The sequence below is a fragment of the Mycobacterium sp. 012931 genome (assembly GCF_000419295.1).
GTDB classification, from domain to species: domain Bacteria; phylum Actinomycetota; class Actinomycetes; order Mycobacteriales; family Mycobacteriaceae; genus Mycobacterium; species Mycobacterium marinum.
In genome coordinates this window covers 230687-1153432 of record NZ_AOPX01000001.1, presented here as the reverse complement: position 1 = coordinate 1153432, position 922746 = coordinate 230687, and the positions used below count along the sequence as shown (strand labels likewise).

Here is a 922746-nt window from a genome sequence, read left to right as displayed (position 1 = left end):
GCGGCGGCGGATGGCTGTTCGGCGACGGCGGGGTCGGTGGAATCGGCGGGAATCTACTGGACAACGACGCCGGGGTCGACGGGGTCGGCGGCGCGGGCGGGGCCGGCGGTGTCGCGGGCTTGGTCTTCGGTGCCGGCGGGGCCGGCGGCCACGGCGGAAGTGCGATAAACGCCAACGCCGGATCTGGCGGTGCCGGCGGCGCCGGTGGCGCCGGCGCGTTGTTCGCCGGTAATGGTGGGGTGGGCGGCACCGGCGGGAATTCGCTCGGGACCGGTGGCGGGATGGGTGGGGCCGGCGGCCAGTCTTGCGTGTTCGGTGACGGTGGCGCCGGCGGGACCGGCGGAGACTCGGTCAACATCGCCGGGACCGGTGGCGCCGGCGGCGCTGCCTGGCTGGTCGGCGCCGGTGGCGCGGGCGGTGTCGGCGGGTTCGGTGACCTGATTGGCGGTGCCGGCGGCAACGGCGGTGCCGGCGGTGCACTTGTCGGCGACGGCGGTGCCGGCGGTGCCGGCGGGATTACCGCGCTGTCCGGCAATGCCGGCGGGGACGGCGGCAATGGCGGCAAGGCCGGGCTGATCGGCTCCGGTGGTTCGGGCGGCGCCGGTGGGCAGGCCCTGCAGCCTGGGAGCACCGGCGGCACCGGCGGGGCCGGCGGCAACGCACAGTTGATCGGCAACGGTGGCAACGGTGGCAATGGCGGGTCGGGCCAACCGGATAACGGCAACGCCGGCGCGGCCGGGGCCGGTGGCCTGTTGGCCGGCCTCAACGGGACACCGGGGCTGAACTAACCGGGGTTAGAGCGGCTCCAGCCCGGCCATGTGTCGCGCCGCCAGGTCGCGATAGGCCTGCGGATTGACATTGACCCACATCTCCGCGCCGGTTCCGGCAATCGGTCCCTTCACCTTGGCCGGTGCCCCGGTGACCAGCATTCCCTCCGGAATCTGAGTGCCGCCCACCACCAACGAATGCGCGGCGACCAGACAGCGCGCGCCGATCACGGCACCGTCGAGAACCGTTGCGTGGTTGGCGATTAGCGCCTCAGCTCCGACGTGAACGCCATGAATCACGCACAGGTGCGCCACCGTTGCGCCCGGGCCGATGTCGACCGGGATGCCTGGCGGTGCATGCAACACGGACCCGTCTTGCACATTGGCGCCCTCCCGTATCACGACGGGCGCGTAGTCGCCTCGAAGCACGGCGTTGAACCACACCGACGCGCCCGCCTCGACGGTGACGTCGCCGATCAGCGTCGCGGTTGGCGCTACGAACGCGGTGGGATCAACGCGCGGGGAGCGACCCTCAAACGAAAATAGCGGCATCGTTTACATATACCGCAACATGCATATGCCGTGGCCAGACTCGCCGTCGTTGCACTCCCCCACCCCAAAACTGTAACGTGTTCTAGTTAGAGACAGTGATCTGGAGGTTACGGGTGAGTACCGACACAACTGCCGTCGGCGTCCGGGAGATCGACGCCGGCATCTTGCCGAACAGGTATGCGCGCGGCTGGCATTGCCTGGGCGTTGCCAAGGACTTCATGGACGGTAAGCCCCATGGAGTGGAGGCGTTCGGCACCAAGCTGGTGGTGTTCACCGACTCGCACGGGGACCTGAAGATCCTCGACAGCTATTGCCGGCACATGGGTGGTGACCTGTCGGAGGGCACCATCAAGGGCGACGAGGTGGCCTGCCCGTTCCACGATTGGCGCTGGGGCGGTGACGGCCGCTGCAAGTTGGTGCCCTACGCCAAGCGCACGCCCCGGATGGCGCGCACCCGGTCGTGGACGACGGATGTCCGTGGTGGGCTGCTCTTCGTCTGGCACGACCACGAAGGCAACCCACCCGACCCCGCGGTCCGCATCCCCGAGATTCCCGAGGCCGCGAGCGATGACTGGACCCAGTGGCGGTGGAACCGGATTCTCATCGAAGGCTCCAACTGCCGCGACATCATCGACAACGTCACTGACATGGCGCACTTCTTCTACATCCACTTCGGGCTGCCGACCTACTTCAAGAACGTCTTCGAAGGCCACATCGCTTCGCAGTATCTGCACAACGTCGGGCGCCCCGATGTTGACGATCTCGGGACCGCTTACGGTGAAGCACACTTGGATTCGGAAGCGTCGTATTTCGGGCCGTCGTTCATGATCAACTGGCTGCACAACAGCTACGGCGGGTACAAGTCCGAGTCGATTCTGATCAACTGCCACTACCCGGTGACCCAGGACTCATTCGTGCTGCAGTGGGGTGTCATCGTCGAAAAGCCCAAGGGCATGGACGAAAAGATGACCGACAAGCTGTCGCGGGTGTTTACCGAAGGTGTCAGCAAGGGCTTCTTGCAGGACGTCGAGATCTGGAAGCACAAGACCCGCATCGACAATCCCCTGCTGGTCGAAGAAGACGGCGCCGTCTATCAGATGCGGCGCTGGTATGAGCAGTTCTACGTGGATGCCGCCGACGTCACCCCGGAGATGGTGGAACGCTTCGAGATGGAAGTCGACACCACCCGCGCCAACGAGTTCTGGCGAGCCGAGGTCCAACAGAATCTGGAGACAAAGAAACTCCAGGAGCAGCAGGCCGAATCGGTGCCCGACGACGTGCCCGCCGAGCAACACTGACGGCCATGGCAGCACCGGACGATCAAGAGGTCCCCGACGTCGATCAACTCGCCAGGTCGATGCTGCTGCTCCTCGGTGACCATCATGATCACCAGGAATCCTCCGAACAGCACCATGGGCGTCAGCCCTGTTCGAAGTCAAGGGATTTCACCAACGACCCGCAGCGCGGCGCGGCGGTTCGCCAAGCCAGTCTCGCCGATCGCGAACGCTATCTCACGGCCGGATTGCAGCCGGTGGATTGCCGGTTCTGCCACGTTACCGTCACCGTCAAGCAACTCGGTCCGGGCCATACCGCGGTGCAGTGGAACACCGAGGCAGCACAGCGGTGCGCTCATTTCGCCGAAGTCCGGCGATCCGGCGGGGATACCGCGCGCACCAAGGCCTGCCCTAAGATGACCGACAGCATCCAGCACGCCATCGCCGAAGGCGTGCTGGTGCAACATGATCCAGACTAATCGTCAGAACCCGGCGAACCGCTCCTTGACAGCTTCGGCGGTCAGGCCGTAGTCGGCCAGCGAGTACCTATGCTTTGGCGCGCGCTCACCGGTCTGACTCTCGGCGTGGATCTTTGCCATCGCCGCTCGAGCCTCATCGGTCAGTGTCAGGCCAAAGTGCCGATAGATGTCGGCCACCGTCCCCATCGGGTCGGCAATCAGATCCCGATAGTCGACGTCGTAGAACTGCGCTGGGTCGTAATTGGTTCGGGCGGAATCGAACCGCTGCAGGCCGCGCGACCAGGTCTCCATTGCGTCGGCACCGATCTGGGCGCCGACGAAGTTCGTCGACCAGCCTTCGGAAGTGTGCTGGGCCAACGAGCACATCGAGGCCATGATCGTCTCGACCGGGCGGTGGGTCTGTATCACCAGCGCGTCGGGATAGCTGGCCATCAACGCATCCAATGCGAACAGATGACTGGGATTCTTTAGCACCCAGCGTTTTTCGGCATCGTTGAGCCCGATGAGCTGAAGGTTTTTCCGGTGCCGTTGATACGACGGTGTCCAGTCTTGCTTTGCCAGCCACTGCGCATAGCTGGGCAGGTGGGCGAGGGTCTCATACGACACCGAATGCAACGACTGCCGCAGTAGCTGCCAGCACTCCTCCAGCTCGTAGGCGGCCATGAAGTGCAGGCCGGTATAGCCGGGATTGTCCTTGTGGTGCTGGGTGAACTGGGCGTCGAGCTGGCGGTAGAACGGGTTTGTCTCCCATGTCTCGCGGGGCGGGCGCGGCTGCGGAAACTCGGCCAGCCACATGTGTAGACCCTGGTGGGCCGGGTCGGCACCAAGCAGTCGGTGCAACGCCGTGGTGCCGGTCCGCACCAGGCCGGTCACGAAGATGGGCCGCTGGATCGGCACTTCGGCATATTGCGGGTACTGCTTCCATGCGGCTTCGGACAGCAGCCGGGCAACCAGGGCGCCGCGCAGGAAGAATCGGTTCATCTTGCTGCCCAGCACGGTGAGTCCGGCCTCGCGCCGATAGGAGTCCAGCAGCACCTCCAGCGCTTCACGATAGTTGTCCTGGTCACTGCCAAAATCGTCCAGCCCGACCAGTTTGGTAGCCGATGCATGCAGCTCGTCGACGGTTCCGACATCGGTGCGATCGGCCATCAGGTGTGGTACTCCCCGCAGTTGACGTCCAGGGTCTGCCCGGTGATGCCGCTGGACAGGTCGCTGGCCATGAACAGGATCGCCGACGCCACCTCGTCCTCGGTCGGGAGTCGCTTGAGATCACTCTGCGCGGCCGTGGCTTGGTAGATCTGCTCCACCGTGGTTCCGTACTTGCCGGCCTGGTGCTCGAAGTAGCCCTGCAGCGTGTCACCCCAGATGTAGCCCGGCGCAACGGAATTTACCCGAATGCCCTTCACACCGAGTTCCGCTGCCAGCGAGTGTGACATCGCCAGCAATGTCGACTTAGCCATCTTGTAGGCGCCGAACTTGGGCTGCGAGTGCCGTAGCACCATCGAGTTGACGTTGACGATCGAACCATTGGTTTCGGCCAGCGCCCGGGTGAAGCCCGCAATGACGCGCAGCGCCCCCAGCGCGCTCAGCTCGACCGCATCCCGAATATGTTGAAATGTGTTCTCGGCCAACGGTTTCATCGATGGCACCCGAAACGCGTTGTTGACCAGCACGTCGATCTTCCCGTATGCCTCGAGCGGGGCATCGACCAGGTTGCTCACCTGATCGTCGTCGGTGATGTCGGCGCGAACCGCGATGGCTTGTCGCCCCTTGTCGATGATCTGCTTGGCAAGTTCATCGAGGCGATCGCCACTGCGGGCGGCCAGCACGAGGTCGGCCCCCTCGGCCGCGCACCGATGCGCCAGGGTGGTCCCCAGTCCCGGCCCCACTCCGCTGATGACAAGGGTCTTTCCGTCAAGTAAACCTGGCATCACCGTTTCCTATTCAACCCAGCATCCTGGCTGCAATTTGTTTTTGGCGCAGTGCAATTCGCGCGCGCCAGTCTTCTTCGGAAATCTTGTTGTGCTCCAGATACGGCAGCACGGATCCGACCGCGTCGAAGTCCACCAACTCCACACTCGGCCCGTCAGCGTCAGTGAGCTGCCGCGACACCCGCTGCCAACGGAACTGCAGGAACCCGCGCCGGTGACCGAGGGTTTCCACCCAGTTGGTTACGCCGGGATTGCGGTCGGCCACCACAATGCGAACCTTGCCGTCCGGATCCGCCTGGGCTTGAGAGTTGTTCAGGGAGGTCTGATGGTTGATGTAGTCCAACGAGATGTACCACATGCTGCCGAGCTGAAAGCCCAGATAGGGGGCGTCACTCACCGGCACCGTGATCACCAGCGCCTGGTCGGGGCGAAGGTCGAAGTGTCCGGCCGAGGAATACTGCGTGGCCAGCCCCCCAGGGGTCAACCGGGGCGCCACCATGGTGTTGACCGGGATGTTGAGATAAAACCACTGCGGAAACTGCAACCACGTCTTCACCCGGTCCACCAGCTGCTTTCCCGCGACGGTGTAGCGCTTTTGCATGGTCTCCCGGGTCAGCGGGGGCGGCGCGGTGCCGGCGGTATCCAGCCTGGAAATGGCTAGCGTGCCGCGCTGCGCGGACCAGTCCGCATAGACCTCCCGGATCACCAGTTGCCCGTTGCTGGTCGGCCGGAGCCGCCATTGAAAGCTGCCGTCCGACGCGATTTCGAGTTCACGGTCGTCGAAAGCGGCCTGACTGACCGGCACGTTGTCGTCGGTGTACTCACCCCCGAGCAGCTGGAAACTCAGGTCGGTGGTGGTGCCCCGGTTGCCGATGACGACGTAGTCACGGTCGGCATGCACCCGCGTGCCGAAGTAGAGGGTGTCGGGGTTATCGAAGCCCATCTTGCTGAACGGACCGGTACCCGACTGCAGGAAGGGGTGATCACGCTCGTAGTCGAAGGCCAAATGCAGGCAGCCAGCGATGCAGCCGGCCAGATATTGCAGTCCTTCGAGCAGGTCGGCTTCGGTTTCGATGTGTGGTGCCGCCGTGACCAATTTCTCGGCTTCGGCAATCGCCTCGGTCAGCGGTTGCGAGACAGGTTGCAAGACAGGTTGCGAGACGGGATGGGAGGACACGACTTCGACGCTAGAACGTGTTCCTATTTTGAGTCAATGGCGAACATTTTGCGGCGTAGCGGCGCTGCCCACCAACGAAGCCAGCTCACCTCACCGACCATCGATTTTCGGGCTCGATCGCCGCCCCCAGCGCGTCGCGCCTGGCGCCAACAACATCGGAAGCTTTGTTTAACACACCCGCAATTGACCGCTGCGTACCGTGGCTGCATGCGCCGCGACCCGCCGCGAACGATGGGCGTCGAGGAGGAGTTTCACCTTGTCGACCTGAGGTCCAGGCGCCTGACGACACGCGCCCCGGACCTGCTCGCGAAGCTTCCGGAGGACTACGTCGCCGAACTTCAAAGCTGCGTCGTCGAGACCAACAGCGGCATCGTCGACGGCCTGGACGCGCTGCGCGCCGACCTGCTTCGGCACCGGCGGTTGTTGGTGGACGCGGCCGACGAAATCGGCGTGGGCGTGGTGGCCGCCGGCGCCGTGCCACTGTCGGTACCCGCCGAGCTTCAGATCACCCAGACTCCCCGCTACCTGCATATGCTCGCCGACTACCAGCTACTCGCCCGCGAACAGCTGATCTGCGCCACCCATGTGCACGTCGGCATCGATGACCGCGACGAAGCGATCGCCATCGCCAACCTCCTGCTCCCCTGTCTGCCGACGCTGCTGGCCCTGTCGGCCAGCTCGCCGTTCTGGGCCGACGGGTCGGACACCGGCTATGCCAGCATGCGCACGCTGGTATGGCGACGATGGCCGACGACCGGCCTGGCCGCCCCGGTGCAGTCGGCAACCGAGTACGACGCGCTGGTCAAGGCATTGATCGCCAGCCAGGTGATCACCGACTACGGCATGATCTACTTCGATCTCCGGCCGTCCAGCCACGCGCCCACGCTAGAACTGCGAGTGTGCGACAGCTGCCCGTCGGTGGACACCATCGTGCTGGTCGCCGGACTGTACCGGGCCGCCGTCGCTCGGGAGGCCGAAGCGATCCGCGCCGGCACCCCCGCGCCGGCGTTTCCCTCGACGGTGGGCAGCGCGGCGCTCTGGCGTGCTGCCCGCTCGGGGCTCGAGGGCGACCTCGTCGACCTCACCGGGCCCGTCCCGGCGAGCCGACCGGCCGGGGACGTGGTCAACGATCTGGTGTCCTCGCTGCGACCGCAGCTCGAAGCCAGCGGCGACTGGGAGATGATCGGCGAACTGACCCGCCAGACCCTGCTCTCCGGTACGTCCTCGGCTCGGCAGCGGCGGGCGCTGCGCCGCCGCGGCCGCCTCACCGACGTCGTAGATCAACTCATCGCCGAGACCGCTGGGCGCGTCAAGCCCACCACCGCGGCGGTATCGCACGATGGTGGCCTGCTCGCGGCATATCAGCCCACCGGCGAGGCCGGCAAACCCGCCGACGACATGTTCGCCAGCTACGACGAAGCCGTCGATGCCGACGGGCGGGCACGCCCGAACTACAAGACGGCACTGAAGACGATCGAGGGCCTCGGCGTCGATGTGTTGCGCGCCCGCGACCGCGACATCGAGCAGGAACGCCGTGCCGGCAACGTCACGTTCCGGGCCGCCGGGCACAGCCGTGTGCAGGTGAACCCGCTTGATCTGGTGCCGCGAATCGTGACCGCCGACGAGTGGGCACAGCTGTCCCAGGGCCTCGCGCAACGAGCCAGGGCGCTGGACGCCTTCCTGCGAGACGTCTACTCCGAGCAGGCGATCCTAGCGGACGGCGTGCTCAGCGCGCAGGTTCTCGACCGCTCGCCCGGTTTCCGTTCGACCGGCCGACTGGCCGGCGACGGCGTGCGTGCGCACATCAGCGGCATCGACCTGGTGTGCGACCGCGCGGGTAACTGGATGGTGCTGGAAGACAACCTGCGCATCCCGTCCGGTGTGGCGTACGCGATCGTAAACCGCCGGCTGCTTGGCAAGTACCTGCCCGAGCTGCCACCGCCGGGCGGGGTCGCCGATCTGGACCGGGTCGCGCACCTGCTGCTGGAGACGCTGCGGGCGGCGTCCCCACCGCGCACTCCCGATCAGCCGACGGTCACCCTGTTGTCGGCCGGCCGCGACGACCCGGGCTGGTTCGAACACGGATTCCTCGCCGAGGAGATGGGCGTTGCACTGGTCGCGCCATCGGACCTGTCGGTGCGCGATCGCAGGGTGTTCCGCCACGGCGGTTCCGGCGGTTCTCCGGTCGACGTCATCTATTCGCGGATGTACGAGGACATGCTGCTTTCATCGACCGGCCACGATGGCGCGCCGCTGCGGTCCGGACTGCTCGAGGCGCTGGACGCCGGCAACCTCACCATCGTCAACGCGCTGGGTAACGGCGTCGCCGAGGACAAGGCGGTCTACCCGTTCGTCCCCGCCATGATCGAGTACTACCTCGGGGAGAAGCCGGCGCTGGCGCAGGTGCCGACGTGGGTCTGCGCCGAACGCGAGCAGCGCGATTACGTGCTGGATCATCTGGGCGAGCTGGTGGTCAAGCCGACCGACGGGCTCAGCGGCAGCGGCGTGCTGATCGACCCGGAAGCCACCGACGCCGCGATCGAGGCGCGCCGGCGCGAGCTGCTCATCCAACCGGAGCGGTTCGTCGCCCAGCAGCTGGTGGCACTCTCAACGCACCCAACCTTCGATGACGATGGGCTCTACCCGCACCACGTCGACCTGCGCGCGTTCGTCCACCTACGACAGGCACCCCGCGGCCCGGTGACGGCGAAAGTCCTGCCCGCCGCCCTGACCCGAGTGGCCAGCCGAGGGTCGCGGATAGCGAACTCGTCGTCGGGCGCCAGCAGCAAGGACACCTGGATCTTCACCGACGGCTAGCGACCTGGCCGCTTTCCTGCTCACGCTTGATTTCCAGTGCGATGTCGATGAGCTGATCTTCCTGGCCACCGATGAGCTTGCGCTGACCGGCCCGGTGCAAGAGCTGATGCGCGGGAACACCGTAGCGCTCGGATTGGCGAACGGCGTGCTTGAGGAAGCTGGAATACACCCCGGAGTAGCCCATGATCAGCGCATTGCGGTCGAGCAGGCATTCGGCGGGCATGGCCGGGCGCACCACGTCTTCGGCGGCGTCGGCGATGTCGAAGAAGTCGATACCGGTCTTGACGCCGATCTTGTCGAACACCCCGATCAGGGCTTCGACCGGCGCATTGCCCGCGCCCGCGCCGAACCGGCGCACGCTGCCGTCGATCTGCTTGGCACCGGCACGCACCGCCTCTACCGAGTTGGCCACCCCCAGGCCGAGGTTCTCATGCCCGTGAAAACCCACCTGGGCGTCCTCGCCGAGTTCGGCGACCAGCGCGGCAACCCGGTCGGCGACGCCGTCGAGCACCAGGGCGCCGGCGGAGTCGACGACATAGACGCACTGGCAGCCGGCGTCGGCCATGATGCGAGCCTGGGCGGCCAGTTTCTCGGGCGCAATCGTGTGCGCCATCATCAAGAACCCGACGGTTTCCAGGCCCAGCTCGCGGGCCAGCCCGAAATGCTGGATCGAGACGTCGGCCTCGGTGCAGTGGGTGGCAATCCGGCAGATGGATCCACCGTTGTCTTGCGCTTCTTTGATGTCTTCTTTGGTGCCGACCCCGGGCAGCATCAAAAACGCGATCTTGGCTTCCTTGGCCGTCTGGGCGGCCAGCTTGATCAGTTCCTGCTCGGGGGTTTTGGAGAAGCCGTAGTTGAAGCTCGACCCGCCCAGCCCGTCGCCGTGGGTCACCTCGATCACCGGCACCCCGGCGGCATCCAGGGCCGCCACGATGGCGCCGACCTCCTCCTTGATGAACTGGTGGCGTTTGTGGTGCGACCCGTCGCGCAACGACGTGTCGGTGATGCGCACATCCCAGATCCCGGTCATCGCTTTCCTCCTGACACGGCCAGCGTCTCCTTGGCGATCTCCTCGCCGACCTTGGTCGCCGCCGCGGTCATGATGTCCAGATTGCCCGCATAGGGCGGCAGATAATCGCCAGCGCCTTCGACCTCGACGAACGTGGTCACCACCGCCTGGCCACCGGAGTTGATCGACGGCTCGTCGAACTGCGGCTCGTTGAGCAACCGGTACCCGGGCACATAGGTCTGCACCTGGGCCACGACCTCATGAATCGAGGCCGCGATCGCGTCGCGGTCGGCGTCTTCGGGGATGGCGCAAAAGATCGTGTCCCGCATGATCATCGGCGGATCGGCCGGGTTCAAAATGATGATCGCCTTACCGCGCCGGGCGCCGCCGATCGTCTCGACACCTTTGCTGGTGGTCTTGGTGAACTCGTCGATGTTGGCCCGGGTCCCGGGCCCTGCCGAGACCGAGGCCACCGACGCCACGATCTCAGCGTAGGGAACCCCGCCCAGATCGGCAACCGCTCGCGACACCGCGTACACGATCGGAATGGTCGCCTGTCCCCCACAGGTGATCATGTTGACGTTGGGGGCATCCAGGTGCTCGCGCAGGTTGGCCGGCGGAACCACCGCGGGACCCACCGCCGCCGGCGTCAAGTCAATCGCCCGGATTCCGGCGGCCGCATACTTCGGCGCCGCCGCCTTGTGCACATAGGCACTGGTCGCCTCGAACACCAGATCGGGCTTGTCCGACTGGGCCAACAGCCAATCCACGCCCTCGTGGGTGGTCTCCAGGCCCAACTTGCGGGCCCGCGCCAAACCCTCACTCTGCGGGTCGATCCCCACCATCCAGCGCGGTTCCAGCCAGTCGGATCGCAGCAGTTTGTAGAGCAGGTCGGTGCTGATATTTCCGGACCCAACAATGGCCACACTTGCCTTCGACGGCATGTTGCTCCTTTTACCGCTCTCGATGTTCGAAACTAGTTCGGCACTATTGGAACGACAAGCGAACCGAACCCAGGCCCGTGAAATCGGCGACGAACTCGTCACCGGCGTTCGCGTCGACGGCGAACGTGCACGACCCCGGCAGCACGATGTCGCCCTTGCGTAACCGCACGCCAAACCCCTCGACCTTGCGGGCCAACCACGCCACCGCGGTGGCCGGGTTGCCCAGCACCGCGTCGCTGCGCCCCTCGGCGGCCAGCTCGCCGTTGCGAGTCAGGACCGCGTCGATCGCCTTCACGTCCACCTCCGCCGGGGACACCCGCGCCGCACCCAGCACGAAGCCCGCGGCCGATGCGTTGTCAGCGATGGTGTCGCAGATCTTGATCTGCCAATCCTTGATCCTGGTGTCGATCAACTCGATCGAGGGAACCAGGGCCTCGGTGGCCGCCAGCACGTCGTCCTCGGTGCAGTCGGCGCCCGGCAGGTCGGCGGCCAGGATGAAGCCGACCTCGACCTCCACCCGGGGATACAGGTAGTTCGCCGTCCGCACCGGGGCGTCCTCGAACACCCGCATGTTGTCGAGCAGGTGCCCGTAGTCAGGCTCGTCGACACCCATCATCTGCTGCATCACCGGCGAGGACAGGCCGACCTTGTGGCCCACCACTCGGCCTCCTTCGGCGACCCGCCGACGAATGTTGATCAGCTGGATCTGGTAGGCGTCGACCACGTCGATATCCGGGTAGGACGGCGTCAACGGGGTTATCGGCTGACGGCTGCGTTCGGCTTGCGCCAAGTCGGCGGCAATCTTGTCCCGGGTCGAATCAGCCAGCATCTCCCGAAGTCCCCTCGTCTTTCTGGCATCGTGATGACCGGGCCAGTAGCGCCCGACCCCCGCAATTCTATAACGTGTTCTACATGACATCACAGGACTACGACGTCGTCGTGGTCGGAAGCGGCGGCGCCGGCATGGTGGCTGCCCTTGCCGCCGCACACAAGGGCCTCTCGACAGTAGTCATCGAGAAGGCCGCGCACTACGGTGGCTCGACCGCACGCTCGGGCGGCGGGGTATGGATTCCCAACAACCAGATCCTCAAACGCGCCCGCGTCTCGGACACGACCGAGGCGGCACGCACCTATCTGCACGGCATCATCGGCGACTCATCGGTCAGCGGGGTCGAACCGGAGCGCATCGACACCTATCTCGAGCGTGGGCCCGAGATGTTGTCCTTTGTGCTCGAGCACACGCCATTGAAAATGTGCTGGGTGCCCGGCTATTCCGACTACTACCCCGAAGCACCGGGCGGACGCTCCGGCGGCCGCTCCATCGAGCCGAAGCCCTTCGATGCCCGCAAGCTGGGCGCCGACATGGCCGAGCTAGAGCCGGCATACGGCAAGATTCCACTCAATGTCGTTGTGATGCAACAGGACTACGTGCGCCTCAACCAGCTCAAGCGTCACCCCCGGGGGGTGCTGCGCAGCATGAAGGTGGGCGCCCGCACGATGTGGGCCAAGGCAACCGGCAAGAACCTGGTCGGCATGGGACGGGCGCTGATCGGGCCGCTGTGCATCGGGCTGCAGCGCAAAGGCGTTCCGGTGCAGCTGAACACCGCACTCACCGACCTCTACCTCGAAGACGGCGTGGTGCGCGGGATCTACGTCCGCAGTACAGACGCGCAGGAATCGGAGGAGCCGCAACTGATTCGGGCCCGCAAGGGGGTCATCCTGGCTTGCGGCGGCTTTGACCACAACGAGCAGATGCGGGTGAAGTACCAGCGTGCGCCGATCACCACAGACTGGACCGTGGGCGCCAAGGCCAATACCGGCGATGGCATCGTCGCCGCCGAAAAGCTGGGCGCCGCACTGGACCTGATGGAAGACGCCTGGTGGGGGCCAACGGTGCCGCTGGTCGGCAGGCCGTGGTTCGCGCTGTCCGAGCGCAATTCTCCGGGCTCGATCATCGTCAACATGTCAGGACAGCGATTCATGAATGAGTCGATGCCCTATGTGGAGGCCTGCCACCACATGTACGGCGGCCAGTACGGTCAAGGCCCGGGACCCGGTGAGAACATTCCCGCCTGGCTGGTATTCGATCAGCGTTACCGCGACCGCTACATCTTCGCGGGACTGCAACCCGGCCAACGTATTCCACGCAAGTGGCTGAATTCCGGGGTGATCGTCATGGCCGACACGCTTGAAGAGCTGGCCGCCAAGGCGGGACTTCCGGTCGATGAACTCACCTCGACCGTGTCGCGTTTCAACGGCTTTGCGCGCTCCGGGGTCGACGAGGACTACCACCGTGGCGAGAGCGCCTACGACCGGTACTACGGCGACCCGACCAACAAGCCCAATCCGAACCTGGGCGAGATCAACCACGCCCCGTACTACGCCGCCAAGATGGTGCCCGGCGACCTGGGCACCAAGGGCGGTATCCGCACCGATGTCAACGGACGGGCGCTGCGCGACGACGGCAGCATCATCGACGGCCTTTACGCCGCCGGCAACGTCAGCGCGCCGGTGATGGGGCATACCTATCCCGGACCGGGCGGCACCATCGGGCCGGCGATGACATTCGGCTACCTGGCCGCGCTACACATTGCGGGAGACCGTTGAGATGCCGATTGACGTAGCCGTCGCGCTGAGTGCTGAGCTTGACCCGATCGAGTTCTCTTGGGCCAGCTGTGATGTGCAGCTCTATCACCTGGGCCTGGGCGCTGGGGCGGATCCGATGGACCCCCGGGAACTGCGTTATCTGGTTGATGACACACCGCAGGTGTTGCCGACCTTCGGCAATGTGGCGGCAACCTTCCACGCCACCAAGGCGCCAACGGTCCAATTTCCCGGCATCGATATCGAGCTGAGCAAGGTGCTACATGCCAGCGAGCGGGTGCAAGTGCCCGCGCCACTGCCGCCGGCGGGCTCCGCGCGGGCCATCACCCGGTTCACCGATATCTGGGATAAGGGTAAGGCCGCGGTCATCTGGAGCGAGACGACCGTGACCACACTCGACGGTGCGCCACTATGGACGCAACGGCGATCGGTCTATGCCCGCGGCGAAGGGGGATTCGGTGGCGACCGTGGGCCTTCCGGTGGCGGGGCCGCTGATGCGGCACCACAACGGGCGCCCGATCTGGAGCTCGCGATGCCGATCCTGCCGCAGCAGGCCCTGCTGTACCGACTCTGCGGCGATCGCAACCCGTTGCATTCGGATCCCGAATTCGCCGCGGCCGCGGGCTTTCCCAAGCCCATTCTGCATGGGCTGTGCACCTACGGCATGACCTGCAAGGCGATCACCGACGCACTGCTCGACGCGGACGCGACCGCGGTCGCCGGCTACGGTGCCCGCTTTGCGGGTGTGGCCTTCCCCGGCGAGACGCTCACCGTCAACGTCTGGAAGGACAACGAACGCTTCCTGGCTAGCGTTGTCGCGCCCGGGCGCGACAACGCTGTGGTGCTCAGCGGAGTGGAGCTGACCCCGGTCTAGCCGTCAAGCGGTCTCGCGGTCTCGCGCCCGCCCAGTTCGCCACGCCCGAGTGTCACGCTGGCGTGGCGGTCGCGTGCCAGGGCCACGCTAGCGTGACGCTCGGCGCACCAGCGCGGCCCGTACCCGCCGCAGGATGTCGGTGGGCCGATCGCCCGCAAGCACTCGGATGACCGTCCATCCGAGTCGCTCGAGGATCTCCTTTCGCCTTATGTCCCAGCTATATTGCCGCCGGTCGTTGCGGTGCTGTTCACCGTCGTACTCAACGGCGACCATCAGCTCCTCCCATCCCATGTCGAGATAAGCGACAAGCTCACCCCATTCGTCGGCGACGCGGATCTGAGTTTGCGGTCGAGGAAGACCATCGTCGAGCAGCAACAGTCGCAGCCAGGTCTCTTTGGGCGACTGAGCTCCAGGATCCGCCCGCTCGACCGCCCTGCGCGCCCGGCGGATCCACCGCCGGGTCGGATAGCGGTGCAGGAGCGTCTCGATCTGGGCCCGTCCCACATCGGCGGCGCGCATCAGGGAATCGATTGCGGCCACAGCTTCGCCCGTCGGGTACCAGCAGCCCAGGTCCAGCGCGGTGCGGGCCGGCGTTGTCACGGGTATGCCGCCGATCTGCATGACTTCGTCAGTGGCGATCCGGTCGCCGCGGGCTCGAATGCCCGGCCTCGGGTTTCGGTTGACGTGCAGAATGTCCAGCGGCGCATCGGGATCGACCCATCTGGCTCCGTGCAGCGCGGAGGCCGACAGTCCGGCGACAATGCCCCGGCGTCGTGACCACAGCCAGCCCGCCCTGGCCCGGGCCTGGGGACTCAGCTCGGCGTCGCAGCGGATATAGACGTCCGGAAACAGCCTGTGGTACCGCGTTCGCAGCGCGCTCTTGCGGACCTCACCGCTGGCGACGGCTTCACTTCCCAGAAACGGCACTGCCATGGCGGCAGCGTTGCACGGACGGCCGCAGCCGTCACCTCAGCGCACCTCAACCATCCACAGCGTCACTCTATAGTGACGTTCGACAGCCCCAGCCACCCTAGCGTGACGCTGGGCGGCCTGCGATGGCGAACTAACCCAGGATCAGGCCGGACGTGGGGACGCCCGTACCCGCGGTAACCAGCACATGTTCGACGTCGGGCACCGGGTTCACCGAGGTGCCCCGCAACTGCCGCACGCCCTCGGCGATGCCGTTCATGCCGTGGATATACGCCTCACCCAACTGGCCACCGTGTGTGTTGATCGGTAGCCGCCCGCCTAGCTCGATCGCACCGTCGGCGATGAAGTCCTTGGCTTCGCCTTTGCCGCAGAATCCCAACTCCTCCAACTGAATCAGAGTGAAGGGGGTGAAGTGGTCGTAGAGCACCGCGGTCTGGATATCGGTCGGCTTGAGCCCCGACTGCTGCCACAGCTGCTGGCCCACCAAACCCATCTCCGGCAACCCGTCCAGCTCCGGGCGGTAATAGCTGACCATCGTGTACTGGTCCGGGCTGGAACCCTGTGACGCCGCCTCGATGATCGCCGGACGCTGCTGGAGATCCCGCGCGCGCTCGGCCGATGTCACCACGATCGCCACCGCGCCGTCAGTCTCCTGACAACAGTCCAGCAGCCGCAGCGGCTCGGCGATCCACCGCGAATTCTGGTGATCGTCAATGGTTATCGGCTTCTGGTAGAAGTACGCCTTTGGGTTCTTGGCAGCGTGCTTACGGTCGGCCACCGACACCGCCCCGAAATCGCGGCTGCTGGCGCCGGACAGGTGCATGTAGCGCTTGGCGATCATCGCGACCTGCGCGGCCGGCGTCGAAAGACCGTGTGGATAGGAGAAGGAATTGTCCACACCCGTCGAGTCGGCGTTCTCCGTCAACCGCGTCTGCACCTGGCCGAAACGCATGCCGGATCGTTCGTTGAAAGCCCGGTATGCCACCACGACGTCGGCTATCCCGGTGGCCACCGCCATCGCCGCATGCTGCACGGTCGCGCACGCCGCGCCGCCGCCATAGTGGATCTTGGAGAAGAACTTCAGCTCGCCGATCCCGGCCGCGCGTGCCACCGCGATTTCGGTGTTCGTGTCCATGGTGAAGGTGGTCAGCCCGTCGACATCGGCCGGACTCAGCCCGGCATCGTCGAGAGCATCCCGTACCGCCTCGGCCGCCAGCCTCAGCTCACTACGACCAGAGTTCTTGGAAAAGTCCGTGGCGCCGATACCAACGATGGCGGCCTTGCCCGAGAGCATCAGGCACCCCCAACCGTCAACGTCACTGTCGCGATCACATGGTTGCCAAGGCTGTTGCTACCCACAACCTTTACCGTTATCAGGCCGTCCTCGATCGCGGTCACCTCGCCGGAGAAGGTCACCGTGTCGTAGGCGTACCACGGCACCCCCAACCGCAGTCCGATCGACTTGATCAACGCCGAGGGGCCCGCCCAGTCGGTCACATAGCGCTGCACCAAGCCGGTGTCGGTGAGGATGTTGACGAAGATATCCTTCGATCCCTTTGCCTGCGCCTTGTCACGATCGTGATGCACATCCTGAAAGTCCCTGGTGGCCAGGGCCGTCGAGACAATGAAGGTGGGATCGCCGTGGAGTTTGAGCTCGGGCAGCTTGGTACCGACATCCATTGTTGGGGCGCTCATGCGTCAGGCTCCCATGCGTAGAGGGTCCATTCCGGTCCACTGGCACCGGCGGGAAAATCGATGTAGACGGTGCGAACCGGCATTCCGATCTCGACCTGCTCGGGCTCGACGTTGCGCAGCTCGCCCAACATGCGCACGCCCTCGTCGAGCTCAACCAAAGCGATCACGAAAGGCAGTGTGCGGCCAGGGACCTTCGGGGCGTGATGCACCACGAAACTGAACACCGTGCCCGTTCCGGTGGACACCACATAGTCGATGGGCTCGGCCTTGTCCTGCCATACCGCCGGCACTGGCGGATGCTGCAGGCTGCCGTCCGGACGCCGTTGGATCCGCAGCTCGTGGGCTTTCACCCCGTCCCAGAAGAACGCGGTGTCACGCGACGACGACGGACGCATCATCGCATCGGGGTCCAGATCGTCGGGAACGTTGGTCGGCGCCGACTCGGTGCGGGGCTTGAATTTGAGAATGCGCCAGTTCATTTCAGCGACGTCTTCGTCACCAACCTGCCAGATGATGTGCTGGTTGATGAACCAGCCCTCACCCAGCGCGGTCTGTTTGGGACCGACTACGTCACCCAATTCGGCGCTGATGCTGACCAACTCGCCAGGTTGCAGATAGCGGTGGTAGGTCTGCTCACAATTGGTGGCGACCACCCCGATATAGCCGGCGTCGTCGAACAGCTTGATGATCGGCGGCAATGGATCATCGTCGGCGCGAACTCCGCTGAGTCCCATCATCGTCCACACCTGGATCATCGCCGGCGGCGCCACAATTCCCGGGTGCCCGACCGCGCGGGCAGCGGCATCATCGGCATATATGGGGTTTTGGTCGCCGATGGCCTCGACCCAGTTGTTGATCATCGGCTGGTTCACCGGATCCCGGCCCGCCCGCGGTTTACTGGGCCCCGCCGCCTTGACCTGCGCGACGATCTCGCGAATGTCGCTCATCGCGGCACCCGGGGCACTTTGAGGCCGGCGGCCGCGATCATCTCCCGCATGACTTCGTTAACCCCTCCGCCGAAGGTGATGACCAGATTGCGTTTGGTCTGCGCGTCCAGCCACTCGAGCAGCTCGGCCGTATCAGACTCGGCAGGGTTGCCGTACTTGCCGACGATTTCTTCGGCGAGCCGGCCAACTCGCTGAACACGCTCGGTGCCAAAAACTTTCGTTGCCGCAGCATCAGCGACGTTGATGTTCTCACCCGCGGCGGCCACCTGCCAATTGAGCAACTCGTTGATCCGCCAGGTCGCGTGGATCTCACCGAGAGCCCGCCTGACGTCGTCGTGGTCGATCGGCGTGACACCGTCCCCACCCGGTTTGGCCGCCCATGCCCGCACCCTGTCATAGATGCTGGCGAATCGGCCGGCCGGGCCCAGCATCACCCGCTCGTTGTTGAGTTGCGTGGTGATCAGGCGCCAGCCGCCGTTGGGTTCACCGACCAACATGTCTGCCGGCACGCGCACGTCGTTGTAGTACGTGGCGTTGGTGTGGTGCGCGCCGTCGGACAGGATGATCGGCGTCCACGAGTAGCCGGGATCCTTGGTGTCGACGATCAGAATCGAGATGCCTTTGTGTTTAACCGCTTCCGGATCGGTGCGGCAGGCGAGCCAGATGTAGTCGGCATCGTGGGCGCCGGTGGTGAAGATCTTCTGGCCGTTGACGATGTACTCGTCACCCTGACGTACCGCCGTGGTTCGCAGGGATGCCAGGTCGGTGCCGGCTTCCGGCTCGGTGTAGCCGATCGCGAAGTGCACCTCACCCGCCAGGATGGCCGGCAGGAATTTCTTTTTCTGCGCGTCGCTGCCGTATGCCTGCAGGGTGGGTCCCACCGTCTGCAGCGTCACCGCGGGCAGCGGCACGTCGGCCCGATGGGCTTCGTTGACGAAGATCTGTTGCTCGATGGGACCAAACCCAAGGCCACCAAATTCTTTTGGCCACCCGACTCCGAGCTTGCCGTCTTTGCCCATTCGGCGGATCACCGCGCGGTATGCCGCGTTGTGCCGGTCCTTCTCCATCGCCTTCATCTCATCGGAGGAGATCAGGTTGGAAAAGTATTGTCGTAGTTCGGCTTGCAGCTGACGCTGTTCGGGGGTCAGGTCGATGAACATTGCGCTCCCACCAGGTCTAGACGATGAGCGGGCCCGCCCAGGAGCCGGGACAGGTCTTTGATCGTGGAGTAGTACCGGTGCATAGGATAGGTGACGTCCATCCCCATCCCGCCATGCAAGTGGTGGCAGATCTGCATGACCGGCGGCGCCTGCGAGGTCACCCAGTACCCGAGGACATCGAGGTCATCGCCGGTCTGCGGATCGTTTTCCCGCCCTGCGGCCAGTCGCCAGATCACCGATTTCGCCGCCAAATCGATGGTGCGCGAAGCGATGTATACCTCAGCAAGCTGCGCGGCAACCGTCTGGAATGTCGATAACGGCTTGCCGAACTGCTTGCGGTTGGCCACATAGTCAGCGGTCAGGCGCAGCGCTCCCGCCACCAGCCCGTCGGCGTAGGCGCCCAGCATCGCCAACGCCAACTGATTGACCCTGGGCGTGGTGGCGCCGGCCAGGACGTCGGATTCGGATACCACCACGTCATGAAACGACACCGTGTATTCGACGGATCCGTTCGATGTCGGCGTCTGGACCAGCTGCACCCCATCGGCTTTCGGTGATACCACCACGACCGCACCGTCAGCGGTCACGATCAGCCAGTCGGCCTGCCCGGCGTAGGCGACGCCGAGTTTGGTCCCGGACAACCGCCCATTGGCGAACCTGGTCGCGGGCCGGTCGGGTAACGCGACCCCGGGCTCGTTGAGCGCGGCGCTCAACACCGCGCCCTTGGCGACACCGGCCAGGATCCGATCCTGCTGAGCCTCGGAAGCCAGGGCGAGCAGCGGCACCACGCCCAGGCCCAGGGTTGCCAGCGCGGGCGTGACGGCGCCGTGGCGTCCCACCTCGGCGAGCACCGTGGAGACCTCCAGCAGGCCTACCCCATCGCCACCGAGGCGTTCGGGCACGGCAAGCGCCGTCACACCCCCGTCGACCAGCGCAGTCCAGGTCAGGTCACGCGCCAGGACCGACGTAACGACGTCGGCCACGGCTTGTTGTTCTGCGGTGGGCTCGAAGTCCATCGTTGGTATCAACTCCGTCAATGTGAAACCGGGCACTTGCCGGTGTAGTCAACCTGCCAATGCTTGATTCCGTTGAGCCAGCCCGATCGTAGCCGCTCCGGCGCCGCAATCGGCTTCAGGTCCGGCATGTGATCGGCGACGGCGTTGAAGATCAGGTTGATGGTCATCCGAGCCAAGTTAGCGCCGATGCAGTAGTGCGCACCCGTACCGCCGAATCCGACGTGTGGGTTCGGGTTGCGCAGGATGTTGAAGCTGAACGGGTCTTCGAACACCTCTTCATCGAAGTTGGCCGAACGGTAGAACATCAGCACCCGCTGGCCCTTCTTGATCTGCACGCCGCTGAGCTCGTAGTCCTCCAGCGCGGTGCGCTGGAACGAGGTCACCGGAGTCGCCCATCGCACGATCTCGTCGGCCGCGGTCTCCGGACGCTCCCGCTTGTAGAGCTCCCACTGCTCGGGGTTGTCGGCGAACGCCATCATCCCCTGGGTAATCGAGTTGCGGGTGGTCTCGTTGCCGGCAACGGCCAGCATCACCACGAAGAACCCGAACTCATCGTCGGAAAGCTTTTCACCGTCGATGTCGGCCTGGATCAGCTGAGTCACGATGTCGTCGCCGGGGTTCTTGGCCTTTTCTTCGGCCATCTTCATCGCGTAGCCGATCAACTCCACCGAGGAGGCCTTCGCGTCGATATGCGCGAACTCGGGGTCCTCGGTGCCAGTCATTTCGTTGGACCAGTCGAACAGCTTACCGCGATCTTCCTGTGGAATGCCGAGCAAACCCGCGATCGCCTGCAGGGGCAGCTCACACGACACCTGCTCGACAAAGTCGCCCGACCCCGCGGCCGCCGCCGCCTTCGCGATGTTCTGGGCGCGGTCGTTGAGCTCGTCGTGCAGACGTCCGATCGCCCGGGGGGTGAAACCACGCGAGATGATCTTGCGCAGCCGGGTGTGGTGCGGCGCATCCATGTTCAGCAAGACGAAGCGCTGGACGTCGATGTCCTCACGCGCGATGTCGTTCTTGAACCTGGGGATCACCCCGTTTTCGTAGCTCGAGAACACGTCGCTGCGCCGAGACACTTCCTTGACGTCCTTGAGCTTGGTAATCGCCCAGAAGCCGCCGTCGTGAAAACCGCCGCCCTGGCCAGGAAGTTGGTCGTCCCACCAGATGGGCTCAGAGGATCGCAGCTCGGCAAACTCTTCGACAGGCAACCGCTCGGCGTAAATGTCGGGGTCGGTGAAGTCGAACCCAGGCGGAAGGTTGGGGCAAGGCACGCTAGTTCTCCTTAGTGACGAATCCCTCTTGCGGGGCGTGTCTGGCGATCCCAGGACACTAGTTGTCCTAGTGATGCTCTATTGCCAGTAAAACATGGCTTCACCGCTGACAAAAGGCAGCGAACCATCGTCGCTTGTCAGAGTAATGAAACGTGTTCTAGCCTGACCACATGGGTAACCCGGTAATCGTAGAGGCGACGCGCAGTCCAATCGGCAAGCGCAACGGATGGCTGTCAGGCCTGCACGCCACCGAGTTGTTGGGGGCGGTTCAGAAGGCATTGGTGCACAAGGCCGGGCTCTCGTCGGGTCTACAACCCGGAGATGTCGAACAGGTCATCGGCGGTTGCGTGACGCAGTTCGGGGAGCAGTCCAACAACATCAGCCGAGTGGCGTGGCTGACCGCCGGCCTTCCCGATCATGTCGGCGCCACCACTGTCGACTGCCAGTGCGGCAGCGGCCAGCAAGCCAACCATTTGATCGCCGGCCTGATCGCGATCGGGGCCATCGACATCGGCATTGCCTGCGGGATCGAGGCGATGAGCCGGGTGGGCCTGGGCGCCAACGCCGGGCCGGACCGCTCCGCAATCCGGGCCAAGTCCTGGGACATCGACATGCCGAACCAGTTCGAGGCCGCCGAGCGCATCGCCAAGCGCCGCGGGATCACCCGCGAAGACATCGACGCGTTCGGACTCGAATCCCAGTTGCGCGCCAAGCGCGCCTGGGACGAACACCGCTTTGATCGCGAAATCTCACCGATCGAGGCCCCAGTGCTCGATGAGCAGAAGCAGCCCACCAGCGAGCTGCACATGGTCTCTCGGGACCAGGGTCTGCGCGACACCACCATGGCGGGCTTGAATGAGCTCAAGCCGGTAATGGAGGGCGGCATTCACACCGCGGGCACGTCATCGCAGATTTCTGACGGCGCGGCCGCCGTGTTGTGGATGGACGAGGAAAAGGCCAGGGCACTCGGTTTGCGCCCACGCGCCCGCATCGTCAGTCAGGCGCTCGTGGGCGCCGAGCCGTACTACCACCTGGACGGGCCGGTGCAGTCGACGGCAAAGGTGCTCGAGAAGGCCGGGATGAAGATGGGCGACATCGACATCGTGGAGATCAACGAGGCTTTCGCATCGGTGGTGCTGTCCTGGGCGCGGGTTCACGGACCCGAGATGGCCAAGGTCAACGTCAACGGCGGCGCGATCGCCCTGGGCCACCCGGTGGGATGCACCGGCAGCCGGTTGATCACCACCGCACTGCACGAGCTGGAACGCGCCGACCAGAGCACCGCGCTGATCACCATGTGCGCGGGCGGAGCCCTGTCCACCGGCACCATTCTCGAGCGAATCTAGCCGTTCGGTGCGTGTCTCCGACGATCGTCGCATCGAGGCCGCGCAGGCCTACATCGACGCGCTGGTCACCCATGACGCCGCGGTGGTGCCGTTCGCGGCCGGCTGCACCCGGATCGAACAAGGCATTCGAAACGGGTTCTCCGGCAATCACCTGCGGCGCAGCCTCAATCGTGGACCGCAGTACCGGGTGATCGCCGATACGACGCCGCCGGACTACCGCATCGTCGGCGATCGGGTGCATGCGGAGTACGACGTGTTGACCAAGGCCGCTTTCGGGAGCCGCCGTATCGCCTCACGGGTAAACGAAACCTTCGTCATTCCCGCTGAGAGTCCGAGCGGCAAGGCCGAGATCCAGCACATCAACGTCCGTTTCCGCCCATTCATTCAGCGATAGCGTGAGGGCACCGGCCGCCGAATGACCCGCGCCGTCAGCCACCAGCGACCTTAGGATGTTGTCATGCCGAAATCACCTCCGCGGTTTCTGAATTCGCCCTACACCGACTTCTTCATCAAGTGGATGTCGCGCATCAACACCTTCATGTACCGCCGCAACGGCGGTGAGGGCCTGGGCGGCACCTTCCAGAAGATTCCCGTCGCGCTACTGACCACTACCGGCCGCAAGACCGGCGAGCCGCGGGTTAGCCCGCTGTATTTTCACCGCGACGGCGATCGGGTGATTGTCGCTGCGTCCAAAGGTGGTTCGGCAAAAAACCCGATGTGGTACCTCAACCTCAAGGCCAACCCCAAGGTGGGGGTGCAGATCAAAAAGGAAGTGCTCGACCTGACCGCGCGAGACGCCACCGACGAGGAGCGCGCCCGGTACTGGCCGAAGTTGGTGGACATGTATCCCTCCTATGAGGACTACCAGTCCTGGACCGACCGGACGATTCCGATCGTCGTCTGCGAGCCCTAGCCCGAGAAGAACGCCCGACGCTTGAATCGGTGTGGCCGGCGATGACTAGGCGCCGTACACCGGAACCGATGGCCTTGACTTGGCCAGCAGGTCGGCCACCACAAGGCGCAGCTCGGCAGGATCCCACTTGGCACCTTTGTCGACCTCGGGTCCGTGCGCCCAGCCTTCGGCTACCCGGATCACGCCGCCCTCGACCTCGAAGACCTTCCCCGTCACGGCACCGGCTTCGGCGCTGGCCAGCCATACCACCAGCGGGGAGACGTTCTCCGGAGCCATCGCGTCAAAACCCTCGTCGGGTTTGGCCATCATCTCCGCAAAGACCGTTTCGGTCATGCGGGTGCGGGCCGCGGGCGCGATCGCGTTGACGGTGACCCCGTAGCGCCCCATCTCGGCCGCGCCGACGAGCGTCAACGCCGCGATACCGGCCTTGGCGGCGCTGTAGTTGGCCTGCCCGACACTGCCTTGCAGTCCCGCACCGGAACTGGTGTTGATGATCCGTGCGTCAACGGCCTTGCCCGCCTTGGAAAGCCCGCGCCAATACGACGCCGCATGTCGCATGGTGGCAAAGTGGCCCTTGAGGTGCACGGCGATGACGGCGTCGAATTCTTCCTCGCTGGTGTTGGCCATCATCCTGTCGCGCACGATGCCGGCGTTGTTGACCAGAACGTCCAGGCCACCGAACGTATCGACGGCGGTCGAAATCAGGTCGGCCGCCTGCTGCCAGTTCGATACGTCGGATCCATTCGCGACGGCTTCGCCACCGGCCGCGGTGATCTCGTCGACCACACCGTGAGCCGCGCTGCCGCCACCGGCGGGCGAACCGTCCAGGCCCACCCCGATGTCGTTGACCACCACACGCGCACCTTCGGCCGCGAAAGCGAGCGCGTGCGCGCGCCCAATCCCGCCACCCGCTCCGGTGACGATGACGACCCGTCCGTCGAGCAGGCCCATACTCGTTGCTCCTCTTCTCGTTATTTGTTGGCGCTGGATGCAGCCAGATACGGCGGCGGCTCGCCGCCGCCGTGCACCTCGAGCGTGGCGCCACTAATATAGGAAGCCAGATCGGAAGCCAGAAACGCTGCGGCCCAGCCGATGTCCGCCGGTTGCGCCAGCCGCCCCAACGGGACGGTGGCGGCCACCCGGGCGATCGATTCGGCGTCGCCGTAGAACAATTCCGACTGCTCGGTCGCCACCATGCCGACCACCAGCGCGTTCACCCGGATCTTGGGCGCCCATTCGACCGCCAGCGTGCTGGTGAGGCTCTCAAAGCCGGCCTTGGCCGCGCCGTAGGCGGCCGTGCCCGGCGTCGGACGACGCCCGCTGACGCTGCAGACGTTGACGATCGACCCGCCAGTTGGCTGTTCTTGCATCAGCCCATAGGCATGCTGCGAAACCAGTAGCGGCGCAAGTAGATTGAGTTCAACTATTTTGCTGTGGAACCTGGGGGTGGCCTCGGCCGCCAACGCGTAGGGCGACCCTCCCGCGTTGTTGACCAGCACATCGAGCCGTCCGTGCCGTTCGGCGATGGACCCCATCAGCCGCTTGACCGAGTCTTCGTCGCGGATATCGCAACAGTGAAACTCATGAGGCGAGTTCTCGACAGCCCGGCGCGCACAGGTGATCACCGTCGCGCCCTGCTCCGCAAAGACCGAGCTGATACCGGCGCCTACGCCGCGCACGCCGCCGGTTACCAGAACTACCCGGCCGACCAGTCCGAGGTTGATGGCTTGGGCTGCTTCGGCGCGGGTCACTGCGCAAGCGTACCAAGCAAGTGCTTGCTTAGGTACCCAACCCCGTGCGGGAAGGCTCGAGTGGCGGTCAGGTCCACCACCGCCGAGCCCTACGGCGCGTGGGGGCCAAGCCCGCCGCTGCCGCCTTTGCCGCCCAAACCACCGATCGGCGGGATGTCGGGTGGCTCGCCGGGCAGACCGTCGAATCCGGCCCCGCCGTGTTGGTACATCACGCCATTGATGTAGAGGTCACCGCCGTCGCCGCCGTTACCGCCATCGCCACCCCGCGCCGGTGGGATGAGACCGGATCCGTATGCGCCTCGGCCCCCGTTGCCGCCGTCGCCACCCCACCCGGCGTTGCCGCCGTAGGCGTCGCCGCCGCGACCACCGTCACCGCCGTCACCGCCCACTCTGCCGAAAAGCCGAAGTGTTGTTGGGCCGCTCCCGCCGTTGCCACCGTCACCGCCGTCACCACCGTTGAAACCGCGACCACCATTGCCACCGTTACCGCCCCAACCTTGTGGGATAACTCCATGGTCGGTGGTGGAGCCGTTGCCACCGTTTCCGCCGTCGCCGCCGTCGCCGTCGATTCCAGCGACGCCCTGACCGGCTCTGGTGGACCCGTCACCGCCTAGGCCGCCGTAACCGCCCAGGTTGCCATAGCCGCCGTTGCCCCCGTCGCCACCGTTTCCGCCAATCACGCTCGCCAAAGTGGCGGCGTTAACGCCGTTAGCTCCGTCGCCACCGCGCCCGCCATTGCCCCCGGCGCCGCCGTCGCCACCCACGCCGCCAGCACCGGGGGCGCCGTCGTGATATCTCGGCGCGAGGGCATGACCGCCAGCGCCGCCGTCGCCGCCGAATCCGCCGAGGCCGCCGCGCCCCCCGTCCCCACCGGGACCGCCCGCCTTTCCGAACTGCGGCGACTCCACCGCGTCTTTGCCGTCGCCACCGGCGCCGCCGTGGCCACCCTCGCCGCCGAGTCCGCCGTCGCCGCCGCTGCCGCGGAGTTGTCCACCGTCGCCGCCGATTCCGCCCGCACCGCCCCGGCCGCCAAGGCCACCCTGCGACCCAGGGTCACCCCAAGATTGGCCGGGCGAGCCGGGGCCGCCGGTACCGCCGTTGCCGTAGTCCCCGGCATTGAGCACCCGCTTGGCCCCCTGTCGATGGCCTTGGCCGCTGCGAAGCGTGTCGCTGTGCTAGCGTCCCAAGCAAGTGCTTGCTTAGGTAGCCCACCCCATAAGGAAGTCCCCAGTGACAATCACGTCCACCACCGCTGAACCGGGGATCGTTGCGATCACCGTCGACTATCCGCCGGTCAACGCCATCCCATCGCGCGGTTGGTTCGAACTCGCCGACGCCCTGACGGCCGCCGGAGCCGACCTGGAAACCCGAGCGGTGATCCTGCGGGCCGAGGGCCGCGGCTTCAACGCCGGCGTAGACATCAAAGAAATGCAGCGCACCGAAGGCTTCACGGCGCTGATCGACGCGAACCGTGGCTGCTTTGCGGCCTTCCGCGCGGTATACGAATGCGCGGTGCCGGTGATCGCCGCGGTCAATGGGTTCTGCGTTGGCGGGGGCATCGGATTGGTCGGCAACTCCGATGTCATCGTCGCCTCCGAGGACGCCACCTTCGGTTTGCCGGAGGTGGAGCGGGGCGCGCTCGGCGCCGCAACCCACCTCTCCAGGTTGGTTCCACAACATTTGATGCGGCGGCTGTTCTTCACCGCCGCCACCGTGGATGCCGCCACCTTGCACCACTTTGGCTCGGTGCACGAGGTGGTGCCCCGCGCCGAACTCGACGAATCCGCTTTACGCGTGGCCCGTGACATCGCCGCCAAGGACACCCGCGTTATCCGTGCCGCCAAGGAGGCGCTGAACTTGATTGATGTGCAACGGGTTAACTCCAGCTACCGCATGGAGCAAGGATTTACGTTCGAGCTCAACCTCGCCGGAGTCGCCGACGAGCACCGCGACGCGTTCGTGAAAAAGTCATGAGCAACAAGACAACCACCCTCGATGACGCAGTCGGGCATTTGCGCAGTGGAATGACCATCGGCATCGCCGGCTGGGGTTCACGGCGCAAGCCCATGGCCTTCGTGCGGGCCATCCTGCGCTCTGACGTCACCGACCTGACGGTGGTCAGCTACGGCGGCCCCGACGTCGGACTGCTGTGTTCGGCCGGCAAGGTCAAGCGGGTCTATTACGGGTTCGTCTCATTGGACTCACCCCCCTTCTACGACCCGTGGTTCGCCAAGGCCCGCACCAGTGGTGCCATCGAGGCCCGCGAAATGGACGAGGGCATGCTGCGCTGCGGGCTACAAGCGGCCGCACAACGCCTGCCGTTCCTGCCGATCCGCGCCGGGCTGGGCAGTTCGGTTCCGGACTTCTGGGACGGCGAGCTGGCCACGGTCACCAGTCCCTACCCGGCCCCGGAAGGCGGCCACGAGACCCTGATCGCCATGCCGGCGCTGCGCTTGGACGCGGCCTTTGCGCACCTCAATCTCGGCGACTGCCGTGGCAATGCCGCCTACACCGGGATCGACCCGTACTTCGACGACCTTTTCCTGATGGCCGCCGAGCAGCGCTTCCTCTCGGTGGAGCGCATTGTCACCACCGAGGAACTAGTCAAATCCGTACCGCCCCAAGCGATGCTGGTGAACCGGATGATGGTCGACGCGGTGGTGGAGGCCCCCGGCGGCGCCCACTTCACCACCGCCGCGCCCGACTATGGCCGGGACGAGAAATTCCAGCGCCACTACGCCGAAGCGGCGTCGACCGACCAGGGGTGGCAACAGTTCGTGGCCACATATTTGTCCGGCACCGAGGCCGACTATCAGGCAGCGGTGCGCGAGTTTGGAGCGTCATCGTGAGTACCCGGGCCGAGGTATGCGCCGTCGCCTGCGCCGAATTGTTCCGCAACGCCGGTGAAATCATGGTCAGCCCGATGACGAACATGGCGTCGGTCGGAGCGAGGTTGGCCCGACTCACCTTCTCACCCGACATCCTGCTGACCGACGGGGAAGCCCAGTTGCTGGCCGACACGCCACCTTTGGGCAAGACCGGACCGGTCGAGGGCTGGATGCCCTTTGGCCGGGTCTTCGAGACACTGGCCTGGGGACGCCGGCATGTTGTCATGGGCGCCAATCAGGTTGACCGTTACGGCAATCAGAACATCTCGGCGTTCGGCCCGCTGCAGCATCCGACCCGGCAGATGTTCGGCGTCCGGGGATCGCCCGGCAATACCATCAACCACGCAACCAGCTACTGGGTCGGCAGCCATTCCAAACGAGTGTTCTGCGAGGCCGTCGACATCGTCTCCGGAATCGGCTACGACAAGGTCGATCCCGACAACCCCGCGTTTCGGTTCGTCAACGTCTACCGGGTGGTGTCCAACCTGGGAGTGTTCGACTTCGGCGGACCCGAGCAAACGATGCGGGCCCTGAGTTTGCATCCCGGAGTGTCCCCCGACGACGTTCGGGAAGCCACCTCATTCGAGGTACACGGCCTCGAGGACGCCGAACAAACCAGGACTCCCACCGACGGGGAACTGCAGCTGATCCGCGAAGTCATCGATCCGAAAGCGCTGCGCGATAGAGAGATTCGTTCATGAGATTGCGCACGCCGCTGACCGATCTGGTCGGCGTCGAGCACCCGGTGGTGCAGACCGGGATGGGTTGGGTGGCCGGTGCGCGGCTGGTCTCGGCCACAGCGAACGCGGGGGGCCTGGGAATCCTGGCTTCGGCCACCATGACCTTGGACGAATTGGCCACTGCCATAGGCAAAGTCAAAGCCACCACCGACAAGCCTTTCGGCGTGAACATCCGCGCCGACGCCGCCGATGCGTCGGACCGGGTCGAGTTGATGATCCGCGAGGGTGTCAAAGTCGCATCCTTTGCCCTGGCCCCCAAGCCCGAGCTGATCGCGCGGCTCAAGGAAGCCGGAGCCGTCGTCATCCCATCGATCGGCGCGGCCAAGCACGCCCGCAAGGTTGCGGGCTGGGGCGCGGACGCCATGATCGTCCAAGGCGGTGAGGGCGGCGGACACACCGGACCGGTCGCGACGACACTGCTGTTGCCCTCAGTGCTGGACGCCGTCAAGGGCACCGGCATCCCGGTGATCGCGGCAGGCGGTTTCTTCGATGGACGCGGGCTGGCCGCCGCGCTTTCCTATGGCGCGGCAGGCGTGGCAATGGGCACCCGTTTCCTGCTCACCTCGGACTCCACCGTGCCCGACGCGGTGAAGCGACGCTATCTTCAGGCCGCGCTGGATGGCACCGTCGTCACCACCCGGGTCGACGGGATGCCACACCGGGTGCTGCGCACCGGACTGGTCGAGAAATTGGAAGGCGGATCGCGAGCGCGGGGCTTTACCGCCGCGATCCGCAACGCCGCGAAGTTCAAACAGATGTCGCAGATGAGCTGGGCGTCGATGATCAAAGACGGCCTCGCCATGCGACACGGCAAAGAACTGACCTGGTCACAGGTGCTGATGGCGGCCAATACCCCGATGTTGTTGAAGACCGGTCTGGTCGACGGCAACCCCGAGGCGGGGGTACTGGCATCGGGTCAGGTCGCCGGAATACTCGATGACCTGCCGTCGTGTGCGCAATTGGTCGAGTCGATCGTGCACGACGCCATCGAACATCTATGGGCCGCCGCAGCGCTGGTGGAGTAGTTGACGCGTGTCGACTAGGCTTCTTCAGCTATGTCGACCATCGACGCCGTGAACCGAGCGGCACCGGATTCGTCTGCGCATCACGCTCTGCCCGATCCTGGCGAGACGGTGCCCAAGCTGGCCCTTCCCACCCTTGGGATCTTCCTGGCCGCACTCGGGTCCTTTGTCCTGACGACGGTCGGCTACATCGACGGTTGGGTCCCATCCTGGGTGACGATTCCGGTCAACGCCGCGGTGACCTTTGTGATGTTCACCGTCGTGCACGACGCCTCGCATTACTCGGTCAGCTCGGTGCGCTGGGTGAACGGGTTGTTCGGGCGGCTGGCTTTTCTCTTCGTCGGTCCGGTGGTCGCCTTCCCGGCCTTCGGATACATCCACATCCAGCATCACCGCCACTCCAATGACGACGTCGAAGACCCCGACACCTTCGCCTCTCATGGTTCGCCGTGGCTGCTGCCGTTGCGCTGGTCGCTGGTGGAGTACTACTACCTCAAGTACTACATCCCGCGTGCTCGTAGCCGACCGGTCGTCGAGTTTGCCGAGACGCTGTTCATGTTTGCGTTGAGCATCACCGGCTTGACCATTGCGATCGTCACCGGCAATTTCTGGACGTTGGCGGTGGTCTTCTTGATCCCGCAGCGCATCGGACTCACGGTGCTGGCATGGTGGTTCGACTGGCTGCCTCATCACGGGCTGGAGGACACCCAGCGCACCAACCGCTATCGCGCGACCCGCAACCGCGTCGGTGCGGAATGGCTGTTCACGCCGGTGCTGCTGTCGCAGAACTACCACCTGGTACACCATCTGCACCCGTCGGTGCCGTTCTACCGGTACGTGCGCACCTGGAAGCGCAACGAAGAGGCTTACCTGGAACGCAACGCCGCGATCTCCACGGTCTTTGGCCAGCAATTGAATCCGGACGAGTACCGGGAGTGGAAGGAACTCAACGGCAGGCTCGCCAAGCTGTTGCCGGTGCGGATGCCGGCCAGGTCGAGTTCGCCGCACGCGGTGCTGCACCGCATCCCGGTCGCATCGGTGGACCCCATCACCACCGACAGCACGCTGGTGACGTTTGCGGTGCCCGAAGACCTGCAGGACGCCTTCCGCTTCGAGCCGGGCCAACACGTGACGGTCCGCACCGATCTTGGCGGGCAGGGCGTCCGTCGCAACTACTCGATCTGTGCTCCGGCCACTCGGGCCCAGCTGAGGATCGCCGTCAAACACATTCCGGGCGGCGCGTTTTCGACTTTTGTGGCCAACGACCTCAAGGCCGGCGATGTGCTGGAGCTGATGACGCCGACCGGCCAGTTCGGCACGCCATTGAATCCGTTGGAGCGCAAGCACTACGTCGGACTGGTGGCCGGCAGCGGGATCACACCGGTGTTGTCGATCCTTGCGACCACGCTCGAGATCGAAGCCGAAAGCCGGTTCACCCTGATCTACGGGAATCGCACCAAGGAATCCACGATGTTCCGGGCCGAGCTGGACCGTCTCGAGTCACGCTATGCCGACCGGCTGGAGATCCTGCACGTGATGTCCAACGAGCCGCTGCACACCCCAGAGCTACGCGGACGCATCGACACGGAGAAGCTCAACAGGTGGCTGACGAGCAACCTGTCCCCAGAAACGGTGGATGAGTGGTTCATCTGCGGACCAATGGAAATGACCACCACGGTGCGTGACTCGTTGATCGAGCACGGGGTCGACACGGAGCACATTCACCTGGAGCTGTTCTTCGGTTACAACACAGCACCGGCGACCGATCACGGGTACGAGGGCGCAACCGTGACCTTCACCCTGTCCGGGCGGCAGGACACCTTCGATCTGACCCCCGGAGACTCGATCCTGGAGGGCGCGCTACAGCGGCGCAGCGATGCACCCTACGCCTGCATGGGCGGAGCGTGCGGCACCTGCCGAGCCAAACTCATCGAAGGCAACGTGGAGATGGACCACAACTTCGCGCTTGGTCAGGCCGAACTCGACGCGGGTTACATCTTGACGTGTCAGTCGCACCCGACCACACCGTTCGTGGCAGTCGACTACGACAGCTAAGGCGCCCATCGCGCCGGACGCAACCGGCGCGATAGGACACCGCGGCGGGCCGTCGGTCGGGTGGTCCACACCCGGACGCCAGCGGGCTACGTCCCGTTAATCCCGTCCGGGCCGAGTAGACCGCCGGTGCCACCGGTGCCGGCTGTCACGCCGGTTCCGCCGTTGCCGCCGTTACCGCCAGCGCCGAACAACCCCACGTCGCCGCCGTCGCCGCCGTCGCCGTTGGTCCAACCGTCCCCGCCGGCACCACCGTTGCCGGCGTTGCCCACCCATCCGGCCCCGCCGCCGTCGCCGCCGGCACCCGCGACCGTGCCCCCGGTACCGACGGCACCACCGATACCGCCGGCACCACCGCTGCCGAACAGGCCACCCGCGTTACCACCGGCACCACCGGCACCACCGTTGTTAACGCTGCTGGACGTCGAAATCCCGCCAGCACCACCGGCGCCACCGCCACCACCATCACCGAACAGCAAGCCCCCACTACCGCCAGCCCCACCGGCACCACCAGCGCCGTCGGCGGTGTTGTCCGAAAAGCCGACAGCGCCAGCCCCGCCGGCCCCACCGCCCCCACCATTACCGCCCAGCAGCCCACCGGCACCACCAGTCCCACCGGCACCACCATCACCGAGACCACTGGCACCGCCGGCACCACCGGCACCACCGGCACCACCGGCACCACCAAGACCAAACCCGAGGGCACTACCAGCACCGCCAACACCACCATCGCCGCCAATACCGCCGGCACCCCACGCACCATTACCGCCAACACCACCAACACCGAACAACGCGCCACCGGCCCCACCAACACCACCGGCCCCACCCGTGCCGAACCCACTAGCGCCACCGAACCCACCGGCCCCGCCGAAACCGATCAACCCAACCCCACCACCAGCACCACCGTCACCGCCGCCAGCACCCGCAGACAACGGGCCACTAAACCCTCCCGTACCACCATTGCCGCCAAGACCGATCAGCAGACCGCCACGCCCCCCGGCGCCACCCTGACCACCAAACGACAGACCAGGGTCGGTCGGGAACCCGACGCCGGTACCACCCACGTCACCAGCCCCACCGACACCGAACAGCCCCGCATCGCCACCAACACCGCCGGCACCACCAGGCCCACCCGCCCCGGTACCACCGACCCCGCCGGCGCCGCCATCCCCGCCGAACAGGCCGCCACCACCACCAGCACCGCCGATCCCACCGGCACCGGCCCCACCTTGCCCGCCCCGCGCACCGGCCCCACCGGACCCCCACAACAAACCACCATCACCGCCGGCACCAGCATTGCCGCCAACACCGGAGAAGCCGGTGCCACCAGTCCCGCCTATGCCACCAACACCGAACAATCCGGCATCACCGCCGTCGCCGCCGATCCCACCCGAGGGGCCCTGACCAAACCCGCCGAACCCGCCGCTGCCGCCGATCCCCAACAACCACCCGCCGCGCCCGCCGTCTCCGCCGGCCCCGCCCACGCTGACCTGGCCAATCTCCAAGCCATTCGTGCCGCCCGCACCACCGGTGCCACCAGCACCACCGGTGCCGAATATCCCGGCAGCACCACCACTACCGCCGACCCCACCGGCATTGGCGCCCGAACCACCAAAACCACCGGCCCCACCATCGGCGAAGGACAAGACGCCCGAGCCACCGCCCGCACCACCGGCACCGCCAACACCCAAAGTGCCGATACCACCCGTGCCACCAACACCACCGGTGCCAAACAGCCACGCGCTCCCACCAGCCCCGCCAGCACCCCCGTTAAAGGCCCCGATGCCCCCGGTACCACCAGCACCACCGCTACCGATCAGCCATCCCCCAGCCCCACCAGCCCCACCCACGGCACCGTTATTCCCAAACAGATCGGTGTTACCACCAGCACCCCCGGCACCACCATTACCGATCAGTCCCGCATTGCCACCGGCCCCACCGTTTTGACCATCCGCGCCCGACCCCCCGGCACCACCATTACCGAACAACAGCCCACCGTCGCCGCCGTTCTGGCCGGTCCCCGGGGCCCCGTTGGCGCCATTGCCGATCAACGGGCGCCCCAGCAGCGCCTGGGTGGGCGCATTTACCAGGTCGTATAGGGCTTGGAGCGGAGCGATGCTCGCCGCCTCGGCGTTCGCGTATGACGCCGCACCCGAATTCAGCGCCTGCACGAACTCTTGATGAAACGCCGTCACGTGGGAGCCGAGCGCCTGATACGCCTGGGCGTGCGCACCGAACAACGCTGCGATGGCCGCCGACACCTCATCGGCACCTGCCGCCAGTATCTGGGTCGTGGGAACCGCCGCCGATACGTTAGCGGCGCTGAGCGCGGACTCGATGCCCGCCAAGTCCGCGGCCGCCGACTGCATGAGCTCGGGCGCTGCGATGACATAGGACATCTGAGCCTCCCAATACGTGTCGACACACGCGCTCTTCCATCCGACGATCGCGCAGTCACGTCAATTGGACAGAGAAACAGTAGCAACAGGCATGAATAATCGTCTGGTATTGCGCAGGACGCGCCACACCGAAAATCCCGATGCCAGAGGACTCACCGCGCGAGCCGCAGAGGTCCACCCTTCGCAGCCCGAAACGCCGGCCGCTATAGCCGCTCGATGATCGTGACGTTGGCGGTGCCCCCGCCTTCACACATCGTCTGTAGCCCGTAACGCCCACCGACCCGGTCGAGTTCATTGAGCATGGTGGTGAACAGCTTGGCCCCGGTGGCACCCAGCGGATGACCGAGAGCGATGGCACCGCCGTTGGGGTTGACCTTCTCGGGATCGGCCTTGATTTCCTTGAGCCACGCCAAAACCACCGGCGCGAATGCCTCATTGATCTCTACCGTGGCGATGTCATCGATGGACAGGCCGGTCTTTTCCAGCGCATGGCGGGTCGCCGGGATGGGGCCGGTGAGCATGAACACCGGGTCGGCGGCGCGCGCACTGATGTGGTGGATGCGAGCGCGCGGAGTCAGGCCGTGATCCTTGACCGCCTGTTCGGAAGCCAGCAGCACCGCGCTGGCACCGTCGGAGATCTGGCTGGCCATCGCGGCGGTAAGCCGCCCCCCCTCGACCAGGGTCTTCAAGCCAGCCATCTTCTCCAGCGATGACTCGCGCGGCCCTTCGTCGACCCGGAAGGGCCCGGATTCCGTTTCCACACTAAGGATTTCGTTATCGAAGCGGCCACCCCTGATCGCCGCGAACGCACGCGCGTGGCTGGTCATCGCATACTGCTCCATCTCTTCACGCGACAAATTCCACTTCTCGGCGATCATCTCCGAACCGCGGAACTGAGAGATCTCCTGATCCCCGTACCGGTGCAGCCACTGCTTGGATTCGTTGGTCGGCGAGCTAAAGCCGAATTGTTCACCGACGATCATTGCCGACGAGATCGGGATCTGGCTCATGTTCTGCATGCCACCGGCAACGATGAGGTCGGCCGTTCCGGACATGATCGCTTGCGCACCAAAGGAGATCGCCTGCTGGCTGGAGCCGCATTGGCGGTCCACGGTGACACCTGGCACTTCTTCGGGATATCCCGCCGCAAGCCAGGACAACCGTGCGATATTGCCGGCCTGACCGCCGATGGCATCGACACAGCCCGCGATCACGTCGTCGACCGCGGCCGGGTCGACGTCAACTCGATCCAGCAGTCCCCGCCACCCCAAGGCACCCAGGTCGACGGGATGTACCCCCGCCAACGCTCCGCCACGCTTGCCCACCGCGGTACGTACAGCGTCGATGACGTACGCCTCCGGCATTTTCAGACTCCTTCTTTCTGGATCCCGCCCAGCACAATGGCGAGATACTTCTGCCCGACCTGCTGCGCGGTCAGCGCTCCGCCAGGTTTGTACCAGCGCACCGACACCCAGGTGGTGTCGCGGATGAACCGGTAGACCAGGTCCACGTCGAGGTCGGGCCGGAAGTAGCCCTCCTCAATGCCCTGATTGAGCACGTCTACCCACATCTTGCGCTGCTCTTTGTTGCGATCCTCCAGGTAGGAAAACCGGGGCTGTGAAGACAGCCGTTGGGCCTCGTCCTGGTAGATGACCACTTGAGCGTGCCGATGTTCGATGGCCTCGAACGACGCCAGGAACAGGCCCTTGAGCCGCTCCAGCGGGTTGGGTTCGCCATCGACGATCTCGAGGTAGCGAGCGAAGAGCCAGTCCAGAAACTCGCGCAACAGCTCGTCGACCATTTCCTCTTTGGAGGCGAAATGGTGATAGAGGCTGCCGGACAGGATGCCGGCTCCGTCGGCGATGTCACGGACGGTGGTGGCGCGCAGACCGCGCTCGGCGAACATCACCGCGGCGAGCCCCAATAACTCTCCTCGGCGGCTGTTAGCCTGACCGGTCATTCGTTCCACCCGATCAGCGTATCAACCAAGCGCTTGCTCGGCCAATGTGACTAAAGACCTCAATATCAGCGAAACGCACTATCCCCGCCTGACCACCGTCGTAGCATCTGCGCCGGAACACTCCAATTCGATTTCGGCACTGGCCGCATCGGGGGCGGCGAGGCCACTGGCAGGAGGTCAGCCATGGTCAGTTTTCCGATGTTGCCCCCGGAGATCAATTCGCTGCGAATGTTCAACGGTGCGGGTTCTACGCCGATGCTGCAGGCGTCGGCGGACTGGAATGGCCTCGCCGAGGAGTTGGGCGCCGCGGCGGATTCGTTTTCCGCTGTGACCTCCGGCCTGGCCGGACAGGCTTGGCAAGGCGCGGCATCGGCGGCTATGACGGCCGCGGCCAGCCCCTATGCGGGGTGGTTGAGTGCGGCGGCGGCGCGGGCCGCCGGCGCGGCCGGCCAAGCCCAGGCGGTAGCCAGCGCATTCGAGGCGGCGCGGATGGCGATGATCCCTCCGCTGGCCGTGGCGGCCAACCGGAATGTGTTTGTGCAGTTGGTGCGGTCGAACTTCTTCGGGTTCAATGCGCCGGCGATCATGGCAGCCGAGTCACAGTACGAAGAGATGTGGGCCGCAGACGTGGCCGCGATGACCGGCTACCACTCCGGCGTGTCGGCGGCGGCGGCAAGTTTGAATCCCTTCCAGCAGTTGTTGCAGGCGCTGCCGAACATAGGGCTCGGCAATAAGGGCGGCACCGGGAACATCGGCAGCGGAAACACCGGCAGCACCAACATCGGCAACGGAAACACCGGCAGCTCCAACTTCGGCGGCGGCAACGTCGGCAGCAACAACATCGGCGATGGGAACCTGGGCAGCGGCAACTGGGGCAGCGGCAACCTCGGCAACGAAAACATCGGTTTCGGAAACACCGGCAACCCGCTCACCAGCTCTAATCCGGGCATCAACTTCGGGTTGGGCAACTGGGGCAACGGGAACTTCGGCATCGGTAACCGCGGCGACCTCAACGTTGGCGCCGGCAACAGCGGTGACGGGAACCTGGGCTTTGGACTTACCGGCGACAATCTGGTCGGCTTCGGGAATGCCTACTACGACTCGACAACCGGTCAGTTCACGTTCAATGGACTGAACTCGGGCACCGGGAATTTCGGAATCGGCAACTCGGGTACGAACAATATCGGCTTCTTCAACTCCGATAATGGAAACTTCGGCGTCTTCAATGCGGGCCTCTCGTCCACTAGCGCCTTCGGCAACTTCGGCGTCGGGAACTCGGGCACCGGCAACGTCGGTTTCGGCAACTCCGACATCGGCAACTTCGGCGTCGGGAACTCGAGTGTCCTCAACACCGGCTTCTTCAACTCGGCCAGTGGCAACACCGGCTTCGGCAACGCGGGCAGCACCAACACGGGCTTCCTGAATTCGGGCGACGTCAATACTGGATCCGGCAATTCCGGTCACACGAATACGGGTTTGTGGAATTCGGGCGACGTGAACACCGACATCGGTTCCACCGCCGACACCGGCGACACGAACTCGGGCTTCAACAATACCGGGAGCAATGTCTCGGGCTTCTTCAACACTGCCACCGGAACGTTTGCCGGCGACATCTCGGGCATGTTCAACCAGGCCAGCGGCGGCACCGTAAACGGCATCATCTCCGGCATCGGGAATACCGGCGTCGCGGACAGCCTCCCCGGGATTGCCGGCAACCTCACGGGGTTGTTCAACACGGGCAGCAATATGTCGGGCGTGTTCAGCCTAGAAGAACTGCTGAAACAGCTAGCGGGGTAACCGATCCGGCCGTCCCGGCGCCCAAGATCGGGCTGCGGCAACACATTTGCCAGTGATGCGGCCGCGACAACCCGATCAGGGGTGCTGACTGGAGACCGAAATCACCTCTCCGGTCAGATAGCTCGAGTACTCGCTGGCCAGAAACGCGATGGTAGCCGCCACTTCCCACGGTTCGGCGGCGCGTCCGAACGCCTCACCGGCGGACAGCCGGTCGAGTAGCTCGGCAGAGGTGGTCTTGTCCAGGAACTTGTGCCGGGCGATGCTAGGTGACACCGCATTGATCCGCACCCCATACTCCGCGGCTTCTATTGCGCTACAGCGAGTTAACGCCATGACGCCGGCCTTGGCCGCGGCGTAGTGCGACTGCGAGTGCTGTGCCCGCCAGCCCAACACGCTGGCATTGTTGACGATCACTCCACCATGCGGCGCCTCACGGAAGTAGCGAAGTGCGGCTCGAGTGGCCCGGAACACCGATGTGAGCGTCACGTCCAGGACGCGATCCCACTCGTCGTCGGTCATATCGGCCACCGGGGTCTGCCCGCCCAACCCGGCGTTGTTGACCAACACGTCAAGGCGGCCCATGCGGGCGGTGGTCGAGTCGATCAGCGCGTCGACCTGTGCGGTGGAACTCACGTCGCACAGCACGCTTTCGACCCGGCCCAGTCCCAGCGCGGACAGTTCGGCGGCGGTTTCGCCGAGCCGTCGCTCGTGGTGGTCGGAAATCACCACGTCGGCGCCTTCGGCCAGGGCACGGCGCGCCGTCGCCGAACCGATGCCGGTGCCGGCCGCCGCGGTCACCACCACGACCTTGTCAGCCAAAAGGCCATGTCCGGCAATTTCTTTCGGTGCTTCAGACAAGCTCATCCCTTGGCCTCCCGGGGCAGGCCGAGCACCCGCTCGGCAATGATGTTGCGCTGAATCTCGTTGGATCCGCCGTAGATCGTGTCAGCGCGGGTGAACAAGAACAGCCGCTGCCATTCATCGAACTCGCCGTCGGCCAGCGTCAAGCCCGGCTTGCCGATCACATCCATCGCCAGTTCGCCGAGACTGCGATGCCAGTTGGCCCACAGCAACTTCGAAACGTTGTCCTGGCCGGGCTGCTCAACATCCATGGCGGCCAGGGCATACGAACGCATTGCCCGTAGTCCGGTCCACGCCCGGGTCAGGCGTTCCCGGATGAACGGATCGTCGGCGGCGCCGGTGCGCCGCACGAGAGCGGCCAGATCGGAAAGCTCACGGGCATAGACGATCTGCTGCCCCAGCGTCGAGACGCCCCGCTCGAAGGTCAGCGTGCCCAGCGCGACGCGCCAGCCGTCACCCGGTGCGCCGACCACCAAGTCAGCATCGGTGCGGGCGTCGTCGAAGAACACCTCATTGAACTCCACGGTACCGGTGATCTGGACGATCGGCCGGATCTGCACGCCGGGCTGATCCAGCGGGACCAGCAGATACGACAGCCCGGCATGGCGTTTGGAGCCCTTCTCGGTTCGCGCGACCACGAAGCACCACTGCGAAAGATGAGCCAGCGACGTCCATACCTTCTGGCCGTTGATTACCCATTGATCACCGTCGAGTTCGGCGGTGGTCGCCACATTGGCCAGGTCACTACCGGCGCCGGGCTCGGAATACCCCTGGCACCACAGCTCGGTGACGTCGAGGATGCGCGGCAGGAAGCGCTGCTGTTGTTCGGGTGTCCCGAAGGCGATCAGCGTTGGCCCGAGCAGCTCTTCACCGAAGTGGTTGACCTTGTCCGGCGCATCCGCGCGCGCGTATTCCTCGTAGAAAGCCACACGGTGGGCGGTCAAGAGCCCCCGGCCGCCATGCTCGACCGGCCACCCCAGGCAGGTCAGCCCGGCCGCGGCCAGATGCTGGTTCCAGGCCCGGCGTTCCTCGAAAGCCTCGTGTTCACGTCCCGGCCCGCCGAGCCCCTTGAGCGTTGCGAATTCCCCGACCAGATTGGCCGCGAGCCAGCCGCGGACCTCCGCCCGAAACTCCTCGACGTCCTGCATGCCCTGTAGGCTAACCTACCAAGCACTTGCTTTGTTAGCCCCGGCGGTCGCCGCGTGAGGAGGAGCGTCGATGACCAGCGATCCCCGCACCGTGCCCACGGCGCTGGATCGGCTCGTGCACCGGTTACCCAACCACGATGCACTGGTTACCGAGGAGCGCAGCTTCACGGTTTCCGAGCTGAATGACGAGGTTTATCGAGCGGCGGCCGCGCTGATCGAGCTGGGCGTCAAGCCTGCGGCTCGGGTGGGCATCTGGTCGCCCAACACCTGGCACTGGGTGGTGGCTTGCCTGGCGATCCACCACGTCGGCGCGGCAATGGTCCCGCTCAACACCCGCTACACCGCCGACGAGGCCGCCGACATCCTGGCCCGGACCGAGGCGCCCGTGCTGTTCGCGATGGGACACTTCCTCGGCAGCGACCGGGTGGCAGGCCTTGACCGCAAAGCGTTGCCCGCACTGCGGCACATCGTGCGGATACCGATCGAAGAACCCGACGGCACTTGGGACGAGTTCATCGAGACCGGCACCGACACCGGCGCGGTGACCGCCCGCGCCGCCGCGGTCAGCCCCGACGACGTGAGCGACATTCTCTTCACCTCCGGCACCACCGGGCGGAGCAAGGGCGTCCTGTGCGCGCACCGGCAGTCGCTATCGGCCTCGGCGTCTTGGGCAGCCAACGGAAAGATCACCGCCGACGACCGTTACCTGTGCATCAACCCGTTCTTCCACAACTTCGGCTACAAGGCCGGCATCCTGGCCTGCCTACAAACCGGCGCAACATTGTTCCCGCATTTGACGTTTGATCCACTGCGCACCCTGCAGGCGATCGAACGACACCGCATCACCGTGCTGCCCGGCCCGCCGACCATCTATCAGACCCTGCTCGACCACCCCGCGCGCGACGACTACGACCTGAGTTCGCTGCGATTCGCGGTGACCGGAGCGGCCACCGTACCCGTCGTGCTGGTGGAACGCATGCAGTCAGAACTCGATATCGACATCGTGCTGACCGCTTACGGCCTGACCGAGGCAAACGGCATGGGAACCATGTGCCGAGCCGACGACGATGCGCTGACGGTCGCCACCACCTGCGGGCGGCCCTTCGCGGACTTCGAATTGCGGATTGGCCCCGACACCGGGGAAGTGCTGCTGCGGGGCCCCAACGTCATGCTCGGCTATCTCGACGACCCGCGGGCCACCGCCGCCGCGATCGACGCCGACGGCTGGTTACACACCGGAGACATCGGAGTCCTCGATGAGGCGGGCAACCTGCGGATCACCGACCGGCTCAAGGACATGTACATCTGCGGCGGGTTCAACGTCTATCCCGCCGAGGTCGAGCAGGTACTGGCCCGGCTCGACGGTGTCGCCGACGTCGCGGTGATCGGGATTCCGGACCACCGACTGGGCGAAGTGGGCCGGGCGTTCATCGTCGCCCGACCCGGCTTCAATCTCGATGAGAAATCGGTGATCGATTACACCCGTGAACATTTGGCGAACTTCAAGGCACCGCGCTCGGTTCGCTTCGTCGATACGTTGCCCCGCAACGCGGGCGGCAAAGTAGTCAAACCGCAACTGCGAGAGCTGGCCTAAATGGATTTGGATCTTGACGAAGAGACCCTGGCTTTCCAGGGCGAAGTGCGCGAGTTCCTGGCGGCCAACGCCGAGGTCATGCCGACCAAGTCATACGACAATGCGCAAGGCTTCGCCCAGCATCGAGTTTGGGACCGAGTGCTCTTCGACGCGGGCCTGTCGGTGATCACCTGGCCGAAACAGTACGGCGGCCGCGACGCGCCCCTGCTGCACTGGGTGATCTTCGAAGAGGAGTACTTCCGCGCCGGAGCACCGGGCCGGGCCAGCGCCAACGGTACCTCGATGCTGGCCCCCACCCTGTTCGCGCACGGTACCGCCGAGCAGCTAGACCGCATCCTGCTCAAAATGGCCAGTGGCGAACAGATCTGGGCACAAGCCTGGTCGGAGCCCGAATCAGGCAGCGATCTGGCGTCACTGCGATCCACTGCCACCAAGACCGACGGAGGCTGGCTACTCAACGGCCAGAAGATCTGGAGCTCGCGCGCACCATTCGCCGACATGGGATTCGGACTGTTCCGCTCCGACCCGTCAGCACAGCGCCATCGTGGGCTGACGTACTTCATGTTCGACCTGAAGGCCAAAGGGATTACCATTCGCCCGATCGTCCAACTCGGCGGCGACACCGGCTTTGGTGAAATCTTCCTCGATGACGTGTTCGTGCCCGACCAGGACGTCATCGGTGCACCCAATGACGGTTGGCGCGCGGCGATGAGCACGTCGAGCAACGAGCGAGGCATGTCGCTGCGCAGTCCGGCTCGCTTCATGGCGGCTGCCCAGAAGCTGGTTCAGCTGTGGAAGGACGCCGGCTCGCCCCCCGAGTTCGCCAACCGAGTGGCCGATGCCTGGATCAAGGCGCAGGCCTATCGGCTGCAGACCTTCGGCACCGTGACCAGGCTGGCGGCCGGCGGTGAGTTGGGCGCCGAATCGTCGGTCACCAAGGTGTTCTGGTCCGACCTGGACGTGGATATCCATCAGACCGCGCTCGACATCCGCGGCGCCGACGCCGAGTTGGTCAGCCCGTGGACCGAAGGTCTGCTCTTTGCCCTTGGTGGTCCAATTTATGCCGGTACCAATGAAATCCAGCGCAATATCATTTCGGAGCGGCTGCTGGGCCTGCCACGAGAGAAGAAGTGATCCGTGGAATTTGCACTAGACGAACAGCAGCGCGACTTCGCGGCCAGCATCGACGCGGCCCTCGCGGCCGCCGATCTGCCCGCGGCAGTTCGGGCGTGGTCCGCCGGTGACGTCGCGCCCGGCCACAAGGTGTGGGAGCAGTTGGCCAACCTTGGCGTCACCGCGCTGACCGTGTCGGAGAAGTTCGACGGCCTGGGCGCCCACCCGATCGACCTGGTGGTCGCGCTCGAGCGCCTGGGCCGCTGGTGTGTGCCAGGACCGGTGGCGGAGTCGATTGCGGTGGCACCCGTATTGCTCGCCGACGATGACCGCAGCGCCGGTTTGGCCTGCGGTGAGTTGATCGCCACCGTCGCACTGCCGCCGCACGCACCCCGAGCCGTCGATGCCGATACCGCGGGCCTGGTGCTGGTGGCTGGCGAAAGCGGTGTCTGCGAAGCGGCGGTGGCGGACTGCCACGAGTCCATCGACCCCAGCCGCCGCAGTTACGACGTGACGGCCACTGGTGCTGCGTGGCAGGCAGATGTCAAGCGCGCCTATGAGTTCGGGGCGCTTGCCACCGCGGCCCAGCTGATCGGTGCCGCCGAAGCCTTGTTGGACGCCACCGTCGACTATGCCAAGCAGCGCACCCAGTTCGGCCGGGTGATCGGCTCCTACCAAGCGATCAAGCACAAGCTTGCCGATGTCCATATCGCGATCGAGCTGGCCCGTCCGCTGGTACACGGCGCGGCATTGTCGCTGCAACCCCGCGATGTCAGCGCCGCCAAGGTCGCCGCCGGCGACGCGGCCCTGCTGGCGGCTCGCAGCGCGTTGCAGACCCACGGTGCTATCGGGTTTACCCAGGAACACGACCTGTCGCTGTGGCTGCTGCGAGTGCAGGCGTTGCGTTCGGCGTGGGGTACACCAGAAGTACACCGGCGGCGGGTGCTCGAGGCGCTATGACCCCCGCCGGCGACGATGGGCAGCGCAGCGATGAGAAGGAGCGGCGGCGATGACCCCCGCCGGCGACGATGCAGAGCGCAGCGATGAGAAGGAGCGGCGGCGATGACCGAAGAGCGCGAGATGCTGCGGGAAACCGTCGCCGCCTTGGTGAACAAACACGCAAGCCCCGCGGCGGTTCGCAGCGCAATGGAGTCCGAACGAGGCTACGACGAGACGTTATGGCGGCTGCTGTGTGAGCAGGTTGGCGCCGCGGCCCTGGTGATACCCGAGGAGCTTGGCGGCGCGGGCGGCGAACTGGCCGATGCCGCAATAGTTTTGCAGGAGCTGGGTCGGGCACTGGTACCTTCTCCCCTGCTCGGCACGACGCTCGCGGAGTTGGCCCTGCTGGCCGCTGCCGAACCCGATGCCAAGACGCTGGCCGGGCTGGCCGAGGGCAGCTCGATCGGGGCACTGGTGCTCGACCCCGACTACGTGCTCAACGGGGATACTGCGGATGTCGTCGTCGCCAGCACCGAGGGACAACTGAGCAGGTGGACCCGTTTCAGCGCCCATCGGGTGGCCACCATGGATCCGACCCGCAGACTGGCCCAACTGCGCGCCGAGGAGACGGCTTTTCTGGGTGAAGACCCCGGCCTGGCAGATGCCGCGGGAATTCTGCTGGCGGCCGAACAAATCGGCGCCGCCGAACGCTGCTTGGAGCTAACCGTCGAGTACGCGAAGAGCCGGGTGCAGTTCGGCCGCCCGATCGGCAGCTTCCAGGCGCTCAAGCACCGGATGGCCGACCTGTACGTCGAGGTGGCCGCGGCTCGGGCCGTGGTCACCGAGGCCTGCACTGCGCCGACGCCCACCAGCGCCGCCACCGCGCGGCTAGCGGCCTGTGAAGCGCTGTGCGCGGTGGCCGCCGAGGGCATACAGTTGCACGGCGGCATCGCGATCACCTGGGAACACGACATGCATCTGTATTTCAAGCGAGCACACGGCAGCACCCACCTACTTGCTTCACCGCCAGAGCTGCTGCGCCGATTGGAATCGGAAGCACTAGGAGCCGGGCCATCAATACCATGAATGCCGTGAACACCCACATCGCCCGTAGAGCGGGCATCCCACCGTTTTATGTGATGGACGTCTGGCTGGCGGCCGCCGAACGCCAACGCACCCACGGCGATCTGGTGAACCTTTCGGCGGGCCAGCCCAGCGTCGGCGCACCAGAGCCGATACGTGCCGCCGCGGCCGCCGCCCTGCACCTCAACGAGCTCGGTTACACGGTAGCGCTGGGTATTCCGGAGTTGCGTGCGGCAATCGCCGCGGACTACCACCGCCAACATGGAATCTCGGTCGAACCGGAGGCGGTAGTGATAACCACCGGCTCCTCCGGTGGCTTCTTGCTCACCTTCCTGGCGTGTTTCGATGTGGGCGACCGGGTGGCGCTGGCCAGTCCTGGCTATCCGTGCTACCGGAACATCCTGTCGGCGCTGGGCTGCGAAGTCGTGGAAATCCCGTGCGGGCCCGAGACCCGGTTTCAACCCACCGCGGACATGCTCGCCCAGATCGATCCGCCGGTGCAGGGCGTCATCGTCGCCAGTCCGGCCAATCCGACCGGAACGGTCATTCCGCCGGAGGAACTCGCCGCGATCGCGTCGTGGTGTGATGCCTCGGGCGCCCGACTGATCAGCGATGAGGTCTACCATGGCCTGGTCTATGAGGGCGCGCCGCCGACCAGCTGCGCCTGGCAGACGTCGCGAAACGCGGTGGTAGTAAACAGCTTTTCCAAGTACTACGCGATGACGGGCTGGCGGCTGGGCTGGCTGCTGGTACCAACCGAGCTGCGTCGCGCCGTGGATTGCCTGACCGGCAATTTCACCATCTGCCCACCGGTGCTGTCCCAGGTTGCCGCGGTGTCGGCGTTCACCCCCGAGGCAACCAAGGAAGCCGACGGCAATCTGCGCCACTACGCCAGCAACCGCTCGACGCTGCTCGACGGGCTGCGCCGCATCGGCATCGACCGGCTGGCCCCCACCGACGGCGCCTTCTACGTCTATGCCGATGTCTCCGACTTCACCGACGACTCGCTCAAGTTCTGCTCAAAGTTGCTGGCCGACAACGGCGTTGCCATCGCCCCTGGTATTGACTTCGACACCGCAGGCGGAAATTCCTTCGTCCGGCTGTCATTCGCGGGACCGAGCGAAGACATCCGAGAGGCCCTGCGCAGGATCGAGTCCTGGCTGCCGGAGCGCTAACCGGCCAGAGGCGTCACCGGTCTTCGGCTCCAAAACAAACTTTGTCGATGCGGGCCTCGAGCCGGCCGCGTTCTCCGACGTCGGCAACGTTGATGCCGAACCGGTCGCCCAGCGTGTCGACTACCGCGGCAGCGTCTTCCAACAGGATCTTCTCGGTCCCGCCGCGTCGGTGGATGGCCAAGTTGCGGCCCATCAAGTTCCACCGGGCATCGTCGACGACGGTCGCGGCCATCAACCCGGTGACAAAGTGCGACGTTGGGTGCGTTGAGACGAACCAGCTGCCAACCCTGAGGTCGACTTGCGGCCGCGTCAGCGTGCTGAACTCATAGAGCGCCTGCCACTCGTCGCGGACCATCGCCTGCAGGACCAGCCCGTCGCCACGATCGTCGAGGCGATAGGGTTCCAGAGCTGTTTGCTGAACGGTGCCGGTTTCGAGCCGCAACGGAGCGGTCGGCGTCATCCCACCGAAGCCGACATCGACCAGGTACGGCCCTTGGCAGCCCGGGAAGGTCACCGCCAATACGGTGTGTGTTTGCGCTGGAGTCGGCGCATCCGGCGGGGCCAGCCACACCACACGTCCGGCTAGCCGCCTTACCCGATATCCGATTTCGGCTAACACATAACCGATCAGCCCATTGTGTTCGTAGCAGTAGCCACCGCGACGGCGGTCCACCAGCTTGTCGGCCAGAGCTTCGGGACTTACGTCATCGACCGGCACTCCCATCAACGGGTCCAGGTTCTCGAACGCGATCGCGCCAGTGTGTGCGCTCACTAAATCCCGCAATACGTCCAGCGTCGGGTCGGTTGCACCGCGATAGTTGATGCGGTCGAGGTATCCGGTCAGATCCAGCGCCATAGCGCCATAGTGCTAGGCGCGCCAATCGCCGCGCGACTGCCCAGCGGCGAACTTCGACAGGAAATACCCAAGGGGGTATTATCGGGAGCGCCCTACCCAACCAGGGTGAAGCGTCCGCGACATCGCCGCAGCAGTCGCGAGAAGGAGGAACCGTGGCCGACGTCGAGCTATACCTCGACCCGATTTGTCCGTTTGCGTGGGTCACCTCGCGCTGGCTACTCGAAGCCGCGCAAAGCACGCACACCCCCGTCACCTTGCGCCAGATGAGCCTGGCCGTTCTCAACGAAGGCAAGGACCTCGACGCCAAGCAGCAGCAGATGATGCAGCGATCACGGCAACTGGGACGGCTGTTCGCCGCGGTGACGACCAAGTATGGAGCGGACGCGTTCGCCCGGCTCTATGACTCGATCGGCACCCGCATCCATCTTCGCCGCGAAGAGATCACCCAAGGCGGCATCCGCGAAGCCCTCGCCGAGACCGGCCTGGACGAGTCGCTGTCCGAGACCCTCGACGACAGCGGGCTCGACGACTAGGCCAGGCATGCACACCAGGCCAGCCAGGATGCCCTCGGCGGCACCGCGGGCAGCCCGATCATCGCGGTCGACGGACAAGGCTTTTTTGGACCGGTACTCACCCGGATGCCCAGCGGTGCGGATGGCGTGCGGTTACTCGAAGCGGTGCTCACCGCCGCAAAAACCCCCGAATTCGCGGTCTTGCAGCGGCCCTACCAGGGGCCGCCGGTTCTCGATGGGACGGCCCGCTGATGTGTAGCCCAGTCAAATGCCGAACCTGCGGAAAGGTGACCTGGTCGGGCTGCGGGGCGCACGTGGATCAGGTTCGCGCGATGGTGCCGGAATCCCAGTGGTGCCCCGGCCACCCCAAGGACACCTCGAAACGATTTTGGCCGCCGCGGCGCCCCTGACGACGGGATTTCCCGGTATTTGAGGTAGCGGGCAGGCGGCGTCTCGCGCCGCCCGGTGAACCAACTACTATCTACGTATGTAGATAGTAGTTTGTTGGCCATCGTCACCGAACCCTCGAACTCGACGGGAAGGGAATCACCATGCCCCGCCGCCTGATCGCCTCGCTCGCCGGCATCGCCGCCGCATTGACCATCGCAGCATGCGGTTCGTCCGGAACGGCCTCACCAGCGGGCGCCCCCGCGTCGTCATCGAACGCGGTGGCCAACCGGGCCGCGCATGTCCCGGCCCAACTGCAGTTCACCACCAAAACCATTGATGGGAAGCCCTTCTCGGGAGAGAGCCTGGCGGGAAAGGCCACGGTGTTGTGGTTCTGGACACCGTGGTGCCCCAAGTGCCAACAGGAAGCACCGATCGTGGCTAAAGCCGCGGCCGCCAACCCGGAGGCGACATTCGTCGGGGTGGCCGCCCGCGAGGAAGCCTCCGCGATGCAGGCCTTCGTCGACAAATACCAGTTGGGCGACGTGACCCAACTTGCCGACAGCGACGGCCAGGTGTGGTCCAACTTCGGTGTCACACAGCAACCGGCATGGGCGTTCATCTCCGCCAACGGCGAGGTCGAGGTGGTCAAGGGTGGACTGAGCGAAGCCCAGTTGACCGAGCGGGTCAACGGGCTCACCGGGAAATGATCAATACCGCGGCCCTGAGCTTTGCCTTGGGCGCCGGGCTGGTGGCCGCCCTCAATCCGTGCGGCTTTGCCTTTCTCCCCGGTTATCTGGGCTTGGTGATCGCCGGCAGCCAAGGCACCTCCCGACCACGAGCGGTGCTGCGCGCCGGAGCGGCCACCGCGGGAATGTCGCTCGGCTTCCTCACGGTGTTCGGTGTTTTCGGACTGCTGATTTCACCGGTCATAGCTTCGGCCCAGAGATACCTGCCGTTCGCGACGGTGGTCATCGGGGTGCTGCTTGTCGGTCTTGCCATCTGGCTACTGGCCGGCAAGGAACTCAGCATCATCTTGCCCAAGAGCATGGGGGGTACGCCGACAACTCGGCTCGGTTCCATGTACGGCTACGGCGTGGGCTACGCCGTCGCCTCGCTATCTTGCACCGTTGCGCCGTTTCTCGCGGTGATCAGCACCACCTTCAAACAGGGCTCCGTACTGTCGGGGGTGCTGGCCTTCGTCGCCTATGCCGTCGGAATGACCCTCACGGTGGGCGTAGCGGCGCTCACCGTTGCGCTGGCCGGTTCATCTGCCACCGCAGCGTTTCGGCGCATCTTGCCTTTCGTGGGCCGGATCGCGGGCGTGATCGTCCTCATCACCGGCCTTTACGTCGCCTACTACGGCTACTACGAAATCCGGCTGTATTTCACCAGCGCCGAAACCGACGACCCGGTGATCCAGGCCGCAAGCACGCTGCAGGACAGCTTGATTCGGCTGGTAGACGGGCTCAGCCCGTGGCTGCTACTGGGTGTCGCGGCAGCACTTGTCGCCGTCGCCGTGGGCTGGCACACCCTGGCGCGACGGCGCGCCAGCAATCCCGCCGCGCAATCGCTGCCCGACCCAACGTCATAGCCGACAAGCCAGTCCAAGGAACATCGGCGAAACCACCGCGAGACCGATGGTCGCCCAGAGCATCAACCGCTCCTGCCACCAACTGCGGCGCGACACCGAGATGGCCAGCCGTTCGGCACGAGCCACCGTGGCGGTATTGGCCGCGCCCAATGCGGCCGGCGCCATGGCTGGCCCCTCGGTCAGCGCCAACAGGCCCCGCAGTAACGCCATCTTGCCGTGGCTGCGCACCGCGACGTCGTCGGCGCACATCTCGAGAAGGTCGGCCACCACCTTTGCTGCCGCGGCGAACAGTGGTAGCCGCGGCAGGCTCGACGCCAGCGCCCGCAGCGCCATGAGCAAGTCGTGGTGGCGGCTGGCCAGGTGCGCGTATTCGTGTGCCAGCACGGCCGCCAGCTACGGCTCATCGAGGCGGCCGAGCGCGCCGCTGGTGACCACGATGACCGAGTTCGGACGGCCGGTCACGCAGTAGGCCGCGGGCTGTGGCGCCGGGACCACAACCACGCCGGGCCAGTCGCTGGCTCCTCCGATCGTTCGGGCGGTCGCCGCGTGCAGCCGACTGGCGGATCGCTGGCGCCGCAACTGCCGGCCCATGCGCCAACACGCGATGACGGTGGCCACCGCTCCGGTCGACAGCACACCCACCGCAAGCGCCGAGGCGATCCCGCGCGGCAGGCCCAGTTCGCCGGCAAGGCCCAGCTCTTTGAGGCACAGGGCCAGGGCCCGGTGGCGCCATATGCTGTCCAATACCGCCGCGCCGAGGAACACCAGAGCGCCCACCCATGCGGCAATAGCGGCGAACACCGCGCTCAGCCATGACGCCACCGCCAGCCGCGGGTGCACCCCGGTGCCGGTAACCCGTCGCAGCAGCACCGGCCCTACCCAGATCAGGGCGGATGCGTACGCAAATAAGAGCAAAGCCGCGTTCATGACTCTTCCTGGTCGTCGATGATCCGGCGCAGCGCGTCGCGGACCCGCACAGCATCGTGTTCATCCATCTGTTTCAGAAAAAACGCCAAGACCAGGTCCGAATCGCCGCCGGCGTCGAAGGCATCGTGCATCAGGCGGGCGGAATGCTCTTCGCGAGTCATGGTCGGCCAGTAACTGAACGCCTTGCCCACCCGTTCGCGCTGCAACCAGCCCTTGCGGTGCAGATTGTCCATGGTGGACATCACCGTGGTGTAGGCAATCTGGCGGTCGTGAGCCAGGTCATCCAAGACGCCGCGGCGTACCGTCACGGCCCCGCCGTGGTCCCATACGCGGTCCATGACGACCGTCTCGAGTTCGCCGAAGCGCCGAACCTGCACGGCTCTACTCTCTCGCACGTTCGCGCCGATCGCTATTCCGGTGCCGAACAACCGCGATATGCAGCCGATTCGCGCTTGTTTGATTTCTGTCAAATACGGGGAACCCGGTACAGACGACCACAGCACCACCGACTAGCACCGGAGCCCTCATGAACAGCAGCATGATTTGGATCGTTGTCGGGGTAGTTGCAGCGATAGTCGTGCTCGGCGGCCTGATCGTCGTGGCCAGCAGGACGCGGCGCCACCGCCGGCAACAGCAGGCCGAAGAGATTCGCGAGCAGGCCCGACTTCAGGCCGCCCAACTGGAACGACGTCGGGCACTCGCCGACGAAACCGCCGCCAAGGCGCGCGCCGCCCAAGCCGAGGCCGAGGTGAAGGCCGCCGAAGCCGCGCGGTTGCAGGAACGCGCGGCCCAACACCAAAGCGAGGCCGAAGCGACCCGGACGCAACTAGACGAGCAGTGGCAACGCGCCGAGGACCTGGCCCCAGAAGCCGGGGCGCAATCATCGCAGACCGCTTCGCAAAGCGACGCCGTGGACACCGGTAGCAGCCGGTAACCGAAGGCGGGCGTAGCGCCACGGCGAAATTTTCCCCTTGATTTTCGCCGTGGCGTTGCGTTCGCGGGAAGAGGGAGGCAGCCCGCTAGAGCCAGGTGTCCTGGGTCGTTGCGGTCAAAAACGCTTCCAGGTCGTCACGCCACTGAGCGGGCGTGGTCTTGTCCGGTTCGATGCCCGTGTAGTCGCCCCGGTAGAACAGCAGCGGCCGAGGCTTGATCTTGGGCACTTCCGATAGCGAATGAACCGCGCCGAAGACCACGAAGTGATCTCCGCCGTCATGCACCGAGGCCACCGTGCAATCGATGTAGGCCAGCGACCCATCAATGATCGGCGAACCGAGTTCAGAAGGGCGCCAATCGATACCGGCGAACTTGTCGGACTCCTTGGACCCGAACCGCGCCGACACGGACTTTTGTTTCTCGGTGAGCACGTTCACGCAGAACCGGCCGCTGGCCTCGATGGCTTTCCAGGAACGCGACACCTTGGTCGGACAGAACAACACCAGCGGCGGGTCCAGCGACAGCGCCGCAAAAGACTGACACGCAAACCCACTCGGCACGTCGTCATGCACCGTGGTGATGATGGTGATCCCGGTGCAGAACTGTCCGAGCACGTGGCGAAATGTGCGCGGGTCGATCGGGTCAGCCGCCATTGTCGTCCGAGCTAGCCGCGAGCGCCGACCGTGAAGTCATGGCCCCACAGACTGACCGCTGTACTTTCCCGGGCGATCCAATCGTGGTCATCGACCTGTCTTCCCTCACAACCGAATTCAACATCGAACCCGCCGGGCGTCTTCATGTAGAACGACAGCATCAGGTCGTTGACATGCCGGCCCAGGGTGGCCGACATGGGTACTTTGCGATGCAACGCGCGGTCCAGGCACAGACCCACGTCGTCGGAATTCTGCACCTCGACCATCAAATGCACGATGCCGCTGGGCGTCGGTAGCGGCAGGAAAGCCAGCGAATGGTGGCGGGGATTGCAGCCGAAGAAGCGCAACCAGGCCGGCGCTCCGTCAGCGGGACGGCCAACCACCTGCGGCGGCATCCGCATCGAGTCACGCAGCTTGAAGCCCAGCACATCCCGATAGAAGTGCAGCGCCTCGGCGTCGTCGCGGGTGGTCAGCACGACGTGCCCCAGCCCCTGCTCACCGGTGACAAACTTGTGCCCATACGGGCTCACCACCCGCCGGTGCTCCAGCGCGGCGCCGTGGAACACCGCCAGCGGGTTTCCCGATGGGTCGGAGAACAAGATCATCTCGTCGACGCGGCGGTCCGCCAGTTCGGCGGCGGTAGCTTCCTTGTAGGGCGTGCCTTCCACGTCGAGCCGATTCCGGATTTCTTGCAGCCCTTGGGCATCCGCACATTCCCAGCCGGCCTCGGCTAACCGGTCCTGGGTGCCGGGCACGATCACCAGCCGGGCCGGAAAGTCATCCATGCGCAGATACAGCGCACCCTCGGTACTGCCTTTTCCCTCGACCATGCCGAGCACCTTGAGCCCGTACTCGCGCCAGGCAGCCATATCGGTGGCTTCGATGCGCAGATAGCCCAGCGAACGGATGCTCATCTCGCACCTCCTAAGAAATCAATGGTCAACCGGTTGAACTCGTCAAACTTCTCCACCTGCGCCCAATGTCCGCACTGCCCGAAGACGTGCAGCTGGGCGCGCGGGATCGTTTTCAGCGCCACCAGCGCTCCGTCGAGCGGATTCACCCGATCCTCACGACCCCAGATCAGCAGTACCGGCTGACGCAGCTTGTAAACTTCGCGCCACATCATGCCGAGCTCGAAATCCGCTGCGGCAAAAGACTTTCCCATTGCCCGCGTGGCGGCCAGCGACTCAGGTGTGCGGGCCAGTTCAAAACGCTGGTCCACCAGCTCGGGGGTGATCAGCTTCTGGTCGTAGACCATGACCCGCAGGAACGCCTCGAGGTTCTCCCGGGTGGGTGCGACCGAGAACTTCCCCAGCCGTTTCACCCCTTCGGTCGGGTCAGGCGCAAACAGGTTGATGCTCAACCCGCCCGGTCCCATCAACACCAAACGTCCGGCCCGGTCCGGGTAGTCGAGCGCAAAGCGCACCGCGGTGCCGCCGCCCAGCGAATTGCCCACCAACGGAACGCGTCCCAGCCCCAATTGGTCGAACAATTGCTTGAGCGCCCTAGCCGCATAATGATTGAACTGGCCGTGCTCGGCCCGCTTGTCGGAGTGACCGTATCCGGGCTGGTCGACGGCCAGCACGTGGAACTGCTGGGCCAGCACCTCGATATTGCGGGCGAAGTTCGACCAGCTCGACGACCCGGGTCCGCCGCCGTGCAACAGCACCACGGTCTGATCGTTGCCGACGCCCGCTTCGTGATAGTGCAGCTTCAGCGGTCCGTCGACGTCGACCTCGGCATAGCGCGAGGTGGATTCGAATGTGTGCTCTGCAGTCTTGGACTGGGTCACTGTCATCAGACCATGGTGTCGCCGGCCGGCAACCCGAATTCGTTGTTCCCGAATATCACGTAAGCACGCTCGGGGTCGTTGGCCGCATGCACCCGACCGGCGTGCGCGTCGCGCCAGAACCGCTGAATAGGAGCGTCATTGGCCAGGGCGGTAGCACCGGAGGCCTCAAACAACCGGTCAATCGAGGCGATCGACCGGCCGGTGGCGCGCACCTGATCACGGCGCGCCCGCGTCCGCAGGTCGAAGGGAATCTCTTTGCCGGCGGACAACAACGCGTACTCGTCACCGACGTTGCCCATCAGCTGTCGCCAGGCGGCGTCGATGTCGCTGGCCGCTTCGGCGATGCGGACCTTTGCGAACGGGTCATCCTTAGCCTTCTCGCCGGCGAATGCGGCACGCACGCGCTTGCCCTGGTGCTCGACGTGCGCGTCGTACGCGCCGTAGGCCATCCCGACGATGGGGGCCGTGATCGTGGTGGGGTGCATTGTGCCCCATGGCATTTTGTAGACGGGTGCGGTGTTGGTCTGCAGCCCGCCCGCGGTGTGGTCGTTCATCGCCTTGTAAGACAGGAACCGGTGCCGTGGCACGAAAACACCTTTGACCACCACGGTGTTGCTGCCGGTGCCTCGCAGACCGACCACATGCCAGACATCGTCGATGCGGTACTCGGTACGGGGAATCAGGAAGCTACCGAAGTCGACCGGGCGGCCGTCCTTAATCACCGGACCACCCGCGAAACACCAGGTCGCGTGATCACAGCCGGATGACCAGTTCCATGAGCCGTTGACCAGGTAGCCGCCGTCGACCACGACGCCCGCGCCCATCGGCGCATAGGACGAGGAGATCCGCGTCTTGGGGTCACTGCCCCAGACCTCTTCCTGGGCAAGCTGATCAAACAGTGCCAGATGCCAGTTGTGCACGCCGATGATCGAGCTCACCCAGCCGGTGGAACCGCACGCGCTCGCCAGCCGCCGCGTCGCCTCGTAGAACAGCGTGGGATCGCACTGCAGGCCGCCCCACTGCTCGGGTTGCAGCAGGGTGAAGAAGCCGACATCTTCGAGTGCCTGGACGGTCTCGTCCGGCAGCCTGCGCAGATCCTCAGTCGCTTGAGCCCGCTCCCGAAGCTGCGGGAGCAGATCATCGATGGCAGCCAGCACCGACTGCGCATCGCGCTGTTGAATCGTCGTCACTTACCTTTGCCTCCTGCGAGTGCGGACTGGGCACCGCGGCCGATGCGGACCCACGGAACAGCCGGGCATGGAACCTAGAGCAAGACTAGAACACGTTCCGATTTGTGTCGAGCAGGGTATTCCTGCACCTGGTAGCGATGTGAATCGAGTTTTCTATAACATGTTCTAGTCGAGACCAAGGAGAGGGCGGCTATTGACCGACGCAATTCCTGACGAGCCACTTGGCAGCCATGTCCTGGAACTGCAGATCGCCGAGGTCGTCGCCGAAACCGACGACGCCCGGTCGCTGGTGTTCGCCGTTCCGGACGGTTCCGATGACCCTCGGATCCCACCGGAGCGCCTACGCTACGCGCCCGGCCAGTTTCTGACGCTTCGGGTTCCCAGCGAGCGCACCGGTTCGGTGGCGCGTTGCTACTCGCTGTGCAGCTCGCCGTTTACCGATGACGCGCTGACCGTGGCGGTCAAGCGCACCGCCGACGGTTATGCGTCCAACTGGCTGTGCGACAACGCCCATCAGGGGATGCGCATCCATGTGCTGGCGCCGTCGGGCAACTTCGTACCCAAGACGCTCGATGACGACTTTCTGCTGCTGGCGGCGGGAAGCGGGATCACCCCGATCATGTCGATCTGCAAGTCGGCGCTGGCCGAGGGCAGCGGGCAGGTGACGCTGCTCTACGCCAACCGCGACGAACGCTCGGTGATATTCGCCGACGCACTGCGCGAGCTGTCCGCCAAGTATCCGGACCGGCTCACGGTGGTGCATTGGCTCGAGTCGCTGCAGGGACTGCCCAGCGCGACCGCACTGGCACAGCTGACCGCGCCCTTCACCGGCCGAACCGCCTTCATCTGCGGCCCCGGCCCGTTCATGGAGGCCGCGCGCGTCGCCCTGCAGACCCTGGATGTGCCTGCCGGGCAAGTGCATATCGAGGTGTTCAAGTCGCTGGAGTCGGATCCGTTCGCGGCGGTGACGGTCGAGGACTCCGCGGCCGAACCACCGGCCACGGCGGTGGTGGAACTGGACGGACAAACCCACACCGTGTCCTGGCCGCGCAGCGCCAAGCTGCTCGACGTGCTGCTGGCCGCCGGTTTGGACGCACCGTTCTCGTGCCGGGAAGGGCACTGCGGCGCCTGCGCGGCCACCCTGCGCAGCGGCAAGGTGAACATGGAAGTCAACGACGTGCTCGAGCAGCAGGATCTCGACGATGGACTGATTTTGGCCTGTCAATCTCACCCGGAATCTGATTCGGTGGAAGTGACCTACGGCGAATAGTCGCGGCGTTAAGTTCACCCAGACGGGTCGACGAGAGGACGCACGATGAGGCGGCTGATGACAGGCCTGGCGATTCCCGCGCTGATGCTCACCTTCTTGCCCAGTCCCACCTCGGCCGCGGCCAGCAATACCGCCACCACCCTGTTCCCGGTCGATGAGACCACCCAACTCGAGACGCACTCGTTCGTCGACTGCCACCCCAACGGCAGCTGCGACTTCGTCGCCGGAGCAAACCTGCGCACCCCAGAAGGCCCGACCGGCTTTCCGCCCGGGTTGTGGGCACGTCAAACCACCGAGATCAGGTCGTCGAATCGATTGGCTTACCTGGACGCGCACGCCACCAGCCAGTTCGAACGGGTGATGAAGCAGGCCGGCTCCGACGTGATCACCACCGTCTACTTCGGCGAGGGCCCACCCGACAAGTACCAGACGACCGGCGTGATCGACTCCGCCAGCTGGGAAACCGGCCAGCCGATGACCAACGTGAATGTCTACGTGTGCACGCACATGCAGGTGGTCTACCCCGGGGTCAACCTCACCTCCCCCAGCACCTGCGCGCAGACCAACTTCTCCTAGCGCTCCCGGCGGCAGCTAGCGCGGCAGACCCAGCAGCCGTTCGGCCGCCACGGTCAGCAGGATCTGTTCGGTGCCACCGGCAATCGTGAGACACCGGGTGTTGAGGAAATCGAACACGGCACGGTTCTCCACCAGACCGCCGCAGGCGGACACATCCATCATGTATTCGGCCAGCGCCTGGCGATAACGCACTCCGATCAGCTTGCGCACGCTGGATTGCGCTCCCGGATCCCGCCCGCCCATGACCAGTTGGGCGATGCGCTGATCGAGCAGTGCACCGGTTTGGGTGGCAACGATCAACCTGGCCAGCCGATCCTGCTGGCCGGTGTCGAGTTCCAGCTCGGCCAGCACCTCGAGCAGCTCTTCCATCGGGTTGCCCAGCGCCGTCCCGGTGGCCATCGCGACCCGCTCGTTGGCCAGTGTGGTGCGGGCCAGCCGCCAGCCGTCGTTGACCGCTCCGACCACCATCTGGTCGGGAATGAACACGTTCTCCAGAAAGACCTCGTTGAACAACGAGTCGCCGGTGATCTCACGCAGCGGCCGGATCTCGATCCCCGGCGCGGTCATGTCCAGCAGGAAGTAGGTGATGCCCTTGTGTTTCGGGGCGTCCGGGTCGGTCCGGGCCAGGCACACGCCCCACCGGGCTTTGTGCGCCGCGGAGGTCCATACCTTCTGTCCGGTCAGCAGCCAGCCGCCGTCACCGCGGACCGCCTTGGTGCGCAGTGACGCCAGGTCCGAACCGGCACCCGGCTCGGAAAACAGCTGACACCAAAGGAAGTCACCACGCAGGGTGCTCGGTACAAAGCGCGCGATCTGTTCGGGCGTGCCGTGTTCGAGGATGGTGGGCGCCGCCCACCACCCGATCACCAGATCCGGCCGCACCACGCCGGCCGCCGCCAGCTCCTGGTCGATCAGCAATTGCTCGGCCGGGGATGCGCCGCGCCCGTAGGGCGCCGGCCAATGCGGTGCCAGCAGGCCGGCTTCGGCCAGGGCGACCTGACGCTTCTGCTCGGGCAGCGCGGCAACGTCTGCGACGGCCGCGGCGATCTCGGGACGCAGGTCGGCCACCTCAGAAAGGTCGATGTCGAGGCGACGACGCACACCGGCCTGGGTCAACGCGGCGACGCGGCGCAGCCAGCGCTCGGCGCCGCCGAGGAATCGGCCGATGCTGTGGGCCCGGCGCAGATACAGATGAGCGTCGTGCTCCCAGGTGCAGCCGATACCGCCGAGCACCTGAATGCAGTCTTTGACATTGGCCTTCGCGGCCGAAATGCCGATGCCGGCGGCCAGCGCCGCCGCGAGTGCGAATTGTTGGTCGTCGGACTCCGCGGCCGCCCGGGCCGCGTCGGCGGCGGCCACGTCGGCCTGCTCGGCCCGGCAGAGCATCTCGGCGCAGAGGTGCTTGATGGCCTGGAAGCTACCGATCGGCTTGCCGAACTGCTCGCGCACCTTGGCGTAGGCCACCGCGGTTTCCAACGCCCACCGGGTGACCCCGGCCGCCTCGGCCGCCAGCACGGTCGCGGTCAGATCCTCGACCCGCTGCCCCAACTCGCCCAGCGACAGCGCCGGCGCCGCGGCCAGTACCACCCGGGCCAGCGGCCGGGAAAAGTCCGTGGCCGCCAATGGCTCCACCGCCACCCCCTCGGCGGTGGTGTCGACGAGCAGCCAACTCGCCCCGGCCGGCAGCAGCACCACGCCGCCGGCGATAGCGCCCAGTACCAGCGGGGCGCTACCCGAGGCGAGGGAGGTGTTCTGGTCGAACTGCAGCTCACCCTCGAGCGCCAGCCCGGCGAACCGCTCGCCCGACGCCAGTGCGGCCAGCAACTGGGGTTCGGCGCCGGCCTCGGCCAGCACCGCGGTGGCCACGGCGGTGCTGGCCACCGGCCCCGGCACCAGCGCCTTGGCCGCTTCCTCGATCATGGCGCACAGGTCCTCGATGGTGCCGCCGGCACCGCCGTGGTCCTCCGGAACCGCAACGCCGAACAGACCCAGTTCGGCCAGGCCGGTGAACACCGGGCGCCAAGCGTCGGCGTTTCCCCGCTCAATTTCACGGCTCGCGGCGGTCGGAATCTCCCCCGCGGCCGCAGTTCGGGCCCAGTCGCGCACCAACTCGCGCGCCGCCAACTGTTGGTCGGAGACAATCGCTACCACCTGCAGTCCTCCGCGTCATCAAATTCACATTGCTCGAACATGTCCGAGAACCGTTCATACTTACTAGAACGTGTTCTAATAGTGCAGACGACCAACGTCAAGTTGGTGGCCATTAGGCCAGTACACGTCGTTGTCCCGGCTACGCGGAGGTGAGAAATTTACGCACAACATGCGTATCGTTTTGCAGCGATCCGCCCGGGAGAGGAGTTGCCCGCCAGATGTCGCCAGCGAACACCAACCCTGGCCGTGCTGCCGACGCACAACCTCGTGAGGTCGTGAAGGTGGCAGTACTGGCTGAATCAGAGCTGGGCTCGGAGGCACAGCGGGAGCGCCGCAAGCGCATCCTGGACGCCACCATGGCCATCGCCTCGAAGGGCGGCTACGAGGCCGTGCAGATGCGTGCCGTGGCCGACCGGGCCGACGTCGCGGTCGGCACGCTGTACCGGTACTTCCCGTCGAAGGTTCATCTGCTGGTGTCGGCGCTGGGCCGCGAGTTCAGCCGCATCGACGCCAAGACGGACCGGTCGGCGATGACCGGCGGCACGCCGTTTCAGCGGCTCAACTTCATGGTCGGAAAACTCAACCGGGCGATGCAGCGCAATCCGCTGCTCACCGAGGCGATGACACGCGCCTACGTGTTCGCCGACGCATCTGCGGCCACCGAGGTCGACCAGGTGGAAAAGCTCATCGACAGCATGTTTGCCCGGGCGATGGCCGACGGCGAGCCCACCGAGGACCAGTACCACATCGCCCGGGTGATTTCCGACGTGTGGCTCTCGAACCTGCTCGCGTGGCTGACCCGGCGCGCCTCGGCCACCGACGTCAGCAAGCGGCTGGATTTGGCGGTACGGCTGCTGATCGGCGATCAGGAGGCGACCGCCTAACACCGGTCAAGCCGGCGGGCCCGCGGTGCGGCCCCGGATCAGCTCGGTATCGAGCAGCTCGACGACCGGCAGACCGGATCGCGGCGGGTTCTGCAGCAGCTCCCCGGCGCGGCGGCCCTTTTGCAGGCTCGGCTGCGACACCGTCGTCAATCCCCGGCTGATCGCTTCGGGCACGCCGTCGAACCCGGTCACGGTCATCTGCCCCGGAACATAAATGCCGTGCCCGCGCAGGTAATCCATGGCCGATAAGGCCAAGATGTCCGCCGTGCACATCAAGGCCGTGATCCGCGGGTTGGCTTCCAGCGCCACCTTGGCCGCGTCGCCACCCGAGGTCGGCAGGTGCTCGTAGCTTTCCACCACGGTCAGCGATTCCGGATCGACACCGGCGGCGGTCATCGCCTCCCACACGCCCGTGATGCGCTCACGCTGCACATCGAAAGTCGGCGACTTGAGCCGCTCGGCATCGACCAGATCTTGGCGCCGGTCCCGGCCCAGGCGCATGGTCAACAGCCCGATCTGACGATGCCCCAAGCTCAGCACGTAATCGGCGATCTTGCGCATCGCCGCCCGGTCGTCGATGCCCACCCTGGACACCCCGGCCAGCTCCTTGGGCTGGTCGACCACCACCACCGGTAGCCGGCGCTGCAGAACCACCTGCAGGTAGGGATCGTCGTCGCGGACCGAGTACACGACGAAACCGTCCACCCCGGCATTGAGCACTGCCGCGGTGCCATCTTCGAGGCTCCGGCTGGCACCGACGGCCACCAACAACAGCCCCTGCCCCAGCTCCTCGCAGGATTGCGCCACACCGGTTACGAAGTCGCGTGCCGCGGGGTCGCTGAAGAAGTAGGTCAGCGGCTCGGCCATCACCAAACCGACGGCGCCCGCTTTTCGAGTCCGCAACGAGCGGGCCACCGGATCAGGCCCCGGATAGCCCATCCGCTTGGCCGTGGCCAGCACCCGTTCACGCAGTTCGGCGGAGAGCTGGTCCGGCCGGTTGAAGGCATTCGAGATGGTGCTGCGCGACACCTTGAGTTCGGCTGCCAACGACGCCAGAGTCGCACGCCGCCGCGGAGTGGGACTCACGTTCGGTGAGGCTACAACGCCCCCGGCCGCACGGCCACGCGACGCGACCAGTCGAGTTTCTAATGGAAACGGTTGTCATTACTATTAGAGGTATGTTGCGGGTCAGGGTGGCACACGGGTTCTCGGCCATCCTGCTATCCGTGCTCGGCGCAACCGGTGTTGCGGCGTGCGGAACCGACCACGACGCGCACCCCGGCGCGGCCACGGTGGTGGCATCAACCGATGTCTGGGGCAGCGTGGCGCGCGCCGTCGCCGGAGGACATCTCGCGGTGAAGTCAATCCTCACGGGCGCGGCTTCGGACCCGCACTCGTATCAGGCCAGTCCGGTCGACGCCGCCATGATCGCCGACTCCAGCCTGCTGATCTACAACGGCGGCGGCTACGACCCGTGGGTGGACAACGTGCTGGCCAACCATCCGGCCATCAACGCAATCGACGCCTACTCCCTGCTGGGAACCGATGCGGCACGCCCACCCGACGAGCACGTCTTCTACAACCTGCACGTCGCCAAGTCCGTCGCCGCCACGATCGCCGAACGGCTGGCGATCATCGACCCGGCCCATGCCGCCGAATACCGGACCAACGCGGTCGAGTTCGGCCGCAACGCGGACGCCATCGTCGATTCCGAACGCGCCATCGGTGCCGAGCACCCGGCCGTAGGGGTCATCGCGACCGAACCCGTGGTGCACTACCTGCTAGCGGCCTCCGGACTGGTCAATCGCACCCCGGCCGCATTCGCTCAGGCCAATGAGAACGACAGCGATCCGGCACCCGCCGACCTCGCCTCGGTGCTGACCCTGATCGACCGCCGGGAGGTCGCGGCGTTATTGGTCAACCCGCAGACCGCCACCGCCACGACCGCCGGTCTGCAGGCCGCCGCGCACCGGGCCGGGGTGCCCGTGGCCGAAGTGTCCGAGACCATGCCGATCGACACCGACTACCTGACCTGGCAGCGCAACACCGTCGACCAGCTGGCGGCGGCGTTGCGGTCCGGCCGCTAGGCACGTCCTTGAACCAGTCGAACCACCCGGCAATTGCGCTGCGCGGTGCGCGGCTGGCATTCGGCGATCGGGTCCTGTGGGAGGACCTCGATCTGTCGGTGTCACGCGGCGAATTCATCGCCGTGCTCGGGCCCAACGGCACCGGCAAGACCTCGTTGCTCAAGGTGTTGCTCGGCGAACTCGCGTTGAGCGCAGGTGTGGCGCTGGTGGACGGCGCCAGGCTCGACACCGGTCGAACGCGCCGCGGCCATATCGGCTATGTCCCACAGCACCATCCGATCGACCAGGAGGTGATGCTGCGCGGGCGCGACCTGGTCGGGCTGGGTGTCGACGGATGCCGGTGGGGTGCGGTTGCGTTGCGCTCGGGCGAGCGGGCCCGTCGCCGCGAAGCCGTGCAGCGGGCGCTGCAGCAGGTCGACGGTGAGCGGCTTGCCGACGTCCGGGTGGGGCTGATGTCGGGGGGCGAGCTGCAGCGGATACGCGTCGCCCAGGCACTGGCAAGCGACCCGTCGTTGCTGCTGTGCGATGAACCGCTACTGGCCCTCGACCCGGCCAACGCCAACCTGGTCGCCGCCCTGCTCGATCGCCGTCGCCGGGAGGCCGCAACCGCGGTCATGGTGGTCACCCACGAGGTCAACCCGATCTTGCCGTACGTGGACCGGGTGCTCTACCTGGTCGACGGGCGATTCCTGATCGGCACCGTCGAGCAGGTGATGACCAGCCAGACCCTCTCGACGCTGTACCGCGCCGATATCGAGGTGATCAAAGTCGTCAAGGGCCCCCACACCCGCTATCTGGTAGTCGACGCCCAGGACGGGCTCCGATGACCAACGACCGGCTCGTCGACATGCTGGACCATCTGTTCGCGTTCGACATCACCGCCCACCTACTCAGACACGACTTCGTCCAGCAGGCGCTGATAGCCGCCGCGTTGCTCGGGCTGGTGGCCGGATTGATCGGGCCGTTCGTCGTGATGCGCCAGATGTCGTTCGCCGTTCACGGCTCGAGCGAGTTATCGCTGACCGGAGCGGCGTTCGCACTGCTGTCCGGGTTGCCGGTGGGCGTCGGCGCGCTGGTGGGCAGCGCGTTGGCGGCGGCACTGTTCGGCATTCTGGGCCAGCGTGCCCGCGAGCGTGACTCGGTGATCGGCGTCGTGCTGGCGTTCGGGATGGGCTTGGCAGTCCTGTTCATCCACCTCTACCCGGGACGGACCGGAACCAGTTTCGCGCTACTGACCGCCCAGATCGTCGGCGTCGGCTATTCCGGCCTGACCATGCTGGCGCTGATCTGCGTTCTTGTCGTCGCGGCGCTGGCGATCTGTTACCGGCCGCTGCTGTTCGCCACCGTCGACCCCGAGGTCGCCGCGGCCCGCGGCGTCCCGGTGCGCACCCTGAGCATCGTTTTTGCCGCCCTGGTCGGTGTGGTGGCGGCTCAGGCGGTCCAGATCGTCGGAGCCCTGCTGGTGATGTCCTTGCTGATCACCCCGGCCGCCGCGGCCGCGCGAGTGGTCACCGCACCGGCCGCGGCGATCCTGACCTCGGTGGTTTTCGCGGAGGTGGCGGCCGTGGGTGGCATCGTGTTGTCCCTGGCCCCCGGGGTACCGGTGTCGGTGTTTGTGGCCACCATCTCCTTCCTGATCTATCTGATTTGTCGACTGCTGGGGCGCCACCGCTGAGGCAGCGTTTATCCTGGTCGCACACGGTCGTCAAGCCGGGTGCACCGACTTGCGGCCGTCGTTGGGGGTCGTGAGGGGAGGGAATAGTGCGCCAGCGAGTCGCCGCGCTAGCCGCGCTGGTGGGAGGTGCGGGCATGCTCGTCACCGGTTGCACCAACATCGTCGATGGCAATGCAGTGGCCGCGGATATGTCGGGGCCGTTGAACCAGACTCCGATCGCCGTTTCAGCGCTGGACGATCTCCTGCTCGACGTCAGCCAGATCGACAGCGCACTGGGCGCGACCTCGATGAAAGTCTGGTTCAACGCCAAGGCGATGTGGGACTGGAGCAAGAACATCTCGGACAAGAACTGCTTGGCAGTCGATGGCCCCGCCCAGGACGAGGTGTACGCCGGCACCGGTTGGACCGCGATGCGAGGCCAGCGGATGGACGACAGCGTCGATGATTCCAAGCGACGCAAGCACTACGCCATTCAGGCCGTTGTGGCCTTTCCCAGCGCCCACGATGCCAGCGCTTTCTACAACTCCTCGGTACGCAGTTGGGGCAACTGCTCGAATCGCCGTTTCACCGACGTCAGCACGGACCAACCCGACACCATCTGGACGGTCTCCGACGTCGTCAATGACAACGGCATGCTGAGCACCTCCCAGGTCCAGGAAGCCGGCGACGGATGGACCTGCCAACGGGCTCTGACCGTGCGCAACAACGTCGCCATCGATGTGGTGACGTGCGCCTACAGCCAATCGGGTGCGGTGGCGGCCGATGTTGCGCAACAGATCGCGGCCAAAGCCGCCAAACAGTAGGCCCGCAGCGGGCCATGCAGGTAACCGGCTGGGTTCCCCACCTGAGGCTGGCGCGGGGCGCGATGGCGCTGGCAGCGACGGCCGCTCTGGCGCTGGCCGGCTGTAGCACCACCGTGGCGGGCACCGCCTTGCCGGCCGCCAACCTGGGCCATGCCCCCACCACAACCACCAGAGCAGCGCCACGCATTGTGGCGGCGGCCGCACTGGAGGGAGCACTGCTGACTCAGCAACAAGTGGTGGCGCTAGTCGGTGGAACCAACATGTCGCTGGTCGGCGCGATTACCGGCACAGCCGACGGGTCCAAGGTCGTCGACGATCCCACCTGCCTGGGGCTGGCGTCGATCGGCGACACGTCCGTCTACGCCAACAGCGGCTGGGTCGCGATGCGCGGCAACCAGATGACCAGCCCCAATGTCGTACAGGCCGACGTCACACAGCTACTCACATCGTTTCCCGTCGCCGCCGATGCCGCCGCATTGCTGCAACGCGCGCGCCAGGACTGGCAGGGCTGCGCGAATCGGCGATACGGCTTTCACTCTTCCAACGGCAACCACAGCTACTTCAACACCGGACCTGTGATCGCCAGCGGCTCGCGCATCGAGGTGTTGCTGCGCCAACAGGAAGACCCCCGATGGACGTGTTCACACGCGATGGCGTTGCAGGACAGCGTGCTCGCCGAGGCGCGGGTCTGCCTGATGAGCAAAAACACGACCTCGGCGCTGGAAAACCTCATCGACCAGGTGATCTCCCGGATACCCCAATAGTCCCCATAAGCTAGGCACGTGCCCTATATCGACCTCAACGCCGACTTGGGCGAAGGCTTTGGCATTTGGCAGTTGGGCGACGACGACGCCATGCTTGGAATAGTCACCAGCGCCAACGTGGCGTGCGGCTTTCACGCCGGAGAACCTGCCGGCCTGCTTCGCGTGTGCCGGGCGGCCGCCGAGCGGGGGGTGCGGATCGGAGCCCAGGTGGGCTATCGCGATCTTGCTGGCTTCGGCAGGCGTTTCATCGATGTGGACCCGGAAGATCTGGTCGCCGAAGTCGTGTACCAGATCGGCGCATTGCAGGCCATAGCCCAGTCTTGTGGATCCACGGTGTCCTACGTCAAACCCCATGGCGCCCTGTACAACACCATCGTGACCCACCGGGACCAGGCGGCCGCCGTCGCCGAGGCGGTACGGATGGTGGACGCCACGCTGCCGGTGCTGGGGATGACGGGCTCGGTGTTTTTCCAACAAGCGACCGACCTTGGGCTACGCACGGTCGCCGAGGCGTTCGCCGATCGCGCCTACCGGTCCGACGGACAACTGGTCTCGCGTCGCGAGCACGGTGCGGTGCTGGCCGATGCCGCGGCGATCGCGCAGCGGGCGGTGTCCATGGTGGCCTCGGGCAAGGTCACCGCGGTCGACAGCACGCAAGTCCCGATCACCATGGAATCGATTTGTGTGCACGGGGATTCGCCCGGCGCGGTGCAGATCGCGACGGCGGTGCGGGACCGGCTGACGGCGGCCGGCAACGAGATAAGGGCGTTTTGCTGATGCGTCTTCGATTCGGGCGGCCCGACCTCAAGCGCTATTCACATCGGTTTGGCGTTCCCGCTGCCAAGCCCGATGCTCCGCTCTCGGCGATGTGGATCGGTGTGTCGACGGTGCTACTCGACGACGGCTCATCGGCGCTGATGACCGACGGATACTTCTCCCGGCCGAGCCTGGCGCAGGTCGCTGCCGGCAAGCTGGCGCCATCGGCGGCGCGCGTCGACGGCTGCCTGGCCCAAGCCAAGGCGTCGGAACTGGCGGCCGTCATACCGGTGCACACCCATATCGACCACGCGATGGACTCCGCACTGGTGGCCGACCGTACCGGCGCGCTGTTGGTCGGTGGCGAATCCGCGGCCAATATCGGGCGCGGCTACGGGCTGGCCGAGGATCGCCTGGTGGTGGCTGTCCCCGGCCAGTCGATGGAGTTGGGCGCCTACGACGTCACCCTGATCGAGTCGCACCACTGCCCCCCGGACCGATTTCCCGGGGTGATCAGCGAGCCGGTGGTCCCACCGGTAAAGGCGTCGGCCTACCGCTGCGGTGAAGCCTGGTCGACGCACATCCACCACCGACCGTCGGGGCGGCGGCTGCTGATCCAGGGCAGCGCCGGATTCGTCGCCTACCGCGCCGAGGTCGTCTACCTCGGCGTCGGCCAGCTGGGGCTGCAACGGCGGTCATACCTGATCGACTATTGGAACGAGGTGGTGCGCGCGGTCGCGGCACGCCGCGTGGTCCTTGTCCACTGGGACGACTTCTTCCGCCCGCTGTCAAAGCCGATGCGGGCCTTTCCTTATGCGGCCGACGATCTGGATATGTCCATCCGTATTCTCGATGAGTTGGCTGCACAAGACGGCATCCCGTTGCAGATGCCGACCGTGTGGCAACGCGAGGATCCCTGGGTGTAAAGACGTAAAGAGCTGCTGAAACTTGACACTAACGGTTGCGCTGCTACTGCTAGCGGTAGTCCTCGCGTTTGCGGTAGCACGTCCGCGCGGGTGGCCCGAGGCGGTGGCCGCGGTTCCGGCGGCCGGCATCTTGATCGCGATGGGCGCCATCTCGCCGCAGCAGGCGGCGGCACAGGTTTCCGGGTTGGCCGGAGTGGTCGCCTTCCTCGGCGCGGTGCTGGTCCTGGCCAAACTCTGCGACGACGAAGGCCTGTTCGAGGCCGCGGGTGCCGCGATGGCGCGGTCCAGCCGCAGTTCACACGGGCCGCTAGGCCAGGTTTTCGTGGTAGCCGCGCTGATCACCGCGGCGCTGAGTCTGGATGCCACCGTGGTGCTGTTGACGCCGGTGGTCCTGGCCACCGTGCGCAGATTGCGAACACCCGTTCGACCATATGCCTACGCCACGGCCCACTTGGCCAATGCCGCCTCGCTGTTGCTGCCGGTGTCAAACCTGACCAACCTGCTCGCCTACCGTGGGGCCGACATCTCGTTCACCAAATTCACCCTGGTGATGACGTTGCCGTGGCTGTTGGCGATAGCTGCGGTGTACGTGATCTTCCGCTGGTTCTTCGCACGGGATCTGGTCGCAGAGCCCAATCGTGAGCATGTGGGGCCACCACCGCGGCCGCCGGTGTTTGTTTTGGTGGTCGTGGCGCTGACGCTGGTCGGGTTCGCCACCGCCGAGTCGCTGGGCGTGGCGCCCGCATGGGCGGCCCTGGCCGGTGCCTCCGTACTGGCGGTGCGCAGTCTGCGCCATCGCCACACCTCGGTAATCGAGATTGCCCGCTCGGCCAATGTGTCGTTCCTGGTGTTCGTGCTGGCGCTGGGGGTGGTCGTTCAGGCCGTCATGCTCAGCGGAATCGCTGACAAGATGTCCGCGGTGGTGCCATCGGGATCGGGGCTGACGGCGCTCCTGGTGATCGCCACGGTGGCCGCGCTGCTGGCCAACGTGGTCAACAACCTGCCCGCGACGCTGGTATTGATGCCGTTGGTGGCGGGCAACGGTCCGGCTGCCGTACTGGCGGTGCTGATCGGGGTCAACATCGGACCTAACCTGACCTATGTAGGTTCGCTCTCGAATCTGCTGTGGCGGCGGGTACTGCGCCAGCACAACGTCGAGGCCGGGGTCAGCGAGTACACCCGACTCGGGTTGTGCACAGTCCCGGTTGCGCTGGTAGCCGCGGTAATCGGGTTGTGGGTCAGCGTGCGACTGCTGGGCCTGTGATCGAGCTGGTGCGCGGCCGGCGTCAGGTTCTGCGCTGACGGGCGATTTCGGCGAGCACCACACCGGCGGCCACGGAGGCGTTCAGCGATTCGGTCGGGCCGGCCATCGGCACCGATACCACCTCATCGCAGGTCTGCCGCACCAGCCGGGACAGCCCCTTGCCTTCCGAACCGACGACCACCACGATCGGGTCGCTGCCGTCCAGGTCGTCGATGGCGGCGGCGCCGCCGGCATCCAGGCCCACCACCCGCACGCCGCGATCGGCCCAATCCTTCAGGGCTCGGGTGAGATTGGTGGCCCGCGCGACCGGCATCCGGGCAGCCGCCCCGGCGCTGGTGCGCCACGCTACCGCCGTCACCGAAGCCGAACGACGTTGTGGGATTAGCACGCCGTGGCCGCCGAAGGCCGCCACCGAACGCACGATGGCGCCGAGGTTGCGCGGGTCGGAGATGTTGTCCAACGCGACCAGAAGCGCTGGCGGCGTATCCAATGCGGCAGCCAGCAGATCATCGGGATGGGCGTAGTTGTACGGCGGCACCTGCAGCGCGATGCCCTGATGAAGATGGTTGGCGGTCATCCGGTCCAAATCGGTCCGGGGCACTTCGAGAATCGGAATTCCGGAGTCGGCGGCTCGAGAGACGGACTCGGTCAGTCGCTCGTCCGCTTCGACACCAAGCGCGACGTAGAGCGCCGTCGACGGCACGCCGGCCCGCAGGCATTCCAGCACCGGGTTGCGGCCCAGCACGGTTTCGGTTTCGTCAGTGCGGCCTCGGGCCGGCCGGCGCTGCTGCGCTTTGGCCCGCTTCGCGGCGGGATGGTTGGGCCGCATGTGTGCCGACGGCGTGGGACCGCGCCCTTCCAGACCACGACGGCGCTGGCCGCCGGACCCGACGCTGGTGCCCTTCTTGGTGCCCGACTTGCGTATCGCTCCCCGGCGCTGAGAATTACCAGCCATCTACTTACCGTCACCACCCAACAGCCACTGCGGTCCGTCGGCGGTATCGGTGACCTCGATACCGGCGTTCTTGAGGCGGTTGCGAATCTCATCGGCCAGCACCCAGTTGCGCTCTTCGCGCGCCTTCTGGCGGTTCTCCAACTCGGCCTGGACCAGCACGTCGACGGCCGCCAACGCGGCCGACGTCTCGTCCCGAGATTCCCAGCGTTCGTCGAGCGGGTCGCAGCCCAGGATGCCCATCATCGCGCGAATTGAGCTTGCGCTTTGCAGCGCTGCATCGTGGTCCCCGGCGTCGAGCGCGCGGTTGCCTTCGGCGCGGGTGTGGTGAATTTCGGCCAGCGCGATCGGGACCGAAAGATCGTCGTCGAGCGCTGCGGCGAATCGCGGCGTCCAATCACCCACAACGACGGCACCGACCCGGCTGCGCACCCGGTGCAGGAACTCCTCAACCCCGACGTAGGCGTTCACCGCGTCCTGCAGGGCGATATCGGAGAACTCGAGCATCGACCGATAGTGAGCGCTACCCAGGTAGTAGCGCAATTCGGCCGGGCGGACCCGCTGCAGCATGGTCGGAATCGCCAACACGTTGCCCAGCGACTTGCTCATCTTTTCCCCGCCCATGGTCACCCACCCGTTGTGCAACCAATAGCGGGCGAACCCGTCGCCGGCGGCCCGGCTCTGCGCAATCTCATTCTCGTGATGGGGAAAGATCAAATCCATCCCACCGCAATGGATGTCGAACTGTGCGCCGAGGTAAGTGCGAGCCATGGCGGAGCATTCCAGGTGCCAGCCCGGGCGCCCGCGGCCCCATGGCGTCGGCCAGGACGGCTCGCCCGGTTTCGCACCCTTCCACAAGGTGAAATCGCGCTGGTCACGCTTACCGGTCGCCACCCCCTCGCCCTGATGGACGTCGTCGACCTTGTGCCCGGACAGCTGGCCGTAATCGGGATAGCTCAGGACATCGAAATAGACGTCGCCACCACCGGCATAGGCGTGGCCCCGTTCGATCAGCCGCTCGATCAGCTCAACCATCTGAGTCACGTGGCCGGTGGCCCTGGGCTCCGCTGACGGCGGAAGGACATCCAGCGCGTCGTAGGCCGCGGTAAACGCACGCTCGTAGGTGGCGGCCCATTCCCACCACGGGCGCTCGGCAGCGGCGGCCTTGTTGAGGATCTTGTCGTCGATGTCGGTCACATTGCGGATGAAGGCGACGTCAAAACCCCGCGCCATCAGCCAGCGCCGCAGGATGTCGAAGGCAACCCCGCTGCGGACGTGACCGATGTGGGGAAGACCCTGCACCGTCGCTCCGCAGAGGTAGATGGAGACGTGGCCCTCGCGCAGCGGAACGAAATCACGCACGACACCTGCCGCCGTGTCATGTAGCCGCAAGCCGGCACGTTCGGTCACGGCGTGCCAGCTTACTGCCTGCGCGATATGCGATGGCGGCAAGCGTCGCGCTGAGCCCTACTGGGATCCCAGCGGATCACGCAGGGAAACCACCAATGCCGTCGCGATCGCGGCCAAACCTTCGCCGCGTCCGGTCAGGCCAAGTCCGTCAGTGGTGGTGGCCGATACCGACACCGGGGCGTTGAGCAATCGGGACAACACCGCCTGGGCCTCGTAACGTCGCCAGCCGATCTTCGGCCGGTTGCCGACCACCTGCACGGAGGCGTTGCCGACCCGATAGCCGTGCTGCGTGATCAGCTCGACCACATGACGCAGCATGGTGGCGCCGCTGACCCCTTCCCAGCGTGGATCACCGACGCCGAACACGTCACCGATGTCGCCCAGCCCGGCCGCCGACAACACGGCATCACACAGCGCATGCGCGGCGACGTCCCCGTCGGAATGCCCGGCGCAGCCGTCGGCGCTCGGGAACAGCAGCCCCACCAGCCAGCATGGTCTTCCGGGCTCGATCGGGTGAACGTCAACACCCAGGCCCACTCGGGGTAGGCCGTTCACCCGCGCACAACCGCGTGGGCCAGCAACAGATCGAGACGGTTGGTGATCTTGAACGCCAGCGGGTCGCCGGCAACCACGTGCACCTGCCCACCGACATGCTCAACCAGCGATGCGTCATCGGTGAAGGCGGAGACGCCCGCGTGTCGGTAGGCGCGCAGCAGCAGTTCGGTGGAGAACCCCTGCGGGGTCTGCACCGCCCTCAGCCCCGCGCGTTCCGGCGTACCCAGAACCACCCCATTGGCATCCACAGCCTTGATTGTGTCAGTGAGCGGCAGCACCGGTACGACCGCGGCATGGCCAGCCCGCAACATGCCGACCAACCGCACGACCAGTGCCGGCGGCGTCAGCGCCCGCGCAGCGTCATGGACAAGTACGAATTCCGGCGAGACGCCGGCCGACAAGGCGGACAAGGCCCGGCTCACACTTTCGGTGCGATCGGCGCCGCCGGCCACAATGGTGGCCTCGCGGCCCAGGATCAGCTTTGCCTCGTCGGTGCGATCTGGGGGTACCGCCACCACGACGGTGGCCACCACCCCGGATTCGAGCAAGCCCCTGACGGCTCGCTCAACCAGAGTTTGACCTTCGAGTTGATAGAACGCCTTAGGCACGCCAGCCGCGAGCCGCTGACCCGACCCTGCGGCCGGAACAATCGCGGCGACGCCCTGGGTTCCCCCGGCCACCTAACGACTCGGGATATCAGGAAGCGGCGGCCAAAACCTCGTCGAGGATTGTTTCCGCTTTAGCGTCATCGGTGCTTTCGGCCAGAGCCAGTTCGCCGACCAGAATCTGGCGGGCTTTTGCCAGCATGCGCTTCTCGCCGGCCGACAGGCCGCGCTCCTGGTCGCGACGCCACAGATCGCGAACCACCTCGGCCACCTTGTTTACATCGCCCGAAGCGAGTTTCTCCAGGTTGGCCTTGTAACGACGGGACCAGTTGGTCGGCTCTTCGGTGTGCGGGGCGCGCAGCACCTGGAAGACTTTGTCGAGACCTTCCTGACCGACGACATCGCGAACTCCGACGTACTCAGCGTTCTCAGCGGGCACTCGAACCGTCAGGTCGCCCTGCGCCACCTTCAAGACGAGATACTCTTTTTGTTCCCCTTTGATGGTCCGGGTTTCGATCGCCTCGACTAACGCAGCACCGTGGTGTGGGTAGACAACGGTGTCACCGACCTTGAAGATCATCTGATTTAGGCCCCTTTCGTCGCTCCATGCTAACACGCCCCCTAACGACTGCGGTCCAACGGTGCAGGTCGGGGGCATCGCGGCTCAACATTGGGGGTTGACAGGAGGTGCAAGACGTGCATCGTCCAGCCCTGTTCGCGGCCGCTTCGACGACCCCCGACACGCCCACAGCCAGCGAACATGTGACCGCCCACCCAAACCCGACAACCGGGAAGACATCCCGTCTCACTACGGCTGGACCAAGCCGAGGCTCACCACCCCGGCGGCCCTGGGCGGGACGCCGATCACGCGGGTCTGGCGCCAACCATCGCGACGCCACGACGGCGCCGAGGCCGCCTGCGCTACCGTCCGCGGCGGCTACCTACTACTGTGCATAGTCGAATCGGTGTCAGCACGCCGTCATGTGATCGACGATGCTCCGAACCCAGCGGGAGGCTTCGAGTGAACCTGTTCAAAATCCGCCTCGTATCGGTCGGCCTGGTCGCTCTGACTGCCACCCTGCTCAGCGGTTGTGGAGCGGGTCAGATCTCGCAAACCGCGTCGCAGGAGTCGGCGGTCAACGGCAACAGGCTCACCATCAACAACGTCGCGCTGCGCGACATCCGCATCCAGGCCCTCCAACGGACCAGTGATTTCCTGCGTCCCGGCCACAATGTGGACTTGGTGCTGGTGGCAGTGAACCAGTCACCGGATTTGTCGGATCGGCTCGTCAGCATCACCAGCGACATCGGCAAGGTCACGATGACCGGCGACGCTCAACTACCGGCGGGCGGCATGTTGTTCATCGGCACACCGGACGGCCAGCTCGTCGCACCGGGTCCGCTGGACTCGAATGAATCGGCCAAGGCCACCGTCGCGTTGGCCAAGCCGATCACCAACGGTCTGATGTACAACTTCACCTTCAACTTCGAGAAGGCCGGGCAGGGCTCGGTGATGGTGCCCATTTCCGCGCCGTTGGCCGAGCCGCACGTGGAAGCCGCCGAGCCAGACAAGCACTAAGCGTCCGGCCGGCTGTCAGACCCAGCCGATACGGTCACCGCGTGGCCAACGCACGTTTGCAATACCGCTGCGCGGACTGCCGGTATCTCACCGCCAAGTGGGTGGGGCGATGCCCGGAGTGCAGCAGCTGGGGCACCGTCGAAGAAGTGTCCGTTCTCAGCGCAGTCGGCGGAGGCAGTCGCTTGGGTCGCCGGGCGCACGGTCCGGCGGTACCGACGTCGCAGGCCGTTCCGATAAGTTCCGTCCAGCCCAATCTCAGCCGGCACCGCCCTACCGGCATCGACGAACTCGACCGGGTGCTCGGCGGCGGTGTGGTGCCGGGTTCGGTGACGCTGCTGGCCGGCGAGCCCGGTGTCGGCAAGTCGACGCTGCTGCTCGAAGTGGCCCACCGCTGGGCGCAGTCGGGGCAACGCGTTTTGTACATCTCCGGCGAAGAGTCCGCGGGGCAGATCCGGCTGCGCGCCGACCGGATCGGCTGCGGCGGCCCGGCGGCCCCCGATATCTCCGAGGTCTCAGCGATCGACAACAGCGCGGAGATCTATCTGGCCGCCGAATCCGACCTGCACGCGGTCTTGGACCACATCGACACGGTTGGGTCGGCATTGGTGATCGTCGACTCGGTACAGACGATGTCCACCAGCGAGGTCGACGGCGTTACCGGCGGGGTGACACAGGTGCGCGCCGTCACCGCCGCGCTCACCGCGGCGGCCAAGTCCAATGGCTTCGCGCTGATTCTCGTCGGGCACGTCACCAAGGATGGAGCCATCGCCGGCCCCCGCTCGCTAGAACACCTGGTCGACGTCGTGCTGCACTTCGAAGGCGACCGCAACGGCGGGTTGCGAATGGTCCGTGGCGTCAAGAATCGGTTCGGCGCGGCTGACGAGGTGGGTTGCTTCCTGCTGCACGATAACGGGATCGAGGGCGTAGCCGATCCGTCCAACCTGTTCCTGGATCAACGCCCCACACCGGTTCCCGGCACCGCGATCACGGTGACCCTGGATGGAAAGCGCCCCCTTATCGGGGAAGTCCAGGCGTTGCTGGCGACGCCGAACGGCGGGGCACCCAGACGCGCTGTCAGCGGGATCGACCATGCCCGGGCCGCCATGATCAGCGCCGTCCTGGAAAAACACGCGCGGCTGTCACTGGCCGTCAACGACATGTATCTGTCCACCGTCGGCGGGATGCGGTTGACCGATCCCTCATCGGATCTGGCCGTCGCGATCGCACTGGCCTCGGCGTATGCGAACCTGCCGCTACCCACCACCGCGGTGATGATCGGCGAGGTCGGCCTGGCGGGCGACCTGCGGCGGGTCAACGGGATGGACCGGCGCCTGGCCGAGGCCGCCCGGCAGGGATTCAACATCGCACTGGTCCCGCCCGGCTGCGAGGCGGTGCCGGCGGGCCTGCGCACGCTCTGCGCGCCCACAATCGTGGCCGCACTCGAGCACATGATCGACATCGCCGACCACCGCAGCGCCCCTTCGGCGAAGGTGCATCGGCTAGACACCTCCCACTAGCGGCGGACGCATAGCAGAATGCACGCTGTGAATCGTCCGACACTTCGTGAGGCTGTTGCCCGGCTGGCGCCCGGCACGGGGCTACGGGACGGCCTAGAGCGCATTTTGCGCGGCCGCACCGGAGCCCTGATCGTGCTGGGCCACGATGAGAACGTCGAGGCCATCTGCGACGGCGGGTTCCCCCTCGATGTGCGCTATGCGCCCACCCGGTTACGGGAACTGTGCAAAATGGACGGCGCCGTGGTGCTGTCCACCGATGGCAGCCGGTTCATCCGGGCCAACGTGCAGCTAGTTCCGGACCCGTCGATACCCACCGACGAATCGGGCACCCGCCACCGTTCGGCGGAACGGGCCGCCATCCAGACCGGCTATCCGGCGATTTCGGTGAGCCACTCGATGAACATCGTGACCGTCTACGTCGGCGGTGAGCGACACGTGCTGAGCGATTCGGCCACCATCCTGTCGCACGCCAACCAGGCCATCGCGACCCTGGAGCGGTACAAGACCAGGCTCGACTAGGTCAGCCGGCAGCTATCCCGCGCGGAGATCGAGGATTTCGTGACGCTGCGCGACGTGATGACGGTGGTGCAGCGACTCGAGTTGGTGCGGCGAATCGGCATCGAGATCGACAACGACGTGGTCGAACTCGGCACCGATGGGCGACAACTGCGGCTGCAGCTCGAGGAGTTGCTCGGCGACAACGAAACCGCCCGGGAGTTGATTGTCCGGGATTACTACGCCAACCACGAACCGCTGGCCACCGCACAGATCACCGCGACCCTCGACGAGCTGGATGCCATCACCGACACCGAGCTACTCGATTTCAACGCGCTGGCGAAGATCTTCGGATATCCGTCCACCACCGAGGCGCAGGACTCGGCGCTGAGCCCGCGCGGCTACCGCGCCATGTCGGGCATCCCGCGGCTGCAGTTCAGCCATACCGACCTGCTGGTCCGGGCCTTTGGCAGCCTGCAGGGCTTGCTCGCGGCCAGCGCCAGCGACCTGCAATCGGTGGAAGGCATCGGCTCGACGTGGGCCCCTCACGTCCGAGAGGGGCTATCGCAGCTGGCCGAGTCGACGATCGCCGACCAGTGACGTGCGCCCGCCTACCCGCCCTGGGCGGGCGGCGCCTCGGGCGGTGGCGCCAAAGCCGGGCCGGGAGCCGGTAACGGACCGGGAGGCTGCGGCGCAGGATTCAAGATGAATGGAACCGGCTGCGACCGCAGGTTACCCAGCTGCACGACCAGGTTGTAGGTTCCGGGCCCAATCGCGGGCCTCGGCAATGGGCACTTGGGCGCCGATCCCATCCCGGTCCACGTCACCGCGGTAGTCACCTGCTCACCGGGGGCAAATGTCTTGACCAAGGTCTCATTGGATGGCGCGCAGTCCAGGTTGGACCACAACCGCTTGTTGTCCAGCGAGTACACGTAGGCCGCGAGCACCGCGGCGCCCACGTCCCGCTTGCAGGCCACCAGCCCGATATTGGTGACGACCATGGTGAACTTCGGCTGGTCACCGATGTAGTACTGGGGCGCGTTCGTCAGACCCTTGACGGCCAACGTGGAATCCGGGCAGTCGTCGCCCTCCTTGAGCACCGGCGGCGGTTGTACCGCGGCGGTGGGGGTGGGTGTCTCCGGATTCTGCCCCTGCGGCGGCGCGCCCGGAGCATTACCTTCGGTCTGCCCGGCCGGTTGCGGCGCTTGCGGCGCACTTGACCCCGGATGGTCTTGCGCACCCGCCGGTTTATCGGCATTGGCAGGCTTGGCGCCCGCATTACTCCCGACGAAGGCGATCACAGCGGCGACGGCCACCCCGATCACTACGACCGCGATGCCCAGGGCCAGTCCCCTGCGCCGCCAGTAGATCTCGGTGGGTAGCGGGCCACGCGGTTCCAGATCCAGCACATTCACACCGTAGGCCCAGGTCACGCCGACTCGTTTGACCCGACTCGGCGTGTCGCCGGGTTAGCTGGGGAACGGCCGTGTTAGGGGCTCTCCAAGACGTGCCCTAACCGCCCCTATGCGCCGATATCACCGACATGGTCGCGCAGCACCGCCTGTCCGTCGGAAAGCTGGTAGGTGACCCCCACGATGGCCAGCGTGCCCGCCGCGACTCGATTCGATATCGCCGTCGACCGCGCCATCAGCTGGGCAACCGTCTCCTGAATGTGGCGCTGTTCGAACTCGTCGACCCGCTTCAGGCCGTCCCGCCGACCCATCAGAATCGACGGAGCCACCCGCTCCACCACGTCCCGCACGTAACCACCGGGCACGCTGCCCTCGTTGATCGCCGTCAAAGCCGCGTTGACGGCCCCGCAGCTGTCATGGCCGAGCACGACCACAAGCGGCACGTTGAGCACCGTAACCGCGTACTCGATGGAGCCCAACACGGCCGAGTCGATGACGTGACCGGCGGTGCGGACCACGAACATGTCGCCCAGGCCCTGGTCGAAGATGATCTCGGCGGCCACGCGGCTGTCCGCGCACCCGAAGATGACCGCCGTCGGCTTCTGCCCGGAAGCCAGGCTGGCACGGTGATCGACGCTTTGACTGGGGTGCAGGGGCTTGCCGGCGACGAATCGCTCGTTACCCTCACTGAGTGCTTTCCAGGCGGTTATCGGATTGGTGTTGGGCATGCCAGCCATTGTGCCGCAACCTTCGATGACCTGCCCCGAACACATACCGGCCACTAATCTTGTCGCCTGGTATGAGCGTTGTTGCCGCGACCTGCCCTGGCGGGCGCCCGACGTGAGCCCGTGGCAGATCCTGGTCAGCGAGTTCATGCTGCAGCAAACCCCGGTATCGCGGGTGCTGTCGATCTGGCCGGACTGGGTGCGGCGCTGGCCCACCGCATCGGCGACGGCGACGGCGACGGCCGCCGATGTGCTGCGCGCCTGGGGCAAGTTGGGTTATCCACGGCGGGCCAAGCGCTTGCATGAATGCGCCATGGTCATCGCCGGTGACCACGACGACGTGGTTCCCGACGACGTCGATACCCTGCTGACCCTGCCCGGCGTCGGGAGCTACACCGCACGAGCGGTGGCCTGCTTCGCGTACCGGCAGCGGGTTCCGGTGGTGGACACCAATGTCCGGCGGGTGGTGGCCCGAGCCGTCCATGGCCGCGCCGAAGCGGGTTCACCGTCGGCCACCCGCGACCATGCCGAGGTGTCCGCACTGCTGCCCGACGACGAGCTGGCGCCGCGGTTTTCGGTGGCCCTGATGGAGCTGGGTGCGACGGTGTGTACCGCCCGGGCGCCGCGATGCGGACAGTGCCCGCTTGCCGAGTGCGCCTGGCGGCGGGCCGGCTATCCGCCCGCAACCTGCCCGGCCCGGCGCGTTCAGACCTACGCCGGAACCGATCGTCAAGTGCGCGGACGGCTGCTAGATGTGTTGCGCGACAACAATGGGCCGGTCACTCGTGCGCAGCTGGACGTGGCGTGGCTGACCGATACCGCGCAGCGGGACCGGGCGCTGTACTCGCTGCTGGCCGATGGCCTGGTCACCCAAACTGCCGATGGGCTCTTCGCCCTGGCCGGCGAAGAGTAGGAGCTCGTTACCGAACGCGCTCGGCGACCAGGAACGCCTCGACAGCCTGCCGATACGCCAGCTGCGCCTCGTCGTGGACCAGATGTCCGGCCTCGGGAACATGCAGATATTTAGTTGACCGGTCGACTTCGGCCATCGCAAGCATCTGGCCCGGCGGCGTCACGGAGTTTCCGGCCTCGATCAGAAGCGCCGGCTGCCGCACCGCCCGCCATTGTGCCCAGTAGTCGCGCGTACCCCATTCAGCGGCGATCTGGATCCACCGCGAGGTGTGCCCATGCAGGCGCCACCCCGTGGCCGTGCGGTCGAAGGCTTCCAGAAAGTACTGCCCGGCAAGCGGCCCGAATTCCGCGAATACCTGATCGGCCGAATCGAATTCAACGGGAAGTGCGTGCAACCACGGCTCCCACGGGCCGGTGGTGCGGCCGACGAAATCCGGCGCCATGTCCTCGACCACCAACGCCGACACCAGCCCGGGACGCTCAGCGGCCAAACACCACGAATGCAGGGCACCCATCGAATGTCCGACCAGCCTGGCCGGCCCGCCCAGCTCGGCCACCGCCTCACCCAGGTCGGCCACGAAACGTTCGGTGCTGATCGGATACGGATCGTCGACGTCGCGGCCGCGGTGCCAGGGCGCGTCGTAGGTATACACGGCACCGAGGCGAGTCAGCCACGGCAGCTGACGCGACCAAGTGCTGCCCCGGCCCATCAGCCCGTGCACCAGGACCAACGGCTCTCCCTCTCCGCCGTGATAGGTCAACAGATCGGTGGGCATAGACCTATCTTGCGCGGCGTGCCGACGCTTGAGCCAGGCGCGGTAACCTAGCCGAATGCCAGTGGTGAAGATCAATGCAATCTCGGTGCCGGCCGGCGCTGGCCCCGAACTGGAAAAGCGCTTCGCCCACCGCGCGCACGCGGTGGATAACTCTCCGGGCTTTCTCGGCTTTCAATTACTGCGTCCAGTCAAGGGTGAAGACCGCTACTTCGTGGTGACACACTGGGAGTCTGATGAAGCGTTCCAGGCTTGGGCGAACGGGCCCGCCAAAGAAGCTCATGCCGGCGAACGGGCCAATCCCGTGTCAACCGGCGCCTCGCTATTGGAATTCGAGGTTGTGCTCGACGTTGCAGGGAACACGCCGGCTGACTAGCCGGCGCCGCAACCGGCTGCGCCGCGCGACGGTGCTCACCGCCGCCGCGGCGCTGGTGCTGACGCTGACACCTGGGTGCTCGTCCTCGCCAACCCCATCGGCTAACGCGGCCAACCCGCAGCGCCGGATCGACACCGTGACTCCACCGGGTCTGCGCGCCCAGCAGACCATGGACATGCTCAATTCAGACTGGCCGATCGGCCCGGCCGGAGTGGCCACGCTGGCCGCGCCCAGCAAGGTCGACTCGGTCGAAGCCACCATGGAGGGACTCTGGTGGGACCGGCCGTTCGCCCTCGACAGTGTGGACATCAGCGCCAGCGTGACAACGCTGCACCTGACCTCCTCCTACGGCGCGCGACAGGACATCCGCCTGCACACCGATGACGGCGGCTGGGTGGACCAGTTCGAACTCGAGACGCTTCCCCCACCGACAATCACCGCCTGGCGCGACGTCGATGCCGTATTGAGCAAGACCGGCGCCCGATACTCCTACCAGGTGTCCAAGGTCGAAAAGGGACAGTGCACTCGAGTCGCGGGCACCAACACCAACCAACCTCTACCCCTGGCATCGATTTTCAAGTTGTACGTGCTGCATGCCCTGGCGGATGCAATCAAGAGCGGCACCGCATCCTGGGACGACCAGCTGACCGTTACCGCCAAGAGCAAGGCCGTCGGCTCCTCTGGCCTGGAATTATCTCCCGGCGACCATGTTTCGGCACGCCGGGCGGCCGAGAAAATGATCGCCAATAGCGACAACATGGCCACCGACTTGCTGATCGGGCGGCTGGGCAAGCACGCCATCGAGCAGGCGCTGGCCACCGCCGGCCATCACGATCCGGCCAGCATGACTCCTTTCCCCACCATGTATGAGCTGTTCTCGGTGGGTTGGGGTCAACCCGATCTGCGGGAGCAATGGAAGCAGGCGTCTGCGCAACAGCGAGCGGCATTACTCGAACAGGCCGATTCGACTCCGTACCGCCCCGATCCGACTCGTGCCCACACCCCGGCATCAAACTACGGTGCCGAATGGTATGGCAGCGCCGAGGACATCTGCCGGGTCCACCTGGCCTTGCAGGCCGATGCGGTCGGTCCCGCCGCACCGGTGCGAAAGATCCTGTCCGCCGTCGCGGGCATTGCGCTAGACCGCAACTACTGGCCCTACATCGGCGCGAAAGCCGGTGGTCTGCCGGGAGACTTGACCTTCAGCTGGTATGCGGAGGACAAGACCGGGCAACCGTGGGTGGTGAGCTTCCAGCTGAACTGGCCGCGTGACCATGGACCGAATGTGACCGGATGGATGCTGCAGGTCGCCAAGCAGGTCTTCGCGCTCGTCGCTCCCGAATAGCGGTCCATACCGCGGCTGCGAACCGCTGGGCGGTAAGCGAAATTCGGGCGGTTCGCAGACCCCGCAGTCGGTCTTTGACGCCCCATCGGGCGACCTGGACTATTCCCTCGCCGATGTTGGATCCGCTCATCTTTGAGGCACCGACCTCCCGCTCGGTGAAGGTAATCGGCACCTCCACCACGGCGAAGCCGGCATTGAGGCTGCGCCAAGTCATTTCAACTTGGAAGCAATAGCCCCTGGATTCGAGAGTGTCGAGGTCGAGTGCCTCGAGCACCTCGCGGCGATAGGCCCGATAGCCACCGGTGATGTCATAGACACCGACGCCCAGTATCAACCGCGAGTACGTATTGGCCGCCTTGGACAACACGCGCCGTCGCCGTGGCCAGTTGCGTACCGTCCCGCCGCGCACATATCGGGACCCGATGGCCAGATCGGCGCCCGCCTCAACAGCCTCCAACAGTCGGTGCAGCTGTTCGGGAGCGTGGCTACCATCGGCGTCCATCTCGACTAGCACCGAGTAATTGCGCTGCATACCCCAGACGAAACCCTGCAGGTAGGCCGCGGCCAGACCGTCCTTGACGTTGCGGTGCAACACGTATGTGCAGCCGGGGTCGGCGGCGGCCAGCTCGTCAGCGAGTTGGCCAGTGCCATCCGGGCTTTCGTCATCAACGACAAGAACATGCACGTCTGGGCAGGCATCCTTGACGCGCCGGTGGATCAGGGGCAGGTTCTCCCGCTCGTTGTACGTCGGGATTATCACCAGGACCCGCCGGCTCCGACCAGTGCCCGAATTCTCATGCGGGTCTCGCTCGTGGGTCATTTGCCTCCTTCAGCTGGCCCGATGGCCGAGGCCGCCACCGACACCGCAACGTCGTCGCGGACCTCACCGCGCGCGGGCAACAGGAATGCGACCACGACCGCGCCGACCGCGGCGAAAACCGCACACGCCAGACAACCGCCGCCAAAGCTTTCCAGGAATGCCGATTCGACGGCATGCCGGATGGCTGGCGCCTCCCCGACGGGGAGTTGGTCGAGCACCTGCTTGGCTGCCGCCATCGACTGCCGCATCGCGGCACGCGCCGCCGGATCGAGGCCATGTAACGCCGCATTACTGCTCATCGACCTCAGGTAGACCGATGCGAAGACGCTGCCCACGATGGCCACTCCCAGGCATGCCCCGAGTTGGCGAGCCACCCCGGTCACCGCCGACCCGACACCGGCGGCGGTCGGGCTCAATGAACCCATGATCGCCTCACTGGCCGGGGCCATGGTGAGGCCCAGTCCGCTGCCGAGCTCGGCCATCACCGCCGCGATCAGCCAATACGGCGTGCCGGCGTCGAAGCCACCCGCGCAGGCCACGGAAACCGCCACCATCACAAGGCCACTGGTGACCACTGCGGTGGTACCCACCCGTTCGACAATGCGCGGAGCGATGACACTGAGGCCCGCATAGGAGAACGCAAGCGGCACCAGCCGCACTCCCGTATCGAACGCGCGGTAGGCAGCCACAAATTGGAGGTACTGCGTGGCAACGAAGATGAAGCCGCACATCACCAGATAGGCGGTTGTGACAGCCGCGGTCCCTCCGGAGAACCGGCGGTTCGCGAAGATCGACAGATCAAGAATTGGGTGCCACGTTCTTCGCTCCAACCAGAGGAACACCGCGAGCAAGACGACCGCGAGCGCAAAGCCCGCAGCGGTTCTCGCACTGGCCCAGCCGATGTTGGGCGCCTCGATGAGCGTGTAGGTCAAGACGGTGACGCCGACGGTCGATACGAGCAGACCCGGCAGGTCAAGTGGTGGGCGATCGGGGTTGCGCGAAGTTGGTACAAACATATTTACGCTGACTATGGCGACGACCGCGATCGGTACATTTACCCAAAAGATCGAGCCCACCGAGAAGTGCTCTATCAGCCATCCGCCCAGAAATGGCCCAATAACCACCGCGATGCCAGTGACCGCCGACCAGACTCCAATTGCTCTGGCGCGGTGCGTCGAATCAACGAATACATTTGTGACCAGCGCCAGCGATGTCGGAAAGATGATCGCGGCACCGACCCCCATCACCGCGCGTGCCCCGATGACCGCTTGCGCCGAGCCGGCACTGGCGGCCACCGCAGACGAGGCGCCGACAATGACAAGGCCGATTGTGAGCCAGCCGCGCCTGCCATAGCGATCGCCTAGATTGCCTGCCGCCAAGAGCAATCCGGCCGCAGCAATCGCATATGAATCGACGATCCACTGCAGTTCGGCGTTGCTGGCCTGCAACGCACGAGACAACGTGGGCAGCGCGACATTGACGATGGTCAAATCGATAGATGCGATGAAGCTGCCCAAAACGATGACACCCAGTACCAACTTCGGACGAACATTGCCGCGGTTCATGGATACCCCAGGGCTCCGGCGGCCGGCACGAGCCACGGATTCGCGATGATAAAACCAATCCCTGGGGCCGGAGGCCGGCGAAGCGCCTCCTATCGGCGCACCGCCGCCGCACCGGCGCCGGCTCGACCGGCGAATGTGTCGCCAATTGTCGCCAGGACTCGCCGCGCCTCGCTGATCGGCAAGTTTGTTCCCGCGCGGGGTGTTCCCTGGTCGGCAGGATTGCCCTACTGTATTTCGCGTGGAGTCACACGGAACCCCTGAATTGGTGGCCGTCGAGAATTTGCACTCTGGTGACCCGATCACCGATGTCAACGGTGGCGGTCAAAGGTACATCGTTTTGGAGTCGAAGGCCGTTGGCGACGGCTGCGTCGTCCTCGAACTCGAGTCCAGAGTGGACCATCAGCTGCAGGTCATCGAAAAGTCCTTCCCGACCGGTTACCACGTCGGCAGGGCCAACCACCGAATTCTGTAAGCCCGGTTTTCCACCCGAAAATCGCGGTGCGGCACCCTTGCGCGGCGATGCGCGTATCGCATTTTTGGGATACCCAACCACCACCCGGTGATTGACGATGTGCGTGCCCGGCGGCGCAGATTCCGTGGACGTGACGAACTCGCCCGCAACAGCCCCGAACCGTGGATGCGGACCACTGGGCCGCCTTGGGCCCCAGCCTGCGGTTTCCGGCAAATCTGGGTAAACGGCTGTTGATTTGCGGCCCGCGGTCGCACCGGCGCGGCACTATTGATCCGGAGTGCCAGGCGGGCCGAAGCGAACACCGGGTCGGTTCCATCGGCTCCCGCCGCCCCCAAGGTGGTGGCACCGGACCCACGGGGATCGATGCGCGGGCGCCTCACCAGAGGCCCACACACCCGGGGGTCCGTGTGGACAGGTTGGTAAGACGCCAGGAGGATTGGCGCGGTACACGTTATTGAAGGGTGGCGCATGAAGATTCCGGGTGTGGTCAACCCAGTGGCCAATCTGGTCGCTGGGGTGACCGGCGGAGCGGCACAGGTGGTGCGGGCCGGCGTGCAGACTGCCGCCGATGCTGCCGGTGTTTTGCAGACGCTAGCCAGCCCAGTGGTGGAGCTGGCAGGTCCGGTAGTGCAATCGGTGGCCCAGACGACCAACCGGGCGATCGGGCGAAACGGTGCTGCCGACGGGGCCCCGGACGGCGTCACTCCGCCGCTGCGCTGGCACAGCGGTCGCCGGGTGCATTTCGACCTGGATCCGTTGCTGCCATTCCCGCGCTGGCATGAGCACGCGGCGGTGGTCGAGGAGCCGGTCCGCCGCATCCCGGGTGTGGCCAAGGCGCACGTCGAGGGGGCGTTGGGTCGGCTGGTGGTCGAGCTCGAGGACGGCGCCGACAGCGACACCGTGCTCGACGAAGTGTGCGACACCGCCGCCACCGTGGCCGCCGACATCTTCCTGTCCGGATCGCTATCTTCGCCCAACTCGGCGCCCTTCGCCGACCCGGGCAACCCGTTGGCGGTGCTGGTCCCACTCACCGCCGCGGCGCTGGATCTGGCCGCCCTGGGCGCCGCGGTGACCGGCTGGGTGATCCGGCTGCCCGCCGCACCGCAGACCACCCGCGCCGCCGCCGCCCTGATCAATCACCAGCCACGCATGGTGTCGCTGCTGGAATCCCGGCTGGGCCGGGTGGGTACCGACATTGCGCTGGCCGCCACGACCGCCGCCGCCAACGGGCTGACCCAGGCGGTCGGCACCCCGCTGCTGGATCTGGTGCAGCGTGGCCTGCAGATCTCGGAGGCGACGGCACACCGGCGGGTATGGCGAGACCGCGAACCCGCGCTGGCCTCCCCCGGGCGGCCGCAAGCACCGGTGGTTCCGGTCATCTCGTCGGCCGGCGTGCAAGCGCAGGAACCCCGGCACAGCTGGGCGGCGGCCGCTGCCGGCGAGGCATCACACGTCATGGTCGGCGGGTCCATCGATGCCGCCATCGACACGGCGAAGGGGTCGATGGCCGGCCCGGTGGAGAGCTACGTCAATTCCGCGGCCAACGGCGCGTTGATCGCCGCGGCGAGTGCGCTGGTGGCCGGCGGCGGCACCGAGGACGCGGCCGGCGCCATCTTGGCCGGCGTGCCACGGGCGGCGCACATGGGCCGGCAAGCGTTCGCGGCGGTCCTGGGCCGCGGGCTCGCCAGCGAAGGTCAATTGGTGCTTGACCCCGGCGCGCTGCGCCGGCTGGATCGGGTGCAGGTGGTCGTCATCGACGGCGCCGCGCTGCGCGGTGACCACCGCGCCGTCCTCCGCGCCCAGGGCGACGAACCCGGCTGGGATGACGACCGGGTCTACGAGGTCGCCGACGCGCTGCTGCACGGTGAAGAGGCTCCCGAACCCGACCCCGACGAGCTGCCGGCGACCGGCGCGCGGCTGCGCTGGGTTCCGCTGCGCGGTCCCTCGGCCACACCCGCCCAGGGGCTCGAACACGCCGATCTGGTGGTCGATGGCCAGACGGTGGGCAACGTCGACGTGGGGTGGGAGGTCGACCCCTATGCGATCCCGCTGCTGCAGACGGCGCATCGGACCGGCGCCCGGGTCGTGCTACGCCATGTCGCCGGCACCGAAGACCTGTCCGCTAGTGTCGGATCCACCCATCCGCCCGGCACGCCGCTGCTGAACCTGGTGCGTGAGCTGCGCACCGATCGCGGACCCGTCTTGCTGATCACCGCGCTGCACCGCGATTTCGCCTCGACCGATACGTTGGCCGCGCTGGCGATCGCCGACATCGGGGTCGCCCTGGACGATCCGCGCGCGGCGACCCCGTGGACTGCCGACATCATTACCGGTACCGACCTCGCCGCGGCGGTCCGGATTCTGTCCGCGATTCCGGTGGCCCGCGCCTCCAGCGTGTCGTCGGTGCACCTCGCCCAGGGCGGCACCACATTGGCGGGGCTGCTGCTGGTCACCGGCGAGCAGGCCAGAACCACCAACCCCGCCAGCTTCCGGCGCTGGCTCAACCCGGTCAACACCGCCGCCGCCACTGCCCTGCTATCGGGAAGCTGGTCGGCCGCCACCGTGCTGCGGCTCCCCGATCCCACGCCCCAACCGCTGACCGCCTGGCACGCCCTGGACCCCGAGATCGTCTATGCGCGACTGGCCGGTGGTGCACGCCCCATGGCCGTGGACCCTGGAACGCCGACCTGGCGTCGTCTCCTGGACGACCTCTCCTATGAACCGCTGGTCTCCCCGCTGCGTGGCCCGGCACACACGCTGGCCCAGCTGGCGGCGGCGACGCGGCATGAGCTCGCCGACCCGCTGACTCCGATCCTGGCGGTGGGCGCCGCGGCCTCGGCGATCGTCGGCAGCAACGTGGACGCGCTGCTGGTGGCCAGCGTGATGACGGTCAACGCGATCACCGGTGGGGTGCAGCGGCTGCGCGCCGAGGCGGCCGCGGCGGAGCTGTTCGCCGAACAAGACCAAATGGTGCGCCGGGTCGTCGTGCCGGCGGTCGCGACCACGCGGCGCCGGCTGGAGGCCGCCCGGCATGCCACCCGCACCGCCACCATGTCGGCCAAGTCGCTGCGCGTTGGTGATGTCATCGACCTGGCCGCCCCGGAGGTGGTACCCGCCGACGCTCGGCTCCTGGTGGCCGAGGACCTCGAAGTCGACGAGTCGCTACTGACCGGTGAGTCGCTGCCGGTGGACAAGCAGGTCGACCCCGTCGCCGTCAACGATGCCGACCGGGCCAGCATGCTGTTCGAGGGCAGCACCATCGTGGCCGGGGGGGCGCGGGCCATCGTGGTGGCCACCGGCGCCGGCACCGCGGCGCATCGGGCGATCTCGGCGGTCGCCGACGTCGAGACCTCGGCCGGGGTGCAGGCCCGGCTGCGCGAGCTGACCAGCAAGGTGCTCCCCCTCACCTTGGCCGGTGGCGCCTCGGTCAGCGTCTTGGCCCTGATGCGGCGTGCCACGCTGCGTCAAGCAGTGGCCGACGGCGTTGCCATCGCGGTCGCCGCCGTGCCGGAGGGGCTGCCGCTGGTGGCCACCCTCTCGCAGCTGGCCGCCGCACAGCGCTTGACCGCGCACGGAGCGCTGGTGCGCGCGCCGCGCACCATCGAGGCGCTGGGCCGCGTCGACACCGTGTGTTTCGACAAGACCGGCACGCTCACCGAGAACCGGCTGCGTGTCGTGTGCGCCATTCCCAGCTCGACCAGTCCGCTGGATCCGTTCATCGACAGCGCCGACCCCCGCTCCACCGAGGTGCTGCGGGCCGCCGCCCGGGCCACCACCCAGCCCCACGATGGACAGGGGCACGCCCACGCGACCGATGAGGCAATCATCGTCGCGGCGAATTCTCTGGAAGGCCTGGATGATTCGGCCTGGACCGTGATCGCCGAAGTCCCATTCGAATCCAGCCGCGGCTACGCCGCCTCGATAGGCACGACCGGGACCAGCAACGGCCATCCGACACTCATGCTCAAGGGCGCCCCCGAGACGATCCTGCCCCGCTGCCGGTTCGCGGACCCCGACGCCGACCTCGAACATGCGGAAGCCTTGGTGCACAGCCTCGCCGAACGCGGGTTGCGGGTACTGGCGGTCGCCAAGCGCCCCTGGGAACATGACACGGCCGACGATGACGACACCGACGCCGACGCAGTCGATGCGGCGGCCCACGACCTGGAATTGCTCGGCTATGTCGGCCTGGCCGACACCGCGCGCCCGTCGGCGCGACCATTGATCGAGGCGCTGGTGGATGCGCAGCGCAACGTGGTGCTGATCACCGGCGACCATCCCATCACCGCGCGGGCAATCGCCCGCCAGCTCGGCTTGCCCGAGGATGTCCGGGTGGTCACCGGAGCCGAACTGATCGGTCTCGATGAGGACGCGTGCGCCAAACTCGCCGCCGACGTGCAGGTGTTCGCCCGGGTGAGCCCGGAGCAGAAGGTTCAGATTGTGGCCGCGCTGCAGCGTTGTGGACGGGTGACCGCGATGGTCGGCGACGGCGCCAATGATGCCGCCGCCATCCGGATGGCCGACGTCGGCATCGGAGTGAGCGGTCGCGGTTCGTCGGCCGCCAGGGGCGCCGCCGACATCGTCTTGACCGACGACGATCTGGGTGTGTTGCTCGACGCGCTGGTCGAAGGCCGCAGCATGTGGGCCGGCGTGCGCGATGCGGTGACGATCCTCGTCGGCGGCAATGTGGGTGAGGTGCTGTTCACCATCATCGGCACGGCTTTCGGTGCCGGGCGCGCCCCGGTGGGAACCCGACAACTGCTGCTGGTCAACCTGCTTACCGACATGTTCCCAGCGCTTGCGGTCGCCATCACGTCGCAATACGACGATCCCGAGGACGACAGCGATCTCAGCGATGAAGAGATCGAGGAGGCACGGCGCAGGCGCCAGCGGGCGGTACTGACCGCTCCGACCCCCTCCCTGGACGCGCCGCTGATGCGCCAGATCGCCAACCGGGGCGTCGTCACCGCCGCGGGCGCGACCGCCGCCTGGGCCATCGGCCGCTGGACCCCGGGTACCGAACGCCGCACGGCGACAATGGGATTGACCGCGCTTGTGACCACTCAGCTGGCACAAACCCTGCTGACCCGAAGCCACAGCCCACTCGTTTTGGCTACCGCGTTCGGTAGCGCCGGCGTCCTGATCGGCATCATCCAGACCCCGGTGGTCAGCCACTTTTTCGGATGCACACCGCTGGGACCGGTTGCCTGGACCGGGGTGTTCAGTGCCACCGCCGGGGCAACCGCGGTCTCGGTGCTCGCGCCCAAGTGGCTGGCCAAGACCGTTGACGTGGCCCTAGAACATCAGGACTGGGCTTCGGGTTCGGCGTAGCTCGCCAGCTGTTTGCGCAGCACCTTGCCGGCCGGATTGCGCGGAATGCTGCTGACCAGGTGGATGTCTCTGGGCTGTTCGAACCGCGACACCCGGCCCTTGAGGTAATCGCGGATCGCGTCCGCGTCGATGTCGCAGCCTGGGCGGGCGACGACGAATGCGGCCAGCCGTTGGCCGAACTGCTCGTCGGCAACGCCGATGACCGCGTTCTCGGCAACGTCGGGGTGGCTGGCCAGCGCGTTCTCCAGTGACCGCGGATAGACGTTCTCGCCGCCGGAGACGATCATGTCGTCTTCACGTCCGACGATGTAGAGCCGGCCCGATTCGTCGAGATAGCCCATGTCTCCGGTGCTGGCCATGCCGTCGATGACGGCTTTGCCGCCACCGCCGGAATAGCCGTCGGAATTCAGTTCGCCGCCAACGAAGATCCGCCCGGTTACCCGCGGCCCGACGGGCCGTCCGTTCCGGTCGAAAATCCGCACCGGGCACCCGGCGACGGGTCTGCCCACCGTCTCGGGCCAGTCGCGCAGCTCGGCCGGTGTGGCCAGTGCGCCGATGCCCACTTCGGTGGAGCCGTACAGGTTGTACAGAACGTCGCCGTAGGCCTCCATGAAGCGGCGCGCCAGGCTGGGATCGAGTCGATCGCCGCTGGATATCACCACCCGCAAGCACGGCAGCGGATTTCGCGCCCGCACCTGATCGGGCAGATCGAGGATGCGCGCCAACATGATGGGAACCACGCTCAAGCCGTCGGCGCGATGCAGCGATGTCTGGGCCAGCGTTGCTTCGGCATCAAAGTGCCGACGGGTCAGCACCGTTCCGCCCAGGCTGATGGTCAGCACCAGCATGCCAAATCCCAGACCGTGAAACATGTGCGTGGCCAGCGTCATTCGCGAACCGACACGCAGCCTGGTTCGCTCCAGAAGCGTCACGCTGACCCCGATCCCAGAACTCACCTTGGGCTTGCGCGGCACCCCCTTCGGGACCCCGGTGGTGCCCGAAGTCAACAACACGATTCGTCCGGAGGGGGCGACCTTGGGCCGCGCGCAGTCCCGGGCGGTGACGGTGCTCGGATCGATGACCAACACCGATTCGCCAGTTCCGGCCACCTGGTCGACAAACTCGTCGTCGCACAACATCACCCGCATCTGGTGTGCTTCCAGCGCGGCGGCGAGCGCGGTGGCGCGGAACTCCGTGTTCACCAGCACGACGTCGGCACCGACCAACCCGGCGGCAAACGCCGCCGCGACAAAGTTGCGGCCATTGCGGCACATGACGCCCACGGCTTGCCCGGGCCCGATGCCGGCAAGGGTGAGCTCCCCGGCGACCGATTCGGTCATCGTTTGAATCTCGCGGTAGCTCAGCGCACCGTCGTCGTCGACGATTGCGGTCCGCTCCGGCCACCGTGCCGCCGCGATAGCGAGCGGGGTGTAGAGGTTCGTACCGCCCCGGTACAGCTCGCGGACCAGCCGCAGCGCGGCGGCCGGGCTGGACGGGCTGAGCAGCCCCGATCCCAGTAACGCCCGCGCCGCGGTTGTGACCACGCCTGCAGCCATCATTGTCAGCTCTTTCCTGCCTCGGCGGTTGGGGCGAAGAACCGGCGGTGCCACACCCGCGCCGCCTGCTCGGCGGGCCCGGCCAGCAATACCGAGGCCAGTTCGGCCGGCCACAGCCAGGGCGGCTCGTTGGTGCGAGGCCGTTCGACGATCGCTTTCGCCACAGCGTCGGCGGCCTGATCGGGCTCGAGGCCGGGAAGCCGGCCCAGCATCGGCGTCGGTTCGATCATCCGGGTACGGACCAGGGCGAAGTAGACGGACGTCACGTCCACACCGTCGCCGTGTAGCTCCGGCGCCACGCTGCGCAGCCAGCGATCGAACGCCCCTTTGGAGGCCTGATAGGCGCCCCATTGCGGGCCCGGGACCAGGCGTACGCCGACACTGGAAACGTTCACCACATGGCCTCGGCCGCTCTCACGCATCGCCGGCAGCAATCCGAGCAACAGCCAAATCGGACCCAGGTAGTTGATGTCGATGGTGCGCTGGAAATCGTGCGGACGGTCGTATTGGTCATGCAGCGACCGGCGCAACGACTTGCCCGCGTTGCTGACCACGATGTCCAGCGGTCCGTGATTCTGATTGACTTGCTTGGTCAGTACTCCGACGGCAGCCTCGTCGGTGAGATCGGTCGGGTAGGCGACCGCCGCTCCACCGCCCGCGGCGATGGCCGACACGAGGTCCTCAAGGCGCTCCGCTGATCGCGCCACCATCAGCACGGTGGCTCCGGCGGCGGCCAGTTTCCGCGCGGTTGCCTCGCCGATCCCGTAGGACGCACCGGTAACCAACGCGGTCTTGCCCGTAACTGCGCCGCGTAGCCGGTCGGGATCGGCCAGCGTCGCCGGGTTCGCCAGTCCGTTGCTGGCTCGTTCGAAGGCCTTCGCTAAGGCCTGCGTCGCCAGATTCATAGGAGCGGTTCCCCCGTTGCGGACTACTGTTTTGCCTATTGTGACCCATGGTCACTCTGGCATTTGCGGGTCCGGGGTGTGGGGGTTTGGCGACATCCGAGTCCCCGCCAGCGACCCGTGGCCGCGCCACCGCGGCCACAATCAGCTCAGCCGCCCAGATTCGGGCAGGTCAGCCCGTTGCGGGCCGATCAGCCCGTCCATATCGTCGGTAAAACTTCTCGACGCGTCCCGCGGTATCGAGCGTGCGGCGGGTACCGGTCCAGAACGGATGCGAATCGGCGGACACCTCCACGACCACCAACGGGTAGGTGTGCACCTCCGAGGGGGTCTTCCAGTCGATGCTGCGAGAGCTGGTCAAGGTGGATCGCGTGAGAAAGCGGGTGCCGGTGGTCGCGTCCTCGAAGACCACCGGGTGGTAGTCGGGGTGAGTGTCGGATTTCATTCCAGTTCTCCTTTGTTGAGGTGCCCGGAGAACTGCCCGGATTCATCCGGCGTCTCGTGGCACGGGTCTTCATGCCAGTCGCCGAACGGGTCGTCGTAGGCCGGCCAATCCTGTGGCCGGGCCATCTCCCGGTCGGTGAGCAGCGCCCCGGTCAGCACCCGGGTGATCTCTGCCCGGTCGGCGCCGCAGGCCAGAACCGTCATCGCGGTGTGCCGGTCGCCGAAGCGGTATTCCCACATCAGCTCGGCAAACAGGCGTCGCTCCGGGTCGGCGTGGTCCACCTCGGCGGGTGACATCGCCGCCAGCCACTTGCCCGCCGAGGCGACCCGCAGGCCTCCACCCGCCGATTCGAGCCACATGACCTGATCGGGCCGATTGGCCAACCACAGGCGTCCACGGGTACGAATCACGCCATCGAGCAAGTGGTCGACGGCGTCATGCAGGCGCTCCGGCCGAAACGGGCGGCGGGCGTTGAACTCCACGATGCCGACCCCACCGTCGGTGCCCAACGGAGGCCGCCCGCCCAACAGCGAAGCGTGCGGATGGTCGCTGCGCCCCCTGCGTGAGTAGTCGTCGAGGTTGGCCAGCGCCAACTCGACCCGGTCGAGCCCGACGGTGATCCTCGCCCGCGGCGCCAGGCGCGGCAACACGGCCAGCGTGACCGGGTCGGGGCGGTTGAGCACCAGCACGTCGGCGAATTCGGCCTGACCAACTGTCACCTGAGCGAACGTCCGTCCGTCGGCTAGTTCCTCGTCGCCGAGAGACTGCGCCAGCCAGTTCGCCGAGTCCACACACGTCACCACCGCGCCGATCCGAACGTCGCGGCCGGCCGGAGCGTCCGGATAGCCGGGCCCGACCCGGACCCGCACGTGATTGATTGCCCGGCAGATGGGTTCGGGCTCCAGCCAGGGCGCCAGGTGCACCACGATCCGGTCCACGCCGTCTCGGCGGTGCAGCCTGCGCAGCAGAATCAGCAGATCGTTGCGAATGGTGCAGGAGACGCATCCATGCGCCAACTCCAGCGCCTCTTCGGCAGTGCTCAGTTCTCCGCGGCGAAAGGTGATGATGTTGCGCCTCACCACGTGCCCATCAAACCGATGCTCGACAACGACCGTTCCGGGCCGGCGCAGCAGTAGGCCGGTCACGTCGTCGGTATCGCCCTGCCCCGCCACCAGCACAACGGGAGTCCGCATCACCACTCCTTCCCGAGCTCTCCCGATCGTTATTGAAAACGATTTTCATTAAGACCGGACTCACGATACAGTGCGTCACACGGGGTTGTCGAAAATGATTTTCAATAAGCGTGCACTGAGGAGGCGCCCATGTCCGCACGATGCCAAGTCACCGGTCGCACGGTGAGTTTCGGCAATACGGTGTCGCATTCGCACCGCCGGAGCCGACGACGGTGGTCACCGAACATTCAGCTCAAGACCTATTACCTGCCGTCGGAGAACCGTCGCATCAAGCTGCGGGTCAGCGCCAAGGGCATCAAGGTCATCGACCGCGACGGCATCGAGGCCACGGTCGCGCGGCTCCGGCGGGCCGGTGAACAGATCTAATGGCGCGCAACGAGATTCGCCCGGCAGTCAAGCTTCGCTCCACCGCGGGAACCGGATACACCTACATCACCCGCAAGAACCGCCGCAACGACCCCGACCGGCTCATTCTGAGCAAGTACGACCCGGTGATTCGCAAGCACGTCCCATTCCGGGAGGAACGCTGAATGGCCAAGAAATCCAAGATCGTCAAGAACAACAAGCGCCGAGACATCGTCGCGCGCTACGCCCAGCGGCGCGCCGAACTCAAGCAGATCATCCAATCTCCCACCAGCAGCTACGAGCAGCGGCTCGACGCACAACGCGCCCTGAGCCGTCAGCCGCGTGACGCGAGTGCGGTACGGCTGCGCAATCGCGACGCCATCGACGGCCGTCCGCGCGGCCACCTGCGCAAGTTCGGATTGTCGCGGGTGCGAGTGCGCGAGTTGGCCCATGCGGGTCAGCTACCGGGTGTTCGCAAGGCGAGCTGGTAGCCACAGATGAAAAAGAAACCCAGACGCACTCGGCGCCCCATCGCAGCCCCGGCAACGCCCGCCAAGAAGAACCTGCTGGATTCGCTCGGGGTCAGCGAGGTCGACTACAAGGACATCTCGCGGTTGCGCACGTTCATCTCCGATCGCGGCAAGATCCGCTCTCGTCGGGTCACCGGTCTCACCGTGCAACAACAACGGCAGATCGCCACCGCGATCAAGAACGCCCGCGAAATGGCGCTGCTGCCGTATCCAGCCTCCCGGCCCCAGTAGGGCCGTCCTCGCGGCGGCCGTTATGTCGAGGCGGCGCGGCGGTGGAGCCTGCGCGGGTCAACCCCCGAGCGGGTCCACGCCTGCGCCGCCCATGGCAAGTAGATCAACCTGACCGGCAGCCGCCCCAGCACCGGATTCAGCCCTCGTATGAGGGCGGCGGAACGCTGAAATCGCCTCTCCTTCTTGGCGTTCCAATCGAGGTCACACACCTCGCGCATCTGCGGCGGCAGGGTTCCGACAATCACCAACCGGGCGTAGGCGTTCAGGGGCGCAGACAGGATCCTCCAGATCAGCGCAGGCAGCTTGCGGGGGCCAGGGATCCCTTTGCGTAGATAGCCGGTCCCGTAGAGCACGGTCTTGTGCGGGACGAACCGGTCGAGCATGCCGTCCCAGTAGGCCACGAACTCGTCATAGGTTTGCGGCTGACTTCGATCGCTGACGCCGTAAAGGCCGTACCAGATCTTGCTCTCCTCGAAGATCTGCTCCTTTTCCGCGCGGGACAGCCTCCGGATGAACGTGTCGGTGTTGTAGAGGATTTGGTCGACGAACGTGGCGTGGGCCCAGTAGAACAACTCCGGATTCAACGCGTGGTACCGAGAGCCATCACCGATGGTGCCCTTGATCGGCTTGTGGAAATCCCGCACCGTGCGACCCCACCCATGGGGGTCCTCGGAATACACGGTCCGCATCAAGGGCGGTCCGGTGCGCTTGGCCCGGCCCAGGGTGTCGCTGAAGACCACCGAATGATCGAGGACTCCCTGACCGAGCTGTTCGATGCAGTTTTCGGTGCCGGCCGCGCGCTGGAATCCGAAGAGTTGAGTACGCACGTCTCCATAGAATTTCCAGATCAGCGAAGTCGGGCCCAGCCGCTGCGCGACGATCTCGTCGTCGACGGGCCGGTCGATCGGCATGGGTAGGGCCTCCCGGACACCGGTGTCGAAATCCACGCCCGCGGTCAGCTCCGTTGCCATCCACCCTCCTTGACGAATCCATGTGTCGTTAGTGAACCACTGATACAAGTTCGTCTCTTTGTGTCACCCTAGCCACCGCGGCGGGCGGCCGCAAATGAGCGGTGCCCCGCGTCAGGCTCCAGATCAGGGGCAGTGATCTGGGAAAACGCGGCATTCGGGGGAATCCGCAAGGCGGAGCCGATCTATCATGCAGTCAAAAATGGGCACCGAGACCAGCACCGACGGAGTCGAGTCGATCACCGATCTCGACCGCACCATCCTGGACACCGCACGCGCGGTTTTCGAGACCTACGGTGTCCGGCGGGCGAACATCGAAGACGTCGCCACCCGGGCCGGTGTCAGCCGCAGCACCATCTACCGACGCTTTCCCACCAAGGACGAGCTGTTCGAACGGGTCGTGCGGCGCGAGGCGGAGTTGTTCTTCGCCGCCCTGAACCAGGCCACCAACGGCCACAACCCGCGTGAGGCGGTGATCGAGGCGTTCACCCTCGGGGTCCGACTCATCCAGGATTCCCCGCTGTACTCGCGGATAGCCGAAAGCGAGCCGGAGCTATTCGGCATGTTTTCCCGCTCCCACGTCTTCCCGATCGGCCAATTCGCCGACGGCATCGCCCACACGCTGCGGCGCTGCGGCGCCGATGCTCCCGACGCCGACCTCGCCAACATCGCCGACATCCTGCTGCGTGTTGCCGTTGGCATCATCATGTTTCCCACCGAGCGTCTCGATACCTCGGATGACGCCGCGGTCCGCGAGTACGCCGCCCGCTATCTGATTCCGATCATTACGTTGTAGCCGTGTCGCAGGCGCCCCGAACTCCCCGGACTCGCTACGCCAGGTGCGGCGACCTGGACATCGCCTACCAGGTGATCGGGGATCATCCGATCGACCTGCTCGTCATACCGGGGGCCTCGATTCCGGTCGACACCATCGATTCCGAACCGTCGATGTACCGCTTTCACCGCCGTCTGGCGTCGTTTTCCCGCCTGATCCGGTTCGACCATCGCGGCGTCGGCCTGTCATCGCGGGTTTCGTCGCCGGATGCGCTCGGCCCGAGGTTCTGGGCCGAGGATGCGATTGCGGTGATGGACGCGGCCGGATGCCAGCAAGCCACGATTCTTGCCTCCGGGTTCACCGCGACGACCGCCCTGGTGCTGGCCGCCGACTATCCCGAGCGGGTGCGCAGCCTGGTGCTCATCAACGCCTCCGCGCGGACACTGCATGCGCCCGACTACGAACTGGGCATCAGGTCCAACACCGCCGAACCATTCCTCACCCTCGGAACCGATCCCGACGCGGTCGAGCAGGGGTTCGACGTGCTGCGCATCATGGCGCCCAGCGTGGCCCATGACGACGCGTTCCGCGACTGGTGGGATCTGGCCGGAAACCGGGCGGCCTCGCCCAGCACGGCGCGCGCCTTCATCAACGCGGTTCAAGCCTCGGATGCGCGCGACTCGCTGCCCCACATCACCGCGCCGACGCTGATCCTGCATCGGGTGGGCACCAAGTTCGTTCCGGTCGAGCACGGCCGCTATCTGGCCGAGCACATTGCCGGGTCGCGCTTGGTCGAGCTTCCCGGTTCCGATTCCTTGTATTGGGTCGGCGACACCGCCGCGTTGCTCGACGAGGTCGAGGAGTTCATCACCGGCGTCCGGGGCGGCTTCGTCACCGAGCGGGTACTGACCACGGTCATGTTCACCGACATCGTCGGCTCGACCCAGCGCGCGGCCACCGTGGGTGACCTGCGCTGGCGCGACCTGCTCGATAACCACGACAACCTGGTCCGCCACGAGATCCAGCGGTACGGTGGGCGCGAGGTCAATACCGCGGGCGACGGGTTCGTCGCGACGTTCAGCAGCCCGAGTGCGGCAATCAACTGCGCGGACACCGTCGTCGACGCCGTCGCGGTGCTCGGCATCGAGGTCCGGGTGGGGATTCATGCCGGCGAGGTCGAGGTGCGGGGGGCCGACGTCGCCGGCCTGGCCGTACACATCGGTGCCCGGGCCTGTGCGCTGGCCGGCTCCAGTGAGGTGCTGGTGTCCTCGACGGTGCGTGACATCGTCACCGGCTCGAGCCACAGATTCGCCGAGCGCGGCGAACACGAACTCAAGGGCGTGCCGGGCCGATGGCGGCTTTGTGCGCTGGTCCGGGAGCACCTCACGGGCCAGCGGTAGAGATCTGATCGGCAGCGGTTCGGGGACGGGCTTCGGGCTGGCGATCGACGCCAAAGGGCCGCGGGTCTGCTAGACGCGCGATGACTTGGGTGCGCCGACCACGCGGCTGACCCGTGAATGAATGGCCTGGTGCGCAAGCTCGCGCATCGTGGCGCCCACTCTGAGGACCTCGCTGAAGGCCGCGGCGTCCAGCGACCACAGCACTGAGGGCTGGCTCGCCCGCACCGTGGCCGCCCGCCGCCAGCCGCTGAGCAGAGCGATTTCGCCGAAGTGATCGCCGGCGACCAGCCGCAGCACCAGCTGGCCGTCGACAAACGCTTCGAGTTCACCGGATTCGACGACGTAGAAGTGTGAGGCCGGCTCCCCTTGACGGAACACGATGTCGCCGGACCGCAGCTCGATGCGACGGTACCCGCCGACCGAGAGCAACAGCAGCCTGCCGAGAGCCTGCAGCGGGACATCGATGTTCAGAAACGACTGCACGATGTCGCCCTGGTCGGTCAGCCCGAGATGCGGATGATCGCAGTCGATATCGGCGGCTTCCGCGCTGGCCGCGTAGAGCACCGCCGCCGCCAGCAACGCCATGGTCAGCGACATGGACTCGTCACCGCACATTGCCGAGCCGTCGAAGTTGACCGGAAATCCCGAGTTCAGCAATGTCGCATCGAGCTTGCCGTCGGCGATGCGCAGGTCGGCATGGCAGTTGGGATCCGGAATCGCAAGCCGGCGCAACGCGGCGCCCGAGAACTCGCGATCAGACGATGACGCCGACATCAACACCACGCCGGGGCGCAGTAGATCGTGCAACTCGGTGGGCACGCTGGTCGCTCCGGTGGCACCGATGATCACATCGTAGTCACCGATCGCCTGGGTCAGATCGATCGGGCCCGGGTGGCCCACGCGGGTGTCGTACACATCCACCCGCTCATGACGGGGACGCAGCTGGTCGGCCCGCGCGCTGCCGATCGCTCCCGCACCGGTGATCAGGATGGCGTCACCGCGGTCGAGGCCCTCGATGCGATCGAAGGCGCATCGTGTCACGTTGCCCGCGATTATCGGCGACTCGTAGAGGACCTTGGCCGACGAGCGGGCGATGTTGACGACGGGAAACCCGAGCGCGCAGTTGGCGATCTTGGCGTAGCCCGCCGACGTCTGCTCGATCCCGACGATGTTGGCCGTGCCGTCGAGTGCGGCACCAGCGGCGGCCAGCAACGAGCCACCGTCGTCGAGCAGCACGACTCGGCCGGCTCGGCCAGCCGCAAGCCGATCCCAGGATTGGGCGAAGAACCGTTCCACATGTCGCGTGTACTCGGTGTCGAAGGATTCGTGGGGCGCGTAGGCGGCGCTGAACTCATCGACGTGAACACCGTCGGCTCGCATGGCATCGGCGACTCCGAGATGAGTCGAGTAACACTTGCCGATCACCGCGACGTTGCGGGGGTCGAGCCCGACCCGAAACAACGAGCGCAGCATCGCATGCGTCGTCTCCAGCAGATGCTGTGCGGCGATGACGACAACGCCGTCCAGGCTGCCACCCCGACGCGACACGATCGCGTCGACTAGCGGAAAAGTGGTGACCTGCGTCCCCTTTGGTAAGTTAGCACGCACTTTCGGCCCGCGACGGCGAATCCGGAGCACCGCCATGCCGGCACACACCCGACCGCGACGACTCCCGCCGGTAGTGCCCAGGGCGCCGATTACCGCAACAACCCGCCGGGTGGCCGGTGACGCCTTCGGCCGTTAGCAGGGACCGCTGGGCGTTCCGCGGGCGGGCGTGGTCTCCTGCGTGGGCGGCACCTGCGGGTAAGGCACCCGATACGGATTGGCCACCGCCGCTCCCCCCAAGGATCCCAATACCGCGTTGGGGACGCATTGGGGCAGCCTGGGCAGCGCGTTGAGCAGCGGAGGATCCAACTTGGGTCGCGATGGGTTCGGCGGGACAGCAAAGTTGAACGCCGAGGTCATATCCTCGGTGACACTGCGTCGCCAAGGGGTCAGGTTGGGCACCGGCACCCCGAACCGTGTCTCGATCAATCGCAACTGCGAGGTGTGGTCGAAGGTGTCGGAGACCACCAGCGGCCCACGGCTATAGGGCGAAATGACGATGCACGGCACGCGATAGCCCAGACCGATCGGCCCCCGGATGCCACCGGAGCCGGACACCGCGTCGATGTCGGGCACCGTGACGTATTCGCCCGGCGTTCCCGGCGGCGCCGTGGGCGGTGTGACGTGATCGAAGAACGAACCGCATTCGTCATAGCTGATGATCAACGCGGTCTTTTCCGGGTCTTTTCCCACACCGCGGGATTGGACAGCAAAGTCCGCAATATGTTCACAATCGCAACCGCACCGACGTTCACCGGCAGTGCCGGATGCTCGGATTGGATGATGTTGGGGACCACCCAGGAAACCTTCGGCAGCCTGTTGGCTTTCACGTCGAGAACGAAATCCTGAGGGTAGGTGGGGGCGATGCCGAATCGAGCGAGATTCGACCTTGGATCGGCGGTTTGCTTGAAAGCCTGAACCAGGCCGTTGTCGCTGATAGGCGAATTGATGTAGTGCCCGAAAAACTTGTTCTGGTACACCTTCCAACTAATGCCGGCATCCTCGAGATTCTCCGGCATGATGCGCCAGCTGAACGGCTGCAGCGGCAGGAAATTCGGCTCGTTCAGCAGCGGCCCACCGTTGGTACCGTCCGGGTCGATCCAGGCGCTCAACCAGTACAGGCGGTTGAGCGCGGTCCCGGTCAACATCGAGCAGTAGTAGTCATCGCAGATCGTGAAAGTGTCGGCCAGCATGTAGTGGATCGGGAGGTCCGCTCGGGTGTAGTAGCCCATGCAGGCCGGGATGTTGCCCTGGCGTATCTGCGAGTACTGCGACGGCAGCCAGGTGTCGTTGGCCCCGTTGTTCCAGGCGGTGTGCATCGCGACCCACCCCTCGACCCAGGGCCTGGGGGTTACCCGGGTTCGCGATGTCTTCGATGCTGCGCCCGACACGTTTGAGTCATCTGACTGATCCCGCTAGGTCGGCTAGGTGCGACTCTTGGCATGTCTTCGCTATCAGGGGGGACCACGGGGGCAAGGAGCAGTAAATGGAAAATGCCCGGGCACCAGTGATGTTCATCCGTGGGCTTTGGCCGGCCGAGTCTGTGGCTCGACGAGGCTTCCCGCCTGCACCCCCTTCCCCGCCACCGGCGGACGACCCGACACATTCGGCCCCAGGGAGCGCCGTTCCCTAGTCGGTGCGGCGAGGGAACTGGCGGGTAGCACGCTTCACGCATCGCGTTCTGGTGGATGGCCGGTTGGCGCTACAGCTCGGAAACCCAGCTGTTGCTGCCAAAAGTGCCGTTGAAAAATAACTTTCAGTTGATCTCTCAGCGCTCAATACATGCTGAGGCTGTGTGGGCCTAGCGACATGCGATGCCAGGAGGCCGTGGATGTCGGTCGATACAACACACGTTGGCGAAGCACCTCGCGCTGGAATGGCCGTCTTGAGACGTGCTCAGCGTGAGTGTGAACCGTTCCTGCGGAATATAATTGGGTCGTTGGCCGAGCCGTTGGCCACGATGGCCGGATACCACTTCGGTTGGTGGGATGCCAACGGGCGCGACGCGGCAGGTACCTCGGGTAAGTCGCTGCGGGCCGCTCTTGCCTTCAGGGCGGCCCGGGCCTGCGGAGATGCTCGCGAAGCCGCCCCCGCGGCGGCAGCCGTGGAGCTGATTCACAACTTCACGCTGCTTCACGACGATGTGATGGACGGTGATTCGACCCGCAGGGGCAGGGCAACTGTATGGCGGGTATGGGGAGTGAATAACGCGATCCTGCTGGGAGATGCGCTACATGCCCTGGCGATCCGGACGCTTACCGACTCGCTTGGGCAGGGGGTGGCCGTGAACGCGATCACCCGTCTGGAGCAAACGTGCCTCGACCTGTGTGTGGGCCAGCACCAGGATTGCTCATTTGAGCGATGCACGACCGTAACAGTGCCGGATTACTTGCGGATGGCGGCCGGAAAGACCGCCGTGTTGATGGCGTGTGCGTGCGCATCGGGTGCGGTAAGCGCCCGCGCGGACGCGGCGACCGTAGCCGCGGTGGAACGGTTTGGTTACGAGCTCGGCCTGGCGTTTCAGATAGTGGACGATCTGATTGGCATCTGGGGGGGACCCTGCCCGGACCGGAAAGCCGGTCGGCAGTGATCTGGCCAGTCGCAAGGCGACCTTACCGATCGTTGTAGCGCTTAGCTCTGACTGCGAAGCGGCCCTCGAACTGGCAAGGCTGTACAGGTCCGACCACGCCATGACCCACCGTGAGGTTGTTCATGCTGCCGAACTCGTAGAGACCGCGGGCGGCAGGCAGGCCGCGCAGCACTTTGCCGATGAACGGATGCGCGCCGCGATCGCGGCGCTACCCGAATCAATGAGATGCAGTGAGCTCGTGGCATTGGCGCAGCTGGTGATCGATCGGGATAAGTGAGGTGTGTCGACGATGCCTACCTCGATTCCCGCCGCGCCCGCCGCGTTGCCACTACTCGGCCATACCTTGCCGCCGCTGCGTAACCCGTTGTCGTTCTTGCTGTCGTTGCCCGCCCGAGGCGACCTGGTGCGCATCCGAATCGGGCCGGCCACCGCCGTGGTGGCGTGCACGGCGGAACTCACCCACGAAATCCTCTGTGATGACCGAATTTTCGACAAGGGCGGCATCTTCTTTGACCGGTTCCGAGAGATGCTGGGCGATGGTCTGAGCACCTGCCCCCGTAGCCAGCACCGGCGGCAGCGGCGCCTTCTGCAACCGGCCTTCCATACGCAGCGGTTGCCTGGTTATGCGCAGACCATGACCACTCAGGTGGCCGCGACCGTCGGGCGCTGGCAGAACGGCCAGATCATCGATGTACCCGCGGAGATGATGGCGATCACCGGCCGGACCCTGCTCACCACGATGTTCTCGAATAGCCTCCCTAGCCCGGCATTGCGCCAGGCACTCGATGACCTGACCGCCATTTTCGCGGTCCTGTACTGGCGGATGCTGACGCCGCCACCGCTGGATCGGCTGCCCACCGTCGACAACCGTCGCTATCATCGCGCCAGCACTCGGCTACGCCATACCATCGGTTCGGCGGTTGCCGGCCGCCGAGCAGCCGGCGTCGACCGTGGCGACCTTCTCTCGGCGATCCTGGCCTCGCATGAAGTCGACAGCAGCACAGTAGCTTTCACCGATACCGAGGTCATCGACCAGATCGTGTCGTTTTTCATTGCGGGGACCGAGACCACTGCCCTTACGGTGGCCTGGGCGCTGTACTTACTGGCCGAACATCCCGCCATCGAGCAACGCGTGCACGCCGAGATCGATCCGGTCCTGGCGGGCAGGGCGGCTACCCACGCCGACCTGCCTCGGCTAGGGCTGGTCAACAGGATCGTCACCGAGACCCTGCGCCTTTATCCGCCCGGGTGGATCATCAGCCGCGTGGCCACCGCCGATGTCTACCTCGGTGGGCATCGGATACCGGCCGGGGCGACGGTCATCTTCAGCCCGTACCTGATCCACCATCGTCCCGATCTCTATGCCGAGCCCGACCGCTTCGACCCGGACCGATGGCTACCCGAGCGTGCCCGGGCTATCGGCCGCAACACCTATATCCCATTCGGCGGCGGGACCCGCAAGTGCATCGGCGACAACTTCGGCACCACAGAGGCGGCACTCGCCCTGGCGACCATTGCCGCCAACTGGCGGATGCAGCGCCTTCCCGGCCTGCCGGTCCGCCCGGCCGTGGCGGCGTCACTGCGCCCACGCAATCTCGCTTTGCGTGTCACCGCACGTACGGCCGACCGAACTCCTGGCGAACCCGGCCGGCGTCTAACAAGCCACGAAATCGGTTGAGCCGGAGGTGTCCGTGACCGCCATTTGCGAATTCGTCTTACCCGATATCTACTGTCCTTTTCCCGCCGCCTTTGCTCACTCTCGTCATCCGGCAGCGACCGAAGTAGAGCTGGCCATGACGAGCGCGCTACCCCAGGCCCTGCGCGCTACCCGAAGACGGCAACACTCTGATTCGGCGCTCCGTCTCAGGCATTCATCTCGTGGATCATGCCGGGCGCCTGTATCCCGACGTGACCACAGCGGGGTTGCACACCGTCACCTCGTACTTTCTGCTCTTCTCCGTGCTTGATGAGTACTCCGAACAGCAAGACGGTGGCGGGCAGACTTTCAACCCCGAGACGCTACGTCACATTCACCGCACGGCCCTTCGGCTGCTGGACCAACCCGACGCGTCCAGCGACGATGATCTCGATATCACTCGAATTGTTCGGCCGTTGTGGCGATTTCTGAACGCCCTGGGCGATCGGAATGCGCGCAAGAACTTTCGCAACGCGTTCGAAAGGTCCCTGCAAGCGCGGATATGGGAACTCGATCACCTCCGAACCGCCAGTATTCCCTCCCTGGCGGTGTATCCCCGGTTGCGGCGGCAGAGCTCGATGGCTGTTCCTTTGCTCGAGCTTCATCCGGTGCTTTTCGGGCTGGCCGGCTCTGTCCGTTCGCTGGACCATCCCGCAATCCGACAGCTCCGCACGATGCTGCTCAACTGTGTGTTGTGGAGCAATGACCTGCTTTCGCTCGCAAAGGAGCTGCGCGACGGGTCTTGCATGAATCTGGCCCTGGTCTTGCAGAAAGACCGCGGGTGCGCACTACAGCAAGCCGTTGACGAGGTTGCATGGCTGATCGAGCGAGAAACCCTTGCCTATCTTGACCTCAAAGGGCAACTCCCTCGGATAGGCATTGGTTCATCGCAGGAATTGGCCTCCGTCACAGCGCTTCTCGATCGCGAAGAACGCTGGCACGCCGACTCCATCGAATGGCATAGCTGCCCGCGCTATCAAGCCGGCCCGTCGCAGCGGCGATAGCACGGCGGCGCGACATCAGTTGATCGGTCAAATACCCACCACGATTGGAGACCAACGATGACGATCGGCATCCGGGACACGACCGAAGCCCGCGATATCCGAGCCGCGGGGTGGGCAGCCATCATGGCAATCATCCCCGGAATCGTGGTGAACTTCCTGACTGGCACCCCGCTGGAACCTTATCCAAGTTGGGCCTGGACCGACGAGCGGATCGCCGGCTATTTCGCCGGTCAGCAGTCGGCCATCGCCGCACAGATCTTTCTCACCAATGCCGGGTTTGTACTACTGCTATGGGCAGTCGCCGGGGTGAAACGAGCGGTGCTCACCGATACCCGTCCATCGCTATACACTGACCTGATCATCCCGTCCGCCGCCATGGCGACCGTCGCGCTGCTGGCCGGCAATGGCCTGTACTGGACCGCCGGCCTGCGCGGCCTCTCGCCGGAGTTCACAAGACTCGCTTGCGATTTACTCATTCCCTTCGGCTACATCGGATCCCTGGTCAGTGTGGCGATCACACTGTTCTGCGCGGGCATTGCGATGCGTCGCAGCGCCGTTTTCCCCAAGTGGCTGGCGGTCGCCACACCCTGGACGGCCATCCCGCTGGCCAGCGCCCAATTCTTCTTGTTGGCCGATACCGGACCGGCGGCGCCCATCAGCCTGATCAGCTTGATCCCGTACCTCTTGCTGTACCTCTGGCTGGCGACCACCGGCATCGTCATGTTGCGCCGCAGCGTCCGGATCACGCCCGGCACCGATCTCCGGGCCGACGTGGCAGCGATAGGCAAACAGGGCGGCTGACGCAGTCCCGGCAGATCTCAGACTCCCCGAAAACCCCAACACCGGCACTTTGGAGAATGACATGGCGGCGCACATTCAGCGAGCAATAGGGTATCTCACCGAACAGCACGCATTGGGTTATCCAAACGCCGTACACAAGATGGGGTCCTATTCCACGGCGAAGTTTGTTCAACTCGCCGCCGATCATCTTGACCTCACCGCGGATCAGGTGCACAGATTCTCCACATTCACCTGTGAGAACAAGGCGTTCCACGTGGCAATGATCACCGATACCCTGCAAGATGCTCTCGACGCCGGCCACTCGGAATGCCAAGCCATGGTGGACGAGAACATCGACTACCTACTCGGCTGCCGGGATGAAATTTCTTGGCGCTATTTCCCCGGCTTCGAGCCATTGCCCTACGACGCCGACAGCCTTGGGCAAATGACGCAAGTGCTCGTTCGAGCAGGCAAAGCGACGCCCGAAACCTTAGCGGACGCGTTCAAGCTTGCAGCCCTCAACGCATGGGAGGACGGCCCGATAAGCACCTTTTTCGCGACCGACCCCGAAGACAGAATCGTCATCAACAAGATATGGGGGCGTGGGCGCGACGACACCGGACGTGACGCGGAAGTCGTCGCCAACCTCCTCTACGGCGCGACGCTGTATCAAGACCAGGTAGGCGACTCGCCATTGACCCCACTGCTGGAAATCGCAACCAAATGGTTGACAGTTCAGCAACAACCCATGGGGTTCTGGCGCGCGGCATGGTATGTCGGAACCTCGTACAGCACCTACGTCGTAGTGCGCCAGCTGGTGGCCGCGAGCGGCCACCAGTCATCAGTTGATCGTGCCGTCCGATTTCTCCGGCAGGCGCCGGCGCCCGATCCGCTCAATCGTGCGCTGGCAATGCTGGCGATCACCGCGGCAAACTGCGCACCCGACCGCCACGACGCGTCGCTCCTGCACGACACCCAGTTTCACGACGGCTCCTGGGAAGCCATCCCCCTACTCGATAACCACGCACGGATCTGGGGAAGCCGAGCGGTCAGCACCGCCATCTGCCTCAAGGCATTGCTGCGGCAGGAGTCTCAATGACCACCGTCAACCCCTCATCGCGTTCGCGACCGCGCCCGCTCGCAGATGAGTCGGCAGCCACCACCGTTCTGTTGGCCTCGCCACGTTCGTTCTGCGCCGGCGTACACCGGGCGATAGAAGCGGTCGAGCGTGTGCTCGACCGTGCTACCGGGCCGGTGTACGTACGCAAGCAGATCGTGCACAACCGCACGGTGGTCGCCGAACTACAAGACCGCGGAGCAATTTTCGTTGACGAGCTCGATGAGATTCCCGATCCTCCCGCACCGGGTGCCGTCGTGGTCTTCTCCGCACATGGCGTCTCCCCGGCAGTACGCGCGGCCGCCAACGGGCGCGGACTCGAGGTCGTTGACGCCACCTGCCCGCTGGTCACAAAGGTTCATGCGGAAGCCGCGCGGTTCGCCGGGCGCGGCGATACCGTGCTATTGATCGGCCACCTTGGACATGAAGAGACCGACGGCACCCTCGGAGTTGCCCCGAATTCAATGTTGTTGGTGCAGAATGCCGATGACGTGACGGAACTGGATCTTCCCGAAGACGCCCAAGTGTCTTACCTAACTCAGACGACGCTGGCGGTGGACGAAACCACCGACGTCATTGACGCGCTGCGCAAACGGTTCCCAAAACTTGCAGAACCGCCTACAGAAGATATCTGCTACGCGACAACGAATCGGCAGCGGGCGGTTGAGGCTATTGTCCGGCGGTGCGATGCGCTGTTGGTGGTTGGGTCACAGAACTCGTCGAACTCGCAGCGGTTGGTCGAACTGGCGCGGCGCCGAGGCACCCCGCATAGCTCATCGACGGCCCCACCGATATCGACCCGCACTGGTTGGACTCGACGGCCACGATCGGCATCACGGCCGGCGCTTCGGCTCCACCCCGGCTGGTTGAGCAAGTGATCGATGCGCTGCGCTTGCGCGGGCCGATCAATGTGGTCGAAAGCCCGGTCACAACCGAATCGGTGCGCTTCGCCCTGCCGCCAAAAGTACGAGTCCCGTGAGCATCACCATGCGTGCCGATCGAGCCGACCTGCTTTCACTCATCAATGGTCCGCAGGATGTCCAGGCACTGCCCGCCGACCAATTACCGTTGTTGGCCGCGCAGATCCGTCGACGCATGATCGAGACGGTGGCCAGCACCGGGGGCCACCTCGGCGCGGGACTGGGTACCGTCGAGTTGATCATCGCCCTGCACCGGGTGTTTTCCTCGCCGCGTGACATCGTGGTGTTCGATACCGGACATCAAACATACCCGCACAAACTGCTCACCGGTCGCGGCGACCAGTTTGTCACCCTGCGCCAACCCGGTGGCTTATCGGGATATCCCAGCCGCAGCGAATCCCACCATGATTGGGTCGAAAATTCGCATGCATCGGTGAGTTTGGCGTGGGTGGACGGCATTGCCAAAGCCTTGGCCCTGCAGGGGCGAGGTGATCGCCGTGTCGTGAGCGTGATTGGCGACGGCGCTCTTACCGGTGGAGTGGCATGGGAGGGCCTGAACAATCTGGGCGGCGCCGACCGCGCCGTGATCATTGTGCTCAACGACAACGGGCGCTCATACGATCCCACGACCGGCGCGGTAGCCACTCACCTGCAGGCGCTGCGCCATGGCGTCAGCTCAGGGCCCAATCTGTTCGAAACATTGGGCTTTACCTACATCGGCCCCACGGACGGGCACGACGTCGAATCGATTTGTTCGGCGCTGCGGCAAGCGGCCGCACTGGACAAGCCCGTTGTCGTCCACACTGTCACCGCGAAGGGACGCGGCTACCCACCGGCCGAAGCGGATGAGAGCGACCGCATGCATGCCTGCGGTGTCATCGAGGTAGCCACCGGCCGGCCGGCCAAACCCACTGCAGCAAGCTGGACCGACGTATTCGAGCAAGAGCTCGTCCGAATCGCCGACGAACGGACCGATGTCGTCGGTATGACCGCGGCGATGCGGCTGCCGGCCGGCCTCGGCGCGTTGTCACGCAAATACCCCGACCGGGTTTTCGACTCCGGCATCGCCGAACAACACCTCTTGGCGTGTGCCGCGGGCCTGGCCAGCGCGGGCGCACATCCCGTCGTGGCACTGTATTCCACGTTCTTACATCGAGCCTTCGACCAGTTGCTATTCGACGTCGGACTGTACCAGCTCCCCGTGACCTTGGTCCTCGACAGAGCCGGGATAACCGGACCCGACGGCGCCAGCCATCACGGGATGTGGGACTTGGCGCTGCTGACGAATGTGCCCGGCTTGCGTGTCGCCTGCCCCCGTGACGCAGTAAGGCTGCGCCAGCAGCTGCGTGTCGCGATCGACGACACGTCACCGAACGCGCTGCGATACCCAAAAGGAGTGCCCGACAACGATATCCCTGCGGTGGGCCAGATTGACGGGGTCGATGTCCTTTTCGCCGGCGGGAAACCCGATCGCGACGTGTTGCTGATCGCCGTGGGTGTCATGGCGCACCCCTGTGTCGACGCCGCAGAGCGCCTTGCTGCGGCCGGGGTCGGGGTCGGGGTTGTCGATCCTAGCTGGGTGTGGCCGCTGAACCCGGCGCTCACCGAGCTTGCCCGCCAACACCGTATCACCGTATGTGTCGAGGACGGGGTCGCCGACGCAGGGATCGGCTCACGCCTCAACCACCAGATCGGGTGGCTGAGCCCCCGGACCCGCACCCTTGTCCTGGGGCTGCCGCGCGACTACATCGCGCACGCGGGCCGCGACCAGATCCTTACTGAATGTGGGTTGTCCGGTTCCGCAATCAGCGCGGCATGCCAGTCGGCGCTGATTGCGGACTCACCCGGCAGCCATGACAGATCCGAACCGCTGGATCCATTGGCGCCCTCCCCTCTGGAGACACCATGACCATTGGTCTGGGCATCCCCGCACCGCCCGCGCCTCGGCTAGCGCCGCGACGCGTGACTCGCCAACTGATGGTAGGCAATGTCGGTATCGGGAGCGACTATCCCGTTGCGGTGCAGTCGATGACGACCACCAAGACTCACGATGTCAACGCAACTCTGCAGCAGATCGCAGAGCTGACCGCCGCCGGCTGCAACATTGTGCGGGTAGCGTGCCCACGACAAGAAGACGCCGATGCCTTACCGCAGATCGTCAAGCACAGTCACATTCCGGTCATCGCGGACATCCATTTCCAGCCGAAATACATCTTCGCCACGATCGACGCCGGCTGCGCCGCGGTGCGGGTAAACCCGGGCAACATCAAGGAATTCGATAGCCGGGTAAAAGAAGTGGCCAAGGCTGCGGCGGACACCGGCATCCCGATCCGCATCGGCGTCAACGCCGGCTCGCTGGGCAAGCGAATCATCCAGAGGTACGGCAAAGCGACCCCCGAGGCGCTGGTCGAGAGCGCGCTGTGGGAGGCATCGCTGTTTGAGGAGCACGGCTTCGGTGATATCAAGATCAGCGTCAAGCACCATGACCCGGTCGTTATGGTGGCCGCGTACCAGCTTTTGGCGACGCAGTGCGACTATCCACTTCACCTCGGGGTCACCGAGGCCGGGCCTGCGTTCCAGGGCACGATCAAGTCGGCGGTCGCGTTCGGCGCCCTGCTCTCCAGCGGCATCGGCGACACCATCCGGGTTTCGCTGTCGGCCCCACCTATCGAAGAGGTCAAGGTCGGCACCCAAATCCTCGAGTCACTGAACCTGCGCCCGCGATCGCTGGAGATCGTCTCGTGCCCGTCCTGTGGGCGCGCGCAGGTTGACGTCTACAGACTGGCAAATGAAGTCAGCGCGGGCCTAGACGGTCTTGGCGCTCCGCTGCGCGTGGCGGTGATGGGTTGTGTAGTCAACGGTCCCGGTGAGGCACGCGAGGCGGACCTGGGCGTGGCCTCCGGAAACGGCAAGGGGCAGATATTCGTCAAGGGCGAGGTGATCAAGACCGTGCCGGAGTCGCAGATCGTTGAGACGTTGATTGAGCAGGCATTGCGAATCGCCGAAGAGCGGGCCTCCGAGACCGAATGCACCGATCTCGTCGGTACACCGGTCGTGAGTGAGGTCTGAATGGAGGGCAATGAGCGGTTCGTTCCCCGGCTGGCGCCGTTGACCTTGGCGGTGAAAAGCCTTGCCAACCCACAGATTATTTACAACGCGAAAGCACAAGGTGCGCGTGCCGAACGCACCGAAGCGGGAGTGGTGACACTGTACCGTCGCGATGACCTGATGCGGATCAACCGTCATCCGGCGGTACTGGGCCCGGGTGGTCGCGGGGGGAATTTCGGCAACGACAATCCCCTGATCCCGTTGGAGATAGATGGTGAGGAACACAAGAAGTGGCGACGGCTGTTAGATCCGCTCTTCGCGCCCAAGCAGATGGCACGGTTGGAAGCCGCTGTTCGCAACCGTGCCGCGCAACTGGTCGACGGCTTTGCCGGCCAGACTAGCGCCGAACTGTATCAGGCCTACTGCGCGCCGCTGCCATGCTTTACGTTTCTGGAGCTCCTCGGCGCTCCGCTCGAAGACATTGAGTTCTTCACGGCATTCAAAAACGGCGTGTTGCATCCGCAAGGGGAGACCCGCGAGGAGATCCAGGCCAACCAGGCCGCTGCCGGGGCCATGCTGCTGGAGTACTTCACCAGGCTCGTGGCCCGACAACGTGCCGAAGGAGCTCAGGGCGAGGAAGTGCTCGCGGTGTTGTTGCGCTCACGGATCGACGGCCAACCGTTGACCGATGCGGAACTGTTCAACATCATCCATCTGCTGATATTCGCTGGCTTGGACACGGTCACCGCGTCCATGTCGTGCATCCTGGCCTGGCTGGGCCAACACCCGCACGAGCGCCGTCGCCTGGTCGAGGACACCGCACGGATCCCGGCTGCGATCGAGGAGCTGATGCGCTACGAATCGCCGGCGCCCAGCGGCATCCGCTACGCCACAGCCGACATCGACCTCGGCGACGGGCTGACAATCCGGGCGGGAGAAGCGATCCACGTCAGCTGGGCGGCTGCCAACGTAGATCCCACCGCCCATCCGGATCCCCTGCACGTGGACTTCGACCGCGCCCGGTTCCACCACCTCGCCTTCGGCAGCGGCATCCACCGCTGTCTCGGATCGCATCTGGCGCGACTCGAATTACGGGTCGCTCTAGAAGAATTCTTGGCTCGCATTCCCGACTACGCGGTGGACACGGCCGGGCTGGTCTACGACAACGTGTCGGTGCGCACCGTGCAGCATCTGCGCATCACCTTCAACGCCAACACCCCATCACCAGTTGATCCATCTCAACGCCATGCCTTCATGGCTCCGCTGACGGGCAGCGGGACAGCGTCTTGGAAAGGAACGGCCATGAACACCGATGACATGATCTTGATCAGCGTCGATGACCACATCGTCGAGCCGCCCGATATGTTCGATAACCATCTGCCCGCGAAGTATCTGCGGGACGCGCCGCGGCTGGTGCGTAATCCAGACGGCTCCGACGTATGGAAGTTCCGTGACAGCGTGATCCCCAATCCGGCGCTCAACGCGGTAGCCGGGCGGCCGAAGGAGGAATACGGCCTGGAGCCGCAGGGTCTGGACGAGATTCGGCCCGGTTGCTATCAGGTGGACGAACGGGTCAAGGATATGAATGCCGGGGGCATCCTGGCCTCGATTTGTTTTCCCTCCTTCCCAGGATTTGCCGGCCGGCGGTTCGCGACCGACGATCCGGATTTTTCGTTGGCATTGATACAGGCCTATAACGACTTGCATATCGACCAATGGTGCGGGGCATATCCGGCACGGTTCATCCCCATGGCGTTGCCGGTCATCTGGGATGCGCAGGCGTGCGCGACAGAGGTGCGGCGGGTCTCGAAGAAGGGCGTGCACGCGCTGACGTTCACCGAGAATCCCGCGACGATGGGTTACCCCAGCTTTCACAACGACTACTGGAATCCACTATGGAAAGCGCTGTGCGACACCAACACCGTGATGAACATCCACTTCGGATCCTCCGGCAACCTGGTGACGACAGCACCCGACGCACCGATAGATGTGTTAATGACTCTAGGGCCGATGAACATTGTGCAGGCGACCGCGGATCTGTTGTGGTCCAGACCGATCAAGGACTACCCGGACCTCAAGATCGGGTTGTCCGAGGGCGGCACGGGCTGGATCCCCTACTTTCTGGAGCGGGCGGACCGCGTGTTTGAAATGCATTCGACGTGGACCCACCAGGACTTCGGCGGCAAGGTCCCGTCCGAGGTGTTCCGGGAACATTTCCTGGCATGCTTCATCAGCGATCCGGTGGGTGTCAAGCTGCGCAACATGATCGGCATCGACAACATCGCCTGGGAAGCCGACTACCCACACAGCGATTCGATGTGGCCGGGTGCGCCCGAGGAGCTTGGGGAGGTTTTGACCGCAAACAGCGTGCCTGACCTCGAAGTGGACAAGATGACTCACCTCAACGCGATGCGCTGGTACTCGTTTGACCCGTTTAGCCGCATCCCTCGCGAGCAGGCAACGGTCGGCGCGTTGCGCAAAGCCGCAGCCGGCCATGATGTGTCCACGCGGCCACGTAGCCAACACAAGAGCGGTGAGCGGACCAGCATACTGGTCGAACCGTGATGTCTTGGGCAGCAAACGAATCAGCCTGCGGGACGTAATCGTGCGGACTAACCAGCCTCGAGAGCCGCGCGTCATCGCGCATCGCCGAACTCGGCGAGATGCGGCAGCGACCTCGGCCAGTCCGTGCGCGCGCGGATATTCCGACTCAATGCCGTTGCAATCCAGTTGATCTCGACAAACGCGGCGAGATCGGATTCGGCATCTTTAGGTTGGGCACGCGAGCAATTTGGCACCCGCGGGCAGCGCACCTTCGAGGCGGCGGGAGCGGAATTCGTGGGCGGTGACGGGGCTTTCACGGGAGTCAGGTGGGGATCGCTTCGACTAGCTTTAATACCTTTTGCCCCAACAGGTTCAGTCAAATGACTCAATTTTGCGCAATGCACTATCGCAGGCCTTAAAACGGCCGGGCCGCCGTGTTAGCGTCGAAACTTATGAGCCCATCGGTTGCCGAGTTATCGCAAGAACTCGGGGAAGCCTTCCGCCTGTCAAGCATGGATGACCCCTACCCGATGCTCGCAGAACGCCGACGTGAGACACCGGTTATGAAGGGCGACATCATGGTTGCTCTTGGCGCGCCTTCATACATGGGTCAGCACGCCGGCGAAACGCACACGGTCTTTCGCCATGATGACGTGATGGCCATCCTGCGCAACCATGAGACCTTCTCCAGCAGCATCTGGGAAATCTCGCAAGGACCTTTGATCGGCCGATCGATCCTCGCGATGGACGGCGCGGAGCACCGCCAGTGGCGCGGCTATCTCCAGTCCGTTTTTGGCGGCAAGTTGTTGAGCTCCTGGGACGAGAGTATCTTCCGGCCACTTGCCGCAAAGTACGTCGCGGACCTGGCGTCCAAGCGGGGCGCCGACCTCATTGCGATGGCGCTCGAGTACCCGTTGCGCGCGATCTACGAAATCCTGGGCTTAGAGGACTTCAAAGAAAACTACGAAGAGTTCCATGCTGACGTCCTGACCATCCTGCTCGCGTTGTGGTCCACCCCGGATCCGGCACAAGCAGACCAATTTCTGCTCAGGTTTCAAAAGGCGACCGAGGCGTCGGCCCGCAGCTGGGACCGGCTGCTTCCGATTGTTCAGCGCAAACGGGCGGCCGGCGCTTCGAGAAACGACCTCATTAGTTCACTCATCCGAGCCGAGTATGAAGGCGGCGTTCTTGATGACGAGCAGATCACTTCGTTTCTACGTTCGCTGCTGCTAGCAGCAACCGACACCACCACTCGACAGTTCTTGAACACGCTCACCCTCCTACTGCAACGGCCGGACGAACTGGACCGCATCCGGCGCGACCGCAGCCGCCTGCGGTTGGCGCTCGCCGAGGGTGAGCGCCTGGAACCGCCATCGCTCTTCATCCCTCGCATGATCACCCGCGATGTGGTCATTCGAGGCACGGAACTCACCGCCGGAACACCGCTGCTGCTAGCCATCGGGTCAGCCAACCGGGATCCGGAAGCATATCCGCCCGATCCTGACGAGTTCCGAATCGACCGCACGGGACCACATCACGCGACCTTCGGTTTCGGCACCCATATCTGCTCCGGCATGAACACCACGCGCCGCGAGATTGCCGCATTGATCGACGCGATGCTCGACGGACTTCCCGGTCTGCGTGTTGACCCCGACGCGCCGGCGCCGCTGATTAGCGGCATCCACTTCCGTGGACCGTCCGCACTTCCAGTGGTTTGGGACTAGCCAGCCGGTTCACCACGATCCGGAGGGCCCGCACCCGGCCGGGTTTGCATCGATCACGGCCGCGGTTACGCCGGGGGGAACGGGAGTGAGGCATGACGGCAGAACTCGAAAACAAAGTCGCGATCATCACGGGCGCGTGCGGTGGCATCGGACTCGAGACGTCGCGAGTGCTGGCGTGCGCGGGCGCACGAGTCGTTTTTGGCGGACCTGCCCGAGACGGACCTCGCCGGTGCGGCTGCCTCCGTCGGTCGGGGAGCCGTCCACCATGTCGTCGACCTCACCAACGAGGTATCGGTGCGGGCCCTGATCGACTTCACGATCGACACATTCGGTCGGCTCGACATCGTGGACAACAACGCCGCGCATTCCGACCCCGCAGACATGCTGGTCTCCCAGATGACTGTCGATGTTTGGGACGACACCTTCACCGTCAACGCGCGCGGGACGATGCTCATGTGCAAGTACGCGATTCCCCGGCTCATCAGTGCCGGCGGCGGCGCGATCGTCAATATCTCTTCCGCAACCGCACACGCCGCCTACGACATGTCAACCGCGTACGCCTGCACAAAGGCCGCGATCGAAACGCTCACCCGGTACGTGGCAACGCAATACGGGCGTCACGGCGTGCGGTGCAACGCGATCGCCCCCGGCCTGGTCCGTACCCCGCGGCTCGAGGTCGGGCTGCCCCAGCCGATCGTCGATATTTTTGCCACTCACCACCTTGCCGGTCGCATCGGCGAACCACATGAAATCGCCGAGCTCGTCTGCTTCCTGGCCTCGGACCGAGCCGCCTTCATCACCGGACAGGTGATCGCGGCTGACAGTGGCCTGCTCGCGCATTTGCCCGGCCTGCCGCAAATCCGAGCGTCAGTCGCGGAACTTCAGAGTCAACCGTCGTAGCGGCGAAAAGTCGCTTGGCCCCAGCAGCGGGCCACCGCCGGGCCACTGTCGGCGGCTGGCAGTGGAGTGCCCGCCGGGCATAGTGACCACCGTCATATTCGATGCTGCCGTAACCACCCCAACCTGCGGCGATGACCCCACCGCGGCGACGGTGTCCGAGCACACCCGTTCCGAACGGAACTGACTGCGGCCCAGCTACGACTTGTAGTCTGACAGGGAGAAATGTGCTGATCTGAGGAGGGCCGTGGCGGCTCCGATTACGGGAGACCTCGATCTTGGCTCCGCGCGGCGTATCCAGCTCGATGTTTCGGGTATGTCATGCGCGGCGTGCGCGAGCCGCGTCGAAACGAAACTCAACAAAGTCCCCGGCGTACGCGCCTCGGTGAACTTCGCCACCCGGGTGGCCACCATCGACGCCGTCGACGTCGCCGCCGATGAGCTCTGCGAGCTGGTCGAGAAGGCGGGCTACCAGGCTGTTCCGCACGCCGAGTCGGCCGCCGACGACCGCGATCCAGATGCTGAGCACGCTCGCACACTGCTGCGCCGGCTACTGGTGGCGGCGGTGCTGTTCGTGCCGCTGGCCGATCTGTCGACCATGTTCGCCCTGGTGCCCAGCACCAGGTTCCCCGGCTGGGGATACCTCTTGACCGCCCTGGCCGCCCCGATCGTGACCTGGGCCGCCTGGCCCTTCCACTCGGTGGCGATCCGCAACGCCCGCCATCGCACCGCATCCATGGAAACGCTGATCTCGGTGGGCATCACGGCCGCTACCGTCTGGTCGCTATCCACAGTCTTCGTTGACCGGCAACCACGCCAGAGCCGGGGGATCTGGCAGGCGATACTCAACAGCGACTCGATCTATCTCGAGGTCGCCGCCGGCGTGACGGTTTTCGTACTTGCCGGCCGCTACTTCGAAGCACGCGCCAAGTCCAAGGCCGGCGGCGCACTGCGCGCCCTGGCGGCGTTAGGCGCCAAGGACGTCACGGTTTTGCTGCCCGACGGCGCCGAGCTGGTGATACCGGCCGCCGAACTCAAAAAGCGGCAGCGATTTGTGACCCGTCCCGGGCAGACCATCGCCGCCGACGGCGTCGTGATCGACGGCACCGCGGCAATCGACATGGGCGCGATGACCGGTGAGTCCAAACCGGTGCGCGCCACTGCGGACGCGCCCGTCATCGGCGGCACCATCGTCCTGGACGGGCGTCTGGTCATCGAGGCCACCGCGGTGGGCGCCGACACCCAATTCGCGGCCATGGTTCGCCTCGTCGAGGAGGCACAAGCTCAGAAGGCGCGCGCACAGCGCCTGGCGGATCGGATCTCCGCGGTGTTCGTGCCGGTCGTCTTTGCGATCGCCGGACTCGCCGGCGTGGCCTGGCTGCTCAGTGGCGCCGGCGCCGACCGGGCCTTCTCGGTAACGCTGGGTGTGCTGGTGATTGCCTGCCCCTGCGCGCTCGGACTGGCCACCCCGACGGCAATGATGGTCGCCTCCGGACGCGGGGCGCAGTTGGGGATTTTCATCAAGGGCTATCAGGCGCTGGAAACCATTCACGGTATCGACGCCGTGGTATTCGACAAGACGGGCACGCTGACGGCGGGGAAGCTGACCGTCAACACGGTGACCACCACCGGCGGGCGGGTGCGCGAGGAAGTTCTGGCTCTTGCATCCGCGGTCGAGGCAGCTTCTGAGCACGCTGTCGCGACAGCGATCGTCGCGGCCTCACCACATCCGGCACCGGTCACCGACTTTGTCGCGGTGGCCGGCTGCGGCGTGTCGAGGATCGTCGACGGCCACCGCATCGAGGTCGGTAAGCCGTCCTGGATTACCCGCAACACAGCAGCCGACGAGGTACTGGACACCGCTCGTGCGCAAGGCGAATCTCGCGGCGAGACAATAGTCTTCGTATCGGTGGACGGTGAGGTCTGCGCCGCTGTAACGATTTCCGACACGGTCAAGGACTCCGCGGCCGACGCGATCGCCGCACTGCGCAGCCGGGGCTTGCGAACCATCTTGCTCACCGGCGACAATCAGGCCGTGGCCGATTCGGTGGCCACCCAGCTGGGCATCGATACCGCCATCGCCGATGTACTTCCGGACGGCAAAGTCAACGTGATTCGACAGCTCCGCGACCAAGGCCATACGGTCGCGATGGTCGGGGACGGGATCAATGACGGTCCCGCCCTGGTATCTGCCGACCTGGGATTGGCGATCGGTCGCGGCACCGACGTTGCGATCGGGGCGGCCGACATCATCCTGGTGCGCGACGATCTGCACATCGTTGGGCAGGCGCTCGATCTGGCGCGAGCCACGATGCGCACGATCCGAACGAACATGATCTGGGCGTTCGGCTACAACGTCGCCGCGATTCCGATCGCTGCCGCTGGCCTGCTCAACCCGCTCATCGCCGGCGCCGCGATGGCGTTCTCGTCGTTCTTCGTAGTGTCAAATAGCCTGCGGCTACGCAACTTTGGACCACCTACCGCGCGCATTGTCGCGTCCAATGGAGAAATAGATGACTGAACAAACATTCGCCGTTACCGGTCTGCGTTGCGAGGGATGCGTGGAGACCATCACCAACGCCTTGAGCGCGCTGCCGTCGGTCCGGACCGTCGAAGTAGAGCTGGACGCCGCCGGCGCGTCGGCGGTGCGAGTTTGCACCGACACCGAGCTCACCCGCGAACAGGTCCAGGCAACGCTGGCCGACAACGGCGATTTCGCCGTGGTCGGCTAGTGATCCGTCCCCGCCTTCACTCCCGCATCCGCGCCAATTCGCGCAGCATCGCGTTGTAGGCCTCCAGGTCGTCGTCCGCGTAGCTGCTGTCGGCATGGCGATCCTGGCGGGCAGCCACCTGACGGTCCTGGCGCGCCCACTGGGCCACCAACGCCACGATCACGATGATGATCGGTAGCTCAGTTGCGCCCCAGGCGATTCCACCACCAAGGTGTTGATCGGATTCGATGCTGGCCAGCCAGGGCAGAATGACCGAACGGTAGAACGTATCGCCGATCGCCGAATTCATTGTCATCAGCGCGATGCCGAAGAACGCGTGAAACGGCATCACCGCAAAGAGCAGCCCGATACGTCCGGGATAGGGGAGCCGCCGGGGCCCCGGGTCGATACCGATGATGGCCCAGTAGAAGAGGTACCCGACGATCAGAAAGTGCACGGCCATGAACTCGTGGCCCCAGTGATACCGGACGAGGGTATCGAAAAGCGGCGTGAAATAGACGATGTACGGCGAGGCCACAAAGAGGATGAGCGCGATGATCGGGTGTGAGAAGAAGGCCGTCACCCGCGAATGCAGCAGCCATGTCAGCCATTCGCGGGGCCCGGGCGGCTGTCCCTCACCGGCGGCGGGCAATGCCCGTAGCGCCAGCGTGACGGGCCCACCCAGCACCAGCAGCACGGGAATGAACATGTTCAGCGTCATGTGTTCGGCCATATGGACGCTGAACATCGCCGACCCGTAGGTCCGCACGCCCGAGCTACTCGTGATCACCAATACGGCACAACCGATCAGCCAGGACACCAGCCTGCTGACGGGCCAAGCATGGCCCCACCTACGCAGCCGGACGAAGCCGGCCACATATCCGGCGGCCAGCACCACCCCGGCAACCCCGACCAAACTGTCGAACCGCCACAGGGTGATCAACCTGCCCACATCGGGCGGTTGCGGCAGTTCATATCCCAAAAAGACGTCCCACGCAGTGAATTGATGGGCAACGAACCGTGGCGCGGTCTGAACGGCCATCGCGCCGATCGCCGCCAGCACCGCCATCATCGCCAGTGGGGCCGCGGTGGCGCCGCGCGTCGATCGTGGCGGCCGGACGAAGAGCTGCCAGCAGTCGAACACCCACACCAGCACCAGCAAGAGCCCGGCCAGTAGACCGATTCGGGCGAACTCGGAACCGAAGTCCCAGCCGGGAACGAACAGGTAGAGCAGCACCGCACCGTAGGACACCGCAAGCGCACCGCAAGCCACCTGCATCAGTTGGACGGCGCGGGTCGGCGTCGCCCCGGTCAGCGCCGTCGCGGCCTTCAGACCGGTCAACGTGGCAGCCGCCAACGCAAAGACGATCGCCGCGCTGGTCGCAAAGTCGTGGTCGGGCCCCTGTCCCGCATTGCCGGTCACGGCCGTCGCGATCACCGCAATCACGGTGGGGATGAGCAGCACGACATGAGCGACCCAACGGGTGTTGAGGCGCAACGCCACCGCGACCACCAGGGCACAAATGGTGACGACAATCCAGGCGCGCGCGATCTCCGAGGTTGCGATGGCGTCGCGCACCGCCCCGCTGGCCAGCAGCCTGATCGGCGACACTCCGGAGTCGTGGGCGCCCTGGACCACCACCATCGACGCAGCCAGAACCAGCCACGCAACTGAAACCCGTTCTGTTACAAGGTGAATTCGGAATGCACCCGCATCGATCAGGCCGTCGTGCTCGGGCCGCGACATCATGACGACATAGATCAAACCGCCAAGACAGACAGCGCCGGACAAAGACGCGAGAAAGTAGCCGGTCGGCTCGGCGGCACTCAGAAACCAACCGGGGTAGGGATTGCCCACCGTGGCATAGCGCCGCACGCCGGAAACCACCCCGTAGCTCGCCAGTACTGCCGAGATGGCGAGCAGGCCCAGCAGTAGCCAGACCGACGTCAGCGAGCCGGACCGGGACGGCGGCGCAGCAGAAGACGCAACCACACCAGGCCCGTCAGTATCCATCCCTCGAGCTTACGACTGGATGTCGTAGCACACAGGTTTGGCCGGGAACCTCGGATCGGCCGGTAGCGACCTATAGAGCATGGACCGCATATCCTGCGGTGGCCATCGCCGCCGAGCCCGAGAGCGACACCGTGACCGCCCCACACCCCGGCAAGTGAGTCCACATGATCAATGACCTGCTGATTCGTTGGCTGGCCACCGGACTGTTCGTGTTCAGCGGTGCCGACTATGCCCTTTCAGCCCTTTCAGCGTTTCCGGCGCTTCCGGCGCTTCCGGCGCTTTCGACATTTTCAGCCCTTCCAGCCTCTTCAGCCTTCTCCGGAGCCCCGACGGTCACCCAACAGCGGGCGTGGACCTCGGTCGTCAGCAATGGGTTGCACTTGGTGATGGCGATTGCGATGGTCGTAATGCTCTGGCCCGTGGGAGCGGCGTTGCCGACGACCGGTCCCGCGGTGTTCTTTCTGCTGGCAGCCGGCTGGTTCGCCACGCTCACCGCGCTTCGGGCCAAGACCATCACCGCGCTCGTGGGATGCAGCTACCACGCATTGATGATGCTGGCCATGGCCTGGATGTACGTCGCGATGAGCGACCAGCTCCTGGCCTGCCCGGCCGCGCATCAAACGATGGCGCCCGGCACCTCGATGCCCGGTATGCACATGTCGGGGACCGACATGGCCGCCGGTGCCACCGCGCCGGGCTGGGTCAGCGCCGTCAATTGGTTTTGGTTGTTGGCGTTTGCCATCGCCGCGATCATTTGGGCGGTCATGTCGGTGCGTGCGCGGCCACGCGCCGGGACGGAGTCCTGGCGCAGCTGCCTGACCCACGCCGGACGGGCGATGATGGCGGCGGGAATGGCGATCACTTTCGCCGCCATGGTGTTCGGCATCTAGGACCGCCCCGACGGCCGGCCAGCGAACGCCTCGAACTATCCAGCCCGCTCGCCCTCTCGGGCAGCCCGCAACAGATCGTCGCGGGCCCGTGCCACGCGAGAGCGGATGGTGCCGATGGGCGAACCACAAATCTGCGCCGCTTCGGCGTATGAGAGGCCCAAGACCTGCGTAAAGATCAGTGCTTCGCGGCGCTTCTCGTCAAGCCCGTCGAGCAGGAGCCGAATCTCAACGATGTCCTCGAACCGGCTGCCGCGACGAGCTTGCCCAAGCGCTTCGCCGAGGTCGGCGACATACGCCGGGCGGGGCCGGCGCGTCTTGTAGCGGATCTGATCGACAACCACGCGACGGGCGATCGAAAACAGCCAAGTGCGGGCGTTAGACCGACCGGCGAAGCGCGGCAGGGCACCGATCGCCCGCAGAAACGTTTCTTGCGTCAGGTCATCGGCGCAGGCCGGATCGCTGAGATAGGCGACCAGCCGCCACACATCGCGCTGTGTGGCCTCGATGAATTCCGCAAGCGCGGCCCGATCACCACGTCCGGCGGCCATGGCCAGGACAGTGATTTGCTCATCAGCGCCGCCGGTGACCACGATCGTTGAGCGTAGGCCATAGATTCGCGCAACGGCCAGGGAACTCCTGGGCTAGCGACAACGACCTGTGTGGGGAGAAGCTTGCATCGGCAAGCCACAGATCAGCAGGAGGTCAAGCCCCACGATGTCAACGACGATCGTGACGACCGACAAGCACTTGGAGCGCGACCAACAGGTCCAGCGGTTCCAACTCGGGATCACCGGCATGTCCTGCTTCGCATGCGCCCGCAAGGTCCAGTCGACGCTCAACAAGGTGCCGGGGGTTCGGGCATCGGTGAACTTCGGTACCCGCACGGCGACCGTGGAGGCCGGCGAGGACGTCGACGCCGCTGCGCTGTGCGAGGTGATCCAGCAGGCCGGTTACCAGGCCGAGGTGCAGCCGGACGACGGTCAGGGCGCGGGCGATCCCGATGCTGAGCATGCTCGCCACCTGCTGATCCGGCTAGCCGTCGCGGCCGTGCTGTTCGTGCCGCTGGCCGATCTCTCGGTGATGTTCGCGGTGGTGCCCAGCACTCGTTTCACCGGCTGGGAGTGGGTGCTCACAGCGCTGGCTCTGCCGGTCGTGACATGGGCGGCGTGGCCGTTTCACCGCATCGCGCTACGCAACGCGCGCCACCACGGCGCGTCCATGGAGACGCTGATCTCGGTGGGCATCACCGCCGCCACGATCTGGTCGCTGTACACCGTGTTCGGTAGCCACCAGCTCGCCGACCGCAAGGGCATCTGGCAGGCGCTGTTGGGCAGCGACGCCATCTATTTTGAGGTCGCCGCGGGCGTCACGGTGTTCGTGCTGGCCGGAAGGTATTTCGAGGCCCGCGCCAAGTCGAAGGCGGGCAGCGCGCTGCGGGCGTTGGCGGCGCTAAGCGCCAAGGAGGTTGCCGTCCTGCAGCCGGATGGGTCAGAGCTGGTGGTCCCCGCCGACGAACTCCAAGAGCAGGATCGCTTCGTGGTGCGCCCCGGACAGACCATCGCCGCCGACGGCCTCGTCCTGGACGGTTCGGCCGCGGTCGACATGAGCACGATGACCGGCGAGGCCAAACCCACCCGGGTGCGTCCCGGCGGCCAGGTCATCGGCGGCACCGTGGTGCTTGACGGCCGGTTGATCGTGGAGGCCGCGGCGGTGGGCGCCGACACCCGATTCGCCGGAATGGTCCGGCTGGTCGAGCAGGCGCAAGCGCAAAAGGCCAACGCACAGCGCCTGGCCGATCAGATCGCCTCGGTGTTCGTTCCGTGCGTGTTTGTCATCGCCGCACTGACCGCGGCCGGGTGGCTACTGGCCGGCGGTTCACCCGACCGCGCCTTTTCCGCCGCCATTGCCGTCCTGGTCATCGCCTGCCCGTGCGCCCTGGGCCTGGCGACGCCGACGGCGATGATGGTCGCCTCTGGCCGCGGTGCCCAACTCGGCATCTTCCTGAAGGGCTATCAATCCCTGGAAGCCACCCGATCCATCGACACCGTCGTCTTCGACAAGACCGGAACACTGACCTCGGGGCAGCTCAAAGTCAGTGCGGTGGTGGCCGCACCGGGCTGGGACGCAGACGAGGTGCTCGCCATCGCCGCCACGGTGGAGGCGGCGTCCGAGCACTCGGTGGCCCTGGCAATCGCCGCGGCGACCACCCAGCACGACACCGTCACCGAATTCCGCGCCATACCCGGGCGCGGCGTCAGCGGTACCGTGTCCGGGCGCTCGGTGCGGGTGGGTAAGCCGTCCTGGATCGGTTCCTCCTCGAGTGACACGGCCTTGCGCGCCGCTCGGCGCAACGCCGAGTCCCTGGGTGAGACGGCTGTATTCGTCGAGATCGACGGTGCACCGTGCGGGGTCATCGCGGTGGCCGACGCCGTCAAGGACTCGGCGGCCGATGCGGTAGCCGCGCTGCGCGAACGCGGGCTCCGGACCATGCTTTTGACCGGTGACAACCCGGCATCGGCGGCCGCCGTGGCCGACCGGGTCGGCATCGACGAGGTGATCGCCAACATTCTGCCCGAAGGCAAAGTCGACGTAATCGAACAACTGCGTGACCGCGGCCATGTCGTCGCCATGGTCGGTGACGGCATCAACGACGGTCCCGCACTGGCCAGCGCCGATCTGGGAATGGCCATGGGGCGTGGCACCGACGTTGCGATCGGCGCCGCTGACATCATCCTGGTTCGCGACAACCTCGACGTCGTGCCCCTGGCGCTCGGCCTTGCCGCCGCGACCATGCGCACCGTCAAACTCAACCTGGCCTGGGCATTCGGCTACAACATCGCGGCCATCCCCATCGCCGCGGCCGGTGTGCTCAACCCAGTTGTCGCCGGCGCCGCGATGGCGTTCTCATCGTTCTTTGTCGTCTCAAACAGCCTGCAGCTGCGTAACTTCGGTGCCGCCACCAGCCAGACGACAACGTCCACAACCGAACCCGGCGCCACCGAGTGATCCTGCGCCGCAGCGCCTGATCAGGCCGCCGATCCGTCGGTGGGCCACAGGTGGCCGTGGCGACGTCCGCGAGATGCGTTCTGCGGCAGAACGATATCGGGCTCGTCTGCCAACACGTCCGGCGCCGGCCGAGGAGCACCGCGGCTTCGCCACACCATGATTGCCAGGACGGTGCCCAACAGCACCGGCAGATGGGTCAGGACCCGCGAAGTCGTCACGGCACCGGACAGCGCATCCACAACCACATAGACGCTCAAAACCGCCACGAAGACCATCAGCACACCGGCGAGTCCCTCGGCGGCGCCCGGCCATATCGCCGCGACCACCATGGCCACACCCAGCGCGATCGTCCACGCCGTGGACTCGTTGAGCAGATGGTTGCCCGACCCGATCACATAGTGGTGGCCCAGGCCGAGGCTGAAGCCCAGTCCTTGCACGATTCCCACGGCGACCTGCGCGATCCCCACGCACAACAGTGCCCAGCGCTGCCAGCTCATTCGTTTGCGTTCCCGCGGCTGCGGCGTCGGCCGAATCCCGGCCAGATCAACCGCCCCGATGACCGGCCGGGATTCGATCAGGCGCTGCAGACGGCTAGCTTGGCCGGCCACCTGTTCGAACCAGAGACCACAGGCACCGCACTCATCCAGGTGCTCGTCGACTCTCGCCGAGGGCACCGGTTCTCGCTCGCCGTCGAGTCGGGCCGACAACGCTTCGCGCGCCACCTCGCAATCCATGACCTAATAGTCGCGTATTGCCGACGAATTGTTCCAGGGTGTTCGTTTCGCGGCGGCTCGGCGCGAACTTGCGCTGCCGAGTCAGCCGAATTCGACCAGCGTCACCGGGGCCCGCAACCGGCCCAACCCGGGCAGCCGGTACGCCACCGGAAGTGCCCAGCGCAAGAACCTTCCGCGGCCCGCCGGCGCCGGCAACTCACGGACCGCGCGAACACCGGGGATGGCGCGCAGTTCGTCATAGTGGTCGGCGGTGAACCAAAACGGCATCGGGGGCGCCGTGTAGTGCTCACTGAGCTTGAACCCGCGCCGGCGCGAATACACGCTCAACAGCCAAGGGATGCTGTCGAAAACCAGCTGGCCATGGGGAAATCGTTTGGCGCAGGCCGCGATCAGCTCGAACACCACATCACGGCGCAGGTACTGGAACAGCCCCTCGGCGGTGATCAGCACGCCGTTGGTGTCGTCCACCTGCTCCATCCACGAGTAGTCGAACGCGGACTGAGCGCAGTAGCGAAGTCGGTCGCAGGCGGGAAGCAGCTGCTCACGCAGCCGCACGATCGGCGCCAGGTCTACCGAAAGCCAGTTCAGCTCACCATTGTCGAGACGCCAGAAACTGGTCTGCAGCCCCTCCGCCAGTGCGACCACGGTGGCGCCGGGGCGGGTCCGCAGAAAATCCCGGGTGCTGTTGTCAAATGCCAAGGCACGCAGGGCGGTAGCTTGGTGAGTACGGCCGAAGTGGTGGTAGGGGTAGTCGATGTCATTGCGCAGGGCGATGGCCATCGGGTCGTCGATGATGGCATCGGGCCGGGCGGCCTCGGTCGCGCGCTGATGCAGGGTCAGCAACGCAGTTTCGGATATGCCGTCGAGATGACGGGCGTCAATGACTGGCATGGCTGCATAATATAGGGCACCAAGGTGCGGCAGCGCCCTCCCCGCAACGGGTGACGACGGGTGACGACGGCTGATTCCGAACCCGCTGCCGACCAGATGGATTCACCTGACCTCGCGAAATGACCGGCTTGCCCCGCCCAACCAGGGTGCGCCGCGCTCCTCCGGCAAGACCTGCCCAACCCGGATTCAGAACCACGGCCGCCACGGTGGGAACTTTTTGCTCACTCGCCCCGACTAACCCTGGTAAAGCCAACCAGCGTCAGCCCGCCCACGGCGCGCGCACCACGCTTACGCAGGAGAGGGTAAGCCCTGACCGCCCCGATATGGATGGCCATACCTCCCGAGGTGCACTCGGCCCTGTTGAGCGCGGGCCAAGGCCCGGGACCGCTGCTTGCTGCCGCCGCACAGTGGCAAGAGCTGAGCGCGCAATACAGCGCTGCCGTTGTCGAGTTGACCCAGCTACTGGCCGAGGTTCAAGCCACCAGTTGGCAGGGATACGCCGCCCACCAGTGGTTGGCCGCGCATGGCCCCTACCTGATCTGGCTGGAGCAGGCCGCGATCGATAGCTCGGTAACCGCCGCGCAGCACAGGATCGCGGCCGCCGGCTACAGCAGCGCCGTAGCCGCCATGCCCACGCTCGCAGAGCTGGCCGCTAACCACGCCATCCACGGCGTGCTGGTGGTGACCAACTTCTTCGGCATCAACGCCATCCCCATCGCGCTCAACGAGGCCGACTACGTCCGCATGTGGGTTCAAGCCGCCGAGACCATGACCACCTATCAGGCAGTCAGTGAGGTCGCGGCCGCGGCGGTACCACCCACGCCACCGGCGCCGTCCATCCTGCGGCCCGGCGGCGAGAGCCAGGCCGCCGCGTCGGGCATCGGGAGTTGGATCGGTCAGCTGTTGAGGGACATCCTGAGTTTCCTTGCCGATCCGTACAAGTATTTCCTGGAGTTTTTCCAGCGGATGGGCTTCAGCCCGGCGGTCGCGGTCATCCTCGCCATCATCGCTTTGCAGCTATACGACTTTCTTTGGTACCCGTACTACGCCTCGTACGGGTTGCTACTGCTTCCCTTCTTCACTCCCGCGCTCAGCGCGTTGAGCGCCTTGAGCGCGCTGGCCTACCTGGCGAACAGAACGCCGATAACGGCACCCGTTGCCGCTCCCGCGGAGCGCAGTGTGGCCGACCTGGCCGGCCCGCAACCGGTCGTTGGTCTGACGCCGGCGGCGTCGGCGTTCGCCCCGCCAAGCCCACAAGCCACCAGCCCCGCACCCAGCGCCCCCTCCCCCGCCCCCACCGGCAGCCCGCCCAGTTCACCCGCGATCAGCTACGCGGTGTTGGGCCCCGCACCCCCGGGGGTGAGCTCGGGCCCCGGGGCCACCAGCGGCGCGGCCGCCACCGCCACCGACACCACCCGCGCCGCCGCTCCAGCCGCGCTGAGCAGCAGCCGAGCCAGTCGCAGAAAGCGCAGCAAGAACAGGGTGGGGGTGCGCGGCTACCGCGACGAATTCCTGCAAGAACCGGCCACCATGGATTCGCCCATCGATGCTCCCGGCACCGCCGAGCCCGCCCCCAGCCCGAGCAGCCAGGGCGCCGGTCCGCTCGGCCTTACCGGCACCGCGGCATCGCACGACGGTGCCGCCGCGGGAATGGTCCGGCTGTCGTCGCACGGCACCAGCACTGCTGTCCCGTTGCTGCCCGCCACCTGGACCAACGACTCCGAAGGAAGACCGGAAGGCGAATAGGGGGAACTTTTCATCACCGCATCCGACTCCTCCTGTAGCCGCACTCATCGCAGCGCCCAATCAGGAGGTACCACCGGATCGCCACCACCAGGGACGCCGAAGACCCGTTTGCGTGCGGCAGCCGACGCCGGCTTGGCGCAGTCCCAGAAATCTGTCCGAAGCAGCAGCGAAATGAACGAGGAGAAGACGGCCGATGACGCTCAACGTGAAAGGCGAGGGACTCGGTGCACAAATCACAGGGGTCGACCCAAAAAACCTGGACGACATAACCACTGACGAGATCCGTGACATCGTTTATGCGAACAAGCTGGTCATCCTGAAGGACGTCAACCCGTCGCCCGAGGAATTCCTAAAGCTCGGCAAGATCGTCGGACAGATCGTTCCTTACTACGAACCCATGTACCACCACGAGGATCACCCGGAGATCTTTGTCTCCTCCACCGAGGAGGGCCAAGGGGTTCCGAAGACAGGCGCGTTCTGGCACATCGACTACATGTTCATGCCGGAACCGTTCGCGTTTTCCATGGTGTTGCCGCTTGCGGTGCCCGGCCACGACCGCGGAACCTATTTCATCGACCTGGCCAAGGTTTGGCAGTCACTCCCGGCCGCCCAGCAGGCCCCGGCCCGCGGAACCCTCAGCACCCACGATCCCCGGCGGCACATCAAGATCCGCCCGAGCGACGTCTACCGGCCTATCGGAGAAGTCTGGGATGAAATCAGCCGCGCCACTCCCCCGATAAAGTGGCCGACAGTCATCAGGCACCCCAAGACCGGCGAAGAGATTCTCTACATCTGCGCGACGGGCACCACCAAGATCGAGGACAAGGACGGCAACCTGGTTGATCCGGCCGTGCTGGCCGAACTCTTGGCCGCGACCGGACAGCTCGATCCCGAATACAACTCGCCGTTCATCCACACCCAGCACTATGAAGTCGGCGACATCATCTTGTGGGACAACCGAGTTCTCATGCACCGGGCAAAGCACGGGACGGCCTCGGGCACCCTCACGACCTACCGCCTGACCATGCTGGATGGTCTCGAGACGCCGGGCTACCCGGCATGAGCACCACCGATTTGACCTCGCCCGCTCACGCCGCTGTCGAGTCCGCCGGCACCACTGCGATCGCCGAGGATCTGCTCGCCCGGGTTCTCGAGCCCTACTCCTACAAGGGGTGTCGCTACCTGCTCGACGCCCGGTACCACGCCGACGACGATTCGGTGCTGGCCTATGGGAATTTCACGATCAGCGAGTCCGCCTATATCCGCAGCACCGGTCACTTCAATGCGGTTGAACTGATTCTCTGCTTCAACCAACTCGCATACAGCGCCTTCGCGCCCGCCGTTGCCAACGAGGAGATTCCGCAACTGCGGGGCTGGTCGCTGGAGGACTACTTCCAGCATCAACTCGCCAGCATGTTCATCAGGAACTCGTCATCACGTTTCAACCGGCCCATCAACCCCGCGAAATTCTCCGCACGGCTGCAATGCCGAAATCTGCAGTTTGTCCAACGGACGTGGCGCTATCTCCTGGTACCGTGCGCCATCGAGTTTTGGGACGAGGATGGTGGAGCCGCCTCCGGCGAGGTCGAACTGGCGGCCCTGAACATCCCCTAGATCGCTGGAAGGAAAGCGCTTTAGAGCTATGTCCGACTTACCCGCTACCGTGCTGGAACGGATCATCGAGCAGGCTCAGCGGCGGCCCGAGGCGATCGCCTTACGCCGCTGCGATGGCACGAGTGCGCTGCCATATGGCGAGCTGGCCGCCGAAGTGGATCGCTACGCCGGCGCGCTCCGTGCGCAGTCGGCATCGCGAGGATCACGGGTACTGGTTATCTCGGACAATGGACCCGAGACCTACCTAGCGGTGCTGGCCTGCGCGAAGCTTGGTGCCATCGCCGTGATGGCCGACGGCAATCTTCCGCCGGCAACCATCGATCGGTTCTGTCAGATCACCGACCCCGTCGCGGTTCTGATCGCGCCCGGGAGCAAGGTCGGGTCCTCGTCGCTACCCGAAGGCCTCGCCGCGATACCCGCTATCCGGGTCGACATCGGCTCTGGCACCGGGGAGTTCGCCCATTCGCCGGATACGGATCGTCCGGCGACCGAGCCCGGGCTTGGCGCCGACGATCCGCTGGCGATGATCTTCACCAGCGGCACCACCGGCGAACCAAAGGCGGTGCTGCTGGCCAACCGCACCTTCTTCGCCGTACCGGACATCTTGCGCAACGAGGGGCTCAACTGGGTCACCTGGGTCGACGGCGAAACCACCTACTCCCCGCTGCCGGCAACCCACATCGGTGGGTTGTGGTGGATACTTACCTGTTTGATGCGTGGAGGGTTGTGCATCACCGGTGGTGAGAACACCCCTTCGCTGATGCAGATTCTGAACTCCAACGCCGTCAACACCACATGCCTGGTGCCGACCCTGCTTTCGAAACTGGTTTCGGAGTTGAAGTCCGCGGCTACAACGGTTCCATCGCTGCGGCTACTCGGGTACGGCGGTTCGCGGGCGATCGCCGCCGATGTGCGGTTCATCGAAGCCACCGGTGTTCGCACCGCACAGGTCTACGGGCTGAGCGAAACAGGCTGCACAGCTTTATGTTTGCCGACAGACGATGGCTCGATTGCCAAGATCGAGGCGGGCGCGGTGGGCCGCCCCTACCCCGGCGTGGAGGTCTATCTGGCGGCCGACGACGAAGCGGACGGCGCCGGCCCCAACGCCCCGGGCGCCGGCCCTTCCGCGTCATTCGGCACGCTGTGGATCAAGTCGCCGGCAAACATGTTGGGGTATTGGAGCAATCCTCAACGTACCCAAGAGGTCCTGATCGACGGCTGGGTGAACACCGACGATCTGTTGGAGCGCCACGAGGATGGTTTCTTCTACATCAAGGGGCGGTCCTCGGAGATGATCATCTCGGGCGGCGTGAACATCGCCCCCGACGAGGTCGATCGCATTGCGGAGGGCGTTCCGGGCGTCCGCGAGGCCGCTTGCTTCGAGATCCCCGATCCGGAATTCGGGGCGCTGGTGGGCCTGGCCGTGGTAGCTGCCACCGACGTGGACGCGTCAGCGGCCCGCAAACTCAAGCACACGATTGCGGCTCACTATCGCCGCGAGTCCGAATCGGTGGCGCGGCCGTCGACAATCGTGATCGTCAGCGAGATTCCGCGAACACAGTCGGGCAAGGTGATGCGCACGTCGCTGGCGGCGGAGGCGAATCAGGTCCAAACCGGTGGCTGACCCGGTGCGCGAACGGATCCTGCTCGCCGTCTGTGACGTGCTCTACATCGACGAAACGGATCTGATCGACGGCGACGCTACCGATCTCAGGGATCTGGGACTCGACTCCGTCAGGTTCGTGCTGCTGATGAAGCGGCTGGGCGTGGACCGAGAGGCCGAACTGCCATCCCGATTGGCCGAGAACCTCTCGATCGAGGGCTGGGTTTCGGAGCTGTCGCAGTCCGAACTGGAAAGTCCTACGTGACCGCGCCCGAAGTAGGCTGCGCGGAGGCCATTCCGCTAAGCAAATCGCAGCAGAACCTGTACAACGGGGTGCTCCAGGACAACGACCCCGCGCTGTATCTGATCGGCAAGCGCTATCGGTTTCACCCGCTGGCGCTGTCGAATTTTCTTGTCGCGCTGGAAGCATCGGTGCTCAACAACCCCGTTCAGCTGTGCGTTCTGCAGATGGCCGCGACGGGCGCAGACTACCCACAGCTGGTGCCGCGGCTGCAATTCAGCGACCTTGTGCTCGTACGCTCGGCCGCCCAGGGCCAACCGGACGGGCCGGGCGCCGATCTGGAGCACACCTGGTCTTCGGGCATCCTGGACAGGCCGCTCGTGCGCTATACCGTCTCGACCGACGAGGGCGGCAATGTTTGCGGTCTCGACGTTCACACCCACCACATCCTGCTTGACGGCGGGGCGACCGGGATCATTGAGGCCGATCTGGCGCACTTTCTGGCGGCCAGCCTCGAACCCGCCGGGGTAGGCGAAATGCCCACCCTCAGCCAAGGATTGGCCAAGCTGGCGGCCGCGCATCTTCGTGAAACGGCCAAGGTGGCCGAAGCACTACGGCGACAAGCCGACGCCGTGCAGCGCGAGCTCACCGCCGAGGCCGGCCAGGGTGGGGGTGCGCAAGGCGCCAGCGGTACCTCCGGGGCCGCGGCCAAGGGCGTCCTGCAAGAGTCGATCGCCCTCTGCGGCCCAGCCTATGACGCCCTGCGTGCCCTCTCGGAGGCTCAACAAGTACCGCTCAACGTTCTGGTGGCGGCGGCCGCGGTCGCGGTGCAGGCGGGGCTTTGGCAGAGCACCGAGAGCCTGCTGGTGCACGCCGTGGACAACCGGTTCGGCGACCCCGAACTCAATGTCGCCACGTGCCTGGTCAACTCGGTTGCGCACGCCCTCCGATTTCGGCCTTTCGCGTCGGTGCGGGAGGTGGTCCGCGACCTTGACCGCGGCTACGTCAAGGCGGTGCGACGCCGATGGATTCGTGAAGAGCATTACCGCCGAATGTATCTGGCAATCAACCGGACCTCTCATGTGCAGGCCCTGACGCTGAATTTCATCCGCGAATCATGTGCGCCCGGCCTTCGCCCGTTCCTGTCGGAAGCACCCGTTGCGACCGAGATCGGCCCGATCGAGGGCACCACCGTGGCATGCGTGCTCGACGAACAACGGCACACCCTCAACCTGGCGATCTGGGACCGAGCCGATCTGCCCGAGCGCAACACCGGCGCCGGGGTCGCCGCTCGTATCGGCGCGGCGTTGGAATCGATGGCGGCGCTGTGGGATCAGCCGATCGCCATGACCGCCAACGAGTGGTTCGAGGTGGGCGCCGACGGCCTCCCCTGCCGCACCGAGACCGCGGGGCGACCGCGGCCACCGTCGGCACCTGCGTGGTTTGTCGATGCGGCACCGGGCCTGCGCCAGTTTCTGGACCGGCGTCGCCAGGTCTACCCGTGGGTCGGCTGGCTGGTGTGCCATGGGGTGGCGCCCGGTGATGTGCTGGTGTGCGCCGACGACAACACCGATAAGACCGTTGATCTGTTGTTGGCCTGTCACCTCGCGGGGTGCGGCTACAGCATGTGCGAGTCGGTCGACGATCTTTCGTTACGAGCCAAGACAATTGGTGAGCACTGTGAAGGGATTTCGGCGCACCCGGTCGACGTGGCCGCGGTCCGGCTCGGGGCGGTCCCGGATCACGCCCTGCAGGAGCGCATTGACCAGCGCCTTGACCAGGTGGCACGAGATCCCCTGCTGGCCATCAAGGCGGCGTACATCATGCCCACGTCGGGGACGACCGGGCAGCCCAAGCTGGTGCGGATATCGCATGGGTCACTCGCTGCCTTCTGTGCCGCAATCGGCCCCAGCTACGGCTGGAACAGCCAAGACACCATCCTGCAATGCGCGCCCTTGACGGCGGACATCAGCGTTGAGGAAATCTTTGGCGCCGCTGTTTGCGGGGCGGAGTTGGTCCGATCCGCGGCCATGAAGACCGGCGACTTGGGCGGTCTGGCGCGCGATATCCACGCCTTGGGGCCGACGGTCGTCGACCTGCCGACCGCGGTGTGGCACCTGCTGTGCGAGGACGGCGACGCCGTCGACGTCATCGGCCGTTCGCGGCTGCGCCAGATCGTCATCGGCGGCGAATCCATCCGCACCAGCACCGTCGACAAGTGGGTCAACTCCCCCGCCTTGGCACCGATCTCACTTGTCTCCAGCTACGGTCCGACCGAAGCAACGGTGGTCGCCACACACCTTCCCATCGTCTACGACGGCATCGCGGCCGCCGCACACACTCGGCTCAGGGTGGGCCTGCCGATGGTGCCCAATACCGTGTTCATCGCCTTCGGCGAGGTGGTCATCGCCGGGCCCTTGGTCAGCGACGGATATCTCGGGATCGATGACAGCAGCTTCGGTGCCGTGGCCCCCGGCGACGGATCGCAACTGCGCGCGTTTGCCACCGCTGACCGGGTGACCATCGACGAAGAAGGCTTTCCCGTCTTCGCCGGACGCAAAGACACCATCGTCAAAGTCGCCGGCAAGCGGGTCGACACCGCCGCGGTCGCCAGGCGCATCAGCGCTGACCCTACGGTCTGCGATGTCGCCATCGAGCCTCATGACGGCCGTCTGGGGGTGTGGTTCGAAACCGAGCGGACCCGCGAAGCCGCCGAGGACGGTGCGACCGCGGGACGGATCGGGCTCGCCCTGGCAAGCCTGGGAGTGCCCGCGTTCTTTGTTGTCGCCGTGCCGAGTATCCCTCGCAAGCCAAATGGGAAGGTCGATGGCGCAAGGCTGCACACACTGCCGCAACTCGCCGACGCGGTACCAAGGGACGCCGAGGCCGGCGAGAGCGCGGCCGGCCTCGCGCGCGTGTGGAGTTGCCACCTCGGAAGGCCCCTCGCTGCGGACTCATCGCTACTCGGTGCGGGAATCGGCTCATTGGATCTCATCAGGATCCTGCCCGACACTCGCAGGTATCTCGGTCGGCACCTCTCGGTGCTGGAGCTGATCAGTGCCGATACCGCCGCGAACCTGGTTTGCGACCTGGGCTCAAACCCGGCCGCGCCCGCGACCGATGGTTGGCTCGACGCTGAAACGGCCGCCGCGATCGAGCGTGACCTGGTGTCGTTGGGGAGCCAGTGCACCCCGCAGCCGTTGGGTGCCGAGCCGCCGCCGCACGACCGGGCCGCGGCACCAATCGTCGTGCTCGGGGCATCCGGAATTGTCGGCACCGGATTTGCCCGCGCCGTCTTGCAGCGCAAGCAGGCCGGACTAGCCTGTCCGGAAATAGTTTTGGCCAGTAGGTCAAAGCCCCCCGAGCATGGCCCGTGGTCGGCCCTGCGGGATCTCGAAGGGATCCGGATCGAACAACTCGGCGCAGCGTTGGACGCGGCGGACCTCGATGCCCTGATACGCGACACCGGCGCACGGTCCCTGATCAACTGCATCGGCAACACCAACGTGCTGGTGCCCTACCGCGGCCTCCGGGCCGCCAACGTTGAGCTGGTTTCCACGGTTGCGCAGGTGTGCGCACAACGGGATGTGCGGTTGGTGCACCTGTCGACGTTCGTCATCAGTGCTGATGTCACCGCGCCGCGAGTCACCGACCCCCGCATGTCGCCCTATCCATACGCGGCGTCAAAATCACTCGCGGAGTTGATCGTTGCCGCATCATCGCCGGCTCTGGATTTCACCATCGTGCGCCTGCCCCGGGTGCTCGGCGAGGACTACCAGTTGCGCGAGTCCGCCGACATCCTGGTTTCGGTGGTCGATGCCTGTATGGCATTGCGTGCCTTCCCGACCCTGACTTTGACCGAAGAGGTCACTACTGGCCGAGCCGCCGCGCAGGCGATTTTGGGGCTGTTGCCGCAATTCTCGGGCGCCGCCGGGCTGGGTCACGGAATCACCGTCGTGCGCGGCGCGGCGGTGCAATACCGCGAACTTCTCAGCGGCTATGCACTCGATGAAATCGACGCCGCCGAGTGGAAGCACCGGCTGGACCAAAGCGACTGGGCGAGAAGAAATCCGCAACGGTGGTTGGTGGTCGACGCGCGGGTCAGCCTCGGCATGAGGTTGGGTGCGCGCTCCTACTCGCAATACCTGGCCGGTTACCCGAGCATCCCCCTGCAAGTCGGAACCGTCGCCGAGATCGCCGCACCGCCAACGGCGCTGCGGGCCTTGCTGGAGCAAGGGTGCGCACAGCCGCCAAGACCCGCACTGGCCTAGCCCTCCACCCGAGTCCCGGCGATCTAACTCCCGGCGGTGGCCGGGGCACTCTCCACCGGCGCCGGCTCGGTGTCGCTCTGGGCGGCTCGCTGGATGGCTCCGCGGTCAGGTCGTGAGCGCACCCGCAGCGGCCACCAGAACCACCGACCCAACAGCGCAGCAATGGCCGGGGTCATGAACGCCCGCACCACCAAGGTGTCGAACAGCAGCCCCAGACCGATGGTGGTGCCCACCTGTCCGATCATCCGCACGTCACTGACCACCATGGATGCCATGGTGAACGCGAACACCAGCCCGGCGTTGGTCACGACTTTGCCGGTGCCGCCCATGGATCGGATGATGCCGGTATTGATGCCGGCGGGGATTTCCTGTTTGAACCGGGAGACCAGCAACAGGTTGTAGTCCGACCCCACGGCCAGCAGCACGATGACCGACATCGCGATCACCAGCCAGTGCAACGGCATGCCGATGATATGTTGCCACAGCAATACCGACAATCCGAACGAGGCGCCAAGTGAAATCGCGACCGTACCCACGATCACGCCGGCAGCCACCAGCGCGCGGGTGAGGATCAGCATGATGACGAAAATGAGGCAGAGCGAAGCGATTCCGGCAATCAGAAGATCCCATTTCGCGCCCTCGGAGACGTCCTTGAAGATGGCGCCCACCCCGGCCAGGTAGATGGTGGCGTTCTCCAACGGAGTCCCCTTGAGTGACTCCTCGGCCGCGGTGCGGATCTTGTCGATACTGGCGATGCCGCTGGCCGAGGCGGGGTCGCTGCGGTGCAAGATGATGAAGCGAGCCGCGTGCCCGTCCGGCGACAGGAAGCTTCCCATCGCACGTTTGAAGTCCGCGTTCTCGAACACTTCTGGCGGCAGATAGAACGAGTCGTCGTTCTTGGCGGTATCGAACGCCTTGCCCATCGCGTTGGCGTTCTCGCTGAGCTCGGTCATCTGGTCGACCATGCCCGACATGGTGCTGTGCATGGTCAGCATCATGGTCCGGATGTGTTCCATGGATTCGATCATCGGCGGGAACGTCTCGGTCATCTGCGGCATCAGCCGGTCCACGTTCTCGAGGTCACCGACCATCACGTCGAGTTTCTCGTCGATCTGATCCAGACCGTCCAGTGCGTCGAAGAGAGACCGGAATGTCCAGCAGTTCGGGATGTCGTAGCAGTGCTTCTCCCAGTAGAGGTAACTGCGGATCGGACGCCAGAAGTCGTCGAAATCCGCGAGTTTGTCCCGCAGTTCGTTGGTGATCTGCTGCATCTCGATGGTGTCGCCGACCATCCGGTGGGTGTTGTCGGCCAGCTGCGACGACAGTTCGTACATGCGCCTGGTCAGCGCGATCGTCTTGGCCATCTCGTCGGCCTGGGTCAGTAGGTCATTCATCCGCGCGCGCTGGTAGTGCAACGACTGCACCTGACCGGCGTTTTGCATGCTGAGCCGAAACGGGATGGTGGTGTGATCCATGGTTGTTCCGGAAGGCCTGGTGATGGCCTGCACGCGGGAGATGCCCGGAACCCGGAATATGCCCTTGGCCAGCTTGTCCAGCACCAGAAAGTCGGTGGGGTTGCGCATGTCGTGATCCGACTCGATCATCAGGATCTCCGGGTTGATCCGCGCCTGGGAGAAGTGGCGGTCCGCGACCGCGAGGCCCTGATTGGCGGGGATGAAGCTGGGCAGGTAGGCCCGGTCGTTGTAGCTGGGCCGGTAGCCGGGCAGGGTGATCAGACCGACCAGCGCGACGGCGCACGTGACGGCGAGAATGGGCAGCGGCCAGCGCACGATGGCCGTGCCGACCCACCGCCAGCCGCGTACCTGCAGCACCCGTTTGGGGTCGAACGCGCCGAACCGGCCGCCGACGACAAGGACGGCCGGCGCCAACGTCAATGCGACGAGCAGGGCCACCAGCATCCCCACCGAACAGGGGATGCCCAACGTCTGGAAATAGGGCATCCGGGTGAAGCTCAGGCAAAACGTTGCCGCGGAGATGGTCAGACCGGAGCCCAGGATGACATGGGCGGTGCCGCGGTACATGGTGTAGAAGGCCGATTCGCGGTCTTCACCGGCCTGCCGGGCCTCCTGGTAGCGACCGACGATGAATATCCCATAGTCGGTTCCGGCGGCGATCGCCAGTGACGTGAGCAGGCTGACCGCAAAGGTGGAAAGCCCGATCAATCCGCTGTGGCCGAGCAGCGCGACGGCCCCGCGCGCCGCGGTCAGTTCCAGGCCCACCGTGACGAGCAGCAAGAACACCGTGACGGGGGATCGATAGACAAACAGCAGCATGATCAGGATCACCGCGACCGTGGTCAGGGTGATCTTGGCCATGGATCGGTCGCCGCTCTTGTGTAGATCCGCGGCCATGGCCGGCCCACCGGTGACGTAGGCCTTCACCCCGGGTGGGGCCGGGGTGGCGTCAACGATCTTGCGGACCGCCTCGACGGATTCGTTGGCCAGCAGCTCACCTTGCTTGCCGGCCAGGCGCACCTGGACAGTGGCCGCCATGCCGTCGTTGCTCTGGGCGCCCGCCGCCGTCAGCGGATCCCCCCAGAAGTCCTGGATGCTCAGCACATGCTTCTTGTCGGCGCGCAGCTTGCGGATCAGCCCGTCGTAGAACTTGTGGGCATCGTCGCCGAGGGGCTTGTCGCCCTCCAGGATGATCATGGCCACGCTGTCGGTTTCGCCTTCGTTGAAGACGTGGCCGATGCGGTTGAGGGCCACGACCGACGGCGCGTCGGTGGGGCTCAGCGACACCGAACGCTCTTGTCCGACCACTTCCAGTGATGGGACGAACACGCTGAGCAGGACCACCACCGCCAACCAGAACAGGATGATCGGCACCGCGAGGGTGCGGATCATCCTGGCGACAAATGGCCGTTCGGCCGCAGTGGTGCCGGTCTGGCCGGGCACTGACTGTGTGGTACTCACGCGGTCTTCACCCTATCGAAAGTGGGCACCCCGCCCGCACGCTACCGAAGCACAACTCGAGGACAACTCATTGCGCTGCGCTCACTGGCGCTTCATGGCGGGGTGGATGCGGGCCATGATCGAGCCCATCCAATCCGGTGGCGTTACCCGGATCAGTTCGGCCGAGATGCGGTTGGCAAGACCGGGGACGACGACGGCCTTGCCGGCTGCCAAACCGTCGATGCCGGCCTGCGCCACCTGATCGACGGACTTCCACATGATCTTGGGCAAGCTCTCGGTTTCCTGCTGGGTGAACCCGGCTACGTCGCCGAAGCTGGTGTCCACCGGTCCCGGGCTCAGCGCCGTCACCGAAACTCCGCTGCCGTGCAGTTCGCCGCGCAGGCTGTGGGTGTAGGACAACACGAACGCCTTGGCCGCACCGTAGGCCGCCTGCCCGGGCAGGGGGGCGAATCCGGCCACCGACGCCACGTTGAGCACCGCGCCTCGCCCGCGTTCGACCATGGCCGGCAGAAACCGGCTGCACAGGTCGACCACCGCGGCCACATCGACCTCGACCAGGTTGAGTTCCTGTTCGGGAACCGATTTCGCCACCGGACCCAGCGTCGACAGCCCCGCGTTGTTGATCAGGATGTCGGGCACCAGGCCCAGCGCCGCCACCCGGTCGACCAGGCCGGCGCGGTCGCTGCGCACAGACAGATCGGCGGGCAGCGGGTGGGTATCCGAACCCAACCGTCCCGCGAGGGCTTCGAGGCGGTCGGCGCTGCGGGCCACCAACACCACCTGGTAGCCACGCTGGGAAAGGATCCGGGCGAATTCCTCGCCGATGCCCGACGAGGCGCCGGTGACGATGGCGGCGCGGTCTTTTCCTGGTGGTGGGAGAGCCATAGGGTGACCGTACCGGGCCACTGGGCCGGATAGGGAAAGCCGCGGCAACTGGGCCGACTCGGGGCATTTGCCGGCCGGGGTTCCCGGTGGTGGCCCGGTGATCAGTCGCCGGCCGCAGCGGCCTCGGCGTGCCCCGCGAGGCGGTCCAGCGAAGCGCGCAGCTGCACGGTGGTGGTGGCCCGCGCCCGGGGGAACCGCGCCGGGTCGGACAGCTCCGTCCAGTCGTATGTGTGGGTGACCAGGGTGCGGGTACCGCTGATCGGGGTGAGCTCCCAGCGCCAAAGATGACCGGGCGGCGTTTTTCCGAGTTCTGATGGGCGCCAGGCGATCAACCGGGCCTCGGTGAACTCGACGATGTGGTTCTCGCGCACGCTGCCCAGGGTCAGCGTCATGCGGAAGACATCGCCGACCCGGTGTACCCGTTGTCCCGCGGCACAGTGGGCAAGATTGTCGTTGCCGTCCCAGTCGGGCTGGCGAGACGGGTCGGCGATCAGCTCGAATATTTGCGCCGCGCCGGCCGCAATTTCGCGGGTGGCACTCACCACACGTTCGGAGCGGTCGGGCAGCGGGGCGTCGGTATCAACCACCTACCCATCCAAACACTGCGCCGGCTCGGCGCGGGTACCGCGGCTGGCAATCGGTGAGGTGACTTTGGGCCGATCCTGGTGGGGACCTTTGGCCATCGACGAGCCGTTGTTTCGCTGAAATACTGATTGTTACCAGGGCAACCTGGTGGTCTGTCCGAAGTGCAGTAAGCCCATTTTTGGGCGAGGCCCGCAAGGGCCTGCTTGACCCACCGTCAGAAGACGGGGATCTGCCTTCGGGCAGACCTCTTATGTGCGAGCGCCCAGATATACGTCACTGCGACGAGCCGCGGCGTTTCCTGTACATCAGGTATGTGTCGCGACGGGCACCACCCGCGCCGAGCCGCACCCGCGGATGGTTCAGTCCACCACCGACAGCAGGTGCAGCAACATCCGGGCCGAGCTGACCGAAACCTCGTCGACGAACCGATTGAAATCCAGCCCGGAACCGGCGCCGGCGAGGTCGGAGAGCGCGCGGATGACCAGCCAGGGAATGGCAAAGGACTCGCATACTTGAGCCAGCGCACCGCCTTCCATCTCGATGGCCATGCCGGCAAAGTCGTTGTAGAGCTGGTCCCGGGTGCGCGCGGAATGCAGATACTGGTCGCCGGTGAGGATGGTTCCGTAGTTGATCCGCGGTGGGCGGGCTCCGCCCCCGGCGGCGGCCGACAGCGCTGGCAGGGTGAAGTCCTCGAGGCGGTGTTTGACCCGATCCAGCAGTTCCGGGTCCACCCGATAGCCCAGCTGTTCGGTGGGTTTGATGAACGGGACGTGGCCGGGCTGGTAGGGCTGCAGTCCGTCATCGGTGAGCAACCCACAATCATGCTGCACCACGCGATCGGCGATAACGATGTCGCCGATGGACAACGCCGGGTCCAGTCCTCCGGCGACCCCGGTGAAAATCACGGTGTGACAATCGAATCGGTCCGCTAGCAGGGTGGCGACCAGGCCGGCGTTTACTTTGCCCATTCCGGCCGCGGTCAGCACCACCCGCCGATCCCCCAGTTGACCGGCATAGAAACAAATTTGGGCGATCTCCTGTTGATCGGTGGCGACCAGATTGGTGCGCAGATAGGCCAATTCCTGCGGGATCGCGCAGATAACACCTATCGTCACCGTGAACCGTTGCCCTGCAAGTCAATCTCCCATCGCCGGCCAACTCCACCGGTGGCCCAAAAACCTGACCGCGATTGTAGCGACAGGCCAAAGCGGGCTCGGCCGGTCTATCAGGGCAGCGCGGCTACAAAGGTTTCGTTTGTCAGGCCGGCGGCGAGCTCGTCGACGTCGAACGGCCGGTCCAGGCGGGCCCGAAACTTCGCCACATCGACGAGCAGACTTATCTCGTAGGTCTAGCGAGCGAAGAACCGTCCGACAACGGGGTACAGCCGGCGCATCGTGGCCCGGCCCGCGGCGTTGCAGCTTGCCGCGCAGTAGCCGACGTGGGCCAATTCGTCGGTGAGTATCTCGCTGTAGAGGCGCTCGATCCGGGCCGCCACCGCCGGTTCGTCGGCGAACAGTTCGACTCCGGCGCGTCGCAGCTCGTCGAACATGATGCAACCCGCCATCTCGCCCGCGCCCACGATTGGGAATGCGAGTCGATCCGGCAGGAACACGCTCATCTTGACGAACTGGCGCACCAGCAACGGTGGCGCAATCACCTGGAACGGCAGACCAAACATGTCCAGCACGTACGCCAGCAGCCGAGTGTGATAGTGCTCCTCGAGTTCGACGTAGACCCGCTCCGGCGGCAGGTCGGCACCGCTGTTGACTCCGTAGGTTTCGCCCAGGTTCACCCCAAACCGCTCAGCCTGGTTCAGCTTGGCGGTGGCCAGCAAGAACAACATCGCCCGGTCGAGTCCCGGCTCGGGTCGACGCCGCCGCAGGTTGCGCAGGAACACCTGCCGATCGACGCGGCGCGCCGAGCGAATGGGCTCGGCTACTAGCGCTGCAAAGAACTCTTCCCGGGTGGCAAGCCGGCGATGCAACAGGTCCGCCTCGCCGTCGCGTCGGGCCAGATATTCGCGGTAGCCCTCGATACCTGAACTGCTCATCGTGCCTCCATTCCGTGAACAACGGTCGTTACGAAGCGGTTCAGTAACGCGGTCCGCGCGTCCGGCGTCGTCGCGCCGGTGGCCAGCAACGCGAACAAACCGGTCAGGAAGATCACCCCCAGCTCACCCGCGTCGGCATCCGGTGGGACCCGATCCGCCCGCTGCGCCTGCGCGATCGTCTCAATGACGAATTCGGCCAACGGGTGTTCGCCCAGCTGGTCCTCGACCGGCCGGGTTGGGGCAAAGTGCAATCCGAGCATGTCCCGGAACACAAGCGGGCCCAGCCGTCGCTCGACGGCAACCACCTGGTGCGCCAGCGAACTCAATACCGATACCAGGTCGGTGGAATCGGCGGTTGGATCGCGCAGCTTTGCCACAATGGCGAGTTCCTCGGCGCGCTCCAACTCCACCAAGACGTGCTCCTTGGTGGGGAAGTGGAAGTAGAACGTCCCCCGTGCCACCCCGGCCGCCGCGGCGATCGCCGCCACATCCGCGCCGGCTAATCCGCGCCGACCTATCTCGGCGACCGCGGCATCGAATACCCGCGCCCGGCTGCGCAGCCGCTGAGCCTCGCGCACCTTTTGCTGCGGCGAGTGCGGCGCGGTAGTCGACGCGGTCGAGCCCACACCGATACCGTACGAGCATTAACTGACACCTGTCAATGACGGATGTCAGCGAACTGTGGTGCGGGAGCCTCGCCGGAACTTCAGCAGGTAGCCGGGCAGCCGGCGGGCCGGGACCGGCCTCGGCCAGTCGTCGGCGCGAAAGTACGCGTCGGAACCGCCATCCACGAACACCACACTGCCGCAGAGGAAATCCGCAGAGTCGCTGAGCATGAAACATATCCAGTCGGCCATGTGGGTGACCTCGCCGAATCCACCGACCGGGATCGGGAACGACCGGACGGCCTTGGCCTGAGTCGGGTCCGACAGCTGTTCGGCCAGCAGCGGCGTCATGATCGCGCCGGGCGCCAGAGCGTTGAGCCGCACCCCCGATCCGGCCCACTCCGGCAGCACCGCCTGGCGCCGAACCCAATGGCTCACCGCGATTTTCGACGCCGCATACATCAGCGAAGGCGCGGCTCTACCGAACAACCGCACCGCGCGCACCGCCTTGTCGGCATCATGGTCGAGCAGCGCCCGCACGCTGCGCCGCGGCACCATCGGAACAGTCGTCATCGAATTACTTGCGATCACAACTGCTTTGGCCCGTTCGGCGGCAGCTAGAGCGGGCCGCCACGCCTGCAATAGCTCCACCACACCCAGGTAATTGACCTGGGCGATGCGATGCAGCCGGCCCGGGCCCGGACTCGGCCCCAATCCCGCGGCCAGTACCGCGCCATCGAGCCTGCCGTCACAGGCCGCAATGACGTCGCTTGCGGCCCGTAACCGGCCCTGCTGTGTCGACAGATCGGCGACGACGTCGGCGCCATCGAGGTCGACGCCGATCACCCGATGGCCCGCTTCCCGAAGCCGACTCGCGGTCGCATTTCCCATCCCAGACGCCGATCCCGTGATCGCATAGGTCCCCATACCGACCTCCGTTCGTTGCTGAGCGCAGTATGCCTGCTCGCCGGCCCGCAGCGCTGTTAGGTTGCGAGGATGTCCGACGAATGGCCTGGCACCGATTTCGACCGGCTCGAGTCGGTCTACGGGCCGCTGACCGCATCGATCCGTCGCCTCATCGACGTCAGCATCCGCACCCAGGCGGATCCGGCGACGGTCACCGCTTCCATGGCCAAAATCGACAGTGCTGCCGAGGAATTGAGTGACGCGCTGCACCCGGGAGGGTTCGGCGTCCAGCTGACTCCGGAGGGTGAGGCCGTCGCGTGGGGCAATGTTGTGGTGGGTGTGCGCAACCCGGTCGCACCACCGTTGTCGATCCATCACGAACCCGACGGACTGGTGTGGTCGGAGTTCACCTTGGGCGCGGCTTACGAGGGGCCGCCAGGCCATGTGCACGGCGGCGTGTGCTCGATGATCCTCGATCATGTGCTGGGCGCGACGGCCCATCTGCCGCGCCGCCCCGCCTATACCGGGACGCTGACCTTGCGCTACCGGCGCGGCACCGTGCTCGGACGGCCGCTACGCGCCGAGGGCCGCGTTGAACGTATCGAAGGGGTCAAGACGTTCTCGGTCGGCCACATCGCCGACGAAAGCGGCATAACGGTGGACGCCGAGGGGATATTCATCCAGTCCAAGCAGATCCGGGCCTGAGCGTCGCCGCGCCGAGCCGGTCCGTCATGTCACCATGGCGGCGCGCTCCAGGTCCAGCAGCTGCTCACCATGCAGTTCCTCGTCATAGGCCTTGCGCCCACCGCGCAGACCGAACAGCCGCTTGGAGATCAGCAGGTAGAGCACGGCGGCCACATTGATGCTGAAGGTGACCACCCGGGTCATGGTGATCCCCCTGGCCAGGTCGTGGATCTCCAGCGGCAGGAAGACCGAGGTTGCCACCACCGCGAAGTACTCGCCCCAGCGTTTGAGCAGCCACAGGCGCACCCCCTCGACCACCTGCAGGACGGCGTAGGCGGCGAGCATGAAGGTGATCAACGCGAGCGTCGATGGCTTTGCGGCCAGCGCCTTTTCCAGTTCCTGAACGACGAACATCTGATCGACCTTGAACCCGGCGGCGCGAAAGATCGGCAAATCCCGATCAAGGGTTGTCTGAATGGCTCCCCGCGCGCCGCGAAACTCCCATACCGCCCACGCCGCAAGCCCGAGCACCATCGCCCGAAACAGGCGTTCGACCGCCAACGTGCGAATGATGATGGCCTGACGCAGCGCCTTGCCACGCATGATCAACGGCGCGTCTTCCGGATGCCCGCGGCCACGCGGCGCACCGAGCGTGAAGTCACCACAGCGCAGACAGCGCCACACTTCACCCAACTCGGTGTCGGCGCTGAGCCGGTCCGCCAGTGCCCGGTCATCGTGTGCGTAGGTGGCATGACCGGTCACCGAGCAGACCAGCAGCTCCCAGCGATTCACACCATGATCTTCACGCTTGGTCACGAGCCGATCATTCAACGCGTTGCGCGAACCGTGCAAGCGGGCGCGCAGTGGCATTCCCTAGCCACCGACCAGCTTCGAAGTACGCCATGACCGAACGCAAAGATGGACAAGACATTTCCGAGACGGCCTGCGCTACCCGCTCGGCATCGCGTCTCGTCTTTGTCTCCACAGATCTCGTTTGCCCGCAACGTCATTGCCATGCCGTTGGTACAGCGCACGATATGGAAGTGGGTCGCGCGCGGAGGTAGCTGCGGGCGGCGAGATCGGCAGCCGCACCGGCCACCGGGTGTAGGCTCGTGACGACTATGGATGAGCCCCTGCGGTACGAGAAGCTCGACGGCGGTGTCGCTATCGTCACCAACACGGATGCGCCACGGAACCGGATAGGCCTGGCCTACGTTGAGCGGCTCAGCGAGGTGGTAGACGACATTGCCGCCGACGACGAGATCCGGGCCTTCGTCATCACCGCGGACGGTCTGGAGAACTTCTCCGTCGGGATGAACCTCAAGGAACTGCCAACCGGCATCCAGGCGGCGGGCAGCGTCGACGCGTTCTTCGATCGACGCCTCGATCTCATCCAGCGCATCGAGAACATGGGCAAGCCTTCCGTCGCCACGCTGTTCGGCCACTGCCTGGGAGCCGGCCTCGAACTCCCACTGGGCTGCACCTTCCGCCTCGCCGCCGAGGAAGGGGCGTCGATCGGGCTGCCGGAGTTGCACCTGGGTTCGACTCCTGCCTGGGGAGGCTCGGCTCGGTTGGCCAAGACCGTGGGGCGCCAGCATGCCCTCGGCATGGTCTTGCGGGCCAAGACCGTGACCGGGCCGCAGGCACATGCCATCGGTCTCGTCGATGAGGTGTGGCCACTCGACGAGCTGAAGGACCGAGCAACGCAGCTCGCCCTGGAGTTAGCGGGGCAACCCGCTCTTGCCGTGCGGGCCATGCTGGGAGCCTTTCATGACTGCGAGCACCGGACTTTGGACGATCTACTCGCCGCGGAGCGACGGGCCATCTACGCAACCTTGAGTTCCGATGATGCCCGCGAGGGGATGATGGCTTTTCTCGAGAAGCGCCCGCCGGTGTTCAACCGACCCAAACGGCCTCGGTGAGTCCGAAGCCGTTGCGCTGCTCACGCGGGCCAGCACCGTCGCCGTGAGCTCGGGCGGTCAGCCGGGCGCCTGCCAGGTGATCAGCACCCGCCCATAGAGCAAGCGCCGCACTCGGGCCCCGGGCAGCAGTTCCCGAACCAATTCGCGCAACTGTGAAAACGTCACCGGCGGTGGCCATTTGATGGCGGCGGTGTGGTCCCATTTCCGTCTGACTCGATTGGCGACGCCAGTAGCCAGCCACGCGGTGAGGTGCCACAGGACGTTTCGCGGGGACGGTCTGACAAAGGTCACCACCGCCAGCGTTCCGCCGGGCAACACCAGCTCCGCAAGCCGGATCAATGCCCCACGGGTGTCCTCGATGTGGTGCAACGACGCGCTGGCGAGCACCGCGTCGAAGCCGCGATGCGGTAGCTCGCCGGTCATGACGTCGCCGTGCACCCACCGGATGGAGGTGTCGGCGAATCGGTGTTCTGCGCGTCGCAGCACGTCCGCGTCGACGTCCAAAGCGGTGACATCGGGTACCCGGTCAACCAGCCGGGCCGACAGGAAGCCGTCCCCGCACCCGACGTCGAGAGCGGTTTGGGTACCCGGCGCGACGGTGGCAGCCAACAACGCGTCGTAATGAATGTTGATGTTCCACGGTTGTCCCGCCGGCACCTGTCGAAGGTAGCCTCAGCCGCCCTATTGTTGGCCATTGGGGCGGCCCGGGCCGCGTTGCCAGTTCGCGCGGGTTCGGGGAGTAGGTCGGCGGGGCCGAAGAAGATGGGGTAGCTGTGAGCCGGAACGTTCTGACCGTGATCGGGGTCGGCGGCATGGGGCAGGCGATCGCCCGGCGGCTCGGCTCGGGCAAGACGGTGCTGTTGGCCGACAATAACGCCGACACGTTGGCATCGGTAGCCAAATCCCTTGCCGCGGAGGGACATGACGTCAGGAGCCGCGGCGTGGATGTCTGCGCCGCGGAGTCGGTTCACGATCTCGCCCAGTACGCCGCCACCCTCGGTGCCGTCACACAATTGGCGCACACCGCGGGGTTGTCTCCGGCGCAAGCGTCAGCGCAGGCAATCCTGGCCGTCGACCTAGTCGGCGTTGCGCTGGTGCTGCAGGAGTTCGGCGCGGTGATCGCCCCAGGGGGCGCGGGTGTGATCATTGCCAGCATGGCGGGCCATCTGTTGCCGCCGCCCAGCGCCGAACAAGAACACGAGCTCGCCCACCGCCCGCCCGGACAGTTGCTCGAACTGGACTTCGTCGGCAGCATCGTGGAGCCGGCCTTCGCCTATCCGTTCGCTAAGCAGGCCAATAGCATTCGGGTCCGTGCGGCAAGCCGACAATGGGGGCAGCGGGAGGCACGAGTCAATTCGATCAGCCCCGGCATCATCTCGACACCCATGGGACAGCAGGAACTCGCCTCCCCGGTCGGCGATGGGATGCGGGCGATGATCGCCATGTCCGGGACCGGTCGAATCGGAACCCCCGACGACATCGCCGCAGCGGCGGCCTTCCTGCTGGGCCCCGAGGCAACATTCATCACCGGGGCGGATCTCCTGGTCGACGGCGGTGTCGTCGCCGCCATCAGGGCGAACGGCTAGCCGCACGAGCCAGACCGGGCAACCGGTCAGACCGTCATCTGGATGCTAGACCGTGGATGGCGCATCGAAGTTGTGCAGGTTCTGGTTTGTCCCCTCACTCACGGTCACGTAGCCGTTGCCGTCCGGGTGAAAGGTTATCGCTTCGCCCTGCGACTCATCCGGTGTCGGGCCGGCAACCGCCGGCTGCGCCAACGCCATCCAAATGTCTTGGGAAGGATCACGATTCCACAAGTAGACGTGGCCATAGGTGCGCACGGCCAGTTGCGTTCCGTCCGGCGATACATCGGCCCCGGTCACCAAGTAGCTAGAGCCGCTCGGCAATGCCAGCGTGCCCACGTCCTGCAGGGTGGTGGTGCTGCCGCTAGCCAGTCCAGTGGGCGCCGAATAGATCGCGGGATTGCCGCTCGAGGTCTTGTCAATGATGAGCATGCGTCCCGTGCGCGGGTCCACCATGAGCGCCTCCGCGTTGTGTGGGCCGTCGGGATATTTGAGATTGAGCGTGTCCACACCGGTCAGCGTGGTGGTGACGGGGTTGGCGGCGGTGCCGGTGACTATCGGCTCCGGTACCCGATAGACGGCTATTGCGCTGCGGGAGAGCCCATTATCGCCAATGTCGCCCAGGTAGAGGTAGGACTGGCCCGGCACCGGTCCGGGACCGATCGCGATGTCCTCCCAGTCGGATGCCTTCGCACCGCTGAGCGTGTAGGTGCCCAGCGTGGCCCCGCTCTTGGCATCGATGGCGAATACCCGCGCCGTATCCCCGGAATCGTTGTGCACCCAATAGATGTTCGGGTTGGCGACGCCGGACTCGATGCCGGATATCTCGTCGAGTGAGGCATTCGTAATGGGTCCGGCGTTGGACGCCACCAGGTCTCTCCCGGCGGCCGCGTCAACCGCGTTCTGGCCGGCCCCAGAGCCCGGGTCCGGCGGATTCCCGGGGTCACCCGGCGCACCGACATGCGCGCCCTGGGCACCATCGGAACCGGCGTGGCCGTAGAGCCGGCCGCCGTTGCCGGCGGCGCCGCCGGCCCCGGGGTCGACGCCCGACCCGCCGCTGCCCCCGTTTCCCCCGTCACCGATCCATTGGGCCGAGCCACCCGGGCCGCCCGGGCCGCCGGTTCCGCTGGTTCCACCGGAACCGCCCTGCCCGCCCAACCCGCCGTTACCGAACAACAGTCCGCCAGATCCGCCGCGGCCGCCCGCCTGCGCCAACGTCGTGCTCACCCCCGAACCGCCCTGCCCGCCCGCCCCACCGGTGCCGATCAACCCCGCATTACCGCCGTTGCCGCCGACCTGACCGGCGGCGCCGGACCCGCCGTCGCCGCCATTGCCGTACAACAATCCGCCGGGGCCGCCGTCGCGGCCGGTGCCCGGCGCACCATCGGCACCATCGCCAATGAGTTGGCGGCCCGTTAGCGCCTGGCTAGGCACATTGATCACGCCCAGCAGGTCCCGCTCGACGAGCTGTAGCGGCGAAATGCCGGCCTGCTCGGCGGCACCATACGCACCCCCGGCGCCACCCAACGCCTGCACGAATCGAGCGTGAAAGGCGGCCACCTGAACGCTGATCGCCTGGTACTGCCGCCCCTGGCCGGAAAGCAGCGTTGCGATGGCCGCCGAGACCTCATCACCGGCGGCCGCCAGCAGTGCGGTGGTGGAGCCGGCGGCCGCCACGTTGGCCGCACACACCGACGAGCCAACGCCCGCCAGATCGGCCGCGGCACTGGCGAGCAGGTCGGGGATCGCGACCAGATGCGACATCGATGTCCTTCCGCCACGGGACGACCGGTCATATAATCAATCGATTGATTGTAAGAGACGGCCTGGCTTTCAGGACGAGATTGCGAAGCCACTTGGTGGCAAGGTTGTGCTGAGTTGTCGAGGCGACCTGCCAGAGGAGGACGACCTTCAATGAGAAGCCGCGCGGCCATCCTTTATGGGTACGGTCACCCCTGGACCGTCGAAGAATTCGAGCTCGACCCGCCGCGCGCCGGCGAGGTGCTGCTGCAACTGAGCGCGACCGGACTGTGCCATTCCGATGAACACATCCGACGCGGCAACCTCGCGCCACCACCGGAGACACTGCGCTCTTTGGGGCTGCCGACCATGTCCCCGACCATCGGCGGCCATGAAGGATCCGGCGTCGTGCTCGAGGTCGGCGAGGGGGTGACCCGGTTCGCACCCGGCGACCATGTGGTGACGTCTTTCATCGCGGTGTGCGGCCAGTGCCGCTGGTGCGCAACGGGAATGGAATACCTATGCGATACCGGATACGGCACCTTGGCACCCGGAATGCCCACCGGCGGTACGTTCCGTCATCACAGCCTCGATGGACGCGACCTCGGCCACGTGTCCAAGATCGGCGCGTTCGCCGAACATACGGTGGTCTCGGCCGATTCGCTGGTCAAGATTGATCAGACGTTCCCGCTGGTGCCGGCAGCCCTGCTGGCCTGTGCGATACCGACCGGATATGGCTCGGCGGCACGACGCGCTCAGGTCCGCGGCGGCAACATCGCCGTGGTGATCGGCGCGGGCGGCATCGGAACAGCGGCCATCCAAGGCGCCCGTATCCAGGGAGCGACCCGCATCATCGCGGTCGATCCCGTTGAGTTCAAGCGCAAATCCGCGCTGACCTTTGGGGCCACTCATACCGCGGCGACCACGGACGAGGCCGTTGAGACGGTGCGCAAGCTAACTCGCGGCGTGATGGCGGATGTGGTCGTGGTATCCCCCGCCACGATCGGCCCGGCCGACGTCGCGGCGGCACTGTCGCTGACCCGCAAGGGCGGAACCTGCGTGCTCACCGGTCTGCCGGACCCCGCGATGCACTCCATCGCCGTCGGTCTTCAAGACTTCGTGCTGATGAATAAGACGCTGTGTGGCACGGTCTTTGGCTCTTGCAACCCAAAGAGTGACATTCCGCTGCTGGCCACGATGTACCAGTCGGGGCAGTTACTCTTGGACGAGATGATCACCAAGCGCTACTCGCTCGACAGCATCAACGACGCCTACGCCGATCTGGTTGCCGGCGAGTTGATCCGCGGGGTCATCGATTTCAGTCTGAGCTGACGCCGCGCTCCCCGGCCCGCCCCGTTGCGCCACCGGCGACACCCCCTTGTGGTGCAACCAGTCCCGTGGCCTGATCCGCCAGGTTCGGCGCGCGTATTCCAGCTCGGTGTACGGCCACTGGGTGACGATGCGCCCCGAAGGTGAGCGGAAGTAGCTCTGGCACTGAGTCCAGATCGTGCGTTCCAAATCCGCGGAGATCTCGTCGTTGTAGCGCCTTTCCGCCTCCGGACGGACATCGAGGTATCCACCGCGGCGCGCCAGCCGACTGGCCGCGCTGGCCACCAGGCGTGCGCCGGCCTCAAGTATGTAGACGATCGAGTTTCCGCCCTGGTTGGTGTTCGGACCGTAGAGCATGAAGAAGTTCGGAAAGCCGCCGACTGCCGCACCCAGGTAGGCGGCGGGGTCATCACCCCACCGCTCGTGTAGGGACTGCCCTCCGGTGCCGATCACCTCGATGCCCGACAGGTAGCGCGACGTCTCAAATCCCGTGGCCAGCACCACCGCATCGACGTCTACGACTTGCCCGGCAGTCGTGACGACCGAGGTCTCGGTGACTCGCTCGATGGGATCAGTAACGAGTTCGACGTGGTCGTGCTGTAGCGCCCGGTAGAAGTCATCACCCAGCAGCACTCGCTTACAACGGAACGGATAGCCGGGCGTCAGCGCACGGCGCAGCCGCTCATCGGCGACGACGCGCTCCAGGAAGGAGGTAGCGATCTGGGTGCGCGATGTCACCACCGGATCATCGGCGAAGGTAGCGATGTTGTCATGCTGGAACTTCCAGATCTGCCAGCGGGTCCGCCGAATTGCCAGCGGGTTGCGCCGAAACTGCCTCAATTCGGTTGCGGTGTAGCGGCGATCGTCCTTGGGAACCATCCAAGGTGGGGTGCGCTGAAATACCGTCAGGCACCCAGCGAGCTTCGCCAGTTCGGGGACGACCTGCACCCCGCTGGCCCCGGTGCCGATCACCGCCACCCGTTTTCCCGTCAAATCGACACGGTGATCCCAGCCGGCGGTGTGCATCAACGTGCCACCGAAATCGGTCAGCCCGGCGATGTCGGGCAGCTTGCGCGGCCCGAACAAGCCAGTCGCACACACCACCACGTCGGCGGTCAAGATAGCGGTCCCCCCCGGCCCGGTCCACCTGGCAGACCCACCCCCACGTGTCCTCGTCCCAGCGGATCGAGCGGACCATGGCGCTCAGCATCAGGTGGCGGCGTAGATCGAAATCGTCTACGACCGATTCCAAGTAAGCCAGGATCTCGGGTTGCCGAGCATAGGTGCGGCTCCAGAATTTGTTGGGCGCAAACGAAAATGAGTACAGATGACTCTGAATATCGCAGGCGGCTCCCGGATAGGTGTTGCGACGCCAGGTCCCCCCAACGCCGTCGGCGCCCTCGATAATCACCAAATCATCAATGCCCGCGCCGCGCAGCGCAACGGCGGCGGCGATGCCGCCAAAACCGGCCCCGATGATGACGACCCGTGGTGGGCGCCCACGCCGGGTCGCCGCCCGGAGCCGGCCCGCGAAGTACCGTAGCCGGGCCGCCGGCCGGGTCATCGTGGCACCTGCGCACCACGAATCGCCAGACCTTCCAGGTCCCCTTTGGCCCGCCATGTCTCGAGGATGTCGGCGTATTCGGTGGGAGCGCCGAAGAAGAAGCTGCCCTGGCGAGTCTTGGCATCCGCCTTCCCCTCGCGGTTGTAATAGCCGGGGGTGCAGGTCTTGGCCCGCTCGGCGGTCGCCGCCGAACGGGTCACCACCGCCTCGACCCAAGCGGCCTCGGCCTCCGGCGAGGCCTCAACCTCGCTCACCCCGTGCTCGAGCGCCCAGGCGATGATCCATGCGACATGACTGGCCTGTGCACATCGAGCAGATATGGAAAGTTCACCGTGAGGCCGGCCTGGGCGATGCTTTCGATGAAGCAGTTCGGGAAACCGTTGGCACACAGTCCCTGAAAGGTGCGCACACCGTCGCGCCACCGGTCGGTCAGGGTGATGCCGTCCCGGCCGATCAGTTCGAAGCCGGTGCGACGGCAGTAGTCGGTGCCAACTTCGAACCCCGTCACAAAGATCAGGCAATCCAGCTCGTAGGCCACCGAGTCGACCACCACGCCGGACTCGATGATGCGCTCTACGCCGCGCCCCTCGGTATCGACCAGCGTGACGTTGTCGCGGTTGAAGGTCTGCAGGTATTCGTCATGGAAGCACGGCCGTTTGCAGAAGTATCCGTACCACGGCTTGAGTGCTTGCGCGGTGGCACGATCGGTCACCAGCTGATCGACCCGCGCCCTGATCTCCTCCATCTTGGCGAAGTCGGCGAACTCGATTTCCCGCGAGCGTTTCTCCGGGTCCGTCGTGCCGGCGCTGTCGTGACGCATCACGGGAAGCTTGCGGGTAATGCTCGTCCAGGCATCAGCGACCAGATCTTCGGATGCCTGCCCTCCGGCGGTCAGAACTTGAAAGTTCGTGATGCGTCTGCGCTGCCAGCCCGGCTGTAATGTGGCAGCCCACTCGGTATCCGTGGGTTCATTGGCGCGCACATCCACCGACGAAGGCGTGCGCTGAAACACGTAGAGCTGCTGGGCCGCCGCCGCCACGTGGGGCACGCACTGCACTGCCGTCGCGCCCGTGCCGATGATGCCGACCCGCTTGTCGGCCAGATTCTGCAAGCCCTGGCCGGTGTAGCCGTAGTCCCACCGGCTGGTGTGGAACGTCTTGCCGCCAAAGCTGGCGATCCCGGCGATCCCGGGCAGCTTGGGCTTGGCCTGATATCCGTTGGCCACCGATACGAATCTCGCCCGGATCCGGTCCCCGTGATTGGTCCGAATGATCCAGCGGGATATGTCCGCATCCCAGCGGATTTCGTGGACGTCGGTCTGTAGGCAGGCATCTCGGTACAGGTCGTACTTCGCAGCGATGCGCTGACAGTGCGCAAAGATCTCGGCGCCCTTGGCGTACTTTTCGGTCGGAATGTAGCCAAGCTCCTCGAGCAGCGGCATGTACACATACGACTCGACATCGCACGCGATCCCCGGATACCGATTCCAGTACCAGGTACCCCCAACGTCGGCCGCGCGGTCGATCAGCCGCACACTTTGCACACCGAGTTGGCGCAGCCGTGCACCGGTCAGCAGACCGCCGAAGCCGGCCCCGATGATCGCCACGTCCACCTCGTCGGTCAGGGGTTCGCGCGCGAATTCTTCATCCGCCCAGGGATCCTCGCCAAATCGGGAGAACTCACCCGCGATTTCCACGTACTGCGCGATCCCGTCGGGACGCAGCCGCTTCGTCCGCTCTTCGGCGTACTTCTGGCGCAACACATCAACGTCGAACGCGCACCCGACGGTTTCAGTCAAGGTCTCAACTCCGCTCTACGCGAGATGACCCTATAAGTGATCGCTTGATCATATCAAGCGATCACCACGTATTCGAGGCCCCACAAATCGCCAGTTCGGCCATCAGCAGCGAAACAGCGTGCCCCTGATCAAACCCTTGGCCGCGCTCAGCGCGGCGTGGAATTGGTCCAGTGGCAGGGTGGCCGCCATTTCGGTCAGACCGTAGATGAGCGCATAGATCGCCTCTATCGCACCGGCCGTATCGGCCTGCTCGGCAAGCTCACCCCGGCGCCGGGCATCCTCGACCAGGCCCCTGATTATTTCTCGAAACGCGGTGAACCCGACTTCGCCGAGTTGGCCGCTCCCCTCCTGGGCGTCCACAGCGATGCCGTCTTCGGCCCGGATGGCGAACTCGAAGGCGGCCAGTTGCGGGTATTCCCGGATCAACTCGCCGCACTCGTCGAGCACCGCTTCGATGCGATCAACGATGTTGCCGCCGCCTTCGGCGGCCCGCCGCAGTCGCGGCATCGCCGCATCGGCCCTGGCCGCGATCGTCTCCTTGATCAGCTCGGACTTGTTCGGAAAGTAGTTGTACAAGCTGGCACTGGTCACATTCGCGGTGCGAGCGATCTCGCGGATGGTGGCTCGCGCATATCCCACTTTGCTGACACGCTGCATCGTCGCGACGATGATCCGCTGACGGGTTTCCTCGCCACTGGCGCCCACCGGGCGGCCCAGCTGCGGGCGGGTCATTGCGGTCGGATCCTCACCAACGGGTCTTGCATATTCATCGGCCGTGGGCGCATTGCGGGCATAGTCGAATATATTCGAATGATCATGACTTCCGGCGTCCGCGGGGCCGCGGTGAGTGATCGACAGCCCGATTGCGAGTGCCGCCTGACATGACCGTCCCCACCTTCTCGACGAGATCCCAGCTCGGCCGGCCGGTGGGCGCGCGCGGCGAACAAACCCGTCAACGGATCATCACCGCGGCAATGCGTTGTGTGGCCGAGGCCGGCCCCGCCCAGGCGTCGATCCGCGAGATCGCCAAGGCGGCCGACATGACCAGCGGCAGCTTGTACCACTACTTTCCGAACAAGTCGGAGCTACTCAATGCCACCGCCACGGAGATCGAAGAGATCGTCTTGCCCCGGCTCCATGCCGCCGCGGCCTCTTCCGATGACATCGTCGACCGGCTCGACGCGGTGTTGGATGAGTCGAAACGGTTGATGCGCGACTATCCCTACCTGGCCGGGTTCCTACGAGCGGTGCGCGCCGAGAATGCCGACCAGACCGGTGGCGGCCGCCGAACCTACCCGGGCTCCAAGGCCCTTCGCGACGTCATCACCGAAATCGTCGACGACGCCCGGGGGCGGGGCGTGCTGTCCGCCGGCATCGCCCCCGGCGCCGCGGTGGACGCCATCTGCGCACTGACGCGCGGCCTCACCGAGCAAGCGGCGAATCTGGGTCCGCAGTCCTACGACGTCACACTCGACTCGGCCAAGCAACTGCTCCGAGGATCACTGTTCGCGGGAGCCAAACCAACGGCCACGCACCGAACATGAGTTTGCTGACCGCGTTGCGGCTGAACATGACCAACATCGCCGATCCGGCGGCAGACCACGCCCAGCGCTATCGCGCCGCGCTCGACATGGCCGAATATGCCGACCACCACGGGTTCACCGCGGTCAGCGCCGAAGAACATCACTTGGCCGCGACCGGCTGGCTGCCGTCGCCGCTGATTCTGGCCGCCGCGGTGGCCGGACGCACCCGAAACGTGCGCATCAGCATCAATGCTCTGATCGTCCCGCTCTACGATCCGGTTCGGCCCGCCGAAGACATCGCCGTGCTCGACAACCTGTCCCAGGGCCGCTTCAGCTTCGTGGCCGGCATGGGCTACCGGCCCCAGGAGTACCACGCCGCCGGCAAGGACTGGTCGCGCCGGGGTGCCCTGATGGACCACTGCCTTTCGGTGCTGTTGCAGGCGTGGGGCGATGATCCGTTCGAATACGATGGCCGGCTGATCAATGTCACCCCCAACCCGCGGACCCATCCACACCCGATCCTTTTCGTCGGCGGGGTGAGCGTTGCGGCGGCCCGCCGGGCCGCGCGCTTCGGCTTGCCGTTCTCCCCACCGATGGCGATGCCCGAACTCGAGGCCGTATACCACCAGGAGCTGGCCCGCCGTAACAAGCGGGGATTCGTCTACCACCCCGAAAACGGCAGCACCGTAACGCTATTGCACGCCGACCCCGACGAAGCCTGGTCCCGGTTCGGCGGTTTCATCATGAACGAGGCCACCGAGTACAGCGGTTGGAAGCGCGCCGATGTCCCCCGCCCCAACGAAGCACCGGCGGCTTCGATCGCCGAGCTGCGCGGCCTCGACAACGTGCAGATCCTCACTCCCGACCAACTGGTCGGCCAGCTGCAACGAGGCAGAAAGGAAGTCGTGATGAACCCGCTCATCGGAGGGCTGCCTGTCGAGGTCGGCTGGAGCAGCCTGAGGCTGCTGGCAGAAGAGGTGCTACCCGCGTAGCCGACATTCCCGACTCCGCCACCACGAAGCCCTGACCCCTGGCCCGCCTACCCGAGAACAAGGATGGTTCATCATGCTCCTGCCCCTGTCAGCGCAGCCCTACACGGCACCTACCGACCGCGACATGCTGCCGTCCGAGCGCCGCGAGTTCGTCCGCACCCACCGCACGTGTGTGTTTGGATACCGTCGGCGCAACGACGGCCCGGGGATGTCGATCGTCTACTACATCCCCACCGATGACGACGAACTGTTGGTGGCCACCATGGCCGGGCGCGGCAAAGCCAGAGTCGTCGAGCGCGACGGCAAGGTCAGCTTGTGCGTCCTCGACGAGCGTTGGCCGTTCACCTATTTGCAGGTCTACGCCGACGCGATGCTAGATCCGGACCGTGAGCTGGCGGTCGACGTCATGATGGCCGTTGCCGGCCGGATGTCGGGGCAACCGCTCGACGCCCAGGCGCGCCCGAGCGTCGAGGCGATGTGCGAACGCGAGAACCGCGTCGTGATCCGCTGCCGGCCGTACTCCACCTTCGCGACGCCGCCACGACACCTGCACCGAAACGACCAGGTGGAGCAACTGACGCACTGGGTGTCGGGAGTCGTGCCCTGGGACGCCGCGGACCCCGCGTCATCACGGTGAGTGACGGCGGGGCCGTCATTGACCTATCGCGCGGCGTAGCGATCACGCAGCTTAGCCAGCGTTGCTTCGATGCCGGCCGCGTTGGCCTTGCACGCGCCAATCCGCTCGTAGTACTTGAGCTTGTTCTTGAGCTCACCCGCCGCGTGGTAATCAAAGGTCTCGGTGACGCGGGTGAGCGTGGGCGAGAGAGACTCGAACTCCCATCTCCAGCGGTGCCCGGCCGGATGCCGCCATTCGACCAATTCGTTGGGCTTGAGAGCGGTCACCGTGCTGGTAATGCGGTACGGCACGCCGAACATCCGCATGTTTGTCGAGAACTTCGTGCCGGCCACCAGGGTCACCGGCGCCTTGATGTTGTCGCGAACCGTGCCGGAGCCGTCCAGTTCGCTGTGACGCCGCGGATCAGCAACGATTGCGAACAGCTCGGCCGCGGGAGCGGCCACTTCGACGGAACGACTGACCCGACGAGGGCCCGCATCGACAACCACGACAGTCATCAGTTCTCCTCGCGTCACGTGAACTCGCCCCAGCCTACGTAACCCGCTAGCCCATTTGCCTTGCCACCGGCCGGTAGCCGCTCCACACCCGGGACACCCGCTGGAAAAACATCACGCCCGAAGCCCTTGACAGATATACCCCTGGGGGTGTATATAGACAGAGTGGTTATATACCCCTAGGGGGTATAGATGGGAGAGTGATGAACACCAGCCAGTACCAGGTCGCCGGGATGCGATGCGGGCATTGCGAATCCGCCATCCGAAGCGAGGTGGCCCAGATCCCGGGCGGCGCCACGGTCGCCGTCAGCGCGCGAACGGGCAGGCTGCTGGTTGCAGGGTCGGCTCCGATTGATCCGACGACGGTGTTGGGTGCGATCGACGAGGCCGGCTACCAGGCGGTCCTGGTCGCATGAGCGCGCGCGCCAGACTAGCCCTGTACGCGACGGGCATGGCCGCGTTGTTCGGCGCGGCATTCCTGGTCGGGGGTGCGGTGATTGCGCACCCGATCTCGACGTCCTGGGCTCGGTCCAGGCACGCCGGTCACCAGGCTGGGACGCAACCGGTGCGCGGGGTGTCTCTCAGTGCGGGCGATCTGATGCTCGACGACGTCGCGGCCCCACCCGCGGTCGGAGTGCAGGGCACCTTGTCATTTCGGGTCCAGTCGCTCGGAGGCGTGCCGGTGACGAGGTATGCGATCGAGAACGCCAAGAAACTTCATCTCATCGTGGTCCGCAGCGACGGCACCGAGTTTCGCCATGTCCATCCCACGATGAGCGCCGAGGGCCGCTGGTCAATCCCATGGGCATGGAACGCCGCCGGTACCTATCGGGTGTTCGCCGACTTCGTCCCGGAAGGCGGCAACCCCACGGTCCTGACATATGCGCTCAATGTCGGGGGCATGTTCACCCCGGACCCACCGCCGTCGGCGACAAACGTCAGCCGGACCGACGGGTTCACCGTGACCATCGACGGCCCGTTCACGGCCCAGTCACCGTCACGGCTGATCGCAACCGTCACCCGGGACGGCCAGCCGGTCACGACCCTGCAGCCCTACCTCGGTGCATACGGACATCTGGTGGTGCTGCGCGAGGGAGACCTGGCGTATCTGCATGCACATCCCGAGAATGGCGCGGCGTCGGCCGGATCGGCTAGCCCGGCCCAGATTGCCTTCACCACCGAACCGCCCACCCCGGGCCGCTACCTACTCTACCTCGACTTCCAGGTGAACGGGCGAGTGCACACCGCCCAGTTCGTGCGCTGCGCCGCAGAGCAATCCAGCCATCCAGCAACACATCAGTAAGGAGCACACCATGCCCAAGACGACCGGTTTGCCGGCCACACTGAGCAACGTCGAGCTGGACATCGCCGGGATGACCTGCGCGTCATGCGCGATGCGCATCGAGAAGAAGTTGAACAAGCTCGACGGTGTCAGCGCGACCGTCAACTACGCGACCGAGCGGGCCACCGTCACTGCCCCGGCCGGGTATGACCCGCAGATCCTGATCACCGAGGTCGAGAAGGCAGGCTACGCAGCGGCTTTGCCGCAGCACCGGCAACAGCCCGCGGCGGCGGCAACAACGGACACGCACGGCGTCGACCCCGAGCTGGCGTCGCTGCGCGGTCGATTGGTCGGCGCGGTTGTGCTGGCCGGCCCGGTGATCCTGATGGCGATGCTGCCCGCCCTGCAGTTCCGGTACTGGCAGTGGGCCTCGCTGGCGCTGGCCGCGCCGGTCATCGTGTGGGCGGGCCGACCTTTCCACCAAGCCGCGTGGGTCAATCTCAAGCACGGCACCGCCACCATGGACACCTTGATCTCGGTTGGGACCCTCGCGGCGTTCCTGTGGTCGTTGTACGCCCTGTTCCTGGGTACGGCCGGAGAACCCGGGATGCGCCACCCCTTCGAGCTGACCATCACACCCGGTGACGGCGCATCCAACATCTATCTCGAGGTGGCCGCGGGGGTGATCGCGTTCGTGTTGGCGGGCCGGTATTTCGAGAAGCGCTCCAAGCGGCGCGCGGGCGCCGCCTTGCAGGCGCTACTCGAGCTCGGCGCCAAAGACGTAGCGGTATTGCGCAACGGCGCCGAGATCCGGGTCCCCGTGCAAGAACTCACCGTCGACGACGAGTTCGTGGTGCGCCCGGGCGAAAAGATCGCCACCGACGGCACCGTCGTCGCCGGCTCTTCGGCGGTGGACGCGTCGATGCTCACCGGGGAGTCCGTCCCGGTTGAGGTCGGCCCGGGGGACACCGTCACCGGCGCCACCACAAACGCCGGCGGGCGCCTCGTGGTGCGCGCCACCCGGGTCGGTGAGCACACCCAGCTGGCGCAGATGGCCAAGCTCGTCGAGGCCGCCCAATCGGGCAAAGCCGACGTGCAACGGCTCGCCGACCGCGTCTCCGGGGTATTCGTGCCGATCGTCATCGCCATCGCCGTGACCACACTGGGTGTGTGGCTCGGCGCGGGCTATCCGGTCAGCGCGGCGCTGACCGCCGCGGTGGCCGTGCTCATCATCGCCTGCCCGTGCGCGCTGGGACTGGCGACTCCGACCGCACTGCTGGTCGGCACCGGGCGCGCGGCCGCGCTGGGGGTCCTCATCAAGGGGCCCGAAATGCTCGAGTCCACCCGCAGAGTCGACACAATCGTGCTGGACAAGACCGGAACCGTGACGACCGGCAAGATGACCCTGCTCGAGGTGATCACCGTGCCCGACACCGACCGCGCAACGGCGCTGCGTTACGCGGGCGGGCTCGAGGCCGCCTCCGAACACCCCATCGCGGCGGCAATCGTCAAGAGCGCCAGGGCAGAACTGGGCACGCTGCCCGAGCCGGCGGACTTCGCCAACACCGAAGGTCAAGGGGTTCGGGGCATTATCGACGGGCACGCCGTCATCGTTGGACGCGCCAGCCTGCTAGCGGACTGGGCACAGCACCTCGACCCGGACCTGGCAGCGGCCAAGGATCGGGCCGAGAGCCAGGGCAAGACGGCGGTCGCGGTGGGTTGGGACGGTCGGGCGCGCGCCATCCTGGTGATCGCCGACACCGTCAAACCCACCAGCGCTGCGGCCATTCGGGAGTTCAAACGGCTGGGGCTAACCCCGGTGCTGCTAACCGGTGACAACCCAACGGTGGCGCGCCACATCGCCGACGAGGTCGGTATCGACGAGGTCATCGCCGATGTACTGCCAGCGGGCAAAGTTGCCGCGGTCAGGCGCCTGCAGTCCGAAGGCAAGATCGTCGCGATGGTGGGCGACGGCGTCAACGACGCAGCCGCGTTGGCCACCGCGGATCTGGGACTGGCGATGGGCACCGGCGCCGATGTGGCGATCGAGGCCGCCGATCTCACCCTGGTGCGCGGTGACCTGCGTGCCGCAGCAGACGCGATCCGGCTCTCCCGGCGGACCCTGAACACCATCAAGACCAACCTGTTCTGGGCCTTCGGCTACAACGTCGCCGCGCTCCCGTTGGCCGCTTTCGGTCTGCTCAATCCGATGCTCGCCGGTGCCGCGATGGCGTTCTCCAGCGTGTTCGTGGTGAGCAACAGCCTGCGGTTGCGCTCCTTCACCAGCGTCATCACGGACGCACCGCCAGCCACGGGCAGTCCGACGCGATGGGACGCCACACCGGAATCGCCTGCCGAACTCTCAACGCTGCCCGGCGAACCCTCCGGTTGCCCACGATAGCCGCCTTCGGCACGGCCGCCTCGAAACGTCACCCGGCGGAGGTCAACCGAGCCAACCGCCTACCGAGGGCGGCATGGAAACGTCCAACCGCACTCTCGTGCCGACCGAACTCGACGAAAGCGTTTGCTCCGGCGGCGAGGCCACGTTGAACGCCCTCGGACATCTCGTTGTCCTCGGAGAGGCCCTGCCCGATGAAGCTGCCCGCGCCGGCCAAGTTGCTCGACGCGTCGAGCGAATCACGCTCGGCGACATCGGGGGTGACCATCGAATAGATGGTCACGGCGGTGCGATCGACGCTCACCGGATCGATCACGACCATGGCGATCACATCCGGGAACGTCGCCAACATGACGTTGGGGAACAGCTGATACAAATACGTCACCCTGGCACCCGTGGTCCAGGTGTGCTCCGGACGGTCTCGGAGCCGTTCAATATTGCGGTACGGGAAGGTGATACGAGTGTTGGGCCCGAATGCCTCCACCACATTGAGATCGTCGTACTGGACGGGAAAGAACGTGTCTTTGTGGGTCGACCGGATACGGTAGCCCTCTAGGAACTGCTCTACGAGCACCTTCCAATTGATCTCCCGCAGCGTTGATTCAACGACAATCAGGCGCTCGGCCGGGACGAGCTTCGCCCGCCAGGGACTACCGTCGGTCAGCCAGCCGATCGCTCCCTCGTCCTCGATCAGGCCAGCGTCCACGGGGTCGAGTGGACCAATCACGATGAGCCCGTCCACCTCGTGGCTTTCCACCTCGACCAAGCCACGCGCGGACATGTCCAGGTCGGGGAAGGCCTCCGCGTGCGGGACGTGCGACAACGACCCGTCCAGACGGTATATCCAACCGTGGTAGCGGCATACCAGCGCATGAGAACAGCCGGCGTTCTCCACCAGAGCAAAGCCGCGATGCCGGCAGGCATTGCGGAACACCCGCGCTCGCCCGTCGGCCCCGCGCACCGCGAACAGGGGCACCCCGAAGGCGGTCCGTTCCACGTGATCGCCGTTGTTCGGGATCGCGGCCGACGGCACGAACACACTCGGCATGCCGCGCAGCAACCGTAACTCGGCGGCGAAGCGCTCTGGACTGACGTAGTTTTCGACCGGCTCGCGCCAAGCCTCGCCCTCGTCGGTGGTCCCGGCATCGATATGGGCAAGGACGCGCCGGACGATCTCTGCATCCTCGGCAACCAACGGCTTCGTCGGCGAGCTCACGTATGCCAGTATCACACTGTGGAAATCATGCGTCAACAATTCGGTGATATGGAGGTTAGGTGTCCCCGACGTCCGCGGCCCGAGTACGCCGGCTGATCGGCAACCGGCCGCTCAGCGCACGTTCGGTGCTCGCATCGGCATTGCTGGGCGCCGACCAGGCCCGCCTCACGGTGGCCGAGTTGGTGGCGGTGGCCTCCCTGTTCGGCATCAGCGACGGCGCCGCCCGCACCTGCCTCTGGCGGATGGTCAGCAGCGGCGAACTGACCAGCGGCGAAGGCAGCTATGCGCTCGCCGGGCACCTGCTGGAGCGGCGGCAGCGTGTCGACGAGGCGTCTCGGATCGCTGACACAGCCGTTGGCTCCTGGGACCGAACCTGGGAACTGGCGGTCGTCTCGCTGGATCGCCGCTCCGCGGCCGATCGCCTCGAGCTCAGAAAGGCAGCCATGGCTCTGCACCTCGCGGAGCTGCGCGAAGGCGTCTGGATACGTCCGGATAACCTTGACCCGCAACGTCTTCCGATCTCCCGGTCGGTGCTGGACCGCCAGTGCATCCATTTTCATGGCGCCGCTACCGATATCAGCGCCGACAAGGCCAGCAGCCTGTTCTCCCTCGACGAGTGGGCGGCCGATGCCCTGACCCTCATCCAGGCGATGGATGCCGAACTGGACCGGAGTAGCCGCGACGTTTCGGCGCAACGTTCCAGCTACCAGTTCGCTTTGTCGATCGCGGTGGTCCGCCACCTCCAACGCGACCCATTGCTACCGGCGGAGCTGATCGGCGACGACTGGCCCGGGCACCCATTGCACAGCACCTACCTGCGCCTCGACGAGGCATTCAAGCGGCGGATGAGTCACGCGTTTCGTTGAACCCAGTGGCCGGCACGGCCTTTGCGCCGCAGCACCGGCGGCCCCTACGCCCCGGACTCCGCATCGAGCAGGAGCTGCAGCGTCTCCCGAAGCTCGCCCAATCGTTGCGGTCCCAGGATCTTTTGCCACCGCCGCTGCGCATCGAGCGCGTTGGCGCGCATCACCCGAAGCGCCTGGCGGCCCCGTGGCGTCAACTCGATGATTCGCGCACGAGCGTCAGCCGGGTCCGGCGCCCGCAGGACATACCCGTGGCGTTCCAGTGCGGCTACCGCCTGGGCCACCGCCTGCCTACTCACCCCAAGCCGGTCGGCCAGGTCCGACGCATGCAGGCCCCCGCCCGCCAGTGGAACGAGGCCGATCGCTTGTGCCGGCCGGATCCCATCGAGTCCGGCCGCGGCGAACGCCGACCTCAACTGGGGAGCCGCTGTGGCCGCGACCAATTGCATCAGGGCCGGCACCGTGGGCTCCCACGCCGCATCCAGAACACGTCGCATGACACCGAGTCTGCCATTCACGACACTAATGACAAGATGCTTGTCAAGTATGCGGCTGGGTGTCACCATGTGGCCGTGGCGGTTCGATGCGCTCGGGTAGTCAACGTGTGCCTGCTGGCCGCCTTGATCTTCTTGGCCAACACCTGCGTAGTCGGCACGCGGCTATCGGCAACGCCCGATTTCCCGATCCCGGCCGGACGGTCGGTTCAGATCCTCAACTCGGGCGGGATTTTCCGGATCTATCGGGTGTACCGTCCGCGTGGCTTAACCGGCGCGGCGCCCCTTGTGGTGATGTTGCACGGCGGTTTTGGTGATGGCGCGCAGGCCCAGCGCGACTACCACTGGAACAGTCAGGCCGACACCGACGGTTTCGTGGTCGCATACCCCAACGGTGTGCTGCGCGCCTGGAATGGCGGCACCTGCTGTGGCGCGCCGGAGAGCTTCGACATCGACGACGTCGGATTCATCACCGATATGGTCGCGACCATCCAGCGCCGGACCCCGATCGATCCGGCACGCGTCTACGCCACCGGCATGTCGGCCGGCGCCATCATGGCGCTTCGGTTGGGTTGCCAGTCCGACAAGTTCGCGGCGATCGCTCCCGTGGCCGGCACGCTGCTGACCGATTGCGCCCACGCGCGGCCCACATCGGTGCTGCAAATCCACGGCACCGCCGACGATCGCGTCCCATACAACGGCGGGCCGGGCGCGGCCCGCTCGTTCGACGGCACTGCGCGTGTCGACGGCCCCTCAGCGGCCGCGGTCAATGCCACCTAGCGCGCCATTGATGCGTGCGCACCGCCGACCTCAACCACTTCCGGAGTCGTGACAACCCAAACCGCTTCCTGCACCGACGCACGCAGGGTCACATTGATCTCGGTGGCCGGAGCCGGCCACCAGTGGCCCGGTAGCAGGTCCAAACCCGTCCTGGAAACGATCGCCGGCATCTCGCCACCGTCGACGGCGCTGGACGCGACCGCCACCATCTGGCAGTTCTTCAGTCAGGCCCACCTGTGAAAAGGCTTACAGCGCTTAGCTTCTCACCGTAGGCACATTGGCAGCCCGGGTCAGCGCTTCTGCGCCAGGATGGCGCCGCCGACCCACCGCCTGATAAAGCTTTTCAGCTCATCATCGGAGCGACTGGGCACATTGGGCGCGACAAAGAATGACAGCAACACCCGCAGAAGGAACTCCACCAGGTCGTGCCTGGCCGACTCGTCGGCGAATCCATACTCCGCCCAGTCGACGTCGAAACGCTCCAGCATCCGCACCCCGAATACCTGTGCCTCTTCGGAGGTGAGATTTTCCGGGTGTGTGTGGGCGTACGGTTGCGCGATCAGAATGCCGAGATGGGGCGTGCGCACCACGTCGCGCAGCGTAAACATCACCGCTTCGGCCATCGCCTCCGCGGGATCGCGCATGCCGCGCACGGCTTCGGTGAGCCGATCAAGAAAGCCGTCCACCGATGCGATTGCCGCCGCGCGCATGAGCGCATCTGCGGTCGGATAGTAGCGGTAGACCGTCTGCCTGATGACCCCCAGAGACGCTGCGACCTGGGCGAGACTGACATCGGATCCGGTCTCGGCGATCAGCCTCACCGCCGTGTCGACAATGCGCCGCGATGCCTCTTCGTCCGAGGCCGGCGGCGCTCCATTCCATCCGCGCCTACGCGCCACCGAACATCACCTCCGAGCAAAGCATTGGGTGAGCATAGCGCGACATGATGAATAACACGAAGGCATACCTATGCTGCGGCAACCCGCAGCCACGAACCCCCGCGACGTGTCCAGATCCTCGATAAACCTGCAGCTAACCGGCGTGCGGGTGGCCACGAAGCGAACGCGCGAGCTGGCCATACTTGGACGTCCTGGCACCCACGATATTCATTGGACATTGATTCCAGAGCAAACAAGGTGAGACGTCGACGATGTGGTCTGGCCACGGGCATTACCCCGGCGATGCCGGCGGACTCCCCGCCCGATGCGTGAAACGCCCCGCCGCTTCGGACGGCTTACCACCAGCGGTGAGTGCTCACGGCCAGTTGGTGGCGAAATTTGCGTAGTCCTCGTCGAGCTTGGCACAGAAGTCGGCGGCGGTGCCGGCCAGCAGGATGTGGTAAGTCTCAGGGCGGTGGTCTTGCCCTGACGTCGGATAGGTCCATCCGTGGGCGCACATCGCGTTGGATCCACCGGCGGTTGCCGCGGGCCAGACGGACCGGATGCAACCGGTCAGCGCCTGCATGTCCGATGTAGCGCTCTCGGCGATGACGAGCATCGCCCCCCCCCCCCAACCCGCCATCGCTGCGCCGGTAGGCACGGGCCCCAAATGACGTGTTGACCTTCTGACATCCCAACGCGCGCTGCAGGGGGGCGAATGCGGAAGCCAGGCGTGAGTCGGCCACCTGCGCCGAGTCCATGATGAACGAGGCCGCGTCCGCGCCATCACCCTCTTGGACATCGGCATTACCCACGCTCATGAGTTGTCGCGCGATGCGGCTCTGGGCAGCCTCATCACCGCCACCGATGATCGGCCCGCCACCCGTGGATGGGATCGGGGGCAAGACGGCGCCGGGTGCGGCCTGCACCGGGGGCGCACCCACGACCGCGCCGGCGCACAGCACCCAGGCCGCGATATTCATGCCGATTCGAAATGCCATTGATTCCCCCAGGGTGGGCCGATGATCCGGGCTAGCGTACCCACCCGGGTGCAGCGCGCGACCGTGGTTCGCCGCGGCCGGAATGGCCGAGCGCGCCCGAATGCCAGCTGCTAGTCGTTCAGCATGCCGTCGATCAGCCGACGCAACACCTGTCGGCTCTCGCGGCGGGCACGCTTGGGATCATCGGCCGTCGCAATGAACATTGCCGCCTCGTCGAGCGCGCCGATCAACACATGAGCCAGTGGCCGCACCGGGTGGCGATCCAGCTGGCCCGCCCGGATGGCCTCGGTGATCAACTGCTCGGTCATGCCCAGGCTGTAGCGCTGTGCGACATCGCGGAAGCCCGCCCAGCCTAGCACCGCGGGTGCGTCCAACAGGATCAACTGACGCACCTCTGGATCGCCAGACACCTCCAGCCAGGCATCGACGGCAGCACGGATCGCGTCGGCGGGCGTGGCCGCCCCCGAGGTAGCCACCGAGGTAGCCATCCGCGTCATCACGTCCTGTTCCACCGCCTCGACGACCTCACCGAATAGCGCTGCCTTGTCAGCGAATTGGTGGTACATGGCGCCGCGGGTGACGCCGGCTTCCGCGGCGATCTCCGGCGTCCCCACCTCGGCATAGCCGCGACTGCCCCACAGCTTGCGAGCAGCGGTGATCAGCGCCTCGCGGGTAGCCGCGGAGCGCTCCTCTTGCGTGCGTCTCTTGATTTCCATACAACCTGTTGGTAAGTTACCGGCAGCGTGTTTGTAAGTGTATCGAAATGGGAGTCATCCATGCCGACGATCGACATTAACGCCGGAACCATCCATTACGAAGTAACCGGACCCGAACACGGCAGACCGGTCATATTCGTGCACGGGTACCTGATGGGTGGCCAGCTATGGCACCAGGTCAGCGAACGGCTTGCCGAGCGGGGCTTGCGTTGCTTCGCGCCGACCTGGCCCCTTGGCGCACACCCGAGGGCATTGGGTCCGGATGCCGACCGATCGATCACCGGCGTGGGTGACCTGGTCGCCGATGTGCTGGCAACCCTGGACCTGCATGATGTGGTGCTGGTAGGCAACGACACCGGTGGGGTCGTCGCACAGTTGGTGGCGGTGCATCATCCCGAGCGTCTTGGCGCGCTGGTGCTCACCAGTTGCGATGCTTTCGAACACTTTCCGCCACCGATTCTCAAGCCGGTGATCCTGGCAGCCAAGTCCAAGAAGATGTTTCGGGCCGCTATTCAAACCATGCGGTCGCCGGCGGCCCGCCGGCGCGCCTACGGCGACCTTGCCCACGCCGACATCGATGAGCTGGCGCAGCGCTGGGTACAACCGGCGCTCTCGAATCCGGCGATCGCCGAAGACCTGCGTCAGCTAACCCTGTCATTGCATACCGACGTCACCAGGGGCGTCGCCGCGCGGCTGCCCGAGTTCAGCAAGCCCGCCCTGATCGCCTGGTCGGCCGACGACAAGTTCTTTGCACTCGAGGACGGCCGGCTCCTCGCCGCCACCATCCCGAACGCCCGACTCGAGCTCATCGAGGGGGCCAGGACGTTTTCGATGCTCGACCGGCCAGATCGATTGGCCGATCTGCTATCAGCGGTGGCCGTACGCACCTAGGGCGCAACGCGCTGGGGACTGACGACGATCCAGCACCGCAACCGGCGCCCGGTTGGACGCCATTCACGCGATGACAATCGCCGCCAACCCCTGTTGCACCCGATCCGGCAGCGAGCCACCCTGACCAAGCCAGTCATCCAGCGCGATGCGCACCACGGCCATCGCCAACGCACCGACCAGCCGCGGCCTCGGGTCTTGGGGTACCAAATTGGGTATCCGCGGTGCAATCAAGTCGGCGATCGCCGATTCGTACCGCACATAGATGTGCAGCGTCCAGGCTTCCAACGTTTCCGAAGACCGGGTAAGCGTTGCCAATTCGCGTACTTGATCTTCCATCTCGGCAAATCCGACGGCGAGCCCACCGAAGGCGCCAACGACCGCCTCGACGGCGCTCAGATGCTCGGGTTGTGCCGCCAGAGCGGTAGCGATCCGGTCCAGCCAGTGCGCTGTCATGCCTTCTGCGACGGCGTCTTCTTTGGAGTTGAAATAACGGAAAAAGGTCGCCCGGCTGATGTCGGCGGTATCGGCGATGCGCTCCACCGTTGCCGCGGCCAACCCCAGATCGGCAACCAGCTGCGCCGCGGCCGTGGCAATGCGCTGGCGGGTCGCGGTGCGCTTGCGCTCGGCAAGCGAGGTGGCTGCGGGTGGCGGAGACATTCGCCCACTATATTCACGCGAACCACTACCGAATGTGTGAGACATAGTCTTATTGTGACACTATGTCTCACCACCTCGCCAGGCCTGTCGCGGATGCCCCCCAGGCGCTTGCCGCGTGGCAGTTCTTTCAGCGGATGCTCGCAGACGTCACCAAGATCGTGACCGAGGACGCCGAGTCCGAGCCGGAACTCCTGGAAGGACTGCGGGTCATCGCCCGGGTGTCGTCGCTATGCGCGCAAATGTCGGTGGAGTCCGACCCCGCCCGGCCCGTGTTCTTCGATATGTGTCCGCCGAACCGCATGATTGGCGGCCCCAACCCGGAGGGCAACTACTTTCTGGCGATGATCCGCGGCGACCACCGTTACCGGATCACCGGTACCCGGGGCACCAGTTGTTACCTGGGAATACAGATACTGGCCGGCACCGGACTCACGCCCCGGCGAATGGCCGGCTACCTCAGCGACGCCGACTTAGCGCTGCAGTCTGGTGAATTCACGCTGCTGCTTTCGGCGCTGGAACCCGGCGAGCTCGGCGGCGGGCAGTGGGTGCAAATCCCCGACGACGCATCGGCGATCGTCGTCCGGGAGTACGTCGGCGATCGCAGCCACGAAGAGCTGGCCAAAATGCGCATCGAGGCCTTCGACCCAGCCCCGGCGTCGCCACCAACCGACGACGAACTTGCGGGACAGTTCACGGCACTGGCGTGGTCCTTGATGAAGCTCACCACGCTGCACCGCACCATCAAGCCCGAACTGCTCGACCACCCCAACACCCTACTGACCGCCCAGGCCGCCGATCTTGGCGCCGCCGACACCACCCCGGACAACCTGTACATGATCGGGACCTTCCGGCTAGCACCGGGGCAGGCCCTGGTGCTGGACTTCGAGCCACCGGAAACGCGGTACTGGAGTGTCGCGCTGGAAAGCATCTGGCACGAATGTCTGGAGCCGGACAGCAGGCACAGCTCGGTGACCAATCGGGCGGTACGTGCCGGCGCGGATGGCCGGGTGCGTATTGCAATTTCCGAGCAGGACTTCGGTTTTGGACATTGGCTCGACACCGGTGGCCGGCATCGGGGGTTCGTGATCCTGCGCTGGCTGGACAATCCCCAAGCGCCCGACGTCGAGGTGTCGGTACGCCACCGGGAGCAGCGGGCATGAGCATGCCGCAGGATCGGTTCAAGCCCGAACGCCTGATCGCCACCGCCTGCGAGGAAGCCGGAAGCGACGACTTCGGCGCCGACGGGTGGCAAGACCGATTGCAGCGGGTCACCGACGCACTGATCCACGAGGCGCGGTTGTCGGCTATCGGCGTCGAGATCGCCCACCTGGACCTGATGCGCGCATTGCGTAACCGCCTCGGCGTCATCGCGTGGCGCCGCCAGCACCCCGAAATCGCCACGAAGGCAATCGATCAGCCCATCGTCATCGTCGGCCAGCCCCGCACCGGAACGACGATTCTCTACGACTTGCTCGCCCAGGACCCCGACCTTCGGGCACCGCTGACCTGGGAAGTCGATGCGCCGTGTCCGGTCCCCGCGCCCGAGACGTATCTCAGCGATCCACGAATCGCGCAGACAAAGGCCAGCATCGAACTCTCCGAGCAGATCATTCCCGGCTTCCTGTCCTTTCACCCGATGGGCGCACAGGTCGGACAGGAGTGCGTCCGCATCACGGCCAGCGAATTCACCAGCATGATCTATTCGGTGCAGTACCGGCTACCCAGTTACTACCGCTGGCTGCTGTACGAGGCGGACCACCGCGGCGCCTACCGATTCCATCGAATCTTTCTGCAACACCTTCAATCCGGCGTCTGGGGCCAGTGGCTGCTCAAATCGCCCGCGCATCTGTGGCAGCTGGATGCGCTATTGGCCGAGTACCCCGACGCGTTGATCGTGCAGACACACCGTGACCCACTCAACGTCATCTCCTCAATCGCGGCGCTGACCCATCACCTGCGCCGGATGGCCAGCGACGAATCCAGCATCGCCGAATGCGCGGCCCAGTGCTACGAGGAAATCGTGGTCGGCCTCGACCGGGAGATGGCGCTGCGCGCCGGTGGCGCCCCCCCGGCGGCCAGGTGATCGACGTGCTCTACACCGACTTCGTTAATGACCCCTGGAACACGATCAGGGGCGTATATCGCAAGCTGGGCCGCGAGCTGGCGCCGGAAACCGAACAACGCATGCGTGACTTCCTGAGGGCTCATCCCGGTGATGGCGGGCGGGGTCGGTACACCTGGTCGGATACCGGCCTGGACGCCAGCGTCGTTCGCGACCGGGTGCGTCCGTATCAAGACCGCTATGGGGTACCCACCAGGGAACGCCGGAGCCTGGGGTACCCACCGAGCAATTGCGGTAATTCACAAATGGCGTGAAGAAATTTGGCGCGGCGCTCCCTATAAGGGACCGAAACGGCATAGAATTCCGGCTTGTGACGACCTCGTCGAACCCGTGGGGCGACGAACGACGGAGACTCTCGCATCAGCTGCCGATGCGCGATCACTTATTCGGCCGCAGCCAGGCGCGACGGCTGAGCCGTCGATTCGCCGGGGTGGGCGTGAGGATCTCACCGCAGCGTCTTCGGGAGATGCACGCCGGCATGCCCGCCTCGGATAGCGAAATGACGAATATCAGTTTTGCGTTGATCGCCATCCAAATAACCCGTGAAAAACGCGTCGCGCAATTACACCGGTTGCAGCGCAAGTGCCGGCATGCATTGCTCTCGCTGGGCATGGTTATCGTCGCATTGAACTTCCTGCTCTGCATCGGCTACCTGCTGTTCAGCCTGACGCTGCAGCGTTCGATGTAAATCGTTGGCCCCCAGCCAGATAGCTCACCCGGCAGCACTGTTGCGCCCACCATTCGGGTAGCCCTACCCGGGTAAGACGAGTAGAACTACCCAAGCGGTCCACCCGGCCCACCCGTGATGCTTCAGGCATGACATCGCTGACGGGCTTTCCCAGCCCCGCCGAACTTGCCGAACGCACCCCGGCCGACCGTGACCGCGCCATCGACGTCATCCGCATCACGGCCTTGGTCGGCGTGGTCGTGGGCCATACGGTGATGGCGACCAGCGTCATCCGCGGTGAAGTCCTCCGCTGGGACAACCTGCTGACCACCTCGACCACGTTTCAGGCTCTGACCTGGATTTTTCAGATCATGCCGTTGTTCTTTTTCGCCGGTGCGGCGGCGTGTGTCCCGTCCTGGCGACCCGGAACGAACTGGGGCGGCTGGCTGATGAAGCGCGCCGCGCGGCTGTTTCGACCGGTTTTCTATTACCTGAGCTTTTGGGCGGTGGCGCTGGTCATCTTCTATCCGCTACTGCCCCAGCACGTTTACGAGCCGGTCGCCGGTGTGAGCATCCAATTGCTGTGGTTTCTCGGCGCCTACGTGCTGGTGCTGGCGGCGATGCCGGTGCTATCTCGAATCACCAGCACGGCGCGCCTGGCCGCCAGCGTAACCGCGGTCTACGCCATGATCGCGGCCGTCGACGCCGTCCGACTGCACTGCAGCGCCGGACCATCGCTCGGATACCTCAACCTCGCGGTCTGGCTCATTCCCGCCATGTTCGGCGTGGCCTATCGCCGCCGATTGCTGACACGAGCCCGCGCGATCGGCACCGCCGCGATATTTCTGGCCACCAACGTCGCGTTGCTGTGCTGGGGCCCTTACGAGCTGAGCCTGGTTGGCATCGAAGGCCAGCGGCTGCCCAACATGAGCCCTCCCTCACTGTTGTTGGCCGGTCACGCAATCATTCTGAGCGCGTTGGCTGTTGTGGCGGCACCGGCAATCGCCCGATGGGCTCGGCGCCCGCGGGTCTGGTGGTTGGCGGCGATCGGCAACTCCGGAGCCATGACTTTGTACCTGTGGCATATGCCAGCCCTGCTGGGCGTGCACCTGCTCTTCGACGGATTGGGAGCTCCCCGCTATCCCGGCGAGCCGGGCTTCGCCGTGATCAGCGCTGCCCAACTGTTGATCATGTGTGGTGCGGTGGCAGCGCTGTTCGTTGCGCTGCGGCCGCTGGAGAACAATCCGCTGCCCGGCTGGGACGGCGCACCTGCCATCACCTCGGTCTGGCGCGGCGCGGGGGTCGGCGTACTGCTGTGTGTGGCCGGGGCGGCCATCCTGGCGTCGGTGAAGTGGGGCCTCAAGGACGACGGACTTGCCTGCATCGCAGTGACGGTCGCCGCCCTGGTGGCCGCTCGGATCCTGGCCGTGGCGCGACTCCCGCGGTAAGGAACGGCCCCGCCTGGAAGCCAGCCCCTCGCTTGATTGACAAGCTACTTGTCATTCCGGCAGAGGGCTGTCACCATGAGTTGATGGCGCGTGAAACCGCTCGCATCCTTCGGGTGTTGAGCGCGGTTATCCTCGGCTCGCTCGTCGTCTGGACGGGCGGATGTTCCGCGGGTGGGCATGCGACTGGAGCGCCCGCACCCGCGACGATCCCGGTGGGCCGGTCCACTCAGAGCATCCAGTGGGATGGCGCCGAACGGACGTTCAATCTCTACCGGCCGCAGGGATTGACCGGCGCGGTCCCACTGGTGGTGATGATGCACGGCGGTTTCGGCAACGGTGCGCAGGCCGAGCGCGCGTACCACTGGAACGACAAGGCAGATCAGCAGCACTTCCTGGTCGCCTATCCCGACGGTCTGCACCGGGCCTGGAACGCTGGAACCTGCTGCGGCCTGCCCCAGCGCAACAATGTCGACGACGTCGGATTCCTCACCGCCATGGTTGCCGCGATCGGAAAACAGATCCCGATAGATTCCGCGCGTGTTTACGCGACCGGCATGTCCAACGGCGCCATGATGGCGCTGCGGTTGGGTTGCCAAACGGATATCTTCGCCGCGATCGCACCGGTGGCCGGCACGCTGGTGACCGATTGCGCACGCGCGCGGCCGACCTCGGTGCCGCAAATCCACGGCACGGCAGACCAGAGCGTCCCCTATGACGGCGGCCCCGGCAAAGCGGTGAAAATCAACGGATCGCCACGGGTGGATGGCCCGTCGGTGCCTTCGGTGAACGCGACCTGGCGCGCCATCGACGCATGTGGACCGCCCATCTCGAGCACTGCGGGCGTGGTGACAACCGTGACCGCCGAATGCGCAGACGGCCACACCGTGGAATTGATCTCGGTGGCCGGGGCGGGCCATCAATGGCCCGGCGGTACGCGCGGCCCCCTGCTGGAGAGACTCGGTCTTCCCGAACCGTCGACGGCGTTGGACGCGACCGACACCATCTGGCAGTTCTTCGCCGGGCACCGGCGCTGACCCGCCAGCTCCGTCGCCGAATCAGTCGCTGGAAAGCTCGCGGTGCTCGATCAGGTCGCGCATACCGCCGATACCGAGCCGCTCACGAAACGCCTGCGCCGTGTAGCCGACGGCCGTCGCGTCGGTGCGGGCCCGCACCGTTGCCGAACGCGGCATGTGAAACAGCACCCCCATCTCGCCGAAATATTCTCCGGGCCCGGCAACTTTGACCAATTCTTCGCCGCCGTCAGCTAATTCGTGCACGATTTCGAACTCACCCGCCGATACGACATAGATGAGGTCGCCCATCGTGCTCTGTTCAAACAGCACGTCCCCGGACTTCAATTCGACGACTTCGGGCGGCCGGTTGGTCTCCGCGAAATCGGGCGTCAACTCCACAACACGGTCGGCCATCGGCAGCATCCTGCTGTCGTGGGTGGCCACCACGACCACTCGGTCACCATCGGCGAGCTCGCGGATAAGCCGCAGCACTTCCTCTACCTGGATGAAGTCGAGGTGTGCGGTCGGTTCATCGGCCAGGATCAGCGGCGGGTCCAGCGCGATCGCGCGCGCAACCGCGACGCGCTGCTGTTGCCCTCCGCTGAGGTCCCCGGGCCGGTGTTTCATCCGCTCCTCGAGGTTGACGCGCTTCAACAACTCCTCGGCGCGCGCCCGTGCCGCAGCACGTGACATCCCGGCCGAACGCAGCGGAACCATCACATTCTCCAGCGCGGTCAGGCTCGGCACCAGGTTGAACGCCTGAAAGACGACGCCCACCTTGTCTCGCCGATATTTCGCCAGCGCCGTACCTTCGAGCGTGGTGATATCGATGTCCTCGAACTTGATCGCCCCGGACTTGGGTCGCAGAATGCCGCCCAGGCAAGACAGCAACGTTGTCTTCCCGCATCCACTCGGACCGAGCAGGATGACCAGAGACCCGGCCTCCACGTCGAGGTTCAAACCATTGATCGGCCGAAGGGCATATCCACCCCTGTAGTACTCGACTACCAGGTCCTGAATGCTGAGATCGCCCACCGGCTAAGGACCTCCAAACGCGAGTGCGGGATCCACGGTCATCACCCGCTTGAGTCCGGCGACGCTGGCCAGCAGGCCGATCAGGATTGCCACCACCGGTAGCGCCAGATAGGCCCCGCCAGGCACCGCGACGATCATCGGGAACAACGGAGCCAGCAGTTTCGACAGGACGACACCCACAACAGCGGCAAGCACCGCGACGACCAGCGCCTGCAACGCCAGTCCCGCCATGATCGAGTGCGTTGGCGTGCCGATCGCCTTGAACACCGCAAAGTCGCGCATGCGCTCCAGCGCGGAGAGATACACCACCGATCCGACGATCAGCACCGCCACAATCCACAGCAAGACCGCCACGATCGAAATTGAATTCACGGCGACCTTCAGCGGACGTATCAGGTCGTTGACCGCGCCCTCCCGGTCGTAGGTCTGGTAGCCCTCCGGGAGCTCTCGGGGCGAGCCGTCGATCCCGATCGACGTGATCATCGGTTGCCCGTTGTAGGCCACCCGCTGCAGGCCCTCGGTGGTCAGAAAAATGTTGGGGATCTTGGCCAGCGCCGTGGAGTTGGGCACGATGCCGACAATCCGCAGCTTGTGCGCTCCGAGCTGCAGGGTGTCATCGATATGCCGGTTGAGCGTGCTGGATACCGCGACCTCGTCCGGTTTGGACGGCGCTCGCCCGTCCGATACCTCGGGCATGCCCGGTCCGTGCTCCGGTGCACCGAAAGCCGTGACGTTTCGGGTTGACTTGCCTTCCTTCATGATCGTGCCCATGCTGGCCAGCGGCGCCGCGGCCACGACGCCGGGCTCGGCGGCCACCCGCGCCACGTCAACGTCGGGAAATGGAATCGAGCCCAGAAACGGCCCGGCCGCGCCGGCTTTGACCACGAAAACGTCGACACCGAGGGAATCGACGGTGTGCTGCGCCTCCACCCGGAAACCATTTGCCAGCCCGGTCATGACGAGCGTCATCCCGAAGATAATTCCGGTGCTGATAATCGCAATGACCAGGCGGCGCTTTCTCCATTGCATGTCGCTCAACGCCCCGAAGAGCATTCCCAGAACCTACCAACGTCGCATCGTCGGGGACCATGTTTTGTTGAGGCCACCCAGGCCCGGCAGCGCCAACCGACCGGCGCGATTGCGGCGTCGGCATGCCGGATCCCGCGCGGCGAGCGCGCCCGATCTGGTGGTGGCCTAGGATTTGTGCAGACCGGGGGTGCGCCACTGAGCTGCATGTTGGCGGCGGAAGCGGTCGGCGGGGTTCAGATAGCAGCCCGGCCCGAAACATTGGATGTCTGCCAACGAGCGGTGTCCCGAACAGGGACGGATGTGAGATACAGCAATGGTGGAACAATCTGGCGACCCAACGCCACCCACAGCATTCGGAATCGAAAAATCCCGGGTTGGCGAAGCGGTCGTGGTGACGGTGTCGGGGGAACTCGACATGCTGACCGCACCCCGGTTGGCCGAGATGCTCCGCACTTCGCTCATCGAGGCGCCCGCAACACTGATCGTTGACCTCTCGAAGGTCGATTTCCTGGCCTCAGCGGGGATGACCGTCCTGGTCAGCGCCAAGGCGCAGGCCGTGGCGCCGACGCGATTCGTGGTGGTCGCGGACGGTCCGGCCACCAGCCGGCCGATCAGGCTGATGGGGATCGACGCCATGTTGCCCCTCTATGACGCACTGGATGACGCGCTCAACGACATCTCCGATAGCTGAGCCGGCACCCCAGCGTTTGCGCTCTCGAATCATTGACTGAATCGAGCGGGCGGAATACCGTCGTACATACGCTACGCGCCGTAGCGTAATAACCATCCAGGTCCGGGTTGGCAGGCCGGTGGCTCGCGTCGCAGCCGCGCGACCAGGGAGAGGCTCAGAGGGCTCATGTTCGATTTGAAGATCGTCGGCGGCACCGTCGTTGACGGCACCGGGGCCGCACGCTACCGGGCCGACATCGGCATCAAGGACGGCAAGATCGTCGACGTCGTCCGGCGGGGCACCGATGATCCCGGCCTGGGCGGTGAGTCCGCCGAAACCATCGACGCCACCGGTCAGGTGGTGGCCCCCGGCTTCGTCGACATCCACACGCACTACGACGGTCAGGTGAGTTGGGACAGCACCCTGGAGCCCTCCAGCGGGCACGGGGTGACGACCGTGGTCACCGGCAACTGTGGGGTGGGTTTCGCACCCGTTCGCCCCGGCAGCGAGGACTGGCTGATCAGGCTGATGGAGGGGGTCGAGGACATCCCCGGCACCGCGCTCACCGAGGGCATCACCTGGGGCTGGGAAAGCTACCCCCAATACCTCGACACGATCGGCAAGCAGAAGTTCTCCATCGACGTGGGGAGCCAGATCGCCCACGGCTCCGTGCGCGCATACACGATGGGTGAACGCGGCGCCCGTAATGAACCGGCCACCGCCGAAGACATCGCGGCGATGGGCCGGCTGGTCACCGAGGCGATCGAGGCCGGTGCGCTCGGGTTCTCGACCTCACGCACGCTGGCTCACCGCGCGATGGACGGCGAACCGGTGCCCGGAACCTTCGCCGCCGAGGACGAGCTATTCGGGCTGGGGCGCGCCATGGCCGCCGGCGGACAGGCCGTCTTCGAGCTCGCCCCGCAGGGCGCCGCGGGCGAGGACATCGTCGGGCCGAGAAGGGAACTGGAATGGATGCGGCGCCTGGCCGGTGAGATCGATCGACCCGTATCGTTCGCTCTGATCCAGGTGGACGCCGATCCCAACCTGTGGCGCGAGCAGCTGGAGCTCTCGGCCAGCGCGCACGCGGCGGGCAGCCGCCTGCACCCGCAGATCGCCGCGCGCCCGTTCGGGATGATGATCGGGTTCCAAGGTCACCACGCCTTCACCCACCGCCCGACCTACCGCCGGCTCAAGGCCGACTGCACCCGCGACGAGCTCGCGCAACGGTTGGCCGATCCCGCGGTGAAAGCCGCGATCCTGTCCGAGGACGACCTACCCATCGACCCGAACGTGTTGTTCGACGGCATGTCCGCCTTCGTTCAGTACTCGCTGGGACGCCTCTATGCGCTAGGCGATCCGCCCGACTATGAACCCACCCGCGACCGCACCGTCGCCGCAATAGCCCAAGCCCGCGGCCAGGATCCGCTGGCGACCCTCTATGACCTGATGCTCGAATCGAACGCGAGCGCCATGCTGATGTTGCCGCTGTTCAATTACGCAGACGGAAACTGCGATGCGATCCGCGAAATGATGCTGCACCCGGCCGGCGTTCTGGGGCTCTCGGACGGCGGCGCTCACTGCGGCATGATCTGCGACGCCTCCTACCCCACCTTCTTGCTGACCCATTGGGCACGCGATCGCAAGCGGGGCGAGAAGTTGCCATTGGAATATGTGATCCGCAAGCAGGCCCGCGACACGGCCCACCTGTTCGGCCTCACCGACCGCGGCACCATCGAGCCCGGCAAGAAAGCCGATCTCAACGTCATCGACCTCGAAGCGCTGCGGCCGCATCCGACCGCGGTGGCCTACGACCTGCCCGCCGGCGGCAACCGGATATTGCAGGGCGCAAGCGGATACGCCGCCACAATCGTCAGCGGAGCGGTGACCCGCCGTGGCGGTGTCGACACCGGAGCCCGTCCCGGCCGCCTGGTGCGCGGAGCGCGTTAGCGGGACGCGATGAGCACCGCCGCCGGCAATCCCGCCCGCACTCGCGACGAGGACGCGATTGGAGTTCCGCCGGCTTCCCCGACACTGGTGCCCGCGCAGCGCTACCACTCCCCCGCGTTCGCCCAGCTCGAAATCGAACGAATGTGGCCCAAGGTGTGGCAGCTCGCCTGCATGCTCGACCATGTCGCCGCGCCGGGCGACTACTTCGAATACCGCTGCGGCCCCTATTCGGTACTGATCGTCCACGACTGCGACGGCGTGCTGCGCGCATTCCAGAATGTGTGTCGCCATCGGGGCAATTCGCTGTGCGCGGGCTCGGGTTCGGGCCTGCGTGAACTGAAGTGCGGCTACCACGGCTGGACCTGGGATCTGACCGGAGAACTGCGGCGAGTGCCCAATCGCAAGGGTTTCGGCTCGCTGCACATGCCCGACTTCCCGTTGCTGCCCGTGCGGGTCGAGACCTGGGAGGGCCTGGTCTTCGTCAGTCTCGACGTCACCGCGATGCCATTGATGGATTACCTGGACCCGATACCCGAAGACATCGCGTGGTGCGGGCTGAGTGATTTTCGCTGCTACGCCACGCTCACCGTGGAAGTCGATGCCAATTGGAAGACCATCGCTGACGGCTACAGCGAGACCTACCACATTCAGACGTTGCATCCCGAATTGTTGCGCTGTGTCGACGATATTCACGCCCCACAACAGATCTGGAGGCACGCTGGGAAGTCGGACCAGCCCTACGGTGTGCCGAGCCCACGCTTCGAAGGCACCCTGAGCGACCAAGAGGTCTGGGACGCTTACGTTTACACGCAGGGTGCGCTGATGGGCGCGGCCGAAGGCACGCCGTTGCCGGCCGACGAGCGCCGGCCCGGCCAGTCGGTTCAGGATCTCATTGCGGCACGCACCCGAGCCTTTGCCGCCACCCGCGGTGTCGACCTCGAGTGGGCCGACACCGATCGGATAACCCGGCGGCATCAGTACAACTTGTTTCCCAACATGACGTTTCTGGCCAACGCGGACCACCTGACCATCATGTGCTCGCGGCCCCAGCCGGAGCACTTCGCCGATCCCGACAAGGGCGAGATGGTGATGTTTCTGATGACGCGGATGCCGCCGGACGCGCCGCACAACAAGCCGACAGACGTCCGGATGGCCGCCGATCAGGCCGAGCCCGGGATCGTGCTCACTCAAGACATCCGAGTGCTCCCGGGTGTCCAGCGCGGCTTGCATCAGCCCGGCTTCACCCATCTGGTGCTGTCCGGCGAGGAACGGCGGATCATCAACATGCACCGCAACCTGGAGCGCTACCTTGATCTACCCGAACCCGAGCGGATGAGCGGGGGCGGACTTCGCCCCGGACCGGGGGCCCCGCGTGTGTGATGGTTCACATCGGGCGGATCGGATCAGCAATCGATCCGGCACCCACCACAGCTCCGGCCGCCGTTTTCGCAGCTGAACAGCGGTCCGAATGCGGCGCCGCGGGCCCCGAATATTATTGTGCGCATCCGCGTTTAACGCTCGATGGTCAAATGTGTCCGGTCTTGGTCGCCCCGGGCCTGCAGCCAACCGCCCGCCCGTGCGGTGTCCGGCCAACCGCCGGGCACCGCCAAATGTGGCCAATCGGGGGAGTGACAAGACGACGAGTCGGTGTGTATGTTGACTGCTCGTCACAACAAAATAGCTAACAACATTGCTGTTGACGCGACGCGGGAGAAACCTCGCTATCGAGGCGCCGTAGGAGCAATCTCCTCCCCGAGAATCTCTCAGGCCCCAGTACCGCATCGCCGAGGCGACTCTGGAGACAAGGATCGGTCACCTAGACCGTGCCTTACCGAAGGTGTACGACGTCGCTGTAATGGCGGCGCCACAGACTCTCAGGTTTCAGGACAGAGCGGGGAGGGAGCAACCAGCCCGGTGCGATCCGGGCCCACGGAAACCGGAGTTGCCCCTTGTCTGAAACATATGAACAACTGCACGGCGGTCGCGCTGTCGCTTCCAGTTTCGTGCCCCGTCACATCGGCCCCGATCCTGCGGCGATTGCGCACATGCTCGCCACGGTCGGCTACCCCAGCCTCGATGACCTCATCGATGCTGCCGTGCCGGCGTGGATCCGAAACACCGCGCCGATGGCCCTGCCCGCGGCTCGAACCGAACAGCAGGTGCTCACCGATCTGGCCTCGATGGCCGAACGCAACACGATCCGGGTGTCCATGATCGGCCAGGGCTACTCGCCGTGTGTGACACCAGAAGTGCTGCGCCGCAACCTCATCGAATCGCCGGCTTGGTACACGGCGTATACCCCTTATCAGCCCGAGATCTCGCAGGGCCGTCTCGAAGCGCTGCTGACCTTCCAGACCATGATCGAGGACCTCACCGGGCTGCCACTGGCCGGCGCGTCGTTGCTCGACGAGGCGACAGCGGTCGTGGAAGCGATGCTGCTGATGCGGCGGTCCAACAAGAGCCCGTCTGCACGACTGTTGGTCGACAGCGACTGCTTCACCCAGACCCTGTCGGTGCTTCGGACCCGTGCGGCAGCGGTGGGCATCGACATCGAACTCGTTGACATCGAAAAGAAGCTGCCCGAGGGCGACTTCTTCGGCATCGTGCTGCAAGCACCCGGCGCCAGCGGCGCGGTACGGCACCTGGGCCGGTTGATCGCCACCGCGAAAGCCCGGGGCGCCATGACCACCGTCGCCGCGGACCTGCTGTCGCTGACCCTGTTGACCCCGCCAGGGGAACTCGGCGCCGACATCGCGGTGGGCTCGGCCCAGAGATTCGGTGTTCCGCTGTTCTTCGGCGGGCCCCACGCCGGGTACATGGCGGTCCGGAGCGGGCTGGAGCGGGCACTGCCGGGCCGGCTGGTCGGGGTGTCCAAGGACGTCAACGGCGCACCGGCCTACCGACTTGCCCTGCAGACGCGCGAACAGCACATCCGCCGCGACAAGGCCACCAGCAACATCTGCACCGCCCAGGCACTGCTGGCCAACGTCGCCGCGATGTACGCCGTCTATCACGGACCGGAGGGGCTGCGCGACATCGCTTCTCGAGTTCACGCCCATGCTGTGTCGATTGCGGCCAGCCTGCGCCACCACGGTTACACCGTGGCCCATGACCAGTTCTTCGACACCGTGCTGGTCGAAGTCCCAGGCCGCGCCGGCGAATTGATCGCACGCGCGGAAAGCCTCGGCATCAATCTGCGACGTGCGGGTTCTGATCATGTCGGAATCAGCTGCGACGAGACCACCACCACCGAGGTCATCACTTTGGTGCTCAAGGCCTTCGATGTCGAACGCATCGCGCCGAGCCGATCCCCCCTGGGCTCGGAGTTGCTCAGGACAACGCCCTACCTGCAGCACGGCGTATTCTACGAACACCGCTCCGAGACCGCCATGATGCGGTTCCTGCGCAAGCTCTCGGATCGCGACCTGGCCCTGGACCGCACCATGATCCCGCTGGGTTCGTGCACCATGAAGCTCAACTCCGCGGTCGAAATGGCCCCGATCAGCTGGCCGGAGTTCGCGGCCATCCACCCGCACGCCCCGATTGCGCAGACCACGGGATATCGGGAGCTGATCGCCGATCTCGAGCGCTGGCTGGCCGAGATCACCGGCTACGACCGCGTCTCGCTGCAGCCCAACGCGGGATCCCAGGGCGAACTCGCCGGCCTGCTCGCCATTCACGGCTACCACGCCAGTCGCGGCGAGCAGCAACGCCGAATCTGCCTGATTCCGCAGTCGGCTCATGGCGCCAACGCGGCCTCGGCGATGCTGGCCGGCATGCAGGTGGTCGTGGTGGCCACTGCCGCCGACGGCAGCATCGACCTAGCCGACCTGCGCGCCAAGATCAGCACCCATTCAGCGGAGCTGGCGGCCATCATGCTCACCTACCCGTCCACCCATGGTGTCTACGAGCCCGACGTCACCACCGTGTGCGATCTGGTGCACAAGGCGGGCGGCCAGGTGTACATCGACGGCGCCAACCTCAACGCGCTGGTGGGAATCGCGCGGCCGGGCCATTTCGGCGGCGACGTCTCACATCTGAACCTGCACAAGACATTCTGCATTCCGCACGGCGGGGGTGGACCCGGTGTGGGCCCGGTCGCGGTGCGGGCGCACCTGGCCCCGTTCCTGCCGGACGACCCGCACCAGGACACCAGTGACTCGTCGGTGGCGGCGGCGAACTACTGATCAGCCGGGATCTTGCCGATCACCTGGGCCTATATCGCTCTGATGGGTCCCGACGGCCTGGCCACGGCCACCAAGTCGGCCGTGCTGTCAGCCAACTACCTGGCCGCCAGGCTCAACGACCACTACCCGGTGCTCTACACCGGTCCACACGGATTGGTCGCCCACGAGTGCATTCTGGATCTGCGGGAATTGACCCGCCGCTCCGGAGTGACCGCAGAGGACGTCGCCAAGCGGCTCATCGACTATGGATTCCACGCCCCCACGCTGGCGTTTCCGGTAAGCGGCACACTGATGGTGGAACCGACCGAGTCCGAAGATCTGGCCGAGCTCGACCGGTTCGTCGATGCGATGGTCGCCATCCGCGGCGAAATCGACCTGGTCATGTGGGGCGAGTGGCCCTTGGAGGCCAGCCCACTGCGCCAAGCCCCGCACACCGCCGAAATGGTGTGTGCAGATACCTGGGACCTGCCGTACCCGCGCAGTGTGGCCGCATTCCCGGCGCCCTGGCTGGTCACCGACAAGTACTGGCCTCCGGTGCGGCGCATCGATGGCGTACACGGCGATCGCAACCTGGTCTGCTCGTGCCCGTCGCCAGCGGCCTTCGAGTCAACGTTGCCGCCGAAATCCGCGTCACTTCAAGTACTTTGACCAGCAAGGGAATAGACATGACGACCAGCAGAATCACACCGGCCACTCCATTGCTGCAGCAGCACCATGAGCTGGGTGCCCGCTTCACCGACTTTGCCGGCTGGCAAATGCCGGTGCGCTACGGCAGCGAGCTCACCGAACATCACACCGTGCGCAGCGCCGCCGGATTGTTCGATCTGTCGCACATGGGCGAAATCGAGGTCCTCGGTCCCGGGGCCGCGGCCGCCCTGGACTACGCGTTGGTGGGCGCGTTCTCCGGCCTCAAGGTAGGAAAGGCCAAGTACTCACTGCTGTGCCGGGAGGACGGCGGTGTGATCGATGACCTGGTGGCATATCGGCTCGCCGAGGACAATTTCCTCGTCGTTGCCAACGCCGCCAACGTGGCGGCCGTCTACGAAGCGCTGGTCCAACGGGCCGCCGGATTCGACGCCACGGTCACCGACCGCTCCCAGGACACCGCGCTCATCGCGTTGCAGGGACCCGTCGCCGAGCGGATGCTGTGCAAGGTGGTCGCCGAGGCCGACCGGGCCACGGTCACCGAGCTCAAGTACTACGCGGCCACGCAAGTACAGCTGGGCGAGATACCAGTGCTGCTGGCCCGCACCGGATACACCGGCGAAGACGGATTCGAACTCTACGTCGACAACGCGCACGCCGCCCCGGTCTGGCACCTGCTACTCGACGCCGGTCGCGCCGACGGCGTCATCCCGGCCGGATTGGCCTGCCGCGACACGCTGCGGCTGGAAGCCGGTATGGCGCTCTACGGCCATGAACTCTCGCTGGAGACCAGCCCATACGACGCGGGACTGGGCCGAACGGTACGGCTCGAGAAGTACTTCGTCGGCCGCGATGCCCTCGCCGAACTGGCCGCGCAGGGACCGCGACGCACGCTGATCGGCCTGCAGGGACTCGGCAAGCGCGCCGCTCGGGCCGGATATGCGGTGTACACCGAGGACGGCCAACGGCAGATCGGGACGGTCACGTCGGGGGCCCTTTCTCCCACGCTGGGCTACCCGATCGCGATCAGCTACGTCGACGCCGGCACGGTAGACGCTGATTCCATTGTCGCCGTGGATATCCGGGGCAGCATGGAACGCTTCCGGGTAGTCGCGACACCGTTCTACGTGCGACCGCGCCCAGCCTGATCCTCATGACCATCGCGACCGCCCACGCATCCCAAGAAAGGCGACCATGACCGACCGCAAAATACCTGGCGACCGCAGCTACACCGCTGACCACGAGTGGATCGACATCGCGCCCGGTGCGGCCACACCCGACGGTCCCGTCCGCGTCGGCATCACCTCGGTGGCCGTCGAAGCCCTCGCCGACCTCGTCTTCGTGCAACTGCCCGAGGTCGGCGAGACCGTCTCCGCGGGCGAATCCTGCGGGGAAGTGGAATCGACAAAGACCGTTTCGAATTTGATCGCCCCCGCCAGCGGTGAGATCGTCGAGGTCAACACCGCCGCCGTCGATGACCCGGCAACCATCGCCACCGATCCCTACGGCGCGGGATGGCTGTACTCCGTGCAGCCGACGGCCGTAGGAGATCTGTTGACCGCCAGCGAGTACGCCGGACAGAACGGACTAAGCTTGTGAGCATCCTCAACGAATCCCTAAGCACCTTCGACCCCGACATCGCGGCCCTGATCGACAGCGAGCTCAACCGCCAGGAAACCGGGCTGGAAATGATCGCCTCGGAGAACTACGCACCGCTGGCGGTGATGCAGGCCCAAGGCTCGGTCCTGACCAACAAGTACGCCGAGGGCTACCCGGGCCGGCGCTACTACGGCGGCTGCGAATTCGTCGACGGCGTGGAGCAATTGGCCATCGACCGCGTCAAAGCGCTCTTCGGCGCCGAATACGCCAACGTGCAACCACATTCGGGTGCGACTGCCAATGCGTCCTCCATGCACGCGTTGCTCAATCCCGGAGACACCATTCTCGGGCTCTCGCTGGCTCACGGGGGCCACCTCACCCACGGGATGCGGATCAATTTCTCCGGCAAGCTCTACAACGTCGCGGCCTATGAGGTGTCCAAAGACGACTACCTCATTGACATGGATGCCGTCGCTCAAGCAGCCCGCGATCACCAGCCCAAGATGATCATCGCGGGCTGGTCGGCATACCCCCGGCAGTTGGACTTCGCCCGATTCCGTGAGATCGCCGACGAGGTCGGTGCCGTGCTGATGGTCGACATGGCACATTTCGCCGGCCTGGTCGCCACCGGCCTGCACCCCAGCCCGGTGCCGCACGCGCACGTCGTCACCTCCACCACGCACAAGACGCTGGGTGGGCCGCGCGGCGGCATCATCTTGTCCAACGATGCGGCCATCGCCAAGAAGATCAACTCCGCGGTGTTCCCCGGCCAGCAGGGCGGGCCGCTCGAACACGTCATCGCCGCGAAGGCCACCGCCTTCAAAATGGCTGCGCAGCCCGAATTCGTGCAGCGCCAACAGCGTTGCCTCGACGGTGCCCAAATCCTGGCCGATCGGTTGAACCAGCCCGATGTCGCCGAACGGGGCATCACCGTGCTGACCGGCGGAACCGACGTTCACCTGGTGCTGGTCGACCTGCGCAACGCCGACCTTGATGGCCAGCAAGCCGAGGACCGGCTGGCCGCCGTCGACATCACGGTCAACCGCAACGCCGTCCCATTCGATCCGCGGCCCCCGATGGTCACCTCCGGGCTGCGCATCGGCACCCCCGCGCTGGCCTCGCGCGGCTTCTCCCACGATGACTTCGGTGCCGTAGCCGACATCGTCGCGGCGGCGCTGACCGCTGCTGACGACGACCAGCTGGGTGAGCTGCGCAAGCAGGTCCAGGAGCTCGCCGCGCGCTATCCGCTGTACCCGGAACTGCACAAGCCATGACGATCAGCGTTTTCGAACTCTTCACCGTGGGCATCGGGCCCTCCAGTTCCCACACCGTGGGCCCGATGCGCGCGGCCAACGAATTCATCGCTGCGCTGCGCAGCGCGGGGCAGCGCGATGCCGTCGCCGCGGTACAAATCGATCTCTTCGGCTCACTCGCGGCCACCGGCGCGGGCCACGGCACCATGTCCGCGGTGCTACTCGGCCTGGAAGGCTTTCAGCCCGAGGCGATCAGCAGCGAAGCCAAGGAGCGCCGGCTCGCCGAAATCGCCGAGTCCGGAGTCACCCGGATCGACGGCACCGTGGCGGTCCCCCTTACCGAGGGGGACGTCAAGCTGCATCCCGACGTCGTCTTGCCCACCCACCCCAACGGGATGACGCTGACCGCCACCGATTCCGGCGGGCGGGTGCTGGCCACCGAGACCTACTTCTCTGTCGGCGGCGGCTTTATCGTCACAGCGGGTTCCGATCACAGCGACGACCGCCATCCATGTCGCACCCCCCTGCCGTACTCCTCGGGCCAGGAGTTGCTCGACATCTGCGACCAATTCGGCATCTCGATCAGCGAGGTGGCGCTACGCAACGAATCATGCTGTCGCAGTGCACAAGACGTCCGAAGCGGTCTGCTGCACCTACGCGACGTCATGGTGGAGTGCGAACAGCAGAGCATTTCGCGCGACGGTTTACTCCCTGGCAGCCTGCAGGTGCGGCGTCGCGCGAAGAGCTGGTATGAGCGCTTGAACGCCGAAGACCCGAACCGCAAACCCGAATTCGCCGAGGATTGGGTCAACCTGGTTGCGCTGGCCGTCAATGAGGAGAACGCTTCCGGCGGCCGCGTCGTCACGGCGCCAACAAACGGTGCGGCCGGCATTGTGCCCGCCGTCCTGCATTACGCCGCCCACTACACACGGGCCGGTACCGCGGACTCCGACGACGCCACGGTTCGTTTTCTGCTGACCGCGGGCGCCATCGGATCCCTATTCAAGGAGCGGGCGTCGATTTCCGGGGCCGAGGTGGGCTGTCAGGGCGAAGTCGGCTCCGCGGCCGCGATGGCCGCCGCCGGACTGGCAGAGGTCCTCGGTGGCACGCCGCGGCAAGTGGAGAACGCCGCCGAGATTGCCATGGAACACAGCCTTGGCCTGACCTGCGATCCCATCGCCGGGCTGGTGCAGATCCCCTGCATCGAGCGCAACGCGATCTCCGCGGGTAAGGCCATCAACGCCGCCCGAATGGCGCTGCGGGGTGACGGTTTCCACCGCGTGACCCTTGACCAGGTGATCGACACCATGCGGGCTACCGGCGCCGACATGCACGCCAAGTACAAGGAGACCTCGGCCGGCGGCCTGGCCATCAACGTCGCTGTCAACATCGTCGAGTGCTGAGGACGTTTCGGTCGCTCCCCATGCCGCCGGTGCAGCCCGCCTCGATCCCCTTCGCCGCGCATTGGCACCTGTTACAGTCACCCGCGCCGGCAAGCGAAGACTGATTGGGGTAGCCGCATGGCTGATGACACACCGGAGCACATTGTCGAATCCACCGACGTAGTCGTGATCGGTTTTGGCGCGGCAGGTGTGTCCGCGGCCATCACGGCACGCGAACAGGGCGTGCAGGTGGTGGCGCTGGATCGGGCTAATGGTGGTGGCGCAACCGCGATATCGGGCGGCATCATCTATGCCGGCGGTGGTACGGCGGTCCAGCAGCAAGCCGGTGTGCGCGACAGCTTCGAACAGATGCTGACCTATCTCCGCCTCGAAGTCGCAGATGCAGTCAGCGAGTCGACCCTGGAATCATTCGTGCGCGGTAGCCCCGAAATGATCGACTGGCTGAGCAACTACGGCGTGCCTTTCGACTCCACCGTTTGTCCCTACAAAACCTCGTTTCCGAATAATCACTACTACCTCTACCACTCGGGTAGCGAGAATTCCGGGGCGTTTCGCAGCCACACTCCGCCCGTCCAGCGCGGACACCGAGTCAAGGGAAAAGGCACCTCGGGCAAGCAGCTATATGCGCCACTGGCCAAAGCCGCACTCTCCCTTGGTGTTCAGTTCTACCCCCACACCAAGGTGACAAAGCTGCTGCAGGACTCGACGGGTCGGGTGACCGGAGTCGAAGCGATGACGATGCACGATGCGCCACCCCGCATTCGGCGGGCGTATGCCGCGTTAGCGGCGGTGTCCACCAAGCCCGGGATCTACTATCCGCCGCTGCGAAACTTGATGGAGCGCCGCCTGCGTGCCCTTGAGCGACGCTACGCCCGCGCGGTTCAGATCCGGGCACGCCGAGGGGTGATCGTGTGTGCCGGTGGCTTCATCGCCAACAGCGAATGGATCAAACGGTATGCCCCGCGCTACGTGACCGGGCTTCAACTCGGCACCAGCGGTGATGATGGCAGCGGTATTGCGCTGGCACAGAGCGTGGGAGCGGTCACCGAACGGATGGACAACGTCTCGGCATGGCGCTTCATCACGCCACCGAGCGCATTCATCAGCACCGTCATGGTCGACCAGCAAGGTCAACGCGTCATCGACGAGAGTCGGTACGGCGCTGCGGTCGGCAAAGCCTTGGTGCAAGATCACAACGCCAGGGCATGGCTGGTCACCGATGCGGACTTGATGAATGAAGCTCGGCGCCAGATGCTCAAGCAGCCGTTGTGGTTTCAGCGCGCTCAAGCCGCGGCATTGATGGTCGCCGATTCGGTGAGGGCCGAGACGCTGGCCGACGTGGCGCGCAAGGCGGGCGTCGATCCCGACGGCCTGCAGGCCACCGTCGACGCGCACAACAACGCAATCGACGCCGCAGCGACAGACCCCGCCGGTAAGCCCGCGGAATTTGTGCGCCGAGTAGCCCGCGCTCCTTTCACCCTGCTGAACATCTCGGTTCGGCCCAGCCTGCTCAACCCCACCCCGATGCTGACCCTCGGCGGGATCAAGGTCGATGAACAGACCGGAGCCGTGCTCGACGCATCCGGTGCGGCGATTCCCGGTTTGTTCGGTGCGGGTCGCACGGCAACCGGCATCTGCTCCAACTCCTATGTCAGCGGGCTGTCCATCGCAGATTGCGTGTTTTCCGGGCGTCGCGCCGGCACCCACGCCGCCAGCGCCGCGCTCGAATAGCCCACCGGCAGCGCAACGGGGAAGCCGGCTCGGGCAAGTTCGGATCCGGAAACGGTCGTCACGGCGCGGGGTCGGTCAGGTAATGCACGATCACCGGCCGCAGCCATCTGATGAGTTCCTCGTCGTCCATGTGCAGCAACGGCGGGAGGCCGATTACGTAGCGGGCCGTCGCCACACCGACCATTTGCGCTGCCACCAGCGCGGCGCGTTCGGGCCCCCGGTCCGGCACGATCGCCGATAGCGCTGGGCCGACCCGGTCGACGAACACCTCGACCAGCGCGTCCGCCGCGTCACGGTTGGTCGCGGCCGCGCGCAGTAGCGGGAGGAATGCCCCCCTGGGCCCCCACACCCTGAGGAAATTGGGCAGCAGCGCGTCGGCGATGCGGTCCATTGGGATGCCCGAGAGATCCGGGAATTTGATGTCGAATCGGGTGGCTGCCGTGAAGAGCCCCGCCTTGCTGCCGAAGTAGTGCATGACCAGCGCCGGATCGACCCCGGCGGCCTTGGCCACCGATCGGATGGTTGTTCGCTCGAACCCGTTCTCCCCGAACTGGGACTGTGCAGCGTCCAGGATCGCTGACCGGGTGGCGGTTGCGTCTCGCGTCTTCACGGGCATGCCAACCAGTGTATTCAACGATCGTTGACAGTGGGGATATTGAGATCTAACCCATAGCGGATTGCCATCTTGGCCGCTCAGTAGCCCAGTGCTTCGCGTAGTGCGACGGCGCGTAGTGCTGCCGCACTACGCGAAGCACTCGACTACTAACCAGCCAAGCCGGCAGCGGTCAATCACTCCACCTACCAACGCCCAACGCCGAAGACAACCAAAGGGATCCAGCAATGACCTCCCCTCTGACCGTCAGTATCCCCAGCCTGCGGACTGCGGCGGGTGAGCTGTTCGCGATCAGTACCGCAGCTGACTTTCCGAGGATTCCGCCGGGAGTCCTTGCGATCGGAACTGATCCGGCATCAGTGCATTTCAATCGGCTTTCGCCGGCCATGTTGGGAACGTTGAACGCGAGGCTGCTGGCTATCCAAAAGGATCTTTTCCAGCTGTCGAATGATATGGCTGCCGCGGCCCGCGCCTACCAAGAGGCCGATGCAGCCGGGAGGTAGGTCACCCCGGCCGGGCGAACGCGCGCCAGCTGACCAATCCGGTCCGGCGTTGACCGGCTCTTCGGACTTGGTAGGGACCTGGTGTGCGGATCCCGTTGGCGATCTTGATCTGTGCCGCTCAGATCTCGGCCAGCAGCACCGTGCCGTCGGCCCCAATGTGCAGGCCGAGCCCGCTGACCTTCAAGATGTTGCTCACATGCTGCGCCGCGATCAACGGCGGGACCGCTTCGGGTTGGGCCTCCCGTGTCGCCTCGATCAGCGCTTGAGTGCTGAGGACGCCGGCGAAGATATCCTCCTTGACCTCCGTGGCGAATTCGCACACGTCGAAGTGCCAGTCGGTGACAAGTGCGATAGCGGCCAGCACGGACCTCATCTGTTCCAGGATTTCCTCGAACCTCACAGCGGCTGCGGCGCCGGCCGGGCCCTGCCAACGACCATCCTCAAACAGCGCCCCCGCCTCCCAGCACGCCTCCCCCACGTCTTCGAGCTGCGCGCACGTGCAGCGCAACATCACCGCCAGGTCCGACACGAGGTCTTCCTCGATGCCGGGCCATCCGTCAGGTTCGAGCATCGCCGGGGCGTCGGCAGTGGTCGGTCTTGGGATGGGCATCGCTTAGCTACCTCCGATGGTTGACGCGGTCAGCTGCGCCCCGAGGGACCACCTTGCCCACTCACGCCCTGGCCGAGTGCCGGCTCGGCCAGGGCGTGAGCAGCCGACCCCCATCAGGCAGCGATTGCTTGTGCGCTGTCGAGTTGCGCGGTGATGTACAGCCAGTCGGTCACCGCAGCGCGCTGGGCGTCGGCGTCGACGGCGTTGTGTGCCCGCCAAAGCAGAATCTCTTGGCTGTGGGCCGCGTAGTTGTAGAACTCGGCCACGCGCGCAATCTCGCGGCCCGCGCACTCGCTGCCCATGGGTTTGAGTACCTCGAACCACAACCTGTGGCGTCGATCGACCGGCGCATTGGCATCCGCCGGTGCGGCGGGTAACAAGTCGATCAGACGCGCATCAACGGTCGCGGCCAGGCGCTTGGCCGCGCGTGGGTCCACCACTTCCAGCCGAGTTCGACCGCTCATCTGGCCGGTGTCGGGGATCTCGTCGGGTTGCAGCAGAATCTTCGGCACGCCGGGATCGCAGTTGGCCAGCTGTTCTTCGGTGGCGATGATCGCGCGCAGCGTGGCGTTGTGATGGGCGGCCCAGCCCTGCACGGCCATCACCGGGTAGGTGGCCCAGCGGGCCCGCTCGCTGGCGGCGATCCCCCGGTCGCTGCTGGCCATGTGCACCGCTGCCGGCAGGTGCACCCCGTCGGGGATGTAGGCCAGCCCGTAGCTGTTGGCCACCACGATCTCACCGTCGGCGGTCACAGCGGTGACCCAGAAGAACCCGAATTCATCGGTGCCGCCGACATCGGGTGCGTTCAGCGCCGCGGCGATGCGTCGGGCCAGGGCCAATGGATCGGGCGCCTCGCTGGTGCGTGGCGTCGAGGCCGCAGCGATCGCATCACGTTCCGCCAGCGCGGCGGCCACCGGAATCGCCACCAGCGCATCAGCATCCATCGTCTCGGCGGTGCCGGCGAAGTCCCCATCCGCAGTGGATCGGGCGTGCACCGGGGCCTTGCCCGCCGACTTGTCTGCTGCCGGCGTGGTGGGCGTTCGACCCGATCGGGTGCCGGCTACCGGAGCACTCGAACGCACGCCCGGCCCCGCGGCGGCACCCCCCGACGCAATCGATGTCGTCGGTGCCGCCGAGGCTGACGAAGCGCCCGACGCGGCGGCCGCCGGATCAGCCTGCGGTACTGGGGAACTCGCCCCGACCTCCGGCCCCAAGAACTGGGGCCGGATCCCTTGTCCACCCGGGTGCGCGCCACCCCCACCGGTGGGCACCGGTGCAGCGGCCGGCTCGGCTGCCGACGTGTCCGGCTCCGAGGAAGGCGGACCTTGAGGGGCGGCCGCCGAGGATCCCGACATTCCCGCACCCGACATCGACGCCAGAGACGACAGTGAACTCAGACTCGACAGCGGGCTCAACGCGGCCGTCGCACCCGAAGTCGGCACCGAGGTGGCTGCCGGCGTGCTCCCCGACGTGGGTTGCACGGTGTCCGATGACGTCGAGTCCGAAGCCTGTTCTTGCTGGCCCAGTAGTGGCTTTATCGGCTTGGGGATGTTGTTGGAGATCGGCGCGGGTAGCGGCGGTAGCGGCGGGTCGAGATCGGGGAGGTAATCCGCGGGTGAGTTCATATCGATCGCCGGGAACATGTCCTCCGGGATCAATCCCAAGCCCGTCTGCAGCGCCGTTGCGACGGTAACCACCATGGCGGTGTTCGACGCGTTGGCCTCAGCGAGCAGCGCCATGATCTGAAGGGGCGCTGCGGGGTTTTCCTCCGCGGACGCCTCGAGTTCGTCCACCTCCGCTTCAGTCTCTATGACGAGCATGCAGATTCGCTTCTTGACCGTCATGAGCAGCGCGGCCATGTCGCCGTACCAGATGTATACGCCCAACAGCTGTTTGACCACGGTTTCCAGCCGCGAGCTGAAGTCGCTGAGCTTGGCGTGGGCGGCCTCAGCGGCATCTCCCGACCAGACATCTTTGGTGAACATCTCGCTCATCTGCTTGAGACAAGCCGAGTGCACTTCGCTCAGTTGCTTGTGTGCCATGAAGTAATCACGGGCCTGGTTGATCAGGTCGAGCTCGTAGACGTTCGGCCACCCGTTCGGTTCGAGCATCGCCTCCGAGTTGGGAGTGTCCGGTTTCTTGATTATCTGCGGCATCGCCTAGCCACCTCTCACGATCTGAAAACCCTCATCGATCACGTCGGCCAGGGCCGACAGAATGCCGTGCAAGTGCGGCAGCGCTCGAGCCAGCCGCTCATCGAGCTCGGCTGGCATCTGCGGGTCGGCGGATTCCAGCACCTCTTGCAGGTACGCACGCCAGACCCGGGCCGCTCGGTCGGTGCCCCGATGGTTCTTGGCCGCCCGCTCGAAACCCTGCGCAAGTTGTTGCGGCGCCTGGCTTCCGCCCGTACAGGAGGTCCGCCACGTGTCGCCCGAAAGGGTCAGGACTTCCGCCGCGCTCTGCACCTCCAACTCGGCGCCTTTCGGCGTCAGGCCTTTGGGCGCCACCTGCACATCTGGACGTCTCGTCATGTTTGCGTCAGTCCTCGACGCCAGTACCCGCCGGCGCCGGATTCGCGGCCGCCGGCGGTTGGAACTTGTACTGGCTGAGCTGCTCACCCAGCGTTTTGTCGGTGTTCGTATAGGTGTTGGCCGCGGTGACGATGTTGGAGCCCAACTGGTGCAGGGTGGATTGAGCGGTGTTGAGCACGTCCTTCACCGCGAAGTAGATGTGCGGCAGCACCTCATTGGCCGCGATCACCGCGTAGTCCATTTCCAGCCCGATCGGCGGCTTCGGCGGTGACGGAAACGAGAGGCCCCGCAGCGCGTCCCCGGCAGCCGCCAGGACAGGGGCATCGACAGTGACTGGGTTCTTCGATGTCGTCATTCGCGGATCCTTGTGCGTGTGTTTGTCATTGGCTGTTGGTGGGCTAGGCGAACAGGGCCGCGAGGCCTGTTTCGGTGGTCAGCATTTCTTGGTTGGACTGGTGGATGGCGCGCGCGAGGGCCTGCAGCGCGGCGTTGAGGTCAGCAGAGGCGCTATCCCATTGCTGTTGGACCTGTTGGTAGGCCTCAGAGCCGCTGCCACCCCACACCTCGGTCAGGGTGGAAAGAACCTGGTTGGCGTCGTGGAGGTGCTTTTGGGTTTTGATGACCTCGGCCTGGATTTCGGCAACCCCGATCTCGATGGCGGCGAAGTTGTAGTGCAGTACTGCCATGTCGCTGTTCCGTTTCTGATGCTCAGGAGGGGACTAGAAGTTCATTTGGTTTGACAGCAAGCCGGTTTCGTGGTCATCGGTGTCGGTGTAGTCCTGCGCGGCAGTCCAGATCTTTGTCGAGATTTCATTGAGTTTCTTGACCTGCTGGGTGGCCGCCTGGTGATACAGCGCAATCGCAGCCTGGGCGGCATGGCCGGCATCACCGCGCCAGGCCAGCAGCAACCCGGCCGCGTTTGTCTCCACCCGCCGGATCGAGGCTTTCAGGTCATCAGCGATCCGTTCGAACTGACGGGCCTGACCGGTCAGGGTCGCGGCATCGGTCTTCATCTCCGCCATGGGCGATCACCTTCTCCTTTTCACAATGCGGGTCAAACTGCCGGCCGAGCACGGCCATCTCACTCGATGACGCCGGGGGTGCTGGCCGGGTTGGGGTCTGGTGTCGCGGGCCGGGCGCCTGGTGTGCCGGGGACGCTGGGCTGGACGCATCCGGTCGCCGCGGCGATCAGCTGGTTCATGTGGTTCATGTCGCCCTCCTCACCGTCGACTCATGTTCGGCGGCGAAGACGTTGGTGATGCCGAGGATCTTCTTGTTGGTACGTTGGCGCCCGCTTCCACGGGCGTGGTCAAGCGGGCTCGCGCAGACACTCGAGTCAGGCGCTTGCGCGATAGCTCGCCGATCGCGGTTGCACTGTTCCGGGTCTCTGCACCGGTTAGGAATAACCGAATATCATTATCCGGCGCATTAGCTCAACGATTTCGACTGTGAAATACCTGAAGATTATTAATGGCCATCGGTGAAATTCACCAACATCGCAGTTTAATTCATCAATTTGGCCAGGCAATTCATCGTTGCGCGCTGGCCGCCATCCGGCTCGGTCAGTAAACATCCTGCTAGAGGCCCCCGTCTGCGACGGGACGCGCCTGCGCTGGATGCCGGAATTCATCACTGTCGGCACCGTAATTCGTCGGCTCTCCGCCCGACAATTCATCACTCATGCCCGAACGTTCTGACCGGTTCTGACGATATTACGACAACCATCCGTCGCAGAAATCGGCAGCAAAAGCAACCCAGGCCTCCGGCGTTCCCTGGTCTGAACCCCAAGGTGGCCAGCCGTTATCCGGCCCAACTCTCCGGTGGCGAACAACAGCGGGTCGGGCTGGCGCGGGCGCCGGCGGCTGACCCGCCGATCCTGTTGATGGACGAGGCCTTCTCTGCTGTCGACCCGGTGGTACGCCATGACCTGCAGAACGAAATCCTGCGTCTGCAAAGCGATCTACACAAGACCATCGTTTTCGTCACGCACGACATCGACGAGGCGTTCAAACTCGGTGAGGTGGTGGCGGTGTTCGCGCCGGGCGGTCGGTTGCAGCAATGTGACCAGCCCGCCCGGCTGCTGGCCCTCCCGGCCAATGAGTTCGTGTCGAAATTCATTGGCTTGGGCCGTGGCTACCGGTTGCTGCAACTCTTCGATGGGGCGGGGCTCGAGCTGCATAACCTCGAGCGGATCTGTGTGAGCAGTCTGGGGCGGTCGCAACCGCCCGATGGCTGGGCGCTGGTGGTCAGCGACGATGACGTCCCGGTGGGCTGGATTGACGCCGACGGATTGCGCCGCCATCGCGATGGTGCGACCTTGCCGGACGCCATGACCGTGGTCGGGGCGGTGTTCCGGCCGAACGGCAACCTTAGCCAGGCGCTGGATGCCGCGCTGTCGTCGCCGTCATCCATGGGTGTGGCCGTCGACGACGGCGGCAAGGTCATCGGTGGAGTGCTGGCCGATGACGTGCTGTCCGCGTTGAAAAGCCGGCGATAAGGCCCGGGTATGCATTACTTGATGACCCACCTCGGCACCGCCTGGGCGCTGACCATGGTCCATCTGCGGCTGTCGTTGATTCCGGTGCTGATCGGTACGGCGATCGCGATCCCGCTGGGCTTGTTCGTGCAGCACGCACCGACGCTTCGTCGGTTGACGACGGCAACCGCCAGCGTGGTCTTCACCATCCCGTCGCTCGCGCTGTTCGTGGTGTTGCCGCTGATCATCAAGACGCGGATCCTGCAAGAGGCGAACGTGATCATCGCGCTGTCGGCCTACACCACCGCCCTGCTGGTGCGTGCGGTGCTGGAGGCCCTGGATGCGGTGCCCGCGCAGGTCCGGGATGCCGCCGTGGCGGTCGGCTATTCGCCGATTGCGCGAATGCTGAAAGTCGAACTGCCGCTGTCAATTCCGGTGCTGGTATCCGGCCTGCGGGTGGTCGTCGTGACCAATATCGCGATGGTTTCGGTGGGGGCGGTGATCGGCATCGGCGGTCTGGGCACCTGGTTCACCGCGGGTTACCTGATGGACAAGAGTGACCAGATCGTGGCCGGCATCACCGTGATGTTTGTCCTGGCCATTCTGATCGACATGGTGCTCAACGTGGCCGGCAGGTTGGCCACGCCGTGGGAGCGCAGCTCGCGTGGCCGGCGTCGGTTCAGATCTCCGATCGTGGGTGGGGCTCGATGAACTTCCTGCAACAGGCGCTGTCCTACTTGTCCACCGCCGCAAATTGGACCGGATCGGCCGGCCTGGCCCACCGTACCGCCGAGCACCTGGAATACACCGCGCTGGCCGTGACGGCGTCGGCACTGGTTGCCATACCGATTGGGTTGATCATCGGCCACACCGGCCGTGGTCAGTTGCTGGTGGTGAGCGCGGTCAACGGGCTGCGCGCCTTGCCGACGCTGGGCGTGTTGCTGCTCGGTGTGCTGTTGTTCGGGCTGGGTCTGGGGCCGCCGATAGTCGCGCTGATGCTGTTGGGCATGCCGCCGCTACTTGCCGGCACCTACGCGGGCATCGCCAGCGTCGACCCGCTGGTGGTCGATGCCGCCCGTGCGATGGGGATGACCGAGGCCCAGGTGGTGTTGCGCGTCGAGATGCCCAACGCCCTGCCACTGATACTCGGCGGGTTGCGCAGCGCGACGCTGCAGGTGGTTGCCACCGCGACGGTGGCTGCCTACGCCAGCCTGGGCGGGCTGGGCCGCTACCTGATCGATGGGATCAAGGAACGTCAGTTCCATATCGCCTTGGTCGGTGCGCTGATGGTGGCGGCGCTGGCGCTGTCTTTGGACGGGCTGCTGGCGTTGGCGGGATGGGCGTCGGTGCCCGGCACCGGCCGCGTGAGCAGGTTCTGGCACCAGCCAGATGACCGAATTGACGTTGCAGTTAGTCCCAATTCCGCCGCGGTTGGTTCACACGTCCTACGGTAGAGATGTGAACTCAGTTTCCTCTGATCCGGCTCGGCGCCTCTGGACGGCTATGTTGACGTGGCGTGCTCAAGACGTCTCGCGCATGGAATCGGTACGAATTCAGGTGTCCGGCAAGCGGATCAGGGCAAATGGCCGCACTGTGGCGGCCGCTACCGCCAGCAATCCCGCATTCGGCGCTTTCTACGATCTGCAGACCGACGAGACCGGCGCCACCAAGCGGTTCGGACTGACCGTCACGCTGGCCGAGCGGGAACGTCAGCTCGCGATCGCCCGGGACGAAGAGAACATGTGGTTGGTCACCGACCACCAGGGTGAGAGCCGAGCGGGGTACAACGGCGCGCTGGACATCGACCTGGTGTTCAGCCCGTTCTTCAACGCGCTGCCGATCCGGCGCCTCGGAATCCACGAGCGTGCGGAGATGATCACCTTGCCGATGGTCTACGTCAACGTGCCGGAGATGAGTGTCGACGCGGCCACCGTGAGCTACAGCAGTGAGGGCCGCCTGGATGGCATCAAGTTGCGCTCCCCGGTCGCCGATACCACCGTGACCGTCGACGATGAAGGTTTCATCCTGGACTATCCAGGCTTGGCAGAGCGGATTTGATCACGCCGCCCGCCCGGCCGGCCGCCGCCAGTCGTTCGCGCCAGCGCGGCTCGCCGATCGTCACCGTGGAGATGTCGGAGCGCGGGAAGCTCTCGTAGCGGGTGCGCGCGGCGTTGCCCGCGTCGACCAGGTCGGCCACCGAGCCATTGCAGGCCAACGAATCGCGTGCGCGGTTGAGCAATTCGATGATTCGGTCCGCAGCCGGCACCAACTGTCCGGTGTTGGCCTCGCACATCGCCCGAACCAGGTCGGGAGCGGTGCCGGCAACGCGGGTGGCGTCCCGGAACGAACCCGCGGCCAGAGCAAAAGCCAGGGGGACTTCGGCGGCGGCGACCGCCAGTGCCTCGGCGAGCAGGTGGGGCAGGTGTGAGATCGCCGCCGCGGCCGCGTCGTGCTCGTCGGACTTGGCCGGCACGACCACCGCTCCGCAGTCCAGCGCCAGCTGCATCACCATCGACCACACCACGGGATCCACGTGGTCGTCGACGCTGACGACCCAGGGTGCCCGCGTGAATAGGGCGCCGTGACCAGCCCCCCAACCGGAGTGTGCGGTGCCGGTCATCGGGTGACCGCCGACGAAGCGCTCGCGCAGACCGGCCTCGGTGACTTCCTCCAAGACGGCGGTCTTGACGCTGGTCACGTCGGTCAGCGGGCAGTTAGGGGCCAACTCGCGGATGTGGGTCAGCATGCTCGGCAACGCCGGCATAGGAACGGCCAGCACAATCAATGCGGTGGTGTCGGCGGCCCGGGCCAGTGTTTCGGCGAGATCGGTGGTGGCCTCAAATCCGTCCGACTGGGCGCCGTTGGCGCCTTCCACCGACCGATTGTAGCCGAAGACCACACGATCTGCTGCAGCGGTGGCCCGCATGATGGAACCACCGATCAAGCCCAGCCCGAGTACACACACGGGTGTCGTCTGCACAGTCCCAAGGTTGGCACACTTGTATTGCTTGTGCGTGTCCGCCGCCGCGCTTGCCCAGCGGCGCTGGTCAAGGGTCATCTGGTCACAAACCTGGCCAGCGACTACCGTAAGCGCCCATGGGAGCACAACGGGCCGCAGCGAAAGGCCCGTCCGCGGAAACGCCGGACGGTTTCGGCGTTGCCGTGGTTCGTGAAGAAGGCAAATGGCGTTGCGCCGCGATGAGTCCGAAGGCCTTGGCCACGCTGTCGGAGGCCGAAACCGAGCTGCGGGAATTGCGCAGCTCGGGAGCTGTCTTCGGGCTCCTGGACATCGATGACGAGTTCTTTGTCATCCTGCGTCCGGCGCCTTCAGGGACACGGCTGCTGTTGTCGGACGCCACCGCGGCACTTGACTACGACATCGCGGCTGAAGTCCTAGACAGCCTGGACTCTGAAATAGATCCCGAGGACCTCGAGGATGCCGACCCGTTCGAGGAAGGCGATTTGGGCCTGCTGGCAGATATCGGCCTGCCCGAGGCCGTGCTGGGGGTCATCCTCGACGAGACTGACCTCTACGCCGACGAACAACTCGGCCGCATCGCCCGGGAAATGGGCTTCGCGGAGCAGCTGTCGGCGATAATCGACCGCCTCGGTCGGTGATCGCGGACGAAGATCTGGTCCGCGCCGCCCTGGCGGCAGCAGCGACGGCCGGTCCGCGCGACGTACCCATCGGTGCGGTGGTGATCTCCGCTGACGGGACCGAACTCGCCCGCGCGGTAAACGCCCGCGAGGAACTCGGCGATCCGACCGCCCACGCCGAGATCCTGGCGTTGCGGGCGGCGGCGCGAGTGCTCGGGGATGGGTGGCGGCTCGAAGGCGCCGCGCTGGCGGTAACGGTCGAACCGTGCACCATGTGTGCGGGTGCTCTGGTGCTGGCGCGGGTGGCTCGTTTGGTGTTCGGTGCGTGGGAACCCAAGACTGGCGCGGTCGGTTCCTTGTGGGATGTGGTGCGCGATCGTCGGCTTAATCACCGCCCGCAAGTGCGCGGTGGTGTCCTCGCACAGGAGTGCGCTGCGCCCCTGGAAGAGTTCTTCGGCCGCCAGCGATTGGGGTGACGGGCCATCGGTTCGGTAAGCTGCTCGGCGGTGGCGTGTCCGAGCGGCCTAAGGAGCACGCCTCGAAAGCGTGTGACGGCTAAAACCGTCCGAGGGTTCAAATCCCTCCGCCACCGCCAAGCGATGAGTCGACCCGTGGGTGACACCACGGGTCGCGTCATCGGCTACAGATTCCCCGGCCGTCGGCCGGGGTTTTTGTTCTTGGCGTGGATTGGCGCGCAATCTTCGACGAGCGGACCAAGGCCGGGCAGCATCACAGCTCCGTGGCCATCGTGGTCGCGCGAACGGTGACGCACCGGGTCGACCATAGAACTCTCCAGCCACTGCTCCCTCCAGTGGCGGGTGTCGCGTCCCTTCAACGTGTGGTCTCGGCCTAGAGCCGTTTTGAGGCGGCGCCTTCCCGTTCGAGACATTGGTTTCACGTACTAGACAGATTTGTTTCAAATAACCTGTGTGGCAATATATTTCGCCACATCGCTACTTACGATACGCGGGAATCGGCACTGGAGCCGATGGGTGACGAGCGGTTTAGCCCATTTTTCCGATGGTGCCCGCCTATCGCAGAGGAGTGGTGTGATGTCGTTTGTTTCGGTGGGTCCGGGTCTGTTGGAGGCGGCTGCTCGGGATTTGGCGGGTCTGGGTGCGGGGCTTCGGGAGGCCAATCTGGCGGCGGCCGGTGCCACGGTGGGGGTGTTGCCGGCTGCCGGTGATGAGGTGTCGGCCGCGATTGCGGAATTGTTTGGTGGTTTCGGTCGGGAGTACCAGGCGATGGGTGCTCGGGTGGCGTTGCTCCACGACGACTTCGTGCGGGCGCTGACCGCGGGCGGGAGCGCCTATGGGCAGGCCGAGGCGCTGAATATGTGGCCGTTGCAGGAGCTCGAACAGCAGGCGCTGGGGGTGGTCAATGCGCCGAGTATGGCGTTGTTCGGCCGTCCGTTGATCGGTAATGGAGTTGATGGGGTCGCGGGCACTGGGCAGGCCGGTGGGGCCGGCGGGATCTTGTGGGGCAACGGCGGAAATGGTGGGTCGGGGGCGGCCGGAGCCAACGGTGGAGCCGGTGGTTCCGCGGGTCTTATCGGCACCGGTGGCGTGGGTGGTGCCGGTGGCGTCGGTGCTGCGGGTATGACCGGCGGGTCTGGTGGGGCCGGGGGCAGTGGTGGCTGGTTGTGGGGTGCGGGTGGCTCCGGTGGTGTGGGTGGTGCTGGGGGCGTGGGTGCCGGCGCCGGTGGCATCGGCGGGCATGGTGGTGCTGGTGGCGCCGGGGGTGTGGCGCGTTCGTTGTTGTTTGGCACCGGCGGAGCCGGCGGTGCGGGCGGGGTCGGTGGTGGTGGGGCAGCTGGCGTCGACAGCGGTACTCCAGGAGGCACGGGAGGTATTGGCGGTGTCGGTGGCGCGGGTGGTGCTGGTGGTGTCGGGGGTGCGAGCCGATCGTTGTTGTTCGGCGCCGGCGGGGTCGGTGGCGAGGGCGCTTCGGGCGGGCTAGGCGGCGGCGGAGGTGCCGGGGCCAGCGGTGTGGGCTTCGATATGGCGGGCGGTGCTGGTGGCGATGGCGGCGCCGGTGGTGCCGCCGGTGCCGGGGGTTCCGGAGGCTCCGGTGGATGGCTGTGGGGTAACGCCGGGCAGACCGCGGGTGCCGGTGTTGGCGGTGCTGGTGGCGCTGGTGGTGCGGGTAGTGATGCCAGCCTGGCGGGCCAGGCCGGTTTTGCTGGTGGCTCCGGTGGTGCTGGTGGCGTTGGGGGTAGTGCCGGGGCCGGCGGTGTTAATGGCTCCGGTGATGATGGGGGTGCCGGGGCTGCGGGTGGGGCCGGTGGCGCTAGTGCGACCGTGGCGGGCTCCGGTGGTGATGGCGGTGCGGGTGGCGCCGCGGGTGGCGGTGTCGGGGCTGCGGGTCTCGGTGGTGATGGTGGCCACGCCGGTGCCGGTGGTGCCGGTGGTGAGGGACTCAGTGGCGGCTTCAACACCGGTGCGGCTGGCGGGATCGGTGGCGCTGGTGGTGCCGGGGGAACCGGTGGTGACTCCGGTGGTGTGGGCGGTGTCAACGGTGACGGCGGTGCTGGTGGTGGCGGTGGCCGTGGCGGTGATGGTGGCTCCAGCACGAGCACGTCCGGTGTGGGTGGTGCCGGAGGCGCGGGCGGTAACGGCGGCAACGCAGGCTTCGGTGTGGGCGCCGGCGGCACGGGTGGCAGCGCAGGTGACGGCGGTGCTGGCGGGTTCGGCGGTGCCGGTATCGACGGCAGCGGCGCGGCCGGTGCCCGCGGCGGCGATGGCGGGGCTGGCGGTGGCGGTGGCGCCGGAGGTGTTGACGGCGTCGGTGGCGCCAGCGGAAACGGTGGCGCGGCAGGCGCTGGCGGGGCCGGGGGCAGCGGCATCGGTGCTGGCATTGATGGTGGTGCCGGTGGCGCCGGAGGGACCGGCGGTGCGGCAGGGTTCCCAGGCGGCGGAGGTACCACGGGAGCTTGGGGTACCGGTGGTGCCGGCGGTGCTGGTGGCGCCGGCGACCACGGTGGCGTAGGCGTCAACACGGGTGACTCGGGTACGGCCGGGTGGGCTGGTGGTGCTGGTGGTGCCGGCGGAGCCGGCGGCAGCGCCGCGTTCAACGGCGTCAACGGTGCTGGTGGTGCTGGCGGCAACGGTGGTGCCGGTGGCGGCGGCGGTGCCGGGGCCAGTGGTATCGGCGCCGGTGTGGCCGGCGGTGACGGCGGAACCGGCGGTACTGGTGGCGCCGCCGGAACTGGTGGCGCGGCGGGAACCGGCGGCACCGGAGGCGCTGCGGGTGCGGCCGGTAGCGCTGGTGATGGTGGCGCCGGGGGTGCTGGTGGCGCTGGTGACGACGGCAGCGCAGGAGTGGTCTCGGGCGACCCGGGCACGGCCGGGAAGGCCGGGGGTGCCAGTGGAGCTGGTGGCGTCGGCGGCAATGGTGTTGCGGGCGGAGTCAACGGCAGCGGCGGTGCTGGCGGTGCAGGCGGCGCAGGCGGCACGGGTGGTGCCGGGGCCAGCGGCGTCCCCGCTAGCGTGGACGGCGGCGACGGCGGCGCAGGTGGTGCCGGTGGTGCGGCCGGTTCCGGTGGTGCGGCCGGCACGGGTGGCAGCGGTGGCAGTGCGGGTAACACGGGTGCCGGCGGTGCCGGCGGCGATGGCGGCGTCGGGGGCGCCGGCGGCAATGCCGAAGGACCGGGCCTGTTCGGTTACGACGGCGGCATGGGCGGGGCTGGCGGTGCTGGCGGCAGCGCCGGGTCTACTGGCGTCAACGGAGACGGCGGTGCCGGTGGCGCGGGCGGTGTTGGCGGCCTCGGTGGCGATAGTGCGGCTACGGCCGGTGGTGGTGGAGCCGGCGGCGATGGCAGCGCTGGTGGTGCCGCGGGCGCCGGTGCGGGTATCGCGGGTTCAGCTGGTGACGGCGGGCACGCCGGTGCGGGCGGTGCCGGCGGTGACTCCGGTGGCGTCGGTGGTGTTAACGGTGCCGGCGGCAATGGCGGGGCCGGCGCGAACGGCACCGCCAGCCCGGGTGTCCCTGGCCCCGGGGCTGGCGGCGACGCCGGGGCCGGCGGGAATGGAGGCGCCGGTGGGGGCAGCGGCGCACGTAACGGTGACGGCGGTGCCGGCGGAGTGGGTGGCCGCGGCGGCGATGGCCATATCCACCCGAGCGGTTTCCGTATCAACGGCGGCGATGGCGGGGCTGGCGGCGCCGCAGGACTTGCCGGCGTCAATGGCGCTAGTGCCGCTGGCGATGCCGGCCACGGCGGCGATGGCGGGGCCGGCGGGAACGGCAGTGTCGGCGCGTCGGGAGCAAATGGCGTGGGGGCAGGAGCTACCGGCGGTTTCGGCTCCCAAGGTGGCGATGGCGGTAAGGGTGGTGCCGGTGGAGCCGGCGTGAATGGAGTTGGTGGCGGCGACGGTGGCAAGGGCGGCACCGGTGGTGCCGGCGGGGCCGGCGGAGCGGGTAGCGATGGCATCATCCCGTCGAATGGCGGCCTCGGCGGCAACGGCGGCTCGGGCGGTCTGGGCGGGGCAGGTGGTGCCGGTACCGACGGCGGAGCGTCGGGCGCCACTGGCACCTACGGCACCGGAGGCGCAGGAGGGGCCGGAGGCGCCGGAGGAAACGCCACCGGCGGCGCGGGCGAGGGCGGCGGCCTCGGTGGCAACGGTGGCAACGGTGGTCAAGCATTCGGGGATGGTGTCGGCGGCGCCGGTGGTATCGGCGGCAAGGGTGGCAATGCCGCTATCGGCACCATCGTCATAAATGGTGGAGTTGGCGGGGCGGGCGGTTCCGGCGGCTTGGGAGGTGCCACCGAGGACGGGGTAGGTGGTGTCGGAGGCGCCGGCGGGGCCGGCGGCAATGGTGGTCGGGGCGACACGTTGTTCACGGTCGGCGGCAGTGGCGGCACCGGCGGTGACGGCGGCGGCGGCGGTAGCGCTAGCGGAAGCGGCACTGGTGGCTCCGGCGGTACCGGTGGCGTTGGAGGGATAGGCGGCGATGGCAAACTAGGCGGCTTCGGCGGCGACGGCGGCGACGGTGGTGACGGCGGGTTCGGTGTCATCGGCGGCCAAGGCGGCGGCGGTGGGTTCGGAGGCCTCGTCGGGACGGGCGCGGGTGGCGCGCCTTCCGATAACGGGATCAACGGTGAACCAGGCAACCCGGGCTGAGCGATGCCACACCCAACCATTCCCGGTCCGGCGTTAGAAGATGGCCTGCAGGACAAGCGAATAACTGGGATCTAGCCGAGCCGGGCCCGTTTTACCCGCTGATCAACAACGGAAGCGAGATCGCTCCCGCTCCTCCGGTCACCACAATTACCCAACGGCCGTCGACGGGCAGGCTCACCTCAACGTTGAAGATGGCGAACCCGACCTCGGCGGTGGTTGCGGCGTCGGGCAGCTCGAATCCCATCAGCAGGGGTTCGTCATCGGTAGGAGGTCTGATCTCGACTTCGATCCGCTGGTGGGGGTCGTCGGTTTCGGTCTGGGTCAACACCACCAGCAGAAACCGTGCTGCCCGGTCGGTGTCGACCCAGTATCGGTACAAAACGCCGCCGGATACGTTGAGCTTGTTATCCACCGCAGCGGCCGCTTCGGCTAGAAAAGCCCCCACTATCACTCCCCGAACCTACAGCCATGGTCACGGCACGCTCGGCGGGGCTCGGAGCGCCCCGCAGCTATTGCTGAGGCTGGGGTGCGCCGCCATAACCGAGCTGCGACGCGGTGTAGCGTGCGGCATCGGTGACCGGCACCGCCTGCACCGCAGTGCCGTACGCGCAGATCTCGGTCCATACGTCACCGAGCTCGGTGGTGTCGAAGCGCATCCCGATAATCGCGTTGCCGCCCTTGTTGCGGGCCTCGGTCATCAGCCGGGCCATCGCCTCATTGCGGCTCTCGGCCAGGTTCGTGGTCATGCCCTGCAACTCGCCGCCGAACATCGATTTGAATCCGGCGCCTATCTGGGAGAAGGCATTTCGGGAACGAACGGTCAGTCCGAAGACTTCGCCGCACACCCGCTGGATTTCCCAACCGGGAATGTCATTGGTCGTGACAACGAGCACCGGGCCACCTTTCTGCGGACGTTCGATACGACGTGATTGCGCTGCAGACTACCGCTGCGTGGGCGGGGCGCCTAGCGCAGCTTGCGGCCGTAGCTGTCGGCAACGTTGCCGGTGAAGATCATGATCGCGTCAACGATTCCCCACAGCACCGCGGCAATGAGAAACGGAAAGCCGATGAGGCAGAAAACGGTGAAGGCCAGGCCGCCGAGTCCGAGGCACAACTGAGCCGTGGCAACGGAATTCGAGCCGACGTAGAACCGGCCGATCCCGGCGAAACCGAAAAACAGCTGCAGCAGTCCGGCGGTGGCGGCCGACTTATCGGAAAGGGGCACACCGCTGATCGGATCGCGCCCAAAGGGCGCCTGCGGATCTGGCGCCTGGGCGAAATTTGGGTACGGGTACGACGGGTTGCCGGGGTATGGCTGTGGCTGGCCCCCGGGTTGAGCCGGATACCCCCATGACGGTGGGAAGTGGGGATTGGGGCCCGGCTGGCCGTAAGGCTGCCCGACCCAGGGGGGCTCGTCGGAGGAACCTCCGGGTTGATTCGGTGTCGCCATCGGCTAGCACTACCCCCTCGTAATCTCGCCTCCCCACGCTACCCCGGCCCCAGCCGGTGTCGCTTGACGAAACGGCCACACCCGCGGCTACCGTCTTTGGAGTATGTCGAAGTCGAAGTGGGGATCCGGTGGAACCTTCCAGCACTGACATCGCTGACATCGACTTTGACGATCTGACGAGGCCCGTGCTGACCGACGTCCAGCGCCAGGTTCTGCAGTTCACCGAGTCCAGACACGTCGAATTCGACATCGCGGCACTGCTCGCCGAAGCTGTGGACCAGGCCGGGGTCGGCGACGACCTTGGCGACACCGACGGCTTCGGAAACCGCTTGAGGGCCCATGTGGCAGCGATCGAAGGTGAGCAAGGTCTCACCCAGCTCACCCGCTCGTCCTTGCGGCAGCGAGTGGTTCGGCTGCTGCGCAACCGCCTCTCATTGACCGACCTCATCCGCCGATACCCCGAGATCGAATCGATCCGGATCGAAAAACCGTTCGTCGTGGTGGGCATGCCGAGGTCGGGCACCACCCATCTGGTGAATCTGCTCGCTGCCGATCCGCGCCGGCGTGCGCTGCCGTACTGGGAGAGTCAAGACCCGATCCCGGCCCGAGGCCAAGGCCAAGGCCAAGGCCAAGGCCCCGACATCTTCGGCGTGGACCCGCGCTACACCAGGGCCAAAACCGAGCATGATGCATTGATGGCCGCCGCTCCGGTGGTGGCCGCCATGCATGACCGGTTTCCCGAAGCGATCGAGGAGGAAGTGGAGCTCCTCGACCTGGACCTGGCCTCCTATGTCCTGGAATGGCATGCGCGGGTGCCCGATTGGCGCGACTACTATCTGGGGCTCGACCAACGCCGCCATTACGCCTACCTGAAGAAGGTGCTGCAGGCGCTGACGTTTCTGCGCGGCCCGCAAACCTGGGTCCTCAAGAGCCCGCAGCATTGCGAGCAGCTGGGCCCGTTGATGGCGACCTTTCCCGACGCCACGGTGGCTTTCACGCACCGTGATCCGGTGGCGGTGATCCAGTCGACCATCACCATGATGGCCTACTCTGACCGGCTGCGCCGCACCAGCATCGACGCCGGCTGGCTGCTGGACTACTGGAGCGACCGCGTGTATCCACTGCTGTGGGCCTGCGTGCGTGACCGTGACATTGTGCCGCCCGACCGCAGCATCGACATCGGCTTCCATCAGCTCAACGGCAACGAAATGGCGCTGCTGGACGAGCTTTACCGGTGCAGCGGCGTCGCGATAACCCCGAAGGTTCGCGGACTGTTTCAGCAGTACCTGGACGGCAATCCGCGCGGCAAGCACGGTCGGGTGCGCTACCACCTGCAACGTCATTTCGGCAGCTCGGCCGAGCAACTTCGGGAACGGTTCGACTTCTATTTCGACAGGTTTGATGTCCGCCCCGAGTGAAGGAGACGACCGCGATGTTCGAACCGGTCTACCGCAGCAGGCCGGGCGCCGATGCGATGCGCCCGGCGGCCGCTGAGCGGGCTGAGCAGATCGCGCCAGGCTTGTGGTGTTCACCGGGACTGTCGAACTCCTACTTGCTGACCACCGCTGACGGTCGGGTGGTGGTCAACACAGGGATGGGATTTGAGGGCCCGGTGCACCGCGCGAATTTCGATGCCGTGGACTGCTCGCCGGTGCGCTACATCATCTTGACCCAGGGCCACGTGGACCACGTCGGTGGCCTGGACAGCGTGCGCGACCCCGAGACAAAGGTTGTCGCACAAGCGAACTGGACCCTCTGGCGCGACGACAACGAGCGCCTCATCCCGTATCGGGCCAGCCGCAGTGCCTTCGCCTTCAAAGACACGCTGAGCGCCGGCATCCAGGCGATCCAGCGACGTCTCGGTACCACCCGCCTGCCGGCCAGAGCGTGCCCAACGTCGATCTTGATTTCGCGGACACGCTCGTCCTGGAAGTCGGCGGCCGACGGATGGAGCTGGTGTCGGTACCGGGGGGAGAAACGACCGACTCGTTGGTGGTCTGGCTGCCGGAGGAACGAATATGTCTGTGCGGAAATACCTTTGGTCCGCTATTCGGCCACATCCCCAACCTCGTCACCATGCGTGGCGACCAGTACCGCGACGCGCTGGCTGCCATCGCCTCGATCGAGCGGGTGCGCGCGCTGCGCCCCGAAATTCTGGTGACCGGTCATTTTGACCCGATCACCGGCGCCGAGCTCATCTATTGCGAGCTCACCCGACTGCGCGACGCCATCACATACGTCCACGATCAGACCGTCGCCGGGATGAACGCCGGCAAGGATGTGGAAACCCTGATGCGCGAGATCGTGCTCCCCGCCGAATACGACGTCGGCCAGGGATATGGGACGGTGGCCTGGGACGTGCGGGCGATCTGGGAGAACTACTCGGGCTGGTTCCACCATCGCTCGACAACCGAGCTGTATCCGGTGGGATTCGACGCTGTCGCCGCCGATGTGGTGGACCTGGCGGGCGCGGATGCGATTGTGGATCGAGCCCGCGCTCATCTGGTCTCCGGCCGCCCGGGTGCAAGCGATCCACCTTGCCGAGCTGATCGAGCGGGACCACCCGGGCGCCCGTGAGGTACTCAGACAAGCCCACGAAAACCTGCTCGCCTGCAGTACCAACTTCTGGGAAAGCGCATGGCTAGAGCGTCAGATAGCGAGCCACTCATGACGGCGCGGGTGAGCTTCGATTTCACTGGGACTGCGGCCCTGATCACCGGCGGTACCAGCGGGATCGGACATGGGATCGCGATGCTGTTCCGGGACGCGGGGGCCCAGGTCACCGTCACCGGAACCAAGCCGGGGTCCGCGGACTACGACACCGACTTGTCCGGCATGACTTACCGGCAACTGCAGCTCACCGACCCGGATTCGATAGCCCAGCTGACACAGCGCTTCGACCGGCTGGATGTCCTGGTCAACAACGCCGGCGCGAATTTCCCTGGGGGACTTGATGAATCGAAGCCGGATGGTTTTGACGCTTCGGTACAGCTCAATCTGACCGGTCCGTACCGGCTTACCATGGGTCTCTACCGCTCGCTGAAGGCATCGACCGCGGTGGGAGGCGCCAGCGTGGTCAACATGGCATCGATGTCGGCATTGCGCGCGGTCACCTTGGTCCCCGGCTACGGAGCCGCCAAGGCGGGAATCATCTGTGTCACCAGAAACCTGGCGGTCAAGTGGGCGGCCAAGGGCATCCGGGTAAATGCCGTGGCGCCGGGCACGATCGATACCCCGATGACCGCGCCGATGCATCTCGCGACCGAGCTGGTGGATGCGGAGCTTGCTCATATTCCGGTGCGCCGCTTCGGATCAGTCGGTGACATCGCACCCACGGTGGCGTTCCTGTGCACCGAACACAGCAGCTACACCAACGGGGCGGTGTTCGTTGTCGACGGCGCGTCGGATTGCGTCTGAGGCGACGCTGCAGGGCAACGGCTATGCCCCGGAAGTCACCGCCGATGTCCCGAGCCCGCTTCCCGATCGGACCGCGTTTCTGGCGCTCACAGACCCCGATGGGCGGCCGGGGAGGGTACTGACGGGGGCCTAGAAGCCCAACTGTTGGGGCATCTCGGTGACCAGCACCGGAAGCGTGACCGACCCGGTGTCGGAGCTGGCCACGAGTTCCCAGCGGCCGTCGATGGGAAGGCGCAGCTGGATCTCGAAGAAGGCGAAGCCCGGAAACTCGGCCACGGCGGCCTCCGGAACCTCGAATTGCAGCCGGGTGGCTTCGGCATCCGCGGGAGGCCATGCCTCGACAGTGAGCTGCCGATCCGTGCTGCCCGGGTTCGACTGGGTCAGCACTACCAGGACAAACCGGGCCAGACGATCAGGCCCGACCGCGAAACGGGACAGCACGCCGCCCGACACGTTGAGTTTGTTGTCTACCGCGGCAGCGGCGTCCGCGAGAAAGGCACCGGTAAGTATCACGCGGCTGAACCTACCGCGAAGTAGATTTGCCAGCAAACCCGAGGGGGGTATGGCCCTGGGGCGGCTTTGGTACAGCGTGCGTCGCACCTTCGTCGTGTGAAACCTCGGCCCGACAAACGTCAGTAGCGGGCCGCGCATCATCGGATGCTCGAAAGACGGGCCCGGCGGCATCGGTGGGGGCGGGCAATGCCGGCCGGTTCGGGAGCCGCCTCGCGGCGATTCCCGGGGGTGCGATGAGCGCTGCGGCGCGGTTTGCGAGCGCACGCATCTGTCCTGCCCGCTCAGTCGTCGGGAGGGGCCTCCGAACGAGCCGAGTCGCGAAATATGCGGTGGCATAACGGCTACCGGCGTTACCCCGGGCTCAACATCGGGAATCTAACGCCATGGTAAAAGTCTTGACGAATACAACTATGGCCAGTTACTACTGTCGCTATAAACATTGGTTGTGGTGTCGCTCACACGGTCACGGCCCATCCGGGACTGGTGTGCGCTCATCCGGCCGTTGCGGTCATCGGGCCCAAGTCCGCGCAACTAAGGAGGACCAGATGCAGTCGATGTCGATCGATCCGGTCGCCGCCGATATTGGTGCGCAGTTGGCCGAAGGCGCCTTTCGGGGTCTGCAGGCCGGCGCGACGGCGGCCACTTCCATAACTTCGGTGCGGCCGGCTGGGGCCGACGAGGTTTCCACCCAGGCGATGCTGGCGTTCACTAAACACGCCGGACAAATGCTTGCCCTCAATCAGGCGGCGCAGGAAGAGCTCAGGAGGGCCGGCGAGGCCGTCAACGCGATCGCGCGGATGTACGCCGACACCGACGTGGCGGTGGCCAGAAACCTGATCGACGTCGGATGGCGGTCGGGATCGGCGTTGGCGAACGTCTGATCGTGTGGCTGGGTATCCCCGCCGCTTCAGCCAATTTCGCGCCTGAACGAGCGATACTGGGCAGGTGGCTGATCGCAACGTGCTGGGTAACCCGTTGGAGCAGTGTGGGACTGAGCCGCCCACCGGGTTCTATCGTGACGGCTGCTGTGCTACCGGGCCCGAGGACGTTGGCCGGCATACGATCTGCGCGGTGGTGACCGCCGAGTTCCTCGAACATCAGCGTTCGATCGGCAACGACCTGTCCACCCCGGTGCCGGAGTACCGCTTTCCCGGACTGCTGCCAGGCGACCGCTGGTGCGTCGTCGCGGTGAATTGGCTGCGTGCCCACTATGACGGCTGCGCCGCGCCGGTGGTGCTGGCATCCACCAACGAGCGGGCACTGGAAGTTGGTGCCACTCGAGGTGCTGCAAGAACACGCCGTCGATGTACCCGATGACCTGGCCAACTTGTAGTGGCCGGCGGCGTCAGGGCACTGCGGTCGAATACAGCCAGGTGTCCCACAAGTCCCGTAGCGACTCGGTGGCGTAGTTGGCGGCCAGGCCGGTGAAGTCGTCGGTGATGACCGTGCCGTGCCGGTACCGCGTCGTCCAATCCCTGAGCAGGGCGAAAAATTTCGCGTCACCCAACCGCCCGCGCAGGCTGTGCAGGGCCAACGCGCCGCGCTTGTAGACGCGATCGTCGAACATCAGTTGGGGCCCGGGATCGGTCAGTAGCAGGTCTTGCGGTTTCCCCCGCAGCTCCTGGTGGTGATAGCGGGCCAGCTCATCGGCGCTGGGCCCGCCGCTGTGCTCCGACCAGAGCCACTCGGCGTAGCAGGCGAATCCCTCGTGCAGCCAGATGTCGCACCATCGCCGCGCCGTCACCGAGTTACCGAACCACTGGTGCGCCAGTTCGTGCGCGATGAGCCGTTCGCTGGAACGGGTGCCATCGCAGTGATTGGCGCCGAAGATCGAGATGCCTTGCGCCTCCAGCGGTATCTCCAGAGCATCGTCGGTGACCACGACCGTGTATCCGTTCGCCAGCGGATACGGGCCGAACAGATCGATGAACAACTGCATCATCGCCGGCTGCCCGGCGAAGTCGTGGTCGAACTCGGAGCGCAGCCGTTCGGGCAGCGCCGCCCTGATCGGCACCGGGGACCTGGACATCCGGGCCATGACGTAGACGCCGACCTGGAGGGTGATCAGGTAGGTCGAGGTGGGTTCGGGCTGCTCGTAGGTCCACACGGTCTGTGACGCCCGTACCCGCTGCCCGACGAGCTTGCCGTTGGCAATCGCCCGGTAGGAGCTCTCGGTGCTGATCTGGATGCGAAACGCCGCTTTCGCGCTGGGATGGTCGTTACACGGAAACCACGAGGCCGCGCCGTTGGGTTGGCCGGCCACCAGCGCCCCTTCGGTCAGTTCCTCGAATCCGACTTCACCCCAGAGCGTTTGCAGGGGCCGCGGCGCTCCGCTGTAACGCACGAGAACCGAAAACGCCACTCCGGTAGCCAGCTTCGAGGTCAACCCGATGCGCAACTTGCCGTTGCGGCTGGCAAAGCGCGCGACGCGCTTGCCGTTGACCAACACCTTCGACACCGACAGCGCATCGGATAGATCGAGGGTGAATTCCTGCAACTCGGTCAGGGTCACCGCGGTGATCGTCGCCGTTCCCGACAGTCGGTTGATCGCAACCTTGTATTCCAGGTCCAGCTCGTAGCGTGAAACCCGGTAGCCGAAGTTGCCGTTCTGGGGCAGGTATGGATCGATGATTTTGATAGCTTTCTTCGGCATCTTGGCGGATGCTTTCACGCGGCAGTGTCCTTTGCGCCGCCTTCGGATTGTTTTGTGCCGCTGGACTTCTTGCGGCGAGTCTGCCACGGCCTGATCGGATTGCCCTGCCAGCGCGTCGACCCGGGTACCTCGTCGCCGCGGACAACAAGTGAGGCCGGACCGACCGTCGCGCCCGAGCCCAACCGGGCCGCGGGCAACGCCACACAATGCGGGCCGAGGGTCGCGCCGGGTTCCAGAACGACGCTGTCCATCCGCATGATTCGGTCGTGGAAGAGATGGGTCTGCACCACGCAGCCGCGGTTGACGGTGGATCCCGCGCCGAGGGTCACCAGGTCCGCCTCCGGCAGCCAGTAACTTTCACACCACACCCCGCGGCCGATGTGGGCCCCCAGGCCACGCAGCCACATGTTCAGCACGGGTGTGCCGCCGGCCGCGCGGGCGAACCACGGAGCCGCGACGGTTTCGACGAACGTATCGGCCAGCTCGTTGCGCCACACGAACGACGACCACAGGGGATATTCGCTGGCCTTGATCCGGCCGACAACCAGCCATTTCACCACGACCGAGATCACCCCGGCGACGGCACCGGCGGCCAGCAGAACCAATCCGCCCAGCAGCGCGGCCCACCAAATCCCTGACGGCCCGAACGCCAACACCACCGCCTGCAGACCGCCCAGCACGGCCAGGCCGATCGCAACGGTCACCATCATGGGGAGCAGCCGGCATGTCTCCACCGCGGCCCGCATCAGCTTCAACCGCAGGGGCGGTTCAAAGGTGGTCGCGGCATCGGCTTCGGCGGGCTTGCGCCGCAACCTCATTGGCGGGCTGCCCAACCAGGAGGAGCCGCGTTTGGCCTTGGGCGGCGTAGCCGACAGCACCGCCACCAGCCCGTCGTCGGGGACGCGCCGGCCCGGTTGGGTGATGCCCGAATTGCCCAAGAACGCCCGCCGGCCCACCGTCGTCGGCGCGGCATATATCCAGCCGCCGCCCAGTTCGTATGCGGCGACCATGGTGTCGTCGGCCAGGAACGCGCCATCCTCGATCACGGTGAACTTGGGGATCACCAGGGCGGTGGAGATCTCGGTGCCGCGGCCCACCTTGGCGCCCAGTATCCGCAACCAGATCGGCGTCAGCAGGCTGGCATACAGCGGGAACAGATAGTTGCGGGCAGCGTCCATCAGCCGCTCGGTCGTCCACAGTTGCCAGCCCGTCCGGCTGCGTACCGGGTGGTAGCCCGCGCGCAGCCCGATCGACATCGCGCGCACCGCCAGCACCGTCACCAGCACGTAGACGGCGGTGGCGGCCAGCGTCGCGACCGGGGTCCACAACAGCGCCGGCAGCACCGCTTGGGACAGGCTGCGGGTGTGCCGGACCGCCGCCGCGATCACCGCAAGGCCGGTGACCGCGGCCAGCAGCGGCAGACCGGCAAGCAGCAGCGAGGTCAACCCGTACACGGCCACCCACTGCCCTCGGCGCGGCGGTCGCTGGTCCGGCCACGGGTGATTGACCCGGCCCGATTTGGCCGCGGGTGACCCCTTCCAGTACTGGCCGTTCTTGATCTTGTCGATCACCCCGGAGCCGGGTGCCACATCGGCGTTCTTGCCGACCACCGCGCCGGGCAACAGCGTGGTTCGCGACCCGATCGTTGCGTCGTTGCCGATCGTGATGGCGCCGACGTGAAACAGGTCGCCGTCGATCCAGTGTCCGCACAGGTCCACCTCGGGCTCGATCGCGCTGCGGTGCCCCACCGTCAGTAGTCCGGTGACCGGCGGCATCGCCTGCAGGTCGACGCCCTTGCCGATGTCGGCGCCCAGCGCGCGGGCGTAGTAGACCAGCCACGGGGCCCCGGCCATGTTTTCGGCCCCGCTGGCCTCGGCCAGCCGCTCGGCGAACCACACCCGAAGGTGTACCGATCCGCCGCGGGGATAGCTGCCCGGTGTCACCTTGCGCAGCAGGATGCGTGCACACAGCACCGCGATGCCCATCCGGCCCAACGGTGTCACGAACGCGACGAACGCCACGACGATCAGCCACCAGTTCACCGACACGGTCCACGGCACCAGGTGCAAGTCATGGGCGATGTTGTTGCCCACCGCCAGCCAGGTCACCCACGGCAACGCCGCCAAGGTGGTCAGCGGTATCGCCGCGGCCGTCTGGATCAGTTGGGTCAGCCGGGGGGTGGGGCCAACGACACGTTCGTCAACCTGCGGCGGCGGCCCGAGCTCATCGAGGAACCCGGCCAGCGATCCGAGCCGGGGATGGTCATACAGATCGGCGACGGTGACCTGCGGATACTGGTGGCGCAGCATGGCGACCAGCTGCGCGGCCGCCAGCGAGCCGCCGCCGAGTGCAAAGAAGTCGGCCTCCGGGCCGGAGATGGCGGCGCCGAGCAGGTCACGCCACATTCCGGCCAGCCAACCCGTCGTGCCGGCCAGATCGGGTGTCTCTTCGGTGTCGCTGCTGCCGGGCGGCGGCCAGGGCAGCGCATCGCGGTCGACTTTGCCCGACGTGCGGGTGGGCAGCTCGTCGATTTGCACCAGGCGCGGTACCAGCGCGGCGGGCAGATGTTCGGCGAGTTGACGGCGCGCCGCGGCGATGTCGAACGCGGGATCGGCGCTGACCACGTAACCGACCAGCACCGGCGTGCCGGTGGCGGTGCGGCGTACGGCGGCCGCGCCGCCGCTGACTCCGGCCAGGTGGACCAACGCCGAGTCGACCTCACCCAACTCAATGCGCCGGCCACCCACTTTGACCTGGTCGTCGCCGCGCCCACAGAAGTAGAGCCCGTCACGTTCGAGGCGCACCAGGTCGCCGCTGCGGTAGGCGCGCGTCCAATCCAGGGACGGCATCGAGGCGTACTTTTCGGCGTCTTTGTCGCTGTCGAGGTAGCGGGCCAACCCCACCCCACCGATCACCAGCTCGCCGACCTCGCCGTAGCCGACCGGCTGACCGTTGGCGTCGACGACGGCCAGGTCCCACCCCGGCAACGGCAGCCCGATGCTGATCGGCCCGGTGCCGTCGAGCCGGGCGGCGCACGCGACCACGGTGGCTTCGGTCGGGCCGTAGGTGTTCCACAGTTCCCGGCCATCCACCGCGAGCCGCTCGGCCAATTCCGGAGGGCACGCCTCGCCGCCAAAGATCAACAGCCGCACCGCTTCGAGTGCCTCCGCCGGCCACAGCGCGGCCAACGACGGCACGGTCGAAACCACGGTCACGTCGCGGGTCACCAGCCAGGGCCCCAGGTCCATCCCGCTGCGCACCAGCGATCGCGGCGCGGGGACCAGACAGGCGCCGTGGCGCCAGGCCAGCCACATCTCCTCACACGATGCGTCGAAGGCGACCGACAAACCGGCCAGCACCCGGTCGCCGGGGCCAATCGGGTTATCTTGCAGGAACATCTGGGCTTCGGCATCGACGAACGCGGCGGCATTGCGGTGGGTGACGGCAACGCCTTTGGGGGTACCGGTGGATCCGGAGGTGAAGATGATCCACGCATCGTCTCGAACCAGCGGCGCCCCGGCGCGCCAGCCGCGCGATGCCCCGAGTGTTCGCTCGATGCCGCCCTCGGTGATCACCGCGACCACGTTGGCTTCCCCGAAGACCAGCTCGGCGCGCTCGTCGGGATCATCGGCGTCGACGGGCACGTAGGCCGCGCCGGCGGCAAGTATCGCCAGGATCGCGGTGTACAGCCCATAGCTTCCGGATGGCATCCGGATGCCGATCCGATCGCCCCGGCCCACGCCCCTGGCGGCGAGCCAGGCCACGCTGGCCTCCATGTCTTCGACCAGCTCGCTGTAGGTGAGCTGAACTGTTCCATCGTCGATCGCCGCGGCGTCCGGGTACCGCGCGGCCGTCTCGTAGATGATGTCGATCAGGGTGCGCGGGTTGGGTGCGGCGCTCGACAACAGATAGTGCGCGGGGATCTCGGGCGTCACCACCATAGGAACCCTACTCAACTGTGGCGAGATTGCCGCTCGAGCGCCACGGTGATGCGCCGCCGGGCCGGGCACAATGCAGTGGCGAGGGGGCGGTACACGAGTCGATAGCTGATAGGGGCCTGGAAATGAGCCAGCCGGCATCGCATGGCTTCGGCCAAGACCACGTTCCCCGGGTGGCGATTCTCGACGACTACGCGCGCGTGGCCACCGACCTCGCCGACTGGCCACCGGTGCGGGGCAGGGCCACCCTCACCGTTTTCGACCGCCATCTTGGCCAGGCCGAGGCCGCCGAGGCGCTGGCGGACTTCGACGCGGTGTGCACCATGCGCGAGCGGATGGCCTTTCCGCGCTCGCTGCTCGAGCGGTTGCCGCGCCTGAAGCTGATCACCATCGTCGGCATGAACCTGCCCAACCTGGACCTGGCCGCGGCCACCGAGCGCGGGGTGCTGGTCGCTCATTCGAACTTCGCCCATCCCCGATTCAGGGCCGCGCGCGACGCCACCGCTGAGTTTGCCTGGGGGCTGCTGATCGCGACGGTGCGCAACCTGGCCGAAGAGCATCGTCAGCTGCGTGCGGGTGGCTGGCAGACCACCACGGGCATGACGCTGTCCGGCAAGACGCTCGGACTGCTCGGTCTCGGCCGGGTCGGCAAGCGGATGACCGAATACGCGAAGGCGTTCGGGATGGACGTCATCGCGTGGAGCCAGAATCTCACCGAGGAGGCCGCCGCGGCCCACGGCGTGCGCCGGGTGGACAAGCCGGTGCTTTTCGCCCAATCCGATATGGTGTCCATCCATGTGGTGCTTTCGGAACGCACCAGGGCCTTGGTCGGCGCGGGCGAGCTGGCGGCGATGAAGCCCGGCGCCTACCTGATCAACACGTCCCGGGGCCCGATCGCCGACGAGGGCGCGCTGATCGGTGCGCTCGAGGCCGGGCGAATCGCCGGAGCCGGACTCGATGTCTATGACGTGGAGCCGCTTCCGGTCGATCACCGGTTGCGATCGCTGCCGAACGTGACCCTGTCGCCCCACCTCGGGTATGTCACCCGCGAAATGCCGAGTGCCTGCTACGCCGACACCGTGGAAGCGGTGGTCGCCTGGCTGGACGGCGCCCCCATCCGGATCGCCAACCCGCAAGCGGTTCGGCGGCCACCGTCATGACCGGCAGGCCAGTGCGTCCGCGCGCACCGGGCGGCTATCGGAAGCAGCCGGTTCCGCCGTCGACGTGAATCGTCTGCGCGGTGATGAAGGAGGCATCGCTGCTCAGCAGAAACGCCACCAGCGCCCCCACGTCGGTGCGAACATCGCCGATACGCCGCATCGGAACCCGACGCAGTGCCTTGGCGTAGTCATCGGGGGCGAACTGCTTCCAGAGCTTGACCCCATCCGACTCGGCGAACGGGCAGATGACATTGACGCGGATGTTGTCGCGCCCCCACTCCAGCGCGGCGACTTTCGACAATCCGCGGATCGCCTCCTTGGCCGCGGCATAGCCACCCCACTTGGCTTCGCCGCCGGTGCCGGTTCCTGAGCCCAGGTTCACGATCGAGCCCCCGCCAGCCTCGACCATCACCGGGTACACCGCTTGCATCAGCAGAAACGTCGCCCGCGGGCCGACGTCGTGGTCCAGGGCCAGATCCTCGGTGGTGATCTCGACGAATGGTTTGGGCTCGTTGGTCGCGATGGCGTTGTTGACCAGGCCGTGTACCGTGCCGAAGGCGTCGACCGCGGCCGCGACGATCCGCTGCGCGCTGTCGGGATCGCGCAGGTCGGCGACCAGCATTTTGGCGCGACCCGTCGAATCGAGTTCGGCGGTGGTGGCGGCCAGGGCCTGGTCGAGGATGTCGACCAGCAGCACCGCGGCGCCACGTTCGAGGAGCGCGGCCGCGACGCCCTTGCCGACCCCGCGGGCGGCGCCGGTGACGATCGCGATGTGCCCCCGTAGTGATTCCGGATGCGAGTAGCTCACCGCTCGAGACCTCGACTGGCTCGTGCCGGCCGGCCGGCGAACAGCGGCAGATCCAAGTAGGTCGCGATGCCGGGATCGGCGGCGCAGACAACGGGGATGGCGTTGACGCAGTGATTGGCGGTCGCGACGACGCCGGGGTTTCGTTGCAGCCCTTCGGTAATCGATGTTGGCTGCAGGCCTTTGAACACCAGACTCACGCTCGGGTCGCCGGTGATCTCGATCTCGAAACGTTCGCCGCGCTCCCCGAACGACCAGTCCGGGTCCATGTCGGCCTGCCCCATCAGCCAGTTGACCGCGGCGGTGATCACCGGCTTTCCGTCGGCGAGTGCCTGCCAGCGGAACTTGCGGCCGGCGACGGTGTCCGCGGCGATGGGCAGCACATCGGAGGCGATGTCGGAGGTCGCCACGGCGATCTCGTGTGTCGCTCTGATCGTTGGGTCGATGTGAAATCCCATGTGGTCGGCGATCATTCGTACCGACATCTTGAATCCGGATTCGAGCAGCGCCGCCATCGGTCCCTGCATGGCTTGGGCAGGGGGCACGCCGAATCCCATGATGTCGCGCACCACATCGGGCGCGTTGTAGGTGCGGATGTCGGAGAACTCCTCGGCGCGGACATGGGTGATCGCGGACGAGAGCGAGGAGACCATCAGCGGAAATCGTTCGGTGATGCCGCCAGGGTGGATGCCTGACCCGTGCAGTGTCACCCCGCCGGCAACCGCCGCATCGGCGACCGCTTTGACGCGCGGTTTGCTGAGGTCGGGATAAACCCAGCCAACCGGGGTGACCACGTTCTTGCCCGAGCGCAGAATCGCTTTGACGTCTTGCTCATCGGCGACCAGCGGACTGTACATGACGCAGTCGGCGTCCAGCGCCAGCAACTCGTCGACGTCGTTGGTGGCGGTAACGCCAAACCGGGCCGCGCCGATGATCGTTCCGACGTCGAGGCCGTGTTTGGCGGCGCTGTGCACCCAGCAACCGGCCAGCTCGAGCTGCGGGTGATTGAGTATGCACTCGATGGCGGCCTTACCAACGCCCCCGGTCGCCCATTGGATGACTCGAAGCTTGGCGGGACCACTCATCGGCGACCTCCCAAACGCACGGTATGTCGATATGGCGGGCACTGTCAACGACGGCGGCGGGAGGCGCGCAGCGGGTGCACCGGCGGCAGGGGAAGGGGCCCGGGCGCTCCGTGACGCGGGGTTGAAAACCACCACCGACCTGCTGTGACCTAGTCGGTACCCGGTGTCCTTGATGGTCAAAAAGTTGTCGCTTGCTGTCAAGACTGAGGGCCGTGTCCTGCCGCAAAGTGTTCTTGGTGGTTCAACCACCGCCCTGCGGACAATGCGGTCCGTGGGGCCAGCCAACCCGAACAGGACACGCGAAAATGAACTCCAGCAGCATCGAATACGTCGACGTGTTGATCGTCGGTGCCGGGATCTCGGGCATCGGCGCGGCTTACTACCTGCAGGAACATCAGCCGGCAAAGACGTTTGCAATCGTCGAGGCGCGCAACGACATCGGCGGAACCTGGGACTTGTTCCGGTACCCCGGGATTCGTTCGGACTCCGATCTGCACACGTTCAGCTACGAGTTCAAGGCCTGGGAAAACGAGAAGGCGATCGCCAGTGCCGGCGCCATCATGTCCTACCTTCGGGAGACGGTCGCAGAGAATAGCCTCGCACGGGCGATCCGCTTCGGGCACAAGGTGATAGAGGCGGCCTGGTCTACCCGGGATGCGCGCTGGCGGGTCACGATCGAGCGCCTCTGCTCCGGCGAACGCGTGACCATGAGCTGCGAATGGTTCTTCTGCGCCAGCGGCTATTACCGGTACGACGAGGGCTACACACCGGAGTTCCCCGGCCGCGAGCGCTTTGCCGGCCAGGTGGTGCACCCGCAACAGTGGCCCGAAAACCTGGACTACCGGGGCAAGCGGGTGCTGATCATCGGTAGCGGCGCGACGGCGGTCACCTTGGTGCCGGCGATGGCCGAGACCGCCGGCCACGTGACGATGCTGCAGCGGTCGCCGACCTACATCATTCCGGTGCCGTCCAAGGACCGCATCGCCAACACGTTGCCCAAGCTGGTCGGCCGGAAGCGGGCCTACGCCCTCACCCGCAAGAAGAATGTCGCCAAGCAACGACTCGTGTGGCACTTCTGCCAGCGCTACCCCGGGGCGGCGCGGCGAGTCATCCGCCATCTCAACGCCCGGCTGCTGCCAACCGGGTATCCGGTAGACGAGCATTTCCGGCCCGACTACAACCCCTGGGATCAACGGCTGTGCGTCGTGCCGGACGCCGACATGTTCCAGGCCATTCGCGACGGGCGGGCCTCGGTAGTCACCGACCAGATCGAGACGTTCACCGAGCGCGGGATCCGGCTGCAGTCCGGGCGTGAATTGGAAGCCGACATCATCGTCACCGCCACCGGCCTGAACCTGCTCGCCTTCGGCGGCATCGGCCTGTCGGTCGACGGTGAACCCGTCGATGTCTCCCAGAAGGTGGCCTTCAAGGGTTTCCTGCTCGGCGACGTCCCCAACTTCGCCTACGTCTTCGGCTACACCAACTCGTCATGGACGCTCAAGGTCGGGCTGGTGTGCGAGCACTTCTGCCGACTGCTGGCCCACATGGATGCCAACGGTCACAACATATGTCGCCCGCACGCGCCCGCGTCGATGCCAACCAGGCCGCTGCTGGAGATCACCGCCGGATACGTCAAGCGTGCCGCCGCCGCGTTCCCCCACCAGGGCACCGAAGGCCCATGGCGGACCTGCATGGACTACCGCGCAGACCGCGCGACGCTACGCGAAGGTCCGGTCGACGATGACCACCTGCAATTCAGTGCGTCGGCCGCCGCCGACACACCCCCGCTGGCCTTGACGGGCTGACTGCCCGCAGACGGGCCGAGCCACCACGAGGAGTAACAAGACGATGGAACTGATGTCACCGGTTGACGCGCTGTTCTTGTCAGCAGAGTCGCGCGAGCATCCGCTGCATGTCGGTGCGCTGCAACTGTTCGAACCTCCCGAGGGGGCGGGACGGGCATTCGTGCATGAGACTCACCAGGCGATGCTCGACTGCCGCGAGGTGGCCCCGCTGTTCCGCAAGCGCCCCGCATCGTTTCAGGGCGTGCTCACCAATCTGGGCTGGTCGGTCGACGATGACATCGACTTCGGCTTTCACGTGCGGCGTTCGGCCCTGCCGGCTCCGGGGCGGGTGCGTGAGCTGCTGGAACTGACCTCGAGGCTGCATGCCCACCTGCTCGATCGTCATCGTCCGTTGTGGGAGACACACGTCATCGAAGGCCTCAACGACGGGCGCTTTGCGATCTACTCGAAGATGCACCACGCGCTGATCGACGGCGTCTCCGGACTCGCGCTGATGCGCCGGTCGCTTCCGGCCGATCCCGCTGACACCAACTTCCGCGCTACCTGGTCGCCGGCGCCGGAGCGGCCGCGCGGGGTTCAGACCCGGCCCGGCCCGCTGCGCCAACTCGGCGGGATGCTCGGATCGGTTGCGGGGCTGGCTCCCTCGTCACTGCGCCTGGCGCGGTCCGCGCTATTGGAACAGCAGCTGACGTTGCCGTTCGCAACGCCGCGCACCATGCTCAATGTCGCCATCGGCGGAGCGCGGCGCTGCGCCGCGCAGTCATGGGACATCGACCGCGTCGAGACGGTCAAAAACGCTGCGGGAGTGAGCCTCAACGACGTCGTGCTGGCGATGTGCGCGGGTGCGCTGCGCTGCTACCTGGAAGACAACGACGCGTTGCCCGACGCACCGCTGGTGGCGATGGTTCCGGTCAGCCTGCGCACCGAGCGTGATTCGGTCGGGGGCAACATGGTCGGTGCGGTGTTGTGCAACTTGGCGACACATCTTGACGATCCGGCGCAGCGCTAGGCCGTCATCCACGCCTCGATGCGCGACAACAAGAAGGTGCTGGCACAACTGCCCCGGGCGCAGGCGTTGGCCCTGTCGCTGCTGCTGCTGAGCCCCGCTGCGCTCAATACGCTTCCGGGTCTGTCGACGGTGACACCGCCGCCGTTCAACGTCTGCATTTCCAACGTCCCCGGCGTCCGGGAGCCTCGATACTTCAACGGTGCCCGACTGGTCGGCAACTATCCGGTGTCGCTGCCAATCAACGGACAAGCGCTCAACATCACGTTGACCAGTACCGCCGACCGGCTGGACTTCGGGCTGGTCGGTTGCCGCAGCAGCGTGCCGCATCTGCAGCGGATGCTCGGACATCTGGAGACCTCGCTTAAGGAGCTGGAGCGTGCGGTCGGGCTGTGACGTAACTCGAGCGCCGATGTCTACCGCTGGCTGGGAACCGTCCGCACTCGCGGCGGTCCGGTAGTCGGTGATGCCGGAAGAGTCGTTGTCGCTATCTCCGTCGCGGGGTAGCCCGCACGCGGGTCTTGGCGCGATAGGCGGCCGGCCCGATTCCGAACCAGCGTTTGCACGAGCGGGTCAGCACGCTTTGCTCGGCGTAGCCGAGTTCGCGCGCCAGATGCGACAGACTCATGGCGGTGGTCCGCAGGTAGCGATCGGCGGTCTCCTTGCGCACCTCGTCGATGAGTGCGGCGAAGGTGGTGGATTCGTCGGCAAGCCTGCGCTGCAGGGTCTTGGGATGCAGGTGGAATTGCGCGGCGACCACCTCGAGTGTCGCCGCCCCGGTGGGCAGCAGCTGGCGGGCCATGGTGCGCACCGATTCGACGATCCCGGCGCCCAGCGGGGTGATGCTGCTCAGGTAGTCGACCACCGCGCGGTGCGCCAGTTCGTCGCGGTGCAGCGGACGGACCAGGTCGGTGCTGCGCACCGTGAATCCGCTGCGGCGCTCCGCGAAGTGGGGCGTGCACTCGAAATACCGCACATAGGTGGTCGGAGGGGTCAACGGGTCGTGCGGCAGATGCACCGCCAGCGGGGTGTAGTCGGCACCCATCAGCAAACGGAACACCCCCAACGAGACGCCCAGTGCCAGCTCCAACGTGTGCGGGCAGGGGATCGGATCGTCGGGCACAATCTCGATGTCGACGAACGAGCGCTGCGTATGGGCCAGCGGCGTGATCTCGATGTGGATGGCCGGACTGTAGGCGGCCATGAAGGTGTGAAAGATCATCAGGGCATCCGCCACCGTCGCGGCGGTGCGCGCCGCCACCCCAACCGGTCCGAGAATCTCGATGCCCTGCCGCTGCGCCAGCTGCCGCCCGAAGTCGTGCGTGCCCGTGGCGGCCGCGGCTGTCTCGATCGCTCGGATGACCGCGCGCACCGGTATGAACGCGTCGTAGTTGCCGACGTCTTGCTCGCAGACACCGGCCGCGCGCAGCAGCGCCGCCGGGTCTCCGCCCAATTCGGAAACCAGGTTCGGGTAGTTCGAGAGCCCGGTCCCGCGCACCACGGACATGCACTCGACACTCTGCACAAGCTCGCGTCGTGTCAAGGACCAGAGTCGGCGTGGCCGGTGGTCGGCTGGATATCTACAGGTCAAAGTGTGAATGGCGGCACAAGGGCCGATCCGCAACGTAGGCTTTCAGCCGGTACTGGGAAGGTGGCGGCTGGGCGCCTAATCTCGAATGGGTGCGAGCCGACAGAACTTGACTCAGTTGTTTGGCCCCGGCACCGCTATCTGACTTTCGGATCTGACTTGGGAGAGGTTGCTGAGCATGCGTGAATGGGATGTTCCCGCGGATTTCACCGTTACCGCAGAGGACAACGTCGCCAGCTGCGTGTACACGCATGAGCGAGACTACCCAGATCATGTGATCTTTCAGCGGCTTGTCGACGGCACCTGAACGGACGTGACCTGCGCCCAGGCCGCCCAGCAGATCCGGGCCGCCGCACTGGGTTTGATCGCCGAGGGGGTCAATGCCGGCGATCGGGTGGCCATCTTGTCGGCCACTCGCTACGAGTGGGTGATCCTCGACTACGCGATCCTCTCGGTCGGGGCGGTGACCGTGCCGATCTACGACACGTCTTCGGCTGAGCAAGTGCGCTGGGTCCTGGAGGATTCGGGGGCGGTATTGGCGGTCGCCGAGACCGATGCCCATGCCCAGCTGATCAAGCAACTCAGCGATGAGTTGCCCAGCTTGCGCAAGATCTTGCACCTCGACTCCGATGGGCCCGCGGCGCTCGACGAGCTCGCCGAAGCAGGGAAATCGGTAGCCCGCGACCAACTCGACGACCGGCTGGCAGCGCTGCGGTCCTCCGACCCGGCGACACTGATCTATACCTCGGGCACCACCGGGCGCCCGAAGGGCTGTCAGCTGACCCACTCCAATCTGCTCTACGAAGCGCGCGGCGCGGCGTCATGCTTTCCGACGCTGTTGCGCAAGGGCGAGCGACTGCTGGTATTTCTGCCGCTGGCCCATGTGCTGGCCCGGTCGCTGTCGATGTTTGCGTTCGCCAACAAAGTCACCATCGGCTACACCGGCGACATCAAGAACCTGGTGGCGACGCTGGGCGTCTTCAAGCCGACGGTCGTGGTATCGGTGCCCCGGGTATTCGAAAAGGTCTACAACACAGCCGAGTTGAAGGCTCGCGACAGCGGCCGCGGCATGATCTTCGATCTCGCCGTCGCAACCGCGATCGCCTGGAGTAAGGCGCTGGACACCGGCGGCGCAGGCCTGTTGCTGCGGGCCCGGCATGCACTGTTCGATCGGCTGGTGTACGAGAAGCTGCGCTCGGCGCTGGGCGGCGATTGTCACGCCGCCGTCTCCGGGGGAGCGCCGCTGGGCACCCGGTTGTGTCACTTCTACCGCGGCATCGGGCTGACGATCTACGAGGGCTACGGACTGACCGAAACCAGCGCTGCCATCACCGCCAACCGGATCGGTCAAGAGCGAGTGGGCACGGTCGGAAACCTGTTGCCCGGCAACAGCATGGCGATCGCCGAGGACGGCGAGATGCTGGTCCGCGGCGGGGTGGTGTTCACCGGCTATTGGCACAACGAGAAGGCCACCGCCGAGGCGATCGTCGATGGGTGGTTCCACACCTGTGACCTGGGGTCGGTCGACGACGCCGGATTCTTGTCGATCGTCGGTCGCAAGAAGGAGATCATCGTGACCGCCGGCGGCAAGAACGTGGCACCGGCGGTCCTCGAAGACCAGCTGCGGGCGCACCCGCTGATCAGCCAGGCGATGGTGGTCGGGGACAACCGGCCCTTCGTCGGCGCGCTGATCGCCATCGACCCGGAAGGCTTCGAGGTCTGGAAGCAGCACCACAGCAAGGCCGCCGCCGCCTCGGTTGCGGACCTCATCGATGACCCCGACCTCACCGCCGAGATCGATCAGGCCGTCAAACAGGCTAATCAGGTGGTCTCCCAAGCGGAATCAATCCGCAAGTTCTGCATCCTGCCGGTGGACTTCACCGTCCTCACCGGTGAGCTGACCCCCACGCTGAAGGTGAAGCGCAACGTGGTCGCCGAACGATTCGCCGGCGAGATCGATTCGCTCTACCGCAAGCAGTGACCGCGGCGCGAGGCCGTCAAAGTTTGTAGCCGATGGCGCGAAGCAGTTCGCGCCGCTCGGTCACATCCACGTCGGTCTCCACGCCCAGCGGCGTCTGGCCGTCGATCACCGCGGCGATGCCGCGACCCCGGGGAGTCGCCGCGACCACGATTTCCACGGGATTGACGGTGGCGCAGAAGATCGTGCAGACCTCGGGCACCGCCTTGACCGGGTTGAGAATGTTCACCGGGAAGCCCTCGCGCAGGAAGATCACAAAGCTGTGGCCGGCCGCGATGGCCAGGGCGGTGTCGGTGGCAAGGTCGACCAACTCGGCGTCGTTGCCGGTGCGGCGGACCAAGCGTGGGCCCGACGCCTCGCAAAAGGCCAGCCCGAACCGCAGCGACGGGCTGACCCCGACCAGGGCTTCATGCAGATCGTCGACCGTCTTGATGAAGTGCGCCTGGCCGATGACGACGTTGACATCCTCGGGCTTGTCAACCGAAACCACATCCCAGGACACCGTCGTCGTGGAAACCTTTCCCGTCACGGTTCCATGCTGCCATCAATTCCGGCGATTCGGCCCGCGGGTGATCAGCAGGGAACGCCGGAGCCCTGGGTATTCGGTCAGCTCAGCCGAAAAACAGTCCTGGCGAACCATTCGAACCGGCAACGCCGTCATCGGCGGTTCCCCCGCCGCCGGTACCCCCTGGGCCCCCGGCTCCGCCGTGGCCGGCGAACTGAGCATCACCGCCGTTGCCGCCCTCACCACCGTTCCCACCGGAGTGGTCGCCGCTTACCCCGCCGGCCCCGCCGAGGCCGCCGGCCCCGCCATTGCCGAAGACACCCGCGCCTCCACCGGCTCCACCGCCACCACCCACACCGCCGGCAAACTCCACCACGGTGAGGCGGCCGCTTGGGCTGATGTAGGTTCCAGCACCGCCGGATCCCCCTGGCCCACCGGCGCCGGCGTTGCCGAATAGCCATCCGCCGTGGCCACCGATTCCCCCATCGCCACCGGTTCCCCCAGTGCCGAATAGGGAACCGATCGTGATTGTTGAACTAGAGCTCGCGATGATGAAATCACCGTTGTCGGTAGGCCCGGCGAGCCCGCCGATGCCACCGGCACCACCCGCCCCGCCGGCACCGAACAGTCCGGCGGCACCGCCCGCCCCGCCGTTGCCGGCGGAACCGGCCGCTGCGCTCCCACCCATGAAGTCGACCACACCGGTGGCGCCGTCGGCATTTGTGGCGAGGAACCCGTCGCCGCCGCCACCGCCCTGTCCACCGGTACCTCCCGAGCCATACAGCAGACCGCCATGGCCGCCATGGCCACCGGCGCCACCATCACCGGCGCTGATATCGAAGACGCCTTGGGCACCGGCGTTCAGCCCACCGACCCCGCCGGAGCCACCCGCGCCTCCCGAACCGAAGAGCCCGGCGGCACCACCGACTCCCCCGCTCCCGCCATTGCCAACGCCAAGGCCGTCCACCGCGGCCGCGCCAGCACCGCCTTGCCCGCCAGCACCGCCGTTGCCGCACAACCACCCACCGCTGCCGCCGGCGCCGCCCGCGGCGCCGATTCCACCGTTCCCGCCACTTCCGCCGTTGCCGATCAACCCGGCAGCGCCACCGGCGCCCCCCCGCTACTCCGGCCGTCGTTTCGGAGTAGCCATTGCCGCCGTTGCCGTACAACAGCCCTCCGGCGCCACCGTTGGGGTCGGTCGCCGTCCCGGCGGCACCGTCGCCGATCAGCGGACGCCCGAAGATGGCCTGGGTGGGGCCATTGATCGCTGCCAGCAATTCCTGGCCGACGGCCTGCAGGGGGGTGGTGTTCGCCGCCTCGGCCGCCGCGTACGACCCGGCACCCGTTGTCATCAACTGGACAAACTGCTAATGGAAGGCTTCCGCCCGGGCAACCAAAGCCTGATACTCCTGGGCGTGCCCGCCGAAGAGTGCGGCCACGGCCGTGGACACTTCGTCAGCACCGGCGGCCATCACCGTCGTTGTCGGCGCCGCGGCGGTCAGATTTGCTGCGCTGAGCGCCGAACCGATGCGCTCCAGCTGGTTCGCGGCCGAAGCGACAAGATCTGGGGCGACCGCGATGTGCGGCATCTGAGACAACGCTGCCTCCATCCGTGGTCGGCAATCGTGGGCATTCCGGAAGCGCAGCCGATTACGTTGAAATCCCTAGACCGACTACATTTCCATTCCAACCTAAGCCGACCCCGTGAGCGTCGTTCATCTCTTGGATAAATTGCGCATTAAATGCGTTCGGGCGTGCGCTAATCAGGCCGCGGGCCGGTGTGCGGACACGAAAAGGGTGGGCGGGACGGGTCCTTCGGCATCGTCGGGCACCGGACGCCCGTAGCGGGTCAGCAATTCGGCCGAGGTCGTGGCCGACGCGCGCCAGCCGTGCTCACCCAGCCAATCCGCGACCGGGGTGCGCTCTTCGGCGTACCAAAGGTCTTCGACGGCCGGCATCTGGATCTCCACCAGTCGGCCGGCCGCCGCTCGCATCCGCTGCATTTCCTCGTGTTGACGGCGCACCAGATCGGGATCCAAGAAGCCTTCCTGGGGCACGTTGGTTGCCAGCCAGCTTCCGGCGGGGCTGAGCGTATCGATGCGCTCGAACAGCAGATCCTGAGCCCGCGCCGGAAGGTAGCGCACCAGCCCTTCCGCCGACCAGGCAGTCGGCTTAGACGCGTCAAAACCGCTGTCCAACAAGGCCGCTGGCCAGTCTTGGCGCAGATCTATCGGGATATTCATCAGTTGCGCCGTCGGCCGGGCACCGTGCTGACGCAATGTGGCGGACTTGAATTCCAGCACCCTGGGCTGATCAAGCTCGTATACGACGGTGCCGTCCGGCCACGGCAACCGCCAGGCGCGGGAATCCAGACCGGACGCCAGGATCACCACCTGCCGCACACCGGCGTCGGCGGCACCCAGAAAGAACTCGTCGAAGAACGCCGTCCGCGTCGCCATGAAGTCGATCATCTGGCGGACCCGCGCCCCCACCTGTGACTCGATTTCTGGTGCGCCGGCCAGCAAAGCGGGGTTGGCGAACATGCTCCACATGCCATCGCCGGCGGCGTCGACAAAGACTCGCGCGAACGGGTCCTCGATGAGGGGGTTCTCGCTCTCGGTCTCCGCGGCCCGGGCGGCTGCCACACCCAAGGCGGTGGCTCCGACGCTCTCGGTGATGGTCCAGGAATCATTGTCGGTTCGTGGCATTGCCAGCCTCCCAAGCAGAAATGGGTTCCAGCCATCCAGTCTTGCAGCCGCCGCGGGCCGTGGCCGCTCGCCGGGAGTGTCCTACGCTTTTTCCCAGAGGGTCTACAGGTTGCAAGGGAGCACCATGACACGGACGCCGCAGGAAGTATTCGCCCACCACGGCCGCGCGCTCGCCGCCGGTGACCTCGACGAGATCATCGCCGACTACGACGACGACTCCGTGCTCCTGACCGCTGCGGGTGTCGCGCGCGGCAAGGATGCCATCCGCCAGGTGTTCGTCAAGTTGCTCGACGACCTGCCCGGGGCCACCTGGGACCTGAAATCCCAAGTCTTCGACGGCGACCTGTTGTTCCTGGAATGGGCCGCCGATTCCGCGCACCACCGCGTGGACGACGGCGTGGACACCTTCATCTTCGACGGCGGCATGATCCGGGCCCAAACGGTTCGATACACGCCACAAGCCAAGGGCTGACGCCGATGCACCCGGTGGATCCCGACGCGGTCGCGGAATGGATGTCCGGGCAGGGACTGGGTGAAGGTCCCTTGTACGACGTCTGCGCGGTCACCGGTGGAACACAGAACGTGATGCTGCGGTTCACCCGCTCCGGACGCACCTACGTGCTGCGCCGCGGCCCCCGCCACCTGCGTCCGCGCAGCAACAGCGTGATCCTGCGCGAGACCAAGGTGCTTGCGGCGCTGGCCGGCACCGACGTTCCACACCCACCTTTGATCGCCGCCTGCCCGGACCCCACGGTGCTCGGTGATGCGGTCTTCTATCTGATGGAACCCGTCGAAGGCTTCAATGCCGGTGAAGGGCTGCCGCCGCTGCACGCCGGGGACGCGAGCATCCGGTTTCAGATGGGCCTGTCGATGGCCGACGCGCTGGCCAAGCTCGGCGCGGTCGACCATGCCGCCGTGGGTCTCGCCGACTTCGGCAAGCCGGCGGGATTTCTGGAACGCCAGGTGCCGCGCTGGCTTGCCGAACTGGAGTCCTATCAGCAGTACGACGGCTACCCGGGACCCGACATCCCCGGCATCGGGGAAGTGTCCTGCTGGCTGGACAGCCATCGCCCGACGGCGTGGACGCCCGGCATCCTGCACGGCGATTACCACATGGCCAATGTCATGTTCTCCCGCACCGGGCCGGAGGTGGTGGCCATCTGCGATTGGGAGATGTGCACCATCGGCGACCCGCTGCTGGATCTGGGCTGGCTGCTGGCCACCTGGCGGCAGTCCGACGGGGCCAGCGTGTTCGGCCACGCCCTGGGCGCCCAGGACGGGTTGGCCAGCACCGACGATCTGCTGCAGCGATATGCGGCCAACACCACGCGAGATCTATCTCACATCACCTGGTACACCGTGCTGGCCTGCTTCAAGCTGGGCATCGTCATCGAGGGCACGCTGGCACGCGCCTGCGCGGGCCAGGCCGAGAAAGAAGTGGGCGATCAGCTCCATGCCGCCACAGTGCACCTGTTCGAACGGGCACTGGGGCTGATCGGCGCCTAGCCCGCAACCCGGGCGGCGGCGCGGCGCCGACGCAGAAAAGCCCGAACCCCCGTCGAGGATTCGAGCCGATTCCCGCCAACTCGGATGTCCTCAGACATCATCAAGCGCGCCCGAAGGGATTCGAACCCCTAACCTTCTGATCCGTAGTCAGATGCTCTATCCGTTGAGCTACGGGCGCCGATGTTCAGTTGTGTCCCCGAAGGAACCGCGCGGAGGCGAGAGGATTTGAACCTCCGGTCCCCTTGAAGGGGGACAACTCATTAGCAGTGAGCCCCATTCGGCCGCTCTGGCACGCCTCCTTTGGACTTCCTGAGGGTACCCGACGCTGGGAACCCCCCGAGCCGCCGGAGGCTTAGCGTACACAGCCGCAACATATGCTGTCGAAGTGACCGCCCGCCTACGCCCCGTATTGGCCGGGTTGCCAGTCTACGTTCCCGGCAAAACAGTGCCGGGAGCCATCAAACTGGCCAGCAATGAGACGGTGTTCGGCCCCCTGCCCAGCGTGCGCGCGGCCATCGAACACGCCACCCAGTCGATCAACCGCTACCCCGACAACGGCTGCCTTGCGGTCAAGGCGGCGTTGGCCCGCCACGTCAGCTCGCTGAGCGCGGCGGACTTCGGCCCCGAGCACATCGCCGTCGGGTGCGGTTCGGTGAGTCTGTGCCAGCAGCTGGTGCAGATCACCGCGTCGGTGGGAGACGAGGTGATTTTCGGGTGGCGCAGCTTCGAGCTCTACCCACCCCAGGTGCAGGTGGCCGGCGCCACCGCCATTCAGGTGCCGCTGACCAACCACACCTTCGACCTCGAGGCGATGCTGGCCGCGGTGACCGAGCGCACCCGGCTGATCATCGTCTGCAACCCGAACAACCCGACGTCGACGGTGGTGCAGCCGGAGGCTCTCGCCGAGTTCGTTCGCTCGGTTCCGCCGCACATCCTGGTCGCCATCGACGAGGCCTACGTCGAGTACCTGCGCGACGGCACGGTTCCCGACAACCCGCACCTGGTCCGCACTCACAGCAACGTCGTGGTCTTGCGGACCTTCTCCAAGGCGTACGGCCTGGCGGGCCTGCGCGTCGGCTACGCGGTGGGGCAGCCCGACGTGATCGCCGCGCTGGACAAAGTCTACGTGCCGTTCACCGTGTCCAGCCTCGCCCAGGCCGCGGCCATCGCCTCGGTGCAGGCCGCCGATGAGCTGTTGGCCCGCACCGACGCGGTGGTGGCCGAACGCGGCAGGGTCAGCGCCGAACTGCGTGCCGCCGGCTTCACCGTGCCGCCGTCACAGGCCAACTTCGTGTGGCTACCGCTGGAAGACCGGACCACCGACTTCGTCACACAGGCCGCCAAGGCGCACATCGTGGTCCGCCCTTACGGGGCCGACGGGGTGCGAGTCGCCATTGCCGCTCCCGAAGAGAACGACGCCCTGCTGCGGTTCGCCCGCTGCTGGATCACCCACCGCGACGGTGCGCGATGAACGCCCGTGACACGTTCACCGAGTTCAAAAACCGTGTGGGTGCGATTCCGGATGCCGAGCTCGACGACTTCTGGGCGACCCTGGAACCGGCAAGCATCGACGGCATGATCGGCGAGTGGAAGGGCGGTGAGTTCGACACCGGTCACAAGATGAACGGGCAGTTGGAAAAGGCCCGCTGGTTCGGCAAGACCTTCACCTCCCCCACCGATGTGCAGCCGCTGGTGTGCCTGGACGCCGATGGGCAGAAGTTCTCCAACGTGGCGATGGGCAAGGGCGAGGCCAGCCTGTGGCTCGAGGACTTTCGGGGCGAAACCACCGCCACGATGGTCTACGACGGCCAGCCCGTGCACGACCACTTCAAGCGGATCGACGACGACGCGGTGATGGGCATCATGAACGGCAAAGGCGTTCTCGATAACGGCCGCTACTACTACTTCTATCTGGAACGGGTGTAGGGCCCGCGCAGAGGCGTCGAGGGTGCCTACCTGATCGGGTTGCGGCCGGTGAAGGCGACCAGCCGGTGCAGCCCGCGGACATCGTCGCCAACCTGGACCGGATCATCGAACCCGGCGGCACCGCGTTCGTGCGGCTGGATCAGGTTCTGCGCTAAACCCAGGACATAGTCGGCCAGCAAGTCCGGGACGTGAATGTCATGCCCCACCGCCGTCGCGTAGTCCCACGCGTGCACCAGGAATTCAATCGAGAACACCGAGACGGCCACCCTGGCGGGCATCGAGGCGGGGCCCAGCGGCACGTCGCCATCCATGCCGCGGCGATGCCAGGCATCCAGTGCCGGGCGCGCGGCGCTGACCACCTGGCCTTCCGGCGTGGAGGTGTGGTCGCGCATCGTGAATTCGGCGCCGGCCATACCGCCGAGGACCACGATGGAGTTCAGCAAGTGCCCAGTCAGCCCGGACACGTCGTACTCGGGGCACGGCGTTGGCCGGAACAGGTCACCATCTCCGATCGGGTGCAGCACCTGCTGCAGGACCGCCAGGGCGCGTTCGGCGCTGGCCAGCTCGTCGGTCGGCGGAGAATCTGGTCCGGGTCGCAAATCAGAGGCCATGTCCGCCACGCTACGGTCTGGACATGGGCGAAACATACGAATCTGTCACCGTCGAGATCAAAGACCAGGTCGCACAGGTGACGTTGATCGGGCCGGGCAAGGGCAATGCAATGGGGCCCGCTTTCTGGTCGGAGCTGCCGGAAGTCTTCGCGGCGCTGGACGCCGACCGTGATGTGCGGGCGATCGTCATCACCGGGTCGGGCAAGAACTTCAGTTACGGACTGGACGTGCCGGCGATGGGCGGAACTTTCGCCCCGCTGATGGCCGAAGGGGCGCTCGCGCGTCCCCGCACCGACTTTCATGCCGAGGTGCTGCGGATGCAGAAGGCGACCAATGCGGTCGCCGATTGCCGGACCCCGACCATCGCGTCGGTGCACGGCTGGTGCATTGGCGGCGGCGTCGACCTGATCTCGGCGGTGGACATGCGCTACGCGAGCGCCGATGCGAAGTTCTCGATACGCGAGGTCAAGCTCGCCATCGTCGCCGACATGGGCAGCCTGGCCCGCCTTCCGATGATCCTCAACGACGGGCATCTGCGGGAGCTGGCGCTGACCGGTCGGGATATCGACGCCGCTCGGGCCGAGAAGATCGGCCTGGTCAACCAGGTGTTCGAAGACGCCGATGCAACCTTGGCCACCGCCCACGCCACCGCCACCGAAATTGCCGCCAATCCCCCGCTGGCGGTGTACGGCGTCAAAGACGTCCTCGACCAGCAGCGCGCGTCGGCCGTCGCGGAAAACCTGCGCTACGTCGCGGCCTGGAATGCGGCGTTTCTGCCGTCCAAGGACCTCACCGAGGGAATATCGGCGACCTTCGCCAAGCGGCCTCCCCAGTTCACCGGGGAGTAGGCGGCGGCCTCCACGTACCCTCGCGGTGTGGCGAATATGACCGAAGACGGCAGGATTCGAGTCCCGGCCGACCTTGACGCCGTCACGGCGCTCGGTGCGGAAGATCACTCCGAAATCGACAGTGCGGCTATCGAGCGGATCTGGCAGGCCACTCGGTACTGGTACCAAGCCGGGATGCATCCGGCGATCCAGTTGTGCATCAGGCACAACGGCCGGGTGGTGCTCAACCGGGCGATTGGCCACGGCTGGGGTAACGCACCCAGCGATGCGCCCGACGCCGAGAAAATCCCGGTCAGCACCGATACACCGTTCTGTACGTATTCCTCGGCCAAGGCCATCACCGCCACGGTCGTGCACATGCTGGCCGAACGCGGGCACTTCTCGCTCGATGACCGCGTCTGCGAGTACATACCCAGCTACACCAGCCACGGCAAAGACCGCACCACCATCCGGCACGTGCTGACCCACAGTGCCGGCGTCCCCTTCCCCACCGGGCCCCGCCCCGACGTCACCCGGGCCGACGACCACGAGTACGCCGCACGCAAGCTGGGCGAGCTGGGCGAGCTGGGCGAGCTGCGGCCGCTCTACCCGCCGGGGCTGGTGCACATCTACCACGCGCTGACCTGGGGACCGTTGATGCGCGAGATCATCTGGGCCACCACCGGCAAGGAGATTCGCGACATCCTTGCCACCGAGATCCTCGACCCGCTGGGCTTTCGCTGGACCAACTTCGGCGTCGCCGAGGAGGACCTCCCGCTGGTGGCGCCCAGCCACGCCACCGGGCGCCCGTTGCCCCCGGTGATCGCCGCGGCGTTCCGCAAGGCGATCGGCGGCACCGTGCACGAGGTCATCCCCTACACGAACAAGCCGCTGTTCCTGCGCACCATCATCCCGTCGTCGAACACGGTGTCGACCGCCAACGAGCTGTCCCGTTTCATGGAGATCCTGCGCCGCGGTGGCGAACTCGACGGGGTTCGGATCATGGCGCCCGAAACGGTGCGCAGCGCGGCCACAGAATGCCGGCGTTTGCGGCCCGATTTCGCGACGGGACTCGCTCCCCTGCGCTGGGGAACCGGATTCATGTTGGGTTCAAACAGATTCGGACCGTTCGGCCGAAATGCACCGGCGGCCTTCGGACATCTCGGGCTGGTCAATATCGCCACCTGGGCCGACCCTGACCGCGGGCTATCGGTCGGCCTCATCAACAGCGGAAAGCCCGGCAGGGATCCCGACGCCAAACGCTACGTCGCCCTCAAGAATGCCATCACCGCTGAGATTCCCCCGAAAACCGTCGAGTGATGTCGCCGATCGGGGCCCGCGAATTTTAGTGAAAGTAACCTGATATGTAGTCCTTGGCGTTGAGCACACCCGAGGAATAGTCAGCTAATTGCCCGAAGCCGGAATCGCCCGTCCCGGTACTGAAGAATCCCGAATTGACCGCTCCCACATTGACAAATCCAGAAGTATTCCCAACGGGCGTTCCCGATGGGTAGACGGTGTTTCTGAATCCGGAATTATAGTTGCCATAGTTCAGGAATCCCGCATTGTTGCTTCCAATGTTCAGAACGCCCGAGTTACTGGTCATCCCGGCCTCGTGCCCGGCGCTGTCAGCACCCGAGTTATAAGTTCCCCTATTAGCGAATCCGGAGTTATAGTCACCGGTTCCCCTGATTCCCGAGTTTCCGGTTCCGGTATTCATGAATCCCGAATTCGCGACGTTCTGATCAACTGGACTGCCGATGCCCGTATTGAGATCCCCGGAGTCGAAAAAGCCCGTGTTACTGGCCCCCGAGTTGAAACCCCCCGTATTGTAGTTACCCGACCCTGCGTAACCGGTGTTCGAGTCGCCCGAGTTAAAGGCCAGTGTGTTCGAGCTTCCCGCATTGAAGCTGCCGGTGTTCGTGCTGCCGGCATTGAAGGCGGCGAAGTTGTTGTTCCCCGAATTGAAGAGCCCCGTGTTGACGTCACCCGAGTTGAACAAGCCCGTATTGAGGTTCCCGGAGTTGAAGAAACCCGTGTTGGTATCGCCGGAGTTTCCGATGCCCGTGTTGTGGGAACCCGAGTTGAACCAACCGGTGTTGGTAGTCGCGCTCGACCCACCCGAGTTGAACAGGCCCGTGTTGAGGTCGCCGGAATTTCCAATGCCCGCACTCAAGTTCGGGCCTCGCCCCGTGCCAAGACCCGAGTTGATGAAGCCCTTGTTCTCACTGCCCGAATTCAGGAAACCGACATTATTGTCACCCGAGTTGAAGAAGCCGATATTGTTGTTGCCCGAATTCCCGACACCAATATTTCCGGAGCCCGAGTTCAGGCCGCCGATGCCTATCTGACCATCTCCGGTCAGACCGAATCCGATATTGTTGTTGCCGCTGTTGCCGAAGCCAATATTGTTGTTGCCGGAGTTCCCGAAGCCGAAGTTTCCGGAACCGATATTCCCGCTGCCAAAATTCGAATTTCCGTAGTTTCCGCCGCCTACGTTGTGGTTGCCGCTGTTGCCGTTACCGAAATTGTGACCGCCGGTGTTGCCGCCGCCGAGATTGAAGTTGCCGGTATTCCCAATCCCAAAGTTGCCCTTGCCGATATTGCCGCTGCCCAGGTTGAGCTTGCCCGCGTTTCCCCAACCCGGGTTGAAACTACCGGTGTTGCCGCTGCCCAGGTTGATTCCACCGGTGTTTCCGCTGCCGAGGTTCAGGTTGCCGGCGTTACCCCAGCCCAGGTTCAGGTTCCCGGCGTTACCGAGACCGAGGTTCAGCAGGCCACGGTTGCCGATGGACAGGCCCGGGATGACAAAGCCGCCGAGGCGACCGCCAGCCACCGCCGAGCTGACCGACCGGCCAGACAGGCCCGCCAACATCCGATGAAACGGGGTCAACTGTTCGGCGGCCGCCGAGCTGGTCGAGTGATAACCGACCATCGCGGTCACGTCCTGCGCCCACATCTCCTCGTAGTCCGTCTCAACCGCCGCGATCGCGGGCGCGTTCTGCCCGAAGATGTTCGAGAGCGCCAGCGACACAAACTGAGCGCGGTTGGCCGCGACCAAGGCCGGGTGCACCGTGGCCGCGCGCACCGCCTCAAAGGCGCTTGCCACTACCCGGTCCTGGGCGGCGGCCTGTTCGGCCTGGCCCGCCAGGCCCTGCAACAGTCCCGCATGGGGAGTAGCTACTGCCGCCATCGCCGTCGCCGACGCGCCCTGCCAGGCCCCAGCCATCAGGTTTGCGGTCACCGACTCGAACGAGGACGCCGCCAGGCGTAACTCCGCAGCTAACCCATCCCAGGCCTGCGCGGCCGAGAACATCTGCCCCGAACCTGGACCGGAATAAATTCGCGCCGACGTTAATTCCGGCAGATCGACCAAGAAATTCACTAATGCTCTCCCTGTCCTCGAGGGGTGCCATTAATAACCAAATGCGCGGCAGTGCAGCGGCCGCCTTCTGCCACCACTTTCTATACGAAATGCCCTCCAATTGACAGTTTTTCGTGACAGCAACGGTGGCGTCGCCGGGGTTTTGATCCCGAAGTTACGGGACTCCGGAAGATGCCAAAATGCGACTACTCGGTTGCGAATACCCAGCCGCGAATGCTCAAACAAGAATGCGTAGATGCGAATACTCAAAGGCGCTGCCGAAAACTTGCCGGGGGTCGATCTTGCTCACGAAAATCCTCGGCCGGCAAAGTCTCTACGGCACGTGCGGGCCGTGCCAGCCGAATGCTCACCGCGCGGAAGTGCGGTCCGGGTGCCTTGCTACTGAGCCGCTACCGGGCTGCTATCGAGCCGCTACTGAACCGCTACTGAGCCGCTACTGAGCTCCGCATAGGGCGCGACCACGCGGTAGCGCGACCACCAGCACGGTCGCCGACGGCTCGATCGATCACATGGCGGTGGCGGAGGGATTTGAACCCCCGGACGGTTTTAGCCGTCTCTCGCTTTCAAGGCGAGTGCATTAGGCCGCTCTGCCACGCCACCGCTGCTAAGGGTAGCTGGGCCCGATTCCGAGGTAGTAGCGTGGCGTTCGTGCACGCCATCGTCGCCGAATCCGCGGATCATCTGGTTTGGCAGCAAGTACCCGATGTCACGGCCGGGGCAGGCGAGGTGGTCATCAAGGTCACCGCCGCCGGCGTCAACCGCGCGGACGTCTTGCAGGCCGCCGGCAAGTATCCCCCGCCGCCGGGAGCCAGCGAGATCATCGGCATGGAAGTCAGCGGCACCATCACCGATATCGGCGACGGTGTCACGGAATGGTCTGCTGGACAAGAGGTTTGCGCACTACTGGCCGGTGGTGGCTACGCCGAGTATGTGGCCGTTCCGGCCGGCCAGGTGCTACCGATGCCCCCCGGAGTCAGCCTGATCGACGCCGCGGCGCTGCCCGAGGTCGCCTGCACGGTGTGGTCGAACCTGGTGATGACCGCGCACCTGGGGCCGGGTGAGCTGGTGCTGATTCACGGTGGCGCCTGCGGCATCGGCAGCCACGCAATCCAGGTCTGCACCGCGTTGGGCGCCCGCGTGGCGGTCACCGCGGGGTCGTCCGAGAAGCTGCAGCTGTGTCGCGATCTGGGAGCCCAGATCACCATCAATTACCGCGACGAGGACTTCGTGGCGCGCCTGAAGCAAGAGACCGACGGTTCGGGTGCCGACGTGATCCTCGACATCATGGGCGCGGCCTACCTGGACCGCAACGTCGACGCGCTGGCCGTGGACGGACAGCTGGTGATCATCGGCATGCAGGGCGGGATCAAAGCGGAACTCAACCTGGGCAAACTGCTGACCAAACGTGCTCGCGTCATCGGCACCACGCTGCGGGCCCGGCCGCTGCAGGGCCCGAACGGCAAGGCCGTGATCGCCCAGGCCGTGACGGCCTCGGTCTGGCCGATGATCGCCAGCAACCGGGTGCGGCCCATCATCGGCTCCCGACTGCCCATCGGGCAGGCGGCACAGGCGCATCAACTGCTGCTGTCAGGTCAGAGCTACGGAAAGATCCTGCTCACCGTCGACGGCTAGCCCGAACGTAGGCCGTCGGGAAACCCCCAACCCCCGGGCTCAGCCCAACGAGGCCAGCGCACGCACCAGCTGGTCCACTTCGGCCATCGTCGAATAGTGGGCCAGCCCGACGGTCACCGCGCCGCCGACATCGTTGACGCCCAACACATCGAAAACCCGCGAACTGGAGTTGGAAACCGCCAGGATGCCGTTGTCGGCCAAGCGCTGCACCACCCGGTCGGCCGGCACGTCCTGCAGCGCGAAGCTGACCACCGGTATCCGCGCCTCCGGTCGGCCGATCAACATCACCAGCGGCAGCGACCGTAGCGAGACCATCAGGTAGTCGAAGATCCGGTTCAAGTAGGCCGACGCGGACTGCATCGATACCGACAGGCGCTCACGCCGCGTTCCGCGCGCCGACTCGTCGAGCGAGGCGAGGTATTCGATGCTGGCGACCACACCGGCCAGGAATCCGAATTGGTGTAAACCGGTCTCCAGCCGTTCCGGGCCGGTCGCGTGCGGATCGGTCGACACCGAGCTGAAGCTGTGCATGAGCGCCGGTTCCGGAAAGACCATCGCCCCGATGGGCGGACCGCCCCAGCCGACCGCGTTCATCGCGACCACGTCGGCCTCGGTCTCCTTGATGTCGAAAAGCCGGTAGGGCGCCGCGGCGGAATGGTCGACGACGACCAGGCCGCCGATGTCGTGAACCAGCTTGGTCATCGCCCGCAGATCGGTGACCGCGCCCAGGGTTCCCGAAGCCGAGGTGACGGCGACCAGCCGGGTCGACTTGCTGATCAGGCTCTCCCATTGCCAGGTCGGTAGCTCACCGGTCTCGATGTCGACCTCGGCCCACTTCACCTTGGCCCCGTAGCGGTGGGCGGCGCGCAGCCAGGGGGCGATGTTGGCTTCGTCGTCGAGGCGGCTGACGATCACCTCGTACCCCAGCCCCGCGCGTGAGGACGACGCCTCGGCCAGTGCCGACAACAGCACGGCACGGTCGGCGCCCAGCACCACACCGGCCGGGTCGGCGTTGACCAGATCGGCCACCGCCTCCCGCGCCGTTTGCAGCACGGCGGCGCTGCGCCGGGCGGACGGATGCGCGCCCGCGGTGCTAGCGGCCGAACGCCGGAAGGCCGTGGACACAGTGGTCGCGACCGAATCGGGAATGAGCATGCCGGCGGGTGCATCGAAATGCACCCACCCGTCGCCCAAGGACGGGTGCAGTCCACGCACCCGGGCGACGTCATATGCCATGCCTGCCACCTTAGAGAATCTAGCCACTCACGCGGATTGGTGACGTTTAGCGGGTGGCCCGGATCGTTCCAGACATTCCAACCGTTCCGGCTTCCGGAGCCAGGTCACCCGGCCCCGCCATACTAGTCGAGTGACCTTGTGGTTCGGAACGCTGATCGCATTGATCCTGCTGATCGCGCCGGGGACCCTCATCGCACGTATCGCGCAGCTCAGTTGGCCGATCGCTATCGCGGTGGGCCCGCCGCTGACCTACGGCGTGATCGCACTGGCGATCGTCCCCTACGGCGCGCTCGGCATCCCGTGGAACGGCTGGACAGCGCTGCTGGCGCTGGCGGTCGTGGCCGCGGCGGTAACGGGTTTCCAGCTGCTACTCGGCCGCTTTCGCGACAAGGAGGCAGAAGCCCGCGGTGTCAGCCGCGGCCCGGCGCTCACCGTCGCGGCGGGCGTGGCGCTGGGGACGCTGTTCATTGCCTGGGCGGCCTACCGGGGCATCCCGCACTGGCAGTCCATCCCCAGCACCTGGGACGCGGTCTGGCACGCCAACACCGTGCGCTTCATTCTCGACACCGGCCAGGCCTCCCCTACCCACATGGGCGAGCTGCGCAACGTCGAAACCCATGCGCTGCTGTACTACCCCTCGGTGTTTCATGGCCTGACCACGGTGTTCTGCCAACTCACCGGCGCGGCGCCCACCACCGGCTACACACTGAACTCGCTGGCCGCAGCGATCTGGCTGTTTCCGGTCAGCGCGGCAACGCTGACCTGGCGCGCGATGCGCGGCCACCTGACGGAATGGCGCACCGCGGGCTCCGCGGCGACAGCAGCGGCGCTGTCCGCATCGTTCACCGCGCTGCCCTACGTGGAATTCGGCACCGCGGCCATGCCCAATCTAGCCTCCTACGGCGTCGCGGTACCCGCGATGGTGTTGATCACCTCGACACCGCGGCACCGCGACCGCATTCCGATAGCGGTGCTGGCACTGGTGGGGGTGCTGTCGGTGCACATCGCGGGCGGCATGGTGGTCGTGCTCTTGGTCGCAGCCTGGTGGTTGTTCGAGGCGCTGTGGCATCCGGTGCGGGGCCGGCTGGCCGATCTGGCGACGCTGGCGGGGGTGGCCGCGATTTCCGGGTTGATCATGTTGCCGCAGTTCATCAGCGTGGAACAGCAGGAAGACATCATCGCCGGGCATTCGTTTCTCACCTACCTGAGCAAGAAGCGGGGCGTGTTCGATGCGGTGTTCCAGCATTCGCGCCATCTCAACGACTTCCCGGTGCAGTACGCGCTGATTGCGCTGGCCGCGATCGGCGGGTTCATTCTGCTGATCAAAAAGATTTGGTGGCCGCTGGCGGTGTGGCTGCTGCTGGTCGTCATGAACGTCAATGCGGGAACCCCCTTGGGCGGTCCGATCGATGCGATGGCCGGGTCGCTCGGCGAGTTCTTCTACAACGATCCACGCCGCATCGCGGCCGCCACCACGCTGCTGCTGATGCTGATGGCCGGCGTGGCTTTGTTCTGGATCGTCACGCTGGTGGTGGCGGCGGCGCGGGGACTCACGGATCGATTCCGGCCACTGCCCCAACCGTTCTGGGTCTCGGTCACCGTGGCGCTACTGCTGGGGGTCTGCCTGGTCAGCACCTGGCACTACTTTCCGCGCCATCGGTTCCTGTTCGGCGACAAGTACGACTCGGTGATGATCGACCAGAAGGACCTCGACGCCATGGCGTACCTGGCGACGCTGCCCGGCGCGCGCGACACCATGATCGGCAATGCCAACACCGACGGCACCGCCTGGATGTACGCCGTGGCGGGTCTGCATCCGTTGTGGACCCACTACGACTATCCCGTGCAGCAGGGGCCGGGATACCACCGGTTTATTTTCTGGGCCTACGCAGGTAGAGGCGATTCCGATCCCCGGGTAGTCGAGTCGATCAAGGTGCTCAATATTCGCTACATCCTGACCAGCAGCCCGACGGTCAGAGGGTTCGCCGTTCCCGACGGGCTAGTCTCTCTGGAGAATTCCCCGTCGTGGAAGAAAATTTACGACAACGGTGGAGCCCGAATTTACGAGTGGAGCGGCAAGACCGCACAGACGCACTCCAAGTAGGTACGTAAGAGGATGGTGACTGGATTGAGTACCGGCAACGATGACCCGGAGGCCGAGGACGTCGAGGTCATCGGTGGCATCGACCCGAGGCTCATGGCGGTAACCGACGAAGACTCCGACGAGCGCTCACTGACCGACCTGGTGGAACAGCCCGCCAAGGTGATGCGCATCGGCACCATGATCAAGCAACTGCTCGAAGAGGTCCGGGCCGCACCGCTAGATGAAGCCAGCCGCAACCGGTTGCGCGACATCCATGCCACCAGCATCCGCGAACTCGAAGACGGTCTGGCACCCGAACTGCGCGAAGAGCTCGACCGGCTGACCCTGCCGTTCAACGAGGACTCAGCGCCGTCGGACGCGGAGTTGCGCATCGCACAGGCGCAACTGGTCGGATGGCTCGAAGGGCTGTTCCACGGCATCCAGACCGCCCTGTTCGCCCAACAGATGGCAGCGCGCGCGCAGCTGGAGCAGATGCGCCAGGGTGCGCTGCCTCCAGGCATCGGCAAACCGGGACCCCACGGTCACGGCACCGGACAGTACCTCTAGACCGTGTCTGAACTGCCACGGATCGAAACCCGCGACGCGTGGGTCGAATTCCCCATCTTCGATGCCAAGTCGCGCTCGCTGAAGAAGGCCTTCCTGGGCAAGGCCGGCGGTTCCATCGGCCGCAACAGCTCCAACGTCGTCGTCATCGAGGCCCTGCGGGACATCACCATGTCCCTGGAACACGGTGACCGGGTCGGCTTGGTCGGCCACAACGGGGCCGGAAAATCCACGCTGCTGCGCTTGTTGTCCGGCATCTACGAGCCGACCCGTGGGCTGGCCAAGGTCACCGGCCGGGTGGCGCCGGTCTTCGACCTGGGGATCGGCATGGACCCCGAGATCTCCGGCTACGAGAACATCATCATCCGCGGCCTGTTCCTGGGGCAGACCCGCAAGCAGATGCTGGCCAAGGTCGACGAAATCGCCGAATTCACCGAGTTGGGCGACTACCTGTCCATGCCATTGCGCACCTATTCCACCGGCATGCGCGTCCGGCTGGCCATGGGCGTGGTGACCAGCATCGACCCGGAAATCCTGCTGCTTGACGAAGGCATTGGCGCGGTGGACGCGGAGTTCCTCAAGAAGGCCCAGTCCCGGCTGCAGAGTTTGGTGGAGCGTTCCGGAATCCTGGTTTTTGCAAGCCATTCCAACGAGTTCCTGGCGCGGCTGTGCAAGACGGCGATGTGGATCGACCACGGCGAGATCAAGCTCAGCGGCGGGATCGAGGACGTCGTGCGGGCCTACGAGGGCGAAGACGCGGCCCGCCACGTGCGCGACGTGCTGGCCGAAACGCAGCGTGACAACGTCGCTCAACAGCCGCTGGCGCACAAAGCTTCCGGGGATGAGTGACACCGTCATCGCCGTCGTGGTCACCCACCGGCGCCCCGATGAGCTGGCCAAGTCGCTGGACGTGCTGAGCACCCAGACCAGGTTGCCCGATCACCTGATCGTGATCGACAACGACGCTGCCGAGGACTCCGGCGCCAACCGGGTTGGCGATCTTGTTGCGGGACAACCGATCCCCACCACCTACTTGAAGTCACGTCGAAACCTCGGCGGCGCGGGCGGTTTCGCGCTCGGCATGTTGCACGCGCTGGCGCTGGGGGCCGACTGGGTGTGGCTGGCCGACGACGACGGGCGCCCCCGGGACACCGGCGTATTGGCGACCCTGTTGGCATGCGCCGAAAAGTACGGGCTGGCCGAAGTGTCGCCGGTCGTCTGCAACATGGACGACCCGCAGCGCCTGGCCTTTCCGTTGCGGCGTGGCCTGGTGTGGCGCAGGCACGCCAGCGAATTGCGCACCGAGGCGGGCCAGGAGTTGCTGGCAGGAATAGCCTCGCTGTTCAACGGAGCGCTGTTCCGCGCGTCGACGCTGGAAGCGATCGGCGTCCCGGACCTGAGGCTTTTCATCCGGGGTGACGAGGTGGAGATCCACCGCCGGCTGGTTCGGTCCGGACTACCCTTCGGAACCTGCCTGGACACGGCCTATCTGCACCCGTGCGGATCGGACGAGTTCAAACCGATCCTCGGCGGCCGGATGCACACCCAATACCCTGACGACCCCGGCAAACGGTTCTTCACCTACCGCAACCGCGGCTACGTGTTGTCTCAGCCCGGCCTGCGTAAGTTGCTGCCCCAAGAGTGGCTGAGGTTCGGCTGGTTCTTCCTGGTGACCCGCCACGACCCCAAGGGTCTGCGGGAGTGGATTCGGTTGCGCCGCTTGGGGCGTCACGAGAAGTTCGGAAAGCCCGATCTTGGAGGATCCAGATGACGTTCATCGACGCGGCGGCCCAGTCCAGGACGTTCGCCCGCGCCCGGGGTGACCTGCTGGAGGGCTTTCGGCGCCACGAGCTGTGGTTGCACCTGGGCTGGCAGGACATCAAACAGCGCTACCGCAGATCGGTGCTGGGGCCGTTCTGGATCACCATCGCGACCGGCACCACCGCCCTGGCGATGGGCGGGCTGTATTCCAAGCTCTTCCACCTCGAGCTGTCCGCACATCTGCCCTACGTCACCCTGGGGCTGATCATCTGGAATCTGATCAACGCGGCCATCCTGGACGGCGCCGACGTCTTCGTCTCCAACGAAGGCTTGATCAAACAGCTGCCGGCACCGTTGAGCGTGCACGTCTACCGGCTGGTTTGGCGGCAGATGATCTTTTTCGCACACAACATCGTGATCTACTTCGTCGTCGCGATCATCTTTCCCAAGCCGTGGTCCTGGGCGGACCTGTCGGTGGTGCCGGCGCTGGGGTTGATCGTGCTCAATTGTGTATGGGTGTCATTATGTTTCGGCATCCTGGCGACTCGCTATCGCGACATCGCACCGCTGCTCAATTCGCTGGTGCAGCTGCTGTTCTTCATGACGCCGATCATCTGGAACGACGAGACCCTGCACCGCCAGGGCGCGGGCCGGTGGGCACGCATTGTCGAACTCAATCCCCTGCTGCACTACCTCGACATCGTCCGCGCGCCATTGCTGGGTGCCCATCAAGAGCTGAGGCACTGGCTGGTGGTGATCGCACTGACGATCGTCGGCTGGGTGCTGGCGGCGTTCGCGATGCGGCAATACCGCGCGCGGGTGCCCTACTGGGTGTAGCGCCGCCAGCGGTATCAACCCAACCCGTCTTGGTGCTTTGCCTATCAGCCGCCGCCGGTTTGGTGCCGTAGCCGGGGCAGGCTGTAGAAACGCCAGGTCACATCCAGCACGGCGGCCAGCAAGCGCCCGGGCAACCACGCCGGGGTGTCGAAGCTGATCGAGTAGTCCAGCTGTGTGCCGCGTCCGGGGACGGCGGTGAGTTCGATGCGGCCGAAATGATTGCGCACCGGGCCGCGAATGGTCCGATATTCGATCAGCCGCGCCGGCCGGTGACCGACAATCTCCTCCTGGATCGGCCAGACGCCCAACGCGCGTTGCGCCCGGACCGACCGCAGACCGTCCGGCGCACGGGGATGCACCCCGGCCCGCACCCGCCGGTGGCGTACCGGCCACAAAGTCGCCCAATGGTGGGTGAGCACGTCGAAGGTCCACTCAGGTGGAGCGTCGAGTTCGACGGTGTATTGCAGGCGGTGCCGCCCGACCGGGGCGGTAGCCGCGGTGTCCGGCGGGCACTCGTCGAGGCGCGCGGAAAACCAGTCACGTAGGAACGGAAACACGTCCGCACTCGCCGAGGGATGCGGCAGCGGGGATTCGTGGTTGTGATTGCGGGCGAATCCGTGGCGGCGTGCGGCGGATTGGATGCGCCGGTCAGCGTTGCCGAATGCCTGCGCAAGCCGCTTGCAGCGCCCAGCGGGGGCGATGACGTCGCGGGGAGCTGTGATGGCCAGTGCGGGCACGTGTACGGCCTGCAGCGCCGCCGACAACTCGCCGCCAGCGCGTTCGGCACGGCCCCAGGAGATCGCGTCTTGGAAGGCGGCCACTGGCTCGTCTTCGGGACCGAGCCGAAACAGCCGGGCCGGGAACATACCGCGCCACATGCTGGCCTGCACGGTCGCGGCCACCACCCGATTCGCCAGCAACGGGATATCGACGGCGCTTTCCACCAACACCAGCCCCGCGACCTGCGCTTGTTGCATCGTCTGTGCGGCGGCGCGGGCCAATGCCACCCCACCAAACGAGTGCGCCACCCAGAATGCCGGACGACCGTTGTGGGTGGCGATCAGCCGTTGGACGGCCGACAGATCGATGCGAACCATCTCCTCCCAGCCCGCGCGGACCCCGGTATCGACGGCTACCCCACCTGCTCCGCGCCGCTCGACGATCCATACGTCCAGGCCGCTATCGGCCAGTGCTTCGGCCAGCCCACCCCCACCCGGCCACAAATACAGACGACGGTTGTCGAACATCCCGGGGAGCAGCACCACCGGAGATCCCTGACCCGCACCGACTCGGGTGACCCGAAACCGGCCCCCGTCTGCGACGGTCATTGCGGTGCTCTGCACTGGTTGCCGCCAATGCTGCTCGCTGATCCATTCAGCCAGCTCTGAATCGTCGTTCATGGTCTCCTAAGTCGCCGACCGTAGTCGTGGCATTCGTCGCGGCGGCATTGGTCCTGCGCCGGCCCTTCGCGAGTCCGTCGGGGAGTTGCCCACCGTACCGACCGGACATCTGGCAGCCATTCTTCTATGACCGCGATGAGGGCGACCCACACCGTCCAAAAACTTCTTGCCCCAATTCAGGAAACATCGGGTCTTATACCGCTACCATCTGAGTTTCGTTGATGGTCACCTCCGGTGAATTCCGGGCGGTGTGGTCTTGGTCCGTTCCGGGGTGGGGTGATCAGTGATGTCTTATCTGGTGGTTTCTGCGCAGGAGCTGGAGTCGGCGGCCGCGCTACTGGCTGGTGTCGGTTCCAATGTTGGTGCGGCCAGTTCGGCTGCGGCGGGTCCGACCGCGACGGTGTTGGGCGCGTTGGGTGCCGATGAGGTGTCGGCAGCGGTGGCGGGGTTGTTCGGTGGCCACGCTCAGGCCTATCAAGCGGTCAGTGCGCAGGCGGCGGCGTTTCATCAGCGGTTCGTGGCGGCGTTGGCCGCGGCCGCGGGCTCCTATGGCCGGACCGAGGCCGCTGGTGCGGCGGTGTTGCAGACCGTCGGCGACGATGTGCTCGGTGCGGTGAACGCGCCGACGATCGCGGTGTTGGGGCGCCCGTTGATCGGTGACGGTGTTGACGCGGCCGCGGGCAGCGGCCACAACGGCGGGGCGGGCGGCCTCTTGTGGGGCAACGGCGGCAACGGCGGGGCCGGGGCGGCGGGTCAGGCCGCTGGCCGCGGTGGCGACGCCGGGTTGATCGGGGACTCGGCGGGGCCGGCGGCACCAGCGGCGACGGCACCGACACCGCCGCCCACGGCATCAACGGCACCACCCCCACCACCACCACCAACGGCAGCGGCGGACGCGGCGGAGACGGCTACACCTCCACCGACCCCACCCTCAACGGCGGCAACGGCGGCACCGGCGGAAACGGCGGCAACGGCGCCACCGGCACCAACCCCACCCCCCACCCCGTCACCAGCACCGCCACCTCCGGAACCGACGGCACCACCACCAACGGCGGAAACGGTACGACCGGCAGCGACGGCACCACCGCGGGACAACAAGGCGGCACCGGCGGCGACGGCTACAACAGCGGCGGCCAGGGCGACACGAATCCCTTCGGAGGTAATGGCGGAACCGGCGGTATCGACGGCCCCGGCACCCAAGGCGGCGCCGGCGGCACCGGCGGCACCGGTCCCCTGGTAGGCGGCTGGGGCGGCGACGGCGGAGCAGGCGGCGACGGCGGCGGCGCAGGCGGCGACGGCGGCACGTCGTCCGGCGCCAACGGATTCACCGGCCAAGCCGGCGACGGCGGCAACGGTAGCAATGGCGGCGCGGGCGGAGCAGGCGGGTCCGGCGGCCTCTACGGCAACGGCGGCAACGGCGGTACAGGTGGCGCCGGAGGCGACGGCGGCACCGGAGCCACCGGGGGCACCGGAGGCATCGGCGGCAACGGCGGCGACTCCACCGGCAACAGCCTCTCGTCGCTCCCCGGGAACGGTGGCGACGGCGGGGACGGAGGCACCGGCGGCACGGGAGGCACCGGAGGCAACGGCGGCGACGGCGGCGCCGCGGGTGCTGGCGGCAGCTACGGACAATCCGGCACCAACGGCACCGGCGGCGCAGCCGGCAACGGCGGGACCGGCGGTGAGGGCGGTGCCGGTGGCGACGGCGGCAGCGGCGGCGTTAGCTACGACCCCGTCGACCCCCGTCCCCCCTACGGCACCAGCGGCCTGTCCGGGGATACCGGGGCCACAGGATCTACCGGCCAAGCCGGTATGGCCGGCACCTCCCCCGGCACCGGTACCCCGGGCCCCGGAGGCTCCGGCGGCGATGGCACCGGAGCCAACGGTGGCGACGGCGGACCTGGGTTCCCCTGATACGCGACACCCGCCTACGGAGTAACCACCGGTGGGCCTGGCCAGTTGGCACAGCGCCGCGGCCCGGCAGAATCCTTACTTTTCGCGCGCACCCGAGATTTCGGCATCTATCAACCGCCCGACCCTTCACTCGCGGGCTGCGAGCCGGCCTGTTGGATCTGAATGAGATTGCCGCAGGTGTCGTCGAGAACCGCGGTGGTCACCGGCCCCATCTCGGTGGGTTCCTGGGTAAAGCGAACACCGAGGGCCCGGAGTCGGTCGAACTCGGCTTGCACGTTGTCGACCGCGAAGGCCGTGAACGGAATCCCGTCGGAGCTCAGCGCGTCCTTGAACGGCTTGGCCGCCGGGTGCTCGTCGGGCTCGAGGACCAGCTCGGTGCCGTCGGGGTCCTCCGGTGAGACAACGGTAATCCATCGGAACTGGCCCATCGGAACGTCGTGTTTGGTCTGGAAACCGAGGATTTCGGTGTAGAAGCGCAGTGCCTTGTCTTGGTCGTCGACCAGGACACTGGCCAGATTGATCCTCATGTAGTCCCTCTTCCGGAGTCGGCGGTATCGATGCGCCACCTCTTGGCGATCTGGCCAAGGGGAGCGGTGTTGAGATAGTGGAATTTTTGCCGGCCGCCGCGCTGCGTTTCGATCAACCCAGCCGCCTCCAGCACATCGAGGTGCTGCGAAATCGCCTGTCGTGTCGAACAAATCCCATGTTTCGTAGTCAGACGAGCGCAGATCTCGAAGAGAGTTTGGCCGTTCCGGTCGGTCAGCTCGCCGAGGATGACACGCCGGGTGGGATCCGCCAGCGCCTTGAAGACATCGCCCACCTCCCGCACGATATGCAAGCCGTTACTTGCCTGTCAACGGATAAGGGTTTGCCGGCCGCTCACGCCCAGGTGGGCAATCGTTACCCAAACTCGGAAACGTGTGTTATCATTTTGCTAGTGAGTGCTGTGCCCATGGTGCTGTGCCCATGGTGCTGTGCCCATGGTGCTGTGCCCATGGTGCTGTGCCCATGGTGCTGTGCCCATGGTGCTGTGCCCATGGTGCTGTGCCCATGGTGCTGTGCCCATGGTGCTGTGCCCATGGTGCTGTGCCCATGGTGCTGTGCCCATGGTGCTGTGCCCATGGTGCTGTGCCCATGGTGCTGTGCCCATGGTGCTGTGCCCATGGTGCGGTGCCCATGGTGCGGTGCCCATGGTGCGGTGCCCATGGTGCGGTGATCGCGGATTTGGTGGTGTCGGGCGCCTAACGGCCGGGGGAACTAACGATGTCTTATGTCTTCGCGAGCCCGGAGGTGCTCAACGCCGCCGCTGCTGAGGTCTCGACCATCGGATCCAGCCTGCAGACGGCCAATGCGTGGGCGGCGGCGCCGACCACGGCCCTGTTGAGTGCGTTGGGCGCTGATGAGGTCTCAGCGGCGGTCACCGCGATGTTCGGCAACCACGCCCAGGCCTATCAGGCCGTCAGCACCCAGGCGGCGGAGTTTCATGACCGCTTCGTGGCCGCGTTGACCGCGGGCGCCGACGCCTACTCCGGTGCGGAAGCCTCGGGTGCCGCAACGTTGCAGAGCCTGCCCCAAGACCTGCTCAACGTGGTCAACGCGCCCACCCAGGCACTGCTGGGGCGGGCCCTGATCGGCAACGGCGCCAACGGCGCCGACGGGACCGGGCAGAACGGGGCCGATGGCGGCCTGCTGTGGGGCAACGGGGGTAACGGCGGAACCGGAGCGGCGGGGCAGGCCGGCGGCAACGGAGGCGCGGCGGGCCTAATCGGCAATGGCGGCGCTGGTGGGGCCGGTGGAGCGGGCGCCCCGGCGGCCTGGGCGGGGCCGGCGGGATCGGCGGCATCGGCGCGGCCGCCACCACGCCCGGCGCCACCGGAGGCGACGGCGGCAACGGCGGGACCGGCGGCACCGGTGGAAACGGCGGCGCCGGCGGACAAGCCGGCCTGTTCGGCGCCCAGGGTCAACAGGGCGACGGCGGCACCGGCGGGGCCGGCGATGCCACCCATCTCGATGGCGGCAAGGGCGGCAACGGCGGAAATCCAGGGCTCGGCGGGACCGGCGGCGCCGGGGGCACCGGAGCCAGCACCGGCATCCACGGCTCCGACGGCGCCACCCCCACCACCGTGGCCGGAAACGGCGGCAAAGGTGGCGACGGCTACACCCCCACCACACCCGGCGCCGACGGCGGTAACGGCGGCGCCGGCGGAAACGGCGGTCTTTACGGAAACGGCGGCAACGGCGGAAACGGAACCGTTGGCGCCGCCGGCGTCAACCCCACCCCAAACCCGGTCTTCGAGCAGGCTGACCCCGGGACCGACGGCATTGACACCACCGGTATCGGTGGCGACGGCGCACCGGGTAGCCCGGGGGTGTTCGCCGGGCAGCAGGGCGGCAACGGCGGTGAGGGTGGCACGGGCGTCGACCTGGGTGGCGGCGGTGGTGATGGCCAAACCGGCGGGCCCGGCACCCTGGGAGGCAATGGCGGCAACGGCGGCACCGCCAGCATGGGCGGGTCCGGCGGCGGCGGCGGGTCCGGCGGCGATGGCGCCGGCGGGGGCGGTGCCGGGGGCAACGGTGCGATCGGCGGCTTTTCCGGCGGCAACGGTGGGGCCGGCGGTAGCGGCGGGTCCGGCGGCGGGGCGGGGGGCAACCGCGGCGATGGCGGCAACGCCACCGACCTCATGATCGGCAACGGTGGCGCCGGCGCCATGCGCGGTAACGGAGGAAATGGCGGCAGCGCTGGCACTGGCACGACTGCCGGCACCGACGGCAACGGCGGCACGGGTGGCGCCGGCGGCAATGGCGGCAACGGCGGCACGGGTGGCGCCGCCGGCTCGGGTGGAATGTTCGGCCAGATGGGCGACGCGGGCGACGGTGGTGACGCCGGCACTGGCGGCGACGGCGGGACCGGCGGCAGCGGCGCAATGTCGGGCCAGACCGGTGACCAGGGCGCCGGCGGGACACCGGGCACCGGCGGCGCATCGGGCTAATCAGGGACGGCCCGCTCGCCGCACGCGCTTTACCGGTCCTGGGCCTCGGCCAGCCGATAGAACGCGGCAGAGTTCTCCCACAGCACCTTGCTGGCGCCCGCGTCCCCGAGCGCCTCGCTGATCAGATCGATGTCGCTGTCCTCGAACGGGCGCCGAGCACGCGTCGAGGGCAGGTCAGTGCCGAACATCAGGGCATCGGGGTTGACCGCGTGGATCTTCTTCACCGTGTCCCGCACATCCAAACCGACCCGGCCAAAGCCGGTCGCCTTGACCCGAATCCCCTTGTCCACCAACGGCAGCAACAGCTCAACCCCTTCGGCTGACATGCCCAGATGGTCGATGCTGACCGCTGGCAGCGCAATGAGCTGATCGGCCAACTGCCCGAGGTGCGCGGCATCGACATAGAGCTCGACATGCCAACCCGCAATGTCGTGAACCCGGCGGGCGAACGAGTTCAATTCGTCGATGGTCTCGGACCCACCGCGATAGAGATTGAACCGGACCGCACGGATTCCGGCGGCATCAAGATCGCGTATCTCCGCGTCCGAAGTCGTCGAGGGCAACTGGGTGACCCCGACAAAACCGGGCCCCAACCGCGCCAGCGATTCCCGCAAATACCCTTGGTCGAACCCCTGGAATGACCCGAAAACAACGGCACCGCCCCGGATGCCCAGCCCGGCGGTGCGGGCGCGGTAGTCGCCGATGGTGAAGGCGGGCGGGAAATACCCATCGTTTCCGATCAGCGGAAACGATGGGTCGATGATGTGGAAATACGCATCGAATAGCCTTACCGGCGGCCGCCGCGATGTCCGCATGACAAATCTCCTGTCCCGCGCAGTCTGCCTGCGACGATGGCGGCACGCCAGGCTACCAACCCCGCGAAACCCGCGCCGGCGACACCGGTATTGGCCGCCTTTACCCTGGTCTCCCGCCGGAGCCATAAGGTGTTCCGACACGCCGCCGCACGTATACTTCATCAATGAAACGGCCTTCACGAGATTTCGAAATCAGCTGACAAGTCCTGCCATTGCGTGTGAGCATCGATTCAGGTCGCTATTGCCGATGAGACTCGAAGGGTAGCGGATGGAAATTCTGGTCATCGGCGGCGCGGGCTTCCAAGGCAGCCACCTGACCGAATCCCTATTGGCCGATGGGCATTGAGTAACCGTCCTCAATACACCTTCTAAAAACACCACTCGCAACATGCAAGGGTTCCAATCGCACGAGCGGGTTTCATTTATCTCCGGATCGGTAACCGACGGCGAGACGGTGTATCGCGCGGTGCGTGATCACCACGTCGTGTTTCACCTGGCGGCCAGAACCCAGGGCTCCGGCGTTCCCTGGGCCAGAACCAACGTTGACGAGTCGCTTAGCGACCCGAAAAGCTTTCTCGAAACAAATGTCATGGGCACCTACCGAGCACTCGAAGCGGTGCGCCGCTACCGCAACCGGCTGATATACGTGTCCACCTGCGAAGTTTACGGAGATGGGCACAATCTCGAGGAAGGCCAGCGCCTCGACGAACACGCCGAACTGAAACCGAATAGCCCCTACGCCGCGTCCAAGGCCGCCGCCGACCGGCTGTGCTACTCGTATTTTCGCTCCTTCGGAATCGACGTCACCATCGTCCGCCCGTTCAACATCTTTGGAATTCGCCAAAAGACCGGCCGATTCGGCGCGCTGATTCCGCGGCTCGTCCGGCAGGCAATCAATGGCAAGAACCTGACAATTTTCGGCGGGGGCACTTCGAGCCGCGATTATCTCTATATCAGCGATATTGTGAACGCCTACAACCTGATATTGCAGACCCCGTCCCTGCGTGGCCAGACGATCAATTTTGCCAGCGGTAAAGACACCTGCGTGAAGAATATCGTCGAGTACGTCGCGGGTAAATTCGATGCCACAATCGAACAGCGCGATGCCCGCCCTGGGGAGGTCCAGCGATTTCCCGCCGATATCTCATTGGCGAGAAGCATCGGATTCGAGCCGCAAGTCGATATTTGGGAAGGCATCGACCGGTACATCGCCTGGGCTAAGGATCAGCCCCAGCACGCATACGAGCTGGACGGGCTCGGCGACAGGTCGACCGCGAACGGATGACCGTCCCCCACTAGCGCTGGGGCGCGGTAATCGTGCACGGGGTGGCCGGCGGATAACTGCCCGACACCGCCCGCAGCCGCCCGGGCGGCGGCCACGGCCGCAGCCCCAGTTTGGCGAGATAGCGCAGCGGGTTGACGTGCGAGCCGCGCTGGCGGACCTCGAAATGCAGATAGCCGTCGTCCGAGTCGCCCTCCGCGCCGAGCCGCGCACCCGCGCGCACCCGATCCCCAACCGACATCCCGTTTCGCTCTACCGGGCGAAACACATAGACGACGTCGAGGTCCGGGCCCTGCGAGATCGTCATCGACAACAAGCCGTCGACATCAGCGACAGCGCTGACCGCCCCGGACACCACAGCGTACACGGGTGTTCCCGGGTCGGCGGCAAAGTCGACACCGGGGTGAAAACCACCGGCGCGTTGCCCGTATCCACGGCCGATGGCCCGCGGTTCCCGGTCAATCGGCAGCCGCCCGCCCGGCTCGAGCGGGTCGAAGTCGCCGCGGATGCGCCGCTGATAGTCGGCTTTGAGCAGGTCGACCTCGTCGAGCGCGTAACCGAACAGCAGGGACCGGTCGTAGGCCATCCCGAAGTTGTGCCGGTAATCCGGATCGAGCCGGAGATAGTGCTCGACTCTCGAGATCCGCTCCGCCAGCGTCGACCAACCGTCGTGCACCAGCCGAACCCCCTCCAGCCGGCCGATCCGACCGTGGTCGGTGATATTGGCCGGCCAGTGCGGGTTGTGCATCAGCTTGATCCCGGCACGCAGACCCGGAGACCAGCGCCAGAAGGGCCCGCGCAGCGCTTCAGCGGTTCCCATTACCGGAATCAGCTCGGGATATTCGGGATCGTCCCAACTGGACACGATCGGGCACAGCAGCGCCGCCACGTCCTCGGGGGTGCGGGCCAGGGCCGCACGGACATCGATGTCGGTCTCGACAAGCCAATCCGCGTCGACCATCATCACCCAGTCCGGGCGACAGAAATCGGCCATCCGATACAGCAGTTCCAGCCCGGTGGACTCCGGAATCAGCCAGGGCGTGGCGGGAAGATCAGAACGGGCACGCACCACATTCGTCACCGCAGGGTGGTTCGCCAGAATCTCGGCGGTGTCATCGGTGCTGCGGTCATCGATCACATAGATGTCGTCGCTGAACGCAGCCAACGAGTCCAACGTGCGCACCAACGTCCGTCCGGCGTTGTGCGCGCGTGTTACCGCCAGAATCCGCATGCAGTCTCTCTATCACCCGAGAACGCAAAAGCCAGTAGCTGGAAGAATATGCAAGTGTGAGCGACGCCTCGGTGATCGGTTGCGTCGGGACGTTGGTGGTCGCGACCCGCGGCAAACACGGTGCCGGCGAGGTCCTGCTCACCGTTCGGGGCTCCAAGGAGGCCTTCCTGGCACGATCTGACCATCCGTTACCCAAAGGCACCACGGTGCTGGTGGTAGGGGTTCGGGGAGCCCGGACGGTGCTCGTCGAGCCCTGGAACGATCTGTTCGTAACCGAACTTCTCTGATCCAAACCACGAAAAATTCAAGGAGTCCAACAATGCTCGGTTACAAGGTTCCCGATCCGGATGAGGCGATGCTGATATCCGGGGGCCGGGTCAAAGGCAACGCGCCGTTTCGCGTGGTAACCGGCCACGGGTCCTTCGTCGTTCCGTTCTTCCGTAAGGTCCGCTTCCTCACGCTGGCGATGTGTGAAGCCGAGGTCGCCGAGAAATGCGTGACCCAGCAGGGCATCACGCTCAACGTCCGGGCGGTCATCGCCTTCAAGGTCGGCAACGACACCGAGAGCATCATCGCCGCGGCGCAACGATTCCTCTCCGAACAAGACCAGATGTCGGTCTTGACCGGGCGCATCTTTGCCGGCCACCTGCGCTCGATCATCGGCTCCATGACCGTCGAAGAGATCATCCGGGAGCGCCAAAAGCTCGCGACCGAGGTGCTCGACGGTTCCAAGGAAGAGATGGCCCGAATCGGCCTCAACGTCGACGCCCTGCAGATCCAGTCGATCGACGACGACGGGCTCGGCTACATCGACGCGATGTCGGCACCGCACAATGCGGCGATCCAGCAGCAAGCACAGATCGCCCAGGCGCAGGCCAACCAGTTGTCCGCCGAGGCAGAGCAGGAATCGCAGCGCAAGCAAGCCGAATTCGCCCGTGAGACCGCCATTGTCAAGGCGCAATACCAGGCCGAGGTCGACAAGGCTCAAGCCCAGGCCGCCCAGGCCGGTCCGCTGGCCGAGGCCCAGTCCCAGCGCGAGGTGCTCGAGATGCGCACCGAACTGGCCGAGCGGGCCGCCGAGTTGCGCCAGCAGGAGCTGGTCGCTGAGGTGGTCAAGCCGGCCGAGGCCGAAGCCGAGCGGGTCCGCATCCTGGCCGTCGCCGACGCCGAGAAGATGAAGATCCAGGCCGAGGCTGCGGCGTCGCACAACCGGGTGGCGCTGGATCGCATGCTCATCGACCAGCTGCCCGACATCGTCGAAAAGGCCGCCCTGGGTCTCTCGGGCGCAAATCTCACCGTGCTCAATGGCGCCGACGGGCTCAGCCAGGTGGCCGCGGGGCTGGTCTCTCAAGGGGTCGCCATTTTCGACGCGATGCGCGGCAGCGTCGCTGACGACAACGACGGGGAGAACGCGGTGGCGCCCTGGAACGCCGGAACCACAGACAACGTCTAGCAAGGCGGTTGGCGCCACCGGCGGGTGGCCACGACGGTCCGGGGCAAGCCGCAGGACTTTATCGGGCTGTAAACGCTTCACGAATACGGGTGACGGCGGCCTGTCAGTGGTGTAACACTGGAACGCCACATGGCCGATGAGTTATTGGCAAACGGAACTACGGGCAACCCACATCGGACGAAAGGTCGACGGACGTGAGTGAGGAAGTCCAATCACCAGGGCTGGCAGAGGCAGCGCGCGATAACCTCGCCGCCGAGCTGGCCCGGCTCCGGCAACGCCACGACCGGCTGGAGATCGAGGTCAAAAACGACCGCGGAATGATCGGCGATCACGGCGACGCGGCTGAGGCGATTCAGCGCGCCGACGAACTGGCCGTGCTGACCGAACGGATCCACGAGCTCGATCGGCGACTGAAAGCCGGGCCATCCAACGCGACCGGGTCCGAAACGCTGCCAAGTGGCACCGAGGTCACCTTGCGCTTCGACGATGGCGAGGTGGTCACGATGCACGTGATCGCCATCGTCGAGGAGAACCCGGTCGGCCACGAGTACGGGACGCTGACCGCGCACAGCCCGCTGGGGCAGGCCCTGGCGGGGCGCCAGGCGGGTGACACGGTGACCTACTCCACCCCGCGCGGACCGAGCCAGGTGGAACTCCTCTCGATCAAGTTGCCCACCTAGTAGCGCCCGTTCCCGACAGAACGCCAGAATCGCTCGCCAACCTGGTTAGACTTCCCCCGATGATCCCGCCAGAGCCCGCTGCCGCGCCCGCCGAAGAGCACCAGCGCCAGCATTTGCATCTGACGACTCAGATGATCCGCTTCATCGTGACCGGCGGTTTCGCGGCAATCGTCGACTTCAGCGTGTACGTGGTGCTCTACAAGGTGGTCGGCCTGCAGGTCGACCTGTCCAAGTTCATCAGCGTCGTGATCGGCACCATCACCGCCTACCTGATCAATCGCCGGTGGACGTTCCAGGCGGCACCAAGCGGGGCGCGATTTGCCGCCGTGATGGCTCTCTACGGGGTCACCTTCGCCGTGCAGGTCGGAATCAACCACCTCTGTCTTGCACTTATGCACTATCGCGGGTGGGCGATACCGGTCGCATTCGTGATCGCCCAGGCCGTTGCTACGGTGATCAACTTCGTGGTGCAGCGGGCCGTGATCTTCCGTAGACACTGAGCCGGTCCCGCCCAAACTGCACTTTCCCGCCGGCAAAAACGCCCGCTACCGGCGTGAGCGTGGGCATCCTTGCCGAACCAAGCGGTACCCTCTTTGACGATGTTTAGCGCGCCCGTTCCCACCACACCCACCCGGCTGACCGGATGGGGTCGAACCGCGCCGTCGGTGGCCGAGGTGCTCCGCACCCCAGATCCCGAGGTGATCGCGACGGCTGTCGCGCGTGTCGCCGACACCGGCGCCAGGGGCGTCATCGCCCGCGGCCTGGGCAGGTCCTACGGCGACAACGCGCAAAACGGCGGCGGGTTGGTGATCGACATGAGCCCGCTGAACAAGATCCACTCGATCAGCGCCGACAGCACGCTTGTCGACGTCGATGCTGGGGTGAATCTCGACCAGCTGATGAAGGCGGCGCTACCGCTGGGCCTGTGGGTCCCGGTATTGCCGGGCACCCGGCAAGTCACCATCGGCGGTGCGATCGCATGCGACATCCACGGCAAGAACCACCACAGCGCGGGCAGCTTCGGCAACCATGTGCGCAGCCTGGACCTGCTGACCGCCGACGGCGAAGTCCGCCACCTCACTCCGACGGGCACCGAGACCGCAGACACCGAGCTGTTTTGGGCCACCGTCGGCGGCAACGGCCTGACCGGGATCATCCTGCGCGCCACCATCGAGATGACACCCACCGAGACCGCGTACTTCATCGCCGACGGGGACGTCACCGCCAGCCTGGACGAAACCATCGCGTTGCACAGCGACGGCAGCGAAGGCAACTACACCTATTCCAGCGCCTGGTTCGACGCGATCAGCGGGCCGCCCAAGCTGGGCCGTGCCGCGGTGTCGCGCGGCTGCTTGGCCACCATCGACCAGCTCCCCACCAAGCTGCAACGGGATCCGCTGAAGTTCGACGCGCCGCAACTGCTCACATTTCCCGACGTATTCCCCAATGGGCTGGCCAACAAATACACCTTCGGGCCCATCGGCGAGCTCTGGTACCGCAAGTCCGGCACCTATCGGGGCAAGGTCCAGAATCTGACGCAGTTCTACCACCCGCTGGACATGTTCGGTGAGTGGAACCGCGCCTATGGTCCGGCGGGTTTCCTGCAATATCAGTTCGTGGTTCCCACCGAGGCGGTCGACGAGTTCAAGCGGATCATCGGCGACATCCAGGCCAGCGGGCACTACTCATTTCTCAATGTGTTCAAGTTGTTCGGCGCCGGGAATCAGGCCCCGCTGAGCTTCCCGATTCCCGGCTGGAACATCTGCGTCGACTTCCCGATCAAGGCGGGTCTGAACGAGTTCGTCAGCGAACTCGATCGCCGGGTCATGGAATTCGGCGGCCGCCTCTACACCGCCAAGGACTCTCGTACCACCGCTGAAACCTTTCACGCCATGTATCCGCACATCGACGAATGGATCGCCGTGCGCCGCAAGGTGGACCCCTGCGGGGTGTTCGCCTCCGACATGGCCCGACGTTTGGAGCTGCTCTAAATGGTGCTGGACGCCGTAGGAAATCCCCAGAGCGTGCTGCTGCTCGGCGGCACCTCCGAAATCGGTCTGGCCATTTGCCAGCGCTACCTGCGTAACGCTCCGGCCCGGATCGTGCTGGCCTGCCTGCCCGACGACCCTGGCCGCGACGACGCGGTCGCGCAGATGAAGGCCGCCGGCGCCTCCTCGGTCGAGCTGATCGACTTCGACGCGATGGACACCGACAGCCACCCGAAGGTGATCGAGCAGGCATTCGGCGGCGGCGACGTCGACGTGGCCATCGTCGCGTTCGGTTTGCTCGGCGATGCCGAAGAGCTGTGGCAAAACCAGCACAAGGCCGTGCAGATCGCCGAGATCAACTACACCGCGGCGGTGTCGGTGGGCGTGCTGCTGGGCGAGAAGATGCGGGCCCAGGGCTTCGGCCAGATCATCGCCATGAGCACGGTGGCCGGTGAACGCGTACGACGCTCCAACTTCGTCTACGGATCCACCAAGGCCGGCCTGGACGGCTTCTACCTCGGGCTGTCCGAGGCTCTGCGTGAACACGGGGTTCGTGTCCTGGTGATCCGGCCGGGTCAGGTGCGCACCCGGATGAGCGCACACGTCAAGGAAGCTCCACTGACGGTGGACAAGGAGTACGTCGCCAACCTCGCGGTGACCGCCGCCGCAAAAGGTAAGGAACTGGTTTGGGCGCCAGCAGCATTTCGCTACGTGATGATGGTGTTGCGTCACATCCCGCGGAGCATCTTCCGCAGGCTGCCAATCTGAGCATGCGTAATGCACTGGCCACCCTCGGCCAGATGGCGGCCGCGGTACTGGTGGCCGTGACGGTCGCGGTGGTCGCCCTATCCGCCATTTCGCAGGTGCAGTGGCCGGCCTTTCCGTCGTCCAACCAGCTGCACGCGCTGACCACCGTCGGCCAGGTCGGCTGCCTGGCCGGCATGCTCGGCGCCGGCTGGGCCTGGCGACGCGGCGGCCGGCTGCGGCGGCCGGCTCAGCTGGGTGGCTTGGTGTTAGTCTCGGCGTTCACCGTGGTGACGCTCGGCATGCCGCTGGGGGCCACCCGGCTGTACCTGTTCGGCATCTCGGTGGACCAGCAGTTCCGCACCGAATACCTGACCCGGCTGACCGACAGCCCGGCACTGCACGACATGACCTACATCGGACTGCCGCCGTTCTACCCGCCGGGCTGGTTCTGGATCGGCGGTCGCGCCGCGGCACTGACCGGCAGCCCCGCCTGGGAAATGTTCAAGCCGTGGGCCATCACCTCGATCGCGGTCGCGGTCGCGGTCGCGCTGGTGCTGTGGTGGCGAATGATTCGCTTCGAGTACGCGCTGCTGGTCACCATCGCCACCACGGCGGTGACACTGGCCTACAGCTCGCCGGAGCCCTACGCCGCGATGATCACGGTGCTGCTGCCGCCGGTGCTGGTGCTGACGTGGTCGGGCCTGCGCGCCGGCGCCCCGCCCGGCCCCGAACGTCACGCCAGCGTGGCGCCCGACGCCGAAAGACACGCTGACGTGACGCTGGGCGCCGAGGCGGCTCGGGGCTGGGCCGCGGTGGTCGGCGCCGGGATCTTCCTCGGCTTCGCCGCCACCTGGTACACGCTGCTGGTGGCCTACAGCGCGTTCACGGTCACGCTGATGGCCGCGCTGTTGGTCGTGTCACGGTGGCGCCGCGGCGGGCTCAGGGCCGCGGTGGATCCGCTGCGACGGCTGGCCGTGATCGCCGTGATCGCTGCGACGATCGCGTCCACCACCTGGCTGCCCTACCTGTTGCGGGCGGCCCGTGACCCGGTCAGCGACACCGGCAGCGCCCAGCACTACCTGCCCGCCGACGGCGCCGAACTGACCTTCCCGATGCTGCAGTTCTCGCTGCTGGGCGCGCTGTGCATGCTGGGCACTCTGTGGCTGGTGGTGCGGGCACGGTCCTCGACCCGGGCCGGCGCCCTGGCCATCGGCGTGCTGGCCGTCTACCTGTGGTCACTGCTGTCGATGCTGACCACGCTGGCGCGCACCACCCTGTTGTCGTTCCGGTTGCAGCCGACCCTGACCGTGCTGCTGGCCACGGCCGGGGTCTTTGGCTTCCTGGAAGGAACGCGTGCGCTGACCGTCCGCAGCCGCGCCGCGCTGCCCGTCGCCGCCGCGATCGGACTGGCCGGGGCGATCGCGTTCAGCCAGGACATTCCCGACGTGTTGCGGCCCGACCTCACGATTGCCTACACCGACACCGACGGTTACGGCGAGCGCGGCGATCAGCGCCCGCCCGGTTCCGAGAAGTACTACTCGACGATCGACACGACCATCCGCAAGGTCACCGGCAAGCCGCGCGATCAGGTCGTCGTGATGACCGCCGACTACAGCTTCCTGTCCTACTACCCCTACTGGGGTTTTCAGGGTCTGACGTCGCATTACGCCAACCCGCTGGCGCAGTTCGACAAGCGCGCGGCCCAGATCGAGAGCTGGGGCAAGATCAAGACATCCGACGAGTTCGTCCAGGCCCTGGACAAACTGCCCTGGCCGGCGCCAACGGTTTTCCTGATGCGACGCGGCGCCGGTCCCGGTTCGGGCGCTAGCTACACCCTGCGGCTGGCCGAAGACGTCTACCCCAACCAGCCCAACGTCCGGCGTTACACCGTCGACCTCAAGGCCGCGCTGTTCGCCGACCCACGCTTCACCGTCGAGACCATCGGCCCCTTCGTGCTGGCCATCCGCAAGCCGGCGGCGAGCGCCTGATGGCGACCGAGACCGCACCCGGCGCATTGGAACAATTACCATCTACGTCCGTGAGCGATTCGGGAGCAAAGTACCGGATTGCCCGACTCGTCGCCGTGGTCACGGGTCTGCTGGGGACCCTTCTGGCGCTGGCAACCCCGCTGCTGCCGGTCGACCAGACCACGGCCAAGCTGAATTGGCCGCAGAATGGCACGTTCAGCAGCGTCGAGGCACCGCTGATCAGCTATGTGGCCACCGACCTGGAAGTCACCATCCCCTGTTCGGCGGCCGCCGGGCTGGCCGGCCCGCAGAAAAATGGCAAGACGGTGCTGCTGTCGACGGTGCCCAAGCAAGCCCCCAACGCCGTCGACCGTGGACTACTCGTTCAGCGCGCCAACGACGATCTGGTTCTCGTGGTGCGCAACGTCCCGGTGGTCTCCGCGCCGCTGAGCCAAGTGCTCAGCCCCGCCTGCCAGCGTTTGACCTTCACCGCGCACGCCGAGAGCGTCACCGCCGAATTCGTCGGGCTCAAGCAGGGCCCCAACGCCGAGCATCCGGGCGAGCCGTTGCGCGGCGAACGCAGCGGCTACGACTTCCGGCCGCAAATCGTCGGGGTGTTCACCGATCTGACCGGGCCGACACCGCCGGGCCTCAGCTTCTCCGCGACCATCGACACCCGCTACAGCAGCAGCCCCACCCCGTTGAAGATGGCCGCGATGATCATCGGCCTGCTGTCCACCGCGGTCGCCCTGGTCGCTCTGCACATCCTCGATACCGCCGACGGCACCCGGCATCGGCGCATCCTGCCGCCGCGCTGGTGGTCGATCGGCGCGCTGGACGGGCTGGTCACCGCCGTGTTGGTGTGGTGGCACTTCGTCGGCGCCAACACCTCCGACGACGGCTACATCCTGACCATGGCCCGGGTGTCCGAGCACGCCGGCTACATGGCGAACTACTACCGCTGGTTCGGCACGCCCGAGGCACCGTTCGGCTGGTACTACGACCTGTTGGCGATGTGGGCCCATGTCAGCACCGCCAGCGTCTGGATGCGCCTGCCCACCCTGGCGATGGCATTGACCTGCTGGTGGGTGATCAGCCGGGAGGTCATCCCGCGGCTGGGGCACGCCGTCAAGACCAACCGGGCCGCGGCCTGGACGGCCGCGGGCATGTTCCTGGCGGTCTGGCTGCCGCTGAACAACGGGCTGCGCCCAGAGCCGATCATCGCCCTGGGCATCCTGCTGACCTGGTGTTCGGTCGAGCGAGCGGTGGCCACCAGCCGGCTGCTGCCGGTGGCAATCGCGTGCATCATCGGTGCCCTGACCCTGTTCTCCGGGCCTACCGGCATCGCCTCCATTGGCGCGCTGCTGGTCGCGATCGGGCCGCTGCGCACCATCCTGCACCGCCGCTACAAACAGTTCGGCGCGCTGCCGCTGCTGGCGCCGCTGCTCGCCGCGGCCACCGTCACTGTGATCCTGATCTTCCGTGACCAGACCTTCGCGGGCGAGGCTCAGGCCAGCGTGCTCAAACGCGCGGTCGGCCCCAGCCTCAAGTGGTTTGACGAGCACATCCGCTACGAGCGACTGTTCATGGCCAGCCCCGACGGCTCGGTGGCCCGTCGCTTCGCGGTCCTGGCGCTAATCCTCGCGCTCGCCGTCGTGGTGGCGATGTCGCTGCGCAAGGGCCGGATTCCTGGCACTGCGGCAGGCCCCAGCCGCCGCATCATCGGCATCACGATCATCTCGTTCTTGGCGATGATGTTCACCCCGACCAAATGGACCCACCACTTCGGGGTGTTCGCCGGGCTGGCCGGCTCGCTGGGAGCGCTGGCCGCCGTCGCCGTGACCGGGGTGGCGATGCGCTCGCGACGCAACCGCACCGTGTTCGCCGCCGTGGTGCTGTTTGTGATGGCGCTGTCGTTCGCCAGCGTCAACGGCTGGTGGTATGTCTCCAACTTCGGCGTTCCGTGGTCGAACTCGTTCCCCAGACTGCGGTGGTCGCTGACCACCGCACTGCTCGAGCTGTCGGTGATCGTGCTGGTGGTGGCCGCCTGGTTCAACTTCGTCGCCACCGGGGACGGGCCGCCCAGGACCCGCCTCGGGGCGCGGCTGGCGCCGATCGTCCAAGCGCCGCTGGCCATTGCCACCTGGTTGCTGGTGACGATGGAAGTCGTCTCGTTGCCCCAGGGCATGATGTCGCAGTACCCGGCGTGGTCGGTGGGCCGGTCCAACCTGCAGGCGCTGACCGGCAAGAGCTGTGGGCTGGCCGAAGACGTGCTGGTGGAGCTGGATCTCGACGCGGGAATGCTGCCCCCGGTGAGCGCTCCGGTGGCCGATGCGCTGGGCGCCGGCCTGTCAGACGGGTTCACCGCCAACGGAATCCCCGCCAACGTCTCCGCGGACCCGGTGATGGAGCGCCCGGGCGACCGCAGCTTCGTCAACGACGACGGTCTGGTCACCGGCACCGAGGCCGGCACCGAGGGCGGCACCACTGCCGCACCGGGCATCAATGGCTCGCGCGCGCGGCTGCCCTTCAACCTCGATCCGGCGCGCACGCCGGTGCTGGGCAGCTGGCGATCCGGCATCCAGGTGCCTGCCATGTTGCGGTCGGGCTGGTATCGACTGCCCCCCGCGGATCAGCGGAAGAAGACACCGCTGCTGGTGGTGTCCGCGGCCGGCCGGTTCGATCCCCGCGAAGTCCAGGTCCAGTGGGCCACCGATGAGCAAGCGGCAGCTGGGAAGCACGGCGGCTCGATGGGGTTTGCCGACGTCGGGGCGGCACCGGCGTGGCGCAACCTGCGGGCGACGCTGTCCGCCATCCCCGACTCCGCCACGCAAATCCGCCTGGTGGCCGACGACAACGACCTGGCTCCGCAGCACTGGATCGCCCTGACCCCGCCGCGGATTCCGCAACTGCGCACCTTGCAGGAGGTGGTGGGCTCCAAGGATCCGGTGTTCCTGGACTGGCTGGTGGGCCTGGCCTTCCCGTGCCAGCGGCCATTCGGCCATCAGAACGGTGTCGATGAATCACCGAAATGGCGGATCCTGCCGGACCGGTTCGGCGCGGAAGCCAACTCGCCCGTGATGGACAAGAACGGCGGTGGCCCGCTCGGCGTCACCGAGCTGCTGTTCCATGCGACGACGGTCGCCAGCTACCTCAAGGACGACTGGTTCCGGGACTGGGGCGCGTTGCAGCGCCTCACCCCGTACTACCCGGAGGCCGAACCGGCACGGCTGCAACTGGGCACGGCAACCCACAGCGGTCTGTGGAATCCGGCACCCCTGCGTAAGGGTTAGCGGGGCCCCGAGGCGGTGGGCAACCGCTTTGCGGACTCGCGGCCGCGCCGCACCCAATCCGCCTGTCCGACCCTTCGCCACGGCGCCGGCGCCGGAATCGCTTTGCGGCGGCGCGTCCTGACGGCGCTGGATCCGCCGATCCGGGCCCTCCCCGGAGCCGCTTTGCGGCCCCGCGTCCTCACCGCGCTAAGCCGCGTCGCCTACGATCGACCATCGTGTCCCTCGACGGTAATGAGCGATCTCAGCGGATCGCCCGGTTAGCAGCCGTCGTCTTGGGAGTCGCCGGGCTGGTCCTGTGCGCCTTGGTTCCGCTCCTTCCGGTGAAGCAGACGACGGCGACGATCCTGTGGCCCCAGGGCGCCTCCGCGGACGGCGACATCAGCCAGATCACCGCCCCACTGGTGTCCGGCGCGCCGCGCGCATTGGACATTTCACTGCCTTGCGCGGCGATCGCCACCCTGCCCGCCAACGGCGGTCTGGTGCTGTCCACCCTCCCCGCCGGGGGCGTGGATACCGGCAAGAACGGGCTGTTCGTCCGCGCTGACAAGGACTCGGTCGTGGTCGCATTCCGCGACACGGTGGCCGCGGTGGCACCGCGCGCCGCGATCGCCGAGGGTCGGTGCAGCGCGCTGCACATCTGGGCCGACGCCACCGGCGCGCACGCGGATTTCGTCGGCATTCCCGGTGCCGCGGGCACCCTGCCCCCGGAGAAGAAGCCTCAAGTCGGTGGCATCTTCACCGACTTGAAGGTCCAGGCCCAACCGGGGTTGTCGGCGCGCATCGACGTCGACACCCGATTCATCACCGCGCCCACGGTCACCAAGACCATCGCCATGATCCTCGGTGCGATCGCGGTCCTGGGCGCCATCGTGGCCTTGGCCGCCCTGGACCGGCTCAGCCGCGGCGGTGACGCGCTGCGCGACTGGCGCTCCCCCATCTCCTGGCTCTCCAGGTACCGGCCGCGGCTGCCCCGGCTGTCGCGCTGGCGCGTCGGGTTCGCAACCTGGCTCACCGACGCCGCGGTGATCGCCACGCTGCTGCTCTGGCATGTGATCGGAGCCCTTTCCTCCGACGACGGCTACAACCTGACCATCGCCCGGATCGCACCCCAGGCCGGCTACGTGGCCAACTACTACCGATACTTCGGGGCCACCGAGGCCCCCTTCGACTGGTATCACGAGCTGCTGGCGCACCTGGCCCAGATCAGCACCGCCAGCGTCTGGATGCGGTTGCCCGCCACCCTGGCCGGCATCGCCTGCTGGCTGCTCATCAGCCGTTTCGTGCTGCGCCGGCTCGGCCCCGGCAAGAACGGCCTGGCCGCCAATCGGGTGGCCGTGTTCACCGCCGGCGCGGTCTTCGTGGCCGCCTGGCTGCCATTCAACAACGGCCTGCGCCCCGAGCCGCTGATCGCCCTTGGCGTGCTGGTCACCTGGGCACTGGTGGAACGCGCCATCGCGCTGAGCCGGCTGGCTTCGGCCGCGATCGCGATCATCGTCGCGATGCTCACCGCGACGCTGGCACCGCAAGGTTTGATCGCGGTGGCCGGGCTGCTGACCGGGGCGCGCGTCATCGCCGGGATCATCCGTAAGCGCCGCGGCACCGACGGGCTGCTGGCCCCGCTCGCCGTCCTGGCCGCATCGCTGTCGCTGATCACCGTCGTGGTGTTCCGCAACCAGACGCTGGCCACCGTGGCCGAGGCGGCGCGGATCAAGTACAAGGTCGGCCCGACCATCGCGTGGTACCAGGACTTCCTGCGCTACTACTTCCTGACCGTCGAAACCAACATTGACGGGTCGATGACCAGACGCTTCGCCGTGCTGGTGCTGCTGCTCTGCCTGTTCGGCTCACTGGTGGTGCTGCTGCGGCGGGGCTGGGTGGGCGGTTTGGCCCGCGGCCCGGCCTGGCGACTGATCGGCACCACCGCGGTTGGTCTGCTGCTGCTGACCTTCACGCCGACCAAGTGGGCCGTGCAGTTCGGCGCCTTCGCCGGGCTGGCCGGTGCGCTGGGGGCGGTGATGGCATTCAGCTTCGCCCGGATCGGCCTGCACAGCCGACGCAACCTCACGCTCTATGTGACCGCCCTGTTGTTCGTGCTGGCGTGGGCTACCTCGGGCATCAACGGGTGGTTCTACGTCGGCAATTACGGGGTGCCCTGGTACGACATTCAGCCGGTGATCGCCAGCCATCCGGTGACCTCGATGTTCCTGACCCTGTCGATCCTGACCGGGCTGCTGGCCGCCTGGTACCACTTCCGGATGGACTACGCCGGGCACACCGAAGTCAAGGACAACCGGCGCAACCGCGTGCTGGCCTCCACCCCGCTACTGGTGGTCGCGGTCATCATGGTCCTGGGCGAAGTCGGCTCGATGGCCAAGGCCACGGTTTTCCGCTACCCGCTCTACACCACCGGCAAGGCCAACCTGGCCGCCCTGACGTCGGGGCTATCCCCGAACAGCTGCGCTATGGCCGATGACGTGCTGGCCGAGCCCGATCCCAATGCCGGGATGCTGCAACCACTTCCGGGGCAGACCTTCGGACCGGGCGGACCGCTGGGCGGCATCAACCCGTTCGGGTTCAAGCCGGAAGGGGTCGGCGAAGACCTCAAGTCCGACCCGGTGGTCAGCAAGCCCGGCCTGGTCAACTCCGACGCATCGCCCAACAAGCCCAACGCCGCCATCAGCGACTCCGCCGGCACCGCCGGCGGCAAGGGCCCGGCCGGCATCAACGGATCCCACGCGGCGCTGCCGTTCGGACTGGACCCGGCCCGTACCCCGGTGATGGGCAGTTACGGGGAGAACTCGCTGGCCGCCACGGCGACCTCGTCCTGGTACCAGTTGCCCGGCGATTGGAAGGCCAACATCGCCGCCCAGCCGCTGGTCGTGGTCACCGCGGCCGGGGCCATCTGGTCCTACAAAGAGGACGGCGACTTTATCTACGGGCAGTCCCTGAAACTGGAGTGGGGCGTCACTCGCCCCGACGGCACCACGCAGCCGCTGGGGCAGGTATTCCCGATCGACATCGGGCCACAACCGGCGTGGCGCAACCTGCGCTTCCCGCTGGCCTGGGCCCCGCCGGAGGCCAACGTGGCGCGCATCGTCGCCTACGACCCAAACCTGAGTCCCGAACAGTGGTTCGCCTTCACCCCGCCCCGGGTGCCGGTTTTGGAAACCCTGCAGCAGTTGATCGGATCGAAGACCCCGGTGTTGATGGACATTGCGACCGCAGCCAACTTCCCGTGCCAGCGGCCGTTCTCCGAGCACCTCGGCATCGCCGAACTGCCGCAGTACCGCATCCTGCCTGACCACAAGCAGACCGCGGCGTCGTCGAACCTGTGGCAGGCCGGCCCGACCGGTGGGCCGTTCCTGTTCACCCAGGCGCTGCTGCGAACCTCGACCATCGCCACCTACCTGCGCGGTGACTGGCATCGCGACTGGGGATCGGTGGAGCAGTATTACCGCTTGGTGCCGGCCGATCAGGCGCCGGAGGCCGTTGTGCAAGAGGGTGTGATCACAGTGCCCGGCTGGAGTCGCCAGGGACCGATTAGGGCGCTGCCATGAGCGTCACGAACGAAACCGAACAGGCCACCGCCGCCACCACCGCTAGCGCCCGTGAGGTGCGGGTGACCCGATGGGTAGCCACGATCGCGGGCCTGATCGGCTTCGTGCTCTCGGTGGCCACCCCGCTGTTGCCGGTCGTGCAGACCACCGCGATGCTCAACTGGCCGCAAAACGGGCAGCTGAACAGCGTGACCGCGCCGCTGATTTCGCTGACGCCGGTGAATCTGACGGCCTCGGTGCCCTGCAGCGTGGTGCGCGACATGCCCGCCAAGGGCGGGGTGGTGCTGGGCACCGCACCCAAGCAGGGCAAGGACGCCAACCTGCAGGCGCTGTTCGTCGTCGTCAACAGCAAGCGCGTCAACGTCACCGACCGCAACGTGGTGATCCTGTCGGTGCCACGCGAGCAGGTGGATTCCCCGCAATGCGAGCGCATCGAGATCAGCTCGACGCATGCCGGTACCTTCGCCACCTTTGTCGGCCTCAAGGATCCCTCCGGCGCCCCGCTACGCAGTGGCTACCCGGATCCCAACCTGCGCCCTCAGATCGTCGGGGTCTTCACCGATCTGACCGGACCCGCGCCGGACGGGCTGCGGCTCTCGGCCACCATCGACACCCGGTTCTCCACCACACCCACCACGCTGAAGTTGCTGGCGATCATCGGTGCGATCCTGGCCACCACCGTCGCGCTGATCGCGCTCTGGCGCCTCGACCGACTGGACGGGCGCCGGCTACGCAGCCTGTTCCCGGCTAACTGGCGCACCTTCACCCTGGTCGACGCGGCGGTGATATTCGGATTCCTGCTGTGGCATGTCATCGGGGCGAACTCGTCCGACGACGGCTACATCCTCGGCATGGCCCGGGTCGCCGATCACGCCGGCTACATGTCCAACTATTTCCGCTGGTTCGGCAGCCCCGAGGACCCGTTCGGCTGGTACTACAACCTCCTTGCGCTGATGACCCACGTCAGCGACGCCAGCATCTGGATGCGGTTGCCCGACCTGTTCGCCGGGCTGGTGTGCTGGCTGTTGCTGTCGCGTGAGGTGCTGCCCCGGTTGGGGCCGGCGGTCGCGGCCAGCAAACCCGCCAACTGGGCCGCGGCGATGGTGCTGCTGACCGCGTGGATGCCATTCAACAACGGACTGCGTCCCGAAGGCATCATCGCGCTGGGCTCGCTGGTCACCTACGTGTTGATCGAGCGGTCGATGCGTTACGGCCGGCTGACACCGGCGGCGCTGGCGATCATCTCCGCCGCGTTCACCCTCGGTGTGCAACCGACCGGGCTGATCGCGGTGGCCGCGCTGGTGGCCGGTGGCCGCCCCATCCTGCGGATCCTGGTCAAACGCCGGCGCCAGGTCGGCACGTTGCCGTTGCTGTCGCCGATGCTGGCGGCCGGCACCATCATCCTGACCGTGGTGTTCGCCGACCAGACCCTGTCGACGGTGTTCGAAGCCACCCGGGTGCGCGGCAAGATCGGGCCGAGCCAGGCCTGGTACACCGAGAACCTGCGGTACTACTACCTGATCCTGCCCACCGTCGACGGGTCGCTATCGCGCCGGTTCGGCTTCCTGATTACCGCGCTGTGCCTGTTCACAGCGGTGTTCATCATGCTGCGGCGCAAGCGCGTCGCAGGCGTGGCGCGCGGACCCGCGTGGCGCCTGATGGGCGTCATCTTCGGCACCATGTTCTTCCTGATGTTCACCCCCACCAAGTGGGTGCACCACTTTGGGCTGTTCGCCGCGGTGGGAGCGGCGATGGCGGCGCTGACGACGGTATTGGTGTCTCCAACGGTGCTGCGCTGGTCGCGCAACCGGATGGCATTCCTGGCGGCGCTGCTGTTCACCCTGGCGTTGTGCTGGGCCACCACCAACGGGTGGTGGTATGTCTCCAGCTACGGGGTGCCGTTCAACAGCGCGATGCCCAAGATCGCCGGAATCACGGTCAGCACCATATTTTTCGTGCTGTTCGCGCTCGCCGTGCTGTACGCGGCCTGGCTACACTTCGCCCCGCGCGGCAGCGGTGAAGGCCGGCTGACCCGCGCGCTCACCACGGCGCCGGTTCCCATCGCGGCCGGCTTCATGGCGGTGGTGTTCGTCGCATCGATGGGTATCGGGATTCTCCGGCAATACCCCACCTACTCCAATGGCTGGGCCAACCTGAGGGCCTTTACCGGCGGCTGCGGCCTGGCCGATGACGTGCTCGTCGAGCCGGACACCAACGCGGGTTTCATGACGCCGCTGCCCGGCGACTACGGCCCGCTGGGACCGCTGGGCGGGGTGAACCCGGTCGGGTTCTCCCCCAACGGGGTCCCCGACCACACCGTCGCCGAGGCGATGGTCATGAAGCCGAACCAGCCCGGAACCGACTACGACTGGGATCAGCCGGTGAAGCTGAAGACCCCGGGTATCAACGGGTCCACCGTGCCGCTACCCTACCAGCTCGACCCGGCGCGGGTTCCGCTCGCGGGTACCTATGCCACCGGGTCACAGCAGCAAAGCAAACTCACTTCGGCGTGGTACCAGCTGCCCAAGCCCGACGATGGGCACCCCCTGGTGGTGGTGACCGCCGCGGGCAAGATCGCCGGAAACAGTGTGCTGCACGGCTACACCCCCGGACAGACCGTGGTGCTCGAGTACGCCAGGCCCGGTCCCGGCCCGCTGGTGGCCGCCGGACGGATGGTGCCTGACGACCTGTTCGGCGAGCAGCCCAAGGCCTGGCGCAATCTGCGCTTTGCCCGCGACAAGATGCCGGCCGACGCCGTCGCAGTCCGTGTGGTGGCCGAGGACCTGTCGCTGACACCGGAGGACTGGATCGCGCTGACCCCGCCGCGGGTGCCGGACCTGCGCTCGTTGCAGGAGTACGTCGGTTCGACGCAACCGGTGCTGCTGGACTGGGCGGTCGGGCTGGCGTTCCCCTGCCAGCAGCCGATGTTGCACGTCAACGGCGTCACCGAGATCCCGAAGTTCCGTATCACGCCGGACTACAACGCCAAGAAGCTGGACACCGACACCTGGGAGGACGGCGTCAATGGCGGTCTGCTCGGTATCACCGACCTGCTGCTGCGGGCCCATGTCATGGCGACTTATCTGTCCCGCGACTGGGCGCGCGACTGGGGGTCACTGCGTCAGTTCGAGACCCTGGTCGATGCGCCGCCCGCACAGCTCGACTTGGGCACCACGACGCACAGCGGGTTGTGGTCGCCGGGCAAGATCCGCATCGGTCCGTAGCTGCCGCGAAGGACCGGTTCGTGGAAGTGAGTCGCACACCGCTCTTCGCGACCGGCGGCCTCGGCCATGACGCAACCTAAGCTGCACGGTATGCACCAGGCGTGCGACCACAGTGGCGCATCGATAGTGGCCGCGGTCTCTTCACGGCGGTCCGCCCTGACCGCGGCGGGGTTAGCCGTCGTCGGCGCAGGCGTTTTGGCCACGTCGGCCTGCGGTCCGGGCGAGTCGCCGGCGCCGCCCAGCCCGGCCGCGTTGCCCGAAAATGCGCTGATCACTCTCGGGGTCGCCGCGGGCCCGCCGCCAACGCCCAACAAGATCGGAATCTGGTCGGTGCTGAAAATCGGCGGCGATCTCTATCTGATCGATTGCGGCTTGGGCTCGCTGAACGCGTTCACCAACGCGGGCCTGCAGTTCAATGACCTCAAGGCGATCTTCATCACCCACTTACACACCGACCACATCGTCGACTACTACAGCTTCTTCCTCTCCGGCGGCTTCCAAGCCCCGCCCGGGCGGGCGCCGATCCCGGTTTATGGTCCCGGTCCAGCCGGCGGATTGCCGCCAAGCGAAATCGGCAACCCGAATCCCGTCACCGTCAATCCCGCCAACCCGACGCCAGGGCTGGCCGCGACCACTGAAGCGCTGCACCAGGCCTTCGCCTACAGCAGCAACATCTTCATCCGCGACTACGGCATCGATAACGTTCAGGATCTGGCCAAGGTCATCGAAATCCCGGTGCCGGCGGGGTCGGACTATCGCAACACAGCGCCGAAGGTCAGCCCGTTCCCCGTGGTACCGAACGACAACGTATCGGTCACCACGACGCTGGTGCCCCACTACGACGTCTATCCCGCATTCGCCTTCCGCTTCGACGTGAAGAACCCCGCTGTGTCCATTACCTTCTCCGGCGACACCACCAAATCCGACAACCTCGTTGCGCTGGCGAACGGCACCGACATCCTGGTCCACGAAGCGATGTTCAGCCTCGATACCGCCTACTACGGCAACGTCTTCCCGCCGGACTATCTGCCCAAGTCACACACCTCCGCCGAGCAGGTCGGCGAGGTAGCCGCAGTGGTCAAACCGAAGCATCTGATCCTGAGTCACTACGCACCCGACGACCTGCCCGATTCCCAATGGCTCGACAAGATCAACCAGAACTACTCGGGCAGAACCACAGTCGCCAAGGACGGGCAAATCTTCGCCCTGTGATCCGCTAACCCATGGCGGCGTTGCGTGAGCTGCGGGCGGTCGAGCCTTGTTGCCGAGCCATTTTCGATTCGTGGTCACCCGGTAGGTGCCATCGGTGAGGTTTCAGCGTCAGCGATGCGGTCAATATCCCAGTTCGGGCGGGCAAATCAAACGCACATAGACGGTGGGGCTGATGCGCAGGCTGGTACGGATATTGATGGTGTCCACGGCAATCACACTGGCAATCTCTGCGGGGGCAGCTTTTTCGGCTGGCACCGCGGGTGCCATTCCGGATCCTGGAGGCGCTACTCGGGTTGGGTTACGGGCGGCTGGGCGACACTGCGACTTCAGCATCACCGCTTTCGCGCCCCAGCTGCCGCCAGGCCCCACCGGCACCGGCTCGGCCCTCATCCGCACGGCCGGTTCCACGGTGATCGCCGAGGTGCATCTGGTGAACACCGCGCTACCAGGCATGCACTATGACGTCGGCCTGATTCAGGCGCCCCGCCCGTCGTCGGCCCCTTGCGGCCCCGGCGCGCCGGACACCGCCTTCACCGGACTGGACCTCGACGGGTCCGGCGCGGGGACGGTGACCATTCGAAACGCCATCCGTCCGGGTGCCACGGGGGTCTGGGTGCTGGTGCAACGTCCGAGCAGTTTTTCCCAGGACCCCGCCGAGGTCTACACCTCCGACTTTCTGGCTTCGATCTAGCGGGCATCGGGCCCGCCCGGGGCCGCACCGACGGATCTGCCGGCAAAAACGGGACTTCGTACCCTATCGCCGCAGCGTGTTGTGGTGATCCGATGGAGGTGATGCGCCAATGGCGGCCAATGTGGTCAAAGGAGGTACAGCCATGAGCGTCTCACTGGATTCGCAGGCCAGGACCCGGATGTTTTGCCGGGTATTGGGTCCACTGCTTGTCATCGTCGATGTCACGGCGGTGGCCCGCGCCTCCGACATGCAGAACCTGCTGTCGCAATTCGAGGCGAATTCCCTGTGGACATGGGTCACCGGCGCCTTTGTGCTGGTGCTGGGGCTGGTGATGGTGGCCGGTCACCAGTACTGGCACGGTGCAGCGGCGATCATCGTGTCGGTGCTGGGCTGGATCGTCACGCTGCGCGGGGTGCTGCTACTGGCGTTCCCCAAGGCGTTTGTTTCGGCGGCCAACAGCATGATCGGTGCGCAAGCCGTGTGGGTGAGTCTTTGCATCGTCTTCGCGCTGCTCGGGCTCTATCTGATCTATGTCGGCTGGGCGCCGGCGGCCAGCGGGCCCAGCCAGCACGAAGCGGCGGCGTCGCGAGACCTGCCGCGCGCTGCCTGAGCACCCGGCGCAACGCCTTCACCCGGCAGCACAGGTGTAATACCGTCGCGTCATGAGCCAGCGCGACGGCGAGTACGAGACGGAGGGCGTCGACCGGTTGCCCTTCTCGACGCCCGAGAAGGCCCAGCGCTACCAAACGGAGAGCTATCGCGGGGCTGTGGGCCTCAACTGGTACCTGACCGACCCCACGTTGCGATCGACCGTGGCGTACTACCTGCAACCCGACGAGCTGGCGGTCGTCGAACCGCACCTGATCCGCACCGGCGAGCTGATGGGTGGTGCGGTGGCACGGTGGGCCGAGCCCCCCCGCGCGCGCCTGCAGCGCTACGACCGCTGGGGCCACGACGTCAGCCGGATCGTCATGCCGGCATCCTTCACCCAGTCCAAGCGCGCCGTCCTGGATGCCCAGGCGGCATTGCGTGATGAGGCGCGAGGTGCCGGGATGCGACCGACCGTGGCACTGTTTGCGGCCAACTATCTGCTCAACCAGGCCGACATCGGCATGGGCTGCGCGCTGGGTACCGGTGCCGGGATGGTGCAGTCGCTGGTGGCCGCCTTCGCGCCGGCCGACGTGCGCGATCACGTCCTGGCCAAGTTCGACTCCGGCGAGTGGGCCGGCGAGACCGCCCAGTTGTTGACCGAGCGCACCGGCGGCTCGGATCTGGGCGCGCTGGAGACGACGGCCACCCGCGATGGGGACTCCTGGCGGCTCAACGGCTTCAAGTGGTTCGCGTCCAACTGCGCCGGGCAGGCCTTCGTCGTGCTGGCCAAACCCGAGGGCGCTCCCGACACCACCCGAGGGGTCGCGAATTTCCTGGTGCTGCGCACCCGCCGGGACGGATCGCGCAATGGCGTACGGGTCCGACGCCTCAAGGACAAGCTCGGCACCCGATCGGTCGCCTCCGGCGAGGTGGAATTCGTCGACGCCGAGGCCTTCCTGTTGTCCGAGGAGCCATCCGGCCCGCAATCTCAAGCCGGCCCGTCTGGCGGGCGCGGCCTGGCCCGGATGATGGAGCTGACCAACGCGGCCCGGCTGGGCATCGCGTCGTTCGCGCTGGGTAACGCGCGCCGCGCCTTGGTCGAATCGCTGTGCTATGCCCGCCAGCGCCGGGCCTTCGGCGGCGCACTCATCGATAAGCCGCTGATGCGCCGCAAGCTCGCCGAGCTGATCGTCGACGTCGAAGCCGCCCAGACGTTGGTGTTCGACGGCCTCGGAGTGGCCAACCACCGCCAGCCCAGGACCATCCGCCAGCGCATCGCCGTTCCGGTTACCAAGCTCAAGGTCTGCCGGCTCGGGATCAGCGCCGCCTCGGATGCGATCGAGATCCACGGCGGCAACGGCTACGTCGAGAACTGGCCGGTGGCCCGCCTGCTGCGCGACGCGCAAGTCAACACGATCTGGGAGGGCCCGGACAACATCCTGTGCCTGGACGTACGGCGGGGTATCGAACAGACCAGCGCCCACGAGACGCTGCTGGCCCGACTGCGTGACGCGGTATCGGTCGCCGACCACGACGACACCACGCGACTGGTCGAGGCCCGCATCGACGATCTCGACGCGGCAATCACGGCGTGGACCAAGCTCGACAGGCGCCTTGGTGAGGCGCGGCTTTTTCCGCTGACCCAGTTCATGGGCGACGTCTACGCGGGGGCGCTGCTCATCGAGCGGGCCGCCTGGGAGCGCGAGGTCAGCGGCACCGACCGCGCGACGCTGGTCGCCCGGCTCTACGCGGAACGGTATCTGGCTGATCGTGGGCCGCTGCGCGGCATCGACGCCGACTCCGGAGAGGCCCTGGATCGGTTCGGTGACCTCGTGGCGGGGGCGCTGGCGACCGCCTGATCGGCCTGGCCCATGCCCGCGGGGCGGCCGAACCGACCAACTCCCAAGTAGAGACGAAAGTCCCTATTGGTCCGCGGCGAATTAGCGCGACCGTAAACGCCAACGCATCACGCTTGGGGTAAGGGGACACGGGATGTCGTATGTGATCGCGACGCCAGACATGCTCGCGGCGGCGGCATCGGATTTGACCAATATCGGCTCGGCTCTTGGCGCCGCCAATTCCGCGGCGCTGGCCCGGACCACCGGGCTGCTGGCCGCTGCCGAAGACGAGGTATCCACGGCCATCGCGTCGCTGTTTTCCGCCAGCGCCCGGGAATACCAAATGGTCAGCACCCAGGCTGCCCACCTGCACGCCGAATTCGTGCATTCGTTGACCAGGGCCGGCGCCGCCTACGCGGCTGCCGAGGCTGTGAATGCCTCTCCCCTGCAAACGCTCGAACAGAACGTCCTCGCGGCGATCAATGCGCCCAGCCAAGCGCTGACCGCACGTCCGCTGTTCGGCGACGGTGCCGATGGGGCGCCCGGCACCGGGCAAAACGGTGGCGATGGCGGCTGGCTGATCGGCAACGGTGGCAACGGCGGTTCTGGAGCACCCGGCGGCAATGGCGGTGCCGGCGGTTCGGCTGGATTGTGGGGACGCGGCGGCAATGGCGGAGCCGGGGGTACCGGTGTGGCTGGCGGGGCCGGGGGCAACGGCGGTGACGGCGGTGACGGCGGTGACGGCTGGCGGCTATGGCGGCCAAGGAGGCGGCGGCGCCGCCGGCCCTGCCGGTGGCAGCGGCTCCGACGGTGGGCAGGGCGGCCAAGGAGGCGCCGGCGGCGCCGGCGGCGACGCCGTGGCCGGAGCAACCAATGGCAGCGGCGGCACCGGTGGCTACGGCGGCCAAGGAGGCCAAGGAGGCGCCGGCGGCACCGATGACGGCGGCGACAATGCCGGCACCGGCGGTGCCGGCGGCGCTGGAGGCACCGGGGGCGCGGCCGGTGCGACCGGCAGCGGCGGCACGGTGGGCTTGGCATTCCCCGGCACCGCGGGCCACGGTGGTGACGGGGGTGCCGGCGGCGAAGGCGGTGCCACCACCATCGTCGGGCACACCGCAGGTACCGGCGGGAGCGGCGGTCAAGGTGGTGAAGGCGGCGCTGCTGCCGACACCGGCGTTCCCGGCGCCGCCGGGTCCACCGGCGGTTTCGGCGGCACCGGGGGTGACGGAGGTACTGGCGGCGATGCCGTCGCCGGCGCAACCAACGGCAGCGGCGGCGCCGGCGGTCAGGGCGGCGCGGGGGCCAAGGGCGGGCAGGGCTACGACGACGACGACGCCAACAACGCAGGTGTCGGTGGCAACGGTGGCGAAGGCGGCACCGGCGGCGGCGGCGGAGCGGCCGGCACCGGAGGTGACGGCGGCACCGCGGGCGCCGCGGGCACCGGCGGTACCGGTGGTGACGGCGGCAAGGGCGGTGCGACCACCATCAGCGGTCATCATGCTGGCTACGGCGGCAACGCCGGCGGCGGCGGCGGCCAAGGTGCCGATGGTGGCGCCGGCCCGGCCGGCGGCAATGGCTACGACGGTGGCCAGGGCGGCGCGGGAGGCACCGGCGGCCAGGGCGGGGATGCCGTCGCCGGCGCGACTAATGGCTACGGCGGCCAGGGCGGTATCGGCGGGACCGGTGGCCAGGGTGGTGGCGGCGGCGCCGACGATGGCAGCGACAATGCCGGCGCCGGTGGGAGCGGCGGCGCCGGCGGCCTGGGCGGTCAGAGCGGCGCGGCCAGCACCGGCGGCATCGTCCGGCGGCCAAGGCGGTCACGGCGGCGACGGCGGTAGCGGCGGCAGTGCCGTCGCCGGCGCGACCAACGGCAGCGGCGGAGCCGGGGGCGCGGGCGGCACGGGAGGCCAAGGTGGCAACGGCTACGACGACGACGGCAGCGACGCCGCAGGCGCCGGCGGCGACGGCGGCTTCGGCGGCGTGGGAGGCAGCGCCGGCGCGGTGGGCTCGGGTGGCTCCGGCGGCACTGCCGGTACCGCGGGAATGGGCGGCGACGGCGGCGACGGCGGCAAAGGCGGCGCCACCACCACCATCGGCAGTTCCGCGGGCTCCGGCGGCGATGGCGGGAACGGCGGCCTAGGCGGCGCCGGTGCTATCGGCCCCGCTGGCGCTGACGGCTCCACCGGCGGTCAAGGCGGCGCCGGCGGCTAGGCCGGCGATGGGGGCGACGCCGTCGCCGGCGCCACCAACGGCTTGGGCGGGGACGGCAGAGATGGCGGTAGCGGTGGCCAGGGCGGCGCCGGAGGGGTCGATGACGGCGGCGGAGCCGGCACCGGCGGCCAGGGCGGTGAGGGTGGTCAAGCCGGCGACGGCGGCGTGTCCGGTAGTGGCGGATTGTTCGGCGGTGGTGGCGACGGCGGCCACGGTGGCCAGGGCGGCACCGGCGGTGACAGCGCACTGGGTACCGGCGGTGACGGTGGCCAAGGCGGCCAGGGGGAACTGGCGGCACGGGCGGCGATGGCGCCTTCGAGGGCGGCTTCGGTGGCGACGGCGGCGATGGCGGAACCGGAGGGACCGGCGGCGTCGGACAGAGCGGCCTTCCCGGCACCGGTGGCACCATCGGCATCGCGGGCGTCCCGGGCAGCCTTCCTTCCGGCACTACCGGTGGCGCCGGCGGCGACGGCGGCGACGGCGGACCGGGCTCGCCCTAGCCGGGCGAGCTACTGGGGGGCGGTACTCGCTAGACCGGGATCAGGCCGTGCTTGCGGCCCACCCGCCACCACAGCTGCTTGTCCCGCAGCAGGTGCATGGACTTGCGCAGCAGCAGCCGGGTCTGGTGTGGGTCGACGACGGCGTCGATGAACCCGCGCTCGGCGGCGATCCACGGGATCGCCATGTTCAGGTTGTAGCCCTCGATGAAGTCACGCTTGATCTTCTGGGCCTCGGGCGTGGTCGGGTCCGGGAAACGCTTCATCAGCAACTGCGCGGCACCGTCGGCACCGATCACCGCGATGCGCGCGGTCGGCCAGGCGAAGTTGAAGTCCGCGGTCAGCTGCTTGGAGCCCATCACCGCGTACGCACCGCCGTAGGACTTGCGGATGGTGATCGTCACCTTCGGCACGTCGGCTTCCACCACGGCGTACAGGAACCGCCCGCCGCGCTTGATGATCCCGTTCTTCTCCTGCTCGGCCCCCGGCAGGAAGCCGGGTGTGTCCACCACAAAGACCAGCGGGATCTTGAACGCGTCGCAGAACCGGACGAACCGTGCGGCCTTGTCGGAGGCTTCGTTGTCGATGGCGCCGGACATGTGCATCGGCTGGTTGGCCACCACCCCCACCGGGCGTCCGTCGACGCGAGCGTAACCGGTGATGATCGCCTGGCCCGCCTGCGCGGCGACGTCGAGGAAATCCCCATCGTCGAAGATCCGCAGCAGAATCTCGTGCATGTCGTAGGCGGTGTTGTCCGAGTCCGGCACGATCGAGTCGAGCTCGAGGTCACTCGGGGTGATTTCGGGCTCCAGCCCGGGGTTGACCACCGGCGGGTCGCCAAAGCAGTCCGATGGCAGGAATGACAGGAAGTCCCGCACGTACTGGAATGCGGCGGCCTCGTCCTCCACCACCTGGTGGATGTTGCCGTAGCGGGCCTGCGAGTCGGCGCCGCCCAATTCGTCGAGGCTGACGTCCTCGCCGGTGACGTCTTTGATCACGTCGGGCCCGGTGACGAACATGTAGCCCTGGTCGCGCACGGCGACCACCAGGTCCGTCTGGATCGGCGAATACACCGCTCCCCCAGCACATTTGCCGAGGATGATGGAGATCTGCGGTACCTGGCCGGACAAGATCTCGTGGCGCCGGCCCAGCTCGGCGTACCACGCCAGCGAGGTCGCCGTGTCTTGAATACGGGCGCCGGCGGAATCGTTGATGCCGATGATCGGGCAACCGACCATCGAGCACCACTCCATCAGGCGGGCCACCTTGCGGCCGAACATCTCACCGACCGAGCCCTGAAACACGGTCTGGTCGTGGGAGAACACCCCGACCGGCCGGCCGTCGATCATGGCGTGCCCGGTGACCACCCCATCGCCGTACAGCGCGCCCGGGTCACCCGGGGTCTTGCACAGCGCACCGGTCTCGAAGAAGGTGCCCGGGTCCACCAGCGCGTGCACCCGGGCGCGGGCGCTCGGAATGCCCTTCTTGTCACGCTTGGCAGCGGCCTTCTCACCGCCGGGTTCTTTGGCCAGCTCCAGGCGTTCCCGCAGTTCCGCGAGCTTCTCGGCAGTGGAGTGCACCACAGGAGCTGGGCCTGGAGCTGTATCCGTCACTACTTGCCTACCTCACTGGTCGGTTCAGCCTTGATGTTGTCCACAGCGCGGCTCATGTGTTCGCCGACCTTGGCGATGATCGGCTCGTCGATGGCCTGGATGTGCTCGCCACCGATCGGCACGACCTCGAGGTCGGAAACATACTCGCCCCAGCCGCCGTCCGGCTGGCGAACGGCATACCGCGGCTCGAACATGATCGCGTCGTCATGGTAGCGATCGGCCATGTAGAGGGTGACATGCCCGTCGTACGGGTGGATCTCGGCGGTGTCGATCGCCCGGTTGTCCAGGTACGAAGTGCGTTGGTGCTCGATGATGCCGGCCGGGATCTCCACCCCGCTCTGGCTGACGGCTTCGAGAACGAACCGGACCTGACCTTCGTCGTCGAGCTCCTCGAGATGCTCGTACGGGATCGCCGGAACGGTGACGTTGAACGTCTTCTCGGCGAACTTGGCGTAGCGGTCCCAGCGCTTGCGGATCTCTTCCTTGGTCTGGGGGATCTCCTCCCCCGCCCGCACCGCGTCGATCAGACCGACAAACCGGACGTCTTTGCCCAGGCGCTTCAGCCCGATCGCGCACGCGTAGGCCAGCACGCCACCCAGCGACCAGCCGACCAGGATGTAAGGCCCGTCGCCCTGCATCTCAATCAGCTTCGGCACGTATTGGGCCGCCCGCTCTTCGATGGATCCCTCGACCCGCTCGAAGCCGTACATCGGCGTGTCCGCCGGCAACCGGTTCAGCAGCGGCTCGTAGACCACCGTCGAACCACCGGCCGGGTGGAACACGAACACCGGCACCTTGGAGCTGCCCTCGGGGCGGGGCCGCAGGGTGCGCACAAACCCGTCGATGGTGCCCGCCTCCAGGTATCCGCGCACCTTCTCGGCCAGCGCCTCGATGTTCTGCGAACTCAATACGTCCTCGGTGGTGATGGAACCTTCCGCCCGCTCGGACAGGCGCTGTGCCATCTTGGCGGCCTTGTCCTTGTCCAGCTTGGGCAGCGGGTTGAAGATGCCCCCCGCGGACTTGCCGGTGACGATCGCCCAGGTAGCGAAGACGACACGCTCGGCGGCATCACGCGGCGGCACGTCGGCGTTCAGCGCCTTGGCGACCGCTTCCTGGTTGAGCGCATCGGCGGCGCCCTTGAGGTCGGGCGTCGAACTGGACTGCCCGTTGGGGGACGGGCCGGCCGGGTTGGTGGGCGGCGGCAGCGGCACGTCCGACGCCGGCGGGGCGGCCGCCTCCGACTCCGGCGCCTCGGCCTCCGCCTCCGCGGCGGGAGCCGGCGCGGAGTCGTGCTTGGCGTGCATCAGCTCCGCCTGCGCCCTGGCGATTTCCTCGGCCGTCTGGGTCCTCTGGTGTTCGTGTAGCTGCTCGACCTCATCGCGGTGTTCGACCGCGTATTCGATCAGCTTCTCCACGTTGTAGAGGTTGGCGTCACGCACCGCCGTCAACTGGATGGGCGGCAGGTCGAAGTCGTACTCCACACGGTTCTTGATCCGCACGGCCATCAACGAGTCCAGGCCCAGCTCGATCAGCGGCACCTCCCAGGGCAGGTCCTCGGGCTCATAGCCCATGGCCGATCCGACGATCAGGCCCAGGCGATCGGCGATGGTTTCGCCGGTATCCGGAGTCCATCTGCCCATGCCGCTCGGCATGTAGCGGTTGGTCAGGCTGTCCGTCAGCGTCTCCGCGTCGGATTCCTCGGTCGCGTCCGCGGACGGTGCCACGGCATCGACGGCACCGTCGACAGCCGCCGCAACGGCGGTACCCGCGCCGACCGCGGCCGGCAACACCGCGTCCTGGCCGCCCCGGGCGACCAGGGCGTCATAGACGAGGGTGAACGATTCATCGATGCGGGCGTGCACCTGCACCGACGCGCCGCCGGGATGGCGGGCCAGGGTCGTCACCAGCCGCGCGCCCTCGCCGGGCAACGCGCGCTGCTCGGCAGCGCTGAGCCGGGCGTCCGGAAGCACCTGCGTGGCAGCGGCTCTGACCAGTGCGGCCAGATCGGTGGCCTCGCGCGGGGCGAATTCCCAGACGTGCCGGCCATCGGGCAAGGCGACATGGTTACCCGGCATGATCACCGACGCATCACCGGAGAACTTTGCGTCCAACCAGTGCTCTTTGCGCTTGAATCGGGTGGGCGGAATGATCGCGTAGTCCGCCGGCCCGGCCGGCCCCTGGAACAGGGTGCGCATGTCCAGGTCGTGGCCGTGCACGTAGAGCTGCGCCAGCGTCGAAATCATCGACTCGACTTCGTCTTGCTTGCGGGCCAGTGTCGGAATCAGCTGGGCGTCATGCAGACCGGCCGAGGCCGTGGTCAGACCAACCTGCATCAGCGCGACGGGGTTGGGTGCCAGCTCCAGGAAGGTGGTGTGCCCGCTGTCGACCGCGTTGCGGATGCCGTGGGTGAAGTAGACGCTGTGGCGCAGGCCCTTCTTCCAGTAGTCGACATCGTGGATGGGGTCACTGCCGGGTTTGACGTAGCTGCCCTCGTGCACGGTCGAGAAGATGCCGGCGGTCGGGCTCATCGGCTTGATGCCCTGCAGCTCCGCGGCGAGTTCGCCCAGCAGCGGGTCCATCTGCTGAGTGTGGCTGGCGCCCTTGGTCTGGAACTTGCGGGCGAACTTGCCCTCGGATTCCGCGCGGGCGATGATCGCGTCGACCTGCTCGGGCGGGCCGCCGATGACGGTCTGGGTGGGTGCCGCGTAGACACACACCTCCAGATCGGGGAAGTCGGAGAACACCGTCTTGATCCCGTCGGCGGAGTACTCCACCAGCGCCATCAACCGGATGTACTCGCCGAACAGCATCGCCTCGCCCTCGCCCATCAGGTGCGAGCGCGAGCAGATCGCCCGGGTGGCGTCGCGCAGCGACAGACCGCCGGCGAAGTAGGCCGACGCGGCCTCGCCCAACGACTGGCCGACCACCGCGGCGGGCTTGGCGCCGTGGTGCTTGAGCAGCTCACCGAGCGCGATCTGGATCGCGAAGATGGTGACCTGCGTGGTCTCGATGCCGTAGTCCTGCGAGTCGTCCAGAATCAGCTCGAGCACCGAGTAGCCCAGCTCGTCCTGGACCAGCGCGTCGACCTTCTCGATCCACTCGGCGAATACCGGGTTGCGCAGGTAGAGGCTCTTGCCCATCTTGCGGTGCTGCGCGCCGAACCCGGCCAACACCCACACCGGGCCGTTGGTCACCGGACCGTCGACGCTGAACACGCCGGGACGCTGCTTGCCCTCGGCGACCGCGCGCAGGCCCTTGATGGCCTCTTCATGGTCGTGGGCCAGCACCACCGCGCGGGACCGGCCGTGGTTGCGCCGCGACAGCGAGCGGCCGATCGACTCCAGCGAGGACGCCTGGCCTTCGGGGCTTTCCATCCAGTCCGCCAATTCGGCGGCGGCGGCCTTCTTACGCGAGGTCAAAAACGCCGAAACCGCGAGCGGAATCAGGGGCTTGGTGGGCCCTTCGGGCTCTTCCTTGGCCGCGAGCTCTTCCAGCGCGACTTCCTTGAGCCGCAGCGCTTCCTCGGTGACCCCGGGCAGCTCGGGCTCCGCCTCTTCGGCTTGCCCGTAGCTGGGCGCGTCGGTGATGATCTCGCCGTACTCGTCGAAGCGCAGTGCGTGGCCTTCGGCGCTCGCCGCCTCGGACTCGCCGGCCTGCGCGGGCGCGGCCGGCGCCGACTCGGGATCGGGTTCGCGCTCGATGACGTCGCGCGGCAGTACCTCGCGCACCACCACGTGGGCGTTGGCGCCGCCGAATCCGAAGCTCGACACCCCGGCCAGCGCATAGCCGCCGTATCGCGGCCAGTCGGTGGCCGCGTCGACCACCTTCAGGCGCATCGCGTCGAAGTCGATGTAGGGGCTGGGTCCGGCGAAGTTGATCGACGGCGGCAGCTTGTCATGCTGCAGCGCCAGCACCACCTTGGCCATGCTGGCCGCACCGGCGGCCGACTCCAGGTGTCCGATGTTGGTCTTGACCGCACCGAGCAAGGCGGGCCGATCCGCCGGACGCCCCTTGCCGACCACCCGGCCGAGCGCCTCGGCCTCGATCGGGTCACCCAGGATGGTTCCGGTGCCGTGCGCCTCGATGTAGTCGACGTTGCGCGGGTCGATGCCCGCGTCCTTGTAGGCCCGGCGCAACACGTCGGCCTGGGCGTCCTGGTTCGGCGCGATCAGGCCGTTGGACCGTCCGTCGTGGTTGACCGCGCTGCCGGCGATGACGGCCAGGATCTGGTCGCCGTCGCGGCGGGCGTCATCGACGCGCTTGAGCACCAGCATGCCGGCACCCTCGGAGCGGGTGTACCCGTCGGCGTCGGCCGAAAACGACTTGATCCGGCCGTCCGGGGCCAGCACCGCGCCGATCTCATCGAAACCAAGCGTCACCATGGGGGTGACCAGCGCGTTCACCCCGCCGGCCACGACCACATCGGCCTCACCGTTGCGCAGCGCTTGCACGCCCTGGTGGACTGCCACCAGCGAGCTCGAGCACGCGGTGTCGATCGCCACCGAAGGCCCGCGGAAGTCGTAGAAGTAGGACACCCGGTTGGCGATGATCGACGTCGCGGTGCCGGTGATCGCATACGGGTGGGCGATGGTCGGGTCCGACACCGCCAAGAAGCTGTAGTCGTTGTTGGAGACGCCGACGTAGACGCCGACCGGGCCGCCACGCAGGCTCGACGGTGGGATGCGGGCGTGCTCGAGCGCCTCCCAGGTCAGCTCCAGCGCCATCCGCTGCTGCGGGTCGATGTTGTCGGCTTCGGTCTTGGCCACCGCGAAGAACTCGGAGTCGAAGCCTTTAATGTCGCTGAGGTAGCCGCCGCGAGTGCGGGCGTTTGCGACCCGCTCGGCGATCCGCGGCTCTTCCAGAAATTCCGACCAGCGCCCCTCGGGCAGGTCGGTGATCGCGTCGCGGCCCTCCAGCAGCGCCCGCCAGGTTTCCTCCGGGCTGTTCATCTCGCCGGGCAGCCGGGTCGCCAGACCCACAATCGCGATGTCGACCCGCTCGGCCGGGCCGTTGCGCGTCCAGTCGATATTGTCGATGCCGTCGTCGGCGACTTCGGGCTCACCCTCGATGATGCGAGTGGCCAGCGACTCGATGGTCGGATGCTGGAAGGCAACCGCGACCGACAGCGTGACGCCGGTCATGTCTTCGATGTCGGCGGCCATGGCCACCGCATCCCGTGACGACAAACCGAGCTCGACCATCGGCACCGACTCGTCGATGGAGTCCGGCGACTTCCCGACCGCCTTGCCCACCCAGTTGCGCAGCCACTGCCGCATCTCGGGGACCGTCATATCGGACTTGTTGGCTTGCGCGTCCTCGTTCGACTGAGGTTGGTCTGTGTCAGCCATGGCTACCTTTGCTTACGCTTGCTTACGATCCGGTGGCGAAGACTGTCGGGGAGCTGACGCCGCTGCGCAGGCTGCCGTCGATGTAGGCGGTGCGGCAGGCGCGGCGGCCGATCTTGCCACTCGAAGTCCGAGGAATGGTCCCGGCCGACACCAACAGCACGTCCCGCACGGTCACTCCGTGCCCGACGGCGATGGCCGCCCGAATGTCATCGGCGATCGGCTGGTACTCGAGCTTGTGGGTACCCGCGGCGCGTTCGCCGACGATCACCAACTGCTCGGAGGTGTCCTCGGGGTCGAAGCTCAGTCCGGCATGCGGGTCGTCGAAGACCTTCTGCGGCAATTGGTTGGCCGGCACGGAGAAGGCCGCGACGTACCCGACCCGCAGCGCCTTGGTGGATTCTTGCGCCGTGTATTCGAGGTCCTGCGGGTAGTGGTTACGACCGTCGATGATGACCAGGTCCTTGATCCGGCCGGCGATGTAGAGGTGGCCCTTGAAGTAGGTCCCGTAGTCGCCGGTGCGCACCCACAAGCCATCGTCGGGAGCGCCCTCGGCATGCGACTCGGGAACCCGCGACTTGAGGATGTTGCGGAAGGTCTGGGCGGATTCTTCTTCCTTGCCCCAGTAGCCGATCCCCAGGTTGTTGCCGTGCAACCAGATCTCACCGATCTGGCCGTCCGGGAGCTCACTGGCCGTCTCGGTGTCGACGATGACCGCCCATTCATCGACACCGACCTTGCCCGCCGAAACCTGCGCGACGGCGTTTGGCGCGTCGGCGGCAACCTCGACGAAGCGCTGTTTGTTCAGCTCGTCGCGGTCGACGTGAATGACCGTCGGCACCTCGTCCATCGGTGTGGTGGAGACGAACAGGGTGGCCTCGGCCAAACCGTAGGACGGCTTGACCGCGGTCTCGCGCAGGCCGTAGGGCTCGAACGCCTTGAAGAACTTGCGCATCGAAGCCGGCGACACCGGCTCGCTGCCGTTCAGGATGCCCTTGACGTTGCTCAGGTCCAGTGGCGGTTCGTCGTCGCGGGGCACACCGCGCATCGCGGCGTGCTCGAACGCAAAGTTCGGCGCGGCCGAGAAGGTGCCGCCGGTCTCGCCCGGTTTGCGGGCGAGCTCACGGATCCAGCGCCCGGGCCGGCGCACGAACGCGGCCGGCGTCATGAAGGTGAAGCTGTGCCCGAGCACCGACGCCAACAGCACCGTGATCAGGCCCATATCGTGGAAGAACGGCAGCCAGCTGACCCCGCGGTCACCTTCCTGGCCTTCCAGCGCGTTGAGCACCTGCAGCACGTTGGTGGGCAGGTTCAGGTGGGTGATCTGCACGCCAGAGGGGACGCGGGTGGAGCCGGAGGTGTACTGCAGGTAGGCGGTGGTCAACTCGTTGGCTTCGGGTTGCTGCCAGGTGGAGGCGACCTCGGTTGGCACCGCGTCGACCGCGATCACGCGGGGCCGCTCTTTGGCCGACCGGCTGCGGATGAACTTCCGCACGCCCTCGGCGGAGTCGGTGGTGGTCAGGATGGTCGACGGCGTGCAGTCGTCGAGCACGGCGTGCAGGCGGCCGACGTGGCCCGGCTCGGCCGGGTCGAACAGCGGCACCGCGATCCGGCCGGAGTAGAGCGCACCGAAGAACGAGATGAGGTAGTCCAGGTTCTGCGGGCACAGGATCGCGATGCGGTCACCCGGCTGAGTCACCTGCTGCAGCCGCGCACCGACGGCGCGGTTGCGGGCGCTGAACTCCGACCACAAGATGTCGCGCTCGACACCGTCGCGCTCGGTGGAGAAGTCCAAGAAGCGGTAGGCCAGCTTGTCACCACGAACCCGTGCCCATTTCTCGACGTGACGAACCAGGTTCGTGTTCTCCGGGAACCTGATCTTTCCATTCACGATGAACGGGTTGTGGTACGCCATGGGGCCCTCTCCTGTCACAACACTGCTCAGTCGGCTACGCCGACGGGGTTACATTTCGGTCGGCTGGGCCGACGTTTTACATCTGTGCGCGGACCAGCCCTCGAGCGGCGCGCGCGAGCCACAGCTCGCGCGACGGTGCCAGCTTCGACCCGATGCGGCCTTCCACATGCTCTTAAATTTCTCTTAACGTTAAGGGGCAGGGCGCGACAGACCAAATCACAAGGTACCGCTGTTTGCGCCTGCCATCGCGAGCGAGTCGCTGTGTCCCCCTGGCGAGGCCCGCTGGCGGTCGCCGATCGCTACTACCGGGACTCGATCACCCGTGTTTGGGATGCGGTGCCTTGTCGATGAGTTCATGGGCCCAGTTCAGCGTCCACTCGGTAGCCGGCTCCCCATCGGAGCTCCAGAAGTCCGGGGTGGCATACATCGCGTGAACCGGCTGACCCGCTCCGCCGGCCAGGGTGTTCAGGGTGGTCGGCAGGTTGGCGGGGCTGAAAGCTTCTTGCGGGGCGGCGCAGATCAGGTCGCCCTCGGCGCAGATTTCGTTGGTCCGGTCATCGAGCGCACCGAATCCGCCGGGCCGGGGGCCGGTCATGGTCAATCCGAGCCCGGACAGCACCGGCACCTCGTGCAGGGTGATTTCGGCGCCTTCGCCCGGCGGGCTGGGCGGGATGTCGTTGCCCACCCCGGGCTGCCGGCGCCCGTCGGCAATCAGCGTCACACCCAGCACCAAGTCTTCGTCGACGGGTCCGCGGCCGTTGCCGATATCGCTGGCCACGTCGCCGGCGATCACTGCGCCCTGGGAAAACCCGACCAGTACGTAGCTGGTCAGGGGGCACCTGTTGTTCATGTCCGTCATTTCCGCGACCATCGCGCGGGCGCCTTCGGCCCGGCTGTCGTTATAGGACATCTTGCCGTCGGCACTCAACGGATTGTGGAACTGCGCGGTGTAGGGAACCGTGTAGGTCTGCACCCGGGATTCGGGGAAGTCCGTGGAGATCGGCCCGGTGACCTTGAGCAGCAACGCTTTGGGGAACGTCAGCGGGTTGAGCGGGTCATCCTGGGGCGATGACTCCCAGGTGCCCGGAACCGCGATCAACTGCACGTCGGGGCACGACGCATCCTGGAATGCCGGCCGGGGCTTGCGCGGGTGGGGGGTGGTGGGCGCCGGAGTCAAGATGCCCGGCGGTACCGCGCTCGGCGGGGTTTCGGAATGGCGCAGCAGGATCACCCCGGCCACGATGACCAACGCCACCACCGATGCCATCGCACCCGCGGCGACCCAGGCAAGGATCCGGTGTCGGCGTCTCCGCCGGGAGTTCGTGGCCATGTTCTCCTGCTGCAGGGTAGGTACTTATCAGTGTGGGTACAGGTGCTGGGGGCGGCGGTGTCGCGCCCGCTCACCACCCGAGCCACCCGAACTCACCCGCACCGCGTATTGACGCGGCGGTACCGCCCTTAGCTGCACTCCATACACGGTACCGGCTCACCACGGGGTTACTTCCCGGCTGACAGATACAGCGGGTGTCGGAGCAGCGCCGTCAGCCGAGGTCGTACGCCGGCCGGCTAGCGGATTGCGCCGACGATATCACCAGACATCGCACCCAGCTGCGCTGACCAAGAGCCCCAGCCGTTGTCGCCGCCGCCCGGGAAATCAAAGTGGCCGTTGTGCCCGCCAACGTTGCGATACTGCTGGTAGAACGACCGGCTGTCGCCCATTGCCGCACCGGCCTGGCCGATCATGGCCGCGGGATCACTGGCGCCCGGGTTGGTCGGACTCCACACCCACACTCGGGTGTTGTTCTGCGCCAGCAGGGCGGCGTGGACCCACGGGTCGTGCCACTTCCACCGACCCAACTGTGGGGCACCCCACATGCCGTTGCCATCCACTCCGCCGAATTGCTGCATCCCGGCCAGGATCGCCCCGTTGGTGGTGGTGCTCGACGGGTACAAGAACCCGGACAGCGATCCGGCGAAACCGAACCGGTCGGGGTGGAATGCGGCCAGCGCCATCGCGCCGTAGCCGCCCTGGGACGCACCGACCGCGGCGTGGCCGCCGGGCGCCAGGCCCTTGTTGGCAGCCAGCCAATCGGGCAGCTCACTGGAGAGGAAGGTGTCCCACTGCTTGCTGCCGTCCTGTTCCCAGTCGGTGTACATGCTGAACGCGCCGCCCGCCGGCGCGACCACCGAGATTCCTTTGCCGCCGAGGGTGTTCATCGCGTTACCCGCGGTGACCCAGTTGCTGACATCGGGGCCGGCGTTGAAGGCGTCGAGAAGGTAGGCCGCGTGCGGCCCGCCGGCCAGGAAAGCCACCGGGATGTCTCGGCCCATTGCGCCCGAGGGGACCATCAGGGTCTCGTACGGAGCGGCGTTGGCCTTTCCGGTGGATCCCGTGGCCACCGTGATACCGCCCAACGTGACTGACAGCACGGCAACGCAGAGCAGCCGTATCACCACTGACACACCCCTCATGTCCACCTCCATCGTGTATCGCTGCGTGCTCACAGCAAGGCCCGGCCCGCACGTAGCTAACCACACCGGCTACGACCGGATAAAGGGGAGATAACGCCAGAAATGATTAACGGCGGCGACCCCTGAGGGCCGCCGCCGTTAATCGCTGTTCTGTTAGTACGCCGAGCGCTTGGTACTAGGCGCCCTGGGTGTCACCGGTGTTGGGTGTCGCACCCAGCGTGTGCTGCAGGTCAAGCTTCATAGCGTTGAGCTGCGCACCCCAGTACTCCCAGCTGTGCGTGCCGTTGTCGTCGAAGTTCCACACGGCGTTGTGGCCACCGGCAGCGTTGTACGCGGCCTGGAACTTCATGTTGCTGGTCCGGACGAAGCCCTCCAGGAACTTCGCGGGCAGGTTGTCGCCACCCAGGTCAGACGGCTTGCCGCTACCGCAGTACATCCAGATCCGGGTGTTGTTGGCAACCAGCTTGCCGACCTGAAGCATCGGGTCGTTACGCGCCCAGGCCGGGTCGTCCTTCGGGCCCCACATGTCGGAAGCCTTGTAGCCGCCCGCGTCACCCATGGCCAGGCCGATCAGCGACGGGCCCATGCCCTGCGACGGGTCCAGCAGTGCCGACAGCGAGCCGGAGTACACGAACTGGTCGGGGTGGTAGGCCGCCAGGATCAGGGCCGACGAACCCGCCATCGACAGACCAACCACGCCGCTGCCGGTGGGCTTGACACCGTTGTTGGCCGACAGGTACTGCGGCAGCTCGCTGGTCAGGAAGGTCTCCCACTTGTAAGTGGTGCAGCCAGCCTTACCGCAAGCCGGGTTGTACCAATCCGAGTAGAAGCTGGACTGGCCACCGACCGGCATGGCGACCGAGATGCCCGACTGGTAGTACCACTCGAACGCGGGGGTGTTGATGTCCCAACCGCTGAAGTCGTCCTGCGCACGCATGCCGTCCAGCAGGTACAGCGCCGGAGAGTTGGCGCCACCGCTTTGGAACTGGACCTTGATGTTGCGGCCCATCGCCACCGAGGGCACCTGCAGGTATTCCACCGGCAGGCCCGGCCGCGAAAACGCACTCGCGGTCGCCGAGCCGCCGACGAAGCCGACCAGACCCGATAGCAGGGCCGCGCCAACGGCTCCCACCATGAGTCGGCGCGACGTACCCGTCACGGCGCCACGAAACCTGTCAACAAGCTTCATCCTTGCTTCCTCATCCTCATTCATTTAGGCGCATCCGGTTAGATCGGGCGCATCCTCAACTAGGTCAGACTGCGCGCGCTGGGCCGCAGTGCCCGTGTAGTCAACCACATCTTTGGGCCGATCCTCTCATCGAAGACGGCGCGCAGTTCGTTACCCAGCGGGGATCCGGACCGATTTTTCGGACCCGCCCGCCACCGCAACGTTGCGTTTTCGCACGTGCCCGCGGTTCCGTGCGCGCGGGTGACAGATCAAATGTGATGTTTCTGTCAGTATCCGATCAAACCAGGGTCAGCCCCGGCGTGCGGTGCGATCGAATCCGACCCAAATATTTACCAAACCGAATATTGCGCCGCGCAGCGGCACCCCCAAAACGGTCCGGCGCCACTACCGACTTGCTCATTCCCGAGGCGGGGCGGGCGGGACGTCGGGCACCTCGAGGCCACACCTGACCAGCTCATACAGCGGCACCCGGTTGATCCGGTACCGGGTGAACTCAAACGAGTGCACCACGTTGGACACGAACCGGTGCAGGCTCATCGGTGCCCGCACCGAGTTCAGCACCGCCTGGGTGGCGGGGCATCGCAGGGCGGCCTCGGCCTGCGCGACCCACTGCTGATCGAGGTAGGCGGGGACACCCGGATACCACTTCACCCACGGACCGTCGGCGATCACCCAGTCCGGGAACAGGTTCTTGTCGTGGCCGATACGGCCATGCTCGAGCCGCCCGGTGTGCGCGGCCAGCGGGTTTGCCAGACCGATCTGGTCCAGCACCCGGACGTCGAGCCCGACGTTCATGCCAACCATGCCCAAGTTGGTGAAAAACACCGTGTGCTGCGGCTTTTCGCTGGCCGGGATGCCGGGGGCCGATCCGGGCTTGATCATCGGCACCAGATCCCACTGGGTGTAATTGCCCGACGGCAACAGCAACGCCCCGTCCGGGGTGTTGTTGAGCGCCGTCAGAATGGCGGCCATCCGCGGGTAGTCGAGGTAGTCGGCGGCGGTCAGCGGGTGCGCGTGCCCGGTGGCCTGAGCGTAGAAACGGCGCTCATCGACGATCCCCGAATAGCTGACGTGGGTGGCGTCGTCACCCATCCCCGGCGAATTCGCCGCCCACAGTGACCAGCCCGCAACGCCCAACCACAGCACGCTGACGGCACCGGCCACCCAGTAGCCGGTCTCACGCGAATAGTCCTTGCCATCGGGCACGACCAGGGGAATGACGGCGACGGGCGCCAGCACGCAGAACAGCGGCGCCAACAGCACCCGGCCATGCATGAAGTCGCCACCCTGGCGAATCCAGTACAGCGCCTGCAGTACGCCACTGCCGGCCATGAAGACCACCACCGCGGTCGGGCTCTGCACCGCGCGGGCAAACCGTCCGTAATCGGGTGCCAGCACCGGGCGCAGGAACGCGGGCCGCCGCCGCGCGAACATCACGACCACTCCCAGCGGCACCACCAGCACCAGCGGCAGCCAAAGCGCATACGGCCGGTTGAAGTTCGTCAGGTAGACCATGCCCTGCGACCATTTGTCCCTCGCGGCGTCTTTGGCCAGCGCCGTGCCGGGAACCAGCAAGCCGTAGTAGCCCATCCGGAAGATCTGGTAGGCCACCGGCAGCAACCCACCGGCGAGCACGATCAACCCGCGACGACGCCAACTGCGGGCCGCGATCAGCATCATGATCAGGGCCAGCCCACCGATCAGCGCCAGCTCCGGGCGCACCAGCACACTGCATCCGGCGACGAAGGCCAGCAGGCCGATGAAGACCGGGTTGTCCGAGCGACCCCGCAGCGGCTGCGACCAGCAGACCATCATCCACCACAGCAGTCCCAGGTAGGCCAGCACCAGACCGCTTTCCAGGCCGGACGTCGCGAAGTCACGCGCCGGGGGTACCGCGATGTAAACCAGCGCCCCCGCGGGCAACATGATCGCCCGACGGCCGCGCAGGCTCGGCGCATACAGCCGGCCGGCGCCCAGCATCACCAGCACCACACCCAGCACCGACAGCGTCAGCGCTACCGCCAGCGCGACGTACTCGAGCCGCATCGGCCCGCCGACCCAGCTCGCCGCGTAGAGCAGATAGGTCCACACCGTCGAGGTGTTGGCCTCCACCCGTTCGCCCATGTTGAACACCGGCCCGTTGCCGGCCAACAGATTGCGCACCGTGCGCAGCACGATGAGTCCGTCATCGGCGATCCAGCGTCGTTGCCAGGCTCCCCACCCGAACAGCAGGGCAATGATCGCCACACCGATCCACAGGCTGATCCGGACCCAGGGGTCATACGGAAACGCCGGCCACCTGATTGGCCGCAGCACTGGCCGCCGTGCCAGCGCACCGGCCTGCAGGGCCTTGAGTCTGGAGCTAGCCGAAGGCAACAGCGGCCCCAACTGTTCCTATCCACGCCAGCGCCAACAGCTGCAACACCCGGTCCCGCAGGGCGATCTCCTCGGGCTCCCCGGCCAATCCCCCGTCGACATCGACCGCGTAGCGCAGGATGGCGATGGTGAACGGCACCATCGACGCCGCGAACCAGGATCCCGAGTAGTTGTCCCGCTCGAACGCCCACAGCCCGTAACACACCACCACGGCGGTGGCCGACAACGTCCAGACGAACCGCAGATAGGTACTCGTATAGCTTTCCAGCGACTTGCGGATCGCCGCACCGGTGCGCTCGGCGAGCTGCAGCTCGGCGTAACGCTTGCCGGCCACCATGAACAGCGACCCGAACGCCGCCGTCAGCAGGAACCACTGCGACAACCGGATGTCGGTGGCCGCGCCGCCGGCGATGGCGCGGATCAAATACGCCGATGACACGATACAGATGTCGATCACCGCTTGGTGCTTGAGGCCGAAGCAGTAGCCCAACTGCATGGCGAGGTAAACGACCATCACCACGGCCAGGCTCGGGGTCAACCACCAGGCCAGCCCCAGTGACGTCACGCCCAGCGCCACCGCCAACGTGTACGCCAGCCATTCGGGCACCACGCCGGCGGCGATGGGGCGAAACCTCTTGGTGGGGTGCTCCCGATCCGCCTCGACGTCTCGCACGTCGTTGATCAGATAGATGGCCGAGGCGGCCAGGCTGAACACCACGAAGGCCACCAAGACCTCGAACAGCACTTCCGCGTAGCCGTACCGGACCCCGCGGCCCGCCGCGGCCAGCGGGGCGGCCAGCACGAGCACGTTCTTCACCCACTGACGTGGGCGCATCGCCTTGACCACACCGGCCACCAGGTTGGTCGGGGGTCCGGTCACCACGTCTTCGCTCATAGCGACATACCTTTTGTCGAGACCTTGTCGAGTCGCGCGGCGATGGCCGCGACGCTGGCACCCACGGCGACGCCGGCGGCCACGTCGCTGGGATAGTGCACCCCCAGCAGTATTCGAGACAGGGCCATCGGCGGCACCAACACCGCCGCGCCCGCAGCTTCGGACACCCCGGCCGCCCTGCTGAGCAGGATGGCCGCGGCGGCCGTCGAGGTGGCGTGCGCGGACGGGAAACTCAGCTTGCTGGGCGTGCCGACGTTGACCGTCACGGCCGGGTCATGGGGCCGTTTGCGCCGCACCACCCGCTTGATCACCACGGCGGCGGCGTGCGCGACGAAGGTGCCGGCCCCCGCGACCACCCACTCCCGGCGCCGGCTCGGGAACAGCATCGCGCCCAGCGCCGACACCAGCAGCCAGCCCACGCTGTGCTCGCCGAAGTGGGAGAGCCCGCGCGCCGTGCCCAGCACCCCGGGGCGATCAGCCAGTGCCGACTGAACCGCGACGATCGCCGCGGCTTCACCGCGCGGTGGCGCCGGTTCAGGCATGCTCGGGCTCGTGGCTCGTCGCCGGCAGCAGCGCCGTCTCCCATTTCTGCTTGCTCGACAGCACCGGCAACGCGTTGCGGTAGGTCCTGCGCATCTCGTCGAATCGCTTGGACAGCTCCCGCTGACGGCGCAGCGACTGCCACAGCAGTGAGAGCATCTTGGCCCGGTCGCGCTGCCGATAGACCACGCCACACCCGTCGGCCGTCGTCACGGTGACGCCGTCGACCGTGCACAGCCGGAACCAGCGGGCGTCTTGGGTCGGCACGTTGAATTCCGGGCGGCCATGGTGGGCCGGGTCGGCGGTCTTGAGGTTGTGCAAGATGCCGCGGGCCAACCGGTAGCCGATCGTCACCGGGTTGGTGGGGGGCTTGTTCACGATGTTCTTGTGCAATGGCGGGGGCAGCTCACTGGCCGCGGGCAGCACCACCGCATCCGGGTAGGACTTGCGAATGCGGTGCACTTCCGGCAGCGCCGATTCCAGGATCGAGAAGATGTGTTCGGGGCCGGCGAGGAAGTCGTCGATGGCCTTGTTCTGGATCTCCACCGTCGAATACTCGAGGCAAGCGAGGTGTTTCAGCGTCGCCTTGAGGTGACTGCGGACCAGTCCGGTGACGTCACCGTCCCAGTGCATGGCCGCGACCACCAGCCGGTTGCGCAGATGGAAATAGGCCTGCCAGTCGATGGCATCGTCCTTGTCGCTCCAAGCCATGTGCCACACCGCCGCCCCCGGCAGGGTGACGGTGGGGTAACCGTGTTCGGCGGCCCGTAGCCCGTAGTCCGCGTCGTCCCATTTGATGAACAACGGCAGTGGCTGGCCCAGCTCCTCGGCCACCTGCCGCGGGATCATGCAGGTCCACCAGCCGTTGTAGTCGACGTCGATGCGCCGGTGCAGCAGCTTGCTCTTGTCTTCGTTGTCGTTCAACGGGTATTCGGCGAAGTCGTGGTCATACTCGGCGTGCGAGGCCGCGGTCCACCTGAAGTTCGCCCGGTTCACCACTTCGCCCATGATGTGCAGGTGTGACGGCTCCTGCAGGTTGAGCATCTGCCCACCCACCAGCATCGGGCTCTTGGCGAAGCGGTGCATCGCCAGCACCCGCAGGATCGAGTCCGGCTCGATGCGGATGTCGTCATCCATGAACAAGATCTGCTGGCAGTCGGTGTTCTTCAGCGCCTCGTACATGACCCTGCTGTAGCCACCGGAACCGCCCAGGTTGGGCTGGTCATGGATGGAGAGCCGGTCGCCCAAGCGGGCTGCGGCGGCCGGGAAGTCCGGGTGATCGCGCACTTTGCGGGTGCCTTGGTCCGGCACGATCACCGCGCCGACGACCTCGTCCACCAAGGGGTCCGCGGTGAGTTCGCGTAACGCGTTGGCACAGTCCGCGGGGCGGTTGAACGTCGGGATGCCGACCGCGATGTTGGCCGTTCCCGGCGCGGGCTCGGCCGCGTACCAGCCCGCGTTGAGCAAGGTCACCGCGGTGTCGGTGGTGATGTCGAACCAGATCCAGCCGCCGTCTTCAAACGGCGTCAGCGCCACCTCGATCTCGAGCACGGCCGGCTTGTCCTCATCACCGGCAAATGCGCGCCCTTCGACGAAGATGCGCGCTCCGGTGGCCTTGGTCCGGTAGACGTCGACGCGCCCGGCACCGGACAACTCGACGCGCAGCACCACGGACTTACAGATCGACCAGCGTCGCCAGTAGCTGGCCGGAAACGCATTGAAGTAGGTGGCGAAGGAGACCTCGGATTCCGGACCGATCTGCAGCGAGGTCCGGCTGGTCGCATGCGCGCGCCGAGCGTTGGTGGTCGACTCCTCGAGGTACAGCTTGCGCACGTCGAGCGGTTCGCCCGGACGCGGCAGGATGACTCGGGACAAAAGGCTTACGGCACTCATCCGCGCGCACTCTCCTCGGCCGGCGGTTCCGCCAGCGGTCTACCGTCGCGCAGGTGCGACGCGAGGACGTTGTCATACATGCTCAAAGCGCTGGCAATGGCCATATGCATATCCAGATATTGATAGGTGCCCAAGCGCCCGCCGAACAGAACCTTCGATGACGCGGTCTCGGACTTCGCCCGGGTCCGGTAGGCGGCCAACAGGGCGCGGTCGGCCTCGGTGTTGATCGGATAGTAGGGCTCGTCCTCGTCTTCGGCGAACCGGGAATACTCGCGCATGATCACCGTCTGGTCCGACGGGTATTCGCGCTCGGGATGGAAGTGGCGGAATTCGTGGATGCGGGTGTAGGGGACGTCGAGATCGTTGTAGTTCATCACCGACGTGCCCTGGAAGTCTCCGATCGGCAGCACTTCCACGTCGAAGTCCAGGGTGCGCCAGCCCAGCCGGCCTTCGGCGTAGTCGAAGTAGCGGTCTAGCGGGCCGGTGTATACGACGGGAGCCTCGGGGTTGGCCGCGCGCAACTCGTCGCGGACGTCGAACCAGTCGGTGTCGAGCCGGACCTCGATGCGGTCGTCGGCGGCCATGTTCTGCAGCCACGCGGTGTAGCCGTCGACGGGCAATCCCTCGTAGGTGTCACTGAAGTACCGGTTGTCGAAGGTGTAGCGCACCGGCAGGCGGGTGATGTTCGCCGCCGGCAGCTGCTTCGGGTCGGTCTGCCACTGTTTGGCGGTGTACCCCTTGACGAACGCCTCATACAGCGGGCGCCCGATCAGGGAGATGGCTTTCTCCTCGAGATTCTGGGCGTCGGCGGTATCGATCTCGGCGGCCTGCTCGGCGATGAGTTGGCGCGCTTCGGCGGGACTGCAGTACTTGCCGAAGAACTGCGAGACCAGACCCAGCCCCATCGGGAACTGATAGGCCTGCCCGTTGTGCATCGCGAACACCCGGTGGCGATAGTCGGTGAAGTCGGTGAACTGCCCCACGTAGTCCCACACCTTCTTATTGGAGGTGTGAAACAGGTGCGCACCGTACTTGTGGACTTCGATACCGGTCTGCGGCTCGGGTTCGGAATATGCATTACCGCCGATGTGCGGGCGCCGCTCGACAACCAGGACACGCTTGCCGAGTTGGGTAGCCACGCGCTCGGCGATCGTCAGGCCGAAAAATCCGGAGCCGACGACGAAGAGGTCAAAGCGTTCGGTCATCGGTTGCCTAGGGTATCCGACCTTCCTGCGAAAACCCGATTTGGCAGGACGACAAGGTCAGGGTTGCACCGGCTTTCGACAACCCAAGCAGGCCCTAAGCAGGTCTAAAGCGGGTCCGATGACCCCGATGGGCCGAAGATGCCACCTTAGGTAGCGATTGCCTCACGATTCGATATAACCACATTAGTCTCACCAACCTCACTCGTACCATCGAGCGTGTGGGTTCGAGCCGCCGAGGACAGCCGGCGCGAACCGACGCTACACATAGTCCAGATTGAGGAGACTTCCGTGCCGAATCGACGCCGACGCAAGCTCTCGACAGCCATGAGCGCGGTCGCCGCCCTGGCAGTTGCGAGTCCATGTGCATACTTTCTTGTTTACGAATCGACCACCGAGACCAAGCCGACCGAACACCACGAGTTTGTGCGGGCGGCCAGCGTGGCCGACCTGCCCACCGAGTTGATGACCGCGCTGTCGCAGGGTTTGTCCTCGTTCGGGATCAATCTGCCTCCAGTGCCCAGCCTCACCGGCGGTACCGGCACCGGCATGAGCCCGGGGTTGACCAGCCCCGGCTTGACCAGCCCGGGTCTCACCAGCCCAGGCCTGACCACCCCGGGTCTGACGCCGGGAATGCCGGGAGACTTGGCCCTGACGGGCACGACGCTGCCCCCGACACCGGGCGCCGCCGTCAACCCCGCACTCACCAATCCGGCGTTGACCAGCCCGACCGGCTTGGCACCCGGCTTGACCAGTCCGACTGGCCTGGACCCGTCACTTGGTGGCACCAACGAGATTCCCATCACGACGCCGGTCGGCCTGGACCCCGGGATGGACGGCACCTATCCGATCCTGGGTGACCCCAGCCTGGGATACGGGCCGGGGACCTCATCCCTGGGCGGCAGCGGCCTGGGCGGCAGCACCGGCGGCGGCGGAATCCTCAACGACGTGATGCAGGCCGCCAACCAGCTGGGCGCAGGCCAGGCCATCGACCTGCTCAAGGGCGTGCTGATGCCTTCGATCATGCAGGCCGTCCAAAACGGTGGCGCAGCCGCGCCGGCGGCCGCAGCGGCGGTGCCCGAACTACCCGCCGCGGCAGCGGCACCCGCGGCGGCCGCACCTGCGGCAGTCGCACCGGCTGCGGCGGCTGCCGCAGCCGCGGTACCGCCGATCTAATCGGCACCTAGCGAAAGGCCCCAGAACCTGTCACTTGACGACACCGCAGAGTCACGCTGGACCCGAACCCACCCCCCAGCTACTTATCCTCTGCGGTGTCGTCGACAGGTTTTCGGCCCATTACCCCGTGTTGCCTCACAAGAAACATCAGACACACAAGTAACATCCCTTTGGTGCCGTCCCGCAGTCGCGCACCGACCATGCTGCTCACCGCCATCGCGGCGACGGTCGTCATCGTCTCGTGGGTGCTGACCCGTCCCCCTCCCAGCACCCACGAGCAGCCGTCGGCTCAGGACACCCGGCTGGTCGAGCAGCCGCTGGTCGGCCTCGGCGGCGGCGTAACGGTGCGCCAACTCACCCAGGACGAGCCGTTCTCCCTAGTGGCGCTGACCGGGGATCTGGTCGGCACCTCAGCACGGATGAGGGCCAGGCAGTCGGATGGTTCGTGGGGGCCGTGGTACCAGGCGGAGTACGAAACCGCCACGCCCGACGAGCAAGGCGCCGGGGCACCGGCAACGGCGGGGACCTCGGAGCGACCGCGTAGCACCGAACCGGTCTTCGTGGGCACCACCAACACGGTCGAGATCGCGGTCACCCGCCCGATCGACGCCCCGGTGACTCAGCCGCCACCCACCGGCGAACCCGAGCCCGTTGACCTTGGTTACCGTCCGGCCACCAAGGAGCTGCCGTTCGGGCAGAACATTTCGGCGGTGCTCATCTCCCCGCCGCAGGCCCCGGCCGGCACCCACTGGACCCCGCCCACCGGGGTCACCATGCCTGGCCAGGCGCCCCCCATCATCAGCCGCGCGGATTGGGGAGCGGACGAAGCGTTGCGCTGTGAGAGCCCGGAATACGACCGGGCGGTACGCGCCGCGGTGGTCCATCACACGGCGGGCAGCAACGACTATTCCCCGTTGGAATCGGCGGGCATCGTCAAGGCGATCTACACGTATCACAGCAAGACGCTGGGCTGGTGCGACATCGCCTACAACGCGCTGGTCGACAAGTACGGTCAGATCTTCGAGGGCAGTGCCGGCGGGCTCACCAAACCGGTCGAAGGGTTCCACACCGGCGGATTCAACCGTGACACCTGGGGTGTCGCGATGATCGGCAATTTCGATGACGTGGCGCCCACGCCGCTGCAGATCCGTGCCGTCGGACGACTGCTGGGGTGGCGGCTGGGCATCGCCGAAGTCGACCCCAAGAGCATGGTGGAGCTGGAGTCCACGGGCAGTTCGTACACCACCGTTCCCGGCGGCGCCATCGCGAAACTGCCGGCCATCTTCACCCATCGCGACGTCGGCAACACCGATTGTCCCGGCAACGCCGCCTACGCCCTGATGGACGAGATCCGCGAAATCGCATCCCATTTCAACGACCCGCCGGAGGAGCTGCTCAAGTCCTTGGAGGGCGGCGCGATCTACCAGCGCTGGCAGGAGCTGGGCGCGATGAACAGCGTGCTGGGGGCACCGACATCTCCGGAAGCGGACGGGGCCGACGGCGCGCGCTACGCCACCTTCGCCAAGGGCGCGATGTACTGGTCACCGACCACCGGCGCCCAACCGGTGACCGGCGCGATCTATGACGCGTGGGCCTCGCTGAGCTACGAACGCGGCCCGCTCGGATTGCCGACCAGCGCCGAGATACAGGAGCCGCTGCGGATTACGCAGAACTTCCAGCACGGTGTGTTGAACTTCCAACGGCTCACCGGCAACGTCTCCGAGGTCGTCAACGGGATCACCACACCGCTGGCGACCAAACCCCCGAGCGGGCCGATGGTGCCACCCGAGCACTTCTCGCTACCAATCCACCCGATCATTCCCTGAGGCGCGGCGACGCGCTCAGAACCACCAGCGCTCGAGCACCTTGGCGACACCGTCCTCACTGTTGGGGGCGGTGACCTCGTTCGCGGCGGCCAACGCGTCGGGATGGGCATTGCCCATCGCCACACCCAAACCGGCCCGCAACAGCATCGGCACATCGTTGGGCATATCGCCGAACGCCACCACGTCCGTATCGGCAATGCCCAAGGGCGCCGCGACGTCGCGCACACCGGTGGCCTTGCTGATGCCCAGCGGCACGATTTCGACCAGCCCGTTGTTGGTCGAGTAGGTGATGTCGCCCTCGATGCCCACGTGCTTGGCCAGTTCGGCCGCCATGTCCGCGCTGGCGGCACCGGCCTTGCGGATCAGCAGCTTGATCGCCGGGGCACTGAGCAGGTCTTCGATCGACACCTCGGTGTTGTCCGGGTTGAGCCAGGCGTGCTCGTAGCCGGGCGAGCTGACGAACTGTGGGGTCGCCGTGTCGTGGGCTCGCTCGCCGATTCGCTCGACCGCCAACCCAGACCCGGGAATTACCCGACTGGAAACCTCCGCCAACGTGGCCAGCGCCTCAACCGAGAGGGTGTGCGCCGACACCACCCGGTCGGTCGCGGGATCGTAGATGACGGCGCCATTGGCGCACACCGCCATCGGCGTGAACCCGAGTTCTTCGACGACCGGCCGTACCCAGCGCGGCGGCCGGCCGGTGGCCAGAATGAAGGTCGCGCCGCCGGCAACCGCGGCGCGCACCGCATCGCGGGTGCGTCCGGAGACGTGTTCATCATCGTTTAACAAGGTGCCGTCGACGTCGCAGGCGATGAGCGCCGGCCGGCTCTCCGGTGTGGTCAGTGTGGTCCGCCTTCGCTGGAACTGCGTGAGGTAACGCCGTCATATCCGCGCTTGCGGGCGCGTTCGGCCAACTCCGCGATGCGGAATTGGCTGGACTGCTCTGGACCGGGCGCGCCGCCGCCCAGCCGCTGTGGCACCCAGAATTCCCCTTCGGGGTGAGGGTACTGCTCCTGCACCCAGTGCAGCATCGATTCCATCGCTTGCCGCAGCGTGGCGTTGAGTTCCGTCGGATCGCCCGCCGGCGGCAGCCCGGGCCCAATGGCCACACTGATCGGAACCTTGTTGCGGAACAGATTCTTGGGGTGACCCTTCGGCCAAATCCGCTGCGCGCCCCAGACGATCATCGGAACTATCGGTACCTGAGCCTCGAGCGCCATCCGGGCCGCCCCGGTCTTGAATTCCCGTAGTTCGAGGCTGCGGCTGATCGTCGCCTCGGGGTGTACCCCGACCAGTTCACCCTCACGCAGTCGTTGGACGGCGACCCCATAGACATTGGCGCCCTCGGCGCGGTCAACGGGAATCAGCTGGGCGTGCTTGATCACATAGTTGACCGACCTCACCTCCTGCATCTCGGCCTTGATCATGAACCGCAGCCGACGTTTGCGTTCCTTGGCGGCAATGGAGGCAGGGACCCAGTCCACATAGCTGGTGTGGTTGAGGGCGATCAACGCGCCGCCCCGGTCGGGGATGTTCTCCAACCCGTAGTAGGTGATCTTGTTTCCGTTAGCGGCAACGATCGACGGAACAAGCACTTCCATCATTCGGAAGAATGGCTCTGCCATCCTTCGGTTCCTCCTTCTGTCCTTCAGCCGCCACTACCGCGATTGATGCGGTGTCCGGCCGGCGGCCCTGGCGGCAGCCTCGTCAGCGTCCAGCCGAGCTGCCTCGGCCGGAGTCGGCGCGGTGCCGCCAAGCCGGCGCGGCACCCAGTACTGCCCTGCTGGCTGCGGGTAGCTCCGTTGCGCCTCCTGCAGCAGCATGGTCATCGCTTGGCGCAGGGCGGCGTCGGTCTGCGCAATGTCACCGGCAGCCGGTAAACGCGGGCCAACCTGCACGACGATCGGAACCTTGGCGCGTCCGATGTGCCTGGGCTGGCCCTTGGTCCAGATCCGCTGAGCACCCCAAACAATAACCGGCACAATCGGCACGTCTGCGTCCAGCGCCATCAGCGCGGCCCCGGTCTTGAACTCCTTGAGCTCGAAGCTCCGGCTGATCGTCGCCTCTGGGTAGACGCCGACCAGCTCCCCTTCGCGAAGGCGCTGCACCGCTAGGGCATAGGCGCCCGCCCCCGCGCCGCGATCCACCGGAATGGTCCGAGTGCGCTTGATCAGGAAGTTGACCACCTTCACTCGTTGCATTTCGGCCTTGATCATGAATCTCATGCGACGGTGCCGCCGATTCATTGCCAGCGCAGCCGGAAGCCAGTCGACATAGCTGGTGTGATTGATCGCGATCACCGCGCCGCCCCGCTCGGGCACATTCTCGACGCCGACATAAGCGATCCGGGTCCCCGTGGCCAGCACCAGCAACTTGGCCAGGATCTCGAGGGTCCGGTAGGTCGGCTCCGCCATGCGCTACTGCTCCGGCGCTCCCGCGGGATGGGCTCGTTGGGCACGGCGAGCGGCCCGCTCCGCCGCCTCCTGCGCATCCATCTGCGCCGCCTCGGCCAGCGATGGCGCGCTGCCGCCCAGCCGGCGCGGCACCCAGAACTCCCCGGACGGATGCGGCCCGTACTGCTCCTGCGCTTGGTCGAGCAGGTGCTGCATCCGGGAGTGCAGCAGATTGCTCAGCTCCGCGGTCGGCAGCGTGGGTTCGATCGGTTCGCCGACGACCACCACGATCGGCACTTTCGGGCGGAACAGCTTCTTCTTGTGGCCTTTGGTCCAGATCCGCTGGGCGCCCCAGACGATGTGGGGGACGATCGGCACCCCAGCCTCGAGCGCCATCCGCGCGGCGCCGGACTTGAATTCTTTGATTTCGAAACTTCGGCTGATCGTTGCCTCCGGATAGACCCCGACCAGCTCACCGGCCTTGAGCAAGCGGACCGCAGCGTCATAGGACGCGGCGCCGTCGGCCCGGTCCACCGGGATGTGTCGCAGCTTGCGCATGATGGGACCGGTGATCTTCTGGTCGAAGACCTCCTGCTTGGCCATGAACCGCACCTTGCGCCCCAGCCGCTGCTGGTAGGCCGGCAACCCGCCGAAGGTGAAGTCGAGGTATCCGGTGTGGTTGATTGCGATGACCGCACCACCCTGGACGGGTATGTTCTCCACACCAGTCACGGTGATGCGGAGCCCCTGGATGCGCCACGTCAAGCGGGCAAGCTGAATGACCGTCCCGTATACCGGTTCCACAGCAGTCAAGCCTAGTGCTCCCGGCCGGCGGTCGGTTGAAGTGGCGAATTTGAAGTCCGAAAGAGGAGTGCTTTGTCCTTCCCCGCCGCACCTCCCGCGGTGCCCCCGGTTGTCCGACGGCTTGCCGCCGGGCGCCCCGTGCAAGCCGTCTGGGCCAACGAACTGGGCGGTGTGACCTTCCGGGTGGGCCCCGGCGCCGAGTTCATCAAGGTGGCCAGAACCGGCGTCTTCGACTTCACCGCCGAGGCGCAACGCTTGCGCTGGGCGTCAGCACACCTCACCGTGCCGGCGGTGCTGGACTTCGGGGTCGAGCAAGACTGGGCGTGGCTACGCACCGCGGGGCTACCCGGCGTCTCGGCCGTGCACCCCCGCTGGGTGGCCGCACCCGATGTCGCCGTGCGGGCCATCGGTGTGGGGTTGCGCACACTGCACGAGCGCTTGCCGGTCCGAGCGTGCCCATTCGACTGGTCTGCGCAAAGCCGACTGGCGCGGCTGACCGCGGCGGGCCGGGCTAATGTCGGCGCCCCGCCCCCGATCGATCGGTTGGTGGTCTGCCACGGCGACGCGTGTGCACCCAACACCCTGATCGCCCAGGACGGCAACTGTTGCGGCCACGTCGACCTCGGCACGCTGGGCGTGGCCGATCGATGGGCCGACCTGGCGGTAGCAACGTTGTCGTTGCAGTGGAACTTTCCCGGCCACGGTTGGGAGGCGAAGTTCTTCGCCGCCTACGGAGTGGCGCCGGACCCGCGGCGAATCGATTACTACCGGCGGCTGTGGGGGCCGAGGATCTCGACTCAAGCTAAGCTCGATGCTGCATTTGGCGCCGAACATGCGTCAGCAGTAGCTGTTGCAGGAAGGTATTTGTGCAGGTCACAAGCGTCGGCCACGCCGGCTTTCTGATTCAGACCCAGTCCGGCAGCATTCTGTGCGACCCCTGGGTCAACCCGGCCTACTTTGCTTCTTGGTTCCCGTTTCCGGACAACAGCGCACTGGACTGGGACGCCATCGGCGACTGCGACTACCTATATGTCTCGCATCTGCACAAGGATCACTTCGACGCCGAGAACCTGCGTTCGCACGTCAACAAAGACGCGGTGGTGCTGCTCCCGGACTTCCCCGTGCCGGATCTGCGAAATGAACTCGAGAAGCTGGGATTTCACCGGTTCTTCGAAACCACCGGCTCGGTCAAGCACCGGCTCAGCGGGCCCCGCAGCGATCTCGACATCATGATCATCGCGCTGCGGGCGCCGGCCGACGGTCCGATCGGTGACTCCGCGCTAGTGGTTTCCGACGGCGAGACCACCGCCTTCAATATGAATGACGCACGACCGATCGAGCTGGACATGCTGGCATCGGAGTTCGGCCACGTCGATGTGCACCTGCTGCAGTACTCCGGCGCGATCTGGTACCCGATGGTCTACGACATGCCGGCCCGGGCCAAGGAGGCGTTCGGCACCCAGAAGCGACAGCGCGGGATGGACCGGGCGCGCCAGTACGTCGCGCAGGTGGACGCGACCTGGGTGGTGCCGTCGGCGGGACCACCGTGTTTTCTGGACCCCGAGCTGCGCGAGCTCAACGACGACCGCAGCGATCCGGCCAACATCTTCCCCGACCAGATGGTCTTCCTGGACCAGATGCGCATCCACGGCCATGATCGCGGTTTGCTGATGATTCCCGGATCGATCGCGGATTTCACCGGATCGACCCTGAATTCGCTGAGCCACCCGCTGCCCACCGAAGACGTCGAGGCCATCTTCACCACCGGAAAGTCCGCCTACATCGCCGATTACGCCGACCGGATGGCTCCGGTGATCGCCGCCGAACGGGCGAGCTGGGCCCCCGCGGAGGGCGAGCCGCTGCTGGAGCCGTTGCGCGCGCTGTTCGAGCCGATCATGTTGCAGAGCAATGAGATCTGCGACGGTATCGGTTACCCCGTGGAACTGGTCATCGGCGCCGAAACCGTCGTACTGGACTTTCCGAAAAGGGCGGTGCGCGAGCCGATTCCCAACGAGAAGTTCCGCTACGGGTTTGCCATAGCGCCGGAGCTGGTGCGCACGGTACTGCGCGATCAAGAACCCGACTGGGTCAACACCATCTTCTTGTCCACCCGCTTCCAGGCCTGGCGCGTGGGTGGTTACAACGAATACCTGTACACGTTCTTCAAGTGCCTCACCGACGAGCGGATCGCCTACGCCGACGGCTGGTTCGCCGAGACTCACGACGACTCCGCTTCAATCACTCTGGACGGCTGGGAGATTCAGCGCCGCTGCCCTCACCTCAAAGCCGACCTATCGAAGTTCGGTGTGGTAGAAGGCGATACGTTGACCTGCAACCTGCACGGGTGGCAGTGGCGCCTGGAGGACGGCCGCTGCCTCACCACCCGCGGTCACCAGCTGCGGAGCTCGCGGAAATGATGCGGTTCTACGACGACGGCGTGGTCCAGCTCGATGGGGCCGCGCTGACGTTGCGTCGCTACCACTTCCCGTCGGGCACCGCGAAGATCATCGCGCTGGACACGATCCGCGGCTACCGTGCCGAATCGCTGGGACTGCTCACCCATCGCTTTCGCATCTGGGGCAGCTCGGATCTGCGCCGCTGGCTGCCGATGGACATGAACCGGCCGCTCAAGTCGACGTTGATCACCCTCGACATCCCCGATGCTCGTTGGCAACCGGCCTTCACCCCGGCGCGTCCAGACGATTTCATCGCGCTGCTCGACGAACTGCTCAGCGACCGGCGCTGACCCGCTAGCGGTCGGCCAGCGCCGCACGACCGGCGTTGAAACCGGGGATGAAGGTGATTCCCGGTCCGCCATGGCATCCCGCGCTGCCCAGGTAGAGCCCGGCGATCGGGATCGGCTGGCCGATGAAGCCTCTCGGACCCGGCCGGTTCTGACCTATCTGGTCGGGGTGCAACAAGCCGTGGCAGTAGTCGCCACCGGGCGCTCCGAACATGACGCCCATGTGCTTGGGAGTGAAGGTGGTGTGCCGGATGATGCTGCGCTCGAAGTTGGGCGCCAAGCGGGTGACCTTGTCGATCACCCGTTGCCCCATTTCGGTCTTGGCCTGTCCGTACTCATGGGAGTCTTGCTCGCCCTCGATCGGGAACCACATCGCGAACGCCGATGCGGCGTGCTTGCCCGGCGGCGCCAGGTCGGGGTCGTGCACCGACGGTACCTGCAACACGACGGTCGGGTCGGCCGGCACGATCCCGCGGCGGCAATCCTCCCACTGCTGCTGCACTTCCTCTGGCGTGCAGAAAATGCCGATCGAGGCCTGCATGGCCGGATCGTTGAGGGCCTCATACGGCGCCGCGAACGCCGGGGCTTCCTCGAGGGCGAAGTGCATCTGCAGGTAGCTACCGCGGTGGTCGATGTGTGCGTAGCGATCCCGGACATCGCTGGGCAGCACCGTCGGATCGATCAGGTCGTTGATCGTGACGTCTGGGGCAATCGCGGAAACCACGATCGGGGCGGCCACGATGTCGCCCGCCTCGGTGCGTACGCCACTGATCCGCGCTCCGGCCTCGGCGCTGTCGACGAGGATCTCGCTGACCTTGGTGCGCAACCGCAACTCGCCGCCGTCGCGCTCGAACAGCCGGCACAGATGTGCGGTGAGTGCGCCGATGCCCCCGCTCAGCTTCTTCATCTGCACGAAGTCTCCGTCGGGGATACCCAGACCGAAGGCAAGCGCGGCGGCGCTACCCGGCGTGGCCGGTCCCCGGTAGATGGTGTTGACGGCCAGGACCGTCATCGAACCCCGTAGTGCGGCGTGCTTTTCCCGGTCCGGAAAGTACCGGTCCAGCACGTCGGTGACCGACCCGAACAGCATGTCGTCGATGGCCGATCGCTCGAATTCGTTGGTGGCGCACGCATACATCTGGTCGAAGGTCTTGGGGAGCGTGTCGGATTCGAACCGCCCGAGCGCCCGGGTCGGCGCCTGACTCCAGGCCAGCAGGCCCGCCATCCCGGTGACCGCGTCGGCCCCGTGCACCTCGTTGAGGTGGGCGAACATCTTCATCGGGTCGGTGTACTGGACCAACGGATCGTCGCCCACGCCGCGTAGGGCTACCGACATCACTTCCAGATCCACGGTCGGCAAGGTGTCCAGGCCGAGTTCGCTGATCACCGCGGCCGCCGTCGGGAACTGCACCGATCCGGCAATCTCGAACCGGTAGCCGTCAAACAGTTCGACGGTGGAGGCCATGCCGCCGGCGTAGAGCTTCGCGTCCAGGCAGAGGGTGCGCAGGCCCGCTCGCTGCAGCAGCACCGCGGCGGTCAGGCCGTTGTGCCCCGCGCCGATCACTATCGCGTCATACTCCGCCATGCTCTCGACCTCCCGAGTTGGAGGCTGGCACGGTCCGAAAGTTTTGTCAATTATGACGAAACAGTCCGGGGCCGGTCGGGGCACCAGGTGTTGGTGAGCCCGGCCCGCAACGTCTCCAGCGCCAGCTGACACACCCGCGCCAACTCGCCGAGGGACCGGTCTTCGCCCAGCATCCACACTTCCATCGCGCCGAACACCGCGGCCGCGATGCAACGCGCGGTCACCGCGGTGCGAACCCGGGCATCCGGGGTTTGCGCCGACGTTCCCGCCGCGGCACAGCTACGTCGTCGCAGCTGAGCCGCGATCACCTCGGCGAAGTCGGCCTGGACCTCCTGAATGTGCCGGACGATGCGGCTTGGGTCCAGCTCCCCACCGCGCAGGGTGGCGATTTTCGCTACGGCTTCAACGTCATACGGGAAGGCGAAGATCGCGGTCTGTACCGAGTCGATGATCGCCTCGTCGACGGGACGGGCGTCCAGCGCCGCGCGAAACCAATGCAAACCGGTGTAGTCGGCAAACAGCAGATCGTGCTTGGACCTGAAGTGGCGATAGAACGTGCGCAGTGACACCCCGGCATCGGCGGCGATCTGCTCGGCCGACGTCTCCTCGACGCCCTGGCCCAGGAATCGCACCACCGCGGCCTGGCGCAGGGCCTCGCGGGTGCGTTCGCTGCGCACCGTCTGCGCGGGCCTGACCATGGCAGTAAGGTACCTCAACCCGCGACCCCGACAGTTATGTCAATATTGACAAAACTTCGGGATAGGGGTGAGACTGCGCCCATGGTGTCGCTTCTTGTCCACGCGGTTCTCGGAATTGCCGTCATCAGCTGGATCATCGCGTCGAACCCTCAGGTGTATGCCCGGCCGGCCGCAGGTGCGTGGTTCTCCCCGCCGGAATGCGTGTACTACGCGGTCGGCATCGCCTCGATCGCCTTTGGCTGGTACTTCAACATCCGCTTCGTCCGGGAGTACTCGCACGGCGCGACCAACCCCATCTGGGGCCCGGGCAGCTGGGCGGACTACATCCGGCTGATGTTCACCAACCCGGCCGCCGGTTCGGCCAGCCAGGACTACACGATCGCCAACGTGATCCTGCTGCCGCTGTTCTCCATCGTCGATGGCTACCGACGCGGTCTGCGCAGGCCCTGGCTGTACTTCGTGTCCAGCCTGTTCACCAGCTTCGCCTTCGCGCTGGCGTTCTACTTCGCCACCATCGAACGCCAGCACCGCCACGAACAGGCTCGCGACAAGGTGGGCGTCTAGCCCTTGGGCTCGAGCACCTCGGTGCCCACGAACCCAACCAGGGCCGCGGGAACCCGCACGCTGCCGTCGGGCTGTTGGTGGTTTTCCAGAATCGACACCAACCACCGCGTCGTGCCCAGCGTGCCGTTCAACGTGGCCGCGATCTGCGGCTTGCCGTTGGCGTCGCGGTAGCGCGTCGCCAGCCGTCGGGCCTGAAACGTGGTGCAGTTCGAGGTGGAGGTCAGCTCGCGGTAGGTGCCCTGGGTCGGTATCCACGCCTCGCAGTCGAACTTGCGGGCGGCCGAGGCGCCGAGATCGCCGGCCGCCACGTCGATCACCCGATAGGGGACCTCGATCTGCGCCAGCATCTCGCGCTGCCAGGCCAGCAGCCGTTGATGTTCGGCCTCGGCGTCGGCGGGGGCGCAGTAGACGAAGCCTTCCACCTTGTCGAACTGGTGCACCCGGATGATGCCGCGGGTGTCCTTGCCGTAGCTGCCGGCCTCGCGCCGAAAGCATGACGACCATCCGGCGTAGCGCAACGGCCCCTCGGACAGGTCCACGATCTCGTCGGCGTGATAGCCCGCCATCGGCACCTCAGAGGTGCCCACCAGGTACAGGTCGTCGGCCTCGAGCCGATAGACCTCGTCGGCGTGGGCCCCGAGGAATCCGGTGCCGGCCATCACCTCGGGACGCACCAGCACCGGCGGGATCATCGGGATGAAGCCGTTGTCGACGGCCAGCCGCAGCGCCAGCTGCAACAGACCCAGCTGCAGCAACGCACCCTGACCGGTCAAGAAATAGAATCGCGACCCTGCCACCTTGGCGCCGCGCGCCATGTCGATCAGGCCCAGCGATTCGCCGAGTTCCAGGTGGTCTTTCGGATTGTCTAGCGCGCGGGGTTCGCCGACCACGTCCAGCACCGCGTAGTCGTCCTCCCCGCCGGCGGGCACGCCGTCGAGGATGACGTTCGGTATTGCCATGTGCGCTGCGGTGAAGGCCGTCTCGGTTTCGGACTGCGTCGCCTCGGCGGCCTTGATCTGCTCGGCGAGATCCTTGGCCCGTTGCAGCAGGGCGGGACGCTCTTCGGGCGATGCACCACCCACGCTCTTGCTGGCGGCTTTCTGCTCGGCCCGCAGGGAGTCCGCGGTCGAGATCGCGGTCCGGCGGGCCGTGTCCGCCGTGAGCAGGGCATCTACCAGCGCCGGGTCTTCGCCGCGGCTGAGCTGGGATCGGCGTACGACGTCGGGGTCTTCCCGGAGCAGTTTCAGGTCGATCACGGCCGCAAGACTACTTTTGACGGGTTGGCCGCGTCGCGTCAGCTCGGCTTCTGTCGGGCTCTGGTATCACATGTGCAACATTGGTCACGTGGCTATGTGGGCCCTGTAAGAATGGAACTGATGTTGGACGCGCCCGAGAAGGAGCTCGCACCGGATAGCGAGCCTGACCCCGACGCCGAAACTGCCGCCGAAGCGGAGCAGCCGTCGGCCGGCTTCCGGTGGCCGCGTGCCCTGCAAGCGTCGGCGACCAGGCGCGGGTTGCTGCTCACCGCACTAGGCGGCCTGCTGATCGCCGGGTTGATCACCGCGATCCCCGACGTTGCCACCGGGCCGGGCCGGCTGGCCGGCTACATCGACAACAACCCGGTGCCCAGCACCGGCACCAAGAGCAACGCCGCTTTCAACCGCGCCACCACCGGCGACTGCCTGATGTGGCCGGAAGGCACACCGGAGGCGGCCACCATCGTCGACTGCGGCGATGAGCACCGGTTCGAAGTCGCCGAGTCCATTGACATGCGAACCTTCCCCGGTTCGGAGTACGGGCCCGACGCCTCTCCCCCATCACCGGCCCGCATTCAGCAGATCAGCCAGGAACAGTGCCAGGCCGCGGTGCGCCGCTACCTCGGCGCCAAGTTCGATCCCAACAGCAAGTTCACCACCAGCATGCTCTGGTCCGGCGACCGGGCGTGGCGTCAGGCCGGCGAGCGCCGCATGTTGTGCGGCCTGCAGTTGCCCGGTCCCAACAACCAACAGACCGCGTTCAAGGGCAAGGTCGCCGACATCAATCAATCCAAGGTCTGGCCGGCCGGCACCTGTTTGGGCATTGATTCGACCACCAACCAGCCAATCGATATTCCGGTCGACTGCGCGGCGCCCCATGCCATGGAGGTCACCGGCACGGTTAATCTGGCGGAGAAGTTCCCCGACGCCCTGCCTCCCGAGCCCGAGCAGGACGGGTACATCAAAGACACCTGTACCCGGATGACCGACGCCTACCTCGCCCCCATCAAGTTGCGCACCACCACCCTGACCCTGATCTACCCCACGCTGTCGCTGCCGAGCTGGTCCGCGGGCAGCCGCGAAGTCGCGTGCAGCATCGGCGCGACGCTGGGCAATGGGGGCTGGGCCACGTTGGTGAACAGCGCCAAGGGGGAGCTGTTGATCAACGGGCAGCCACCGGTGCCGCCGCCCGACATTCCCGAAGAGCGGCTCACGTTGCCGCCCATTCCGCTGCAGGTGCCGCCCGCCGCGCCCGCGCCCGCGCCCCGGCAGACCCAAACGGCTCCGCCGAGCAATCAGCATCTGCCCAATCAGCAACCGGTGGTGACGCCGTCGCGGGCACCCGCCGCCCCGGCCACCACAACCCAGGCGACTCAGCCGCCGCCGGCGACCCAAAGTCAGCCGCCGCCCGCCGATGGCGGCGCACCACCGCCTGCCCAAGCACCCGAACCCGAGGCCCCCGCGCCCGCGGAACCCGCACCGGGAGGCTAGCCGGGTGGCGGTGCGGATGGACCCCCGGCGGTTCGACGAACTGGTCTCTGACGCACTGGACCTGATTCCGCCCCAGCTGGCGGCCGCTATGGACAACGTCGTGGTGCTGGTCGCCGACCGCCACCCCGACGAACACGACCTGCTCGGCCTTTACGAGGGGGTCGCCCTGACCGAGCGTGATTCCGACTACGCCGGAGCCCTGCCGGACGCCATCACGATCTACCGGGAAGCGCTGCTGGATGTCTGCGAGTCCGCCGACGAGGTTGTCGACCAGGTGGCGATCACGGTGATCCACGAGATCGCCCACCATTTCGGTATCGACGACGACCGGCTGGGCCAGCTGGGCTGGGCGTGATCGGCCATCGAATTACGATGGGCGCGCCAACCCGGCGATGTCGGGGTGCGGTGCTATGAACGGTCTATGAGCACAGGCTGCCGCGACTGCCGGGCAGGCTTGGAACACTGCCACGGGACCTTGATTCGGCACGTGGAGGGTCCACTATCCGGCCGGTCGGAATGCACCGAATCTGATTGTGACGACGCCGAGCTGATACCGCACACCTTCGTCGTCGACTGCGCGGCCATCGGCTGCACTTGCGGCGAGAGCGCCGCGGTCACCCCGGCGGGGTGACCGTCAGCCCATCGGGTCGCCGCTGGACGCCATGAGGTCGCCGGCGGCGGAGTCGACCTCGGCGCAGAAGGGCGGCGTTTTCGTTCCCCACCGGACGCACCCCAGCGACCGTCGGTGATCGGGGTCAGCACCACCGATTCGGCGTTGTCCAGGTGGTTGTCCAAGGCGAAGTTGGCGTCCACCCCGGCGAGCACAGCACCGGCCAGCCGGATGGCCGCGCCGTGGCTGACCACGACGAGATCGCCGGTTCGGTCTTCGTCGTCCAGATAGCGCATTCGCAGGTCGTTGAGCACCGGCACATAGCGCGCCAGCACGTCGTTGGCGCTCTCACCGCCCGGCAACGGGACATCCAGCTCGCCGCAATGCCACCGCTTGTAGATGGCGTTGAATTCCGCGACGGCCTCGTCATCGCAGCGGTTTTCCAGCTCGCCGACCTGTACCTCGTGAATGCCGACCACCTCGTGGGCCGAGACGGTCAGTTCGGCGGCGATCACCTCGGCCGTCTGCGACGCCCGAGTAGCGATCGAGTGCACCAGCATGGCGGGTCGAATCAAACCGCCGCGCGCGAAGGCCTGTGCCTGCGCCCGGCCCGTCGGGGTCAACTCCGCCCCCGGCGGCAGCGTGTCCAAGCGACGCTCGACATTGCTGACCGACTGACCGTGGCGAACCAGCACCAGACGACCGCTCATAGCGGCGGCTCCGGGCTTGCTTCGGGCTTGCCTTCGCGCAGCTGCTGCAGCCAGATCGCCGCCTCGTCCGCCGGCGGCGGCTGCGCCGCATAGGTCTGACCCGTCGGCCAAGAACCCAGGTATCGCACATCAGCACAACGACGGTGCAGCGCCTTGAGTGCCTCAGCCACAGCATCGTCGGCGATGTGGCCCACACAGTCGATGAAAAACATGTACGTGCCCAGCCCGGTACGGGTGGGCCGGGACTCGATTCGGGTGAGGTCGATGCCGCGCATGCCGAACTCGGTCAGTGCATCCAGCAGGGCACCGGGCACGTTGGCGATACGCAGCACCGCCGAGGTGCGATCGGTGCCGGTGCGCGGCGGCGGCGGTCCCGATACACCGATGAGCAAGAACCTGGTGCGGGCGTTGGACTCGTCAACGACGCCGTCGGCCAGCGACTGCAGCGCCCAGTGCGCGGCGGCCAGCGGGGAGGTCACGGCAGCGTCGACCTGCCCCTCCGCCACCTGGCGGGCCGCGTCGGCGTTGGAGTACGCCGGATGCAGCTCGACGTTGGGCAGATGAGCGGTCAGCCACTGTCTAACCTGCGCCGCTGCCACCGGGAAAGCCGCCAGGGTCCGTACGTCGGCCGCGCCGACGCCGGGCTTGACCACGATGCTGAAGGCCACGTCGAGCGTTGTCTCGGCGAACACCTGCAGCGGCGACCCGATGGCCAGGCTGTCCAGGGTGGGGGCCAGCGAGCCGTCGATCGAGTTCTCGATGGGCACGCAGGCGAATTCGGCGGCGCCGGTACGGACGGCGTCGAGCGCGGCGGGAGTGCTTTCGACCGGCAGCGGTTGCGCGCCGCCGTCGTCGTGGCCTGGGACCAGCCCGGCAGCCGCTATCTCGAGCAGCGCCGCTTGGGTGAATGTCCCTTCCGGACCGAGATATGCGATGCGCGCCACGCACACAACATTAACGGCGGCGCCCGCCCTTTCGGTGCTTGCAGCCACCACCTCAGTAAGTTAACTTAGGCTTACCTAAGAGCATGGAGGAGTTTGTGATGCTGCCGCTCACCAGCCCGGCGCCGACGACCGCCGAACGTATTCGCAGCGCATGCGCCCGGGCCGGCGGTGCCCTGCTGGCGGTGGAACGGGACGGCCCCGTCGCCACACCCATCCATCACCTGATGCCCGACGGGTCTTTTGCGGTGGCCGTTCCCATCGAGCACCCGGGTGCGGGCACCGGCGATCCCGGGCAGCCCCCGTCGCAGGCCCTCCTCGAACTAACGGACTACGCCCCACTGCCGGTGCGTGAACCCGTCCGCTCGCTGGTCTGGATACGCGGGCGCCTGCACCCCGTTCCCGCGGACATGATCGGCGCTGCGCTCGACCTGATCGCCACCAAGAACCCCAACCCAGCCTTGCTGCAAGTCCAGACACCTAGATCCGCACCGGCGCACGGCGCGGAGATCCGATACGCATTGATGCGACTGGAGATCGAGTCGGTGGTCGTCACCGACTCCACCGGCGCGGAACCGATCAGCGTCGTGGACCTACTGGCCGCGCGACCGGATCCGTTCTGCGAGATCGAGTCGAGCCTGCTGCGCCACCTGACGACCGACCATCAGGACGTGGTCGCGCGGTTGGTGTCGCGCCTGCCGGCCCCGCTGCGACGCGGTGAGGTCCGCCCGCTTGGCCTCGACCGCTACGGCGTGCGGTTTCGCATCGAAAGCAACGACGGCGACCGCGATATCCGGCTGCCATTTCATCGCCCGGTCGACGACATGCACGGGCTCAGGCAGGCCATCCGGGTGCTGCTGGGCTGCCCGTTCGGCAACGGTCTGCGCGCCCGGCGATAACCGGCCGCGGCCAACCCGTTGCGCCCCGCGCGCCGTGGCGGCCGGCTGCGTTCCGGTGTCCTGGCACGTACGTTTTCCAGGTGAACGGCGATCGACCCGCTCAGTTTCGGCGACCCCAGCCTCCGATCCCGCCGCAATCGGAACCCTCGCAGGTCATCCGGCGCGACACGCTGCCCCTGCGCCGTCCGGCCGAACCCAGCGGGGCGCCACCGCGTCAACCAACCTCAGCGCCACCTCCACCCAAACCGGCCACCGGCCCCGTCGGCCCCCGACGCCGGCGGCGCACCCCCACCCCGGCGCCGCCGCCACGTCCGGCCGCACCCAAAGCGCGCCGCAAAAAGACCAAGCGCCGCTGGGGCAAGATCGTTGCGCTGAGCCTGCTGACCGCCGTGTTGCTGGCCGGCGCCGGCATTCTCGGCGGGGCTTTGTGGCTGGACACGGCGCTGCACCGGGAACCGGTATTGCGCGACTATGCCGACCGGCCCGGCCCCGGGCGCGGCACCAACTGGCTCATCGTCGGCTCGGACAGTCGCCAGGGTCTGACCGCCGAGCAACAGCAGGAGCTGACCACCGGCGGAGATCCCGGAGACGGGCGAACCGACACCATCCTGCTGGTCCACCTGGCCGGACTCGGATCGAGCACCCCGACGGCCCTGGTATCGATCCCGCGCGATTCATATGTCCCCGTTCCCGGGTATGGCCGCGACAAGATCAACGCGGCATTCGCCATAGGCGGGGCGCCCTTGCTGGTGCAAACGGTCGAACAGGCCACCGGCCTGCGAATCGACCACTATGCCGAGATCGGATTCGGCGGATTCGCCGAACTGGTCGACGCGCTCGGCGGTGTCCGGATGTGTTTGACGGAACCGATCGGCGATCCACTGGCCGGCATCGACCTAGCGCCGGGCTGCCAGCAACTCGACGGCCGAAGCGCACTGGGCTACGTCAGGTCCCGAGCCACACCGAGAGCCGACCTGGACCGGATGATCAACCAGCGCCAGTTCATGTCCGCGTTGCTGCGCCGGGCCGAAAGCCCCGCGGTATGGCTCAATCCGTGGCGTTGGTATTCGGTGCCGCGCGCCGCAGCCGCGGCGCTCACCGTCGACCAGGGGGCCCACGTATTCGACCTTGCCCGGCTCGGGTGGGCGCTACACGGGCACCCGACGGCCCTGACGGTGCCGATCGGCGAATTCACCACCACCGACGTCGGCTCGGTCGTGGTGTGGAACCACGACGCGGCCGCCGAGATGTTCGACGCGCTGGCTTCCGACACACCGATACCGGCCGACGCTTTCGACGGGCCACCATAACAACGCAATTTCGGCGCCCCGGGTGTGTTGTAGGTCATAAAAATGCGGAAAATGCGCCCATAATTCCGGCCCGGCTAGGTTTACTTAGGCAAACCTGACCTTATTGATTTCGCGCATCGGCTTAGGAAAACCTTTCCTGAGTAAGTCATGCCTTCGTTGCAGGTGGCGTTTTACCTGCACTATTCTGGCGGTATGACCGACTACGACGGACCAAAGACGAAATTCCATGCGCTGGTGCAGGAACAAATTTTCAACGAATTCACCGCGGCCCAACAATACGTTGCCATTGCCGTTTATTTCGATAGCGAAGAATTGCCCCAATTGGCGAAGCACTTTTACGCTCAGGCGGTCGAGGAGCGCAACCACGCGATGATGCTGGTGCAGCATCTGATCGACCGCGACCTCCGTGTCGAGATTCCGGGAATCGACTCGGTACGAAATCACTTCGACAAGCCGCGCGACGCCCTGGCGTTGGCCCTCGATCAGGAGCGGGCCGTCACCGATCAGGTCAGTCGGCTGACCGCGGTGGCACGCGATGAGAGCGACTTCCTCGGCGAGCAGTTCATGCAGTGGTTCCTGCAGGAGCAGATCGAAGAGGTGGCGCTGATGGCCAGCCTGGTGCGCATTGCCGACCGGGCCGGGGCCAACCTGTTCGAGCTCGAGAACTTCGTTGCGCGTGAGGTCGGCCGGGCTCCGTCGGGCGCAGCCGCTCCGCGTGCCGCCGGAGGCAACCTCTAGGCCTCCGGCGGGGCGGCGGGACCGCTACTCACGCCCGGCCGGCCATGCTGCAACCAGGCCTTGGCGCGGCCGGGGTGGTCGGTGGCCATCCACGCCACGCCGACGTCCCGGCAGAAATCGATGTCTTCGTACTCGTCGACACCCCAGCAGTACACCGCTCGCCCCTGGGCGGCGGCGCGATCGACGAGTTGTGGATATTCCCGCAACACCGCCAGCGACGGTCCCACGGCGGTCGCTCCGACAGCCGAGGCGGCACCGCTGGCCAGATAGCGAGCCGTTTTGCCGAGCAGCACCGTTGGCAGCAGCGGTGCTGCTCGGCGAATCCGCCACACCGCGGCCGCCGAAAACGACATCACGACGGCGCGGGACCGGTCTGCGGACGCAGGTTGGGCAATGCCGAAGCGCTGCAGCAGCGCCAGCACCTTGCTTTCGACCAGCGACCCGTACCGCACCGGATGCTTGGTCTCGATGAAGACCTTCACCGGCCGTTTCCAATCCAGCACCAGCGAGATCAGCGCGTCCAGGGTCAGCAGGCTGGTATCTCCGTGGGCACCGTCCGGCCGCCAGCTGTCATGCCAGGCGCCGTACTCCAACTCACGCAGCTGATCCAGCGTCATCGTGCTGACCAACCCGGCCCCGGTCGAAGTCCGATCCAACCGGCGATCGTGCACGCAAACCAGATGACCGTCACGGGTGAGCCGGACGTCGCACTCCACACCGTCGGCCCCCTGCTTGAGCGCCAGGTCGTAGGCGGCGAGCGTATGTTCCGGCCGGGCGCCCGACGCCCCGCGGTGGGCCACCACGAAAGGATGCCCGGCGATCACCTCGTCGGCCCAGGTCATACCCATTATGCTGCCGGTTCCTGCCCCTCCAGCTCAACCGCATCAGCATCAGGGGCCGCATCGACCCGATCGTCTTCATCCGTGGCGGACCGGCCGGGTTGATCATCCTGACCCATCACCAGCCAGCGGTGCGCGGGCCGTTGCACCGGCTTGCGCTCGAATCCCTCGAAAACGCGAGAAACGGTGCCCACGGCGGCTGCCGCCAGTGCATACGCGACGACCACCATGACGGTGTTGTTCGCGATGCCCTGAGCGTCGCTGGAAAAGCTGGTGGCGATGGCGAACAGCGACGTGGCGGTGCTGACCACCCATGCGATCCACCACACCAGGATGGGTTTCTTCAACCGTTGATAGGTGTCCTCGACCACCGCGAGTTCGATGAGATACACCGGCGCCCACAGCAGGTTTGCCAGCGGCGTCAGGCAACCAGCCCACAACTGCAGGGTGGAGCGGTGCTCGGGTAGGCCGTAGTAGGCGAAGGCGGCGGCCCGGCGCGCGACAAGCCACTTGATCAGTACGACGAAGCAGACGCCCATCGCGGCGAGCGCGGCGAAACTGACCGCCACTCCCACCCAGACCGCGATGCCGGCCAGCACGGAATTCAGCAGAATGTCGCGGTTGATGATCAGCAACACGTATCGCACCGCGTAGACGAATGCGGCGGCACCGAGAACCAGCATGGTGGCGAACAACAGGGTGCGTACGGTCGCGGCCGCCGGTCCCGTCTTGGTCGCTACCGGCACGGGCGAAGGGCCGGGCTGCGCGACGCGGTCGCCCAGTCCCCAGCGCGGCATCACCGTGTACCGGGGGGTGGGCCCGTACGCGCGTCGCCGGGGCCGGTGCGGTGGCGCAGCGCCCGGACGCACCGCTATCCAGCGAAAACCTGGTGGTAGCCGGGGCGCCGCCCGCCGCGCGGTAGACGCCACCCGTTGCGGGCCGACCGAGGTTCGCGACTGCGGGTCGGCGGCCGCAGCCCCGGTCAGCGGCGCCATCAGCGCTCCCCGACAACGGGGACACCACACGCGCTGTCGCTCGCGTACGTTCCACCGAGTGCCGCACTGGGAGCACACCTGTATCACCGGACCAGCGTAATGCGAGTCGGCACTCTTGGGCATACGGGCCGCGCGACCTCCGACTCAGCTACTTGTGGGTATCCACAGTTTCCACAGGTTTATCCACAACATGGGTTGGGTGGGTTTTGGTTATCAACACAGCGTCTGTCGGTCGAGATCGGCCGTCGCTGTGGATAACCCCCGCCACCAACACCCGCCGATCGACAGCCCTGGCCGGGCCCGAGCGAAATGCATTGCCGCGCTAAGCACTTGTACCCAGTTGGACGACTCGACAAACGTGACCGACCACGGCCCACCGAACAGCGTCCGCCGGCGGCCCACATCGCCGCATTGGCGCTCTCACCTGGTGCGGTTGCCGACCCGCCCAGGCAAGAATTTTTCAAGCCGGGCACCAGGGGTTATGATCGCGGACGCCAGGTTCAGTGTGAGTCACCTCACTGTTGGAGGTGACCGTGCAGGTGAAAGGCGCTCGATGGCGACACATTCCTACGGCCCCGGGTCGACTCCCTCACCGAAGTCGCACTCCGGATCGCCCACCTGGAATCACGCCTACGTCATAGCCGCCCTGCGTGCGGGCCTGATTGCGCTGGCATTACTGGGAGTTCTCGCCCTCATCGTCTTGTATTAGATCCCCGACCAACCGGGTACCCGGCAGTATCAGCCCGGTGGGGCGTCCTTGCGGCGCGAGCGCTCATGAAGCAGGGTTAACTACTGCAGCCCGCTGCGTGGCGGTCCCCACGCGAATGACTTATCGGACGATCGAAGGAAGGAATGCCGTGGCTGAATACACCTTGCCCGATTTGGACTGGGACTACGGAGCCCTGGAACCCCACATCTCAGGTCAGATCAACGAGCTTCACCACAGTAAGCACCACGCCACCTACGTCAAGGGTGCCAATGACGCCGTCACCAAACTCGAGGAAGCGCGCGCTAAGGAAGACCACTCGACGATCCTGCTGAACGAGAAGAACCTCGCTTTCAACCTCGCCGGCCACGTCAACCACACCATCTGGTGGAAGAACCTCTCCCCCAACGGTGGCGACAAGCCCACCGGTGAACTCGCCGCGGCCATCGATGAGGCGTTCGGGTCGTTCGACAAGTTTCGGGCCCAGTTCCACGCCGCCGCGACCACCGTGCAGGGGTCGGGTTGGGCAGCGCTGGGCTGGGACACCCTCGGCAACAAGCTGCTGATCTTCCAGGTCTACGACCACCAGACCAACTTCCCGCTGGGCATTGTCCCGCTGCTGCTGCTCGACATGTGGGAGCACGCGTTCTACCTGCAGTACAAGAATGTGAAGGTCGACTTCGCCAAGGCCTTCTGGAATGTCGTCAACTGGGCCGACGTACAGTCGCGCTACGACGCCGCCACCTCGAAAACTCAAGGATTAATCTTCGGCTGACTCGAATACCCGAAGGCTTGGGCGCCGCGCACACCATTGCGCGGCGCCCTTGCGTTTTAACCGGGCCTTAATATTTCGCGCTTACGAACACCGCCGGACACCCGCCGTGTCGAGTTGCACGGCGCCAAAACCCCGCGCATGCTTGATCATTCGAGCTACCATTTATTCGAGCTACCAGCGTGGTTATTTCGGATGGAGGCGTCAACGGAGGGCGAGATGGATGCTGGGTCAGATGGGCCTATCGGTGTTGCACCCTTTCATTCTCGTGGTTCGCTGAAAGGGTTTGTCATCTCCGGGCGTTGGCCTGATTCAACGAAAGAATGGGCTCAACTGTTGATGGTCGCCGTGCGCGTCGCATCTTTGCCCGGGTTGCTTTCGACCACCACGGTATTCGGGGCGCGCGAGGAATTGCCCGATGAGCCCGAGCCCGGCACCGTCGGACTGGTGCTGGCCGAGGGCACGGTGTTCGGCGAATCCGCGATCCAGCCGGGATACTTCGCCGATCATCAACCCCCTGCATTGCTCATGTTGCATCCGCCGTCGGAAACGACGCCGTCGCTGCCGGAGTGCACCGGCGCCGCCTCGGGCTGTGTGCTACTACCGGGGTTGCCGTATCTGGGATTGGAACATCGGGCGGCGTGGGTGGAGGCCGAAGCCGACAGAACCATCACCTCGATGGTCAGCCGCGTCGGCGTTGACCCCATCAGTCATCCCGACACCGCAATTCTGGCGATGCTGCTTGCCGCATAAGGAGATTCGAACCAATAAGTTCGCGCGCCGAATCGACGGATACGGCCGCCCGAACTTCATCGCCACGGTGGCGCGCATCGAATCCGGCCGCTAGCCTGGGAAACTGTTAGCGAAGGGGAGTAGCCCCGAATCGTTGGGTCGACATACTGGCGCACAGCCCGGCCCGCGAACCGTCACACCGGACGGTGGGCGAGACCTTCGACCGATGTTCGATGACCGGACGGTCATCGGCACGTGTCGAGAGGTCGCCCGCATGCTTTCCGCCACAATGCTGAGTCTCGGAGTGGTTTTCCTTGCCGAGCTGGGCGACAGATCGCAGCTGATCACGATGACCTACGCGTTGCGGTACCGCTGGTGGGTGGTGCTGACCGGGGTAGCGATCGCATCCGTCACCGTGCATGGTGTCTCGGTGGCGGTCGGCCACTTCCTGGGCACCACGGTGCCGGCCCGGCCGATGGCGTTTGTGGGAGCGATCGCCTTCCTGATATTCGCGGGCTGGGCCTGGCGCGAAGGCCGCGAAGACCCGGCCGGCGCCGACGAGGTCGCGCATCTGCCCAACCCCCGATTCGCGCTGCTCACCGTGGTGTCGTCGTTTGTCCTGGCCGAGCTCAGCGACAAGACAACCCTGGCCACGGTCACCTTGGCCAGCGATCACAACTGGGCCGGCGTATGGATCGGCACCACCTTGGGCATGATCGTGGCCGACGGCCTGGCAATAGGTGTCGGACTACTGCTGCATCACCGGCTGCCCGAACAGCTGCTGCATCTGCTGGCCAGCCTGCTGTTCCTGCTTTTCGGCTTGTGGATGCTGTTCGAGGGGGCGCTGGGATGGCGCTCGGTCGCCATCGGTGTGACCGCGGCGGTGGCGCTGGCCGCCGCTGCCGGAGCCACGGCGCAAACTCTCCGGCGGCGTCGCAGCGCCTCCGCACTCGGCACGAATTCACCCTCGGGCCGGTAGCCGGCACCAACCGGCATCGGCCGGGCTCCGGCCATCTCGACCACCGCCCCCGACATCGTCGCACCGGTCCCCCGCCCGCCCCGGTTTCGCGCTGCCACCCGCCGAGGCTTCATAGACAGCAAAGCGCCCAATCCGACGTCCGCCGTTGGCGTCTGGTTGCCCAGAATCGAGCGCGTTCCGCCGACGGGCAGCACCTTTGTTCCTTGCCAGCGCCGGTGCTCGTGGGCTTTCGATGCCATCCGAAGGCCGTATTCTGCGGATAACCTGTGAAATTCGTTCATCTTATGGACACCCCACCGAATCGGTTGGACGCTCGTCGGAGGCGGCTTGGGCACCTGTCCGACGCACCGGCACCCAATCGCCTCAGGTTTGCACTTGGTTGTTGACATAACTGTCGCTACCATGATCAGCAAATACATATAGATAAGCGTTCAATTTTGCAGCCCGGTGGAGGTCATATCGATGAGCACGACGTTCGCTGCCCGCCTGAACCGTCTGTTTGACACGGTGTACCCGCCCGGGCGGGGGCCGCATACCTCCGCCGAGGTGATTGCGGCGCTCAAGGCGGAGGGCATCACGATGTCGGCTCCTTATCTATCGCAGCTACGCTCCGGCAACCGCACAAACCCTTCCACCGCGACCATGGCCGCCCTCGCCAACTTCTTTCGCATCAAGTCGGCCTATTTCACCGATGACGAGTACTACGAAAACCTCAATCAGGAACTGCAGTGGCTGGCCACGATGCGTGACGACGGCGTGCGCCGCATCGCCGTTCGTTCCCAAGGGTTGTCCACCCAAGCGCAGCAGGAGATCGTGGAGCGAATCGAAGAACTCCGCCGGACGGAACGCCTCGACGCTTAACGCGATTACCGCAGGGCCGGTCCCCCGACCTGAGGGATTGCCGACGCCCCTCCCGGATTAGGGTTGGGCCCAGCGAGCGCGCACGCACCGCGATAGTCCACGAGATACCGGGAGGCGGCCGGGAATGGGCCTGTTCCGCAAGCGAAAGAGCCGCGCGACGCGTCGCGCCGAAGCCCGCGCGATCAAGGCCCGCGCCAAGCTGGAAGCCAAACTGTCCGCCAAGAATGAGGCGCGCCGCATCAAGTCCGCGCAGAAGGCGACCGACAAGGCGCTCAAGGCGCAGCTCAAGGCGCAGCGCGACAGCGACCGGGCGGCATTGAAGGTCGCCGAGACCCAACTCAAGGCGGCCCGCGAGGGCAAGTTCCTCTCGCCCGCTCGAATCCGCCGGACACTGACGGTGTCTCGATTACTCGCCCCGATCCTTGCGCCGGTGATGTATCGCGCGGCCATCGCGGCCCGCGGACTGCTGGATCAACGGCGGGCAGACCAGCTCGGGGTGCCGCTGGCTCAGATCGGACAGTTCTCGGGCCACGGCGCACAGCTGTCCGCCCGGGTGTCCGGTTGTGAGCGGTCGCTGCGGATTGTGCAGGAAAAGAAGCCGAAGGACGCGGAGACCAAGCAGTTCGTCTCGGCCATCAGCGAGCGGCTCTGCGAACTCTCGGCCGCTATCACAGCAGCCAAGAACATGCCGGCCCAGCGGCGTCGAGCCGCGCATTCCGCGATCTCCTCGCAACTCGACGGCATCGAGGCGGACCTGATGGCGCGTCTAGGGCTAGCCTGAGTCAGCATGCCGGTCCTGCGCAGTTGGGTTTCGAGCAGCCGTGTTCAGTCACGAGCCAGATATTCGCGTGGTGTGGTTGCGCAGGTGCTCGGGAAGTTGCGGTTCGCGCCGTTATTGGTCGCCATCACGATTGTCGTCGCGCTGCCGGTTCCGGCGGCATCCGCGCAGGCTGGAGGCATGGCGGCGCACGAATCGGTGACCGTCGGCGCCAGTGGTGATGGCGGTGGCGATTCGGGCGAGGACCTGCCCGCCTGGCCGTTCGCGGTGGGAGTGGTCGCTGCGGTAGGCGCGGCAGCGCTGTGGGCTACGCGGCGCCGGCCGTAGCGGCTTGGGCCGGCGACCTGGTAGGCGAGGCAGACGACGAACCGTGTCCTGGCATGATGGACCCGAGTGTTTCGCGATCTAGTGAGCAATGAGGAAGCTGCAAAGGAGCGGCCGCATGGCAGACCCGCAGGATCGACCCGACGGCGAACCCGACGCGACACCGGGACAGCCGGCCAAGAAGCCGCCCGCCGACAAGGCTGCGAAGACACCGGCCAAGAAGACACCTGCGAAGAAGACGCCGGCCAAGAAGGCCCCGGCGCAGAAGGCGCCAGCCAAGAAGGCCCCCGCCAAAAAGGCGCCGGCCAAAAAGGCCCCGGCGACCAAGCCGCCCGCACAAAGCCCCGAACCGGCCCCGCAACCGACCGCGCTGGCCAACGTTTCACAGCAACAACCGAGCGCCAACGGCCAACTCGCCGAAGCCGCTAAAGATGCGGCCGCACAGGCTAAGTCGACGGTAGACCGCGCCAACAACCCACTTCCCCGGGTCGCCGATGAGCAGCCAAGCCACTCCACCGTTCCGCTGGTCGTCGCAATCGCATTGAGCCTGTTGGCGATGCTGCTGATCCGCCAGCTGCGCCGGCGCTGATCGATGGGAAACGTGGCGTTTCGGCCAACGGCCGATCTCGTTGACGACATCGGGCCCGATGTGCGCAGCTGTGATCTTCAATTCCGCCAGTTCGGTGGCCGCGCCGAGTTCGCCGGACCGATCAGCACCGTGCGGTGTTTTCAGGACAACGCGCTGCTGAAATCGGTGCTCTCGCAGCCGGGTGAGGGCGGGGTGCTGGTGATCGACGGTGCCGGTTCCCTGCATACCGCCCTGGTCGGTGATGTCATCGCCGAACTGGCGCGCTCCAACGGCTGGGCGGGGCTGGTGGTGCACGGCGCGGTCCGCGATTCGGCCGCACTGCGTGGCATTGACATTGGCATCAAGGCACTGGGCACCAATCCGCGCAAGAGCGCCAAGACCGGGTCGGGTGAACTCGACGCCGAAATCACGCTGGGCGGTGTCACGTTCGTGCCGGGCGAGATCGCCTACAGCGACGACGACGGCATCGTGGTGGTCGCCGCCGTCGCAACCGAATCCTGAATCGCGGCTAAGCCGGCGACTAAACCGGCACTGCGACCGGCTTTTTGGCGAATCGCAAACCCTCGTCGTCGATCTTGCCGCGGCGAATCAGATGAATATCGCGCAGATAGTTCTGGTTGAGTCGCCACGGCTTGCGTGAACCCTGCTTGGGAAGTTCGTCGATCACGCGCAGCACATAGCCCGGAGTGAACTCCATGAATGGACATTCCTGCACATCCGAATCCGGGCGCTCGACGACGACGGACTCATAGTCATTGGCGTCCATGGAGTTGAGCAGACGGCAAACGAACTCCGACACCAGATCCGCCTTCAGTGTCCACGACGCGTTGGTGTAGCCAACGGTGTAGGCCATGTTGGGCAGGCCGGAAAGCATCATGCCCTTGTAGGCCATCGCCTTGGTGAGATCCACCGACTCTCCGTCCACGGTGACCGCCGCCCCGCCGAAGAGCTGCAGGTTCAAACCCGTTGCGGTGACGATGATGTCGGCCGGCAGCTGCTGGCCCGAGTTGAGCCGGATGCCGGTCGGCGTGAACCGGTCGATCGTGTCGGTGACCACATCGACCTGTCCGTGGCGAATGGCCCGGAACAAGTCGCCGTTGGGCACCAGGCATAGCCGCTGATCCCATGGGTTGTAGTGCGGGCCGAAATGCTTTCGCACGTCATAGCCTTCGGGCAACTGACGCTGGGCCAGTCCCATGAAGTTCTTCCGCATTCGCCGCGGCCACTTGCGGCAGGCTCCGTATACGGCGGCCTGGCGCAGCACGTTCTTCCACCGCACCATGGCGTAGGCCATGTTCTCGGGAAGCCAGCGGTTGAGGCGCTCAGCGATGCTGTCCCGTTCTGGCTGGGAGACTATGTAGGTCGGCGAGCGCTGCAGCATCGTGACGTGCTTTGCCCCCGAGTTCGCCAGCGCCGGGACCAGAGTGACCGCGGAGGCACCGCTGCCGATCACGACGACGTTCTTGCCGTCATAGTCGAGGTCTTCGGGCCAGTGCTGCGGATGGATGATCGAGCCGGCGAAGTCCTGCGCGCCGGCGAAGTTCGGGGTGTAGCCCTGGTCGTAGTTGTAGTAGCCGCTGCAGAGAAACAGGAACGAACAGGTGACGGCGCTCATGGCACCGTTGCTCTCGATCTGCAGCGTCCAGCGGTTCTGCGCGTTCGACCAGTCCGCGCTGATGACTTTCTGGTTGAGCCGGATGTGCTTGTCGATGCCGTACATGGCCGCCGTGCCTTTGACGTATTCGAGGATCGGCTTGCCGTCGGCGATGGCCTGGCGCTCGGTCCACGGACGAAAGCGGAAGCCCAGCGTGTGCATATCGGAGTCGGATCGGATGCCGGGGTAGCGGAACAGATCCCAGGTGCCACCCATGGCGGCGCGCTTCTCCAGGATCGCGTAGGACTTGGTCGGACAGCGGTCTTGAAGATGCCAGGCTGCACTCACGCCGGAGATACCCGCCCCCACGATCACGACGTCAAGATGCTCAGTCATGGCGCCACGCTATCAACGCTGTGTTGAGTCCGTCAACGGAGTGTCGAAACTCTCGACGCGCGGTAAGCTGCCGTGGTGTCTACTTCCACTGCCAGTCAGGCATCGGTGAGCCGGGGCCGCCGTAGCGCGCGACCATCCGGTGATGAGCGGGAGCTGGCGATCCTCAACACGGCCGAGAAGCTGCTCGAGGACCGTCCGATGGTCGACATCTCGGTCGACGACCTGGCCAAGGGAGCCGGCATCTCCCGCCCCACCTTCTACTTCTATTTCCCGTCCAAGGAAGCAGTGTTGCTGACCTTGCTGGACCGGGTGGTCAATGAGGCCGACGCGGCGCTGGACAACCTCGCCCAGGCACCCGACGTCGACCACGTGACGATGTGGCGCAACGGAATCAACGTGTTCTTCGAGACCTTCGGATCGCACCGAGCGGTCGTGCAGGGCGGTCAGGGCGTCCGAAGTATCAGCACCGAAGTCCGGGAGCTGTGGTCGACATTCATGCAGAAGTGGATCGCCTATACCGCCAAGATCATCGAAGCCGAGCGCGAACGGGGCGCCGCGCCGGTGACGCTGCCCGCCCTGGAACTGGCCACCGCACTCAACCTGATGAACGAGCGGACTTTGTCGGCGTCGTTCCTGGCTGAGGAGCCGTCCGTGCCGGAGACACATGTGGTCGACACCCTGGTGCACGTCTGGGTCAGCAGCATCTACGGCGCGGCTCGCTAACCAGGAACTTGTCGGTCCGCGGTGCGAACATATGTTCGTGCACGGCGATGCCTCCATCCTGCACGCGGACCTGGATTCGTTCTACGCGTCCGTCGAGCAGCGTGACGACCCCTCGTTGCGGGGTCGGCCGGTGATCGTCGGCGGCGGTGTCGTGCTGGCGGCGAGCTATGAGGCCAAGGCATACGGGGTCCGCACCGCGATGGACGGAGCTCAGGCGCGGCGGCTGTGCCCGCAGGCCGTGGTGGTGCCGCCGCGTATGCGCGCCTACATGCGGGCCAGTGATGCCGTGTTCGAGGTGTTCCGCGACTGCACTCCACTGGTGGAGCCGCTTTCGGTGGATGAGGCGTTTCTCGATGTGGCCGGCTTGCGCCGGGTCTCGGGCACACCGGTGCAGATCGCGGCGCGGCTGCGGGAAGACGTACGCGGGCGGGTCGGGCTGCCCATCACCGTCAGCGTGGCGCGGACGAAGTTTCTGGCCAAAGTCGCCAGCCAAGAGGCCAAGCCGGACGGCTTGCTGCTGGTGCCGCCGGAAGATGAGCTGGCATTCCTGCATCCCCTGCCGGTGCGCCGGCTCTGGGGAGTGGGCCGCGAAACTGCAGTCGCACGGCCTGTGCACCGTCGCCGACGTCGCCGAGCTCAGCGAATCGGCACTGAGCTCGATGCTGGGTGCGGCGATGGGGCGCCAGCTGTATGCCCTGTCCCGCAACATCGATCGGCGCCGGGTGAGCACCGGTGTGCGACGGCGTTCGGTGGGCGCCCAGCGCGCACTGGGGCGAGCGGGCAACGCCCTGTCGCCGGCGGAGTTGGACGCGGTGGTGGTCACGTTGATCGACAGAATCACGGGCCGGATGAGAGCGGCCGGCCGCACCGGCCGAACCGTGGTGCTGCGGCTACGATTCGACGATTTCAGCCGGGCGACCCGGTCCCACACGTTGCCGTGGGCAACGTCGTCTACCCAGCCGATCCTCGCCGCGGCGCGCCAACTGGTGCGCTCGGCCGCGCCGGCTATCGCGCAGCGGGGATTGACGCTGGTCGGCTTCGCCGTGTCCAGCATCGACCCCGGCGGTGCCCAGCAACTGATGCTGCCGTTCGGCGGCGAACCCGTGGCCATTGACGCGGCTGTGGACCGGATTCGGCGTCGATACGGCAACTCCGCGCTCACCCGCGCGGTGCTGGTGGGCCGGGCCCCGGACCAGGAGGTGCCCCGTCTACCGGACTGAAGCCCAGTCGAGGAGTCTGTCGACCGGCCAGGTATTGATGATGCGATCGGCCGCAACTCCCGCGTCGAGCGCGCGCTGAGCGCCGTAGCCGAGGAACTCCAGCTGGCCGGGTGCGTGTGCGTCGGTGTCGATGCTGAAGACACAGCCGATGTCGCGGGCCAGGTTCAGTAGCCGGGTCGGCGGATCGCGCCGCTCCGGACGCGAGTTGATCTCCACCGCGGTGCCGTGGTCACGGCAGGCGGTGAACACCGCTTCGGCGTCGAATTTGGATTCGGGCCGGATGCCACGGTTGCCCGTCACCAACCGGCCCGTGCAGTGGCCGAGCACATCGGCATGACCGTTGGAAACGGCCCGCACCATCCGCCGAGTCATCGCCGCCGACTCCATCGAGAGCTTCGAGTGCACGCTGTCCACCACGATGTCGAGACGGTCGAGCAGCTCCGGTTCCTGGTCGAGGCTGCCATCCTCGAGAATGTCGACCTCGATTCCGGTGAGGATGCGCATCGGGGCGAACCTCTCGCGCAATTCGTCAATGACATCGAGCTGCCTGCGCAATCGCTCTGCCGACAGCCCGTTGGCGATCGTCAGCCGCGGCGAGTGGTCGGTTAGCGCGCAATACTCATGCCCCAACGCCGCCGCGGTGTCCATCATCTCCTCGATCGGCGCCGAGCCGTCCGACCACTCCGAGTGCAGGTGCAGATCCCCACGCAGCGCGCCGCGAATCTCACCGCCGCCCAGATCTTGCGCCGCAGACCGCAGTTCGACCAGCAGATCGGGCTCCTGACCGGACCACGCTTGGCTGATGACCTTTGCGGTCTTGGGACCGATACCCGGCAGCGATTGCCAGCTGTTGGCCCGACCATGCCGCTGGCGCGCATCCTCGTCCAGTCTTTCGATGATGTCGGCGGCGTTGCGATAGGCCATGACCCGTCCGGGGTCCTGACGGCTTCGGTCCTTGTAGTAGGCGATCTGCCGAAGTGCGGCTACCGGATCCATGCCTTGTCGCTCACCTCAGCTGACCGACGATGAACCCCACGAAGACCACCGTGAAGCCCCCAATCTCCCCCAGCATTAGCGAGACCATGAACACGCCGGTCCCCGGCACAGCAGGATCGAACTGATTCTCGGTGTCACGACGCGCGCCGTGGAAGATGTATGTCGCGATCGCAGCGACGAAAAAGAACACCATGACCATCGCCGCCGTGAGATTGAGCCACGCTGGCCAGACGCTCAGCTCGACGAAGACGGCAACCAGCAGCGTTGCGAACGCGTAGAGCAGCGCGGCCCGATGCGCGATATCGACGTAAACGTGGGCCCGGTGCCCATCGCTGACCATGACCTGCCGGTACTTCCACACTCCGAGCGCCAGGGCCAGCAGAAAGATGGCTCCCGCCGCCACCAGCGTGATGGCGGTGTCGACCCCGAGGATGTGGCTCATCGTTGTATGGAGTCTAGTTGCGCCCCGGGCTTCATGGCGTTCTCCGACGTCACGCCATCGGGCACCGCGGTGGTTATGGATTCTGCATGTGTGTCACCCATTTGCTTGAACCGTCGATCACCCGGCAAATACCGTCGAATACAGCTGCGTGACGAGTTAGTCGTCCGTGAAATACCGACAATTCTGAAGGAGAGGCCGTCATGTCGATCGCGAAGCACGAACGGCCAAACGTGGGATTCCCCATTCTGAAGCGCCCCGCGATGAGAATGGTGTTGGTTGGCGCTGCCGTCATTATCGGCTGCCTGGTTGGGGCGACACCGGCCGGCGCCAGTCCCGGTGAAGTCATCGAAGAGCCCAACCCCTTCGGCGGCTTCAGCTGCAATTGTGGGCCGGCCGAGAGCCCGATCATGCCCGAGGAGATAACCCGCGGGCTACGGGCAGGCCTCACCTAAACCGCCGGGAGCCGCACGGCCTGCGCGCCGGTCGTCTGCTGCGCGTTAGCGGCCAAATCCAGATGATCTGCTAGCTTGGGTCACGTCGGTCACCGGGGTCCGCACCAGCTGGCCCCGCCTTGTCGTCGATGCAAATCTCGCGGCAAGCCAATCCCTTGTGTCTATGCCGTCGCGCCGCGATGTGCTCCAGGAGGAATTTCGACATGCGTCACATCATGATGTTCGTGCTGGTCACGTTTGCCACGCTCTTCGGCTCTACCGGCCTCGCCGCAGCCGCGCCGCCCAAGAGCTACTGCGACGAACTCAAAGGGACCACCACCGGCGAGGTGTGCAAGATTCAGATGACCGAACCCGGCTACACCGTCGATATCAGCCTGCCAAGCAACTACCCCGACGGGAAGTCGCTCGAGAGCTTCGTCCGCGAGACGGGCGAGCATTTCCTCGACAAGGCGAAATCCTCCACTGCGCGCGACGCACCCTACGAGCTCGACATCACCTCGACCAATTACGAGTCGGCGATTCCTCCGCGGGGAACGCAGAGCGTGGTGCTCAAGATTTATCAAAACGTCGGTGGCCCGCGCCCCCAAACCACATACAAGGCGTTCAATTGGGACCAGGCCTATCGCAAGCCGATCACTTGGGACAAGTTGTGGCAGCCTGAAACCGATCCGCTGAAGGTCGTTTTCCCAATCGTGGAAAGCGAATTGTCAAAGCAGTCCGAGGAGCAGGTGGTGATCGCATCCAGCGCCGGTCTGGACCCGAAGAACTACCAGAATTTCGCCATCTCCAATGACGGGATCACGTTCTTCTTCAGCCCGGGGGAACTGCTGCCCGAAGCCGCCGGCGCTCGCCAGGTGCTGGTCCCCCGCGATGCGGTGGACCCGATGCTGGCCTAGCCGCGGCTTGGCCTCAGGAGTTTGGGGGCGTGCGGGCGATGATGACCGGAATCCGTGCCGAGTTGACGACCGCTCGGCTGACCGAGCCGAGCAGCATGCCGGGGAACCCACCGCGACCGTGGCTGCCCACAACCACAAGCTGAGCGTCGTGGGCGTGTTCGAGCAGCCGAGGTGCTGGTCGGTCGCTCACCACAACCTTGTGCGTAACCACATCGGGATAGCGTTCCTGCCATCCGCAAAGGCGTTCCGCTAGGACTTCTTCCTCCTGGTCCTTGATGTTGCTCCACTCGATCGGCGCCCAATTGATGCTCGGGAAGTCGAGGGGACCCATGTCGGTCCAAGCGTGCAATGCCACCAATTCCGCGCCGCGCCGAGATGCCTCGTCGAAAGCGATCTCGGTGGCCAACTCCGAGGTGGGCGAGCCATCGACGCCCACCAGCACCGGCGCCTGTGCGGACCGCGGTGGCAGCGGTTCATCGTCATGGATGATCGCGACGGGGCAATGTGCGTGGTGGGCCAGCCCGGAACTGACCGACCCCAGCAGGGCACTAGCCACCCCGCCCTGGCCGCGGCAACCCACCACGACCATCTCGGCCTGCTGGGACAGCTCCACCATGGCGGGCACGATCGCGGCATAGCGCACCTCGCTCGTGACGTGCGCTGCCCGACCCGGCGCGGCCGCGTCGACCGCCACCGCGTGGGCCTGCTGCACAATCTGGTGCGCCTGGTCTTCTCGCCAGCGCGCATAGTCCGCGGGCATCGCAACGTCTGCCCATCCGTTAGCGGGAGCCACCATGGGCGCGAAGACGTGCACCACCTTCAGCGGCACATTACGCATCTCAGCGTCCCGCGCGGCCCACTCCACCGCCAACGTGGAGGCCGGCGAGCCGTCGACGCCGGCCACAATTGCCGGGCTCGTGGACTCGGTCGACATAGACAACCTCCCTGTTCGGGCATCGCTACCGCATGTGGTGGACGTTCAAGCTTTGCCGGCTAACACCGACGTTAGTTAATCCGCGTGCGGGTGGCAGGAGGCGTTGGTCCCTTCTCCGTGGGCACTATTGCTCGCAGGCAAGTGTGCGAGGTTTCGTGTTCGGTAGGTCTAAAACCGCTGGCGCACAGGGCAAGTCATACGCGCGGCGACCGTGGACCTGCGCGGGCGTTTGCGGCAGTTGCACCGCGACTACCGTCGAAGGCATGCGTTTCGCTTTCAAGACCTCACCGCAGAACACCACCTGGGAGCAGATGCTGGCGGTCTGGCAGACCGCCGACGGCATCGACGTCTACGAATCCGGTTGGACCTTCGACCACTTCTATCCGATCTTCAGCGACCCCACCGGCCCCTGCCTGGAAGGGTGGACAACGCTGACCGCGCTGGCTCAGGCCACCACGCGGCTGCGGCTAGGCACCCTGGTGACCGGCATTCACTATCGCCATCCCGCGGTGTTGGCCAACATGGCCGCCGCACTCGACATCATTTCCCATGGGCGACTCGAGCTGGGGATTGGCGCCGGCTGGAACGAGGAGGAGTCCGGTGCCTACGGAATCGAGCTGGGCAGCGTCAAGGAGCGCTTCGACCGATTCGAGGAAGCCTGCGCGGTACTGACCGGGCTGCTGAGCCAACCGAGCACCACCTTCGACGGGAAGTACTACCAGCTCGAGGACGCGCGCAACGAGCCCAAGGGCCCGCAGCGTCCGCACCCGCCGATTTGTATCGGTGGTAGCGGGGAGAAACGTACGCTGCGGATCACCGCCCGCTATGCCCAACACTGGAATTTTGCGGGCGGAACTCCGGAGGAATTTGCCCGCAAGCGCGACGTATTGGCGGCCCATTGCGCCGATATCGGGCGCGATCCGAAAGAGATCACGCTTTCAGCCCACCTGGGTTTGGCGCCGGAGCGCGATTTCGGGCAGGTGATCGAGAACGCCGCCGCGCTGGCGGCCGAGGGATTGGATCTGGGAATCGTCTATATCGCGCCACCGCATGACCCGGCCGTGCTGGAGCCGATGGCCGAGGCGATCCGCGAGTCGGGATTAATTGACGGATAAACGATGCTTCTAATAACAACTCGATGAAGTCGAGCAAACCCGTTTGGCGCCGGCAAGTGCGCCGGGCCAGGCGCTAGACCGCGAACCGCAGCAGCTCTTCGGCCGTTGCCAGGCGCTCGTGTTTGGCAGGAAACTCGTGGCTTTTGACGGGGTGGCGAAACCATGACCAGGCGATTCGCCCCATCCTTGACCGGGGTAACGGGTTACTACGCACAGTGACACTCCCTGTGATCGGACAAACTACTTGGACCCCATGTGCGACGTCTATGTGACGGAGCCCACATCGGCCAATTAGACACCCCGGCTCTGGCAAACCGAAAACGACGCGCCGAGCAATTATCAAATGTTTCTAATGTGGCTGTTGTGATTATTGAAGCGGTGCTGCGGTCGGTTTGATTGGGGCTGGCAGCGCCGTGGAACCCATCAAATAGCGGTCCACTCCGGCCGCCGCCGCCCTGCCTTCGGCAATCGCCCAGACGATCAATGACTGGCCACGACCCATGTCTCCGGCAACAAAGACGCCCGGTGCTGAGGTCTCGAAGTCGTCGCCGCGGGCCACGTTTCCGCGGTCGGTGAGCTTGACCCCGAGGTCAGTGAGCAGACCGGGCTTCTCCGGACCAACGAAGCCCATCGCCAGCAAAACCAGGTCGGCCTCCAATTCGAAGTCTGACCCTTCGACCTTGACGAACTTGCCGTCTTGCATCGCGACTTCGTGCGCCTTGAGCGCACGCACGCGCCCATCGTCACCGATGAACTTCTCGGTGTTGACCGAGAACACCCGCTCGCCGCCCTCTTCGAGTGCCGCGGACACCCGATACATCAGCGGGTAGGTCGGCCACGGGGTCGACGCAGCGCGGGCTTCCGGCGGACGCGGCATGATCTCGAACTGGTGGATGTTGGCCGCACCTTGGCGATGCGCGGTGCCCAGGCAGTCCGCGCCGGTGTCGCCGCCGCCGATGATGACGACCTTCTTGCCCTGGGCGGTAATCGGTGGTTGCCCGTCGGGCCCCAGCACGTCGTCGCCCTCCTGCAGCCGGTTGGCCCACGGCAAATATTCCATCGCCTGATGGACGCCATCCAGCTCCCGGCCGGGGATGGGCAGATCCCGCCACGCGGTGGCACCACCGGCCAGCACGACCGCATCAAAATCGGCGCGCAGCTGCTCGGCCGTGATATCAACCCCGACGTTGACGCCGGCCCGGAACTCGGTGCCCTCGGCCTGCATCTGCTCGAGCCGCCGATTCAGAACACGCTTTTCCATCTTGAACTCGGGGATGCCGTAGCGAAGCAGACCACCGATGCGGTCCTCACGCTCGAAGACGGTGACTTTGTGCCCGGCCCGGGTGAGCTGCTGCGCGGCCGCCAGACCGGCCGGACCGGAGCCCACAACGGCAACCGTCTTACCGGTCAGCGTCTGCGGCGGCAGTGGCTTCACCCAGCCTTCATCGAAGGCGTTGTCGATGATTTCGAGCTCGATCTGCTTGATCGTCACCGGATCCTGGTTGATCCCGAGCACGCACGCCGGCTCGCACGGCGCCGGACATAGCCGCCCCGTGAAGTCCGGAAAGTTGTTGGTGGCATGCAGCCGTTCGATTGCATCGCGCCAACGCCCCTGGCGCACCAGGTCGTTCCATTCCGGTATCAGATTGCCCAACGGACATCCGTTGTGGCAGAACGGAATACCGCAGTCCATGCAGCGTGTCGCCTGCTCACGCAGCGTCTCGTTGTCGAAGTCCTCGTAGACCTCGTTCCAGTCACGTAGCCGCAACGGGACGGGCCGACGGGTCGGCAGTTCGCGATGCGTGTATTTCAGGAAGCCGGTCGGGTCAGCCATGCGAAGCCGCCATGATCGCTTTGTCGATATCCACACCGTCGCGTTCGGCCTCGGCAGTCGCCTGCAGCACCCGTTTGTAGTCGCGCGGCATCACCTTGACGAAATGCCGTTGCTGCTGCGGCCAGTCGGCCAGGACGCGCTGGCCGACAGCGGAATCGGTGGCATCGACGTGAGCCTGGACGATGCCGTGCACGAACTCGGAATCATCGTCATCGAGCGTCTCGACATCGACCATCTCGGTGTTCAGGTTGTCCGGCAGTTCGCCGTCGGGGTCGTAGACGTAGGCGATACCGCCCGACATTCCGGCGGCGAAGTTGCGGCCGGTCTGGCCAAGGATGACGACCCGGCCGCCGGTCATGTATTCACAACCGTGATCGCCGACGCCCTCAACCACGGCATGAGCCCCGGAGTTGCGAACCGCAAAGCGCTCACCCACCACGCCGCGCAGGAATACCTCTCCGCTGGTGGCACCAAAAAGGATCACATTTCCCCCGATGATGTTGTCTTCGGCGATATAACCCGGTGGCGCATTATCCGATGGCCGCACCACGATCCGGCCACCCGAGAGGCCTTTGCCGACGTAGTCGTTGGCGTCGCCGTAGATGCGCAAGGTAATCCCCTTCGGCACAAACGCACCGAAGCTGTTGCCAGCGGATCCCTCGAATGTGATGTCGATGCTTCCGTCCGGCAAGCCTTGGCCGCCATAGGCTTTGGTCACCTCGTGACCAAGCATGGTGCCCACCGTGCGGTTGACGTTGCTGATGGTGGTGGCAAACCGGACCGGTTTGCCGGAATCCAGGGCCTCCCTGCTCATCACGATCAGCTGCTGGTCGAGCGCCTTGTCCAGCCCGTGATCCTGGCTGGAACTGCAGTACAGGTCCTGGTTCATGAACGCCGACTCAGGCTCATGCAGCACGGGCGTCAGATCCAGCCGGTGCGCCTTCCAGTGCGCCCGCGCCAGCGTCGTGTCCAGTGCCCCCGCTTGGCCGACAGCCTCGTTGATGGTGCGGAAGCCCAACTGCGCCATGTATTCGCGCACTTCTTCGGCGATGAACATGAAGAAGTTCTCCACGAATTCGGGCTTTCCGTTGAACCGCTCCCGCAGCAACGGATTCTGGGTGGCCACGCCGACGGGACAGGTGTCGAGGTGACACACCCGCATCATGATGCAGCCGGCCACCACCAGCGGCGCGGTCGCAAAACCGAACTCCTCGCCACCGAGCAGCGTCGCGATCATCACGTCGCGCCCAGTCTTGAGCTGACCGTCCACCTGAACCACGATCCGGTCACGTAATCCGTTGAGCAGCAACGTCTGCTGCGTCTCGGCCAGGCCCAGCTCCCAGGGCGCACCGGCGTGCTTCATGGACGTCAGTGGCGTCGCACCCGTACCACCGTCGTGCCCGGAGATCAGCACCACATCGGCGTGGGCCTTCGAGACGCCGGCGGCGACAGTCCCCACCCCGTTCTCGGAGACCAGCTTGACGTGCACCCGTGCCGACGGGTTGGCGTTCTTCAGGTCGTGGATCAGCTGCGCCAGATCCTCGATGGAGTAAATGTCGTGGTGCGGTGGCGGCGAGATCAGGCCGACACCCGGGGTGGAGTGGCGCACCTTCGCCACCCAGGGATAGACCTTGTGCCCCGGAAGTTGGCCTCCCTCACCGGGCTTGGCACCCTGCGCCATCTTGATCTGGATATCGGTGCAGTTGGTCAGGTAATGCGAGGTGACGCCGAAACGCGCCGAGGCGACCTGCTTGATGGCGCTGCGACGCCAGTCCCCATTGGGGTCCTGCTCGAATCGCCCGACGTCCTCGCCGCCTTCGCCACTGTTCGACCGGCCGCCGAGCCGGTTCATGGCAATCGCCAGCGTCTCGTGTGCCTCGGCCGAAATGGACCCGAAGCTCATCGCTCCGGTCGAGAAGCGCTTCACGATTTCACTAGCGGGCTCGACCTCGTCCAGCGGTATCGGGGGCCGTACGCCGGCCCGGAACTTGAGCAGTCCGCGCAGCGAGGCCATCCATTCGCTCTGGTCATCGACCAGGCGGGTGTACTCCTTGAAAATCTTGTATTGGCCGGTGCGGGTGGAGTGCTGAAGCTTGAAAACGGTCTCGGGGTTGAACAGGTGGTACTCGCCTTCGCGACGCCACTGGTACTCCCCGCCCACTTCAAGCTCTCGATGTGCGCGTTCGTCGGGCCGGTCCAGATAGGCCAGCGTGTGGCGGCTGGCGACATCGGCGGCGATGTCATCGAGGGTGATCCCTCCGGTGGCGCAGGTCAGTCCGCTGAAGTACTCGTTGAGGACTTCTTCGGACACCCCGACCGCCTGGAACAGCTGGGCCCCGGTGTAGGAAGCCAGCGTTGAAATGCCCATCTTGGACATCACTTTCAACACGCCTTTGCCGGCAGCCTTGACGTAGTTGCTCAACGCGGTGTTGCGGTCGATGCCGTCGATGACCCCCCGGTCGAGCATGTCCTCGATCGACTCGAAGGCCAGATAGGGGTTCACCGCCGCCGCGCCGCAGCCCAGCAGCATCGCCATGTGATGAACCTCGCGGGCATCGCCGGATTCGACCACCAGCCCCACCTTGGTGCGACTTCGCTCGCGTACCAGGTGGTGATGCACCCCGGCAACGGCAAGCAGGGCCGGTATCGGTGCCATCCGCTCATCGGACTCGCGGTCCGACAACACGATGATCCGGGCGCCATCGGCGATCGCCGCCGACGCCTGAGCACGTACCTCATTCAACGCGGCAGCCAGCCCGGCACCACCTTCGGCGACCGGGTACAAGCAACGAACCACCTTGGATTTGAGCCCGTGTGGCCGTCCGCTGATCACGGTCTCGGGGTCGAGGTTGATCAGCTTGGCCAGCTCGTGGTTCCGCAGAATCGGCTGGGGCAGCTGGATTTGGTGGCAGGAGTTCTCGTCGGGGTTGAGCAGGTCTCGCTCGCCACCGGTGGTGCCCTGCAGGCTGGTCACCACCTCTTCGCGGATCGCGTCCAGCGGCGGGTTGGTCACCTGCGCGAACAGCTGCTGGAAGTAGTCGTAGAGCATCCTGGGACGCCGCGACAGCACCGCGATCGGGGTGTCGGTGCCCATCGACCCGATCGGTTCGGCACCGGTGCGGACCATCGGCGCCACCAGCAGGTTGAGTTCCTCGTAGGTGTATCCGAAAACCAGCTGCCGCAGGACCACCCGTTCATGGGCCATCCGGGCGTATTCGCCCGACGGCAACTTCTCCAGCGGCACGAGGTTGTTGTCGAGCCATTCCTGATAGGGATGCTCGGCAGCCAGCTCCGCCTTGATCTCCTCGTCGGAGACGATGCGGCCTTGCGCGGTGTCGACCAAGAACATCCGGCCCGGCTGCAACCGCATCCGCTGCACCACCGTCGACGGGTCCAGGTCCAGCACACCAGCCTCGGAGGCCATCACCACCAAGCCGTCCTCGGTGACCCAGATCCGAGACGGGCGCAAGCCGTTGCGGTCCAGCACCGCGCCGACCATGGTGCCGTCGGTGAATGTCATCGACGCCGGGCCGTCCCACGGCTCCATCAACGAGGAGTGGTACTGGTAGAACGCCCGCCTGCTCGGGTCCATGCTCGCGTGGCGTTCCCAGGCTTCCGGGATCATCATCAACACGGCATGGGCCAGGCTGCGCCCGCCCAGGTGTAGCAGTTCGAGCACCTCGTCGAAACGCGCGGTGTCAGACGCGCCCGGGGTGCAGATGGGGAACAGCTTCTCCACGTTTGCTTCGGTGCCGAAGACATCCGTCTTGATCAACGCCTCGCGGGCCCGCATCCAGTTCTCATTGCCGGTGACGGTGTTGATCTCCCCGTTGTGGGCGATGCGCCGGAAGGGATGCGCCAACGGCCAGGACGGGAACGTGTTGGTCGAGAACCGCGAGTGCACGATTCCCAGGGCACTGGTCAGCCGATCGTCCTGCAGATCCAGGTAGAACGCCTTGAGCTGTGGGGTGGTCAACATGCCCTTGTAGACGAACGTCCGGCCGGACAGGCTGGGGAAGTACACGGTCTCCCGGCCCGGGCCGTCTTGGCCGGGGCCCTTGGTCCCCAACTCGTGCTCAGCCCGTTTGCGGATGACGTAGCAGCGCCGTTCCAGGGCCATGTCAGAGGCTCCGGCCAGGAAAACCTGGCGGAATGTCGGCATTGCGTCGCGTGAAAGTGCGCCCAGTGACGAGTCGTCGGTGGGCACGTTGCGCCAGCCCAGCACCTGCAGGCCTTCGGCTTCGGCGATCTTCTCAACGGCCGCGCAGGCCGCGGCCGCGTCTTTGGACGACTGCGGCAGGAAGGCGATGCCGGTGGCGTAGCTGCCCGGGGCCGGTAGCTCGAAGTCGACGACCTCCCGGAGGAATGCATCCGGGACCTGAATCAAGATGCCGGCACCGTCACCGCTGCGCGGCTCGGCACCAGCAGCGCCCCGGTGTTCCAGGTTGAGCAGCGCAGTAATCGCCTTGTCCACAATGTCGCGGCTCCGCCGGCCATGCATGTCGACCACCATGGCTACCCCACACGAATCGTGTTCGAATGCGGGGTTGTATAGCCCGACGCGCTTGGGCGTCATACCCACCTAACCCTTCAGCAGACTTAACTGCGCGGCCTCACCAGCAGCCCGTAGGCCACCTCGCCCCGACGTTGCCCGCGTTGGCCCCTTCGGTCTTGTCGATAGGCTTGCCCTCGTGCGGGATGACCCAGTCAGGGATTCGTCCGTGCAGCGCTGAACGGTGCCCCTGTAACCGATCACGACAAGTCGTAAAACGATATGACAAAGCCCGCCTGACATGCCAACTTACCAATGGTAACCCGCCCAGTGGTGATGCCGTACGGTCAGCGCAGCCAATGATCGAAGGCCGCGCTCACGTGCCGTTTTCCGGTGAATTATCGGCGTGCCAACCGCCGCCCCCAACCCCGCGACGAGCCACAGTAACTGCTTAGACTAATTTGCTGGACCGGCGCCGAAGCGCACTCGGCCACAGCGGAGACCGCGTCACACAACAGTCACTTCGGCAACACGTTCCACGATAAGGCGTGGCAGTTATCGTGCAGGAATTTTGGGATCACCGTGCACGCGCCATGGCCACGACGCCACGACATCCCCCGGTTGCCGCCGGTCATGTTTGCGCAATATTAAGAAAACGCTAAGGTCAGCGGTCCGGGTCGGCGATTCGCCCCGCCTCGCCCAATAGCTAGCGGCCGATTCTGGACCGACCCCAGTTCAGCGTCCATCGACAGTCCGCGAGAGTGTGATCGGACACACCTGGCCGTGGCCGGTGAGCCCGACAACGAAAACCACGACAACCACACCGCCGACTCCGGCCCGTTGGGTGTGCCTAGATCACCGCCTCTAGCGCGCGGTCCAATGCCTGTTGATCGCGCCGACACACCCACACCCCCGCGTCGCCGTGATCGCCATACGAATCGCGGGATCCAACGAGTGGGCACACCCTCCGCTGTGGCGACAACTGCATTGACTATTTAACACTTGCCCCCGCCAGGTCGCCTTGACGCAATGTATCAGAAGCCGTGCATATCGTTTTATTTCAGAAGGTAATTCTGATTTATCCTGGAAGGCCGTTCTGCTTTCTTGGCTGAAAATTGGCGTGGGGATCACCGCATTTTGTCGCCCATAATAGATGTGCACGGCGGATAGAAATTCGGGCACGCCAAACGAGAATCCATTCGAGCGCACCTCCGGTAAGCCCATCGAGCCGAGCCGGCACAGCCTGAACCGCAGCAACGATAACACCAGATCAGAAGGAACTTTGCAGCATACAGCCTTTCAATCCAGCAGGCAATGACGCGCCGGTGCCTGGCGGAAACAACAACCCGCCGGAACCGGAATTACGTGGCGAACCTGGATCAGTGATGTGCGCCTGCACCGAGGCCGTCCTCTTCGCCTGGTTGATCTACGCTTTGGCACATCCAACACCCCCCGAAGAGGGTGACAGCGTCGTGCGCCGCGCAGGGCTCCGGCGTTCCCTGGTGCGCAGCGGGGTGATGTTCGACCAACTCAGCGGCCAGATCGCGGCCCTGGTTCCCGAGGAGGGCTGGCAGGGCATCGCGGCGCAGGCCTATGCGGGCCAGACTCTCGCACAGTCACAACACGCGCGGGTGATGGGCGATCTTGACCGCCTCTCCGCCGGCCTAGTGGCCTCTCAAGCCGAAATCGTGAAAACCGTTCGCACCGGCGTGATTGCGTTGATGGTCATCGTTGCCGGTACGGGCGCGGTGTGTCTCTACATTGAGGGGGCGCTGGGACCGGCGGGCTGGCGACTGTCACAACACATCGCCGGGGTCGTCTGCGTCGGGGCGCTGACCAGCTGGTTCGGCCTGCTGGTGTACGGCGGTATTGCCAGTGATCGGAATCGGCGGAGCTTGCAGGTGCTCACGCAAAGATTGACCGACATGATGACCAATTTGCCGAATTGGTCTGGCCCGGTTCCCGCGCTGGCCGACGCGGCCGTTCCCCCATCGGCTTCCACGTCGGCATCCGATGGAGCCGCGCAAAATTTGCCGTGGCGTGCCGCCGGACTCGCCGAGGACCTTGGGCCCCTTCCTCAGACCACCGATGCCGCCATGATTTTGGCCGGCCTACCCGACCTACCCGGCTCACCCGAGTTCAGCCAGCCCAGCGCACCGAGCCCCGGTTTCGCCGATTTCGGTGCGCCCCACTTGCCCATCCCCACCTTGGCCGGCATGCCCACGACGCCCACCGGCGGCGAATTGGCGGCAATGAATCGGGTTACCGCAGCCCTGGGCCAGCTCAACACCGCCGCGGCTCAACAGGCCCAGATGATCTCTTCACTTGCTCAACAGCGCACCGGGGCCGACAGCACCGGCGCTGCCGCGAGCACCAGCACCGACGAGCGTGCGCCGGTCACGACCGCGACCGGCCGAACCCAACACCACCAACCGCGCGTCGGCACCCCCCAGCGGGGCTAGCGCCGATACCGCGCCGGGCCCGTGCGCAGCGTCCACGCCAGTTCGGGCAGCCGTCCTGCAGGCCGCTTCGATAACAGCGTTGTCCATTTAGCCGAAAACGCCCTGCAACTCGCATTTCCGAAGTAAAGTCCGGTTCGCTTGCATAGCCATTCCATTTCAGAAACTACTCCTGATTCATTCTGGAACGCAATTCCATTCTTGAGGCCGGAGAGTTTGGTGCAGAAACGACTGAATTCGGCCACCAAGCCCGCCACCAGCGCGGACCACAGCAACACAAAGATCAGATCGATAAGAGAGGTCGGGCCATGACCAGGGCTCCGGCGTTCCCTGGCACCCCTGGACAGCACAACCCACCCCACCCAACAACACCGAAAACTCGCCGTGTGAAGCCAACAGGCCACGTCCGGCACAACGTCCGACCGAAGGAGACGTTCATCTCATGCAGCCAGCCACCATTCAAACAATAAAAGCGATGCAAGACCTTTCGCAGCAAGTGCTCGACGACCTCAACGCCGCACAGGCGAATCCGCCAGCGGCGGAAGAGGAGTTGACCGATAGTTTCCTTTCGAAGCATCGAGGAAGCGTTGTTTGCTTGGGGACCGACGGCATCCTTGGTGGCTTGCTCGCATGGCTTGGACATGGGTTCCCCGACCAGGGGGACCGCATGGACAGCAGTGGATCGATGTTCGACGGTGTCATTGCCCAGATCGCGGCCCTTGGTCCCGACGGCGGTTGGCAGGGCAGCGCGGCCCGCGCCTATGGGGCTCGCAACCTCGCCCAATCCCAGCACACGGGGCTGATGGCGGATCTGGACCGACTCGCCGCCGAGCTGGTGTCAGCCCAAGCCGATGACGTGCACAAAGTGCGCTCCACCCTGTGGGCACTAGTAGCGATTGTCTCGGTCTTGCTTGTGGTTTGCATTGGTTTGGAACTGCAGGGGCCCGAGGGCCAACTCGTCTCCTTCTATTCCGCACTACCCATATGCGGTACCGCGTTGTTTGTCGCCGCTGTCGCCCTGACCTTCTTGGCGGTCACGACGTCGCGGAATGCCAGCGCCGTGCAGGCGGCGACACAGCGATTGACCACCATGGTGGCGGCCCTGACCACCGGCTCCGACGCGGTTCCCGGTTCGCCTGAAATGCCCACTCCCCCGAAACATTCCCTCTCCGAGTTCGGTCTCGCCGAGGACACCGGGCCCACCCCACCGCAGCTGCCCGATCTGCAGTCGACGTTGGCCGAGTTACCCGGCGCCCCCGAGTTTCACCTGGCCACCGGGGCCGGGGTGGGCTTCCCCGACTTCGGCGCACCGCAGCTGCCCATCACCGCATTGACCGGCCTGCCAACCCTGCCCATGATCGCTCAACTCAGCACCACCCTGAGCCAACTCACCAACCTCGACGGGCCCACCAGCGCCACGACCCAACCGGCCCAACAGCACACCACCGCGGCCGATCACCTCACCCAAGACGACGCCACCAACACCCCCGACACCGCCACCGCAGCCACCACCACCAGCGGCGAGCGCGCGCGCCTGGGCAGCACAACCCGCCCCACCCAACAACACCAAGACGTCGTCGTGTGAGGCCACACAGATCACACCACCGATCAACCTTCAACAGCCGGCTCCACGTGAAACCGAAGGAAAGTTCAACGCATGAACCTCAACGGAACAATGAGGAATCTGATTCGACGACTGATCGCAGAAGACGCAGAGGGGAACGAAGAAAATCCCCAACGGCTGCGCCGAGGCAGCGTTGTTTGCCTGGTGACCGACTGCATCCTTGGCGGCGAACTGGCATGGCTTGGACATGCGTCCCCCGACCAAGGTGGTTGCCTGGTCAAAGGCGCGGCGATGTTCGACGACCTCGGCGCCCAGATCGCGGCTCTTGTTCCCGACAGCGGTTGGCAGGGCTGCGCGGCCCACGCCTACGGGGCCCACACCCTCGCCCAGTCCCGACACTCCACGCTGATGGCTGATCTGGACCGGCTCGCCGCCGAGCTGGTGTCCTCCCAAGCCGACGACGTGAAGCAAGCCCGCACCGCACTGTGGGCAGCAATAGGCTTTGTCTCGGCCTACCTATTGATTTGCCTCGGCATAGAACTTCAGGGCCCCGAGGGCCAGCTACTCTCCTTCAACTTCGCCGTAGTCGTATGCGGTGCCGTGCTGGGTATCTCTGCTCTTGTTCTGCACGACTTGGCGAAGAAGACGTCGCGCAGGGCCGGCAGTCTGCAGACGACGACGCAGCGACTGTCCGACATGGCGGCGGGGGTGCCTACACGGTCGGACATGATCCCCGGTGCACCCGAAATGAGCCTGCCCCCAGCGCATTCCCTGTCGGAGTTCGATCTCATCGATAGCAGCGCCGCCTCCCCGCCGCACCTCCCCGATCTGGACTCGGCTTTCGCCGACCTACCCGGCGCCCCCGAATTTCACCTGCCCACCGCGGCCGGCGCGGGCTTGCCCGACTTCGGCGCACCACAGCTGCCCATCCCCGCGCTGACCGGCCTACCAACCCTGCCCACGATCGCTCAACTCAGCACCACCCTGAGCCAACTCACCAACACCGCCACCCAACACGCACAAATGATCTCCACCCTGGCCCAACAGGGCGCCCATCAGCACACCACCCTGACCGATCACCACACCACAGACGAAACCCCCGACACCGACGCCGCCACCGCAGCCACCAGCAGCGGCGAACGCGCACCCCTGCACACCACAACCCACCCCACCCAACACCGCCTAGACCACATCGTGTGAGCCCAACTGGTCACACCGATAACTGGGGGCGGCCGGCACAACGTGGGCCCGAAAGGAACGTTCATCTCATGTATCTCAGTCAACTTCAGCGTTTGGTTCAGGGAATCTCGCGATGGGTACGCGGAGATGGAAATCTGCAGAACTTCCAAGACATCCAAGAGGGAGGCGGAAATCCGCCGCCGGCGCAGGAGGGGGCGCCCGACAATTCCCCTTGGGCGCGTCGAGGAAGCGTTGTTTGCGGGGTGACCGAGGGCATCCTCGGCCTTCTACTGGCATTGCTTGGAGAGGCCGGCCCGTCCCGGGGCGAATCCCTGGACCGCAGTGGATCGATGTTCGACGGTGTCAGCACCCAGATCGCGACCCTTGATCCCGACGGCGGTTGGCGGGGCAACGCAGCGCGGGCCTATGGCGCCAAGAACCTCGCCCAATCCCAACACACCACGCTGGTCGCTGATCTGGACCGGCTCACCGGCGAGCTGGTGTCATCCCAGGCCGACGCCGTGAAGCGGGCACGCGACCTGCTATCGGCCGAAATTTGGATTGTCTTGGTCTTGCTTGTGGTTTGCATTGGCTTGGAGCTGCACGGGCCCGAGGGCCAAATCCTGTCCTTCCATATCGCAATACCCATATGCACTATGGCGGTGTTTACGGCCGCTACCGCCCTGGGTGTGTTGGCGGCCACGAAGTCGCAGGATGCCAGCGCCGTGCAGGCGGCGACGCAGCGATTGACCGCCATGGCGGCGGCCCTGACCACCGGGGCGGACACAGTTCCCGGTCCGCCCGAGATGACCTTTCCACCAATACATTCCCTGTCGGAGTTCGATCTCACCGAGGCCACCGGCCCCACCCCACCGCAGCTTCCCGATCTGCAGTCGACGTTGGCCGAGTTACCCGGTGCCCCCGAGTTTCACCTGGCCACCGGGGCCGGCGCGGGCTTCCCCGACTTCGGCGCACCGCAGCTACCCATCACCGCATTGACCGGCCTGCCAACCCTGCCCGATCCCACAAACCTGCCCGACCCAACCAGCACGCTGGCCGGCCTGCCCACGATCGCTCAACTCAGCACCACCCTGAGCCAACTCACCAACCTCGCCGGACCCACCAGCACCACGACTCAACCGGCCCAACAGCACACCACGCCGGCCGATCACCTCTCCCGAGACGACGCCACCAACACCCCCGACACCGCCACCGCAGCCACCACCAGCAGCAGTGAACGCGCACCACTGGACACCCAAACCCGCCCCCACCGGCAGCGCCTACTGACCTGACCGGCTTTGCCAACCATGCCCATCATGGTCCCCGATTCGCTAGACCTGGCTGACCTGTACCGGGACAAAACGAATTGGCTGCGTTGCCCGATCTCTGCGACGGCATAGCGTGGCCTATTCGGTCGGGCCGCCGCAACTGTGCCCGTCCGAGCCGCCGTGGTCTTGGTTCACGGGCGGCGATCGGGACTAGCCAGTTGTTGCAGTGAAGTCGTTCTTGTATCGGGTGGCGAACACCTCTTCTTCTGCCGCGGCCGCCTGCTCGGGCGTCGGCAAGTTCATTGTCTTCTCAACGATTTCGCGCAGTACGGCGCGTTGTTCTTCGTCGTTCACTTCATCCATGCCTTGGAGCATGAAGGCGTGCTGCGCGGCCCGCGCCTTCTGCCGGGCCAGGTCCGCAAGAACAAATATCTCCTCGGCAAGCCTCGGTTCGGACATGTTGTCGACCTTGTCCGACAGCTCGACCCGGTGGATGTCTCCGCCCATGACGGCCGACACCGAAACGCTCCCTTGAGGATTGGTTACCGTGAACAGTTCGCACTCATCGGTTTTGTCCTCCTCGGTCGCGCCAAGGATTGCTGACATGTCGGATCCGGTGTCCTCGGGTTGGGCCGGTGCGTAGCTGAGCAACGCGTCGATGGCGGAGTCGGTCTCTCCGGTTGCGGGGCCGGAGAAACCCAGTCCCGCTAGATAGTTATGGGCGTCGTACCCGGGCTGGTCGGTCATGACATGCCTTTCTGAGATGGGTTGCGGGCGTGGCGAGAAGCTAGCCCGAGGTTTGGGCCTCGGCGTGGTCTGGCCACACGCCGAGCGGGAACATCAGTTGTCAATCTGCTCGTCGAGGATCTCGGCGCCACGTTGGTCCGTATCGGCGTAGGCGGCGAACGCCCGGGTCAGATTCGTGGAAAGCCCATCAGCGACCCCCTCCAGGGCTCGCCCCGCGCTAGCGCAGACTGCCTCGTAGGCGCTTAGTGCATTGTTGAAGGTCGAGGTGAATGGGCCGTGGGTCTCGGCGACTGTCGCACCGATCCCGGCGGGCGCCGCCGTCGCTGCCCGCAGACTTGTTGCGGTGGCGTCGTGCCCGCTGGCAAGCCGGTTCACGACGTCGGGCTGCAACGTCAACATGTCATTCATCGGCTGAACTTCGCTTTTCGTCAGTGTGGCGTCGCTTTCGGTTTGGTGTGGTTAGGGGTGGGTTTGGTTGATGGCGGTGGCGAGGGTGGCCAAGGTGGTGGCCAGGGCGTGGTTGGCGGCGTTGCCGTAGGCGTGAACGGCTTGTTTGGCGTTGTGGAGGGCTTGGTTGACGCGGTGGGCGACGCCTTGGGAGCCGAGTTGTTTGAGGAGGCCGTCTTGGATGCGGATGCCGGTGAGCCAGTTGTATCCGTTGAGGGTGACCTCGACGGTGTGGGTGTTGTCTGAGGCTTTGAAGTTGCCGGCGTTCATTTGGTGGAAGCGGTTTTGTAGGGCGGTGTGGAATTAGGTGAGCCCTGCGAGCAGGTGTGCGGCGGTGGGGTCGAGGTTCATGGTTTGTGCTCCGTGGTGGTTGTGGTGGTGAGGTGGGGTCGGGCGGGGCCGATGAGTGCTTCGGTCCAGGGGCGTTGTTCGGTGTAGAGGGCTCGGTCGTCTTGGTGGGTGCGTTTGGTTTTGGTGGTGTGGGCTGGGCTGTTGGTGCCTAGGGGCATGCCTGCCATGGGGCCGGCGCCCGGGGGGGCGGCCGGTGGGGGTGGTGCCGGGGCCCAGGGCGCCTGGTGCACCCGGGGGTGTGGGGCCCGCGCCTAGGGGGGCGGTCAAGGGGATCGCGGCGCCGGCGCTTTCGCCGAGTGCGGCGGGTTTGACGGTGGGGCCGGTGGCGAGTGTGGCGGCGGCGCGGGCGGCTTCAGTGGTGTCGGGGGTTGCGGCGGGGGGTGGGGTGAACGGCATCGTCGGCATCGGTGGTGTGCCGGTGAAGGGCAGTGTGGGGTCCCCGCTAGGCGGGAGGGGTGGTAGCGGGGGTGGGGGTTTGGGGTCGTTGTGGGTGAGGGCTGCCGGTGGTCGGGGTGGTTGTACGGGCTCGGTGATTGTCCTGGTGGCGTATCCGGTCAGCACTTCCTCGGATTTCTTCTGACATTGCGCGTAGACCTTCATAAACGGTTTTTATCGGGCACCCTGGGGTCACGAAGGACGTCTTCTAATGTGGTGATATCAGCCAATGTCGGGTGTTGGCCGATGGCCCAGTGGTGGGCTTGTTCGAGGCCTGAGGCTTGTTTGGCCATCGTGGTACGCAACCGCGCGATCAGGCGCAGCCAGTCCCGGTGTTGATCGAATGCGGCCTGCACCGCGGTGGCCGCTTCACCTTCCCAATTCTCGAAGTCGCGGAACCGTCCCAGGGACTGCTGAATTGTCAGGTTGTAGGCATTCCAGTCATGGGCGAACTTCTTCAGCGATACTCCCTGGTCGGGCTTGTTGAGGTTGATCGCGGCCAGTTTGACGCCGGTATATGGAGACGGAGGCGCTGCTGGTGCGGTGGGGGTGTCGGTTAGCGCGGGCAGGGGCAGGTCCGTACCCGAGGGCACCGGCGGTGCCCCGATGCCGTGGCCGTTGGTGCCCAAAGCCGTTGCCGCACCTTCGTCGATCTGTTCGTAGGCCTTGGCCGCGTCCCGCATGAACTGCGCAAGCCGTTGCCGCGCTTGGGCGCTCGACTGCAGATAGGCGCGCATGCTCTCGGCCGACAACGCCATTTGTGTGGCCCCCGCAACCGCCGGGCCCAGGGCGCACGCGGCCAACACCGCACCGCCGGGCGGATCAGCGATCGGGGCTTCCACCTCGGTGGCCCTGGCCACGATCTCGCTGGGATCCACCGCCAGCATCCACGGCTGCGACATGCCGAAACCCCTTTATCGTGCTATAGCTATTATCGTCGCTGAATTCGATGGTTCGCGCACCAAATTCCGGCACTTTTATTTCAGAACTATCTTCTGAAATAAACCGGAATTAGATTCCGGAACATAAACCCGAATTGGCTTCTGAAATGGGCCACCAGGTGCTCTGCGCCCTCCCGACGCGCTAAATCATTGCCCACTTTTTCGGGGGCATCCGGCAGGAACGTTCCGGACCGCAGATATACGGCGAATCGTCAACTTGTAATTGCACGCACGCAGGACTTGATGGCGCAATCCGGCAGGTCCGGCGCCGGGCCCGGACCCAGGGCTCCGGCGTTAACGCCGGAGCCCTGGGCACAAGCCCCCCACAAGCCCCCGAACCGGGCAACACAGCGGTTCACGGGGGTGTCGGGCCAAACCGGCCGGCCGGCGAGAGTGCCAGTCGATGCTTGGATACTGGTCGGTGTTTGGCATTGGCAGTCTGATGCGACCGAGGAGCCCATGAACGAACGCGAGGAGTTTCTGCGAGACCGGGTCCGGCCGGACCAGCCCAGCGTTCCCGACGCGAGTCGGTCTCGTCAGCGTTCCGGTATGCACCGGACGGCGACGGACGCGTCAGGCCCTCCGGTAGCGCCCACTCACCCACCTCGGCCCGCCCCGCCCCGTCCGCCGACTCCGCAGCCTTCACCCGTCCCACCGCGGGGGGCCAACCCGCATCCCCCGCCGCCACCGGCGCCACCTTCGGTCCCGGAGCTGCCGCCCCCACCGGTGGCGCATCCACCCACCGGGCACAACTCGCCGCCACCCCCGGTGACCGCGGGCCTCACCCCACAGTCACCGGCGGCAAGCCCCGCTGCACCCGTGCCGCACTCCCCGCCACAAGCTGCCCCACACGAACCGATGCCGGAGGTTCCACCGCCAAGCCTTTGGGCCGAGCCCACACCGGCGCGTACCCCCGGCGAGCCTCCATCCACCGGCCACGGCTGGCGCCACATCATTCGAGTCGCGTCGTTTGGGCTGATCAACCCACGCCCATCGGCGGCGCAGCGCGATGCCGCCGAATTCGAAGCGGCCATTCGAGCCCCGTTGCGCGGCACCCACAAGGTTGGTGTGCTGGGCAAGGGCGGCGTCGGCAAGACGTCAGTCGCTGCCAGCATCGGGTCACTCCTGGCCGAATTGCGACAGCAGGACCGCATCGTGGCAGTCGACGCCGATACCGCTTTTGGCCGGTTGAGCAGCAGGATCGATCCCACGGCGCGTGGCTCGTTCTGGGACCTGACCGCCGATAGGAATCTGGCGTCGTTCGCCGACGTGGTTGCCCGCTTGGGCCGAAACGCTGCGGGCCTGCACGTTTTGCCCGGCGAGGCGGCCGTCGGTGGTCGCCGGTTACTTGACCCCGCGATTTATCGCGAAGCGGCGCTACGACTCGACCGCCATTTCGCCATCTCGATCATTGACTGCGGCTCCACGATGGACGCGCCCCTAACTCAGGAAGTGTTGCGCGACCTGGACGCGCTTATCGTGGTGTCCTCCCCCTGGGCGGACGGTGCCTCGGCGGCCGCCAAGACAATGGAATGGCTCGCGGACCGCAAACTCAGCGGCTTGCTGCGGCGCAGCGTCGTGGTGCTCAACGATTCGGACGGGCATTCCGACAAGCGCACGCGTTCGGTGCTTGCGCGCGAGTTCGTCGACCATGGACAGCAGGTTGTCGAGGTGCCTTTTGATCCGCATCTGCGCCCCGGCGGTGTTATCGATGTGAGCCATAAGTTGGAGCCGGGAACGCGACTGAAGTTTCTGCAAATCGCCGCAACGATTACCGGACACTTCGCCGCGCGGTCCGCTGCCGATGAAGACCCCCGTCCCACCGAAAACGTAGCGTCTGAGACCTAGAGCTTCTGGTCCGCTGGATGCTCGAATGCAAAACAGCGCGAGAAATCGTTGGATTTCTCGCGCTGTTTGCCTACGTGGCAATTCACCCCGGCGTCGCCGCAGACCCCTCGCAGCAGCGGCGGACGCGGCCGGGCATCATGCCGATTGGGCGGTGATCCGCTCGCGCGCCGGGAAACCGTTGCGCTCTGCCAGCGACCGAAGTTGGCCCAACGCGAACGCCCGCGCCCAGCCTGCTTCCGGAATCACAACACCCGCCCAAAGTCCTTCCGCACCCGGCGACTCAACCGCGTCCCGCGCACACGCCCACCGACGCGGGCACGCGCGACACAGCGTCTTGGCTTCCTCGTCGGGCGTTGTCGTCCAACGGTCGGGGTCCTGCGTGCAAACGCCCAGCGGAATCTCGTACAGAGCAGTTGCAGTCATATCTAAGCGTTCCTCCATAAAGCAAAAGCGTTGCAGGTTCGTAACCTCTGCCCGAGGATCGTATAGCACTAACTGTCGCAATGCAACAGTTCTCGATGCAGGGCCGCACACCCTCCTGCTACAACTTCGCTGCGCGATGGGCCATCATCAGCATCCAACCTGGCATAACCTGCGGTAATTAGCTGTCAATCGGCTGGGTGACACGGCGCTCCACCCACCCCGACGCACACCCTTCCGGACAGAAACTGTTCCACTGCGCAATGCTTCGGGGTAGGATCAAACGTAGCGGTGGCCCGGTTTAACCAGACAACGGTCGCTTCGGAACCCCGCCGGCTGTCGTTCAAGAAACGTAGCGAAGGCATACCAATGGAAGGGTGCAACGGTTAGGATGTTGGTCAGCGGAACGCGCGCCTTGCCACCCGCCTCAGTAGCCGCGAGCGAGGAATCGACGTACATGCCCGACGCCGAATCGACTGCTCGGCCGGCCCTGCGAGTCGCCCGTGGCGGCGACTCACCGGGCCTGGTAACGCCCGGTCACCGACCCGTCGGCCGCGGCGCGCTGACCAACGCACGACTGGATGATCCCGTGTTAACGCAGACACATGTGCGAGCGGTTTCCGATGGTGGGCAACGGCGGATCGTCACCAACAGCCCAAACGGTAATGTCGTCGACGGAACAGGGAAAAGTTCTGTGGCTGTCAGCGACAAGACCATTGTCCGGTTCGGCGATCCCACTGGAGGCAAGGCGTTGACGTTCGAAGTCGTCAGGCCCTCGAATTCGCCTGAAGAAGACAGCCGTGAACAGCGACCGGCCGAGCAATCGGACTCTCAGACCAACGAGGCCGATCCTGGTGTGGTTCGCGCCGGGGCCGCCGCGGCGGCACGACGCCGGGAGCTCGACATCAGTCAGCGCAGCCTGGCAGCCGACGGGATCATCAATGCCGGCGCACTGATCGCGTTCGAGAAGGGCCGCAGCTGGCCACGCGAACGCACCCGCGCCAAGCTCGAAGAAGTCCTGCAGTGGCCCGCGGGAACCATCGCGCGGATCCGCCAGGGCGAGTCCGTTGCGCCAGAGCCCGCTCCCGAAGCCAGCGTGGAAGCGCCGACCTCCGACGGCCCAGCGTCGCTGATCGCGCAGGCGGTTGCCGCCGCGGTCGACACCTGCAGCCTCGCAATCGCCGCATTGCCCGCACCCGAGGAAGCCGACTTCACCGAGCGGGCCGCACCGATCCTTGCCGATTTGCGCCAGCTCGAGGGCATCGCCGTCCAGGCGACCCGCATCAGCCGCATCACACCGGAGCTGATCAAGGCGCTTGGTGCTGTTCGGCGCTATCACGACAAATTGATGACGCTCAGCGCAACCGCACCAGGAGCCACACTGGCGCAGCGTTTGTATGCCGCCCGGCGGCGGGCGAATCTGTCCACTTCGGAAACCGCGCAAGCCGCCGGAGTGACCGAAGAATTGATCGTCCGCGCGGAAGCCGAGGAAACTTTGCATGCCGAAGCCGCCGAGGCTATTGAAGCGCTCATCCGTCAAATCAATTGAGGTTGGCGCCCAGTGGCAACTCACCTTGAATCGCTCGAGTCCGAACGACCGAGGACCTTCGCGTTACCCCGGTATTCGAGCATGCGGACCTTGGTGTTGTGCGCGCGAAAATGCCCGCACTACCAAGAAATTCGTGCGTCGACCACGGCCGGAGCACCGCTAAGCTCAATGTACAGACCAAAGGTACACACAAAAAGACAGTGCACGAAACACCGAGTGTAAGGAATCCCGCGAATGGCGCCAAAGGGAAGCGGTCTTTGCAAGACAACAAGTAATTTCATTTGGGGTCAGTTGCTTTTACTCGGAGAAGGCATCCCCGACCCGGGCGATATCTTCAACACCGGTTCGACGCTCTTCAAAGGAATCGCCGACAAGATGGGTCTGGCAATTCCGGGCACCAACTGGCTCGGCCAGGCGGCAGACGCCTATTTGAACCAGAACATCGCTCAAGAACTTCGCGCGAAGGTGATGGGTGACGTCGACTATCTGACCGGCAACCTGATTTCGAATCAGGCCGAATATGTGTCGAACACCCGCGACGTGCTGCGCGCGATGAAGAAGATGATCGACGGCGTCTACAAGGTCTGCAAAGGCCTCGAAAAGGTGCCGATACTCGGCTGGTTGTGGTCGTGGGAGCTCGCCCTGCCGATGTCGGGCATTGCGATGGCCGCCGTCGGCGGCGCGCTGCTGTACCTGACCATCATGACGTTGATGAACCTGACCAACCTGAAGGGCCTGCTCGGCAGGTTGGTCGAAATGTTGGCCAGCCTGCCATCGCTGATCGGCGGCCTACTCCCGAACATCCCGGGCATCATCGACGACCTGTGGCCACCCAAGTTGCCCGACATTCCCATCCCGGGTCTACCGAACATCCCGGGCCTGCCCGATTTCACCTGGCCACCCAAGATCGACATTCCGGACTGGAACTTGCCGATCCCGGGGCTCCCCGGTTTCGAATTCCCGCCGACCTCGGGAATCCCCGGCATCGACTTCCCGTTCCCCAACATCCCGGGCTTGCCCAGCTTCCCCAGCCTTCCTGGGTTGCCGAGCATCCCGGACCTGTTCCCCGGCTTGCCCGGCCTGGGTGACCTGTTCTCCGGGATCGGCAAATGGGGCACGTTGCCCACCTGGACCGACTTGGCGGCCCTACCCGACTTCTTGGGTGGCTTCGCCGGGCTACCCAGCCTGAGCTTCTCCAACCTGCTCGGCTTCGCCCAATTGCCCAACGTCAGTTCGCTGACCGCGACGATGGGCCAGCTGCAACACCTGGTCGCGGCCGCTGGCGGACCTGGCCAACTGGGCAGCATGGCGGGCCAGCAGGCCAGCATGATCTCGTCGCAGGCTTCCCAAGGCGGTCAACAGGCCACCCTGGTGAGCGACAAGAAGGAAGACGACGAAGGCGGTGCGGCCGTGGGCAGCGCCGGTGCGGAACGCGCCCCCATCGACACGGGAACCAACACAGGGCAAGGTAACGAGGGGACCCTCCTCTAGTCCGGGCAACCGGCGGCGGCTCACTGGCCTACCAAAGCCATAGCGAGCCAAACCCATAGCGAGTAGAAAGTTAGACGTAGAGGAAAGGTCTACCCCCATGACAGGACTACTGAACGTCGTGCCTTCATTCTTGAAGGTGCTGGCGGGCATGCACAACGAGATAGTCGGCGAACTCAAATCGGCGACCAACGTCGTGAGCGGAATCGGCTCGCGGGTCCAGCTGACCCACGGCTCATTCACCTCGAATTTCAACGACACGCTGGTCGAGTTCGATACCACCCGCAACAGCGCCGGGACAGGCCTGCAGGGCGTCACGGGCAAGTTGGCCAACAATCTGATCTCGGCCGCTGGCGCCTATCTGAACTCCGACGAAGGGCTCGCTGGCATCATCGACAAGATTTTTGGCTGATATGACCGGTCCGCTCGCTACCGGTCGCGCGGGCACCGGTGACGATGTCGTCGGAGTCGAGGTAACCATCGACGGCATGCTGGTGATCGCGGACCGGTTACACCTGGTCGATTTCCCTGTCACGCTTGGGATCCGGCCGAACATCCCGCAAGAGGATCTGCGAGAGATCGTCTGGGACCAGGTGGCGCGCGACCTTACTGCGCAGGGCGTGTTGGACCACAACGAACAACCGCATCCGGCGGTTGCGGCGATGGTCGACACGCTCAGCAGGGCGGACCGCACCTTGGAAGGCCGCTGGTGGCGCCGCGACGTTGGCGGCGTGATGGTGCGGTTCTTGGTATGCCGCAAGGGCGAAAGACATGTCATCGCAGCTCGCGATGGCGACATGTTGGTACTGCAGCTGGTGGCTCCGCGGGTCGGCCTGGCAGGCATGGTGACTGCCGTGCTGGGCACCGCGGAACCCGCCAATGTCGAACCGCTGACCGGCATTGCCAGCGAACTGGGTGAGTGCACCAATGCCGCACAGCTGACCCGATATGGGCTCACGCCGACCACCGCCCGCCTGTACACCGAAATCGTCACCAATCCGAAGAGCTGGGTGGAAATCGTCGCCAGCGAACGCCATCCGGGCGGCACTACCACCCACACCAAGGCTGCCGCGGGGGTCTTGGATTCAGTACATGGCAGGCTTGTCTCACTTCCCCGCCAAGTCGGCGGGGAACTGTACGGCAGCTTCCTCCCCGGTACCGAGCAGAATCTCCAGCGGGCGCTGGACAGTCTGCTCGAACTGCTTCCGTCAGGCTCGTGGTTGGATCGCGCCGACGCCACCACCCGAGGTTGACTTAATCCTCTCCGTTACGAGTTCAGAAAGGGACGCCACAGTGGACCTGCCCGGGAACGACGACTACAACCAAGATCTCGGCGCCCTAGATTTCTCCGGCGGCGGTACGTCTGAGGACTCTGGACTCGGTGCACTCGACGAGTACGCGCCCCCCGAGCCCCAGGAAACCGAGCAAGCCGGAGCCGACCTGGATGCACTTCACGGGCTGACCGAGAAGGAAGACGAGCCCGACATCGCGATGTTCACCGTGACCAACCCGCAAGGGAGCGTGTCGGTCACGACCATGATGGGTGGCATCGTCCAGCGAGTTACGGTGACCGACAAGGCTGCGAACATGTCGGAATCCGCTCTGACCGAAGAGATCTTTGTCATCGCTGATCTGGCCCGCCAAAAGGCGCGCGCCGCACAACACACGTTCATGGTGGAAGCCATGGCCAGCGAACTGAGCGACGAGACCGAAGAAGAAGGTGCGCTGTTGCGCGAGTTCGTCGGTATGACACTCAACTTGCCGACGCCGGAAGAAGCAGAAGCGGCCGAAGCCGAGGTATTCGCCACCCGCTACGAGGTCGACTACACCTCTCGTTACAACGAACGGTGATACATGACTGATCGCCTGGCCGGTTTGTTCGAAAGTGCCGTCAGCATGCTTCCGCTGTCGGAGTCAAGGTCCATGGACCTATTCACCGAGATCACAAACTATGACGAATCAGCGTGCGATGCTTGGGTCGGCCGGATCCGATGTGGCGATGTCGACCGGGTGACTTTGTTCCGCGCCTGGTACTCGCGCCGCAACTTCGGCCAGCTGGCAGGCACGGCGCAGATCTCGATGAGCACCCTCAACGCCAGGGTCCCCATAGGTGGTTTGTACGGAGACATCACCTACCCCGTTACCTCCCCCCTGGCCATCACCATGGGCTTCGCCGCATCCGAAGCGGCGCAAGGAAACTACGCGGACGCGATGGAGGCCATCGACGCTGGTGCGGTCACCGGTTCGGAGCATCTGGTGTCGTGGCTCAAGGCGGTCATCTTCGGCGCTGCCGAGCGCTGGACCGACGTGATCGATGAAGTCAAGGGTGCCGGGAAGTGGCCAGACAAGTTCCTGGCCGGAGCCGCCAGCGTCGCCCATGGGGTTGCGGCGGCCAGCCTTGGCCTGTTCACCGAAGCCGAACGCAGACTGACCGAAGCCAATGACTCACCGGCCGGCGAAGCTTGCGCGCAGGCCATCGCGTGGTATCTGGCCATGGCCCGGCGGGGCCAAGGCAACGAGGAAGCCGCGGTGGCACTGCTGGAATGGTTGCAGACCACGCATCCGGCTCCAAAAGTCTCTGCTGCGTTGAAGGATCCGTCCTACCGGCTCAAGACAACCAACGCCGAGCAGATTGCGTCCCGTTCGGATCCATGGGATCCGACCAGCGTGGTGACCGACAATTCCGGTCGCGAAAAGTTGTTGGCCGAAGCCCAAGGAGAACTCGACCGCCAAATCGGACTATCCCGGGTAAAAAGCCAGCTCGAGCGGTACCGCGCGGCGACCATGATGGCTCGCATCCGCGAGGCCAAAGGCATGAAAGTCGCACAGCCCAGCAAGCACATGATCTTTACCGGGCCCCCTGGCACCGGGAAGACCACGATCGCGCGGGTGGTCGCCAACATGCTCGCCGGACTAGGCGTTATCGCCGAACCCAAGCTGGTCGAGACGTCACGTAAAGACTTCGTTGCCGAGTACGAGGGCCAGTCAGCAGCCAAGACCGCCAAGACGATCGATCAGGCTCTAGGGGGCGTGCTGTTCATCGACGAGGCTTACGCCCTGGTGCAGGAGCGCGACGGACGCACCGACCCGTTCGGCCAGGAAGCGATGGATACCCTGCTGGCCCGGATGGAGAACGACCGCGATCGCTTGGTGGTCATCATCGCCGGTTACAGCTCCGATATCGATCGGCTGCTGGAAACCAACGAGGGTCTACGCTCGCGATTTGCCACCCGTATCGAATTCGACACCTACAGCCCGGAAGAGCTCCTCGAGATCGCGAAAGTCATTGCGGCTGGCAATGACTCGACGCTGAGCACGGCGGCCGCGGATGAACTCCTGCAGGCAGCCAAAACGCTGCACGAACGTACGTTGCGGGGCCGTCCGGCTCTCGACATCGCCGGCAACGGCCGATATGCGCGACAATTGGTCGAGGCCTCTGAGCAGTACCGTGACATGCGGCTAGCACAGGGCCTCGACATCGAGGCCCTCGATGTGGACAGACTGCAAGAGATCAACGGCGCGGACATGGCCGAGGCAATTGCCACGGTGCATGCACACCTCAATATGAGAGAGTGAAACATGGGGCTTCGCCTGACCACCAAGGTTCAGGTAAGCGGCTGGCGCTTCCTGCTTCGCCGAGTCGAGCATGCCATCGTGCGGCGCGACACCCGCATGTTCGATGATCCGCTGCAGTTCTACAGCCGCTCGATAGCGCTGGGCATCGTTGTCGCCGTATTGATCTTGGCCGGTGCCGGCCTGCTGGCCTACTTCAAACCAGCTGGAAAACTTGGTGGCAGCAACCTGCTGACCGACCGCGCGACTAACCAGCTCTATGTACTGCTGTCCGGGCAGTTGCACCCTGTCTACAACTTGACCTCGGCGCGCCTCGTGTTGGGCAGCCCTGCCGCCCCCGTCACCGTCAAGTCCTCCGAATTGAGCCAGTTGCCCTTGGGCCAAACCATTGGAATCCCCGGCGCCCCCTACGCCACCCCGGTTTCCGGGGACACCACTTCAACCTGGACCCTTTGCGACACCGTCAGCCGGGCGGGTACCGCCTCCGCCTCGGTCGAGACATCGCTGCTGGTGATGCCGCTGCGGATCGATGCCGCGATCGATCCGATCGAGCCCAACGAGGCGATGCTGGCGGACTATCACGGCCAGACCTGGATCGTCACATCAAAGGGACGCCACTCGATCGACCTCAACGATCGTGCGCTCACATCGGCCGTGGGCATCCCCATCACCGCCCAGACGGTCCCCATTTCCGAGGGAATGTTCAATGCGCTTCCGGCCAGGGGCCCCTGGCAATTGCCACCCATCCCCGCCGCCGGAGAGCCAAACACCCTCGGGCTTCCGGAAGATTTGGTAATCGGATCGGTGTTTCAAATCCACACCGACAAGGGGCCGCAATATTACGTAGTGCTGACCGACGGCATCGCCGCGGTAAATGGCACCACTGCCGCGGCACTGCGCGCCACTCAGTCTCATGGGCTGGTGGCGCCGCCCGCGGTGGTGCCGAGCCTGGTCGTCAGGATCCCCGAACGGGTTTACGCATCACCGCTGCCAGACGAGACCCTCAACCTCATGTCCCGGCCGGACGACCCGGTCTTGTGTTGGGAATGGGAGCGTAGCGCTGGGGACCAGGCCCCCAACACGACGGTTCTCACCGGACGGCACTTGCCCATCCCGCCCTCGGCCATGAAGACCGGCCTCAAACAGATTCAGGGCAGGTCAACCGTCTATATCGACGGCGGGAAATTTGTTCAGTTGCAGTCACCCGATCCCCGATACGGCGAATCGATGTACTACATCGACCCGGAAGGGGTGCGCTACGGGGTGCCCGACGCCGACTCGGCCAAGGCGCAGGGCCTGGGTATACCGAAGACGGCACCGTGGGAGATCGTTCGCCTCCTGGTGGACGGTCCGGTGTTATCCAAAGACGCCGCTCTGCTCGAACACGAAACGTTGCCCTCCGACCCCAATCCTCGAAAAGTTCCAGCTGGGACACCCGGAGCACCTCAATGACGACAAAGAAATTCACCCCAACGATCACCCGTGGCCCCCGGCTCACCCCGGGCGAGATCAGCCTCACGCCACCGGATGATCTCGGTATCGACATCCCGCCGTCGGGCGTGCAGAAGATCCTGCCCTACGTCATGGGCGGCGCGATGCTGGGCATGATCGTGATCATGGTGGCCGGCGGCACCAGACAGCTATCGCCATACATGCTGATGATGCCCCTGATGATGATCGTGATGATGGTGGGCACACTCGCCGGGGGCAGCGGCGGCGGCAGCAAGAAGGTCCCCGAGATCAATGCGAACCGCAAGGAGTACTTGCGGTATCTCGCCGGCCTGCGCGGCCGCGTAACGACGTCGGCCACCTCCCAGGTTTCGTTCTTCGGCTACCACGCGCCCCATCCCGACGATCTTCTGTCCATCGTCGGCACCCAGCGGCAGTGGTCGAGGCCGGCCAACAGCGACTTCTATGCGGCAGCCCGCATCGGGATCGGCGACCAGCCAGCGGTGGACCGGCTATTGAAGCCGGCGGTCGGCGGCGAGCTGGCGGCCAGCAGCGCCGCCCCCCAGCCCTATCTCGAGCCGGTAAGCCACATGTGGGTGGTCAAGTTCCTGCGTACCCATGGGTTGATCCACGATTGCCCGAAACTCGTGCAGCTGCGCAGTTTTCCAACGATCGCGATCGGCGGTGATCGACCGGGAGCCGATCGACTGTTGACCGCGATGATCTGCCACCTGGCGGTCTTCCATCCGCCCGACCTGTTGCAGATCCGCGTCCTCACCGAGGACCCCGAGGATCCCGACTGGTCCTGGTTGAAATGGCTGCCACATGTCCAGCACCAGACCGAAACCGACGGGGCCGGGCCGGTCCGGATGATCTCCACGCGCCCGGACGGCCTGGCCGACCTGGCCGCCCGGGGACCCCACGCTCCCGACACTCTCCCCACCGGTCCCTACGTCGTGGTCCTCGACCTGACCGGCGGCAAGGCGGGCTTCCCGCCAGACGGCAGGGCCGGGGTGACGGTAATCACGCTGGGCAACCATCGCGGGTCCGCCTATCGCATCAGAGTGGCCGAGAACGGCACCGCAGACGACCGGCTGCCTGGGCAGCAGTTCCGGCTGGTGACCTCGGCCGCCGACAGCATGACGCCGCAGGAGGCCACCCGCCTCGCCCGCAAGTTGGCCGGATGGTCGATCACCGGAACCATCCTCGACAAGACCCAACGTATCCAGAAGAAGGTCGCGACCGAGTTCCATCAGTTGGTCAACGCCAAGAGCGTCGAGGACATCACCCCGGGCCGTTGGCGCATGTACACCGACACCGATCGAGACCGGCTCAAGATCCCGTTCGGTCACGAACTCAAGACCGGCAATGTCATGTACCTGGACATCAAGGAAGGTGCGGAGTTCGGCGGCGGGCCGCACGGCATGCTCATCGGCACCACCGGTTCCGGCAAATCCGAGTTCCTGCGCACCATGATCTTGTCGTTGGTGGCGATGACCCACCCCGATCAGGTGAACCTGCTGCTTACCGACTTCAAGGGCGGCTCGACATTTCTTGGGATGGAGAAGCTCCCACACACCGCGGCTGTCATCACCAACATGGCCGAGGAAGCCGAGCTGGTAAGCCGGATGGGCGAGGTGCTGACCGGTGAACTGGACCGCCGCCAGTCGATCCTGCGTCAGGCGGGGATGAAGGTCGGCGCGGCCGGCGCGCTGTCCGGCGTGGCCGAGTACGAGAAGTACCGCGAACGCGGCGCTGACCTTCCGCCGCTGCCGACACTTTTCGTTGTGGTGGACGAGTTTGCCGAACTTCTGCAGAGTCACCCGGATTTCATCGGCCTGTTCGACCGAATTTGCCGAGTCGGGCGATCATTGCGGGTGCACCTGCTACTGGCCACCCAGTCACTACAAACCGGCGGTGTCCGCATCGACAAGCTCGAACCCAACCTGACGTATCGCATCGCGTTGCGTACCACCAGCTCTCATGAATCCAAAGCGGTGATCGGAACCCCGGAGGCCCAGTACATCACCAACAAGGAAAGCGGTGTCGGCTTTCTCCGGGTCGGCATGGAGGACCCCATCAAGTTCAGCACGCTCTATATCAGTGGGCCATACGTTCCGCCGGCGACCGCTGAAACCAACGGCGATGGCAGCGGACCCAGTACCCAGTTCGCCAAGCGAGCCTTGCAGATCCGCGAGTTCACCGCGGCTCCGGTTCTCGAGGAAGCGCTGACACCATGATCCACGCCGGCGATGCTGCAGCAGGAAGCAACGAAAGGGAGCGGCGCTCATGACTGCCGAACCTGAAGTACGGACGTTGCGTGAGGTCATCCTTGACCAGCTCAGCACCGTCGAGTCGCGCGCCTACAAGATGTGGTTGCCGCCGCTGGTTGATCCGACCCCGCTCGACGAGCTGGTCGCCCGCGATCGGCGACAACCACTTCGCTTCGCGCTGGGAATCATGGACGAGCCGCGCCGCCACCTGCAGGACGTCTGGGGCGTCGACGTGGCGGGCGCTGGCGGACACATCGGTATCGGCGGTGCCCCCCAGACCGGCAAGTCGACACTGCTGCAGACGTTGGTCATGTCGGCCGCTGCCACGCACTCGCCGCGCAAGGTCCAGTTCTATTGCATTGACCTCGGTGGTGGCGGCCTGATCTATCTGGAGAACCTGCCCCATGTGGGCGGGGTCGCGGGCCGGTCCGAACCCGACAAAGTCCACCGGGTGGTCGCGGAGATGCAGGCCGTGATGCGACAACGAGAGGCCACCTTCAAGGAACACCGGGTCGGCTCGATCGCGATGTATCGCCAGCTGCGTGACGACCCCAACCAGCCCGTCGCCTCAGACCCCTACGGCGATGTATTCCTGATCATCGATGGATGGCCCGCCTTCGTCAGTGAGTTTCCCGACCTCGAAGGTCAGGTCCAGGACCTGGCCGCACAGGGGCTGTCCTTTGGTGTGCACACGATTCTGTCCACGCCGCGGTGGACGGAGTTGAAATCACGTGTCCGCGACTACCTGGGCACCAAGATCGAATTCCGGCTCGGCGACGTCAACGAAACCCAGATCGACCGCATCACCCGGGAGATCCCGGCGAACCGCCCGGGTCGGGCGGTGTCCATGGAAAAGCACCACCTGATGATCGGGGTGCCCAGGCTCGACGGTGTGCACAGCGCCGACAACCTGGTGGAGGCGATAACGGCGGGCGTAGCTCAAATCGCAGCCCAGCACACGGACAAGGCGCCTCCGGTACGAACTCTGCCGGAACGCATCCACCTCCACGAGCTGGATCCCAACCCTCCCGGGCCCGAATCCGACTACCGCACCCGCTGGGAGATCCCGATCGGATTGCGCGAATCCGACATGGAAGTGGCTTACAGCCACATGCACACCAACCCGCACCTGCTCATCTTCGGTGCCGCCAAGTCGGGCAAGACGACCATTGCCCACGCGATCGCACGCGCCATCTGCGCTCGAAACAGTCCCGACCAGGTGCGGTTCATGCTCGCCGACTATCGCTCCGGACTCCTCGATGCGGTGCCCGACACACACCTGCTCTCGGCCGGAGCCATCAACCGCAACAGCGCGACGTTGGACGAGGCCGTCAAAGCCCTGGCCGCTAACTTGAAGAATCGGCTGCCCCCAGCCGACCTCACGACGGCTCAACTGCGCTCGCGTTCGTGGTGGAGCGGATTCGACGTTTTGCTGCTCGTCGACGACTGGCACATGATTGTCGGCGCTGCCGGCGGCATGCCCCCGATGGCGCCATTTGCGCCCTTATTGCCGGCGGCGACCGATATCGGCTTGCACATCATTGTGACCTGCCAGATGAGCCAGGCCTACAAGGCGACCATGGACAACTTCGTCGGTGCCGCATTCGGTTCGGGCGCTCCAACAATGTTCCTTTCCGGCGACAAGCAGGAATTCCCCTCCAGCGAGTTCAAGGTCAAGCGGCGCCCCCCCGGCCAGGCGTTTCTGGTCTCGCCCGACGGCAAAGAGGTCATCCAGGCCCCTTACATCGAGCCGCCAGAAGAAGTGTTCGCAGCACCCCCAAGCTCCGGTTAGGATTATTTCATTGCCAGCGACGCATCACCCGAGCTGACGGAAATCAAGCCCGGGAGGCGATCACCGGCAGGCCGTTTCGGCGACAACCAAATGAGGATTTGTCCGAAGCGCAAATAAAGGAGAAGAAGCAGGCAAATGGAACAAAAGTCACACGGCGCGGCGATCGCCGACATCGGCACACTATTGAGCGGCAACGCTCGCATTGGTGTGACCTCCGATGCGGCAGCGTTGGCGTCGGTGACCGGGGTGGTTCCAGCTGGGGCAGACGAGGTGTCGACGCAAGCGGCCGCAGCCTTCGCCGCCGAGGGCGCCCAGTTGCTGGCTTCGAGCTCGGCGGCTCAGCGGGAGATCCACCGAGCCGGCGAATCGCCCCACCGTATCGCCCCTAACCCTGCAGAAGTCAGCGACGGCGCAACCAGCGTCATCGTGTAGAAAATCAGTCACCAGACACGGCGCAACAAGAAGGAGTGATCACCATGCTGTGGCACACAATGCCACCGGAGCTGAATACCGCTCGCCTGATGGCCGGCGCGGGCCCGGCCCCGATGCTGGCCGCGGCCGCCGGATGGGAGGCTCTGGCAGCCGCCTTGGACGCTCAGGCCGTCGAATTGACCGCGCGCTTGAACTCGCTCGGCGAAGCGTGGACCGGAGGTGGCAGCGAGAAAGCCCTAGCGGCCGCTCTGCCGATGGTGACCTGGTTGCAGACCGCCTCGACCCAGGCCAAGACGCGTGGCCTACAAGCCGGTGCGCAGGCCGCCGCATACATGCAGGCCATGGCCACAACGCCTTCGCTACCCGAGATCTTTGCCAGCCAGATCACCAACGTGATCCTCAACGCGACCAACTTCTTCGGCATCAACACGGTTCCCATCGCCTTCAACGAGATGGATTACTTCGTCCGCATGTGGAATCAGGCGGCGCTGGCGATGGATGTCTACCAGGCCGAGACGACGGCCAACACGCTGTTCGAACAGCTTGAGCCGATGACGTCGATCCTCGATCCCGCCACGGCACAGAGCATGCTGACTTCGTCGACTCCGCTGCTGGACATGGCGTCACAGGTCACCGGCATACCGAGCAGTGAGCTTCAGCAGACCGCCACGCAGGTCGCCGAGGCGAGTGGCCCGATGCAGCAGCTGGCACAACCGGCGCAACAGATGACGTCGGCGTTCAGCAACACCGGCAGCTCGGGCAACGGCGCGGACGAAGAAGGCTTCCGGATGGGCCTGCTCGGGGCCGGCGCGCTGTCCAATCACCCGCTGGCAGGTGGGTCAGGCCCGACCACCGGCGCGGGCCTGCTGCGCGGTGAATCACTACCCGGCGCCGGCGGGACCCTGACCCGCACGCCACTGATCAGCGAACTCGTCGAAAAGCCGATGGGTCCGTCAGTGCAGCCGGCCGCGGCTGCCGGATCGTCGGCAAGCAGTGGCGCCGCCCCGGTGGGCGCCGGCGGAATGGGGGCAGGAGCTGGCGCCGGTGCTGGCGGTTCGTCGCGGCCAGGCATGGCCGCCCCGGCGACGCTGACCCAGGAGCGGGACGAGGCCGACGAAGACGACTGGGATGACGAGGACGACTGGTGAGCGTCGTCAACACGAACAGACTTCCCGGCCACCCGGGCCGGAAGACTTGCCAACAATTTGGCGAGGAAAGAAAGAGAGAAAGTAGTCCAGCATGGCAGAGATGAAGACCGATGCCGCTACCCTCGCGCAGGAGGCAGGTAATTTCGAGCGGATCTCCGGTGACCTGAAGACCCAGATCGACCAGGTTGAGTCGACCGCCGGTTCGCTGCAGGCCCAGTGGCGCGGTGCGGCTGGTACCGCCGCTCAGGCTGCGGTGGTCCGTTTCCAGGAAGCCGCCAACAAGCAGAAGGCCGAACTCAACGAGATTTCGACGAACATCCGTCAGGCCGGTGTCCAGTACTCCCGGGCCGACGACGAGCAGCATCAGGCGCTGTCCTCGCAAATGGGCTTCTGATTCCCCTAGAACGAGAAAGAAACGGAGCAATACGACATGACAGAACAGCAGTGGAATTTCGCCGCCATTGAGGCCGCATCCAGCTCAATCGGGGGAAATGCCGGCAGCATTCATTCCCTTCTGGATGAGGGCAAGCAGTCGCTGCACAAGCTGGCCGCAGCCTGGGGTGGTAGCGGTTCGGAGGCCTACCAGGGTGTGCAGCAGAAGTGGGACTCCACCGCCCAGGAGCTCAACAACGCGCTGCAGAACCTGGCTCGCACCATCAGCGAGGCCGGTCAGGCAATGTCCTCCACCGAGGGCAACGTCACGGGGATGTTTGCTTAATCCCCCCTCTCGTTCGCGTAGAATACCGAAGCACGAGATCGGGGCGAGTTTCAACCTTTCGGAATCTCGCCCCTTCTCGTGCTTCGTTCTATTGGCGAGCTTCTGAGAGGTTCCGATGCCGGCGGACTACGACGAGCTATTTCGGCCCGCCGAGGGTTCCGGACCTCCAGATGATGAAACTGGGCAAACCTTCTTTGATCCTGGTACCGCGTATCCGCCGCCCGTAAAACCCAACGGCGACGGGCACTCGGCGCCTAAGGACTGGTCGCGCGCATTTCCGCCGGCGGAAGATGAGTCGCCGTCAGACTCCGCAGAGCCGGCAGCTGGCCCCGCCAAGTCGCCGTTGCCCCCCATGCCCATCGGCGGGCCTGCGCCGATACCCCCAGAGCCACCACCGGCCCCCCCGGAGCTACCACCGGCACCCCCGGGACCGCCACCGGCTCGTCCGGAGGCACCTCCGCAATCGCCGACAGCCGAGGCTGAACCTCCGGACGAGGCAATGCCCGTTAGCGGGCCCCCGCCTGGCGGCAAGTCGCCGATGCCTCCGATGCCTATCGGTGGGCCGCCACCGGCATCTCCGGAGCCACCCGCGGCTCCACCGGAACCGACGGCGCCAGCAGAGCCACCGCAGCCGCCGGAGGCTGCTGCACAATCGCCGCAGGCCGTCGAGGAACGGGCCCACGCAACCGCCGAACCCCCCGCGGCACCAAAACCGCCGCGTCCCCCCATGCCCATCGGCGGGCCCCCACCCGCACCGGAACCACAACAGGGCGCGCCGCACCCGCACCAGGACATAGAAGACGAACCGAAACCGGCGGCCGCCGAAACCCCAGCGGCACCACCGAAATCACCGCGACCCCCCATGCCGGTCAACGGGCCGGCACCCACCCGGCCCGAGCCACCGTTACCACCGGGCCCCCCGCGTCGCCGCGCTCAACCGCCAACGGCGCCACCCAACCAGCCCGGGCAACCGAAGCCCATCAGCGGACACCCGCCGCCCCCACCAAGGCCAGCGGCGTTCACACCCCCAGCACGCGGCGCCACGCCAAACCGGCATGAATCGGCCGAACCTCCGCCACCGCGCCGGGTCCGGATCGGTGGCCCGCCTCAGCCTCCAGGGCCACCGGAGGCTAAATCCGAGGCTCCTCGGCACTCGCGGCATGCCCGACGGGCGCATCGTTATCGGCCCGAGCCCGAAACCGATGACCTCGAGGCCACCGCGGTACGGCCGCTTCCGACGCGCGAGCCAATGAGGCGAAACGGACCCGCGGCGGACGAAAGCTCAACCGCGTCCTTCGCGTGGCTGCAGCAGAGCCAACCAACGCTCGATCGGCCTTCCGGACCCATGCCCGCCGCCCCTGGGGCCCCCGTCGAGTCCGCGCCGGGGCGCCCTGATGGTCGTAGGGCCAGGCGGCGCGCCGAATCCCGGACTTCGGCCGCTTCGACACCATCTCCGCTGGTGCCAACCAGGGCTCAACCGCCGGGCCCCACCAGGGCTCAGCCGCCGCGCACCGCCGCCGCGGCTCAACCCGCTACTGAGGCTACTGAGCCCCTGCCGGACGCCGGTGCCCCGGCCAAGCAGCCGAAGAAGCCGAAGAAGCCGGTGCCACAACGGGGTTGGCGGCGGTGGGTTCACGCGGTCACGCGGATCAACTTCGGCCTTTCTCCCGATGAGAAGTATGAATTGGACCTGCGCACGCGGATCGGTCGAAAGCCCCGCGGCTCGTATCAGATCGCGATCTTGGGCCTGAAGGGCGGCGCCGGGAAGACGACCACGACGGTCACTCTTGGCACCACACTGACGCACGTGCGCGGGGATCGGATCCTGGTGCTTGACGCCGATCCGGGCGCCGGAAATCTCGCCGAACGTTCGGGACGTTCGTCGCCATCATCGATTGCCGATCTGCTGGCGGATCCGCGGCTGCCGCACTACAACGATGTCCGCGCACACACCAGCGTCAATGCCGCCAATCTCGAGATTCTCCCCACCGCGGAATACACCTCCGCGCAGCGCGGGCTCAGCGGCGAAGACTTGCGATCGGCCGTCGATACCGTGTCGAAGTTCTACAACCTGGTCCTGGCCGATTGCGGGGCAGGGCTATTCGATCCGGTGACACTGGGTGTGCTCGATACCGCCTCAGCGATCGTGATCTTGACTAACGTTTCCATCGACAGTGCGCGCCAAGCCGCAATCGCGCTGGACTGGTTGCGCAAACGCGGTTACCAGGATTTGGCGAGCCGCGCATGCGTAGCGATAAACCATGTCGCCGTTGGCGAAACCAACGTGTCGGAACAGCAGTTGGTCCGGGACTTTGAACAGCAGCTCCAACCCGGGCGCGTAGTGGTCTTGCCATGGGACCGGCACATCGCGGCCGGCACCGAAATTCATCTCGACCAGCTTGGCCCCGTCTACCGACGACGGGTTCTCGAGCTGGCCGCGGCTCTGTCCGACGATTTTGAAAGGGCTGGGCGTCGTTGAGCGCACCTGCAGTTGCCGCACCCTCCGCCGCCACGGGAACAACCCCACCCAAGCCGGCAACCACCCGGGTCACCGTCCTTACCGGCAGACGGCTGACAGATCTGGTGCTGCCCGCGGCGGCACCCATGGAGAGCTATGTCGACGAGACCGTCGCGATCTTGGCCGATCTGCTCGAAGACACTTCCGCGGAGGTGCTGGCCGGCTTCGACTTCGAAGCTCAGGGCGTTTGGACGTTCGCTCGGCCCGGATTCCCGCCGCTGAAGCTCGACCAGTCCCTCGATGAGGCCGGCGTTGTCGACGGATCGCTGCTGACCTTGGTCTTGGCCAGTCGCACGGAGCGGTATCGGCCCCTCGTCGAGGACGTCATCGACGCGATCGCGCTGCTCGACGAGTCGCCCGAGTTCAACCGCACCGCTCTGGAACGCTTCCTCGCCGTGGCAATCCCCCTCTTCGCCCTGCCGATCACCGCCGTTGCCATGCGGGCCTGGTGGCAAACCGGGCGCAGCGTGTTCTGGCCGCTGGCGATCGGCCTAATTGGGCTCGCCGCCTTGGCCGGTTCCTTCGTCGCAAAACGGTTCTACCAAAACTCGCGGCTCGCCGAGAGCCTGCTGGTTACGTCGTACGGCGTCATCGCCGCGGCGGCAGCGATCGCCGTTCCCCTGCCGCGCGGGTTCCATTCGCTGGGGGCGCCCCAGCTCGCCGCCGCCGCCACAGCGGTGTTGTTCATCACTTTGATGATGCGCGGCGGGCCGTACAAACGCCACGACATCGCGGCGTTTGTGGTGATTACATCGATCGCGGTCATTTCGGCGGCGGTCGCCTTCGGATACGGATATCAGCAATGGGTGCCGGCCGGGGCGATTGCGTTCGGGTTGTTCATCGTGACGAACGCGGCCAAACTGACTGTCGCCGTCGCGCGGATCGCGCTGCCGCCCATCCCCGTTCCCGGAGAGACCGTGGACAACGAGGAATTGCTCGATCCCATCACCGCCCAAGACGCGACCAACGAAGAGACACCGACCTGGCAAGCCATCATCGCCTCCGCGCCGGCGTCGGCAGCCCGGCTCACTGAGCGCAGCAAATTGGCTAAGCAGCTGCTCGTCGGCTACGTCACCGCGGGAACGCTGATTCTTGCGGTCGGTTCGATAGCCGTGGTGGTACGCGGCCACTTCTTCCTACACAGCATGATTGTGGCGGGTCTGATCACGGTGATCTGTTCGTTCCGATCGCGGCTGTACGCGGATCCGTGGTGCGCATGGGCGCTGCTGGCGGCGACGGTTGCCATCCCGACCGGGCTTGCCGTGAAGCTGAGCCTTTGGTATCCCCACTATGCCTGGCTGTTGTTGACGATCTACCTCGCGGCGGCCCTCGTTACGCTCATCTCGGTCGGCGCGATGAACCAGGTACGTCGCGTTTCGCCAGTCATGAAACGGGCCCTGGAATTGTTCGATGGCGCGATGGTCGCATCAATTGTCCCGCTGCTGCTGTGGATTACCGGCGTCTATGACCTGGTTCGAAACATCCGATTCTGAGTCACCGGAGGGCTACGTCAGGGCGGGCGTGGCAACGGATCGGCCCGCACCGAAATTGGCGCAATCGGGCTTGTTTCAGGTCGGGTAAAATTTGCTCAACCCATTACGTACAGGAGGGATTCTGCGATGGCTGAGCCTCTGGCCGTCGATCCCGCCCGTCTGATTGCTGCGGGAAGCAAGGTCGCCGAGCTGGTTTTTCCGGCGCCACCAGCGCCGATAGCAGCAACTGGAGGGGATCCGGTTTCGGCTGCAATTAACGACACAATGCCTGGCATCGAGTCCTTGGTATCCGACGGGATGCCCGGTGTAACCGCCGCCTTGAAACGAACCGCTTCCAGCATGTCGACTGCCGCAGACATCTACGCGAAGGCCGACCAAGCCCTTGGCGATGCACTGACGCAGTACCAATTCGGCGGCGACGGCCAAGCGCTAGGCGCAAGCGGTACAAACGCTGTGGCACAGAGCCAGGCCGGACAGACCGTGCAATCGTTGGCCGCGCCCGCCGCTGGGCTATTGGGCGCGCCCGTGGCGCAAGCATTGGCCGCGCCCGCGACCGGGCTGCTGGGCGTACCCGCGGCGGCGGCGACACAGATCGGCGAGGCGGTCAGCGCTCAGGCGGAAGCCCTGTCGCCCCGAGTGGCCGCCACAATTCCCCAGCTGGTGCAACTGGCCCCGCAAGCCGGTCAGATGGCGCAGCAGGCCTCACCGATCGCGCAGACCATCAGTCAGTCGGCCCAACAGGGTTCCTCGCAGGGCGGCGCAGCGCCGGCACAGCTCGTCTCGGACACCAAACCCGACGAAGACGCGGAGCTGGCTGACGAGACCAAAGAGGGCGAGGAAGACGCCCTGGCAGCGGCCGGTGCAGAAGGCGCCGCGGCTGGCCACGCCACACTGGTGAGCGCTCCCGTCGAAAGCGCCGGCGGTGGCGAGACGTCGACGGGTTCGGTCTCAGCTCCGATCTGATAATTCGGCGTAAGCCGCACCCCGATCGGGCGTACGGCGGATACGCGCGGTGTCACCGGCGACATCCAACCGCGGCCGGGCGCCGGATGGGGGCGTGCCCACATCGGGCGCCGTCATACCGGCCGACCCGGGGATCGCGTCCGAGCGTGCCGACCGTGCCGACCGTGCCGCCAACATTTCGGTCGCTCGCTGTGTCGCCGCCCGCAGGCTACTGGCGTTCGAGGAGGTCTTGTTCGCCAACCCGATCAGGGTGGTGGCGGCGGCAACCTGCACAACACCGCATGCGGCGACCGCAATGTGGAAGGACGGGAGCTGGCCCTCGGGCCCCCCCTAGTTCCAGGCCGGCACAAACCACCAGCACACCCAGGACTACCGCGATCAGTACCGACAGCCGCTCGCGGGCTTGCTTGACGGCATCGGCTTGGGAGGACACCAGCCCGGCGGTGAGCCGGTCCAGGTCGGCCATCAGCGTGGCGCGCCGCGACTGTGCGAGGTTCTGAACCCAATAGGCCTGCGCCGCATTGCCCCGCCAACCGCCGTCCGGACCAAGGGCGGCGACCTGGGCGCCGACGTCGTCGAACAATGACCCACTGCTCGCCAAGCGATCACCCTGCTCGGGCGACTCATCTCCAAGCCATCCCCACATGACACCAAGGATGGTCAGGGTCGCCCCGCAAACAACGGTTCCTGGGCATAGCTCGTGGGGATTATCGGCCGCCCCCGCTTCCGCTTCTCGCTCAATCTCCCCTACGTCCGATTCGAATCCGTCAAATTGGATCTCCCATGCGTCCGATTCGAATCCGTCAGGTTCAAACAATCCTGCGTCCGGCTCTAAGTGGGCGAGCAAATCTTCAAAGCTTCGGTTATGGGTCGCCGCTTCATCCGGGTGCATGAGACGAAGATTCCTTTCGAGCTATCGTTGTGCCGCCCAGCACGGCTGTCCCGCATCGTCATGTCGAAAATGCTGCTAGGCCGGCCGCACGCCTGTCCGCACGCCGACGCACTCGAGAGCGAACATCGGGTGTTCGCATCTGCTCTGCCGCGCCGAGCCGCCCCGTAAGGCACCAGCAATTATTGCCACCGAATTCGCCGGGCCTCACACGAAATTCAGGCCTGGATATTTCAGAATAAACTTCTGATATAAATCAGAACTGACTTCTGAAATTGATCGCAGAAGAATCGTGTATGAATTGCGGAATCAACTATAACTTACTTTCGAAAAACGCACTGGCAGCGGCCTTGTTCAGGCACGCGCACAGCAGTGTCGTCTCCCGCGAGGCCCTGGCGTGGGATCGGATCACTCCCAGGGAACGCCGGAGCCCTGGGATCACTCCGAATTCAGGATGCGTCCGCCAAAGCGTTGGCAAGCAGCCCGGCGACATAACGCCAGTACAGCCAGTCGGCGACCGCCGGCCGCTGGGCTTCAGCGTCTGCCGCGCTGTAGGCCTGGTGCAGCGCGATCTCCTGCCAGTGTTCGGCATAGGCGCGGAATGCCCGCAGGTGCGCGACCTCACGGCCGGTGGCGTTACTCGTCATCGGCTTCATCAGGTCGAACCAGAACATGTGCCGCTCGTCGTCTGGCGGATTGGCGTCGGCCGGCGCCGGCGGCAGCAACTCCAGCAGCCGCAGATCTTCGGTCTCTGCCAGCTGGGCCGCCGCCGAGGGGTCTACCACCTCGAGCCGCGGACGTCCGGTCATCTTGCCGCTCTCCGGAATGTCGTCGGCTTCCAGGATGATCTTGGCCGCGCCCGCGTCCGAGTTGGCCAATTGTTCGGCCGTCCCGATCACCGCGCGCAGCTTCAAGTCGTGAAACGCCGCCCAACCCTGCACGGCCAACACCGGGTAGGTGGCGAACCGGGCCTGCTCATCTGCCGGGATCGCATGGTCAGCGCTGGCCATGTAGACCTTGTGCGGTAGCTCGACATTCTCGGGTATGTAGGCCAGCCCATAACTGTTGGCCACCACGATGTCGCCGTCGGTGGTCACCGCGGTGATCCAGAAGAACCCGTAGTCGCCCTTGTTGTAGGTGTCGGGCGCGTTCAACGCGGCCGCGATGCGTCGCGCCAGGCGCAAGGGGTCCTTCTTTTGACTGCGACGAGACGCCGAAGCGATGGCATCGCGCGCGGCGCGCGCCGCCGAGACCGGAACCATCGGCGATGGCGTAACGGCATCGGGCGCTTCGGACTTCTCTTTTTCGTCCGGCTTGGGTCGCTCCGGAGCCGGACGGGTCGGCGATGCGGTGCGAGCCGCTACCGGGCGCGGCGCGGCCGTATTGGGGCCCCGGCCGCCCGACTCCACCGGTGCGCGCCCCGCGGCGGCACGCGAGCCGGCGCCCGAGGCCGCTGACTGGCTTGTGCTCGAACTCGCTCCGGCCGAGGACAGACCCGAGCTTGATCCAGCGGACACTCCCCGACCGCCGCCCGGCATCGCGCTGGCGGCAGGTGCGGCCGCGGCCCCTCCCGAGGAGTCGTCGCCGTGCGCAGGGCCCGAAGGTCCCGACGGCTGGGTTGACGGTGCCGTGGACGTCTCCGTTGCCGCTGCCGGCTTCACGTGAGCCGGGTCGGTTGAGGGCTGCCCCGGCGTGGACGGCGACGACCGGGGTGTCGGGTTTCCCTGGCTTCGGCTTGCCGGGGGTGACCGGGGTGATCGGCGTCACCGGGGTGCCCGGGGTGATCGGAGTACCCGGGGTGATCGGAGTAACCGGGATGCCCGGGGTAACCGGGTGCGGTGGCCCGCCGGGTGTCGGAACCACCGGAGTACCCGGCGTCGGGTTCACCGGCGTGCCCGGGCCGCCAGGGGTAACCGGCTTGTGCGGGTTGACCGGCGTGGGTTCGAATGGCTTGGGTCCGGGTGCCCCGGGGGTTGGCTGTCCTGGTGTCGGCACGGTCACGGACGGAATGCCCGGTGCCGGGTGCGTCACCTGGTGCAGCAGATCCTTGAGCGCATTGTGCGGCGGCTTCCAGTTTCTGGATGCCAGAACCTGCTCAGCGGCTTCGGCCACCAGACCTGAGTTGGCCTCGTGAGCTGAACGGATCAGGGATGCGATCGCCGCCTTGCGCTCCTCGGGATCAAGGTCGGCGTTGCCCTCCAGAACCCGTATTTCGCGATGAGCACCGTCCACGTTGTTGTCAATGTTTGCCTTCGCCTCGGCGATCAACCCGGCCACATGCTGGTGCCAGGTAATAACCGTGGCGAGATAGTCCTGCAGCGTGCTCATTTGCTTGAGATTCCCGCCCAGCGCACCGTTGGCCGCACTGGCAGCACCACCGGACCAGACACCACCGTCGAACACCTCGACCTGCTGGTGCCGGCAGGCGTCCATCACGTCGGTAAACAGGTGCAGGACCCGGTTGTACTCGCGAGCCCGGTCGTAGTGGATGTCCTCGTCGGCGTCGGGCCACCCACCCGCCTCGAGCATCCGCCCGGCGTACTCCCCCGTCGGCCTCGGAATACCCATCGCCTACTCTCCTCCCCGCAGCATCCAGGCCGCAGCGACCAGACCTGTCAGGTAGGTACCCGCAGTGGATCGTTGGACCGGCGCGCACACCGCACCGCCGTTGCGCTGGCTTGCGGGCCGCGTCAGCTGGTCAGTGGTACCGGACGTCATGGTTAACAAGCCTAACCGAGCTTAAGACCAGCTAGATGCGCCAATTTGGGGATCGGGACGGGCCGACGAAAATGACACCACAGCACGGCAGACCGCCGTATCGGAGAGATTTCGCGCAGGCTTGAGCCGCGCGCAGAACGACGCAGACGCCGCGACACGGAGGCACCACGGCGGTCGCGTCAATGGTCCGCTAGCGCGAACCAAAAGCCGCTGACAGGCGCGCCGAGGGGACTGTTTCCACCCCGGCGCAGGGACGGATCAGACCATCCCGTTGTTCATTGTTTGAGACATTGAGGACAACACTGCGGTTAGTTTTTCTCCCGCCGCGTCGTTGTACTTGGATGCGGCGTCCTGGGCGTTCTTCAACGCCTGGTTGACCCGCGCACTAACGACCTCCGGACCAACTTCCTTCAGCAGGCCGTCGTCGATGCGCACAGCGGTGAGCCACTGGTGCCCATTGATCGTGACCTCGACCGTCTCGGTGTCGTCTTTGCCACGGAAATTGCCGGTATTCATTTGGTTCAGCGTTCCGTCCAAGGCCGACTGGAACCGTGCTGCCAACGCCAACACCTGCGCGACTTGGGGGTCCATCTCCATGCTGGTCACCTTGACTCCTTACTGTCCTGACGACTGTCCTGACGGCTACTTGTTGTCCTGACGGCGGCGGTTACCGATTACGGCCTCGGTCCACTCGCGGTCCTCGGTGTAGAGCGCTTCCTCGTCTTGTCGAGCGCCCTTGGACTTGGCGCCGCCCTGGCCCTGGTCGGCGCCGCCCATCGGCATTCCCATGCCACCCCCGGCCATTCCGCGACCTGCGGCGCCAGCACCCTGGCCGGCACCGGCGACGTCGCCTGCCGCGGCCGGTCGTACGGACTCGCCGCCAGCCAGAGGCGCATCACCCATGGACACGCCGCCGAGACCACCACCGCCGCCGCCCAAAGACATCGGTTTGACGCCGAGGCCCTTGGACAGGTTGGACGCCGCCTCGCGACCCGCCGAGGTGAGCTCGGCGGTGTTGACGTCCGGTGTACCGCCCGCTCCACCGGTGGGCGGAATCATCGGCGGCGTCATTCCCGACGCCAGCCCGGTGGAACCGTCGCTGGGCGGCATCAAGAAGCCGGGGATCAGGCCCTGAGGTTGCGCGGGTGGCGGTGGGTCGATCTTGATCGCCTCCGGAGGCTTCGGCGGATTCACCGGCTCGAGATCTGCCTTGGTGTTGTATTCGCTCAACACCTTCTCCGAGGTCTCTTGATACTCGGCGTAGAGCTTGATGGCTTGCTCTTGATAGTCCGGGTCTTTCGCCAGTCTCTCGAGTTCGATGATGTCGGCCAGGGTGGGGTGCCCTCGCCGGGCCCACAGCTGCAGTTGCGCCATGAAATTGGCCTGCTTGGCCAGCGATGCACTCAGCTTGGCCATGTGGAGTATCCAGTCCTTCTGCTGGTCCAGCGAGGCCTCGCAGGCGGTAGCGGCGTCTCCCTCCCAGTTCTCGAAGATCCGGAACCGCTTGATGTCCCGTTGCAGAGCCAGGTTGAAGTTGTTCCACCCGTCGGCGAAGTTGACCATCGACGTGCCCTGGTCACCGGATTCGAGCTTTGTCGCCGCGGTCTTGAGGTCGGTGAAGTCTGATTCACCCGCGGCCGCCACCTTCGGGGTTTCCTCCAGCGAATCGGTCTGGCCGGCGCCGGCGCCGCCCGCAGATTGGGCGTCGACCTCGCCATTACCGTCGTTATCGAGCGCGGTTGCGGACTCGTCCTCGACCTCGCCATACGCCGCGGCGGCGTTGCGCAGCGACGTCGCCAGACGTTGCCGTTCCCGCTCGCCTGCCTGCAGGTATAGGCGGACGTTGTCGGCGGAGATCGCCAGTTGCTCGGCCGCGTTGTTGGCTGCCGTGAGGCCGGACGGTGCCTGGGGCACATCAGTGGGCGGAGTCGCCATCGGCGCCTCCACCTCGTCTGCCCTGTTCAAGATTTCCTGCTGATCCACCGTTACGGTCTGCGGCTGGCTCATGTCGGATCGTCCTCCTTAGTGCTCCATGCCATTATCGTCGCTGAAACGACCGCTTGCTGCACCAAAAAATTTCGCCGCCTCTTCCAGCTCACTTGGACCTACTTGGGCAGGGCCATCTGGAAGCGACTTTCCTCCGGTGGAGAGACCCGCCGGATCGGCAGCTTGCGGTGTCGTGGGGTGCCGACCAAGTTGTGACGCAGGATCACCCGGTCGATACCAGGGTGCGCGCCCAGATAGGTCGTCGCGTTCGGCCACACCACCTTGGCCTCCGCGCCGACATGGGCACCGATGAGCCTGGCGAATTGTTCGAAGTGTGGTCCCACGGTGACGGCGCCCCCGGCAGCCGCCGAACGCACGGCGAACTGGGTGAAGGTCTGGGCGTCCCCCAGGTTGACGGTCGCATCCACGTCATCGAACGGCATGTACACCGGGCAGCGGTTCACGGTCTCACCGATTAACACACCCGCTGATCCGATTGGCAGTTGGCAGTGGTGATTGGCCACCAGGCTCTGCCCTTCCAACGCCGGCCGCTGACTGCCGAACAGGCGCGAGAAGCCCCGAGGAGTCTTGGGCTTTCTCACTGTGGTCAACAACACCGTGGACCGCGGCGGCATCCCGGGAGCAATCCGGACCCTGGTAATGGTGTGGTCCGCTCGTGCGGACCACCACAAATCCGGGCCGCCGGGCGCGGTGTAGGCGGCGGTGTAGCTGTCAGCGCCCTTGATCATCGACCATTTCTCCCGCACATAACCGATGTCGGTGGCGCGGTCGTAGTCGTCGAAGCTGCGCCCGCATACTGCGTCGACGCCGTTGCTGGCCAGGCCATCGGCGATGCGAGTCGCCGACGCCACCAGATAGCGAGCCAAACCGGCGAGGCCGGCCTCGCGACGCTGCGCAGACTTGCGGGTTTGTTCCGGGTCGGCTCGCAGCATGATCCACGTCCGCCGGTTTGCCGGAGCCGGATCGGCGCCGATCACCCGCTGGTAAAGGCTCACCACCTCTTCGGAGGCGGTGTTGCCAACGCGGTAGCCCGCCGAGACCACATCTGCTTCCAGGTCCGGGCAATGCACCGACAGCAGGTCCTCGAGTAGGCGGGTGTCCAGCACGTCGTCGGTGTGAGCCTTGCCGTCGACGATGACCGTCGGGGTAAACGGGCGGGGCTTGAGCTCGATCACCGCAATCAGGTGGTCGCGTCGCCAACGCACCGCGACGTGATCACCCGGCTTCACGGTGGCACCGACCACCGGTTCGGACGGCACATCCGGCGGTCGGCGACGCCGACGCAGCCAGGCGAACACGGTGGCCACCCACCCGGTGACCCGACGACCGGAAAAAGTCACCGTCGCCACGATGACGCCCAGCGCTACCAGCGCGATGCCCACCCACCAGTAGCGCATGTGCAGGAACATCATGATGCAGGGCGGCGCCAGCACCGCAACGACAAGTGTGTGGCCGGTGCTGACCCGGAACCGTATTGAACTGAAGGGGTTCCTCATCGGCGCCTCAGCGCCCGGGCGGCCAACGTGCCCAATCCGAGCACCAGCGTCAGCCCCAGTAGCGACACCGCCACCATGGTGATCGGGCGGTGATCCGGGCCGGGTTCGATGCGTGGGGGCGGTAGTCGTCTGACGCTGGGGGGCACCGAGGCCGGGCCCGGCGGGATGTCCCAGGTCAGCGCCGCGACGGCATTGACCACGCCGGAGCCGACGAGATTGTCGATACCGCCTCCGGGATGTCGCGCGGTGGCGGTGATCCGGTTCATCACCTGCACCGGCGTCAGTTCCGGAAACCGTTGCCGGACCAGCGCGGCCAGACCGGAGACATAGGCCGCCGCAAACGAGGTGCCGGCGATGGGCACGGGTCCTTCTCGACCTTGCAGGGCGTTGACCGGTTCGCCGTGATCACCGAGCGCGATGATGTTCTCCGCGGGTGCCGCTACCCCCACCCACGGTCCGTGCATGGAAAACGAACTCGGCACCCCGTTCTGGCCGATGCCCCCGACAGTCAGCACCAAGGGCGCATACCAAGCCGGTGTGACCACGGTCTGCACCTTGTTCCAGCCCCGGGGATCATTGGGTGTCGACGCGTCGGGCATCGGATTCTGCGAGCAGTCGCCGCCGGTGTTACCCGCGGCGACGACGACCACGGCGTTCTTGGCGTTGACCGCATAGTCGATGGCCGCGCCCAGACTTATTTCGTCGATCGGCCTGCTCACCTTGTAACACGCCGCCTCGCTGATGTTGATCACTCCCGCCCCGAAGTTGGCCGCATGCACCACCGCACGGGCAAGACTGCGAATGGACCCGGCCGCCGGCGTCGCGTTGGGATCATTGGGGTTGGGTTGCGAGCCAACCGGTTCGAAGGCCTCCGATGTCTGGCGCAACGAAAGCAGTCGCACGTCGGGGGCAACCCCGACGAAACCGTCGGTCGGTGCGGGGCGCCCGCCGATAATCGAGGCCGTGAGCGTGCCGTGCGCATCACAGTCCGACAGTCCGTCGCCGGCCTGATCGACGAAGTCCCCGCCCGGCTCGGCCGGGACCCGTGGTGAGGCGTCCACGCCGGTATCGATCACCGCCACCGTCACGCCGGCCCCGGTCGCAAACTTGTGGGCCTCTCCGACACCCATGTAGGCGTTGCTCCACGGCGGATCGTGAAAGCTGGAATCGGGCAGCGTCGTGGGACTGGTACAGAGCACTCGCTGCTCGGTGGGTTGGTCGGGACCGGTTACATCCGGTGGTACCGCGCCGGGATCAATCGAGGGAGGATCGATTGCAAAAGCCGGCGGTGCGGTCAGCAACGCCAGCGCGACCATCGTCAGCAAGGTCCGGTGCACCCCGGAATCACTCCGTTCTTTAGCCGCAGTGAGGCTCTGGCACGCTCGTGTCAGTCCTGCCTGCATTTTAGACGTAACGGGCGCGTAAACGACGCTATTCAACCCGGTGCCAGCCTGTCCATCCTGAACTGTGACCAAGCGGCGTCGGCAACTGACTCCGCACACAGTGCCGTACCGGTCCGGGTGTCATTCAAAGATGCACGAACACATGCCATTCCACGCGCCGGGGCTTGCCCTCGCCAACCGGCGCGATCCGTCACCAAACGATGGCGGCCATGTCACGGTTGTCCGCGCACACGCTGCGCACCGCGGCTTCGACATCACCAGCGGCCATCATCTGAAGATCCTCGACCGACACCGCTCGCCCCGCTCGCTTCTGGGCGACCACTCGAGTGTCCCGATATCCCTCGGCGCGCTCGATGACGTTGCGCGCGAACCGCCCGTTCTGCATGGCATCGATCCCGTGTTGCCCACCCCGGGTGGCGTAGTTGCGGATGGTGGTGGCCGCGTCCAAAAAGATCTCGCGCGCCGCCTCATCGAGCAGGCTGGCGCGCGGCGCGGCATAGCGCTGCCCGATCTCGACGATTTCCGTCGGCGAATAGGACTCAAAGCGCAGCTTGCGATTGAATCGTCCGGCCAAACCCGGATTCACGCTGAGGAATTCGTCGACCTGATCCTCATAGCCCGCACCGATGAAACAGAAATCGAATCGGTGGGTCTCCAACTTGACCAGGAGCTGGTTGACCGCCTCCATGCCAATCATGTCCGGTGTTCCGTCCTGGTGACGTTCCACCAGGGAGTAGAACTCATGTTTCATCCGCACCGAGAAGCGGGTGGTCGCCGCACGCAGCCTGCGGTTGTAGAAGAGGTGCCCGGAGTTTTGGTCCCGGTTGGACAAGCTCAACGGCATTGCTCAGTACCCCCTTGGGGAACGACGTGGATCGGCTTGCTGGATCCGATCAGCCAGGTTCGATGCATCAGCGGCAACCCCGTAGCGGCCCTGCGCGTAGTTGATGAACGCGCATGCCTGGGCCACCAGGTTGGTGATGTTGGTCGAGGTGCCCGGCTGGTGGTAGGCCGCGAAGGTCGGTGCGATGAACTGCCACGCTCCCCTACTCGACGTGCCCTGGGCCGCATTAGCGTCCCAGTCGTTCACCGCGCTGGCGTTGTAGCCCGACTCTCGGCGGGCCACCAAATCCATCCCGCGTGTCCAGCGCGCTCGTGCTGCAGGGTCGTGAATACCCTTGATATCGAGGGCTTTACGGATCGCCGCCAACACAGCGGGCCGGCCCGTGGGTGAAACGTGATGATGCTGTCGCCTAGCGGCTGCCTGTAGGTACCGCAGCCGGCGCAGCCGCAACACCAGTTGTCGCGCCCGTGCACGCGACCGCACGATGTGGCGGCGCTGGGCTCGCAGTCTTGCCGCCATGCGGACCATGGCTTCGCGCCGGCCAAGCGGCGTATCGGCCGCAAGCGCGCTATCGGCGTGGGCTGCCTGCAGGATGGCGCGCGTGGCCCTTCTCGCGAGCGCGTGATCGGCCTGGGCTATCGACATGATCTGCGCGAGTTCCCGGTCGGTGTCGATGGACCGTCGTACGGCCTGGACGACGGCGTGCGATCGCGCTGCGGCCCGATCGGGAAGCCGGTCCCCTCCTGTCTGCGATACGGAGTCGGCCAGTGCCTGAGGCTGCGGCTCGTGGCGGCTTCTTTCGTCGACTAAGCGACCGGCGAACAGCCCGTGCCCGCGGGACAAGGTCGCCAGCGTCTGAAGGATCAGCGGATCAGTCAAGAATTCCTCCGCCGCCGTGCCGAAACCGGCCCACGTCTGTCAGCAGACCACTCCGCCTGGAAACAAACACCCAAGCCACTACTCCCGTACCTCCGGGTCAGCGAAACACGGCGCACCATGGGCGCGGACACCGTCGCCCGCCCATCGCAGGGTAGCTGCAGCGAATTTGCGCGCGCATTTCGATTGCCGGGCCACCATCGGTAATGGCGACACCCGTGACGAGATTACTTCGGCTCGGAGGAGCCGACTAGTCACCTAACCACACGGTTGGCGACGACTGACCAGGTAGCTAAGAGGTCGCCGGCGACACTTGAGAGAGGTCATTTCGCGGAACGCACGTTTTCCTGGGTGCGCTGCCGCGGGGTGGGCGGACCATCCCGCGCGTTGCTCCCAACTGGGCAAGCATGAACTCATGCCGGCGCGCACCTTCCGATATCTGGGCGTAGTCGGCTTCATGAATCGGCCAGAATCGATGTCCGCCGAGCTATTGTCACTAGTCCTCGGCGGCTACCAACTAATGAATGCGTTCAAAGTTGCGCGAATTCGCGTCCGTTTATTTGGATGCTCCCGGATGCCCCGGCGACGGGCCTCATAAGGCAATACACCCCGCCCTTCATCGGATGGCCATCGCCACCGCGGTGTATCGAAGGCTCGACAAGTGGGGGCGCAGACGGGCGGTCAGCGCTGAGAGTGAATTGACGCGCCGACGCACGGTAGTAATGTTGCCGCCGATCGACAAGGGGGTGAAGGGGGGTGAAGGGCCGTTCGTAGCATGATGTCGTGCCAGGAAGCAGGTGCGCTTGGCTACAACGTCACATTGCAGGGCCGTAGCTGCTGGAGAGCGCGTTGGACAACACCCCGAACGCAGCTGGTAGCACTCGTCGGATAGCCCAGTGCACCTTCGACATATAAGCCAGGCTGCGCTGATTACCTTCGCTGGCGGCGATCCGTGGAAGATCAACGCCACCCTGCAAAGCGGGCGACCGGCGCAGATTTCCGATCTTGCACAGGCGTTTCACGATGCGGGGCAATCCACGGCCGAGGCCGACACCGCCTTCCGTCAGGCCCGCGAGCGCTTCGAGAAATCCTGGACCCACGAAAACGGCGAGAATCCGATCAACGACTCGGCCGAGGTACGGCGCACCGTCACCACGCTGGGCGTGCAAGCGGCTCAGCTGCCGAAGATCGCCGCCGACCTGCAAAATGTCGCGGCCACCCTGGCCGAGGCGCAGCGCTCAGGCAAATCAGCTCTCGCCGCGCTCGAGGACGAACTACATCGTATTGACGATCAGCTCGACGAAGCCCTTCAGCTGGAGCGGGATCCGAACCTGACCCGAGTGGAACGTGACCTGCTCGAGGAGTACATCACCGGTTGTGAGCAAGAGGCCATCGACAAGACCAGAGCCGCGATAGGCGACCTCGAACGCATCCGTGACGATTACTCGGGCAAACTGCAGCAGGCCGAGTCCAACTTGCACACCGACGGCTACGACACCACATTGGTAGCCGGCCTCGACGGTCATACTCCCGAGACTCCGCAGCAGGCCGAAGAGGATGTGCACAAGGCCCTGGCCGGCGACAAAGCCGCTGCCGCCCGGGTAGCGGCGGTGCTGGATTCGATCACCGCCGACCAGCGAGCGGGCAATCTACCACTGACGCCAGAACAGGCGTCCGTGTTGAGTCAGATGCAGGCGCAGCAACACGGCATGTCGATCGACGATCTCAAGACGGCCGAAGAACGCCTCGACGACCAACGACATGTCATCGGCGATTCCTGGCAGTTGATGAGCACGCCGACGATCTCCTTCCCCAAGACGCCATTGAACCCTGGTGCCAAGGAAAGGTCGGAAACGGTGCAAGGTGGGTTCGCGCAACTGCCCGAAAGCGTGCAACGGACACTGACCGCACCTGAGATCCTGTTTGCCGACCAGACCAGGACGATCGCCGACATCGTCAAAGGCGGCAACCCCATGCTGCAGCACAACACACCACTGGACCAGAACCTGCTGCACAAGGGCGCGCAAATCATGAGCTCGTTTGATTGGACCCGCAACACCTTCGACCCGACGGTCGAGGCCGTTTTCTGGGCAGCCGGGCGAGACCATGGTGCCGTCAACTGGATGGTCAACGACCTTGGCATGTGCGACGCCGCCAGCGGAGACTTCATGCTGAACATCACCCACCAAACGTGGGCAGACGACGGTGCCGCCGCAGGATCATTGTTCAGTTGGACACAAAACGCCACCGGGCCGGAAGCCGGAATCGCCGGCCAGACCGCCCAAACCTATGCCGCATACCTCGGGCAGAACTCCCACGAGTTGCTCGACCTGCCGGGACATCAAACTCTCGGTCAGATGAACCCGAAGTTGGTGCAGGACTTCGCCAAAGGCCTGGCGCCCTACGTCGCCAACATCGCCGGTGACAGCAATGATTTGTCGCAGTACTTTCACACCCCGGACACGAACCAGGACGTGGAGACGAGACTTCCTGTTGCAAAAGGCATTTTCTCTGTCCTTAGCACCGACAACGACACCTCCGATATCTTCAACGGGGCCGCGATGCGGCAGATCATGCAAGACCAAAACGACTACGCCGCAGCGGTAGCCAACCACACGCCGGGAGCAGTCGCCCACGATGCCGATTTGCAGCAGGCAGCGACCTTGAAGGCCTTGGTCGACTGCGGCGTCAACAACGCGGCCCACGCCCAGGGGCTCAACGGGGATCAGCTAGCAGCCGAGGCCTACGCGCGTAAGCAGTCGGCGTATGGCTCAGTCGTCAAAGGGCTCAGCACCGGAGCCGGGATCGCGCGCGGTGCGCTGCCACCGCCCTTCAACATCGTGGGCAAGCTTTCCGGTCCGGGTGTGTCCATGGCTGGGAATGCGTTGCAGCAGGACATTATCGGTGCCCCGCCGACAGCCATGACAACATCGGAGATCGTGGCGAACATGCCAGACAGCGTCGCCTATTCCCAAGTGCTCAACGGGCTGATCGCAAACCACGCCCCGATTAGCGGACTGGACAGCGACTTCTTTGTGCACACGGTTCCCGGCGACCCGAGTAGTCCGCTGCGGATAGCGACGTACGACGAATATCGGCGTATCAGTGGGGGCGGGAATACCTTCGAGTACAACCAGAAGCTGAGGGATGCGGTGCAGGGAGCGCTGGGTGATGGAACCGTGATTCCGCATATGCAGAACCACTACAACGACGTGGTCCAAATACCCAACCCCTAGGAACAGGCAGATGAAGCTCAGACGGTGGCGGCTCCGGCTCGCGATGGCGTGCGGGATGCTGCTGGTTGCATTGTTGGGCGGCTGCGGGCCGGCGCCCAGCCCCCAGCCATCCACACCGCCAGCGAAGCTGCCCTGGACGGGAATGCTGGCCGATGTGCGCGCGGTATGGAGTGCCGAACCGGGCATCGATCTACTCACCGCACCGGCCGTCACGGTCCGCGCCTACCTCGAGTCGATCTATCTGGCGGACTACGGCGGTGACATCGCCTATGCGTACCCGGGATTCGCCCAGGCGGTGCCACCGAATGCTCCGGAAGGCCACCCGCACAGCACCCGCGATCGCTGGCCGGACACCCAACACCCCATCGGTATCCCCGTCGTGGGTACCCGCGGCTATCACATCCTGCGGGTTGATGAGATAGATCGGCAGGTGACCGCGGTGGTGTGTGTGTGGGCCTACACCACAGCGCTCGATCTAGGCCACGGGAAGTATGGCTGGATGCACGAGACGGCATTCACGGCTCCTTCTAGCGGGATTGGGATGCAATGGGTGTCGATGACCACCCCACAAGGTGGCACGGGACCACCCCTGCCGGTGCAGAAAGGAACCGCCCCAGCACCGCTCGATGATGTCTTCGGCGCCTGGCGAATCGACGGCGCCCTCATCATCGACGCCTCTCCAACCCGAATCACCGAGTTTCCGGAGTGGCCATCGCGGCCAGCCGACGCCCAGTCCTGTGTCGAAAAGGCACCAGATCCTCTAGAGCGCCGGCTATTTCTCAGCAACGGCGTGCATCCCCGTTCAGACTTTCCCCAGGGAACGCCGGAGGCCTGGGGGTACCCCCACCCTTCGATGAGTGCGCGACCCGGCTTCGTTGAGCAGTCCGTCCGCATGGCCACCACACCCCCTTAAGGGGGGTGTATTGGACGGACGGCAGAACGATGGCTAGAACTGGGAGAATGTGGCTAGCGCGGCCCGTCTGTCCGGCAGGACGCGGACGAATTTCGGTGGTGCAACGCCTGGCCGAGAATGTCGTTGGCCGAACTTATAGTTGTGTTCACGCAGGGCCTTCCCGGCACGGTCGCGGGTTGCGCTGAGCGGGACGCCAAGGGCATCAAGGGCTTCGGTGCAGTCGCCGACCTTGGAGGTGGTCGTGGTCGTGGATGCCAGAAGGTGACGTGTCGGTTCGGAGTAACGCCGCAGTTCGATCGTCTGCGGGTGCCCGAGCCCGCGTCCCTTGTCGAGCGTGAGCGTGATGTTGTTGTCCCGTCGTTTCAGAATCCATCGACATCGACATCGACATCGACATCGACATCGTCTCGCTTAGCCGACGAGCCGCGAGCGCCCTTACTCAGATCGTGGCCTTGGTGGTCGAGGCGCAGCACAGCGCGGCCCTGCCGACGCAGAGGCACCATCGTGAAGTTATAGAAATACCGCTAGGTGTCGGCGCTGTCCTCCTTGCCCTCGACCAGTCGCGAAATTGTGTCGAGAATGATCAAGCTCGGATCATGCCGTGCGGCGGCGAGGGCGAGTTTCCTCCCGCCTACCGCCGTATCGAGCGGTGGTAGGTCGGGATACGAAAAGTAGAACAGCGGCGCGCCATCCAGCGCAGCCGCCTCGTGTCCCATGCTGTGGAGGCGGTTGGCCAGTTCCGTCTCCGTGTTCTCCATATCGACGTACATCACGGGGACCGGCTCGCGAGCGGGCTCACCAACAAGTGGTCGGCCGAGTGCGAGATTGATCGCCACTTCGAGCATCAGCAGGGATTTCCCCGCACCGGCCTGAGCAATGAGGGAGCCCGACTCTCCCTCGTCGGTCAGCCCCTGAATGAGCGAGTCTTTCGGCGCGGCGGTGCCAAGTAGTCGCCAGTCCAGCGGCGTCAGCGCGCAGTCGTCCATGGTCGTGTACGTCGTCACTAGGCCACCGATTCCTGGTCGCTGACAGCCATTTCACGGTCCTCCACAGAATTCAAGCGAGTCTCGTACAGGGCTGGCAACGACCGGATCAGGTCCTGCGGGCGGTCGAACTTGCGCCACAGAGAGCTCGTCGTGGGCACGGGGAAGTCGCGAAGTCGCGGAGCGCATCCCACACAAGGAGCCGGCAGCTTCGTCCGGCCGCCAGCGTTGTTCTGGTGGCCCCACGCGGCGTGGGCGGCACAACGGTGGCACAGCCCCTCATTGAGGTACGCCTGCTTGGTCTGATCCCAACGCTTCGCTTGCCGAATCGTTTCCGGGAGCCCCACCGCCCCCACTCCGCGGCCTCGGGAGTCGGGTCAGCGACTGCCACCTTCGCGGCGGATTCGGCGACGAGGCTGTCAATGTATGCGTGCAGCGCCACCTCACTGATGAGCCGCCGCTTGCCAACCTTGACGAACTGCAAGCGGCCGGCCTCCATTTCCAAGTAGAGCGTCGAGCGGCTTAGTCCGAGCTTCTGCGCAGCGCCTATGAAGCTGTGAAGCTGTGCAATGTGTGTTATGTCCATTCTCATAGTAGTTCCTGTATGTAGCTGAAATCCTCCAGAAAGCTACATCATGGAGCGTGTGCTCTGCTCCGGAACGATACAACTAGTGTGGTATATGCGTCCATATGCCGAACATTGATGAACAAGCGAAGGCGTACGAGACGGGTCGTGCTGGCTGGTTTGGGATTGCCGTGGGGTGGCGGCGCAAGGCATTGGGCCTCACCGCCGCCGAACTGTCGCGGAAGACCGCTGAGCTGGGCTTTCCTATCACGCGGGGGACGATCGCGGAGATTGAATCGAACCTGCGCTCGGGCAAAATCGACGTAGCGGAAGTGTTGGTCCTAGCCGCGGCCCTCGACGTTCCGCCTCTGTTGCTGTTGTTTCCGCAGGTGGCTTCTGATAGCGGGAGCAGCGTGCTTCCCAATGTGTTTACGACGGACGGTGAGTCGATCCGCTGGGTGTCGGGCGAGACCTCTAACCCACGTGTCTACGACATGAATGCTGGACGGCTGGACGGCGAGCCATCGCTGCCGAATGACGGTGTGGAGCTGATCGCCAACATCACGTTGCTTCACCAGGCGCTGGACACCCGCAGTTCCCTTGTGCATCATCTGCGGACGGTTGAGCGTGATCCGACCGAAATGCATACCGCTCAGCAGATGTTGGACCGCAACGCCGACCAGATCGCAACTATCCGCAACCGCATCCGCACTGCTCAAGAGTCGCTGTGGGGAATGAACCGCACCGCAATGTCCGAGGAGGACAACAATGACTAGGCAGCAGCTTCCCCCGCAGATCAAGAAGATCACGGTGAAGGACCGGACAACCGGCAAAGCCGTTGTGTGATAACAGGTTACCGTTGACGCCGGCATCAACCCGACGACGGGGCGCCGGCAGCAGGCTCGCAGGCGGTACGCGACCGAGCGTGCCGCACGTACCGCCGTTGCCGAGATTTCCAGCGCCGCTGCAAAAGGTGAGTTTGTTGCCCGCTCGTACATGACAGTCGACGAGCTCTGTGAGGACTACATCGCGAGCCGTCACAACCTTCGTGAATCATCGAAAGCCAAGCTGGCCTATGATCTTTCGCCCCTTCGCGAGCGTTATGGGCCGGTCCCTGTGCAGCGCCTGGCCAAGGCCCACGTCGACAGCCTGGTCGCAGACCTCGTCGCGGGCGGCGCAACCACAATAAATGGACGGACGGGGCGGCCATGGTCACCGGACTCGGTTAACAAGGTGATCGCGACAATCGGGCAGGTACTCGCCGACGCTAAGGTTCAGGGCATAGTTCCGCGAAACGTCGCAGAGGTGGTGAATCGTGTATCGGTTCCCCACAAAGATGTTGATACGTACACAGAAGCTGAGGTCAGTGACCTTCTTGGGGCTATCGACGGTCACCGCCTCGCTCACGCTTGGGAGCTGGCGCTTTCCGGCTTGCGCCGTGGAGAAGTAGTTGGTCTATACTGGTCTGATATCGACTTCGACGCCAAAACGCTTGCGATTACGAACAATTGGGTGTCTGCCGCTGGACGCACCGTTGAGAACGATCCCAAGTCGGCGGCGTCGCGACGCACCCTCCGATTGCCGGAGCGGCTCGTCAACGTGCTGCGGTCGGCGAAGGTGCAGCAGGCAGCCGAACGCCTGGCGTTGGGCGCTAACGTTGGCGAATGGACGTACGTCGTGAGCAACGAGGTCGGGGAGCCGTATGCGCCGGGCGTCCTGTCGCGGTACTGGCGCGACACGGTTAAAGCCGCAGGTGCCCGCCACATCAAGTTGCACGCAGCGCGGCACACCTGCGCGACTTTGATGCATCTGCAAGGGGTCCCAGCAGCGGTGATTGCCGCGTGGATTGGGCACAAGGATGCCACTCTCACGATGAAGCTGTACGCGCACTCTCAGGACGACGCATTGAAGGCAGCGGGAGCGACCTTGAACCGGGTTGTGACAACTCGTGACACTGACGTGGTCAGGGCTCCGGCGTTCCCTGAGACTTTCCCACCCTGCCACCATTTCCCGGCTGGCCCGCAGCAGGAGCACTGTGATCAGCTATGCAATTCCCAAGTGCTCAACTGGCTAGTCGCCAACCACACCTCGGTTCGCGGATTAGAGGACAAGTTCGTTGAGCACGGTTACCAGCGGATCCTACAACTAGCCATCCATGCTGATGCCGGTTTCCCGACCTGATGTATCGCCCCAGAATTTGGGCGATACTTCTTTCACCCGATCAGGACCTACCGCATCTACTTTCGCTTGAAACTCTTCGAAAAGACGTTGTGCGCGTGCAATCTCATCGGCCATCGGCGCTGTGAAGCCCTCACGCTCCGCTTCCTCGGCTGTGCGGAAAATCTTGCCCGTAAATCCTGCACTCACCCGATAACTCCGTTCGTTCATCATTCCTGCACGGATCGACCAATTCATCTACCACACAACAGTCCGTGGAAGCGGCCTTGGTGAGTTCTCATTCAGTTGGAAACGTAGAAGCGACAGTCCAATCTCATCTCCACTGCCGCACAGCCTGTTTCGGCTAGCTCCATAGCTGCCAGGACCTTTGCTGCCGCCCCATCAGAAGCACGACCAGAGGATGCGATCACCGGCTCCAGCCCCTCGTCGGCAGCCAACACCGCGGCGCCAGCGCCATCGAGGGCCGCGGGATCCACGGCCAGCGGCGCCATCAGCTCATGACCACATGCTCTGATTCGCTGACATGACCGCGGTGTAGTTGGTGTGCGCGCTGTGTCCCGCGGACCGCAACTGAGCAAGCGCTTCGCGCATCATCGCTTCGCCACCGGCCCAATGCCGATGCGCCTCGGCATGGGCTGCCGCGGCCTCGCCCGTCCATGTCACGTGCAATCTGGTTACCAGGGATTCGATTTCAGCAATCATGGCCTCCGCGTGACGACCAAACTCCGCCATCTGCGCTACCGCATCGGACAGCGAGGCGGGATCCACCCGGAAGGGATCAGCCATGGCCCAATTCACGTAGAGCCCGCGCCGACGCCGCCTCGTTGGCCTGATAGCCCGCGCCCGCTTGGCCTACCGACTCCGCCAGCATCGACAGCCCCAACTGCACCTCTCCGGCACCACGGCGCCACAATTCCCATGCCGAGGCAAATGCACTCCCCGCCGCGCCGCGCCACCCGCCCAACATGTCGCCAACCTGTCCTTCGAGCTCAGCCAGTTCGCCTTGAAGATGTTCGGCAGCACCATGCAGCGATTCCGCGAAGCCAAGCATCGCAGCGGCATTCGCACCTAGCGTGCCGTCAGCATCCATGTCGGCAACCTAGCCACCCGGAGGCGCGTCCGCAATTCACCTGGCCGCCCCGCCCTGGGCCCACCCAGCGCACCTGGACAGCCATGTCCAGCTCAATGCCACATGGCTTGTTACTTTCCGCGGAGCTGCTCGTCAATGCGGGAGCCCATCGTCGTGCGCTCGAGGCGATGGTTGGTCATATTGCGGCATTCGCCGTAGAGCTGGATGCCGCCCTTTCCGCTAGCGGAGCTTTGGGTCAGCACCGCCACCACCCCGTTCTTGTTCAGGACGCGGCCAAAGGAGTGCCAATCAGGCGGAGGGCCATCACTCCAGCCGTGAGCAACCATGTCGGTCGCGATCTGTTGAAAGACCGTATTCGGTTCGGCTGCAGCGGGATAGCCCCCGGTGTCGTCAGTGGGCCACGCGAAGCTCATGGAGACCAGGCCGCGATATGGCGGATCGCCTTGGTCATTGCATGACGAGAAGTCGAAGCGTCCGGTTGGATCCTGCAGGCCTGCAAAGCTGGCGATCTGTTTGGCCGGTTCGATGACTTGATCGCGGGCCTGTTGGTCCGACAGCGGATGAGCCGGCTGATCGATCTCGGGACGGTGCGGTCTCATCAGTGAACATCCTCCCAAGACGAGCACAGCCATCGCCACCCCGATATGCCGCAGTGCAGTGCGGTATCGGGCGCGGTGATCAGCGGGGCGGTTGGTAAGCGGGATAGTGGTGGTCATCATGGACGGTGTCTCGTGGACGGTCGCTTTCTGGATCGATGTATGCCGGAACGCCGGGGACCCGGAACGGTCCGACGTGCGGCTGCCGCCGCCCCTCGGCAATCAGGTCGTCGCTCGCAAGTCGGTCTGGATGGCCGCTGGAGATATCGGTAATGCTGCGCAGCGACTCGCTGCCCATCACGTAGTAGTGCGAATGGTCGTGTCGGTCCATCGTTCCAGAGCCAGGTACTTCCGCGTGAAAGCGGACTGATCCAAAGCCGTCGCCGGCCGGATCACGACCCAAGCCGGCATCCAACGGAATCGGCACCCCATACTCCCTGAGTTTGCCTTTGAGTAATTCGCCAGGTACACCGCTGGATTCGCCGATCCAGCTGACCGGGTCCGTAGAGGCCGACCCGACGTAGACCTGTCCTCCGTCGAGATGGAAGTCGGCTGCACTGCGTGCGAGATCGGTTCCAGGACATCCTATGAGGATTGCGTCGTTCGCGTGCATGCCGCTGCCGGCAAACGCATCGGCTACCGTTGTCGATCCGTAGGAGTGTCCAATTACGGTGACATGTTGGGGCGTCAGGCTGTTGTGGGTGACCCAAAGCCCGTTCACATCGTTGGCCAGCAGTGCACCGCCGCTGCGCGCGAGCCCTGGCTCTGTGACTCTCACGTCGGAAAATCCGTTGGGGGCGTCATATCCCATCCAGGCGATCACCGCTGTGTAGTGGTGCTCAGGGTCTGCGGCGAGGGCCTGATCATAAAGGTTGGTTGCATCGTCGTGGTCTGACATCCAGCCCTGCGCCACGCTGCTGCCGGTTCCCGGCACGATCACGGCGGTATTGCGTGCATAGTCCGGGTTGCCGATGGCGATCGCCGCTTTGCCCTCGCCGTTGAAGGCCAACGGGTCGTATGCCCATAGCATGACGGGCCTCGGGTCATCGGTCGCGTGCTCCCGGTCATAGATGAGACCGTCGCGGGTCCTGATGGCATTTCGATAGCGCGTGACATCCGAGCCCGAAAGCCCATACTTCTGCGGGTTGTTCACGATGTCGTCAGCCGAGACGCCGCGTTGCATTGCCACGCTTTCCACCCGGGTGATGTCGTCGTCCATCACGGCCTGGTTCACCAAATCACGAGTGATGGCGTTGATGCCGTTGAGATTGCCCAGTTCTGGTGGATGTTCGTCGATCAATCGCCCTCGCTGTTGCGGACTCAACGAATCCCACCACTTCTTGACCTCCTCGGCACTCGCGGTAGGCGCCGGGATCGCAATCACCTCAGCGGGTTCAGCCGGAGACTGCGGGGCGTCCAAGGCCTGGATAGCCGCCGGATCGAAGCCGTCGGCGCTCAGACTGGTCAGGGCTTGGTGCAGCAGGCCCGCGTATCCCGCTCGTATCGAATGCAATTTACTCACTGCCGATTGCGTGTCGCCGACGGCTTGATCTTCAAGTGCGCAAACAATCGCCTCGAGGGCCAGCCTGTCCGCAGTTGTCAGTTGGGCGCCGTGTTCCAGCGCCAGCACCTCGCCAATTTCACTGTCGATGTCGCACAGCTGCGCCTCCAGGCCCACAATCTGGCCAGTCGCTGACCGCTGCGCCCCGGCCAGACCGCCGGCAATGTTGTCCAGTTGGAGCCCGATTTCCGGCAGCCTGGCAGCCTGCGATCTCAACGAAGTGGTAAGCCCCTGGACCTGGGGCGAATCGTTGATCGGGTGAGCGCCGTTCTCCCGATTCCAGGACGTCTCGAAACGGCGTCGTGCTTGGTCGAAGGCCGTGTCCGCCTCGGTGGTCGATCTGCCCGCATCGTGAAATGCCGTTGCTAAGTCTGATATCTGGGCCGGGCGACCAAGCTGCAGACTCTGATTGATCGCCCACGGGCCACCGCCGGCCTCGGCAATCAGAAGCGGGATGCTTATGTACCGGAGTTGCATCGCACCGTCCACAGCGTCGTGGCGTGACTCGAGCCTCTTGAGGTGGTTGATGCGCGCGGCGTGCGACATGCGCTGAGTCGCGCCCGCTGCGGCGGCAAATCGAGGACGATACCCGGCATCAGCGCTCGACACCCGAACTGAGGCGCACTACTTTGGATATGCCCGTGCGTCCGGCGACATCCATCGCTCTCCAGCAAACCGGTGTCGACCAACATCGTGAACCCTCCCGCGCCGGCAGAAAGATTACTACCGAGAAATCGCCGGTCAAGTCACCTTGCGGACGCTACGGCCTATGGCAATGAGTGGCGCAAGGGCCGGGGGCGGGTCGGCCGCCGCTGAAATAGCGAAGGTCCGGTAAAGGGTTTGTCCCAGAACGGATATCGTCCCTGGACGGCGGATCTGCAGTTCGTTCGCGATGCTCGGGATACCTATGTACCCGCACCCCACCGCACCGCTTGCAGCGCTTGGGCGTTGTGCCCATCCATGGCGGTGAATCCCTTGGCGGCCAAGTGTGCGTTGCTGCCGACCGCCGTCAGTGCTTCCTGATGGGCCTGCAGGTTCCGCACGTGTTGCGCATGCGCCGAGTGCACGGAGTTGTGAAACGCATCGGCGGCGGCGAAGTCGGCGAACATTCCTGACATGAGCGGCCCCAGCGCGAGACGATCGGCGCCTTCTTGGGCGTGTCCCCCGGCTCGGTGAGATTCGTTGCCCCCCAGGTGCAGCAGTCCGGTGTCAACAAACATGGCCAGCCTTGTCTCGTCCAAGTCGCCCGGCAACGCCCTGTCGCGGTCCCCGAAGCGTCGCCGTCCCTCTCATCCAGGCCGCCACGCTAGTGACGCCCACCTTTGGTGGTCAATTCACCTTGATCAAGTCCTCACAATGCGCTGGCACCATCGGCGGTCCCATCACCGTCGGAATCGGTGATCCGCACATCCCATTCGCCGTCGCCATCGGTATCGACGTACCCGGTGATCCCCTCCTCTTCCGGACACAGCGCCCGGTCGGCAACCCCGTTGCCGTCGGTATCTATCAGCTGATCGTCGGCTTGCCCGAGCCCGTCGAAGTCAACCAAGGGGCCACCGGTGTGCTCGACACCATCGAGACCGAACCAACGAAGTTGCCCGCCGCGCTCAGCGCCGACCGCCCACGTCCCCGAGCCGTCGTCGGTAAAGACGGCTTCGGGGGTTCCGTCGTTGTCGAAGTCGAAGATGCCATGGTCGGCCATGCCGTCACCGTCGAAGTCCGCCAATGCGTCATCGCGCATGCCGTCACCGTCCAAGTCGAGATCGGGCAGGCGCTGCCAGATGGCCGCCGTTCCGTCCTCGCCACCGATGCAGTAGTCCACTCCTACTTGGACGCCACACCGCCGCTAGGGGTTCCCCCGCGATTGCCACCAGGACAGCAGTTCGGCCTTGGCTTCCTCGATGGTCAACGGTCCACGCTCGAGCCGCAGCTCTTTGAGATAGCGCCACGCCTCACCGACTTGAGGGCCGGCCGGAATGTCGAGCAGCGTCATGATCTGGTTGCCATCCAGATCCGGCCGCACCCGGTCCAGGTCCTCCTGGGCGGCCAGTTCGGTGATCCGCTCCTCGAGCCGATCATAGCTGGATTGCAGGCGCGCGGCCCGACGCTTGTTGCGCGTGGTGCAGTCAGCGCGTACCAGCTTGTGTAGTCGCGCCAGCAGCGGTCCCGCATCGGTGACATAGCGCCGCACCGCCGAGTCCGTCCACTTCCCATCGCCGTAGCCGTGGAATCGCAGGTGTAGATACACCAGCTGCGAGACGTCGTCGACCATCTGCTTGGAGTACTTGAGGGCCCGCATCCGTTTGCGCACCATCTTGGCGCCCACCACCTCGTGGTGGTGAAAACTCACGCCGCCGTTGGCCTCGTGGCGTCGGGTGGCCGGCTTGCCGATGTCATGCAGCAGCGCCGCCCACCGCAGCGCCAGGTCCGGTCCTTCGTCTTCCAGTTCGATCGCTTGGCGCAGCACGGTCAGCGAGTGCTGGTAGACATCCTTGTGCTGGTGGTGTTCGTCGATGGCCATCTGCATGCCACCGATCTCGGGGAGCACCACCTCGCCCATTCCGGTGTGCACCATCAGGTCGATGCCGGCCACCGGATCCTCGCCCAGCAGCAGCTTGTCCAGCTCCGCGGCGACCCGTTCGGCGCTGATGCGTGCCAGTTGCGGGGCCATTTCCTCGATCGCGTCCCGCACCCGCGGTGCCACGGCGAAGCCGAGCTGGGAGACGAACCTCGCGGCCCGCAGCATTCGCAGCGGGTCGTCACCGAAGGACACCGAAGGCGCGGCCGGCGTGTCGAGCACCTTGTCGCGCAGCACCGACAAACCGCCCAACGGATCGAGGAACTCGCCCGGGCCACTGGCCGTGATCCGCACGGCCATCGCATTCACGGTGAAATCGCGGCGCACCAGGTCGTCTTCGAGGCGCTCGCCGAAACGGACCTCGGGGTGCCGTGAAACCTGGTCGTAGCTGTCGGCCCGGAAGGTCGTGATCTCCAGGCGGTAGTCGTTCTTGGCGATGCCAATCGTCCCGAATTCGATGCCCGTGTCCCACACGGCATCAGCCCAGGGGCGCACGATCTTCAGTATCTGTTGCGGGCGGGCGTCGGTGGTGAAGTCCAGGTCGGGGGACTTCAACCGGCCCAGCAGGGCATCGCGAACCGAACCACCGACCAGATACAAGTCGTGACCCGCATCGGCGAAGGCCGATCCGAGTTCACGAAGCACGGCGGCGTGCCGATTGAGGGCTACCGCGGCAGCGGTCAGCAGGTCGGCATCCTGGACGGTTTCAGGCACGTTCGATCAGCCTAGTCACCAGACTCCACCGCGCGACCAGACGGCCGGTAACGGGTGCCCGCCGCCCTCGGATCCGGCACCGAAATCCGGCCGCAATGCCGTCGATGCGGCCGGCGACGGCGAGTGCGTCCTGAAGACCCGCTCCCGCCAGCTAATATCGCTTGGGTGTCGGAGGGCGAACAAGCCAAACCACGTCGACGCCGAGGCCGGCGTCGCGGACGTGGCGCTGCACGCTCAGCCGAGAATCATACGGACAACGCCGGGTCCACCGACCCGAACCCAGCACCCACCAAGGGTCGCAGACCCCGCCTACCCCGTCGCGGCCGTCCGGACCGGTTGCGGACCGTGCACGAAACATCGGCCGGTGGCCTGGTCATCGACGGAATCGATGGACCGCGCGACGCGCAGGTCGCGGCGCTGATCGGTCGGATAGACCGGCGCGGACGCATGCTGTGGTCACTGCCCAAGGGCCACATCGAGATGGGTGAAACCGCCGAGCAGACCGCGATCCGCGAGGTCGCCGAGGAAACCGGCATTCGCGGCGGCGTGCTCGCCGCGCTGGGTCGCATCGACTATTGGTTCGTCACCGACGGCCGGCGTGTACACAAGACCGTGCACCACTACTTGATGCGGTTCTTGGGCGGAGAACTCTCCGACAATGATCTCGAGGTCACCGAGGTCGCGTGGGTGCCGATTCCGGAACTCCCGTCCCGGCTGGCCTACGCCGATGAACGTCGGCTGGCCGAAGTCGCCGACGAGTTGATCGACAAGCTGCAGACCGACGGTCCCACCGCGCTCCCGCCGTTGCCGCCCAGCGCGCCCCGCCGACGGCCCCAAACTCACTCACGCACTCGTCACGCAGCCGAAGGATCCCCACCCGGACGCAAGAACGGTCACGGACCGGGGCCGTGACCGCGTTGCGACTCCCTTGGTCCGGGATGTGGCGCCTCGCCGCCGTGATCGGCATCGTTGCCGGGTTCGCGGTAGTGCTCACTGCTCCCGCCGCGCCCCGCGCATCGGCGGGCGAGCCCGGTGCGACGCCGTTCGTGCAGGTCCGAATCGATCAAGTGACCCCAGACCTGGTCACCACCACAAGCGACCCGGTAATCACGGTCAGCGGCATGGTGACCAACATCGGCGACCGCCCGGTTCGCGATGTCATGGTCCGGCTAGAACACGCCGCCGCGGTCACGTCGTCGTCGGCGCTACGCACGTCGCTGGACGGCAGCACGGACCAGTACCAGCCGGCCGCGGACTTCCTCACGGTGTCCTCGGAACTGCGGCGAGGCCAACAAGTCGGCTTCACCCTGTCGGCGCCGTTGCGCTCGCTGACCAAACCATCGCTGTCCATCGATGGTCCCGGAATCTTCCCGGTGCTGGTCAACGTCAACGGGACGCCCGACTACGGTGCGCCGGCCCGTCTGGACAACGCGCGCTTCCTGCTGCCCGTCGTCGGGGTGCCCCCCGACCGTGACGCCGACTTCGACGCTCCCGTCACGCCCGAGACCGACAAGCCGGTTTGGATCACCATGCTGTGGCCATTGGCCGATCGGCCTCGATTGGCCCCCGGCGTTCCCGGCGGGACCATTCCGGTACGGCTGATCGATGACGACCTGGCCAACTCGCTGGCCAGCGGGGGCAGGCTGGATACCCTGCTCTCCGCCGCCGAACTGGCCACCAGCCGCGACGTCGACCCGGAGGGCACCGTCACCCGCTCTATCTGTCTGGCCGTGGACCCCGACCTGCTCGTCACCGTCAACGCGATGACCGCGGGCTACGTCGTATCCGATTCCCCTGACGGCCCCGCTCAATTGCCCGGCACCCCGACACATCCGGGAACCGGCCAGGCGGCCGCAAACATCTGGCTGGACCGCCTGCGCACGCTGGCCCGGCGGACATGCGTGGTGACACTGGCTTACGCCCAGGCCGACCTGGACGCCTTGCAGCGCGTCAACGATCCCCGGTTGAGCAACATTGCCGTCATCAGCGCCGCCGACATCGTCGATCGGATCCTCGACGTCAAGTCGGTACGGGGCGCGGCGGTGCTGCCGGACGGACCGCTGACCAGCCGCGCGGTCGACCTCCTCAACGCCGACGGCGGAATGGTCACCATCGCGGCCGCCGACTTCTCCGCGCACGTCGCCGCCGAAGGCGGCCGGGCCACCGCCGATACCGCACCCCGACGGTTGTCGGCTGAGGTGGTCGCCGCCCCGTTCGACCCGACCGTCGGCGCCGCCCTGGCGGCCGCCGGGAGTAACCCGACCGTTCCCACCTACCTGGACTCCTCGCTGTCGGTACACATCGCCCACGACTCGCCAACCGCACGCCGCCAAGACGCCCTAGGTGCCATGCTGTGGCGCAGCTTGTGGGGGGAGGCGGCACCACGCACCCAGATCCTGGTCCCGCCCACCACCTGGGACCTGCACAGCGATGACGCACAGCTGATCCTGACCGCATTGGCCACCACCATTCACTCCGGCCTGGCGGTGCCGCGGCCGCTGTCGGCCCTGATCTCCGAGGCGGCGGCGCACACCGAGCCGCCGGAGCCGCCCGGTCCCTACCCTTCGGCACGGGGCCGATTCGACGATGACGTCACCGCCCAGATCTCCGATCAGAGTGGTCGCCTGTGGAAACTGACGTCGGCCATGACCACCGACGACCGCACCGGACTGACCGGGGCGCAGTACACCACACCACTTCGCGAGGACATGCTGCGCGCTTTGAGCCAGTCGGTACCGCCCGATACCCGCAACGGCTTGGCTCAGCAACGGCTGGCGGTGGTCGGCAACACGATCAACGACTTCTTTGGTGCGGTCACCATCGTCATTCCGGGTGGCTCCTACACCCTGGCCACCGAACACAGCCCCCTGCCCCTGGCCCTGCACAACGGCTTGGCGGTGCCCATCCGAGTCAGGCTTCAGGTCGACGCGCCGCCCGGCATGACGGTCACCGATCTCGGTGAGATCGAGCTGCCGCCGGGGTACCTGCCCATTCGGGTACCGATCGAAGTGAATTTCACCCAGCGCGTCGCTATCGACGTGACGCTCAAGACTCCCGACGGCATGGCGCTCGGCGAACCCGTGCGGTTGTCCGTGCATTCCAACGCCTACGGCAAGGTGCTGTTCGCGATCACGCTGACGGCCGCCGCTGTGCTGGTGGCGCTGGCGGGACGGCGGCTTTGGCATCGCTTCCGCGGTCAGCCCGACCGTGCCGACCTGGACCGGCCCGATCCTCCCGCCGCCCGGCACGCCGCGTCCGACCATCGGGTCGATGAAGAGCACCGAGTATGAAACCGGCTCCGCGGCGAATCCCACCAGCGCCGCAGGAAAGCCCTCCGGCGCGACCGCCCGCACCACGGGGTCCGGTTTCAGCGCCGGACCCTCGACGGCTTCCCGAGCGGCTCCCGGTGCCCTACGGCCAGGCGGCTGCGGGGCCACCGAAGCGCGCTGAACTCTCCGATGCCGCGCTGGTATCGCGGTCGTGGGGCATGGCCTTGGCGACGTTGGTCAGCCGGATCACGGGTTTCGCCAGGATCGTGCTGCTGGCCGCCATTTTGGGCGCGGCGCTGTCGAGTTCCTTCTCGGTGGCCAATCAGCTGCCGAACCTGGTCGCCGCGCTAGTGCTGGAGGCGACGTTCACCGCGATCTTCGTGCCGGTCCTGGCTCGCGCCGAGCAGGACGATCCCGACGGTGGGGCCGCCTTCGTGCGGCGGCTCGTGACGTTGACAACCACGCTGCTGATCGTGGCAACCACGCTGTCGGTGCTGGCCGCGCCACTGCTGGTGCGGTTGATGCTGGGCCGCGACCCACAGGTCAACGAGCCGTTGACCACCGCCTTTGCCTACCTGCTGCTGCCTCAGGTGCTGGTCTATGGGCTGTCGTCGGTGTTCATGGCGATCCTGAACACCCGAAACGTGTTCGGGCCGCCGGCCTGGGCGCCCGTCATCAACAACGTCGTCGCCATCGCGACCTTGTTGGTGTACCTGGCAGTCCCCGGCGAGCTGGCCGTCGATCCGGTGAAGATGGGCAATGCCAAGCTGCTCGTGCTTGGAGTCGGCACCACGCTAGGCGTGTTCGCGCAGGCCGCGGTGCTGCTGGTCGCGATTGGGCGCCAGCACATCAGCCTGCGGCCGCTGTGGCGAATCGATGACCGGCTCAAGCGGTTCGGCGCCATGGCCGCCGCCATGGTGCTGTATGTGCTGGTCAGCCAGCTCGGGCTGATTGTCGGCAACCAGATCGCCAGCGGGGCCGCGGCTTCGGGGCCGGCCATCTACAACTACACCTGGCTGGTGCTGATGCTGCCGTTCGGCATGATCGGGGTAACCGTGCTGACGGTGGTGATGCCGCGGCTGAGTCGCAACGCCGCCGCCGAGGACATCCCGGCCGTGCTCGCCGACCTGTCGCTGGCCACCCGTCTGACGATGATCACCCTCATCCCCACGGTCGCATTCATGACCGTGGGCGGGTCGGCAATGGGAAGCGCGCTGTTCGCCTACGGAAACTTCGGCAAGGTCGACGCCGGATATCTGGGCGCGGCGATCGCACTGTCGGCCTTCACGCTGATCCCCTATGCGCTGGTGCTGCTGGGACTGCGGGTGTTCTACGCCCGCGAGCAACCCTGGACTCCGATCCTGATCATCATCATCATCACCAGCGTCAAGATCGGCGCCTCGGTGTTGGCGCCGCACCTCACCAATGACCCCGACATGGTCGCCGGTTATCTGGGACTGGCCAACGGGCTCGGATTCCTGGCCGGCGCGATCGTCGGCTACTACCTGCTGCGACACGCGCTGCGCCCCGGTGGCGGCCAACTGGTCGGCACCCGTGAGGTGCACACCATCCTGGTGACCATCGCCGCGTCGCTGCTGGCCGGACTGCTGGCCTATGTGGTGGATCGGCTTGCCGGGCTGGGCCAGTTGACCGTGTTCGATGGCGGAATCGGTTCGCTGCTGCGGCTACTCATCCTGGGCGTGATCATGGCGCCCATCGTGATTGCGGTGCTGCTCGCCGGGCAGGTGCCCGAGGCACAGGCGGCTCTCAACGTGGTCCGCAACCGGATCGGAACGCGCCTTGGCAAACCGGGTCCACGCAGCGTAGCTGTGCTGGATGCATCGTCTGGCGATCACGACGTCACGTACCCTGAGCAAAGGAAGTCGTCCCTGCCGGGGGAAAATGTGGTCCAGGAGCTGATCCGGCGCAAACCCCCGGTGATCAGGGCCGGGATAGCGAAAGGACCGTCGGTGACCGACCGCCCATCGGATAGCACCGCCTCATCGAGTTCCGCGTCGGATATCGATCTGCCGCGGCCAGTCGCCGACGATTTTCAACCCGACATTCCGGCCGGCCCAGACCGGGGCCGTGGCGCGAGTCAACGCCCCTCGGATCAGTCCAACGGCGATTCCGTCGGATACACCCGCGGACCCATTCCGTTCGACGCTCCACGCGAGTGCAGTGCGGAACCCTCGACGCCGCAAGACGATGTCAATCTAGTCCCGGGTGCCCGCATCGCCAACGGCCGCTACCGGCTGCTCGTCTTCCACGGCGGTATCCCGCCGTTGCAGTTCTGGCAGGCACTCGATACCGCCCTGGATCGACAGGTGGCGCTGACCTTCGTCGACCCGGATGGCACCCTGCCCGAAGATGTCCTGCAGGAGATTCTGGCCCGCACGCTGCGACTGAGCCGGATCGACAAGCCGGGCGTCGCCCGGGTGCTTGACGTACTGCACACCGCCTCCGGCGGGCTGGTGGTGTCGGAGTTGATTCGCGGCGGCTCGCTGCAGGAAGTCGCCGACACGGCACCCTCGCCGGTCGGGGCCATCCGGGCCATGCAGTCGCTCGCGGCGGCCGCCGACGCCGCCCATCGGGCCGGCGTGGCCCTGTCGCTGGACCACCCGGGCCGGGTCCGGGTCAGCATCGAAGGTGATGTGGTGCTCGCCTACCCGGCGACCATGCCCGACGCCAATCCGCAGGACGACATCCGAGGCATCGGCGCCGCGCTGTATGCCTTGCTGGTCAACCGGTGGCCGCTGCCGGAGGCTGGGGCAGACAGTGGGTTTGCGCCGGCCGAACGCGATGCGTCCGGCAATCCCGTTGAGCCCGCCGCCGTCGATCGCGACATCCCGTTCCAGATCTCGGCGGTCACCGTCCGATCGGTTCAAGAGGACGGCGGGATACGCAGCGCCTCAACACTTTTGAACCTGCTACAGCAGGCGACCGCGGTGGCCGACCGGACCGAGGTGCTGGGCCCGATCGAACCACCCGCGCCGCCCGTCCCCGCCCGCTCCCCCGCACCCACGGGTGCAACCTTCGGGCGCCGCCGCCGCAACCTGCTGATCGGGATCGGCGCGGGCGCCGCGATTCTGCTGGTAGCGCTGCTGGTGTTGGCCTCGGTGCTCAACAAGATGTTCGGAAACGTCGGCGGCGGCCTCGACCAGGACCAGCTCGGCCTCAACGCCCCCACCGCGTCCACTTCTGCGGCCGCCAGTTCGGCGCCGGCGGGCAGCGTCGTCAAACCCACCAAAGCCACCGTCTTCTCACCGGATGGTGAAGCCGATAACCCGGGCCAAGCCGACATGGCCATCGATGGCGATTCCACCACGTCCTGGGAGACCGACACCTACAACGACCCGGTTCCGTTCCCGGGCTTCAAGAATGGTGTCGGGTTGATGCTGCAACTTCCGCAGCCCACCGTGGTCGGCTCGGTCACCCTCGACGTTCCCAGCACCGGCACCAAGGTGGAGATTCGTTCGTCACCAACTCCCAACCCGTCGAAGCTGGATGACACCACCGTGCTCACCTCGGCTACCGCACTCAAGCCGGGTTCGAACACCATCGCGGTCAATGCCTCCTCCCCCACCTCCAACCTGCTGGTGTGGATTTCAACGCTGGGCACCACGGACGGCAAGAGCCGCTCCGCCATCTCCCAGCTCACGATCCGGGCCGCCTCCTAACGCAGCGCACCGCGCGTCGGGGTGAAGTGCTCGACGGCCCGGCATTGGTTAATGTCCGCCCGTGGCTTTCGGGGGCAAGCGGCAACGCAGGGACACCGCGCGACAGCGCACCGATGCCGAGTTGTTGGCGGCTTTCGTCGCCGGGGAACAGCTCGCGTTCGAGGAGCTGTTTCGCCGCCATCATCGGCAGCTCTACCACCTGGCGCGGCTCACCAGCCAAACCCCGGAGGACGCCGAGGACGCGCTACAGGAAGCGATGATCTCGGTGCACAACTGTGCCGGCTCGTTTCGCCAGGACGCGGCGGTCACCAGTTGGCTGCACCGCATCGTCGTCAATGCCTGCCTGGACCGGCTGCGCCGGGCCAAGTCCAGGCCAACCGTGCCACTCGAAGATGTCTACCCGGTGCCCGATGCGACAACCCGTGTCGAGACAGCGATCCTGGTGCGCCGCGCCCTGATGCGCCTTCCCGTCGAGCAACGTGCCGCGGTGGTCGCCGTCGATATGCAGGGGTATTCGATCGCCGACACGGCATTGCTTTTGGGCGTGGCCCAAGGCACCGTCAAGAGCCGTTGTGCCCGCGGTCGGGCCCGGCTCGCGCGGCTGCTGAGCTACCTCGACGCCGACATCAACGCCGTGGACATGAACTAGCCCGACCGGCCCGGATACCCGCCGGGCGGGGACTGCCCGTAGCCATCGGGCCCGCCATGGCGGACACTGGGGCGGATGAATGAGGCCGAGGACGAAACGGACACGGACCCGGCGCTGACCGTCGAGCTCCTTGCCGACCTGCAGGCCGGTCTGCTCGACGATGAAACCGCCGCCCAAGTCCGGCGCCGAATCCGCACCGACCCGCAGGCGGCGGCAACCCTGGAAGCGTTACAACGCGTGCGCCGCGACGTCGCCCAGGCGGGCACCGACACGTCCGGGTTGGGCGATCCTCCCCCGCACCTCCCCACCAGGATCACCGATGCGGTCCGGTCCGCGACGTCGGGTGGCCCCACCGCCGCCCACGCCGCGCGCCCCCGCCCCAACTCGAACAAGATCCTGGCCGGCATCGCCGGGCTGATCGCGCTCATCGCCGCGATTGGACTCGGTACCGCCGCATTGATCACCGCACCCGGGCCGACCCCAAGCGGCCCGCCCACCGCGATGCACATCACAGTTTCCACGCCGCCTCCAGTGATTCCGCTCTCACACGACCAGGTCCTCGACCTGCTCCAGCGCGCCCCCGACTACGGTCCGTTTGCCGATCCCTCGCGACGCGCCTCCTGCCTCAGCGGCCTCGGCTACCCGGCATCCACTCCGATCCTGGGCGCGCAGCCCGTCGACATCAATGCCCGTCCAGGCGTATTACTGGTGCTGGCCGGCCGATGCCCCCGCCGATCTGGCGGTCTATGCGGTCGCGCTCAATTGCAGCGCGGCTGACACCGGTCTGCTCGCCAGCACCACGCTGCCCCGACTCCCCGACTCCTAGCGGCATGCCGGTGCGACGCAGCGGGCGGGAACAGCAGTGCTTACGCTTGCGTTCATAGTCGTGATCGCCTCCGTACCCGAAAGGCCCGTATGACTACCGACTCTTCTGCTGACGCCACCATCCACGACGTGATCGTCATCGGCTCCGGTCCCGCCGGATACACCGCGGCGCTCTACACCGCCCGTGCTCAGCTGGCTCCGCTGGTATTCGAGGGCACCTCGTTCGGTGGCGCGCTGATGACCACGACGGAAGTGGAGAACTATCCCGGTTTTCGCGAAGGGATCACCGGCCCCGAGTTGATGGACGAGATGCGCGAGCAGGCGCTCCGTTTCGGCGCCGACCTCCGCATGGAAGACGTCCAGTCGGTGTCGCTGGATGGACCGATCAAATCTGTTGTCACCTCTGACGGAGAGACCCATCGGGCGCGCGCGGTGATCTTGGCGATGGGCGCGGCCGCGCGTTACCTGCACGTGCCCGGCGAACAGGAGCTGCTGGGACGCGGAGTGAGTTCCTGTGCCACCTGTGACGGATTTTTCTTCCGCGACCAGGACATCGCGGTGATCGGCGGCGGCGACTCCGCGATGGAGGAGGCAACCTTCCTCACTCGGTTCGCCCGCAGCGTGACCCTGGTGCACCGTCGTGACGAGTTCCGGGCCTCCAAGATCATGATCAATCGGGCCCAGGCCAACGACAAGATCCGCATCCTGACCAACAAGATCGTCCTCGCGGTGGACGGGGAGACGACCGTCACCGGACTGCAGTTGCGCGACACCGTCACCGGGGAGGAAACCACCCTGCCGGTAACCGGCGTGTTCGTCGCGATCGGGCACGAACCGCGATCGAGCCTGGTGCGCGACGCCGTCGACGTCGACCCCGATGGCTACGTGCTGGTGAACGGGCGCACCACCGGCACCTCGCTGGAAGGTGTTTTCGCCGCCGGCGACCTGGTGGACCGCACCTACCGGCAGGCGGTCACCGCCGCCGGCAGCGGGTGCGCCGCGGCCATAGACGCCGAGCGTTGGCTGGCCGAACATGAAGCAACTGGAGACGCCGACAGTACCGACACGCTGATTGGAGCACAGCAATGACCGATTCCGAAAAGTCCAGCGCCACCATCGAGGTGTCAGACGCCTCCTTCTCCACCGAGGTGCTTTCCAGCAACAAGCCTGTGCTGGTGGACTTTTGGGCAACGTGGTGCGGGCCGTGCAAGATGGTGGCGCCGGTGCTCGAAGAGATCGCTACCGAGCGTGCGGACAATTTGACCGTGGCCAAGCTCGACGTGGACGCCAACCCGGAAACGGCCCGCAATTTTCAGGTCGTCTCCATCCCGACGATGATCCTGTTCAAAGACGGCGAGCCGGTGAAACGCATCGTTGGGGCCAAGGGCAAAGCGGCGCTGTTGCGTGAGCTATCCGACGCGGTTCCCAACCTGGGCTAACTGTCGTTCGCACCACCGAAACGGCTCCCCGACTGGCTTGGGGTTTCCCGAAATCGGCGAGGATCTGCGACAATGCCAATTAATTGTCGTGCACTTGTCAGCGATGTCCGCTAGTCTGGGAGGGCCCTTGTATGCCGAGTCCGCGCCGCGAAGACGGCGACACGTTGCGCTGTGGTGACCGCAGCGCCGCCGTCGCGGAGATCCGGGCTGCACTGGCCGCATTGGGCATGCTGGACAATCCCGACGAAGACCTGAGCACCGGGCGCCACATCGCGCTCGAGCTGTTCGACCCCGAGCTCGACCACGCGGTGCGCGCCTTCCAGCAACATCGGGGACTGCTTGTCGACGGCATCGTCGGTGAGGCAACCTATCGAGCGCTCAGAGAGGCCTCCTATCGCCTCGGTGCACGCACGCTCTATCACCAGTTCGGTGCGCCGCTCTATGGTGATGACGTCGCGACGCTGCAGGCCCGCCTACAGGACCTGGGTTTCTACACCGGGCTGGTCGATGGATATTTCGGGCTGCAAACCCACAATGCGCTGATGTCCTACCAGCGCGAGTACGGGATGTCCGCCGACGGTATCTGCGGTCCAGAGACGTTGCGGTCGTTGTACTTTCTGAGTTCACGCGTCAGCGGTGGCTCACCGCATGCGATTCGGGAAGAGGAACTGGTCCGCCGGTCAGGTCCCAAGCTGTCGGGCAAGCGCATCATCATTGATCCGGGCCGCGGAGGTAGCGACCGTGGCGTGATCGCGCACGGTGAAGCCGGACCGGTCAGCGAAGCTGACGTGCTGTGGGACTTGGCAAGTCGACTTGAAGGCCGGATGTCGGCAATCGGCATGGAGACCTTCTTGTCCCGGCCGGCGAACACCAGCCCGTCAGATGCCGAGCGGGCCGCTACCGCTAATGCCGTTGGTGCAGACCTGATGATCAGTCTGCGCTGCGAAACTCAGACCAGCGTTTCGGCCAACGGTGTCGCATCCTTTCACTTCGGTAATTCGCACGGTTCCGTATCGACCATCGGCCGCAACCTCGCCGACTTCATTCAGCGAGAAGTTGTGGCACGCACCGGCTTACAGGACTGCCGCACACACGGACGCACCTGGGATCTGTTGCGATTGACCCGGATGCCTACCGTTCAGGTCGACATCGGTTACATCACCAACCCGCTCGATCACGAGCTGCTGGTCTCGACACAAACCCGCGATGCCATCGCCGAAGGTATTCTCGCCGCGGTCAAGCGGCTCTACTTGCTCGGCAAGAATGACCGGCCCACGGGCACATTCACATTCGCCGAGCTGCTGGCCCACGAACTGTCCGTGGAGCGAGCCAGCCGCCTCAGCGGTTCCTAAGCCAGCCCATACCGCCAGAACCGTTGGCGTTCTGTCTACTTACGGACTGCAACTCGCAGCGCCGGCTCCCACCGGCTGCTGCAATTGAGCATTCTCCAAGAGCCGTTCCAGCGCGGCCTCGACTTCGGCCTTCCACCCCAGGCCCTTGTCCAACTCGAGGCGCAAGCGAGGGAAGTACGGATGCGGCCCCACCACAACAAAACCCACGTCGATCAAGAAGTCGGCGTCCAGCATGCAGTGCTCCACCGAACAGTCACCGAGAGCCGCCAGCACCGGTTGCAGCTCAGGGGTGACGGCATTCGAGTCTTGTAGCTCGGCGGCGGCGGTGGTGCGGCCGAACGCCTCCACGGCACGCACACCGCGGCGCACCAGTTCGTCGATGACTCCGGCGATCAGACTGTGCGACAGGTCATCGGTGTCCTCGCCGGCCTCGATGCCCATCGAGGTCAGCAGGATCGCGTCGGCGGACACCGGCCCGGACGGAAAGCGATGGGCCCGCGGTACCGCTCGTGGCGGCGCGTAAAACACATAGCCCAGACAGGCCGGTTCAGCGTCGCTACGCTCGTCCGGGATTGCGGTGGCGATCTGGCCGCACGATCCCCACTCCAACATGACCATCGACAGCCAGGCTTCCTTTTCGAATTCCGGGTCGGCGAGGTGGTCGTTGTTGCCCAGGGTCGCGGGATCCACTTCCCAGAAGACGCACCGGCGCGCATGCTTGGGAAGCTGCTCGAAGGCTTCGAGCCGCAGCGCTGTAATACGAGCAGACACTAGTCTCCTGGCCTCCGTGCGGTACTGCAGCAATCGTTTCTTGCACCTCTGCTAAGCCGGCCGGCCCGCGTCGTTGCAAGGCGATGTCGGCAGCCCCGCTCCTCCGAGAACCGCCCCGCGGCTCGCCTTGTCACACGGCGATAGCAACAGCCAGTTGTCTCCCGGCTGATGTGCCAACGGCAACCTCTCCAGAATAAGAGAGTGGGCCGGGATGGGGCCAGTGTTGGCCTAGCCACTCCAGACCGCCCGGGGCTTGTGTCGGGCCAGTCCAACGTCAGACCCCCCCCGAACCACGCCGGCCGCTCGGCCGGGACTCGGCTGCGGTTCCGCCGCGCTGGTCCGAGAGCCGGTCCAATCACGAATTCGACTGAGCCACAGCAGTTCTCCACCCGGTTTGGATTCCGAGGATGGATTTTTCTGCGGTCGCGACCGACGCAGTGTCACAGTGACGTAATTACCGCTTATAGCTGGTCACGCCTCGGCATCGGTCATTATTCCAATGATTCGTTGCAAGTCGTCCACCGACCCGAACTCGACCACGATCTTGCCCTTACGTTTGCCAAGACTGACTGTCACCCGGGTATCGAAGGCGTTCGACAGCCGGTCAGCAACGTCTTGCAGTCCCGGCATCTGGATCGGCTTACGCCGCGGCGGTGTCGGGGTGCTTGCGTCGCTGCGGTTGGCCAGAGTCACCGCCTCCTCGGTGGCTCGCACCGAGAGTCCTTCCGCAACGATCCGGCTTGCCAGTTCTTCCTGAGCCTCCGGGCCGGCCTCCAGCGATAGCAGTGCGCGGGCATGCCCCGCGGACAGCACGCCCGCAGCCACTCGCCGCTGGACCGGGATCGGCAGTTTCAGCAACCGGATCATGTTGGTGATCAGCGGCCGAGAGCGGCCGATCCGGGCGGCCAGCTCATCGTGGGTGACGCCAAACTCATCGAGAAGTTGTTGATATGCGGCGGCTTCCTCCAAGGGATTCAGCTGTACCCGGTGGATGTTTTCCAGCAGAGCATCGCGCAGCAGGTTGTCATCGCCGGTTTCCCGCACGATGGCCGGGATGGTGGCCAGCCCCGCCTCTTGAGCCGCTCGCCACCTCCGCTCCCCCATGACGATCTGGTAGGGCGCACCGCTTTGCGCTCCGTCGACCGTGCGCACCACGATCGGCTGTAAGAGGCCGAACTCGCGGATGGAATGCACCAATTCCGACAGCGCTTCTTCATCAAAGACCTGCCGCGGCTGGCGGGGGTTCGCCTCGATATCCCCCGGCGCAATCTCTCGGTACACCGCGCCCATCGCCGCGGCATCCGCGACGGGGCCACCGATAACGACATCGGCGGCGGCCGAACCCATCCGGGGTCCAAAGCCTTGCGCGCCGGATTCGCCTTCGGCGGGGCCGGTGGGTATCAGCGAGGCCAGTCCCCGTCCGAGGCCGCCCTTTCTGCGCGAAGGCTGCGTCATGCCCGTGCCTTCCCGGTCTGTGGTCGATCACGCTGAGCGAGTTCGCGGCTGGCATCGAGGTAACTCATCGCCCCGCGCGAGCCGGGGTCGTAATCGATGATCGTCATGCTGTAGCCCGGCGCTTCGGAGACTTTGACGCTGCGCGGTATGACGGTGCGAAGGACCTTGTCGCCGAAGTAGCTGCGGACTTCTTCGGCCACCTGGTCGGCCAGTTTCGTCCGCCCGTCGTACATCGTCAAAATGACGGTGGTGACTTCCAGGTCCGGATTGAGGTGAGCCTTCACCATCTCGATGTTGCGCATCAGCTGCGAGACGCCTTCCAGTGCGTAGTACTCGCACTGGATCGGGATCAGGACCTCCGGGGCCGCCACAAGCGCGTTGATTGTCAGCAGGCCCAACGATGGCGGGCAGTCCACAAAGACGTAGTCAAAGTCGAATTGGTCGAGCTCGGCCAGAGCGTTGCGCAAGCGATTCTCGCGCGCGACCATGCTTACCAACTCGATCTCCGCGCCGGCCAGATCGATAGTGGCCGGTACACAGAAGAGTCGGTCGCTGTGTGGGCTACGCCGTAGCGCCTCGCGTAATGAGAGTTCACCAATCAGCACCTCGTATGACGATGGGGTGCCCGACTGACGATCGGTGATCCCGAGTGCGGTGCTCGCGTTGCCCTGCGGGTCGAGATCGATAACCAGTGTCTTGAGTCCTTGGATCGCCAGGGCCGCCGCGAGGTTGACGGCGGTGGTGGTCTTGCCGACGCCCCCCTTCTGGTTGGCGATGGTGAAGACCCGGCGTTGATGCGGCGGTTTCAGGGGGTCATGGGTCGTATGCAAGACCCGCATCGCCCGCTCGGCGGCAGCGCCGATCGGGGTATCAAACGCACTCGATGTTTCACGTGAAACATTCACCGTCGGATTGTCCGCCGATTCCGCCGCGGACGCTACCCCGTCCGCGTCCGGCCCGGTCGCCTCCACCGCTTCCGCAGCATCGGCCTCGCCCGTGGCGACACCAGCCGGTGTCCCGGTAGCGGCGTCCGATCCCTTGTCCACCCCGGCGGCACCGCCGGGTTCAGCGTCAACCTTCGCCGCCGCGGAGCCTCCCGCACCGGGCACGGGAATTCGTAATAGCCTCATGCCGGTGCTCCCCCCGTTCGCCGGGGAGAGACCCGTCGGTTGGGCCCACGGGTGTCCCCGCCTCGTGCTACCACCACGGTTGCGGGCGGTTGCAAGTAGTTCGCGCCACATGGCACTACCCTGACATCCGCGGCACCCAACGACTCCATTACACGCCGGTGCTCGCGCACTTCATCGGGAGCTCGCTCCCCTTTGATCGCCAGCATTCGCCCCTCCCGTTTCAACAACGGCATACTCCACTTCGTCAGTTTGTCCAACGCGGCCACCGCTCTCGAAACCGCGGCATCACTGCCGCCGAGGCGCTCTCGCACCGGCCGTTCCTCCGCGCGGCCTCGCACGACTTCCACGGCCAAACCGAGGTCTGTGACGACCTCCTGCAAAAATTCGACGCGCCGCAGCATTGGCTCCAGCAAGACGACCTGGAGGTCGGGGCGGGCTATCGCCAACGGTAGGCCCGGCAGACCCGCCCCGCTTCCGATGTCTACGACGCGTTCGCCGTGATCGAGAAGTTCACCGATCACCGCGGAGTTCAAGACGTGACGTTCCCAGAGCCGGTCCACCTCACGCGGTCCGAGCAATCCCCGCTCGACCCCGGCGGTGGCCAGCCAATCGGCATAACGTTGGGCGAGCTCGAGGCGCGGTCCGAAAATCGCCGACGCGGCATCATCGAGGGGCTTTGTCATCGCTCCGAACTCTCGGCCGGCTCGTGAGTCGGGCCATGTTTCACGTGAAACATTCTCCGCTCTTCTTGCACCCAACAGACCGCAACCGCAATAACTACATCCCTGTAACTCGATCGGCACCCGTTACGGCAGGGTCCCGATCCGCTTACGGATCAGTCGCGCAGAACGACGACGCGCCGTGCCGGCTCGACGCCTTCACTTTCGCTGTGCACACCCGGCACCGCCGCCACCGCGTCGTGCACGATCTTGCGCTCGAACGGGGTCATCGGCGACAGCTCCTCGCGTTCACCGCTGTCGGCCACCCGACGCGCCACCTTGTCGCCCAGCGCCGCCAACTCCTCGCGACGCTTGCGCCGCCAGCTGGCGATGTCGAGCATCAGGCGGCTGCGCACACCCGTCTTCTGGTGCACCGCCAGCCGGGTGAGTTCTTGGAGCGCATCCAGGACCTCTCCCCCACGGCCTACCAACTTGATCAGGTCGTTGCCACCGTCGATGCTCACCACCGCACGGCTGCCCTCGACGTCCAGATCGATATCCCCATCGAAGTCGAGCAGGTCCAACAACTCTTCCAAGTAGTCACCGGCGATCTCGCCCTCGGCGACCAAACGCTCCTCGAGGTCGTCTCCCTCGGCGGCGCCATCGGCCGGCGGTGTCTTCTCTGCCACGTCACTTTCCAGTTCGGTGATGTCAGCCTCGGTCATAGCCCTATCTCCCCTCAGTCACGGGTTGGTGGTCGCGAAAATTCGCGGGGTCTTTTCTCTAGTGGCTCAGCACCGGTGCTCCGGCTGAGCCGACGGCGCTGGCGCGCCTACGGTTACCGTTTACGTTTTTTGGGACGCACACCCGGGCGCGGAGTTCGATTGGTTGGCGAGCTGTTGCGCGCGGTCGAGTTCGGCTTGTCCCGCTTGGTGTCGCCGGACGGAGCTTCCTCGCCCGAAGTCTCGGTCGCGTCGGTGTCCGAGACGTCCTCTGACTCCGCTGGCGATCCATTGCTGCCCGCCACCGCTTTGGGTGTGGGCTTCGGCTTGGCTCCCGGCGCGGGAGCGTTGGCCGCCCGCCGCTCCAAGGCCTCCTGCTTTTTGGCCTCTTCCTCTTTCTCGATCATGCTGAAGACGTAGTGCTGTTGACCGAACGTCCAGATGTTGTTCGAGAACCAGTACAAGATGATGGCCAGCGGAAGAAACGGCCCACCGACAACCACGCCCAGCGGAAAGACGTAGAGAGCCAGTTTGTTCATCATCGCGGTCTGCGGGTTGGCGGCCGCCTCGGGACTCTGCCGAGCGACCGAGGCCCGACTGTTGAAGTAGGTTGCGACACCGGCCAGAACCATCACCGGAACACCCACCGCGATCACCGCGGGCCGACTGAAATCGACGAAAGCGTCCAGCCCGCCTCGCTGCGTCATCGAGGCACCGATCGGCGCGCCGAACAGGTTCGCGTCCAGGAAGTGGCCCACATCGGTCGGGGTGAAGACATAGTTTCCGGTGAGCCGGTTCTCCACCACTGATAAGTGCGGCTGACCGAACCCACCCGTTGTCCGATTGAACGAACGCAACACGTGGTAAAGCCCCAAGAACACCGGAATCTGCGCAAGCATCGGCAGACAGCCCAGGATCGGGTTGAACCCGTGCTCCCGTTGCAGCTTCTGCATCTCGAGCGCCATGCGCTGGCGATCCTTGCCGTACTTCTTCTGCAACGCCTTGATCTGTGGCTGCAGCTCCTGCATTTGCCGCGTGGTCCGGATCTGGCGCACGAACGGCTTGTACAGCAGGGCGCGCAATGTGAAGACCAAGAACATCACCGACAGCGCCCAGGCGAAGAAGTTCGAGGGGCCTAGCACCAAAGCGAACAGCTTGTACCAAACCCACATGATCCACGACACCGGGTAGTAGACGAAGTCGAGGCTGAAAAAATCAAACAAAAAACTCACTCTCCCCTTGCTTCACCGCGGGACTGCACCCAGCCTCGTCGGCCCGGCAACCCTGGCGCTCCGGTATCGGATCCCAACCCCCTTGGTGCCACGGCCCACACTTTGCGAGTCGGGCGACCGTCAGCCAACTGCCCCGAATCAGTCCGTACTCGGAAAGCGCATCCACCGCGTACTGACTGCAGGTTGGGATAAAACGACACGAGGCCGGCCGCAACGGCGAGACCATGTGCCGATAAAGCTCGATCACATAAATGAGTCCGCGCGCTGCCAACCGGCCGCTGGTTCTCACCATGCCTGGGCCACTCGATGCCAACGAGGTCACCGGTCGGCACCCGCCGATTCGAACGCCCGTCGCAATCCGCTACGCAGTTGCTGCTCCAGCCATGCCGAGGACACGTGGCGGCTGCTCGGCAACGCACGAATCACAACTCGATCGCACGGGTGAAGGTTCATCAGCATCGGACGGGCGACATGTCGCAGTCGACGCGCAACTCGGTGACGTTCCACTGCTGTACCCACGGACTTGGCGATGATCAGCCCAACCCGGGGGCTGCTGTTTGCAGCGCATTCCTTGGCCCGACGGACGTGAACGATGACGTCGGGCTGCACGGTGCGCACCCCTTGTCTGACCGTCGCGTCAAAATCAGTCGACCGCCTCATGCGGTTGCGTCCGGACAGCACCGCTGGGAAACCCGGCGCTGCGATCAGGCAGTTAATGCACGGCGGCCCTTACGGCGCCGACCAGTAACAATGGCCCGCCCAGCGCGGGTCCGCATCCGCAGACGGAAGCCGTGAACGCGGGCTCGCCGCCGGTTGTTCGGCTGGAAGGTCCGCTTGCCCTTGGCCACGACATTCTCCTCGGTTTCTCTGGCATAACCAACCGGCCGCCAACATCCTCACTGTCGGCCGGAGGTGGTCTCGCTACTGGCCGGCGCGGTCCCTCAATACAAGATTCAGGTCGCAGCCGCATCGCCTACTTTCGGGCTACTGTTTGAGGGTACTGACGAGCCTTCTCCTGGTCAAACCTCCTCGCCAGCCTCAATAGACCCACCCTGAACCGAGTCGACCGCCAAATCTGAGTCACAAAACCACCCTCACAGCCAACCCTCAACCGAATACCAGAGAACTGTTGGCAGCCGCACCGAAAACTGTTAGCTTCGGGCAGTGCTGTTTTCGGATTGAAACGGCGGCCGACAATGAAGCGAGGATGGCGGATCAACTAGCTGCCCAGACAACCGCTTGGTTGTACGCAGCGCGGAGATCGCGAGCCGTTGCCGATAGGCTGTGGCCCGCCATTGGTCGTCCTTTCCGCACCTGTGCATAACGGTGTGGATAGTGTGGCCCATAATTCCACTGCTATGTCGGATCAGGGAGATGCGTCGTTGACCAATGACCCCGGTTCCGGTTTCGCCGCAGTGTGGAATGCCGTCGTCGCTGAGCTCAACGGAGAACCCAACACTGATGGTGATGCCGGCACCGGCACCACTTTGAGCAGTCCACTAACCCCCCAGCAAAGAGCTTGGTTGAACCTCGTCCAACCGCTCACCATCGTTGAGGGGTTTGCTCTGCTGTCGGTCCCGAGCAGCTTTGTGCAAAACGAGATCGAACGCCACCTGCGCACCCCGATCACCGCAGCGCTGAGCCGTCGGCTTGGACAACAGATCCAGCTCGGCGTCCGCATCGCCCCGCCGCCCGCCGACGATGATGACGATTCGGTGGCCGCCGCGGTCGAGGACCCCGGCCTCGAAGCGTCACCAGAAACGTCACAAGAAGTCTCCGACGAGATCGATGACTTTGGCGAAAACGCGCCAAATTCGCGGCAAAGCTGGCCGACGCACTTCAAGAAGCGCTCAACCGACACTGATACCAGCGCTAGCGCCGGCGGTACCAGCCTCAACCGCCGCTACACGTTCGACACCTTCGTCATCGGAGCCTCCAACCGATTCGCGCACGCGGCCACTCTGGCGATCGCCGAGGCACCCGCCCGTGCCTACAACCCACTTTTCATCTGGGGCGAGTCCGGACTGGGCAAAACACACCTGCTGCACGCCGCGGGGAACTACGCACAGCGTTTGTTCCCGGGCATGCGCGTCAAATACGTGTCCACCGAGGAATTCACCAACGACTTCATCAACTCGCTGCGTGATGACCGCAAAGTCGCCTTCAAACGCAGTTACCGCGACGTCGACGTATTGCTCGTCGATGACATCCAGTTCATCGAAGGCAAAGAAGGTATCCAGGAAGAGTTCTTCCACACCTTCAACACGTTGCACAACGCGAACAAGCAGATCGTGATCTCCTCGGACCGGCCGCCCAAACAGCTGGCCACTCTCGAAGACCGGCTCAGAACCCGGTTCGAGTGGGGACTGATCACCGACGTTCAACCCCCCGAGCTGGAAACCCGCATCGCGATCTTGCGCAAGAAGGCGCAGATGGAGCGACTCGCGGTGCCCGACGATGTCCTAGAACTGATCGCCAGCAGCATCGAACGCAACATTCGCGAACTCGAGGGTGCGCTCATCCGTGTCACCGCGTTTGCCTCGTTGAACAAGACCCCCATCGACAAGGCACTTGCCGAGATCGTGCTGCGTGATCTGATCGCCGACGCCGGCACCATGCAAATCAGCGCGGCCACCATCATGGCTGCCACCGCCGAATACTTCGACACCACGGTCGAAGAGCTCCGCGGCCCTGGCAAGACCCGAGCGCTAGCTCAGTCGCGACAGATCGCTATGTACCTGTGCCGGGAGCTCACTGACCTGTCACTACCCAAGATCGGCCAGGCATTCGGGCGCGACCACACCACGGTCATGTACGCCCAGCGCAAGATCCTGTCCGAAATGGCCGAGCGCCGTGAGGTCTTCGATCACGTCAAGGAGCTCACCACCCGCATTCGGCAGCGCTCCAAGCGCTGATCCGCGGCCAGCTCCAGTAATTTCTGCAAAAAACTTCTCTCACGTTAGTCACACGAGTTACACGACGCCGGTGTGTCTAGTCCTGTGCACAAACGGCTGCAGACATTCATGTAATTTTCGGACTGGAGTGCACACCGCCCGTCCCATCCCCAACAGGCCAACACAGACCACACAGCCACCCGCAGCGTGATCCACAGCCCCACCGGTCCTCTAGCTGCGTCAAGACCCGGCTGTCCCCAGAATTAACACCCCTTATTACTGTTATTGAGATCTCTTCGATGATTGTTCTTTGAAGAACAGCTTTGGGGACATCCGCTACACAGCGCCGCATCGCAGCGCGTGTCGGCTGACTTGTCGTCACTGACAGCGAGCTTTCAAGTTCGGGCTTGAAGCTCTACGGTTGGTGTTCGACTGTCGTTGCGGACGTCTTGGTGTAACTACACGCCACTGACGTACGAAGCGGTCAGTCCCACCTGCCGGCGGCAAAGTCGGCTCATGGATTTACGGGTTTTGAACTCACTGTTAGGTGAAGGGACGCAATGGACGCGGCTACGACACGAGCTGGTCTCACCGACTTGAAATTTCGTTTGGTGCGCGAGTCCTTCGCCGATGCGGTGTCGTGGGTCGCAAAAAACTTGACCACCAGGCCTGCGGTGCCGGTGCTGTCGGGGGTGTTGTTGACCGGCTCCGACGAGGGGCTGACCATCTCGGGTTTTGACTACGAGGTTTCCGCAGAAGTCCGGGTTCCCGCCGAAATCGCTTCTCCTGGAACGGTTTTGGTATCAGGGCGATTGCTGTCCGACATTACCCGGGCACTGCCGAACAAGCCGGTCGACTTCTACGTCGACGGTAACCGCGTCGCGCTGACCTGTGGGAACGCCAGGTTTTCACTTCCGACGATGGCGGTTGAGGATTACCCGACGCTGCCCACACTGCCCGAGGACACCGGCACGCTGCCCGCCGAGCTGTTCTCCGAGGCGATCGGTCAGGTCGCCATCGCCGCAGGTCGTGATGACACCTTGCCCATGTTGACCGGTATTCGTGTCGAGATCTCAGGCGAGAAAGTGGTTTTGGCGGCCACCGACCGGTTCCGCCTGGCAGTTCGCGAGTTGACCTGGAATGCGTTGTCCCCGGACATCGAGGCGGCGGTGTTGGTGCCGGCCAAGACCCTGGGCGAGGCGGCCAAAGCCAACACCGATGGTTCGGAAGTCCGGTTGTCGTTGGGCGCCGGTATGGGGGTTGGCAAGGACGGCCTGCTGGGTATCAGCGGTGACGGCAAGCGCAGCACCACGCGGCTCCTTGATGCGGAGTTTCCCAAGTTCCGTCAGCTGTTGCCGGCCGAACACACCGCGGTGGCCAGCGCCGATGTGGCTGAGCTGACCGAGGCGATCAAGCTGGTCGCCTTGGTGGCCGACCGCGGCGCCCAGGTGCGCATGGAGTTCGCCGATGGAATGTTGCGGCTTTCGGCCGGAGCCGATGACGTCGGACGGGCCGAAGAAGACATCGCCGTTGAGTTCGCGGGTCAACCCTTGACCATCGCGTTCAACCCGACATATCTGATCGACGGGTTGGCCTCGTTGCATTCCGAGCGGGTGTCGTTCGGTTTCACCACGCCGGGCAAGCCGGCGCTGTTGCGGCCAGCGTCCGCTGAGGACCGGATTGTCAGCGGTCCCGGGGATCAAGGTCCCTTCGCGGCGGTGCCGACCGACTACGTCTATCTGTTGATGCCGGTTCGGTTGCCGGGCTGACCACCATGGTGCCGAAATAGGTGTACGTCCGGCATTTGGGATTGCGTGATTTCCGTTCGTGGGCGCACGCGGATCTTGAACTGGGGCCCGGACGAACGGTGTTCGTCGGTCCGAACGGATTTGGCAAGACCAATATCATTGAGGCGCTGTGGTATTCGGCCACATTGGGGTCGCACCGGGTCGGTACCGACGCGCCGTTGATCCGCGCGGGTGCCGACCGAGCGGTGATCTCGACGATCGTGGTCAATGACGGTCGAGAATGTGCGGTGGATCTGGAGATCGCCGCAGGCCGTGCTAACAAGGCGCGGTTGAATCGATCACCGGTGCGCAGCACGCGCGAGGTGATCGGTGTTTTGCGGGCGGTGTTGTTTGCCCCCGAAGATCTGGCCTTGGTGAGTGGGGACCCGGCGGATCGTCGCCGCTACCTCGATGACTTGGCGACGTTGCGCCGACCGACCATCGCCGGCGTGCGTGCCGACTACGACAAGGTGCTGCGGCAGCGCACCGCATTGCTGAAATCCGTTTCAGGAGCACGGTTTCGGGGAGACCGCGGCGCGTTGGACACCTTAGATGTATGGGACAGCCGGCTGGCGCAACATGGTGCGGAACTGATGGCGGCCCGCATTGATTTGGTGCGTCTACTGGCACCGGAAGTGGAGAAGGCATATCAGCTGCTGGCGCCGGAGTCGCGGTCAGCGGCGATCGCGTATCGAGCCAGCATGGATGCATTCGTGGCTGCCGACGACGCCGCGCCGGATCGTGTCACCCTGGAAGAAGGGTTGTTGGCGGCGTTGGCCGCGCGCCGTGATGCCGAGTTGGAGCGGGGTGTGTGTCTGGTGGGTCCGCACCGTGACGACTTGGAATTGCGTCTCGGCGACCAGCCGGCAAAGGGCTTTGCCAGCCATGGGGAGTCATGGTCAATGGCGGTGGCGCTGCGATTGGCGGCCTTTGCGCTGCTGCGCGCCGACGGTAGCGAACCGGTCTTGTTACTCGACGATGTGTTCGCTGAGCTCGATGCCGCCCGTCGCACGGCTTTGGCAAGGGTCGCCGAGTCGGCCGAACAAGTCTTGGTAACCGCGGCGGTGCTCGAAGACATCCCTTCGGGCTGGGATGCTCGCAAGGTGCATATCGATCTGCGTGACAGTGCCGACGGCCGGGTATCGGCGGTGCAGTCGTGAACGGTGACGGCGAACAGCCCGGGCCCGGTGACGGCGCAGCACGTGACGAATTGCCCGGCATGGACTTGGTGCGGCGTACTTTGGCCGAAGCGCGGGCGGCAGCGCGCGCCCGTGGCCAAGACCCGGGGCGAGGTTTCGCCGCGGGGCCCGCGCCGCGACGTGTGGCGGGGCGACGCCGTAGTTGGTCAGGACCCGGGCCGGACACCAGGGATCCGCAACCGTTGGGCAAGCTGACGCGCGACTTGGCGAAAAAGCGCGGGTGGTCCGGTCACGTCGCGGAAGGCACCGTGCTGGGTCAGTGGAGTCAAGTGGTCGGCGCGCAGATCGCCGATCACGCAACGCCCACGGCGCTCAATGAGGGTGTGTTGAGTGTGACGGCCGAATCAACGGCGTGGGCGACACAGTTGCGGATCATGCAATCACAACTGTTGGCCAAGATCGCCGCAGCGGTGGGCAACGGCATGGTGACCTCGCTCAAGATCACCGGCCCGGCCAGTCCGTCGTGGCGCAAAGGGCCCCGACACATCGCTGGTAGAGGCCCTCGCGACACCTACGGCTAGGTCCCACGCGGACAAATGCGACCCCTCGAATCGAGTCCACGGCCATGGAGGTCTCAGATCGGCTAGGACGAGATGGACCCGCATCTCTAACGTCGGGACGCATCGGGAAGCAAGATATCGAGCGCACGGCGCAGTTAGATAGGTAGAAACGCGCCCAGAGAATCGGTGCGGACAACCACTCACGGTAGAGTGGAGGAGTGACTGCTGCGGTGACTGGACCGCGCGCATCCAACCCCGAGGAGAACATTCGGACCGTGGCTGCCCAGAAGAAGAAGGCACAAGACGACTACGGCGCTTCGGCGATCACCGTTCTCGAAGGCCTCGAGGCCGTCCGTAAACGCCCCGGTATGTACATCGGGTCCACCGGTGAGCGCGGTCTGCACCACCTGGTGTGGGAGGTCGTCGACAACTCGGTGGACGAGGCGATGGCCGGCTACGCCACTCAGGTGAACGTGCGGCTGCTCGATGACGGCAGTGTCGAGGTCGCTGACAACGGCCGAGGCATTCCGGTCGCGATGCACGCCACCGGCGCCCCGACCGTCGACGTCGTCATGACCCAACTGCACGCCGGCGGCAAGTTCGGCGGCGAGAACAGTGGTTACAACGTCAGTGGTGGTCTGCACGGCGTGGGTGTGTCGGTGGTCAACGCGCTGTCCACCCGACTGGAAGTCGACATCAAGCGCGACGGATACGAGTGGTCGCAGTTCTACGACCGCGCCCAGCCGGGCACCCTCAAACAGGGCGAGGCAACCAAGAAGACCGGAACCACCATCCGGTTCTGGGCCGACCCGGACATCTTTGAGACCACCGAATACGACTTCGAGACGGTGGCGCGGCGCCTGCAGGAGATGGCGTTCCTCAACAAGGGCCTGACCATCAATCTCACCGACGAGCGGGTCACCCCGGACGAGGTCGTCGACGACGTCGTCAGTGATACCGCCGAAGCACCAAAGTCCGCCCAGGAGAAGGCCGCCGAATCGACCGCGCCGCACAAGGTCAAGAGCCGCACCTTCCACTATCCCGGCGGTTTGGTCGATTTCGTCAAGCACATCAACCGCACCAAGAGTCCTATTCAGCAGAGCATCGTCGACTTCGAGGGCAAGGGCTCCGGCCACGAAGTCGAAATCGCGATGCAGTGGAACGGTGGCTACTCCGAGTCGGTGCACACCTTCGCCAACACCATCAACACCCATGAGGGTGGAACGCACGAAGAAGGCTTCCGCAGTGCGTTGACCTCGGTGGTGAACAAGTACGCCAAAGACAAGAAGCTGCTCAAGGACAAGGACCCCAACCTCACCGGTGACGACATCCGCGAGGGGTTGGCCGCGGTCATCTCGGTGCGGGTGGCAGAGCCGCAGTTCGAGGGTCAGACAAAGACCAAGCTGGGCAACACCGAGGTCAAGTCGTTTGTCCAGAAGGTTTGCAACGAGCAGCTCACCCACTGGTTCGAGGCCAATCCTTCGGAAGCCAAAACCATTGTGAACAAGGCGGTCTCCTCGGCGCAGGCACGTCTCGCCGCGCGCAAGGCGCGAGAGTTGGTGCGGCGCAAGAGCGCAACCGATCTCGGTGGGCTGCCCGGTAAGTTGGCCGACTGCCGCTCGACAGATCCGCGCAAGTCGGAACTGTATGTGGTGGAGGGTGACTCCGCCGGCGGCTCGGCAAAGAGTGGCCGCGATTCGATGTTCCAGGCGATCCTGCCGCTGCGCGGCAAGATCATCAATGTCGAAAAGGCACGCATCGACCGAGTCCTGAAAAACACTGAAGTCCAGGCGATCATCACCGCGTTGGGTACCGGTATTCACGACGAATTCGACCTCTCGAAGCTGCGCTATCACAAGATCGTCTTGATGGCCGACGCCGACGTCGACGGCCAACACATCTCCACGTTGTTGTTGACCCTGTTGTTCCGCTTCATGCGTCCGCTGATCGAGAACGGCCACGTGTTCCTGGCACAGCCGCCGCTGTACAAGTTGAAGTGGCAGCGCACCGAACCCGAGTTCGCCTACTCCGATCGGGAGCGCGACGGCCTCCTCGAGGCTGGGCTCAAAGCCGGCAAGAAGATCAACAAGGAAGACGGCATTCAGCGTTACAAAGGTCTGGGCGAGATGGACGCCAAGGAGCTGTGGGAAACCACGATGGACCCATCGGTTCGGGTGCTGCGCCAGGTGACCCTCGACGATGCGGCGGCCGCCGACGAATTGTTCTCCATTCTGATGGGCGAAGACGTCGATGCACGCCGCAGCTTTATCACCCGTAATGCCAAAGACGTTCGGTTCCTGGACGTTTAGACCCCGAGTCCGTGTTTTGACTGAGCAAACGAGGAATAGATGACAGACACGACGCTGCCGCCTGGTGGTGAAGCTAGTGACCGGATAGAACCGGTCGACATTCAGCAGGAGATGCAGCGCAGCTACATCGACTACGCGATGAGCGTCATCGTCGGCCGGGCCCTGCCCGAAGTCCGCGACGGGCTCAAGCCGGTACACCGCCGTGTGCTCTATGCCATGTATGACTCCGGGTTCCGGCCGGACCGCAGTCACGCCAAGTCGGCGCGCTCGGTCGCCGAAACGATGGGTAACTACCACCCGCACGGTGACGCGTCGATCTATGACACCTTGGTGCGGATGGCGCAGCCGTGGTCGCTGCGCTACCCGCTGGTCGACGGTCAGGGTAACTTTGGGTCGCCGGGTAATGACCCGCCAGCCGCCATGCGGTACACCGAGGCTCGCCTGACCCCGCTGGCGATGGAAATGTTGCGTGAAATCGACGAGGAGACAGTCGATTTCATCCCGAACTACGACGGTCGGGTGCAGGAACCGACGGTGTTGCCCAGCCGGTTCCCCAACCTGTTGGCCAACGGGTCCGGCGGCATCGCGGTCGGCATGGCCACCAACATCCCGCCGCACAACTTGCGTGAACTCGCCGAAGCGGTGTTCTGGTGCCTGGAAAACCACGACGCCGACGAAGAGGCGACGCTGGCCGCGGTCACCGACCGCGTCAAGGGACCCGACTTCCCCACCTCGGGTCTGATCGTCGGTACCCAAGGCATCTCCGATGCCTACAAGACCGGTCGCGGTTCCATCCGGATGCGCGGAGTCGTTGAGATAGAGGAAGATTCGCGCGGCCGGACATCACTGGTCATCACCGAGCTGCCGTATCAGGTCAACCACGACAACTTCATCACCTCGATTGCCGAGCAGGTTCGCGACGGCAAACTGGCCGGCATCTCCAACATCGAGGATCAGTCCAGCGACCGGGTGGGCCTGCGGATCGTCGTCGAGATCAAACGCGACGCCGTGGCCAAGGTGGTCCTCAACAACCTCTACAAGCACACCCAGCTGCAGACCAGCTTCGGCGCCAACATGCTGTCCATCGTCGATGGCGTACCGCGCACCCTGCGTCTGGACCAGATGATCCGCTACTACGTCGAACACCAACTCGACGTGATCATCCGACGCACCACCTACCGGCTGCGAAAAGCCAATGAGCGGGCCCACATTCTGCGCGGTCTGGTCAAGGCGCTGGACGCGCTCGACGAGGTGATCGCACTGATCCGGGCGTCGCAGACGGTCGACATCGCCCGCGCCGGCCTGATCGAGTTGCTCGACATCGACGAGATCCAGGCCCAGGCCATCCTGGACATGCAGCTGCGGCGGCTGGCCGCCCTGGAACGCCAGCGCATCGTCGACGATCTGGCCAAGATCGAGGCCGAGATCGCCGATCTGGAAGACATCCTGGCCAAACCGGAACGCCAGCGCGCCATCGTGCGGGACGAACTCGCCGAGATCGTCGACAAGCACGGCGACGACCGTCGTACCCGGATCATCGCCGCCGACGGCGACGTGAGCGATGAGGACTTGATCGCCCGCGAGGACGTCGTCGTCACGATCACCGAAACCGGCTACGCCAAGCGGACCAAGACCGACCTGTACCGCAGCCAGAAGCGCGGCGGCAAGGGCGTGCAGGGTGCCGGTCTCAAGCAAGACGACATCGTCCGGCACTTCTTCGTCTGCTCAACGCATGACTGGATCTTGTTCTTCACCACCCAGGGCCGGGTCTATCGGGCCAAGGCCTACGAACTGCCCGAGGCGTTACGCACCGCGCGTGGGCAGCACGTGGCGAACCTGTTGGCATTCCAGCCCGAGGAACGCATCGCCCAGGTGATCCAGATCAAGAGCTATGAGGACGCGCCCTACTTGGTGCTGGCCACCCAGAACGGGTTGGTCAAGAAATCCAAGTTGACCGACTTCGACTCCAACCGCTCCGGGGGGATCGTGGCGATCAACCTGCGCGGTGAAGACGAACTCGTTGGCGCCGTGCTGTGTTCGTCCGAGGAAGACCTGTTGCTGGTCTCGGCGAACGGTCAGTCGATTCGGTTCTCGGCGACCGACGAGGCGCTGCGGCCGATGGGCCGGGCCACCTCCGGCGTGCAGGGCATGCGGTTCAACGCCGATGACCGGCTGCTGTCGCTGAATGTGGTCCGAGAGGGCACCTACTTGCTGGTGGCCACGGCGGGCGGCTACGCCAAACGCACTGGGATCGAGGAGTATCCGGTCCAGGGCCGCGGCGGCAAGGGCGTGCTGACCATCATGTACGACCGCCGGCGTGGCCGGCTGGTCGGCGCGCTGATCGTCGATGACGACAGCGAGCTCTACGCGATCACCTCCGGTGGCGGTGTCATCCGTACCGCGGCTCGCCAGGTCCGCAAGGCGGGACGGCAGACCAAGGGCGTTCGGTTGATGAACCTCGGCGAGGGTGACACGCTGTTGGCCATCGCCCGCAACGCTGAAGAAAACGCCGACGAAGCTGTCGCGGAAGCAACCGACACCGACGAGTCCAGCAACTAGGGCCGGGGCGGGGTACCCCCGCCCTGGGGCAAAGCGTGGGGCCATTAGACTCAGCGACCTGGGTACATACGTTAGGAGTCCGGGTGACCTCACCGAACGATCCAGGCGCCCCCAATATGGGCGACAACTTCAATGGGGACGCCGCGGTCGACCGTTCCGGCGTACACCGGGCGGGGACGGGGCCCGGCCGGCTACCCGATCCAGCGGATTCACCGCCCTGGCAGCGGGGCGCGGCGCGACCGGGAAACCCGGGGCCACGCCCACCCGAACAGTCCGGTGAGGGGCGGGTGCCCGGTCCGACGTCGGCCGCCGACGCCCGGCTGAGCCGCTTCATCTCCGGTACGTCGGCGCCGGCCGGCGGGCCGGCTCCGGTCAAGGCCCCGCCGCCGGAGGCCGAAGCCCCACCGGTGCGTGGCGAGAACCTCCCGGCGGAGGTCTACGCCAGCGAACTGCCCGATCTGTCCGGACCGGCTCCCCGACCCGTGCAGCGCAAGCCCGCCCCCGATCGTGGGGCGGACAATTCCGGGGCCCATCCGATGGCCGGTGCGGCACGGTCGGCGGCCGCCGAAGCCCGGGAATCGCGGGAATCGCGCTTTCAGGTGTCGTCTCGGCGGGCGGCGCGCGGCCCGGTACGGGCCAGCATGCAGATCCGACGGATCGATCCGTGGAGCACGCTGAAGGTGTCGGGGCTGCTCTCGGTGGCGCTGTTCTTCATCTGGATGATCGCGGTGGCCTTCCTGTACCTGGTTCTGGGCGGTATGGGCGTGTGGGCCAAGCTCAACAGCAACGTCGGCGACCTGCTGAACAACACCAGCGGCAGTAGCGCGGAGCTGGTCTCCAGCGGAACCATCTTCGGCGGTGCCGTGCTGATCGGCTTGGTGAACATCGTTTTGATGACGGCGATGGCCACCATCGCGGCATTTATCTACAACCTGGCGACCGATCTGATCGGCGGTATCGAGGTCACCCTGGCCGATCGCGACTTGCGGTTTTGGGAGTCGGGCACCCATTGCGGTAATCTCGTCGCTCGGCCGTATGCGCAATACGGGCCTATAGCTCAGGCGGTTAGAGCGCTTCGCTGATAACGAAGAGGTCGGAGGTTCGAGTCCTCCTAGGCCCACGACCATGTGCCCATCAAGACATAGCGTGCGGCTCGTGTTGCTGCTGGTAGCGACTGCTGTGGTAGCAGCATCGGTGCGGGCACGGCGCAGCGTCGAGGTCTGGCACGTGGCGCCGGATCCGGATTCTGGATTCGTACCCGGTTATCCACCCGGTCACGACGAGGGGCCTTAGCTCAGTTGGTAGAGCACCGCCTTTGCAAGGCGGGTGTCAGGGGTTCGATTCCCCTAGGCTCCACAAATCATCTGTCTGACCTCGGCTGGTCGCCCACTTTCCCGGCATGAGGGTCGTTGTGCGCCGAACTCGTCACACCGACCATGCGCGCACTGCAATGTTGCGGATTTGCTCCCGATCACCGAATCAAGGATCAATCGTGGTGAATGTGAACCGACCCGACTATGTACTGGGCCATTCGGACTACGAGTTGGGCCGCCTGGGCCGCCAGGCCATCCTGCTGGACGCGACCACGCGCGAGTACCTGGCCACCGCGGGCCTTGAGCCCGGGATGCGGGTGCTCGATGTGGGCAGCGGTCCCGGAGACGTCGCGTTTCTCGCCTCGGAGCTGACGATGCCCGGCGGCGAGGTGGTCGGAACGGACCGGGCGGCCGGCGCGGTGAGCGCGGCATCGGCGACCGCGGCGGCGCGGGGGCTATCCGAAACCGTTCGCTTCCGGCTGGGTGACCCCGCCGACTTGAGCTTCGAGCGGCCATTCGATGCGATTGTGGGCCGCTACGTCCTGACCTTCCAGGCCGATCCCGCCGCCATGCTGCACCGACTGTCTCAACATCTGGTGTCTGGCGGGATCGTGGCGTTTCACGAGCCGGACTGGAGTGCCGTCCGCTCGTCGCCACCGGCGCCCACCCACGACCGCTGCTGTCACTGGATCCGCGAGGCGTTGGACCGCACCCACACCTCCTGGGACATGGCCGACCGCCTACACAACGCCTTCACCGGTGCCGGGCTACCGGCACCGACGTTGACCATGCGGACCTTCATAGGGGCCGGGCGTGCGGCCGCGGTGTGGCTACAAGCCCTCGCCGATCTGGTTGAGACGCTGCTGCCGACCATCCAGGCCCAGGGTGTGGCGACCGCGACCGAGGTCGGTATTGAAACGCTGACGCAGCGGCTGCTCGAGGAGGTCAGCGATCTGGGCGCGACGGTTATCGGACGCTCCGAGGTCGGAGCGTGGACCCGCACCCCGCACAGCGGCTAGCACCGCGACCAGGACGGGCCGGTCACGTCAGCCGCCGGCCCGGTTCGCGTTGGCGTGAATGGCCTCGCGACAGTAGGCCGCGAGCCCCGGCAACCCGAATGATTCGTCGTAGGTGGCGATGTACCTGGGGTCGCTCACGTACATGTCGCCCAGGTTGCGGTGAAAGGCCGGCGGGCAGTCGTAGAACCAGCGATTCACGTGGCGGCGGTGTTGCTCCGCCGCGTTCATAGCCTCCTCGGAGTCGGCCGGCAGCCCAGCGCGGAAGGCGTCGGACAAGGCCTTCTCAATGGCTTGGCCCTCGGCCTTGATCCGAACCCACTCGTCCTTGCCGTAGGACTTGGTGCGGCGTTGGGATTCCTTCCACTCCGCGGTCTCGCCCCACTTCTGCTCGGTCTCAACCCGGTAGTCGTCGAAGCCGTCACCGAAGAGTTCGCGCATGTCGTCGTCGGTCATGGGGGTGTTGGTCATGGCTTTCTCCAATGCCAGATCGATTGCCTCGACGAGGTCCTTCATCTCATCGAGTCGCGCCATGACGCGTTCGCGCTGACGAACCAGGTGGCTGACCGCATTGCCCTCGTCGAGCAGCCGCGCGATCTCGTCGAGCAGCAGCTCGAGTCGGCGGTAGACGATGACCTGGGACAGGCGCGTCAGGTCCGCCGACGTGTAAACCCGGTAACCCGAGGCCGCACGTCGACTCGGGATCAACAACCCGATTTCGTCATAGTGGTGAAGCGTGCGCACCGTGATGCCGAATCGCTCCGCGACCTGGCCCACGGTGAGTCCGTCCACCGGCGTCTCCTGCGTCACGTCGATCAGGTTGGCGCCTCACGTCGCGTGAGGGTCAAGCCGTCGTGATAGGCGGCCTAGTTGCCCGAGTCCATGGGCACGCTAAGCGAGTCCTAGGGACGCGGCTGGACGTCAACGCTGGGTGGGCGCGGGGACGGCTCGGGCTGCGACGAACGGCGCACCACGGTGAATGCCACCGCACCGCCGGCCACGACAACCACGGTGACCGCCCCGGCAATCACCCAGGGACGCTTACTGCGGCCCTGCTTGCGCCGGGCCTCCTGAATCACCTGGGGCAGATTGGCGACCACTTCTTGAGCGGCGGCCAGCTCCTGGGCAATCGCTTCCTGAGCGGCGGCAACCTCGCGGGCCAAGCGGCCCTGGGGGTACCGGCGGCGAAGCTCCGACGCGGTCGACTGCGCAGAGTGCACCCCGAGTCCCACAACACCTCGGGTCACATCCACCGGCCCCACCGCCGTGTAGGTCAGCCCGCGGGTCAGTCGCTCCCGTGGCGTCAACCGTGCTTCCGCCTGCTCGCTCATCTGCCGCCTCTCTACTGTCGTGCCAAACCGTCTTGCCAGGCCCTGGCCCAGAGCTACTCCGGTCCCTCCACAGACTGCCACCATTAGGGCGTTCGCGGGCCCATTGCCCGCACACGGCTTCCCACGAGTCGGAATGACACCGGCTGCGGCCGGGCCCGTCTGTAATGGCAGACTGTGATTCCGTGACTAACAGCCCAATTCAGACTGCAACCGCCACGCTGCGCACCAACCGCGGGGATATCAAGGTCGCCCTCTTCGGGAACCACGCTCCCAAGACCGTTGCCAACTTTGTCGGCCTTGCGCAGGGCACCAAGGAATATTCGACCCAGAACGCATCCGGTAGCACCTCCGGCCCGTTCTACGATGGCGCTGTCTTTCACCGGGTGATCCGGGGCTTCATGATCCAGGGCGGCGACCCCACCGGCACCGGCCGCGGCGGACCGGGCTACAAGTTCGCTGACGAGTTCCACCCGGAGCTGCAATTCGACAAGCCCTACCTGCTGGCGATGGCCAACGCCGGGCCGGGCACCAACGGCTCGCAGTTCTTCATCACCGTCGGCCCGACGCCGCACCTGAATCGGCGCCACACGATCTTCGGCGAGGTGAGCGACCCGGACTCACAGGGTGTGGTGGAGGCGATCGCGACGACCTCCACCGACGGCAGCGACCGGCCCACCGAACCGGTCGTGATCGAGTCGATCACTATTTCCTGACACCTTCAGCTCAACGTTTGCCGCGGCCGGCATAGCCGGCCGCGCTGAGCGCGTCGAGTACGTCGAGCGGATCGGTACCGAGATCCCACCGCGACAAGACGAACATGGCGTCGTTGTCCCCCTCGATCTCGAGCAAACGGACCGTGCGCGCATGGCGACGGAATTCGTTGATCCGGATGATCTTGATGCTGGCGGGGCGCAGCAGCTGAGTCCGAAGCCAGCCGCGGATCGCTAGGCCCTCACGCGTGATTGCCAGCTTTGGCCGCGCGCGCCACGATCCGCCCGCAAACAAGATCAGACCCAGTGCGGCAACGCCTGCCAGAATGCGCCCAGGCGGGTCTGTGACGACGGTCACAGCGGCGGTAGCCATCAAAACGCCAGCGAGCGCACAACCAGCGATTCCCGCCGTCCGCGGCGACCATTGTGTTTGCTGCATGCGCTACTTCAGCCCTCCGACCACGGGGGATACGGTTATCCACAGACGCTATCAACAGTGGGGATAAATCACACGCGTGTGATTGAACTACAAAAGAGTTGCTGGCGCGGTAACCCACCTACCCAGTAATGAATTCATTACGGGTGTGGTATGGGTCAGTGCCAGCGCATCGTGAGCAACAATCCGGTGATCATGAAAGCGAACGCGATCGCGTAGTTCCACGGACCCAGCTGAGCCATCCAATTGAGCGCCGCGGGAGCTTGACTACCGACGGCAGCCAACTGGAACACCATCAACCAGACCAGGCCGATGAGCATCAAACCGATGAACAACGCGACGAACCAGACGCTGGAAGGGCCGACCTTCACCTTCACTGGGGTGCGGCTCACCGGCTTGACGGTGAAGTCGTTCTTCTTACGGACCTTCGACTTGGGCATTGGTACCTCGAAATACCTCAACAACACAATGAGCGGGACAGGACTGCAACGATTACGGTTGCAGCATTAGGCATAGCTTTGCCACGAGACTAACCCAACCGGCCCTGTGACCAGGAAATGGAGGCGGCATGACCGATGAGCGCCGCTCGCCGTGGCGCTTCGGCGTTCCGCTGGTGTGCCTACTGGCCGGTCTGCTGCTGGCCGCCACCCACGGGGTCTCCGGCGGCGCGGAAATCCGCCGCAGCGATGCACCACGACTGGTGGACCTGGTCCGTCAGTCGCAGTCGTCGGTCAACCGCCTCAGCGCTGAGCGCGATGCCCTCACCGCGCGGATCGACGCGAACCACCTGCGGTCCTCTGATGCCGCCCTGACGGCGATGCTGCGCCGAGCCCGCGACTTGGCCAGCGAGGCCGATATGGATCCGGCGCACGGCCCGGGCCTGGTGGTCACGCTCAACGACGCGCAGCGCGACGCCAACGGCCGCTTCCTGCGCGACGCCTCCCCCGATGACCTGGTGGTGCACCAACAAGACATCGACGCCGTTCTCAACGCGATGTGGAGTGCCGGCGCCGAGGCGATTCAGATGCAGGACCAGCGCATCATCGCCAACTCGGTGGTTCGCTGCGTCGGCAACACCCTGTTGCTCAACGGTCGCACCTACAGCCCGCCCTACATCATTACCGCGATCGGTGATGCGGCCGCGATGCAAGCGGCGCTCGAGGCGGCACCACTGGTGGTCCTCTACAAGCAGTATGTGGTGCGCTTCGGTTTGGGCTACCGCGAGGAAGCCAAATCCGATGTGAATGTCGCCGGGTACTCCGAACCGGGCCGGATGCACTACGCGCAGCCGCTCGGTCCGGTGGGCTACTGAGCCGACCAGAACTCGGGCCGGACGGTAACCTGTCACGATGCCCATCCTGGTCGTCGACAACTACGACAGCTTCGTGTTCAACCTGGTCCAGTACCTGGGCCAGTTGGGTGTGCGGGCCGAGGTGTGGCGAAACGACGACCCGCGGCTCTGCGACGAGGCCGCCATCGCGGCGCAATTCGATGGGGTGCTGCTCAGCCCGGGCCCGGGCACTCCGGAACGAGCCGGTGCATCGGTGAGTTTGGTCCGGGCGTGTGCGGCGGCGCGCACGCCACTGTTGGGGGTATGCCTGGGCCACCAGGCCATCGGGGTTGCCTTCGGGGCGACCGTCGATCGGGCGCCCGAGCTGCTGCACGGTAAGACCAGCAGCGTCTATCACACAAATGTTGGCGTCCTACAAGGACTTCCGGACCCGTTCACGGCAACCCGCTATCACTCGCTGACCATCCTGCCGGACTCGCTGCCGGCCGAGCTGGAAGCCACGGCGCACACCCGCAGCGGAGTGATCATGGGAGTTCGCCACACCGAGCTGCCGATTCACGGTGTCCAGTTCCACCCCGAGTCGATCCTGACCGAGGGCGGGCACCGGATGCTGGCCAACTGGCTGGCCTACTGCGGATGGGCGCGCGACGACACGCTGGTGCGACGTTTGGAAAACGAGGTCGCCAGCGCGATCCGACCGCACCTGCCGGTGGAGGCCGGAACTACTGACCGAACTTCAGCGTGACAATGCCGTCGCGGTTCACCCCGGCACCGGCGGGCGGATTCTGATACACGACCCGGTTGTGCTGGGAACCGCCGGCGTCCACGTCGGGCCCCTTGTCCAGTGATCCCGTCCAGCCCAGCGCGCGCAACCGCGGCTCGGCGTCGGTCCAGAACATGCCGGACAGGTCGGGCATGACGAACTGATTGCCCTTGGACACCTGTAGCTCGATCACCGAATCGATCGGCACCGTGGTGCCCGCCGGCGGATTGGTGGCGATGACGCTGCCGGCAGGCTTGGGGCTATCCACCGATGCCTGACTGAACTTGGTGAACCCGTAAACGTTGAGGTTCTGTTCGGCTTCCTCAACACTTTGGCCCGCGACGTCGGGAATCTGCTTGGTCGCGGGGCCAGAGCCGACGATGATCGTGATGACGTTGGTGATCGCCGACGTCTGGTTGGCCGGCGGGTTGGTTCCGATGACCTTGCCCATCAGCTCGGGGGTCGAGGGCGACTTGGCCTCTTTGAACCTGCCGAATCCCGCCGCGGTCAGCTTCTTGACGGCCTCGGCGTAGGTCATCGAGGAGACGTCGGGGAGCTCGCGCTGCTCGGGACCGGTGGAGACGTTGATGGTGATCTGGTCGCCGGCCGACACCGAGGCGTTGGCGGCCGGGTCGGTACCGATGACGTGGTCGGGTGGGATCGTCGAGTCCGGCTTGAGCAGGGTGCGGGTCTTGAAGCCACGGTTTTGCAGCGCAGCGATGGCATCCGCCGATGCTTGGCCCCGCACATTGGGAACTTGCACGTTGCGGGTGTTGCCGCCGAACGTGTTGATGGCGATGGTGACGACGATCGTCAGTACGGCCAGCACGGCCACCACGGCCACCCAGCGGCCGACCGAGGGCGTGCTGCGGTCCCGGTCGGTGTCATCGAGTGTCTGGCGAGGCAGCGGGTCGGTGCGTGGCGCGGCCGGGCTGGACGGCGAGGACGCCGTCAGGGAGCGCCGCTCGGCGCCGGTCAGCACTTTAGGTGCCTCGGGCGCTTCGCCGTTGTGTACCCGCACCAGGTCGGCGCGCATCTCCGCGGCGGTCTGGTAGCGGTTGTCCGGGTTCTTGGCCAGGGCCTTGAGCACCACCGCATCCAGCTCGGCGGAGATCCCTTCGTGGCGTTCCGACGGCGGGATGGGGTCTTCCCGAACATGCTGGTAGGCGACCGCGACCGGGGAATCGCCGGTGAACGGTGGCTCGCCGGTCAGGATCTCGTAGAGCACGCATCCCAACGAGTAGACGTCAGATCGTGCGTCGACCGAATCGCCGCGGGCCTGCTCGGGCGACAGGTACTGCGCGGTGCCGATGACCGCCGCGGTCTGGGTGACGCTGTTGCCGCTGTCGGCGATCGCGCGCGCGATGCCGAAGTCCATCACCTTGACCGCATTGGTGGTGCTGATCATGATGTTTGCCGGCTTGACGTCGCGGTGAATGATGCCGTTTTGATGGCTGAAGTTCAGTGCGTGGCACGCGTCCGCGATGATCTCGATGGCGCGCGTCGGGGCCATCGGGCCGTCGGTGTGCACGATGTCACGCAGGGTGACCCCGTTCACGTACTCCATGACGATGTAGGGCAACGGTCCGGACGGCGTCTCGGCTTCGCCGGTGTCATACACCGCGACAATCGCCGGGTGATTGAGCGCGGCGGCGTTTTGCGCCTCCCGCCGGAAGCGCAGATAGAAGCTGGGATCGCGAGCCAGGTCAGCGCGCAGCACCTTGACCGCGACGTCGCGGTGTAGCCGCAGGTCGCGGGCGAGGTGTACCTCCGACATACCTCCGAAACCGAGGATGTCGCCCAGTTCGTAGCGGTCGGACAGGTGCTGAGGGGTGGTCATCGCTGCATCTCAAATCGGGCCAGCGCCGCACGATGCTGCGGCGTCACCGTGACATTCCAGCTGGTTGCGCTGTCCCGGTTCCCTATCGGGCGATTTCGGCCCGCATCGTCGACCAGGTCAGGCTGGTTACTTTGCAGTCCAGGATTCCCTATTGATTGACCATCCGTCCAATTAAGGCGCGGCCCCTGACCGGTCGGCGTTTGGTGAGCCGTTGTGGTCTGGGTGACGGTCGGCGGCGGTGACTGTTGCTGGCTGTCGGCCCGCGAATTGATGACGATGAGCACCGCGATGATGATCGCCAGTGCGCCCAACACCCCGGCGGCCCACAGCAACGCGCGCTGGCCCGAGGAGAAGGTACGCCGGGGCTGGGTCGGGGCGGGCGCCGGCCGGCGCGCACCGCGGCGACGGCGTCGGCGAAGGGTCCCCCACTGCGGTACCGCAGGCCGGGGTTCTTGACCAGCGTGATCTCGATCAGCTCGCGCACATTCGGCGGGAGTTCGGCCGGCAGCGGCGGCGGCGGCTCTTTGATGTGCTTCATCGCCACCGTCAGAGCTCCGTCGCCGGTGAACGGACGTTTACCCGAAACCGCTTCGTAGCCAACCACTCCCAACGAGTAGACGTCGCTGGACGGGCTGGCATCCTGGCCGAGCGCCTGCTCGGGCGCGATGTACTGGGCGGTGCCCATCACCATGCCGGTCTGGGTCACCGGTGCCGCATCGACGGCCTTGGCGATACCGAAGTCGGTGATCTTGACCTGCCCGGTGGGGGTGATCAGGATGTTGCCCGGCTTGACGTCGCGGTGCACCAGGCCGGCCGCGTGGGCGACCTGCAGAGCCCGCCCGGTCTGCTCGAGCATGTCCAGCGCGTGCCGCAGCGATAGCCGCCCGGTGCGTTTGAGCACGGAGTTCAGCGGTTCGCCGTTGACCAGCTCCATCACCAGGTAGGCGGTGCGGCCCTCACCGTTCATCTGGCTTTCGCCGTAGTCGTGCACGGCGGCGATGCCGGGATGGTTGAGCATTGCGGTGGTGCGTGCCTCGGCGCGGAACCGCTCGATGAACTCGGGGTCCGACGAGAATTCCTGTTTGAGGACCTTGACCGCGACGCGCCGGCCCAACCGGCTGTCGACCGCCTCCCAGACCTGGCCCATGCCACCGGTGGCGATGAGCCGCTGCAGGCGATACCTGCCAGACAGCGTCATACCAACTCTTGGGCTCATGGTTCCCCCTGAAGCGCGGCCTCGATCACGGCCCGCCCGATCGGGGCCGCGAGCGCGCCGCCGGTCGCAGAAAGGCGATCGGCCCCATTTTCCACCAGCACCGCGACAGCAACTTTGGGAGCCTGTGCGGGGGCAAACGCGATATACCACGCGTGAGGTGGGGTATGACGGGGATCGGTGCCGTGCTCTGCGGTACCCGTCTTGGATGCGATCTGCACGCCGGGGATGGCCCCTTTCTGCTGTGCGACTTGCTCGGCGCCGACCATCAGCTCTGTTAGCTTAGCGGCGACCTGCGGTGACACCGCGCGGCGCTGCTGATGTGGTGCGGTGGTGCTGATATTGGCCAGGTCGGGCCCTTTGAGGCTGTCGACCAGGTAGGGCCGCATCACGACGCCGCCGTTGGCGATGGTCGCGGCAATCTGCGCGTTTTGCAGCGGTGTGAGCGCGACGTCCTTTTGTCCGATGCTCGACATGCCCAGTGCGGCGGCGTCCGGGATGGGTCCGACCGTGGACTCGGCCACCTGCAGGGGTACCGCGCTCGGTGGGGTGTCCAGCCCGAAGGCATGTGCCATGCTGCGCAGAGCCGCCGCGCCGGTCGAGATGCCCAACTGCACAAACGCGGTGTTGCAGGACTTGGCGAACGCCTCGCGAAGCGACACGGTCTGCCCACTGCCACACGGGGCACCGCCGTAGTTCTCCAGGGTCGCCGTGCTGTCGGGCAGCGGAATGTTGGCGGCGGCGGTCAGCTGGTCGTTCTCGGTGGCCCCGGCCTGCAATGCGGCGGCGGTGGTGATCACCTTGAAGGTCGAGCCGGGCGGATACGTTTCCGAAATTGCCCGATTGGTCAGCGGGGAGCTGGGATCGTCGCGCAAATCCTTCCAGGCTTCGGCCTGTGCCTCCGGATCGTGCGACGCCAGCAGGTTGGGGTCATACGACGGCGAAGAGACCAGCGCCAAGATCTTGCCGGTCGACGGTTCCAGCGCGACGACGGCGCCCTTGCAGGGCCCGCCGCAGCCCTGCTGCATGGCGTCCCACCCGGCCTGCTGGATGCGCGGGTTGATCGTGGTGTCGACGTTGCCGCCACGGGGGTCGCGGCCGGTGAAGAAGTCGGCCAGCCGGCGACCGAACAGGCGCTGGTCGGATCCGTTGAGGAGCGGATCCTCGGCGCGCTCCAGGCCGGTGCTGGAATAGCGCAGCGAGTAGAAGCCCGTCACCGGCGCGTACACCTCTGGGTTGGGATAAACCCGCAGGAAACGGAACCGGCTGTCGGTGGCCACCGAGTAGGCCAGCAGCTGGCCGCCGGCGGTGATCTGGCCGCGCTGGCGGGAGTACTCGTCGAGGAGCACCCGCTGGTTGCGGGGATCGGCTCGTAACCCGTCGGCGGTGAAGACCTGGGTCATCGTGGCGTTGAGCAGTAGTAGCACGATCAACGCCATCACGGTCACCGAGATTCGGCGCAGAGAGGCGTTCATACCCGCTCGATCACCTCTGTGCCGGCCGCCGCGATGGACGACGTATTTCGAGGGCGGGTGCGCAATGGTCGTCGGGCACCGTGGGAGATTCGCGCCAGGATGGCCAGCAGCACGTAGTTGGCCAGCAGCGACGACCCGCCGTAGGACATCCATGGTGTGGTCAACCCGGTCAGCGGGATGAGCTTGGTGACGCCGCCGACGACGATGAACAGCTGGATGGCCAGCGTTGATGCCAGACCGGCGGCCAAGAGCTTGCCGAAGCTGTCGCGGGTGGCGATCGCCGTACGTAGTCCGCGGATGATGACGATGGTGTAGAGCATCAAGATGGCGGCCAGCCCCACCAGCCCGAGCTCTTCCCCGAACGCGGCGATGATGAAGTCGGTCGACGCCGCGGGCACGGTGTCGGGCTGTCCGTTGCCCAGACCGGTACCGAAGATGCCGCCGGTCGCGAAGCTGAACAGGGCTTGCACCATTTGGTAGCCGGTGCCGTCGGGATCGGCGAACGGGTCGAGCCAGTTCTGCACCCGGACGCGGACATGGTGGAAAACGAAGTAGGCGACCACGCTTCCGGCGGTGAACAGCGTCAGCCCGATGATGACCCAACTGAACCGTTGCGTGGCCAGGTAAAGCACCACCAGGAATGACGCGTACAACAGCAGCGAGGTGCCGAGGTCCTTTTCGAAGACCATCACACCGACCGAGGCCACCCAGGCCGCCAGCAGCGGCGCGAGGTCGCGCGGGCGCGGCAGGGTCATGCCCATCAGGTGCTTGCCGGCGCTGGTGAACAGTCCGCGCTTGGCCACCAACACCGCCGAAAAGAAGATCAGCAGCAGAATCTTGGAGAACTCGGCGGGCTGGATGGAGAAGCCGGGCAACCGAATCCAGATCTTGGAGCCGTTTTCCTCAGACAAGGCCGCGGGCATTACCGCGGGGATCGCCAGCAACACCAGACCCGCCAGACCACAGGTGTAGCCATAGCGCGCCAGCTGGCGATGGTCCTTGAGAAACGTCACCACCAGCGCAAACGACGCCACCCCGACCAGAGTCCACAGCATCTGTTGGTTTGCGCTGGGATGTGCGCGGTGGCCGATCTGCTTGTCGACGAGGTCGAGCCGGTGGATCATCACCAGGCCCAGTCCGTTGAGCAGCGCCACCACCGGCAGCAGCAGCGGATCGGTGAACGGCGCGAAGCGTCTGATCGCCAGGTGCGCGAAGCCGAACAGGGTGAGGAAGGCCAGCCCGTAGCTGGCTAGGTCCCAATGGATGGCCCGGTCTTGATTGGCTTCCACGATGAATAGCGCAGCGATGGTGATCACCGCGGCGAAGCACAACAGCAGCAGTTCGGCATTTCGTCGGGTCGGCAACGGGGGCGTCACCGTTACCGGTGGCTGCAGCTGGGTCGTCATGCCACCGCCCGGCAGTCAATGCCCGGCTGCGGTGGGGGTGGCGGGAGTGCGGTCACGTTCGGCGAACTCGTCGTCGACGTCGGAGTAGGTGACGTCGGGGCCGCCGGCGAGGTACCCGCGGGCGGGGTGCTGGTAGCTGCCGTACTTCCGGAAGTCGTGGTCGGCGTGGTGCTGGCCGAGGGAGTCGGGGTGGTCGTCGACGCTGGTGAGGAGGTGACGCTGGGCTGTCCGGGTGTCTCGCTGGCGGTGCTCGGGGCAGATGATTCCGGCGGCGAGGTGGCGCGCGGCGCGGGGCAGGGTGGCAGCAGCGAGTTGGCGGCCAACTCGCGCAACTGCCCGATCGCGTTGTCGAGCGAGCCGGCGGGAAGGCCGGCCTGCACCTGTGCGCGTTCGGGTGGGCGCAGGTCGTCCAACTTCATCAGATTGCAGTCGAGATGCTCGCCGGATTGCTGATAGCTGATTTGGGACAGCTCGTTGCGTGCGTTCAGACAGCCCATGAGATACGGCTCGTGCAGGGACATGCCCAGAAACGACCCCTGAATGCCCCGCATGATCGATACGGTGCCGTTGAATTCGGCGACGTAATAGTTGTTGCGGATCACCGCACGGCTGATGAACAGGCCCGCCACCACCAGCAGCACCACCAGCGTGGCGACCAGTGCCATCCGTCGCCATGACCAGCGAGGCCGGTGAACGGTCTCGACTTGCGGCGGAACCCGCTTGACCGCCTCTTTGCGGGCGGTTATCGCCGAAGCCCGTCCTGCGGCGGTGTTGGGCAGGGTCAGCTGGTCGTCATCACCGGAGACCGCGCCGGCCAGGATCGGCTGGGTTTGTCCGTATTCGTAGTCGACGACGTCGGCCACCACGACCGTGACGTTGTCGGGACCGCCCCCGCGCAGGGCCAGCTCGATGAGACGGTAGGCGCTTTCGGCGACGTCGGGAATCTGCAGCGCTTCATGGATGGTTTCGTCGCTCACCGGATCCGACAGGCCGTCCGAGCACAGCAGATAGCGGTCGCCGGCGCGAGCTTCTCGCATGGTCAACGTCGGCTCGACCTCATGACCGGTCAGCGCACGCATGATCAGCGAACGCTGCGGGTGGCTGTGCGCCTCCTCCGCGGTGATCCGCCCCTCGTCCACCAGCGTCTGGACAAACGTGTCGTCCTTGGTGATCTGGGTCAGCTCACCGTCGCGCAGCAGGTAGCCGCGGGAGTCACCGATGTGCACCAGCCCCAGTCGGTTACCGGCAAACAGGATCGCGGTGAGTGTGGTCCCCATGCCTTCGAGCTCGGGTTCCATCTCGACTTGGGCGGCGATAGCCGAGTTGCCGGAGCGCACCGCGGCATCCAGCTTGGCCAGCAGGTCGCCGCCGGGCTCATCGTCGTCCAGATGTGCCAGCGCGGCGATGACCAACTGGGATGCCACTTCCCCGGCGGCGTGGCCGCCCATGCCGTCGGCCAGCGCCAACAGGCGTGCCCCGGCGTACACGGAGTCCTCGTTATTGGCGCGTACCAGGCCGCGATCACTGCGGGCGGCGTAGCGCAAGACTAGGGTCACGGGCGCAACTCGATTGCCGTCTTGCCGATTCGCACCGGCGTTCCCATGGGAACTCGTACCGCAGTCGTCACCTTCGCCCTGTCAAGGTAAGTACCGTTGGTCGATCCTAAGTCCTCGACGTACCACTCCGATCCTCGTTGGGAAAGCCTGGCGTGGCGCGTCGAGGCGTAGTCGTCAGTCAACACCAGGGTCGAGTCGTCCGCGCGTCCAATCAATACCGGCTGTCCACTCAAAGTTATGCGGGCGCCGGTCAGCGCCCCCTCGGTCACTACGAGATAGCGTGCCGACTGCCCGCGCCGCCGCGACGGTAAGAGCGTCCCGCGCAACGCCAGGCCGCGGCGCACCATGACGGCACCGGTCGGTGCGTAGATATCGGTCCGCAGGATCCGCAACACCGACCAGATGAAAAGCCACAGCAGCATCAAAAAACCGGCACGCGTCAGTTGCAGTACTAACCCCTGCATCTGGCGTCCTTTCCGTCCTGGCATCGGTCCTGGCACTGCCCACCCCACGCCGGTGCCGAGCACATCAGCAAGGTCACGATACTTGGACGGCGGTCGGTGCGGAGTAAAGCACGGCAGCTGTGAGCCCAGAGGGTCAGTGGATGCGGACGATTATCTCGGAATGGCCCAAGCGAATCACATCGCCGTCGGCCAACTGCCACTCCTGCACGGGCGCGTTGTTGACGGTGGTGCCGTTCGTCGAGTTCAGGTCCGCCAGCAGCGCAACCTGTCCATCCCAGCGGATCTCCAGATGGCGACGTGACACCCCGGTGTCGGGCAACCGGAACTGCGCGTCCTGCCCGCGGCCGATGATGTTGGACCCGTCGCGGAGCTGGTACGTGCGTCCGCTGCCATCGTCGAGCTGCAGGATCACCGAAGATCCGGTAGCCCCGTAGCCGCTCTGTCCGTAACCGCCGTAACCGCCGCCGGCTGGCTGGCCGTACTCGGGCGGCGCCTGACCGTAGTCGGATGGGGCCTGGCCGTAGTCGGGCGGCGCCTGACCGTAGTCGGGGGCCGCCGCTTGGCCGTACTCGTAGTCGCGACCGGCCGGGTCGGCGTATCCGGCGCCCTGCGGCGGGTAGCCGCCCGGGGAGGACGTGTCGGCGTATTGGGTGTAGTCGCCCTGGCCATACTCGGGCCGGCCGTACCCGGCGCCGACCTGCTGGTAGCCCTGGTCGTAGCCGCCACCCTGGTCGGGGTAGCCCGGGCGCTGCGCCTCAGGGGGTGCCGACGGAGCCGCGGGCGCTGAATAGGCGCCCTCGTCCTGGCGTGCGGGCTCGCGGCCGTATTCGCCGTAGCCCCCGTATCCGGGCTGACCGCCGGGCGGCTGGCCGTAGCCGCCACCCTGGCGGTAACCCTGGTCGTAGCCCTGGGCGCCGTAACCTCCGGGCGCGGGCGGACGCTGCTCATATGACGGCGGGTAGCCACCCTGCTCGGGGTAACCGCGCTGGTCGGGGTAACCGCGCTGGTCGGGGTAACCGCCCTGGTCCTGGTAGCCGCGCTGGTCGGGGTAGCCGCGCTGGTCGGGGTAGCCGCCCTGCTCGGGGTAGCCGCCCTGCTCGGGGTAGCCGCCCTGTTCCGGGTAGCCGCCCTGGTCTTGCGGGCGTGGCGGCGGGTACCCGGGCTGAGGCGGGTAACCCCCGGCCTCCGGCGGGTATCCACCACGTGGGTCGGGTCCGCCGTGCGGACCGCCGCGCGGGTCTTCTTGCGGACGGGCGTAACGCTCGTCGTAGTACTCGTCGGGCCGCCCCTGCCCCTGACCGCCGCGGTAGCTCGAGTTGTCAGTCATTGGTGGTACTCCTGGTTCTGCGCCAAACGCATCGTTCGATTGTGGCTGGGCGGAATCGTTGACTGTCGGGCGGGGCTCGACGTCGGGGTTAACAGCCCCGCGGGCGTGGAACTGGCCAGTATGCAGGCTCGATGACTGCTCGAACCGGACGACCACATCACCATAAGTTTGCCACCCCTGTTCATGGATGTAGTCCGCCAAGTACCGAGCAAATTCGCTCGACGTGAGGTGTGGATCGGCGCCCAATTCCTCAGCGTCGTGCACACTGAGGGTAATGATGTATTCGTTGGGGGCCAAAAGGCGATTTCCCGGCAGGGAGCGCACGCCGTCGGCCGCTTCCCGTCGCAACAGGGCTTCGACCTCTTGCGGGACGATCGATCCGCCGAACATCCGGGCAAATGCGTCCCCCACCGTCGACTCGAGTTTGCGCTCGATGCGCTGAACTAGCCCTTTCTGGCTACCCATCTCTTCAGTGCTCGCCTCACTGTGTTGTGGTCCATCGTTGGCGCAAGGCAAACGACTCACCCGCGGGTCGTGGTCAACAGACCATGCTATCGGGACACCGTGACCCTGGGGCACCGTGAGAACCCTGAGAATCACATCGAGACACTTCAGAGACCCAGAAGTTGGTCCGTGTACCAGGGCCGCTGGGGTCGAACTGCGGCTCGGCGGGGGTTCCCGGGGCCGACCCCCGGCCCCACCCCGCTGGCAGCGGTTGGGGTTCGGGCCTACTAAAGTGATATGGTCCTCCGGTCGTTTGGGCGAGTGGCGGAATGGCAGACGCGCTGGCTTCAGGTGCCAGTGTCCTTCGGGACGTGGGGGTTCAAGTCCCCCTTCGCCCACAGCGAGCGGTTCTATGAACCGTAGACACAAAGGTCACGGCCTCGAAAGAGGACGTGACCTTTGTGGTTTGTGGGCGTGGCTGCGGCGGGCGTCCATGGGTGGGGACTGTCGTCGTCGGATCCGCTTTTTCAGCCGTTGCGGGGTATGCGACTTGCCTGCCCGAGCGGCCCGGCTGGACGTTGTTGCTCGCCGCGGCTCAATTAGGCGGGGCGTGCCCCCGGAAGTATCTACACTCCAACCGTGGGTCCGAGCGTGACCGAGGACTATGACTCATCTGCCTCGCGACGGCTGCGCAAGATCGCTCTCGACGCTGAGATCGCGGGCTGCCGGCGCTGCGAGGGCATGAACATCGCGCCCGCCACCATGTCGGCGCCCGGCTACGGCTGCGTGAGCTCACCGGTCGCGCTGATCGGGCAGAGCCTGTGCGAGAAGTGCATGGAGAGCCAGGTCCCGTTCACCGGTGGCAGCGGCGAGCTGATCGACGAGAGCATCCAGCGCGCGGGTCCGGAAAAAGAGGATGTCTTCATCAGCAACGCGGTGCACTGCCACCCGCCGAAGAACCGCTCGTCGCATCAGCATGAGATTGTCAATTGCTCGCCGTATCTGCACCGCGAACTCGAGATCGTCCGGCCGCGGCTGGTGGTTGCCTTAGGTCGCGATGCGGAACGGGTGCTGACGTTCTTCTATCCGAGCGCGCGGATTTGCGAGGAGCTCTTTGAGATTCCGCGCGGGCGACTCCCCAAGGGTGTTCCGTACATTTTCCACGTGAAGCACCCGTCCTGGATACAACGCCAGCACGACGACAATCTGGAAGCCAACTACGTGTCGAACCTGTCCGCGGCGATCCGGTGGGGCTTCGACCGCGAAGGCGAGGAAGCGACGGGCTAGGCGTGACGTGGCGTCGGCAGACGTGCAGTTTCTCGACGGCTATCCGGTCCTCTCGCGCGGTGTCCCGTGCCGCCCGGCGTGGTGCATACCGCGGGTTCCGGAGAGCTGAAATCGCCTGGGGGTGAGCAGATCCTGTCGGAAAGAAAGACATCCGGGTGCGGTGTGTCCAAGACCGGTTGTCGCAAACCGAGCCAGCTCGATTCCAACGACTGCGGTCGCGGTCCTTACGCCGAGGTGACGACCTTCTTGATCACTTTGCGGCGCAGCGTTGTCGGAAGCAACCGACCCAGCCCGACAAGTGTGCTCATGGCACGCGGGAACGAAAAGGACTCTCGGCCAGAAGATAGTGCGCGTAGAACGTGCTCTGCAGCTTCCTGTTCAGAGATTTCGCCGGGTGCGGGCATTCCGTCGCCCTCGGTGGCCTCCGTGGCAACGAATCCCGGATAGATCGACACAAATCGCACACCGCTGCCGGCATACTCAATCCGATAGGCGTCGAACAGCACCCTCAATGCGGCCTTCGCCGCCGAGTAAGGCCCCTGCAGCGGTACGGCGTACCAACCGGCCAACGAGTTGGTGTGTGCGATCACGCCCGTCCCGCGCTCAGCCATATGCCGCAACACCGGAACGAGGTAGTTGACCGCGACGTCGTAGTTGGCGTCCATGACGCTTGTGATGTCAGCAGCGTCAAGCCGGGTCAGATCAAGGGCAGGAGCGCCGCCGGCATTGAGCAACACCACGTCGATCTTGCCGTGGCGCTCTAGTACGTCGGCGACAACCGACTGTGCGGCAACCGGATCGGTGGCATCGGCCGGGTGGATCGAACAGCTGCCACCCATCTCCGCGATGGTCGCGGCGAGGCTGGCCAGCCGGTCGGTACGTCGGGCCGTCACCGCCACAGTGGCGCCCCGGCGCGCAGCCCGCTCCGCGACGCTGCGACCGATTCCGGATGAGCCGCCGACAATCAAAAACGTTGCTGACTCGACGCGCACTTTGTAGGCCCTTCGTTTGCCGATGACGGCCACTCAGCAGACTAGCGGCCGGTGGCTACCAGGCCGACGAAGACTCGCCTACCTGGGCGGGTTGGGCGGACTGCCGGTTCCGGCAAGCCCCCCGATCGCCGCGAACACCGCGTGCACCAATCCGGCGAAACCACGGCCGACTATCGTCTGCACCCGTGATTGTGCTGCTACCGCCGTCGGAGACCAAGCGGGGTGGGGGTGATGGCCCCCCACTGCGACTCGAAAAACTCGCCAACCCGGGACTGGGTGCACTGCGGGCCGCGCTGGTCGGCGAACTCGTTGATCTCGCGGCCGACCCGCCGGCGTGCAGAACGGCCCTGGGGGTCTCGCCGTCCCAGGATGCCGAGATCGAGCGCAACGCCGCGCTGCGTACCGCGCCGACGCTGCCGGCGCTGCGCCGCTACACCGGTGTCCTCTACGACGCGTTGGATGTCGATTCGCTGCGCGGCGCCGAGGCAAAGCGCGCCCGCGCTCGGCTGGCCATTGGTTCGGCATTGTTCGGGCTGTTGCGCGCCGACGATCAGGTGCCCGCCTACCGGCTTTCCGCTACTTCCAAGCTCCCGGCGAAACCCACCCTGGCCGCCCGGTGGAAGCCCCTGCTGGAGCCGTTGCTCGCGGAGTTGGCGGCCCAAGACCTGATCGTCGATCTGCGCTCCGGCTCCTATGTAGCGCTGGGACCAACATCCGGCGGGATCCACGTCAAGGTCCTCGCCGAGCATCCCGACGGCCGACGGACCGTGGTCACCCATTTCAACAAGGCATACAAGGGTCGGCTGGCCCGCATTCTGGCGAGCACGCGGGCCGAGCCCACCGATGCGGCCGCGGTCGCTGCGGTCGCCCGCAGGGCCGGCATGCAGGTGGAGCGCAGCGGAAACGAATTGACCCTCGTCGTCGCTGCGGGCGGGTGAGACCGGACGTCTGACCCAGGCCGCTAGCTGAGCAGCTTCTGTTGCAGTAGCCAGTCTTTGGCAACGATGGCCGGGTCCCGGCCATCGTTGTCCACCTGGGCGTTCAATTCCCTCATCGTGTCGTTGGTGAGCCTCGGATTGAGCTGCGCAAAGATCTCCCGAAGTTCCGGGTGATCATTGATCAGCGAGGTATCGACAACCTCGGTGAGGTTGTACAGCGGGAAGAAGTGCTTGTCGTCTTCGAGCAGACGCAGATGCAGCGCGGGGATCCGGCCGTCGGTGGTGAACACTTCGCCGAAATTGCATTCCCCTTGTGCCGTGGCGCTGTAGACGACCCCGGTGTCCAACGTGGTGATCTTCGCCAGATCCTCGAGATCAAGCCCGTAGGCGTGCAGCATCGGCACGAAACCGTCATTGCGGCTTGCGAATTCGCTTTCGATACAGAACGTGAGCGCGGAGCGGGGCAGCCTCTTGAGGTCGGAGAGCTTGGTCACCCCGAGTCGTTCGGCCTCGGACTCGCGGATGGCCAACGTGTAGGTGTTGTTCATCGGCGCCGGCGGCAACCAGGTCAGGCCGTTGACCTGATCGGCGGCGTTGACGGCTTCCCATTGCTGCTTTGCGCCCTTGATCGGGTTCTCATGGCCGAGGTAGTTGATCCAGCCGGTACCGGTGTACTCCGGTGCGATGTTCGCCTCGCCGGTGAGCAACGCCCGCCGGACCCCGAAGCTGCCGGGCGTGTTGCTGAGGTTGGTGACCCTAGCGCCCGCGGCATGCAGGACGATCGAGAGCATATTGCCGAGGATCAGCTGCTCGGTGAAGTCCTTGGCCGCGACGGTGATGGGCACGCCCTCCAGGGACTGATAGTGGCGGATGAGGCCGGGTTTGGCTTCCAGCACCGCACCGGTCGCCGAGCGCAGCCCGCAGCTGGCCACCAGGCCCACGCACAGCACCGCCAGCGCCGCGAACGCCAGCCGTCGCGCGCGCCGACATTTACTCCATCGGTGGACCGCTGCGAGCATGTGATTCACAGTCCCCTCGGTGCGGCCACCATCTCGATGAGGCGAGCCAGCCAGTCGATGAACAACGCCAGTGCCGCCACCAGAATGGCGCCGACGATCAGGGTCACCGGCTGCTGCAGCTTGATGCCGGTGGTGATCAGCTGCCCCAATCCCCCGCCGCCGGTGAACGACGCCAGCGCCGCCGTCCCGACAATCAGCACCAAGGCTGTCCGAACGCCGGCGACGATGACCGGTAGCGACAACGGCAGTTCGACACGACGCAGCGTCGAGAACGCCGACAAACCCATTCCCCGGGCGGCTTCGACGATCCGGCGATCCACGCCGTCGAGTCCGGTGACGGTGTTGGCGATGATGGGCATCGCGCCGTAGACGGTGAGGGCAACGATCGCGCCGAGCTGACCGATCCCGAACACGACCGCCCCCAGCGCGATCAGGCCGATAGCCGGCGCGGCCTGACCGAAACTGGCGACGGTGATGATCGGCTTCGAATAACGCCGCATCGGCCCTCGCGTCAATGCGATTCCCACCGGAATCGCCACCACACACGTGAGCACCGTGGCCGACAGGCTGATCACCAGGTGTTCGCGCAGCAGCTGCAACAGATGCGACACGCTCAGCGAGCGGCGCTCCGACTCGGACACATAGGCCACCGTCACATAGGCCAGCGCTCCGGCCACCGCGAAGGCACACGTGAGTGGCTGCAGCGCCCACCGCCCGAAACTCGGCCGACCTGGCGTCGTCGGGGCCGTGGGTTGGCCCTCGGCGCCGCCCTTGACGGCACCTTCGACGTTGATGTCGCTGCCGGCCACGCTCACGTGTCGGGCTCCTCAGAGTTCGCTGCACCGCGTATGTCGGCGATTGCCTCCATGATCGTCTCGACTCTAATGACGCCCTGGTAGGTATTGCGTCGGCCGGTGACGACCACGACCCCGTGTGACGAGGTCAGCATTTCGTCTAACGCGTCGTTGAGGGTCGATGCTAGGTTGACGCACTCTAGGTCGTCATCGCGGGTCACCTGGGCCAGTGCTTGGGGTTTGGCCAGCTCCTCGAGGGGCAGCCAGCGCAGCGGCCGATTCTGCCGGTCAAGCACGATGGCATGCTCCCGGTCGAGGGATCCGGCCAGTTCAACGGCTTCGGCGGGGTCGCCGCCGGCCTGCGCAACGACGGCCTCGTGCAGGTCGATGTCGCGCACCCGGGTCAGGCTGAGCTGCATGAGGGTAGCGCCGGCGCCGACGAAGCCGCGGACGAAGTCGTTGGCGGGTTCGGCGAGGATCCGTTCCGGGGTGTCGTATTGGACGACCTTGGAGCCGGTGGTCAGGATGGCGATCCGGTCACCCAGCTTGACGGCCTCGCCGAAGTCGTGGGTGACGAAGACGATGGTCTTGTGCAGCTCTTCCTGCAGCCGCAACAACTCGTCCTGTAGTCGTTGGCGGGTGATCGGGTCGACCGCACCGAACGGCTCGTCCATCAACAGCACCGGCGGGTCGGCGGCCAGGGCGCGAGCGACACCGACGCGCTGCTGCTGGCCCCCGGAGAGTTCGCGGGGGAACCGGTCGCGGTACTGGGCCGGGTCGAGGTTGACCAGGTCGAGCAGTTCGTCGATACGGGCGGCAACCCGGTTCTTGTCCCACTTGAGTAGGCGGGGAACGATGCCGATGTTGTCACCCACCGTCAGGTGCGGGAACAGTCCCGCGCCCTGGACCACGTAACCGATGTGGCGTCGAAGTTCATCGGGGTTGCGGCGGGTGACATCGTCATCGCCGATGAAGATCCGCCCGCTGGTGGGCTCGATCAGCCGGTTGATCATCTTCATCGTCGTGGTCTTTCCACAACCCGAAGGGCCTACCAACATGACGATCTCGCCCGCGCCGATCTCCAAGGTGACGTTGTCGACCGCGGGTGTGGAGCGCACGCCGTACCGCTTGGTCACCCCATCCAGCAGAATCCGGAGTCCGCTGCTCTGGGGAGCGTCGGACGTGGTCGGTTGATCAGCGGATGCGGCTTCAGGCACGTATTCCTCTCGGGGTGGTGAGACGCGCAATGACGTTGAGCACCGTGTCGAGAATGACCGCCAGGATCAGGATGCCGATGGTGGCGGCGACGATCGAGTTGGTCGCGTTGGCGCCACCCATTCGGGAGATGCCCGAGAAGATGTAGCCACCCAGACCCGGACCGAGCGCGAAGGCCACGATGGCCGCGATGCCCATCAGCATCTGGGCGGACACCCGCACGCCGGTCATGATCACCGGCCACGCCAGCGGCAATTCCAGACGCACCAGCGTGGTCAGTCGGCTCATTCCCATCCCCCGGGCCGACTCCACCAAGCCTTTGTCGACGCCGGTCAGTCCCACCACAACGTTGCGCAGAATGGGGAACACGCCAAAGAAGGTCAGCATGATCACCGACGGCAGAACGCCGAGGCCGACGATCCCGACGAGCACACCGAGCAGGGCGTAGGACGGAATCGTCAACCCGACCGCGGTCACGCCCAGCGGTGAGTTGTAGATGAGAACACCGAGAATCAGGGCTATCGCCGTCGCCAGGATCAGCGCCTATCCTACCAGGCTGATGTGCTGGTAGGCCAGAAACCACAGCACTGACCACCGATCGACTACGAAATCGTATAAACCCATGAACTCGGTAGCGGCCTCCATAATGGGGATGTAGCGCGTGCTGGACGTCATGTCGTTATTCAACCTAACCAGATCGGCACCCCATCGCGAGTCCGATGCGGCAAATCCCGGCCGGATGGGTGCGGCGCGAGGGCTCGCGTGCTCGGCTTCCAGGCGGGAGGGATCTACGCTGGTACGGTTGCGGATCCGCTGGGTCGCTGGCGGTCTTCCGGTGTCCAGAGCACGGTGAGGACGGGTTCGTTGGCGAGATTACTTGACTCGGTGAATTACTCTGGATATATGTTTGTATTCATTCGTGAGTGAGTTGAACGGGGTATTCGGCGAGGGGTACAGGGCGGATTGTTCGTTTTGACGATGTTCGTGGTTATGGGTTTATTGCTCCCGATTCCGGTGGCGAGGACGTTTTCCTGCATGCTAATGACTTGGATTTCGATCGGCTTTTGGCAAAACGCGGTACGCGGGTTTCCTTTGATATCGAGGACGGTCCTCGCGGCAAGTTCGCCACGGCAGTGCTGATCACTTCGGAAGGGTCCGGCACAGGGCTCCGGCGTTCCCTGGGGTCCGGCAGGACCGGTGCTGGGAGCAAGGCCGCTGCCTCGGACACCGATGAGTATTTCGATGTCTTCTCGGCCCAGGAATTCAAGGAAGCGGCCACCGAGATCCTCTTGGAGGCGACGCCTTCAATTACGGGTGAGCAGATTGTGCGCATCCGGGCGGCATTCGAGGGATTTGCCCGAAAACACGGTTGGATCGAATAGTCGAGCGGACGCCATTTCCGGATCCGGACCGGAGGGTGAGATGTCGACCAATCAATTGTGCGAGTATCAGTGTGGTCGCCGGAACAATCGTGGCGGGGTTGTCAGGTGGGCCAGACGCGTTGCGCCACTCGATAGAAGTTGGCGCCGAGCACCGCGTTGATGTGATCGTCGGCCCAGCCCCGGTCGGCGAGGTGCGCACCGAGTGTGAGCAGCGTTTCGGGCGCCATCCACTGGATCGGTCCCCAGCGGGTGTAGCTCTCATCGAATAGGTCCGGGTTGCGGGCCAGCTCGTCGTAGAAGTCGGCGAGATCGAAGGAGAAGTCGCTGCTGATACCGACGTGGTCGATGCCCACCAGATCGACGGCGTATTCCAGGTGTCGTGTCATGGCGTCGAGGGTGGGCGTATTGGGTCCCAGGAAAATGCCGACCCCGGTGATTCCGATGACCCCACCGGTGGCCGCGCAGGCTCGTGCTTGGTCGTCGGTGATGTTGCGCGGGTGATCCCACACCGCGCGCATGCAGGAGTGGCTGTAGACCACCGGACCGGTGGAGACCTCACACATGTCCAGTCCGGTGCGGGTGCTGCAGTGCGACCCGTCGGGCACGATGCCCACGTCGTTCATCTCGGCGACGATCGCGCGTCCCCAGCCGGTCAGGCCGGCATCGGTGGTGTCCAGACAACCGCTGCCTGCACGATTGGCGTGGTTGTAGGTCGGCAGCAGCGTGCGCACCCCGAGGTCGGCCAGGGTCGCCAGGTTGTCGAGGTTGTCGTCGAGGGGGCGGGAGTCCTCCAGGTCGAAGACCACCGCGATGCGCCCGCCGCGGGTGATGGTGGTGGCATCGCCGACGCCGGCGGCCAGCTCCAGATCGGGGTGGGCGCTGATCGCGGCGCGGTAGTGATCCAGCAGCGCTGTCGTGTCGCGGAAGCTGTGCGGCGAATACCCGGCGTTGACCGATACCAACACCGCCATGTCGTGACCGTGGTACCGGATCAGCGGTTCGACCGAGGTGTCGGTCTGTAGCGGCAGACACGTGTGCTGGTCCCACAGGAACGACGTCATACACGGATATTGCACCGCGGCCGGGGCTCGGTTTGCGGCGGCTGACTATGCCGAGATCCGCCGTCTAGCGTCTATCGGAAACATCGCGCCGATATTCTCGTGGCTGCTGACTATCGAAGGAGCGCCGAGTTGGATATCGATCCCGCCGCTACCGCGTGGCTGCTGGCCAGCACCGCACTCGTGCTGCTGATGACGCCCGGGCTGGCGATCTTCTACGGCGGCATGGTGCGCACCACCGGCGTGCTCAACATGATCATGATGAGCTTCATCTCCATACCGCTGGTCACGGTGGCGTGGTTGCTGGCCGGTTACAGCTTGGCGTTCTCCGACGGCGCGGCGCCTGGCTTCCCCGGTGGGCTGGTGGGCGGGCTGACGCATGCCGGAATGCGCGGTATCGGTCCGGCGACGGTCCATGGGTCGGTTCCCGAGTTGCTGTTCGCGACCTTTCAGCTGAGCTTTGCGATCATCACCGCCGCCCTGGTCAGCGGTGCTATCGCGGATCGGGCCAAGTTCGCGGCCTGGATGGTTTTCGTACCCGTCTGGTCGATCGCGGTGTACTCGGTTGTGGCGCACTGGGTGTGGGCGCCCAGCGGCTGGCTGGCGAAGATGGGAGTGCTCGACTACGCGGGCGGGCTGGTCGTCGAGATCGTCTCGGGTTCCTCGGCCCTTGCCCTGGCGCTGGTGCTGGGCCCACGCATCGGGTTCAAGGTTGATCCGATGCGCCCGCACAATCTGCCGTTCGTGCTGCTGGGTGTGGGACTGCTGTGGTTCGGCTGGTTTGGGTTCAATGCCGGTTCGGCGTTGGCGGCCAATGGGCTGGCCTCGGCGATCTTCCTCAACACCCTGGTCGCCGGGTGCCTGGGGATGCTGGGCTGGCTGGCAGTCGAGCAGATCCGCGACGGCAAGCCGACCACGTTCGGTGCCGCCTCGGGCGTGGTGGCGGGTCTGGTGGCGATCACGCCGTCGTGTGGCACGGTGAACACCCTGGGTGCGGCCCTGGTCGGGTTGGCGGCCGGGATCGTCTGCGCGTTCGCGATCACGGTGAAGTTCAAACTCAACTACGACGACTCGCTCGACGTGGTGGGTGTGCACTTCATCGGTGGTGTGGTGGGCGTCCTGCTGATCGGGTTGCTGGCCACCGCGGTGATGACCGACGGCGCGCGGGGTCTGTTCTACGGCGGTGGGCTGGGCCAGCTCGGCAAGCAGGCATTGGCGATGGTGGTGGTGGCGCTCTACGCGTTCACGGTGAGCTATTTGTTGGCCGCGCTGATCGAGCGGTTGATGGGGTTCCGGGTAAGCCGCGAGGAAGAGGTCAGCGGTGTCGACTTCAGCCAGCACGCGGAGACGGCCTACACCGAGGGTGTCTATGGGCATCAGCAGCTGCATCGCCCATTCTCCGGTGGGGACGCAATTCGCCCGCGCCCCAACATCGAGGACGCCTGAGCTGTCCCGTTAAACGGGGTCGGTGATCGCGTCGTATTCGGGATGCTTGTTGAGGACCGTAACGACCATGGAGCACACCGGGACGATGCGCTTGCCCGCGGCTCGTGCGTCTTGCAGGGCTTCCTCCACGAGGATGGTCGCCAGGCCCCGTCCGCCGAACGCCGGATCGACTTCGGTGTGGTCGAAGACGCGCTGATCGCCGCGGTCGATGTAGGTGGCGAGTCCGACGGTTTGTCCTTCGACCGCGATCGTGTACTTGCCCGCCTCGGCGGTGATGGTGGTCTGCGCGCCGGTCTTGTCGGCAGTCATCGATGGTCCTCTCGGTTCGGTAGCGGTCTGGGCAGCAGCCGGGTGATGGGCAGGGGCGGGGCGGGCAGTCGGGTGACCGAACCCTGGTAGCCGACAACCTCACCGAAGCGCGCGTCGGCGTCCTGCCACAGTTGGCGATAGCGCACGATCTCGTCGTGGTTGCGCCCGACGAAGTTCCACCACATCACCAATTCTTCGGCAAACGGTGTGCCGCCCAACAGCAGTAGTCGCGCCGGCTGTGCCCCGACGTTGCGCACGTGCACGGTGGTGTTGTCCGGGCCCTGGTAGCCCAGATCGCCTGCCGCCAGCGCGGTCCCAGCCAATTCGAGATCGCCGACATCGCACAGCACCCCGTGTTCGAATGTCGGGTCGACTTCGATATCCAGCTCGGCATGGGCGTCCAGGTCGAGCTGGGCGCCAAGTAGCGGCGTGAAGGTATGTACCGGCGACCGCACGCCCGCCAGCTCGCCGATGAACACCCGCGCTCGCGCACCGGGGAGCACCGCCGGTGCCGGCGTGTAGTGAGCAAAGTCGCGCCCGGTGTCGCGGGCGGAATCGGGCAGGGCCACCCACAGTTGGGCGCCATGTAGCACGCCGCTACCCACCGACACCTCGGAGTGACAGATGCCCGCGCCCGCGGTCATCAGGTTCAGCTCGCCGGGGCGGATCCGGGCATGGACCCCCGCGCTGTCCCGGTGCTCCACTTCCCCACTGAACAGCCAGCTGACCGTCTGCAGTCCGGTGTGCGGGTGGGGCGCCACATCCATGTGCGCCGAGACCGGGCCATAGTGGTCGACGAAACACCAGGCGCCGATCAGCGAACGTTGCCGCTGCGGAAGCGTGCGTTGCACCCGGATTGCACGCGGCCCACCCAGCGGCACTTCCCGCGGATGCAGCACCTCGATACCGGCACCGTGTGCGGCGCAGCAGGCTACCTCCGCTGGTGCGGTCCCCAGGTTGCTCATTTGGTGCACCCTTCGTCGCGGGTGTGCTCGGGCGAGCTACCGCGACCCTACGCCGGTTTGGCGACCGGGCCGCCCCAGGTAGCGCGTGATCACGACGCGGCCCCACCGGTGGGGCTAGGCCGCTGTTTGGGGGCCCACCTGTGTGACCGGCAAATGCCACACCACCGCGGTCACGGGGACGGCATCGCGTTCGTTGCGCGCCAGCAGGGCGGTGTTTTCCGGGAGCTGTCGGGCATTGATCTCCCCCGCCGCGATTCGGCGCAAGACGTCATGAGCCTCAGCCAGCTGTCCACGCTTGCGGTACTGGCCCCCGGGCAGCTTGACCCCAGCCCACACCCCGTACTCCTCCCGGTGCTTGACGGCCCGTTCGGCACACAGACGTTGCTGGGCCAGCGGGCACCGGCGCAGGTACTGAATCCGCGCTTTGGTGGCGGAGCGCTCATAGGCGCGGGCCTTCGCGGCACCGTTGCCACTGTCTTCGTCGGGGTAGCCGAACCACAGTTCCGGGTTGGTGGCGCAAGGGTTGGACATCAGCCGGTCTCCTTCTCCGCTAAAACGTATGCGAAAGCGTATACGAAGATGCGCGATTCTGGCAAGAGAAACGTGACAAAAACGTATATAACAGGGTGTCGTACCGGTCTGTGTAATATCCCGCCTATGGCCGGAGCTAGCGGTGAGCCGTGAATCGGCCGGTGCGGCTATCCGTGCCTTGCGTGAGTCACACGATTGGTCACTGGCCGACCTCGCGGCCGCGACCGGTGTCAGCATCATGGGCCTCAGCTATCTGGAACGAGGTGCCCGCAAGCCGCACAAAGGCACAGTTCAGAAGGTAGAAAACGGCCTCGGTTTGCCGCCGGGCACCTACTCGCGGCTGCTGGTCGCCGCCGATCCGGAGGCGGAGCTAGCCCGGCTGCTCGCTGCCCGGCCGACCGAGACGGCCTCGCCTCGCCGCCCCGGCGTGGTGGTGGTCGACCGCCACAGTGACACCGATGTGCTGGAGGGATACGCCGAAGCCCAGCTGGATGCCCTCAGGTCGGTCATCGATAGATTGCCGGCGAGCACATCAAACGAATATGAGACGTATATTCTCTCTGTGGTCGCTCAGTGCGTGAAGGCCGAGATGCTGGCCGCCAGCTCATGGCGGGTGGCGGTCAACGCCGGCTCGGAGTCCAGCGCCCGACTCATGGAGCACCTGCAGGCGCTGGAGGCAACGCGCACCGCCCTGCTCGAGCGGATGCCGGCGAGCTTGAGTGCGCGCTTCGACCGGGCGTGCGCGCTATCGCAGTTACCGGACGCGGTCATCGCGGCACTGATCGGTGTCGATAGTGACGAACTGTGGGATATCCGCAACAGGGGGGTCATCCCGCCCGGAGCGCTCCCCCGGATTCGCGCCTTCGTCGATGGATCCACGGAGTCCTCTGAACAGCAGGGTCCGGGCTACGACGACGGCGAGGGGCAACGATGATTCCCACCGAAGTCGATGCGTTGCTTCGCGCCCATCAGATGTTCGTCGGCACTGGCGACCACCGGATGCCGGACGTGCACCCCCAACCGGGTGCGGAGCCGCTGTGGCGCGACACCCCGCCCAACCCCGCGACGGATCAACCCCGCTATAGGTTCAGGGCAGCACGTGGCCGGGAAGTCCTAGCGGCTGCGACAAGAACCGATGCGGTGGTTGCCGCGGTGATTGCCGATGCGCACCGGGATCGCGAGCAGGCCCGGGAGTTGACCGGCAACGTCGTGAACCAGGCTCGGGCCGATTGTGTGGCACCGCCGGTGACCCCGTTGGCCCAGCGTGAGGCCATCCGTCGCCGGGTGGGCCGGCTGCGTGCCCAACGCGCGCATGTTCTGTGGGCGCACCGACGGGCGCGGCGCCGGTTGGCCGCCTTGCGCCTGCTGCGGTACCGGATGCTGCACCACCATGGGTCGAGGCAGCGGCTGTCGCCGATCAGCGGGCGCGCCGGAATCGCGGTGCGAGCGGCGTTGTCGCGGCTGGGCCGCCCCTACGTTTGGGGGGCCACCGGCCCGGACCGGTTCGACTGCTCCGGGCTGGTCCAATGGGCCTACGCGCAGGCGGGCGTGCACGTGGACCGCACCACCTACCAGCAGATCAACGACGGGATCGTGGTGTCGCGCTCGCAGATACGGCCCGGCGATCTGGTCTTCCCGCATCCGGGCCATGTGCAGCTGGCGATCGGCAACAATGTGGTTGTCGAGGCGCCGCACGCGGGCGCCTCGGTGCGGATCAGCCCATTGGGTAGCCATGTGCAAATCCGGCGGCCGCTATGAACGGCGGCGAACCCAGGTCTGAGCAGGCCGGATCCGCGCTAGCTGCGATCCGGGCGCGGCAAGCCGAGCTGGCGCGCCAACACGACGTGCTCGGGGAGGCCGACCGTGCGCTGGTGGAGGCGCTCACCCGTGCGCACACGGTAATGCGCGACAGTGTCCGTCGGCTGGATGCGATCGGTGCTGAGATCGATGGCGCTGTGGCAGGCCAGGATTCGCTCGCCCTCGATACCCCGCTGGGGGCGCGTGAGTTTCAGAATTTCCTGCTCGCCAAGCAGCGCGAGATCGCAACCATCGTCGCCACCGCCCACGAGCTTGATCGCACGAAAAGTGCTGTGCTGGCGAGCTTGCGGGCACACTATGGCGAATCCGTGGGCTAGCCCGCCAGCCGGTTGTGCACAGACCAGGTGAGGTGAATTGTCGGCGCTGAGGCGCCTGGGTACTGTCACGCGACATGGGCGGATCGGAGCAGCGTGCGCAATCGGGCGCGGCGGGCGGAGCCGCCGCCGATGCCATCGCTGGCGCGGAAGTGGCTTTAGCACAACAGAATTCGATGAGCTCGCAGCTCGATCTGCAGGTGATCGCGGCTATCTTGAATGCGCACCTGACGGCGGTCGACGGAAGCGAGGCGCTCGACGAGCTGCAGCAAGAGACCGAAGCCGCGGTGCGGACCCGCTCGGATCTGGACACACCGGCCGGAGCCCGCGACTTCCAGCGCTTCCTGATCGGAAAACTCAGAGATATCCGCGAGGTGGTCGCCACTGCGAGCCTCGATGACACCTCGAAAGCAACCCTGATGGCCGCATGGACGTCGCTGTACAACGCATCCAAGCAAGAGGCGAGTTCGCCCGGCGATGCGCAGACGGCCACCGAGCCCGCGGCGGGCACCGGTGCCGATGCGGACCGCGCGGCTGGGCTGATCTCGGGGGACCCGCTTTTGGACTCGCTGTTGTTCGACGACCCGGGTTTGGTAGATGAGGCGACGTTGCCGCAGGGCGCTGCGCCGTCGGGCGCGGCGACGGCGCCGTCGCTGCCGAGCATGCCCAGCCTGGGCGACGGATCGGGCGCTGCCACTCCGTCGGGTGCTGGTTCGGTCCCGAACTTGCCCGCGGGTCCGGCCTTGTCCGCAATCCCCCGGGCAATCGCATCACGCCTGGACGAGCTCGATGACCCCAGCCTCGACTCCCTTGCCCTGGACCCGGACGCCTCGGGCGACGACTCAGACGACGAACCAGCTGATCTGGATGAGGACACCGACGGTGGTGGCGAAGACACGGAGCAACCGGCATCGTCGGGCGAGCCGCAACCGCTGCCCACCGGACCGCCGACGGTGACTCTGCCCAACGGGGACACGATCACCGCGGCAAGCCCTGAACTAGCGGCGGCTATCAACGCCGCCGCGGGCGGTGCTGCCATCGCAGATGCGTTCCAGCAACAAGGCATTGCCATCCCCCCGCCCGGAACGCCGGTGAGTGACCCGATAGACCCGGCGCGGCTCGCCGCCGGAGACATCGGCATGTTCACGGATCGGCACGCGCTTGCCCTCGGTGATGGCAACGCGTTTCTGGACGGGCAGATGCAGCAGGTTTCCAGCATTGGCGGGCCGAACTTCCTAGGCTGGCAGCATCCGCCAACATCGACGACCGTCACGGAGCCGGCCCAGACCGGCGCCCCAACCCCGACCCGGCCGGCGACTACGCCGGTCGCCCCGCGATACTGAGCTCGCCGGCGGGACCCCGGCGCCATAACGAGGAGATAGCGGATGGCAGATCGAATCCATGTGGAGCCGGCGCACCTGTGCGAAGCCGCTGCCCATCACGAGCAAACCTCCGAATACCTGCGCAGCGTGCCGTCGTCGCACGCTGCGATACAGGAGAGCCTGAACTCATTGGGGCCGATCTTCAGTGAGCTGCGCGACGCCGGTCGCGATCTTCTCGAGCTACGACGCCAGTGCTACGAGCAGCAGGCCGACGACCATGCCGACATCGCGCAGAACCTGCGGACCTCCGCGGCGATGTGGGACCAGCACGAGCAAGACGCGGCTCACGATTTCGGCGGCATCGTCGACAACGGTCGATGACAGACGCCAACCCCGCGTTCGACACCGTCCATCCCAGCGGGCACATTCTGGTCCGGTCGTGCCGGGGCGGCTACATGCACAGCGTGGCCTTGAGCGAGGGAGCGATGGAGACCGACGCCGCTGCGCTGGCCGAGGGAATTTTGCTGACAGCCGATGTCTCATGTCTGAAGGCTTTGCTAGAAGTACGCGAAGAGATCGTCGCGGCCGGCCACACGCCATCGGCGGAGGTGCCGACCAACCGAGATCTCGACGTCGCCATCGAGCGCCTGCTGGCACACCAATTACGGCCGCGCCGCCGCTGATCGGCTAGAGCAGCCAGGGTTTGGCGGTATCGGGATCGGGTGCGATGTCGGTGGGTGGTTCGACGGGATTGGCGCCAAACAGTTCCCGCGCGCGGCTTAGCAGAGAACGCACCTCATCGAGTTGCTGCTGCAGCGCAGAATCAGCCATGGCCTCACGCTACCGAGGCCCGCTCGTCGGCACAATTCACCATCTGCGACGCCCCGTGAGGTGCCGGTACGCTGAGCCGATGGCGATTTTCGGGCGACGGACGGCGCGTCAGCGCCTCCGCAAAGCCGCCCAGGAATCCCTGGCCATCCCGGCGTTCAGCTCTCCGCCGGACTGCACCCCATGGGTGATCGGCGGGCTATGGCCCACCGAACTGTCGCGGGATGCGCCCGAAACTGCCACGCTGGCAGAGTATTTGGAAGCCGAACTGCAGCGAATCGCCGATTCCGCCAATGAGGAACTGGCTAGCCTGCGCCACGCGGTAATGCTTGATTCGGACCGACGTGCCGCGGAGGCCAGGGTGATCGACGAAGCCCGCGCGCGGGCGGTGCAACGAGTCGAGTCGGCACGGAATCAACTACGTGAAGGTGCGTCAACCGAGCCGCCCGTCGCACCACGAGACATCGCCGATCCGAACGCGGGCGAACCGGGATCGCAACCGCAACCGCCGATGGCCGGGCGCCCCGACGCGGTCGATGCGGCCCGGGCAGCGGCTCGAGCTCCGGCACCGGCTGTGCCGGAGTCGGACGACCAGCGGCTGCGTCGACTGCTGATGTTCGTGGCCCGCCAGGAGCCTCGCCTGAACTGGGCGATTGGGCGACAGTCAGAAGGCACGGTGCTGGTCACCGACGTCGCCCACGGCTGGATACCTCCCGGGATTGCCCTTCCACAGGGCGTCCGGTTGCTGCCCCCGAAGCGGCGCAGCGGCCGGCTCGCCGCACTGGTCGACGCGGCGACGGGTTCGCTGAGCTATAGCCCGGGCGATCCGCTGCCCTGGGCGGATGAAGACACCGCGACGAGATCCTCGGTGCGGCCGCGTGAGTTGCCGATGGCCGACAATGTGGCCCGAGAGCTCTGTGACGCCACCCGCAGCCGTGTCGGGTTGCCGAGGATGGCGCACGTACTGGCCAAGGCGGCTGATGCCGGGACGGCCGTGGTGGAAGACGAAATCGACCTTTTGCGAGTGCATCTCGACACTGCGCGGCACCAGATTGTGGCCCACTACCCCAGCATCGATGGTGGGGTGTTGCTCAACTGCATGTTGTTGGCGGCCACCGCAAGCAGTGTCAACGGCGACGCGGTGACGGCGAACTACCACCTGGCCTGGTTTCGGGAACTCAATGCGTGACCACTCGCCGACCGAATCGGCCACCGGTGCATACACGCTCGACGTCGCGTTTGAATTGACGGTGGCTACAGCCGTGGACATACTGTCTTGGTGTCGGGGCCCGGCGGTCGCGCGGAATTGAGCGACAAAGACCTCGTTGAATCCGTCCTTCGCGAACTGAGCGAGGCGGCCGACAAATGGGAAGCCCTTGTCGCGCAGGCGGAGAATGTCACCTACAGCGTGGACCTGGGATGTGTTCACGCTGTGGCCAATTCCGACGGCCGGTTACTGAAGTTGACGCTGCATCCCGGCGTCATGACCGGCTACTCCCATGCTGAGCTGGCCGATCGATTGAACGTCGCCCTCGCCGCGCTGCGTGAAGAGGCGGAAGCCGAGAACGAGGCCCGCTACGGCGGGCCTTTGCAGTAACCGGGCGCCGGATTGTCCTGCGGTGCAATGAGTTCGAAATGGTCATCCGGCGGCTCGGATAGATTATCTGCACCACAGTCTCTTTCGCATCATCGGTGCGGCATCCGGGCTAGATTGGTGGACCATGACCTGGTTGACGATCGCCAAGGTGGCCTTGGTGGGCTTCCTGGTGATGGGCAGCGGCCTGTTGTTGTTCACCTTTGTGCGCAAGGCTCGACGTGGCGTCAGGCCGCCAACATCGGATCCCAATGCTTCGTCCTACTTGAACGCGGTGTTCGGGGGCGCGCCACCAACCCCGTTGCCCCAGTGGGCGCACCACGACGAGGCATTCGACGAGGACCCCGAGGGCGGCGACTCGCGCCACGGCGCAGCCGGCTAGGTCGCGGGTCAGGTTAGGGTCATCGCCCTTCGCCGGGAGGCCCGGCGAAGGCCTGCGCGATCTGTAGCCATTGCCGCGCATCCTCGCCGGTCGCGGTGAGGTGCAGGGAGCTCAACGGTCGCCGCTGGGTGACCAGGAAGCAGAAATCTTCGGCGGGCCCGGTGACCCGCTGGGCCGCATCGGCCGGTCCCCACGACCAGAGGTCACCGCCGGGGCCGCGCAGCTCGACCAGGAACTGCTCGGTGGGCGGGGCCAGGTTGTTGACGAAGTAGGCGTAGTCGCGGGTGCGCACACCCAGGTGTGCAATCGAGCGCAGCCGGTCGGTGGCGGGCCGGGTGACACCGAGGGCGTCGGCAACATCAAGCCCGTGCGCCCAGGTCTCCATCAAGCGCGCGGTGGCCATTGACGCGGCGCTCATGGGTGGTCCGAACCACGGCAACTTGCGTCCGTCGGCAACATTGAGCAGCGCCTCATGCAGTCGGCCGCGGGTGAGCCGCCAATCGCTGAGCAGCTCCGCCGGCGGCATCGCCGCAAGCTCCTCGGCGCCCTCGTCCACGAAGCCGGCCGGGTTGGCGGCCGCCGCGGTCAGTACGTCGGCGAACCCCGCCTCGTCGGTCACCGCGGTGAGTGCCACGCGATCAGTCCACAGCAGGTGCGCGATCTGGTGTGCGATGCTCCACCCCGGTGCCGGGGTCAGCTCGCTCCACCGCTGCGGTGCCAGCGGCGCCACCAGGGCGTCCAGGTCGTCGCTTTCTGCCTCCAGGTCAGCCACGATCGGGCCGGGACCCGCCATTGTCAACCTCCCTCAACGTTCGAGGCCGAACTGCGCCGGCCGACGATGCTGTGCACACAAAGTCCGAGCAGATAGATCACCGAGCCGACCAACACAAAGACCGGCGCGCGCCCGTCGTCGGGAATCAAGGCCGCGGCCACGGTAACCGAGACGATATACGAGACCCAGAACAGCGCATCCTGCACGGCGAACACGTGTCCCCGCAGCGCGTCATCGACATCGATCTGCATCGCCGAGTCGGCGCACAGCTTGACCACCTGACCGGCCACTCCCAGCAGAAACCCGCACACCACCATGACCGGGAGCAGCAGGCCCGCGCCGGCAAGCTGGATGACCGCGGCGGCGGCCAGGGCGCCATTTGTCGTGGCGTAGCGCCCCCAGCGCCTGATCAGGCCCGGGGTGAGCACGTTTGCCAGGAACGCCCCGAGGCCGGTTGCGGCGAAGAACAGCAGTGCCGTGCCCAACCCTTCGACGTCCACGTCTCGCATGTGATGGACCAGCAGCAAGATCAGCAGGGAGTTGACGCCGACCACCATTCGGTGGGCCGCCAGACCGGACAGCGCGGCGGCCACCGTCGGGAGCTGGACGACCGTACGCACCCCGTGCATCCAGCCGGTGATAACCGCGTACACGGCCGATCCGTGGATCGCGCGCTTGGTGTCGTCGGGGCGGAGCACCCGGGGGGCGAACCGCAGGGCCAGCAGTAGTGAAATCGCGACCGGAATCATCGCGGTGAAAATGACCGCGGCGGCGCCATGATCACCGCCACCGGCCAGCCATCGGGGCAGCAACATGAAGTTGGCGCCCACAAACGCCGCGACCGCACCCGAGGCGGTGGCCACCGAATTCATCGTGACCACCTGCTCGCGCGGCACCACATGGGGCAACGACGCCGACAGCCCCGAGGCGACGAACCGGGCCAGACCATTGGCCAACAGCGCGACAAACAGCAGCAGCAGATCGCCCGCCTCAAACGCCAGAATGGTCCCGATCCCGGCAATGAGGATCAATCGACCGATATTGGCGCCGACGATCACCAAGCGCCGATCCCAACGGTCCATCAGCGCACCGGCAAACGGGCCCAGCAGGGAGTACGGCAAGAACAGCACCGCGAACGCGCGCGCAATGGCCATCGGATCGGCGGCGCGGTCCGGATTGAACAGCAAGGCCCCGGCCAGCCCCGCCTGAAAGAGGCCATCACCGAACTGGCTGGCGATGCGCACCTGAAGCAGCCGCCAAAAATCAGGCAGACTCCTTACCGACCGCCACAATTCGACGGGTGCGCTGGCGTGCATCCGGCTGCGAATCACAGACCCCCACTTCCACGATCGAGCGAAGGTTAGCCCGATTTCGCACCGTGCGGACCCAACAACGCTACAAATATCTGCCGACAGTGCTCGTTTAACCCGGTGATGATGCTGTTAGTGCCGTGGTGTGAATGCCATGATGTTGGGGTGGCGCCGCAGGAAGATCCAGAAGACCATGTTGCGCCTGCCGCACAACGGGTGCGAGCGGGTACGTTGCTGCTGGCCAATACCGACCTGCTCGAGCCCACCTTCCGGCGCAGCGTCATCTATATCGTCGAGCACAACGACGGCGGGACGCTGGGTGTGGTGCTCAACCGGCCCAGCGAGACCGCCGTGCACAACGTATTGCCGCAGTGGGCCAAGCTTGCGGCCAAGCCCAAGACGATGTTCATCGGCGGGCCGGTGAAGCGCGACGCTGCCCTGTGCCTGGCGACGTTGCGGGTCGGGGCCGATCCGGGTGGAGTGTCGGGTCTGCGCCATGTTGCCGGCCGGATCGTGATGGTCGATCTCGACGCCGACCCCGACCTGATCGCACCGTTGGTCGAAGGCGTGCGAATTTTTGCGGGCTATTCCGGGTGGACCATCGGGCAGCTCGAGGGCGAAATCGAACGTGATGACTGGATCGTGCTGTCGGCCTTGCCATCTGACGTTCTGGTACCGCCGCGGGCCGACTTGTGGGGCCGGACATTGCGACGGCAGCCCTGGCCGCTTTCGCTGTTGGCGACCCACCCGATCGACGTCAGCCGGAACTGAGGCTCTCCCCCCGCTCGTCGGGTTCGGCGACGGCGGGCAGGGCGGCCGAGTCGGCTGGGTCGACCACTTTTCTCCCCAGCTTGCTGGCGATCACCGCGCCCACCACGAGCTGCAACTGGTGATAGATCATCAACGGCAGCATGACCACGCCGGATATCGCCTCGGGGAACATCACCATCGCCATCGGCAGTCCGGACACCAGACTCTTCTGGGAACCACAGAACATCAGCACGACCGAGTTGTCGCGATTGAGGTGAGCGGCTCGTCCCAGCGCCGTGGTGATCCCCAAGGCCAGGGCGAGCAACAGCGCATCGAGGGCCACCACCGCCACCAAGTGCCACGCTTCGACCTTGGTCCATCCACCCGTCGCCACCCCGAGCGAGTAGGCCGCGTACACCAACAGCAGGATGGCGGCGCGATCGATCCAGCGCATCAGGCCTGGATGCCGCGCGTTGAGCGCACCGATCCAGCGCCTGGCCAGCTGCCCCAGCACAAACGGTACGAACAGTTGCAGCACAAAATCGGCCAGTGCGCTCTCTTCGGCCTGGGAGCCACTGCCGATGTCCATCAAGAACAGCACCAGTATCGGAGCGAGCAGCACACCGAGGATGTTGGACAACGACGCGCTGACTATCGCCGCCGACACGTGCCCACGCGCGATCGAGGTGAACAGGATCGCTGACTGCATCGTCGAGGAGACCAGGCACATGAACAGCAGTCCGCTGTGCAGCTCTTCGTCCATCCAGGACCGCACCAGCGCGCGGATGGCCAGCCCGAGGATCGGGAATATGAGGAATGTGGTGATCAGCACCAGCGCATGAAGGCGCCATTGGCGTAGCCCGTGCCAGGCTTGCTCGAGGGACAGCTTGCCGCCATAGAGGAAAAACAACACGGAGACGGCCACCCGGGCGGCGACGATCACCGCGTCGCTGGCGGCACCGCGTGCCGGTAGCAGGACGGCGGCCAATATGCCCCCCAGCACCATCAGCAGCACTGGGTCTAACCGGATCCCCCGCTGCCGTGCCACCGGATGCTCAGTGGCAGGAGAGCGTACAACCAGCGCAGGAGCCGCTACAGGAGGCTTCGTCGGGAATCGTATCCACGCGGCTCAGCGCAAACCGCGCGCTCTGCCACGAACCGGCGGCCAGTGTGCCCAACGCGCCCGCGACGCACACGATCAACACCACCAAGGCGGTGTGCGGGGAGGCCGCGAGCGCCACCACCCCGCCGGCGCTCAACATGACCGCAGCCGCCAGCTGGGTGGGTGCCATCGCTCGCAATGCGAGCTGAGTCGAGTCGGTGACATCGGCGCGGGCGAGTGACCACGCTCCGAATAGGGCGGACGCCGCCGCCGCACACATGCAGAGCACACCGGCGATCATCATGGAGTCACAATACGAGGTCGTGACCGAGTTCGCTTGATCAAGGGGCGATCGGATCACCCCCCCCGGGGGTAATGGGCGTCGGGAGTCAGCGCGACGGGGCGGGCGCGGCGGCGACCGGCGGCGCCGCAGCTACTTGGCCCGGCACGGCCTGCAGCGCGGGCGTCAGATTGGGCGCGGGCGCCTGAGCCGGCGCCGTCGCGGCCGCCGGGTGATGAGGTATCGACACGGGTGCCTGAGCGGGTGCGGCCGGCGACGCGGCCCGAGCCGGGGTCTGCGGCGCTACCGCAGTGGCTGCGCCGGCCCGGGCGGGTGTGTGACCGGCTGCCGTCGGGGTCGCCACCCGGAATCCATTGATGATCGCGTCGGTGGCGGGGGCATCGGCCACCGCCTGGGACTGCGCCGTGGTGACCGAGAGCGACACCAGGTAGTTCTCACTACCCGAGGCGGCGATGACGTGGCGCCGGGAGGTGTTCAGCGTCATGTCGTTTTCGCGGTAGGTGCCCTCGATGACCGACGACGGGAAGCCACCGAACTTGGCCATCGAGGCGTTGGTCGTCCGCCAGGCGAGCAAGTTCTGACTGTCCACAAAGCCATGGGAGATGGCCTCGGCGGGATCCAGATCGCCGACCAGCTTGTACACCACCACCTGCGCGTTCGATGTGTACACGCTGTTGCCGCCCACTCGGTCGGCAATCACGGCGAACGCGTCGGGCACGTTGGGGTCGGGCACCGGCGTCCAGCGCGGGGGCATGGGCAGGGTGATCTCGAGTGCGTTGAACCCCTGCGGTCGCTGCGCCTCGGGCTTGACGCCCTTGCCGTTGAGGTAGTCGCGCACGGTCCCGGTGACGGCGGGTGTTATCGCCGGGGCTACCGGCGCCGCGACGGGCAGCTGCCCGGCGGCGGGGACTTGCCCGGCGGCGGGCATTTGTCCGGTGGCGGGGATGGCGGCCGGTACCGGCGCGGCCGTCGCGGCCGGAACCTGCATCGGGGCGGGCACCTGCGCGGGAGCCGGGGCGAACCGGTTGGTGATGCTCCCGGGGGAGGCATTGAGGTTCTGGACGGGCGGAACCGCCGCTTGGGCGGGAGCCGGTGCGGGCGACGGGGGCTGCGGATAGAGCGGGTCGGCCGACGCCGTGCCGCTCGCGATCAGTGTGACGCCGACGAAGCCGGCGGCCATGCACCCTGCGAACCCTCGCCAAGTGCGCGCGATGTGGATCATTTGCGTCGGTCCCTCCGAAACTATTCGGGCGGCGCTGCCCGCTACCGAAGCTGAATGTAACTAGCTGGCGGCGGCAGCTACCAGGACCGAAACAGACCTGGGATGAACATCTGATCGGTGTGCAACGCAACCGAGACCAACCCGTGGCCGTGGGCTACGGGCCAGCCGCTGCAAAGCCGCCCTTATACCCTGTTGGGCGTGACCGAATCGCCGACCACGACACCTGGCAGCACGTCCGGTGCCCCCTCTGGTGTCCCCTCCGGTGTTAACGACGCGGAATCCGACGCTCCGCGGCATCGCTACACCGCCGAGCTAGCGGCCGGAGTGGAGCGGACCTGGCAGCAGAACTGGGCCCGCCTGGGCACGTTCAACGTGCCCAACCCGGTTGGATCGCTCGCACCGTCGGACGGTTCCCCGGTGCCCGAGGACAAGCTGTTCGTCCAGGACATGTTTCCCTATCCATCCGGGGAGGGCCTGCACGTCGGGCACCCGTTGGGCTACATCGCCACCGACGTGTTCGCCCGCTATCACCGGATGAAGGGCCGCAACGTGCTGCATGCGTTGGGGTTCGACGCCTTCGGTCTGCCGGCCGAGCAGTATGCCGTGCAAACCGGCACCCACCCACGGACCAGGACCGAGGCCAACGTCGTCAACTTCCGGCGCCAGCTGGGCCGGCTGGGGCTGGGCCACGACAGCCGGCGGAGCTTCTCCACCACCGACGTCGAGTTCTACAAGTGGACCCAGTGGATCTTCCTGCAGATCTACAACGCGTGGTTCGACGCGGCAGCCAACAAGGCTCGCCCGATATCGGAGTTGGTCGCAGAGTTTGATTCCGGGGCCAGAAGTCTGGTCGACGGCCGGGACTGGTCCACGCTGTCGGCGGGGGAGCGGGCCGACGTGATCGATGACCACCGGTTGGTCTACCGGGCGGATTCGATGGTGAATTGGTGTCCTGGACTGGGCACGGTGCTGGCCAACGAGGAAGTGACATCCGATGGACGCAGCGACCGCGGCAACTTCCCCGTATTTCGCAAGCGGCTTCGGCAATGGATGATGCGGATCACCGCATACTCCGATCGGCTGCTCGACGACCTCGATGTGCTGGACTGGCCGGACCAGGTCAAGACCATGCAGCGCAACTGGATCGGGCGCTCGACGGGTGCCTCCGCGCTCTTTACGGCAACCAGGTCCAACGGTGAGACGGTCGGCCTCGAAGTGTTCACCACTCGCCCCGACACCCTGTTCGGTGCCACCTATCTGGTTCTGGCCCCCGAACACGACCTGGTCGACGATCTGGTTGGGGCCGGGTGGCCAGCCGGTGTGGACCCGCTGTGGACCGGTGGTGGTGCCACGCCGGCCGAGGCCGTGGCCGCCTACCGTCGCGCTATCGCGGCCAAGTCCGACCTCGAGCGTCAGGAAAGCAAAGAGAAGACCGGCGTCTTCCTGGGTAGCCACGCGATCAATCCTGCCACTGGCCAGCCGGTGCCGATATTCATCGCTGACTACGTGCTGGCCGGCTACGGCACCGGGGCCATCATGGCAGTTCCGGGCCATGATCAGCGGGACTGGGATTTCGCGAGAGCACTGGGACTTCCGGTCGTCGAAGTCATTGCCGGCGGCGACATTTCGCAGGCCGCCTACACCGGCGACGGCGTCCTGGTGAACTCGGGATTCCTCGACGGCATGAGCGTGGGGGAGGCAAAGCAGGCCATCACCGCTCGGCTGGAGTCCGACGGCCATGGCCAGGCCCGCATCGAATTCAAGCTGCGTGACTGGCTTTTCGCGCGTCAGCGGTATTGGGGTGAACCATTCCCGATCGTGTACGACGCGGATGGACGCCCGCACGCACTTGATGAGTCGGCGCTTCCCGTCGAACTGCCCGATGTGCCGGACTATTCGCCGGTGCTTTTCGACCTCGACGATGCGAACAGCGAGCCGTCGCCGCCGCTGGGCAAGGCGACCGAGTGGGTGCACGTCGAGTTGGATCTCGGCGATGGGCTCAAGCCGTACAGCCGCGACACCAACGTGATGCCGCAGTGGGCGGGCAGCTCCTGGTACGAGCTGCGCTATACCGATCCGCACAACGCAGATCGGTTCTGCGCCAAGGAAAATGAGACGTACTGGATGGGGCCGAGGCCGGCCGAACACGGCCCGGACGACCCGGGTGGCGTCGACTTGTACGTCGGTGGCGCCGAGCACGCGGTGCTGCATCTGCTCTATGCCAGGTTCTGGCACAGGGTGTTGTACGACTTGGGCCACGTCAGCTCTCGCGAGCCCTACCGCAAGCTGATCAACCAGGGCTACATTCAGGCCTTCGCCTATACCGACGCGCGGGGATCCTACGTACCTGCCGAAGAGGTCATCGAACGTGACGGCGGGTTTGTGTATCCCGGTGCCGACGGCGAGATCGAGGTCTTTCAGGAATTCGGGAAAATCGGTAAGAGCCTGAAGAATTCGATATCGCCCGACGAGATCTGCGACGACTATGGCGCGGACACCCTGCGGGTGTACGAGATGTCGATGGGCCCTATCGAGGCTTCACGCCCGTGGGCGACCAAAGACGTTATCGGCGCGTATCGCTTCCTGCAGCGGGTGTGGCGGCTGGTGATCGACGAAAACACCGGCGAGATCCTGGTGGCCGATACGCCCGCTGAGTTGGACACCGACACGCTGCGGGCGCTGCACCGCGCTATCGCCGGGGTGGCTGAAGACTATGCGGCACTGAGAAATAACACCGCGGTCGCCAAGCTGATCGAGTACACCAACTTCCTCACCAAGCGCCATCGCGATGCCGTGCCCCGAGCTGCCATCGAGCCGCTGGTGCTGATGGTGGCCCCGCTGGCCCCGCACCTGGCCGAAGAGTTGTGGCAGCGGCTGGGTCACACCACTTCGTTGGCGCACGGACCATTCCCGGCGGCCGATCCGGCCTATCTGATCGACGACACCGTCGAATATCCGGTTCAGGTCAACGGCAAGGTGCGGGGCCGGGTTGTGGTGGCCGCCGACGCGGATGACGATGCGGTCAAAGCCGCTGCCCTAGCCGATCAGAAGGTGCAGGCGTTCCTGGCGGGCGCAAGCCCGCGGAAGGTGATTGTGGTCGCCGGCCGTCTGGTGAATCTTGTTGTTTGACCGCGATTCCAAACCCGGGGCGGGTGTCCTCAGCGGGGTCGGATGACCACTTCGTGGACGTGACCGTCCGGTGGCGTGGCTACCACATTGGCCACCACCTCGGCGACCGTGTCGGCGCGCATGAACCTTGCGGGATCGTAGGTTCCGCCCTCGAAATCGACGAGCTCCCTCTGCATGTCGGTGTCGGTGCGGCCGGGATAGACGGTCGTCACGCGAAGCGTGGGCTCATCGGTGCGCAACGAGTCAGCAAATGCCCGTAAGGCGAATTTACTGGCCGAATAGGATGCCATCCCGGCGGAAACGTTGCGCCCGGCCCCGGAGTTGATGAAGACAACCTGGCCGCGGGCACTTCGCAGCGCCGGCAGCAGCGCCAGCGTAAGAGCAACGGCACCAAAGAGATTGACGTTGAAGGTGGCGCGCCATTCGTCGACGTGCGAATCGCCGAAATGCCCCGGGATGGAAAGTCCGGCATTGTGTATCAATACGTCGAGTTCATCGACGATCTCGCAGCTGGTTTCGATCGACTCGTCATCGGTGAGGTCCAGCGGAAACGTAGTGGCGCCGAACTGATCTGCCACAGCGTCGAGTTGGGCGGAAGGCCGACCGGCCAGCAACAGGGTGTGCGTCGGCGCCAATGCGGCAGCGATCGCAGCACCGATGCCGCGGCTGGCGCCGGTGATGAGTGCAGTTGGCATGGGTCTAGCTGACACCAATCCGTTTATCAGTCAATTACTTTCATCCCCGCCCGGGCGTGGCGGCGTCGTCCTCCGGGGCATTGGCGGGTTCGCCGCAGGCCAAGCGTTCGAGCGGGGTCAGAGCCGTCATCAGGGTTTCGAGGTCGGAGTGGGGGAGTTGGTCGAGCATCGCGGCCAGGGCGGCGTGCCGGTTGGCCAGCGACTTGGCGTGAACGGAGCGTCCTTGTGGGGTGATGTCGACAAGCACCGCCCGCAAGTCCGATGGGTCGCGCGAGCGTTTCACCAGGCCGATCTTCTCCAGGCGACGGATCGCCACGGTGGTGGTGGGAGTTCGCACCCGCTCATGCGCGGCCAAGTCGGTCATCCGGATGGGACCCCGATCGAGTAGGGTAACCAGAATCGATAATTGCGCCAACGTCAATTCGCCGGCGACCACTCCGTTAGGGTCGCCCCGGCGCAGTATCGAAAACAACTTGGATAACGCGCGGTGCAGACCCTCGGCCAGCTCCGTCACCTCGGGCGCGGTGGATTCGCTATCCGCCATAATTCGGCAGTCTAACCCGACATCTGGCCAGCGGTAGAGCCGATCTAGCCAGCCTGTCAAAGTACTTGGGCGAGAAACCGCTGCAGCCGTTCGGTGCGCGCGGCCTCGAATAGCTGCTCTGGGGGACCGGCTTCGACCACCGTCCCGTGGTCCATGAACACCACGGCATCCGAGGTTGAGCGGGCGAAACCCATTTCATGGGTGACCACAACCATGGTCATGCCGTCAGCGCCCAAGTCGGCGATCAGCGCCAAGATGCCCTTGACCATCTCTGGGTCCAGCGCCGAGGTTGCCTCGTCAAAGAACATCACCTGCGGGGCCATCGCGAGGGCACGCGCGATCGCAACGCGTTGTTGCTGCCCCCCGGACAACATGTCTGGGCGTGCATTGGCCTTGTGCTTCAGGCCAACTCGGTCTAGTTGGTCCAATGCGAGCATTCGCGCTTCTTCGTTGGATAGTCCGCGTAGCTTGCGTGGCGCCAGCGTGACGTTGTCGACAACGTTGCGGTGCGGGAACAGGTTGAAGTGCTGGAACACCATGCCGATGCGCTGCCGAAGGTCGTTGGGGTTGTCGCGCAATACCGATCGCCCGTCTAGCAGGATGTCTCCGCTGTAGGGCTCGTGCAGGCGGTTCAGGGTGCGAAGCAGCGTCGACTTGCCTGACCCGGACGGACCGATCACCGCCGCGGTGGTACCCGCGGGGACCTCCAAATCGACGCCACGCAGCACCACGCTGCCGCCCAGCGTTTGGTGAATACTCCTGGCCGCCAGACAAACCGGTTGTCGACCTGCATCCTGGCGGGTCACGTCATCTCCTCACCGATGGTGGAGCTGACGACTCCGGGGGGATCCTCCGGATCGAGGCGGCGGCGACCGCGGCGCAGCCGCGCGTCGATGTAGTTCACCAGATGCGTCAGCGGAACGGTCAACATCAGGTTGAAGATGCCCGCGGGCACCAGCGGCGACAGGTTGCCGGTTTGGGCGTTGAGGTCGCGCCCGACCTGGAAGAGTTCACGCTGTTGAGCGATCAGGCCAAGGAAGTACACCAGGGCCGAGGCCTTCAGCAACGCGATGAATTGATTGACCAGTGCGGGCAGCACCCGTCGCACGCCCTGGGGCACCACCACCAGCCGCATGGCCGCGGAGTAGCTGAAACCCAGCGCGCGGGAGGCCTCGAGTTGACCGGGGTCAACACTTTGGATTCCCGAACGCAGAATCTCACCGACATAGGCGCCGGCCATCAACCCCAGCGCCGCGATGCCCAACGGATAGGGATTGTTGTTGGTCAATCCGCCCACGATGGGTCCGACGCCCAACCCGATGATCAGGATGATCACCACCTCGGGCAGGCCGCGGAAAATGTCGGTGTAGACCCGGGCCGGCCAGCGCAGCCAGCGCTGGTGCGAGATTCCAGCGATCGCCAGCGCCATGCCGAGCGCCAGCCCGATGATGGTGGCGCTGAGGGTCAGGATCAACGTGTTGGGCAACCCGGTCTTGAACAACGTCGGGATGGCTTGCCGATACATGTCCCAGTCGAAGAAGGAGTCCCGCAACTGGGCCAGGGCCGATTTCGGTGCGGCCGGCCCCACCGGCTTGTGCCGATGGTTTGCGGCAATGGCTGCGAAATCGGGCAGGGTGGGCGCGGCGACGGCCCGAGAACCCGGCTTCCAGCCCGGCGGCAGGGTTCGGGGCACCCACTTGCTGTACAGCTGGGACCAGGTGCCGTCGGCGATGACGGCGTCCAGCCCCGCGTTGAGGGCATCGAGCAACGGCCGATTGTCTCGGGCCACCACATAGGCCACAAAGTCCCCCGCGCCGAACGTGTTCGCCACGAGCACGGCGGGATCGCCGGGCCGGATCGCCGCCTCGGCCTGATTGCCGGGTGCCACCCAGGCGTCGATCTGGTGGGTCTTGAGGCTGCCGTACACGGTGGCAAAGTCGGGGTACTTCACCGGTTGCAGATGCAGGCTGTTCACCACATAGGCCTCTTCGACCGTGCCCTGAACCACGCCGATGCGTTGCCCCGGCGCCAGGTCACTGAACTTGGTTATTGCCGAACCTGGGGGCACCACCAGCGAGTAGTAGCCGAAGTCGTAGCCGTTGGTGAAGGCGACCGTGCGTCGCCTCGCCTCGGTCAATTTGACCGAGGCAGAGCCAACGTCGAAGCGTCGCGCCGCCACCTGGGCCAGCAGCCCGGAGAAGTCGGTGCCAACAAAGCGGACTTGCAGGCCCAGCTTGGCTGCGATGGCGCGCAAGAGTTCGTTATCGAAGCCGGTGAACTGCCCGGTGGAGTTGATGCAAGTGTTGGGCGGAGCGTCGGACAGGGTGCCCGCCGTCAAGACTCCGGGCGTGCCTAGCCCCAGGTCGCCAATGTTCACCGAACTCAGCGGCACAACCCCCGCGGTGGTCTGGACGTCTTCGTCCGAGCCGGCAGTCGTCGCACTGGACAGATCGGCGGGCAGGACCATGGCACTGTCCACACCGGCCGGTGCGCACTGATTGTGGTCCGCCTGGGCGGGCGCCGCCAGCGCCAAGCCCAACACGATCAGGATCGTCGCGGACACCGCGAGCATTCTCGTCCCGCCGCGAGCACGGGGATGCACGGTTGAACTCATCACCGCCACCGTATCGATCAAGCGGGCGGTGTGTGCTGCTCAGAATGCGAGCCGGGTCGCCTCAGGGGTCTCGACAACAATTTTGGGCCGCGACGGCAGCGGCGCTACCGGCGCGGCCGTTGCATGGCCGTTGTTGCGGCACGCTTGCTCATGCGGGGTGAACACCTGGCGCCGAAACAGTTCGGTCAGCATCGTTTGCGCCATCAACTCGGAGCGGCCGCTACAGGCCGCGCGCGCGGCCTGCGGGTCACGTCGATGTATCGCCGAATGCTCGTCTTCGTAGAAGGGCAGCATGTCTTCGCGCCGGTACTGGTAGCTCGCCCAAAACGCGCCGGGTATCAGGTTTTGCGACGCGCGAATGAGGGCCTGCAGTCGTGGTCCCGCGTACTCCTCGTTGATCGTTCTGCGGTATTCCGAGGTGAGTTCGGCAAAGATCCGAGCGTCCTTGGCGGCGCGAAGCGTTCGCATCAGCCCGTCGAGCTCTCCCAGAATCCGAGGCGTGGGATTGGCCGCGGTGCGCGCGGACGCCATGCCATTGAGCACGCCCTCGAGCTCGTAGTGTTCGAGAACGGTCGATTGGTCGAAGCGTTCCACGAACGCTCCTCGGTGATAGCGCGTGGACACGACTCCGTCGTGTTCGAGCTGGACCAACGCCTCCTGGATGGGGACCCGGCTGACCCCGAGGCTCCCTGCGATCTCGTTGCGGTCGACACGGTCGCCGCTTCGTAGTTTGCCAGTCAGAATCAGGTTGAGGAGGTGCGCAACAACCTGGTCTTTTTCCTTGACCCCATATTTCTTTGGCATCGGTTTCGTCGAGTCTCTTTTCGGCCCGGTCCGGCAATCAGCGCTGGAAGTTTCTCACGACTGGGCACGCAAATTCTCAGATTTGACGATTAAATTTACGTTCTCGAAAGTCAGCGGCTGTCACGCCATCTGCACAACGCCTCGGCAGCTGCCAGGTCGTAGTCGGGCCCATCGCACCCGACGGTCAGCAGTGTGACTCCCAGACCGGCGAGTGCGTCGGCGTCGGCGCTGAGCCTGCCGCTGTCCTGAAGCGCGGCAGAACGCTCGATGGTGGCCGGATCCCGACCGACGTCGGCGCAGTGCCGGGCGAGCACCGCGGACTTCGCCGGGAACTCGTCAACGCCGGTGAAGCTGTGCCAGATGTCAGCGTGTTCGGCGACCAGCCGTAGCGTCTTGCGTTCGCCCCCGCCGCCGATCAGGACCGGAATGTCGCGAGTAGGCGCCGGGTTCAGCTTCGCCAGCCGCGTCTTGATCCGGGGGAGGGCGCCGGCTAGATCGTCGAGACGGCTGCCTGCGGTGCCGAACTCGTACCCGTATTCGTCGTAGTCCTTCTGCTTCCAGCCCGAACCGATCCCCAGGATGAGCCGGCCGTCGCAAATGTGGTCGACGGTGCGAGCCATATCGGCCAGCAACTCCGGATTGCGGTAGGAGTTGCAGGTCACCAGCGCGCCGATCTGGATGCGCGAGGTCTGTTCGGCCCAGGCCGCCAGCATGGTCCAACACTCGAAATGGGCTCCATCGGGGTCGCCGAACAGCGGGAAGAAGTGGTCCCAGTTGAAGGCGATGTCGACACCGATGTCTTCGCACCGGCGCACGGCATCGCGGATATCGCCGTAGTGCGAGGCGTGTTGTGGCTGCAGCTGAACGCCGATACGCAAAGGTCGATCGGGATGTACGGGTGAGGTCATGAGACCACCGTAGGCGCGTTGCGGCGCGGGCTCAGCGCCCGCCGAGCACCCCACGCAGGATCTCGACCAGGACCCGGGGTTGGTCGCTTTGCACCGAATGACCCGAGTTCTCGACCGTCTGTGCGCCACGAAAACCCTTCGCACGCCCGCGCAGCTCGGCGATGTCCTCGTCGCTGACGAAGCCCGACTTACCGCCGCGCACCAGGGTGACCGGCGCTGCCAACGCATCGACGTCCCAGAGGACGGCGAAGTCGGGGAAAGCGCGGATGGCGTCATAACGCCATGCCCAGTTGCCGTTCTCCAGCCGCCGAGAGTTGTGGAACACGCCGCGGCGCAGAGCCTTTACTTCGCGATGTGGTGCCGCGGCGACCGTCAGATCCAGCATGGCCTGGAAGCTGGGAAACTCCCGCTCTCCGTGCATCAGGGCAACCGTGCCGCGCTGCTCCGCGGTCATTTCAGCGTGGCGCTGCAAGGCAGAGGGGGTGACGTCGATGAGCACCAGCTCGTCGACGAGTTCGGGTGCCAGGGCGCCAAGCCGTATCGCGGTCAGCCCGCCTAGCGACATCCCGACAACGAATTCGGCTTCGGGTGCCAGCTCGCGCAGCGCCGGTACCAGTGCGTCCGCGTTGTGCTGGGGTGAATAGTCACCGTCCTGACGCCAGGCCGAATGGCCGTGGCCGGGAAGGTCCACCGCCAGCGCTGGTTCGCCAAGACCGACGATCACGGTGTCCCAGGTGTGGGCGTTTTGCCCCCCGCCATGCAGAAAGATCACCCGCGGGGCGCGGCCGCCCCAGCGCAACGCGCTGATCCTGGTCTCGGCCGCGCCGACTTCGATGCGCTCCACTTCCGGAAGCGGACCCGTCACCCCGGCCTGTTCGGCATTCTCGGCCAGCAGGTCGAACTCGGTGAGGCCGGTCAGATCGTCGGGGAAGGAGTCGGTCACACCTGCGACTCTACGAGCTGCGCCGAGCGTCACGCTGGGGTGACGCTCGGCGCAGAAAGCCACGCTGGCGTGACGCTCGGTAAGAAGGGGTTAGCCCTCGATGATGAACTCTTCGAGCTGGGTGCGCGCAACGTCGTCGGCCAGCTGCTTCGGCGGGCTCTTCATCAGGTAGGCCGATGCCGGGATGACCGGGCCACCGATGCCGCGGTCCTTGGCGATCTTGGCCGCCCGCACCGCGTCGATGATGATGCCCGCCGAGTTCGGCGAGTCCCACACCTCGAGCTTGTACTCCAGGTTCAGCGGCACGTCACCGAAGGCGCGGCCTTCCAGGCGCACGTAGGCCCACTTGCGGTCATCGAGCCAGGCCACGTGGTCGGACGGGCCGATGTGGACGTTCTTGTCCTCGACCTTGCCGGCCAGCGAGCCGGTGAGGTTGGACGTCACGGCTTGGGTCTTGGAGACCTTCTTGGACTCCAGGCGCTCGCGCTCGAGCATGTTCTTGAAGTCCATGTTGCCGCCGACGTTGAGCTGGTAGGTGCGGTCCAGGGTGACCCCGCGGTCCTCGAACAGCTTGGCCATCACGCGGTGGGTGATGGTGGCGCCGACCTGGCTCTTGATGTCGTCGCCGATGATCGGCACGCCGGCGTCCTTGAACTTCTTGGCCCAGGCCGGGTCGGAGGCGATGAACACCGGCAGCGCGTTGACGAACGCCACGCCGGCGTCGATGGCGCACTGGGCGTAGAACTTGTCGGCCTCCTCGGAGCCCACCGGCAGGTAGGACACCAGGACGTCGACCTTGTTGTCCTTGAGGACCTTCACCACGTCGACCGGCTCGTCGTCGGACAGCTCGATGGTGTCGGCGTAGTACTTGCCGATGCCGTCGAGCGTCGGGCCGCGCTGCACCACCACGTTGGTGGGCGCCACGTCGGCGATCTTGATGGTGTTGTTCTCCGAGGCGAAGATCGCGTCGGACAGATCGAAGCCGACCTTCTTGGCGTCGACGTCGAAAGCCGCCACGAACTTGACGTCGCGCACGTGGTACGGGCCGAACCGCACGTGCATGAGGCCGGGCACCATCGAGTTGTCGTCGGCATTTTGGTAGTACTCGACGCCCTGGACCAGCGAGGACGCGCAGTTGCCGACGCCGACAATGGCGACTCGTACCTCAGGCTGCGCACCCGGCGCGCCTAGCGGCTTCTTCTCACTCATTCGGGCGTTCTCCTAACCTCATTGCTTCTGCGGTGTCTAGGCATTGTTGGTTTGCGGGGGTTCAGGTCTGTTCAGCGTGATTGGGTGCGGCGCGTTCGGCGGCGATGAGCTCGTTGAGCCACTTGACCTCACGCTCGCTGGACTCCAGTCCGAGTTGATGCAGCTGGCGGGTGTAGCGGTCGAACGAGCTGCTAGCCCGGGCCACCGCGTCACGCAGGCCTTCCCGGCGTTCCTCCACCTGGCGGCGACGGCCTTCCAGGATGCGCATCCGCGCTTCGGCGGGGGTGCGGTTGAAAAACGCCAGGTGTACCCCGAAGCCATCGTCGGTGTAGTTGTGCGGGCCGGTGTCGGCAACCAGCTCGCCGAAGCGCCGACGGCCGGCATCGGTGAGCTGGTAGACCCGCCGGGCCCGCCGCACCGGCATCCCCGTGGGGGCGGCGTTCTCGGCGATCAACCCTTCGGCCTGCATGCGCCGCAGCGCGGGATACAGCGAGCCGTAGGAGAATGCCCGGAATGCGCCGAGCAGGCCGGTCAGGCGTTTGCGCAACTCATAGCCATGCATCGGCGATTCGATGAGCAGGCCCAGGATGGCGAGCTCCAGCATCGAACCACCTCCTTTGCATGCCTGGTTACGACGAACCGACGCCTCGCGCCATAGTATCGTCGCGATATATTCGCCACGACACAACCTACCGTTGGTGCGGTGTTAGTCACAGTTGGTTGGCGAGGAAAACCCGCTGAACGACGAGCCCGTTCGGGCTAGGACGGGTAGTTCACCTGTTTGATGGTGCCGTCGCCGGCAAAGGCGATGTATCCACTGCCGTAGTCGCTCGAGACGTATAACTGTAGCGATATCGCCCCGGGGGTGGTCGGGTCGCTCGCGGGGTTGATGGACAGGTACATGTTGGTGACGTCTTTCGGCTTCATCCCCAGGGTCTCCGCGGCCCCGCGCATGATGCCCACTGCCGTCTTCACGTCGAACTTGCCCAGGTCGACGAGTGCGGTGTCGGCGCCGCTTCGGGCGCTGCCGGTGGGATCCCCCCAGCCGCCGCGGTAGGTGTAGCTCAAGATCCTGCGTTCGTCGGCGGGGTCTTTGCGGTCCAGCACCGCGTACTCGGGATAGATCACCATCCGGTAGCCCATCGTGTCCCCGAACCTCTTGCGGGTTTGTTCCAGCAGCCCGGTCAGCCCGCCCAACGAGTGCAATTGCTTGGGCGGTGTCAGCACCACCGCCGCGACCCCGTCGGGCTTGGCGCCCGGGTCCGTCGTGAAGTCCAGCGGCGAACGGGTGTTTCCGTACAGGCCCCAGCCGATCGCAACACCTAACAAGATCGAGACACCCAACGCGGCCGCCAGCAGGCCAAGGCTGTTGCGCTGACCCCGGGACTTGAGGGCCGGCACCTCCGCGGGCGCACTCTCGGATTGCAGGTCGGCGACCAGGTGCTGCAGGTCACCCAACGTCACCGCCTGGGTTGCCGTGGCGACCCGCTGGCGATGCTCCTCCATCGAGAGCTGGCCGTCGCTGAGGGCACTGTCGAGAATCTGGCAGGCGTCTTGCCGGTCGGTGTCCTTGGCCCGGGTCGCCGCCGAGCCTCCACGCGCGAGTGATGCGCCTAGCCATTTCGCCACGCCGATGATCGTAGAAGTCCCCGCCGGCAGGTGGTCAACGAATACCCAGGAGACGCGCGATAACGGCATTGTTGCGTATCGGTGGTGCGGATCGCGACGTACTCTGGTCAGCGTGCGACTGCAGCGACAGGTAGTGGACTACGCGCTTCGGCGGCGCTCACTGCTGGCCGAGGTGTATTCGGGGCGCACCGGTGTTTCCGAGGTGTGCGACGCGAATCCCTATCTGCTGCGCGCGGCGAAGTTTCACGGGAAACAAAGTCAGGTGATCTGCCCGATCTGCCGTAAAGAGCAGCTCACGCTGGTGTCTTGGGTGTTCGGTGACCACCTGGGCCCGGTGTCGGGTTCGGCGCGTACCGCCGAAGAGTTGATCATGTTGACCACCCGGTTCTCCGAGTTCGCGGTGCACGTTGTGGAGGTGTGCCGCACCTGCAGTTGGAATCACCTGGTGAAGTCCTATGTCCTGGGTGCGGCACGTCCCGCACGTCCCCCGCGGGGAACCGGTGGCAAGCGCACGGCGCGCAATGGAGCCCGCACTGCCAGCGAGTAACGAAGGGCGCCACCACCAGCCGCCCAGCGACGCGCGGGGCGGTCCAGCGGGCGACGACATGGGCGGCCAATCCGGCAACGACGAACGGTCGCGTTCGGCGCCGGTTCCGCGTCGTGCGGTTCCTCCCGACGACAGGATGACCACGATCATTCCTGCGGTGTCGGATCCTCGCTCAGCTCGCCACGCCGACCCGATCGAGGAAGTCAAGGCCGCCCTGGACAGTCCGCCCTCGACGCCCCTGCAGCGTGATCGACTCGATCAGGTCAAGGCCGCGCTCGACGCCCCGCCGACGCGGCCCATCCGCAGCCGGCGCAGCGGCGGTGGGCTTCCGCCCGATGGCGGGGCGCCTCCACCCGCGGGTCCCGCGGGGCCTTCAGGTCCAACAGGTCGCTCTCGCGCCCGGTCCCACCGGTCCACGACACAGCGCGACTGGCTGCGCCGGATCAACTGGAAATGGGTGCGGCGCTCGGCCTACCTGGCCGCGGCGGTGGTCATCCTGCTGCCCATCGTCACCTTCACCATGGCCTACTTCATCGTCGATGTGCCAAGGCCGGGCGACATCCGCACCAATCAGGTGTCCACGATCCTGGCTAGCGACGGCTCCGAGATCGCCAAGATCGTTCCCCCCGAAGGCAATCGGGTCGACGTCAACCTCAGTCAGGTGCCCGAGCATGTCCGCGCCGCGGTCATCGCCGCCGAAGACCGCGGCTTCTACTCCAACCCGGGGTTCTCCTTCAGCGGCTTCGCGCGAGCGATAAAGAACAACTTGTTCGGCGGTGACCTGCAAGGCGGCTCCACGATCACCCAGCAATACGTCAAGAACGCGTTGGTCGGCTCGGCGCAACACGGGTGGAGCGGCCTGATGCGCAAGGCCAAGGAACTCGTCATCGCCACCAAGATGTCGGGGGAGTGGTCCAAAGACGATGTCCTGCAGGCCTATCTCAACATCATCTACTTCGGCCGCGGCGCATACGGGATTTCGGCAGCGTCCAAGGCCTACTTCGACAAGCCGGTCGAGCAGCTCACCGTGTCGGAGGGAGCCCTGCTGGCGGCGTTGATTCGGCGGCCCTCCACGCTGGACCCGGCGGTGGATCCCGATGGGGCGCTGGCGCGCTGGAACTGGGTGCTCGACGGCATGGTGGATACCAAGGCGTTGTCCGCCAAAGACCGGGCCGAGCAGGTATTTCCCAGGACCGTGCCGCCGGATCAAGCCCGCGCGGCCAACCAGACCACCGGGCCCAACGGGCTGATCGAACGCCAGGTCACCAAAGAGTTGTTGGAGCTGTTCAACATCGATGAACAGACCCTGAACACGCAGGGGCTGCAGGTCACGACCACGATCGATGCCCAAGCGCAGCAGGCGGCCGAAAAGGCGGTAGCGAAATACCTCGACGGGCAGGATCCCGAGATGCGGGCCGCGGTGGTCTCCATCGACCCGCACAACGGGGCCGTGCGCGCCTATTACGGCGGCGACAACGCCAACGGGTTCGACTTCGCCCAGGCCGGGCTGCAGACGGGATCCTCGTTCAAGGTATTCGCCCTGGTGGCCGCCCTTGAACAGGGAATTGGCCTGGGCTATGACGTCGACAGTTCGCCACTGACGGTGGACGGCATCAAGATCACCAATGTCGAAGGCGAGAGCTGCGGTACCTGCAACATCGCGCAGGCGCTCAAGATGTCGCTGAACACCTCCTACTACCGGCTGATGCTCAAACTGAAGGGCGGCCCGGAGGCCGTCGCCGACGCCGCGCACCAGGCCGGCATTGCCACCAGCTTCCCGGGCGTGCCCCACACGCTGTCCGAGGACGGCAAGGGCGGACCGCCCAACAACGGGATTGTGCTGGGCCAGTATCAGACCCGGGTGATCGACATGGCTTCGGCCTACGCCACGCTGGCCGCATCCGGGATCTATCACCGGCCACATTTCGTGCAGAAAGTCGTCAACGCCGACGGCCGGGTTCTCTTCGACGCCTCCACCGAAGACAACACCGGTGACCAGCGCATCCCCAAGGCGGTAGCCGACAACGTCACCGCGGCAATGGAACCCATTGCCGGATATTCGCGTGGTCACAACCTGGCCGGCGGCCGGCCGTCGGCCTCCAAGACCGGCACGGTGCAGTTGGGCGACACCAGCGCCAACCGAGACGCCTGGATGGTCGGTTACACCCCGTCACTGTCGACGGCCGTGTGGGTGGGAACGGTCAAGGGTGACGAGCCGTTGGTGACCGCCTCGGGCGCACCGATTTACGGCTCGGGCCTGCCGTCGGACATCTGGAAAGCCACCATGGACGGTGCATTGAAGGGCACCGAGGTCGAGAGCTTCCCCAAGCCCACCGAGATCGGCGGCTACGCCGGCGTGCCGGCACCGCCTCCACCTCCACCGGAGGCGCCGCCGCCCTCGGAGACCGTCATCCAGCCCACGGTCGAGATAGCGCCCGGGATCACGATTCCCGTCGGGCCGCCAACCACCATCACTCTTGCTCCCCCTCCGCCACCGGGGGCGCCACCCGCCGACAATCCGCCACCGTGACGGACGCACGGACACCACGTTGCGCCACCTCGCCCGAACCGCTAGCCAGGGATCTGCGTAGCGCCGACTACCGCGATTTCCCCAGCCGCACTGATGTTTTGGGGTCCGCGCTGGCGGGTGTGATCAGTGGACCGGTAGGCCGCCACGCGCTGATCGGTCGCGCCCGATTCATGACCCCGGTGCGGGTGATGTTCTTGATGGCCTTGGTTTTTCTGGCGCTCGGATGGTCAACCAAGGCGGCCTGTCTACAGACCACCGGCACCGGTCCGGGCGACGAGCGGGTAGCCAACTGGGACAACCAGCGTGCCTACTACGAACTGTGCTATTCCGATACGGTGCCGCTCTACGGGGCCGAACTGTTGAATCAGGGCAAATTCCCGTACAAGTCGAGCTGGATCGAGACCAACGGCGAAGGTACTCCCCAGATTCAGTACGACGGCCGAATTGCGGTGCGCTACATGGAATACCCGGTTTTGACCGGGGTCTACCAGTACCTGTCGATGGCGCTGGCCAAGACCTACACCGCATTGAGCAAGGTGGCCCCCTTGCCGGTGATCGCCGAAGTGGTGATGTTCTTCAATGCCTCGGCCTTGGGCCTGGCACTGGCCTGGCTGGCCACCGTCTGGGCCACCGCCGGGCTGGCGGGCCGACGGATCTGGGACGCGGCCCTGGTGGCGGCCTCACCGTTGGTGATCTTTCAGATATTCACCAATTTTGATGCGCTGGCAACGGCATTCGCGATGGGTGGCCTGCTGGCCTGGGCGCGACGCAAACCATGGCTGAGTGGTGTGCTGATCGGATTGGGCGCTGCTGCCAAGTTGTATCCGCTGCTGTTCCTGGGCGTGCTGGCGGTGCTGGGTATCCGGTCCGGACGACTCGGTGGCGTGCTGCGCGCCACGCTGGCGACCGCGGCAACCTGGCTGATGGTGAATCTGCCGGTCATGGTGCTCTATCCGCGGGGCTGGTCGGAGTTCTTCCGGCTCAACACCCGGCGCGGCGAAGACATGGATTCGCTGTACAACGTCATCAAGTCGTTCACCGGCTGGCGCGGTTTCGATCCCTCGCTGGGCTTCTGGGAGCCGCCGGTGGTGCTCAACACCGTGGTCACGGCGCTGTTTGGGCTGGCCTGTGCGGCCATTGTCTACATTGCGCTCACCGCGCCGCGGCGGCCGCGGCTGGCCCAAGTTGCATTCCTGGTGGTCGCCGCCTTCTTGTTGACCAACAAGGTTTGGAGTCCGCAGTTCTCGCTGTGGCTGGTCCCGCTGGCCGTGCTGGCGCTGCCGCATCGACGGGTTCTGCTGGCGTGGATGACAATTGACGCACTGGTGTGGGTACCGCGGATGTATTACCTCTATGGCAATGCCAGCCGTTCGTTGCCCGAACAGTGGTTCACCACAACGGTGCTGCTCCGTGACATCGCGGTGATGGCGCTGTGTGCATTGGTGATTCGACAGATCTACCGGCCCGAGGAGGACTTGGTGCGTTGGGACGGCCGAATCGACGATCCGGCGGGGGGCACTTTTGATCGCGCCGCCGATGCTCCTCCAGGGTGGTTGCCGGGTTGGCTGCGCCCGGTGCATTCACGACGGGTGACGGTGGCGGCCGCGCCCGAACCGGTCACGGTGGGGGGCCGGTGATGCAGGTCGCGATCCCGGTGTTTCCCCGGTTCACCGCGTTGGACGCGGTTGGCCCCTATGAAGTTCTGCAACGGATTCCGTCGATCGATGTGGTGTTCATCGGGCACCAGCGTGGTGAGGTGCGCACCGAAAACGGCATGCTCGGCGTGACCTGCGATGCCACCTTCGACGAAGTCGATGCGCCCGATGTCGTGGTGTTTCCCGGTGGCATCGGCACTCGGGGACTGCTCGAAGACGAAACCATCCGCGGCTGGCTGCAGGCGGTGCACCCGCACACCAGATTCACCACTTCGGTGTGTACCGGTGCGCTGCTGCTCGCCGCGGCCGGCTTGCTGGACGGATTGACCGCGACGACGCACTGGCGGGCCGCCGAACTGCTCAACGGGCTGGGTGCACGGTATGTGCCGCAACGAGTGGTCGAGCACCTGCCGCAACGGATCATCACCGCCGCCGGGGTGTCCAGCGGGATCGACATGGGATTGCGGCTGGTCGAGCTGCTGGTGGATCGCGAGGCCGCGCAGGCCACCCAACTGCTGATCGAGTACGACCCCGAGCCGCCGTTCGATGCCGGATCGCTGGCCAAGGCCGACGAAGGGGTCAGGGCCGGGGCGATCGAATTCCTCGACTCCCGCAAGTGAGCGGTCCATCCGATTTCGCAGGTTAAGCCGCGTCCGGTAGCCTGATGCGGTTGCCGACGCAGGCGACCCTTCTGCCGCGGAACTACCGTGGCCGTGCAGACCAGAGGAGGTGATGAGGTTCCCATGCGTCCATACGAAATCATGGTCATCCTTGACCCAACGCTCGACGAACGTACTGTTGCCCCGTCCCTGGAGACGTTCTTGAATGTCATCCGGAAAGACGGCGGAACGGTCGACAAGGTCGACATCTGGGGCCGGCGGCGCCTGGCCTACGAAATCGCCAAGCACGCCGAAGGCATCTACGCCGTCATCGACGTGAAGGCCGCCCCGGCGACGGTATCTGAGCTCGACCGCCAGCTGAGCCTGAACGAGTCGGTGCTGCGCACCAAGGTGATGCGCGCCGACAAGCGCTGACTGTCCGCTGTCAGCGCCGTTGCATAGGCTCGTGTGCAGGCTCGCTAAGACATGCTCATGACTACCCGCCAGGCGGATCCAGGAGGAAATTGTGGCTGGTGACACCACTATCACCGTTGTTGGAAACCTGACCGCTGACCCCGAATTGCGTTTTACGCCATCGGGTGCGGCCGTCGCGAATTTCACCGTGGCTTCCACGCCGCGGATCTATGACCGCCAAAGCGGTGAGTGGAAGGACGGCGAGGCGCTGTTCCTGCGCTGCAACATCTGGCGTGAGGCCGCTGAGAACGTCGCAGAAAGCCTTACCCGGGGAGCGCGCGTGATTGTCAGCGGGCGGCTCAAGCAGCGGTCCTTCGAAACCCGTGAGGGCGAGAAGCGCACCGTCGTCGAGGTCGAGGTCGAGGAGATCGGACCGTCGCTTCGGTACGCCACCGCCAAGCTCAACAAGGCCAGCCGCGGCGGCGGTGGTGGCGGCTTCGGCGGTGGCGGTGGCGGTGGGGCGCGTCAGGCGCCCGCGCAGGCCAGCAGCCCGGCAGGGGGCGACGACCCGTGGGGCAGTGCCCCGGCATCGGGTTCGTTCGGCGGCGACGACGAACCGCCCTTCTGAACCAACAGAATTTCAGACCAGTAAGAAACGGAAAGAAACAGACACATGGCCAAGTCCAACAAGCGTCGTCCGGCTCCGGAGAAGCCGGTCAAGACGCGCAAATGCGTCTTTTGCGCCAAGAAAGACCAAGCAATCGACTACAAGGACACCGCGCTGCTGCGGACCTATATCAGTGAGCGCGGCAAGATCCGTGCCCGCCGGGTCACCGGCAACTGTGTGCAGCACCAGCGTGACATCGCCCTGGCGGTGAAGAACGCTCGCGAGGTCGCGTTGCTGCCCTTCACCTCGTCGGCGCGGTAATCGACGGTAATCGCTGAAAGCCCAACGAAAGTACGTATAACGATGAAGCTGATACTGACGGCTGACGTCGACCACCTCGGTTCCGTCGGCGACACAGTCGAGGTCAAGGACGGGTACGGCCGCAACTTCCTACTACCGCGCGGGATGGCGATCGTCGCCTCGCGAGGTGCGCAGAAGCAGGCCGATGAGATCCGCCGGTCCCGCGAGACCAAGGCGGTACGCGACCGCGAACACGCCAACGAGATCAAGACCGCCATCCAGGCGCTCGGCTCGGTCGCGTTGCCGGTGAAGACGGCTGCCGACTCCGGCAAGCTGTTCGGCTCGGTCACCGCTGGTGACGTCGTGGCCGCCATCAAGAGGGCGGGCGGGCCGAACCTCGACAAGCGGATCGTGCGGCTGCCTAAGGCCCACATCAAGGCGGTGGGCACCCATCCCGTGGTGATGCATTTGCACCCCGAGATCGAGGTGGAGCTCTCCGTCGACGTGGTCGCGGAAAGCTAGCCCGCACTAACAAGCAATGTCCCCGGTGGCGGCCAGTGGCCGCCACCGGGTTTTGTGCTGCTCGGAGCCATATCCGAGATAGCTGGGAAGCGCGATGCGGCGGTGCCCGGCTGGCGAACTTTCCAGAGCATGGTTTCGGACGTGCCTCGTTACCACTGATTAACTTGGGGAAAATCTCGGCGAAAACCAACACGCCCGACGCAGTAACCTGACCCGACACGCCGAAGAGATTCTTGTCCACACTGAATGTCTGGCGTTGGATAGCGGTCACCTGCAGTGATGTATAGAAGGTCGGCCTTGATCCACAGGTTTTCCATACCCCCCTCACCACCGGCGTCAATGGATATGCACACACGATGCACAGGTTCATAAACAGCAGGCACTTGGAGTACTCGCCAGCAACGTCTACCATCGTCCCGTCGCAAGACGATGGGTGTGTGGGAGTGGGGGTTGTCGGTGCGGTGACTTACGCTCTGAAACTCAGCGATCGAATGTACGTTCGGATGCTTATTTCGGAGGAGGTGAGAGCCAATGGCTGTCGTTGACGACCTCGCGCACTCGGACAACATGGATGCCCCGCCGCCGAGTGAAGACTTCGGCCGGCAGCCGCCGCAGGATCTCGCCGCGGAGCAGTCGGTGCTGGGCGGGATGCTGTTGAGCAAGGACGCCGTCGCCGATGTGCTGGAGCGGCTGCGGCCCGGTGACTTCTACCGTCCGGCTCACCAGAACATTTATGACGCCATTCTGGATCTCTATGGGCGCGGGGAGCCGGCCGACGCGGTGACGGTGGCCGCCGAGTTGGATCGGCGCGGCCTGCTGCGGCGTATCGGCGGTGCGCCCTATTTGCACACCCTGATCTCAACGGTGCCGACCGCCGCCAACGCCGGCTACTACGCGGGCATCGTCGGCGAGAAGGCGCTGCTGCGCCGTCTGGTGGAGGCCGGCACGCGGGTGGTGCAATACGGCTATGCCGGTGCCGAGGGCGCCGATGTGGCCGAGGTGGTCGACCGCGCGCAGGCCGAGATCTACGACGTCGCCGATCGGCGGCTGTCCGAGGATTTCGTGCCGCTGGAAGATCTGCTGCAGCCAACGATGGACGAGATCGACGCCATCGCTTCCAACGGTGGGATCTCGCGCGGTGTGCCGACCGGATTCACCGAACTCGATGAGGTGACCAACGGCCTGCACCCGGGGCAGATGATCATCGTCGCGGCGCGGCCGGGTGTGGGCAAGTCCACGTTGGGCCTGGACTTCATGCGCTCCTGCTCGATCAAGCACCAGATGGCCAGCGTCATCTTCTCGCTGGAAATGAGCAAGACCGAGATCGTGATGCGATTGCTGTCAGCGGAGGCGAAAATCAAACTCGCCGACATGCGTTCGGGCCGGATGACCGACGATGACTGGACCCGGCTGGCGCGTCGGATGAGCGAGATCAGCGAGGCGCCGCTGTATATCGATGACTCGCCGAACCTGACCATGATGGAGATCCGGGCCAAGGCGCGCAGACTGCGCCAGAAGGCGAACCTGAAGCTCGTGGTCGTCGACTATCTGCAGCTGATGACCTCCGGCAAGAAGCACGAGTCGCGGCAGGTGGAAGTCTCGGAGTTCTCCCGGCATCTGAAGCTCTTGGCCAAAGAGATCGAGGTCCCGGTGGTCGCGATCAGCCAGCTCAACCGTGGTCCCGAGCAACGTACCGACAAGAAGCCGATGCTTTCGGACCTGCGTGAGTCGGGCTCGCTGGAGCAGGACGCCGACATGGTCATTCTGCTCAACCGCCCGGATGCATTCGAGCGGGACGACCCACGTGGGGGAGAAGCGGATTTCATTCTGGCCAAGCACCGGAACGGTCCGACTAAGACGGTGACCGTCGCGCACCAGTTGCACCTGTCGCGCTTTGCCAACATGGCCAGATGAGCCGCGGCAGCTATTTGGTCTCACGGATCGTGGCGGAATCTCGCGCGCGATGGCGGATCCGCCAAGTTCGTGAAGCACGCCGGCGGGTCGACGAATCCGAGGGCCTCGCCCGCAGCCATGTGACGATCAGCTCACCGAAGCAGCTTGATTCGATTGCCGGGCCGAGGTGATCGCCCTGGGTCGCAATGGAGGCAATGCGTCGACCACCAGTGGCTCAGTGGACTGCGGTCAGGATCGACGAACTTGTCAACGCGGCTGAATCGAGGACTCGCTCGCCGGCGGCTGTGACTGCCATGGGACGTCCGCGCTCGATGCGCCCGATCTGCAGTGTCAGGGGGGGCGATGAGTGATGGCTGTGCGCGGGGATGACAGGGAGCTTAGCGGCTCTGCGTGCCCAGCAGCCCAGTTGTTGTGCGGTAGGCGCGGCAGGCCGTACCCACGGCGAGGATGAAATCCGGGCTCGCTGCCCTCGCAGCGGCGTATCCGTGGCGTGAATTCCGCTGGCGCGCAGGGCAGGAGCACTTATCGGACGGCCACCGAGGGTCGGCGTGGCAGAGTTGATCCCGTGGACGGTCTCGAGATGGCCACCGCCGAGCGGACAGAGCTGGCCGATCTGCTGGCGACTTTGACGCCCGAGCAGTGGGAGGCGCAGTCATTGTGTGAGCGCTGGCGGGTGCGCGACGTGGTCGCTCATGTGATGAGCTTCGACGACGCCAGTCTGCTCGGCATGTTTGGCCGTGTCATCCGCGGTCGGATCATTGACGCCAACCAGGTGTGGGTCGACGAACTCGCATCGCTGAGCACCGAACAGCTGCTCGACCAACTGCGGGCTCGGCTGCGGCCGCGGGGGCTGGCCACGACCTTCGGAGGCCGGCTCGCGCTGCTCGACGTCACCATCCATCATCAAGACATCCGCCGCCCGCTCGGTCTGCCGCGCCAGATCCCGGCCGAACGGCTGCGTTGCGTGCTGGGTGACAGCCTGCGCACCCCCGAGCTGCCAGGGTGGCACCTGGCCCGCGGTGTACGCCTGACCACGAGCGACCTGGACTGGAGTCACGGCAGCGGACCAGAGCTGACCGGATCGGCGGAAGCCGTGCTGATGGCGGTCTCCGGTCGGCACAGTGCCATCGGGGAGCTGGCCGGCCCCGGGCAGCAGGTGCTGGCTCGGCGGCTCGCCCGCAGACAACGCCGGACCCATGATCGCGCGCGGTCTCGTCCGCGGTAGCAGTGAGAGCGGATCCGCCAATTCCGTGCGGCACGCGGGTTGTTCAATCCGACGAGCGCGTTGCGGTGACCCCCCTGGTGATGGCGCGGCTGGGGCGAGACGGCTCCTGACCTGAGCGCGCGGCGGTGTCAGCCTCTGCGGGCGACGTCTTGGCTGAGGATCTTGGGCCAGGTCACGACATCGGCCGGGGTGTGCGCCACGGTGAGCGTCGACTGCGGCAGCAGTGCGGCAAGTGATTCCGCGGTCGACAGCGGATGCGCCGGGTCGTTGATCCAGGCCAGGATCGTGGTCGGCACATCGATTCGTGCTAGGGCTTCACTGGTGGGAAGGTCGCTGAGAGCCGCACCGCGAAACAGTGATGGCAGCAACGCCTCGGTGACATCGGGAACTGTTTCGGGCGCGCCGACCGTGGCTGGTGGCGGAGTCGCCGCACGCCCCCAGGCGATGAATGCCCCGACTCCCTCGGTTTCGATGATCTCGGCCGCCACCCGGTAATTGGCGGCCTGCGCGGGCCGGGTGTGCCACGCGGTGGCCGGCACCATCAGCGTGAGACCGGCGAAGCGGTCCGGCTCGCGGGCGGCAGCGTGCAGCAGTGTGCCGGTACCCATGGATGGGCCGACCCCATGTACCTGTTCGCCGGGAAACCATTTGTCGAGCAGCCGTAGAAGATCCTCGGCAAGGCGTTCCCACCGGTAATCTTGGGGAACCTTGCGCCCGGTCGACTTGCCGTGGCCGCGTGCGTCGTAGCGCAGCAAGCGGGTCCCGCTGAGCCCCCTGCCGAGGTCAAGATTGAGCACCCGGTCACGCGCCCGGCTGGAGGTAAGTCCGTGCAGTTGAACTACCGGGTGACCACCTTCGTCGCTCAGCTCTACCGCAAGCTCTGCTCCCGATACCACGAAAGTGGACATCGCGCGACTCTTTTCACGATCGGCCGACTCGTCCCGGAGCCGACCGCGCTGACTGAGCATTCAGGCTATCTGGGGCGTTAGGGTGCCGCCATGCGGCTGACCAACGTGGCGCACTTGCGGCTACCGTTCGGACGACTCTGGGGCTATGACGTGTCGGTGTCTGACCTCGGTCGGCAGCTTCCGATGTCTTTTGACCAGCGCATACACGTAGCCGAGGGTGCGCGACCCGGCTCCTGGATGGCTCTGTCCATTCGATTGCCGGCTGGGGTCAGCCGGCAATCGCTGGCCGATGCGTGGCTGGGCGTGATCGCCCGCCATGGCACTCTGCGAACGGCATTCACACTCGGGGCGGACGGCGATCCGCAGCTGCATGAGATCGATGTTCAACCCGGCAAGTGGGTCGAGCATGAGATCGCCGCGGGCCAGGAGGTCAACGACGCACTGCGAGTAGTTCTCAACGCGACGTGTTCGCCCTATCAGCGGCCCTCACATCGGCTCTGCGTGTTGGAGACTGCCGCCGGATTGACGGTGGTCATCGCTGCCGACCACGCACATGTGGACATGTGGTCGATGCTCGTGATTGCCCGGGACCTGTTGTCGATGCTCGCCGACGCGAGGACCGGACGTACGTCGTCTCTGCAGCCGCGGCCCGCGTTTGTGGTGCACACCCAAGCGCTACTGGACCGTCCCCCGGCGCCGGATCGCGTGCGTGCGCGGTGGGCCCAAATCATCAGCGACAGTGGTGGGGTCATGCCGCGGTTTCCGCTGCCGTTGGGTGAGTCTGGGCCGCATCCGGAACGCGTCGAAGTGCGTGATGTGTTCGATGTCGATGACGGCGCCGCGTTCGCCGCGCAGGCACGCAATGACGGCGTCTCGACGTTGGCACTCGCGGTGGTCGCCATGACTGCGGTAACCCGCGAGTTGGCGGGAGCGCCGCTGCGCGCAGTCTTCCCCGTGCACAGCCGATTTGAAGAAAAGTGGCACGACTCGGTCGGCTGGTTCATCACCAATTCGGTGCTGGAGTCCGCGGTCGTCGAGCCGAACGCCGCGGCCGCCGCCGTCAAAGAAGCGGTGCAGCTTGGTTCCTGGCCACTCGCCGACGTACTGGCTCCGTGGGGCGGAATGCCAATGGCGCCTGGCATGTTCGCCATCTCCTGGCTGGACCAACTTAGACTTCCGGTGCGCATCGACTCGGTCGGACTCGACGCCCAGTATGTGAGCGCGAGGATCCACACCGACGGCGTCATGCTCTGGTTCATTCAGGACGAATCCGGCCTGCATCTGCGATGCCGCTACCCAGATAACGCGGAGGCGCGAACCAACGTGGGGTCCTGGCTGGACCTGCTGGTGGCGCGCCTGCAGGCACTGGCGCAGTCCTCGGTGCGAGGACTGTTGCGGGTAGCAGGGCGCACCTTCCGGGTGCAGCGCGCGACGCGCGAACACGTGGGAGTGATCGCCGAGCTGCTCTCCGACGACGAATTCGGTCAGGATCGCGAAGGCGCCGGACTCGAACGCTACGAGGCGGCCTACGACGTCCTCGTCCGCAACCGATCCAACTATCTCGGAGTCGTCCTGAACGGTTCCGACATGGTCGTCGCGACCGTGCAATTGACCATCATTCCCGGCCTGTCCCGCGGCGGCGCCACTCGGCTGCAGATCGAGGGATTACGGGTCGCCAAAGCCGAACGCGCACAGGGCCTCGGTACCGCACTCGTCGAGTGGGCACACAACTACGGCCGAGCTCACGGGGCGCAGTTGGCGCAGGTGACCACGGACGAGGCACGCGAAAGGGCTCGGGCGTTCTATCGCCGGCTCGGGTACCACGCTGCCCACGTCGGGCTGAAACGCACCATCTGAGTCCGGTGTCTGCGCTCGTGCTCGGTGGGGTTCTTGAAGACACCGGTGCGACCAGCGATTCTTCGATGACATGCGCCACGATCCGCAGCAAGGCTGCGTCGCCATGTCAGGGGGCGCGAGGGTAGCTCCGAGGTCCTATTCACCCGGTTATTCGGGGTCGATCAACGAGCGCAGCAGCGGTGTAACAAGTCGCAGGATGTCGTCGATGTCGGCGTTGACCAAATCGGGCATCCGCAGAATGAACCGCTGGCTGGCGATGCCCATCAAGATGGCGCCGGCCACCGCGGCACGCAGCCTGGCGTCGGTGGCGTCGATGGTGGCCGCTACCGCGTCCACGCCCTGCGTGGTGATGTGCCTGCGCAGGATGTCAGCGGCGTCTTCGCTGGTCATGCTGGTGCGCAGCAGCACGGCCATGGGGCTATTGGGATCGGCGGCCCAGGCAGTAAGCATGGCGCGTGCGTAGTTTTCGGTCGTTTGCCCCGCGTCGTCGGTGCTCAGTTCGGCCACCGGGATGTCCCAATGCACGGCTTCGTGAAACAGCGCCTGCTTGGTGCCAAAGTATTTGATGATCGAGGACTTGTCCACGCCCGCAGCGGCGGCGATGCCCCGTATCGTGGCGCGTTCGTAGCCGACCTCGGCGAAGACAGCGCGAGCGGCATCGAGGATGCGCCGCCGGGTCCGTTGCCCCTTGCGTTCGGTGCTCGGTACGGATTCGACGGGGCCTTCGGGAACCTGTTCTCCGATAGTCACCAGTGCCTCTTCCGCGTCGTTGTGTGAGCGATTATGCCCCGGATCAGTAAAAGTAGACAATCGGTGCGAAATCGTCCACCCTTGCGGAAGGCCCCTACGTGGCCGTCAGACCGAAGAAACCCGCTAGGGAAGGACCCCCACGTGACAGAACCGCGGATGGATTGGGACAGCACCTACCGGCAAGACGTTCGGCCGCCCTGGAGCATCGGTGCACCGCAGCCGGAACTGGCCGCTCTCATCGAAGGGGGCAAGGTGCGCAGCGAGGTTCTCGACGCTGGATGCGGGGAGGCTGAACTGTCCCTTGCGCTTGCCGCGCAAGGGTATTCGGTCGTGGGCCTCGACGCCAGCGCGACCGCCATCGCCACCGCCAGTGCGGCGGCGGCCGAGCGAGGACTGACCACGGCCACCTTCGCTGCGGCCGATGTCACTGCCTTCGACGGATACGACGGCAGGTTCAACACGGTGATGGACAGCGGATTACTGCACGCCCTGCCCGTGCAGCGCCGCCAGGCCTACGTGCAGGCCATCCACCGGGCGGCGGCTCCGGGTGCGGGACTGTTCATCCTGGCGTTTGCCCAGCGGCCATTTGGCGATGGGATGCCAGGTCCTAACGGTTTCACCGCCGAAGAGCTGCGCGACACGGTGGCAACGCAATGGACCGTCGATGAAGTGCGCCCGGCCACGCTCTATGCCAATGATGTGCAGCTGGCGGCGGGGTCTGCGCCGGGCGTCGAGGCGCAGCGAGACGACAAGGGCCGGTTGATGTTCCCGGGATTTCTTCTCCTCGCGCACAAGGGCTGAGGATGACTGAGCCACCCGAGAACGCATTCACCTCGGACGCCCACGGGCCGCCATCTCAGGGAACTCCGGGTCTATGGGCTCACGCAATGGGGCCGACGTGATGGCGGCCCTCATGGGCAGAAACACCGCAGGGAGAAAAGTCACTAGCATGACCACGCTGGCGTATACGAACACCACGGTGTACGCCTGAGACAGGTCGTGCAACAGGTTGGCCCCAAAATCGGGATTGAGGGTTCGCGGCGGTATCTGCGAAGGGGCCAGGGGGATCCCAGGGACCAACGCCGTCACCTCAGCACGGCTGGCCACCTGCGCGGCGAACAACCCCGGAACCGACACCGGCTCCACCAACGGCTCCGCCAACACCGCCCGATTACCCACCACATCCAGCCGCGCATGCTCGGCGCATCAAGCAGATCCACCGACGACAACCGCCGATCCGGATCAGCGACCATCGCCACCACCACCCGCTGCAACCGCTCGATCAACGCAGCGATACTGGCCGCGTCGAACACATCGGTGCGAAACTCCACACCCCCGCCGATCCCGGCGGGTGCACCGGTATCGGTGAAACGTTCACCCAGTGAAAACACCAGATCCATCCGGGCGGTTTGGGTGTGTACCGGCGCGAATTCGACGTCGAGACCGTCTAACACCAGCTCCGCCGATATGTCGTTTTGCCACGCCAACACCACCTGGACCAGCGGATGATGGGTCAACGACCGCACCGGGTTGAGCCGCTCCACCAGCACCTCGAAGGGCACGTCTTGATGCTCGAAGGCTGCCAAGCTGCGGGTGCGTACCTGCGCTAGCAGTTGGGCGAAGGTGGGGTCACCGGCCACCTGAACCCGCAGCACCACCGTGTTGACGAACACGCCCACCAACTCATCGAGGGCCGGATCTCCACGGCCGGCCACCGGAACCCCGACTGCCACATCAGAGCTGCCGCTGAGCTTGGCCAGCAGCACCGCCAGGGCGGTCTGGATCACCATGAAGCTCGTCGCGTGATGCTCACGCGCTACCCGGGCAACCTGCTGCTGCAGCTGGGCGGGCCACTGGACATCCACACCGCTACCGCGATGGTCAGCCACCCGCGGATAGGCCCGATCGGTGGGCAACTGCAACCGTTCGGCCATCCCCTCGAGAGCTTTTTCCCAATACCTCAGCTGCCCGGCGATACCACTGTGGCTATCGGTCAACTCACCCAGGTTGGTGCGCTGCCACAACGTGTAATCGACATACTGCACCGCCAGCCCCGCCCAACCCGGCGCCCGCCCCGCACACCGACTGGCATAAGCCACTCCCAAATCAGTGACCAGCGACCGCAGCGACCACCCGTCAGCGGCGATATGGTGAGCCACCACCACCAACACGTGCTCGTCGTCAGTGACGCGAAACAGGCTCGCCCGCAACGGAATCTCGACCGCCAAATCAAAACAATGCCGTGCTTGCTGTTCGAGGGCCGCAGCCAGCCGCCTTGACGACCAACCCTGAGCATCGATGATCTGCCACCGCACATCGACCTGCTCGACGCCCAGCACCAACTGCTCAGCCACCCCCGCCACCGCACGAAACACCGTCCGCAAGCTCTCATGACGGCCCACCACATCAGCAAACGCCGCACCCAACGCCGCGGCATCGAGCTCACCGGACAACCGCGCCGACCACGCCATGTTGTAGACCGCCGAAGGCCCCTGCAACTGATCGATAAACCACAACCGCTGCTGGGCAAACGACAACGGAACCACCGCCGGACGCTCACCAGCCACCAACGGCGTCCACTGCCCCGAACCCTGACCGATACACGCCGCCAACTCACCGACGGTAGGCGCGTCGAACAACGCCCGCACCGACAAATCCCCACCCAAGGACTTATTGATCGCAGCGACTACCCGCATCGCCGACAACGAATCCCCACCCAGGTCGAAAAAGGATTGGTCTACCGCGACTCGGTCTAGTCCGAGTACTTGGGCGTAGATGCCGGCGAGGACTTGTTCGACCGGGCTGGCCGGGGCGCGGTAACTGCCGGTGGCGCCGTAATGCGGGGCCGGCAGGGCCCGAATTTCCAACTTGCCGTTGACCGTCAACGGCAAACTGTCGACCACCACGACCGCGGCGGGCACCATATAGGCCGGCAACGCCTGCGCCAACGCCGCCCGCGCCTGACCCGGCTCTAACCCACCGACGAGATAGCCCACCAACCGTTTATCCCCGGGCCGGTCTTCACGAGCGATCACCACCGCCTGATCCACCCCGTCCAACTGCGACAACGCCGCTGCCACCTCGCCCAACTCAATGCGATAGCCACGGATCTTGACCTGTTCATCGGCGCGCCCCACGTACTGCAACTGCCCATCTGGGCCCCAACGCACCACATCACCGGTGCGATACATCCGCGCACCCGCAGCCCCGAACGGGCACGCCACAAACCTCGACGCGGTCAACCCCGACCGGCGCCAATACCCACACCCCACCCCGGCACCAGCCACATACAACTCCCCGGCCACCCCCGCCGGCACCGGCCGCAACCAGCCATCCAGCACAAATAGTGCGGCGCGGGGCACCGGCACACCTATCGGCGCCGGCCTCGAGCCCGGGACCAGCGGAGCACTCATCGACACATACATCGTGGTCTCCGAGGGGCCGTATTGATTGACCATCATGCGGCTGGGCGCCCAGGTGTCGACCACCTCGGCCGGACACGCCTCGCCTCCCACCACCAACGTCGTCGATTCCAGACCCTGCGTCGACAGCATCGCCACTGCGGAGGGGGTTTGCGCCAGCACATCGACCTGTTCGGCCACCAGCAGAGCATGCAGATCGGCCGGGGAGCCGGTGACCGACTCGGGCACCACCACCAACCGGCCCCCATGCAGCAGTGCACCCCACATTTCAAAGACCGACAGGTCGAAGGCGTAGGAGTGGCATTGGGTCCAGATTTGTCCCGGTGGTGGGGTGAATCCGGTGGCGGCGACCGAGGTGAACAACTGGGTGATGTTGTGGTGGGTGATCCCCACGCCTTTGGGCTTGCCGGTCGTGCCCGAGGTATAGATCAGATACGCGATGTTGTCTGCGCTGGGAAAGGGCAACTCATGGCCGGGATAGCACGCCGCGATCGCGGGATCATCGATATCGATCACCGCCACCGGATAACCCGCCAACCGCTGCGCCAACCCCGTGGTACTGATCACCGCTACCGGCGCGGCATCCTCGATCATGAACCCGATACGCCCATCAGGATGATTGACATCGATCGCTAAATACGCTGCACCGCTTTTGAGTACCGCCAAGATCGCGATGACCGCCTCAACCGAACGTTGCAACAACAACCCGACCACATCACCAGGACCCACACCCTGATCAACCAACAAATGCGCCAACCGATTAGCCGCCCGATCAAGCTCGCGATAGGTCAACGACCGATCCCCACACGCCAACGCCGTCACCTCAGCACGGCTGGCCACCTGCGCGGCGAACAACCCCGGAACCGACACCGGCTCCACCAACGGCTCCGCCAACACCGCCCGATTACCCCACACATCCAGCCGCGCATGCTCGGATACGGCCGTATCGCCGTCGGTCTGACCGTCAAGCAGCATGCTGACGTCGCGCAGCGGACGGTCCCACATCGGCAACAGTCGTTGCAGTACTACCACCAAGCGATCACCCAGGGCCGATTCGGTGATGTCGCCGAATGCGTTGGCATTTGTTGCTATTGACAGCGACAAACGAGCATCGGTGAGTTCAGCGGTGATGCAGACGGGGAAGTGCGTAGGACTCTGCACGGTTAGGGAGTCAAACCTCGCCGCGCCTACGGCTCGCGCCTTCCCGTCGGCCAGACCCAGGGATGGGAAGTTCTGGAATACCAGCAGGGTGTCAAACAGGTCGCCCATGCCGGCCAGTGCCCGGATCTGCGAGTGGCTCAGATAGGCATGCTCACGCAGCCGGGCGGCATCGCGTTGTATCAACGCGCATTGCTGGGCAACAGTGGTCTTCGGGTCGAGACGCACACGCAGTGGCACGGTGTTGACGAAAAGCCCGACCATTGATTCCACCCGGGCCAACTCGGCGGGTCTGCTCGACACCGTGACGCCGAAAACCACGTCGCGGCGGTCGGTTAGCGTCGACAGCATCAGCGCCCAGGCCAGCTGCGTCAGGGTATTGACCGTCACGCCGCGGCTGCGGGCACCGTCGACCAAAGATGTCGTGGCCGCTTCGTCCAGGGTCAGCTGCGCACTCTTGGGCAGGCTGTCCGGCTGCACACCGCTGCTACCGAGCGGCGCCGCCGCCAGCAGGGTAGGCGCCGCCAGGCCGGCGAGATGCTCGCGCCACTGCCGTTGCCCTTGCTCAACGTCGCAGCGCTCGAGCCAACCGATGTAGTCGCGATACGGTCGCGGCTGCGCCGGCAACGTGTCGATGTTGCAGTCGGCTTCATACAGCGTGAGTAGCTCATCGACGAACAGCGCGATGGACCAGCCGCCGATCACGATGTGGTGGGCGGTAATCAAGAATCGCCACCTGTCGCCCGGTAGCTCGATCAGCAAGAATCGGATCGCCGGACCCATTTCCAGGTCGAATCCGCGATTGCGCTCCTGCGCTTCCAGCGCACCCGCCGTCTCCGCCGTGGCCTCGACACGCGCCCATTCCAACTGCACCTCGGACGGCACCACCTGCACTGGATGCGGCAAGCCGCGGCCGAGGAATCGAGCCCTCAAATTCGGGTGGCGCTTCAGCATCGCCAACGCGCAACTGCGTAACAGGCCGACGTCCAGCGAACCATGCACATCGATGCCGAGTGCGACGGTGTACGGGTCGTCGGACGCGGCTCCACTCGCCATGGCCAGCGCGAACAGCCCCAGCTGAAGTGGGCTGAGCGTCATCACGTCCTCGATGTCGACGACGGGCTTGGTTGGCTGCGTCATGCTGACCTCGGCTGGTCGAGCATCGCCAACAGTCCTGGCAGTGCGGCCAGCTCCGCGGATGACAGTCCCGACACGCTCATGGCCTCGAACTGGCGGTCCGCGGCGAGGCACCCCGGGGCGCCACAGTCCGTGGCCTGGTTGGCGGCCTCCTCCAGCGCCGCTGCGACCTGTCTGACGGTGGCGTGTTCGAAAAGCAGCTCCGGGGTTAGCGGCAGGCCCTCCGCGCGAACCCGCGCGGCCAGCCGCATTGCAGAGACACTGTCGCCGCCGAGGGCCAGGAACCCGTCGTCGCGGCTGCCTTGGGCGATGCCCAGAACCTGCCCAATCGCCGCGGCCACAGTCCGCTCGATTTCGGTGCACACGGGCGCACCATCGTGCACCGGTCCCGCCGACGCCCGAGCATCGACCGCCCCGGCCAGGCCTGCGCCGCCTTGCGCATCAAGCCATAGTCGCGTGCGCTGAAAAGCGTAGGTCGGCAACGGTACTCGCCGTGCTCCCGCACCGCGGTACACGCCAGCCCAATCGATTGGCGCCCCGTTCGCGTACGCCGTGGCCAGCCCGCTCACAAACGAGACATCTTCATCCGTGCCTGGCTGCAACAACGGCGGAATCACGACGCCGGAGGAACTGCCATCAGCATCTTCGAAAATCCCGTGGATCATGGCGGCAGGATGAACCCCGGGACCGATTTGCAGGAAAGTGGTGATGTCTTCCCTACTCCGTGCCCGGCGTATCGCCTTCTTGAGATGCACCGGTGAAATCAGTTGTTCTACCCAATATTCCGGCGTGCGGACCAGGCTAGGATCAACAACCGTTCCGGTATGCGCTGAGACAATGGGCGTATCCGGAAGGCGGTAATCGAGCCGCTCGCAGAGCTTGAAAAGGCCTGCTCGCAGCGCGTCAGCGGAGGACGCCTGCTGGTGCTCGGTGGACGTGGCTTCCTGCCCATCAGACGACTGCGCCCCGGTGTGGTTGCCTGACGCACCGTTGGCACTACGCTCGCTGGCACCCAACGGAGGAATTGCGTAGAGCTCCGCGGCAGGGCTGACAGCAGTGGTGTCGGCATCACCCATTGACTGCCTCAGGCGGCCACTCTCCACCACGAGAGCACACGCGTCCTGCAATGACCACAGGCCCGCCGCATGTCCGGCCGCGATCTCACCCGCAGAACACCCCATAACGACGTCGGGGTGAAAACCCCAGGACTGCGCCAGCCGGTACAACGCCGTCTCCACGGCAAATAGTGCGGGCTGAGCGCAGCTGGGTCGCCTCAGCAAGCTGCCCTTTTCCGAGTCGGCCGACGCAAAAAGGAGGTCACGAACTGGCGTGCCCATCAGACTGCTCAGTATTTCGCAGGTTTCGTCGATTGCTTTGGCGTACAACGGGAAGATTGAGTACAGCTGGCGCCCCATGCCCAGCCAGTGCGCCCCTTCGCCGTGAAAGAACGCTGCCGTTTTGGCGGACGGCCCAGCCACACCACGCACCACCGCCGGGTCAGATTCGCCAGCCACAAGTGATCGCACCCCGTTGAGCAACTCGTTGCGATCGCGTCCGACGACTATCGCTCGATGTGCAAACTGTGCCCGAGTGCTAGCCAGCGAGTATCCAATGTCGATGGCCCGTAGGTCGGGATCATCCTCAAGATGCGCTACCGTCCGAGCGGCTTGCGCCAGCAGCGCCTCCGGCGACTTTGCGGTGATGATCCACGGGCCGACGGGAGAGGCTGCGTCCCAGCCACTGTCCGATAAGGCCGTCCGACCCACTGGCATGGGCTCCTCGACGGCCTCTTCGATGATGATGTGTGCGTTAACCCCGCCCATTCCAACGCCAGATATCGCGGCCCGGCGCGCGTTGTCCGGTCGCGGCCACTCCTGAGTTTCAGTCGCTAACTGAATGCGCCCTGATGCCCAGTCCACATACGGAGTCGGCTCGTTCACGTGCAAAGTCAATGGAATGGTGCGGTGCCGCATCGCTTCCACCATCTTGATGACGCTGCCAACGCCGGCCGCAGCCAAAGTGTGTCCGGTGTTTGATTTGAGCGAACCCAACCACAGCGGCCGTCCCTCTGGCCGGTGCTGACCGTATGTCGCCATCAGCGCCTCGGCCTCGACCAGATCGCCCACCGGCGTTCCCGGGCTGTGCGCCTCGACCACGTCGACTTCGGCCTCCTCCAAACCAGCATTCTGTAGCGCTCGCCGGATAATCCGCTGCTAGGCAAGACCGTTGGGCGCCTGCGGAGCGTTCGATGCGCCGTCATGCTTGACGGCGCTACCGCGCACCACGGCCCACACCGGATGCTGATTTCGCCGGGCGTCAGACAGGCGCTCCAGCAGGAGCAGGCCCAACCCTTCGCCCCAACCGGCACCGTCGGCCGACGCTGAAAACGACTTGCACCGCACGTCGCTCGCCGACGCCATGCCTTGCGCCAAGGCAAAGAAGCTCGGTGGCGACATCATGATCGATGCGCCCCCGGCAAGCGCCATCGAGCACTCACCCGATCTCAATGATCCGACGGCTTGATGAATCGCAACCAGCGACGACGAGCAAGCGGTATCCAGCGCCATGGCTGGTCCCTCGAGCCCGAAAAGATAGGAAATTCGCCCCGCAGCCATACTCGTCATATGGCCCGCCACCATCAGTGGACTATCGCCGTCCACCCCTTCGCCCAGTGTTTCGTACGGAATCGACGTAACACCTAGGAAGACCCCGGTGTCGCTACCTCGGACGCTCGAGGGATCGATACCCCCGCGCTCGAACGCCTCCCAGGCGCATTCGAGCGCGAGCCGCTGATGTGGATGCATCGCCAAGGCCTCACTCGAACTGAGTCCGAAAAACTCCGCGTCGAAGGCGCTCACATCGGCCAGAAACCCCCCGATCGGTGCGCCCAACCTGCTGGTCTGAGACTCCCCGTCGAAATAGGGCTCGCCGTACCACCCCCGATCCGACGGCCACTCCGAAATCAGGTCACGGCCTTCGGCAACGGCCGACCACAGATCTGCGGGTGACTCCAGCCCGCCCGGGTAGCGGCAAGCCATACCCACGATTGCGATCGGTTCCCGAGCCCCCATCTCAACCTCGCGCAAACGCCTACGCGTCTTCTCGAGTTCCAAGACGACCTGCTTGAGATAGGTGTGAAGTTTCTCTTGGCTTGCCATCGAAATGCCTTTCTTAGAGCGGGTCCCCTAATTTGGTGAACCGGGCAGCCGGCGACCACAAATTGGCCGCCAGGCCGTGACCAGCCTCGCCGTGACATCACCGAGTCACCGAACCTGGCGAACCGCGTCAGATCGAGTTCGGTTCGGGAGCTTGCCAGCGGCTCAGGTGTGGCCGTGACTACCTCGTGCCAGCTTCTCGCGGAGGCTCTTCGGCCTTATGTCAGGGCTCCGGCGTTAACGCCGGAGCCCTGGGCCTTATGTCAGGCCAGTTTTCATCGATATATGCCAGACACTTTGTGCGCTCCTCCTCGCCATAGACCACTTGCCATCCGGCAGGGATCTCAGCGAAGGTCGGCCACAAGCTGTGCTGCTCCTCGTGGTTGACCAGAACGAAGAATGCGCCATTATCGTCGTCAAAAGGACTGATAGTCATTAGCATTACAACTTTCGAGTCGACGTTTTAACGTCGGCGCCAAGCGCATATTTCACGCCCGCCGAAGTGCTTTCGCAACCCCTCTCAGTGAACTCACAGGAGTCAGCCAGGGCGGGGCGGGTAATGAGGCCGGCCCGCGGCCGCAGTCTCCGCAGCTCAACCGGTCGGCTCGACATCTCGTCGCCACCACTGGCAGTCGGCAAAGCACCTGAAACGTTGTGCGACTGAGCTTTACAAGTCAATTGAATACGCGACCCCCGCCGGCGGCCGCGACCAATTCCCTACCGGTAGGTATTCACAAACCCGCAGCTGAACGACTCGCGGCGCTCGATCACTGCGGGCAACCGACGAACGGCGTTTTCCAAACATTGGCCGGTTGTTCCTGTCGCACATGGGTGCCGGTGCGCGACGCGTTTCCCAAGCACTGGGGTGGTTTCCGCCCGAAAAGGCGAGTACACGTCACATTTGTTCGCCGTCTTGCGATTCCATCAATCTCGGCCCGAAAGGCTATTAAGCCAACTCACAGGATTCACGCAATTTCGGCGGGGTTGCCAACCCCCAAGGGCGACAGTACGGTTGAGCCCGCTATTGACGTTCTACCTACTACAGCACCTAGTAACCGCACGAATTCCTAACGCTTAAAAGCGAATTGGTTTCAGTTTTCTAGGTGGGTAGCCAGAAATCAGTGCTGACAACAATCCCGATCGTTAGGGGCCCCAGTGATCAGCGAGCCGATCACCCAGCACACCACCTTCGCGACCGTCGGGCCGCTCCGCTCCGGCCGTCGACCAGGTTTCGACGCGGAGGGCGCACCCGCGAAGTCCCATCTTTCATCCCCAGAACCGCGCCGAAGAATCCCTCGACTGACGCGGTCCTCGAACAGCAGAACTGCGGCTAGGTGAACTGATGACAGCTCTCAAGATTCTTGGCAAACTTTGGATCCCACTGGTGATCGTCACGGTGGTCGGCGTCACCGCATTCAGCGTATCGCGTGTTCACGGGTTCTTCGGTTCACAAAAGCCCGAGCTCTATACCGACGGCTCCAGTGACGACGCCACACCCTTCAACCCAAAACAGCTGACGTATGAAATCTTCGGGCCAGCTGGAACGGTCGCCGATATCGACTATTTCGACGTCAACGCCCAGCCGCGCCGGGTTGATGGAGCGCATCTGCCCTGGTCGCTGGAAATCAAGTCAACGTCGGCATCACTGACGGGAAACATTGTGGCGCAGGGTGATAGCAACAGATTGGGATGCCGGATAATCGTAGACGGCGTCATCAAGGCCGAGCGACTATCACAAGAAGTCAACGCGTACACCTTCTGCATAGTAAAGTCGGCGTGACCATCAAACGCCCAGTGCGGCAGTCGCTTTCCTGCGCGATCCGTAGGCTGTCCATTCCCATCGTCATCGGCTGGATTGCATTGAGTGCGTATCTCACTGTGGGCTTGCCACCACTTGAGGTGGTTGGGCAGCTGCATTCGGTTTCAATGAATCCCAGAGATGCCCCGTCGGCGGTTGCGATGAGGCGCATCAGGGAGCTGTTCAAGGAGTCCGATTCCGACAACACAGCGATGATCCTCTTGGAGGGCGACCAGCCGCTGGGTGACAACGCGCATTACTAGTACTACAACAACCTCGTTCGTCAGTTGAGCAGCGATACAACGCACGTTCAGCACATTCAGGATTTTTGGGGCGATCCGCTGACGGCGGAAGGGGCGCAGAGCACCGATGGCAAAGCCGCGTATGTGCAGCTGAACCTCGCCGGCAACATGGGGGGCCCGCTGGCCAACCAGTCCATCGAGGCTGTGCGGCAGATCCTGGCGCGCACGCCGCCCCCTCCTGGCATAAAGGTGTACGTCACCGGCCCGTCGGCACTCACCGCCGATATGAGTCGCACCGGAGATAAGTCACTCGTCATCGTCACGATGATAAGTATCTTGGTGATCTTCACCATGCTGCTGCTGGTCTATCGCTCAATCGTCACCGTGACACTTTTGCTCATTACGGTTGGAATCGAGTTAACAGCGGCGCGGGGAGTCGTCGCCTTTTTGGCGTGGCACGGGGTTATTGGCTTGTCGACCTATGCCATTAACTTGCTCACAACCATGGCCATCGCCGCCGGTACGGACTACAGCATATTCATCATCGGCCGCTACCAGGAGGCTAGGCAGGCCGGCGAGGACGCGGAAACAGCCTTCTACACGATGTACCGAGGCGTTGCTCACGTTATCTTAGGCTCCGGCCTGACCATCGCCGGAGCGATGTATTGCCTGACCTTCACGCGGATGCCCTATTTCCAGAGCATGGGGATCCCTTGTGCCGCAGGCATGCTGGTTGCGGTAGTCGCCGCGCTGACGATGGGCCCAGCAGTTCTCGCATTGGGCAGCCGCTTCGGATTGTTCGATCCGAAGCGGAAGATCAAGACGCGCGGCTGGCGCCGGATTGGCACCGCTGTCGTACGGTGGCCCGCTCCCATCCTGACGGCAACCTGTGCCGTCTCACTGGTTGGCCTGATCGCCCTGCCCGGGTATCAGACAAATTACGACGACCAGACCTATGTGCCAGACAACATCCCGGCCAATGCTGGATACGCCGCGGCAAATCGTCACTTTCCTCCGTCCCGAATGAAGCCGGACGTCTTGCTGATCGTCGCCGAGCACGATATGAGGAATTCTGCGGACTTCCTGGTCTTGGACAAGTTGGCCAAAGGCATCTTTCATGTGCCGGGAATCTCCCGAGTACAGGTGATAACTCGGCCCAAGGGCGCGCCCATCGAGCATACGTCGATACCGTTCCAGATCGGCATGCAGAATGCGGGTCAGCTGCAAAACATGAAATACCAGCGCGACCGCATGAACGACATGCTGACGCAGGCGGACCAGCTGACGAGCACTATCGCGCTAATGAAGCGGACCTACGATCTGATGCTGCAGATGTCGAAAACTACGCATCGAATGGTGGGCGATACGCTCGAAATGAAGAGCGTCACCGACGAATTGCGTGACCACATCGCGGACTTCGAAGACACATGGCGGCCTATTCGGAGCTATTTTTACTGGGAGAAACACTGTGCGGACATCCCTATCTGCTGGTCGCTAAGGTCGATATTTGATGCCCTCGACGGCGTCGACCAGGTTTCCGAACAGCTCACCACCCTCACGGGAGACCTAACCGACATGGATCGGATTCTCCCTCAGGTCGTTGCGACATTTCCGCAGATGATCCAAAACATGGAGGGTATGCGGACATTGATTCTGACAATGCACAGCACGATGTCCGGGATCTACGATCAGATGGATGAATTGAGCAAGAACTCGACTGCGATGGGCCAAGCAGTCGACGCCGCTAAGAACGACGATTCGTTCTACCTGCCTCCAGAGGTTTTTAACAACCCCGATTTCAAAAGGGGAATGAAGATGTTTTTGCCCCAAGATGGGAAGGCGGCCCGGCTATTTATCTTTCACAGAGGAAACGCGGCGGGATACGAGGACATATCGAGTATCTCCGCGATAAATATCGCGGCGGCGGAGGCGCTCAAGGGTACCCCGTTGGAGGACGCCCAGATCTACCTCACCGGTACCGCCGCGGTCTACAAAGACATAGCCGACGGCTCGAAATACGATCTGATAATTGCGGGGCTTTCCTCGCTGTGCCTGATTTTCATCATCATGCTACTTATCACGCGAGGTTTCGTCGCGGCGTTAGTGATCGTGGGAACCGTTGCGCTATCGCTAGGCGTATCGTTTGGTCTCTCGGTGTTGCTGTGGCAACACCTGCTCCGCATCGAACTGCATTGGCTCGTGCTCGCGATGTCCGTCATCGTTCTATTGGCCGTGGGCTCCGACTACAACCTACTGCTGGTATCCCGGCTCAAGGAGGAAGTCGGGGCCGGGATAAAGACCGGAATCATCCGGGCGATGGGCGGTACTGGCAAGGTAGTGACGTCGGCCGGCCTGGTGTTTGCCTTGACGATGGCGTCCATGGCGGTCAGCGATCTGATTGTGATAGGCCAGATCGGGACGACCATCGGCCTGGGTCTGCTGTTCGATACGTTGATTGTGCGCTCCTTGATGACCCCATCTATCGCCGCGCTACTCGGCCGCTGGTTCTGGTGGCCACTAAACATCCGCTCACGGCCCCCTCGGCTAACGCGTCAGCGACTACTCACGTCCGTCTCGCAAGAGCCGGCAGCGGCGCGCGTGTAGCCGGGCGTCATTCGATGTTGGTTCACGCTACCGAGCCGCCGAACCTGGGTGGTCCGATGCTGTCCAGGCCGTGCGTATAGCGGCTGCCGATGAATACCACTCCTGCGAAAGCTACCGCGTTGCAACAGAATCTGCCGGGACGGCCCGATGGGAGCACGGGGAGTTCAGTGGCGGCGGGAGAGCGCCGCCGATAGACTCGACGGTTCGCTGCTTCGGATTGCTGGAATCTGCGTGTTCGCTTCGGTCGCAGTGAATTTGGCCAATACTGCCGTCAGTGTCGCGCAGCGCAGTCTGATCGTCACCTTTGGCTCAAATCAAGCCGTCGTCGCTTGGACGGTGACCGCCTACACACTGACCGAAGCCGCGGCTATCCCGTTGTCAGGCTGGGCGGCCGACCGGATCGGCACCAAGCGACTCTTCATGATTTCGGTGTTGGGGTTGACCCTAGGTTCAGTGTTGTGCGCTGTCGCCCCGAACATCGCGTGTCTGATCATCTTCCGCGCGGTTCAGGGCGGTGGTGGCGGCATATTGATGCCACTGGTCATTACCATCTTGGCTCGCGAGGCGGGCCCCAACCGACTCGCTCGGCTCATGTCGGTGATGGGCATACCGCTACTACTTGGCCCGATGGCTGGGCCGATCCTCGGCGGCTGGCTCATCGACGACTACGGGTGGCAGTGGATTTTCTGGATCAATGTGCCGATCGGCTTGATCACGGTAGCCCTTGCAGCCATCGCGTTTCCCGGAGATCACACAGCACCGTCAGAAACCATCGACATAGTCGGCATGCTGCTACTGTCACCCGGGCTGGCAACATTTCTCTACGGATTGTCGACTGTTCCAGCCCGCGGGACCGTAGCTGATCGCCATGTCGTGATACCGGCGACCGCCGGGCTGGTTCTGATGGGCGCCTTCGTCTTTCATGCTCTCTATCGCGCCGACCGTCCGCTGATAGATCTGCGGCTGTTCAGGAACCGGGTGGTGACCGTCGCCAATGCGACGATAGTCTTTGTCGCCGCGGGGTTTTCCGGGGCCGTGCTGCTGGTGCCAAGTTACTTTCAGCAGCTGTTGCGTGAAACACCGTTGCAGGTCGGCATACACATGATTCCGCTTGGGCTCGGTGCCGCGGTGACCATACCGACCTCCGGCGTCTTGATGGACAGACACGGCGCCGGCAAGGTGGTGTTGGGCGGCGTAACGCTGATCAGCGTTGGCATGGGCACTCTCGCGTTCGGCGCCGCCGAGCACGCCGCTTACGTACCCACCCTGCTTATCGGGCTGACGATCGTGGGTATGGGCATAGGCTCCATCATGCTGCAACTCACCACGGTGGCGGTGCAGACCCTGGCCCCGCACCAAATCGCGCGGGGTTCGACCCTGGTTAGCGTCAATCAACAGCTGTCCGCCTCGGCAAGCACCGCACTGATGTCGGTCATACTGACCAGCCAGTTCAATCGCAGCGCCAACATTGCCGCGGCGAACCGCCTCGAAGCCCTTAACGAAAGCGCGACCAGACGGGGGATCCCCCTCAGGGCCTGCCCTGATGGCCCCTACAACCTTCTCGGTTGGTCCATGGGGGGCGTGGTCGCCCATGAGATTGCCGTTGAGCTCCGCCGGCGAGGATGCGAGGTCGGCCGGCTCATCGTTCTGGACGCGACCGGCGAGGTCGATAGCGCCGACAGCGTTGCCGAGCCAGCATCCGAAAGCGATGTCCTGGAACTGATTTTGGTCGCTGCGGGAATCGATATCGCGGCACACCCCCGGCCCCTTACCTATCGGCAGGCAGAAGCACTACTCAACCAACGCACACCGATCGAGTTCTCGCTCCCGCCCAGGCGGATTGTAGAAATCATGCTCGACAACATGAACGCCAATCAATCAATGAGATTGAAGCATGTCCCGGATGTATTTGACGGTGACATGATCGTCTTCTCCGCCAAGCGGGGCAGCGGCGGCCGATCACTCGCAGACAGTTGGCGGCCATACGTTTCCGGCGATATCACGGAATATCCCGTCGATTGCACGCACGAGTCGATGTTGAACATCGAATCACTGCAATTATTCGGAGAGCGGATCGCTATCTACCTGCATTAGTTGAACGGCAATAAGACCGACTCGCCCTGAGACTGGAGGTACGACCAATGAACCGCCGCTATTTGTCGGATTAAGAGATACAAGGCCTGAACCGAGACCTCCGAATACTGGTCACGACAAATGGCACTCTCACCAGGATTCTCAATATCGTCACCGCCGACGAGATCGTCATCCAGAACATCGATCAGGAGATTCTGCCCGACGCGCCGACTCCGCCGGACCGCGCGCAGTTGCCCAAAGGCCGAACTCTGCTGCGCAATGTAGTGCTCCAATGCAGGCATTCCGGGAGCTCATTCGTAGCCGCAGAGACTTCGATCGTCGTCGATCGAGTCCCGCCCGAGCTCATAGAAAGCCTGATGAACACTGACCGCCCGATTGGCGAGTTGCTGGTGGCGAGTCGCATCGAGTTCTTCAATGAAGCGCCGGAAGTCTGGATCGGCGAGTTGCCGGAGTGGATCGTGGCTCCGGAATACCGAATCTCACAACATCAAGCCCTCGCCCGCCGATACACGATCATCATCTCGGGTCAACCGGCGATAGTCATCACGGAGCATTTCCTTCCGAGATATTCATCTGCTGTCTCAACAACGACATCGCGATCAACAAGGACATTCGGCCTATATCGGCACCAAGGCCCAAACAGTGACTTGAAGCGGCGGCATCGGCACCAGCCGACTGTAGGAAGTTCCAACTTCTTCACGTGTAGGTCTGCCTTAAGACAAGGGCCTGCATCCCTGCGCCATGCGGGGAAACGAATGTGTTCATAGTGGCGAGTCAGGACAGGGTCATTCGGCATGCGAAATAACAATCTAGCGTGGCTGCTTGCCAACCAAGCATTGGCGTCAGAATGGGCGTCCTCGCCGGCATACTACGCGCCGAACATCGTGACCCACGCCCAAATCCATGAGGGTGCGGCGCGCCTCGGCAACGTATTTGGTTCCCGGGGTCTGTGCACTGGCGACCGTGTCCTGCTGTGCCTCCCGGACTCAACCGATTTGGTGCAGTTACTGCTGGCCTGTCTGGCTCGGGGGATTGTGGCGTTCATTGCGAATCCGGAGCTGCGCCCCGACGACCATGCATTCCAGGAGCAGGACACGCAGCCGGCACTTGTGGTGACCACTGATGCTCTGCGCGACAGGTTTGCGCGGTCCGGCATCGTGGATCCGGGGGAGCTGTGGGCGGAAGCCAACCAGGCCAAACCGGCGGTCTACGAGCCGTTGATCGGCGATGCCCTTGCCTACGGCACCTATACGTCCGGTACCACCGGCGCCCCCAAGGCGGCGCTGCATCGGCACGGCGACGTGTGGGCATTCATCGACGCCATGTGTCGCAATGCACTACGGCTCAGTCCCGACGACGTCGGGCTAAGCATCGCGCGCATGTATTTTGCCTATGGTCTAGGCAATTCGGTGTGGTTTCCACTGGCCACCGGCAGTTCTGCGGTGATCAGTCGTTCGCCGCTGGGCGCCGAGTCGGCGGCCAACCTCAGCGAGAGGTTCTCGCCATCGGTTCTGTATGGCGTGCCAACCTTTCTTGCGAGAGTTGCCGACACCTGCGCCGCCGATGCGTTCCGGTCGTTGCGCTGTGTGGTCTCTCCGCAGGCGAGGCACTTGAGCTCGGCCTGGCCCAGCGACTGATGAAGTTCTTTGGCGGTATCCCCCTCCTCGATGGAATAGGCTTCACCGAGGTTGGGCAAACGTTCATCTCGAGCACGGTCGATGAATGGCGCCTCGGGACTCTAGGAAAGGTTCTGCCCCCCTACGAGATACGTGTGGTGGCACCGGATGGCACCACCGCCGCACCCGGGGTTGAGGGAGACCTTTGGGTCCGCGGACCGTCGCTGACCGCCGGCTATTGGAATCGACCTACCGAGCCTCCGTCGATCAGCGATAGCTGGCTCGACACGCGGGACAGGGTGTGCGTCGACGCCCACGGATGGGTAACTTACCGGTGCCGCGCGGACGACATAGAAATCGTCGGCGGCATCAACATCAATCCGCGCGAGATTGAACAGCTCATTCTCGAAGACGACCTGGTGGCCGAGACGGCGGTCGTTTCCGTACGGGAAGCCACCGGCGAATCGTCGCTTCAAGCGTTTCTGGTGCCCGAAAGTGGCGCGTCGCTTGGTGAATCGGCGATCAAAGAACTTCATCGGCGGCTGCTTGGCAGCTTGTCGCCGCACAAGGTACCGCATCGATTCGAGATCGCAGAGCGGCTCCCCCGAACCGCGTCCGGCAAACTACAGCGCGGCCAACTCCGCACGCAGCCTGCGGCGCAGCCAGTTTGGGAGCGCCGGTCCACGGTGGGGACGTCCGACTCGGATGGGCAGCGCGATCCCCAAACGCAAACCAACTACAAGGTTGGCCCGAGAGTCGGCCCGGTAACACTTGACTAGCGCCTGGCATTTCTACAGCAAGAAGGTCACCGCCTGATCGCCGACACAGTCAGCGCAGAGGTGGCCCAGATCCTGGGGGACCCGGCCGCTGAGCGAATAGACCGCGACGTGGCCTTCGCCGAGCTGGGTTTTGACTCGCGCATGACGGTTGAGTTGCGTAATCGGTTGGCGGCGGTGACCGGGTTGCGGCTACCGGAGACGGTCGGGTGGGGCTATGGCTCGATTTCTCAGCTGGCAGCGCATTTGGAGACCGAGCTAGCTGGATCGGGTGGCCGGGGGAAGCCGGGTCCTTCGGTGGTTGGTGGGGCGCCGGTGGCGATTGTGGGTGTGGGGTGTCGGTATCCGGGTGGGGTGGAGTCGGCGGGGGGTTTGTGGGATGTGGTGGTGGGGGGTCGGGATGTGATTTCGGGGTTTCCGGTTGATCGGGGTTGGGATGTGGAGGGGGTTTTTGATCCGGATCCTGATGCGTTGGGTAAGACGTATTGCCGGTTGGGTGGGTTTTTGGATGGTGCTGATCGGTTTGATGCGGGGTTTTTTGGGATTGGGCCTAGTGAGGCGTTAGCGCTGGATCCCCAGCAGCGGTTGTTGTTGGAGTTTTCTTGGGAGGCGTTGGAGGACGCGGGGATTGATCCGGTGTCGTTGCGGGGTTCGGTGACTGGGGTGTTTACCGGGTTGATGAGTTCTGATTATGGGGCGGGGCGGGTGTCTGGGGATTTGGAGGGTTATGGGTTGACGTCGGCGGCGGCGAGTGTGGCTTCGGGGCGGGTTGCGTATTTGTTGGGGCTAGAAGGTCCGGCGGTGTCGGTGGATACGGCGTGTTCGTCGTCGTTGGTGGCGTTGCATTTGGCGGCGGCGTCGTTGCGGTCGGGGGAGTGTGATGTGGCGTTGGCGGGTGGGGTGACGGTGATGGCCACGCCGGCAACGTTTGTGGGGTTTTCTCGGCAGCGGGGATTGGCGGCTGATGGGAGGTGTAAGGCGTTCGCGGGGGCTGCGGATGGGACGGGGTTTTCTGAGGGTGCTGGGGTGGTGGTGCTGACGCGGTTGTCGGAGGCGCGGCGGCGGGGCCTTGCGGTGTTAGGGGTAATCGCGGGATCGGCGGTGAATCAGGATGGTGCTTCTAATGGGTTGACCGCACCCAATGGGCCTGCGCAGCAGCGGGTGATCGAGGCGGCGTTGGCTAACGCGGGGTTGACCGCTGCGGATGTGGATGTGGTGGAGGGCCACGGGACGGGCACCACGTTGGGTGATCCTATTGAGGCGCAGGCGCTGTTAGCGACTTACGGGCAGGCTCGCCCGGCCGATCGGCCGTTGTGGCTGGGTTCGATCAAGTCGAATAGGGGCCATACTCAGGCCGCGGCGGGAATCGCTGGGGTGATCAAGATGGTGCAGGCGATGCGCCATGAGCTGATGCCGGCGACGTTGCATATGGATGTGCCTTCCCCGCATGTGGATTGGTCCTCGGGGGCGGTGTCGTTGTTGACCCAGCCGCGGCCCTGGCCGGCGGTGGATGGCCGGCCGCGTCGGGCGGGGGTGTCGTCATTTGGGATCAGCGGCACCAATGCGCATGTGATCGTGGAACAGGTTTGCCCTGCGGTGGTGGCCGAAGCCGTTGATGTGTCCCCGGATTCGCTGCCGTGGGTGGTTTCGGGCAAGTCGGAGGCGGCGGTAGCCGCGCAGGCAAAGCGGCTACTTGCTGCCGTGCAAGCCGATGAAGGCCTCGATCGGCTCGATGTGGGCTTCAGCTTGGCACGGCGCACGGCGTTTGAGTATCGGGCCGTGGTCCTGGGCGAGGACCGTCAGCAACTGATATCGGGATTGACCGAACTGGCCGCCGGGCAGCCCGGCCCAACAGTACTCAACGGCCGAGCCGCCACGGTAGGCAAGACCGTCATGGTATTTCCCGGCCAAGGCTCGCAATGGCCGGGAATGGGCCGCGAATTGTTAGCGGCATCGCCGGTGTTCGCGGAGCACATGCGCTTGTGCGCAGAGGCGTTGGGCGAGTTCGTGGATTGGTCGTTGCTCGATGGGGTCAACGGCGTCGCGGGGGCGCCGACGCTGGATCGGGTAGATGTGGTGCAGCCCGTCTTGTGGGCGATGATGGTGTCCTTGGCCCAGTTATGGCGCTCGATGGGCATGGTCCCCGACGCGGTGATTGGGCACTCGCAGGGTGAGATTGCTGCGGCGTGTGTGGCCGGGGCTTTGTCGCTGCGGGATGGCGCGGCTGTGGTGGCCTTGCGTAGTCGGGCGTTGGTAGATCTGGCTGGCACCGGCGGCATGGTGGCTATCGCATGCGGTGTCGAGCGGGTGCGCGAGTTGCTGGCCGACTACGGAGATCGGCTGAGCTTGGTTGCGGTTAATGGTGTTGCGGCGGTGGTGGTTTCCGGCGAAGCCGAAGCTTTGCACGGATTGACGGGGCGTTGTGAGGCCGAGGGCATGAGGGCGCGCCGTGTCGAGGTGGACTATGCGTCGCATTCCGCGCAAGTGGAGTCGATCGGTTCTAGCCTGGTGGAAGCCCTGGCCGGGGTGCGGCCGCGTTCGTCAGACATCGAATTTGTCTCGACGGTGACCGGTGCGTCGGTGGATGGCGCTTCGTTGGACGCCGACTACTGGTATCGCAACATTCGGCAGACGGTGCGCTTCGATCGAGCGGTGCGTTACTGCCACGAGCAAGGGTGCCGGACCTTCGTTGAGGCCAGTCCCCATCCGGTGTTGCTGGGCGGTATCGAAGAATCGCTGGCCGAGGGGATCGGGCGGCCCGATTCCGCTGGGGTGATCGTGATTCCGACATTGGGCCGCAATGAAGGCGGCGTAGAGCGGTTTTGGATGTCGCTGAGCCAGGCCTGGGTGGCCGGGGTGGGGGTGGATTGGTCGGCGGTGTTTGCGGGCTCGGGTGGTCGGCAGGTGGGGTTGCCGACGTATGCGTTCGCGCGGCGGCGGTTTTGGCTGGACGGCTCGTCCAGCGCTGCCGATGTGGGCGAGGCGGGGCTGGTAGCGGCTGGGCATGCGTTGTTGGGTGCGGTCGTTGAGCAGCCCGATACCGGTGCCGTGGTGCTGACCGGACGGTTGTCGTTGGCGCGTCAGCCATGGCTGGCCGATCACCTGGTCGGCGGCGCGGTGCTGTTCCCCGGCACCGGATTCGTGGAACTGGCCATTCGTGCCGGTGATGAAGTCGGATGTGGTGTGGTCGAGGAGTTGACGCTGGCGACGCCGTTGGTACTCAATGCCGGCACCGCGGTACAGGTGCAGGTGGTGGTGGGTAGTGCCGGGCAGTCGGGGCAGCGGTTGGTGTCGATGTACTCCCGCGCGGACCAACCCGATCAGCATTGGGTGTTGCATGCGCAAGGCAGTGTGGCACCCGCAGCGGTGCAGCCGGCCCCGGCCGCCTCGGCGGAGCTGTCGACCCGGCCCCCGGCCGGTGCAGAGGCGGTCGATATCGGTGGCCTCTATGAACGGCTGGCGCGACGCGGCTATGGGTATGGCCCCGCCTTTCAGGGACTGCGCGCGGTCTGGCGGCGCGGCCGCGACGTCTTCGCCGAAGTCGGCCTGCCCAACGACGAGGGCCTGGACCTGACCGACGTCGGGATCCACCCAGCACTGCTGGATGCGGCATTGCACGCATGGCTGTGTGTGGGTGGCTTCGGTGGCGACGGCGAGGCGACGGTGCTGCCATTTTCCTGGCAGCACTTGTCATTGCACGGCTCGGGCGCTTCGCGGCTGCGAGTTCGCATCGCGCCGGCTGGACCGAGCGCGGTATCGGTGGAGTTGGCCGATGGTGCGGGTCTTCCGGTCCTATCGGTGGGTTCGCTAACTACCCGCCCGGTTGGCGCCGCGCAGCTACGGGCCGCGATGTCAGCGGGAGGCGATGGCACCGGCCGGGAGCTGTTGGATGTGGTGTGGACGCCGATCACGTTCGAGCGCGACAGCGTTCAGCGCGAAGGCGAACGCCGGGTGGTCTCCTGGGATGACTTCCTTGCCGGGCGTTGTGCGGCTGCGCGGGACCTTGACCGGGACGTTGCGGTTGTGTGGCAGTGGGAGTCCGGCGGCGCTGAGTCGGTGGTGAACACGGTGTATGCGGCCACCCACCGAGTCCTAGAGGTACTGCAGCGCTGGTTGGCTGACGACCTGCCCGCCGTGTTGGTGGTGTGTACGCGGGGGGCGATGGGGCTCGCCGGCGAAGCCAACACTGACCTGGCCGGGGCCGCGGTGTGGGGGTTGGTGCGGTCGGCCCAGACCGAACACCCGGGTCGCATTGTGCTGATCGACACCGACACATCGATGGCCCTGCCCACAGTCATCGGCGTAGGGGAACCGCAGTTGGTGGTGCGCGCGGGTGATGTGTACGCCACCCGGCTTGCCCGAGGCAGGGCGGCGCTGCGCACACCGGACGCGGGCCAAGGGTGGCAGCTGGCCGCCACCGGCGGGGGCACCTTTGATGACGTCGTGTTGGAGCCGTGCCCGCGGTCGGATGAACCACTGGCGGTGGGCCAGGTGCGGGTCGCATTGGCTGCGCTTGGGGTCAACTTCCGGGACGTGCTGGTGGTGTTGGGGCTGTATCCCGGCAATAAGCCCACCCTCGGCGGCGAGGGCGCCGGGGTGGTGGTCGAGGTCGGCCCGGGAGTCAGCGGGCTGGAACCCGGTGATCGCGTCCTGGGACTGATGAGCGGCCGTTCGGAGTGTGTGGTTGATCAGCGGCTGTTGGTTCCGATACCGGCAGGGTGGTCGTTTGCTGAGGCGGCCAGCGTGCCGATCGTGTTCCTGACGGCCTTTTACGGGTTGTCGGATCTGGCGGGGCTTCGTCGTGGAGAGTCGGTGTTGGTCCATGCGGCCACCGGCGGGGTGGGCATGGCAGCGATTCAACTGGCGCGGCTATGGGGGGCGCGGGTCTTTGTGACTGCCAGCCGCGGCAAGTGGGACACATTGCGCGCAATGGGTTTTGACGATGATCAAATCGCGGACTCCCGCACGTTGGAGTTTGAGGAGAAGTTCTCGGCGGCTACCGGCGGCCGTGGAATCGATGTTGTGCTGAACGCGCTTGCGGGAGAGTTCACCGATGCCTCGCTGCGGTTGCTGGCCGACGGGGGGCGCTTCATCGAGATGGGTAAGACCGATATCCGTGACGGCCAGGAGGTTGCTCAAGAACATCCTGGCGTCAGCTATCGGGCATTCGACCTGGCTAACGAGGTTGCGCCGCAACGCCTTGGGCAGATGCTGGCCGAATTGATGACGCTGTTTGCGGCCGGGAAGCTGCATCGGCTGCCGGTCAAGAGCTGGGATGTGCGGTGCGCTCCGCAGGCCTATCAGTTCGTCAGTCAGGCCCGTCATATCGGCAAAGTGGTCCTCTCCACACCAACGGAACTGCGCGATGCGCTGGCGGCAGGCACGGTATTGATCACTGGCGGCACCGGGCTGGTCGGCTCGGTGTTGGCTCGCCATTTGGTCAGTGCCTACGGCGTGCGGAATCTGGTGCTGGTCAGCCGCATGGGCGAACAGGGCGCGGGTGTGGCCGAGCTGGTGGATGAGCTCTCCGAAGCTGGCGCCCGTGTGCTGGTGGCCGCTTGCGACGTGGCCGATCAGAGTGCGGTGGAGAAATTGATAGTCGGCTGGGGCCGGGAGTATCCGGCGCTAACTGGGGTCATTCATGCGGCCGGGGTGCTCGATGATGCGGTAATCACCTCGATGACACCGGATCAAGTCGATTCGGTGCTGCGGGCCAAGGTCGACGGGGCGTGGAATCTACACCACGCGACTCGTGGTCTAGGGCTGTCGATGTTCGTGTTGTGCTCCTCGATTGCGGGCGTGGTTGGGGCTCCCGGTCAGGGGAACTACGCCGCGGCCAACGCGTTTTTGGATGCGCTCGTCACAGACCGGCGCGCACACGGCTTGGCGGGCGTGTCGTTGGGGTGGGGGTTATGGGAGCAGGCGAGCGGCATGACCAAACATCTGCGCGGCAGCGATGTGAGTCGGCTCAGTCGCGGCGGGTTCGCGGCGATATCCGCCCAGCAGGCGCTCGATCTATTCGACGCCGCGCTGATTGTGGATCAACCCACGGTACTGGCCGCCCGTCTCGATCGCAGAGCGTTGGAAAACCCGGCGCTCAATGCCGACTTGCCGACCCTGTTTAGCGACTTGATTACTCGGCCCATGCGGCGCAACGTCGATAACGACTGCACGCCAACGGAATTGGCGCTCGTCAACCGCTTGAACATGATGGCCCAGGATGAGCAGCACGACCTGCTGACCGAAGTTGTGTGTGCCCAAGCGGTGATGGTGCTGGGCCGGCTCAACGCCGCCGACATCGACCCAAACGCTACCTTCAGCGACCTCGGGTTCGACTCGCTGACAGCTATCGAGCTTCGCAACAGGCTCAAAACCGTTACCGGGCTGACTTTGCCGCCCACTTTGATCTTCGATCACCGAGCCCCGAGCGCGCTCGCCCAACACCTCGGCCAACAGTTGTGCGCCACCCATCAGCACGAATCTCACAACGCCATGGCGCCCGCCGATTCTGAGGACGAAAAGCTGCGGTCCGTGCTCAATACGATCTCGGTTGCCGATCTGCGAGATGCCGGCCTGCTGGACAAACTGCTACGCCTGCGGAAAGACCCCGATCCAAATCTCCGGGTGGACCGGGTGGACAACGTAGGAACCAAGCAGCAGGAACTCGAAGGCATGATCAACTCACTAAGCCCCGAAGAATTGGTAGCGATGGCGCTCGCCGAGCCCTCCGGCGGCAATCGCATGGATAGTGGCGGTTAGCCCGCGGGCCCGATGCGATGCAACAACTGGGTCCGAAGTGCGCTCGCGGTCAGCTGTCGCAGCCGGATAGGGCGTGGCTCGATGCGGCGCGTTCGTCAAGGTGCCAGCCGAGCACCGACCGGCCTAGCGCGCTCAAACTCAGCGGGTCACAGTTGTCAGCCACCGGCGCTTGGGCAATAGGCCAGTCGACCCAAATATTTCTCCCGCCACGTTTCCAAGTTTTCGCTGTGGTCAACGTCATCGGGGTGCAACCCCGGCTTGAAATACATGTTTGCGTTGGGGGCGTTGCCTTCAAAAGAAAGGGATACGGGGCAGCATGATCGTGCGGCGCAGCGTTTTGATGGGATGGAGCCAGGCCCACGAAGCGCCGCCGAGCCACACACTTGCCGCGTGAACATCAGCAAGGCCATCGTCGGCGTAGCGACAGCACCTATCCGGGCCGGCGTCGCGGTGGCCGACGCAGGACTCAGCGTTGCGACCGTCGCGCTCGGGGCTGTGAAGCAATCCTTGGGTGAGGAAAGCCCGAAGACGGTAGACCCGATCACCGACCTATTTCCGCTGCGCGGCGCAATCGTGGGTGCCAACCGGGTTGCCGAGTTGACCGAAAACGACAGGGCGATGGGGCGCGCTCTGGTCCGGGGCGGGGCGGCGGACAAGCTGATGCGTCCGGGTGGGATTGTTGACCTGTTGACCGCACCCGGGGGTTTACTCGATCGGGTATCCGCTGCAGACAGTTCCTCGCTAGAGCGGATCCTGGCGCCCGGGGGGCTCGCTGATCGGCTGCTCGCTGAGGACGGGCCGCTGGAGCGGATGTTCGCCGCGGACGGCATTATCGAGCGGATGTTCGCCGAGGACGGCGTCATCGACAAGCTGCTGGTCAAAAACGGGCCGCTCGAGCAATTCACCGAAGCCGCCGAAATCCTGAGCCAGCTCGCGCCCGCCGTGGACAAGTTGACGCCCACCACCGACACCCTCGAGTCCGCTGTCGTCACCCTCAACAAGATGGTCAACTCGCTCAGCGGCATCACCGATCGCATTCCGCGGCGGCGGTCGACGCGGCCGGCGGTGCGCGCCAAGCGCACCACGGACCAAGCTGGCGTCGATGAGTGAGTCGACCGGCGCACCGGCACACCCCCGCTAAGCCATGGTGTCCGCCTGGCGAGCCCGTAGGTGATGGCGGTGGGGGAGTGCACCACGCTGATTGCCTGGGAGGCCTGGCGTTTCCGGCGCGGTGACGGCGCGGCGATCTCGCGGCGTCAACGGGCCCGTTTGCAGACGCTGGTTCGGCATGCGCGAACGGCGTCCCCGTACTATCGCCGCCTGTACCGGGACATTCCTTCGGGGCAGGTCCCGCTGGCGTCACTGCCCGTCGTGTCCAAGCGCGACCTCATGGCGCATTTCGACGACTGGGTGACCGACCCGGACATCACCATCGAGTCCCTGCGGCGCGACTTCTTGTCCGACCACTCGCTGCTGGGGGCCCGCTATCTGGGCCGTTACCACGTCGCGACTACATCGGGAACGAGCGGAGAGCCGGCCATCCTGATTCACGATGACGCGTCGTGGGCGGTGTTCCAGTTCGTGGGCCGCCGGGGCGAATCGCGGTTCATCGCTCGACGAGAGCTGCTGTCGGGGGTGCTGCGGCGCGGTCTGCGTGCGGCGGCGCTGTTCGTCGCCGACGGGCACATCGGTGCCTCGGCCGCGTTGGCCGCTGCGCGACGCCGCAGCGCCTTTCTGGCCAGCCGCGCACGGGTCTTCTCGGTGCTGCGACCGGTGCCGGATCTGGTGCGGGAAATCAACGAGTTTCAGCCAACGATCGTGGAGGGCTACCCGAGCGCGTTGGCGCTGCTGGCCGGCGAACAACGCGCTGGCCGGCTAGCGATTGAGCCCCTGCTGGCGATCACCGCAGGCGAACAGCTGACGCCCGCGCTGCGCGCCGACATCGAGTCGGCGTTCGGCTGCCCGATCCAAAACCGTTATGCCTCAGCCGAATTCCCCGGCTTGTCGATGGAATGTCGGTACGGGTCATTGCATGTCAACACCGACTGGTATCTATTCGAGCCGGTCGATGAGAACTACCAACCCGTGGCAGCGGGGGCTGTCTCCCACACCGTTTTGGTCACCAACCTGGCCAATCGGGTGCAGCCGCGCATCCGCTATGACCTGGGTGACCGGGTGAAACTGACCGGCACCCCGTGCGCGTGCGGCAATCGGCTGCCGGCCATCACGGTAGAAGGGCGCGCCGCCGATCTGCTCTTATTCGAGGCGCCCGATGGGACCGCGATCACGGTGTTGCCGCTGGCCCTGGTGACCGTAATCGAAGAAACCCCGGGTGTGCACCGGTGCCAGGCCATCCGCACCGGTCCACGGGCCCTGACGGTGCGGCTGGAGATGTCACCCGACACGGACCCGGGCCAGGTGTGGCGTGCGGTCGACGAGCGGTTGCACGCGTATTTCGCCGCGCAGCAAACCGCACCCGTTGCGGTGGAACACGCGGTCGAACCGCCCGCCGTCGACCCGCGCAGCGGCAAGTTCCGCCAGGTATGGTCAGCGCACTGATCGTCACCACCATCGCGAGTTCTTTTCGAATGCAACATGTTTGCGGTCATGCCCGGCAGGTGAAGGCAACGGCGACGCTGGGTCAACAGGGCTACGCCGCTTCGTCACGACAGATGGCCCCGGTCGATTTCCCGCTGAATCTGCTCTTCGGTTATCGGTCGCATGCGCAGGAAAACGCCGAGGCCATGAAAGACGAGGCCGATCCCCCAGCCCAGCGCGGGCCATATCGGCCAGAAGTACCCGCCGGAGGTAAAAAACCAGATCGCGATCAGCGCCGCGTTGCCGAGGATGTAAGCGCCCAGGTGCCACCAGAAACTGCGCTTCGCATGGATGCGGGCTAGCGCCTGGCGTCGCTGTTCATCGGTCATATCGCCTCGTTCGAGCCGGCAATCTCCAATGTCCTCGAGCATACGGGCAGGCTCGACGGAAACGTAGTGCCTTGCTCGAGGTCGGGGCCCCTTTGCCGGCAGTGACGTAGCCGGTGCGCGCACCGGCTGGTCGGCTGTGGCCCGAAAACGCTTGCCCGGGTGAGTGGTCCAGATGCCCTACCGCGTGGGGTCCACCGCGGCCGCGGTCAGCTGAAGCGAGCGTTCAGAGTCGCGAGGCCGAAGATCTTGCGGCCACCGGACTTTGCGGCGACGATGACGACGCCGGTGCGGGTCGCCGGGTCCAGCGACTTGATCCGGCCGCTGTATTCGATGTCCGCGCCTTCGGCGGCGGACACGATGGCGGGCTGGGACAGCCGCACCGCATAGCGGGTAACCGCGCCCGGGTCCCCCGACCATGCGGAGAGGAATCCGGCACCCAAACCCATGGTCAGCATCCCGTGGGCGATCACATCGGGCAGCCCCGCCAGCTTGGCGATGTTTTCGTCCCAGTGAATCGGGTTGGCGTCGCCGGCGACGCCAGAGTAGTTGACCAGGTCGCCGCGGGACAGTCGCGCGTGGCGGACCGGCAGCTCGTCGCCCACCTGCACGTCATCGAAGGACGGCGTACCCGGCGTCCGGGTCGTGCCACCGTCGGCGATGCGAATCTCGCCCTCGGGGCGCACCGTCTTCTGATACGCGGCATCGGCTGCGGCGATCTCGAGGATGTTCACGTCGTGCATGATCGTGTTCTGCACGGCCGACTTGATCGCCGGATCGACATCCTCGGCGGTGATGCCGACGACGGTGGTGTGCAAGGTGTGCACCCGTTCGCCGGCGGTGTCGGTGAAGGTGTTGGTCACGGTGATGAGGTCTCGGCCGGCAATCCTGCGTACCGAGGACAGTTCGACATCCACGTGCAGTTCGTCATCGGCCACGATCGGGCGGTGCTGCTCGAAGACTTCTTCGGTCTGCATGTAGGTGTCGTAGCCGACGACCACCGACTCGAACAGGTAGCGATTGGCGGCCATGGCCGGTATCGACGTGAAGGTCAGCGGCGTCACCAGACCGGAGTAGCCCAGCTTTTCGGCGGCGGCCATATCCCAGTGCGCAGGGTGGTAGTCCTGCACGGCGCGGGCATATTCGCGCACTTTCTCGCGGCCGACCCGGTAGGTTTCGTCCAGCCGGTAGTAGTGGCCGACCCGCGATTCCATCGCCGACGCTTCTGCTGCTGCGGTCATGAATTTGCTCAACTTTTCTATCGGCTTGTTCGGTGTGGCCGACCAGAGCACAGTAACGCACCAAAGCCGCGTTAATAGACACCGATGGCGTTTGCCTGGCTGCTGTGGCCGACGGCGGGGGTGTGCCGATGACCGGCCTGATCAGCCCGCCACGCCGTCCATGTGGTCCACCCCGGCGGCGCCATCGAGAATTTCTGTTCCGTCCGCGCTGCGGTCCCTAATTGGCGTTTGTCGAATTGTGGCACTATTTTGCTGGGGTGATGTCCTCAGCTTTTGGCGCACTCGCTCGCCGGATCGCCCCCTTCCTGGCCGTTTCGGCCGCCGCATACCTGGCGTTTTTTGCCGCCCCGGCGCCGGTCGTTCCGGCCCCGCCGATGACCCTGGTCGACGGGGCAAACCCGCTGGCCGGGCAGCCTTTCTACGTCGATCCCGGCTCGGCCGCAATGGTCGCGGCGCGCAACGCCAACCCGCCGAGTCCTGAGCTGAACGCCATCGCCAACACCCCACAGTCCTACTGGCTCGACCAAGCGTTCCCGGCCTCCACCGTCGGCGGCACGGTTGCCAGGCAGACCGGTGCCGCGCAGGCCGCCGGCGCCATGCCGATTCTGACGCTCTACGGAATCCCGCATCGTGACTGCGGAAGCTACGCATCGGGTGGGTTCGCGACGGGTGCCGACTACCGCGCATGGATCGACGCCATCTCGTCGGGCCTGGGCTCGGCGCCCGCGGCGATCATCGTCGAACCCGATGCGCTGGCCATGGCCGACTGCCTTTCGGCCGACCAGCGCCAGGAACGCTTCGACTTGGTGCGCTACGCCGTCAACACGCTGACCCGTGATCCGGCCGCTGCCGTCTACGTCGATGGCGGGCATTCGCGCTGGGTGAGCGCCGAGGAGATGGCTGCCCGGCTCAACCAGGTCGATGTGGGCCACGCGCGGGGTTTCAGCCTCAACATCTCGAACTTCTACACCACCGATGAGGAAATCGGCTACGGCGAGGCGATATCGGGGATGACGAACGGTTCGCACTACGTGATCGACACGGGCCGAAATGGTGTCGGCCCGGCCCCGGAGTCCCCGCTCAACTGGTGCAACCCTGACGGCCGCGCCCTGGGCGTGGCGCCTACCACCGCCACCGCCGGCGCGCATGCCGACGCGTACTTGTGGATCAAGCGTCCGGGTGAGTCCGACGGGTCATGCGACCGCGGTGAGCCTCAGGCGGGTCACTTCGTCAGCCAGTACGCCATCGACCTGGCCCACAACGCGGGCCAGTAGCGGTCTCACGTACCGGCCCATGCCGGGCCGGCCGGTCCCGTTGCCGCCTGGCTCTACCATGTGGTAGGTCTATCTTTCCGGATTAGGTCTACCAAATGGTATGGCTATTCCTCTGTGAGGGCGGGATAGGGGGCGAGTGCGATGATCTCCACCAGCGGGACCGAGCGGCGTGCCGACGGCCGTCAGCTGCGCTATCAGCACCGGCGCGGCGAAATCTTCGACGCGGTCATGGCCCATGTGCTCGAACACGGGATTACCGGTCTGTCGTTTCGCACGCTGGCCGCCGCGGTCGGCGTATCGCATGTGACGCTGCGCCACCACTTCGGCACCAAGGACCAGCTGCTGGTCGAAATTCTTGGCGCGATCGGCACTCGGATCGTGATTCCGGAGCAGCTCGGCGCCGATGATGTCGAGGCGCTGTGGCGGCGTTGGAACGAGCCGGGAGCGCAGCGGCGGTCTCAACTGCTTTTCGAGGCCTACGCGCAGGCAGTGCGCCACCCAGACGAGTACCGCGGGTTCCTCGACCGCATCGTCACGGACTGGATCGAAACGATCCGTCAGCACGCTGTGCAGGCCGGATGCCCCAGTGAAGAGGCCGAGAATTTCGCCACGCTGCTCATCGCCCAGTTGCGCGGCCTGCAATTCGACCTGCTTGCCAGCAATGACCGGGCCCGTGTGGCCGCGGCACTAGGCACCGTTGTCGATGGCGTCCGCGCCAAACGCGCCGAATGGGACGCAAGTCGCTAATGGTGCGGTGAGACCGGAGGCTGGCGAATTTATGGAGTTCGGCGAAACGTGACGAGTCCGCAGCCTGAGTAGTACCGTGACGCGTCAGTCCTTCTTCACTATCCGGGAGTGGGCATGCCGAATATGGATATTCTATTTCAGCCGCTGCGAAATTCGTTGTACACGTCCCTAGAGCTGATGAGCGGCTTCGATCCGGAACGGCCACTCAGCGCCGCCGAAACGTTGGACTTTCAGACCTATCGTTACTTCACCGCCAATGGCGGCGCGTGCCCGAATGACCCCTACGCCGGGATGATGCAGGCATTGCACGATCACTCGATCATGCGCGCAATATCGAAGTTCTTCACCAGCGTCGAGGTGCCCACGGTGGCGATCATGGGCGGTCACGACGTGCCGCGTAGCGCCGCAAGATACCTAGATGTCGTGCACGTTGCGCGGACCCTGACCCAAGGTGGATGCCTGGTCGCCAGTGGCGGTGGACCCGGCACGATGGAAGCCACCCACCTAGGTGCGCTGCTGGCGACCGCCTCGGATCAGGACGTGGCAGATGCGGTGCAGCACTTGAGGTCGTGGCCGACGTTGCCCGACACCACGTCGGTGGTCTCGCAGACCGGTGAGGTCGACACCGCGATCGTGCGCCAGTTGCACAGTTGGGCCAAGCCCGCCTTCGAGATTGCCCAGACATTCACCGATGCCGGAGGGCGCAGTCTGGCCGTTCCCACCTGGCACTACGGCTGCGAACCGCTGACACCGCTGGCGACCCATGTGGCGAAGTATTTCCAGAACAGCCTCCGCGAAGACATGCTGCTCTCGCTGGCCGCCAACGGGATCATATATACCCAGGGCCTGCATATATACCCCCGGCGCATCGGGAACACTGCAGGAGGTTTTCCAGAACGCCGCCCAAAACTATTACCCGAGATCCGGCCAGGAATTTTCTCCGATGATCTTCTACGGCAGGGAATTCTGGACCGAAAAACTACCGGTGCTGCCGGTTCTTGAAGGCCTATTCGTGGGTAATGCGAAGCTGACGCCCGAGGAATTCGGCCGGTTGATTCGGGTGGTCGATACCGCCGAGGAGGCGGTCAACGCCCTGCTGGAGCATCGCCCGTCGACCACCAAGATGATCCATCGGATGCAAGCCGAGGGATTTGGGCCGATCCTGGCGGCCGCCGCCGGATCCGCTGAGGCGGCCACGAGTGTGCTGGGGGCGCGCTAGGTTCTTGGCGCCAGTGCCCGCGCTCAACTAGTCGGGCGGGGTAACGGTTCGAGCACGTTTCGGTCGTGACGCGACAGGTCGTTCGGTGCCCTGGTGGTGCTGCTTGAACAATGCGGGCATGAGGCAATTGGCCGGCCCGCACGCGGCGGGGGCCTGACATTGGCGCGTGAGATCTCGCGCCAGGCGTTCTTGCGTGGCGCCGCCGGTGCGTTGGCCGCCGGTGCGGTGTTTGGTTCGGTCCGCGCCGCCGCCGAGCCGAATCCCTCCGGCTGGGAGGGGCTTTCTTCGGCCCTCGGCGGGAAGGTTCTACGACCCGACGATGGACCCCAGTTCGCAACGGCCAAACAGGTTTTCAACACGAACTACAACGATTTCACGCCCGCGGCGGTCGTGACCCCGACATCGGCGGCAGACGTGCAGAAGGCGATGGCCTTCGCGACCGCCCACAACCTCAAGGTCGCCCCGCGCAGTGGCGGACACTCCTACATCGGCGCGTCCACCGCCAACGGTGCCATGGTCCTCGACCTGCGACAGCTTCCCGGCGACATCAACTACGACGCCGCCACCGGGCAGGTCACCGTGACACCGTCGACCAGTCTGTATGAGATGCACCAGGTGTTGGCCGGGGCGGGGCGAGGCATCCCGACGGGCACCTGCCCCAGCGTCGGCGCCGCCGGGCACGCGTTGGGCGGAGGCCTGGGCGCTCATTCCCGGCACGCGGGCCTGCTTTGCGACGCGTTGACCTCGGCGGCGGTGGTGTTGCCCAGCGGCCAGGCGGTCACCGCGTCCGCCGCGAGCAACCCGGATCTGTTCTGGGCCTTGCGCGGCGGCGGTGGCGGCAACTTCGGCGTCACGACCTCGCTGACCTTTGCCACATTCGCCACCAAAGACCTCGACGTGGTGAACCTCGACTTCCCGCCCGAGGCCTTCGCGCAGGTTCTGCTGGGTTGGCAACAATGGCTGCGCACCGCCGATCGAAACAACTGGGCGCTGGCGGACGCCACCGTCGACCCGATGGGCACGCATTGCCGGATTCTTGCCACCTGTCCGGTGGGGTCAGGTGGCAGCGTGGCTTCGGCCATCACCTCCGCCGTCGGGGTGCAACCGATCGGTACCGACCACCACACATTCAACTACCTGGATCTGGTGCGGTACTTGGCCGTCGGGAACCTCAACCCCGCACCGCTTGGCTACGTTGGCGGGTCCGACGTGCTGCCCACCATCAACGCGGGTGCGGCAAAAGGGATCGCCTCGGCGATCGACGCCTTCCCGCGCGGTGCGGGCCGCGCTTTAGCGATCATGCACGCACTTGACGGTGCCCTGGCCACGGTGGCGCCGGGGGCCACGGCCTTTCCGTGGCGCCGGCAGTCGGCGCTGGTGCAGTGGTATGTCGAAACCCCGGGCTCCCCGGCCGCGGCGAGCGGCTGGCTCAACACGGCACATCAAGCAGTGCAACCGTATTCGGCTGGTGGCTACGTGAACTATCTGGAGGCAAACCAGCCGGCGTCGCGCTACTTCGGTCCGAACCTGTCCCGGCTGAGCGCCGTTCGGCAGAAGTACGATCCCGGCCGGGTGATGTTCTCCGGACTGAATCTCTAGCGGCCAAGTGGCGGCAATCCCGGGCTGCCCGATGGCTAGGGGCCTAGCGACGTCGCCAGCAGTTCCGGCACATACTGCACCAGGCTCGGGACGAGGCCGCCGACCGGTGGGCCGGTGATGGTCAGTGAATTCAGCAGGGGGAGTACCGGTGTCGTCGCCGTCAGGGAGAGTGGTTGTAGGGGACTGAGCAGACCGGAGAACGGAATGTCAGCGGCCACGGACAGCCCGGGAAGCGACAGCTGCATCGATAGCGTCTGGCTGCCGTTGAGGAATCCGTTGGCGATATTGGCGGGGGTGTCGGCGAGCGTGCTGATTGCACCCATCGTGTCGCCGGCCTGTAGCGCCCCGAAAAATGCTGTGCCGCTTGCTCCGACGGCCAGGCCCGCATTGACGGGGGCGCCCAAAGCGTTGAGGGCCAGAAGCTGCGGTAGCCCGAGCCCGACCCCGAGCGATATGCCCGACGGAGTCAGCGACGTCAACGACAGCGAGACCGGGCTGCTGAACGCTTGATACAGGGTGGCGGAGCCCTGTGCGAGGTTTGCCGGTATCGCCAGCAGCGGCAGCACGTTGCCGCTGGCCAGTGAGTTGGAAATCAGCTGCGGATACCCGGTGACGGCGTGTGTCAGGATGGGCACCGTTTGGTTGGTCCAGGTGTCTGCAATGGTCTGCAGATTGGCGGTGGTGTTGGCGACCAGGCTCGGGAAACCGCCGGTAGTGACGGTGGCGGTAGCTGCGGTCTCGGCGCTGAGGTAGGCACCACCGCTAGCGGTCAATAGATCGATCAGCTGTTCGTGAAAGGCCTGCGCCTGGGCGCTGATCGCTTGGTAGTCGGAGCCGAAGGCGCCGAACAACGCCGCGATCCCGGTCGATATCTCATCTTCGGCCGCGGCCGCTAATGGTGTTGTGGGGGCGGCTGCGGTCGCGCTTGCCTCTCCCAACGTGGAACGAATAGCCGCCAAGTCTTGGGCCGCCGTCGTCATCAGCTCTGGTGTCGCGAGTACAAAGGACATTTCCTTCTCCCATCGACGCATTACCGTGGGTGCCCGATGATAAGGGCGAAAATGAGCGTAACGGCACGTCAGCTCGCCGGGTGGGAAAACTGATTTTTGACTGATTGGGCAATTTGGTCCCGCGCGTTTTCCGGCAACGCCGTTCAATCACCATTCATTTGGGAGTGGCTCTGACGGCATGCCCGGGTACGGGCAATGTTGAAGGCCCGAACCGTCGGGTTAGCCGCGTTGTGGGAGAAGGGACTTGAGCCCAGTGCCGGCCGGGGCGCCACCGATCGACTGCCGATACGGCCTGCCCGGCTACTACGCTCGAGTCCAGGCATTCTCGCCGACCCACTTGGAGGCTCCGATGACCGAGATCGATCCCACTCCACTCACCAAACGCCGCCTGGCCGTCGACGGCAAGCAAATGGCGTACCACGAAAGCGGTGAGGGCCGTTCGGTTGTGTTCCTGCACGGCAATCCGACCTCATCGTATTTGTGGCGCAACATCATTCCGCATGTGTCCGATCGCGCACGCTGTATCGCTCCCGATCTCATCGGGCAGGGTGACTCGGACAAGCTCGATGACACCGGACCGGGCAGTTACCGCTTCGTTGAGCATCGGCATTACCTCGACGGCCTTCTTGACCAGCTCGACCTCGGCGATGATGTCGTTTTGGTGATCCACGACTGGGGCTCGGCCCTCGGATTCGACTGGGCCAATCGCCACCGCGAGCGGATCGGCGGCATCGCTTTCATGGAGGCCATTGTGCGGCCGGTGACTTGGGCGGAGTGGCCCGAGTCCGCAGCGGGAATCTTTCGGGGGTTTCGCTCGGATGCGGGTGAACAGATGGTCATTGACAAGAACCTGTTTGTGGAGGCGGTCCTGCCCGGTTCCGTCCTGCGCGGTCTCACCCCCGCCGAACACGACGAGTACCGGCGCCCGTTCGTCGAGCCGCGACACTGCCGGCCGACGCTGAGCTGGCCGCGTGAGATACCAATCGAGGGTGAGCCTGCCGACGTGCATCAGATCGTTTCCGACTACGCCCAGTGGCTGCCCACCGCGGATTTCCCAAAGCTGTTCATCAACGCCGAACCCGGTGCCATTCTCACCGGACCGCAACGCGAGTTCTGCCGAAGTTGGACCAACCTGACCGAAGTGACGGTGCCCGGTAGCCACTTCATCCAAGAGGACAGCCCGCATGAGATCGGCCAGGCGATCGCTGACTGGCTGTCGAGTCTCGGCTGAACGCGCAGCACCGCCGAGCAGTGCGCGCACTGCCTGCGCTAGCTAGCAGCTGAGGCACTGTGGTGCTATCAGAAGTGGACCCCAGGAGTTCCTGCCGGAAGACAGGGCCTGGGGTTTGGCGCTTTTCAGGCCCGGGTTTCTATCATCGTCACTTGGGATTCGATCAGGGCGTAGTCCTCGGAATCGCCACAACGATGCTGCGTGACGGCGCCGCAACAGGCGTCGGGAATCCACAGCATGGGCTTAGCGGGACCACCGACGTGATCAAGGTGCAGACGACCTCCGAAGCGCGTTTCCTGCGCAGATTGCCCACGGTTCGATGGTCTTTTTGGTCATCTTTGAGGCCGCGTGATTCCACGATCGCCTGGCCAACGTCCATCGTGACGAGTTCCGGCAATAGCCGGTCCATGCACAGTCGCCGTTGCCACTCGGGGTGCTTCGATGGTGGTTGGCTGGCGTGCATCAGCAACACGTGGGCGAGAAAGCGGTTGTACTACTTCCAGCCACTGCGCCGTCTCACCTACATCTTCGACTGGGCCTGCGTGGACAACGCCGAGATCAAGCCAGGCGGCACACCACGAGCAGCACGACTCCAGCGCATTTCACGAGCATTACGGCCCAGAACACTGACCGGAAGGCTTTCAGCAGATCCGTACATTTAGTAGCTACGTATGTGCTTCCACGGTGTACCAATCTCCCGGTCGCGAAAAGGATTTCAGGCATACAGTATGGGAGGCCGGGCGTGCTGCGCTTCTGCACGTCACGGCTCACGTGTTGAAAGTGTCCCAATATCAACCGATTCTGGAACACCGCGCGGCTGGCCTACGCAGCCGCAGGCATCAGCGGCGCTTACGCTCTGCTCGCCGTTCTCTGATGACAATCAAGGGAATGAACAGGGCCAGCGCGCCGGCCGAGACAATGACCCAGTCGGTCCGGCCGGTGGTCAGCAGGACCACGATCAGCGCAACGACCACACCACCGGCTGCGAGGTAGGACGCCAGAGGGTAGTGCGGGCGACGCGCCAGCCCGAACGCGCCAGCGCCCCACAGTGCCAGCCCAAACGCGCCAGCCAGGATCGCAGCAACGAGCAGGTCTGTCATTTGCTGCCTACCAGGCATCCGAGCAGATTCTTGCCCGCGACGAGGGTGCCGAAGCCGCTGGCCACGGCGGCGACGCCCCCCACCCCGGTCTCTGCGGTCAGCGTCAAGATGCCGGTGCTGACCAGACCGCTGGCGAACAGGGTGGTCCGGTCGAACCAGTCGCTCGTAGTGCAATGGGTGCGGGCGTAGTCGATGTCGCTCATGTGCGCCTGTAGATCCGCCACCTGGCCGCGCAACCAGGCGGTGCGGGGGTCGTTTTCGGGCAGTGACTGCACGAGCTGTTGCAGGTTGTCCAAAAGACCCTGGCCGGTGAGGTTGGCTGGGTCGCCACCGAGGATCATTTGCTGCAGCTCAGGGCTCAGGCCGGGCGCTCCCGGTGGGGGCGTTCCATCAGGGGTGTCCCACGGCGCAAACGGAGGTGGCTCGCCGCCGTTCTGTTTGAAGTCGACTAACTGGACCCCGTTGGGGTGGGTGGTTGGGGCTTGCGTCGCGGGGATCGGGTTTTGCGCAAAGCCGACACTGCTTAGGTCAGCGGTGGCGGCGGTGAGTTGACCCGCCACCTTGGCGTCGGCCCCGTCGAGCTGTCGGGCGTGTAGCCGGATGTCACCGGCGAATGCTTGCGCCTGGGCTTGTCGAGCGGCCTGCTCGGCGGGCGTGCCGCTCCTGTGGGTGTCGGTGACAGACAAGTCTTCTCCGACAGTGAATCCCGCGTTGTGGGCGTCCTCGACAGCATAGAGAACTCGTCTTTGGGCTGCGCTGATGTCGCTGGCACCATTGCGCGCGATCCCGGCTGCCTGGCGCAGCATATCGGCTTTTGCGCCGACAATCGGCAGTTCGGCGCTGGTCCGTTCCCGTAGCGCGTCCCCGCCAGCGCCGCTCCAGCCCAGGGCATAGGACTGGTTTCGCATCTGGAAGAACGCGTTTTCCCACTGATCGGCGGTCTTGGTCCAGTAGCCGGCCGCATCGATGAGGTGCTCGGTGCTCCATGCCCGGACTGGGGACAGGGTGGCCGGCATCTACACCACCCTCACCTGCGTCACGGCGGCCATCTCGCCCGCTGCGGTCGCCTCTTGGTTGGCGTAACCTGCGGCAGCTGCGGCCACCGCGGCAGCCGTAGCCTGAGTTCGGGTGGCCAAGGCCACCCCGGTACCGCCGATCGCTGCGCCGATACCACTGACCGCCGCCGCAGTGGCTTGAAACGGCTGGCCCGGTGCCGGCGGCGTTGCCCCGGCAGCGAGTTGGGCGCGAAGGTCCTGCCATTGACTAGCCGTAACTCCCAGCTGACCAAGTTTGACATGCAGTTCATCCGATCCCACCCGCGCGAGTCTAAAGCCAGGGCCGCGGGGACGCCATTTAGCTTCATGCGCGCTCGTTGGATTCGTGACCAGTGACGTTGTGCGCGTGTTGACCAGGTTTGGACGCACCTGCCGTGGCTTTTCTGTCGTCGTAGGTTTATGCCGCCGCGGCGGCCGGGGAGAGCGGTGCATCGGCCAGGCGGGCGGGCCGCAGTATCGCTGGCCCGGCCAACGGCGTTGGCGGTTGTCCTAGCTAGGTCGGCGATCAACTGCTTTTGGCGGCCGACCGGCGCGCTCTTCCGGCGGATGCTGGCCCTGATGGGTAGTGCATCGGTGCGCGAAATCGATGTGGTGACGCCCTTTTGCCGCGGATGACGGCACGGGCTTTGGCGTTGGCCGGCATGGGGGGCGTAGCGATCGTCGGTTGCTGACCATCTTCGGTGAACGTAACGACCCCTTGGGCTTTCAGCGGCGATGGGCCGCGCTGTTTCCCGACACGGCACAACGGGGCCCTCGCGGGCGGCTAACCGGACTCGGCTACCGACGGTCTTCTGGTGCGCGGTGTCCATCAAGGAATGCCGCGACCAGGGCGCCGAAGTCTAGTTGCGATGCCAGTGCTTCGGCCCCGGTGCGCGACCACAGGCCGGCGGCCATCAGCGGTCCAAGCAGCATCACCAGCTTTTGGTAGGGGTCGCCGGGTGCCAGTTGGCCTTGGGTCTGGTGCGTTTCGATCACCTGCGCCGCGTTGTGCAGGTTGGGTATCAGCGCCGCCATGGCCGTACCGAGTTCGGGATTGCGGGGCACCTCGACCGCCAGGGTCACCACCGCGCCCCCATACTTCTGGACGGTCTCGGCATAGGCGGTCACCAGTGCAAGGAGGTCGCCCCGGATATCGTCGGTGGCCATCACTCGCGCGAATGGGGAGTTCGCCAAAGCGTGGGTGAGCGCGCTGTTGATCAGCGTGGCCTTGTTGCCGTAGCGGCGAAACAGCGTCACCTCGTTGACGCCGGCCCGGCGGGCGATCTCCTGGGTGGTGGTAGCCCGGTACCCGCACTCGGCGAAAACCGTCACCGTAATGTCGAATAGGCCATCGACGTCGATATATCTGGGCATTTGCGGACGTGCCGCACTATGACGTGAGCTGGATCGCTGATCCCAAGAGCTGAACAGCATCTCGGGCGGGCCGAGGGCGCCGGGCCGCAACAAAATCGGTTGACCGTCTGCTGGCCGGGTGTGATCCTGGTCCGTTGACCATTGCCCGACCAGTATCCAACCCGGTACCCGACCAGCAGACAGCCATGACCCTGACCAACGATGAACTGACCGACCTGACCACCGGCCTAACCGGCGGTGATGAGGCGCGCCGCCAGCCCATCACGGACGTCAACGCGTGGCTGGACGGGCTGGAGTACGGCGTCCGGCCCGCGCTGCGCGCACTCGGCGAGTTGCTGATCGGCGCCGCCGAGCGCGAAGGTTGCGAGAACGCCGATCGCTTCATCGCACGCTGTCTGGGCGTGCCGGATTCCGGGCACCTTCTGGACGAAGAACGCGATCTCAATCCCGTTTCCCGGTTGACCACCGCGCTGGCGCTGGCCGAATGGATCGAGCAACACGCGCACGCCTGCGAAGTCGGCCCGGGCGAGCACGCTTACCCGCCGAAGTGGACCCAGACCGAGATCGGTGGCCGCCGCTACCGCCACCCACTGTGCTTGTGCGTGCACTTTCCGGCCGGGACGCTGCTGGCTGAGACGGGTTGCGTCATCCACATCGAGGCGCGCGAGACGGTCATGCATTCCGCCGAGGTCAGCGCGTACGCAACGCCGGACAACCAGGCCCATGCCCGCGCCGTGCTGGATCGGCTCGCCGAACGGGCCAACGAACTCAACCCATACCGGGGCGAAGCGGTGCGCGCGACCAACAACCACGGCCTGAACTTCAGTGTGATCGACCTGCCATCGACGGCGACCCGCGACACCGTCATCGTCCCCGACGCGGCGTGGACCGAGGTAGATCTCGGTGTCGCCTCGGTGCGCGACCGCCACGACCTGCTCAACGCGCACGGCCTGGGAGCACGGCGCGGTGTGCTGTTGTGCGGCCCGCCCGGCACCGGCAAGTCGGCGGTCAGCGCGGTGGTGGCGGCCGAGGTGGTCGGTGAATTCACCGTCATCTACGTCGAGGCCAAAGCGGGGGCGGACCTGCTGACCGCCGTTGTGGAAGAGGCCCAGCGCCTCGGCGGTCCGGTGCTCATCGTGTTGGAAGACGTCGACCTGTGGTGCCGGGACCGCCGGGCCGGTGATGGCGGCCTCTCGGAGCTGTTGGCGGCAATGGACATTCGGCTCGAGGCCCGCATCCTGACCCTGGCCTCCACCAACGACGCCGAGACCCTGGACAAGGCGGCGGTGCGCACCGGGCGGTACGACTCCATCGTCGAGGTCGGCTACCCCAACCGCGCCGACGCCGCCCGCATTCTGGCGGCGCTGATCCGCGACATTCCCGGGGGAGCGGCCGTCGACACGGCGGCGGTAGTGGCCGCACTCCCCGAGCGGACCAGCGGTAGCGATATCCGCGAAGTCGTCCGCCGCGCCGTGCTGGCCGGCGATCGCGGCTCCGTGAGCACGGCAGCGCTGCTGGCTGAACTGGGCAGCGGGCGCTACCGGGCGACGGTGCCGCACGGGATGTACCTGTAGAGCCGCGGGCGGGATTGGTGCCGGTTCGCCACCACCGCCTCGGCGAAAGCCATTGCTTCAGTGGACATTAGCCCGGTCTGGCGTGCGAAGGGCGCGGCGGCGAGTTTCGCCGCGGCCGGTTGGTCCGCCGATGGACGCGCCCGGCGATGTAGTTTGACGAGGTGGCCTTCCAGCGCTCGGCAGCATCTGGTGACGTTCCCGCCGAATACGACGAGGACTCGATAACGGTCACCTCGCCCAAACGCGAAGCCGCGGGTGTGCGCGCGGTGCTGGTGTCGCTACAGCGTGGCCTGGAACAGATGGGCGCATTTCGTACCGCGGCCGCGCTGGCCCGCCTGAATCAGCGCAACGGCTTTGATTGCCCGGGCTGCGCGTGGCCCGAAGAGCCCGGTGGCCGCAAACTGGCCGAGTTCTGCGAGAACGGCGCCAAGGCCGTTGCCGAGGAGGCCACCAGGCGCACCGTCACGCCGGAATTCTTCGCCCGGCATTCGGTCACGGAATTGTTGGCCAAGCCCGAATACTGGCTTTCCCAACAGGACCGCCTTTCCCATCCGATGGTCCTGCGGCCCGGCGACGACCATTACCGGCCGATCGGCTGGGACGAGGCCTACCGGCTGATCGCCGAGCACCTCAAGGCGCTGGGAAGCCCGGATGAGGCGCTGTTCTATACGTCGGGGCGTACCAGCAACGAGGCCGCCTTCTGCTACCAGCTTCTGGTCCGCAGCTTCGGCACCAACAACCTGCCCGATTGCTCGAACATGTGCCATGAATCCTCGGGGTCGGCCCTGAGCGAATCAATCGGGATCGGAAAAGGATCGGTCACCGTCGAGGACGTCGAGCATGCCGACCTGATCATCATCGCCGGGCAAAACCCGGGCACCAACCACCCGTGCATGCTGACGGTGCTGGAGAAGGCAAAGGCCAACGGCGCAAAGATCATTGCCATCAATCCGCTACCCGAGGCCGGGTTGATCCGGTTCAAAGACCCGCAGAAGATGAACGGGGTGGTCGGGCACGGTGTGCCCATCGCCGACGAGTTCGTGCAGATCCGCATCGGCGGCGACATGGCGTTGTTCGCCGGGCTGGGCAGGCTGCTGCTGGAAGCCGAGGAACGCGCCCCGGGCACCGTCGTCGACCAGGCCTTCGTCGACCAGCATTGCGCCGGGTTCGATGAATATCGGCGTCGTACCTTGCAGATCGAGATGGACACCGTGCTGGCCGCGACGGGCGTTGGCGCGCCGCAGCTCGAGCGCATCGCGGCAATGGTGATGGCCTCGCAGCGCACGATCATTTGCTGGGCAATGGGCTTGACGCAGCACAGCCACGCGGTGGCCACCATCGGCGAGGCCACCAACCTGCTGTTTCTGCGCGGCATGATCGGCAAGCCGGGCGCGGGTGTGTGCCCGGTGCGCGGACATTCCAACGTGCAAGGCGACCGCACGATGGGCATCTGGGAGCAGATGCCCGAACAATTCCTGGCGGCGCTGGATCGCGAATTCGGCATCGACAGTCCGCGCAAACACGGCTACGACACCGTGGCCGCGATCCGGGCCATGCGCGACGGGCAGGCGGCGGTGTTCATGGCGATGGGTGGCAACTTCGCATCGGCCACTCCAGATACCGCCGTCACCGAAGCGGCCTTGCGCAGTTGCGCACTGACCGTGCAGATTTCGACGAAACTCAACCGCAGCCACCTGGTGCACGGCAGCACGGCGCTGATCCTGCCGACCCTGGGCCGCACCGACCGCGACCTTCGCGACGGCCGTAAGCAGGTGGTGTCGGTGGAGGATTCGATGTCGATGGTGCAGCTGTCCCGCGGCAGCCTGCATCCGCCCAGCGACCAGGTGCGCAGCGAGGTTCAGATCGTCTGCCAGCTCGCACGCACCCTACTCGGAGCGCAGCATCCGGTTCCGTGGGAGCGATTCGCGAGCGACTACGACACCATCCGCGACGCCATCGCCTCCGTGGTGCCCGGATGTGCGGACTACAACCTCAGGGTGCGTCAGCCCGATGGCTTCCAGCTGCCCCATCCGCCGCGCGATGCCCGCGAATTTCCCACCAGCACCGGAAAAGCGAATTTCTCGGTCAGCCCACTGCAGTGGGTTCCGGTGCCACCGGGACGACTGATCCTGCAAACGCTGCGCAGCCACGACCAGTACAACACCACGGTGTACGGGCTCGATGATCGCTATCGCGGGGTGAAGGGTGGCCGGCGGGTGGTGTTCCTGCATCCCTCCGACATCGAAGCGCTGGGACTGACGGCGGGGGAGCGTGTCGATTTGGTGTCGGAATACCACGATGCGGGCGGCAATCTGCAGGAGCGGCGGGCAAAAGACTTTCTGGTGATTGGCTATTCGACTCCGGTCGGCAACGCGGCGGCCTACTATCCGGAGACCAATCCACTAGTGCCGCTGGACCACACCGCGGAAAAGTCGAACACCCCGGTCTCGAAGGCGATCGTCGTGCGGGTGGAGCCGGCCTCGGGTGGCGAAGACCGCCGGTAGTGCGGCTCGGCGCGGCTCAATGCCCGGCGTCGAACTCGATCGGCAACGTTGTCGGTCCGCTCAGCCCGGTCAGCGACTTCCATGGGGCAGCGCCGGTGCGCCGGGCTCCGGGCATGCGCTGGGTGATGATCCGGAGGGCTTCGGTGAGTTCGCGGCGGGCGAGATTGGCGCCCAGGCAGTAGTGCATACCGGCACCGAAGGTTTGGATGGGCCCCGCGATCGGGCGGCTGATGTCTAGCCGGTCGGGATCACGGTAGAGCGCCGGATCGCGGTTGGCGGCGCCGGTGTTGGCGATCACCAGCGTGCCGGTCGGGATCATCACGCCGGCCAATTCGACGTCGTCCAGTGCGATTCGCAATGTGCTGAAGGTGATCGGCGAGTGGCGCATCGTCTCTTCGGCGGCGTTGGCCGCCAGGTCGGGATGTTGGGCCAGCAGTACCCATTGGTCAGGGTGATCGCATAGGGCTTGCACCGAGGCGGCGAGCTGGTTTCGCGTAGTGTCGGTGCCGCCGATGAGCAGCCCCGCGACGAGCATCCGCAACTCGTCGGAGCTGAGGCAATCACCGTCGTCTTCGGCGCGGATCAGCGCGGAGATCAGGTCCTCGGTCAAGCTGCCGCGCCGCGCGGCCACCATGTCGTCGATGTAGGCGTCGAGCTCGTCCCAGGCCGCCAGGATGGCTGGCTGCTGGGCGGCGGCATCCCAGCTGAAGGCCTTGAGGATGTCGTCGGTCCAGCCGGAGAACAGTTTCCAGTCACCCGCCGGTGCTCCCAGCAGCGCGCAGATGATCGGGATCGGGTACCGGCGAGCGATATCGGCGACCACATCACAACGTCCACGATCGGCACAGCGGTCGACCAAATCGGTGATGACCTCGGTGATCGTGGTGTTCAACCGCCCGGTCGCGCGGGGGGTGAAGGCCTGCGACACCAGCCGGCGCAGCCGATGATGCGCGGGGCCGTCAAGACTGATCAGGTTGGCGGCAAGACGATCCCACAGCGGTCCGGACGTGATGCCCTGGGCGGCAAGGAACATGCCCGGCGGCATCCGGAATCGAGGGTCGCGCAGCACGGTGTGCACCAAGTCGTAGGTCAAGAGTTCGGGCCCATGCGGGCCGAGGGCGATCGGCGACCGGCGCCGCGCTTCGGCGAGGATCTGGTGGGCCTCATCGGGGCTCTGCGCGTTCTGGTAGTCAATGTTCGGCAGACCGGCGGCAAAGACATTCGGGGCGACCTGGCGGTCAACGGTGCTGGTCATGATCTCCTCCTCGGGCGCGTCTCGGGCTCAACGATGAGGCTGTGCGGACTCGGCCACGACGCGTAGATCTGCGCCAGCGGGGTCGTAGATTTGCGCAGTGCCGAGAGCGCACCTACGCGCTGACGCCGATGTTTCGCCACCTACACCCCAGCGATGCTGGCTAGCATGAGCGAGATCGACCCACGCGCGGAAGCACCGCTGGTGGACTGGAGTGATGTCGACATGGGCGAGCTGCTGCCGACCGGAACGGTCACCTTGCTGCTCGCCGATGTCGAAGGCTCTACCCGGCTGTGGCAGAACCAGCTCGAGCCGATGACGGCAGCCGTCGCGCACCTTGATTCCGTGCTGGCCACGACCGTCGCGACTCATCATGGGGTGCGGCCGGTCGAGCAGGGTGAGGGTGACAGCTTCGTGGTCGCCTTCGCTTCCGCTCGCGAGGCCATCGCATGCGCGTTGGACTTGCAGCGATCACCGCTGGGGCCGATCCGGCTGCGCATTGGCGTACACACCGGCGATATCCAGTTGCGCGACCCCAATGACCCGACCAACTACATCGGACCCACCATCAATCGCACCGCACGCATACGCGAACTGGCCCACGGCGGCCAAACCGTAATATCCGGTGCCACGCAACTGCTGGTTGTCGACCAGCTGCCGGATGGGGCCTGGCTGGCTGATCTAGGGCTGCACCCGCTGCGGGACCTGCCCCGGCCGGAGCGCGTGGTGCAGCTGTGTCATTCCGGCCTGCAAAATGACTTCCCACCGCTGCGGACTACCAAATCCAGTGCTGTGCACCGGATGCCGGCGCGACTGACCCGGTTCGTGGGGCGTATCGCGCAGATGGCGGACGTGCGGTCCCTGTTGGCGGACAACCGGCTCGTCACGTTGACCGGCGCTGGGGGTGCTGGCAAGACACGCCTCGCGGTGGAGATCGCGGCCAGCGCGGTGGACGAATTCGGTGATGGCCTCTGGTACGTCGACCTCGCGCCGGTCAGCCACGCCGAGGCCGTTCCGGTGACGGTGGCCCGCGCACTGGGCCTGTCCGATCAACCGGGGCGCTCAACGGTCGATGCGCTCGCTCGGTTCATCGGTGAGCACCAGGTGCTCGTCGTGCTCGACAACTGCGAGCACCTACTGGATGCGACGGCTGCCCTGCTGCTGGAATTGACCGGCCGCTGTCCGGCAGTGCGGCTACTCGCCACCAGCCGAGAACCCCTCGGTGTGCCGGGCGAGGTGACGTTCCTGGTGCCGTCGCTGTCGGTGACCGAAGCCACTGAGCTATTCACCGACCGGGCGCGGCGCGTTCGCCCGGACTTCGCGGTGACCGACGACAACACGACCGCGGTCACCGAGATCTGCAATCGGCTGGACTGCATGCCGTTGGCGATCGAACTGGCCGCCGCGCGAGTCCGAGCCCTGTCCATCGAGGAGATCCGCACGGGCCTGCATGACCGGTTTCGGCTACTCACCGGTGACGCACGAACCGTGGTGCGTCGCTAGCAGACCCTACGGGCGTCGGTGGACTGGTCCCATGCGCTGCTGACCGGGCCGGAGCGGGTGCTGTTCCGCCGAATCGCAGTCTTTCTCGGGGGCTTCGACCTCGACGCCGCCCAAGCCGTCGCGGGTGACTCGCAGGTGCAGCGCTACCAGGTCGTCGACGAACTCGCGCTGCTCGTCGATAAGTCGCTTGTGATCGCCGAAAGCGGCGGGGGCCCAACGCGCTACCGGCTTCTCGAGACCGTGCGTCAATACGCCCAAGAGAAGCTCGCGGAATCCGGCGAAGTCGAGGCGGTTCGCTCGCGCCACGTCACTTACTACAAGTCAGTGGCGAAGCTGTTGGACGCGCCCACAGGCGCCGACCATGAACGCAGGCTCGCGCAGGCCGAGGAGGAGCTCGACAATCTACGAAGCGCGTTCGGATGGAGCCTGGAGACGCGCGACTTCGACAGCGCACTGGAGCTGGCCACTTCGCTTCACCCGGTGTGGATGACGCGCGGCCAGGGCCGAGAGGGACTGGCCTGGTTGGAAGCCGGGCTGGGTAATGAAGCTGGGCTGGGTAATGAGGATGTCCAGGTTTCTCCTTCAACCCTGGCGCGCGCGCTCGCCGACAAAGTGACGTTGTTGGCGTGGACGGGGTCGATGGCAGGGTTTGATGACACCGAGCGTGCCCTGACGATTGCGCGAGAGCTGGCCGACCCCGCACTGTTGATCCGCGCGCTCGTCGCCCGCGGAGTGATCACGGCCTACGACGCCGACGTCGCGCGCCCCTACTTCGATGAGGCGGCCCAGCTCGCGCGTGAACTCGGGGATTCCTGGTGATTGAGCCAGATCCTGAGCCTGCAGACCCGGGCGGCGATGGCCGCCGGAGACCCGATTGCGCTCGAGGCGGCGGGCGAGGAGGGGCTGCGGATCGCGGAGGCGATCGGCGATCGCACGACGTCTCGGGAGTGCCGCGGTGCGCTCGGCTGGGTGCGGGCCTGGCGGGAAGATCCAATCGGAGCACTGCACCAACTCGGCGAGGCAATCGCTGAAGCCAGCGCGGCCCACGATCTGTTGCTGCTGATGATAAGTCAAGTGGTGCAGGGATTTACCTATGCCTACGTCGGTGACGCAGACGGTGCGTGCGCCTGCGCGGATGCCGTCTTCACCAGTTCGGCGGAGCTGGTGGGCGCCAACGAGGGGCTCGGCTATGCGACAGCCGCAATTGCGTGCCAGGCCGCAGGGGATGCGACGGCGGCCTGGCAGGCCTATCAGAAGGCCCGCGAACTCGTGGGTATGGACCCGCAGATGGCCGGCGTTTTTCCCTTTGGGGCGTTGGCGCCGTTGGTGAGTGGGGACCTGAGCGCGGCGCGCCGTTGGGCCGACGACGTCGTGTCGACCAGCTACGGCTGCTACCTATCGGTGGCGCTGACGGCCCGGGCGCGGGTCGCGCTGGCGCAGGGTGAACTGGGGCAGGCCGATCGGGATAGCCATGCCGCCCTGTCGTGTAGCGCGGCCAACGGGACGACTCTAGGAGTCGCCGACACCTTGGAATGTCTCGCCGAGCTGGCAGCCACTGAGGGCGATCGCCGAGAGGCCGCCCGGTGGTTAGCTTCCGCTGAGGCGATTCGGCACCGCACCGGCGAAGTCCGCTTGAAAATCCTCGACGCGCACTGCGAAGTCGTTCTCGCCGAACTTCGCAACGAGTTGGGGGAGCAGGACTTTGCCGCGGTGTGGGGACAGGGCGCGGTCATCTCGACGGACGAGGTGATCAGCTATGTGCGGCGTGGCCGGGGCACGCGCAGGCGGCCCAGCAGCGGATGGGGTTCGCTCACCCCCACCGAGCATGACGTCGTTCGACTGGTTCAGGAAGGGCTGTCCAATAAGGACATCGCCGCGCGGATGTTCATCTCACCGCGTACCGTGCAAACCCACCTCACCCACGTCTACACCAAACTCGGGCTGACCTCGCGGATCCAGCTCGTTCATGCGGTCGCCCGTCACGCCTGATCCGGGTCACGGCGGGCGACGCGGGCGCCGACGGAGGTATCGCGCTGTTGGCGGTCTAGGGAAGAAACACAACGCGCCGGTCCGCGCCCAGCGGGCGCGTCCAGGCCGAGGTTACGTCGCTTAGTGGCATCGCCTGGGTACGGACCTCGAATTCGCCCGCGGCGACGGCTTGGGCGATCCCGGGAATGTCGTTGCGGATGTCGCGTTCGGATACGGAGCCGATGCCGCTCCCGACGATCTGCAGGCGAGTGGAGCGCAGGGCCGCCGAGACGATATCGGCGCTGGGGCCACCCGTCGAGCCGATTTGGATCCAGATGAGCTCTTCGTGCGGGTCGCGACGATTGGTGACCAGGTCGACCATGCCTTTGGCGGTGGGCGGTCCCCACACGTAGTCGAGGACGACGTCGACATCGCCGGCCGCTCCGAGCTGGTCAAGGGTGAGTGTGCGGTCGGCGCCCAACGAGGTCAGTTCGTTGAGCCGCTGACGATTGCGTCCGGCGGCGATGACCTCCGCGGCTCCGAAACGTTTCGCGACCTGGATTGCCATGCCCCCGGAGCTGCCTGTCGCGCCGAGGATCAGGACTCGTGATCCGGGTTTGAAGTTGATCCGATTTCGTAGCGCCACCCACGACGAGAGCACGGGGTTGACCGCGGCGGCCACCGTGACCGGATCGGCGTCGTCGGGCAGCGCGACGGCCCACTGCTGGTCAATGATTGTCCGCTGCGCCGTGGTGCCCAGCGTGGTGTCCGCGAGATGGGCGTAGTAGAGCGTGCCCTCGGCGTCGCGGACCACGGCATCGATACCGGGCACGAACGGAAGCTCGCCGGTGCTGGTGTAGTGCGAACCGTCGGCTTGGGCGCGAACGCGCGGATGCAGTGCCGTGGCGACGACGTCGACGATCAGTTCCCCCGGCTTGGTTGAGGTGGGATCGGGGAAGTCCCCGAAGTGGGGCGGCTCATCGAAGGTGCGGACGATCGCGGCTTTCATGGTGTCCATTTTCTCCCCGGTCTTGCGCGGCGCGGGCGACTCCGCGCGATTGCCAGGGGTGGATTCGAGTAAAAATATGGTATTACGAACTATTATAGTTCGCAATCCAATCTATTTGGATATGGTTGTCGCCATGAGTGGTGGCGGTTCGCCCGGCAAACAACTCGCGGATGATCTGCGAGATGCACTGGTGCAAACATCTTTTGCGCTGATGGCGGTGCTTACCGAAGTGGCCGCCGAACACGACCTGTCGCTGACGCAGTTGCGCGTGCTGGGCATCATGCGCGATCGCGAACCGACGATGGGCGAGCTGGCGAGCTACACGGGCTTGGAGCGCTCCACGGTCAGTGGGCTGATCGAGCGCGCGGCGGCGCGTGGCCTGGTCGTCAAGACCGCCGATGAGAACGACGGCCGCGCGGTGCGGGTGAACCTCACCACTGGGGCCCGCCGCCTGGAGCGGGAAACCACCAAGGCGATTGAGCAGCGGATCGCACCAATGCTGGGGCGGTTGAGCACCAGGGAACAGCAGCGCCTGGCGGCGTTGCTGAGTAAAACGCTGGAGCGCTGATGTTGCGGTCGCGCCGCGCAAACGCGCCCGTTCAGCTAGCTGCGCTGGCCTTCAGCGTCGCCAGGGCATCGGTGCTCAATCGGGCCAGCTCGTCGGCCTCGCCACCGTCGAGCGCGGCACCGAAAATCTCGGCCATCCGGCGGTTGGTCGCCTCCTCGACCGCGGCGTAGCGGTCCTTCTTGTCCGTGCCATCGGCGAACGGCTCGGGCCAGCCGAACATGGTCGTGTACTCATGTCCCTTGTTGAGCATGTGTGCTTGGACCGGGGTGATGCCGGAAATGGTGAGGGCGTTGAAATGAACACCGGCCCGCAGCTCCCGCAAGACAAACATCACCTGCAGCGCCCGCGCTGCGGCGTCGTCGGCCAACGCCATGGTGCGCCACCCGGCATACAGCGGCAGGCCCGCGTCCGGTGTCGCCGCGATGATCTTCTCGCCCAGCGCCGCGATGCGATCCAGCCCCGTGGCGGCGGCCAGATACTTGCGGGCGAAGCCGGCGACCTGGTCCCAGTAGAGCTCGGCCGCACCGATCGCGCCGCGAACCGCGATGCCCGTTTCCCACATCCCATGGATGAAATTGGGTTCGAATACCGCGAAGACCGAATGCACCGTGACGCCGGTGGTCTCGCCCAGTACACCGGCGCGGCCTGCCACATATCCCGCGAACGGGTGCTCGTATCCGGCCTCGATGCTTTCGGCGAAGGTGTCCGGGTGCAGCATGAACACCGCGACCGCTTGTTCGATGGGTGAGCCCGCGGCACGGGCGGCGTCGAACATGTCGCTATCGCTCATGAAAATTCTCCTTCGCGGGGGTTTCCAACCTACCAATGCGGTGCGCTGGCCCAGCATGAATGTTTGACCTCAGTCGTGGACGATCACGCCGCGAATGTTCTTGCCGTCGCGCAGATCTTGATAGCCCTGGTTGACATCTTCGAGTCGATATTGGGTGGTGATCAGCTCGTCGAGTTTGAGTTGGCCGGCGTCGTAGAGCCGGAGTAGGCGCACGATGTCGTATTGGGGATTGGCCGATCCGAACAGTGTGCCCTTGATCGTCTTCTCGTTGAGGGTCAGATCCAGGCCCGACAGTTGCACCGTGAGCTTCTCCGGATTCGCCAACCCGGTGATGACCACGGTGTCGCCCTTGCCGATCACCGCAGCCGCGGCACTGACCACTTCCGTGTCGACCGTGCCGACCAGAATGAGCGCTTGGTCCGCGCCTTGGCCCCAGGTGATTTCGTTGACCTTCGCGGCCGCGCTGGCCGCGTCGGGGAAGGCATGGGTAGCGCCGAATTTCAGCGCGGTGTCCCGCTTGAACGCAACCGGATCGACCACCACGACGTGTTTGGCTCCGGCGCTCACCGCTCCTTGTACGGCGTTGATGCCCAGCCCGCCCGCGCCGTAGATGACCGTCGTGTCGCCGGGCCGCACGCCCCCGGCATATACCGAGGTACCCCAGCCGGTCGGAACTCCGCAGCCCACCAGCACCGCGGTGGTCAGTGGCAGCCAGTCGTCGATCTTGACCACCGAGTGCTGCGAGATGGTGGCGCGCTCGGAGAAGGTGCCGAGCATGCACATCGCACCGAAGTCCACCCCCTTGCGGTGGAAGCGGAAGCTGCCATCGCTCATGCATCCTTCGAGGATGGTCGCGCCCATGTCGCAAAGGTTCTGCCGTCCGGTGGAACAGTATCGGCAGGTGCCGCAGTTGGGGATGAAGGAGCACACGACGTGGTCCCCGGGCTTGACCTTGCTGACCCCGGGACCGACTTCCTCGATGACGCCCGATCCTTCGTGGCCGCCGACAATCGGATACCGCGGTGGCAGGTCGCCGTCGGTCAGGTGCAGGTCTGAGTGGCACAAACCCGCGGCGGTGTATTTGATCAGTACTTCGCCGACGCGGGGGCCGTCGAGTTCGAGTTCCATGATCTCGAAGGGCTTGCCCGCTTCCAGCAACACGGCTGCTGTGGTCTTCATGATGCGCTCCTGATGGAATTGCGTTGTTGGAGAGCTTCTTAGAGGGCTATGTGGACGGCGTGGCCATGGTTGTCATCAGATACCCCCGGCACGTTGCTGGTCAAGGTGGTTCGCCGGTTTGGTGGTGCGCGGTGTCATACCGAGATCGATTCCACGGCCGGATAGAACCTGTCGGCGTGGATGCGCGCCTCGGGCAGGCCCTTCGCCTCTAGGAGCCGGCCGACGTCGTTGCACATCTCGGGCGCGCCGCACAGGTAGGCGGCATAGGGTGAGGCGTCCCTGATGTCGGTGGCGATGGCCCGGGTGACGCGCCCGGATCGACCGTTGGGCACCGGGTCGGGCGCCTGCTGCGACAGGCACGGAATGAACCGGAAATCCTTCAATCGCGTCGAGAGCGCCGCGATCTCATCCAGGTACACCAGATCGCGGACGAAGCGTGCTCCGTAATAGAAACGGAAGGGCACGTCCGGGTGCTGTTCGGCGGCATCGGTGAGCATGGACAGGATGGGCGCGATCCCGGAGCCGGTCGCGACGGCGATCACCGGATGCTCGGTGTCGCGCAGAAACATGGTGCCGAACGGCGCTTCCAGATGCAGCGTGGAGCCCGGTTCGATCCGGTCCAGCACCTTGTTGAACAAGCCATTCGGCACGCGTTTGATGCAGAAGGTCAGCTCGCGCGCCGAACTCGGCGGGTTGACCAGTGAGTAGGAGCGGCGTTCACCGCTATCCAGGGTGAACTCCGCATACTGACCGGCGCGAAAGCTCAGCGGATCGTCGAGTTCCACCCGCAGCTCGATCAGGTTCGAGGTCCGGGTCCGCAGCCCGAGGACCTTCGCCCGCCTTCGGCTGGGCGGGGTCATCGGTGGCAGCGCCTCGGCGCCGTCGTTCTGGTGGATCTCGATGACCAGATCACTGCGGGCAAACGTGCAGCAGAGCAGAATCGCCCCGTTCTCGCGTTCGTCCCGCGGGATCGCGTACACCGAGGCCGCCGAGTCATCGACGTCACCGTCGATGAGCCAGTGCTTACACGATGAGCAGTTGCCGTGCCGGCATCCGTATTGCAGATTGATGCCGCTACGCAGGGCCGCAGACAGAATGTCCTCGTCGGGGCCGACCAGGAATTCCTCGGCTCCGGGCTCGAGGGTTACCCGCGCCATGGTGCTGCTCAGCTGCTCGCCGGTTCGAGCTGGGACATCTCGGAGGTGATGACGAACGCGTCGTCCTCGACCCGGGCGCGCCCGTAGTAGCTCGACATGACCACCAGAAAACGCGACATGGTCAGCGGCTTCCCGAGGAACTCTTCGACCTCGGCCAACGGGATGCGGATCATGCCCTCGGTCTCGCACAGGTAGAAGGTGTGTCTGTCCTGGATCCGGACCTGCGGGCATTCCGTGGTGAAGTAGGCGACGGTCGCGTCGGCCTCTTCGCTCTTCATCAAGACGATGCCGACGGTCGTGGACGCGTGCTGTTCGCTGGCGCTCATGACGTCACCTCCACCGGCGCGCGCAGGCCCGCCAGCTCGAGGATGTCTGCGGTCGCGCTGACGACGCGCCGTTTGGCCTGTTCACCACCACCGGAGCCGACCGGGGCGGCGTCGAAGACCGGCAAGAACGCATCGACGGCGGCCAACGCGTCCGGATACCAGGAATCCACCCAGCGCTGCATGAGGTCGCGGTTTTCTGCCGCCGGTACCGGCCGGCCCGCGCGGTCGGTGTCGGCGGTGAGCATCTTGACCAGCGCTTGCGTTGCGGCACGGTTGCGACGCCGGTCGGCCTCCACCGTCATCTCGATCACCGCGGTGACCGGGTCCCCGTGCAACGGGGCCAGCCGGCGGAAGAACTCGCTGCCGATCACCGTGGCAATCAGCGGCTCCACCACCAGATTGGTCATCGTCACCATCTCGCCCCAGTCCCGCAGCGAAAGGAGCCGTTCGACCAGGCGGCGGGCCCCCTGGCAGGCCGGGTCGTTGAGCCAGGCCTCCCGGCCGGCCCCTTCGGTGTAGCCGGGCGCCTGTTCGTAGAGGCCCAGGCTGTAGAGGGCGATGTCCTGCTGGTGCCGAAGCCGGTCCATCGCGCTGAAGGTGTATGTCATCGACAGCGTGTCCGACAAGGCCTCCCTGGTGACGAACGCGTGCGCCTTGAACATCCCCCACTCGAAGGAGCCGTACGCCTCGTAGTAGCGCGCCACGAGGTGCAGCCAGTCCGGTGCGATCTCGCCCAATGCGCCGTTGGCCTTCGCCGACGAACTTGCCCCGGCGATGGACCGTTCCTGTTGGGCCGCCATGTTGATGTAGGACCGCTGCCACAGCCCGGATGGGTCGCGATAGTCGAACCAATTCGGGTGGACCAGTGCGGTGGTCCGGGTGTCCTGGCAGCCCAGCCCGTCCGGGCGCAGTAGATACCAACCGCCGGAGTCGAACTGGCCCATGTCGGGCTGGGCGTTGCAGATGACGGCCTCGTATTCGGACAGTCGGCGCTTCTGGGGCTGGATGTAGGTCAGCTCGCGCTCCGAGTAGAACCCCTCACCAATAGCCTCGGGAGTCGCGCCTTCGGAAATTGCTCCGGTTGTCATCAGATCTCCGTGAAGGCTTCGGCGGGAGCCGCTTTGAGCGGATCCTGGATGGCGACCCCGGTGCGCCGAATGTCGTCGATGGTCCACAGCCAGCGTTCGTCGGTGTGCACGTGCGGCTGCCCCATCAGCGTCTTGCCATCGGATCGAAGCAGATGATTGATCTCGATGTAGCGCCACAGCTCGATGCCGTCATTGACTTCCCACCAGGTCTTGCCGGTGTGCCGATGCGGGGCCTGGCGGAAGATGTGCTGGCAGGCCTGCGAGCAAAATGCGTGCCGCTGGCCGGCCTTGTCGACCGATAGCCGGATCTCGTTGACGTCAATCCTGGGGAAGACCGCAGGCATCTGGCATACCCGACAGATCGGGGGCATGGCCGGGAACAGTCCGAGCGCGAGTTGGCCGTTGCGGGGATCGGCCATCTGCCGGTACGCGCGCCAAAAGTCGCCGTAGTACTTCTCCCAGCCGGGGTACTTGTCTTCGAAGAAGGTGAAGTCCTCGTCGGTCATGTAGTCCGACCGCCAGGCATGCACCGGCCACAACGCTGCGGACACCATCGCCGCCGTGTGACCGCCCCATTCCACGTGCCGTTTGGCGTCGTCCATCCACCGGGGCACATGCAGGCCGAACGGCTCCAGCCGCTCGATGTAACTACCGGCCCAGTCCTCCCAGATCCATTGCTGCCAGAACTCTTTGTAGGACTTCACCCGAGCCTTCGAGAAGTAGTCGTTGACGCCACCGAGGAAGTTGTCGATGAAGGCGTGCTGACGCCAGAACGCCGCGTCGAAGTCTTCCTGGAGCATCGGCAAGTTGTCGGGTTCGCTCAGTACCGCCGCCAGCGTCGCATAGCCGTTTGCCATGTGCCGCGCCTCGTCGGACTGGACCGACAGGAAGACCGACGGGGTCGCCTGATCCCCGTTCGCGGCCGCCACCTCGGTCAAAGACACGAACAGCGGGTTGGTGTAGGCGGTCTCGGCAACGACCTGAAGATTGAGCGAATTGGTGATCGGGTCGTCGTTCATGAACGCTTCGAACACGGCCCGCGCCGGTCGTCCGATCGGGTCGTTGGCGCGCATCTCGAAGCCGGAATTGAACCCGGCGGGGTCGGGCGCGTGCTTGGCGAAGTAGCGCATCAAGTACGCCTCTTGATTGGTATGGCGCACTTCGTCGATCATCTGGGCCAGGTACCCCTGGCGCAGTTCGGGGTTTTCCACCGTGTCGATGAGCATGGCCGTGCATTTCATCGCGGGGTACTCACCGAAGTCGACGAAGGCCAGGACCGGCTTCAAGACCTCCATGAAACGCGGCTCGACCTGAGCCGAGTTGTTCATCCGGCTCAACGCATCTTCGAGCGCACCATATTGGCGGCTGTCTTTTTCCTCCTCCATGCCCACGTACTCACGCACCAGGGGTGCGGAACGGGTCTTTGGTCCTTGGCGGGATCTTGTACTTGGTCGGGTACAACGCGTCTCGATGGAAGTAGCTGGGCTCCCAGTCGAAAGACTTGATCTTCTCGTGCTGGGTTGTGATCGATGCCGTCATTGGCGTTCTCCTCTTGCCCCTATGTACAAGCCCGTGCGCAGTTCAGCACTGCTGAGACCAGGATCACACCACCCGCCGGTCTGCACTACCTCCGATCGGAGGTCGCGACGACGGCTTTTGCCCGGGAGCCAACCGGCATGGGGCTACAGTCGAATTGTGCATCCGCACGGAGGAAGCCAGGACGGCTCACTTGTGCATTCCGCTGCCGCGAACACAGCCCCTGAGGCGGTGCGCGTACTCGTGGTCGATGACCATCCGATCGTGCATCTGGGCGTGGAGCGGCTCGTGCAGGGCAACCCGAGGGTCCAGATGTGCACGGGCGCACGCAATGTGAAAACCGGCGTCGCGGTCGCCGCTGCCGAACGGCCGCACGTGGTGTTGTTGGATCTGCATCTGCCCGACATGGCGCTGCCGGAAGCCGCCGCCGCGCTGCGAGGGGCTTGCCTGGGCGTCAAGCTCATCTTGTTCACCGGGGACAGCAAGCCGACGGTGAGTCAGGTTGCGGGACTGGTCGGGATGGACGCGGTGGTGCACAAGGACAACGCGTGCGCCGTACTGGTCACCGCGATCGAAGAGGTCGCCGCCGGACGGCGATTCTGCGACCCGGTGATCAGCACCGGCAATCCGCTGGAGCTTTCCCGGCGCGAGTATCAGGTGCTAGAGCGGCTGGCGATCGGCGAGACCAACGCGCAGATCGCCCAAAAGCTGCAGCTGGCACCCAACACCGTGAAGTCCTACGTGCAGTCGCTGTTGGCGCACCTCGATGCCCGCAACCGATTGGACGCGGTGATCAAGGCCCAACAGGCCGGAATGCTCTAGCCGCGGGAACCCACGCCTGTACGGTGCCGCCGCCCTCCTCATTGGCCGTGCACGACAACCACCCGCCCACCCGTTCGATGCGCTCGACGGTGGCCCGCAGCCCCAACCCGCGCCGGTGCTCGGACGCGATGTCGGGGGCCGTACCGTCGTCGGCCACGGTCAGCCCGACACCGTCTTCTGCGCGGTAGAGGCTGACCACCACCGAGTGAGCGCCGGCATGTTTTTCCACATTGAGCAGGGCTTCGCGGGCGGTGCGCCGCAGCGCATCGGTCCTGGCCGAATCCAGAAGCGGCAGGTCGCCCAAGACCACCAGTTCCGCGGCGGTACCGGTGCGCGTGGCGAAGTCCCGGCAATCACCTTCCAGCGTGACTGCCAGCGCCTTGTCCTCCGGCAGGTCATGCAACGACAAGGTCTGAGCCCGTAACTCCGACGTCGCGCGTTCGGTGAGCACCAGCGCATCCGACAGCAGCTCTTCGCGACGGCCGGGCTCGGTTTCCTCCTGCGCCGACATCAACGCCACCCGCAGGCTGAACAACGTCGCGCCGACGGAATCATGCAACCGGATCGCCAGGCGTTGGCGTTCGCCGAACGCGGCGACCTCGGCCATCTCCCGGGCGCTGTCGGCAACCTCCATGGCGACTGCCGCCTGCCGCGCCAGGGAAAGCAGCTCCGCCCGGTCACGGTCGGTCCAGGCCACCGGCGACCGCCGGGCCGCGTAGAGCAGCCCGTAGAGCCGGTGGGCACGCACGATCGGGGCAACCATCGCCGCCCGCAGACCCTTCGCGCGCACCGCGTGGTCGAAGTGGTGGGTGATGTCTCGGCTCATGCAGTAGTCGTGCACCGCGACAGTTCGGCGGAGCACCGCCGCCTGCCCGCCGAGCCCTTCCTGCGGCCCGATGACCAAGCCGTTGAGTTCTTCGGTGCGGCCGCCCACGACCGCGACCACTTCCATGGTGTCGTCCTCGGCGATCCGATTGGCTCCGGCCGCCAGGTCTGCACCCAAGCGCCGGTGCACGACATCGGCACCATGGCGCAGCGCCGCTGTTCTGTCGAGCAGCGCCAACACCGCGTTGAACTCAGGATTGGTGTCCAGGTGCGTGGACCTCCTCGGCCAGCTTCGCCGTCGTTGGCGCTGGTTGACTCGAAATTAATCTCCTGCGTCCCGTTCGGGCAATATGTCCTCCCCGATGCTGGGGCAGCGCCGTCTGGAATCCCGGAACCCAGCTGGGGTTGCCCCGGCTGTCGCCGCCCGCGGCGGCCTTCGCGGCCGACACCGACGAATCGGGTGAATGTCCGAGCGGGGGCCGAGACGCCGGTGGTCAAACCTCCGATCGGAGGTGTCGCGCATCGATGACTTCGTGCGATGTTTGGTCCGTGCACCGTATGCAAAGCCATGCCGAGATGCCCAGCATCGATACCGCCCAGCTTTGTGGCGTGCGGGAGGTTCGGATCACAAGGCCGCCGCCTATCTCCACTTCGATGACGTGGACATCACCATCAAGGTGGTGGCGCCGCCGCGTGCCGGGGCGGCCGTGCTGGAGACGGTCTGGGATGTCACCGCCCGGGAATCCGGTCCCGGCCTGGGCACGTGGTGGGGCAGTTGGCGCCGATTCCTGCCCGCGGGTCAAGGCCAGCCCGAGCGTCGCGTCGCCGAGGAGATCCGCGACGCCGTCGATCGGATCCGCCAGATGTTGGACGCCCACGCGCAACGGGTAAGCCACCGGGGTGGTGGCCGGGCATAGGGTCGACCGGTGACGATCACCTATGACGAGGCGCTGCGTTTGCGGATTCGGGCCCGCCTGACGTCGCACGAGCGCCGCGCCGTCACCGATCCGACCAAGCGGCACGCGGCGGTTGCGGTGGTGCTGGTGGACTCCGAAGTCGGCGAGGACCGGGTGGATCCGGCGCCGGTCGACGAGTGGATCGGGGGGCGCCCGATGCCGGAGCCCGGACTCGACGGCCGCATGGTCGACGTGTCAGGGGGTGCGGCGTTCTTCTTGTGTCGCAGAGCATCTCGGCTCCGTGCGCATGCCGCCCAGTGGGCACTGCCGGGCGGACGCGTGGACCCGGGAGAAAACGCGATCGAGGCCGCGCTGCGCGAATTGGACGAAGAGATCGGCATCAGGCTGCCGGACTCGGCGGTGCTGGGCCTGCTCGATGACTACCCGACCCGATCGGGATATGTCATCACCCCGGTGGTGATCTGGGGCGGGGGCCGCCTCGATCCGCACCCGGTGCCCGACGAGGTGGTGGCGGTCTACCGGGTGGGCCTGCACCAACTGCAGCGTCAGGATTCGCCGCGGTTTGTCGCCATCCCGGAGAGCCCCAGGCCGGTCGTTCAAGTCCCGTTGGGAAACGACCTCATTCATGCGCCGACGGGTGCCGTGCTGCTGCAGGTGCGCTGGCTGTGCCTGGAAGGGCGAGACGATCCGGTCGACGAACTCGAACAACCGGTCTTCGCCTGGAAATAGGTCGGTGGGTAATCAGGCCGCTGCGGTGTGGCGTCCGCACACCCGGCGCTGGCTTCGGATCGCCAGTAAGTTCATTCGAAATGCACACTCAACACACCGAAGCGCACCAGCTGCCCCCCTTGGGAATGCCTGCGGCGGGCGACTTCAGGTGACCGCCGATGACTTCCGGTAGCGCGCCGCAATGGCTCACCCGAAACCTGCGGGTGCTCTCGCTGGTGTCGCTGCTGCAAGATGCGGCCAGCGAGCTGCTCTACCCGCTGCTGCCGATTTATCTGACGACCGTATTGGGCGCGCCGCCATCGGTGGTTGGGGCGGTGGAAGGCGCGGCCGAGGGGGCCGCCTCACTCACCAAGATCGTGTCGGGCCCGCTGGGCGACCGGTTCGCCCGGCGCCCACTGATCGCGAGCGGCTACGGGATGGCGGCGCTGGGCAAGCTCATCGTCGCGGCCGCCGGCGCCTGGCCCGGTGTACTGGCCGGTCGGGTTGTGGACCGATTGGGCAAGGGACTGCGCGGTGCGCCTCGCGACGCGTTGCTGGTCGACGGCGTCGAGCCGGCGCAGCGCGGTCGCGCATTCGGGTTTCACCGCACCATGGATACGCTCGGCGCGGTCATCGGCCCGCTGCTCGGGCTGGCCGGATACGAACTGTTCGACCACCAGATCGGCCCGGTGCTCTACCTGGCTGTGATTCCCGCTGTGCTCAGCGTGCTGCTCATCGCCTGGGTTCGGGAACCACCGCGCAATCTTGCGAAAGCCAAGCCTGCATCGATACTCGACGGGACTCGGCGGCTGCCCCGTCGATACTGGGCGATGGTCTCGTTTCTGGTCTTGTTCAGCATCGCCAATTTCCCGGACGCGTTGCTGCTGTTGCGGCTCAAGCAGATCGGCTTCTCGGTGGTGGGCGTCATCATGGCCTACGTCGGCTACAACGCGGTGTACGCACTGGCGAGTTTTCCGGTGGGGGCGCTTGCCGACCGCTTGGGCCGGCCGGTGGTGTACGCGTTTGGGCTGGTGTTTTTCGCGGTCGGCTATCTCGGGCTGGGCATCACCACCGACACCGCAACCGCATGGGCGCTGATCGCGGCCTACGGGCTGTTTACCGCTTGCTACGACGGTGTGGGGAAGGCCTGGATCTCGGCGATTGTCAGCGCGGAGCTACAGTCCAGCGCCCAAGGTGTGTTCCAGGGCCTGAGCGGATTTGCGGTGCTGGCGGCGGGACTGTGGGCCGGGTTCCTGTGGGGTGTGGACGGGCGGCTGCCGCTGCTGATCTCGGGTGGGGCCGGAGCGGTGTTCGCGCTCGCGCTGCTGGCCGCCGCGGCCGGTACGCGGCGACGGGCGAGGTGATCGGGGTTCGAGTCCGGACCGGGGCAGCGCGCACCGGGTTACGCTGACCTGGTGAGCAGCAAGCAAGTGCCCGGTGGGGTGGTACACGCGCTGCCCCCAGACCTGCGTGAGGCGTTGGTGGCCAACTCCACCGCGCTGGCCGCCTGGAACGACATTACGCCCTTGGCCCGCAACGAGTTCATCTGCTGGGTCGAGGATGCCAAGCAACAGAAGACGCGTGAGCGCCGTATTCGCCGGACACGCGAAGAGCTGGAAGAAGGCCAGCGCCGGCCCTGCTGCTGGCCGGGGTGCAAGCATCGCGAGCGCACCGGCAAGTGAGCCCGGCGCGCTGAATCTCCGGGCCGGACCGATCGGCTGTCATACCGGCCGGCGGAGAGCCAATTCGAGGCCGTTGTCACGCATGACGGCGCGACACTGGTCGGGCGCGTAGTCGAAGTTCTGCAGATCCTTGATGTAGGAGGCGGGTTCGGCCAGTCCTTCGACGTGGGGGTAGTCCGAACCCATGATGATGCGATCCGCACCCAGTAGTTTCAGCAGGTCCGCCAGCTCGTCCTCATAGAACGGGGACACCCAGACGTGACGTTTGAAGGTCTCCCGGGGGTCTTCCTGATAGATGAAGGGAATCTGGCCGTAGGACTTGGCCAGCTTCTCGAACAGGTGGAAGACCCAGGCCGAACCGCTCTCGATGCAGGCCATCCGCAGGTTGGGGAACCGGTGAAAGAGGCCCTTGTGCAAGTGGTTGGCGAAGGTGTCCTGCAACGGATCCCCGGAGAACAACGACCGAAAGCCCAGCAGCGCCTGAAAAGACATCATGTAGTCCGCTTCGCCCCAGGCCGGCATGAACTTCGAGTAGTAGGTCTCGCCCGAGTGGTAGCACACGGTGATGCCGGAGTCGTTGGCCAACTGCCAGAACGGGTCGAACAGTGGATCACCGGGCGCACGCATGCCGACCTCGGTGGTGACCGGTCCGGGAACCATGACGATGAAGCGCGCGTCGTGGCGCAGCGCCCACTCGAGCTCCCGCACAGCGTTATCCGGTATGCACAGCGTGATGTAGGGGGCGGCGAAAATCCTTTCCTGATAGGCGAATCCCCAGTCCTCCTGCATCCAGCGATTGAAGGCGCGGAAGGTCGCCGCCGTGGCCTCCAGGTCGGGCAGCAGCGCTTGCTCCATCCCGACCCCGAGGGTGGGCGGCATGATGCAGCCCTGCATGCCCTGTTCGTCCATGGCCGCCAGCCGAGCGTCGCGGTCACGGTACTCGGGACGAATCGGCTCCAAGTCGCCGAACAGTGCGTTGAGGTCGGCGCCTCTGGGATTGCGGCCGCGGAAGTACTCGTCGAGCGCGCCGGGCTTGGCGACCGGGTCGAAGGTCGGATTCGGGATGAACCTGTTTACCCTGCCCCCGACGATCAGCCGCGCTCTGCCGTCCAGCTGGGCCCACTGGATGGCACGCTTTTTGTATTCGCGCTCGATGTGGCGGGTGAACGCGTCCACCGCCTCGTAGTAGTGGTTGTCGCAGTCGAAGAACGTGAACCCGAGCTCGGTCTTCATCGCCGTCGTGTCCTTTCCGTGGCCGGACCCGATCCATCCGAGCCAGGCCGCATCATCGAAGGCTAGAACGATGTTTCACTTTGTACAGGCCAAATGCGCGTTATAGTGCTCATTTATCCGGGAAAAGGCAAGAACAGTGTTCTGTTTAGGTGAAGCTATTTGCGGGGAAGGCCGAGGATCATCGAAGCGATGACGGTGAGCTGGATCTCCGCGGTACCCCCGCCGATGAGCTCGGAAGGCATGTCGAAGTACGGCCCGAGTACGGCCGGATCCGAGTCCTCCAGCATTGCGACGCGCCCGGCCAGGCCCAGCGTTGCGGTCCAGACCCGCCGCAGCAGCAGCACCATCGCGTACTTGGCGATGCTGGAGGTCGGGCCGGCAACTTGTCCCTGGATCTGTCGCAGCGTCTAGCGCAACACCATTGCCTTGATGGCGGTGGTGTGGGACTCGACATCTCCGACTGCCCGCAGCGCCGCGTCCTGGTCGAGACCATCGGCCATCGCCACGTGTCGAAGTACCTGCGTGCGATCGATATTGACGTAATTACCTATCGCCGTGCGTTCGACGGCCATGGTTGCCACCGCCAGATCCCAACCGTCGCCCGGATTTCCGATCAGCATGTCGTCGGCAACGAACACATCGGTGAAAAAGACCTCGTTGAAGTCGAACCGGCCACTGGCCTGCTTGATCGGTGAGACCTCGATGCCCGGGGACGCCATGTCGACGAGGAAGTAGCTGATCCCTCGGTGTTTCGCCGCGTCGGGGTCGGTGCGCGCCAACAGCGCCCCGAACTGTGCCCGGTCGGCGTGGGAGGTCCAGATCTTGTGCCCGCTGACCAGCCATCCCCCGTCGACCTTGACGGCGCGGGTGCGCAGCGACGCCAGGTCTGAACCGGCTCCCGGTTCGCTGAACAGCTGGCACCATCTTTGGGTTCCGCGCAGGATGGGCCACCCGAACCGGTCGCGTTGCAGGTCGGATCCTCGGTCGAGAATCGTCGGGAAGATCCACTCCGCGATACCCAGGGACGGCTTGGTCACGCCGGGGCGCTTGCTGAACTCCTCGGCAATGATCACCTGCTGCACCGGCGTCGCGGCCAGGCCCCACGGCTTGGCTAGGTGTGGGGCGGCCAGACCCGCCTCGGCCAGCAGATCCCGTTGTGACCCGTGCGCCAGGCCGGGATTCCTGGAGTCATCGGTGGGGTGCTCGTTGGCTAGCGCTTGTGCCCGGTCCAGTGTGGCCGCTACTCGGGCCCGGAACTCGGATTCGACGTTGCCCAAATTGACTGCGGTAGAGCGACTCGGCGTGCGGGCCAGCTCGCCGGCCGCACGGCTGAAGCGCGTTGTCGGCCCCAGCGACGCGGCCAGGCTGATCGCGCGGCGCCAGTACAGGTGCATGTCGTGTTCCCAGGTGTAGCCGATCGCGCCAAACATCAGCAGGGCATCGAGAGTCAGGTCGGGGGCCGGACCCACCGCCACCAGGGCGGCCGACGCAGCGGCCAGGCGGTGCTGCTCGAGGGGCTCGTCGGCGGCGCGCACCGCGTCCCAGGCCGCTGCCGCGGCCAGTTCGGCGTTGACCAGCAGCACAGCGGCTTTGTGCTGCAGGGCCTGAAAGGCCCCAACGGGTTTGCCGAACTGCTCGCGGGTGCGGATATAGTCCACGGCGGCTTCGGCGCCGCGGCGTACCGTCCCCGCCGCGGCGCATGCCGCAAGGGCCACCACCAGGCAGCGAGCCCGCTCGGTCGCGATCCCAGACACCAGTGACTCGGCCGCGACGACATGGTCGGCGAGGGTCAGCACACCCACGTCGGTGCACAGATCGGTGCCGCGCTGCGGCTGGACTGAAAGGCCCGAACCCGGCGATCGCGGGTCCAGCACGAACCACAGCTGGGCGCCGTCTTCGGAGCGTGCGGCTAGCAGAACACGTTGCGCCGCACAGATTCCCAGCGTCGTTTGAGACGAGCCATCAAGGCGCCAACCGGCCGCGACCCGGGCGGCGCGCACGTCGCAATGTTCGGGCAGCACGACGGTCGCGGTCGCGCCGCCAGCCAGCTCCGCTATCAGTGCTGCCGCGGATGTGTCCGCCAACCCCGCGACCGCGCTTGCCGTCGCGGTGCTCAACAACGGCCCCGGCAGCAACGCCGCGGCGGCTGCCTCGAGCACGCAGGCCATGTCCGCCAAGCGTGCCGCCCTGGCCGCCGGCGTCCTCGCTCAAATGCACCGCATGAAAGCCGTGCGCGGTCAATTCCTCCCACCACGGCGGCAATTCGCCGGCCGCGATCGAGTCCCATGCGGCCCGGGTCTTGTCTATCGGCGCATGCCGGGCCGCGAACTGAGCGACGGCCTGGGCCAGTTGCTCTTGTTCGGCCGTGATCGCCAGCGCCACTGGATGGTCAGCCCGTCAAGCCCAGAATGCGAGCGGCATTGCCGTAGAGGAACTTTGGCCAGACTTCGTCTTTGAGGCCGACCTTGGGCAGCTCGCTGAATATCCGTTCCAGTGACAACCCCATCGGGAAGTAGCCGGCGTAGAGAACCTTGTCCGCGCCGCGCGAATTCGCGTAGTCGATGATGGCCTTCGGGTAGTACTTGGGCGTGAAGGCAGAGGTGGAGTAATACAGGTTGGGCCACTTCAGCACCAGCTTGACGGCTAGCTCCTCCCAGGGTTCGCAGCCGTGGCGGGTGACGAAGACCAGATCGGGAAAGTCGAACATCACGATGTCGATCCGGGAAACCTCCTGGGGCCGGAAAGGAAGCCGCGGGCCGGGGATGCCGGCGCAGACGAAGATGGGTATGCCGAGTTCGACGCAGGTGGCATAGATGGGATACATCTTCGGATCATCGATGGGGACTTGGGGGAAGGTGCCGGCCGGAAACACTGAGGTCGCGCGGATGTCGAACTGCTCGTATTCCCGACGGATCGCGGCGACCGACCCCATCACATCGTTCGGATCGGCGATCGCTCCGGACGGGATGAACCGGTCGGGGAATGTCTTGAGTGCCAGCTGCGCGGAGTCCTCCCGGACCCCGATCATGGCCTTCTCGATGTTGAACCGGTCCATCTGCTGCAGCACCAGGGACACCGGATCATCGGTGGGCAGGCCCTTGGGCACGTCCTTGAACATGTACTCGACGGGGAACTCGAAGTTCTCCTTGGACTCACGGTCCTTGGTCTGCTTGCGAATGAAGTCATATTGGGCGGACCCCTCGTGCGGGAATCCGATCATGGTGTCGATCACCGGCAAACCGACAGGTCCGGCCATTGCGTCCTCCGATCAGGCGCGAGTCTTCGACACTAGCACCGCGCCTGACACAATAGTGAAACCAGGTTCTACCCACGTCAAGGACGGTGGTGGGCAAAAGCTGGGATAACAGGCCGGATATGCCGTTTGTATGCCGTAGCATTTGGTCAACACAAAGAAGGGTGTTCTGGAAACGGGGCCCGTTCTTGCCGTCGGGTTGAATCGGAGGTCGCGCCATCGGTACATCAGCCCCCGGCCTGACACTGTCGCCCGAGGCGGCGCAGGGCCGCTCGCGGATCAATCGCGCCAACCCCGACGTCGTTCCGCTGGCGGAGATGACCGCCAGCCAGCTGTTTCGTCGCGCAAAAGTGATCGAAGAGGTGATCGATCTGATCGCCGATGTCGGCGCCGACGCGGTGCAGATGCGTGACGTGGCCCAGCGTTCGGGAGTGGCCCTGGCCACCGTCTATCGCTACTTCAGTTCCAAGGAGCACCTGTTGGCGGCGGCGCTTCAGGACTGGCAGATGCGGCTGACCCGCCGCATTCTGAGCGCCAGTGGCTCACCCGATCAAGACCCGCTGCCCGGCATCCTGGACTACCTGCGCCGCGCGTTGCGCGCCTTTCATCGCAATCCCGAGATGACGGCGTTGATGCTTCAGATGATGACCTCTACCGATCGGGACGCGAAAGCGACGATCGATCAGATGGATCGCACCAACGTCGAGATGTTCAATCGCCTGCTGCACGGTGTTGCCCCAGCAGACATTTCGAATGTCAGCTTCGCTCTCAACGCCGCACTTAGCGGTGCGCTGACCGGGTTGCTGACCAGCAGGCTGACCTTGGAGGAAGCGCTTGGCCATGTCGAGTGGGTCGCGCGTGCTCTGCTCGATGAAGGCCGGCCGCATCCGTGAAGCGGGCGTTAGGCCGCCGACCTTTCCAGGATGTGCACGCCGCACGCAGAGCCCAAACCGATCACGTGAGCCAGCCCGACTTTGGCGTTGTCGATCTGACGGTCGCCGGCCTCGCCGCGCAGGTGATGGCAGATCTCCCAGACGTTGGCGATGCCGGTGGCCGCGATGGGATGGCCCTTGGACTGCAGCCCGCCGGACACGTTGACCGGCGTGGAGCCGTCGCGCCACGGGGCGCCTGACTCGAAAAAGTCTGCGGCACCGCCCTGTTCGCACAGCATCAGGTTGTCGTAATGCACCAACTCGGCGGTGGCGAAGCAATCGTGCAGCTCGACTAGATCGAGATCGCTGGGTCCAACGCCAGCCTGCTCGTAGGCGGTCTTGGCGGCGTTGCGGGTCAACGTGTTGACGTTGGCAGGACCTGGCAGCCCGGCTCGTAGGGATCGGTGGTCAGCACCGATGCCGAAACCTTCACCGCGCGTCGACGCTGCCGTGCGGACAGAGACTTCAGCGTCTCGCCATTGCACACGATCGCGGCGGCGGCGCCGTCACAGTTGGCCGAGCACATCGGCCGGGTGTTGGGGTAGGCGATCATGACGTCGTTCATGATCTGCTCGAGCGTGAACCTCTTCTGATAGGCGGCCAGCGGGTTCAGTGTCGAATGGGCGTGGTTTTTCTCGCTGATCTTGGCGAACAGCTCGAAGCTGGTGCCGCCGTACTTGTGTCCGTATTCGGTGCCGATCTGAGCGAATACGCCCGGCATGGTCTCGGTGCCGATCCGCCCATCCACCGGCGCGACCGCGCCGTAGCGACCGGCCGGGGTCCAGACGTCGGCGTCGCTCTTCTTCTTACCTCCCCCACCGAGCAGCCCGGCGCCGGACAACTTTTCGACCCCGACAGCCATGCCGTAGTCGACCTCGCCAGCCTTCACCGCCATGATGGCGGTCCGCAACGCGGTGGCCCCGGTGGCGCAGGCGTTGGCCACGTTGTACACCGGGATGCCGGTCTGGCCGATCTGTTTTTGCAGCTGCTGACCGATCCCGGCGTTGGCGGCCATCAGGTTGCCGGCCGCGAGTACGCCGATGTCGGCCATGCTCACGCCGGCGTCATCGAGCGCGCTCATCGCGGCCTGGGCCGCCAGGTCGACGGTGTCGAGGTCGGGGTGCTTGCCGAACTTGGTCATCCGGATCCCGAGGATCCAAATCTCGTCGCTGGCGCTCATCGTCGTTGCCCTTTCCGCGGTGCCGGATGGTCAAGTAGCGGGCTCGAAGCCGAAGCCGATCGCTTCGGTCCCCTGCGCGTCGGTGCCGATCGCGTAGGTGGCCAGGCGCACCTTCATCCCGTCGTGCACGTGCTCGGGATCGGGGTCGATGTTGATGAGATTGGCGCGGACCTGGGTGCCGTCGCAGTCGACCACGGACGCGATGAACGGGGTGGGGATCCCGGGTGCGGCGAAAGTGACGATGGTGAACGTGCGCACCGTGCCCTCGGTTGGCACCGGCACGGTGGTGAACTCGGTGGCAAAGCAGTTGGCGCACGCGTTGCGGCGGTCGAAGAAGCGGGCGCCGCAGTGGGTGCATTCCCGGGCCATGAGGTGCGGATCGCCGTCGTCGAGCACCAGGTAGTCGACCAACGGGATCTGCTTGGTCATGTGAGCACCTCCGCCATGTCTATCCCCGGTCTATCCCGACCGTAGCGGGTGCGCGCCATCAGCGACAGATGCGGCGACGGCCGCGCTCGAGGCGGTTAGAACGGGCTGCTGTTGGACTGCCAGTGCGCCTCTTCGGGCCGCGGGCCGTAGCGGCGAGCGTAGTCCTCGTGCATCCGCGCCTGCTTCTTCTGTTTGAGCACGTCAACCAGGTTCGGATCCAGACCGTGCTGGGCCAGTCGGTGCCGGCGCCAGACCTTGTTCAGGGCCAGCGAGATCAACAGCGACCAGATGTAGAGCGGCACCGTCATCTCGGAATGCACATACAGCGAGGCCGGCAACAGCCACAACGGGGCGAGGATCAGAATCGGGGGAAGCGCCCACCTGATCATGTGCCGGCGGATGGCTCCCTTGCCGGCTAGGTCGTTGGCAACCCAGCTGCGCATCGAATCGGGTAGGCACTTCCCATACGAGTAGGCAATGTACTGCCAGAAATTCGGTTTGTCGGCGGCCATCAGGACTCCTATAGGGACAATTTCGAACTGTTAGGACTGCGGTGCGTCGGCCGCCAAGGCCGCCACATTGATACGGGTGAGCACACGGTGGAGTTGCTCGAGTTCGGTCGGGTCGACGCCCAGGCGCGCGATTACGGCAGCGGGTACCTCAGCCGCCCGTTCGCGTAGTGCGATACCGAACCTGGTGAGCTTGACGTCGGTGGAGCGTTCGTCGGTCGCGTTTCGGGTCCGCGTGACCAGGCCGAGTGCTTCGAGGCGCTTGAGCATCGGCGACAGCGTGGCCGAATCCAGCTGCAGGGTCGCGGCGATCTGCTTGACCGCCAGCGCAGAACCCTGTCCCGATGATGTTCTCTGGTTATCCCACAAGGCCAGCATCACCAGATACTGTGGGTGGGTCAGGCCAAGCGGTTCCAGTAGCGGGCGATAGACGGCCAGGACGGCCCGATTGGTGATCGCGAGCGCGAAACACACCTGCTGTTCGAGGGCAAGTGGATCGGCCTGCGGCGTCGTTGGTGCGGCCATATCTACATCGTGCCCTAATAGTTAGTGCACTAGCAATAGGGCCATTGGTCACTTTCTGGGCTTGAGCGGCCGCGATGGGGTGCGCCCGGGGGTGCTCGGGCGCGCCGTGCCGGTTTTGGATTAGCGTGGCCAGGTGCTGGTGACTGTCGCGGTGGAGAACTACCGGTCGCTGCGCCAGCTGGTGGTCCCGCTACACCAGCTCAATGTGGTCACCGGTGCCAACGGAAGCGGCAAATCCAATCTCTATCGCGCGTTGCGCCTGATGGCCGACTCGGCCCGCAACGGGGCGGTGGCCGCGTTGGCCCGCGAAGGCGGGTTGAGTTCGACCATGTGGGCCGGGCCGGCGGTGATCGGCAAATCGGTGCGTCAGGGGCGCCACCAGGTCCAGGGGACGGTTCGCACCGATTCGGTTAGTTTGAAACTCGGCTTCGCCGGATCCGATTTCGGCTATGCGATGGATCTTGGTCTGCCGCAGGCGTCGATCAGCAAGTTCAAACTCGATCCCGAAGTCAAAGTGGAGGCGCTCTGGGTCGGGCCGGTGTGGCGCAGCGCCACGGCGATTGCCGAACGGGGTGGCCCGGTCGCGCGGCTGCGCGACGGTGACGACAACTGGCACCTGATCACCGACGCGCTGCGGCCCTTCGATTCGATGCTCAGTGAGTTGGCAGATCCGGTGCGGGCCCCGGAACTCATCGAGATGCGTGAGCGCATCCGGAACTGGCGCTTTTATGATCACCTGCGCACCGATGCCGACGCACCCGCCCGGCAGGCCCGGATCGGCACCCGCACCACGGTGCTCGGACACGATGGGGCCGACCTGGCCGCCGCGCTGGAAACGATTCGCGAGATTGGCGACGAGGCGGCGCTCGATGAAGCCATCGATCGAGCATTTGAGGGCAGTCGGATAGACGTCGCCAGCGACAACGGCCGCTTTGAACTGGCGCTGAAACGGCCCGGAATGCTGCGGCCATTGGGTTCCGCGGAGCTCTCCGACGGAACACTGCGATATCTGCTGTGGAGCGCAGCCTTGCTGTCCCCTCGGCCGCCGCAGTTGCTGGTGCTCAACGAGCCCGAGACCAGCTTGCACCCCGAGCTGCTGCCGGCGTTGGCGTCGCTGATCGCCACGGCCGCCCAACGCAGCCAGATAATCGTCGTTACCCATTCCGAGCCCCTGGTGGCGGGTCTGCAGCAGGCCGCGGAGGTGCACACCATCCGCCTGACCAAAGAACTCGGTGAAACCCGGATCGTGGGTCAGGGCATGCTCGATCAGCCGTCCTGGCATTGGCCGCCCCGCTAACCGCTGATGGGCCGGACGCGCTCAGGATGCGGGCATGGTGCCGGTCAATATCAGCATCAGTACCAAGCCGGGCAATGAGTTGGTCACTTGGTGCGCGACGATGCTTGCTCACAGGCCGCCGGAGTACAACCGGGCCAGCGCGATCGGGACGGCGATCACCAGCAATAGCGGTGCTCGGGTGAACTCGAAGTGGGCCAGTGCGAACACCGCGGTGGAGACCACCAGCGCGACCCACTGCCCCCAACGCCGCTCCAGCGCTCCCCAGAGCAGCCCGCGGTAGAGGATCTCTCCACACAGCGGCCCAACGAACACGACGACGATGAACACGGCCACCGCCCACGGCCACGAGGCCCGGACGTCACCAAACACCTTGTATAGGGCCGAATTCGCGTCGGGACCGGTGATCGAGGCGTAGAGCATGGACGCGGGCACACTGACCACCAGCCCGCCGAGACCGAAAACGAGTCCCAAGCGCACGTCGCGCCACGTCCCGCCCATGCGTAGGTCGGTGCGGGGACCATTGCCACGCCGCATCGTGATGAATACGGCCAGCCCCGCCGCGATGACCGTGGGAGCGGCCACCGCCAGTGAAATGAGCGCGGCGGACCGGGGACCCGCGCTCGCCACGACGAGCGCCAACAACGTGGAGCTGAGTAGGTAGACCAGCTCTACCAGGAGGAAGGCGCCCAGCCCCCAGCGATGTGCGGGCGCCGCGGTTGGCCGAAGGGCAGGCGCATCCGGCGTGCTCGACGAGGTGGGCAGCAACGGGTCATCGCCGGGTTCTGCTTGCACTGCCGTGACGCTAGCGCACTAGCCGCCTCAGCTGCGCCGGTCGACGTGAGCGGTGTGCTCGAGCAGGTCGGCCGCCATGGCAATGCTGTGGGCGGGTGGGGTCATCTGGTCCGCCACCGTGCGGGCACGGGCGATGTACTGCGCGGCCAGGATGCTACCCAGGCCGGCGGCCAGCGACTCCGAAGTGGCTGCCGAAAAGGGCTGTCCGACACCGACTCCAAGCTCTTCGATGCCAGCGGCCCAGATCGGCTGATCGAGCCATAGCCAGCGAATCAGCATGGGGATGCCGGCGCGCAGGCCGGCTGCGGTGGTTCCGGCGCCCCCATGATGAACTATCGCGCGACAGGCCGGAAAGACCGCCGCGTGGTTGACCGCCGGTGCGACCATGACCTGGTGGGAATGCGGCATCTGGCCAAAGTCGTTCGGCCCGGCGCAGATCAGCGCCCGCTCACCCAGCTGAGCACACGCGGCACTGATCATGGCGAACTGCTCCGCCGGCGAGGTCAACGGGGTGCTGCCAAAGCCGAAGTAGATCGGTGGGGCTCCTTCGGCAATCCAGGCGAGGATCGCGTCATCGTCATCGGTGGGTGACTGCAACGTCAGCGCGCCGACGAATGGGTGTCGGCCATCGGCTTGCACCCACCGGCCCGGTGGTCCGGGCAGGACGATCTGGTCATAGGCCTGGATTTCGAGCGATCCCTGTTCCGCGACCCGTTGCGGGACGGATTCCGATGCCGGCGGCAGTCCCAGGGCCTGGCGTTGGGCGTCGTCGGCGGCTTTCGTTGCCAGCGTCGAGAGCATGCCCGCCGGCAATGCCGGCGCAGGGAAGAAGTGCAGCCCGGCCAGCGGAATGCCGAAGTACTCGGCGACATTGGCGGCCACCGCCTGCTCGTTGAAGCCGACCACAAGCAGGTCGGCACCGTCCGCCAGCGCGGTCAGCGTCTCACTCTTGGCCGCGTTCACCCGGGTTAGGTGTTCAATGAGTTTGGGCACCATGGTGATTGGGTGCTGGGCCGTGGCCGCTAAGTCGCCAACCAGGTTCGGGGCGGGGCCCATCTGCTGGTGTGAATCGGGGCGATAGGCGACCGTGGTCAGCCCGGCCGACTCGAGGAAGCCGACCAGGTTGGGTGGGGCCGCCACCCGCACCTCATGGCCACGTCGCAGCAGCTCACGCGCGGCGGCGGCGCACGGCTCAACGTCGCCGCGGCTTCCGTAGCTTGCGACCACAGCTTTCATCGGCGGAAATTTCGGCTGCGAACGTCTACCGGATCATCAACGGCCGTCGGCGCTACCGCACCGAATGCTCATCGGATGGGCAGCCCGGTCAGCGCTCGCGATATCACCAGGCGCTGGATCTCGCTGGTGCCCTCGAAGATGGTGAAGATCTTCGCATCGCGGTGCATCCGCTCAACGGGGTAGTCGCGGGTGTAGCCGTTGCCCCCGAGGATCTGAATGGCCTCGTCGGTGACGTAAACGGCGGTCTCACTTGCCACCAGCTTGGCCATCGATCCCTCCGCCGAATCGAAGTTGTGATTGTTGCGGGCCATCCATCCGGCTCGCCACACCAACAGACGCGCCGCATCGATGCGCGCTTTCATGTCGGCTAGTTTGAACGCCACCGCCTGGAACTCGCCGATCTTGCGCCCGAATTGTTCGCGTTGGCAGGCGTATTCCAGGGCGTACTCATAGGCCGCTCGGGCCACGCCGACCGCCATTGCCCCTACGGTGGGCCGGGTGCGCTCAAAGGTCTTCATCGCGGCCTGCCCGCGCGCAGAGGCGCCGGACTTGACCCGAGCGATGCGCGCCTCGAACTTCTCTCGCCCGCCGAGGATCGCGTCCTCGGGCAGACGCACGTTGTCGAGCACCACCTCAGCGGTGTGGGAAGCGCGGATGCCGTGCTTCTTGAACTTCTGCCCTTGGGTCAGGCCCTTGGTGCCGGGCGGGATCACGAACGTGGCCTGCCCGCGGGTGCCCAGTTCGGGGTGTACCGATACCACCACGATGTGCACGTTGGCGATGCCGCCATTGGTCGCCCAGGTCTTGGTTCCGTTGAGAACCCACTCCCCGGCCGCCTCGTCGAAGTGCGCACGGGTGCGGATGGCGCCGACGTCGGAGCCTGCGTCGGGTTCTGAGGAACAGAACGCTCCGAGCTTGGGATCGCCGGGGGTGCCAAACATCTCCGGCAGCCAGCGGCCCAGCTGTTCGGGAGTTCCGTTGGCGGCCAGGGCCGCGGCGGCCAGCCCGGTGCCCATGATGGAAATCGCGATACCGGCATCGCCCCAGAACATCTCCTCGAACGCGGCGAGAATGCCCACCCCGGACGGCTCGACGGACTGCTGGGCGAAGAAGTCGGGCGAGTAGAGCCCCACCTTCGCGGCCTCCTGGATTACCGGCCAGGGAGTCTCTTCACGTTCATCCCATTCTGCGGCGGCCGGGCGGATAACCTCGGCCGAAAACTTGTGCACCCAGTCGCGTACTTCGATCACGTCGTCGCTGAGTTCTAGTGAGAAGGTCACAGTCTTACTCCTGGAATTTGTTGTCGGCCCAGGGTTTTCTGGAGGGCGCGGGGTTGGTGTATTGAGAGAGCATGCTGACGGTCTGATTGACCCACGCCTCGAAGTAGCGGCTGTCATCGATGTTTCCGGGCGAGCGACCGGTCAGTGCCTGCAGCGTCGCGGCGTAGGACAGCGAGGCGATGGCGACACTGGCCGCCGCTTCGGGATCGGGTATTCGGGTGCGGCCCGACCGGTTGGACGCCGCCAGTTCGTCGGCGAATCGCTGGTAGGCGTTGTCGGTGATGATCTGCCAGGTTTTCTCGTCGAGGTCACCGAGTGCACCGGGCTCGCGCAGCATCACCTTGAGCAAATCCTCGCTCTGTTTCAGGTTGGTCCAGATGAGGTGTCCGGCGGTTCGCACCGCCTGCTCCACACCGCCCGGCTCGCCGGCGTCGTACTGCTCGCGCGCTGCCACGATGCTGTCGATGCGGTGCTCAACCGCGGCCTCGAGCAGCTAGTGTTTGGAGCCGAAGTGCTTGTACAACGCGCCAGATCCCGGCGCGAGGCCCGAGCAGCGCTGGATGTCGGCGACCGACGTCGCCGCGTAGCCCTGGGCGGCAAAGAGCTTCAGTGCCGCCGAGAGCAGGCGATCTCGTCCGGACGTGGACATGGTGAGAGAGTACTCACTCACCAAGTCGGGCGCAAGTGGCTCGGTGCCACCAGTACCTGGTAGAACGCCAGTACGCCCTAGAAGAAGAACCCGGCGTGGGGCGCTTCCGGCGCCGCGAACAGCTGATCGGCAACGGCAAGTGCGGTCGGGTCCTCGCACCGGGCTAAACCTGCCATGGCGAGGTCGCGCCAACGCGCGCCACCGAGCAAAACGGCGGCAAGGCCCGCAACGTCGAGGTGCAACGCGGGACGCCGACTCGTCGGTTCGGCCCCGTCGCCCGAGATGGTGAAGTGACCCGAGTTGCCGGCCAGCAAGGGATCATCGATCGCGATGGTGACGGTGCCATCGCCGTAATAACGCCGGGCGGCCAAGGCGGCCCGGACATCGATCACGCGCAGCCACGTCTCGTCATGCACCGCCGTCACCTTCATGGCCCGTCGATCAACAAGCAGCCAGGGCAGCGGATCGTCCAAAGGCAGCATCCAGAAGACCACGCGGTCAATCAGATCGAGTCCGAACAGGAAACGCAACAATCCAAGATAGGCGGCGCCGGTCGGCGCGAAGAAGTCCTCGACCACGATGGTGCGTTGGTCGGCGACGAACCACTTCTCGGTGTCGATGGGGCGGTAGCGAACGAATCCCGTCTCCCGCCCCGGCTCGCCGTGGACTGCGATATACGAAGGCCCCGGCGATGTTTCGGCGCGCAGTCGCTGGAACTGCCACCAAACCCCCGGGCGGTCAATGGTTCCCGGTCGCGACGGCCGATTCCTCGCGTAGATCCCGGCAAGGACGTCCCAGCTATCGACGGTGTCGAGTAGCCGCACCGGTCCGCCGGTTCCGACACCCGGGCGCAACGTCGCCCGTGCCGTCTGGATTTCAACGCTCTGCGCTGAACTGGCCACGCCGTAGCCATACCGTTCATAGATGGTTGCCTCCGAGGCTCGCAGCGTCGCCACCGTCTCGCCCCGTGCGGCGAAGTCGCGTAGCTGATGGCTCATCAGCTCGGTAGCGATGCCTTGGCGGCGAAACGTCGGCAGCACACCGATGCGCGTCACGGCGGCATGGCGCACGATCGCTCCGCCGGGCAGGGTCAGGTCGCTGGTGGCGGCGTCGGCGGTACCGACCAGTTGCTCATCGATGAATGTGCCCACGGTTCGCCCGGGCTCGAGAAGTGTGGTGACCTGGCCCGGCGACAGGTTCGGCATGGGGGGTAGGCCGACCATGGCGACGCGGAACACTTTGCCCGCCGCCATCAGGTCTTGCTCGGTGTCGAGAACGCGGATGTTGGTGCTCACCCGGCCATCATGTCGCGTCCGTGCGAGGCTGGTCTGCAGCGCGTCAGGATCGGGTCATGCGCGCCGACGGCATGGACTCGAGTGTCCGGCCGAAATTGCCGCCTGGGGCAATTTTTCCCCAGGGTCGTGCAGTCGTTTTCTATCCCGTTTGCGTAGCGAGACGGAAGTCCAGGATTTTCAACGTCTGCTCGGCCCACTGAATATTTGCCTGCTCGAAGGAAATTCCGCGCAGCAGCGTCAGGTAAGGGCCTATCCGTTCGGCCTGGGTCAAGTATTCCTGCTCGGTGCGGCCGTCCAGCATGCGCCTGCGTGCCCGCTCGTAGCGCTCCAGTTTTGCCGTGGCCCATTGCAGTAGCTCGACAACGAATTCCCGAACGGCGTCGATGTTTCCGGCATCGCAGGCCTGAATCTTGATGAGCAGTTCGTCGCGAATCACCGCGGGCTTGGGCGGCTTGCTGGTGAACTGCAGGATCGCCGCACGACCTGACTCGGTCAACGAGTGCATGCGCTTGTTGGGCCGGCGCTCTTGGTGGACTACACGGGCCTGAATGAGCCCTTGCTCGGTCAGGCGTTCGAGCTCGCGATACAGCTGCTGTGGTGTGGCCATCCAGAAGTTCGCCATCGAGGCGTCGAACTCTTTCGCGAGGTCATATCCGGACGACTCGCCTTCCAAGAGGGCAGCCAAAACCGCGTCACGGAGTGACATCTGGCCAATGATACATGGCAAGCAAGATCTGGCGAACTGGCTTCGTGAGTGGTTCGCTCGCTATGGGCGCGACGGCGGCTACCCGAAAATATGAATATTCGATAAATACACTAGGTGGAGGTGTTTGATGCATCCGTTCCGTAAAGCGGTTGAAGAACGTGATGTGACAGCCGTTGAGGCGATGCTGGCCGACACGGTGGTCTTTACCAGCCCGGTAGTGTTCAAACCGTACGTGGGCAAAGCGATCACCGCAGCGCTGCTGCGCGGTGTTCTGCGGGTGTTCGAAGACTTTCGCTACATCCGCGAGATCGCCGACGGCAACGGACGTGACCACGCCTTCGTGTTCGAGGCGACGATTGCCGGGGCTTCCGGGGCGTCGGGTAAGAAAGTCATGGGTTGTGACTTCCTGCATTTCAACGAGGACGGACTGATCGATGACTTCATGGTGATGGTGCGGCCAATGTCGGGCGCCATGGCGTTGTCGGAGGCGATGGGCGCCCAGTTCGACCGGATCCAACAAGAGGCGCTGGAACTGGCCCAGCAGTTCGCCGGGGCATAGAACTTTCATCGCTTGGCTCCGCGCCGAGCGTGAACAAATTTGAGGAAGGGTGTTGGTCATGCGAATCGGATTGGCCATCAATTACGCGGGCGGCTTCAAGGAGGTGGCCGCCGAAGTGGCCGACCTCGAAGGTGCCGGACTGGACATCGTCTTTGTCCCCGAGGCGTATTCGTTCGACGCCGTCAGTGCTCTTGGATACCTGGCGGCCTGCACGGACCGCGTTCAGCTCGCCTCGGGCATCCTGCAGCTGTACACGCGGACGCCCACCTTGACGGCGATGACCGCGGCCGGGCTGGACTATGTATCCGACGGTAGGTTCACCCTTGGGCTCGGTGCCTCAGGTCCGCAAGTGATCGAAGGCTTTCACGGGGTGCCCTATGACGCCCCGATTGCGCGTACCCGCGAAATCATCGAGATTTGTCGTCAGGTGTGGCGCCGTGAGCGCCTGGAATATCAGGGTAAGCACTACACGATCCCACTACCGGCCGGCCAGGGTACCGGGCTGGGCAAGCCACTCAAGATCATCAATCAGCCTGTGCGGGAGCGTATCCCGATCTTGTTAGCCGCGTTGGGGCCCAAGAACGTCGAGTTGGCGGCCGAAGTGGCCGAAGGCTGGCAGCCCATCTTCTACCTGCCGGAGAAGGCCCACGATGTCTGGGGCCAGGCGCTGGCGGCCGGCCGGGCCAAACGGGACCCGGCGTTGGGCGAACTCGACGTGTATGCCGGCCCGGTGCTGGCGATCGGTGACAACGTGGAATCCCTTCGCGAATTCGTGAAGCCGCATCTGGCGCTCTACATCGGGGGGATGGGTGCCAAGGGCAAGAACTTCTACCACATGCTGGCGACCAGATATGGCTACGGAGCCGAGGCGGACCGAATCCAGCAGCTGTACCTGGCCGGGGACAAGGACGGCGCCGCCAAGGTTGTCCCAGACGAGCTGGTGCGAGACGTCAACCTGATCGGCACGCCAGGGTTCGTCAGGGACCGGCTTGCGGCGTTCCGCGAGTCCGGGGTCACGACATTGAATGTGGCGCCGATCGCGGAAACGGCTGCCGAGCGGGTGAAGCTCATCGACACGCTTCGCCAACTGGTCGACTAGGCGCTCGGGGCCTTTCCGGGGTCAGGAAGCTGAGTCGGAGACTTGGTTCATGCCTGCGGCATCGGCGATTTCGCGAGCCATGTGTACCCGCGCATCGATCCATGCGACGGTCGGAGTCCCCTCAGACGCCTTGTTCTGCGGCTCGTCCATCGCCCGTCGCATGACGCCCTCGGCGATGATCGCCAATTTCCACAGCCCGAGAACATGCCAGTACTGCAGCGCGGCCGGATCGCGGCCGGTCTCCTCTAGATAGAGGCGGGTCATTTCGGCGCGGTCGGGGAATCCGTTGAGGGTCGAGGGTGCGAAGTCACCGACGCCAGATTCACCGGGCTCCATCCAGTAGGTGAGCAGGCTTCCCATGTCAGCGAGCGGATCGCCCAGCGTCGACAGTTCCCAGTCCAGGGTCGCCACCACCGCGCCGGTCTCCGGCGAGGTGATCAGGTTGCGCAGATGAAAGTCCCTATGCACCAAGCTGATTTCCCGTTGCTCGGGAGCGGCGGCGACCAGCCGGCGGGTCAGGTCGTCAAGTTCGGGAAGCTCGCGCGTCTTGGACAGCTCCCATTGTCCCGCCCAGCGTTTGAGCTGGCGCTGGGCGTAGGGCTTGTGGCTGGCCAGATCGTCGAGCCCCACCTTCGCCAGGTCGACGGCGTGGATTTTGGCCAGGGTGCGGGGCAACGACAAGGCGATCTGGCGGCGCTGCCGTGGCGTCAGCGCCTCGGCAACCTCCATGGTGTCGACGACCAATCCATCAACGAACTCCATCAACACCAATGGCGCCTCGGAAAACTCCGAATCCGTTGTAACTCCGAGGATCCGGGGAACCGGCACGTCGGTCTCGGCCAGCCCGGCCATGATGCGGGCCTCGCGCACCACATCGTGGGCCGAGGCCAGCAGATGCCCCAGCGGCGGGCGGCGCAACACCCAGGCGCGGCCAGCGGCATCGGTGACCCGATAGGTCAGATTCGACTGACCGAGACCGATGCGTTGAAAACGCAGTGGCGCGGCGACTTGGTGCCCCAGCGTGACCAGCCACCGTGACACCGCGTCGGCGTGGACACCGGGAATGTCCTCACTCATGGGTCCGGGCATCGGTGCGGTTGACCGGGTTCACGATCCGTGGGCGCCGTTGCGGTACTTGCGCAACTCTTGGGTGACAATCGCTCGTTTGTGCACCTCGTCTGGGCCGTCGGCCAGCCGCAATGTGCGCAGGTGGGCCCAGGCCATCGCCAGCGGAAAGTCGTCGGTGACCCCGCCACCGCCGTGCACCTGAATGGCCCGGTCGACGATTTTGAGCGCGATGTTGGGGGCCGCCACCTTGATCGCCGCAATCTCGGTACGGGCGTGCTTGTTTCCGACCGTATCCATCAGGTAGGCGGCCTTGAGGGTCAGCAATCGGATCATCTCGATCTCGATCCGGGCCTCGGCGATCCAGTCGCGCACGTTCGCGTTCTCGCTGATGGGCTTGCCGAAGGTGACCCGGGATTGGGCTCGTTTGCACATCAACTCCAGCGCCCGCTCCGCCATGCCGATCGCGCGCATGCAGTGATGAATGCGGCCGGGGCCCAGCCGGGCCTGGCTGATGGCAAATCCCTCGCCTTCGCCCTTGAGCACGTCTTTGACCGGCACCCGTACGTCGACGAAGTCGATTTCGGCATGTCCTTCGCGGTCCTGGTAGCCAAAGACGGGCAGGTTGCGCTGCACGGTGAGGCCCGGCGCATCGATCGGCACCACCATCATCGATTGCTGGCGGTGCACCGGCGCGGTGGGGTCGGTCTTACCCATCACGATCAAGACTTTGCAATTACGGTGCATGCCGTTGGACGCAAACCATTTTCGCCCGTTGAGGATGTAGCTGTCACCGTCGCGCACCATCGACATCTCGACGTTCGTCGCATCGGAGCTGGCCACCGCGGGCTCGGTCATGGCGAAGGCAGAGCGGATTTTGCCCTCTAGCAGCGGCTTGAGGTAGCGCTGCTGGTGCTCATCGGTACCGAAGAGGGTCAGCACCTCCATGTTGCCGGTGTCCGGGGCGCTACAGTTGCAGGCCTCCGAGGCGATGTGGCTGCGGGCCAGGATCTCCGCCAATGGCGCGTACTCGAGGTTGGTCAATCCCGGCCCCCACTCGGGGTGCGGGTGAAACAGGTTCCACAGCCCGCGATTTCGGGCCGCGGCCTTGAGTTCCTCCAAGATCGGAGGATGGAAATGCGGGTCGCCGGCGGCGCGCATCTGTTCGTCGTAGATGGCCTCAGCCGGGTACACCTGGGAATCCATGAACTCGAGCAGGTCTGATTGGTACTGCTTGGCGCGATCGGAAATATCGAACAGTGACATGAGAACCTCTGGCATCTGTTGACACGGGGTCGGCCACCCGCCATGTGAGGGTGGCGTGATCTCTTCCTACACCCTTGCGATGATCCCGCCGCGGGGTGTGCCGCCGACCGCCCCAGCCGGTGTCAGCCGCGCCCAGCGGGGCGGGCCGGCTCTACCCGGAAGAGTTTGACCTCGGCGCGCATCCCCCTGATCCGTTGGGCACCGATCGAAAACCACTCGAAGTCACCAGCGTTGCCGACGGCATCACGGGTCGATTCGGCAACCACGACCGTGCCCGGGTATGCGATCGAGGTGACCCGGCTGGCCAGGTTGACCGGACTGCCGAACCAGTCACCCGCCCGAGTGACCGCAGCCCCAGATGCAACACCAATCCTCAAGGGTGGCAGGTTGTTTGCCGCGGCGGCGGCCAAGTCCAGCGCCGCCCGCAGCAGCGGTGCGGGTTCTGGGCAGACCAGCATCACCGCGTCGCCGATCGACTTCACGAACCGGACCGGCATGGTCGCGGCGTCGTGGGCGAGGTCGGCAAGCCGGGCGGCCACCCGTTCCAGGTCCTCGGCCGGCATCACTTCGCCGAGCCGGGTGAAGCCCGCCATATCGGCGAAAGCAACGGTGACGGGTCGGGCGCCCGGTAGCGTGCCCGCGGCCCGTTCCGCCGCGTTGACGGCTTCCGTCTCCACCGAATGGCGCAGCTCCAGGCGCATCAGATCGTCCATCATCGGAGGCGGCAACGGAATCGCTGCCTGGGCCAACTGCTCGGACGCCTCGGCCAGCTCGATCTCGGAGAACCCCGGCCGCAACAGCGTCTTCAGCGCCGCCTCCCGCATCATGGCGGCGGCATGCCCCAGGCTTTCCACCAGTACCCGCATGACGGCAACCGCATCTTCGAGGTCGTAGCCGATATCCAGAAAGACCTTCGCGTGTCTGACCGCCTCGGCGTCGGCCCACGGCAAGACGGCCTCGTCCGGATCGTCGATCCGGGGCAGGCCAACGGCACGTTGCAGGCGCTGCAGCACATCGAGTTCGATGCCGGTTGCCGCGCAGATCTCGCGCGCGGACACCAGCGTTCCATCATCACCGAGCACCCGGTAGGCGGGCAGCATCACCGGTGCGGCCGCCGACGCCTGGATGTGCTCGAGACTGAACCCACGCTCGAGTAGCCAAGCGATCAGCTCCGCGCGGTCTTGGCGTGCGGTCCCCTCAAGCCCGTCGAGCAGGCCTGACGCCTCGATATCGACGTCTGCGGCCATAGCTGCTCACTCTATTGGAAACCCGCGGCCGTGAGCGGGACCAGCGCCGCGCAGCTGGGCCCGCCCGGCCCGGGATTTCCAGCGGACACAGGCTATTCAGAGGGTGGCGGGCCTCAGCCCTGTGCGGCCTCCAGCGCGGCGTTGAGCGTCTTGCTGGGCCGCATGACCGCGGTTGTCTTCTCGTTGTCCGGCGCGTAGTAGCCGCCGATGTCAACCGCCTCGCCCTGCGCTTCGGCGAGTTCGGCCACGATGGCCTCCTCGCCATCGGCCAGCGCCTTGGCGAGCTTGGCGAAGTGTTCGGCAAGTTCCGCGTCGTCGGTCTGCTCGGCAAGTTCTTGGGCCCAGTACAGGGCGAGATAGAACTGGCTGCCCCGGTTGTCGAGCTCACCGGTCTTGCGTGAGGGGCTCTTGTTGTTGCCCAGCAGCTTGCCGATTGCGTCATCAAGAGTCCTGGCCAGAATCTTGGCCCGGTCATTGCCGATCTTGATGCCCATGTCTTCCAGGCTGGCTCCCAGGGCGAGGAACTCGCCAAGCGAATCCCAGCGCAGGTGATTCTCCTCGACCAGTTGCTTGACGTGCTTGGGCGCTGAGCCTCCGGCGCCGGTTTCATACATCCCGCCGCCGGCCATCAGGGGCACGATGGACAACATCTTGGCGCTGGTGCCCAGCTCCAGGATCGGGAACAGGTCGGTCAGATAGTCACGCAGAATGTTGCCGGTCGCGGCAATGGTGTCCAGCCCGCGAATCAGGCGTTCCAGGGTGTACCGCATGGAACGCACCTGAGACATGATCTGGATGTCCAGACCTTCGGTGTGGTGATCCTTCAGGTACGTCTTGACCTTCTTGATGAGTTCGTTCTCGTGCGGACGGTACGGGTCCAGCCAGAACAGCACCGGCATGCCCGAATTGCGGGCGCGGGTGACGGCCAGTTTGACCCAGTCGCGGATCGGCGCGTCCTTGACCACACACATGCGCCAGATATCGCCGGCTTCGACATCCTGGGTGAGCAGCACCTCGCCGGTGTCAAGGTCGACGATGTTGGCGACGCCGTCCTCGGGAACCTCGAAGGTCTTGTCGTGTGAGCCGTATTCCTCGGCCTGTTGCGCCATCAGGCCGACGTTGGGGACCGTGCCCATCGTTGTCGGATCGAACTGTCCGTTGGTCTTGCAGAAGTTGATGATTTCTTGGTAGATCCGCGAGAACGTGGACTCCGGGTTGACCGCCTTGGTGTCTTTGAGCTTTCCGTCGGCGCCGTACATCTTGCCGCCGGCCCGGATCATCGCCGGCATCGAGGCGTCGACGATGACGTCGCTGGGGGAATGGAAATTGGTGATTCCGCGGGCGGAATCCACCATCGCCAGCTCGGGGCGGTGCTCGTGGCAACGATGCAGGTCGTCGATGATCTCATCGTGCTGGGAGGCCGGCAGGGTCTCGATCTTGCTGTAGAGATCTGACAACCCGTTGTTGACGTTGACACCCAATTCGTCGAACAGCTTCTGGTGCTTGGCGAAGGCGTCCCGGTAGAAGGTCTTGACGGCGTGGCCGAAGACGATGGGATGGCTGACCTTCATCATCGTCGCCTTGACGTGCAGGGAGAACATCACGCCGGTCTTGTAGGCATCCTCGATCTGCTCTTCATAGAACTCGCACAAGGCCTTCTTGCTCATGAACATGCTGTCGATGATGTCGCCGTCATCCAGCGAGACCTCGGGCTTGAGCACCAGCGTCTGGCCGCCCTTGGTCACCAGTTCCATCTTCACCTTGTGCGCGCGGTCCAGCGTTATCGACTTCTCCCCGGCATAGAAGTCGCCGTGTCGCATGTGGGCGACGTGGGTACGCGAAGCCATCGACCATTCACCCATGCTGTGCGGGTGTTTGCGGGCGTACTCTTTGACCGCATTGGGCGCCCGACGGTCCGAGTTGCCTTGGCGCAGAACCGGGTTCACTGCACTGCCCAAGCACCTGGCGTAGCGCTCCTTGAGCGCCTTTTCCTCGTCGGTCTTCGGGTCGGCCGGATAGTCCGGAATCGCGTACCCCTTGTCTTCCAACTCCTTGATCGCCGCCTTGAGCTGGGGCACCGATGCGCTGATGTTGGGCAGCTTGATGATGTTGGTGTCCGGGTCCTGCGTCAGCTCGCCCAGCTCGGCCAGATTGTCCGGGACCCGCTGCTCGTCGGTGAGGTAGTCGGGAAATTCGGCCAGGATGCGTGCGGCCACCGAGATGTCACTGGTCTTGATCTGAATGCCAGCGGGCTCGGCAAAAGCCCGCACTATGGGCAGGAAAGCGTAGGTCGCCAGCAGTGGCGCCTCGTCGGTCAGCGTGTAGATGATGGTCGGCTGCTCGGCGCTCATGTGTATCTCCCGGCGTCACTGTCGGTTCGGTTTCGAGGTTCTCTGCGTTGTAGGTGCGGCTACCAGTATCGCGGATCGGCGTCCTCGGCAGACAGCCCGCTGCGGCTCGGCGGCATACAGCTTGTCGCCTGCATTGATATCTGCGACTTCTCCTCAAGCCTAGTGTGGGCCGCGTTCGGGCCCGGTCGGCACGGGTGGGCAAGGTGGGCAAGGTGGGCCACGCGCCGATCATGGCGGTTCTCGGCGGAGGCGGCAATAGCGGCCGGCAAGGCGTACGTAGTAGTTTTGCTAGTGGGTTATCAGATTTACGCGCATGCGACGGTCGGATTTCTGGCTGAATTGTGTTCAGCGCATCATGTGGAAAGTGTGTCGGAGTGAACTATTTTGGGGCTGAATTTGGCCACTAACCAGGTGACTAGTCGGTTTGCCGGAGTGTTCGCAGCTTCACCAGTTGGGCGGTCGTGTCATGAAAGGGAATTTGATCTCGGCGCCAAGCGCGCATTCCAGCCGTCATTTTACGCAGCGGTGGAATAGCCTAAAGGAGCAGGGCTCCGGCGTTCAAAGGGCACATACCGGAAACGGCGCACAGGTCCTAGCAACGCTACGCAACACCGCGATCAATCTGCACCGCCTCAACGGCGCCGACAACATCGCCGAAGCCTGCCGGATCACCGCTTTGACCGCCAACCGCCGCCTAGACCCCCTCAATCCACAATCCCCCAGCTCACAAGCCTGCTAATCAACAACGCCGGAGCCCTGCCTAAAGGAGGGCTTCGATCTGATGCTGCCCAACGATTTGGCGCGCTTCTGATACCTCGCAGTCGACTCGGGCCCGATCAAGCTGTCAGAGGCCGAGCGGCTCGTCCTGATCGGAACGCCGACTGCTCACCGGTGATTCGTGTCAGGGCAACTCGACCTTCGCGGCCAGCCAGCGGCCGTCGACTTTTTTCATGGTGACTTCGACGCGACTTCGGTCCAGCCTAGGTTCGGGTGCTCGCGCATTACTCACCGACTGATCGACGAACAGCACCACTACAACCGTGTCTGGTGATGTCGACTTGATGGCCGACTCGACGACCACTCCGTGCGCTGATGCCTTGTTCTCCCTCAGTGCCTGCTGCAACGCGGCGCTGGACTTGAGGTACATCTCTTTGAACTCTCCGGTCGACCCGTCGATGGTTTCGCGGAAGTTCTCATCAATATTGGCGCTGTCGATCGTGGTCAAGTTCTCAGTGAACCGCAGCGCTGCGCTGAGCGCCTGTCGGCCAGCAATCTCGTTGTCACGCTGCTCTTTCCATAACCACCCCAACGCCGCGGTGCCGGCGAGAACGGCGGCCGCCGCAAGTGCGGCAGCGACCTTTGTCCGTGATCGCGCCCGACGTTGTGGCGTTACGTCATGTCCTGGCTCGAGGGCAGGATCGGGACCATCGCCAGCGGCGGCACAGGCTTGGATGCCGGGATCGAGATCGTCGTGATCCACCTCCAATTCCGTTTCTTGGCTACTTGGTTCGGCAGCACCCGGCGCGCGACCGATCGTATTGCCGCCGTGGTCTCCTCCGCATGTCTCGGGTGAGTCGGAGACCGGATCTCGGGTCGGATCGGGCCCCGGTTGGGCGGCGGCATCTGTCGTAGCTGAAGTGCGCCCCGCCTTGGCCTTGGCGTCAGGACCGACTCTTCGAGGCTTGCGGGTGGTTCCTCCCTCCTGCGGGGAGATGCACCCGTCGTCTTTACCCTCCATAGCCCGACCTCAACACCGGGGCCAGCACATCAATCGGGATGTGGGCCTCAACCGCACCCCCGTCCATCGACCACACCGGCATGCCGGGCTCATAGTTGATCGGGTTGTCGTGCGCGACAGGGTAGTCCGGCAAATAGAGGATCAATTCGCTTGGCGTCAATGCCCACGCTTTGTACCCGCCCGAGTAATCCTTGTCAGGAGTCCACCGATCGACGGTGAAGGGATAGGTTCCCGGCTGGTGCGGTGGGGCGGCACGATCGAGTGCTGCCGCGACGAACGGTTCAGCCAGCGGCGGAATGACGGCCAAAGGATCCAGTCCCGCTTTCACAATGTCGGTCAGCTGCAGTTGCCGGCCGAGGGCCGTGTCAAAGGTGAAGGTCCGGTAGGCGTTGTTGATCTTGGGACCGTCGGCATGGTAATCCTCATGGAACACCACGGATACGGCGCTCTGGTGGCCGAACTGCTGGTAGTTTTCTTCGCCCCAGCTGTCCTGAACCATGTCTGCGCCTTTTTCTCTCCAATTGTTGTAGAGGGTCCGCAGGTAGTCCCGGACCACCGGACCGCTGACGGCGTTGTCTACCAGGTCGCCCGGAATTGCCATCCTGATGTCTCGGTCCGCCTTGCGGACCGAGGTCACGGTGGTATGGCAATAGCGGCCGTCAAAGTCGCCGCCGAGCTCACCGCAGAACGACTGGGCAGACCCCCATGCCGAGGGGGCGGTCGAGACAGCGCAGCCGGCCACCAGCACCCCTGCCGCTAACGCGGCTTTCCACCCAGACATAGCGGGGCCGGTCATGAGAGCTCGACTTTGCTGGCGAGCCAACGCCCGTCGGTCTTCTCCATGGTGATCTTCATCCTGCTCCGGTCGACTCGGGGATCCGGGCGAGCGGCATTGGTTACCGTCTGATCGATCATCAGCAGCACAACGACCCTGCTCTTGGACTTCGACTGGATGGCGGAATCAACCACGACTCCGTGTGCTGTGGCCTTATTGTCGATCAGCAGCTGGCGGAGCTGAACACTCGAGCGCGTATACATATCCTTGAATTCGCCTGTCGCGCCGTCGAGGACTTGGTTGAAGTTTGCATCTACATTGTTGCTGTCGATACTCGTTAATGTCTGGGCGTATCCAATCGCTGTTTGCTGAGCCAGCTCGGCCGCCACGTTGGCGTGATGCGCCGCAAACAGGTGCCACCCCAGCACGGCGGAAACGCTCAGGGACGCGAGAATCACGGCCAGGATTGCCTGGTTGAATCCGACGCGGACCCGCTTGACTCGCATCCGCGACCACCGGGAACGCCAACGCCGGGGTGCACGCGGGGCATGGGCGTCGGTGTCCGTGCAGTCGACATCGTCAGCGTTACCCGATTCCACATCGGCGCAGGGCCCCGCGGCCGTGCTGGGTGACTCGAGCTCATCAGTGGCGATAGCAGGTTGGCCACGTTCGGTCGTATCCGTCGTATCCGTGAGTTGTGTGATGTTGCTGTTCTCGACGTCGTCTCCGGTGATGGCGACCAAGGCAACGGCTCCTTTCCAACGGCTAGCCTGATAAACCTCTTGCCTGTGGGACAACGAGGCCGTGGCGGGTGGTGAAGATCCGCCACCTGCCAGACGCGCCTAAGGCCGACCTTCGAGTCCGAGATGGCCCCCGCAGCTCGGCCAACGGTTGAGCCGTCGATCGGGCCATCGCGCGCTGAACTGAGCGCCGCCGAACCTGCTCGGCCCGGTCACGCGCAGCGCCCGCCGGTCCAGCGTGCGCTGTTAGCGGCTGGGGCCGGAGGCGAAGCGGGAAGACGTGCGGCCTGCGTTTGACATGCGGACTGCGGAGTCCATATCGTGTGCCAGGCTAAATGAAAATTATTGTCATTACCAATCGGTTGAGGTGAGTGTACATGGAGGGGCTCGCGAGTGGTCGTACCGAAGCGGCCAAACCGCTGTCGCGCGATGGGGCGCAGCAGCCAGGGTGGTTCGTCGGACAACGGGTAGACATCCTCCTGGTATTCGGGTTGGGTGCCTTCCTGTCGGCAGTCCTCTTTGCCGCCGGTAGCCACAAGGGGTTGTTCCTGGTCGGCGCGGTCGGTTTTTCCCTGTTGTCCGACCTTCCGCACGTCTTCACCACCTCGGTCCGGATCTGGCTGGACCCGCGGGAGCGGTCGCGCTACCGGGCGCATTACCTGATGAGCCTCGTCGTGATCGGCACACTGGTCGCGATCCTATGGTTTGGGGGATGGCTCATCCCGCTGCTCGCGATTTGGGCGTACTGGCAAGTTTTCCACGTGCTGAAACAGCATTTCGGCATGATCAACATCTACGCCGCAAAGAATGGCTACAAGGGCCCCAGGAAAAAGATCCAGTACGCCCTCTACTCGACGTGTCTGGCGCCCGTAGTCTTTCGAGCGGCTCACGGGCTGCATTTCTCCGAGTATGAAGTCTTCGGCAAGCGACTTCCATTCTCTAATTTGAGCGTTCCAGTGCCCCCGGTGCCCAAGCTCATAGTCATCGCCGGATTTATCGTCGCCGCGGTTTGTTTGGCCCTTGCCGTCATTGAGCAGCTCCAGCTCAAACGCGACGGACAGCGCACCCTGCCAGCGATGGCGGTGGCGACCTTCGTCGTGGCCGCCTTGTCCTACAACCTTTCCTACCTCCTCGTATCAGATCTGTTCGCGCTCATCCTGATCGCCACCACCACGCACAGCCTGCAATATCACCTGATCAACTGGACCAGGAATAACACGCGGTTTGCGCATAGCAAGAACTCCGAAGAGAAGAAGCTTCTGCTGGCACGGCTGTCTACCAGAAAGGCGTTGCCGCTCTACATCGCATTTCTTGCCGGACTCGGCGTGCTTGCCGGGCAACTCGATACCATTATTTTTGCCGTACCACTGACCTTCGTCCTGCATCACTTCTACATGGATGGCGCACTCTGGAAGAGCAAGAAAAATCCCGAGTTGGCATACGACCTGGGAATCATTCGTGCTTGATGAAGAAGTCGGCGCACATCGATGGACCGAGGCGTTAGCGCACCCGCCGGCGCCGACCGTCCGTCCGGTACGCACCAATGCGGAGATCAAGGACTTCATCGGCGTTCCGTGGCAGATCTATCGCGGTGACCACGCGTGGCGGCCCACACTGCGCCGAGTCATGCGCGCCAAGATGGATCCCCGCAAGAACCCGTTGCACTCCGAGGTTCAGATCGCCAACTTCGTCGCCTACCGGCAAGGACGGCCGGTGGGGCGGATATCGGCCTGCATCGATTCCCACTACGTGCAACGCTATGGCGACTACGCGTTCTTCGGATTTTTCGAGAGCGAGCCGGATCAGGCCATCGCATCGACGCTGTTGACCACCGCCGAGAACTGGGCGCGAGGGCGCGGCATGAACGCCATCATCGGCCCATTCAGCTACACGTCACGCGAGGACGTCGGGCTACTCATTTCCGGATATGACACTCCACCAACGATCATGCAGCCGCACAACCCACCGTATTACCCGAGGTTGGTTGAGGCGGCCGGATACTCAAAGAAGTTCGACACCGCCTGTTTTCGCTGGAGCGTGGATGAAAACCCGTCAGTCCAGCAGCGCCTGCTGAGTCGAGCCGATGCGGTACTGGGCGCGCAAGGTGCCAGCGTTCGGCCGGTACGACTGTCGGATTACGAGCAGGAAGTCGAACTCTTGCGCAAGCTCTACAACGACTCGTTCGCAAAGCATCCAGAAAACGTGCCGCTAAGCAGGCCCGTGTTTGCCAGCATGGCCGCCGAGATGCGGCCGCTGATCGATCCGAACATCGTCAGGATCGTAGAAGCGAACAACACACCCGTGGGCTTCTTGTTCATGCTGCCCGACGTCAATGAAATCACTGGTCAATCGGGCAGATTCACGCCCTCGGCCCTGCTCCGGATCGCGGCCAAACGAGGCGGTCGAATCCGCGGGGTGCGCACTGCCGTCGTGGTGCTCATCGGCGCGGTCCAAACCCAGTTCGGCGCGGGCCTAGGCCGGATCCTGGCTGGAGAGATCGTGCGAACGATAACCGGCGCTGGGTACTCCGCTGTCGCCACCACGTGGATGCACGAGGACAACATGTGGTCCAATTCGCTTGCGGCGCAGATGAAGAAGGCGCCCGAGAAGCGTCATCGAGTTTATGAAAAGGAGCTCTGATGGCACCGCGAATTCTGGTCACGGGCGCCACGGGGTATCTCGGCTCGACGATCCTGGAAGCGCTGGTGCGCGCTGGCGAGCGGGCAACCATATTGGTGCAGCCCGGCGATCCGCACGTCATGAGCCCGGAGTTGCGCTCCAACGTCGATGTTGTTCGGGGTGACATCACCGATGCTCAAAGCGTGGACGAGGCGATGCGCGGAATTGCGCGCGTTTACCATCTCGCCGGCATCGCATCGCCGAATTCCCGTTTAGCCAACCAGATCTGGCGCACAAACGTGCTCGGCGCATACCATGTTGCGCAGTCGGCGTGGCGGCACGGGGTGCAACGCCTCGTGCACGTGTCCTCCACGGCGGCCATCGGATATCCCCCCAATGGTGTGATCGCGGACGAAGATTTCGACCCGCGAGATTCGGTGCTCGACAACGTCTACTCGACTACCAAGCGGGCTGGCGAACAGCTGGTGCTCGACTTCGTCGACCGCGGGCTCGATGTCGTGGTGGTGAACCCGGCGGCCGTCTTCGCGCCTGGGTTCGGGTCGCCCCGGTCTTGGCAGGGCCTGCTGGTCGCGGCGCGCAAAGGTCTGTTGCGGGTCGTTCCGCCGGGAGGAACCGCCGTTTGTTCGGCCCGCGACTTCGCGGCCGGTGTCACAGCGGCGATGAACAAGGGTCAACCGGGGCGGCGATACATACTCAGCACCGACAACCTTTCGTACCGGCAGATCGCTGAGCTGCTCGTGCGCGCCGTGGGGCGATCCCACCAGGTACGGGTCGCGCCCATGCGGCCATTCCGCGCCCTCGGGAGGGGAAAACGTATCGCATCCGATTTCTCGAGTCGGGCGCATTTCGATGACCCGTTGGTTCCCGAGAACATCGACCTGATGGCCCGCAAGGTCTACTACGACCCTACTCGGGCGGTGCGTGAGCTGGGCATTCCCAAAGTGTCAGTGGCGGAATTGATTACGGAGTTTGTTGGATGAGTACTCAGACGCGGCAGGCGCTGGCCGAGGGGGGCGGCTCCAAGGACGTGCTCGGGATCTCGATGGCGCAGGCGCGATCCTTGGTAGCCGACCTCGCTGTAAGACGGCAGTGGATTTACTGGGTCGACCTGACGGTGTGTGTAGCGGTGGGCTACACGGCATTCCTGTTGTGCCCGGCCAGGCAACCCCTTTCGCCCGCCGCTGTGGGTTGCGTGGTGGTCGCTGCGTTGGCGCTATACCGTGCCGTCCTTTTCGTCCACGAGATCGTGCACGCCGGTGCCGAACTACGTTCATTCGCGCTGTACTGGCATGCGGTCTGCGGGATCCCGCTGATGGTTCCGCAATTCACCTACGATTTTCATCAAGAACATCACGCGTCGCGCACCTACGGCACCGCCGCCGACGGCGAGTATGTGGCCTATGCCACCGAACCGCGCTGGCGGGTGGTCGCCCTACCCTTCACCGCCTTGCTGGGGCCGGTGTTCTTCGTGGTGCGGTTCCTGGTGCTGGCGCCGCTGAGTTGGCTTGTCCCACCATTGCGTCGGTACGTACTGACTCGGGCGTCGGCACTGATGATCGACGCAGACTTCTGCCGCACACTTCCGCCCGGTGGCGTCCCTCGCTCCTGGCTGATCCAGGAATTCGCCTGTTTCGCCTACCTGGTCGGGGTGGCCGTGCTCTTCGGGCTTGGTGTATTCGCGCCGTACCGACTGCTGGAGGCCTACGCGGTCGTGAGCCTGATCCTGTTCGTCAACTGGATTCGGGTGCTCGTTGCTCATCGGTACGAGAGCGAAAACCAGCGGATGACATTCCCCGAGCAAGTGCTCGACTCTATCGACCATCCGTCGCTGCCGGTCCTGGGTGAGCTCTGGGCCCCGTTGGGTCTGCGACTGCACGCTGTTCACCACCTATTCCCCAAGCTGCCCTACCACCAGCTCGCCGAGGCTCGACGACGGCTCGCGGAGGCAGTTCCCCGCGACCGCGGCTATTGGGTGACCGAGGACCCATCGGTGGTCAGCTCATTCCGTCGCCTGCTCAGCCGCCGGGCAGAGTCGTCGAAGCCGATCCGGCAACTCACCGATGAGGCTGTGTGATGCTGGCCAAAAACCCACCCCCCATGCGGGAATCCAATGCGGCGACCTACTCGCGACGCCTCCCGATACGACTGGTCGAGGCCCGCGGTACCCGGGTACGTGACAGCAGCGGGCGTTGGTATATCGACTGCCTAGCGGCCGCTGGGGCGATGTCGCTGGGTTGGAACCATCCGGTGGTCAGTGAGGCGGTCATCAAAACCGTTGACTCCGGTGAGCCCTGGCTGTCGTTGGACTTTCATACCCCCGCGAGGGAGCAGTTCGTCGAAGACCTGCTCTCCATCCTGCCGCCGGGATTGGCCGCCGACGGCCGGGTCCACTTGTGTTCGCCCAGCGGTGCCAGCGCTGTCGAGGCGGCCCTCACGCTTGCCGAAATCGCCACCGGTGGGCGTGAACATGTTGGCGTGCAGGGAGGTTTCCACGGCTGCACCAGGGCTGCGCGCGCGGCAAGCTCCGGCGGCGGACTTCGGCAACAGCCCGTAGTGATGGCACCGCGGACGACGTTTCTGCCCTTCCCCCAGAACTATCGGTGTCCCTTCGGCGTCGGGGGCGAACGTGGCGTAGACCTGGCAGTGACGGCCGTCGAGCAGCTCGCCGCACCCCACGCCGGCATCAGCGCCCCCGCGTCGATCATCTCCGAATTCGTCCTCGGTGAGGGCGGCGTGCTGCCGGCCCACCCGCGTTGGGCCAAGGCGTTGCGCAACCTGGCAAACCGTTTCGAAGTCCCCCTGATCGCCGATGAGGTACAGGCAGGGATGTTTCGGACCGGACGGGCTTGGGGGTTCGAGCATTGCGACATCGAGCCCGACATGGTCGTGATGTCCAAGGGCCTCGGCTCGGGTGTGCCGATTGCCGTGATCGTGGTTCGCGAAGGCTATGACGTCTGGGAACCCGGTGCGTTTACCGGAACGTTCCGGGGCAACGCGATGGCCTTCGCCGCGGCGAGCGCGGTCATTCGATACGCCCGAGAAGCGGCGTTGGCCGAGCATGTAACCCGGATGGGGGAGTACTTCCGCACCGGACTGCAACGCATTCTCGAAGAGTGCGAGATCGTTGGCGACGTTCGCGGCCGCGGGTTGATGCTGGCCGCCGAGATTGTGGACCCGCAGCTGCCGTGGCCGTCGGGTGTGGCACCGGCACCCGAACTGGCTAGGCAGATTCAGCGTGCGAGCCTCAGTAACGGGCTCATCATCGAATCTGGCGGACAGTATGGAAACGTCATCCGATTTCTGCCGCCGTTGACCATCGAGGAAGCCGACATCAGCGCGGCTTTGACTGCCTTCGAAGCTGCCGTCAAGCAGGTAGAACGGCACCGCACCAAGGCAGTTGACCTCCGGGCGGACCAGCGATGAGCCGCGACGTGAGTGACTTCGCCGGCGAATTCGTCTCGGGCAGCGGCACGGCCGCCTACCGCGACGCAATTACGTTGGCTAGCGGCTTGGTTGCGAATGCATTGGAAGCGGCCGACGCGCCCGGCCTGGTGGACGGATACTCGTTGCTGAAGGAGCTGGCGGATAAGCCCAGGCTCGATACCGTTGCCGGTGTCGGCCTGCCGGCGGCCCTGGAGGAGGCCGTCGGCCTCATGGCGGGGCACTCCGCTGTGGTCACCCACCCCGCGTACCTGGCGCACCTGCACTGCCCGCCCACCGTTGCTTCCCTGTCCGCTGAGGTTCTCATCAGCGCGTTCAATCAGTCCCTCGATTCGTTTGACCAAGCTCCCGCAGCCACGGCCATCGAGCAACGAGTTGTCGAACATCTCTGTGCCCGAATCGGATACGGGACAGATGCGGACGGTACCTTCACCATTGGCGGCACCCAATCCAATCTGCACGCGTTGCTGATGGCACGTGATGTTTTCGCGCAGCGGACGCTGGGTTTGGATGTCGGCACCGCCGGGTTGCCGGCGGCGGCGCGCTCATGGCGACTGCTTTGCACTCGGCAGGCGCACTTCTCGGCGCGCCAGGCACTGCGCATCCTCGGCCTTGGCGCCGACGCCGTGATCGAAGTGCCTACCGACGATGCAGGACGTTTGTGCGTCGAGGCGTTGGCGGGGTGCATCGCTGAGAGCCAAGCCCGCGGCACACCGGTGTTCGGACTGTTCCTCACCGCGGGAACCACCGACTACGGGGCCATCGATCCGCTCGAGCCCGCGATCAAGATCGCCCGGCAGCACGGTGTCTGGGCGCATGTGGATGCGTGTGTCGGGGGCTGTCTGGCCTTCAGTGCCCAACACCGACATCTGTTGCGGGGTATCGAGTTAGCCGACTCCGTGGCCGTCGACTTTCACAAGCTGCTGTTTCAGGCGATCAGCTGCAGTGCCCTTCTGGTCCGAGACGCCGAGTCCTTTCGCGTCTCGGCCGGCCACGCCGACTACCTCAATCCCGCCGATGATGTCGAACACGATGTCGTCAATTTGGTCGGCAAGTCTCTGCAGACCACCCGTCGATTCGACGCGCTGAAAATATTCCTCACCCTGCGTGCGCTCGGTGAGCGGCGTATCGGGGCGATGATCGACGCCACCTGCGCCGCCGCGGCAGCCGCAGGCCGGGCCGTATCGGACCACCCCCACCTCACGTTGTGTGCACCCGTGGCCGTCAACACGGTAGTGCTGCGGTGGCGCCATCCGGAGCTGACCGAGCAGAAGTGCGACGCGGTCAACAGTGCGATCCGCAGCAGCCTCGCTCGTTGTGGCCTCGCACTCGTTGGTCGATCGCGCGCGGCCGGACACCAGGCGATCAAGCTGACTTTCGTCAATCCGCTTATCACCGCAGACCTGGCCACCGGGGTCATCGCTGACGTGTCCCGCCGGGGCAACGAAATCGCTGGTCTACCCGACGACCTGGCGGCACAGGCATGACCGAACAGCTGTGTCGTATCGAGCGAGTGGCGGCGTCCGATCCGCGTTTTGGATGGGCCAAACAGGTCGAGTACACCGTCTTCGGTCTGGAGAACAACTTCGCGAGCGATGCCGATATCGCCGCTGCGGAAATGGTGCACTACCGAGACTGGGAGCGCTCGTCGGAGATTTTCGTCAGCCTCGACACCGCGGCACCGCACCAGCCCGTGGGAGTTCTCCGCGCGCTGCGCCATGACCCAGAGCTCGGGCTGGACAGCTTCAGCACGCTACGTGACGCGCGCAACTACCCCGTGGACGAACGCACTCGCCGCAATTTTCTCTACCCGCGCTGGAGTGACTTTTTCGACGGCATCGATCCGCGGCGAATCGCAGAACTCGCTACCCAGGGGGTGCTGCGAAGCGCGCGTCGCTCCGGGATGATCGAACAGATCTGGCGAGCGTTTTTCAGCAGTCTCGCCGCCGACGGCGTCGATCTCGTCACGGTGGCGCTGGTCGTGCCGTTGTTCGAGTGGTATCGCCAACTGCTGCCCGATCGCCTGCACCAGATCGGAGAAATTCTGCCGAACTACATCGGCGCCGACAGTGTGCCCGCCGTAGTCGATATCGGCGGGTCATTCATCTCGGATTCCATTCGCGACATGGATGCGGATTCGGCATCACTGCTGGCGCTGACAGTCCAAGCACCACATCCAGCCTCAGCTGTACCAGGACCTTCCGGGGAAGAAGAGAGAGAGCAATGAGATCAATCCACACCGACGAGCACGTTTTCCGCAAAGTCAGTGAGATCGACTGCCCCGTCGAACGGGTATGGCAGACGGTCACCACCCAAGAGGGGATCAATCATGAGATGGGCCCCTACATGAAAATGACCATGCCTAAACAGTTCATCGGCAGATCCATTGCCGACGTGGAACCGGGTACCCGGATCGGCAAGAGCTTCCTTCTACTATTCGGGTTCCTTCCCTTCGGGTTTGACGACATCACCATCACCAGGATTGAACCCGGCCGGATGTTCCGCGAAGAGTCCACGATGACGGGGATGCGGGTGTGGGTACACCACCGCACCCTGGAACCAAAAGGCGATAAAACGGTGGTCAGCGACGAGATCACGCTGGCTCCTCAGGCACCCATGGGCCTTATCCCCGGGTGGGGCAAGCTGATGAGCAAGATCTTGTCGGCGTTTTTTGCTCACCGTCACCGACGTCTTCGCAAAAGTCTGGCCAAAACCGGTGTAGCGCAATGAGATCATCTTCGATGGCCGCGTCGGTGTTGGTCGCCGCGGCAGCGCTGACCGGCGGATGTACGGCGGTGAACAAGGCCGCCGGCGAACCCGTCGGCCATGCGTTCCAGCTGCTCGAGTACCCGCAGCCGGTTTCGCAGCCGGTTGCCGAGCCCGCTGAGGGATCGCCCTATGGCGGCTACTCGGTTGAGGTAGCTGGCTCGGTTACATATCTCAAGGAAACGACCGTCCTGCCCAAGAGCGGTCTGCTGACTATCGGCCCAGGGCCACGCGCTGGTGAGCTGCAGGTGCAGCACTACTACCAGGGTGACCGGTTCCCCTACGAGACCGGCGTCCTTTCCAAGGACGGGACGGCGAGCACCCTCAACGCCATCACCATCGTCAACCCACTGGATTCCCGGGTGTCGTTGCAGTGCGCCGTGGCAGGCGGCATCGCGCTCGAGAACCTCAACGAGCCACGAGACCTGCACGGCGAGTGCGGCGGGGGCGCGAAGTTGTCGGGCACCGTGCGGGCCGACGGGACGCGCCAGGCTACGTGGCGCGGCAAGCCGGTTGAGCTGGCCCGCACCGTTGTCGACTTGACCATTACGGGGATGACGAGCGGAAAAGTCCACCAAATCAACGATGTACCGAAGGGCGGCAGCTTTCCGCTGTATACGGCCATCGACGTGAACATGACCGCCCAAGGCATCAACCTAACGGAAGAGCTGGAACGCTATGTCCTCCCCAGAGTCCAAGACTGACAACGAAACCGGAAATTCGCAGCCAGGAACCTCCGCTCTCGAAGCGGTCGACCTGGTCAAGTCCTATCCCGGTTCGGACGCCAACGCCGTCGACGGTCTCAACCTCGTGATTCCGCGCGGGGTGGTCTATTGCCTGTTGGGCCGCAACGGGGCGGGTAAAACCACGACCATCAGGATGGCCACCACATTGCTGACCCCGACTAGCGGCCAGCTGGAGGTGCTGGGGGTTCCGGTTGACAACACGACGCAGCTGCGGCCACTCATCGGCGTGGCGCTGCAAGAGGTCGCCCTCGATCTGTGGATGTCACCCGTCGAGCAGATACGCATGAGCCTGGCGATGGCGGGCTGGCCGAAATCCGACAGGAAGCGTCGCGAGGGCGAACTCGTCGAGCAGTTCGGCCTCGGAAAGTACCTGAATCGCAAAGTCGGAGCACTTTCCGGTGGTATGCGCCGCCGCGTCGACGTGGCCCTCGCGGTCGCGCACAACCCACAGATGCTGTTTCTCGACGAGCCTTCCAGCGGGCTGGACATCGAAGGCAAGCAGGAGGTGTGGAACGCAATCCGGCTGCTGCGTTCTGAGGGCCGTACCGTCGTCCTGACCACACACGATATGGACGAAGCCGTCTCGCTGGCCGATGAAGTCGGAATCATCAAGGACGGGGTGCTCGTCGCTGCGGGTTCGACACAGGAGTTCACCCGAAGCCACGGCTTCGCCGTGGACATTTCGGCACCCCAGGAGATAACCGACGACGCCGTGCGGCAACTGGCCGGCGCCGGCTACCCGATGCAGCGCAAGGGCAGCAGCGCGGTAACCGGATCACTGGACTCTGCGTCTGCCTCCGAGATCGGTTCGCTCGCCACGGTTTTGGATCGGCTCGGACTGGCCGGCGCGAACATCGAAATTCGATCGACGTCGCTGCGCGACGCGTTCCTGGAGGCTACCCAATGACCCGCTCCGCGCTGGCGAACACCGCCCGCCTCTTTCGCCGCTATGTCGTTGTGGGGCTGCGACAGCCGGTCTTCGGTTTCATCTTTCCCATCGTGTTTCCGGTCGTGTTGGTGGTCTTCGTGCGGTCGATGTTCCAACGCGTCGCGGACTTGCCCGGATTTCCGCTGACTTCCTATACCGCCTACATCGCCCCGGGCCTCATCATGCTGATTCCGATGCTTGGCGCGGGATACGGCGCGGGAACGTTGATCGAAGAGATCAGTTCGGGCTTCACCGACCGGCTGCGGCTTTATGGTGTCTCGACTGGTCAGATCATGGCCGCCAAGATCGGCTTCGAGATGTTCAGGATCCTGCCCGCGGCGGTGATCGTCATCGGCCTGCTGGCTTTGCTCGATGCCCCTTTGCGCGCCGGGATCCTCACCGCAGCGCTACTCATCCTGCTGATGTTTCTGTGGTCGGCCGCATATAGCTCACTGTTCTATCTGGTGGCACTCCGCACGCTCAACCCGCAGGCGCCGGTCGCGATGCTGCCTTTGGCACTGCCGGTGCTGTTCGTCAGCCAGGCGCTCATGCCTTCGGTATTCCTGTCGGACTGGCTGCGCATCAGCATCAATGTGAATCCGTTCTCACACATCGTCTCTGCAGCGTCGACGATCATGTACGGCGATTTCGACACCATGACGGTCCTCCGGGGTTGCCTGGTGGGCCTCGGCATGTTCTTGATCCTGCAAATTCCCATCCACTTCGTTATTCGTCGCAAAATCGGAAAGTAAGGGCATAAAGCTGTCATGTCAGAGGTGCGTGTTTTCCTTGTTGAGTTCATCGCTGACGAACTCGAGATCGCCACAACTGAGGTGCGGGACTCTTCCGAACTCATCAGGGACCTCGGGTTCGACTCACTTGCGTTCGCTTCGACGGTGTCGGAAATTGCCAGCCGGTTCGGTGTGCGACTGAGCAAAGACGACGTCTTCGAATCCAAGACGGTGGGCGCGTTGGTTGAGCTGGTGGAGAGCCGGAAGAGCGCGCCGGATGCGGTGAATGCTGCCGTCAACGCGTCGGGTAACCCGTGAACACGATCATGCGGAGGCTGTGTGACAGCCAGGGGGCGACACAGCACGGTCTGGCCACGGCTCCGGTCGGCGCCGACGGGCGATCCCATCTCGACCAGCTGACGAACACGCCGTGGTCCGATATCCACCACTTGGGCCGCCGCGCGGCGGGTGCGCTACAACGTGACGGCGTCACCCCCGGCGACGTGGTGGCGGTGTTGGCTGGCGCGCCCGGTGAGATCGCTCCTCTGGTGCAGGGCGCCTGGATGTGCGGTGCCGCGGTGACGATGTTGCATCAACCCACTCATCGGTCCGACCTACAAGCGTGGGCCGCCGACACCAAGAAGACCTTGTCGATGGTCGGCGCATCGACCGTCGTGGTCGGCAGCCCATTTCAGTCCGCCGCGCAGGAGTTCGCGAAGGTGGGCCTACGCGGCTTGGAACTTTCCGAGCTGCTTACCGCAGATGAAGGGCGCATCGTTGTCGCAGAGGAGGATTCGCCCGCATTCCTGCAACTGACGTCCGGTTCGACCGGGCATCCCAAGGCCGTCAGCATCACCTACCGCAACATCGAGGCAAACGGGCGCGCACTGATGGCCGCCGCGAGCGCCGATGTCGCCTCCGATGTCGTAGTCAGCTGGCTGCCACTCTTCCACGACATGGGCATGATGGGTCTGCTGATCATTCCCATGTATGAGGGTATGGATGCTGTCCACATAACGCCGGCGGACTTCCTCAACGATCCCCTGCTATGGGCTGAACTGATCACCAAGCACCGCGGCAGCATCACTGCTGCACCGAATTTCGCGTATTCACTGCTGGCTCGGCGCCTACGCAGAGCGCAGGACCACGCGTTCGATCTCTCCTCCCTGCGCTTTGCGCTCAATGGGGCCGAAGGCATCGACGTCGCCACGCTGGAGCGGCTTGCCACCGAGGGTGCGCGCTTTGGACTGCGGCGGGATGCCATCGTGCCGGCCTACGGTATGGCCGAAGCGACCCTGGCGATATCCGTCGTACGACCCGGTGAAGGATTCCGGGTCTGCCCGCCGCATCCCGACCTGGTCGCGGCACAGGGCGAAGCGGCGGCACCGCGAGTCATGCTGGGACCGCCCGTGCCCGGATGCGATGTGCGAGTGGTGTCCGAAGACCGAACCGTCCTCGCGCCGTCGGAAATCGGCGAACTCGAGATCCGCGGCGACAACGTGACGGCCGGATACCGCACTGAGGCGGGTTTCGAGCCGGCGGTTGACGCCGGCGGTTGGTTGGCCACAGGTGACGTCGGCTACCTGACCGAGAACGGGCAACCGGTGATCTGCGGCCGCAAGAAAGACATTCTCATCATCTCGGGCCGCAACGTGCACCCTGAGGACATCGAGCGGTCCGTTGTCGGTATCGCGGGCATTCGTTCCGGCGGCGTCGCCGCCGTGCGCCTGGCCACCGCCTCCGCTAGCGAGGGATTCGTAATGGTCGCCGAATCTGCGCTGCATGCCGACGATGCCGAAAGCAACCGTATCCGAACCGAGGTCGCCGACCGCGTGTTCGTCAATCTCGGGGTGAGTCCGCGAGCAGTCCATGTGGTCCCGGCGGGTTGGCTCCCCAAGACGTCGTCGGGAAAGCTGCGTCGGCGGCAGACCTCCGAGCGGTTGCGACTCTTCGACGACGCATTGTGAGGCCGTGTGATGGCGACGACCTTTGTTAACGACCGACTGATCGGGCTGCGCCGCCTCAGCGTCACGTACCTGCGTCAGCACCCAGCGGCATCGCTCGCCACGGCTGGCGAACAGATCGTGCTGGGCGTCGCCGCGTTGCGCTACTTGGCGATAGATCTAGTGACCGGCCGGTTCCCATGGACCGAGTGCATCCGGCAGGCGAGCTTCATGGCCGCCACCGCCATCATGCCGACGATTCTGGTGGCATTGCCCATCGGCGCTACCCTGTCCATCCAGTTCGCGATGCTCGCTGGCCAGGTAGGGGCGACCTCGCTGGCTGGAGCGGCGAGCGGGTTGACCGTCGTCCGGCAGGCCGCCTCGCTGGTGGCGGCCATTCTGCTGGCTGCGGCGGTCGGCTCCGCAATCACCGCGGACCTGGGCGTTCGCACCATGCGCGAGGAAACAGACGCGATGGAGGTGATGGGCGTCTCCGTGGTCCGCAATCTGGTCGTCCCTCGATTGCTGGCAGCCATGGTCATCGGGGTCGCGTTGTGCGGCGTGGTGTGCTTTGTCGGATTCCTGGCCAGCTACCTGTTCAACGTGTACGTCCAGGGCGGCTCTGCGGGCAGCTTCCTGGCCACATTTTCGGCGTTTGCCACCACGGGCGACATGATCCTCGCCCTATTGAAGGCCGCTGTCTATGGCTTCATCGTGACGGTGGTGGCATGTCAGAAAGGGCTATCAACTCGGGGCGGTCCAGCCGGTGTCGCCAATTCGGTCAACGCCGCGGTTGTGGAGGCCGTCTTGCTGCTAATGATCGTCAACGTCGTGGTCAGTGAGCTCTATACCGTTCTCTTCCCGAGAACGGGTTTGTGACATGACCTCGTTTGTCGCGATGCGCCGCATGTCGATACGTCAAATAGTGTTTGCCGGCGCCGGCGCCGGCGCCGGTGCCGGCCAGCCGCTCGCCAGGTTCGGCCACATGATTGCGTTCTACCTCCACACGGTCCTTGCCATTCCGGTCGCGCTGCGACGCTACCGCCGGGAGTTCATGCGGCTACTCTCCGACATCACCTGGGGTAACGGCTCCATCGTGGTCGGCGGCGGGACGGTGGGAGTGGTTCTGGTGCTGGGCATTACGGCTGGCGCGCTAGTCGCGATCGAGGGGTACAACTTCCTGAACATGATGGGCATCGGCCCGGCCACCGGTGTCGTCTCGTCCCTGGTGACCACACGCGAACTCGCCCCCATCATGGCTGCGCTCGGCTTCGCGGTCCAGGCGGGATGCCGCTTCACCACGCAGATCGGTGCAATGCGGGTGGCCGAGGAAATCGATGCTCTCAACGCGATGGCTATCCGGCCGATCCCGTACCTGGTCACCACCCGATTGCTGGCTTCTGCCGTCGCGATCATCCCGTTGTACATCGCATGTCTGACGATCAGTTACCTGTCGTGCCAACTGATGGTTACCTTCACGACCCATGGGTCGGTGGGACCATATCTGCACTACTTCACGATGCTCATCGACGCCAGAGACGTTGTCTACTCGGTGATCAAGGCCGTGGTTTTCGTGGCGCTGGCGTCGGTGGTCCAGTGCTACTACGGCTTTTGCGCCGAAGGCGGGCCAGAGGGCGTCGGTGTTGCCGCCGGACACGCCATGCGTGCCAGTATCACCGTCGTCATCATCGTCAACATGGTGCTGACCATGGCGCTGTGGAGCGTTGACGCCGGCGTCAGGTTCGGCGGCTGACGATGACCAATCACATTGACCTCGACGGGATTTACTTCTCGAAGCGACAGTTGCTCGCGCGTGGGGGCATCGCGCTGGTCGTTGTCTTGCTGGTGACGTCGTGGCTGCTGGCCAAGTCCATGGGCTATCTGGATCGCGGTGTCCAAGTGGTCGCCGACCTGCGCAACATCGGCGACGGTCTACCGGCCGGGTCCGACGTCAAATACCGGGGGATCCAGGTTGGCACCGTCGAGAGCCTCGATCCGTCGATCGGCAACCAACCGAACCAGGTGCGGATTCGCCTCAAACCGGAGTACGCGGCGTCGATACCGGTGACCGTCACCGCGCGCGTCGTACCGAGCAATGTCTTTGCGGTGTCGTCGATCCAACTCGTCGAGCACGGGCCCGGCACACCCATCAGCGACGGCGAGCGGATCAGCGAAGACACCGACCTACCTACCGTGTTGTTCCAGACAGCGCTGACCAAGCTGCGCGACATTCTTGCCGCTGCCGGCCGTAATGGCGATGATCACACCCTCGGAGTGCTTGCGGCCGTCGGAGCCGCGACGAACAATCGCAACGGCGCACTGCAGCTGAGTACGCACCAGCTGATTCGGATCATCGACGAGCTCAACGGTGTCGTTGCGACTGACGAAGGTCCGTCGACTGTCGCCGCGCTGGTGGATGCGGCGCGTGGGCTGTCGCAGAGCGCACCGGAGTTACTGGATGCGTTTCACGATGCCGTCGCGCCGATGCGGACACTTGTCGACAAGCAGCAGGCGCTGCACGACTTCCTCGGGGCCGGGCAATACGCGACCGGGCTGGCCGTCAATTCCTTGCAGAACCACTCCGACCAGCTCGTTCAGATAACGACGGATCTCACCCCGGTCGTCGGTGTATTCGCCGACAACGCACAGCACTTCGTGCCGATCACCGAGCGGATCACCAGATTCTCGGACAAGTTTTTCGAGGAGGTTTGGGACCCGGCCTCGACCGTTGCCCACGGTCGTGTGAACGTCTCGTTCACACCGTCCTATACCTATACCCGGGCCGACTGCCCGAGGTACGGGGAGCTGCGGGCCCCGAGCTGCTTTACCGCACCCCTGGTTCAGGCTCGGCCCGACCTTCCTGAGGTGTTACTCCCGCAGAATTACCAGCCTCCACCGAATCTGGCTCCCCCCCCTGGGACGGTCGTGGGTCCTGACGGAAACCTCGTCGCGGTTGGCCCGCCGCTGATCAATCCCACCCCGAACCTCGAGGATCCCAATCCGCCACTGCCTGCCGGGGTGACGCCTGCGCCTCCAGTTCCGGGCACCGCTAACCCGGATCTGCTTCCCGCGGCTCCGTCATCTTTCGGGGGCAACGTCGGGCCGGTCGGCAGTGTGCAAGAACGCGCAGCCCTGAGTCTGATCACCGGGGAGCAAGCGACCGTCGCGACCCAGCTGCTGCTGGGGCCGGTGGCCCGCGGCGCCATCGCCAGCCGAACTCAGCAAACACCGACGGAGAGCAAATGATGCGAAGGCAGCCGGCCAATGACTAGTCCCCGGACACGAACACGACGCGGCGCGCTGCTGTGGGTGGCTTTCTTCTTGGTGGTCGCTACGGCGTTGACGTGGATGGTCTATGTCACGCTGCGCCGCGACGTCAAAGGCCCCACGGCCCGCTATGGCGCCCTGTTTACCGATGTTTTCGGGCTTCGTGAGGGTGACGATGTCCGGGTCGCGGGGGTGCGAGTTGGACGGGTACAGAAGGTCGAACTCGACCAAACGCTGGCGCGCGTGTCGTTCATCGTGCAGCAGGGCCAGCCGATTCTCACCGACACCATCGCATCGATCACATACCAGAACATTGTCGGTCAGCGCTATCTGGCGCTTGCCCCCGGCCGCACCGGCCGCGGCATCCCGATACCGCCGGGCAGTGTCATTCCGGTAGAGCGGACTGAGCCATCCTTCGATATCGGCACGCTACTCAACGGCTACGAGCCGCTGTTCGCGGTGCTCGATCCGGATCAGGTCAACAACTTCACCAAAGCGGTCATTGCGTCACTTCAGGGCGACACTTCGGCTCTTGCCACCCTTGTCAACCAGACATCAACGCTGACAGCGACTTTCGCCGGTAACGACGACGCCCTGGCCAACGTGATCGGCAGCCTCGACAGGGTGGCCGGCGGCCTGGCCAGCCAAAGCGCTGAATTCGAGCACACGATCGCGCAGACGCGCCAGATGGTCTCCCAATTCAACAGCAGGCGTTCGGAATTGGTCGAGTCGACCGGCAACATGGCGGCGGTGGTCCGTCAGTTGGGCGGCATCCTCGCAGATGTCAACCCGCAAATCCGTCAAATCCTGGACCGCCAGCCCGGTTACACCAAGCACCTGCTGGACATCGAACCTCAGGCGGCCTTCGTGGGAATGAATACTCCGCTGTTACTCAAGGGCCTGGCCCGCGTGTTCGGTCAGGGCACCTACATGAATGTGTATGGCTGCGATGTCAACTTCTACGGGTACTTCCCTGGCCTCAACGACATGGTCCCGATCATCGTGGCCGCGGCGACGCCCGGTGGAAAGCCCATGTACACCCCGAAATGCAGGAATGTCACCGATGGCTGAACGAATAAAGCACCTTCGCCCGCGACTGCGCCCGCTGGCCTCGTACAACAAGACCTGGCTCGGATTCGTTGGGCTGTCACTGGCAGTAGTCCTGATTGGGGCGCTGCTGCTGGTCAAGCAAGCAGGCATCGGCTATCGGCGCTACACAGCGGAGTTTCTGCAAGCGGCGTCCTTGCAGCCGGACAACGTGGTCTCGGTGGCAGGTGTACCGGTGGGCAACGTCATCAGCGTTCGTCTGGCAGGCAACCATGTTGAAGCCCGATTGCGGGTCAAGGACAATATTGCGCTCGGCCGCGACACTCGGGCTGCAATCAAGATCACAACAATTTTCGGTTCCCGCTACATCGACCTGCATCCGACGGGTGCTGGTGTACCACCGGGCCAGACAATCGATTTGGCCCACACCGAGGTGCCCTACGATCTGCAGGCGGCGCTGGCCGACTCGACCAGAACCTTCGAGCAGGTTGACGGTGATCGAATTGCATCATCGCTGACCGTCCTCGGCCAAGCGCTGAACGGTCTGCCAGACGTCTTTCCGCAAGCGCTAGAGAATGTCCGCGCGTTGTCTTCGGTGATTTCCCAGCGTCGCGACCAACTTGGGACACTGCTCAAGAGCACGCAGAACGTCACCTACATATTGCGTCGCCAGCAATCCGACCTCGGCAGCATGATTCGGCAGGGCCAAGACCTGATCGGAGAGTTCGTCGCACATTCAGCGGCCTTCCACGCAATGATGCAGGCCTTGACGCAGGTCGTCGGCTCGCTGCGCACAATCGTGGTCGATGACCGGGCCGCGCTTGAAGATGTCGTCCAAACGATGGAGCAGCTCAGCGCAAAACTCGCCGAACAGGATGCGCTCTTCAGGAACTTGTTGGAAATCGCCCCAGTGCCGGTCAGGGAGCTGGCCAATGCGTCCGGCTATGGCAATGCGTTGGAACTCAACGCGGCCGCCGGACCGCTGGTCGACTCGTGGATGTGTGCGATTAGCGGCCGCGCCAAGCAGTTCGGTTTGATCCAATACTTCAAGGACTGCGCATGACACACCGGCATAACCTAATTCGGGTTGGTGTAGGCCTCGTGGTCGTCGCCGCCCTCGCGTGCGCTGGCTGGTACGGGTTGGCCCGCGACCGCGGACCGATCGTGGTGACGGCCCAGTTCGACAGTGCCGCTGGCCTCTACGAGGGCAATGCAGTGGCAGTGCTCGGAATACCGGTGGGGCATATCACCAAAATCGTCGCGAAATCCGGCTACGCCGAGGTGGAATTCACTGTCGACCGCGCGGTGCAGGTCCCGGCGGATGTGCAGGCGGTGACCATCTCGACATCAATCCTCACCGACCGCCAGATCGAGCTGACTCCTGCCTACCGCGGTGGGCCCACGCTGCGAAATCACGACACCATCGGGCTGACCCGTACCAGGGCACCCGTTGAGTTCGACCGGGTCCTCGGGATGCTGGACAGACTAGCCGGCTCTCTACAAGGGGACGGCCGGGGTGGCGGTCCGGTGGCTGGCGTTCTCGATGCCGGGTACGACGTTGTGAACGGCAATGGGCAGCACCTCAAGGAGGCGTTCGACGAGCTGTCGAAAGCGTTGCGGCTCGGCGCCGATCGCGGAGTGCATACCCGTGAACAGATGACCGCGATTATCGAGAATCTCAGTTCACTGCTGGATGCGGCGGCGAAGAATGACTCGACGTTGCGGCAGTTCGGATCGACCGTACGCCAACTCAGTCAGATCATGGCCAACGAGGGCTTCGGTTCTGGAACCAGCGGCCAGCAACTCAACGCGTTGATTCAACGCACTGGAGACATTCTCAATGCCAACCGCGAAGCCATCGCACGCGGAATTGCCAACGGCAACACCACCATACAGTCGGTGGTTGATCGGCAACGGGAGGTCACCGAGTTCTTCGATGTGCTGCCGTTGATGGCCGACAACCTGTACAACGCGGTCGATCAACGTAACGGTTCGATTAGAGCCCACCAACTGACCGACCGCATGATCTTCGACTCGCAGTTTGGCAAGGAGGTATGCAACCTGATGGGCTTGCGGCAGCTTGGCTGCAGTACCGGCACCTTGCAGGACTATGGGCCCGACTTCGGTCTGACCTATGTGCTCGACGGTCTCGCCGCGATGGGGCAGAAATGATCAGGCGGCTATCCGGCAGGCCGCGTTGGCGGTTGGGGATTCTGGCGACCGTGCTCGCCACCACTGCGTGTTCCACGAATGGGTTGGCTGATCTGCCACTTCCGGCCCCGGGCCTGGGTTCGGGCGGCTATCGGATAACCGCCATCTTCGCAAATGCGCTCAATCTGAACGAACACGCCAAGGTGAAGCTCGGCGGCGCAGACATAGGCCTCGTCGAGTCGATGACGGCTCGCGACTTCAACGCGGTGACCACGTTGCGCATCAGGAGCGACGTGCGGGTGCCGGTGGGCAGTGGCGCCGAACTGCGCACCGCAACACCGTTGGGGGACGTCTTTGTGTCGATCGTCCCGCCGAGCCAGCGTGCTGCGGATACCCCCACGCTCCAAGATGGCGACACCATCGCGCTGAACAAGACCGCGCTGGCGGCCACCGTCGAATCGGTACTGAGTTCGGCGGCCATTCTGATCAACGGTGGTGTGGCTCATAACTTGACCAACGTCATCAATGGGCTGGGCAAGGCCGCCGGCAATGACGGCGAGGTGTATGGCGAACTGATCCGGAAGTCCAATGAATTGCTGGGAAAACTTGACGCCCGAACCGGGCAGCTCGAAGACGCGATGTCGCAAACCGAGCATTTGGCCGCCGAACTCGACCGCAAACGAGAAGTGATCGCCGAGTTGCTACAAGCCACCGACCCGGCCACGAGCGTACTGGCAGCAGATGCCAGCCAGATCTCCGACTTGCTGTTATTGATGGGGGGCGCGGCCACCGAGCTGAAGAAGTTCCCGTCGATTGCCGGCACTGACAGCAGCGGCAGGAGCGTCATCAAGGACGCCAATGCTGTTGCCGCCGCGTGGAACGATGTGGCGCTGGACCCCGACGCACGGTTGTCGGCCTTGTCGAATTTGTACGCGCCATTCGTCAAACTCACTGCGGGCACCTCAATCTCGGGCAGCGCCGGGATCGACAGACTGGTCCTTGGTTCCATTCCGGACATCGGGTTCGGCGGGGACCCAGGCCTACATGGCCCCAAGCGGTACGACTGGCGCAAGTTCATCGGTTCGTTGAAGTTCACGCTGTGGCGACTTCAGGAGCGCGTTGTCGGTCAGGGGCCGCCGCAATGACCGACGTCGAACCCTCCTTGACCAACATGCGTGGCGGCCGACACACCTGGCTGTCATGCGTTGGTTTGTTGCTGACCCTGGTGGTGTCGGTCGCCTACCTGCTAATCGGTGTGCTGCACGTCAGGCCGTTGGCTTCCAACTACGCCCTTACCGTCGAACTGGGCCAGTCGGGCGGGTTGCTGCCCAACCAGGACGTTGCCCTGCACGGCGTGCAAATCGGTAAAGTCGAGTCGCTCGAGATCTCTCGGACCGGTGTCACGGCCATACTGCGAATCAATGCCGGCGTGCGCATTCCGGTCGCCAGTACGGTCCGGGTATCGGCGTTGTCACCGGCGGGCGAACAATACGTTGACTTCAACGCCACCTCTGGTGAGGGCCCCTTCCTCAAGAACGGCGACGCGATCTCACAAGATCGCACCACCACACCGGTGACGCCTGCCGAACTCTTGCAGCATGCCGATGGCGTACTGGCCCAGATCGATCCAGCCAAGCTGGCGGGGATCAGGCGTGAGTTGAACCTGAGCAAAGCAGCGCCGGAAAAGTTGACCGCGATTGTCGACGGCGGGGTCTTCCTCATCTCCACCCTGGATTCGGTGCTACCGCAAACGGTCAGCCTGCTCAGGAACAGCCGCGTGGTGCTATCTGCTGCTATCGATGTGAATGACGGCATCGACGCTACCGCTCGCAACGTTCATCAACTGCTAACCGGCGTTTCGTCCATGGATGACGGGTACCGCCGCATGGTCGACCAGACACCGGGGGTGCTAGAGGCCGCGGACAACCTGTTCAGCGATAACTCCGACACGATGGTCCAGTTGCTGGGCAACCTGACGACCGTCGCAAAATTGTCGTATCTTCGAGTACCCGCGCTCAAAGCGTTGTTTCCGGACTACCGCGGTTCGGCGTTGGAAGCATTCATGAGCACCATGCACGATGGCGGACTCTGGGCCACGGCGGACTTGTATCCGCGATACACCTGCGATTACGGCACGCCGAGCCATCCGCCTTCGGCAGCGGATTACCCGGAGCCGTTCCTGTACACGTACTGCCGCGACGACGATCCGGCGGTGCTGATCCGGGGGGCTCGAAACGCGCCGCGACCGCCTGGCGACGACACCGCCGGGCCGCCACCGGGGGCAGACCTGGGAGCGACCACCGGCCCCACACCGCAAGGCCGCTTTACCATCCCGACCCCCTACGGCGGACCAAGGCTGCCGATCGAACCGCCGCACTAGCGATCAGGGTTCGGCCACACCGTGAACAAACAGACCCCATGCCCACCGCGTAACCACATCGCCCCAGGTGTGGGGCTAGACAGCGGCCGCCGGCCTACCGAGACATGGCTCGGAAACAAAATGCGCATGGACATCGGCCGAAACGGAGCAGTCCCACCCTGACCGACCGGCCCAGTTCGCCTTGGAGTCATCCAACCCGGCGCATCGTGGGTTACCGGCTACTGCGAATCCTGGAATGCACGCTCCCACGACGGATTCCCGGGATTCCCGGGATTCCCGACGACCGAAACCTTCGGCCTACCTCTCATGGATTTTGGCCGGCGGATGGGTCCGCCACGCCTTGTGGAAGCCCATTCACCGAGCGATGCTTCTTGCCGAATACGCGCGACCGTTTGGCGCAAACGTCGGTCACTCCAACAATTTCCGCTGCTCCGTCAGGGGCGAACCCACGCCAAAGTCACGGCCACCACCGGAGATGCGGCTGCTGCTGCGTCTCCCGCGTGAAACCTGGAACGAGGCCTGCCGGGTTGTTAGTGCTGGTCTCGGGCTTGTGTTGAGACAGCGTTCGTATCGTGCTGCGAGAGAGCGTATTTCGTCTTGTCGGAACTTGCTGAAAGCAGCGTCGCGGTACTGGCTGCCCTGGCTAGCCTGACGCCACGAATGGCAGGGCGGATGGAGGCGCGGCATGACATTTCTCAATGTGCTCCCCGAGATGGTGGCCGCCGCGGCCGCAGACTTGACGAACATTGGTTCGTCGATGACGGCGGCTAACGCGATGGCGGCCGCGTCGACCACGACAGTGCTGGCGCCCGGGGCTGACGAAGTGTCGGTGGCGATTGCGGGGTTATTGCGCTTACACGGGCAGCAGTACCAGCAGTTCGGTGCGCACCTGTCTGAGCTCCATGCCCGGTTCACACAGATGTTGAGCGCTGGGGCCAACGAGTATTCGCAAGCCGAGGCGGCCAATGCCACGTTCACGGCCAGTTCCCTGCAGACTTTGCCGCTAGATGTGCTGAACGCAGTCAACGCCCCCTTCCAGGCGTTCACCGACCGCCCGCTGATCGGCAATGGTGTCGCCGGTGCGCCCGGCACCGGACAAAACGGCGGAGCGGGTGGATGGCTGATCGGCAACGGCGGGGCAGGAGGCTCGGGAACACCCCCGGGCCTGGGCTCTGCCGGCCGTACTGGCGGGACCGGGGGAGCCGCCGGACTGATCGGCAATGGCGGCGCCGGTGGCGCTGGCGGTGCCAGCACTAGCGGAGTCGGCGGAGCCGGCGGCGCCGGCGGGGCGGGCGGATGGCTCTTCGGGGCCGGCACCACCGGGGGACAGGGCGGCGCCGGTGGCGCCGGTGGGTTGTTCGGGCCCGGCGGTACCGGTGGTGCTGGTGGTACCAGCTTCGTGGACGCGGGCGGGGCTGGTGGTGCCGGTGGGGACAGCGGGTTGCTCAGCGGTCTGTTCGGGACCGGCGGTGGTCACGGAGGGCTCGGTGGAGCTGGTGTTACCGCCGGAGGCGACGGGGGTGCCGGGGGTGACGGTGGTCCGTTGATCGGTCGCGGCGGTGACGGTGGCGCCGGTGGACTCAGCAATAGCGTCGACGCCGTCGGCGGGGCCGGCGGGGTCGGCGGCAGCGCCGGCCTAGTCGGCGACGCCAGGGCCGGCGGGTCCGGCGGCAGCGCGGGGCTGTTGTGGGGCAATGGCGGCGGCGGCGGGGCAGGTGGTCTCAGCATCGCCAACACCAACGGGACCGGCGGTGTCGGCGGGGCAGGCGGGGACAGTGGCTTGCTGGGCGCTGGTGGGGCCGGCGGGTCCGGCGGCACCGCACTGCTTGGAACGGGCGGCACCGGCGGCGCCGGCGGCGCCGGCGGGATACTTGGCGGGACCGGGGGCCAGGGCGGCATAGGTGGATTCGGTGAAACCGGCGCGGGAGACGGGGGAAGCGGCGGCATCGCGGGCCTGTTCGGTAGCGGTAATGCCGGCGGTGCCGGCGGTTACGCCAACACCAGCGATGGCGGGCAAGGTGGCCAGGGTGGCGATGGCGGCGTGATCTTCGGTTACGGCGGCGCCGGTGGGACCGGAGGCGTCACCCCCGGCGGTACCGGTGGAATCGGCGGGGCCGGCGGCAATGGGGGGCTGCTGTTTTCCGGTGGAGGAGTCGGCGGAGCGGGCGGACTGGGCCCAAGCGGTGGATCCGGCGGCACCGGAGGCCACGGAGGTTGGTTCGGGGCCGCCGGGACCGGTGGCAGCGGCGGATTCGGCTTTTCGATCGCCGGCGGAGCGGGCGGGGCGGGTGGCGACAGCACCAGCGGAGTCGGCGGTGCTGGTGGCGCCGGCGGGGATAGCACGGTCACGGGCGGCGCAGGCGGGGATGGTGGCGGCGCGCTGCTGTTGGGCAACGGCGGCAACGGCGGTAACGGTGGCGCCGTTGTTACCGGCGGCACGCCAGGCGGCGGCGGCAACGGTGGCACCGGCGGTCTGCTACTCGGTGCAGACGGGTTGAATGGGTTGACCCAGACGATGTGAATTGCGCGCGCCGCCAGGGCGTTCCGGAAGGCGGTAGTCCCGATCCGCGGGGCCCGCTAGCCCGCACTGGGCCGCCGATTTTGCTGACTTCGTGCTTGCGTGCCAGATCGGCGCCGTCGCTTGGACACCTGAGTCTGGGACAGCCCCAGGGAACGCCGGAGCCCTGAGACCTACCCGTTCGAGTACTTCGTAGGCGGCTTTGCGGGCGGCCCGGCGGGACTGCCCCTTCAACACCGGCACCGTCGCGACATCGTCGATCACCCGCTGATGGGGCATCAGCCCCGCGTTTTGGATGACGTAGCCGATTCCGAGGCGCAACTTCACCGGGTTCACCGTGGAGACGTCGGTGCCGTTGACGGTGACGGCGCCCGAACTCGGCTCGACCATGCGATTGATCATGCGCAGCGCCGTCGTCTTGCCACAGCCCGATGGGCCGACGAAAACGGTCAGCATGCCGTCGGCGACCTCGAGGCTCAGTTGGTCCACGGCGGTGGTGCCGTCGGCGTACACCTTGTCGACATTGTCAAACCTGATCAATGCGTTTCCCAGTTGGCCTCTAGGGTCGGATCGGATGATCGAAGCCGTTGTCGTGCAGCCATTTCCGTGCGGCCTCATTAGGGTCGATGCCACCGTTGCCCGATACCGAAGCGTTGAGCTCAGCCACGCCTTCGGTGGTCAACTTTGCGGACACCGCATCCAGGACGTCTTTGATGCGATCGGACTTCTTCTGCGAATTGAGCAGCGGCACAATGTTGCCGGCCCGAAAGTTGTGCTCCGGATCGGCGAGCACCACGAGGTGGTTCTGCCGGATCGCCGGTGACGTGCTGAAAATGTCGGCGGCGTCGACCGTTCCGTCCAGCAACGCGCGCACTGTTACCGCGCCGCCGCCGTCGTTGATCGTCACGAAATTCTGAGGTGAGATGTCGAGCCCGTATTTCTCGCGCAGCCCACGCAATCCGGACGGCCTGTTCTGGAACGCCGAGGGCGCCGCGAACCGCAGATTCGCGGAATGCGGGGCCAGGTCCGCGATCGTCTTCAGGTTCCACTTGCCGGCGGTCGCACTGGTGACGGTGACCGTGTCGGTATCCGAAGCCGGCGACGGCGTGAGAACCGACAGATCGCCGGGCAGCCGCCGGTAGAGCTCCAGTTCGACGGCGTCCAGCAGGGTCACGGTGGCGTGTGGGTCGAAGTACAGCAAGAGGTTTCCGATGTACTCCGGAACCAGATCGATGGAATGGTCCTTGAGCGCCGGGATGTAGGTTTCGCGGCTGCCGATTCCCAACCGCATTCCGACCTCGAAGCCATTTGCCCGCAACGCCTGTGCATAGAGTTCGGCGACAATCTGCGATTCCGGGAAGTCGCCAGACCCGACCACGATCGAGTTGATGTCACAGCTGGTGGTCCCGAACGGGTCCGAACTGCCACAGGCCGCGACCGAACACACCATCACAACGCACAGCGCTGCGGCGAGTGTTGCGCGGCACATGCGCCGCAGCGTCCCCATGCACCCGACACTATCGTCCGCAATGGTGTGTTGCCGCGCAGACGTGAAAGCGCAGCAAAGTTGCCAGCGGAGATTTAATTACCTTCACCGCGGAAAAAAGGGTAAACATGACGGTATGAGCAGCAACCAATCTGGCTCAGCTGGTCCCCCACCCCAGACCAAAGCGCCCTCGACGCCGGCGCCAAAGCCCGCTCCGAGTTCGGGGGAACCCCCGATCAAGTTCACCCGGGCGGCCGCGTTGTGGTCCTCACTGATCACCGGCTTCCTGGTGCTGATCGTCTTGCTGATCTTCATCGCCCAAAACACCGCCTCGACGGCTTTCGCCTTCTTCGGCTGGCATTGGAGCCTGCCCCTGGGCGTGGCGATATTGCTGGCGGCCGTGGGGGGCGGTTTGCTGACCGTCGCGGTCGGCACCGCGCGGATTCTGCAGCTGCGCCGCGAGGCGAAAAAGAGTCACGCGCAGGCACTGCGGGCCACCAACCCCGGGCGTTGGCCGGCCGCGCACGCCAATCGGGCTCGCACCCCGGAAAACCCGGGCAGACATTCGATCTGAGGCTAGGAGATCGGCTTGCTGATCTCCGCCAGGCCACGAGGGATCAACGGCGAAACGACCTCGGGGGCCTCATCGGAGGCATCGGTTTTCCCATCGGCCAGCTCGGACATGCGTCTGCGGAAGTCGATACCGGCGGCGATGATGGCGAGTTTGAAGTAGGCCAACGCCATGTAGAACTCCCAATGCCCCAGCGACATCCCGGAAACCAGCGAATACCGGTCGGCCAACTCGTCGGCCGTCGGTAGCAATGGGGACGTCCAGGCGGCCTGGGTGTTGACGATCAGGTCCAGTGCGGGGTCGCGATACACGCACATCAGCGCCGCGTCGCTGAGCGGATCCCCCAGCGTCGAAAGTTCCCAATCGACCACCGCGCGAACCCGCGTCGGGTCATCGGCGTCCAAGATGGTGTTGTCGATCCGGTAGTCGCCGTGCACGATCGACGTGCGACTCTGCGTCGGAATAGCTTGCTGCAGAGCCGAATGCAGTCGCGCGACGTCGCCGTCACGGCGGTCGTCAGGCAACCGCACCAGGTCCCACTGCGACCCCCATCGACGCACCTGACGCTGCAGGTAGCCGTCGGGTTTGCCGAAATCGCCAAGCCCAACGGCGCCCGGATCGATGCTGTGCAGGTCGACGAGCACCCGGATCAGTGAGTCAACACAGCCGTCGATCGCCCTGCTACCCAGCACTTCGAGCTGGGCCCGCCGGCGCACCACCTGCCCGGCCACGAACTCCACAATCTGGAAGGGCGCGCCCAGCACCGTGTCGTCCTCGCACAGCGCGATCGCGCGGGCCACCGGAACCGGGGTGTCCTGCAGCGCCGCCACCACCCGGTATTCACGAGCCATGTCGTGCGCCGAAGGCGTCAACCCATGCAACGGTGGCCGCCGCACCAGCCAACTCGTCGCATCGTCGTAGACCCGGAATGTCAGATTGGAGCGGCCGCCGGAGATCAGCTCGCCGCGTAGCTCACCCTCTCGCCCCAGACCGAGTGAACGCAGATACCCGTCCAGCGCGGCCAGGTCGAGGCCGTCGAGTCGGTCTACCGAAGTCACCGAACTTGTTTACCACCGCCCACCACCCATTTGCTCCCCGGGCGTGTCGGCACGTCGAAATTCGTCGGCGGCAGCTGCCGCTGGGCTACCACCGCTGGTTTCGGGGCAGCAGATCCCACACGTGTTCGGTCGAATTCACCGTGGCCACCGTGGCCTGGCCGGTCCGCGAGAACAGCAGCCGGGTGATCGAGGCGTAGTCGATAGGAAACGACAAGAGCCGCGCGGTCCCCAGAATCTCGTGCAGCACCACGTTGATCACTCCGCCATGGCTGAACACCGCGACCGTGTCGTCGGAGCCAGCCGCGGACACCACGTCGTCAACCACCGCACGAACCCGCGCACGAAAGGCGTCCTCATCGACCGCGCTGGGCAGCTTCCCCTGCGCCATCCGCGCCCACTCCTGGGGCTTCTCGGTGCGGATCTGCTCGACGGGAATGTAGTGCGGCAGGTCGCGGTCGTATTCGGCGAAGCGATCGTCGATGTCGATGGCCAGGCCGCGCGCGGTCGCGACGGGTTCGGCGGTCTGGACGGCAGGGCGCTGTGGACTGCTGATCACCCGGGTGATGGGGAACCGGGAAAGCGCCTCGGGCAGGCGGCTGACCTGCGCTACCCCGGTGTCGGACAGGACCGGATCCGAACCTTCGCCATGCTCGCTGCGCAGCGGCAGCGCGTGCCGGACCAGCAGCATCTGCATATGGGCTCCCATGCGGTGGTTGGTGTGGTGCGCTGCCCACGGTCGGGGTCGCTCGGCCCAGCCTCGCACGTGGCCTCGCCGCATGGGGTGGCCGGTGCCCGCTGTGGTGGCCATTGTCCGAGCGCGGAAATCGTGGGTTCATGCCTGGTTTGGGCAGGCGCTGGCCGGGTTGTGGCTTTCGCGGGTGAGCCCCCCCGGTTTGCGTGCGTGAGACGCGAACGGTGTCTGACGGTCAGCAATGTTGCTGTTCATCACCGCGGGGTTGAGACGGCCGCGAGAGCGTGGTCCGGGGTGGCCCTTCTCAACATTTGATGGCGGATTTGATTCGCCAATACGGCGCTGGCCTGCGCATTTATCGTCAGCGATGTTGTTGGGCCAAAGGCCTTGTCGACCGATGGGTGGTGCGCTGTGTCGTTTGTGAATGTGGCTCCGCAGCAGTTGAGTGCGGCGGCAGCGGAGGTGGCCGGCATCGGGTCAGCGGTGAGTACTGCCAGCAGGGCGGCGGCGGCTCCGACGATGGGGTTGTTGGCCGCTGGCGCCGATGAGGTGTCGGTGGGGATCGCTGCGTTGTTCGCCGATCACGCGCAGGAGTACGAGGTGGTGCTCGAGGAGTTTCTGGACGGCCTGCAGGGAGGGTTCGGGCGGACCCTTGACGCCGCCGCGAAGGCCTACGCGAGTGCGGAGGCCGCCAGCGCCGCCGCGTTGGGGCAGGTGTGGGACGCCACGGCCGGGCCGACCGCAGTGCTGTCCGGTGCCTACGAGGCGGCGGCCGCCACGGCCAAAGCCGGGGAGGGCCCGGTGGGGGTGGTGCAGGCGGTGATCGGCGCGGAATCTGACGCATTGTTGGTGCAGCCAGCACATACGCTGAGCCAGGCCTGGATCACCAGTCCGCTGGGCCAGGTGGTGGATCCGGTGATCAATGCGCCGTTCGAGGCAGCAATCGGGCGGGACTTGATCGGCAATGGCGCACCGGGGGTGGCCGGAGTCAACGGCGGCGCGGGCGAGGCGGGTGGCTTGCTGTTCGGTGATGGTGGTCGCGGCGGCGGCGGCGACGGCGGGCACGGCGCCACCGGTACCGCCGGCGACGCGACCCATCTCGAAGGCGGCAGGGGTAGTGACGGTGGGGCCGGCGGCAAAGGAGGCAACGCCGGCGACTACGGCCACGGTGGGGCCGGCGGCACGGGTGGCCAGGGCGGCCAGGGCGGCACGGGCGGCGCCGGGCTCACCCCGGGCGACAAAGGGTTTCAAGGCGGTCTCGGGGGTAGCGGCGGGGCTGGCGGCGAGGGCGGCCTGATCAAGGGCAACGGTGGCGCCGGCGGGGCAGGTGGCATCGGCGGGACCGGCGGCATCGGCGGTGACGGCTCACGAGGCGATACACTTCTAGGTCCCTTCAATGTTGACGGCCATTCCGGTGGGGACGGCGGTCGCGGCGGCCTCGGCGGCAACGGTGGTCACGGCGGCGTTGGTGGTGGGCACACCGCCGGAAACGGATTCAACGACGGCACCACGGGCGCCGGCGGTGCCGGCGGGCACGGCGGGAGTGGCAATCAGGGCGGTTACGGCGGCCTCAGCGGTGATGAATCGAGCAGAGCCGCCCAGGGCGCCACCGGAAACGACGGTAACGGCGGTAACGGCGGCAAGGGCGCCAACGGCAATGCCGCACTCGGCGCCAACCGCAACGGCGGCAATGGCGGTATCGGCGGTACTGGTTTCATCGGCGGCAACGGCGGCAACGGCGGCAACGGCGGCAACGGCGGCAACGGCGGCAACGGCGGCAACGGCGGCAACGGCGGCAACGGCGGCAACGGCGGCAACGGCGGGGCCGGCGGAAACGGCGGAAACGGCGCTGCCGGAGTCAGCGCGGGAGGCGCAGGAGGCGCCGGCGGCGCCGGCGGTGAGGGCAACGGCGCCAACGACGTCGACGGCGGAATCGGCGGAAACGGCGGCGCCGGCGGAAACGGCAACGGCGGCACCGCAGGCACCGGCGGCAAAGGCGGGGATGGCGGCACCGCCAGCGATGACGGGGTTGGCGGCGACGGTGGTGGCGGGGGCCGAGGGGGCGACGGCAACACCCGATACACCCCAAGAGGAAACGTCGGTGGCCACGGCGGCAACGGCGGCGACGGTGGAAACGGCGGGATCAACGCCAACGGCGCGGCCGGCGGCGCGGGCGGCAACGGTGGCGCCGGCGGCGGCAGCACGTTGTTGGCCAACGGGCACGGCGGGGCCGGCGGGAATGGCGGCAATGGGGGCATCGGCGGCGAGAATGCGTCCAACCGCGGGGCGACTGGTGGTGCCGGCGGCGTCGGCGGGATTGGTGGCGCCGGCAGCCTCTCCATCCACGGCGGCGGTTACGGCGGGCTTGGCGGGAACGGCGGCACCGGCGGTGCCGGAGGCGCCGGCGCCAATGAAACCTACGGCGGGAGTGGCGGTTCCGGCGGTGCCGCCGGCAACGGTGGGGTTGGTGGCCTCAACGGCGTCGGTGGAAACGGCGGGGTCGGCGGCCACGGCGGCAACGGCGCCAACGGCGAGTTCAACGGCGGCAACGGGGGCAAGGGCAGCGTCGGCGGCACCGGCGGCGCCGGAACCACCGCCGGCAATGGGGGCCACGGCGGGACCGGCGGGACCGGCGGGACCGGCGGTGACGGCCAGGCCGCTGCCGGCGTTGGTGGTAGCGGGGGTACCGGCGGCAACGGTGGTTCCTCCAACACTGCCCACGGCGTCGCCGGCAAGGGCGGGGCTGGCGGCGACGCCGGCGACGCCGGCCGCGGAGCACAGACTGGCGCCCAAGGCGGGCACGGCGGCAAGGGCGGGCTTGGCGGAGACAACGTCTACGGAGCCGGCGGCTCGGGCGGCGACGGCGGGCGCGGCGGCTCTGGTCAAGTCCCGGCACCGGCGGCGGGCGCGGCGGCAGCGGCGGCGCCGGTGGAGACGGGGCGGGCACGTTCGCCGGCAACGGCGGCAACGGCGGCCTAGGTGGTGCCGGCGGCCTGGGCACCGACGGCTACGGCGGCTGGGGCGGCGAGGGCGGGTGGGGCGGCAACGCCGGCACCACCAGGGTGAGCTCCGCCGTCGGCGGCTCCGGCGGCAATGGCGGCCACGGCGGCACCAGCACCCTGAACGGACAGCAGGTTGTCGGCAGCGACGGTGGCCCCGGCGAAGGCCCCGGACCAAACCGCTCGGGCGGTGAGGGAGGCAGTCGCGGTCGCCCTGGTGGCCGCTAGTCGCCAACGTGATGTTGGCCCGCAGGGCCCCGGCGCGGCAGCCACGAGACGGCGTTGCCGCGTGGTGGAGATGAGCGGGTTGGGTGGGGATGGGTGAATTTTCCCGGAAAACCGGAATCGTCGGTTTTCAGATGGCTAGTATCGCTGTGCTCACGGTGTGGTGATTGCGTGTTGGTGTTGGGCGAGCTACCAGTCGGGGGAGACGGTTATGTCTTTTGTGTTTGCTAGCCCGGAGGTGTTGGGGACCGCTGCCGCCCAGGCGGCGGTGATCGGCTCGGGTGTGCAGACCGCCGGGGCGTGGGCGGCGGGGCCGACCACGGCGTTGGCGGGAGCATTGGGCGCCGATGAGGTGTCGGTGGCGGTGGCCCGGCTATTTGATGGTCATGGGCAGGCCTATCAGACGATCAGCGCGCAGGCGGCGGTGTTTCATGGCCGGTTTGTCGCGGCGTTGGATGCGGCCGCGGATTCCTATGCCGGGGCCGAGGCGGCGGGGGTATCGGTGTTGCAGAGCGCCGGCGCCGATGTGATGGGGGCCCTCAATGCCCCGACGATGGCCTGGTTGGGGCGCCCGCTTATCGGTGATGGCGCCAATGGGGTGGATGGCACCGGAGGCAATGGCGGCGCCGGCGGCCTGTTGTGGGGCAATGGGGGTCGGGGCGGATCGGGTGCGGCCGGTCAGGCCGGGGGCCGTGGGGGCAGCGCCGGGTTGATCGGTACCGGCGGTGTCGGCGGGGCCGGCGGGGCCTCCGCGAGCGGGGCCGGCGGTGTCGGGGGCGGCGGGGGCGCCGGCGGCTGGCTGTTCGGTGCTGGGGGCCAAGGCGGGACCGGCGGCAATGGCCTGACCACCGCCGGGGTGGGGGGTCATGGCGGCGGCACGGGGTTGTTCGGGGCCGGTGGGGCCGGCGGGGCCGGCGGCATCTCGGGTACGGGTGTGGGCGGTGGCGGCGGTCATGGCGGTAACGGCGGCTGGGTGGCCGGCGACGGTGGAGCCGGCGGGGCCGGGGGCACCTCCAACACTGGGGCCGGGGGCTCCGGTGGAGGCGCGGGCCGAGGCGGCTGGATGTTCGGTGATGGCGGGGCCGGCAGGGCCGGCGGGGCGGGTGCCCAGGGTTTGACCGGACAAACCGGCCAGACCGGACACGACGGCGGGGCCGGCGGTGCCGGCGGTGCGGGCGGAGCCGGAGGCGCGGGCGCAACCGCGACGACCGCCGGGACCAGCGGCGGCAACGGCGGTAACGGCGGGGCCGGCGGTAACGGCGGTGATGGCGGGGCCGGCGGTAACGGCGGTGGCACCGGCTGGTTCGGCAGCACCGGGATAACCGGGGCCGGCGGTAACGGCGGCACCGGCGTTAACGGCGCGATCGCCGGCAACGGCGGGGCCGGCGCCAACGGTGATGCCCTGCACCTCGACGGCGGTGACGGCGGCAACGGCGGTAACCCCGGACTCGGCGGACTCGGCGGACTCGGCGGGGCCGGCGGCACCAGCGGCGACGGCACCGACACCGCCGCCCACGGTATCAACGGCACCACCCCCACCACCACCAACGGCAGCGGCGGACGCGGCGGAGACGGCTACACCTCCACCGACCCCACCCTCAACGGCGGCGACTACGGAAACGGCGGAAACGGCGGCAACGGCGCCACCGGCACCACCGGCACCAACCCCACCCCGTCACCAGCACCGCCAACCCCGGAACCGACGCGTCCGGCAATCAAACCCTCTTCACCGGCGACAACGGCGCCTACGCCGGCCAAGCAGGCGGCACCGGCGGCAACGGCTACGCCGACTTCGACCAGCCCTTCGGCGGTAACGGTGGCGACGGCGGCAGCGGCGGACCCGGCACCATCGGCGGCACCGGCGGCACCGGCGGCACCGGCGGCACCGGCGGCACCGGCGGCACCGGCGGCACCGGCGGCAACGGCGGCGGCACCGGCGGAACAGGCGGCAACGGCGGAAACGGCTTTCACGGCCCTGGCGGCGCGGCCGGTGACGGCGGGACCGGCGGTATCGGCGCCACCGGAGGCACCGGTAGCAAGGGCGGAGCAGGCGGGGCCGGCGGCACCGGCGGCCTCTACGGCGACGGCGGCAACGGCGGAACGGGCGGCAACGGCGGAAACGGCGGCATCGGGGCTACCGGAGGCACCGGCGGAGACGGCGGCATTGGCGGGAGCAGCGAGGCAGGGGCGGCCGCAGTTGGCGGAGATGGCGGTGACGGCGGCACCGGAGGCACCGGCGGAAACGGCGGCACCTACGGACAATCCGGCACCAACGGCACCGGCGGAGACGCCGGCAACGGCGGCAGCGGAGGCGACGGCGGCACCGGCGGCAACGGCGGCGCCGGAGGCGAAACCCCCTCAACCCAGAGCCCCGACGGTCAGCCCGGGGCAACCGGGTCGATGGGGGCTAGCGGCCAAGACGGCATCGCCGGCGCCACCCCCGGCACCGGCACCGGCGGACCCCCCGCCGGTGGACCCGACGGGAACGGGGGTGACGGCGGACCCGGCGTCCCTGGGCCCTAAGTGGCGATGCCCTGCTCGTCGCTGGGGCGCTGCTATATCCACGGCTCGCGCGCGTTCACCGAATACTCGGCGTATCAGACCACCGGGGTTCCGTGCGGCCACTGCTCGTCCGGGCCCGCCCCACTCCCACCGAGAATGCTATTCTCCAAAATGAGAGTTTGGAGTGCGGCCGATGGAGACCGAAGGCGGGACCTCGCTGAATGCGGCTGTTCTGGGGCGCTGGCTGGATAGCCGCCATGCGCCCGGCAGCGGCGAGGAGCCCGTGCTCGAGCAGCTCGGGGGCGGTTCGCAGAACACGCTGTATCTGGTGCGCCGCGGCGATCAGAGCATGGTGCTGCGCATGCTCGGCCCGCGTGCCGACGCGGCCCGCATTGACGGCTTGTTGCGCGAGATCCGGCTGGTAAGGGCCCTGTCCGGCACCGACGTGCCGCACGCAGAACTGATCGCTACCGACGAGACCGGATCGGTGCTGGGCATGCCGTTCTACCTGATGAGGGCCATCGATGGATGGAGCCCGATGGACGGCGGGTGGCCCGCACCCTTCGACACCGACCTGCCAGCCCGCCGCGGGCTGGCGCTGCAACTCGTCGAGGGGGCGGCCAAACTGGGCCGGGTGGACTGGCGCGGCCAGGGCCTGGAGGGCTTCGGCCGCCCGGACGGATTCCATGAGCGCCAGGTCGACCGGTGGCTGCACTTTCTCGCGGCCTACCAGGTGCGCGAACTGCCCGGGCTGGACGCGGCCTCGGACTGGTTGCGCCGCAACCGGCCGGCGCATTACACGCCGGGCATCATGCACGGCGACTAACAGTTCGCCAATGTCATGTTCGCCCACGGGGAACCCGCCCGACTGGCCGCGATTGTGGACTGGGAGATGACCACGATCGGCGACCCGCTGCTGGATCTGGCCTGGTCACTGCTGGGCTATGACGGTGAAGAGCCGCGCGCCGACGGGTTCTATCTGGACATGAGTGCCATGCCGAAGCGCAGCGAACTGCTCGAGCACTACGAGAAGGTCAGCGGGCTGTCCACCGACAACATCGACTACTACCTGGTGTTGGCGAACTGGAAACTGGGCATCGTGCTGGAGAAGACCTACGCCGCCGCCGTGCGCGCCGGGCCCCACACAGGCGGGGTGGATCCCAAGATCAAGGACGCATTCGCTGCGATGATCCCCCGGCTGATCGCCACCGCCGCCGAGCTGGCCCGCGCAACCAAGGCGCGTTGAAATGGGTTATGCCGACCAGCTTTTCGACCTCACCGACCACGTTGTCCTGATCACCGGGGGCAGCCGCGGCCTGGGCCGGCAGATGGCCTTTGCGGCGGCACGCTGCGGCGCCGACGTGGTGATCGCCAGCCGCAACCTGGATAACTGCGTGGCCACCGCCACCGAGATCGAGTCCGAGACCGGGCGCTCCGCCCTGGCCTATCAAGTGCATGTGGGGCGCTGGGATCAGCTCGACGGGCTGGTCGCGGCGTCCTACGAACGCTTCGGCAAGATCGACACACTGATCAACAACGCGGGCATGTCGCCGCTCTACGACAAGCTGAGCGACGTCACCGAGAAGCTGTTCGATGCGGTGCTCAACCTCAACCTCAAGGGCCCGTTCCGGCTCTCGGCGTTGGTCGGTGAGCGGATGGTGGCTGCCGATGGAGGCTCCATCATCAACGTGAGTTCGGCCGGTTCGCTGCGCCCGAGCGCCGACATCATTCCCTATGCCGCGGCAAAGGCCGGGCTCAACGCGATGACCGAGGGGCTGGCGCGGGCATTCGGACCGACGGTGCGCGTCAACACATTGATGGCCGGGCCGTTTCTGACCGATGTCAGCAAGGCCTGGAACCTCGATGCGGCCACGCAGAATCCATTCGGCCACCTAGCCCTGCGGCGCGCCGGAAACCCACCCGAAATCGTCGGAGCGGCATTGTTTCTGGCTTCTGACGCATCCAGCTTCACCACCGGATCGATCTTGCGCGCCGACGGCGGCATTCCCTGAAAGACAGGAGCACGCGAATGCCTTGGGACTTCTCCACCGAACCGGAGTTCGAGAAGGAGCTCGACTGGATCCGCGGGTTCGTGCGCGAGGAGGTGGAACCGCTCGAGGTGGTGTTCCCCGGCTGCGAGTTCCTGCCGCTCAACGATGAACGCCGCCGCATCGTGGATCCCCTCAAACAACGAGTTCGCGACGAAGGCTTGTGGGCCCCACATTTGGGTCCGGAACTCGGCGGGCAGGGCTTTGGCGCGGTGAAACTGACCCTGATCAACGAGATCCTGGGACGCAGCCCCTGGGCTCCGATCGTGTTCGGCACCCAGGCACCCAGGCACCCGACACCGGCAACGCGGAGATCATTGCGCGGTTTGGCACCCCGGATCAAAAGGACCGCTACCTGCAGGGCTTGCTGTCCGGCGAGATCTTCTCCTGCTTCCCCATGACCGAGCCGCAGGGCGGTGCCGATCCGCGCGTCTTCACCACCCGCGCCGTCCGCGACGGTGACGATTGGGTGATCAGCGGGGGCGGCCCAGCAATTCGGCTGGCCCAATGATCAACAGCGTCCGCTGAGTTGCCGGGGCTACTGCGGTCGGCAACTCAGCCGGGCGGCACGCCGGATCGTTGCCACGCGTCAAGTGGCAGGGTGATCAGCCCGGCACGGGAAATCGGCGCTGCTCGCCCAGCCGATCGAGGGCCGACTGCATCACCGAGCGCACGTGGGCGTCGACCTGCGCGACGTCGGGGTCGGTGCCGAACTGGGCGGCAATGTCGATCGGCTCCAGTACCTGATAGACGATTTTGGCCGGCAGCGGAAAATTGGCGGGAAAGAACATCGTCAGGCCGAACGGTAAGCCGATGGTGATGGGAAGAATCTCTATCCGGATTCGTTTGAGCCCCAACCGCGTTGCCAGCCAGTTGCCGCGACTGACAAACAGTTGAGTTTCCTGGCCGCCGATCGACACCGCCGGCACAATCGGCACGCCGGCCCGCATTGCGGCCCGGACGTAGCCCGTACGGCCACCGAAATCGATGACGTTCTGCGCCAGTGTCGGCCGGAACGCGTCGTAATCCCCGCCGGGAAAGACCAGCACCACCCCACCCGAACGCAACGCCGCCGTGGCGTTGTCCGGACTGGCATGAATGACGCCGAGGCGGCCCAGCGAGGCGCGAAACGGGGTGATGAACACGCCATAGTGGGCCAGCGTGTACAGCGGGCGCTGGTAGCCTAACTTGCCGTACAGGGCGGGGGCCAGCACGTTCCAATCGGGCGTTAACACCCCACCGGAATGGTTGGACACCACCAGCACGCCGCCGGTCGGCGGGAACGACTCCAAACCGCGCACCTCCGACCGAAACCACCGCTTGATGACGGGAGTGACCGCCCCGATCACCGTCGAGGTGAAGCCGCGATCCCACTTGGCGATCTCGGGGCCGTCGATTTCGTTGCGGTTCATGAGCTCCCGTCACGGCGAGGGTGTCGGCAATTTGATTATGCCTGGCAAAAGCGTGCCGTAACCGAGGACTAATGGCGTTCGATTGCGGGTCGAAAGGCCCATCCAAAAAGGCCCGTCAATCGATAACGTCGGTTCAGCGGTGGTGCCCCGGGGGGGTCGCGTTAATAGGTGGCCAGGAGTGCGGCGATGAGCGTATTGATGACCGGTTTCCCCGGCTTTCTCGGCAGTGCCTTATTGCCCGGCATCCTCAGGCGCACCGACAGTTCGGCAATTTGTTTAGTCCAGCCCAAATTCGCCACCCAAGCCGGTGTGCGGGTGGCCGAGTTGAGCGCCGCCGAACCGGAGCTCGAGGGCCGTATCCGACTGGTTCAGGGAGATATCACCCGGCCCGGACTGGGCCTGGCGCAAGCCGATCTCAGCGATGTCACCGAGGCGTGGCACCTGGCGGCCGCTTATGACCTGGCGGTGGCACGCGACGTAGCGGTTCGAATCAACGTCGACGGCACCCGCAACGTCCTTGACGCGCTGGCACAGTGCCCCAACTTGACCCGTCTGCACTACTTCAGCACCTGTTACGTCAGCGGCCGTTACGCCGGTCCGTTCGGTGAGGATGACCTGGAAGTCGGCGCCCCGTTCAACAACTACTACGAGGAAACCAAGCATCTGGCCGAGGCCGACGTGCGGTCCCGGATGGCTGCGGGCATGCCGGCCACGATCTATCGCCCGTCGATCGTCGTCGGTGACAGCGCTACCGGCGAGACCCAAAAGTTCGACGGGCCATACTTTGTCATGCAATGGCTGTTGCGCCAGCCGCACCGGGCGATCCTGCCGGTCGCCGGTGACCCCACCATGACGCGAGTCAATGTGGTCCCGTGCGACTTCGTCATCGACGCGGTGGGTTACCTCAGCGGACTGTCGCAATCGCAGGGCCGCACCTATCACCTGGCCGATCCGCGGCCACTGACGGTGGACGAGATGACCGACGTCCTGGCCCGGGCCACCGGCCGGGACGTCACCAAGGTGCCGCTGCCGCGCAAGCTGGCCAAAGCCTCGCTGGCGCGAGTCCCGGGGTTGTACCGCCTGATGCGGATCCCTCCCGAAGCCGTCGACTACTTCTCCCATCCCACCTTCTATCTGACCGACCACTGCCGTGCCGACCTTGCCGGCGGCCCGGTGGTCGGGCCACCGCCGTTCACCGCTTACGTCGATCGGCTCGTGGAGTTCATGCGCAACCACCCGGAGGTTGGCTCCGCGGCGATGTTCTGAATCGGCCGGATGCGGGCCCGCCCGGATGCGGGCTCACAATGCCGCACCAGGCGGGTGTCTAATAAGTGGATGGAATTGATGATGCCCACCGGCTCGATGTTCCTGTTCGTTGAATCACGGGAGCATCCCATGCACGTGGGTGGCCTGTCGTTGTTTGAGCCCCCGGAGGGCGCCGGCCCGGATTTCGTCCGTAATTTCTACGAGGCGCTGGTGGCCAACGACGAATTCCAGCCCACATTCCGCAAGCACCCCGCGACGATCGGCGGCGGTATCGCGCGGGTGGCGTGGGCCTACGACGACGACCTGGATGTCGACTACCACGTTCGGCGGTCGGCTCTGCCCTCTCCGGGCCGGGTCCGCGACCTGCTCGAGCTGACCTCCAGGCTGCACACCAGTCTGCTCGACCGCCATCGCCCGCTGTGGGAACTGCACGTGGTCGAGGGATTGAGCGACGGCCGCTTCGCCATGTACGCCAAGATGCACCACGCGCTGATCGACGGCGTCTCGGCGGCGAAGCTGATGCAGCGCACCATGTCAGCCGACTCGTCCGACACCGAGGTGCGGGCGATGTGGAATCTGCCCCGGCCGCCGCGACCCGAGTCCAACGGCGGCGGCTCATCGCTGGTGGGTTCGCTGGTCAAGATGGCGGGATCGGTCGCCGGACTGGCGCCTTCGACGCTGAAACTGGCGCGCGCGGCGTTGTTCGAACAGCAGCTGACCCTGCCGTTCGCGGCGCCACACGCCATGTTCAACGTCAAGGTCGGGGGAGCGCGCCGGTGCGCGGCGCAATCCTGGTCGCTGGAGCGCATCAGGGCCGTCAAGGAGGCCGCCGGCGTCACCGTCAACGATGCGGTCTTGGCGATGTGTGCCGGTGCGCTGCGGTACTACCTGATCGAACAGGACGCGCTGCCGGATGCACCGCTGATCGCCATGGTCCCGGTGAGCCTGCGCTCCAAGGAACAGGCCGACAGCGGCGGCAACATGGTGGGCAGCGTCTTGTGCAACCTCGGCACCAATGTCGAGGATCCGGCGCAGCGAATCGAAATCATCAGCGCCTCCATGCGGGCGAACAAGAAGGTGCTCGCCGATCTGCCGCGCCTGCAGGTGCTGGCGTTGTCGGGGCTGAACATGGCACCGCTGACCCTGGCCGGCGTACCGAGATTCCTTTCGACGGTGCCGCCACCATTCAACATCGTCATTTCCAACGTGCCCGGCGGGGCGCAGCAGCTGTATTACGGGGGCGCCCGGCTGGACGGCAGCTACCCGCTGTCCAACATCCCTGATGGCCAGGCGCTGAACATCACCTTGGTCAACAACGCCGACCGGCTGGACTTCGGACTGGTCGGTTGCCGCCGCAGTGTGCCGAGCCTGCAGCGGCTGCTGGGGCACCTGGAAACGTCGCTGAAGGATCTCGAGCAGGCCGTCGGGGTCTAGCGAGTCGATGCCCAAGCTCAGCGCGGGTGTGCTGGTGTATCGCGCCGCGGCTGGCGTCCTCGAGCTGCTCATCGTCCATCCCGGAGGTCCGTTCTGGGCGCGCAAAGACGACGGCGCCTGGTCCATTCCCAAGGGCGAGTACACCCAAGACGAAGATCCCTGGGTGGCGGCCCGGCGCGAGTTCGCCGAGGAGATCGGTTTGCCGGTGCCGGACGGAGCGCGAATCGACCTGGGTTCAGTCAAGCAAGCCGGCGGCAAAGTGGTGACCGCGTTCGCGGTGCGCGGTGACCTCGACGTCACCGAGGTGCACAGCAACACCTTCGAGCTGGAGTGGCCGAAGGGGTCGGGCAGGGTGCGCGAATTCCCCGAGGTCGACCGGGTCGGCTGGTTTCCGGTCGCGACCGCGCGGGGCAAATTACTCAAGGGACAGCGCGATTTCCTGGACCGGCTGATGGCCGACCCGTCGGTTGCGGGGCTGGGCGAGGGGTAGTGAGCGCGGCGTGGCTGGCTCAGCCCGGCACCCCGCCGGCCCCCAGGCGGGTTCGCCGGCGCCGAAGGACCACGAGTAGGACCACCGCCGCCGCCATCACCGCCACCACGAACCCCGCGAACAGGATCACCACCAGGGGGATGGCGACGTTGTCGTAGACGACGATCACCGGTCGGTAGGCGTCGTCGTTGGGCGCATCGGCAAAGGTGAAGTCCGAGGAGATTCGGGACGTCTCGTACACGTCCACCTGGGTCTTGGTCAGGTATGATTCGTGGTTGCCGACCAGTTCGCGCAGCAGCGGGTCGTGCACGTGGTTGGCGATGTTGCCGGCGAATTGGACCTCGGTGGCCTGGATGGCGGTGTCGGCGTCGGTGCGCACCTGCCGGTGATCGGTCAGCGTGAAGACGACGACATGCTGTGGGTCCAATGCGGCGGCCGACAGCCGCATCGGATAGACCAACTGCGATGAACGAAAGGTCATGCGTACCGGATTGAGCCCACCAACGATCGGACCCGTGCTCGTCAGGCGCATCGCGACGAAAGCCCAGCCTTCTCGCACGTAGGGATCCAGTGCGGCCGCCACCGCCGGACGAAGCGCGTAGCCGTTGTCGGCCAGCCAGGCTTGCAGGCCGGGCAGGTCACCGCCGGCCAGGGTGGTGGCTTCTAGGGGGCCGAGGTGCACTTGATTGATCACTTCGGGGGGATGGGCGGCGCGCACCCCCTCATCCGGTCCGCCCGCCCTGAAGCCCAGATCCAGATTCCAGCGGCGCTGGTGGCGGATCTCTGGCGTGGTCAACGCGTCGAGTTCGAGAAAGGCGGCCTTGTCGCCCGGGGCGACGGTGGCCGGCATGGGGGTGGGCACGACCAGGGCGAGGTTGTCAGTCGTGGCGTCCACCGCCAATTGGATCACGATGGTTTCGGTCGTCCCATCCCAATGCACCAGCGCCACCTCATGATTCATGGTGGCCTGGGCGTCGCCCGGGGCGATCGCGGCACCGCACGCGCATGCGTAGCCCGGCGCGGCCAGCACCGTGGCGGCCAGTGCTACCGCAGCGGTTACACAAACCAGGAAAACGGCAACAAGCCCCGACCGGCACACGCGAAGCACCGTCATCTCGCAGATGCTACGCGGCCCGGTGACGGCCGCTACCCACTTTGACCACACGTTTTTCATGCGCAGGCACAATGTCAGCATGACCACACGGCCCATCGAGCCCATCGAGTTCACCGAGCAAGTCGAACCACAGGCATTTCTGTTCCAATTGCTGGACCCGGCGATCCGGGCCGACCCGTATCCGCTGTGCGCTCGGCTGCGTGAACATGGGCCACTGCATCTGCCCGAGGCCAACTTCGTCTTGTTCTCCAGCTTTGGGGACTGTGACGAGGTGCTGCGACACCCGTCCTCCTGCAGCGACCAGACCAAGTCGACGGTGGCCCAGCGGCGGGTGGAGGAGGAACCGGCCCTGGGCCGCGACTTCCCGCCCGGCTTCTTGTTTCTCGATCCCCCCGATCACACCCGGCTGCGCAAACTGGTCAGCAAGGCGTTCGCCCCCAAAGTGGTCAACGCGTTGCGACCTGAGATCAGCTCCCTGGTGGATGGATTGCTGGACCGGATCGCCGAGCAGGGCCGATTCGACGTGGTTTCAGACTTCGCCTACCCGCTGCCGGTGGCGGTGATTTGCCGGCTGCTCGGGGTGCCGCTGGAGGATGAGCCGCAGTTCAGCCAGGCCTCGGCGCTGCTGGCGCAGGCGCTGGACCCGTTCTTCGCCTTCACCGGCCAGAACGCGGAAAACCTCAATGACTCGCTGGAAGCGGGGCAGTGGCTGCGCGGATACCTGCGTGATCTGATCGCGCTGCGCCGGTCGCAACCCGGCGAAGACTTGATGTCGGGGTTGGTCGCCGTCGAAGAGTCCGGTGATCAGCTCACCGAGGACGAGATCGTCTCCACCTGCGTGCTGTTGCTGGTTGCCGGACACGAGACCACGGTGAACCTGATCGGCAACGCGATCCTGGCCATGCTGCGCGACCGTCGGCAGTGGGCACAGCTGGGCGCCGATCCCGACCGGGCCGCCGCGGTGGTGGAGGAAACCATGCGCTATGACCCGCCGGTGCAATTGATCGGCCGAATTGCCGGGGCGGACATGGTAATTGGGGACGTCGAAGTGACCAAGGGGGATGTGATGATGATGCTGGTGGCGGCCGCGCATCGCGATCCCGCCGAGTACGACCGGCCCGAAGAATTCGACCCGGATCGGGGTCCTTTGCGGCACTTAGGATTTGGTCGCGGTGCGCACTACTGCCTTGGTGCTCCGCTAGCGAGGCTGGAAGCCGCGGTGGCGCTGTCGGCAATCGCGGCGCGCTTCCCACAGGCACGGCTGGACGGCGAGCCGCAATACAAGACGAACGTCACCTTGCGTGGGCTCGAGTCGATGACGGTGGCGCTTTCCTAATCGGCGGGCCGTGAATTGGGCTAGCCGCCCTGGCCTTCGCCCTGGGGCGGCACGTCTTCGTACTCGACCGGTACGCCTTCACCAGCGACCGGCGCGCCCTCGCCGGCGAACGGTACGCCCTCACCGGCAACCGGCACGTCCTCACCGGCGACCGGCACGCCCTCACCGGCAACCGGCATGCCTTCACCCTCGACCGGCGGCGGTTGGGTCAACAGGATGGTGATCGGTATCGGTGTGGACAGCTCGAACTTGCCCTGCTGGTCGTAGTAGGCGCCGATGGTGTACTCACCCGCGGACTCGATCGGGAACGAGAGCTCCTGGGTGAAGCACCGATATTTGGAGGCTTTGTCCACTTCGTCGGGCCAGTGCCAACTCGCCCGCAGGGTGCCGCGCGGCGCTCCGGAGGGGTCCTTGCACACCACGTGTAATTCCGGGTCGTAGTCCCCGCCGGCGGGCGCGTGCACCACCAGAACGATCGGAACCTTTGCCCAAAGCGGGACTTGATCGACCTCAAACCAGGTCATCGGAATGCGTGTAGCATTGATCGCACCGTGTTCGTCCAGATTGGCGCTACCTGCAACGAACAATGTGGATACGTGCAGCATCACGACATCTTAAAGGCGTTTGACGCGCCAATCCGGACCTTCGGGTTTTCAGGCGCGCCGCACCGGCGGTCGCTGCGTTCCTCGAATGCCCGTCGGGCCTAGTGCCCGCAGCGGGGTCCGAGACCAGCAACGATGTCGTCGAGACTGAACGTCAGCGGTTGCTCGAGCTGGGCGTAGGTGCAGGAACGTGGATCGCGGTCGGGACGCCACCGGTTGAACTGGGCGGTGTGACGGAACCGTGGGCCCTCCATGTGGTCGTAGCGCACCTCGACCACGCGTTCGGGGCGCAGCGGCACAAACGAGAGGTCTTTGCCGGCGTTCCAGCGGGAGAACTCGTTTTTGCGTGGCGTGCGTTCGCCGGACTGGTGGGCGGCCCAGTTCCACGGATGGTCGTCGAAGCTGGTCACCAGCTCCTGCAGCTCGGTGAAGAGCCGCCGGCGTTCGGCCATCGGGAATGCCCCGATCACGCCGACCGACGCCAATTGCCCGTCGTCTTGGTAGAGGCCCAGCAATAGCGAACCGATGACGTCACCGCCGGATTTGTGGAGGCGATATCCGGCCAGCACGCAGTCGGCGGTGCGTTCGTGCTTGATCTTGAACATCACGCGCTTGTCCGGCTGATAGGTGACCGCCAGCGGTTTGGCGATCACTCCGTCGAGGCCGGCGCCCTCGAACTCTTCGAACCACCGCCGTGCCGTCGCCTGATCGGTGGTGGCCGGGGTGACATGGATCGATGGGCCGGAGCCGACCGCCTCGACCAGCGCCGCGCGCCGTTCCACAAATGGACGCGTCGTGTAGTCGTCGTCGCCGAGGGCCAGCAGGTCGAAGGCGATGAAGGATGCCGGGGTGTGTTCGGCGAGCATCCGCACCCAGGAATCGGCGGGGTGGATGCGCTGTTGCAGCGCCTCGAAATCCAGGCCGTGGCCGGTGGCGATCACGATCTCGCCGTCAAGGACGCAGCGCCGCGGCAGCTCCGCCCGGACCGCCGCGACCAGCTCCGGGAAGTAGCGGGTCAGCGGACGTTCGTTGCGGCTGCCGAGCTCTACCTCATCGTTGTCGCGAAAACAGATGGAGCGGAATCCATCCCATTTGGGTTCATAGGACGCATCGGCCGGGATCGTCTTGACCGCCTTGGCCAGCATCGGCGAAATCGGCGGCATGACTGGTAGGTCCATTAGTTCATTGTGGCGTGCGGCATGCTGGAATCCAGGTATGCCTGCTGCAGCAGAAGAACTTGACGTCAACGGCATCGCGGTACGCGTGACCAACCGGGACAAGGTGTACTTCCCGAAGCTGGGAAAGCAGGGCACCAAGGGCCGGTTGATCGACTATTACCTGGCGGTCGGGGGCGGTCCGATGCTGACCGCGTTGCGGGATCGTCCCACCCACTTGCAGCGATTTCCGGACGGCATCGACGGTGAGGAGATCTATCAGAAACGGGTGCCCAAGCACCACCCCGACTATCTGCGGACGTGTCAGGTGACCTTTCCGTCGGGACGCACCGCCGACGCGCTGCAGGTGACCCATCCGGCCGCGATCGTCTGGGCGGCGCAGATGGGAACCGTCACGCTGCACCCGTGGCAGGTGCGCTGCCCCGACACCGAGCACCCCGACGAGCTGCGCATCGATCTGGATCCGCAGCCCGGTACCGGTTTCGCGCAGGCACGTTCGGTCGCCGTCGACGTGCTCAAGCCGGTGCTCGATGACCTGGGATTGGTCGGCTATCCGAAGACCTCCGGCGGCCGCGGGATCCACGTGTTCTTGCGCATCGCGAGCGACTGGGACTTCATCGAGGTGCGCCGGGCCGGCATCGCCCTGGCCCGCGAAGTCGAGCGCCGCGCCCCCGAGGCGGTCACCACGTCGTGGTGGAAAGAAGAACGTGGCCAGCGGATCTTCATCGACTTCAACCAGAACGCCCGCGACCGCACCATGGCGTCGGCGTACTCGGTGCGGGCCACCCCGATCGCCACCGTGTCGACGCCGCTGACCTGGGACGAGCTGGCCGGCGCCGACCCGGACGACTACACCATGGCCACGGTTGCGGACCTGATTGCCCGCCGCGCGGACCCCTGGGCCGGCATGGACGACGTGGCCCAGTCGATCAGCGGGCTGCTGGATATGGCCGAAGCCGACGCCGAGCGCGGGCTTGGTGACATGCCCTACCCCCCGAACTACCCGAAGATGCCGGGCGAACCCAAGCGGGTGCAGCCCAGCCGCGACACCGACCTGAAACCCAAAAACGCCCACGACTAAGCCCTTATGCGCCGGGCTGCGCCGGATACCATCGGCGTATGGCGCTAATCATTCCGGCGACCAAGGAACGTGACGACGACGGTTGGGCGGACTACGTTGAGCCCATCGTGCTCACGCCCGCCCAGGCGGCCGACCTCGCGGTAGGCAACGCCGATCCGGCGGCGGCAGTCGTCGGGTTCTACGCGGCGTTGATGCGCGGCGACGAACTGACCGGACAACTGCTCTGGCCCGATGACAACATCATCATCGACAAGCTCGAAACCTTGCGCGGCTGGACATTTCACCGCTTGGAGGTGCTGGCCGTCCGGTTGCGCGGACAAAGCAAGGCGACCATTCGCGTCGCCGTCGAGATCGAGGTCGACGGCAAGCGCGACGGCGGTACCGATGAAGTCAAGCTGCAGCGCGACGGGGACGGCGGCCCCTGGAGAATCGAGCGCCCGCCGACCTGAGTTCAGACCGGTATCGAGCCCGCAGCCCACGTGCTGGGCAGCAACGGCAAGGGCGCGTCGGCGCCAAATGAGCCGGCGCTTAGCGTGGACAATCCAACCGGCTGCGCAATCGATTGCTGTGGCGCGGTGCCGGCGAATCCAGCCGCCGTCATCGACCCGCTGGAAGACAGCTGCACCGCGGAAACCAAATGTGCGTTGGGTAATGCGGCCGCTGCCACGCCGGAATGTGCCCGACCGATGGCGCCGGTGGGGGCATTGCCCAGGGCGCTCGCTTGGGGCAAAAGCGGCGAAACTCCGCCCGCCTGAAACGCCATGGCCGCGCCACCGAGCAGTTCGCGGATCGCCTGCGCTATTGCTGCGATCGCGTGCTCGACTCCCAGCGACAGCGTCGTGAGCACCTTGTTGAGAAAATCCGCGACCAGCGTGACCATCGCAATGGCGCCGCGCAACGTGATGTAGAGGTACATGAGGACGAGTTGAACTTGATCCAGTGCCAATACGATCAGGTCGGCGATCAGCAGGTTCAGGATCTTCATCATTTGAAGTGCGTAGCCCAGCAGCATGACCCCGTACGCCACCACTATCTGGCCGAGGTAGAAGACGAACTGCCAGGCGAAACTGGCCACCTCGCTGGCCAACTGGCTCACCGTCTGGGACACGATGTCGGCCAGGGTTCGCAGCAGCTGCCACATGATGCTCCACCAGGGCGGGCTGGGCGGCGGAGGCAGGCTGGTGAGTGAGCTGGCTCCGGGTTTGAGGATGGGCGGGGTGTGGTTGGTGTGTGGTGTTGCGGCAACCGCAGCGGCGCTGGCGGCGTCATAGACGCTCATCGTGGTCGCGGCTTGAATCCACATTCGCGCATAGTCGGATTCGTTGAGCGCGATTGGGATCGTTTTGATACCAAAGAAATTCGTCGCCAGCAACACGCCGTGGATGACGTGGTTGGCTTCCAGCTCCACCCAGGGGCTAATCAACAACGCCGGAGCCCTGCAGCTCCACCAACGTCGGCATCGCCGCCAGCGCGCTGACGTAGCCGGCCGCGGTGGCCTCGTGTGTTGCGGCCCGCGCTATACAGTCGGCGCTGGCCGCAGTCAGCCACGCCAGATACGGGCCGTAGGCGCCAACGAAACTGGCGGCACTGGGCCCCTGCCAGGGCCCGGCTTGCACGGTGGCCAGCAGCGCTTCGAGTTCGGCGGCCTCCTCGGCGTAGCTAGCGCCCAGCGCTTGCCACGATTGCGCCGAGGCCACGATGGGGCCGGGACCAGGACCGGCGTACAGCAGCGCGGAGTGCACCTCCGGCGGCAGGGCGATCCATATCGGCATGGTCATCACAGGCCGCCAAAAGCGCCGTAGCCGGCTGCCGCGGCTTCGTCTCCAACGGTGTAGCTGATACCGGCCTCACCCACGCCGACCCCGGAGCGGCCCAATTCCTCGATGGCTTCGGTGGCCATGGCGGAATGCTCAACGCCGACGGCGCTAAACCCCGCCGCGTTGCGCACCGACACCGGATCGGCCGCTGGCGGGATCACCGCCGTAATGGCGGGCGCCGCAACGGCATGCGCGGCGGCCAATCGAGCCGTCAGGGCCGCTACCGCCGCACTGGCCCCCGCCAAACCCTCGGGAATAACTCGCAACATCACCACTTCGGCTCCTATTCGGCGCATCGGAGCCCGGAAGCCCGCGATGCATGCATATAGCAACGATTTCTATTGGCAACACAATGCGGAGCCGGCCGCGACCCTGGCAAGTCTCGACCTCGCCACCGGAGCGGTTCCACTTGACAAACGCCGCCTCCGTGTCAACTGAAAAATAACCGGGTCCCGGCAACCCCCGGCCACCTATCCTGGGAAGGCGAAAACTCTGGGTCAGGACCGACGGAGGCGTCGATGACGCCCGTACTGGCGTGCCGCTCGTGTGGTACCCAACCCCTCGAAAACGCCCGGTTCTGCCACGGATGTGGCGCGCCCGTCGCCGCCGCCGATACCCACGCCGAGTACAAGCAGGTGACGGTGCTGTTTGCCGATGTGGTGCATTCGATGGACATCGCCGCGGCGCTCGGTGCCGAGCGGTTGCGCGAGATCATGACCGAGCTGGTCAACCGCGCGGCGGTGGTGGTGCAGCGATATGGCGGCACGGTCGACAAGTTCACCGGTGACGGGATCATGGCGGTATTCGGTGCCCCGGCCGCTCTGGAGGACCACGCGCTGCGGGCGTGTTTGGCCGCACTGGGCGTTCAGGATGAGGCCAAGCGCCTTGCCGGCGAGGTCGATCGGCGCGACGGTGTCGTGCTGCAGCTTCGGGTGGGCCTCAATTCCGGGCAGGTCGTGGCCGGCGAAATCGGAACGGGCGCGCTGGGTTACACCGCGGTTGGTGAGCAAGTCGGGCTGGCGCAGCGGATGGAGGCGGTGGCCGCGCTGGAGACGGTGATGCTCGGTGAGTCCACCGCCCGACTGGTCGAGGGCGCCGCCGTGCTGGGCGAGCCGCAGCTGGTGCACATCAAGGGTGTCGAGGCTGCGGTGCCGGCGTGGCAACTGCTCGGCGTGGTTGATCAGTACTGGCAAAGCGGTCCCGCCCCGGCGACGTTGGTGGGACGCGAGTGGGAGTTGGACACCCTGACCACGATGCTGGACCGTTCCATTGCCGGGCGCGGGTCGGTGGTGACGCTGGTCGGACGGGCGGGCATCGGCAAGACCCGGCTGGCCAGGGAAGCCGCTCGGGTCGCGAAAAATCTTGGTGTTACGGTGTTTTCGCCCTTCTGCGAATCGCACGCGACCGATATCCCATTTCGGGCGGTTATCCGTCTGCTGCGCGCCGCCGCCCAGGTGAGCCGGCTCGACGATGCCACCGCGCGGGTGCGGGTACGGGCGATCGTCCCAGACGGTGATCCGCAGGACCTGTTGTTGCTCTATGACCTGCTCGGTATCGCCGACCCCCGGGTGGAGCTGCCCAAGATCGCCCCGGAGGCCCGCCGCCGGCGGCTGGCCGCGCTGATCAACGCGGTCCAGCTGGCTCGCGCCCAACCCGCGGTGTACGTCATCGAGGATGCGGACTGGATGGACGAGGCCAGCGAATCGATGGTCGCCGAGTTTCTGTCGGTGATCCCACAGACCCACTCGATGGTGCTGGTGACCTACCGGCCCGACTATCGCGGAGCATTGCGGGGCGTGCGCGGCGCCCAGAGCATTGCCCTGGGCCCGCTCAGCGATGCCGAAACCTCGGCGCTGATCGCCGAACTGTTGGGCCCCGATCCCTCCGTCGCCCAGATCGCCGAGATCATCGCCACGCGTGCCGCCGGCAACCCCTTTTTCGCCGAGGAGATCATCCGCGAGCTCGCCGAACGCCGGGTGCTGGTGGGGGAGCGTGGCAGCTACGCGTGCACCGCCGAGGCCGACGACGCGATCGTGCCGGCCACGCTGCAGGCAACCATCGGCGCGCGCATCGACCGGCTCAGCCCGGCCGCCAAGCAGACCCTCAGCGCCGCGGCCGTCATCGGATCTCGCTTCAGCACCGAGCTGCTGATCGGCCTGGGCATCGAACCGCCGATCGAGGAGCTGATCAGCGCGGAACTCGTTGACCAGGTGCGGTTCACGGAGCCGGCCGAATACGTGTTCCGGCATCCGCTGATTCACACCGTGGCCTACGAGTCGCAATTGAAATCAGCTCGCGCCCAGATGCACCGGCGGCTCGCCGCGGTGATCGAAGCCCGGGTTCCGGAATCGGCGGACCAGTACGCCGCGCTGATCGCCGAACACCTCGAGGCCGCCGGTGAATCGCACGCCGCTTACGGCTGGCAGGTGCGCGCCGCCGCGTGGGCGACCAATCGCGACATCGCGGCCGCCCACCTCAGCTGGGAGCGAGCCCGCAAGATCGCCGACGCATTGCCCGTCGATGATCCCAACCGGGCGGCCATGCGGATTGCCCCGCGCACCATGTTGTGCGGCATCGCGTTTCGAATCCACATCGACGTCGCCGGCGCGCGTTTCGAGGAATTGCGCGAACTGTGTGCCGCCGCGGGGGACAAGGCGTCCCTGTCGATCGGGATGGCGGGGTTGGTGATTGGCCATCTGCAGCATGCACGAATGCGCGAAGCATCGCAGTTGGCGACCGAGGCCATGACGCTCATCGAGTCGGTTGGCGATCCGGCCCTGACGGTCGCGTTGTCCATCGCGCTGATCTATGCCAAGAGTGAGTGCGCCGAGTGGTCGGATGCGCTGCGCTGGTCACAGCGGGTGATCGCCCTGGCCGACGGCGACCCGACGATGGGCGCTCTGATCATCGGCTGCCCCCTGGCGGTGGCCTTCGCCACCCGCGCCAACGCGCGCTATTGCCTGGGGCGTCCGGGGTGGGCAGAAGATCTCCAGCATGGTCTGGCGATGGCCCGCAGCGCCGATCCCATGGCCTATGCCACCGTCGTCGCCTACGTCTACAGCGCGGGCATCTCGACCGGTGTCTTGGCGTCTGACGATTGCGCGCTCGGCGAGATCGAGGACGCTCTGCAAATCGCCGAGCGTTCCGGTGACGATGTCGCGCTGGTCCACCGCCGGGAAGACCCGATGCGCGACCGCGGGCAGGCGGTGCTCGCCGATGTCAGTGACATGTTCCAGCGTCGGGTGTACTTCCTGGCCGACTTGCCCTTCGTCGAGGTCTACCTGGCCCGCGAGTGGGCTCGGGGCGGGGACCTCGACGGCGCCATCGCGCACATGCGCGCCTCCGTCGAGCACCTGTTTCGGGAGGGACGGCTGTTGGGGTGGAGCACTCCGGCGACCGGGGTGTTGGTGCAGACCCTGCTGGACCGGGGGACTGAGGGCGATCTGGTCGAGGCCGCGGCGGCCATCGAACGGTTGGCGGCCGCACCCGCCGACGACGGGCTGGCTGTGCGCGAGATCCTGCTGTTGCGGCTGCGCGCGCTGCTGGCGCGGGCGCACGGCGACGACACGACGTATGCGCGGTTGCGGGATCGCTACCGCGACACGGCGAGCGCGATGGGTTTCGCCGGACATCTTGCGCAGGCCGAGTCGATGCCGTGACCGGTGTGCGCCGCGGCGTTCACCGATAGCCCAGCCGCAGCAGTACCCGAGTATTGAGGGTGCGCTCGGTGCCGGTGGGAAGCGCGAAGTCCAGGCCATCGGCCACCCGATTGATGGTGTTGAACAAGGCGCAGATCTCGATCGCATCCCGGATCGCCTCGGCGCTGACACCGGCGTCGAGAACGGCCCGCACATCGACCGGTCGCACCTGGGCGGGCGTCAGGGTCAGTTTGTCCAGCAGGCCCAAGGTGGCTCGCAGCGGTTCGTCGACCGGCGCGGTGCGCCAATCGCTGACGACCGCCGCGGCCAGGCCCGGATCCAGGGTCGCCGCCGCGACGGCCTCGTGAGTGGTGGCGCAGAACTGGCATCGGTTGCGCGCCGACACGAACGCCGCGAAGAGCTCTCGCTCACCGATCGTCCACGGGGAAGGGCCGCGCAGCAGCGCCTGCGCGAGTTGGAAGAACGGCTTGCCGAAAAACCTCGAACGGTAGTAGCGGACCTTGATGATGTCGGGGATTTCGCGGCTGCTGACAAATCGCGCCAGCGCGAAAACCGGGCGGCGGCCGGGGCGCCCGCGGGTGATGCTGGGCAGCCTCACCGCAAGGCCCGCTCGAGGGCGGACAAACCCGCATGCCGGCGCTCGTCACCGGCGCCGAGTGCGGCCGCGATGGTTATCTCGAAGATGTCGTCGTCGCAGTAGCCGGCGCCACGCAACTGTTCGATGTCGCTGTCTTGGACCCGGTAGGCGTACCGGCGCAGCTTTTGCACATATCCGCTCAGCGGCTCGGGCACGTCCTGCCCGTGGTAGACGGCCCTGCGCAGCGCCGCATCGGTGACGGCCGGAGCCCACAGGACGGCGTGGCGCAGCCGGTCCTGCAATCGTTGATGGCGACCATGCTCGGACATCCGGAACACCTCGCAGACTTCGCAACGATCGGCCCGCCGCGCGACCGGCGCGCCTGAATCACCAGCATCCCACGATGTCGCCCTATGCTGGGAGCCTGACCAAACCGGGGAGCCGGACTGGCGGAGGGTCGGATGACGCCCGTAACAGTGTGCCGCGCTTGCGGTGTCGAACCCCTGGAGAATGCGCGGTTCTGTCACGAATGCGGCGCACCGGTCGGTGCCGCCGATACCCGTGCCGAATACAAACAAGTCACGGTGCTGTTCGCCGACGTGGCGCATTCGATGGACATCGCGGCGGCCGTCGGTCCGGAGCGACTGCGCGAGATCATGGCCGAGCTCGTCACTCGTGCGTCGACGGTTGTGCAGCGCTACGCCGGCCGGGTGGACAAGTTCACCGGCGACGGCGTCATGGCAGTGTTCGGCGCACCGGCGGCCCTGGAGGACCACGCCCTGCGCGCGTGTCTGGCCGCGCTCGACATCCAGGATGAGGTCGCGCGCCTGGCGGCGGACATCAGTCGCACCGACGGCGTCGAGCTGCGGCTGCGGATCGGCCTCAATTCCGGCGAGGTGATCACCGGCGGGATAGGTCCGACAGCGTTGGGATACACCGCGGTTGGCGAGCAGGTCGGCATGGCGCAACGGATGGAGTCGATCGCTCCGGTGGGCGGGGTGATGGTCAGCGACACCACCGCGCGGCTGGTCGAGGGTGTGGTGCTGCTCGGGGCGCCCCAGCGGGTGCAGGTCAAGGGGATGGGCACGGCCTCGGCGCGGGAGCTGCGCAGCGCGACCGCCCAACACCAAAGAACCGATACCGCCGAGTCGACACTGGTGGGGCGCGGGCGGGAAGTGGCCGCCGTGTCGACCATGCTGGATCGCGCCATCCACGGACGTGGTTCGGTGGTCGGGGTGACCGGTCCGGTAGGGATCGGAAAATCACGACTCGTCCGCGAGGCCATCGGCCTGGCGAAAAGTCGTGGGGTCACCGTGGTGCACACCTACTGTGAGTCGCACGCCGCCGACGTCCCGTTCCGGGTGATGATGCGTCTGCTGCGGGCCGTCGGCCAGGCCAGTGGGCTCGACGATGAGGCGGCGCGGGCGCGGGCGCGGGTTCGAGACCGAGTGCCCGACGCCCAGCTGGCGGATCTGCTGCTGCTCGACGATCTGCTGGGCATCGCCGCTCCGGGTGCCGAGCTGCCCAGGATCGACCCGGACGCGCGCCGGCGCCGGTTGACCGGGCTGATCAACGCATCCCAGTTGGCGCGCACCGAACCGGTGGTTTTCGTCCTCGAGGATGTGCATTGGATCGACGAAGCCAGCGAGTCGATGCTCGCGGACTTTCTGACGGTGATGCTGCAGACCCCGTCGCTGGTCTTGTTCACCTATCGCCCCGAGTATCGCGGCGCCCTGCAGCTGGTGCCGGGTGCCCAGACGATTGCGCTGGCGCCGCTCACCGACGCGGACGTGTCGACGCTGGTCGCCGAGCTGCTCGGCCAGGACCCGTCGGTCGCAACCATCGGCCGGGTCATCTCCGAGCGGGCCGCGGGCAACCCGCTGTTCGCCGAGGAGATGACCCGCGAACTCGCCGAACGCGGCGTGCTCACCGGCGAGCGCGGCAGCTACCAATGCCGCACGGATGTGGCCGAGATCCGGGTGCCCGCAACCGTCCAAGCGGCCATCGGTGCCCGCATCGATCGGCTCAGTCCGGCCGCCAAACAGACGCTCAGTGCCGCCGCGGTAGTCGGATCCCGGTTCAGCTCCGATCTGCTGATCGGCCTGGGAATCGAACCCTGCATCGACGAGTTGCTCGATGCCGACCTCATCGACCAGGTCCGGTTCACCACACGCGCCGAGTACGCGTTTCGGCATCCCGTGGTTCGCACCGTGGCCTACGAGGCGCAGCTCAGGGCCGACCGGGCCCAGCTACACCGCCGGCTGGCCCAAGCGCTCGAAAACACGGAAGCCGATCCGGGCGACCACCATGCCGCGCTGATTGCCGAGCACTTCGAGGCCGCAGGAGATTTGGTGGCCGCCTACCGCTGGCACATGCGCGCCGGCAAGTGGGCACTGAACCGCGACATCGCCGCGGCGCGCCTGAGCTGGGAGCGAGCCACCAGGATCTCCGATGCCTTACCCGCCGACACCCCGGACCGATCGGTCAAGCGCATCGCGCCCCGCACCATGTTGTGCGGTTACGCGTGGCGCGTCCACGTCAACATTTCCGATGCGCACTTCGCTGAACTGCGTGAGCTGTGCCTGGCAGCCGGGGACAAGACCTCGCTCGCCATCGCGACGGCCGGGCTGGTGATGGATCGCATCTACCAGGCCCGCATCCACGAGGGATCCCGACTGGCGTCGGAGGCAATGGGCCTCATCGAGTCGATTGGCAATCCAACCCTGACGGTGGGGCTGTCGCTGACGGCCATTGTGGCCAAGGCCGAACAGGCCCAGTGGCTCGATGTCCTGCACTGGTCGCAGCTGGTGATCCAGCTGGCCGACGGAGATCCCACCAAGGGCAACTTCATGATCGGGTCGCCGCTGGCGCTGGCGTTGACGACGCGGGCCATTGCCCGCTACTGCCTGGGCCGTCCCGGTTGGCGCGACGATGTTCACCAAGCGGTGCAGACCGCCGGCGCCACCGACCCGGTGGCCTACGCCACCGTTGTCGCGTTCGTCCACAATCCGGGAATAGCGTTCGGAGTGTTCAGCCCCGACGAAGCCGCGATACGCGAGATCGAGCAGGCGGTGCAGATTGCTCAGCAGGCCGGCGATGACCTCGCGCTGAGCTCGGCCCAAATCTCGCTGGGCATCGCGCTGTTGGAGCGGGGCACCGAGCCCGGGCGCGACCGCGGATACGGGTACCTCGCCGATACCGGGGACACGCTGATGCGCCGCGGCTACTCGCTGGGGGATCTGCCCATCGTCGAGGCCTACCTGGCGCGCGAGCGTGGTCGTCGGGGAGATCGTGACGACGCCCTACCGACGCTGCGCACGGCCGTTGACACCCTGTACCGGCAGGGACAGCTACTCAGCTGGGGGCTGCCGGCAACACATGCTCTGGTGGAGACGCTGCTCGACCGGGACACCGAGGCTGACTGGTCCGAAGCCCAGGCCGCGATCGAGCGGGTAGCCGACGAGCCGCCGGATGGGCCCCAACCGTTGCGCGACATCTGGCTGCTGCGGATGCGGACGGCGCTGGCGGGCGCGCGCGGTGGCGGCGGCGACTATCAGCGCTTGCGTGAGAGCTACCGCGACATGGCGCGCACGCTGGACTTCGGCGGACATCTGGGGTGGGCAGATGCGATGCGGTGACGAGCCGGGGCGGGCGCCTTGTAGTGGTGCGCGCCACGATTAATGGACGCATCGACTGGATACTGTCCTTAGACACCCACTCAGAGAGCGGAAGAAGCGCGTGGCTCCAAGTTTTCAAGACGTCATCAAGTCCAAATATCTGTTGCTGACCACGTTCACCAAGGACGGCCGCCCGAAACCTACCCCGATCTGGGGGGTGCCCGACGGAAACCGGCTGCTGGTGATCACCGACGACGAGTCGTGGAAAGTCAAGCGGATCCGCAATACACCGCGGGTGACGCTCGCCCGCAGCGGTTCGCTGGGCAAGCCCAAGAGCGAGCCGGTCGAGGCGGTCGGGCGGGTGTTGCCCAAGTCGGAAACGAGGCGGGTCTACAACGCCGTGCTGAAGCGGTACTGGTACCACGCGTGGTGGTTCTACCCACATTCGATCGTGCGTGGTGGCATCGACAAGGTGCACATCGGTCTGGAGATCGAGGCCGCCTAGTCGGCCGGCCAGCCGAGCCTGCCACCATAGAAGGCGTGACCACCGTAATTGTGGTGACGTTGATCCTGCTGGGACTCGGCATCGTGACCAACGAACTGCTTCGGCTGCGCAGGTGGCTGAAAAATGCCCCACCCGAAGCAGATGGCGTCCAACCCCCGGACGGGGATGACTGAACTCGCCCCAGCGCTTCGCGGGCTAGGCGGTGAGGGCGGCGACCGTGTCCGCCAGCGTGGTGCGCGGATCCCGATAGGTCACGCCCAGCTCCAGTTCGCTCGGCGAATCATCGGAGTCCGGCATCTGCGTGTAGTACTGCATTCCCGCGGCAGTGAACGGGTTGTCGAAGGGCAGATACGGGCCGGCCAGATCGAGCAATGAACCCGCACCGCGCAGCACGCTGTCGGGAATCGGAACGCTCACTATCGGCGTCTCGGCCACCTGGCCAAGCATCTTCGCCAGCTCCGGCACCGGAATTCGATGCCCGCCCACCATGTACCGGCGAGGACCGCGCCCCGGCTCCAGCAGCGCCGCGTGCACCGCGGCCACGTCGCGGACGTCGATGATCAGCCAAGCCGCGTTGCGCCCGGGAATCGTGCGGATCTCCAGCGCGGCCTTGACCCCCTCGCCGGCCTCCCCGAATTGGTTGCCGACCGGCGGGCCCAGCACCATGCCCGGATAGGTGATGTTCACCGGTGCGCCGGCATCCTGCAATCCGCGCGCATAGATTTCGACCTGCGCTTTGGACGTTCCGTAGCCGTCGGATCCCCCCACCACCGGCAGGTCCGCCGAGAGGGTTTGCAGGCCGGGGTGGAAAAGGGCGGTAAAACTCGAGACGTGCACGATCGGATCGAGTCCGAGTGCGACGGCCTGTCCAAGCACGTTGCGAGCACCCTCCATGTTGGTGCTCAGCATGTCTTGAGTCTGGCGCTGGTCGGTCGCCACCAGTGCGGCACTGTGGACGACGGCGTCACATCCGGTGAGTGCCTCGCGCACCAGATCGCGGTCTTTGATGTCGCCGATGATGAAGTCGGACACATCGACGCCCAGCTTGGCGACCGACGACTCCAGTTTCGCGGGATTTCGGACCAGAAAGCGGACCGAATGCCCCGCATCGGCGATGGCCTTGGCGGTCCAGCCGCCAACAAACCCCGTACCACCGGTTACCAGAACGTGCATGCAGCGATTGTGCACGGCGAGTCGCCCCATCTGGCGGCGGGGGGCAATGGCCCGGCTACAGGTGGTGCGCCGGGAAGTCCGCGCCTTGGCCGGTCATCCCGTTCACGGCGTACAGCGCGTGCGCTGCCGCGTCGTTGCCGCCACTGCAAACCGGGTCACCGCTGGCACACAACTCGATGGTGCGGGGTTGATACAGCGGGCCGATAGTGATCGGCGGGGCTCCGTAGTGCTGCAGGAACTGCTCGGAGGGAGTGCCGAAAAGGGTCACTGCCGCAACATGATCAGCGATGTCCGGCGCCATGGGTTTGGGCACCGCCGCCGCGGGAACCCCCGGCGGTACCGACGCGGAAGTGACGTAGCCGGCCACCGCAGCGCCCTGCGAATACCCGCCGAGCACCTCTCGGGTCGCGGGGCACTTGGCCGCCATCGACTCGATATGTGAGCTGGCGTCGCGGATGCCGTCGATCACTGTCCGCGGGAAATCGCTGCTGGAGAAGTCGCTGCTGGCGGGGTAGTCGACCGCATAGACGGCCAAGGACTTGGCGCCGATATCCGACCGCAACGCGGCCACGAAAGATCCCCCGATGCCGCCGATACCCGGAGGTTCGCCGGTGCCGCGGGCGAACAACACCTCGACATCCGGACACGGTTCGGCGGCCGCGAACGGCACCCGGATTCCCCCTCCCACCAGCGCGCTTACCGCCGTTGCCGCACCGACGGCAAGCCGACGCGTCCATGTTGCGTTTCTCATGCTTATTCCAGAGTTAGGAGTTGGTGCGCTTGGCAACCGGATACCCGAGGGTGGCCAAGCGTGAAACCTGTGCCGCGGCCCGGCCCCGCAATGCTATCGAGGCTGCCCGACATCAGGGTGTTCGTGAAGCGCCCAGTTTCGGATCCGAATTTCGATCGGTGGGCACCATCCCGCGCGGCAGCGTCAGGGCCAGATCGCTATAGGTAACGATGCCGGGGGCCGCGGCAACGACAGCCGGAATCGCGTTGATGGTGGGCATCGCGGTCATGATGTGCCCGAGCACCATGAAGTCGGCGATCGTTTCGGCCTGGAAGTAGGGCGGCGGCAGAAAGCTGACTTTGGTTGTAACCGTGGGAGTTCCGTCGACCTGGATGACCCAGCCATCCTGGTCCATCTGCCAGTCCGGATCGAGGGTCTGTCCCTTGCGCCACCGGACATTGAGCTCGACGATGGTCCGGCCGCCCGCCATTCCCTGCCAGCTGGCGTGGACGCCCGCGACACATCCCGCCGCAATGGTCCAAGAACCCAGGTCGAGGTCCGCGGTGGTCTGCGCGTGTTCGGCCACACAGCGGACCTCGTCGAGTTCGACCCCCAGCGCGTCGGCGACCAACCGGACCGCCTCGCCGAAGATGGCCGTTCCCTGGGCGGTCATCGCCTGCAGCTGCGGATGGTCGATCGGCTGGCCGAAGCCGACCGGCCGCTCGGTTGCGGGGGAGTCATAGAACGTGGTGTCGGCGGCCTCGTTGACGGTCACCTTGTCGATCCGGTTGCACACCATCGCCGACACAATGGCCAACAGTTCGGCAAACCCCGGACTGACGCCGGATCCGAAGATCGTCGAGCCGCCGTGGCAGCAGGCCGCCAGAATCCGGTCGCGGCCGGCGCCCAGGTTGTGCCCGGTGATGAACGCCGCCGTGGTCACCACATTCACTCCGGCCGACAAGATGCGCACCAGTTCGTCCACGTCAATCCACATCGGGTTGTAGACCACGCAGTCCGGTTTGAGGGCCAGCAGCGCCTCGACGTCATTGCTGGCGGTGATGCCCAGCGGTGCCATGCCGCACAGTTCGCCGGCGTCGCGCCCGGCCTTCTCCTGCGACCAGGCGTAGCACCCCACCAGTTCCAGCGCGGGGTGAGTCGCGATCGCCTGCAGCGAACTCTTGCCGACGTTTCCGGTGGTCCATTGCACGACCCGATAACTGTTTGGCACTCGCTCAGCATAAGAATCGGGGCGGATCTTCGAGGGGGAATCAGTAGGCGGACTCACTGGCCAGGATCTCGGCCAGAAAAGCGTCCGGTGGCGGCCGGTCCAGCCGGTCGCGCACCCAGCGGCGCACCCGGTCGCGGGTCTGGCGTGATTCCGCGATGTCGGCCCCGATCACTACCGACGTGGCGGCCCAGTTGTGGTCCCATGCCGAGGTCTGGGTCATGGCGCGCCGTTGCGCGTCGACGAGTGCGACCGTGGCCCGGCCGCCGGCATCCAGCGCGCCGGTGCCGCTGGCCTCACCGGAGCGCACTCGGACCGGCACGTCGGTGGCCGGCTGTGCTCCGATGAGGGCGGCCCGCACGACGGCGACAACGGCGGACCCGGCCGGTCCGCCGGGCTCGATCGTCCAGTCGACGGTGTCTTCGGCCGCATCGAATATCGCCGGCGGTACTCCGTCCCAGTTGATCGACGCCACGCCACGGCCGATCGACGCCGCGCCGCGCGGGCCTTGCCCGGCGCCGGCGGCCAGCGCATAGTCGTCGCGCCGTCCCGTCGGCATCGTCACCGCGACCGATGAATCATCAATTGCGGCAGAAAGTTCCGTCCAGCCGGCGCCGTCCGTGCCCACCTCGTCGGCAAGATGAGCCCCGGCCCGCACCAGTGCGCGAATGCGTGCATCATCGGTCCGGACATGTGCGGTCAGGGCGCCGGCGTGCGGCGCCAGCAGTTCGGCGACGTCCGAATCCAGGGTGTCGTCGGTGAAGAAGCCCTGTGCCCCGACCGTCAGCAGTGCGACCTCGACGTCGAGCAGCGCCCGGTCCAGCCCGGCGATGTCGTCGCGTTGACTGGCCGGCCACCAGCGCCGCAGCCAATGGCCGACGGCCAGGCGTCGCAGGCCGGCGGCGGAGCCCGGGATGAGGTCGACGCCGCGGAGGTCGACGTCACCCGCCGGGTGCCCGGCCACCGCCGAGAGCACCGCGACGTGTCCGGATTCGCCGACCACACGCCAAAGCCAGTCGGCGCGCGCCGCGTCGGTGAAGGTGATGCGGGTGGCCGCCTCCCCGCGCGGGTCATCAATGACCCAGGACAGCACCGCCCCACTGACTTCCAGCAGCGCAATCAGTGGAGACGCCGGGAGTTGCTCGTCGGGGCCAGTGGCACCGGTGCTCCACAATCCTGACTCGGCCACCAGTTTCATCCGGCCACCTGCAATTCCAGCATCGACTTGATCCGCTGCCGATGGTCGAGACTCACCGAACGCGCGACACTGTCGAGTAGCGACCGCACGTCGTCGACGTCCGCGCAGGGCTCCTGCCAGACATCGCGCCCGTGCAGTCGTGCCCAAAGTCGGCTCAGGTAGGGCTGGGCGTAGGCGGCCAAGTCGTCGACCACCTGACGTTGTCGTGGATGAATCGGCCCGCCGTCGGCAAGGTAGCGGCGGGCGTGCAGCACGTAGGCCTCTTTGCGCAGCCGCGACTGAATCTGCGCGGCCAATGCGTAGCGGTTGGTCATGGTTCGGTCCAAGGGGGCCAGTTCGACGGCGACTTCGATCCCGGCCACCAGGGTCGCCTGCTTGTCGTCGCCGAGCAGGCCCCATGGGGCGCAGGCCCGGTCGACTTCCTCCTCGCACAGTAAGGGGATGTCTGGCAACGCATCTCGGTCCAGGGCGCGGCGGAGGGTGGCACGCACCCGATCCACCACGGTCCGGTCCAGGGGACGGTCGCTGGCGGAGCCGGCATTGACGGTGGGGGGTTGTTGTGGCGCAACCGAACTCAAGCCCAGTGCGACTATCGACCAGGGCAGCTCGCCAGATTCGACGCGCGCCAGTGCGCCGAGGTCGTATGCGGTGGTGGAGCCGGCCAGCATCGACCAGGCGCGCTGGCGTGCGATGACGGCACCGTGGTTGGGAGCGGGGCCCAGCGCCGTGCCCAGTGCGGTCCGGAACGCATCGATCGCCGCGCGGCAGGTCGAATCCGGTGCCCGCACGTCGCGCCAGCTTCGACTGAGTTGATCGGTAAGCGCGGCCACCACTTCCGGACTTGCCAGATATTCATGCAACACCTCGATCGCGGTGCGGTCGCGCCCCTGATGGATCTCGTGCAGCACCGTCGCCGGGGTTTCACGATCACCGGCCGCGGGCGGGCCCTTGGTGATCGCCAGCTCGAAGCACACCGGGAAGTACAACTCCTGGGCGTTTCCGCTGCGGATCCGCAGCTTGCGCCGCTCGGCTTTGAGCACATCGAACCACGATGCCGCAGAGCATAATTGGACAGCGCTGCCAAGGATCGCGTCGTGCATCAACGTCGCGGTGGCCGGGTCGACGACGGGCGCTGAATACTGGGGATTCGACCGCAACCGCAGCACCAGTGGATCGATGATGCGCTTGACGGTGCGACTCAACGGACCGCCGTCATCGCTGCTGAGCAGTTCGACCCCGGGGCCGATCGCGCGCCACGCCTGATCGATCACCGCGCGGCGGGGACTGCCCACCGCTACGGTCGTCGTCAACTGTGGATCCGCGCACATGTCAACAGGATAGGGGCATTGACGCGGATACTGATATTCCCAAAGCTGGGTTCGGTAGCCGATTGTCCCCGCGAGGCTGGCGCTATGAGCAAACCCAAGATGCTGGCCATCGGCGCCGAAGTTGCGCTGATCGCAACCACCCTGTGGTACCTGGTGATGCGCGACTTCCGGATCGCACTGGCCGGGATCGGGTTTGCTCTGGCCACGGTGAGTCTCATCGGCCACGCCAGCTACGCGGCACGACGGATGCCGGGGGTCGCTCGGACGGTCGGAGTGGGTACGGTGCGCACGGTCGAAGGCGGCGAGGCCGAACCTGGCGACGGTGAGCGCCAGATCTGGATCGAAGTGGCCAGCGTGCACGGCGACACCTTCATCGGCCGACTAGTGCAGGACGACACGGAAACAGACACGGCGACATTGCGCCCCGGACTGGTGGTGTTGGTGGCGTTTGATCCCGCCGACCGCCAACAGCTTTCGCTGCCCGATGACGTGTTGGCCGTTCGCGCCAGGGGTCTGGCCATCGGTTGACCATCAGCGTGCCCCGTCGACGGCGAAACTGACCACCGCACCCCAATACAACGGACTGGCGCTGGCCTCGCCGTCACGCCAGCGTCGCATTTGGGCGCGCTGCCAGCGATTTACGGCGCACCCGGCTTCGTCGGCCTCGTGGGCCGAATCGATCGCGGCGACGATCTCGGTCATCGGGTCGGTCATCGGGTCTGCCGGATCGCCGTCCTCGGCGACGAACTGCCGATAAGCCGCGGTGGTGGGAAGCGACCACAGGGTGGCGGTCACCAGCTGCGCCCCGCCCAGGATGGTCGCCGCCACCAGTCCGGTTGCCTCATCGAATTGGTAGTCGCCGCCGGAGGCACAGGCCAGCAGCGCCACCCGCGGTGGCATCGACATCCGCAGCGCCATCAGATCCGAGGCGGTCAGCGGCCGGTGGTCGCCGATCGCGGGGGCATCCCCGGGTATTGTGGCACCACACGCCAGATGCAGCGCCGCATGGTCGGCATGCCCACCCTCGCTATCGGCCGAACTGGCATGCCCGACGTACAAGAGCCGACTTGGTTGTTGCACCAGCAATTTCGACAGCCAGTCCCGGTCGGTATCCCTGCGGCGGAACAGCTCACTGGGCGAGTCGACCGCCGGCAACACGGGGCGACGTCGCATCAGTTCGGCAAAATGCCTGGCGAGCGGGGTTTCCTCCGACGGCCTGCCCAGCACCGATCCCAGTGCCGAGTCGGGCCGCTGGCCGGGCACGCGCGGGTCGAGTATGAGTATCGGCGGGCCGTCTTTGCGGGCGGCCCATCGGGCCGGCACGCGCGCGGAGTGCACGATGTTCTGGGGCACCGCCAGAAGGATGTCGACCAACTCCATCAGCCGGTAGCCATCGGTGTACTCGGTGATGTCGGCAAACTGCCAAGGGATCCGGGCGGCCGCTCGGCCGCTGGCGGTGATCGCCTCCTGGCGAGCCCGCACCAACTCTTCCCGGGTGGGCCCCGCGGTCGGCAACGCCAGCAGCCCCCAGGGCGCCCGCGCCAGCCGGGCGCTGGGCGAGATGAACAGCACCGGCCGCGGCGATGCCGCGCACTCGGTCAGCAGTTGCCATCCGGGCGTGCCGATCAGCAGTACCCCCAGGATGAACGCGACCGTCAGTTCGCTGTCCCGCGTTGCGAATGGGCCCCAGCAAAGTGCGCGTTCGATGGCCTCGCGCCGGTCCTCGTTGCCGTGGGGCTCGGGTAGTGCGTCGGTCAGTTCGGCCAAGGCCGCCAGCAGGATCGGCTCGTCCACCACCCAGTTGACGGTTCTGGATGGTTGGCCGACCACGCGCAGACTCGCGTAGGTGGTGATCCCGACGTCGGCGTAACGCAGCACCAGAGTGGGGCGGTCCGAGTCGTTCATGGCCAGGTGGACCAGACGGGCTCGGCGGACGTGACGGCGCGACCGTAGCGTTGCAGCGCCAGCGCGCGATAGTGGCTCAGGATCGGTGGGGCGTCCGGTTGCATCTGCAAGGGCGGCAAGGGGCCCAGGCGTGTCAACGAGTTCGCCCCCTGCCGTGACGTCCCCGCTGCGGCGGCGGCCGGTTCGTCGGTGTCGACGAACGCCGGCGCGGTGGCGGTCGATGCCCACTCGCCCATGGCTTCGCGTGGCGGAGCGGGGCTAAACGTTCCTCGGGCGCTGTGGTATTCGACCAGTTCACTGATCAGCTCGGTATTTTCCCACTCCCAGGCGACGGCGAACGCGCCGGCCAGAATCGGGGCCGAGACATGGCTTGCCCAGCGTGATCTCGCGTCAGCGTCAGCGATCGAATAGCGAACCGAGTCGACGGCGAGCGCCGCGGGAACCTTGAGTTCGGCGGCCTGTTCCAGCTTGCTCATCGCACGCCAGTACCCCTCGGTGCCGATCTCACCGTGCAGCAGGCCGATTGACTCGGCTTGGCGGGCTTCGGTCTGCTGCAGTGTCTCCTCCGGATCGCCTGAGCCGTCGAACCCCAAGTCCGCCAGCGCGTCTGCCCGCCACACCGTGCCCAGATGACTGTCGAGTTGGGCGTACTGAAGCCAGCTGCTGCGAGGCGATGAGTCGAGCAGTTCCCGCGCCTGCGCGATCATCTCCACGGCTTGCGCGAAGCGGCCCCAAAAGATGGCTATCCAGCTGCGCTGCAGCAGAATGCGGTGCAGGTACAGGGGCCTTCCCAGGTCACGCCAGTGCTTTTCGGCGTTCGCCCAGCATTGGTCGGCGACCTCGAGCGCACCGCTGGCCAGTCGGGTAAGGCCAAGGTAGAGCCAGCAGCGGGCGACATCGTGTGCGCGCGCGTAGCGGGAGATGATCGGCTCCGCTTCGGAGACCAGCTGCTCGGTGGCCGCGTGGTCGCCGACCACCCAGCGCGCCGCCGCTCGTTCTAATTGTGTTCTGGCGAAGGCAAATTCCCATCCCCTGGCCTGAGCGCGGGCCCCGGCGCGTCGCAGCCACGGTTCGGCCTCCGACAATCGTCCTGTCTCGACGCAGAACCTGCCGTATGCGGTGGCCCCGTACACCCAAAGGTGATCGGAGTATTCGGCGTCGGAACCGGTGTCCGGCCGGTTCAGCGTTTCGAGCACGGATTCCCAATTCGGCACCGCGTGGGTGTGTAGATCGTCGTCGCACAACGCGCTTGCGCACAGAATCCGGGCGTGGGTGAGCAGGAGCCGGTGCTCACCGGCAAGGTCGGGGAACTCCGCGCCGGCTGAGTCGGCCAGCGCGGTGAGTTGCCGCGCGGCGCCTTCGTGATCGCCCTCGGCCGCGCACAGGCCAATCTGCAGCAGGGCGGCGCGCTGGGAATAGCGGCAGATGAGGTGCCTGACTTCGGTGTCCGACAGCTGTATCTGGGCGGCCGCCTCCGGCAGGGTACCGTCGAGAATCTTCGAGTAGCTGGCCAAGCAGTCACGAATGCGCCGGACGCACTCGCGCACGCCCTCGGTCGCGCCGCGGACCAGGTAGATCTCGCCCAGCTGCGCGAATACCTGCAGTGCGAGGTCATCGCGATCGGCTTGTTCGATTTGCGGCAGCAGCGCGATCAGCAGCTCCCGGGCCGCGTCCTCGTCCGCGGCCAACGCCAGGTGCCGGGCGTGTTCGAGATCGCCGGAGATCGACACGGCTGCATCATAAGTCCGTTTTGACCGCGACAGACCGGACCGGTGGACAAGCGATGCTTGCCCACCGGCCGGTGCCCCCTGCATCAGCCGCACGTCACCTTGATGCTGAAGTCCTTGGTGATCATTCCGGCCATCGGGTTCTTCATGTCGGCACCTTGCGCCTGGCCGGTGATGGTGTAGGTCTTGCCCTCCACCGCAACCTTGGCCGAGCCGACCTTGGCACCCATGTTGTCGGTGACAGACAATGCGTTGCCGTCCACCACAAGCGCCAGCGACTCGACTCGCGGAGTGGCCTCATCGGTCATCACCACCGCCAGTGCCTGCTGGCCGCCGGCGGAGCCACTACCGATGTCGATCTTGCCGCCCTGCTTGACGCAGGTCACCGAGGCCGGGTCCAGGCCAGGAAGATTCGTGCCGCCCACCTGGACCTGCGTTCCGCCACCGCCGGTGGAGACACTTGATGCCGGGCTGGCTGAGTGGCCGCCGCTGGAGCAGCCCACCAGCGCCGATGCGCAGCCAATGGTTCCAATCGCAGCCGCGATAACACGTTTCACTGGATTTCCTTCCATCATGCGCCGCCCTGGTGGCGCCGTCATGGGAGTAAGTACAGAACGCCCGGGTTGCTACCGATCCCAACTATTTGGCTCGACCGCCGTGGTGGTGGAGTGTGTGACTGTGATTGAGATTCAGGCCGTAGACGCCGTGCAAGTGCTCACCCTCTCGTCCGGGCGGGTCAACGCCCTCGATGTCGAGCTGCTGACCGAGTTGACCGATGCGCTGCGCGAACTGGGCTCCTCACACGGTGGCGCGCTGGTGCTCACCGGCGCCGGACGAGTGTTCTCTGCCGGGGTCGACCTGAACCGGGTGGTGCAGGGCGGGACCAGCTATACGGATCGGCTGATTCCAGCGTTATCGGACGCGTTTGACGCGATGTTCGGCTACCCGGGCCCTACCGTGGCCGCGATCAACGGTGCCGCCATCGCGGGCGGGTGTGTGCTGGCATGCGCCTGCGACCGTCGACTGATCGGCGCCGAAGCCGCGATCGGTGCCTCTGAGGTGCCCTTCTTGCGGCGGCGGCGCTGCTTGGGTTCTTTCACCTTGATCGGTTTGGGCGGTGGCGGTGGCAATTCCGCGACAAACGACAGGTAGAACGCGAAGAAGCCGAGTACCGCAATGGCGGCAGCGGCCCCGTAGATCCCGAACAGCCATTGCCCCACCGAGTCCAGGCTGAGCCAGATCTCGCTGATGGCGGTCCCGATGATCAGCACCCCGGCCAGCACGTGCGCCACGATCGACCATGTCCGAATCGATAGCGCCAGGGCAGGGGTGCCAAGTTCCGGCTTGCGGGTACGCAGCAGGGTGAACACCACCGGCAGCGCGGCCAGGCCGAACAGGGCGCCCGCGGTGATCCGGGGCCCGGTCCCCAGCGAGTGGGCGGTATCGCCCATCAATTCGGGCCAACGGGGCAGAACGAAGAAGAAGTAGAGGACGCCTGCGCCGATCGAAAACGACGCGTGCCACAGCATGGCAACCTTGCGCCCCATACCCCTCCTCGTACTGTGAGCCGGAGCCAGTCAAGCTGACCAGCCCACACTGTCCGCCCGCGCCTCGGCGCGGGCGCGACCATTGCGGAGGATGCGGGATTTGAACCCGCGAGGGCTATTAACCCAACCCGCGTTCCAGGCGAGCGCCATAGGCCACTAGGCGAATCCTCCGCCGATATGGTAGCCGCTGTCTCGGCGCCCGTGTTCCGCGGCCGCCGACGAATGTCTCCGCGGAGGTATTAGACTCGCGGCAGGACCCCGCGCGGCGTCTATCCTGTGAACTCCCCCAGGGCCGGAAGGCAGCAAGGGTCAATGGGCTCTGTCGGGTGCGCGGGGTCCCCCTTTGTCCGGGGCGGCCCACCAGGTGCCAACCAGCAAGAACTGGCCTGCAACCGCTCAAGACCTGCATGTTTGATCCACGGTTTTCGACGGTGAAAGGGCCGCATGGTCTCGTTCGATTCGCTCAGCCCTGAAGAGCTAGCCGCTTTGCATGTCCGCCACGAGCAGGACTACGCAAACCTGCGCGTTAAAGGCCTGTCCCTGGATCTCACCCGAGGCAAGCCGTCTTCTGAGCAGCTGGACCTGTCTAATCAACTGCTGAGCCTGTCCGGTGGCCAGGACTACCGCGACCCCGAGGGCCTCGACACCCGCAACTATGGCGGCCTGCATGGCCTGCCGGCGCTGCGCGCCATCTTCGGTGAGTTGCTCGGCATCCCGGTCCAGAACTTGATCGCGGGAAACAACTCCAGCCTGGAGCTGATGCACGACGTGACCGCGTTCTCCATGCTCTATGGCGGGGTCGACTCGCCCCGGCCTTGGGTAAAGGAGCCGGACGGCATCAAGTTCCTGTGCCCCGTTCCCGGCTATGACCGCCATTTCGCCATCACCGAAACGATGGGTGTGGAGATGATCCCCGTCCCGATGCTCGAGGACGGCCCCGACGTCGATCTGATCGAGGAACTGGTCGCCGTCGACCCCACGATCAAGGGCATGTGGACCGTACCGGTGTTCGGCAACCCCACCGGTGTCACGTATTCCTGGGAAACGGTGCGCCGGCTGGTGCAGATGCAGACGGCGGCACCGGACTTCCGCTTGTTCTGGGACAACGCCTACATGGTGCACACCCTCACGCCGGACTTCATCCGGCAGGTTGACGTGCTGGGGCTGGCGGCCAAGGCCGGCAATCCGCACCGGCCCTACGTTTTCGCATCCACGTCGAAGATCACCTTCGCCGGCGGCGGCGTCAGCTTCTTCGGCGGGTCGTTGGGCAACATCGCGTGGTATCTGCAGTACGCCGGAAAGAAGTCGATCGGTCCGGACAAGGTCAACCAGCTGCGGCACCTGCGGTTTTTCGGAGACGCCGACGGCGTACGCTTGCATATGCGCCGCCACCAGCAGATATTGGCGCCCAAGTTTGCGTTGGCGCTCGAGATCCTCGATCAGCGGCTCAGCGATTCCAAGATCGCGTCGTGGACCGAGCCCAAGGGCGGGTATTTCATCAGCCTCGATGTGATGCCGGGGACCGCGCGCCGCACCGTGGCGTTGGCCAAGGACGCCGGGATTGCCGTCACCGAGGCGGGCGCGTCGTTCCCGTATCGCAAGGATCCCGAGGACAAGAACATCCGGATCGCGCCGTCTTTCCCGTCGCTGCCCGATCTGAGCGACGCGGTCGATGGTCTGGCGACCTGTGCCTTGCTCGCCGGCACCGAGGCCTTGCTGGCCCGCCCGTAGTTCCCGCTCGGACCAGTGGATTCCGCAATAGTCCGCCAGCCTGAGTAGCCTGCTGACCGTGGCTCTCTACCGCAAATATCGTCCGGCGACCTTCGCGGAGGTGGTGGGGCAGGAGCATGTCACCGAACCGCTGTCGATCGCCCTGGAGGCCGGCCGGATCAACCATGCGTACCTGTTCTCCGGGCCGCGCGGCTGCGGCAAGACGTCGTCGGCGCGCATCCTGGCGCGGTCCTTGAACTGCGCGCAGGGCCCCACGGCCACGCCGTGTGGAACCTGCGAGTCCTGCCAGGCCTTGGCGCCCAGCGCGCCCGGCAGCATCGACGTGGTCGAGCTCGACGCGGCCAGTCACGGCGGTGTGGACGACACCCGGGAATTGCGGGATCGCGCGTTCTACGCGCCCGCGCAGTCGCGCTACCGCGTGTTCATCATCGACGAGGCGCACATGGTGACCACCGCCGGTTTCAACGCGCTGCTCAAGATCGTCGAAGAGCCCCCCGAACACCTCATCTTCATCTTCGCCACCACGGAACCGGAGAAGGTGCTGCCCACCATCCGGTCGCGCACCCACCACTACCCGTTCCGCCTGCTGCCGCCGCGCACCATGCGAGGTCTGATCGGGCGGATTTGTGAGCAGGAGGGCGTGGTCGTCGACGAGGCGGTGTATCCGCTGGTGACTCGCGCCGGCGGTGGTTCCCCGCGTGACACGCTTTCGGTGCTGGACCAGCTGGTGGCCGGGGCGCAGAGCAACCATGTGACCTACCAGCGAGCGCTGGGACTGCTGGGTGCCACCGACGTCGCGCTGATCGACGACGCCGTGGACGCGCTTGGCGCCGGGGATGCCGCGGCGCTGTTGGGGGCGGTCGAATCGGTGATCGACGCCGGGCACGATCCTCGTCGCTTCGCCACCGACCTGCTGGAGCGATTCCGCGATCTCATCGTGCTGCAAGCGGTTCCCGACGCCGTGTCTCGCGGGGTCGTGGACGGCCCCGAAGATGTGCTGGATCGGATGCGGGAGCAGGCGGCGCACCTCGGGTCGGCGACGCTGACTCGCTACGCCGAGGTCGTACAGGCCGGGCTGGGCGAGATGCGTGGCGCGACGGCACCCCGGCTGCTGCTGGAGGTGGTGTGTGCCCGGCTGCTGCTGCCCTCGGCCAGCGACGCCGAATCGGCGCTGTTGCAGCGCATCGAGCGGATCGAGACCCGGCTGGCCATGTCGATACCGGCCGGTGCGGGAGCCACCTCGGCCCCAGCGCCGGAAGCGCCGGCCGCGCCGGAAGCGCCGGCCGCGCCGCGGGCGACGACCTCCGCCCGGGCGGAGGCCAAAGAGATGGTCAGGCAAAGCATGCGCCGGCCGGCACCACCAGAGCCCAAGTCCGCGCCAGAGCCGCCGCCGGCTCCCGAACCCCGGCCGGCGCCCGAACCCCGGCGGGCGCCCGAACCCCGGCCGGCTCCGGTTCCCGAACCGGTCTCGGCTCCCGGGGAGCTCAATGCCGCCGCGGTTCGCAGCATGTGGCCGACCGTGCGCGAGAAGGTGCGCCAGCGCAGCCGCACCACCGAGGTGATGCTCGCCGCCGCCACCGTTCGTGCGCTCGAAGACAACACGCTGGTACTGACCCACGACTCGGCGCCGCTGGCCCGGCGGCTGTCCGAGCAGCGCAACGCCGACGTCATCGCCGAGGCGCTCAGAGATGCGTTGGGAGTCAACTGGCGGGTGCGCTGCGAGGTGGGCGCCGCGGAACCCGCCGCAACCCCGAAGCCGGCCAAGGCCGCGGCCCCGGCGGCGGATCCCGTTGCCGTCGATTCCGCCCGGCGTGGGGAAGAGGAAAGCCTGCTGGCCGAAGCCGGTCGCAGCGACCCGTCCGAGCCGCGCCGCGAACCCGAGGAAGTGGCGCTCGAACTGCTGCGCAATGAGCTGGGTGCCCGCCGCATCGACAACGCCTGACCTCGCGCGTGCCGTTGTGCCGCGCGACATCCGGGTGCTTGCGCGGCGTCAGACCGGTTCGTCCGGGCCGGTCGCGGCATGGGGTCGTGAATAAACGACCCGACTACGGAACACGATGTCCTGCAACGATCTTCGCTGCCGGTCGATCGCAACCCAGATCAACCCGACCGGGAACAGAACGCAGCCGATCGCCCGTAGCGTCGCGACCAGTGGGCGTAGGCGATGTGAGTGTCGTCCGGCGACTCGAAGCCCCATCATCACCGCGCCGGCGGTGCACCCCGAAACCGCCCAACAGCCGGTGAGGTATCCGACGGCGACCACAAAGGTGACCAGGGTGGAAAACACAACGTTGAGCGCCGGCAGGCTGAAGGACACCGGGGAGTAGACCAGCTTGACCAGGATCAGGCCGAGGTAGAGCGCACCCATGATCAGCAGAACGACCACCAGATCGATGACGGCTGCCAGCCCCCGGGTGACGATGCCGGCCGCACGCCCATCGGCGGGCGCCGGATCGGAGGAGATCACTGATCGTCCCGGTCACGCCCCAGAACCCGGTCAACGATCCTGGCGACGCGGTCATCGGCCCGTTCGCCTTGGCTGCGAACGTCGGTCATCACCTCGGCCGTTACCGAACTTGTCGACTCACGGATGATCCCGGGCAGGTCGACACCGTCGATCACCTTGTCCGCCAGGGTGATCAGATCGATCCGGTTGATCACTGCATCGATGTCGACCTCGGCGACCAGGGCGTCCAGATCAAGCCGTTCGCGAACCAGAGCGGTCAGGTCGATCTGGTCGAGTACCAGATCCACCAAATCGCCGGCCATCGGCAGCACCCGCGCCCTGAGCGGGTCCACATTCTGCGCGAGCCACCGGTCGCCTCGCTGCGACAGTTCGTCGATGCCTTGCCGCACCCATGACCCGACCAGCGGTAGTCGTTGCACGTTTCGGAATAGGCTCTGCCCCCATCCCAGCGCGATCGCCGTGGCGCCGACGCTGACGGAAACCACCGGGTTTCTGATCACGTCTACGCCTTTTTCGGCCGCCCGGGGCAAGCCATGGCTCATTTCCGGCGGCGTCGACGCAGCAGCAGGCCCACCAGGATGCCCAGCACAAACATGGCGCTCAGCAGCAGCCACATGGGCGACTCGACGGTGACCCACGGCAAGTGCATCTGCGGGCGCTCGCGGTTCTGTGCGATGAAGATCGCCGCCAGCACGACGAGGATCAGCGCGACCCAGTGCCGTACCGCGAACCTGCGGGCCCGGCTCCCTGTCGAAGTTGCGGCGGCATCGTCTGGCGACATAGCGATCTCCTCCTAGGCCGTCCACCACGGCCGTAGCGGCAGGTCATCTTCGCCCCAGGTGTCGACGTTGGCGGCGAGCACGTGATGCAGCTGCAGGTTGTTGCGCTCAAACGCCACTCGCGAGGCCGCCATGTACAGGCCCCATACCTTGGCGATGGGCAGTCCGACTTCGGCGACCGCCACGTCCCAGTGCTTGACGAGGTTGTGGCACCAGTCGCGAAGCGTCAGCGCGTAGTGCTGCCGCAGGTTCTCCTCGTGCAGCACCTCGAAGCCGACTTCCTGGATCTCGGTGATGATGCGGCCGGAGCCGGTCAGCTCCCCGTCCGGGAAGACGTAGCGGTCGGTGAACCCGCCGGCGAAGGATGTCGACTTGTTGTCGTGGCGGGTGATGCAGTGGTTGAGTAGCAGGCCGCCGGTGCGCAGCTTGGATTTGAGCAAGCCGAAATAGGCGGGATAGTTGCGGACGCCGATGTGCTCGGTCATTCCGATCGACGAGACGGCATCGAACCCGGTCTCCACCACGTCCCGGTAGTCGCAGTGGCGCACCTCGGCCAGCTGCGCCAACCCCTCGTCGGAGATCTTCTGTTGGGCCCACGTGGCCTGCTCGGCCGACAGCGTGGCGCCGATGACCCGGACCCCGTGGCGCGCGGCGTAGCGCACCATCCCGCCCCAGCCGCAGCCGACGTCGAGTAGGCGATCGCCCGGCCGCAGCCGCAGCTTCTCGAAGACCAGCCGGTACTTGTTCTCCTGAGCCTCTTCCAGGGTTGCCCGTTCGTTCGGATAGACCGCGCAGGTATAGGTCATCGACGGCCCGAGCACCCACTCGTAGAAGGTGTTCGAGACGTCGTAGTGGTGGTGGATGGCCTCGGCGTCGCGGGTCTTGCTGTGCAGGACGCCCTCGGCCATTCGGCGCCACCGCGGCGGCGTCTCCTGCGGCGGCGGCGCGATCGGCAACAGATGCTCCACCCCGATCGAGCGCACCACGTTGGCCAGCACCCGCGCTGACGGCCGTTTGAACTCGACCCGGTCGGTCAACGCTTTGAGCAGCTCATACGGATCGCCGGGATGCACACCGTGGGGCTGTAGGTCCCCCGATACGTAGGCCCGGGCGAGGCCGAGTTCCCCCGGCGCCGTCGCCAGGTAGGTGGTGCCGCGGGGGGAGGTGAGTTCCAACCCCATTTCCGCGTCGTTGCAACCGGCGGTGCTGCCGTCATACGCACTGAACTTCAGTGGCTGGCCGCCGGTCGCGGTGAAGATCGCCAGGACCTCGGCAATACTGAGTCTGCCGCCGTTGGCATTCGGGGGCTGGTTGGCTTCTTTCGTTGCAGTCATCGTCGTTGCACCGCCTTTGCGTAGAGATCGAGCAGACGCGAATCTGGATCGTAGGTTTTCTTCACCGTTTTGTACGACTCCCCGCCGTACAACTCATCGAACTCTTCTCGGGTGTAGTAGCTGTCGGAGTAGAGCGACTTGTGTCCGTTGAGCTCGCTCACCTTCGTCTCTATCTCCCGGTTGGTTGCCCCCTCGGTGGCGCCGGCCGGCACCGAGGACCAGAAGCCGACATTGACGTAGCTGTGGTCCGGCCGGATCGGATACAGCGGCCAGCCGTCATTGTCACGAAGCCGTAAGGGGCACAGCCAGATCGGTGCGATGGGTACCGTTTCCAAAAACCATGTCATGAAGTCCTGGGTGCGCTCGATGGGAACCTCGACATCCTGCACCACTCGCTCTCGCGGGGGGCGCCCGTGGCGCTTCTCGATCCGGTCGGCGATTCCGAAGCGCTGGTCGAGTTCCACCAGCTTCCAGTAGGCGCTGCTGCGCCGGTACCGCCGCGGCCACCAGCGCCGCAGCGTCGGGTTCTGCGCGCCGAACGCGCGTGAGCACCAGAACCAGTCGGTGTCCCAGCGCCAGAAGTAGTCGTGGGTGGTCAGGCGGTCCGCTTTGACGCCGCTCTCGTGCTGGATCGACCGGTAGTAGATGTCTTTTCCGGTGTAATCGCTGACTGGGCCCGGCGTTGCGGTCCGCACACCGACGCACAGGTAGCTTTCGTCGGCGCTGAAGACCACGCCGTCCAGGTAGTCCACCGCCATCCCGTCCAGGCCCCCGGTATCGACAATGCGCTCCATCGCCGCGACCAGTGCCCGCAACGAGTCGAATCGGATGTGCTGCAACGCCACAAAGGGCTTGACCGGCTCCAGCAGGATCTTGAGCCGAGTCGAATAGCCCAGCGTGCCATAGGAATTAGGGAAGGCTCGATACAGATCGGCGTGCCGGTCGGCCGATACCGTCAGCAATTCGCCCGCGCCGGTGAGGACGTCCATTTCGAGCACCGACTCGTGCGGCAGGCCATTGCGAAACGATGCCGACTCGATGCCCAAGCCGGTGACCGCGCCGCCGAGCGTAATGGTCTTCAACTGCGGAACCACCAGCGGCGACAGACCGTGCGGCAGCGTGGCTGCGACCAGGTCCTCATATGTGCACATGCCGGCCACGTCGGCGGTGCGGGCGTCGGGATCGATGCTGATCACACCGGTCAACCCGGAGGTGTCCAGACCCCGAACATCGCGTTTGGCGCGGGCGAGGAACAGGTTTGAAGTGGGTTTGGCCAACCGGACCGTTGCGGTCGTGGGAATGGATCGATAGCTAGCCAGCAATCGCTCTACGCCCGATGTGTGGGCGGACAGTCCAGATCCAGTACCAGGCACCACATATATCGTAGTCACCGACCACAGCCCCTGCATCCGTGTGTGGGCTGCACCGCGATTCATGACAGAGGAGTTGCGCCTGATGGGACAGGTGAGCGCAGCCAGCACGATCTTGATCAATGCTGAGCCTGCGGCCGCTCTTGCCGGAGTGGCCGATTATCAGAACGTTCGTCCGAAAATTCTTTCCCCGCAATACAGCGAGTACCAGGTGCTCGAAGGGGGGCAGGGACAGGGCACCGTCGCAAAGTGGCGACTGCAGGCGACCAAGTCGCGCGTCCGTGACGTGCAGGTCGGCGTGGATGTCGCAGGCCACACGGTGATCGAAAAGGATGCGAACTCATCCATGATCATCAACTGGACGGTGGCTCCGGCGGTGCCGGGCTGCAGCGTGACCGTCAAGGCCACCTGGAACGGCGCCGGCGGGGTCAAGGGCTTCTTCGAGAAGACGTTTGCCCCGCTGGGTTTGAAGAAGATCCAGGGTGAAGTGCTGGCCAACCTCAAGTCCGAGCTGGAAAGCTAGCGCGCCTGGCCCTGGCTGGCCAGAAAGCCCGCGACCCCGCGGACCAGCGCGTTGGCATACTTCTGCCGCCCTTCGGGGGACTCCATCAGCGCCGAGTCCGCGGGGTTCTTCATGTTGCCCAGCTCGACCAGGATCGACGGGTACTGGGCCAGGTTCAGCCCCGCCAGATCCGAACGCCCGTACAAGCCGTCCTGCCCGATGTAGTTGGCCGGCGGAATACCCGAGGCCCGCAACTGGTCGCGCATGACCCGCGCGAACTGCACCGAGGGACCGGCCTGGGCCGCGTTCAGCGGCGGGGACGAGTAGTTGACGTGAAAGCCGCGGCCGGTGGCCGGGCCGCCGTCGCCGTGCAGGCTGACGACCGCGTTGGGATGTAACGCGTTGGCCGTGTTGGCGCGTTCGTCGATGCACGGACCCAGCGCGTTGTCGTTGCCGCGGGAGAGCGCCGTTCGTACGCCCAGCGCGTTGAGCGCGGCGCGCAGTCGCAGGGCGGTGTCCCAGGTGAACGTGTGCTCCGGGTAACCGCTGTTGCTCGATGTCCCGCTGGCCTGGCAGTCCTTGGTGCCGCCCCGGCCGGTGGGGACCTGACGCCCGATCGATGCGTCGTTGGCGCCGTTGTGCCCAGGGTCGATGAAAACGACCATGCCGGCGATGTTGGAAGGGGCTGCGGCCGCCGTTGGGAGCAGGGGTGTCAACGCCGCTACGAGCATCCCGATGACCATGGCGATCCCGACACGCGGGCTGACTCCTACGTCCACTGCGCAACGGTAACGCCGCGCCGTCTAGGCTGATTGTTTCAAATCGCCATACAACCGCAGGCGAAACCAACTCGAGACCAAGATGCTAGGGGACTGTCATGCAACCCGGCGGCGACATGTCGGCACTGCTCGCTCAAGCACAGCAGATGCAGCAGAAGCTACTGGAAGCCCAGCAACAGCTGGCCAATTCCGAGGTACACGGTCAAGCCGGTGGCGGCTTGGTCCAGGTCGCTGTCAGGGGCAGCGGCGAACTGGTCGGGGTCACGATCGACCCCAAGGTGGTCGACCGTGACGACATAGAGACGCTGCAGGACCTGATCGTTGGTGCCATGCGCGATGCGTCTCAGCAGGTGACCAAGATGGCGCAGGAGCGCCTGGGTGCGCTGGCCGGCGCGATGCGCCCGCCCGGCGCGCCCGGTGCCCCAGGAGCGCCGGGAGCGCCGGGAATGCCGCCACGGCCGGGTGCGCCGGGAATGCCAGGTATGCCGGGTGCCCCGGGCGCACCGGGTATGCCAGGCATGCCGGGTGCCCCGGGGGTCTGACCGGCCCCGGCATGTTCGAGGGACCCGTTCAGGATCTGATCGACGAGCTCGGCAAGCTGCCGGGCATCGGCCCCAAGAGTGCCCAGCGCATCGCGTTTCACCTCTTGTCGGTTGAGCCGCCGGACATCGACCGGCTGACCGCCGTGCTGGCCAAGGTCCGGGACGGGGTGCGCTTCTGCGCTGTGTGCGGGAACGTCTCCGATGACGAGCGTTGCCGCATTTGCGCGGACCCGCGCCGGGACGGGGCCCTGGTCTGCGTCGTCGAAGAGCCCAAAGACATCCAGGCCGTCGAGCGAACCCGCGAATACCGCGGTCGCTATCACGTGCTGGGCGGGGCGCTCGATCCGCTTTCCGGGATCGGTCCCGAGCAGCTGCGAATCCGCGAGTTGCTGACTCGCATCGGTGATCGGGTCGACGGCGTCGATATCACCGAGGTGATCATCGCCACCGACCCCAATACCGAGGGCGAGGCGACGGCCACCTACCTGGTGCGGATGCTGCGCGACATCCCCGGCCTGACCGTCACCCGGATCGCGTCGGGGCTGCCGATGGGTGGTGACCTGGAGTTCGCCGACGAACTCACCCTGGGCCGCGCGTTGACCGGCCGCCGCGCGATGGTCTGAGTTCGGCGGGCGGCGCTAGCGCGCCGACAACCGCTCTCGGCGCAACAATTCCACTTCCGGTAGCTCCAGCGGCGCCAGCGCTCCGACCACCTTGCTCAGCAGCAGGTCGGCCAGCTCGGGGTTGCGGGCCAGACACGGCCCGTGCATGTAGGTCGCGACCACGCCGCCCTGGACGACGCCGTCAAAGCCATCGCCCGCCCGGTTGCCCGCACCCTTGACCACCGCACCCAACGGCGATGCCGCTGGGCCCAGAACGGTACCTCCGCGGTGATTTTCGAAACCCGTGAGCCGCTGGGTCAACCCGGGCAGCAATGGCTTGCTGATCAGCTCACCGATGGTGCGGGTCTGTTGCGGAGAGGTGGTCGCATCGAGCAGGCCGACACCGTCGACACGTTCGCCCGATGAGGTTTCATACCAATGCCCGAGTACCTGGACGGCCGCACAGATCGCCAGCACGGGTGCGCCCCGGCCGGCCGCGCGCTGCAGTCCCGGGTGCTGCAGCAGGTGCCGGGTGGCCAATCGCTGCGCGTAATCTTCCGCGCCGCCCAGCGTGTACAGGTCCAAGGAATCCGGTACCGGGTCGGAAAGGGTGATCTCGACGATCTCGGCGGGGATGGCCCGCAGGCGTAGCCGTTGGCGCAGCACGACGGCGTTGCCGCCGTCACCGTAGGTACCCATCACGTCGGGCAACACCAGGCCGATCCGGACCACAGAGTCAGCCATTGCGCGTCAACCTCCGCTGCAGCTGGAGGAACGCGGTGTAGTTGGCGACCACCTCCACCGGTCCCGGCGGGCAAGACTCGATGGCCGCCACGGTGTCGTGCACCAGGGTGTGCTGCACGCCCGCGTAACCCAGGCGCACCGCCAGGTCGGTGCCGCGCTCACCGGCGGCCACCACCGGGGTCGTTTTGAACGCCTCGGCGAAATGTTCGAAGCGCACATCCCACAGCCAGGACAGATCCTCGCCGTCGGGCACTTGTCCGTTGACGGAGATGACCACTCCGGCGGCACGTTCGTCCACCATCGACAGCGCTTCCTGCCAGCCGGCCGGGTTCTTGGCCAGAAGGATCCGTGCTTGGTGGCGGCCGAGAGCGAAGCTGCGGTAACGGCCGGCGACCTCGTCGACCTCGGCGACCGCGGCGACGGCCAACGCCGGATCCGCGCCCAACGCGACGGCGGCCGCGACCGCTTGGGTGGCGTTTCCCCGATTGACCGCGCCGGGCAGCGCCAGCCGCATCGGCAGCGCCAGTCCGTCCGGCCCGTACACGGCTTCGTCATCGAACCACCACTGTGGTCTGGGCCGTTTGAAGTCGGCGCCGGTGGAGTACCAGTGCCCGGGTTCGCGAACGATGACCTCGCCGCTGCGCGGGCAGCTCACCGAGTCGTTCGACCAGGAACCGCCGGCGGCCACCCACACCACGTTGGGGCTGTCGTAGGCCGCTGAGGTCATCAGGACGTCGTCACAGTTGGCCACCACCACCGCGTTCGGGTGGCGGGCCAGGCCGGCCCGCAGGGTGCGTTCGATCACGTTGATCTCGCCGACGCGGTCCAGCTGATCCCGGGACAAGTTCAGGAGCACCAGGCCCGCCGGCTCGACGGCGTCCGACACGTGCGGGACGTGCATCTCGTCGACTTCCAGCGCCGCGAGTCCGGCACGACGGTCGGCGGCCAGCGCGGCCACCAGGCCGGCGTCCATGTTGGCACCCTCGGCGTTGGTGGCGACGGCGCCAAGGGTGCTCAGGGCGGCCGCGGTCATCCGGGTGGTCGTCGATTTGCCGTTGGTGCCGGTGATGACGACGGTGCGCCGACCGCTCGCGAGCTGGCGCAACACCGAGCGGTCCAGGGTCATTGCGACCAGGCCGCCGATCATCGCACCGGCTCCGCGACCGGTGACTCGAGACGCCCAACGCGCGCTCGAACCTGCGGCGAGGGCTAGCCGGGCACGGGCGGTTATCACCCGGGCAGTTTAAGGGCGATCGCAACCTTGGCGCTGGGGGCCGAGTGGAGCGGGTCGTGGCCAAGTAACGGGCCGTCCCCAAGTTGAGGCCGACACGAGGCGCAACGACGCCGGTGATGTCGGCCCGACGTGCCATTCTCATCGTGTGAGCCAGAACTGGGGACGGCCGGCCGGCCACCCGGGTGAGGGTTGGGCCGTCGTCGATGTCGAGACCTCGGGATTTCGGCCGGGGCACGCCCGGGTCATCAGCGTCGCCGCGCTTGGGCTGGACGCAGCCGGCAATGTCGAGCATTCCGTGGTCAGCCTGCTCAATCCCGGGGTGGATCCGGGCCCAACCCACGTGCACGGTCTGACCGCGGCGATGCTCGAAGACCAGCCTCAGTTCGCCGACATTGTCGGTGATCTGACCGAGCTACTGCGCGGCCGCACGCTGGTGGCCCACAATGTCGCGTTCGACTACTCGTTTTTGGCCGCTGAGGCTGAACTGACAGATGCCGAGCTGCCGGTGGATTCCGTCATGTGCACGGTCGAGCTGGCCCGGCGGCTGGAACTCGGAATCGACAACCTCAGGCTGGAGACGCTGGCCGCACATTGGGGCGTGACCCAGGAACGGCCGCACGACGCTTTCGACGACGCACTGGTCTTGAGCGGGATCCTGGCACCGGCGCTGCAACGGGCCCGCGAACGCGACGTTTGGCTGCCGATTCATCCGGTCACCCGGCGCCGGTGGCCCAACGGCCGGGTGACCCACGACGAACTGCGCCCGCTCAAGGCGCTGGCCTCCCGGATGCCCTGCCCCTACCTCAACCCGGGCCGCTACGTCTGTGACCGGCCGCTGGTCCAGGGCATGCGGGTAGCGCTGGCCGCCGAGGTGGGCCGAACCCATGAGGAGCTCGTCGAACGGATCCTGCATGCCGGACTGGCCTACAGCGATGGCGTCGACCGGGAGACATCGCTGGTGGTGTGCAACGAAGACGCCCCTGATCAGGGCAAGGGCTACCACGCCCGGCAGCTGGGTGTGCCCGCGCTTACCGACACGCAGTTCATGGACCGGGTTGGCTGTGTGCTCGGCGGCACCAGTGCCGAGAAATTCACCGACCACACTCTGGTCGAAGAACAGTTCGCGCTCTTCTGAGGCCAACACTCTTGTGCCACTACGGACGTAGTGCTATGGTCGCGCCATGAGTACCACTGCATCCGTAGTAGACAAGTCGTCCCGGCAGAGCGCCTACCGCCGGCACGGCTATTTCTTCCGCCAGGCGGCCATGCTGACCATCTCGCTCGGGTTCGCATTGCACGTCTACCGGGTGATCTTCGGAGACGAACTCACCCTGAAGTACGTGGCGACCATGGCCACGGACCGAATCCTGCTGATCCCGATGACGTATGCGACCATCACCGGCATCCTGGTGTGGCCCCGGGTGCGGTTCGCCAATGGTCGGCATCGGGCCTTCTTCACCGCATCGATCGTCTACATCGCCGGTAGCGTGCCGCTGCACATCTACATGTCCTATGTGGTCCGGGATCTGTCCATCGTCAGCTGGTTTCCCATGTGGTTCAGCTACCTGCTGTTGATCGCGGTGTACCCGGCATTCCTGACGATGTTCTGGCGGTTGCGCTACAAAGACTGATGCCGCCGAATCCGCAACGCCGTGCCCAGATCCTCGACGCCGCGATCGACATCCTTGCCGACGTCGGTGTCGGGGGTCTTACGCATCGGCAGGTGGACGATCGCGCGGGTCTGCCCGCCGGCACCACATCGAACTACTTCCGCACGCGTCAGGCCTTGCTCGAAGCCACGGCATCGCGCACCGTCGATTTGCATTGGCAGCGAGTGCAGGTGCTGCGGTCCGCGGTCGGGTCGTTGTCCCGAGACGGCGTCAAAGCGTTGATGACGAAGATGCTCACCGACCCCGATGAACAGTTCCGCCGCAACACCCTGGCGAGGTTCGAGCTGTTCATGGAGGGCACGAGACGGCCAGAGCTGCAGCCGTTCCTGGTGGAGTTGCAGCGTGCCGCGGTGAAGTCGGCAACCCTGATCTTCGAGGCCGCGGGCTTTGCCCCGACGCCCGAGCAGATGGATCAGTTGAGCCGATTGCTCAACGGCTACGTCTTCAGCCACCTCACCCTGCCCGGCGACGACGACCCGGCCGCACTGGTCGACCGGCTGCTACCCGCGTACTTTGACGCCTAGCGCGACGCCCGGTTGATCGCCGACACGACGGCCCGCAGTGACGCGGTGGTGATCGACGGCGCGATGCCCACGCCCCACACCGTCTTGCCGGCCACGGAGGCCTCCACGTACGCCGCCGCCTGAGCGTCGTCGCCGGCGCTCATCGCGTGCTCGGAGTAGTCCAACACGGCCACGTCGAACCCGACGGTGCCCAGCGCGTGAACGAACGCGGCCAGCGGACCGTTGCCCGAGCCACTGATCTCGGTCTCTTTGCCGTCGATCTTGACGGTGGCGTCGATGCTGGTGGTGCCGCCATCTTCCTCGGCGGCAATGACGCGCTGTTTGATCCGCTCCAGCGGGCGCACCGGCGCCAGGTACTCCTCGGCGAACGCGTCCCACATCTCTTTGGGCGAGACCTCGCCCCCTTCGCCCGCGCTGCCCTCGGCGATCTCTTGGATCGCGCGCGAGAACTCGATCTGCAGCCGTCGTGGCAGGGCCAGGCCGTGGTCGGCCTTCATGATGTAGGCCACCCCACCCTTGCCGGACTGCGAGTTGACTCGGATCACCGCTTCGTAGGTGCGTCCGACGTCCTTGGGGTCGATGGGCAGGTAGGGCACCTGCCACAGCATGTCGTCCATGTCGGAATCGGCAGCGTCGGCATCGAACTTCATCGCGTCCAGGCCCTTGTTGATGGCGTCCTGGTGGCTGCCGGAGAACGCGGTGTAGACCAGGTCCCCGCCGTAGGGGTGACGTTCGGGCACCGGCAGCTGGTTGCAGTACTCCACGGTGCGCCGGATCTCGTCGATGTTGGAGAAATCGATCTGCGGGTCCACGCCGCGGGAGAACAGGTTCAGCCCCAGGGTCACCAGACACACGTTGCCGGTGCGCTCGCCGTTGCCGAACAGGCAGCCCTCGATCCGGTCGGCGCCTGCGGCGAAGCCCAATTCGGCTGCGGCGACGGCGGTTCCGCGATCGTTGTGGGGATGCAGGCTCAGAATGACCGACTCCCGGTTGGCCAGGTTGCGGCTCATCCACTCGATCGAGTCGGCGTAGACGTTCGGGGTGGCCATCTCCACGGTGGCGGGCAGATTGAAGATGATCGGGTTTTCCGGGGTGGGCTGGATGACTTCGGCCACCGCGTCGCACACCTGTTTGGCGTATTCCAGCTCGGTGCCCGTGTAGGATTCCGGTGAGTACTCGAAGCGCCACTGGGTGTCGGGGTATTTGGCCGCTTCCTCGACGCATCTGCGGGCGCCCTCGGTCGCGATCGCTTCTACCGCGGCCCGGTCGGCGCGGAACACCACGCGGCGCTGCAGGATCGACGTCGAGTTGTAGAAGTGCACGATCACCTTCGACGCCCCAGCGCACGTCTCGAACGTGCGCTCGATCAGCTCGGGGCGGCACTGAGTCAGCACCTGGATGGTGACGTCGTCGGGAATGGCGCCTTCGGTGATGATCTCGCGGACGAAGTCGAAGTCGGTCTGGCTGGCCGAGGGAAAGCCGACCTCGATCTCCTTGTAACCCATCCGAACTAGCAGGTCGAACATGCGCCGCTTGCGGGCCGGGCTCATCGGATCGATCAGTGCCTGGTTGCCGTCACGCAGGTCCACCGCGCACCACAGGGGGGCGCGGTCGATGACGCGGTCGGGCCAGGTGCGGTCGGTAACCCGGATGTGTTCGACTTCCTCGGCGAACGGCCGGTAACGGTTGACCGGCATCGAGGAGGCTCGCTGGGGGTTCCAGACGGGTTGGCCCGGCGACGGTGGGCCAGCGGGTTTGACGATGGTGCGCGCCGAGGTGAAGGCGTCGGGACCAGGGGCTTGCGAAGAGTTTGTCACGGTAGTTGCTCCGGGGGTGGCGAGAAGGAACTTCAGACCGGCGCATCGCGAACACCCGCGACGGGAAGCCGGTCTGGATCAGGCCCCGTCGCGGCTTCCGAGGAGGAGCACCCGCTGCACGCAAAGAACTCTACCGCGATCGGTGCCTCGGACAAAAAGGCCCAAGGGCAAACCACCGTTGGGCCGTCCGGGTCCGGCGCAAAGCGGCGATCGGCAACCCGGACCGCGACCCGGACGGTGAACCGGACCGCAAACCGGACGGCAAACCGGACGGGAATGTCGTCGCTGTCGATCGCGGACCTTGGCTCCCGCCGTCGACTGAATGCGTTTCCGCGCTGAGGATTCCGAAGGCTAATGGAGCCCGGGTGTGCTCGGTGAAAACATCAATACCGTTGTGGCTTAACGGAAAACTTGTCGGGGTGGCCTAGCTCCGCGGCGGTCGCCGCCATAAATGAGAAAGGCTTTTCTGTCAATTCCCTGGCATTAATACTCGGCAACTTTCAAGCATTCGAGAGTAGAGTGCGCTGCCGCACAGCAGTGCCCTGCATGAAAGTGGAATCACACCAGGTTAGGTGGGTTATTTGACGTACGCTTAACGCGATCGGCCGCCAGAGAAGCGGACATGGGCTTCTCGGACTTGATCATCCGCTATCGCACCTTCACTTCTCAGCTAGGGGTATCGCTCATGCAGCTTGGCGCGACATTATCGTCGACCGATAATGCCAATGGAATTCAGCTAGCCAAATTCAACTCCGATGATGTGCTGCCAATGAATTTCGCGCCTCCGATCGGTCCGGAACTGGTATCGCCTGAAGAACTTCCCGCCGCCTGGGCGTACAAGCGCTTCCGTGATCTGGAGGAGAAAGAGTCCTACCGCAGCACGCTATTGGCGGAGCTCACCAAAGCCTTCGAGATTCTGAGCCCGCAGGACGCCGCCACCGCAACCGCAGGGCTGCAGGACCTCTTGGGGCAAATGGCAGAGCAGGGCGCGGTAGTCCTCGCCGACATCGTCGAATCGGACGCCTTCCTGGAATTGGTTGCGCGCTACGACGAAATCATGGCGCAGGAGGGCAGCGGTAGCTTCATCCACCGCTTCGTGGACCTGCGGCGAACCGTAGGGCTTCTGACCGATCCTGAGGTCAACAACCCGATGGTGCACCCGTTGATGATCACGCTCATCTCCTACGCGGTCGGCGGTCCGATCTGGATGGTTGATGAACGTGCCAAGGACGCGGAGCCGTTGTCCGTCCTGGCGCAGGACAACATGCTGCACATCGACAACACGCCGTTCAATGACGAGTACAAGATCATCGTCACCTGGCGCCGCGGAACTGCCAAGGGGCCGGCCGGGCAGAACTTCACCTTCCTGCCTGGCACCCATCAACTCGCCCGCACCTGCTTTGTCAACGAGGCCGGGGAACCGTGGTCCAGCGAAAATGCGTCGATCTTCACCACCACCGAGAGGATCAGGCGGGTATTCGACGCGCAGATGCAGTTGCGGGACCAAGACCGCCCGGTCGTCATCGAGGTCAGTGATTCCGAACGGCCGCTGAGCACCGTGTTCGCCGCCGGTTCCCTGGTGCACCACCGGTTCCGCACCGCCTCCGGAAATGCGCGCAGCTGCATCATCATGGCCTTCCACCGCGTGGCCGATAACCCCGGCCGTCTGGTCAGCGACGTCGAGGACACGCCCAGTGCCTCGCTGAGCGAACTGTTGACCAGCGGTGTCCCCGATGAGTCCTACCAGCAGCGCTTCATTACCACCCTGTGCGCTGCAGCCGGCCAAATCGCCGAACTGCTCGCCAAGTGGAAGAGCACACCAGAGCGTCCGGTGCCGCTGCCGCTGCAGGAAAGGCAGATCGATGGTCGGCGGTTCGAGGAGTGGATTTCCGCATCCACCGAGGCTCCGCCTGTCCAGGAGATCCGCAACCGCGAACAGCCCATCCCCTACGGTGAGGTGTTGTCATCGGAGGAATTCTTCGATCTGGTGTGGCGACTGATGCGCTTTGACAAGCATGGTCCGCTGGATCTGGTTCTGTACCACGACAACCGCGAGGAACCGCGCAAGTGGGCGCGAAACCTGATTCGTGAGATGTCGGCGGACCGGTTGCGCGAGCGGTTGTCGGGCTGGAGTGCCGATCTCGGACACCACCGTCCGGCCGACTGCCTGCGCCCGCTCCAGGTGCACGCCTTGGTCTCCGAGGTGCTGCGGACGCTACCGCTGGATGGAAACCAGACCCCTCCGGCCGACTGGGACAACGACATGCTGGGAATGAGCCTGGCCGCCGCCGCGCGCTCGGTGCGACAGCTCCTCGAGGACATTGCCGAGGCCGTGCTGCGGTGCGAGGACATGCCGGCCTACCTCTCGACCAGCCTGTTCGCGTTCTGGATCGTGGACTCCGCCTACAGTTTGGACGGTCGGCGCAACCTGGTGGTCCAGGACTGCACTCGTCGTCTGCTGCGGCACTACGTCATGCTGGCGCTGACCGCGATGCCCGAGGCTCCGGTTGCCTGATCCCCGCTAGAGGACATCCGTGTCGGGGGGAATGGACCAGCAGTTCGGTTGGGATCGGCCGATCGTCGGATGGCGACGGCCGGCCCACCCGGCTGTGGGCCGCCCACAGCGCGGCATAGCGTCCGTCGGCGGCCAGTAGCTCGACGTGGGTGCCGTCCTCGACAATGGTTCCCTGCTCGAGAACCACGATCCGATCTACGAATTCGGCAATTGCCAACTCGTGGGCAATGATCAACGTGGTCCGGTCGGCTGCCAGGCCCAGGGTCGCCCAGTGCACCAAGGCCTCGGTAGCGGGGTCCAGGGCGACGGTGGCCTCGTCGAGCAGCAAGATGTCGGAATCGACCAGCCGCGCCCGAGCCAACGCCAGCAATTGCAGCTGGCCGGCGGACAGATTCCGGCCACCTGCGGCCACCTCATGCTGGTACCCGCCATCGAGCGCGGCGATCATGGGGTGTGCACCCACCTTGCGCGCGGCCCGTTCGACCTGCGCGTCGGTGGCATCGGGACGCCCGTATGCGATGGCATCACGGACCGTCCCGGCAAATAGGTAGGGTTCCTGCGCCACGATGCTGAGCCGGCTGCGGTAGCCGTCGATATCGAATTCCCGCAAGTCGCAACCATCGATCCGGATGATTCCGTCCGTCGGGTCGTAGAACCTGGACACCAACTTCATCAGGGTCGATTTCCCTGACCCGGTGGAGCCGACGAACACCACCGTTTGGCCGGCGGGAATCCGCAGATTGATCCCGGCCAGTGCGGGCGCATCCCGGGTCGAGTACCGGAAGTGAACGGCGTCGAACTCGATCTCACCGCGCAGCGTTCCCACCGGCGCCGCCGACGGCGAAAATGCGGTCGGTGTGTTCAGCAGCGACCGGATCCGTCCGACGGCAACCGCCGCGCGCTGATACTCGTCAAACATTTGGGACAGCTTGTCGACCGGCGCGAACAACATTTCGACATAGAGCAGGTAGGTCACCAGCGCGCCGACCGAGAGCACGCCCGCCTGTACGTCGCGGCCCCCTTCGAACAGCACCAGTGTCGTTGCCAGGCTGCAGGTTAACGGTACGAGCGGAAAATACAGCGCCAGCAGCCGTTGACCACGGACGCGGAGTCGTCGGTAGTCGTCGCTGTGCGCGAAATACGTTTGAAATCCTACGTATTCGGCACGGTAGGCCTGTGCGATTCGCAGCCCCGCGGAGTACTCCCGCAGGGTGGCGGTCACGGTCCCAAGCCGCTGCCGCGCCTGCCGGTAGGTCCAGCTCGACGCCCGGCGGAATTGCCAGGTCGCCAGGCCCAGCATCGGCAAGGTGGCGAAGATGAGCAACGCCAACTTGGCGTTGATGGCCAGCAGTGCCGCCAGAATGCCCACCGCCGTCATCAGGCTGACGATGGCGATGACCAGGCCCGTGCGCAGGAACGCCACGATGGCGTCTACGTCGGCGGTGACCGCGGTAATGATCTGGGAATCACCGTTGTCTTCGAAGGCGTCTAGGTCCAGACGCTGCGCATGGGCAAATACCAGGGAGCGCAATCGGAACAGCGCCTTCTCCCCGGCGGTTCCGGCGACCACGGCGCTGCCCCACTGTGCGACCAGGCGGATGGCCACGATGGCGGCGCCGGCCAGTGCCGCCCACCACAGCGCCGTTAGCACGTGCTGACGGATGCCGACATCGATACCGTGCCTGATGAGCAGGGGCGGCAACAATCCCGCACCGGTCTCGAGGGCTACCAGCAACAGGCTCACGATCAGTGGCCCGCGGAAGTCGTGCAGCAGCCGGCGCAACAGGTCGGGCTTGGGCGAGTGGTCGCTGGGTCCGGTCGCGTCAGCGGCGACGTCGATGGCCTCCGGTTCCGATTCCGGCTCGGGCACACCGTCTTCGAACGCGAGACTACGCAGGGGATCTGTTGCGGGCGAGAGTAGTTCGCGATAACGCGAACAGCGTCCCCATAGCTGTTCCGGGGTGCCGATATCGAGCAGATGCCCGGAATCGAGCACCGCGACGCGGTCGGCCAAGGACAGCATGGAGCGGCGGCGGGTGAAGATGACCGCGGTCCAGTCTGCGAGGACCTCCCGCAACACGTCCTGGATCGAAGCTTCGATGACCGCGTCCACGGCCGAGGTCGGCTCGTCCATGATCAACAATCGGGGATTGCCAACGAGCGCCCGGGCCAGCGCGATGCGTTGCCGCTGCCCGCCGGACAGCGTCAATCCCTGCGCTCCGACCGGCGTCGCGTAGCCGTCCGGCAACGTGTTCACGAACTCGTCGATATGCGCCGCCCGGGCCGCGGCGGTGATCTGCTCCAGCGTCACGTTCGAGCGGCCGTAGGAGATGTTCTCACCGATAGTTCCGGAAAACAGGATGGCCTGTTCGGGCACCAGGCCGATAGCCGGGCGCAACGAATCCAGAGTCAGGTCGCGCACATCATGGCCGCCGACGCGGACCGCTCCCGCGGTGACGTCATAGCAGCGCATCGCCAGCAGCGCCAAGGTGGATTTGCCGCTGCCTGGCGGGCCGACCACGGCAAGGGTTTCCCCGGGCCGAACGGAGAGGTCTATGCCGCGCAGGACGGGGTGTTCGGCCGCATAGCCGAACGATGCCTGCTCGAAGGCGAGGGATACCGGAGTCGACGAGGGCAGCTGCTTGGTGCCATCGACCAGAGTCGGCCGGCTGTCGATGAGTTCGAACACCCGCATGGCGCCCGTCCGCGCCTGCTGCGCGATGGTGAGCATCCCCGCCAGATCACACGCCGGGCGCGACACCAGGGTCAGGCAAGACCAGAAGGCAACGAAGGTGCCCACCGTGATCGTGCCCTGCGCCGCCATCCATCCGCCGACCGCGAGGACCGCCATCTGCCCGAAGGCGGGCAGGCTTTGCAGCAGCGGGCCGAAGTATGCGTTGAGCCGGGCTACCCGCACGCGTGCTGCATAGAGCGCGCGGCCGGCAGTCGTGAGTTTCACCGTCTCCTGGGACTGCTGCCCGAAGGCCTTGACGACATGAATCCCGCTGACCGCGGCGTCGACCACACCGGTGACCACGGCATTGCGTTCTTGCGCGGCCTCGGTGGCTACCGCCAGCAGGCGGCGGCTGCGATGGGCGACCAGGCCGATCAGCGGGACAAGTAGCACCACGAGCAAAGCCAGTGGTAAGGACAGCCAGGCCATCACCGCGAGGCAGAGCAGCAGCGTAAGCAGATGCCGGATCACATTGGGCAGGTCGAACAGCAGCGTCTGCACCAGTTCCAGGTCATTGGTGGTCCGGACGATGAGCTGGCCGCTGCTCCAGCGGTCCTGCTGCCGGCCGTCCCAGCGTATCAGTGTCGCAAACGCGTCCACGCGGAGGTCATGCTGCACCAAATGGGTGATTCGATCGCCGTAATGCCGGCGCACGAAGGTCATGAAGTAGATCGCAACCGCAGCGGCAACCAGCACCAGAGCCCACGGCGCCAGAGGTCTGTGATCCGGCGCGATCGCATTGTCTATGACGCGTTTGGTGACCAGCGGAACCATGACCGTGATCGCGGTGCCGACCACCGACGCGAACAATCCCAGCAGCAGGTCACGCCGGTACCGGAGAACGTATCGGGACAACCGTCCCCACCAGTTCGTCCGCATCCCGCCACAGCCCTTTCCCGCGAACCCGGACGACCGCCAGCCCAAATGCGCTGGTGGCCGCCGCAGGCATTCTCCCACGCTGCCCGGATCACCTGCACATCTGCGAAATTTGTCCGGGGCCGCCACCCGGAACGAGTGAACTTGGCCTCGCCTCGTGATGAACCCCGCCGGTTGCTGGTCACCAGCGGGCGGCGTACCTGCGTCTTCGGGTGATGCCCGGCGCGCGCCGCCCTCGACGGCCGAACCGTGGCCCCGCGGCATCGAAATTAATTGAGATGCGCCGACACGTATCCTGTTGTGGACTTATACCACCAGTGGTGGTTGCGCAGCTTCGGTATGGGAAGGGAAACAGTGGCGCTCGTCGTGCAGAAGTACGGCGGATCCTCGGTGGGCAATGCCGAACGGATTCGCCGCGTCGCCGAACGCATTGTCGAAACCAAGAAGCAGGGCAACGACGTCGTCGTCGTGGTCTCTGCGATGGGCGACACCACCGACGACCTGATGGACCTGGCGCTGCAGGTGTGTCCGGTACCGCCGCCGCGCGAACTCGACATGCTGCTGACCGCGGGCGAGCGCATCTCCAACGCGCTGGTGGCGATGGCGATCGAATCACTGGGTGCGCATGCACGGTCCTTCACGGGTTCACAAGCCGGCGTGATCACCACCGGCACCCACGGCAACGCGAAGATCATCGAGGTCACGCCGGGACGGCTGCAGGCCGCGCTCGACGAAGGCCGGATCGTGCTGGTCGCCGGCTTCCAGGGGGTGAGCCAAGACAGCAAGGACGTCACCACCTTGGGCCGCGGCGGATCGGACACCACCGCGGTCGCGCTGGCCGCCGCGCTGGGCGCTGACGTCTGTGAGATCTACACCGACGTGGACGGCATCTTCAGCGCGGACCCGCGCATCGTGCACAACGCCCGCAAGCTGGACACCGTCACTTTCGAGGAAATGCTCGAGATGGCGGCCTGCGGCGCCAAGGTGTTGATGCTGCGCTGTGTGGAATACGCGCGCCGGCACAACATTCCGGTGCACGTCCGCTCTTCTTATTCGGACAAACCGGGCACCCTCGTTGTCGGATCGATCAAGGACATAGCTATGGAAGACCCCATCCTGACCGGCGTCGCGCACGACCGCAGCGAGGCCAAGGTGACCATTGTCGGGATACCCGACATCCCGGGCTATGCGGCCAAGGTCTTCCGGGCCGTCGCCGAGGCCGACGTGAACATCGACATGGTGTTGCAGAACGTGTCCAAGGTCGAGGACGGCAGGACCGACATCACCTTCACCTGTTCGCGAGACAGTGGCCCCACGGCGGTGGCCAAGCTGGACTTGCTCAAAGACGAAGTCGGCTTCACCCAACTGCTCTACGACGACCACATCGGCAAGCTGTCGCTGATCGGCGCGGGCATGCGCAGCCATCCCGGTGTCACCGCGACGTTCTGTGAGGCGCTGGCAGCGGTCGGCGTGAACATCGAGCTGATCTCCACCTCCGAGATCCGGATCTCGGTGCTGTGCCGCGACACCGAGCTGGACAAGGCGGTTGTCGCCCTGCATGAGGCGTTCGGTCTCGGCGGGGAGGAGACGGCCACGGTCTACGCGAGGACGGGGCGCTGAGATGGGTGCCACCGGCTTGTCGATCGGGATAGTGGGGGCCACCGGCCAGGTCGGTCAGGTCATGCGCGCGCTGCTCGATGAGCGTGACTTTCCGGCGACCTCCGTCCGGTTCTTCGCATCCGCTCGGTCGCAGGGCCGCAAGCTGCCCTTCCGCGGCCAGGAGATCGAGGTCGAAGACGCCGAGACCGCCGATCCCAGTGGGCTGGACATCGCGCTGTTCTCGGCCGGTGGGGCCATGTCGAAGGTGCAGGCGCCGCGGTTCGCCGCCGCCGGCGTGACGGTGATCGACAACTCGTCGGCCTGGCGTAAAGACCCCGACGTGCCGTTGGTGGTGTCGGAGGTCAACTTCGAGCGCGATGTCGCGAACCGCGCTGGGCCTCTCACGAAGGGCATCATCGCCAACCCGAACTGCACCACGATGGCGGCGATGCCGGTGCTCAAGGTGCTGCACGACGAGGCTGGGCTGGTCCGCATCGTGGTCTCGTCGTATCAAGCCGTGTCCGGTAGCGGGGTGGCGGGCGTCGAGGAACTGGCGACCCAGGTGCGCGAGGTGATCGGCGGCGCCGAGCAATTGGTGCACGACGGTGCGGCCCTGCAGTTCCCGGCGCCGGTGAAGTATGTGGCGCCGATCGCGTTCAATGTGGTGCCGCTGGCCGGATCGTTGGTGGACGACGGCTCCGGCGAGACCGACGAGGACCAGAAGCTGCGCTTCGAGAGCCGCAAGATTCTGGGCATTCCCGACTTGTCGGTCAGCGGTACCTGCGTGCGGGTACCGGTGTTCACCGGACACTCGTTGTCGATCAACGCCGAATTCGAGCGGCCGCTCTCGCCGGAGCGGGCGCGCGAACTTCTCGACGGGGCCCCGGGCGTCAAAGTCGTCGACGTGCCGACGCCGTTGGCCGCGGCAGGAGTCGACGAGTCGCTGGTCGGTCGCATCCGCCAAGACCCGGGTGTGCCAGACGGGCGCGGCCTGGCGCTGTTCGTGTCGGGGGACAACCTGCGCAAGGGGGCGGCGCTGAACACCATCCAGATCGCCGAACTGCTGGCCGCTGACCGGTGACCTAAGGGTGAGCTCCGCCCTGGTCGTGCGGTGCTCCCTGCTTGTCGTGCTGGTTATCGTTGCCTCGCAATGTTTTTGGATCGCCCACGCCGATCTGCCGGCGCCGGGGCCCGCGCCCATTCTGCCGCCGTTGGCGCCCGGCCAAGTGTTGCGCATGGGGCCAACCGCCGGCACCGGAACGCCGACCGGCGACTACGGCATTGGCGCCACCGATCTGTGCGAGTTCGTCGAATTCCCCACCGAGCTGTTGCAGGTGTGCGGCGATAGCTTCGCCGGCCAGGGTGTCGGGTTCGGCGGCTGGTACTCGCCGATCGCATTGCGTGTCGACACCGCGTCCGTCGACGACCCGGCAGGGGTGCGCTACACTGGAGTCACGGGCATCGGCAGCCCGCTGCTTGCCGATCCCACACCTGCCGGGAACTCGCAGCTGCCCGCCGGAGTGGTGCAGATCAACCGGCACAACTACCTGATGGTGACCACGACCAAAGACCTGGAGCCGCAGAGTTCGAGGCTGGTGTTGGCGGTGCCGGAGCGTGCGGGCTGGCAGACCATCGCGGGCACCCAGCGCGCGGCCCGGTATCAGGACGGGTCACAGACTCAGATCAGCGGGTACTACGACCCCATTCCCACCCCCGATTCGCCCGGCGGCTGGGTGTACATCGTGGCCGACAATTTCACCCGCAGAGATCCGGTGCTGCTGTATCGGGCGACGCCGCAGACCTTCATCGACCGGTCCAAGTGGCAAGGCTGGGCCGGCGGGCCCGGCGGCGGTTGGAACAAGCCGCCGACACCGCTCTGGCGCGATCAGGTCGGCGAAATGAGCATTCGGCAGATCGATGGCATGACCGTGTTGTCGTATTTCAACGCGACCACTCTCAACATGGAAGTGCGAGTGGCCGCCAATCCGACGTTGCTGGGAGATGCGCCGGTCACGACGGTGGTGCAGCACGACGAGTGGCCGGAACCCGCGGAGAGTCTGCCGCCGCCATTCGGCAACCGGCTCGCCCAGCCCTACGGCGGCTACATCTCGCCCGGCTCCACCCTCGACGAACTGCGGATATTCGTCAGCCAGTGGGACACCCGCGCGCGGATGAGCGGGCCGTATCGGGTGATCCAATTCGCGGTGAACCCGTTCAAGCCCTGAGCGGGGTTGGGGACGCATTCGGGTCCGCGAGCAGCTCGGACCTAAACGCCCCCCGCGCCGCCGGCGCCGCCGGTGCCGCCGTCGCCGCCGGTCACCCCACTGGGAACACCACCCAAATCTCCGGTGTCGCCGGGGTCGCCGCTGCCGCCGTTGGTGCCCACCCCACCGTGGCCGCCGGTCCCGCCCTGGCCGCCTTGGGCGCCGGACCCGTCGGTAGTGCCGGTGCCGCCATCACCGCCTTGACCGCCGGTACCACCCTGGCCGCCGACGCCCCCGTCGAAGCCCGAACTGGCGGCGTTGCCCCCACCGCCGCCCATGCCGCCCATCCCACCCATGGCGCCGTTTCCGCCGGTGGCCCCCGCGCCGCTGGCGGTGCCGCCGGTCCCGCCGATGCCCCCGTTGCCGCCCGTTCCGCCGGTGCCTGCCGGTAGCCCCACGACGCTGGTGGTGGGCTGGCCCAGGCCACCGGTGCCGCCGGTCCCGCCGACGCCGCCGGCACCTCCGGTGTTGGTGGAAATGCCGCCGGTGCTGGTCCCGCCGACCCCGCCTTGGCCGCCGGCCCCGCCCGCGCCGCCATCGACGGTGGCGCTCAGCGATACCGGCACGGTGATGTTGCTGCCCGTACCCCCATTGCCGCCCTGACCGCCGGCGCCGCCGCTTTCGGCGAGGTCACCGGTGCCCCCGGCGCCGCCGTTGCCGCCGTTGCCGCCGTTGCCGCCGTTGCCGCCGTTGTAGCCGGTATTGGTCACGTGGTTGTAGAAATTGTTGAAGACGTTGCCCCCGTTGCCGCCGGTACCACCGGTGCCGCCGGCGTCGCCGATCGGGCTCGAGAACGTGCCGCCGGTTCCGGCCGTGCCCGCCGCACCGCCATTGCCGGCGTTGATATTCGCGACCGCATCACCACCGCTGCCGCCCTTGCCGCCATCGCCACCCGCGCCGCTGGCGCCGTCGGTACCGCCGGTGCCCGAGTCGCCGCCGGTGCCGCCCATCCCGCCTTCGCCGCCGCCGCCACCGTTGCGGCAAACTCCGGCGAAGGTCGTGCCGTCGCTGCCGTTGCCGCCGTTGCCGCCGCGGCCACCGGCACCGCCGTCGCCCGCGGTGGTACCGGAGCCGGCGTTGCCGCCATCGCCACCCGCGCCGCCCGCGCCGCCGAGTTGTCCACCGAAGGTGGACCCGCCATCGGTCCCGCCGTTGCCGCCAGTGCCGCCGGCGCCGCGCCATCGCCGCCGGCGCCGCCGGCGGGGGCAACCCCTGCGCCGACTCCGGTGTCATCACCGCCGGATCCGCCGTGCCCGCCGGCGCCGCCGCTACCGGCCTTGCCGCCGACCCCGCTGAACCCGGCTCCGCCGTTGCCGCCGTCACCGCCCCTGCCGCCGATGTCGCCGGACAGGCCGGGGTCACCGGCATTGCCGGCGCTACCTGCCCCGCCTTTACCGCCGTCACCCCCGGTGCCGCCGCTGCCCGTGGTCACGCCGGCGCCGACGATGCCGGCGTCGCCGCCGTCGCCGCCGACCCCGCCAGCGTGTGCGACGGCTGCGCCGGTCCCAGTGTCGATACCGCCGGTGCCCCCTTCTCCGCCCGTTCCGCCGCTGCCCGCGTTGCCGCCCACGCTGCCGGTGCCGGTGGCGTTGCCGCCGTTACCGCCTTGACCACCCGCGCCGCCGGCGTCGCCGGTAAGGCCGGGGTCAGCAATGTTGCCGGTGCTGCCCGCCCCACCGTCACCGCCGTTGCCGCCGGTGCCGCCGCCGCCCGCGCCGGCTGCGCCAGTGCCGACCGCACCCGCGTCACCGCCGTGACCGCCGTGACCGCCGGCCCCGCCGCTGCCGGCGTTGCCGCCACCACCGGCCGGGGCGAGGGTTGCGCCGGTACCGGTGTCCGCGCCGCCGGCCCCACCGTCACCGCCGGCACCGCCGCTACCGGCATTGCCGCCGACGCCGCTGAGGCCGGTTCCACCGTTGCCGCCGGCGCCGCCCTTGCCGCCGGCGAAGCCGGCGTTGCCGGCCGTGCCCACATCACCGTTGCCGCCGTGGCCGCCACCGCCGCCGGCGCCGCCGGTCCCCACACCTGCGCTGCCGGTGCTGCCGAACAACAACCCGCCGGCACCGCCGGCTCCGCCGGCACCGGCCGCCCCGCCCATCCCGCCGGCGCCACCGTCGCCCCCCACCGTGCCAAAGGTCACCCCGGTGCCGCCGGTGCCGCCGTTGCCGCCGATGCCGCCCACTCCGCCCGCGCCGCCGGCACCTCCGGTACCGAACAGCAGGACCTTGTCGGCACCGCCGGCCCCGCCCGCACCGCCGGAACCGCCCGCATAGCCGATCCCGCCGGTTCCACCGGCATCGCTGCCCGCGCCGCCGGCCGCACCGGCATCGCCCGCACCCCCGGCACCGCCCGCTCCGGCGGAGCCGAACCAGAACCCGGTGTGCGCGCCGCCGCTGCCGCCCGCGCCACCGGCAGCGCCGTCGCCGGCCACGCCCGCGCCACCAGCTCCACCCGCGCCACCAACGCCGCCGGTCACGAACGGACCGGTGCCGCTTCCTCCGTTGCCGCCGATCCCGCCGGCGAAGCCTGCCGCCCCGAGACCGCCGGCCCCGCCGGCGCCGCCGGCCCCCAGGAAGAGCCCACCGTTACCGCCGATCCCGCCGGCGCCGCCCACTCCGGCCACCCCGGCCCCGCCGGAGCCGCCGACCCCGCCATTGCCGAACAGGCCGGCCGACCCGCCCGCCCCGCCATTACCGCCGGGCGCACCGGACCCGCCGTTGCCCCCGTTGCCCCACAGCAGCCCACCATCGCCGCCGGCTTGCCCGGTCCCCGGCAAGCCATCGGCACCGTTGCCGATCAACGGGCGGTCGAACAGCGACTGGGCGGGCGCGTTGATCACACCCATCAGGGCCTGCAGCGGTGCGGCGTTGGTGGCCTCGGCCGCCACATAGGCGCCGGCACCGGTGGTCAACGCCCGCACAAAATCGGCGTGAAACTGCGCGGCCTGGGAGCTGAGTGCCTGATAGTCCAGCGCGAAGGTGCCAAATAGCCTGGCAATGGCCGCAGAAACCTCATCCTGAGCCGCGGGCAGTAACTGCGTCGTGGTCGCCGCTGCCGCCGCGTTGGCCTCGCTGATCGTGGAGCGGATCCCGGCCAAGCTCTCGGCTGCCGTCGTGATCAGCTCAGGTGAAGCGAACAGATAGGACATCCCGTGGCTCCCTGGAGCGTCTGTGCGAATCGCTTACGTCTGCGTAAATCGCTTAACCGCATATGGTTCGCCGAGGTCACGGGGCGTTAGTAGGGTCTTTAGGCCCAATCCTGGGCGCCGCGGATCAACGGTCGGGGCACGGCTCATAGCTGCTACATAAGTAGTCCATAGCCGCCACTATTGTTTCCTTAGGCATCATTCGTGTCATGAGTGAAACGTCCGAAACTTCTGCCGCACCAACTTCGACCGTGGTCGCGCCGCCGCCACTACCGCAGCACCAGACTCCCAAGGTCTTCAAGGCCGCGGCGTGGGTGTCCATCGTTGCCGGGATCGTGTTCATCGTCTCGGTGATCTTCTTCACCGGATTCCGACTCGGTATGCACAGCGGTCACGGTGGTTTTCACCGCCGCCACCACCACAAGCACCACCCCGCGATGATGCTGCGCCCGGGAATGCACCACGGTGGAGCCCCGGCGGTCAGCCCCGGCTCCGGCCCGGGTGGGCCCGGCGAGGTCCCGACCTCGGTTGCGCCTTCCACCACACCAGGGCGCTAGACGACACCTTGACCCGGTAGCCCGGAGCTCGGCCCCCGAGCTCCGGGCTACATCAATTCATGGCAACTTTGCGGCTCAGACTCTTTACGGTTCCTGCAGGTTGAGCAATATTCGAAGGATGAGTGAAACATCCGAACCCGCAACTCCGCCGCCTGCGGTCGCTACCGCTGCGCCACCCCCACCGCCGCCGGTGGAAAAGGTGCCCGCTCTCTATCGGGTCGCGGCGTGGGTCGTCATCGTCGCGGGAATCACCTTCATCGCCTCGACCCTGTTCTTCGCCGGCGCCCTGGTCTTCGGGCACGGCGCCTGCCATCATCATCGCCACCACCATCACGGCATGTTCAAGCCCGGCGGTAGCGGTGGTCCGGGCGGCCCCGGCGGCCCCGGCGGGATGTTCTTTCTGCCCGGTCCGCCTCCTCCGGGGATGGGGCCGGGCATGGGTCCGGGCATGGGGCCCGGGATGAGCCCCGGCCCGCACGGGGGCGCCACCGGCCCCGTCCAAACACCGAGCGCACCCGCTCCCAGCACCCCACCGGCTCGCCCCTAGCGCCGCGCCGCCCGGTGATTCGGGCGCCAGAAATTGGGTATGGGTAACTAGGTGCCGGTACTGCGCGCGGTGCCAGGTGATAGCTGGCAGCGGTATCGGCAGATGTCCCATGGCTTTTCGCGGACCAGCCCAAACAGCCCAATCACGCAAGGAGGTGCCGAAATGGCGGAACGCTACACCACCACCGACGCCGGCAATCCCGCGCCCAGTGACGACCAATCGCTGACCATCGGCCCCGACGGACCGATCCTGCTGCAGGATCACTACCTGATCGAACAGATGGCGATGTTCAACCGGGAGCGCATCCCGGAACGCCAGCCACACGCCAAAGGTGGCGGCGCGCACGGCCACTTCGAGGTGACCCACGACGTCAGCAAGTACACGCGGGCGGCGGTGTTCGCGCCAGGTGCCAAGACGGACACGCTGATCCGCTTCTCCACCGTTGCCGGCGAGCGCGGCAGCCCGGACACCTGGCGGGACCCGCGTGGTTTCGCGTTGAAGTTCTATACCTCAGAGGGAAACTTCGACATGGTCGGCAACAACACGCCGGTCTTCTTCATGCGCGACCCGTTGAAATTCCAGCACTTCATCCGGTCCCAGAAGCGCATGCAGGCAACGAATCTGCGTGACCACAACATGCAATGGGACTTCTGGAGCCTGTCGCCGGAGTCCGCGCACCAGGTGACCTGGCTGATGGGTGATCGGGGGATTCCCAAGAGCTGGCGCCAGATGAACGGCTACAGCAGCCACACCTACAGCTGGATCAATGCCGCCGACGAGATCTTCTGGGTGAAGTACCACTTCATCACCGATCAGGGCATCGACTTCCTCACCCAAGAGGACGCCGACCGGTTGGCCGGTACGGACGGCGACTACCACCAGCGCGACCTCTACGAAGCGATCGAGCGCGGTAACTTTCCCAGTTGGACACTCAAAATGCAGATCATGGGGTTCGAAGAGGCCAAGAGCTATCGGTTCAATCCCTTCGATCTGACCAAGGTCTGGCCACACAGCGACTATCCGTTGATCGATGTCGGCAAGTTGACCTTGGACCGCAACGTCACCGACTACCACACCGAGATCGAGCAAGCGGCGTTCGAGCCCAACAACATCGTGCCCGGTACCGGGCTGAGCCCGGACAAGATGCTCTTGGCCCGAGGGTTCTCCTACTCCGACGCGCACCGGGCCCGGTTGGGCACCAATTACCGCCAGATCCCGGTGAATTCGCCGATAGTGCAGGTCAATAGCTACTCTAAGGATGGCGCGATGCGGGTGCGCAACGCGTCGGATCCGGCATACGCGCCCAACTCCTATGGTGGCCCCCAGGCCGATCCGGCCCGCGCCGCGGAGGTGCGCTGGCACGCCGATGGGCAGATGATGCGCGCCGCGTACACGCCGCACCCCGAAGACGACGACTGGGGCCAGGCCGGCACCATGGTCCGCGAAGTTCTCGACGATTCAGCACGGGATCGGTTGGCCAGCAACATCATTGGGCATGTTTGCAAAGGTGTGAAGGAGCCGGTGCTCTCGCGCGTCTTCGAGTATTGGCGCAATGTCGATCCCGATCTGGGCAAGGCGGTTGAGGAAGGGGTGCGGGCCAATTCCAGTTGAGCGCGGCCTCGCCTGGCATGATCGGCCTCATGACCAGTCCGACCCTCATGCGCCCCGCACTGGCGGCAGCGCTGCTCGGGCTGGGAGTGACTGCCTCGTTGGTGGCTTCGCCCGCGTTGGCCAACCCGTCGGATCCGGGCGTGGTGTCCTACGCGGTCCTCGGCAAGGGGTCGGTGGGCAATATCGTCGGCGCGCCGATGGGGTGGGAGTCGGTGTTCACCGAGCCGTTCCAGGCGTACTCGGTTGACCTACCGGTGTGCAATAACTGGGCTGACATCGGGCTACCCGAGGTATTCAACGATCCCGACCTCGCCTCGTTCAACGGGGCTACCACGCAGACCTCTGCCACTGACCAGACTCACTACGTCAAGCAGGCGGTCGGTGTATTCGCCACCACCGATGCCGCGAGCCGGGCGTTCCATCGCGTCGTCGACCGAACCGTGGGTTGTTCGGGGCAGACCACAGCCATGCATCTGGACAACGGCACCACCCAGGTTTGGTCGTTCGACGGTCCCGCGCCCACGGCTACCGACGCGGCGTGGACCAAGCAGGAAGCCGACACCGACCGGCGCTGCTTCAATCAAACCCGGCTGCGTGAAAATGTGTTGTTGCAGGACAAAGTCTGCCAGTCTAGCAACGGCGGTCCCGCGGTCAACGTGCTGGCTGGGGCAATGCAGAACACCCTGGGCCAGTAATCCCCACGAATGTGGGTACCCGTCTGACCCGTGCAACCAAAACGTGCGGGAATATGTCGGGACGGTCTGGAAGATGACCTGGAAGATGGCATGTGGCGGTTATCGTTGCCGATAGCCGCGCAGCATCCGGCCCGGAGGGATCGTGATATGACGTTCGCCCCCAGTCCTGCGGCGACGTCGCAGCTGGACAGCTCCCGTGCGGCCGACGCCGACATCGCCGGTTCGGCGGTCGCGGCGCAGTACATCGCCAATGGGTGCCTGGTCGACGGCCCCATTGGGCGAGTCGGTCTGGAGATCGAAGCGCACTGCTACGACCCAGCCGATCCGCATCGCCGCCCGAGCTGGGAGGAGATCGGCGACGTTCTCGAGGGGCTGGGAAAGCCGCCGGGCGGGAGTGCGGTCACCGTCGAACCCGGCGGGGCCGTGGAATTATCGGGTCCACCGTGCGACGGCATCCTGGCCGCCATCGACGCGATGCGCCGGGACCAAGCCGTGCTGCGGTCGGCCTTTGCCGACGCCGGGTTGGGCCTGGTCTGTCTGGGCGCCGACCCGATCCGTCCGACCATGCGGATCAATCCGGGTGCGCGCTACCAGGCCATGGAGCAGTTCTTCACCGCCAGCCAATCCGGGATGGCCGGCGCCGCAATGATGACGTCGACCGCCTCGATCCAGGTCAACCTGGACGCCGGACCGCAGTCGGGATGGGCGTCTCGGGTGCGGTTGGCGCACGCCCTGGGGCCCACGATGATCGCGATCGCCGCGAACTCGCCGATGCTGGGCGGCGAGTTCTCCGGCTGGAGATCAACGCGGCAGCGGGTGTGGGGGCAGATGGACGACGGCCGATGCGGGCCGATCCTCGGGGCCAGCGCGGATGATCCCGCCACCGACTGGGCGCACTACGCGCTCAAGGCCCCGGTGATGCTGGTGCACAATCCGGATGCCGTGGCGGTGACCCACCATGTGCCCTTCGCCGACTGGGTGGACGGTCGGGTCTTGCTGGGCGATCGGCGGCCGACCTACGCCGATCTCGACTACCACCTGACCACGCTGTTCCCGCCGGTGCGGCCACGCCAGTGGCTGGAGATCCGCTATCTGGACAGTCTTTCCAACGTGTTCTGGCCCGCCGTGGTGTTCACCCTGGTGACGCTGCTGGATGATCCCGGCGCCGCAGAGCTGGCCTTCGAGGCCGTCCAGCCGGTCGCCACCGAGTGGGACACGGCGGCGCGCGCGGGCCTGGGGGATCCGCGGCTGCATGCGGCGGCCAGCCGGTGTGTGGCCATCGCGGCCGAACGGGCGCCGGCCGAGCTTGCCGACGCCCTGCAGTCGCTGCTGGCCTACGTGCAGCGGGGCCGCTGCCCCGGTGACGACTTTGGCGATCAGGTGACCGAGCATGGCGTCGCGCCGGCGATCGCGCGGCTGGCCCGAGGGGAACAGTGACCTCACGAGAACGACTTGCCGAGGACCTGGATCGGGTCCGGACCCAAACGTTGCGGCTGGTCGATTTCGACGACGCCGAACTTCGTCGCCAGTACGACCCCCTGATGAGCCCGCTGGTGTGGGACCTGGCCCATATCGGTCAGCAGGAGGAGCTGTGGCTGCTACGTGAGGGCGACCCGGATCGGCCGGGGATGCTGCCGCGGGCGGTCGAGGGTCTCTACGACGCCTTCGTGCACAACCGGGCCAGTCGGGTCGAGCTTCCGCTGCTGTCCCCGGCGCAGGCGTACTCATATTGCCGGACGGTCCGCGGGGCCGTCCTGGATGCTCTCGACGCCCTGGACGGACAGGGCGATGACTTCACGTTCGGCATGGTGATCAGCCACGAAAGCCAGCACAACGAGACGATGTTGCAGGCACTGAATCTGCGATCCGGCCCGCCGTTGCTGGGGCAGACCCCCGCCTTGCCTCCCGGACGGGCGGGCCTGGCCGGAACGTCGGTAGAGGTCCCCGCCGGGCCGTTCGTGCTGGGTGTGGACGGTAGCGCCGAGCCGTACTCACTGGACAATGAGCGTCCCGCCCACCCGGTCGACGTTGCGGCGTTCCGGATCGGCCGGGTGCCGGTCACCAATGCCGAATGGCAGCACTTCATCGACGACGGCGGCTACCAACAGTCGCGGTGGTGGTCACCGCGCGGCTGGGCGCACCGCCAGAGCGCCGGCCTGAGCGCGCCGCAATTCTGGAACGCCGATGGGCGAACCCGCACCCGATTCGGCTACCAGGAAGACATCCCGGCCGATGAGCCGGTGCAGCATGTCACCTACTTCGAGGCCGAGGCCTACGCGGCCTGGGCCGGAGCCCGGCTACCCACCGAGATCGAGTGGGAGAAGGCGTGCGCGTGGGACCCGGTGACCAATTCGCGCCGCCGCTATCCGTGGGGGGACTCCGCGGGGCCGGTCGGCAACTTCGCCGCCCACGCCAACCTGGGTGCCACGGCGTTGCGTCCGGCACCGGTCGGTGCGTATCCGGCCGGCGCTTCGGCGTACGGAGCCGAGCAGATGCTCGGTGATGTCTGGGAATGGACCGCGTCGCCGCTGCGGCCCTGGCCGGGCTTCGCCCCGATGATCTACCAGCGCTACTCGCAGCCGTTCTTCGACGGCGACTATCGGGTGCTGCGCGGTGGATCTTGGGCGGTCGAGCCGGCCATCCTGCGGCCCAGCTTCCGGAACTGGGACCATCCGTATCGACGCCAGATCTTCGCGGGCGTTCGGTTGGCGTGGTCCATTGAGGATGCCGCCTGATGTGTCGTCATCTCGGTTGGCTCGGCAGCGAGGTCACGCTTTCCTCGCTGATCCTGGATCCGCCTTACGGTCTGCGGGTGCAGTCGTATGCGCCGCGCCGCCAGAAACACTGCCTGATGAACGCCGACGGCTGGGGTGCCGGCTTCTTCGACAGCCGTTACGACGACCCCGCACCCAGGCGCTGGCGTAGCCCGGCTCCGCTGTGGGGTGATGCGTCCTTTGATTCGGTGGCGCCGGCATTGCGCAGCTCGTGCGTGGTGGCCGCGGTGCGTTCCGCAACCGTCGGAATGCCAATCGACATCAGCGCGACCGCCCCATTCACCGACGGCCGCTGGCTGTTGTCGCACAACGGTATCGTCGACCGGGCCGTGTTGCCGCGCAGCGATTCAGCCGAATCGGTATGTGACAGCGCATTGCTCGCGGCGGCCATCTTCGAGCGCGGTCTGGATGCGCTGGGCGACACGATCCGCGAGATCGGGGCCGCCGATCCAGGTGCCCGGCTTAATGTGCTGGCCGCGAACGGGTCTCGCTTGCTTGCCACTACCTGGAACGAAACCCTTTCCATCCTGCGTCGCCCCGATGGGGTGGTGGTGGCCAGTGAGCCCTATGACAACGACACCGACTGGGAAGATGTGCCGGACCGGCACCTGGTCGAGGTCACCGCGGAAGGGGTTACCTTGACCGCATTGGAGCCCACGAAAGGAACGCGATGACGCTGTCGCTATCCAACCACCTGGCCGAGGACTCGGTCTATCTCGCGTTGCGTCGCGACGTGTTCGACGGGCTGCAGAAGAGCCCAAAGTCGCTGCCGCCCAAATGGTTCTATGATGCCGTCGGCAGTGAGCTGTTCGATCGGATCACCCGATTGCCGGAGTACTATCCGACCCGCGCCGAGGCGCAGATTCTGCGTGCCCGGTCGGCCGACATCGCGGCAGCCAGCTCGGCCGACACCCTGGTCGAGCTCGGCAGCGGTACTTCGGAAAAGACGCGGCTGTTGTTGAATGCGCTACGAGACCGCGGCCTGCTGCAAAGATTCGTTCCCTTCGATGTCGACGAAAGTGTGTTGTCGGCGGCCGCAAGCGCGATTCAAAGCGAATATGCCGGCATCGAAATCAACGCCTTCTGCGGTGATTTCGAGGAACACCTGGCCGAGATCCCGACCGGCGGGCGTCGGCTGTTCGTCTTCTTGGGCTCGACGATCGGCAACCTCACGCCCGGGCCCCGAGCGGAGTTCCTGGCCGGCCTGGCCGCGGTGATGCGGCCCGGAGACAGTCTGTTGCTGGGCACCGACCTGGTCAAGGACGCCGACCGGCTGATCCGCGCGTATGACGATGCCGCGGGAGTGACGGCGCGGTTCAACCGCAACGTGCTCGCCGTGGTCAACCGAGAACTCGATGCGGATTTCAACGTGGACGCCTACCAGCACATCGCCCGCTGGAACAGCGTGGAGGAGCGCATCGAGATGTGGCTGCGGGCCGAGGGCCGGCAGCGGGTGCGGGTGCGTGCGTTGGGATTGACCGTCGATTTTGCTGCCGGTGAGGAGATGCTCACCGAGGTTTCCTGCAAGTTCCGGCCGGAAGGTGTCAGTGCCGAGCTGGACGCGGCTGGCCTGCGTCGCATCCAGTGGTGGACCGACGAGGCCGGCGACTTCGGACTGTCCCTGGCCACCAAGTGACCGACACCCTGGCCGACCGGTGGCGGGCGGCACGTCCTCCGGCGGCGGGACTGCACTTGGACAGTGCCGCCTGCTCGCGGCAAAGTCTCGAGGTGCTGCGGGCCGTCGCCGCCCATGGTCTACACGAGGCGGAGGTCGGTGGATACGTGGCCGCCGAGGCTGCCGCACCCGTGCTTGATGCGGGGCGCGCCGCGGTTGCGACCTTGTGTGGCGTGCCTGACGCGCGGGTGGTGTTCACCACCGGCTCGCTGCACGCACTGGATCTGCTGTTGGGCAGCTGGCCGCGGGAGAGCCGGACGCTGGCCTGCCTGCCCGGCGAGTACGGTCCCAACCTGGCGGTCATGGCCGCGCACGGATTCGAGGTTCGCCTGCTGCCGACGCTGGACGGCGGCCGGCTCGCCCTTGACGATGCGGCCTACGAACTCGAGGAAGACCCACCGGAGCTGGTGCACCTGACGCCGGTGGCCAGCCACCGGGGCACCGTGCAGCCGCTGGCCATGATGGCCGAGCTCTGCCGCGAGCTGGGGCTGCCCCTGGTCGTCGACGCCGCTCAGGGGATGGGCCAGATAGATTGCGCCGTGGGCGCCGATGTCACGTATTCGTCGTCGCGCAAGTGGCTTGCCGGGCCGCGCGGTGTCGGAGTGCTGGCCATGCGCCCGGAGGTGCTGGATCGGTTGACGCCGCGCCTGGCGCCCCCGGATTGGTCCCCGGATTCACCGTCCACGTCGGTCGCCCAGATCCTGGAGTTCGGCGAAGCCAATATCGCGGCGCGAGTTGGTTTTTCACTAGTGGTGGGGGAGCATCTGGAATATGGGCCGGCGTTGATCCGGGCGCGCCTGGCCGAGCTGGGCGCCGCGGCCCGTCGGGTGCTGGCGGACGTGGACGGCTGGCTGGTGGTCGAAGAGGTCGACGAGCCCAGTGCGATTACCACTTTGGCGCCAATCGACGGCGCCGACCCGGCGGCGGTGCGGGAGTGGCTACTCGAGCAGCGCCGGATCTTGACCACCTACGCCGGAATTGCGCGGGCGCCCCAAGAGCTGACGGCCCCGGTGCTACGCGTCGCGCCACACGTCGATACCACGGCCGAGGATCTGGAAAACTTCGCTGAAGCGCTGATCGAGGCGACCGCGGCGACCACCGCTACCTGACGTTGCGGGGCTTGCTCACGCCTTGTGCGCGGTGAGCAAGTAGGCGGGAAACTTCATCCGACCCTTCTCGTCTCGTTGGTGCGGCGGAAACTCGATTGGCGATCCAGCTGGCAGCGGCGGGATGACCGGCACGTTGGCGTGGATGAATGCCGGCCGGATCTCGTCGATCTCCCAGTACTTGCCCACCGCGGCCCGCAGCTCGTCCTCGTCGACCTCATTGGGCTTGGTCTCCAACGCGGCCGGGAAGGCGCCCTTGGCGAACACCAGCACGAAATAGCTGGCCCCGGGGGCCGCGGCGCGGTGCACCGATTTCAGGTAATCGTCGCGCCCCGACACCGGCAGCGAGTGAAACAGGGTGCTGTCGATCACCGTGGCGAATCGGCCGGCGGAGCCGGCCGGATAGGCGTTGAAGTCGGTGATGTCGGCCTGCACGAAACTGGTGTTGCCCAATCCGCGTTCGGCCGCGGCCTTGGTAGCCGCCGCGATGGCGGTGGGTGTGATGTCGATGCCCACCACCGTGTACCCCTCGGCGGCCAGTGCCAGCGACAACTCGGCGTACCCACAGCCGGCATCGAGCACGTCGCTGTGGATCTTTCCGGCCGCGATCAACGCCGCCAGTTCGGGCTGTGGTTCACCGATATTCCACGGCGGCGGACCCTCGAACGCCCCTTGCTGCTGGTATGCGTCGTCCCAGTCCATCACCGGAGAAGTCATGATTGCCAACCTACTCGCGCTCTATCGGCCAGCTATGTACCGGCTCGTTGGCATGCATGTGTTCGCAATAGCGGCGCAGCATTTCGGCCAGCGCGTCATCGCGGTTCATCCCCCGGTCCTGCAGCACGGCCACGGTGGCCACCTGCCAGCTCGCTCTGTTGCGGCGGCTCTCGGCGCGGGCTTCGATGACGCCCAAGAACCGCTCCCGCACCTCGTCGGCGACACCGGATCGCTGCAGTCCTTCATGTGCCATCGGCAGCAACGTGCCCAACACCAGTTGCTGTGTCGTCACCTCACCCAATCCCGGCCAGTGCAGCCGGGCGTCGATCCCATAGCGGGCCGCGGTCAAGAAACTGTCTTGTGCGGTAGCAAAACTCATCTTGGTCCACGGTTGGGGGTCGGCCTCGGCCAAGGTGCGCAGCGCACCGTAGTAGAACGCCGAATTGGCCAGCATGTCGATGACGGTCGGTCCGGCGGGCAACACGCGGTTCTCCAACCGCAGATGTGGCCGCCCGTCGGCGACGTCATACACCGGCCGATTCCAGCGGTAGACCGTGCCGTTGTGCAGGCGCAATTCGGCCAGTTGCGGGGCCCGGCCGGCCGCAAGCTCGGCGACCGGATCCTGGTCGGACACCTCGGGCAGCAGCGACGGAAAGTAGCGGGCGTTCTCCTTGAACAAGTCAAGGATCGAGGTGATCCACTGTTCCCCGAACCACACCCGGGGGCGCACCCCCCTGCGTCTTGAGCTCCTCCGGCCGGGTGTCGGTGGATTGGGTAAAAACCTCGATCCGCGTCTCCGCCCACAGCTGGTGGCCGAAAAAATAGGGTGAGTTGGCGCCCAGCGCCAGCTGCGGCCCGGCCAGCATCTGGGCCGCATTCCAGTTGGGCGCGAAATCGTCGGGCGACACCTGCAGATGCAATTGCAGACTGGTGCAAGCGGATTCGGGGGCAATGGATGCCGCCCGCCAGCTCAATGGCTCCGGGCCCGAGATATTGATCGGGATGTCCTCGCCGCGGGCATCGAAGATGGAGTCGTTGAGTGCGCTGTAGCGGGTCGATTCGCTCATCCAGTCTTGCGCGAAGTGCCGGGGCATCAGCGTGGGCAGAATGCCGATCATCACGATGTGGGCGCCGCCGGAGTTCGCCTTCTGCTCGGCAGCGTTGAGGCTGGCCCTTACCTCCTTTTCCAGCTGCAGGCCGGTATCGCCGGGAAGCGGCCGGGGCGGCACATTGAACTCGATATTGAACGCGCCCAATTCGGATTGATAGGCCGGGTCGGCGATCGCGTCCAGCACATACCGATTCGACATGGCGGGCTGATAGTCGCCGTCGACCAGGTTGCACTCGATCTCCATGCCGGTGAGCGCTTCGTCGTCATCGAAGCCGCTCTGTGCCAGCATCGTCTCGACGACGTCGACACATAGTTGCAGTTTGCGCCGGTATTCCCGCCGGTGTGCGCGGTCATACGTGGTGCGCTTGACCTCTTCGCCCACTAGGCCGATGCAACCGGTTTAGCGTCTGCAGCGCAAGTGTCAGCCCGTTTACCACCGGTCTTCGGCCGGGCCGAGGCCCCGATAGACCATCATGGACGATTACATCCAGTGTTCGATGTCACCCGAGGAGAGCAGTGGCCGATTCCCCCGACTTTGTAGCAGCCATCGACCAGGGCACCACCAGCACTCGCTGCATGATCTTCGACCACCAAGGCGCCGAGATCGCCCGTCACCAACTCGAGCACGAGCAGATCCTGCCCCGCGCCGGCTGGGTGGAACACAACCCGGTGGAAATCTGGGAACGCACCGCCTCGGTGCTGATGTCGGTGCTCAACGCCACCGATTTGTCGCCGAAAAATATTGCCGCACTGGGAATCACGAATCAACGTGAAACCACGCTGGTGTGGAACAAGCGAACCGGCAGGCTCTACTACAACGCGATCGTCTGGCAGGACACCCGCACCGATCGCATCGCCTCAGCGCTAGACCGTGACGGTCGCGGTGACGTGATCCGCCGCAAAGCGGGATTGCCCCCGGCGACCTATTTCTCGGGCGGCAAGCTGCAGTGGATTCTGGAGAACGTCGACGGGGTGCGCGCCGCCGCCGAACGCGGTGATGCCCTCTTCGGTACCCCGGACACCTGGGTGCTGTGGAACTTGACCGGCGGCCCGCGCGGCGGCGTGCACGTCACCGATGTGACCAACGCCAGCCGGACCATGCTGATGAACCTGGAAACCCTGGACTGGGACGACGAGCTGCTGTCATTCTTTTCCATCCCCCGCGCGATGCTGCCCGCGATCGAGCCGTCGTCGCCGCTGCAGCCCTACGGCATCACCCAGGACACCGGTCCGGTCGGCGGTGAGGTACCCATCACCGGCATGCTCGGCGACCAGCACGCGGCCATGGTCGGCCAGGTGTGTCTGGACGCGGGCGAGGCGAAAAACACCTACGGCACCGGCAACTTTCTCCTGCTGAACACCGGCGAGACCATCGTGCGATCCAGCAACGGCCTGCTGACCACCCTGTGCTACCAATTCGGCGATGCCAAACCCGTGTACGCGCTGGAAGGGTCGATAGCCGTAACCGGCTCCGCGGTGCAGTGGCTACGCGATCAGTTGGGCATCATCAGTGGCGCCTCGCAGAGCGAGGCGCTGGCCCGGCAGGTCTCCGACAACGGCGGGGTGTACTTCGTGCCGGCATTCTCGGGCCTGTTCGCACCGTATTGGCGCTCCGATGCGCGCGGGGCGATCGTGGGGCTGTCGCGGTTCAACAACAACGCCCACTTGGCTCGCGCGACGCTGGAAGCGATCTGCTACCAGAGCCGCGATGTGGTGGACGCCATGGAAGCCGACTCGGGCGTGCGACTCGAGGTGCTCAAGGTCGACGGCGGCATCACCAGCAATGACTTGTGCATGCAGATCCAGGCCGACGTGCTCGGGGTGGACGTGGTGCGGCCGGTGGTCGCCGAGACCACCGCGCTGGGCGCCGCCTATGCGGCGGGGCTGGCCGTCGGTTTCTGGGCCGATCCGTCGGACCTGCGGGCCAACTGGCAAGAGGACAAGCGCTGGACGCCGCAGTGGACCGATGACCAGCGCGCCGCCGGATATGCCGGTTGGCGCAAGGCCGTGCAGCGGACCTTGGACTGGGTCGACGTGTCCTAGCGGCCGGTTACGGCGAGCCGTCGAGCCCGTCTTGGCCAATCAGCGCTCCGCCGGTGCCGCCGCCGGGACTGCCCGGGGTGCCGCCGCTGCCGCCGTTGCCACCGTCACCGGTCAATCCGGCGTTGCCCCGCTGTCGGCGCCGCCGACGTAGTCGCCCTCGCCACCGGTGCCTCCGCTGCCGCCGTTGCCTGACAACTGCCCACCGGTGCCGCCCGCCCGCCTTGGCCTCCGGCACCGGTAAAGCTGATTCCGCCGGCACCGCCGGCTCCGCCGCCGCCCAGCAACACGGCTTGCCCCCGGTCCCGCCGGTCCCGCCGGCCGTGGACCCGAATCCGCCGAACCCGCCGGCGCCGGCGTCGGAGAACACCAGCCCGGCACTGCCGCCGGTCCCGCCGGCCCCGCCGATTCCGCTGTAGCCGGATCCGCCGTTCCCGCCGCCGCCGCCGCTGCCGAACAACGTCCCGGCGTTGCCGCCGGACCCACCGTTGCGCCCGGGTCCGCTAGTGTTGTAGCCGCCCGCCCCACCGGTCCCGCCCGGTCCGCCGAGCAGGCCGGCATCGCCGCCGGCCCCACCGTTACCGGGGGTGCCGCCAAAGCCGGCCCCGCCGTTGCCGCCGGCGCCACCGCCGGCACCGACCAGCCCGCCGCTTCCTCCGGCTCCGCCGTCGCCCCCGTCGTTGAACCCGGCCCCACCGACCCCACCGGCGCCGCCCCACCGACCCCACCGGCGCCGCCGGCGCTCAATAGTCCGCCGGCCCCACCGGTTCCGCCGGTACCTCCCGAAGCGCCGCCGCTTCCGCCGCCTCCGCCGCCTCCGCCGTCACCGAGTAGCCAGCCGCCGGCTATGCCGGCCCCTCCGGTCCCGCCCGCGCCACCCGCGAGGCGCGCGCCCGCCCCGCCCGTACCGCCGGTGCCCAGCAAACCGGCGGCGCCGCCGTCGCCGAGTAGCCAGCCGCCGGGTGTGCCGTCGGTCCCGCTTCCGGCCGCACCCGGGGTGCCGTTGCCGATCAGTGGGCGCCCGGTGAGCGCCTGGGTGGGCTCGTTGATCACGCCGAGGGCTTGTTGCTGCAGGTTGTGTAGTGCCGAAGTGCTTGCCGGTGCGTTGAAGCCGTCCAGTCCCAGCAGCAGGCCGCTGATCCCGCCGGCGCCCGTGCTGCCGGTACTCAGGCCGGTGCCGCCGGTGCCGCCGGTGCCGGCGTTGCCGCCGTTGCCGCCGTTGCCGCCGGCTCCACCGACGCCCGCACCGAAACCGAAGCTCTCGCCACCGGCGCCACCGGCGCCGCCGTTGCCGATCACCAGGCCGGCCCGGCCCCCGGCCCCGCCGTCGCCGGCGCCGACGCCACCGACTCCGCCGACCCCACCGTTGCCGAACAGCCCGGCGTTGCCGCCGGCTCCTCCGGCACCTCCGACGTCGTTGAGGGCGACGGCCGCGCCGCCCGCCCCGCCGGCCCCGCCGCTGCCGAACAGCAGCCCGCCCGCCGCCGCCGAAGAGCCCGCCGGCCCCGCCAACACCTCCGGCGCCGCCGGCGCTGCTGGAGCTGCCGCCGGCCCCACCGACCCCGCCCGGGCCGAATAGCCATCCGCCGGCGCCACCCGTTGAGCTGCCGCCGGCCCCGCCGTTACCGATCAGCCAGCCGCCAGGCGCCCCATCGGTACCCAGGCCAGGGGTCCCATTGGCGCCGTTGCCGATCAAGGGACGGCCGGTCAACGCCGCAATGGGCTCGTTCACCGCGGCGAGCAATCCGGCGCTGCTGGCCTCCGCTCCGGAATAGGCGCCCGCGCCTGCGGACAGCGCTTGGGCCAACCGGGTATGGAATTCCAGAGCCCGCGCGCTGAGCACCTGATAGCCCTGGCCGTGGCTGGAGAGCACGGTCGCGATAGCCGCGGACACCTCGTCCTCGGCTGCCGCCACGATCTGCGTGGTTTGAGAGGCCGCGGCCAGGTCCGTGGCCGCGGCCTCGATGATCTCGGGAACCGCCATCACGTAGGACAAGTGAATCCCTCCCCAAACGGGCGCACGATCTAACTGGCGCCCAATCATTCACGTTATAGTCAGCGAATCAGACGTAATCCGATCTGGGTTGGGGAATCCCGGTTTTCATAGATGTTTGCGATATTTAAGTTGGTTGAGTAACCAACCGGATGGTAGTGATCACTCCTCGCCGAGAATGCCGTAGATCTCCCGGCGCGCGTTGTTGATGATGTCGATGACGCGTTGCTGCTGCTCGGGGCTGGCGGCGTGGGCCGTTTGCATAACCGCGCCGATCAGCTGGCGCATCGCCGTGCGCAGGTTGATGTGTGCCGGGTCGACACCTTCGGCGATCTCATCCCACGGTGGGGTTTCGATCTTGTCGGCGGCCTCGCGTCCCTGTTCGGTCAGCTCGAAAAGTTTCTTGCTGCCATCGGATGCGCTGGCCGCGATCAGGCCCTCGTCATCGAGCAACTGCAGGGTGGGATACACCGAGCCGGGGCTGGGGCGCCACAGGCCGTTGCTGCGGTCGGCGATCTGCTGGATCATCTCGTAGCCGTGCATGGGCTGTTCGCTCAACAGCACCAAGATGGCCGCGCGCACGTCACCGCGCCGTCCACGGCCGGGGCCGCCGCGGCGCCCACCGCCTCGTGCGCCATCGGGGCCGAAGCCGAAACCGAGCCCGGGGCCAAAGCCGGGGCCGAACCCGCCGCCGAACCCGAGCGGTCCGTCATGGTCGGCGTCGTGGTCGCGGAGGTGTTCGAAGAATTCGCGCCGGGCGTGCCGCCTGGCGCTGTGTAGGGCACGCCGCTGTGCCGGTCCGGGTCCGAAGCCGAACCCGGGTCGCGGGCCGAACGGTCCGCCGGGGGGTGTGAACAGGTTGTTCATGTTGTGTTCCTTACGTGTCTTTTGGAAGGTCGCCACGATGGACGACTGGTATATCGAATACACATCACGATATATCGTGATCGAACGTAAGACAATGCCCGGATCGGCCGGCCGATCTGGATTGCGCGCGTCGTCAGCTCGGTGGCGAGAACCCGCCGCCGACGGGGCCCTGCGGCGGGCTCGGGGCCGGGTCGGGTGCGAACGGGGGCTGGATTAGGGGCTGGGGCGCGGGCTGGCCGGGCCACCAGACCGGAGCCGGCGGGGTCTGCGGCGGCCATCCCGCTGGCCCGCCTGCTCCCGCGGGGCGCAGCCGGGCCAGCTCGCGGCGGTGTCGCTCGGCGAGTACCGCGGCAAGCACGAGCTGTGGAGGCGTGCCCGGAGGCGGTGGCGGGGCGATGTGGGACAGCACGTCCCCGGCGATGCGATAGGCCATCTGGTGGCGCAACCGCAGATCCAGTTGTGGCGCTCGGGAAAGGAATTGGCGCGCGACCTCGGCCTGGCCCGCGCTGAGGCCGGAGAGCTGCAGCGACGATGCCCACCAGGCCAGGGTCGGTGGCATGGCCGGCGGTGGCGCCAGCCGGGGGCCGCGCTCGCTGACGACGATTGTGCCGGCGAAGATGTCACCGACACGTTTGGCTTTCGGCGATAGCATGCTGCAGATCACGGCCGGGCTGCCCAGCAGCATCCAGATCTCCACCACCGCCGCCAGCGCGCGAAACAGTGCCTGGCGGAAGCGTTCTGGGCCGCCGTCATCGGACACCACGCGCAGGCCCATGGCAATCTTGCCCAACGAACGGCCCCGGGTCGCCGTCTCCATGATCACGGGATAACCGACGAGCACCAGCACCGTGAAGATGATCAGGAACGCGATGGTCAATGCTTCGTCGAGTTCGCTCAGCGAGGCTGCCCACAGCGTCAACCCCATGATGTAGCCGATGAACATCACGGTCATGTCGATGATCGCGCTCACCGCGCGTACCGGCAGCTGGGCGATCTGCACGTCCAGCACCACCGCGTCCCCGGTTACCACCTCCGACATACCTGGGAACGGTACAGGCAGCCCGATCCCGCGGGATGGCTGCCGGTGTCGCACCGGATGCCCGCCGTGAACTGGGCGAACCCCCGGCGGGATAGGCTGCGCGGGTGGATGTCGACGCGTTCTTGCTGACCCACCGCGCCACCTGGGACCGGCTCGACCACCTAGTCAAAAAACGTCGCTCGCTGACCGGCGCCGAGATCGATGAACTCGTTGAGCTCTATCAGCGGGTATCCACGCACCTGTCGATACTGCGGTCGGTGTCGTCGGATCCGTTGGTGACCGGCCGGCTCTCGAGTCTGGTTGCGCGTGCCCGCGCCGCGGTCACCGGTGCGCACTCGCCGCTGAGCAGCACGTTTGTTCGGTTCTGGACGGTGTCCTTTCCGGTGGTGGCCTACCGTGCCTGGCGCTGGTGGTTGGCGACGGCGGTGGCATTCTTCGCGGTGGCGGCGCTCGTCGGGTTCTGGGTTGCCGGTAGCCCCGAGGTGCAGTCCGTCATCGGAACCCCCGCTGAGATCCACGAATTGGTCAACCACGACGTCGAGTCCTACTACAGCGACCACCCCGCGACCGCGTTTGCGCTGCAGGTCTGGGTGAACAACTCCTGGGTGGCCGCCAAGTGCATTGCGATGTCGGTGGTGTTGGGGGTGCCCATCCCGCTGGTGCTGTTTCAGAATGCGGCAAACGTGGGAGTGATCGCGGGCCTGATGTTTGCGGCCGGCAAGGGCGGGGTGCTGTTGGGCCTGCTGATTCCGCACGGATTGCTGGAGTTGACGGCGGTCTTCCTGGCCGGTGCGGTTGGGATGCGGCTGGGCTGGTCGGTGATTGCGCCCGGCGACCGGCCGCGCGGGCAGGTTCTTGCCGAGCAGGGCCGCGGGGTGGTGTCGGTTGCCGTGGGTCTGGTGGGTGTGCTGTTGGTATCCGGGCTGATTGAGGCCATGGTGACGCCGGCGCCGTTGCCGACCTTCGTCCGGATCGCCATCGGCGTCATGGCCGAGGCGGCGTTCTTGGGCTACATCGTCTACTTCGGCCGCCGCGCGGCCAAAGCCGGAGAGACCGGTGATATCGAGGACGCACCCGACGTGGTGCCCACCAGCTGAACCCCTACAGCCGGCCGGTCGCTTTCATCGCCAGGTAGCGATCGGCGAGTGCCGGCGCAATTTCGGTGGGCGGCGCGTCGACGACCTCCACGCCGCTGCGGCGCAGGCGAGCGGCGATTGTGCCCCGGTCATTTCGGGCGCGTTCGGCGGCGGCCGCGTCATACACTGCCGCCGCGTCGGAACGCCCGATGGCCAGTTGATCGACCCGAGGGTCGGCGACCGCGGCCACCACCACCTGATGTTTGGCCGATAGCTGCGGCAGCACCGGCAGCAGGCCTTCGTCGAGGGCCGTCGCGTTGAGGTCGGTCAGCAACACCACCAAGGAGCGCCGGCGAGTCCGCCGCGCAATTGTGGCAACCATTGACCGCCAGTCGGATTCGACCAGCGCCGGCTGCAGCGGGGCCATCGCGTCGACCAGCTGGGCCAACAGTTCGGTGCGCGATGCGCCGAACACCGCCGCGCGGCTCACCCGGTCATGGGCGAGGAAGTCGACGTGATCGCCGGCCCGCGACGCCAGTGCGGCCAACAGCAGCGCGGCATCCATGGACCAATCCAGTCGCGGCCACCCCGCGGGATCGGCGTCGGTCGGGTCCACGCCAACCCGGCCCGCCGCCATGCGCCCGGTGTCGAGCACCAGCACCACGCGTCGATCGCGCTCCGGGCGCCAGGTGCGGACCATGACGTCGGCGCGGCGTGCGGAGGCGCGCCAGTCGATCGACCGCACGTCATCGCCGACGACGTATTCACGCAGCGAATCGAATTCGGTGCCCTGCCCGCGGATCAGCGTGGGCAACAATCCGTCGATCTCACGCAGCTTGGCCAGCCGCGACGGCAGGTGTTTACGGGACAGGAACGGCGGCAGCACCCGGACCTGGCCCGGCACCACCTGGGAACGCTGCCGCCCGGCCAGGCCCAGCGGCCCGATCGAGCGGGCTGTGACGGCGGCGCAGTGTTGGTCACCGCGGCGCACCGGTTGCAGCGCGGTGTTCACCTGCTGGCGCTCACCGGCGGCGATATTGATCGGGTGGGTGCGGGGCTGGGCACGCGCACTGGGCGGCCAGGCGTCGCGGACCAGGCCGCGAAACCGGCGGCGCCCCACATTGTGGATCACCAGGGCGGCATCGGCGGGCTGGCCCAACCGGATCGAGCTGTTTGCGCCGCGCGTGTAGCTCAACTTGCGGGGGCTGGCCGCCAGCGCGACGTCGATGGCCACCGCCACCGCCAATGCCAGCAGCAGCATTCCGAAAGCCCGTGGCGGCCAGGGGGACAGCGCGATCGGCAGCACGCCGATCAGCGCCATCAGTCCGGTTCGTCCGGTCAGGATCACTAGCGGGGCACCGGAACCGAGGCCAGAATTCCGTCTAGGACCCCGTCGGGGGTGGCGCCTTCGAGCTCGGCCTCCGGGTGCAACATGATCCGGTGGCGCAACGTCGGGCGAGCCATGGCCTTCACGTCATCGGGGGTCACGTAGTTGCGTCCGGATAGCCACGCCCAAGATCGGGCGGTGCCCAGCAGTGCGGTCGCGCCACGCGGTGACACACCCAGCTGTAGGGCGGGGGAGGACCTGGTGGCTCCCACGATGTCCACGATGTAGCCCAGCACCTCGTCGGCGATCAGCACCCGGCTGACGGCCTCGCGCCCGGCGGCCAGCTCGGCCGGGCCGGCCACCGGTTTGATCGCGGACAGGTCGCGGGGATCGAAGCCGTGTGCGTGGCGGCCGAGAATGGCGATCTCGGACTCCCGCGAGGGCAGACCCACGTTCAGCTTCAGCAGAAAACGGTCGAGCTGGGCTTCGGGCAGCTGATAGGTGCCCTCGTATTCGATGGGGTTCTGCGTCGCGGCCACGATGAACGGGTCCGGCAGCGGCTTGGCCTGGCCCTCCACACTGACTTGGCGCTCTTCCATCGCCTCCAACAGCGCCGCCTGCGTCTTGGGCGGGGTGCGGTTGATCTCGTCGGCGAGCATCAGATTGGTGAACACCGGGCCAGGGCGGAAGGCGAACTCCGCACTGTGCGCGTCGTAGACCAGGGAACCGGTGACGTCGCCGGGCATCAAGTCGGGAGTGAACTGCACCCGCTTGAATTCCAGCTGCAGTGCGGCGGCCAGGGCGCGGACCACCAGCGTCTTCGCCACCCCGGGGACGCCTTCCAGGAGCACGTGGCCCCGGCACAGCAGCGCGATCACCAAGCCGCTGATCACCCCCTCCTGGCCGACCACGGCCTTGGCGATCTCGGCACGTAATCCCAGCAATGCTTCGCGGGCCGGATCCGTGGTCGGGGACTGGGTGGGAGCCGGATGTGTCACGAGTGAGTGACCTGCCTTTCGATGTCGTCGAGTGCGCGGGCAAGCTGCAGTAGATCGTGGTCGTCCGCCGGTGGGGGGCCAAACAGGTGATACCAGACGTATCCCGCGTCGGCGCCGCTGCGCTGGGCAACGGTGATCGCGACCGCTTGCGGGTCCGCGCTGGAGCCGATGCCGAGTCGGGGTAGTAGCCGCTGCAATGTCGCGGTGCGCAGCGCATCCGCGGCGCGATCGCGGGCCCGACGGGACCGGTATAGCCGGCCGCGCCCCTCGACCGTCTCCGATGCCCGCACCACCACGGGCATCTCCTCGGCCACCAGGGGGCCCATCCGGCGGCCCTTCCGCAGCGCCACCAAGATCACGGCCAGCCACAGCTGCCAGACGATCCAGCTGACGTTGGCCGGGATGAGATCGGAAAGCGAACTGGGAGATGATGTTTCACCCTCGACGAGGTGAGGTGCGTACCAGATGAGACGGGGCCGGGCGCCCGCCAGATTCATCGCCAGCGCCGCATTGCCCTGCTCCCGCAATCCGTCGTTGGTCATGAAGTGATTGCTGCCCACCACGGTGACGGTTCGCCCGACGTCCTGGTAGCGAACCAATGCCCCGCCGTAGCAACTGATCATCGCGAGTTCGCCCTTGCCCCGATACGCGTCGCTCGGCCCAAAACGCACCGTGCCGGCTCGATCAGCTTCACGCAGTGGGCAATCCGGCCGGATGGCGAGCGTCTCTGCGGCACCGACGCGCAGCTTCGGCGTCAGCACCCTGCGGGTGCGCGCCGTGGGTTCCACCAGCAAGAGGTCGCCGGGGACGCGTGAGAGCCGGTTGAGTAGGGCGTTGTTGGCCAGATACTGGGTTTGCGCCACGAGTAGCAGCGTGTCGGCGCGGGCGGCGTTCTCGACGTCGGCGACGGTGTTGGCGACCACCACCTCGACCCCACCTTCGCGCAGCAGTGTCACCAGCGCACGAGCACCCGAGCCGCTGGTCGATTCCGGGTCCATCGTGCCGCCGGGGCGCGGCGCGGTCAGGTAGGTGGCAATCGAGGCGATGACGGTGACCGCGGCCAGGGTGAGCAGCACGCCACGCCATGGTTTGCGTTTCCGGCTGGGGGTGTGCGCCGACTCGGCGCGTGCGGGCATCACCGGACCTGCGCCCAGGAGTCGCTGGGGGCGGGTCGCCCCACGCTCGGCGATGCGGTGGAACGTGAGCGCAAGTGGTCGTCGAGGTCGGCGATCAGCTGGTAGGCGGCTTCGGTGCCGGGCCGCTCACCGTAGGTCACGTCATTGAAGGCGGCCGCCGCCTGCGCCAATTCGCCGGCCAGATACGGCAACACATCGCCGGCATCGTTGGCCAACTCGTTGGCGGTGCGCCCGGGCGCGGGGTTGAGCACACCGGTCTCCTCCAATTCGCGGGCGACCGCGCGCAGCCGGTGCCGGATCGCCGCGGCCCAATTGCTGTCGGCGGCATAACCTTGCGCCGTGGCCCGGTGCTGGGCGGCGGTGAGTTGGCCGGCATCGAAGAGCTGGTAATCGCCGCCGCGATTGGTACGTAGGGTGCGACGTGCGATGTTGATCGCGACAACCACGACGATCACCAGCAGGATTACCAATACGGTGATGGTGAACCAGCCGCCGGACACCGACGAGCCCTTCTCCAGCAGCCGATACAGCAACTCGTTGATCCAGTCGTTGAGATGCTGGGACAACGAACTCTTGGGATAGATGGGTTTATCGAGTTCGCGCTGTGCGGCCTGGTGCGCGGCATCGCGGTCGATGTCGATGGAAGGCACTGTCCGTCCTCACGAGTCCATTAGAGCGGCCGGGTGAGCCAGAGGGTGTCGGTGGACTCCACGGCGGCGGGGCCGCCGGCGGCCCCGGTTTGCAGAACCAGATCGAATGCCTCGGCCCGCATCCGCCGGTCGGTGTAAAGCAGCACGACAACCCCGGCGGTGAATGGCGCGGTAATGATCTGGCTGATCGCCGAGCCGATGGACGACAGGGTCATGCCCACCAGAAACATGCCGGTGGAACCCTCGCTCGCGGTGGCGCCCAGCAGTATCTGGCCGACGATGCCAAACGGCGCCGAGATCGCGCCACCAACCAGGCCGACCACGATCGCGGTCAGCAGTCGGATGCCCAGAACCCGCCAGAAGCCGCCGGTTACCAGCGCAAACGATCTCGTGATCGCGTCGACCAGCGGCAGCCTCTCCAGCACGATCAGCACGGGCGCGAACATCAGCACCGTGTACAGGTAGGCCACCAGCAACCCGACCAGCAGCACCAGCGGGAAGCCCAGCAGTGCCGCGGTCGCTCCGTTGGCGGCGGCGGCCACCCCGACCAGGATGACGACCACCAGGCCCGCGAGCGCAACGAGTCCGGCGCCTTCCAGCAGCGCCAGGCCGATCAGCGCCAGGATCCGCCCACGGACCCTGGCCCAGGCTTCGCTGATGGTGATCGGCGACCCGAATACGGCCCGCCCGACGACGACGGTGAGTATTCCGCTGAGCAGCATGCCACCCAGCCAGCTCACCAGCAGGCCGGCCGCCGCGGAGCCGGTCCACGCGCCCACCACGCCCCAGCTCAGTTCGGACGGGTGAGTGTCGAAGCGACTGGCGGCTTCCAGCGGGCCGATCGTGGCGAGCAATGTGATGACCTGCATGACCACCACGACGATGGCGGTCAGGCCGAGCGTCGCTTTCGGATTGGCCCGGATGTAGCCGACCGCGCCGTTGAAGATGTCGCTCAACGTCAAGGGGCGCAGCGGGATGATCCCGGGTTTGACGGCGCCGGGAACCAGCGGCGGCCCGTAGCCGGGTGGTGGTCCGTAGGCGGGTGGTGGTCCGTAGGCCGGCGGTGGGTCGGCATACCCCGATGGCGGGTAGCCGGCTGCTTCGTACCCGGGAGCTCCCGAATTCGGCTCGACCGGATATCCCGGCGGCGGCAGCGTGCTCACCGGGTGCAGCGGCTGTCGTCGATGGTCATGTGCTCCATCCTGTCGGCGGTTGGGGTAATTCTCAATGTAGGCATGTAGTGTCGGGCGCCCCGCCCATTGGCGCGTAGCGTTTCTCCCATGGCGGAACTCAAATCCCGGCTCCGGTCGGATCTGACCAAGGCGATGAAGTCGCAGGACAAGTTGCGTACAGCGACGTTGCGTATGGTGCTGGCCGCGATTCAAACCGAGGAAGTCTCCGGCAAGCAGGCCAAAGAGCTCACCGATGACGAGGTGCTCAAGGTGCTGGCCCGCGAGTCCCGCAAACGCGGTGAGGCCGCCGAGATCTATACCCAGAACGGGCGTGGCGAGATGGCCGCCAACGAGCATGCCGAGGCACGAATCATCGACGAATACCTGCCGACTCCGCTCACCGAGGCGGAATTGGCCGATGTCGTCGACACCGCAATTGCTCAGGTGGCCGAGCAATTGGGACAACGGCCCCACATGAAGCAGATGGGGATGGTCATGAAGGTCGCCACCGAGATCGCCGAGGGCAAGGCCGACGGCGCCCGGCTCTCCACCGCGGTCAAAGAACGCCTGTAGCGCGCCTGGCTCAACTCCCGCCGCGCGCGGCCCGGCCGGTGTCGACCCGCTCGCGCTGGGGCACCACCACGTACTTGGGATCGCGGGTGGATTCCACCCCGGCCTCAAACACCCCGAACCGCTGCAGCGCACTGCCGGTGAGCAGGGCCAGGCCGCACAGCGCGGCGCCAAGGCGGTTGCGGCCCGCGGCGAGCGTGCCCAGCGCCCCGCCGACGGTCAGGTATTCGGCCCACTTGCGGGTCCGGTGCGCCGGCCCTGTCGTATAGGCCTCGCCGACCAGGCCGAGCCGCCGCTCGAGCAGCCGCGACGCCGCCACCTCCAGCGCCGCACCCGCGACGCTCATCCGCCGTGCCGGAGCGGCTTCGGCGACCGGTGCCAGCAGCATGCCCAATCCGCCGCCGCTGGCCGCGGCCGAGCCGGTGAAGACGAAGGGCAGGTACGGATGGGCTTCGTGCCAGGCCGGGACTGCCGTCTGGGACAGCAGCACGGCGGTATAGGACGCGACACCGGGAGCCACCGCGGCCGCCGACAGGCCCGCGGGCCGGGCCAACCGGGCCAGCAGCGCGCCGAGCCAGGTGCGCCGTAGCCGCGCCGGCATCAGTTCGGCGGCCCCGGCCAGCCCGGCGCCGGGCCCGTAGGCGGCCAGGATCCAGGTCCCCACGCTCATCGGCGAACTCGGCTTGGCCACCCGCAGCATGTGGTGAAACCGTTCCGGGCGGCCCAGATCGGCGATCAGGAAGTAGGAGCCGGCCGCGATGCTGGCCAGGGCGCCGACCCTGCTCACCCGGCGCAGTGCCGGTTGGCCGTTGAGATCGGCTCCCGCGGCCAGCAGCGCCGAACCCGCCGACAGGCCTCCGGAGAACAGGTAGGCGGCGATCTTCCACTCCCAGGCGGGTGTCTTGAGTACCGGGCGCCCGTAGTAGGAACGGAATTGCGCCCGCGGCACCGCGAGCTGCTCCCGGCTGCCCGTCATGGCCGCCCTCGCCCGGCGAACGCCGACACGGCGATGGCAACCAGGGCCGACGCCGCCATTCCGGCGTAGCGCCACATCGCCGGCGTGTCCCGGGTGGGCACCACCGGGTCCGGGGGTAACCCGTAGACCTCCGGGTCGTCAAGCAGCAGAAAGAAGGCGCCGTTGCCGCCGACCCCGTCGTTGGGGTCATGGCCGTAGAGCCGGGCTTCGGGCACCCCGCGGTCGTGTAGCTGCTCGACGCGGTGTGCGGCGCGCTCGCGCAGTTCCTCTAGCGGGCCGAACTGAATCGAGTTGGTGGGGCAGGCCTTAGCGCATGCCGGTTCCAGACCGTCGCGCAGCCGGTCGTAGCACAGCGTGCACTTCCAGGCCCGTCCGTCGCCCTCGCGCCGCTCGATGACTCCATACGGGCAGCCCGACACGCAGTAGCCGCATCCATTGCAAATATCTTGCTGCACAACCACCGTGCCGAACTCGGTGCGGAACAACGCGCCCGTCGGGCACACGTCCAGACAACCCGCGTGGGTGCAGTGCTTGCACACATCCGAGCTCATCAACCAGCGGAAATCGGTGCGGTCCTGCGGGCCGCTCGCCTGCCCGGGCCGCTCGAACTTCGGAACCCCGAGATCTACCGGGGGGCGGGCCTGTTCGATGAATGCGACGTGGCGCCAGGTGCTGGTCCCCAGCATCCCGGTGTTGTCGAAGGACATCCCCAACAGATTGAAGCCGTCGTCGGGAACCTCGTTCCATTCCTTGCAAGCCACCTCGCAGGCCTTGCAGCCAATGCAAATCGAGGTGTCGGTGAAGAATCCCACTCGGGGTGGATGGTCGGTGTACCCGGCGTCGCCGGCGGGATCATCGAGCGGGCCGTAGAAGGTGTTGCTGCTCATGGGCTTTCCTCCGGATCCGGGTGCGCGATCCCGTCGTCGCGGGTGGTGTCCAGATGCGTGCCGGTTTCCGTGGTAATCCCGGCCCGGCGGCGGTATTCGGCGATGTAGTCCAGTAATGCCGGTCCGCGGGGGCGCCGGCCGGGCTGGACATCGCAGGTGGCGACCTTGCTCTCCTGGATGAAAACGTTGGGGTCCAAGACCACCCCGAACAGATCGTTGACCACGTCACCTTCGACCAGCCCGGTGTATCCCCAGTGGTATGGCATCCAAACCTGTTGCACTACATGGTCTTCAATGCGCAGCGGGCGCATCCGGTCGGTGACGAACACCCGGGCGTCCACCGCGGTGCGGCTGGTGATCACGTGCGCCCAGCCCATATGGGTCAGCCCGCGCATGCGTGCCAACTCCGGTGACACCTCCATGAACAGCGCGGGCTGCAGCTCGGTGAGGTAGGGCAGCTGACGACTCATCCCCCCGGCGGTGTGGTGCTCGGTCAGCCGGGCCGCGGTGAAGACGAACGGGAACACCTCGCCGTGTGCTTCCGGTGGGGAAGGGTTGGACGGGTTGTCCTTGCGCCCGAACACGATTCGCGTCGGGTTGCCCTGCTGGGCATACAGTGTGTTGCGTACCGGCGATTCGTGCGGCTCGTAGTGCGTCGGCAGCGGGCCGTCGGCCAGGCCGCTGGGGGCGAACAGCCAGCCCTTGCCGTCGGCCTGCATGACGAAGGCGTCATCACCGCGCAGCGCCTCGACGCCGACGGCACCCTCGGGTGGGCGGTAGCCCGGCGGCTTGTGCTTTTCGAAATCGGGCACATCGTGGCCCGTCCACTCGCCCAGCTCGGCATCCTACCACACCAGCTTCTTACGCTCGCTCCACGGCCGGCCCTGCGGGTCGGCGGATGCCCGGTTGTAGAGCACCCGGCGGTTCAACGGCCAGGTCCAACCCCACTCGTTCTCATAGGGGCGCTGCTCGTCGCGCGGTTTGCGCCGCGCCGCCTGGTTCACCTCGTCGGCGTAGACACCGGAGTAGATCCAGCAACCGCAGGCGGTGCTGCCGTCGGCCTTCAGACTCGGGTAGCCGTCGATGGTCCGGCCGGTGCCCAGATCGATCCCGTTCATGTGGCGCAGCACATCTGCACCGGACGGCTCGTCGCCTTCGGTGGCGTAGTCCCAGGCCAGCTGAAGCAGTGGCCGGTCGCGCTCATCGGTTGAGCCGGAGAGCTTTTCGCGCAGCTTGCGGCCCAGATGGTAGAAGAACCACAGCTCCGAGCGGGCGTCGCCGGGCGGATCGACGGCCTTCTCCCGCCACTGCAGCAGCCGCTGGGTCTGGGTGAAGGTGCCCGCCTTCTCGACGTGGGAGGCCGCCGGGAAGAAGAACACCTCGGTGCGGCAGGTCTGCGGCGAGATCTCACCGGTCTCCACCTCCGGCGCCTCCTTCCAGAAGGTGGCGCTTTCGATCATCACCAGGTCACGCACCACCAGCCAGTCCAGGTTGGCCATTCCCAGCCGCTGCATGCGGCCGTGGGCGGATCCGACGGCCGGATTCTGGCCGAGCAGGAAATAGCCGAACACCTTGCCGTCGATCATGTCCATCACCGTGCGGTAGGTGCTGTGGTCGCCGTTGATCCTGGGCAGGTAGTCGAAGCAGTAGTCGTTGTCGGCGGTTGCGTGCTCGCCCCAGTACTCCTTGAGCAGGGACACCATGTACGCATCGGCGTTGTGCCAGAAGCCCTTTTGGTTTCGGCTCTTGATGTTGTCCAGGTAGTCCGACAGGGTGGCCTGGCCGGCATAGGGCATGTCCAGGTAGCCCGGCAGCAGGTTGAACAGCGTCGGCACATCCGTGGAACCCTGGATGCTCGCGTGTCCGCGCAGGGCGAATATGCCCCCGCCGGGCCGGCCGATGTTGCCCAGCAGCAGCTGGATGATCGACCCGGCGCGGATGAACTGGGCGCCCATCGAGTGCTGGGTCCACCCCACGGTGTACACCAGTGCGGTGGTGCGCTCCCGGCCGGAGTTTTCCGTCCAGGCCCGGGCTACTTGTAGGAAACTCTGGGCTGGCACCCCGCAGACCCGCTCGACCATCTCGGGGGTGTGGCGGGCGTAGTGCCGCTTGAGGATCTGGTAGACGCAGCGCGGGTGCTGCAGCGTCGGATCGGCGTGATCGCCCGGTTGGTACCGCCAGGTGGCCGGATCGTAGGAGGCGCTGGCGTGGTCGTAACCGCTGAAAAGACCGTCGAGATCCTCGGCGTCGCAGTAGTCCTCGTCGACCAGGAACGGCGCGTTGGTATAGGCGGTCACGTATTCGCGGAAGTCCAGATCGTTGGACAGGATGTAGTTGATCACCCCGCCGAGGAACGCGATGTCACTGCCGGCGCGCAGCGGCACGTGCCGGTCGGCGACCGCGCTGGTGCGAGTGAAGCGCGGGTCGATGTGGATGACCTGGGCGCCGCGTGTCTTGGCTTCGATCACCCACTGGAACCCCACCGGATGGGCTTCGGCCATGTTCGAACCCATGATGACGATGAAGTCCGAAGTGGCGAGGTTTTGCTGGTAGTCCGTCGCCCCGCCGCGACCGAAGGAGGCTCCCAGACCGGGAACCGTGGCGCTGTGTCAAATACGGGCTTGGTTCTCGATCTGCAGCGCGCCCAGCGCGGTGAAGAGTTTCTTGATCAGGTAGTTCTCTTCGTTGTCCAGGGTGGCACCACCGAGGCTGGCGATTCCCAGGGTGCGGCGCAGGGTGTGCCGGTCGGCATCGAAGTCCTGCCAGCCCTTGCTGCGGGCGTCCAGCACCCGGTCGGCCACCATGTCCATGGCGGTTTCGAGGTCGAGGTCTTGCCACTCGGTGGCGTACGGCGCCGGTAGCGCACCGTGGTTTCCCGTTGCGCACCGGTGACGAGCTGCTTGCTGGCGGATCCCTTGGGGCACAGCCGTCCTCGGCTGATGGGGCTATCCGGATTGCCCTCGATCTGAACGACTTTTCCGTCCTTGACGTACACCTTTTGCGCACAGCCGACCGCGCAGAACGGGCACACCGAATGCGCGACCTCGTCGGCGGATGCGGTTCGTGGTTGCAGCTGCGCGGACCGTTTGGACTGGGCGGCCTGGCCGCGCCCCAGCGGATCGGCGCCGGTGAGCTGCCGGTAGATCGGCCAGGACTGGATCAACTTGCCGACGTCCTTGTTTCGGCTCATCAGCGTCACCTTTCTCCGGCCCCGGCTCTGCTGAGACTACGCGATGGGACCCGGTGTCGCCTACCTTCGGCGGCGCTGCCAACTATCGTCCGGTTGTATTGCCGGACAGTGTGTTTGGCGCAGGCCGGCGGGCGTTCGCAGTGGTTGATCTCAACGCAAGGTGCAGCAAGGGTGCGTACTGGCGAATTATTTCATCGTGGGTCATCGAGCAGGCGGGTTCCAGGCACAGGATGTAGCGGGTCACGATCAGACCGGCAATCTGATTGCAGAACATCGAGGCGCGTTTGCGCGCGTCTGTTCCGCCGAGCTGTGCCGCGATCTTGTCGATCAGCTCGCGCTCGACCGTTTCCTTCACCCGGTTTGCCAGCGTCGGATCGTGGGCGGCGCCGGCCACCAACGCCCGCAGCGATGCGCCGCTGGCCGGGTCTTCCCACAATGCCAGCAGCCCGGCCAGGACACGCTGGGGAAATGTCGTCGGGTCGCCTTTGGCGACCGCCCGATCGAGCACATCGGCGGGGTTTGCCGACAAGGCAAGAGCCTCGCCGACGAGCCCCCTTTTCGACCCGAAGTAGTAGCTGATCAGTGCGAGGTCGACGCCGGCCTCGGCCGCCACCGACCGCAGCTTCACCCCTTGGTAGCCGCCTGCTAGGAAACGTCGCCGCGCGACCTGGAGGATCTTGGCCCGCGTATCGGGCTTGCCGGCCCTGCGCCCCCTGGCCCTCGAGTAATTCATCACCGTTGAAATATTACCGGCGCGCGGGTCACGGTGGGCGGATGCTCACCACGTTGCCAACCCCGCCGCAGACCCCGCTGGTTCGCAGGCCCAGGCATCAGGGTCTGGTCTTGACCGTCACCTGCCTGGCCTTGGGAACGGTGGTCGCGGCGATGGCCTCGCTGAATGTGGCGCTGCCCGATATCGCCCGGCAGACCCATGCCGACCAGACCCAGCAGGCTTGGATTGTGGACGCCTACAGCCTGGTGTTCGCATCCTTGCTGCTGCCCGCCGGCGCGGTGGGGGACCGCTACGGCAGACGGTTGGCGCTGCTGGTCGGCCTGGTTGTGTTCGGCGCCGGATCCGGGGTGGCCACCCTGACCACCGACCCACCGCGCTCGCCGGCCCTGCGTGCCTTGCTGGGAGTCGGCGCCGCGCTGATCATGCCCGCCACGCTGTCGACCATCACCAGCAGCTTTCCGGCGCAGCGACGCGCCGCTGCGGTCAGCATCTGGACCGCCGTCGCCGGTGCCAGCGGGGTGGTGGGCTTGCTCGCCTCGGGGCTGTTGTTGCAGTGGTGGTCCTGGCAGTCGATTTTTTGGCTGAACGTGGTGCTGGCCGCGGTGGCGCTGACCGGCACGCTGCTCTTTGTGCCGGAGTCGGCCGAGCGCGATCCGCTCCCGCTTGACGTGGTTGGCGCGGTGCTGGCGGCCGCGGGCATCGCGGTGCTGGTCTACGCGGTGATCGAGGCTCCGGCGTACGGCTGGACCGATCCGGTCACGGTCGGCGGTATCGCGCTGGGCCTGCTCATCCTGGCCGGTTTCGTCGTCATCGAGATGGGGCGCCGCTACCCGTTGCTCGACCCGCGGCTGTTCACCAACAGACGCTTTGCGGCCGGCTCGCTCTCGATCACCCTGCAGTTCTTCGCGCTGTTCGGCTTTCTGTTCGTGATCATGCAGTACCTGCAATCGGTTCGTCACTACAGCGCGCTGACCGCCGCACTGGGCCTGTTGACCATGCCGATCGGGATGATTCCCAGTTCCCGGCTCAGCCCTTACCTGACGGAAAGATTCGGCATCCGGCTTCCCTGGGTCGCCGGCCTGCTCATTGTGGCGGAGGGGCTGATGGTGCTGGCGCACCTGGACAGCGCCGACCCCTACTGGCACATCGCCAGCGGATTGATCCCGCTGGGGGCCGGGCTGGGGCTGGCGATGCCTCCGGCCACGACCGCGATCACCGGCGCGCTGCCCTCGCGTCTGCAAAACGTCGGCTCGGCCGTCAACGACTTGGCTCGTGAGCTCGGCGGCGCGCTGGGTATTGCCGTGCTGGGCAGCCTGCTGACCGCGACGTATCGCAATCATCTCCCCACCGCCGGGGCCGTCTCGGCGTTCTGCACCGGCCTGCACGTCTCCCTGACCGGCGCCGCCCTGACCATCGTTGCCACCGCGATAGCGGTGGCCGCGCTGTTACGCCGGCCCCACCGGCCCGGCCGCCACCGGCGGTCCCGCTCAGCCTGGCGTGGTCGGCAACGTGCGCGTGCCGGCTTCACCGCGGCGAGTGATCCGAAGCGGGTCGAGCTGTTCCAGCAACGGCACCGCGACTCGGCGGGTGGTTCCCAGGACCCGACGCGCCTGGCTCACCGTGAACGGCTGGGGCAGTGTCGCGAGGATCTCGGCCGCCCGCTCGAACGCGTCCGGACCGAGCATGACCGCGTCGGCGACCCGGGTCAGCCGGCCGGCGCGTACCGCCGCGGCCAGCTCACGCGCTCCGAGCCCCAGCTCACCCAATTCGTCGGCTTCCGGGGCGCGAAACGGTTCGGCGGCCAGCCGTCCTTCGAGGGTGCGCACCGCCGCGTCGACCCGCGCTGGCAGGCCCGTGCCGGGCGGTCGCACCAGCCCGTCGGCCACGTCCAGCCCGGTTCCCACCAGCAGCGGGGGAACCAGCTCGGCGGCAGGTAGTCCCACTTGCTGGCGCAGCGTTTCCAATGGCATCCCCGCCGCGACATCGTGGTCGGCGGCCCAGTGGGTGACCGTTGCCGCGGCGTGTTCGCGTCTGGCGGCCCACCACTGCGGATCGACCAGCCAATCGCCCACCCGCAATCCGGCGAGCGGCAGCCCCATCGCGCGCAGCACCGCGGCCCGCGCACACTGTGGCGGCCGGATCCGCCCGCCCGCCAGTTCCTGGGCCCGCTCGCGCGCCGCACCGCGCCGGCGCAGGCTGGGCGGGGCGACGTCGAGGACCTCGATTCCGGCCGCGATCCGATGTTGCCCGGGGTCGCGCAGCAGTCCGATGTCGCCGACCCGCAACGGCAGCGGCCGGCTCAGCCGCAACCGTGCCGCTTCGGCTCCCAGCGCGCGCACGTACACCGGCACCGCCGCCGAGCCGAGGTGCGCCACCAGCTCACGGTGCAGCTTGACCGCGGACCGCAGGGACACGTCGATCTCGGTGGTGTCCAGCCAGGCCCCCGGAGTGCGCACGGTATCGCCGCGAGCGATGTGCCGGCGATCGACGCCTCGCAGGTTCAGCGCGACCCGGGCCACCGCCGCGACCTCGGTGTGATCGCGGCCCAGCGATTGCAGGCCGCGGACGGTGACGCGCTGTCCGGCGTGTTCGAGTTCGTCGCCCACCCGGATGGTGCCGGCGCTCAGCGTCCCGGTGACCACCGTGCCCGCACCGCGGACCGTGAAGGCGCGATCGACCCACAGCCGCACATCGGCGTCGCGGTCGGGTTCGGGGAGCCGATCGGTGAGCGCGAGCAGTTTGGTGCGCACCTGGTCCAACTCGGTGCCCAGCGCGACCAATGGGTCAGCCATCGATGTGGTGGCGAACCGTTCGGATGCCGCTCGAATGGCCGGACCGGGGTCGGCCAGATCGGCCTTGCTGATGACCAGCAGCGCGTGCCGAACCCGCAGCGCATCGAGGGCGGCCAGATGCTCCTCGGACTGCGGCATCCAGCCCTCGGTGGCGGCCACCACGAACAAGACCGGGCTATCCGGCGGCATCGCCCCCGAGCCGGCGAGCATGTTGGTGACGAATCGTTCATGGCCCGGTACGTCGACGAATGCCAGCTGGCGCCCATCCAGCTCGGTCCAGGCAAAACCCAGATCGATGGTCAGCCCACGGCGCTGTTCCTCGGCCAGCCGGTCCGGCCACATGCCGGTGAGCCGGTGCACCAACGTCGACTTACCGTGGTCGACGTGCCCGGCGGTGGCTATGACAAACACGCCCGCACCGCTGCCAACAGCAGCTCGTCCTCCTCGGGAGCCACGGTACGCAGATCCAGCAGGCACCGGCCGGCCTCGAGGCGGCCGACGACCGGCGGGCTACCGGTGCGCACAATGTCGCCGCATAGGACTCGGGCAGGCTCAGCCCGGCGCTGGGCAACTCGACACCGGGGGCCCCACCTCCGCCGACGGCCGCGATGCAGTCCACCGCCGTCGCCCCCACGCTCTGGGGCAGCTGTGCGATGATCCGCTGGGCCCGCGCGCGCAGATCGGTCAGGTCGGCGCCCAGCGCTTGGGCGACCGGCGTCGGCGGGCCCACCACGGTGGCTTCCAGGGCCGCGAGCGTGAGTTTGTCCACTCGCAGGGCCCGCGCCGCCGGATGGCGGCGTAGCCGTTCGATCAGGTCGGCATCGCCGAACAGCAGGCCGGCCTGTGGGCCGCCGAGCAATTTGTCACCGCTGGCGGTGACCAGGTTGGCACCGTCGCGCAGCATCGTTGTCGCATCCGGCTCGTCGGGCAGCAGTGGATGTGGCGCCAACAGCCCTGACCCGATGTCGACCACCAGCGGGGCGTCCAGCTGCGCGAGTTCGCCGACGCCGACCGCCGAGGTGAACCCGGTGACGTGGAAGTTGGACGGATGAACCTTGAGTACAAAGCCGGTGTTCGGGCCGATCGCCTCGGCATAGTCGCGCAGGCTGGTGCGGTTGGTGGTGCCGACCTCACGCAGCCGCGAACCCGTGGACGCCAGCAGTTCCGGGATGCGGAAGCCGTCACCGATTTCGACCAGCTCGCCGCGGCTGAGCACGATTTCCTTACCCGGGGCCGCCAGCGTGAGGGCGGTCAGCAGCAGGGCGGCGGCGTTGTTGTTCACCACGTGCACGCCCGCCGCGCTGGGCACCGCGCGGGCCAAAGCGGCCAGCGCGCTGCGGCCGCGGCGGGCACGCCGGCCGGTGGCCAGATCGAACTCGACGTCGGTGGCCCGGCCGGCGGTCACCACCGCGTCCAGTGCGGCCCGCGATAGCGGCGCTCGCCCGAGGTTCGTGTGGACCACGACGCCGGTGGCGTTGATGACCGGCCGCAAGCTCGATGCCGTGCCGGGAAGCGCGTCGATCGCGTGCTCGGCGACTTGGTCCGGCTCGATCTCGCCGGCGCGGGCGCGCTGCTGGGCCTGCAGAATCACCGATTTCACCAGGGTGCGCCCGAGCGTGCGTTGGGCCTCGGCCAGCTTGGGATGGGCGAGCAGCACGTCGGTGCGCGGCGCCGGTCGCTGCCGTCACCCATGGCGATTGGCGCGGTGGCGGAGGCGGACGGGAATCGAACCCGCCAACGGCAGCAGCTGTCGCTCGACGGTTTTGAAGACCGCGCCGGTCACCAGACCGGAGACGCCTCCCTGGGCCATAGCGACAATTATGGGCGACCATTATGGGAATGGTGACAGACCAAGGGACTTACCGACTGACTCAGTACGCCCATGGCGGCGGGTGCGCCTGCAAGATTCCGCCTGGCGAGCTGGAGGAGGTGGTTCGGGGCCTGGGCGCGGCCGCGCCACGTGATCCGGTCGGCGAGCTATTGGTCGGGCTGGAAAGCGGTGACGACGCGGCCGCGGTGCTGATTGCCGAGGGCACCGCGCTGATCGCCACCACCGACTTCTTCACCCCGGTCGTCGACGATCCCTACGACTGGGGCCGAATCGCCGCCACCAACGCGCTTTCGGACGTGTACGCGATGGGCGGACGGCCGGTGGTAGCGGTGAACCTGTTGGGATGGCCGCGCGATGTGCTGCCCTTCGAGTTGGCGACCGAGACACTGCGCGGTGGCCGCGACGTCTGCGCCAGCGCGGGTTGTCATCTCGCCGGTGGGCACAGTGTCGATGACCCGGAACCCAAGTACGGGCTTGCCGTGACCGGGATCGCAGACCCGAATCGTCTGTTGCGCAACGACTCCGGTAGGCCAGGAACTCCGCTTTCGCTGACCAAACCACTCGGAATCGGGGTGCTGAACAGTCGGCACAAGGCCACCGGGGAGCGCTTTGCGCAAGCCATTGACGCGATGACCACCCTCAACGCCGACGCGGCCGCCGCCGCGGTGGCCGCCGGCATCGAATGTGCAACCGACATTACGGGTTTCGGGTTGCTCGGGCATCTGCACAAGCTGGCGCGGGCGAGCGGGGTCACCGCAGTGATCGACTCGACCGCGGTGCCCTACCTGGACGGGGCGCGCCAGGCGCTGGCCGCCGGATACGTCAGCGGCGGCACGCGCCGCAATCTCGAGTGGGTGGGCCCACACGTCGACCTGTCCGCGGTCGATGAGTCCGAGGCGTTGCTGCTCGCCGACGCGCAGACCTCCGGTGGGCTCCTGATCGCGGGGGAGATCCCCGGTGCACCCGTCATCGGGGAGCTGGTCGCCCGCGCCGACCACACCATTGTGGTGCGCTGAGTTTGCGCGCCTGACGCTAGTTTGCCCGGTGCCGACCTGGGTAACCCGGTATGTGGTTTCGGCCGAAACAGTGCGGTCTTGACGTCTTGGTCTGCAGCGGCCACTTCTCGCCAACCGTTGCTGCACGCATTACGGGCGGCCTCGGGCTGACAACCAGGGCAAGGCCATGACCTATGAAACCTATGAAGGAGTATTCACATATGTCCGACGAATTGAACGGCAAGAGTATTGCCATGCTGGCCGCCGACGGAGTCGAGAAAGTCGAACTCGAGCAACCGCGCGCCGCCCTGCTGCAAGAAGGCGTGCGGGTCGAGGTGCTGTCGCTGCAAGAAGGTGACATCCAGGCCCGTGACCACGATCTCGAACCGGCGGGCAGATTCGCGGTTGACCGTCCGGTGCGGGCCGCGTCGGTCGCCGAATTCGACGGTTTGGTGCTACCGGGCGGAACGGTGAACCCGGACAAGCTTCGGATGGACAAAGCTGCGGTCGATTTCGTCCGCGACTTTGTGGAATCCGGAAAGCCTGTTGCGGCAATCTGTCACGGTCCCGTGATGCTGGTGGAGGCCGGTGTGGTCCGAGGGCGAACGATCACCTTATATCCGAGTATTCGCACCGACCTGCGCAATGCGGGTGCCAACGTGGTCGACGAAGAGGTCGTGGTTGACGGCAATCTGATGACCAGCCGCTCACCGTCGGATCTACCGGTGTTCTGCGCGGCGATCGTCAAGCAATTCGCGGCCGGGGCATGCCACTGAAATTGGGTGCGCGAGTGTCGGACACCGCCGCTAGTATCGAATGTATGTTCGAATCGATGGGGGCGGCCACGCGCACCGACCACCCCTGTGATGCGCTCGCCGAGCGGCGCCAGTTGCGCACCCCGACGGCAGAGTCGGTGGGTTGGGTGCAGCGGATCGGTGCGGCCGCGCGGGCCGAGAACCGCGCCGCGGCCGCGCAGCTGATCGAGATCGGGCAATTGTTTGCCTACCGGCTGTCGCGGTGTTCGGAGACCGAGGACTGGGCGGTCGACACCATGGAGGCGGTGGCGGCGGAGGTGGCCGCGGGGCTGCGGATCAGTCAGGGTTTGGCGGCCAGCCGGCTGCGCTATGCCCGGGCCCTGGGTGAGCGGCTGCCCAAGACCGGCGCGGTATTCGCGGCGGGTCAGATCGACCTGCGGGCGTTTCAGACCATCGTGTTCCGCACCGATCTGATCGTTGACCCGCAGGTGATGGCCGCCGTGGATGAGCTGGTGGCCCTCAACGTGGGGCGGTGGCCATCGATGACGAAGGCCCGTCTGTCCGGACAGGTCGACGCCATCGTGGCCCGCGCCGATGCCGATGCGGTGCGCCGCCGTAAGGAACGTCACGCCGACCGGGAGATCTGGATAGGGCAGGACGCGGATGGAATCTCTCGCATCGACGGCAGCATGTTCACCATCGACGCGCACGCCTTGGACCGGCGGCTGTCGGCGCTGGCGGCCACGGTGTGCGCGCAGGATCCCCGCAGCCGGGAACAGCGGCGCGCGGATGCGCTCGGGGTGCTGGCCGCCGGTGGAGACCGGTTGGGATGTCGCTGCGGGCTCCCGGACTGTGCGGCCGGTGCCCGGCCCGCTGCCCAGTCGGTGGTGATCCATGTGATCGCCGAACGGGCCACACTCGACGGCGACGGCGGGGCTCCGGCCTGGGAGGTGGGGGCTGACGGACTTGTCACTCCGGAATTGGTTGCCGAGCTGGCGAAGTCGGCCAAGCTGGTGCCGCTGCGTCACCCCGGCGATGTCCCGCCGGAACCGGGATATGTGCCCTCGAAGGCGTTGGCGGACTTCGTGCGGTGCCGGGATCTGACCTGCCGTTGGCCCGGCTGCGACCAGCCCGCGCTGAACTGCGATCTGGACCACACGATCCCGTACGCGCAGGGCGGGCCCACTCACGCCTCGAACCTGAAGTGCTACTGCCGCACCCACCATCTGGTCAAGACCTTTTGGGGCTGGCATGACCAGCAACTGCCCGACGGAACCCTGATCCTCACCTCGCCGGCCGGACACACCTACGTCACCACCCCGGGTAGCGCCCTGCTATTCCCCAGCCTGTGCCGTTCCACCGGCGGACTGCCGGCAGCCGAGGTCGACCCACCATCGGACTACTGCGACCAGCGCAGCGCGATGATGCCTCGACGTCAGCGCACCCGGGCACAAGACCGCGCCCGCCGCGTCGCCACCGAACGTCGTCAGAACTACCACGCCCGCAGCACCCAGCCGGGCGGGCAAGCCAGATCCGCCGCGCCGCCGACGCCGCCGCAGCCCGAGCCCCAGTCCCATCCACCGCCATTCTGAGACCCCCGGCTGCGGTGCGTCAGTCCTCCGCGGGCAACCGAAATGTCATGTCGATGGCGGTGCCGCCCGGACTGTTGTCGATTTCCACTTCATCGCTGATGGCCCTGATCAGCGTCATGCCTCGACCGCTGTTGCCCGGGTCGGCCGCGGGCTTCTTCCAGGAACCGGAGTCGACGACCCGGGCGTGAATTGCCCCGTCGGCGGCTTCAACGTCGAGCAGCATCGTCCCCACGCTCTGCCCGCGATAGGCGTGCTCGATGCAGTTGGTGCACGCCTCGCTGACCACCAGCACAATGTCACCCGCCTGCTCGTCGGGAACTTCGGCGGCCTGCAGCCACGACAGCAACTGGCGCCGAACAATGACCAATTGGTCTGGGGTAGCACTGGTTTCAATCCGCAGCGGCCCGTGCTGGTACCGATAGGCCACCATCGCGACATCGTCGTCGTAACCCCCGGTGGGGGCCAGCTGACTCAGCACCGCGTCGGCGACGGCATCGATCGGCAGCATCACGGAGTCGGCCACCACATCGGCCACCCGGCCCAGCCCCTCGTCAATCGACTCGTACCTTCGCTCGACCAAGCCGTCGGTAAACAGCAGCAGCGTCGACCCTGGCGGCAACACCTGAGTCGCTTCGGGTCTGGGCTCCACCCGGCGCACCGCCAGCGGCACGGACCGGGCATCGGTCAGCAGGACGGGCCCGGACTTCGGCTCGGCGAGCACCGCGGGCATATGGCCGGCATTGCTGTAGTCGAGGATGCCCGATTCGGTGTCCAGGATAGCCAGGAACACCGTCGTGCAATAGGCATCGGGAATCAGCGATGCCGCCGCGTCGAGTTGTTCGAGCAACAGCGCCGGTTGTGCACCGGTGAGCAAGAGTGCGCGCGCCGAACTGCGCAGCTGGCCCATGATCGCGGCGGCCGGCAACCCGCGCCCCACGCAGTCGCCGACGACAATGCCGATGCGGTGCTCACCGATCGGCAATACGTCGTACCAGTCACCGCCGATCTCGAGCGGCGGCACCGCGGGCTCATAGCGCACCGCAAAACCGGGCGGTGGTTTCACCGGCGGCAGCATGGCCCGTTGCAAGGTCAACGATGTTTCCCGGGCGCTCTCGAACTGCCGGACGTGCCCGATCGCCAGGCTGAGGTGACCGACGAGGACCGTGACCAGCAGCCGATCCTCGGCGGTCACCCAGCGCGGTGCCCCAAGTTCCAGCCACAAAGCGACGTCCGCGGTGCCGGAGAGCACCGCGACCAGCCCCTGTGCCCTGCCCGGGGAGTTTGGCCACTCGATCGGTCTGGCGGTCAGCGGGAGTTGGGCACGGGCGCCCAGGAACGTCTCGCGCAGCTGCGGATCCAGGGCACGCCAGGACGATTCCGCCGGTTCCCCGGCGACCTGCACGGTAGGTTCGCCGTCACTTGGTGGCCACATCACCGCGACCACACGTTGCACGTCGACCGCGGTACGGCACTCGTCCAGGGTAATCGAGAGCACCTCGGAAACGCTCTTGGCTACGCTCACCGATGTTGCCAATCGCAGCACCGCGCTTTCCCGGGCGGCGAAGGCGCGTTCGGCCGTGATGTCGCGAACGGTGCCGACGTAGACGTCCCGGTCCGAGCCGGATCCGTGAACCGCGTTGATACTCACCGCAACCCAGGACAGATGGCCATCTTGATGGCGAATCGGTGTTTCGTAGTCGGCGCTGCCCTCATGTCGAACCCGCTCTTGCTGTTGTGCCGCGGATTTGCGGTCCACCAGCCACGGGTGTGGCCACCGGTAGGGCAAGCCTTCCGGCGGATAGCCCAGGATCTCGGCGAAGGCGTTGTTCATGTCGATCACGGCGCCCTCATGGTCGGCGACGAAGAACCCTTCCTGTAACGAGTTCACCAGGGCGCTGCGGAACTTGTCGCGGTGCGCGAGATCCTCGGCGCGGGCCCGCTGCTCCTCGTAGCGTTTGGTGCCGTCCAGAAATCCGCGCGTCGCAACGTTCAGCGCGGCCAATGTCTGCAGCAAGAACTCCAGCGCGACCGACCGGTCGGACCCAGGGTTCGGCGAGATTTCGTCGAGCAGCCGGAAGTGGTTCTCGATGATGTCGAGAATGCTGATCTGTTCCTGCAGGGCCCGGCGGCCGAACTCATGCCCGACGGCCAGACTGTTCTCGTCGCGGGTGTCCAGATACGCGCGCAGCGCGTCGGCGTACTGGGTCTGGAACGCATCGACGGCGCCGAAGTCTCCGGTCTCGGTCATGTCGATACGCCCCGGTGGCGTGCGGCGAGGACAAGGGCGTCGTCGTTTTCTTTGGCGTGCTTGACCAGAATCTGTTCGGCGATCACCGGGGCGGACGCCGCAAAATCGATGTGATCCAGGTAGTCCTCGGCGACGCCGTCGCTGGCTATGACCAGTAGATCGCCCGCGCGCATGGGAACCATTTTGGCCGGGGTGATCTCCGGGATCCGGTAGCCGACAATGCCGGGGGTCAGTCGCACGCTGGATCGGACCTGCACGCCGCTTACCGCCTTGGCAACCAGGTTGGCGCTGACATTTCCCACCCCCGTCCACACCAGTTTGCCGGTGGGCAGATCAATCCTGGCCAGGGTCATCGCGACCCCCCTGCTGCCGGTCAGGACCCGATGACAGAGCTGGATCAACACCTCGAGACGTTCGCCGCGCGCATTCTTGACCACCTCGACGGCCCGCAACGCGGCGCTTTCGGCGGCCGGGCCGTGCCCCAGCCCGTCCATCACCCCGAAGAGTGCGGAGTCGTCCTCGGTCTCGACGGCGATCGGCTGGTCGCCGAGAGCGTGCTCACCGGGCCGCGGGCGACCGGCCGTCGCCCACTCGATTGGCCCGAATCGGCCACTATCACGCACGAGGCGGAACCCATTTCCACATCTCGACGATCGTTCCGCGGCCTACCACAGACTCCACGATCAACCGGTCCATCAGGCGCCGCGATCCCGGCAAGCCCATGCCCAGACCGCGCCCGGTCGAGTAGCCGTCCTCCATCGCGCGCTCGATGTCAGCGATGCCGGGACCGTCGTCTTCGGCGCGCACCACCAGGGCCTTGCGGCCCTCCCGGTCCTGCACGGCCACCCGAACCGCGCCGCGACCGGCATAGCTGGTGATATTGCGCGCGATTTCGGAGATCGCGGTGGCGATCATGGTGACGTCGGTCAGCGAGAATCCGAGGTCGAGGGCGAGTTGATGACCGGCTTTTCGGGCGGTGACGATGTCGTCGGGATGGTTGATCCCGACCACGCTCTCATCCGCCACCGTCGGGCCCGATCGTCGACTTCCGTAGTCCCAGTTGCTTGTTCAGCAGCGCCACGCCCTCTTCGAGGTCCAGGGCGGTTTTCATGTCGTCGAAGGTCAGGCCCAATTGGACCATTGAAAACGCGACTTCTGGCTGCAGGCCCACGATCACGGTGGTAGCACCACGCAATCGGGTCATGTGGGCGATGGTCTGCAACGAACGCGCCGCGAACGAATCCATCACGTCGATGGCGGTCACGTCGACCACAATGCCCTGGGCGCGAAAGCGGCTGACCCGCTCCATGAGGTCATGCCGGAGGCGTTCGGTGTCGCTGTCGGTCAGTGCGGACTGAACCGTCGCGATCAGAATCGGACCCTGTTTCAAGATCGGTACTGGCATGACAAACCCTCGATGGCTCGACCTGTGCGGACTAGTCGCCGGTGCGAGTGACTGCGTAGCCCAGCAGCCGCTCGGCTTCCTCTATTCCCCCTTGTAAATCGCCCACGGCATTCATCTTCGAAAGGTCGAGTCCGATGGTCACCAGCGTCAGTGCGATCTCGGAGGACAAGCCGGTGATGATCACGTTCGCGCCCATCAATCCGGATGCGTCGACGGTTTGGACCAGGTGGTTGGCCACCGTCGAGTCGATGGCGGGCACCCCGGTCACGTCGATGACCACGACCTTGGCGTGGTTGGCCCGGATGGCCCGCAGCAGTTGCTCGGTGACCTGTCGGGCGCGCTGACTGTCCAGCACTCCGATGATCGGCAGAATCAGCAGTTGCTCGCGCACCTGCAGCACGGGCGTGGACAGCTCCCGGATCGCCTCCTGCTGCTGCCGGATGATGCGCTCACGCTCCTGCACGAAGCTCACCGCGACGGTGTTGGCGATGCGGTTGGCCGCCGGTTCGTAAGCGTCCAGAACTCGGCTGAGCATCTCGAAGTCCGTCTGATACTTCTCGAACAGCGAGCGGGCCAGCACGTCGCGCAGCAACAGGACGATGCCGACGACCTCATCGGTTTCCACGCCCCTGGGAATGATGCGTTCGGAGAGATCACGTGCGTAGGCCTGCAACGCCTCGACGCTTCCGGTCTCGAGCACCTCGACGTAGTTGTCGTACACCGCGGTCGCTTCGGAAAAGATCTCGTCGGGCGTCATCGCCGTGAGCAGCCGCGCCTCGGTTATGCTGCGGGCCCACTTCTCGCGCAACGCGGTTCGATTTTGCCGCAGATGCTCGACCAGCTGCGGCAGCAAACCTTCGCTAGACACGCCGATCGGCCCAGAGCTGGTAATGATGCTGCTGCTGAAGACGGACGGCGAATCTGACATTTGGCCTCCCAAGTGCCGCGCCGCGCTCCGCAGGGCGCTGGTCATATGGCGAGACTAGCCTGGAGGCCGCTGTGGAACGCGTTGAGGTCTTCTTCTTCTCGCAGTTCGTGAGGCAGGTTAGGCTTGCAGCACACCGAAGGCTCGGACAAAGGACCGCCATTGTCAGCTCCCGATTCGATCACCGCCGTGGTCACCGATCACGATGGAGTCACCGTGCTCAGTATCGGCGGCGAAATTGATTTGGTTACTGCTCCGGCCCTCGAAGAAGCCATCGGCGCTGTCGTTGCCGATAACCCGACGGCGCTGGTCATCGACCTTTCCGGGGTGGAGTTCCTCGGCTCGGTGGGGCTGAAGATCCTGGCCGCGACCTACGAGAAGCTCGGCACTGCGGCCGAGTTCGGCGTGGTCGCGCAGGGGCCCGCGACCAGGCGGCCGATTCACCTGACCGGTCTGGACAAGACTTTCCCGCTCTACCCCGCCCTCGATGACGCATTGACCGGCGTGCGGGACGGCAAGCTCAACCGCTAGCGCCTGCTTTTCGCTTCGGCTACTTGCGTTTTCGGGCACCGAGGGTTCCCTCAGGTGCGATGATCACGAACATGGATGTCGATCATCCGGAACGAGATCAACGCTGGGATTACCGTCGGCGGCGGGAAACCGAACTGGAACGGCTCGACCGCAACTGGACCAGCCTGCTGCAGGAGCTGCGGGTGGTGCAGACCGGGGTTCAGCTGCTTACCGGGTTCCTGCTGATGCTGCCGTTCCAGCAGCGCTTCGAGGTTCTGGGGCTACACACGGTGTATTTGGCGACGGTGGCGTTCTCGGTGGGCGCGACGATCTTGTTGGTCGCCCCGGTGGGCATGCACCGGTTACTGTTCCGGCGACACCGTCTTGTGGTGCTGGTTTCGGCGGCACATCGCTGCGCCTATGCCGGGCTGGTCCTGCTGGGGCTGGCTTTGACCGGGGTTACCGCCCTCATCTTCGATGCGGTGTCAGGACGTACCGCGGCCATCATCGCCGGGTCGTGCGCGCTGGTACTTTTTGCGCTCTTCTGGGTGCTGGTCCCGCTGCTGCTGCGCACCCGCGACGTGCAGCTTCCCGACTACTGGTCGTTTCCTTGCGTGTGAGTTGTCGCCTTGGTGGGTAATTTCCGGTTGAGCTACCGGTCTCAGGGGGAATAGAAGAAGCAAGGGCAAGATCCGGGGAACGGCCAGTTTGGGGCTTGGCTGGCCGAATGGAGAAGGGGGAGCGACCATCTGGGGCGCAGACGCCGGCGGGGCCGGAATGAAAAATGCGGAGGGCGCAGCAGTCCAGCGATGTGGGCCGCTGATGGCGCGCTCCGGAATGGATTGAGCCGGTGCGCGCGGGTACGTCGTTACGGTGGAATCGCTGGTCAAGGGTGGGGCGCTTCCGCTACATCGCTCGTGATGATCGCTGGGAATGGTCAGATGAGCTGGCTCGGATGCACGGCTATGAGCCGGGTCGGGTCAGGCCGACCGCCGATCTGCTGGTTGCGCACAAACATCCCGATGACAAAGCGGTCGTCGCTGAACTGGTAGACCAGGTGTGTCGTTATGGAAAGCCATGCAGCAATCGGTTTTGCATTATCGATACGGGTGGCGTCGTACACATCGTCGTGGTGCTGGCGAATCCGCTCTATGACGGTCACGGGTCGCTGGCCGGCACTGCCGGGTTCTATGTCGACATCACCGAACAATATGAGGTCGACATGCAAAAGCGGTTGACCCAAGCGGTCACCGTGGTCAACGCCCGAAGGGCGGTCATCAATCAGGCCATCGGGATGCTGATGCATGAGTACCGGCTGGATGCCGAGTCCGCTTTCCAGGTGCTGGCCAAGTGGTCGCAGAAATCCAACACCAAGCTGCGGCTGTTGGCCGAGCGTGTCGTCGGCGACCCCGACGGGCGAAACGTGCTGCTCAACGAGGCCGCGGACACGGTCGGGGAACTGCTGCGCGCCGCCCGCAACGGGCATGGTTAACCTGTTGCAGTTCAGCGACATCACAGCCGGCGTATAGACCAGTCTCAGATTGGACTATGCGGCAATAGTGTCCATAGGATATGTAAGCTGCCCGTCGATGTGCGCTGCCCATGGTCCGCGTTTGATCGTCCCTGCTGGGAGTGAGCATGATTTGCACCGGGAATAGCGTTGTGCGGGTTGATGACCGGCTGGAGCCGGCCCCCGGCGAGACCGCCACGAGCGTGTCGGGCTTGGTTGCGGCAGGTGTTTGGGTGATCGGCCTGGTGATCGGCCTGATCGCGTTGGGAATCGGGCAGGTGGGGATCGCGTCCACAACGCTCGGCGTTGCGATTGTGGCCCCCTGGCTCGGGCTGGCTGCGGCGTCGCGCAGCCGCCGCACTCCGGCGCGCGTACGCGCCTAGGTGTGGCCCGCGGCCGATCGGGGTACTGCATGTGCCACGGGTAATCACATCCGGTGTGTAGCCCGGTCACTCTGCAGGAAGGACCGCCGATGCCGGCCGCCAGCGATTACGATGCCCGCCGCATACCCGATTCCGACGCCGCCGATCCGTCCGGCCTGCGCGAGCTGGCACCCACTTTGCCGAGGTCGTCGACCGCGACCATCGATGCCGTCGACGACGACCCCAATGCGGCGCCCGTCTTCGAACCCCCGGGTGCGGATCTGTCCGGCGAGGAACTGTCGGTCGCGGTGATTCCGCAACGCAGCGACGAGTTCATCTGCTCATGCTGCTATTTGGTGCAGCATCGCAGCCGGTTGCGCAGTTCGATCGGTCAGCTCCCGGTCTGCGCCGACTGTGTGTGATTCTTGACCCCGCGGTAGGCGCCGTGTTGGGTCGTTAGGGTGCCTGCATCCGGTCCCTCGGCGCGCACACCGCCGGCTCTGCGCCGACCGCCCGGCCTACCTGCCCCGCGCCGCTTGCGTACGGTGTTCGCCGCCGCCTACGCGGTCGCATACCTGGTTGGTGGCGAGCGGCGAATGCTGCGATTGATCCGGCGCTACGGGCCGATCATGACGATGCCCATCCTGAGCCTGGGAGACGTGGCGATCGTCTCGGACCCGGCACTGGTCAAAGAAGTCTTCACCGCGCCGCCCGACGTGCTCCTGGGCGGTGAGGGAGTGGGACCCGCGGCGGCGATCTACGGGGCGGGTTCGATGTTCGTCCAGGAAGAGCCCGAACACCTGCGGCGGCGCAAGCTCCTGACGCCGCCACTGCACGGCACGGCGCTGGGCCGTTACGTGCCGATCATCGAGGAGTCCACCCGCGCGGCGATGCGCGATTGGCCCGTCGATCGTCCCTTTGAGCTGCTTGGGGCGGCCCGGGCGCTGATGTTGGATGTGATCGTCAAGGTCATCTTCGGTGTCGACGATCCCGACGAGGTGCGGCGGCTGGGCCGGCCTTTCGAACGCCTCCTGGACCTTGGGGTTTCCGAGCAACTGACCGTCCGCTATGCGCTGCGCCGAGCGGGAGCGTTGCGGGTATGGCCACAGCGGGCGCGCGCCTACCGGGAGATCGAGGACGTCGTCATGCCGCTGATCGCGCAGCGGCGCAGTGACCTTGGCCGCACCGAACAGCGCGACATCCTGGGGCTGCTGATCAGCGCCCGGGGCGATGACGGTGAGCAACTGTCTGACCAAGAGATACGTGACGACCTCATCACGTTGATGCTGGCGGGCCACGAAACCACCGCGACGACGCTGGCATGGGTTTTCGACCTGCTGCTACACTATCCCGATGCGCTGCGGCGCGTCCAGGAGGAGGCCGAGGGCGGCACGGAAACCTTCACCACCGCGGTGATCAACGAGACGCTGCGGGTCCGGCCGCCAGCCCCTTTCACGGCCCGCGTTGCCGCGCGCCCGTTCCGGCTCGGGGGCTACCTCATCGACCTCGGCACCCGAATCGTCGTCCACATGATCGCAATCAACCGCAACCCCGACATGTATGAGCAGCCGAACCGGTTTCGTCCCGAGCGGTTTCTGGGCACGCGGCCGCAAACCTATGCCTGGGTTCCGTTCGGCGGGGGCGCCAAACGCTGTCTGGGCGCCGCTTTCTCCATGCGGGAGTTGGTGACCGTGCTGCACGTGTTGTTGCGGGAGGGGCAGTTCACGGCCGTTGACGAGGCGCCCGAGCGCATCGTGCGGCGCTCCATCATGCTGGCCCCCCGCCACGGCACCCGAGTGCGCTTCCGGCCCCGGCTCCAAGAATCCTTTTAGAACCCTCCAAGCGCGGGCCCCGAGTCTGGTGACAGCAACGGAACCGTCCGCCATGAAGGGAACAGCAGCCATGACCACCATCGACCTGCAGTCCGCATCCGCTTCGCCGGCGGCGCCGGTCCGCGAGACGAACGTCTATGCTTCGGCCGCGCTGGCTTTCGGCATGGTCGGTGCGGTCGTTTTGAGCGTCATCTGCGCGATCGCCGCGCTGGTCGACAGCAAGAAATCGGATCAGGGCCGAGCCGAGGCGATCGCCGGCCTGGTCATGTCGGCAGGCTGGGTCGCGGTGCTATTCGCACTGGCCCACTGGCATGTCGTCTAGTGGCTAAGAGCCGAGACAGACCTGCGATGACCTGAGTCGGGGTGGCGGGATTCGAACCCACGGCCTCTTCGTCCCGAACGAAGCGCGCTACCAAGCTGCGCCACACCCCGCTTGAAGCCACGACAGCCTATCGCACCGGCCCACCAACTCACTAAACAGCTGGCCAGAGGCTAGTTCCAGGCGCACGAGCGCTCGAACTCGACCAAGGCCTGGGCCGGATCGGTCGGATCCAGCCCCTGAGCGCTGACCCATTCGTCGTTGAAATAGGTCTCGGCGTAGCGATCGCCACTGTCGGCGAGCAAGGTGACCACCGAGCCGCTGCGGCCGTCGGCGACCATCTCGGCCAGCAGGCCGAACGCGCCCCACAGATTGGTGCCCGTGGACGGACCCACCCGACGGCCCAGAACGGCGCTCACGTGGCGTGCTGCCGCGATTGAGGCGGCATCGGGGACAGAGACCATACAGTCGACCACACCGGGCAGAAACGACGGCTCAACCCGCGGGCGGCCGATGCCCTCGATCCGAGAAGACTTGGGCATCACGATGTCGTAGCGGTCCTCGGCGTAGGCGGGGAAGAACGCGGAGTTCTCCGGGTCCACCACGCACAGTCGGGTCGTGTGCCGGCGGTAGCGGATGTAGCGCCCGATCGTCGCGCTGGTGCCGCCGGTGCCCGCCCCCACCACGATCCATTTCGGAATGGGGTGCTGCTCCTCGCCCATTTGGGCGAAGATCGACTCGGCGATGTTGTTGTTGCCGCGCCAGTCGGTGGCACGCTCGGCGTTGGTGAACTGGTCCAGGTAGTGGCCGCCGGTTTCCTTGGCGACCCGCTCGGCCTCGGCGTAGACCTGGCTGGAGTTCTCCACGAAATGGCACCGGCCGCCTTGCGCCTCGATCAGCGCAATCTTGGAGGCGCTGGTCGCGGCCGGCATCACGGCGACGAACGGCAGACCCAGCAGGGCCGCGAAATACGCCTCGGAGACGGCCGTGGAACCCGAGGACGCCTCGACGACCGTGGTGCCCTCGCCGATCCAGCCGTTGCACAACGCGTACAGGAACAGCGACCGAGCCAGCCGGTGTTTGAGGCTGCCGGTGATGTGAGTCGTCTCGTCCTTGAGATACAACTCGACGTTCGCGTCGTTGCTCCACGCCGAGGGCAGCGGGTAGCGCAGCAGGTGTGTGTCGGCGCTGCGGCGGGCGTCTGCCTCGATCAGCCGGACAGCATTGTCCGTCCAATCCCGGGCCAGACTGCGGACCGCAACGCGAGCCTGCCCGCTCAACGGATCGACATGGTTGGTTGGGAGCGGTCCAGGTTGCTGCTGGAATCTCGGCCGCCCATCGGGGCGGCGATCAGCGTCAGCAGGGTCGCCTCGGGCCGGCAGCAGAAGCGAACCGGGGCAAACGGGGACGTGCCGATCCCGGCCGAGACGTGTAGGCGCATGTTCGCGCCCCACTGGGATGCGCCCTTGGCCCGGGTGCGATCCAGCCCGCAGTTGGTTACCAGGGCCCCGTAGAACGGCAGGCACAGCTGCCCGCCGTGGGTGTGGCCCGCCATCACCAGCTGGTAGCCGTCGGCGGCGAAGCGGTCCAGCACCCGGGGCTCCGGAGAGTGGGTGAGCCCCAGCCGCAGGTTGGCGGCCGGGCTCGCCGGGCCCGCGATCGCGTCGTAGCGGTCCCGATTGATGTGCGGGTCATCCACCCCCGCCGCCGCGATGTGCAGGCTGGCCACCTCGAACTCGCGTCGGGTGTGGGTGAGGTCGAGCCAGCCGCGCTCGGTGAACGCCGCGCGCAGATCCTGCCAGGGCAGGGGTTCGCCGCGAACCCGGTGGCCGGGGTTGATCAAGTAGTTCGCGGGGTTCTTCAGGCGCGGCCCGAAGTAGTCGTTGCTGCCGAAAACGAACACCCCCGGCCGGGACAGCAGGTCGCCCAGGGTTTGCACGACCGCGGGCACCGCCTTGGGGTGGGCCAGGTTGTCTCCGGTGTTGACCACCAGATCGGGCTCCCAGCTGGCCAGCTCGCGCAACCAGGCTTGTTTGCGTCGCTGGTTGGGCAGCATATGAAGGTCACTGAGGTGCAGCACGCGCAGCGGCGTGGAGCCCGGGCTCAGGACCGGCATCGTGACCTCGCGCAGCACGAACACGTTGCGTTCGATGAGCGAGGCATAGCCGATCCCGGCGACCGTCGTGCCGAGTGCTACGGCACTGCCGCGCAGTAGGACGGATGCGGCCCGATGCCGGCCGCTAAGCGGCCCGGGGAGCAGCTTGGTGATCGGTGGTTGGGCATAAGCCATGCAGGCAGGATACTGCCGGTTGCCGACTGCTCGCTCGTGCCGCCACCAGATCCCCCGGGGAGGCCCTCGGGAGGCCCTTAGGGAGGCGGCGGTGCCAGCAGCGGAATCGTGATCGGCGGCAAGCCGGGAATCTCCACGACCTGCGACCCGACCGGGGGCGGCGGTTCACCTTCCGGCGGCGGCGGCGGTGCCGGCGGGATGCCGTTGCTGATTTGGATCGTGATGATCGACCCGGGGATGGTCTGGCCGCTCGGGGAGGTGCCGACCACCTCGCCATATCGGGCGCTGCTGTTGACCGCGTTGGGTTGATCGGCGACCTGGAATCCCGCGTCCTTGAGGCGCTGGCGTGCCTGGTCCACGTCCAGACCCGCCACGCTGGGTACCCGAGAGCCGGGCGCGCCGTCCACATAGCGCGGATCGGTGGGCGGCAGCTGCACCTCGCCGAAGTCGGTGGCGATCGGCTTCAGCGCGGTGAACCAGGTACGGGCCGGCTCGTTGCCGCCGTACAGGTCGCCGTTGCCGCAATGGCGCAGCGGCCCCGAACACAGATCCGTCGGATTGGTCGAGTCGTCGTAGATGTAGTTCGCGGCCGCGTACCGGTTGGTGAAGCCGACGAATCCGGCCGACCGGTGGGCCTCGGTGGTGCCGGTCTTACCGGACACCGGCAGGCTCCAGCCGGCCGCGCCGGCCGAACCCGACGCCGTGCCGCCGCCCACCGCGTCCTTGCTCATCGCGTTGGCCAGCGTGTTGGCCAGGCCCTCGGGCACCACCTGGTCACATGTTTCGGTGGTGACGGCAACCTCGTTGCCGTTGCGGTCGATCAGCTTGTCGACCGGGTTGGGTGGGCACCACACGCCACCCGAGGCCAAGGTGGCCGCGACGTTGGACAGTTCCAGCGCGTTGACCTCGATCGGGCCCAGGGTGAAGGAACCGATGTTCTGGCGCTTGACGAAGTTGGCCAGACTCTCGTTGCTGTCCGGGTTGTAGTCGCGGGCGGTGCCGGGATTGGCGTAGGAGCGCAGTCCGAGCTTGATGGCCATGTCCACGGTGCGCGACACACCGACCTGCGAGATTAGCTTGGCGAAGGCGGTGTTGGGCGAGGTGGCCAGCGCGTCGGTCACGCTCATGGAACCTCGGTAGTTACCGGCGTTGATCACGCACCAGGTGTCCTGGGGGCAGCCCTTGGCCCCACCGCTGCCCAGGCCCTTGCCCTGGAACCGGCCCGGTACGTCGAGTTGGGCATTGATGCCCATGCCCATGTCCAGGGCGGCGGCCGTGGTGAAGATCTTGAAGATCGACCCGGCGCCATCGCCGACCAGGGAGAACGGCTGCGGTCGCATGGTTTCGCCGGCGTTGATGTCCAGGCCGTACTTACGGTTGCTGGCCATCGCGAGCACCTGGTGAGACTCCTTGCCAGGCTTGATAACGCTCATCACGCTGGAGATGCCGGGCAGGGTCGGGCTGGCGAACTTGTCGATGGCCGCCTTGACCGGGACCTGGACGTCGGGGTCCAGCGTGGTGCGGATCAGGTAGCCGCCCCTGGCCAGCTGTTCCTTACTGATTCCGGCGCGCGATAGGTACTCCTGGACGTAATCGCAGAAGAAGGCGCGATCGCCCGCGGCGATGCAGCCCCGGGGCAGCTCATTGGGTTGCGGCAGGATCCCCAGCGGCTCGGCCTTGGCGGCGCGCAGTGCGTCGGCCTCCGACGGGATGTTCTGGATCATGGTGTCGAGGACCAGGTTGCGCCGTGCCAGCGCACCGTCGGGGTTGGTGTAGGGATTGAGCGTGCTGGTGGACTGCACCATGCCCGCCAGCAGCGCGGATTGCTGCCAGTTCAGCTCCGAAGCGTTGATGCCGAAGTAGGTCTGGGCCGCGTCCTGCACGCCGAATGAGTTGTTCCCGAAGGACACCAGATTCAGGTAGCGGGTCAGGATCTCGGGCTTGGTGAAGGTCTTGTCGAGGGTGAGGGCCATGCGGATCTCGCGCAGCTTGCGCGCCGGGGTGGTTTCGACGGCCGCCCGCTTCTCGGCGTCGGTCTGGGCCGTCACCAACAACTGGTAGTTCTTGATGTACTGCTGCTCGATCGTGGACCCACCCCGGGTGTCGAGGTCGCCCGAGGCGTAGCCGGCCAACCCGGTCAGGGTGCCTTTCCAGTCGACGCCGTTGTGTTCGGCGAAGCGCTTGTCCTCGATCGAGACGATCGCCAGCTTCATGGTGTTGGCGATCTTGTCGCTGGGGACCTCGAAGCGGCGTTGCGAATACAGCCACGCGATCGTGTTGCCCTTCGCGTCGACCATGGTCGATACCGCGGGGACTTCGCCCTGCAGCAGCTGCGCCGACCCGTTGGCCACTACTTCGGAGGCCCGGTTGGACATCAGACCGATGCCGCCGGCAAAGGGAAACATCAGCGCCGCGGCGACGATGCTGGCGAGCAGACAGAACCCTGAGAGCTTGAGCAGGGTGAGTGCGGCCGGGGGACGCTCGGACATGCGTACTACAGTAGCGGCCCCCTTGTCACGCCTCCGCGCCGCGCGATCGAAAAAAACTTTTTGCCCGAGGTGGGCCGGCGTGTCGCCGGGGGGAGAGCCAATATTTGCGCTCGCGTCACAGGTCAGGGGCAAAAACGGGGACCAAGGCGGACTGTTTCCCCCGGCCGATTGGCACAACTCGGGACGATCGTCCCAAAAAATCCGTTATCGGACTGTTGCGCAATTGCCAGCTGACCACCTAACTTATATACGCAGTGAGATTCAGGTAACGCCGATGTGGACAGTGTGTCGTTCGTCGCAACATCGGCTGGTACCCGAGGTGGGCGGTCGCGTAAGCGGCTGGGAGGAAGGGATCAGCTCGTGTCGGGAATTCGTCCTGTTGATGGAAGGGCAAACCTAACGTCGGCTCAGAACCTACTGAGCACTGGCGAGGCTGAAGAACGGATCAACTGGGTATCAAAGGCGCTCTGCCGGGCTACCGACCCGGACGAACTCTTTGTTCGTGGTGCCGCACAGCGCAAGGCCGCGGTGATTTGCCGGCACTGCCCGGTGATGCAGGAATGCGGCGCCGACGCGCTCGACAACAAGGTCGAGTTCGGCGTCTGGGGCGGCATGACCGAGCGGCAACGCCGGGCGCTGCTCAAGCAGCATCCCGAGGTGGTCTCGTGGTCGGACTACTTCGAGAAGCGCAAGCGCCGCAGCGTCGGATAGAGCGCACGTGACCGGGGGGTCAGTGCAACGGCGGGCAGTCCCTTCCTGATTACTTTTTTGTTACACGCGCCGGTTGGATGCACTCTAATTGTCTTGTTCCCAATAGGAACTGGCGTGTGCCCAATTGGCCCGACCGTCGCGGTCGGTCCTAACGGGCTGGCGTAGCGCCCCCGCCATTGCCGGCGGCGGTGATCTGATCGGCGAGTGCGCGCAGGGCGTCCAAGTCGGAAACGTCGAATGGCAGCGACGGCACGCCGATGATCGGCACATGCGGATTGGCCCCGGTGAATCGGGACAGCAACCGAATCTCGCGCTTGGCTGTCTGTGCCCGGTCGGCGTGGATGCGCAGCACCGCCGCCGTCAGCGCGGCCGTCTCCGAATCGGCGTGCTCCTCGTCCAAAGTTTCGGTTGCGTCGATGGCCCGTTCGACCGGCAGCCCGCACAGGGTCGGATGGGTGCGGTTCAACACCAGTCCGGCCAGCGGCATGCTTTCTTCCGAGAGTCGGTCCACAAAGAACGACGCCTCGCGCAGCGCGTCGGGTTCGGCCGCCGACACCACCACAAACTGGGTGCCGCGGCGCTTCAGCAGGGCGTAGGTCCGGTCGGCCTTCTCCCGAAAGCCGCCAAAGGTCGCATCCAGTGACTGCACAAAATCGGCCGCATCGCCGAGCATCCTCGAACCGAGCACCGTCGACATGGCCTTCATGGCCAGGCCCATCACGCCCGTCACCAAGCGGCCAATGCCTCGGCCGGGAGCGAGCAGTAGCCGCCACAGGCGGCTGTCCATGAAGCTGCCCAGGCGCTTGGGTGCATCCAGGAAATCAAGAGCATTGCGCGACGGCGGGGTGTCCACCACCACCAGGTCCCACCGGTCCTGGGCCAGCAGCTGTCCCAGCTTTTCCATTGCCATGTATTCCTGCGTGCCGGCAAGGGACGTAGCGACGGTTTGATAGAACTGGTTATCCAGAATCGATTGTGCCCGTTCGGATCCGGAGTACTGAATCACCATTTCGTCGAACGTTCGGCGCATGTCGAGCATCATCGCGTGCAGCTCACCGGAGACCTCGGGGGCCAACGGCACTCGTTGGGGCACGTTGCCGAGATCATTGACGCCCAGCGCCTGTGCCAGTCGCTTGGCGGGGTCGATGGTCAGGACGACCACGGTGCGGCCATATTCGGCCGCTCGCAACGCGATCGCCGCAGCGGTGGTGGTCTTGCCGACGCCTCCGGCCCCGCAGCACACCACCACACGGTTGGCGGTGTCGGCCAAGATGGCCGCCATGTCAAGAGTTTTCGGCACGCTACTCATCGAACCCCCTGCTGTGCGAGTGATTCCGAAAGCTCGTACAAGCTGCCCAAGTCGACTCCATCGGAGATTGTCGGTAGTTCCAGTCGCGCCACTTGCAGGGCGTCGAGTTGCTGCGCCGTCTCGGCACGCGCGGTGATTCGGGTCGCGTGTTCGATGGTTTCGGTCAGCAGCCCGGCGAAATCGGCATCCGCGAGCTCAATTCCGGCCATTGCCAGCCCGGACCGCACCGAGTCCGCGTCAACGTCTCCCTCGGCGGCCTTGGCGAGGTCCCCGGGATCCAGATAGGCCGGAATATTTCGGTTCACGATCACGCTGCCGATCGGCAATTCCATCTCGGCCAGTTCTTCGATGGCTTCCAGCGTCTCCTGCACGGGCAGCGCTTCCAGCAGGGTCACCAAATGGATGGCGGTCTGGTCGGAGTGCAGCAGGTTCACCACGCCCTCGGCCTGCGAATGCACCGGCCCGCCCTTGGCCAGGTCGGAGACGGCCTTGGTGACGTCGAGGAAGCGCGCGATCCGGCCGGTCGGGGGCGAATCGACAACGATCGCGTCATAGACCGGCAGCCTGTTTTTGTCGACGCGGACCACCGTCTCTTTGATCTTTCCGGTGAGTAGCACGTCACGCAGGCCGGGTGCGATCGTGGTGGCGAATTCGATGGCACCGATCCGGCGCATTGCCCGGCCCGCGATGCCCAGGTTGTAGAACATCTCGAGGTACTCCAGGAAGGCGGCCTCGATGTCAATCGCCAGTGCATTGACCTGACCGCCACGTTCGGCGGTCGCGATCTTGACTTCTTGGTATGGCAGCGGCGGAACGTCGAAGAGCTGCGCAATGCCTTGGCGCCCTTCGACTTCGACGAGAAGGACCTTGCTGCCCCCCGCTGCTAGGGTAAGTGCGAGAGCCGCCGCGATCGTGGACTTTCCGGTGCCGCCCTTGCCGGTTACAAAGTGCAAGCGGGCCTTCGACAAGCGCGATGGCCACCCGACGGAACCGCTGCCGCTAGATGTGTTTGCCACCATCGCATGCTAGCCCTACCGGCCCGTATGAGAACCGGCCTGGCCGAAGGTTTTCAAGTTCGACCGATAAGCTCGCGCTATGACCCAATCCACCACATGGGAGTACGCGACGGTTCCGCTGCTCACGCACGCCACCAAACAGATCCTCGATCAATGGGGAGCCGATGGCTGGGAGCTGGTGGCGGTGCTGCCCGGCCCAACCGGTGAGCAGCACGTCGCCTACCTGAAGCGTCCGAAGTAGAAGTAAAGGGTCTTGATTCTGATGAACGCTACATCCCGGCTCGCCGAACTGGGTATCACGCTTCCGCAGGTGGCGGCGCCGCTGGCGGCCTACGTCCCCGCGGTACGAACCGGCAATCTCATCTACACCGCGGGGCAGCTGCCCTTGGAAGCCGGAAAGCTCCTCGGCACCGGCAAGGTTGGCGCCAACGTCACACCGGAGGAAGGTAAGGCGCTGGCGCGTGTCTGCGCGCTCAACGCGCTGGCCGCGGTGAACTCCCTGGTGGACATCGATTCGGTGACCCGGGTGGTCAAGGTCGTCGGGTTCGTCGCCTCCGCGCCGGGCTTTCACGGTCAGCCCAACGTCATCAACGGTGCCTCGGATCTGCTTGCCGAGGTGTTTGGCGACAAGGGCGTGCACGCGCGTTCGGCGGTCGGTGTCGCGGAGTTGCCGTTGGACGCCCCGGTGGAGGTCGAGCTGATCGTGGAGGTCGGCTAGCCGCCGTGTCCGAGACAGCCGGGTCGCTGACGCATCCTGCATACGGCCGGTTACGGCCGGTCACCGACCTTGCCTCGGTCCTGGTTGCCGATAACCCGGGTCTGCTGACCCTGGAGGGCACCAACACCTGGGTGCTCCGCGGCCCACGCAGTGACGAACTGGTTGTCGTCGATCCCGGCCCGGCCGACGACGAGCACATTGCCCGAATCGCCGCGCTGGGCCGCATCGCGCTGGTGCTGATCAGTCACCGCCATGGCGATCACACCGACGGCATCGACAAGCTGTTCGAGCGCACCGGTGCGCCCGTGCGCGCCGCCGATCCCCAGTTCCTGCGCGGTGACCCGGTGGCGTTGAGCGACGGCGAGGTCATCGATGCCGGCGGGCTGAAAATCACCGTGTTGGCCACCCCGGGACACACCGCGGACTCGCTGTCGTTCGTGCTCGAGGATGCCGTGCTCACCGCCGACAGCGTGTTGGGGCGGGGGACGACCGTCCTGGACAAGCAGGACGGCAGCCTGTCCGAATACCTGGAATCGCTGCATCGGCTCCGCGGTCTGGGGCCGCGCATGGTCCTGCCCGGCCATGGGCCGGACCTGGCCGACATTCGGATCGTCGCGCAGGGATACCTGGCGCACCGCCAGGAGCGGCTCGAGCAGGTTCGCTCGGCGCTACGGGAACTCGGCGAGCAAGCCAGCGCTCGCCAGATCGTCGAACACGTCTACGTCGACGTCGACGAGAAGCTCTGGGATGCCGCCGAGTGGTCGGTTCAGGTGCAGCTGAACCATCTGCACCAAGCCGGGAGCCAGTCCTAGCGGGCTCGGCGGGCCAGCCGTTCGGAGTCCGAGATGAGCACGCTCTTGCCCTCCAGGCGGATCCAGCCCCGATGTGCGAAGTCGGCCAGCGCCTTGTTGACCGTTTCCCGGGAAGCGCCCACCAGCTGGGCGATCTCCTCCTGAGTCAAGTCGTGGGTGACCCGCATGGCGCCGCCCTCTTGGGTGCCGAAGCGCTGCGCGAGCTGCAACAGCTGCTTGGCCACCCGGCCGGGCACGTCGGTGAAGATGAGGTCGGCCAGGTTGTTGTTGGTCCGGCGCAGCCGGCGGGCCAGAACCCGCAGCAGCTGCTCGGCGATCTCCGGCCGATCGGCGATCCATGCCCGCAGCGCGTCGCGGTCCATTGACACCGCCCGCACCTCGGTGATTGTGGTCGCGCTGGAGGTCCGAGGTCCGGGGTCGAAGATCGACAGCTCACCGAACATGTCGGACGGTCCCATGATGGTCAGCAGGTTCTCCCTGCCGTCCGGCGACCTACGTCCGATTTTCACTTTGCCGGCGACGATGATGTACAGCCGATCACCGGGCTCACCTTCAGCGAAAACCGTGTGTCCGCGGGGGAAGTCAACGGGCTGCAGTTGTTTGGTTAATGCTGCGACCGCGCCGGGTTCAACCCCTTGGAAGATTCCTGCCCTTGCCAGGATCTCGTCCACGTTGCCTCTTCAGCTTTCCAACGAAGTGATATGGGCGGGCCAATCTGTTGACCGTTGCCGAGTCTAAAGGTTATGCCAATCAGTACGACGTGCCAACGCTACACACGATTCACGTGTCGGGTCGACGTAAACTGCGGATTGGTCCGCAACTGGGCGTGCAGGTGGTTGAACGCGCCTTCCACCCCAGGTACGGCGTGATGCTTCCCGGTCAGGGCCCTTGGCGCCGCGGCGTCGCTGAGAGCCAGCGCTTGGCGCCGATGCAGATATTCCAATGCTTCGGGCATCCCCTCGCGGGCCAACGTGCGTACGTCGACGGCCCGAGCGTGGTCGAGAAACTCGGCGACGTCGGAAGCGCTCACGGTGTCGTCGGACAGCGCTACCTCCAGCCGACCCAGACCGAGCGTCGTCAGAATCAGCAACGCCGGAATACCCGCGACCAGCAACCATGACACAAGGAGAGTAAACACGGCTTCGAATCAACACCAGGTCTCAGCGAGATCACGAAATCAGTACTCTGTCGTAGGTGAGCGTGGCAAAGGTGTCTGGGAGGTCCAAGCCCACCGCGAATGCGTCCACCCCCAAGTTACCCAAGCGCTGGTCCGAAGAGACCCGGACAGCCTTGGTGCGGCGGGCGCGTCGGATGAATCGCAAACTGGCACAAGCGTTTCCCCACGTGTACTGCGAGCTGGACTTCACCTCGCCGCTGGAGTTGGCGGTGGCCACGATTCTTTCGGCGCAGAGCACGGACAAGCGGGTGAATTTGACGACGCCGGACTTGTTCGTGAAATACCAGACGGCGCTGAATTACGCCCAGGCCGATCGCGCCGAATTGGAAAACCTCATCCGCCCCACTGGTTTCTATCGTAACAAGGCGAACTCTCTCATCGGCCTCGGGCAAGCTCTCGTCGAGCGGTTCGACGGCCAGGTGCCGGCCACCATGGAGGAGCTGGTGACGCTGCCCGGGGTCGGGCGCAAGACGGCCAACGTCATCTTGGGCAATGCCTTCGACGTTCCCGGGATCACCGTGGACACTCACTTCGGCCGACTGGCGCGACGGTGGCGCTGGACCGCCGAAGAAGACCCGGTCAAGGTGGAACACGCGGTCGGCGAGCTGATCGAGCGCAAGGAGTGGACGCTGTTGAGCCACCGGGTGATCTTCCACGGCCGCCGCGTCTGCCACGCTCGCAAACCGGCGTGCGGCGTGTGCGTGCTGGCCAAGGATTGCCCCTCCTATGGGCTCGGTCCTACGGAGCCGCTGCTCGCCGCGCCACTCGTGCAGGGTCCGGAGACCGAGCACCTACTGGCCATGGCCGGGCTGTGACCGCGCGCTAGTGCCGGAGCTGACGCGGCTGACACCTGGGGCTCGCTGGACCATTGCGGTGCTGGCGGTAGTGGTCGCGCTGATAATCGCGTTGGCCGCCCAGCTGCGAGAGGGTTCCGGGCCGGCGGGGCACACCGGTGCGCCGGTCGCGCGCGAACATCGTGATGCTGACACGCCGGCTGCCCTGGCCGGGCCACGACGGCGCTCGAACCTGCCGCCCTGTCCGGCCGGCGGCGCTGGTCCCGGCCCGGCCCGGTTGCAGGGCGTGGTGGTGGAATGTGCGGCCAACGGTGCGCCCGTCGATGTCGCCTCCGCCGTGGCCGGCCGCCGGGTGCTGCTCAATCTGTGGGCGTATTGGTGCGCGGAGTGCACGGCCGAATTGCCGGCGTTGGCCGAGTACCAGCGACGCGTTGGATCCGAGGTGACCGTGCTGACCGTTCACCAGGACGAGAATGAAGCCGCCGCACTGGTGGAATTGGCCGACCTCGGCGTTCGGTTGCCGACCCTGCAAGATGGCCGCCGCAAGGTGGCGGCCGCGCTGGGGGTCGCGAATGTGATGCCCGCGACTGTGCTCCTGCGGCCGGACGGTAGCGTGGCCCAAACCCTGCCGCGAGCTTTCGGCAGCGCCGACGAGATTGCGGCTGCGGTCGGAAACCCGGCGTGACGAGCGCTTGGCCTAACCTGCCCGACCGGCCCGACCAGCCCGACAAGGAGGCACCGGTGAACGCGACCGTTGCCCTGACTCCCGAGGTCGGTCCGTCCTGGCTGCGCCCACTGGTCGACAACATCGATCGGGTGCCCGATGCGGTTCGGCGGCGGCTGCCGGCCGACGTGTTGGCGATGGTGACCGCAGCCAGCTCGACCGCATCGTTGCGTCGCGACGAGCGCGATGCCGCGGTTCTGGTGCTGTTCTCGGGTCCGGAGTCGGCCGACGGCCGGGTGCCCACCGATGCCGACCTGCTGCTGACGGTGCGAGCGTCGACGTTGCGCCACCATGCCGGTCAGGCGGCCTTTCCCGGAGGTGCGTCCGATCCCGGCGACGACGGGCCGGTTGCCACCGCCTTGCGTGAGGCCCACGAAGAAACCGGGCTCGACGTCAGCAGGCTTCATCCCCTGGTCACCATGGGCCGGACCTTCATTGCGCCCTCGCGCTTCCACGTCGTTCCGGTCCTGGCCTACTCGGCCGATCCCGGTCCGGTGAACGTCATCAACGAGGCCGAAACGGCGATCGTGGCGCGAGTTCCGGTCCGAGCCTTCATCAATCCGGCCAACCGGCTGATGGTGTACCGGCGTACGTTGAGCCGGCGCTGGGCCGGACCGGCGTTTCTGCTGAATCAAATGCTGGTTTGGGGATTCACTGGCCAGGTGATTTCGGCAGTGCTTGATGTTGCGGGGTGGTCGGAGCCCTGGGATACCAGCGACCTGCGTGAGCTGGATGACGCGATGGCGCTGGTCGGCGAGCAGGGTGGGCTGCGATGAACTCGATGACCCCGTCACAGTGGCTGGACATCGCCGTCTTGGCGGTCGCCTTCATCGCCGCTGTCTCCGGCTGGCGCTCCGGCGCGCTGGGCTCGATGCTGTCCTTCGCCGGTGTGCTGCTGGGTGCGATCGCGGGTGTGTTGCTGGCGCCCCATATCGTCAGCCACATCAACGCCCCGCGGGCCAAACTTTTCGCCGCGCTGTTCCTGATCTTGGGGCTGGTGGTGGTCGGCGAGGTCGCCGGCGTGGTGCTGGGACGGGCCGTCCGCGGCGCGATCCGTAACCGGCCGATTCGAGTGATCGACTCCGTCATCGGGGTCGGAGTGCAGCTCGTTGTGGTGCTGACCGCGGCGTGGTTGTTGGCGACGCCATTGACACAGTCCAAGGATCAACCGGAGCTGGCGGCGGCGGTTCGTGGTTCGCGGGTACTGGCTCAGGTCAACGAGGTGGCGCCCACCTGGCTCAAGACGGTGCCCAAGCGACTCTCGGGGTTGCTGAGCACGTCGGGTCTGCCGGCCGTCTTGGAGCCGTTCAGTCGCACCCCGGTCATTCCGGTCGCCTCGCCAGATCCGGCGCTGGCGCGAAATACGGTGGTCGAGGCCACCGCGCCAAGCGTGCTCAAGATCCGCAGCCTGGCGCCGAGTTGCCAGAAGGTGCTCGAAGGCAGCGGCTTCGTGATCGCGCCGGACCGGGTGATGACCAATGCCCACGTGGTGGCGGGGGCCAACAGTGTGCAGGTGTTTGCCAGCGGCAAGCCGCTGGATGCCACGGTGGTCTCCTATGACCCCTCGGTGGACATCGCGATCCTGGCTGTGCCGGGTTTGCCGCCGCCACCACTGATCTTCGCCGAGCGGGAAGCGCCAACCGGTACCAACGTGGTGGTGCTGGGTTATCCCGGCGGCGGGAATTTCACCGCGACTCCGGCCAGGATTCGCGAGGCCATCCGACTCAGCGGCCCCGACATCTACCGCAACCCGCAGCCGGTGACCCGCGACGTCTACACCATCAGGGCCAACGTGGAGCAAGGTGATTCGGGCGGGCCGCTGATTGATCTCAACGGCCAAGTGCTTGGCGTGGTGTTCGGCGCGGCGGTCGACGACCCGGACACCGGGTTTGTCCTCACCTCCGGCGAGGTGGCCAGTCAGCTGGCCAGGATCGGCGCTACCGAGCGAGTCGCCACCGGATCCTGCGTCAGCTGAGCCGCGCGTCGCGGGTCTGCTCGAAAAACCGCATCAGGTGCCGGTTGATCTCTTCGGGCGCTTCCTCATGGCTGTAATGGCCCACGCCGGCGACCGACACGTAGCGTCCGTGCGGTGCATAACGTTGGGTGCGCTCCACCGGGGCGGCCAGGACGTAGGGATCGGCGTCGCCGCGTAGGTGCAAGATGGGGACGCCGGGGCGTTGATTCATGGAGCGCATGAATCGGTGGCCTTCCCCGCGTAGCTGGCTGCGCACCGCCCAGCGCTGGTACTCCAGTGCGCAGTGCGCGGCGGCCGGGATCTGGATGGCCCGCCGCAGATAGCCGATGCTCTGCGAGAAATCTTCCGAGGCCGCCCATTTGGCGCTGGTGCGGCTGCGGATCAGCCGTTCGATTTCCTCGGCGTTATCCCGGGTCAGCAAACGTTCGGGCCACAGCGGCACCTGGTAGCGCAACAACGTCGGCAACAGCGCGCGCCCCTGATCGCGCCTGGTCAGGGTGGATCGCCGCAGCGCGGCCGGGTGCGGTGAGCTGATCAACGCGATGGCACGCACCAATCGGGGATGCAGTAGCGCGGTGGTCCAGCAAGCCAGCCCGCCGTCAGCGTGGCCGACCAGGGTGGCCGAGGAATGTCCGAGCGCACGGATCAGTCCGGCCGTATCGCCGGCCAGGGTCCAGCCGTCATAGCCGCGGGGCGGTTTGTCGCTGCCGCCGTAACCGCGCAGGTCGACGGCGACCACCCGGGCACCGGTGAGCCCGCGCAGCTGATGACGCCAGGACCACCAGAACGACCCGAACCCGTGCAACAGCATCACCAGGGGCTGGGTGGTGCTCGGTGCGTTATCGCGCTGGCCGGCCGGGACGGCCTCGACCACATGAAACCGGATGCCGTTGGCGTGGATGTCCAGATGGCGCCATGGCCCGTCGATGCGGGTGATCGACGGATCTGGTGCGGGCATTTACCAACCCGAAGGATCAGTGACCGGCTTGCCGGGCGCGGGGGCGGAGGGTTCGACCGCGGTGGACTTGTCGTGGCCCGGGATCAGCGCGGTGCGGGTCTCCTTGACCGACTCGATGGTTTGTCGTGGTCCTCGGATCCGGCGGACTTTCAAGAAACCCAGCAAGGCGAGCATGCCAGTGGTCAAAACCATGAGGCCGAACACAATGAGAAACGCCACCCAACGCCATAGCCAGGTGTCGAGCAGCTCGGCGAGGAAAAAGAACAAGAAAAAGGTGGAGTAGAACAGCACCACCAGGGCGGCAATGAAGAAAACGCTGCCCGTCAGGCCCTTCTTGACATCACGCGTGATCTCGGCGCGCGCCAGTTCCACCTCGGCCCGCACCAGCGTCGACATCTGAGTTGTCGCGTCTTTGATCAGGTCGCCGATCGACGGCTCAGCCGGCATGGCATGCGGGTCCGCCAACGGAATCGTGGTCAGCGTGCTGGGCACACCGTTCTTGCGATCAGGTTCGCTCACAGACGGTCCTCTCGATTTGACGGCCGCGGTTTGGCGGTCGTCGCGGATTATGTTGCCATGCGCTTCGGTGCCGTACGAGGCGAGTCGATCACCGCGCGGGACGGGGCCGGATCAAGCCCGTTAATTGACGCTTGCGCACCATTCCAACAGCAACGGGGCAGGTCCCGCGATCATCTACACTGGCGCATCTGTTCTGATGTTTGACCAGCCGACGGGAGTACCACTTTGCAGACGGCACACCGCCGCATTTCGTCGGCGATCGTGACCGTGCTCTTGGCCCTTGTGTTCGGGCCCGCCAACGCTGCGGCTGCCGACGACAAGGTTCCGTTGGGTGGCGGTGCCGGCATCGTCGTCAACGGGGGCACTTTGTGCACCCTGACCACCATCGGGCACGACAAGAACGGCGATCTCATCGGTTTCAGCTCCGCGCACTGCGGGGGTCCCGGCGCCCCGGTCGCCGCCGAAGGGGCCGAAGACAAGGGCGTGGTGGGCACCATGGTTGCCGGCAACGACAGCCTTGACTATGCGGTGATCAAGTTCGATCCGGCCAAGGTGACACCGGTGGCCAACTTCAACGACTTTGCGATCAACGGCATCGGCCCGGACCCCACCTTCGGGCAGATCGCGTGCAAGCAGGGCCGCACTACGGGCAACTCCTGCGGGGTGACCTGGGGGCCGGGCCAGGATCCCGGAACCATCCTGATGCAGGTCTGTGGCGGCCCCGGCGACTCCGGGGCGCCGGTGACGGTCAACAACATGCTGGTCGGGATGATTCATGGCGCGTTTAGTGACAGCCTGCCCACCTGCATCACCAAATACATCCCGCTGCACACCCCCGCCGTGGTGATGTCGATGAACGCCGACCTGGACGACATCGCGGCCAAGAACCGGCCCGGATCGGGGTTCGTCCCAGTACCGGGCTGAGGCCTCAGCTATTTGGCGGCGTTGCGAATCGCGTCGAACACCGTGGGATCGAGCAGTGTCGAGGTGTCGCCGAGTTCGCGCTTTTCGGCGATGTCACGCAGCAGCCGCCGCATGATCTTGCCGCTGCGGGTCTTGGGCAGCTCCGGCACCACGTGGACCTCCCGTGGGCGGGCGATGGGCGAGATCGCCTCGGCCACCTCGGCGCGCAACTCCTCGCTGGTCCCGTCGTGCTGCTCGTAGTTGCCGCGTAGCACGACGAACGCGCAGATGGCCTGCGTGGTGGTGTCGTCGACCACCCCGACGACCGCCGCCTCAGCCACACCCGGGTGACCGACGAGTGCCGATTCCACCTCCGCGGTGGAGATGCGGTGCCCGGACACGTTCATCACGTCATCGATACGGCCCAGCACCCAGATCGCCCCGTCGGAGTCGAGGCGGGCCCCGTCCCCGGCGAAGTAGTAGCCCTTGTCCTCGAACTTCGACCAGTAGGCGTAGTGGAATCGCGCGGGGTCGCCCCAGATGCCGCGCAGCATCGATGGCCATGGCTGGTCCAGGACCAGGTAGCCGGTGACGTGCGTGCCCTCATCGGTCTCCGGCGCCAGCGGATCGCCATGAGCGTCGACCACCTTGGCCGAAATGCCGGGCAGCGGAGTCATCGCCGACCCGGGTTTGGCCGCCGCGATCCCGGGCAGCGGTGAGATCATCGCCGAGCCGGTCTCGGTCTGCCACCAGGTGTCCACAATCGGCGTGTGTCCGGCGCCGACGACGTCGCGGTACCAGCGCCAGGCCTCGGGGTTGATCGGTTCGCCGACCGAGCCCAGCAGCCGCAGGCTGGACAGGTCATGCGCGTCCGGGATCGCGCGGCCCCATTTCATGAAGGTGCGAATCAGCGTCGGGGCGGTGTAATAGATTGTGACACCGTATTTTTCGATGATCTGGAAGTGGCGGTGTTCGTCGGGCGTATTGGGTGTGCCCTCGTAGAGGACCTCGGTGATGCCGTTGGCCAGCGGACCGTACACGCCATAGGTGTGGCCGGTGACCCAGCCGATGTCGGCGGTGCACCAGAACACGTCGGTCTCGGGCTTGACGTCGAAGATGGTGTGCACCGTGTAACAGCACTGGGTGAGGTAGCCGCCGCTGGTGTGCACGATGCCCTTGGGCTTGCCCGTGGTCCCCGAGGTGTACAGCAGAAACAAGGGCTGCTCGGCGTCGAAGGGCTCCGGTGTGTGTTCGGGTGACGCCGAGTTGACGACGTCATGCCACCACAGGTCGCGTTCGTCGTTCCAGGACACGTCGATTCCGGTGCGCCGCACCACCAGGACATGCTCGACGGGGCTGTCCGGCTGACTGACCGCCTCGTCGGCCGCGTCCTTGAGCGGAGCCGGATGGCCGCGACGGAACTGCCCGTCGCTGGTGATCAGCAGCTTGGCCTGGGCGTCGACGATCCGGGCGTGCAGAGCGTTGGCGGTAAAACCGCCAAAGACCACGCTGTGCATGATTCCCAGCCGCGCGCAGGCCAGCATCGCGATCACGGCCTCGGGGATCAACGGCAGATAGATGGCGACCCGGTCGCCGGCCACCAGGCCGAGGCCGGTCAGCGCGTTGGCCGCCTTGGATACTTCGGCCTGCAGATCGGCGTAGGTCAGCGTGCGGCTGTCCTCGATCGGCTCGCCCACCCAGTGGATCGCGACGCGATCCCCGTTGCAGGCCTCGACATGGCGATCCACGCAGTTGTAAGCGACGTTGAGTTTGCCGCCGACAAACCAATTGGCGAACGGCGCATCCGACCAGTCCAACACCTCACCGAATGGGGTGGCCCAGGACAACCGGTCGGCCTGTTTGGCCCAGAATGCGAGCCGGTCCTCTTCGGCCTCGCGGTACAACTCGGCGCGGGCGTTCGCCTGCTCGATGAATTCGGCCGGGGGAGGGTAGGACGACGGTTCTTCAGCACTGGTGGCGGTCACTGGCGTGTCTCCTATGTTGAGCTTCATCGAGCTCTTCTTCGCTCGGCGTGAGCCTAACTCGCCAGGATGTAAATGCCACTGATGGCCTGGGGGGAACGTCGCCGCGATATCGTCAACGCGCCGATCGCCATCAGGACGGCACCGATGACAATGAGCCGGGTGCCCGGCGCTCTACTCGGCGGCGCCGCGGGGGCCAGTATGGTCGCTGTCATGCGGCGGATGCGGGCCACCCTGGCAGTCGTCGCCGTGTTGCTGGCGGTCTCACCGGTGGCGGCCTGCGGCGGCGGCGTGCTCAGCCCCGATCTGGTGCTGGTCAACGGTGGGGAGCCGCCGAACCCCCTGATCCCGACCGGCACCAACGACAGCTACGGCGGTCGCATCATCGACCGCCTGTTCGCCGGCCTGGTGTCCTATGACGCCAAGGGCAAGCCGTCGCTGGAGGTGGCGCAGTCGATCGACACCACCGACAACGTCAACTACCGGATCCTTCTCAAACCCGGCTGGAGATTCACCGACGGCTCACCGGTAACCGCGCATTCATTTGTCGACGCCTGGAACTATGGGGCGCTGAGCACGAATGCACAACTGCAACAACACTTCTTCAGCCCGATCGAGGGATACGAGGAGGTGGCCGGTGAGCCGGGGGAAGGAAAGCCGACCACGATGTCGGGATTGCATGTGGTCAACAACCGGGAGTTCACCGTGCGGCTGCGCGCGCCGACCATCGATTTCATGTTGAGCCTGGGACATAGCTCGTTCTATCCACTGCCCGAGGCCGCCTTCAAGGACATGGCCGCGTTTGGCCGCAACCCGATCGGCAACGGCCCATACCGGCTGGACAGTGGCGGCGAGGAACCGGCGTGGGAACACAACGTCAAGATCGACCTGGTGCCCAATCCGGATTACCGGGGCAATCGCAAACCCCGCAACAAAGGTCTGCGCTTCGAGTTCTACGCCAACCTCGAAACCGCCTACTCCGATCTGTTGTCCGGCAATCTCGATGTCCTGGACACGATTCCGTCCAGCGCGCTCACCGTCTATGGGCGCGACCTCGGGGACAACGCCACCAGCGGCCCCGCCGCGATAAATCAGACCCTGGATACCCCGTTGCGGTTGGCACATTTTGGTGGGGAGGAGGGGCGGTTGCGCAGGTTGGCGCTGTCGGCGGCTATCGACCGGCCCCAGATCTGCCAGCAGATCTTCAACGGAACCCGCAGCGCCGCGCGCGATTTCACGGCCCGGTCACTGCCCGGATTCGACCCCCACATTCCGGGTAACGAGGCCCTGGACTTCAACCCGCAGCGGGCGCGGCAACTTTGGGCGCAGGCCAACGCGATCTCACCGTGGAGCGGCAGCTACGCCATCGCCTACAACGCCGACAGCGGCCATCAGGAATGGGTGGACGCGGTGGCCAACAGCATCAAGAATGTGCTGGGAATCGAGGCGATGGGTGCGCCGCAGCCCACCTTCGCGGGTTTGCGCACCCAGATCACCAACCGAACCATCGACACCGCATTTCGCGCGGGGTGGCAGGGCGACTTTCCCTCGATGATCGAGTTCCTGGCTCCGCTGTACGGAACCGGTGCGGGATCCAATGATGTCGGCTATTCCAACCAGGAGTTTGACGACGCCCTGGCGGCTGCCGCGGCCGCGCCCACCCTTCAGGAGGCCGATCGGCTGGCCAACGTCGCGCAGCGAATCCTGTTTCACGACATGCCAACGATCCCGCTGTGGGACTACATCGCCGTTGTCGGGTGGTCCACCGAGGTCAGCAATGTGCAGGTGACGTGGAACGGTCTGCCCGACTACGAGAACCTCGTCAAGGCCTGACATGGTTTGGTACGTAGCTCGCCGGATCTTGGCGATGGTGCCGGTGTTTCTCGGCGCGACACTGCTGATCTACGGCATGGTGTTCCTGCTGCCCGGGGATCCGTTGGCGGCCATCGCCGGCGATCGGCCGTTGACGCCCGCGGTGGCGCAGCAGCTGCGCGCGCGCTATCACCTCGACGACCCATTTCTGGTGCAGTATGCCCACTACCTGGGTGGTGTCCTGCACGGCGACCTGGGCCGCGCATATTCCGGGCTGCCGGTCAGTGCTGTTCTGGCGCATGCATTCCCGGTGACCATTCGGCTGGCCTTGATCGCGCTCGCGGTCGAGGCCGTGCTGGGGATCGGCTTCGGGGTGATCGCCGGATTGCGCCAAGGCGGCATCTTCGACGCCACGGTGCTGCTTACCGGGCTGATCATCATCGCGGTGCCGATCTTCGTGCTGGGCTTCCTGGCGCAATACCTCTTCGGTGTGCGACTGGGGCTGGCGCCGGTCACGGTCGGGGCCAGGACGACTTTGGACCGGTTGCTGTTACCCGGGATGGTGTTGGGCGCGGTGTCATTCGCCTACGTGGTGCGGCTGACGCGGTCCGCGGTGGCCGCCAACGCCCATGCCGACTACGTCCGCACCGCGACGGCCAAGGGGTTGTCGCGGCCCCGGGTGGTGACGGTGCACATTCTGCGCAACTCACTGATCCCGGTGGTGACGTTTCTGGGCGCGGATTTGGGCGCGCTGATGGGCGGCGCGGTGGTGACCGAAGGCATTTTCAACATCCACGGTGTCGGCGGGGTGCTGTATCAGGCGGTCACCCGGCAGGAGGCGCCGACGGTGGTGTCGATCGTGACGGTGCTTGTCATGGTTTATCTGCTCACCAATCTGCTGGTGGATCTGCTCTACGCGGCGCTGGACCCACGGATTAGATATGGCTGAGCTCGGGGGCTTTTGGTTCGATATCCTCGGCGGCTTGCGGCGGCGGCCCAAGTTCGTCATCGCGGCCGTCCTGATCGTGTTCATTCTCGTCGTCGCCGCGTTTCCGTCCCTGTTCACCGGGATCGACCCCAGCTACGCCGATCCCAGCCAGAGCATGTTGAGCCCGTCTACGGCGCATTGGTTCGGCACCGACCTGCAGGGCCATGACATCTACGCACGCACCGTCTACGGAGCCCGCGCCTCGGTCGTGGTGGGACTGGGTGCGACGGCGGCCGCGTTCATTGCCGGCGTGACGTTGGGGGCCCTGGCCGGCTACTACGGAGGCTGGCTGGACGCCGTGGTTTCGCGCATCACCGATATCTTCTTCGGTCTGCCTCTGCTGCTGGCCGCGATCGTGCTCATGCAGGTGATGCATCACCGCACGGTGTGGACCGTGATCGCCATCCTGGCGTTGTTCGGTTGGCCGCAGATAGCCCGGATCGCCCGCAGTTCGGTGCTCGAGGTGCGCGGCAGCGACTTCGTTCTGGCCGCCAAAGCATTGGGAATGAGCCGGTTTCAGATCCTGTTGCGCCACGCGCTGCCCAACGTGATCGGGCCGGTGATCGCGGTAGCCACGGTGGCCCTGGGCATCTTCATCGTCACCGAAGCCACGCTGTCATACCTCGGGGTGGGTCTGCCGCCGACGGTGGTGTCCTGGGGCGGCGACATCAACGTGGCGCAGATGCGACTGCGGGCCGGCTCGCCCATCCTGTTCTATCCCGCCGGTGCGCTGGCGGTGACCGTGCTGGCCTTCATGATGATGGGTGACGCGTTACGCGACGCCCTGGATCCGGCATCACGGGCGTGGCGGGCATGAGCACCGCGGCGGCCCCGCTGTTGTCGGTGCACGGCCTGCAGGTCCGGTTCGGCACCGACGAACCCGTGGTTGCCTGCATGGATCTGAGCGTTTATCGCGGGCAAACCGTTGCGGTGGTGGGAGAGTCGGGATCCGGTAAGTCCACCGCGGCCGCGGCCATCCTGGGGCTGCTGGCCCCCGGTGGCCGAATTACCGCTGGCCGCATCATTTTCGACGGACGTGACATCACCTCGGCGGACCGGCGCGTGATGCGCACCATTCGGGGCCGCGAGATCGGCTACGTTCCCCAGGACCCGATGACCAATCTCAACCCGGTTTGGAAGGTCGGCTTTCAGATCCGGGAGGCATTGCGGGCCAACACCGATGGGCGCGACGCGCGACGGCGCACGGTAGAGCTGCTGGCCCAGGCCGGGATGCCGGACCCGGACAAGCACGCCCAGCGCTACCCACATCAACTGTCCGGCGGCATGTGCCAGCGCGCCTTGATCGCCATCGGGCTGGCCGGCCGGCCCGCTTTGCTCATCGCTGACGAGCCGACGTCGGCACTGGACGTCACCGTGCAGCGTCAGGTGCTCGACCATTTGCAGCGCCGAACCGACGAGCTCGGCACCGCGCTGCTGCTGATCACCCACGACCTGGCGCTGGCGGCCGAACGGGCCGAGTCGGTGCTGGTTGTCCATCACGGCGTGGTGGTGGAATCCGGTACCGCAAGCGACATTCTGCGCAGTCCGCAGCACGAATACACCAAGCGACTGGTGGCCGCCGCACCGTCGTTGACGGTGCGTGACCCGCGCCGAGCGCCGGCGAGGGGCCCGGTTCCTGGCGGGGCGGACCAGCCCGCCGGTGGTTGCGGCGACATCCTGAGCGTCTCGGAATTGACCAAGATCTATCGGGAATCCCGGGGCGCGCCCTGGCGGCGCGGCGAGTTTCGGGCCGTCGATAGCGTGTCGTTCCGATTGCGGCGGGCGAGCACCTTGGCCATCGTGGGCGAGTCGGGATCGGGCAAATCAACGGTCGCGCGCATGGTGCTGGGTCTGCTGCAACCGACCTCGGGCACGGTGTCCTTCGACGGAGCCCGAATCCAGCCGGACAAGTTGGATCGCGACGCGCAGCTGGCCTTTCGGCGCCGGATACAGCCGGTGTTCCAGAACCCGTACAGCAGCCTGGATCCGATGTACTCGGTGTTTCGCGCCATCGAGGAACCGCTGCGCATCCACCGCGTCGGCGACCGTGCGCAGCGCCGGCAGATGGTGGCCGAGCTCGTCGACCAGGTGGCGCTGCCGTCGTCGGTGTTGGGTCGGCTGCCCCGGGAGCTGTCGGGTGGCCAGCGGCAACGCGTGGCGATCGCCCGAGCGCTCGCGCTGCGCCCCGACGTGCTGGTGTGCGATGAGGCGGTCTCGGCGCTCGATGTGCTGGTGCAGGCCCAGATTCTGGATCTGCTGGCCGAATTGCAGGCGGACCTGGGCCTGGCGTACCTGTTCATCAGCCATGATCTGGCGGTCGTGCGGCAAATCTCCGACGACGTCCTGGTCATGCGCGCCGGTCAGGTGGTGGAACATGCCCCGACGGAGGAAGTGTTCACCCGGCCCGGCGCGCAGTACACGCAGCGCCTGCTGGAGTCCATTCCAGGTGGCCCGGTGGCTCCCCGCTAGGTTGACATGCTGTGACTGCTGACCCGCTGGCCGCGCTGATGGAGCTCCCCGGCGTCGGTGACGCCAGCGACCGCGCCCGCGAGGCGCTGGGGCAGGCGCACCGGCATCGGGCCAACCTGCGTGGCTGGCCGGTGACCGCTGCCGAGGCCGCGCTGCGCGGGGCCCGCGCCTCCTCGGTGCTCGACGGTGGCCCCACGCGACTGGAAGATTTGGTGGACGCGTCCGCTGGTTACCCCGTTGTCAATGATCCGGTCTTCGGGGGCGCGCTGCGAGTGGCGCAGGCGCTCGAAGGCGGCGCGGGGCCGTTGGTCGGCGTGTGGCAGAAGGCGCCGCTGCAGGCGCTGGCGCGTCTGCACATGCTGGCCGCCGCTGACCTGGCGGCCGACGGCGGGTTGGGCCGCCCGCGAGCCGACGCGGGCATCGGGCCTCGTCTGGAACTGCTTGCGGATCTGGTGACACGACCGACGCGAGCGTCGGCGCCCGTTATCGCCGCGGTCGCCCATGGAGAGCTGTTGACGCTGAGGCCGTTTGGCACCGCCGACGGCGTCGTCGCCCGCGGGGTGTCGCGGCTGGTGACCATTGCGACCGGACTGGATCCGCACGGACTCGGGGTGCCCGAGGTGAGTTGGATGCGACAGCCCGTTGGCTACCGCGATGCCGCGGATCGATTCGCCGAGGGCACGCCCGCCGGGCGGGCGGCCTGGTTGGTGCTGTGTTGCCGAGCGATGGAGGCCGGGGCGCAGGAGGCTCTGGCGATCGCAAACTCGGTGCCGCGTAGCTAGCCGTTGATAGCTGGCGCCCCGCATTTGCGTCGCAATCGCACCGAAATAGGAATTGTTCCAGAAATGCAATGCGGGCGGCGACCGAAAGGATTTTCGAGTCGCCGCCCGCCAACACGGATCTCGGTTACCAAGCGTGCATTTGTGGGCTGCGTGGGTTGGCCTCGGCGCTTTTGCGACCCTTCTGGCTGCAGCCCCACCCAAAGGGCCGTCGGTACCATCTGAATTGCGCAATTACGCAGGCCCGCAACACTTCTGCCATTATCGCGGCTATGACTCCGCGTGGGTTCCGGGGGCCGTGCTGGGTGCCCGGGTCGGGAGGACGAACCTTCTCTTCCGGTTCGACCTTGGCTTCACCGGGCTGCCGTGACTCCATTTCTACTACTGGAGCCTGGGCGCAGCAAGGCCTAATTCATGAAAGTTCTGCAACGACTTATTTTTCGGGCGCGCAAAACGTTTGCTCGAGAGGTAGCTGCTGGCGCCGGGACGTCGGTGCTAGAAAGCGAAGCGGCGCAGCAACAGGTAGCTGACCGCTCCGGCGGCCAGTGCGCTGATTCCGACCGCGGCGCTAGTGGCGATCGCGGCGCCCGACGGTGCCGGGAGGCGATCACGCAAAGACACTGGGCGAGAGAAGGACAACACCGGCCAACCCCGCTCCATGGCTTCCTTGCGCAAGCCGCGGTCGGGGTTGACCACCGAGGGGTGGCCGACGGCCTCGAGCATGGGCAGATCGGTGATCGAGTCGGAGTAGGCGTAGCAGTGTTCCAGCGGATAGCCCTCACGGGCGGCCAGCTCGCGAATCGCCTGAACCTTGCCTTCGCCGTAGCAATAGAAGGCGACCTCGCCGGTGTACTTACCGTCCGGCACGACCATCCGGGTCGCCATCGCGTGGTTGGCGCCCAACGCGCGGGCGATCGGGCCCACAATCTCCTCGCCGGAGGCGGAGACCACCACGACGTCACGTCCACACAGTTTGTGGCCGGCTATGAGGTCTGCGGCTTCGGCGAACACCAGCGGCGTCACGATGTCGTGCAGCGTCTCGTTGACTATCGACTTCACCTGTTCCGCGTCCCAGCCGGTGCACATGTTGGTCATGTGGGTGCGCATCCGGTCCATCTGGTCATGGTCGGCGCCGGAAAGCAGAAAGATGAACTGCGCATAGCTGGATTTGAGCACGGCTCGTCGGTTCATCAGGCCCTGCGCGAAGAAAGGTTTGCTGAACGCCAGCGTGCTGGATTTGGCGATGATCGTCTTGTCCAGGTCGAAAAACGCCGCGGTGCGGGCGCGCGCAGGAGGCTTTTCCGGTGACTGCGGTGAGTCTTGTTGCTGCGCGGCCGGGTCGGAGACGGTCACCAGACCAGCATAGGTGTGCGGTCTGTCGAGCCGTGATCGCGCCGTCCGCGACGGCGATTGACAATGAATGTTGTCGACGTGTTGCCCTTATTTGTACGGCTCAAGCCGTATTTTTCGATTTGCACCGATACTTGCGTTAATCCAGTCTGGCATGTGTATAGTAAGCATTACTCGGCCATGAGCCGAGGGTGCATCAGTCCGACCCCCCGGGGCTGAAGCACGACGACCTCCGCCTCCCCCCTGGCGGGGGTCGTCCCTTTTGTGGGGTAAAAAATTTTCGCCTCCGTCACTCCAATGCCTTGCGGCACCCGTTTTGGCGCCCTCCGGGGAGTTGCGGAGATTCTCGAAGTCCTGGTGGTCCGGGCCGGCTCGGAGCCGGGCGGCCCGCGCGATTGTGCACAGCTGCGTCTCTTTCCACAAATTCGCGATTGACCCTGGTGGGCACGGGCGCTCGGCCGGCACGGTAGCTGGGTGACCAAGCCACTTCATACCGCGACCGACAGCGCCGGCGTGTTGTCGATGCTTGTCGACCCGAAGCTGCGTGACGAGCTGGATCGAGTCGCCGCGGCCGTGGGCGTTCGGATCGTCCATGGCGACGGTCGCAAACCGGTGACGCGAAAGGCATGGTCGGCCGCTGGCGCCGTGGTGCTCGATCCCGCGGCAGCGCGGGGTTTGAACCAAGCCGCCTTGCCCCGGCGCGCCCTCGTCTGCCTGCTGACCGGAGCTGAGGCCGGGACCGATACCTGGGTGACCGCCGTCGCGATCGGCGCCGGCGCCGTGTTGCAGATGCCCGAACAAGAGGGTGAATTGATCCGCGAACTCGCCGAAGCGGTCGAGGCAGCGCGGGACGAGGGTCTTGGCGGCGAGGTCGGCCAGGTGATTGCCGTCATCGGAGGCAGTGGCGGAGCGGGGGTTTCGTTGTTCGCGGCCGCCCTGGCCCAAAGTGCCGCCGATGCTCTGCTGGTTGACCTGGACCCCTGGGGTGGGGGCATCGATCTGCTGATGGGTTGCGAAAACCTCCCCGGCCTACGCTGGCCGGACCTGTCCTTGCAGGGCGGACGGTTGGCCTGGTCGGCCGTGCGCGATGGCCTGCCGCGGCACCGGGGGATAAGCCTGCTGTCGGGTACCCGGCGCGGCCAGGAGTTGGATTGCGGTGCGGTTGGCGCGCTCATCGACGCCGGTCGCCGCGGTGCAGTGACCGTGGTCTGTGATCTTCCCCGACGGCTGACCGACGCCGTGCAGGTCGCACTGGACCGCGCCGATCTCGTCGTGCTGGTCTGTCCCTGCGACGTACGCTCCTGCGCTGCCACCGCAACGATCGTTCCGGTGCTTGCCGCGATCAATCCCCACCGGGGACTGGTGGTGCGCGGGCCGTCGCCGGGCGGGTTGCGGGCGGCGGAGGTGGCCGATATTGCCGGGGTGCCTTTGCTTGCATCGATGCGAGTGCAGCCTCGGTTGGTCGAGCAACTCGAACACGGCGGACTGCGATTGCGGAGGCGATCGCCGCTGGCCGCCGCGGCCCGCCGGGTGCTCGCGCTACTGCCGAATTCGACGGCGGTACCGGGCGGTCGGGCCGCATGAACGGACCACTGATCGAACGTGTCCGTGAGCGGCTGACGACCGAACCCGGGCCGCTGAGACCCAGCGTGGTGGCGGCGGCGATCCGCGCCGAGTCTGGCGGGATGCTTGGCGACACGGAGGTGCTCGCCAATCTTCGGGTGCTGCAGACCGAGCTGACCGGTGCCGGCATTCTCGAGCCTCTGTTGTGTGCCGACGGCACCACGGACGTCCTTGTCATCGCGCCCGACGCGGTGTGGGTTGACGATGGAAACGGGCTGCGCCGCAGAGGGGTTCGATTCGCCGACGAGGCGGCGGTGCGGCGGCTGGCGCAACGGCTGGCGTTGGCGGCGGGACGCCGGCTCGATGACGCGCAACCCTGGGTGGACGGACATCTCGGTGGGATCGGTACCGGTGGACTGACGGTGCGGCTGCACGCCGTGCTGCCACCGGTGGCCGCCGCCGGCACCTGCCTGTCGCTGCGCGTGCTGCGGCCCACCACAGTGGATCTGGCGGCGCTCATCGCCGCCGGCGCGATCGCCGAGCAAGCCGCCGAGCTGGTCGGTGAAATCCTTGCCGCGCGTCTGGCATTCCTGGTGTGCGGGGGTACCGGTGCCGGAAAGACGACCCTGCTCGCCGCGATGTTGGGAGCCGTCGCCGGCTCGGAGCGGATCGTGTGCGTCGAAGACGCTGCGGAATTGGCTCCGAGGCACCCACACCTGGTCAAACTGGTGGCCCGCTGCGCGAATGTCGAAGGCGCCGGCAAAGTCACGCTGCGCCAACTCGTCCGCCAGGCGCTGCGGATGCGGCCCGACCGCATCGTCGTCGGCGAGGTTCGGGGAGCCGAAGTGGTGGACCTGCTCGCGGCGCTGAACACCGGACACGAGGGCGGCGCGGGCACCGTGCACGCCAACAGCCCCGGTGAGGTTCCGGCTCGGCTGGAGGCGCTGGGCGCCCTGGGGGGCTTGGACCGCGCGGCGCTGCACAGCCAGCTTGCCGCGGCGGTGCAGGTGCTGCTGCACGTCACCCGCGATCAGGGTGGGCGGCGCCGGCTCAGCGAGATTGCCGTTCTACACAGGGCCGAAGACGGTCTCGTTGCGGCGCTGACCGCGTGGCACGCGGACCGGGGCATGGCGCAAGACGGCGGCGCCGTGTTGCGCGGCCTGCTCAGCGGGCGGGGGACGCCATGACCGGTCTGGTGCTGGCCGCGCTGATGGTTGCGGCCGCGATCGCCGTGCTGTCGGTTCCGGTGCGGCGCCGGATCAGCGTCAACGATGTTCGTGGGCACTCGAATTGGCTATCCGCAACGCGATGGCTCGGCTGTCTGCTCGCCTGCGTGCTGGCGGGCGCCGTCCTGGTGATGCCACTGACAACCGTGCTTGCGGTCGCGGTGGTGGCGGGGACCGCGAGCCGGCGTCGTCGCCGGCGCCTGGTCCGTGCCCGCGGCGTGCGGGAGGGGTGGGCGTTGGAGGCGGCACTCGAGATTTTGGTCGGTGAGCTGCGCGTGGGTGCCCATCCGGTGCGCGCATTCGGCGTCGCCGCCGACGAAACCGATGGTCCGGTGGCTGCGGCCATGCGTGGTGTGGCGGCACACGCCCGATTGGGTGCTGACGTCACCGGTGGCCTGCGTGCGGCCGCCCGGCGGTCGGCCCTGCCCGCGCATTGGGAACGACTAGCCGTGTACTGGCAATTGGCCAGTGACCACGGTCTGGCCATCGCCACCCTGATGCGGGCCGCCCAACGTGATGTCGCGCAACGTCAACGATTTTCGGCAAAGGTTTCGGCGGGACTGGCCGGCGCCCGCGCCAGCGCGGGCATTCTGGCTGGGCTGCCGGTACTCGGGTTAGTGCTGGGGCAGCTCATCGGAGCCCAGCCGTTGGCCTTCTTGCTCGGCGGGCATCTGGGCGGCTGGCTGCTGGTGGTCGGCCTGGCCCTGGCGGCCGGTGGTCTGTGGTGGTCGGACCGGATCACCGACCGGGTGATGCCATGAGCAGGCCCCGATTGGCAGCGCGCCCATGAGCGTTGCCGCAATCTTGTTGGCCATGGCCCTATCGGTGGGGGGCCGGCGCGCGGTGGTGCGGGCACGGCCCAGCACGCCGTCGCACCCGGGTGCGCTTGGGGTGGAACAGCCAACCCGGCCAGCGCGTGGTGAGGATCCACTGGCGTTCGCATCGTGCCTGGATGTGTTCGCCACTTGTCTGGCCTCGGGCATGGCGGTGTCGGCCGCCGCCGCGGCGACCGCCCGATCGGCGCCACCGGGGCTCGCGCGGGTGCTGTCGCGCGCGGCCGAGTTGCTGATGTTGGGCGCCGACCCGTCCGTAGCCTGGTCGGCCACGCCGGAGTTGCCGCTGAGTTCGGTCGACGGCCACGTAGATGCGTTGCTGCGCTTGGCGCGGCGCTCGGCTTGCTCCGGTGCCGCACTCTCCGATGCTGTCGGCGAACTGGCCGCGCAGTCACGCCACGATGCGACGCACGCGGCCACGGCGGCCACCGAACGTGCCGGTGTGCTCATTGCCGGTCCCCTCGGGTTGTGTTTTCTACCGGCCTTCGTGTGTCTGGGCATTGTTCCGGTGCTGGCCGGGTTGGCCGCCAAGGTGCTGGATTCCGGTCTGCTGTGACGATCCGGGGAAGGGAAGATATTGATGAACAACATTTTTCGGGTGATGCTGGCTCGCCTGACACTTCTGGCGACCGACGACTCGGGCATGTCCACCGTCGAATATGCTTTGGGCACAATCGCAGCGGCCGCTTTCGGCGCCATCCTGTACACGGTTGTGACCGGAGATTCGGTCGTGTCCGCGTTGACCCGCATCATCACCCGGGCGCTGAGCACCAAGGTCTAGGTACCGATGCCGGGTTCAGCAGTGTTGAAGCGGCCCTGGCGATCGCCTCGCTGGTCGTGGTACTGGCGCTGTGTCTGGCCGGGATCTGTGCGTTGTCAATGCAATTGCGCTGCGTGGATGCCGCTCGCGAGGCGGCCCGGTTGGCCGCGCGTGGCGACACTGGCACGGCCCTGCGGGTCGCTCGAGCGATTGCGCCGCCGGCCGCGCGGGTTCGGCTGCGAAGAGACGGTGAGCTGGTGCTCGTCTCGGTGGTTGCACGTTCAAAGCTATTGCCGGAATTGGCTATATCCGCTGAGGCGGTCGCCGTCGCAGAGCCGGGATGACCGCGGTTCGGCTACCTTGCTCGCGGCCTCGATGATTGCCGTCTTGCTGTGCATTGCCGGCACCGGTGTGTACCTGGGTGCGGCGATGGTGGCCCGGCACCGGGCTCAGACGTCGGCGGATCTTGCCGCACTGGCCGGCGCGGCACGGCTAAGCTCCGGTGCGGCGCAGGCCTGCGCGCGTGCAGCGGCGGTGGCCCGGGCGATGCGGGTCGGTGACGTCGGATGTGTGGTGCGTGAGCTTGACGTGGTCGTCACGGTCGAGGTGCCGATCGGCATTGCGGGCGCCGCGCGCGCGGTTGCCAGGGCCGGGCCGATCGATACGCCAGAGCGGGCCCACTCAATTCATCGACAGTGAAATCGGGTCTACTCTGCGGCCGCCGGAAGGCCGGCCTCGGCGAGTTCTTCCTCGCTGGGCAATCGCAGCGAAATCAGTCCGGCGAACGTCTCCGGTTCGAGTTCGATTCGGTTGACCGTGACGTGGACCGGCACCCATTCGTCAGCACCGCGCCCGGGTAGCCGTAGCACCGCGCTGGCCGCCCCTTTCGCGAATTTATCTGTCATGGAAGTGATCACAGGCCTGTCGTCGGGATGAACCCGCGGCCCGTCTTCCTCGCTTCGCCTCCAGTCGTAGAAGGAGCACGGCTCATCGAGCCACTTGAGCAGCGACCAATTGTTCAGGTCAACCAGTGCGCGGTGAACTCCGACTTGCGCAAGTCCGTTCAGTATCCGCCGGGCCAGATCGTCGATCGGCACCACCGGTTCTTTCTGCTCGGCCCGCCAATTGATCGCTCGTGCGACCAGGTGTTCACGGCCGTCTGGGCCCTCTTCCAGGGCGCTGTGTACGGCAAATCCGATTCGGATCGGCTTCCCGCGCCAGTCGGTTAGATCCCATGTGCTGCACAAAGTTTGACCTGGCTCCGGTTTGACGACCATGGCCAGGAACTTGGTCTCGTTCGGGTTGAGCTCCCGGGACGGCAGATCTTCGGCGAAGGCCCGGCCGTAGGTGACTTCGAGGTCCGGATTCTTGCCGCTGTTGGCCAACGACTCCCGGGTGTCGGTTGCCACTCCCAGGGTCAGATTCCACTTGAGGGGGCCTGGCGTTGGCCGTTCGGGCGGCTCCTCGTTGGCGGGACCGGTCCACACGTGCACACCATGAATGCGGCCGTCTGACATCACGACTGGTTCGGTGCGGATCACCCGGTCACTCTTGGGAGTGATGCTGGTCAGGCTCTGCCCAGTCTGTAGCGATTCGGCGATCGCGGTGCGAACTGCGGAAAGGTAGGGGCTGCGGCGCAGGAACTTGGTGATCGGAACGAGACTTTTGAGTTGACGCCCCTGCGCCACCACCGCGGGTTCGTCCCCCAGGGTCTCCACGAGCAGCCAGTCGTGGGTCATAGGCGCAGTCTACTGTTCGCTAGAGGCGGCCACGAGTCGGTGGGTATCCAACGATATTGGAATCCCGTTGCCGCACAGCGCATACCTGCTGACATATCCGGGCAAACGCCACCACGCTGTCCCGGTTGCCCCCGGACGTGCCCAGCCGGCCTTTGACCAGCGCGAAACTGCAACGTATGCCGCTACCCGGCAATGCAACTCGCCGATGCTGAGCGGCTCGTTGGCCGCGGCGCCGCACGGCCGCAACGAAGGAAGCCGCTGCGCGTGGTGATTTGCGCGCCTAGTGACATCCGGGTAGTTTTCTGCTGCACCCGCACCGTCGGGGGTGTGAGCGGATTGTGTACGTCCAGCCGTTCGCTGCACGGGATGATGGCTCATCATCCAGATCGGTGGAGGTCGACCGTCGAGGGGTCGGTCGCCGTCCGCCGGGTGTGCAAGATGACTCGCGAACAGCCGGTATGCCAGTCCTGCCTGGCCGGGCCCCGGTGTTCCTAGAGTAAATCGTCACCGACTTGCGACAGCACCAGTCGCAGTACCTGCATGGCGCCCGCCTTGTCGAGGGGATCGTTGCCGTTGCCGCATTTGGGGGACTGCACGCAGGACGGGCATCCGCTCGGGCATTCGCAGGCCTCGATCGCCGACGCAGTGGCTCCCAGCCAGGTGCGCGCCCGTCGAAAGCCGCGTTCGGCGAATCCCGCCCCACCCGGATAGCCGTCATAGACGAAGACACTGGGCAGTCCTTCGGGCCCGATAGCGGTGGAAATGCCGCCGATGTCGCCGCGGTCGCAGCTGGCCACCAGTGGCAGCAGCCCGATCGCCGCATGCTCGGCGGCGTGCAGCGAACCGGGAATCGCGACGGCGTCGACACCATTTCGCAACAGCTCTTCTGCGGTGATGGTGTACATGACCGCGGTCGTGGGCAGCACGTGTTCGGGCATATCCAGCTCGACGAAATCGATCACCTCACCGGAAAGCCGGCGCCGTAGGTAGCCCACCACCTGGTGGGTGACGGTCACCGGCACCAAGCCGACGGTGACGGGCCCGAACTCCAAGCGCTCGCCGGATCCGGTTACCGCGATGTCGGTGAGCTCGCGCGCAAAGGTCGCATAGCCGGGATCGGCGGCGTGGACGAAGGCGAGCCCTTCTTCGGTGTCCAGGGAGTCGACGACGTAGCTTTCGCCCTGATGCAGATAAACGGCACCCGGATGCACCGATGCCGGCGCCTGATCGGCTCCGACGTTGCCCAATAGCCGGCCGGTGTCGGCCTCCACGATGACGACCTGCCCACCGATGGAACCCCGGATGTCCACCGCGGCGTGCGGTTGCACCCCCGGTGCCGGAAAGTACTTGTCGCCGCGCCGGCGCAGCAGACCGTCATCGACGAGCGTTTCGACCACCTCGACGGCGCGAAGCTCGTGGACTTCTACCGCATCGAGCGGAAGTTCTGTTGCCGCGCAGAGCAACTGTGGCCCCAGCAAGTAGGGATTGCCGGGATCTATCACCACCCGCTCCACCGGCTTGTCCAGGAGCGCCGCGGGATGGTGCACCAGATACGTGTCGAGCGGATCATCGCGCGCGATCAACACCACCAGCGCACCCTGGCCACGCCGGCCGGACCGCCCCGCCTGCTGCCAGAAGGATGCGACGGTTGCGGGGAATCCGGCCAGCACCACCGCATCCAGCCCGGCGATGTCGACGCCCAACTCCAGCGCATTGGTGGTGGCCAGACCGCGCAGCCGGCCCTCCGTCAATGCGTGTTCGAGACAGTTGCGGTCCTCGGGCAGATAACCGGCCCGATACGACGCCACCGTGTGCGACAACTGGGGCGCAATGTCTTGCAGCCGCGCCTGCGCGCCCAGCGCGGTGAGCTCAGCGGCCCGCCGTGACCGGACGAAGGTCAAGGTCTGCGCTCCCTCGACGATCAGATCGGCCATCACTCGCGCCGCCTCGGTGCCGGCGGAGCGCCGCACCGGGGCGCCGTTTTCGCCGGTCAGGTCGGTCCGCAGCGCGGGTTCCCACAGTGCCACGGTGCGGGCCCCCTGGGGCGACCCATCCTCGGTGACCTCCGCAACCGGCTGGCCGATCAATTCGGCGGCGGTGGCACCCGGTGAGTCCGTCGTCGCGCTGGCGAAGATGACCGTCGGGTGCGCCGAGTAGCGTGCGCACAATCGCAGCAGACGGCGTAGCACCATTGCCACATTCGAGCCGAAAACACCCCGATAGTAATGACATTCGTCGACGATCAGATATCGAAGATTTCGCAACAGGACCGCCCAGCGGGCATGGTTGCGCAATATCGACAGATGGATCATGTCCGGGTTGGAGAACAACCATCGGGAACGCTCGCGGGCAAAGCGGCGCACTTCATCGGAACTGTCGCCGTCATAAGCCGTGGGCGCGACATCCCTAAGTCGTTCAACGTTGGCAACCAGCGCCTGCGCGGTGCGCAACTGGTCGTGGCCCAGCGCTTTGGTCGGCGACAGATATAACACCCGGGCGCGGGGGTCGGCCGCCAGCGCCGCGAGGACGGGAAGTTGATAGGCCAGCGACTTGCCGGACGCGGTACCTGTGCTCACCACCACGTGACGGCCGTCATGGGCCAACTCCGCGGCCGTGGACTGGTGTGACCAGGGGGCGGTGATGCCACGTTGGGTGAAGGTGCGCACGACGTCTGGCTCGGCCCATTGCGGCCAGGCGCTCGGCTGACCCGCACGCGGCGGCAGCTCGGCGACATGGTGTAAAGGATGTTCTCCGGTCGGGGTACCGGCGAGCGCGACGGCAAGCAATTCGCGCCCGAAACTTATCATTTGCAAACCCTTCACAATTCATCGACGACAACGGGCTGTCGCCGACGCCATGAACATGATTGACTAATCGCGGTCGTAGCTTCTGTGTTCGTGTCAAACTTTCGCAGGATCGACGTTGCGGCCGCGGTTCCTGCGAGGTTATCGGTCGGGTGAAGTTCCGGCGACTCTGCGAGGTATGGCGGTCGCGGCTTGGCCCGGGGCACCGAGAGGCGGTGCACCGCACCCAGAAGAAAAGGAAAGATCGAGAGATGCCACAGGGAACTGTGAAGTGGTTCAACGCGGAGAAGGGGTTCGGCTTCATCGCCCCCGAGGATGGCTCCGCGGATGTTTTTGTCCACTACACGGAGATCCAGGGTTCGGGCTTCCGCACCCTTGAAGAGAACCAGAAGGTCGAGTTTGAGATCGGCCACAGCCCTAAGGGCCCCCAGGCCACCGGAGTCCGCTCGGTCTGATCCGAGCAGATTCTGACGAATCCCCCCGACGTGATCCCGCTGAGCGGGTCCGGCGGGGGGGTTTTCGTTTCTGCCGTGAGCGCCTTGGTCGCCGCGCCGGACGGGGAGAACCCGCGGACCGGGTTACTGGCCTACTGTCGGTGGCGTGAGTCAGCTGTCCTTCTTTGCCGCGGAGTCGGTGCCGCCCGCGGTCGAGGACCTATCCGGAGTGTTGGCAGCATCCGGCCAGGTCGTGATGGTTGGTGCTGGTGCGCGGCTGTCGGTGGTGGTCGGGGAGTCCTGGCGAGCCGAAGCTCTCGCCGAGATGATGCGGGAGGCGGGCCTGGTGCCTGAGATCACCCACACCGACGAGGACACGCCGCTGGTGCGTACCGCCGTAGACCCCAGATTGCGCGCAATCGCCGCGGAGTGGACCCGTGGTGCGGTCAAGACGGTTCCGCCGCGATGGCTGCCAGGTCCGCGAGAGCTGCGCGCCTGGGCGCTGGCCGCCGGCAGTCCCGAGGCCGACCGATATCTGCTGGGGCTTGATCCGCACGCACCCGATACACATTCGCCGTTGGCGTCGGCTCTGATGCGAGTGGGCATTGCACCCACTTTGATCGGCACCCGAGGGGGCCACCCGGCGCTGCGGATAAGCGGGCGACGAAGGCTATCGCGCCTGGTAGAGAACGTGGGGGAACCCCCGCCCGGTGCCGAAGCGTTGGCTCAATGGCCCCGGGGCTAGGCGCCTGTGGACCCCGGTTTTCCGGGGAGCTGAATTGCAGCCAGTTTGCGCAGGCCCGCCTTAGGGTGCGAAATTGTCTGTTGCCCGCAGGTGGGAATGTCGGGCTATTGGATTTCGCCTGAAATTCAGCAGCCGGCCTGGCACCCTTCTGCAAGGGTGGCCCCGCCAGCGGGGCTGGGATGAGAGATGGAGCGTAACCGCAGTTGGCTGACCCGAAAACGAAGGGCCCTGGAAGCCGTAGCAGCGGTGGAAATGGGAGCGGCCGGCGACTTGTCATAGTCGAGTCGCCCACCAAGGCGCGCAAACTTGCTGGTTACCTGGGGCCCAGGTACATAGTCGAATCCTCGCGTGGCCACATCCGCGACCTGCCGCGGGCCGCCGCGGATGTGCCCGCCAAGTTCAAGTCCGAGCCGTGGGCGCGCCTCGGCGTCAATGTCGACGCGGACTTCGAACCGCTCTACATCATCAGCCCGGAGAAGAAGAGCGCAGTCAGCGAGCTCAAAGACCTGCTCAAAGACGTCGACGAGCTCTACCTGGCCACTGATGGTGACCGCGAGGGCGAGGCGATCGCCTGGCACTTGCTGGAAACCCTCAAACCGCGCGTGCCGGTCAAACGGATGGTCTTCCACGAGATCACCGAACCGGCCATCCTCGAAGCCGCGGAAAACCCCCGTGACCTGGACATGGACCTCGTCGATGCGCAGGAGACCCGGCGCATCCTGGACCGGCTGTACGGCTACGAGGTCAGTCCGGTGCTGTGGAAAAAGGTCGCGCCCAAGCTGTCGGCCGGCCGGGTGCAGTCGGTGGCCACACGGATGATCGTGCAGCGAGAGCGCGACCGGATGGCGTTCCGCAGCGCGTCCTACTGGGACATCGTCGCCACGCTGGACGCCAGCGTGTCCGACCCGAAGGCCGCGCCGCCCACCTTTGTCGCCCGACTGACCAGTGTGGACGGCTTGCGGGTGGCCACCGGTCGCGATTTCGACTCGCTGGGCACGTTGCGCAAGGCCGACGAGGTCACCGTGCTCGACGAGGCCCGGGCGGCCGCGCTGGCCACCGGCCTACACGGCGCGCAGCTGAGCGTGGCCTCGGTCGAGGAAAAGCCCTACAGCCGCCGTCCGTACCCACCGTTTATGACCTCGACGCTGCAGCAGGAGGCCGGCCGCAAGTTGCGGTTTTCCGGTGAGCGGACGATGAGCATCGCTCAGCGGCTCTACGAAAACGGTTACATCACCTACATGCGAACCGACTCGACGACCCTGTCGGAGTCGGCGATCAACGCCGCGCGCACCCAGGCGCGCCAGCTCTACGGCGAAGAGTATGTGGCCTCATCTCCGCGCCAGTACACCCGCAAGGTGAAGAACGCGCAGGAGGCGCACGAGGCCATCCGCCCCGCGGGTGAGACGTTCGCAACCCCCGACGCCGTGCGTCGTGAACTCGACGGCGACGAATTCCGGCTCTACGAGCTGATCTGGCAGCGCACGGTGGCCTCCCAGATGGCGGATGCCCGCGGCACCACGCTGAGCCTGCGGATCGGTGGTAGCGCGGGTGAGCAGCAGGTGGTGTTCTCGGCGAGCGGTCGCACCCTGACCTTCCCCGGGTTCCTCAAGGCCTATGTGGAGACGGTGGACGAACTGGTCGGTGGCGAGGCCGATGACGCCGAGCGGCGCCTGCCGAATCTGACGCCGGGCCAGCGGCTCGACGCGGTCGAGCTGACCCCGGACGGGCACACCACCAACCCGCCCGCCCGCTACACCGAGGCCTCGCTGGTCAAGGCCTTCGAGGAGCTGGGAATCGGACGCCCGTCCACCTACACCCCGATCATCAAGACGATCCAGGACCGCGGCTACGTACACAAGAAGGGCAGCGCCCTGGTGCCGTCGTGGGTGGCGTTCGCGGTCACCGGATTATTGGAGCAACATTTCGGGCACCTCGTCGACTACGGCTTCACCGCGGCGATGGAAGACGAGCTCGATGCCATCGCATCTGGTCAGGAGCGGCGCACCGACTGGCTCAACAACTTCTACTTCGGTGGCGACCACGGCGTGTCTGATTCGGTGGCGCGCGCCGGGGGGCTCAAGAAGCTCGTCGGTGTCAACCTCGAAGGCATTGATGCGCGAAAAGTCAACTCCATCAAGCTGTTTGACGATGAGCAGGGGAGTCCCATCTACGTTCGGGTGGGCAAGAATGGTCCCTACCTGGAACGCACCATAACCGGTGAAGACGGTGAGCCGACCCCGCAGCGCGCCAACCTCAATGACTCGCTGACACCCGACGAGCTGACCCTGGTGCTGGCCGAAGAGCTATTCGCCACGCCGCAGGAAGGTCGCGTGCTGGGCATCGACCCGGAATCCGGCCACGAGATCGTCGCCAAGGACGGGCGCTACGGGCCGTATGTGACCGAGATTCTTCCCGAACCTCCCGCACCCGAAGCCGGGACCGAGGCCCCCGCCAAGAAGAGCAAGAAGGCCACCGGGCCCAAACCCCGCAGCGGTTCGCTGCTGCGCAGCATGGACCTGCAGACGATCACCCTCGAGGACGCGCTCAAGCTGCTCTCGCTGCCGCGCGTGGTGGGCACGGATCCCGCTTCCGGCGAAGAGATCACCGCGCAGAACGGGCGCTATGGGCCATATCTGAAGCGCGGCACCGATTCTCGCTCGCTGGCCACCGAAGACCAGATTTTCTCCATCACCCTTGACGAAGCGCTCAAGATCTACGCCGAACCCAAGCGTTCTGGCCGGCAGAGCGCTTCGGCTCCGCCGCTTCGTGAGCTGGGGACCGATGCCGCGTCGGGCAAGCCGATGGTGATCAAGGACGGGCGGTTCGGTCCGTACGTCACCGACGGTGAAACCAATGCCAGTCTGCGCAAGGGCGACGAGGTCGCGTCGATCACCGACGAGCGGGCCTCGGAATTGCTGGCTGACCGCCGGGCCCGAGGGCCGGTGAAGCGAGCCGCCAAGAAGACCACCCGCAAATCGCCGGCGAAAAAGGCCGTCAAACGCGCGTGACCGGGGCCGGTTAGCTACCGCTTTTGGTGGAGACCTGTTGGGCTACAGCGAGGTTCAGCGGGCGGGCCAGCTGGGTCGGTGTGGTCCGTCCGCGTAGTTCGACGACTTCGGCGACGTCCCAGCACAAGGCTTCGGCGTCTAGCGCCCCGCTGATCGCGATCGCCGAGGCCAGCACGTGGCCTTCCTCGAGCTTGGCCAGCTCGGTGAGTCGGGCGGCCTCATTGACCGGGTCGCCGATCACGGTGTATTCGAAGCGGGCCTGCGCGCCGATGTGGCCGGCGATGGCCCTGCCGGCCGACACCCCGATGCCGAACTCCGCAGATCCCAGCACCGGAATGAGTTCGTCGTGCAACTCGCGCGCGGCGCGCAGCGCGGCGCCGGCGCCGTCGGGGTGTTCGATCGGTGCGCCGAAAATCGCCAGGGCGGCATCGCCCTGGAACTTGTTGACGAATCCGCCGTGGCGCGCGACGGTGTCGACCACCACCCGGAAGAATTCGTTGAGCAGGCCGACCACCTCGACCGGTGGTCGGGTCGCCGCCAGCTGGGTCGAGCCCACCAGGTCGACGAACAGCACCGCGACATCGCGTTCCTGCCCGCCAAGCTCGGTACCGCGTTCGATGGCGCGCCGGGCCACGTCCTCGCCGACATATCGACCGAACAGGTCGCGCAGGCGTTGCCGCTCGGACAGGTCGCGGACCATGTCGTTGAACCCGGCCTGCAGCAGGCCCAGCTCGCTGGCGTCGTAGATCTGCATGTGCGCGTTGTAGTTGCCGCGCTGCACCTCCGACAGCGCCCAACGCAGCTGGCGCAGCGGATCGGCGATCGACATGGACACCAGCAGCGTGCTGGCCGAACCGATCGCCAACGCTGCCAGCGCGAGCAGCAGGATGGGATTGAACAGCTTGTCCGGGGTGGCGTGCAGAATCGCCATCTTGTCGGCCACCACGGCCAGCACGATCGCCAACAGCGGTACCGCGGTGGACAGCACCCAGGCCAGCATCAACCGCAAGATGACCCCGGGCGACCGCAAGTTCTCCGGTACCCCACTGCGTAGCGCGGCCACCGCGACCGGCCGCAGCACCCGCTCAGACTGCAGGTAGCCGATGATCGCGGTGGCGATGGCGCCCAGGGCGGTGGCAATCGCCACCACGGGCGCCGCATAGCGAGCCACCGACCAGCTGGCGACGATGAAGATCACGCTGCCGATCGCCCACGAACCGACGCTGATCAAGGTGCGATAGAACGGCATGCGCAGCACCCGGCTGCGGGCCAGCTCGGTGGCGGACGGGTCGGCCGCCGCAACCAGATTGTCGCGGCGCTGCCACCGGAAGACCGGCACCAGCAGCTTGAGGTTCAATGCGAACCCGGCGAGGAACAAGGTAATCACGGAGGTGAGGAAGATCGCCAGATTCAGTGGTGGTAGATCCTGCAGCTGGATGCGATCGTTGGGTGGCAAGCCATAGCGCAGAAAGCCCAGAACGAATAGGCCGCCGATGATGTCGGCCTGCAACATACTCAGCGAAAACACCGGCCACGGAGTGCGCACTACCCACCGGGCGAACCCGTTGATCCGCCCGGGCAGGGTTGCCACGGTAGCCACCAGCCCACCGTATCCGGATGGGGGGACTCGCCGGAAACCTACGTGGGACTCGGCAAGTCGTTACCGAGTCGACTCGAGACGGGAAAGATAACGGAAATGTCGCGAAACGGTAGCCAATCGGTATCTGTCGGCGGGGGCTAATAGTGTCCACGGTGATGTCTGGGGTATTCGCGCGGCTGGTAGGCCAGGGGGCGGTGGAATCGGAGCTGCTCGCGGCCGCGAGGTCAGCTCGCAGTGATTCGACTCACAGTTCGGGGTTTGACGGGGATATGACACATGCGTGGCTGATCACCGGGCCCCCGGGCTCGGGGCGGTCAATCGCCGCATTGTGCTTCGCCGCGGCGCTGCAGTGCACGTCAGACGGCGATCCGGGGTGCGGACGTTGTCGGTCCTGTTTGACCACCATGGCGGGGACTCACGCGGACGTGCGGCGGGTGATTCCCGAAGGCCTCTCTATCGGAGTTGACGACATGCGCGCGATCGTGCAGATCGCATCGCGCCGCCCAACCACCGGGCGCCATCAGATCGTGCTGATCGAAGACGCCGATCGGTTGACCGAAGGTGCGGCCAATGCCCTGCTCAAGGTGGTCGAGGAGCCGCCCGCATCGACGGTGTTTCTGTTGTGCGCACCATCGGTGGATCCCGAGGACATCGCGGTCACGTTGCGGTCCCGGTGTCGCCATGTCGCGCTGGTGACGCCGCCGACCACCGCGATTGCCCAGGTACTGATCGACAACGATGGGTTGGCGGCCGAGACGGCGAATTGGGCGGCTTCGGTCAGCGGTGGCCATGTGGGCCGGGCGCGGCGGCTGGCCACCGACCCGGAGGCGCGGCAGCGACGCGAGCGAGCGTTGGGGCTGGTTCGTGACGCCGCGACGCCGGCGCGGGCCTACGCCGCGGCCGAGGAGTTGGTCGCCGCCGCCGAGGCCGAGGCGCTGGCGCTGACTTCCGATCGCGCCGAGGCCGAAACCGAGGAGCTGCGTACCGCACTGGGGGCTGGTGGCACCGGGAAAGGGACTGCCGGCACGATGCGTGGCTCCGCCGGCGCGATCAAGGACCTGGAACGGCGGCAGAAGTCCCGCCACACCCGGGCCGCGCGCGATGCGCTGGACCGGGCCCTGATCGACCTGGCCACCTATTTTCGGGATGCGCTGCTGGTTTCGGCGAAGGCCGACCAGCCGCGGGCCAACCATCCGGACATGGCTGACCGGGTCGCTGCGCTGGCCGCACACGCGACTCCGGAGCGGCTGTTGCGTTGCATCGAGGCCGTGCTGAACTGCCGTGAAGCGCTGTCGATCAACGTAAAGCCAAAATTTGCGGTTGACGCCATGGTGGCAGCCATTGGGCAACAACTGCAGTAGCGGGGGGCCGGTCGGTCGATCCGGACTTGGGCGGACCTGCCCGCCTGCCGTAGACTCGTGCCGCCCGGAATGAGGGCACGCCGCCTTAGCTCAGTCGGTAGAGCGATTCACTCGTAATGAATAGGTCAGGAGTTCGATTCTCCTAGGCGGCTCCACCTGTACAGGTCAGGCTGGGTAATTACCCTGCCTGTTCGTGTTCGACGGCTTGAAGGGCGCGGATAGGGCGCGAATACTCATCTAGGCGGCGGTGTAGTCGGGCACCGGCACGGACTGCTCGACGTAGTGCCGCCGGGTGATTTCGCTGCTGCTGTGTCCGGCCTGCCGGGCCGAGGCTTCCAGCCCTATCGCGCGCTCTACCGCGGTGACGACGGGCTTGTGGATCGAGTGCGGCACAACCTACTTGAAGTCCTCGCCGCGGATCGCCCGCCAGCGGGTGCGGATATTGGCCTCTGGCTGGTGCGTGCCTCGGCGGGGCGTGCTCTCGCAGCGTCGCGGCTCCGAACTCCGGGGTCGTGACGGTGTAGGGCTCGCCGCCGGCCTTGTGCCCGGTGGGATTTCTTGTCGAGTCGGTTACCGATGTACACGGTGACGGGACCGTCACCGTCGAGGCCGTGGATGTCGTCCCAGGTGAGTGCGAGCACTTCGCCGATGCGGGCGCCGGTGGCCAGCAGTACGTCGAAGATGCGCAGCCGGTCATACCCGCGCGCGGGTCCGCGATTCGATCGACCGCTCTGCCATGCAGCGATCCTCCGCCGCATCTCCACGGCGTCGTCGGGGGTGGGGGCGCGCGGTTTGGTCGCTGACCGTGGTGGTGTGTACGCGGGCGTCGACGGGGGAGTAGCCGAGCGCAGGTACCGGTCGACCCGTTGTGTGGTGAGTTCACGCAGTCGGACGGTCCGCAGGGCTGGGATGAGCAGCTTGCCGATTACCCCGGCGTAGGCGTCGAACGTGTCCTCGGTTTTGCGCGGCCCGGCGCCGTTGGTGTGGGCCGGAGCAGTGTCGGCCCGGTACGTGTTGCGGGACGCCGTCGATTACATGGCCAACGAGACATGATGTTCGTACATCAGCGGTGGAGAACCGTGCTGTGTTTCCTTGATGGGCAAGCCTCTCTGCAATGTCAGCGCTGTCGACTATGCTGGTCAGACCCGCAAAATCAGATGAGGTGTTTGTCCAGGTGACCGAGTTGCAGAAGGCGAAGCGGCGCATCAGGACTGTCAGGGCAACCCGCCGCAACACCGAGCTGGAGGGCACCCGCAGCACCGCCGCTACCCGTGCCGATCAGGACGACTACGCCCGCGGCAAGATTACGGCAGCCGAGTTAGGTGAGCGCGTCCGCCGCCGGTACAACATCCAGTAACCGGGCCTGGAGTGCCGCATCCATGGGACACCGGCGATCACGAACGGAACTGGCAGGGCTACTTCATCCCCGGTACTTCCGTCTTACGGAACCGGGTCGGCGCCCGAACGCATGCCGAACTGCGTGACGCCGAGAACGACCTCGTTGAGGCCCGGGTGATCGAACTCCGCGAGGAACCCAATCTGCTGGGCGACCGCACCTACGATCTTGCATACCTGCGGGCGATTCACCGCCAGCTGTTCCAGGACGTTTACGTCTGGGCGGGAGACCTGCGGACAGTCGGCATCGAGAAGGAAGACGAGTCTTTCTGCCCGCCGGGTAGCATCAGTCGGCCCATGGAGCATGTCGCCGCGGAGATCCACCATCTCGACCGGCTCAGAGCGATCGACGACGGCGATCTCGCTGGCAAGGTCGCATACCTATACGACCACGTGAACTATGCCCACCCGTTCCGCGAGGGCAACGGCCGCTCCACCCGCGAGTTCTTCGATCTCCTGTTGTCCGAACGCGGTTCTGGCTTCGACTGGGGGAAGACTGACCTGGAAGAGTTGTACGGCGCTTGTCACGCAGCGCGCGCCCACTCTGATCTCACAGGCATGGTCGCGATGTTCACGAAGATCCTCGACGCCGAACCCGCTTACGACTTCTGATCGCACTGTACCTCCTGCTGTCAGCTGGTAACGGTGCGTGTTCAATCGGTGCGAGTTGGTCGGCGGCCCGCCGGGGAGTGGCTCCTGGGTGGGAATGACCTGTTCGACTACTTCCTTGGGCCACGGTTCGAAGCCTTTCCAAAGACTTCCCACCTGGTTGGGGATGGTGTCAGACTTCCTCATGGCCACCGACAAGACGGGGTTGGTGCTCCTGCACGGCGGGGCTGGGTCGGGCAGGGCATGGCAAGACGTGGTACCCGTCGTTTCGAGATATCACCAGGTGCATGCGCCGACGGCTCCCGGCCACCGAGGCGGACCCCCAGTGCAGAGGCGGCCAGCGACCGCGGCGGATGAGCGCTACCTCGACGAGCAAGGACTTCAACGCCCGCATCTGGTCGGCCATTCGATGGGCGGCTATTTGGCGATCGAATTGGCTCGGCGCGGCCGCGCAGCAACAGTGTGTGTGTTTGCGCCAGGTGGCTTCTGGGCGTCGGGTGACGGGCTGCGAGAAAGGACGCTGTCACGAGCGCTGGGAGGCGCCGGAATCGCTCGCCTGATGCGACCCATCATGCCGCTGGTGTTGAAGTCGCCGAGGGTCCGCCGACTTATGTTCCAGGATGGCGCGTGCCACGGCGATCGGATAAGCGCGCACCGGGGTGTTGAGATCTTTGACGACTTCCTCGGATGCACGGTCGCCAACGAAGTATTCTCAACCGACGAGGAGCAGATTGCCCCTTTGGACCCGTTGCCCTGCCCCGTCACGGTGGCGTGGTCGGAGAAAGACGAAATTGTTCCCGTCACGTCTTACGGCCCTCGTGCGCGTGCGCGCCTGCCGCAGGCGACGTTCGTAACTCTGCCTGATGTTGGGCATGACCCTATGGTCGACGATCCCGAACTAGTCGCACGGACGATTCTGAGCGTGACGACAGCGAATGCACCCCAGGTGTAACGCCGCAACAACAGTGGCGGCCAACGGGCGGCTTCCGGTTCCGCGACACTTCAGGCGCTGCGCATCGGCCAGTGCCCGTCTCGAAGGAAGCCGTGAAGTACAAGATCGGCCTTGTCTTGACTCTGGCAGGTATGGCAAGTCCTATCGCTCTCGCGCCCTGCGGCCTTGCAGGCCGCGTGCGCTCGCGGTCTACCGGCGTCCGCGGCTCCGGCCCGTGTTCCGGCTGGCCGTTCGTGTGGGTTGCGTGAGGTGGGTGGGTCGCTTTGTGGTGGTGGGGGTTGGTTGTCGTGCTCACTGCCGGCCTGATTGTGCCGGGCATTGGGGCGATTGTTCTCGGGGACACGCGGCGTGCATCCGTGCGTGAGAGAGGGCGGGAGAACTCGGTTCCGGGGCGCGAAAACCCTGCGCGCGCCTGCACTCAGAGGCGCACTCGAACATGCATGCGATGCTCTGAGCTGCGCGGATCTGAAATCCCTGGGAACGAGACAACGCCTGATCCCGCTTTAACCATCATGAATAGGTCAGGAGTTCGATTCTCCTGGGCGGCTCGTTTGTTTGTGGTGGTCAGCCGTGCGGGCCGGTCGCGCCCGCCGTGCCGGCGGTGCCCGCTTTGCCGTCTGCGCCCGCGGTGGCCCCGCTGTCGCCGGCACCGCGCCGCCGCTGCCGCCGTCGCCGCCGTTGCCGATCAACAGGCCACTGGTCCCGGCGTCACCGCCCCTACCGCCGACGCCGCCCCCACCACCGATGGCCATCGAATTAGCGCCGGAGCCGCCGTTACCGCCGATGCCTCCACGGGAGCTTCCGTCTCCACCGACGCCGCCCCCGGCGCCCGAGCCCCCCCGCACCGCCGGTGCCGCCGGTCCCACCAACACCGCCGTCGCCGCCGCCACCGCCATTGCCCGCCAGCACCGCCGTTGCCGCCGTTGCCCCCGGTGCCGCCGTTACCGCCGGTGCCGACAGAAGGGTCAGAGTCGCCGCCGTCGCCCCCATGACCGCCGGTGGCGGAGCTCGCTGCGGTCGCGTCGCCGGTACCCCCAGTCCCGCCGGTCCCGCCGGTCCCGCCGTTGCCGCCGCTGCCGATCAATAGCCCGCCACGGCCACCGTCGCCGCCGGTCCCGCCGCCACCGGCGGTACCCCCGTGGGCTTGCCCCGAGAAGCTCTCGGCGTCCCCGCCGGCACCGCCGGCCCCGCCATTGGCGCCGCCACCGGGATCACCGCCGGCCCCGCCCTTGCCCCCGGTGGCCGACCCCGACGAGGCAGTGGCGCTTCCGCCGGCGCCTCCGGTACCGCCGGTCTCGCCGGTCCCACCGGTATCACCGGTATCGCCGTTTCCCCCGGTCAGGGGGCCATTGCCGCTAACGTTGCCGCCGGCGGCACCGGTTCCGGCCGTCCCGGTGGGGGTGGGGTTGACACCGTCTGCCCCGGCCAGGCCGGTCCCACCCTGGCCCCCGGTACCGCCATCGCCGAACAGGAACGCGTTGCCACCGTTTCCGCCATGCCCGGGACTACCGCCGTTGACGCCCACCATGGCGGTCCCGCCTTGGCCGCCGATGCCGCCGTTGCCCCACAACAGGCCGCCGGTGCCGCCGGTGCCGCCGGTGGCACCAGCCCCACCGACACCTCCGGTGCCGCCGCTACCGGGCAACCCCGCGTTGCCGCCGGCGCCGCCATTTTGGCCGGGCGCACCGGAGCCGCCGGTGCCGCCGTTGCCGATCAAGATGCCGCCGTCGGCGCCGTTGGCCCCGCTGCCGGGTGCGCCGTCGGCGCCGTTGCCGATGATGGGACGGCCCAACAGCGCCTGGGCGGGTGCGTTGACCAGTCCCAGCACGTCGCGTTCGAGGACCTGCAAGGGCGAGACATTGGCGGCTTCGGCACTGGCATAGGCCAGTCCAGCGCCGCTCAGCGTTTGGGTGAACCACTGATGAAACTGCCCGGCTTGGACACTGAGTGCCTGATAGGCGCGGGCATGCGAGGAGAACAGGGCGGCCACCGCCGCCGAAACCTCATCCGCGCCGGCGGCCTGCAGCACGGTCGTCGGCAGCACCGCCGCGGCATTGGCTGTGTTGAGCGCGGCGTCGATACGTGCCAATTCAGTCGCCGTCGATGCCAGTAGGTCTGACGCCGCCACCACGTATGACACCGCTGTACTCCTAGATATGAAAGGTATGAAAACCGTTGTTGACTTTGCGGGCCAACGCTACCGCCAAATTTCGCTGAAAGTTATTGTCTTGGAGAAAACTTCGAGACAACTAATTCATCCGGAAGGGAATTATCGCGCCGCTTATTCGGGAGCCAGAAAACCCACCGGACCGGAGGCGACACACACCGCCAATGCGGTGGTATTGGCTCGCACGGTGATCACATCGCCGGCGCCTGGCAGCCGGGCGTAGACCCGGTTGAGGCCCGGATGCACCGGAACTTTGCGCTCGGGCCCCTCCGGCAGCGCCAGCGTTATCGACCCGTCGCTGTTGGCAAGATAATTGAGTTCAACGGTCCAGTCGGCGGGCAGCAACGGGCCGTTCAGGATCAGCCGTGCGGGCTGGTCTGGCTGCGCGAAATAGCCGCATTGGGGCATGGGGCCGGGAACAATCGTCCGTATCCAGGTAACTCGCGCATCGACCAAATTTCCAGAGCTGGTAAACATTCTCAGTTTGGTTGTCGCCGTCGCGAAATCGGGGCGGTTCGGCAACAGTGCGAACATATGGCTGGCCAGGTTTTCCGGCCAGGCCACCCGTTGCAGCACCAGTGGATCGACTTCTTGATCCAGTAGCGGGGCATTCGAATTTATCTGGGCGCCAGCCAAGCTCGCTTCCGCATTCTCCAGGTATGACTTGGTCGGGTTGTCGCGCCAGCTGGTCAGAAAGGTCGCCGTCGAGTAGAGGCTGCTGGCCAGGAATAGCATCGCCGCGGCGGTGATCGTGCTGGCCCGGACGCGCGAGGCATTCAACCAATCCGACGGCCGATTCGCCGCGGTCAAGGCGACGGCGGCCAACAGCGCCAACACCACCACCAGATCGGGGAAATAGCGCAGCGTCTGCGCCAATTCCAGGGCGGTGAACCGCGATGAGCGCATCAGGTAGATCGGCACCTGGCAGGCGACGGCGTAGCCGGCCGCGGTCAGCCACACCGCGCCGATGCGTCGTTTACGGATCAGCGACAAGCCGAGTAGCCCGGCCAGCACCAGCCATCCGAGCGCCATCACCGTCGGCGGCGGCGTCGCCCACGGGGACGCCGGGGCCCAGCGATCCCAGCGCCACGGTCCGCCGGCCAGGCCCCCCACGATGCCGTGCGTGATCGATCGACACAGCAGGTCCCAGGTCATTGCCAGATCCCCACTCCAGCGCTTCTGGTCAACCACGGCCAGATAGAGCACCATCCAGCCGGCGGTCAGCGCCAGCGCCGCCGTCCACAACCGGATCCCGGCCTGCCAGGCCGTGCGCAGCGGACGCTTGTCGCCGCCGACATGGCAGACCAGGGCGCTGACCGCGAAGGCGACGAACGGGACCACCGCCGCCTTTTCGAAGAACAGCAGGCCGGCGAAGTAGGCGAGCACCGCGCTCACCGCGTATCGCTGGTTACCGGTGCGGATCAGCAGGATCGCGTCACCGCACACCCAGGCCAGCGCCGCCAGCAGCGGCAGCGAGTTCAGTGCCGCCGCCCACCACGCGAATCCGGGCACCCCCAGCGGGGTGAACAGCGCGAACGTCAGCGGGATGAGCAAGACCCGGCGCCAGCCCAGGATCACGTAGAGCGCTCGCAGCAGCGCTAGCGATGCCAGCAGCTGCAGCACCACCAGGCTGATCGCGGGTCCGGTCCAATCCAGCGGCATCAGCCGGATGATGATGCCGGCAACCAGAAATGCGCCGGGCATGACGTGGCCGTCATGGTCGTCGAACAGGTAGGTCGCCGAGAGCAGGTCCTGGGTGCCGGCCCGGCCGACCAGGATCAAATCGTCCCAATAGAAATACCCCCGGAACGCCAGCACGGCGCGGACCCCCAGCTGAATCATGATCAGCGCGATGGCGGCCACCGCGACCTTGGGCACGGGCCTGGTCCGGGTGGGCATGGTTATTTCTTACCGGTCGGTATTGTGGGCCGGTGCGTGCACTGGTCACCGGCGCGGCCGGTTTCATCGGATCGACACTGGTCGACCGTCTCCTGGCAGACGGTCACACGGTGGTCGGACTGGATAATTTCGCAACTGGCCGGGCGACCAATCTCGAGCATCTGGTCGACAACCTTGCGCATGTCTTCGTCGAAGCCGACATCGTGGACGCCGACCTGCAGGCAATTTTCGAGCAGCACCGGCCCGAAGTGATTTTTCATCTGGCGGCGCAAATCGACGTCCGCCATTCGGTGGCCGATCCGCAATTCGACGCCTCGGTCAATGTCATCGGTACCCTGCGGCTGGCCGAAGCGGCCCGGCTCACCGGCGTCCGCAAGGTGGTGCATACCTCCTCGGGCGGATCCATCTATGGCACCCCGCCGCAGTACCCGACCAGCGAGCGGGTGCCCACCGACCCGGCATCGCCGTATGCCGCCGGCAAGGTGGCCGGGGAGATCTACCTCAACACATTTCGGCATCTGTACGGCCTGGAGTGTTCCCACATCGCCCCGGCCAATGTGTACGGCCCGCGCCAAGACCCGCACGGCGAGGCGGGGGTGGTGGCGATCTTCGCCCAGGCGCTGCTGTCGGGTAAGCCCACCAAGGCGTTCGGCGACGGCACCAACACCCGCGACTACGTGTTTGTCGACGACGTCGTCGATGCCTTCGTCAAGGCGGGCAGCGACGTGGGCGGCGGCCAACGGTTCAACATCGGCACCGGCGTGGAAACCTCGGACCGCCAACTGCACTCAGCTGTGGCCGCGGCCGTCGGCGGCCCCGACGACCCGGAGTTTCACCCGCCGCGGCTGGGCGACCTGACACGGTCCTGCCTCGACATCAGCCGGGCCGAAGAGGTGCTGGGCTGGCGTCCGCAAGTCGAACTGGCAGACGGGGTGCGGCGCACCGTCGACTACTTCCGGCGAACCCACGGCAGCTGATTGGCTGGGCCGGCCTCAGCGTGGCTCCGGTGTCTGAGCTCCTTCGAGCGCTATGGCGCGGGCCAGCCGCGCGTAGCGCAGCTCCAGGTCTTTGAACCGCATGTAGGTGCTCAGCGTGGTGAAGCTGAACGCCATGATCAGTGCGTAGAGCATCAGATCGGTGCCCCGGCGCACTCCGAACCAGTGTGCGACCACCGTGGTGTCGTCCGGTCGCAGCACCGCGTAGATACCGGCCAGGACGAATAGGACGTAGCCGACTTTGACCCATGCCCGCGACCGGGCGTTGCGGCGGGAGCGCAGCAGATAGAACAGCAACGCGATGATCGACCCGATCAACAGCACCTGGATCCAGTTCATCGTCGTATCCTCCCTCGCAAAAACCCGTCGAAAATGATGTTGACGCCGTTGAGCAGGGGCTGCCCTTTCGACTTCGAGTAGTCGGTGTAGAGCACCTCGACGGGTTCTTCGGCAACGCGCCAATGGTTTTCGGCGATCAGCATGACGAACTCGGTGGCGTGGCTCATCCCGCTCATGGTGATGTTCAGCCCATCGGCCACGGTCTTGTTGAACACCCGCAGGCCGTTGTTGGTATCGGTCAGGCCCAACCGGCGACCGCGCGGACTCAGGCGCGCCGCGGTCTGCAGCACAATTCGCTTCAGCAGGGGTGGGCGGCTCCCGACGGGCCGCCCGAAGCGGGTTCCGATCACCACGTCGACATCGCCGACCGACAACCGATGCACCATGGCGGCCAGGTCCTTGACGCGGTGCTGGCCGTCGGCGTCGAACGTGGCGAAGATCTGGGCTCCCGGCTGCTTACGGGCGTATTCGACCCCGGTCTGGATGGCCGCGCCCTGGCCCAGATTGATCGGATGAGCCACCACGTGAGCCCCGGCCCGCAGGGCGATATCGCCGGTGCCGTCGGTACTGCCGTCGTCCACGCACACCACATGGCCGAAGGTCGACCGCAGTTGCGCGATCACCTCGCCGATGACGGTGGCTTCGTTGAAGGCGGGAACGACGATCCAGACGTCGGGGTGATGCGTATCAATATCCATTTTCACGGCCATCTAGGCCCACAAATTACACGCTTGGCCAGGGCCCATCATCTGCTCGCGTATCCGGCGCGCGCCAGCGCGAGCAGATGAACACCGATCCCTACCAATGGGCCACACAACAGCGCCACCACCGTGCGGGCTTCCAGCGGCAGCGGCAACAGCAGCAGCAACCCTGATGCCGCTGTCGCGCTCACCCAGCCTAGTGAGTAAGCCCGGTGCAGTGCGGCCGCCACCGCCGCGGCTCCGGTGAGCGTCAACATGGCGATCGCCACGGCGGCCGCGGTCAGCCAGGCCAGCAGGGCGCCGCTGGCCTGATATTGCTGCCCGAAGGCCGAACGCAGTAGCCACGGGCCCACCGCTCCCGCGGCCAGCACCCCGATCACGCCGATACCGCCGATGAGTGCGGCCGGTGAGATCAGTGCCCGCAGTCGCTGCGCGCTCTCGTCGACGAAATGGGCGATGAGGTTTCCCTGCATCGCGGTCAGCGGCACCAGCAGCGGCGCACGGGTCAAAGTCACCGCCAAGATGATCACCCCGCCCTGGGGGCCGAGCTCGTTGGAGGTCAGCTTCAGCAGGACCGGAAAACCCATCACCAGAATCGCGCTGGCACCGGCGGCGGTGATCGAATGCGCGGCACCCCGCAGGAACGTTGCCGTGTTGCCCGGCGTCAGCAAGCGTGCCGTCGCGCGCGCGACGGGCGAAGCCAGCAGCAGAATCAGCCAGGAGACCGAGCCCGCCACTGTCGCCCACAGGAAGCCGACCAGACCCCACCCGATGGCAAACGTTGCCGCCGAGACCGCCACTCGGATTATCGCGTCGGTCACCATCAACGATCCGTAGTGCGACCACCGGTTGGTGCCGGCCAGCATGCCCAAAAGCGTGGCATGCAGACAGAATCCGGCCAGTCCCACACTGAGCAGTCCCACCGACAACCAGCGGTCCTCCACGAACACCCGCCCGCTCCACAGCGGCGAGCTGCCCGCGATCACCACGGCCGAGGCCAGTCCGGCCATCCCGGCGATCCGCAGGGGATGAGTGCGGCCTCCTTCCGGCACGACGTCTGGGTACTGCGCGGAGCGGACTTCGCGCGTGGCTTCTGGCAGCAGCCCGTTGGCGGCGCCGGAAACCAGGCCGAATGCGCCCCAGAACACCCCGAACACGGAGAAGCCGCTGGGAGCCAAGTCCCGGGCGGCCAGATAGATCACCGTGTAACCGCACAGCGCGGTGACCGCGGTGGCGGTGCCGACGCGCGCCACGCTGCCTCGCGCGATCGCCCCCCCAGAGGCGCCCGCCGCTCCCGTTGTTCCCCCTACTTCGGTCACCCTGGCAGCACTAACGGCCAACCGACCTGATGCTGGGCACGTTTGCAGCCACGCTTGCAAATACTAAGCGTGCGGGGCGTGGGTGCTCGCCAGGCCGGTTCGGCGTTGTTTTGGCTTGCCCTGAGGGGCTCTCGGGTATAGATGAAATGCACTGGAAAGGACCCATGACAACGATCCGCGTGTTCGGGTTGTCGCTGCTGGTAACCGCGGCGGCTTTGGTTGCCGGGTATTGGCACGGCGGAGTGACCGCGCTGTTCCTGCTGGTGGTGCTGGCGATCCTGGAGATATCGCTGTCGTTCGACAACGCCATCATCAACGCCACGATCCTCAAGCAGATGAGCCAGTTCTGGCAGCAGATGTTCCTGACCATCGGGATCGTGATTGCCGTCTTCGGAATGCGGCTGGTGTTCCCGCTGACCATCGTCTGGGTTACCGCGGGTCTCGATCCGGTCCGCGCGATGAGGTTGGCGCTGAACCCGCCGCCCGGCGGCGCGCTGGACTTCCCGGACGGCTCACCCAGCTACGAGAAACTGATCAGCGCGGCCCACCCCCAGATCGCGGCGTTCGGCGGGATGTTCTTGTTGACGCTGTTTCTGGACTTCGTGTTCAACGACCGTGAGATCAAGTGGCTGAAGTGGATTGAGGCGCCGTTCGCCCGAATCGGGCGGCTGGGTCAGGTCCACGTGATGGTGGCGTGCGTGACGCTGATCTTCGCTGGTCCCGGGTTGACGGATTCCAGCGACGACCTGGGCACCGTGATGGTCGCCGGGCTGCTGGGTCTGGTGACCTACCTCGTGGTCAACGGCTTGAGCCGGGCGTTGCAGCCGCCTCGGGTCGGTGCCGGACCTGGCGAACTCGCCGCCCAGGGGGCGGTGGGCAAGGCCGGGTTCATGCTCTTCATGTACCTCGAGGTGCTCGACGCCTCATTCTCCTTCGACGGGGTCACCGGGGCATTCGCGATCACGAGCGACCCGATCGTCATCGCGTTAGGGCTCGGCTTGGTGGGCGCCATGTTCGTTCGGTCGATCACGATCTATCTGGTCCGACAGGACGCCCTGGACCGCTACGTCTACCTCGAACACGGCGCGCACTGGGCGATCGGTGCGCTCGCGGTGATCATGCTGATGTCCATCGACCACCACCTGCAGATCCCCGAGTGGATCACGGCATCGATCGGCGTGGTGTTCATCGGGGCGGCGTTCACCAACAGCGTGGTGCGCAACCGGCGGGCCGGCGGCTAAGCCGGAAATCAGTGGCCGTCGGTCTTGAATCGCTCCACCGACCGCAACACCTCGGCCTCGGCCTCTTCGCGACCCACCCAGTCGGCCGCCTTGACGAACTTGCCCGGTTCGAGGTCCTTGTAGTGGACAAAGAAGTGCTTAATGGCTTCCAGCTCGAACGCCGGAACGTTGTCGATGTCCTGGATGTGGTCCCAACGATGGTCGCCGGCCGGGACGCACAGCACCTTGTCGTCGCCACCCTTTTCGTCGACCATCCGGAACATTCCGACCGGCCGAGCCTCCACCAGCACACCCGGGAACAGCGGCTCCGGCAGCAGTACCAGGGCGTCCAGCGGGTCGTCATCTTCGCCGAGGGTGTCCTCGATGAAGCCGTAGTCGGTGGGGTAGGCCATCGGGGTGTACAGGTAGCGGTCCAGTTTGACCCTGCCGGTCTCGTGATCGACCTCGTACTTGTTGCGCTGGCCCTTGGGAATCTCGATAGTCACGTCGAATTGCATCGCGTGGCTCCTTTGACTTAGTGAGGCCAGAAGAGGCCTGGGATTAGGTCAAATGCGTCCGGTGACACCCTAGTGCAGCGGTCCTGTGGGCCTGCTGGGTGGCCGGTTGGGCACAATGGGACCGGAAAGACAGGAGAGTTATGGGTCCCAAACGTTGGCGGAAATCCACCCAGGTGTTCCTTGGGGTGGCCGTGCTGGCGTTTGTCGCCGCCGTCGTTGCCGCCGCAGCGTTCTTCACCGTCGGTGGCCGCGCGGCCAGTGCGCGGTTGGTGGTGCCGCCGCCGCGTCCACCGACGGTCAAGCCCGCGGTCACCGCCGTGGCCGACACCGGTGTGGTGCCCAACTCGGGCGCGATGGCCGCCGCGCTGGCGCAGGCCGCGGCCGATCCGAACTTGGGCAAGCTGGGCGGTCGGGTCAGCGATGCGCTGACCGGGCAGGTGCTTTGGCAGCAACTCGACGACGTACCCCTGGTGCCGGCATCGACAAACAAGGTCCTGACCGCCACCGCGGCGCTGCTCACCTTGGACCGTCAGGCCCGGATCAGCACCCGCGTGGTGGCCGGTAGCCCCAGCGGCCAGGGGTCGGTGGTGTTGGTCGGAGCCGGGGATCCGACGCTGTCGGCGGCGCCGCCCGGCGTCGAAACCTGGTACCGGGGCGCGGCGCGCATCAGCGACTTGGTCGATCAGATCCGCCGCAGTGGCATGACGCCGACATCGGTGCAAGTCGACATCTCCGCCTTTACCGGGCCGACGATGGCCCCGGGCTGGGATCCGGCTGACGTCGGCAACGGTGACATCGCCCCGATCGAGGCGGCGATGATCGATGCCGGTCGCGTCCAGCCGACCACGGTCAACTCCCGACGGTCGCTGACCCCGGCGTTGGACGCCGGACGCGAACTGGCCAGGGCCCTTGGTCTGGATCCCGCAACGGCCAGTATCGCCTCGGCTCCCGCTGGGGCGCGCCAGCTGGCCGTGGTGCAGTCGGCGCCGTTGATCGAACGGCTCTCCCAGATGATGAACGCCTCGGACAACGTGATGGCCGAGTGCATCGCCCGCGAGGTCGCGGCCGTCATCAACCGTCCGCGCAGCTTCAGCGGCGCGGTCGATGCGGTGACCACCCGGCTGAACACCGCCCACATCAACACCACCGGCGCGGGGCTGGTGGATTCCAGTGGGCTTTCGGTTGACGACCGGCTGACAGCCCGGACGCTCGACGACGCGATACAGGCCGCGGCGGGGCCGGATCAGCCCGCGTTGCGCCCGCTACTGGATCTGCTGCCGATCGCCGGTGGTAGCGGCACTCTCGGGGAACGCTTCCTGGACCGGGCCACCAACCTGGGCCCGGCGGGCTGGTTGCGGGCCAAGACCGGCTCGCTGACCGCCATCAACTCCTTGGTCGGTGTGGTCACCGATAGCAGCGGACGCGTGCTCACGTTTGCGTTCATCTCCAACGATGCCGGGCCGAACGGACGCAACGCGATGGACGCGTTGGCCACCACGCTGTGGTCTTGCGGGTGCACAACATGACCGCGGCCTCGGATGTGACCCTGGGCAACACCGTCGACTGGCAGTTTGCGGCCACGGTTGGGGGAGCGGCTGGCCCGCCCCGGTCCGCCGTCCAGTGACTACACCCGACGCCAGGCGGTCGACGAATTGATGCGCGCGGCCGAGCAAGCGGAGCCGCCGGTGCGCGACGTCACCGGTTTGATCACCACCGGTGATGTGCCCGCGGCCCGCGTTGTGGACCGGCCGGAGTGGATATGGGCCGCCGCGGAGTCGATGCGGGCCATGACCAACGGGGCCGAGAAGCCGCGCGGGCTGCTCACCGGGCGTATCACCGGTGCGCAGACGGGTGCGGTGCTGGCGTTCGTGGCCTCGGGAATTCTCGGTCAGTACGATCCGTTCGCCGCCGCGGACGGGGCCGGCATGGGCGGTCTGCTGCTGGTGTATCCCAACGTCATCGCCGTTGAGCGACAACTGCGGGTCGACCCATCCGATTTCCGGCTGTGGGTCTGCCTGCACGAGGTCGCCCACCGGGTCCAGTTCACCGCCAACCCGTGGTTCGCCGGCTACATGCAGCAGGCGCTCGGTCTGCTCACCACCGAACCCGCCGACGACATCGGACAGGTGGTGAGCCGGCTGGCGAACTTCGTGCGCAACCGCGACGATCCTGGCGACGATTCGGGCAATGTGACGGGGATTCTCGGTGTGGTGCGTGCCGTGCAGTCCGAGCCGCAGCGTCAGGCGCTGGATCAGCTGCTGGCGCTGGGCACGCTGTTGGAGGGCCATGCCGAACACGTGATGGATGCGGTGGGGCCGATGGTGGTGCCCTCGGTTGCCGTCATCCGTCGTCGCTTCGACGAGCGCCGGCAACGCAAGCAGCCGCCACTGCAGCGGTTGTTGCGCGCGTTGTTGGGCTTCGGCGCCAAACTCAACCAGTACACGCGCGCCAAAGCGTTTGTCGACGACGTGGTGGCCCGGGTCGGGATGAAGCGGTTCAACACCATCTGGACGAGTCCGCAGACGCTGCCCCTGCCGGCTGAGCTGGAGAATCCGCGGCGATGGATCGACAGGGTGCTGTAGCGCAACTGCGCAGGGCCGTCGAGAAGTTCGCGTCGACCCATCTCGACGCCACCGACCGATGGAGTATCGGGCTGTCCGGCGGTCCGGATTCGCTGGCGCTCACCGCCGTGGCGGCGCGGCTGCGGCCCACCACCGCGCTGATCGTCGACCACGGCCTGCAGCCGGATTCGGCCGCGGTCAGCGAAACCGCCCGGGCCCAGGCCGTCTCGTTGGGTTGCGTGGCCGCACGGGTGCTCCGGGTCCAGGTGGGCAATCCGGCCGGGGCCGGGGGTGGGCTGGAGGCGGCGGCGCGCACCGCCCGCTACGGCGCGCTGGACGCCCACCGCGATGGCCCGGTGCTGCTGGCCCACACCCTCGACGACCAGGCCGAGACGGTGTTGCTGGGGCTCGGCCGCGGTTCGGGCGCTCGCTCGATCGCCGGCATACGTCCGCACGATCCACCATGGTGCGCGGGGTGACCCATGACGCGTGCCGGGAACTGGGTCTGACCGCATGGCAGGACCCGCACAACAGCGACCGGCGCTTCACCCGGACGCGGTTACGTGCCGAAGTGCTGCCGCTGTTGGAGGAAGTGCTGGGTGGGGGTGTGGCCGCGGCGTTGGCGCGCACCGCGACCGCGCTGCGCGCGGACACCGAGCTGCTCGACGCCATCGCCGCCGAGGCGCTGCCCACCGCCGTCGTCGATTTCGGCCTGGACACCAGCGTGCTGGCTACGCTGCCCGACCCAGTGCGTCGGCGAGTGATCCGCAGTTGGCTGCTGGCCGGCGGGGCGATCGGGCTGACCGACAAGCAGATCAGGGGCGTGGACGCGCTGGTCACGGCCTGGCGAGGCCAGGGCGGGGTGGCGGTCGGATCGAATTTGAAGGCGCGGCGTCTGGTCGCCGGACGAGGTGGCGGCCTGCTGACTTTGCGGTCCGAGCCAATCTGAGTCGGTGAAGATGGGGACTGGCGTTGGTTGTTCGGGCGCGGACATGGCACGCTGTGCACGTGGCCCAGAGCTCCTCGGCGATCACCCCCGGACATGCAGGCGAGTTGTACCCAGGTGATATCAAATCCGTGCTGCTCACTGAGGAGCAGATTCAGCGTCGAATAGACGAGCTCGCGGCCCAGATCGGCAACGACTATCGCGAGCTGGCCGACACCAGCGATCAGGACCTGCTGTTGATCACGGTGCTCAAGGGCGCCGTGCTGTTCGTCACAGATCTCGCCCGTGCGATTCCGTTGCCTACGCAATTTGAGTTCATGGCGGTCAGCTCCTACGGGTCCTCGACGTCGTCGTCGGGAGTGGTGCGGATTCTCAAGGACCTGGACCGCGACATCGCCGGTCGCGACGCGCTGATCGTCGAGGATGTCGTCGACTCCGGCCTGACGCTGTCCTGGCTGTTGCGCAACCTCAAGAGCCGGCAACCCAAGTCGTTGCGGGTGTGCACCTTGCTGCGCAAGCCCGAGGCGGTGGGGGCCAACGTCGACATCACCTACGTGGGCTTCGACATTTCGAATGACTTCGTGGTGGGTTACGGCTTGGACTACGACGAGCGCTATCGCGACCTGTCCTACATCGGCACCCTCGATCCGAGGGTCTACCAGTAGCGAGCGCGCTCTGCCGACCTGAAACTCAGGTCAGCTCCCACACCGCGGTCACCGAGAAGCTCACCGTCTGCTGGCCTGGTTCCAGCGGCACCATCGAGGTGCGTGGCGCCGGCGTGTTCATCTCGCCGGGCGAGGGCCTGGTGCCGACTCCTTCGGATATGGAAAGCACCGTGCCCAGCCGCAGCCTGGACAACTGGGCGTATTGCTGCGCGCGGCTCTTGGCGTCCTCGAATGCACGGGCGCGCGCGTCCTTGACCAGTTGCGAGTCGTCCTCGATCGAGTAGCTCACCGAACTGATCCGGGTGGCGTCGCCGCCGGTGTTGACGATCAGTTCCAGTAGGCGTGATGCGGCATCGGGTGGACGGATCTTGACTTCGATCGCATTATCGGCGCGATAGCTGCTGATCGCCGCCGCTGCGCCGGGCTCTGGGCTGGTGTACTGGGGCTGTAGCGACACCTCGGTGGTGCGAATGTCCTTACGGTCCACCCCGGCGTTCGCCAGGGCGTCGATGACCGCCTGCTGCCGAGCGTTGGCCTGGCTCACCGCGCCGGTGACGTCCTGAGAAGTGAACTCGATGCCGACCTGCGCGGTCAGGGTGTCCGGGATGCCCTGCACCTGCCCGGACCCGAACACGGTCACCTGACGTGGATTTGCGCCGGGCGCCGCCGCGGTGTGGGAGTCGCACCCGCTCAGGCAGCCGGCGGCCGCACCGGCCACGGCCAAGGCGATCAATCTGCGGGCGAATCCCGGTGTGCTCCATTGGATTGGCATGCCTGGCACCCTAGTCGCCGCGCGGAGTCGACCGGCGGGTGCGCCGTTGTCGGCACCCAGATGTTCTCAATTCACTTCTTGTTCATCTTTGATTCCTGGGAAAGCGCCGGCCCCCGTGACCGGACATTGGTGCCCGAAAGACTGTCAGCAAATGTCATATTGACGACCTTTACGTTGAAAAATTCCAATCCAACCCAAGTTTGACTCAACAATTCTGCACCTCCATAGCAGACCCAGTTTTTGTGCTTTGCAAGAGTCGGCTAGTCCAGGGGGCACCAAAGATCATCAACCCAGCTCACAAGCCTGCTAATCAACAACGCCGGAGCCCTGTCGGCTAGTCCGACGTCGAGCCGTGGGCCCCGGTTGGGCCACCACCCCCCGCCCGGGTACTTGCCGCCGCGGCGCGACCGGGGCCGTGGTCTTGGTGATAGCGCCGGGTCGCGGCCCGGCGCTGCGGCCAGAATCCGCCGCTGAACAGGTTGATTAGCGGCAATTTGTTGATTAGCAGGGGGCTGTCCAGGGCGGCCGCGGGCGGGGCATGGCGGGGATGCAAACCGTCGGAGGCGGGTGGCTGGGGCTTTCGGCGCGGCCCCGTCGCTCGCCCGGAAGGCACGACAGAAGCCGTCTGTCCTCGATATGGGCAAAATTCTATCGAACTCAAATCATATTTGATCCAAATATGTTTCATACAAAAGAAGATATTTACCTGCGCGTTTGGCACAGCAATTGGATTGTTACCGACTCAGCAGTGAACAGGCTGTATGAAGCCTGTGGTTTTTCTACGTATCTGCCCTAACGTGTCCTGCGATCTGCTTCAGCAATGGGGGACGGACAGTCATCGGTCACCGAAAGCTGTTGCTGCAATTAAGAATTGAGGGAGAGGGAAACTCATGTCGATCATGCTTGCGCAGACAGATGTGCTGGCAGCGACTGCGGCGGAATTTCAGTCCATCAACGTGGCGGTGCAGGCCGGGAACGTCGCGGCCGCGGTACCGACCACCGGCGTGGTGCCCGCCGCCGCCGATCTGGTGTCGCTGCTGACCGCGTCGCAGTTTGCCGCGCACGCCCAGCTGTATCAGCAGATTGGAGCCCAGGCGGTGGCGGTTCAGGAGCAGCTGGCCACCACGCTGGGCATCAGTGCGGGTTCGTACGCGGCCACCGAGGCCGCCAAAGCGGCCACCATCGGCTAGGAGACACCGGGTCATGTTGGATTTCGCGCAATTGCCCCCGGAGGTCAACTCCGCGCTGATGTATTCCGGGCCCGGCTCCGGGCCGATGCTGACCGTCGCCGCTGCCTGGGACGTGTTGGCCGCCGAGCTGCAAGCAACCGCGTCCACCTACGACGTTTTGGTGACCGAACTGACCGACGGACCCTGGCAGGGTCCGTCCGCGGCGAACATGGTCGCGGCCGCCATGCCCCAGGTGGAGTGGTTGAGAAACACAGCCGCACTTGCCGAGCAGGCCGGTAGTCAAGCCGTGGCCGCGGCCGGGGCCTACGAGGCGGCCTTTGTCGCGACGGTCCCGCCGCCGGTGATCGCGGCCAACCGGGCGTTGTTGATGGCCCTGATGGCGACGAACTTTCTCGGACAGAACACGGGCGCTATCGCGGCCACCGAGGCGCAGTACGGCGAAATGTGGGCGCAGGACGCGGCGGCAATGTACGGCTATGCCGGCTCGTCGGCGGCGGCCGCGCAGTTGGCGCCGTTCGACCCGGCGGCGCAGACCGTTAGCGCGGCGGGCCTGGCCAATCAGGCCGCCGCGGTCGGTCAGGCATTGAACGGGGCGGTGGACTCACAGGCACTGGCGGAGATTCCCAAGGCGCTGTCGCAGCTGGCCGGAATATCCAACGAGCCCCCTTGGCTCACCGACCTTACTGGTGCGATCGGTCTGACCGGGCATGCCTGGAACTCCAACGGTGACGGAATCATCGTGGGCGGCGCCTTGGGTGACATCGTCCAGGGAGTGACCGGCTCCGCCGAAGTGGATGCCGGTGTATTCATGGACACCTTCAGCAAATGGGTGAGTCCGGCCCGGTTGGCGGTAACTCAGTTCAAGGACTATGTGGGCTTGGCCCATGACCTGCCCAAGTTCGCTCAGGAAGGCGCCAAAGTGGCGGCCGAGGCCGCCAGGGAATTGCCGGCGGTACTGCCGTCGCTTCCGGGCGTCGGTCTGGGCGGGATTACCGGAGCCGTCGGTAAGGCGGCGTCTGTCACTGGGCTTTCGGTGCCAACCTCGTGGATGAACTCCGTCGGTGCCGCGGCGAACCCGGCGATCGTGACGGTCAACAGCCTCGGGGCCGCCGCGGCCGAGCCGGCGCAGGCGGCGGTGGGCGGAGTGCCACTGATGCCCGCCAGTGGGGTCGGGCGCGGAATGGCGGCGCACTTCGCCGCGCCGCGCTATGGCTTCAAGCCGACGATGGTCGTGCACCCGCCCGCCGGAGGGTGACGAAGAACACATACGATCAACGCGAGGTGATCGCACTGCTGTACAGCGGGATCTTCGAGGGAAGGGGCGAGGCTCGCGATTCACCTTGATCTAGCAACGGATTTGACAACTCGTACACGAGAGGCATTCGCATGACCACACGTTTTATGACCGACCCGCACGCGATGCGGGACATGGCGGGCCGTTTCGAAATGCACGCCCAGACCGTCGAGGACGAGGCCCGCCGGATGTGGGCGTCCTCGCAGAACATCGCCGGCGCGGGCTGGAGCGGTATGGCCTCGGCAACCTCACTGGACACCATGGGCCAGATGAACACCGCCTTCCGCAACATCGTCAACATGCTGCACGGGGTGCGCGACGGGGTCCGCGGCAGGTACGCAGCGGCCCTCATCGGGCCGCGTGATGGCTTACCCGCCTCCCGGGGGTGATACCTGGGAGGCGGGTAAGTCCGTTTATGGGGCAGTTGACCTGGGTGTTGAAGTCGACGCGCGTTCGGGTGACCGCCGTGCACTTACCTATTTCCGCATTTGCGGTGCCGAAACCATGGTGGCCCCCTAGGTCATTGATCTCCGGTTGGTCGGGGCCAATATGTCCTGCGGCAACAAAAATACAATCCCTATTGATAAGCGTCGTACACAATCTGGACAAGCGGGGCGGATTTCGTCGGAGAGCCCTCCGCTGTCAACCGGGGGGTTGCCCCGAGGAGGCGCTGGCTGCAGGTGGCAAAAGGCCGGGTGGGGTCGAATCCGGTCGGCTAATACCGCTGGTCGGCGACGACACGCGCCGCGCCGAAAATTCCCCTCATGCCGCGTTTTGCGCCCCTTGGGGACTTGAATTCATCGAATGCGAAGCGTTTGGGCATTGTGAAATAGGGCTCAGATGTGCCGCCGAATTTGAATCGTTGTTAAACCGATTCTGAACAAGATGTTTACGCCTGGTGTTGGTCATCTCTCGTGGTTTTTGTAGTCCCTTGAGCCCCTTGAGTCCCTTAGCCTGATTGCCGATCAGCGTCAGCGCCGTTCGTCGCTGGACGTTATTGGCTCAATTGGTTCTTGAGAGGAGAGCGATGTCGCACGTGACTGCTCAGCCGGAGATTGTGGCTGGAGTCGCATTGGAGCTGCAGGCCATCAACTCGGCGGCGCGCGCCGGGGACGAGGTCGCGGTAGCTCCGACGACAGGAGTGGTCCCCCCGGCGGCAGACCTGGTGTCGATGTTGACGGCAGCCCAGTTCGCCGCGCATGCAAGGGTGTATCAGGCGATCAGCGCTCAGGCCGCGGCGGTACAGGATCAGCTGGTGACCGTGCTGGGTATCTCCGCTGGTTCGTATGCGGCAACCGAGGCCGCCAACACCGTCGCGGTCAGCTAGGCGAGGCCGCACATGCTGGATTTCGCGCTCCTACCGCCAGAAGTCAACTCCACGTTGATGTATTCCGGACCGGGTTCAGGATCGATGTTGGCCGCCGCGGCGGCTTGGCAGGCGCTGGGCGCCGAGTCGCAGTGCACTGCGGACTCTTATCGTTCACTGCTGTCCGGGCTGGTTTCCGGACCATGGTCGGGGCCCGCCGCCGCGGCCATGTCGGCTGCTGCCGCGCCGCATCTGGCCTGGCTGAGCGCAACCGCCGCGCAGGCTGAACAGGTCGGGAGGCAAGCGGCGGCGGCGGCGAGTGCCTACGAGGCGGCGTTTGCCGGGATGGTGCCGCCCGCGGTGGTAGCCGCCAATCGGGCGATGTTGGCGACGCTGGTGGCGACCAACCTCTTCGGTCAGAACACCCCGGCCATCGCGGTAGTGGAAGCCGAGTACGCCGAAATGTGGGCTCAGGACGCGAATGCGATGTACCAATATGCGGCGACGGCCGCGGCGGCGGCCGACCTGACCTCGTTCGTTCCGCCTCGGCCCGCTACCACCGCGAACGGACCGGCCGCTCAGGCCGCCGCAGTCGGCCGGGCCACCGGCGATCTCCTCGCGGGGGATGCGCAATCGTTGCAGCAATTGGTGGAACAGCTGCCCAACGCGCTGCGGGGACTCTCGGAGGCGGCGTTGGTGCCCTCGCTGGAACGGATCTTGCGTGCGCTCGGCCTGATCGGCTGGAAGTGGACGCCCAACGGCGACGGGATCGTGTTAAGCGGCGCACTCGGCGCACTGATAGCGGGTCTCACCGGGTCGTCGACGCTGGATGCCAGCACGCTATCGAACACCTATATCAGGCTGGTTTCGCCCTTCCGGCTCACCACCACGGCGTTGAAAGACATCGACGGTTTGTCCCACAGTCTCTTCCCGGCTGCCGCGCACGCGGGCCAGGAAGCCGCCAAGGCGGTCGAGGCCCTGCCACAAGCGCTGCCGAAACTGCCGTTGTCGGGCGTGTCGAGTGGTCTCGGGGGGATTGGCAGGGCCGCCCAGATCGGGGGTCTGTCGGTACCCAACGCTTGGGCGAGTTCGATGCCCGGGTTGGGCCGCGTTGCAACCGATCCGCTCAGCTCCGTTGCCGCTGCCGCCGCGGCCGCCGACCCCAGCCAACATGTCTTTGGCGGCTTGCCGGCTCATGGCACACCCGCGCGCGGCTTCGCCGCCTCGGCGGCCCCTCCCCGATATGGGTTTCATCCCAGGGTGATGACGCGCCCGCCGGCCGCCGGCTAGGCCAACGCGCCGCGACGTCGGGGTAACCGGGCTACGGAGTGACGAGAACCTTGCAGTGGCGTTCGGGGTCGGCGAGGTCGTCAAAGGCGGCGCCGACCCCGGCCAGGTCCACCTCGCCGGCGATGAGCGGGCTGACGTCTATGAGTCCCTCGGCTAGTGCCCGCAGTGAAGTGGCGAACTCTTCGGGGTCATAGGCGAGCACAAACTGCACGTTGATCTCTTTGGTGATCGCGAAGAACGGATGCACGGTGTCGGGCTGCATGCATACCCCGGCGACGATCAACCGGGTGCCCGGACGTGCCCGCAGAATTACCTCGTCGATCATCCCCGGGACTCCCACCGCTTCAAACACCACGGTGGCCTTGACGTGCTCGAACGGTGACGAGACGGCCGGGTCGACCGTCTGGTGAGCTCCCATGATGCTGGCCAGCTCGCGCCGCTTCTGCGAAAAGTCTGATGCCACAATCGTTTCGACACCGCGCATCCGCAGGGCCGCGATGATCGCGATGCCGATCGGCCCGCAACCGAGCACCAGGGCGGTGTCGCCAACGTCGACGCCGGCCTTGTTCACCGCATGTAATCCCACCGCCATGGGTTCGGTCAGGGCGGCATGCCTGAAGTCCAGCCCATTGGGGACGGGCAGCAGCAGCGGCGCCGAGAGCAACATCCGCTCGGCGTACCCGCCGATGGTGTCGTTGCTGGAGAAGATGGGCTCGACTCCCTTGGCGGACAGCAACACCGGGATGGACGCGACGAGCGTCCCCGCGGGGTAGGTGTCGGTGTCGGGTCCGGCCTCGATCACCTCGGCGCAGAACTCGTGACCCATGAAGACATCACGGCTCAGGTCGGTGTTTGTGTAGCCGTCGCCGTGTGAGAGTCGCGAACTCATTGCCAACACTTCTGGCCCATGCGCGGCGAAATGCAGGTCCGATCCACAGATTCCGCATGCTCGCACTCCGACCAGCACCTGGCCCGGCCCGGGGGTGGGTTCGGCCACATCGTCGCGATAGGTCATGTGTCCATTGCGCAGCACGGACGCCCGCATCAGGTCTGACCTTCTCCGCGCTCGGTCACGTGTTCGGTAATTGCCGCTACCACGGCTTGACCGGCGCGGCCGATCAAGTCCTCACGCTTGTCCCTGGCCCATTCGTGCGAGGCGCGCGGCGCCTCGAGTTGTCCCTTGAAATACGGAATCACCTTGCGGGCAAACAGATCATAGGAATGGAAGGTCGCTTGCGATGATGCCCAGTCATGCCCGAGTAGCAGCAGAGTCCCGAAGCCGCCCGAGCGATTGAGCAGATCTTCGATGTATGCGATCGCGTCCTCGGGGGTTCCGATGCAGCAATTTCCCTTGGCCGCATAGTCTTCCACGAACTCGCGAGTGCCTTCGGCGCCGTCCGTCGCGTTGGACAGCGGAACGAACCCGGCCGCGCCGAAGTACTTCGAGAAATCCGGCAGCCCGTAGATGCAGTCTTGGATCGCCTGGTCGCGGGTATCCGACAGGTGCATGATGGACAGCACGCGCCAGTCGCGGCGGTTGGGCTCCGCCCGGCCGACCTTGGCGGCCTGCTCGCACACCACCTGCCAGGTGTTCTCGAGCGCCGCATAGCCGCCGGGCACCGACATCGACAGCGACAGCAGCGACGTACCCAGGCTGCCGGCCAGCCGTGGACCCGACGGCGAGATCATGGCTGCCGTCGAGATCTCGGGATAGGGCCAGGTGTACGGGCGGATGTGCAACTGCGCGTCGCGCAGGGTGAACCAATCGGAGTGGCGGTCGATGCGTTCACCCGGTGCGGCGCGCAGCAGAGCCAGGATCGCTTCCAGGGATTCCTGCATCATCCGGCGCTGGTCGATCGGATCGATGCCCATCATGTAGGCGTCCGATGGCAGCGCCCCCGGGCCCGTGCCGAACATGACCCGGCCCCGGGTGAGGTGATCGAGCAGCACCCATCGGTCGGCCACCATGAGCGGGTGGTGATACGGCAGCGACATCACCCCGGTGCCCAGCCGGATGTGCTTGGTCCGCTCGGCGGCGGCCGCAATGAATACCTCCGGGCAGGCGATCAGCTCGTAGCCGCCGGAATGGTGTTCACCAAACCAGGCCTCGTCGTAGCCGAGGCGGTCCAGGGCGACAACGCGCTCCATGTCGTATTCCAGAGCCACCGTCGGCGATTGGCCAGTCGGGTGAAACGGTGTGATGAAGACTCCGAATTTCAGCGGCGCATCGGTCACCATTGCACTCCTTTGAGGAAGTCGAGAAGTGTGGCGTTGACCTCGTCCGGCCGTTCCTGCTGCAGCCAGTGCCCGGCGCCCTCAACCATCACTTCGCGGTATGGACCGGTGATCACTTCCGATGCCCGATCGCTACGGGCGAAAGACAACACCGGATCCTTTGTGCCGGCCATGAACAACGACGGAACCGTGATGGTGGCGCCCTCGAGATCGGCGGTGGTTTCCCAGTTGCGGTCGAAATTGCGGTACCAGTTGAGCCCGCCGGTGAATCCGGTGCGGGTGAACTCGCTGATGTAATGATCCAGCTCGTCGCGACTGATCCAGCTGGGCGGCGCGTCGGGCTCCGGCAGTCGGTAGATGAAGCCCTCGGGGCCGGGGGCGACCATCCGCAGGGCCGCGCCCTGATCGGTCGGGGATCGTTGGCCGCCGATCATCCGGCGCATCGTGCGAGCCGGGTCACCATTGAGTTCGGCGTCGGCCACCCCGGGCTGCTGGAAATAGAGGATGTAGAAGAAGTGCTCGCCGAAGCGCTGGCGGAATGCCTGGATTGGCGGCACCTGGGCGCGGGGCAACACCGGAACGCTGAGGCCGGCGACCGCGGCGACGCGGTCGGGGTGCAGCAAGGGCGCATTCCACACCACGACAGCACCCCAGTCATGGCCCACCCAGGCGGCACGCTCGGCGCCGACGTCGTCGAGCAGTCCTACCAGGTCCGCGGTCAGCTGGTGGATGTCGTAGTCCTCGATCGCTTCGGGGCGAGAGGAACCCCCGTAGCCGCGTTGATCGGGGGCCAGCACGTGGTAGCCGGCCTCGGCAAGCACCGGGATCTGGTGCCGCCAGGAATAGGCCAGTTCGGGGAAGCCGTGGGCCAATATCACCACCGGCGCACCCCGCTCGCCGGCCTCGGTCACGCGCAACCGCACGCCGTTGGTGTCGACTAACCGCTCGGTTGATGTAGCCACCATTTCACCAAAGCACAACGCCACACCGGTGAGAAGGGCTTGTTGTTGAGGGTGGCCGCCGCCCGGCCGCGGTCCGCTTTGCCCGATCGTGCCCGCTGCGCAACCCGCCGGTGTGAGCCATGCCTTTCGCCGGATTGCCGTGTTACTGCAACCATCCGGAACTACCGGTCGTTGGTCTAGCGGTAGCCTTGACATTTCCAGCTGCGTATTTGGAAGGACCAGGCCGGCACGGCCGAAGATTGATGAACCGAAAAAACGTGATCCGCACCGTGACGGCGGTCGCCGTGGTGGTGGTGCTCGGCTGGTCGTTCTTCTACTTCAGTGACGACACCCGCGGTTACAAGCCGGTCGACACCTCGGTGGCGATGTCACAGATCAACGCCGACAACGTCAAGAGCGCGCAAATCGATGACCGTGAGCAGCAGCTGCGGCTGGTCTTGAAGAAGAGCAGCAGCGACACCGACGGTTCCGACAAGGTCATCACCAAGTACCCCACCGGTTACGCGGTCGACCTATTCAATGCCTTGACCGCCAAGAACGCCAAGGTCAGCACGGTGGTCAACCAGGGCAGCATCCTGGGCGAGCTGTTGGTTTACGTGCTGCCGCTGCTGCTGCTGGTGGGCCTTTTCGTGATGTTCTCCCGCATGCAGGGCGGCGCCCGGATGGGCTTCGGCTTCGGGAAATCGCGTGCCAAGCAACTGTCCAAGGACATGCCCAAGACCACATTCGCCGACGTCGCCGGCGTCGATGAAGCGGTCGAGGAGCTCTACGAGATCAAGGATTTCCTGCAGAATCCGTCCCGCTACCAGGCGCTGGGCGCCAAGATCCCCAAGGGCGTGTTGCTCTACGGCCCGCCGGGAACCGGTAAGACGTTGCTGGCTCGCGCCGTGGCGGGCGAGGCCGGGGTGCCGTTTTTCACCATTTCCGGATCCGACTTCGTCGAGATGTTCGTCGGGGTGGGTGCATCCCGGGTGCGGGACCTGTTTGAGCAGGCCAAACAGAACAGCCCATGCATCATCTTCGTTGACGAGATCGACGCGGTCGGCCGCCAACGCGGCGCCGGCCTCGGTGGCGGCCACGACGAGCGGGAACAGACCCTCAACCAGCTGCTGGTCGAAATGGACGGGTTCGGCGATCGCGCCGGCGTGATCCTGATTGCGGCCACCAACCGGCCCGACATTCTGGACCCGGCGCTGCTGCGTCCCGGTCGCTTTGACCGCCAGATCCCGGTCACCAATCCTGACCTCGCCGGACGCCGGGCGGTCCTGCGGGTGCATTCCAAAGGCAAGCCGATCGCTGACGGCGCTGACCTGGACGGGCTGGCAAAACGGACTGTCGGCATGACCGGGGCCGATCTGGCCAACGTCATCAACGAGGCGGCGCTGCTCACCGCCCGCGAGAACGGCACCGTCATTACCGGCCCCGCCTTGGAGGAGGCGGTAGACCGGGTCATCGGCGGCCCACGCCGCAAAGGGCGGATCATCAGCGAGCACGAGAAAAAGATCACCGCCTATCACGAGGGCGGTCACACCCTGGCGGCCTGGGCGATGCCCGACATCGATCCCGTTTACAAGGTCACCATCCTGGCCCGGGGACGAACCGGTGGTCATGCGGTAGCGGTGCCCGAGGAGGACAAGGGGCTGCGGACCCGTTCGGAGATGATCGCGCAGCTGGTCTTTGCGATGGGCGGGCGCGCCGCCGAGGAATTGGTGTTCCGGGAGCCGACCACGGGTGCGGTGTCCGATATCGAGCAGGCGACCAAGGTCGCTCGGGCGATGGTCACCGAGTACGGCATGAGCGCGCGGCTGGGCGCGGTCAAGTACGGCACCGAGCATGGTGACCCGTTCTTGGGCCGCTCCATGGGCACCCAGTCGGACTACTCGCACGAAGTCGCCCGCGAAATCGACGAAGAGGTGCGCAAGCTCATCGAGGCGGCCCACACCGAAGCGTGGGAGATTCTCACCGAATATCGCGATGTGCTCGACACCCTGGCCGGCCAGCTGCTGGAAAAGGAAACACTGCACCGGCCGGAGCTGGAGTCGATCTTCTCCGACGTGGAAAAGCGGCCCCGACTCACCATGTTCGACGATTTCGGCGGCCGGATTCCGTCGGACAAGCCGCCGATCAAGACACCGGGCGAACTGGCCATCGAGCGCGGTGAGCCCTGGCCGCAGCCGATGCCGGAGCCGGCGTTCAAGCAAGCCATCGCGCAGGCTACCCAGGCGGCGCAGTCGGCCAGCGAAGGGACCGGCCGCGGCCCCAACGGCTCTCGAGGCGCCGACGCGAACCCCGGCAGCCATCCCGACTACGGCGTCCCGGCGGGCTGGCGCGCTCCCGGGTGGCCCCCGCCGTCGGAGCGGCCGCAACCATCGGGCTATTCCCCCGATCAGCCATCGGACACCGACGAGTCGTCCGAGCAGCAGGACAGGGACGTAAGCCGGTCCAACCCCCCGGCCCACGGCTGACGAACGGAGAGTTGCAATGACGCAGCTGGATTCCCGAACCGAGGCAACGACCACCCGGGCGTTCGACCAGCCGCGTGCCGAGGCCGCCGTCCGCGAGTTGTTGCTTGCGATCGGCGAGGACCCGGACCGGGGCGGTTTGCGCGACACCCCGGCCCGCGTGGCCCGTGCCTATCGCGAGATCTTCGCGGGGCTTTACACCGACCCCGACGCGGTACTGAACACCATGTTCGACGAAGACCACGACGAGCTGGTGCTGATCAAAGAGATTCCGTTGTACTCGACGTGCGAGCACCACCTGGTCTCGTTCCATGGGGTGGCCCATGTCGGCTATATCCCGGGCCGGGATGGCCGGGTGACCGGGCTGTCCAAGATCGCCCGGCTGGTGGACCTCTACGCCAAGCGTCCTCAGGTGCAGGAGCGGCTCACCAGCCAGATCGCCGACGCCCTGGTCAAAAGGCTCGGACCGCGCGGGGTGATCGTGGTGGTCGAAGCCGAGCACCTGTGCATGGCGATGCGCGGGGTCCGCAAGCCCGGTGCGGTCACCACGACCTCGGCGGTGCGTGGGCAGTTCAAGACCGATGCCGCTTCTCGGGCCGAGGCGCTGGACCTCATCCTGCGTAAGTGAGTTCGCGGCCTGTGCAGGTTATGGGCGTATTGAATGTCACGAACGACTCGTTCTCCGACGGTGGGCGCTACTGCGACGAGGCCAAGGCCATCGAGCACGGTCTGGCGCTGGCGGCCGAAGGTGCGGACATCATCGACGTCGGGGGGGAGTCGACTCGGCCGGGCGCCGCGCGGGTTGACCCGGCCGTCGAGGCGTCCCGCGTCTTGCCCGTCATCAAAGAACTGGCCGCGCGCGGTATCAAGGTCAGCATCGACACCACCCGCGCGGCCGTAGCGTGCGAGGCGCTGCACAAGGGCGCGCAGATCGTCAACGACGTGTCCGGAGGGCGGGCCGATCCGGCAATGGCCCCGCTGGTCGCCGAAGCCGGTGTGCCGTGGGTGCTGATGCACTGGCGGCCGGTGTCCGACGACAACCCACATCAGGTGCCGAACTACCGCGATGTGGTGGCCGAGGTGCGCGCCGAGCTGCTCACCGCCGTGGATGATGCGATAGCCGCGGGCGTTGGCCCATCGAATCTGATGATCGATCCCGGCCTGGGCTTCGCCAAGGCCGGACAGCACAATTGGACGCTGCTGCACGCCCTGCCGGAGTTGGTCGCCACCGGGATCCCGGTGCTGGTGGGAGCGTCTCGAAAGCGCTTCCTCGGGTCGTTGCTGGCCGGCCCGGATGGTGCGGTACGGCCGCCGGACGGGCGGGAAACGGCGACCGCGGTGATTTCCGCATTGGCGGCGCTGCACGGCGCATGGGGTGTGCGGGTGCATGATGTGCGGGCATCCGTCGACGCCCTCAAGGTCGTCGACGCGTGGCAGCGGGCTGAAAGGACTGGGCGCGATGGCTGACCGAATCGAGTTGCGGGGCTTGATTGTTCATGGCCGCCATGGGGTCTACGACCATGAGCGGGTAGCCGGGCAACGGTTCGTCGTCGACATCACCATGTGGATCGACTTGGCCGACGGCGCCCGCAGCGACGATCTGGCCGACACCTATGACTATGCCCAATTGGCGCAGCGCGCGGCCGAGATCGTCGGCGGGCCGCCGCGCAACCTGATCGAGACGGTCGGTGCCGAGATCGCCGACGAGGTGATGAACGACGAACGGGTACATGCCGTCGAGGTGGTCCTGCACAAGCCGCAGGCCGCCATCGCGCAACCGCTGGCTGACGTGGCGGTGGTGACCCGGCGGTCGCGGCGCGGGGGGCGTGGTTCGGTGATCCCCGCGGACCGAGCGGTATGAGTTCGGTAGTGCTGTCGGTCGGTTCCAACCTGGGCGACCGCCTGGCGAACCTGCGTTCGGTGGTCGACGGACTCGGCGACACGTTGGTCGGGGCGTCGCGTGTCTATGAGACCGATCCGTGGGGTGGGGTGGCCCAGGAGCCGTTCCTCAACGTGGTGCTGATCGCAGACGATCCCGCTCGCGACGGCCATGCCTGGTTGCACCAAGCTCAGGAGTACGAACGGGCGGCCGGCCGGCAGCGTCTGCAGCGGTGGGGGCCGCGCACGCTCGACGTGGATCTGGTCGCCTGTTACCAGGCCGGCCCGGCCGGTCGTACCGAAGTGCGCTGCAACGACAGCATCCTGACGCTGCCACACCCATTGGCGCATCAGCGGGCCTTTGTCATGGTCCCTTGGCTCGACGTTGACCCCGCGGCCGAACTGACCGGACCGGAGGGCCCGCGCCCGGTCGCCGCGCTGCTGGCCGGGCTGCCGCCGGCCGATCGGGCAAGCGTGCGGTTGACCTCGCTGACCGTGGCAGCCTGATGGGACCGACCCGTAGGCGCGACCTGGCCGCCGCCGCGATCGGGGCGGCGGTCGCCGGCTATCCGATGGTGCTGGTGTTGTTCCGGTCGTTTCCCCCGCTCACGGTGTGGACCGGGCTGTCACTGCTGGGGGTTGCGATCGCCGAGGCGCTATGGGCCCGCTTCGTAAGAGCCAAGATCAACGATGGCGAGATAGGGGATGGATCCGGACAGCTGCATCCTCTGGCGGTGGCTCGCAGCCTGATGGTCGCCAAGGCATCGGCCTGGGTGGGTGCGCTGGTGCTGGGCTGGTGGATTGCGGTCTTGGTGTATCTGTTGCCGCGGCGGTCCTGGCTGCGGGTGGCGGCCGAAGATATGACCGGCGCCCTGGTGGCGGCCGCAGGCGCGCTGGCGTTGATCGTTGCCGCTTTGTGGCTGCAAAATTGCTGCAAGTCGCCGCAGGAGCCGCCCGAGCGGGGCGAGGGCGCGGAAGGCTGACCACTCCCGCGGCCCGGCCCGCCGGCGTTGCTGGCTGCGGCACGGACTTTGCGGGAGAATCGCCGGACCGGCGCGACACGTGGATGCAGGTCGCGCGGGTACAGTCAGGCCATGACCGTTCTGTCCCGCGGCGCCCGGGTCCGGCGCGGCGGCCGCAGGCCGGGTTGGGTGCTATTGACGACGTTGCTGGTTCTGGCAATTGGAGCTAGTTCGGCACTGGTTTTCACCAATCGGGTGGAACTGCTCAAGCTCGCCGTGGTCCTCGCGCTGTGGGCCGCGGTCGCTGGTGCGTTTGTGTCCGTGCTCTATCGTCGCCAGGCCGAAGCGGATCAGGCGCGGGCGCGCGACATGAAGCTCGTCTACGACCTGCAGCTGGATCGCGAGATCTCGGCCCGCCGCGAATACGAGCTGGCGGTGGAGTCGCAGTTGCGTCGCGAGCTCGCCGCCGAGTTGCGGGGCGCGGCCGCCGACGAGGTGGCAGCGTTGCGCGCCGAATTAGCTTCGCTGCGAACCAGTCTGGGAATCTTGTTCGATGCGGACCTAGAACAGCGCCCGGCGCTGGAGACGGTGGACAGGGAGTCGCGCACCGCCCGCGCTGTCGCCGATCGGCTCCAAAACGGCGAGAGTCCAGCCACCGACTGGCTGCCCAGTGACCGGATTGCCATGGCCCGTCGAGACGAAAATCTCAACCGCGCCGAGGAAGCGATCATCGATGTGCCGGAGGTAGGCGTGCCGCCTCTGGACGAGCGTGACGTGCAGCCGGGTAGGGGACCGTTTCTGCAGCCCCCGCCGCCCGCGCCTCCGGGCCCCGAACACCCCGCCGAGTGGGTCGGGCCGCCCCAGGAGGCTGCGCCGGTTCAGCCTGACCTGCACTACGAGCCGCATCGTCGACCGCCGCCCGCGCCACCAGTACCCAATGCCGAACCCTCGCCTTGGCGACCGGTTGCCGCGGACGGACAGTGGTTGCCCCCCGGCGCTCCGGGCAGCCACTGGGTGGCCGAGGAGGCGGCTGGCGCCGAAACGCAGGACCGGTCTTCGGGTCGACGCCGCCGTGCCCGGCATTACGATTCCGACGAGGACCAAGGTGACATCGGTGAGTTCGACCGGGAATACGGCGGCAGACGGTCGCGATCTCGTCATTCCACCGACTACCGCGACTATGGGGTGGGCCGCCTGGGAGCGGGGCCGCCTCCAGGCCCCGGACCAGCCCAACCGCCACCAATGGCACCCGCTGCACCGCCGTGGCCGGGCCCCCAGCCCGCCGAGCCCGCGGCGCCCCGGTTGGCCCCGCCGCCCGCACCCGACCTTGCCTCCCGTCATCGCCGCCCGGAAGAAGAACGCCCCGATGTGGCGGGCTCGCATGACTCTGACTCGCAAAGCGGTGGTCAGTCCGTCGCTGACCTGATGGCACGGTTGCAGGTGCAGCCTTCCGGCGGCGGCCGGCGCCGGCGCCGTGACGGCTGAAATGGGTGTCGACCAACAAATCGACTACAGTCTTAGTGACCGTCCGGTACCCGGTCATCCACGGGACTGGAACGAACGAAGAAACCTGTGAGGTCGTCTGCGATGGTGCAGCTCGACGGTTTGCGCCCGGCCAGGCTCAAGGTGGGGATCATCTCGGCCGGCCGGGTAGGCACCGCCCTGGGGGTCGCGCTAGAGCGCGCCGATCATGTCGTGGTGGGATGCAGCGCCATTTCGCACGCGTCGCTGCAGCGGGCGCAGCGCCGGTTGCCCGATACCCCGGTGCTGCCGCCGCCGGATGTCGCCGCATCGGCCGAGTTGCTGGTGCTGGCCGTCACCGACAGTGAACTGGCGGGTCTGATATCGGGTCTGGCCGCCACGTCGGCGGTGCGGCCGGGCACCATCGTGGCGCACACATCCGGCGCCAACGGGATTGGCATCTTGGAGCCCCTGACTGCGCAGGGTTGCATACCGCTGGCCATTCATCCGGCGATGACCTTCACCGGCTCCGACGAAGACATCAATCGGCTGCCCGATACCTGCTTCGGAATCACCGCGGCTGACGACGTCGGGTATGCGATCGCCCAATCGCTGGTGCTGGAGATGGGCGGCGAACCGTTCTGCGTGCGCGAGGAAAGCCGCGTGCTCTACCACGCGGCCCTCGCACATGCGAGTAACCACCTCGTCACCGTGCTCGCCGATGCCCTCGAGGCCTTGCGCACCGCCTTGCGTGGACAAGAACTACTCGGCCAGCAATGCGTCGACAACCAGCCCGGCGGTATCGCGGAACGCATCGTCGGACCGCTAGCCCGAGCGGCCCTGGAAAACACGCTGCAGCGGGGTCAGGCCGCGCTGACCGGGCCGGTCGCGCGCGGTGACGCCGCCGCGGTCGCCGGCCACCTGGCCGCGCTCACCGAAGCGGACCCGCAACTGGCGCAGGCGTATCGGGTGAACGCCCTGCGCACCGCCATGCGGGCCCATGCACCGGGGGATGTGGTGGAGGTCTTGACGCCATGAGAGCGAATGCCGGCCGGGCGCCCGTCTTCAAGCCGGGCGAACTCAACATCTACTCGGCGCCGCGTGACGTCGGCGAGGTCAGCCGGGCGCTGCGCCACACCGGCCGCCGGGTGATGTTGGTCCCCACGATGGGGGCCCTGCACGAGGGTCATCTGGCGCTGGTGCGGGCGGCCAAACGCACGCCCGGTGCGGTGGTCGTGGTGTCGATGTTCGTCAACCCGCTGCAGTTCGGTGCCGGCGAGGATCTGGACGCCTACCCACGAACCCTCGATCAGGATCTGGCGAAACTGCGGGCCGAAGGTGTGGAAATCGCGTTCACCCCGACCGCGGCGAGCATGTACCCCAACGGTCTACGCACCACCGTGCAACCCGGCCCACTGGCTGCCGAACTCGAAGGCGGTTCGCGACCAACCCATTTCGCCGGGGTGCTGACCGTGGTGCTCAAGCTGCTACAGATCGTGGCTCCCGACCGGGCGTTCTTCGGTGAGAAGGATTATCAGCAGCTGGTGCTCATCCGGCAGATGGTTGCCGACCTCAACGTCAACGTGCAGGTGATCGGCGTGCCGATCGTGCGTGAACACGACGGACTGGCGATGTCGTCGCGCAATCGCTATCTGGACCCGGCGCAACGGGAAGCGGCCATCGCGCTCTCGGCGGCGCTGACGGCCGGGGCACATGCGGCGACCGCCGGTGTCCAGGCTGCGCTGGATGCGGCGCGCGGTGTGCTCGAGGCCGTCCCCGGGATCGTCGTCGACTATGTGGAACTGCGCGACGGCGAGCTCGGCCCGGTTTCCCCCAGCGGATCTGGCCGGTTGCTGGTCGCCGTCCGGTTCGGCACCACCCGGCTGCTCGACAACGTGGCAATTGAGATCGAAAGTATCGCCGGCACCGACGGGCAGCCTGTCGGGCCGGACGGGCGTGTCCAATCACCTTGGAGGAATTGATGTTACGGACAATGTTGAAGTCGAAGATTCACCGCGCCACCGTCACGCAGGCCGACCTGCACTACGTCGGGTCGGTGACCATCGATGCCGACTTGATGGACGCCGCGGATCTGCTCGAAGGTGAACAGGTGACCATCGTCGACATCGATAACGGTGCTCGCTTGGTCACGTATGCGATCACCGGCGAACGCGGTAGTGGCGTAATCGGGATCAACGGTGCCGCGGCCCATCTCGTACACCCCGGCGATCTGGTGATCCTGATCGCCTACGGGACCATGCAGGATGCCGAGGCACGCGCCTACCAGCCGCGGATCGTGTTCGTCGACGCTGACAACAAGCAGATCGACGTGGGCCACGACCCGGCTTTTGTGCCCGCATTCGACATTCCCGGGGCGGAGGAGCTGTTGAATCCGCGGATCGGTGCGCGGTAACCGTGCTGCTGGCGATCGACGTCCGCAACACCCACACCGTTGTCGGTCTGCTATCGGGGGCCAAACAGCACGCAAAGGTCGTGCAGCAATGGCGGATACGGACCGAATCCGAAGTCACCGCCGATGAATTGGCACTGACGATCGACGGGTTGATCGGCGAGGATTCCGAGCGGCTCACCGGTGCGACCGGGTTGTCCACGGTCCCGTCGGTGTTGCATGAGGTGCGGATCATGCTGGAGCAGTATTGGCCGTCGGTCCCGCACGTGCTGATCGAACCTGGGGTACGCACCGGTATTCCGCTGCTGGTCGACAACCCCAAAGAAGTGGGTGCCGACCGGATCGTCAACTGCCTGGCGGCATATCAGCAGTTCGCAAAGGCGGCCATTGTCGTCGATTTCGGATCATCGATATGCGTGGACGTGGTGTCGGCCAAAGGCGAATTCCTGGGCGGGGCGATCGCACCCGGCGTTCAGGTTTCTTCGGATGCCGCCGCGGCCCGTTCGGCGGCACTTCGGCGCGTCGAGTTGGCCCGGCCGCGCTCGGTGGTGGGTAAGAACACGGTGGAATGCATGCAGGCTGGTGCGGTATTCGGTTTTGCCGGGCTGGTTGACGGCCTGGTGGCGCGGATTCGTGAGGACGTTAAGGGTTTTTCAGCCGACGACGATGTCGCGGTGGTGGCGACCGGGCACACCGCGCCGCTGCTGCTGCCCGAACTGCATAGCGTCGAACACTTCGACGAGCACCTGACCCTGCATGGATTACGGCTGGTCTTCGAGCGCAATCGGGAGGCTTAGCGCGGTCGGCTGAAGCCGGCGCGCTAGCCGCCACCCGGCGACCATGCGTCCCGGCCGATTCCGGCCGGGAGCAATCTTTAGGGCGGGTTTCGCGCGCCCGGTGCCCGCGCGATGAGTGCTCAGGCGAGTTCATTTAAGCTGGCACGTCGTGAGCTCCGCCGAGTCAGACATTCCCGAGCAGTTCCGAATCCGTCGGGACAAGCGTGCTCGGTTATTGGCAGAGGGGTATGACCCCTATCCGGTAGCCATCGAACGCACTCACACGTTGGCCGAGATTCGTGCCACCTATGCCGACCTACCGACAGATTCGGCGACCGAGGACATCGTCGGTGTCGCGGGTCGAGTGGTGTTCGCGCGTAACACCGGGAAACTGTGTTTTGCGACACTGCAGGACGGCGACGGCACCCAGCTGCAGGCGATGATCAGCCTCGACAAGGTGGGCCGCGAATCGCTGGACAGGTGGAAGGCCGACGTCGACATCGGTGACGTCGTCTACGTGCACGGCACCGTGATCAGCTCCCGTCGGGGCGAACTATCGGTGCTCGCCGATTCCTGGCGGATGGCTGCCAAGGCCTTGCGGCCGCTGCCGGTCGCACACAAGGAGATGAGCGAGGAGTCGCGGGTCCGTCAGCGCTACGTCGATTTGATCGTGCGTCCGCAGGCGCGGGAGGTCGCGCGACAGCGGATTGCGGTAATCCGTGCGGTGCGTAATGCGCTGGAGCGGCGCGGGTTTCTCGAAGTCGAAACGCCAATGTTGCAGACCTTGGCCGGCGGCGCTGCGGCGCGGCCGTTCGTCACCCATTCCAATGCCCTCGACATCGATCTTTACCTGCGTATCGCGCCGGAACTGTTCCTCAAGCGTTGCATCGTGGGCGGTTTCGACAGGGTCTTTGAACTAAATCGGGTGTTCCGAAACGAAGGGTCTGATTCCACCCATTCCCCGGAATTCTCCATGCTGGAGACGTATCAGACCTATGGAACCTATGACGATTCGGCCTTGATCACCAGAGAGCTTATTCAAGAAGTTGCTGACGAGGCGATCGGAACCAGACAACTCTCGATGCCTGACGGCAGCGTGTACGACATCGACGGAGAATGGGCAACTATCGAGATGTATTCCTCCTTGTCGGAGGCACTGGGGGAACAGATCACGCCAGAGACGACGGTTGCTCGCTTACGTGACATCGCAAGCGGACTTGACGTAGAGATTGACAACAGTGTTTTTGGTCACGGCAAACTTGTCGAGGAACTCTGGGAACATGCTGTCGGCAACAAATTGACGGCGCCCACATTTGTCAAGGATTTCCCAGTCGAGACAACGCCATTGACTCGTCAGCACCGCAGTATCCCCGGAGTAACCGAGAAGTGGGATCTCTACGTGCGCGGAGTCGAACTGGCTACCGGGTACTCGGAATTAAACGATCCCGTCGTCCAGCGGGACAGATTCGCTGATCAGGTCCGTGCGGCGGCCGCGGGTGACGACGAGGCGATGCAACTTGACGAAGATTTTCTGACGGCTCTGGAGTACGGGATGCCCCCGTGTACTGGAACTGGAATGGGCATCGATCGGTTGTTGATGTGTTTGACCGGACTGTCAATTAGGGAGACAGTTTTGTTCCCGATTGTTCGCCCTCACTCCAACTGAACTGCCGGTGGTTGTGTCTGGATTGAGAATTTTGCTTACTTATGGCACATTGGTGCGCGGGGAGACTATCCATCCTGTATTGCGACGCATAGGAAGAAACGCGAGGGTAAGCCAATGGCTAAGAAAGTTACCGTCACCTTGGTCGACGATTTCGACGGTGCCGGTGCTGCTGACGAAACGGTTGAATTTGGGCTTGACGGGGTGACCTACGAGATTGACCTTTCTTCCAAGAATGCCGCGAAACTGCGCGGTGATCTGAAGCAATGGGTTGCGGCGGGTCGGCGCGTCGGTGGCCGGCGACGTGGGCGTTCGGGATCCGGACGTGGCCGCGGCGCTATCGACCGCGAGCAAAGCGCGGCCATCCGGGAATGGGCACGCCGTAATGGGCACAATGTGTCGACCCGTGGCCGTATCCCGGCCGACGTCATCGACGCATTCCACGCTGCCGGTTCATAGCGATCTCGATCTATTACCGTCGCCCAGGCTAAGCCTGGGCGACGGTGCTATGTCATTTTCGCTCGTGGCGAAACCGATCTTCGGCCGACACGGGAAACACTTCGGCGGTTTTCCTCGTTAACGTGTTGCGGTTCTGTTGTAGCAGGAAGAAAACGAGGCCGGCGCGGCTTCTCAGGGAACGCCGGAGCCCTGCGCGGCTTCTCGGGCGCCGGGTCTGGGTCACGGGTGTATCTGATTCGGGTGATTCGGGCCCCACACCGGAGTTGCAGCCGGGAACAGCACGGCACTGCAAGGTTGTTATGAAGCCTGGCAGGCCGACCATTACAGTGGACTGCAGGTACGCGGGGCCGAGCTGGACTGGTTCAGGACCGACCAAAGTACCGATGAGGGAGAGCAGGTAACCGCCGATGTTCGAACGTTTTACCGACCGTGCCCGCCGGGTCGTTGTCCTGGCGCAAGAAGAGGCCCGGATGCTGAACCACAACTACATCGGCACCGAGCACATTCTGCTGGGGCTAATCCATGAAGGCGAAGGCGTTGCGGCCAAGTCGCTGGAGTCGCTCGGGATCTCGCTGGAAGGTGTGCGCAGCCAGGTCGAAGAGATCATCGGCCAGGGCCAGCAGGCACCGTCCGGGCACATCCCGTTCACTCCGCGCGCCAAGAAGGTGCTCGAACTCAGCCTGCGCGAGGCGCTGCAGCTCGGCCACAACTACATCGGTACCGAGCACATCCTGCTCGGCCTGATTCGCGAGGGCGAGGGTGTGGCCGCCCAGGTGCTGGTCAAGCTGGGCGCCGAACTGACCCGGGTGCGCCAGCAGGTGATCCAGCTGCTGAGCGGCTACCAGGGCAAGGAGGCCGCCGAGGCAGGCACCGGCGGCCGGGGAGGGGAGTCCGGCTCTCCCTCCACGTCGCTGGTTCTCGACCAGTTCGGCCGCAACCTGACCGCGGCTGCCATGGAAGGCAAGCTGGACCCGGTCATCGGCCGCGAGAAGGAAATCGAGCGGGTCATGCAGGTGCTCTCCCGGCGCACCAAGAACAACCCGGTGCTCATCGGCGAGCCCGGCGTGGGCAAGACCGCTGTGGTCGAGGGCCTGGCGCAGGCCATCGTGCACGGCGAGGTGCCCGAGACGCTGAAGGACAAGCAGCTCTACACGCTGGACCTCGGCTCGCTGGTCGCGGGTTCGCGCTACCGTGGTGACTTCGAGGAACGCCTGAAGAAGGTGCTCAAGGAGATCAATACCCGCGGCGACATCATCCTGTTCATCGACGAGCTGCACACGCTGGTCGGGGCGGGTGCCGCCGAGGGCGCGATCGATGCCGCAAGCATCCTCAAGCCCAAGCTGGCACGCGGCGAGCTGCAGACGATCGGTGCCACCACCCTCGACGAGTACCGCAAGTACATCGAGAAGGACGCCGCGCTGGAGCGCCGTTTCCAGCCGGTGCAGGTGGGGGAGCCGACGGTCGAGCACACCATCGAGATCCTCAAGGGCCTGCGGGACCGCTACGAGGCGCACCACCGCGTGTCGATCACCGATTCCGCGATGGTGGCCGCCGCGACGCTGGCCGACCGCTACATCAACGACCGGTTCCTGCCGGACAAGGCGATCGACCTGATCGACGAGGCGGGCGCCCGGATGCGGATCCGTCGCATGACCGCGCCGCCAGACCTGCGCGAGTTCGACGAGAAGATCGCCGACGCGCGCCGGGAGAAGGAATCGGCGATCGACGCCCAGGACTTCGAGAAGGCGGCGAGCCTGCGCGACCGGGAGAAGCAACTGGTGGCGCAGCGTGCCGAGCGTGAAAAGCAATGGCGTTCGGGCGATCTCGACGTGGTCGCCGAAGTCGATGACGAACAGATCGCCGAAGTGCTGGGCAACTGGACTGGCATCCCGGTGTTCAAGCTCACCGAGGCGGAAACCACCCGCCTGCTGCGGATGGAAGATGAGCTGCACAAGCGGATCATCGGCCAGGAAGACGCGGTCAAGGCGGTCTCCAAGGCGATCCGCCGCACCCGCGCCGGGCTGAAGGACCCGAAGCGCCCGTCGGGATCGTTCATCTTCGCCGGCCCGTCCGGTGTCGGTAAGACCGAGCTGTCCAAGGCGCTGGCCAACTTCTTGTTCGGTGACGACGACGCGCTCATCCAGATCGACATGGGCGAGTTCCACGACCGGTTCACCGCGTCCCGGCTCTTCGGTGCTCCGCCCGGATATGTCGGCTACGAAGAGGGCGGCCAGCTCACCGAGAAGGTGCGGCGCAAGCCGTTCAGCGTGGTGCTCTTCGATGAGATCGAGAAGGCACACCAGGAGATCTACAACAGTCTGTTGCAGGTCCTCGAGGACGGCCGGCTCACCGACGGCCAGGGCCGCACGGTCGACTTCAAGAACACCGTGCTGATCTTCACGTCGAATCTGGGGACATCCGATATTTCCAAGCCCGTCGGCCTCGGGTTCAGCCAGACTGGCGGCGAGAACGACTACGAGCGGATGAAGCAGAAGGTCAACGACGAGCTCAAGAAGCACTTCCGGCCGGAGTTCCTCAACCGCATCGACGACATCATCGTCTTCCACCAGCTGACTCGCGACGAGATCATCCGGATGGTCGACCTGATGATCGGCCGCGTCGCCAACCAGCTCAAGAGCAAGGACATGGCGCTCGAGCTGACCGACAAGGCAAAGTCGCTGCTGGCCAAGCGCGGTTTCGACCCGGTCTTGGGTGCTCGTCCGCTGCGGCGAACCATTCAGCGTGAGATCGAGGACCAGCTCTCGGACAAGATCCTCTTTGAGGAGGTCGGTCCGGGACAGGTCGTCACCGTCGACGTCGACAACTGGGACGGCGAGGGCGCCGGTGAGGACGCGAAATTTACGTTCACCGGTACCCGCAAGCCGCCGAGTGAGCCGGACCTGGCAAAGGCCGGAGCACACAGCGCCGGGGGACCTGGGCCCACCGAGCAGTAACCGAACACTCTGAAAACATGTGACGGGCTTGCCTCTGGCAGGCCCGTCACATGTTAAGCGGACGTTGCGAGCTGCTTCCGATTTCCTGAAAGTTCGTTGAAGCTCCGCATGTCGCGGCGGGACATGGCGATACGTTTCTATTGATCTATCCGGCAGTGATCAGGCCGATGCTGGGTTGCGTCATGTGCCGAGGAGGCGAGCCATGCCGCTAGTTTTTGCCACACCGGAGATCATCGCGGCCGCAGCAACGGACTTGGCGCAGATTGGGTCGGCGATCAGCGGGGCCAACACCGCGGCGGCGGCTCCGACCACCGAAGCGCTTGCCGCCGGTGCCGATGAGGTCTCGACGGTCGTTGCGCCCCTGTTCTCCCGCTACGCCCAGGCTTATCAGGTGCTGGGCGCCGACATGGCGGCCATTCATGACCAGTTCGTGCAGGCCTTGAACGCCGGCGCAAATTGGTATGCCGGTGTGGAGTCGGCCAACAGTTCGACGCTACAAACCGTGCAGCAGGACGTGTTGGGGTTGATCAACGCACCCACGCAGGCCCTGCTGGGGCCAGGGCTGATCGGCGACGGTGCCGCGGGAACCGCATCGCACCCCGATGGGTATGACGGGGGGTTCTTGTACGGCAGCGGCGGTAGCGGCTACAACAGCGCCACCTCCGGAGTGGGCGGCGGTGCCGGCGGGGCCGCGGGCCTGATCGGCAATGGCGGGTCCGGCGGTCAAGGCGGCTGGCTGTACGGCAACGGCGGCGTTGGCGGGGCCGGCGGGGCCGCCAGCACGGCCGGCGGTAGCGGCGGTCTGGGCGGCGCCGGCGGTGCCGGCGGAGACTCGGAATTTGCCGGCGGCAATGGCAATACCGGTGGCGACGGCGGCACTGGCGGGACCGGCGGAGCCGGCGGCGATGGCGGCAACGGTGGTGCGGGCGGCGCGGGAGGTCTGCTAGGGCACTCGGGTAACCTCGGGCTTGGCGGCGAGGGCGGTACCGGTGGCGGTGGTGGCGACGGCGGTCATTGGGGCGACGGTGGGGGCCCCGGAAGTGGATCGCGCAGGGGCATGTCTGGATCCCATGGCAGTTACGGACAACCCGGGGGTTCAGGCGCGGACGGGGCGCACGGCCAGCCGGGCTGATTTTGTCGATCGACCCCTGGGAACTACCGGTTTACACTGGCCGGTGTTGTTTCATTGTTGTTGATGGGCGACGGAATCTGGTGAAATTCCAGAACGGTCGCGCCACTGTCTAGTCAGACCCGGCGCCCGTCATCGGCTACCCAAGTGGGGCGCGAGATCCCCAGAAGGAGTTGACCGTGGCGAACTCTCAGGCCGCCCAGGCCGGTTCGGTTGACCTATCGGCGGCAAGCGCAGCGCTGTGGCTGGCCGCCACGGCTGTCCTGGCGCTGTTGGCGATCTATTTCGTCGGCATCGATCAAGGGGCGGTATCGCTGGTGGGCGGCGATACCCACGTTCATGAGTTATTCCACGACGCCAGGCATTTGCTCGGCTTCCCGTGCCACTGAGCCGGGCGGCTAACGTGGAGCGGCGGCTGATCGCACGAGGTCTGCTGGCGGGCGCGGTGGGTGCCGTGTTGGCGTTCGTGTTCGCCCGGCTGTTCGGCGAACCCATCATCGGCCGGGCTGTCGAATTCGAAGACGCCCGCACCGAAGCTGCGCACGCTCACGGGGTGCACGAGCACGGTGCGGAATTGTTCAGCCGCGGCGTGCAGGCCAACGCTGGATTGGGTTTCGGAGTCCTGATTTTCGGCCTCGCGGTGGGAGCCCTTTTCGCCGTTGTGTTTTGTCTGGTGTACGGACGCGTGGGAAACCCGTCGGCAAGCCCCGCACCGCGGGTGCTTTCGATTCGGCTAGCGGCGCTGGCCTTCACCGTGGTGTATCTGGTCCCGTTCGTGAAGTATCCGCCTAACCCGCCGGCGGTCGGTCAAGCGGACACCATCGGTGCACGCACCCTGTGGTACCTGGTCATGGTGGTGGCGTCGGTGATGTTGTCAATCGTGGCCGTCTATCTGGTGCGGTGGCTCTCGATGCGGATGGACATGTTCAATGCCGGGTTGCTTGCGGCCGGTGCGTACCTGGTTGCGGTCACGGTGGTCATGGCGATCCTGCCGACTGTTGCCGAGATACCCCAGGGCTTTCCCGCCGATGTCCTCTACGAGTTCAGGTTGGTCTCGCTGGGAACCCAACTGGTGTTGTGGGCATCCATCGGACTGGTCTTCTCGGTGCTGGTAGGGCGAGGGCTGGACGAGCGGGCCGATAGCGGACGGGTGCAAAGCGCCGCGGCGTGACTGTTCGATGACCGATGTCACGCGGTTGATCCTGGTGTCGCATGGGATGACCGACGCGATGGCCGTCGGCCGCTTTCCCGACGACGAGCCGCTCAACCACACTGGTCGCCGATGGGCGGCGCCATTGGAGAGCAACCGCGACTCGCGGCAATACGCCGGGCCCGAGCGGCGTTGCTGTCAAAGCGCGGAGCTGCTGGGACTGCGAGCGGTCACCGAGCCGCGGCTGGCCGATCTGGATTGTGGGCATTGGCGCGGTTCGAGGCTGGCCGACATTGCGCCCGCTGACCTTACAGCGTGGCTGAGTGATCCCGGGCAAGCGCCGCACGGCGGTGAGTCGATTCTCGAGTTGATTGATCGGGTCGCCGGATGGTTGGCGTCGTTACAAGGAAATACGGTCGCGGTGACCCATCCCGCCGTAATCAGGGCAGCAATTCTAGTTGCCCTCGACGGCTGCCCGAAGTCGTTCTGGCGCATCGATGTTGCACCGTTAAGTCGGATAGCGCTGCATTACCGCGATCGGCGCTGGACACTGCGCCTTTAGCGGGTTGGAAAGTCCCCGATCTACCCGCCCTGCGCAATTGGCCACTCCAACAATCGGTTCGGAGCTGTGGCTGCGGTTGCGCGGCCGGATTTCGTGCGTCGCGACCATCCAAGGTTGGTTGGAAAGCCAGGGCTCCGGCGTTCCCTGTCCCAGACGGTGGAGGTGGGCAGATGTCGTAACTATTCGCGACGCCGGAGTTGGTGGCGGCCGCGGCAACGGATCTAGCCGGGGTGCAGTCGGTACTCAGCGCCGCGAACTCGGCGGCGGCCGGCCTCACCATGGCCGTGATGGCGGCCGGCGCGGACGAGGTATCGGCGTTGATCGCGGGTCTCCTCGATGCCCACGCCCGGGCGTATCAGGCACTCAGTGCCCAAGCTCTGGTGTTCCACGATCAGTTTGTCCAGATGCTCAACGCCGGTGCCAGCTCCTACGCCGCGGCCGAGGCGGCCAACGCGTCCCCGCTTCAGGTGGTACAGAACCTGGGGCAAAACGTGCTCGCCGCGGTAAACGCGCCGACCCAGGCCGTGTTGGGCCGTCCGCTGATCGGTGACGGCGCCAACGGATCGCCGAACACCGGCGCAGACGGCGGCGCGGGCGGTCTGCTGTACGGCAATGGCGGCAACGGGGGATCCGGTGGGCTGGCGCAGGCCGGGGGTAACGGCGGTGCGGCGGGGCTGATCGGCAACGGTGGCTCCGGCGGCGCGGGCGGTGCGGACTTCGCCGGCACATCGGGCGGGATGGGCGGTACCGGCGGTTGGCTGTGGGGCAATGGCGGGTCCGGCGGCGGCGGGGGCGTCGGCACCACCACGACCGGTGGGACAGGCGGTGCGGGCGGCAACGCGATGGGGTTGTTCGGCAACGGGGGCATCGGTGGCGCCGGCGGGGTCGGCCAGAACACCACCGGCACCGGGGGCAACGGGGGTGCCGGCGGAAACGCCGCGCTGCTGGGCTTCGCCGGGGCCGGCGGGGTTGGCGGGCTGGGCGGCGCCACCGGTGGTCAAGGCGGCAACGCGGCGCTGTTCGGTAACGGCGGCGACGGCGGCGTCGGTGGCTGGGGGGTGCTCGCGGCCGCCGGGGGCAAGGGCGTGACGGCGGCACCGGTGCCATCATCGGCAATGGCGGGGACGGCGGCGCAGCGGGAACCAGCATCGGCCAGTCGGCCAGCGGCGGCAACGGTGGCAATGCGCGGTTGCTCGGAAACGGCGGCGACGGCGGACCCGGCATCTTCGGCGGCGCCGGGGGCACCGGCGGTCAGGGCGGCACCCTGGCCGGAGTCCCCGGCGCTGCCGGACCCAGCTGATCGCCCCGCGAGCCGGGGCCCGCAGCCGTAACAACGGCCCCGACCTGCGCGTTGGTCTACTCGGCGGCGGCGCGGGGCGACCGCATTGATACCAAGCCGGGCGGCGCACGCGACAATGGTGCGATGAGTGGCCCCAGCCCGCCGGAGTCGCCCGCCTGCTACCGGCACCCCGGGCGGCCGACCTATGTCCGCTGCACCCGTTGCGATCGGTACATCTGTGGTGACTGCATGCGTTCGGGCGCCGTCGGCCATCAGTGCGTCGAGTGCGTGCGCGCGGACGCCCGCACGGTGCGCCAGCCCCGTACTCAATTCGGCGGCCGACAGCGTTCGGTCACCCCGGTGGTGACGTTCTCGCTGATCGCGGTGAGCGTGCTGGTTTTCGTTCTGCAGTTGGTCGTTGCCGGACTGGGGCCAGATCTGGCCCTGTGGCCACCGGCGGTCGCCGACGGCCAGCTATACCGGCTGGTTACCTCGGCATTCATGCACTACGGCACGTTGCACCTGGTGTTCAACATGTGGGCGTTATATATCGTGGGCCCGCCGCTGGAGATGTGGCTGGGCAGGTTGCGGTTTGGCGGCCTCTACGCGCTGAGCGCGCTGGGGGGCTCGGTGCTGGTTTACCTGATTGCGCCGCTGAACACGGCGACCGCCGGCGCATCGGGAGCGATATTCGGCCTGTTCGGTGCCACCTTTGTCGTGGCAAAACGGCTCAATCTCGACATCCGCTGGGTGGTCGCCCTGATCGCGATCAACCTCGCGATCACGTTTGTCGCGCCCGCGGTTGGTTCCCAGCTGATCAGCTGGCAAGGGCACGTCGGCGGGCTGATTACCGGCGCCCTGGTTGCCGCGGCCTACGTCTACGCGCCTCGAGAACGCCGTAATTTCATCCAAGGTGCGGTGACCCTGACCGTTGCGGTTGCGTTCGTGGTGCTGATCTGGTGGCGCACCAGCGAGTTGCTCGCGATGTTCGGTGGGCACCTCAACTTGGGCTGACGCCCGGCGGCGGGGCCGGGTTAGGTTGGTCGCCATGACGTGGTGGATCGCCCACGCTGAGCGGGCGCTGTCACAAGATGTGCCCGCGCCACCGGAGCGGGTGCGCGACTTCTATGTGGACCTGGACAACCTCAAGCTGGTGCACCCGCTGATCGTCGCGGTGCAAGCGCTGTCCCGAACCGAAACCCGGGATGGCTACCGGCAGAGCTACCGCGTGATAGATCGCATTCCGATGGGACCGTTGAATCTCGAGGTGCGCTACCGGGCCCGGCTGCACGTCCCGGTGCACGGTGCGGTGCACACCGAGGCCGATCAGTTCCCACGCGTGCGGCTGCGCGCGACGGTGACCTTTGCGCCGGTCGCCGCTGGTACCAGGCTCACCGAGCGGATAGCGATGGCCGCGCCCCGTCCGCTGGCCTCCTACACCACCCGCGCGGCGGTGCAGGCGCACGCGGCGATGCTGGCCGGGATCCGCAGCTATTTCGAGTCGTCCTGAGCGGGGCTCCACTGCGCGGTCAGCGCGAAGTCGGAAAGGTATTTGGTGGAGCTCCACCCACCGTCGACCACAATGGTCTGCCCGTTGATGAAGGCGCCGCCCTCAGAACACAGGAATGCCAACGTGTTTGCCACGTCGTCGACGGTGCCCAGCCGCTGATGCGGTGTCATTTCAACGTTGATCCGCCGGAATCGCTCATCGGCCAGGCGATGCTGGGTCATCGCCGTCTGGATCACGCCGGGGGCCACCGCGTTGCACCGTATTCCCTGTGCCCCGTATTGGCAGGCGATGTGGGTGGTCAGCGCGGTGAGCCCGCCCTTGGCGGCCGAATATGCTCCGCCACGAAGACCTCCTACCACGGCAAACGTCGACGTGATGTTGATGATCGCCGATCCGGGCCGCAGATGTGGCAGCACCTCACGGGTCAGGCGGAACGGTGCGCGCAGCATCAAACTCAGGACGTAGTCCAAGGATTCGTCGTCGGTTTCGTGCACCGGTTTGGGGCTGCCCACCCCGGCGGCGTTGATCAGGAAGTCGATGCGTCCCCACCGGTCCAGGGCGGCGCGGGTGAGCTGGCCGGGTGCGTCATCATCGGTGAGATCGACCGGGTGGGTGGCTATCCGGTCGGGGCCGCCGGGCAGCTGGGTCAGCTCGGCAAGCCTGCGCTCGTCGCGGCCCGTGCCCAGCACCGCCATACCCATTTCGGCGAGTTTTGCTGCGCAACCGAATCCGATTCCGCCCGTTGCCCCCGTGATGATTGCTACCTGCATGTCACTGCTCTGCCTTCATGAGCGCTGCTTTGATCCGGTGTTTCACAATCTTGCCTGCGTCGTTCTTCGGCAGGTGGTCCCAGATAACCACTTGCTCGGGGATCTTGAACCGCGCAACGCCAGCGCCTTCGAGAAACGCGCGCACGCCTGGGAGGCCGGGCGGGGGGTCAGCCGCGGCAACGATGACGGCGCAGGCTCGCTCGCCGGTGCGGTCATCGGGCAGGCCGACAATCGCGACGTCGGCGATTCCGGGGTGGGTGATCAGGATGTCTTCGATCTCTTTGGGGGAGATGTTCTCGCCGTTGCGGATGATGATGTCCTTGGCTCGTCCGGTCACCACCAGATACTCGTCGTCGACCCAATGTCCGAGGTCTCCGGTGCGGAAATAGCCTTGCGCGTCGAAAGATCCGGCTTCGTCCTCGGGGTGCCGGTAGCCGACCAGCATCTGTGGCCCGCGCACCCGAATTTCACCGGCAACCAGCTTGACGTCGGGGCGGCACCGACCCGGCCATCGGTGGCTGCGGCGTGCGCACTGCTGTCGGGTGCGCCGATCGTCGTCGCCGGAACCTCGGTGGAACCGTACACGCGGGTGACAACGGCCTTGTCGAAATAGTCTGTCGCGCAACGAATCAACGACGGCGACACCGATGCGCCGCCGCAGACGAAGAATTTCAGGTCGGGCAATCTGGTGCCCGCCCGCTGTGCGGCGGCAAGCAGCTGCTCGAGGAACGGTGTCGCTCCGGCCATGTGGGTACACCGCTTCGATGTCATGAGTTGCACCGCGCGGTCCGCGTCCCATCGGTCCAGCAGCACGGCGGTAGTGCCGAGCAGAAGTGGGCATTCGAAGGCGTAGATCGAGCCGCCGATGTGCGCGATCGGCGAAGCGACCAGGAACCCGTCACCGGGCTCCACCATCCAGTGATCCCGGATCTGACAGATCAGTGCGTGGATCGAGTTGTGGTTGTGTAGGACGCCTTTCGGGCGTCCCGTCGTCCCCGAGGTGTACAAGATCATCCGTACCGCATCGGGATCCGCCGTGGGCAAGGGCGCAGCGGCCTCCCGGCCGACGAGTAGGGATTGGAAGGTCGAAACGCCATCGGGGCACTGCCCCCGCACCTCGATCACCTCCGGGCGCGACGGCAACTGTGCGGCCACCCGCCGCAGCATCGAGGTGTAGTCGTGACCGCGAAAATCTGCCGGGGCAAAGATCATCCGGCTGCCCGCATCTTCGAGAATGAACCGCAGTTCGTGCTCGCGCAGCGAGGGCAGGACGGGGTTGGCCACCATTGCGGCCAGCGTGCTGGCCAGATAGATCACCGCGGCTTCGTGCCAGTTCGGCAGCATGAAGCTGACCACGCTGCCCGCCGGCATGCGGGAGCGCAGGTGCTGCGCCAGGGCCATGGCCTGGCGGTGCAGTTCCTGGCAGTCCAGTTGCTGATCGGCATCGACCAGCGCCACCCGCTGCGGGGTGCTCTGCGCGGCCTCGCGCAGCGCATCGGCGAGCGTGCGCCGGACCCACCAGCGGTGCGCGTAGGCGCCTGCGGCGCGATCGGCATCCCAGCGAACCCAGCGCCCATCGATGAGCCTGCGTTGTGGAACTTTCGGCCCTCCCATCGGCCGGCGCTATTGGTCTGTCACACCGGAGGATCCGGTTTCACCGCGGAGTCGACGCATCGTCATCGAGTGACGGAACCGGGACGCCGGATGGGTGTTGAGCGTGACCTGGGCCACCTGCTCGTCGGATGTCACATAGGCGCGTCGGATCTGCAAGGCCGCAGATCCCGGTTCGACCTGGAGGCCGTGGGCCAGCGCCGGTGAGATTGACACGGCCGCGATTTCCTGTTGGACCTCAACGATGCCCAATCCGAATAGGTCCTAGATCAACGGAAAGATCGGCCCGTCGTGGCGGTGTAGCAACCTGCCGACCGCCGCGAATGCGCGGTTGATGTAGTACTGGGTGCGGCAAAGTGCGGGTTCGGCCGGCTCGGCGTTCTCGGCCCGCCGAAACCCGCAGACGCTCAGCCACTGCTCGCCGCTGGCCAGCCCGGTCTGTGCGCTCACCTCATCGGCGATGGTGGCCATGGCGATGGATTCGATCACGAATCTGGTGCCGGTGGCGAAGGCCAGCAGATCGTTGATCGACATCACATGCTGCACTTACGAATCCGACGACGGTCGCGGTACCACCAGCGTCCCGGTGCGCGGGCGCGAGGAAACCAGGTTGTCTTCCCGCAGCCGGCGCAGCGCCTCCCGAATGGTGTACCGGCTCACGGCAAACCGATCACACAGCTCGTGTTCGGTCGGCAACTGCGAGCCCACCGGATAGATACCGTCCACGATCTCTTTGCGTAGCGTCCGCGCCACCTGAAGATAGCGGTGATCGAGGATCTTTGGCTCGGACAACTTTGGCGGCCTTCAGGATTCCCGGCGCAATGCCAGTACGCTGCCATCCGCGTCGGCGGAGATGTAGAGGGTTGCGTCCGGCCCGGGCGTGATTGCGGCGAACGGTCCCTGCGGGCCGGAGAACGGCGGCATTCCGCGCAGCGGCTTGGGGGTGACGCCGGCGGGTGCTCCCACCGGTAGATCCCACGCGATGGTGTGGCGGGTGCGCGAGCCGAGATCGACTGCGACGAGTTGCTTTGCTCCGGAGTCGATGACGTAGACCTGCCGGTCGCAAATGGCCACGCCCTGCGGACACTGCAATCCGTCCAACAAGGTGCCGGTATCGCCGAGCGTGCGCACCCGGCCGGCGTCGGCCTCGGTCACCACGCACCTCCCGTCGGCCGTGACGGCCACGCCAACCGGATCGCTGAGGCCCGATGCCATCACCTCGACCCCGTCCGGCCGGACCGACAGCACCCGTCCGGCGCCCCGCTCGGCCACGAACAGGGCGCCCGAACCCGCCACGGCCACCCCGTAGAGCTGGTCCAAACCCGTGGCCAACACCTCGCTTTCGGACGCCCAGGGACGGTAGCGCGCAACCTCGCCGTTGGACGTGGTCACCGCGAATTCGCCGGATCCCAGCGCGGCCACTCCGCGCAGAAACCCCGGGTACCCCGCCGAGAAGAGCATTCCGCCGACACGCAGGGTGCCGTCGGCGAGCAGAACGTAAAAGTAGGTGCCGTCGGCGATGTAGAGGTCGCCATCCGCGTCGACGGCCAGCCCCAGCGGCCAGGTCAACCCGCCCGGCAGCGTGGTCCGCGTTTCTCCGGTACCGAGGATCTCGGTGATCTCGCCGGTGAAACTCGAAACGAACAGCCGCTCGCCGACGAAGGTCAGGTTGTCCAGACCCGGGTGCAGTGCCGCGAGCACGGTGCGATCTCCGGTGCGGGGATTGATCCGCAGCACCTCACCGCTGTGCACCTGGGTCGAGACGAGGTGGCCATGGGGGTCGAACTTCACCGCGTCGGGAACTCCGAGATCGCCGGCCACACACTGCGGGACACCGCCGTCGGGATCGATGCGCCAGATCTCGTTGGCGCCCATCACCGGGAAGTACAACAAGCCGTCCGGGCCGACCTCCATGGCGTTGGGCGAGGGCAGGTTGCGCGCCAGCACTCGGGGTGCCCCGCCGTTGAGGTCCAGCTCCAGCAGTCGCCCGCCGTCGCGGCATTCACCGACGAACAACCGGCCCTGGTGAAAGGTGATGCCGTTGGCTGACGGAATGTCGTCTCGAAGCACCCGGGTGTGGCCATCGGGCGCGCGCACGCTCACCCGGCCGTCCATCACCTCGGTGGCGTAGAGATTGCCGTCCTGGTCGAAGGCCAGGTCGTCGGGCGCGATGATCGCACCCCCCTTGGGGCAGACGGTGTCCAGCCGTCCGGTGCTCAGGTCCAGCGCGCTGATCTGGCTGCCGGTCACCTGCGCGATGTAGACCCTGCCATCCGGACCGGTGCGCAACCCATTGGCGCCGAACGGCCGGCTGGGCGCGGTGAGCCGGGTCAGGGTCCAGCCTTCGGCAACGTTGGGTGCCCGCGTGACCGGGTAGCGGCCCGCGTGCTGCAACCGTCGGGTTACGGGTATCACTGCTCGGACCATAGCAATCGGAATCTGGTCCAGACAATAGCCGCGGCCATGCCGAACATTGCCCTTGACGAGGCCGCCAAAACGAGAGAATCATACTCTCTAATGAGTGCACGCCATTATCTTGTCCGGACAAATAGCGGCCAGGTCAATGACTGTTGATCTGCTGAGCCTCTCCGGGCGCGTCGTCGTGGTCGCCGGTGCCGCGGCTGGCGGTATCGGCACGGCGGTGACGCGCATGGTTGCTCGGGCGGGAGCGACGGTTGTCGCGGTGAGCCGTGGCCAGGACAATCTGGACCGCCATGTCGGTCCGCTGGTGGCCGAGGGACTGGCGGTGTTGCCGGTGGCCGCGGACGTTTGCACCGATGAGGGAATCGAGGCCACGCTCGAGGCCGTGCGCCGTGCCGACGGCGACTTGCACGGTCTGGTCAACGTCGCCGGCGGCGCCGACCCGTCGACCTGGATGCCGAGCACCCGGGTCCGGCGCAGCGCCTGGCATGAGCTGTTCGCCAGGAATCTGGAGGCGATGTTCTTCATGAGCCAGGCGATCGCCGCGGAACTGAAGAGTCGCCAGCGGCCGGGTTCCATTGTTTCGCTGTCCTCCATCAGCGGGATGAACGCCGCTCCCTTTCACATCGGTTATGGCACAGCCAAAGCCGCGATCGTGGCGGCGACCCGCACCATGGCCCTCGAACTCGCCTGCGACGAGACCGCGGCGGGATCCCCGATCCGGGTCAACGCGGTGGCACCCGGGGTGACCGAGACGCCGGCGTCGCACACCTATACCGACGTCGACCCCGAACGTGATCGCCGCGCTATTGCGATGGGGCGGCGGGGACGTCCGGACGAGGTGGCCGGGGTGATCCTGTTCCTGCTCTCCGACCTGTCCAGCTACATCACCGGCCAGACGCTGCTGGTCGACGGCGGCCTGAACCTCAAATGGGGACATCTGGGTGCCGACAACACCTCGTTGTTCCTCAAGGACGAGTCGTTTCGGGCCGCGATCAAACGCTGGGACGAGGCCTGAGGTGACCGATCACAACGACGGGAGGGCAGAACCGATGGACGCGGCCCGCCACGACGATGTCGAGGCGACGTTGACCGGTGCGGTCACCTTCGGGGTCGACGCGTACACCTGCGCGGACTACGCCCGAGCCGAGCGTGACAAGCTGTGGCGCAAGGTATGGCAGCAAGTCGGCAGAGTGGAAGATCTTCCCAAGGTTGGCAGCTACCTCACCTACGACATTCTCGACGACTCGATCGTGGTGGTACGCAGCGCAGCCGACACCTTCAAGGCCCATCACAACGTCTGCATGCACCGAGGCCGTCGGCTCGTCGACATCCCCCCGGGAGCTAAAAACGTTTGCGGCCACAAAAAGTCGTTCGTCTGCGGGTTCCACGGCTGGACCTACGACCAGGACGGCAACTGCATCCACATCCCCGAGAAGCCGGACTGGCAAGGCGCGCTGACCCCGGAGAACACCCACCTGGCCGCGGTCAACGTCGACACCTGGGGCGGCTGGATCTGGATCAATATGGATCCGGCCGCGCAGCCATTGCGCCAGTACCTGGAGCCCGCGGCCACCATGCTCGACCCGTTCCGGTTGCAGGACATGCGCTGCAAGTGGCGAAAGTGGCTGACCTTCCAATGCAACTGGAAGGTGGCGATGGAGGCGTTCAACGAGACCTACCACGTCGCAACCACCCATCCGCAGTTCAACAAGTTCGGCAACTTCCGCGGCTGGGCGGCCGCCCACGGCCGCCACAGCAACATCGGCTACGACGCGCCGAAGGACCTGGCGCAGACCAAGTCCAAGATCCGGCTCGGAACCGGAGCCGATCCGCGGGTATCCACCGCCGAAATGCAGCGCTACACGCTCGAGGAGACCAACGCGTCCACCACCAGAACGTTGGTGGACGCCGCGCTGCGTCTGGTCGAGGAGTTGCCCGAAGACGCACCCGCGGGTCAGGTACTCGATCACTGGCTGACGTCGGCACGGCGTGACGACGCCGCCCGCGGCGTGCTCTGGCCGACCATCGATCCCGAACACCTGGCCCAAAGCGGCACCGCCTGGCAGATCTTTCCCAACTTCCAGATCGGTCAAGGCCTCACCACCGCCCTGTGCTACAGCGCCCGGCCACACGGATACGACCCCGACCAATGTGTCTTCGAAGCGTCCTGCTACGAGCTGTATCCCAAAGGTGAAGAGCCGCAAACGGAGTGGGTCTACACGCCGCCGGATGACCCGGGTTGGCGCAGCGTGCTGCCGCAGGATTTCTCCAACATGGCCGCGGTCCAGCAGGGCATGAAGTCGGGGGGCTTCGGCGGCCCCAAGCCAAACCCGTACATGGAGCGCAGCACCGCCAACTTGCATCGCAACCTTGCCGAATACATGGGCACCGGCGCACCACGAGAACTCTGAAGGGGATCGGATCAATGAAGGTCAACATCGGACTTGGCGCCCACAATTCACTGGACTGGGAGCGGGTGCTCGCCGAGGACTACGATCGCCCGCCCAGCACTGCGGACTGGGAATGCGTCCAGGCCACGCTCGCGCTCGGAGACCTGGCCGAACCACTGGGCTTCGACGGCATCTGGTTGCCAGAGCACTGCGGCACACCGTATGGCATGACGCCCAACCCGATTCAGGCACTGAGCTACTTCGCCGGAAGAACCGAGCGGGTCAATCTCGGCACGTTCGTGGCCGTGGCGCCCTGGTGGCATCCCATCCGGCTGGCTCACCAGATGGCCTACCTGGACATCATCTCCAACGGGAGATACACGACGCTTGGCATCGGGCGCGGGGTGTCCAAGGGGGAGTTCGCCGCGGTCGGCGTACCGCGTGAAGAAAGCCGGCAGCGGTTCAACGAAACCCTGGACATCCTCGCCCTGGCCTTCAGTGGAAAGCGGTTCGCCTATGAGGGCGACATCTTCACCGTTCCAGAAATATCCCTTCGCCCCGAACCCTTCAGCTCCGACCTCTTCGCGCGGATCTACAGCTCATCGTCGACCGCGGAATCCCTGGAGATCCTCGCCCGCCGCGGCATGGTCCCGCTGTTCGTGGGCAACAAGCCGATCGAGGATGCCGGGCGAGAGGTGCAGCAAGTGAACACCTTCCGCCAGGAGGAAGGCCTGCCGCCGTGCCAGCCGAAGAATGTCATGTTCATGTACTGCACGGCCAGCGCCGAGCAGGCCGCCGAATCCGAGGAGTGGATCTGGACGGCCAATCGCGATGTCACCGTGCACTATGGATTCGCCGACGCCTCGAACTTCAAGGGGGTCAAGGGCTATGAGGCCTATGCCGCACGTGAGGCCAGTGCGACTGCGGTGCTGGCCTCGTCGGTGACCGGCGACGCCAAGGGCGGTCCCCCTAAAACCCCCGGTTATCACGCATCGAACCTGCTCATCGGGACGCCGGAGGAGATCTACCACCGAATCACCGCTGCCCAGGCGGCGTGCTCGTTCTGCGAGCTGACCATCGTTGTGCAATTCGGCACCATGCCCTACGAGCAGGCGATGGCCAGCACTCGCCTGTTCGCCCAAGAGGTGCTACCCGCGGTGCACCGGATGGACGCACCGCTACACCCCGCGGCGTTGCCGGCCAACGCCCTGGCGTGACTGAGATGACCGCCCCTGACTGCCCGCCCAGCCAGACACCCGGCGACATCGACCTTCCCGCGCTGCGCGAGAAATACCGTCAAGAGCGCGAGAAGCGGCTGCGCCCGGAAGGTTCCAGGCAGTACATCGAGCTGGTTGACGATTTTGCCGGATACTACGAATCCGATCCTTATTCGCCACCGCTACAGCGTGATCCGATATCGGCCGACATCGACGTGCTGGTACTCGGCGGTGGTTTCGGCGGTCTGCTCTGCGGTGCCCACCTGAAGAAGGCCGGCGTCGCTGACGTCAGGATCATCGAACTGGGCGGCGACTTCGGAGGCGTCTGGTATTGGAATCGCTATCCGGGCCTGCAGTGTGACAACGAGTCATACTGCTACATACCGCTGCTCGAAGAGCTGAACTACATGCCGAGCAAGAAGTTCGCCGACGGTAGCGAGATCTATGAGCATTGCCGGCGCATCGGCAAGCACTACGGCCTCTATGACTCCGCGATCTTCGGCACGCAGGTACGGGAGCTGCACTGGGATGAGGCGATCAGGCGCTGGCGCGTCGGCACCAACCGCGGCGATGACATCCGGGCCCGCTTTGTGGTCATGGCCTCGGGCCCGTTTCACCGGCCGAAGTTGCCGGGCATCCCGGGCATCAAAGATTTCCGTGGTCACAGCTTTCACTCGGCACGCTGGGACTATGAGTACACCGGCGGGGACAACACCGGGGGGTTGAGCGGGCTGGCCGACAAGCGCGTCGCGGTCGTGGGAACGGGGGCGACGGCTGTGCAGATCGTGCCGTTCCTGGGCCGGTATGCCAAGCACCTGTACGTCTTTCAGCGCATGCCTTCGTCAGTGGGGGAGCGCAACAACACACCCACCGACCCGGAATGGGCGAAGTCACTGCAGCCGGGCTGGCAGAAACAGCGGCAGCGCAATTTCCATTCCTGGACCTTCGAGGGGATGGCGCTGGGCCAACCCGACTACGTGTGCGATTTCTGGACCGAGCTGGGTCGCAATACCGCCGCGCGGGTGCTGGCGCTCGAGGATCCGGCCGCACTCAGCCCCGAGCAGTTCATGGCGATCCGTGAGGAAGAGGACTACAAAGTCTTGGAGCGGCTGAGGCGCCGAATCCAGAGCATCGTCGATGACACGTCGACCGCCGAGGCGCTCAAGCCCTACTACCGATTCCTGTGTAAGCGGCCGTGCACCAACGACGACTATCTGCAGACGTTCAACCGGCCCAATGTGACCCTGGTCGACGTCTCGCAGACCAGGGGCGTCCAGCGGGCCACCGAAACGGGGCTGGTGGCCAATGACACCGAGTACGAGCTCGATTGCATCATCTACGCCAGCGGCTTTGAGATCACCACACAGATCAGCCGCCGCTACTCCATCGACGAGATCAGGGGCCGCGACAACGTGTCGCTGTTCGACTATTGGCGCAATGGGTACCAAACGCTGCACGGCATGACCAGCCGCGGATTTCCCAATCAGTTTTTCACCGGATTCACCCAGGTCGGCATCTCGGCCAACATCGCCGCCGACTACGAATTGCAGGGCGAGCACATCGCCTACATCATCGCCGAAGCGCTGGCCCGGGGTGCGACCGTCGTCGAACCCAGCCAGCAGGCACAAGACCAGTGGTGCAGGACCATTCGGGAAACCGCGATCGACAACACCCAGTTCGATATCTCGAGTGCACGCCCGGCTACTACAACAACGAAGGCGGCGGCCCCGGTGCGGCCGAAGGCGAGGGAATCCGTTCCCACATCGGCGAACCCTACGGCCCGGGTTTTTACGCATTCGGTGATCTGCTTGCCCAATGGCGAAGCAAAGGCGATCTGAATGGCCTCATTCTGGAATCGTGATGACTGAACTCAGGTTCGACGATCGGGTCGCCGTGGTGACCGGCGCCGGCCGGGGCCTGAGCCGGGCGTACGCGCTGCTGCTGGCGGCCAGAGGGGCCAAAGTCGTGGTCAACGACACCGGTGGTTCGCTGGCCGGTGCCGGTGGCGACCCCGCACCCGCGCACCAGGTGGTGGCCGAGATCACCGCGCTCGGCGGGCAGGCGGCCGCGTCGCTGGACTCGGTGACGACACCCGCCGGTGGTCAGGCGATCATCGAAACCGCGCTCGAGCGCTACGGCCGGATCGACATCCTGATCCACAATGCCGGCAACGTGCGCAGCGCGCCGCTCAAGGAGATGAGCTACGAAGACTTCGATGCCGTCATCGACGTGCATCTTCGGGGCGCCTTCCACGTCGTGCGGCCGGCCTTCGGGTTGATGTGTGACCAACTTTACGGCCGCATCGTGTTGGCTTCCTCGATCGGCGGCCTGTACGGCAACCAGGGGGTCGCCAATTACGCCGCGGCAAAAGCCGGCTTGATCGGCTTGTCCAATGTCGCCGCCGTCGAGGGCGCGGCCAGTGGTGTTTTGTGCAACGTCATCGTTCCCTCCGCGGTGACCAGAATGGCTGACGGCCTGGATATTTCGTCGTACCCGCCGATGGGCACCGAGCTGGTGGCCCCGGTGGTCGGTTTGCTGGCGCACGAGTCCTGTCCGGTCAACGGTGAGATGTTGATCGCCATCGCGGGCCGGGTGGCGCGGGCGGTGGTCGCCGAAAGTCCCGGCGTGCAGCGCCTGTCCTGGTCGATGGAAGATGTTGCCGAAGGGCTCTACGCCATCCGAGATCTGGCCGCACCACTGGTCTTTCCCGTGGTCCCCAGCGGACAACCAGACCACATCCGCTACAGTTTCGAGTCGGCCGCGTGGGCGAATCGAGGAAGCGCGCACCATGTCTAATTGCGGGTCCGATTGCGACTCTAGTTTGGGGGCCGGTGCCGGGAAGCGCACCGGCCCGCTGTCCGGCGTGCGCGTCGTCGATCTCACCGCGATGGTGATGGGGCCCTACTGCACCCAGATCATGGCCGACATGGGGGCCGATGTCATCAAGATCGAGCCCCCGCAAGGCGACGACACCCGGTACGTCTCGGTTGGTCCGGCCGCCGGCATGAGCGGCGTGTTCGTCAACGTCAACCGGGGCAAGCGCAGCGCCGTCATCGACCTGAAGTCCGATTCCGGCCAGGCTGCCGTGCGGGCCCTGATCGAAGGGGCCGATGTCTTCATCCATTCCATGCGCGCCAAGGCGATCGCCCGGCTTGGGCTGAGCTACCCCGAGGTCGCCGCCATCAACCCGGCCATCGTCTACACCAACTGCTACGGATACGGCCGGCGCGGCCCCAACCGGGATCTGCCGGCCTATGACGACACCATTCAGGCGGCGTGCGGACTGCCGTCCGTGCAAGAGCAGCTCACGGGTGAGCCCAGCTACGTGGGAACGATAATGGCGGACAAGGTCGCCGGACTCACCGCGCTCTACGCGACCATGATGGCCCTGTTCCACCGGGAACGTACCGGGCAGGGCCAAGAGGTCGAGATCGGGATGTTCGAGGCCGTGGCGTCGTTCATGCTGGTCGAACACGCCAACGGCGCGATGTTCGATCCGCCGCTGGGCCCGGCGGTCTATCCCCGCACCGTGGCGCCCAATCGGCGGCCGTATCGCACCAGCGACGGCTACCTTGCCGCGCTGATCTACAACGACAAACACTGGGCCGCTTTCGTCGATGCGGTACGGCCCCCATGGGCCAGCGAGCAGTACGCCACCCTCGAGGGCCGGGCCCGCCAGATCGACACCGTGTACGCGCTGCTGGCCGAGACCTTTGCGGCGCGGACCACTCAGGAATGGCTGGATCTGCTCGAGGAGCTCGAGATACCCGCGTCAGCGCTGTCGAGTCCGGCGGAATTGTTCGACAACCAGCATCTGAATGCCGTCGGATTCTTCGAAACCATCGACACTGCCCACGGGCCGGTTCGCTTCCCGGGAGTGCCGACCTGGTTCTCCCGGACCCCGGGCCGGGTATCGGGTCCGGCCCCGCAGTTGGGCGCCGATACCAGCGCGGTGTTGGAGGAACTGGGCATCAACGCTGCCGATGCGCAACCGGCCGGCCCGGCCTAGCCCGAAATAGCGGCCAAGTCGTCGAAAAACCTTGCTACACCTAGGCGTGTCTGCAAAAGGATCCACCGCTGCCGCATCTAAGCTTGCTGGGATCACGAGGAGGGGCAGCGACGTATCGGCAGCAACTTTGGCGCGGGGCGACAGGGTGCTCCGGGCACGCTAACAGCAAGCACTGAGCCGGGCGGGTATGACCCCGCGCCGGATTCTTCTGCTACCCGCAAACGTTGGATTGCTCCGGTGCGACGTGCGGGCCGCACCGCAATCTGGGACCGCGCGGGGCGACAGCGCGGAATTCCTGCGCTGGACGGCCTGCGCGCGGTGGCCGTCGCGCTGGTGCTCGTCGGGCACGGCGGCGTTCCCGGAGTGGGCGGCGGCTTCATCGGCGTGGACGTCTTCTTCGTCCTGAGCGGCTTCCTGATCACCTCGCTGCTCTTGGACGAATTGGGTCGCTCCGGTCGGATCGATCTGACCGGATTCTGGATTCGCCGCGCGCGCCGGCTGCTGCCGGCGCTGGTGCTGATGGTGCTCACCGTCGCCGCGGCCCGCGAGCTGTTGCCCTACCAGGCGCTCACCGGACTGCGTAACGACGCGCTGGCGGCCTTCCTGTGGATGGCCAACTGGCGGTTCGTCGCACAGAAGACCGACTACTTCACCCAGGGCGCGCCCCCCTCGCCGCTGCAACACACCTGGTCGTTGGGGGTGGAGGAGCAGTACTACATCGTATGGCCGCTGTTGTTGATCGCGGTGACACTGCTCTTGGCGGCCCGGGCCAGGCGCTATTTCCAGCGGGCCACCCTCGGCGGCGTCCGGTTCACCATATTCGTGATCGGCACCCTGGGGGCCCTGGCCTCTGGCGCGGCGGCCATTGTCTTTGCGTCCGAGTCAACGCGTGACCGGATCTATTTTGGCACCGATACTCGGGCCCAGGCCTTGTTGGTCGGCGCCGCGGCGGCGGCGTTGTTGGTGCGCGGTTGGACGGCGCTCAACCACGGCTGGTGCCTGGTCTGGACCCGGTGGGGGCGGCGCGTCGCCCGCTTTCTGCCGGTCATCGGGGTGGCGGGCTTGGCGGCGCTCACCCACTTTGCCACCGGAAACGTCAACGAGTTCCGCCACGGTCTGCTGATCCTGGTCGCCCTGGCCGCGGTCTTCGTGGTGGCGCCGGTTGCGCTGGAACAACGCGGAGCGGTCGCGCGTTTGCTGGCGTGGCGCCCGCTGGTCTGGCTGGGCACCATCTCCTACGGCATCTACCTGTGGCACTGGCCGATCTTTTTGGCCCTCAACGGCGAGCGCACCGGGTGGACCGGAACGCGGCTGTTCGCCGCGCGGTGTGCCCTCACCGTGGCTATCGCCGCGTTGTCGTGGTGGCTGTTCGAGCAACCGATCCGGCGCTGGCGCCCGGCGCGAGTACCGCTGCTACCCCTGGCGGCGGCCACCGTCGCCAGCGCGGCCGCCGCCACCATGCTGGTTATCCCGGTCGGCACCGGCCCGGGCCTGCGTGAGGTAGGCCTGCCACCCGGCGTTTCGGCGGTCGCCGCGGTCTCACCGTCACCGCCGGAGCCGTCCGCGCCGGGGCCAGCCGCCGCGCCACGAGATCCGAACCGGCCATTCACCGTTTCGGTGTTCGGTGACTCGATCGGCTGGACCATGATGCATTACCTGCCCGCCACACCCGGATTCCGATTTATCGACCACACCGTCATCGGTTGCAGCCTGGTGCGGGGCACGCCGTATCGCTACATCGGTCAGACATTGGAGCAACGGCCGGAGTGCGATACCTGGCCCAGCAGATGGTCCGCCCAGGTCAGTCAAGACCGGCCCGATGTCGCGCTGCTGATCATCGGTCGCTGGGAGACCGTGGACCGGGTGAACGAAGGAAAGTGGACTCACATCGGAGACCCGACCTTCGATGGGTATCTCAACTTCGAATTGCAGCGGGCGCTCAAGATCGTCGGATCCAGTGGTGTCCGGGTGATGGTGGCCACGGTGCCCTACAGCCGGGGCGGCGAGAAGCCGGATGGCCGCTTGTACCCGGAGGACCAGCCGGACCGGGTCAGGCAATGGAACGACATGTTGCGCAAGACAGTTAGCCAACACCGAAACGTCGGGATCATCGACCTCAACAAGAAGCTGTCCCCAGATGGGGTTTATACGGCCAAGGTTGACGGGATTCAGGTGCGCAGTGACGGCGTTCACCTCACCCCAGAGGGTGTGAAGTGGCTGATACCGTGGCTCGAGGAGTCGTTGCGCTAGTCGTTAATCGGCCGTGCGACAGCTGATTTCCATGCTGTCGCGGCTTCTGGCGGGAAAGTTGAAGCTCACGTAGCCGTTGGCGGGGTCCCGGATGTAGTCCAGGTACGGCCGGGAACCGGCGGACTCGGTGTTGTCGGCAAGGATCAATGCACCCGCCGGCAGCACCGGCTCCAGCAGCCTGACGACGGGTAGGTACAGGTCTTTCCAGCCGTCGAGCAGCACGAATTGGACCGGTCCGGGCACGGTTGTCAGCGTCGCGAGCGCATCCCCTTCGGCGACGGTGATCACGTCGGCCAGCTCGGTGTCGGCGAAGGTCTGCTTGGCGGCGGCGATCTTGCTGGCGTTGAGTTCGGTGGTCACCACCCGGCCGCTGCCGTTGTCGCGAACCGCGGCCGCGAGATGGATGGTGGATATGCCGAACGACATTCCGAACTCGACGACGGTCGTGGGTCGGATCGCACGGACCAGCGCATACATGAGTCGGCCGGCCTCCGGTGTCACCGGGATGTAGAACTCGCTCATCGCGTCGGCCCGTTGCTGCGCATCCCCAGACCACAGCCGTTCGATTTCAGCGCGTCGCTCGCGCAGCGCCGTCATTTCGTTTGCGGCTGCGGCGTACATCCGGTCCAGCGCCGCGGCGACTTTGGCGTCCTGCAAAGTGGTGCCCATGCCGGCGAGGGTAGGCCGCCACCATCGCCAGTGCCATCGTTGGTGGTGGCCGTTACCAAATAGCCGTTTGACGAGCAGCGGGTTTCGGTGCGAACATGGTTCCCGCAAGCACCTCGGTAGGCGAGGCGTCTGCATGGATACAGGCCACTGACCCCGAACGTCGAGAGATGCCCCGGGTCAGGACAGCTCTTCCCGGCCTAAGGGTTGAGCCCAAGTGGCTTCCGGATAGTCCGGATACGCCGTGCAGTGCCGAAGCTCCCACGAGAGGAGTGCGTTCGACGATGCGTCGCCGTACGGTCATCCCTCTTGCATAGGTGATGTGACGACACCCCCGTGTGTCATGGCCGTGAGGAGGTGAGGGCGAGACATGAGTGACATCAGTCCGGGCGATAGTCCCTATCCGAAATCCGTCTTCCCCCGATCCGGTTCCGGCATTTCTTCTACCGCCTAAGCCTTGTCGGGCCTTCACCAGGATCTGTGCCCAATCCGTGGGGCACCAGCGCCATGAAGGCCCGGGACACCTTGACGCGTTGAATGACGTAAGCCGATCGGTTTTCCCACCAGGAGTAAGATCATGGCTTTGGTTGCTACACAACGTATTCCCTACATGACCGGTTTTCCGGGACGTTCGCTGCTCAGTGCGGGCCGGCGGCTGACCAACAAGTGGTCCGCCCACTTCGTCCTGACACCGCAGGAGCGCGCCAACCGCTACGTGTCCAGGATGCCGATCGCGGTGGTTACCGCGTCGCTGGGTGGACATCCAGATCTGGGCACCAACAACTACCGCTAATTCCCTGAGCCGCAACGAACTCGGCGGCGGACGCTGACCCGGTGTCCGTCGCCGGGAGTGGCTTGCGCTGTCCGGTTCGCCACCTCTGTATCGATAGCGAGACGTTGATGACCTCGATATCCACTTCGCGTCGCGGTGCCCCGAATTCCGCTGTGCACTCCGCCGACGCCGCCGTCCTGGATTCGGCCCATACCGGCGACATCGTTGGTGCGTTCGGCCGGATCCGGCGGGATGGCGACGGCGTAGCTTCCCGGCGGTGGCAGCGTCTGCGGACCCTGATGGTCATCAGCGGTCCCGGGCTGATCGTGATGGTCGGCGACAACGACGCCGGTGGTGTCGCCACTTACGCTCAGGCCGGCCAGAACTACGGGATGACCCTGCTCTGGACCCTGGCCTTGCTGATCCCGGTGCTATACGTGAACCAGGAAATGGTGTTGCGCCTGGGTGCGGTCGTAAGGGTCGGGCACGCGCGGCTGATCTTCGAGCGCTTCGGCAAGTTCTGGGGCGCGTTCAGCGTCGGCGACCTGTTGATCCTCAATGCGCTGACCATCGTCACCGAATTCATCGGCGTATCAATGGCCCTCGGCTTTCTCGGCTGCCCGAAGGCGGTCGCCATCCCGGCCGCCGCGGTGCTGTTGTTCGCGGTGGTCGCCGGCGGCTCATTTCGCCGCTGGGAGCAGATGATGTTTCTGCTGATCGCGGTCAACGTGGTGATCATTCCGATGGCGCTACTGGTGCATCCGACGTTCTCGGGGACGGTGGGTGGTTTGGTGCCACGCTTCCCCGGAGGACTGGACTCCACGGTGCTGTTGCTCATCGTGGCGATCGTCGGCACCACGATCGCACCATGGCAGTTGTTCTTTCAGCAGTCCAACGTGGTGGACAAGCGCATCACGGCGCGCTGGATTCCCTACGCACGAGCGGATCTGGTACTCGGCATCGTCGTGGTGATCGTCGGGGCGACAGCGCTGATGGCGGTGACCGCATTCGGCCTGGCCGGCACCTCCGACGTCGGCCACTTCAGTGACGCGGGCGCGGTCGCAACGAGTTTGACCAACCACTTCGGCTCCACCGTGGGCATCCTGTTCGCAGTCGTGCTACTCGACGCATCGCTGATCGGCGCGAACGCCATCGGGCTGGCCACCACCTATGCCGTTGGCGACGCGATGGGCAAAAGGCACTCGCTGCACTGGAAGATCAGTGAGGCCCCGCTGTTCTACGGCGGCTACGCGGCGCTACTTGCGATTTCAGCCGCGGTAGCGTTCAGCCCCGACTACTTGCTCGGCTTGGTGACCCAGGGTGTGCAGGCCCTCGCCGGCATCCTGCTACCGTCGGCAACGGTATTTCTGGTGTTGCTCTGCAACGACCATGCGGTACTGGGTCCGTGGGTAAACACCCTGCGGCAGAACATTATTGCTTGGACCACGGTCTGGTGTCTGGTCTTGCTGTCGCTGGCGCTGACGGTAACGACCTTCTTTCCGCGCCTGTCGACCGCCGCCATCGAGATAGGTCTGGTGGCCGGCGCGGCGATCGGCATGATGGGCGGCGCTGCGGTGCTCATCACCGGCCGCCGGCGCAGCGACCGACGCGACGCGGAGGCCATCTCGCAATCCCTGGGCGGCGGGCTGGATCCCGGGGAGGTCGATGAGATCAACGACGCCAAGTTGCTCAGCCGTGCCGAACGGCGTGCCATTCGCCAACAGGACCGGGCCCAGTGGTGTACCCCCAATCTGACCGACCTTGCCCGCCCGGCCATGTCGCCGGCACACCGGCTGGGCCTATTCACCCTGCGGGCCTACCTCGTGGTCGCGGTGGTGCTGGTGGTTGTCAAGGTGGTGCAGGCCGGGATCGGCTGACCGGCTGGATGATTCAGCCGGCAGCCAGCACCGTTGTGCGCGCCGCAAAGACTAGCCGACCACCTCGATCGGATCGCCGACGTTGACGCTGTCGAAGTACCACGCCGCGTTATCCGGGCTCAGGTTGATGCACCCGTGGCTCACATTGGCGTAGCCCTGTGAGTTCACCGACCACGGCGCCGAATGGACATACACTCCGCTCCACGTGACCCGAACCGCGTAGGAGGCGGTGATCATGTACCCCTCCGACGAGTTCAGCGGGATGCCGATGGTGCGGGAGTCCATGACAACGGTGCGCTCTTTGGACAAGGCGGTGAAGCTGCCGATCGGAGTGGGGCGACTGGGTTTGCCCATCGACGCCGGCATGGTGCGCAGCACGTCACCGTTGCGGCTGACGGTGAAGGTGTGCGCGGAGACGCTGGCCACACCGAGCAGCTCGTCACCGGTCTCGAAGCCGGTGGTCAGTTCCTGCACCCCCACCGAAACGCGCGTGTGGGTGGGCCAGTATCGGTCCGGCACCCACTGCACGACGTTGCTTTGGACCCACTGGAAGTGTCCGGTCATGTTGCTCGGTGAAAGGACGTGAATGGTCCGTTGGGCGGCGCGGCGGTTGGTCACTGGCGCGGTGAACGTCACCACCACGGGGTGCGCCACTCCTACCACCGCTCCGTTCGCGGGCAACACCGAAGTAACGCCCGGAATCGGCTCTGCGGCCGGCAGGGCCGCGGTGGCGGGACTGCCCGCTGCCACGACCGCCAATACTGTAATCGCAACCATAACGAATAGATAACGAATTATTCGACGCATGGCGTCCGCCCTTCGAGATGGTGCGAGCAACTAAACGCATTCTAGTTGTTAGGTGCCCACTCGCGGGGTGTAGCAAACAATTCTCAGTTAGCCAGGGGGTCGGGATTCGGGCCCATATTCGGGGTCTCGGGTGAAACTCCTCGGTGCGCCGAAAATCAATCCGAAATTGACGTTGGCGCAGATTCCGGGGTCGGATTCGCTGGTAGCGATACCGATTCCGCGTACGTCCGGGCTGGCTCGTCGCGCCGCGCCTGCGGTCCAACCGCGCTGCGGGGTAACGAGAACCGCCCAATGGCGCGCGGACCTTGTCGCGACGGTGCAGGACCTGGCGGCCCAATCGGGGACCGGCGGGCGACAACGGTCCGGTGGGGGCGGTAGCCTCAGCGAATCGGTACCCATGACCGAGGAGGTGTCAGTGCTCTTCCGTCAACTGGAGTACTTCGTCGCGGTAGCTCAGGAACGCCACTTCGCCCGGGCGGCGGAGAAGTGTTATGTGTCGCAGCCCGCCTTGTCCTCGGCAATCGCCAAGCTCGAACGTGAACTCAACGTCACCTTGATCAATCGGGGCCACAGCTTCGAGGGGCTCACCCCGGAGGGTGAGCGGTTGGTGGTCTGGGCCAAGCGGATCATCGCCGAGCACGACGCCTTCAAGGCAGAGGTGGACGCGGTGCGATCGGGGATCACCGGAACGCTGCGTTTGGGCACCGTTCCGTCTGCCTCGACAACTGCGTCGCTGGTGCTGTCGGACTTCTGCTCGGCGCACCCGTTGGTGAAGGCGCAGATCTGTTCCCGGTTGGCGGTCACCGAGCTGTACCGGCGGCTGCGTGACTTCGAGCTGGACGCCGCCATCGTGTATACGTCCTCCGACGATGGTCATGACGTTGACTTGGTGCCGCTGTACGAGGAGCGCCATGTGCTGCTGGCGCCGCCGGAGATGTTGCCCCCGGGCGTGTCGACGCTGAGCTGGCTCGATGCCGCGCAGCTACCACTGGCCCTGCTCTCCTCGGATATGCGAGACCGGCAAATCATCGACGCGGCCTTCGCCGACCACGCCATCACGGTCAGTCCGCAGGTTGAAACCGATTCCGTTGCTTCGCTGTTCGCTCAGGTCGCCACGGGGAATTCGGCGTCCATTGTGCCGCACACCTGGCTATGGACCACACCCGCGGGCGGTGAGATACGCCCGGTCCAACTGGTCAGCCCGGTGGTGAAAGCCCAGGTCGCCTTGGCTACCAGTTCCACCGGGCCTGGATCTCCCGTCGCCAGGGCGCTGATGACCAGCGCCCAGGGGCTCGCGTTGGATGAGTTCTTCCAAACGCGGCTGATGGAGATCAGCCGCCGGCGCTGACCCGCGCTGGGGTGGCCGCGCTAGTGGGATTTAGGCTGGCTAGGTGCCCGCTCTCCACACCGGCGGCCGGGTCGAGTTCGCAGTCGATGACGGTGGGTCCGTTGGATGCGAGCGCCGCGGTCAGCGCCGACCGCAGCTCAGTCGAGGTGGTGACGTGATATCCCTTGCCGCCGAATGCTTCTGCGATCAGCTCGTGGCGTGCGTGGGCGCTCAACACAGTGGGGGCGGGGTCGTTGGGACTGGCGTCTGTGGCCTGGGCCTTGGTGGCCTCGTCGCCACGGTAGACGCCGCCGTTGTTGAGGATGACCACGGTGACGGGAAGCTGGTAGCGGCAGATGGTCTCGACCTCCATGCCGCTGAAACCAAATGCACTATCCCCTTCGATTGCGACGACGGGCCGGCCGGTCTCCACCGCGGCCGCGATGGAGTAGCCCATGCCGATACCCATCACCCCCCACGTTCCTGTGTCGATACGGTGACGCGGCAGCTGCATGTCGATGACATTGCGGGCCAGGTCTAGCGCGTTGGCGCCTTCATTGACCACATACACGTCGGGATTATCGTGCAGCACAGTGCGAATGGCGCCAAGCGCGTTGTAGAACCGCATCGGGTGCGGATCCTCGGCCAAGCGTTGCAGCATTTTTGCTTCGTTGCGTGCCTTGCGTTCGGCGAGCTCGGTGGTCCACGGGGCCCTGGTCGCGATCGGATGCCGGGCCAGGCCGTCGGACAATGCCGCCATCACCGAGCCGATGTCGCCGGTCAGTGGCGCGGCAATCGGGCGGTTGCTATCGAACTCCGATGCCGCGATGTCGACCTGGATGAACTTGGCGTCGGCCGACCACTGCGGTGACTCGCCGTGGCCGAGTAGCCAATTCAGCCGAGCCCCGATCAGCAGGACAGCGTCGGCGCGGGCGATGGCAAGCGAGCGAGCCGCCCCCGCGGAGCACGGATGCGAATCCGGCAGTAGCCCCTTGGCCATTGACATGGGCAGGAACGGAATTCCGGTCGTCTCGATGAAGTCCCGGATCGCGTTGTCGGCCTGTGCATATGCCGCGCCCTTGCCCAGCACGATCAGCGGACGTTGGGCCTGGCTGAGGATGGTCAGTGCGCGATCGACGGCCTCGGGTGCGGGCAATTGCCGCGGGGCCGGGTCGACGAGGCGCCAAACGGTCGCCGCGGCGGCCGTCGCGTCCATCGCCTGACCGAGCACCTCGCCGGGGACGTCGAGGTAGACCCCGCCCGGGCGGCCCGAGATCGCGGTGCGCAACGCGCGGGCAATGCCAAGCCCGACATCTTCGACCCGATTGATCCGGTACGCGGCTTTCGCGAATGGGCGGGCCGCGTTGAGCTGGTCGATCTCCTGATAGTCGCCACGTGCCAGATCCACGATCGCCCGCTGGCTGGACCCGGAAATCTGGATCATCGGGACGCAGTTGGCGGTTGCGTTGGCCAGTGCGGGCAGCGCGTTGAGGAAACCCGGGCCCGACGTGGTGAGGCACACCCCGGGCCGGGCGGTCAGGAAGCCTGCGGCGGCCGCCGCGTTGGCGGCGGAGGCTTCGTGGCGGAATCCGATGTAGCGGATTCCGCGGGCCTGCACGGTGCGCGCCAGGTCGGTGATGGGGATGCCGACGATTCCGTAGATCGTGGCGACGTCGTTGGCTTTGAGTGCGTCGGCCACCAGATGGAAACCATCGGTCAATCCGCCTGCGGCTGTCGCGTCGCTGGGAGATGCCGATTGTGTGGTCATGGTGGCGACTCCTCGGGTGTGTTGGTGGCCGGTGGCTTGATCACCACTCTTATCGGGTGCCCCCGCTGTGTCCAAGACCGGTTCTCTATCCGACGATTCACTCCGTCTATCGAGCGGCGGCTACGGCGTAGGCCGGCACCACCGCGACTCGATAGCCGTCGACTATCGACTGGTAGCCGGTCAGTATTGGACAACGCGTACCGATCACCGGCAGGGTGCTGATCAGGTGCCAACTGCACCGGTAATACCTGGAGGGAGTGCACGCGATGGCATCGGACTCGATCACCGGCGGCCAGGCAGTGCCCGCGCACGTCGGGACCCAACCCTGCGACTCGGCCGCCGGCCCTCGGCTGGCGGATCTGGTGGAGCTGGCGGCGGCCCAGCTGCCGGAGGCAACCGCGGTCATCTTCACCGCCGATCGTGTCGCGGTCAGCTATCGCGACCTGGTCCGCCTGGTCGACGACCTCGCCGGGCAGCTGACTCGGGCCGGCCTGCGGCAGGGGGAGCGGGTGGCGTTGCGCTCGGGCAGCAACCTCGAGTTCGTGGTCGCGCTGCTGGCCGCGTCACGCGCGAATCTGATCGTCGTTCCGCTGGATCCGGCGCTGCCGGTCGCTGACCAACGCGCCCGCGCCGGGGCCGCAGGGGCACGCGTGGTGCTCATCGACGGCACCGGACCCGGCGACCGGGATGAACCGGCGGTTCGATGGTGGCCGATCGCGGTGAGTGTGGCGCGCGATACCGGCATTCTGTCGGTCCATTTGGACGCCGCCGGCGAGCCCACCGCGGTGGCGTCGGCGCCCCAGGGGTCGCGGGCCGACGACGCCATGATCATGTTCACCGGGGGAACCACGGGGCTGCCGAAGATGGTTCCCTGGACGCGCGCCAACATCGCCACCTCGATACGGTCCATCATCGCGGGATACCGGCTGAGCCCACAGGACGCGACGGTTGCGGTGATGCCGCTGTACCACGGCCACGGCCTGATGGCCGCGTTGCTGTCGACCCTGGTCTCGGGGGGCACGGTGCTGCTGCCGGCTCGCGGAAAATTCTCGGCGCACACATTCTGGGACGACATTCACGTCGCGCACGCCACCTGGTACACCGCGGTGCCCACGATCCACCAGATCTTGTTGGAGCGCGCCAAGACGGAACGGGAAGCCGACTCGTCCGGCCGGACTCGCGCCGCATTGCGCTTCATCCGCAGTTGCAGCGCGCCACTCACGCCCGAAACCGCGCAAGCGTTGCATGACGAGTTCTCCGCCCCGGTGTTGTGCGCATTCGGCATGACCGAGGCCACCCACCAGGTGGCAAGCACCGGTGTCGAGGGCAGCGGCTGCGACGAAAACCCCGCTGAGTCAACCGGTCTGGTCGGTCGATCAACGGGGCCCGAAATCCGGATCGTCGGGCCCGACGGGCATCCGGTCGGGCCCGGCGCCGTCGGCGAAGTCTGGTTGCACGGCCCCACGGTGGTGCGCGGCTACCTCGGTGACCCGAAGATCACCGCGGCAAACTTCACCGACGGCTGGCTACGCACCGGCGACCTCGGAACCCTGTCGCAGGCGGGCGACCTCAGCATCCGCGGCCGGATCAAGGAACTGATCAACCGGGGCGGGGAGAAGATTTCCCCGGAACGCGTCGAAGGGGTGCTGGCCAGCCACCCCGGGGTGCAGGAGAACGCGGTCTTCGGCGTCCCCGACGCGCTCTACGGCGAAGCGGTCGCGGCGGTGATCGTGCCGCGTGAGCCCGCGCCCACTGCGCAGGAACTCGCCGAATTCTGCCGGGAGAAGCTGGCGTCCTTCGAAATTCCGGCCACCTTCCAGATGGCCAGTGAGCTGCCGCATACCGCGAAGGGGTCGCTGGACCGGCGCGCGGTGGCCCAACAGTTCGGCGGGCAGGCCTAGTAGGGTCCCAGCGCCGAAGCGATGGAACCCCAGGCGGCCTGCGCGCCGGAATCGCCGACCTGGTAGGTCGCGACGAGCGTGGCCGCGGCGGCAACGATCACCAGCGCGGTGATCGTCAGGTGCGTCGCGGTGTTGACCGCACGCCCCCGTTCCCGGCGAACATGCATGACCACCAGCAGGGCGACGGCCAACGCCTGGACCGCCATGAAATAGGTCAGGGTCTCACCGAGTTCCTGGTGCTTTTCTACCATCGGTGACGGGCCCAGCCGAGCCTGAAGCCATGCACCGGCGTCAGCGGTGATCGGGGTCGCGATGAGTGTGATGACCGCCAGCAGCAGCGTCAGCCAGACAAATCGCTGCCGTGCCGGTGTCCACAAGGCACACACGATGGCCAGGATCGCGGTCAGCGGACCCAGCACCACGACCAGGTGATTGAGCAGGATGTGCGCGGGCAGTCCGTTGATGGTCGACATGAATCCGCCGGGCCGCTATGCGTGAGTCTTCACGCGGGCGGCGGCGGATTCGGGCATCGGCTCATAGCGGGCGAAGGAGCGGGTGAACGACGCCGCCCCGTGGGCCAGGGAGCGCAAATCGATGGCGTACCTGGTCAATTCGACCTGCGGCACCTCGGCCTTGACCACCGTGCGTTCGTGGCCCACCGTGTCGGTGCCGAGCACCCGGCCGCGACGTCCGGACAGGTCGCCCATGATGGTGCCGACGTAATCGTCGGGCACGAGCACCGCGATCTCGTCGATCGGTTCCAGCAGCGTCACCCTGGTCGCGGCGGCCGCCTCTCGCAGCGCCAGTGAACCGGCCATCTGGAAGGCGAAATCCGATGAGTCGACGCTGTGGGCTTTGCCGTCGAGCAGCGTCACCCGGATGTCGACAACCGGGTACCCGGCGTGCACGCCCTTGTCCATCTGGGCTCGGACGCCCTTCTCCACGCTGGGAATGAACTGACGTGGCACCGCTCCACCGACCACCTTGTCGAGGAACTCGAACCCCGAGCCCTCCGGAAGCGGTTCCACTTCGATGTCGCAGACCCCGTACTGGCCGTGCCCACCGGACTGCTTGACGTGCCGGCCGTGCCCCTTGGCGTTGCCGCTGAAGGTTTCGCGCAACGGCACCCGCAGCTCGACGGTGTCGACGGTGACGCCGTATCGGTTGGCGAGCGCGTCGAGTACCACGCCGGCATGGGCCTCGCCCATGCACCAGAGCACGATCTGGTGGGTCTCCTGGTTCTGCTCGATGCGCAGCGTTGGGTCTTCGGCGGCCAGCCGGCTCAGTCCGACCGCGAGTTTGTCCTCGTCGGTCTTGGCATGGGCTTCAATGGCCATCGGTAGTAGCGGCTCCGGCATGGTCCAGGGCTTCAGCACCAGCGGTTCGGACTTGTCCGACAGGGTGTCGCCGGTTTCGGCCCGGCTCAGCCTGCCGATCGCGCAGATGTCACCGGCCACCACTTTGGTGGCCGGACGTTGCTGTTTTCCGAGCGGAAACGACAGCACCCCGATGCGTTCGTCCTCGTCGTGGTCGGGGTGTGTGCTGGCGGCCGCGCCGTTCCCGTTGGCACTGCCGAAAAAGGATGAGAAGTGACCTGACACGTGAACCGTGGCGTCGGGCTTGATGGTTCCGGCGAAGACCCGGACCAGGCTGACCCTGCCGACGTAGGGGTCCGACGTCGTCTTGACCACTTCGGCGAGCAATGGCGAGTCAACGTCGCAGGCCAAGTCGGCGTGGGTGGCGCCCTGTGGGGTGAAGACCTCCGGCAGCGGATGTTCGCGGGGCGAGGGGAAGCCCCGCGTGGCAACTTCGAGCAGTTCCAGCGTGTCGACACCGGTGCTGGCGCACACCGGGATCACCGGAAAAAACGAGCCCCGCGCAACGGCCTTCTCCAGATCCTCGATCAGGATCGATTCGTCGATCTGCTCGCCACCGAGGTAGCGCTCCATCAGCGACTCATCCTCGGACTCTTCGATGATTCCCTCGATCAGGGACCCGCGGGCCTCCTCTATCCGGTCCGCGTCCGAAGCTCCGGGTGCCGTCTCGCAGCGCGTGCCGTTTGCGTAGGCGTACTGGGTTTGGGACAACAAGCCGATCAAGCCGTCGCTGGTCGGTAGACACAGCGGCAGTACTTTGTCCCCGAACGCGATCTGGGCGGCAGCCAACGCCTCCGCGTAGTTCGCTCGCGCGTGGTCGAGTTTGGTGATCACCACCGCCCGCGGCATGCCAACCTGGCTGCATTCTTGCCAGAGCGACTTCGTCGGCTCGTCCACACCCTCGTTTGCCGCGATGACAAATAGCGCGCAGTCCGCGGCGCGCAGCCCGGCGCGCAGTTCACCCACGAAGTCGGCATAGCCGGGGGTGTCGACCAGATTGACCTTGATGCCCTGGTGTGACAGTGCGGCGACCGCCAGGCCGACCGAGCGCTGTTGACGGATCTCCGCTTCGTCGAAGTCGCAGACCGTGGTGCCGTCGGTTACCGAGCCGGGGCGAGAGAGCACTCCGGCGGACACCAAAACCGCTTCCACGAGGGTGGTTTTCCCGCCCCCGGACGGTCCGACCAGAACCACGTTGCGGATAGCGTCCGGACCTTCGGCGGTAGGCGCAGTTCCCGAACCCGAGGAACTACCCGCTCTGTCGGCCATGACTTGCCTCCCGTTCTTCCCGGGGTTGTCCGCCCACTCCCGTACGCGGTGTGTTCCAGCCCATAGGACGCAGTAGCAACTTTTCTCTCAACTGCCCCGCAACACAAGGGTCGGTAACGGGCGCCTACCGGAGCGGACCGGAGACCAGATGCCACAACGCGCGGGGCGGGTCACGCGTGCCAGCTGGACCAGCGCCGCACGGCTACGCAGATTACCGGCCCATCCAGCAGCACCGATTGGTATTGGGCGTACTTTGCGCGCAGCAGCCGGTAACCGGTGTGCAGCACCGCTCCGGCCGGATGGATTTGGGCGACTCCGTCGGCGCGGACCCACCACAACTGCGTCCAGTCGTCGTCGTAATGATCGACCAGCAGGCTGACCTGCGGCGTGCGCTCAATGTTGGTGAGCCGGCGCAGCCTGCGGGTGGATTTCGGCTTCGCGTCGACGGCAGTGAAGATCAGGTCGTTGTCGACCGCGAAAACCACCGGCACCACATGGGGAATGCCCTCGGGGGTGACCGTTGCCAACCGCGCCACCGGGGATTGGGTGAACCTGACCGCGGGGTCGAACACTTCGCCCACCGGCCCAGCCTACGGCCCGGAGTGGGGCCGGTCGGTCTGGCCGGCGCGCTACCGTTGCTCGATGCGGGCGGAGACTCAGATCGCCAACCTGCTCTATCGCTATGCCGAATGCATCGACGCCGGCGATTTGCCGGCGGCCGCCGCGCTCTTCGAGCACGCCCGCATCCGAATCGCCGCGGACGGTGATCAGGACGGCGGTCAGGACACCGTCGATGCGGCGGGATTGTTGAAGATCTGGGAGGCCCTGATCATTGTGTATCCCAACGGGACGCCGCGCACCAAGCACGTGGTCAGCAATCCGATCATCGAGATCGACCCGCAGTGCGGAATCGCTCGTTGTCGCAGCTACTACACCGTTTTTCAGCAGGTCGACGACTTCCCGCTACAGCCGATCGTCACGGGCCGCTACCACGACCGTTTCGCCTGCGTCGACGGCAAATGGCGGTTTTCCTACCGCGACCTGACTCTGATCGACATGGTGGGTGACGTCAGCCACCATCTCAGGTATGCGCTGGAGCCCGGTCCGTCGACCTCGGCGAATAACCGGCGATCTGGGCCTTAGCAAGGCCACACATCGCTATCCTTGGACTATTCTCGTAAGACTAGGTTTTGCTGCCCGGACCTGAAGGCTGGGACAATTCTCTGATTCTTACCCCGACGCAGGAGGATGCGGGATGAGTAAATTGCGCCACCACTCACCGAGGTGGTCATGGCTAGTGGCGGTACTGGCCGTGCTGGGACTGGGCCTGGCCACCGTGCCGGCGCCGGCGCACGCGGCGCCGTCGAACCTGGCGCTGGATCGGTTCGCCGACTTCCCGACACTGCCGCTTGACCCCTCGGCGATGGTCGCGCAGGTCGGCCCGCAGGTCGTCAACGTCAACACCAAGCTCGGCTACAACAACGCGGTCGGGGCCGGAACGGGCATCATCATCGATCCCGCCGGCGTCGTGCTGACCAACAACCACGTGATCTCGGGCGCCACCGACATCTCCGTCTTCAGTGTCGGTGACGGCCGCACCTACGGCGTCGACGTGGTCGGTTACGACCGCACCCGCGACGTCGCGGTGCTGCAGATGCGCGGCGCGGGTGGCCTTCCCGCCGCCGCGATCGGCGGCGGCGTCTCCGTTGGTGAGCCGATCGTGGCGATGGGCAACACCGGCGGGCAGGGCGGTACGCCCCGCGCGGTGCCCGGACGCGTGGTCGCACTGGACCAGACCGTCGAGGCATCCGACGCGCTGACCGGCGCCGAAGAGACGCTCAACGGGTTGATTCAGGTGGACGCCGCGATCGCCCCCGGTGACTCCGGCGGGCCGATCGTCAACAACATGGGTCAGGTGGTCGGCATGAACACCGCCGCCTCCGACAACTTCCAGATGTCCGGTGGCGGAACGGGCTTCGCCATCCCGATCGGACAGGCGATGGGCATCGCCGGACAGATCCGCTCCGGCGGCGGGTCGCCCACGGTGCACATCGGGCCCACCGCCTTCCTCGGTCTGGGTGTCGTCGACAACAACGGCACCGGGGCCAAGGTTGCGCGCGTGGTTGGCAGCGCTCCGGCGGCGGTGGTCGGCATCTCCACCGGCGACATCATCACCGCACTCGGCGGCGCCCCGATCAACTCGGCGACCGCGATGTCGGATGCGCTCAACGGGCACCACCCTGGCGACATCGTCTCGATCAGCTGGACATCCAGTTCGGGTGGGCAGCGCACCGAAAACGTGACGCTTGCCGAGGGCCCGCCCGCCTGATCTCGCTGCGGCTTCTTCGCGTCGGTCAGCCAATTCGCATGGCACCGGGCGTGATTGCGCGCATCGATCTTGGCGTGATTCTTATGGTTGCGCCTCGGGTACCCGTGGCATCGTGGAATTGATGAACGAGGCAACCAACACCATCGAGCACAATCCAGCCGAGGGCAGCCACGTCGAGGGAGGTGTGGTCGAACACCCCGATGCCAAGGATTTCGGCAACGCGGCCGCGTTGCCCGCCGACCCAACCTGGTTCAAACACGCGGTCTTCTACGAGGTACTGGTCCGGGCGTTCTACGACGGCACCGCCGACGGTTCCGGCGATCTGCGCGGCCTGATGCAGCGCCTGGACTATCTGCAGTGGCTGGGTATCGATTGCATCTGGTTGCCCCCGTTCTACGATTCGCCCCTGCGTGACGGCGGCTATGACATCCGGGACTTCTACAAGGTCTTGCCGGAGTTCGGCACCGTCGGCGACTTCGTTGCCCTGGTAGACGCGGCCCACCGGCGCGGCATCCGGGTGATCACCGACCTGGTGATGAACCACACCTCGGAATCGCACCCGTGGTTTCAGGAGTCTCGGCACGACCCCGACGGCCCCTACGGGGACTACTACGTCTGGAGCGACAGCAGCGAGAAATACACCGACGCCCGGATCATTTTCGTGGACACCGAAGAGTCCAACTGGACTTTCGATCCCGTGCGCCGCCAGTTCTACTGGCACCGGTTTTTCTCCCATCAGCCGGACCTGAACTATGACAACCCGGCCGTGCAAGAGGCGATGATCGACGTCCTGCGGTTCTGGCTGGGCCTGGGGATCGACGGATTCCGGTTGGACGCCGTTCCCTACCTGTTCGAGCGGGAGGGAACCAACTGCGAGAACCTGCCCGAGACGCACGCCTTCCTCAAGCGCGTCCGCAAGGTGGTGGACGACGAATTCCCGGGCCGGGTGTTGCTGGCCGAGGCCAATCAGTGGCCGGCCGACGTCGTCGAGTACTTCGGTGAGGCCAGCACCGGTGGCGACGAATGCCATATGGCCTTTCACTTCCCGCTGATGCCGCGCATCTTCATGGCGGTCCGCCGCGAATCGCGGTTTCCGATCTCGGAGATTCTGGCAAAGACCCCGCCCATCCCCGATATGGCACAGTGGGGAATCTTCTTGCGCAACCATGACGAGTTGACGCTGGAAATGGTCACCGACGAAGAACGCGACTACATGTACGCGGAGTACGCCAAGGACCCGCGGATGAAAGCGAACGTCGGGATCCGCCGCCGGCTGGCGCCGTTGCTGGAGAATGACCGCAACCAGATCCAGCTGTTCAATGCGCTGCTGCTCTCGCTGCCCGGCTCGCCGGTGCTCTACTACGGCGACGAAATCGGCATGGGCGACGTCATCTGGTTGGGGGATCGCGACGGGGTGCGGACTCCGATGCAGTGGACCCCGGACCGCAACGCCGGTTTCTCCACCGCCAACCCGGGCCGGCTGTACCTGCCCCCAAGCCAGGACTCCGTTTACGGGTATCAGGCGGTCAACGTCGAGGCGCAACGGGACACCTCGACATCGCTGTTGAACTGGACCCGCACCATGCTGGCGGTACGACGCCGCCACAACGCGTTCGCCGTCGGCACGTTCCAGGAGCTGGGCGGCTCCAACCCGTCGATCCTGGCCTACGTGCGCGAGGCCCCGGGACCGGCCGGCGAAGACGGGGACGTCGTGCTGTGTGTGAACAACTTGTCGCGCTTCCCGCAGCCCATCGAGCTCAACCTGCAGCAGTGGAACAGCTACACGCCCGTCGAGCTGACCGGGCAAGTGGAATTTCCCAAAATCGGGCACCTGCCTTACCTGCTCACCCTTCCGGGGCGCGGGTTCTACTGGTTTCAGCTGTCCGCATCCGAGGAGGAACGATGACCGCGCCGGTGACGATGCACTGGGGGCACCGCCCGCTTGCGGGGGACCAAGCAATGAGAAGGAGCGGCGCTAAATGAACTCGCCAGCCACGCTTGCAGCCAAGCTGCCCTGGTCGGAATGGCTCCCGCAGCAACGCTGGTACGCCGGACGCAACCGCGAACTGGCCGCCGCCGAACCGGGTGCGGTGGTGGCGCTGCGCGATGATCTGGACCTGGTGCTGGTGGATGTCAGCTACACGGACGGCTCCGCGGAGCGCTACCAGGTGCTGGTGCGCTGGGATGCCGGGCCGGTCTCGGAATTCAGCACGCTGGCCACCATCGGCTCCGCCGACGACCACACCGGCTTCGACGCCCTCTATGACCCGGTGGCGCCGCAGGTTCTGCTCTCGCTGATCGACTCGTCGGCCGTGCGAAGTTCGTCCGACGGGCAGGTCAGCTTCGCTCGCGAGCCCGATGTCGAGCTGCCGCTGGATGCCTACCCGCGGGTCTCTGACGCCGAACAAAGCAATACCAGCGTGATATTCGACCGCGGGCAGGCCGCGATCCTGAAGGTCTTCCGCCGGGTGAGCAGCGGGATCAATCCCGACATCGAACTCAACCGGGTGCTGGGCCGGGCGCACAATCCGCACGTGGCGCGGCTGCTGGGCACCTACGAAATCGGCATCCCCGGCGAGCCCCCGGAGGCCGCGTGCCCGCTGGGCATGGCAACCGCCTACGCGGCCAACGCGGCCGAAGGCTGGGCGATGGCCACCGCCAGCGTCCGTGACCTGTTCGCCGAGGGCGACCTGTACGCACACGAAGTCGGCGGCGACTTTGCCGGCGAGTCCCGCCGGCTCGGTGAAGCGGTCGCGTCGGTGCACGCGACCCTGGCCGAGCAGCTGGGGACGGCACAGGCCACCTTCCCGGTGGACCACGTGCTGGCGCGGTTGTCGTCGACCGCTGCGGCGGTGCCCGAACTGCAGCAGTACGCCGGCACCATCGAAGAACGGTTCGTCAAGCTGGTCGACGAGACGATCAGCGTTCAGCGCGTGCATGGGGATCTGCATCTGGGGCAGGTTCTGCGCACGCCGGAGAGCTGGGTGCTGATCGACTTCGAAGGCGAACCGGGGCAGCCGCTGCGGGAGCGGCGGGCCCCCGATTCGCCGCTGCGCGACGTCGCGGGGGTCTTGCGCTCGTTCGAGTACGCCGCCTATGGGCCGCTGGTCGACCACGCCGACGATAAGCAGCTGGCGGCTCGCGCCCGGGAATGGATCACCCGCAACCGCACCGCGTTCTGCGAAGGCTATGCGGCCGCCTCGGGAAACGATCCGCGGGATTCGGAGCTGCTGCTGGCCGCCTACGAACTCGACAAGGCCGTCTATGAGGCCGGCTATGAGTCGCGGCACCGGCCCGGCTGGCTGCCGATCCCGCTGCGCTCGATCGCGCGGCTCACCGCCACCTAGGTCGGCGGGCGCACCGGCCGCCGGCGCCCGGCCGGTGACTGTGGCGCGCCCGAACGGGCATGGTCTGGCCTGCTGATTTCTGCGGTCGTCGAACGGGTCTGACAGCATGGCTGGGTGAGGAGTGACATTTTCGACAGCGAGGCGCGACTGTCCTGGGTGCTGGCGGTGCTGGCCGGCGTGCTGGGTGCAACCGCTTTCACCCACTCTGCCGGCTACTTCGTGACATTCATGACGGGAAACGCCCAACGCGCTGTGCTGGGCTACTTTCGGGACGACGTGTGGCTTTCGGTCACGGCGGGGCTGCTCCTGGTGTGTTTCCTGGTGGGAGTCGTGGTTGCATCGGTGTGCAAACGGCACTTCTGGGTGGATCACCCGCACGGCCCGACCGTGCTGACCACCTTCAGCCTGGTCGCCGCGACGGCCCTGGACATCGTCATCGGTGGATGGGAAGGCAGCCAGCTGGACTTCCTGCCGATCATGCTCGTGGTCTTCGGTGTGGGTTCGCTGAACACGTCGTTCGTCAAGGACGGCGAGGTGTCGGTGCCGTTGAGTTACGTGACCGGGACGTTGGTCAAGATGGGGCAGGGCATCGAACGCCATATCGCCGGCGGACAGGCGGCGGACTGGCTCGGCTACTTCATGTTGCTTGCCAGCTTCATTCTCGGCGCCACCGTGGGTGGGACCATCAGCTTGGTGGTCAGCGGAACCCAGATGCTCGCGGTCGCCTCAACGGTGTGTGCGCTGACAACCGGCTTCACCTATTTCCACTCCGACCGTCGGGCCCTGTTGAAGTAGCCGCGCCACCAAAAAAGCATCGGCAGCAGCGCTGGCCGTTGCGCTGCTGCCGATGCAGGTTTTGGAGCTAGCGAGCCCCTCAGGCGGCCGGAGCGACCGGGGCGGCGGGAGCCTCCGGGGCAGCCGGAGCCGCCGGGACGGCAGGCCCGTTGAGCACCTTGAGGATGTCGCCCTTCATGGCAACCAGCTGCTGGTTCCAGTAGGGCCACGAGTGAGTGCCATTGGCCGGGAAGTTGAACACCCCGTTGCGCCCACCCGAGGCCAGGTAGGTGTCCCGGAAGGTCTGGTTGGTGCGCAGTGTCAGGCCTTCCAGGAACTTCGCCGGCATGTTGTCGCCACCGAGGTCGCTGGGGGTGCCATTGCCGCAGTAGACCCAGATGCGGGTGTTGTTGGCGACCAAGCGCGGAATCTGGACCATCGGGTCATTGCGCTTCCAGGCCGGGTCAGTGGACGGGCCCCACATGCTGTTGGCGTTGTAGCCGCCCGAGTCGTTCATCGCCAGACCGATCAGCGTCGGCCACCAGCCCTCGGAGGGGTTCAGGAATCCCGACAAGGACGCGGCGTAGGGGAACTGCTGGGGGTAGTAGGCAGCCAGAACAAGCGCCGAACCGCCCGACATCGAAAGGCCCACCGCCGCATTGCCGGTTGGCGAGACGCCCTTGTTGGCCTGCAACCAGGCGGGCATCTCCCGGGTCAGGAAGGTCTCCCACTTGTAGGTGTAGCCCTGACCGTTGCCCTGAGAGGGCTGGTACCAGTCGCTGTAGAAACTGGACTGGCCGCCGACGGGCATCACCACCGACAACCCGGAGTTGTAGTACTCCTCGAAGGCGGGAGTGTTGATGTCCCAACCGTTGTAGTCGTCCTGCGCCCGTAGCCCATCGAGCAGGTAGACCGAGTGCGCTCCACCGCCCTGGAACTGAACCTTGATGTCGCGGCCCATCGCAGCCGACGGAATCTGCAGGTATTCCACCGGCAGACCCGGCCTGGAAAATGCCCCGGCGGTCGCCGCGCCACCCACGGCCCCAACAAGTCCGGACAACAGGGCAGCCCCTATGGCCGCGATGGTCAGCCGGCGCGGAGCGCCGGCCGCTGCGCCACGCAACTTCTCAACGAACTTCATAGCTCCTACCCAACTTTCATCTGCCGCACGGCACGGTCAAATCTGTCTGGGCGAGTGAAACACAGGGCCGCGGCCCAATTCGTCTGTCGCGGCCGGAGAAGAATGTCGCGGTTATCTAACGATTGAGAATCGGCGCCGAGTCGTTTCGACACGATAACGATTGATGCTCAGATTGGTGTTGAAAACTTGAAGAATTCGGCCGCGATGCACTATTTGCTTCGTAATTCGGTAACGCGAATGCGCGATGTTTCGGGTGGTCATTGCCTGTCGTCGACACTTGCGAGTGACTTTGTCGCGCAACTCAAAACCATTGTAGTCGTTGCTATTTGAAGAATATGTGCGATGGAAGCGGCTACTTTTCGATGTTGTGCAGGGTGACCCCGGCAAGCGCGCCGCTTTCGATTGTCGCGGTCATGTAAGTGCAATGGGGAGCTCGGCGACGATCGGTGGGAGACCCCGGATTCAGCAGCCGTAAACCGGTGCTGGTTGTGGTGTCCCACGGGATATGACTGTGACCGAACACCAGTACGTCGCTATCGGGATAGAGCCGAGACATCCGGGCCTCGCGACCGCCCGCCGCGCCGGTCTCGTGAACGACGGTGAAGCGCAGACCCGCCAGCACGACGTCCGCCCGCTCCGGTAACCGGCTGCGCAGATCGGGTCCGTCGTTGTTCCCCCAGCAGGCCACCAGCCGGGCCGCCCTGCTCTGCAGTTCGTCGAGCAACTCGACGGTTACCCAGTCGCCCGCGTGGATCACCACGTCTGCCCGGGCGACTTGCTTCCATACCTGGTCGGGTAGGTCGCGGGCACGCTTGGGGACGTGCGTATCGGCGATCAGCAGTAGCTTCACAACATCTATGCTTACCCACGAGCAGAGGAGACAGCCATGCGCACCTTCGAATCCGTCGCCGACCTCGCTGCCGCTGCGGGTGAAACCATCGGGCAAAGCGACTGGGTGACGATCACGCAGGAAGACGTCAACCTGTTTGCCGATGCGACGGGCGATCATCAGTGGATCCATGTCGACCCGGAAAGAGCGGCCAAAGGGCCATTCGGCACCACCATCGCACATGGCTTCATGACCCTGTCGCTGTTACCTCGCCTGCAGCACGAGATGTACACGGTCAAGGGCATAAAGCTGGCAATCAACTACGGGCTCAACAAGGTTCGATTCCCCGCCCCGGTGCCGGTCGGTTCCAGGGTGCGCGCCCAGAGTTCGCTGGTCGGTGTTGAAGACGTCGGCAACGGCGCGGTCCAGGCGACGGTTGCCACGACCGTCGAGGTCGAAGGGTCCGGTAAGCCGGCCTGTGTGGCAGAAAGCGTCGTCCGGTACGTCACCTGACCGGTCGGGGCGGGAGCCGTGAGAATCCATTCGCCGCACCACTTTTCGGCATCCGGACGCCCAGCGGCCGGCGTCCGGTGTCAGAACTCCGCGATGCTGTGTTCCAGGCGCTCGGCCAGCCGCGCTTCGGCCGCCGCTCGCCGGGTGGGTATGTGCTGTGACGGGAACGGCGTTGCAACAGGCTCGTATTGGCGCAGTGTCCGGCGTGCCACCGTCATCTTGTGCAGTTCGGTGGCGCCGTCGGCGATGCCCAGCGATTCGGCGGCCACCATCATCTTGACGAACGGCATCTCGTCGGAAACGCCGAGCGCGCCGTGCAGGTGCATGGCGCGCTGCACCACGTCGTGCAGCACCTGTGGCATTGCGACCTTCACCGCCGCGATGTCGCGACGCACCTTCTGATAGTCGTGGTGCTTGTCGATCAGCCACGCCGTGCGCAGCACCAGTAGCCGGAACTGCTCGATTTGGATCCAGCTGTCGGCGACCTTCTCCTGCGTCATCTGCAAGTCGGAAAGCCGGCCGTGTCTGGTCTGCCTGGATACGGCGCGTTCGCACATCATGTCAAAGGCTCGTCGTGCCAATGCAATTGTGCGCATCGCGTGGTGAATGCGACCGCCGCCGAGTCGCGTCTGCGCGGTCATGAACGCCTGGCCTTCACCGCCGAGCACATGATCGGCCGGCACCCGAACATCGTGGTAGCGGACGTAGCCGTGGCTGGCGTGCTTGCTCGACTCGGTCCCGACGCCGACGTTGCGGACGATCTCGATGCCGGGTGTCTCCGCAGGGACGATGAACAGCGACATCTTCTCGTAGGTGCGGGCCTGCGGGTTGGTCACGGCCATCACGATGAAGAACGAGGCGTGCTTGGCGTTGGTGGAAAACCACTTCTCCCCGTTGATGATCCAGCTGTCTCCGTCGCGGGTGGCGGCCGTGACGAACGACCCTGGATCCGAACCTCCCTGAGGTTCTGTCATCGAGTAGCAGGAGGTGATTTCGCCGTCCAGCAGCGGTTGCAGGTCGCGGGCCTTCTGGTCCTCGGTGCCGAACAGCGCCAGGATCTCGGCGTTACCCGAGTCTGGTGCCTGACAACCGAACACCGAGGGCGCCCAGCGCGAGCGTCCGAGGATTTCGTTCAGCAGCGCAAGCTTGACTTGGCCAAACCCCTGCCCGCCGAGTTCCGGTCGCAGGTGAGCGGCCCAGAGCCCCTGGTTCTTCACCTGCTGCTGCAACGGCCGAAGGACGGCCATCATCTCGGGGTTCTTCTTGTCATAGGGATCGAGAGCTACCAGATCCAGTGGTTCGAGTTCGTTGACCATGAACTCTTGGACCCAGTCCAGCTTCGCCTGGTATTCGGGGTCTGTTTCGAAGTCCCACACCGTAGGCCAACCGTTCCCCGGCGCAGCGCCGCACCGGCATCGATGATGGAGCCACCCCATCGTAAGGGCGCGGTGGAGCTGCTGGGTATCAGGCGGGATCGGGCCGCCCGGCGGTGCGGTGACCCGGCGATGCCATGGCGGTCCCAGATACCCTCGCTGAGATGACCCCACAGGCGCGTCCGGCGCAGAAGGCCGATATCCGTGAGCTGTCCCGAACCATGGCCTGGGCTTTCTACGACGAACCCGTGATGACGTGGCTGTTTCCCGGTGACCGGGCCCGGACCACGCAATTGTGCCGGTTGTTCGCGGCCATGACACGCCACCACCATCTGGCCCGCGGTGGCGTTGAGGTGGCCTGCGACGGACCGGTTATCGGCGCGGCGGCATTGTGGGATCCGCCGAACCAATGGCGCGAGACACGGCTCGGGGAACTGGCGATGACCCCGGCCTTGCTTCGGGTGTTCGGGTTCCGAACGGGGGTGGGACGTGCCGTGCAGTCGGCGATGAAGCGCGCACACCCCGAAGAACCACACTGGTATCTGGCCGCCATCGGCAGCGACCCGACGGTTCGCGGACAGGGTTTCGGTCAGGCGCTGCTGCGGTCGCGGCTGGACCGCTGCGACGCCGAGTACTGCCCGGCCTACCTCGAGTCGAGCAAGCCCGAAAATGTGCCCTATTACCAGCGTTTCGGTTTCACCGTTACCGGTGAGATCGCGCTGCCGCACGGTGGTCCGTCGATCTGGCCGATGTGGCGTGACCCGCGGTAAGCCGGCCCAGTCACGGCACCGTCGCTGCGGCCGGTGTCAACGCCGCGCGCGCTGAAACGCCTCGCGATCCACGGCCACCAGGGTGGTGTCGCCCACCGCTCGCACGGTCGCCGTACGCGGGACGTCGCGCAGGATCGCCTGCTCGCCGAAGCCCTCGCCGGGGCCGAGGTGGTGCACCGCGGTGTCGTCGTCGAGGACCTGGGCGGCGCCCTCGAGGATCACGTAGTAGGTATCGCCGTGGTCGCCCTCGCAGGTGATCAGCGCACCGTCGGGGCCGCCAGCACCTTGGCGGTGTCGGCGAGTTCGCGCAGCGCGCCGTCGCCGATGCCCGCCAGCGCCGGCTGCGCGGCGAGCAGCTCAGACAGCGACTGGCTGTTCAGTGCGGGATCCGGGCCGAGTTCGATGAGGCGCTCCTCGACGGGCACGGTGCCCAGCCGGGTCCGGGCGAGCCCGCCCAGCCGCAGACCGGCTGCCGTGTTGCTGGACAGCGCGGCGAGGAACTCGGCACGATCCACCGCGACCAGGTCGAGGTCCTTTCGCGCTGTCACGGTGGCCGAGCGCGCCACGTCGTGCAGCAAGGCGATCTCCCCGAACGACCCGCCGGGACCAAGGGTGGCCACCCGGCGACCGTTGACGGTGGCGTCGGCCAGGCCGTTGGCGATCATGTAGAACCGGTCGCCTCGGTCGCCCTGGCGGATCACGTCGGAGCCCGCAGGCACGGCCATCCGCGTCGCCGTGCGCGCGAGCTGCTCGAGAGCAAGTGCGGGCAGCGGGGCCAGCACCGGGGTGGCCCGGATCACCGCAAGCTTGGCGCTGTCGTCGTCGCTGAGCTTGTCGGCGCGGCGCACCTGTGGCCAGGCCAGCACCGTGATGAGCGCCGCGGCACCACTGACGATGGCCAGGGCGCCGGTCAGCCCCAACGAGCCGACCAGCACCGCCGCGATCCCCGCACCCGCGGCGATCGCCAGCCGTGACACGCTCTGCAGACTGGCCGCCGCGGTCACCATCGAGGCTCTGTTGACGTTGCGCTGAACAAGCGTCGGTGCGATGGCCCACGAGGCCGCGCTTCCACCACCCACGCCGGCGGCCAGCACCAGGCCCAATGCGGGCAGACTGGCCGCACCGATCGCCGCGAGCAGGAGCGCCTCGCTGAGCCGGGCCAAGGTGAACATGCGGGCCAGCCCGCCCCGTCCCGCGATCGACAGCATTGCCACCGCACCGAGCAGGCCGCCGACGCCGTAGATGGTCATGATCGTCGTGACACCGCTTGGGCCGAGCCCAAATTGGTCTGCGGCCAACGGCGCGCTCGCGACGTACCAGAAGCCGTCGAGCAGCGTCATGGTGAGAAGGAACAGGGTCGCCGCTGCGGCGGCCGGACGGCTTTCGATGATCGCGCGAAACCCGGCTCCGACCGCCCTGAGCTGGACGCGCGCGACACCGCCGGATGGCCGGGCACCGCCGGTATCGGGCATGTCATCGATGGGCGCCACGGTGATCCGTAGCGCCGTCAGGGCGCCGACGACGAAGAGCGCCGCCGGCAGGGTCAAGGCCCAGCCGACGCCGACGAAGGCCAGCATCACCCCGGCCAGCGCCGGCCCGGCCAGGGCGCTGGCATAGAGAAGAACCCCGGTCGCCGCGTTGGCGGTTGCCGCCTCGGCCACGCTGGTGGCCAGACGCACCACCAGCGCGGCATGCAGGGAGCGCACGGCCGCCGACATCAGCGAGTCGACGCCCAGCACCACCAAGACGACACCGAGCGGCGCCCCGGACACCACCACGATGACGGTGGCGATCGTTGTCATCCCGCGGGCGCCAACCCCGATTGCCAGGTGTACCTGGGGGCGTGGACTGGTGGCCAGCGTTGCCGCCAGCGGCGCCAGAAGTGCGCTGGGCAGCATCCGGACCAGGGTCACCACGCCGACGGTGGCGGCACCGCCCACCGAGAAGGCGAAGACGGTGAGCAGCACGCCGTGCGCGGAATTACTGGTGAGAAAGGTGGCGCATACCGCCATTAGTCTGCGCAGCTGAGGATCGCGCACCAACTTGCGAGTCGCGGCCAGAGCCACGCGTAGAACTATAGCGGCTTGAATCTGGCGCAGTGCTCGTTTGCCGAGGGGCCAGCGCGCACCTCAATCGATAGCCGCCCGAACGCGGTTCGGGGCCTGGGTGATCAAGCGGCATCAGCCCGAAACGGACTCAGGGCCTGCTTTTCCAGCCGGCGACACCGATTGCGACCATCCGCAGCTGTTTGACCGCGATCCTACGGATCTCCTCGAGCGCCTCGGAGCTCTGCGCGTCCTCGATCGCCTCGGCCGTGACAATCATGGCGTTGACGAACAGCGTCGCCAAGATGTTGAGGTCTTCGGTGCTCCACTCATTGAGCCCGGGAAACCGCGCCAGGTCGGTGGCCAGTTCCGAGGTGATCAGCCGGATCTCGGTACGGATGGCGTAGCGCAGCACCGATAGGCCGGTGGAGCGCTCGCGCACGATGAATCGCCAGTGCTCGCGGCGTTCGGCAACGCTGCCTATCAGGATCTCGACGGACGATTCGATCACCCGGTTCGGGTCCAGGCGGCCCGCCCGCGCGCCGCGCAGGGTGTCGCGCAGCGTTCGGAACGACTCGTCGATGAGAACCAAGCCCAGGGCTTCCATCGATTCGAAGTGGCGGTAGAACGCGGCTGGCACGATTCCGGCTTCGCGCGTGACTTCACGCAGACTCAGCGCGCTGAAGCTGCGATCATGCACCAGCTTGAGGGCGGCGGCGATGATGGCACGCCGGGTGGCCTCCTTGCGCTCCTCGCGTGACGGGCTGTCCCGGGAGCGGCCCGATCGGTGCGGGCGTGAGCTAGGAGTACGTTCATTCACTATGTGAACCCTACCACAGAGCTGCGGAAAAACCTTGACGACCAGCGTCGTCACGTCACACCGTGTACATATGTTCACTCAAACTTTGACCCAAACTCTGGCAAAGCGGGTCCTGGGTTCCGGCCTGGTCGACCTGCTCACCGGTCCGCACGGAATCGATCGATACACCGAGTTGGTGGAGCCGACGTGGACGCTGGGCGAGGCCCGCGCCAAGCTCATCGACGTGCGGCGCACCACGCCGCGCAGCGTCACCCTAACGCTGGCCCCCAATGACACGTTCCGCTCGGCCATGGCGGCGGGTACCGGCCCCCTGGCCGGTCAGTACGTCAACCTCACCGTCGATATCGACGGCCGACGTCACACCCGGTGCTATTCGCCGGCCAACGCCGAAGGCAGCGAGACTCTCGAGCTGACCATCGGTCGCCACGACGGCGGGCTGGTATCGACCTATCTCTATGACCATGCCCGTCGCGGCATGGTGGTGGGCCTGGCCGGTGTCGGCGGCGACTTCGTGCTGCCGCAGCGCCGGCCGCGCCGCATCCTCTTCGTCTCCGGCGGCAGCGGCATCACGCCCGTGCTGGCGATGCTGCGCACCCTGGTTGCCCAGCACCATCTGCACATTCACGGTGCCGAGATCGCCTTCATCCACTACGCGCGCAATCCCGCCGAGGCCTGCTATCGCGCCGAGCTGGCCGCACTGCCCGGGGTGCGGGTCCTGCACGGCTACACCCAATCGGGTGGCGGCGACCTCGTCGGCCGATTCGGCCCGGATCACCTGGCCGCCGCGATGGACGCCCCGGACGCGGTGTTCGTTTGCGGTCCCACCACTTTGGTGGACGCCGTGCGGGAGAACTGTGAAAACGTGTTCACCGAAAGCTTCGTGCCGGCGCCGATCGAAGCGCCCGCGCAACCATCCGGCGGCCGGGTGAGGTTCGCAGACAGCGGCATTGACGTCGTCGACGACGGCCGCTCGCTGCTCGAACAGGCCGAATCGGCCGGACTGGCACCGGAAAACGGCTGCCGGATGGGCATCTGCCACACCTGCACGAGGCGCAAGACCTCCGGCACGGTGCGCAACCTGGTCACCGGTGCGGTATCGGTCGCTCCGGACGAGGACGTCCAGATCTGTGTATCGGTTCCGGTCGGTGACGTCGACCTATCGCTCTAGCCATCAATCCACATCAACCTTGGGAGGGGAAACCCATGGGAAACAACAACATCGCAACCATTGCAGAAACCGCAACCCGCGCAAATTTCGCCCTGACGCCCGAACAAGCCGAGGCATTCGGCCGCGAACTCGACGCCATCAAGGAACGCGTGATCGCTGACCTCGGCGAAGCGGACGCCGACTACATCCGCCGCGTCATCAAGGCTCAGCGGGCGCTGGAAGTCGGTGGACGCGCACTGCTGTTCGCCGGCATACTGCCACCGGCCTGGCTGGCGGGCACCGCAATGCTGGGCTTGTCAAAGATCCTGGACAACATGGAGATTGGCCACAATGTCATGCACGGCCAGTACGACTGGATGCGTGACCCCGCGATTTCCGGGCGCTCCTTCGAGTGGGACACCGCCTGCCCCGCCGATCAATGGCGGCATTCGCACAACTACATGCACCACACCCACACCAATATCGTGGGAATGGACCGCGATATCGGTTACGGCATCATCCGGATGAGCGAAGACCAGCCCTGGCAGCCGTACTATTTGGGCAACCCCGTCTACGCGTTCCTGTTGATGGTGCTGTTCCAGTACGGCGTCGCGCTGCACGAACTGGAGACCGAGCGCATTCGCTCCGGCGAGATCACGCTCCGCGACAAGCGTGAGACCTTGACGGAGATCTGGAAAAAGACCAGACGTCAGACCCTCAAGGACTACGTCGCCTTCCCGCTGCTGGCCGGGCCGTTTGCGCCGTTCGTTTTCGCCGGAAATCTCACGGCGAACCTGATGCGCAACGTGTGGTCGTACATGATCATCTTCTGCGGCCACTTCCCCGACGGCACCCAGGAGTTCAGCGTCGAAGAAACCCAGAACGAGTCTCGGGGGCAGTGGTATTTCCGCCAGGTGCTGGGCTCGGCCAATCTGACCGGCGGCAAGACCTTCCACCTGCTGTCGGGCAACCTGTCCCACCAGATCGAGCACCATCTGTTCCCCGACATCCCGGCCCGCCGGTACGCCGAGATTGCCCCCGAGGTGCAGGAGATCTGCGAACGCTACGGCATTCCTTACAACCGGGGCCCGCTGCTGCGCCAGTTCGGCACGGTTGTTCGCAAGATCGTCAAACTGGCATTCCGTGGCTCCGATCGACAGGAAGCGCACGCGTTGGCCTAGCACCGTGTCGGTGGCTACCGACGACGCCGGCACCCGCACCAAGCCTTGTCCAGAAAGTGGACATCGGCGAGCTGTCGATGTGCTCCCCCAATCGTGACCAAACCGGTACGTTGGGCCCAAGCGTGGTCACCGGCAGCGGAATTGCCTAACGCCAGATGAGTTCTCGCAGATCGTTGCGTGCATCGCCGGCGAACCCGCAGGGCTGAAATCCCCGTCGAGCGGCCGTGGTGGCGACGCTCACGTCTATTGCACGTTCCCGCTGGAGGACAATGGGATCCGTGGAGTGGACGGGCGCACGCTATGCGGACAGGCCGACCGTGGAGGCCTCGACGTGGATTGACGCCGAGCCCGAACGGGTCTGGAGCCTCATTTCCGACATCGCGCTGATGCCGACGCTCAGCAACGAGCTGCAGGCCGTGGAGTGGGTTGGCGGCGTCAGCGAACCACGCGTCGGCGCCCGGTTCATCGGACACAACCAACACGAGGCGTTCGGGCAATGGACCAGTACATCCCAAGTTGTCCGATGTGATCCGCCCCGCGAATTCGCTTGGGCCGTCGGTGAACCCGACTATCCGGCCGCGGTGTGGCGGTTTCGTCTGGTCCCCCGCGACGGTGGCACCAACCTGACTTACCGGACGCAGATCGGGCCAGGGCGCTCGGGATTGTCCAACGCCATCGATGCGATGCCGGACAAGGAAGAAAAGATCGTCTTCGTGCGACTGCGGGAGTTCGAGGCGGCGATCGACAAGACCCTGGCCGCGATCAAGAGGTTGGCTGAGCACGGAGTGCGTTGATGCGTACGGCGACGACGGTCGAGCTGTCCGGCGGCAAGGACGGCAAGGACACGGTCGACTTCGTCGTCGAGGCCGAAAAGCTCGGCCTACACACCTGCTGGGTGGCCGAAGCGTGGGGCAGCGATGCGCCATCCGCGCTGGGCTACATAGCGGCCCGGACCGAACGGATGCAGCTCGGTTCGGGGGTGCTGCAGGTTGGTACCCGATCCCCGGTGCTGGTCGCGCAAACGGCGATCACCCTGTCCAATCTGTCGTGCGGCCGTTTTCTACTCGGGTTGGGGGCATCCGGCCCACAAGTGATTGAAGGTCTACACGGTGTCGCGTTCGACCGGCCGCTGGCTCGGCTCAAGGAAACGGTCGAGATCGTGCGGCAGGTGTTCGCGGGCGGCAAAGTCAGCTACTCCGGCAGTGAGTTTCAGATTCCCCGCCGGGGCGGGGAGGCACGGCCCATGCGATTGTCGACTCGTCCCGAGTACGACATTCCGATCTACCTGGCCGCGTTGTCGCCGGCCATGTTGCGGCTGACCGGCCGGATTGCCGACGGTTGGCTGGGTACCAGCTTCGTTCCCGAAGGCGCCGGTGACGCGTATTTCACGCACCTGGATGCCGGGCTGGCCGCTGCTGGTCGCAGCCGAGCCGACATCGACTTCTGCCAGGGCGCTGAAGTGGCGTTCGCATCCGGTGTCGAAGAGCTGCGGGACATGGTCGCGGCGCGCAAGACGGAACTCGCATTCAGCTTGGGCGGGATGGGGTCGGCGAGCACCAACTACTACAACCAGGCCTACAGCAGGCAGGGCTGGTCGGAGGTCGCGGCCGCGGTACGCGAGCGCTGGCAACGGGGCGACCGGAAGGGGCGGCCAGGCTGGTCACCGACGAGATGGTGCTGGCCACCACGCTGATCGGGACCGAGGAGATGGTCCGGTCCCGGCTGGTGGCGTGGCGCGACGCGGGGGTGAACACGGTGCGGCTCTATCCCGCGGGCGACACGATGGACGCCAAGCTTTCCACGCTGGGCCGGGCCATCGAGTTGGTCCGTGCGGTCGGGTGATTCAAGCCACCTCGGTCGGGGCATCGGCGAGCTTCACCAGCTTCACCTCCGGCCGCGCCGGCACGCCGTCGGCGAGAAACCAGCGGAAGGCGAGATTGCCGCGGGGATAGTCCAGCGTGGTCAGCGAGTTCGGGTGTGTGGTGACCCCGCGGGAGAGCACCACGGTCACCGAGCCATCGCTGTTGGCGATGGCGCTGTGGCCGTTGACCGAGCACCGGGCATCGGCGGCGCCACAGGTGGCCATGAACTGGTTCCACACCACCAGGTTCCAGAACCGGCACGACGGCGGTCGGTGCGTGATGACCAGCGCCTCGTCGTCGTCGAGCACAAAACTGCCGTAGCAGTAGCACGCGTCGCGTGCCGACCAGCCGAAGTTGGCGTCGGGCACCTGGTAGGGGTCGGCGAACTGGTTCGCGGCGTGGGCGGTGTTGTGCCCAAGCGCGTGTTCGTCTGGCAAGTCCTGGTCCCGTGTCCCAACGGGCAGCGGCATGATGGCGAACATGGTGCGCAACCAGGTCGCAACCGACCGCAGGCCGGCAGCGGTCTGCGGATCTGCATGTCGGATCGGGTCGGGCTCGTCGAGCGCCTCGATGTGCCAGGTGATCGGGCGCCCGGTCAGTGGGTTGGCCTGGTAGTCGCGGGTCATCAACACCGCCGCGTCGGGGGTGGGGCCCAGTTCGAAGGAGAAGTTGCCGTCGGCGTCGACGTCGAGATCGCTATCGCGAACGATCGCAACGATCCGGTCTGACCACGCGCCCGGTGCTGGTTCGTTGTAGGCCGTCACCGAGAAGTACACGCTGTCGCCCTTGTTGCCGCTGATGCGGTAGCGGCGATCGGGGTCGACCGGGCACATGAAGTAGTAGGCGTCGGTGTTGTCGCCGCCCCATCTGCGGTCGCGGCGAAACGGCGTGTTCACCGCGACGAACTGGGGCCGACCGGGCTCGGGAAAGAGGTAGGCGTCGAAGGCGACGCCCAGCGTGGTGGCGAGCATGCGGTAGCCGTCGGCGACGTGACGGTCGTCGGTGACGGCGCGCTCTCCCTCGAGGAACGAGCTGTCCAGAGTGCGCAGGATGTCCAGCAGCTCCTGCCACGCGGCGGTCGACTCGTATGTCATTGCGGGGTTCCTTTCCGGATTCCTTTCAGCAGCAACGTCGTCGTGCGGTCGATCGAGGCGTCCCCGACGCCGGGCTCGAGTTCGCCCGGGCGGGTCAGCAGACCGATCAGGACGATGCCGGCGATCGCCTCGGCCAGTTCGGGTGCGGTGACATCGGCCCGGACCTGGCCCCTGGCCGCGGCATTGTCCAGCCAGGTGGTGAGCCCATGCCCGAAGATCTCGCCGAATCGCACCAGCAGCGCGGAATGCAGCGTTGGGTCGGCGGCCATCTCGCCGATCAGCCCCGGCAGGGCCGCCTTCGCGGCCGGGGTGCTCAGCACGGCCGTCGTGCGCCGCACCATTTCGCGTAGATCGTCGACCGGTGATCCGGTATCGGGGACTGCGGTGGCGGCGTCGATCGGGAACACCGCCTCATGCACCAGGTGCGCCTTGCTGGGCCAGCGCCGGTAGATCGCGGGCTTGCTGGTGCCGGCGCGTTTGGCGATGGCGGAGACCAGCAGCCCGGCGTATCCGGTTTCGGCGAGCAGCTCGACCGTCGCGCGCAGCACGGCGCCGTCGATGCGCGGGTCACGAGGCCGGCCAAAATCAGCTACCATTACGAAACTCAGAGTAACATAAGTTGCCATGACGAAAGCCGCGCTCGTGCGCCTCGACGATCTGTCCCGGCCTCAGTTCAGTGTCGAGGCTCAGCAGATCCTCGACATGATGGCCGCCCTCGCCCCGGACTGTTCGTTGGATTCCGACGCGCTGCACGCAAAGGCCAGCGCCGACACCGGGCTGCACGATTTCGGCGAAGGCGACTACCGGGAAAGGCTCGACGTCTATCTGGCCGCCCTGGCCGAGATCGACGGGATGCAGCCGGCCGGAGTGGTCAACTTCTATGGGCAGCTATTGCAGCTGCTGAAGAACCGGCTGTTGTTGAGCGACCTGCGCCACCGGCATCCGGAGATCGACGACATCGAACTGCAACCGCCGGTGGTGATCGCTGGTCTGCCCCGCACCGGCACCACCCACCTGCACAACATGCTCGCGGCGCCGACCACATTCCGGACCATGCCGTACTGGGAGAGCGTGGAGCCGTTTCCCCTGCCCCAAGAGGCGGGGGTGGAGCCGGACCCGCGGCGGGTCCGCATGGATGTGGCGGTCGGGGTCATCAACACCGTGATGCCGCACTTTTCGCTGATGCACGAGATGACCGCCGACCACGTCCACGAAGAGATTCAACTGCTGGCCAATGACTTCTCGACGATGCTCTTCGAAACGCTTGGCCACGTGCCCCGCTGGCGCGACTACTACCAGACCCACGACCAGACGCCGCACTATCAATACCTGGCTACCCAGCTCAAGGCGATGCAATTCCTGCGTGGCGGCCGGCGCTGGCTGCTCAAGTCGCCCCAGCATCTGGAACAGGTTCCGGTGCTGGATCGGGTGTTCCCGGGCAGCATCGTGTTGTTCACGCACCGTGACCCGGTGCCGGTGGCGTTGTCGATGCTCGCGATGATCACCTACTCGGCCCGGATGCACCGCTGGCCGGTCCCGGTCGAGCGGATCGCCCACTACTGGGTCGATCGCCTCGACCGGATGCTCGCCACACTCGTGCGCGATCGCGACACCATCGGTCCCGAGCGCTCGATCGATATTCGGTTCGACGACTTCATGGCCGACGAGGTCGGCGTCGCGGAGCGGATATACGCGCTGGCCGGCGAGCCATTCACCGACTCGGCGCGCACCGCAACGGCCGGCTACCTCGCGGGCCACCAACGAGGCCGGCTGGGCACCGTGCAGACATCCTGCGAGATGTTCGGGCTGACCGAGGAGAGTCTGCGGGCTCGCTTTGCGCCCTACCTGAAGCGGTTCCTCAGTTAGCCGACCGGGATCCGCCGCGTCCACTACCTTCTCAACACATGAGCACTCTTCCCGCCCTCGACGGTGTCGAGCACCGGTTTGTCGATCTCGACGGTGGCATCACGATCCATGTCGCAGACGCCGGCCCCGCCGATGGCCCGGCGGTGATGCTGGTGCACGGCTTTCCGGAGAACTGGTGGGAATGGCACGAGCTGATCGGTCCGCTGGCCGCGGACGGGTATCGGGTGTTGTGTCCCGACTTGCGTGGCGCCGGATGGAGTTCGGCTCCGCGCTCGCGCTACACGAAAAAGGAGATGGCCGACGATCTGGCGGGTGTGCTGGATCGGCTGGGCATCGCCTCGGTGCGCCTCGTCGCCCACGACTGGGGTGGCCCGGTGGCGTTCATCATGATGCTGCGCTACCCGGCCAAGGTGACCGGATTCTTCGGAATGAACACTGCGGCGACGTGGTTCCCGCGCGATCTCGGCATGGTGCGCGACATCTGGCGGTTTTGGTATCAGATCCCCATCTTGCTGCCGGTCATCGGCCCCCGGGTGATCGCGGATCCCAAGGCTCGCTACTTTCGGGTGCTGACGTCTTGGGTCGGTGGGGGATTCACCATTGCTGACGAGGATGTTCGCATGTATGTCGAACGCATGCGCCAGCCGGGGCACGCGGTGGCGGGCTCGCGGTGGTATCGCACGTTCCAGAGTTCGGAAGCGTTGCCCTGGATGCGCGGCGAATACGCCGACGCTCGGGTCGATGTTCCGGTGCGCTGGTTACACGGCACCGACGACCCGGTGCTCACCCCGCAGCTGTTGCGCGGATACGAGGACCACATCAGCGATTTCGAGGTCGAGTTCGTCGACGGGGTGGGCCATTGGATCGTCGAGCAGCGGCCGGATCTGGTACTGGACCGGCTGCGCGCGTTCCTTCGTATCGAGACTTAAACCGTTGCGCCACTTCTCGGCGCGTCGGGTGCGTGGTTTAAGTGTCGTGGAGGCGCGTGCTCGTCAGGGCTGGACCAGGATGCGGATCGGGTTGCCGTCCTGGCGTTCCAGCTTCTCGATACCCAACGGCAGGTCTTCAAGCGGGACGATCTCGCTGATGGAGCGCGAAAGATCCAGGCGCCCAAGTGAAACCAGCTTCGCCAGGGTTTCGATATCGACGTTCTGGTAGCCGAGGTGACCGAGTACCTGCTTGTGGGTCAGTCCGAACATCGAGGTGGGTCCCACGGTCGGTGATTCGGCACTCATGCCAACACCGACCAGCCGGCCTCCGGCGGTCAGCGATCCGAGCGCCTGCTCGAAGGTGGCCTTGAGACCGACCGCGTCGAACGCCACGTCGAGCATGCGGCCGCCGGTGATCTCGGCGAGCTTGTCGTGCAGTTGGTCGTCGCGGGAGTCGAAGGCGTAGTCGGCGCCCAGTTCCAGCGCCCGGTCGAGCACCACGGGATTGATGTCCAAGGCGATCACCGGCACCGCGCCGACCAAACGGGCCAGTTGCACGATGTGGGTTCCGACGCCACCCACGCCCCACACCCCGACCGATTCCCCGACGGCCACTTTGCCGGTCCGCACCACCGCACCGAACGGTGTGGACACCGCATCGGCCAGAATCGCGGCTTGGTCGAGCGAAACATTGTCGGGCACCCGGGTCAGACCGGCCGCCTGTGCCACGGTGTACTCCGCCCAGGCCCCGTCGTAGGCGAACGCCATCAGCTGGATCCGCAGGCAATTCACCGTGTCACCGCGTCGGCAGTTCGGGCAGCTCTGGCACGGCCGGCCGGCGGCCACCACGACGCGGTCGCCCTCGGACCAGCCGTCAACCTCGGGGCCGAGTTTGGCTATGGTGCCCGACGCCTCGTGCCCCTGGGTCACCACTGGCGCCTGGGTGGGGAAGGTGCCGTTGATCAGACTCAGATCGGAGTGGCAGATCCCGCAGTAGGCCACTTTGACCAGGACCTCGCCCGGCCCCGGCTCCGGTATCGGAACATCTTCGAGTACAACTGTTTTGGAATCGGCGTAGAAGCGCTCGGCTCGCATCGTGGCCGCCATGTCGGACTACTCGACTCCGATTGTGACTTCGGTGGACTTGATGAACACCGTCGCCGGCTGGCCGACCGCGAGGCCGAGGTCGGTCGCGGCATCCTTGGTGACCGAGGAGGTGATGACCTGGTCGCCGCCGTCGAGCCGCACCTTCACAACCGCCATCACGGCGCCGAGGTCCACCTCGATGATGGTGCCCTTGAGCTGGTTTCGGGTCGACAGCCGCATCGTTAGGTCCTCCGTCTACTAGAGCTACACAGTCGGGCACCGCGCCTAGTGCCGTGGGCCGACCAATACGATGGACGCATCCACCGCCGGTTCGACGATTTCCCGGATGTCTCGTCCGTCCTCGACGGTCAGCGCGGTCAGTTCACGNAAACCCCCCAGCAGGATCACCGCCAGTGCCCCGGGCACCGCGGGCAAGCCGGCCCGCCGGAATCCGGGGCTGGCGCTGAGCTCGACGAGCAGGCTGGTCAGCAGGTTCATCCCGTGCCTTTGGACGGGGTAGGAGATGGGTCCCAGGGAGGGGAATTCGCGGATCCAGCTCAAGGTGACTGCCAGCCGGGATTCGATGTGGCTCAGGTAGGCCTCGACGGCTTGGCGTATCTGGGCCTGCCAGTCCGCTTCGGGATCGACGGCCGCGCGGATCCGCTTGGCGAGTCGCTCGTTGTCCGCCCGTAGCAAGTCCAGGAAGCACTGTTCCTTGCTTTCGAACCGGTCGTAAAACGTGCGTTTGGAGGTTCGCGCGTGGCGCACGATGTCGGCGACGGTGGTGGCGTGGTAGCCACGTTCGCCGATCGAGGCGACCAAGCCCTCGAGCAGGCGCTGCCGAAACGGGTCGCTGTCCAGGGCCGCCGGGCTGCTAGCAGCTGCCGTCACGAGCGCGCCTCCTCGGTCGACCCGAACTCCTTGTCAGGACTGGTACCAAAGAGTACCGTACTAGAAAAGCGAGTGGTACACGGTGGTACCAACCCCGTTTCGGGGGCAAGTGTTGGGAGCGATACCCCCATGAATCAAGCGATCTCCGACGCGCCGGCAGTGCCGGCGGTCAAAATGGCGCAAGCGACCCGAATTCCGAAGTTGTTACAGGGCCTGGCCTTTGCCACCTCCCGGCGGCGGATGATGGACTGGCTGAGCCGCCGCAACGGCGACGTTTTCGCACTCAACGTCCCGATCTATGGCCACATGGTGGTGGTCAACGACCCACAACTGGCCAAGCAGGTCTTCACCGCCAGCCCGGAGGACCTGGGCAACATCCAGCCCAATTTGAGTCGGATGTTCGGGTCTGGCTCGGTGTTCGGGCTCGACGGGGACGACCACCGCCGCCGGCGGCGGCTGTTGGCGCCGCCGTTTCACGGCAAGAGCATGAAGAACTACGAAATCATCATCGAACAAGAGACCCTGCGCGAAACCGCCAATTGGCCCGAGGGGCAACTTTTCCCGACGCTGCCGTCGATGATGCGCATCACCCTCAACGCGATCCTGCGCGCGGTCTTCGGTGCCGATGGCGCCGAACTCGACGAACTGCGCCGGATCATTCCGCCCTGGACCACACTGGGCTCACGGCTGGCGTCGATGCCGAAGCCGAAGCGGCGATACGGCCGCTTCAGCCCGTGGGGTCGGCTCGCCGAGTATCGGCGCCAGTACGACGTGATCATCGACAGGCTGATCGACCAGGAGCGGTCGGACCCGAACTTCTCGGATCGGACCGACGTGCTGGCCCTGATGCTGCGCAGCACCTACGACGATGGTTCACGTATGTCGCGCAAGGATATTGGCGACGAGCTGCTGGCATTGCTGGCGGCGGGGCATGAAACGACGGCGTCCACGTTGTCGTGGGCGTTTGAGCGGGTGACCCGCCACCCCGATCTGCTGGCGGCCCTGGTGGCCGAGGCCGAGGATGCGGGGGGCGAGCTACGCCAGGCCACCATCCTGGAAGTGCAGCGAGCCAGGACGGTCATCGATTTCGCGGCCAGGCACGTCTATGCGCCGCAATACCAGCTTGGCCAGTGGATGATTCCGCGCGGGCAATCGATCCTCGTCAACATCGCGCATATGCATGCCAATCCCGACATTTTCCCAGACCCGCAGCGCTTCGATCCGCAGCGTTTCATTGGTGGTAGACCGTCCACCTTCGGGTGGATCCCGTTCGGTGGCGGAACCCGGCGGTGCGTGGGTGCCGCGTTCGCCAACATGGAAATGGACGTGGTGCTGCGAACGGTGCTGCGCAACTTCACCATCGAACCGACCACCGCTGCCGGCGAGCGGCTGTTTTGCCGGGGTGTGGCCTACACCCCCAAGAACGGTGGCCGGATTGTGGTGCACCGTCGCTGATCCCGGGGCCGGGCTTCAGGGCCAGCGGCGCCGCGGCTATTGGCCGGCGGTGGCCCGTCGCGGCAGCTTCCACCCCGGCCGGATGAAGTGGCAGGTGTAACCGCTGGGGTAACGCTGCAGGTAATCCTGGTGTTCGGGCTCCGCCTCCCAGAAGTCCCCGGCCGGGCTTACCTCGGTCACCACCTTGCCGGGCCACAGGCCGGACGCTTCGACATCGGCGATGGTGTCCAGCGCGACTCGTTTCTGCTCGTCGTCGAGGTAATAGATGGCCGACCGGTAGCTGGTGCCGCGGTCATTGCCCTGGCGGTTCGGCGTCGTCGGATCGTGGATCTGGAAAAAGAACTCCAACAGCGTGCGGTAGTCGGTGGCTTGGGGGTCGAAGATGATTTCGACGGCCTCGGCATGAGTTCCGTGGTTGCGGTACGTCGCGTTGGCGACGTCGCCGCCGCTGTAGCCGACTCGCGTCGCGATCACACCGGGCTGCTTGCGGATCAGGTCTTGCATTCCCCAGAAGCAGCCACCGGCCAGTATTGCCTTTTGCGGGCTCGTCATCGTGGTCCTCCTCGCCAGCCGGGGACTCCGGGTACCCCAGGGACCCAGGCCGTTCCCAGGCTACACTCCGGCGATGTGGTGTAACGGTGTCAGAAAGCTTGACGTGAGATCCGATGCCGGCCAAGAAATTCGCTCTTCCAGCAGATTCATGGTCTTGTGGTGAGTGGGCCGGAGTTTTCTCGCAGCGAACTGGCGGCGGCCTTCGAGAAGTTCGAGGACACCGTTGTCCGCGCGGCCGCGTCGCGGGATTGGGATGCCTGGGTGCAGCACTACACGCCAGACGTCGAGTACATCGAACATGCGGCCGGCACGATGCACGGCCGCGAGCAAGTGCGCGCCTGGATTTGGCAAACGATGACGACCTTTCCGGGCAGTCACATGGTGGCGTTCCCGTCGTTGTGGTCGGTCATCGACGAGTCCACCGGACGGATCATTCTGGAACTGGACAACCCGATGCGCGATCCGGGTGACGGCAGCGTGATCAGCGCGACCAGCATTTCGATCATCACCTATGCCGGCGACGGCCAGTGGTGCCGTCAAGAAGATATCTACAACCCGCTGCGCTTTCTGCGAGCCGGGCTGAAGTGGTGCCGAAAGGCCGCGGAGCTGGGCACGATCGATGAAGCCGCCGCGAACTGGATGCAGCAGTACGGGGGCTCGCAATGAGTGTCGGGCCCAAACTCGTCATCGGCGCCAATGGGTTTCTCGGCTCGCACGTCACCCGCATGCTGATCGAGGATGGCGCGCAGGTACGGGTGATGGTGCGGCCCACCGCCAACACCCGCAGCATCGACGACCTGCCGGTCACCCGATTCCATGGCGACATCTTCGACACGGCCGTGGTGCGCGAGGCAATGCAGGGCTGTGACGACGTCTATTACTGCGTGGTCGACGCGCGCGCCTGGTTACGCGACCCGGCGCCGCTTTTTCACACCAACGTCGAAGGCCTGCGTAATGTCCTCGACGTCGCCAAGAACGCCGGCCTGCGCCGCTTCGTGTTCACCAGCAGCTATGCGACGGTGGATCGTCGGCATGGGCACGTGGCGACCGAGGAGGATCGGAGCGGGTCACGGCGGGTCTCGTCCTACGTCCAATCCCGGGTTCAGGCCGAAGATCTCGTCATGGACTACGTGGCCCAACATGGACTGCCCGCGGTGGCGATGTGCGTCTCGACGACCTACGGCAGCGGCGACTGGGGTCGCACCCCACACGGCGCCTTCATCGCCGGTGCGGTGTTCGGCAAGCTGCCGTTCTTGATGAACGGCATCAAGCTGGAAGTGGTGGGTGTCGACGATGCGGCCAGGGCGATGATCCTGGCCGCCGAACGCGGGCGCAGCGGCCAGCGCTACCTGATCTCCGAGCGGATGATCGCGTTGAAAGAGGTGGTGCGGATCGCGGCCGACGAGGCCGGGGTAGCACCGCCGCAACGGACGATCTCGGTGCCGACGCTCTATGCCCTGGGTGCGCTGGGCAGCTTGCGGGCGCGGCTCACCGGCAAAGACGCCGAACTCAGCCTGGAATCGGTGCGGATGATGCGCGCCGAGGCCGAGGTCGACCACGCCAAGGCGGTGCGCGAGTTGGGCTGGCAGCCGCGGCCCGTCGAGGAATCGATACGCGAGGCAGCGCGGTTCTGGGCGTCGATGCGCAAGAACACCCAAGGCGCCAGGACGGGACAGTCGGAGTAGCCGCGGGATCGCGTCGCCCGAGCGGTGCGAACACCGGACCAAAGGTGGGAAGTCTGCAACGCCATCGAGCGTTGCAGACCAAAGACTCGGATCCGAGGAGGTACTGACCATGAGCCATCGAAAAGTTCTAGAGCCCTCGGCGGGGCACCCGATCACCATCGAGCCGACCAAGGGACGGGTTCAGGTGCGGGTCAACGGCGAGCTCATTGCCGACACCGCCGCGGCACTGGAATTGCGCGAGGCTACTTTGCCTGCGGTGCAATACATTCCGCGTGCTGACGTGGTTGCTGACCGGTTGACCAGCACCGACACCAGCAGCTATTGCCCGTTCAAGGGTGATGCCAGCTACTACAGCGTGACCACCAGCACCGGCGACACCGTCGCGGATGTGATCTGGACTTATGAACAGCCCTATCCCGCGGTTGCCGAGATCGCCGGGCGCGTGGCCTTCTACCCCAACAAGGCAGAAATCAGCGTCATACCGGATTAGCGCCGGCCGGGAACACCGCCGCGAAGGACTGGGTGTCGCTGTATTCCCGCAGCGAGACGATCAGCCCGTCCTTGGTCTCGAAGATGCAGACAAACGGGCTGTCGTAGCGCACGCCGGTGGCCGTCATGCCCTCGGACTGTCCCTCGATCACCACCGTTTCGCCCTCGTTGACGCAGCGCCGCAGGTCGATGTTGATCTCGAAGACCTTCTTGCGTTGTTCCACCGCGCGGCGCAGCGCATCCTTTTCGAACGCGCTGCGGGTGATGATGCTCCAGTAGGTGAAATCGTCGCTGAGCAGCGCGAAACCCTCGTCTAGATCCCCGCCCTCGCACATACTTTGCAGAAACATCCACGCCAGTTCTGCCTGCGGGTCATCGAACGGCGTCATCACGTAAGTCATCCTGTCTCGGAAGCCAGTTTGCGGTCAATTGACCGGGCCGTCGGAATACGGAGTTCTCAGGTGAAGATTGAGCGCACGGTCACGTTCGCTGGGGCCGCTGGGTTCGGGCACACCCTGGCGCCGCTTCGCCGCGGCCGCGGGGACCCGTGCTTTCGGGTCCCGGGGGACGGCACGATCTGGCGTACCAGCCTGCTGGGCTCCGGCCCCGTCGCCGCCCGGTTCAGCCGCTGCGCGCCCGATACCGCTCATTGCGAGGCCTGGGGGAGCGGCGCCGAGGAATTCATCGATCAGCTACCGGCGTTGCTGGGTGCCGACGACGACGCCGCGGATTTCGTACCGCGGGATCCGACGGTTGCCGCCGCGCACCGACGGCTGCCGAATTTGCGGTTGGGGCGCACCGGACAGGTGCTGGAGGCGGTGCTTCCCGCGGTCATCGAGCAGCGGGTGCCCGGCGCGGAGGCGTTTCGGTCCTGGCGGTTGTTGGTCACGCGGTATGGGACCCCGGCCCCCGGTCCGGCGCCGGACGGGATGCGGGTGCCGCCGTCGGCGGATGCGTGGCGGGCCATTCCGTCCTGGGAGTTTCACCGCGCCAACGTCGATCCCGGGCGGGCACGGACGGTCGTGGGCTGCGCGCAGCGGGCGTCGGCACTGCAACGGCTTGTCACGCGGCCCGCGGGGGAGGCCCTGGCCGCGCTGACGAGCTTGCCCGGCGTCGGGGTGTGGACTGCCGCCGAGACCGTGCAACGCGCGTTCGGTGATGCTGACGCGGTATCGGTGGGGGATTACCACATCCCGAAGATGATCGGCTGGACGTTGCTGGGCCATCCGGTCGATGACGCCGGCATGCTGGAGCTGCTGGAACCGATGCGGCCTCACCGGCATCGGGTGGTTCGGTTGCTCGAGGCCAGCGGACTGGCGCGCGAGCCCCGCCGCGGGCCGCGGCTACCGGTGCAGAACATCCGCTCGCTCTGAAGATGTCGTGGCAGCCGTCGGGGCCCCATCGAGGCTCAGACGCGAAGACCCGGCAACCGGCGCCGATGTGCGGCCCAATCCCGCGGTGTCGCGTCAGTTTCCGCGGTCGGCGGCCCTAGCTGCGCGTTCGGCTTCGGCGGTTTCGCGATTGAGCCGCTGCGCTTCGTAGATGGTGACGTTGGTGCGAGACATCAACAGCGATGCGATCCCGACCGCGAGGATGGCCCCGGGCACCACCGAGAAGGAGCCGGTCATTTCCGCGACCATGATCATGACGGCCAGTGGGGCACGTGAGACGCTGCCGAAACAGGTCATCATCGCCACGACGACGAAGATTCCCGGCGCGTCTGGCACACCGGGCAGTCCGGTTAGCTCGCCCAGTCGCCAGATCGCGGCCCCCACGAAGGCGCCGATGACGATTCCCGGGCCGAACAACCCGCCGGAGCCACCGGTTCCAATGGACAGGGAGGTGGCCAGGATCTTGGCGACCGGCAAGACGATGATGATCCACAACGGGATTGCCATGAGTGCATTGCGATCGGCCGCCAGCTGCGCCCAGCCGTAGCCACTGCTCAAGATCTGGGGAATCAAGAGTCCCATCAGCCCGACCAGCAGTCCGCCGACCGCCGGCTTGATGACCGGACCACCGGGCAGGCGGTGCGCAAGTCCCACCGACGCGTGAAACACCCGCGCGTACAGGTAGCCGATGGCCGCGGCGACCACCCCGATCACCACGAACCACAGCAGGGGCCAGGCCTTTTCGAAGCGATACTCGGCGTCGATGTAGCCGAACAGGGGGTCGAAACCCATGAACGCGCCCAGCACCGCGTACGCTGTGCCGGAGGTGATGAAACCGGGCAACAGACTGCGGTAGTCGAAGTCATCGCGGTAGGTGATCGACGCGGCCAGCACCGCTCCGCCCAGCGGCGCGGCGAAGATAGCGCCGATGCCCGCACCGATACCGAGGGCCACCGCGGTCCGGCCGTCCTCGTCGGATAGGCCCAACCGGCGGGTCAGAAAGGAACAAAAGCCGGCCGAGATCTGTGCGGTGGGGCCTTCCCGGCCACCTGAACCACCCGATCCGATGGTCAGCGCGCTGGCCACCATCTTCACCAGGACCGCCCGGCTGCGGATGCTGCGGGGATTGGTGTGTACCGCCTCGATGGCCTCGGCGGTGCCATGCCCGGTGGCCTCCGGCGCGAATCTGGCCACGATGAATGCCGAGAGCAGCGCACCACCGGTGGTGATCAGCGGAATCGCCCAGGGGCGCACGAAACCGCTGGACCCGTGGCTGCCGCCCTCCCCGACCGGCGTCGGGATGTGGTAGTCCGCAAGGTAACCGAGCAGAAACTCGCCGGTGTATTTCAGCGCGAGATAGAAGACCACCGCGCCAAGCCCGGCGATCCCACCGATCGTGATGCCCAACAGGAACCACTTTTGTAGGTAGCCAGCATTCCTGATCGAGGCGCCGAATCTCCCGCCGGCGGCGGCGGGAGACACCTCTGTTGACTCGTTGGGGTTTGGTTTCTGGTCGCTCACAGCACGGCCCTGACAAGCATTTGACCATCCTATGACAGACCGGAATAAACGGACTCTAGTCCGGTTATACCGGTAGTCGTTTGAATAGGAGGTAGTGATGCCCGCTGTTACCGCAGACACGCTCACGTTGCCCCGGGTGCGTCCGCCCCGGCCCGTCGACACGGAGCGTCCGGTCCGTTCGATCACATCCGGCCCGCGCGGCTACGAGGGTGAGGGATTCCCGGTGGTCCGGGCCTTTGCGGGGGTCGGCATGGCCGACCTGGACCCGTTCGTGCGCATGGACCAGATCGGCGAAGTGGAGTACGAGCCGGGAGAGCCTCGGGGCACCGACTGGCATCCGCACCGAGGGTTCGAGACGGTCACCTACATGATCGACGGGAAACTCGCGCACCAGGATTCTCATGGCGGCGGAGGCCTGATCACCGACGGTGCGACGCAATGGATGACGTCCGGATCGGGCGTCCTACATATAGAAACACCGCCTGTCGATACCGTCTTGCGCGGCGGAACGTTCCACGGCATTCAGTTGTGGGTGAATCTGCCGCGGAAAAAGAAGTTCACGCCACCGCGCTATCAGGCCATCGAAGGCGGCGACGTTGAGCTGCTCGCGTCCGCGGATGGTGGGGCTCTGGTTCGCATTATCGCCGGCGAGATCGACGGCCATCGCGGGCCCGGAATCACCCATACGCCGATCACCCTCGCGCACGCGACTGTCCACGCTGGTGCTCAGCTGAACATTCCATGGCAGCGTGATCTAAATTCGCTGGTGTACGTTCTGGCTGGCCGTGGCGCGGTGGGGCCGGCCGGCCACCCAATTCACCTGGGGCAACTGGCGGTCATGGGTGCCGGGGACCGGATTACCGTCGTCGCCGACTCTGCGCCGGACAAATATCGTGGTACGGCTCTTGAACTGCTCATCTTGGGCGGTCGTCCGATCCGGGAACCGGTCGTTCACTACGGGCCGTTTGTGATGAATTCCAAGGCCGAAGTGATCGAGGTCTTCGAGGATTATCAATCTGGGAAGTTCCGTAGCATCCCGGCGAACGCGCTGGAGCCGCATCGCGGCGGTGGCACACTTGAGTGATGCAGTTAACGGCCAGCCGAGGTCCAGGCCGTCCCCCCGCCGCGAAAGCTGACGACACCCGCCGGCGCATCGTTGGTGCTGCCCGCGAAGTGTTCAGTGAACGCGGATATGACGGGGCGACGTTCCAGGCGATTGCTGTCAGTGCCGATTTGACCCGGCCGGCGATCAATCACTACTTCGCCAGCAAGCAGGCTTTGTATCGCGAAGTGGTGGTTCAGACCAACGAACTGGTCGTCGCCGCCGGTGTTGAACGGGCTCGCTCGGTGCAGACCCTGCTGGGGCAGCTGTGCACGTTCGTGATGGTGGCGAAGGAGGCCGATGCCTCCCATCCCGCCACCACGGCGTTCCTGGCCACGGCCGTGCTCGAATCGCAGCGGCATCCGGAATTGCGGCGCAGTGACCACGACGCGGTCGCGGCCACCCGCGAATTTCTGGACACCGCCGTTCGCGATGCGATCCAGCGGGGGGAGCTCGAGGCGGGGGTTGACGCGTCTCAGTTGGCGGAGGCGCTGTTGCTCCTGCTGTGCGGCGTGGGCTTCTATGCCGGGTTTGTGGGCAGCTACCGGGACATGGAAAACATCCTGGACACGCTGTGCAAGATGATGGCCGGCACGCTGTGGAAGCCGCGGTCCTAGCGGAGCGGTCGCAGGCGTAATTGCTGGATTACTGGCCAATTGCCGGTGTAGGCCCGGTTGTAGCCCCAACGGTGGATCCGCTTGCCGTAACCTGGGCCACACAGAGTATAGGTTGCCTAACTTACTAGGTAGCATGGTTTGGTCATGACAGAACTTGATGAGGTCGACTCCCTGCGTAGTGATGGTGACAGCTGGACCGTCACCGAAAGTGTTGGCGCGACCGCATTGGGCGTCGCCGCCGCCCGGGCGGTCGAGACGGCCGGTGCCAATCCCCTGATTCGCGACGAGTTCGCCGCGATCCTGGTGTCATCGGCCGGCCCGGCGTGGGCCCGGTTGGCCGATCCCGACATCGGCTGGCTCGATGACGACCCGCACGGGCAACGTCTGCACCGGCTCGGCTGTGACTACCAGGCGGTGCGTACCCACTTCTTCGATGAGTACTTCGCTGCCGCTGCCGGTGCCGGGATCGAGCAAGCGGTGATCTTGGCTGCGGGGCTGGATTGCCGGGCCTACCGCTTGAACTGGCCGCCCGAGGCCGTGGTCTTTGAAATCGACCAGCCGAAGGTATTGGAGTACAAGGCCCAGATCCTGGAATCACACGGGGTGACCGCCGCCGCGACACGACATGGGGTCGCGGTGGATCTGCGTGAGGACTGGCCGGCCGCGCTGCTGCGCGCCGGATTCGACCGGGACCGGCCGACGGCGTGGCTGGCCGAGGGCTTGCTGCCATATCTGCCCGGCGATGCCCAGGACCGACTCTTCGAGATGATCACGGACCTCAGCGCGCCGCGCAGCCGCATCGCCGTCGAGTCGTTCACGATGAACCTGACCGGCAACAAGCAACGCTGGAATCGGATGCGCGACCGGCTGGGTCTGGACATCAACGTCGAGGCGTTGAGCTATCGTGAACCGGGCCGCGCGGACGCGGCCGAATGGCTGGCCAATCACGGCTGGCAGGTGTACAGCGTGAGCAACCGGGAAGAGATGGCCCGGCTGGGTCGGCCGGTTCCCGAGGACCTGGTGGACGAGGCGATCACGACCACACTGCTACGAGCATCACTCGAGATTTCGCGATAGAGCGGAGGACGCGATGAGCACAATGCGCACCCACGACGACACGTGGGACATCAGAACCAGCGTCGGCGCGACCGCTGTCATGGTGGCAGCGGCCCGGGCCGTCGAAACCAGCAAGCCCGAGCCGCTGATCCGCGACCCGTACGCCAGGATGCTGGTCACCAACGCCAATGCCGGCGTCATCTGGGAAGCGATGCTCGATCAGGAGATGGTGGCCAAAGTCGAGGCCATCGATGCCGAAACCGCCGCCACCGTCGAGCACATGCGCAGCTACCAGGCGGTCCGGACGAACTTCTTTGACACCTACTTCGCCGACGCGGTCGCGGCCGGGATCCGGCAGGTCGTGATCTTGGCGTCGGGACTGGATTCGCGCGCCTACCGGCTGGACTGGCCGGCGGGCACCACTGTCTACGAGATCGATCAGCCTCAGGTGCTGGCCTACAAGTCGGCCACCCTGGCCGAAAACGGGGTAACGCCGGCGGCCGAGCGCCGTGAGGTGGCCATTGACCTGCGCCAGGACTGGCCGAGTGCCCTGCGCGCCGCCGGGTTCGATCCGAGTGCGCGAACCGCATGGCTGGCCGAGGGCTTGTTGATGTACCTGCCCGCCGAGGCGCAAGACCGGCTGTTCACCCAAATTGGCGAACTCAGCTGCGCGGGCAGCCGCATTGCGGCCGAAACCGCGGGCAACCACGCCGATGAGCGGCGCGAACAAATGCGGGAGCGATTCAGAAAGGTCGCCCAGACACTCGGCCTCGAACAAACCATCGACGTGCACGAGCTGATCTACCACGACCCGGACCGCGCGCTGCTCGGACAGTGGCTCAACGAGCATGGCTGGCGGGCCAACGCCCAGAACGCCTGCGACGAGATGCACCGGGTGGGGCGCTGGGTCGAAGGCGTGCCGATGGCCGACGACAAGCAGGCCTACTCCGACTTCGTGACCGCGAAACGGCTGTAATGCCGCGCACCGCCGACGATTCCTGGGACATCGCGACCAGTGTCGGAGCGACCGCGGTGATGGTCGCGCTGGCTCGGGCCGCCGAGACCGCCAGCGAGACCCCACTGATCCGTGACCAGTTCGCCGAGCCGTTGGTCTCCACCCCCGAGCTGGCGGCGGTTCGCGAACAGGTCGCCGCCTGGTGGGCGCAGACCGATGACGACGATGATCCCGACTTCACCGTCGACTCCCAACAGATGACCGACTATCTGGCCGTGCGCACCCACTTCTTCGATAGCTACTTCATCGATGCGGTAGCGGCCGGGATCCGCCAGGTGGTCATTCTGGCGGCCGGTCTGGATTCCCGCGCCTACCGGCTGGACTGGCCGGGCGGTACCACGGTCTACGAGATCGATCTGCCCAAGGTGCTGGACTACAAGGAACACACCCTGGCCCGCCATGGCGCCGCACCGGTCGCTGCGCTGCGGGCGGTACCGGTCGACCTGCGCCACGATTGGCCGCAGGCGTTACGTGACGCGGGTTTTCAGACGTCGCTTCCGACGGCCTGGCTGGCCGAAGGGCTGCTGCCGTTTCTGCCGGCGGCCGCCCAACACGCGCTGTTCACCGCCATCGACGCCAACAGTGCGACCGGCAGCCGGGTGGCCGTCGAGATGTTCGGGGTAGACGAGGACGCTCGCCGAGCGGCCGAAGAACGGGCCCAGAGGTGGGCCCGGCAGCGCGCCAAGCGCCAGGCCCGCGGTCAGGACACCTCGTTTGATCCCTTTGACCTGTGGTTCGACGACGAAGGCCAGCCCGACCCCGCCGATTGGTTCGCCGCGCACGGCTGGACGACGGATTCGGTCCAGGCGGGCGCGGAAGCCCTCCGGCTGGGCCGGACGGCGCACTCGCAGGAAGGGCCGTTCGTCAACCGTTTCGTGACCGCGGGTAAGCCCTGACGAATCCGTCGACCGTTGGCGTTGTGCGGGCGGATGCCCGGATCCGGCACGATCTTTCTATTGCTGCGCTGGCCGGGTGACTAGGATCGCGGTTATCACCGGTGTGCGACCACGCGACGTAGCCTGGGCACCGCCGGAAGGGAAGGACAATGATGACCACCGAATCGGTTGCAGCCAAAGCTCAGGAGCGCGGAGCAAACGGAGCCGGCGGAGTTCGAGCCCCGTCCGACGATTCCAAGCCAACCGATGTCGGTGCCACCGTCGCCCGGCTGCGCCAGACGTTTGCCTCCGGGCGGACCCGCAACGTGCAGTGGCGCAAACAGCAACTGCTGCAGCTGCAAAGGTTGATGGAGGAAAACGAAGACGCCATCACCAAAGCGCTGGTCGAGGATCTGGACCGCAACCCGGTAGAGGCGTTCATCGCCGACATCGCAACGACCATCGCCGAAGCGAAGTACGCGGCCAAGAAGGTACGCAAGTGGATGCGGCGCAAGCACGTCTTGCTCGAAGCGCCGCAGTTGCCCGGCCGGGGCTGGGTGCAGTACGAGCCGTACGGCACCGTGCTGATCATCGGCGCCTGGAACTATCCGTTCTATCTGACGCTGGGTCCGGCGGTCGGTGCGATCGCGGCCGGCAACACCGTCGTTCTCAAACCCTCCGAAATCGCCGAGGCATCGTCGCGTTTGATGGCCGAATTGGTGCCCCGCTATCTGGACCGTGACGCGATTGCGGTGATCGAAGGCGACGGCGCGGTGAGCCAGGAGCTGATTGGGCAGGGCCTGGATCGGGTGATGTTCACCGGCGGCACCGAGATCGGCCGCAAGGTCTACGAAGGCGCCGCGCCGCATCTGACCCCGGTCACCCTCGAACTCGGCGGCAAGAGCCCGGTGATCGTAGCCGCGGACGCCGACATCGATGTCGCGGCCAAGCGGATCGCCTGGATCAAACTGCTCAACGGCGGCCAGACCTGTGTTGCTCCCGACTACGTGCTGGCTGACGCAACGATTCGGGACGAACTCGTGGGCAAGATCGGCGCCGCCGTCACCAAGTTCCGCTCCCAAGACGACCCCGACGGGCTGCGGATCGTCAACCGGCGCCAGTTCGACCGGTTGAGCGGCTACATCGCGGCTGCCGAATCCGAAGCCAAGGCCGGGGGTAAGTGCAAGGTTGAGGTGGGCGGCAAGTGCACGGCGGAGAGCCTGCGCATTCAGCCGACCGTGGTCGTCGACCCCGATCCGAGCGGTCCGGTGATGACCAACGAGATCTTCGGGCCGATCCTGCCGGTGCTCACCGTCAAATCGCTGGATGATGCCATCGGTTTCGTCAACTCACGGCCCAAGCCGTTGTCGGCATACCTGTTCACCAAGTCGCGCGAAATCCGCGAACGGGTGATCAACGAGGTGCCCGCGGGCGGCATGATGGTCAACCACCTCGCCTTCCAGGTGTCGACGGCGAAGTTGCCATTCGGCGGTGTCGGCGCCTCGGGCATGGGCGCCTACCACGGCAAGTGGGGCTTCGATGAGTTCAGTCACCGCAAGTCGGTGTTGACCAAGCCGACTCGCCCCGACCTCTCCAACATCATCTACCCGCCCTACACCGAGCGGGCCTTCAAGCTGGCTCGCCGGCTGTTCTAGCCTGACGCCCATGCCCAACGGCTTCGGCCTGGTGCCGGGCCGAACCCGACCGTGTCAACAGAGAGGAACCTGATGCCCGGAGTACAGGATCGCGTCGTCGTCGTCACCGGAGCCGGTGGGGGACTGGGCCGCGAATACGCGCTCACCCTTGCCCGAGAGGGAGCCAGCGTGGTCGTCAACGACCTCGGTGGGGCTCGCGACGGCACGGGCGCCGGATCGGCGATGGCCGATCAGGTTGTTACCGAGATCCGCGAGGGTGGCGGTCGCGCGGTCGCCAACTACGACAGTGTTGCCACCGAAGACGGCGCGGCGAACATCATCAAGACCGCGCTCGACGAGTTCGGCGCCGTGCATGGTGTGGTGAGCAACGCCGGCATCCTGCGTGACGGAACCTTCCACAAGATGACGTCGGAGAACTGGGACGCCGTGTTGAAGGTGCATCTCTACGGCGGCTACAACGTCGTCCGCGCGGCATGGCCACACTTTCGCGAGCAGAGCTACGGCCGGGTCGTCGTTGCCACCTCCACCAGCGGCCTGTTCGGCAACTTCGGGCAGACCAACTACGGCGCGGCCAAGCTCGGGCTGGTTGGCCTGATCAATACCCTGGCGCTGGAGGGCGCCAAGTACAACATCCATTCCAACGCGGTGGCCCCGATCGCGGCCACCCGGATGACCCAAGACATCATGCCCCCCGAGGTGCTCGAGAAGCTCACGCCGGAATTCGTCGCGCCCGTGGTGGCCTACCTGTGCACCGAGGAGTGCGCCGACAACGGGTCGGTGTTCATCGTCGGCGGCGGCAAGGTGCAGCGCGCCGCGCTGTTCCAGAACGACGGCGCCAACTTCCAGACGCCGCCGTCGGTGCAGGACATTGCGGCGCAGTGGGCTCAGATCACCGATCTGTCCGGCGCGCAAAAAGCCGGATTCAAGCTGTAACTATATGAAAGCTTGTGTCGTACAAGAGCTTTCTGGTCCGTCCGGCCTGGTCTACACCGAGGTAGACGACGTCTCAGATGGCGGCGGCAACGTCGTCATCGATGTTCGGGCGGCCGGGGTGTGCTTTCCGGATCTGCTGCTGACCAAGGGCGAATACCAACTGAAGCTGCCGCCGCCGTTCGTGCCGGGGCTGGAAACCGCGGGTGTCGTGCGGTCGGCGCCCGCGAGGTCGGGCTTTCGGGTAGGAGAACGGGTTTCGGCGTTCGGCGTACTCGGTGGCTACGCCGAACAAGTGGCGGTTCCGGTTTCCAACGTGGTGCGTAGCCCGGCCGAACTCGATGACGCCGAAGCGGTGTCATTGCTGGTCAACTACAACACCATGTACTTCGCGCTGGCTCGCCGGGCCGCGATGCGGCCGGGTGAGACGGTGTTGGTGCTCGGTGGTGCCGGCGGAGTTGGCACGGCGGCCATCCAGATCGCCAAGGCGATGGGCGCCGGCCAGGTGATAGCCGTGGTGCACCGGGAGGGTGCGATCGACTATGTCGCCTCGGTGGGAGCCGATGTGGTGCTGCCCTTGACCGAGGGCTGGGTCGAGGAGGTGCACAAGCACACGCACGGGCGGGGCGTGGATATCGTGGTCGACCCGATTGGTGGCCCGGTCTTCGATGATGCGATTCGCGCGCTGGCGATCGACGGCAAGCTCGTGGCGATCGGCTTCGCCGCGGGCAGCATCCCGACGCTCGCGGTCAATCGCTTGCTGCGGCGCAACGTCGGCGTGCTGGGTGTCGCGTGGGGCGAATACCTCAACCGGGTGCCCGGTTCGGTGTACTTGTTCTCCTGGGGGCTCAATCACCTGGTTTCCCTGGGGCTGAGACCGCCTCCGCCGCAGCGTTTTCCGCTCAGCGAGGCGCAAGCCGCGCTGCAGAGTCTGGCCGACGGCGCCGTGCTGGGCAAGATCGTTCTGGAGCCGTAGCGGGTGGGGGCCGGCCCGTGCCGGCGTGATTTGCGGCTCGTCGGACAGAGGTGGGACGACGAGGCCGCGAAGGCAACGATGCTATGAGGTTGGTGGCTCGGTGGGCGATTCGGTCGCCCGATCGCTGGGCAGCCCGGAACCCGCTGCTACTTGGCGTCGGTTCGCGACCTCTTTGGCGAACTCCTTCGCGATGCAGTGAAGGTATTCCGACAGCGCGGCCGGATCGCCGAGCACCTGTTGTATTCGCTGTTCGATCGTTTTCATCTTCGCCTGTGCGAAATCGTCATCGGTCTCCTGCGCCACGATTTCAAGGATTCGCATGCCGGCGCCGACGAAGTGCAGTGCGGTAATCGCGGGCGCCTCTTGATCTGTGAGCGCCGCCGATCCAAGAAGGTACGCGACGATGGAGACGAGTTCGTCCTGTGTGGGCTTCTTCACGGAAATCCCCGCCCTTCTAAACAATTCATGGTGCGGTGCTCTCGGTCGGCTTCCCGAACCGGTTGTAATGCACCCCCGGTTGGAACGCGGCGCGGGGCGGGGCGGGCAGTGGGTTGCGGATCGGAATACCGATGCCGATGACGACATCTGGCCGAATGTGATCAGGAATATCCAGTACCGCTTGGACCGCGCCCTCGGTAAAGCTGCCGACGGTACAGATTCCGACGCCGAGTCCGACTGCTGCGAGGGTGATATGCGCCAGGGCGGCACCCGCATCGAGTTTCGTGTAGATGTCCACCGCGCGCGATCCCGCTAATGCAGCCGCCTTGTCGACATCGGTGCACAGAACAATGGCCGCCGTTGCGTTGCTGACCCAGCCGGGCACGACGTCGCCGAGTGTTGCGACCGAGGCGGGCTCGGTAACCACGACGATGTGACGAACTCCCGGCCGGAATGTCTGGGCACTTGCCGCCGCCTCGACCAGGGCACCGATTGCTTCAGTCGAAAGCTCTGTTTGCTCGAAGTCGCGGTGAGTGCGCCTTTTACGGAAGGCGTCCCACAATTTCAGATCTCTGTGGTCGTGATCAGCACTGGTACCCATATGCCTCCAGCCCGGTCCAAAGTCTGAGCGAGCCCCTCCACCGCCAGCCCGCCAAGCCGACAGCGCTTCGCCAGATAATCAGCGACGCAAACGTCATGACTTCTCATAACGTCATCGAGATCGCGCGCATCACGTGTCGCCGCTGGCCACCAGGTCAAGGATTCGTGCCGAACCTTGGGCTGTCCGCTTCCTGACTATCACAGACCGTGATGCTTGGCACCCTGACGCGCCAGGCGGAGGGTGTTTGCCGGGTGCGGTCGAGTCATCGTCGCAATGGTTGATGCCTCTGGTGGGGCCACCGAGTGCTGTAGCGGTCAGAGACCTCGGAGTTGCTGCACGAAATCGCAACTATCCGTCTGAGATTGAAGAGTCGGTTGGCCAGCACCGCCCACCGCGGCGGAATCCGCCCGTCCAAGACCGGCGCGAGTGTTGTCCAGGCGAACGTGAATTTCTATCGCCGAGCCGGCAACATCCCGATCCGCGCGCACCTGCTGGACGAAGGTTTGGTGAGACGAGGAACCGGCCGATGGCCGGGTAGAGTGCTTTAACCGGCGTTTACTCAGGGTGATTGCTCGACGAGGGCGGGATGCGCGATTGCGGATCGTGGGATGGTTAGTCAGCTGATCGGGCAGTTGGGCGCGGATGGGTTTGCCGACGCGGTCGAGGTGGGCCGTGGTGGTTTCGGGGTGGTGTACCGGGCCCGGCAGGTGGAATTGGATCGGGTGGTGGCGGTCAAGGTGCTGACCGCTGATCTGGAACAGAACCGGCCACGTTTTGAGCGTGAGCAGCGCGCGATGGCCAGATTGACCGGCCACCCCAACATCGTCTCGGTGCTGCAGGTGGGGCACACGCCCGGCGGCTATCCGTACCTGGTGATGCCGTTTTGCTCGCGCGGATCGGTGCAGGAGGTGATCACCGAGTGCGGCGGGTTGGCGGTCAGCGAGGTGCTGCGGCTGGGGGTGGCGGTAGCCGCGGGTCTGGAATCCGCCCACCGGCTCGGCATCGTTCATCGTGATGTCAAACCGGCCAATGTGTTGCTCACCGAGTTCGGTGACCCGGCCCTGACCGATTTCGGGATCGCCCACATGGTCGGCGGATTCCACACCGCCAGCGGCGTTTTCTCAGCCACCCCGGACTTCACCGCCCCGGAAGTCCTCAGCGGCAAAGAACCCGACCAGGCCTCAGACGTCTACGGGCTGGGAGCGACCCTGTTTTGCGCGTTGACCGGCCAACCACCGTTTGCCCGCCGCGACGGGGAAGTGCTCATGGCGCAGCTGCTGCGCATCGCCACCGAGTCCGCGCCCGACCTGCGCGCATACGGCGTTGACGACGACCTAGCCGTGGTGATTGGCGCGGCGCTCGCACCCGAACCCACTGCCCGCCCGGCCATGGTTGAGTTCGGCGAGGCGCTGCAAGAGCTTCAGGCCACCCGCGGCTTGGCTATCGACGCGATGGCGTTGCAGGGCGCCAAGCACACGGGCAAGACCGCCGCCGCCCGACCCGTGCCGCCGCCGCGAGTCCGGGGCAACCTGCCTGCTCCGTTGAGCGAGTTCGTCGGCCGCGCCGCCGAACTCGCGGCGCTGGCCGAGCTGTTCTCGACCGCGCGGTTGGTGACACTGGTCGGGGCCGGCGGGGTCGGCAAGACCACCCTGGCGCTGCGGGCCGCGCGCACCCGGGCCGCCGACTACCCAGCCGGGGTGTGGGTGATCGACATCGGCGAGTTGCGCGACGGCGCCCTGCTGCCCGGGCTGGCCGCGGGCGCCCTGGGAATCCACGATCAGGGCAGCAGGGCGCTGCCCGAGGTGATGGTCGACGCCATCGGCGAACGCGAAATGTTGCTGGTGTTCGACAACTGTGAACACGTCATCGACGAGGCCGCCGCGCTCATCGACACCCTGCTGCGCGGCTGCCCGAGGTTACAGATCGTGGCGACCAGCCGCGAACTACTCAGCCTCGACGGCGAAGCCGTGTTCGCCGTCTCCCCGCTGCGCTACCCAGACACCACCACCGGCACCAGCCGAGCCGCTCTCGCCGACTACGACGCGGTAGCTCTATTCGTTGAGCGGGCACAAGCCGCTCGGCCCGGCTTCACCCTTACCGAGCACAACGCCGGCGCCATTGCGCTCATCTGCTCGCGCCTCGACGGGGTCCCGCTGGCCGTCGAACTCGCCGCCGCGCGCGTGCGTGCCATGCCGGTGCAACAGATCGCCGCCCGGCTCTCCGAAAGCTTCGCGCTGCTCAGCCGCGGCTACCGCGGGTCGCCGACGCATCAACAAACTCTGCGCTGCTGCATCGACTGGAGCTACCAGCGCTGTTCCACTGCCGAACAACAACTCTGGGCGCGCCTTTCGGTATTTGCCGGCAGCTTCGACCTGGACCTGGCCCACCACGTCTGCGCCCCCGACACCTGCCCCGATGACCTGCTCGACCAGCTCTGCGAACTGGTCGACAAGTCGATCCTGAGCCGCATCGACAACAACGACGACGCCGAAGTGCGCTTTCGACTGCTGGCCACACTGCGCGAATACGGCGCATCGTGCCTGACCGCGGCCGACCACCAGCTCCTACGGCAACGCCACCTCGATGGGTATCGGCAACTAGTGGCCAAGGCCCACGCCGAATGGTTCAGCGAGCACCAAGTCAACTGGATCCGCCGCATGCGCCGCGAGCTGCCCAACGTCCAGGAAGCCCTGCAGTTCGGCCTGACTCATGCCCCCGACACCGCCCTGGAAATGGTCGCCGACCTGCGCATGCTCTTTATTGTCTCCGGCAAACTGAAGGAGGGCCGCCGCTGGCTCGATAGGGCATTGAGCGCTACCCCCGAGAGCTCAACAAAGAACCGGATCCGGGGGCTTACCACCGGAGTCGGTTTCGCTTACTTTCAGATGGACTGGCCGGCCGTGACGCAGTGGTTGGCCGAGGCCCGCAACCTGCTCGAGCTCGAGCCTTATCCCGAGATGGATGGCTTGTTCTGCGGCTACGACGGGTTCTCGACCTTACTGCGCGGCGAAATCGACCAGGCCCGCGTCAGTGCCGAACGCGGACTTGCCATCACCGGCGATTATGACGATTACCAGGTCCGAATTGGGCGCATGTGGGTGATGTCATTTCACTCCGCGCTGGTCGGTGACGCCGATCAGGCGCTGCACTGGGCTGAACGGGCATACGCCTTGGCCGAATCACGCCACGAGGTGCAGATGCGGACGTTCACTGTGAGTGCACTCGTAGTCGGCTGGCTCACGCGGGGCGATGTTGAACACGCCGATAGTGCGCTCCGGAAAGCCCTCGAGCTGTGCCGCGCCAGCGACTACCCCTTTGCTGGCGCCCAATGCTTGGAGGGGATGGCCTGGACGTCGGCGGCCAACAACAATCTGCGACGCGCGGTGGTCCTGATGACGGCAGCCGCCACGATCAGCCAGATAACTACCGGTTCCAGCACAACATTTTTTGCTGTGATGGGTCCATTTCATGCCGACTGCGAACGTCGGGCCCGCGCCGAATTATCCGAGACGGAGTTTGAAAGCGCTCGCATTCAGGGAGAATCACTAACCTTCGATGAGGCAGTGGCTTTTGCGTTGGGCCACGAATGGTAGCTCTCTGAAGTTTGCCGGCCCATGCGTGGCGTGCCCGCCGCACTGACCAAGCCGCGACGCATCGGACCGCTCATAGTGGTCGGGGTCGGCTACATCGCGCACCGATCGAATCGGTGAATCGCGGTCAGAACCGGTCACAGAATCACTACACTCGTCAATTAGCGAGCAAGACTGTTCGACGCAAGGCGTGTGGCTTGATCAACCCTCTGGCTGAGCAGCTCAACGTGGATGGCTTTGCCGACGCCGCGGAAGTCGGTCGCGGCGGTTTCGGTGTCGTGTATCGCTGCCGGCAAGTCGATCTGGATCGGGTAGTGGCGATCAAGGTGCTGACCATCGACCTTGACGAGAACCGGCCTCGCTTCGAGCGTGAGCAGCGGGCGATGGCCAAGCTGACCGGGCATCCCAACATCGTCTCTGTGCTCCAGATCGGTGAAACCCGCGACGGCCACCCGTACCTGGTGATGCCGTATTGCCGGCGGGGTTCCGTGCAAACCGAAATCAGTCGGTTGGGCCGGCTATCGTTGGCGGACGTCTTGCAGCTCGGCGTCGCCCTGGCGGCGGGGCTGGAATCGGCACACCGGCTGGATATCCTGCATCGGGATATCAAACCGGCCAATGTGTTGCTCACCGATTTCGGCGAGCCCGCCCTGACCGATTTCGGGCTCGCCCACATGGCCGGCGGATTCAGAACAGCCACCGGCCTGTTCACCGCCTCCCCGGCCTTTACCGCCAGCGAGCTGGCTCGCGGCGGTGAACCCGATCGTGCGTCGGATGTATACGGGGTGGGCGCGACGCTGTTTTGCGCGCTGACCGGTCACGCTCCCTTTGAGCGCCGCAAGGGCGAATCGGTGATCGCGCAGATATTGCGGGTGGCCAACGATCCAGTTCCCGATCTAGCCGAGTATGACGTCGCCGAAGACGTCGCGTCGGTGGTGAACAGGGCACTGTCTCGTGACCCAGCGGCTCGACCCACCATGGTCGAGCTTGGTGAGGCGATTCAGAGTCTGCAGGCCGCCCATGGCCAGGCCGTCGACGCAATGGCGCTGGAGGGCGGCAAGCGGTCCACCTCCGTCTCAAGCGAATCAGCCTGGCACGTATCGGCAAGACAAACTCGAGGAAATCTGCCCGCGAAGCTCGCGGGTTTTGTCGGGCGCCAGGCCGAACTCGCCGAGCTTGGTGCCCTGATCTCGACGTCGCGACTGGTCACCTTGACCGGGGTGGGCGGGGTCGGCAAGACCTCCCTGGCGGTGCAGGCTGCCGGGGAACATGTGTCCCATTTCCACGATGGCGTGTGGCTGGTCGACATCGGCGAGCTCAGCGACGGGGCGCTACTGGCCGGGCTGGCGGCGCGCATGTTGGGTATTCGGGATCAGGGTGCAAGACCGCTGACCGAGGTGCTCACCGACGCCCTCGCCGAACGCGATGCGCTGGTGATCTTCGATGGCTGCGAATACGTCATCGACCACGCCGCCCAGCTCATTGACACACTGCTGCAAGGCTGCCCGCAGCTGCACATCCTGGCAACCAGCCGCGAACTCCTCGGTATCGGCGGGGAGGCGGTGCTGGCCCTGTCCCCACTGCCCTACCCTGACGCAGCGTCCGTTTCCAGCCGCAGCAGCGTAGCCCGCTATGACGCCGTGGCTTTGTTCGTGGAGCGTGCCCGCACCGCCCGACCCGGCTTCACCTTGACCCAGCGCAACGCGGCCGCGGGTGCCCGTATTTGCGAGCGGCTCGACGGATTGCCGTTGGCAATCGAGTTGGCCGCCGCACGCCTGCGTGCCATGTCGGTCGAGCAGATCGCCGACCGGCTCTCGGACCGCTTTGGCTTGCTGACCCGTGGCCAGCGCGGCGCACCAACCCGTCAGCAAACTTTGAGCTACTGCATCGATTGGAGCTACGACCACTGCACGCCCATCCAACAACAGTTGTGGGCGCGGTTATCGGTGTTCGCCGGCAGCTTCGACCTCGACGCGGCCCAATACGTCGCCCCGCAAGACATGGACGCCGACGACCTGCTCGACGAACTTTGCGCACTGGTGGACAAGTCGATCCTCATTCGCACCGAAGATGATGGTGCGGTGCGGTTTCGGCTGCTGAGCACGATGCGTGAGTATGGCAATTCACGCATCGACGCTGAGCAGTACCAAGGCCTGCAACAGTCACACTTCGACTGGTGTGAGCGGCTGGTGACCCAGGCTCACCTCGAATGGTTCAGTCAAAAGCAGGTCGACTGGATTCACCGCCTGCGCAGCGAACTTCCCAATATCGAGGAGGCGCTGCAGTTCGGGCTGGAAAAGGCTCCGGAGAGCGTCCTGCTGATGGCGGCCAAGCTCCGCAATCTCTTTGTCGCCTCAGGGAAATTACAGGTCGGAAGGCTTTGGGTGGAGCGGGCGTTGAGCACGACGACCTCCGCTCAGCCATCCGGTGCACGGATCGCCGCCCTTGCCGCCCTCGCAATGTTTGCCGTCCTACAGACTGACTGGCCGACCGCACAATCATGTGTGGCGCAAGCACACGAACACGGCGCGGCGGTGCCCGACCCCATTGCCGAATCGCTGCTCGGGGTTGCGCGGGGCCTCGGCGCTCTGCTGCAAGGGCAGGTTGAGCAGGTCCAGACCGATGCCGAGCAAGGATTGGCCGCGGGCGACTTTGAGCTGCAAGTGCTCGGCATGTGGCTGATGTCGCTGCGCCACTTGGCAGTTGGCGATCCTGAACCCGCACTGCGCTGGGCGGAGAAAGCCCACTCGGTGTCCGAATCGCGTGTCGAAGTCCAGATGCGGACATACTCCTTGAGCGCCCTGGCGGTGAGCCACCTGATGCTGGGCGACACCGGGTCCGCCGAGCGCAGCCTGCGGGAGGGCCTGAAACTGTGCCAGGTGATCGATGATCCCTGGTCGGGGGCCAGCTACCTGGAGGGGCTGGCCTGGACCGCCGGGGCCAACGGAAACCTGCGACGTGCCGTGGTGCTGATGGCAGCGGCCGCCGCGCTGAGCCGCTCCAGCGGAGCGGGATCCACCGTCATAGCGCTGGTGGGGTCCATGCACCAGCAGTGCCAACGCGCGGCACGGGAAGAGCTATCCGACGCCGTCTTTGAGGCTGCCTGCGTCGAAGGTGAGTCGCTGAGCTTCGACGAGGCGGCGGACGTTGCGCTGACCGAGCCGTAGCGCGGAGCTTTCCTTCCCGGCCGCAAGGCGATCCGGCTCCTCGCCATGGGGTGGGTATTCGCCGGGCGCAGCGGGCGCCTCCATCACGGGTGGGCGCCGCGGCGAGATCGGTGTCCAAGACCTGGGATACGCGTATCCCTTTCGCGGCAATCGCAGTCTGGATGCTTATCGGCCCGGCCGGTCAGCGCGAAAATCCGAGCACGCGTCGAAAGTCCTCGGCGAGCCAGGACAACAGGGCGGCTGCGGTACGGACAAAAAAATGACCACCGGGCATGGCCACCACCTCGAATGTCGCGCTGGTCATTTCGCCCCATCGGGTCAGCTCGGATTGGTCGAAGGTGACGTCGCCAACCCCGCCCAGTGCTGTTATCGGGCACGATAACGGCGGTGCCGGGCGGTACAGATATTCCTCGCAGGCGGTCAGATCGGCTCTCGCGATCGGCAGCATGAGATCCATCAACTCAGCGTTGTGCAAGAGTTCGCTGGGGGTACCTCCGAAGCTGTTGAGGCGGCTGAGCAGCGCACTGTCGGACAAGGCCGAAAGATATTGCCCACGATTAGGGGGCCAAAAAACGACCGGGGGGCGGCTGGCCGCTGCATAAAGCTTCACCGGCAGCGGCGCGCGTTGCTGCCTCAGTTCTCGGGCCAGCTCAAAAGTCACCAGGGCGCCCATGCTGTGCCCGAACAATGCGTACGGTCCGTCAAGATCAGCCGCGAGCTCTCGAGCAAACACGCAGGCGATCTCGCCGATGGCGGTCAGTGGCGGCTGGCCGAACCGCCGCCCGTGACCCGGGTACTCGAGCGGCACCACCCGAACCCAGGACGGCAACCGGTCAGACCACTCACCATAGAGCGACGCACTGCCAATCGCGTGCGGGACACAGTAGACCCGGAGCGCCGGCGGCATCACGCTCAGCCGCTGCGCCGGGCGGTCGCACCCTTCGGGGGTGCACCATGCGGTCGTGCCAGCCAATAGCTGAGTCGCTCGACGGTGGCTCCATTGAGAAGTTCTCGCAGCGGCGGCTCGCAACCGAACGCCACCGCTATGCGCTCACTGACCACCAACGCCTGAATCGAGTCGCCGCCACTGTCCTGCAAACTGTCGTGGGCACCCACCGGCCTACCCAGGACGTCCTCCCAGATTCGCCCTAGATGTGCGCGGGCCGCGGCTTGCGCGTTGGCGGCCTGGCGTAGCGCGACCCGACGACTGGCGTGCAGGCAGTGCAGTCGTGTTTCGCTGGCGAAATCAGGCAGCGGCGCCGATCCCCCGTCCGCGAGCGCGGCGATGGCTTCCTCGTAGGCCTCGAGGATCATGTGGACGTAATCGGCGGCAAGCAATCGAGGATCGAACTCCACCCCTATTCCGAGCGCCCCCGCTTCGCGACTGAAGACGATGACGAACGGCAGATTGGTGTGTTCAATTATCTTGCGGCGCAGCACCGTGGCTTGTTCGGTTACGGAGTCTTCGGCCTTCGCGGGATCCAAATCCACGTAGTTGAACGCCGTATCGAAGAGCCTTCCGATGCCGTTGTCGCGTTGAATCGTTCGTAGCGGCACCCGGCGGTGGGGCAGGCCATCGTGCTCCGCGGCGAACACGCCGTCGAGGAGCGCCGCGTAGCTCGCAGCGTTCAATCTGATCCGCAGCGGGACGGTATTGAGGAACATGCCCAGCACACTCTCGGCGTCCTCGGTCTCGGGGCGGCCGTTGACCACCAGTCCGGTCACCACATCATCGCTAGCCGCCATCCGGCCCATGACCACCAGGTGCGCCGCAAGAAGGGTGCTCTTGATTGATACTCGCCGCTGTCGTGCCAGATCGCGCAGGCGCCCCTCAGCCTCGCTTGGCAACTCGTGGAATATCACCTCGAGGCGGCTGGTCCCTGAGCGGGTGGCCGGGAAAAGACACGGGATCAGCCCCTGCAACTGGTGTCGCCAGAACGCCCGCGACGGGCTGCCCTCTGCCTCGCTCTCGAGCATGATGAAGTCACGGAAGTGCGTTTGCAGACGCTCGCGGGTCGGCGGCTGCCCGGCGGTCCGGAAAGAGTCGTAGCTGCAGAGCAAGTCGCGCTGCAACTCCACCACGCTCCACCCGTCGAGCAAGGCGTGGTGGAAACTCAGGCTCATGTCGAACCGGTCCTCGCCACGCACATGGACTATCAACTCCAGCGGCGTGCGAGTGCGCCACTCTATCGGGCGACGGGCCTCAGTTTCCATCCACTCCGACAGCGACGCCTCCTGTTCGGCCTCGGTCAGACCGGACAGATCGAAGACCTTCAGCGGCGTCGACACGGACTCGTGCACCAGCTGCAGCGGTACCGAATAAGCCGACAAATCAAACGTTGTGCGCAGGATCGGATGGCGCAGCGTCATCTCGAAGAGCGCCGAGCGAAACGCGTTCTCATCCCACGGCGACTGCACCAGGTAGCTGACCACGTCGTGGTACACACTCGGCCCGTCGACGCGGCTGTGGAAGAGCATGCCGGCCTGCAGCGCCGACAGCGGATAGGCGTCGCTTACATCGGCGGGCAAGGCACCTTCCGGGCCCTCCGGGACCAGCAGCCGCTTGGCCTTGCGTTCTATCCTCGCCGGTTGCTGCGGTGTCTCGGTTGGTACCAGCCCCGTGGCGAGTTCCGCGGGCGTCTGGTGCCGGAAGACATCCTGGACTGACAGCTGCAGACCGAGGGCCTTGGCCTTGGCCGATACCCGCACGGCCATCATCGAGTCGCCGCCGATGTCGAAGAAGTTGTCGTCGGCGGCGACCGAGGACAGCTCCAAGACCTCGGCGAACACACCGCAGATCCGGTCGAGCACCGGCCCCACGTCATCCGTCGACTTCTTGATGAGCTTGATGGTCGCGTCCCGCGCTATCCGGATCGTGTTGTTGAGATCAATTCGTACCGTGAGCTCTTCGACGGTGTCACCTGCCGCCGGCGCACTCGGACCAGTCCGGGCCTGCGGTTCTCTGGGCGCTGGAAGGGCCGCTCGATCGATCTTTCCGTTGACCGTCAGCGGCAAGGATTCCAAGGTGACGAAGGACGACGGGAGCATGTAGTCGGGGAGACGCGAAGTGAGGGCTCGGCGGGTCTGGGCAACCGGCAGTTCCTCGCCCCCACGCGTGACAACGTAGGCCACCAGGCGGGGTTCGCCGCCCTCGGTCCGGACCATCGCGTAGCAAGCCATTACGTGTTCGAGTCCGAGGACCGCCGTCTCGACCTCGCCGAGTTCGATGCGGAAACCGCGCAATTGGACTTGGTGGTCCAAGCGGCCGAAATACTCGATCTCCCCGTTGGATAGCCGTCGACCGCTATCCCCGGACCGATAGAGTCGCTCGCCCGCGCGGAACGGGTGCTCGATGAAACGTTGCGCGGTCAGTTCGGGCATCCCAAGATAGCCATTCGCCAGGCCTGGCCCGCCCACGCAGATCTCACCTGGCACGCCGTAGGGGACCAGGTTGCCCACCGAATCGGTCAGCAGACACTCCAAGTCAGGTACCGGGCGACCGATGATGGAGCTGTGCGCACCGAAGATGTCGGCGCGCATCAGCCGGCGGAATGTGACATGCACCGTGGTCTCGGTGATGCCGTACATGTTGATCAACTCAGGATGCTCATCACCGTGGGCCTTGACCCACGGGATGAGGTCCGCGAACGTCAACATCTCCCCGCCGAAGATCACATACCGCAGGAAAAGTCTGCTCGCGGCACCTTCAATGTCGGCGTCGGCGTCTCGGACCAGACGAAACGCTGACGGAGTCTGACTGAGCACGGTGATCCGCTCGTTGGACAGCAGCTCGCGGAATTCCGCGGGATTGCGGGTCACCAGGTAGGGCACGACCACCACACACGCACCATGCAGCAGCGCCCCCCAGAGCTCCCACACGGAGAAGTCGAACGCCACCGAGTGGAACATCGTCCACCGGTCGTCGCTGTTGAACTCGAAGAGTTCGTCGGTCGCGCTGAATAGCCGCACGACGTTGTGATGGGTCACCGCAACGCCCTTGGGCCGACCGGTCGAACCCGAGGTGTAGATCACGTAGGCGGTGTCGTCGGCGGACACCTCGACGTGCCGTGCTGGGGCGGGGGTTGCACTGATGACGTCGACCTCGATCGTTGGCGCGCCATGTGCAGACACCACGTGCCGCAGGGCTGACTCGGTGACGATCATCGACGGACCACAATCGCTCAAGACGAGCTCGACGCGTGCGGCTGGCCAGCTCGGGTCGATGGGCACGTATGCAGCGCCGGTCTTCAGGATGGCCAGGATCGCGACCGGTAGGCGGTCGGTTCGCTCCAGCAGCAGTGCCACCTTGTCGCCGTGTGCGACCCCGCTATCGATCAGCAGGGCGGCCAGGGCATTGGACTCGGCGTCAAGAACTGCATAGCTCAGGTCACGGCCGGCAAACCGCACGGCCGTTGCGTCCGGGTGTGCTGCGGCCTGCACCTCGAATCCGCGGTGCAGCGTCGGGTAGGCCGGAGCAATGTCGCGGCGTGCGTCGAGGACTTCCAACTCGTCGATCTCGTCATCGGTCAACATCGAGAAGCCTGCGAGCGCGATCCGCGGTTGAGCCAGCGCGGACTTCAACAGGGTGACCAGGTGGCCGGCCATCCGCTCGATGGTGTCGGTGTTCCACAGCGCGACGCTGAAATCGAAGACCAGGTGGAGGCCGCCCGCAGCGTCGGGCTCCACGCTCAGCCCCAACTTGAACAAGGCGCGGCCGGGATCGTGTGGCACGGCGGTTACTCGTACACCGTCGATCACCGGGCCCGACGAGCCCGATATTTCCGGTACGAAGGACACCTCGATCAGCTGTGCGGACTTGGCCAGTTGCGGGCCGAACCGCTCCAGTAGGTCATCGAAAGACACATCGCCGTGGGCGCGCGCCTCGCCCAGACGCGCGGCCGTGCGGGCGGCGTGTGTCGCCAGCGTCAAGCCCTCGGCGAAGTCGGCGCGAATCGGCGACAGGTCGGCAAAGTATCCGATGGTCGTCGACGGCACCGAAGGCGGCCGGTTCGGGGTTGGCACGCCGACGACCACCGTGTCCTGGCTGGTGTAGCGGTGCAGCAGGTATTGCCACATCGCCAAGATGATCGTCGAGCGATCCACGTCCAGGCGGCCGGCAACCTCATCGAGCTCAATCCGGACGTCATTCTCCAACTGCAGACTGACGCGGGCGCCACGGAACGAGGGACTAGTGGTCTGCGGCCGGTCGGTGGGTAGTTCCAGGCGCGCGGGCATGCCCGTCAGGGTGCGGTCCCAATACGCCAGGCTCTGCTTGTTATGCGGCCCAGCCGATCTCGCAACCTGCGCCCGAGCCAGCTCACTCATCGTGATGTCCCGGCCAGGGCCTGACGCGCCATGACGCGGGTTGGCGTAGATCGCCGAGAGCTCGCCGAACAATTGGGCTTCGGCCCAGAAATCCGCGACGATGTGGTGGTAATTCATCCCCAGGATCAGCCGGTCGTCGTCGATTTGAATGATCATCGCCCGAAACGGCGGATCGACCGCGATATTGATCGGGCGGCGCGCATCGGCGTCGATCAAGTCCTGCGCCAGCTGTTCGCGGATGGCTGCGTCGCGGTCACGCAGGTCGTGCATCTGCACCCGGCTCGGCGACCCGATGATTTGCACGACACCCTGGTCGCGCTCGGGAAATATGGTGGCCAGCGAGGGATGCCGCCGGGCCAGAAGTTCGAGCGCCTTGCGCAGCCGCACCGCGTCGATATCGCCGAGCAGGTTGAAGTACCGCTGCGAGCACAACTCCTTGCCGCCACCGCTCATTCGGTCGAGCAGCCAGATCCGGCGCTGCGCCTGTGTCAGCGGCGCCGGTTCTTGGCTCCGGTCCTGGCCGGCCGGACACGCTCGGCGTGCTCCTCCACCGTGCACTCCGAGTTCGTTACCAGCTCCCGGAGGGCGGCGGTGAACTCGGCGGCAAGCCGCTGCGCGGTACGTGCCCGGAACAGATCGGCGTCGTAGTCGAGGAAGCCGCTGAGGGTGGCGCTCTCGTCAACAAACGACGCCAACAGGTCAAACTTTGCTGATCCTGGGTCGACGGGCAGGTTATGCACGTGCGCGCCCTCAACTTCGAGAGGCGTGACATCACCGTCGTAGAGCGTGACGGCGGCCTGGAAGACGGGATTGCGGCTGCCGACGCGTTCGGGTTTGACCGCGTTGACGACTTCCGGGAAGGACAAGGCGGCGTGGTCGACCACCGTACGAATCTCGTCGCGGGTACGCACCACGAGCTCTTCGAACGTGGGATCGTCCCCCAACTGGCAGCGCAACGCGACCATGTTGGCGAAATTGCCGATCGTGCGCTCGACGCTGGGGTGGTTGCGCCCGGCGGTCACTGCCCCGACAACCATGTCGCGCTGCCTGCCGTAGGAAGCGATCCACACCATGAACGCGGCCACGAGCACGCTGTAGGGAGTCGCGCTGTGCTGGCGGGCCAGGGCGCGAACGGCTTGGCGGTCGGCCTCGGTCAGGGCGATCCGGACGCGGCCGCCCCGGAAACTGCCGAGCGCGGGGCGGGGGAAGTCGCGCGGGAGTTCGATCTCCGGTGGTGCGCCGTCGAGGTGGTCGCGCCAAAAATCCTCGAGTTCGCCGCGCCGCTCGGTACTGAGTAGCCGGCCGGCCCACTCCACGTAGTCAACGGGCTGGACGTCCAGGCTCGGTAGCCGCTCGCCGGCATCCAGCGCCGCGTAGGCCTTGCTCATCTCGGCGGGCAGCAGGCCCGCGGCCGACCAGCCGTCCGCAACGATGTGGTGTAGTACCCAGGCCAGGTAGTGGTCGTCGTCGGCGAGAGTGACCAAAAGTACCCGCACCGGGGAGTCGCGGAAGAGGTCGAACGGGCGCGCGGCCAACTTGGCGATGCGCTCTTGACCGGCCGCCTCCCGCTGATCGGCGGGTAGGTCGGTGAGGTCGGCATGCTCCAACTGGACGGGCCCCGGTGGCAGGATGACCTGCACCGGTTGGCCCTCGCGCGCCGGGAAAACCGTTCGCAGCGCCTCGTGGCAAGCGACCACCTCGGCGAACGCCGCCCGTAGCCGTTTGGCGTCCACCGGGCCTCGGATACGAACGGCTTCGGGAATGTTGTATGCCGCCATGGTCGGCACGAGCTGCTGCAGGTACCACAGATTCGCCTGCACGGGCGACAGCGGCAGCGGTTTGGTGCGGTCGATCGGCACGGGTCCGGTGATCGCGGCGTCATCGATGGGCTCGGCCTGGCCGCGTTTCTCCTCGATGAGCGCGGCCAGGGCGGTGAGGCTACCGGCGCGCACGAAGTCCCGCATCTGAAGCGTGACACCCATGCGTTCCCGAAGCCGCATGATGACGCGCAGAGCCGCGAGAGAATGCCCGCCGATGTTGAAGAAGTTGGCGTCGGCATTGGTTACCGGGGTGCCGAGAATCTCCTCCCACACACGCGCGAGCGGGATCAAGTCCTCTGGCAGCGGCCCGGCGCCGGGCCCGGCATCGTCGAACGATGCGGACGGCAGTGCGGCTAGATCCACCTTTCCCGAGGGGGTACGCGGCAGCGAATCGAGCAGCACGAGCGCGGCCGGCACCATTGTGGTGGGCAACTTGTCGCGGACATGATCGAGCACGGATTCCGGGTCCAGGATCTTGTTGGGTGTGCCCGCGACGACGTACCCGATCAGGGCCTTCTGCCCGGGGGCGCGTTCACGTACGTCGACCACCGCATGTTGGACGCCCGGGTGCCCGCAGAGCGCCCGTTCGATCTCGCCTGGCTCGATCCGCACTCCGTGGACCTTCAACTGGCGGTCGAGGCGCCCCAGGAATTCCACGGTTCCGTCCGCGCGCTGGCGCACTCGGTCACCGGTGCGGTACACCCGCAGGCCCTGCTCGGGCGCGCGTACGTCGCGACGAAAACGTTGAGTTGTGAGGGCCGGCGCACCCAAGTAGCCCAGCGCAACCCCGGCGCCGCCGATCCATAATTCGCCCGGCTGTCCCTCGACGGCCAGGTCGCCTTCGGTGTCGACGATGTAGAGCCGCGCATTGGCGATCGGTCGACCGATCGGTGCCCAGGATGCCTGATCGGTTATGTCGGCGCGCCAGTACAGGGCGTCGATCGCCGTCTCGGTCGGACCGTACAGGTTCACCAGCTGGGCATGGGGGAGGATCTCGGCAAATCGGCGTGCGGTGGCCAGCGATAGCGGCTCGCCACCGCAGAAGACGTACCGAAGGCTCTGGCACTCGCTGAGTCTGGGCTCGTCGAGAAGGACGTCCAACTGCGAGGGGACGATCTGTAGCACGGTGATTTCAAACTGCAGAACATGTTCGACGATGGTCGACGGGTTCCACTCCCGCCGAGCCGCATCCATGAACACCAACCGGGCCCCCGCGACGAGCGGTCCGAACAGTTCCCACAAGAAGATGTCAAAACCGGGGGAAGCGCTCTGCAGAATCGCGTCGTCGGGGCCGAGGTCGAACTCGTCGCGCCGCCAAAGCAGCTGATTTGCGAAGGCACGGTGCGCACCCATCACCGCCTTGGGCCGGCCGGTGGAGCCGGAGGTGAAATTGACGTATGTCGGCGCATCTGGGTCGGTACTCATCGGTGGCACCGCCACCTCGCCGATGTTGTCGACCTCGATCAATTCCGGTGCGTCGGAGGGAAGAATTTCGCGGGTCTCGGCGTCGATGATCACGCACCGGGCGGCGGCATCCGCGAGCATGCCGGCCACCCGGCTGATCGGGTGGGCGGGATTCAATATGAGCAGGACGGCGGCGGCTCGTTGAACGGCCAGAGCCGCCACCGCAACATGAACACTGTTGCTGAGAAACACGCCGACGACGTCGCCGCTGAGCACGCCGAGTTCGGCGAGTCGCCCGGCGAGTGCGTCGGCGTGCTCGCCGAGTTGGGCGTAGGTGATCGACAGGCCCGTGCTTTCGAGCGCGACGGCATCTGGCGTGCGGTCAATCTGGCGATAGACCAGCCCATGCACGGTGTGGTGCCACCCCGGTCGATCCGGGCCGACTATGGGTTCGCCGCGCTGGCCCAGGTCGACCACCGGCGCCAGCAGGTGGTCGACCACCGCCGCCCGCGAGGTCAGATTCTCATCGAGCGTGCCGACCGCCTCGGCGTAGGTGGGCAAGACTTGCTCGAATGCCTCCTCGAGCCTTGCCGAGGCTCCCGCGCGCGCCCGTTCGCTGTGCCAGGCGTCGGCGATGAACGCCATCGCGGCAGAGCCCGGCTCGGCAACCGCCTCGAGAACGGCCCAGACGCACAGCCAGCCAAGATGATAGAAGGCATTGACCGACTCGTCGACGACAAGCTCGTCCACGGCCTCGCGCAGCCTGCTGATCAGGTCCGCGTTGGCGGTGCGCTCGTCAATCCAGTGATAGATGGTGTCGGAGCGGGCTGCCAGTCGTGCCCCCAACTCGGTCAGCAAGGCCTCCGACGGGCCCTCGCCAATGCGCAGGAAGCGCGCGTCGCGAAGCAGACGTGCCACCTGATGGTTCTCGACGTATCCCCGCCAGCCCAGCATTTGGACGGCGTCGTCGGCGGCGCGATAGGCAAATTCCGATGACGCCACTTTGAGTGCCAGCGAAACATCCTGGGGCACCGCGGGATTAGCGGCGATATCGGCCAGCACCGCCTCGATTGCGGTGATCTCCGAAGTAATCCGGCCGATTCGGCGCACTACCACCGGGTCGGCGATGAGTCGGCCGGTGGCAACCTCACGGCGGGATGCGAAGCGATACATGACTTGCGCGCAACGCTTCATCACGCCCGCGGAGATTGCGCCGGTGCAGATCCGCCCGATCAAGAATCCTTCGCCGACGACATCGAGCCCCCGCCGATCTCGCCGAGAATCTGCCAGGGTTCGATCCGGACGCCATCGAAGCGGATGCCACACACTGGCACCGACCGCAGTCCGATGGTGTCCTCGCGGGGCGCGATGGTCACCCCGGGGCTGTCTGCCGCAACCGCCACCGCGGTCAGCGCTGTGCCCTCGTCGACGGTGAACGGGACAACGGTGACCAACAGGCCGGCCCAACCGGCCGCGGTGATGCACGATTTCGTGGCATCGAGAACCCAGCCGTCAGCATCGCGAGTCGCCTTGCTCGCCAACATCCGTGGATTCGAACTCGACACCTCCGGCTCGGTGATGGCCAGTGCTGCAAGAGTCTTGCCGGCGAGCAGTTGATCCAGGTAGCGCCGCCGCAGCTCCTCGTGTCCGTGCCGAAGGACGGCTTGCAGAGCGGCGTGATGCACGGTCAAGACGGCGGCATGGCCCACGTCGGTGCCGGCGGTCCGTTCCACATCCGGCAGCAGGGCCTTGAGATCCACCCGGTCGCCGGGTTCCGTCGATGACACGTGCCCGAAGTGCGCGACGCTGTCAGTGAACTCGGCAAGCTGCGGGTCCAGCGGTGCGGTCGGTCCGACCTGATGACCGTCCACGCGACCCGTTTCGGGATTTTCACCGTCGTCGGAGACGGACGTCTCCGCTCTCACCGTCATGCAAGAACCCTCGGGTAGATCGTGGAGCACCCAATCCGCACACGCCGCAAGGCGTGCTGGACTTGCAAGACGGCGGGAGCCTTTCGATGTGGCACTCGCGAGAATAGTAGGTAGCGCCCGAATATGGGCGTAGATGATGAATATTGCGGAATGTCAATTGATATGCAGCATGTCGTCGTCACAATTCACCCGGTGGTTGCCGACCGCGGCCACACCGCCGCCGTCGACGCCGACCGGATGAATTCAGCCCACTGTCACGAGCCGCATCGCTTTCGTCCATACCCGCAGGTATCCGTTGGCCGGCGGGATTCGGCGCGCTGACGCAGGTAGGCCGTCGCTTTATGCTCCCGCGCGGGTGGGTGTTGGTGCGCTGTAGCGAAATGGAAAGCGGCACGGCGTGATTCGCGCATTCTCGGCACTGATGAATTCGGGGGGGCACCAGGGCTCCGGCGTTCCCTGGGGGGGTCACCAACGCCGCATTGAACCCGTCCGGCGCGTCGGTGATCTCCTTGCCCGCGCCGGACACGTTCTTCGGCATCAAGGCCGTGGCGGCCTGCCGCGGGAGTCAGTTGTGAGCAACTCGGCGGAGCAGGCGCTCGCGTTGGCCCGCGGGGTGATCCGCGCCCGCGCGAGGATAGCGGGCACCGCTCGAATAAATGCCTTGCGGTCAAATTTTTGTTCGGGCATACCATTTCCGCCTGGCCCACGGCAACACAAACCGGACACAAACGGCAGACCCCACAATGGGCAGAGAATCGCTTAGAACGCGCCGACGATGTCGCTGACCACCTCCTGGGCGGTGTCGGCCAGGACGATGACCTCGAAGCCGCCGGCGAGCGCCGCCACGGCCACATCCGCAGCGATCGGATAGCCGATGGCGTTGATCAGGCCGACGGGGTCACCGTTGACGAACTGCTGGATTCCGTCCAGGAACAGGTTGACGTTGTAAGACGGAACAGTGGTCAACACGGTGTTGATGATGTCGGCGGTCGGAAGCAACGCGGCATAGGTGTCGGCGGACACATTCGTGATGGCGTTGGCGATATTCGTGTTGGCCGCCTGGAGGGCGTCGATGAATCCGTTGATCGAGGCATTCGTGACGGTCGGCACGGCCGGCAAGGTCGACGGCACCGGCGAACCGCCGGTCTGCGAAAAGTCCGGCAGCGAAAGGCTGGGCAGTGTCGCCGGAATTGCGCTGATGTCGTTGACGAAGGCGGTCACACCCTGTTGGGTGCCGTTGACCATGGCACCGGCGAAGCCCACCGGGTCGATCGGGGGAGCAGGCCAAACGGTGTGGTTACGTCGGCATACCCGGTCGAGTAACCGTAATTGGGATCGCCATAACCGAGGTTGACCAGATAGGTGAGATTGGGCTCGACCAGATCCGCCAGCGGATTGCCGATGACCGGGATTGCCCGCAGCGGCTCCAGGATTGGCAGGCCCGGGTAGGTGATCATGTAGTAGTTCCCGAGGCCGTTGTTGCCCGGGGAGACCGGCAACTGCACCAGGTTGTAGCCCGCAGGAAGGTTGTTTGGATCCAGATCCGGGTAGTCGCCGTGGACGAATTGGATGCCGGCGAATGCGTTGAGGTCGGCCAACAAATTGAGTGGGTACTGCGGGAAATCGGCGTATCCGTCGTACAGCAGTGTGTACTGATTCAGCTCGTAGCCGGTGTTCGACGGTGTCCCTCCGTAGAAGTCCAGGCCCAGCGCGGGCAGCGACAACCCGGGGAAGCGCGACAGCAGGCCGCCGTTGGGGGCCATCGGATTACCCAGCAGGGTGAAAGCGAGATTGTCGGTGTTCGGGCTGCCGAGTGCTTGCAGATTGCGCATCTCCAGCGAAGAGACGACGGCGCTTTGCGAGTAGCCCAAGACGTTGACGTTGTTGCCCAAGGTGATCAGGCCCTGGGGCCCGAAAAGCGCGTTGTCCAGTATTTGAACGCCGTTGGCCACCGACGTGTTCAGCGGCAGATCCTTGATGGCGGTGAGCGGATACAGCCCCTCAGGTGTGTTCAGCGGCAGCAATTGGGTGGGCATGCCGGGGATGTAGGGGGCGACGTCCTGCAGGTAATCCGGCGGCGGAATCGGCGTGCCGCTGCCGCCCATGATCAACGCGACGAATGGGTCGGCCAGTGCCGCGGGCGCCACCGCCGCACCTCCCGCCGCGACCGTCGAGGCCGCACCTCCGCCGAGCAGTGACTGGATGGGTGTCCTCAGCGCGTTCAGTGCACCAGAGATCGTTGCCGTATTGACCGCTTCGGCCCCCGCGTATGCGGTGCCGGCGGCGGCCAATGTCCGGACGAATTCCTCATGAAATGCGGTCACGTGGCCGATGACGGACTGGTATTCCAGGGCGTACCCGCCGAACAGCTTCGCGGCGGCCGTGGACACCTCGTCGGCGGCGGCGGCAACGAAACTCGTCGTCGGCCCGGCCGCGGCGGCATTGGCCTGTGTCAGCGCCCAACGGATACCTTCCACATCTGCGGCCGCGGAGGTCAACAGCTGCGGCTGCGCCATCATGTACGTCATTGACTGGTTCCCTTCAGATGCAGGGCGTTTCGCTCTGGTCCCGCGCCGGTCGTCGCGCAGCTCGTCATGTTGTCGGGGTAAATCTGTCCGGTCGACCGCATCGTGTGTTTCCCTGTGAGTGTTGCTGCGCGTTGTGCGTCAGATGTGTTGGGCCGGCCCGAACTGGGGTGCCGATGGGCTGCGGCTTGTCGAGTAGCTACCTGGCGGTTGTCCTACCCGGCGAGCGGACCTCTTTTCCGGCCGCGCCGCGACTCGCACCTCGGCCGAAGCGGCCAGGGACAGATTATGGCGCTACCGGGGCCCGCGTCCGGGTTTTGCGTTAACCGGGACGTCATACCTGTGAGATGGGGCGGAAACAATGGCCGGCGAAGTCATGGAGGTGCGTGCCGGTGGGCCGGTGGCCGGCCTCAGGGGATGAGGGAGCCGATGTCTTGCACAGTCGTCTGCGCTGCCGCGGCGATGGTGAGGAATTCGACCGCCCCGCCGATCGTGAGCAACCCCACCGTGGCTGCGATCGGGTACCCGAACGCATCGATGAGGTTGCCTTGCAGGAGTTGGTCGAAGAAAAGTTGGGTGCTGTATAAGGGCAACGTGGTGACAACGGCAAGCCCGATGTCGGCGGTGGGTAGCAGCACCGCGTAGTCGTTTGCGACCACCGCGGTCAAAGTATTCACCACCTGTGCCGGTGACGGCAGCTCTGACAACTTGCCCAGGATGTCGGCCGGGGTTGGCGGCACGATGTCGGGGGTCGGAATCGGTTGTCCGAACATGGCTTGCAGGTCGGCGGTGAAATCTTGGATGCCTTCCTGGGTTCCCGCGGCCAGGGCGTCCACGATGGTGCTCGGGCTGACGTCGGGGAACAAGCCGAACGGCGTGCGCACATCGGCGTAGCTGGTCGAGTAGCCGTAGTTCGGGTCGCCGTAGCCCAGATTGACGATGACCTTCAAGTCCGGCTGGATCAGGTTTGCCAGCGGGTTGCCGATCACCGGAATCGCTCGAAGCGGTTCTAGCAGCGGCAGATTCTCCGTCGGGATCACGTAATAGCTGGTGACGCCCGAGTAGCCCGGCGACGTCGGCAATTCGATCGCGCTGTCGACCTGTGCCGCGGTGAGGTCCAGATATTTGACGTGTACGAAGGGGATGCCCATCACCGCATTGAGGTCGGCGATGAAATTCAGTGGATAGCGTGGGAAGTCGGCGAATCCGTCGTATTCGAGGGTGTAAATCGCGGTTGGGTAAATCGTATCGGAAGGTGTGGCGCCATAGAACGTCAAACCGAGGCTCGGCAGGGATAGATCCGGGAAGCGGGCCAGCATTCCGCCGTTCGGGTTCATCTCGTTGCCGACGAGCACAAAGTTGAGTTGGGATGCGGTCGGTGCGCTTGGCCCCAGGGCGGCGAGTTTTTGCATCTCCAGCGATGCGATTATCGCGCTTTGCGAATAGCCGAACACGGTGACGCTGTTTCCGGGGATGCTGAGCTGCGCCATGATCGCGTTGTCGAGAATGGTCAGGCCCTCCTCCACCGAGGCGTTGAGGGTCAAGCTCTTCACGCCGGTGAGTGGATAAAGCTCTTCCGGTGTATACAGCGGGCGCAAAATATCGGATGAGCGGACGAAAAGATTGTTGGCGGCTTGCACATACGATTCGTCGGGAATCGGAACTCCGGTGGGCCCCAAGAACAATGAGGTGAGGTTTGCCGTGAATGGCGGAATTGTGCTCGCGCTCGATACGGCCGGCGCGGCGCTGGGTATTCCCAGCGCGTCGCGCAGGGCGGCGAGGCTGGCGGCCTCGGTCTGCGCGTAGGCGACCCCCGCGGCGGCCAATGTCTGGGCGAATTCGCTGCGAAACGCCTCGACCTGTGCGAGGACGGCCTGGCACTCCCGGCCATAAACGCTGAACAGGTTGGCGATAGCCCCCGATACCTCGTCGCCGGCGGCCGCCAGCAGACTCGAGGTCGGGCCGGCCGCGGCCGTGCCGGCGGTGCTGATCGCCGATCCAATCCCGTCGATCTCGGTGGCGACCGAGGCCAGCAATTCCGGCTCAGCGAGCAGATACGACATTGGTCTCGTCCTTCCCGACGACCCAAGCTTTCTGGCCTGTTGCTGCCTTGCGAATTGCCGGCAATTCGCAATGGCGGCGGGGCGGTTTCAGTAGCCTAGCGGGAGCGAGAACCCCGGCGTCGCATTTTCGGGAGGAGTCTCGCCCCCGGGCTTTACCGCTGGTAGGCGGCTAGAAGTCGGTGACAATGGCGCCCAAGAGCACCAGGGCTTCAAGGCCGCCCGCCAGTCCGAGCAACGCCGTGTCGGCCGCGATCGGATACCCGATGGCGTTGATCAGTCCGATGGGATCGCCATCGACCGCCTGCTCGATCCCATCCAGAAATAGATTGACGTTGTAGGACGGAACCGTGGTGAGGCCGGCATTGATGATGTCAGCGGTAGGCAGCAGCTTCGCGTAGCTGGTTGCCAGGACGTCGGTGAAAGCGTTGGTGACAGTTGTGTTTGCCGTCTGCAGGGCGTTGATGAAGCCGTCGATTGACATCGGTGCCACCAAGCTGGCCGGCGGTGGCAACGCGATCGACGCCAGCGGATTGGGGATGTCCAGGAACAGGCGCGGGGTGGGTGGTGATGGCTGCGGTGCGACCAAATCGTGTGCGGCACTGTGGAATCCCTGCTGAGTACCGATGACCAGCTGTTGGGCGACCACCTTCGGGTCGACCTCCGGGAACAGGCCGAACGGTGTCTCGATGTTGGCCGGCGCGGTCGAGTAGCCGTACCGGGGATCTCCGTAGCCGAGATTGACGATCGTCGTCAGATCCGGTTGCAGTAGATCTGCCAACGGATTTCCGACTACCGGGATGAACCGCAGCGGTTCCAACAGTGGCAGTCGCTCGGTATGGATCAGGTAATACGAGGTGTTACCGGTGTAATCGGCAGACGTGTCCAATTTGATCAGGTCGCCGGGCGGAAGGGTCTCGGGATTGATCGTCGGGGTATCGGTGTGCACGAACGCTATGCCCGCAATGGCGTTGAGATCCGACACGATGTTGAGCGGGTAGCGCGGGAAGTCGGCGAACCCGTCGTATTCGTGGGTGTAGATCGAGGTCGGATAGATCGTGTCGGCGGGGGTGGAGCCGTAGAAGTCCACGCCCAGACTGGGCAGGGCCAGCCCGGCGAAGCGCGATAGCAGGCCGCCGTTGGGGTTCATCGGGTTGGCCAGCAGTAAGAAGCCGAGTTGGTCGGCGGTCGGAGCGGTGCCGGGCGGCATGGCCGCGAGATTTTGCATCTCCAGAGAAGCGATGATCGCGCTTTGTGAATAGCCGCCGCCGACGACGCTGTTGCCTTCGGCGATCTGACCCAGGATCGCGTTGTGCAGTATCTGGACGCCCTGGCTCACCGATATGGCCAACGGCAGACTCTTCTCGCCGGTGAGCGGGTAGAGCTGCTCGGGAGTGAACAGTGCCTGACTTGTGGTGACACCGAATTGCGGGGTGATGTAGTTGAAGAAGTCCGCCAAGTAGTCGGGCCCGGGCAACGGGTTCCCGCTGCCGCCCATGACCAACGAAACCGTGGGTCCCGTCAGTGGGGTGGTGGTGATCGAGGCGGACGGCGTGGCCGATGCCGCGGCATTGCCACCTCCCAGCAGCGAATGGGCTTGTGTCCCAAACGCTTCTAATGCGTTGGAGATTGCGGCGACCGACGAAGCCTCGGTCTGGGCATAGGCCAGCCCGGCGGCCGCCACGGTCTGCGTGAACTGCTGATGAAACGCGGCGGCGTGGGCGACGACGGCCTGGTACTGCTGGCCGTAACCGCCGAAGAGGCCGGCAATGGCCGTCGAAACTTCGTCGGCGGCAGCGGACACCAGCCTTGACGTCGGGCCGGCGGCCGCGGCGCTGGCGGCGTCGATCGTCGAACCGATGCCCTCGAGATCCGCGGCCATCGTGGTGATGGTCTCTGGTTCAACGAACACGTACGTCATGGGTTCGTTCGTCCTCCCAACAACCAGGGTTGGCAAGGGTGGCCCAGCTAGCCTAAGTCCGTCTCGCCGGTCTGTCGGGCGTTTGGCGCCGAGCGGCCACTAGAGATACAGACTCTGCAGATCCTGGGCGATCTCGGCCGCGGCTTCCATCACCGCGATGAACTCGATCATGCCGCCCAGCGCGCCCAGCCCGAACGTGGCGGCCAGCGGCAGTTCGATCGCGGCCCGGAGATCACCCTGCGCCAGCTGGCTCAGGAACAGGGTGAGGTTGTAGGCGGGCAGGCTGGTGACGAATCCCAGACCGATGTCCGCGGTCGGCAGCAGAACCGAGTAGCCGGTCGAGACGACAGAGGCAAGCGTGTTGGCGATGTTGATCGGCGTGGCCGGCATCGGCGGCGGCGCGGGCGGCAGCACCGACTGCACGTACGGCGGGAATTCCAGCGGAGCGATCTGGGGTGTGGTGCTCAAAGCGGTCGGCAGGGCGGCGCCAAAGTCGTTGATGCCCTGGTGTGTTCCGGCGACCAGCGCATCGGCGACAACCTGCAGGGAGACGTCCGGGAACAGGCCGAATGGGGTGGGAACGTTTGCCGGGCTCGTTGAGTAGCCGTAGTTCGGGTCGCCGTAGCCGAGGTTGACCAGCACCTTCAAGTCCGGCTGGACCAGGGCGGCCAGCGGCTCTCCGATCACGGGGATCGCGCGCACCGGGTCCAGTAGCGGCAGATTCTCGGTGCGGATCATGTAATAGGTGCCCGTCGTCGGACCTTCGGTCGGCAGCAGCGTGGCCGAGGCGATCTGTTCGGGAGTGAGGTCCGGGTAGGTTCGGTGCACCGTGAGAATGCCGAACACGGCATTGACGTCGGACAGGACGTTGAGCGGGTAGCGCGGGAAGTCGGCGAAGCCGTCGTACTCGAGGGTGTAGGTCGTCGTGTAGTAGGGATTGTCCGGCGTCGCCCCGTAGAACGGCAGACCCAGGCTCGCGACATTGAGACCGGGGATACGCGCCAAGATGCCCCCGTTCGGATTCATCTCGTTGCCGGTCAGGATGAAATTGATCTGGCTGGGGTCGGGGGCATTCGGGCCCAGGGAGATGAAATGCTGCATTTCCAGCGAGGCGATGACCGGGCTTTGGGAATAGCCGAAAACCGTCACATGGTTTCCGGCATTGATTTCGTTCCAGATCGAGATGTCGAGGATTTTCAGGCCCTCTTGTGCCGAGGTCTGGAAGGGCAGGCTCTTGACGCCGGTGATCGGGTACAGCTGTTCGGGGGTGAACAGCGCTTTGGCGATCGCGCCGGGCGCAATGTGCTGAATGTAGAGCGTGTTGACGGCGTCGAGGTAACTGGTCGAAGGAATTGGTGTTCCGGTTCCGCCCATGGCGATCGCGACGTAGTCGTTGAACACGGCCGGCACAGTCGGCGGCGAATTCGGCGAATAAAGTCCAGCGGTCGCTTCTTCTAGCAGGGCGGCGTTGTTGATTTCTTCGGCATTGATGTAGTAATTCGCAACCGTGGCCAGCCGCTGAGCGATCTGCGCGTGAAACGCGGCCAGTTGTGTGCTGATCCCGCCGATATTCGGCGCCGAACGTGCCCAACAGTTGCGCGATGGCGGTCGACACTTCGTCGGCGGCCGCCGACAGGATCGCGGTGGTGGGGCCCGCCGCAGCGGCGGTGGCTTCACTCAGGGCCGAACCGATACCCGTCAGCTCAGTAGCCGCCGCCGCTATTGCCGGCGGTTGCGCAACTACGTACGACAACGCGCTGTCCCTCCTGGCAAGCGGGGGCGGTTACTCACCCCGCAATGCCGGTACCCGTTGAGCGTAAAGCGATTCCACGCTCGCGTTCGGGCTTTTGGAGCAATCAGCGCCGACCCGTGGTGCGTCAGCCGAGCAACGCGCTGCGCAGCTGGTGCCGGTCGGCTTCGGTGATGCCGGAGTCGGCTAGATAGCCATCCAGTGAGCCGAAAGTCTCGTCGATCGTCTGCCATGCCGCGGCCAGGTATTCGGGGCGGACGCCGAGGACGCCATCGGATAACCGGGCCTTGGTGAAGGTCACTACCTCGGGCGTCAGTTCGACGTCGGTGCGCTCTCGGATCATTTCCGAGATCCGGTCACGCAGCTGCGGAACCGCGTCGTTGCTGCGCAGATAATCCGCCAGGATCACCTCGCGGTCCACGCCGACGGCTTCGAGCACCGTGGCGACCACAAAGCCGGTGCGGTCTTTGCCGGCAAAGCAGTGCGTGAGCACCGGGCGCCCCGCGGCCAGCAGCGTGAACACGCGGTGTACCGCGCGCTGGGCCCCGGTGCGCATCGGGAATTGCCGGTATTCGTCGGCCATGTGGCGGGCGGCGACCTGATCGATCGCCTCGCTGGATTCACCCGCGTCGCCGTCGGTCAGGAGTCGTTTGAACGCCGTCTCATGGGGCGCGTTGTCGTCGGTGCCGGCTTGGTCGTCGGCGAGATCGGGAAACGGCAACAGGTGGACGTCGACCCCGGCCGGCACCTGCCCCGGCCCGCGCCGGGCGACCTCGCGCGACGAGCGCAGGTCGGCGACGTCGGTGATCTTGAATCGGCGTAGGGCGGCACGGCCCTGATCGTCAAGACCGCTCAGCTCGCTGGACCGGAACAGCCGTCCCGGGCGAAGCGCCGCCGTGCTGTCGGCAACGTCGCGAAAATTCCAGGCGCCCGGAAGTTCGGGACCGGTCTCAGCCATGGGAGGTGACCGCCGCCGCGAACGCGGATTTTTCCCGTCCGAGTTCGGCACGTGCGATGGATCGCATGTGCACCTCGTCGGGGCCGTCGAAAATTCGCATCGCGCGATGCCAGCTGTACAGCCGGGCCAGCGGGGTGTCGTTGCTGACGCCCGCGGCGCCGTGCACCTGGATGGCGCGGTCGATGACGTCGCAGGCCACCTGAGGGGCCACCGCCTTGATCATCGCCACAAGATGGCGGGCTTCCTTGTTGCCGTGCCGGTCGATCGTCCACGCCGCCTTCTCGCACAGCAGTCTGGCCTGGTCGATCTCGTTGCGGGATTTGGCGATCGCCTGCTGCACCATGCCCTGCTCGGCCAGCGGCCGACCGAATGCCACCCGGTTGCGGGCGCGGTCCACCATGAGCGCCAACGCGCGTTCGGCCCCACCCAGCGCTCGCATGCAGTGGTGGATGCGCCCTGGTCCCAGGCGCGCCTGCGCGATCGCGAACCCGGTTCCCTCTTCGCCGAGCAAATTGGTGGCCGGCACCCGGACGTTGTCGTAGACCACCTCGCAGTGGCCGTGCTGATCCTGCCAGCCGAACACCGGCGTCGACCGGGCGATCGTCACCCCCGGGGTATCCATCGGGACCAGGATCATCGACTGTTGCTGATGGGCGGCCGCATCGGGGTTGGTGCGGCCCATCATGATGAGGATCTTGCAGCGGGGATCGGCGGCACCCGACGTCCACCACTTGCGGCCGTTGATGATGTAGTCGGCGCCGTCACGCGAGATGGTGGTCTCGATGTTGCGGGCATCACTGCTGGCCACCGCCGGCTCGGTCATGGAGAAGGCGCTGCGAATCTCGCCGTGCAACAACGGGTCCAGCCACTGCTGGCGCTGCTCGTCGGTGCCGAACATGTGCAGGATCTCCATGTTTCCGGTGTCCGGCGCCGCGCAATTGAGTGCCTCTGGCGCAATCTCGAGACTCCACCCGGTCAACTCGGCCAGCGGCGCGTATTCCAGGTTGGTCAGGCCGGACTCGGCCGGGAGAAACAGGTTCCACAGGCCGCGCGCCTTGGCGTTGGCCTTGAGTTCCTCGACGACGGGCGGGACGGTGTGATCGTTCGGACCGGCGTCTTCGCGGTACTTGTCGTAATCCGCCTCGGCCGGAAATACGTATTCCGTCATGAAGTCGGACAACCGCTGGTGGTAATCGATGGCCTTGGCCGACATCGCGAAGTCCATTCCGCCACGATAGGACACGTGTCACGGCGCCGAATCTGAGGTCGTCAACGCGACACTTAAACGCCTGCCAAGACACGCCGTTGGGTATCGCAATGGCTTAAGTCTGGGCGGGGCTGTCGGCGGGTCCTGCCAGGGTCTGGTCATGGACGCCAGGGAGGCCAGGGCCGCCAGGAGCGAAGACGTGTTCGTGGGCAGCGAGGCGGTGCGGCGGGGGAGGCTGAGCCCGTATCGGCTGCGAACCGAATTCCGCGCCATCTACCCCGACGTCTACCTGCCCGCCCACGCCGCACCGTCGTTTCGAACGCGCTGCAAGGCGGCGTGGCTATGGACGGGCCGGCGGGGCGTGCTGGGCGGGCTTGCGGCCGCCGGGTTGCATGGCTCGGACTGGATCGGCGACGACGAGCCGGTCGAGTTGATCTGGCGAAACCCCCATCCCCCGGCCGGGGTGATCACGCGCAATCAGCGAATCGAGCCCGACGAGGTGACGCGTGTTGCCGGGCTGGCGGTGACCACGCTGGCGCGGACGGCCTTTGACCTGGGGCGGCAGCTACCCGGCGGCGAGTCGGTGGCGCGGCTGGACGCGTTGATGCGGGCGACGGCGTTCTCCGGCGAGGATGTGCTGCTGCTCGCCAAGCGGTACTCGGGAGCGCGCGGGCTGCGGCGGCTGCGCGCCACGCTTCCGCTGGTCGACGCGGGCGCCGCCTCGCCCCGGGAAACCTGGCTGCGGATGGTCTTGATCGATGCGGGCCTGCCCGTTCCCGTCACCCAAATACCGGTGCACCAGAACTGGCGTCTGGTCGCGGTGCTCGACATGGGCTGGCAGAAATACCAAGTGGCTGCCGAGTATGACGGTGACCAGCATCGCTTCGACCGCCGGCAATATGCCCGCGACCAGTGGCGGCTGCGCAAGCTCGACGAGTTGGGCTGGATCGTCATCCGGGTGATCGCCGGGGACGCACCCGAAGACGTCGTCCGTCGGGTCCGCCAAGCCCTGGCCCTGCGGGGCCATCGCGAGACATAAGGGGTTGCGACTTGCTGCGGCGTGTCCGCGCAACCGCTTCAGTGTCGCGTCGGTCGAGGCGCACGATGAACCCCATGACTGAGAGCCGGCCCCCATTTCCGCCGTTCACCTTCGAAACCGCTACCCAGAAGGTCCAGGCCGCCGAGGACGCGTGGAATACCCGCGACCCGCAGCGGGTCAGCCTGGCCTACACAGTGGACTCGCGGTGGCGAAATCGCGACGAGTACGTCGTCGGCAGGGAACAGATCGTCGCCTTCTTGACCCGCAAGTGGCAGCGCGAACTCGACTACTCGCTGCGAAAGAGCCTGTGGAGCTTCGGTGAGGACCGCATTGCGGTGCGGTTCCAGTACGAGTCGCGTGATGCCACGGGTCAGTGGTACCGCAGTTACGGAAACGAACTGTGGGAATTCACCCCCTCGGGACTGATGGCCCGCCGCGAGGCGAGCATCAACGATGTGGCGATCACCGAACCGCAGCGACGCTTCTTCGGCCCGCGACCGGCCGCTGAACACGGCCAAGAGATCCCGATGTGGTGAGCGGCCAGCCGGTGTGACGCGGCGGAAAATACAACGCCATCTTGTGGCGCCACAACACCTGGACCGGTACCGGAGGCCGGGTGAACGGCGCACCATCAAGCGTTGAGTTGATGCTTCGCGATCAGCTCCCCGTGGACAGCGCAAATCGGTGTTTCGGCTGGCACACGTTAAGATAGCCAAGCGCGCAGCCGAGCAAAACGGCAGATGAATCGCGCCGGAGAGTTTAGAGGAAAGTAGACGCGCCATGACAGATCCGCAGACGACGGTGGGCGTGGTGGTCGAGTCCACGCCCGACGAGCGCCGCGTCGCGCTGGTACCCAAGGCGGTCGGCTCGCTGGTGAACAGCGGGGTGGCCGTGGTGGTGGAATCCGGCGCCGGTGAGCGAGCGCTGCTGCCCGACGATCTCTACACCGAAGCCGGCGCCACCATCGGTGATGCGTGGGCCGCCGACGTAGTCGTCAAGGTCGCACCGCCGAGCGCCGACGAGGTCGGCAAGCTGCGCAGCGGGCAGACCCTGATCGGCTTTCTGGCCCCCCGCAATGCCGACAACTCAATCGGTGCGTTGAAGCAAGCCGGTGTCCAGGCCTTTGCGCTGGAAGCCATCCCGCGTATCTCGCGTGCCCAGGTGATGGACGCGTTGTCATCGCAGGCCAACGTGGCCGGCTACAAGGCCGTGCTGCTGGCGGCTTCGGAATCGACTCGGTTCTTCCCGATGCTGACCACCGCGGCGGGCACGGTGAAGCCGGCCACCGTCTTGGTGCTCGGCGTCGGGGTGGCCGGTCTGCAGGCGCTGGCCACGGCCAAGCGGCTGGGCGCCCGGACCACCGGGTACGACGTGCGTCCCGAGGTGGCAGACCAGGTGCGCTCGGTGGGTGCGCAGTGGCTCAACATCGGTATCGATGCCGCCGGTGAGGGCGGGTACGCCCGCGAACTCACCGACGAGGAACGTGCCCAGCAGCAGAAGGCGCTGGAGGCGGCGATCAGCGGTTTCGACGTGGTGATCACCACGGCGCTGGTTCCCGGCCGCCCCGCGCCGCGGTTGGTGACCGCCGCCGCCGTCGAGGCGATGAAGCCCGGCAGCGTGGTGGTGGACCTGGCCGGCGAGACCGGAGGCAACTGCGAACTCACCGAGCCTGGGCGGGTCGTGGTCAAGCACGATGTCACGATCGCCTCGCCGCTCAATCTGCCGGCGACGATGCCCGAGCACGCCAGTGAGCTCTACAGCAAGAACATCACCGCGCTGCTGGATCTGTTGCTCACCGACGGCAAACTGGCCCCGGACTTCGACGACGAAGTCATCGCGGACTCCTGCGTGACCCGCGGCGACGACTGAGAGGACTGCTCAACGATGTACGACGAGCTATTGGCCAACCTGGCGATCCTGGTGCTATCCGGGTTCGTCGGGTTCGCGGTCATCTCCAAGGTGCCCAACACCTTGCACACCCCGCTGATGTCGGGGACCAACGCCATCCACGGCATCGTCGTGCTCGGCGCGCTAGTGGTGTTCGGCGAGTTCGAGCATCCGTCGCTGGCGGTACAGATCATCCTGTTCGTCGCCGTGGTGTTCGGCACGCTCAACGTCATCGGCGGCTTCATCGTCACCGACCGCATGCTGGGCATGTTCAAGGGCAAGAAGAAAGTCGCGGCCGTCAAGGCCGAAAAAGCAGAAGGGTCCGCCGCCAAATGAACTACTTGGTGATCGGCCTCTATATCCTGGCGTTTTCGCTGTTCATCTACGGCTTGATGGGCCTGACCGGGCCGAAGACCGCGGTGCGCGGCAACCTGATCGCCGCGGTGGGCATGGCTATTGCGGTGGCCGCCACGCTGGTCAAGATCAGGCACACCGATCAGTGGGTGCTGATCATCGCGGGCCTGGTCGTGGGTGTCGCACTGGGTGTGCCGCCGGCCCGGTTGACCAAGATGACCGCGATGCCGCAGCTGGTCGCGTTCTTCAACGGCGTCGGCGGCGGCACCGTCGCGCTGATCGCGCTGTCGGAGTTCATCGAGACCAAGGGATTCTCGGCGTTCCAGCACGGCGAGTCGCCGACCGTGCACATCGTGGTGGCCTCGTTGTTTGCGGCGATCATCGGGTCGATCTCGTTCTGGGGCTCGATCATCGCGTTCGGCAAGCTGCAGGAGCTCATCTCCGGCGCGCCGATCGGCTTCGGTAAGGCCCAGCAGCCGGTCAACCTGCTGCTGCTGGTCGGGGCCGTGGTGGCAGCGGTGGTGATCGGTCTAGATGCGCATCCGGGCAGTGGCGGGGTGTCGCTGTGGTGGATGATCGGCCTGCTGGCCGCCGCCGGCGTGCTGGGTCTGATGGTGGTGCTGCCGATCGGCGGTGCCGACATGCCGGTGGTCATCTCGCTGCTCAACGCCATGACCGGGCTGTCCGCCGCGGCGGCGGGTCTGGCGCTGAACAACACCGCGATGATCGTCGCCGGCATGATCGTGGGCGCCTCGGGTTCGATCCTGACCAACCTGATGGCCAAGGCGATGAACCGCTCCATCCCCGCGATCGTCGCGGGTGGCTTCGGTGGCGGGGGCGTGTCTCCCAGTGCTGACGGCGGCGGTGACAAGCACGTCAAGGCCACCTCGGCCGCCGATGCGGCGATTCAGATGGCCTACGCCAACCAGGTGATCGTGGTGCCCGGCTATGGTCTGGCCGTCGCGCAGGCGCAGCACGCGGTCAAGGACATGGCCTCGCTGCTCGAGGACAAGGGTGTGGCGGTGAAGTACGCGATCCACCCGGTCGCCGGCCGGATGCCCGGGCACATGAACGTGCTGCTGGCCGAGGCCGAGGTCGACTACGACGCCATGAAGGACATGGACGACATCAACGACGAGTTCGCCCGCACCGATGTGGCGATCGTCATCGGCGCCAACGACGTGACCAACCCGGCGGCGCGCAACGACGCGTCCAGCCCGATTTACGGGATGCCGATTCTCAACGTCGACAAGGCCAAGTCGGTGATCGTGCTGAAGCGTTCGATGAACTCCGGGTTCGCCGGGATCGACAACCCGCTGTTTTACGGCGAGGGAACCACGATGCTGTTCGGTGACGCGAAGAAGTCGGTCACGGAGGTCGCCGAAGAACTCAAGGCGCTGTAGCGCGCCTCGAGAGCCGGGCTCGGCGGGCCCGGCTCTCGAGGCGCCTAGACGGGCGGGTAGGCCGGTGGCGGGTAGCCGTTGCCGTCGGTTACCCCGCGCAAGCCCCACGTCAGGTAGTTGAAGAAGAACTCGATCTCGTCGCTAGCGTCGTAGTCAGGACTCGGATCCATTACTCCACCTCTCGACTCGCGACTTCGTCCGCTAGTCGACTCGCGACTTCGTCCGCTAGCGAGTCTAGCCCCAACCGCGCCGGTGCAACAGGCGGTGCAGCCGTTGCATAGACTGTCCAACCAGTTGATTGGTAAATGCCTGATTCTGTGGCCCGCCCGGCTCGGCCAGGCAGTGACGATAGCGAGGGCAAATGCCGTCCGAAACTGGACTTTCACGTCGTGAGGAGTTGCTGGCAGTAGCGACTAAGTTGTTTGCTGTCAGGGGCTATCACGGCACTCGGATGGACGACGTCGCCGACGTGATCGGGCTGAACAAGGCGACGGTTTACCATTATTACGCCAGCAAGTCGCTGATCCTGTTCGACATCTACCGCCAGGCCGCCGAGGGCACCCTGGGCGCGTTGCACGCCGAGCCGTCGTGGACGGCTCGCGAGGCGCTCTATCAATACACCGTCCGGTTGCTCACCGGAATCGCCGACAACCCCGAGCGCGCCGCGGTGTACTTCCAGGAGCAGCCCTATATCGCCGAGTGGTTTACCCCCGAGCAGGTTGCCGAGGTCCGCGAAAAGGAAGCCCAGGTTCACGAGCACGTGCATGGCCTGATCGACCGCGGGATCGCCAGCGGGGAGTTCTACGAGTGCGATTCGCACGTGGTGGCGCTGGGCTATATCGGGATGACGCTGGGTAGTTACCGCTGGCTGCGGCCACACGGTCGGCGTACGGCCAGAGAGATCGCGGCCGAGTTCAGCACCGCTTTGCTGCGCGGGCTCATTCGCGATGAATCCATTCGCAACCAGTCGCCGCTGGGGTCGTGAAGTCGGCAGGTTCCTAGCCGGGGTTGATCGCCGGAAGCCTTTGCAGCACCGGCCCGATGGCATTGGTGACCAACGAAATGTCGGTGACGCCCGGCTGGCCCAGGAAGAAATTCAGATCCGTGTCCAGGGACGGAAGATACGGATAGGCATTCGGTAGCGCCGATGCCGGCAGCAGGCCAAGATCCACCGCCAAGGCGGTGGATCCGTGCACGGCCCCGATGACCAGATCGGTGCCGATCACAAAGGGGTTGGGTATCGGGAACAGCGTGGCCGGGGTGGGGACGTTCGCGTAATCCTGGCCGGATCCCCAATCCGAATAGCCCAGGTCCACCAGCACCCGCAGGTCGGGCTGGATGAAGTCGGCTATCGGGTTGCCGATGAAGGGGATGGCGCGAACCGGTTCGAGTAGCGGCAGGTTCTTCGTCATGAACATGTAGTAGGTGGTGTTGCTGGTGTAGTCGGGTGAGGTTGGCCGCTGGACGGCGTTACTGACGTCGAGATACGGATACAGCTCGTGTTGGCCGAGGCTCATCAAGGTGTTGAGGTCGGACAGGATGTTGAGCGGGTATCGAGGGAAATCACTGGTGGGGTCGTATTGGGTGGCGTAGATGGTGGTCGGGTAAGGGGTGTCCGGCGGGGTCGGCGAGGTAAACGTCAAGTCCACGAAGGGGATGTGCATTCCGGGGAAGCGGATGAAGATCCCTCCGTTGGGGGTGGCGGGATTGCCGGCCAGCACGAAGGACAGGTCACTGGGGTCCGGTCGCATGTCGACGGGCAGGGCCATCAGGCGCTGCATTTCCTGGGTGGCCACCACCGCGCTTTGTGAGAATCCGAAATTGATGACGTGCTGGCCCCCGTTGATCTGCACGCTGAGTGCGTTATTCAGGTCGATGACGCCTTCGGCGACCGACTGATTGAGCGTCAGGCCCGAGGTGAGCGGCCAGAACTGTGCGGGATAAGACAGGCCCACCGAGGTCGCGCCGGGGAAGAAGGGCTGGATGAATGCGTTGTTGATGGTCGTCACGTACAAGGGGAACGGTTGCGGGTCGAAGGTTCCGCCCATGATCAACGCGAATTCGGGGGTCAGCGACGGCTCGTTTGGTTGGGGATTAGGTCCGGTGGCGATGTTGGAGCCGACATAGGTATAAGCCGGGTCCCACAGCTGTATGAACGGCTCGCTGAATTCGCCCACCGCGTTCGTCAGTGCCTCGGCGTTGTCGACCTCCGCCTGGGCGAATATGCCCCCGGCATTGGCCAGCAGTTCGGTGAATTCGTTGTGAAACGCACTTACCTGGGTCAGGACCGCCTGGGCCGACAGCCCGTAGCCGCCGAATACCTTCGAGACGACGGTCGACACTTCGTCGGCTGCCGCCGCCAGCAGGTTGGTCGTCGGGTCGGCGGCGGCCAAGCTGGCGTCGGAGAGCGCCGATGGGATAGGGCGAATCCGGCGGGGTCGCGCCATTGAACAACACATCCACAATCGGGAGGTAAAGACCGTTGAAGCGTTCGAGGACGCCGCCGTCGGGGTTGTTCGGATTGCCGGTCAGCACAAACGACAACTGGCTGGGACTGGGCGGATTCAGCTGGCTCATGAAAGCGCGTATTTGGTTGGTGGCAATCGTGGCGCTTTGCGAGTAGCCGAAGACGACGGCGGTGTTTGCCGGGTCGCTGAGTTGGGCACTGAGCGCATCTCGCAATATGGCCACACCCTGGGCGACGGATTGGCCGAACGTCAGGCTGCCCAGATTGCTGGTAAATGGCCAGAGTTGCTCCGGCGTGAAGAGGACCTGTGTGGTGAACCCCGGGAAATGGGGATCGATGAAGAGATCTTGGACCGCCGTCACATACGTCGCGTCGGGCCAAGGTATTGCGGTGCCGCCCATGACGAACGCGACGTGGGTGCCCGCGGCCAGTGGGCCCGTCGCCGAAGTCACCGCGGCGGTGCCGAAGGCCCCACCCAGCAACGTCTGGGCTTGCGTGTTGAGCGCACCAAGCGCGTTGGAAGCTTCGGTGATCGCGTAGCTATCCCCCGCGGTCGCCAGCAACCGGGTGAACTCCGTTTGGAATGCGCCGGCTTGCGCGACGACGGACTGGTATTCCTGGCCGAACATGCCGAACAGTTTTGCGATGGCTCCCGAAACCTCGTCCGCGGCCGCGGCCGCCACACCGGTGGTCGGACCCGCAACGGCGGCGCTGGCCGCCTTGATCGCCGACCCGATCCCGTCCAGGTCGGTTGCCGCGGTCGTCAACATCTCGGGCGACGTGATCACGTACGACATATCCGCGCCCTTTCTAGACCGGGGCCGCTCGGCTGGGCCGGGACAAACCCGGAACCGGCGGAGCTGAGGTACGCAACCGACAGTAGAGCGAATCCGCGGGCCAGCGCGGCATTTTCCGCAAGCTATTGCTAGTGCCACTCATGGAAGCCACTCATGGAAAGACAGGTGGCGGAATCAGATGAAATATGTCTCCGAGGCCACCGCTGAGCAGCGATAGCAGCGTCACGCTCGGCTGGCCGAGGTAGAAATTCAGGCCCGGGTTGAGCGAGGGCACCCATGGATAGGTGTCGGGGAAGGACTCCGGTCCCAACAATCCGGCTTCGACCCCGATTTCCACCGCGGCACCGTAGGGCGCTTGCAGGCTCCCCTTGAGCAGGTAGTAGCTGACGGCGAACGGGTTGGGCACCGACAACAGTCCGGCCGGGGTGGGCACGTCCGCGTAGCTCAGGCCCGGTCCGTAATCGGAGTAGCCCAAGTCGACGAGCACCCGAAGTTGGGGCTGGATCAGGTCGGCGAGCGGTGGTCCGGCATAGGGGATGTCGCGAATCGGTTGGACCAGCGGCAGGTCCTGGGTCAAGTACATGTAGTAGTCGGTGTTGCCGGTGTAACCCGGAGACGTCGGCAACTGGATCGCTTGTCCCGACATCAGATCCGGGTAATTCCCGTGCACTTAGAAGTACCCCATGATGGCGTTGATGTCCGACAGGATGTTCAGCGGGTACTGCGGAGCGTGCGCGATCCTGTCGTATTGCGCCGTGAAGATCGAGGTTGGGTAGGGGTTGGCCGCGGGGGTCGCACCGTTGAACGGCACGTCCAGGAACGGGATGTAGAAGCCCGGGAAGCGGGCCAGCAGGCCGCCGTCGGGATTGTTGGGGGCGCCGACCATGATGAACGACAGGTCGCCAGGGTCGGGGGCACCGGTCCCCATCGCCATCAGCGCCAGGATTTCGTTGTTGACGATGGTGGCGCTCTGCGAGTAGCCGAACGCGACGACCTTGTTGCCCAGAGCCAGCTGCGTGTTGATGGCGTCGTTCAGCAGCGTCACGCCTTGCGCGACGGACTGGTTGAACGTCAAGTTGCCCAGCCCGGGAGTCACCGGCCAGAACTGTTCGGGAGTAAACAACGCTTGTGGGATGGCTCCGGAGAACAGCGGCTGGATGTAGTTGTTGTTGATGTCCGAAACGTAGCCGGGCCCGGGCAGTGGGACGCTGGTGCCGCCCATGATCAGCGCGACTACCGGATCGGCCATCAGGGTCGAGCTGACCGCGGTGAGGGCACCGGCGCTGCCCGCGCCTCCGGTGCCGATCGCCGCCGGCCCCAACAGCGACTGGATCGGTGTGGTGATGGCGGTGAGCGCGTCAGACACCCCGGCGGTTATCAGGCTCGCGTTCGCGGCTTCGGCTTGCGCATAGGCGGCTCCCGCGGCCGCCAGCGCGCGAGTGAATTCGGTATGGAAAGCCGACGCCTGGGCGATGGCCGCCTGGTACTCCTGGCCGTAGGCGCTGAAGACCTTCGCGATCGCTGCCGATACCTCGTCCTGTGCCGCCGCCAGCAGGCTCGAGGTTGGGGCCGCGGCCGCCGAATTGGCCACCTGGAGCGTCGCGGCGATTCCGTCTACATCGGTGGCCGCCGACGCTAATAGGCCGGGCGCTGTGAGAACGTACGACATCTCCCCGTCCTTCCCCGCAATCCGGGCCCAGGCCCGGTCGATCAGGACCAACCCGGAACCGCGGGTATTAGGTATCAATCAGAGGGTAAAACGGTGTCGCCGTTAATTCCGGCGTTTGGGCAACCTCTTAGGGCTGGCCGGCCGGCTTCAGGTGCTTGTCGAGGAAGCCGAGTTGATCGGCCACTACGTGTTCGAAGGCGTCGCCGAGATAGATGGCGAAGTGCCCCTCTGGATAACGGATGACCTCACCGCGAGGAGCCCGGGCGGCGTAGCGCAGGGTGGGACCGGCGGGCGCGACGGAATCGGTTTCGCACACGCAGAACAGGATTGGGCAGGCGATCTTGCGCGCGCTGCGTCCCGGACGGTAGCCAAGCACCTTGATCCCGATCCGGGCCGCGACCTCATTGGGCACCTGGGTGCCCTGCCGCATCAGGCCCAGGTAGCCCGGGTAGGCGTCCGGAGCGGTCATCAGGGCAACCTCGCCCGGTTTGCCCGCGGTGGGAATCATCACCGGCGGCCTGCCCAACCGGGATCCGATGAGGTCGCGCATCGACCGCGCCGTGACACGGATGGCCGTGGTCGGCGCGATCGCGAGCACCGAGGCGATGCCATCGGTGAACGGGCACTGCGCCACCACCGCGGCGATGCCCGGTAGCCGGGCCGCCGTCGCGATCACATGCCCGCCGCCGAAAGAGGTGCCCCACAGGCCGATCCGGGCCTGGTCGACCCCGTCGCAGGTGCGCGCGTAGGCCACCGCCGCCGCCCAGTCCTGCAGCTGCATTCTGATGTCGAGTAGCTGGCGGGGCTGGCCCTCGCTGTCGCCGAAGTTGCGGTAGTCGAACACCAGGCAGGCGTAGCCGGCCGCGCTGAACCGTTGTGCGTAGGCGTCCAGGCGCATGGTGCGAACCGCGCCCAGACCATGCGCCATGACCAGCATAGGCACCGGGCGCGCGGGGTCGGCGCCGGCGGGCCGGTAGAGCCACGCGCTGATCAATGCCTCGCCGCAGGGGAACCGCACGTCCTGGCGTTGTGTCATCGGGGCTCTCCTTTGCGGCAGGGGCCGACGGCGTTCGTCACCTCCAAGAATTATGGACTACTGTCTAGAAAAGTTGCAGCGTTGCGGCGGGATGGAGGACACCCCATGGCGATCCGGGTTGCTCACGTCGGAACCGGAAACGTCGGGCGGCTGGCCCTGAGCGAGCTGGTGACCAACCCGGCGTTCGAGCTGACCGCGGTGTGTGTATCCACGCCCGAGAAGGTGGGCCGTGACGCCGGCGACCTCGCCGGGGTGGGTATCGAGACCGGGATCGCGGCGATCAACGATCTGGATGCGGTGCTGGCCACCGCGCCCGAGTGCGTCGTCTACTGCGCGATGGGAGACACCCGGCTGCCCGACGCAATGGCGGACGTGATGCGCATCCTGGCGGCCGGCAGCAATGTCGTGGGCTCTTCGCCCGGCTTGCTGCAATACCCCTGGGGCGTTATCCCCGACAAATACATTGCCCGGGTGCAACGCGCTGCCGAGCAGGGGAACTCGAGCATCTTCATCACCGGTGTCGACCCGGGGTTCATCAACGACCTCCTGCCGTTTGCCTTGGCCGGAACCTGTCAGCGCATCGAGCAGGTGCGCTGCATGGAGATCCACGACTATGCCTCCTATGACGGCGCAGAGGTCATGCACTACATGGGGTTCGGCAGATCCCTGGACGAGGTGCCCATGCTGCTGCAGCCGGGCGTGCTCGGCATTGCCTGGGGGACGGCGATCCGCCAGTTGGCGGCCGGCCTGGGTATCGAGGTTGACGAAATCACCGAGTCATATCAGCGTGAACCGGCGCCGGAAGATTTTGAGATCGCGGTGGGGCCGGTGGCCAAGGGCGCCCAAGCCGTGCTGCAATTCGAGATCCGGGGCATGGTCGACGGGCAGGCCGCCATCGTCATCGAGCACATCACCCGGTTGCGGCCCGACCTACGACCCGATTGGCCCCAACCCGCCTCCGGTGGAGGGTCCTATCGCATCGAAATCACCGGCGAGCCGTCCTATGCCGTGGACATCGTTCCGAGCAGCCGCAACGGCGATCACAACCACGCCGCCATCGTCGGCGCCGCGGGCCGCATCGTCAACGCGATCCCGGCGGTCCTCACGGCGACACCGGGCATCAGGACGACACTGGACTTGCCCCTAATCACGGGTAAAGGGCTGTACACGCCCATGGTCTCCAACTAACCGAAAGGATCACGACGGCATGGGACGGGTAGACGGAAAGGTTGCACTCATCAGCGGCGGCGCCCGGGGCATGGGCGCTTCACATGCGCGACTGCTGGTGCAAGAAGGCGCCAAGGTGGTGATCGGCGACATCCTCGACGAGGAGGGTAAGGCGCTGGCCGAGGAGATCGGGGACGCGGCGCGCTATGTGCACCTTGATGTCACCCAACCCGACCAGTGGGAGGCCGCGGTCGCGACGGCCGTCGACGAGTTCGGCAAGCTCGACGTGCTGGTCAACAACGCCGGGATCGTCGCGCTCGGGCAACTCAAGAAGTTCGATCTCGGCAAGTGGCAGAAGGTGATTGACGTCAACTTGACCGGGACGTTCCTAGGCATGCGGGCGGCGGTCGAGCCCATGACCGCTGCCGGTTCAGGCTCGATCATCAATGTGTCGTCGATCGAGGGCCTGCGCGGCGCTCCGGCGGTACACCCCTATGTCGCGTCCAAGTGGGCGGTGCGCGGCTTGACCAAGTCGGCGGCCCTGGAGTTGGCGCCGCTGAACATCCGGGTGAACTCGATTCACCCCGGCTTCATTCGGACGCCGATGACGGCCAACCTGCCCGACGACATGGTCACCATTCCGCTGGGGCGACCGGCGGAGTCCCGTGAGGTGTCGCCCTTCGTCGTGTTCCTGGCCAGTGACGATGCGTCCTACGCGACCGGTAGCGAATTTGTGATGGATGGGGGCCTGGTCACCGACGTGCCGCACAAGCAGTTTTAGCACTTGCTATAACCACGAGCATGCTGCGCAGTCTCGCGAATGTGGTTGGTTCCAGTCATGTCCTCACCGATCCGGACGTATTGGCCGGCCGCAGCGTCGACCACACCGGCCGCTATCGGGGCCGGGCCAGCGCGCTGGTGCGCCCGGCTTCGGCCGATCAGGTGGCCGAGGTGCTGCGGGTGTGCCGGGATGCCGGGGCGCACGTCACCGTGCAGGGCGGCCGCACCTCGCTGGTCGCCGGGACCGTGCCCGAACACGACGACGTGCTGTTGTCCACCGAACGGATTTGCGACGTCGCCGATGTCGACACCCTCGAGCGCCGAGTCGCGGTGGGCGCGGGGGCGACTCTGGCGGCGGTGCAGCGCGCCGCGACCGCGGCCGGACTGGTGTTCGGTGTGGATCTGTCGGCGCGGGAGTCCGCGACCGTCGGCGGGATGGCATCCACCAACGCCGGCGGGCTGCGGACGGTCCGCTACGGCAACATGGGCGAGCAGGTCGTCGGCCTGGACGTGGCGTTGCCCGACGGTTCGGTGTTACGCCGGCACAGCCTGGTGCGCAGCGACAACACCGGCTATGACCTGCCGGCGCTATTCGTGGGAGCCGAGGGAACTCTCGGTGTCATCACCGCGCTGGACCTGCGGCTGCACCCCACCCCGTCGCACCGGCTGACCGCGGTCTGCGGCTTCGCCGACCTCGAGGCACTCGTCGATGCCGGCCGGGTGTTTCGTGATGTCGGCGGGATTGCGGCACTGGAACTGATCGACGGCCGGGCCGCGGCGCTGACCCGCGAGCATCTCGGGGTGCCGGCTCCGGTGCCGGGGGACTGGCTGCTATTGGTGGAACTGGCCGCCGACCACGACCAAACCGAGCGGCTGGCCTATCTGCTCGACGGCGTACGGTTGTGCGGTGATCCGGCGGTGGGCGTGGATGTTGCTGCGCAGCAACGGTTGTGGCGCATCCGGGAATCCTTGGCCGAGGTGTTGGGTGTATGTGGTCCGCCGCTGAAGTTCGACGTTTCGCTGCCCCTGGCGGCGATCAGCGAATTTGCCGCCGCAGCGGCGACGTTGGTCGCGGCGCACGTGCCCGAGGCGATTCCGCTGCTGTTCGGCCACATCGGCGGGGGCAACCTGCATTTGAATCTGCTGCGCTGCCCGGTGCCGCGCGAGCCGGCGCTGTACCAGGAGATGATGTCGCTCATCGCGCAGTGCGGCGGCAATGTCAGCTCGGAGCACGGAATCGGCAGCCGCAAGCGACCGTATCTGCAGATGTCCCGCGAGGACACCGACATCGCGGTGATGCGGGCCGTCAAGGCGGCGCTGGACCCGACCGGCTACCTCAACCCCGCGGTGCTGTTCGATTGATTCCGTTCAGCCGCCCTTGAGGCCGACGGCATGGCGCAGCTGGGCGAGGAACTGGTCGGCGTCATCGCTTCGAACAATGTAGTGCGAGATGGCAATTCGGATCGCTGTTGCCGCCTTGACGGCGGCGTTGGGGCCGGGCAACAACCGCTGCAGCCCTTCGCGCATTTCCGGGATCACACCCGACATCTGGGAGATGACGAGCTCCGGTTCGATGTCGACCATCCGCACGCCCGAGTAGGAATATTGGTAATCGACGATGAATCGTAAAGCGGCGTCGAGCTTGTCGACGCCCTTCAATCCGGCGGTGGCCTTGCTCAAGCCGCTTTCGAAGACCTGGCGCTCATAGCGTGAAAACGTGGCGAGCAACTCTTCTTTGGAGGCGAACCAGCGGTAGAGCGTGGGGCGCGATACGCCCGCCTGGGCGGCGACTTCGGAGAGGCTGAGCTTGGTCTTGCCGCTGCGCGCCAGCACTTCGGCGGTGGCCGCGAGGATGCGCTGACGCGTCGACGTGTCGCCGTCAGTGGTGTCGATTGCCCCAAACGCCTGGCTCATGTCTGAAACCTTACGAAAGATCCGCGGGTGTCACCGATTTTGGCGCTGCTTTCCAACATCATCGGGCCCGCCGGCGCACCAGGACCGATTGCGCGATGGTGCCGACCGCACCTTGCTGGTCGAACAGGGTGCCCGCCGCCGTGCCGATTCCGTCGGGTCCGTAGCTGGTTTCGGCACGAATGCCGATCCAATCCCCGGCCGGGATCCGGAACACGTGCACGGCCAGGTCGGTGTTGAGGAAGGTCCACTTGGTGATATCCAGCTTGCTGCCGATGCCGTTGGCGCAGTCCGCCACCGCGAACAGCCGTTCTAGCGGCGTCATGGTCTCGCCGTTGACCAGATCCACGGTCGGCTTGATCCAGCATTCACCCGGGCCCGGGGTCATCGGCTCGGTGAGCCAGCGCCAGTCCAGGCTGTGCACGTAGTTGCGGTCCCAACTCATCGGCGCCAGCTTGCGGTTGCGGGCCTCGGCGAGCGGGCGGGGCGGCTGTTCGGCCGCGTGGCGGAGTTCTTGGGTGTCCAACTGGGCTAGTCGCCATCCGCTGGCGCGGGCCACCGCCCGGGGCCGGCCATCGGGGCCTGGCGCGGCCAGCTCGGCGCTGACCAACTCGATCTGCTTGCCGCCGCGTTCGATCCGCGAACTCACCCAAAGGTCGCCGTCGGCCGGCACCGCTCCGATCAAGTCGACGACCACCCGGCTCAGCCGGGTGTCTTCACGCCAGGCGCATCGCTGCAGCGCTCGGACCAGCAGCGCCGACACCGGAGCGCCGTGTTGGATCGAGGCCGACCAGGTGCCGCGCACCAGGTCGGTCGCGGCAAACTTCTCGCCCAGCGCATCGGCGTCATCGATCAGCTCGTAATAGGAGTCGGTCATATCACCACTCTTCCGTGTTGGGGCCGGGGCCGGGGCCGGTCAAGGCAGGCCGGCGCCGGGGGTGGCCACGGTGACGGCATCCAGCTGGGAAAGCCGGGTGCCGATCAGCCGCTTGGGATACGCGTCGGTGCTGGACAGCAGGAACAACGTGCGGCGTCCGGGCCCGCCCAATGCGCATGCGATGGCAACCCGATCACCCATGTCGATGCGGTCGGTCACCACCCCGCCCGCGACGATCCGCTCGAATTGGTGAGCCAGCGTCATGGCCGCCCAGACCGCGCCCTCGGCGTCGAGGGCGATGCCGTCGGGGGGCCCGTCCAGGCCCGCGGCGAAGACCCGGCGGTCGTTGAGCGCGCCGTCGGCGCTGACGGTGAATGCGCTGAGCCGGCGGCCGACCGACTCGGCGACGATGAGCGTGTCGTGGTCGGGGGTAATGACCATCCCGTTGGGGAAGTCGAGGTCCTCGGCGACGACCTGTGCGCTGTTGTCGGTATCGAGCCGGATGATCACGCCGCCCGAGAAGGACTGGCACCCGATATAGGCGCGCCCCGCACGGTCGATCACCATGTCGCCGAGGTCGGCGGGTGCCAAGTCGCGCAGATCGGCGACCGTGACCACGGTGTCGCCGTCGTAGCGCAGGACCAGCCGGTCGTGCGCCGACGCAATCAACAGTGTCCCGTCGGGCCGGAACCCCAGCCCGCAAGGGGAGTGGCCGGGCAGCGGCAGGGTGGTCAGCGAGCCGTGCATGTCCGAGGTGTGTACGGCCTCGCCCAGCATGTCGGAGAACCAGAGCAGCCCCTCGAACCAGCGCGGCCCCTCGCCGAAACAGAAGCCGCGAGCCAGCGGGCTTACCTCTCGACGCGTGCCGTTACAAATCACGGCAAAAGTGTCATGCGCTTCGGGTGCCGCTGTCAACGCGGGGCGACCCGGCGTCCGTGCTTCACAAACAATGTCCAAAATGTCACGCTGAGCCGGGAGCTGACAGCGAGGTGAGCGCATGACCACAGATTCTGAACAGGCCCAGTGGTCAGTCGATGGCCTGCTCGAACTTTTCCAGGTGCGCGCCGAGGGGGTCGATCGGTTCACCGCCGACACTGGAATCGCCGGCCACGACGGGCGGCAGGTGGTGGAAGGCACCCAAGTGGTCGCGCAGGCCATCATGGCCGTGGCGAGCCGGTTCGAGGGCAAGTCGGTGCGCTCGGCGCACGCCGTTTTCTGCCGCGCCGTCATCGTCGGCCCGCCGCTCGAACTGGTCCTCGACGTAGTCTATGAAGGCCGATCGACGGCCACCGCGATCGTCGCGGCCAATCAGAACGGCAAGCGCTGCTTGACCGTGACGGTGCTGGCCGACATCCCCACCGGGGATGTGATCAAGCATCACCTGCCGCGCCCACCGGTGGTTGCGCCCGCCGACGCCAACGTTTCGGAAATGCCGATGGCCGGCCGGCAGTTGCGGCTCGTCGATGTCGTCGACGTCAACAGTCCCGACGAGGTGGGGCCGCCGGAACTGTATGCGTGGCTGCACTACGAACCAATTCCGGACCGCGACGACCTGGCCAAGGCGCTGATCGCGTATTTCACCGGCCACCTTGGGATTTCAACCACCATGCGGGCGCATCCGGGCATCGGCACCAGCCAAGCCCATCTGAGCGTGTCGACCGCGCCGATGACGATCTCGGTCGCTTTCCATGAACCCGTGCGCTGGGACGGTTGGTTGCTCTACAGCCACGAGAGCACTCAGGTCGGCGCGGGAATGTCCTATGTGCGCGGCACGGTGCACACCGAACAGGGCGCCCTCATCGCCTCGTTCGCCCAGGAGGCGCTGATCCGGCCGCTTCGTACCAGTGACACCTCGATCGATGCCCGGTCGCGGTTCTAGCGGCGGGAATATCGTTGCGCTTCATCATCACCCACCCGATGCACAGTCATCCGTACCACCCCGAACTCGCCTCCGGCGCCGGCGTCGCGGCCGTCGCGGCGGCGGCCGAGCGGGCCGGCTTTCACGGCTTCGGCTTCACCGACCACCCGGCACCGTCGCAGCGCTGGCTCGAGGCGGGAGGCCACGACTCGCTGGATCCCTTTGTCGCACTGGGCTTTGCGGCGGCACAAACGACGTCACTGCGCTTGATTCCCAACATCGTCGTCTTGCCGTATCGCAACCCGTTTGTGGTGGCGAAGTCCGCTGCCACGCTGGACCTACTGTCGGGTGGTCGGTTCATCCTCGCGGTCGGCGTGGGTTATCTCAAGCGGGAGTTCGCGGCGCTGGGTGTGGACCATGCCGAACGCGCCGAGCTGTTCGACGAGGCACTGCAGGTGATCCGGGCGGTCTGGACCAGCGACGACATATCCTTTGAGGGACGCCATTTCAGCGCGCGGGGAATCACCGCCCACCCCCGCCCGGCCAGCAATCCCTACCCGCCCATCTGGGTGGGCGGTAACACGGCGGCAGCGCGCCGACGCGTCGCCGTCCACGGGGACGGCTGGTGTCCTTTCCCTGCGCCGGCACCGCTGGTGCAGACGGCGGGCACTGCGGCCATCGACTCGCCGCCGGTATCGACGATTTGCGGCGCAAATGTGACGCGGCGGGCCGGGACTTCTCCGCGATCGATGTCACCTTCACCAACTTCGACGGCGGCGGTCCGGCAAGCGCGGACTTCAATGCCGACGCCTACCTGGGCGGTTTGGAAAAGCTGGCGACGCTCGGGGTGACGTGGGTGCACGTCGGTCTGCCCGGTGACGGCCTTGCGCACGCGCTGGAATGTATCGACCGATTTCGCGTCCAGGTGATCGAAGCGGCCTGAGCCTGGCGCCCCGATGTGCCGGCTACCTTGCTGGCAACTCCGCGGTGACCTGCACGGCCCCTTCGTCGAAGCTCAAGAACCCTTTGATCGGAACGCTTTCCGGCGGCGGATCTTCGTAACTCCAGGCGATGTCAGGGGCGACCATGTCGCCGACGACGGCCGACCAGTAGGTCGCCACGCCCTTGTAGTTGCAGTAGCTGGAGGTCTGTGACCTCACCAGCAGGTCGGTGCGTACCTGCGCGGGCGTCACATACAGACGTGGTTGCAGCGAAGTTTCGAACACGATCACCGTGTCCTGGGTGTTCACCAGCGTGGTGCCGGCCAGCTCGACGTGCAGCTGCCGCGTGGTCGGGCGGCAGTCGACGCGGTGGTAGGGATTCGGCGGGTAGTGCACGAGTCGGCGGCCCTCTTCGAGCCACATGTCGACGGCATCCCACCGAACATGGACGAAGCCGGGTGCAGCGGTCTCGGGCTGAGTCGGTAGGTCAGTGATCTCGTCGGTGGGAAACACGTAGCGCAGCGGGTGGCCCCGTCGGTGCACCATCAGCGCGCGCTCGGTGTCGATTACCAGGCGCCCATTGCGAAATGCCTGGATAAGCCGAGGATGTGGCTCGACGTATACCAAACCA

General features: G+C 65.9%; 758 protein-coding genes, 11 tRNA genes, 1 other RNA gene, 75 pseudogenes and 2 riboswitches (2 of these 847 only partly in view). Of the genes and pseudogenes, 467 read left to right on the top strand and 378 right to left on the bottom strand.

Annotated elements, in window-relative coordinates; all coding sequences use genetic code 11:
• Nucleotides 1-788, top strand: the end of a protein-coding gene (locus MMSP_RS05125; protein WP_020785742.1) for a PE family protein. Its footprint begins 847 nt before the window's first position; only the last 788 of its 1635 coding nucleotides appear in the window; its start codon lies beyond the left edge, outside the window; the stop codon is at nt 786-788.
• 6 nt (nt 789-794) lie between these two features.
• Here the strand turns inward: MMSP_RS05125 and MMSP_RS05120 are convergent, their stop codons facing one another.
• Nucleotides 795-1319 carry a gamma carbonic anhydrase family protein gene (locus MMSP_RS05120; protein WP_015357379.1) on the bottom strand — a complete coding sequence of 175 codons (525 nt, stop codon included), beginning with the start codon at nt 1317-1319 and terminating at the stop codon, nt 795-797.
• Nucleotides 1320-1432: 113 nt separating this feature from the next.
• On the opposite strand from MMSP_RS05120, the gene MMSP_RS05115 reads away from it, so the two are divergent.
• A complete protein-coding gene (locus MMSP_RS05115; protein WP_012396539.1) occupies nt 1433-2617 on the top strand; it encodes a Rieske 2Fe-2S domain-containing protein in 1185 nt (394 codons plus the stop codon).
• A 5-nt stretch (nt 2618-2622) separates the two neighbouring features.
• A complete protein-coding gene (locus MMSP_RS05110; protein ID WP_015357381.1) occupies nt 2623-3072 on the top strand; it encodes a hypothetical protein in 450 nt (149 codons plus the stop codon).
• A gap of 3 nt (nt 3073-3075) precedes the next feature.
• Here the strand turns inward: MMSP_RS05110 and MMSP_RS05105 are convergent, their stop codons facing one another.
• The 3 genes from MMSP_RS05105 to MMSP_RS05095 are packed head-to-tail and all read right to left on the bottom strand — an operon-like array spanning nt 3076 to nt 6150.
• The gene (locus MMSP_RS05105; RefSeq protein WP_012396541.1) at nt 3076-4221 is read right to left on the bottom strand and encodes a sulfotransferase; all 1146 of its coding nucleotides are present in this window, start codon (nt 4219-4221) and stop codon (nt 3076-3078) included.
• Nucleotides 4221-5003 carry an SDR family oxidoreductase gene (locus tag MMSP_RS05100; RefSeq protein WP_020785741.1) on the bottom strand — a complete coding sequence of 261 codons (783 nt, stop codon included), beginning with the start codon at nt 5001-5003 and terminating at the stop codon, nt 4221-4223. Before MMSP_RS05100 ends, MMSP_RS05105 begins: the two co-directional genes overlap by 1 nt.
• 13 nt (nt 5004-5016) lie before the next feature.
• On the bottom strand, nt 5017-6150 hold the full coding sequence (locus MMSP_RS05095; protein WP_020785740.1) for a hypothetical protein: 1134 nt from the start codon (nt 6148-6150) through the stop codon (nt 5017-5019).
• Between the two features lie 237 nt (nt 6151-6387).
• On the opposite strand from MMSP_RS05095, the pseudogene MMSP_RS28015 reads away from it, so the two are divergent.
• Together MMSP_RS28015 and MMSP_RS28010 are read left to right on the top strand one after the other, a co-directional pair.
• Nucleotides 6388-7482, top strand: a pseudogene (locus MMSP_RS28015) (glutamate--cysteine ligase); the annotation flags it as partial.
• Nucleotides 7483-7578: 96 nt separating this feature from the next.
• Nucleotides 7579-8997: a circularly permuted type 2 ATP-grasp protein gene (locus MMSP_RS28010; protein WP_235065849.1), complete on the top strand. Its 1419-nt coding sequence runs from the start codon at nt 7579-7581 to the stop codon at nt 8995-8997.
• Here MMSP_RS28010 and dmpG read toward each other — a convergent pair.
• Genes dmpG through MMSP_RS05075 form a run of 3 tightly spaced genes read right to left on the bottom strand, consistent with a single transcriptional unit; the run spans nt 8984 to nt 11779 of the window.
• Entirely contained in the window at nt 8984-10027 is a 1044-nt protein-coding gene (dmpG, locus tag MMSP_RS05085; protein WP_012396545.1) for a 4-hydroxy-2-oxovalerate aldolase, read from the bottom strand. The genes MMSP_RS28010 and dmpG overlap by 14 nt on opposite strands.
• On the bottom strand, nt 10024-10950 hold the full coding sequence (locus MMSP_RS05080) for an acetaldehyde dehydrogenase (acetylating) (protein ID WP_015357385.1): 927 nt from the start codon (nt 10948-10950) through the stop codon (nt 10024-10026). The genes dmpG and MMSP_RS05080 overlap by 4 nt, the downstream gene beginning before the upstream one ends.
• Nucleotides 10951-10993: 43 nt before the next feature.
• Complete coding sequence (locus MMSP_RS05075) at nt 10994-11779, bottom strand: 2-keto-4-pentenoate hydratase (RefSeq protein ID WP_012396547.1); 786 nt, start codon at nt 11777-11779, stop codon at nt 10994-10996.
• 83 nt (nt 11780-11862) lie between these two features.
• Here MMSP_RS05075 and kstD point away from each other — a divergent pair, with 83 nt between their 5' ends.
• Together kstD and MMSP_RS05065 are read left to right on the top strand one after the other, a co-directional pair.
• Entirely contained in the window at nt 11863-13557 is a 1695-nt protein-coding gene (gene kstD, locus MMSP_RS05070; protein WP_036427092.1) for a 3-oxosteroid 1-dehydrogenase, read from the top strand.
• A gap of 1 nt (nt 13558) precedes the next feature.
• A complete protein-coding gene (locus MMSP_RS05065; RefSeq protein ID WP_020785737.1) occupies nt 13559-14428 on the top strand; it encodes a MaoC/PaaZ C-terminal domain-containing protein in 870 nt (289 codons plus the stop codon).
• Nucleotides 14429-14515: 87 nt separating this feature from the next.
• Here MMSP_RS05065 and MMSP_RS05060 read toward each other — a convergent pair whose 3' ends face one another.
• The 7 genes from MMSP_RS05060 to MMSP_RS05030 all read right to left on the bottom strand — a co-directional run bounded on the left by MMSP_RS05060 (nt 14516) and on the right by MMSP_RS05030 (nt 21447).
• Nucleotides 14516-15361, bottom strand: a complete 846-nt coding sequence (locus MMSP_RS05060; RefSeq protein WP_020785736.1) for a DUF559 domain-containing protein — start codon at nt 15359-15361, stop codon at nt 14516-14518.
• A 130-nt stretch (nt 15362-15491) separates the two neighbouring features.
• Nucleotides 15492-16652, bottom strand: a complete 1161-nt coding sequence (locus tag MMSP_RS05055) for a lipid-transfer protein (RefSeq protein ID WP_012396551.1) — start codon at nt 16650-16652, stop codon at nt 15492-15494.
• Complete coding sequence (locus tag MMSP_RS05050; protein WP_015357391.1) at nt 16652-17053, bottom strand: MaoC family dehydratase; 402 nt, start codon at nt 17051-17053, stop codon at nt 16652-16654. The genes MMSP_RS05055 and MMSP_RS05050 overlap by 1 nt, the downstream gene beginning before the upstream one ends.
• Entirely contained in the window at nt 17050-18000 is a 951-nt protein-coding gene (locus MMSP_RS05045) for a bifunctional MaoC family dehydratase N-terminal/OB-fold nucleic acid binding domain-containing protein (RefSeq protein WP_015357392.1), read from the bottom strand. The genes MMSP_RS05050 and MMSP_RS05045 overlap by 4 nt, the downstream gene beginning before the upstream one ends.
• The gene (gene fadE29, locus MMSP_RS05040; RefSeq protein ID WP_012396554.1) at nt 17997-19160 is read right to left on the bottom strand and encodes an acyl-CoA dehydrogenase FadE29; all 1164 of its coding nucleotides are present in this window, start codon (nt 19158-19160) and stop codon (nt 17997-17999) included. The genes MMSP_RS05045 and fadE29 overlap by 4 nt, the downstream gene beginning before the upstream one ends.
• Nucleotides 19145-20176, bottom strand: a complete 1032-nt coding sequence (locus MMSP_RS05035; protein WP_020785734.1) for an acyl-CoA dehydrogenase family protein — start codon at nt 20174-20176, stop codon at nt 19145-19147. The genes fadE29 and MMSP_RS05035 overlap by 16 nt, the downstream gene beginning before the upstream one ends.
• A 17-nt stretch (nt 20177-20193) precedes the next feature.
• The gene (locus tag MMSP_RS05030) at nt 20194-21447 is read right to left on the bottom strand and encodes a cytochrome P450 (RefSeq protein ID WP_020785733.1); all 1254 of its coding nucleotides are present in this window, start codon (nt 21445-21447) and stop codon (nt 20194-20196) included.
• Between the two features lie 170 nt (nt 21448-21617).
• Here MMSP_RS05030 and MMSP_RS05025 point away from each other — a divergent pair, with 170 nt between their 5' ends.
• The 3 genes from MMSP_RS05025 (at nt 21618) to MMSP_RS05015 (ending at nt 23706) form a co-directional block, all read left to right on the top strand.
• A complete protein-coding gene (locus tag MMSP_RS05025; RefSeq protein WP_020785732.1) occupies nt 21618-22793 on the top strand; it encodes a steroid 3-ketoacyl-CoA thiolase in 1176 nt (391 codons plus the stop codon).
• Between the two features lie 7 nt (nt 22794-22800).
• Nucleotides 22801-23187, top strand: a complete 387-nt coding sequence (locus MMSP_RS05020) for a hypothetical protein (protein WP_012396558.1) — start codon at nt 22801-22803, stop codon at nt 23185-23187.
• A gap of 63 nt (nt 23188-23250) precedes the next feature.
• On the top strand, nt 23251-23706 hold the full coding sequence (locus MMSP_RS05015; protein ID WP_015357397.1) for a nitroreductase family deazaflavin-dependent oxidoreductase: 456 nt from the start codon (nt 23251-23253) through the stop codon (nt 23704-23706).
• A gap of 45 nt (nt 23707-23751) precedes the next feature.
• Here the strand turns inward: MMSP_RS05015 and MMSP_RS05010 are convergent, their stop codons facing one another.
• From MMSP_RS05010 to MMSP_RS29300, 3 genes are all read right to left on the bottom strand, one after another.
• Nucleotides 23752-24657 (bottom strand): SDR family oxidoreductase, encoded by a 906-nt coding sequence (locus tag MMSP_RS05010; protein WP_012396560.1) that lies wholly within the window; start codon nt 24655-24657, stop codon nt 23752-23754.
• Nucleotides 24658-24677: 20 nt separating this feature from the next.
• A complete protein-coding gene (locus MMSP_RS05005) occupies nt 24678-25457 on the bottom strand; it encodes an SDR family oxidoreductase (RefSeq protein WP_011741760.1) in 780 nt (259 codons plus the stop codon).
• An 89-nt stretch (nt 25458-25546) separates the two neighbouring features.
• Nucleotides 25547-26581, bottom strand: a complete 1035-nt coding sequence (locus MMSP_RS29300; protein ID WP_304412600.1) for a hypothetical protein — start codon at nt 26579-26581, stop codon at nt 25547-25549.
• Between the two features lie 106 nt (nt 26582-26687).
• Here MMSP_RS29300 and echA20 point away from each other — a divergent pair, with 106 nt between their 5' ends.
• Genes echA20 through MMSP_RS04975 form a run of 5 tightly spaced genes read left to right on the top strand, consistent with a single transcriptional unit; the run spans nt 26688 to nt 32162 of the window.
• Nucleotides 26688-27431, top strand: coding sequence for a (7aS)-7a-methyl-1,5-dioxo-2,3,5,6,7,7a-hexahydro-1H-indene-carboxyl-CoA hydrolase (echA20, locus tag MMSP_RS04995; protein ID WP_012396563.1), 744 nt, complete (start codon nt 26688-26690; stop codon nt 27429-27431).
• Nucleotides 27428-28306, top strand: a complete 879-nt coding sequence (gene ipdA, locus MMSP_RS04990) for a cholesterol ring-cleaving hydrolase subunit IpdA (RefSeq protein ID WP_020785730.1) — start codon at nt 27428-27430, stop codon at nt 28304-28306. Before echA20 ends, ipdA begins: the two co-directional genes overlap by 4 nt.
• On the top strand, nt 28303-29046 hold the full coding sequence (gene ipdB, locus MMSP_RS04985; RefSeq protein ID WP_015357401.1) for a cholesterol ring-cleaving hydrolase subunit IpdB: 744 nt from the start codon (nt 28303-28305) through the stop codon (nt 29044-29046). Before ipdA ends, ipdB begins: the two co-directional genes overlap by 4 nt.
• On the top strand, nt 29043-30110 hold the full coding sequence (ipdC, locus tag MMSP_RS04980; RefSeq protein ID WP_020785729.1) for a (3aS,4S,5R,7aS)-5-hydroxy-7a-methyl-1-oxo-octahydro-1H-indene-4-carboxyl-CoA dehydrogenase: 1068 nt from the start codon (nt 29043-29045) through the stop codon (nt 30108-30110). Before ipdB ends, ipdC begins: the two co-directional genes overlap by 4 nt.
• Before the next feature lie 30 nt (nt 30111-30140).
• Nucleotides 30141-32162 (top strand): fatty acid desaturase, encoded by a 2022-nt coding sequence (locus tag MMSP_RS04975; RefSeq protein WP_020785728.1) that lies wholly within the window; start codon nt 30141-30143, stop codon nt 32160-32162.
• An 86-nt stretch (nt 32163-32248) separates the two neighbouring features.
• On the opposite strand, the gene MMSP_RS04970 is transcribed toward MMSP_RS04975, so the two are convergent.
• From MMSP_RS04970 to kstR2, 3 genes are all read right to left on the bottom strand, one after another.
• Nucleotides 32249-34558, bottom strand: a complete 2310-nt coding sequence (locus MMSP_RS04970) for a PE family protein (RefSeq protein WP_020785727.1) — start codon at nt 34556-34558, stop codon at nt 32249-32251.
• Nucleotides 34559-34761: 203 nt separating this feature from the next.
• On the bottom strand, nt 34762-35922 hold the full coding sequence (gene fadA6, locus MMSP_RS04965; protein ID WP_020785726.1) for a steroid 3-ketoacyl-CoA thiolase FadA6: 1161 nt from the start codon (nt 35920-35922) through the stop codon (nt 34762-34764).
• Nucleotides 35923-35924: 2 nt separating this feature from the next.
• Complete coding sequence (gene kstR2 / locus MMSP_RS04960) at nt 35925-36527, bottom strand: TetR family transcriptional regulator KstR2 (RefSeq protein WP_012396570.1); 603 nt, start codon at nt 36525-36527, stop codon at nt 35925-35927.
• 174 nt (nt 36528-36701) lie between these two features.
• On the opposite strand from kstR2, the gene MMSP_RS04955 reads away from it, so the two are divergent.
• Complete coding sequence (locus MMSP_RS04955) at nt 36702-38315, top strand: PPE family protein (protein WP_020785725.1); 1614 nt, start codon at nt 36702-36704, stop codon at nt 38313-38315.
• A 75-nt stretch (nt 38316-38390) separates the two neighbouring features.
• On the opposite strand, the gene ipdF is transcribed toward MMSP_RS04955, so the two are convergent.
• Both ipdF and ipdE1 read right to left on the bottom strand, forming a co-directional pair.
• Nucleotides 38391-39179 (bottom strand): (5R,7aS)-5-hydroxy-7a-methyl-1-oxo-2,3,5,6,7,7a-hexahydro-1H-indene-carboxyl-CoA reductase, encoded by a 789-nt coding sequence (gene ipdF, locus MMSP_RS04950; protein WP_015357411.1) that lies wholly within the window; start codon nt 39177-39179, stop codon nt 38391-38393.
• Entirely contained in the window at nt 39176-40324 is a 1149-nt protein-coding gene (ipdE1, locus tag MMSP_RS04945) for an acyl-CoA dehydrogenase IpdE1 (protein WP_020785724.1), read from the bottom strand. The genes ipdF and ipdE1 overlap by 4 nt, the downstream gene beginning before the upstream one ends.
• Before the next feature lie 70 nt (nt 40325-40394).
• Here ipdE1 and fadD3 point away from each other — a divergent pair, with 70 nt between their 5' ends.
• From fadD3 to MMSP_RS04920, 6 genes and pseudogenes are all read left to right on the top strand, one after another.
• Nucleotides 40395-41918 carry a 3-((3aS,4S,7aS)-7a-methyl-1,5-dioxo-octahydro-1H-inden-4-yl)propanoate--CoA ligase FadD3 gene (fadD3, locus tag MMSP_RS04940; RefSeq protein WP_020785723.1) on the top strand — a complete coding sequence of 508 codons (1524 nt, stop codon included), beginning with the start codon at nt 40395-40397 and terminating at the stop codon, nt 41916-41918.
• Nucleotides 41919-43052, top strand: a complete 1134-nt coding sequence (locus MMSP_RS04935; protein ID WP_015357414.1) for an acyl-CoA dehydrogenase family protein — start codon at nt 41919-41921, stop codon at nt 43050-43052.
• A 3-nt stretch (nt 43053-43055) separates the two neighbouring features.
• Nucleotides 43056-43991 (top strand): acyl-CoA dehydrogenase family protein, encoded by a 936-nt coding sequence (locus MMSP_RS04930; protein ID WP_020785722.1) that lies wholly within the window; start codon nt 43056-43058, stop codon nt 43989-43991.
• Nucleotides 43992-44006: 15 nt separating this feature from the next.
• Nucleotides 44007-44080 (top strand): annotated as a pseudogene (locus tag MMSP_RS29725) (hypothetical protein); the annotation flags it as partial.
• A 13-nt stretch (nt 44081-44093) separates the two neighbouring features.
• Nucleotides 44094-45056 (top strand): acyl-CoA dehydrogenase family protein, encoded by a 963-nt coding sequence (locus tag MMSP_RS04925; RefSeq protein WP_020785721.1) that lies wholly within the window; start codon nt 44094-44096, stop codon nt 45054-45056.
• Entirely contained in the window at nt 45053-46228 is a 1176-nt protein-coding gene (locus MMSP_RS04920) for a pyridoxal phosphate-dependent aminotransferase (RefSeq protein ID WP_015357417.1), read from the top strand. The genes MMSP_RS04925 and MMSP_RS04920 overlap by 4 nt, the downstream gene beginning before the upstream one ends.
• A 13-nt stretch (nt 46229-46241) precedes the next feature.
• Here the strand turns inward: MMSP_RS04920 and MMSP_RS04915 are convergent, their stop codons facing one another.
• Nucleotides 46242-47084 (bottom strand): arylamine N-acetyltransferase, encoded by an 843-nt coding sequence (locus MMSP_RS04915; RefSeq protein ID WP_020785720.1) that lies wholly within the window; start codon nt 47082-47084, stop codon nt 46242-46244.
• 152 nt (nt 47085-47236) lie between these two features.
• On the opposite strand from MMSP_RS04915, the pseudogene MMSP_RS29720 reads away from it, so the two are divergent.
• From MMSP_RS29720 to MMSP_RS04900, 3 genes and pseudogenes are all read left to right on the top strand, one after another.
• Nucleotides 47237-47848 (top strand): annotated as a pseudogene (locus MMSP_RS29720) (DsbA family protein).
• 299 nt (nt 47849-48147) lie between these two features.
• Nucleotides 48148-48693: a thiol:disulfide interchange protein gene (locus MMSP_RS04905; protein WP_012396581.1), complete on the top strand. Its 546-nt coding sequence runs from the start codon at nt 48148-48150 to the stop codon at nt 48691-48693.
• Nucleotides 48690-49577 carry a cytochrome c biogenesis CcdA family protein gene (locus MMSP_RS04900; RefSeq protein WP_015357420.1) on the top strand — a complete coding sequence of 296 codons (888 nt, stop codon included), beginning with the start codon at nt 48690-48692 and terminating at the stop codon, nt 49575-49577. Before MMSP_RS04905 ends, MMSP_RS04900 begins: the two co-directional genes overlap by 4 nt.
• Here MMSP_RS04900 and MMSP_RS27995 read toward each other — a convergent pair.
• From MMSP_RS27995 to MMSP_RS04890, 3 genes are read right to left on the bottom strand one after another with little or no spacing between them, the layout of a single operon-like run.
• A complete protein-coding gene (locus MMSP_RS27995) occupies nt 49572-49961 on the bottom strand; it encodes a hypothetical protein (RefSeq protein WP_020785717.1) in 390 nt (129 codons plus the stop codon). The two genes, MMSP_RS04900 and MMSP_RS27995, sit on opposite strands and share 6 nt — an antisense overlap.
• A 9-nt stretch (nt 49962-49970) precedes the next feature.
• The gene (locus tag MMSP_RS27990) at nt 49971-50504 is read right to left on the bottom strand and encodes a hypothetical protein (RefSeq protein WP_232022673.1); all 534 of its coding nucleotides are present in this window, start codon (nt 50502-50504) and stop codon (nt 49971-49973) included.
• Nucleotides 50501-50881: a BlaI/MecI/CopY family transcriptional regulator gene (locus MMSP_RS04890; protein WP_036427090.1), complete on the bottom strand. Its 381-nt coding sequence runs from the start codon at nt 50879-50881 to the stop codon at nt 50501-50503. The genes MMSP_RS27990 and MMSP_RS04890 overlap by 4 nt, the downstream gene beginning before the upstream one ends.
• A gap of 149 nt (nt 50882-51030) precedes the next feature.
• Between MMSP_RS04890 and MMSP_RS04885 the strand changes: the two genes are divergently transcribed.
• Nucleotides 51031-51438: a hypothetical protein gene (locus MMSP_RS04885; RefSeq protein ID WP_011741781.1), complete on the top strand. Its 408-nt coding sequence runs from the start codon at nt 51031-51033 to the stop codon at nt 51436-51438.
• Nucleotides 51439-51523: 85 nt separating this feature from the next.
• Here the strand turns inward: MMSP_RS04885 and hsaB are convergent, their stop codons facing one another.
• The 4 genes from hsaB to hsaA are packed head-to-tail and all read right to left on the bottom strand — an operon-like array spanning nt 51524 to nt 55072.
• A complete protein-coding gene (hsaB, locus tag MMSP_RS04880) occupies nt 51524-52090 on the bottom strand; it encodes a 3-hydroxy-9,10-secoandrosta-1,3,5(10)-triene-9,17-dione monooxygenase reductase subunit (protein WP_011741782.1) in 567 nt (188 codons plus the stop codon).
• An 11-nt stretch (nt 52091-52101) separates the two neighbouring features.
• Nucleotides 52102-53004: an iron-dependent extradiol dioxygenase HsaC gene (hsaC, locus tag MMSP_RS04875; protein WP_020785714.1), complete on the bottom strand. Its 903-nt coding sequence runs from the start codon at nt 53002-53004 to the stop codon at nt 52102-52104.
• A complete protein-coding gene (gene hsaD / locus MMSP_RS04870) occupies nt 53001-53888 on the bottom strand; it encodes a 4,5:9,10-diseco-3-hydroxy-5,9,17-trioxoandrosta-1(10),2-diene-4-oate hydrolase (protein ID WP_036426190.1) in 888 nt (295 codons plus the stop codon). The genes hsaC and hsaD overlap by 4 nt, the downstream gene beginning before the upstream one ends.
• Complete coding sequence (hsaA, locus tag MMSP_RS04865) at nt 53888-55072, bottom strand: 3-hydroxy-9,10-secoandrosta-1,3,5(10)-triene-9,17-dione monooxygenase oxygenase subunit (RefSeq protein WP_020785712.1); 1185 nt, start codon at nt 55070-55072, stop codon at nt 53888-53890. The genes hsaD and hsaA overlap by 1 nt, the downstream gene beginning before the upstream one ends.
• Before the next feature lie 193 nt (nt 55073-55265).
• Here hsaA and MMSP_RS04860 point away from each other — a divergent pair, with 193 nt between their 5' ends.
• Both MMSP_RS04860 and MMSP_RS04855 read left to right on the top strand, forming a co-directional pair.
• Nucleotides 55266-56342 carry a ferredoxin--NADP reductase gene (locus MMSP_RS04860; RefSeq protein WP_020785711.1) on the top strand — a complete coding sequence of 359 codons (1077 nt, stop codon included), beginning with the start codon at nt 55266-55268 and terminating at the stop codon, nt 56340-56342.
• A gap of 45 nt (nt 56343-56387) precedes the next feature.
• The gene (locus MMSP_RS04855; RefSeq protein WP_012396590.1) at nt 56388-56918 is read left to right on the top strand and encodes a hypothetical protein; all 531 of its coding nucleotides are present in this window, start codon (nt 56388-56390) and stop codon (nt 56916-56918) included.
• 15 nt (nt 56919-56933) lie between these two features.
• Here MMSP_RS04855 and MMSP_RS04850 read toward each other — a convergent pair whose 3' ends face one another.
• Complete coding sequence (locus tag MMSP_RS04850) at nt 56934-59069, bottom strand: acyl-CoA dehydrogenase (RefSeq protein ID WP_020785710.1); 2136 nt, start codon at nt 59067-59069, stop codon at nt 56934-56936.
• A 281-nt stretch (nt 59070-59350) separates the two neighbouring features.
• Here MMSP_RS04850 and kstR point away from each other — a divergent pair, with 281 nt between their 5' ends.
• Complete coding sequence (gene kstR / locus MMSP_RS04845; protein ID WP_011741789.1) at nt 59351-59953, top strand: cholesterol catabolism transcriptional regulator KstR; 603 nt, start codon at nt 59351-59353, stop codon at nt 59951-59953.
• A gap of 6 nt (nt 59954-59959) precedes the next feature.
• Here the strand turns inward: kstR and MMSP_RS04840 are convergent, their stop codons facing one another.
• Nucleotides 59960-61039 carry a substrate-binding domain-containing protein gene (locus tag MMSP_RS04840; protein WP_015357431.1) on the bottom strand — a complete coding sequence of 360 codons (1080 nt, stop codon included), beginning with the start codon at nt 61037-61039 and terminating at the stop codon, nt 59960-59962.
• A 92-nt stretch (nt 61040-61131) separates the two neighbouring features.
• Here MMSP_RS04840 and MMSP_RS04835 point away from each other — a divergent pair, with 92 nt between their 5' ends.
• From MMSP_RS04835 to MMSP_RS04800, 8 genes are all read left to right on the top strand, one after another.
• A complete protein-coding gene (locus MMSP_RS04835; protein ID WP_020785708.1) occupies nt 61132-62040 on the top strand; it encodes a metal ABC transporter solute-binding protein, Zn/Mn family in 909 nt (302 codons plus the stop codon).
• Between the two features lie 8 nt (nt 62041-62048).
• Nucleotides 62049-62867, top strand: a complete 819-nt coding sequence (locus tag MMSP_RS04830) for a metal ABC transporter ATP-binding protein (protein ID WP_020785707.1) — start codon at nt 62049-62051, stop codon at nt 62865-62867.
• Complete coding sequence (locus MMSP_RS04825; RefSeq protein ID WP_020785706.1) at nt 62864-63715, top strand: metal ABC transporter permease; 852 nt, start codon at nt 62864-62866, stop codon at nt 63713-63715. Before MMSP_RS04830 ends, MMSP_RS04825 begins: the two co-directional genes overlap by 4 nt.
• Before the next feature lie 134 nt (nt 63716-63849).
• Nucleotides 63850-64518, top strand: coding sequence for a sensor domain-containing protein (locus tag MMSP_RS04820; RefSeq protein ID WP_223161803.1), 669 nt, complete (start codon nt 63850-63852; stop codon nt 64516-64518).
• Between the two features lie 14 nt (nt 64519-64532).
• A complete protein-coding gene (locus MMSP_RS04815) occupies nt 64533-65282 on the top strand; it encodes a sensor domain-containing protein (protein ID WP_012396597.1) in 750 nt (249 codons plus the stop codon).
• Between the two features lie 18 nt (nt 65283-65300).
• Entirely contained in the window at nt 65301-66059 is a 759-nt protein-coding gene (locus MMSP_RS04810) for a LamB/YcsF family protein (RefSeq protein WP_020785704.1), read from the top strand.
• A complete protein-coding gene (locus MMSP_RS04805) occupies nt 66059-66964 on the top strand; it encodes an MBL fold metallo-hydrolase (protein ID WP_020785703.1) in 906 nt (301 codons plus the stop codon). The genes MMSP_RS04810 and MMSP_RS04805 overlap by 1 nt, the downstream gene beginning before the upstream one ends.
• A gap of 22 nt (nt 66965-66986) precedes the next feature.
• Entirely contained in the window at nt 66987-68228 is a 1242-nt protein-coding gene (locus tag MMSP_RS04800) for an SLC13 family permease (protein WP_036426187.1), read from the top strand.
• Between the two features lie 22 nt (nt 68229-68250).
• Here the strand turns inward: MMSP_RS04800 and rlmB are convergent, their stop codons facing one another.
• From rlmB to carD, 5 genes are read right to left on the bottom strand one after another with little or no spacing between them, the layout of a single operon-like run.
• The gene (rlmB, locus tag MMSP_RS04795; RefSeq protein WP_020785701.1) at nt 68251-69183 is read right to left on the bottom strand and encodes a 23S rRNA (guanosine(2251)-2'-O)-methyltransferase RlmB; all 933 of its coding nucleotides are present in this window, start codon (nt 69181-69183) and stop codon (nt 68251-68253) included.
• Nucleotides 69184-70590, bottom strand: a complete 1407-nt coding sequence (cysS, locus tag MMSP_RS04790; protein ID WP_020785700.1) for a cysteine--tRNA ligase — start codon at nt 70588-70590, stop codon at nt 69184-69186. It abuts the gene before it with no gap.
• A 57-nt stretch (nt 70591-70647) separates the two neighbouring features.
• The gene (gene ispF / locus MMSP_RS04785) at nt 70648-71145 is read right to left on the bottom strand and encodes a 2-C-methyl-D-erythritol 2,4-cyclodiphosphate synthase (RefSeq protein WP_012396603.1); all 498 of its coding nucleotides are present in this window, start codon (nt 71143-71145) and stop codon (nt 70648-70650) included.
• Nucleotides 71142-71825, bottom strand: coding sequence for a 2-C-methyl-D-erythritol 4-phosphate cytidylyltransferase (ispD, locus tag MMSP_RS04780; RefSeq protein WP_020785699.1), 684 nt, complete (start codon nt 71823-71825; stop codon nt 71142-71144). The genes ispF and ispD overlap by 4 nt, the downstream gene beginning before the upstream one ends.
• Before the next feature lie 16 nt (nt 71826-71841).
• Nucleotides 71842-72330 carry an RNA polymerase-binding transcription factor CarD gene (gene carD, locus MMSP_RS04775; protein ID WP_003419482.1) on the bottom strand — a complete coding sequence of 163 codons (489 nt, stop codon included), beginning with the start codon at nt 72328-72330 and terminating at the stop codon, nt 71842-71844.
• 441 nt (nt 72331-72771) lie between these two features.
• Between carD and MMSP_RS04770 the strand changes: the two genes are divergently transcribed.
• The 3 genes and pseudogenes from MMSP_RS04770 to disA all read left to right on the top strand — a co-directional run bounded on the left by MMSP_RS04770 (nt 72772) and on the right by disA (nt 75941).
• Nucleotides 72772-73329, top strand: a complete 558-nt coding sequence (locus MMSP_RS04770) for a hypothetical protein (protein ID WP_012396605.1) — start codon at nt 72772-72774, stop codon at nt 73327-73329.
• A 41-nt stretch (nt 73330-73370) separates the two neighbouring features.
• Nucleotides 73371-74846: a DNA repair protein RadA gene (radA, locus tag MMSP_RS04765; protein ID WP_015357440.1), complete on the top strand. Its 1476-nt coding sequence runs from the start codon at nt 73371-73373 to the stop codon at nt 74844-74846.
• A gap of 18 nt (nt 74847-74864) precedes the next feature.
• A pseudogene (gene disA / locus MMSP_RS04760) lies at nt 74865-75941 on the top strand (DNA integrity scanning diadenylate cyclase DisA).
• 11 nt (nt 75942-75952) lie between these two features.
• Here disA and MMSP_RS04755 read toward each other — a convergent pair.
• Both MMSP_RS04755 and MMSP_RS04750 read right to left on the bottom strand, forming a co-directional pair.
• Nucleotides 75953-76750, bottom strand: a complete 798-nt coding sequence (locus MMSP_RS04755) for a hypothetical protein (protein WP_085979928.1) — start codon at nt 76748-76750, stop codon at nt 75953-75955.
• A 113-nt stretch (nt 76751-76863) separates the two neighbouring features.
• Nucleotides 76864-77481 (bottom strand): carbonic anhydrase, encoded by a 618-nt coding sequence (locus tag MMSP_RS04750; RefSeq protein ID WP_036426185.1) that lies wholly within the window; start codon nt 77479-77481, stop codon nt 76864-76866.
• Here MMSP_RS04750 and MMSP_RS04745 point away from each other — a divergent pair.
• Complete coding sequence (locus MMSP_RS04745) at nt 77480-78391, top strand: A/G-specific adenine glycosylase (RefSeq protein WP_036426184.1); 912 nt, start codon at nt 77480-77482, stop codon at nt 78389-78391. The genes MMSP_RS04750 and MMSP_RS04745 overlap by 2 nt on opposite strands.
• A gap of 7 nt (nt 78392-78398) precedes the next feature.
• Here MMSP_RS04745 and MMSP_RS04740 read toward each other — a convergent pair whose 3' ends face one another.
• Nucleotides 78399-79166 carry an alpha/beta fold hydrolase gene (locus MMSP_RS04740; RefSeq protein WP_020785694.1) on the bottom strand — a complete coding sequence of 256 codons (768 nt, stop codon included), beginning with the start codon at nt 79164-79166 and terminating at the stop codon, nt 78399-78401.
• 55 nt (nt 79167-79221) lie between these two features.
• Here MMSP_RS04740 and mhuD point away from each other — a divergent pair, with 55 nt between their 5' ends.
• Both mhuD and MMSP_RS27985 read left to right on the top strand, forming a co-directional pair.
• A complete protein-coding gene (gene mhuD, locus MMSP_RS04735) occupies nt 79222-79539 on the top strand; it encodes a mycobilin-forming heme oxygenase MhuD (protein ID WP_012396612.1) in 318 nt (105 codons plus the stop codon).
• Nucleotides 79514-80884, top strand: a complete 1371-nt coding sequence (locus MMSP_RS27985; RefSeq protein ID WP_161628238.1) for a serine hydrolase — start codon at nt 79514-79516, stop codon at nt 80882-80884. The genes mhuD and MMSP_RS27985 overlap by 26 nt, the downstream gene beginning before the upstream one ends.
• Nucleotides 80885-80948: 64 nt before the next feature.
• Here MMSP_RS27985 and MMSP_RS25635 read toward each other — a convergent pair.
• Nucleotides 80949-81662, bottom strand: a pseudogene (locus MMSP_RS25635) (polyprenol monophosphomannose synthase); the annotation flags it as partial.
• Nucleotides 81663-81700: 38 nt separating this feature from the next.
• A complete protein-coding gene (locus MMSP_RS04725; RefSeq protein ID WP_020785692.1) occupies nt 81701-83269 on the bottom strand; it encodes a DHA2 family efflux MFS transporter permease subunit in 1569 nt (522 codons plus the stop codon).
• 238 nt (nt 83270-83507) lie between these two features.
• Here MMSP_RS04725 and MMSP_RS04720 point away from each other — a divergent pair, with 238 nt between their 5' ends.
• Nucleotides 83508-83741, top strand: a complete 234-nt coding sequence (locus MMSP_RS04720) for a hypothetical protein (RefSeq protein WP_015354093.1) — start codon at nt 83508-83510, stop codon at nt 83739-83741.
• 468 nt (nt 83742-84209) lie between these two features.
• A complete protein-coding gene (locus MMSP_RS04715; protein ID WP_020785691.1) occupies nt 84210-89072 on the top strand; it encodes a cation-translocating P-type ATPase in 4863 nt (1620 codons plus the stop codon).
• Here the strand turns inward: MMSP_RS04715 and MMSP_RS04710 are convergent.
• The 4 genes from MMSP_RS04710 to mrf all read right to left on the bottom strand — a co-directional run bounded on the left by MMSP_RS04710 (nt 89045) and on the right by mrf (nt 93168).
• Nucleotides 89045-90631 carry an AMP-binding protein gene (locus tag MMSP_RS04710; RefSeq protein ID WP_020785690.1) on the bottom strand — a complete coding sequence of 529 codons (1587 nt, stop codon included), beginning with the start codon at nt 90629-90631 and terminating at the stop codon, nt 89045-89047. The two genes, MMSP_RS04715 and MMSP_RS04710, sit on opposite strands and share 28 nt — an antisense overlap.
• Before the next feature lie 2 nt (nt 90632-90633).
• Nucleotides 90634-91533, bottom strand: a complete 900-nt coding sequence (locus tag MMSP_RS04705) for an SDR family NAD(P)-dependent oxidoreductase (protein WP_011742326.1) — start codon at nt 91531-91533, stop codon at nt 90634-90636.
• A 169-nt stretch (nt 91534-91702) separates the two neighbouring features.
• Nucleotides 91703-91975 carry a type B 50S ribosomal protein L31 gene (locus MMSP_RS04700; protein ID WP_020785689.1) on the bottom strand — a complete coding sequence of 91 codons (273 nt, stop codon included), beginning with the start codon at nt 91973-91975 and terminating at the stop codon, nt 91703-91705.
• Nucleotides 91972-93168, bottom strand: a complete 1197-nt coding sequence (gene mrf, locus MMSP_RS04695) for a ribosome hibernation factor-recruiting GTPase MRF (RefSeq protein ID WP_036427089.1) — start codon at nt 93166-93168, stop codon at nt 91972-91974. The genes MMSP_RS04700 and mrf overlap by 4 nt, the downstream gene beginning before the upstream one ends.
• A gap of 129 nt (nt 93169-93297) precedes the next feature.
• On the opposite strand from mrf, the gene rpmB reads away from it, so the two are divergent.
• The 4 genes from rpmB to rpsR (MMSP_RS04675) are packed head-to-tail and all read left to right on the top strand — an operon-like array spanning nt 93298 to nt 94274.
• Nucleotides 93298-93534, top strand: coding sequence for a 50S ribosomal protein L28 (gene rpmB / locus MMSP_RS04690; RefSeq protein WP_011742329.1), 237 nt, complete (start codon nt 93298-93300; stop codon nt 93532-93534).
• Nucleotides 93534-93698 carry a 50S ribosomal protein L33 gene (rpmG, locus tag MMSP_RS04685; RefSeq protein WP_011742330.1) on the top strand — a complete coding sequence of 55 codons (165 nt, stop codon included), beginning with the start codon at nt 93534-93536 and terminating at the stop codon, nt 93696-93698. The genes rpmB and rpmG overlap by 1 nt, the downstream gene beginning before the upstream one ends.
• The gene (gene rpsN, locus MMSP_RS04680) at nt 93699-94004 is read left to right on the top strand and encodes a 30S ribosomal protein S14 (protein ID WP_011742331.1); all 306 of its coding nucleotides are present in this window, start codon (nt 93699-93701) and stop codon (nt 94002-94004) included.
• Between the two features lie 6 nt (nt 94005-94010).
• Nucleotides 94011-94274: a 30S ribosomal protein S18 gene (rpsR, locus tag MMSP_RS04675; protein ID WP_011742332.1), complete on the top strand. Its 264-nt coding sequence runs from the start codon at nt 94011-94013 to the stop codon at nt 94272-94274.
• Nucleotides 94275-94294: 20 nt separating this feature from the next.
• Here rpsR (MMSP_RS04675) and MMSP_RS04670 read toward each other — a convergent pair whose 3' ends face one another.
• On the bottom strand, nt 94295-95245 hold the full coding sequence (locus MMSP_RS04670) for an oxygenase MpaB family protein (protein ID WP_020785687.1): 951 nt from the start codon (nt 95243-95245) through the stop codon (nt 94295-94297).
• Nucleotides 95246-95432: 187 nt separating this feature from the next.
• On the opposite strand from MMSP_RS04670, the gene MMSP_RS04665 reads away from it, so the two are divergent.
• Both MMSP_RS04665 and MMSP_RS04660 read left to right on the top strand, forming a co-directional pair.
• Nucleotides 95433-96038: a TetR/AcrR family transcriptional regulator gene (locus tag MMSP_RS04665; RefSeq protein ID WP_020785686.1), complete on the top strand. Its 606-nt coding sequence runs from the start codon at nt 95433-95435 to the stop codon at nt 96036-96038.
• A gap of 2 nt (nt 96039-96040) precedes the next feature.
• Complete coding sequence (locus MMSP_RS04660; protein WP_036426183.1) at nt 96041-97417, top strand: adenylate/guanylate cyclase domain-containing protein; 1377 nt, start codon at nt 96041-96043, stop codon at nt 97415-97417.
• Nucleotides 97418-97486: 69 nt separating this feature from the next.
• Here the strand turns inward: MMSP_RS04660 and MMSP_RS04655 are convergent, their stop codons facing one another.
• On the bottom strand, nt 97487-99061 hold the full coding sequence (locus tag MMSP_RS04655) for a cyclic nucleotide-binding domain-containing protein (protein WP_051153611.1): 1575 nt from the start codon (nt 99059-99061) through the stop codon (nt 97487-97489).
• Between the two features lie 96 nt (nt 99062-99157).
• Nucleotides 99158-100350: pseudogene (locus MMSP_RS25630) on the bottom strand (phospholipase C); the annotation flags it as partial.
• Between the two features lie 503 nt (nt 100351-100853).
• On the opposite strand from MMSP_RS25630, the pseudogene idsB reads away from it, so the two are divergent.
• The 14 genes and pseudogenes from idsB to MMSP_RS04580 all read left to right on the top strand — a co-directional run bounded on the left by idsB (nt 100854) and on the right by MMSP_RS04580 (nt 118074).
• Nucleotides 100854-101889, top strand: a pseudogene (gene idsB, locus MMSP_RS04645) (geranylgeranyl diphosphate synthase IdsB).
• A gap of 12 nt (nt 101890-101901) precedes the next feature.
• Complete coding sequence (locus tag MMSP_RS04640) at nt 101902-103290, top strand: cytochrome P450 (RefSeq protein ID WP_036426181.1); 1389 nt, start codon at nt 101902-101904, stop codon at nt 103288-103290.
• A gap of 200 nt (nt 103291-103490) precedes the next feature.
• Nucleotides 103491-104312 (top strand): terpene synthase family protein, encoded by an 822-nt coding sequence (locus tag MMSP_RS04635; RefSeq protein WP_020785678.1) that lies wholly within the window; start codon nt 103491-103493, stop codon nt 104310-104312.
• 57 nt (nt 104313-104369) lie between these two features.
• Nucleotides 104370-105113: a hypothetical protein gene (locus MMSP_RS04630; RefSeq protein ID WP_020785677.1), complete on the top strand. Its 744-nt coding sequence runs from the start codon at nt 104370-104372 to the stop codon at nt 105111-105113.
• Between the two features lie 61 nt (nt 105114-105174).
• Entirely contained in the window at nt 105175-106191 is a 1017-nt protein-coding gene (locus MMSP_RS04625; RefSeq protein WP_020785676.1) for a hypothetical protein, read from the top strand.
• A pseudogene (ispH, locus tag MMSP_RS04620) lies at nt 106188-107188 on the top strand (4-hydroxy-3-methylbut-2-enyl diphosphate reductase). The gene MMSP_RS04625 and the pseudogene ispH overlap by 4 nt, the downstream one beginning before the upstream one ends.
• Before the next feature lie 29 nt (nt 107189-107217).
• Nucleotides 107218-109038, top strand: coding sequence for a 1-deoxy-D-xylulose-5-phosphate synthase (locus MMSP_RS04615; protein WP_369797344.1), 1821 nt, complete (start codon nt 107218-107220; stop codon nt 109036-109038).
• Nucleotides 109035-110198 carry a flavodoxin-dependent (E)-4-hydroxy-3-methylbut-2-enyl-diphosphate synthase gene (ispG, locus tag MMSP_RS04610; protein WP_015354076.1) on the top strand — a complete coding sequence of 388 codons (1164 nt, stop codon included), beginning with the start codon at nt 109035-109037 and terminating at the stop codon, nt 110196-110198. Before MMSP_RS04615 ends, ispG begins: the two co-directional genes overlap by 4 nt.
• Nucleotides 110199-111236: pseudogene (locus MMSP_RS29715) on the top strand (cytochrome P450); the annotation flags it as partial.
• A 243-nt stretch (nt 111237-111479) separates the two neighbouring features.
• Nucleotides 111480-112742 (top strand): amidohydrolase family protein, encoded by a 1263-nt coding sequence (locus MMSP_RS27975; RefSeq protein ID WP_036426179.1) that lies wholly within the window; start codon nt 111480-111482, stop codon nt 112740-112742.
• A 431-nt stretch (nt 112743-113173) separates the two neighbouring features.
• Nucleotides 113174-114445 (top strand): cytochrome P450, encoded by a 1272-nt coding sequence (locus MMSP_RS04595; protein ID WP_036426177.1) that lies wholly within the window; start codon nt 113174-113176, stop codon nt 114443-114445.
• Nucleotides 114446-114643: 198 nt separating this feature from the next.
• Nucleotides 114644-115345 (top strand): SDR family NAD(P)-dependent oxidoreductase, encoded by a 702-nt coding sequence (locus MMSP_RS04590; protein WP_020785670.1) that lies wholly within the window; start codon nt 114644-114646, stop codon nt 115343-115345.
• 244 nt (nt 115346-115589) lie between these two features.
• Nucleotides 115590-117863, top strand: a complete 2274-nt coding sequence (locus tag MMSP_RS04585) for a cation-translocating P-type ATPase (RefSeq protein WP_020785668.1) — start codon at nt 115590-115592, stop codon at nt 117861-117863.
• On the top strand, nt 117856-118074 hold the full coding sequence (locus MMSP_RS04580; RefSeq protein ID WP_012392261.1) for a heavy-metal-associated domain-containing protein: 219 nt from the start codon (nt 117856-117858) through the stop codon (nt 118072-118074). Before MMSP_RS04585 ends, MMSP_RS04580 begins: the two co-directional genes overlap by 8 nt.
• A gap of 16 nt (nt 118075-118090) precedes the next feature.
• Here the strand turns inward: MMSP_RS04580 and MMSP_RS04575 are convergent, their stop codons facing one another.
• Nucleotides 118091-120067 carry a cytochrome c oxidase assembly protein gene (locus MMSP_RS04575; protein WP_036426174.1) on the bottom strand — a complete coding sequence of 659 codons (1977 nt, stop codon included), beginning with the start codon at nt 120065-120067 and terminating at the stop codon, nt 118091-118093.
• Nucleotides 120068-120231: 164 nt separating this feature from the next.
• Between MMSP_RS04575 and MMSP_RS04570 the strand changes: the two genes are divergently transcribed.
• Nucleotides 120232-120957, top strand: coding sequence for a DUF5134 domain-containing protein (locus MMSP_RS04570; protein ID WP_020785666.1), 726 nt, complete (start codon nt 120232-120234; stop codon nt 120955-120957).
• A gap of 35 nt (nt 120958-120992) precedes the next feature.
• On the opposite strand, the gene sigC is transcribed toward MMSP_RS04570, so the two are convergent.
• Nucleotides 120993-121547, bottom strand: a complete 555-nt coding sequence (gene sigC / locus MMSP_RS04565) for an RNA polymerase sigma factor SigC (RefSeq protein ID WP_011742342.1) — start codon at nt 121545-121547, stop codon at nt 120993-120995.
• A 124-nt stretch (nt 121548-121671) separates the two neighbouring features.
• On the opposite strand from sigC, the gene MMSP_RS04560 reads away from it, so the two are divergent.
• On the top strand, nt 121672-123963 hold the full coding sequence (locus MMSP_RS04560; RefSeq protein ID WP_020785665.1) for a cation-translocating P-type ATPase: 2292 nt from the start codon (nt 121672-121674) through the stop codon (nt 123961-123963).
• Nucleotides 123964-123983: 20 nt separating this feature from the next.
• Here the strand turns inward: MMSP_RS04560 and MMSP_RS04555 are convergent, their stop codons facing one another.
• Both MMSP_RS04555 and MMSP_RS04550 read right to left on the bottom strand, forming a co-directional pair.
• A complete protein-coding gene (locus MMSP_RS04555; protein WP_036426171.1) occupies nt 123984-124697 on the bottom strand; it encodes a zf-HC2 domain-containing protein in 714 nt (237 codons plus the stop codon).
• An 81-nt stretch (nt 124698-124778) separates the two neighbouring features.
• The gene (locus tag MMSP_RS04550) at nt 124779-125588 is read right to left on the bottom strand and encodes a class I SAM-dependent methyltransferase (protein WP_015354066.1); all 810 of its coding nucleotides are present in this window, start codon (nt 125586-125588) and stop codon (nt 124779-124781) included.
• Nucleotides 125589-125915: 327 nt separating this feature from the next.
• Between MMSP_RS04550 and MMSP_RS04545 the strand changes: the two genes are divergently transcribed.
• From MMSP_RS04545 to MMSP_RS04520, 6 genes are all read left to right on the top strand, one after another.
• Nucleotides 125916-127334, top strand: a complete 1419-nt coding sequence (locus MMSP_RS04545) for a PPE family protein (protein ID WP_020785663.1) — start codon at nt 125916-125918, stop codon at nt 127332-127334.
• 193 nt (nt 127335-127527) lie between these two features.
• On the top strand, nt 127528-128397 hold the full coding sequence (locus MMSP_RS04540) for a TauD/TfdA family dioxygenase (protein WP_012392254.1): 870 nt from the start codon (nt 127528-127530) through the stop codon (nt 128395-128397).
• Nucleotides 128394-128948: an FcoT family thioesterase gene (locus MMSP_RS04535; protein ID WP_020785662.1), complete on the top strand. Its 555-nt coding sequence runs from the start codon at nt 128394-128396 to the stop codon at nt 128946-128948. The genes MMSP_RS04540 and MMSP_RS04535 overlap by 4 nt, the downstream gene beginning before the upstream one ends.
• Before the next feature lie 28 nt (nt 128949-128976).
• Nucleotides 128977-130572, top strand: coding sequence for a fatty acid--CoA ligase FadD10 (fadD10, locus tag MMSP_RS04530; RefSeq protein ID WP_020785661.1), 1596 nt, complete (start codon nt 128977-128979; stop codon nt 130570-130572).
• A gap of 4 nt (nt 130573-130576) precedes the next feature.
• Complete coding sequence (locus MMSP_RS04525; RefSeq protein WP_020785660.1) at nt 130577-130816, top strand: acyl carrier protein; 240 nt, start codon at nt 130577-130579, stop codon at nt 130814-130816.
• On the top strand, nt 130813-135063 hold the full coding sequence (locus tag MMSP_RS04520; protein ID WP_020785659.1) for an AMP-binding protein: 4251 nt from the start codon (nt 130813-130815) through the stop codon (nt 135061-135063). Before MMSP_RS04525 ends, MMSP_RS04520 begins: the two co-directional genes overlap by 4 nt.
• A gap of 23 nt (nt 135064-135086) precedes the next feature.
• Here MMSP_RS04520 and MMSP_RS04515 read toward each other — a convergent pair whose 3' ends face one another.
• From MMSP_RS04515 to MMSP_RS04485, 7 genes and pseudogenes are all read right to left on the bottom strand, one after another.
• Nucleotides 135087-137930 carry an RND family transporter gene (locus tag MMSP_RS04515; protein ID WP_051153763.1) on the bottom strand — a complete coding sequence of 948 codons (2844 nt, stop codon included), beginning with the start codon at nt 137928-137930 and terminating at the stop codon, nt 135087-135089.
• Between the two features lie 150 nt (nt 137931-138080).
• Nucleotides 138081-138884 carry an SDR family oxidoreductase gene (locus tag MMSP_RS04510; protein WP_012392248.1) on the bottom strand — a complete coding sequence of 268 codons (804 nt, stop codon included), beginning with the start codon at nt 138882-138884 and terminating at the stop codon, nt 138081-138083.
• Nucleotides 138885-138985: 101 nt separating this feature from the next.
• On the bottom strand, nt 138986-139471 hold the full coding sequence (locus MMSP_RS04505; protein ID WP_011742353.1) for an SRPBCC family protein: 486 nt from the start codon (nt 139469-139471) through the stop codon (nt 138986-138988).
• Nucleotides 139472-139828: 357 nt separating this feature from the next.
• Complete coding sequence (locus MMSP_RS04500; RefSeq protein ID WP_020785657.1) at nt 139829-140584, bottom strand: 5'-methylthioadenosine/adenosylhomocysteine nucleosidase; 756 nt, start codon at nt 140582-140584, stop codon at nt 139829-139831.
• Nucleotides 140585-140694: 110 nt separating this feature from the next.
• Nucleotides 140695-141519, bottom strand: a pseudogene (locus MMSP_RS04495) (hypothetical protein).
• A complete protein-coding gene (locus tag MMSP_RS04490) occupies nt 141516-142145 on the bottom strand; it encodes a TetR/AcrR family transcriptional regulator (RefSeq protein ID WP_020785655.1) in 630 nt (209 codons plus the stop codon). Before MMSP_RS04490 ends, MMSP_RS04495 begins: the two are co-directional and overlap by 4 nt.
• A 45-nt stretch (nt 142146-142190) precedes the next feature.
• Nucleotides 142191-143051, bottom strand: a complete 861-nt coding sequence (locus tag MMSP_RS04485; protein WP_020785654.1) for an SDR family oxidoreductase — start codon at nt 143049-143051, stop codon at nt 142191-142193.
• A 69-nt stretch (nt 143052-143120) separates the two neighbouring features.
• On the opposite strand from MMSP_RS04485, the gene MMSP_RS04480 reads away from it, so the two are divergent.
• Nucleotides 143121-143735, top strand: coding sequence for a PaaI family thioesterase (locus tag MMSP_RS04480; RefSeq protein ID WP_020785653.1), 615 nt, complete (start codon nt 143121-143123; stop codon nt 143733-143735).
• A gap of 24 nt (nt 143736-143759) precedes the next feature.
• On the opposite strand, the gene MMSP_RS04475 is transcribed toward MMSP_RS04480, so the two are convergent.
• On the bottom strand, nt 143760-144530 hold the full coding sequence (locus MMSP_RS04475) for a DUF2127 domain-containing protein (RefSeq protein WP_036427086.1): 771 nt from the start codon (nt 144528-144530) through the stop codon (nt 143760-143762).
• Nucleotides 144531-144835: 305 nt separating this feature from the next.
• On the opposite strand from MMSP_RS04475, the gene MMSP_RS04470 reads away from it, so the two are divergent.
• Entirely contained in the window at nt 144836-145636 is an 801-nt protein-coding gene (locus MMSP_RS04470; RefSeq protein ID WP_020785651.1) for an enoyl-CoA hydratase/isomerase family protein, read from the top strand.
• 57 nt (nt 145637-145693) lie between these two features.
• On the opposite strand, the gene MMSP_RS04465 is transcribed toward MMSP_RS04470, so the two are convergent.
• Nucleotides 145694-146293 carry a bifunctional 2-polyprenyl-6-hydroxyphenol methylase/3-demethylubiquinol 3-O-methyltransferase UbiG gene (locus tag MMSP_RS04465; protein ID WP_020785650.1) on the bottom strand — a complete coding sequence of 200 codons (600 nt, stop codon included), beginning with the start codon at nt 146291-146293 and terminating at the stop codon, nt 145694-145696.
• A gap of 116 nt (nt 146294-146409) precedes the next feature.
• Between MMSP_RS04465 and MMSP_RS04460 the strand changes: the two genes are divergently transcribed.
• Nucleotides 146410-147222, top strand: a complete 813-nt coding sequence (locus MMSP_RS04460; protein ID WP_036426166.1) for an SDR family oxidoreductase — start codon at nt 146410-146412, stop codon at nt 147220-147222.
• 45 nt (nt 147223-147267) lie between these two features.
• Here MMSP_RS04460 and MMSP_RS29290 read toward each other — a convergent pair whose 3' ends face one another.
• Nucleotides 147268-148983, bottom strand: a complete 1716-nt coding sequence (locus tag MMSP_RS29290) for a PE family protein (RefSeq protein ID WP_020785648.1) — start codon at nt 148981-148983, stop codon at nt 147268-147270.
• Nucleotides 148984-149133: 150 nt separating this feature from the next.
• On the opposite strand from MMSP_RS29290, the gene MMSP_RS25625 reads away from it, so the two are divergent.
• Nucleotides 149134-150291, top strand: coding sequence for a Zn-dependent alcohol dehydrogenase (locus MMSP_RS25625; protein WP_020785647.1), 1158 nt, complete (start codon nt 149134-149136; stop codon nt 150289-150291).
• Here MMSP_RS25625 and MMSP_RS04435 read toward each other — a convergent pair.
• The 3 genes and pseudogenes from MMSP_RS04435 to MMSP_RS04425 form a co-directional block, all read right to left on the bottom strand.
• A pseudogene (locus MMSP_RS04435) lies at nt 150175-151852 on the bottom strand (flavin-containing monooxygenase). The gene MMSP_RS25625 and the pseudogene MMSP_RS04435 overlap by 117 nt on opposite strands.
• Nucleotides 151849-153650 (bottom strand): annotated as a pseudogene (locus tag MMSP_RS04430) (flavin-containing monooxygenase). Before MMSP_RS04430 ends, MMSP_RS04435 begins: the two co-directional pseudogenes overlap by 4 nt.
• Nucleotides 153651-153752: 102 nt before the next feature.
• Entirely contained in the window at nt 153753-154382 is a 630-nt protein-coding gene (locus MMSP_RS04425; protein WP_020785643.1) for a TetR/AcrR family transcriptional regulator, read from the bottom strand.
• A gap of 149 nt (nt 154383-154531) precedes the next feature.
• On the opposite strand from MMSP_RS04425, the gene MMSP_RS04420 reads away from it, so the two are divergent.
• The 3 genes from MMSP_RS04420 to MMSP_RS04410 all read left to right on the top strand — a co-directional run bounded on the left by MMSP_RS04420 (nt 154532) and on the right by MMSP_RS04410 (nt 156802).
• The gene (locus tag MMSP_RS04420; RefSeq protein ID WP_020727713.1) at nt 154532-155194 is read left to right on the top strand and encodes a TetR/AcrR family transcriptional regulator; all 663 of its coding nucleotides are present in this window, start codon (nt 154532-154534) and stop codon (nt 155192-155194) included.
• Nucleotides 155191-156165: an LLM class flavin-dependent oxidoreductase gene (locus MMSP_RS04415; RefSeq protein ID WP_020785642.1), complete on the top strand. Its 975-nt coding sequence runs from the start codon at nt 155191-155193 to the stop codon at nt 156163-156165. The genes MMSP_RS04420 and MMSP_RS04415 overlap by 4 nt, the downstream gene beginning before the upstream one ends.
• Before the next feature lie 73 nt (nt 156166-156238).
• On the top strand, nt 156239-156802 hold the full coding sequence (locus MMSP_RS04410) for a pyridoxamine 5'-phosphate oxidase family protein (RefSeq protein WP_015354048.1): 564 nt from the start codon (nt 156239-156241) through the stop codon (nt 156800-156802).
• A gap of 23 nt (nt 156803-156825) precedes the next feature.
• Here MMSP_RS04410 and MMSP_RS04405 read toward each other — a convergent pair whose 3' ends face one another.
• The gene (locus tag MMSP_RS04405; protein ID WP_015354047.1) at nt 156826-157299 is read right to left on the bottom strand and encodes an SRPBCC family protein; all 474 of its coding nucleotides are present in this window, start codon (nt 157297-157299) and stop codon (nt 156826-156828) included.
• Between the two features lie 200 nt (nt 157300-157499).
• Here MMSP_RS04405 and MMSP_RS04400 point away from each other — a divergent pair, with 200 nt between their 5' ends.
• The 3 genes from MMSP_RS04400 to MMSP_RS04390 are packed head-to-tail and all read left to right on the top strand — an operon-like array spanning nt 157500 to nt 160979.
• Nucleotides 157500-157712, top strand: a complete 213-nt coding sequence (locus tag MMSP_RS04400; protein ID WP_036426156.1) for a heavy-metal-associated domain-containing protein — start codon at nt 157500-157502, stop codon at nt 157710-157712.
• Nucleotides 157709-158599: a hypothetical protein gene (locus MMSP_RS04395; RefSeq protein ID WP_020785640.1), complete on the top strand. Its 891-nt coding sequence runs from the start codon at nt 157709-157711 to the stop codon at nt 158597-158599. The genes MMSP_RS04400 and MMSP_RS04395 overlap by 4 nt, the downstream gene beginning before the upstream one ends.
• 10 nt (nt 158600-158609) lie before the next feature.
• Nucleotides 158610-160979, top strand: a complete 2370-nt coding sequence (locus tag MMSP_RS04390; protein WP_020785639.1) for a cation-translocating P-type ATPase — start codon at nt 158610-158612, stop codon at nt 160977-160979.
• Between the two features lie 28 nt (nt 160980-161007).
• Here MMSP_RS04390 and MMSP_RS04385 read toward each other — a convergent pair whose 3' ends face one another.
• Nucleotides 161008-162207, bottom strand: coding sequence for an SRPBCC family protein (locus MMSP_RS04385; protein WP_020785638.1), 1200 nt, complete (start codon nt 162205-162207; stop codon nt 161008-161010).
• 44 nt (nt 162208-162251) lie between these two features.
• On the opposite strand from MMSP_RS04385, the gene MMSP_RS04380 reads away from it, so the two are divergent.
• Nucleotides 162252-163058, top strand: coding sequence for a PaaX family transcriptional regulator C-terminal domain-containing protein (locus MMSP_RS04380; protein ID WP_020785637.1), 807 nt, complete (start codon nt 162252-162254; stop codon nt 163056-163058).
• A 44-nt stretch (nt 163059-163102) separates the two neighbouring features.
• On the opposite strand, the gene MMSP_RS04375 is transcribed toward MMSP_RS04380, so the two are convergent.
• Nucleotides 163103-163552 carry a MarR family winged helix-turn-helix transcriptional regulator gene (locus tag MMSP_RS04375; protein WP_020785636.1) on the bottom strand — a complete coding sequence of 150 codons (450 nt, stop codon included), beginning with the start codon at nt 163550-163552 and terminating at the stop codon, nt 163103-163105.
• Between the two features lie 36 nt (nt 163553-163588).
• Here MMSP_RS04375 and MMSP_RS04370 point away from each other — a divergent pair.
• Nucleotides 163589-164569 (top strand): annotated as a pseudogene (locus MMSP_RS04370) (PHB depolymerase family esterase).
• Between the two features lie 50 nt (nt 164570-164619).
• Here the strand turns inward: MMSP_RS04370 and MMSP_RS04365 are convergent.
• The 3 genes and pseudogenes from MMSP_RS04365 to MMSP_RS04355 all read right to left on the bottom strand — a co-directional run bounded on the left by MMSP_RS04365 (nt 164620) and on the right by MMSP_RS04355 (nt 166924).
• On the bottom strand, nt 164620-165228 hold the full coding sequence (locus MMSP_RS04365) for a TetR/AcrR family transcriptional regulator (RefSeq protein WP_020727704.1): 609 nt from the start codon (nt 165226-165228) through the stop codon (nt 164620-164622).
• A 355-nt stretch (nt 165229-165583) separates the two neighbouring features.
• Nucleotides 165584-166208: pseudogene (locus MMSP_RS04360) on the bottom strand (hypothetical protein).
• A gap of 110 nt (nt 166209-166318) precedes the next feature.
• The gene (locus tag MMSP_RS04355; RefSeq protein WP_020727702.1) at nt 166319-166924 is read right to left on the bottom strand and encodes a TetR/AcrR family transcriptional regulator; all 606 of its coding nucleotides are present in this window, start codon (nt 166922-166924) and stop codon (nt 166319-166321) included.
• 60 nt (nt 166925-166984) lie between these two features.
• On the opposite strand from MMSP_RS04355, the gene MMSP_RS04350 reads away from it, so the two are divergent.
• Nucleotides 166985-167815 carry an alpha/beta fold hydrolase gene (locus MMSP_RS04350; protein ID WP_020785631.1) on the top strand — a complete coding sequence of 277 codons (831 nt, stop codon included), beginning with the start codon at nt 166985-166987 and terminating at the stop codon, nt 167813-167815.
• Nucleotides 167816-167878: 63 nt separating this feature from the next.
• On the opposite strand, the gene MMSP_RS04345 is transcribed toward MMSP_RS04350, so the two are convergent.
• Nucleotides 167879-168472 (bottom strand): TetR family transcriptional regulator, encoded by a 594-nt coding sequence (locus tag MMSP_RS04345; protein WP_012392219.1) that lies wholly within the window; start codon nt 168470-168472, stop codon nt 167879-167881.
• Between the two features lie 62 nt (nt 168473-168534).
• On the opposite strand from MMSP_RS04345, the gene MMSP_RS04340 reads away from it, so the two are divergent.
• From MMSP_RS04340 to MMSP_RS04320, 5 genes and pseudogenes are all read left to right on the top strand, one after another.
• Nucleotides 168535-169632 (top strand): DUF1214 domain-containing protein, encoded by a 1098-nt coding sequence (locus MMSP_RS04340; protein WP_020785630.1) that lies wholly within the window; start codon nt 168535-168537, stop codon nt 169630-169632.
• Nucleotides 169629-170848, top strand: a pseudogene (locus tag MMSP_RS04335) (sulfotransferase). Before MMSP_RS04340 ends, MMSP_RS04335 begins: the two are co-directional and overlap by 4 nt.
• A 56-nt stretch (nt 170849-170904) precedes the next feature.
• Nucleotides 170905-171282 carry a hypothetical protein gene (locus MMSP_RS04330; RefSeq protein ID WP_036427085.1) on the top strand — a complete coding sequence of 126 codons (378 nt, stop codon included), beginning with the start codon at nt 170905-170907 and terminating at the stop codon, nt 171280-171282.
• Between the two features lie 128 nt (nt 171283-171410).
• Nucleotides 171411-172709 carry an acyltransferase gene (locus MMSP_RS04325; protein WP_020785627.1) on the top strand — a complete coding sequence of 433 codons (1299 nt, stop codon included), beginning with the start codon at nt 171411-171413 and terminating at the stop codon, nt 172707-172709.
• 83 nt (nt 172710-172792) lie between these two features.
• Entirely contained in the window at nt 172793-173743 is a 951-nt protein-coding gene (locus tag MMSP_RS04320) for a PHB depolymerase family esterase (RefSeq protein ID WP_036426153.1), read from the top strand.
• A 21-nt stretch (nt 173744-173764) separates the two neighbouring features.
• On the opposite strand, the gene MMSP_RS04315 is transcribed toward MMSP_RS04320, so the two are convergent.
• Entirely contained in the window at nt 173765-174757 is a 993-nt protein-coding gene (locus MMSP_RS04315; protein ID WP_020785625.1) for an ATP-binding cassette domain-containing protein, read from the bottom strand.
• A 3-nt stretch (nt 174758-174760) separates the two neighbouring features.
• Nucleotides 174761-175810: an ABC transporter permease gene (locus MMSP_RS04310; protein WP_036426149.1), complete on the bottom strand. Its 1050-nt coding sequence runs from the start codon at nt 175808-175810 to the stop codon at nt 174761-174763.
• Nucleotides 175811-176099: 289 nt separating this feature from the next.
• On the opposite strand from MMSP_RS04310, the gene MMSP_RS04305 reads away from it, so the two are divergent.
• The 9 genes and pseudogenes from MMSP_RS04305 to MMSP_RS04265 all read left to right on the top strand — a co-directional run bounded on the left by MMSP_RS04305 (nt 176100) and on the right by MMSP_RS04265 (nt 189221).
• Nucleotides 176100-176477: an STAS domain-containing protein gene (locus tag MMSP_RS04305; protein ID WP_012392211.1), complete on the top strand. Its 378-nt coding sequence runs from the start codon at nt 176100-176102 to the stop codon at nt 176475-176477.
• A gap of 165 nt (nt 176478-176642) precedes the next feature.
• Nucleotides 176643-178403, top strand: a complete 1761-nt coding sequence (locus tag MMSP_RS04300) for an amidohydrolase family protein (protein ID WP_020785623.1) — start codon at nt 176643-176645, stop codon at nt 178401-178403.
• Nucleotides 178404-178412: 9 nt separating this feature from the next.
• Complete coding sequence (locus MMSP_RS04295; protein WP_020785622.1) at nt 178413-179783, top strand: SRPBCC family protein; 1371 nt, start codon at nt 178413-178415, stop codon at nt 179781-179783.
• A 317-nt stretch (nt 179784-180100) separates the two neighbouring features.
• Nucleotides 180101-180192, top strand: a riboswitch (glycine riboswitch).
• A gap of 256 nt (nt 180193-180448) precedes the next feature.
• Nucleotides 180449-183238, top strand: a pseudogene (gene gcvP / locus MMSP_RS04290) (aminomethyl-transferring glycine dehydrogenase).
• Between the two features lie 17 nt (nt 183239-183255).
• Nucleotides 183256-184383: a glycine cleavage system aminomethyltransferase GcvT gene (gene gcvT / locus MMSP_RS04285; RefSeq protein ID WP_015354023.1), complete on the top strand. Its 1128-nt coding sequence runs from the start codon at nt 183256-183258 to the stop codon at nt 184381-184383.
• 46 nt (nt 184384-184429) lie between these two features.
• Nucleotides 184430-184834 carry a glycine cleavage system protein H gene (locus MMSP_RS04280; RefSeq protein ID WP_020785619.1) on the top strand — a complete coding sequence of 135 codons (405 nt, stop codon included), beginning with the start codon at nt 184430-184432 and terminating at the stop codon, nt 184832-184834.
• The gene (glyA, locus tag MMSP_RS04275; RefSeq protein WP_011742385.1) at nt 184831-186108 is read left to right on the top strand and encodes a serine hydroxymethyltransferase; all 1278 of its coding nucleotides are present in this window, start codon (nt 184831-184833) and stop codon (nt 186106-186108) included. Before MMSP_RS04280 ends, glyA begins: the two co-directional genes overlap by 4 nt.
• Nucleotides 186105-187490: an L-serine ammonia-lyase gene (locus tag MMSP_RS04270; protein ID WP_020785618.1), complete on the top strand. Its 1386-nt coding sequence runs from the start codon at nt 186105-186107 to the stop codon at nt 187488-187490. The genes glyA and MMSP_RS04270 overlap by 4 nt, the downstream gene beginning before the upstream one ends.
• 117 nt (nt 187491-187607) lie before the next feature.
• Entirely contained in the window at nt 187608-189221 is a 1614-nt protein-coding gene (locus MMSP_RS04265) for an FAD-binding protein (RefSeq protein ID WP_020785617.1), read from the top strand.
• Between the two features lie 58 nt (nt 189222-189279).
• Here the strand turns inward: MMSP_RS04265 and MMSP_RS04260 are convergent, their stop codons facing one another.
• The 8 genes from MMSP_RS04260 to MMSP_RS29285 all read right to left on the bottom strand — a co-directional run bounded on the left by MMSP_RS04260 (nt 189280) and on the right by MMSP_RS29285 (nt 194688).
• Nucleotides 189280-189837 carry a TetR family transcriptional regulator gene (locus MMSP_RS04260; RefSeq protein ID WP_011742382.1) on the bottom strand — a complete coding sequence of 186 codons (558 nt, stop codon included), beginning with the start codon at nt 189835-189837 and terminating at the stop codon, nt 189280-189282.
• 618 nt (nt 189838-190455) lie between these two features.
• Nucleotides 190456-190947 carry a hypothetical protein gene (locus MMSP_RS04250; protein ID WP_020785615.1) on the bottom strand — a complete coding sequence of 164 codons (492 nt, stop codon included), beginning with the start codon at nt 190945-190947 and terminating at the stop codon, nt 190456-190458.
• 113 nt (nt 190948-191060) lie between these two features.
• A complete protein-coding gene (locus MMSP_RS04245; protein ID WP_020785614.1) occupies nt 191061-193103 on the bottom strand; it encodes a hypothetical protein in 2043 nt (680 codons plus the stop codon).
• Nucleotides 193104-193106: 3 nt separating this feature from the next.
• A complete protein-coding gene (locus MMSP_RS04240) occupies nt 193107-193478 on the bottom strand; it encodes a hypothetical protein (protein WP_223161359.1) in 372 nt (123 codons plus the stop codon).
• 7 nt (nt 193479-193485) lie between these two features.
• A complete protein-coding gene (locus MMSP_RS04235; RefSeq protein WP_015354014.1) occupies nt 193486-193833 on the bottom strand; it encodes a hypothetical protein in 348 nt (115 codons plus the stop codon).
• A 43-nt stretch (nt 193834-193876) separates the two neighbouring features.
• Nucleotides 193877-194164, bottom strand: a complete 288-nt coding sequence (locus MMSP_RS04230; protein WP_020785612.1) for a WXG100 family type VII secretion target — start codon at nt 194162-194164, stop codon at nt 193877-193879.
• Nucleotides 194165-194197: 33 nt separating this feature from the next.
• On the bottom strand, nt 194198-194500 hold the full coding sequence (locus tag MMSP_RS04225; protein ID WP_020785611.1) for a WXG100 family type VII secretion target: 303 nt from the start codon (nt 194498-194500) through the stop codon (nt 194198-194200).
• Between the two features lie 59 nt (nt 194501-194559).
• Nucleotides 194560-194688 carry a hypothetical protein gene (locus MMSP_RS29285; RefSeq protein ID WP_015354011.1) on the bottom strand — a complete coding sequence of 43 codons (129 nt, stop codon included), beginning with the start codon at nt 194686-194688 and terminating at the stop codon, nt 194560-194562.
• A 564-nt stretch (nt 194689-195252) separates the two neighbouring features.
• Here MMSP_RS29285 and MMSP_RS04220 point away from each other — a divergent pair.
• From MMSP_RS04220 to MMSP_RS04205, 4 genes and pseudogenes are all read left to right on the top strand, one after another.
• Nucleotides 195253-195975: pseudogene (locus MMSP_RS04220) on the top strand (ATP-binding cassette domain-containing protein); the annotation flags it as partial.
• Between the two features lie 9 nt (nt 195976-195984).
• Complete coding sequence (locus MMSP_RS04215) at nt 195985-196665, top strand: ABC transporter permease (RefSeq protein ID WP_012396805.1); 681 nt, start codon at nt 195985-195987, stop codon at nt 196663-196665.
• Complete coding sequence (locus tag MMSP_RS04210; protein WP_015357580.1) at nt 196662-197408, top strand: ABC transporter permease; 747 nt, start codon at nt 196662-196664, stop codon at nt 197406-197408. The genes MMSP_RS04215 and MMSP_RS04210 overlap by 4 nt, the downstream gene beginning before the upstream one ends.
• A gap of 4 nt (nt 197409-197412) precedes the next feature.
• Complete coding sequence (locus MMSP_RS04205) at nt 197413-198012, top strand: putative glycolipid-binding domain-containing protein (RefSeq protein ID WP_036426145.1); 600 nt, start codon at nt 197413-197415, stop codon at nt 198010-198012.
• On the opposite strand, the gene MMSP_RS04200 is transcribed toward MMSP_RS04205, so the two are convergent.
• Complete coding sequence (locus MMSP_RS04200; protein WP_051153762.1) at nt 197975-198919, bottom strand: prephenate dehydrogenase; 945 nt, start codon at nt 198917-198919, stop codon at nt 197975-197977. The two genes, MMSP_RS04205 and MMSP_RS04200, sit on opposite strands and share 38 nt — an antisense overlap.
• 131 nt (nt 198920-199050) lie before the next feature.
• On the opposite strand from MMSP_RS04200, the gene MMSP_RS04195 reads away from it, so the two are divergent.
• From MMSP_RS04195 to MMSP_RS04180, 4 genes are all read left to right on the top strand, one after another.
• Entirely contained in the window at nt 199051-199572 is a 522-nt protein-coding gene (locus tag MMSP_RS04195; RefSeq protein ID WP_011741974.1) for a tRNA adenosine deaminase-associated protein, read from the top strand.
• Entirely contained in the window at nt 199569-200027 is a 459-nt protein-coding gene (locus MMSP_RS04190) for a nucleoside deaminase (RefSeq protein ID WP_020785607.1), read from the top strand. Before MMSP_RS04195 ends, MMSP_RS04190 begins: the two co-directional genes overlap by 4 nt.
• A gap of 29 nt (nt 200028-200056) precedes the next feature.
• Nucleotides 200057-200146, top strand: a tRNA-Ser gene (locus MMSP_RS04185).
• A gap of 457 nt (nt 200147-200603) precedes the next feature.
• On the top strand, nt 200604-204671 hold the full coding sequence (locus MMSP_RS04180) for a PE family protein (protein WP_036426142.1): 4068 nt from the start codon (nt 200604-200606) through the stop codon (nt 204669-204671).
• A 91-nt stretch (nt 204672-204762) separates the two neighbouring features.
• On the opposite strand, the gene MMSP_RS04175 is transcribed toward MMSP_RS04180, so the two are convergent.
• The 3 genes from MMSP_RS04175 to MMSP_RS29710 form a co-directional block, all read right to left on the bottom strand.
• Nucleotides 204763-205122, bottom strand: coding sequence for a hypothetical protein (locus MMSP_RS04175; protein ID WP_011741970.1), 360 nt, complete (start codon nt 205120-205122; stop codon nt 204763-204765).
• A gap of 58 nt (nt 205123-205180) precedes the next feature.
• The gene (locus MMSP_RS04170) at nt 205181-205564 is read right to left on the bottom strand and encodes a YbjQ family protein (protein ID WP_020785603.1); all 384 of its coding nucleotides are present in this window, start codon (nt 205562-205564) and stop codon (nt 205181-205183) included.
• A gap of 71 nt (nt 205565-205635) precedes the next feature.
• Complete coding sequence (locus MMSP_RS29710) at nt 205636-206121, bottom strand: TM2 domain-containing protein (RefSeq protein WP_020785602.1); 486 nt, start codon at nt 206119-206121, stop codon at nt 205636-205638.
• A 128-nt stretch (nt 206122-206249) separates the two neighbouring features.
• Between MMSP_RS29710 and MMSP_RS04160 the strand changes: the two genes are divergently transcribed.
• From MMSP_RS04160 to MMSP_RS04150, 3 genes and pseudogenes are all read left to right on the top strand, one after another.
• Complete coding sequence (locus tag MMSP_RS04160; RefSeq protein ID WP_036426139.1) at nt 206250-207539, top strand: sulfotransferase; 1290 nt, start codon at nt 206250-206252, stop codon at nt 207537-207539.
• A 14-nt stretch (nt 207540-207553) separates the two neighbouring features.
• Nucleotides 207554-208792, top strand: a pseudogene (locus MMSP_RS04155) (MBL fold metallo-hydrolase).
• Nucleotides 208789-209538: an SDR family NAD(P)-dependent oxidoreductase gene (locus MMSP_RS04150; RefSeq protein ID WP_020785598.1), complete on the top strand. Its 750-nt coding sequence runs from the start codon at nt 208789-208791 to the stop codon at nt 209536-209538. The pseudogene MMSP_RS04155 and the gene MMSP_RS04150 overlap by 4 nt, the downstream one beginning before the upstream one ends.
• Nucleotides 209539-209667: 129 nt before the next feature.
• On the opposite strand, the gene MMSP_RS04145 is transcribed toward MMSP_RS04150, so the two are convergent.
• A complete protein-coding gene (locus tag MMSP_RS04145; RefSeq protein ID WP_036426137.1) occupies nt 209668-210051 on the bottom strand; it encodes a hypothetical protein in 384 nt (127 codons plus the stop codon).
• Nucleotides 210052-210596: 545 nt separating this feature from the next.
• Between MMSP_RS04145 and MMSP_RS04140 the strand changes: the two genes are divergently transcribed.
• Both MMSP_RS04140 and MMSP_RS04135 read left to right on the top strand, forming a co-directional pair.
• Nucleotides 210597-210932, top strand: a complete 336-nt coding sequence (locus MMSP_RS04140) for a PE family protein (protein WP_011741963.1) — start codon at nt 210597-210599, stop codon at nt 210930-210932.
• 64 nt (nt 210933-210996) lie between these two features.
• Nucleotides 210997-211384: pseudogene (locus tag MMSP_RS04135) on the top strand (DUF2237 family protein).
• 12 nt (nt 211385-211396) lie between these two features.
• On the opposite strand, the gene MMSP_RS04130 reads toward MMSP_RS04135, so the two are convergent.
• Together MMSP_RS04130 and MMSP_RS04125 are read right to left on the bottom strand one after the other, a co-directional pair.
• A complete protein-coding gene (locus MMSP_RS04130; RefSeq protein WP_020726919.1) occupies nt 211397-212704 on the bottom strand; it encodes a M1 family metallopeptidase in 1308 nt (435 codons plus the stop codon).
• 14 nt (nt 212705-212718) lie between these two features.
• Nucleotides 212719-216645, bottom strand: coding sequence for a Pls/PosA family non-ribosomal peptide synthetase (locus MMSP_RS04125; protein WP_020726918.1), 3927 nt, complete (start codon nt 216643-216645; stop codon nt 212719-212721).
• Nucleotides 216646-216767: 122 nt separating this feature from the next.
• Between MMSP_RS04125 and MMSP_RS04120 the strand changes: the two genes are divergently transcribed.
• Nucleotides 216768-217802 carry a D-2-hydroxyacid dehydrogenase family protein gene (locus tag MMSP_RS04120; RefSeq protein WP_020785594.1) on the top strand — a complete coding sequence of 345 codons (1035 nt, stop codon included), beginning with the start codon at nt 216768-216770 and terminating at the stop codon, nt 217800-217802.
• Between the two features lie 34 nt (nt 217803-217836).
• On the opposite strand, the gene MMSP_RS04115 is transcribed toward MMSP_RS04120, so the two are convergent.
• Together MMSP_RS04115 and MMSP_RS04110 are read right to left on the bottom strand one after the other, a co-directional pair.
• Entirely contained in the window at nt 217837-218610 is a 774-nt protein-coding gene (locus MMSP_RS04115; protein WP_020785593.1) for an SDR family NAD(P)-dependent oxidoreductase, read from the bottom strand.
• On the bottom strand, nt 218607-219692 hold the full coding sequence (locus MMSP_RS04110) for a hypothetical protein (protein ID WP_015357596.1): 1086 nt from the start codon (nt 219690-219692) through the stop codon (nt 218607-218609). The genes MMSP_RS04115 and MMSP_RS04110 overlap by 4 nt, the downstream gene beginning before the upstream one ends.
• Before the next feature lie 305 nt (nt 219693-219997).
• Here MMSP_RS04110 and MMSP_RS04105 point away from each other — a divergent pair, with 305 nt between their 5' ends.
• Both MMSP_RS04105 and MMSP_RS04100 read left to right on the top strand, forming a co-directional pair.
• On the top strand, nt 219998-221497 hold the full coding sequence (locus MMSP_RS04105; RefSeq protein ID WP_020785592.1) for an NAD(P)/FAD-dependent oxidoreductase: 1500 nt from the start codon (nt 219998-220000) through the stop codon (nt 221495-221497).
• A gap of 52 nt (nt 221498-221549) precedes the next feature.
• Nucleotides 221550-222899: pseudogene (locus tag MMSP_RS04100) on the top strand (wax ester/triacylglycerol synthase family O-acyltransferase).
• 91 nt (nt 222900-222990) lie between these two features.
• On the opposite strand, the gene MMSP_RS04095 reads toward MMSP_RS04100, so the two are convergent.
• Nucleotides 222991-224010: an AraC family transcriptional regulator gene (locus MMSP_RS04095; RefSeq protein WP_020785589.1), complete on the bottom strand. Its 1020-nt coding sequence runs from the start codon at nt 224008-224010 to the stop codon at nt 222991-222993.
• Between the two features lie 259 nt (nt 224011-224269).
• Between MMSP_RS04095 and MMSP_RS04090 the strand changes: the two are divergent.
• Nucleotides 224270-226072: pseudogene (locus MMSP_RS04090) on the top strand (long-chain fatty acid--CoA ligase).
• 16 nt (nt 226073-226088) lie between these two features.
• Here the strand turns inward: MMSP_RS04090 and MMSP_RS04085 are convergent.
• The 3 genes and pseudogenes from MMSP_RS04085 to MMSP_RS04075 form a co-directional block, all read right to left on the bottom strand.
• On the bottom strand, nt 226089-226598 hold the full coding sequence (locus MMSP_RS04085; protein ID WP_036426134.1) for an adenosine-specific kinase: 510 nt from the start codon (nt 226596-226598) through the stop codon (nt 226089-226091).
• An 82-nt stretch (nt 226599-226680) separates the two neighbouring features.
• Nucleotides 226681-228163: pseudogene (locus MMSP_RS29705) on the bottom strand (PE family protein).
• A gap of 174 nt (nt 228164-228337) precedes the next feature.
• A complete protein-coding gene (locus MMSP_RS04075; RefSeq protein WP_020785583.1) occupies nt 228338-229282 on the bottom strand; it encodes a class I SAM-dependent methyltransferase in 945 nt (314 codons plus the stop codon).
• Between the two features lie 124 nt (nt 229283-229406).
• Here MMSP_RS04075 and MMSP_RS04070 point away from each other — a divergent pair, with 124 nt between their 5' ends.
• Together MMSP_RS04070 and MMSP_RS04065 are read left to right on the top strand one after the other, a co-directional pair.
• Complete coding sequence (locus tag MMSP_RS04070) at nt 229407-229754, top strand: nuclear transport factor 2 family protein (protein WP_015357604.1); 348 nt, start codon at nt 229407-229409, stop codon at nt 229752-229754.
• 5 nt (nt 229755-229759) lie between these two features.
• Complete coding sequence (locus MMSP_RS04065) at nt 229760-230788, top strand: phosphotransferase family protein (RefSeq protein WP_020785582.1); 1029 nt, start codon at nt 229760-229762, stop codon at nt 230786-230788.
• Between the two features lie 105 nt (nt 230789-230893).
• On the opposite strand, the gene MMSP_RS04060 is transcribed toward MMSP_RS04065, so the two are convergent.
• Nucleotides 230894-230966: transfer RNA gene (locus tag MMSP_RS04060), tRNA-Arg, on the bottom strand.
• A 32-nt stretch (nt 230967-230998) separates the two neighbouring features.
• Nucleotides 230999-231087 (bottom strand) — tRNA-Ser (locus MMSP_RS04055).
• Nucleotides 231088-231173: 86 nt separating this feature from the next.
• On the opposite strand from MMSP_RS04055, the gene MMSP_RS04050 reads away from it, so the two are divergent.
• Together MMSP_RS04050 and MMSP_RS04045 are read left to right on the top strand one after the other, a co-directional pair.
• On the top strand, nt 231174-232259 hold the full coding sequence (locus tag MMSP_RS04050; RefSeq protein ID WP_036426132.1) for a pyridoxal phosphate-dependent aminotransferase: 1086 nt from the start codon (nt 231174-231176) through the stop codon (nt 232257-232259).
• On the top strand, nt 232256-232714 hold the full coding sequence (locus MMSP_RS04045) for a DUF4334 domain-containing protein (protein ID WP_015357607.1): 459 nt from the start codon (nt 232256-232258) through the stop codon (nt 232712-232714). The genes MMSP_RS04050 and MMSP_RS04045 overlap by 4 nt, the downstream gene beginning before the upstream one ends.
• 26 nt (nt 232715-232740) lie before the next feature.
• Here the strand turns inward: MMSP_RS04045 and MMSP_RS04040 are convergent, their stop codons facing one another.
• Nucleotides 232741-233325 carry a TIGR03086 family metal-binding protein gene (locus MMSP_RS04040; RefSeq protein WP_036426128.1) on the bottom strand — a complete coding sequence of 195 codons (585 nt, stop codon included), beginning with the start codon at nt 233323-233325 and terminating at the stop codon, nt 232741-232743.
• Nucleotides 233326-233348: 23 nt separating this feature from the next.
• Between MMSP_RS04040 and MMSP_RS04035 the strand changes: the two genes are divergently transcribed.
• Together MMSP_RS04035 and lipE are read left to right on the top strand one after the other, a co-directional pair.
• On the top strand, nt 233349-234173 hold the full coding sequence (locus MMSP_RS04035; RefSeq protein ID WP_020785579.1) for a crotonase/enoyl-CoA hydratase family protein: 825 nt from the start codon (nt 233349-233351) through the stop codon (nt 234171-234173).
• A 36-nt stretch (nt 234174-234209) separates the two neighbouring features.
• On the top strand, nt 234210-235472 hold the full coding sequence (gene lipE, locus MMSP_RS04030; protein ID WP_020785578.1) for a lipase LipE: 1263 nt from the start codon (nt 234210-234212) through the stop codon (nt 235470-235472).
• A gap of 25 nt (nt 235473-235497) precedes the next feature.
• On the opposite strand, the gene MMSP_RS04025 is transcribed toward lipE, so the two are convergent.
• Together MMSP_RS04025 and MMSP_RS04020 are read right to left on the bottom strand one after the other, a co-directional pair.
• Entirely contained in the window at nt 235498-237537 is a 2040-nt protein-coding gene (locus MMSP_RS04025) for a PPE family protein (protein WP_020785577.1), read from the bottom strand.
• A gap of 510 nt (nt 237538-238047) precedes the next feature.
• A tRNA-Ser gene (locus MMSP_RS04020) sits at nt 238048-238137 on the bottom strand.
• A gap of 39 nt (nt 238138-238176) precedes the next feature.
• Between MMSP_RS04020 and MMSP_RS04015 the strand changes: the two genes are divergently transcribed.
• Nucleotides 238177-239169, top strand: coding sequence for an NAD(P)H-quinone oxidoreductase (locus MMSP_RS04015; RefSeq protein WP_020785576.1), 993 nt, complete (start codon nt 238177-238179; stop codon nt 239167-239169).
• A 39-nt stretch (nt 239170-239208) separates the two neighbouring features.
• Here the strand turns inward: MMSP_RS04015 and MMSP_RS04010 are convergent, their stop codons facing one another.
• Nucleotides 239209-240405 carry a cysteine desulfurase-like protein gene (locus MMSP_RS04010; protein ID WP_020785575.1) on the bottom strand — a complete coding sequence of 399 codons (1197 nt, stop codon included), beginning with the start codon at nt 240403-240405 and terminating at the stop codon, nt 239209-239211.
• A gap of 130 nt (nt 240406-240535) precedes the next feature.
• On the opposite strand from MMSP_RS04010, the gene MMSP_RS04005 reads away from it, so the two are divergent.
• Genes MMSP_RS04005 through MMSP_RS03985 form a run of 5 tightly spaced genes read left to right on the top strand, consistent with a single transcriptional unit; the run spans nt 240536 to nt 245650 of the window.
• Nucleotides 240536-242509 carry a DUF6541 family protein gene (locus MMSP_RS04005; protein WP_020785574.1) on the top strand — a complete coding sequence of 658 codons (1974 nt, stop codon included), beginning with the start codon at nt 240536-240538 and terminating at the stop codon, nt 242507-242509.
• 12 nt (nt 242510-242521) lie between these two features.
• Nucleotides 242522-243055 (top strand): bacterial proteasome activator family protein, encoded by a 534-nt coding sequence (locus MMSP_RS04000; RefSeq protein ID WP_012396839.1) that lies wholly within the window; start codon nt 242522-242524, stop codon nt 243053-243055.
• Nucleotides 243056-243058: 3 nt separating this feature from the next.
• Nucleotides 243059-243901 (top strand): ABC transporter ATP-binding protein, encoded by an 843-nt coding sequence (locus tag MMSP_RS03995; protein ID WP_015357613.1) that lies wholly within the window; start codon nt 243059-243061, stop codon nt 243899-243901.
• Nucleotides 243894-244823, top strand: coding sequence for a glycosyltransferase (locus MMSP_RS03990; protein WP_020785573.1), 930 nt, complete (start codon nt 243894-243896; stop codon nt 244821-244823). The genes MMSP_RS03995 and MMSP_RS03990 overlap by 8 nt, the downstream gene beginning before the upstream one ends.
• Nucleotides 244820-245650: an ABC transporter permease gene (locus tag MMSP_RS03985; protein WP_015357615.1), complete on the top strand. Its 831-nt coding sequence runs from the start codon at nt 244820-244822 to the stop codon at nt 245648-245650. The genes MMSP_RS03990 and MMSP_RS03985 overlap by 4 nt, the downstream gene beginning before the upstream one ends.
• Before the next feature lie 44 nt (nt 245651-245694).
• Here the strand turns inward: MMSP_RS03985 and MMSP_RS03980 are convergent, their stop codons facing one another.
• On the bottom strand, nt 245695-247050 hold the full coding sequence (locus MMSP_RS03980; protein ID WP_020785572.1) for an alpha/beta fold hydrolase: 1356 nt from the start codon (nt 247048-247050) through the stop codon (nt 245695-245697).
• 286 nt (nt 247051-247336) lie between these two features.
• On the opposite strand from MMSP_RS03980, the pseudogene MMSP_RS03975 reads away from it, so the two are divergent.
• Nucleotides 247337-248964: pseudogene (locus tag MMSP_RS03975) on the top strand (PE family protein).
• 110 nt (nt 248965-249074) lie between these two features.
• Here the strand turns inward: MMSP_RS03975 and MMSP_RS03970 are convergent.
• Nucleotides 249075-249491 (bottom strand): VOC family protein, encoded by a 417-nt coding sequence (locus MMSP_RS03970; protein ID WP_011738480.1) that lies wholly within the window; start codon nt 249489-249491, stop codon nt 249075-249077.
• The gene (locus MMSP_RS03965; protein WP_011738479.1) at nt 249488-249793 is read right to left on the bottom strand and encodes a helix-turn-helix transcriptional regulator; all 306 of its coding nucleotides are present in this window, start codon (nt 249791-249793) and stop codon (nt 249488-249490) included. Before MMSP_RS03965 ends, MMSP_RS03970 begins: the two co-directional genes overlap by 4 nt.
• A gap of 434 nt (nt 249794-250227) precedes the next feature.
• On the opposite strand from MMSP_RS03965, the pseudogene MMSP_RS29500 reads away from it, so the two are divergent.
• Nucleotides 250228-251954: pseudogene (locus tag MMSP_RS29500) on the top strand (PE family protein).
• Nucleotides 251955-251983: 29 nt separating this feature from the next.
• On the opposite strand, the gene MMSP_RS03955 reads toward MMSP_RS29500, so the two are convergent.
• Complete coding sequence (locus MMSP_RS03955; protein WP_020785570.1) at nt 251984-252769, bottom strand: amidohydrolase family protein; 786 nt, start codon at nt 252767-252769, stop codon at nt 251984-251986.
• Between the two features lie 268 nt (nt 252770-253037).
• Here MMSP_RS03955 and MMSP_RS03950 point away from each other — a divergent pair.
• Nucleotides 253038-254054, top strand: a pseudogene (locus tag MMSP_RS03950) (NAD-dependent epimerase/dehydratase family protein).
• A gap of 10 nt (nt 254055-254064) precedes the next feature.
• Here MMSP_RS03950 and MMSP_RS03945 read toward each other — a convergent pair.
• Complete coding sequence (locus tag MMSP_RS03945; RefSeq protein ID WP_020785568.1) at nt 254065-255282, bottom strand: peptidoglycan DD-metalloendopeptidase family protein; 1218 nt, start codon at nt 255280-255282, stop codon at nt 254065-254067.
• Nucleotides 255283-255338: 56 nt separating this feature from the next.
• On the opposite strand from MMSP_RS03945, the gene MMSP_RS03940 reads away from it, so the two are divergent.
• From MMSP_RS03940 to MMSP_RS29495, 15 genes and pseudogenes are all read left to right on the top strand, one after another.
• Nucleotides 255339-255569, top strand: a complete 231-nt coding sequence (locus MMSP_RS03940) for a hypothetical protein (RefSeq protein ID WP_020785567.1) — start codon at nt 255339-255341, stop codon at nt 255567-255569.
• A 32-nt stretch (nt 255570-255601) separates the two neighbouring features.
• On the top strand, nt 255602-256735 hold the full coding sequence (locus MMSP_RS03935) for a flotillin family protein (protein WP_020785566.1): 1134 nt from the start codon (nt 255602-255604) through the stop codon (nt 256733-256735).
• A 194-nt stretch (nt 256736-256929) separates the two neighbouring features.
• Nucleotides 256930-257415: a GreA/GreB family elongation factor gene (locus MMSP_RS03930; RefSeq protein ID WP_020785565.1), complete on the top strand. Its 486-nt coding sequence runs from the start codon at nt 256930-256932 to the stop codon at nt 257413-257415.
• Between the two features lie 134 nt (nt 257416-257549).
• Entirely contained in the window at nt 257550-257915 is a 366-nt protein-coding gene (locus tag MMSP_RS03925; protein ID WP_085979938.1) for a GtrA family protein, read from the top strand.
• A 99-nt stretch (nt 257916-258014) separates the two neighbouring features.
• On the top strand, nt 258015-259406 hold the full coding sequence (locus MMSP_RS03920) for an FAD-binding oxidoreductase (protein WP_020785564.1): 1392 nt from the start codon (nt 258015-258017) through the stop codon (nt 259404-259406).
• The gene (locus MMSP_RS03915; protein ID WP_011742444.1) at nt 259407-260171 is read left to right on the top strand and encodes a decaprenylphospho-beta-D-erythro-pentofuranosid-2-ulose 2-reductase; all 765 of its coding nucleotides are present in this window, start codon (nt 259407-259409) and stop codon (nt 260169-260171) included.
• Between the two features lie 2 nt (nt 260172-260173).
• Nucleotides 260174-262138 carry a galactan 5-O-arabinofuranosyltransferase gene (locus tag MMSP_RS03910; RefSeq protein WP_020785563.1) on the top strand — a complete coding sequence of 655 codons (1965 nt, stop codon included), beginning with the start codon at nt 260174-260176 and terminating at the stop codon, nt 262136-262138.
• Complete coding sequence (locus tag MMSP_RS03905) at nt 262138-265410, top strand: arabinosyltransferase domain-containing protein (RefSeq protein WP_020785562.1); 3273 nt, start codon at nt 262138-262140, stop codon at nt 265408-265410. Before MMSP_RS03910 ends, MMSP_RS03905 begins: the two co-directional genes overlap by 1 nt.
• 215 nt (nt 265411-265625) lie before the next feature.
• Nucleotides 265626-268967, top strand: coding sequence for an arabinosyltransferase domain-containing protein (locus MMSP_RS03900; protein WP_036426119.1), 3342 nt, complete (start codon nt 265626-265628; stop codon nt 268965-268967).
• Nucleotides 268964-272191 (top strand): arabinosyltransferase EmbB, encoded by a 3228-nt coding sequence (embB, locus tag MMSP_RS03895; protein ID WP_020785560.1) that lies wholly within the window; start codon nt 268964-268966, stop codon nt 272189-272191. Before MMSP_RS03900 ends, embB begins: the two co-directional genes overlap by 4 nt.
• Nucleotides 272192-272257: 66 nt before the next feature.
• The gene (locus MMSP_RS03890) at nt 272258-273403 is read left to right on the top strand and encodes an MBL fold metallo-hydrolase (protein WP_051153604.1); all 1146 of its coding nucleotides are present in this window, start codon (nt 272258-272260) and stop codon (nt 273401-273403) included.
• Between the two features lie 172 nt (nt 273404-273575).
• Nucleotides 273576-274094, top strand: coding sequence for a hypothetical protein (locus MMSP_RS27385; protein ID WP_036427080.1), 519 nt, complete (start codon nt 273576-273578; stop codon nt 274092-274094).
• Nucleotides 274095-274203: 109 nt separating this feature from the next.
• The gene (locus MMSP_RS03880) at nt 274204-274704 is read left to right on the top strand and encodes a hypothetical protein (RefSeq protein ID WP_015357632.1); all 501 of its coding nucleotides are present in this window, start codon (nt 274204-274206) and stop codon (nt 274702-274704) included.
• Between the two features lie 52 nt (nt 274705-274756).
• Complete coding sequence (locus tag MMSP_RS03875; RefSeq protein WP_020785556.1) at nt 274757-276544, top strand: acyl-CoA dehydrogenase family protein; 1788 nt, start codon at nt 274757-274759, stop codon at nt 276542-276544.
• A 133-nt stretch (nt 276545-276677) separates the two neighbouring features.
• A pseudogene (locus MMSP_RS29495) lies at nt 276678-279234 on the top strand (PE family protein).
• A 29-nt stretch (nt 279235-279263) separates the two neighbouring features.
• Here MMSP_RS29495 and MMSP_RS03850 read toward each other — a convergent pair.
• The 11 genes from MMSP_RS03850 to glf form a co-directional block, all read right to left on the bottom strand.
• Nucleotides 279264-280844 carry an acyl-CoA carboxylase subunit beta gene (locus MMSP_RS03850; protein ID WP_012396866.1) on the bottom strand — a complete coding sequence of 527 codons (1581 nt, stop codon included), beginning with the start codon at nt 280842-280844 and terminating at the stop codon, nt 279264-279266.
• The gene (pks13, locus tag MMSP_RS03845) at nt 280844-286192 is read right to left on the bottom strand and encodes a polyketide synthase Pks13 (RefSeq protein WP_020785554.1); all 5349 of its coding nucleotides are present in this window, start codon (nt 286190-286192) and stop codon (nt 280844-280846) included. The genes MMSP_RS03850 and pks13 overlap by 1 nt, the downstream gene beginning before the upstream one ends.
• A 22-nt stretch (nt 286193-286214) precedes the next feature.
• Entirely contained in the window at nt 286215-288104 is a 1890-nt protein-coding gene (fadD32, locus tag MMSP_RS03840) for a long-chain-fatty-acid--AMP ligase FadD32 (RefSeq protein ID WP_012396868.1), read from the bottom strand.
• Nucleotides 288105-288420: 316 nt separating this feature from the next.
• Nucleotides 288421-289434, bottom strand: a complete 1014-nt coding sequence (locus tag MMSP_RS03835; protein ID WP_020785552.1) for a cutinase family protein — start codon at nt 289432-289434, stop codon at nt 288421-288423.
• Between the two features lie 236 nt (nt 289435-289670).
• Nucleotides 289671-290576 carry an esterase family protein gene (locus MMSP_RS03830; RefSeq protein WP_012396869.1) on the bottom strand — a complete coding sequence of 302 codons (906 nt, stop codon included), beginning with the start codon at nt 290574-290576 and terminating at the stop codon, nt 289671-289673.
• A 175-nt stretch (nt 290577-290751) separates the two neighbouring features.
• Nucleotides 290752-291765, bottom strand: coding sequence for a diacylglycerol acyltransferase/mycolyltransferase Ag85A (ag85A, locus tag MMSP_RS03825; RefSeq protein WP_036426109.1), 1014 nt, complete (start codon nt 291763-291765; stop codon nt 290752-290754).
• Nucleotides 291766-292161: 396 nt separating this feature from the next.
• Nucleotides 292162-294141 carry a terminal beta-(1->2)-arabinofuranosyltransferase gene (gene aftB, locus MMSP_RS03820; RefSeq protein WP_272897059.1) on the bottom strand — a complete coding sequence of 660 codons (1980 nt, stop codon included), beginning with the start codon at nt 294139-294141 and terminating at the stop codon, nt 292162-292164.
• The gene (locus tag MMSP_RS03815; RefSeq protein WP_011742458.1) at nt 294128-295036 is read right to left on the bottom strand and encodes a decaprenyl-phosphate phosphoribosyltransferase; all 909 of its coding nucleotides are present in this window, start codon (nt 295034-295036) and stop codon (nt 294128-294130) included. Before MMSP_RS03815 ends, aftB begins: the two co-directional genes overlap by 14 nt.
• Nucleotides 295033-295578 (bottom strand): phosphatase PAP2 family protein, encoded by a 546-nt coding sequence (locus MMSP_RS03810; RefSeq protein WP_015357640.1) that lies wholly within the window; start codon nt 295576-295578, stop codon nt 295033-295035. Before MMSP_RS03810 ends, MMSP_RS03815 begins: the two co-directional genes overlap by 4 nt.
• Nucleotides 295571-297469: a glycosyltransferase gene (locus MMSP_RS03805; protein ID WP_020785548.1), complete on the bottom strand. Its 1899-nt coding sequence runs from the start codon at nt 297467-297469 to the stop codon at nt 295571-295573. Before MMSP_RS03805 ends, MMSP_RS03810 begins: the two co-directional genes overlap by 8 nt.
• Nucleotides 297466-298674 (bottom strand): UDP-galactopyranose mutase, encoded by a 1209-nt coding sequence (gene glf / locus MMSP_RS03800; RefSeq protein ID WP_020785547.1) that lies wholly within the window; start codon nt 298672-298674, stop codon nt 297466-297468. The genes MMSP_RS03805 and glf overlap by 4 nt, the downstream gene beginning before the upstream one ends.
• Nucleotides 298675-298962: 288 nt before the next feature.
• Between glf and MMSP_RS03795 the strand changes: the two genes are divergently transcribed.
• Both MMSP_RS03795 and MMSP_RS03790 read left to right on the top strand, forming a co-directional pair.
• Nucleotides 298963-299847 carry an Exported repetitive protein precursor gene (locus tag MMSP_RS03795; RefSeq protein WP_020785546.1) on the top strand — a complete coding sequence of 295 codons (885 nt, stop codon included), beginning with the start codon at nt 298963-298965 and terminating at the stop codon, nt 299845-299847.
• Nucleotides 299848-300020: 173 nt separating this feature from the next.
• Nucleotides 300021-301673: an LGFP repeat-containing protein gene (locus MMSP_RS03790; RefSeq protein ID WP_179953024.1), complete on the top strand. Its 1653-nt coding sequence runs from the start codon at nt 300021-300023 to the stop codon at nt 301671-301673.
• 15 nt (nt 301674-301688) lie between these two features.
• Here the strand turns inward: MMSP_RS03790 and MMSP_RS03785 are convergent, their stop codons facing one another.
• Genes MMSP_RS03785 through MMSP_RS03770 form a run of 4 tightly spaced genes read right to left on the bottom strand, consistent with a single transcriptional unit; the run spans nt 301689 to nt 304870 of the window.
• The gene (locus MMSP_RS03785; protein ID WP_049785276.1) at nt 301689-302516 is read right to left on the bottom strand and encodes a Cof-type HAD-IIB family hydrolase; all 828 of its coding nucleotides are present in this window, start codon (nt 302514-302516) and stop codon (nt 301689-301691) included.
• Nucleotides 302513-303298, bottom strand: coding sequence for a 1-acyl-sn-glycerol-3-phosphate acyltransferase (locus MMSP_RS03780; protein ID WP_020785544.1), 786 nt, complete (start codon nt 303296-303298; stop codon nt 302513-302515). Before MMSP_RS03780 ends, MMSP_RS03785 begins: the two co-directional genes overlap by 4 nt.
• Before the next feature lie 33 nt (nt 303299-303331).
• Nucleotides 303332-304087, bottom strand: coding sequence for a 1-acyl-sn-glycerol-3-phosphate acyltransferase (locus MMSP_RS03775; RefSeq protein ID WP_020785543.1), 756 nt, complete (start codon nt 304085-304087; stop codon nt 303332-303334).
• Nucleotides 304088-304090: 3 nt separating this feature from the next.
• Nucleotides 304091-304870: a 1-acyl-sn-glycerol-3-phosphate acyltransferase gene (locus tag MMSP_RS03770; protein WP_012396880.1), complete on the bottom strand. Its 780-nt coding sequence runs from the start codon at nt 304868-304870 to the stop codon at nt 304091-304093.
• A gap of 72 nt (nt 304871-304942) precedes the next feature.
• Here MMSP_RS03770 and MMSP_RS03765 point away from each other — a divergent pair, with 72 nt between their 5' ends.
• Genes MMSP_RS03765 through MMSP_RS03755 form a run of 3 tightly spaced genes read left to right on the top strand, consistent with a single transcriptional unit; the run spans nt 304943 to nt 307616 of the window.
• Nucleotides 304943-305773: an aminoglycoside phosphotransferase APH(3') gene (locus tag MMSP_RS03765; protein WP_036426106.1), complete on the top strand. Its 831-nt coding sequence runs from the start codon at nt 304943-304945 to the stop codon at nt 305771-305773.
• Nucleotides 305737-307287: an MBL fold metallo-hydrolase gene (locus MMSP_RS03760; protein WP_020785541.1), complete on the top strand. Its 1551-nt coding sequence runs from the start codon at nt 305737-305739 to the stop codon at nt 307285-307287. Before MMSP_RS03765 ends, MMSP_RS03760 begins: the two co-directional genes overlap by 37 nt.
• Nucleotides 307284-307616: a hypothetical protein gene (locus MMSP_RS03755; protein ID WP_015357650.1), complete on the top strand. Its 333-nt coding sequence runs from the start codon at nt 307284-307286 to the stop codon at nt 307614-307616. Before MMSP_RS03760 ends, MMSP_RS03755 begins: the two co-directional genes overlap by 4 nt.
• A gap of 4 nt (nt 307617-307620) precedes the next feature.
• Here the strand turns inward: MMSP_RS03755 and MMSP_RS03750 are convergent, their stop codons facing one another.
• Nucleotides 307621-309198 carry an NAD(P)/FAD-dependent oxidoreductase gene (locus MMSP_RS03750; protein WP_012396884.1) on the bottom strand — a complete coding sequence of 526 codons (1578 nt, stop codon included), beginning with the start codon at nt 309196-309198 and terminating at the stop codon, nt 307621-307623.
• Between the two features lie 50 nt (nt 309199-309248).
• Complete coding sequence (locus MMSP_RS03745) at nt 309249-309896, bottom strand: TetR/AcrR family transcriptional regulator (protein WP_020785540.1); 648 nt, start codon at nt 309894-309896, stop codon at nt 309249-309251.
• Between the two features lie 81 nt (nt 309897-309977).
• Here MMSP_RS03745 and MMSP_RS03740 point away from each other — a divergent pair, with 81 nt between their 5' ends.
• Nucleotides 309978-310460, top strand: coding sequence for a DUF2834 domain-containing protein (locus tag MMSP_RS03740; protein ID WP_015357653.1), 483 nt, complete (start codon nt 309978-309980; stop codon nt 310458-310460).
• Here MMSP_RS03740 and serS read toward each other — a convergent pair.
• Complete coding sequence (serS, locus tag MMSP_RS03735) at nt 310457-311716, bottom strand: serine--tRNA ligase (protein WP_020785539.1); 1260 nt, start codon at nt 311714-311716, stop codon at nt 310457-310459. The two genes, MMSP_RS03740 and serS, sit on opposite strands and share 4 nt — an antisense overlap.
• Nucleotides 311717-311836: 120 nt before the next feature.
• Here serS and MMSP_RS03730 point away from each other — a divergent pair, with 120 nt between their 5' ends.
• The 3 genes and pseudogenes from MMSP_RS03730 (at nt 311837) to MMSP_RS27915 (ending at nt 313838) form a co-directional block, all read left to right on the top strand.
• The gene (locus MMSP_RS03730; protein ID WP_086084849.1) at nt 311837-313207 is read left to right on the top strand and encodes a septum formation family protein; all 1371 of its coding nucleotides are present in this window, start codon (nt 311837-311839) and stop codon (nt 313205-313207) included.
• Between the two features lie 4 nt (nt 313208-313211).
• Nucleotides 313212-313632: pseudogene (locus MMSP_RS03725) on the top strand (metallopeptidase family protein).
• The gene (locus tag MMSP_RS27915) at nt 313629-313838 is read left to right on the top strand and encodes a hypothetical protein (protein ID WP_145987921.1); all 210 of its coding nucleotides are present in this window, start codon (nt 313629-313631) and stop codon (nt 313836-313838) included. Before MMSP_RS03725 ends, MMSP_RS27915 begins: the two are co-directional and overlap by 4 nt.
• 3 nt (nt 313839-313841) lie before the next feature.
• Here MMSP_RS27915 and MMSP_RS03720 read toward each other — a convergent pair.
• Together MMSP_RS03720 and pheA are read right to left on the bottom strand one after the other, a co-directional pair.
• Nucleotides 313842-314527: pseudogene (locus tag MMSP_RS03720) on the bottom strand (histidine phosphatase family protein).
• Nucleotides 314524-315471, bottom strand: a complete 948-nt coding sequence (gene pheA, locus MMSP_RS03715; protein ID WP_020785536.1) for a prephenate dehydratase — start codon at nt 315469-315471, stop codon at nt 314524-314526. The pseudogene MMSP_RS03720 and the gene pheA overlap by 4 nt, the downstream one beginning before the upstream one ends.
• Nucleotides 315472-315569: 98 nt before the next feature.
• On the opposite strand from pheA, the gene MMSP_RS03710 reads away from it, so the two are divergent.
• The 3 genes from MMSP_RS03710 (at nt 315570) to MMSP_RS03700 (ending at nt 318415) form a co-directional block, all read left to right on the top strand.
• Nucleotides 315570-316367 (top strand): DUF2470 domain-containing protein, encoded by a 798-nt coding sequence (locus MMSP_RS03710; RefSeq protein WP_015357659.1) that lies wholly within the window; start codon nt 315570-315572, stop codon nt 316365-316367.
• 80 nt (nt 316368-316447) lie between these two features.
• On the top strand, nt 316448-317677 hold the full coding sequence (locus MMSP_RS03705) for an LCP family protein (protein ID WP_020785534.1): 1230 nt from the start codon (nt 316448-316450) through the stop codon (nt 317675-317677).
• Between the two features lie 192 nt (nt 317678-317869).
• Nucleotides 317870-318415 carry a ferritin gene (locus MMSP_RS03700; RefSeq protein WP_036427077.1) on the top strand — a complete coding sequence of 182 codons (546 nt, stop codon included), beginning with the start codon at nt 317870-317872 and terminating at the stop codon, nt 318413-318415.
• On the opposite strand, the gene MMSP_RS03695 is transcribed toward MMSP_RS03700, so the two are convergent.
• Both MMSP_RS03695 and MMSP_RS03690 read right to left on the bottom strand, forming a co-directional pair.
• Nucleotides 318412-319257 (bottom strand): glycerophosphodiester phosphodiesterase, encoded by an 846-nt coding sequence (locus tag MMSP_RS03695; protein ID WP_036427075.1) that lies wholly within the window; start codon nt 319255-319257, stop codon nt 318412-318414. The two genes, MMSP_RS03700 and MMSP_RS03695, sit on opposite strands and share 4 nt — an antisense overlap.
• Before the next feature lie 5 nt (nt 319258-319262).
• The gene (locus tag MMSP_RS03690) at nt 319263-320336 is read right to left on the bottom strand and encodes a DUF4328 domain-containing protein (RefSeq protein ID WP_012396895.1); all 1074 of its coding nucleotides are present in this window, start codon (nt 320334-320336) and stop codon (nt 319263-319265) included.
• A gap of 466 nt (nt 320337-320802) precedes the next feature.
• Between MMSP_RS03690 and MMSP_RS27360 the strand changes: the two genes are divergently transcribed.
• The 9 genes and pseudogenes from MMSP_RS27360 to rraA all read left to right on the top strand — a co-directional run bounded on the left by MMSP_RS27360 (nt 320803) and on the right by rraA (nt 326491).
• The gene (locus MMSP_RS27360; RefSeq protein WP_012396896.1) at nt 320803-320958 is read left to right on the top strand and encodes a hypothetical protein; all 156 of its coding nucleotides are present in this window, start codon (nt 320803-320805) and stop codon (nt 320956-320958) included.
• A gap of 148 nt (nt 320959-321106) precedes the next feature.
• Nucleotides 321107-321730, top strand: coding sequence for a superoxide dismutase (locus MMSP_RS03685; protein ID WP_011742484.1), 624 nt, complete (start codon nt 321107-321109; stop codon nt 321728-321730).
• A gap of 216 nt (nt 321731-321946) precedes the next feature.
• Nucleotides 321947-322480, top strand: a complete 534-nt coding sequence (locus MMSP_RS03680) for a hypothetical protein (RefSeq protein WP_020785531.1) — start codon at nt 321947-321949, stop codon at nt 322478-322480.
• A gap of 253 nt (nt 322481-322733) precedes the next feature.
• Nucleotides 322734-323403 (top strand): annotated as a pseudogene (locus MMSP_RS03675) (TMEM165/GDT1 family protein); the annotation flags it as partial.
• Nucleotides 323404-323900: 497 nt separating this feature from the next.
• A complete protein-coding gene (locus MMSP_RS03670) occupies nt 323901-324299 on the top strand; it encodes a hypothetical protein (RefSeq protein WP_020785530.1) in 399 nt (132 codons plus the stop codon).
• Nucleotides 324300-324423: 124 nt separating this feature from the next.
• Complete coding sequence (locus tag MMSP_RS03665; RefSeq protein ID WP_020785529.1) at nt 324424-325080, top strand: DUF6474 family protein; 657 nt, start codon at nt 324424-324426, stop codon at nt 325078-325080.
• A 72-nt stretch (nt 325081-325152) separates the two neighbouring features.
• Nucleotides 325153-325404 (top strand): hypothetical protein, encoded by a 252-nt coding sequence (locus MMSP_RS03660; protein ID WP_011742489.1) that lies wholly within the window; start codon nt 325153-325155, stop codon nt 325402-325404.
• Between the two features lie 115 nt (nt 325405-325519).
• A complete protein-coding gene (locus MMSP_RS03655) occupies nt 325520-325990 on the top strand; it encodes a hypothetical protein (protein ID WP_012396901.1) in 471 nt (156 codons plus the stop codon).
• Nucleotides 325991-325993: 3 nt separating this feature from the next.
• Complete coding sequence (gene rraA / locus MMSP_RS03650) at nt 325994-326491, top strand: ribonuclease E activity regulator RraA (protein ID WP_020785527.1); 498 nt, start codon at nt 325994-325996, stop codon at nt 326489-326491.
• A 19-nt stretch (nt 326492-326510) separates the two neighbouring features.
• Here the strand turns inward: rraA and MMSP_RS03645 are convergent, their stop codons facing one another.
• The gene (locus MMSP_RS03645) at nt 326511-327980 is read right to left on the bottom strand and encodes an NAD(P)/FAD-dependent oxidoreductase (protein WP_020785526.1); all 1470 of its coding nucleotides are present in this window, start codon (nt 327978-327980) and stop codon (nt 326511-326513) included.
• A gap of 75 nt (nt 327981-328055) precedes the next feature.
• Here MMSP_RS03645 and MMSP_RS03640 point away from each other — a divergent pair, with 75 nt between their 5' ends.
• Together MMSP_RS03640 and dinB are read left to right on the top strand one after the other, a co-directional pair.
• Nucleotides 328056-328703, top strand: coding sequence for a TetR/AcrR family transcriptional regulator (locus MMSP_RS03640; RefSeq protein ID WP_086084848.1), 648 nt, complete (start codon nt 328056-328058; stop codon nt 328701-328703).
• A gap of 31 nt (nt 328704-328734) precedes the next feature.
• Nucleotides 328735-329923: pseudogene (gene dinB, locus MMSP_RS03635) on the top strand (DNA polymerase IV).
• Here dinB and MMSP_RS03630 read toward each other — a convergent pair.
• Together MMSP_RS03630 and MMSP_RS03625 are read right to left on the bottom strand one after the other, a co-directional pair.
• Entirely contained in the window at nt 329912-330919 is a 1008-nt protein-coding gene (locus tag MMSP_RS03630) for a PHP domain-containing protein (protein WP_020785522.1), read from the bottom strand. The pseudogene dinB and the gene MMSP_RS03630 overlap by 12 nt on opposite strands.
• A gap of 10 nt (nt 330920-330929) precedes the next feature.
• Nucleotides 330930-331361 (bottom strand): hypothetical protein, encoded by a 432-nt coding sequence (locus MMSP_RS03625; RefSeq protein ID WP_020785521.1) that lies wholly within the window; start codon nt 331359-331361, stop codon nt 330930-330932.
• Between the two features lie 200 nt (nt 331362-331561).
• Here MMSP_RS03625 and MMSP_RS03620 point away from each other — a divergent pair, with 200 nt between their 5' ends.
• Both MMSP_RS03620 and MMSP_RS03615 read left to right on the top strand, forming a co-directional pair.
• A complete protein-coding gene (locus MMSP_RS03620) occupies nt 331562-331813 on the top strand; it encodes a hypothetical protein (RefSeq protein WP_036426103.1) in 252 nt (83 codons plus the stop codon).
• A gap of 203 nt (nt 331814-332016) precedes the next feature.
• Entirely contained in the window at nt 332017-332709 is a 693-nt protein-coding gene (locus MMSP_RS03615) for an esterase (protein WP_020785519.1), read from the top strand.
• A gap of 13 nt (nt 332710-332722) precedes the next feature.
• On the opposite strand, the gene MMSP_RS03610 is transcribed toward MMSP_RS03615, so the two are convergent.
• A complete protein-coding gene (locus MMSP_RS03610; RefSeq protein WP_020785518.1) occupies nt 332723-333643 on the bottom strand; it encodes a universal stress protein in 921 nt (306 codons plus the stop codon).
• 263 nt (nt 333644-333906) lie between these two features.
• On the opposite strand from MMSP_RS03610, the gene MMSP_RS03605 reads away from it, so the two are divergent.
• Complete coding sequence (locus tag MMSP_RS03605) at nt 333907-334758, top strand: LLM class F420-dependent oxidoreductase (protein ID WP_020727005.1); 852 nt, start codon at nt 333907-333909, stop codon at nt 334756-334758.
• Nucleotides 334759-335125: 367 nt separating this feature from the next.
• On the opposite strand, the gene MMSP_RS03600 is transcribed toward MMSP_RS03605, so the two are convergent.
• Nucleotides 335126-336592, bottom strand: coding sequence for a glutamate synthase subunit beta (locus MMSP_RS03600; protein WP_015357676.1), 1467 nt, complete (start codon nt 336590-336592; stop codon nt 335126-335128).
• Complete coding sequence (gene gltB / locus MMSP_RS03595) at nt 336585-341168, bottom strand: glutamate synthase large subunit (protein ID WP_020785517.1); 4584 nt, start codon at nt 341166-341168, stop codon at nt 336585-336587. The genes MMSP_RS03600 and gltB overlap by 8 nt, the downstream gene beginning before the upstream one ends.
• A 1301-nt stretch (nt 341169-342469) precedes the next feature.
• Here gltB and MMSP_RS03590 point away from each other — a divergent pair.
• The 4 genes from MMSP_RS03590 (at nt 342470) to MMSP_RS03575 (ending at nt 347578) form a co-directional block, all read left to right on the top strand.
• On the top strand, nt 342470-343546 hold the full coding sequence (locus MMSP_RS03590; protein WP_235065667.1) for an EspA/EspE family type VII secretion system effector: 1077 nt from the start codon (nt 342470-342472) through the stop codon (nt 343544-343546).
• Nucleotides 343547-343985: 439 nt separating this feature from the next.
• Nucleotides 343986-345128, top strand: a complete 1143-nt coding sequence (locus tag MMSP_RS03585) for an EspA/EspE family type VII secretion system effector (RefSeq protein WP_020785515.1) — start codon at nt 343986-343988, stop codon at nt 345126-345128.
• A gap of 72 nt (nt 345129-345200) precedes the next feature.
• A complete protein-coding gene (locus MMSP_RS03580) occupies nt 345201-346307 on the top strand; it encodes an EspA/EspE family type VII secretion system effector (protein WP_020785514.1) in 1107 nt (368 codons plus the stop codon).
• Between the two features lie 68 nt (nt 346308-346375).
• Entirely contained in the window at nt 346376-347578 is a 1203-nt protein-coding gene (locus MMSP_RS03575) for an EspA/EspE family type VII secretion system effector (RefSeq protein ID WP_223161535.1), read from the top strand.
• Nucleotides 347579-347764: 186 nt separating this feature from the next.
• Here the strand turns inward: MMSP_RS03575 and MMSP_RS03570 are convergent, their stop codons facing one another.
• The 3 genes and pseudogenes from MMSP_RS03570 to MMSP_RS03560 form a co-directional block, all read right to left on the bottom strand.
• Complete coding sequence (locus MMSP_RS03570; protein ID WP_020785512.1) at nt 347765-348301, bottom strand: DUF2694 family protein; 537 nt, start codon at nt 348299-348301, stop codon at nt 347765-347767.
• Nucleotides 348302-348394: 93 nt separating this feature from the next.
• Complete coding sequence (locus MMSP_RS03565; RefSeq protein WP_036426097.1) at nt 348395-348709, bottom strand: ESX-1 secretion-associated protein; 315 nt, start codon at nt 348707-348709, stop codon at nt 348395-348397.
• A 51-nt stretch (nt 348710-348760) separates the two neighbouring features.
• Nucleotides 348761-349099 (bottom strand): annotated as a pseudogene (locus MMSP_RS03560) (YbaB/EbfC family nucleoid-associated protein).
• A gap of 322 nt (nt 349100-349421) precedes the next feature.
• Between MMSP_RS03560 and MMSP_RS27910 the strand changes: the two are divergent.
• Complete coding sequence (locus MMSP_RS27910; RefSeq protein WP_235065665.1) at nt 349422-349679, top strand: hypothetical protein; 258 nt, start codon at nt 349422-349424, stop codon at nt 349677-349679.
• Between the two features lie 16 nt (nt 349680-349695).
• Here the strand turns inward: MMSP_RS27910 and MMSP_RS27905 are convergent, their stop codons facing one another.
• Nucleotides 349696-350436, bottom strand: a complete 741-nt coding sequence (locus tag MMSP_RS27905; RefSeq protein ID WP_020785508.1) for a PPE domain-containing protein — start codon at nt 350434-350436, stop codon at nt 349696-349698.
• A gap of 498 nt (nt 350437-350934) precedes the next feature.
• Between MMSP_RS27905 and MMSP_RS03550 the strand changes: the two genes are divergently transcribed.
• A complete protein-coding gene (locus MMSP_RS03550) occupies nt 350935-352323 on the top strand; it encodes a MinD/ParA family protein (RefSeq protein ID WP_235065664.1) in 1389 nt (462 codons plus the stop codon).
• Nucleotides 352324-352458: 135 nt separating this feature from the next.
• Here the strand turns inward: MMSP_RS03550 and MMSP_RS03545 are convergent, their stop codons facing one another.
• The gene (locus MMSP_RS03545; protein ID WP_020785506.1) at nt 352459-352746 is read right to left on the bottom strand and encodes a WhiB family transcriptional regulator; all 288 of its coding nucleotides are present in this window, start codon (nt 352744-352746) and stop codon (nt 352459-352461) included.
• A gap of 454 nt (nt 352747-353200) precedes the next feature.
• Between MMSP_RS03545 and MMSP_RS29700 the strand changes: the two genes are divergently transcribed.
• The 16 genes from MMSP_RS29700 to MMSP_RS03465 all read left to right on the top strand — a co-directional run bounded on the left by MMSP_RS29700 (nt 353201) and on the right by MMSP_RS03465 (nt 372139).
• On the top strand, nt 353201-354292 hold the full coding sequence (locus tag MMSP_RS29700; RefSeq protein ID WP_020785505.1) for a hypothetical protein: 1092 nt from the start codon (nt 353201-353203) through the stop codon (nt 354290-354292).
• A 234-nt stretch (nt 354293-354526) separates the two neighbouring features.
• Nucleotides 354527-355783 (top strand): type VII secretion system ESX-1 associated protein EspE, encoded by a 1257-nt coding sequence (gene espE / locus MMSP_RS03535; RefSeq protein WP_020785504.1) that lies wholly within the window; start codon nt 354527-354529, stop codon nt 355781-355783.
• Between the two features lie 97 nt (nt 355784-355880).
• Entirely contained in the window at nt 355881-356192 is a 312-nt protein-coding gene (locus MMSP_RS03530; protein WP_020785503.1) for an ESX-1 secretion-associated protein, read from the top strand.
• A 1-nt stretch (nt 356193) separates the two neighbouring features.
• Nucleotides 356194-357033, top strand: coding sequence for an ESX secretion-associated protein EspG (locus tag MMSP_RS03525; RefSeq protein ID WP_020785502.1), 840 nt, complete (start codon nt 356194-356196; stop codon nt 357031-357033).
• A 40-nt stretch (nt 357034-357073) separates the two neighbouring features.
• Nucleotides 357074-357631 (top strand): hypothetical protein, encoded by a 558-nt coding sequence (locus MMSP_RS03520; RefSeq protein WP_020785501.1) that lies wholly within the window; start codon nt 357074-357076, stop codon nt 357629-357631.
• Between the two features lie 3 nt (nt 357632-357634).
• Complete coding sequence (gene eccA1, locus MMSP_RS03515) at nt 357635-359356, top strand: type VII secretion system ESX-1 AAA family ATPase EccA1 (RefSeq protein WP_020785500.1); 1722 nt, start codon at nt 357635-357637, stop codon at nt 359354-359356.
• Between the two features lie 3 nt (nt 359357-359359).
• Entirely contained in the window at nt 359360-360805 is a 1446-nt protein-coding gene (eccB, locus tag MMSP_RS03510) for a type VII secretion protein EccB (RefSeq protein ID WP_015357690.1), read from the top strand.
• Complete coding sequence (gene eccCa / locus MMSP_RS03505) at nt 360802-363042, top strand: type VII secretion protein EccCa (protein ID WP_020785499.1); 2241 nt, start codon at nt 360802-360804, stop codon at nt 363040-363042. Before eccB ends, eccCa begins: the two co-directional genes overlap by 4 nt.
• Nucleotides 363043-363091: 49 nt before the next feature.
• Nucleotides 363092-364867: a type VII secretion protein EccCb gene (gene eccCb / locus MMSP_RS03500; protein ID WP_020785498.1), complete on the top strand. Its 1776-nt coding sequence runs from the start codon at nt 363092-363094 to the stop codon at nt 364865-364867.
• A gap of 135 nt (nt 364868-365002) precedes the next feature.
• Nucleotides 365003-365299 (top strand): PE domain-containing protein, encoded by a 297-nt coding sequence (locus MMSP_RS03495; protein ID WP_015357695.1) that lies wholly within the window; start codon nt 365003-365005, stop codon nt 365297-365299.
• A gap of 44 nt (nt 365300-365343) precedes the next feature.
• Nucleotides 365344-366447, top strand: coding sequence for a PPE family protein (locus MMSP_RS03490; protein WP_036427073.1), 1104 nt, complete (start codon nt 365344-365346; stop codon nt 366445-366447).
• Between the two features lie 91 nt (nt 366448-366538).
• Nucleotides 366539-366841: a type VII secretion system ESX-1 WXG100 family target CFP-10 gene (esxB, locus tag MMSP_RS03485; protein ID WP_020785496.1), complete on the top strand. Its 303-nt coding sequence runs from the start codon at nt 366539-366541 to the stop codon at nt 366839-366841.
• Nucleotides 366842-366877: 36 nt separating this feature from the next.
• Complete coding sequence (locus MMSP_RS03480) at nt 366878-367165, top strand: WXG100 family type VII secretion target (protein ID WP_020785495.1); 288 nt, start codon at nt 366878-366880, stop codon at nt 367163-367165.
• Between the two features lie 115 nt (nt 367166-367280).
• Nucleotides 367281-369644, top strand: a complete 2364-nt coding sequence (locus MMSP_RS29695; RefSeq protein WP_036426093.1) for a MinD/ParA family protein — start codon at nt 367281-367283, stop codon at nt 369642-369644.
• Nucleotides 369641-371176, top strand: a complete 1536-nt coding sequence (gene eccD / locus MMSP_RS03470) for a type VII secretion integral membrane protein EccD (protein WP_020785492.1) — start codon at nt 369641-369643, stop codon at nt 371174-371176. Before MMSP_RS29695 ends, eccD begins: the two co-directional genes overlap by 4 nt.
• A 126-nt stretch (nt 371177-371302) precedes the next feature.
• A complete protein-coding gene (locus MMSP_RS03465; protein WP_020785490.1) occupies nt 371303-372139 on the top strand; it encodes a hypothetical protein in 837 nt (278 codons plus the stop codon).
• Between the two features lie 208 nt (nt 372140-372347).
• Here the strand turns inward: MMSP_RS03465 and MMSP_RS27890 are convergent, their stop codons facing one another.
• The 10 genes and pseudogenes from MMSP_RS27890 to MMSP_RS03415 form a co-directional block, all read right to left on the bottom strand.
• Nucleotides 372348-372785, bottom strand: a complete 438-nt coding sequence (locus MMSP_RS27890; RefSeq protein WP_235065662.1) for an EspA/EspE family type VII secretion system effector — start codon at nt 372783-372785, stop codon at nt 372348-372350.
• 692 nt (nt 372786-373477) lie between these two features.
• Nucleotides 373478-375596: pseudogene (locus MMSP_RS27355) on the bottom strand (secretion protein EspK).
• 3 nt (nt 375597-375599) lie between these two features.
• Nucleotides 375600-375746, bottom strand: a complete 147-nt coding sequence (locus MMSP_RS27175) for a hypothetical protein (RefSeq protein WP_153234315.1) — start codon at nt 375744-375746, stop codon at nt 375600-375602.
• 258 nt (nt 375747-376004) lie between these two features.
• Nucleotides 376005-376343 carry a YbaB/EbfC family nucleoid-associated protein gene (locus tag MMSP_RS03440; RefSeq protein ID WP_036426087.1) on the bottom strand — a complete coding sequence of 113 codons (339 nt, stop codon included), beginning with the start codon at nt 376341-376343 and terminating at the stop codon, nt 376005-376007.
• A gap of 45 nt (nt 376344-376388) precedes the next feature.
• Entirely contained in the window at nt 376389-377753 is a 1365-nt protein-coding gene (gene espB, locus MMSP_RS03435; protein ID WP_020785486.1) for a type VII secretion system ESX-1 target EspB, read from the bottom strand.
• A gap of 98 nt (nt 377754-377851) precedes the next feature.
• Nucleotides 377852-379249, bottom strand: a complete 1398-nt coding sequence (gene eccE, locus MMSP_RS03430; protein WP_020785485.1) for a type VII secretion protein EccE — start codon at nt 379247-379249, stop codon at nt 377852-377854.
• On the bottom strand, nt 379246-380586 hold the full coding sequence (gene mycP1 / locus MMSP_RS03425; RefSeq protein ID WP_020785484.1) for a type VII secretion system ESX-1 serine protease mycosin MycP1: 1341 nt from the start codon (nt 380584-380586) through the stop codon (nt 379246-379248). Before mycP1 ends, eccE begins: the two co-directional genes overlap by 4 nt.
• A 256-nt stretch (nt 380587-380842) precedes the next feature.
• Nucleotides 380843-381394, bottom strand: a pseudogene (locus MMSP_RS03420) (type VII secretion AAA-ATPase EccA); the annotation flags it as partial.
• Nucleotides 381392-381496: pseudogene (locus tag MMSP_RS27350) on the bottom strand (hypothetical protein); the annotation flags it as partial. The pseudogenes MMSP_RS27350 and MMSP_RS03420, both read right to left, overlap by 3 nt.
• A 3-nt stretch (nt 381497-381499) precedes the next feature.
• Nucleotides 381500-382375, bottom strand: coding sequence for a secreted protein (locus tag MMSP_RS03415; RefSeq protein ID WP_020785482.1), 876 nt, complete (start codon nt 382373-382375; stop codon nt 381500-381502).
• 893 nt (nt 382376-383268) lie between these two features.
• Between MMSP_RS03415 and MMSP_RS03410 the strand changes: the two genes are divergently transcribed.
• Nucleotides 383269-385608 (top strand): hypothetical protein, encoded by a 2340-nt coding sequence (locus MMSP_RS03410; RefSeq protein WP_020785481.1) that lies wholly within the window; start codon nt 383269-383271, stop codon nt 385606-385608.
• A gap of 10 nt (nt 385609-385618) precedes the next feature.
• Nucleotides 385619-386521 carry a hypothetical protein gene (locus MMSP_RS03405; protein ID WP_235065660.1) on the top strand — a complete coding sequence of 301 codons (903 nt, stop codon included), beginning with the start codon at nt 385619-385621 and terminating at the stop codon, nt 386519-386521.
• A 362-nt stretch (nt 386522-386883) separates the two neighbouring features.
• Here MMSP_RS03405 and MMSP_RS27170 read toward each other — a convergent pair whose 3' ends face one another.
• From MMSP_RS27170 to MMSP_RS25590, 3 genes are all read right to left on the bottom strand, one after another.
• Nucleotides 386884-387024: a hypothetical protein gene (locus tag MMSP_RS27170; protein ID WP_161628236.1), complete on the bottom strand. Its 141-nt coding sequence runs from the start codon at nt 387022-387024 to the stop codon at nt 386884-386886.
• A 21-nt stretch (nt 387025-387045) separates the two neighbouring features.
• Nucleotides 387046-387525, bottom strand: coding sequence for an AAA family ATPase (locus tag MMSP_RS25235; protein ID WP_020785480.1), 480 nt, complete (start codon nt 387523-387525; stop codon nt 387046-387048).
• An 88-nt stretch (nt 387526-387613) separates the two neighbouring features.
• Nucleotides 387614-388090 carry a helix-turn-helix domain-containing protein gene (locus MMSP_RS25590; protein WP_255342224.1) on the bottom strand — a complete coding sequence of 159 codons (477 nt, stop codon included), beginning with the start codon at nt 388088-388090 and terminating at the stop codon, nt 387614-387616.
• Nucleotides 388091-388194: 104 nt separating this feature from the next.
• Between MMSP_RS25590 and MMSP_RS03390 the strand changes: the two genes are divergently transcribed.
• Both MMSP_RS03390 and MMSP_RS03385 read left to right on the top strand, forming a co-directional pair.
• Nucleotides 388195-388845, top strand: coding sequence for a helix-turn-helix domain-containing protein (locus MMSP_RS03390; protein ID WP_020785478.1), 651 nt, complete (start codon nt 388195-388197; stop codon nt 388843-388845).
• Between the two features lie 220 nt (nt 388846-389065).
• Complete coding sequence (locus MMSP_RS03385; protein ID WP_235065659.1) at nt 389066-390250, top strand: site-specific integrase; 1185 nt, start codon at nt 389066-389068, stop codon at nt 390248-390250.
• Here the strand turns inward: MMSP_RS03385 and MMSP_RS25585 are convergent.
• From MMSP_RS25585 to MMSP_RS03345, 9 genes are all read right to left on the bottom strand, one after another.
• Nucleotides 390215-390484, bottom strand: coding sequence for a hypothetical protein (locus tag MMSP_RS25585; protein ID WP_232022699.1), 270 nt, complete (start codon nt 390482-390484; stop codon nt 390215-390217). The genes MMSP_RS03385 and MMSP_RS25585 overlap by 36 nt on opposite strands.
• Before the next feature lie 44 nt (nt 390485-390528).
• Nucleotides 390529-390738, bottom strand: a complete 210-nt coding sequence (locus MMSP_RS03380) for a hypothetical protein (RefSeq protein ID WP_020785475.1) — start codon at nt 390736-390738, stop codon at nt 390529-390531.
• Between the two features lie 4 nt (nt 390739-390742).
• Complete coding sequence (locus tag MMSP_RS03375; RefSeq protein ID WP_036426081.1) at nt 390743-391033, bottom strand: WXG100 family type VII secretion target; 291 nt, start codon at nt 391031-391033, stop codon at nt 390743-390745.
• The gene (locus MMSP_RS03370; RefSeq protein ID WP_020785473.1) at nt 391026-391337 is read right to left on the bottom strand and encodes a WXG100 family type VII secretion target; all 312 of its coding nucleotides are present in this window, start codon (nt 391335-391337) and stop codon (nt 391026-391028) included. The genes MMSP_RS03375 and MMSP_RS03370 overlap by 8 nt, the downstream gene beginning before the upstream one ends.
• A 110-nt stretch (nt 391338-391447) precedes the next feature.
• The gene (locus tag MMSP_RS03365; RefSeq protein WP_020785472.1) at nt 391448-391936 is read right to left on the bottom strand and encodes a hypothetical protein; all 489 of its coding nucleotides are present in this window, start codon (nt 391934-391936) and stop codon (nt 391448-391450) included.
• A gap of 79 nt (nt 391937-392015) precedes the next feature.
• The gene (locus MMSP_RS03360; RefSeq protein WP_200861963.1) at nt 392016-393971 is read right to left on the bottom strand and encodes an alpha/beta hydrolase; all 1956 of its coding nucleotides are present in this window, start codon (nt 393969-393971) and stop codon (nt 392016-392018) included.
• Between the two features lie 428 nt (nt 393972-394399).
• Nucleotides 394400-394714, bottom strand: coding sequence for a DUF2563 family protein (locus MMSP_RS03355; protein ID WP_015357718.1), 315 nt, complete (start codon nt 394712-394714; stop codon nt 394400-394402).
• A gap of 131 nt (nt 394715-394845) precedes the next feature.
• Complete coding sequence (locus MMSP_RS03350) at nt 394846-395316, bottom strand: hypothetical protein (RefSeq protein WP_015357719.1); 471 nt, start codon at nt 395314-395316, stop codon at nt 394846-394848.
• Nucleotides 395317-395340: 24 nt separating this feature from the next.
• On the bottom strand, nt 395341-396786 hold the full coding sequence (locus tag MMSP_RS03345; protein ID WP_020727081.1) for a CCA tRNA nucleotidyltransferase: 1446 nt from the start codon (nt 396784-396786) through the stop codon (nt 395341-395343).
• Nucleotides 396787-396951: 165 nt separating this feature from the next.
• On the opposite strand from MMSP_RS03345, the gene MMSP_RS03340 reads away from it, so the two are divergent.
• The 8 genes and pseudogenes from MMSP_RS03340 (at nt 396952) to MMSP_RS03305 (ending at nt 408000) form a co-directional block, all read left to right on the top strand.
• Nucleotides 396952-397698, top strand: a complete 747-nt coding sequence (locus tag MMSP_RS03340) for an NUDIX hydrolase (RefSeq protein ID WP_036426077.1) — start codon at nt 396952-396954, stop codon at nt 397696-397698.
• Nucleotides 397695-400076 carry a hypothetical protein gene (locus MMSP_RS03335; protein ID WP_152522430.1) on the top strand — a complete coding sequence of 794 codons (2382 nt, stop codon included), beginning with the start codon at nt 397695-397697 and terminating at the stop codon, nt 400074-400076. The genes MMSP_RS03340 and MMSP_RS03335 overlap by 4 nt, the downstream gene beginning before the upstream one ends.
• The gene (murJ, locus tag MMSP_RS03330) at nt 400073-403735 is read left to right on the top strand and encodes a murein biosynthesis integral membrane protein MurJ (RefSeq protein WP_369797284.1); all 3663 of its coding nucleotides are present in this window, start codon (nt 400073-400075) and stop codon (nt 403733-403735) included. The genes MMSP_RS03335 and murJ overlap by 4 nt, the downstream gene beginning before the upstream one ends.
• Nucleotides 403736-403796: 61 nt before the next feature.
• Entirely contained in the window at nt 403797-404384 is a 588-nt protein-coding gene (gene sigM, locus MMSP_RS03325) for an RNA polymerase sigma factor SigM (protein WP_015357723.1), read from the top strand.
• Nucleotides 404385-404459: 75 nt separating this feature from the next.
• Nucleotides 404460-405210 (top strand): annotated as a pseudogene (locus MMSP_RS03320) (hypothetical protein).
• Nucleotides 405211-405299: 89 nt separating this feature from the next.
• Nucleotides 405300-406298 (top strand): thioredoxin-disulfide reductase, encoded by a 999-nt coding sequence (gene trxB, locus MMSP_RS03315; RefSeq protein WP_015357725.1) that lies wholly within the window; start codon nt 405300-405302, stop codon nt 406296-406298.
• On the top strand, nt 406295-406648 hold the full coding sequence (gene trxA / locus MMSP_RS03310) for a thioredoxin (protein ID WP_015357726.1): 354 nt from the start codon (nt 406295-406297) through the stop codon (nt 406646-406648). The genes trxB and trxA overlap by 4 nt, the downstream gene beginning before the upstream one ends.
• Before the next feature lie 131 nt (nt 406649-406779).
• Nucleotides 406780-408000 (top strand): N-acetylmuramoyl-L-alanine amidase, encoded by a 1221-nt coding sequence (locus MMSP_RS03305; protein ID WP_020785467.1) that lies wholly within the window; start codon nt 406780-406782, stop codon nt 407998-408000.
• A 39-nt stretch (nt 408001-408039) separates the two neighbouring features.
• Here the strand turns inward: MMSP_RS03305 and MMSP_RS03300 are convergent, their stop codons facing one another.
• The 9 genes from MMSP_RS03300 to rpmH form a co-directional block, all read right to left on the bottom strand.
• Entirely contained in the window at nt 408040-408771 is a 732-nt protein-coding gene (locus MMSP_RS03300) for a hypothetical protein (protein ID WP_020727089.1), read from the bottom strand.
• 471 nt (nt 408772-409242) lie between these two features.
• Nucleotides 409243-410226: a ParB/RepB/Spo0J family partition protein gene (locus tag MMSP_RS03295; RefSeq protein WP_015357729.1), complete on the bottom strand. Its 984-nt coding sequence runs from the start codon at nt 410224-410226 to the stop codon at nt 409243-409245.
• Complete coding sequence (locus MMSP_RS03290) at nt 410223-411356, bottom strand: ParA family protein (RefSeq protein WP_235065657.1); 1134 nt, start codon at nt 411354-411356, stop codon at nt 410223-410225. The genes MMSP_RS03295 and MMSP_RS03290 overlap by 4 nt, the downstream gene beginning before the upstream one ends.
• The gene (gene rsmG, locus MMSP_RS03285; protein ID WP_020785465.1) at nt 411353-412039 is read right to left on the bottom strand and encodes a 16S rRNA (guanine(527)-N(7))-methyltransferase RsmG; all 687 of its coding nucleotides are present in this window, start codon (nt 412037-412039) and stop codon (nt 411353-411355) included. Before rsmG ends, MMSP_RS03290 begins: the two co-directional genes overlap by 4 nt.
• A 152-nt stretch (nt 412040-412191) precedes the next feature.
• Entirely contained in the window at nt 412192-412740 is a 549-nt protein-coding gene (locus tag MMSP_RS03280; RefSeq protein ID WP_020785464.1) for a R3H domain-containing nucleic acid-binding protein, read from the bottom strand.
• Nucleotides 412741-412853: 113 nt separating this feature from the next.
• Nucleotides 412854-413969 (bottom strand): membrane protein insertase YidC, encoded by a 1116-nt coding sequence (yidC, locus tag MMSP_RS03275; RefSeq protein ID WP_036426073.1) that lies wholly within the window; start codon nt 413967-413969, stop codon nt 412854-412856.
• Nucleotides 413953-414261 (bottom strand): membrane protein insertion efficiency factor YidD, encoded by a 309-nt coding sequence (gene yidD / locus MMSP_RS25580; protein ID WP_011742528.1) that lies wholly within the window; start codon nt 414259-414261, stop codon nt 413953-413955. The genes yidC and yidD overlap by 17 nt, the downstream gene beginning before the upstream one ends.
• A gap of 26 nt (nt 414262-414287) precedes the next feature.
• Nucleotides 414288-414650 carry a ribonuclease P protein component gene (rnpA, locus tag MMSP_RS03270; RefSeq protein ID WP_036426071.1) on the bottom strand — a complete coding sequence of 121 codons (363 nt, stop codon included), beginning with the start codon at nt 414648-414650 and terminating at the stop codon, nt 414288-414290.
• Between the two features lie 23 nt (nt 414651-414673).
• Nucleotides 414674-414817 (bottom strand): 50S ribosomal protein L34, encoded by a 144-nt coding sequence (gene rpmH, locus MMSP_RS25575; protein ID WP_011742530.1) that lies wholly within the window; start codon nt 414815-414817, stop codon nt 414674-414676.
• Nucleotides 414818-415351: 534 nt separating this feature from the next.
• Here rpmH and dnaA point away from each other — a divergent pair.
• From dnaA to MMSP_RS03220, 10 genes and pseudogenes are all read left to right on the top strand, one after another.
• Complete coding sequence (gene dnaA / locus MMSP_RS03265) at nt 415352-416884, top strand: chromosomal replication initiator protein DnaA (protein WP_020785461.1); 1533 nt, start codon at nt 415352-415354, stop codon at nt 416882-416884.
• A 539-nt stretch (nt 416885-417423) separates the two neighbouring features.
• Nucleotides 417424-418632 (top strand): DNA polymerase III subunit beta, encoded by a 1209-nt coding sequence (gene dnaN / locus MMSP_RS03260; protein ID WP_015353880.1) that lies wholly within the window; start codon nt 417424-417426, stop codon nt 418630-418632.
• Between the two features lie 20 nt (nt 418633-418652).
• Entirely contained in the window at nt 418653-419810 is a 1158-nt protein-coding gene (gene recF / locus MMSP_RS03255; protein WP_020785460.1) for a DNA replication/repair protein RecF, read from the top strand.
• Entirely contained in the window at nt 419807-420370 is a 564-nt protein-coding gene (locus MMSP_RS03250; RefSeq protein WP_015353882.1) for a DUF721 family protein, read from the top strand. The genes recF and MMSP_RS03250 overlap by 4 nt, the downstream gene beginning before the upstream one ends.
• Before the next feature lie 254 nt (nt 420371-420624).
• Complete coding sequence (gene gyrB / locus MMSP_RS03245) at nt 420625-422658, top strand: DNA topoisomerase (ATP-hydrolyzing) subunit B (RefSeq protein ID WP_036427061.1); 2034 nt, start codon at nt 420625-420627, stop codon at nt 422656-422658.
• Between the two features lie 39 nt (nt 422659-422697).
• Nucleotides 422698-425217: a DNA gyrase subunit A gene (gyrA, locus tag MMSP_RS03240; protein ID WP_020727523.1), complete on the top strand. Its 2520-nt coding sequence runs from the start codon at nt 422698-422700 to the stop codon at nt 425215-425217.
• An 83-nt stretch (nt 425218-425300) separates the two neighbouring features.
• Nucleotides 425301-426200: pseudogene (locus tag MMSP_RS25570) on the top strand (DUF3566 domain-containing protein); the annotation flags it as partial.
• A gap of 63 nt (nt 426201-426263) precedes the next feature.
• Nucleotides 426264-426337: transfer RNA gene (locus tag MMSP_RS03230), tRNA-Ile, on the top strand.
• A gap of 163 nt (nt 426338-426500) precedes the next feature.
• Nucleotides 426501-426573 (top strand) — tRNA-Ala (locus tag MMSP_RS03225).
• A gap of 136 nt (nt 426574-426709) precedes the next feature.
• Complete coding sequence (locus tag MMSP_RS03220) at nt 426710-427549, top strand: class I SAM-dependent methyltransferase (RefSeq protein ID WP_015353885.1); 840 nt, start codon at nt 426710-426712, stop codon at nt 427547-427549.
• A gap of 27 nt (nt 427550-427576) precedes the next feature.
• Here MMSP_RS03220 and MMSP_RS03215 read toward each other — a convergent pair whose 3' ends face one another.
• Entirely contained in the window at nt 427577-428338 is a 762-nt protein-coding gene (locus MMSP_RS03215; RefSeq protein ID WP_020785456.1) for a MerR family transcriptional regulator, read from the bottom strand.
• A 110-nt stretch (nt 428339-428448) separates the two neighbouring features.
• A complete protein-coding gene (gene cwsA / locus MMSP_RS03210; RefSeq protein WP_020785455.1) occupies nt 428449-428877 on the bottom strand; it encodes a cell wall synthesis protein CwsA in 429 nt (142 codons plus the stop codon).
• A 164-nt stretch (nt 428878-429041) separates the two neighbouring features.
• Between cwsA and MMSP_RS03205 the strand changes: the two genes are divergently transcribed.
• Nucleotides 429042-429590: a peptidylprolyl isomerase gene (locus MMSP_RS03205; protein ID WP_015353888.1), complete on the top strand. Its 549-nt coding sequence runs from the start codon at nt 429042-429044 to the stop codon at nt 429588-429590.
• 10 nt (nt 429591-429600) lie between these two features.
• Here MMSP_RS03205 and MMSP_RS03200 read toward each other — a convergent pair whose 3' ends face one another.
• Together MMSP_RS03200 and crgA are read right to left on the bottom strand one after the other, a co-directional pair.
• Complete coding sequence (locus MMSP_RS03200) at nt 429601-430026, bottom strand: PH domain-containing protein (protein WP_020785453.1); 426 nt, start codon at nt 430024-430026, stop codon at nt 429601-429603.
• Between the two features lie 155 nt (nt 430027-430181).
• Nucleotides 430182-430463, bottom strand: coding sequence for a cell division protein CrgA (crgA, locus tag MMSP_RS03195; RefSeq protein ID WP_011738418.1), 282 nt, complete (start codon nt 430461-430463; stop codon nt 430182-430184).
• 128 nt (nt 430464-430591) lie between these two features.
• Here crgA and MMSP_RS03190 point away from each other — a divergent pair, with 128 nt between their 5' ends.
• Both MMSP_RS03190 and MMSP_RS03185 read left to right on the top strand, forming a co-directional pair.
• Entirely contained in the window at nt 430592-431335 is a 744-nt protein-coding gene (locus MMSP_RS03190) for a DUF881 domain-containing protein (RefSeq protein ID WP_020785452.1), read from the top strand.
• 37 nt (nt 431336-431372) lie between these two features.
• A complete protein-coding gene (locus tag MMSP_RS03185) occupies nt 431373-432059 on the top strand; it encodes an aminodeoxychorismate/anthranilate synthase component II (protein WP_015353891.1) in 687 nt (228 codons plus the stop codon).
• Here MMSP_RS03185 and pknB read toward each other — a convergent pair.
• From pknB to MMSP_RS03150, 7 genes and pseudogenes are all read right to left on the bottom strand, one after another.
• Complete coding sequence (pknB, locus tag MMSP_RS03180) at nt 432037-433917, bottom strand: Stk1 family PASTA domain-containing Ser/Thr kinase (RefSeq protein WP_020785451.1); 1881 nt, start codon at nt 433915-433917, stop codon at nt 432037-432039. The two genes, MMSP_RS03185 and pknB, sit on opposite strands and share 23 nt — an antisense overlap.
• A pseudogene (locus MMSP_RS03175) lies at nt 433914-435133 on the bottom strand (serine/threonine-protein kinase). The gene pknB and the pseudogene MMSP_RS03175 overlap by 4 nt, the downstream one beginning before the upstream one ends.
• Nucleotides 435130-436605 (bottom strand): D,D-transpeptidase PbpA, encoded by a 1476-nt coding sequence (pbpA, locus tag MMSP_RS03170; protein ID WP_015353894.1) that lies wholly within the window; start codon nt 436603-436605, stop codon nt 435130-435132. Before pbpA ends, MMSP_RS03175 begins: the two are co-directional and overlap by 4 nt.
• The gene (locus MMSP_RS03165) at nt 436602-438011 is read right to left on the bottom strand and encodes an FtsW/RodA/SpoVE family cell cycle protein (protein WP_020785449.1); all 1410 of its coding nucleotides are present in this window, start codon (nt 438009-438011) and stop codon (nt 436602-436604) included. The genes pbpA and MMSP_RS03165 overlap by 4 nt, the downstream gene beginning before the upstream one ends.
• Complete coding sequence (locus tag MMSP_RS03160; protein WP_015353895.1) at nt 438008-439567, bottom strand: PP2C family serine/threonine-protein phosphatase; 1560 nt, start codon at nt 439565-439567, stop codon at nt 438008-438010. Before MMSP_RS03160 ends, MMSP_RS03165 begins: the two co-directional genes overlap by 4 nt.
• On the bottom strand, nt 439564-440031 hold the full coding sequence (locus tag MMSP_RS03155; RefSeq protein ID WP_015353896.1) for an FHA domain-containing protein: 468 nt from the start codon (nt 440029-440031) through the stop codon (nt 439564-439566). The genes MMSP_RS03160 and MMSP_RS03155 overlap by 4 nt, the downstream gene beginning before the upstream one ends.
• A 133-nt stretch (nt 440032-440164) precedes the next feature.
• On the bottom strand, nt 440165-441823 hold the full coding sequence (locus tag MMSP_RS03150) for a DUF3662 and FHA domain-containing protein (protein WP_020785448.1): 1659 nt from the start codon (nt 441821-441823) through the stop codon (nt 440165-440167).
• Between the two features lie 294 nt (nt 441824-442117).
• On the opposite strand from MMSP_RS03150, the gene MMSP_RS03145 reads away from it, so the two are divergent.
• Together MMSP_RS03145 and MMSP_RS03140 are read left to right on the top strand one after the other, a co-directional pair.
• Nucleotides 442118-442200 (top strand) — tRNA-Leu (locus MMSP_RS03145).
• Between the two features lie 253 nt (nt 442201-442453).
• Nucleotides 442454-443089: a uracil-DNA glycosylase family protein gene (locus MMSP_RS03140; protein ID WP_020785447.1), complete on the top strand. Its 636-nt coding sequence runs from the start codon at nt 442454-442456 to the stop codon at nt 443087-443089.
• A gap of 224 nt (nt 443090-443313) precedes the next feature.
• Here MMSP_RS03140 and MMSP_RS03135 read toward each other — a convergent pair whose 3' ends face one another.
• Nucleotides 443314-444081 carry an SDR family oxidoreductase gene (locus MMSP_RS03135; RefSeq protein WP_235065655.1) on the bottom strand — a complete coding sequence of 256 codons (768 nt, stop codon included), beginning with the start codon at nt 444079-444081 and terminating at the stop codon, nt 443314-443316.
• Between the two features lie 185 nt (nt 444082-444266).
• Here MMSP_RS03135 and yaaA point away from each other — a divergent pair, with 185 nt between their 5' ends.
• Nucleotides 444267-445019 carry a peroxide stress protein YaaA gene (yaaA, locus tag MMSP_RS03130; RefSeq protein WP_015353900.1) on the top strand — a complete coding sequence of 251 codons (753 nt, stop codon included), beginning with the start codon at nt 444267-444269 and terminating at the stop codon, nt 445017-445019.
• Nucleotides 445020-445042: 23 nt separating this feature from the next.
• On the opposite strand, the gene MMSP_RS03125 is transcribed toward yaaA, so the two are convergent.
• The 4 genes and pseudogenes from MMSP_RS03125 to MMSP_RS03110 all read right to left on the bottom strand — a co-directional run bounded on the left by MMSP_RS03125 (nt 445043) and on the right by MMSP_RS03110 (nt 448671).
• On the bottom strand, nt 445043-446038 hold the full coding sequence (locus MMSP_RS03125) for a glycine betaine ABC transporter substrate-binding protein (RefSeq protein ID WP_020785445.1): 996 nt from the start codon (nt 446036-446038) through the stop codon (nt 445043-445045).
• A 5-nt stretch (nt 446039-446043) separates the two neighbouring features.
• Nucleotides 446044-446847 carry an ABC transporter permease gene (locus tag MMSP_RS03120; protein WP_369797343.1) on the bottom strand — a complete coding sequence of 268 codons (804 nt, stop codon included), beginning with the start codon at nt 446845-446847 and terminating at the stop codon, nt 446044-446046.
• 2 nt (nt 446848-446849) lie between these two features.
• Nucleotides 446850-448049 (bottom strand): ABC transporter ATP-binding protein, encoded by a 1200-nt coding sequence (locus MMSP_RS03115; protein WP_012392041.1) that lies wholly within the window; start codon nt 448047-448049, stop codon nt 446850-446852.
• Nucleotides 448042-448671 (bottom strand): annotated as a pseudogene (locus MMSP_RS03110) (ABC transporter permease). Before MMSP_RS03110 ends, MMSP_RS03115 begins: the two are co-directional and overlap by 8 nt.
• 338 nt (nt 448672-449009) lie before the next feature.
• Here MMSP_RS03110 and MMSP_RS03105 point away from each other — a divergent pair.
• Nucleotides 449010-449429 carry a cold-shock protein gene (locus MMSP_RS03105; protein WP_084472510.1) on the top strand — a complete coding sequence of 140 codons (420 nt, stop codon included), beginning with the start codon at nt 449010-449012 and terminating at the stop codon, nt 449427-449429.
• A 101-nt stretch (nt 449430-449530) separates the two neighbouring features.
• On the opposite strand, the gene MMSP_RS03100 is transcribed toward MMSP_RS03105, so the two are convergent.
• Nucleotides 449531-450490, bottom strand: a complete 960-nt coding sequence (locus tag MMSP_RS03100; RefSeq protein WP_020785441.1) for a dipeptidase — start codon at nt 450488-450490, stop codon at nt 449531-449533.
• 129 nt (nt 450491-450619) lie between these two features.
• Here MMSP_RS03100 and MMSP_RS03095 point away from each other — a divergent pair, with 129 nt between their 5' ends.
• On the top strand, nt 450620-451933 hold the full coding sequence (locus MMSP_RS03095; RefSeq protein WP_020785440.1) for an ammonium transporter: 1314 nt from the start codon (nt 450620-450622) through the stop codon (nt 451931-451933).
• Nucleotides 451934-451942: 9 nt separating this feature from the next.
• On the opposite strand, the gene MMSP_RS03090 is transcribed toward MMSP_RS03095, so the two are convergent.
• The 3 genes from MMSP_RS03090 to MMSP_RS03080 form a co-directional block, all read right to left on the bottom strand.
• Entirely contained in the window at nt 451943-452242 is a 300-nt protein-coding gene (locus tag MMSP_RS03090; protein ID WP_015353906.1) for a GNAT family N-acetyltransferase, read from the bottom strand.
• Nucleotides 452239-453207, bottom strand: coding sequence for a pirin family protein (locus MMSP_RS03085; protein ID WP_020785439.1), 969 nt, complete (start codon nt 453205-453207; stop codon nt 452239-452241). The genes MMSP_RS03090 and MMSP_RS03085 overlap by 4 nt, the downstream gene beginning before the upstream one ends.
• Before the next feature lie 114 nt (nt 453208-453321).
• Entirely contained in the window at nt 453322-453738 is a 417-nt protein-coding gene (locus MMSP_RS03080; RefSeq protein ID WP_020785438.1) for a WhiB family transcriptional regulator, read from the bottom strand.
• A gap of 142 nt (nt 453739-453880) precedes the next feature.
• On the opposite strand from MMSP_RS03080, the gene MMSP_RS03075 reads away from it, so the two are divergent.
• The 6 genes from MMSP_RS03075 (at nt 453881) to MMSP_RS03050 (ending at nt 457875) form a co-directional block, all read left to right on the top strand.
• The gene (locus MMSP_RS03075; protein ID WP_020785437.1) at nt 453881-454672 is read left to right on the top strand and encodes a helix-turn-helix domain-containing protein; all 792 of its coding nucleotides are present in this window, start codon (nt 453881-453883) and stop codon (nt 454670-454672) included.
• The gene (locus MMSP_RS03070; protein WP_020785436.1) at nt 454669-455496 is read left to right on the top strand and encodes a C40 family peptidase; all 828 of its coding nucleotides are present in this window, start codon (nt 454669-454671) and stop codon (nt 455494-455496) included. The genes MMSP_RS03075 and MMSP_RS03070 overlap by 4 nt, the downstream gene beginning before the upstream one ends.
• Complete coding sequence (locus tag MMSP_RS03065) at nt 455493-455873, top strand: DUF4226 domain-containing protein (RefSeq protein ID WP_015353911.1); 381 nt, start codon at nt 455493-455495, stop codon at nt 455871-455873. The genes MMSP_RS03070 and MMSP_RS03065 overlap by 4 nt, the downstream gene beginning before the upstream one ends.
• A gap of 74 nt (nt 455874-455947) precedes the next feature.
• Nucleotides 455948-457213, top strand: a complete 1266-nt coding sequence (locus tag MMSP_RS03060) for a DUF4226 domain-containing protein (protein ID WP_020785435.1) — start codon at nt 455948-455950, stop codon at nt 457211-457213.
• Between the two features lie 42 nt (nt 457214-457255).
• Entirely contained in the window at nt 457256-457573 is a 318-nt protein-coding gene (locus MMSP_RS03055) for an ESX-1 secretion-associated protein (RefSeq protein WP_020785434.1), read from the top strand.
• Nucleotides 457570-457875 carry a DUF2694 family protein gene (locus MMSP_RS03050; RefSeq protein WP_020731215.1) on the top strand — a complete coding sequence of 102 codons (306 nt, stop codon included), beginning with the start codon at nt 457570-457572 and terminating at the stop codon, nt 457873-457875. The genes MMSP_RS03055 and MMSP_RS03050 overlap by 4 nt, the downstream gene beginning before the upstream one ends.
• Nucleotides 457876-457879: 4 nt before the next feature.
• On the opposite strand, the gene MMSP_RS27345 is transcribed toward MMSP_RS03050, so the two are convergent.
• The gene (locus MMSP_RS27345; RefSeq protein ID WP_020727578.1) at nt 457880-458023 is read right to left on the bottom strand and encodes a hypothetical protein; all 144 of its coding nucleotides are present in this window, start codon (nt 458021-458023) and stop codon (nt 457880-457882) included.
• Between the two features lie 79 nt (nt 458024-458102).
• On the opposite strand from MMSP_RS27345, the gene MMSP_RS03045 reads away from it, so the two are divergent.
• From MMSP_RS03045 to MMSP_RS03035, 3 genes are all read left to right on the top strand, one after another.
• Complete coding sequence (locus tag MMSP_RS03045; RefSeq protein ID WP_020785433.1) at nt 458103-459209, top strand: DUF5631 domain-containing protein; 1107 nt, start codon at nt 458103-458105, stop codon at nt 459207-459209.
• Between the two features lie 87 nt (nt 459210-459296).
• Nucleotides 459297-459617: a DUF2710 family protein gene (locus MMSP_RS03040; RefSeq protein ID WP_086085374.1), complete on the top strand. Its 321-nt coding sequence runs from the start codon at nt 459297-459299 to the stop codon at nt 459615-459617.
• Between the two features lie 124 nt (nt 459618-459741).
• A complete protein-coding gene (locus MMSP_RS03035; RefSeq protein ID WP_020785431.1) occupies nt 459742-459996 on the top strand; it encodes a hypothetical protein in 255 nt (84 codons plus the stop codon).
• A gap of 19 nt (nt 459997-460015) precedes the next feature.
• Here MMSP_RS03035 and MMSP_RS03030 read toward each other — a convergent pair whose 3' ends face one another.
• A complete protein-coding gene (locus MMSP_RS03030) occupies nt 460016-460789 on the bottom strand; it encodes a TIGR03084 family metal-binding protein (RefSeq protein WP_015353919.1) in 774 nt (257 codons plus the stop codon).
• Between the two features lie 2 nt (nt 460790-460791).
• Nucleotides 460792-462084: an MFS transporter gene (locus MMSP_RS03025; RefSeq protein WP_051153598.1), complete on the bottom strand. Its 1293-nt coding sequence runs from the start codon at nt 462082-462084 to the stop codon at nt 460792-460794.
• A gap of 159 nt (nt 462085-462243) precedes the next feature.
• Between MMSP_RS03025 and MMSP_RS03020 the strand changes: the two genes are divergently transcribed.
• Complete coding sequence (locus MMSP_RS03020; protein WP_011738452.1) at nt 462244-462849, top strand: YqgE/AlgH family protein; 606 nt, start codon at nt 462244-462246, stop codon at nt 462847-462849.
• Here MMSP_RS03020 and MMSP_RS03015 read toward each other — a convergent pair.
• From MMSP_RS03015 to MMSP_RS03005, 3 genes are all read right to left on the bottom strand, one after another.
• Complete coding sequence (locus tag MMSP_RS03015; RefSeq protein WP_235065652.1) at nt 462836-463876, bottom strand: bile acid:sodium symporter family protein; 1041 nt, start codon at nt 463874-463876, stop codon at nt 462836-462838. The genes MMSP_RS03020 and MMSP_RS03015 overlap by 14 nt on opposite strands.
• Before the next feature lie 7 nt (nt 463877-463883).
• Nucleotides 463884-464234: a hypothetical protein gene (locus MMSP_RS03010; RefSeq protein WP_012392061.1), complete on the bottom strand. Its 351-nt coding sequence runs from the start codon at nt 464232-464234 to the stop codon at nt 463884-463886.
• Between the two features lie 85 nt (nt 464235-464319).
• Nucleotides 464320-465453: an LpqN/LpqT family lipoprotein gene (locus MMSP_RS03005; RefSeq protein ID WP_020785427.1), complete on the bottom strand. Its 1134-nt coding sequence runs from the start codon at nt 465451-465453 to the stop codon at nt 464320-464322.
• Between the two features lie 198 nt (nt 465454-465651).
• On the opposite strand from MMSP_RS03005, the gene leuS reads away from it, so the two are divergent.
• Entirely contained in the window at nt 465652-468582 is a 2931-nt protein-coding gene (leuS, locus tag MMSP_RS03000; RefSeq protein ID WP_020785426.1) for a leucine--tRNA ligase, read from the top strand.
• Nucleotides 468583-468611: 29 nt separating this feature from the next.
• On the opposite strand, the gene MMSP_RS02995 is transcribed toward leuS, so the two are convergent.
• The 10 genes from MMSP_RS02995 to MMSP_RS02950 form a co-directional block, all read right to left on the bottom strand.
• On the bottom strand, nt 468612-469277 hold the full coding sequence (locus MMSP_RS02995; protein WP_015353925.1) for an SDR family oxidoreductase: 666 nt from the start codon (nt 469275-469277) through the stop codon (nt 468612-468614).
• 40 nt (nt 469278-469317) lie between these two features.
• Entirely contained in the window at nt 469318-469821 is a 504-nt protein-coding gene (locus MMSP_RS02990) for a MarR family winged helix-turn-helix transcriptional regulator (RefSeq protein ID WP_011738458.1), read from the bottom strand.
• 56 nt (nt 469822-469877) lie between these two features.
• Nucleotides 469878-470627 (bottom strand): amino acid ABC transporter ATP-binding protein, encoded by a 750-nt coding sequence (locus MMSP_RS02985; protein WP_020785425.1) that lies wholly within the window; start codon nt 470625-470627, stop codon nt 469878-469880.
• A complete protein-coding gene (locus tag MMSP_RS02980; RefSeq protein ID WP_020785424.1) occupies nt 470624-472393 on the bottom strand; it encodes an ABC transporter substrate-binding protein/permease in 1770 nt (589 codons plus the stop codon). The genes MMSP_RS02985 and MMSP_RS02980 overlap by 4 nt, the downstream gene beginning before the upstream one ends.
• An 81-nt stretch (nt 472394-472474) precedes the next feature.
• On the bottom strand, nt 472475-473239 hold the full coding sequence (locus tag MMSP_RS02975) for a GntR family transcriptional regulator (RefSeq protein WP_020727590.1): 765 nt from the start codon (nt 473237-473239) through the stop codon (nt 472475-472477).
• A gap of 110 nt (nt 473240-473349) precedes the next feature.
• Nucleotides 473350-474147 carry an LLM class F420-dependent oxidoreductase gene (locus MMSP_RS02970; RefSeq protein ID WP_012392069.1) on the bottom strand — a complete coding sequence of 266 codons (798 nt, stop codon included), beginning with the start codon at nt 474145-474147 and terminating at the stop codon, nt 473350-473352.
• A 31-nt stretch (nt 474148-474178) separates the two neighbouring features.
• Nucleotides 474179-475090, bottom strand: a complete 912-nt coding sequence (locus MMSP_RS02965; protein WP_015353930.1) for an alpha/beta fold hydrolase — start codon at nt 475088-475090, stop codon at nt 474179-474181.
• A gap of 90 nt (nt 475091-475180) precedes the next feature.
• A complete protein-coding gene (locus tag MMSP_RS02960) occupies nt 475181-476299 on the bottom strand; it encodes an inositol-3-phosphate synthase (RefSeq protein ID WP_011738462.1) in 1119 nt (372 codons plus the stop codon).
• A 61-nt stretch (nt 476300-476360) separates the two neighbouring features.
• The gene (locus MMSP_RS02955) at nt 476361-476903 is read right to left on the bottom strand and encodes a PadR family transcriptional regulator (RefSeq protein WP_011738463.1); all 543 of its coding nucleotides are present in this window, start codon (nt 476901-476903) and stop codon (nt 476361-476363) included.
• A gap of 155 nt (nt 476904-477058) precedes the next feature.
• Entirely contained in the window at nt 477059-477928 is an 870-nt protein-coding gene (locus MMSP_RS02950) for a DUF1707 domain-containing protein (protein WP_012392072.1), read from the bottom strand.
• Between the two features lie 112 nt (nt 477929-478040).
• On the opposite strand from MMSP_RS02950, the gene MMSP_RS02945 reads away from it, so the two are divergent.
• The 10 genes from MMSP_RS02945 (at nt 478041) to MMSP_RS02900 (ending at nt 488241) form a co-directional block, all read left to right on the top strand.
• Nucleotides 478041-478475: a DUF5318 family protein gene (locus MMSP_RS02945; RefSeq protein WP_012392073.1), complete on the top strand. Its 435-nt coding sequence runs from the start codon at nt 478041-478043 to the stop codon at nt 478473-478475.
• A complete protein-coding gene (locus MMSP_RS02940; protein ID WP_106407437.1) occupies nt 478450-481005 on the top strand; it encodes a transglycosylase domain-containing protein in 2556 nt (851 codons plus the stop codon). The genes MMSP_RS02945 and MMSP_RS02940 overlap by 26 nt, the downstream gene beginning before the upstream one ends.
• Nucleotides 481002-482642 (top strand): glycosyltransferase family 87 protein, encoded by a 1641-nt coding sequence (locus MMSP_RS02935; protein WP_020785422.1) that lies wholly within the window; start codon nt 481002-481004, stop codon nt 482640-482642. Before MMSP_RS02940 ends, MMSP_RS02935 begins: the two co-directional genes overlap by 4 nt.
• Complete coding sequence (locus MMSP_RS02930; RefSeq protein ID WP_020785421.1) at nt 482642-483280, top strand: DJ-1/PfpI family protein; 639 nt, start codon at nt 482642-482644, stop codon at nt 483278-483280. Before MMSP_RS02935 ends, MMSP_RS02930 begins: the two co-directional genes overlap by 1 nt.
• Nucleotides 483281-483403: 123 nt before the next feature.
• Nucleotides 483404-483694, top strand: coding sequence for a 30S ribosomal protein S6 (rpsF, locus tag MMSP_RS02925; RefSeq protein WP_011738469.1), 291 nt, complete (start codon nt 483404-483406; stop codon nt 483692-483694).
• Nucleotides 483695-483785: 91 nt separating this feature from the next.
• Entirely contained in the window at nt 483786-484301 is a 516-nt protein-coding gene (locus MMSP_RS02920; RefSeq protein ID WP_020785420.1) for a single-stranded DNA-binding protein, read from the top strand.
• A 45-nt stretch (nt 484302-484346) separates the two neighbouring features.
• Entirely contained in the window at nt 484347-484601 is a 255-nt protein-coding gene (rpsR, locus tag MMSP_RS02915) for a 30S ribosomal protein S18 (RefSeq protein WP_011738471.1), read from the top strand.
• A gap of 42 nt (nt 484602-484643) precedes the next feature.
• Entirely contained in the window at nt 484644-485102 is a 459-nt protein-coding gene (gene rplI, locus MMSP_RS02910; RefSeq protein WP_020785419.1) for a 50S ribosomal protein L9, read from the top strand.
• A gap of 531 nt (nt 485103-485633) precedes the next feature.
• Nucleotides 485634-487016, top strand: a complete 1383-nt coding sequence (gene dnaB, locus MMSP_RS02905; RefSeq protein ID WP_012392079.1) for a replicative DNA helicase — start codon at nt 485634-485636, stop codon at nt 487014-487016.
• Between the two features lie 565 nt (nt 487017-487581).
• Complete coding sequence (locus tag MMSP_RS02900) at nt 487582-488241, top strand: maleylpyruvate isomerase family mycothiol-dependent enzyme (RefSeq protein WP_020785417.1); 660 nt, start codon at nt 487582-487584, stop codon at nt 488239-488241.
• Nucleotides 488242-488369: 128 nt separating this feature from the next.
• Here the strand turns inward: MMSP_RS02900 and MMSP_RS02895 are convergent, their stop codons facing one another.
• Nucleotides 488370-489149: an alpha/beta fold hydrolase gene (locus MMSP_RS02895; protein ID WP_036426060.1), complete on the bottom strand. Its 780-nt coding sequence runs from the start codon at nt 489147-489149 to the stop codon at nt 488370-488372.
• A gap of 90 nt (nt 489150-489239) precedes the next feature.
• Between MMSP_RS02895 and MMSP_RS02890 the strand changes: the two genes are divergently transcribed.
• On the top strand, nt 489240-491006 hold the full coding sequence (locus MMSP_RS02890) for a GNAT family N-acetyltransferase (RefSeq protein WP_020785415.1): 1767 nt from the start codon (nt 489240-489242) through the stop codon (nt 491004-491006).
• A 147-nt stretch (nt 491007-491153) separates the two neighbouring features.
• On the opposite strand, the gene MMSP_RS02885 is transcribed toward MMSP_RS02890, so the two are convergent.
• Complete coding sequence (locus tag MMSP_RS02885) at nt 491154-491756, bottom strand: TetR/AcrR family transcriptional regulator (RefSeq protein ID WP_020727602.1); 603 nt, start codon at nt 491754-491756, stop codon at nt 491154-491156.
• A 141-nt stretch (nt 491757-491897) separates the two neighbouring features.
• On the opposite strand from MMSP_RS02885, the gene MMSP_RS02880 reads away from it, so the two are divergent.
• Complete coding sequence (locus MMSP_RS02880) at nt 491898-492557, top strand: class I SAM-dependent methyltransferase (protein ID WP_020785414.1); 660 nt, start codon at nt 491898-491900, stop codon at nt 492555-492557.
• A 27-nt stretch (nt 492558-492584) separates the two neighbouring features.
• Here the strand turns inward: MMSP_RS02880 and MMSP_RS02875 are convergent.
• From MMSP_RS02875 to MMSP_RS02865, 4 genes and pseudogenes are all read right to left on the bottom strand, one after another.
• Nucleotides 492585-497476, bottom strand: a pseudogene (locus MMSP_RS02875) (amino acid adenylation domain-containing protein).
• Nucleotides 497473-499677 carry a type I polyketide synthase gene (locus MMSP_RS02870; protein WP_255342223.1) on the bottom strand — a complete coding sequence of 735 codons (2205 nt, stop codon included), beginning with the start codon at nt 499675-499677 and terminating at the stop codon, nt 497473-497475. Before MMSP_RS02870 ends, MMSP_RS02875 begins: the two are co-directional and overlap by 4 nt.
• A gap of 9 nt (nt 499678-499686) precedes the next feature.
• On the bottom strand, nt 499687-500631 hold the full coding sequence (locus MMSP_RS27885) for a beta-ketoacyl synthase N-terminal-like domain-containing protein (RefSeq protein ID WP_020785408.1): 945 nt from the start codon (nt 500629-500631) through the stop codon (nt 499687-499689).
• 220 nt (nt 500632-500851) lie between these two features.
• Entirely contained in the window at nt 500852-501064 is a 213-nt protein-coding gene (locus tag MMSP_RS02865; protein ID WP_036427050.1) for an MbtH family protein, read from the bottom strand.
• A 906-nt stretch (nt 501065-501970) separates the two neighbouring features.
• On the opposite strand from MMSP_RS02865, the gene MMSP_RS02860 reads away from it, so the two are divergent.
• From MMSP_RS02860 to MMSP_RS02850, 3 genes and pseudogenes are all read left to right on the top strand, one after another.
• On the top strand, nt 501971-502408 hold the full coding sequence (locus MMSP_RS02860) for an MmpS family protein (RefSeq protein WP_020785407.1): 438 nt from the start codon (nt 501971-501973) through the stop codon (nt 502406-502408).
• A pseudogene (locus MMSP_RS02855) lies at nt 502405-505272 on the top strand (RND family transporter). Before MMSP_RS02860 ends, MMSP_RS02855 begins: the two are co-directional and overlap by 4 nt.
• A 147-nt stretch (nt 505273-505419) precedes the next feature.
• Nucleotides 505420-507366: a DHA2 family efflux MFS transporter permease subunit gene (locus MMSP_RS02850; protein WP_084472508.1), complete on the top strand. Its 1947-nt coding sequence runs from the start codon at nt 505420-505422 to the stop codon at nt 507364-507366.
• Here the strand turns inward: MMSP_RS02850 and MMSP_RS27880 are convergent.
• The gene (locus MMSP_RS27880) at nt 507363-507647 is read right to left on the bottom strand and encodes a hypothetical protein (RefSeq protein ID WP_036426055.1); all 285 of its coding nucleotides are present in this window, start codon (nt 507645-507647) and stop codon (nt 507363-507365) included. The genes MMSP_RS02850 and MMSP_RS27880 overlap by 4 nt on opposite strands.
• Here MMSP_RS27880 and MMSP_RS25560 point away from each other — a divergent pair.
• From MMSP_RS25560 to MMSP_RS02825, 7 genes and pseudogenes are all read left to right on the top strand, one after another.
• Entirely contained in the window at nt 507531-508133 is a 603-nt protein-coding gene (locus MMSP_RS25560; RefSeq protein WP_252872205.1) for a chorismate pyruvate-lyase family protein, read from the top strand. The two genes, MMSP_RS27880 and MMSP_RS25560, sit on opposite strands and share 117 nt — an antisense overlap.
• A 27-nt stretch (nt 508134-508160) precedes the next feature.
• A complete protein-coding gene (locus tag MMSP_RS27875; RefSeq protein WP_051153593.1) occupies nt 508161-509003 on the top strand; it encodes an AMP-binding protein in 843 nt (280 codons plus the stop codon).
• Nucleotides 509003-509164: pseudogene (locus MMSP_RS29690) on the top strand (hypothetical protein); the annotation flags it as partial. The gene MMSP_RS27875 and the pseudogene MMSP_RS29690, both read left to right, overlap by 1 nt.
• Before the next feature lie 117 nt (nt 509165-509281).
• A complete protein-coding gene (locus tag MMSP_RS27865; protein ID WP_235065845.1) occupies nt 509282-509761 on the top strand; it encodes a hypothetical protein in 480 nt (159 codons plus the stop codon).
• Nucleotides 509762-509821: 60 nt separating this feature from the next.
• Nucleotides 509822-516517: a type I polyketide synthase gene (locus tag MMSP_RS02835; protein ID WP_020785400.1), complete on the top strand. Its 6696-nt coding sequence runs from the start codon at nt 509822-509824 to the stop codon at nt 516515-516517.
• A gap of 390 nt (nt 516518-516907) precedes the next feature.
• Nucleotides 516908-517627, top strand: a complete 720-nt coding sequence (locus MMSP_RS02830; protein ID WP_020785399.1) for a hypothetical protein — start codon at nt 516908-516910, stop codon at nt 517625-517627.
• A 63-nt stretch (nt 517628-517690) separates the two neighbouring features.
• Nucleotides 517691-519076 carry a phenylacetate--CoA ligase family protein gene (locus MMSP_RS02825; RefSeq protein ID WP_235065650.1) on the top strand — a complete coding sequence of 462 codons (1386 nt, stop codon included), beginning with the start codon at nt 517691-517693 and terminating at the stop codon, nt 519074-519076.
• Between the two features lie 104 nt (nt 519077-519180).
• Here MMSP_RS02825 and MMSP_RS02820 read toward each other — a convergent pair whose 3' ends face one another.
• Together MMSP_RS02820 and MMSP_RS02815 are read right to left on the bottom strand one after the other, a co-directional pair.
• Nucleotides 519181-519444 carry a 2TM domain-containing protein gene (locus MMSP_RS02820; RefSeq protein ID WP_020785397.1) on the bottom strand — a complete coding sequence of 88 codons (264 nt, stop codon included), beginning with the start codon at nt 519442-519444 and terminating at the stop codon, nt 519181-519183.
• A gap of 206 nt (nt 519445-519650) precedes the next feature.
• Entirely contained in the window at nt 519651-520682 is a 1032-nt protein-coding gene (locus MMSP_RS02815) for a fused (3R)-hydroxyacyl-ACP dehydratase subunits HadA/HadB (protein ID WP_036427045.1), read from the bottom strand.
• A gap of 260 nt (nt 520683-520942) precedes the next feature.
• Between MMSP_RS02815 and MMSP_RS02810 the strand changes: the two genes are divergently transcribed.
• From MMSP_RS02810 to MMSP_RS02795, 5 genes are all read left to right on the top strand, one after another.
• Nucleotides 520943-521956 carry a glycoside hydrolase family 6 protein gene (locus MMSP_RS02810; RefSeq protein WP_232022709.1) on the top strand — a complete coding sequence of 338 codons (1014 nt, stop codon included), beginning with the start codon at nt 520943-520945 and terminating at the stop codon, nt 521954-521956.
• A gap of 141 nt (nt 521957-522097) precedes the next feature.
• The gene (locus MMSP_RS02805) at nt 522098-522703 is read left to right on the top strand and encodes a TetR/AcrR family transcriptional regulator (protein ID WP_015353950.1); all 606 of its coding nucleotides are present in this window, start codon (nt 522098-522100) and stop codon (nt 522701-522703) included.
• A gap of 123 nt (nt 522704-522826) precedes the next feature.
• The gene (locus MMSP_RS02800) at nt 522827-523705 is read left to right on the top strand and encodes a hypothetical protein (RefSeq protein ID WP_235065649.1); all 879 of its coding nucleotides are present in this window, start codon (nt 522827-522829) and stop codon (nt 523703-523705) included.
• A 10-nt stretch (nt 523706-523715) separates the two neighbouring features.
• Nucleotides 523716-523922, top strand: a complete 207-nt coding sequence (locus MMSP_RS27860) for a hypothetical protein (protein WP_235065647.1) — start codon at nt 523716-523718, stop codon at nt 523920-523922.
• A 159-nt stretch (nt 523923-524081) separates the two neighbouring features.
• Entirely contained in the window at nt 524082-525521 is a 1440-nt protein-coding gene (locus MMSP_RS02795) for an FAD-binding oxidoreductase (protein WP_020785392.1), read from the top strand.
• 35 nt (nt 525522-525556) lie between these two features.
• Here the strand turns inward: MMSP_RS02795 and MMSP_RS02790 are convergent, their stop codons facing one another.
• Complete coding sequence (locus tag MMSP_RS02790; protein ID WP_020785391.1) at nt 525557-526531, bottom strand: PE family protein; 975 nt, start codon at nt 526529-526531, stop codon at nt 525557-525559.
• A gap of 349 nt (nt 526532-526880) precedes the next feature.
• Here MMSP_RS02790 and MMSP_RS02785 point away from each other — a divergent pair, with 349 nt between their 5' ends.
• Nucleotides 526881-527762, top strand: coding sequence for a haloalkane dehalogenase (locus MMSP_RS02785; protein WP_036427044.1), 882 nt, complete (start codon nt 526881-526883; stop codon nt 527760-527762).
• 152 nt (nt 527763-527914) lie between these two features.
• Entirely contained in the window at nt 527915-528424 is a 510-nt protein-coding gene (locus MMSP_RS27855; RefSeq protein WP_131807377.1) for a hypothetical protein, read from the top strand.
• A 177-nt stretch (nt 528425-528601) separates the two neighbouring features.
• Here MMSP_RS27855 and MMSP_RS02780 read toward each other — a convergent pair whose 3' ends face one another.
• The 4 genes from MMSP_RS02780 to MMSP_RS02765 form a co-directional block, all read right to left on the bottom strand.
• Nucleotides 528602-528862 carry a hypothetical protein gene (locus tag MMSP_RS02780; protein WP_012392117.1) on the bottom strand — a complete coding sequence of 87 codons (261 nt, stop codon included), beginning with the start codon at nt 528860-528862 and terminating at the stop codon, nt 528602-528604.
• The gene (locus MMSP_RS02775) at nt 528859-529878 is read right to left on the bottom strand and encodes a hypothetical protein (RefSeq protein ID WP_020785387.1); all 1020 of its coding nucleotides are present in this window, start codon (nt 529876-529878) and stop codon (nt 528859-528861) included. Before MMSP_RS02775 ends, MMSP_RS02780 begins: the two co-directional genes overlap by 4 nt.
• Nucleotides 529879-530178, bottom strand: coding sequence for a hypothetical protein (locus MMSP_RS02770; RefSeq protein WP_020785386.1), 300 nt, complete (start codon nt 530176-530178; stop codon nt 529879-529881). It lies immediately after the preceding gene.
• Nucleotides 530179-530694: 516 nt separating this feature from the next.
• Nucleotides 530695-531270, bottom strand: coding sequence for a TetR/AcrR family transcriptional regulator (locus MMSP_RS02765; protein ID WP_020785384.1), 576 nt, complete (start codon nt 531268-531270; stop codon nt 530695-530697).
• A 185-nt stretch (nt 531271-531455) separates the two neighbouring features.
• On the opposite strand from MMSP_RS02765, the gene MMSP_RS02760 reads away from it, so the two are divergent.
• Together MMSP_RS02760 and MMSP_RS02755 are read left to right on the top strand one after the other, a co-directional pair.
• Nucleotides 531456-532844 (top strand): ATP-binding protein, encoded by a 1389-nt coding sequence (locus tag MMSP_RS02760; RefSeq protein WP_051153755.1) that lies wholly within the window; start codon nt 531456-531458, stop codon nt 532842-532844.
• A gap of 161 nt (nt 532845-533005) precedes the next feature.
• Nucleotides 533006-535348, top strand: coding sequence for an FdhF/YdeP family oxidoreductase (locus MMSP_RS02755; RefSeq protein ID WP_020785382.1), 2343 nt, complete (start codon nt 533006-533008; stop codon nt 535346-535348).
• Nucleotides 535349-535364: 16 nt separating this feature from the next.
• Here the strand turns inward: MMSP_RS02755 and MMSP_RS02750 are convergent, their stop codons facing one another.
• Nucleotides 535365-536603, bottom strand: a complete 1239-nt coding sequence (locus MMSP_RS02750) for a cytochrome P450 (RefSeq protein WP_020785381.1) — start codon at nt 536601-536603, stop codon at nt 535365-535367.
• Between the two features lie 153 nt (nt 536604-536756).
• On the opposite strand from MMSP_RS02750, the pseudogene MMSP_RS02745 reads away from it, so the two are divergent.
• A pseudogene (locus tag MMSP_RS02745) lies at nt 536757-540092 on the top strand (LuxR family transcriptional regulator).
• A gap of 55 nt (nt 540093-540147) precedes the next feature.
• Here MMSP_RS02745 and MMSP_RS02740 read toward each other — a convergent pair.
• Nucleotides 540148-541080 carry a zinc-binding alcohol dehydrogenase family protein gene (locus tag MMSP_RS02740; RefSeq protein WP_020785377.1) on the bottom strand — a complete coding sequence of 311 codons (933 nt, stop codon included), beginning with the start codon at nt 541078-541080 and terminating at the stop codon, nt 540148-540150.
• On the opposite strand from MMSP_RS02740, the gene MMSP_RS02735 reads away from it, so the two are divergent.
• Nucleotides 541079-541648 (top strand): MarR family winged helix-turn-helix transcriptional regulator, encoded by a 570-nt coding sequence (locus tag MMSP_RS02735; RefSeq protein ID WP_235065646.1) that lies wholly within the window; start codon nt 541079-541081, stop codon nt 541646-541648. The genes MMSP_RS02740 and MMSP_RS02735 overlap by 2 nt on opposite strands.
• A gap of 31 nt (nt 541649-541679) precedes the next feature.
• Here MMSP_RS02735 and MMSP_RS02730 read toward each other — a convergent pair whose 3' ends face one another.
• The 7 genes from MMSP_RS02730 to MMSP_RS27850 form a co-directional block, all read right to left on the bottom strand.
• Nucleotides 541680-542438 (bottom strand): hypothetical protein, encoded by a 759-nt coding sequence (locus MMSP_RS02730; RefSeq protein ID WP_020785375.1) that lies wholly within the window; start codon nt 542436-542438, stop codon nt 541680-541682.
• 69 nt (nt 542439-542507) lie between these two features.
• Nucleotides 542508-543617, bottom strand: a complete 1110-nt coding sequence (locus tag MMSP_RS02725; RefSeq protein ID WP_020785374.1) for an NDMA-dependent alcohol dehydrogenase — start codon at nt 543615-543617, stop codon at nt 542508-542510.
• A 134-nt stretch (nt 543618-543751) separates the two neighbouring features.
• Nucleotides 543752-544774, bottom strand: coding sequence for a 2Fe-2S iron-sulfur cluster-binding protein (locus tag MMSP_RS02720; RefSeq protein WP_012392130.1), 1023 nt, complete (start codon nt 544772-544774; stop codon nt 543752-543754).
• Between the two features lie 8 nt (nt 544775-544782).
• Nucleotides 544783-545100 carry an MmoB/DmpM family protein gene (locus MMSP_RS02715; RefSeq protein WP_020785373.1) on the bottom strand — a complete coding sequence of 106 codons (318 nt, stop codon included), beginning with the start codon at nt 545098-545100 and terminating at the stop codon, nt 544783-544785.
• Nucleotides 545097-546188, bottom strand: coding sequence for an aromatic/alkene monooxygenase hydroxylase subunit beta (locus tag MMSP_RS02710; protein WP_020785372.1), 1092 nt, complete (start codon nt 546186-546188; stop codon nt 545097-545099). Before MMSP_RS02710 ends, MMSP_RS02715 begins: the two co-directional genes overlap by 4 nt.
• Nucleotides 546188-547591 carry an aromatic/alkene/methane monooxygenase hydroxylase/oxygenase subunit alpha gene (locus MMSP_RS02705; protein WP_235065644.1) on the bottom strand — a complete coding sequence of 468 codons (1404 nt, stop codon included), beginning with the start codon at nt 547589-547591 and terminating at the stop codon, nt 546188-546190. The genes MMSP_RS02710 and MMSP_RS02705 overlap by 1 nt, the downstream gene beginning before the upstream one ends.
• The gene (locus tag MMSP_RS27850; protein WP_020785370.1) at nt 547584-547727 is read right to left on the bottom strand and encodes a Methane monooxygenase component A alpha chain; all 144 of its coding nucleotides are present in this window, start codon (nt 547725-547727) and stop codon (nt 547584-547586) included. The genes MMSP_RS02705 and MMSP_RS27850 overlap by 8 nt, the downstream gene beginning before the upstream one ends.
• 240 nt (nt 547728-547967) lie before the next feature.
• Between MMSP_RS27850 and MMSP_RS02700 the strand changes: the two genes are divergently transcribed.
• On the top strand, nt 547968-548546 hold the full coding sequence (locus tag MMSP_RS02700; protein ID WP_020727637.1) for a response regulator transcription factor: 579 nt from the start codon (nt 547968-547970) through the stop codon (nt 548544-548546).
• Here MMSP_RS02700 and MMSP_RS02695 read toward each other — a convergent pair.
• Complete coding sequence (locus tag MMSP_RS02695) at nt 548518-549612, bottom strand: GAF domain-containing protein (protein ID WP_020785369.1); 1095 nt, start codon at nt 549610-549612, stop codon at nt 548518-548520. The genes MMSP_RS02700 and MMSP_RS02695 overlap by 29 nt on opposite strands.
• A gap of 361 nt (nt 549613-549973) precedes the next feature.
• Between MMSP_RS02695 and MMSP_RS02690 the strand changes: the two genes are divergently transcribed.
• The 4 genes from MMSP_RS02690 to MMSP_RS02675 all read left to right on the top strand — a co-directional run bounded on the left by MMSP_RS02690 (nt 549974) and on the right by MMSP_RS02675 (nt 552678).
• Nucleotides 549974-550288: a hypothetical protein gene (locus tag MMSP_RS02690; RefSeq protein ID WP_015353970.1), complete on the top strand. Its 315-nt coding sequence runs from the start codon at nt 549974-549976 to the stop codon at nt 550286-550288.
• Between the two features lie 9 nt (nt 550289-550297).
• A complete protein-coding gene (locus MMSP_RS02685; RefSeq protein WP_015353971.1) occupies nt 550298-551017 on the top strand; it encodes a CoA pyrophosphatase in 720 nt (239 codons plus the stop codon).
• Nucleotides 551018-551175: 158 nt separating this feature from the next.
• On the top strand, nt 551176-552360 hold the full coding sequence (locus tag MMSP_RS02680; protein ID WP_020785367.1) for an MFS transporter: 1185 nt from the start codon (nt 551176-551178) through the stop codon (nt 552358-552360).
• A 51-nt stretch (nt 552361-552411) separates the two neighbouring features.
• On the top strand, nt 552412-552678 hold the full coding sequence (locus tag MMSP_RS02675; RefSeq protein WP_020785366.1) for a YdeI/OmpD-associated family protein: 267 nt from the start codon (nt 552412-552414) through the stop codon (nt 552676-552678).
• A gap of 39 nt (nt 552679-552717) precedes the next feature.
• Here the strand turns inward: MMSP_RS02675 and MMSP_RS02670 are convergent, their stop codons facing one another.
• From MMSP_RS02670 to MMSP_RS02660, 3 genes and pseudogenes are all read right to left on the bottom strand, one after another.
• Nucleotides 552718-553911, bottom strand: a complete 1194-nt coding sequence (locus tag MMSP_RS02670; RefSeq protein WP_020785365.1) for an amidohydrolase family protein — start codon at nt 553909-553911, stop codon at nt 552718-552720.
• Between the two features lie 155 nt (nt 553912-554066).
• Nucleotides 554067-556293, bottom strand: a pseudogene (locus tag MMSP_RS02665) (acyl-CoA dehydrogenase family protein).
• Nucleotides 556294-556300: 7 nt separating this feature from the next.
• Nucleotides 556301-557167, bottom strand: a complete 867-nt coding sequence (locus tag MMSP_RS02660; protein ID WP_020785361.1) for an amidohydrolase family protein — start codon at nt 557165-557167, stop codon at nt 556301-556303.
• Nucleotides 557168-557481: 314 nt separating this feature from the next.
• Here MMSP_RS02660 and MMSP_RS02655 point away from each other — a divergent pair, with 314 nt between their 5' ends.
• Nucleotides 557482-558057, top strand: a complete 576-nt coding sequence (locus MMSP_RS02655) for a TetR family transcriptional regulator (RefSeq protein ID WP_011742432.1) — start codon at nt 557482-557484, stop codon at nt 558055-558057.
• 8 nt (nt 558058-558065) lie between these two features.
• Here the strand turns inward: MMSP_RS02655 and MMSP_RS02650 are convergent.
• From MMSP_RS02650 to MMSP_RS02635, 4 genes and pseudogenes are all read right to left on the bottom strand, one after another.
• Nucleotides 558066-559276, bottom strand: a pseudogene (locus MMSP_RS02650) (thiolase family protein).
• 30 nt (nt 559277-559306) lie between these two features.
• Nucleotides 559307-559705 carry a Zn-ribbon domain-containing OB-fold protein gene (locus MMSP_RS02645; protein ID WP_012392144.1) on the bottom strand — a complete coding sequence of 133 codons (399 nt, stop codon included), beginning with the start codon at nt 559703-559705 and terminating at the stop codon, nt 559307-559309.
• A 95-nt stretch (nt 559706-559800) separates the two neighbouring features.
• The gene (locus MMSP_RS02640; protein WP_012392145.1) at nt 559801-560217 is read right to left on the bottom strand and encodes a DUF5313 domain-containing protein; all 417 of its coding nucleotides are present in this window, start codon (nt 560215-560217) and stop codon (nt 559801-559803) included.
• A gap of 30 nt (nt 560218-560247) precedes the next feature.
• Nucleotides 560248-560739: a MarR family winged helix-turn-helix transcriptional regulator gene (locus MMSP_RS02635; protein WP_011742428.1), complete on the bottom strand. Its 492-nt coding sequence runs from the start codon at nt 560737-560739 to the stop codon at nt 560248-560250.
• A 133-nt stretch (nt 560740-560872) separates the two neighbouring features.
• Here MMSP_RS02635 and MMSP_RS02630 point away from each other — a divergent pair, with 133 nt between their 5' ends.
• Nucleotides 560873-562036, top strand: a complete 1164-nt coding sequence (locus tag MMSP_RS02630) for an AAA family ATPase (RefSeq protein WP_020785358.1) — start codon at nt 560873-560875, stop codon at nt 562034-562036.
• Nucleotides 562037-562057: 21 nt separating this feature from the next.
• On the opposite strand, the pseudogene MMSP_RS02625 reads toward MMSP_RS02630, so the two are convergent.
• The 6 genes and pseudogenes from MMSP_RS02625 to MMSP_RS02600 form a co-directional block, all read right to left on the bottom strand.
• Nucleotides 562058-562801: pseudogene (locus MMSP_RS02625) on the bottom strand (lysostaphin resistance A-like protein).
• Nucleotides 562802-562855: 54 nt separating this feature from the next.
• Nucleotides 562856-564064 (bottom strand): glycosyltransferase, encoded by a 1209-nt coding sequence (locus MMSP_RS02620; RefSeq protein WP_020785356.1) that lies wholly within the window; start codon nt 564062-564064, stop codon nt 562856-562858.
• Between the two features lie 68 nt (nt 564065-564132).
• Complete coding sequence (locus MMSP_RS02615; RefSeq protein ID WP_012392149.1) at nt 564133-565344, bottom strand: acyl-CoA dehydrogenase family protein; 1212 nt, start codon at nt 565342-565344, stop codon at nt 564133-564135.
• 4 nt (nt 565345-565348) lie between these two features.
• Nucleotides 565349-565993, bottom strand: a pseudogene (locus MMSP_RS02610) (TetR/AcrR family transcriptional regulator).
• A gap of 77 nt (nt 565994-566070) precedes the next feature.
• Nucleotides 566071-567288 carry a GNAT family N-acetyltransferase gene (locus MMSP_RS02605; RefSeq protein WP_020785353.1) on the bottom strand — a complete coding sequence of 406 codons (1218 nt, stop codon included), beginning with the start codon at nt 567286-567288 and terminating at the stop codon, nt 566071-566073.
• 139 nt (nt 567289-567427) lie between these two features.
• Nucleotides 567428-567994, bottom strand: coding sequence for a PadR family transcriptional regulator (locus MMSP_RS02600; RefSeq protein ID WP_012392152.1), 567 nt, complete (start codon nt 567992-567994; stop codon nt 567428-567430).
• A gap of 127 nt (nt 567995-568121) precedes the next feature.
• Between MMSP_RS02600 and MMSP_RS02595 the strand changes: the two genes are divergently transcribed.
• Both MMSP_RS02595 and MMSP_RS02590 read left to right on the top strand, forming a co-directional pair.
• A complete protein-coding gene (locus MMSP_RS02595; protein ID WP_011742421.1) occupies nt 568122-568553 on the top strand; it encodes a nuclear transport factor 2 family protein in 432 nt (143 codons plus the stop codon).
• Nucleotides 568554-568611: 58 nt separating this feature from the next.
• The gene (locus MMSP_RS02590; RefSeq protein ID WP_015353986.1) at nt 568612-569652 is read left to right on the top strand and encodes an LLM class F420-dependent oxidoreductase; all 1041 of its coding nucleotides are present in this window, start codon (nt 568612-568614) and stop codon (nt 569650-569652) included.
• 21 nt (nt 569653-569673) lie between these two features.
• On the opposite strand, the gene MMSP_RS02585 is transcribed toward MMSP_RS02590, so the two are convergent.
• From MMSP_RS02585 to MMSP_RS02570, 4 genes are all read right to left on the bottom strand, one after another.
• Nucleotides 569674-570729, bottom strand: coding sequence for a phosphotransferase family protein (locus MMSP_RS02585; protein ID WP_232022716.1), 1056 nt, complete (start codon nt 570727-570729; stop codon nt 569674-569676).
• A gap of 30 nt (nt 570730-570759) precedes the next feature.
• Nucleotides 570760-571983 (bottom strand): acyl-CoA dehydrogenase family protein, encoded by a 1224-nt coding sequence (locus tag MMSP_RS02580; RefSeq protein ID WP_036426045.1) that lies wholly within the window; start codon nt 571981-571983, stop codon nt 570760-570762.
• A gap of 122 nt (nt 571984-572105) precedes the next feature.
• A complete protein-coding gene (locus MMSP_RS02575; protein ID WP_020785350.1) occupies nt 572106-573230 on the bottom strand; it encodes an adenylate/guanylate cyclase domain-containing protein in 1125 nt (374 codons plus the stop codon).
• A gap of 113 nt (nt 573231-573343) precedes the next feature.
• Nucleotides 573344-575581, bottom strand: coding sequence for an NADP-dependent isocitrate dehydrogenase (locus tag MMSP_RS02570; RefSeq protein ID WP_020785349.1), 2238 nt, complete (start codon nt 575579-575581; stop codon nt 573344-573346).
• A gap of 562 nt (nt 575582-576143) precedes the next feature.
• Between MMSP_RS02570 and MMSP_RS26630 the strand changes: the two are divergent.
• Nucleotides 576144-576261 (top strand): annotated as a pseudogene (locus MMSP_RS26630) (ISAs1 family transposase); the annotation flags it as partial.
• Nucleotides 576262-576482: 221 nt separating this feature from the next.
• Here MMSP_RS26630 and MMSP_RS02565 read toward each other — a convergent pair.
• The 3 genes from MMSP_RS02565 to MMSP_RS02555 form a co-directional block, all read right to left on the bottom strand.
• Complete coding sequence (locus tag MMSP_RS02565) at nt 576483-577061, bottom strand: hypothetical protein (RefSeq protein ID WP_020785348.1); 579 nt, start codon at nt 577059-577061, stop codon at nt 576483-576485.
• A gap of 247 nt (nt 577062-577308) precedes the next feature.
• Nucleotides 577309-578100: a mannan-binding lectin gene (locus MMSP_RS02560; protein WP_036427042.1), complete on the bottom strand. Its 792-nt coding sequence runs from the start codon at nt 578098-578100 to the stop codon at nt 577309-577311.
• Between the two features lie 11 nt (nt 578101-578111).
• Complete coding sequence (locus tag MMSP_RS02555) at nt 578112-578837, bottom strand: hypothetical protein (protein ID WP_012392160.1); 726 nt, start codon at nt 578835-578837, stop codon at nt 578112-578114.
• 374 nt (nt 578838-579211) lie between these two features.
• Here MMSP_RS02555 and MMSP_RS02550 point away from each other — a divergent pair, with 374 nt between their 5' ends.
• From MMSP_RS02550 to MMSP_RS02445, 22 genes are all read left to right on the top strand, one after another.
• Complete coding sequence (locus MMSP_RS02550; protein WP_036426043.1) at nt 579212-580300, top strand: hypothetical protein; 1089 nt, start codon at nt 579212-579214, stop codon at nt 580298-580300.
• Nucleotides 580293-581474, top strand: coding sequence for a GNAT family N-acetyltransferase (locus MMSP_RS02545; protein WP_020785345.1), 1182 nt, complete (start codon nt 580293-580295; stop codon nt 581472-581474). The genes MMSP_RS02550 and MMSP_RS02545 overlap by 8 nt, the downstream gene beginning before the upstream one ends.
• A complete protein-coding gene (locus MMSP_RS02540) occupies nt 581474-582454 on the top strand; it encodes an SDR family oxidoreductase (protein ID WP_020785344.1) in 981 nt (326 codons plus the stop codon). Before MMSP_RS02545 ends, MMSP_RS02540 begins: the two co-directional genes overlap by 1 nt.
• Nucleotides 582451-583548: a fatty acid desaturase gene (locus tag MMSP_RS02535; protein WP_020785343.1), complete on the top strand. Its 1098-nt coding sequence runs from the start codon at nt 582451-582453 to the stop codon at nt 583546-583548. Before MMSP_RS02540 ends, MMSP_RS02535 begins: the two co-directional genes overlap by 4 nt.
• Nucleotides 583548-584897 carry an aminotransferase class III-fold pyridoxal phosphate-dependent enzyme gene (locus MMSP_RS02530; protein ID WP_020785342.1) on the top strand — a complete coding sequence of 450 codons (1350 nt, stop codon included), beginning with the start codon at nt 583548-583550 and terminating at the stop codon, nt 584895-584897. Before MMSP_RS02535 ends, MMSP_RS02530 begins: the two co-directional genes overlap by 1 nt.
• Nucleotides 584894-586402, top strand: a complete 1509-nt coding sequence (locus tag MMSP_RS02525; RefSeq protein ID WP_020785341.1) for an aspartate aminotransferase family protein — start codon at nt 584894-584896, stop codon at nt 586400-586402. Before MMSP_RS02530 ends, MMSP_RS02525 begins: the two co-directional genes overlap by 4 nt.
• Nucleotides 586399-587142, top strand: coding sequence for a hypothetical protein (locus tag MMSP_RS02520; RefSeq protein WP_011742407.1), 744 nt, complete (start codon nt 586399-586401; stop codon nt 587140-587142). Before MMSP_RS02525 ends, MMSP_RS02520 begins: the two co-directional genes overlap by 4 nt.
• Nucleotides 587139-587645, top strand: coding sequence for a hypothetical protein (locus MMSP_RS02515; RefSeq protein ID WP_011742406.1), 507 nt, complete (start codon nt 587139-587141; stop codon nt 587643-587645). Before MMSP_RS02520 ends, MMSP_RS02515 begins: the two co-directional genes overlap by 4 nt.
• Nucleotides 587642-588385, top strand: coding sequence for a hypothetical protein (locus MMSP_RS02510; RefSeq protein ID WP_171944484.1), 744 nt, complete (start codon nt 587642-587644; stop codon nt 588383-588385). Before MMSP_RS02515 ends, MMSP_RS02510 begins: the two co-directional genes overlap by 4 nt.
• Nucleotides 588360-589334, top strand: coding sequence for an ABC transporter ATP-binding protein (locus tag MMSP_RS02505; RefSeq protein WP_015354000.1), 975 nt, complete (start codon nt 588360-588362; stop codon nt 589332-589334). The genes MMSP_RS02510 and MMSP_RS02505 overlap by 26 nt, the downstream gene beginning before the upstream one ends.
• On the top strand, nt 589331-590107 hold the full coding sequence (locus MMSP_RS02500) for an ABC transporter permease (RefSeq protein ID WP_012392170.1): 777 nt from the start codon (nt 589331-589333) through the stop codon (nt 590105-590107). Before MMSP_RS02505 ends, MMSP_RS02500 begins: the two co-directional genes overlap by 4 nt.
• Nucleotides 590108-590122: 15 nt before the next feature.
• Complete coding sequence (locus MMSP_RS02495) at nt 590123-590404, top strand: acyl carrier protein (protein WP_012392171.1); 282 nt, start codon at nt 590123-590125, stop codon at nt 590402-590404.
• Between the two features lie 8 nt (nt 590405-590412).
• Nucleotides 590413-592053 (top strand): fatty acyl-AMP ligase, encoded by a 1641-nt coding sequence (locus tag MMSP_RS02490; protein WP_036427040.1) that lies wholly within the window; start codon nt 590413-590415, stop codon nt 592051-592053.
• Between the two features lie 9 nt (nt 592054-592062).
• Complete coding sequence (locus MMSP_RS02485; protein WP_012392173.1) at nt 592063-592908, top strand: ABC transporter permease; 846 nt, start codon at nt 592063-592065, stop codon at nt 592906-592908.
• A gap of 1 nt (nt 592909) precedes the next feature.
• Nucleotides 592910-593782 (top strand): ABC transporter permease, encoded by an 873-nt coding sequence (locus MMSP_RS02480; protein WP_020785339.1) that lies wholly within the window; start codon nt 592910-592912, stop codon nt 593780-593782.
• A 2-nt stretch (nt 593783-593784) separates the two neighbouring features.
• On the top strand, nt 593785-595275 hold the full coding sequence (locus tag MMSP_RS02475; protein WP_020785338.1) for an MlaD family protein: 1491 nt from the start codon (nt 593785-593787) through the stop codon (nt 595273-595275).
• 18 nt (nt 595276-595293) lie between these two features.
• Nucleotides 595294-596367, top strand: coding sequence for an MCE family protein (locus tag MMSP_RS02470; RefSeq protein WP_036426039.1), 1074 nt, complete (start codon nt 595294-595296; stop codon nt 596365-596367).
• Nucleotides 596360-597406 carry an MCE family protein gene (locus tag MMSP_RS02465; RefSeq protein WP_015354007.1) on the top strand — a complete coding sequence of 349 codons (1047 nt, stop codon included), beginning with the start codon at nt 596360-596362 and terminating at the stop codon, nt 597404-597406. The genes MMSP_RS02470 and MMSP_RS02465 overlap by 8 nt, the downstream gene beginning before the upstream one ends.
• Nucleotides 597403-598515, top strand: coding sequence for an MCE family protein (locus tag MMSP_RS02460; protein WP_036426036.1), 1113 nt, complete (start codon nt 597403-597405; stop codon nt 598513-598515). Before MMSP_RS02465 ends, MMSP_RS02460 begins: the two co-directional genes overlap by 4 nt.
• Entirely contained in the window at nt 598512-599639 is a 1128-nt protein-coding gene (locus MMSP_RS02455) for an MlaD family protein (protein ID WP_036426034.1), read from the top strand. Before MMSP_RS02460 ends, MMSP_RS02455 begins: the two co-directional genes overlap by 4 nt.
• Entirely contained in the window at nt 599636-600874 is a 1239-nt protein-coding gene (locus MMSP_RS02450; protein ID WP_015354009.1) for an MlaD family protein, read from the top strand. Before MMSP_RS02455 ends, MMSP_RS02450 begins: the two co-directional genes overlap by 4 nt.
• A 685-nt stretch (nt 600875-601559) precedes the next feature.
• A complete protein-coding gene (locus tag MMSP_RS02445) occupies nt 601560-603395 on the top strand; it encodes a PE family protein (protein WP_020785334.1) in 1836 nt (611 codons plus the stop codon).
• Between the two features lie 165 nt (nt 603396-603560).
• Here the strand turns inward: MMSP_RS02445 and MMSP_RS02440 are convergent.
• Together MMSP_RS02440 and MMSP_RS02435 are read right to left on the bottom strand one after the other, a co-directional pair.
• Nucleotides 603561-603932 (bottom strand): annotated as a pseudogene (locus tag MMSP_RS02440) (ATP-binding cassette domain-containing protein); the annotation flags it as partial.
• A gap of 19 nt (nt 603933-603951) precedes the next feature.
• A complete protein-coding gene (locus tag MMSP_RS02435) occupies nt 603952-604899 on the bottom strand; it encodes an ABC transporter substrate-binding protein (protein ID WP_011741979.1) in 948 nt (315 codons plus the stop codon).
• A gap of 115 nt (nt 604900-605014) precedes the next feature.
• Between MMSP_RS02435 and MMSP_RS02430 the strand changes: the two are divergent.
• Nucleotides 605015-605371: pseudogene (locus MMSP_RS02430) on the top strand (lipopolysaccharide assembly LapA domain-containing protein); the annotation flags it as partial.
• Nucleotides 605372-605454: 83 nt separating this feature from the next.
• Here the strand turns inward: MMSP_RS02430 and MMSP_RS02425 are convergent.
• Complete coding sequence (locus MMSP_RS02425; protein WP_020785331.1) at nt 605455-606507, bottom strand: phosphotransferase family protein; 1053 nt, start codon at nt 606505-606507, stop codon at nt 605455-605457.
• A gap of 85 nt (nt 606508-606592) precedes the next feature.
• Nucleotides 606593-607201: a histidine phosphatase family protein gene (locus MMSP_RS02420; RefSeq protein WP_020785330.1), complete on the bottom strand. Its 609-nt coding sequence runs from the start codon at nt 607199-607201 to the stop codon at nt 606593-606595.
• Between the two features lie 408 nt (nt 607202-607609).
• Between MMSP_RS02420 and MMSP_RS29490 the strand changes: the two are divergent.
• The 5 genes and pseudogenes from MMSP_RS29490 to MMSP_RS02395 form a co-directional block, all read left to right on the top strand.
• Nucleotides 607610-610425 (top strand): annotated as a pseudogene (locus tag MMSP_RS29490) (PE family protein).
• 208 nt (nt 610426-610633) lie between these two features.
• Nucleotides 610634-613099, top strand: a complete 2466-nt coding sequence (locus MMSP_RS29265; protein ID WP_020785326.1) for a PE family protein — start codon at nt 610634-610636, stop codon at nt 613097-613099.
• An 18-nt stretch (nt 613100-613117) separates the two neighbouring features.
• Nucleotides 613118-614170: pseudogene (locus MMSP_RS02405) on the top strand (phosphotransferase family protein).
• Nucleotide 614171: 1 nt separating this feature from the next.
• Nucleotides 614172-614936, top strand: coding sequence for an SDR family NAD(P)-dependent oxidoreductase (locus MMSP_RS02400; RefSeq protein ID WP_015357573.1), 765 nt, complete (start codon nt 614172-614174; stop codon nt 614934-614936).
• 17 nt (nt 614937-614953) lie between these two features.
• A pseudogene (locus MMSP_RS02395) lies at nt 614954-615453 on the top strand (acyl-CoA dehydrogenase family protein); the annotation flags it as partial.
• A 124-nt stretch (nt 615454-615577) separates the two neighbouring features.
• On the opposite strand, the gene MMSP_RS02390 reads toward MMSP_RS02395, so the two are convergent.
• Entirely contained in the window at nt 615578-616384 is an 807-nt protein-coding gene (locus MMSP_RS02390) for a lysophospholipid acyltransferase family protein (RefSeq protein WP_020785321.1), read from the bottom strand.
• 186 nt (nt 616385-616570) lie between these two features.
• On the opposite strand from MMSP_RS02390, the gene MMSP_RS02385 reads away from it, so the two are divergent.
• From MMSP_RS02385 to MMSP_RS02375, 3 genes are all read left to right on the top strand, one after another.
• Complete coding sequence (locus MMSP_RS02385) at nt 616571-617650, top strand: SDR family oxidoreductase (protein WP_020785320.1); 1080 nt, start codon at nt 616571-616573, stop codon at nt 617648-617650.
• A 69-nt stretch (nt 617651-617719) separates the two neighbouring features.
• Nucleotides 617720-619084 (top strand): wax ester/triacylglycerol synthase family O-acyltransferase, encoded by a 1365-nt coding sequence (locus MMSP_RS02380; protein ID WP_020785319.1) that lies wholly within the window; start codon nt 617720-617722, stop codon nt 619082-619084.
• Nucleotides 619085-619091: 7 nt separating this feature from the next.
• A complete protein-coding gene (locus MMSP_RS02375) occupies nt 619092-619574 on the top strand; it encodes an NUDIX domain-containing protein (RefSeq protein WP_020785318.1) in 483 nt (160 codons plus the stop codon).
• A gap of 19 nt (nt 619575-619593) precedes the next feature.
• On the opposite strand, the gene MMSP_RS02370 is transcribed toward MMSP_RS02375, so the two are convergent.
• Nucleotides 619594-620688, bottom strand: a complete 1095-nt coding sequence (locus MMSP_RS02370) for a DUF2330 domain-containing protein (RefSeq protein WP_200861935.1) — start codon at nt 620686-620688, stop codon at nt 619594-619596.
• Nucleotides 620689-620767: 79 nt separating this feature from the next.
• Between MMSP_RS02370 and MMSP_RS02365 the strand changes: the two genes are divergently transcribed.
• The gene (locus tag MMSP_RS02365) at nt 620768-622024 is read left to right on the top strand and encodes a cytochrome P450 (RefSeq protein ID WP_020785316.1); all 1257 of its coding nucleotides are present in this window, start codon (nt 620768-620770) and stop codon (nt 622022-622024) included.
• Nucleotides 622025-622044: 20 nt separating this feature from the next.
• On the opposite strand, the gene MMSP_RS02360 is transcribed toward MMSP_RS02365, so the two are convergent.
• Together MMSP_RS02360 and MMSP_RS02355 are read right to left on the bottom strand one after the other, a co-directional pair.
• Nucleotides 622045-622629 (bottom strand): hypothetical protein, encoded by a 585-nt coding sequence (locus MMSP_RS02360; RefSeq protein ID WP_020785315.1) that lies wholly within the window; start codon nt 622627-622629, stop codon nt 622045-622047.
• A 98-nt stretch (nt 622630-622727) separates the two neighbouring features.
• Entirely contained in the window at nt 622728-623804 is a 1077-nt protein-coding gene (locus tag MMSP_RS02355; RefSeq protein ID WP_036426030.1) for an ATP-dependent DNA ligase, read from the bottom strand.
• A 37-nt stretch (nt 623805-623841) separates the two neighbouring features.
• Between MMSP_RS02355 and ligD the strand changes: the two genes are divergently transcribed.
• Together ligD and MMSP_RS02345 are read left to right on the top strand one after the other, a co-directional pair.
• On the top strand, nt 623842-624882 hold the full coding sequence (gene ligD, locus MMSP_RS02350) for a non-homologous end-joining DNA ligase (RefSeq protein ID WP_020785313.1): 1041 nt from the start codon (nt 623842-623844) through the stop codon (nt 624880-624882).
• Between the two features lie 38 nt (nt 624883-624920).
• A complete protein-coding gene (locus MMSP_RS02345; protein ID WP_020785312.1) occupies nt 624921-625331 on the top strand; it encodes a hypothetical protein in 411 nt (136 codons plus the stop codon).
• A 2-nt stretch (nt 625332-625333) separates the two neighbouring features.
• Here the strand turns inward: MMSP_RS02345 and MMSP_RS29260 are convergent.
• Nucleotides 625334-626660: pseudogene (locus MMSP_RS29260) on the bottom strand (PPE domain-containing protein).
• Nucleotides 626660-626971 carry a PE family protein gene (locus tag MMSP_RS02335; protein ID WP_036427034.1) on the bottom strand — a complete coding sequence of 104 codons (312 nt, stop codon included), beginning with the start codon at nt 626969-626971 and terminating at the stop codon, nt 626660-626662. The pseudogene MMSP_RS29260 and the gene MMSP_RS02335 overlap by 1 nt, the downstream one beginning before the upstream one ends.
• A 246-nt stretch (nt 626972-627217) precedes the next feature.
• Here MMSP_RS02335 and MMSP_RS02330 point away from each other — a divergent pair, with 246 nt between their 5' ends.
• Nucleotides 627218-630358 (top strand): adenylate/guanylate cyclase domain-containing protein, encoded by a 3141-nt coding sequence (locus MMSP_RS02330; RefSeq protein ID WP_020785307.1) that lies wholly within the window; start codon nt 627218-627220, stop codon nt 630356-630358.
• A gap of 19 nt (nt 630359-630377) precedes the next feature.
• On the opposite strand, the gene MMSP_RS02325 is transcribed toward MMSP_RS02330, so the two are convergent.
• Complete coding sequence (locus tag MMSP_RS02325) at nt 630378-630956, bottom strand: carboxymuconolactone decarboxylase family protein (RefSeq protein ID WP_020785306.1); 579 nt, start codon at nt 630954-630956, stop codon at nt 630378-630380.
• Nucleotides 630953-631264 (bottom strand): hypothetical protein, encoded by a 312-nt coding sequence (locus tag MMSP_RS02320; RefSeq protein WP_011741941.1) that lies wholly within the window; start codon nt 631262-631264, stop codon nt 630953-630955. The genes MMSP_RS02325 and MMSP_RS02320 overlap by 4 nt, the downstream gene beginning before the upstream one ends.
• 132 nt (nt 631265-631396) lie before the next feature.
• On the opposite strand from MMSP_RS02320, the gene MMSP_RS02315 reads away from it, so the two are divergent.
• The 3 genes from MMSP_RS02315 (at nt 631397) to MMSP_RS27335 (ending at nt 635230) form a co-directional block, all read left to right on the top strand.
• Complete coding sequence (locus tag MMSP_RS02315; RefSeq protein ID WP_036426027.1) at nt 631397-634573, top strand: adenylate/guanylate cyclase domain-containing protein; 3177 nt, start codon at nt 631397-631399, stop codon at nt 634571-634573.
• 100 nt (nt 634574-634673) lie between these two features.
• Nucleotides 634674-635057, top strand: coding sequence for a PPOX class F420-dependent oxidoreductase (locus tag MMSP_RS02310; protein ID WP_012396762.1), 384 nt, complete (start codon nt 634674-634676; stop codon nt 635055-635057).
• Between the two features lie 35 nt (nt 635058-635092).
• Complete coding sequence (locus tag MMSP_RS27335) at nt 635093-635230, top strand: hypothetical protein (protein WP_020730974.1); 138 nt, start codon at nt 635093-635095, stop codon at nt 635228-635230.
• 22 nt (nt 635231-635252) lie between these two features.
• Here the strand turns inward: MMSP_RS27335 and MMSP_RS02305 are convergent, their stop codons facing one another.
• From MMSP_RS02305 to MMSP_RS02285, 5 genes are all read right to left on the bottom strand, one after another.
• The gene (locus tag MMSP_RS02305; RefSeq protein ID WP_036427032.1) at nt 635253-636230 is read right to left on the bottom strand and encodes an SDR family NAD(P)-dependent oxidoreductase; all 978 of its coding nucleotides are present in this window, start codon (nt 636228-636230) and stop codon (nt 635253-635255) included.
• A gap of 55 nt (nt 636231-636285) precedes the next feature.
• Nucleotides 636286-636981 carry a cutinase family protein gene (locus MMSP_RS02300; protein WP_020785302.1) on the bottom strand — a complete coding sequence of 232 codons (696 nt, stop codon included), beginning with the start codon at nt 636979-636981 and terminating at the stop codon, nt 636286-636288.
• A 112-nt stretch (nt 636982-637093) separates the two neighbouring features.
• Nucleotides 637094-638191 (bottom strand): hypothetical protein, encoded by a 1098-nt coding sequence (locus tag MMSP_RS02295; protein ID WP_020785301.1) that lies wholly within the window; start codon nt 638189-638191, stop codon nt 637094-637096.
• Between the two features lie 40 nt (nt 638192-638231).
• Complete coding sequence (locus MMSP_RS02290) at nt 638232-639386, bottom strand: hypothetical protein (protein ID WP_020785300.1); 1155 nt, start codon at nt 639384-639386, stop codon at nt 638232-638234.
• Nucleotides 639383-640714, bottom strand: a complete 1332-nt coding sequence (locus MMSP_RS02285; RefSeq protein ID WP_036426023.1) for a hypothetical protein — start codon at nt 640712-640714, stop codon at nt 639383-639385. Before MMSP_RS02285 ends, MMSP_RS02290 begins: the two co-directional genes overlap by 4 nt.
• 84 nt (nt 640715-640798) lie before the next feature.
• On the opposite strand from MMSP_RS02285, the gene MMSP_RS02280 reads away from it, so the two are divergent.
• Complete coding sequence (locus MMSP_RS02280) at nt 640799-641242, top strand: hypothetical protein (RefSeq protein ID WP_020785298.1); 444 nt, start codon at nt 640799-640801, stop codon at nt 641240-641242.
• Nucleotides 641243-641245: 3 nt separating this feature from the next.
• On the opposite strand, the gene MMSP_RS02275 is transcribed toward MMSP_RS02280, so the two are convergent.
• The 3 genes from MMSP_RS02275 to MMSP_RS02265 form a co-directional block, all read right to left on the bottom strand.
• Complete coding sequence (locus MMSP_RS02275; RefSeq protein ID WP_020785297.1) at nt 641246-642619, bottom strand: CHAT domain-containing protein; 1374 nt, start codon at nt 642617-642619, stop codon at nt 641246-641248.
• Entirely contained in the window at nt 642616-644349 is a 1734-nt protein-coding gene (locus MMSP_RS02270) for a hypothetical protein (protein WP_020785296.1), read from the bottom strand. Before MMSP_RS02270 ends, MMSP_RS02275 begins: the two co-directional genes overlap by 4 nt.
• Nucleotides 644350-644432: 83 nt before the next feature.
• On the bottom strand, nt 644433-644870 hold the full coding sequence (locus MMSP_RS02265; RefSeq protein ID WP_081435807.1) for a lipoprotein LpqH: 438 nt from the start codon (nt 644868-644870) through the stop codon (nt 644433-644435).
• On the opposite strand from MMSP_RS02265, the gene MMSP_RS25535 reads away from it, so the two are divergent.
• Nucleotides 644869-645498, top strand: coding sequence for an enoyl-CoA hydratase/isomerase family protein (locus MMSP_RS25535; RefSeq protein ID WP_308205588.1), 630 nt, complete (start codon nt 644869-644871; stop codon nt 645496-645498). The two genes, MMSP_RS02265 and MMSP_RS25535, sit on opposite strands and share 2 nt — an antisense overlap.
• On the opposite strand, the pseudogene MMSP_RS02260 reads toward MMSP_RS25535, so the two are convergent.
• Together MMSP_RS02260 and MMSP_RS02255 are read right to left on the bottom strand one after the other, a co-directional pair.
• A pseudogene (locus tag MMSP_RS02260) lies at nt 645404-645893 on the bottom strand (hypothetical protein); the annotation flags it as partial. The gene MMSP_RS25535 and the pseudogene MMSP_RS02260 overlap by 95 nt on opposite strands.
• A gap of 85 nt (nt 645894-645978) precedes the next feature.
• Nucleotides 645979-646064: transfer RNA gene (locus tag MMSP_RS02255), tRNA-Ser, on the bottom strand.
• Nucleotides 646065-646142: 78 nt separating this feature from the next.
• Here MMSP_RS02255 and ffs point away from each other — a divergent pair.
• The 3 genes from ffs (at nt 646143) to MMSP_RS02245 (ending at nt 649566) form a co-directional block, all read left to right on the top strand.
• Nucleotides 646143-646239: signal recognition particle sRNA small type (gene ffs, locus MMSP_RS25530), an RNA gene on the top strand.
• A gap of 98 nt (nt 646240-646337) precedes the next feature.
• On the top strand, nt 646338-647624 hold the full coding sequence (locus tag MMSP_RS02250) for an aminotransferase class I/II-fold pyridoxal phosphate-dependent enzyme (protein WP_020785293.1): 1287 nt from the start codon (nt 646338-646340) through the stop codon (nt 647622-647624).
• A gap of 58 nt (nt 647625-647682) precedes the next feature.
• Nucleotides 647683-649566 carry a DNA polymerase III subunits gamma/tau gene (locus tag MMSP_RS02245; RefSeq protein WP_020785292.1) on the top strand — a complete coding sequence of 628 codons (1884 nt, stop codon included), beginning with the start codon at nt 647683-647685 and terminating at the stop codon, nt 649564-649566.
• 48 nt (nt 649567-649614) lie between these two features.
• On the opposite strand, the gene MMSP_RS02240 is transcribed toward MMSP_RS02245, so the two are convergent.
• From MMSP_RS02240 to MMSP_RS02220, 5 genes are read right to left on the bottom strand one after another with little or no spacing between them, the layout of a single operon-like run.
• Nucleotides 649615-650091, bottom strand: a complete 477-nt coding sequence (locus MMSP_RS02240) for an RDD family protein (protein ID WP_015357556.1) — start codon at nt 650089-650091, stop codon at nt 649615-649617.
• On the bottom strand, nt 650088-650633 hold the full coding sequence (locus tag MMSP_RS02235) for a hypothetical protein (RefSeq protein WP_172900612.1): 546 nt from the start codon (nt 650631-650633) through the stop codon (nt 650088-650090). The genes MMSP_RS02240 and MMSP_RS02235 overlap by 4 nt, the downstream gene beginning before the upstream one ends.
• Nucleotides 650630-650872, bottom strand: coding sequence for an LPXTG cell wall anchor domain-containing protein (locus tag MMSP_RS02230; protein ID WP_020785290.1), 243 nt, complete (start codon nt 650870-650872; stop codon nt 650630-650632). Before MMSP_RS02230 ends, MMSP_RS02235 begins: the two co-directional genes overlap by 4 nt.
• Nucleotides 650873-650884: 12 nt before the next feature.
• Entirely contained in the window at nt 650885-652204 is a 1320-nt protein-coding gene (locus MMSP_RS02225) for a class I SAM-dependent methyltransferase (protein ID WP_015357554.1), read from the bottom strand.
• On the bottom strand, nt 652201-653613 hold the full coding sequence (locus tag MMSP_RS02220; protein ID WP_036426018.1) for an FAD-binding oxidoreductase: 1413 nt from the start codon (nt 653611-653613) through the stop codon (nt 652201-652203). The genes MMSP_RS02225 and MMSP_RS02220 overlap by 4 nt, the downstream gene beginning before the upstream one ends.
• Nucleotides 653614-653659: 46 nt before the next feature.
• Between MMSP_RS02220 and MMSP_RS02215 the strand changes: the two genes are divergently transcribed.
• Nucleotides 653660-654097, top strand: coding sequence for an SRPBCC family protein (locus MMSP_RS02215; RefSeq protein WP_015357552.1), 438 nt, complete (start codon nt 653660-653662; stop codon nt 654095-654097).
• Here MMSP_RS02215 and MMSP_RS02210 read toward each other — a convergent pair.
• Nucleotides 654094-654855, bottom strand: a complete 762-nt coding sequence (locus MMSP_RS02210) for an Rv3717 family N-acetylmuramoyl-L-alanine amidase (RefSeq protein WP_020785288.1) — start codon at nt 654853-654855, stop codon at nt 654094-654096. The two genes, MMSP_RS02215 and MMSP_RS02210, sit on opposite strands and share 4 nt — an antisense overlap.
• A 98-nt stretch (nt 654856-654953) precedes the next feature.
• Here MMSP_RS02210 and MMSP_RS02205 point away from each other — a divergent pair, with 98 nt between their 5' ends.
• Nucleotides 654954-655397, top strand: a complete 444-nt coding sequence (locus tag MMSP_RS02205; RefSeq protein ID WP_011741924.1) for a YbaB/EbfC family nucleoid-associated protein — start codon at nt 654954-654956, stop codon at nt 655395-655397.
• A gap of 11 nt (nt 655398-655408) precedes the next feature.
• On the top strand, nt 655409-656020 hold the full coding sequence (recR, locus tag MMSP_RS02200; protein WP_015357550.1) for a recombination mediator RecR: 612 nt from the start codon (nt 655409-655411) through the stop codon (nt 656018-656020).
• A gap of 15 nt (nt 656021-656035) precedes the next feature.
• Here the strand turns inward: recR and MMSP_RS02195 are convergent, their stop codons facing one another.
• Nucleotides 656036-656731 carry a type 1 glutamine amidotransferase gene (locus MMSP_RS02195; RefSeq protein ID WP_086085092.1) on the bottom strand — a complete coding sequence of 232 codons (696 nt, stop codon included), beginning with the start codon at nt 656729-656731 and terminating at the stop codon, nt 656036-656038.
• 4 nt (nt 656732-656735) lie between these two features.
• Complete coding sequence (locus tag MMSP_RS02190) at nt 656736-657977, bottom strand: Mur ligase family protein (RefSeq protein WP_036426015.1); 1242 nt, start codon at nt 657975-657977, stop codon at nt 656736-656738.
• A gap of 145 nt (nt 657978-658122) precedes the next feature.
• Between MMSP_RS02190 and MMSP_RS02185 the strand changes: the two genes are divergently transcribed.
• From MMSP_RS02185 to MMSP_RS02175, 3 genes are read left to right on the top strand one after another with little or no spacing between them, the layout of a single operon-like run.
• Nucleotides 658123-659112 carry a DEDDh family exonuclease gene (locus MMSP_RS02185; RefSeq protein ID WP_020785285.1) on the top strand — a complete coding sequence of 330 codons (990 nt, stop codon included), beginning with the start codon at nt 658123-658125 and terminating at the stop codon, nt 659110-659112.
• Between the two features lie 46 nt (nt 659113-659158).
• Nucleotides 659159-659608, top strand: a complete 450-nt coding sequence (locus MMSP_RS02180; RefSeq protein ID WP_020785284.1) for a hypothetical protein — start codon at nt 659159-659161, stop codon at nt 659606-659608.
• Entirely contained in the window at nt 659608-660171 is a 564-nt protein-coding gene (locus MMSP_RS02175) for a TetR/AcrR family transcriptional regulator (protein ID WP_012396738.1), read from the top strand. Before MMSP_RS02180 ends, MMSP_RS02175 begins: the two co-directional genes overlap by 1 nt.
• Here the strand turns inward: MMSP_RS02175 and leuA are convergent.
• Complete coding sequence (gene leuA / locus MMSP_RS02170) at nt 660168-661988, bottom strand: 2-isopropylmalate synthase (RefSeq protein WP_020785283.1); 1821 nt, start codon at nt 661986-661988, stop codon at nt 660168-660170. The two genes, MMSP_RS02175 and leuA, sit on opposite strands and share 4 nt — an antisense overlap.
• A 685-nt stretch (nt 661989-662673) precedes the next feature.
• On the opposite strand from leuA, the gene MMSP_RS02165 reads away from it, so the two are divergent.
• The gene (locus MMSP_RS02165; RefSeq protein WP_086085093.1) at nt 662674-664503 is read left to right on the top strand and encodes a hypothetical protein; all 1830 of its coding nucleotides are present in this window, start codon (nt 662674-662676) and stop codon (nt 664501-664503) included.
• Here MMSP_RS02165 and MMSP_RS02160 read toward each other — a convergent pair.
• Complete coding sequence (locus MMSP_RS02160) at nt 664460-668116, bottom strand: ABC transporter ATP-binding protein (protein ID WP_200861934.1); 3657 nt, start codon at nt 668114-668116, stop codon at nt 664460-664462. The genes MMSP_RS02165 and MMSP_RS02160 overlap by 44 nt on opposite strands.
• Before the next feature lie 351 nt (nt 668117-668467).
• Here MMSP_RS02160 and MMSP_RS02155 point away from each other — a divergent pair, with 351 nt between their 5' ends.
• Genes MMSP_RS02155 through MMSP_RS02145 form a run of 3 tightly spaced genes read left to right on the top strand, consistent with a single transcriptional unit; the run spans nt 668468 to nt 671937 of the window.
• A complete protein-coding gene (locus tag MMSP_RS02155) occupies nt 668468-669733 on the top strand; it encodes an aspartate kinase (protein ID WP_020785280.1) in 1266 nt (421 codons plus the stop codon).
• A gap of 1 nt (nt 669734) precedes the next feature.
• A complete protein-coding gene (locus MMSP_RS02150; RefSeq protein WP_020785279.1) occupies nt 669735-670793 on the top strand; it encodes an aspartate-semialdehyde dehydrogenase in 1059 nt (352 codons plus the stop codon).
• Between the two features lie 7 nt (nt 670794-670800).
• On the top strand, nt 670801-671937 hold the full coding sequence (locus MMSP_RS02145) for a DUF4185 domain-containing protein (protein ID WP_036426012.1): 1137 nt from the start codon (nt 670801-670803) through the stop codon (nt 671935-671937).
• Between the two features lie 41 nt (nt 671938-671978).
• Here the strand turns inward: MMSP_RS02145 and MMSP_RS26625 are convergent, their stop codons facing one another.
• Together MMSP_RS26625 and MMSP_RS29480 are read right to left on the bottom strand one after the other, a co-directional pair.
• Nucleotides 671979-672686, bottom strand: a complete 708-nt coding sequence (locus MMSP_RS26625) for a hypothetical protein (protein ID WP_036427026.1) — start codon at nt 672684-672686, stop codon at nt 671979-671981.
• Entirely contained in the window at nt 672683-675124 is a 2442-nt protein-coding gene (locus MMSP_RS29480) for a PE family protein (RefSeq protein WP_200861933.1), read from the bottom strand. Before MMSP_RS29480 ends, MMSP_RS26625 begins: the two co-directional genes overlap by 4 nt.
• Nucleotides 675125-675321: 197 nt before the next feature.
• On the opposite strand from MMSP_RS29480, the gene MMSP_RS02130 reads away from it, so the two are divergent.
• The 9 genes from MMSP_RS02130 (at nt 675322) to egtE (ending at nt 684089) form a co-directional block, all read left to right on the top strand.
• Nucleotides 675322-675678, top strand: coding sequence for a hypothetical protein (locus MMSP_RS02130; protein WP_086085090.1), 357 nt, complete (start codon nt 675322-675324; stop codon nt 675676-675678).
• 118 nt (nt 675679-675796) lie between these two features.
• Entirely contained in the window at nt 675797-676225 is a 429-nt protein-coding gene (locus MMSP_RS02125; protein WP_020785275.1) for a hypothetical protein, read from the top strand.
• Nucleotides 676226-676387: 162 nt separating this feature from the next.
• Complete coding sequence (locus MMSP_RS02120; protein ID WP_036427024.1) at nt 676388-677836, top strand: catalase; 1449 nt, start codon at nt 676388-676390, stop codon at nt 677834-677836.
• 47 nt (nt 677837-677883) lie between these two features.
• Nucleotides 677884-678531 carry a sensor domain-containing protein gene (locus tag MMSP_RS02115; RefSeq protein WP_036427022.1) on the top strand — a complete coding sequence of 216 codons (648 nt, stop codon included), beginning with the start codon at nt 677884-677886 and terminating at the stop codon, nt 678529-678531.
• 147 nt (nt 678532-678678) lie between these two features.
• On the top strand, nt 678679-679968 hold the full coding sequence (gene egtA / locus MMSP_RS02110; RefSeq protein WP_020785272.1) for an ergothioneine biosynthesis glutamate--cysteine ligase EgtA: 1290 nt from the start codon (nt 678679-678681) through the stop codon (nt 679966-679968).
• Nucleotides 679965-681266, top strand: coding sequence for an ergothioneine biosynthesis protein EgtB (gene egtB / locus MMSP_RS02105; protein WP_020785271.1), 1302 nt, complete (start codon nt 679965-679967; stop codon nt 681264-681266). The genes egtA and egtB overlap by 4 nt, the downstream gene beginning before the upstream one ends.
• Nucleotides 681266-681979 (top strand): ergothioneine biosynthesis protein EgtC, encoded by a 714-nt coding sequence (gene egtC / locus MMSP_RS02100; RefSeq protein ID WP_015357533.1) that lies wholly within the window; start codon nt 681266-681268, stop codon nt 681977-681979. The genes egtB and egtC overlap by 1 nt, the downstream gene beginning before the upstream one ends.
• On the top strand, nt 681976-682941 hold the full coding sequence (egtD, locus tag MMSP_RS02095) for an L-histidine N(alpha)-methyltransferase (RefSeq protein ID WP_020785270.1): 966 nt from the start codon (nt 681976-681978) through the stop codon (nt 682939-682941). Before egtC ends, egtD begins: the two co-directional genes overlap by 4 nt.
• Nucleotides 682938-684089, top strand: coding sequence for an ergothioneine biosynthesis PLP-dependent enzyme EgtE (gene egtE, locus MMSP_RS02090; protein WP_020785269.1), 1152 nt, complete (start codon nt 682938-682940; stop codon nt 684087-684089). Before egtD ends, egtE begins: the two co-directional genes overlap by 4 nt.
• 15 nt (nt 684090-684104) lie before the next feature.
• Here egtE and MMSP_RS02085 read toward each other — a convergent pair whose 3' ends face one another.
• Nucleotides 684105-684803, bottom strand: coding sequence for a class I SAM-dependent methyltransferase (locus tag MMSP_RS02085; protein ID WP_015357530.1), 699 nt, complete (start codon nt 684801-684803; stop codon nt 684105-684107).
• Nucleotides 684804-684813: 10 nt separating this feature from the next.
• A pseudogene (locus MMSP_RS02080) lies at nt 684814-686296 on the bottom strand (glutamate-cysteine ligase family protein).
• A 134-nt stretch (nt 686297-686430) separates the two neighbouring features.
• On the opposite strand from MMSP_RS02080, the gene glpK reads away from it, so the two are divergent.
• Nucleotides 686431-687957 (top strand): glycerol kinase GlpK, encoded by a 1527-nt coding sequence (gene glpK / locus MMSP_RS02075; RefSeq protein WP_020785266.1) that lies wholly within the window; start codon nt 686431-686433, stop codon nt 687955-687957.
• 7 nt (nt 687958-687964) lie between these two features.
• On the opposite strand, the pseudogene MMSP_RS02070 reads toward glpK, so the two are convergent.
• The 3 genes and pseudogenes from MMSP_RS02070 to MMSP_RS02060 all read right to left on the bottom strand — a co-directional run bounded on the left by MMSP_RS02070 (nt 687965) and on the right by MMSP_RS02060 (nt 691853).
• Nucleotides 687965-689950: pseudogene (locus MMSP_RS02070) on the bottom strand (PE family protein).
• A 159-nt stretch (nt 689951-690109) separates the two neighbouring features.
• The gene (locus MMSP_RS02065) at nt 690110-690814 is read right to left on the bottom strand and encodes a PadR family transcriptional regulator (RefSeq protein ID WP_036427020.1); all 705 of its coding nucleotides are present in this window, start codon (nt 690812-690814) and stop codon (nt 690110-690112) included.
• Nucleotides 690815-690947: 133 nt separating this feature from the next.
• On the bottom strand, nt 690948-691853 hold the full coding sequence (locus MMSP_RS02060) for an RDD family protein (protein WP_036426008.1): 906 nt from the start codon (nt 691851-691853) through the stop codon (nt 690948-690950).
• Nucleotides 691854-691957: 104 nt separating this feature from the next.
• On the opposite strand from MMSP_RS02060, the gene MMSP_RS02055 reads away from it, so the two are divergent.
• On the top strand, nt 691958-692950 hold the full coding sequence (locus MMSP_RS02055; protein ID WP_020785263.1) for a stage II sporulation protein M: 993 nt from the start codon (nt 691958-691960) through the stop codon (nt 692948-692950).
• A gap of 4 nt (nt 692951-692954) precedes the next feature.
• On the opposite strand, the gene MMSP_RS02050 is transcribed toward MMSP_RS02055, so the two are convergent.
• The 5 genes from MMSP_RS02050 to MMSP_RS02030 are packed head-to-tail and all read right to left on the bottom strand — an operon-like array spanning nt 692955 to nt 698203.
• Nucleotides 692955-694277 (bottom strand): DUF58 domain-containing protein, encoded by a 1323-nt coding sequence (locus MMSP_RS02050; protein WP_011741899.1) that lies wholly within the window; start codon nt 694275-694277, stop codon nt 692955-692957.
• The gene (locus tag MMSP_RS02045) at nt 694277-695254 is read right to left on the bottom strand and encodes a MoxR family ATPase (protein WP_020785262.1); all 978 of its coding nucleotides are present in this window, start codon (nt 695252-695254) and stop codon (nt 694277-694279) included. The genes MMSP_RS02050 and MMSP_RS02045 overlap by 1 nt, the downstream gene beginning before the upstream one ends.
• Nucleotides 695251-696390, bottom strand: coding sequence for a DUF4350 domain-containing protein (locus tag MMSP_RS02040; protein WP_036426003.1), 1140 nt, complete (start codon nt 696388-696390; stop codon nt 695251-695253). Before MMSP_RS02040 ends, MMSP_RS02045 begins: the two co-directional genes overlap by 4 nt.
• Nucleotides 696390-697040, bottom strand: a complete 651-nt coding sequence (locus tag MMSP_RS02035) for a DUF4129 domain-containing protein (protein WP_020785260.1) — start codon at nt 697038-697040, stop codon at nt 696390-696392. The genes MMSP_RS02040 and MMSP_RS02035 overlap by 1 nt, the downstream gene beginning before the upstream one ends.
• A gap of 20 nt (nt 697041-697060) precedes the next feature.
• Complete coding sequence (locus tag MMSP_RS02030) at nt 697061-698203, bottom strand: hypothetical protein (RefSeq protein WP_020785259.1); 1143 nt, start codon at nt 698201-698203, stop codon at nt 697061-697063.
• A 117-nt stretch (nt 698204-698320) separates the two neighbouring features.
• Here MMSP_RS02030 and MMSP_RS02025 point away from each other — a divergent pair, with 117 nt between their 5' ends.
• Nucleotides 698321-698785 (top strand): GatB/YqeY domain-containing protein, encoded by a 465-nt coding sequence (locus MMSP_RS02025; protein WP_012396712.1) that lies wholly within the window; start codon nt 698321-698323, stop codon nt 698783-698785.
• A 10-nt stretch (nt 698786-698795) separates the two neighbouring features.
• On the opposite strand, the gene nrfD is transcribed toward MMSP_RS02025, so the two are convergent.
• From nrfD to MMSP_RS02000, 4 genes and pseudogenes are all read right to left on the bottom strand, one after another.
• Nucleotides 698796-699758 carry an NrfD/PsrC family molybdoenzyme membrane anchor subunit gene (gene nrfD, locus MMSP_RS02020; protein WP_020785258.1) on the bottom strand — a complete coding sequence of 321 codons (963 nt, stop codon included), beginning with the start codon at nt 699756-699758 and terminating at the stop codon, nt 698796-698798.
• A complete protein-coding gene (locus MMSP_RS02015; RefSeq protein ID WP_020785257.1) occupies nt 699755-700645 on the bottom strand; it encodes a 4Fe-4S dicluster domain-containing protein in 891 nt (296 codons plus the stop codon). Before MMSP_RS02015 ends, nrfD begins: the two co-directional genes overlap by 4 nt.
• A pseudogene (gene fdnG, locus MMSP_RS02010) lies at nt 700642-703835 on the bottom strand (formate dehydrogenase-N subunit alpha). The gene MMSP_RS02015 and the pseudogene fdnG overlap by 4 nt, the downstream one beginning before the upstream one ends.
• 82 nt (nt 703836-703917) lie before the next feature.
• Nucleotides 703918-704568, bottom strand: a complete 651-nt coding sequence (locus MMSP_RS02000) for a TetR family transcriptional regulator (protein WP_036426001.1) — start codon at nt 704566-704568, stop codon at nt 703918-703920.
• Nucleotides 704569-704609: 41 nt separating this feature from the next.
• On the opposite strand from MMSP_RS02000, the pseudogene MMSP_RS25520 reads away from it, so the two are divergent.
• Nucleotides 704610-705803, top strand: a pseudogene (locus MMSP_RS25520) (MFS transporter); the annotation flags it as partial.
• A 252-nt stretch (nt 705804-706055) separates the two neighbouring features.
• Here MMSP_RS25520 and MMSP_RS01990 read toward each other — a convergent pair.
• The 3 genes and pseudogenes from MMSP_RS01990 to MMSP_RS01980 form a co-directional block, all read right to left on the bottom strand.
• Nucleotides 706056-707771, bottom strand: coding sequence for a selenocysteine-specific translation elongation factor (locus MMSP_RS01990; protein ID WP_020785250.1), 1716 nt, complete (start codon nt 707769-707771; stop codon nt 706056-706058).
• A pseudogene (gene selA / locus MMSP_RS01985) lies at nt 707759-709017 on the bottom strand (L-seryl-tRNA(Sec) selenium transferase). Before selA ends, MMSP_RS01990 begins: the two are co-directional and overlap by 13 nt.
• A 49-nt stretch (nt 709018-709066) precedes the next feature.
• Nucleotides 709067-709161, bottom strand: a tRNA-Sec gene (locus MMSP_RS01980).
• Between the two features lie 32 nt (nt 709162-709193).
• On the opposite strand from MMSP_RS01980, the gene selD reads away from it, so the two are divergent.
• The 3 genes from selD to MMSP_RS01965 all read left to right on the top strand — a co-directional run bounded on the left by selD (nt 709194) and on the right by MMSP_RS01965 (nt 712533).
• Nucleotides 709194-710207, top strand: a complete 1014-nt coding sequence (gene selD / locus MMSP_RS01975; RefSeq protein ID WP_020785248.1) for a selenide, water dikinase SelD — start codon at nt 709194-709196, stop codon at nt 710205-710207.
• A gap of 200 nt (nt 710208-710407) precedes the next feature.
• Entirely contained in the window at nt 710408-710962 is a 555-nt protein-coding gene (locus tag MMSP_RS01970; protein WP_020785247.1) for a type 1 glutamine amidotransferase domain-containing protein, read from the top strand.
• A 44-nt stretch (nt 710963-711006) separates the two neighbouring features.
• Complete coding sequence (locus MMSP_RS01965; RefSeq protein WP_036427016.1) at nt 711007-712533, top strand: HNH endonuclease signature motif containing protein; 1527 nt, start codon at nt 711007-711009, stop codon at nt 712531-712533.
• A 19-nt stretch (nt 712534-712552) separates the two neighbouring features.
• Here the strand turns inward: MMSP_RS01965 and MMSP_RS01960 are convergent, their stop codons facing one another.
• Genes MMSP_RS01960 through MMSP_RS01940 form a run of 5 tightly spaced genes read right to left on the bottom strand, consistent with a single transcriptional unit; the run spans nt 712553 to nt 717114 of the window.
• On the bottom strand, nt 712553-714781 hold the full coding sequence (locus MMSP_RS01960; protein ID WP_020785245.1) for a SpoIIE family protein phosphatase: 2229 nt from the start codon (nt 714779-714781) through the stop codon (nt 712553-712555).
• Nucleotides 714778-715404, bottom strand: a complete 627-nt coding sequence (locus MMSP_RS01955) for a SpoIIE family protein phosphatase (RefSeq protein WP_012396699.1) — start codon at nt 715402-715404, stop codon at nt 714778-714780. Before MMSP_RS01955 ends, MMSP_RS01960 begins: the two co-directional genes overlap by 4 nt.
• The gene (locus MMSP_RS01950; RefSeq protein WP_036425998.1) at nt 715397-715807 is read right to left on the bottom strand and encodes an anti-sigma regulatory factor; all 411 of its coding nucleotides are present in this window, start codon (nt 715805-715807) and stop codon (nt 715397-715399) included. The genes MMSP_RS01955 and MMSP_RS01950 overlap by 8 nt, the downstream gene beginning before the upstream one ends.
• Nucleotides 715797-716186 carry an STAS domain-containing protein gene (locus MMSP_RS01945; protein WP_012396697.1) on the bottom strand — a complete coding sequence of 130 codons (390 nt, stop codon included), beginning with the start codon at nt 716184-716186 and terminating at the stop codon, nt 715797-715799. Before MMSP_RS01945 ends, MMSP_RS01950 begins: the two co-directional genes overlap by 11 nt.
• A gap of 31 nt (nt 716187-716217) precedes the next feature.
• The gene (locus MMSP_RS01940) at nt 716218-717114 is read right to left on the bottom strand and encodes an STAS domain-containing protein (protein ID WP_020785243.1); all 897 of its coding nucleotides are present in this window, start codon (nt 717112-717114) and stop codon (nt 716218-716220) included.
• Between the two features lie 159 nt (nt 717115-717273).
• Here MMSP_RS01940 and MMSP_RS01935 point away from each other — a divergent pair, with 159 nt between their 5' ends.
• From MMSP_RS01935 to MMSP_RS01905, 7 genes are all read left to right on the top strand, one after another.
• The gene (locus MMSP_RS01935; RefSeq protein WP_085981947.1) at nt 717274-717642 is read left to right on the top strand and encodes an STAS domain-containing protein; all 369 of its coding nucleotides are present in this window, start codon (nt 717274-717276) and stop codon (nt 717640-717642) included.
• A gap of 71 nt (nt 717643-717713) precedes the next feature.
• Nucleotides 717714-718241, top strand: a complete 528-nt coding sequence (locus tag MMSP_RS01930) for a DUF6328 family protein (protein WP_020785242.1) — start codon at nt 717714-717716, stop codon at nt 718239-718241.
• Nucleotides 718242-718471: 230 nt separating this feature from the next.
• The gene (locus tag MMSP_RS01925) at nt 718472-719113 is read left to right on the top strand and encodes a PAS and ANTAR domain-containing protein (RefSeq protein ID WP_235065643.1); all 642 of its coding nucleotides are present in this window, start codon (nt 718472-718474) and stop codon (nt 719111-719113) included.
• A 146-nt stretch (nt 719114-719259) separates the two neighbouring features.
• Entirely contained in the window at nt 719260-719514 is a 255-nt protein-coding gene (locus tag MMSP_RS01920) for a hypothetical protein (protein WP_015357506.1), read from the top strand.
• Nucleotides 719515-719603: 89 nt separating this feature from the next.
• Nucleotides 719604-719915 carry a DUF4193 domain-containing protein gene (locus MMSP_RS01915; protein WP_012396691.1) on the top strand — a complete coding sequence of 104 codons (312 nt, stop codon included), beginning with the start codon at nt 719604-719606 and terminating at the stop codon, nt 719913-719915.
• A gap of 39 nt (nt 719916-719954) precedes the next feature.
• Complete coding sequence (locus MMSP_RS01910; RefSeq protein ID WP_152522428.1) at nt 719955-721325, top strand: cytochrome P450; 1371 nt, start codon at nt 719955-719957, stop codon at nt 721323-721325.
• 70 nt (nt 721326-721395) lie between these two features.
• The gene (locus MMSP_RS01905; RefSeq protein ID WP_020726850.1) at nt 721396-721647 is read left to right on the top strand and encodes a hypothetical protein; all 252 of its coding nucleotides are present in this window, start codon (nt 721396-721398) and stop codon (nt 721645-721647) included.
• Between the two features lie 36 nt (nt 721648-721683).
• Here the strand turns inward: MMSP_RS01905 and MMSP_RS01900 are convergent.
• The 4 genes from MMSP_RS01900 to ponA2 all read right to left on the bottom strand — a co-directional run bounded on the left by MMSP_RS01900 (nt 721684) and on the right by ponA2 (nt 726423).
• A tRNA-Pro gene (locus tag MMSP_RS01900) sits at nt 721684-721757 on the bottom strand.
• A 60-nt stretch (nt 721758-721817) separates the two neighbouring features.
• Nucleotides 721818-722924 (bottom strand): PLP-dependent cysteine synthase family protein, encoded by a 1107-nt coding sequence (locus MMSP_RS01895; protein ID WP_020785238.1) that lies wholly within the window; start codon nt 722922-722924, stop codon nt 721818-721820.
• Entirely contained in the window at nt 722921-723934 is a 1014-nt protein-coding gene (locus MMSP_RS01890; protein ID WP_020785237.1) for a metallophosphoesterase, read from the bottom strand. Before MMSP_RS01890 ends, MMSP_RS01895 begins: the two co-directional genes overlap by 4 nt.
• A 77-nt stretch (nt 723935-724011) precedes the next feature.
• Nucleotides 724012-726423: a transglycosylase/D,D-transpeptidase PonA2 gene (ponA2, locus tag MMSP_RS01885; protein WP_020785236.1), complete on the bottom strand. Its 2412-nt coding sequence runs from the start codon at nt 726421-726423 to the stop codon at nt 724012-724014.
• Between the two features lie 360 nt (nt 726424-726783).
• Between ponA2 and MMSP_RS01880 the strand changes: the two genes are divergently transcribed.
• Nucleotides 726784-727134 (top strand): WhiB family transcriptional regulator, encoded by a 351-nt coding sequence (locus MMSP_RS01880; RefSeq protein WP_012396686.1) that lies wholly within the window; start codon nt 726784-726786, stop codon nt 727132-727134.
• A gap of 148 nt (nt 727135-727282) precedes the next feature.
• Here the strand turns inward: MMSP_RS01880 and MMSP_RS01875 are convergent, their stop codons facing one another.
• Together MMSP_RS01875 and MMSP_RS01870 are read right to left on the bottom strand one after the other, a co-directional pair.
• Nucleotides 727283-728443 carry an ArsA family ATPase gene (locus MMSP_RS01875; RefSeq protein ID WP_012396685.1) on the bottom strand — a complete coding sequence of 387 codons (1161 nt, stop codon included), beginning with the start codon at nt 728441-728443 and terminating at the stop codon, nt 727283-727285.
• A complete protein-coding gene (locus MMSP_RS01870; RefSeq protein WP_020785234.1) occupies nt 728440-729462 on the bottom strand; it encodes an ArsA family ATPase in 1023 nt (340 codons plus the stop codon). Before MMSP_RS01870 ends, MMSP_RS01875 begins: the two co-directional genes overlap by 4 nt.
• Before the next feature lie 76 nt (nt 729463-729538).
• On the opposite strand from MMSP_RS01870, the gene MMSP_RS26595 reads away from it, so the two are divergent.
• Genes MMSP_RS26595 through MMSP_RS01860 form a run of 3 tightly spaced genes read left to right on the top strand, consistent with a single transcriptional unit; the run spans nt 729539 to nt 730989 of the window.
• Nucleotides 729539-729700, top strand: coding sequence for a DUF4177 domain-containing protein (locus MMSP_RS26595; protein WP_012396683.1), 162 nt, complete (start codon nt 729539-729541; stop codon nt 729698-729700).
• Between the two features lie 21 nt (nt 729701-729721).
• Nucleotides 729722-730177 carry a RidA family protein gene (locus MMSP_RS01865; RefSeq protein ID WP_011741882.1) on the top strand — a complete coding sequence of 152 codons (456 nt, stop codon included), beginning with the start codon at nt 729722-729724 and terminating at the stop codon, nt 730175-730177.
• A 5-nt stretch (nt 730178-730182) separates the two neighbouring features.
• Nucleotides 730183-730989: an MBL fold metallo-hydrolase gene (locus tag MMSP_RS01860; RefSeq protein ID WP_011741881.1), complete on the top strand. Its 807-nt coding sequence runs from the start codon at nt 730183-730185 to the stop codon at nt 730987-730989.
• Here MMSP_RS01860 and crp read toward each other — a convergent pair.
• Both crp and MMSP_RS01850 read right to left on the bottom strand, forming a co-directional pair.
• Nucleotides 730986-731660, bottom strand: a complete 675-nt coding sequence (gene crp / locus MMSP_RS01855; protein ID WP_012396681.1) for a cAMP-activated global transcriptional regulator CRP — start codon at nt 731658-731660, stop codon at nt 730986-730988. The two genes, MMSP_RS01860 and crp, sit on opposite strands and share 4 nt — an antisense overlap.
• Nucleotides 731661-731758: 98 nt before the next feature.
• Nucleotides 731759-732127 carry a hypothetical protein gene (locus tag MMSP_RS01850; RefSeq protein WP_051153583.1) on the bottom strand — a complete coding sequence of 123 codons (369 nt, stop codon included), beginning with the start codon at nt 732125-732127 and terminating at the stop codon, nt 731759-731761.
• 173 nt (nt 732128-732300) lie between these two features.
• Here MMSP_RS01850 and nth point away from each other — a divergent pair, with 173 nt between their 5' ends.
• From nth to marP, 4 genes are read left to right on the top strand one after another with little or no spacing between them, the layout of a single operon-like run.
• Nucleotides 732301-732981 carry an endonuclease III gene (nth, locus tag MMSP_RS01845; protein WP_020785232.1) on the top strand — a complete coding sequence of 227 codons (681 nt, stop codon included), beginning with the start codon at nt 732301-732303 and terminating at the stop codon, nt 732979-732981.
• Between the two features lie 10 nt (nt 732982-732991).
• The gene (locus MMSP_RS01840; protein ID WP_020785231.1) at nt 732992-733645 is read left to right on the top strand and encodes a TlpA disulfide reductase family protein; all 654 of its coding nucleotides are present in this window, start codon (nt 732992-732994) and stop codon (nt 733643-733645) included.
• 17 nt (nt 733646-733662) lie between these two features.
• Complete coding sequence (locus tag MMSP_RS01835; RefSeq protein ID WP_036427012.1) at nt 733663-734460, top strand: CoA pyrophosphatase; 798 nt, start codon at nt 733663-733665, stop codon at nt 734458-734460.
• A gap of 5 nt (nt 734461-734465) precedes the next feature.
• Nucleotides 734466-735659, top strand: a complete 1194-nt coding sequence (gene marP, locus MMSP_RS01830; RefSeq protein WP_117421114.1) for an acid resistance serine protease MarP — start codon at nt 734466-734468, stop codon at nt 735657-735659.
• Here the strand turns inward: marP and MMSP_RS01825 are convergent.
• Together MMSP_RS01825 and MMSP_RS01820 are read right to left on the bottom strand one after the other, a co-directional pair.
• Complete coding sequence (locus MMSP_RS01825) at nt 735652-736617, bottom strand: alpha/beta fold hydrolase (RefSeq protein ID WP_015357497.1); 966 nt, start codon at nt 736615-736617, stop codon at nt 735652-735654. The genes marP and MMSP_RS01825 overlap by 8 nt on opposite strands.
• Nucleotides 736618-737136: a phage holin family protein gene (locus MMSP_RS01820; RefSeq protein ID WP_020785228.1), complete on the bottom strand. Its 519-nt coding sequence runs from the start codon at nt 737134-737136 to the stop codon at nt 736618-736620. It lies immediately after the preceding gene.
• Nucleotides 737137-737361: 225 nt separating this feature from the next.
• Here MMSP_RS01820 and MMSP_RS01815 point away from each other — a divergent pair, with 225 nt between their 5' ends.
• The gene (locus MMSP_RS01815; RefSeq protein WP_012396673.1) at nt 737362-738060 is read left to right on the top strand and encodes a peptidase; all 699 of its coding nucleotides are present in this window, start codon (nt 737362-737364) and stop codon (nt 738058-738060) included.
• 8 nt (nt 738061-738068) lie between these two features.
• Here the strand turns inward: MMSP_RS01815 and acs are convergent, their stop codons facing one another.
• Nucleotides 738069-740051 carry an acetate--CoA ligase gene (gene acs, locus MMSP_RS01810; RefSeq protein WP_369797282.1) on the bottom strand — a complete coding sequence of 661 codons (1983 nt, stop codon included), beginning with the start codon at nt 740049-740051 and terminating at the stop codon, nt 738069-738071.
• Nucleotides 740052-740222: 171 nt separating this feature from the next.
• On the opposite strand from acs, the gene MMSP_RS01805 reads away from it, so the two are divergent.
• Genes MMSP_RS01805 through MMSP_RS01785 form a run of 5 tightly spaced genes read left to right on the top strand, consistent with a single transcriptional unit; the run spans nt 740223 to nt 746072 of the window.
• Entirely contained in the window at nt 740223-741854 is a 1632-nt protein-coding gene (locus MMSP_RS01805; RefSeq protein WP_117387744.1) for an ABC transporter substrate-binding protein, read from the top strand.
• 1 nt (nt 741855) lies between these two features.
• A complete protein-coding gene (locus tag MMSP_RS01800; protein WP_012396670.1) occupies nt 741856-742782 on the top strand; it encodes an ABC transporter permease in 927 nt (308 codons plus the stop codon).
• The gene (locus tag MMSP_RS01795; RefSeq protein WP_020785225.1) at nt 742775-743638 is read left to right on the top strand and encodes an ABC transporter permease; all 864 of its coding nucleotides are present in this window, start codon (nt 742775-742777) and stop codon (nt 743636-743638) included. The genes MMSP_RS01800 and MMSP_RS01795 overlap by 8 nt, the downstream gene beginning before the upstream one ends.
• The gene (locus tag MMSP_RS01790) at nt 743635-745290 is read left to right on the top strand and encodes an ABC transporter ATP-binding protein (RefSeq protein ID WP_036427009.1); all 1656 of its coding nucleotides are present in this window, start codon (nt 743635-743637) and stop codon (nt 745288-745290) included. Before MMSP_RS01795 ends, MMSP_RS01790 begins: the two co-directional genes overlap by 4 nt.
• 11 nt (nt 745291-745301) lie before the next feature.
• Nucleotides 745302-746072 carry a hypothetical protein gene (locus tag MMSP_RS01785; RefSeq protein WP_020785223.1) on the top strand — a complete coding sequence of 257 codons (771 nt, stop codon included), beginning with the start codon at nt 745302-745304 and terminating at the stop codon, nt 746070-746072.
• Between the two features lie 492 nt (nt 746073-746564).
• On the opposite strand, the gene MMSP_RS01780 is transcribed toward MMSP_RS01785, so the two are convergent.
• Complete coding sequence (locus MMSP_RS01780) at nt 746565-747422, bottom strand: HAD-IB family hydrolase (RefSeq protein WP_020785222.1); 858 nt, start codon at nt 747420-747422, stop codon at nt 746565-746567.
• Between the two features lie 519 nt (nt 747423-747941).
• Between MMSP_RS01780 and ssd the strand changes: the two genes are divergently transcribed.
• From ssd to MMSP_RS01745, 7 genes are read left to right on the top strand one after another with little or no spacing between them, the layout of a single operon-like run.
• A complete protein-coding gene (gene ssd / locus MMSP_RS01775; protein ID WP_086084805.1) occupies nt 747942-749003 on the top strand; it encodes a septum site-determining protein Ssd in 1062 nt (353 codons plus the stop codon).
• Nucleotides 749000-750169: a TadA family conjugal transfer-associated ATPase gene (locus tag MMSP_RS01770; RefSeq protein ID WP_020785220.1), complete on the top strand. Its 1170-nt coding sequence runs from the start codon at nt 749000-749002 to the stop codon at nt 750167-750169. The genes ssd and MMSP_RS01770 overlap by 4 nt, the downstream gene beginning before the upstream one ends.
• Entirely contained in the window at nt 750166-750969 is an 804-nt protein-coding gene (locus MMSP_RS01765) for a type II secretion system F family protein (RefSeq protein ID WP_020785219.1), read from the top strand. The genes MMSP_RS01770 and MMSP_RS01765 overlap by 4 nt, the downstream gene beginning before the upstream one ends.
• Nucleotides 750970-750994: 25 nt before the next feature.
• Entirely contained in the window at nt 750995-751597 is a 603-nt protein-coding gene (locus MMSP_RS01760; RefSeq protein WP_020785218.1) for a type II secretion system F family protein, read from the top strand.
• A gap of 24 nt (nt 751598-751621) precedes the next feature.
• The gene (locus MMSP_RS01755) at nt 751622-751822 is read left to right on the top strand and encodes a DUF4244 domain-containing protein (RefSeq protein ID WP_011741860.1); all 201 of its coding nucleotides are present in this window, start codon (nt 751622-751624) and stop codon (nt 751820-751822) included.
• 35 nt (nt 751823-751857) lie between these two features.
• Nucleotides 751858-752145: a TadE family type IV pilus minor pilin gene (locus tag MMSP_RS27805; RefSeq protein ID WP_272890170.1), complete on the top strand. Its 288-nt coding sequence runs from the start codon at nt 751858-751860 to the stop codon at nt 752143-752145.
• Nucleotides 752146-752176: 31 nt separating this feature from the next.
• Entirely contained in the window at nt 752177-752500 is a 324-nt protein-coding gene (locus MMSP_RS01745) for an Rv3654c family TadE-like protein (protein ID WP_020726834.1), read from the top strand.
• An 8-nt stretch (nt 752501-752508) separates the two neighbouring features.
• Here MMSP_RS01745 and MMSP_RS01740 read toward each other — a convergent pair whose 3' ends face one another.
• Both MMSP_RS01740 and MMSP_RS01735 read right to left on the bottom strand, forming a co-directional pair.
• A complete protein-coding gene (locus MMSP_RS01740) occupies nt 752509-753540 on the bottom strand; it encodes a PAS domain-containing protein (protein ID WP_011741858.1) in 1032 nt (343 codons plus the stop codon).
• A 491-nt stretch (nt 753541-754031) separates the two neighbouring features.
• Nucleotides 754032-756347: a DEAD/DEAH box helicase gene (locus MMSP_RS01735; protein WP_020785215.1), complete on the bottom strand. Its 2316-nt coding sequence runs from the start codon at nt 756345-756347 to the stop codon at nt 754032-754034.
• A 248-nt stretch (nt 756348-756595) separates the two neighbouring features.
• Between MMSP_RS01735 and cspA the strand changes: the two genes are divergently transcribed.
• The 3 genes from cspA (at nt 756596) to topA (ending at nt 760531) form a co-directional block, all read left to right on the top strand.
• Entirely contained in the window at nt 756596-756799 is a 204-nt protein-coding gene (gene cspA, locus MMSP_RS01730) for a cold shock protein CspA (protein ID WP_007166602.1), read from the top strand.
• Between the two features lie 145 nt (nt 756800-756944).
• Nucleotides 756945-757523 carry a hypothetical protein gene (locus MMSP_RS01725; RefSeq protein WP_011741857.1) on the top strand — a complete coding sequence of 193 codons (579 nt, stop codon included), beginning with the start codon at nt 756945-756947 and terminating at the stop codon, nt 757521-757523.
• Between the two features lie 203 nt (nt 757524-757726).
• Complete coding sequence (gene topA / locus MMSP_RS01720) at nt 757727-760531, top strand: type I DNA topoisomerase (protein WP_036425991.1); 2805 nt, start codon at nt 757727-757729, stop codon at nt 760529-760531.
• Nucleotides 760532-760541: 10 nt separating this feature from the next.
• Here topA and MMSP_RS01715 read toward each other — a convergent pair whose 3' ends face one another.
• On the bottom strand, nt 760542-762131 hold the full coding sequence (locus MMSP_RS01715) for an adenylate/guanylate cyclase domain-containing protein (RefSeq protein WP_020785213.1): 1590 nt from the start codon (nt 762129-762131) through the stop codon (nt 760542-760544).
• 155 nt (nt 762132-762286) lie between these two features.
• Between MMSP_RS01715 and MMSP_RS01710 the strand changes: the two genes are divergently transcribed.
• Both MMSP_RS01710 and MMSP_RS01705 read left to right on the top strand, forming a co-directional pair.
• The gene (locus MMSP_RS01710; protein WP_036427007.1) at nt 762287-763492 is read left to right on the top strand and encodes a DNA polymerase III subunit delta'; all 1206 of its coding nucleotides are present in this window, start codon (nt 762287-762289) and stop codon (nt 763490-763492) included.
• Nucleotides 763493-763571: 79 nt separating this feature from the next.
• Nucleotides 763572-763647: transfer RNA gene (locus MMSP_RS01705), tRNA-Thr, on the top strand.
• A 10-nt stretch (nt 763648-763657) separates the two neighbouring features.
• Here the strand turns inward: MMSP_RS01705 and MMSP_RS27325 are convergent.
• Nucleotides 763658-763873, bottom strand: a pseudogene (locus tag MMSP_RS27325) (hypothetical protein).
• A gap of 167 nt (nt 763874-764040) precedes the next feature.
• Between MMSP_RS27325 and MMSP_RS01700 the strand changes: the two are divergent.
• From MMSP_RS01700 to MMSP_RS01685, 4 genes are all read left to right on the top strand, one after another.
• The gene (locus tag MMSP_RS01700; RefSeq protein ID WP_011741852.1) at nt 764041-764295 is read left to right on the top strand and encodes a hypothetical protein; all 255 of its coding nucleotides are present in this window, start codon (nt 764041-764043) and stop codon (nt 764293-764295) included.
• Between the two features lie 359 nt (nt 764296-764654).
• On the top strand, nt 764655-764849 hold the full coding sequence (locus tag MMSP_RS01695; protein WP_036427006.1) for an antitoxin VbhA family protein: 195 nt from the start codon (nt 764655-764657) through the stop codon (nt 764847-764849).
• 11 nt (nt 764850-764860) lie between these two features.
• Complete coding sequence (locus MMSP_RS01690; RefSeq protein ID WP_015357480.1) at nt 764861-765499, top strand: Fic/DOC family protein; 639 nt, start codon at nt 764861-764863, stop codon at nt 765497-765499.
• A gap of 94 nt (nt 765500-765593) precedes the next feature.
• Nucleotides 765594-766448 carry an alpha/beta fold hydrolase gene (locus MMSP_RS01685; RefSeq protein WP_223161909.1) on the top strand — a complete coding sequence of 285 codons (855 nt, stop codon included), beginning with the start codon at nt 765594-765596 and terminating at the stop codon, nt 766446-766448.
• Nucleotides 766449-767012: 564 nt separating this feature from the next.
• Here MMSP_RS01685 and MMSP_RS01680 read toward each other — a convergent pair.
• Together MMSP_RS01680 and MMSP_RS01675 are read right to left on the bottom strand one after the other, a co-directional pair.
• A pseudogene (locus MMSP_RS01680) lies at nt 767013-768588 on the bottom strand (PE family protein).
• A gap of 141 nt (nt 768589-768729) precedes the next feature.
• Entirely contained in the window at nt 768730-770514 is a 1785-nt protein-coding gene (locus tag MMSP_RS01675) for a hypothetical protein (protein WP_020785210.1), read from the bottom strand.
• A 32-nt stretch (nt 770515-770546) separates the two neighbouring features.
• Between MMSP_RS01675 and MMSP_RS01670 the strand changes: the two genes are divergently transcribed.
• Entirely contained in the window at nt 770547-771491 is a 945-nt protein-coding gene (locus MMSP_RS01670; RefSeq protein ID WP_020785209.1) for an NAD-dependent epimerase/dehydratase family protein, read from the top strand.
• Nucleotides 771492-771506: 15 nt separating this feature from the next.
• On the opposite strand, the gene MMSP_RS01665 is transcribed toward MMSP_RS01670, so the two are convergent.
• The 3 genes from MMSP_RS01665 to MMSP_RS01655 are packed head-to-tail and all read right to left on the bottom strand — an operon-like array spanning nt 771507 to nt 773889.
• Nucleotides 771507-771848 carry a DUF2304 domain-containing protein gene (locus MMSP_RS01665; protein ID WP_020785208.1) on the bottom strand — a complete coding sequence of 114 codons (342 nt, stop codon included), beginning with the start codon at nt 771846-771848 and terminating at the stop codon, nt 771507-771509.
• Nucleotides 771845-772558 carry a glycosyltransferase family 2 protein gene (locus MMSP_RS01660; RefSeq protein WP_011741845.1) on the bottom strand — a complete coding sequence of 238 codons (714 nt, stop codon included), beginning with the start codon at nt 772556-772558 and terminating at the stop codon, nt 771845-771847. The genes MMSP_RS01665 and MMSP_RS01660 overlap by 4 nt, the downstream gene beginning before the upstream one ends.
• 35 nt (nt 772559-772593) lie before the next feature.
• A complete protein-coding gene (locus MMSP_RS01655) occupies nt 772594-773889 on the bottom strand; it encodes a hypothetical protein (RefSeq protein WP_086084792.1) in 1296 nt (431 codons plus the stop codon).
• 143 nt (nt 773890-774032) lie between these two features.
• Here MMSP_RS01655 and MMSP_RS01650 point away from each other — a divergent pair, with 143 nt between their 5' ends.
• Nucleotides 774033-775109, top strand: coding sequence for a DUF475 domain-containing protein (locus MMSP_RS01650; RefSeq protein ID WP_012396648.1), 1077 nt, complete (start codon nt 774033-774035; stop codon nt 775107-775109).
• 8 nt (nt 775110-775117) lie between these two features.
• Here MMSP_RS01650 and MMSP_RS01645 read toward each other — a convergent pair whose 3' ends face one another.
• Complete coding sequence (locus tag MMSP_RS01645) at nt 775118-775606, bottom strand: inorganic diphosphatase (RefSeq protein ID WP_020785206.1); 489 nt, start codon at nt 775604-775606, stop codon at nt 775118-775120.
• A gap of 140 nt (nt 775607-775746) precedes the next feature.
• Between MMSP_RS01645 and dacB the strand changes: the two genes are divergently transcribed.
• The 4 genes and pseudogenes from dacB to hpt all read left to right on the top strand — a co-directional run bounded on the left by dacB (nt 775747) and on the right by hpt (nt 779778).
• The gene (gene dacB, locus MMSP_RS01640) at nt 775747-777132 is read left to right on the top strand and encodes a D-alanyl-D-alanine carboxypeptidase/D-alanyl-D-alanine-endopeptidase (RefSeq protein WP_051153581.1); all 1386 of its coding nucleotides are present in this window, start codon (nt 775747-775749) and stop codon (nt 777130-777132) included.
• Nucleotides 777129-778188: pseudogene (locus MMSP_RS01635) on the top strand (zinc-dependent metalloprotease). The gene dacB and the pseudogene MMSP_RS01635 overlap by 4 nt, the downstream one beginning before the upstream one ends.
• Nucleotides 778167-779116 (top strand): annotated as a pseudogene (locus MMSP_RS01630) (ATP-binding protein). The pseudogenes MMSP_RS01635 and MMSP_RS01630 overlap by 22 nt, the downstream one beginning before the upstream one ends.
• A gap of 53 nt (nt 779117-779169) precedes the next feature.
• Nucleotides 779170-779778, top strand: a complete 609-nt coding sequence (gene hpt, locus MMSP_RS01625) for a hypoxanthine phosphoribosyltransferase (RefSeq protein ID WP_020785201.1) — start codon at nt 779170-779172, stop codon at nt 779776-779778.
• A gap of 25 nt (nt 779779-779803) precedes the next feature.
• Here the strand turns inward: hpt and MMSP_RS01620 are convergent, their stop codons facing one another.
• Nucleotides 779804-780550 carry an SIMPL domain-containing protein gene (locus MMSP_RS01620; protein WP_036425988.1) on the bottom strand — a complete coding sequence of 249 codons (747 nt, stop codon included), beginning with the start codon at nt 780548-780550 and terminating at the stop codon, nt 779804-779806.
• An 890-nt stretch (nt 780551-781440) separates the two neighbouring features.
• Between MMSP_RS01620 and MMSP_RS01610 the strand changes: the two genes are divergently transcribed.
• The 5 genes from MMSP_RS01610 to MMSP_RS01590 all read left to right on the top strand — a co-directional run bounded on the left by MMSP_RS01610 (nt 781441) and on the right by MMSP_RS01590 (nt 785630).
• The gene (locus tag MMSP_RS01610) at nt 781441-781740 is read left to right on the top strand and encodes a PE family protein (protein ID WP_020785197.1); all 300 of its coding nucleotides are present in this window, start codon (nt 781441-781443) and stop codon (nt 781738-781740) included.
• A 13-nt stretch (nt 781741-781753) separates the two neighbouring features.
• Nucleotides 781754-782995 (top strand): PPE family protein, encoded by a 1242-nt coding sequence (locus MMSP_RS01605; protein ID WP_020785196.1) that lies wholly within the window; start codon nt 781754-781756, stop codon nt 782993-782995.
• 131 nt (nt 782996-783126) lie between these two features.
• Nucleotides 783127-783423, top strand: a complete 297-nt coding sequence (locus tag MMSP_RS01600) for a WXG100 family type VII secretion target (protein ID WP_235065642.1) — start codon at nt 783127-783129, stop codon at nt 783421-783423.
• Nucleotides 783424-784061: 638 nt separating this feature from the next.
• A complete protein-coding gene (locus MMSP_RS01595; protein WP_012396638.1) occupies nt 784062-784361 on the top strand; it encodes a PE family protein in 300 nt (99 codons plus the stop codon).
• A 12-nt stretch (nt 784362-784373) separates the two neighbouring features.
• Nucleotides 784374-785630 (top strand): PPE family protein, encoded by a 1257-nt coding sequence (locus tag MMSP_RS01590; protein ID WP_020785195.1) that lies wholly within the window; start codon nt 784374-784376, stop codon nt 785628-785630.
• A gap of 31 nt (nt 785631-785661) precedes the next feature.
• Here the strand turns inward: MMSP_RS01590 and MMSP_RS01585 are convergent, their stop codons facing one another.
• The 3 genes from MMSP_RS01585 to MMSP_RS01575 are packed head-to-tail and all read right to left on the bottom strand — an operon-like array spanning nt 785662 to nt 788827.
• The gene (locus MMSP_RS01585; protein ID WP_020785194.1) at nt 785662-786675 is read right to left on the bottom strand and encodes a zinc-binding dehydrogenase; all 1014 of its coding nucleotides are present in this window, start codon (nt 786673-786675) and stop codon (nt 785662-785664) included.
• Nucleotides 786675-787868, bottom strand: a complete 1194-nt coding sequence (locus MMSP_RS01580; RefSeq protein WP_036425984.1) for an LLM class flavin-dependent oxidoreductase — start codon at nt 787866-787868, stop codon at nt 786675-786677. The genes MMSP_RS01585 and MMSP_RS01580 overlap by 1 nt, the downstream gene beginning before the upstream one ends.
• The gene (locus MMSP_RS01575) at nt 787862-788827 is read right to left on the bottom strand and encodes an alpha/beta fold hydrolase (RefSeq protein ID WP_020785192.1); all 966 of its coding nucleotides are present in this window, start codon (nt 788825-788827) and stop codon (nt 787862-787864) included. The genes MMSP_RS01580 and MMSP_RS01575 overlap by 7 nt, the downstream gene beginning before the upstream one ends.
• 242 nt (nt 788828-789069) lie before the next feature.
• On the opposite strand from MMSP_RS01575, the gene ftsH reads away from it, so the two are divergent.
• The 21 genes and pseudogenes from ftsH (at nt 789070) to MMSP_RS01470 (ending at nt 809482) form a co-directional block, all read left to right on the top strand.
• On the top strand, nt 789070-791292 hold the full coding sequence (ftsH, locus tag MMSP_RS01570; protein WP_020785191.1) for an ATP-dependent zinc metalloprotease FtsH: 2223 nt from the start codon (nt 789070-789072) through the stop codon (nt 791290-791292).
• Between the two features lie 16 nt (nt 791293-791308).
• Complete coding sequence (gene folE, locus MMSP_RS01565) at nt 791309-791917, top strand: GTP cyclohydrolase I FolE (RefSeq protein WP_012396632.1); 609 nt, start codon at nt 791309-791311, stop codon at nt 791915-791917.
• Nucleotides 791914-792756, top strand: coding sequence for a dihydropteroate synthase (gene folP, locus MMSP_RS01560; protein WP_117436454.1), 843 nt, complete (start codon nt 791914-791916; stop codon nt 792754-792756). Before folE ends, folP begins: the two co-directional genes overlap by 4 nt.
• Complete coding sequence (gene folB, locus MMSP_RS01555) at nt 792749-793150, top strand: dihydroneopterin aldolase (protein WP_015357456.1); 402 nt, start codon at nt 792749-792751, stop codon at nt 793148-793150. Before folP ends, folB begins: the two co-directional genes overlap by 8 nt.
• Nucleotides 793147-793674, top strand: coding sequence for a 2-amino-4-hydroxy-6-hydroxymethyldihydropteridine diphosphokinase (gene folK, locus MMSP_RS01550; protein ID WP_011741826.1), 528 nt, complete (start codon nt 793147-793149; stop codon nt 793672-793674). Before folB ends, folK begins: the two co-directional genes overlap by 4 nt.
• On the top strand, nt 793674-794150 hold the full coding sequence (locus MMSP_RS01545; RefSeq protein ID WP_020785189.1) for a DUF3180 domain-containing protein: 477 nt from the start codon (nt 793674-793676) through the stop codon (nt 794148-794150). Before folK ends, MMSP_RS01545 begins: the two co-directional genes overlap by 1 nt.
• 111 nt (nt 794151-794261) lie before the next feature.
• The gene (locus MMSP_RS01540) at nt 794262-795614 is read left to right on the top strand and encodes a DUF6779 domain-containing protein (protein ID WP_020785188.1); all 1353 of its coding nucleotides are present in this window, start codon (nt 794262-794264) and stop codon (nt 795612-795614) included.
• Between the two features lie 102 nt (nt 795615-795716).
• Nucleotides 795717-796628: a Rossmann-like and DUF2520 domain-containing protein gene (locus MMSP_RS01535; protein ID WP_020785187.1), complete on the top strand. Its 912-nt coding sequence runs from the start codon at nt 795717-795719 to the stop codon at nt 796626-796628.
• A complete protein-coding gene (gene panC, locus MMSP_RS01530) occupies nt 796625-797572 on the top strand; it encodes a pantoate--beta-alanine ligase (protein WP_020785186.1) in 948 nt (315 codons plus the stop codon). Before MMSP_RS01535 ends, panC begins: the two co-directional genes overlap by 4 nt.
• Entirely contained in the window at nt 797572-798003 is a 432-nt protein-coding gene (gene panD / locus MMSP_RS01525) for an aspartate 1-decarboxylase (RefSeq protein WP_012396624.1), read from the top strand. Before panC ends, panD begins: the two co-directional genes overlap by 1 nt.
• Nucleotides 798004-798005: 2 nt before the next feature.
• Nucleotides 798006-798797, top strand: coding sequence for a type III pantothenate kinase (locus MMSP_RS01520; protein ID WP_020785185.1), 792 nt, complete (start codon nt 798006-798008; stop codon nt 798795-798797).
• 148 nt (nt 798798-798945) lie between these two features.
• A complete protein-coding gene (gene lysS / locus MMSP_RS01515; protein ID WP_020785184.1) occupies nt 798946-800442 on the top strand; it encodes a lysine--tRNA ligase in 1497 nt (498 codons plus the stop codon).
• A 114-nt stretch (nt 800443-800556) separates the two neighbouring features.
• Entirely contained in the window at nt 800557-800898 is a 342-nt protein-coding gene (gene lsr2 / locus MMSP_RS01510) for a histone-like nucleoid-structuring protein Lsr2 (RefSeq protein WP_011741818.1), read from the top strand.
• A gap of 407 nt (nt 800899-801305) precedes the next feature.
• Nucleotides 801306-803852 carry an ATP-dependent protease ATP-binding subunit ClpC gene (gene clpC1, locus MMSP_RS01505; RefSeq protein ID WP_020785183.1) on the top strand — a complete coding sequence of 849 codons (2547 nt, stop codon included), beginning with the start codon at nt 801306-801308 and terminating at the stop codon, nt 803850-803852.
• A gap of 202 nt (nt 803853-804054) precedes the next feature.
• Nucleotides 804055-804981 (top strand): annotated as a pseudogene (locus MMSP_RS01500) (PE family protein); the annotation flags it as partial.
• A 179-nt stretch (nt 804982-805160) separates the two neighbouring features.
• On the top strand, nt 805161-805370 hold the full coding sequence (locus MMSP_RS01495) for a CbtB-domain containing protein (RefSeq protein ID WP_015357449.1): 210 nt from the start codon (nt 805161-805163) through the stop codon (nt 805368-805370).
• Nucleotides 805371-805384: 14 nt separating this feature from the next.
• Nucleotides 805385-806152, top strand: a complete 768-nt coding sequence (locus MMSP_RS01490; RefSeq protein ID WP_020785181.1) for a CbtA family protein — start codon at nt 805385-805387, stop codon at nt 806150-806152.
• 7 nt (nt 806153-806159) lie between these two features.
• Entirely contained in the window at nt 806160-806693 is a 534-nt protein-coding gene (locus MMSP_RS01485; protein WP_012396617.1) for a histidine phosphatase family protein, read from the top strand.
• A gap of 230 nt (nt 806694-806923) precedes the next feature.
• A pseudogene (locus tag MMSP_RS29475) lies at nt 806924-807984 on the top strand (PE family protein); the annotation flags it as partial.
• Nucleotides 807985-808116: 132 nt separating this feature from the next.
• On the top strand, nt 808117-808986 hold the full coding sequence (locus MMSP_RS01475; protein ID WP_036426999.1) for a rhomboid family intramembrane serine protease: 870 nt from the start codon (nt 808117-808119) through the stop codon (nt 808984-808986).
• A 34-nt stretch (nt 808987-809020) separates the two neighbouring features.
• Entirely contained in the window at nt 809021-809482 is a 462-nt protein-coding gene (locus MMSP_RS01470) for an SRPBCC family protein (RefSeq protein WP_020785179.1), read from the top strand.
• Here MMSP_RS01470 and MMSP_RS01465 read toward each other — a convergent pair.
• The 4 genes and pseudogenes from MMSP_RS01465 to MMSP_RS01450 form a co-directional block, all read right to left on the bottom strand.
• Complete coding sequence (locus tag MMSP_RS01465; RefSeq protein ID WP_020785178.1) at nt 809464-810252, bottom strand: SDR family NAD(P)-dependent oxidoreductase; 789 nt, start codon at nt 810250-810252, stop codon at nt 809464-809466. The two genes, MMSP_RS01470 and MMSP_RS01465, sit on opposite strands and share 19 nt — an antisense overlap.
• Before the next feature lies 1 nt (nt 810253).
• Nucleotides 810254-811866 (bottom strand): annotated as a pseudogene (locus MMSP_RS01460) (AMP-binding protein).
• A 9-nt stretch (nt 811867-811875) separates the two neighbouring features.
• Nucleotides 811876-812655, bottom strand: a pseudogene (locus MMSP_RS01455) (GntR family transcriptional regulator).
• Between the two features lie 12 nt (nt 812656-812667).
• Nucleotides 812668-814290 (bottom strand): SMP-30/gluconolactonase/LRE family protein, encoded by a 1623-nt coding sequence (locus MMSP_RS01450; RefSeq protein WP_036425956.1) that lies wholly within the window; start codon nt 814288-814290, stop codon nt 812668-812670.
• Between the two features lie 136 nt (nt 814291-814426).
• Here MMSP_RS01450 and MMSP_RS01445 point away from each other — a divergent pair, with 136 nt between their 5' ends.
• The 7 genes and pseudogenes from MMSP_RS01445 to MMSP_RS01415 all read left to right on the top strand — a co-directional run bounded on the left by MMSP_RS01445 (nt 814427) and on the right by MMSP_RS01415 (nt 824153).
• A complete protein-coding gene (locus tag MMSP_RS01445; protein WP_020785171.1) occupies nt 814427-815302 on the top strand; it encodes an SDR family NAD(P)-dependent oxidoreductase in 876 nt (291 codons plus the stop codon).
• Between the two features lie 34 nt (nt 815303-815336).
• Nucleotides 815337-816698, top strand: coding sequence for an SRPBCC family protein (locus MMSP_RS01440; RefSeq protein ID WP_020785170.1), 1362 nt, complete (start codon nt 815337-815339; stop codon nt 816696-816698).
• A 14-nt stretch (nt 816699-816712) separates the two neighbouring features.
• On the top strand, nt 816713-817894 hold the full coding sequence (locus MMSP_RS01435) for an LLM class flavin-dependent oxidoreductase (protein WP_020785169.1): 1182 nt from the start codon (nt 816713-816715) through the stop codon (nt 817892-817894).
• A gap of 5 nt (nt 817895-817899) precedes the next feature.
• Nucleotides 817900-819755, top strand: a pseudogene (locus MMSP_RS01430) (flavin-containing monooxygenase).
• Entirely contained in the window at nt 819755-820690 is a 936-nt protein-coding gene (locus tag MMSP_RS01425; RefSeq protein WP_020785167.1) for an SDR family NAD(P)-dependent oxidoreductase, read from the top strand. The pseudogene MMSP_RS01430 and the gene MMSP_RS01425 overlap by 1 nt, the downstream one beginning before the upstream one ends.
• Nucleotides 820683-821903, top strand: a complete 1221-nt coding sequence (locus MMSP_RS01420) for a CaiB/BaiF CoA-transferase family protein (RefSeq protein ID WP_012392297.1) — start codon at nt 820683-820685, stop codon at nt 821901-821903. Before MMSP_RS01425 ends, MMSP_RS01420 begins: the two co-directional genes overlap by 8 nt.
• 237 nt (nt 821904-822140) lie before the next feature.
• Nucleotides 822141-824153, top strand: a complete 2013-nt coding sequence (locus MMSP_RS01415) for an acyltransferase family protein (protein ID WP_020785165.1) — start codon at nt 822141-822143, stop codon at nt 824151-824153.
• Between the two features lie 3 nt (nt 824154-824156).
• On the opposite strand, the gene MMSP_RS01410 is transcribed toward MMSP_RS01415, so the two are convergent.
• The gene (locus MMSP_RS01410; RefSeq protein ID WP_015354109.1) at nt 824157-824822 is read right to left on the bottom strand and encodes an O-methyltransferase; all 666 of its coding nucleotides are present in this window, start codon (nt 824820-824822) and stop codon (nt 824157-824159) included.
• A 105-nt stretch (nt 824823-824927) separates the two neighbouring features.
• Nucleotides 824928-825098: riboswitch (M-box (ykoK) riboswitch) on the top strand.
• A gap of 298 nt (nt 825099-825396) precedes the next feature.
• On the opposite strand from MMSP_RS01410, the gene MMSP_RS01405 reads away from it, so the two are divergent.
• Nucleotides 825397-825612, top strand: a complete 216-nt coding sequence (locus MMSP_RS01405) for a hypothetical protein (RefSeq protein WP_012392300.1) — start codon at nt 825397-825399, stop codon at nt 825610-825612.
• 107 nt (nt 825613-825719) lie between these two features.
• A complete protein-coding gene (locus MMSP_RS01400; protein ID WP_036425952.1) occupies nt 825720-827468 on the top strand; it encodes an NRAMP family divalent metal transporter in 1749 nt (582 codons plus the stop codon).
• Between the two features lie 51 nt (nt 827469-827519).
• On the opposite strand, the gene MMSP_RS01395 is transcribed toward MMSP_RS01400, so the two are convergent.
• Entirely contained in the window at nt 827520-828275 is a 756-nt protein-coding gene (locus tag MMSP_RS01395) for a L,D-transpeptidase family protein (RefSeq protein ID WP_036425950.1), read from the bottom strand.
• Nucleotides 828276-828690: 415 nt separating this feature from the next.
• Between MMSP_RS01395 and MMSP_RS01390 the strand changes: the two genes are divergently transcribed.
• A complete protein-coding gene (locus tag MMSP_RS01390; protein ID WP_036426997.1) occupies nt 828691-829623 on the top strand; it encodes a LysR family transcriptional regulator in 933 nt (310 codons plus the stop codon).
• Here the strand turns inward: MMSP_RS01390 and oxc are convergent.
• Nucleotides 829607-831370, bottom strand: coding sequence for an oxalyl-CoA decarboxylase (oxc, locus tag MMSP_RS01385; RefSeq protein WP_036425947.1), 1764 nt, complete (start codon nt 831368-831370; stop codon nt 829607-829609). The genes MMSP_RS01390 and oxc overlap by 17 nt on opposite strands.
• Before the next feature lie 266 nt (nt 831371-831636).
• On the opposite strand from oxc, the gene MMSP_RS01375 reads away from it, so the two are divergent.
• A complete protein-coding gene (locus MMSP_RS01375) occupies nt 831637-833271 on the top strand; it encodes a FadD7 family fatty acid--CoA ligase (RefSeq protein ID WP_020785160.1) in 1635 nt (544 codons plus the stop codon).
• Here the strand turns inward: MMSP_RS01375 and MMSP_RS01370 are convergent.
• From MMSP_RS01370 to MMSP_RS01360, 3 genes are all read right to left on the bottom strand, one after another.
• Nucleotides 833268-833744, bottom strand: a complete 477-nt coding sequence (locus MMSP_RS01370) for a DUF2231 domain-containing protein (RefSeq protein ID WP_015354114.1) — start codon at nt 833742-833744, stop codon at nt 833268-833270. The genes MMSP_RS01375 and MMSP_RS01370 overlap by 4 nt on opposite strands.
• Nucleotides 833745-833759: 15 nt before the next feature.
• On the bottom strand, nt 833760-835916 hold the full coding sequence (locus tag MMSP_RS01365; protein ID WP_020785159.1) for an elongation factor G-like protein EF-G2: 2157 nt from the start codon (nt 835914-835916) through the stop codon (nt 833760-833762).
• A 170-nt stretch (nt 835917-836086) separates the two neighbouring features.
• Nucleotides 836087-836497 carry a TIGR03668 family PPOX class F420-dependent oxidoreductase gene (locus MMSP_RS01360; RefSeq protein WP_011742304.1) on the bottom strand — a complete coding sequence of 137 codons (411 nt, stop codon included), beginning with the start codon at nt 836495-836497 and terminating at the stop codon, nt 836087-836089.
• 61 nt (nt 836498-836558) lie between these two features.
• On the opposite strand from MMSP_RS01360, the gene MMSP_RS01355 reads away from it, so the two are divergent.
• The 5 genes and pseudogenes from MMSP_RS01355 (at nt 836559) to MMSP_RS01335 (ending at nt 842387) form a co-directional block, all read left to right on the top strand.
• Nucleotides 836559-837059 carry a nuclear transport factor 2 family protein gene (locus MMSP_RS01355; RefSeq protein WP_011742303.1) on the top strand — a complete coding sequence of 167 codons (501 nt, stop codon included), beginning with the start codon at nt 836559-836561 and terminating at the stop codon, nt 837057-837059.
• Between the two features lie 112 nt (nt 837060-837171).
• Nucleotides 837172-838245, top strand: a complete 1074-nt coding sequence (locus tag MMSP_RS01350; protein ID WP_015354116.1) for a S1C family serine protease — start codon at nt 837172-837174, stop codon at nt 838243-838245.
• Between the two features lie 121 nt (nt 838246-838366).
• Nucleotides 838367-840224 (top strand): annotated as a pseudogene (gene treS / locus MMSP_RS01345) (maltose alpha-D-glucosyltransferase).
• Nucleotides 840225-841592 carry a phosphotransferase gene (locus tag MMSP_RS01340; protein ID WP_012392311.1) on the top strand — a complete coding sequence of 456 codons (1368 nt, stop codon included), beginning with the start codon at nt 840225-840227 and terminating at the stop codon, nt 841590-841592.
• 114 nt (nt 841593-841706) lie between these two features.
• Complete coding sequence (locus MMSP_RS01335) at nt 841707-842387, top strand: YoaK family protein (RefSeq protein WP_020785156.1); 681 nt, start codon at nt 841707-841709, stop codon at nt 842385-842387.
• A gap of 79 nt (nt 842388-842466) precedes the next feature.
• Here the strand turns inward: MMSP_RS01335 and ag85C are convergent, their stop codons facing one another.
• Nucleotides 842467-843507: a diacylglycerol acyltransferase/mycolyltransferase Ag85C gene (gene ag85C / locus MMSP_RS01330; RefSeq protein ID WP_020785155.1), complete on the bottom strand. Its 1041-nt coding sequence runs from the start codon at nt 843505-843507 to the stop codon at nt 842467-842469.
• Between the two features lie 352 nt (nt 843508-843859).
• Nucleotides 843860-844357, bottom strand: coding sequence for a metallophosphoesterase (locus tag MMSP_RS01325; protein ID WP_012392313.1), 498 nt, complete (start codon nt 844355-844357; stop codon nt 843860-843862).
• A 36-nt stretch (nt 844358-844393) separates the two neighbouring features.
• Here MMSP_RS01325 and MMSP_RS01320 point away from each other — a divergent pair, with 36 nt between their 5' ends.
• Nucleotides 844394-844849 carry a MaoC family dehydratase gene (locus MMSP_RS01320; protein ID WP_012392314.1) on the top strand — a complete coding sequence of 152 codons (456 nt, stop codon included), beginning with the start codon at nt 844394-844396 and terminating at the stop codon, nt 844847-844849.
• Nucleotides 844850-844929: 80 nt separating this feature from the next.
• Here the strand turns inward: MMSP_RS01320 and MMSP_RS01315 are convergent, their stop codons facing one another.
• Entirely contained in the window at nt 844930-846225 is a 1296-nt protein-coding gene (locus MMSP_RS01315; RefSeq protein WP_020785153.1) for an acyl-CoA dehydrogenase family protein, read from the bottom strand.
• 161 nt (nt 846226-846386) lie between these two features.
• Between MMSP_RS01315 and MMSP_RS01310 the strand changes: the two genes are divergently transcribed.
• The gene (locus MMSP_RS01310) at nt 846387-846992 is read left to right on the top strand and encodes a GNAT family N-acetyltransferase (RefSeq protein ID WP_036426995.1); all 606 of its coding nucleotides are present in this window, start codon (nt 846387-846389) and stop codon (nt 846990-846992) included.
• A gap of 36 nt (nt 846993-847028) precedes the next feature.
• Here the strand turns inward: MMSP_RS01310 and MMSP_RS27800 are convergent, their stop codons facing one another.
• The 3 genes from MMSP_RS27800 to MMSP_RS01300 all read right to left on the bottom strand — a co-directional run bounded on the left by MMSP_RS27800 (nt 847029) and on the right by MMSP_RS01300 (nt 849857).
• Nucleotides 847029-847214: a cyclic nucleotide-binding domain-containing protein gene (locus tag MMSP_RS27800; RefSeq protein WP_020785151.1), complete on the bottom strand. Its 186-nt coding sequence runs from the start codon at nt 847212-847214 to the stop codon at nt 847029-847031.
• 35 nt (nt 847215-847249) lie between these two features.
• Nucleotides 847250-849058: a cyclic nucleotide-binding domain-containing protein gene (locus MMSP_RS01305; protein ID WP_020785150.1), complete on the bottom strand. Its 1809-nt coding sequence runs from the start codon at nt 849056-849058 to the stop codon at nt 847250-847252.
• A 130-nt stretch (nt 849059-849188) separates the two neighbouring features.
• A complete protein-coding gene (locus tag MMSP_RS01300) occupies nt 849189-849857 on the bottom strand; it encodes a TetR family transcriptional regulator (RefSeq protein WP_012392318.1) in 669 nt (222 codons plus the stop codon).
• Nucleotides 849858-849927: 70 nt separating this feature from the next.
• On the opposite strand from MMSP_RS01300, the gene MMSP_RS01295 reads away from it, so the two are divergent.
• From MMSP_RS01295 to MMSP_RS01280, 4 genes and pseudogenes are all read left to right on the top strand, one after another.
• Nucleotides 849928-851025, top strand: coding sequence for a flavin reductase family protein (locus tag MMSP_RS01295; protein WP_015354122.1), 1098 nt, complete (start codon nt 849928-849930; stop codon nt 851023-851025).
• Between the two features lie 35 nt (nt 851026-851060).
• Entirely contained in the window at nt 851061-852185 is a 1125-nt protein-coding gene (locus tag MMSP_RS01290) for an acyl-CoA desaturase (protein ID WP_020785149.1), read from the top strand.
• Between the two features lie 269 nt (nt 852186-852454).
• A complete protein-coding gene (locus MMSP_RS01285) occupies nt 852455-852979 on the top strand; it encodes an SRPBCC family protein (protein WP_011742291.1) in 525 nt (174 codons plus the stop codon).
• Nucleotides 852979-854027: pseudogene (locus MMSP_RS01280) on the top strand (LLM class flavin-dependent oxidoreductase). Before MMSP_RS01285 ends, MMSP_RS01280 begins: the two are co-directional and overlap by 1 nt.
• Before the next feature lies 1 nt (nt 854028).
• Here the strand turns inward: MMSP_RS01280 and MMSP_RS01275 are convergent.
• Nucleotides 854029-855141, bottom strand: coding sequence for a DUF1214 domain-containing protein (locus tag MMSP_RS01275; protein WP_020785146.1), 1113 nt, complete (start codon nt 855139-855141; stop codon nt 854029-854031).
• The gene (locus MMSP_RS01270; RefSeq protein ID WP_020785145.1) at nt 855138-855737 is read right to left on the bottom strand and encodes a TetR/AcrR family transcriptional regulator; all 600 of its coding nucleotides are present in this window, start codon (nt 855735-855737) and stop codon (nt 855138-855140) included. The genes MMSP_RS01275 and MMSP_RS01270 overlap by 4 nt, the downstream gene beginning before the upstream one ends.
• Nucleotides 855738-855765: 28 nt before the next feature.
• On the opposite strand from MMSP_RS01270, the gene MMSP_RS01265 reads away from it, so the two are divergent.
• Nucleotides 855766-857007: a sulfotransferase gene (locus tag MMSP_RS01265; protein WP_036425942.1), complete on the top strand. Its 1242-nt coding sequence runs from the start codon at nt 855766-855768 to the stop codon at nt 857005-857007.
• Nucleotides 857008-857045: 38 nt separating this feature from the next.
• A complete protein-coding gene (locus tag MMSP_RS01260; protein ID WP_020785143.1) occupies nt 857046-857936 on the top strand; it encodes an alpha/beta fold hydrolase in 891 nt (296 codons plus the stop codon).
• Between the two features lie 63 nt (nt 857937-857999).
• Here MMSP_RS01260 and MMSP_RS01255 read toward each other — a convergent pair whose 3' ends face one another.
• From MMSP_RS01255 to MMSP_RS01245, 3 genes are read right to left on the bottom strand one after another with little or no spacing between them, the layout of a single operon-like run.
• Nucleotides 858000-859043 carry a zinc-binding dehydrogenase gene (locus tag MMSP_RS01255; protein WP_012392326.1) on the bottom strand — a complete coding sequence of 348 codons (1044 nt, stop codon included), beginning with the start codon at nt 859041-859043 and terminating at the stop codon, nt 858000-858002.
• A 6-nt stretch (nt 859044-859049) separates the two neighbouring features.
• Nucleotides 859050-859262, bottom strand: a complete 213-nt coding sequence (locus MMSP_RS01250; protein ID WP_012392327.1) for a molybdopterin-binding protein — start codon at nt 859260-859262, stop codon at nt 859050-859052.
• Between the two features lie 45 nt (nt 859263-859307).
• On the bottom strand, nt 859308-859913 hold the full coding sequence (locus tag MMSP_RS01245) for a TetR/AcrR family transcriptional regulator (protein ID WP_020785142.1): 606 nt from the start codon (nt 859911-859913) through the stop codon (nt 859308-859310).
• A 129-nt stretch (nt 859914-860042) separates the two neighbouring features.
• Here MMSP_RS01245 and MMSP_RS01240 point away from each other — a divergent pair, with 129 nt between their 5' ends.
• Complete coding sequence (locus MMSP_RS01240; RefSeq protein WP_020785141.1) at nt 860043-861368, top strand: cytochrome P450; 1326 nt, start codon at nt 860043-860045, stop codon at nt 861366-861368.
• 36 nt (nt 861369-861404) lie between these two features.
• Here the strand turns inward: MMSP_RS01240 and msrA are convergent, their stop codons facing one another.
• Nucleotides 861405-861920, bottom strand: coding sequence for a peptide-methionine (S)-S-oxide reductase MsrA (gene msrA / locus MMSP_RS01235; RefSeq protein WP_012392330.1), 516 nt, complete (start codon nt 861918-861920; stop codon nt 861405-861407).
• A gap of 159 nt (nt 861921-862079) precedes the next feature.
• On the opposite strand from msrA, the gene MMSP_RS01230 reads away from it, so the two are divergent.
• The 3 genes from MMSP_RS01230 (at nt 862080) to MMSP_RS01220 (ending at nt 864095) form a co-directional block, all read left to right on the top strand.
• Nucleotides 862080-862586 (top strand): nuclear transport factor 2 family protein, encoded by a 507-nt coding sequence (locus tag MMSP_RS01230; protein ID WP_020785140.1) that lies wholly within the window; start codon nt 862080-862082, stop codon nt 862584-862586.
• Nucleotides 862583-863605 carry an NAD-dependent epimerase/dehydratase family protein gene (locus MMSP_RS01225; RefSeq protein ID WP_020785139.1) on the top strand — a complete coding sequence of 341 codons (1023 nt, stop codon included), beginning with the start codon at nt 862583-862585 and terminating at the stop codon, nt 863603-863605. Before MMSP_RS01230 ends, MMSP_RS01225 begins: the two co-directional genes overlap by 4 nt.
• 109 nt (nt 863606-863714) lie before the next feature.
• Nucleotides 863715-864095: a DUF427 domain-containing protein gene (locus MMSP_RS01220; protein WP_020785138.1), complete on the top strand. Its 381-nt coding sequence runs from the start codon at nt 863715-863717 to the stop codon at nt 864093-864095.
• Here MMSP_RS01220 and MMSP_RS01215 read toward each other — a convergent pair.
• Entirely contained in the window at nt 864082-864483 is a 402-nt protein-coding gene (locus tag MMSP_RS01215) for a nuclear transport factor 2 family protein (protein WP_012392333.1), read from the bottom strand. The genes MMSP_RS01220 and MMSP_RS01215 overlap by 14 nt on opposite strands.
• Before the next feature lie 72 nt (nt 864484-864555).
• Here MMSP_RS01215 and MMSP_RS01210 point away from each other — a divergent pair, with 72 nt between their 5' ends.
• Nucleotides 864556-865467 (top strand): DNA-3-methyladenine glycosylase, encoded by a 912-nt coding sequence (locus MMSP_RS01210; protein WP_015354132.1) that lies wholly within the window; start codon nt 864556-864558, stop codon nt 865465-865467.
• A gap of 93 nt (nt 865468-865560) precedes the next feature.
• Here MMSP_RS01210 and MMSP_RS01205 read toward each other — a convergent pair whose 3' ends face one another.
• Nucleotides 865561-867006: a chloride channel protein gene (locus tag MMSP_RS01205; RefSeq protein ID WP_020785137.1), complete on the bottom strand. Its 1446-nt coding sequence runs from the start codon at nt 867004-867006 to the stop codon at nt 865561-865563.
• 97 nt (nt 867007-867103) lie between these two features.
• Here MMSP_RS01205 and MMSP_RS01200 point away from each other — a divergent pair, with 97 nt between their 5' ends.
• The 8 genes from MMSP_RS01200 to MMSP_RS01165 all read left to right on the top strand — a co-directional run bounded on the left by MMSP_RS01200 (nt 867104) and on the right by MMSP_RS01165 (nt 875232).
• Nucleotides 867104-868090 (top strand): pirin family protein, encoded by a 987-nt coding sequence (locus tag MMSP_RS01200; RefSeq protein WP_020785136.1) that lies wholly within the window; start codon nt 867104-867106, stop codon nt 868088-868090.
• Nucleotides 868090-868725 (top strand): TetR/AcrR family transcriptional regulator, encoded by a 636-nt coding sequence (locus MMSP_RS01195; protein WP_012392337.1) that lies wholly within the window; start codon nt 868090-868092, stop codon nt 868723-868725. The genes MMSP_RS01200 and MMSP_RS01195 overlap by 1 nt, the downstream gene beginning before the upstream one ends.
• 144 nt (nt 868726-868869) lie before the next feature.
• The gene (locus MMSP_RS01190) at nt 868870-869802 is read left to right on the top strand and encodes a class I SAM-dependent methyltransferase (RefSeq protein WP_020785135.1); all 933 of its coding nucleotides are present in this window, start codon (nt 868870-868872) and stop codon (nt 869800-869802) included.
• 22 nt (nt 869803-869824) lie between these two features.
• Nucleotides 869825-870757 (top strand): class I SAM-dependent methyltransferase, encoded by a 933-nt coding sequence (locus tag MMSP_RS01185; RefSeq protein WP_086084892.1) that lies wholly within the window; start codon nt 869825-869827, stop codon nt 870755-870757.
• On the top strand, nt 870757-871692 hold the full coding sequence (locus MMSP_RS01180; RefSeq protein ID WP_012392340.1) for an SAM-dependent methyltransferase: 936 nt from the start codon (nt 870757-870759) through the stop codon (nt 871690-871692). Before MMSP_RS01185 ends, MMSP_RS01180 begins: the two co-directional genes overlap by 1 nt.
• A gap of 149 nt (nt 871693-871841) precedes the next feature.
• Nucleotides 871842-873326, top strand: coding sequence for an aldehyde dehydrogenase family protein (locus MMSP_RS01175; protein WP_020785133.1), 1485 nt, complete (start codon nt 871842-871844; stop codon nt 873324-873326).
• Nucleotides 873327-873398: 72 nt separating this feature from the next.
• Nucleotides 873399-874259: an SDR family oxidoreductase gene (locus tag MMSP_RS01170; protein WP_011742271.1), complete on the top strand. Its 861-nt coding sequence runs from the start codon at nt 873399-873401 to the stop codon at nt 874257-874259.
• 4 nt (nt 874260-874263) lie between these two features.
• Nucleotides 874264-875232 carry an NADPH:quinone oxidoreductase family protein gene (locus tag MMSP_RS01165; RefSeq protein ID WP_020785132.1) on the top strand — a complete coding sequence of 323 codons (969 nt, stop codon included), beginning with the start codon at nt 874264-874266 and terminating at the stop codon, nt 875230-875232.
• Between the two features lie 81 nt (nt 875233-875313).
• On the opposite strand, the gene MMSP_RS01160 is transcribed toward MMSP_RS01165, so the two are convergent.
• Both MMSP_RS01160 and MMSP_RS01155 read right to left on the bottom strand, forming a co-directional pair.
• Nucleotides 875314-875670 (bottom strand): DUF6092 family protein, encoded by a 357-nt coding sequence (locus MMSP_RS01160; protein WP_015354139.1) that lies wholly within the window; start codon nt 875668-875670, stop codon nt 875314-875316.
• A 25-nt stretch (nt 875671-875695) separates the two neighbouring features.
• On the bottom strand, nt 875696-876271 hold the full coding sequence (locus MMSP_RS01155) for a nitroreductase family protein (RefSeq protein ID WP_020785131.1): 576 nt from the start codon (nt 876269-876271) through the stop codon (nt 875696-875698).
• A gap of 608 nt (nt 876272-876879) precedes the next feature.
• On the opposite strand from MMSP_RS01155, the gene MMSP_RS01150 reads away from it, so the two are divergent.
• Nucleotides 876880-879864 (top strand): protein kinase, encoded by a 2985-nt coding sequence (locus MMSP_RS01150; protein WP_020785129.1) that lies wholly within the window; start codon nt 876880-876882, stop codon nt 879862-879864.
• Between the two features lie 194 nt (nt 879865-880058).
• Nucleotides 880059-883028 carry a protein kinase gene (locus MMSP_RS01145; protein WP_020785128.1) on the top strand — a complete coding sequence of 990 codons (2970 nt, stop codon included), beginning with the start codon at nt 880059-880061 and terminating at the stop codon, nt 883026-883028.
• 181 nt (nt 883029-883209) lie between these two features.
• On the opposite strand, the gene MMSP_RS01140 is transcribed toward MMSP_RS01145, so the two are convergent.
• The 10 genes and pseudogenes from MMSP_RS01140 to MMSP_RS01100 form a co-directional block, all read right to left on the bottom strand.
• The gene (locus MMSP_RS01140) at nt 883210-883935 is read right to left on the bottom strand and encodes a thioesterase II family protein (protein ID WP_036426990.1); all 726 of its coding nucleotides are present in this window, start codon (nt 883933-883935) and stop codon (nt 883210-883212) included.
• Between the two features lie 5 nt (nt 883936-883940).
• On the bottom strand, nt 883941-888911 hold the full coding sequence (locus tag MMSP_RS27795) for a non-ribosomal peptide synthetase (protein WP_235065641.1): 4971 nt from the start codon (nt 888909-888911) through the stop codon (nt 883941-883943).
• A complete protein-coding gene (locus MMSP_RS27790) occupies nt 888842-892813 on the bottom strand; it encodes a non-ribosomal peptide synthetase (protein WP_020785125.1) in 3972 nt (1323 codons plus the stop codon). The genes MMSP_RS27795 and MMSP_RS27790 overlap by 70 nt, the downstream gene beginning before the upstream one ends.
• Nucleotides 892810-893508 (bottom strand): acyl-CoA dehydrogenase family protein, encoded by a 699-nt coding sequence (locus tag MMSP_RS27785; RefSeq protein WP_020785124.1) that lies wholly within the window; start codon nt 893506-893508, stop codon nt 892810-892812. Before MMSP_RS27785 ends, MMSP_RS27790 begins: the two co-directional genes overlap by 4 nt.
• 759 nt (nt 893509-894267) lie before the next feature.
• Nucleotides 894268-896036: pseudogene (locus tag MMSP_RS01125) on the bottom strand (PE-PPE domain-containing protein).
• Between the two features lie 407 nt (nt 896037-896443).
• Nucleotides 896444-898096 carry a PE-PPE domain-containing protein gene (locus tag MMSP_RS01120; protein ID WP_020785120.1) on the bottom strand — a complete coding sequence of 551 codons (1653 nt, stop codon included), beginning with the start codon at nt 898094-898096 and terminating at the stop codon, nt 896444-896446.
• Nucleotides 898097-898265: 169 nt separating this feature from the next.
• A complete protein-coding gene (locus MMSP_RS01115) occupies nt 898266-900014 on the bottom strand; it encodes a PE-PPE domain-containing protein (RefSeq protein ID WP_020785119.1) in 1749 nt (582 codons plus the stop codon).
• Between the two features lie 99 nt (nt 900015-900113).
• Nucleotides 900114-901767 (bottom strand): annotated as a pseudogene (locus MMSP_RS01110) (PE-PPE domain-containing protein).
• A 124-nt stretch (nt 901768-901891) separates the two neighbouring features.
• Entirely contained in the window at nt 901892-902722 is an 831-nt protein-coding gene (locus tag MMSP_RS01105) for a tyrosine-protein phosphatase (protein WP_020785117.1), read from the bottom strand.
• The gene (locus MMSP_RS01100) at nt 902715-903935 is read right to left on the bottom strand and encodes an acyl-CoA dehydrogenase family protein (RefSeq protein ID WP_161628252.1); all 1221 of its coding nucleotides are present in this window, start codon (nt 903933-903935) and stop codon (nt 902715-902717) included. Before MMSP_RS01100 ends, MMSP_RS01105 begins: the two co-directional genes overlap by 8 nt.
• Nucleotides 903936-904089: 154 nt before the next feature.
• On the opposite strand from MMSP_RS01100, the gene MMSP_RS01095 reads away from it, so the two are divergent.
• The 5 genes from MMSP_RS01095 to MMSP_RS01075 all read left to right on the top strand — a co-directional run bounded on the left by MMSP_RS01095 (nt 904090) and on the right by MMSP_RS01075 (nt 908612).
• Nucleotides 904090-904968, top strand: a complete 879-nt coding sequence (locus tag MMSP_RS01095; protein WP_036425928.1) for a hypothetical protein — start codon at nt 904090-904092, stop codon at nt 904966-904968.
• A 74-nt stretch (nt 904969-905042) separates the two neighbouring features.
• Nucleotides 905043-905504, top strand: a complete 462-nt coding sequence (locus MMSP_RS01090) for a nuclear transport factor 2 family protein (protein ID WP_020785114.1) — start codon at nt 905043-905045, stop codon at nt 905502-905504.
• A 244-nt stretch (nt 905505-905748) separates the two neighbouring features.
• Entirely contained in the window at nt 905749-906837 is a 1089-nt protein-coding gene (locus tag MMSP_RS01085; RefSeq protein WP_015354153.1) for a Re/Si-specific NAD(P)(+) transhydrogenase subunit alpha, read from the top strand.
• 15 nt (nt 906838-906852) lie between these two features.
• Nucleotides 906853-907191, top strand: a complete 339-nt coding sequence (locus MMSP_RS01080; protein ID WP_020785113.1) for an NAD(P) transhydrogenase subunit alpha — start codon at nt 906853-906855, stop codon at nt 907189-907191.
• A complete protein-coding gene (locus tag MMSP_RS01075; RefSeq protein WP_012392359.1) occupies nt 907188-908612 on the top strand; it encodes an NAD(P)(+) transhydrogenase (Re/Si-specific) subunit beta in 1425 nt (474 codons plus the stop codon). Before MMSP_RS01080 ends, MMSP_RS01075 begins: the two co-directional genes overlap by 4 nt.
• A gap of 44 nt (nt 908613-908656) precedes the next feature.
• On the opposite strand, the gene MMSP_RS26585 is transcribed toward MMSP_RS01075, so the two are convergent.
• Entirely contained in the window at nt 908657-908782 is a 126-nt protein-coding gene (locus MMSP_RS26585; protein ID WP_012392360.1) for a hypothetical protein, read from the bottom strand.
• Between the two features lie 191 nt (nt 908783-908973).
• On the opposite strand from MMSP_RS26585, the gene MMSP_RS01070 reads away from it, so the two are divergent.
• The gene (locus MMSP_RS01070) at nt 908974-909597 is read left to right on the top strand and encodes a TetR/AcrR family transcriptional regulator (protein WP_036425926.1); all 624 of its coding nucleotides are present in this window, start codon (nt 908974-908976) and stop codon (nt 909595-909597) included.
• 13 nt (nt 909598-909610) lie between these two features.
• On the opposite strand, the gene MMSP_RS01065 is transcribed toward MMSP_RS01070, so the two are convergent.
• The 4 genes and pseudogenes from MMSP_RS01065 to MMSP_RS01050 all read right to left on the bottom strand — a co-directional run bounded on the left by MMSP_RS01065 (nt 909611) and on the right by MMSP_RS01050 (nt 914581).
• Nucleotides 909611-911071, bottom strand: a complete 1461-nt coding sequence (locus tag MMSP_RS01065; protein WP_051153577.1) for a PE-PPE domain-containing protein — start codon at nt 911069-911071, stop codon at nt 909611-909613.
• A gap of 13 nt (nt 911072-911084) precedes the next feature.
• Nucleotides 911085-911876: pseudogene (locus tag MMSP_RS29470) on the bottom strand (PE domain-containing protein); the annotation flags it as partial.
• A 151-nt stretch (nt 911877-912027) separates the two neighbouring features.
• Nucleotides 912028-913545: pseudogene (locus MMSP_RS01055) on the bottom strand (PE-PPE domain-containing protein).
• Nucleotides 913546-913672: 127 nt separating this feature from the next.
• Nucleotides 913673-914581: an alpha/beta hydrolase gene (locus tag MMSP_RS01050; RefSeq protein ID WP_020785109.1), complete on the bottom strand. Its 909-nt coding sequence runs from the start codon at nt 914579-914581 to the stop codon at nt 913673-913675.
• Nucleotides 914582-914686: 105 nt separating this feature from the next.
• Between MMSP_RS01050 and MMSP_RS01045 the strand changes: the two genes are divergently transcribed.
• The 3 genes from MMSP_RS01045 to MMSP_RS01035 are packed head-to-tail and all read left to right on the top strand — an operon-like array spanning nt 914687 to nt 917890.
• Nucleotides 914687-915769 (top strand): dihydrodipicolinate reductase related protein, encoded by a 1083-nt coding sequence (locus MMSP_RS01045; RefSeq protein ID WP_015354158.1) that lies wholly within the window; start codon nt 914687-914689, stop codon nt 915767-915769.
• Between the two features lie 19 nt (nt 915770-915788).
• Nucleotides 915789-916529 carry a glucose 1-dehydrogenase gene (locus tag MMSP_RS01040; RefSeq protein WP_020785108.1) on the top strand — a complete coding sequence of 247 codons (741 nt, stop codon included), beginning with the start codon at nt 915789-915791 and terminating at the stop codon, nt 916527-916529.
• Between the two features lie 20 nt (nt 916530-916549).
• Entirely contained in the window at nt 916550-917890 is a 1341-nt protein-coding gene (locus MMSP_RS01035; protein WP_020785107.1) for an FAD-binding oxidoreductase, read from the top strand.
• Nucleotides 917891-917896: 6 nt separating this feature from the next.
• Here MMSP_RS01035 and MMSP_RS01030 read toward each other — a convergent pair whose 3' ends face one another.
• The 3 genes from MMSP_RS01030 to MMSP_RS01020 are packed head-to-tail and all read right to left on the bottom strand — an operon-like array spanning nt 917897 to nt 920192.
• On the bottom strand, nt 917897-918442 hold the full coding sequence (locus MMSP_RS01030; RefSeq protein WP_012392368.1) for a TetR/AcrR family transcriptional regulator: 546 nt from the start codon (nt 918440-918442) through the stop codon (nt 917897-917899).
• Between the two features lie 58 nt (nt 918443-918500).
• Nucleotides 918501-919316: a thioesterase family protein gene (locus MMSP_RS01025; RefSeq protein ID WP_012392369.1), complete on the bottom strand. Its 816-nt coding sequence runs from the start codon at nt 919314-919316 to the stop codon at nt 918501-918503.
• A gap of 39 nt (nt 919317-919355) precedes the next feature.
• The gene (locus MMSP_RS01020; protein WP_051153749.1) at nt 919356-920192 is read right to left on the bottom strand and encodes an SMP-30/gluconolactonase/LRE family protein; all 837 of its coding nucleotides are present in this window, start codon (nt 920190-920192) and stop codon (nt 919356-919358) included.
• Between the two features lie 121 nt (nt 920193-920313).
• Here MMSP_RS01020 and MMSP_RS01015 point away from each other — a divergent pair, with 121 nt between their 5' ends.
• Together MMSP_RS01015 and MMSP_RS01010 are read left to right on the top strand one after the other, a co-directional pair.
• Nucleotides 920314-921195 (top strand): acyl-CoA thioesterase II, encoded by an 882-nt coding sequence (locus tag MMSP_RS01015; RefSeq protein WP_020785105.1) that lies wholly within the window; start codon nt 920314-920316, stop codon nt 921193-921195.
• Nucleotides 921196-921209: 14 nt separating this feature from the next.
• Nucleotides 921210-922117 (top strand): annotated as a pseudogene (locus MMSP_RS01010) (LLM class F420-dependent oxidoreductase).
• A 22-nt stretch (nt 922118-922139) separates the two neighbouring features.
• Here MMSP_RS01010 and MMSP_RS01005 read toward each other — a convergent pair.
• A protein-coding gene (locus MMSP_RS01005; RefSeq protein ID WP_020785102.1) for a DUF427 domain-containing protein crosses the window boundary here: on the bottom strand, nt 922140-922746 show its 3' portion. It continues 71 nt past the right edge of the window; 607 of the gene's 678 nt are visible here — the last part of the coding sequence; its start codon lies beyond the right edge, outside the window; the stop codon is at nt 922140-922142.

Coding starts and splice junctions, on each gene's coding strand:
- MMSP_RS03440 (WP_036426087.1), bottom strand. CDS start 376,343: ATGGAGATGGACCCCCAAGTCGCGCAGGTGTTGGCGTTGGCAGCACGG.
- MMSP_RS02400 (WP_015357573.1), top strand. CDS start 614,172: ATGGGTTATGCCGACCAGCTTTTCGACCTCACCGACCACGTTGTCCTG.
- MMSP_RS04120 (WP_020785594.1), top strand. CDS start 216,768: ATGAGCCAGCCGGCATCGCATGGCTTCGGCCAAGACCACGTTCCCCGG.
- MMSP_RS02475 (WP_020785338.1), top strand. CDS start 593,785: ATGACCAATCACATTGACCTCGACGGGATTTACTTCTCGAAGCGACAG.
- MMSP_RS04740 (WP_020785694.1), bottom strand. CDS start 79,166: ATGCCCACCGATCTGTTGACCTATCACGGCGGAGAGGGAGAGCCGTTG.
- MMSP_RS01795 (WP_020785225.1), top strand. CDS start 742,775: ATGGCTGAGCTCGGGGGCTTTTGGTTCGATATCCTCGGCGGCTTGCGG.
- lsr2 (WP_011741818.1), top strand. CDS start 800,557: ATGGCTAAGAAAGTTACCGTCACCTTGGTCGACGATTTCGACGGTGCC.
- MMSP_RS04270 (WP_020785618.1), top strand. CDS start 186,105: ATGACGATCAGCGTTTTCGAACTCTTCACCGTGGGCATCGGGCCCTCC.
- MMSP_RS03590 (WP_235065667.1), top strand. CDS start 342,470: ATGTGCGCCTGCACCGAGGCCGTCCTCTTCGCCTGGTTGATCTACGCT.
- MMSP_RS02785 (WP_036427044.1), top strand. CDS start 526,881: ATGACCGAGATCGATCCCACTCCACTCACCAAACGCCGCCTGGCCGTC.
- MMSP_RS03585 (WP_020785515.1), top strand. CDS start 343,986: ATGCAGCCAGCCACCATTCAAACAATAAAAGCGATGCAAGACCTTTCG.
- MMSP_RS05120 (WP_015357379.1), bottom strand. CDS start 1,319: ATGCCGCTATTTTCGTTTGAGGGTCGCTCCCCGCGCGTTGATCCCACC.
- eccB (WP_015357690.1), top strand. CDS start 359,360: ATGGGGCTTCGCCTGACCACCAAGGTTCAGGTAAGCGGCTGGCGCTTC.
- MMSP_RS02125 (WP_020785275.1), top strand. CDS start 675,797: ATGAGTGAAACATCCGAACCCGCAACTCCGCCGCCTGCGGTCGCTACC.
- dacB (WP_051153581.1), top strand. CDS start 775,747: ATGGGTCCCAAACGTTGGCGGAAATCCACCCAGGTGTTCCTTGGGGTG.
- MMSP_RS01105 (WP_020785117.1), bottom strand. CDS start 902,722: ATGGCTGAGACCGGTCCCGAACTTCCGGGCGCCTGGAATTTTCGCGAC.
- MMSP_RS02220 (WP_036426018.1), bottom strand. CDS start 653,613: ATGCAGGGGCTGTGGTCGGTGACTACGATATATGTGGTGCCTGGTACT.
- MMSP_RS04425 (WP_020785643.1), bottom strand. CDS start 154,382: ATGACCCGCCCGCAGCTGGGCCGCCCGGTGGGCGCCAGTGGCGAGGAA.
- MMSP_RS02820 (WP_020785397.1), bottom strand. CDS start 519,444: ATGACCGATGAACAGCGACGCCAGGCGCTAGCCCGCATCCATGCGAAG.
- MMSP_RS02370 (WP_200861935.1), bottom strand. CDS start 620,688: ATGACGGTGCTTCGCGTGTGCCGGTCGGGGCTTGTTGCCGTTTTCCTG.
- MMSP_RS03665 (WP_020785529.1), top strand. CDS start 324,424: ATGGGCCTGTTCCGCAAGCGAAAGAGCCGCGCGACGCGTCGCGCCGAA.
- MMSP_RS01290 (WP_020785149.1), top strand. CDS start 851,061: ATGGGAAACAACAACATCGCAACCATTGCAGAAACCGCAACCCGCGCA.
- MMSP_RS04240 (WP_223161359.1), bottom strand. CDS start 193,478: ATGACGAGACGTCCAGATGTGCAGGTGGCGCCCAAAGGCCTGACGCCG.
- MMSP_RS01870 (WP_020785234.1), bottom strand. CDS start 729,462: ATGGTGGCAAACACATCTAGCGGCAGCGGTTCCGTCGGGTGGCCATCG.
- MMSP_RS02980 (WP_020785424.1), bottom strand. CDS start 472,393: ATGCTCGCGGTGTCCGCGACGATCCTGATCGTGTTGGGCTTGGCGCTG.
- MMSP_RS01400 (WP_036425952.1), top strand. CDS start 825,720: ATGACCTCGATATCCACTTCGCGTCGCGGTGCCCCGAATTCCGCTGTG.
- dmpG (WP_012396545.1), bottom strand. CDS start 10,027: ATGACCGGGATCTGGGATGTGCGCATCACCGACACGTCGTTGCGCGAC.
- MMSP_RS02525 (WP_020785341.1), top strand. CDS start 584,894: ATGAGCCGCGACGTGAGTGACTTCGCCGGCGAATTCGTCTCGGGCAGC.
- MMSP_RS03815 (WP_011742458.1), bottom strand. CDS start 295,036: ATGAGCGAAGACGTGGTGACCGGACCCCCGACCAACCTGGTGGCCGGT.
- MMSP_RS27915 (WP_145987921.1), top strand. CDS start 313,629: ATGAGCACAGGCTGCCGCGACTGCCGGGCAGGCTTGGAACACTGCCAC.
- MMSP_RS04575 (WP_036426174.1), bottom strand. CDS start 120,067: ATGGATACTGACGGGCCTGGTGTGGTTGCGTCTTCTGCTGCGCCGCCG.
- MMSP_RS03610 (WP_020785518.1), bottom strand. CDS start 333,643: ATGTCGACCGAGTCCACGAGCCCGGCAATTGTGGCCGGCGTCGACGGC.
- MMSP_RS03890 (WP_051153604.1), top strand. CDS start 272,258: ATGACGCAACCTAAGCTGCACGGTATGCACCAGGCGTGCGACCACAGT.
- MMSP_RS04625 (WP_020785676.1), top strand. CDS start 105,175: ATGGCGGCGCACATTCAGCGAGCAATAGGGTATCTCACCGAACAGCAC.
- MMSP_RS02455 (WP_036426034.1), top strand. CDS start 598,512: ATGATCAGGCGGCTATCCGGCAGGCCGCGTTGGCGGTTGGGGATTCTG.
- ag85A (WP_036426109.1), bottom strand. CDS start 291,765: ATGAAGCTTGTTGACAGGTTTCGTGGCGCCGTGACGGGTACGTCGCGC.
- MMSP_RS02580 (WP_036426045.1), bottom strand. CDS start 571,983: ATGTCACTGTTCGATATTTCCGATCGCGCCAAGCAGTACCAATCAGAC.
- MMSP_RS02330 (WP_020785307.1), top strand. CDS start 627,218: ATGACGCCCGTACTGGCGTGCCGCTCGTGTGGTACCCAACCCCTCGAA.
- MMSP_RS05060 (WP_020785736.1), bottom strand. CDS start 15,361: ATGGCAGTGCCGTTTCTGGGAAGTGAAGCCGTCGCCAGCGGTGAGGTC.
- MMSP_RS25625 (WP_020785647.1), top strand. CDS start 149,134: ATGAGAAGCCGCGCGGCCATCCTTTATGGGTACGGTCACCCCTGGACC.
- MMSP_RS02960 (WP_011738462.1), bottom strand. CDS start 476,299: ATGAGTGAGAAGAAGCCGCTAGGCGCGCCGGGTGCGCAGCCTGAGGTA.
- acs (WP_369797282.1), bottom strand. CDS start 740,051: ATGAAGCTCAACATAGGAGACACGCCAGTGACCGCCACCAGTGCTGAA.
- MMSP_RS01465 (WP_020785178.1), bottom strand. CDS start 810,252: ATGCAGGTAGCAATCATCACGGGGGCAACGGGCGGAATCGGATTCGGT.
- MMSP_RS03680 (WP_020785531.1), top strand. CDS start 321,947: ATGGATGCTGGGTCAGATGGGCCTATCGGTGTTGCACCCTTTCATTCT.
- MMSP_RS04355 (WP_020727702.1), bottom strand. CDS start 166,924: ATGGAAATCAAGAGACGCACGCAAGAGGAGCGCTCCGCGGCTACCCGC.
- MMSP_RS03190 (WP_020785452.1), top strand. CDS start 430,592: ATGACCGATGAGCGCCGCTCGCCGTGGCGCTTCGGCGTTCCGCTGGTG.
- MMSP_RS04955 (WP_020785725.1), top strand. CDS start 36,702: ATGGTCAGTTTTCCGATGTTGCCCCCGGAGATCAATTCGCTGCGAATG.
- murJ (WP_369797284.1), top strand. CDS start 400,073: ATGAAACCGGCTCCGCGGCGAATCCCACCAGCGCCGCAGGAAAGCCCT.
- MMSP_RS03200 (WP_020785453.1), bottom strand. CDS start 430,026: ATGCAGCAAACACAATGGTCGCCGCGGACGGCGGGAATCGCTGGTTGT.
- MMSP_RS04375 (WP_020785636.1), bottom strand. CDS start 163,552: ATGCGACGTGTTCTGGATGCGGCGTGGGAGCCCACGGTGCCGGCCCTG.
- MMSP_RS04535 (WP_020785662.1), top strand. CDS start 128,394: ATGAGCACCACCGATTTGACCTCGCCCGCTCACGCCGCTGTCGAGTCC.
- MMSP_RS05035 (WP_020785734.1), bottom strand. CDS start 20,176: ATGGACTTCGAGCCCACCGCAGAACAACAAGCCGTGGCCGACGTCGTT.
- clpC1 (WP_020785183.1), top strand. CDS start 801,306: ATGTTCGAACGTTTTACCGACCGTGCCCGCCGGGTCGTTGTCCTGGCG.
- MMSP_RS02040 (WP_036426003.1), bottom strand. CDS start 696,390: ATGCCCGCACGCGCCGAGTCGGCGCACACCCCCAGCCGGAAACGCAAA.
- MMSP_RS27345 (WP_020727578.1), bottom strand. CDS start 458,023: ATGGCTGATTCTGCGCTGCAGCAGCAACTCGATGAGGTGCGTTCTCTG.
- folB (WP_015357456.1), top strand. CDS start 792,749: ATGGCTGACCGAATCGAGTTGCGGGGCTTGATTGTTCATGGCCGCCAT.
- MMSP_RS03600 (WP_015357676.1), bottom strand. CDS start 336,592: ATGGCTGACCCGACCGGCTTCCTGAAATACACGCATCGCGAACTGCCG.
- MMSP_RS01440 (WP_020785170.1), top strand. CDS start 815,337: ATGGACGCGGCCCGCCACGACGATGTCGAGGCGACGTTGACCGGTGCG.
- MMSP_RS03740 (WP_015357653.1), top strand. CDS start 309,978: ATGGTGTCGCTTCTTGTCCACGCGGTTCTCGGAATTGCCGTCATCAGC.
- rplI (WP_020785419.1), top strand. CDS start 484,644: ATGAAGCTGATACTGACGGCTGACGTCGACCACCTCGGTTCCGTCGGC.
- MMSP_RS04725 (WP_020785692.1), bottom strand. CDS start 83,269: ATGAACCGCGGCAATGTTCGTCCGAAGTTGGTACTGGGTGTCATCGTT.
- MMSP_RS04250 (WP_020785615.1), bottom strand. CDS start 190,947: ATGCCCATCCCAAGACCGACCACTGCCGACGCCCCGGCGATGCTCGAA.
- embB (WP_020785560.1), top strand. CDS start 268,964: ATGAGCGTCACGAACGAAACCGAACAGGCCACCGCCGCCACCACCGCT.
- MMSP_RS03060 (WP_020785435.1), top strand. CDS start 455,948: ATGGGCGGATCGGAGCAGCGTGCGCAATCGGGCGCGGCGGGCGGAGCC.
- yidD (WP_011742528.1), bottom strand. CDS start 414,261: ATGGTGAGAACCAGCGGCCGGTTGGCAGCGCGCGGACTCATTTATGTG.
- MMSP_RS03945 (WP_020785568.1), bottom strand. CDS start 255,282: ATGCGGATTCTGGCGGTAACACGCGCGCACAACGCCGGACGGACGTTG.
- MMSP_RS01590 (WP_020785195.1), top strand. CDS start 784,374: ATGCTGGATTTCGCGCTCCTACCGCCAGAAGTCAACTCCACGTTGATG.
- MMSP_RS05065 (WP_020785737.1), top strand. CDS start 13,559: ATGCCGATTGACGTAGCCGTCGCGCTGAGTGCTGAGCTTGACCCGATC.
- MMSP_RS04515 (WP_051153763.1), bottom strand. CDS start 137,930: ATGATCCGCACCCTCGCGGTGCCGATCATCCTGTTCTGGTTGGCGGTG.
- MMSP_RS04195 (WP_011741974.1), top strand. CDS start 199,051: ATGGGAGCACAACGGGCCGCAGCGAAAGGCCCGTCCGCGGAAACGCCG.
- MMSP_RS04420 (WP_020727713.1), top strand. CDS start 154,532: ATGACCGTCCCCACCTTCTCGACGAGATCCCAGCTCGGCCGGCCGGTG.
- hsaB (WP_011741782.1), bottom strand. CDS start 52,090: ATGGCGGCTGACCCGATCGACCCGCGCACATTTCGCCACGTGCTCGGA.
- MMSP_RS01410 (WP_015354109.1), bottom strand. CDS start 824,822: ATGGGCACCACTTTGCAGGACGCCAAAGTCGCCGCGGCGCTGGACCGG.
- MMSP_RS01545 (WP_020785189.1), top strand. CDS start 793,674: ATGGGACCGACCCGTAGGCGCGACCTGGCCGCCGCCGCGATCGGGGCG.
- MMSP_RS01420 (WP_012392297.1), top strand. CDS start 820,683: ATGTCTAATTGCGGGTCCGATTGCGACTCTAGTTTGGGGGCCGGTGCC.
- MMSP_RS03025 (WP_051153598.1), bottom strand. CDS start 462,084: ATGCACGCCAGCGCACCCGTCGAATTGTGGCGGTCGGTAAGGAGTCTG.
- mrf (WP_036427089.1), bottom strand. CDS start 93,168: ATGCGGACTCCCGTTGTGCTGGTGGCGGGGCAGGGCGATACCGACGAC.
- MMSP_RS02485 (WP_012392173.1), top strand. CDS start 592,063: ATGGCGACGACCTTTGTTAACGACCGACTGATCGGGCTGCGCCGCCTC.
- MMSP_RS02175 (WP_012396738.1), top strand. CDS start 659,608: ATGCCGCCGAATCCGCAACGCCGTGCCCAGATCCTCGACGCCGCGATC.
- MMSP_RS03545 (WP_020785506.1), bottom strand. CDS start 352,746: ATGACTGCAACTGCTCTGTACGAGATTCCGCTGGGCGTTTGCACGCAG.
- MMSP_RS04280 (WP_020785619.1), top strand. CDS start 184,430: ATGACCGACCGCAAAATACCTGGCGACCGCAGCTACACCGCTGACCAC.
- marP (WP_117421114.1), top strand. CDS start 734,466: ATGACCCCGTCACAGTGGCTGGACATCGCCGTCTTGGCGGTCGCCTTC.
- MMSP_RS02955 (WP_011738463.1), bottom strand. CDS start 476,903: ATGCTGGAGCTCGCCATCCTGGGCCTGCTCATCGAATCGCCGATGCAT.
- MMSP_RS02445 (WP_020785334.1), top strand. CDS start 601,560: ATGACATTTCTCAATGTGCTCCCCGAGATGGTGGCCGCCGCGGCCGCA.
- MMSP_RS01115 (WP_020785119.1), bottom strand. CDS start 900,014: ATGACGTACGTGTTCGTTGAACCAGAGACCATCACCACGATGGCCGCG.
- dnaN (WP_015353880.1), top strand. CDS start 417,424: ATGGACGCGGCTACGACACGAGCTGGTCTCACCGACTTGAAATTTCGT.
- MMSP_RS01875 (WP_012396685.1), bottom strand. CDS start 728,443: ATGAGTAGCGTGCCGAAAACTCTTGACATGGCGGCCATCTTGGCCGAC.
- MMSP_RS29710 (WP_020785602.1), bottom strand. CDS start 206,121: ATGGCGACACCGAATCAACCCGGAGGTTCCTCCGACGAGCCCCCCTGG.
- MMSP_RS01600 (WP_235065642.1), top strand. CDS start 783,127: ATGACCACACGTTTTATGACCGACCCGCACGCGATGCGGGACATGGCG.
- oxc (WP_036425947.1), bottom strand. CDS start 831,370: ATGACCACACAATCGGCATCTCCCAGCGACGCGACAGCCGCAGGCGGA.
- MMSP_RS01260 (WP_020785143.1), top strand. CDS start 857,046: ATGAGCACTCTTCCCGCCCTCGACGGTGTCGAGCACCGGTTTGTCGAT.
- MMSP_RS02825 (WP_235065650.1), top strand. CDS start 517,691: ATGGCGGTGGGGGAGTGCACCACGCTGATTGCCTGGGAGGCCTGGCGT.
- MMSP_RS01285 (WP_011742291.1), top strand. CDS start 852,455: ATGGGATCCGTGGAGTGGACGGGCGCACGCTATGCGGACAGGCCGACC.
- MMSP_RS04900 (WP_015357420.1), top strand. CDS start 48,690: ATGATCAATACCGCGGCCCTGAGCTTTGCCTTGGGCGCCGGGCTGGTG.
- MMSP_RS02510 (WP_171944484.1), top strand. CDS start 587,642: ATGAGATCATCTTCGATGGCCGCGTCGGTGTTGGTCGCCGCGGCAGCG.
- MMSP_RS01365 (WP_020785159.1), bottom strand. CDS start 835,916: ATGGCCGACAGAGCGGGTAGTTCCTCGGGTTCGGGAACTGCGCCTACC.
- fadD10 (WP_020785661.1), top strand. CDS start 128,977: ATGTCCGACTTACCCGCTACCGTGCTGGAACGGATCATCGAGCAGGCT.
- MMSP_RS04665 (WP_020785686.1), top strand. CDS start 95,433: ATGCAGTCAAAAATGGGCACCGAGACCAGCACCGACGGAGTCGAGTCG.
- MMSP_RS04710 (WP_020785690.1), bottom strand. CDS start 90,631: ATGATGGCTGCAGGCGTGGTCACAACCGCGGCGCGGGCGTTACTGGGA.
- MMSP_RS03305 (WP_020785467.1), top strand. CDS start 406,780: ATGCCGAGTCCGCGCCGCGAAGACGGCGACACGTTGCGCTGTGGTGAC.
- MMSP_RS01095 (WP_036425928.1), top strand. CDS start 904,090: ATGGACGCCAGGGAGGCCAGGGCCGCCAGGAGCGAAGACGTGTTCGTG.
- MMSP_RS05045 (WP_015357392.1), bottom strand. CDS start 18,000: ATGAGCGACATTCGCGAGATCGTCGCGCAGGTCAAGGCGGCGGGGCCC.
- ftsH (WP_020785191.1), top strand. CDS start 789,070: ATGAACCGAAAAAACGTGATCCGCACCGTGACGGCGGTCGCCGTGGTG.
- MMSP_RS01970 (WP_020785247.1), top strand. CDS start 710,408: ATGTCCGACGAATTGAACGGCAAGAGTATTGCCATGCTGGCCGCCGAC.
- MMSP_RS01595 (WP_012396638.1), top strand. CDS start 784,062: ATGTCGCACGTGACTGCTCAGCCGGAGATTGTGGCTGGAGTCGCATTG.
- MMSP_RS04070 (WP_015357604.1), top strand. CDS start 229,407: ATGACACGGACGCCGCAGGAAGTATTCGCCCACCACGGCCGCGCGCTC.
- MMSP_RS04835 (WP_020785708.1), top strand. CDS start 61,132: ATGTTGCGGGTCAGGGTGGCACACGGGTTCTCGGCCATCCTGCTATCC.
- MMSP_RS02720 (WP_012392130.1), bottom strand. CDS start 544,774: ATGGCGCGGGTAACCCTCGAGCCCGGAGCCGAGGAATTCCTGGTCGGC.
- MMSP_RS04640 (WP_036426181.1), top strand. CDS start 101,902: ATGCCTACCTCGATTCCCGCCGCGCCCGCCGCGTTGCCACTACTCGGC.
- MMSP_RS02535 (WP_020785343.1), top strand. CDS start 582,451: ATGAGTACTCAGACGCGGCAGGCGCTGGCCGAGGGGGGCGGCTCCAAG.
- MMSP_RS03360 (WP_200861963.1), bottom strand. CDS start 393,971: ATGCAACTCCGGTACATAAGCATCCCGCTTCTGATTGCCGAGGCCGGC.
- MMSP_RS01275 (WP_020785146.1), bottom strand. CDS start 855,141: ATGACATACGAGTCGACCGCCGCGTGGCAGGAGCTGCTGGACATCCTG.
- MMSP_RS01585 (WP_020785194.1), bottom strand. CDS start 786,675: ATGCGGGCGTCCGTGCTGCGCAATGGACACATGACCTATCGCGACGAT.
- MMSP_RS02760 (WP_051153755.1), top strand. CDS start 531,456: ATGACCCTGACCAACGATGAACTGACCGACCTGACCACCGGCCTAACC.
- MMSP_RS03465 (WP_020785490.1), top strand. CDS start 371,303: ATGGCTGAGCCTCTGGCCGTCGATCCCGCCCGTCTGATTGCTGCGGGA.
- rpsR (WP_011738471.1), top strand. CDS start 484,347: ATGGCCAAGTCCAACAAGCGTCGTCCGGCTCCGGAGAAGCCGGTCAAG.
- MMSP_RS01675 (WP_020785210.1), bottom strand. CDS start 770,514: ATGCCCACCCGGACCAGGCCCGTGCCCAAGGTCGCGGTGGCCGCCATC.
- MMSP_RS25585 (WP_232022699.1), bottom strand. CDS start 390,484: ATGAATTGGTCGATCCGTGCAGGAATGATGAACGAACGGAGTTATCGG.
- MMSP_RS01200 (WP_020785136.1), top strand. CDS start 867,104: ATGCCCGCTGTTACCGCAGACACGCTCACGTTGCCCCGGGTGCGTCCG.
- MMSP_RS27990 (WP_232022673.1), bottom strand. CDS start 50,504: ATGAACGCGGCTTTGCTCTTATTTGCGTACGCATCCGCCCTGATCTGG.
- MMSP_RS03980 (WP_020785572.1), bottom strand. CDS start 247,050: ATGAACGACGATTCAGAGCTGGCTGAATGGATCAGCGAGCAGCATTGG.
- MMSP_RS01190 (WP_020785135.1), top strand. CDS start 868,870: ATGACAGAACTTGATGAGGTCGACTCCCTGCGTAGTGATGGTGACAGC.
- MMSP_RS03905 (WP_020785562.1), top strand. CDS start 262,138: ATGGCGACCGAGACCGCACCCGGCGCATTGGAACAATTACCATCTACG.
- MMSP_RS04140 (WP_011741963.1), top strand. CDS start 210,597: ATGCAGTCGATGTCGATCGATCCGGTCGCCGCCGATATTGGTGCGCAG.
- MMSP_RS04350 (WP_020785631.1), top strand. CDS start 166,985: ATGCCGACGATCGACATTAACGCCGGAACCATCCATTACGAAGTAACC.
- MMSP_RS01475 (WP_036426999.1), top strand. CDS start 808,117: ATGAGTGGCCCCAGCCCGCCGGAGTCGCCCGCCTGCTACCGGCACCCC.
- MMSP_RS02660 (WP_020785361.1), bottom strand. CDS start 557,167: ATGGCCGGACCTGTCGGTTTGCCGGTGATCGACACCATGATCGGATTC.
- MMSP_RS03875 (WP_020785556.1), top strand. CDS start 274,757: ATGAGCCAGCGCGACGGCGAGTACGAGACGGAGGGCGTCGACCGGTTG.
- carD (WP_003419482.1), bottom strand. CDS start 72,330: ATGATCTTCAAGGTCGGTGACACCGTTGTCTACCCACACCACGGTGCT.
- MMSP_RS29265 (WP_020785326.1), top strand. CDS start 610,634: ATGTCTTTTGTGTTTGCTAGCCCGGAGGTGTTGGGGACCGCTGCCGCC.
- MMSP_RS01170 (WP_011742271.1), top strand. CDS start 873,399: ATGCCCGGAGTACAGGATCGCGTCGTCGTCGTCACCGGAGCCGGTGGG.
- MMSP_RS02895 (WP_036426060.1), bottom strand. CDS start 489,149: ATGTCCACTTTCGTGGTATCGGGAGCAGAGCTTGCGGTAGAGCTGAGC.
- MMSP_RS01940 (WP_020785243.1), bottom strand. CDS start 717,114: ATGTCAGATTCGCCGTCCGTCTTCAGCAGCAGCATCATTACCAGCTCT.
- MMSP_RS01930 (WP_020785242.1), top strand. CDS start 717,714: ATGGATGTCGATCATCCGGAACGAGATCAACGCTGGGATTACCGTCGG.
- MMSP_RS02450 (WP_015354009.1), top strand. CDS start 599,636: ATGACCGACGTCGAACCCTCCTTGACCAACATGCGTGGCGGCCGACAC.
- MMSP_RS05080 (WP_015357385.1), bottom strand. CDS start 10,950: ATGCCGTCGAAGGCAAGTGTGGCCATTGTTGGGTCCGGAAATATCAGC.
- MMSP_RS02360 (WP_020785315.1), bottom strand. CDS start 622,629: ATGCTGCACGTATCCACATTGTTCGTTGCAGGTAGCGCCAATCTGGAC.
- MMSP_RS01375 (WP_020785160.1), top strand. CDS start 831,637: ATGGCATCGGACTCGATCACCGGCGGCCAGGCAGTGCCCGCGCACGTC.
- MMSP_RS02930 (WP_020785421.1), top strand. CDS start 482,642: ATGCAGGTCGCGATCCCGGTGTTTCCCCGGTTCACCGCGTTGGACGCG.
- MMSP_RS01485 (WP_012396617.1), top strand. CDS start 806,160: ATGACCGATGTCACGCGGTTGATCCTGGTGTCGCATGGGATGACCGAC.
- MMSP_RS02315 (WP_036426027.1), top strand. CDS start 631,397: ATGACGCCCGTAACAGTGTGCCGCGCTTGCGGTGTCGAACCCCTGGAG.
- MMSP_RS03055 (WP_020785434.1), top strand. CDS start 457,256: ATGGCAGATCGAATCCATGTGGAGCCGGCGCACCTGTGCGAAGCCGCT.
- MMSP_RS02150 (WP_020785279.1), top strand. CDS start 669,735: ATGGGTGCCACCGGCTTGTCGATCGGGATAGTGGGGGCCACCGGCCAG.
- MMSP_RS03085 (WP_020785439.1), bottom strand. CDS start 453,207: ATGAGCAACCTGGGGACCGCACCAGCGGAGGTAGCCTGCTGCGCCGCA.
- eccA1 (WP_020785500.1), top strand. CDS start 357,635: ATGACTGATCGCCTGGCCGGTTTGTTCGAAAGTGCCGTCAGCATGCTT.
- MMSP_RS02385 (WP_020785320.1), top strand. CDS start 616,571: ATGAGCGTATTGATGACCGGTTTCCCCGGCTTTCTCGGCAGTGCCTTA.
- MMSP_RS01040 (WP_020785108.1), top strand. CDS start 915,789: ATGGGACGGGTAGACGGAAAGGTTGCACTCATCAGCGGCGGCGCCCGG.
- MMSP_RS04815 (WP_012396597.1), top strand. CDS start 64,533: ATGCAGGTAACCGGCTGGGTTCCCCACCTGAGGCTGGCGCGGGGCGCG.
- MMSP_RS04040 (WP_036426128.1), bottom strand. CDS start 233,325: ATGGCCTCTGATTTGCGACCCGGACCAGATTCTCCGCCGACCGACGAG.
- MMSP_RS01310 (WP_036426995.1), top strand. CDS start 846,387: ATGACCCCACAGGCGCGTCCGGCGCAGAAGGCCGATATCCGTGAGCTG.
- MMSP_RS02600 (WP_012392152.1), bottom strand. CDS start 567,994: ATGTCACTCCGTGACGCGGTTTTGGCTGCCCTCTTGGAAGGCGAGTCG.
- MMSP_RS01790 (WP_036427009.1), top strand. CDS start 743,635: ATGAGCACCGCGGCGGCCCCGCTGTTGTCGGTGCACGGCCTGCAGGTC.
- MMSP_RS03780 (WP_020785544.1), bottom strand. CDS start 303,298: ATGGCAGAGCCATTCTTCCGAATGATGGAAGTGCTTGTTCCGTCGATC.
- MMSP_RS03935 (WP_020785566.1), top strand. CDS start 255,602: ATGCTCGGTTACAAGGTTCCCGATCCGGATGAGGCGATGCTGATATCC.
- MMSP_RS01015 (WP_020785105.1), top strand. CDS start 920,314: ATGACCACAGATTCTGAACAGGCCCAGTGGTCAGTCGATGGCCTGCTC.
- espB (WP_020785486.1), bottom strand. CDS start 377,753: ATGAGCCAGCCGCAGACCGTAACGGTGGATCAGCAGGAAATCTTGAAC.
- MMSP_RS02765 (WP_020785384.1), bottom strand. CDS start 531,270: ATGCCCAGATATATCGACGTCGATGGCCTATTCGACATTACGGTGACG.
- MMSP_RS03970 (WP_011738480.1), bottom strand. CDS start 249,491: ATGAGGATCAATCTGGCCAGTGTCCTGGTCGACGACCAAGACAAGGCA.
- MMSP_RS02990 (WP_011738458.1), bottom strand. CDS start 469,821: ATGGCGGATAGCGAATCCACCGCGCCCGAGGTGACGGAGCTGGCCGAG.
- MMSP_RS01215 (WP_012392333.1), bottom strand. CDS start 864,483: ATGACGCCGTTCGATGACCCGCAGGCAGAACTGGCGTGGATGTTTCTG.
- MMSP_RS03830 (WP_012396869.1), bottom strand. CDS start 290,576: ATGAGGGGTGTGTCAGTGGTGATACGGCTGCTCTGCGTTGCCGTGCTG.
- ponA2 (WP_020785236.1), bottom strand. CDS start 726,423: ATGTCCGAGCGTCCCCCGGCCGCACTCACCCTGCTCAAGCTCTCAGGG.
- rpsN (WP_011742331.1), top strand. CDS start 93,699: ATGGCCAAGAAATCCAAGATCGTCAAGAACAACAAGCGCCGAGACATC.
- MMSP_RS04555 (WP_036426171.1), bottom strand. CDS start 124,697: ATGGATTGCGAGGTGGCGCGCGAAGCGTTGTCGGCCCGACTCGACGGC.
- MMSP_RS27170 (WP_161628236.1), bottom strand. CDS start 387,024: ATGGTGCCTCTGCGTCGGCAGGGCCGCGCTGTGCTGCGCCTCGACCAC.
- MMSP_RS02970 (WP_012392069.1), bottom strand. CDS start 474,147: ATGACCTCACCCGTACATCCCGATCGACCTTTGCGTATCGGCGTTCAG.
- MMSP_RS27975 (WP_036426179.1), top strand. CDS start 111,480: ATGAACACCGATGACATGATCTTGATCAGCGTCGATGACCACATCGTC.
- MMSP_RS04715 (WP_020785691.1), top strand. CDS start 84,210: ATGAAGATTCCGGGTGTGGTCAACCCAGTGGCCAATCTGGTCGCTGGG.
- MMSP_RS02355 (WP_036426030.1), bottom strand. CDS start 623,804: ATGGACCTACCAGTCATGCCGCCGATTTCGCCGATGCTGGCCAAGGCG.
- MMSP_RS02680 (WP_020785367.1), top strand. CDS start 551,176: ATGACTTCCGGTAGCGCGCCGCAATGGCTCACCCGAAACCTGCGGGTG.
- rlmB (WP_020785701.1), bottom strand. CDS start 69,183: ATGGCTGGTAATTCTCAGCGCCGGGGAGCGATACGCAAGTCGGGCACC.
- MMSP_RS02495 (WP_012392171.1), top strand. CDS start 590,123: ATGTCAGAGGTGCGTGTTTTCCTTGTTGAGTTCATCGCTGACGAACTC.
- MMSP_RS04825 (WP_020785706.1), top strand. CDS start 62,864: ATGACCAACGACCGGCTCGTCGACATGCTGGACCATCTGTTCGCGTTC.
- MMSP_RS05050 (WP_015357391.1), bottom strand. CDS start 17,053: ATGAGCGCCCCAACAATGGATGTCGGTACCAAGCTGCCCGAGCTCAAA.
- selD (WP_020785248.1), top strand. CDS start 709,194: ATGGGAATGGTGACAGACCAAGGGACTTACCGACTGACTCAGTACGCC.
- MMSP_RS02750 (WP_020785381.1), bottom strand. CDS start 536,603: ATGACCAGCACCGTTGACCGCCAGGTCGCCCCGAATGTCTTTGCCGCC.
- MMSP_RS04705 (WP_011742326.1), bottom strand. CDS start 91,533: ATGAATCTGGCGACGCAGGCCTTAGCGAAGGCCTTCGAACGAGCCAGC.
- MMSP_RS01920 (WP_015357506.1), top strand. CDS start 719,260: ATGATTTGCACCGGGAATAGCGTTGTGCGGGTTGATGACCGGCTGGAG.
- ipdC (WP_020785729.1), top strand. CDS start 29,043: ATGAGATTGCGCACGCCGCTGACCGATCTGGTCGGCGTCGAGCACCCG.
- MMSP_RS02790 (WP_020785391.1), bottom strand. CDS start 526,531: ATGTCCTTTGTACTCGCGACACCAGAGCTGATGACGACGGCGGCCCAA.
- egtD (WP_020785270.1), top strand. CDS start 681,976: ATGACGCTGTCGCTATCCAACCACCTGGCCGAGGACTCGGTCTATCTC.
- MMSP_RS03380 (WP_020785475.1), bottom strand. CDS start 390,738: ATGGCGCCGCTGGCCGTGGATCCCGCGGCCCTCGATGGCGCTGGCGCC.
- trxA (WP_015357726.1), top strand. CDS start 406,295: ATGACCGATTCCGAAAAGTCCAGCGCCACCATCGAGGTGTCAGACGCC.
- MMSP_RS01650 (WP_012396648.1), top strand. CDS start 774,033: ATGACAACGATCCGCGTGTTCGGGTTGTCGCTGCTGGTAACCGCGGCG.
- MMSP_RS04920 (WP_015357417.1), top strand. CDS start 45,053: ATGAATGCCGTGAACACCCACATCGCCCGTAGAGCGGGCATCCCACCG.
- crgA (WP_011738418.1), bottom strand. CDS start 430,463: ATGCCCAAGTCGAAGGTCCGTAAGAAGAACGACTTCACCGTCAAGCCG.
- MMSP_RS02780 (WP_012392117.1), bottom strand. CDS start 528,862: ATGACAGACCTGCTCGTTGCTGCGATCCTGGCTGGCGCGTTTGGGCTG.
- MMSP_RS01030 (WP_012392368.1), bottom strand. CDS start 918,442: ATGAGCCAGGCGTTTGGGGCAATCGACACCACTGACGGCGACACGTCG.
- MMSP_RS04075 (WP_020785583.1), bottom strand. CDS start 229,282: ATGCCACGAACCGACAATGATTCCTGGACCATCACCGAGAGCGTCGGA.
- pknB (WP_020785451.1), bottom strand. CDS start 433,917: ATGACCACCCCTCAGCACCTGTCCGACCGCTACGAACTGGGCGACATC.
- MMSP_RS03710 (WP_015357659.1), top strand. CDS start 315,570: ATGCTGCCGCTCACCAGCCCGGCGCCGACGACCGCCGAACGTATTCGC.
- MMSP_RS01045 (WP_015354158.1), top strand. CDS start 914,687: ATGGCGATCCGGGTTGCTCACGTCGGAACCGGAAACGTCGGGCGGCTG.
- MMSP_RS29700 (WP_020785505.1), top strand. CDS start 353,201: ATGCCCGACGCCGAATCGACTGCTCGGCCGGCCCTGCGAGTCGCCCGT.
- MMSP_RS04400 (WP_036426156.1), top strand. CDS start 157,500: ATGAACACCAGCCAGTACCAGGTCGCCGGGATGCGATGCGGGCATTGC.
- MMSP_RS03730 (WP_086084849.1), top strand. CDS start 311,837: ATGTTGGACGCGCCCGAGAAGGAGCTCGCACCGGATAGCGAGCCTGAC.
- MMSP_RS01865 (WP_011741882.1), top strand. CDS start 729,722: ATGAACGCTACATCCCGGCTCGCCGAACTGGGTATCACGCTTCCGCAG.
- MMSP_RS04010 (WP_020785575.1), bottom strand. CDS start 240,405: ATGGCATATGACGTCGCCCGGGTGCGTGGACTGCACCCGTCCTTGGGC.
- MMSP_RS03280 (WP_020785464.1), bottom strand. CDS start 412,740: ATGACCGAGGCTGACATCACCGAACTGGAAAGTGACGTGGCAGAGAAG.
- MMSP_RS01425 (WP_020785167.1), top strand. CDS start 819,755: ATGACTGAACTCAGGTTCGACGATCGGGTCGCCGTGGTGACCGGCGCC.
- eccE (WP_020785485.1), bottom strand. CDS start 379,249: ATGAGGAACCCCTTCAGTTCAATACGGTTCCGGGTCAGCACCGGCCAC.
- rpmG (WP_011742330.1), top strand. CDS start 93,534: ATGGCGCGCAACGAGATTCGCCCGGCAGTCAAGCTTCGCTCCACCGCG.
- gltB (WP_020785517.1), bottom strand. CDS start 341,168: ATGACGCCCAAGCGCGTCGGGCTATACAACCCCGCATTCGAACACGAT.
- MMSP_RS04655 (WP_051153611.1), bottom strand. CDS start 99,061: ATGGCGGTGCTCCGGATTCGCCGTCGCGGGCCGAAAGTGCGTGCTAAC.
- MMSP_RS02645 (WP_012392144.1), bottom strand. CDS start 559,705: ATGACCAAGCAGATCCCGTTGGTCGACTACCTGGTGCTCGACGACGGC.
- MMSP_RS04470 (WP_020785651.1), top strand. CDS start 144,836: ATGGATGAGCCCCTGCGGTACGAGAAGCTCGACGGCGGTGTCGCTATC.
- MMSP_RS01140 (WP_036426990.1), bottom strand. CDS start 883,935: ATGCCGCCGGCGCTCCGGGTCTACTGTGTCCCGCACGCGATTGGCAGT.
- MMSP_RS02800 (WP_235065649.1), top strand. CDS start 522,827: ATGGATATTCTATTTCAGCCGCTGCGAAATTCGTTGTACACGTCCCTA.
- MMSP_RS04855 (WP_012396590.1), top strand. CDS start 56,388: ATGAGGCGGCTGATGACAGGCCTGGCGATTCCCGCGCTGATGCTCACC.
- recR (WP_015357550.1), top strand. CDS start 655,409: ATGTTCGAGGGACCCGTTCAGGATCTGATCGACGAGCTCGGCAAGCTG.
- cspA (WP_007166602.1), top strand. CDS start 756,596: ATGCCACAGGGAACTGTGAAGTGGTTCAACGCGGAGAAGGGGTTCGGC.
- MMSP_RS02300 (WP_020785302.1), bottom strand. CDS start 636,981: ATGAGAAACGCAACATGGACGCGTCGGCTTGCCGTCGGTGCGGCAACG.
- MMSP_RS02115 (WP_036427022.1), top strand. CDS start 677,884: ATGCGCCCCGCACTGGCGGCAGCGCTGCTCGGGCTGGGAGTGACTGCC.
- MMSP_RS25535 (WP_308205588.1), top strand. CDS start 644,869: ATGGTTCCAATCGCAGCCGCGATAACACGTTTCACTGGATTTCCTTCC.
- MMSP_RS02490 (WP_036427040.1), top strand. CDS start 590,413: ATGCGGAGGCTGTGTGACAGCCAGGGGGCGACACAGCACGGTCTGGCC.
- MMSP_RS01155 (WP_020785131.1), bottom strand. CDS start 876,271: ATGGGTACCAGTGCTGATCACGACCACAGAGATCTGAAATTGTGGGAC.
- MMSP_RS01180 (WP_012392340.1), top strand. CDS start 870,757: ATGCCGCGCACCGCCGACGATTCCTGGGACATCGCGACCAGTGTCGGA.
- MMSP_RS04265 (WP_020785617.1), top strand. CDS start 187,608: ATGGCTGATGACACACCGGAGCACATTGTCGAATCCACCGACGTAGTC.
- MMSP_RS02815 (WP_036427045.1), bottom strand. CDS start 520,682: ATGACCGCAGCAGCAGAAGCGTCGGCGATGGAATCGCGGGTCGGCCAC.
- panC (WP_020785186.1), top strand. CDS start 796,625: ATGAGAGCGAATGCCGGCCGGGCGCCCGTCTTCAAGCCGGGCGAACTC.
- MMSP_RS04295 (WP_020785622.1), top strand. CDS start 178,413: ATGAGCACCGCCGCCGGCAATCCCGCCCGCACTCGCGACGAGGACGCG.
- MMSP_RS01090 (WP_020785114.1), top strand. CDS start 905,043: ATGACTGAGAGCCGGCCCCCATTTCCGCCGTTCACCTTCGAAACCGCT.
- MMSP_RS01685 (WP_223161909.1), top strand. CDS start 765,594: ATGACCTGTTCGACTACTTCCTTGGGCCACGGTTCGAAGCCTTTCCAA.
- ipdE1 (WP_020785724.1), bottom strand. CDS start 40,324: ATGCAGGACGTCGAGGAGTTTCGGGCGGAGGTCCGCGGCTGGCTCGCG.
- MMSP_RS02180 (WP_020785284.1), top strand. CDS start 659,159: ATGAGTACCACTGCATCCGTAGTAGACAAGTCGTCCCGGCAGAGCGCC.
- MMSP_RS01175 (WP_020785133.1), top strand. CDS start 871,842: ATGATGACCACCGAATCGGTTGCAGCCAAAGCTCAGGAGCGCGGAGCA.
- MMSP_RS03030 (WP_015353919.1), bottom strand. CDS start 460,789: ATGGCGGGTCCCGGCCCGATCGTGGCTGACCTGGAGGCAGAAAGCGAC.
- MMSP_RS02715 (WP_020785373.1), bottom strand. CDS start 545,100: ATGAGCGCCAGCGAACAGCACGCGTCCACGACCGTCGGCATCGTCTTG.
- MMSP_RS03205 (WP_015353888.1), top strand. CDS start 429,042: ATGGCAGACTGTGATTCCGTGACTAACAGCCCAATTCAGACTGCAACC.
- eccCa (WP_020785499.1), top strand. CDS start 360,802: ATGACGACAAAGAAATTCACCCCAACGATCACCCGTGGCCCCCGGCTC.
- MMSP_RS02460 (WP_036426036.1), top strand. CDS start 597,403: ATGACACACCGGCATAACCTAATTCGGGTTGGTGTAGGCCTCGTGGTC.
- MMSP_RS02500 (WP_012392170.1), top strand. CDS start 589,331: ATGACCCGCTCCGCGCTGGCGAACACCGCCCGCCTCTTTCGCCGCTAT.
- MMSP_RS04130 (WP_020726919.1), bottom strand. CDS start 212,704: ATGCCGAAGAAAGCTATCAAAATCATCGATCCATACCTGCCCCAGAAC.
- MMSP_RS01025 (WP_012392369.1), bottom strand. CDS start 919,316: ATGACCGACTCCTATTACGAGCTGATCGATGACGCCGATGCGCTGGGC.
- ipdF (WP_015357411.1), bottom strand. CDS start 39,179: ATGAGCTTGTCTGAAGCACCGAAAGAAATTGCCGGACATGGCCTTTTG.
- MMSP_RS02865 (WP_036427050.1), bottom strand. CDS start 501,064: ATGACTATCAGTCCTTTTGACGACGATAATGGCGCATTCTTCGTTCTG.
- MMSP_RS04225 (WP_020785611.1), bottom strand. CDS start 194,500: ATGGCGGAGATGAAGACCGATGCCGCGACCCTGACCGGTCAGGCCCGT.
- MMSP_RS01405 (WP_012392300.1), top strand. CDS start 825,397: ATGGCTTTGGTTGCTACACAACGTATTCCCTACATGACCGGTTTTCCG.
- MMSP_RS01270 (WP_020785145.1), bottom strand. CDS start 855,737: ATGGTAGCTGATTTTGGCCGGCCTCGTGACCCGCGCATCGACGGCGCC.
- MMSP_RS04700 (WP_020785689.1), bottom strand. CDS start 91,975: ATGAAATCCGACACTCACCCCGACTACCACCCGGTGGTCTTCGAGGAC.
- MMSP_RS01665 (WP_020785208.1), bottom strand. CDS start 771,848: ATGAACTGGATCCAGGTGCTGTTGATCGGGTCGATCATCGCGTTGCTG.
- MMSP_RS04915 (WP_020785720.1), bottom strand. CDS start 47,084: ATGGCGCTGGATCTGACCGGATACCTCGACCGCATCAACTATCGCGGT.
- MMSP_RS01355 (WP_011742303.1), top strand. CDS start 836,559: ATGCGGGCGGAGACTCAGATCGCCAACCTGCTCTATCGCTATGCCGAA.
- MMSP_RS01265 (WP_036425942.1), top strand. CDS start 855,766: ATGACGAAAGCCGCGCTCGTGCGCCTCGACGATCTGTCCCGGCCTCAG.
- MMSP_RS01450 (WP_036425956.1), bottom strand. CDS start 814,290: ATGGTCCGAGCAGTGATACCCGTAACCCGACGGTTGCAGCACGCGGGC.
- MMSP_RS28010 (WP_235065849.1), top strand. CDS start 7,579: ATGTTCGCCAGCTACGACGAAGCCGTCGATGCCGACGGGCGGGCACGC.
- egtA (WP_020785272.1), top strand. CDS start 678,679: ATGACGTTCGCCCCCAGTCCTGCGGCGACGTCGCAGCTGGACAGCTCC.
- MMSP_RS04540 (WP_012392254.1), top strand. CDS start 127,528: ATGACGCTCAACGTGAAAGGCGAGGGACTCGGTGCACAAATCACAGGG.
- MMSP_RS01735 (WP_020785215.1), bottom strand. CDS start 756,347: ATGATAAGTTTCGGGCGCGAATTGCTTGCCGTCGCGCTCGCCGGTACC.
- MMSP_RS02725 (WP_020785374.1), bottom strand. CDS start 543,617: ATGAAGACCACAGCAGCCGTGTTGCTGGAAGCGGGCAAGCCCTTCGAG.
- MMSP_RS01225 (WP_020785139.1), top strand. CDS start 862,583: ATGAGTGTCGGGCCCAAACTCGTCATCGGCGCCAATGGGTTTCTCGGC.
- MMSP_RS03165 (WP_020785449.1), bottom strand. CDS start 438,011: ATGACGACCCAGCTGCAGCCACCGGTAACGGTGACGCCCCCGTTGCCG.
- MMSP_RS27875 (WP_051153593.1), top strand. CDS start 508,161: ATGCGAAATAACAATCTAGCGTGGCTGCTTGCCAACCAAGCATTGGCG.
- MMSP_RS27850 (WP_020785370.1), bottom strand. CDS start 547,727: ATGACGGCATCGATCACAACCCAGCACGAGAAGATCAAGTCTTTCGAC.
- MMSP_RS03955 (WP_020785570.1), bottom strand. CDS start 252,769: ATGCGGACATCGCGGCGGCCGCCGGTAAGGCTATTCGATGCGTATTTC.
- MMSP_RS03695 (WP_036427075.1), bottom strand. CDS start 319,257: ATGACCTGGGCCGACGAGGTGATCGCCGGGCATCCTTTCGTGGTGGCC.
- MMSP_RS04260 (WP_011742382.1), bottom strand. CDS start 189,837: ATGCCCGTGAAGACGCGAGACGCAACCGCCACCCGGTCAGCGATCCTG.
- MMSP_RS01165 (WP_020785132.1), top strand. CDS start 874,264: ATGAAAGCTTGTGTCGTACAAGAGCTTTCTGGTCCGTCCGGCCTGGTC.
- MMSP_RS01960 (WP_020785245.1), bottom strand. CDS start 714,781: ATGACCGAGACCGGAGACTTCGGCGCCGTCGATGCGTTCCAGACCCAG.
- MMSP_RS03390 (WP_020785478.1), top strand. CDS start 388,195: ATGCCGAACATTGATGAACAAGCGAAGGCGTACGAGACGGGTCGTGCT.
- MMSP_RS03100 (WP_020785441.1), bottom strand. CDS start 450,490: ATGACGTCGTTCCTGTGGGACCAGCACACGTGTCTGCCGCTACAGACC.
- MMSP_RS02470 (WP_036426039.1), top strand. CDS start 595,294: ATGACTAGTCCCCGGACACGAACACGACGCGGCGCGCTGCTGTGGGTG.
- MMSP_RS02250 (WP_020785293.1), top strand. CDS start 646,338: ATGGTCTCGTTCGATTCGCTCAGCCCTGAAGAGCTAGCCGCTTTGCAT.
- MMSP_RS03355 (WP_015357718.1), bottom strand. CDS start 394,714: ATGTTTGTTGACACCGGACTGCTGCACCTGGGGGGCAACGAATCTCAC.
- esxB (WP_020785496.1), top strand. CDS start 366,539: ATGGCAGAGATGAAGACCGATGCCGCTACCCTCGCGCAGGAGGCAGGT.
- rpsR (WP_011742332.1), top strand. CDS start 94,011: ATGAAAAAGAAACCCAGACGCACTCGGCGCCCCATCGCAGCCCCGGCA.
- MMSP_RS03775 (WP_020785543.1), bottom strand. CDS start 304,087: ATGGCGGAGCCGACCTACCGGACCCTCGAGATCCTGGCCAAGTTGCTG.
- MMSP_RS01540 (WP_020785188.1), top strand. CDS start 794,262: ATGACCGTTCTGTCCCGCGGCGCCCGGGTCCGGCGCGGCGGCCGCAGG.
- MMSP_RS04305 (WP_012392211.1), top strand. CDS start 176,100: ATGGTGGAACAATCTGGCGACCCAACGCCACCCACAGCATTCGGAATC.
- MMSP_RS04745 (WP_036426184.1), top strand. CDS start 77,480: ATGCCAGCCATTGTGCCGCAACCTTCGATGACCTGCCCCGAACACATA.
- MMSP_RS01805 (WP_117387744.1), top strand. CDS start 740,223: ATGGTCGCTGTCATGCGGCGGATGCGGGCCACCCTGGCAGTCGTCGCC.
- MMSP_RS01100 (WP_161628252.1), bottom strand. CDS start 903,935: ATGTCGGCCAAGGCCATCGATTACCACCAGCGGTTGTCCGACTTCATG.
- MMSP_RS01710 (WP_036427007.1), top strand. CDS start 762,287: ATGTCTGGGGTATTCGCGCGGCTGGTAGGCCAGGGGGCGGTGGAATCG.
- MMSP_RS26595 (WP_012396683.1), top strand. CDS start 729,539: ATGACCCAATCCACCACATGGGAGTACGCGACGGTTCCGCTGCTCACG.
- MMSP_RS27890 (WP_235065662.1), bottom strand. CDS start 372,785: ATGTGGGGATGGCTTGGAGATGAGTCGCCCGAGCAGGGTGATCGCTTG.
- MMSP_RS27905 (WP_020785508.1), bottom strand. CDS start 350,436: ATGTCGCAGCCGTGGATGCTGGCGGTGGATCCCAGCGAGATCGTGGCC.
- MMSP_RS03045 (WP_020785433.1), top strand. CDS start 458,103: ATGGCGATTTTCGGGCGACGGACGGCGCGTCAGCGCCTCCGCAAAGCC.
- MMSP_RS04410 (WP_015354048.1), top strand. CDS start 156,239: ATGCTCCTGCCCCTGTCAGCGCAGCCCTACACGGCACCTACCGACCGC.
- MMSP_RS02280 (WP_020785298.1), top strand. CDS start 640,799: ATGAGCAAACCCAAGATGCTGGCCATCGGCGCCGAAGTTGCGCTGATC.
- MMSP_RS01350 (WP_015354116.1), top strand. CDS start 837,172: ATGAGTAAATTGCGCCACCACTCACCGAGGTGGTCATGGCTAGTGGCG.
- MMSP_RS05110 (WP_015357381.1), top strand. CDS start 2,623: ATGGCAGCACCGGACGATCAAGAGGTCCCCGACGTCGATCAACTCGCC.
- MMSP_RS01645 (WP_020785206.1), bottom strand. CDS start 775,606: ATGCAATTCGACGTGACTATCGAGATTCCCAAGGGCCAGCGCAACAAG.
- MMSP_RS01765 (WP_020785219.1), top strand. CDS start 750,166: ATGACCGGTCTGGTGCTGGCCGCGCTGATGGTTGCGGCCGCGATCGCC.
- MMSP_RS04750 (WP_036426185.1), bottom strand. CDS start 77,481: ATGCCCAACACCAATCCGATAACCGCCTGGAAAGCACTCAGTGAGGGT.
- MMSP_RS02585 (WP_232022716.1), bottom strand. CDS start 570,729: ATGAGTGAGGACATTCCCGGTGTCCACGCCGACGCGGTGTCACGGTGG.
- MMSP_RS02365 (WP_020785316.1), top strand. CDS start 620,768: ATGACCACACGGCCCATCGAGCCCATCGAGTTCACCGAGCAAGTCGAA.
- MMSP_RS02620 (WP_020785356.1), bottom strand. CDS start 564,064: ATGAAAGCTGTGGTCGCAAGCTACGGAAGCCGCGGCGACGTTGAGCCG.
- MMSP_RS04345 (WP_012392219.1), bottom strand. CDS start 168,472: ATGTCTCCGCCACCCGCAGCCACCTCGCTTGCCGAGCGCAAGCGCACC.
- MMSP_RS01755 (WP_011741860.1), top strand. CDS start 751,622: ATGAACAACATTTTTCGGGTGATGCTGGCTCGCCTGACACTTCTGGCG.
- MMSP_RS01070 (WP_036425926.1), top strand. CDS start 908,974: ATGCCGTCCGAAACTGGACTTTCACGTCGTGAGGAGTTGCTGGCAGTA.
- MMSP_RS02810 (WP_232022709.1), top strand. CDS start 520,943: ATGTCCTCAGCTTTTGGCGCACTCGCTCGCCGGATCGCCCCCTTCCTG.
- MMSP_RS02160 (WP_200861934.1), bottom strand. CDS start 668,116: ATGCGGACGAACTGGTGGGGACGGTTGTCCCGATACGTTCTCCGGTAC.
- MMSP_RS04235 (WP_015354014.1), bottom strand. CDS start 193,833: ATGACGACATCGAAGAACCCAGTCACTGTCGATGCCCCTGTCCTGGCG.
- MMSP_RS02065 (WP_036427020.1), bottom strand. CDS start 690,814: ATGAACAACCTGTTCACACCCCCCGGCGGACCGTTCGGCCCGCGACCC.
- MMSP_RS03005 (WP_020785427.1), bottom strand. CDS start 465,453: ATGATCCACATCGCGCGCACTTGGCGAGGGTTCGCAGGGTGCATGGCC.
- MMSP_RS03375 (WP_036426081.1), bottom strand. CDS start 391,033: ATGGCTGATCCCTTCCGGGTGGATCCCGCCTCGCTGTCCGATGCGGTA.
- MMSP_RS01050 (WP_020785109.1), bottom strand. CDS start 914,581: ATGACACAACGCCAGGACGTGCGGTTCCCCTGCGGCGAGGCATTGATC.
- MMSP_RS03090 (WP_015353906.1), bottom strand. CDS start 452,242: ATGACTGCCGACAAGACCGGCGCGCAGACCACCATCACCGCCGAGGCG.
- dnaB (WP_012392079.1), top strand. CDS start 485,634: ATGGCTGTCGTTGACGACCTCGCGCACTCGGACAACATGGATGCCCCG.
- MMSP_RS02635 (WP_011742428.1), bottom strand. CDS start 560,739: ATGGCCGCACCAACGACGCCGCAGGCCGATCCACTTGCCCTCGAACAG.
- MMSP_RS02165 (WP_086085093.1), top strand. CDS start 662,674: ATGCAGCTTGGCGCGACATTATCGTCGACCGATAATGCCAATGGAATT.
- MMSP_RS01035 (WP_020785107.1), top strand. CDS start 916,550: ATGCTGCGCAGTCTCGCGAATGTGGTTGGTTCCAGTCATGTCCTCACC.
- MMSP_RS05015 (WP_015357397.1), top strand. CDS start 23,251: ATGCCGAAATCACCTCCGCGGTTTCTGAATTCGCCCTACACCGACTTC.
- MMSP_RS04550 (WP_015354066.1), bottom strand. CDS start 125,588: ATGCCAGTCATTGACGCCCGTCATCTCGACGGCATATCCGAAACTGCG.
- MMSP_RS03385 (WP_235065659.1), top strand. CDS start 389,066: ATGACAGTCGACGAGCTCTGTGAGGACTACATCGCGAGCCGTCACAAC.
- MMSP_RS01195 (WP_012392337.1), top strand. CDS start 868,090: ATGCAGTTAACGGCCAGCCGAGGTCCAGGCCGTCCCCCCGCCGCGAAA.
- MMSP_RS03365 (WP_020785472.1), bottom strand. CDS start 391,936: ATGAGACCGCACCGTCCCGAGATCGATCAGCCGGCTCATCCGCTGTCG.
- fadA6 (WP_020785726.1), bottom strand. CDS start 35,922: ATGCCGGAGGCGTACGTCATCGACGCTGTACGTACCGCGGTGGGCAAG.
- MMSP_RS01905 (WP_020726850.1), top strand. CDS start 721,396: ATGACCACCATCGACCTGCAGTCCGCATCCGCTTCGCCGGCGGCGCCG.
- kstD (WP_036427092.1), top strand. CDS start 11,863: ATGACATCACAGGACTACGACGTCGTCGTGGTCGGAAGCGGCGGCGCC.
- MMSP_RS29285 (WP_015354011.1), bottom strand. CDS start 194,688: ATGAACCACATGAACCAGCTGATCGCCGCGGCGACCGGATGCGTCCAG.
- MMSP_RS04110 (WP_015357596.1), bottom strand. CDS start 219,692: ATGAGTGGTCCCGCCAAGCTTCGAGTCATCCAATGGGCGACCGGGGGC.
- MMSP_RS03155 (WP_015353896.1), bottom strand. CDS start 440,031: ATGCAGGGGTTAGTACTGCAACTGACGCGTGCCGGTTTTTTGATGCTG.
- MMSP_RS03755 (WP_015357650.1), top strand. CDS start 307,284: ATGATGCGGTTCTACGACGACGGCGTGGTCCAGCTCGATGGGGCCGCG.
- MMSP_RS02520 (WP_011742407.1), top strand. CDS start 586,399: ATGACCGAACAGCTGTGTCGTATCGAGCGAGTGGCGGCGTCCGATCCG.
- MMSP_RS02015 (WP_020785257.1), bottom strand. CDS start 700,645: ATGAGCAGCAACACCTTCTACGGCCCGCTCGATGATCCCGCCGGCGAC.
- MMSP_RS27785 (WP_020785124.1), bottom strand. CDS start 893,508: ATGACGGTGAGAGCGGAGACGTCCGTCTCCGACGACGGTGAAAATCCC.
- MMSP_RS01340 (WP_012392311.1), top strand. CDS start 840,225: ATGAACTCGCCAGCCACGCTTGCAGCCAAGCTGCCCTGGTCGGAATGG.
- MMSP_RS04935 (WP_015357414.1), top strand. CDS start 41,919: ATGGATTTGGATCTTGACGAAGAGACCCTGGCTTTCCAGGGCGAAGTG.
- MMSP_RS04105 (WP_020785592.1), top strand. CDS start 219,998: ATGAACTCCAGCAGCATCGAATACGTCGACGTGTTGATCGTCGGTGCC.
- cwsA (WP_020785455.1), bottom strand. CDS start 428,877: ATGAGCGAGCAGGCGGAAGCACGGTTGACGCCACGGGAGCGACTGACC.
- MMSP_RS04150 (WP_020785598.1), top strand. CDS start 208,789: ATGACGGCGCGGGTGAGCTTCGATTTCACTGGGACTGCGGCCCTGATC.
- MMSP_RS01220 (WP_020785138.1), top strand. CDS start 863,715: ATGAGCCATCGAAAAGTTCTAGAGCCCTCGGCGGGGCACCCGATCACC.
- MMSP_RS02590 (WP_015353986.1), top strand. CDS start 568,612: ATGCGAATCGGATTGGCCATCAATTACGCGGGCGGCTTCAAGGAGGTG.
- MMSP_RS02290 (WP_020785300.1), bottom strand. CDS start 639,386: ATGAAACTGGTGGCCGAGTCAGGATTGTGGAGCACCGGTGCCACTGGC.
- MMSP_RS01620 (WP_036425988.1), bottom strand. CDS start 780,550: ATGCCAATCCAATGGAGCACACCGGGATTCGCCCGCAGATTGATCGCC.
- MMSP_RS01760 (WP_020785218.1), top strand. CDS start 750,995: ATGAGCGTTGCCGCAATCTTGTTGGCCATGGCCCTATCGGTGGGGGGC.
- MMSP_RS01745 (WP_020726834.1), top strand. CDS start 752,177: ATGATTGCCGTCTTGCTGTGCATTGCCGGCACCGGTGTGTACCTGGGT.
- eccCb (WP_020785498.1), top strand. CDS start 363,092: ATGACTGCCGAACCTGAAGTACGGACGTTGCGTGAGGTCATCCTTGAC.
- MMSP_RS03700 (WP_036427077.1), top strand. CDS start 317,870: ATGACCGACTACGACGGACCAAAGACGAAATTCCATGCGCTGGTGCAG.
- MMSP_RS04065 (WP_020785582.1), top strand. CDS start 229,760: ATGCACCCGGTGGATCCCGACGCGGTCGCGGAATGGATGTCCGGGCAG.
- MMSP_RS01945 (WP_012396697.1), bottom strand. CDS start 716,186: ATGCCAGTACCGATCTTGAAACAGGGTCCGATTCTGATCGCGACGGTT.
- MMSP_RS01660 (WP_011741845.1), bottom strand. CDS start 772,558: ATGGCCGTGAAAATGGATATTGATACGCATCACCCCGACGTCTGGATC.
- MMSP_RS02025 (WP_012396712.1), top strand. CDS start 698,321: ATGGCGGAACTCAAATCCCGGCTCCGGTCGGATCTGACCAAGGCGATG.
- gcvT (WP_015354023.1), top strand. CDS start 183,256: ATGACGACCAGCAGAATCACACCGGCCACTCCATTGCTGCAGCAGCAC.
- ipdA (WP_020785730.1), top strand. CDS start 27,428: ATGAGCAACAAGACAACCACCCTCGATGACGCAGTCGGGCATTTGCGC.
- folE (WP_012396632.1), top strand. CDS start 791,309: ATGACGCAGCTGGATTCCCGAACCGAGGCAACGACCACCCGGGCGTTC.
- MMSP_RS29480 (WP_200861933.1), bottom strand. CDS start 675,124: ATGTCCTATCTGTTCGCTTCACCTGAGCTGATCACGACGGCAGCCGAG.
- MMSP_RS01065 (WP_051153577.1), bottom strand. CDS start 911,071: ATGTGTTGTTCAATGGCGCGACCCCGCCGGATTCGCCCTATCCCATCG.
- MMSP_RS02230 (WP_020785290.1), bottom strand. CDS start 650,872: ATGTCGCCAGACGATGCCGCCGCAACTTCGACAGGGAGCCGGGCCCGC.
- MMSP_RS01610 (WP_020785197.1), top strand. CDS start 781,441: ATGTCGATCATGCTTGCGCAGACAGATGTGCTGGCAGCGACTGCGGCG.
- MMSP_RS05105 (WP_012396541.1), bottom strand. CDS start 4,221: ATGGCCGATCGCACCGATGTCGGAACCGTCGACGAGCTGCATGCATCG.
- MMSP_RS02575 (WP_020785350.1), bottom strand. CDS start 573,230: ATGGCCGCAGACGTCGATATCGAGGCGTCAGGCCTGCTCGACGGGCTT.
- MMSP_RS02805 (WP_015353950.1), top strand. CDS start 522,098: ATGATCTCCACCAGCGGGACCGAGCGGCGTGCCGACGGCCGTCAGCTG.
- ag85C (WP_020785155.1), bottom strand. CDS start 843,507: ATGAAGTTCGTTGAGAAGTTGCGTGGCGCAGCGGCCGGCGCTCCGCGC.
- MMSP_RS02505 (WP_015354000.1), top strand. CDS start 588,360: ATGTCCTCCCCAGAGTCCAAGACTGACAACGAAACCGGAAATTCGCAG.
- MMSP_RS02550 (WP_036426043.1), top strand. CDS start 579,212: ATGGAGGGGCTCGCGAGTGGTCGTACCGAAGCGGCCAAACCGCTGTCG.
- MMSP_RS04415 (WP_020785642.1), top strand. CDS start 155,191: ATGAGTTTGCTGACCGCGTTGCGGCTGAACATGACCAACATCGCCGAT.
- MMSP_RS05075 (WP_012396547.1), bottom strand. CDS start 11,779: ATGCTGGCTGATTCGACCCGGGACAAGATTGCCGCCGACTTGGCGCAA.
- MMSP_RS03580 (WP_020785514.1), top strand. CDS start 345,201: ATGAACCTCAACGGAACAATGAGGAATCTGATTCGACGACTGATCGCA.
- glf (WP_020785547.1), bottom strand. CDS start 298,674: ATGACCGAACGCTTTGACCTCTTCGTCGTCGGCTCCGGATTTTTCGGC.
- MMSP_RS25590 (WP_255342224.1), bottom strand. CDS start 388,090: ATGGACATAACACACATTGCACAGCTTCACAGCTTCATAGGCGCTGCG.
- MMSP_RS03550 (WP_235065664.1), top strand. CDS start 350,935: ATGAACGAACGCGAGGAGTTTCTGCGAGACCGGGTCCGGCCGGACCAG.
- rpsF (WP_011738469.1), top strand. CDS start 483,404: ATGCGTCCATACGAAATCATGGTCATCCTTGACCCAACGCTCGACGAA.
- MMSP_RS01470 (WP_020785179.1), top strand. CDS start 809,021: ATGACGTGGTGGATCGCCCACGCTGAGCGGGCGCTGTCACAAGATGTG.
- MMSP_RS04325 (WP_020785627.1), top strand. CDS start 171,411: ATGACATCGCTGACGGGCTTTCCCAGCCCCGCCGAACTTGCCGAACGC.
- MMSP_RS02890 (WP_020785415.1), top strand. CDS start 489,240: ATGCGGCTGACCAACGTGGCGCACTTGCGGCTACCGTTCGGACGACTC.
- MMSP_RS05010 (WP_012396560.1), bottom strand. CDS start 24,657: ATGGGCCTGCTCGACGGACGGGTCGTCATCGTCACCGGAGCGGGTGGC.
- MMSP_RS03645 (WP_020785526.1), bottom strand. CDS start 327,980: ATGACTGAGCATCTTGACGTCGTGATCGTGGGGGCGGGTATCTCCGGC.
- MMSP_RS04805 (WP_020785703.1), top strand. CDS start 66,059: ATGCGTCTTCGATTCGGGCGGCCCGACCTCAAGCGCTATTCACATCGG.
- MMSP_RS01185 (WP_086084892.1), top strand. CDS start 869,825: ATGCGCACCCACGACGACACGTGGGACATCAGAACCAGCGTCGGCGCG.
- MMSP_RS03835 (WP_020785552.1), bottom strand. CDS start 289,434: ATGGCCACGAACTCCCGGCGGAGACGCCGACACCGGATCCTTGCCTGG.
- MMSP_RS03910 (WP_020785563.1), top strand. CDS start 260,174: ATGCGTAATGCACTGGCCACCCTCGGCCAGATGGCGGCCGCGGTACTG.
- MMSP_RS03370 (WP_020785473.1), bottom strand. CDS start 391,337: ATGGATGCTGACGGCACGCTAGGTGCGAATGCCGCTGCGATGCTTGGC.
- MMSP_RS03565 (WP_036426097.1), bottom strand. CDS start 348,709: ATGAATGACATGTTGACGTTGCAGCCCGACGTCGTGAACCGGCTTGCC.
- rsmG (WP_020785465.1), bottom strand. CDS start 412,039: ATGACAAAGCCCCTCGATGATGCCGCGTCGGCGATTTTCGGACCGCGC.
- MMSP_RS03655 (WP_012396901.1), top strand. CDS start 325,520: ATGGCAGACCCGCAGGATCGACCCGACGGCGAACCCGACGCGACACCG.
- MMSP_RS02205 (WP_011741924.1), top strand. CDS start 654,954: ATGCAACCCGGCGGCGACATGTCGGCACTGCTCGCTCAAGCACAGCAG.
- MMSP_RS03495 (WP_015357695.1), top strand. CDS start 365,003: ATGGAACAAAAGTCACACGGCGCGGCGATCGCCGACATCGGCACACTA.
- MMSP_RS03050 (WP_020731215.1), top strand. CDS start 457,570: ATGACAGACGCCAACCCCGCGTTCGACACCGTCCATCCCAGCGGGCAC.
- MMSP_RS01075 (WP_012392359.1), top strand. CDS start 907,188: ATGAACTACTTGGTGATCGGCCTCTATATCCTGGCGTTTTCGCTGTTC.
- MMSP_RS04230 (WP_020785612.1), bottom strand. CDS start 194,164: ATGGCAGTACTGCACTACAACTTCGCCGCCATCGAGATCGGGGTTGCC.
- MMSP_RS01965 (WP_036427016.1), top strand. CDS start 711,007: ATGTTCGAATCGATGGGGGCGGCCACGCGCACCGACCACCCCTGTGAT.
- MMSP_RS02515 (WP_011742406.1), top strand. CDS start 587,139: ATGAGATCAATCCACACCGACGAGCACGTTTTCCGCAAAGTCAGTGAG.
- MMSP_RS01150 (WP_020785129.1), top strand. CDS start 876,880: ATGGTTAGTCAGCTGATCGGGCAGTTGGGCGCGGATGGGTTTGCCGAC.
- MMSP_RS02670 (WP_020785365.1), bottom strand. CDS start 553,911: ATGAAGACCGAGCTCGGGTTCACGTTCTTCGACTGCGACAACCACTAC.
- MMSP_RS04035 (WP_020785579.1), top strand. CDS start 233,349: ATGGGCGAAACATACGAATCTGTCACCGTCGAGATCAAAGACCAGGTC.
- MMSP_RS02995 (WP_015353925.1), bottom strand. CDS start 469,277: ATGCCAACTGCACTCATCACCGGCGCCAGCCGCGGCATCGGTGCTGCG.
- MMSP_RS03530 (WP_020785503.1), top strand. CDS start 355,881: ATGACAGGACTACTGAACGTCGTGCCTTCATTCTTGAAGGTGCTGGCG.
- MMSP_RS03670 (WP_020785530.1), top strand. CDS start 323,901: ATGAGCACGACGTTCGCTGCCCGCCTGAACCGTCTGTTTGACACGGTG.
- MMSP_RS03620 (WP_036426103.1), top strand. CDS start 331,562: ATGTCGATCGCGAAGCACGAACGGCCAAACGTGGGATTCCCCATTCTG.
- MMSP_RS27880 (WP_036426055.1), bottom strand. CDS start 507,647: ATGCCTGCATTGGAGCACTACATTGCGCAGCAGAGTTCGGCCTTTGGG.
- nth (WP_020785232.1), top strand. CDS start 732,301: ATGAATCGCAAACTGGCACAAGCGTTTCCCCACGTGTACTGCGAGCTG.
- MMSP_RS04095 (WP_020785589.1), bottom strand. CDS start 224,010: ATGTCCGTGGTGCGCGGGACCGGGCTCTCGAACTACCCGAACCTGGTT.
- mhuD (WP_012396612.1), top strand. CDS start 79,222: ATGCCAGTGGTGAAGATCAATGCAATCTCGGTGCCGGCCGGCGCTGGC.
- MMSP_RS01370 (WP_015354114.1), bottom strand. CDS start 833,744: ATGTCGACCATCAACGGACTGCCCGCGCACATCCTGCTCAATCACCTG.
- MMSP_RS04480 (WP_020785653.1), top strand. CDS start 143,121: ATGTCCGACGAATGGCCTGGCACCGATTTCGACCGGCTCGAGTCGGTC.
- MMSP_RS01800 (WP_012396670.1), top strand. CDS start 741,856: ATGGTTTGGTACGTAGCTCGCCGGATCTTGGCGATGGTGCCGGTGTTT.
- espE (WP_020785504.1), top strand. CDS start 354,527: ATGGCGCCAAAGGGAAGCGGTCTTTGCAAGACAACAAGTAATTTCATT.
- MMSP_RS04925 (WP_020785721.1), top strand. CDS start 44,094: ATGACCGAAGAGCGCGAGATGCTGCGGGAAACCGTCGCCGCCTTGGTG.
- MMSP_RS26585 (WP_012392360.1), bottom strand. CDS start 908,782: ATGGATCCGAGTCCTGACTACGACGCTAGCGACGAGATCGAGTTCTTC.
- MMSP_RS03920 (WP_020785564.1), top strand. CDS start 258,015: ATGTTTAGCGCGCCCGTTCCCACCACACCCACCCGGCTGACCGGATGG.
- MMSP_RS02640 (WP_012392145.1), bottom strand. CDS start 560,217: ATGGCCGCCGACAAACCGAATTTCTGGCAGTACATTGCCTACTCGTAT.
- MMSP_RS01605 (WP_020785196.1), top strand. CDS start 781,754: ATGTTGGATTTCGCGCAATTGCCCCCGGAGGTCAACTCCGCGCTGATG.
- MMSP_RS02560 (WP_036427042.1), bottom strand. CDS start 578,100: ATGTCTGGGTGGAAAGCCGCGTTAGCGGCAGGGGTGCTGGTGGCCGGC.
- MMSP_RS01445 (WP_020785171.1), top strand. CDS start 814,427: ATGACTGTTGATCTGCTGAGCCTCTCCGGGCGCGTCGTCGTGGTCGCC.
- MMSP_RS02975 (WP_020727590.1), bottom strand. CDS start 473,239: ATGCCAAAGAAATATGGGGTCAAGGAAAAAGACCAGGTTGTTGCGCAC.
- MMSP_RS04820 (WP_223161803.1), top strand. CDS start 63,850: ATGCTCGTCACCGGTTGCACCAACATCGTCGATGGCAATGCAGTGGCC.
- MMSP_RS03570 (WP_020785512.1), bottom strand. CDS start 348,301: ATGACCGACCAGCCCGGGTACGACGCCCATAACTATCTAGCGGGACTG.
- MMSP_RS03290 (WP_235065657.1), bottom strand. CDS start 411,356: ATGAGGCTATTACGAATTCCCGTGCCCGGTGCGGGAGGCTCCGCGGCG.
- MMSP_RS04545 (WP_020785663.1), top strand. CDS start 125,916: ATGGCCATACCTCCCGAGGTGCACTCGGCCCTGTTGAGCGCGGGCCAA.
- MMSP_RS03295 (WP_015357729.1), bottom strand. CDS start 410,226: ATGACGCAGCCTTCGCGCAGAAAGGGCGGCCTCGGACGGGGACTGGCC.
- MMSP_RS03750 (WP_012396884.1), bottom strand. CDS start 309,198: ATGGCGGAGTATGACGCGATAGTGATCGGCGCGGGGCACAACGGCCTG.
- MMSP_RS02710 (WP_020785372.1), bottom strand. CDS start 546,188: ATGACAACCGGAGCAATTTCCGAAGGCGCGACTCCCGAGGCTATTGGT.
- MMSP_RS03810 (WP_015357640.1), bottom strand. CDS start 295,578: ATGCCTGAACCGGCGCCACCGCGCGGTGAAGCCGCGGCGATCGTCGCG.
- MMSP_RS02730 (WP_020785375.1), bottom strand. CDS start 542,438: ATGAGCGATAGCGACATGTTCGACGCCGCCCGTGCCGCGGGCTCACCC.
- MMSP_RS02215 (WP_015357552.1), top strand. CDS start 653,660: ATGGGACAGGTGAGCGCAGCCAGCACGATCTTGATCAATGCTGAGCCT.
- MMSP_RS01435 (WP_020785169.1), top strand. CDS start 816,713: ATGAAGGTCAACATCGGACTTGGCGCCCACAATTCACTGGACTGGGAG.
- MMSP_RS02235 (WP_172900612.1), bottom strand. CDS start 650,633: ATGAGCCATGGCTTGCCCCGGGCGGCCGAAAAAGGCGTAGACGTGATC.
- MMSP_RS02345 (WP_020785312.1), top strand. CDS start 624,921: ATGGCGCTAATCATTCCGGCGACCAAGGAACGTGACGACGACGGTTGG.
- MMSP_RS04320 (WP_036426153.1), top strand. CDS start 172,793: ATGGCGCGTGAAACCGCTCGCATCCTTCGGGTGTTGAGCGCGGTTATC.
- ssd (WP_086084805.1), top strand. CDS start 747,942: ATGCTTGTCGACCCGAAGCTGCGTGACGAGCTGGATCGAGTCGCCGCG.
- MMSP_RS02435 (WP_011741979.1), bottom strand. CDS start 604,899: ATGGGGACGCTGCGGCGCATGTGCCGCGCAACACTCGCCGCAGCGCTG.
- MMSP_RS04670 (WP_020785687.1), bottom strand. CDS start 95,245: ATGGCAACGGAGCTGACCGCGGGCGTGGATTTCGACACCGGTGTCCGG.
- MMSP_RS02285 (WP_036426023.1), bottom strand. CDS start 640,714: ATGTGCGCGGATCCACAGTTGACGACGACCGTAGCGGTGGGCAGTCCC.
- gyrA (WP_020727523.1), top strand. CDS start 422,698: ATGACAGACACGACGCTGCCGCCTGGTGGTGAAGCTAGTGACCGGATA.
- panD (WP_012396624.1), top strand. CDS start 797,572: ATGTTACGGACAATGTTGAAGTCGAAGATTCACCGCGCCACCGTCACG.
- MMSP_RS02530 (WP_020785342.1), top strand. CDS start 583,548: ATGCTGGCCAAAAACCCACCCCCCATGCGGGAATCCAATGCGGCGACC.
- MMSP_RS01240 (WP_020785141.1), top strand. CDS start 860,043: ATGAATCAAGCGATCTCCGACGCGCCGGCAGTGCCGGCGGTCAAAATG.
- MMSP_RS02320 (WP_011741941.1), bottom strand. CDS start 631,264: ATGTCCGAGCATGGTCGCCATCAACGATTGCAGGACCGGCTGCGCCAC.
- MMSP_RS01295 (WP_015354122.1), top strand. CDS start 849,928: ATGTTCACTCAAACTTTGACCCAAACTCTGGCAAAGCGGGTCCTGGGT.
- trxB (WP_015357725.1), top strand. CDS start 405,300: ATGACTACCGACTCTTCTGCTGACGCCACCATCCACGACGTGATCGTC.
- MMSP_RS04045 (WP_015357607.1), top strand. CDS start 232,256: ATGAACGCCCGTGACACGTTCACCGAGTTCAAAAACCGTGTGGGTGCG.
- MMSP_RS03185 (WP_015353891.1), top strand. CDS start 431,373: ATGCCCATCCTGGTCGTCGACAACTACGACAGCTTCGTGTTCAACCTG.
- MMSP_RS04245 (WP_020785614.1), bottom strand. CDS start 193,103: ATGCCGCAGATAATCAAGAAACCGGACACTCCCAACTCGGAGGCGATG.
- MMSP_RS04000 (WP_012396839.1), top strand. CDS start 242,522: ATGGTGACTGGATTGAGTACCGGCAACGATGACCCGGAGGCCGAGGAC.
- MMSP_RS02000 (WP_036426001.1), bottom strand. CDS start 704,568: ATGAATTACTCGAGGGCCAGGGGGCGCAGGGCCGGCAAGCCCGATACG.
- MMSP_RS02595 (WP_011742421.1), top strand. CDS start 568,122: ATGCATCCGTTCCGTAAAGCGGTTGAAGAACGTGATGTGACAGCCGTT.
- MMSP_RS27175 (WP_153234315.1), bottom strand. CDS start 375,746: ATGACGTCCGGTACCACTGACCAGCTGACGCGGCCCGCAAGCCAGCGC.
- MMSP_RS01320 (WP_012392314.1), top strand. CDS start 844,394: ATGCGCACCTTCGAATCCGTCGCCGACCTCGCTGCCGCTGCGGGTGAA.
- MMSP_RS04560 (WP_020785665.1), top strand. CDS start 121,672: ATGTCAACGACGATCGTGACGACCGACAAGCACTTGGAGCGCGACCAA.
- MMSP_RS04885 (WP_011741781.1), top strand. CDS start 51,031: ATGAACAGCAGCATGATTTGGATCGTTGTCGGGGTAGTTGCAGCGATA.
- MMSP_RS04395 (WP_020785640.1), top strand. CDS start 157,709: ATGAGCGCGCGCGCCAGACTAGCCCTGTACGCGACGGGCATGGCCGCG.
- MMSP_RS02060 (WP_036426008.1), bottom strand. CDS start 691,853: ATGTCGGAGGTGGTAACCGGGGACGCGGTGGTGCTGGACGTGCAGATC.
- MMSP_RS03010 (WP_012392061.1), bottom strand. CDS start 464,234: ATGATGATCGCCGGTGTGCTCTGCATGTGTGCGGCGGCGGCGTCCGCC.
- MMSP_RS02390 (WP_020785321.1), bottom strand. CDS start 616,384: ATGAACCGCAACGAAATCGACGGCCCCGAGATCGCCAAGTGGGATCGC.
- ligD (WP_020785313.1), top strand. CDS start 623,842: ATGCCTGCTGCAGCAGAAGAACTTGACGTCAACGGCATCGCGGTACGC.
- MMSP_RS03615 (WP_020785519.1), top strand. CDS start 332,017: ATGCGTCACATCATGATGTTCGTGCTGGTCACGTTTGCCACGCTCTTC.
- MMSP_RS01250 (WP_012392327.1), bottom strand. CDS start 859,262: ATGCGGCTGTCGACCCGAAACCAGCTCAAGGGCACCATCATCGAGGTG.
- hsaC (WP_020785714.1), bottom strand. CDS start 53,004: ATGAGCATCCGTTCGCTGGGCTATCTGCGCATCGAAGCCACCGATATG.
- rraA (WP_020785527.1), top strand. CDS start 325,994: ATGGGAAACGTGGCGTTTCGGCCAACGGCCGATCTCGTTGACGACATC.
- MMSP_RS04310 (WP_036426149.1), bottom strand. CDS start 175,810: ATGCTCTTCGGGGCGTTGAGCGACATGCAATGGAGAAAGCGCCGCCTG.
- rpmB (WP_011742329.1), top strand. CDS start 93,298: ATGTCCGCACGATGCCAAGTCACCGGTCGCACGGTGAGTTTCGGCAAT.
- MMSP_RS03490 (WP_036427073.1), top strand. CDS start 365,344: ATGCTGTGGCACACAATGCCACCGGAGCTGAATACCGCTCGCCTGATG.
- MMSP_RS02860 (WP_020785407.1), top strand. CDS start 501,971: ATGACAGCTCTCAAGATTCTTGGCAAACTTTGGATCCCACTGGTGATC.
- MMSP_RS03080 (WP_020785438.1), bottom strand. CDS start 453,738: ATGTCCAACCCTTGCGCCACCAACCCGGAACTGTGGTTCGGCTACCCC.
- MMSP_RS01740 (WP_011741858.1), bottom strand. CDS start 753,540: ATGACCCACGACTGGCTGCTCGTGGAGACCCTGGGGGACGAACCCGCG.
- MMSP_RS02540 (WP_020785344.1), top strand. CDS start 581,474: ATGGCACCGCGAATTCTGGTCACGGGCGCCACGGGGTATCTCGGCTCG.
- MMSP_RS04125 (WP_020726918.1), bottom strand. CDS start 216,645: ATGGTGGTGACGCCCGAGATCCCCGCGCACTATCTGTTGTCGAGCGCC.
- egtC (WP_015357533.1), top strand. CDS start 681,266: ATGTGTCGTCATCTCGGTTGGCTCGGCAGCGAGGTCACGCTTTCCTCG.
- MMSP_RS27885 (WP_020785408.1), bottom strand. CDS start 500,631: ATGGCAAGCCAAGAGAAACTTCACACCTATCTCAAGCAGGTCGTCTTG.
- MMSP_RS04905 (WP_012396581.1), top strand. CDS start 48,148: ATGCCCCGCCGCCTGATCGCCTCGCTCGCCGGCATCGCCGCCGCATTG.
- MMSP_RS01770 (WP_020785220.1), top strand. CDS start 749,000: ATGAACGGACCACTGATCGAACGTGTCCGTGAGCGGCTGACGACCGAA.
- MMSP_RS05100 (WP_020785741.1), bottom strand. CDS start 5,003: ATGCCAGGTTTACTTGACGGAAAGACCCTTGTCATCAGCGGAGTGGGG.
- MMSP_RS03805 (WP_020785548.1), bottom strand. CDS start 297,469: ATGAGTGCCGTAAGCCTTTTGTCCCGAGTCATCCTGCCGCGTCCGGGC.
- MMSP_RS02480 (WP_020785339.1), top strand. CDS start 592,910: ATGACCTCGTTTGTCGCGATGCGCCGCATGTCGATACGTCAAATAGTG.
- MMSP_RS03745 (WP_020785540.1), bottom strand. CDS start 309,896: ATGGTCAGGCCCGCGCAGACGGTGCGCAGCGAACGCACCCGCGAGGCC.
- MMSP_RS03035 (WP_020785431.1), top strand. CDS start 459,742: ATGACCTGGTTGACGATCGCCAAGGTGGCCTTGGTGGGCTTCCTGGTG.
- MMSP_RS01085 (WP_015354153.1), top strand. CDS start 905,749: ATGACAGATCCGCAGACGACGGTGGGCGTGGTGGTCGAGTCCACGCCC.
- MMSP_RS01825 (WP_015357497.1), bottom strand. CDS start 736,617: ATGCCCGCACCAGATCCGTCGATCACCCGCATCGACGGGCCATGGCGC.
- MMSP_RS01255 (WP_012392326.1), bottom strand. CDS start 859,043: ATGGCGGCCACGATGCGAGCCGAGCGCTTCTACGCCGATTCCAAAACA.
- MMSP_RS04580 (WP_012392261.1), top strand. CDS start 117,856: ATGACTGAACAAACATTCGCCGTTACCGGTCTGCGTTGCGAGGGATGC.
- msrA (WP_012392330.1), bottom strand. CDS start 861,920: ATGACGAGCCCGCAAAAGGCAATACTGGCCGGTGGCTGCTTCTGGGGA.
- lipE (WP_020785578.1), top strand. CDS start 234,210: ATGACCGAAGACGGCAGGATTCGAGTCCCGGCCGACCTTGACGCCGTC.
- MMSP_RS03880 (WP_015357632.1), top strand. CDS start 274,204: ATGGCGGCCAATGTGGTCAAAGGAGGTACAGCCATGAGCGTCTCACTG.
- MMSP_RS02375 (WP_020785318.1), top strand. CDS start 619,092: ATGCCCAAGCTCAGCGCGGGTGTGCTGGTGTATCGCGCCGCGGCTGGC.
- MMSP_RS02655 (WP_011742432.1), top strand. CDS start 557,482: ATGACCGCCAGCCAGCTGTTTCGTCGCGCAAAAGTGATCGAAGAGGTG.
- MMSP_RS03605 (WP_020727005.1), top strand. CDS start 333,907: ATGCGTTTCGCTTTCAAGACCTCACCGCAGAACACCACCTGGGAGCAG.
- nrfD (WP_020785258.1), bottom strand. CDS start 699,758: ATGACGGGCAGCCGGGAGCAGCTCGCGGTGCCGCGGGCGCAATTCCGT.
- MMSP_RS04485 (WP_020785654.1), bottom strand. CDS start 143,051: ATGGGGACCTATGCGATCACGGGATCGGCGTCTGGGATGGGAAATGCG.
- MMSP_RS02120 (WP_036427024.1), top strand. CDS start 676,388: ATGGCGGAACGCTACACCACCACCGACGCCGGCAATCCCGCGCCCAGT.
- MMSP_RS02420 (WP_020785330.1), bottom strand. CDS start 607,201: ATGCAGATGCTGCTGGTCCGGCACGCGCTGCCGCTGCGCAGCGAGCAT.
- MMSP_RS05055 (WP_012396551.1), bottom strand. CDS start 16,652: ATGCTCTCGGGCAAGGCCGCCATCGTTGGTATCGGCGCCACGGACTTT.
- MMSP_RS01890 (WP_020785237.1), bottom strand. CDS start 723,934: ATGGCTTATGCCCAACCACCGATCACCAAGCTGCTCCCCGGGCCGCTT.
- MMSP_RS29695 (WP_036426093.1), top strand. CDS start 367,281: ATGCCGGCGGACTACGACGAGCTATTTCGGCCCGCCGAGGGTTCCGGA.
- MMSP_RS02735 (WP_235065646.1), top strand. CDS start 541,079: ATGGTGTCCATTTTCTCCCCGGTCTTGCGCGGCGCGGGCGACTCCGCG.
- fadD3 (WP_020785723.1), top strand. CDS start 40,395: ATGACCAGCGATCCCCGCACCGTGCCCACGGCGCTGGATCGGCTCGTG.
- MMSP_RS01580 (WP_036425984.1), bottom strand. CDS start 787,868: ATGGTGACCGATGCGCCGCTGAAATTCGGAGTCTTCATCACACCGTTT.
- MMSP_RS02085 (WP_015357530.1), bottom strand. CDS start 684,803: ATGACTTCTCCGGTGATGGACTGGGACGACGCATACCAGCAGCAAGGG.
- MMSP_RS03985 (WP_015357615.1), top strand. CDS start 244,820: ATGACGTTCATCGACGCGGCGGCCCAGTCCAGGACGTTCGCCCGCGCC.
- MMSP_RS04215 (WP_012396805.1), top strand. CDS start 195,985: ATGCATTACTTGATGACCCACCTCGGCACCGCCTGGGCGCTGACCATG.
- MMSP_RS04180 (WP_036426142.1), top strand. CDS start 200,604: ATGTCGTTTGTTTCGGTGGGTCCGGGTCTGTTGGAGGCGGCTGCTCGG.
- MMSP_RS02570 (WP_020785349.1), bottom strand. CDS start 575,581: ATGAGCGCCGAGCAGCCGACCATCATCTACACGCTGACCGACGAGGCG.
- MMSP_RS02940 (WP_106407437.1), top strand. CDS start 478,450: ATGGAGCCCGCACTGCCAGCGAGTAACGAAGGGCGCCACCACCAGCCG.
- MMSP_RS04340 (WP_020785630.1), top strand. CDS start 168,535: ATGTCTCACCACCTCGCCAGGCCTGTCGCGGATGCCCCCCAGGCGCTT.
- MMSP_RS02740 (WP_020785377.1), bottom strand. CDS start 541,080: ATGAAAGCCGCGATCGTCCGCACCTTCGATGAGCCGCCCCACTTCGGG.
- MMSP_RS02775 (WP_020785387.1), bottom strand. CDS start 529,878: ATGCCGGCCACCCTGTCCCCAGTCCGGGCATGGAGCACCGAGCACCTC.
- MMSP_RS03125 (WP_020785445.1), bottom strand. CDS start 446,038: ATGCTCGCAGCGGTCCACCGATGGAGTAAATGTCGGCGCGCGCGACGG.
- MMSP_RS03525 (WP_020785502.1), top strand. CDS start 356,194: ATGACCGGTCCGCTCGCTACCGGTCGCGCGGGCACCGGTGACGATGTC.
- MMSP_RS03070 (WP_020785436.1), top strand. CDS start 454,669: ATGATTCCCACCGAAGTCGATGCGTTGCTTCGCGCCCATCAGATGTTC.
- MMSP_RS03150 (WP_020785448.1), bottom strand. CDS start 441,823: ATGGGTAGCCAGAAAGGGCTAGTTCAGCGCATCGAGCGCAAACTCGAG.
- MMSP_RS02850 (WP_084472508.1), top strand. CDS start 505,420: ATGGGAGCACGGGGAGTTCAGTGGCGGCGGGAGAGCGCCGCCGATAGA.
- MMSP_RS01395 (WP_036425950.1), bottom strand. CDS start 828,275: ATGCGTCGAATAATTCGTTATCTATTCGTTATGGTTGCGATTACAGTA.
- pbpA (WP_015353894.1), bottom strand. CDS start 436,605: ATGAACGCCTCTCTGCGCCGAATCTCGGTGACCGTGATGGCGTTGATC.
- MMSP_RS04390 (WP_020785639.1), top strand. CDS start 158,610: ATGCCCAAGACGACCGGTTTGCCGGCCACACTGAGCAACGTCGAGCTG.
- MMSP_RS01915 (WP_012396691.1), top strand. CDS start 719,604: ATGCCGGCCGCCAGCGATTACGATGCCCGCCGCATACCCGATTCCGAC.
- MMSP_RS29290 (WP_020785648.1), bottom strand. CDS start 148,983: ATGTCGCATCTGGTCGCGATCCCCGACCTGCTCGCCAGTGCCGCGGCC.
- MMSP_RS04210 (WP_015357580.1), top strand. CDS start 196,662: ATGAACTTCCTGCAACAGGCGCTGTCCTACTTGTCCACCGCCGCAAAT.
- MMSP_RS04405 (WP_015354047.1), bottom strand. CDS start 157,299: ATGACTGTCGTGGTTGTCGATGCGGGCCCTCGTCGGGTCAGTCGTTCC.
- MMSP_RS03990 (WP_020785573.1), top strand. CDS start 243,894: ATGAGTGACACCGTCATCGCCGTCGTGGTCACCCACCGGCGCCCCGAT.
- MMSP_RS03405 (WP_235065660.1), top strand. CDS start 385,619: ATGAAGCTCAGACGGTGGCGGCTCCGGCTCGCGATGGCGTGCGGGATG.
- MMSP_RS03630 (WP_020785522.1), bottom strand. CDS start 330,919: ATGGATCCGGTAGCCGCACTTCGGCAGATCGCCTACTACAAGGACCGA.
- MMSP_RS01080 (WP_020785113.1), top strand. CDS start 906,853: ATGTACGACGAGCTATTGGCCAACCTGGCGATCCTGGTGCTATCCGGG.
- MMSP_RS04595 (WP_036426177.1), top strand. CDS start 113,174: ATGAGCCCATCGGTTGCCGAGTTATCGCAAGAACTCGGGGAAGCCTTC.
- fadD32 (WP_012396868.1), bottom strand. CDS start 288,104: ATGGCGTACCACAACCCGTTCATCGTGAATGGAAAGATCAGGTTCCCG.
- fadE29 (WP_012396554.1), bottom strand. CDS start 19,160: ATGTTCATCGACCTGACCCCCGAACAGCGTCAGCTGCAAGCCGAACTA.
- MMSP_RS02305 (WP_036427032.1), bottom strand. CDS start 636,230: ATGCACGTTCTGGTAACCGGTGGTACGGGGTTTGTTGGCGGCTGGACC.
- MMSP_RS02225 (WP_015357554.1), bottom strand. CDS start 652,204: ATGACTGCAACGAAAGAAGCCAACCAGCCCCCGAATGCCAACGGCGGC.
- MMSP_RS27385 (WP_036427080.1), top strand. CDS start 273,576: ATGCGCAGGCTGGTACGGATATTGATGGTGTCCACGGCAATCACACTG.
- MMSP_RS04300 (WP_020785623.1), top strand. CDS start 176,643: ATGTTCGATTTGAAGATCGTCGGCGGCACCGTCGTTGACGGCACCGGG.
- MMSP_RS02380 (WP_020785319.1), top strand. CDS start 617,720: ATGGAATTGATGATGCCCACCGGCTCGATGTTCCTGTTCGTTGAATCA.
- MMSP_RS03915 (WP_011742444.1), top strand. CDS start 259,407: ATGGTGCTGGACGCCGTAGGAAATCCCCAGAGCGTGCTGCTGCTCGGC.
- MMSP_RS27360 (WP_012396896.1), top strand. CDS start 320,803: ATGGCGACACATTCCTACGGCCCCGGGTCGACTCCCTCACCGAAGTCG.
- MMSP_RS01120 (WP_020785120.1), bottom strand. CDS start 898,096: ATGTCGTATCTGCTCGCTGAGCCGGAATTGCTGGCCTCGGTCGCCACC.
- ispG (WP_015354076.1), top strand. CDS start 109,035: ATGACCATTGGTCTGGGCATCCCCGCACCGCCCGCGCCTCGGCTAGCG.
- MMSP_RS03575 (WP_223161535.1), top strand. CDS start 346,376: ATGTATCTCAGTCAACTTCAGCGTTTGGTTCAGGGAATCTCGCGATGG.
- pks13 (WP_020785554.1), bottom strand. CDS start 286,192: ATGGCTGACACAGACCAACCTCAGTCGAACGAGGACGCGCAAGCCAAC.
- MMSP_RS03625 (WP_020785521.1), bottom strand. CDS start 331,361: ATGAGCCACATCCTCGGGGTCGACACCGCCATCACGCTGGTGGCGGCG.
- MMSP_RS03480 (WP_020785495.1), top strand. CDS start 366,878: ATGACAGAACAGCAGTGGAATTTCGCCGCCATTGAGGCCGCATCCAGC.
- hsaD (WP_036426190.1), bottom strand. CDS start 53,888: ATGACAGTGACCCAGTCCAAGACTGCAGAGCACACATTCGAATCCACC.
- MMSP_RS02275 (WP_020785297.1), bottom strand. CDS start 642,619: ATGAACGACTCGGACCGCCCCACTCTGGTGCTGCGTTACGCCGACGTC.
- MMSP_RS04570 (WP_020785666.1), top strand. CDS start 120,232: ATGATCAATGACCTGCTGATTCGTTGGCTGGCCACCGGACTGTTCGTG.
- MMSP_RS01535 (WP_020785187.1), top strand. CDS start 795,717: ATGGTGCAGCTCGACGGTTTGCGCCCGGCCAGGCTCAAGGTGGGGATC.
- MMSP_RS02465 (WP_015354007.1), top strand. CDS start 596,360: ATGGCTGAACGAATAAAGCACCTTCGCCCGCGACTGCGCCCGCTGGCC.
- MMSP_RS04970 (WP_020785727.1), bottom strand. CDS start 34,558: ATGTCCTATGTCATCGCAGCGCCCGAGCTCATGCAGTCGGCGGCCGCG.
- MMSP_RS05025 (WP_020785732.1), top strand. CDS start 21,618: ATGGGTAACCCGGTAATCGTAGAGGCGACGCGCAGTCCAATCGGCAAG.
- MMSP_RS04510 (WP_012392248.1), bottom strand. CDS start 138,884: ATGGCTCTCCCACCACCAGGAAAAGACCGCGCCGCCATCGTCACCGGC.
- MMSP_RS04975 (WP_020785728.1), top strand. CDS start 30,141: ATGTCGACCATCGACGCCGTGAACCGAGCGGCACCGGATTCGTCTGCG.
- MMSP_RS03065 (WP_015353911.1), top strand. CDS start 455,493: ATGAACGGCGGCGAACCCAGGTCTGAGCAGGCCGGATCCGCGCTAGCT.
- MMSP_RS04630 (WP_020785677.1), top strand. CDS start 104,370: ATGACGATCGGCATCCGGGACACGACCGAAGCCCGCGATATCCGAGCC.
- folK (WP_011741826.1), top strand. CDS start 793,147: ATGAGTTCGGTAGTGCTGTCGGTCGGTTCCAACCTGGGCGACCGCCTG.